A 922,746-nucleotide genomic window follows, 5' to 3' on the forward strand; every position below is an offset into this window, starting at 1 on the left:
AGTGATATTCCCAAGTACCTTTGCGCGCAGGGCGAGACTCGAAACGGTTCATCGAGACACCATGCTTTGCTAGAGGAGCAAGTAAGCGATGAACTGCGCCTGGCTGATTGTCAACCGAGAGAACTAAGGATGTCTGATCTTTACCGGTTGGCTGGCATTCATAAGCACCAACGACGACGAAGCGAGTACGGTTATGCGGATCATCCTGAATCTGCGCAGCAACTGCTTGTAATCCATAAGCCTCTTGTGCAGGATCACCAGCAATTGCAACCAAAGTTGGATCACTGGCAGCTAAGCGTGCCGCCTCAGCATTACTACTGACAGCCTGGCGCTTTAAATGCGGAGCATGCACACTTAACCATTGTTGGCACTGAGCTAATGCTTGTGCATGCGCACACACTGTTGTCACACCATCTAGATTTCCAGTTTTGGTCAAGAGGTGATGACGAATCGGCAGCACTACTTCGCCGCTAATGCGCATTGAAGAATCTAATAACAAATCCAATGTCCGTGAAATAGCACCTTCACTAGAGTTCTCAACGGGTACAACACCAAATTGCGCAGCGCCCTTCTCAACTGACTTAAAGACCTCATCCAGACTTGCGCAGGGCAAGCCAACAATCGAATGACCAAAATAGGTTTGGGCGGCCTGCTCAGAGAAGGTGCCTGCTGGCCCAAGATAAGCAATCGTTTGACGAGCCTCTAAAGCTCTGCAGGCAGACATGACTTCACGCCAAATAGCTGCAATCCCATCGGCCAATAAAGGTCCAGTATTGATTTCTTGAAGACGAGCAACAACCTGGCGCTCGCGCTCAGGACGAAACACTGGCGATGAGAAACCACCTTTGACATGACCAACCTCTTGCGCTGCTTTAGCACGCTGCGTCAACAAATTTAAAATCTCTGCATCTAATGCATCGATTTTTTCTCGCAGGGGAGCTAGGCGCTGTTCTTCAGTACTCATTAAGCCCGCCTTTCAAAATCATGCATAAATTCAATTAATGCTTTAACACCTTCTATGGGCATCGCATTGTAAATACTTGCGCGCATGCCACCCGCTGCTTTATGGCCGCGCAATGCAACCAAACCAGCAGCGTTTGATTGCGCCAAGAACTCCGCATTCAAAGACTCATCTTTTAAGAAAAAAGTGACATTCATACGAGAGCGATATTGCTTTTCAACACGATTCTCATACAGGCTACTTTGATCTAAGAACTGATAGAGCAAGTCAGATTTTTCTTGGTTGCGCTTTTCAATAACCTTAACACCGCCCTGCTTAAGAAGCCACTTAAATCCGAGGCCAGCCATGTAAATCGAGAAAGTTGGTGGCGTATTGATCATCGATTGAGTACCAGCCTGGACAGCCCAATCCCAAATCAAGGGGGTGATCCCCATGGAGTGACCTATCAAGTCTTTGCGGACGATCACAATCGTCACGCCGGAGGGGCCAATATTTTTCTGAGCACCGCCGAACCAGACACCACATTGAGTGACATCCATTTCCTTAGAAAGGATGTTGCTAGAAATGTCTGCTACCAAGGTGGTTGCACCAACATCAGGTACATCTGGAAACTCAACGCCGCCAATAGTCTCATTCGCACAGTAAAGAACATAAGCCGCATCATTCGACAACTTCCAAGTATTTCTTGGCGGAATGGTGTTGAACTTTTCTGCAACAGAAGTTGCGGCTAAATTCGCTATGCCGTACTTTTGCGCTTCTTTATATGATTTTTCTGACCATACGCCAGTAACAACGTAATCCGCCTTAGGACCATTCTTAGCCATAGGCATCAGATTCATTGGAATCGCTGCATTCTGCCCCAGGCCACCGCCTTGCAAGAGCAATACTTCATAGTTGCTTGGAATATTCATCAAGGTGCGCAGATCCTGCACTACCTCTTCATACACTTCCATGAACTCTTTGCTGCGATGGCTAATCTCCATCACGCTTGTGCCAAGACCTCGCCAATTCAGCATTTCATCGGCCGCCTGCTTTAATACCTCTTCAGGCAAAGTAGCAGGCCCCGCAGCGAAATTGAAGATGCGGTGGTCGAAGCTCATAGTCTTAGCTAGTCTAGTGGTGACGCTTTACGCATCACCTGCCGCATCAGAAGTGGAATCAGTTGCTGGATCAGCAGAGATATCACCCTCTTCTACCTCATCACCCTCATCATCTGAATCACTTTCAGCAATGCGTTGCAAGCCAGATAAGCGAGTACCTTCATCAACGTTGATCAAAGTAACACCTTGAGTCGCACGACCCATCTCACGAATTTCAGAAACACGTGTACGCACTAAGACACCGCCAGTAGTGATCAACATAATTTGATCTTCTGGAGATACCAATGCAGCAGCAACCACTTTACCGTTGCGCTCAGAGGTCTGAATCGCAATCATTCCTTTGGTACCACGACCATGGCGGGTGTACTCAGCAATTGGTGTGCGCTTACCGTAACCATTTTCAGTTGCGGTTAAGACACTACTTGGAATTGCAATGCCATTAGCGTCAACTACTGCGGCTTCAGCGCCTTCAGCAGCCTCTGCTGGAGCAACCAACATCGCAATCACCTGATGGCCATCACCCAGATTCATGCCGCGTACACCGCGTGCAGTTCTTCCCATTGGACGAACATCATTTTCATCAAAGCGCACTGCTTTACCTGCATCAGAGAACAACATCACATCGTGCTGGCCATCAGTAATCGCTGCGCCAACTAAGAAGTCATTCTCATTCAAGTCGACAGCAATAATGCCGGCCTTACGAGGGTTAGAGAAGTCAGATAAACGGGTCTTCTTCACAGTGCCTAAGCTGGTTGCCATAAAGACGTAGTGATCATCTTGATATCCCTTGATTGGGAGAATCACAGTGATCTTTTCGCCTTCGATCAACGGGAACATATTGACGATTGGCTTGCCACGTGAAGTACGACTACCTTGCGGCACCTCCCACACTTTGAGCCAGTACATTCGGCCACGGTCAGAGAAGCACAGAATCGTATCGTGTGTATTTGCTACGAATAAAGTATCAATCCAATCTTCATCCTTAGTAGCAGCAGCTTGCTTGCCACGACCACCGCGTTTTTGCGCTCGGTATTCGCTGAGCGGCTGACTCTTCATATAACCAGTATGTGAGAGTGTTACCACCATATCTTGCGGCGTGATTAAATCTTCTGTGAAGAGTTCAGTAGCATTCATTTCAATGAATGAGCGACGACCGCTATCACCGCCAGCTTTACCAAACTCAGCTTGAACTTCTTTGAGCTCACTCTCAATGACAGAAGTAACGCGCTCTGGCTTTGCTAATAAATCTAACAAGTCAGAAATTTCTGCCATCACTTCTTTGTATTCGTTAACAATCTTATCTTGCTCAAGACCTGTCAAACGTTGCAAACGCATTTGCAAAATTTCTTGCGCTTGACTATCAGAGAGGCGATACAAGCCAGTAGTCTGCATGCCGTACTCAGGCAACAAACCTTCAGGGCGATAAGCGTTACGGCCACCTGGCGTATCTGTCTCAGCGCGTGCCAGCATCTCACGCACCATTGAAGAATCCCAAGCCTTGCCCATCAACTCTTGCTTCGCAATCACAGGATTTGCAGCAGCTTTAATAATTGCAATGAACTCATCAATGTTTGCGAGTGCAACAGCCAAACCTTCTAAGACGTGGCCACGCTCGCGCGCTTTACGCAATTCGAAAATGGTGCGACGTGTAACTACTTCACGGCGATGCTGCAAGAAGTACTCGAGCATTTGCTTCAAGTTGAGCAAGCGTGGTTGGTTATCCACCAATGCCACCATGTTCATACCGAAGTTATCTTGTAGCTGAGTGCTCTTGTATAAATTATTGAGAACAACCTCAGGCACTTCGCCGCGCTTGAGTTCAATCACAACACGCATACCGGATTTATCTGATTCATCACGCAAATCAGAAATACCTTCAACTTTCTTCTCATTGACCAATTCAGCAATGCGCTCGAGCAAGTTCTTCTTGTTTACTTGATATGGCAACTCATCAACGATGATCGCTTGACGCGCACCCTTGTCGATATCTTCAAAGTGGGTCTTGGCGCGCATCACCACGCGACCGCGACCAGTGCGATAGCCCTCGCGAACACCCTGAACACCATAAATAATGCCGGCGGTCGGGAAATCTGGGGCTGGAATGATCTCAATCAGCTCGTCAATCGAGCATTCTGGGTTATGCAGGACATGCAGACAGGCTGTAACCACCTCATCCAAGTTATGAGGAGGAATATTGGTCGCCATTCCCACAGCAATGCCTGAGCTGCCATTAATCAGCAAATTAGGCACTTTTGCAGGAAGAATCAGGGGTTCTTTCTCGCTACCATCGTAATTTGGCCCAAAATCGACGGTTTCCTTATCCAAATCGGCCAAAAGCTCATGGGCGATCTTGCGCAGGCGGATCTCCGTATACCGCATTGCAGCAGCGTTATCACCGTCTACAGAGCCAAAGTTGCCCTGGCCGTCAACCAGCATATAGCGCAGGGAGAAATCCTGGGCCATACGAACGATAGTGTCATACACCGCAGAATCACCGTGCGGATGGTATTTACCGATTACATCGCCAACTATACGGGCAGATTTTTTGTAAGCTCGGTTCCAATCGTTGTTTAATTCATACATTGCGAATAAGACCCGGCGGTGAACCGGTTTGAGGCCGTCACGTACGTCTGGCAGGGCTCTGCCGACGATGACGCTCATAGCGTAGTCCAAATAGGACCGCCGCATTTCGTCTTCGAGGGATATTGGTAGTGTTTCTTTAGCGGCTTGTTCCATCTATAAATAATATCATTTTGATGACAGGTAGCCCCTATGCTAAGATTCTGTCAGTTTGTACGAAATTGAGATGTGTCGCTTTGCGGTCTTTTGCTTCAAAGTAGGGCGAATTACATTTAAGTTTGACTTTAATTAAAAAAGAGATTTGAGGACTAAAAATGAACAAAACCCTAAAACTGGTACTTGCTGGTGTAATTTCTGTTGCTGCTACTGCTGCTTCTGCTCAAAACGTTGACAACTGGGTCAACGCGACTGGTACAGCTTGGAAAAACGGTGACGGCACATTGTGCTGGCGTGATGCTAGCTGGACTCCTGCAACTGCAGCTAAAGGTTGTGATGGTGCTTTGACACCAGCGGCTCCTAGAGCAGCTTCTGGCGTTAGCCAAAGCAAAATCACTTTGCAAGCTGACACACTCTATGACTTCGACAAAGCTACATTGAAGCCAGAAGGTCAAGCTACATTGGATAAGATCGCTAGAGATTTGAGCAAGATCAAATTAGAAGTAATCATCGCTGTTGGTAACACTGACAGCGTTGGTTCAGATGCATACAACATGGCCCTCGGTCAGCGTCGTGCGCAATCCGTTAAAGCATACTTGGTAAGCAAGGGTGTTGACGGTAGCCGCATCTACACAGAATCAAAAGGCAAGAGCAATCCAGTTGCAAGCAATGCAACTGCTGAAGGCCGCGCTAAGAACCGCCGCACCGACATCGAAGTTGTTGGTACAGCTGCTAAGTAATTCACTTTACTTGTAAAAAAGCCCGCTTCTTGCGGGCTTTTTTATTTCCGCTATATTCATAGAATCCTTCAATAGCCCTATACAAAGCCAAGCTGCCATGAACGTCGATCAATCTGAAATTGCTAAATTTAGTGCTCTAGCCCATCGTTGGTGGGATCCGAATAGTGAATTCAAGCCACTTCACGCTATCAATCCATTGCGTCTCGATTGGATTAAATCTTTCGTGAATCTAGAGGGTAAAAAAGTTGTGGATATTGGTTGTGGCGGTGGCATCTTAGCTGAATCTATTTCTCAATCCGGTGCTGATACCACTGGCATCGATCTTTCTGAAAAGGCGCTCAAGGTTGCTGAGTTGCATGCACTCGAAGTCGGCGCAAAACTCACCTACCGCTCTATCTCAGCAGAAGCATTGGCTGATGAACAGCCAGAACAATACGATGTAGTCACTTGCATGGAGATGCTTGAGCATGTTCCAGATCCCGCCTCTGTAGTTCGTGCCTGCGCTAAGCTTTGTAAACCCGGCGGCACGCTTTTTTTCAGCACCCTAAATCGCAATCCGAAGTCCTACTTATTTGCCATTATTGGGGCCGAATATATTCTCAAACTACTCCCCAAGGGTACTCACGAATACGCCAAATTCATTAAGCCATCTGAACTGGTTGCCTTCACCCGCAATGCAGGTCTAGAGATGATCGGTATCAAAGGTCTTAGTTACAACCCTCTAACTCAGGTTTATAGCTTGAGTGATGATGTCACCGTCAATTACATGATTGCCGTTCGGAAGTGACCCCTGGCGTGAGTAATGCAACAAGCCCCTATCATGGCGTCTTTTTTGACTTAGATGGCACCTTAGCGGATACAGCGCCTGATTTGGTTGCCGCTACCAATCAACTACTGGTAGCTCGCAATCTAGCTCCCAAGCCTTATGAGGTTCTGCGCCCCCATGCTTCTGCTGGCGCACGCGGTCTTCTAGAGGGTGCTTTTGGCATCACTCCTGATCACCCTGACTTCATCTCACTACGGGATGAGTTTTATACAAACTATGAGAATGCACTCCTCGTCCACAGTACATTATTTGAGGGGGCAGATCATCTGTTAGAGCAAATGGAGAAAGCAAATCTTCCCTGGGGAATCGTGACTAACAAAAGTGAACGTTTCACTAACCCACTCACTGATCTCATGGGTTTACGTCAAAGAGCTGTTTCAACAGTTTCTGGCGATACAACGCCTTATTCAAAACCGCATCCAGAACCGATTTTGCACGCTGCCAGAATTGCCAACATTGATCCTAAAAAATCAATTTATGTAGGTGACGACATTCGCGATGTGATTGCAGGTAAAGCTGCTGGCATGCTCACAGTTGCTGCCGCATACGGTTACTGCGGCTGCAAAGAGCCCCCTACGCTCTGGGGAGCCGATTACATCATTAATCACCCTCTCGATTTATTGCAAATCATCTTCCCCAATAGGGGATAACAACACTTCCAAAAGATATTCGGCAATTTAAGGCTAGCGGCTTTAAAATGGAGTTTCCTATGCATGAACTCCGGGGTCGACATGGTTTCGACGTGGATTACAAAGCATCAAGGGCATACCGAGGACCCGTTATCTCGTAAATCAATGGGAATGTAATAACTGCTAACGACGAACGTTACGCACTAGCCGCTTAATTGCGGTTGCCCCTGAACTGATTCTCTCTTGGGTCAGGTAGCGCAAGCTACATCAGGGTCATTTACAAGAGATAAGACTATTTCGTGTCACGAGGGATAGTACGAAAATTTAGTGAATCGTCAGCGAGGAACGTGTCAATCTGTGCCTAACTGATTAAATTAAATGATATGACTAAGTATGTAGAACTTGTTGTGGAGGATTTGCGGACGCGGGTTCGATTCCCGCCGACTCCACCATTTTGAAGTATGTAACAGTCCAACGCCACCCACCAGGGTGGCGTTTTTCTTTATGGATAAAGGCCCGCAAGGCCATCATGGTCTTTCTAAATCCAGCTCTAGCCAAAACCTCTGGGGGTATTATTGGGGGTATTCAAGCAAAATCGAACTGGATAAAAAACATGGTTGGGGGTACGTCTGGAAAGCTTACGGATAAAGGGATTAAAAGTTTTATCGCCCGCAAAGTTATTGGCAGCAAGCTTGCAGATGGACAAGGTCTTTATCTACTTATCACTCGTGCCAAAACTGCTTCATGGCGAATTAAATATCGCATTGAAGGCAAAGAAAAAAGTTACACCATCGGTACGTATCCTCAGAGCAGTTTGGCTCAGGCAAGACTTGAGCTAAAGGAAGTTAAAGCTTCACTGAATAAGGGCCGCGATCCCGTAGTTGCTAGGCGTATAACAATGGCCCAGGCGGCAGCCCATTCTGAGAGTACCTTCAGGGCTGTGGCCGAGGAATGGTTCGCTATGAAGGAGAAAGAATGGAGCCTAACCCACCATACCAAGTCTAAAAGGGCATTTGAGAGGGATATTTATAAAGCCCTGGGCGAACTTCCCATTGAAAGCATCACCCCTTCTGTCATCGCTAAGGCTATTGAAACAATCAATAAGCGAGATGTTCTGGAAACCGCCACAAGAATTTTGCAGCACTTGAATGGCGTCTTTCGTTATGCGCAAGCAAAAGGCTTATGTGAAATTAATTCTGCCGCGCCCGTAAAAGAAATTCTTCCTAGAAAGAAAACTAATGGTCACATGCCTGCATTACTTGATTGGAATTCTTTGGGCGCCCTCTTACGCGCAGCAGAAGCTGCGCGTCTTTCACCATCAGTGAGAGCTGCTCATCGCCTTCTCGCATTTAGTGCAACGCGTATTAGTAACGTTGTGCAGGCTGAGTGGAAAGAGTTTGATCTTGATGCAGATATTCCGATCTGGGTAATACCTCGCGCGAAGATGAAAGATCACACACGTATTGGCGATCATCGAATTCCTCTAGGCCCACAAATTACTGCAGAGTTGAAACAATGGGGAAAACTTTTTGGAAGAAAAGGTTATGTATTTCCATCGCCGACAGGCAATCAATTCATTAGTCGTGAGAGTCTAGAGAAAGCTTATCGGGTAACACTCAATATGTCAGGAAAGCATGCGCCACATGGCTGGCGCAGCGCCTTCTCCACCCTAGCCAGAGATAATGGGTTTGAGCAAGATGTTGTTGAGCTAGCACTCGATCATGCTCATGGGAATGAGGTTGTAAGGGCCTATGACCGTGGCGAACGATTTACACAACGAGTTGGTCTTTACAAATGGTGGGGCGAGAAACTAACTCAGGCTCAGAATGGTGCTGAGGTTATTGAGCTACAGAGGAAGGTTGCATAATGAAATCTTCAATTAGCTTTGCGGCTTCTCTGGTGGACTTTCCACTTTTATAGAAAGAGAGCGGGTACCCTCTAAAACTTCAATAGTTTTAGTCCGAATTGCCTGCTGCTCTTCCTCTAATTTTCCATGTGCAAGCGGTGAATAAGTGGCATTCTTAATATGCACTTTATCAAATTTATAATCGAGGGATTTTCCCATTGCACTCAAAAGCTCTACAAGTAAATCAATCCTTCTCATACCCCACTGTTCTGCAGAGATAGTTTTATCACCAAGCAGATCTAGATATTCTTTCCACTTAGAAATTACTTCTCGCTCGCTATCTATCTTGCTTGAAAACTCTAGATCAATTCTATTGAGAGCTTCTACATGGGCATTTGAAACGGTATAAGCACGGGTTGCCATCAGGGTTTTAAATATCGCTAATTTCCTACCCCGCTCCTCTTTTTTATCGTCCAAATATCTAGTAACCTGAACTGCAATTATTGGGCCAGATAAAGTAGCGAGAATTATTAAACCGTCAGCAATAGTCATTGAAATGCCTTTATATATTTGCAATTTTTTTATATATTAACTTTACTTCCGCTAAGTTATCACCTCAAAGGTCTAAAAATGAGTAAATGGTCTCAATCCGTTAAAAAAGATGATGAAGTTTATGTTCTTCATCACACACCTCAGCTTATGGGAAATGGTAAATTTGCGTCTAAGCTAGTTATTGCAAGGCACTACCCAGATAGAATTGAAGAATTTCAAGTCCCACTTATTGGAAACCCAGAATTTGAAACGGAAATTGAAGCGGCTGAGCTTGGACTCAAAGCTGGAAAAGAGTGGGTGCGAGACTTGGGCTAACCTAAAAATGTCTAAATAGAGGAGGAGGGGTAATAATCAAGCAACTCTCTCGAAATGTGGAACATCCACAAACCCCTTGAAATTCCCACCCCATCTATTCTTGGGGCCAAGGCTTTCCCAGTATTCGCCTACAGTACGAATGAGCTCTTTATCCCAGACTAGCTTTCCATTCCAGAAGAAATTCAGGTCTATAGCGCAGCGTCTCAAATGATTGCTATTCATGGTCTTAGATCTACCGCTTTTGAAATAGATCTCCTGCTGTTCTGGAGACCTCCAGAGTTCCCCACCAGTGATAACCCATCCTTCTGCAGTTGCAAATTGGATGAGGCGGCTAACATCAATTAAGAATGCCGCTTGCTCTGCCACTAAACCACTCATGCCTGCTCTTCTTTTTTATTTGAGCTATTCATACGCATCTCAAAGATCTTCTCTACTGATCTCCCGCCAAAGTAAGCCAGCATGACTAACTGCCCCCACTCACCTAGGAGCTTTACATAAGCCTCGTTAATGTCGATGCCCATAGCTGAAAGTAATGCAAACAGTAGATAGGCCGTCAGAATGTAGACCAGCGTTCCCGGTCTAATGTTCTTCGATAGCTTGGAATCGCTACCCATATCGGATTGCCACCGGTGTGTAGCGTTCTCTTGTGAAGCTCGATGCATCTCAGCTAGAAGCTTTGATTCTTCTATTTCTAACTCTTTTTGCTTAAGTGTGTATTGCAACAGAAGCTGTTCTTGCTCGATCTCAAGTTGCTTGAGCTTGATTAGATCCTCATGACTGGGATTCTCGGGAATGCGCGCGCCAATCTTGCTCTCAATGAACTCTTTACCCTTAGCCTGGACTGCGCCCGCAAGTAAACCAAGACCATTGACGGCCAAGGTTTGCACTAGAGAGGTAATGATTGGAAGCATGTAATAAGTTCTATTCTTGATGCTTGTATTTAGAAGTTCACCGCCCCACAGCCACCTGGGGGATTTATTAGTATGTTGGCAGTGGGGCGCAATTAAGCGCGCCCACACACCATCGTTACTTCAGCACCCACAGCCGCACCCAAACACCTGCCGCTAGCGGTGATCATTCCTGCTACTAGCGTTTCTTGGCTCCTTTGGTTTCTATCTCCACTTCTGGAGTCTTTTCTATTTGAGGCTCTTCAGGAATAACCTTTTCAGACATCAGACCCTCTACGATCTCCATTAGCCGATCACCATCATCTTCGCCAAAGACTTTGGCTACGACTTCATGACCATACTTGGCACAGAGACGGTCATACTCCTGCTCTGGAGTGATCGTAGTTTTAGATTGGCGCTCGAACACCGTGACGTTCTCACGCCCAAACAGGTTACGAAGGATATTGGTCTCATATGGCGGTACGTGCACATGGATGGTCGTGAATGCATCCCTGCGCACTACCGCCTCCACCTCTTTAATTTGGAAGTCGCTATGAATGAGTTCTTTTCTGTTCATTTACTTTTCCTTATTGAATCGCTAATACCGCATGGGCATTAGCTCGTGAGATGGATAAAGCACAACGTAGGTTCACCATGGCGTACATGGCTAGCGTGTCATGCGGACGAATTGGGGCAACGATGTCCAGATCGTCATCTCGCAGCTTCATGAAGCGCGTGTTGAGGAAATAGCAGCGCTTACTCCACTCCACTGTGCGATTGGCCATGGCATCAAGTTCATCAAACTGGGGATCCCAGATGATTTCGACACCTTTAAAGGCAAGGCCTGTATTTACTCCAGCACCTACGCCAGCATCGATGTACTTGGTTTCACCAGACCCGGCGATATGAGTCACTGTCACTTGCTTGCGATAGGTATCAATGAACTTACCACCTGCGATGATGAAATCAGGGCTACCGCCGTGCTTAATACATTGGCGCCAAGCGGTCTCCATCTCGCCCACTAAGTTACCTGGCGTGGTTGATGTGATGTCTTTGACTGCATAGTTACGCCAGTAACTTGCCTTGGCTCGATCTATACCGCCCACCGTGCCAGCATCCGGTGCTAGGCTGACTAGGCTATCCAACCCAACTACCGCATCTGCGCCATGCGAGCCGTCGCGATGAAGCTCTAGGTCTAACTTATTGAGAAAGCCTTCTCGCAGGACTTCTAACTGCTCATCAAGCAAGTTAATGAGTTGTACGCGCTCGTTGTATTCCAATTGGAAGCCTCGCGCCCCACCCTCACGTACTTTGATGCCATTACTAAATAAGCGGTCATAGTCGATATAGAGGCCATCTACTGCTCTACGCCAAGGGAAAGAGGCTTGCTCAGTGGTATTGCGTTTATTGAACTTGACCGTCTCCTCGCCAAAGGCCCAGGTGAAGTTACTTCCATGTTCCTTGCGAATGTTCTCAACAACGTTTTGCTTGGCACCTAATAGGCTCTTGCGCCCTTGCATCAATTTCTTGAGAAAAGGCCTCTCTACTGCGATTTGATCTACTGGAAGATTGCGCAAATATTCATCTAAGGAGACCTTAGCTAACTCTTGCAAGTCTGTATTTGAAATTGGCATATGCCACCCCTATCTGTATTTATGAATTAGTTAGATTCATCCTGATTGATAGGGCGTGAAACTATCCATTGCTACGCTGCTAGGCGCGACTCTAGCGATAACGCGTGAGATGAATCAGTAGCTAAAGCTATTAACTCTTGCTACGTGTATTGATTATTGGGGCTGCGCAAGCTTGGTTTGAATATTTCTGGGGTTTTTGTTGTTCGCGAGTTGTCTTTATGCCCAATGTGTCATTGCGCCACCTTGGGCATAAAAGAGCGTTTCTTTGATAGTGCCCATCAAGGGTTCGCAAGCCACCCCGTTGGGGTGCCCTTGACGGAATGACGTTGTTATTTAGCCTAAAACCCCTACTTCTTATAGCTATTTGATACCTATGGGTATCAATTTATTGTATTAATTCATACCTATAGGTTACAATTAGATATATTAATTAATACCTATAGGTATCAATATGAACAAGAAATTCGCTAACTTACAACTCCATCAAATGGATTTGGCCCTTACTAAGTTAAGGGATGCTCGCCCCCCAAGCCGCCCAGGAAATGGGTGGGTTAAGGCTATCCGTGAATCTTTGGGTATGTCAGCCTCTGCATTGGCTCGCAAGCTCGGTGTTACGCCTGCCAGTATTACCAAGCTCGAAAAGGCTGAGGCTGATGAAAAGATCACCTTGGCTAGCCTACGCAAGCTGGCGAGCGCCTTAGATTGCGAGTTGCAATACACCTTAGTGCCACGCAAATCTTTAGAAGAAATCTTGGAAGATCGCGCCATTACGGTTGCGCGTGAAAGACTGCGCCCTATTTCTCATTCAATGAGTCTTGAGGATCAGTCGGTAGACAAGTCCGCCAGTGAAAAGCAACTGCAATTATTGGCAAAAGAGATTTTGGACGGTCCTAGAAGGAATTTATGGTGATGCAGTTTGAATATGCGCCAGGAGCCACTCCGATTGATCCGGATGAAGCTCTTGGTCTCATCCCCATACATATTAGGACTCAAGCCGAGTTAAATGCTTGGGAAGAGTTAAATATTGTCGAAGGGGCAGACTGGATTGCGCGTCAAAAGGTCATTCAAGGTTTGAATGAGGGATTGGTGCGTGAATTGCATAGTCGTATGTTTAATCAAACTTGGCAGTGGGCTGGCACATTCAGAAAGAGCGCTAAGAGTATCGGCATTGATTGGACTCAGATTGCGGTTGCCCTCAAGAATCTTTTAGATAACACTGCCTATCAGATTGAAAACAAGGCGATGCCTATTGATGAACTCGTAGTGCGTTTTCATCATCAGCTGGTATTGATCCATGCGTTTCCAAATGGCAATGGTCGTCATGCACGTTTGATAGCAGATGCTCTCATTGTCAGCCTGGGTGGTAAAAGATTTTCTTGGGGTGGGAACACTTCAATTGCCACCCCAGGCACTACACGCCAAAACTACTTATCAGCTCTACGCGCCGCAGATAAGGGCGATATCGCGCCCTTAATGCTATTTGCTAGACAATGAAACTAAATTCCCATATTGCCCAGATGCTGGGCAATTCGATCCATTGGCTCTTCAGAGCTCGCTACTGGCGCTCCTAGAGTAGCCGTTCTCGCCCGAATAGGTTGGGGTTTATAACTTATAGGCTTTACCTTAGACCAGTCTTTTGGCTGAAGATCAATCGCGTTATAGATTGCATCTATCGTAGGCCACCATTGTGAAACTTGATGGTTCTGTACGAAGACATTCATATAGAAGGGATCTTGCATGTACTTTAGGAATAGCTGTGACTTATCCAAATAATCTACCTCACCATGACGCGTAGAGAGATAGTTCAAGATCTCTTTCTTGGCTTCATCAATAACACTCCAGCGATCATTCTTTAAGTAGTTAGCCTCACTCTTTTCGCGCCATTTTTCTCTCTTGTTTCGATCGACCGAGGTCATGATGCTACCTACCAGCTCACCTTCAATCTCATAGCCATGAAGTTTATCGAGGAGATCTTCAACCTTTGACTTGAGAGAGTCGTTTTCTTTTGAAAGCTCACGATTGGTATTGATAATTTTTTGAAATCGATTTTCACTGCGATTCGTTTGCGCCACTTCTTGGGACTGATTTTCAGAAGCTTGCTCAGTTGAATGAAGAACTCTTTCAATTAATTCTTTGCCGCTCTCAACCTGTATAGGGGCTTCTGGCTCAGATTCAACTGTAAGGACGGTAGGTGGTGGCAATAACTCACTGATATCGTGGGCTACCAGTGGCTCTGATTCTGGCTTAGCTTCAAATGAAGAGATTTCGACCGGTATTTGCACCTCGCCTTTGACTGGTGCGAATATCGGCTCCTGCACTTCATCAGAGTCCTCGGCACTGACTTCCTCTTGGGTGGCTGCGTCTTTGCCTAAGTCATCCAATAAGGCGGCAGACAGGCTCTTACGCCTAGCTTCATCTTGTTGCTGAGCAGCAGCTCTCTCAGCATTTCTTCTCTCAAGGTCTTGCTGTCTTTCTAATCTGGCCACTTCTTTATCTGCAACTGCTTTCAGTCTTGCAACTTCATCTTGGGCAGCTTTCTCATCAGCCTTTCTTCGCTTTTCTTCTTCTGCAAACTGCCGAGCTTTTGATTGCTCAGCTAATTCAATCGCGCGCTCTTCTTTTGCCTTTTGACGCCGAGCAACAGATTCAGCTGCGTTCTTTTCTTCCGCTTCTTTTCTTAAACGCTCTTCCTCTCTTTTAGCTTCACGGCTCTGTACCCTCTGAATGGAGCCCCCATTAGTTAATACTCCAGAGTTAAAGTTTTTCACTTCTTGTGTCATCTACTGTCTCCTCTTTTAAATGTTGATGTTTACTTTGCTTATCCGCGTTCATTTCCCATAGCCGATGCATTGAAATTTCATGTGGAAGATCTACGAATCCATCGGCTTGTTTTGCAACGTTTGGCATAAATAGATTTGAATCGATCCGATCGTCATATCGCAAGAGAGTCTCGCGTAGGAGACTACGGATATGTTCGTAATCCATCCCTCTTGCTTGTAGGTTTTGGATCTGGATAGATAGGCTGGTAACCATCGGTAGAACTTTGAGCCAACCTTCTTTTTCCTCTATACCATCAGGGGCTCCAGTAGTACCGGCCCTAATACGCAGGTCAACCATGTCAAAGATTCGCTCTTTGCTGAGCTCTGGCCAATCATAGGTTTTCTCTTTGCTTATGGTGAGCTTGCCATCGACCATAGTTGTTTTAGTGATTGGCGCGCCCATATAGCGCTCTACCTGCTCTTTGGTCAGTTCCTGTAAGAGGACTTGTGCGCTGTATTGCGCTATCTCTTGCAACCAATCCTCTATCTGGTCTTTGAATTCAAATACGCGCCCTGATAAGGCTCTTTGCAGAATGTTCGCCTCGGTGGCTGTCTTAGGTCTTACTACGGTAGACCTTGATGCATCTTGTAGACCGGTGACTTGCTCCCAGTCATATCGCACTGCACTGGTGTCATACACGATCGGATCTATCTTTGGGTGACCCCTAGGAATGATGACTTGGTTAAGGGGCTTGCCTTCAGTATCAACAATGGTGATCTCACCAAATCGAGAATCGTAGTGTTTCTTAATTGTCTTTTCATTAATGTCGGCAGATGCAACCCATCCAGGAATACAGAGATCTCGATGCTGGTTAAATCTATCTCTTGCTTCGTTATGCTCATCCTGTAGTCGTTCAGTGAGATCTACTAGGCTTGGGCCAACAAACTGCCCATCGACTACCTGATAAGGCAATAAGAAGAAAGGGTACCAGCGCTCACCTGCTCTTGATGGTGAATATGGTTCACGTAGCCACTCTGTTGCGCCCTCCACCATTGTGTACACACGCTGAGTAGTTCTATCCCAGATTTCTAAAACAGCAATTTGCTGGTCGTCTGCAACTGGTCCAGCCTCCAGTTGCATTGAGGCTAAGCGCTTGGCCTTCTTGTGCGAGGGTTCGCTTTGGCCTACTTGGTAGATCTTAGCGTTAGCGAGATTCTTTTTATATAAAGCCTCAGCCTGCGCTCGCTTCATAGGGATAACCTGGCACATCCAATCAGCGTCGGTGTAATCCCAAAACTCGCAGACGGATGGATCAATCAGAAGGTTTTCTGTAAGGACTCTATCGATAACTATACCCTCAGCAGACCAGACTTCTGATTGCTCATATATTCCTAGCAATTGCTCTTCTAGTTCAATCTCTTTTTCTTCGCGGTGTTTTTTCTGACTGCCATCTTCTAGATCTTGCTTAAGATCTCTAATCGCCAATCTATTTTCTTGTTGGTCGTTAATACGCCCCTGAATATAGGCATCCTCGTCTATATCTCTTTGATACATCACCTTTAAGATTCCGAAACTGCAGGTAAGAGCCGCCCTTACTGTGGACTTGGCTCGATTCTTTAGTTGGGCATGCTCTAAGGCCCTATTGGTAACCTTCTCTAAGGTATTGCAAAAGAGTTTGATGTCCGCGCCCGAATGGGCTGGGGCGATTGAGATCTCTGGGTTACGAGCATAGACGTTAGGCAGTACAGCAGAGATCGTTCCATGGATGAGATTTGCTCTAAGGCTGTAGAAGTCTTTTCCAGTAGGATCTGCGTTCCAATTAAATCCAGAGACAGTATTGCGGTTGTGTTTTACCCGCTTATGAAAAGTCGCCCAATGAGTGCGCGCATATTTAATACGGGCATTCCATTTTTGTTGAAGAGCTTTAGAGTCTTGGGGCACACCCTATTTATAAATTCAGGGGCAATAGCTTAAGAATTTATTTTGGATTTATTCTGCAACCCTTCGTGCTCGCATGACTCCATACCTTGTTGCATCCCAAGCATGATCTTCGGCATCAGTATCTACATCTTCTGGATTTAGTGAATCTGGTGGCAATTGAGGAATTGTTCTAAGCCAATGCTTACAAGTGCTAAATACCTTTAGCCTTCCTTCAGCCAATAGGCGAATAATTTCTTGGGCTCCGTTAACCCTACTTCTCGGGGCGTTATAGGCTTCAGTCCATTTAACCCCTTTATCTCTAAAGATCTGGCCAATTGATCTTTCTGCTCCAATTTTGGAAAAGATAGATGGGTCAGCCAAGTTCATTCGATATTCATATCCAAGGCGTTGGTCGTGAATTTCTATCTTCTTAATTTTCTCTGCAACTACCGTTGCATCCTCCCTGGTGCCGGTATTTTCTTTATCTCCATATCCATAAAGCTCTCTCCACAGGTAATAGACTCCATCGTTAGATAAAGCAAACCAATAAACGGCATATGGTCTTGCATATCCCCAATCCATTGAGCGCCATACCTTCCATGTTGGTGGGATTGCGAAGGGCTCTATAACGTGTTTAGAGGGCTGCCATACGCCTTCCAAGAAACTTCCCACGTGGATATCCCAATCTCCTTCAAACCAGGCTCTGCGCCTGTTTGGATCGCTTAGTGACTCTAGACTCATGAGGTAGTTGGGATCATTTTTGAGAAGGTGTGTGTTCTCATAAATGGTGGAATGTATTCGCACTCTTGGTAGTGCGCCCTCTTGTCTGATGATTTGTCCCGCGGGTATTGTCCCAATCTGAAATCGCTCTTTTACGGATGCATGCCCAACTCCAAATGGATTACAGGTAGCTCTCACCATTCTTGGCATTCCAGGGTGTGATGACCTGCAGGTGGAATGCATTGCTTCGTAGAAGGCCAGATTGCGCCAGTTAGTAAGCTCTTCAAATCCTAGCCATGGATATTCATGGCCGTGATAGTTCCAATAGTCATCTTCATTGGCCCCATACCGAAAGTACAACATCTCTCCAGTGGGCCACTTCCACACATAGTCAGATTCATTGAACTTGGCCCCTGGAAAGATTTGATAGAACCAGCGCTTACTCTTAGCTACTACATCAGCAAGCTGCGGGTACGTGAGGCGAAAGAGTGTTCCGCGCCAATGATCACCGAAACCTCTGCCCACATGCTGGGCATAACTCATCAGCAAGGTATCTGTCTTACCCCCTCCCCTAGTTCCCTCAAGCAATACCTCGTAGACAGGACAAGTCAGAAACAAAGTCTGACTACCGGGCAATGGCGCCCAGATGGTTTTCATGACTTACGTTTATTGCACTAATGCTTGGGCTGGGCGGATCTTTCCCAATCCTCAACACTCATGGAACTTGGGACGACTAACACGCCACTTTGTAGCGGGGCACCATCTTTGCCCGTGTGCTCAATTGCAGATAGTCGTGGATGAATATAAGGTGCCGCATGCCTTCCAACGGTGGCTGCCATATTAAGGAGTTTGATTCGGGCTTCGCTTACCAACTCCTTATCGCCAAGATCTTGTTCGCTAACATTGCCGGCCTCCTCATAAAGTTGGTGCATTACCTTCATCATGACTTCCAAAGGTGTGATACCTTGGGTTGCAACAGCTTCGGCTATCTGACGGGTTCGTTTAGTTAAGCTGCCAGTCTTTCGACCTGCCCCAGCCCTTGCGCCTCCCTTTGATTTCTTTTGATTGTTTTCAATCATGGTTTTTTGATCATCGTCAGCAGGTGGGGTTGAAGTGCTACTGAATCACCTATCGGATCCTCAAACTCGATGATGATTCTTTGGAATAAGTCATGTCGGCTTTGGGCACCGCGATGCTTAACGACCGTACCTACACGCCCACTAGGCGTCTTAACAATGGACCCAATAGGAAAGTCTTCCATATCAGGGCGATGAACAACTCCAGCTAAGGCTTGGTTAACCAGCATTCGCCATCTCCTTACGCTTACGTAACTCAATAAGAATTCTTGCCTTGAATGATTCATAGCTTTCTGAACCTTGGGCTCTCATATCAAGCTCTCGCCCTTTAGCATCTATGCCTTCATTGGTTTTCCACCAGGCATTCTCTGAGCTTTCTTGGCCTTGAATCTTTTTTCGTATTCCTTTGAGAATTGCTAGAACTAGCCCCGGGTTGATGGGGGTAGAACTTGAAGCCTTTTTTCTCATTTCTTTTGCCTGGGTTATCGCCTCCTGAATTTCTTCCTCTGCAGCCATGAGCTTTGCAATTTCCCCAATCTTTTCATCCCTAGTGGCGATGTTTACTCCATGAACAGCAAAGACATTGGCAATCTTCTGCCTTGTCTCAAGATCATCGTTCGGACATTTTTCTTTTTCACCCCCATTGTTTTGTTTGCTTGGAGTATGGAGATTGGTGACTGGTGTTTGGTGTATGGTGTTTGGTGAGCATTGCGTTGGCAATGCGTTCGCATTTCGATCGCATACCGAGTTAGGCGTACTGTCTGACAGTATTTGCTCTACTGGAGATGTCTGCCACCTCCATTCAGCGCTCCGCCTAGCCTTGGATTGCCGGTCTTTAAAGCGAGCTATCTCATGGTCACAGCGCTCTTGTCGCCAGCCATCGTCTGTAAGGGTAAAAAACTCATTAAGGACTGAGACAACTGCGTTTTTTTCCTCTTTTGATCTGGCATTGATTAATCGCTGGACCGTCTTCATTTCGATTGGCAACGGCTTTTCAGTGGCGTAATACTTTCGAATGAGGCGGCTATAGGTTGCGTCCTCAATAAAGGTCAGGTGGGCGGTTGCTTCTGAGTAATCTCCAATGTGATGCTCGTAGTAATTCATCTAAAACAGTCTCCGTGTAGTTCTTTTTTTCTTGCTAAATAGTTTTCGCAAGAGATGAATCTAACAATCGGAAAGCGTATCGTCAAACGTGTTTTTTATGAATTTATTTTGAATTTATTTATTTACTTTTTCGCTGTAATCCATCTTTAAGAAATTTAGGTTGTTTATTTTTTCCTCTTGAAGTGTTAATTGATCTATGTGTGTCCACTGCTCTCCTCATGCCATCAGAAAATACTGACAAGGCTGTAGCCCTTTACTGGATTAGCTTGTAGCATTTATGTGAATAAATATTTTTTTGTAGTCAAAAATTAATATGCGTCTTCAAAGTGGGTATTGACATTTGATTGACCATCAAAATTTCATTGACTACATTGCTTCTCAGTAGCACACATATTGATACATAACAAAACTAGATGGAGAGCAATTTGATGGTAGCAATTCGGCTTTACAGTTTGTACCGTTCATACGGTTACACGAAGATGAGTTCAGCAAAAATGGCTTTGCAGGTTTATCGAAAAAATATAAAGCGCGCCCGTCAGGGAGGTCGTCATGAGTAATTTAAATTCAGAGGTAACCTTGATGAGGATTCCACAGATTCTGGAAGTCATACCGATTTCTAAATCTAAGTTTTGGCTTATGGTTCAGAAAGGTGAGTTTCCTAAGCCAATTAAGATTGGCCGTTCCTCCTTCTGGACGATTGATCAGGTTCAGGCCTTTATCCGAGAAAGGACAAAGCAATCCAATAATTAAAAAATGGGGATTCGCTCCCCATTTCTCATGTTTTAAATAGACTAGAGCTGTTGATAGTAATCTCGTATCTTCTTAGCCATGAGCACACGACGCTCCGCTAAGAATGCAGGGTAGTCACTTAGGTTGCCTGATAAGGCCATGTCAATTGGAATGCAGTTTTCTTTAAAGTTTTGCAGTAAGTCAGCCTTCTCCTGAATGCCGCCAAATATTGGATTTCCTGATTCACACTGGGCAAGAGCCTGGGCAAAATATTCAGAAGGGTTCTTATCTCCGATTTTGATATTAATCTCTTGCTGAGTTAAGGCATAGTTAGCTACTTGGTTATATTCGGCGCGCGAATTACCTTTACCTTTAAGGAAGTTTTTGGGGAAGATATGGTGAATATCTCCTTGGTGAACCAACAATTCAGTAGCTTTAATATCTTTAGAGAATAAGCCCCTATCACCCAATTTAGACTGAGCAGCCCAATAGACATGTAAAGAAGGTCGGCTATTTGAGGAGGTATTGAGATCCTGGACAAGCCCAACATCCCAAAAGGCTGACGAAAGCTCTGCAGCCTCAACTTGAGCAAGGATTTCATCAAATGGTCGTGAATGTATCTGTCGTATATCAAAGTCCATACTGGACTCTGGTGAGCTAGAGTATCTACCAGTAAGAAGGCTCATAACAAACCATCTTCTAACCCAAGATTCAATTCTTGGGTCATTGCCATATTGTGCCTTTAACCTCAGATAAAGCACATAAGCAAAATTAAGAGCACCTGCAGAACGGATTAAAGTGTTTGTTACAAATCCCGCTGATTTAATAATCATGAGGATCCGCTGAAAATGGGTTTGGTTTACAAAATCCATTACCCCAGCAGTTAGCTTCTTATAGCTATCTTCTTCAATCTCGCGCTCATAGGTACGAGTCTCAAAGTTTCTACCTGAGAGCAATCCAACTAAATCAGCAATCTTGCCGCGCGGGAATTGACTCATGAAGGCTACACGAAGAAGATCGCTATAACTAGGATCGTATAAGTCTTCGTTATCCTGCTTTAACCACTTAATAGCTTGCCAATATGGCGTTGCCACAAACTCTCTATCGTTTTCTTCAATTTGCGCGGCAAATTCAGGTGCCCTAGCAAGATGGCAAAAGTAATCTATTGCCTTGCGCAATACATTGCCACCAAGATCCTCATTAGCGGCTATCTTAGACATTGCAAAGTCTGCCTGAGAAAGAACTACGCCTTTGGAGTTAATTCGGATAAAAATCTCAGTAACAGTTTCAATATCTAAATCACCGGCTAGTTCAATCATGCCAATTTGCTTTTTAGTAACGCCTTTTAGAAGCTCAATTCTGTCCTCTATTAGATCGGCATCTACTCCTGGATTTGCCTCGCAATAATCCTTAACTAACTTGCTTACACGCAATTCCCCGGTCACGATTGGGCAAACGTCAGGAAACCAAGAGGAATCTCGCTCAATAGCTGGGTTAGATACTTCAAATCTCTCCTCAACCGGATGAAAGGCTATCTTGATATTTACAGATTTATATTCCTTGTTGATAACCCGCTGACCTAGTAAGGCTGCTGTCAAAGCTGTAACCCGCTGCTGGCCATCAATTAATATCTTTTTACCCTCAGATAGGGTGCCGTCCTTAAGTTTTACCGTTGGATTCTTCCAGGCAATGATGTAGCCAACAGGGTAGCCTTGATACAAGCTGTCTAATAAGTCCCTTACCTGAGTGGCATCCCAAACAAATGGTCGCTGTATTTCCGGAATAGCAATCTCGCCTGATTTAACCCAAGCAAGCAGAGTTTCGATCAAATGCTGATTAACTGAGTATTTTTGAGACATTTATTAGCCTTGCGCTGATATTGTTAAGCAACTGCTCTGAGTCTTACTTCATTAATGGATGCAAACAACTGCTCTACTTTTGCAGATGAAAAGATGCTTTCAGGTCCCGTAGGAGTAATATCTACAAAAGGACTTTGGTATAGTCGGTCATCGTCCATGGCGCCATTTTTTGTCAATTCGTCAACAATCAAAGTGACAAATTCAATCTGCTTCGAGGTTGCTGAAGCATCCGTCAGAAATGCATTCATAGCTTCAGTAGCTGCCACCCGATCCAGACCTATTAGTGAACGCACAAAAAGTCCAAGCCCATGGGCATCTTCTTTTGCGCGTTTAATTAGAGTGGCATCCCCACTAGCTTGCTCAAGCAATATCGCCTCAAGCTCTTCTAAATCAGTGGAAGTGATCGGTAAATTACGCTTTAATTTGTTAATGGCTAACTTATTTTCATGCTGACGCAAGAAATCCCTAGCCTTGGCCTTAAATTTCTCATAATTTAATCCACCAACACTGATCGGGAGGTCAAATTCAACACCTTCGCCAATAGAATCTCCAAAATTAGTAAAGACAATATTGCGCTTAGATTTCTCAATTAATTTGACTAAGCTTCGCAGCTGAATGCGAACATGCTCCAGCATACCTACTGTTACATCCTGCCACCATTCATTAGAATTAATGCTTTGAATTAATTCAATTTGCTTTCTAATTGCTGGAATACTCTCTTGCAGCTCCAATGCAGCCGCAATAGCTCTTACATAACCTTGCAATCGCTCAAACCCCTTATCAGCCCTTAGAACGCATAGTTGTAATTTGAGAATCGCCAGGTCGAAACGCTTCGCTTCCTCCTCCGTATCAATCTTTTTAGAGGGTAGGCTAGCTAACTCGGTAGCAGCTTCAGCGGCATCTCCACTGCTAAGCGCTTTCCAGCTTAAGGCATTGCTAAATTTCTCAACAAACTTACGCTTGGGCCGAACTATGATGTTCTCAAGTGTCATATTAGCCACAAGCTCATGCAAGTAGTTGGCTGTGTAATCCCTCAGCTCAATTTCTTCTTTGGTGGACTTATCTTTTAGACCCTCTAAGGTTGTTAATACCTCTATACGGTTTTTAAATAACTGTGTATCAAGGCTTTCACCACTAGAGCCATCAGATGCGTCAGGATTTTCTTTGAAATATTCTAGATTTTGACAATAGTCCAAAATATAGAAAAATTTCTTATCCTCATTAGGCGCAAATAAATCCTTGCAAAGCCTTGTACCACGACCAATCATCTGCCAAAACTTAGTTTTACTTCGCACACGCTTAAAGAAAACAAGATTAAGCACTTCAGGAACATCTATGCCTGTATCAAGCATATCCACACTAATTGCAATATGAGGTGCCTTATCTTTATTAGAGAAATCATCAATCAAACTTTGCGCATATTCAGTCTGATAAGTAATTACTCTTGCCATCTCACCCTTGTATTGAGGGTAGTTAATATTAAATCGCTCGGCAATAAATTCTGCATGTAGATTATTCTTGGCAAAGATTATGGTCTTACCAATTCTGTCGCCACTGGCAACTTTCTGCCCTCTAATCATCATATGCCTGATAACCTGATCAACAGTATCCTGATTAAATAACCACTGATTCATGGCTGCCGGGTCTACCTCTTCAGGCGGCCCATTCTCACCCCACTCCAATTCATCCCACTGCTGCTTTTCATCTTCACTTAGCTCGTCATACTTAATACCTTCTCGAGGAAAATGAACTGGAACCGAGATCGCCCTAGGCGGCACCAGGTATCCCGCATCAATAGCGTCATCAAGACTGTAGGCATATGTAGGTACGCCATTTTGCATTTGGAAGAGGTTATAAGTATTTCTATCCACCTCATCTTTAGGTGTAGCAGTAAGGCCAACTAAATAACTATCGAAGTAACTAAAAATAGCGCCGTATTTACTATAAATACTACGATGGGCCTCATCAACAATGATCAAATCAAAATAGCCAATACCAAACTTCTTAACAGTACTGTCTGTGCTATTAATTTGATTAAGCATTGTTTGATAAGTGCTGACATAGACCCGACCTTCTACATCAGACCCGTCCAACAGATTCACCACTTGAACATTTGGCAGATGCTTTCCAAACTCTCTACTTGCCTGCTTCACCAAGGAAACCCTATCGGCCAGAAATAAAACTCGCTTTACCCAACCAGCGCGCATTAGCATATCAACTAAGGCAATTACGGTCCTAGTTTTACCGCTACCAGTAGCCATCACAACTAAGCTGCGTCTTTGATTGTGCTGTTCAATCGCTTCAGTAATGCTGCGAATAGCTTGATGCTGATAGCTGCGCTCAACAATTGCCTTATCAATCTCAACAGTGGCCAAAGGATGGCGACTACTTCGACGCTGCATTAAAAGCTCTAACTCATCCTTTTTATGGAATCCCTGCACAGGTCTTGGAGACGCATTTTTATCATCCCAAAACCAATGCTCATATCCATTTGTGTAGTAAATAACTGGTCGACGTCCAAATTGAGCCTCAAGACAATCTGCATAGAGCTTTGCTTGCTGCTGCCCTACCCGCGCATCACGTCTCGTACGCTTAGCTTCAACAACTGCTAAAGGCTTCCCATCATTACCCCACAATACGTAATCTACAAACCCTATACCCTGATTATTAGGCATTCCAGAGACTTCGTATTCCCTATCCTCTTTTTTGTCTAATGACCATCCAGCCTCATTAAGCAGCAAGTCAATGAAGTAATCTCGTGTTTGCTCTTCGTTGTAGTTATGTAGGTCAGGAGTCTTAGAATTGATGACCTTAGCTTTAACAAACTCAATTCTTAGCGTATCAAGCTCTTGCTTAATAGCATCTTTTTCGGCCTGCTCTAATCGTAATTTCTCTTCGGCGGCCTGCAATTGACTAGCAGTAATGACATCTTGTTTTTTGGCAGCAGGAATTAGTTTTTCATCAAATTGCAAAGAAGGATCTGGCCTAGCCTTATCCCCATAAGTTCTAGCCAGCCAGTAGGCTATATGGAACAGCTCCTGTATAGCCGTATAAGCCTCAGCTTGCTTGGCAGCCTTACCATGCGCGGCACGATTACCAATTGAAATAATCACCGTGGCTTTAGTAAAGATGTTTTCACCAGCATTACTCCTAAAGCAAGGATCATGCACCCGGGCGCCTAAACTTGGTTCATAGCTTTTATATGCCGGATCATATCTATAGAGCCAATCTACAATCTGCTCCAATGTCATGCGCGAATACCAACATGCCGCACGAGCATCTGAATTTAAATAACTCTCAGCCTTGGTGGCGCTATCGCATATAGAAAAAAATTCTTTTTGCAGGAAAGTAAAATTACTCATCAATTTCCATAACTTTCTAGCTGCACCATCTTGATTAATTTAGAGGTTAAATGCAAATAGGAATCAAAGCTGGCATTAGCTGCCTCATATTTTGCAATAAAATTATCATAAGCCAACTGTTGCGATAAGGGTGGCATTAAAACCTCGAATCCACCTAAAAGTTGAAGATTTAAGTTTTCCTGGTTACCCCCTCTACCTAAAGCCCTTAAGTCCTCATAAGCAAATTTTAATTGCCAAAACATAAAGTTTGATGAGAATGTCTCATTAGGCCTAATTACACCGCAAGCTTGATTAGTTGCTGCAGCGGCGCTCAATAAACCAACGCGCCCCCTGGTTTGACCTTGTCCATACATTGCAACAAGAATAGAGTTCTCAGGATTAATCTTGCCGCCAATACTCTGAAGACCTTTTTTGGATAATTTCTCTTGCGAATCGTATATTTTTTTTCCAACTAACTCAGTAGTTTTAATCCACAATATATCGCCACCCATTAAATCGCTCTCTGATCTGCTCGGAGTAGAGCCACTAGATATGCTTGCAATCTTGCTAAGAGGCAACTTGTCAAGCTTGAGATTATTAGATTTTCTATCTCCAAACATTTCTATAAAAACACTCTTAGCCAACTCTCCCAGCTTTTTGATGGCTAATTCACGATTTCTATATATGACTTCTGCACTATCTAAAATTTTTGCAATGCGAATTTGCTCACTTATATCCGGAACCTCAATTTCAATTGAATTAATTTTTTCATTTGTTATTGCTTTTTGCGTAGCTCCACTACACAGTGAATTTTTTTTAATTTGAAAAGGAATAGAATTTAATAAATGGTAGAGAAATCTTGGAAAGATGATATCCAAATTCGGTCTGATAACAGCAAAACCTGTTGAGTAGATAAATTTCTCTTTTTTCTCAGTAATCAAACAAATCTTTTTTGTATCCTGCATTCTTGCAAAACATAGATCGTTTCTTTTAACTATCAAATCAGCCCTGGAAGGACGATCTTTATAGGTAACATATTCGCCTGAGATATTTTCTCGATCGTCTAGGCTTCCAGTTGCTACATATAATTTTTCACCCTCAAAAGATGGCACTCTTTCGGCAATTAATGGCGCAACTTCAGTTAATTTATATTGCATCACTTAACAATTCCCTCAAGCTCACTTAAATTTTGCTGTATTTCTGATTCAAGTTGTTTTAGCTCAGCGATCAACCTTATAGGGGGGATATGCTCAATAGCCTGGTGCACCACCTCTTTATATCGATTCAAACTGAGGTCATAGTCATTGGCAATTATGTCCGCCTTGCTTACTACAAAACTTTGAGCAGTTTTATTATTACTTCGCTCTTTACCCTCACGCTCCTTCCACCTACTTACAACATCAGGTAAGTTGTTTTTTAAATGCTCGTCCTCTGATAATTGCTTAAGTGGAGAAGATCCTAACTTTTCTAAATCGAGAAGAGGTTGCCGCTTTGCATCTAAACTCCATCCATCAGCCAGAATGTCATAAAACCAAACCGAGTCTGTACCGCCGCTATTTGTTTTGGTAAACAGTAAAATTGCCGTGCTAACACCAGCGTAAGGCATAAAAACACCCCCAGGAAGCGAAATAACCCCTTCCAATTTTTGCTCTTCAACTAACATTCGTCTGATTTGTTTATGCGCCTTGCTATTTCCGAAAAGTACCCCATCTGGAATGATGACTGCAGCACGACCACCTGGTTTCAGAAGCTTCAAGAAGAGCGCCAAAAATAAAAGCTCCGTCTTCTTAGTATTAACAATTGCAAGGAGATCTTTTGCAGCATTTGCAATATTAATGCTGCCAGCAAAAGGTGGATTTGCAAGAATAAGGCTATATTTTTCTTCCTCAACTGCAAAATCTTGACTTAAGGAATCACGATAAGTGATAACTGGATTCTCAACACCATGTAGAAGCATATTCATACTACCAATACGTAACATAGTGTTATCAAAATCATAGCCATGAAACATACTGTTATGGAAGTGCTCTCTACTTGTCGCATCAGTTAACACTTCTGGATGAGTCTCACGCATATACTCACTTGCATTAACAAGGAATCCACATGTTCCACTAGCTGGATCACAAATCGTGTCTTTGGCTGTCGGGGCGGTTAACTCCACCATCAATCTAATAATATGTCTTGGTGTTCTGAATTGGCCATTCTGTCCAGCACTAGCTAATTTACCCAACATATATTCATACAAATCACCCTTTGTATCTCGATCATCCATAGGGATTTGGTCAAGTAAGTCAATTGCAGTAGAAAGCAACATGGGCGTTGGAATAGTGAAACGAGCACCCTGCATTTGTTTGCTGTAGGTGCTCCCATCTCCGCCTATATCTCGCAAAAATGGGAAAACATGATCACTCATTACATTGAACATTTCTTGAGGGGCCATATTCTTCAGTCGGCTCCAACGCATATCTTCATATTTACAACTCTTACTATCAGCGCCTTCCGGGAAAAACCTTTTTGCTAGAGGCTTGCCTAACCTTGCGCTCCTGTTCTCCTCCAAAGTCTGTAAATCATCCAGCCTGCGTAAAAATAGCAAGTATGTAATTTGCTCAATAATTTCCAGGGGGTTTGAAATGCCACCTGACCAGAAACTATCCCAAACCTTATCAACCTGACTGCGTAATTCACCTGTTAGCATCGTATTCTTTCAATTTATATAAGTATTCTAGAGTTTCCAAATATTTTTAGATAGCGATTCCTGCTCTACTCTAATTTTCTGGATTCCCCTTTCCAATCGCTCTTCAGAATCAACTATTTCTCGTGATTTAGTATCCTGATCCGAAGTAGATTGCACCACCTCTAGTTTCATCAACTCTCTGAGCTGTATTAACTTAATAGTTGCTCCGGACACAATTCCAGCAAGTAATTCCTGCCCCATGGGTGACCTGAGTTGTACAAATAACGATTGCGCGCAATATTCAGGATGGACCCTTAAAACTATGGCGGATTGCCCTGCAACCCAGCCGCCATTTCCAGGGCCAGGAACATCTGCCGGGACGATTCCAATCTTTCCAACGCTACCCTTAACTATTAAGACAATATCTAGAGGTCTTAGAAAACAATCTTCGTAGCGTTTGGCTAAATTTTCATCTACAGAGATGGTTTTACCCTTAGGGGCGATATACCCAAATTGAGATAAATCGGCCGCCCCTATTTCCATTACAGCTATTGGCTTGCTTTCTATGGACCCCAGGGGGATTGCACGCACAGTTCGCGCAATGTCACCCAATTGAATTTTGCGTAATCCACTAAGTTGTTTTTCAAGCCTCTTTCTACTATCAGATACAACATATCGGTCTACCTGTAGCTGGGCATCGTTACTTAATACAACTTGGTTTGAAACAATTGAACAATTTGTAGACTCTTTATTAGACTTAATTAGCTCTAATAACCCATCAATATTTCTCAGATCGTTTCTAGTCCTAGCAACTCCTACATAAAATTCTGGAGAATCTGCATTTATGAACTTGACTGAATTTAGTCCACCTTTTGGATTTATAACCAAAATCGTAAACGCTATATTAGTAAGACTTAGCAAACCATTTGGCATGGCAATAACAGCCTCAATCATTCCCTTTTCTACCAAATCCTTACGTAACTCTTTTTCGTAACCGTGGCTAAAAAGCAGGCTATTTTGAACAGCAATTACTAGCTTTGATTTGGTTTGCGACATAGCATGGCGCACTGCCAAGACTGAGCCTATAGAGGTTCTCTCTGGAAACCTATTAAATAGATCCCTTCTAATTTCATCGGCTGGGTATTTCATTCCAAATGGAGGAAAAGCTACCGTAATGTCAAACAATCTAGGTTTGCCACCTTCTATAGCTGTGGGCTGAAGAATGGGATTGCTTATAGATACTTCAAACTCATTGGTGGAAAGAAGACTTACCAATGCTGGAATTGAAGAATGCAGAATCGATTCATAGTAAACATCCCTAGATTTAATGGCCGCTCTCGAAGCAAGTTGAGCAAAGCTGCTATCCCAGGGCGTGTAAACAGAATCACTTGATCTAATATCCGCTATTGCTGACATTAGATCCGCAACTTCGCCAGGCATATTGAGATAACCCCCGACAGGAGATATAAATCTTTCTTCAGCTAAATTTAGTACATCGACATTTTCTAAAACCCCAGTTGCGCTCAGACGGCTAACTACTTCTAGGGCATCTCTTAGGGCGTAAGGATTAACTCCGATCACCGATGGGATATTGCTGAAAGCCTTAAACATCAAACCACCACTGGCTGAAAGGGCCTGAAATACGTTTAAAACCTTTTCTGGATATTTTATGTATTCAGCACTAAAAGCCAACTCCTTTGCAATCCTATTTTTTCTGGATAATTTTTCCCAGGCCAGCAACTGGAGGGCCAACTCCAAAGATTTATCTCGATCTAAACCGGTACCTCTAACTGAATCTACTATTTGATATATCGCTCTATTAGTCATCATCGTTCTCTATTAATTAGGTTTATAGCTATTGCAGTTATATGTCGTAATAAGGACATCATCCTGAGCAACAACGGTCACGCCACCCTTATCTAAGATCTTCTTAACTAGACGCTCCTGCTTCTTAAGATCATTCAGCAGCTCCAAAGCCTGTCTTTTTCCAAGAACATACTTATCCTGCTCTACGAACCCATAGTTAAGTACAAAATCGACCATATCCCCTGTAACTCCCCGCTGGGACATTCTTTGCATTGCATGTTGCGTTGTTTGCATTCTCACACCCCCGTTGTTGATGTAAGAACTTTAACAAAGTTTTCCGATAATTGCAAATAGTATTAGTTACTTTTTAATATTTATTGTTACTAATTTTATTAACCCATATAAAACAATGACTTATAAAAAGGTATTAATTTACCAAAAATACAACATACGAATCAATCAAGGTGTTGACGGGGTAATTTTGCATAAAAGGTATAGAAATTAACCCAATAGTTATCTGCTTAACCTGTAGATTTGCCAAAAATATAGTCAATATCGCCAGCTGATTCCATTGGAACAAGCATCTCTCTTGAAAGTGCCCTCTTATTCTCAAGGATTTCATGTAGCAGACAATCAAAGCTTTCATTGCCGTATAAGGGATGAATCGCTCTTGGGATAAAGACGGTAACCTCTTTGTCCTGCCCAATTCTATAAACCCTGTCCGTGCATTGATCCTCAACCGCAGGATTCCACCATCTAGTCAGGTGGATGACATTAGCGGCTGCAGTTAGAGTCAATCCAACGCCAGCGGCCTTAGGCGACAACAGCAGAATATCAAAACCTTTATTTTCAACACTTTGAAATTGAGTAACAATCTTCGTACGCTTATCTGCTGAAGTGTTTCCATATATACGAAGAGGATATTCTGGAAGATTGAAGTGCTCTTTCAAAAAATATGCAAGCCACTGTTGCATAGACAAGCTCTCAATGAAGATGAGAACCTTTTCTGATTTAGCGTGAATACTTTCTAGTATTTCTAGCATCACCTTTAATCGTGCTGAGTCGCCAATAAAAGCATCGCCTGAATCTTCTGTTTCAAATTTACCGTAATTAGGGTGCAATGAAATACTTCTCATCTGATGAATCATCTCAAGCTTGCTCTTTCCTGCATGACCACTCTTAGCGCTGGTGATAACCTCGTGATAAGAGCCCGCCTGTAAGGATGGCATCTGCTCATCAATAATCTTCTCTGTTTTCTTAGGTAAGTCTTTAGCAACCTCATGCTTCATTCTTCTAAGCATTGGTGCGGGATGACCAGCCTTGCTACTGGATAACCTTGTCTTTAGCTCTCTAAGATTGTCAGGGTTCTCAGTGGTGTAGTGCCCCATAAACCTTCTGAGATCGCCAAGACCTAAAAAGCCCGGCATTAGGGTGTCAAATATTGTCCATATATCCGCAAGACTATTCTCAATAGGTGTGCCAGTTAATCCAATTTGGAATTCAGCATTCAGAGACTGAGCTGCATTTGTCATCATCGCTTGCGGATTTTTTATATTCTGCATTTCATCAAAAACAATGCATTGAAAATCTATTGAAGCAAGTGAAATATGATAGTCACGCATTGTGTTGTAATTTGTGAGAATCCAGTCATATCCCTTTAACTGACTAATATCTAACGTAGCGCTACCTTCAACAACATCAGACCTTGTTCCAGAATTTATTTTGTAGTCTTTTATATTGCTTCCATATAAAAGGGCCATAGAACCCAATGCGTCATCATTAAGATGAATGGCCGCTTCCTTTTCCCAGTTACCAAGCAGAGATATTGGCGCCACAACCAGAATTGGCTGCTTGTTCTTATTTTTTGATTTTTCTTTTAGCCAGCACAAAAAACTCAGAGCCTGAAATGTTTTTCCAAGCCCCATGTCATCCGCCAATAGAACGCCGGGGTAGCCTAATGACCAGGCCTCCTGCATCCAACTAACGCCCTCATTTTGATGATCCTTGAGTGAAGTTTTTAGACCGCTAGGAATTTCTAAACCCTTAAAGGTATAGCGGGGCGAGAACTGGGCCACAAATGATTCAGATTGAAAATTATCCTGAACGCGTAAGATGGATTTTTGAGACCTTGTTAGAGGTGGTTTTATTTTTTCAACTGGATTTGGCTTATTGATCTGAACGTTAGGATCAAGCTCTACAGGTGGAAGTTTAAGTACATGCTCTATTAGGGCGTTTAATGCCTGCAAACTATCATTAGTTGCGGGCAACTCATCAACGCCATCCCCAATTTTTACGCCACTCTGCTGATCCTTGATTGCCTGGGCTACAGACTGGGCAAGCGCATGAATATCTGTCTCTTTAATTACATAGGATTTAGATCCGACTTTTAGGCCATATCCTTCGGGCACCCATGTCTTAGGGTTACGCTTAACAAAAGGAAGTACTGGAGGCTGCCATAGGCCAATCTCTAGAACCCTTGATGAAAATCCATCAGTCTCAACAAATGATGTAGAAACTATTTGATCTACAGCATCCTCTGGAACACCCCCCGCAATCAACTCATCCCTAATAAAACTCTGTGGTGACTTGACGAATCTAGCTCGAACCTCAGGCGATTCATTTTGATATTTCTTAATACATGCTATTGCCTGGCGAATTGTCGGATCGATATAAACATAATGCCCACGCTCAAGCACATAGGTTGGCCTGGGTGATGACTGGCTTCTAAATTGTTGTGCAAACACTTTCTGCAGCTCGGGAGATAAAAGCGCTTGAGACTCCTTGACGCCCTCCCCACTGTCAGCACTTGAATCAATAGTGTCTTGAGAAAATATCACGGGATCGAAATCAACACCAGATTTTGATATTTTCAGATCCAAAGAAACTGCTGCCGCATGACTAAAACGCATTGTTCCCAATCCGTTGTCAGCGCTGATTTTCTCCCCAGAACATAATTCAAGCGCATCTTTCAAATTCGAAACTAAGCTCAATCGATCATCCAGAGATTGGCCATTCCATTCATTGAATGCATCAGCACAGGTTATCAATGAATAGATAGGATCTGGAATCCTATAGTGCGTTATTCCATCGAAGAATATGGCTCCAGCCTCTTGACCTCTGATTTTTGTGCCTGAAGAGTTATGCCAAGCAACTACAGTCTTAGTTTTCTCGTTTACCAATGGCCCAGATAAAGTTAGTCTCAACTCAAGAGGAATATTTGCCGGCAAATTAAGTGCTACAGCTTGATGTTCAGATAAGGTGGCGAGAGTATGGTCAGAAATAAAATAGCCATCTACCAGTCTTTGTACGCCTGTATCTCCATCCTCACACAAGGCCTCAATCTTAGAAAGTGCGCTGATAGATTTTTGCTTTGCGTCACTAGGCCAATTATTTATCGCAATACTTTGCTTACTGGCTCCATCCAAGATGATGCCTTTTACCTCTATTCCATTTGGTACCGGATTCCACGCGAATGTAAATTTAGTCATCTAGTTCTCACATTTCCGCCACCACAGCTCAAGCAAACACCCCTAGCATCAAGCCATCTCGGCGGCACTTCTTGACCGCAATTTGCACAAAGACTTTGGGCAGCCCTTACTATTTGCGGGGTAGTAACTGGGATACCTCTTCTAGGTCCAGGAATTTGTGTAGAGCGATAGATATATGTATCGACATCCCACTCCCAATCGCCGAGGTGAACCTTAACAAAATCAGCAGCCGAATCATCGCGCATATCCGAAGGGTAATACCTTGAGCTGTAAAGCTTTGGTTTACGTGAATTACCCTCGGTATATATTCGGATCTTACCGTCATGGGTCCACTCAGAAACAATGAGCTTACCAATTCTCATCAAAATAGCAGAGTGAATCGGCTGTATATTTTCCCTCTCAAGCACCCCAAAGGCGCCTCGAGACTTTATCTCACCCTCACGAACAAGGCGATTGGCTTGACGATATGCATCAGGACCAAATACTACCCAAGCCTCAGAAACAAATTGGTGCTTGATGTAATGGCCCCAGAATTTTGCTCTATCTTTCCATTGACCAGTATTGTTAGTGCTAGATAAAACCTGCATTAATAACTCGAATGATTGCTGGGTTAGCCAGCGACTTAATACACCAACCTCTTCCTCGCCAACTTTTGACCAGCGCATTCTATTAACACGTGGATCCCCAAACCTAGCAAGTAAGAAATTCTCAATTCTTTCCTTAATGGGCTCTGGTGGGTTTTCTTGCAAATACGGACGCAAAAGAGCTGAACATGTAGTGCCTATATCGCCTGTTTGAGGATGGGTAAAAGGATAAATAGGCTCACCAACGGCATTTAATTCCTCTAAGAGAGCAAAAAACTTTTCTAATGCCTCTTCTTTATGTCCGCTAGAAAGTATTGCAGCCATTGAGGAGAAAGCCTCCTTCGAGAATCCTCCGCCCAGCATTAACCCCCTCTTAATGCCTGCATTTTCAAGTGCCTGTATTGCAGATTCTTCTTCAGAAAATAGCATCAGCTTAGCCAAACCAAGACCTAATGGCTTGTCTAGAAGCTCATATTTTTCTATTCTCTTTAACCATCTATCAGGCAGAAAATCTTTTCTACGAGTAAGTATGTTTCTAAGAGCTTCAGTTAGTGAAGAGTCCGAGCTAGCTATACGCAAATACCCTAAAAGCAAGCTTTTCATCAATAAAGTGCTTCCACTTGCAACCACCAACTGAATGAAGCGCTCTACTAAGTTTTGACCATCCTCTTGATCGGCAAGATATTGAATTCCACCCGCCGCAACCAGCTTGAGTGATTTTCTTGGAATTTGGGTATCGTTCTTTCGTAATGCTCGAGCAACTTCCTCAACAACCTCACGGGGCGGCTCTAGCAATTTGGCATCTAGCCCCTCTGCCTGGCGCTCAATCCTTACCAGCGCTTTTTCAACAGAGTTGCCAGTAGGCCTGGATACTCTTAATTGAGCTGGATTAAAAGTGGATAAGCGCGCTCTTAATGACATTATTGTGCGGCACCAATTTTCTTCTGGGCATCTTTAAAGTCAGCAAGGGCTTTACCGTTTTTCGGCACCCACATTACAAAGCGGATATCAATCCTACGGTTCGCATCCTGTCCAAATGGCGTCAAATTAGAGGTCACTGGTCTTTGCTCACCATAAGCAGCGACACTAATTACCTCTTCATTTTCAGGATTCTTATATTTCACAAAATTAGGGTTCTTTTCAAGGAGAGCCTTATATGTATTGGTCGCCCTTTTTGCGCTTAATTCAAGATTATTCTTACTACCATCTGCCAACCCGCCAGGTGGCACTGCCTGGTTATCGGTATGACCCTCAACAAATACAGACTCCAAAAAGATTAAATCCTTGTTGTTGCATTTATTACCCTTTGGATCGACAGTAGAACCATATACGTAGCATCCCATTTGCGAGTAGAGAACATCGGAGAGGTATTCAATTTTTTCCTTTGAATTTTCTTTGCTATCTACCCTTGATTCGCCAGTAGCAAAAATTCCACTGCCTCTCAGCGTCACAACGCCTGGATTTTTAGCGGAGACTTCAGCATCAATATTTTTCTTGCGCAGATCATCCGCAACCTTTTCAGCCAAACCTTGTCTAAGTTTTTCTCCCCTATCGATATAGACCAATAGAGGACTCTGCTTGTCTTTATTTACAACTTGAAATGCAAAATAGGCAATCATGATGATAAAAATGAATAGGATGCCCACCATCATGTCTGTCATGGAGGCAAAATAATTAGCCCCAGATTCTTTCTTAGCCATGCTTAATTACGCCTTGTATTACTATCTTCTAAGGCGTCAGATAATTCTTGCACAATAGATGCCAGGCTATTTAAGGCGGCACCTAGCTTGACGTCTACATCAGTTGTAAATCTTTGCAATGTATCTAATGACTGAGTAAGATTGTCAGTAATTGCCTCAAATGCTGTTTCAAGTTCAGTATCGGCAGATGACAATTGACCTGCTTGTCTTTCCCAATTTTCAGCAAGTTGGGTGATAGCAGTTGAAATTCCTTTTGATGCAGAATCAGTAGTATTTACAAGGCGCTCAACTTGCGCAAATGTATCTGAAACAGATTTACGAATTGCATCACTTGCTGCGGTCAATTGTATTGAGACTTGGCTTAATGGTTGAGTTGATGATCTAACGGCCTCAGCTGCTCCGCCCATCGCACTAGCTGTATCCTGCAATTTGGTATTGGCTAGCTGCAGACTTTGATTGTGTCTATCAATCTCCTGATTAACTCTGCCTAGCGCTGCAACAAGATCACCTATGCCAACCCCCACGGAATCGGTTACATCTTTGCTGGCTGATTTTGCCTGTTCTAAAACTACCTTCATGGCTTCAGAAATTCCGCTTGCAACATTTGCGCTTGCCTCATCAGAACTATTTTTCAGTGATGTAGCAGCATCTTTTGAAGCTGTATCAAGGCGATCTACCAATGAACTCATTGCATTATTTGCACTGGCCTGTTGCGAGCTTAGATCTCTCAATACCGACTCCAAACCAGAGGTCAATGCAGCAGAAGATGCAGTGAGCTGTGATGATGCAGCATCAGCACTAGCTTGTACAGACGAATCAAATTTCTTAGTGGTCTCAGTTAAGGCAAGCATCACTGTTTGAATGCCGCTTGTAATCTCGTGATTGCTTTGCGCTAATGAGCCAACAGTGTCATTCAGAGTTGTTGAGAGCGTATTTAATTGAGTCACAACCTGATTCATTGTGCTTTCACCAGCACCCTGTAGTTGACCTCTAAAATCTGTCACCATCTCTCTTAGCGCGTCAGTACTTGACTTGGACAAACTATCAGTCATGGTAGAAAGCTGCTGAGTGATAGGGTCCATTGCTTTACCCATTAAATCGGGCATTTGCAACATAGCCGACTCAATACGCTGACCAATCGCTAATGTAATTTCAGTGCCCATTTCTTCGAGGCGCGCAGTTTGTCTCTTTGCATGACCATATTGGTCTGCAGCTATGCGCTCTAAACTTGCAAAAGTCAAAAGACCTTCTAGCCGGTCATTGAATATCTTTAATTGGTCATCAACTTGATGTTTCAATCGGTTCATGTAAATTGTTTGTATCAATGAACCAGCTACACCGCCAATTGAAGCAAAAAATTTAGCTCCGGCGGTGGATAGCAATGCACGAATTGCTTCCATCACGTCGTTTGAGTCTGCAGTATTTCCAATCTTAAGCCCTGCATGAACCAATGCTGCAACAAGCCCAAAGAAGGTTAAAACTAAACCAATACCAATCAAGCTCTCTCCATCAATGATTGGCTTAATTTTGGAGTTGAGATGATCAATATCGAAATAATCTGATGGACGTTTCGCCGTTCTATAGACCCTATACTCTGGCTCATCAATAGCATCCAGCGGGGGTAGAAGAGTTTTTGTGAATTCTTCCCAGCTCCTACCAACCCTTTTATTTCCTTTTAACTGCCCATCAATTAAATAAAATTTTTCAGTAAATTCAAGTGGGTCCTTAACCTCTTCTAAAGTCTTGTTTGCCTGCTCAAGCTCCTCGAGAATTTCAGCAGTTTCCCTTTTCATTCTGATTGCAGATAAAAAAGCCATGAACAGCAAAAATCCGCATGCCAGCAATCCGAAATAAACCTGCCTAAATGGGATCAGAAGGTTATCTAAAAGATTAATTACTAAGGTATCCATAAGTATTTCTTAATATTTGAAGTATCTTTATAGTATAGGTTACGTGAGGGTTAATTCGGGCCATAAATAACCCCCCGAAGAGGCTCACACCTTGAGCTAGAAACTTGAATTCATTAACTTAACTACGACTGCAGACTAGCGCTACTAATTAATGACAAATTCTAATAACGACTGGAATTTAGATGAGGAAGCTATTGAATTGCTGGGGCAGCTGGCAGCAGCAATTCATTCCTTAAAATCTTTGGCAATAACCGGTAATGACCTAATTGGCCTTGGCGAAGCAATAGAGGCAATTGATTCGATCATTGAGGATGGTGAAATCGAGGTTAATGTCGGCCTTTCAGTAGGTTTCAGGGCTGGAGATGGTGATTTTGAAGAGGGTACGTTTATGTGCCTAAGAATTAATGCAGATGAACTTAATTTAGATGAGCTCAACACAACATATTCTCGTGCCATAGGTTCTGATCACAGTACGGTTGATTACGTTTACTTAACCCCAAATTCAGCATTAGATGAATTTGAATTAAATAATTGGCTCAATAGACTTGACGAAATTAAATCATTTCCAGAGGCTAGGTTAAGCGTCTCCCGTGATCATGTGTGAATAATCATTTGATCCTAAGCAATCACATCCCACTCCCCCGTCTCCTCCATCCCCTCCATATCCTTAGGGCAAATAGGCGGGCCTAGATCAAGATGCTTTTTAAGCATAACAACTTCATATCCACATTTTGCGCACTTCGCTCCGGGTCTTTTCGGGGCTTTTTGGGCGGTTGGAATTGGCAGACTTAGTCTTCCATGAGGGAATACTCCTAATTTTTCAGTAATTCTTATTAGATCTTGCTTAAGGTGATCTCCAGCTCCCGCACTTCTCATTGGACCTTTAAGCCCAACGTCAAGTGCAATCTTTTTAAAACCTTCGCCGTGCCCACTCTCACAGTTATCTACTGCATGTACCAGTTCATGAACTAGTGTGTCCAAAAAATCCAGCGGAGTCTTTAAGTGTGGCGCTATGAAGATTTGATTAAGTCCATCCTCTGCAGCTTTTGATGACCAACACTGTCCGAGGTGGCGCCCCTTTCCCCCAGTACTTGGAAAGCCTACTGACACTTTCACAGCCGGCACCGAATACCCCCTTGCCTCAAAGATGGGGACGAGATGATCCACCGCAGCCATTAACCATTGCTCTCTATTCACATTAGCTCCTAGTGAGTTAGCTTGCTACGGTTTTCAGCCATTCTCATGAATTCGAGATGCATGGATTTGGAAGATTTAAAGTTCCAGTCTTTGGGGAATGCAATCTCATCTCTGCCCCAGCCATGCAACCTCACTTCCTCTTTCTCATCTACCTCTCTATCTGTAGCTGCGATGACGATGTTTTCTCTATCGCCTATTTTGTTCTTGGGCGTATTGTTTCTTTTTCTCGCCTTGCTATGAGGATTAGGACTTAGGTGAATGAAATCCAACCAATAGACCCTAAAGCTTGGGCCAAAGACTTGGTCTACAAGCAAAGCATCCGCGTTGTGAGGGTTGTCTTCATTGATCATCATGATCTTGAGACCTTTTTGAGCGACGAACTGAAGATAGTCTCTAGCCTCCCCATGACTACTAAAGCTGATGCTAAGTAATTCATTGCTTTCAATGAGTTTGCTTTGATCATGCAGATCAAATAGAAATTGACCATAGCCACCTTGATAGCGCTCTATGACGGATCCTTTTTTCAATAAGACACAGACGCCCTCTATGAGTACAGGCATATCAGCTCCTTTAGCTTGTGGTGGGTGAGACTGGAATTGTTTTGTGGGTTTTGAGATGAGCTTATGGATACATGAGCTCATATATCGAGCCATCAATTATTTTTATGAATTACTCATTTTTCTCATGATGTGAAATGCGAATGTGTCATGCTATATGAGGGCATTTAATTTCTTTGCACCCTTCAAACTGGAGATCATTTATGCATGTAGCCAACGACTTTGATATGTCTAACCTATTGATTTTATTAAAGGTTAGCGATGACCATAAAGCCTTTGCACACGGCCAGCTCAGAAGGGCTGCTTCAAAAGCCATTCGGGACTTTGGCTATGAATGGGCCTCTATCCCTCCCGGCCTGCAGCTCGAGGAATCTGCTCAATTATTGCGCTTGAGAAGTCGAATCAAAAAGGCAGTTTTTGAATCCACAAAGGGATGGCACTCCAACCAAAGTGTTGTTTGGAGAAGGTTTAGTGATTACACAAAAAAGGTGGCTGCCAGACATGAGGCCTTAAAGCTGATTGCAAAGATTAGAAAGCAAATATCCCAGTAAAAATAGTTTATGTATAGCTCGCTTATTGAGCTTTGGACTCTCTATAAATAGGTGATTGATTTGCATCTCATCACTCGACCACTACTTCAGGGGATATATGACAGCACAGGTTTCAGAGCGACTGATTTATGGTGGCAAGGAGATTCCCTTGTTTACCAATCCTTTATCGCTATATTTAAAGAATAGTGGCACTCGTTTTGTTTCGCCTCATACAGCCAATTGGCGTGGTTATGTTGGCACATGGGAAATTCTTGAACATGCCGGGGTTGAACGTCTGTATTTAGTGGGTTTATCTGCGCACAAGTCTTACGAAGAACTTTTAGATCTTTCAGATGTCTTCCCGGGTCATGACAAGGTCTTTGCGCATTGGTTTACCGGTGAACTGCGTTGCCCTCAAGGTGCTCAGTTGGAGTATCGCCATATGGGTTATGGCAGTGTTTATGAATACGACCTCTTGATGGAGTTCAAACAAGGCGTTTTAGTTAATAAGCATGCACGCCATAACCAAGTGCCTGAGAAAAAAGAAGAAAAAGACTATCCATCCTTCTTAAGACGAGGCGCTCAGTGAGTGGTTTGATGGATTTCTTATCAGGCGTTAGTTTCTTTGGGCTATCTGGGTATGAGCTACTTGCTATCTATACCTTGCCTGGAGTGTCGTACGCCCTATTTCACTTGGCGAAAGAATATCTCAATCGTCCTTCTAAATTTGCAAGAGGCATGCTGGCTGCTATAGGCAAGAAAAGAAGTGTTGCTGATCATCTTATCAATGGCTTTGCTTACACCATTGCTTTCCTGTGCATTGCCTTTGGCTGGCCTCTATTTGGTATTTGGGCAATCTTTCAATCTAGGAAAGAAGCTGCTCTAGAGATTGAGAGGAATAAGCCTGACTTTAATTGTTTGCCAGAACATTTAATTTGCAAGGTAGATCCGCATGATGCTGAGATAGCAAGTTATGTTGTTGATCCTCTTGGCACAGTTCCACCTCTACCCTTTGGCCACCTTAATCAAGGTTGGGTAAATTTCCTGACCGAGATGTTGGAGCCCGAGGATGAGATGTGGTCCTTCTACATTCCCAAGGGCGGTGAGCAGGGAAAGCATCGCTTTGCAGCTAGCAGTGCTATTCGGGGATATGCCAAGGTTTGCAATGGCGAGATTCTTGGAGAATTTATATATGAGCGTGATTAGTCAAACCTTGATTCCGAATGGTTGTTAGGTCATATTTGGGAGTAGTAACATAGTAATTAGCGATATATACGAAACTATGACCACAATAATTCCGCCCAACATTAGCGATTACACCGCAAGAAATATTTCGCTCAAACAACTTAGACTATGGAGTGAGTCTGGTGACGGTCACAAACAAGAGCTCATCAAGCTCCTAAAAGAAATTCGGGGGAAACTTGCAAGGGGTGCATCACCCTCAAAGGTCATTACCTTTGCCACAAAAAGTCTCGAGGCTTTTTACTCCAAAAAGGAAGTTAGGGGCGAGGTTCAGCTGTTAAATAATCGCCACATTGTATTTAAGCTAATGTTTCCTGGAGTCAATGACCAAGATCTGCAGTTTTGCCTAGTTTATGGAGAGATTAACGGAAGAACTAAGGCCTGCAAGTTTGATGAGACAACACCCATTAAGATCAGTGCACATGCACTACAAAGACTTCTTGCCAGGCTCGATGTTAGCTCTGATAGTAAAGCTTTGGATGAGCTATATAGCTGTATAAAGTTAGCAATCCCATGGCACCAGGCTGCTTCCGAAACTGATGCGCAGTGCTGGCCCTTGATGAGTGAGCATGGATTTTTTGTTGGCGCACCTTCCCCCGACTCCTTAGTTACAACACTGATTACATGGATGAAGGCAGATGGTCTCAGCAAAAAATGGCTTGAACCACTTGAAAATTTATGGCGCCTGAAATCAAAAAAACCGAGGACACTAGAAGATCCAGTGTTTGCTCAGGAATTTCTCATTTCATTTCCTTGGATGCTTAAAGAACATGTACCAGGTCTAGATCTACCAAGCTTAGCTTGGGAGTCAAAAGATCTAGATAGGAAAAATGATCCGATATCCCATGAGAATACAGATGATCTTATGGAACAGGATGTTGAGGACAACCAAGAAATTACTACGTATAAAAAAAGATCGGTATCTTATTTATCGGGCCTTAACTATAGCAATACGCCGCCGCCATTAAAAATATATGATCAGATTAAAGGGTTAGTTGTTCAAAAGAGGGCTGATGGAAATATTATTGTTGGGCTAAAAAATGGTTGGGTTGGAAAAATACCTAAGATTTCCATTGAAAAAGGTAGTCTCCTGATTGAAAACTATATTGAACCCGAGATCGGAGATGAGATTGCAGTCTCCATCCAAAAAATTAAACGCTGGATTGATGAAGATGCTTTCCTCATATCACTTGATCCAGTAGATATATCCGACGCTCATTGGGCTGAAATTGAAAAACTTATACCCATTAATAGCCAAGTATTTGGCAAAATCTCTGTTGATTTAAAGAATAAGTTTGGCGTACAGCTATCAGATGGCCATCGCGGTTTGATAGATAAAACTGATGTAATAACGTATTTACAGGCTACAAATAATACCGATATAAACCTTTTTAATTTGGAGCTTGAGTTTAATGTCATCGGATTTAATGCGCCGAAAAAGAATTTATTGCTAAGCATTCCCAACCTAACAGAGCTCCATAAAACTTCAATAATTGAGAAAATACAAATTGGTAAAACCTATCACGGAACCTGCATACGTTTTTGCAATAATTTTTCACAAATTCAACTAGACAATGGTTACACAGGAGTGCTGCATAGAAATAATTCCTGGGGTCTACCCCTTCCAAACGTCGGGGATTCTGTTGAAGTAAATTCAATCTATCTTGATCCAACTGAAAATGAAATTTGGTTGTCAAGAATTCATGAAAAATTGATCTCAGAATATTTTAATTGCCTACCAGTAACAGATACACTTTGGAATTCTTTTGTTAACAATCACTCTGAAGGCGATATCGTTGAGGTACAAGTTAAAGACTGGATTGAAGGTAGTCAAGGTTTCATAGTGGCTACCAGATGCGGTATGCGGGGTCTAATGTCGAAAAAGGAGTTCACATGGTACGAACTAGGCACAACTCAAGACATCACTCTTGGCGATATATTTACTGTAAAGATTACCAAGATAAATAACTTAAAGAGAAAGGTGGCCTTCTCCAAGAAAATGGCCGAACCGCACGCCCTTGATGATCCTAAAGTTCTGAGTCATAAAGGGGAGGTTTTTTCAGGGCAAATCACATCAATAGTAGATTACGGGTATTTTATTGCCATTCCCCAATTAAAAGCCGATGGATTACTTCATAAATCTAAAATTCCTGAGGGTGTATCGTTCTCAAAAAATGAGTTAATCAAAGTATCTATTGCTGATATAGATTTGCAGAAAAAAAGAATTAGTTTGTCACTTGTCCAAGAGAATCAAGATCGAAATATATCTAAAATTTAATCTCAGGTTTTAATCAGATATTTATTCATTGTTACTCATAGAAGATCTGCCCCCTCATATCTTTTATGAAGACTTGATAGAAATCTTTCCAGTTCTCTAGCTCTCTGGGCTCACAGACTGCTCCCGGCCTTTGAATAGCTAACTTTCTAACAACAAAGATATTATTCTTTACTTCGCTGTAAGTGGCTTCGTATTCAATGCCAGCTTTTTTGTAGCTGACATTTGGTGGAATGCGTGTCACCTTGGTATTGGCCGGGAATCTGATTTGATAGGATTCACCAACCGTTCTAGTAGCGCAGGTATATGGCACCGTGAATTTCTCTGGAGGCCTATCGTTAGCAATGGAGGCTAACTCTCCTGGCGCAAGGCCGACTGGTACTGTGATCGCTCCCGGTCCTGGCACATTAGCAATCGCATCAAGAGTGAACTCGGTATTGGTCGTAAAGGGTTTATCTAGGTCATAGACATAGCTAGTGGTGATCTTGCCCTCGCCTGTTTGTCTAAATTTAGCTAATTGGTTTTTGACTAACTTATCTGAAAGTGTAGTTTCAGCGCCTTCGTATTTATAACGGGCATTGATTTCTGCGCTGCCAAAGTACATGGTGTGAGCTTTACCGGTAATGCGACCATCTTTTTCTATTTGCATAGTGATGCCGGTTGCAGTCTCGCTATCCTCTTTCTTCGGCTTGGGTGTACTTCCAACTTTAGCTAACTTTGTAAGTAGTACCGGTTTATCCATTTCATCACTAGGCAACGTGCCATATGGCGCCATCTCATCTGTAGAGTCCAGAAATAGATTCCAGGCAGGTATATAGGTAATGACATGATTAAAGGGTCCAAGTACAGGGTATTTAGGCAGCGTGTAAGCGCTACCTGAATTAATCAATGCACTGGTAGCGTCAATTCCTTTGGCCGCTAGTAAAGTAATTAAGAGCGCATTGTGATCCTTGCAGTCTCCGTAGCGGTTTCTGAGAATACTATTGGCATCATGAGGAACTATGCCTCCGTCACCTAAGTAGATCGCCACATACCGAATGTTTCTGGTGACCCAGTTATAGAGCGCTCTGGCCTGCTCTTTTTTGAGGTCTAGCTTTGGATCAGCCGCTACTTTCTTTTCCAAACCTTTGGTGATTTCATCTGCTTGCTTTTGAATTTCTGGGGTGATGATGAATTTGTCTTTAATGCGCTCTTCATAAGCCTTGGCAAAAGCCTCTTGGCTTGGGAAGCTGGAAATATAAATGTGAGGCGCATAGTCACCGCTAGAGACTTGGTATTGCTCTTTCTTCTTCATCTGCAGGTTCTGATAGGTATAACTTACCTGACGCATGCCATCTACCACTTCATCCTTTGTCTGCTTAACTCCCTTGATATCGGTATAGAGCTTTAAGTCCTCTGGGTAACTGAGGCTGTATTCATAAGAACGTATTTCTACGCTGGGCGAGAAAATCAGCCTTGTATAAAAATAGCCTGGTAGCAATGGCTTATACGTAGTGAGCTTAGTCTTGTAATAGGTTTTAGAGCCTGGCGTCACCTTCGGAAAGATGATGATCTTATGTTTTTGATCAGAGAACATGGCCGCGCCCGAGCTATTGTCATCTTCCACTGTGCGGATGGCATTAGCTGCTACTGGAATCTTTTCTCCTTTGGGGGTAATGGTATAAGCCTCAAGCACTTCTAGCTTGGATAGTGTTGAGTTATATGGCAAGTCAGCCTGCGATTCTGAATCAACGACTAATTGTGATTTCACCAAGGTAGTGAGCTCATTTATCTCGACAACTGTGCCATCAGCCTGAATGGTTTCTGTGATGATGGCTTTTTCAATAGCAGTAAGAGATTCCAGTTCCCCTCTTCCTGCGCTTGTAATGCCTACATTTGCGAGTAGGAGAAATCCTAATAGAACTGCGCCTAGACTACTGATGGATTGAATTGCAAATTTCATAATAGTTTTAGCGCTTTACGTAGGATTGAATGTAGGCTTTGCGCATGGTTATATCGCTGACCATTGGCATACCAGCATGTTGCAGAACGATCGCAGAGGGTTCTTGCATCATTGCCTTGCAAGGCGAATATGGATTGCCTTTAGCATCTCTGAGTTTGAATTTAGGTAAGCCCAAAATCTTAGCGCCATCCACAAAGGCAGCAACAGCCAACGGTCTTGAGAGTGGCACCCCTGAATTACCACTTGGCGAGACCTGTAATGGCATGAAGGTGATGAAAACGAGTGAACTGAGCATGGGTTCTGAGTTTTAACTAATTTAGAGTTTTTTCATTGTGATGAGCTACTAGCTCATTAGGTGAGCCTTAAGCTTTTTAATCTAGCTCCATATAGACATTTATGGAGGTAAATATGAAATACCTGATCACCCTACTTTTGATTGCCCAAGCGATTCTTTTAGTACGCGGGGCTGCTGCACAGGCTATTTATGGTCCGACCGGTGAATACCGCGGCTATAGCCAAACTTCGCCAAGTGGCGTAACGAATGTCTATAACGCTACCGGCCAGAATGTTCAGTCCTTTCAAACCGATAACGGGCAGACTAATTTTTATAGCCCCCAGGGCGCGTACCAAGGAACTTCCACTACTCCTTTTTACGCAACCCCTAATACGTCGATTAATGCACCGCGCCAAGCACCTCAGGCACCCTCTGTGAAAGGTTGGTAAGAAATGAAAAGATTACTTATTGCCGCATTGTTGGCTAGCTTCATGATCCCTTGTTTTGCAAGGACTGATGGCGGAGGCAAAAAGAGTTCTCAAAAATATAACAACCCAAGTGGTCATGAAAATTGCTACTACTGCTGGAAGGACTTAAGTACGACCTATACGCCCTCCCGCCACAAATACGCTAAAAAATCTTAAGGAGATCTAAATGAAACAATTCCTTTGCATAAGCGCACTTCTTATCTCTAGCGGCAGTTATGCCCAGGTAACTAGTTGGGAAAACTCGCCTTTCAATTACAACAATAGCCAGTACAACTACAACAATAGTTCGTATAACTACAATAACTCGCCATATAACTACAACAACAGTCAATACAACTACAACGCCAATAACGGCGTGTACGACAACAGCGGCAACCGTATTGGGTATGAGACCCAATCTCCGACAGGCGTGACTAATGTCTTTGATAACAACGGAAATCGGATTGGGTACTCCCCTAGCAAAAGACAATGATCGCCGAAATGATTATCGATACCGAGGAGTTTCTGGCGGTATTGAAGCGATTAAAGCCCAGAAAAACGACGAAGGCCTCCTTAGCTGAAGAGCTTTATATTGCACTCTTTAATGGTGAGGCCATCTTCTGCTTAAGAGGGGTCCAGACTAGATGCTTGGTTGAGAAATCAATCAATTGGAGGGGTTACATTGAAGTCAATTCTGGGGTTGTACTGTCATTCTTAGCGGCACGGCCTGCCGGGCCGAATATTAAGCTGAGCGTTCGTGGTGATGTATTTCAGATAGAGAACATTAAAGTGCCCTGTAAGACCATGCAATCCCCAGAGTGGATTACTGCAATGAGCTTTGAGGCTCACCTACATGATGATCCTAAAGCTAAACCTCACACCATCAATTTGTATTGCCCAAAATGCGGCAAGAAGCGCGGGGAACTCTTTAAACAAAAGCTTGTGAAGCAAAGGGAACTGGGTGATCCACCGCCCCCAAAATATCCAAGCTCTAGAAGATGTGCGGCTTGTAGGCATGAATGGCTAGAATTTGCTGACGTATTATGAATAAATTACTCTTCTTGGATTTTGATGGAGTACTTCACCCGACTCACTTCGCTGGGCAAGCTCCTTTTAATAGAGCTCATCTTCTTGAGAAAACTCTTGAAAGATCAAATATCGGAATTGTGATTTCTTCGAGTTGGCGCTTCACACATAGCCTTGAAAAGCTACAGAAACTATTACCAAACTCAATCTCCAGTCTGGTTATTGGCGTTACTGGATCACCAGTCATTGGCAAACATCCACGCTATCAAGAGATTATGAATTTTTTACAATCTCATGGGTCTAGTAACTGGAAGGCCTTAGACGACTCCTATTGGGAATTTCCAACTCCTTGCCCAGAACTCATTCGCTGCAACCCCAATACCGGAATCTCAGAAAAGCAGATTCAAGAATTACGTCATTGGATGATTGCGTGACGACCACTTATTGACCGTAAGTATTCCACCCGCCAGCACCATTGGGTAGAGTTTGTATTAGGTTTCCATTAGGCGTGTAGGTGTTGTAACCACCCGCACCACTCGGCAATGTTTGAGTCACCCCTCCATTGGGTCCATAGGTGTTGTAACCACCCGCACCATTTGGCAAGGTTTGCGTGAGCTGTCCATTTGGTGAATAGGTGTTGTAACCACCGGCGCCGTTAGGTAATGTCTGTGTCAACTGCCCATTTGGCCCATAAGAGTTGTAACCGCCAGCCCCATTAGGCAATGTCTGAGTGAGTGCCCCGTTGCGACCATAGGTGTTGTAACCTCCTGCGCCGTTGGGTAATGTCTGAATGGGTTGGGCCAATACAAAGTTGCTTGCAGTACCAAATATCACTACAGTGATTAATTTTTTCATTGTTTTTTCTTATGTTATTAGAGCGCCATTGGCTCTAGATTAGGTTCGGGCTCATAGTCCTCAAACTCAAAACGCATTTGCCCAGATAAAGGGGTAAGGCATCGCAAGAATCGATCTGGCACCAAACCCACTTTCTCATGCCTCAACTCCCCTTTTTTGGGTAGGTGATAACAAATCGTATGGCCCTGAGCCAATACTTGTACGCGCCAAATTGGCATGACCTCTGTATCAAAGCCTGGCCAACGCATCAAGCCCATAGGCTCAATCACCTTCACAATTAAGCCGCGATTAACCGAGAACTTGCTATCGGAAATCATAGCGATAGAACCTAGTTCACAACGTAAATGAATGTGTCCGTTTCTAGACATTCTTTAACCTTTTAAATTCAATATATTCATACTCGGTATGCTCTTCAAGAGTCTGACCTAGTAAATCTATTACTTCATCTCTTAGAAAAAAACGTTTGACTCTATCTTTATCTCGAATGAAGCCATCTTTCAGTATTAGCCTGGGGTATCTAAACCCATTGTGGGTATAACTATCAGTCCAGACCTTAGGCGAGTAGACCTCGCTAATACCCGAATGAATCAAAAGGCAGTAGTCAAAATAGTTTTTATCGCTATCTGCGCGAGCGTTGCTATAGCTATTAATCGTGTCAGCAAAATCATCGTTTAAAACAAATTCATATGAGCAATCCCATTTAATTGCACGCTTATCCAATATCTCCTGCTGCCGAGTAGTCCATGGCCCGCCAAAGTACAGCGCAATTGGTCTGCGATAGATCTTCTCGTCCTCTGGGATGGTGTGGTGTATTACAGGATTTTCCAATTACTCAACGCTCTCTAAACAGTCTTGCTCATATAACTCCATCTGCAACTGCTCTGACTCGGAGAATTCTTCTAAAAGATAACCTTGCGGTGGAGTCAAGCGCCTAAGGTAAATATCTGGAGCTGGCCCTGAGGTATATGCCTCAATACCGTCTTCGCCTTCATAAAATAGTGCGCCACCTTCAGTGGCTACTTCTACATTCCAGGTGTAGAGCGGTTCACTATATCCTTGCCATTCCTGAAATCCGCCGGACGAAACAATGCGCACAATATTGCCAAGGTTTTCAGGAATCTTGCAGTTCACCGTGATGGCTAAATCACCTACCGAGCAATTGAGCTTTGAGAATTGTTCGCTCATCTTCTTCTCCTGTATTGGGCGCGTACCTTCTCTCGCTCTACGAATAGGAGGTGGCCAAAGATACCTTGGCTACACACTAGAAAGAGGCCGAATAGAAACCACAGAACTAGGCTCAGACTTAGCCCGTTCGACGAAGCGGCCCAACTCAAAAACATGAAGAAAATACCGATAAATTTGATCACTTTGACCTCCATCCAGTCTTTTGCTGTTTTGTTACTTATAGGTAGATTAATTACTTGCTAGCTCATTACATGAGCCTTAAACTAATTAAAGTTATAAAAACAATAAAAGTCTCAATTTGGAGGTTTTATGAGCAATATGGAACGCCTGCACCGCATTAAATACATGCTCCAGCACCGTAAATGCGTGCCAATTGAGGACTTTATGACAGAGCTAGAGGTCTCAAAAGCGACCTTTAAGCGCGACCTAGAGTTCTTAAGGTCACGCTCAAAGGCGGATATTGAATATGACCGCTTTTTGGGTGGCTATAAATTCAAGGATGGATCTGACGTCAATAAGATTGAGATGACCGGTCTTTGGTTTTCTGAAAAGGAAGCAACCGCACTAGTGCTAATGCAGCATTTACTGTCATCACTTGACCAAGGAGGTTTGATTGGACCTCATATTGAACCACTCACTGCAATCATTGATGGCATCTTAGGCCAAAGCGAAGCCACTACCAAAGAACTGCGTAAACGAATCAAGGTTCTAGGCATGGGTTCACGTAAGAATTCAATTGAGAATTTTTCTGAGATTGGTGCCGCCCTTTTAAAACGCAATCGACTAGTAATTAAATACTACGCTAAGAGCAAGGATGAAGAAACTGAGCGTGAGATTTCCCCGCAGCGCCTCATTTACTACCGTGAGAATTGGTATCTTGATGGCTACTGCCACATGCGTGAAGGATTACGTAGTTTTGCTTTGGATGGCATTCGAAGCGCAATACTTACCAACACAAAAGCGCAAGAAATATCCGACAAGGAGTGCCAGGAACACTTTGCCGAAAGTTATGGCATTTTTTCTGGCAAGGCTACCAAAAGAGCTAAGTTACGCTTTACACCCGAGCATGCGCGCTGGGTTTCGGGTGAAAATTGGCACGGGCAACAAGTAGGCAGCTTTGATAAAGAAGGTTATTTCAATCTTGAGTTTGATTACAACCAGGATCCCGAGCTGCTCATGGACATTTTGAAGCATGGCTCAGGCGTTGAAGTCATTGGACCCGCAAGTTTAAAAAGTCGCGTGAAAGAAGAGTTAAAGAAAACTTTAGCCAACTACTAAGCACATCTGAAATTAAGATCTTAAATTTTCCAACCAACTAGTGGCCAAACTTTCAGCAGCCAATATTTGCTCTGATGTTAATTTTGGACTAATTTCCTCAATTGATAGTTTTGCATCAAAGCCCAGCTGATTAGATATTGAAAACCATTTATAGGCCTCAACTAAATCTATATCAGTCCCCCAGCCCTGCTCATAGCAATTGGCCAAATTGACCTGGGCTGAAATATGGCCCTTTTTTGCTGCCTTATTAAATAATTCAAAGGCTTTTGTAAGATTTACCTGAACTCCTAGCCCTTTAAAATAGGCCCAACCTAGATTGTTCGTAGCATAGGTATCGCCTTGATAGGCTGCCTCTTCAAGTAAAGCAAATCCTTTCTCCAGATTTACCTCAACGCCATTGCCATTTTGATATAGATGCCCAAGACAGGATTTAGCCGATGCGTCACCTTGTTTGGAGGCTAAATCCAAGTAATAAACCGCTTTTATTAAATCTTTCTCAATATTTTCACCAACAGAATATTTATAACCCAAAAGTGATTCAGCAACTGCTAGACCTGCATCGGCTGCATACTTCAGAAGATTGAAAGCTCTTTCTATATCTTTATCAATACCATCAATCCCGCTATAAAATATTAAAGAAAGATGATAGTAGGACTCAATACATCCAAGGTGAGCAGCCCTCTCATAGTACTCATATGCTCTTTGAGCGCTTTTCTCAAAATAAATTCCTTGCTCATACATCACTCCTAGATCATTGAGCGCACTTTCATTGTTCTGCTCAGCAGCAAGAAAGAATAAAGTAACACCCAATTCAAGATTTTGATCTACGTTTCTACCATGAACATAACGAAATCCGAGCTTAGCCTGTGCGTCTGCATTACCTTGTTTTGCTGCCTCAGTTAATAATTGAATGCCCTTCTCAATGTCAGCCTCGGCCCCAATGCCCTCAAGGAAAAAGGAACCAAGTCGTTCGATGCTACTAACCATACCTTGCTTCGCTGCAAGATTATGAAAATGCATGGCTTGCTCTGTATTAACTTCTACAATGTCACCAATCAAATACATATCACCTAATGCCATTTGAGCCCATACAAAGTCCTTTTCTTCGGCAAATGCCTTGAGAACTTTTTCAATACTTTCAATATCATTAGCGGAAATTGATGACTTAAGACTTTGTATTTTTTTTCTAGCTTCCTTATAGCCCTGAGCCCAAGAAATTTGATACCAAACAATTGCCCAAGGGATATTAGGCTTATTATCTTTAGTGTCAATGCCATTTTCTGCATTTAAACCCAAGCAATAAGATGACAAATTGCTGCCAAAGTTGGCCGCCCTTAAATACCAATGATGTGCCCGCTTCACATCTTTCTCAACCCCAGTTCCATTATGAAACATGACCCCTAGGTCATGCATAGCTTGCATATGATTTTGATTGGCAGCAATTTCAAAGTAGTGAATTGCTTTTTTATAGTCAACAGGAACTTGATTTCCAGATTCGTAAATTTTTGCTAAATCATATGCCGCCACATCAAAACCTGACTCGGCAGCACTTTCAAATAATTCAATGGCTTCTGGAATATTCTTTTCAATCTCTAAACCAGAAAATTTATACCCTGCAAGTCTTGTCATAGCTCGCGCATCGCCTAATTCTGCGGCTTTTTCAAGGTACTCTAGTCCTAACTTAGTATCTTTTGGTATGTCCGATCCATCCAAATAAGCTATTGCAAGTAGAAAATTTGCATAACCATTATTTTTTTCTGCAGCCTTATTGAGCCAAGTCATCCCTTCCGGAAAATTCTTTTCTACACCAATTCCGCCACATAAGTTATTCCCAACCACCATCTGAGAGTCAGCAAAATCTAAATTAGCAGCCCTCAAATAAAGCTCATTAGCTTTGTATTGATCAATTTGCACTCCATGGCCATAAAAATAATTACCTGCTAAGTAATGCATGCCCCAGGGATCATTTAACTCAACCATCTTATGCAAGCAGGTGTTTAATTCTTCAAATTTTTGATCAGAAAATAATTGCAATGCCTCAGACTTTAAATTTTCTATTTGGCCGATACCCATACTCACCTCAAAATTTATTTCATTCTTTTACTGAAAATAGACGCCGAAAGAATCCAAAAGAAATTATTTTTCACCATATTTCTTTTTTAGACGATCCCATTCTTTCTGCTTTTCTTTTTTTCTGGCTCGCTCTATTTGCTCGGATAGTTTTTGTGCCTTCTTTTTTCTTACTTCAGCCTCAATCTGTCGAATCTCATTAGCAACCTTTATCTCTTCTGGAGTTAAAGGTATCTTCTTAGGCTTTGGTAATGGCTCACCTTTCGCAAATTTTTCTCCACAGGACAAGCAAAGTTTGTACCCAAGCCCCCATCTTGCAGGCGATACAAATGCAAAACAATTGGCGCAAATATGCTCTATTTCCATCCGTTTATCTTAATTCTTTATGAATAATAAGTGGCTCTTTTTAAACTATATGCCTTATTCGAACCCATCATCTCTCAAGGGCTCATTCTGCCCAGGTAGACTCATACCGCTAGCTACTTTATAAATTGGATCTCTCGCATTTATCTGCTCCTGGGCCCAACTAACCCAATTATTTAACTCTTTATTTTTTCTCCTTACAACTCGGCTAGCCCTCATAGTTTTTACAAAATCCCTGAGTACGGCCAATTCATTCCAGCGCTCTGCTGCATCCTTGAGCTGACCCCATTTCCAGGCATCGACCTCCTTGGCCCATTTGATGTCAGCTAGGCGCTTACGCTCTGTCTGCTCTCTGGCCTCGCTAGCCTCTCGCTCCACCCTTGCTATCTTGGCATCAAATGAAAGCTCAGCAATGAGATTTATCAATTTCCCAAGCTGCTCCTCAACGCTAGTCTTTTCAGAGTCTTTAACAATCTTCCAGCCATATATATCGTTATGGCGAATTCTTAGCTCTAACCTTCCAGATGGGATGTATTCAATATCCATCATGTATGAGTGAGTGTGCCCGCCACTAGTCCAACTCCTTTTTCTTTTCATTGGCTTTGGCGGTTTAGTACTTACTTCATAGAACTCAATTGTTACTACATCGTCATCTCTTTTAAATGCGGTAACTTCTGCATTTGAATATTTTCGATGGACACCCAGCCTATAGCCGCGGGAGAGAAATTCGTTGATGAGGGTCTGAAGTATTCGCTTTACCCGTGGAACGCTATGTGGACCAATCTGGACATCAAAGCCAGCTTTAGATTCTGACCTTCCAAATTTGGAATGGTTTTCCATCTGGAAGTCTTTGAAGGTCTTCTCGATCTCTTCATGGAATTTATTGCCCTTATAAATCTCTATGACAGGAATGGGCTCAGCAGGTTTATTTAACCTAGCCTCCATGATCGCTTTATCTCGAGTCCGCACATGTATGAGGGGATCATGCTCATTCCACCAAGGCTCTAATGGAGGCTTTTCTGACGTTATCTTTCCATGTTCCAGCTTGGCCCAGTAACCCAATGGCGGCTTTGGTACACCGTATTGCTTGCACCACTTGCCAAGGGCAACATCGGAGAGCCCAATCCGCAGCGCAACCTTAGTGGCCGGCTCAGTCCACAGGAGTTCATATATTTCAGTGCGTGTGTATGATTCTCTTTCCATCAGTAACCCCCTTCACAATGTGAAGACAATTAAAGCAAATTGTAAGGATGGAATGTGGGGGTACTTTTGGGGGTACTTAGTGAAATTCGAACTCTTTTGACCTCTTCCAAGTACCTGTATTTAGAGCAGAAAGTGGCTTTTAGTTCGATTCCCGCCGACCCACCATTTTGAAGTCTGTAATAAATTAACGCCACCCACTAGGGTGGCGTTTTTCTTTCACTCAAGCATTATCTAGTCATGTTCATTAGTTAAATTGATAACTCATGCCAGCCTGAAAATTCAGAGGCGCGCCTGCAAAAATCCCATCTGGATTTCTACTGGAGATATACCTTTTATTAAATAGATTATTGATCACTCCAAACACTTTCCAATCTTTATTGATAGAGTAGTTGGCACTCCAATTAACAGTCACAAATGCTGGCACTTCACCTAAAGTTCCAATAGCATTCTCAACAACCGTATTTGCTGCATCAGCGTATTGACTGGACACATAATTCAAGCTCACCAAGGTATTAAAACTGCTCTTCTCATAACTGACACCTAGATTGGAAGTCAACTTAGGGGTATAAGAAATGCGGTTTCCATCACGTCCCAAGGAATTTGTGCCGACAAATTTTGCTACTGGAATATAGGTAGCATTGCCGTTAATACCCCAGCCATGAGCAAATGCATATCCAAGAGCTAACTCGGCACCCTGATGCAGACTCTTTCCTCCATTAGCCTTGGTTATTCCCGCTGCTAAGCTCTGATTCACGATTTGATTGCTAAAGTTCATACTAAATACTGCTGCATCATATGAAAAAGAACCCGATACTCCGCGCAAACCCAATTCCATATTCGTTGAGCGTTCAGGCGCTAACTGCTGGTCAACACCCTTGTCATCAATCGCAGCTGACAATTGTGCTGGTGCAAAACCTTTGTAAACACTGCCATACACTTGTGCCTGAGGTATTACTTGCCATGTAGCGCCAATTTGAGGAATTGTTTCTACATTCTTAGCACTCCCAGATGTGCCAGTAAGGATATTTGAGCGAGTCTGGTTATAACTTTCAACTCGCACCCCGGGAATAAGGGCAAAGTCTTTAGTCAGTAGAAATCGATTTTGCCCATATATAGCTACAGAGTTAGCTTTGTTATCCTCATGCGCAGTAATTCGACCTGAATAGTCTGTGGTTTTAGAGCTCACCAGTTGATTTATTTGAGATTCAGTATGCAAGCGAATGCCAAACTCTGCTTCATTAGAAATTCCAAGGGCCTTATATGCATGACTTAACCTAGAATCAAGGCCCAGCATTTGAAACTCACGATTACGGCCAATTAAACAATCTGAACCCTGATTGCAGGCCCTAAAAATTGTGGCATCTTGTGTGCGATTCACAACACTTTGTCGCCAATAGTTACGGGATAGCTTACTCCAATAGATTAAGGTATTTATTATGGTATCTGCATTCATTTCAAATGCGTGATTAATATCTACTGCATTTCTTTGGGTAATAAAACGATCATTAGGCGCCGGATTATCTCTCGATCCGTTCATGTATTGATTGGGGCGCAGACCTACATAGGAGGTATTGATATTGTTATCGTAATGAGTGTATTTCAGGCTTAACCACTGGTTCTGCGCAATCTCTATTCCACCCTTCATCAAAATGTCGTACATCTTGAATCCATTGCCTTGATAGCCATTAGACTCGGATTGAATGAGATTAATTCCTCCGATTGCGCCATTCGATGATGATTTACCGCCTGCCTCAATCTCCGCCAAACGATATCCATAATTACCCACCTTACCGGTTAACTTAAAACCCTGGGATGGTGTTTTGCTGAGATAGTTCACCACCCCACCAATATTAGATGGGCCATATTTCAGACCTGATGCACCCTTTAAGACCTCAATGCCGCCAATACGGTCAACCGGTGAACTGTAATAGGAGGCATTGGAGATAAAGAGACTGGGTTGTATTGGAGCGCCATCTTCCAGAAGCAATACTTTTGCACTCCGCCCCGGACTCAAGCCACGAATACCAATATTCGGAATGGATCCTAAACCACCCTCATCTCCACGAACATTCACCCCAGGAATTGTCTTTAATACATCCTGCAATGACTGAGGCTGTAGCTCCTCCATTCTCTTCTGATCGATGACATCGACTGTTCCTGGAATTTTGCTCAGGGCATTCTCCTCCCGTCCAACAATATCAATTCTGGGTAATTGAATATCTTGTGCCTTTACCAGGATTGAAAATGAACTTCCATACAACAATGCAATAGATGAAAGCCAGGCCAGCTTTTTTTGAGGACGAAAAACATCTTGATGCTTCATATACTATCTCCAGTGATAAAAACGAAAAATCGCTGGCTATATGCATATGAAAATGCTCTTGCTGGCTAGTAACTGATTAACTCCTTACTTTGTCAGAATGAGCTTTCCTAATTTAGTAATGCGTAATTGATATAAATTCCCATCATGCAGAATGCAGATCTGCTTCAAATGGCCCAATAGAGCTTCACTTGAAATGGTTTTGGGTGCTAGATAGGGGGATGAATTTTGAGGCAGCCCTGAATTCGAATCATTTTTCTCGTTCAAACGCTAAACCCCTAAGGTAAATTGAACGGGGCTCTGAAAGCATTGGGCAGAAGAGCTTATGGACGTTGATTTTATTGGCGCAAATCTCCACAATGCTAGAGCCTTGAGCGCTGAATTATCTAAACCTTGAAAACCGGAACTCTGAATAAGGCTAACCTGATTCACAATGCCCCACTCATTCACGCATAACTTCACAATCACCAAGCCCTGCTCTCTCAGTTGCCTACTTGCTAAAGGGTAATGGGGTTTAGGGTTATGAATGGCTGACCTGGCTGCTCGATCTACCGAATGGCCAATTTCCTTGCCATAGCCCGACACACCAGATTCATCAGAAGGAATTGAACTGGAACTTTTGACATTTAAGGATGGATCCACAAGGGTTGTACTAGAAGGCTTTTCACGCGAAGATGGGGAATTACTTGCGCCCGACAGATTTACCATGAGAACCCCCGGCGCTGATGGGCTGACTTCTATATCGGGCCCCGATAATAGAACTAGTAAAACAAATACATGGGAGATTAATACGCCTGAAATAACAAAAATGTTTCTGGGCAATCCACTACAGAGCAAATGACTTCCTTAAATAATAAATGGGCAACAACCTAAATCACTTGCTGACAGTATTTGCAGTAGTGAACTATGTTTTCAAATATTTTAAGGATGATGTAGTTGATTAACAACCATGATCCCAATGGGGATCGGGCTTGTAGGGCTATTTAGTGTGGTACTACTTTGTGACTAAACGCCAAAGTGATGTGACCTCTTTAGATCTCGCAGCATGTAACGCATCTGTTTTATCAAATACTTTTTGGTGCTGCGGCTTGGTATCTAAACGAGCAATGACTTTTAAGCCAGCAGCATCAAACCAAGACAGTAGCTCCCCTCTCGATCTCAAACCTAGATGTTCAGCTAAGTCTGAAAGAATGAGCCAGCCCTCACCACCCGGTAACAAATGATCTTTTAATTTACTCAAAAATCCTCTCAGCATCTGGCTATCCAGGTCATATACGGCATGCTCAAGAGAAGAACTAGGTCTAGCCGGCAACCATGGTGGATTACAAACAATCAGTGCCGCTTTTGCTGTTGGAAATAAATTCGTTTTCTGAATCTCAATCTGCTCATTTAAGCGTAACCGATCAATATTGTCTTGAGCACAAGCAATCGCTCGATCATCTTGATCGGTTGCAATAATCTTTTTAATCTCTCGTATTGCTAGCACTACCGATAGGACCCCCGTTCCGACGCCGACATCAAAAGCGATGGAGTTTTGCTTCAGAGCAATTGGTAACGGCGCCTTGAGAACCAGCTCAATATATTCCCCACGAATTGGCGAGAACACACCGTAATGCGGATGAATGCGAATCTCCTCATCATCCCTTGCGAGAACTGGTACACCCTTTTTACGCCACTCATGGGCGCTGATAACGCCAAGCAACTCTCTTAAAGAGATAACATAAGGCTCAGCCTTCTCTCCATAGACCTCAAGACAGGCTCTGGCAACATCAGGCGCACGTCTTAATGAAATACTGTGATCAGCATTAATCGGAATCAGTACCATCCCTAAAATACGCGCTCTTTGGGATTGCGCTAAGCGATGCAGATTGAAGGCATCTAAGGGAGTCTTGGTTTTCTCTTTAGCGACCCTGTCAGATCTGGTGGATTTCTTAGAGGGCTTATCAACCCTTCTCACCAAAGCTTGCAAGAGCTGCCTGGCATTCTGAAAGTCACCCTTGTAAAGCATTGCAGTGCCTTCACAAGCTAAACGGTAAGCAATGTCAGCCGTTAAGGTGTCGTCAGCAACTTGGATCTTTTGATGTGGTGCGATCCCATTTTCTGAATGCCATTTTGCTGAATGGATTTGGCCACCCTCATCCCATTGGATCATCACTTCAGCAGCACCTAGGCGACCACAAAGCGATTGTTTTGATAATCACTAATTGCTTGTTCAATCTCAGCCCGTGTATTCATTACAAAGGGGCCATACTGCACAATCGGCTCATGCAAAGGCAGGGCTGCTAGCACAATGAACTGAGCGCCCGATTCTCCTGACTTGGCTTTTAAGCGATCACCATCACCAAGCACAATCGCTGCTTGCTTGGGGGCTGGCCGCATGGGACCGCCTACCTCAAGATCGCCTTCATACACATAGACAAATGCATTGAGCTCTTTAGGAATGTGATACTCAAATTCTGTATTAGGTGGTAGGTGAACATCTAGAAATAATGGTGATGTCGTAATTCCCTGAATTGGGCCTTGAACTTCATTGCCCTCTTCTTTATAGGAGCCTGCAATCACTTTTACGGAACTGCCATTAGCAAGCGATAACTTAGGAATATCTTCCACTTGAATATCTTTGTAACCCGCAGGCTTCATCTTTTCCACTGCAGGTAAATTAATCCACAATTGAAAGCCACGCATTAAACCACTCACCTGCTGTGGCATCTCTGAATGAATAATGCCGCGCCCAGCTGTCATCCACTGCACACCACCCGTCTTGAGATGACCCTGATTGCCTAGATGATCCTCATGCAACATATGGCCTTCAAGCATGTAGGTCACAGTCTCAAAACCTCGATGTGGATGGGCCGGAAAGCCTGCAACATAGTCATTTGGATCATTGGATGAAAACTCATCGAGCATCAAGAATGGATCTAATCTGACTTGCTGCTGACCTCCAAGACTGCGCCGCAGCTTAACACCTGCACCATCTGAAGTGGCAACACCAGGAATGACAGTTTGAATATTACGGATCATCTTTTAGTCATTTCATTAAGCCGGAGGATGATCTTCAGGATTAACATCTAAAGCAATCAAGAAACGGGACACCATGTTGTACGCAGCAATCACGGTCACTAACTCAACCGTATCGGTGCTACCCAATTCTTTTTGCAGGCGCTTCATTAATTCAGAATCCACCTTGATCTGACGAGTCATCTGAAAAGTTAAATCAGCGGCATCATTTTCAACTTGAGTAAAGAGATTTCTTGGGAAGCTAGCCTGCCCAATCAATCGAAGTCCTTGTACTTGCTCTTCAGTGCCACCAGCCTTCTTAAAAGGAGGAGCATGATGAAAAAACTCATACTCAGCGCCATTCAGAACTGCTACGCCACACATTGCAAGCTCACGCAGCTTGGGATCTAAAGAAAGATTATTCCGAATTTCGCCAATGAAATGATTCCAACCCTCTGCGATTGGAACGCTGTGAAGAAGCATGCGGTCTAAATTAATAAACTGACCACCACGTCTTTTGCGAATAGCAGCAACTAGCTCAGCTGGCTCCGCTAAATCCATTGGTTGATAAGGAATTAAACGTTCAGACATATCTTCTTTCTACTGAGCAGTTTCTTTAATGTTGTTCTCAATTACGAACTTGCCCCAAATACCAATTTGTTTACCAATAAATTCACGGGCGGTTTCAGAGGTACCACCAATAAGCTCAATCCCCTGAGATTTAAATTTCTCAGCAACTGCTGGGGTTTTTAAGGCTTTATTTAAAGCTTTATTCATCGCATCCACAATCGCAGGTGGGGTTTTTCCTGGCGCTAACACTGCCCACCATGCTGGCGCATTAAAACCTGGGAAGCCGCTCTCAGAAACTGTAGGCACATTCGGCAAGGCAGCGGTTCGCTTAGCGGTAGTAATTACCAAAGGAATCACGCCACCACTATCCACATGGGGCTTGACCAAGAACTCTGAACCAACAGCTAGTTGCACTTGTCCACCTAAAGCGTCCTGCATTAAAGGACCGCCGCCACGATAAGGAATGTGATTCCAGTCAAAGCCTGCTTGCTTGGCAAGACGCGCCATTGATAAGTGCCCCAAGCTACCAATACCAATAGAGCCGTAACTAAATGGTTTGCCTGCCTTAGACATCTCTGTCAGCTGTTTGAAACTAGTGATGCCTGAATTTTTACTGGCCACCAAAACCATTGGTGAAGTACCTATCAAAATTACAGGTGCGATATCTTTAATCGTATCGTAGGGAAGTTTATCTTTAAGGCTGGGATTAACACCATGCGTATCAAACACCACAGCAAAGGTGTAACCATCTGCATCAGCCCTCGTCAATGCTGCAGTACCAATCACACCAGATGCGCCACCAATATTTTCCACAATGACGTTTTGCTTTAGCTCGGATTGCAAAGCTGGCGCCAACACGCGGGCAACTTGGTCAACTGATCCACCAGGTGGAAATACTGCAATCATCCGAATCGGTTTTTGGGTAGGCCAAGTTCCCACTCCGGCCGTCTGGGCAAGTGACATACTGGCCGCCCCTAAGGTAAATAGGCCTAGAAATAGGACTCTTTTGGCCATTTTGGCTAGATGCAGCATGGGTTGTCTCCTTTGAATAAGACCTCAAGATTACCACCCCCAAGGTCTATTTGCTCGATAATGAAGGGGTAGCTTGAAGAGAGAAGAAATGAAGTCGATTCTGAATATTGCCGCATATTTATTTGTCAGCCTTGATGGTCTGCCAGACTTGCGCACCAAAATGCTGAACGAATGCAATAGCCGTGGGCTGAAAGGGACCATTTTGCTCACAGGCGAAGGTATCAATATGTTTCTGGCTGGCAAAGAGACAGAGTTACGCGGATTTTTAGATTGGCTGCGTGAAGACTCTCGCTTTCAGACGCTCCAAGCAAAAGAAAGTTGGTCAGACGAACAACCATTTAAAAAGATGCTGATCAAACTGAAGAACGAAATTATTCGCATGAACCACCCTGCGATTCGTCCTGAAGAAGGGCGCGCCAAGTTTATTACCCCAAAGAAATTAAAAGAGTGGCTTGATCGCGGTACTGATGACCTGGGTCGCCCCGTAGTGATGGTAGATACTCGTAATGCATTCGAAGTCGACTACGGTACATTTGAAAATGCGTTGCACTTCAACATTGAAAAGTTCACAGAATTTCCGCAGGCCATTACAGCCCATAAAGATGAGCTTGCAGACAAAACCTTGGTGAGTTTTTGTACTGGCGGTATTCGCTGTGAAAAATCAGGGCTTTATATGCGTGAGATTGGAATGCACCATAGCTACCAACTCGAAGGTGGCATTCTGAAATATTTTGAGGAAGTTGGCTCCGCGCACTACCAAGGCAGCTGCTTTGTCTTTGATGAACGCGAAGCCCTTGAGCCGAATCTTGACTCTATCCCTGTCGAGCGCTCGATTAGGAAAAAACTGAAAGTAGGCTAAATAACTTAGGCTGACTTAGCAACCAAAGTCATATGCTCCACATGGGGTGGCTTTGCGAAGTATGACCCAACAATGGCACGCCAATCTGCGAAGGCCGCAGATCCCCGGAAATCGACCGTATGATTCTCCAGAGTGTCCCAGTAAATCAGCAATAAATAGCGAGATGGGGTTTCCATGCTGTGATTTACCTTGTACCCACGAAACCCTTTTGCCTTAGAAATCACAGTCTCAACCCCCTGCACAATGGCTCTCTCGAAGTCTTTCTGTTTAGACGGGTCAATTTCAATGTCGCAATGCTCCAAAATCATCAGATTTCCTTAGTCAAAATAGATAGCTCATCAATAGTAAACTTATTACACCAGAATTATATTCATACAAAACAATCGTCAAGACCGAAGAGATGTCTCAAGCTATTAATCGGCCACTGCCGATTTTTTTATCCACACTCAACACTCCTTTGCACCCAGGACCAATTCTTCAGAAAGCATTTCTATGGCCTCATTACCAAACATTGTCATCCTAGGAGATTATGAGCGCGCCCTGCGCCGTTTTTCAAGCTGGGATAAGTTAGATCAAAAAGCAAAGTTGACCATTCATCACGAGCCTTTGCGTGATGAGGCTTTATATGAAGCCGTTAAAGATGCGGATGCAATTGCGATTGTGCGCGATCGCTCACCATTTAATGAGGCGCTGATTGCGCGCCTACCAAAGCTAAAGTTTTTGATGTTTACTGGGGAGCGTAATGGTACCCTTGAAGCCGCAGCCCTAGTGTCACGCAATATTCCAATGGCTTGCACACTAGGTGGCCCCTCTAAGGAAACGACTGCAGAACTGACTTGGGCTTTAATTTTAGGGGCCTCTAAACGCCTCATTGAACAAAATAAACTCATCGCTTCTGGTGGTTGGCGCGACTCACTCTCAGTGCTGCCAATGCTCTCTGGAGAGCGATTGGGCGTCATGGGGCTTGGCGCAATTGGTAGTCGAGTAGCTCGCGTCGGTGCAGCCTTTGGCATGGAGGTGGTTGCCTGGAGTCCGCGTATGACCCCAGAGCGTGCTGCTGCCGAGAATGCCAAATCCGTCAGCATGGAAGAGTTACTCAAAACTTCCAAGGTTGTCACCATGCACCTAGTAGCAGGACCCGGAACCAAGGGCTTGATTAGTGCAGATCAATTGGATTTAATGCGACCGGACTCTATCCTAGTAAACACGTCACGTTCCGCACTCATCAATATGACAGATTTACAACAGGCTCTTGCTGCAGGCAAACCTGGGCAAGCAGCTGTAGATGTATTTGATATTGAGCCATTACCCGAAAAAGATCCTCTACGCAATACGCAGAACTTACTCGTGACACCACATCTTGGTTTTATTGCTGAGCCTATTTTTGCCACCTTCTCTAAAGGCATTACTGAAACTTTAGAGGCATGGCTGGAACAAAAGCCGGTGCCTCATCCATTTAAGCCTCAGTAAATATCGCGCATTTTGAAAACACTCACGCCTAAACAACTTTTTATCAGCTTTAGCAAGATCGGGATGTCTGGTTTTGGCGGCGTCCTTCCTTGGGCGCGGCGCACTTTAGTAGAGCGCGACAAAGTTCTGACCTCTGAAGAATTTAGTGCGATTTTAGGAATTTGCCAAATTGTTCCAGGCCCAAACATTATGAATCTAGCGGTGTGCGTTGGATCTAGATTTGCAGGAGCAAGAGGTGCATTAGCCGCAATTCTCGGCTTATCTTTGGGGCCTATTGCAATCGTATTATGTTTGGCACTGCTTTATGAGCACTACAGCTATCTCGAATCCGTTAAGGGCCTCCTGCGTGGTATATCAGCGGTAGGGGTTGGCTTAATAGCCTCAACTGGCTTCAAGATGCTAAGGGATGAATTTCGTTACCCAGCGATGTTTCTAGTTGTAATACTCACCATCATTGCAGCCACAGTATTCCATCTTGGTTTAGGTTACGTTGTCCTGCTAGTTTCTCCGATTGCAATCTTCTTAGCGAGAAAAAAGGCGCAAGCTCTATGAGTATCTTGCTAAGCCTTTTCTTAAAACTATCGGCCTTTTCACTGGTTGCCTTTGGCGGAGTAAATGCCTTATTGCCAGTCTTATTTAATTTGGCCGTCAATCAAGAGCATTGGATTGATGTCCAGACATTTTCTGACTACTTTGCAATAGCCCAAGCTGCACCAGGCCCTAACTTTATGACCGTTACCTTAATTGGCTGGCATATTTATGGTGTGATTGGCGCACTTCTAGCTACCGTCGCTATAGCCTGGCCATCATCAATTCTGGTTTACTTCCTACAGCGCTTCATCATGGGAATGAAAAACCCATTAAGCAAAAAAACGATTCAATATGCCGCAGCTGCTCTTGCCATTGGCCTAGTTCTCTCTTCGGCATGGGAAATTTCCCTACACATTAATCACAGCTTAGCTGCATACCTATTGACGATTGCCACAATCACCATTACCTTCTTTACACGTTGGCATCCACTGTATCTGATTGCAATCGGTGGGGCACTGGGAGCTTTAGGATTTATTTAAACCTGAATTGGGATACAAGCATGCGATTCATTCAAAAACTTTTTATCTGTGCGCTCAGTCTTGTAGGCATCTACACCTCGACAGCTGTTGCGCAAAACAATTACCCCAATAAGCCCATTAACTTCATCGTGCCTTACGGTGCCGGTGGAAGCGCAGACTCCCGCAGTCGTCAGCTCGCACAAAAAATGAGTGTGCTGCTCAAGCAGCCAATAGTAATTGATAACAAGCCTGGAGCGGGTGGCAATATTGGTACCGAGTTTATTGCCCGAGCAGCCCCGGATGGCTATACGATCGGCATGGGTAACTTTGCACCGATGGCAGTGAATAAAACACTATTTGGTAATTTACGTTACGACCCTGAAGTTGATTTGAGTCCAGTCATGCTGATTGAAAAAGGTCCACTTGTATTAGTAGTGAATCCCAATTCCCCCTATAAAACGATTGGCGATATTGTGACTGCAGCCAAAGCTAAGCCCGATACCCTCACCTTCTCGTCTGGCGGGATCGGTGGAAGCCACCAACTTTCTGCTGAGCTCTTTGAGCTCAATGCCGGCATCACCATGATTCACGTGCCATACAAAAGTGGTTCAGCTGCCTTGACAGATCTCATGGCTGGCAATGTTGACATCATGTTTGATCAAATGTATTCCGCTGTACCAAACATCAAAGGCGATAAGCTTCGTCCAATTGCGATCACAAGCAAAAAACGCTCGCCGCTGTTGCCAAATGTGCCGAGCTTTGCAGAGCTGGGATACCCCAAGGTTGAGGTTCTCAATTGGCAAGGACTCATTGTCCCCAAGGGAACGCCTAAAGCAATCATTGATAAGTTGAATGCCGCTGCAAATGAAGCCCTAAAGGATCCTGGGATTCGGGAGATCATGCTCTCTCAAGGAAATGAGATTGGTGGCGGTAGTCCAGCAGAGTTTGCTGCGCTGATTAAATCAGAGTCTGCAAAATGGAGTGCTGTTGTTAAGGCGGCCAACATCAAGCCAGAGTGAATCTATTCAATCCTTACTTGAGAGCTTGATAGGTCAGAATACCTAAGAAGGTTAAAACCAGCGAGCCCACTAAATGTAGGAGCGCTGTTCCTAGGGCCCAGGTAATTTCTCCGCGCTGCATCAGAGTAACCACTTCAGCAGAAAAGCTCGAGAAGGTAGTTAAGCCCCCCAGAAAGCCCGTGATCACAAATAACCTCCATTCAGGAGAGAGGTTTGGATTATTGCCAAAAAAAGCAATCGCAATTCCAATCAGATAGCCGCCCACCAGATTAGATAGCAGGGTTCCCAACGGAATCATGGATGCCGAACCTGCAACCAGGAAATTAAATCCGGCTCTTAGCAATGCACCAAAGCCTGCGCCGAAGAAAATCGCAAAGATAGAGAGCCACATAGTCAGTATCTATTGAATTGAAAAACCCAGCATGCTGATGGAGCTCATCTCTATGCCGTTTATATAGACTTTGGCATGCTCACCCTCTGCTTGTAAAGCTAAAGTATATAAAGCGGGCCAGTAGTGCTCTGCGGTCGGAACCGACATGCGAGCAGCCTCACCATACCGCTCCCAATTGATGAGAGGCTCATGATGATTGACTTGAATCTCTGAGGTAAAAAAATCATTGAATTCTTTAGCCCACGGATAGGGCTCTGCACTCTCTTGCCAATGCATAGTGCGCAAGTTATGGACTACATTGCCGCTTGCCAGAATCAAAATATTCTCATCGCGCAAGGGACGAAGTTGCTTTGCCAATTCATAGTGCTCACGGGCTGACCTAGAGCCATCTAGGCTCAACTGCACCACTGGAACGTCTGCATTTGGATACATATATTTAAGGACTGACCAGGCGCCGTGATCAATACCCCATTCATTCTCTTCCATAACGATCGGTACGTTCAGCAACTCTTGAATGCGATCTGCTAGAGCAGGACTACCTGGAGCGGGATACTCAATCTCAAAGAGCTCTTGCGGAAAGCCGCCGAAGTCATGAATGGTTTTGGGTTTAGGCATTGCAGTAACCCAAACCCCACGGGTTACCCAATGCGCCGAGATCACTAAGATTGCGTCTGGGCGTTTTAATGATTTACCGAGAGATGCCCATGCTGAAGTGTAGCGATTGGGCTCAATGGCATACATCGGACTGCCATGGCCAGCAAATACTGCAGGTTGGCGATGGCTAGTCATTAATACTGGTTAACCGAATACGTAACCAGTATGAGCAGCAACCAATGCAAACAAGATAGCCAAGCTAGTAGCTGCAGCCAACATCACAATTAAGGTAATGATCTTTTTGTTAACTTCTTCTTTAGATTCGTTATGCCATTCGTTCATGCTAAATCCTCTGTAAATACATTAATTAGTGGTAATTATCCACTATCGCCCGCGGCCAGCCTTGCGCATCATGCCTTTTCCGCCTCCGAAACCTGCCTGAGGCTTTCCTGCTGGGCCGGATGGGCCTTTAGGTACCGGTGGACGCGCTGGCGGCTTAGCAATTACAGGCTTTGCCGGGGTTTTTGGGTCGGGTTTCTTATCGTCAGTCACTTTTACCTCCTATAGATATCATATTGCCATGATTACTGACTATTCTATCCAAGCCATCGCCATCAATGCGATTCCCCTCATTTTTGCCATCACCATCCATGAGGCAGCCCATGGCTACGCTGCCCGCAAATTTGGAGACAACACGGCTTATATGATGGGCAGAGTCAGTCTAAATCCCGCCAAACATATAGATCCCGTAGGCACCATCCTCATACCGCTAGTGCTTCTATTGACGGGGTCGCCTTTTTTGGTAGGTTACGCCAAGCCAGTACCAGTAAATTTTGGGCGTTTGCGAAACCCTAGAATTGATTCAATTTGGGTCGCTTTAGCTGGGCCGGGGTCCAACTTTGTTCAAGCACTAATCTGGCTAATCTTTTTAATAGCACTCGTTGGACTTGGCATAAATGAGAAGTTTCTAGTATCGATGTCTCAAGCTGGGGTGACCTGGAATCTTGGCTTATTGGTGTTCAATTTATTCCCTTTGCCCCCTTTAGATGGTGGGCGCATTTTGTCGAGCCTTCTTCCAGCGCGTCAGTCAATTGCACTGGGACGATTAGAGCCTTGGGGATTTTTCATTGTTTTGGCCCTAGTATTCACTGGGGTCATTGGGTCGTTATGGATGCAGCCTCTAATGAACTTCTTTGAGTGGCTCATACTATTCTTAACCACCCCCCTGAGAATGATCTTTTAATTTAGACAAAAATCGCTATTCTGAGATATTCTGATCCAAGTAAGCCTTATCCACTAGAGGGAAATAACCATGAAATTACATAAGATTGTTTTAGCAACAACTGCAACAGTTTTAGCAATCAGCGCTGGCTTTGCTTTTGCCCAATTCCAAAAGCCTGAAGATGCTATTAAATATCGTCAGAGTGTATTTACTGTAATGGCCAACTCCTTTGGAAAAATTGGCGCAGTAGTGAAAGGTGAAGCAACTTACAACAAAGATGAAGTTGCTAAGAACGCTGCCGTCGTTGCAATGATGTCCACATTGCCATGGCAAGCATTTGGTCCTGGTACAGAAGGCGGCAAAGCACAAGCGCTTGTGTGGTCTGATAACGCCAAATTCAAAGCCGCTTCAGAAAAAATGCAATTGGCTGTAGTTGACCTCAACAAGGCTGCTCAATCGGGTGACTTAGAAAGCATCAAGAAGGCTTTTGGCGCTGCAGGGGCAACTTGCAAAGGCTGCCATGATGACTTTAAGAAGAAGTGATCAAGTAACCCACCATCACTGCGATTAGACTCAAGAGCACGAGAGCTATACCGCGCTGTAAAGCGCCATCCCGGGATACACGACCCAAGTCAGAAGGCAAATAACTTGCTTCCTCGCTTGGGTCAATTTCTTTATCGCCACTGATCATTGGCTTAATCAGATCTTCACCTTTGAATTTCTTGTAATAGATGATGGCAGCAATATGGATAGCAATTAGGGTGTAGATCACCACTTGATTACCTTCATGAATCTCAGATAAAAAAGAAACTACCCAGTTAGGTACATATTTTGCCAGTGGCCCTTGGAAGGCAATCTCATCATCGACAAATAAGCCAGTGATGACTTGCACACTCAAAGCAAAGAGTAGCGCAAATACTGAGAGTGCCCCTATTGGGTTATGCCCCAAGACTCGCGGTGCATTACCTTGCAGGTAATTCAAAATCTTTTCGCGATTCGGAAAGAATGATGCAAAGCGAGCATGTGTAGAGCCGACGAAACCCCAAGTGATACGGAAGATCAACAAGATCAAGACGCTGTAACCAAAGTAGGCGTGCCATTCGATTGCATTACCACCAAGATTAACGCTAATTAAGCTACCAATAATGCAAAGCACTAATAGCCAGTGAAATACACGAACTGGCAAATCCCAGACACGAATGATTTTCTTCATGCCCCTAGGATAAGCCATAACAATTTCGTTTATTTGATCTGGGGCAAGTCTTTCTGGATTATCTTTAACCCCGCTCTTAAAGCTTCTTGATAGCGGTCCCGTTCAGCCTTAATCGTTTCGGCAGTCCAAGGGAAAAATCCCTCGCCAGTTTTCATACCAAACTTTCCACTAGCGACACGATCACTTAAACACTTGGCAATATTGGGCGAGTTATTGAGGCTAGGGTAAATCTTGGCGCCTCCAGCGGCATGAACCTCTAGGCCAGCATGATCTCGTTGCATAGCAGGGCCGGCAGCAATATAACGAAACCCAAAGCCAAAACGTACGGCTTTATCAATATCCTCAAGACTACAAACACCCTCATCAACCATTGAAAATGCTTCGCGTGATAAGGCATGTTGCAAGCGATTTGCCAAAAATCCTGGTAAATCTTTTTTAACGCTCACTGGAACCATGCCACATGCCGTCATCAATCTCGATAAGCTATCGCCGACCATTGGAGAAGTCTTTGCTCCATAAACCACTTCTACACAGGGAACTAAATGAGCGGGCATGAAAAAATGCAAGCCGATCATACGGGCTGCTGTTTTTAAACCTTCAGCAATTTCACTAATCGGAAAGCTGGTGCTATTACTAGCCAACACCGCCTCAGGCTTTGCATATTTTTCTAACTTTGCAAATAATTCTCGCTTGATATCAAGACGCTCAGGCACACACTCAATCACCAAATCAATCTCAGGCCAGTCGACCTCTTCAAGTGAACCCGCTACGGTCAATAAGTGGATGCGATTTTCATAACCAAGCTCAGTCATGGTATTGATGAAGTAGTCTGGCAATAAAGCACGACGCTCTGTGGTTGGCTCTACAACTTGGACGGCGCAGCCACCCCGCGCACAGACCGCAGCAACATCCGCGCCCATCGTTCCGCCGCCGACAATCACCACCTTAGTTTCAGCTGGGGTAAACAACATTACTTATTCTCCTAAAGGGGCAGACTTTTCATTCAAAATCCACATACAATGAGGTCATTATTTCAATAAAAAACATAGTGAGACATGATCCCCGTCAATTCGGTGCTACAGGTCGGCCATTTCCCTGAGTTAATGCAGGCAGAAATTGATCGCCGCTTTACCCCCACTTACCATCTAGATCCTGCGGCCCCTGCCCCCGCCGGAAACTTTGAGGCTATTTTGATTCGCTCTAATACCAAGCTACCTGAGGCCTTGGTCAAGCAGATTCCCAGTATTCGTATGGTTGCCACCTGCGGGGTTGGTTATGACAACCTACCTTTGGCATACCTTAAACAGCATGGCATTCAAGCTACAAACACTCCAGAAGTACTGAATGATGCTGTCTGTGAGCTTGCCATTGGCATGATGCTTGGACTAATGCGCCGCATCCCTGAATCTGAGGCCTTTGTTAAAAGCGGCGCTTGGGCAAAGACCCCTTTTAAGTTAACAACCACTCTCGCTGGAAAGCAGGTAGGTATTGCAGGAATGGGTCGCATTGGCCAAGATCTAGCCAAGCGCCTTGAGCCTTTTAAGGTGGAGATTGCCTATAGCGGTCCCAGCCCAAAGCAGGTGCCTTACACCTACTACCCCAAGATTAAGGATTTAGCCCAGAATTGCGATGTTTTATTCCTAGCCTGCCCTGCCACCCCCGATACCGATAAGATGGTCAACGCTGAGGTTTTAGAGGCTTTAGGACCCACTGGTTTTCTAGTCAATATTGCTCGTGGCAGCGTAGTGGACGAGAACGATCTTTTATATGCACTGCAACATAAAAAGATCGCTGGCGCTGCACTGGATGTTTTTGAGAATGAACCAAATCCCAATAAGGTCTTTTTAAATCTCGATAATGTTTTACTAACACCTCATATTGGTAGCGCTACCACGGAAACACGGATAGCCATGACCAATTTAGCTGTAGATAATTTAGAAGCATTTTTTGCAAAACAACCACTTCTATCAGAAGTACATCATTAAAACGGAGTCAGCATGACCATTTCTTTACATCCTTCCACCTTGCCAGCGGTGTTGTCACCTGTAATGACACCTTTTAAAGCAGATGGCTATCCAGATGAACAAAAATTACTCAAGCAATGTAAATGGTTAGAGGCAAATGGCGTTGGTCAAGCAATCTTTGGCACAAACTCCGAAGCGAACTCGATGTCTGCCACACAAAAGATGAATACGCTTACTGCGCTGATTGAGGGCGGTTTAAATCCACAGCATATGATGCCAGGAACTGGATCCACCTCCATCGAGAGCACTTATCGGATGACTGCGCATGCTTTGAGTTACCAATGTGCTGGCGTATTGATGTTGCCACCCTTCTACTACAAAGATATTACTGATGATGGTTTGTTTGCTTACTTCTCTGAAGTCATTCAAAAGATAGGTAACCCAGCATTACAAATTTATATTTACAACATACCTCCTGTCACCAAAATCAATTTAAGCCTCTCATTACTAGAGCGTTTAATTAAAGAGTACCCAAAAACTGTAGTTGGCATGAAAGATAGCTCTGGTGATTGGGAATACACAGAATCGGTAATCAAGTTATTGGCGCCGCATGGTTTCCGAGTTTACGCAGGTAGTGAAGTGTTCTTAATGCGTACACTGCGTGCCGGCGGTGTTGGCTGTATCTCCGCTACTGCAAACGTGAATCCAAAAGCAATTGCTGAGTTAGCTGCCCATTGGAGAGAGTCTGATGCCGATAAACGGCAAGCCGACTTAGATCAAGTGCGCGGTATCTTTGCGAAGTACCAAATGATTGCTGGTATGAAAACAGCGGTAGCACATTACAGCAAAGACCCGGAGTGGTTAAGAGTACGTCCACCCCTCATGCAATTGAGTGCTAGCCAACAAGCTCAGCTGTTGAGTGAGCTCAAAGCAATTAATTTCAGCATGCCAGGTCTTTAATTTACAAAACTAATTATTACTAGGAGACAAAATGAAACTACTTAAAGTCATTACCCTTACCCTTAGCCTCTTATGGGCAAGTGCACACGCACAAAATTTGTCAATCGCAACCGGTGGAACTGGCGGCGTCTACTACCCAATGGGTGGAGGCCTGGCCTCAGTTCTATCGAAGCATGTACCAGGAATGTCAGCAACTGCTGAAGTTACAGGCGGTTCAGTTGATAACTTAAAACTGATTGGTACTGGCAAACCTTACGTTGGCTTCTCAATGGCTGATGCTGCTAAAGATGCATTAGTTGGTGAGGATAAATTTAAGGACAAGCCAATAGATTTGCGCAATTTACTCATACTCTATCCAAACTTAATGCACGTAGCCACTGTGGAATCAACCGGCATTAAAACAATGAAAGATTTAAAAGGTAAGCGTGTAAGTACTGGCTCCCCTGGTAGCGCTACTGAAGTGATGGCCTTTCGCTTGCTAGAGGCGGCAGGCCTTGATAAAGATAAAGATGTCAAACGTGAGCGCTTGAGCGTTGCAGAATCTGTCAATGCAGTAAAAGATCGCAAGATTGATGCTTTCTTCTGGGTAGGTGGTTTACCAACTGCAGCAGTAACTGATCTTGCAAACAGCCCTGGTATGAAAATCGTGATGGTAGACACCGCTGCTGAAGTTCCTGCTATGAATAAAAAATACGGTAATCTTTACTTCCCATCCGTGATTACAAAGCAAACTTATAGCGGTATGGAAAAAGATAACAATGTTGCAGCCGTTGCCAATCTTTTGGTTGTAAATGCTTCTATGTCTGATGCAGAGGCATACAAAATTGTTAAAGCCATTTTTGATAATCAGCTTGAACTGGTCCGCTCACATGCTGAGTACAGAAATATTAAGCTAGAAAGCCAAAAGTCGAATGCCTCACCGATTGCCTATCATCCAGGTGCGTTGAAGTACTTTAAAGAAAAAGGTGTCAAGGTAAACTAAGCTACATCGGGGTGAGTTAATCTCACCCCTTCTGCTTTAATGCGGTACATAAATAGAAATAAAAACAGGCTGAGAGATGAATCAAAACGCAATTGACAATGAAACCCAAGAAAAGTTAGATGCTTTCATTAAGCAAGAAGAAGGTGACTCTAATGACTATAAAGGGCTGCTAGCCAAATTCATTACCTTGGTTGCGGTTGGCATGTCTTTGTTTCATCTCTATGCGGCCTATTCGATTGTTCCAACGCAGCAATTGCGTGTAATACACGTTGCCTTAGTGTTATTTTTAGTTTTCTTAAGTTTTCCGATTGCTGCTCGCTTTAAAAACAAGTTGATGTTTTGGGATGTTTTATTTGCTGTCGGCTCCGTTGCGATTGCCTATTACATTCTCTCGGGTGGCGATGATTTCATGGACCGAAACACCGCGCCAAACTCTACTGATGTCATGGTTGGCATTGCTCTTATCTTGCTTATCCTTGAGAGCGTCAGAAGAACGAATGGCATGGTCTTAGTGACCGTTACTGTCCTCTTCTTGCTGTACGCTTTCTTTGGCAACTACCTACCTGCTCCATGGACTCACAAAGGCTATGATCTCGATCGTCTAGTTGGCTACATGTATATGAGCCTGGAAGGAATCTACGGTACCGCAGTCGATGTCTCTGCAACGCTCATTATTTTGTTCACCATCTTTGGTGCCTTCTTACAATTTACTGGTGCCGGTAAGTTCTTTATTGACTTTTCTTTTGCTGCAATGGGCGGGAAATCCTCAGGGGTTGGCAGAACCATCGTGCTTTCCTCATTTTTAATGGGTGGTCCTTCCGGATCAGGTGTTGCCACTACCGTCACTGTAGGCTCAGTTGCCGCACCCATGCTTGAGAAGGTTGGTTATGAAAAGAATGCTGCTGGTGGCCTCTTGGCTGCTGGAGGTCTTGGTGCCATTATCTCGCCACCAGTTCTGGGTGCAGCGGCATTCTTGATTGCTGACTTTTTAAAGATTTCTTATTTAGATGTATTGCTGATGGCAACCATCCCAACCATCCTCTTTTACCTTGGTTTATTTGTCATGGTTGAGATTGATGTTCGCAAATACGGGATGAAGAATATTCATTTTGAATCAGCCGAGAGCGCCTGGTCACTTACGAAAAAATACTGGTTCCATTTCTTCTCGCTAATCTCGATTGTGGTATTCATGATGTATGGCTTCTCACCAGTGATGTCGGTGTTTTGGGCAACCGTGGTATCCGCTTTCTCTAGTATGTTGCGCGAAGATACTGCGATCATTCCTTGGGCGTGGTTTAAAGGTAAAGAGCCTATTCTTTCAGGACTTTACAACTCCAGTCTCACGAAAGCGCTAGCATCAGGATCTACTGGGGTATTGGCTATCGCTGCAACCTGCGCAGGCGCTGGCTTAATTGTGGGTACCGTGACCCTAACTGGCCTTGGATTGAAATTTAGCTCGATTGTGATTCAGTACGCAGGTGGCTCGCTCTTACTCACCGCAATCTTCACTGCCTTAATTGTTTGGATTGTGGGTCTCGCCGTTCCAGTCACAGCCTCATACATCATCTGCGCAGTGATCGCAGCGCCAGCATTAATTAATCTAGGTGTGCCTGCTTTTGCAGCCCATATGTTTATCTTTTACTATGCCGTTCTGTCCGAGGTTTCCCCTCCGACAGCACTCTCTCCATTTGCAGCAGCGGCGATCTGTAAGGGCAACCCCTATAGGACTACTTTACAAACCTGGAAATATGTAGCGCCAGCGATTTTGGTGCCATTTATGTTTGTCTTGGATAAGTCTGGGGTCAGCCTGCTATTGATGGGATCCAGTAGCGCCCTAGAACAGGCTGATTGGACACAGATTGCTTGGATCTCTTTTACTGCAGTGGTAGGAATCATCTGCTTGGCTGGCGGTCTTCAAGGTTGGTTTATTGAGAAAACCAAAATTTTTGAACGCGTCATTATGGTAGTTTCTGGCGTTGCCCTAGCCTATCCGTCAACTGAGGCTGACCTAATTGGCTTTATTGGCTTTGGTCTCGTATTGATTACCCAATCGATCACTTATTTCAAACTCAATCGTAAAGCCTCATAAGATAAAAAGGTATCGCCGCCATGATATCTAAGCTGATATCAACAATAAAGCCCGCATTTGCGGGCTTTATTGTTTTACAGGCTTATGTTGATTTACTTAAGCAATCTTTGTCCAAGCCGCCTTACCAGCATACTTCTTGACTGCAGCCTCATCAAACTCAAAGCCTAATCCTGGTGTTTTGTGCAAGATCAGATCGCCATTCTTGAAAGTTAATTGCTGATTGATCAATCTGCGGAAATTCAGAACTTGATCATCTAAGAAGAACTCCACAAAACGGGCATTGGGTGTAGCAGCAACTAATGGTGCATGCAGATCATGCATCCAGTGAGGGCAAACGATGACACCCTTTAAATCCGCATATGCCGAAATCCTACGCCACTCTGTAATTCCGCCACAGACAGCAGCATCGGATTGCAAAATCATTGCGCCGCCAGCATCAATCAACTCTCTAAAACGCCAGCGACCCGCCTCCATTTCGCCGGTAGCAACGTTAATCTTAGTCAGGCGAGCAAGGGCAGCATGTAAATCAATCGCGTCTGGTGAAAATGGCTCTTCAATCCAATATGGGTTGTAGGCTTCAAAACGACGCACATACTCTAATGCGGTAGGTAAATCACGCCAAGCATTATTGGCATCTAGAGTCAGCAAAACATCATCGCCAACGGCCTTACGAGCTGCTGCTACTCGTGCCTCTTCTTCGGCAGGTGATAGACGACCTACTTTCATTTTGACGGCTTTGAACCCCTGCTTGACGTAAGATTCCATTTCCTTGCCAAGCTTGGCTGGAGTTTTGCCCTCAAGATAATAGCCACCACTTGCATATGCAGGGACTCGATCATCCACCACAGAACCCAGGTACTGGTGCAAAGGTAGGCCCACTGAACGCGCATTTAAATCCCAAAGCGCTGTATCCAAGATCGAGATACCACGCATGACTGCACCGGTGCGTCCCTGCAAAATGGATTCGTTATACATCTCCATCCACAGACCTTCACTGCGATGACTATTTTGGCCAATCAGTTTTGGTGCCAAGAGTTGCTCGACAGCAATTTTGGCAATATCTCCACCAGCGCTACCGACATAACAAAAGCCAATACCCTCATTACCATCCTTGCCACGTACCTTAACCAGGCAATAGTGACGCTCAGAAACAGTACGAGTGGAAAATGAGGTCACTTTATCTAGCGGAACGGCTACTGAAGCAACCTGAATGGATTCAATAATCGGCATCTAGACTCCTTATTTAAAAAAATGATTGTATCGATAATTTAAATAGTCGACATCAGTCCGAATAGGGAATAATTCAAGTATTACGTAACTAACTGGTGAGTGGGCTATGGCTAAAGTGGTTGTCATTGGAACTGGAACTATGGGTGTAGGCATAGCTGCAGGATTTTTAGCCTATGGGACTGATACCGTCATTTTGGGGCGCTCCCTAGAAAAAGCCGAAAAGTGCTTTGAGGCAATTCAGGCCTGTGCCAACTCTATCAACACTGACTGGCAACAGCTTGGAGCAAGCCTGCGTGCCGGCAGCATAGCCAAATGGCATGACTGGGAAGATGCTGCATTAATCATTGAAACTATTTCTGAGCGCTTCGATCTTAAAAAAGCAATTTTTGCCGACCTTGATCAACGCGTGCCATCACACATAGCAATTGGTAGCAATAGCTCAGGCTTTCCAATCAGCGAAATAGCGAAGAATCTCAAGACTGCGCATCGCATGCTTAATACCCACTATTTCATGCCGGCACATATCGTGCCCTTAGTAGAAATTGTGCTGGGTAAAGATTCTGATCCAAACATAGCCAATCAAGTTTGCGAGCTCTATCGATTGCATGGTAAAAAACCGGTGCTAGTCAAAAAGGATATTCCGGGATTCTTAGCTAATCGTATTCAACATGCTTTGATGCGTGAGGCACTTTCTTTAGTGCAAGATGGGATTGCAACGCCAGAGGATATCGATACTGCTGTTCGTTATAGTTTTGGCTTTCGCTATGCCGCTGTCGGACCAATGACGCAAAAAGAAATTTCTGGATGGGAGGGGATGACTCTAGCCGCAGAATTGATTTACCCATCTCTATCCAATATCACCGCGCCCCCATCTTGTATCACCAACCTAGTGAAAACTGGCAAAACTGGCATCAATAAGGGTGAAGGCCTTCGGAGCTGGAGCCACGAAGAGGCAGCAATCATGAAGCGGAATTATGAAGAGCGCCTCAAGGCTGCATTTGCAGTGCTCAAGATAGCGCCAGATCAAGATTAAATTGAATTTGCTGCACCACAACATCATCATCTAAGTGCTGGCTCACATTATTAGATAATTACGGGGTGAACAAAAAAGCAACTTGCAGCTCACTCCTATCGAGAGGAGCACTCATTCTGATTGGGTATATCTGCCTAAGCATTCTGCCTGGGGTTATATCTTCAGTTTGGGCGCAATCAAACCAAAGCAATAAAAAGGTAATTATCCAAAATACAAAACCCGTTGGCTTTAAAGATAGTGCCGCGAGAGGATCTTCAAAAACCAATAGTCTGAATCCTGCCCTGTTTCAGCGCAAAGATCCGAATGAGATAGATCTTGATAGTGCTAGTAACCTTGACTATCGAGTCATTCAGGGCTGTCTGAGACGTAATTTTAATGAAGATAATTTGCCCTCCAGCATCGGCATCGACAACCAAGCATTTTCAGAGTTTTTCAAAAACCAAACGAAGACATTCTTTGATCGGATGCGCGGGGACTGCATTCCTTATGCTGCCGCATTCGGTAGTCGCAATCGTTTTGACTCTCTCAGTATTATGAATGGCCCTATTCAAGACAATAAAACAGAAGTATGGACATTCACGCCATCTGCTTTTGGTGGGTTCTTGGTCCAACAGGACTACCTCAAGAATGAATCAAAGCATCTCACTGAGATACAACTTCCATTGCGCGATGTTTTATATGATCCACGTAAAGTTGGAGACATTCTGCCAGTCGAATTGGTTTGGGAATTGAATTCTCTGATTAAACAGATCTATCCCGAAGACAATAGTTCGCTAGAAAATACCAATAGCGTGGTACGTTTAATTGTTGATTTTGGTGACCGCGAGCGATGGGCGCAAATCTGGGCAACCGAGATTATTGATCCTGAAAATAAAGAAGTATTTGCAAGCGCCTACTGGGTCGATCGTAATGACATCCCCGGCGGATTTTTTACTGGTAGTGGCGAATCGTTAGAGCGATCTTTTTGGACCAACCCACTGAGCTATCGTCGTATCTCAAGAGGTGTTGGTAGTGTTCGCGCCTCAAGCAAGCGGCCAAGTAGTAGTGCTACAGCGGCACAAACGGCACCACCCAAGCAACGCTATCGCACCCATATGGGCATTGATTATGCGGCTCCAACCGGGACGCCTATCTTCAGTGTAGCTAATGGCAAAGTTGTCCATCTGGGCTATAGCGGCGCTTTTGGAAATTTAATTATCGTGGAGCATCCTGGTAACTATCACACTTACTATGCTCATTTAAGCAACTACAACGTTGAACTTCAAGTTGGCAATGAAGTGCGTCGTGGTTTAGAAATTGGTTATGTTGGATCTACTGGAAGATCTACTGGTCCACATCTTCATTTTGAACTCAGGAAAAATGGTGTATATGTTGATCCGTACGCATCGAAGACTCAGTTAGATTTATGGTCTATGCGTGACAATGAGAGTGGTCAATTAACAAGAGAAATTCTGTTGCTGGGAAGCCCCATCAAACATAACTGATCACCAGTAAAAAAGGGTCCACATGGACCCTATTGCTTTAACGTTGCTTACGTGACTTCATCAGCCAAGAACTAATACCGGCAACTTAGAGTGCACAATCACTTCATGTGTTTCACTGCCAAGCAAAATACCTTTGATACCTGTGCGCTTATGCGAAGCCATCACGATGACGTCGGCTTTTGCTTTTTTAGCGCCATCTAAAATACCTTCAGATAAATTGGTATTGGAGATATGGAGTGCCTTTGCTTTGATGCTTGCACCAAGCGCGGTAGTAGCTTTTTTGAACACATCTTTTGCATAAGCCTCACATACCTTCTGATGATCTTTTTGGGTAATTCCATAACCCATAGTGCTATCGGAGTACACCATCGGAGGTAAAGGGTCAGATACATAAACTAAGGTCACTGCAGCGCCATCGGCTTTTGCAAGCTCAGCCACCTTTTTCAAAGACTTTTTGCTGACATCCGAGCCATCGACCGGCACCAATAAATGCTTAAACATAATTGACTCCCTTTAAATTGAACTACTAATCTACACTTTCCATCATAATGCTTATTATTAAGCCTTAACAGCTTGAAAGGATAACTGAATTGCTCAAGTATTTTGCTATTTACGGTTCATTTTTATTCACGATGCTTGCCATCGATCTCATTTGGCTCCTGGGGATTGCTAAAAGCCTCTATCGAGATGAAATGGGCGATTTGATGGCTACCGAACCTAAACTCATTGCAGGGCTGGCCTTCTATCTACTCTATGCATTAGGTGCGACTATTTTTGTCATCCTACCAGCCCTTTCAAAACAGTCATTGATGTATGCATTGCAATTTGGCGCTTTATTTGGTCTGTTTTGTTATATGACCTACGATCTGACTAATCTTGCCGTCATTAGAGACTTTCCAACACGGCTTGCATTCATTGACATCGCCTGGGGAAGCTTCGTTACTGCGTTATCTGCTGGGATTGCATACTGGATTGGCAACCGCTTTTCTTAAATAACGCTTAGCGAACATCAACATGTTCATTCAACCCAAGATCCTGACATCTTTTACTGGCTATAGCAAAACGCTGTTTGCCAAAGATGTATTGGCGGGAATCACTGTGGGGGTTGTGGCGCTACCTTTAGCAATGGCATTTGCTATCGCCAGTGGACTCAAACCAGAAGCTGGTATTTTTACTGCCATTATTGCTGGTGGACTGATCTCTCTTCTAGGTGGCAGTCGCGTTCAAATTGGCGGTCCAGCAGGCGCCTTCATTGTGATTGTGTACGGTATTGTTGAGCGCTATGGCGTCTCCAATTTGCTACTAGCCACAGCAATGTCAGGCGTATTTTTGATTTTGATGGGTGCATTCCGCTTGGGAACGCTGGTGCGCTTTATCCCCATTGCCGTCATTATTGGTTTTACCAATGGCATTGCTTTTTTGATTGGCTTATCACAACTCAAGGATTTCTTTGGACTCAGCATTGATAAGATGCCAGCGCAATTTTTTCCGGCCCTACAAGCACTTTATCAAGCAGCTAGCACCTTCAACCCAATTGCGCTTACAGTCGCCTGCGGCAGCCTTGCAGTCATAATTTTCTGGAAACTATTTCATAAACATTTTGGGTATTTAAGTCACATTCCCGGTACTGTCATTGCGATGGTAGCGGCAACAGTCGTCACTACGCTGTGGGACTTACCGATAGATACGATTGGCAGTCGCTTTGGCGGTATTCCTTCTGGACTACCCCATTTTGAGTGGATCCCAATTAGCTGGGATAACGCTCAATTTATGCTCGCTCCAGCGCTCACTCTCGCTTTACTTGGTGCAATTGAGTCTCTGCTCTGCGCTCGTATTGCTGATAGCTTGATTCATGATCGCCATAATTCCAATCAAGAACTAATGGCACAAGGGGTCGCTAATGTGGTGACTCCTTTCTTTGGTGGAATGCCTGCAACCGGCACCATTGCAAGAACTGTAACTAATGTTGAAAGTGGCGCTAGCACCCCGATTGCCGGTATTGTGCACGCACTCACCTTACTCATCATTGTTCTATTTGCAGCGCCCCTTGCAAAAGATATTCCTTTGGCAGGTCTTGCTGCAATCTTGATGTATGTTGCTTGGAATATGGGTGAGTGGAAAAAATTCATTGAGCTCAAGCAGTTCCGTTTACCTTATCGCATTACCATCTTGAGTGTTTTTCTATTAACAGTAGTGATGGACCTGACGGTCGCAGTTCAAGTTGGTTTATTGTCTGCATTCATCACTTTTATTTATAGAATCTCCAGCCTATCTCGCTGTGAAATCGCTGAAGCAAATCATTTTCCTGCACTAGAAAATCAGCGAGGCCGCATTGATGCCTACCGTATTTATGGAGCCATCTTCTTTGGGGCAGTTAAACTCTTAGAGAAGATCGAGGAAAACTTACCATCTCAAACCCTACTACTTGACCTCAAAAATGTGATCTATGTTGATACCTCAGGCATAGATGCAATCTCTGAATTAGCGCATCTTTGTAAAGTACGTAATATCCGCTTCATCATTTGCGGTCTTGATCATCAACCCTATGAAATGGCACAGCGCAGTGGCTTTATTGAGAAACTGCCACAGGGATCCCTCTACCCTGATCTGATTTCCGGAGTAGAAGCGGCCTCACATTCTTAAGCGCTCTCCTCAAGAAACACAGAAACCGCCTTTTAATAAAGCTTCCGGCAAAGTCCAAGCGCGGAATAAACCAAATCCGCCAGCTGTAAATAGCAATGTAGCAGCGAAATAGCGCACCCAGATATATTGGCCGAATTGCGTTAAGGCTGCAGAGAATTTAGAAATCAACAATAAGTTGGGTAGCGTCCCCAAACCAAATGCAAGCATCAATGCTGCGCCCGTTATCACATCACCAGAAAGAAATGCCAGTGGCAAAACACTGTAGACCAAACCACAGGGGACCAAACCCCAAAGCATGCCGCTAAACCAGCGTGAAGGTCCACTCGCTATTTGCCCTAAATATTTAGCCCAATAGCCTGCAATTTTGGCGCTCAACCACTTACCACCCAGAAGTCCCTCCGACTTTCCTAAACGTAAGAGACGAAAACCCATCCAGATCAGAATGAGAGAGGTGAAAGCAAATAAGGGACGTTGAATGGGAATGATGTTTTGTTGCCAAACCACCACCCCTACCCACGCAGCAATCGCCCCCAAAATGACGTACGTTGTTACCCGTCCTAGATGCATGACTAACTGCAGGTAAAAAAGCTCAGATTTTGACCTTAAAAGGCTCTCTGAGGCGATTGGTCGCTCAATGGCAGCTGCGATACCTCCACACATCAAAGCACAATGCCAGCCACTAACTAAGGCCCCCAGGAAGACTGCCAAAAGAAGGCTGCTGGTTAGCATCGACACAAGAAAGAATAGGTGAAAGTGCTGATTTTCATATTAATAGAATAAACTGCTTGATAATTAGCTCCAAGATGAATTACAAACCTACTGACTCCCCAACCAGCAAATGCTCGGTCTGCGTGCTGGGTCAGTTTTGCCTTCCCGTTGGACTTAGCAGCAGCGATGTTTCTAGGGTGGATAACTTAATCAAAGAGCGTGTCCACCTCCAAAAAGGTGAAAGCCTCTACCGCCATGGTGACCCCTTAAGCTCAGTCTATAGCGTTCGCTTTGGTACACTCAAAACAGAATACTGCCTGCAAGATGGCCGTCAACAAGTCATTGGCTTTCATCTTCCTGGTGAAATCCTGGGTCTTGATGGCATCGGCGAAGGTCACTATCAATCAGATGCGATTGCATTAGAAGAAAGTGCAGTTTGCATTATTCGCTATGATGCCTTTGAAGATTTAGCCCGTCAGCTTCCAGCGCTACAAAATCAGTTTCATAAGATCTTGAGTCGCGAGCTGACTCAAGATCAACGTCATTTACTTTCCCTGGGTACGATGCGAGCCGAAGAAAGATTGGCAGCATTCTTACTCAGTCTCTCACAACGTTTAGCAGCCCGCGGTTACCTCAATAATGAATTCGATCTGCGCATGAGTCGCGTAGAGATTGGCAGCTATCTTGGTATTCAAATTGAAACTGTCAGTCGGATGCTCTCGCGCTTTGCAGAGTCCGGCTTGATTCAGATTAAACAACGTCACATTAAACTCATTGATATGAACGGCTTATACGAATTGGCTGGTATTCCGAATCCTGATAGGCATGACTGCCACACTGAAGTGCCCCTGAAACAGGTTTAAAGCAAGCCACGATCGACACCTTTAGTGTCCGGCGCCTCAATACCAGGCAGGATATAGGCAGCTAAAGCACTAGAGACTGCGCAAAAGATCCAAATCATCAAAAAGCCAATGGTGTAGATGCCCTCATCCGATATATCGGGATGATGCCCAAAAAATAATAAGTCTTGCGGATGAATCACCGTGAATAACAGGCCCTCTGCCATGCCTGCCACCAAGAAAGATGGCCACAAGATCCAGATCAGCAAGCGGTATTTCATTTGTTTGCCTGCGCGTCTTTAAGCTGCTCTACTTTTAATCCCTGCTTCACGACACCTTCGCGTAAAGGTTTATCAACGTGAAGATTAAGAGCTAGCCAAATAGTAATAATGCAGCCAACCATTGCTACTGCTGGGCCGCTAATCAGTAACCAAGGCCATAACTGCCTCCACCAAGGTTTTGTAGTTTGCTGTTTTGTCATATGCATCCTCTTCATTGCCTCTATGTTTAACGGGGAATAATAAAAGTAGACTTCTCTTCGCGAGTTCTCGTGATTGCCTTATCACCTACAAGCTCTTGCGCCACTACATCAAAATGAATCGGATAATTCCCTGAAAGATTTTGACCTATTGTGCTGCTAACCTTTACTGGGAGCAACTGATTGCTCGCTGGGCCCACATTAATCTCGGAAATTTCTTTACCCTGAGAGTTTAGAATCCGCAAATCATCTAAGCCCGCTGCCTTGATCTGCACTTTCATCGGATGCTCGGAAGCATTCATGATCTGAATGCGGTAAATATTCTCAATCCGCACACCTTCAACTTCACGAGCCAAGGCACCACGATCCCGCATGATATCGACCCGCAAAGGATTGCGCGTTACCAATGAAATCAAGAAGGCAGAAGCAAGCACAGTAATAAAGGCGGTATAAATCAAAACTCTTGGGCGCAAGATATGTTTGATTGCGCTCTGATTGGATGCTTGATCTTCAATCGCGCGTTCAGTCGTATAGCGGATCAACCCCTTTGGATAATCTACTTTTTCCATTACTTGATCACAAGCGTCAATACATGCTCCGCAACCAATACACATGTATTGCATGCCATCACGAATATCAATACCGGTTGGACATACTTGTACACAGATGCTGCAGTCAACGCAATCACCTAAGCCCATAGAGCCATGATCAGCGGATTTATTACGACTGCCTCTTGGCTCGCCACGCACTTTGTCATACGTAACCAGGAAAGTATCTTTATCCACCATCACACTTTGAAAGCGAGCGTATGGGCACATGTATTTGCAGACCTGCTCACGCATAAAGCCTGCATTACCCCAGGTGGCAAAGCTATAAAAGCACAGCCAGAAGGTTTGCCAAGGACCCAAAGATAAATGGATTAATGCGGAACCTAAGGTTTCAATGGGGGTGAAATAGCCAATAAAGGTAAAGCCTGTCCAGAATGCGATGAGCAACCAAAGAAAATGTTTAGTGATCTTCAGACGCCATTTTCTGAAACCCCAGGGCCACTCTTCACCATCTAAACGAATGCGCGCAAAACGATCGCCCTCAACCTTACGCTCGATCCACATAAAGATCTCGGTATAAACCGTTTGAGGGCAAGCATAACCACAGAACAGTCGACCAGCCACTGCAGTGAAGAGGAATAAAGCCAATGCAGACAGAATTAATAAGAGCGTCAGGTAGATCACATCTTGCGGCCAGAGCACCAGGCCAAAGATATAAAACTTACGCTGAATTAAATCAAAGAGAACTGCTTGACGATCATTCCAACTCAGCCATGGCAAACCGTAAAACAGTAATTGCGTGGCAATTACCAGAATGAGGCGCCAACGTGCAAAGAGTCCGCTTACCGAGCGTGGGTAAATCTTGCGCCGGACCTCATAAAGAGATTCCTCAATCACTTCAATCGGAATAGGCTTTCCACCCGGCGCATTACTTGGCACTGATTACTTCGAGTCTACTGGTTGCTTGTTATTAGATAAACCCCAAACGTATGCCGTGAGCAAGTGAATCTTCTCAGGGCTCAACACCTTATCCTGAGCAGGCATCATTGCCATGCGACCTTTGGTAATGGTTTCAACAATTGTTGCCTCTGAACCACCATATAACCATATCTTATCGGTTAAGTTTGGCGCACCCAAGGCAATATTGCCCTTACCATCAGCACCATGACAAGCTGCACAATTTGACTTGAACAGATCTGCGCCACTTGCCGCTTTAAGATCATCAGCTGGCAGTCCAGAAAGGCTACGAACGTAGTTCGCTACCTCCACAATCTGCTTACTATCCAATTGTGGGAATGGAGGCATTACACCGCCACGTCCATTAACAATCGTGGTTTTAATATTTTCTGGTGAACCGCCGTATAACCAATCACGGTCTGTCAAATTAGGAAAGCCTTTTGAGCCACCGGCGTCTGAGCCGTGACATTGTGCGCAAGAATTAAGAAACAAGCGCTGACCCATCTCACGTGCTTTAGGATCGGCAGCAACTTGCTCGATATCCATCTTCATATACTTTGCATACACAGGCTTCAGTTCGTCGTTTGCTGTCGTCATTGACTCCATCAGAGCGCCATCTGTGCTGTAACCCAAAATACCAGGATAAGAACCTAAACCTGGATACAGCACAAGATAAACCAATGCAAAGATGCATGAGAGCAGGAACATCCACATCCACCAACGTGGTAATGGATTATTTAACTCACGTAAATCATCATCCCAAACGTGACCAGTGTCAGCCACTGCACCGTCAGCTGTATGAATAACCTTGGCTTTACGTTGAGAAAATAATAACCAGACGCACCAAACAATACCGACCAGTGTTACTAAGGCGATATAGGCACTCCAACCAGCACCAAGAAAGTCACTCATGATTTATCCTTACTAAATTCATCGGGAAGATCGAACGGAAGTTCGGCGGATTCTTGATTGGCAGCTTGTCTTTTTGCAGACCAAGCCCACCAAATGATTCCTAAAAAAACTACCAAGCCAAGCACGGTAGAGATTGCTGAGAGATAGGGGGCGATATTTTGCATATTTTCTCCATTACTAAGAATTACTTAGCAACTACCTCGTCAACAATGATGTATCTACGATTGACGCCAAGGCCTTGAAGATATGCAATCAAAGCATCTTCTTCAGTTTTACCTTCTAACTCTTTAGATGCATTTGCAATCTGCTCATCGGTGTATGGAACACCTAAGCGACGCATTGCAGTCATATGCGAAGCAATCGTGTCGGCAGCAGCTGGCTTTTGCAAGTACGGATATGCGGGCATATTAGACTCAGGCACCACATCGCGTGGGTTACGCAAGTGGATACGATGCCAGTCATCTGAATAGCGACCGCCCACACGAGCTAAATCCGGTCCAGTACGCTTACTGCCCCATAAAAATGGGTGATCAAATACAGATTCGCCAGCTAATGAGTAAGGGCCATAACGCTCTACCTCCGAACGTAGCGTCCGAATCTGTTGTGAGTGACAACCTAAGCAACCTTCACGCTGATAGATATCGCGACCTGCTAAACGCAAAGCTGAATAAGGCTCAATTCCAGGGCTTGGCTCAGTAGTGGAATGCTGAAAGAATAAAGGAACGATCTGTACCAAACCAGCAACTGAGATTGCTGCGATAGTAGCGATGATCAACCAACCAACATTACGCTCAAGCGTATCGTGGGAGAAAAATCGACGTTGTTCTGACATGTTCTTATCCTTAATGAGCAGCTATAGACGCTTGTGGGATCGCAGCATCAATAAATTTCTTACCAACCACTGTCTTGTATACGTTGTAAGCCATGAGCAACATGCCGCTTAAGTAGCACAAGCCGCCCAACAAACGAATGACATAGAAGGGATAGGTTGCTTTAACGGATTCAACAAAGCTATAAGTCAAAGTTCCGTCTGGCTCGAATGCTCTCCACATCAAACCTTGCATCACACCTGCAATCCACATTGCAGCGATATAAATCACTACGCCAATAGTTGCAATCCAAAAATGCACTTCGATTAACTTAGTGCTATACATATCTCGTTGGCCCACTAAACGTGGAATCAAGTAGTACAAGGATCCAATAGTGATCATCGCAACCCAGCCAAGAGCGCCAGAGTGCACGTGGCCAATAGTCCAGTCTGTATAGTGAGACAGGCTGTTGACAGTCTTAATCGACATCATCGAACCTTCAAATGTAGACATGCCGTAGAAGGACAATGCCACCACCAAGAATTTCAAGATGGGGTCGCGACGCAATTTATACCAAGCACCTGAGAGAGTCATGATCCCGTTGATCATGCCACCCCATGATGGAGCCAATAAAATCAGTGAGAACACCATACCCAAAGACTGAGTCCAATCAGGTAACGAGGTGTGCTGTAAGTGATGCGGGCCAGCCCACATATAGGTAAAGTTCAAAGCCCAAAAGTGAACAATGGATAGACGATAGGAGTAGATTGGACGCTCGGCTTGCTTTGGAATGAAGTAATACATCATGCCCAAAAAGCTCGTGGTCAAGAAAAAGCCCACTGCATTGTGTCCATACCACCACTGAATCATGGCATCTTGCGCACCAGAATATGCTGAATAAGACTTAAATAGGCTTGCTGGCATCTCCATATTGTTAACAATATGCAAAACAGCAATCGTCAAAATGTATGCGCCGAAGAACCAGTTTGAAACGTAAATATGTTTAGTCTTACGCTTTAGCACCGTACCAAAGAACACGATTGCGTAGGCAACCCAAACTACAGTAATTAATAAGTCAATTGGCCACTCAAGTTCTGCGTACTCTTTAGAAGTCGTAATACCTAATGGCAAAGTGATGGCTGCAGCAACAATGACTGCTTGCCAACCCCAAAAGGTGAATGCTGCCAACTTGTCACAGAATAGTCGCACCTGACAAGTACGCTGAACAATATAGTAGGACGTTGCAAATAAGGCAGAGCCACCAAAAGCAAAAATGACTGCATTGGTATGTAAAGGACGTAGGCGGCCATAGCTAAGCCATGGAATATTAAAAGTAATTTCTGGCCAGATCAGCTGAGCTGCGAGGATGACCCCCACGAGCATGCCAACAATTCCCCAAAGCACAGTAACAATGGCAAACTGGCTGACAACCTTGTAATTGAAGGTATCTTGATTGCTCCCCACGGTAAGTCCCATGGTTTCTCCTTTTTTGTGACCAAACAGCGACATAATCCAAATAGACTGGATTGATTATCAAAGCAAGGTTTACAAGGGGATTTGATCTATATCAAAAAGGGTGGGGCAAAATACCGGCTAACCTATCAGCAGCCTGGAGAATTCAGAAAGATTAACGTCTATATAGTTATTTTTGAGAGTTTTCACTAACTTTATTGGATGCTGGAGCATCATCATCCATCAGAATGGACTGGCCTGGACCGTCTAAATCATCAAACTGGCCACTCTTAATTGACCAGTGCAAAATCCATGCTAAGAGACCCACTAAAACCAAGGACAAAGGGATCAAAAGAAATAGGCTTTCCATCCCTATAGTCTAAGCTTTTCGTAAGCGCCAGGCGTTTAAAGTGACCGCAAGTGAAGATAAAGACATTCCAATGCCGGCCACCCATGGGTTGACTAAGCCCATCATCGCAGCCGGAATAGCAAGCAAGTTATAGATTAGTGCCCATAATAAATTTTGTTTAATGATTGCTTGAGTCTTATCGGCTAATCGCAAGGTTTTTGCCAAAGGCTCTAAGGATACGGCGGTCAGAATGGCATCTGCACCAGCTGCAGCCAAAGGAGCACCAGCGCCAACTGCAATTGAGATATCAGCGCGCGCCAATAATGGTGCGTCGTTTACGCCATCACCAACTGCCCACACAAAATGATGATCTTTTTGTAAGCGCTCGATATAGTCGTACTTATCTTCAGGGGTACAAGCACCTTGATAATTTTCAATACCTACATGATGTGCCCACCAAGCAACTGTTGCTGGATCATCACCAGACACTAAGTGCACATGAATGTTTCGAGATTTAACCGTCTTCAGAAATTGCGCCAATCCTGGTCTTGGTGTATCCAAGAAAATAAAGCTCGCAATCAGTCCTTGCTCATCCACTAAATGCACTTGACCATACTGCCCCACACTTCCATTCTGCTCTACCCCGAGCCAAGCTGCGCTACCCAAGCGATATGGGCCTGAACTTAAACCCTTACCCAATTGATTGATCACTGGATCATTCAAACTTGGCAATACCAAGCCCTCCAAGTGGGCTGCAAGTAATACAGAAAGGGCTAGCGGATGTCTTTGACCAGACTCTAATGCCGCCGCTAGAGCAAGCGCATCTTCACGACAATAACCGGCTCGCAAATGAATGATTTCTTGTAACTCGGGCTGTCCCATTGTTACAGTGCCAGTCTTATCTAATACAAGATCAGTCGCCTTAACCAAGCCCTCAAGAACATGAGCACGCACAATCAGTAAACCCAGCTTCGTCACTGCACCTTGTGCTGCTGCCATAGCAGTCGGTACAGCAAGCGATAGAGCGCAGGGGCAACTGGCTACCAAGACAGAAACTAAAACAGTCCAAGCTTGGCTAGGATCAAAATACAGCCAAATTGCTGATGAGATAAATGCGCTCAGCAATAAGAAGGCAACGAAGTATGCCGCCCACTTCTCAGCCAGACTTACCATAACTGGCTTTGCTAATAGAGCTTGATCTAGCAATGAAGCAATGCCCGCAATGCGAGTAGATTGCCCAACGGCATCGATTCTCATAAACAAAGGGTTGAGAATGTTGTGCGTTCCTGCATATACAGGGTCACCAATCTTTTTCTCTACCGGCTTAGATTCTCCGGTGAGTAAAGATTCATCTAGTGCACTGGGATTTTCAATTAAGACGCCATCTGCGGGAACCACTTCCCCAGGCGATACGCGCAGCACCTCACCAGACTTGCAATTAACCACTGGCACCACCTCAATTTCTTGGGATGCTGGAAAATTGATTGCACGCTCACAAGTTGCAGGCAATTGCTTTGCAAGTGCTTCTGCACCGCCTTGTGCATCTTGTCTTGCCAGTAACTCAACATATCGTGCAGCCAGAATAAATGCCACAAACATGGTGATTGAATCAAAATAACTCTGACCCGAACCCGTGATTAAATTAATTGTGCCGGCTGTAAACGCTAAAGCTAAAGCAATGGCAATGGGCACATCCATACCCAGCATATGAGTTTGCCTAAACGACTGCACACTGCGCCATGCGGCCTGAAAGATAGGTCCTGCGGAATACACCATTACTGGCACTGTAAGAGCCCAACTGGTCCAACCTAGTAACAAATCAAACTCTGGCGTAATATCCGCACCAACATAAGTGGGCCACGCATACATCATGACTTGCATCATGCCTAGCATTGCTACACCCAGACGGGTTAGCAACTGCCGTCGCTCTTTTTTTGCCCGGTCTAAAACTAAAGACGGTTCAAAAGGCCAGGCTTCATAACCAACACGCTCGATCTCAAAAAGTAATCTTGCAAGACTTGTTTTACTTGGTGAGAATCGCACAATGACTTTTTGTGTGACGTAATTAATCTGCACATCTTTCACACCATCAATACGTCGTAGATGTTGCTCGCATAACCAAACACATGCTGCACACCGAATTTTCTCCAAACGCAGTGTTGTCTCTAGATCGCCGATATCGCCAGAGGGCCTCGTAAATCGCCCCAGTAAAGAGGGGTCATCATAGGGCTTCAGTTTTTCTGGGATTTTATTAAGAGCAAGGTATGCAGCAGGTTTATCACTGGACTGCACACGCCTTGTATAAAAAACTTCTAAGCCTTCGCCATGAATGGTTTGGGCGATCGCCATACAACCAGGGCAACAAAACGCATGGCGTACGCCAGCTAAGTCTGATTCTATTAATTCGCTAGGCGAAATTGGGCTGGAGCAGTGATAACAAGTAATTGTCTTAGTCATTGAGCCGTTTTAGTAACCCAGCCATTACGACGCTCATAGATAACAAATAGAACGCCCCATATCACCACCGCGACATAGGCCCAAACCCATGCAGCTTGTGATGAACGTGAACCTGAAATATCCAATACAAAACCAAAAATTGCAGGGCCCAACATACCGCCACCAAAGCCCATCAGAGAGTGCAAACCCATTGCAGCGCCTTTAATATCCTCTTTGGCGCTAATGACTAAGCCCGCAGTTAAGGTTGCAGAATCAGCCATAATAAAAATGGCATGTCCAATAGCAAAAGTAACAATCAGCCACCAAGATTGGCCCGTAGAGCAAGCTAGTGCGATTCCTAAAACTGCACTAGTGAGCATCACAATACACACCCACTTTTGGCGCCCTATACGAAGCGCAATCTCATTACCAAGAATAGAGGCAGGCACCCCAAAGAAATTAATGACCCCTGCCAAAGTTGTAGCTGCCAAGAGAAATGACTCTCCAGATACTGCGGCACAAAATACAAAGAAGGCTACGAGCCAACTTCTGGATGCAAATAGCTCCAGAGAATGGGCGGTATAACCAAAAATAAAGCCTGAGGCTTTTTTATCTTGCAATACTAATTTCCATTTGTTGATCGGAAAGATGTCACGCAAGCGAATTTGGATTGATCCCTTCCACTTCTCGTGTTGCAGCGGCGGAATCAAAAGTAACACAATCAAAAATGCTGTGAACGGTCCAAGTGCAATGATGCCAAAGACATAATTCCACCCAAGCGCACTTAAGATCCAACCTGAACATAAATAAGAAAATCCAGTACCAATCCCAAAGAATGCGGTATAGAAGGCAATGTGACGCGTAAGCTCACCGGACTGAATTCGGTCTGACAAAATTTTGAGGCCAGGCATATAAGTTCCAGCAAGACCAGCGCCATTGATCGCCATGAAAAATAATGCTGTCCAAAAATTGAATGCCAATAGGCCCATACCTAAAAGACCGCAGGTCGCAGAGAGGCCGCCGATTAAATAAACCTTACGCGCATCGACTCGATCGGTTAATGCCGTCGCTAAAGGGACCGCCAACATATACCCAAAGAAAAATGCGCTAGCAATTAAGCCAGACTCCAAATTACTTAAATGCCACTCCTCTTGCAAAGTAGTGAGAACTACTGCGTAGCATGCAAAGCCCAATAAAGCACAGGTTTGTGCCATGAGCATGAGGGGGGTGTAACCAACCGATCGAAAGCGCATAAAGTATCAGTAAAAACGTGAACCATTCTACTCGCCCTGATAGCCAAGACCCGCTACACTAAGTAAAAATCGATGGAGACAGTATGAAAAATAATCGTATTTTAGGAAATTTAATCAAACTGGGTGTCACCCTTTCAATTTGCCTTGGCAGCACCCTGGCGCTGGCCGATAACTACCCATCTAAACCCATTAAGGCCATCGTTCCATTTGCTCCAGGCAGCACAACCGACCAAATTGGTCGGGCTTTCGCAGCCAAGATGTCTGAGCTCTTAGGTCAACCAGTAGTCATTGAAAATCGCCCAGGAGCTAATGGATTGATTGGAGCTGATTTTGTTGCTAAAGCACCTGCAGATGGATACACAATTTTGTTTGGAACCAACAGTACGAATGCCGCACTCAAAAGCCTAGTCAAAAACCTACCCTACAACCAAGAGACTGCTTTTGCGCCAATTGGATATTTTGGTTCAGCACCGCTCATTATTGCCATTAATAATGATGTGCCTGCTAAATCACTGAATGGATTTGTATCGCTTGCTAAAGCCAATCCTGGAAAAATGACTTTTGCTTATGCCAGTACATCGCAGCGCGTTTCTTCAGAAATGCTAGCTAGTGCGGCAGACATCAAAATGACCGGCGTCTCTTACAAGAGCGGCCCAAATGCGATGACAGATGTTATCGGCGGACAAGTCAATATGTTCACGTCTGACTTTGGAGTGAGCTTGCCACAAGTACAGGCAGGAAAAATTCGTGGCCTCGCGGTGACATCTCTGAAGCGCTCACCAGCCATTCCAGAATTACCTACCGTTAATGAGGCTCTTGGCATTAAGGGTTATGAATTAATCGCCTTTTTTGCTGTATTCGGACCTGCCGATATGCCCAAAGATGCGATTCTTAGACTCAACAAAGTGATTAATGAGGCAGCCAAATCTAAAGATGTGATTGAGCGCTTTTCTGCAATGGGCTTTGAAACTCAACCCGGCACTCCAGAGGCGCTTGCTCAAAAAATTAAATTAGAGACTGCAAAATGGGCTAAGGCTATTAAGGAGGCTGGCATTGAACCAGAATAAGGCTTTTACTGCTGACTTCGATTTGGGGAATCCTGAAAACCATTCGATCTAAAGGTAAGAACCAAGGTATCTCGATAGCCATAATCTCCAAGCGGCTGAATCGGAGTTGACTCATGAATCATCTTCTCATCATTCATGAGCAATACCGACCAAGGTTGAGCTAAGGTAAAGCGTAAACCAGCAGAACCAGAGGCATCAAAAATTCTGGTTTCTCCACCCTTAATGCCTACCCGATCGAGTAAAAATACTGCTACAAAATCGACCCCGTCACGGTGAGCACCCTCAGGTGTTGGGCGGCCAATACCATCAGTGGTATCAATCCGAAATTGATGAGCCTCTACAGACCAAGTCTTAACTGGCTTTAATCCACTCAAGACTTGAGCAAGACCCAGCAAAAGAGACTGCCAGGCAGGATCATTTAACAAAGCTGGTTGAACAGGCTCAAACCAACGCTCAATACCACCATGCAAAGCGTTGTAATCGACAGACTGCCAATGAGCGCGATGTGGCACTAAATTGAGATGACCGCCCTCAATCTCATAGCTTGCATGACGACGAAAACGGTAACGGCCACCATCTTTTAAATAAGGATCGCGCGGTAAGCCCTCCCAAAACTGAGTTAAGTTCAGCAAATTCGCTAGCGGTACCTGACTCATTTCAGAAACGGTCTCAGCTGATGCCACGACATATCCCTGTGACCGCAAAGCTTGAGTAAGCTCTTTAGTCGGGGTCAGTTTTGGCGCTGGTATGGCATTAGTCATGTAGGTATTTTAGGGCAATCATCTTAACTATATAGATTTAAGCGTATTCGAACGTCTCCTATATGCCCCTTAAGGTCATACCACTCCTTGGCATCCATCATTGAAACTTTCATACCCCTGACTCGGTGCTCTATTGCCTCCAGATCTTTCAAATTTTTCTCCTTGAGGTCAGGATTTAATACATTCTTCTCAATCACCTTCAGTTCCTCATAAACCTGTGCAAGCTTGAGTTTTAAGAAAAAGTTTTTTTAGTGCTGGAATATAGGTAAATAGCGGAATAAAGATCACCAAAAGTGGAATGACAATTTTTACAAATCTCCCAACCCAAACAGCAGTCCAAAATGGCAGATGACGATGCAAGAAAGAAGGTCCATCTTTTAAATAAATCTCTGCGTCGACATGCAAAGGAAAATCTAATCCAATACTAGAAGGAAACTCACCTACTTTTTGTAAGCGTGAATACGATCTCAGAATATCGTACGAAGCCCCTAACAACAGGGATACCAATGCAGGGCTAATATCCTCCTTGGCAACCAGTGTGGCTGTAGGGGCGATGACTTGTATATCCTGTCGCGGTATATCATGCTCAATGCTCAGCAAGCCTCTGGGCACATTCACTTTGGAAAGGTATGGCAGATTACGCGTGTAAGCATCCGCCTGCTCAAAGTTCATTAAACGAATACCGGGAACTTGATAGAATTTTTTGATGATGGGCGCCTCAGCAGCGGCCACAACAAACGCAACATCCAACTCTCCACGATTCAGTTTTTCGACAGCCTGATCGGGCTTTATTGTTTCTGCACGCAATTGATCTTCTGATAAACCACTAACTTTTAGCAGGGCGTTGCTAAGCACTAGGGTGCCACTTCCCTCGTTACCAATGGAAACACGCTTACCTTTTAATTGGTTAAGGACTTTCAAGCCACCCTCACCCTTAAATGCCTCCTCCCGATACCAAACCCAGACTGGCTCGTAATACATTCCAGCAATCGAAACAAGCTTGGGGTATTGAGCAACGTCAGCAATGCCACCTTGTACGATCGCAAAATCTACTTCTGATTTTGAATCGCCCAGCAACTTGAGATTGTCAACCGTCCCACCAGTCTCCAAAACATCAAGCGTGATCCTGTCCTGTGCAAGCTCAGCCTTTAAGCGCTCCCCAAATTGGTAATAAAGTCCTGAAGGCAGGCCAGCTGCCATCTCTATTACCTTTGGTGGGGGTGGGATGAGGATCCACAAGATACTAAAAAGAGTGGCCATCGCCACAATAAAGGCGGCCATTACGGCTACAGGATTAAAAAGGTATTTTTTCAGGGATTTCATAGAAGTCTCTAATATTTTTTTGCATTATGCCCCGCCGATAAAAATAGGCAAATGCCTGTCCAATTAGGGGGCTCACTAGGACTTACTGGCGTATCTGGTCAATCACTAGCTTGACGTTGCTTGCTCCGACCTTCACCGTTTGCGGAGCTGAAATCAAATCTCCTGGCTCGGGCTTTGCCATCCCCGTTTTAGAGATTCTGACCTCAATAGAGGCTTCGGCAATTTGAGAAAGTGGTGCGCTTGGGTTCATCGCCAAAGCATCCGTTAAAGCAAAATTCATTGGAAACTCTGCGGCAGAAGTCTTCAGCACGGCAACTGGCATACGTTCGCCAGACTTACGTGCAATCACCATCACAATATCGCCCGATTTCACTTGAGATTTCAAACTAGCAGATATCTCAATCTTGCCGCTAATTCCTTTATTGCTAACAAGGGCTTTAGATGAGAGCCCACCTTTAGTCCGCGCGTCAGAAATAGATTCCGCGATTGAGCGTGCCTCTTCCGAGCCCGGAGGCAGCTGTTGTGCAAGCTTCTCCCAAGTTTGTACAGCTGCCTGATAGTTTCCAGCAGTATAAGAGGCTGTTCCAGAGAGCCATAGCGCCATTAGATTGTTAGGATCTAAGCTGAGCGCTTCATTAATAAGTTTTAAAGGTTTACCGGCAAAGCTACCATTGGCGTTAGCAGCCAACACATCAGCATAATCAGCCAGTAGCTGAGGATCTGAGTTAATAAAATCTCCTGCGCGTTCATACGCCTTTGCAGCGTCTTCATTGCGACCTAAGATGCGATATGAACGGGCCAGCATTACCCAGCCCTTCAAATTGGTTGGGTCCTTTTCCATCTTCGCCGCAAACTCAGAAACCATTGCCTCAACACCTTCTTGAGTCATGGGTTGCTGATTACCCTGTTCAGCAATGCGAGTGGCGTCTCCTAATGAGAAATAAAAGCCTGCCGAAAGTACCGACACAAATAGACACAGACTAATCACCGTGATCTTGCTTGAACCCATCACAGAACGATCGTCCTCTTCGTTTGTATCCTGAAAGAGGCGCTGACGCATTTCAGCATGGGCAATTTCATAATCAGCGGCGCTGATCGAGCCTGAAGTGCGCTCTGCCTCTAATTTCTCAAGCTCTTCACGATAAATAGCAGCATTCATTTGACGGCGAGACGTTGCCTCTACTTTTGCCGGGAACATGAATGGACGCAATAGCAGAAGTAGCACTAGCACCAATAATAGAAAAGCGGAGATCAGAAAAGTAGTCATAGCGCCCCTTTCTCATCTTTGGCATTGAGCAAGGCATCAATTCTCTTATTGTCATCATCCGATAAGGCGATGGTAGTAACGGCACTATTTCTGCGGCGTAAATAAGTAAATAGCACTGCTACGCCAATCAAAAGAATGATGAAGGGGCCAATCCAAAGAAGCCAGGTAATTGGCTTTACAGGTGGACGGTACAGAACAAAATCTCCATAGCGCTCAACCATAAAGTTTCTGATTTGATCATCGCTCTTACCCTCTTTAATCAGAGTGCGAATTTCTCGTCGGAGATCATTGGCTAAATCAGAGCGCGATCCAGCCAGAGATTCATTCTGACAAACCAAGCAACGCATTTCTTCAGAAATGCTAATCAAGCGTTGTTCAGTCACAGGGTCGTCTGCTAAAAGCGTAGCATCTTTAGCAGAGGGTGAGCTAAAGCTCAGCGCACAGAGGATCATGAGTAAAAATATTTTCATGATTTCTGAAGCTCGCTGATCAATGGATAAATCTTCTTATTGAGTAAATCCATCGTAATCGGGCCGATATGCTTAAAACGGATAATGCCGGCTTTATCGATCACATAGGTTTCAGGCACGCCATAAACACCATAATCAATTCCAACGCGCCCATTGGAATCAAAAGCGGATAGTTGGTATGGATTACCTTGTTTGGCCAACATGGCGAGCGCATCTTCACGCTTATCTTTGTAGTCCAAACCAATAATAGGCGCCATCTTTGACTTGGCAAGCTCGACCAATACCGGATGCTCTTCGCGGCAAGCCACACACCAAGATGCCCAAACATTCAATATCCAGACTTGGCCCTTCATACTGGCAGGAGAAAAAGACTGGTTAGACTCTGATAACTGTGGGATCTCAAATGCTGGTGCCGGCTTATTAATTAATGGGGATGGCACTTCATGTGGATCCCGATTAAGGCCGATTGCCAGAAATACTGCCAAGATCAAAAATAGCACTAGAGGAATTAAAAACTTGGCCTTCATGAAGCTTGTCTTTTCAATTTCATACGATAGCGCTTATCAGAGATTGCCAACACTCCACCAAGAGCCATCAATAAACAGCCGCCCCAGATCCAGTCAACAAAAGGCTTGTAATACACTCGTACTGCCCAAGATTTATCAGGTAGTTCTTCACCAAGCGAAACATAGATGTCTCGTGTAAGACCTACATCAATCGCAGCTTCAGTCATTGGCATGGTTGATGAGAAGTAATTCCGCTTCTCTGGATACAAGGAAGTCTGGGAACCCCCGTTCTTGCTGAGCAAGAAAGTACCGCGCATTGCCTGATAATTTGGCCCCGGCACGAGATTAACGCCTTGCAGCTGAATTTGATATCCGCCTACTGTCACCGTCTCACCTGCAGACATGCGAACATCTTTTTCCTCTTGATACGCACCAACCATCGTGACACCAATCACAAATACAGCAATTCCAAGATGGGCCACCTGCATGCCAATAAATGAACGCGTTGGCTTACCTGCTTTAGCCTGACGAATAATCTGCAAGCACCCCGAGGCAATTACCCAAAATGCCAACAAGAAACCAATGCCAGCAAGCCAAGTGAACTCGCCCATCATGAGCGGAATAGCAATACCTGCAAAAACTGCAACCAATCCTGCAAGCCATAAGCGTTTAATTACCGCTGGCAGCTCTGAATTTTTCCAGCTAGTCCAGGGGCCAATACCCATTAACACCAACAAAGGAATCATGATGGGTACAAACACGCTATTGAAATAAGGAGGCCCTACTGAAATCTTTCCTAAGTGAAGAGCATCGATCAACAAAGGATATAAAGTTCCAAGCAATACCGAACCAGCAGAAACAACTAAGAATACGTTTCCTAGAAGGATAAAAGTCTCTCTTGAGCTAAAGCTAAATTTACCGCCAAGAGAACTCTTTGGTGCACGCCATGCATATAGGGTTAAAGATGATCCAACTACAACTACCAAGAAAATCAGGATAAAAATACCGCGCCTAGGGTCAGTGGCAAAAGCATGAACTGATGTCAGCACACCTGAGCGCACTAAGAAGGTTCCCAATAGAGATAGTGAGAATGCTGTAATTGCTAACAGTACAGTCCAACTCTTAAAGCCACCGCGCTTTTCTGTAACGGCTAAGGAATGTAATAGCGCCGTGCCGACGAGCCAAGGGATAAAGGATGCGTTCTCCACTGGATCCCAGAACCACCAACCGCCCCAACCCAGCTCGTAGTAAGCCCACCAAGAACCCAGAGCAATACCAAGAGTGAGAAACACCCAAGCAGCCGTTGTCCATGGCCGGGACCAGCGCGCCCAAGCTGCATCCAATCTTCCAGATAGCAAAGAGGCAATCGCAAAAGCAAAAGCTACTGAGAAACCAACATATCCCATATACAACATCGGCGGATGAAACACCAAACCAGGATCTTGCAAGAGAGGATTTAAAGAGCGACCGTCTTGCGCTGCCGGAAGCAAACGCATAAATGGATTTGAGGTTGTGAGAACAAACAATAGAAGTCCGCTGGTCACTAAGCCCAAAACGCCGATTACCCTAGCAACCATAAACTCATCTAAGGCCTTAGAGAGTTGAGCTACCAAAATAGTCCAAGTACTTAATAAGAACACCCATAAGAGTAAGGAGCCTTCATGTCCACCCCACACAGCGCCCAAACGATACATCACAGGCATCAGAGAATTAGAGTGCTCAGCGACATAGAGAACTGAAAAGTCGTTACTATAAAAACTCCAAGCCAAGATTACAAAGGCAATAGCCAGAAGTAAAAAGACGGTTTGAGCAGCAGGTCTTGCCAGTACTAACCACTCGCGGCGGCCTTGGTGTGCGCCAACCAGAGGAAGCACTCCTTGGATCAGGGCTACACAAAGCGCAAGAATTAATGCGTAATGCCCAAACTCAGGAATCATTTATTGTTTCCATTTTTTTGAGCTTGGTCTAGAGCATGCTTTGCCTCAGGCGGCATATAGTTTTCATCATGCTTAGCCAGAACCTCACTGGCGACGAACTCTCCATTTGCATTCATACGACCTTGAATCACGGCACCCTTACCTTCTTTAAACAAATCTGGAAGGATGCCTGTGTAAGCAACTGGAATATCTTTTGCAAGATCAGTAATCACAAAATGGACTGTCAAGCCATCACGCTTTACAGAGCCATCTTTAACCATGCCGCCAATACGAAATACTTGCCCCTGTGGAGCCTTACCTGCAGCAACATCACTGGGAGTTACATACAAAGCAATATTGCTATTGAGTGCATTGAGAATCAATAGCGCGGCCACTCCAATGACTACTAGAGCGGCAACAATAATTAACGCGCGTTTATGTCTCGGCTTCACTTACCACTTTCTCTATCAAACTGCTCAGCTAACTGTTCTTGCTTGAGTCTTTGCACAATTGCTTTAAAACGAGCGCGTACTGCCAAGGGCTCAAACAATAGAACTAGGGCACATGCACCAAAGCTACTCCACACATACAGCGCATAGCCGCCCATTGCAAAGAATTCTGCTGGACTATTCCACATTAGTTCTTGACCTCGCTCAATTGTCTCACCCAATCAGTATGGGCCTCACGCTCCAAAATAATGGCTCGCACTCGCATCAAACCCACCGCAATCGAATACATCCAAAAACATAAAGCCATCAAAAGCATTCCCCACAGCATAGTCTGTGCCATTGCGGGTGCTTTTGTTAGAGAAACTGAGGCGCCCTGATGCAAGGTATTCCACCATTTCACCGAGAAATAAATAATCGGTACGTTCACTACGCCCACCAAAGCCAAAATAGCACCTGCTTTATCGGCACGACGGGGGTTATCAATGGATGCCTGTAAGGCAATAAAACCCAGATATAAAAATAGCAAGATCAATTCAGAAGTTAGACGTGCATCCCAAACCCACCAAGCGCCCCACATTGGTTTACCCCAAAATGCTCCGGTCCATAAGGATAAGAACGCCATCCATGCTCCAATCGGAGCTAAAGCTTGGGCCATCATGGCGGATAAGCGGGTATTAAAAACTAAGCCTAGTCCAGCCCATGCAGCCATGACGAGATATAGAAACATCGACATCCATGAAGCGGGGACATGAACAAAAATAATTCGATAACCCTGACCTTGAACTGCATCTACTGGGGCAACAAAAAAGCTGATCCACAAACCAGCTAAACCAAAGATAGCAGCAAGAGCCCAAAAAATAGGAATCAATTTTCCGGCGAGCGGATAAAAGGCGCTAGGGCTTGATAACTTAAACCAGTTAATCAAGCGACTATTAGAAAAAGAAGAATTATTTACCTGATTCATTCAATTGCAATCTTTACGGCAGCAGCGCTAACCCAAGGTACAAATGCTAAAGCCAAAATCAATAAAGCGCTGAGCAAGGAAAAATGACCAGATATATCCAAACCTACGCTATTGGCATATACAGCACCAGCACCGAAAATGAGTACTGGAATATACAAAGGCAAAATTAATAAGCTCATCAATACACTACCCCCTCGGACCCCCAGGGTTAAAGCCGCACCGATCGAACCCAACAAAGATAGTACTGGAGTTCCCAGTAAGAGGGTGGCCATCAATACAGATAAAGAATTGGCATCCAAATCAAATTGAATGCCAATAATCGGAGCCAAGAGTACCAAAGGTAGACCGCAAACCATCCAATGTGCAATGATTTTTCCTGCAACTAATAACACCATGGGTTGAGGGGATAAAGCCATCTGCTCTAGAGCGCCGTCCTGATAGTCAGCAGCAAACATGCGATGTAAACCTAATAGGGTGGCTAGCAACGCTGCAACCCAAATGACGCCTGGGGCAATTTTTCTCAATAAAGCGGCATCAGCCCCAATGCCGAGGGGAAATAAACTTGTCACTACCACAAAGAAAAATAATGCAGTAAGGACTTCACTCTTTCGGCGCATCACCAAAAGCAAGTCTCGACGAATGATGGCAAGCAAGGCTCTCATAGCTCTAGAACCTGTACGTTCGGAATATGCACTTCTTGATGGCTTGTTAATACAACAAGTCCACCGCTAGCAATATGCTCAATAATCAGATTCCGAAGCTCATGAACTGCCTCTATATCTAAGGCATTAAAGGGTTCATCCAAAATCCACAGCTTAGCCTGACGCGTTAACATGCGCGCCATGAGAACGCGGCGCTTTTGTCCGGCAGACAAACAGTTGACCGATAAATTTTCACGACCTCGCAAACCAAACCGCCATAAAGCAGCCAATGCTTGTTCTTGCGAAAGAGCAACATCATCTAGCGCCGCATACATCTGTAGATTTTCTAAGGCAGTGAGATCTTCTTTTAAAGCATCTCGATGACCCAGAAATAAGAGTTCGCGATGATAGGTAGCTGGGTCAATCGCGATTGAATGATCACACCAGAAAACCTCACCAGACTCTGGTTTTGACAAACCCGTCAATAGCCGCAATAAACTCGTTTTACCAACGCCATTCTCGCCGCGGACATGCAAACAATTTCCGGATGTAATCCGAATATTGAGATCCGTAAATAATTGTCTTTCACCTCGGACACAGCGAAGTCCGCGGCCTTCAAGTACTAGGTCATTTTTACTAGAGGTTGTGGAAATATTGGCTGTCATTTGAGGTTGTGGCTTGAATCAAACCACCGCATGCATTGTCCAAGAGCCCAGAGGGACTGTCAAACCAGCAGAAATGGATTTTTAGGAATAATTCCTTTTAATTCAGATGCTTAGAGAATTATAGACGAGTCCCGAGCAAATAAAATCAAGGAAGGGCAGACTATCCGTCAAAAGACACGATGGCCTTAGGGGTAATTAAGACTAAGGCTGAATGCTCTGGATTTCTTTGAGCCTCAAACTATAAGAGATGTAGTACTTATAGACATTACGGACATAAATCATGGGTTCATAACCCATATGTTCTGTTGCGATAAATTCAACATTACCAAACCATCGATTGGGATCAAAACCTAATTGTTTGGCCTGATCCCTAGCCTTGGCAACATTATTCGGACCGATGTTGTACGAGGCAACTGCAAATAAAGAGCGATTGATACCCTCAAATTTTGCATCTTGAAAATACTTATTGATGAGTTGATTCATGTAGTCAGCGCCAGCATGAATATTAGGCTCTAGAAGATGGATATCTCCAACGCCCAGAGACATGCCTGTAGCAGGCATTAATTGCATGACGCCTATAGCACCCACTGAACTTACTGCACTTTGATTCAGTAAGGTTTCTTGGAATCCCAAAGATGCAATCACCAGCGGATTTAATTTGTACTGTGCACCAAATCGATTAAACAGAGGTCGCATAGATTCAAAGCGTGTCCAAAGGTTTTTATCTATCGGATCCTTTAAACCCTTCAGGTGCTGCTTATAGTCCGCTTGACGAAATGCAGTGAGTGATTTTACAAAGTCATCGCTTTCATAAAAACCTTTGAGGTCATCATTGAGATCCGAATTGGTAGCGCGCACCACCCAACCCACCCAGCCAGAATCTTGGACAGCGAGATCCTCATGCATGGTGAGATTTTTATAAATTGACTGCCATAATTTAAATTTCCAGTCTCCAACAATGACATACGAAATCAAACCAGAGTTCAACATCTCTAATAAATCTTCATCATCCAAATCACCCAATGGTGAAGCTAAGTTGACCGGTAATTTGCCATCCCGCCTCAGCTCTTTATTGAGCACACTCAAGGTTTTTTGAAAATTGGTATTGCGACTACCGTAAACCGTCTGCCCAGATAGATCATCTATCTTTTGTAGTTGAGCTGAGCTTGGGCCTGTGACAAGAACTTCTTGCTGCACTCTATGCGCATGATTGGTAATGAAGTTCTGAGAATTTGGAATGGGTTCATATAGTCCAATATCTCCAATCGCAAAATCGGCTCGTCCAGAAGTTAGACTATTTAATAGATCAGGAGCGATTATGGGAACTAGCTTGATTGATATAGGCTTACCTTTCAGCTGGCCAACGTACTTCGCGTTGATCCACTTTGCCAAGCCTTTAGAAACCTCGACCGCCAATCCGCGTTGCACTCCCTTATCACTTACATAAATAGTTCGGTCATAAGGAACGGCCACACGAATTTCGCCGCGCTCAATCATTTCAGGATAGCTACCAGACCAAATTTCAGGGGTCTTATTTGTTTGCGCAAAACAGATCAATGAAAGCAAGCTCAGAGCAATTGCTAGTCCATAGATCTTGATTTTTTTAATTTGGGTCACCAAAGGCGCCTTCAAGGAGTACGTGTATGTATCTAGATTATAACTAGCGCTAGATGTAAAAAGCCCCGCATAAGCGGGGCCTGTATCACAAGAAACTGAAAGCCTAAGGAATCATCACAATGGCGCCAGAGACCTTTCTGCCTTCAGCAGCGCGATGGGCATCTGCAGCTTGTTCCAAAGGAAACTTTGCGCCGATTTGTACCTTAACGTAGCCCTTGGCAATTGCATCAAATACTGCCTTTGCATTCTCTTGCAACAATGCATGCGTAGCGTTATGAGGAAAGACAGAAGGCCTGGTTAAAAATAGACAGCCCTTCTTATTCAAAATCTCTGGCTGAATTTCAGGAGCAGGTCCAGAGGCGGCACCAAACAGAGCCAATGTTCCAAAAGGAGCAACGCAATCTAGTGAACCCATGAAAGTTGTTTTAGCAACAGAGTCATAAACCACATTTGCCTTCTTACCACCAGTCGCTTTCAACACCTCTTCAACCCAATTTGGCTGAGAGTAATCCACTACTGCATCACATCCCGCCTCTTTAGCAGCAGCCATCTTTGCCTGCGAACCAACTGTACCAACCACGAACGCACCAAGCGCTTTTGCCCAACCCGCTAAAATTTGGCCAACACCACCAGCAGCAGCGTGAACTAACACCACGTCTCCTGCTTTAACTTTATAGGTTTTCTGAATGAGGTACTGAGCAGTCATTGCTTTAAAAAATACTGCTGCCGCAACCTCATCAGATACATTGCTTGGTACTGGTACTAACTTATCAGCGGCAACATTTCGAGCGCTTGCATATGCACCGATACCAGCATTCATATACATCACGCGGTCGCCCACTTTAAGACCGGTCACACCATCACCCAAAGCTTCAACGACACCCACTGCCTCATGACCAAGGCCGGTAGGCAGATCAAGCGGATAGTAGCCAGAACGCTGATACACATCAATGAAGTTAAAGCCAATGGCCGTTTGACGAATTTGTACTTCACCTTTTGCTGGAGGAGGCAACTCTTGATCAATCACCTTGATTACCTCAGCACCGCCTAGTTCAGAAAGACTAACAACTCGAGCTTTTGTCACGTGTCACCTTATTTATTATTGTTAAATACAAAAATCATACAGTAAGAGCATCTTCCTCAATCACGGCCCAGGTACTGTCACCCAATTTCTTCACAGCCATTGAATAGGTCCAGCCATCTGGAATACCACAGCTCCACTCTTTAGGACCATTCTGAATCAGGACGTTGACAGCATTTCTGCTGTCGTAATACAGGTGATAAATTTTTCCATGAATGGGATTGAAACTAAATTTCGCACTATGAACCATCTCAGTAGCATCGAGCCTTGCCTGCAATGCACGAGCCTGCTTCATCAAAACCTCTGCCTGCTCCATAATGCGTTCGTACTCTAGCTTGGCATTTTGGCGTGCAACATTAACCGCTTTATCTTTTTCTTCAACTACCTTGATAGGGGCAAATACAGGGGCTCCAACTTCCATTGGATATTCAATCCCAGCATGTCTTGCTGGATCGGTATCTTCTATTCTCATGATTTTTTAGATGTTCTCGGAACTCTATGCCCCTGATTTATGCCGCTACTTAGAAAGTGTGACACAAATTTAGGGTATCTGCTTAGCGCTTATAAAAGCTCAGGGTAACCTCACCGAGCTCAATGCCGAACTTGCTCATTTTGGCCTTATTCAACATCACTTTAGGGCTGACAAGGTACATCCAGTCATTAAATTGCACGTGGTAAATCGTGCCATCAACGGGCAAGGCCAGGGTATAGGTCCAATTCAGTGCATTGCCAGCCAGATCGCCTTGAGCATCGCCCACGACATCATCAGCTCTACCAATATATTTTCCAGGAGATTGCTCTATCAAAGTCCAAATACGTTTTTGTTTGCTGCCATCCGAATAATCAAAACTCTCGTCTAGAATGCCGACCTTCTTACCATCAACCACTTTCCAATCTGCATTTATCAAAACAGTAAAACGCTTCTTCACTTCACCACTACGATCAGTGAAAATTCCATACGCATCAATGGTTCCAGAAAAATACTCACTCAAATCTAATACGGGCTTCTCATTGGCGTATTGCTTCACATTCGGGCCTGAACAAGCAAGTAATAAAAATGTACTTGTAAGTATGGCGAGAGACTTCAGAGAAAAATAGTGGTTCACTTAGCAAGCCTCATTAAATAGTGGTGGTGGGCAACCTTGCCCTAGTAATTCATTGCGCAACTTGGGTGCGCTCGTTTTAGGATCTAACCAAATACCAAAGAATGCTTTTGAAAATTCTGTTCCAGGTATTTGAGCAACGCGTTTACCATCATGAAAAAAAATGGTTCCCTGTTTAGGCGTATAAATTGCCGTCAAGGTTTGGCCTGACTCAATATTGGGCAAGATACTACTGAGCTCCCTACCCCAGATTGCTACCTGGGTATCTGGAACGCCCATTTTTTTTCATCTCGTCAGCGGTGCGATTGGCAATAGAGACACCAGTAAATGATTTTTGATAGCGAATATTGAGAGCAAACTCTGGCGAAGATGGCACACCTGAACGATAAAACGATGCATCGTAAATATGAAAACCGAACCAATTTAATCTGCCACTACCCTGTAGCTTGGCCGGATTTAATACGCTATCAATATAAGAAATATCTCGCGCAAAGCTATTGGAAGCTAAGAGAAAAATAGCTCCGCATAAAATGACAAGATTCTTTAACATTTTCAAGATGTACTCTTTGGAGAAGTGGCTTTGACTAAACTTAAGGCTGCAGGACCGAATAAGCCAGAAATAGCATGCCGGTTTTTAGCGAAGAATCGATATCCTACTTGCAATATTGGTTGTAATAACTTTCTCGAGAATATCCAAGCTAAGAATGGAAGATTCGCGCGGCGATAGGCCTCTGGGAAAACAGCCACGCCCTGAATTAAAACTCCATTGGCATGTTGGCCATACATAGCTGCTAAGGCTTGTTCACAAGAAATACCTATTTTGTCAGAATCAAAACGCTCAGAATTGATATCCACGAAATCCAATAGACCAGCTTGATTTCTTCTAGATAAAAATAGAATTTCTGCCTGACATAAAGGGCAGGCGCCATCGTAAAAGAGGGTGAGTTTTTCAAGTGTATTCATGGCTCAGCAAGTTTAAGGCTTATTGAATAAACTGGCTGACAACAACACTATTTAGGAATGTCATGCAAAAGGAAGTTGCCTTAAACGTATTTGGAGAGCCTTTAATCCCCTGTTCCTTTGATCCGCTAACAGGCTTCTTTAGAGATGGCTGCTGTAAAACCAATGAAGACGATGTGGGTAGTCACTTAGTTTGTGCTGTTGTCACAACAGAATTTTTACAATTTAGCCTTGAAAAAGGAAATGATCTAAGTACCCCAAGGCCAGAGTACCAATTTCCAGGGCTAGTTGCTGGAGATCAATGGTGCCTATGTATTACACGCTGGGTAGAAGCTGCCAACGCACAATGTGCACCGCTCATCAAGCTAGAGAGCACCCACATCAATGCTCTAGAAACTGTTTCCTTGGATGTCTTGCAGCAGTACGCGAGTGAAGTGTGAAGGCTTTTTATACAGATCATTTTGTATTACCCCTGCCAGCAGGGCATCGCTTCCCGATGGAGAAATATTCTCGCCTAAGAGATCTAGTCAATACTATTACCGCTATCGACTTGGTTGAAGCACCAGCGGCTAGCGACACCCAAATTCTCTATGCCCACGACCCCAACTACCTCATCAACATCATTGAAGGAAAACTAAGCCCTCTAGAGCAAAGAGAGATTGGTTTCCCTTGGAGTGAAAAAATGGTTGAGCGCTCTCGCCGCTCGGCAGGAGCAACTGTCGCTGCTGCAAAAACTGCTCTTACAGAAGGCATTGCCGTTAATTTAGCAGGAGGAACCCACCATGCCTATCGCGATATGGGCAGTGGATTTTGCGTCTTTAATGACTCCGCCATTGCGGCGCGCACCCTCCAAAAAGAAATCAGTTCAAAATTAAAGGTTGCCATTATTGATTTGGATGTCCATCAAGGCAATGGCACAGCCTCTATTCTGCAAAACGATTCCTCAATCTTTACCCTCTCGATTCACGGTGAGAATAATTTCCCTTTTAAAAAAGAGCAAAGTGATCTGGATTTAGGCTTAGCCGATGGATCCACAGATGAAACCTACTTAAGCTCTTTAAAAAAGTGCCTTGATGAACTGAGCTCTCGCTTTCAAGCGGACTGCTTGATTTATCTTGCGGGGGCAGACCCCCACGAAGGGGATCGTCTGGGAAGATTAAAGATTAGTAAAGATGGCATGCGCTTAAGAGATGAAACTGTTTTTCAATATGCCTTAGATAGAAAACTACCTGTAGCCATGTCAATGGCAGGCGGCTATGGAAAAGAAATTGAATCTACTGTTGATATACATTTCCAAACCATCAGAACCGCCCTGCAGTTTCAGCAGCAGTACTAGCAACAGTAGTCTAAAAGAACGAACTCTACTTACTTCTTGCTCGGCTTCACCTTAGGCGTAGGAAGCTTACTCATACTTTCTACACCCTTCTCAAAGTTGGTATATGAATCATTCATTGCAGAGCGAATCAATTCAAAATTTTGCAGCGCATTGTTGAATGAAGTCTTAAAAACCGATACATAAGCCTCACTACCAATAGGCGCATTATTAGTTGCATCGTTTACAAAATGAATTAAATCTGTCTTAGATTCCTGAATCAAATTTTCTGCGATGGCAGCTAATTCTTGATTACCGCTCTTGAGAATCTGCATGAGTTGATGTTGATACTGAGTCACCTCTTTAGCAGCATCTTGCAAAACTTCAGCATGAACATATTCAAACGCAGTGCGAGGGTCTTGAGTCTGCATGAGCTCAGAAACTCTTTTCTGAACCAACTCAGCCAATTCTTGGGCTGCCTGTTGATTAATTTTTGCGATGGCTTGGGCACTTTCAGTGGCTACACGCCCTGCAGCCGTAGTGGCATCTATAGCCCTTTGCTGGCCAGGCATGGCGCTCATATCAAATGGATTTTTGCTCATATAAACCCCTCAAGTAGTGATCACTAATAGCAATCTACTCTCGTTAGAGGAGCTTTCTATAGAGGAATACCAGTAGAAACTGAGGGCTTACTATCACCAGGCCTGCTTTTTGCCATCAATCCAGGTTTCCCTGACTTTGATATTGGCAATTTGTTCAGGGCTTGTCTTACGAGGATTTTTATCCAGAATGACTAAGTCAGCCTGCTTACCGACTTCCAAGCTACCAATCTTATCGTCAGACATTAATTGATAAGCTGCATTAATGGTTACAGCCCGAATAGCATCGTCAACAGTTACACGCTCATTTGGACCTAAGACCTCGCGTGGTGACTTTTGCCATAAACGATCAACGCCTTCAGAGATATAACGCAATGGACTGACTGGAGAAATCGGAGAGTCGCTGTGGTAAGTAAAGCGTGCACCCTCTTTTTTAAATGAGGCGCCTGGAGCAATTCGACTAGCGCGCTCTGGGCCAACGATGTGATTATGAAACGCTGCGCCCCAGTAATCTACATGGCCAACAGTAAATCCAGGAACAATGCCTAACTGCACCGCCTTTTTAACTTGTTCTGGTGTATTGATAGTGAAGTGCTCAATGCGCAAACGGCGAGTTTCAGGTTTTGTATTACCCAACAATAACTTTGCATAGTTATTAAGAGTTTGGTCAACGGCACGATCACCATTAGCATGAATGGATAGTTGCCAGCCTTGATCAAAAAATGGCTTGATTAAACCGTAGATGTCTTCATCTTTATAGTCAAGATCACCTAGCCTCTTGGTGCCAGCGGGGTAAGTATAGGGTTGATTTAACGCAGCAGTTAACCCTTGGGTAGAGCCATCGGATACAAATTTAACTCCCACAAAACGTAAGCGATCATTTCCATCATTTGGCTTAATGGCATTAAAGCCTTTTGGAATCGCGGGGCCATATAAGTAGCCCCTCACGCGCAGCGGCCAATCTTTACTCGCAGTTGCACCTTGGAGCAACTTCACTTCATTATCCAAGCCTAACATGGCACCTACGGTAATTTCGGTAGTAGTGGTGACACCTTTGGATGCAATCATCTTGCCAGTTTTTTGAACCGCTTTGAGTAAATCCGCATCCGATGGGGGAGGCATTTTTTCCATGAAGGGTGCATAAGCAGCGCCTTCAATCAAAACTCCTGTGAGTTTGCCTTGGGCATTCTTCTGAAATACACCGCCACCAGCTGGATTAGGAGTGCTATCAGTGATGCCCGCAATTTCATAAGCCTTGTGATTGACATATGCAATATGCCCAGATTGATTTAAGACAAAAATAGGCACTTCAGTACTAACCTTGTCCAGAACATCCGCAGTTAATTCCGCCATGAATGGGTTAGTACGTGATGGATCAACCCCAAAACCCATGAGCCATTGCCCTTTTGGCAAAGTCTTTAGGTGCGCCTTTAATTTATTACTCAAGCTTGCTACCGTATCGTACTTAGTAGTGAAGTTAGAGAGGTCTAGCCACAGGTATTCACCAACTGCCGTCAAAATGATATGAACGTGAGGATCGATTAAACCCGGCATTGCAGTTTTACCCTGTAAATTTACAAGCTTAGTAGAGCTAGTCTGCCATCCTTTGATTACTTCAGCCTTAGTGCCTGTAGCAACAATTTTTCCATCCTTGATAGCAAGCGCTTCTACTTCATCATTCTTCGCGTTTACGGTCAGAATAGATCCACCATAAAAAATGGTGTCCGCATTATTTTGCGCAACAGTCATTGCGGAATAAGTAACGAGTGCTGCAATAAGAATCTTTGATGAAAATTTCATGAAATAGAATCCAAATAAATTAAGCGTGATATGAACCTGGTGATGTTCCGAAAAGAACCCGAATTAGTATTGAAAATTTACTGCATTAGGCTTGATGTTGATATAAGCAAAAACACATGCGGCAATGATTAATAGTACGCCGATCGATAAGGCCCACGATTTTGAACACTGATCCAAGCTGACTCCTTGTAATAGATACAGACTATTTTCATTGAAATTCAGAGCTTCTGGCAAATATTTTAATTTACCTCCTCCATATACGAACTATATCAATCCCAGGAGAGTAATTAGGGCTAGGATGAAATGGTGGCATACCGCTACCAGATTGGATTTAACTTTGAAAACTCCACACGCCCTCCTGCTTGCTTTCTTGGTATTGATTGCCGGCACCGCCCATGGGAATCGACAGCTTGCTGTTCGTAATGGCTGTATGAGCTGCCATGCGGATACCGAACTAGATGCCCCACCCTGGCCTGAGCTTGCCACTCAATATGAGAAATACCGTGGTCAACCAGATGCAGCAAGCATTCAAGGAGAGAAGCTACGGCAAGGTAAATTCTTTAAGAACGTCAAAGCGCATCGAAAATTAAGCCCGACCAATGCGGCTGAGATAATGCAATGGATTATTGATGGCGCCAATTAGGATGATGGTGTCCAACAAAAGGCCCCAACTTAAATTAAACTAATCTCTCTGTATAGCAATTAAGTTCAAGGAAAAGTGATGAGTCTGATTGATAAGCTGCAGTGGCGCTATGCCACCAAAAAAATGGATCCAGCAAAAGCAGTGCCGGCAGAAAAGGTTGATCAAATTTTAGAAGCTATTCGTTTGACAGCGAGCTCTAGCGGCTTACAGCCGTATGAAGTGCTGGTGATTACCAATAAAGAGGTACGAGAGAAAATTAAGCCGATTGCTAATGGTCAATCTCAAATTACCGATTGTTCACATCTACTTGTTTTTGCAGCCTGGGATACCTATACCGCAAAGCGCATCAATGATGCCTTTGATATGACTGAAAAAATCCGTAACTTTACTAGCGAATCCGGAACAGCTTATCGCCAAATGCTACTAAAGGTTTATCCAACCAGAGATGCGGAGATTAACTTTACGCATGCTGCGAAACAGGCCTACATTGGCCTTGGCACCGCACTCATTGCGGCAGCGTATGAACAAGTCGATAGTACCCCGATGGAAGGATTTGATCCGCAGGCGCTTGATGCCATTCTCGACCTCAAGGAAAAAGGTTTGCGTAGCGTTGTCATGCTCCCATTAGGTTATAGAAAAACTGATGAAGATTGGTTACTTAAACTCAAGAAGGTTAGAAGAGCCAAAGAGAGTTTTATTAGTTGGGTCAATTAAATACTGGCGATTGATAGCGTTAAATGATTGCAATTTAAGAACAAGGTTGGCTGTATACCTGCAAATCATCATCCATTTCAGATGGAAGCCCTCTTTATTAGAGGCAAAAATAGCAAGTATCCACCCACAATGAGATACAGATTACCCAACAACCACGGTAGAAATCCTCAAAAACACCTCTAGTATTTCTATCCGAAGATATTGCTCAAGCGTTCTAAAAGGGCTTAAACCTAAGCACTAAAAATGATGTCCCAATCACAAGCTGTCGACTGATTGTTTATTTCACTTTTTTAAGTTGAGTGCAACTTGCCCTATTTTTAGTTGTTAATACACTGGCACTACAAAACTCCATCTCATCATTCACAACATAACCAGTGCCTACACCCACATCACTAGAAAAAGTGAGTGATTTTCCATCCCTATGAAATACTCCTGATACAAGATTTTTCAATCCATCGCGCCATATTGTTTCGCCCTGGAAGGCTGCGCCATCCTGTTGGGAGATGGTAAATTTTAGTATTGCTGCATCCTTTTTATTAGATAACACAAGACGCGACTGTTTATCCTCTGTTCCTCCAGCCGAGCTCACTGCAGAGACTACTTCCCAGGTGCCAAGAATATTAGGGGCAGTTTGCGCATTCGCAAGACTTGTAAACATCATTACGAGAATGAGCAAGAATTTTTTGCTAATCATATTTTCCTCTTTAATATTTTTAAAAATTACTACTCAACATTTCAAAATTAAATCCATAACCTATATCGTACCGAACTAATGCTCGGCCTTATTTAAGTCCTCTGAGTTGTCTTTTTCCAAGTTAGCATTTAAATACTCAATAGTATGAGGCAAATCTAAACTCAGCTGATCCAAGGGTTGCAGCCAGACTTTTCCTGCTTTTATTACAAAATCAAGTAGATGACCTCCATGACTTTTATCTGCACTTAAAAAATGAAGGTGAAAACCTGGAACAGAGATGGAGTGCATAAAGTCTGGGGTCCAAAAACCAACTAACTGACCAGAAATATGTTCGTATTCAAATTCTTTTTGATCATTAGCGACATTCACTAGGGGCCGATAAGCATCCTGCTTGGGTACAGAGCGCGCGCGAATCCTCGTAAATGTGCCTTCTATTCGGATTGCATAAATCAAATTATTTGAAAGTATCGATTCGATGATGACTTGCTGCAAATCGAGATAAGTCCCGTCCTTGAGCGTATCGAAAGATTGAACTGGACTAAAGTGGGTTACGCAGGCGTACGGCGTCCCGATATTTAAATCTGGTATCAAGGCTGATCCATCTGATCTTAATTGATAAAAAATCCCATCCACAAGAACCATTTCACCATCAAGATCATTAAAAGTTCCTAGGCCAAAATTACCATGCTCCAGAACTTGCTGAAGAGTCTTATCCTCCCTCAAAATGCCCTGCACTAAAGCATTTACTGGGGAAGAAACATATAAAGAATTAGTCATTATTTTATTTTGGGAGCAAATAAACCCATGTTTAATTTGTACAAGGCCACTTCAATGCTAATGCATCAAATGCTAGGGAGACAAAAGCTTTATTCATTCTGTTGACCTGGATAAAAACGTAATTTTTTACAACAATCACTTGTATTAAGCATTATCCTCAATAATGCCAACATACAATCCTCTACTAAAATTTTCTTTCAATTCACCCTCTATAAAATCACTTCACTCCCGATTCAACTTAGCGGTTGTTAAATCAGGCATATCCTTAGTCCCAGTCTCCGCACTAGCGGAATTTAAATTGACGACTAATATCGCAAATAAAATTAATAAAACTTGCTTACGTAAATTTGCATTCACAAAATCTAATGACTATTTTTTAAAATAGTACCCCACATCTGTATCCAAGCATTACTACCGGCATCGACCTTGGGGACTCGAATTTGTTGATCATTTGGTAGCCAATATTCAACTGAACCCTGAGGACCCTTTGCGTGACACTCTGTTTTTTGATCACATGTGCCATCCTTACAGCCAGACTGCCATGCATCTCCATAGATTTTTTTTATACTAAAACCTGAACAGGTTCTCTGGGCTGAACATTTACTGACGCACTCGCGAATTGATGAGTTTGACCAAGTGCCATCTACCAATGCAAATTCATTAGGTATTAATTTTCCCGGCAACCAGGCATAACTAACTTTTACAACAGCGGTCTGGTTTTGCGCCATACCCGTCATTCCATAGAATAAAAGTGTAAAAAATGTTGTCAAAATTCCAATCGTTTTATACATAATCCCGCTGAGGTGCTGTCGTATTTTTAGTTTCTAGGGATGATTGCTTAGCAATTGGAGTGATGGGTGTTTTAGCCATTATTTACAAATTAACATACCTTTCAAGGAAGAAGTAATTTTCAAAATATTTTTTAATTGCTCGCTTATTAACGCAAAGATTCAATAATGAAATAAATAATAGTAGTTATATACTATATCAACTACTTCAAAAAAACTAACTCTTAAAGTGTTTTGATAATTATTTTTGAGCCTCATAAAACAACCTAAACCGTTGCCAAATAAGATATTGATCAACAGACCCCTAGCAACATAAAAAATACGTCATTACATTATTTCAGTCTGAACTACCTATGCTGAACTTTTTTCTCAATGCCGACTTAGATCATCCATATCAAGGAGAAATTAGTATCTCGCCTCGCCCACTTGAGTCTACGCTAAACTACGATAGTAGCGAGATGAAGATAGAAATACCTACGAATACCTCTAAGCAATCCTAGTCTGCTTCAATATTAAAAGCGCTTGAAAACTGGCATTGCCTTAGCCTACCAACAAACCAAAAATACCCATCATACAAAAGGAGATCCCAATGCGGTTACTTAAAATTATTCTCGTTGCTGTTAGCATATTCTCGGCAAGTTTAGCCATTGCCGATACAAAAATCATCGTTACCCATCCAGAGGTACCGCCGGCTACCTTTCTTGATTTTGGTAAATCAGGTCAATCGATTGGAGATGTGCGGATTTGGCATTTTGATGCAAAAACAGACAGTGGTAGCAAACTGACAACAGACTGGATCATGACAACCACAGGACTAATTTCGGATAAAGGTATCGAATATCGGATCACTTCTGCTGTATTTTCCTTTGATGACGGCACCAAAGATCAGATAGTGATTCAAGGAGTGGCCAAATACTCCAGCGCAAAGGCCACACTCGAAGAGGCCACTAGCACCCGAAGAGCCATCACAGGCGGAACGGGTAAATTCGCTGGCATTGGTGGCTGGGTAGAAACTGTCCATCTTGTGGATGGCTCCTGGCAACATACGCTATATATTAAATAGTCGTAATTTGAAAAAAGACTTAAGAATTTCTCCCCAGGCGGTCGTTTTCATTGTGTAGTCCACCAGAACTTGAACCAAGGACAAAAGATGATGAAGCACTTAAGCAAACCAAACCCCTGGGGGTTCAGAGATTTGTACTGCATGTTTGTCAGTGCGCGAGATTTTGATGTGACTAATATCAAAACCACCCGAGAGTGGCTAAACCGCTTCGAAAAATGAACGTGCCTAACTATGGGCGAACGTACAAATCCTTACCGTTCTTAATAGTCTTCAATATTTGAATATCTTTAATTTCCATTGGGTCTACTTTTAATGGATTACGATCAAGCACCACCATATCAGCCAGCTTTCCAGCAGCAATACTACCCTTGGACATCTCTTCTTTATACTGATATGCAGGCACCGTAGTAAATCCGCGAAGAGCAGTGTAAGGATCAATACGCTCCCCTATCCCCAAGACATCCCCGCCGTAAGTCATACGATTTACAGCAGTCCAAATCGTAAACAATGCGCTTGGTCCCGAAGAAGGAGTGTCATTATGAATGCCAAATTGGATGCCTTTTGTTAGAGCCAAATTTAGCGGCACCATATTGATAGCTCTTTCTTCCCCCAAGATTTTTTTATATACATCGCCATACATCCATATGTGGTTTGGCATAAATTGAGGGAGGATTTTATTTGTCTTATATTGATCTAATTGATCATCACGAATAAAAAATGAATGGGCAATTACTGTTCTGCGATCCTCGGTAACGTGTGTTTCTCGGATTGCCTTAGTGATTGCAGAAAGAGACATATCAATCCCGGCATCGCCATTGGAATAACCGTAATACTGTATATTTTTTTCGTAAGCCAACTTTGCATAACGATCAATTAAATCCTGAGACAGAATGGTCATCCCTCGCCAATCTTTTGGGAAACCAGCGGTATCGGTATAAGGCTTGGTGAAATATGCTAAACGTAATTGCGGTGCGCCATCGGTTGAAACCAAAATTCCAGCAACCTTAAAGCCAACATGTCCCTTGGTATATACCCCAAATGGATATTTTGGATTGGTAGCCAGCAATTGATCAACCACATCATAGGTTGGTAACGCAATCAGATCCAGGCTAATCATATTCAGATCCACTGCTTTGCGCATATTACGAATATCCTCAATCGTAGTTTCGTAACTTTGTGCAGTTGTAAATCCATTAGAAGCATAAATCTTTTCAGCCTTGCGATAAGTCTCAATCGTCAAAGCCTGGGGATACTTACCGAATACTTTAGTAGTTGCATTCAAGTTTGGCATTCCGATTAACTCACCGGTCAGTTTTCCAGTTTTTGGATTAACAGGAATCATGCCTTGTATGACTTTAGTCGCTCTAGTAATGTCCAGTTTTCGTAAGCCCGCTGAATTAACAATTCCAGTTAAAGTAGAAATGTTATTAACAAAGACTGGCTGATTCGGAAAGGCTTCGTCTAATTCTGAAATCGTCAAAGGGCCATCAGAAAGAAATGCGTCTGCATACTCTGTGCCAATAATCCAACCATTAAATGGTCGGGCCTCGGCTTTCAAGCGGCCTATTAGCTCCTGAGTTGTACGAGGAGGCTTCTTTGAAAAATAACCAAGATTAACACCCAGAGTATTCTGAGCGATCAGAGTAAAGTGGCCCCAGGCATCTATAAACCCAGGTAATAGAGTTTGGCCATTTAAGTCATGAACTTCTGGATTAATACCTGCCTGATTTAAGGAATCTCGCAGATTACCGACATAAGCTATCTTATTACCCTTAACTACAACCGCTTCAACGTACTGCGGTTGATCGCCCTCCATCGTCAGGATATCGCCATTGAAATAGATACTTACATTATCAGCAAAGACTTGAGTTCCAATAAAAAGAAGGAAGACAGAAAAATAAATTTTAGGGATTTTCATATATGAATAGATCAACCAGTCGAAAGATCATAGCATTTAGTACTGCCTGGAGTGATCATTTTTCCATCTATTAAGGTAACTGAGGGAGGGGTTACTATGTCTTCAATTTCGTTGGTGAGCCGACTAGGACATGAGCCTGAGACTAAGGGATTATGAGAGCGTCCCCACGAAATTTCGCCAGACCCACTAACATCAGTAAGCCCCACTTTACGAAGCTTACTGATTCCTGGAAATCTGAAGTTGATAAATACCAATAGAAGTTTTTTGATATGGGCAAATAAAGTGCTAAATTGATACAAACTCAATAAGGGCTCTGTAATGGACTTATTTAAACCTGTTTCCACGTTCATCGGTATTTTTATTATGATGATTATGGCAGCGCTATGGTTGAGGCGCCAAGATATCATTAATCAAAAGCATCTCCCGATCATTTCCAAGATGATTTTGGATCTCGTCTACCCAGCACTGATTTTTTCGGTAGTAGCGCAATGTGATTTGCGCATTAACTATATTTATTCCGCTATGTCGATTAATGTCGGTTTACTGATTGTTGGTCTACTGCTGGGCTTATTAGGGAAATATGTTTTTCGGTTTGATAATGCTAGCCTAATGGCTTTTATTTTAGCCGGTACTTTTAGCGGAACTTCACTCATTGGTAGTGCTTTATTAAAAGTAGTTTATCAAGATCAGCCTGCAATAATTTCTATGGGGGTCGTTATTGCACAGCTTAGCCATGGCTTGCTAATTAATACAGTGGGAATATTTATTGGTATTCACTATTGCTCACATGATGAGAAAGCCCCGTTCATAGGCCAAGTAAAAAATTTCTTAGTTAGCAAACCCATTCTCGCACTTGTTGGAGGTATAGCTTGGAATCTACTGCAACTTCCTACTACAGGATATTTAACAGTTATTTTATTTAGCGGACTCACCATCATTGGCTCGGCGTTGCCTTTTTTATCAGCCATGGCAACTGGTCTGGCATTTGAAACCTTCAAGACGAAGGGTATGTCCTGGATACTTTTATCAGTTGGTTTATCGCAGCTACTAGTGGAGCCCATTATTTCGCATGAATTAACAGGGTTTTTAGGATTACCCAAGGTAGATAGACAGGTTGGCTTACTACTTTCTGCGTTGCCCGCCTCTCCATTGGCAGTTATTATCTGCGCTCGTTATGGTGGCAACATCTCATTAGCCAGCGCGATAGTTTTATTTACTTGCTTCATTAGTATTATTTCACTCCCTATTACTGCATTATTTTCCGGATAGAAAATGAACTCCTCTCTGGCAAAGATCCATTATTGGCCGACCACCAAGTAAGCAGTAGTGTGCAAGTAAATGTATGTGAGCTTACACTTATTGATCACTGCAATACATAGTCACACCATTCAAAAGACCACTTATGAAACTGCTTCCAAACCCTTTTCGCGCCCTAGTAATTGGGTCTTCAGGGACTATCGGCATGGCGTTTATGGATCTACTGAAAAAGAATCCCTCTTGCTCGGAGGTGATAGGAATCCATCGTCGCTCAGAATTTCCTATTGATTATCAAAATTTGGAGTCTATAGAGTCCTGTGCGAATGCTCTTATTCCATTATCACCGTTTCAACTCATTATTAATACCGTTGGGGTTTTACACACGAGTAATTGGATGCCTGAAAAGAGACTGGATGATCTCAATGCCGAACAACTCATAGCACTCATGAACATTAATGCTATTGGTCCGGCACTCACCATACGTCACTTCTCTAAATTACTGGATCCCCAAAATAGCATCATGGTGACTCTCTCAGCTAAAGTTGGCAGTATTGAAGATAACCGTCTTGGCGGGTGGTTTAGCTATCGCAGCTCTAAGGCAGCATTGAACATGCTGATAAAAACAGCATCTATTGAATGGGCCCGAACAAAACCGAATACAGCATTAATTGCGATGCATCCCGGTACGGTGAACTCTAGACTCTCAAAACCATTTCGTGGTGAGCAGATTGGCAGACCTGCAGACCAGGCGGTAAACGATATGTTTCAGGTGATCCAAAACCTACAAAAAGAAGATTCAGGAAGTTTTGTATCGTATTCGGGTGAAAAGCTGCCCTGGTAACAGAATGATGACGATTAGATGTGGATAACTTGGTTTTTATATCGCCCTGACAACGCTTTTTTAACAATCTTATAAATATCTAAATCAAATTCAGCATCACCGGCGCTTTTAAGTTCGGATAATTCATCCTCATTGATAGCGGTCCCGAGGTAGCACCAATTATCTAAGACAATCATTTCGCCGCCATCATCAATCGCAATCGGGCCCTTATAAGGCCAGACCTGCACTTTGTAGAGGCTCATTGCAGTTTGAAGTTGTAGGCTATGCATTTCGGTAGGCATCACTCCAATACAAGCGCCGCCGCATTGCTTTAACTGAAATCCAAAACAAGATTTACCTTCTGCACCCTTTTCCAATCCCAGCAATACTTCACATAAGCGATGCTTCTTAGCAACCGCTTTTAGATAAGAGTGAGCCTCTCTTTTGCTGTAAAACAATCCATACAAGTTCTCTTGAAGGCCTGGTAGCAAATCCTTCTGATTGATTAGTACTGGTACGAGTATTCCTGAAGAATTTTTTTCCAGACTCCAGGCGCATAGATCTTTGGATCGACGAAGCTTAATATTCATACTGGGCATGCGTTCTTTAATCAGCTGAGATTCCAAAATTAAAGCTCCCAACTCGCCACTAGTCTCTATCCAGTCAATATCTCTGACCTGTAGAGACAGCTTCATTTCTTTGCGCTGTGTTAAGGAACCTTGAAAGTGGCCCATCACCCGACTTCGCAAAGAAATACTTTTCCCAATATACAAAGGGCTCTTATTTTCACCATAAAAAATATAGCAACCCGGTGCATCTGGGATTGAATCAATTAATTCCTGATCAATATTGGGTGGCAAGCTTGCATTACCCGTCAATTGATTAATAGCTTCAAGCAATCGCTCTCTCCCGACTGCCTTTTCACATACTTGCCAAAATTGAAGTAGTAAATCCGCATCACCAAGCGCCCTATGCCTCGCGCTCACAACTAAGTTATGTGCCTGTATGATGGTATCAAGGTTATGACGCGGCTGATTGGGAAATAGCAATCTTGAAAGCTTTACTGTACATAAGACCTTGGGCTTGAAATCGATCCCAACCCTCTTAAGGGATGCTTTGATAAAGCCATAATCAAATCTTGCGTTATGAGCTACAAAGATTTTTCCCTCAAGCTCTTCTTTAATTTCTTTTGCAAGATCCTCAAAACTTGGCTGATCAGCAACCATTTTTTGAGATATGCCAGTTAATTTTTGGATATTTTGGGAAATATAGATCTGGGGATTAACTAATTTTTCCCAAGTACTAACCTGCTCGTCTGCGAGCGTTTTAATACCAATCTCAGTAATGCGATCCCGCTCGAAATGAGATCCTGTTGTTTCGATATCAACAAAAGCAAGCTTAGGGTAGTGATTTATTTGCTGCTTCATAAAAATTCAGGCTTGGCGGGTAATTGGCTTGGCTCTATAGCCTCAACCGCCCTAAGGACTTGATTTCAACTTGTACTACGATCTAAGTAATTAGCAAAGTCAAATACTGAATTGGGTCCGCGCGGAACGTCCACAACCTTCTTAAATTCAGCCTTCACCACATACTGAATCTCACCTCGTTGCTTCTTTTCTTTTTTTGGATCCAAGGGAACATATGGCTTACGCTCAGGCGCTTTTTTAGCTTCACTAAAACTTGGCACGTAATCTTTAATAGTAGATGCAAGGGATACATTTTCCATGCAACCTAGCATATAAGCCTCTAGAGATTGATAAAGATCCTTAGCAATATCTGATAGCTCAACCTTACGCTTTTTGATTAAATTCATTGCGAGCACGATGTCTTTAATAGTAATGATGCGGGGATCTTTTGAGAGTTGGTAGCCGCCTGTTCGCCCCTTGACCGCAATGACGATCCCGGACTCTCTCAATGGTCGCAAGAGGAGCTCAATACGACTAACGGATAAATGCTGCCTCTTAGCTATCTCAGGAACCGGCACAAACTGACCATTGCTTGAATGACTAGCAATATCAACCAAGGCATTAAGTGCTGTTTTAACTGCTTTAGTGACTTCCATGACTCATTTGGCGAAAAAATTAGATTGGAGCTAGTATGAAACCGAATCTAATATCTCGCTGCAGCGCACTACTTAACCCCTTTTATCACATGGTTGAAATAAGCAAACCCTACTATCCCCTTGCGCATCGATTGCTTAGGTTCATCGCCTACATTTTGGCGGGGGGCATTCTCGCGCAAGCCCTGTGTTGCAGCATGTTCTATTTTTTAATTTATGACTCTCAAGCAGCGGGCATGCTGGCCCACCTAATAATTCAACATCTCTCTTACTTTTTCTTAGGGGGCGTATTTATCATCATGAGTGTTTCCAATATTCTCATTAAAAGAGGTTTATCACAGTTAAGAGTGATTCGTATACCATCGCTCACTATATTTTTAGCAATCGCTACTACGAGCTTCCTACTCATACCCCGTATGGATTATTTGCGAGAGACTGCCCTGATCGATGGCATGCCCGTCATGCTCTCTCCTTTTGCCAATTACTTTGCAGTACTTAATGCCATTACATTGCTTCTACTACTAGCCCAAATGATATTTAGCGGCCTCATGGCATGGCGCTTAAGCGATCACCAATTAACCCAAATGGCGCCTGACCGAAGCAATTAAAGGGATCTGTTGCTCCGGCCTGACAAACTGCCCAAGCTCAACTCGCAAATCCGATTGAGTAATAAAAAAGGTTTTTGATCCCTCTAGGGGTGGCTCAATTTTTGCCCATTGGGCATTGAATTCATAAACCTTTTCTCTGTAGCCAATGAATTTTTTGACTAAAAGACGTTTGCCTTCAATTTCAATCGTTTCACAATCTAGGGCATGCCTACAGTAGATTAAAAATCCAATCGTGACCGCAGTTAATTCCAGAGTTGTAAAAACGGGAATCATCCATACTCCCGCCAAGAAGAAACCAATTCCCACGATTAAGGATAGACAGACCAAAACAATATAAAACTGAAGCAGTTGCTTAGGTGTCAGGGCGCAGTTTCTACGCATTTGCCAAGTCTTCATACCAAAGCCAGATTACCTAAAATTAATGGGTATTTTTACGCTCTTGGGATTTAGCCAACTGGTCAGCACTTCTTTGCTGAAAATCGACCATGGTGTGATAACCCATTTGATAGCAGGGGCAATGCTTACCCAGAATCCAGCGAGCAAGCTTAACGCGAAATTTTTGAATCATTTACATCTCCTAAGATTGAGCTTCAAATGTAAACGCAAATGGAGTTTAGTGCTGGCCGCAGGGATAAAAAGGGGGGCATTTAGCCCTAATTAGGTGCCAGCAAAGATGAGACAAATCCATTACATTGAATGGATGACCAATTCCACACCCTCTACTCGTAAATTACCTTTATTTCCACTGGGTACCGTACTTTTTCCAGATGGCGTCATTGCGCTCAAGATTTTTGAAGCGCGCTATCTCGATATGATTAAGCAATGCCTTCGTGAAAAGACCGAATTTGGCGTCGTGAGCATCATTAAAAATACTGACACTAGTGACGAAGATATATCTCTATCTTTTTCTAAGATCGGCACACTAGCTCAAATTGAGGATTTTGATCCTATTCAGCCAGCGCTTTATATGACTAAATCATTTGGCACGCAGCGATTTAAGTTATTGAGCAGCAGCCAGGAAGCTAACGGCCTTTGGATAGGCGAAGTAGAGCTTTTGGAAAATGATCCGCTCATGCCAATTCCGCAAGAACATCAAGGTGTTGCTAAATTGCTGGATGAAATAATATCTGTCATTCAAAGCGAAGATCTCATGGGAGAGGCGCCCTTTAAGAAGCCTTTTAAAGTAGATGATTGCGGATGGGTTTCTAATCGCCTGGCTGAACTATTGCCAATCTCCCTTGCCCAGAAGAATCATTTGCTAGCTCAAACCAATCCTCGCATAAGACTCGATCTGATTACTGAAATTATTGAAGATGATGATTTAAGAAATCTCATGATGCATTAATACTATGCTTGATGAGTTGATCCGTAAAACAATACGAGAGATGGTTGGCGGAAGCGGTCCACCTATTGCATTCTTAACCCCGCAGGGAGACCGAGGGCTATTTGGCCCCGAGTCAGTTTCCTGGAAAATTCATGCAGACTTTATTTCCATGATGATTGGCGGTATTAGCTCATTGATTTTGCAAGCCCTGCATCCACAGGCTTTGGCTGGAGTATGGGACCACTCCTCCTTCAGAGAAGATCTCAAAGGTCGCCTTGGTAGGACTGCGTTTTTCATTGCAGCAACGACCTACGGCCCTACTGATATGGCAAATAATATCATCACAAAGGTTAATCACATTCACACCAAAATTACTGGCCTCGATGAATTTGGCAAGCCCTATTCAGCTACAGACCCTCATTTGCTTGCCTGGGTACATCTCACAGAGACACGCAGTTTCATCAACTCTTTTGAAGGCTATCGCATGGAAACAATCAGCCCAAAAGAGAAAGATCAATATTTTCTAGAGATGAGTTCTCTAGGAGCAAGAATGGGCGCTATGAATCTTCCGACTACTTATGCCAGCACTGAGAAGGCCATCCAAGGCTATATACCGGAGCTCTATTTTGGAGAGCGTGCCAAGAGCATTATTGATTTACTGGATAACTTCCCCAGCAATCTAACAGCCAAGCCCTTTATCAAGCTCATTAGTCGCGCCGGCTTTCTGAATCTTCCAGACTGGGTATATCCCATAATTGGAAAATCTACCCCGAGTTACTTTGAACGTCTAGCAGTCAAAAAAAGTATTGATTTAATTGCAATTCCCGTTCGTGAAGCCCTTAAGAATGGGGTGGCCGCTCATTCCTTAAGAAGAGTTTATGGATAACTATAGAAAGTAATCATGATTACAAATTATTTTTTATCTGGCATGGTTGGCATCATGCTCTTTTTTACAGTAGTTGTTGCCCCTACTGTGTTCAAAGTGCTACCTGTCGAATGGTCCAGCAAATATGTCAGAAACTTTTTCCCAAAGTACTACGCAACCTTGGGCTTAATCACCCTGATCTGCGTATTTACAGAACCAGATATAGCAAACAAGGTTTTACTCGGAATCTGTGCAGCCCTTTTTGCCTTCACCCTTTTCTACTTAACTGGAAAAATTAATCACGCCAAAGATAGTGGCCAGGGTCGTCAATTTCACTGGCTTCATGGTACCAGCGTAGTGATTAATCTGTTTCAGCTTATTTCTTTTCTATACCTACTGGTCATCTCTTCATGAAAATTCAATATGCCATCACCCTTGTCGCACTGATACTGTTGTCTATGGGCGCTACTAACGCGCAGACTAAACCGAATCAGAAACTGAATTCAAGCTATGTTGAAAGCTGCATTCAAAGTCAGCTTCAAATACATCAGAATTTAAAGGAGATTTCTCAAGGTGATTTTCGAGCGCATTGTGAATGTACGGCAAAACAACTATCTAGCACTCTCAGCTCAACACAGCTAGATGAGCTTCTCAAAACCAATCAGTCGCCTAAGTGGCTTAAATCTGCAGAAGATGCGGCAAGCAAATCCTGCCTTAAGCCCGTGACTAAGACTCAGGCTTGGTTTTATCAGATTCTTGTTCTAAGTTCTTGAGGGGACTTGGCTTCAAATTTAAAGAAGGTGCCGCCATTTTTTCACCATCCCACACTTGCCCACACCAACACTCACCAGCATCATTAATAATACAAACGCCAGACCCACAGCAGCGCTTATCTGGAGATTTCATAATTCAGCCCTTATCAATTCAAGATTGGAAATTAAGGCTATTCTAGAGTTTTTATTGATTTAGTGTTGACCTCTATTGACGTGATGAAGCAAACCGCCTTATTTGAAATTGCTCCGGTACAACATGGACAAAACCTGTTGCCCAAGGATGGGTCTGCTTACTACTATCCAGAATGGATGAGCGCAGTAGATAGCACTGAGTTGATGGAGCGTCTAGAAAAATCATTGCAATGGGAAGCAGATCACTTATTCATGTTCGGAAAATATGTGACAACCCGGCGTAAGGTGGCTTGGGTAGCAGATCCAAGCTGTACTTACACCTACTCTGGGGTAAAAAAAGAAGCTCAACCATGGATTCCGGAATTACTAGCCCTTAAAACCCAAATTGAAGAACTTGCCCAATCCGAATTTAACTCCTGCTTACTGAATCTCTACCATGATGGAAAAGATGGGATGGGTTGGCATAGCGATGATGAAAAAGAGTTAGATGCAAATTCCCCAATTGCCTCAATCAGTCTTGGTGCTACCCGTAAATTTTCATTAAGGCACAAGACTGATAAAACAACTGTCTCCCTACCTCTAGAAAATGGTAGCGCTCTTGTCATGCATTCACCGACTCAGCAATTTTGGCAGCATGCTCTACTTAAAACTACAACTATTCACATACCTCGTATCAATCTCACTTTTAGAAAAATTAATCCTCATCATGAACGCCAAGAAAACTAACGCATGTATTGAATTAAAAGATCTGAAGCTACAGACACAAATTGGAACTTATGCGCCTGGCGCGATCATTCCTAAGCAACACCTATTGGATTTAACGCTATGGATTGACGAAAAACTCATCTTAATCACAAAAGATCTGATGGAAAATGTGTTTGACTATGATCCTCTAGTGATTGAGATGAATAGACTTGCAGGCGATGGCCACTATGAAACGCAAGAAAGACTCATGACCCGAATAGTTCAGGCTTGCTCACAGTATCCCGAAATTCAATCCCTTGAAATCAACCTCAGAAAATCACCAGTTAGCGCAGGCTCTGGCTCACTTGGCATCAGACTCAAAGTGGATCAAACTACCTTGGATGATTTTAGGACTTCTAAGTTCTCATCGTAAGTAAGCCCTAATGAGACTCAAAATATCATCATAGAGCTGCCTAAGCTTTTTAAAGAATTTCATTTAGTAATTGATTGAGCGCTAATTCCAGTCTACAACTAGACATCTGAATGTATGTCAGTATTACCGGCTATCCCTTAAGGCAATGAGCAAGGGATGATCCACTGGAAACTGAGCATCTTCAATAGCAGCGCTAACTTCTGGTAAGGTTTCAGCTATTTCTTCACTCCCTTGAAAAACCATTGTCCACTTACTAAAGCTTCGCTCGCTGATCTGCTTTGACTCTATTAAGCGGACATTTTTGTGTCGGTCGTCCTTTTGAATTTTTTGCCACAAGGCATTGATATCCTTTTCAAGTCCCTCAATAACTTGTCCAAATTGATTATTCTCATAAATGAGTGCGCCAGTAATCCCTAAAGCTTGGTTATTGGAATACGAGTGATATAAGAGCCTCATCAGACCCAAGAACGACATATTTTGGGCTGGTTCACTCACATAAGTTAATTCAATTAGCTTAGACATCACCCAATACTAGAGATACCCTATGTCAATTGCTCTAGGCGTTTACCCGAGCGCTTCATGCAGTAGCCCCAAATGACAAAATCCCCACCATTGTTGATGAGGGTTTGCTTTTCTGGTGGTTACGGCAGGACTTAAACCTGCAAACTTCTATCGCACTTAACTGCGATGAAATCCTCTTTGATTTCTATCGCAATTCAATTGTCATTGAGCAGGTAGGGTGCATTTCTTGGCAACCGGAAGCTAACCAAAAAAGCTAGCCCTAGCATTACAGTGACATACCAGTAAAACAATGACTCATATCCCTGTGCTTTAAAGCTTAGAGCTACAAATTCAGCCGTACCCCCAAAGATCGAATTAGCAATTGCATAAGACAAGCCGACACCTAACGCTCTTACCTCCGGAGGAAACATCTCTGCCTTTACTATTGCGGCGATTGATGTATAGAAACTAATAATGCCTAATGCGAAGCTAATGACCAAGAAAGCTATCCAGCTCTCAGAAACTCCTTGAAGAATAGCCATCATTGGAATAGTAAAAAGCACTCCTAAACCACCAAAGAGCAGCATATTGTTTCTGCGGCCTATACGATCTGATAGAGCCCCAAATACCGGTTGCATCAACATAAAAACCAATAAGCATCCCGTCATTACAGCACTAGCAGTCTGTATAGACATATGCGCTGAGTTCACTAGATACTTTTGCATGTAGGTTGTGAATGTGTAAAAACTTAAAGAGCCTCCTGCCGTATAGCCCAAGACAGTAAAAAATGCTTTTTTATGATCTCGAAATAAAGCCTTAATACTGCCGGCATCCTTGTTTACCTCAGATAAATTAGGTGCTGTCTCAGAAAGAGTTTTTCGTAAAAAAAGTACAATCACCGCAGCAAATGCACCGATAACAAATGGAATTCTCCAACCCCACTCCTTGAGCTGACTTTCATCTAAAAATTGCTGCAAAATTAAAATGACCAAAACTGCCATTAGTTGACCGCCAATTAACGTGACATATTGAAAAGATGAATAAAACCCTCTTTGCCCCTTCATACCAATCTCACTCATATAGGTGGCAGTAGTTCCATACTCCCCACCTACGGAAAGGCCCTGGAACAGCCTTGCCACTACTAGTAAGACTGGAGCCCAAATGCCAATAACATCATAGCCAGGCAGACATGCGATCATCAAAGAGCCTGCACACATCATCATCACAGAAATTAACAAGGATTTTTTTCTACCATGACGATCGGCAATACGCCCAAAAATCCATCCTCCGATAGGTCGCATCAAAAATCCTACAGCAAAAACACCGGCCGTATTAAGCAATTGAACAGTAGGATTGGCTGCAGGGAAAAATATATGGGCAAAGTAAATAGCACAAAAAGCATAGACATAAAAATCAAACCACTCAACAAGATTACCGGAGGACGCTGCAAATATCGCAAATATTCTTTTTCGCTTTTCTGCTGTTGTGTATGCCATATAATTTTTTAATGTATTTTTAAATTAGTCTTAAAGTTAATAATAAATGTTAGTCAAGTTAAAAGATATTTTTAATGAATAACCCAAGAAGCCAAAAAAACCTCTAAATTACGATGAAAAACTACTAATGCTATTCACGTTAGTAGTTTTGTTGCTGGTGGGCCCTCTAGGACTTGAGGCTGGGACCAAAGGATAGTGAAAGCTGACCCTCTCATTGGTTTAGCAAATAAAAAATCCCTTCTTCTGGGGCGGCACTAAAATCAGGCTAGTTCAGCCTCTGCAAAGTTGGTTTGGTGATAACCCTAGATTTTGGTGAAATAACCTCAAAATCATTTGACCCATTGCTAATTGCTTGGCATTCTGTATTTCACAAGTCTATTGGAGTTATGCAATGAAATTCAAAAAATTAATAGCTGTTGTCGGTTTTATTTTAGCTTTGGGATTAACCGGAACTCAATCACTGGCGCTGACGCATATCGATGGCGCCGTCCCATATGAAGACATTGAAGCTACAGAAATTACAATATCACAATCGCCAAAAACCATCTTAGGACAAGACTTTAAATATCCAGCAGGGCAACCTCTCATCAAATCTTTTGTGATTGATATACCAGTTGGTAAGCAAACTTCTCTACACAAACACGCGGTTCCATTATTTATTTATGTAGTCTCTGGAGAGTTAGAAGTTGATTATGGCAGCAAGGGTAAGAAAACATTTAAATCTGGCGCAGCCTATGTAGAAGCGATTGAATGGTGTCATTTTGGTAAGGCTTCTGGAAAATTACCTGTAAAGATTATTAGCACTTATCTAGGTCAAGAAAAACCTGATCAATTGAAGCCCGATTCTTGCTCTAAGCCTAATTAATTTTTTAAGTCGCTTATTCTGAGGTGCCTGCTCCAGCCGTCACCTCAAGTAGCGCTCAAAAGACAAAACCGCCACCATTGCTGATGAGAGTTTACTTTTTTGGCGGGCCCACCAGGACTTGAAACTGGGGCCAAAGGATAAACTGCGACAACAGCCCATCTTACTGAAGGCATAAAAATTGGAAATATAAGCTACTGCCTTTAGATATTGATCACTTTACTTTAAATTACTTGATCAGACTACGCAATATTTACTTAATACTATAGAGTTTTTTCAACAGTGATTAATGAAATATTTTCTCCGAGCTTCGGTTATATCTTACAACTTCATTAGAAAACTGCTCTGCTGAGCTCCATTTGATCTCGATACCAGTGGATGCGAATGCCTTAATAAATTTTGATTGATTCAGAACATCCTTAATCGCCAATGAAAGCGTATCGCAAACTCCCAATGGAATTTTTTGTGGTGCAAATACCCCGTAAAAAGGATTATTTTCAAAACCTTGAATTCCAAGCTCAGAAAAGGTTGGAACATTTGGAAGCAAAGCTAATCTTTTGCTTCCCATGACTCCGATAATACGGATTTTTCTACTGCGATGATGCTCAATGCATTCGAAAATTGATCCTATCCCTGCAGGAATGTGATTTGCTAGTATGTCGCTTAGCATCGGAGCACTTCCCTGATATGGCACAGTCACCAAATCGAGATTTTCTTTACGATTTATACGTTTCACTAGATATTCCGGAATTGAATTTATTGCTGGGACTCCAATAGAGCGTTGGGCGCCTGTCTGGCTCAATAGCCATTGTCGATACTGCAAGTAATTAATGGGCGGGATATTTGCAGAAATAAAGAGGCAATTTACAAAATTTCCAACTCCAGCTACCGCCTGAAAATCAACCATTGGGTTGTAGCCTGGATTCTTGGTCAGTTGTGGAACTATCGAAATAGTATGGTCATGCGATAGTAGTAACACGCTCCCATCTGGCTTGGAATCCATTAAAGTCTGAGCAGCAATTTGCCCGCCTGCACCAGCTCGGTTTAATACAGTAACCGGAATCCTTAATTGTTCTCGTAGGCCATCAGCAAGATATCGCGCCAACAAATCAGTACCGCCGCCAGGTGGAAAGCCAACCAAGATAGTGATCTTAGGTGGAAGTTGATCAGCATATAACGGGTTTGCACGAAGGGGGCTAATTAGCGGAAGGGTTGCCAAACCAAGAGTTGACAATAAAAAACGACGTGCTGAATTCATATCAATAAAATTTAGCCAAGTTCAAAAGTTGTAATTCCATATGTATCTTCAATGCGCAAATCTCCAACACTTCCTTTATACATTCTAGCCGTCTCAAACATCGGCTGCATGCGATGCCGATGGGCAAGTGCCATCGCCTTTGGATTGCACTCCGGAACATCTAGAAAAACAGGGCAATTATTTGCTACCCTAGCACAAAGAGATGTGTAAAGCTTTTCAGCGGCTAATTCTGAGTTGGCAAAAAGTGGTCCAATTTAAAATCCAACCCTGCATGGGCGGATGACACCATAACCACATATGATGCCATCCTCAATCAGGCCAAGGGCAAAGCTATCAGGCTGGGATATCCAGTTAGATAGAAAAACTGTTCTATTCGCTGGAAAGAAGGATCTATCAAAATCTTGAATCATTGAAAACGGGATTTGATCAAGGGGTATGATTAATCCGCCTACACTATCCGATACTAATTCAATCTTTCTTGAACGACCTGCAAATCGGATGTTACGGTGAGTAAATTGAAAGCCGCTTTTTTGGTAGTTGCTTTGTTGTGCTACAACGCCGTCTAATCCGATTGGCAATCCCTTCAAATAATTCATGCCAACTTGCCATATTTCCCAACCAAAACCCTGTCCGCGAAAATCTGGATGGACGATATAAAGACCAATGAATCCAAACTGCTCACCATATCGTATGGCCGAAATTACGGCAACCGTTTGATCACCTAGTTTAGAAATAAAAAAACCGCTGGGATCTGCCAGAAGAAATGAAGAGGCATCTGATACGCCTGGATTCCAACCCTCTTGCGCAGCCCACTCAATGGCCATTGCTACTTCAGATTGCGACATGTTTTTGATTGAGCGCATAAAATTTATTTAATATTTTTTGATAACACTTGTAAATAGTCATAAATACTTTGAGCAGCATCCTGCCGATCTGATGGTGGTGCCGAAATTAAAAGAGGAGGCATAGTTGTATTTGGTTTTTGCTGAGGGTAAGTTAAATTATGGCACTCACTATAGCAACCGCACCTTGATGACATGCTTTGTTAGTTCCATTGAAAAACATATTCACTTGGTTGATGGTGCGGATGGTGGATACGCCTATGCTGCCACAAAGTTAAAAGGTGCTGCTAGCTGATTAATGCTATTGAATTCTTTATCATATTAAACGACACCAGATTACATACCCATCCAAGACCGCTATCAAATTTTTAATCGCCCCATGAAATGAAGTGCGCGATTTATCGTCACTCCGAAAGCCAAGCAAAAAAATACCAACCCCAAAGGTTGGTATTTTCATTTCTGGTGGGCCCACCAGGACTTGAACCTGGGACCAAAGGATTATGAGAGCAGAAGTCCAAAGAAAACCACTAGGATTTCAAGAGCTTACATCGCCTGTTTATCGGTGTGTGAGTATTTGTGTGACTAGATTGACAAGATCACAAGAGGCACTATCTGACTCTTTGGTTTTCAAAACCAAAGGATTTTTGGAGCAACCATCTAACACTTCGTTGTTCCAAGGTGGTTTTAGAGGAGCAAGCGTTACTTTAAGTAACGCTTATATAGTAAGAGACTGCTTTCAACCCAAAGCAGGCTATGGGGGTACCCCCCTCTAAAAACTACTAAAAGCTTGCATATACAGACTAAGCCACTTATTCTAATTAAAGTAATTATAAGTATTGAAAATAAATGCCCAAAAGTTCAAATGCTATAAGAACGATCATTGCTGCGTTGATTTCGCTTGACGTATGTGCGCAGGCAGAAAATCAGACGTATGAACAACTAGACAGACCCGCAATTTTCGACTCAAAGCCATATGCTGAAATTGGATCTAGCTATGAGGGACTTACCAACGGATATGCTCCATGGCAAAGCCAGTATTTAGATTTAATGCTTCCACTCAAACAGAATGGCTTGGTTTACATTCAACTGTTAAATGCCGAGCGATTTTCACAAGTCGATCAGTCCGCCTATCTCAATTATGCTTACCCATTCACATATGGTGTTATTAATGTTGAGGGATCAATTACTCATAACCCCCAATTCTTAGCCCAAAATTTCTACGGAGCTGGTTGGAATGGAAAACTACCTTATCAATTCAACTATCTCATCTCTGGGCGCGAGAGCAGTTATTTGGATGGAAGAACAAGCAATCAAAACTTAGGGTTTGATAAGTATTTTGATCAATTTAGACTGGCATATGCTGCCATTTACTCAACATTAAATAGCCAAAAAAGTGGTTGGTTAAGTAAATATCAAGCTCAATGGTTTCCCAAGAATAATCACCGCATTGGCCTATCCTACTCGACTGGTCATGAGCCTACAGTAGTTAATGTAGGAAACCTTACTACTGTAGACACGCAGCAATATCAAATAGATGGTTTGTATTGGCTAACAAAGGAGGTGGGCTTAACTGTAGCAGCGTGGCACGCCAAACAAGGTAACTACTACCAAAGAAACGGGGGGCAAATTGGACTTCGATTGGCTTTCTGACCCACTTTTACTTTATGCACTCACACTAGCCGCCTTACTATTTGGTGGAATTTTTATGCTGATACTGACCATCATCATTAAGCATGGAAGACGTATCAAAAGTCAAAAGATTCAAGACTATTTCGTGTCATTAATAAATCAGGCGAAAGAGTATCGCCTAGAAGGCAAGGGAATTAAGCATGAGCTTACATATATTAATAAACTGATTGAACTACACAAGAAAGATGTTGCCTATGGATGGGTTAGGCTATTGGAGCGGACACCAAAAAAGGATCGAGATCAGTTTATTGACATAGCAAAACAAACTAATATGCTCCATTGCATCCCCCATTGCCTGAATGATGAAGGCATCGCTGAGAAATGTATTGCCTTAGAAGCAATTGGTCTTTCTAATTTTGATGGCTATACAAATGAAGCCAAAAAATATGCAATGCAAGAAGGCATCGCTCCGTATGCTTGCATTGCCTTATCTCGCCTTATTGGAAAAGATTCTCTCCCCCAGATTATTGAATCTTATAAAAAAGGAATTCTCTCTACAACACAAGCATTAGCAGCAATAGTAGAAATTCCACGCGACCAAATCATCAACTACATACAGGGCTCAACTCAAAAAACTTTCCCCACGCAACTTAGTCAGTATTTGGAGTTCAATTAAATGAACTTGACTAATATCTCTTCCGAGATTGTGCGGTTCATGGAATATTTTTTTCATGCTCACCTCTTAATTGCATTAATCACTTACATTGTCGTGGCAGCGTTACTCAGAAAACACCTACGCCACCTTAAATATCGATCAATTAGCCATGAAAAAGTGCCGTTTGAGAAATTCAAAGCCCCAAAAATTAGCGTCATTATTCCGGTACATAATGAATCTTTGGGAATCGTAGAAAGCGTTAATGCAGCACTCTCCACCGATTATCCTAATTACGAAATTATTGTTGTTGATGATGGCTCAATCGACAAAACCCTGGCTCATCTTAAAGAACATTTCAATCTTGACAATCTCGCCCTAAACTCTTGCGCCACCATTAGCAATTCACAACCAGTAGCAGCCTTTCAGTCGAAAACATTTCCGAATTTAACCATTATTCAAAAAGTACATACTGGCAAAGCTGACAGCCTAAATGTTGGTATTCAGCATAGTCACGGAGAATATATTTGCTGCATTGATAGTGATTCGATTATCACGCCTGATGCCCTTAGAAAGCTGGTTATTAAATTTATCAATGAGCCTACGCTAGTTGCACTTGGAGGTGCCATCGCCCCAAGCAATGAAATCATAATCCGGAATGGGGAAATTGAAAGAAAGCGAAGCTCTCAGTCCATATTTGTAGGCGTGCAAATCATTGAATACCTCCGCTCTTTCACTTCATGGAGAACTGGCTGGTCTTATTTGGATGGGCTATTAATTATCGGCGGCGCTTTAACAGTATTTACTAAGGAAGCTGTTATTAAAGTTGGAGGCTATAGATCAGAGGCCTATTGCGAAGATCTAGAAATTATTCTCTCGCTGCATGAATACCACCTAAAGCACAACCTGCCTTATAAGATCTGGACCATTCCAGAAGTCATCTGCTGGACTAAGGTCCCTAGAACTAAAGTAGACTTAAAAAAGCAGCGTATTCGTTGGATGTGGGGCGCCTTACAAAGCTTAAGCTGGCATAAACAATTGATGTTTAACAAGAAGAGTGCTCTTATTGGCTGGTTCTCATTTCCGCACATCGTTTTCATTGAGGCTTTTGCCCCCATCATTGAGCTCTTAGGAATAATCTCGCTTTGGGTATGTATAGCATTAGGATTACTCTCCTATCCTTCGTTCTTGATATATGGTCTTTTGATCTACGCCATAACAGGGTTTTATTCTTGGTATGCAATTGCTACAAACGATAACTACATTAGCAGCTTTAATTCACTCAAACAAATATTGCGCTTGGGTGCAATTGGATTAATTGAACCTATCGGCTACAGACAAAGAGATGCTTACTGGAGGATGATTGGGTGGTGGCGATGGTTACGAGGTAAATCTATAGAATGGTAGCCCCTTGGGCGTGAAATCAAATCCAATCTGGCCTGCCAGCCATACTAAATGATCGAAGTTATGTGACCCCTTTCGCTTTAATTACATCGTATGTGTAGCTGACACCCAATAAAAAAGGGCATAAGATGAAACAGTGGAAAGGAAAAATATGAGTCTATTAAGAACATCTCTCATTGGCGGGATAAGCCTTTCAAGCCTGCATTTTTTCTGGGTAATTCTCTTGGCATCTGGGTTTGCGCAATCAGCCTTGGATTTCATATTCAAACTTCATATGCTGAGCTCGCCATTTCAAGTACAGGCATTTGATCTTGGGCTAGCTATGGGATTAATTGGGATCACATTTTTAATTGGATGTTTTTACGGCGCCCTCTTTTTCCTCCTTAAAAATAAGTTATCTTCGTAATTTATGGAGGGTCTTACAAAATCGGAAGCAATTCAGCTCCAAGCAAAGTATGGGTTTAATGAGCTAGAAGTTGCAGATCAAAAAACTCTCTTTAAACTGCTTCTGCGAATATTGGCTGAGCCCACATTCGCCCTTCTCTTGCTGGCTGGATCGATTTACCTAGTTATTGGAAGAATTGATGACGCATTGATATTAATTGGATTCATTTGTATTTCAGTTGGAATTACGCTATTCCAGGAGCGAAAAAGTGAAAAAGCAATTAATGCACTCAAGGAGCTCTCAAGCCCCAGAGCGATTGTCATTAGAGATGGCATTACCCAAAGAATAGCCGGTAAAGACATTGTCGTTGGGGACATACTCATACTTGCAGAAGGGGACAGAATTCCCGCAGATGCCCTATTACTTGAATCACATGACCTACTCGTTGACGAATCATTGCTCACCGGTGAATCTGAACCCACTAAAAAAGATAGTGCTAGTCAAGTTCATTCGGGTTGCATGGTAATTCGGGGTAGCGGCATAGCCAGAGTTACCGCTATCGGCATGCAAACTGAGTTAGGCAAGATCGGAAGTAGCCTAAAGCAAATCATTAGTCTTAATAGCCCTCTTCAGGAAGATATTGGGGAATTGATTAAAAGGGTTACGATTTTTGGGGTCTCCCTCTCAATTATCGTTCTAGCAATCTACGGTTTAATGCACGATAACTGGCTTCAAGGTGCACTGACCGCTATTAGCCTAACCATGGCGTTACTGCCAGAAGAATTCACAGTAATTCTGACGGTATTTATGGCGCTCGGCGTTTGGAGAATAGCTCGCCAAAAAGTACTTACTAGGTATGCACCCGTCATTGAAACACTGGGCAGCATTACAGCTTTATGCGTTGATAAGACGGGTACTCTCACCCTGAATAGGATGTCTTTAGAGGTTCTTGCAACTCCCCAGAATATCCTGATGCTTAGCTCAAAAGATGATGAACTAAATCCATCGCAAAAAGAGCTTCTAGGTTATTGCGTACTTGCAAGCGAGGTAAAGCCCTTTGACCCGATGGAACAAGCTTTTTATGAAAAGCGCCATCTCGCTCCCGAATACATTAATCAGACTTCCGAATTTGAACTGGTACACGAGTATGGCCTGAGCCCCGAGCTCCCTGCGATGACACATCTTTGGAAGGCGCCAGGCTCTGATCGGTGCCTTGTGGCTATCAAAGGTGCGCCCGAGGCAGTTCTTAAGCGCTGTAATTTGACGCAAACACAGATCGCAGTAATTGAAAAACAAATTGAGGATCTTGCATCACAAGGATTGCGTTTACTCGGAGTTGCAAAATCTCAATATACGAAGCAAAGCTCAAATTGGCCAGCAAACTTGAGCTCATTTGAGTTTACTTGGCTCGGTCTTGTGGGGCTCAAAGACCCCATTAGAGAAGAAGTGCCCGCATCCATTCAGAAATGTCAGAGAGCTGGCATTCGCGTCATCATGATTACTGGAGACCATGCCATTACTGCGCAAGCGATTGCAAAGCAAGCGGGTATTGATAGTGCCAGCGTTCTATCTGGTAGCGATATCAATGCACTTAGCGATGTTGAACTTCGCGAAGCAGTAAAGAAAACGTCAATTTATGTACGGATTAAGCCTACTGAGAAATTAAGACTTGTAAAAGCGTTGCAAGCGAACAATGAAGTTGTCGCTATGACAGGTGACGGGGTTAACGATGCGCCCGCCCTAAAAGCAGCTCATGTAGGCATTGCGATGGGGCAACGAGGCACCGATGTTGCTAGAGAAGCCGCATCCTTAGTGCTGCTAAATGATGATTTTTCATCCATCGTCCACACTATCCAGCAGGGCAGACAAATATATGACAATTTACATAAAGCCATCATTTATGTCGTTGCCGTCCACATCCCAATGGCTGGAGCTGTTTTTATTCCCATTCTCTTTGGGGTGCAGCCGATCCTTGACCCAATACATATCGTCTTCCTGCAAATGATTATTGACCCGGCATGTGCAATTATTTTTGAGATGGAAGCGCCTGAAAGCGATGTAATGCTAAAGCCACCTAGAAGTATTAATCAAAAACTCTTTAGCTTGGATAGCATCTCTATGGCTCTATTACAAGGGGCGGGATTGACCGCTATTGTTGTTGGCCTATATTTCTGGCCTAAATATGAACTATTCCCATGCAATGGCTACAACACTATCATTTGGCAGTCTAGTACTTGGAAACATCTCATTAATAATTGTCAGCAGATCTAAAAATGATCACCTCTTTAGAATCCTGCAAAAAACCAATCCATCTCAGAAATGGATTCTCGGTATTGGGGTCATATCCTTTGGATTTTTAATTACGATTCCATTTCTCCGAGATCGGTTTCAATTCACTGTGCCCACACTAGAAGGTGCATTAGCGATTCTTGCCTCTGGGTTAATCGGAATCACGTGGTACGAGCTTGTTAAGCTAGGCTACAGAAGAAAATGGGGCCAATAGTAAATGAATGCTATTGGCCGAAAGCAGCCCTTCAACGCCCTAACCTATACGCATCACCATTGAAAGTGTGCAGTAATCGCTTGCACACTTTTTAGCACCCCCAGCGTTACTTAAAGTAACGCTCAAATGACCAAACCTCACCTTTAGTCTCAAAAGCTAGCTTTTTGTAACTTTTAGGCTAGCTTTAGGTTCTCTGGTTATGAGAGCAGACACCCAAGATAGACCCATGTAAACAGGGGGTCTGCGGATGGTCAGTGTCGGTGTGTAAGCAAATGTGTAAGCAAATTCGTAGATTTACTAGAAGAGCTCTCTCGGTCTTTGGTTTTCGAAACCAAAGGAATTTTGGAGCAACCATCTAGCACTTCGTTGCTCCAAATCGTTTTGGGTGGGATTAACGGGCGGTGCTTAAAGTAATGCTTGATTAACCAATGACCGCTATCGACCCAACTAAGCCACCCACCTACCAAACAAAAAACCTGCCGAAGTAGGTCTTTTATGTAATCACATCAAAGCTAGTTACAAACTAATCGTATAAGTAGCCATCACCGTAGTAGTGGCATCGGCTTTTTCGAAAGCAATTAAACGTAGCAAGGTCCATCAATCAATGGATGATCTTTTACAAAATCTAAGTTAATTTTCAGGCCAATACCTATACCTTCATACGGCTTTACAAAACCTTCTGAATCGAGCTCATAAGCTCCTTTGTCCATCATTTCATCCCTAAATGGATTGAGTAATGTCACATCTCCTTCAAAGTATCCGGGGTTATCAATCGCAGACAGAAAATGAATTGTTGTTCCCATATTGATTGCAGTTGCAGAAGTATGAGGATTAATCGTTAACTTATTGGCGCTCGCCATAGCTGCAATCCTCATTGACTCAGTCACGCCACCAGTCTTCGACAGATCAGGCTGTATAAACTGTACATCCCCATCATCTAATAGGGTTGCAAAATCATAACGGGTATAGTGATTCTCTCCAGCAGCAAATGGGACTCGCCCTAAGCTACGGGCCATGCGATATGCTTTTCGATCCTGTGGTGGAAATGGCTCCTCCAACCAACTCACTCCCGCCTCATCAAAAGCAGGCATTACCTTACGCACATCTGCTAGGGTGTAATTTGTATTGGCATCAACTAATATGTCAATTTCATTGCCTACCGCCTTACGAACTGCATGTACTCTGACAATATCTTTTTCAGCGGTATCGCCCACACGTAACTTTAATGCTCGATAACCAGTTGCCACATGCTCTTGCGCCTCCTTTGCCAAGGAGGCGGGCTCTTGCCATCCAAGGGCAATGCCACCTGCATAGGCTTTAATCTTTTTAGAAGCCCCGCCCAGCATCCTATACAAAGGTTGCTGCATAATCTGAGCACGAATATCCCACAGCGCAATATCAATACCACTTAAAGCTAATACTGCAGCTGCGCCCGTTCCATGGCTGGAGATTTGCATTTTATAAACGCGAGTCCAGATCCCATTAATATCCATTGCGTCACAGTTGAGCACCAGCTCGCGCATAGTCGTATCAATTAATTTTGCGATTGCACCTGGCGCCCTGCCATGGTGTGCCTCCCCCCAACCAACATGACCATCTTCCGTTTCGATACGCACCAGAACTGAATCACGTTTGACACATTTGCCTATACCTAATCGAACCGATTTATTTTCAGGAACTGGAAATGAAATTGGTACAGCCTCTAATTTCACAATACGCATTGGATTACTTGTCATGATTTTTTCAATTAAAGAAGACTTCTGGGTTAACAATATTGTCAGGCCGAATACCCTTAAGGATGGCAAGAATTGTCTTGACTGATCCCTCGCTCATACCGCGCATACTACTAGAAGTAATCGATGCTATATGGGGAGTAAGTAATAAGTTTGGGCAATCAAAGATAGCCTCTTCTCCGGTCAGAGGTTGCTGATCATGCACGTCCATCGCTGCACCAGCAATTTTTCCTGCTTTAAGTGCACTAATGATTGCCTGCGTATCTACCACCGGTCCACGTGCGATATTAATCAGGATGGCATTTGACTTCATCATTGAAATCGAGAGCTGATCTACCATCCCGCGCGTTTCTTCATTCAATGGGCAGCAAATTACTATCACATCAGATTGCGAGAATAATTCTGCTTTTGTAACTGAACGAACTCCACTAGGCAATGTTTCGGGACGCCGAGTAAGCGCAATGGTTTTCATATTTAGGCCCATTGCTGCATTGGCTAATTTGCCCCCTATTGATCCAAACCCAATAATGCCCAAAGTAGTAGTTGCAATCTCGGTGGAGGAGTCTGCTTGTGGCCGAGCTTTTGTCCATCCCTGAATTCGCAACTGTGAATTAATCAGATCTAAGTTACGACGGAAATAAAAAATGGCAGCTATACAGTACTCAACTACAGCATTGGTATTTGAACCTGGTAAGTTTGCAACTGGAATTCTTTTTTTGGTTGCTGCATCTACCGGAATGAAATCTAATCCCACGCCATGGCGAACTACTGCCTTTAATTGTGTAGCTCCATCAAATATATCTTGAGGCAGCTGACATCGAACTATTAACCCTTCACAGTCCGAAATAAGACTTTTTAAAGTCTCAGACTTTATATCTGGCGCCACCACCACATCGCACTCCTCCATGAGAGCTTGATTGCATTCTGGATGTATAGGGTTAGTCAAAAGAACCTTAAATTTTTTACTCAAGAAATGGCGCTCCCTTTTTTATTGGATTATTAAGTACTCCCAAACCCTCAAGCTCTACTCTTACAGTTTGCCCTGGCTGGAGCCATGCAGTAGGCTGATGCATCATTGCCAAACCTGCTGGGGTACCAGTTGCAATAATATCGCCAGGTTCAAGTGGCATTTGCTTGGAGATATAAGAAATTAATTCTGCAACTTTAAAAAGCATTGTGCCGGTTGTGCCATTCTGTAACACCCTACCATCCACATCTAATTTAATTTGAATCGCGTAAGGATTTACTACCTCATCAGCAGTCACTAGAAAAGGCCCCAAAGGGGAGGATGCAGGCATATTCTTTCCTCTGACAAAGTTTCCACTATCCTGCTTAATCATGCCGCTACCGCTGATATCGTTATGAACTGTATAACCAGCTACATGCTCCATTGCATCATCTGGCTCGATAAACAAAGCGCGTTTGCCAATAATGACAGCCAACTCAGCTTCATAACCTACGTTACCCACATCTGGGGGAATAAGAATGGGGTCATTAGGCCCTATGACCGTATTGCCAGATCGAATAAAAATAACTGGCTCCGTTGGATAAGCCATTGATCGCTCATCCAATGCATCAGTAAAGTTGTATGCAGCCCCAATAACTTTCCCCGGCATAGGAATTGGAGAGCATATTGCAAGAGAGTTGAGACTAACTACCGCATTCTGATCGTAGGCCCTACTCTCAATTTTTTCCTTAATTTTTTTAGTCATTAATGGCAAACCCATCCTTACCATCTCTATTAAATTTGGGTATTGACCAGCCATGATGTCACTGCAACTTTCATGAGAAAGATCCAGCACAGACAAAGAGTCGTCCAGTAGAACGCCCACTCTTTGCTCTGATCCTTTTGTAAAAGTTAAGTAACGCATAAATACAGTCTATACAACTCGATATTGGTCGAGAATGTGACGATTAATTTCAATTCCAAGACCCGGACCGTTTGGCACGCTGACTTTACCATTGCGTTGTTCAATAGGCTCAACTGATAACAAATCACGGAATGGATTCTCGCATTGCTCAAACTCAAATAAAGGCGGGTTACCTTTAAAGCTAGGCGGCTGATCGGGCAGCGCTGCCAAGAAATGCAAGGTTGCCGCAACTCCGATCACTGATCCCCACGCATGCGGAACACACTCTACCCCATGTGCACTAGCGAGAGTTGCAATCTTGCGACATTCACTGATACCACCTGCAGCACAAACATCCGGCTGAACAATATCCATCGCTTTGCGCACCACAATATCTCTAAATCCCCAGCGGGTAAATTCATTTTCTCCGCCCGCAACAGCCATATCTAGGGCACGAGTCACCTCAACATAGCCATCCAAATCCTCTGGAGAGATAGGCTCTTCAAACCATTCAATATCTAACTTCTCAAGCTCTCGACCAATCTTGATTGCCTGAGGCACGGTAAAGCAATGATTGGCGTCCACCATCAATCGCATCTCATCGCCCACTGCTTTTCGAACCGCCTCTACACGCCTAATATCCAACTTCAGGTCGCCCAATCCAATCTTCATTTTGATGGCAGTAAAGCCATTCTGCTTAAATTCAATCGCCTCCTCTACTGCTTCTTCGATCAAGCGATCCATATCAATAAAATACAAGCCGGTTGCATAAGCCGTTACTTCATCACGATAGGAGCCGCCTATTAACTTATGAATTGGTTTTCCACAGGACTTGCCAATAATGTCCCACAAGGCAATATCAATTCCGCTAATTGCAGAAATTGCCATACCGGTAGTACCGTAATCTTTGATCCGGTTATATAAATCCTCCCAGATCACCTCTACATCGAACGGATCCCTACCGATAATTCGAGGTCCAAATTGAGTATCGATAAAAGCTTTTGCAACAGCCGATGGTCCGTAACATTCACCCCAACCCACTATGCCGTCATTTGTCTCAATCTCCAAAATACAAGAGCCACGAGTTTTATAAATCCAACCCCTTGAGGAGGTAAAAGGCTTTTGTACGGGAGCGGCAACAATATGACATGTTACTTTTTTAATTTGACTCATTGCTCTTCTTTCAATCTCAATATTTATTTTTTCTCAGAAAATACTTTTTTTCCAACTTCAGATAAGGTGTTTGTAACTGCAATAATTTCAGCGCCCAATGCTTTTCCAGTAAGACTATCAACTCTTGCCCCGCCATCTTCAGATGCAGCTTTAAAGCGCGGATCCTGAATCGCTTTATTAAAAATGGCGATTAATTTTTCTTGAATTTCTGGTGGGGTCTTTGCGGGGGCAACAAGATATGCCATTTGAACCAATGGTCCATATGGGAAAACGTTATATCCTTTTTCCTTAAATGTAGGAATATTAGGCATTGATTTAATACGCTCATTCGCGAAAACACCCAACGGTATCACCATATTGGAATCAATCTGCGCCTTACTCTCAGATGGCTTTAGTACCGCAGCATCAATTTGTTTACCAGCCAGATCGATAATCACTTTAGCCCCACCAGTGTATGGCACGGTTACAACTGAAGAATTGACTACATTACCCGTCATCACTGCAAAAATATGATTTAAGTTATTACTACCTGGAGTGCCAATTGATATTTTTCCAGGATTCTTTTTAACCATTGCCTCAAAACCATCCACATCTTTTACTGGTCCGCCCTTGGGAACAAGAAGCAATAATTGATCTGTTGTGACTCGTGCTATCGGGGCAAATTGATCATTCTTGAGTGGAGTTAAGCCCTGCGCAATCATTGCCATAGTAGAGCTGGTACCCATTCCAATGGTGTAACCATCTGGCTCTGCGTTAGCCACTTTTGTCATACCAATCGTTCCGGTTGCCCCAGCAACGTTATCTACCACCACAGTAACCCCTTCGTCAGCCAGAATCTTAGAAATTAATCTTGCAGAAATATCATTTGACCCTCCGACATTCCAGGGCACCACTAACTTAATCTCCCTGGTAGGAAAATCAGCAGCAATGGCAGATCCAAAAGCCATAAAAACTCCAAAGGCAGAAGCCGCAATTGAATTAACAACCGTTTTAAAAGTATTCATATTCACTCCATTAGCTAAAAACATATCAATGTTATAACAAATAACATTAATCTAGATAAATAAATCACCAACCCTTATGGAAACAACGGATTTAATCTAACAAATTACAGATATCAAGTCGAGCGCTATCAATATCAGCACGAATAGCTTGGGCAACCCCAACGCCATCACCCTTCTTAAGAGCATTGAGGGCTGCTAAATGATGTTTATGCCTCTTCTGTCCCGGGTTATATGCTGGTAGCGCCAGATTTAATGTGGGCCCACAGCGAAGCCAGGCCCCCTCAATAGCCTGCAAAAGAATAGCTTGATTGGCAAGCTTGTAGATCCCAAAATGAAACTGGTAGTGGGCATCTAAATAAGAGGCTAGGTTACCGGTTTCCGCCAAATCCTTCATCCGATTCAACATTTTTGAAATTTCAACTATTTCTGCTCTGCTTGCATTTTTAGCAGCAGCCTCAGCAGCCAATGGTTCAAGACTGCTGCGTATCGACATCAATTGATCAAACTCATTGGCGTTCAATAAAGGCACTGAAGCGCCGCCGCCTTGCCCGACACCACCCCTCTCGAGTACATTTTCAGCGGCCAAGCGATTAATAGCATCACGAACAGGCGTAAGACTAATGCCGAGATCCTGCGCAACTTTCCTCAAAATAATCCGCTCACCAGGCACAAACTTACCCGCTAATAATGCACTTTTCAAAGAAAAGTAGGCCTTATCCCAAAGGGTGTCCTTATTAATCAACTTAAGACCGCTCTTCGAAACACTTGGCATTAGGAATTTATCAAAAAATAGAATTAGCTTCAATATAAATCAAAATCTAAACACACCTTCAAGCAATCTTGAAAAGACAAAACCCCCACCATTGCTGATGAGGGTTTGCTTTTCTGGTGGGCCCACCAGGACTTGAACCTGGGACCAAAGGATTATGAGTCCTCTGCTCTAACCAACTGAGCTATAGGCCCGTTAATCTTTGGTTCAATCCTCTTCGAGGAAAGTCTTGAGTTTATCGCTGCGGCTTGGATGACGCATTTTACGGAGTGCCTTAGCTTCAATCTGACGGATACGCTCACGCGTTACATCAAATTGTTTGCCCACTTCTTCGAGAGTGTGGTCTGTACTCATCTCAACACCAAAGCGCATACGCAATACTTTTGCTTCACGTGGTGTTAATGAATCCAGAACGTCTTTAACAACGTCACGCATTGATTCATGCAGGGCTGCTTCCGCTGGAGCCAAGGTATTGCCGTCCTCAATGAAGTCACCCAAATGAGAATCTTCATCGTCACCGATTGGAGTCTCCATCGAGATTGGCTCTTTAGCAATCTTCATGATCTTACGGATCTTGTCTTCCGGAATCTCCATCTTCAGTGCCAAGGTTGCAGCATCTGGCTCATGACCAGTTTCTTGCAAGATCTGACGACTGATACGGTTCATCTTATTGATCGTCTCAATCATATGAACTGGAATACGGATCGTACGTGCTTGGTCAGCAATAGAACGGGTAATCGCCTGACGAATCCACCAAGTAGCATAGGTAGAGAACTTATAGCCACGACGGTATTCGAACTTATCCACCGCCTTCATCAAACCGATATTACCTTCTTGAATCAAATCCAAGAACTGCAAACCACGGTTGGTGTATTTCTTGGCGATGGAGATTACCAAACGCAAGTTGGCTACGGTCATCTCGCGCTTTGCTTCACGAGCGCGCTTCTCACCAGCGATCATCTGCTTGTTTACCTCTTTTAACTCAGGCAACGGAATGACGACATTCTTCTGAATATCAATCAACTTCTGTTGGAGTTCCTGAATCGCAGGTACGTTACGTTGCAAGAGAGCGGCATATGGCTTGTTCTCTTTGAGTAAATTATCTGTCCAAGTCAAATTCATGGACATCTTCGGAAACTCTTTTAATACTTCACCACGATTTACGCCAACTTTATCTACCAGTAAGCTCACAATACCGCGCTCAAGCTTCCATACTTGGTCAACCTGGGAACGCATCGTGTCGCATAACTTCTCAACACTTTTTGCAGTCAAGCGGAAACCGAGTAACTCGCCACGAATGAGATCTTGTGCCTTGATGTACGCTGGGCAGTTGTAGCCATCTTTATCAAACGCACGACGCATCTTGTCGGCTTGGGTACGAACAATGGCGAATTTCTCGAGAGAGATTTGCTTTAATTCTTCAAGCTGCTTGGCATTCGCTGTAGCAGCACCACCGCCACCGCCGCCTTCATCTTCACCCTCGTCTTCGCCTTCTTCAGCATCAGGATCAATCTCTGGCTCTTCAGGTCCAAGCTTAATATCTTCAGCGTTCGGATCTACTAATCCATCTACAAACTGGTCGATCTCCATCTCGCCACTAGCAATCTTGTCAACGTTAGCAAGAATTTCAGCAATAGTGACTGGGCAAGCGGCCAAAGCCATGACCATATCTTTGAGGCCAGCTTCAATCTTCTTGGCAATCACGATCTCGCCTTCGCGAGTCAGCAAATCTACGGTACCCATCTCGCGCATATACATGCGAACTGGATCAGTAGTGCGGCCGAATTCCGAATCAACCGTAGAGAGTGCTGCTTCAGCCTCTTCTTCGGCTTCTTCCTCAGAAGCTGCAGCTGCTGTGTTGTCAGACAGAATTAAGGTCTCTGCGTCTGGAGCTTGCTCGTAGACGGTGATACCAATGTCATTTAAAAGGCTAATCAAGGTTTCTAATGCATCGGCATCAGATAACTCATCAGACATCACGTCATTCATCTCGCCATGGGTTAGGTAACCCTTGGACATACCCATCTTGATCAAGGTCTTCAGGCGAGCACGACGTAACTCTTGTTGCTCTTCACTACCTAACTGCTGAGCAGCAAATTCTTTTAAGAGTGCTTTCTCTTTTGCTTTACGCTCACGCGCTTTTTGACGATCCGTTAATACTGGCTCTGCACCATCAGCAGGAACTTCAGCTTTTGCTTTACGACCGCGCTTTTTTTCTTCTTCAACTACGGGGGCAGCAGCTTCAACTGCCTTCACTTTTTTACCTTTGAGCTCTTCAACTTTTGGCGCTGCTGTTGCTTTACCTTTTTTTACTGGCTCAGCTTTTACTGTTTTTGCAGGAGCTGACTTTGCTGCAACTTTCACAGGCTTTGCTGCTGCCTTCGTTGCAACCTTAGTTGGAACCTTTACAGGTTTAGCGACTACCTTTTTCGCTGCTGGCTTTGCAACAGCCTTAGGCGCTGGTTTAGTAGCTTTTACTGGTTTAACTGGGGCCTTTGCTTTAGGCGCCGGCTTTGCTACTTTCTTGGCAACTGGCTTAGTTGGGGCTTTAGCTTTAGGGGCTGGTTTGGCAACCTTCACCGGTTTCGCTACTTTTTTAGCGACCGGCTTCACCAGGGCTTTAGCTTTGGACTTAGCTACAGGCTTAGCTGGAGCTTTGGTTGGCTTAGCTGATTTCTTAGCTACTGGCTTGGCTGGTTTTTTGGTCTTGGTATTAGGCATTTATTAGCGCTTACTCACATTACTGTTATTGATATCGACTGATTAAGTACAGCCTCGTAGTCCACTTGCCCCAAATTTCTTCAAAATAAAGCGCAAGTAGCTGAATTAATTCATTTTTTTCTTGGGAACAGAGGATTATAGTCGATTGCGACTTTTTTAGCCCTCATTTGCCTAAAAATAAGGGCTAATTTCAGGGGTTTCTAGTGGTCTTTGGATAAATTCTTAGGAGAATTTCAGTTTCTCGCCCAATTCCCGATATCTGGCTCGATCTTGGTCATTGGCGGTACTCCCAGCAATTTTTTGCGCAATCGCAGTCATTTCTTGCTTGAGGTGAGTCAGTTCTAGTTTTTTGAAAGCCCCTTCTAAATCCGCTTTAGCGCCATCCAGATCTAAATCAGAGCCCATCACCCGATTTCTGAGCACCTCGTATAAAGGAGCAAGCTCACTCCGGGAGAGTTGATCCTGGAACATGGCAAAAGCTCCGGCACCTACTGTTGCAGACTTTCCGTCCTCACTTGGAATCAATTCAACTAAATCGCATTGAGATAAGAGATCTTGCATCAAAGCAAGTGCTTTGACCGATCGCTGCTCTGCCGCTTTGAAGGCGAGTGCACGCTGATCACTATTCAACGCTTTTCCCAAATGGGGAAACTGAATGAGTACGCGCAACATTTGTTCCGCTAAATCGGTTGGCGCTTTAGGCGGTTCAATATTTTGTGTGGAAACTCTTTTTGCAGAACCTTTAGATGCTTGCCAAGGCGCGCCCTGCCGATTGCTATTAGCAAAATTATTTTGATTATTTTGTGATCTTGCTGGGGCAGCTTGATATGAGGATTGCTGTGTAGCAGCTGGAACTACAGTTAAACCGCAAAATGATTCCAGTTCTGCTGGTGTTGTATTAGTTCGAATCGCGAGCTCACGCAAAATCTGAGTACGCAATGCAATCGGAGGCATTGAAAGCAGTAAGGGCTTGGCTGCATGATGCGTATGGGCTCTACCCTCTGGGGTACTTAACTCATGGTCTTCGCTGACAACCTTAAAGAAGAAGCTTGAGATAGACATGGCCTCTTTAATCACTTTTTCAAAAGCAGGTGCACCATAAGCACGAACATAGCTGTCCGGATCATGCTCAGTTGGCAAGAATAAGAAACGAATTTCTTTATCATCCGACATGAGTGGTAAGCAGGCTTCTAATGCACGCTGTGCCGCACGTTGACCGGCAGAGTCACCATCGAATGAGAAAACCACCTTGTCCGTTTGTCTTAGTAGCATACGCACATGGTTTGCAGTACAAGCTGTGCCCAAAGTTGCTACTGCATTTGGGAACCCCAACTGTGCAAGTGCCACCACATCCATATAGCCTTCGCATACCAATACAAATTCTTGCGCACGAATTGCTTGTCTTGCTTCAAATAATCCGTAGAGCGTATTGCCCTTAGAAAACAGTGGTGTCTCAGGAGAATTTAAATACTTTGGTTCGCCTTGATCCAAGATGCGGCCACCAAAGCCAATCGTTTGACCTTTGGGATTACGAATCGGGAACATTACACGATCACGGAAGCGATCATAGCGCTTAACTGGAGAGCCCTCAGACTGTTCACCCTGAATGACCAAGCCACCCTCTACCAAGGTCTTAGCTACTTCATCATTGGTATAAGGACCAAAGACAGCCTCCAAACCCTGCCAACCATCTGGGGCATAACCCAAGGCGTAGCGTTTAGCGATCTCACCAGTGAGGCCGCGACCCTTTAAATATTCCACCGCTCTAGCGTTGCCTTTGAGTTGCTGGCGATACCAATCAGCCGCCGAGCTCATTACTTCACTTAATGCCATAGCTTGCTGCTGTCTTGCGACATCATTGGCAGTGCGCTCTTCGCGCGGCACATCTAAGCCTGCAGATCTTGCTAAATCTTCAATCGCATCCACATACCCAAGACCGGAATACTCCATCAAAAAACTAATGGCTGATCCATGGGCTCCACAACCAAAGCAGTGATAGAACTGTTTAGTAGGCGAAACGGAGAATGAAGGAGATTTCTCTGAATGGAAGGGGCACAAACCTTGATAGTTTGCGCCGGCCTTTTTTAACTTTACGTGCTGCCCAACCACATCAACGATGTCAACCCGATTTAAAAGATCGGCAATGAAGGATTGTGGAATGAGCGCCATCAGGCTAGCAGTATGAAACTGTTTGATTGACTTAGCTAGTCTCTTAATTACTTATTTAGCGAGTGCGGCTTTTACTAAAGCAGAAACCTTGCCCATATCCGCCTTACCAGCCAATTGAGCCTTTAAGGTACCAATCACCTTGCCCATATCCTGTGGACCAGCAGCACCGGTGGAAGCGACTGCTGCAGCTACTGCAGCCTCCACTTCACCATCTGACATTTGAGCAGGCAAATAGGCTTGCAAAATAGCCATCTCAGCAGCTTCGATTGCTACTAAATCATCACGATTGGCTTTTTCAAACTGAGAGATCGAGTCTTTACGTTGCTTAATCATTTTTTCAACAGTAGCGATCACTGCGGCATCATCTAAAACGATCCGGTCATCCACCTCACGTTGCTTAATAGCAGCCAGCAATAAACGAATCGCGCCAAGACGTGCGGTATCTTTTGCACGCATTGCATTTTTCATATCTTCAGTGATTTGATCTTTTAGACTCATGGCATTTTCCTGATGTTGAAAATCTTTAGCTGTCGTTAGCAATTCAAAAAGCAAAAACCCGCTGCGTTTCACCGTCAGCGGGTTTCAAAGCTTCTCGGTGAAGAGAGCTTTTAAATTCTATTAGTAAAGCTTCTTAGGCAACATTTGGCTGCGAATACGCTTGTAATGGCGTTTTGCAGCAGCAGCCTTTTTACGCTTACGCTCAGCCGTTGGCTTCTCGTAAAACTCGCGGGCACGCAAGTCTGTCAAAAGACCATTTTTTTCAATGGTGCGCTTGAAACGGCGCAATGCCACTTCAAATGGTTCGTTTTCGCGGAGGCGGACTGTAGTCATACTTATTTAACTCGTATATGCTCGATAAATATCGAAAAATTAACTGAATTGCGATTCTAGCACGACCAAACCAAAAAATGATTGTTTTAGGAATAGAAACTTCTTGTGACGAGACCGGGGTGGCTTTATACAACACCACCCCCTGGGAAGAGGGTAAACCGGCATTCCAGGGCATTCTGGGCCAGGGTTTGCACTCCCAGATCGCCATGCACCGCGATTACGGGGGCGTAGTTCCAGAACTAGCCTCAAGAGACCATATTCGGCGTGTTTTACCCCTTTTAGACCAATCTTTAGCCCAATCTGGCCTCAAATTAACTGATATTGATGCCATCGCCTTCACCCAAGGCCCAGGTCTTGCTGGAGCCCTGCTAGTGGGCAGTGCTTTTGCCAAGTCCCTAGCTCAGGGTCTCAATTTGCCTTCAATCGGGGTCCATCACCTCGAAGGGCACCTACTTTCCCCGCTGTTAGGTCAAACCACCCCTCAATTTCCCTTTATTGCACTTCTGGTCTCAGGAGGTCATACCCAACTCATGAAAGTTTCTGGAATTGGCCAATATGAACTTTTAGGTGAGACCTTGGATGATGCTGCTGGCGAAGCTTTTGATAAGACCGCCAAATTATTAGGCTTAGATTACCCGGGCGGTGCTGCGATTTCTAAATTGGCTGAAAAGGGTCGTGTTGGAATTTTTGATTTACCAAAACCGATGCTGCACTCTGGCGATTTGGATTTTTCTTTCTCAGGCCTTAAGACTGCAGTTCTAAATCAAGTCAAAAAGTTTGAAGAAAAAAAGATTTCAGAACCTTCTGAGGTTGAACAATTTCATGCAGACCTTGCGCGTAGCTTTGTTGACTCCATTGTTGCGGTATTGGTAAGTAAGTCCGAGAAGGCGCTAAAGCAAACCAGTTGCAAACACTTAGTGCTTGCTGGCGGCGTGGGTGCAAATACACAATTACGTAATTCGCTCAATGACAAAGCAAAGAAAAATGGTTTTGAAGTGCACTACCCACCACTAGAACTCTGTACCGATAATGGCGTGATGATTGCATTTGCTGGAGCACTGCGTATGCTTGCTCAAAATAATGGCTCCACAACATCTGGAGCCTTTGACATCAAACCCCGTTGGGATTTGCAAAGTAATAATTTGATTTAGCTTGCTTTACTTTTTATGACTAATACGCGCAAAAGCACTGTGATTGTGAATCGATTCAAAGTTCTCAGCCTCAACCACAAAAGACCGGATACGCTCGTCAGCCTTGAGATTGCCGGCTACATCGCGTACTAAATCTTCGACAAATTTAGGATTGCTGTAGGAATGCTCAGTCACCCACTTCTCATCTGGACGCTTAAGTAATCCCCACAGCTCACTAGAAGCTTCGCTCTCTGCAGCAGTGATTAAATCTTCAACTGTCATTTTCGTTTGTGAATCGAGCATGACATCCATCGTGACATGAGAGCGCTGGTTATGCGCACCAAACTCTGAAATCTCTTTAGAGCAAGGGCATAAACTCATCACTGGTACCTGAGCGCGCAATCCCAACTCAACATCTAATTTACCTGCAGGGTTTTGTTTGGCTCTTGCCATCCAAGTCACTTCGTAATCCATCAAACTTTCAACACCTGATACTGGCGCTGCTTTTTTGACGAAGTGAGTGTAAGTAAATTGCACATGACCTTCTTTAGCATCTAGCAAAGGCAGCATATCGCGCACCATTGCAACTACTGTTGTGCTGTCAATAGCCATTGCTTGTTTTTGCAAGAGTGCCATGAAACGCGACATATGCGTTCCCTTCACATGCGCAGGCAGAGCTACATCCATCTCAAACTGACCAACAGATGGAAAGTCTCCAGATGCGCTACGAATAGTTAGCGGGTGACGTACACCACGAATACCAACCTGCTCAATTGGCAAGGCGCGCTCATCCAATGTGGATTGCACATCGGGCATTGCACTGGCTTTGAGAAAGGCGGGGTTCATGTCATTCATGACTCTATTTTCAAGCAAAATGGGCTTATTTGCCTGAAATTACTGAATTTGCCATTAATACCGCAGGAAAACGCTGCTTAATCGAATTAGCGATGCCTTCTGCATCCAGGCCGCACTTGGTCATGAGCAGGTTATAGTCGCCGTGCTCAATAAATTGATCCGGAAGACCTAACTGTAAAAGGGGTTTATTGATTCCCAGTTTTGAGAGCGCCTCTAAGCAAGCGCTACCTGCTCCACCCTGAATAGCGCCATCCTCAATCGTCACAAAATAATCATGGTCTGCTGCTAAAGATTTGATTAGATCAATATCGAGTGGTTTTACAAAACGCATATTGGCAACGGTTGCATCCATTCCTTCGGCAACCTCTAGCGCAGGGTATAGCAAAGTACCAAATGCCAAAATCGCTACACGATGCCCAGCAGGTGCATTTGATTTGCGACGAATCTCTCCTTTTCCAAATGGCAAGGTGCGCAGCTCTTTAGAAGGAATAGTGCCAACACCCGCGCCTCGTGGATAGCGCACAGCACTTGGGTGCGGTTGATGAAATGCAGTAGTTAAAAGATCGCGGCACTCTGCTTCATCTGCCGGTGTCATCACTAACATATTCGGAATGCAGCGTAAGTATGGAATATCGTAAGCGCCGGCATGGGTTGCACCATCAGCACCAACTAAGCCAGCACGATCTAATGCAAACAAGACTGGCAAATCTTGCAAAGCCACATCATGAATGAGTTGATCGTAAGCACGCTGCAAGAAAGTGGAATAGATCGCCACTACCGGCTTCATACCTTCACATGCCATACCAGCAGCAAAAGTCACTGCATGCTGCTCAGCAATACCGACATCGTAATAACGCTTCGGAAAGTTTTTCTCAAACTCAACAAGGCCCGAGCCCTCTCGCATCGCGGGTGTAATGCCGACCAGGAGGGGGTCTGCATTTGCCATATCGCACAACCACTCTCCAAATACCTGAGTGAAAGTTTTCTTGCTAGCGACAGTTTTTTTAACGCCCTCTTCAGGATTAAATTTACTAGGGCCGTGATAGAGCACAGGATCCGCTTCAGCCAATTCATAGCCTTGGCCCTTTCTGGTCACTACATGCAGAAACTGGGGGCCACTGCCTTCCAGGGCTAAGCGGCGTACGTTCTGCAACATCGGAATTAAGGCATCTAAATCATGGCCATCAATTGGGCCAAAGTAATTAAAGCCAAACTCCTCAAAAATAGTCGAAGGTGAAACCATGCCTTTAGCATGATCTTCAAGCCGTTTTGCAAACTCCCGCAGTGGTGGTGCGATTGATAAAACGCTATCGATTCCTTTTTTAGTAGCAGAGTAAATATTGCCGCTCAGCAATCTGGCTAGGTGGCGATTGAGCGCGCCCACAGCCGGGGAGATCGACATATCGTTATCGTTCAGAATAACTACTAATGGTAGGTCTTCATACACACCAGCATTGTTCATCGCCTCAAATGCCATGCCGCCAGTCATTGCGCTATCGCCAATAACGGCCACAGCAACATGACGCTCATCCTTTGTTTGAAATGCGCGTGCCATACCCATCGCCGCAGAAATACTAGTGGATGAGTGCCCAGTACCAAAGGCATCGAATTCGCTTTCAGAGCGATGTGGAAAACCTGACAATCCTTTGAACTGACGCAAGGTGCTCATACGCTCACGGCGGCCAGTCAGTATTTTGTGTGGATAACTTTGATGCCCTACATCCCATACGATACGATCGTCTGGAGTATCAAAGACATAGTGCAAAGCAATCGATAATTCCACCGTTCCCAAGTTGGATGAAAGATGTCCACCTGTTTTAGAAACCGAATCCAAAACAAATTGACGTAACTCATCAGCAAGCGCAGGTAATTCTTCGCGAGTGAGTTTTTTTAAATCTTCAGGAGAGTTGATGGAATCTAAAGTCATTAAATTGATTTAATCTGTATTTATTTCGCTCTATTCACCACTAAGAGAGCCAAATCTTTTAAAGCATCCGCCCTGCTACCAAAATCATCTAGGCTAGCAATTGCCGTTTCTTGCAATTCTTTAGCCTCCTTTTGGGCATAGTCTAAACCCATCAAGGTCACATAGGTGGGCTTATTGGCTGCCGCATCTTTACCTGCTGTTTTTCCTAGGGTTTGGCTATCGGCTGTTGCATCCAGCACATCATCAACGATCTGAAAAGCCAGGCCTAGGGCTGTAGAGTATTTCTGCAATTGGGCCAACTGAGCCGTATTAAGATGTGCTGCAATACCGCCCAACTCAACCGCACAAGAAAGTAAAGCGCCCGTTTTCATGGCATGCATTTGTTTTAGTCCGGCAAGATCTAACTTTTTACCAACACTCTCTAAATCAATTGCCTGGCCGCCTGCCATACCGCGCGAGCCAGAGGCGGCAGCTAAAGCGGCGATCATTTTCAAACGCGCATCCGCATCACACGGTGCATTTGCAAGAACTTCAAAGGCGCGGGTTTGTAGTGCATCTCCAACCAGTAATGCAGTAGCTTCATCAAATGCCTTATGCACTGTAGGACGACCACGACGTAAATCATCGTCATCCATACAAGGCAAATCATCATGTACTAATGAGTAGGCATGAATACATTCAATCGCAACGGCTGCAGCATCTAATACTTCAGTCTTTGCATCACCAAGTGAGCCAGCCGCATAAACCAGCAAAGGACGAATACGTTTGCCGCCACCCTGTGCTGCATAACGCATAGCTTCGTGCAAACGATTTGGAGTAGTGCCAGCAGAATCGAGCAGGCTATCTAATGCTGACTCGGCTTGCTCAGAGTGATGACTGAGCCACTCCTGAAATTGAAAAGCGGTAGTCATTAAGCCTCGAATACGCGAACTTGTTGCTCAACCTGAGCAAGAACACCCTGGCAATGCTTTAACAAAGCAGCACCGCGTTGATAGGCTAAAAGAGTCTCTTCCAAAGAAAATTTACCTGACTCCATATCTGAAATCAGCTTTTCGAGCTCTTTCACGGCTTGCTCGTAGCGAAGATCTGGGTCAATTTGGACCTCAAGGCCTGGTTTTTGAGTCTCTGACTTTTTGGCTGGCATAAGCTGATTCTTTCTTATTTCCTGTGCTAATAGGCCTACATCTTAAAGCGAGAAGCCCCTCGGATGGGTATAATCCATCCCTTCCTTTCCAATATCGATCCGTCGATGGTTGGATTGGTTATTCCGCTTAGCTTCGGCTGACGTTTTCGGGGGTGGGGAGAATGACTAATCTGGCTACCGCGCAGAAGCTTGCGCCGTCCAATCTGCAACTGCCGGTTTCGGCATATTTTGACGCTGAGCTGTATCAGCGGGAAATTGAACTGCTTTTTAAGCAGGGCCCTGGCTATGTTGGCCACGAACTCATGGTGCCTGAAATGGGCTCCTATCAAACTTTAAGCGCAGAAAATGAAGGTCGCATCCTGGTTCGCAATGAATCTGGTGTCGAGCTACTTTCCAATGTCTGCCGTCATCGCCAAGCACTCATGCTCAATGGCAAAGGTAAAGCAGACAATATCGTTTGTCCACTGCACCGCTGGACTTACGACTTAGGTGGTAATTTATTAGGCGCACCACACTTTGAAGACAAGCCTTGTTTAAATCTCGGGAAGTCCCCTTTGCAAAATTGGCAAGGACTTCTCTTTGAAGGTCCGCGCGATGTGCGCGCTGATTTAGCAAAACTGGGTGTAGCTGACGATCTCAAATTCGATGGTTATATTCTTGACCACGTTGAAGTGCATGATTGCAACTACAACTGGAAAACCTTCATTGAAGTCTATCTCGAGGATTACCATGTTGTACCGTTTCATCCCGGCTTAGGCAAGTTTGTTTCTTGTGAAGATTTGCATTGGGAATTTGGTGATTGGCATAGCGTACAAACTGTTGGCATTCATAAAGATTTACAAACCCCAGGATCACCTACATATCGCAACTGGCACGACGCAGTCTTGCGCCATTTTGGCGGCAAAGCTCCACGCCACGGGGCAATCTGGCTGACCTACTATCCCAACGTCATGGTGGAGTGGTACCCAGGCGTTCTCTGTGTCTCAACACTGCACCCAATGGGTCCGAACAAAACCCGCAATATTGTTGAGTTCTATTACCCAGAAGAAATTGCCTTATTTGAGCGCGAGTTTGTAGAAGCAGAGCGTGCTGCTTATATGGAAACCTGTATTGAGGATGATGAGATTGGCGAACGCATGGACCAAGGTCGTGCAGCCCTGTTTGCGCGGGGCATTAATGAAGTTGGCCCTTATCAAAGCCCAATGGAAGATGGTATGCAGCATTTTCATGAGTGGTACCGTCGCGTCATGAACTTTCAGGGCGCATAATTCAGAAACACTCTTCAACAACTCTGCCTTCAATATAGGAAGCTATATGACTCCTCTCATTAGTGCCAACCAGTTAGAAGAAATCCTCAATAGTGGCGAGAATGTTTTACTCTGTGATTGCCGCTTTGATCTAGTCAATCCAGAGGCCGGTAGAGAAGCCTACGAAGAGAGTCATATTCCTGGCGCTATCTATGTCGATCTTGATCAAGATATGTCGGGTAGCAAAACAGGGAGTAATGGTCGACACCCGCCCCCCTCGCCTGAAGCGTGGGCTAAAACCAAAGCGCGTTTAGGTATTAGTCCAAATACCTTAGTTGTCGCCTACGATAAACAAGGATCGGTGTATGCCAGCCGCCTTTGGTGGATGCTCAAAGCGACTGGACATGCCAATGTCCGAGTGTTGGATGGCGGTCTAGATGCTTGGAATGGCCCAATGGGCACCATGCCCCGCAAACCAACCCCTACTCCCCAAGCAATTGAGCCGATGCCTTATGTTGGCCTAGTTCTGGTTGATGAAGTAGTGGGCAATCTTCAGTCTCAGAAAAATCTCATACTGGATGCTAGGGCAAATGATCGCTTTCATGGTCAGAACGAAACCTTAGATCCTATTGGCGGACATATTCCAGGCGCAGCAAATCGTTTCTTTAAGGAGAATCTTTCGGCAACGGCATTTAAAACACCAGAGCAACTCTTCAAAGATTTTGTAGATCAACTTGGCTCCAGAAAGCCATCTGAAGTGATTCATCAGTGCGGTTCGGGTGTTACTGCCTGCCACAATCTTTTAGCAATGGAAGTCGCTGGACTCAGAGGCTCTCGTCTTTATGCGGGCAGCTGGAGTGAATGGTGTGCCGATCCTACAAGACCGGTTGCTACTGATTAAATCATTAATGCAGCAGCGATAGCAAGATTACGAATCCTACGCCGCACGCTATCAGAACTGTTTGACGCAATGACTCTACCCAATGAGGGCGGCGGTGCATTTGTGGAATTAAATCGCTCACTGCGATATAGATAAAACTACTCGACGCAATCACCAGAAGATAAGGCATTGCAGCGTGCGCCTTCTCTAAGAAGAAATAGGCCAACACTCCGCCGAGTACTGCTGCCAACCCACAAATCAGGTTGTACAACAATGCGCGAGCTTTTGAAAATCCCGCATTGAGCAACACAATAAAGTCACCAATCTCTTGCGGAATCTCATGAGCGATGATCGCTATTGCAGTAAAGATGCCAACCTGATAGTCAGCCATAAATGCAGCAGCAATCAAAATACCATCGACAAAATTATGAATGCCATCGCCTACCAAAATCATCCAACCGCTACGGCCTGCATTCTCAGCATCATGCCCATGATGGTGGTGATGACCATCACCTTCATGATGATGGTCATGACGTAGTAAGGCAATTTTCTCGAGCAAGAAGAAGCCCAAAAGCCCAGCGAGCAATGTAGCAAACAATAGTTGAGGGCTTGTACCCTCCATACTGAATGCCTCTGGCAATGAATGCAGCAAAGCGGTAGCTAGCAGAATACCGACCGACAAACTCACCATGTTGTTGACCATCTTCGCAAGCAACGCTACAGAAAAAGTAGCGGCCACTAATACGCTAGCAGCCCCTGCTAAGGCGGTCACAACGAGAATGATTTGCAGAACAGTCATGCGAATTAAGCTACTCCATTTTTCTTAAACCAAGCGATGCACTTCTCCCAACCATCTTTAGCAGGGCCCTCACGATAGGTTGCACGATAGTCAGCATGGAATGCATGCGGAGCATCCGGATACACCTCAAATTGAGATGCTTTAGCAGCAGGATTCTTAGCAGCAGCTTGCGCTAATGCTGCTTTCATCTGATCAACGCTCTCTAATGAAATGCCGGTATCAGCACCGCCATACAAGCCAAGTACTGGAGCTTTTAAGTCAGCAGCAATGTCCACTGGATGACGAGGATTGCCTTCAGTCTTCTCACCAATCAAACGGCCATACCAAGCAACACCAGCACGGACTTGCGGCAAGGTTGCAGAAAGCCAAGTAATACGACCACCCCAACAGAAGCCTGTGACGCCCACTCTTTTAAGATCACCGCCATTTTTACCAGCCCATACCAAAGCAGCCTGCAAATCAATTAAGACCTGTGCATCTGGAGTTTTGGCCACAATATTCTTTTGAATTTCTGCCACTGTTCCATAGGAATTGGGATCACCGGCACGAATGAATTTCTCGGGCGCTATCGCAAGATAACCCAGCTTTGCAAAACGTCTTGTGACATCTGCAATATATTCATGCACGCCAAAGATTTCACTTACCACAATAATGATAGGCAAAGATCCTTTGGATTTTTCAGGGCGCGATACGTAAGCAGGCATCTGGAAGCTTCCTACTGGAATCATTTCCTCGCCAGCTTTCAGGCCCTTGAAATCGGTCTCAATGGCAGCGGCTAGTACCGGCTCAGATGCCGCCACAAATCCAACACCAAGGGCACCTATTGCCGAAGTCTTCATGAAACCTCTTCTACTATTCTGTATTTTTTCAGTCATTCCTGTCTCCTCATCTCTGTTTCTAGTGCGCTTCTTCCCAATTATCACCAATGCCAATACTAACCACCAAGGGCACCTTTAGCTCGGCAACATTACACATTAAATCGGGTAATTTAGCCTGTAGGAGTTCGATTTCATCCATCGGGACGTCAAACACCAATTCATCATGCACCTGAAGCAGTAGTTTTGTTTTCAATTGCTCCTTTTCAAGCCAATCCTCAACTGCAATCATGGCTAATTTAATAAGATCGGCAGCAGTACCTTGCATGGGGGCATTAATTGCAGCACGTTCGGCTCCCTGGCGACGTGGACCATTCGAACCTTTGATCTCTGGCAACCAAAGACGACGCCCAAAGACCGTTTCCACATAACCATTCTCTCTAGCCTCTAAACGAGTGTGCTCCATGTACTGAGCAACCCCAGGGTAGCGGTCGAAGTATTTAGCAATATAGTTTTGGGCTGCGGAGCGCTCGATACCTAAATTGCCAGCCAAACCAAATGCACTCATACCGTAGATCAAACCAAAATTAATGACCTTGGCATAGCGACGCTGCTCAGAGCTCACTTGATCCAATGGAACACCAAAAATCTCAGCGGCAGTTGCTTGGTGGACGTCCTTACCATCTCTAAATGCAGCTAACAAATTGTCATCCTCAGCAATATGCGCCATGATGCGCAGCTCGATTTGGGAATAATCTGCCGAAAGTAATTTGCAACCATCGGCTGGCACAAACGCCTCACGAATACGACGACCCTCTTCGGTCCGCACGGGAATGTTCTGCAAATTAGGGTCGCTAGAGGCTAAGCGCCCAGTCACGGCTGTGGCTTGCGAGAAATTGGTATGCACACGACCCGTTTTTGGATCAGCCATGCGCGGAAGTTTCTCAATATAGGTGGACATCAACTTAGCCAAACTACGATAGTCCAAGATGCGTGCCGGTAAGGGGTAATCTTCTGCTAACTTTTGTAAAACCTCTTCATCAGTAGATGGCGCTCCAGACGGAGTCTTCTTGATCACCGGTAATTCCAGTTGGACAAATAGGATTTCAGCAATCTGTTTGGGTGATTGAATATTGAAAGGTTGTCCAGCAAGTTGATGAATCTCACCCTCTAATTCCAGAAGACGTTTACCAACCTGCTGACCTTGTTTAGCTAATAAAGCGGAATCAATCCGAATACCATTGCGCTCCATGATCCCGAGCACCCGCATCGCTGGCATCTCAATCTTTTCATAGACATACAACAATCCGGGGCTTTCCTGAATCTGCGGCCAGAGCTCTAAATGGAGACGGAGAGTGATGTCTGCATCTTCTGCGGCATAGTCTGTAGCGATTTTGAGATCAACTTGATCAAAGCCAATTTGATGAACTCCTTTGCCGCAGACCTCTTCATAACGAATCGTCTTCATACCCAGATGCCGCTCTGCCAAGCTATCCATATTGTGGGGAAGATGTGACTCCAATACGTAAGACTCCAGCAAGGTATCAAATGCAACACCTTTTAAGGTGATTCCATAATTCGCAAAGATATGTGCGTCGTACTTGAGGTTTTGCCCAAGCTTTAAATGCGCTTTACTTTCTAGCCAAGGCTTTAATTTCGTAAGTACGGCATCACGATTGAGTTGCACTTCACCATTTCGATGTGCGACTGGGATATAGCAGGCCTCCCCCGGCTTTACCGATAGTGAAATCCCCACCAACTCTGCAGCTAGAGCATCAAGGCTAGTGGTTTCGGTATCGACAGCCGTGAGTTCTGCAGACTCAATTTTCTTCAACCACTTCTCAAGACCTACTTCATCAGTAATGCATTCATAGTTTTTGATGATGGCGTCTTGTAAATCTTTTGTATCTTGCGATAAATCTTTAGTGGGCGAGCTTGCAATTGCCCCAGATTTTTTAGGTGAGGCACTCTCATCACTTGCTTGATTGGCGATTGGCGTACCCGCTAAGTCAAAGGTAGACTCAGGAGCCTGATGGGGCGGGCTTGTCAGCTGTTTTTCAACATCTCGCAACCAAGTCTTAAAGGCATAACGCTCAAATAGCTCTCGCAGTAGAGCGGCATCTTCAGATTTCGCATGAAGATCATCTAGGCCTGGTAAATGCGGAGATAAATCACAATCGGTTTTAACGGTAATCAGTTGACGTGCTTGAGGCAACCACTCTAATGAGGCACGTAGGTTTTCTCCAACAACACCTTTTACCTGATCGGCATTGGCCATTAAATGATCAAGATCACCAAATTCTGCTAACCATTTATTCGCTGTCTTGGGCCCCGCTTTTGGAACACCGGGAACGTTATCGACTGCATCACCAATAATGGATAAGTAGTCGACGATGCGTTCAGGTGGTACTCCAAATTTTTCAATCACGCCATTGATATCTAACTTTTCATTCGTCATCGTATTAATCAAGGTGACTGATGGATTTACCAATTGCGCTAAATCTTTATCTCCAGTGGAGATGATGGTTTCCCAACCAGCTTGAGTCGCCTGACAAGCCAATGTGCCAATCACATCATCAGCCTCTACCCCAGAAACCATTAATACCGGCCAACCCAAAGCTTTCACAATGGCATGAATCGGCTCGATTTGTTTGACCAAATCCTCAGGCATTGGGGAGCGATGAGCCTTGTACTCGGAGTACATTTCATCCCGGAAGGTCTTGCCCTTGGCATCAAAAACGCAGGCAATATGGTCAGCTTTGAGCTCAGACCGAGCTCGGCGCATCATATTAACCATGCCATAGATGGCCCCGGTGGGCTCTCCAGCCGCATTTCTGAGGTCTGGCATGGCATGGAAGGCGCGATAGAGGTAGCTAGAACCGTCTACCAACAAGAGTCTATGTTTAGTCATACCGCAATCGTACAATCTAGTTGTGAATTGCCTACAGGTCTGGTTAAGGAACCAGCCTAGAGTGGGCTTAAAAAGGTGAAAAATGATGCATGTTCTAACTAACTTAACCAGCCACATCCTCAATCAAAACCTAGCTCTCATGAGTATTTTGGTGGTTTTTGGACTTCTAGGATCTAGCTCAGTACAGGCCCAGAATAACAGTCAGGCCCTGAGCCCTTCAGAGCTGAACCGAATCAACAATCAGCCACTTGCACCTATTGCAACCCCATCTGGCGCCCTAAATTCTCCACAAAGCCGCAGCCCTAGCTATAAGTACAAAGATGCAAATGGTACAGAAATTACAGAATACAAAGATACAAATAGCCCAACGCAAGTTCAAGTAAAAACAAAGTACACGACCTATGAAATGTCCCCTCCAGACTCCGTAAAGCCTGGAGCGCAATCTGGTGAAGGTAATTTACTGAGCGTGCCAAGTATCAGTATTCCGATTCAGTAAAAAATTCACAGAATATTCGCTGCTATATGGCTGTTTTCACACCGATTGAACTCGACGATATTTCTCATTGGATCTCCGAAGACTTCAACATTGGTCAAGCCAGCGAAATTCGTGGAATTCATGGCGGTATTGAAAACTCGAATTTTTTTCTCGACACCATTCAAGCTGGCAAAAAACAAGAATACGTTTTAACCATCTTTGAAAGACTGTCAGCGCAACAGCTGCCCTACTACCTTGAGTTAATGCGCCACCTGGCAAACAAGGACATCCCTGTTCCAAAGCCGATTGAGAATCACAAAGGTGAAATTCTGTTTTCCCTCAAAGGTAAGCCAGCAGCCATTGTTAGCAAGCTACCAGGCCTATCCAGACTTCAGCCAGAAGCAAAGCACTGCGCCATGGTTGGCGAGATGCTCGCCAAGATGCATTTAGCTGGAAAAGATTTTGCAAAGACTCAAGAGAACTTGCGCAGTTTGGGATGGTGGCAAAAAACTATTCCATTAGTGTTACCGCATCTTAATACCTCACAAAAAGATTTACTCACTCACGAGCTAGCTACTCAAGAAGCATTTTTCAGCTCAGCCGCTTATGACACCATTCCCCAAGGTGCTAGCCACTGCGATCTCTTTCGCGACAACGTCTTGTTTGACACACAAGGATCAACTGATACTTCACAGGATCAATTAGGTGGTTTCTTTGACTTTTATTTTGCCGGTACTGACAAGTGGGTGTTTGATCTTGCAGTTACTGCAAATGATTGGTGTCTTGCAGATAACAAACAAGACTTAGATCCTGAGCGTCTTAATGCACTCATGAATGCTTATCAAGCAGTACGCCCTTTAACCAAAGAAGAGCAAGCAAGCTGGCCTCTCATGCTGCGTGCAGCAGCTCTTCGTTTTTGGGTATCCCGCCTTTGGGACTTTTATTTACCGAGAGATGCACAAATGCTGACACCTCATGACCCGACTCACTTTGAGCGCATTCTTCTAAGTCGTCGATCTCTATGAAACTGAATTCCGTCGCCCCCAAAGAAGGCTATACCTGGATTAGACAGGGTATTTGGCTATTCAAGCAGAATCCCCTTGGGTTCTTGATGCTGGTCTTTATGTATATCTTTGCTGCTCAATTGGCAGTAATTGTTCCAGTAATTGGTGTATTTGCTGTACTACTGCTGACACCAACATTATCGGCCGGCTTTATGACCGCTTGCCGTCAAGCAATTCAGAAAGAGCGCATCAGCCCAATGGTGTATTTAATCGCACTGAGATCTAGCGCGCTCGTTCGTAAACGCATTTTGCAATTGGGCTTGGTATATGCAGCGCTGATTTTGCTGATGAGTTTTGCATTAAGTCTCTTGGTTGATTTTGAATTACTGATTCCATTAATGACAAGCGATAAAGCCATCACGCCTGAGGCACTCCGCCAAATTTATTTGGTACTTTTTTTCGGAGGTCTTCTATACGTTCCGATAGCAATGCTGATGTGGTTCTCTCCAGTATTGATAGCCTGGGCAGATATGTCAGTTGCTCAAGCGCTCTTTTCGAGCTGCCTAGCTTGTTGGACTAATAAAGCAGCGTTCTTTTTGTATCTCTCGATTTGGAGCGTGATTCTAATTGCTATTCCACTAACAGTGGGCATGATTTTTGATGCGATCGATTTGGGTCAAGCAGCTTCTTTCATCATTGCGCCACTCTCCATGGCTGGCTTAACGGTCATGCACTGCTCTTTCTATGCAACTTGGAAGGCCTGCTTTACTGAAGAAGAAGTATTGGCTTCTTAAGATTTTCTAGGGTCATCAGTCAATTGCAGCAAGCTTAGCAATACTAAGTTGCAACCACTTTACGCCGTGGCGCTTGAAGCTCACTTGAGCGCGCGCATCAGCATCAACACCTTCTAAGCCAGTAACGCGACCCTCACCAAACTTGGTGTGAAATACATTCTGGCCAATCGTAAATGGATAATTTCCCCGTGGAGGAGAGGCCAATCTCTTTACCTCAGTGGAGGCAGACCCTACTCGCTTAGTAGGTCTTTGATGTTCACTGCCAGAGTCAAAGAAGTCATTGGATTCATACTCGCGTTGGCGGGTATAGCCATCTTGCCAGGTAGATCCCGATCTAGTGCTGCCACCCCAACGCGCATCTTTTGCTTTGGGCGTTAACCACTTCAAAGATTCGGAGGGTAATTCTTCCAAAAAACGGGAAGGCATGTTGTAGCGTACTTGTCCATGCAGCATGCGTGACTGGGTATGAGATAAATACAAACGCTCTTTCGCACGCGTAATTGCAACATACATCAAACGCCGCTCTTCCTCTAGACCATTTTGTTCATTGATACTATTTTCATGGGGGAACAGACCCTCTTCAAGACCCGTAATAAATACCGAAGTGAACTCCAATCCTTTTGCAGAGTGCACTGTCATTAACTGCACTGCATCTTGCCCAGCTTGGGCTTGGTTATCGCCCGCCTCTAAAGAGGCATGGGATAAGAAGGCGGCTAGAGGTGACACCTCCACAACGCCAGGCGCATTTTCACCAGGCAGCATCGCTGCTGCGGCATCCTGGCCATAACCCTCTTCTGCAATAAAGGCAGTAGCAGCATTAATTAATTCTTGTAAGTTCTCTACGCGATCTTGACCTTCGCGCTCTGAAAGGTAATGCTGAATCAAACCACTATGCTGAATCACAAACTCAACTGTTTCAGGTAGCGTGTTGTGACGCGTAGCTTCACGCATATGATCCACTAAGCGTACGAACCCACCGAGCGCAGCACCAGCCTTACCCTCTAAAGAAGATGCAGCTGTATATAAAGAAGATTGCTGATTTCTAGCAGCATCTTGCAAGGCCTCGATGGATCTCGCACCAATACCACGGGTTGGGAAATTAACCACCCTTGAGAATGAAGTGTCATCATTCGGGTTCTCAAGTAAACGCAAATAAGCAAGCGCATGTTTAATTTCAGCGCGCTCGAAGAATCGCAATCCGCCATATACGCGATAGGGAATAGCAGCGGAGAATAAGGCGTGCTCAATGATGCGGGACTGTGCATTGCTTCTATAAAGCAATGCTACTTCCGTACGTTTCATTCCGCTATTAATGAGCGCCTTAATTTCATCAACTAACCAAGCAGCTTCAGCATGATCACTTGGTGCTTCGTAAATTCTGACTGGCTCACCATGACCTGCATCAGTTCTGAGATTTTTACCAAGACGCTCAGAGTTATTGGCAATTAAATGATTTGCCGTGTCCAGAATGTGACCGTGTGAGCGGTAGTTCTGCTCCAACTTCACCATCAATGGGTGAAACTGCTTTTCATAAAGCCGCATGTTTTCAACGTCAGCACCACGGAAAGCATAGATACTTTGATCATCATCACCCACTGCAAAGACGGAACTACTTCCAGCACCACTCACATTAATACGACTGGCATCATGACCTGATAATAATTTGAGCCAAGCGTATTGCAAGGCATTGGTGTCCTGAAACTCATCAATCAAAATATGGCGGAAGCGTTCTTGATAATGCGTCCGAATTGCTTCGCTGTGTTTCAGTAATTCATAGCTACGCAAAAGGAGCTCAGCAAAATCGACTACGCCTTCACGCTGACATTGTTCGTCATAGGCAGCATAAAGTTGCGCCATCTTCGCCTGAAAATCATCGCCAACCGATAAATCTTTGGCGCGCTGTCCGCGTTCTTTGGCATGAGCAATAAAGTACTGCAACTGTTTTGGGGGGTACTTTTCATCATCTACCTTCAAGCCCTTCAAAAGACGCTTAATAGCTGAAAGTTGATCTTGGGTATCTAAAATCTGAAAAGTCGATGGCAAACCAGCCTCTTTGTGATGAGCTCGCAATAAACGGTTACAAAGGCCATGGAAGGTGCCGATCCACATACCCCGAGTGTTGATAGGCAACATGGTACTTAAGCGCACCATCATCTCTTTAGCGGCTTTATTGGTAAAAGTGACCGCTAGGACGCCAATCGGGGATACCTGACCAGTCTGAATCAACCAGGCTATACGGGTGGTGAGGACGCGGGTCTTACCGCTACCAGCCCCAGCCAAAATCAAGGCAGATTGGGCTTGGCCGTTTTCATTGACAGGCGGGAGGGTCACTGCCTCGCGCTGTTCTGGATTGAGGTTCGCGAGCAAGTCAGAGTACATCGCCCCAATTATAATTTGCCTCTTATGCCAAATGCCTCAAATACCCCTAATTCACCAGCGGCCAGTTCTGCAGACGAACTCGCCAAATCCTATGAACCCGCCCCGATCGAAGCCTATTGGGGCCCTGAGTGGGAACGCAGGGGTATTGCTGATGCCAGCATGGATGAAGACAAAGGTGACTTTTCAATTCAACTGCCACCACCGAACGTCACCGGCACCTTACACATGGGTCACGCTTTTAATCAGACCATCATGGATGGCCTGGTACGTCATGCCCGTATGTCTGGCAAAAATACTTTGTGGGTTCCAGGAACTGACCACGCAGGTATCGCCACCCAAATCGTTGTTGAGCGCCAGCTCGATGCCCAAAAAGTTTCTCGCCATGATTTAGGTCGTGAGAAATTTTTAGAAAAAGTATGGGAGTGGAAAGAAACTTCCGGCAATACCATCACCCGTCAGATTCGCCGCTTAGGTGCCTCGATTGATTGGGGCAAAGAATATTTCACGATGGACAGCAAAATGTCCAAGGCAGTGGTGGAAGTATTTGTACGCTTACATGAGCAAGGTTTAATTTATCGCGGCAAACGTTTAGTTAACTGGGATCCTGTTTTAGGAACTGCCGTATCTGATTTAGAAGTAGTCAGCGAAGAAGAAGATGGTTCGATGTGGCATATCCGCTATCCACTAGCTGATGGCTCGGGCCACTTAACCGTTGCCACCACCCGCCCAGAAACTCTGCTGGGTGACGTTGCGGTGATGGTGAACCCAGAAGATGAACGCTATAAACATCTCATTGGTAAGTCAGTCAACCTACCTTTATGCAATCGTCAAATTCCGATCATTGCAGATGACTATGTTGATTTGAACTTTGGTACTGGTGTGGTGAAGGTAACTCCTGCGCATGACTTTAATGACTACGCAGTAGGACAACGTCATCAATTACCGCTCATCAACATTCTCACTTTGGATGCCAAGATTAATGAGAATGCGCCAGCTGCTTACCAAGGTATGGAGCGCTTTGCCGCTCGTAAACAAATTGTTTCTGATTTAGATGCAGCAGGCCTATTAGAAAAAGTTCAGCCACACAAGCTCATGGTGCCACGGGGTGATCGCACCCAAACGATTATTGAACCCATGCTTACAGACCAATGGTTTGTAGCAATGTCTAAGCCAAGTCCTGATAACAAATATCAACCTGGCTCATCCATCGCTGGCGCTGCCTTAGATGCAGTTACTAAAGGTGACATTAAGCTCGTTCCAGAAAACTGGATTAATACTTATACGCAGTGGCTAGCCAATATTCAAGACTGGTGCATCTCTCGTCAACTCTGGTGGGGCCATCAAATCCCGGCTTGGTATGGCGATGATGGTCAGATCTTTGTTGCGCGCTCTGAAGAAGAAGCCAAAGCGAAAGCTGCTGCTGCAGGCTATACCGGCAAACTTAATCGTGACCCTGATGTTCTAGATACCTGGTTTAGCTCAGCCCTGGTTCCATTCAGCTCTCTGGGCTGGCCTGAAGAAACGCCTGCTTTAAATCACTTCTTGCCATCGTCAGTTTTAGTGACTGGCTTTGACATCATTTTCTTCTGGGTAGCGCGCATGGTCATGATGACCTGCCACTTCACTGGCAAGGTGCCATTCCATACTGTCTACGTCCATGGCTTAGTACGCGATGCCGAAGGTCAAAAGATGAGTAAGTCCAAAGGCAATACCTTAGACCCCATTGATTTGATCGATGGCATCCAGATTGAAGAGTTGGCCGGAAAACGTACCACTGGCTTGATGAATCCCAAGCAAGCAGAAAGCATTAGCAAGAAAACTAAGAAAGAGTTTCCAGATGGCATTCCTGCTTTTGGAACGGATGCCTTGCGTTTTACTTTTGCGTCTCTGGCATCTCTTGGTCGCAATATTAATTTTGACCAGAAGCGTTGTGAGGGCTATCGCAACTTCTGCAATAAGCTTTGGAATGCAACTCGCTTTGTTTTGATGAACTGTCCAGGTAGCGATGAAGACAATGGCTTAGCACCTTGTGACAATCAATGCGGGCCCGAAGGTTATTTAGATTTCTCACCGGCAGATAAATGGATTGTTTCTCAATTACAAAGAACTGAGGCTGAGGTTGCTAAAGGCTTTGAGAACTATCGCTTTGACAACATTGCCGGCAGCATCTACCAATTTGTTTGGGATGAGTATTGCGACTGGTATCTAGAGCTTGCTAAGGTCCAACTGCAAACAGGAACTCTGGCACAACAACGCGCTACCCGCCGCACCCTATTGCGCGTCCTTGAAACCATCTTACGAATGGCGCACCCACTGATTCCATTTATCACCGAGACTCTTTGGCAAACTGTTGGTCCAAAGTCTGGAAAAGATTTGGCTAAACAAGCGAAGCAAACGATTGCACTCCAGCCCTACCCCGTTTCTCAGCCAGAAAAAATCGATGAGAAAAGCGAGGCCTGGGTAGCACAAATCAAAGCGATTGTGGATGCCTGCAGAAACTTGCGCGGTGAAATGCAAGTTCCTCCTGGTCAAAAAGTACCACTTTGGATTTATGGTCCAGAAGAATTCCTAGCAAGAGCTACCCCTTATTTGACAGCCCTCGCTAAATTAACTGAAGTCAAAATCTATAGCGATGAGTCTGCCCTAGAAAAAGATGCTCCTGGGGCACCAATTGCTCTGATAGGTAATATCAAACTCTTGCTCAAAATTGAGGTGGATGTTGCCGCTGAACGCATTCGCCTTAGCAAAGAAATTGAGCGTCTTGCAAATGAGATCGGCAAGGCCAAGGGCAAATTAAGCAATGAGAGCTTTGTGGCTCGCGCACCAGCTGAGGTTGTCGCCCAAGAACAGCAACGTCTGACTGGTTTTGAGCAAAATCATGAGAAGCTTGTTGCACAATTAGAGCGTCTGAAATAAAACTGCAGCAAATCCAGAGCGATCGGAATCCTTATGCCATTAGCCACTAAAGCCGTTACCAAAGCCGTTTTTCCTGTTGCCGGTTTAGGCACTCGTTTCTTGCCTGCCACCAAGGCAAGCCCGAAAGAGATGCTCAATGTGGTTGATAAACCTCTCATTCAGTATGCGGTTGAAGAAGCTATTGCCGCCGGTATTACTGAAATGATTTTTGTTACCGGTCGCAGCAAGCGTGCGATTGAAGATCACTTTGATAAAGCGTATGAACTTGAAGCAGAGCTTGAGGCTAAAAATAAAACAGCTTTACTAGAGATAGTCCGCAGCGTTAAACCCAGTCACGTGGATTGTGTGTACGTCCGCCAACCTGAAGCCTTAGGTCTAGGTCATGCAGTGTTGTGTGCTGAAAAATTAGTTCGTGACGAACCCTTTGCCATCATCCTAGCGGATGACTTATTGGATGGGCAAACACCCGTACTCAAGCAAATGCTCAAGGTGTTTGATGAGCAAAATGGTTCTGTGATTGCTGTAGAGAAAATCGATCCCGCTAAGAGCGGTTCATACGGCATCGTCTCTGGCGCTGAAGTGGCCAAGGGCATCTACCGTCTTAACGGCATTGTAGAAAAGCCGCAACCTAAAGATGCCCCCTCTAACTTAGCTGTTGTGGGTCGCTATGTTCTATCCTCTGATATTTTCAGTCACATTCGCAATCTCAAACCTGGTGCTGGTGGCGAGATTCAATTGACTGATGCAATTGCTTCCTTACTCAAAGAAGAGCCTGTATTTGCTTATGAATACGATGGTGTTCGCTATGACTGCGGTAGCAAGCTTGGCTACCTCAAGGCTTCGGTTGAATTCGCCTTACGCCATCCTGAGTTGAGCTCTGACTTTGCAGCCTACTTAAAGGGCCGCTCCTTAACCTAAGACGTTTGGGTTTTCCGGATCTTGCTTATCTTCTCTTGAGGAAGAAAACCAGGACATCACCTTCAGTAGTGCTGGCAATGAGTTCATTGCCGGTTTGTTTGGCAAACGCTGGAAAGTCGTGTGCCGCACCTGCATCAGTAGCCTTAACCTTCAGCACATCCCCCGATTGCAAAGTTGCCAAAGCCTTCTTGGTGCGCAAAATTGGTAAGGGGCAATTCATGCCAATCGCATCTACCTCTGCGGTAAAGACAATATTTTGATCGCTCATTTGCTAGCCACCCAGTCTTTAACACCTTCCAATGCCGCGCCCAACTTGCTTGGGTCATTACCACCAGCCATTGCCATTTCTGGCTTACCGCCACCCTTGCCGCCTACTTGCTGAGCAACAAAGTTCACGAGATCACCTGCTTTTACTTTTCCGATAGAGTCAGCAGTCACGCCGGCAATCAGACTGACCTTATCGCCCTGGACAGATGCCAACACAATTGCTGCAGTTTTAAGTTTAGCTTTGAGTGCATCCATCGTTTCACGTAAGACCCCTGCATCAGCACCATCTAAACGGGCCGCTAATACTTTGAGGCCATTGATATCAATTGCTTGACCAGCTAACTCGTCACCTTGGCTTGCAGCCAACTTCGAGTTCACCTTTTCTAGCTCACGTTCAGCATGGCGCAAGCTCTCTTGTAATTGCGCAACGCGGTTTACTAAGTCGCCTGGATGGGTTTTCAGAATCGCTGCAGCTTCATTAATCTTATCTTCCATGCTTTGTAGGAATTGAAGCGCATTATTACCAGTGACCGCCTCAACACGGCGAATACCAGCAGCTACACCACCCTCAGAAACAATCTTGAGGCTACCGATATCACCAGTGCGAGATACGTGCGTACCGCCACACAACTCTTTAGAGCTACCAATTTCTAGAACGCGCACTTCTTCGCCATACTTTTCACCAAAAAGCATCATGGCACCAGTCTTTTGGGCATCGTCTAAAGACATCACCTTGCCTGAGGTAGCAGTGTTCTCCAAAATCTCTTGATTCACAATGTCTTCTATTTTGCGAATTTGCTCAGCTGTAATAGGGGCATTGTGCGTAAAGTCAAAACGGGTCTTAGAAGCATCTACTAATGAACCTTTTTGCTGTACATGATCGCCTAGCACTTCGCGCAAAGCTTTGTGCAGAATATGGGTAGCGCTGTGATTACGCATGGTATCGGTTCTTTGCTGAACATCAACTAAAGCATTGAGCGCATCACCCACCTTCAGCTCACCCTCGAGTAGCTCACCCTGATGCCCAAAGACATCAGCCTGAATCTTGAAGGTATCTTCCACTGCAAAGCGAACGGTCTCATTGCGAAGCTCGCCTTTATCGCCAACCTGGCCACCAGACTCCGCATAGAAAGGAGTGTGATCCAACACGATCACTACAGCATCACCCGCCTTCACTGACGTCACAGGAGATCCATCCACATACAAAGCGCTTACCCTAGCGCCCTCGTGTTTTAAGGTGTTGTAACCATGAAATTGAGTAGGCTGGCCTTTGTAATCCAAGCCTTGAGCAACTTTGAACTTACCGGCCGCCCTAGCTTGATCGCGCTGCTTTTGCATTGCCACTTCAAAACCTACGGCATCAACTGTCACACCACGCTCACGACAAACGTCAGCCGTTAAATCTAGAGGGAAACCAAAAGTATCATGCAAGCGGAAAGCAGTTTCTCCATCAACTACTTTTGCACCGCCTGCCAATGCGCCATCCAGTATTTCCATACCATTGGCAATCGTTTGGAAGAACCGCTCTTCTTCTTGCTTCAGCACTTCAGCCACTTTATCTTGAGCAGCACGCAACTCTGGATAAGCTTCGCCCATCTCTTTTACCAAGGAAGGTACTAATTGGTAAAAGAATGGTTTACGTGCGCCTAACTTATAGCCATGACGAATGGCACGACGGGCAATACGACGCAATACATATCCGCGGCCTGCATTACCCGGAATCACGCCATCGACAACGATAAAGCTGCAAGCACGAATGTGGTCAGCAATCACTTTCAGAGATGGGCTTTGCGCATCACAGTTTTGGCCACCAGCAGCATCCACTGCATCCTTGGAAGCCTTGAGGAGATTGACGAAAAGATCAATCTCATAGTTAGAATTTACATGCTGCAAAACAGCAGCAATACGCTCAAGACCCATGCCAGTATCCACGCTGGGCTTGGGTAGTAAATGCATGACACCTGCTTCATCGCGGTTGAACTGCATGAAGACGTTGTTCCAAATTTCAATATAGCGATCACCATCTTCATCTGGACTGCCTGGAGGGCCGCCAGGAATATGATCGCCGTGGTCATAGAAAATTTCTGTACAAGGACCACATGGTCCGGTATCACCCATCATCCAGAAATTGTCAGAAGCGTAACGCGCGCCCTTGTTATCGCCGATACGAATAATGCGGTCTGCTGGAATGCCAATCTGCTTATTCCAAATCTCATAAGCCTCGTCATCCTCGGCATACACAGTGACCAATAGCTTTTCTTTGGGCAACTTAAATTCTTGCGTCAATAAATCCCATGCAAGCTGAATCGCATCCTTCTTGAAGTAATCTCCAAACGAAAAATTACCCAACATCTCAAAAAAGGTGTGGTGACGTGCGGTATAGCCAACGTTATCCAAGTCATTGTGTTTACCGCCCGCCCGGATGCACTTTTGTGCAGTCGTGGCCCGGCTGTAGGGACGCTTATCAAAGCCTAAAAACACGTCTTTGAACTGGTTCATACCCGCATTGGTAAATAGCAAGGTAGGATCATCCCCCGGAACTACCGGACTGGATGGAACGATTTGGTGGCCTTTTCGGGCAAAGAAATCCAGGTATGCCTGGCGAATTTGGGAGACTTTCATGGCAATAATTATCGCATTGGCCACCTTCTAGGGCAAACCCTAGAAAAGATACCCCTTGGGTGCTTTACAATCCCACAACATCAATAAATAGATCGGCGTTTGAGTCGATTCACAAGGAGCACAACTTGAAAGTTCGCAACCAACGGGATTTGGGGGCTGGGATCATGTATATGGTCATTGGCGCCTTCTTTGCCATCATAGCAACCCGATACCAAATGGGCACTGCGGCCAAAATGGGTCCTGGCTATTTCCCATTCTATTTAGGCCTTCTGATGTTCTTCCTGGGCTTGCTAGTAGCCGTTAAGGCATTTAGCGCTAAAGCTGCGATTGAATCAATCCCCAAATTTAACTGGCGGATCATTGCTCAAATTACTGGTGCTGTAGTTCTCTACGGACTTTTGCTTCCAAGACTCGGTTTTCTGATTGCTGTGGTGGTTTTGGTTTTCGTAGCAGCAAGTGCCAGCAGAGAGTTCACCTGGAAAGGTACTCTGATTAATGCTGCCTTCTTAGTGACCTTCACTTACTCAGTTTTTGTATTGGGTCTGAAACTTCAGTTCCCGCTCCTGCCAGCATTCCTACAACAATAAAGAACCGGGACACTACAAAATGGATTTATTTGCTAATTTAGGTCTCGGTTTTGAAACCGCATTTACCTTACAAAATCTCATGTACTGCCTCATCGGCTGTATTTTGGGAACTCTCATCGGCGTGCTGCCTGGCTTAGGCCCTATCGCTACTATTGCGATGCTTTTACCAGCAACCTACGCATTACCTCCAATTGCTGCATTGATCATGTTGGCTGGTATTTATTACGGCTCACAGTATGGCGGATCTACAACAGCGATTCTTCTCAACATTCCCGGGGAGACGTCGTCAGTGGTGACCGCAATTGATGGCTACCAAATGGCCCGCAATGGCCGGGCTGGTGTCGCTTTGTTTACTGCTGGAACCGCATCCTTCTTTGCAGGTTGTGTAGCAACTTTAGTCTTAGCTGCTTTTGCTGCCCCACTCTCGCAGCTTGCGTTTAAGTTTGGTCCTGCGGAGTACTTCTCGCTGATGGTCTTAGGTCTAATTGGTGCGGTTGTTCTGGCATCCGGCTCTTTGATCAAAGCGATCGGCATGATCATCTTGGGTTTGTTAATGGGCTTAATTGGTACTGACGTGAACTCTGGTGTTTCACGCTATGCGTTTGATATTCCTGAATTGAGCGATGGCATCGGTTTCGTTGCGGTTGCTATGGGTGTATTTGGCTTCGCTGAAATCATGGGCAACCTTGAAAAAACTGGTGACGACGAAGGCTTCCTCAATAAATTGACCAGTATGGTTCCAAGCAAAAACGATTTAAAGCGTATGGTCCCATCCATTTTGCGTGGCACAACGATTGGTTCCGTCTTAGGTATCCTGCCTGGCGGCGGCGCAGCCTTGGCAGCATTCGGCGCCTACTCAGTTGAAAAGAAATCCTCCAAGTACAGCCATGAATTTGGTAAGGGTGCGATTGAAGGTGTTGCAGGTCCTGAGGCAGCAAACAATGCTGCAGCTCAAACCTCATTCATTCCACTACTGACTTTAGGTATCCCACCAAATGCTGTGATGGCGTTGATGGTTGGTGCGATGACTATTCATAACATTCAGCCAGGTCCACAAGTGATGACCAGCAACCCAGCATTGTTCTGGGGCTTGATCGCGTCGATGTGGATTGGTAACGTGATGCTGATTCTCTTGAACTTGCCACTGATTGGTATCTGGGTAAAGCTCTTGAAGATTCCTTATCGCTTCCTATATCCAGCAATTTTGGTGTTCTGCTGTATCGGTGTGTACACCGTGAACAACACCGTGTTTGACGTATACGTAACTGCAGGCTTTGGCTTGATTGGTTACCTGTTCTTCAAACTTGGTTGTGAACCTCCTCCATTGCTTTTGGGCTTCGTGCTCGGACCAATGATGGAAGAGAACTTCCGTCGTGCACTATTACTGTCACGCGGCGACTTCACCACCTTCCTGACACGCCCACTTTCCTTAGGGTTGCTGATTGCCGCAGCCCTTTTGGTAGTGATCGTGGCCCTGCCAGCAGTGAAGAAGACTCGCGAAGAGGCATTTGCCGAAGAAGATTAAATTTAATCATCCAACAGGAAACGAGCCCGCAGCAGTTTGCGGGCTTTTTCTTTATGGGTCATGGTTTTCTCTACAATGTGGCTATGTCCCAAGATAGCAAACCCTCTAAAGCCAATACTAGTGCTTTGGCCGAGCCCTCCAACTTCTTACGTCAGATCATTGATCATGACTTAGCAAGTGGTGCTTTTTCACAGAGAACCAATTTGGCTGGCGAGGTAATTCCATCGATCATCACCCGTTTTCCGCCCGAACCAAATGGCTATTTACATATTGGTCATGCAAAAAGTATTTGCTTAAACTTTGGGCTTGCCGCTGACTACAACAATCAGCCCGGTGGCGCGCGTTGCAATATGCGACTTGATGACACCAACCCAGTTAAGGAGGATGTTGAATACGCCGACAGTATTTTGGATGCTGTCAAATGGTTAGGCTTTGATTGGGGCACTCACCTTTACCATGCGAGCGACTACTTTGATCGTCTTTACGAATTTGCCGAAATTCTGATTCAGAATGGCAAAGCTTATGTCGATAGCCAAAGCGCTGATGATATTCACACCAATCGTGGCAACTTTGGTCAAGCTGGAAAAAATAGTCCTTATCGAGATCGCAGTCCAGAGGAGAACCTTTCTCTGTTCCGTGAGATGCGGGATGGCAAGTTCAAAGATGGTGAACACGTTCTACGCCTAAAGATTGATATGGCGCATCCGAATATTGTGATGCGTGACCCAGTGGTCTACCGTATTCGCCACACCGATCACCATCGCACGGGCAGTAAGTGGTGCATTTACCCCTTGTACGACTTCACGCACTGTATTTCTGATGCGCTAGAGAATGTCTCTCACTCTATTTGTACGCTTGAGTTTGAAAACAATCGCCCTCTTTACGATTGGATCGTCAATTCTCTTAAAGAATTGGGTGTGTTTAAAGATCCCGTGCCACATCAGTATGAATTTGCACGTCTGAATTTGACTTACACCATCACTAGTAAACGCAAGTTATTGCAACTTGTAGAAGAAAAGCATGTTGATGGCTGGGATGATCCCCGCATGCCGACCATTGTCGGTATCCGTCGTCGCGGCTACACCCCAGAAAGTATTCGCTTGTTCTGCGAGCGTATTGGTGTATCCAAAGCAGATAGCTGGATCGATATGAGCACTTTGGATCAAGCCCTGCGAGATGATCTTGAAGTCAGAGCGCCCCGCGCTACAGCAGTACTCAAGCCACTCAAGCTGGTGATTGAAAACTTTGATGCTGCTAGCAAAGAATCATGCTCAGCGCCACGTCATCCACAGCATCCTGAATGGGGTAATCGTGAATTTAATTTCACCCGCGAATTGTGGATTGAAGAAGATGACTTCATGAAAGAACCTATTAAAGGTTTCTTCAGATTATTTCCACCTATTGGAGATCAGCCTGGAAGCCGTGTACGTTTGCGTCATGGCTTTGTAATTGAATGCACCGGCTTTGAGACTGATGCCAATGGCAATGTCATTCAGGTGAACGCGACCCACTTCCCTGATAGCAAGAGCGGTACTCCTGGCTCAAATAACTATAAGGTGAAAGGCAATATTCACTGGATTAGCGCTGCTGAAGCTATTGCTACTGAAGTGCGTCTATACGATCACCTCTTTAGCGACCCGCATCCCGATAGTGGTGATAAGAATTTCTTGGACGCCATTAATCCGAACTCTAAGCAAACCATTTCTGCTTACCTAGAACCTTGTATGAGGGATATCAAAGCTGGAGAACGTTTCCAGTTTGAGCGCCATGGCTACTTTGTTGCTGACGAATCTGATTCAAAACCTGGTAAGCCGGTATTTAATCGTACCGTTGGCCTTAAGGATTCTTGGAAATAGTTTTCAGAAAATGGCCTACGCTCGGATAGCATAGCGGCCTTTTTAATTCATGCAGGCGGGTATTGGTTACTCTTCTTGACTCACGCATAAATGACCACAGCATTGGGCTGACTAATTTTTGTAATTGAGCGCCCGGCATTCTAGGCGGTCGATCTAGACCGAAAGCATCAGCCACCTCATCAAAGTAATCACCCATTTTGGTTTCACCACCGTCACACGTATTGATAACTCTCTGTGGCCTGCCGTGATAAACCGCAGCACATACTAAGCTCGCTAAATCATCGCTATGAATGTGATTGGAATAAGCGTCCTCTTCAGAAATTAGTGCTGGTGTTTTAGACTGCAGACGCTCAATAGGTAGACGGTTGGCGGCATAAATTCCTGGCACACGCAAAATCGTTAAAGCCACCCCATGAGCGGGTGCCCATAAACGTAATGCGCGCTCAGCATCCACTCTTCTTTGGGCGCGCTCACTCTGAGGGCTGACTGGGGTTGCTTCGCTGACTTTAGCGCCCCCATGATCCCCATAGACACCTGTGGTGCTGATATAGATTAGACGCCTGACGGCATTAGATCCTTGGGCTAAAATTCGGATTAGGTTGCGGGTTCGGCAATCACGATTTCCTTGGTTTTGGGGGGGTGCTAGATGAATGATGGTTTGAGCTAAACCCGATAGGCGCCACAAAGTTTCTGGCTGATCCAGATTACCCAACAGTGGAATCGCGCCAGCCTCCCTCAACTCCTGAAAACGACTTTGTTGAGAAGTTAAAGCAAAAACTCGATGACTACGGGCAAGCTGTTTTACCACCCGAAGACCAATGTCACCGCAGCCAATAATCAGGATTGAAGGTTTACCAAAAGATTGCATAAGTAATATCGTAACGATTTATTGAAAGGAATGAGAGTGTCTTATCAGGTCACGCTCAAAACGAGCGGCAAACAATTTACCGTTAACCAAGATGAAACACTCCTGGAGGCCGCTCTGCGTCAAGGCATCAAGCTGCCCTATGGCTGCAAAAACGGTGCTTGCGGATCCTGCAAAGGCAAAATCATCGAAGGTCAGGTAACCCATGGCCAGCATAGCGAGAGCGCCTTAAGTAAGTCTGATGAGACTACCGGTAGCACTTTATTTTGTTGCGCCCATCCCCAGTCCGATCTGTTGATTGAGGCTCGTGAAGTTCAGGGCGCTGGCGATATTGCTATTCGGAAAGTTCCTTGTCGAGTCAATACGATTGAACGTCCTAGTCATGATGTCACTATTTTGAAGCTACAACTTCCAGCTGCTGAACGCTTTCAGTTCCTGGCAGGCCAGTATCTGGAGTTCCTCCTTAAGGATGGCCAGCGCCGTGCCTACTCCATTGCCAATGCCCCAGACCAAGAAGGTCCGCTTGAGTTACATATCCGTCATTTACCTGGCGGCGTATTTACCGACTTTGTGTTTGGGACAAGCAGCCCGGCATTGAAAGAAAAAGATATCCTGCGCTTTGAAGGTCCTTTGGGTAGCTTCTTTCTCAGAGAAGATTCTCAGAAACCCATCGTTTTTGTTGCTGCAGGGACTGGCTTTGCCCCGATCAAATCCATCATCGAGCAAATGCAGGCTAAAAAGATTCAAAGGCCCATTGAGCTTTATTGGGGTGGACGTCGCCCTGGCGATCTCTACCTAGATGATTTATGCAAGGCCTGGCAAAAAGAGATTCCTAATCTCAAGTACATTCCGGTGATCTCAGATGCCCTTGAAGAGGATGCCTGGAGTGGTCGAATTGGTTTTGTCCATCAAGCTGTGATGGCAGATCATCCCGATATGAAGGGCCTTCAGGTCTATGCCTGTGGCGCACCAGTCATGGTAAATGCCGCACGGGACGACTTTTCATCCAAATGTCACCTGCCTGAGGAAGAATTCTTCGCAGACTCATTTACTAGTGCCGCAGATTTAGCCACCAACTAAATTCCGATAAAGTTAGATAATAGAAACCTTAATAGCCTCAATTACCCAAGTTCAGCATGAATAAGCCAGCCAAAGCGATCGACACCCATGCAGTGATGTTCATCACCCAACGTCCAGACGTCATCATGGTCGAGGGCAAGGGTTCATGGTTAACGGACAACAATGGCAAACGGTATTTAGATTTCTTGCAAGGTTGGGCTGTGAATTGCTTAGGTCACAGCAATTCTGGAATAGTCGAAGCACTCAACGCGCAAGCAAAAAAACTGATTAATCCAAGTCCAGCGTTTTATAACGAACCAATGATTGGTTTATCCAATCTGCTCACAGAAAATAGTTGCTTTGACAAAGTCTTTTTTGCTAACAGCGGCGCTGAAGCAAACGAGGGTGCTATCAAACTTGCGCGCAAATGGGGTCAACTCCATAAGAATGGTGCTTTTGAAATCATTACCTTTGATCACAGTTTTCATGGTCGTACCATCGCAACCATGAGCGCCTCAGGCAAACCAGGCTGGGACACGATGTTTGCTCCACAAGTTGCTGGATTTCCAAAAGCAGATTTGAATGATTTGGATTCTGTCAAAAAACTGGTGACCGATAAAACCGTTGCAGTCATGCTTGAGCCAGTTCAAGGTGAAGGCGGTGTTATTCCTAGCACTAAAGAATTTATGCTTGAACTGCGCAAGTTCACCAAAGAAAACAACATTCTTCTCATTGCCGATGAGGTGCAGGCAGGCTGCGGCCGTACTGGCACCCTCTTTGCCTATCAGCAATACGGGATTGAGCCAGACATCATGACTTTAGGTAAAGGTATTGGTGGTGGCGTTCCGCTGGCAGCCCTGATGGCTACCAATGCAGCGGCTTGCTTTGTGCCAGGCGACCAGGGCGGCACTTATAACGGCAATCCACTGATGACTGCTGTAGGCATTAGTGTGATTGAGCAACTATTGGCTCCAGGATTTTTAGATAGCGTCAAAGCTAAAGGTGAATTACTTAAATCAGAATTACTCAAGCTGGTTGCAGAATTTAATCTTGAGGGTGAGCGTGGTGAAGGTTTATTGCGTGCCCTCATGCTTGGCAAAGATACCGGTGGAAAATTGGTCGAGCTCGCTCGCGATCGAAGTCCTGAAGGTCTATTAATCAACTCACCAAGACCAAACTTATTACGCTTTATGCCTGCTTTGAATGTCAGTGAGGATGAGATTCGTCAGATGTGCGGCATGCTGCGTGAGCTACTCAAACAAACCGCTTAAGGCTATTTCCTAAGTAGGCTGTTCACACTCTAGAGTCTTACAGCAACTCTTTACCAGAGCCGCTCAAGGAAATTAATCCACTTTCCATGACATAAGCGCGATTCGCCATACGCGCTAACTGGTGATCAAACTTCAGTCGACTAAATTTTTAGGCAATGAAAATATAACGTCCTCGACTACGCCATCTAAGGCGCGAACATGTCGTGGACCAAATTCTTGAATACGCGCCACTATAGATTGCGCAAGGCTTTCAGGGGCTGATGCACCAGCAGTTAAGCCGATACGCTTTTTACCCACAAACCATTCGGGCCGCAGTTGCTCGGGGGCATCCACCATGTAAGAAGGTACGCCTAATTTTTCCGATAATTCTCTCAGGCGATTCGAGTTTGAACTTGCTGCACTTCCCACCACAATAACTAACTCCACTTGTGGAGCCATAAATTTCACAGCATCTTGACGATTCTGAGTGGCATAACAAATATCTTGTTTACGCGGCTGAACAATATTAGGGAATTTTTTCGTGAGCGCCCCAACAATTTCTTTGGTTTCATCTACTGACAATGTAGTTTGGGTCACGAATGCAATCTTCTCATCGCTTGGGAAAGATAAAGATTGGACATCAGCAATATTCTCAACCAGAAAGACTCCCTCTTTCACCTGGCCCATAGTTCCCTCAACCTCAGGGTGTCCTGCATGACCAATCATCAAAACAGTAAAGCCGTCTTTGCACATCTTGACCACTTCAAAATGCACCTTAGTGACCAATGGGCAAGTAGCGTCATACACCTGCAAGCCACGCTCTTGAGCATCTTTGCGTACCTCTTGAGAGACGCCATGAGCGCTGAACACCACGATTCCACCTTTAGGAACCTCATGCAGCTCTTCCACAAATACCGCGCCCTTCTCTCGCAATTCATTTACAACATAAGCGTTATGAACAATTTCATGGCGTACATAAATTGGCGCGCCAAAACGGGTCAGAGCTTCATTCACAATATTGATTGCGCGATCAACGCCCGCACAAAAACCCCGGGGCTGGGCCATCAAAATTTCAAGCTTATCTGGATTAGTCATGTTTTAAAGAATCGCCACGATTTCTGCTTCAAAAGTAACGGGCCTACCGGCCAAGGGATGATTAAAGTCAAACCACGCACCTTCATCATTAATCGATTGCAAAACACCTGCATATTGAGCGCCGCCCGGCGCATTAAATTCAATCACATCGCCTGGATTAAATTCCGTATCGGCATCGCGACCTTCCTTCAGGGCATTCAAAGAAACCCATTGCACCAAATCTTCTTTGCGCTCGCCAAAACTCTCTTCCGGAGGTAGTAAAGCGCTTTTCTTCTCGCCAACCCCAAGCCCTAACAACACTTTCTCAAAACAAGGTGCAAATTGTCCAGAACCCATCAGAACCGTCGCAGGACGATCAACAAAAGTATTGATGTAATCCTCCCCATTGGGCAAAGTGAGCCGATAGTTGAGGGTCAGGTAGGAATTCGGCAGAACGGCAAGCTTAGTCATAAGATGATTGTATCTAGGCCAGCGAAAACTGTGCACTCCCCAATCACCAATTGGCCCAAAAATGAGCAGCCTCGGGAGAAATTGAGGATTCATGGCGCAGCCGCGCTTTCGGATGCAGAACTGCTCGCCATCTTTTTGCGTGTTGGTGTTCGGGGTAAAAGTGCAGTGGGTCTAGCAAAAGATTTACTTCACCATTTTGGAAGCCTCCCCCGCTTATTAGGCTGTAGTCGCGAAGAATTGACCCGCATCCATGGGATGGGGCTATCCAAATGGTCACAAATCCAAGCGGCTTATGAGTTGGTGAAGCGCAGTCTTGAGGAGGGTCTGGCCCAGGACTCTATCTTTTCCTCGCCAAGCCATGTCAGGGAGTTCTTGCAGGCCAAAATTGGTCGTTTGCCACATGAGGTCTTCCTTTGCCTCTACCTGGACTCACGCCTTCATCTCATAGAGTGTCAGGAGCTATTTAGGGGGTCTATTACCCATACAGCGGTATATCCCCGAGAAATCCTGAAGGAGGCCCTTTCTAGAAACGCGAGCGCCCTCATCGTGGCCCATAACCACCCCAGTGGCAACCCATTACCAAGCGAGTCGGACCAAGATCTAACTAGAACCCTCCAAAATGCCCTGCAATTAGTGGATATTGCGCTTCTTGACCACTGCATAGTAAGCGGTAGTGGTTTTTTCTCTTTTTCGGACTCAGGCCTTATGAATATTAGCATTTAATGGTAGTAATTACTAACTTATTGGCAATTTTAAATATTTTTCACCCATTTTGTCGTCTAAAGGCATAAGCCAAAGCCATTTAGGGCTAGCCCAAAATAGGTTAGGACTGATACAATCTTCTCTTTTCGCAATTAATGGAGTTATGTCATGGCAAAAGTTTGCCAAGTCACTGGGAAGAAGCCGATGGTTGGCAACAATGTATCCCATGCAAACAATAAAACGAAGCGTCGCTTTTTGCCGAATTTGCAAAACCGTCGCTTCTGGGTTGAATCTGAAAACCGCTGGATTAGCTTGCGCTTAACCAATGCTGGTTTGCGCGTTATCGACAAGAACGGCATTGATGCTGTGTTGTCTGATCTACGTGCACGTGGCGAAATTTAAGGAGCGCACAAATGGCTAAAGGCGGCAGAGAAAAAATCAAGTTAGAGTCATCAGCTGGTACTGGTCACTTCTACACTACTTCAAAAAACAAGCGTACTAAGCCTGAGAAAATGGAGATCATGAAGTTTGATCCTACTATTCGCAAGCATGTTGCTTACAAAGAAACAAAGCTTAAGTAATTTACTTCAAGCAAATAAAAAACCCGCTTAGTTGCGGGTTTTTTATTGCCTAAATCTTTTAACTCTTTACGCTTGCTCTCAACTCCTTAAGCGTAACGACGCAATCTTAATGAGAACTCGCGTAGACTGGTTAAGCCGCTATCTTCAGCGCGCTGGCACCACGCGTGCAGTTGTAAAACTAATTGCTCTCTGGTGGCGCTTGAACGACCCCAGATGGCTTGTAGATCGCGACGCATCTCAATCATCTTACGCAGTTGTGCATTGCTGGCCATGAGCTCTTCAAGCTTTGCCTTTTCATCATCGCTCAAGCGAGATTCATCCTTAGACAACCAAGTACGAGCATCACTCAAATGAGATGCCAGAACTTGCATATGCTGCACTTCATTGCTAAAGAAATTGCGCAAGGTCTTACTGTAGCGCGCCATGATTTCATAACGATTTGCAATGATGGCCTCTAATGTATTTTGATCAGCAGGACGTAAATCACTCAGCACTGGTTTAGGTGAAGTCTTTTTCACTGTTGCCAAACCAACAGCACTCATCATCTGAATATAGAGCCAACCAATATCAAACTCGTACCATTTATTTGATAACTTAGCGCTCGTAGCAAAGGTATGGTGATTGTTATGCAACTCTTCACCGCCAATCAAAATTCCCCAAGGCAAAATATTGGTAGAAGCATCTTCGCAATCAAAATTACGGTAGCCCCAGAAGTGGCCAATACCGTTAATCACACCAGCTGCAGTGATTGGGATCCATAACATTTGCACAGCCCAAACTGTTAGGCCGATACCGCCAAACAAAAATACATCGATGATGAGCATGATGGCAACGCCCTGCCAAGAAAACTTGGAATAAATATTGCGTTCAAGCCAGTCATCGGGAGTGCCATGACCAAACTTCTCCATCGTCTCTTGATTCTTGGCTTCACTTTTATAGAGCTCAGCACCCCGAGAAAGTACGGTACCAATTCCTAAAACTTGTGGACTATGTGGATCGTCGACGGTTTCACATTTGGCATGATGCTTGCGATGAATGGAGGCCCACTCCTTAGTCACCATGCCGGTAGTTAACCAGAGCCAAAACCGGAAAAAATGAGAAGCAATCGGATGCAGATCCAAGGCGCGATGAGCTTGGCAGCGATGCAAAAAGATGGTCACGGCAGCGATTGTGATGTGGGTTACCGCCAAGGTGAACAAGGTAATCTGCCACCAAGACCAATCCAAGTAGCCATTTGCTAGCCAATTGAGGAATAAATCAAAACCTGAGCTTGAAACTGTATTCAAAATTGAATCCTATTTAAGTAATAGCTCTTATTTTAGAGCTTTTTAGGTCTTTTTTGGCTTATCTTTCGCTAACTCTTCAGATTTTGGCTTTTCAGCCTTTTCAGGCTTGCTACCTTTTTTCTGGAAAACAGCCCCAAAAAAGCCATCGGTACCATGAATATGCGGCCATAACTGCCACCATGGATTATCCAGAGAGCAGCCTAAAGGTAATTTTTCCTTTGGAAACAGAGACTTGAGAACTTCTGCGGCTGGAACAACCTCAAACTCCGGGTGTTTGGCCAGAAAATCTTCTGCAATTCCTTGATTTTCTTGGGGCAAAAGGCTGCAAGTGGCATAAACCAAGCGTCCACCGGGTTTTAACAAGCGAGCCGCTGAGGCCAAAATATTCATTTGCTTTTGGTTGAGCTCTAAAACCCCCACTGGTGTTTGACGCCATTTGAGATCTGGATTGCGCCTTAATGTGCCCATTCCACTGCAAGGGGCATCTACCAAGACCCGGTCAATCTTTCCAGCTAAACGTTTGATCTTGGCATCATTCTCACTATCAATCCATACCGGATGAACGTTAGAGAGGCCGCTACGGGCTTGTCGTGGCTTTAAATTCGCTAGACGACGTTCAGATGTATCAAACGCATAAAGACGTCCGGTAGAACGCATCAGGGCACCAATCGCCAAAGTCTTACCACCCGCTCCAGCACAAAAGTCGACAACCATCTCACCACGCTTGGGGGCAAGCAAATACGCTAAGAGTTGACTACCCTCATCCTGAACTTCAAACATGCCTGCTTTAAATCCAGCAGTATTTTGCAAAGCAGGCTTGCCCATAATGCGCACACCATCTGGCGCATAGGGAGTTGGAATGGCTTGATAACGACCACCTAATGCATTCATCTGCACGAGTAATTCTTCGCGATTCGTTTTCATGGTGTTTGCGCGCAAATCCAAAAGTGCTGGATGCATTAGTGACTTAGCCAACTCTTCACGAGTTTCTTCACCAGGATATTTTCCAAATGCATCCCATAACCACTCTGGCAAATTATTGCGAACCAAGGGGTTTAACGCGGCAGGATCTACCGTAGCAAAACGTTGCAGCCATTCATACTCACCTGGCTTGAGAACATGTGCTAAATCTGCAATGGCACTTTCTGCCCGATTCGCAGAGCCGAGTCCACCCTCAGACAGAGCAGACAGCAAACCCAATAGGGCTAATCGTCTAGCCTGGGACCCTTCACCACTCGAGGCGAATTGTGAGAACTCATTTTTACGGCGCAAAATTGCGAATGCGCTCTCAGCAATTAATGCACGATCACGATTTCCGAGTTGTGGCTCAGCACGAAAATAACGGCTTACTACGCGATCTGCGGGCTGCTCAAAACTAAGTAACTCAGGTAGCAATCTTTCCAAATGAATCGCATGCTGCGGCAACGCCTTGGCATTCGAGAAATTCTTTTGGCCTTCTGGCGCAATTAAATTACCGCTAGCATTACGTCGCTCTGGGCGACGAAGCGGATCTTTAGATTTGGCAGCGTAACTTTTATGCGGAGCTAGTCTGTTTCCAGATTTGCGGGGTGGACGTTCTGCACTCATAATTTAAAAAATTGCGACTCTGGGGGTTGTAACTTCACTTGATTACCTTCTATTCGCAATCGTCCATCAAGGAACCATTTTACGGCCCGTGGGTAAATCTGATGCTCAGCAGTTAAAACACGGGCTGCCAAGGTATCGGGATCATCGCCATCCAGAACCGGAATGGAGGCTTGGCAAATAATCGGCCCCTCATCAACCCCTTCAGTGACAAAGTGGACTGTAGCGCCATGCTCCTTGACGCCAGCCTCTAAAGCCCGTTCATGGGTGTGCAAACCTGGGAATGCAGGCAAAAGGGCTGGGTGAATATTGACTAGGCGCCCCTCAAAATGGCGAATAAAGCCAGGAGTGAGAATTCTCATAAAACCGGCCAGCACCACTAAATCAGCCCTTAAAGCATCAATTTGCTCGATTAAGGCTGCATCAAAGGCTTCTCGAGAAGCATGCTCTTTGTGCTCCACGACCACAGCCGGAATACCCTGGGAGCGAGCAAAATCAAGGCCCTTAGCCGCTGAGTGATTGGCTATGACTCCCGCAAATTTGACTGGCCATTGCTCTTTTTGGGCAGTTTTAACAATGGCCTCGAAATTGGATCCGCGGCCCGAGATTAAGGTAACGATAGAAAGCATGCCCACAATATAATTGATGGCTACCCTGAAAGCGATTTTGTGAACGTATTCCGTGGCCCGACCCAGTTTTCTGCAGGACCTGCTTGTGCCCTCAGCATCGGTAATTTCGATGGCGTGCACAGGGGTCATCGCGCCCTACTGAAACAGCTCGTGGATGGCGCCAAGGAGCGGGGTCTAGTAAGTTGCGTCATGACCTTCGAGCCACACCCAAAAGAATTCTTCTCGCCAGAGCAAGCACCGCCGCGCATTCTGAATCTACGCGACAAACTTGCTGCCTTAACCGAACTCGGAATTGACCGTGTCATGGTGGAGCATTTCAATGCAGCATTTGCTCGACTCACTCCAGAAGAATTTGTTTCAGAAATTATTGTGAAGCGCCTGAACGCCAAATGGATTTTGATTGGCGATGATTTTTGCTACGGCGCAAAACGTGCAGGCAATTTTTCCAGCCTTAAGGCTGCAGGCGAAAAATATGGTTTTGAGGTTTCTAGCATTCAAACTATTTTGGAGGATGGCGAGCGAATTTCAAGTTCCGCATTACGTACCGCACTTGCCAACGGTGATATGAGCCTAGCTGAAAAATTATTAGGTCGTCCCTATGCAATTTCTGGCCATGTCATTCATGGACGGCAATTAGGCCGCAAACTTGGCTTCCCTACTTTGAATCTTGCCGTTGCTAATCACCTACATCACCGCAAACCAGCAACTAGTGGAATTTTTGCTGCGCAAGTCTTGGGCCTCAGCGAAAAGCCCTTACCCGCTGTAGCTAGCCTGGGTGTTAGGCCCACAGTAGAAGATGAAGGACGCGTGCTACTTGAGACGCATATCTTTGATTACCAACAAGATGTCTACGGAAAAATTATTACCGTAGAGCTCTTAGAAAAAATTCGTGACGAGGCTAAGTATGATGACCTCGACACCCTCACAAATGCAATTGCAGCAGATGCAAAGCATGCCAGAAATTATTTCCAGAAAAAAGCTTATGTCTGAAAAAGAAAACTCTTATCCCGTTAATCTTCTTGATACCGTATTTCCAATGCGAGGAGATCTAGCGAAGCGTGAACCACAATGGGTTGCTCAATGGCAAAAAAATAAGCTCTACGAAAAAATTCGTGCGGCACATGCCAATCAACCGAAGTTCATCTTGCATGATGGTCCCCCATATGCAAACGGTGATATTCATATTGGTCATGCCGTTAATAAAATCCTAAAAGACATGATTGTTAAATCTCGTTGGTTGATGGGTTTTGACTCTGTATATGTTCCTGGCTGGGATTGCCATGGCATGCCAATTGAGATTCAGATTGAAAAGCAGTTTGGGAAAAATCTTCCGACTGCTGAAGTGCAATCCAAAGCCCGTGCCTATGCCCAAGTGCAGGTCGACAAACAGAAAAAAGACTTTGAGCGATTAGGTGTTCTCGGAGATTGGAATAACCCTTATCTCACCATGAACTATCGCAATGAGGCCGATGAAATTCGTGCCTTAGGCAAGATCTGGGAAAAAGGATACGTCTTCCGTGGCCTCAAACCAGTGAACTGGTGCTTTGACTGCGGCTCGGCCCTAGCAGAAGCTGAAGTGGAGTACCAAGATAAGACAGACCCAACCGTTGATGTTGGTTTTGCCTTTGATGACGCTCAGCGTCCACAGCTTGCCAAAGCGTTTGGGCTGTCAGAACTTCCCAATAAGCCTGGTCAGATTGTGATCTGGACTACAACCCCTTGGACCATTCCTGCAAACCAAGCAATGAACGTTCACCCGGATCTGACTTATGCGTTGGTAGATGTTGGCGATAAGTTATTAATCCTAGCAAAAGATCGGGTTGAAACTTGCCTACAAGACTATGGCCTCGAAGGCAAAGTGATTGCAACGTGTACTGGCGCTCAATTAGCAAATATTTCTTTCTGGCATCCGCTCGCGCCATTGCATGAAGGCTATCAACGTCTTTCACCAATTTATCCAGCCGAGTACGTCACACTAGACACTGGTACGGGTATTGTTCACTCTGCACCTGCCTATGGCGAAGAAGACTTTAAGTCTTGCAAAGCAAACAAACTAGCTGATAAAGACATTCTCAATCCAGTTATGGGTAATGGCGTATATGCATCATGGTTACCGCTCTTTGCTAACGAGTACATCTGGAAAGCAAATCCCAAGATTGTGGAAGCTATGCGTGAAGCTGGCAGCTTGCTCCGCGATAAAACCTATACCCACTCGTATATGCATTGCTGGCGTCATAAGTCACCCATCATCTATCGCGCTACTTCGCAGTGGTTTGCAAGTATGGATAAGAAACCGTCCGATGGTAAAGCGAGCTTGCGTGAGACTGCATTAGCAGGCATTAATAGCACTGAGTTCTTCCCAGCCTGGGGCAAGCAACGTTTGCACAGCATGATCGCCAATCGCCCTGACTGGACTTTGTCACGTCAGCGCCAATGGGGTGTACCCATGGCTTTCTTTGTTCATAAAGAAAGTGGTGAGCCGCATCCACGTACTGTTGAGCTACTTGAAGAAGTAGCTAAGCGCGTAGAAAAAGATGGTATTGAAGCCTGGCAAAAATTAGAGCTTGCTGAACTACTCGGTGATGAAGCCACTCAATACGAAAAGAATCGTGACACTCTAGATGTCTGGTTTGATTCCGGCACAACACACTGGCATGTGATCCGCGGCTCGCACCGTAATGAGCTTCTTACGGCTGATGCAGAAACCCCCAATGGACGCCTAGCTGATTTATACCTCGAAGGCTCAGATCAACACCGCGGCTGGTTCCATTCTTCCTTACTGACTGGCGCAATGCTTGATGGTAAGCCACCTTATAAAGCGCTCCTCACCCACGGATTTACTGTTGACGGCCAAGGTCGCAAGATGAGCAAGTCTGTCGGCAACGTCATTGCTCCACAGCAAGTTGCCGACAAGCTCGGTGCTGAAATTATTCGGCTTTGGGTAGCCTCAACTGACTACTCTGGTGAAATGACGATCTCGGATGAGATTCTCAAACGGGTTACTGAGAGTTATCGTCGCATTCGCAACACACTACGCTTCTTATTAGCCAATCTCTCTGATTTTGATCCTAGCAAACATGCTATGCCTACTGAGCAATGGTTGGAAATTGATCGCTATGCCATCGCATTAGCAAACCAAATCCAGGGTGATGTTGAAGCGCACTACAAAGCATATGAATTTCATCCGGCTGTAGCTCGCATGCTGTCATTCTGCTCAGAAGATTTGGGCGGATTCTATTTGGATATTCTAAAAGATCGCCTCTATACCAGTGCACCCGACTCACCTGATCGTCGTGCGGCACAGAATGCTTTATTCCATATCACCCGTAATCTTCTAAAGTGGCTTGCCCCATTCCTCTCCTTTACCGCAGAAGAAGCATGGCAGGATTTTCCACATGGTGCAGGCAATAAGGCAGAGTCGATCTTCATGGAAGAGTTTGCCAGCTTCCCTGAAATTGCTAATGCAAATGAGTTGATCGATAAGTGGAACCGTATCCGCGAAATCCGCTCTGAAGTCACCAAAGCAATTGAAGTGGAGCGTGAAGCTGGCAATGTTGGCTCATCACTACAGGCTGAACTGACTATTAAAGTTGGAGATGTGGACTTTGCAATCCTGCATTCACTTGAGGATGACTTACGCTTTGTAACGATTACTTCAAGTGCCAATATTGAACTCAGTAATGAAGGTCTAGAGGTCTTAGTGCGCGGCAGTCAATACAAGAAGTGTGGTCGCTGCTGGCATCACACCAAAGATGTCGGTAGTAATGCAGATCATCCTGAACTCTGTGGTCGCTGTATTAGCAATCTTTTTGGCGATGGTGATCACCGCCTCTTTGCTTAATAGCTAAATTTATGAGCCTGGCATACCTACGCTATCTCGCAATTGCACTGATTACCTTGCTCTTGGATCAATTGAGTAAATGGTCAGCATTAAGTAATTTGCAGCTGGGTGTACCAGAGCCAGTCCTTCCTTTTATGAATTGGCTCCTCCTGTTTAATCCTGGAGCAGCATTTTCTTTTTTAGCGGAAGGCTCTGGTTGGCAACGCTGGTTCTTTACTATTATTGGCCTAGCAGCCTGCGTTTATATCCTCTGGCTGCTGCGCAAAAGTCTCAATGACAAAATGCTATGCGTATCGCTAAGCCTAATCCTAGGAGGTGCTCTTGGCAATGTTTTAGATCGCGTCATGTATGGAGCCGTCGTTGACTTTATTGATCTGTATTACTCAAGTTGGCATTGGCCCGCCTTCAATATTGCCGATAGCGCCATTTGCATTGGTGCTGGCCTCATCATTTGGGGCGAATTACGCAAGTCATTTGGCAAATCCGCCCAATCCCATTAAGCTGGCGCCATGCAATCACTTATCAATAAGAAAATCGTTCTCGGAATCTCTGGCGGCATTGCCGCCTATAAGACCCCTGAGCTTGCTCGTCAGTTGATGCAAGAAGGTGCTTCAGTACAAGTTGTCATGACTGAGGCTGCAACGCAATTCGTAACGCCTGTCACTATGCAAGCGCTCACGGGTAATCCGGTTTATACCAGTCAGTGGGATAGCAGCATTAGTAACAATATGGCCCATATCGAGCTGTCACGTGCTGCAGATGCTATTGTGATTGCACCTGCCAGTGCTGACTTAATGGCCAAGCTATCTCTAGGGTTAGCTGATGATTTACTCAGTACTCTGTGTCTTGCAAGAGATTGCCCGCTTTTACTCGCACCCGCAATGAATAAACAAATGTGGGAACACGCTGCTACCCAACGCAGCGTACAGCGGCTAGAGCAAGATAAGGTTACCCTTCTTGGCCCAGCAAGCGGCTTTCAGGCTTGTGGAGAAGTTGGTATGGGCAGAATGCTTGAGCCATCTGAAATTGCTGAACAAGTGATCGCTTTCTTTCAGAAAAAAACTTTGCTTGGAAAGAAAGTTTTAATTACTGCAGGCCCAACCTTTGAAGCCATTGATCCAGTTCGCGGCATTACCAATCACAGTTCAGGCAAGATGGGATTTGCGATTGCACGCGCTGCAGTCGAAGCTGGTGCACAAGTACAGCTTATCGCCGGCCCTTGTGATTTAGCAACACCATTAGAGGCGACTGGAAAGATTGCGCGCACCAATGTCACCAGCGCCAAAGAAATGCATCTAGCGGTACTCAATGATGCTGATTACGACATCTTCTTTGCTGTTGCTGCAGTAGCCGATTGGGGTATTGCAAAGCCCTCAAAAGAAAAGATTAAGCGTCAAGGCAAAGATGCACCGAGCATTGAATTTATTGCTAATCCTGACATTCTGTTAGATGTGGCAAAGACCGTTAAGAACAAAGGTGGCAAACCCCATCCATATTGCGTTGGCTTTGCAGCCGAATCTACTGATCTCGAGGCGCATGCAGCCGAAAAGCGTCAGCGTAAAGGGATCCCAATGGTTGTGGGCAATATCGGTCACGAAACCTTTGGTAGCGACCTCAACCAATTACTGGTAGTTGATGAAAATGGCAGCAAGAAAATTGCCAAAGCTGAAAAGCTTCAGCTCGCACGTCAACTCATTGCGCTAGTTGCCAAGAAAATTTAAATCGTTTTTTACATCTCCCGCTTTAGGAAATCCCATGCAATCCCTTCAAGTCAAAATTCTCGATGAACGTATGCGCGACCAATTGCCAGCTTATGGCACGCCGGGTAGCGCAGGCTTAGATTTACGTGCGTGCATTGATGCAACCATTGAGATTGCACCAGGCCAAACTGTTTTGGTACCAACCGGCCTAGCAATTTATGTGGAAGATCCCCGTTATGCCGCATTTATTCTGCCGCGTTCTGGTCTTGGGCATAAGCATGGGATCGTGTTAGGAAACTTAGTTGGCTTAATTGATTCCGACTACCAAGGGCAACTGATGGTCAGTACTTGGAATCGTGGCTCAACCGCATTTAAGCTAGAACCAATGGAGCGCCTAGCCCAATTGGTGGTGATGCCAGTCCAGCAAGTAGAACTCAAAGTAGTTGAGGAATTTACTGAGAGTAGTCGTGGCGCTGGCGGATTTGGTAGCACTGGCAGAGCTTAAATTATGAATCGCCGTAGCGCACTAATTTGTCTTTGCAGCATTGGCTTAGCCGGCCTTAGTCGCGGTGTATCAGCAAAAACAAATCTTTCATCTATTCCGATAAAACAGCATGAAATTGCTATGCGTGCAGCCATTGGCATGGGCTCACAAAACGCATCGTATCCGTTTGGGGCTGTCATCACCAACGCAAGTAGCGGGACAATACTCGCCAAAGGCTTTAATCAAACCTTTCAGAACCCTGTTCTTCATGGTGAGATGGTCTGCATTAACAACTATGTCAGTCAAGAAGGTAATAAAAATTGGGGCGACTGCGTCCTCTACACTACTGGTGAGCCATGCCCTATGTGTATGAGCGCTCTTATTTGGGCGGGTATTGGCGGCGTTGTCTATGGCAGCTCAGCAAAGTCCATTAAGCAAGCTGGTATTGATATTTTTACCTTTAGCGCAAAGGATATGAATCAGGGAAATAGCTTTAGTCAAACTCAATTATTAGGTGGCGTTCTTGAGCCAGAATGTAACGCCTTATTTATCAATCGTAAGCGATCATAAATACTCAAATATAAAAGCCACCCGAGGGTGGCTTTTATATTTGAGTAGCTCTACTTACTTGCGAATATGAGCTTTGCGTGCTGCATCTTGTGACATCCCAGCACCGGCGCCTTCTCGAGACTCTTTCTCAGCAGAAATTTCTTTACGACGCTCTTTACAAGAGCCTGCAATTTCCTGCAAGGCCTTACGAGCACGAGTAGCGGAAGCTTTAATTCCTTTACCTTCAAACTTTTCATGCTCAGCTTTATAAACCTCAAAAGCATCTAGCAATTTATCGTGATGGGACATGTTTTCCTTTTCTTATTATGTGAGTTTAAATTTCTTCTACAGGAACTACATCTGCTTTTGCAGTCTTTCCGGAGAGCGTGGGGGGCTCAAAGTTCAATTGCACCTTGCCATCAGCATCAATATCAACATCTACATGGCCACCCTGCGCCAACTTACCAAAGAGCAATTCATCAGCAAGCGCCTTGCGTACAGTATCTTGAATGATGCGCTGCATCGGACGAGCGCCCATTAATGGATCAAATCCGTGTTTGGCCAAATGAGCACGCAATGCTGTACTGAATGTGGCGTCAACCTTCTTCTCATGCAACTGCTCTTCCAGCTGCATTAAGAACTTATCAACCACCCGCATGATGATGGTTTCATCAAGAGCCTTAAAGGAAACGATAGCATCCAAACGGTTACGGAACTCTGGGGTGAAGAACTTCTTAATGTCCGCCATCTCATCACCAGACTCGCGTGCATTAGTAAAGCCGATGGTCGATTTCTGCATCGCCTCAGCGCCAGCGTTGGTAGTCATGATGATGATGACATTCCGGAAATCAGTCTTGCGACCGTTGTTGTCCGTTAAAGTGCCATGGTCCATTACCTGCAGGAGGATATTGAAAATATCCGGATGGGCTTTTTCAATCTCATCAAGCAAAAGCACGCAATGTGGCTTCTTGTTTACAGCCTCAGTCAGCAAACCACCCTGATCAAAGCCAACATATCCTGGAGGCGCGCCAATCAAACGGCTGACCGCATGACGCTCCATATACTCTGACATATCAAAGCGAAGTAACTCAATGCCTAAGATATAGGCGAGCTGCTTTGCAACTTCAGTCTTACCAACACCTGTTGGGCCAGAGAATAAGAATGAACCAATGGGACGATCGATCTTGCCCAGGCCAGCACGTGTCATCTTAATGGCGCTAGCAAGTGCTTCGATTGCGGGATCTTGACCGAAGACAACACTCTTAATATCGCGATCCAAGGTTTGTAATTTGCTACGGTCATCGACAGTAACGGACTGCGGCGGTATGCGTGCAATCTTCGCAACAATCTCTTCGATCTCTGGACGACCGATAGTTTTCTTCTGCTTAGACTTGGGCAAAATACGTTGAGCAGCACCAGCTTCATCAATCACATCGATTGCTTTATCCGGTAAATGGCGATCGTTGATATAGCGCGCAGAAAGTTCTGCTGCAGCCACCAAGGCCCCGGCAGCATACTTCACACTATGATGCTCTTCAAAGCGAGATTTGAGACCACGCAAGATTTGCACAGTCTGATCCACGGTTGGCTCAACGACATCCACTTTCTGAAAACGCCGCGACAAAGCGGCATCTTTTTCAAAAATGCCACGATACTCGGTGAAGGTTGTTGCGCCAATGCACTTGAGCTGACCATTAGATAAAGCAGGTTTTAAAAGATTGCTAGCGTCTAATGTTCCGCCTGATGCAGCACCAGCACCAATCAATGTATGAATCTCATCGATGAATAAAACACCATGGGCATGATCTTTCAGGGATTTAAGAACGCTCTTTAAGCGCTGCTCAAAGTCTCCGCGATATTTGGTACCAGCAAGTAAGGCGCCCATATCTAAGGAGTAGACAGTTGCATTAGCCAAGATGTCCGGTACGTCACCCTTTACGATACGCCAAGCCAAGCCCTCTGCAATGGCCGTTTTACCAACCCCAGCCTCACCAACCAACAGTGGGTTGTTCTTACGGCGCCGGCAAAGCACCTGAATAACGCGCTCTACTTCGCTTTCACGCCCAATGAGCGGATCAATCTTGCCTTGGCGAGCCAGTGCATTGAGATTTTGTGTGTACTGGTCCAGCGGACTCTCTTTACCAGATGAGGCGGCCTCTTCTGTTTCCTGAGCGGCATCTGCAGGCTTTACATGCTCAGCTTGATCTTTACGAACGCCATGACTAATAAAGTTCACCACATCCAATCGGGTCACACCTTGCTGCTGCCAAAAAATAGACTGCATGTGAATCTTTTTCGCCGAAGATGGCAACCAAGACATTTGCGCCAGTGACTTCTTTCTTACCATTGGAGGTTGATTGCACATGCATGATTGCGCGTTGAATCACACGCTGAAATCCAAGCGTAGGCTGGGTATCAACCTCATCATTGCCCGGCACAACCGGAGTGTTGTCATTGATAAAGTTTTTCAACTGTGCACGCAGCTCGGCGATATTGACCGCGCAGGCCTTAAGAACTTCGACTGCGGTTGCATTGTCCAAGAGCGCGGCCAACAAATGTTCAACCGTAATAAACTCGTGTCGCGATGCCCTCGCGTCAACAAACGCCATATGCAAACTAACTTCTAATTCTTGGGCAATCATGCTTCCTCCATAGTGCACTGTAGTGGGTGGCCCGCTTCACGCGAGAGTTCGATAACTTGATGCACCTTTGTGGCAGCAACATCGCGAGTAAATATCCCGCAAACACCTTTGCCAACTAAATGAACTTGCAACATGATGCGTGTAGCAGTTTCATGATCCTTATTAAAATACTCCTGAATCACCATCACGACAAATTCCATTGGCGTGTAATCGTCATTTAATAGTAAAACTTTATACATTGAGGGCGCCTTAACCTTCTCGGCCTGCTTTTCGAGAAGAATGGTGTCCTCAATATAGGGATTCATTGGTACGCCAGTAGTAGGGTTTTTTGGTGGACGGCTCATGAGAAACATTCTAAACACAGATATTCAAACTTTAATTTACTAGGGTCTTGTTGCTAAAAACCTGCAAAATTCCCCTGTTAAACCCATATTGGGGCATTTTTCAGTAAAAAAAGGGGTATTTACTAGGGGGTAAGTGAATATAACTCCTTGACACCCCTACAAAAAGGGCAAACAATCGGGGGGTAGGCTTCAAAAGAGGTTCTATTTAGGCGTGTTGTGGAGCGAGACTGATTAAAAAGTATTTACCCTCATCACGGTTGTTTTAAGTTTATGTAATGGAGTTCGCATGGCGACCGGAATTGTTAAGTGGTTCAATGATGCAAAAGGTTTTGGCTTTATCAAACCTGATGATGGTGAAGAAGAGTTGTTCGCGCATTTCAGCGCAATTACTATGCCTGGGTTCAAAACCCTTAAGGAAAACCAAAAGGTAACGTTTGACATTACCCAAGGCCCTAAAGGCAAGCAAGCTACTAATATCCAAGCAGCTTAATCTGCTTTAGATCATTACTAAAACCCAGGACTTGTTCCTGGGTTTTTTTTTGCCCGTAATTTACTCACTTAAAATGCGCTATATGCACATATCAATCAATAATTTTCGCCATCTGATTCCTTGCGCCTTTTTAGTCAGCTCAAGCCTGGCCTTCGCGCAAGTAAATACTAGCTTGCCAACTGTTGAACTAAAGACTGGCATCTACCGTATTCAAGCGGAGGTAGCCGATACCCCAGAAAAAAGACAGATTGGTTTAATGAATCGCACCAGCATGCCAATGAATTCTGGAATGCTCTTTGTATTTGAAGAAAAGGCTGGGCACTGCTTTTGGATGTTTAACACCAAGATCCCTCTCTCGATTGCATTCATTGCAGACGATGGCAAGATTGTGAATGTTGAAGAGATGCAAGCCGGGACAACGAATAACCACTGCCCTAAAGCTGCAGTGCGTTACGCGCTAGAGATGAATAAGCAATGGTTTTCTGAGCGAGTCATTAGCCCTGGGTCTGTGATAAGTGGGCTACCCAAGAAATAGTAACCACATTCTCTATCGAGAAATAAAAAACGCAGACCTTGGTCTGCGTTGTACTTTGGTAAAGCGAACTATTTATTCAAAGTGGCACACATAGTGCACTGGCTGTTCAGCTCTGATAATGAAGTAGCCACCCTTCTCTACTTCCCAGCTTTGACCGGCCTTGAACTCTTGCTCTGGAGTACCATTGATGCTCACAAACGCAGTGCCATCAACTACTTCCATTACTTCTCTAGTGCTGAGGTCAAAACGCAAGGTGCTTGGCAAAACAACGCCAACCGACTTGCGAACGCCATTGGGCAGAGTCACGGTGTGCGATACACACTTACCATCAAAAAATACATTGGCTTTTTTGCCTACTGAAACTTGATCAAATTGCATCTTGGTTCTTTCTAATCTAGTTATTACAAATTACTTCTTTACACGTTTCCGTTTTGCTATCTCAGCAATGCGCATACGCAAGGCATTGAGTTTGATAAACCCACCAGCATCAGCCTGGTTATAGGCGCCGCCATCGTCATCAAAGGTTGCGATGTTTTGATCAAACAAGGTATTTGCAGAGTCACGTGAGATTACAGATACAGAACCCTTATAGAGTTTTAAGCGTACAACGCCATTCACCATCTGCTGGGTATGGTCAATCAGAGTTTGCAAAGCAACACGCTCTGGTGCCCACCACAAGCCGTTGTAAATCAAGCTAGCGTAGCGTGGCATCAAGTCATCCTTTAAATGAGCCACTTCGCGATCGAGCGTAATGCTTTCAATGCCACGGTGAGCTTTGAGAAGAATTGTGCCGCCTGGAGTCTCATAGCAACCACGGCTCTTCATGCCAACGAAACGGTTTTCTACTAAATCAAGACGACCAATACCATGCATGCCGCCAATACGATTTAACTCAGCCAGCAACTCATGTGGCTTATAGGCTTTACCATTAATCGCAACAGGATCGCCGGCTTTAAATTCAATCTCAATAACTTCAGGGGTATCTGGAGCCTTTTCAGGAGAAATCGTCCAACGCCACATAGACTCTTCTGCCTCTGCGTTTGGATTTTCTAAATGGCGACCTTCGTAACTGATGTGCAAGAGATTGGCATCCATTGAGTATGGTGAGCCGCCCTGCTTATGCTTCATCTCAACTGGGATGCCATGCTTTTCTGCGTATGCCATCAACTTCTCGCGTGAGAGGAGATCCCATTCGCGCCATGGTGCAATCACTTTAATTCCTGGCTCAAGAGCGTAGTAACCCAACTCAAAGCGTACCTGGTCATTACCTTTGCCAGTAGCACCATGGGATACAGCATCCGCCCCGGTCAAACGAGCAATTTCAATTTGACGCTTGGCAATTAATGGGCGAGCGATTGAAGTGCCTAAGAGGTATTCGCCTTCATAGATCGTATTGGCACGGAACATTGGAAATACAAAGTCGCGAACAAACTCTTCACGCAAGTCATCAATAAAAATATTTTCTGGCTTGATACCAAATTGCAAAGCTTTTGCACGTGCTGGCTCTAGTTCTTCACCCTGGCCGAGGTCAGCAGTAAAGGTGACGATCTCGCAACCATAAGTGTCTTGAAGCCATTTCAAGATCACACTTGTATCGAGTCCACCTGAATAGGCTAGTACGGCTTTTTTAATATCAGACATGATGTTTTATTCAATCAAAAATTAATTAATAGACAACGAATACAAATTACTCAATATTTCCCTACTAGTCCAAGCGGCCACAGAGCAAATACTCCATCAAGGCCTTCTGCACATGTAAGCGATTTTCTGCTTCTTCCCAAACAATACTTTGCGGACCATCAATCACACCCGCAGAAACCTCTTCACCACGATGCGCTGGTAAACAATGCATAAATAATGCGTCCGGCTTTGCTAGTGACATTAAGTCTTCGTCCACCATCCAATCTTGGAAAGCATTCATGCGTGAAGTGTTTTCAGCTTCATAGCCCATGCTGGTCCAAACATCGGTAGTAACCATGTCTGCACCCTTGCATGCATCCTTTGGGTCAGTACAAATAGTGAGGTGTTTTGCCGCTGCTTTGGTTAAACGAGATGCATCTAACTGATAACCCTCGGGCGCCGAGAAGCGAATCTGAAAATCCAAACACTCGGCAGCCTGAATCCAGGTGTAAGCCATATTATTAGCATCTCCAACCCAAGCAACTGTCTTGCCTTGAATTGAGCCACGAGCTTCTACCAGCGTAAAAATATCTGCCAATACTTGGCAAGGATGATATTCATTGGTAAGGCCATTAATCACTGGCACTCTGGATTTGGAGGCAAAACGCTCAATGATGTCTTGGCCGAAGGTGCGAATCATGATGATGTCCGTCATTCTTGAAATGACTTGCGCAGCGTCTTCTACAGGCTCACCACGACCTAACTGGGTATCACGGGTGTTGAGGTATACGGCATGCCCGCCAAGCTGATGTATGCCCGCCTCAAAAGAGAGACGGGTACGCGTGGAATGCTTCTCAAAAATCATGGCCAATGTGCGGTCATGAAGCGGGTGCCAAGTTTCGTAACTCTTGAACTTCGACTTGAGCCATGCTGCTCTTTTCAGCAGGTAGTCATATTCTTCACGGGTAAGGTCAGAAAACTGCAGATAGTGCTTGACCTGACCGGGCACTTGAGGCTTTGCCAGAGATGTCATAGTTGAGCTTTCTACTAAAGTTTTGGCTTGCATTTTTTTCTTAAAACATTCGACTGCACGAAAATTGAACCTAAAGTCATCTTACGGCCAACTCAGGCTGTTAAGCTAGAGGGCTTAGTAATATTGATTCCCACCACCTTCTTGACGCGAACTTGAACCACAAAAAGCTTTTCATTCAAGGCATCACCACTTCTGGCAAACCATTTCGTCCCAGTGATTGGGCGGAGCGTCTGTGCGGGGTAATGGCTAGCTTTCGCCCCCCAGGAGATTCTGGAGACCCTCGCTTCACTTATTCGCCCTATGTCAGACCAGTGCTTATTGCAAAAGTGAAATGCGTTGTTATCGATACCAGACTGGGAGATCTTGATCCAAGGGCGCTTGACTTTGTCATGAACTTTGCCAAAGACAACGACCTTCCAATCGAAGAAGCCTGTGAGTTTGAACCCAAACCACAAACCCAGTCCTAAAAACAAAAACCCGCTCTGATGAGGAGCGGGCCTAGGTCGAAATTACTTCGACCAGCCTAAAACTAATACTGTATTACGCTGCCATCGCCTTAATAGCTGCGGACAAACGTGACTTCTGACGAGCTGCAGTATTTTTATGAGCAATCTTTTTGTCAGCAATCTTGTCGATTGTTGCTTGAGTTGCTGCGAATACTTTCGCTGCAGACGCTTTATCGCCAGTTTCAATAGCCTTACGAACTGCCTTGATGGAAGTGCGTAGCTTTGAACGCAAACTGGAGTTGTGTTCGTTCTGTTTTACTGCCTGGCGTGCGCGCTTACGCGCTTGTGCTGTATTGGCCATCTTTAAACCTTGCCTCTATAAATTGCAAAATGCGATTAGTTAAAAATCCTGCGGTCTTGCCAGATTCATAAGCAAGCTCGCCAAAACCCAAGATTTTACCTTAAAGGGGCAAAAAAGCCCAGTCGACCCATAAATAGGTGAAAATCGGCTCATGAACCTGCTTTCTGCCGCCGCCAAGGTTAGCTCCTTCACCATGCTGTCCCGCATTACGGGATTGCTCCGGGAGACCCTGATTGCCCGTAGCTTCGGGGCCTCAGAGTGGACGGATGCCTTTAATGTGGCATTCAGGATCCCCAATTTACTGCGTCGTTTATTTGCTGAAGGGGCCTTTTCTCAGGCTTTTGTACCTATTTTGGGAGAAATCTCCAAGGATGGGGACCAAAAACAGGCCCACATCCTCGTTAATGCGGTCGCTACCCTCTTATTTTGGGCTTTACTGCTCACGGTATTGCTAGGCGTCATTGGCGCGCCCTTGCTCATTCTGGTGATTGCTACCGGGTTTAGTGGTGGTCCAGCCTATGAGGCTAGCGTTGTGATGACCCGCATCATGTTTCCTTATATTGGGCTGATTTCTCTAGTTTCACTATCCGCTGGAATTTTGAATACTTTTCAGCGTTTTGCGATTCCAGCATTTACGCCCGTTTTATTAAACCTGGCCTTAATTGGAAGTGCGCTATTTTTGGCGCCCCATTTGGAGCAACCAATCTACGCCTTGAGTGTTGGCGTGCTCTTAGGTGGCGTCTTGCAATTAGCAATTCAGATTCCCGCACTTTCTCGCATAGGACTTTTGCCACGCATTGGTTTATTACCAGGTGCCGTTAAATCTGCTGTCGCCAATCCTGAAGCAAGGCGAGTTTTAAAGTTGATGGGGCCGGCAGTCTTTGCCGTATCGGTCGCACAAATATCCCTCATCATTAATACTAATATTGCCTCACGCTTACAAACTGGAAGTGTGTCCTGGCTATCCTATGCCGATCGCTTGATGGAGTTTCCAACAGCCTTATTAGGTGTAGCTTTAGGCACCGTTCTACTTCCAAGTCTAAGTAAGGCCAATGCAAAAAATGATTTAGCGCACGCCGGTGAATTATTGATCTGGGGATTGCAACTCACATTCTTATTAGCTACACCCTGTGCAATTGCGCTCTTTATTTTCGGTGAACCACTTGCGGCAGTGTTGTATCACTATGGAAAATTTAATGCGCTAGATGTCCTAATGACGCAACGCGCATTAGCTGCTTATGGCGTTGGTTTAATTGGATTAATTTTGGTCAAAATTTTGGCACCTGGTTTTTATTCTCGCCAAGATATACGCACTCCAGTAAAAATTGGCCTGCTGGTTCTTGTCGCAACCCAATTAGCAAACATCATTTTTGTTCCCTGGCTAGGACATGCAGGCCTGGCCCTCTCTGTTGGTGCTGGTGCCTGCCTCAATGCCGCTCTGCTATGGGTTGGCTTGCATCAGCGTGGCGCCCTGCCTAGCTCGGCTTGGGCGAAATACCTTGGGCAACTGTTTGTTGCCTTGCTACCTTTTTCAGCAGTCCTTTTTTATGCTGCTGGAGCACATAATTGGATTGCCCTCCAGGCCGAACCCTGGACGCGCATTGGCCTCCTGGGGGCATGGCTAGCCGCTGCTGCCATTGTTTACTTTAGCGCCCTAGGTCTTGTTGGAATTCGCTGGCAAAAATTCTTGCGTCATGCAAAATAGGAACTATGCCAACACAACAACTCGACTATTTCACCTCTTTAGTTGCTGAAGATGAACATTTTCCGCTGACGGAGGCTGCAATCGCCGTGGCGCAACATGCATATCCAGATTTAGATGTTCAAGGGGTGCTAGATCAACTAGATCAACTCGGCAATAAGCTAAAGTCACGAATCACTCCAGACACGTCACCGATTCAGCGCTTGCAAATTCTGAAGCACTTTTTTTATACCGAGTTAGGCTTTGGCCCTAACCCGAACGATTTCTACGCGCCCGAAAATTCTTATTTGCATTATGTGCTTGAAAATCGCAGAGGCATTCCGATTTCACTAGCTATTCTCATGATTGAATTGGGAAATCAAATTGGTTTAAAGATTCGTGGCGTTTCATTTCCAAACCATTTCATGATGCGCATCTCTTTGCAACAAGGCGAGGTCATCATGGATCCGCTTACCGGTGAATCGCTCTCTAAAAATCAACTACAAGAGATGTTAGATCCCTACTTGGATGCCAAGGGCTACCGTGGTGAATTAAGCCTGCCCCTCAATGTCTTCCTGCGGGCCTCTAACCCACGTGAAATCTTGTCTCGCTTCCTGCGTAATCTCAAAATGATCTATTCAGAACATGAGCGTTGGGAACGCCTACTGGGCATTCAGGAGCGCTTAGTGATTCTGCTGCCAGATTCAATCGAAGAAGTTCGTGATCGCGGACTCATCTTTGCCCAACTCGAATATTTACGCCCCGCTTTAGAGGATATGCATCGCTACCTGAGCGAATCACCAGAAGCAGAAGATGCTAGCGATATTCGTGAACATATTGCCACGCTAGAAAGCCAAGCGAAGTTTCATTAAGTCTTCGCCTGCAAGCATAAGACTTACTATTGCTTTTGTTTGCGCTGAAATATTTTATAAAGCGCAGCCAAAACAACTGGTATTGCTGCAGCGCCAATACCAACCAAAACAATCACATTTAAGTTTTGGCGAATGATCGGAATATTTCCAAAAAAGTATCCAGCAATCACTAGGCCAAAGACCCACAGTAAGGCTCCGGTGATATTGAAAAACTGAAAACGTGAGAAGTTCATCTCAGAGACGCCCGCAATAAACGGTGCAAAGGTACGAATGATGGGTAGGAAGCGTGCCAAGATAATAGTCTTACCACCATGCTTCTCATAAAACGCATGGGTCTTTAATAACGCTCGCTGATCAATCCAGCGCGACTGACTACTAAAAATTCTTTTACCAATCCAGCGCCCAATAAAGTAGTTAACAGTATTACCTGCCACTGCAGCGATAAACAAGCCAAAGCACAAGGTCCAGAGATTGAAATGCTCGGTTGCACAATAAGCCCCGGCAATAAACAAAAGCGAGTCCCCCGGCAAGAATGGTGCAATCACTAGACCAGTTTCAGCAAATACGATCGCAAATAACAAGCCATAAGCCCAGGGGCCATATTGCGCAATCACCACATCTAAATGACGGTCAATGTGCAGAAATAAATCACTAAGTTGTAAAAGGGCATCCATCCACTGGCACTCCAAATATTGGCTTGATGCGGATATTAACAGGCTCTTATAATCAGGCATGCAAACTGAACCCTACATTCAGCATCTGCATGCTCCAGAGATCATTCCAGTACTTTGTATTGTGGGTCCCACTGGTGCAGGCAAAACCCATCTCGCCATGCTGCTTGCTGAGCACGCTAAATCTATTGGCTTAACGATTGAACTCATCAGCATGGACTCTGCATTGGTCTATCGCGGTTTAGATATTGGCAGTGCAAAGCCCACAAAAGCAGAACAAGCAGCAGTAATTCATCATCTCATCGATATTCTTGAACCTACAGAGGTTTATTCAGCAGCACGCTTTTCTAAAGACGCCACTCGTCTTTGCTCAGAAATCCGCAGTAGAGGAAATATTCCTGTAGTGGTTGGTGGCACGATGCTGTATTGGCGTGCCTGGGCACATGGACTATCTGCCCTTCCAACCGCTAACCCAGAAATTCGTGCACGCCTAGATGAAGAAGGTAAAGCCATTGGTTGGCCAGCAATGCACGCCAAACTTGCAGCAGTAGACCCAGAAACAGCGGCACGCTTAAAGCCCAATGATTCACAACGGGTACAGCGTGCGCTAGAGGTATTTGAGATCACTGGCAAGCCAATGTCCATTTTGTTAGCCGACTCACCTAGTGAAGATGGTAGAGAAGGTTCAAGCATTCCAGCATGGATTCATTTAGTGTCACTTGAACCCAGTGATCGCGCAAGATTGCACGCCAACCTAGAAAAACGATTTGACGAAATGCTCGCCGCTGGATTTATGGATGAAGTCAAAGCGCTACGCACCAATTCCAACTTACATGCAGATCTTCCTGCCATTCGTTCGGTAGGCTATCGACAAGCATGGGAATTTCTGAACGGTGAAATTGATCTTGATCAGATGCGCTATAAAGCTTTGGCAGCTACAAGGCAGTTGGGTAAAAGGCAATTGACTTGGTTGCGCGCAATTGCAGGCAGAAAAACCTTCGACCCCTTCAAGCCAGAAGAACTTGCAGCAGCACTGGACTACTGCAAAAGCACTTTACAAAAATAAAACGTTTATCGCTTTAGATAACGATAGTTTGTGGCGCATCTTTAGGACGCTCCACAACCTCGCCAACAGTCCAAGCCTTGAGCCCTTGTGCCGTCAATGATTTGATTGCAGCATCTGCTTGGCTTGGAGAAACAATCACTACCATGCCAATACCGCAGTTAAATACGCGAACCATCTCTGCATCAGCTACGCCACCCTTCATTTGTAACCAACGGAAGAGTTCTGGCATTTGCCAGCTATCACGATGCAACACTGCTTGGGTATTTTCTGGAAGAACGCGTGGTACGTTATCCACTAAACCACCACCAGTAATGTGCGCCATCCCCTTCACATCAATCTCAGTGATGAGCTTCAAGAGAGGTTTCACATAAATCTCGGTTGGGGCCATTACTACATCGCCCAGAGGACGGCCACCTAAATCATCGCTTGGCTTTGCGCCAGCACGTTCAACAATTTTGCGGACTAATGAGTAGCCATTGGAGTGGGCACCACTCGAACCGATTGCCAAGACAACATCGCCAGGGACAATCGTATTGCCAGTAATGATTTTCGATTTCTCAACCGCGCCAACTGCAAATCCAGCCAAGTCATACTCACCTGGCGGATACATACCAGGCATCTCAGCAGTTTCACCGCCAATGAGGGCACAGCCAGATAACTCACAACCTTTAGCAATACCACCAACTACAGTAGCCGCAGTATCAACAGTAAGCTTGCCGCAAGCAAAGTAATCCAAGAAGAAGAGAGGCTCTGCACCCTGGACCAAAATATCGTTGACGCTCATGGCAACTAAGTCTTGGCCAATAGTGTCATGGCGATTCCACTCAAACGCTAAGCGAAGCTTAGTTCCCACACCATCAGTACCCGATACCAAAACAGGCTCTTTATAGCGCTTAGGTACCTCAAAAAGGGCTCCAAAGCCACCAATTCCAGCCAAGACACCTTCTCGCATAGTCTTCTTAGCTAACGGCTTAATGCGATCTACTAAGTCATCCCCAGCGTCAATGTCGACGCCAGCATCGCGGTAAGAAAGACCTTTTAACGGGGAATTAGTAGATGAAGTCATGTCAGAGTCGGAATATTGGTGAAAAATGTCACTTGGTCAGTAGAATCATTGAATTCTAGAGGATTACTTGTAATGGCTGAAATTTTTACCCCTTTTCTGGCTGCTTTTATTTTGGCCTATATCCTAAGGCCCGCTTTTCTATGGCTAGAAGGACGTCGCATGCCTGCAATTGCAGCGGCTGGGCTCAGCGTCATTCTTGGATTAGCCGTGGTCATAGCGATTTTGGGCCTCTTTATTGGTCTCCTCAAAATCGAAATTCCCCTCATCAAGGAGCAATTGCCCGACTGGATTGCAAATACCCAGGCTTGGCTTGGGCCCAAATTGGCAGAGCTTCATCTGAATGTCGACTGGGGCGCTTTAAAAACAACAGTCTCTCAAAAAATTTCAACGCATATTAGCGACAACGCTGATTCACTCATGACGAGTACTTTTGAAACTGTACTGATGTCTGGTAGCTCGGTCATCGCAGCTTTTGTCAATTCTGTTTTGATTATTTTTGTGATGTTCTATTTACTGATTGACTGGGATCACTTCTTTGGACTGATCAAAAAAATTGTGCCAGTGCGTGCACAAGAAACAGTTCATCACCTAGCGATGCACACCGATGGATTACTCTCGCAATATTTACGTGGCATGGTCATCGTCATTTCGATCATGTCTGCTTTTTACAGCATTGGTCTTAGCTTAATTGGTATTAAAGGGGCAGTAGCGCTTGGTGTATTTACAGCCTTAATGATTGTGATTCCTTATATTGGAATTACCCTTGGCCTAACGCTTGCAGTCCTCTCTGCTATTTTGCAATTTGGCATCGGTACAGAACTCTTAGCTGTACTAGTCCTCTATGGCATCGGCCAATTCCTCGAAGGTTTTTTCTTAACCCCCCGCCTAGTAGGTGAGCGTATTGGCCTGCATCCCGTTGCGGTCCTATTCGCCTTGCTGCTCTTTGGCAAACTCTTTGGATTTTTTGGAGTACTACTTGCCCTGCCGATTAGCGCTGTCAGTTTGGTATTAGTTCAATATCTTTGGTCTGTGTATACACAAAGCTCCTGGTATCAAAAATAATTTCTCAGGAATGAATACGCCTCCGCTTCCAAGACAATTTGCTTTAGATCTTAGTCACACGCCCAAAGCTAGTCTCGATAATTACTTGCCTAGCAATGACTGGGCACTCATTTCTACTTTGCAAACGCTTTGCAAGGCTTGGGAAAATCAGTCTAGATATCCAAATAGCAATCCACTCAATCATCGCTGGATTTATTGGTGGGGCCCAGAAGGATCTGGACGAACCCATCTCTTGGGGGCGATGACAAACGCCGCTGAGCATGCAGGGATTGAGTCTTTTTCTCTAAATCCCAGAGAACCCATCTCTTGGGTTCATCTTGAAGAAAAAATGAGCGCTCTAGCATCAAGTGATGCGCCCTCGGTGATTACTGTTGATGATGTAGATGCATTAGATGAGCGTTTGGTTGGCGCCCTGTTTCGCATTCTGAACGGCGTTCAGGCTAGCAAGAATATTCATATATTGATGGCGGGCAAGGCTGCGCCAGCCAATTTGGACTTACGCGAAGATCTCCGGACCCGTCTAGGATGGGGTTTGGTCTTTCAAACACAGCTTTTGGATGATGATGAGAAAATACAAGCTTTGGAGCAAGCTGCTAAAGCGCGAGGATTGGTTTTATCACCTGACGTATTGCCTTGGCTGCTAAAGCGCTTTTATCGCGATATGCCCAATTTGATGGCCTTGATTGATGCTTTGGATGCGTATTCATTAGAAACAAAACGTGCTGTAACCTTACCTCTCGTTCGCGAGCTCTTACAGCCAAAATAATTTACTTCATATTCAATTTGTGACCCAGTTAGCCCTTTTCGACTTAGACAGTACCCTCCTCCCTTGCGATAGCGATTATGAGTGGGGTCAATTTTTAGCGCGCATCGGCGTAGTCGATGGTGTTGATTATGCAAAAAAAAATGAGCGTTTTTATCAAGACTATAAAGAAGGCAAGCTCGATATTCATGCATTTCTCCGCTTCTCCTTAAAGCCGCTTTCAGAACATTCCCGCGCGCAACTCAAGGAATGGCATGACGCTTTCATGAAGGAAGTAATCAATGGCCACCTCCGTCAATCAGCGATTGACTTAGTCAAACGACATCAAGATGCTGGGGATATATGCTGCGTCATCACTGCTACTAATAGCTTTGTTACACGCCCAATCGTGGAAAGCTTTGGTATCGAACACCTGATTGCAACTGAACCCGCTACATTCAGCGATAGTCCCTTAGCCAACTTCACTGGTGAGGTTAAAGGTGTACCAAATTTTCGTGAAGGCAAGATTCAAAACTTACATGAATGGCTGGCAGCTCAAGAGCTATCTTTCGATAAGATGCCACGAAGCTATTTCTACTCTGATTCCATCAATGATCTCCCCTTATTAGAAGAGGTTAGCAACCCTGTTGCTACTAATCCAGACGAACGTCTACGCATTGAAGCCAATAAACGCAACTGGCCTATTCTTGAGTTGTTTGCATGATTACTAAATTCATCAAACGCATCTTGCGTCGCGATCCCATGGTCAAGCATACGCAAGCTAACAATACCGGGGCACCAAAACGCATTCCCAAAAAAGCGCATCGTATTGATCCCCATTTGCTCTCAAAGAATGCCGTCAAAGTCACTGACACCCTTCAGCAAGCCGGCTATGAAGCCTTTATTGTTGGGGGTGCAGTACGTGATCTTGCACTGGGGATTGGTCCAAAAGATTTTGATGTGGCTACCAACGCCACTCCAGACCAAGTCCAAAGACTATTTCGTAAAGCGCGTCTCATTGGCCGACGTTTTCAGATTGTGCACGTCACATTTTTTGGCAAAGGCCACCCTGAAATCATTGAAGTCTCTACCTTTAGAGCCCTACTTGATAATGCTGGCGATCATGTTGCCGAAAGCGGGCGCATATTGCGCGATAACGTGTGGGGCTCGCAAGGCGAAGATGCAGCAAGAAGAGATTTCACCATCAATGCCATGTATTACGATCCCTCTAGTGAAACTGTGCTCGACTATCACGGTGGCATGGCAGACATGCAAAAGAAAACTTTGCGCATGATTGGCGATCCTGCAAAACGCTATCGCGAAGATCCAGTACGTATGCTCAGAGCTATCCGCTTTGCTGCGAAAACTGGATTTACCTTAGATGCAGCAACCCGCGCACCGATTGCCAAGCTAAGCAATCTTTTGCAAGACGTCCCATCAGCTAGACTTTTTGATGAAATCCTGAAGCTACTGATGTCTGGATATTCTTGGGCGGCAATTCAAGGCCTAAAAGATGCTGGCCTTCATCATGGTCTACTGCCATTACTCGACCATATTCTGGATAGTGGCGAGGGCTCTAAGGGTGCGAATGATTTCGTGAAATTGGCATTGGCCAATACCGACCAACGTATTCAATCTGGCAAAAGTGTTTCGGCAGGATTCTTATTCGCCACCCTGCTTTGGCCCGATCTGCTTAAAAACTGGAAAGCAAATATTGCCAAGGGGATATCTAATATCCCCGCACTGCATGACGCCATGGACGATACGATTGCCACCCAAAGTAGTGGGATGACGATTCAGCGTCGGTTTGAAAGTGATATGCGTGAGATCTGGTCAATGCAGCCCCGCTTTGAAAAACGAGCTGGGCGCTATCCCTATCGGCTAATCGAATCTCCACGCTTTAGGGCGGGTTATGACTTTATGCTCCTGCGCTGCGCAACTGGCGAGCAAGACCCTGCTATTGGGCAATGGTGGACTGACTTCATTGCTGCCGATCCAGCTGGTCAAGAAGCCTTAATGGCCAGCGCTAAGACTGAACCAGGTAGCAGTGCCAGCTCACCTGCAAAAAGGAGACGTCGTAGAAAGCCTAAATCTGACTCATCTCCCGAACCTGAAGCAGGCTAAGCAAACTTAGAGAAATTTCAGTAAAGTAGTTTTATCTCAAGTTTGGAATCGTATGGCACGAGCATTTATCGGATTTGGCGGCAACATCGGCGACACACGCCAGCTCATCACTGACGCCATTGTTTGTCTAGCACTGCGCTCGGAATTACAAATTCTTGCTAAAAGCTGCTTTTATCAAAGCGCTCCTATTGAAGCGGCCGGTGACGATTACATCAATGCTGTCATCGAAATTGAAACTGAGCTCACGCCCTACGGCCTTCTGCATGTCTGCCAAGCAATCGAGCAAGAGTTTGGTAGAGAGCGTCCCTACTCAAATGCACCACGCACGCTTGATCTAGATATCCTATCTTTTGAGGGCGTGATCCAAAATGAAACTGAGCTGACATTGCCTCACCCCAGAATTATTGAACGCTCATTTGTCCTGCTTCCCCTCCTCGAAATAGCCCCTCATTTCTTCTTGCCAGATCTAGGTGAATTGAAGACTTATTTACCTAAAGTAGCCCACCAAAGAATTGAGAAACTACCCTGCAGGAACTGTAATTGCGGGGAAAAAGCCGTTTATAGCCAATCGGCGCATTAATTCATTAAACTCTCGCCATGGGTTACTTACAAGGCGATAAGCCAATCTCGATTACTAAGCTTCTCGCTATGCATACTGAGCGAGAGAAAATTACTATGCTGACCGCATATGACTCGACTATGTCAGCGCTACTCAATCGCTGTGGAGTCGAGGTCATTCTAGTTGGCGATTCATTAGGCAATGTGATTCAGGGTCACTCTAGTACGACGCCAGTGACTGTTGAGCAAATGGTCTATCACACCGAATGTGTGGCACGCGCCAATACCCACGCATTTTTGATATCCGATCTGCCATTTGCAAGCTATGGCGATCCAATACAAGCATTAGATTCCGCAGCAGAACTCATGCGCGCTGGTGCCGATATGGTCAAGCTTGAAGGCGGAGACTGGCAAGTAGACATTATTCAATATCTCGTTGCGCGTAGTGTTCCTGTTTGTGCGCACCTTGGCTTGCTTCCACAGTCAGTGCATCTTTTAGGCGGCTATAAGGTACAAGGCAAATCCAAGGATGCTGCAAGCCATATGCTCGAGCAAGCACTTACTTGCCAAGCAGCTGGTGCACAAATGTTAGTGCTTGAGGCGATTCCCTCTTCACTTGGGGAAAGAATTACTGAAGAGCTTCATATTCCAACCATCGGAATTGGGGCAGGGCCAGATTGCTCTGGTCAGGTATTGGTTCTACAGGATATGTTGGGTATTAGCCCAGGCAAGCCACCCAAGTTTGTTAAAAACTTTATGGATGGTCACCAGTCAATTGAAGCAGCTGTGAAAGCTTATGTTCGCGAAGTCAAATCCGGAAAATTCCCCGGACTTGAACACGGTTTTGCTGGCTGATTTCTCGCTAACTCTTAACTAAAGAAGCTCTTTACCCCATCAAACCAGCCCTTTTGCTGGGGGCTGTGTTTATCGCCGCCGGATTTGAGACTTTCATCAAACTGCCGCAGTAATTTCTTCTGTTCATCCGTCAATTTCACTGGAGTCTCCACTAAAACATGGACGAAAAGATCGCCCACTAAAGTCGAGCGCAATCCTTTAATGCCTTTGCTGCGCAAACGGAAAGTCTTACCAGTTTGAGTGCCCTCCGGAATCGGAAATTCAACGCGACCCGATAATGTTGGAACTTCGATTTCACCACCAATGGTTGCCGTTGCAAATGAGATCGGCATTTGCACATGCAAATCACTGCCATCACGTTCAAATACTGGATGCGGCTTAACGCGAACTTCTACGTAGAGGTCACCCGAAGGTCCGCCATTAATACCAGGCTCGCCATTACCAACTGAGCGAACGCGCATACCATCATCAATACCTGCTGGAATTTTGATTTCTAAAGTTTTTTGCTCTTTGTGCTTTCCGGAACCATGACAGGTTTTGCAAGGCTTCGGAATGTACTCGCCAGTGCCACGGCACTTAGGGCAGGTCTGCTGCATCGAGAAGAAGCCTTGTTGCACACGCACTTGGCCATGGCCATCACAGGTAGAACATTTTTCTGCTTTTGTACCAGGCTCAGCACCAGTACCGTGACAAGGCTTACAGTTACTCCAACTTGGTACACGAATCTGTGTGGTGTAGCCCTCAGCCGCTTGCTCAAGGCTGATGTCCATGTTGTAACGTAGATCCGCGCCCTTATAAACCTGTGGACCAGATTGACGTCCACCACCTTGGCCAAAGATATCGCCAAAGATATCGCCAAAAGCATCGGCAAATCCTCCGCCGCCGCCAAAACCACCCCCACTAAAGCCGCCGCCCATTGAAGGATCGACTCCAGCATGACCATACTGATCATAAGCTGCGCGTTTGTTTGGATCGGAGAGAGTTTCGTAAGCCTCTTTAGCTTCTTTAAATTGGGCTTCAGCCGTTTTACTATCAGGGTTGCGATCAGGGTGATACTTCATTGCCATCTTGCGATAGGCCTTTTTCAGGTCTTCCTCGCTGGCACCTTTTGCTACACCAAGTACTTCATAAAAATCGCGTTTACTTTTCGGCACGGCCAATTCCTCTCTACAACCTGAATGACACAAGTCGGCACGAGGCCGACTTGTTGTTTAAGCACTTCAAAACTACGTTAAATAAATGTCTGATTAAAGAATTATTTCTTGTCATCAACCTCTTTAAAGTCAGCATCAACTACATCAGCATCTGGAGTGGCTTGTTGTGCAGCACCAGGAGCTGCGCCAGCCGCTGCACTAGCTTTAGCTTGCTCTGCAGCCATCACCTTCTCGCCCAGCTTCTGACTGGCTTTACCCAAAGCCTCGGTCTTCGCTTCAATGACAACCTTATCGCTGCCTTTGATAGCCTCATCCAACTCTTTAAGAGCTGCATCGATGGCTTCTTTTTCAGCAGCTTCTAAGCTAGCGCCATGCTCTTCCAAAGCTTTCTTAGTAGAGTGCGCCAAAGCATCAGCAGTATTGCGCGCTGTTACCAACTCTAATGCTTTCTTATCTTCAGCAGCATTAGCTTCAGCATCTTTCACCATACGCTGAATTTCTTCTTCTGTTAAGCCAGAGTTTGCCTTGATGGTAATCTTGTTCTCTTTACCGGTGGTTTTGTCTTTTGCGGTTACATGCAAAATACCGTTAGCATCAATATCAAAGGTCACCTCAATCTGTGGCATGCCACGTTGTGCAGGCGCAATCCCTTCTAGATTGAATTCACCGAGCAACTTGTTTGCAGCAGCCATCTCACGCTCACCTTGGAAGCACTTGATGGTTACAGCAGGCTGGTTGTCTTCCGCAGTGGAGTAAACCTGTGAATGCTTGGTAGGAATCGTAGTGTTCTTTGGAATCATCTTGGTCATGACGCCACCAAGAGTTTCGATACCCAATGACAATGGGGTAACGTCTAAGAGCAATACGTCTTTGCGATCACCAGACAATACAGAACCCTGAATAGCAGCACCAACAGCTACTGCTTCATCTGGGTTGACGTCTTTGCGTGGCTCTTTGCCAAAGATTTCTTTTACTTTGTCTTGAACCGCAGGCATACGAGTTTGACCACCGACCAAAATCACATCGTCGATATCGGCTACGTTTACGCCAGCATCTTTGATTGCAGTTAAGCAAGGGACAGCTGTACGCTTAATTAACTCCTCAACCAAAGACTCTAACTTGGCACGGGTCAACTTCAAGTTCAAATGCTTCGGACCGCTAGCATCAGCTGTCACGTAAGGCAAGTTGATTTCAGTTTGCTGTGCGGATGACAATTCGATCTTGGCTTTTTCAGCAGCATCTTTCAAACGTTGTAATGCCAAAACGTCTTTACTCAAATCAACGCCTTGTTCTTTCTTGAACTCGGCAATGATCCAGTCGATGATGCGTTGGTCAAAGTCTTCGCCACCCAAGAAGGTATCGCCGTTGGTAGAGAGCACTTCAAACTGCTTCTCACCATCCACGTTAGCAATCTCAATAATGGATACGTCGAATGTACCGCCACCCAAGTCATACACGGCGATCTTACGATCTACCTTGTCTTGCTTGTCCAGACCGAAAGCCAAAGCAGCTGCTGTTGGCTCATTAATGATGCGCTTCACATCTAAGCCAGCAATACGGCCAGCATCTTTAGTTGCTTGACGTTGACTGTCATTAAAGTAAGCAGGAACCGTAATGACTGCCTCTGTCACTTCTTCGCCGAGATAGTCTTCAGCAGTCTTTTTCATCTTGCGCAAGATTTCAGCAGAAACTTGCTGTGGCGCCATTTTCTTATCACGTGCTTCAACCCATGCATCACCGTTATCAGCAGCAATAATTGAATAAGGCATGAGGCCAATATCTTTTTGCACTTCAGGATCTGTAAATTTACGGCCCATCAAGCGCTTGACTGCGTAGATTGTATTTTTAGGGTTGGTAACTGACTGACGCTTAGCTGGTGCGCCAACCAATACTTCGCCATCCTCAACGTAAGCGATGATGGATGGAGTTGTGCGAGCGCCTTCTGCGTTCTCGACAACTTTAGGTGCATTGTTTTCAACAACAGAAACACACGAGTTAGTGGTTCCTAAGTCGATTCCGATAATCTTTCCCATAATTACTCCAAAAAATGAAATTACTGTGTTGTGCTTCTAATGTGTTTTTTGGCAACCCGAAGGACTGCCGCAAATATTCCAATACCCAATAAGTGGGGTCTAAAAAGGGGAATTCAAGGGCTGGAATAGCAAAAAAGGCAGAAATCTGCCTTTTTGATGCTTTTTTAGGGATTTAACCCCCTATTTTTAGTTTATTTCGGGGCGCTGACTGTAACCAAAGCAGGTCTAAGTACCCGATCTGCCACGGTATAACCCCGCTGGAGTACTGAAACTACGGTATTGGCCTCCTGCTCAGACGGGACCGAAGCAATCGCCTGATGGTGGTGCGGATCAAACTTATCGCCTACCGCAGGATTAATTTCGGTCATACGACCTTTTTCGAAGGCAGACAAAAGTTGCTTGAGAGTAATTTCCAGTCCTTCTTTAAAGGCCTTGGCATCGCTAGCATCTGTACTTAAAGCTGCATATAGACTATCGGTCACCGGCACTAAATGTTCCGCAAAACTCTCAATCGCAAACTTATGCGCCTTAGCAATATCTTCAACGGCACGGCGGCGAATATTTTCACCTTCGGCTTTGGCACGCAAAAAATGATCTTGTAATTCGCCAAGCTTTTGATTGAGCTCTGCAATCTCTTCTTCAGGAGTTTTAACAGCGCCAACTTCCGGGGCGGCTTGAGCCGAACCCTCTGCTGCTGGATTTTCTTGTTCTGGGTTTTGATTTTCTTGTGTCATGGGTGCTCATTCGCTTTTCTGTATTTTGCCCTACGTAAGGCTAGTACTTTTCAATATTGGGGCAATCGATTCAATTTCAAGTAATGGATTTTTCAGCTACATCAGCCCTCGTAGCACGTTGAGCCAATTCCTCTTTAGACTCGGTGCCTAGATTCCACCCTAGCAAGTGCTGATAGGCTATGTCGCCTAAGGCTTCAATCCATTTGGGGTTGCTATTTAAACAAGGGATATAACGGTAATCATTGCCACCATGGTCTAAGAATATTTCTTTGGCTTCCATCGCAATCTCTTCGAGCGTCTCTAGACAGTCTGCCGGAAATCCTGGGCAAAAAATATCAAGGCGCTGACAACCTTCTTTTGCTAACTTCTCAATGGTTGGTGCGGTATAAGGCTTTAACCATTCAGCTTTGCCGAAGCGTGATTGAAAGGTGACGATGTACTGACCTGACTCTAGACCCAAAGATTCGCCAAGTAGGCGACCCGTTTTCAAACACTCGCAGTGATAGGGATCACCCTTCATCAAATTGCGCTTAGGCAATCCATGAAAAGACATTACAAAGCGATCGCCTCTTGCGAAATCTGGATAACCGTCTTTATCCCAAGCGCTAATCACCTGATCGCGAAGGGCGGAAATATAGGCTGGATTGTCATGGTAGTACTTCACTGAACGCAGCTCAGGCTGACTTCTCCAGGTACTCAGAACCCGAAAGACTTCATCAAAACTAGAGGCGGTAGTAGTGGCTGAATATTGGGGATACAAAGGCAGCAGCAGCAAACGCTCCATGCCCTGCTCCTTCAAGCTCTCTAAAGCTTCTTGAGTAGATGGCTTGCCATAGCGCATCGCTAGATCAACCAAAACAGTATGGCCTTCATTGGCAAACTTCTCGCCCAGCTCTTTCGCCTGCAAACGAGAATAATGCATTAGCGGTGATCCGAGTTGTGGCAACCAAATTGATGCATATTTTTTTGCTGACTGACTGCTGCGAATTGGCAAAATGATGCCGTTCAAAATGAACCACCAAATAATGCGTGGAATTTCTACGACGCGCGGATCAGAGAGAAACTCTTTTAAATATACCCTCACTGCTTTTGGCGTTGGCGCAGATGGCGTACCCAAGTTCAGCAGAAGGACTGCTGTCTTGGTGGGTCGTAGATGTGGATTCTGATTCAAAATAGTTTGTCTTTAATAAATGTTAAATACTGATCATCAATTTTGGGAGCTTAGGGCGCCTGACAGCAACTTGGAAGTGATGTCCACAATTGGAATCACCCTGTCATAAGCCATACGAGTTGGCCCAATTACCCCGAGAGTACCAACAATCTGACCATCTACGCTGTAAGGCGCGCTAATTACCGCTAAATCCTCATAGGGCAATAAATCGCTTTCACCGCCAATAAAGATTTGAATACCATCAGCATGGCTTGAAACATCGAGCAACTGCATCAGTACAGATTTTTGCTCCAACATATCAAACATCTTACGCAGCTTATCAAGATTGGAGCTTAAATCACCTACATTTAGTAGGCGACGTTCACCTGAGAGCACCATATCACCACGGCCCATATCGTAATCGGCAACACCACTTTGAAGTGCCAAAGCCATCAAACCAGAAATATCTGCCCTTAAATTATCCAGATCAGATTTGAGATGCAAGCGTACTTGCTCAAAACTTTTGCCAGCAAATTGTGTATTGATGTAGTTGCCAGCTTCAATTAACTGGCTTGGCGTGTAATCCTGGCTTGTTGGCAAAATCCGATTTTGCACATCACCCTCTGGAGTGACCATGATTAATAAGATCTTGCCTTCACCTAATCGTAAAAACTCAATATGTTTAAAAACTTGGGCTCGCTTGGGAGTCATCACCACTCCAGCAAAATGACTTAAGTTAGACAAAATCTGAGCGGCAGAATTTAAAACCCGTTGCGGGGAATCTGGCAAAAGTCCTTTTTCAAGCTCGCGGGTAGCAATTTCCTCTAATGGGCGAACAGTCACCATAGTGTCTACAAATAGGCGATAGCCTCTCGGGGTCGGAATTCGGCCTGCAGAGGTATGGGGGCTAGTCACTAGACCCATATCCTCCAAATCCGCCATCACATTGCGAATAGTAGCTGCAGAGAGGTCTAAACCAGAGAACCTGGATAGGGTGCGCGAGCCAACAGGCTGCCCCTCCTCGATATAACGCTCGATGAGGGTTTTGAGTAAAGCGCGGGAACGTTCATCCATGGTGGAAGGGATTTTATGCCTATGGTTTAATCGTTATATGTTAAGCCCATCCCCAAATTCTTCCAAGAAGGCATTTAGCCGGGTAGCTCTTGTCGGCAAATTGCAGGCAGATGGGGTTGAAGAGCGCTTAAATGACCTAGCCAAACTGGTTTCAGGCCTAGGCTGTGAGGTTTTTATTGAGGCCGATACTGCCGCCCACCTTGGCTTAAATAGCTATCCCACCAAAACAGCCCAAGACTTTGCAGGGGCAATTGACCTAGTAGTAGTTTTGGGCGGTGACGGAACCATGCTGGGCATCGCTCGTCAATTGGCGGGCAGCAACGTTCCGCTCGTCGGAATCAATATGGGTCGCCTAGGCTACATGACGGATATTCCAATTCAGTCTGTAAAAGATACTCTCTCGAAAATCATCGCTGGTGAATACGAGGCTGATACCAGAACATTGTTAGATGCTGTTGTACTTCGTGACGGCAAAGTCATTAATCGTGCCTTGGCACTTAACGATGTTGTCGTAAACCGCTCTGGGATTTCTGGGATGGTGGAGTTAGCAGTGCGCGTCAATGGATCTTTTATGTATAACCAACGATCCGATGGTTTGATTGTCTCGACTCCAACCGGCTCAACTGCTTACGCTCTATCTGCTGGCGGCCCCATTTTGCACCCGCATGTTGCAGGCATTTTGTTGGTACCAATTGCACCCCACTCACTTTCTAATCGGCCGATTGTGTTGCCACAAGATAGCGTTACAGTGATTGAGGTCATTAATGGCCTTGAGGTGATTGTCAATTTTGATATGCAATCGCAAACCAATTTACAGAGTGGCGATACGATCGAAGTCCGTCAATCCGACAAAACAATTGACCTTTTACACCCCAGCAATCACAGCGACTACAAAACTTTGCGTGAGAAATTGCATTGGAATGAATACCCGTCGACCTTCTAATGTCGAGTTCTTTGCTACGCTAATACATGCTTCAAACTATCTCACTTCGTGACTTTGTCATTGTTGATCAACTAGAGCTAGACTTCTCTGCTGGGTTCACTGTCCTCACAGGCGAAACTGGTGCTGGCAAATCGATTCTGCTGGATGCGCTTAGCCTAGTTTTAGGAGAGCGCGCTGACAGTAGCCAAATACGGGAAGGCAGTAATCGCGCAGAAATCTCCGCCCTCTTTCGAATTGATCCAGAACTACTTCAACCATTTGGCCAATGGCTAGATGAACAAGGCTTTCCCACTGAAGATGATGGTCAAAGTCTTTTGCTTAAAAGAACTGTAGAAAGTAACGGTAGAAGTCGTGCTTTTATCAATGGCAGTGTCGCTACCTTGGCACAACTGCGCGAAGCAGGCGACCAACTCGTAGATATTCATGGGCAACATGCACACCAACTATTGCTAAAGGGTGGTGCTCAACGAGAATTACTCGATCGTCATGCTGGCTTATTACCCCTAGCCACTGAGGTAGCCCAATCATTCAGAACACTGAATGAATCTCGTCGTCGCCTAGAACAAGCAGAAAATGCAGGGCAAGATATTGAGCGTGAACGTGAGCGCTTAGAGTGGCAACTAGAAGAGCTCACTGAGCTATCACCACAAGAGGGTGAGTGGCTCAGCATTCAAAGTGAACATGCACGACTTGCCAATGGGGCAAAAATTATTGGTGGCTGCCAAGAAGCGATTGAGGCTTTAAGTGACGCTGATAACTCGATTGAATCCAGTCTCTCTAAGGTATGTGGCACTATTGGCGCATTGGCAGAACATGATCCAGCCCTCAGTAATATTAGCGAGACCCTGGAATCTGCCCAAATTCAATTAGATGAAGCCATTCATAGCCTCAATCGATACTTACAAAAAGTAGATCTTGACCCCGCACGACTTGCACAAGTTGAAGAGCGCATGCAAGCCCTTCATAGTGCTGCTAGAAAATACCGTACTGAGGCAGATGGATTACCAGCGCTACTACAAGAGACTGCTGAACGCCTAGATGCCCTGACTGCATCTCAGAATATTGAAGCCTTACGTGAAAAAGTAAAGCAGGAAGAAGCCGCTTATCTCAAGCTTGCAAAACAACTCTCGCAAAAACGTGCAGGAGCCGCAAGCCACCTAGGCAAATTGGTTACAGATGCAATGCAGGATTTATCCATGGCAGGGGGACGCCTGGAGATTGCCTTAACTCCACTAAATGAAGGTGGGTCACACGGCTTAGAGCAAGTTGAATTTTTGGTTGCAGGGCATGCTGGCAGTACGCCACGCTCTTTGGCTAAAGTTGCCTCCGGCGGCGAGCTGGCACGTATCAGCCTAGCAATAAGCGTAATCACTAGCAAAGCATCATTTACACCCACCCTCATATTTGATGAAGTTGATGCCGGTATTGGTGGCGCCGTTGCAGAAACTGTTGGCAAGCTGTTACACCAATTGGGACAATCTCATCAAATCTTGTGCGTCACCCATTTACCTCAAGTTGCAGCACAAGGTAATCACCATCTCAAAGTTAGTAAGTCACAATCAGGCGATAAAACAATCTCGCAAGTACAGCCTTTAGGTAGGGCAGAACGCGTTGAGGAGGTCGCACGCATGTTAGGTGGCGCAACAATCACTGATACCACACGTCGCCATGCTCGCGAGTTACTAGAACACAACTAGACTTTAAGAACTTCTCTCTGCATCAGAAGGTGCCTGGAAAATTTCTAGCCAGAGTGAGGTCACAACAGATCTAGCGTCTCTTAATTCAGACTCATTATCTAGCTTAATGCGGGTTTTTTCTGCCCCATCCAGACGCAAGCGATGTTGACGTGACCTTAATAGACGATAAGCACTACCCACTAAGTGGGCAATTTTTTGATCAACCAAACCTACCTCTCCAGCAATGCGGAGTAGGGCAATATTGCCAAGATTGCCAATCAGTTGTGAGTGTTGATGTGAGTAAGCTAGTACCAAGAACTGCACAATAAATTCAATATCCACCATGCCGCCAGAGTCGTGCTTGAGGTCGAACTCGCCACTTGCATTGGGATGACCCGCATGAACCTTACGGCGCATCTCCAGAATTTCAATCCGCAGCTGATCAATATTTCGTTGCTGACTTAATACTTCTGAGCGCACTAGCTCAAAGTCTAAGCCTACGACTGCATTACCTGCCGAGCAGCGTGCCCTAGTTAAAGCTTGATGCTCCCAAACCCAAGCGGCATTATCACCTTCACGCATTTGATACTTCTTAAAAGCCTCAGCATTGGTTACTAAAAATCCAGCCGAGCCATTAGGGCGAAGCCGAGTATCAATTTCAAATAAACTGCCGGTCGATGTAAACGCAGTTAACCAATTAATCATGCGTTTAGCTAATAGTGCATAGATTTCTTGCGCAGCATAATCAGCCTCATCTGATTGGTACAAAAATACCAAATCAAGATCAGAAGCATAGCCAAGCTCTTTACCACCCAACTTGCCATACGAAATCACTGCAAATGGCGCAAGGAAATCTTGTGGTAAACCAAACTTCTGAGCTACACCAGGCCATACCCGTTCAAATGTAGTCTGCAACATCAGGTCGGCTAATGCGGATAAATGATCACTCACCTTTTCAACTGATAGAGGCTCATCAACACCGATACCAAGGTCGGCTAAGAGCGTGATAAATGTCTCAGTATGGTGAGTTACGCGCAAAATATCCATCGCCTGCTCCGAGCCGTCACCTTCAGCCATGACATCATCAAGACGCATGTTCAGATTAGCTTTTACTTCTTGCCAATACTCCTTAGGCTGCTCGATCAAGGCCATCTCAGTTCTTGAGTTGAGTAAGTGATCCAATAAATGTGGGTGTCTTGTCAGATATTGAGCGCCCCATTGAGATGCTTTGAGTAAATCGAGCACATTGAATAGCGCCCTTGGGTATTCAGCCAAAATAGATAAGTAGGCACTGCGTCTTGCAATAGCCTCTAGTAAATCAAAAAATCGCAATAGGGCCTGATCACCGCCATCATGCTGCAAGCTTTCTGCAGCCTTACGCATCAAATTATCAAAGATAAGTCGACTTTTCTCGGGCAGCTGTCTTTGCTTAGGGCTGTCAACCCACAAACTCCAGCGCGCAAGAGTTTGTGGGAAATATTGCGCATCTGGCTCCCAACTTAAATCTATGGGAACAAGCTCTAATCGAGAACTGTCATCTAATAAGAACGCTTTTTCAAACAGACGAGCAACATTATTTTGATGACGATCTAACTCCGCCATGAAAGATTGACTCTCGCTTTCTAGACCCCCTTCTGCCATTGATGAAGCTAAGCGTGAACGAGCTGACTCATCATCTGGTAGGTAGTGGGTTTGTTGATCATCCCAAACCTGAATACGATGCTCGAGGCGCCTCAAAAAAATGTAAGCCGATTGCAAGGCCTCGATTTCTTCTGAGGGCAAAATTCCTCGCCGCCCAATTAAACTGAGAACCTCTAAAGTAGGGCGGATCCTAAAGCGAGGGTCAGTTCCTCCTCGCATCAACTGAAACATTTGCGCGAGAAACTCAATCTCTCGAATGCCGCCGCGACCCAACTTAATATCGCGGGAGCGGCCCTGATGTCCTGATGAGCGCTTATCAGCCTCATGCTGAATCTGTGCATGCAGATCCCGGATGGATGCGATCACGCCATAATCCAAATGGCGTCGATATACAAATGGGCGAATGAGTTGATCCAACTCCTTTGCACAATACAGATGCTCAGATGAACCAGGTAACGGTGCAATCAGGCGACCTTTAATCCAGGCATAACGCTCCCACTCTCTACCTTGAACTAAAAGATATTCTTCTAGCATCTCCAAGCTGCATACCAATGGCCCTGAGTCACCATTAGGGCGCAAGCGCATATCTACCCGAAAAACAAAACCATTTTCATCATGCTCAGATAAGAGCCTCATTAAATGCTTACCCATACGAGAGAACCATTCATGGTTTGAAAGGCTCTTGGGTCCACCTAAAGTTTCACCCTCATGCTCATACAAGAAAATCAAATCGATATCAGAGGAGAGGTTCAGCTCGAGGCCGCCTAATTTGCCCATGCCAACGACCATCAGAGGCATCTCAGCATTATTGGGCTTACTCCAAGGAAGCCCAAATCGATTTTTTAAATCCTCGCGTATGTAAGCAATAGAGTTTGCAACCGCCAACTCAGCAAAATGGCTCAGGCCATGAGTTACCTCATCTAAACTCGCCATTCCATTGAGATCCCGAAATGCGATCCAAATCATTAACCGCTGCCTAGCAAGCCGCAGATTGGCCATAAACTGGGCCTCTTCCAGCCCCAACCCCTGCTGAGAGATTCCAGAAGTTTTTAGTAAATTTTGGATGCCCTGCAAATCGACCTTTATCTGTCCGCAAGACCTCAGCCAGTCAATCCATTCGGGGCGAGCATTGAGCCAGCGCCGCGCATAGGTGGAATGCTGCTCTAGAAAAGCAATTTGTCGAGAAAATTCATCCATTCCCCCATCTTAATCCGTACCCTAATTCTGATGCTAGAAGCTTGGCGACCGACTCCAGGCTGACGGATAATAGGGGTCATGCTGCAAAACATCATCCCGCCTCGCCTCAAGAGCTTGCTGGCAAAACGCCCCCAAAGTTTTGACGGGCCTTGGCGTAAACGCGCCCTCTTTCTTTGCGGATTTGTTTTGGTCTTGTTTGTGGTCGGCCACCTGGGAATTCGTTTCATAGTTTGGCCTCAAATTGAAAAATCTAAAGCTTCAGTAGAAAGACTCATTAGTGCTCGCATTGGTGTTGATGTTGCCATGGATGATTTAAGGGTTTCTTGGACTGGCATCCGGCCCGAGTTTGAGCTCGATGGCCTACGCTTTAATGGCCCTGACAAATCGAGGCCCTTATTGCAGATTGCCAAAATTCGCGGTGAGCTCAGCTGGAATTCCTTCTACCACCTAGCACCCTATTTCCATGAGCTCTACTTTGAAGGCGCTCAAATTTATGCTGAGCGCGATAAAAAAGGCTTGATCAATATTGCCGGCATTGCAACTCACGGGAATTCAAATGATTACGGATTCGAAAATTGGCTTCTCGCGCAAAACGAGATTGAAGTTAACAATGTTGAAATATTTTGGTCTGATCAGCTAGATAAAAAATTAAGTACTTCGTTTCAAATTCAAAATCTAGTACTCATTAATGGCCTACGCAGTCATAAAGCCTCACTGAAAACAACAACTCCGTGGGCTAATGGCCCCATACAGGTTGAGGCAAACTTTGTTCACCACCTCGGTGGCCAGGCTGGCAATTGGCGTGACTGGATTGGTAATATCTCGTGGGATGTAGCCGATCTCAATCTCAGTCAAATTGCAAAAGAATTTACTCTTCCACTCCACGCTTTAGAGGGAAAGCTGAGCTCTAAGGGAAAATTAAAAATTGATAACGGCCAACCCGATGGTGGAGTAGTCTTTATAGCTGCAGATAACCTTGTAATTCAGCTCGCCAAAAATGAAGATGGGATTGCTTTAGGTAGATTGGAAACCAATCTCACCCAAGAAAATGATGGCGGCTTAATTTCTGTCACTACCAAAACATTTGCCTGGCGCGATATTGATAGTTCAAAGACTGGGCCATTAGAAAACTTAAGTCCGATGACTTTTGCCTGGAGTCCTCCAGGTTCCGATGGTGAGATTAAAGAATTTAGATTCTCTTCCCCTAAAATTTTGGTTGAAGATGTAGCTCTATTCGCATTGAACTTACCGCTATCTAAAAAAGTTCATCAATGGATTAAGGCCTCTCGTGCAGATGGTGAATTACAAAATCTCGATATCCGCTGGTCTGAGAGTAAATCTTCCCTATCGTCATTAAATATTCCTGGTGGATGGTTTAAATCAAACAAATTGGATTTTTCTATTAGCGCCAAGCTTGTTAATCTGGGCTTTATTGGCATCGACAAATCTATGCCATCTGCTTCAAATCTATCCGGGTTTATTAGTGCCGATCAAAATCAAGGAAGCTTTTCTATTAATTCCAGCGACCTCGAGATTGAGATCAATGATTTATTGGTTGATCCCAAAATTCAATTAGATCGCGCCAATGGACAGGTGACCTGGTCAAAGAAAAAAGGGAATTGGATTGTTAATGCAAAACAGCTGGCCCTCAGTAATCCGGAAATAGATACAACGCTCAATATCAATTACGTGATTGGGGCCGCCAAGAAGCCGGATTTCATGACTCTGGATATGGACTTTGCAAAAGCCGATCTAGCTACCGCATACCGCTACCTACCTCTTGGCATGGGTAAAGAGGCCAGACAGTACTTGAGCAAAGCATTTACTGCAGGCACCATACAAAAAGGTAGCCTACATATTAAAGGCGATCCCAATGGCGTCCCCTTCCCCAATAGTGGCGATGGTGAATTCACCCTCAATCTACCAATCGTAGGGGCTACGTTCTACCCAGTCCCGTTATTGCCAAGCAACTTAGGAGTTTGGTCTGCATTTAGCAAAGTAAATGGCGTACTTGCAATGCAAAACTCAAACTTGAAGGTAGATATTTCTAAAGCTAACTTCAAAGATGTACAGCTCAGTCAATTCCATGCAGAAATTCCAAATGTCAGTGCAAAGCAGTTAATGCTATCCGTGAATGGCAATGCCCAGGGCGATGCTCCACAGATGCTAGAGTATCTATTCGCCTCTCCATTTGCTAAAAAGCAAAATAAGATAGAAAAGAATCTACGAGTAAGTGGGCCAATTAACCTTGACCTAGGACTAAAGATCCCCCTCTCGACTAACGATGACACTGGCGTTGATATCAAGCTGGATCTAACTGGTAACAAAGCACAGTGGGCAAATTTACCGCCACTGGAGAATCTCAAAGGAAAAATTCGGATTACCGAAGTGAATCCTGAATTTGAAAATGTCACTGCAACCTTCTTGGGCGGGACTTTAAACATCGGTAGCTCACCCTCAGCACCAGGTAAACAAAACTTTAATATTACGGGCGCTATTACTGCGAACTTTATTAAAGACTATCTTGTAAAAACACTCAACAATGAGGCTTCTCCAATTCTGGAGGCAATGAGTGGATCTGCCAAATACGAAGGCACTCTCAGCTTTAATAAAACTGGTAGCGAAACCAATCTCAAATTTGATCTGCGTAATTGGGCAAGTGCCGCTCCAATGCCAGCCAAGAAGCTGATGGGTACACCCATGACTGGGCAAGTGCTCTTTAAAACAACTACCAGCAATGAAGGTAGCGCAAATCGCTTTAGCTGGACTGGAAAGTTTGGAGACCTATATACAGTTCAAGGAGACATGAATAGCAATGATGAGTTGCGCTATGCCCTTGGCATAGGTGCACCGGCGAATTTATCCCAGACTGGATTCCAAATGAATCTAGCTAGCAATGAGCTCGATATGGATGCTTGGTTAGATTTCTTTGGAAAACAAAAACAACAAAGTAATACTCCCCCAATAACTAGCTCTGAAACCACTAGCGTTAATTTAACTGCACAGGTGAAGAAGCTCATTTTGTTTGACCGCATCTGGCAAGACCTCAATTTATCGGCAAGCAATAAAACGAATGCTTGGCAGTTGCGAATTAACTCGCCTCTCATTGCAGGTCAAATACAGTATCAGGAATCCAATAATGCCAATCCTAGCGGCCTAGTGAGCGGAAATTTAAGTCGACTCAAGGTTCCAGATGAGTTCACCCCAGTAATAGAAACAACTAAGGTAGCACAAAAGACTAATGTTGTTGTGAAGAGTAAGCTTTCACCCAATTCAATTCCAAGTCTAGATGTGACCATCGATGACTTGAATTGGTCAAAGGCACATCTTGGACAAACTAAACTCAAAACAAAGACTAGCAACAATCTATTAACAATAGAATCGATTCAATTTAATAATCCCCAAAGCAACTCAATCACCACCGGGCAATGGATTGGTGCCACACCAAACCAAGCCGAGCATAGCAGTATGAATATAGATTTGGATGTGAAAGATGCTGGGCGCATTATTGCTAATTGGAGTTCACAAAAATCTGTTGAAGGTGGCCAAGGCAAGCTGACTGCCAATGCAGAGTGGGATGGCTCGCCCTTTAGTCCCAAATATGAAACTCTTGCTGGTAAGGTCAACCTCAATCTGGAAAAAGGACGCTTATTAGAAGTCGATACTAGCGGCGCTCAAATTTTGGATGTGCTAAGCCTGCAAAGTCTCTTCAGATTTGCGACCTTAGATCTTCAAGGTAGCCTAGGTAATATTGTTAGCAAGGGAACGCCCTTCAACAATATCAATGCAAGCTTCGACCTTAGTAATGGACTGGCCCAAACCAAGCAATTCACCATGAGCCTAGATCAGGCTAGAGTAGCGATGGTAGGACAAATCAATATTCCCAAACAAACACAAGATCTGCGCGTGACTATCTTCCCAACCATTGACGCAACTGCTGGCTCCTTAGCTGCTTTTGCGATCAACCCTATTGTTGGATTGGGTGCACTCGTTGGGCAATACCTCATTACTAATCAAATTAATCGAAATTTACAATCTGATTATTTAATTCAAGGCTCTTGGGATAAGCCAGAAGTGATTCCGCTAGATCAAAAAGGTCAGCCGATTGATAATAAAACTTTAAATACGATACGTAGCAAAGATTTACTTAAAGAACAAAGTAAACCCAGCCCAAACAACGCACCAACCCCAAAACCGCAAACCCAGGCTTTATGAGCAAATCCAACTCTGTAGAACTCAAAATTGCCGCGATTCAGATGGTATCTAGCGCATCAGTTCAAGCAAATCTAGAGACGGCTGGCAGGCTGATCCAAGCAGCAGCTCAGGATGAAGCTCAGGTTGTCGTTCTACCGGAATACTTTTGCATCATGGGTCTGAAAGACACTGATAAGGTCAACATCCGAGAAGCTTTTGGTAGCGGGCCAATTCAAGCAGAACTTGCAGAGCTGGCTAAGGCTAATGGTATTTATTTAATTGCGGGGACCATTCCCCTTAAAGCAAAAGATCCAAACAAAGTATTGAATACAACCCTCGTCTTTGGCCCAGATGGGCAGAGAGTAGCGCGCTATGACAAGATTCATTTATTTGGTTTTCAGACCAATACTGAACGCTACCAAGAGTCTGAAACGATAGAAGCTGGTGAGATACCCGGCATCGTCAAAATTACAGCCAATAATACTGAGTGGACTCTTGGACTGAGTATTTGTTATGACTTGCGCTTTCCAGAACTGTACCGCGCGCTTGGGCAAGTAGATTGCCACATCATTCCTGCTGCCTTTACTTATACAACTGGTAAAGACCATTGGGAAATCCTCTTGCGGGCTCGTGCTATTGAAAACCAATGCTACGTCTTAGCATCTGCGCAAGGCGGGATACACCAAAACCAAAGGCGGACTTGGGGCAATACCATGCTGATCGACCCTTGGGGTAGCATCCTAAGCACTCTTAACGAAGGGGAGGGGTTTATTTCTGGGGTTTTAAGCAAAGAAAAATTAAACGAGGTACGCTCTAAGTTACCCGCACTTGCACACCGTAAGCTTTAAAGAAAGATTTGCTGAATCACATGAATGCACCTGAAGCACTATTTCCCGCGAATTGGGCCAAAGCCAAAAAGCAGGCAGATCTTCTTAAATTAGCCAAGTCCATTCTGCTTGAGCCAACTGGACTCTCAGAGCAAGATCTCCATAAGACATTTGGCAGCATGTTCACCCATCACCTTGATGATGCTGATTTGTACTTCCAACATACTCGCAGTGAAAGTTGGAGTCTGGAGGAGGGAATTGTCAAATCTGGTAGCTTCAATATTGACCAAGGCGTGGGAGTTCGAGCTATTTATGGTGATAAGACTGCCTTTGCTTACTCTGACGAAATTAATTTAGAAGCGCTGACTAAAGCTGCTAAAGCTACCCGCGTGATTGGCCCACAAGGTGGTAAGCAAGCCGTTGCTAGCAAGTTATTCAATCCCATATCCAATAAGCTTTACTCCGATATGAATCCTTTAGACTCATTACAGCCTAAAGAAAAAATTGCCCTACTAGAAAGCATTGAGCGTCGCGCAAAAGCACGTGATCCTCGGATTATTCAGGTGATGGCAAGTCTTGCTGGTGAATTTGATGTTGTTCTAGTGGTACGTGCAGATGGCTTGCTTGCTGCAGATGTAAGGCCACTAGTGCGCGTTTCAGTTCATGTGATTGCCGAGCAAAATGGTCGTCGTGAGTCTGGGTCTTCCGGTGGTGGTGCGCGCCATGACTATCATTATTTTGACGCCGCTCTGATCAACCAATATGTGGATGAAGCGGTTGATGGCGCCCTCATCAACCTGGAATCTCGTCCTGCGCCTGCAGGCCCAATGACAGTTGTCATGGGCCCAGGCTGGCCAGGTGTTCTGCTACACGAAGCAGTTGGTCATGGTCTTGAAGGTGACTTCAACCGTAAGGGTTCCTCAGCATTTGCTGGTCGTATTGGGCAACGCGTAGCAGCTAAAGGTGTCACTGTGGTTGATGATGGCACCCTCTCTGGCCGCAGAGGATCATTGAACATTGACGACGAAGGCACGCCCACTCAATGCACCACCTTAATTGAAGATGGAATTTTGAAGGGTTATATTCAGGATAGTTTGAATGCGCGACTGATGAAAATGCCACTGACAGGTAATGGCCGCCGCGAAAGTTTTGCATCACTTCCAATGCCACGCATGACAAATACTTACATGCTAGCCGGCAAGGACGATCCCCAAGAAATTGTGGCGAGCATCAAGCGTGGTTTATACGCAGTCAATTTTGGCGGTGGCCAAGTTGACATTACCAGTGGCAAATTTGTGTTCTCGGCGTCTGAAGCGTATTGGGTTGAAAACGGCAAAATTCAATATCCCGTCAAAGGTGCCACGATTATTGGCAGCGGCCCCGAGTCCTTAAAACAGGTCTCCATGATTGGTAACGATCTCAAATTAGACGGTGGCATCGGGGTTTGCGGCAAAGAAGGGCAAAGCGTTCCGGTCGGCGTTGGACAGCCCACTTTACGCATCGACAGCCTCACTGTCGGTGGAACCGCCTGAAATTTCTAAATTACGGCTTAAAATAGCCGTATGAGCCAACAAAATACGAATCCCTCCAATTGGTACTCTGTCGTTGATAAAACGTCAGATACTGACGATCAACGCATTGATAAGATTTCTGTTCTGCCTCCGCCAGAACATCTGATTCGCTTCTTTCCAATTTCTGGAACCCCTACCGAAGCATTGATCAGCAAAACTCGCAAGAAAATTCGCGACATCATTCATGGTAAAGACGATCGTTTACTCGTGATCATTGGGCCTTGCTCGATTCATGATCCACGTGCGGCACTCGAATATTGTCAACGCCTTTTAGCCGAGCGTGAGCGCTTTGCTGGTGAACTAGAAATTGTGATGCGCGTCTATTTTGAAAAACCACGCACTACCGTTGGCTGGAAGGGTCTGATTAATGACCCTTACTTGGATGAAAGCTATCGCATTGAAGAAGGTCTGCGTCTTGCACGTCAAGTCCTCATGGAAATCAATCGACTGGGTATGCCGGCTGGTAGCGAATTCTTGGATGTGATCTCTCCACAATATATTGCTGACCTCATCTCATGGGGCGCTATTGGTGCACGCACTACTGAAAGCCAAGTTCATCGTGAACTTGCCTCTGGTTTATCTGCGCCCATCGGATTTAAAAACGGCACCGATGGCAATATCAAAATTGCTACTGATGCGATTCAAGCGGCAGGTCGTCCACACCACTTCTTATCTGTTCACAAGAATGGGCAAGTGTCCGTTGTGGAAACTAAAGGCAACAATGACTGTCACGTCATTTTACGTGGCGGAAAAGAGCCTAACTACGAAGCGCCGCACGTACAATCTGCTTGCGCTGAACTAGCATCTGCAAAGCTTCCAGCCAGTTTGATGGTTGACTTATCGCATGCTAACTCCAGCAAGAAACATGAGCGTCAAATCATCGTGGCAGATGATATTGCCAAGCAAATTGAATCTGGTTCACATGAGATTTTTGGTGTGATGGTAGAAAGCCACCTGAACGACGGTGCGCAGAAATTTACACCTGGTAAAGATGATCCACGTAAGCTAGAGTACGGCAAGAGTATTACCGATGCCTGTATTAATTGGGATGATTCAGTAAAAGTGTTGGAGCGTTTAGCTGGCGCAGTAAAGAAACGCCGCAGCAAGAAAAAATAATACGCGCAGTAATGAAGGTAAGATTAAAAGAGGCTAATTTATTTAGTCTCTTTTTTTTCGTGCTTCCAAAGTACATCAGTACCACCAGCCGCACGATTGAGTATGCGCGAAAGCACAAACAATAAATCAGACAAACGATTGACATATTGGCGAGGAGCATCATACAAAGGCTCTGCCCAACCCAAGCGCACAATCGAACGCTCAGCTCTTCTACAGACGGTGCGACATACGTGCGCTTGCGCAGCAGCACGAGTACCACCAGGAAGAATGAATTCTGTCAAAGGAGGAAGTTCTTTGTTGTACTTTTCTAACCAAATATCTAACTGAGCTACGTGGTCAGGATTTAGTAACTTGTAATTCGGAATGCAGAGCTCGCCGCCCAGATCGAATAAATCATGCTGAACCTGCATGAAAAGCGCTTTTAGCTCAGGAGCAATGCTTTCTGGGATCTCCTCAGTCATCAAAACACCGATTTCTGAGTTCAGCTCATCCACGTCGCCCATAGCGCAAATCCGCAAATGATCCTTCTCAACGCGACTTCCATCGCCTAATCCAGTCATTCCAGCATCGCCCGTTCTAGTGGCGATTTTTGATAGTCGATTTCCCATGAGCTTAATTATAGGTAAATGGCTAAAATGATTCCTATGAATATGGTGACCCCACCCCCCGATCTAGCCGCAATCAGCGCACTTCAGTCAAAACTCGTTGCGGCTTTGCGACCGATTCTTCCGGAACACGCCCTACTTTGGGAGCCTGAAGACACAATTCCCTATGAATGTGATGGTTTGGCCGCTTATAAACGCATGCCGCTGGCAGTCGCTCTGCCAGAAACAGAGGAGCAAGTCGCCAAAATCCTCAAAACCTGCTTTGAGATGCAGGTTCCTGTGGTTCCGCGGGGATCTGGAACTGGCCTATCCGGTGGAGCGATGCCTATCTCTCAGGGGTTAGTGCTTTCCCTTGCAAAGCTCAAGAAAATTCTCAGTATTGACCCATTTACTCGCACTGCGGTAGTTCAACCTGGTGTGCGCAATCTTGCTATTTCAGAAGCTGTTGCTCACCTAGGTCTCTACTATGCACCAGACCCCTCATCTCAGATTGCCTGCTCTATTGGTGGCAACGTGAATGAAAACTCTGGTGGAGTGCACTGTCTTAAATACGGTCTCACTCTACATAACGTTCTCCGCGTACGCGGCATTTTGATGAACGGTGAGATTGTGGAGTTCGGAAGCTTAGCGCCAGATTCTCCTGGTTTAGATTTGCTCGCCATTGTTCTGGGTAGCGAAGGCATGCTTGCAGTCGTTACCGAAGTTACTGTGAAGTTGGTTGCCAAACCAAAACTGGCACGCGTCATCATGGCTAGTTTTGACGACATTGAAAAAGGTGGCAATGCTGTTGCTGCCATCATTGCTGCCGGTATTATTCCTGCTGGCTTAGAAATGATGGATCAAGCAACTACTCGAGCTGTAGAAGAATTTGTCAATGCAGGCTATGACTTAGAGGCAGCGGCTATTTTGCTTTGTGAGTCTGACGGCACACCGGAAGAAGTTGCTGAAGAAATCGAGCGCATGACTAAAGTGCTTGAACAATCGGGCGCTAGTGGTATTCGGATTTCTAGAGATGAGACTGAGCGCTTAAAGTTTTGGAGTGGTCGTAAAAATGCTTTCCCGGCAGCCGGACGAATCGCTGCGGATTACTACTGTATGGACGGCACTATCCCACGTAGGCATATTGCGACTCTACTGAAACGCATTCAAGGAATGGAAAAAAAATATGGCTTAGGTTGCTTGAATGTATTTCATGCAGGTGATGGCAATATGCACCCATTGATTTTATTTAATGGCGCTGATGAGGAAGAGTGGCATCGTGCCGAAGAATTTGGCACTGATATTCTTGAAGCCTGCGTTGAGCTTGGCGGTACGATTACTGGCGAGCATGGAGTTGGCCTCGAAAAGATTAACAGCATGTGTATTCAGTTTGGTGAGGGCGAACGTGAATCTTTCTGGGGTGTTAAAAGCGCTTTTGATCCAGAAAAGCTTCTCAATCCTGATAAAGGCATCCCAACTCTGAGTCGCTGTGCTGAATATGGCCGCATGCGGATTAGTGGAGGCAAACTACCGCATCCGGAATTGGAGCGCTTTTAATGAATGCTACCAACCCCATGATTGAGGCATTTCGTGAGCAGATCCTGAATGCAGCAAGCAATAAAACACGGCTCTCTATTGAAGGTGGCGGCACCAAGTCCTGGTATGGCAACCCCAATAGTCATACAAAACTTGATACTCGTACTTACTCTGGAATCCTGGAATATCAGCCAGAAGAATTAGTAATCACTGCCTGTGCGGGTACGCCACTGAAAGAAATCGAAGCTGCCCTCAAAGCAAAAAATCAGATGCTGGCATTTGAACCGCCACACTTTGGTGAGCAAGCAACCTTTGGTGGTGCGATTGCATCCGGCTTAGCGGGTCCAAATCGCATCAGCGTCGGTAATTTCCGAGACTTTGTTTTAGGTACACGTATTTTAGATGGCAAGGGACAGGATCTGTCTTTTGGCGGACAAGTGATGAAAAACGTTGCCGGCTACGATATCTCTCGTTTATTACCAGGCTCCATGGGTACGCTTTCATTACTTCTTGAAGCATCTGTCAAAGTATTGCCAAGACCAGCAGCCATAGCAACACTGCGCTGCCATATCTCTCAAGAAAAAGCATTGCGCACTTTAAATGAGTGGGCTGGGCAACCATTGCCAATGTCAGCAAGCTGTTGGATCGGCAATGCTACTGGCGAAGGTCAATTGACGATTCGTTTAGCGGGGGCTGCTGCTGCAATTAAGGCCGCCATTCCCCTAATGAGTTCTTTAGTAAATGCAAGTGAAGTAGACCCTCAATCTGCCGAAGCATTTTGGAATGATTTACGCGAGCATCAGCTACCAGCGTTTGAAAATCTCGCTGCCGATCAAACTCTGTATCGCCTAGCTTTACCTGCAGCCTGTGGGCCACTCACTATTCCTGGTGAAAGCAATGAAATTATTTTGGAATGGCACGGTCAACAACGTTGGATTAAAGCCTCTGGCGATGAAGCTACATTTAACCTAATCAAACAATTAGTCTTAAGTCATGGTGGGCATGTCACTCGCTTCAAACAGGGTGCAAGTGTAAATCCTGACTTCCAACGCTTTACTTTACTGAGCGAACAGGCACACTCTAAAGCCCTCGAGCTTGTACAAGAGCGCCTGAGATCTGCATTTGATCCTGCCGGCGTATTTGCAACTAAACGTCTTCCATAAGCATCTCTATGTACACTCAACTTGCTCCCCAATTTGCCAATACTCCAGAAGGTATTGAAGCAGCCCGAATTTTGGGTAAATGTGTTCACTGTGGTTTTTGTACTGCCACTTGTCCAACTTATCAGATACTCGGTGATGAGCTCGATGGCCCCCGTGGTCGTATCTACCTCATTAAGCAAATGGCTGAAGGTGCAGCTCCTACCGAAAAAACTCGTAACCACCTAGACCGCTGTCTCACTTGTCGTAATTGTGAGAGCACTTGCCCTAGCGGCGTGCAATACGGCAACCTAGTAGACATTGGCCGCAAGTGGGCTGAAGAGAATACCCCAGCTCGCCCCCTTGGTGAGCGCCTAACTCGCTGGGCCCTAAAAGAAGGTTTAACAAAGCCGACATTATTTAACTCAGCAATGACTTTAGGTCGCCTCGTGCGCCCCTTAATGCCAAATGGCATTCAGCGCAAAATCCCGGAAGCCAGAAATAAAGCTTTGGATAGCTCAACAGATCCTTATGCAAGGCCCACCGCTTCACATGAACGCAAAATGCTGATTCTGGAGGGCTGTGTTCAACCGGGTATGCTGCCAAATATTAATTCAGCAACTGCGCGCGTTTTAGATGCATTAAAGATTCAGCTCATTAGCGCCCCAAATGCTACTTGCTGCGGCGCATTGCGCTATCACTTGAATGATCAAACTGGCGGGTTAGAGAATGCCAAGCAAAATATTGATGCTTGGTGGCCATTAGTTGAGAGTGGTATGGAAGCGATTGTGATGACTGCCTCTGGTTGTGGCGTCATGGTGAAAGATTATGGTCATCTCTTTGCTGATGACTCTGCATATGCAGCCAAGGCGAAAAAGATTTCTGATCTCACTAAAGATATCTCCGAGATTTTGCCAAATCTAGAAAAAGAATTAATTCAATTACTTGGTACAGATCAAAAACCAGGCGTGGTTTATCACCCACCTTGCACCTTGCAACACGGCCAACAAATCCGCGGCAAAGTGGAAGGCTTGTTATCTAGTATTGGCATTGGTGTTCGCCTATGTGCTGACAGCCATCTGTGCTGCGGTTCTGCAGGCACCTATTCCGTAACGCAGCCTGAGCTATCAGAGCAGCTGCGCAGAAATAAGTTAGGCCATTTGAATACTGCATGCGAAGAATCTGGTGCGGAAGTGATTGTTTCTGGGAATATTGGCTGTATTACCCATCTTCAACAAGATGACAAGCCAGTACTGCATTGGATTGAGATCGTAGATCAACTCGTCAGCAAAGCCTCTAAGGTACGATGAATTCTATTGTTGCTAACTTAATGCAGGTGCGGCAGCGTATTGAGCTTGCTTGCTTAGCAGCGAAACGCGAGCCCGAAGAAATCGAGCTCTTAGCAGTCAGCAAAACATTCCCCGCCTCTGCTATTGAGGAGGCTATGCATGCTGGACAATCTGCTTTTGGTGAAAATTATGTACAAGAAGCGGTTGAAAAAATTACTCAGCTCGCTAAACTACGTCCTTGGTTAGTATGGCACTTCATTGGCCCCCTTCAAAGCAATAAAACGAGAGAGGTTGCCGAACATTTTGATTGGGTGCATGGTGTTGATCGCCTCAAAATTGCGGAACGTCTATCAGTTCAGCGCGGTGAATTTCCCAACCTAGCAGAATTGCAGATGTGCGTTCAAGTGAATGTGAGCGATGAGGATAGCAAAAGCGGTATACCACTTTCTGAGGCTGAGGCTCTTTGCGATGCCATTGTGAAATTGCCTAATATTGTTCTTAGGGGTTTAATGGCCATACCAGCCCCAAGCGCAGACAAGGCAGAACAACGCAAAGCCTTTGCCCAGGTTCAGGATTGCTTTAAAAAAATTCAAGCTGCTAAATCGACCGATTTTAGGTATCAATTTTTTGATACGCTATCGATGGGCATGTCCGATGATCTTGAGGCCGCTATTGCCGAGGGCAGCACTATTGTTCGGGTTGGCACCGCTATTTTTGGGAAGCGCGATAAGATTAGCAAATGAGCACAAATCAGAATCATCAAAACATTAGCAATGTCCACATCACCTTTATCGGTGGTGGCAATATGGGTCGAGCGCTCATTAGCGGTTTACTGGCCAATGGATTTACCCCTCAGCAGATCTCGGTGGTTGAAGCAAATACAGCGACTGCAATCAAACTATACGAAGACTTTGGCGTACGGAATATCGGCTCTTTGGACCAAGTAGCTTTTGATTTCTCAAAAAATAATGTTGTAGTCATGGCCATTAAGCCTCAGGACTTTAATGTGGTTGCCAAAGGCTTGGCCGCAAAACTCAAGCACGCATCCCTACCTGGCCCGCTCATCCTAAGTATTGCCGCTGGTATTCGCTTATCAGATATGAGTCGCTGGCTTGATCACTCCCGCTGTGTTCGTGCTATGCCCAATACTCCTGCATTAATCGGCCAAGGGATTACTGGCTTGTTTGCTGATGCCACTGTAAACGCATCGGATCGCAATCTAGCCCAGACCATCTGCAATGCTGTTGGTCAAAGCGTTTGGGTTCCTGAAGAAACACTGATGGATGCTGTTACTGCTGTCTCTGGTAGTGGCCCCGCCTATGTATTTGCATTTTTGGAAGCCATGCAATCTGCTGGTGAGAAATTAGGTCTAGATGCAGCGAGTGCACGCAAATTGGCATATGCAACTCTTGAGGGAGCAAGCCAACTCGCACATAACTCCGATGAACATGCTGGCGTACTACGTGAACGTGTCACCTCCAAGGGTGGCACTACAGCAGCGGCGCTTGAAGTCATGAAACAAGAGGGTTGGAATGAGATTCTAGAAAAAGCAATTGCTGCAGCAAGTCAACGTGGCAAAGCAATGGGTGATGAGTTAGGTAAGAACTAATTACCTAGGGAACTCTTAGTTCAGACTAAGACCAAGCACAATCCCAAGAAATAAAAATCCACCTAGCCAGTTATTGTGGCGAAAAGCCGCAAAACACTCGTCACGCTTCCGCGTAGAAATAAGTTTCAGATGATAAATAGCGCAAGCTAAGGCTATAAACCACCCGACTAAAAAGTAATTACTCAAGTTGGCTAATTGCGCAACCCAAATTTGACTAATGAATAAGATGGCATAACTAATAGCGATTGCCAGAACATCATATTGGCCAAAGGTAATTGCCGAAGTACGTAAGCCTAAGCGCAAATCATCCTCCCGATCGACCATAGCATAGGCAGTGTCGTAAGCTATCGCCCAAAAAATATTTCCCACAAATAAGATCCATGCTTCTAATGGAATCATATTCAAGATGGCGGCATATGCCATGGGGATACCAAAGCCAAACGCAATACCCAGAATAGCTTGCGGTATTGCAAAGAAGCGTTTAGTGAAGGGATAAATGAACGCTACCGCTAATGCAAAAACGGAAAGCTTCTTGGTGTAATCATTGAGTGGCTGAATGATTGCGAATGCAATCAAGGCCAAAAATGCAGCAATCAATACCGCCTCTTTGCCAGAAATCTTGCCGCTCGTCACTGGACGCCCTTGCGTTCTCTGAACGTGTAGATCAAAGTTGCGATCCGCGTAATCATTGATTGCACATCCTGCACTACGCATCAAGAAAGTTCCCGCTACAAAGATTAATAAAATTTGGGGATCGGGCATTCCGCTACTAGCCAACCATAAGGCCCATAGCGTTGGCCATAAAAGCAATAAGGTGCCAATTGGCTTATCTAGGCGTATGAGATAAGCGTACGAGGTTAGGCGATCATTTAAAGACATGAGGTAATTATCACGCCTTTAAAAATTCAGCGCGGGATCCTAGCCAGCGCTCTAGATGACGCTCCACTAAATCAGCATGCTCTGCTAGCAAGCGCTCGGCTGCCTGTTGAGCTAACTCAATTAACCAAGCATCGCGCTGTAAATCGACAAACCGCAACATGGCATCACCAGATTGCTTGGCTCCAAGCAATTCCCCGGGACCACGCAGGGAAAGGTCGCGCTCTGCAATGACAAAGCCATCCGATACTTCACGCAAGGTTTGCAAGCGCTCTTTAGCTGCCATTGATAAGGGCTCCGCATACATCAAGATGCAAACTGAATCGGCTGAGCCGCGGCCCACACGTCCACGCAGTTGATGAATTTGAGCATAGCCAAAGCGCTCAGCATGCTCGATCACCATTAAGGCTGCATTGGGAACATCCACGCCCACCTCAATGACTGTAGTGGCAACTAATAGCTGAATTTCATTGGCTTTAAATGCAGCCATCACGGCTGCTTTTTCTTCCGCCTTTAGGCGACCATGCACTAGCCCCACTTTAAAATTTGGCAAAGCCTGTGTTAACTGCTCAAAACTCTCAACGGCAGTTTGCAATTGCAAAACCTCAGATTCTTCTATCAAAGGGCAAACCCAATAGGCTTGTAGGCCTTTGGATAGCCAGCTTTGTAAACCGCCAATCACCTCATCACGACGAGTCGCCTTGACCACCTTAGTATTAATTGGTTTGCGGCCTGGAGGTAGCTCATCAATGACAGACACATCGAGATCAGCGTAATAGGTCATAGCCAAGGTACGAGGAATTGGCGTTGCTGACATCATCAATTGATGACAATAGAACAATTCTGATCCAAGTCTTTGCTGTATTTCTAAGCGCTGCCTAACTCCAAAGCGATGTTGCTCATCAATCACTGCTAAGCCTAGCTTGGAAAAGCTCACGCTCTCCTGAATTAGTGCATGAGTGCCAATAATGAGTTGAGCTTGCCCACTCTCAATCATTTCCTGAGCCAACCTTTTTTCTTTTGCCTTCAAACTACCAGACAGCCAAGCAATGTGCACCCCTAATGGTTCAAACCATTCTTTCATCTTTAAGTAATGCTGCTCTGCCAAGATTTCAGTAGGCGCCATGACCGCAGCTTGATAACCATGATCCATCACGCGTGCCGCTGCTAAGGCAGCGACTACCGTCTTGCCGCTACCTACGTCCCCTTGCAAAAGACGGTTCATTGGAAACGAGTTCTCTAGATCCTTAGCAATCTCTAACCATACGCGGTCTTGGGCTCCAGTTAATTGAAAAGGAAGCGCCTTAAGTAAGCCAATTTCTAGATTTGGCTCTTTTGATGGCTTTGCAAAGCTCGGGGCATGCCGCTCTCTTCGAATCGCATGAGCACGTTTCAAAGAAATTTGTTGTGCGAGCAATTCTTCGAACTGCACGCGGCGCCATGCAGGATCTGTGCGCTCTAACAAGGCTTGAGTATCAGCATCAGCAGGTGGCTGATGTAAATAGGTAATAGCAGCTTGTAGACTTGGCCAATCATTGCTTGGAAGCAGTTCTGTCATTAACTGCTTGGGCAAGAACTCAGCCAGACTATCTCGCAAGCTTGGATCACGTAAGGCCTGTCCAACTGCTTTGCGAATGACTGTTTGAGAAACGCCGGCACTGGCTGGATAGACTGGGGTCAGACTCATTGGCAAGGGAGCATCTGCTGCTACAGCCTTAACGGTGGGATGGACCATTTCTGGGCCCTGAAATCCTTCACGCACATCACCACGCACTCGAATATGCGCACCCACTGCCATTTGCTTTTGCTGGCTTGGGTAGAAATTCAGGAAACGGAGCTGCAAAGTTGCGGTGTCATCTTCAATGGTGACCAACATCTGTCTTCTAGGCCTAAATAAGACCTGATTTCGGATCACGATCCCCTGGGTTTGGGCTGAACTAAACCTGCCCTGATTTAAGACCTCTTCAATCGTGAATAGCTCAGTCTCATCTTCATAGCGGGATGGAAGATGCAAAGCAAGGGCCATTGGGCTGTCTAAACCCATTTTCTGGAGTGTGCTTGGCGCTTGTTTGGTAGTCATCGTTAAAATCTAATACCTGATGGTAATGCTATGCAACTCTCTGACTTCAATTACGAACTTCCTGCCGACCTAATTGCCCAACACCCTTTGGCAAATAGAACCGATAGCCGCCTCCTAGAGGTCAAGGCCGATGGGGGTAGTCACGTCCAACTAATTGATCGTCAGTTTAAGGACATTCTTAGCATTATCAAGCCAGGGGATTTATTGGTATTTAATGACACCAAAGTAATCCCAGCAAGATTACACGGCAAAAAAGAGACTGGCGGCAATGTCGAGCTTCTCATTGAGCGTATTAGCGGTGATAGACAAGCTTGGGTTCAGATCAGAGCATCGAAGGTACCTAAAACTGGCTCGATTATTTTGATTCACAATCAGGCAGGGGAAACTTTTCCAGTGGAAATGCTTGGATACGATGGGCGCTTTTACGAGGTGCGTTTTCCAGAAAATGTTTTTGAGCTACTCGAACGTTTTGGAGAATTACCGCTACCACCTTATATTGAACACCAACCCGATGATGAAGATGCGCAGCGCTACCAAACTGTAGTGGCAAAAAATCCAGGTGCTGTAGCAGCACCAACTGCAGGACTTCATTTTGATGAAACTATTCTGAGGCAATTAAATAATCTAGGAATCAAGCAAGCAACAATTACACTTCATGTAGGAGCGGGTACCTTTACCCCAGTTCGTGAAGAGGATCTAACAAAACACAAGATGCATCATGAGTGGTTCTCGATTCCAGCAGAAACTTTGCAGGCGATTGAAGAAACCAAACAAAAAGGTGGACGGGTTATTGCTATAGGCACCACCAGCCTGAGAGCCCTTGAAAGCAAAGCCATTAGCCAGCAAAGCAGTGGCGAAACCAATCTTTTCATCACGCCCGGATTTGAGTTCAAAACAGTAGATTGTTTGCTGACCAACTTTCATCTGCCAAAATCCACCCTATTGATGTTGGTGAGTGCTTTTGCGGGAATGGATAATATCCGTGCCGCCTACCAACATGCCATAGCTCAGAAGTATCGTTTCTTTAGTTACGGAGATGCGATGGTTTTATGCCGACTTGAGAATACAAAATCATGACCAAACCTGTTCACTTCAATATATTGGCGCGCGACTCACAAAGTCCTGCTCGCCTTGGTCAACTTGATCTTCCGCATGGCAGTGTGCAGACGCCTATTTTTATGCCAGTTGGAACCTATGGCACCGTGAAGGCAATGACCCCGCGGGATTTGAATGAAGCAAAGGCGCAAATTATTTTAGGCAACACCTTTCATCTTTGGTTGCGTCCTGGTTTAGATGTCATCAAAAAGCATGGTGGCTTACATCGCTTCATGGCTTGGGACAAACCGATCCTAACTGACTCCGGCGGCTTTCAGGTATTTAGTCTGGGGGCATTGCGCAAGATCTCTGAAGAAGGCGTGACCTTTGCATCGCCCATTAACGGTGACAAACTATTTATGTCGCCAGAAGTATCGATGGAAATTCAGGCAGTCTTGAATAGTGATATCGCCATGCAGTTCGATGAATGCACCCCTTACGAAATTAAGGGACAACCCACTTCAGAAAAAACGGCGCGGGCATCACTAGAGATGTCACTTCGCTGGGGCGATCGTTCGCTCAAACGATTTCGAGAACTCAATACTGGTAATGGTCTATTTGGCATCGTCCAAGGCGGCATGTTCGAAAATCTACGGGAATTCTCATTAGATGCGGTCAGCCAGCAAGGCTTTGATGGGATTGCGATTGGAGGCCTCTCCGTAGGTGAGCCCAAACCCGAATTCGAGCGTATCTTGAATTTCACGGCGTCTAAACTACCAGAACATATGCCTCACTATTTGATGGGTGTAGGCACCCCCGAAGATCTGATGTTAGGTGTCAGTCTAGGCATTGATATGTTTGACTGCGTAATGCCTACCCGCAATGCTCGTAATGGCTGGCTATTTACCCGCTTTGGCGACCTCAAATTGCGTAATTCCGGCTATAAGGACGATGATCGGCCGCTGGACCCTACTTGCACCTGCTATACCTGCCAAAACTTCACTAGATCCTACTTAAATCACCTCCAAAAGGCGAATGAGATTCTAGGATCCCAACTCAATACCATCCACAATCTGTCCTATTACCTCCAGCTTATGACTGAGGTGAGAGAGGCCTTAAGCAAAGACCGTTTTAGCGCCTACCGAGAAGAATTCCACCAGAATCGCCAGCGTGGGGTTGAGCCTGGGCAGGATTAATAACCCTACGGAGGCCTATCCCCCTCCAAATCACCTCCAAAGCCCCGCACAGTTTAGAATTGCGGGTTTACGGCTTAACTTAAAAGCCTAAAACTGAAACAGTTTCCAAATAGTCTTTAACGGAGGTTTTGTATGTGGATTAGTAACGCTTTTGCCCAAGCCCCAGCTGCGGGTCCAGATTCTGGTGGCTTAATGAGCTTCCTGCCATTGGTTTTGATGTTTGCAGTTTTGTACTTCATCATGATTCGCCCACAAATGAAGCGTCAAAAAGAAACTAAAGCCATGCTTGAAGCATTAGCAGTTGGCGATGAAGTGGTAACAGTAGGCGGCATCATGGGCAAAGTAACAGCACTCAAAGATGCAGTGGTTACTGTTGAGATTTCAGCTGGCACTGAAGTGCAATTACAAAAAGGTGCTATCACCAATGTATTGCCTAAAGGCACATTAAAGTCTGCTTAATAGCTTTGTTTAAAAGTATCTCAATATGAATCGCTACCCTCTCTGGAAATATCTAGTTATCGTCGTTGCCTTACTCATTGGCGGACTATATTCAATCCCGAATTTCTATGGTGAGGCTCCAGCGGTTCAAATCTCGTCCGCCAAACCAACCATCAAGGTTGATTTAGCGACACAAGCCCGCGTTGAAAAGATTTTGTCTGATGCCGATATCAGCAGCACTGGTATCTTCTTTGAAAATGCCAACAATATTGGCTCTATCAAGATTCGCTTCAACAACACCGACATTCAATTGCGTGCACGCGATCTATTGCAGCAAAAGATTAACGTCGATCAGAGCGACCCGAATTTCACGGTTGCCTTAAACCTTTTATCGAATACGCCAGATTGGTTAAATTCCATTAACGCCCTACCGATGCCTTTGGGTCTTGACTTGCGAGGTGGTGTTTACTTCCTGCTGCAGGTCGATATGAAGGGCGCGGTTCAAAAGAAGGTTACTTCTTTGGCAACTGATATTCGCTCACAATTACGCGATAAAAATATTCGCCACCAAGGCATTGAGCGTGGCGCAGATAGCATCACAATTAATTTTGGCAGCACTGCTGATGCTGATGCAGCTCGTGCGGTTTTACAATCAGCTCAACCAGAACTCACTTGGCAAGTAAGACCAACAGGCTTATCACCAAAATTAGTTGGTGAATTTAAACCAACTGCATTAAAAGAAATCCAAGATAATGCTGTTAAACAAAATATCGTCACGCTGAATAAGCGCGTGAATGAGTTGGCAGTTAAAGAGCCGGTGATTCAACAACAAGGTGCCGAACGCATTGTGGTGCAGTTACCTGGCGTTCAAGATACTGCACGTGCTAAAGATATTATTGGTCGTACGGCGACCCTAGAGTCTCGCTTAGCTGATCCACTCATTTCTACAATTGGGATTGGCGAGACTCCACCTCCAGGCATGGATACCTTCCGTTTTGGGGAAAATCGTTTAGGCGTATTCAAGAAATCAGTTATCTTCAGTGGCGATCGCATTACTGATGCAAGTGCTGGCTTTGATCAAAATCAACGTCCCGCTGTAAACATCTCTCTCGATGCTGCGGGTGGCCGTGTCATGCAAGAAGTGACACGCGAGAATATTGGCAAGCCTATGGGCATGATTTTGTTTGAAAAAGGCAAGGGTGAAGTGTTGACCATTGCTACTATTCAAAGCGAATTTGGATCTAAGTTTCAGATTACAGGCCAGCCCACTACTGCTAGCGCCAATGACTTAGCCCTCTTATTACGCGCAGGTTCTTTGGCTGCGCCAATGGAAATTATTGAAGAGCGCACCATCGGCCCAAGCCTAGGTGCGGAGAATATTGAGAAGGGCTTCAAGTCACTCTTGATTGGCTTTGGGGCAATTGCCATTTTCATGATGGCTTACTACTTATTGTTTGGCACATTCTCAGTCATTGCATTGGCGGTGAACTTGCTCCTGCTGATTTCTGTGCTGTCGATGTTACAAGCCACACTCACTTTGCCAGGAATCGCGGCGATGGCCCTAGCACTTGGTATGGCGATTGACTCCAACGTATTGATTAATGAACGTATTCGTGAAGAGCTACGCAACGGCGCAGCGCCACAAACTGCAATTGCAGTTGGCTTTGATAAAGCTTGGGCAACAATTTTGGATTCGAATGTGACAACTTTAATTGCTGGTCTAGCGCTCCTGGCATTTGGCTCAGGTCCGATCAAAGGCTTTGCAGTGGTTCACTGCTTAGGTATTTTGACCTCAATGTTCTCGGCTGTCTTCTTCTCTCGCGGTCTTGTCAACCTCTGGTACGGCAGACACAAGAAGGTTCAAAAGCTCGCTATTGGCCAAGTTTGGCGACCACAGGAGAAATAAGCTATGGAATTTTTCCGGATCAAAAAAGATATCCCCTTTATGCGCCATGCATTGGCGCTCAATGCGATTTCTTTAATCACCTTTTTAGCTGCAGTCTTCTTTCTATGGCACAACGGCTTACACCTCTCGATTGAGTTCACTGGTGGTACGGTTATGGAGGTGAGTTACCCTCAAGCTGCTCCACTAGACTCTATTCGCGCAAAGGTTGAGAAGTTAGGTTATGCAGATACGCAGATTCAGAACTTTGGCAGCTCACGCGACATCATGATTCGCCTGCCTTTACAAAAAGATACTGAAGGCAAACTCATTTCTTCTGCAGACCAAAGCGCAGCGGTAATGCAGGCGCTTGAGCCTGCTAGCAGTGGCGCCAAATTGCAACGCGTAGAGTTCGTTGGTCCTCAGGTGGGTGAAGAGCTGGCCTTAGACGGCTTGAAGGCCTTAATTTTTGTGATTATCGGTATTGTGATTTACCTCTCTTTCCGCTTTGAGTGGAAATTTGCTCTAGCGGGCATCATTGCTAACTTGCACGACATCGTGATCATCTTAGGTTTCTTTGCTTTCTTCCAGTGGGAGTTCTCACTCTCAGTCTTGGCAGCAGTCTTGGCGGTACTGGGTTACTCCGTTAACGAATCCGTGGTGATCTTTGACCGTATTCGCGAAAATTTCCGTAAGTACCGCAAGATGAATACCCGCGAAATTATTGACAATGCAATTACCAGCACAATCAGTCGCACTGTGATTACTCACGGTAGCACTGAGATGATGGTTTTAGCTATGCTGATTTTTGGTGGCCCAACTCTCTTCTACTTTGCGCTAGCACTGACTATTGGTATTTTGTTTGGTATTTACTCTTCAGTATTCGTAGCTGCCGCTTTGGCCATGTGGCTTGGAGTAACGCGTGAAGATTTGGCGAAGAGTGACAAAAAACCAGATGACAACGCTCGGAATGACGACCCGAATTTCGGAGCGCGTGTTTAAGTCAGTCAGACTTAATTTAAAGAGAAGTTTTGTTGATCAAGGGCAGCCAGTATTCGCTGAGTTGCACCTTGGTGATCAATTGAGTAAGTCTTAGCTGCTTGGCTCATATTGGCAAGTTCAGCGGCATTTAAAAGTAAGGCCTTCAAAGCCTGCATCAAGGCGATTGATTCAGTCAGCAATAGATCGCCCTCAATAAGCTTAGCAGCGCCAGTCTGAATGGCATCCAAGGCAGCTTGCTGGAAGTTGTAAGTATGTTCACCCAAGAGCACTGGACATCCCGCAGCACACGCTTCTATGAGATTTTGACCGCCAAATGGCAAGAGACTGCCACCCATCACTACTAAATCGGCAGCACTGTAATACATGGGCATTTCACCCATGGAGTCGCCCAAGACTACATCTAAGCCACTGCAATCTCTTGGAATTCCAGGCCATTTAGTACGACGGCGGAACTTGAATCCAGCCGAATGGATGGCATCCGCAACTTCTGCAAATCTTTCGGGGTGGCGGGGCACCAAGCAAAGTAATGGCGCTGTCTCGAAAGCATTGCTCAGTAGTAAATCTTTCCAAGCCTTCAGAATGATGGCCTCTTCACCATCGCGAGTACTGGCAGCGCAAACCATCAAACGATGACTTTCATGTAACTCTTTTTTCCAAAGCTTGCCTTGCTCTACTGATAGCGGATCCAGGGGCACATCGAATTTGAGATTACCAACGATGCTGATATTTTTTACATCAAGACTTCGATAGCGCTGCGCATCAAAATCGGTTTGCGCCAAGATTCCTGCAAATGCTTGAAATAATGCGCGCCCAGCTTTGCCAAATCGATTAACACGACGCGCACTTCTCTCGGAGAGGCGAGCATTCACCAGAAATAAAGGTAGGCCGATTTCTGCGCAACGAAAAACAACCGTTGGCCAAGCCTCGGTCTCCATAAAAAGACCAAGCTTTGGCTTAAAGGTCTTTAGAAAATGTTCAACAGACCAGCAAAGGTCATAAGGCAAGTAAACCTGGCATATCTGCCCAGAAGCAATTTCCTTAGCAAATAACTGTTTACCTGTACGACGGCCATTTAAAGTCATATGCGTAAGCAAAATGGTTTCACCACGAGCAAGATAAGCCTCAATTAATGGCTGAGCAGCACGGGTCTCGCCTACCGAGACTGCATGAATCCAAATTGAACCTTGTTTAATAGGCTTGTCATATCCAAAACCAAGATGCTCTGGAATGTGATGCATATAAGCAAAGGAATGCTGTGCACGCCAAGCTAGACGAATAAATGCCAGCGGCAATAAGAGATGCCATAGCAATTGATAAACAGCAAACCAGACTCGGGGACGTGCCCCGTACTCTGAAGCGGAGTTCACACTCACTTTTTGAGACGTTCGGTCAGTTCGACCGCCTTACCAAGATAAGAGGATGGTGTCATTTCCAGTAAACGTGCTTTTGCATCTTCTGGAATCTTTAAGCCGCGAATGAAGGTTTGTAAATCAGCTTGATTAATCCCTTTGCCACGAGTCAATTCTTTTAACTGCTCGTAGGGATTCTCAATGCCGTAACGACGCATCACGGTTTGTACTGGCTCAGCCAATACTTCCCAACAAGAATCTAAATCTGCGGCAATCGCTGCATGATTTACTTCTAACTTACTCAGGCCACGTAAAGCACTGTCATACGCTAATACGCTATGTCCAAATGCGGGACCTAAATTACGCAAAACCGTTGAATCAGTGAGATCGCGCTGCCAACGAGAGATTGGTAACTTTTCTGCAAGGTGACGCAGCAATGCATTGGCAACTCCCAAGTTACCCTCAGAGTTTTCAAAATCAATAGGGTTCACTTTGTGCGGCATGGTTGATGAACCAATCTCACCAGCTTTAGTACGCTGCTTGAAATAACCGACAGAGATATAAGCCCAGAAGTCGCGATCCATATCCAAAAGAATGGTGTTGGCACGGGCAATCGCATCGAATAACTGTGCCATACCATCATGCGGCTCAATTTGAATGGTGTAAGGATTAAAAGTGAGGCCAAGGCGCTTCTCAACTACGTTCTTGGAAAAATTTTCCCAATCAAAATCTGGGTAGGCAGATAAATGCGCGTTGTAGTTACCAACTGCACCATTCATCTTGCCAAGCAATGGCGCTGCTTCAATTGATTCAATCGCACGCTCTAAACGTTTTGCGATATTGGCAATTTCTTTACCAAGCGTACTTGGTGAAGCAGGCTGACCATGAGTACGAGATAACAACGGCACCTTAGCGTGCTCAAGAGCAAGTTCGGTCAGTACAGAGAGTACTTTTCTAAGTTGCGGCAGGAGCACTTCATCGCGTGCGCCACGTAACATCAAACCATGTGAAGTGTTATTAATATCTTCCGATGTACAGGCAAAGTGAATAAATTCGCTCGCCTTTAATAGATCTGGCCTGCCCGCCACTTTTTCTTTTAAGAAATATTCAACTGCTTTGACATCATGATTAGTAACCGCTTCAATATCTTTAATACGCTGAGCATCAGCATCCGAGAAATTCTCTGGCAGTGATAGTAAGAACGTTTCATCAGCTGTATTAATTTTTGGTACATCAGGAAGTCCAGCGGCTGCTAAGGCCAACAACCAATGAATTTCCACGAACACGCGCTGGCGCATAAAAGCAGCTTCAGAAAGCCATGGACGCAAGGCATCTAACTTCCCGGCATATCGGCCGTCCAAAGGGGAAAGGGCATTGAGGGTAGAAAGCGGCTGACTCACGAATATTGCCTTTGCATTGAATATGTCAATAAAACCTGATTTTAATGCGTTCTGGGGTTAAGCAGACCTCCATTAGGATGGCTATACTATCCCTTATGAAACTTATCGGATCCCTCACTAGCCCCTATGTACGTAAGGTACGCATCGTTTTTTCAGAGAAAAAGGTTGATGTTGACCTTCAATTAGAGAACGTTTGGGCCGCAGACACCAAAATTGCCATTTCCAACCCCTTGGGGAAGGTTCCCTGCCTCATTCTGGAAGATGGTGAGTCACTCTATGACTCTCGCGTTATCGCGGAATACGCTGATGCCCTCAGCCCAGTCAGCAAGCTCATACCCGCTGACAGCCGGGAGCGCGCGAGCGTGAAAACCTGGGAAGCCCTGGCTGACGGAATCACAGATGCTGGCATTTTGGCCCGCCTCGAGCGCACATGGCGCCCTGCTGAAGAGCAAAGCTCAGCTTGGGTTGATCGCCAAATGGGCAAGATTCAAAACTCACTTCGTCAAATGTCTGAGATCTTGGGTGAGAATGCTTGGTGCCACGGCAACCAAATGACGCTTGCTGATATTGCAACAGGTTGTGCACTTGGTTGGTTATTGCTCCGTTTCCCAGATGTGAAATGGCAGACTCAATATCCAAACTTAGATCGTCTCTATCAAAAATTATTGCAGCGACCTTCGTTTATAGAAACTGAACCGCCAGCAGCTTAATGCGGATTTAAAAAATTGATTTGGGCTAAGCAGAAATAATTCCGCCGCCCAAACAAATATCACCGTCATATAAAACGGCTGATTGCCCTGGCGTTACTGCCCATTGCGTATCCGGAAATCCTAACGCAAATGTAAGATCGCCTGCGCTTGCAGTTAAAGTGCATGCAGAGTCTGCTTGACGATAACGAGTCTTCGCAGAATAGTTCCCAGAGGCTGGGGGGCTACCAGCAATCCAGCTCGCATCAATAGCCTCTAGGTTCTTGGCCAGCAGCCACGGGTGTTCATGGCCCTGAGCCACATACAGTGTGTTATTCGCCATATCCTTGCGTGCCACATACCAAGCATCACCATTGCCATCCTGGCTGCCACCCAAACCAATCCCCTTACGCTGCCCCAAAGTGAAAAAGGCTAAGCCCATATGCTCGCCGACAGTCTTGCCATCCGGGGTTTTAATGGGTCCTGGTGTACGAGGCAAATAACGGTTCAAGAATTCTCTAAAGGGACGTTCGCCAATAAAACAAATTCCGGTGCTATCTTTTTTCCGTGCATTGTGTAAACCAATTTTTTCAGCAATGGTGCGCACTTCAGTTTTCGGAATCTCTCCCAGCGGAAATAAAACATTAGCTAATTGCTGTTGCGTCAAGCGGTGCAAAAAATAACTCTGGTCTTTACTAGAATCCAGCGCTTTTAATAATTGCACTTTTCCACCCTCATGGCGGACCCTAGCATAGTGCCCAGTAGCAATTGCATCAGCACCCAAACTCATGGCGTGATCCAAGAAGGCTTTGAACTTAATCTCAGCATTGCACAGAACATCGGGATTTGGGGTTCGCCCTGCAGCGTATTCACGCAAAAACTCAGCAAATACGCGTTCGCGGTATTCAGCAGCAAAATTGACTGCCTCAACGTCAATACCGATGAGATCAGCTACGGAGACGACATCAAGCCAATCCTGGCGGGCTGAACAATATTCATCGTTATCGTCATCCTCCCAATTCTTCATAAAAAGGCCGATAACTTCATAACCCTGCTCTTTGAGCATCCAGGCTGCTACGGACGAATCTACCCCTCCAGACATGCCGATAACGACTTTTCTGGGCTTTTTAAGGGGGGGTACCGAACAATTAGGCTGACTCATTAAAAAAATGCGAGAATACTCTATAGACAGATTAACCCCATTGTAGAAGTCTCAACCAGACTTCGCATGATTTTAGGCAAAACCATAGCCGGCAGACCTTGGGGCTCAGTAAATAGGTAAAACCTAGCCTGTTTATCTTTAAAATAGACTTTTAAAATTTTTGCTTTTGGAGACATGCCATGCGCATAGGAGTGCCGCTGGAAACAAGGCCTGGGGAAACTCGAGTAGCCGCCACACCAGAAACCGTAAAAAAACTGATTAGCCAAGGTCATAGCGTCGTCATTCAAAAAGACGCCGGCGTCCACGCAAGTCAACCAGACTCCGCATACGAAGCTGTAGGTGCTTCTGTTGGCAGCGCAGCTGACGCATTTGGAGCAGAAATTGTTCTCAAAGTGCGTGCGCCCGAAGCAGCTGAACTCAAACAAATTAAATCTGGCAGCGTGCTCATTGGCATGCTCGATCCATTTGATAACGACAATATTGCTGCAATGGCAGCGCAAGGCGTAACAGCATTCTCATTAGAAGCTGCTCCTCGCACAACTCGCGCCCAAAGTATGGATGTACTGTCATCGCAAGCAAACATTGCCGGCTACAAAGCTGTCATGATTGCTGCTAATGAGTATCAACGCTTTATGCCAATGCTCATGACTGCAGCAGGAACTGTCAAAGCAGCGCGCGTACTCATCTTGGGTGCCGGTGTTGCAGGCTTGCAAGCTATTGCTACCGCCAAGCGCTTAGGCGCTGTGATTGAAGCATCTGACGTTCGCCCAGCCGCTAAAGAGCAAATTGAATCTTTGGGTGCTAAGTTTGTTGATGTGCCTTACGAAACTGACGAAGAACGCGAAATCGCTCAAGGCGTTGGCGGCTATGCGCGCCCAATGCCAGAGGCTTGGATGAAGCGTCAAGCAGCCTTAGTTGCTGAACGCGCTCAGCAAGCTGACATTGTCATTACCACTGCTTTGATTCCAGGCCGCAAGCCACCAGTCTTATTGCATAGTGACACTGTTACTAATATGAAACCTGGCTCTATCGTGATTGATATTGCTGCTGGTCGTGGTGATAACGGCTCCGGTAACTGTCCACTGACTCAAGCTGACAAGATTGTTCAAGTCAATGGCGTCAAGATTGTGGGCTACACCAACCTTGCTAGCATGGTTGCAGCAGATGCGTCAGCACTTTATTCACGTAACTTGATCGACTTCATGAAACTCATTGTTGATAAAGATGCTAAATTGCTCATCCCTACTGATGACGATATCGTTACTGCCTGCTTAATGTGTCGCGATGGTCAAGCCGTCCGCAAAAACTCATAGAACAAATTTAGACTAAGGAAATATCATGGATCTCGCTGCTTTTCAAAGCATCCTCACAGTCCAAAACATCACTGTGTTTGTGTTAGCCATTTTTGTTGGCTACCACGTGGTTTGGAACGTTACTCCAGCATTGCATACCCCTCTGATGGCGGTTACTAATGCCATCTCCGGCATCATCATTGTTGGCGCACTCTTGCAAACCGAAGTCATTGGCGGCGATGAGATCACTCTCACCAGCATTATTGGCGCTGTTGCAGTATTCCTGGCTTCCATCAATATTTTTGGTGGCTTTATGGTCACCCGTCGCATGCTGGAGATGTTCAAGAAGAAGGCTCCTAAAGCAGATTCGGCTGGAACCAAATAAAACGAGAACAAGATCCTCATAGAGATTTAAAGAGACCAAATAATGTCAAACATAACTGCAATTTCCTATCTCATTTCATCGGTGTTGTTCATCCTCGCTTTGCGTGGACTTTCTTCACCAACTACTTCACGCCAAGGCAATACTTTCGGCATGATTGGTATGCTCCTAGCAGTCATTACCACCTTCCTGATTCCTGACTTTAAGCCAGTCTTTTCGCTGATCATCGCTGCAATTGTTGGCGGCGCAATTATCGGTACGATTGCTGCTAAACGCGTGCAGATGACTAAGATGCCGGAGCTCGTTGCTTTGATGCACTCGTTTGTTGGTTTATCAGCAGTATTAATTGCGATTGCTGCAGTATTTAATCCTGCACAAGCCCATACTGGCGCCCAAAAGATTGAACTATTCATTGGCGCATTTATTGGCGCAATTACCTTTACTGCCTCTGTGATTGCTTTCGGCAAATTGTCTGGCAAGGTCAGCGGTAAGCCAGTTACCTTCTCTGGTCAGCACTTACTGAACTTGATCTTAGCGATTTCGATGGTTGGTGCAGGCATTGCTTATTACATGGGCGATAGCCACGCAGCCTTCTTGGCCATGTGTGCAATTGCTTTGGTATTAGGTATTACTTTGATCATCCCAATTGGTGGCGCTGATATGCCAGTTGTGGTTTCTATGCTCAACAGTTACTCCGGTTGGGCTGCTGCGGGTATTGGTTTCACATTGAACAACCCTGTATTAATTATTGCTGGCGCTTGCGTAGGCTCTTCAGGTGCGATTCTTTCTTACATCATGTGTAAGGCTATGAATCGCTCAATCGTTGCCGTTCTGCTTGGCGGATTCGGTGCTGAAGCTGCTGCTGGCGGAGCCGATGATGGCGCTCCTAAGAACTACAAAACTGGCTCCCCAGAAGATGCTGCCTTCCTCATGGAAAACGCAGACACAGTCATCATTGTTCCTGGTTATGGATTAGCAGTTGCCCGTGCCCAGCATGCTCTGAAAGAGTTAACTGAAAAACTGACTCATCATGGTGTCACCGTAAAGTATGCGATTCACCCAGTTGCAGGTCGTATGCCTGGTCATATGAACGTACTCTTGGCTGAAGCTGAAGTTCCTTACGATCAAGTGTTTGAGATGGAAGACATCAATAGTGACTTTGGTCAAGCTGACGTAGTGTTAGTGCTTGGCGCTAACGACGTGGTGAACCCAGCGGCACGCACTCCAGGCAGCCCAATCTTTGGTATGCCAATCCTGGAAGCATTCAAAGCCAAAACGATCATCGTTAACAAGCGCTCAATGGCTGCAGGTTATGCTGGTCTGGATAATGAACTCTTCTACATGGATAAAACCATGATGGTCTTCGGTGATGCGAAGAAAGTAGTTGAGGATATGGTCAAGGCTGTGGAGTAAAAGAGTGATCTTTTAAACTCATTAAAGACCGCCTTCGGGCGGTTTTTTATTCACTGCTATTTCTTAACGCCTTTGGTAACTATTGGCGAGGTTATCTTGCAAAACATGGGCGATACCATTTGCGATCAAAGATAAATCTTTATCCAGCACTCTGCTTTGATATATCCAGCCTGAAGGTAGCTTGAGTTGTTTTTCCAAATCCGGAAGATCCTCGATCATCAGACTGGGATTGACGATTTGCGAGTAGGACTGCATGACATAAATCTCTCCCGCGGGAGAAGTGAGCTCATAGATCGAGCTACCTGCCTTATAAACAAAATTAGTAGTACGGTTAATTTGATTGGGCATGAAATGCTTGCTACCCAGTATTTGTTTCAAGAGCCCTAGCTCAATTGTTGCCCTTAAGTTCATTTCCATACCGCTAAAAGACTCTTTAACATTATTAACAGTAGCGCCAGCTGCATGAATCTCATCCATCACCCAATAACGCGGGCCGTTTAACAACGCAAAAGATGCGTCGTACTTACTCGTTATAGATTCCTTGGTAATTGCCTTCCATTGCTCCTCAGGGCATAAATTAAGACCCTGCGTATTAAAAACTTTGACCTCCAAACTCAGCCAGTGACGTTTACCGTAGAGGATCTCGCAATAGCGTTGGTTCCGAAGATTAGAAACACTTTTTTCAAAGATTGGTTGTGCATTAACAATTCCAGCACCGAGGCAGATAGCAATCAAAAGCAATGAATAGATTTTTTTCATTAACCTACTGTAACAAATAAAAAACGCCTGGTCTTGTGAACCAGGCGCTTTAGTTTCTTCAGCGAGAAGCTGGAGAGAGGCTATTACATCATACCGCCCATACCACCCATGCCGCCCATACCACCCATATCAGGCATACCGCCACCAGCAGACTCATCCTTTGGTGCTTCGCAGATTGCGCAATCGGTAGTCAACAACAAGGCTGCCACAGAAGCTGCATTTACCAATGCAGTTTTAGTTACCTTAGTTGGGTCGATCACACCTTGAGCTACAAGGTCGCCATACTCACCAGTTGCGGCGTTGTAACCGTTATTGCCCTTGCTAGCCAATACCGCGTTTACAACAACGCTTGCTTCGTCACCAGCGTTAGAAACAATGATGCGAAGTGGCTCTTCCATAGCGCGCAATACGATGCTAATACCAGCATCTTGATCGGCGTTATCACCTTTCAGGCCCTTGATACCTTGCATTGCACGTATCAACGCTACGCCACCGCCAGGAACAATGCCTTCTTCAACAGCAGCACGAGTTGCGTGTAATGCGTCGTCAACACGAGCCTTCTTCTCTTTCATTTCTACTTCAGTAGCAGCGCCAACACGAATCACTGCAACACCGCCTGCCAACTTGGCAACGCGCTCTTGCAATTTTTCTTTATCGTAGTCGCTAGTAGCTTCATCGATCTGAACACGAATGTTCTTCACGCGAGCTTCGATTGCTTTAGCATCGCCAGCACCGTCAATAATGATGGTGTTTTCTTTGCCAACTTCAATGCGCTTTGCTTGACCTAGGTGCTCAAGAGTTGTTTTCTCTAGTGTGAGGCCAATCTCTTCAGCAATCACTGTACCGCCAGTCAAAATCGCGATGTCTTCCAACATTGCTTTACGACGATCGCCAAAGCCTGGGGCCTTCACGGCACAAGTCTTGATAATGCCGCGGATGTTGTTCACCACCAAGGTTGCCAACGCTTCACCTTCAACATCCTCTGCAATGATGAGTAATGGACGACCGGATTTAGCTACTTGCTCGAGTACTGGGAGCAAATCACGAATGTTGCTAACTTTCTTGTCGAACAAGAGAACATAAGGTGATTCCAATACAGCAACTTGTTTTTCAGGCTGGTTGATGAAATAGGGAGAGAGGTAGCCACGATCAAACTGCATACCTTCAACTACCTCAAGCTCATCTTCTAATGACTTGCCATCTTCAACGGTAATCACACCTTCTTTACCTACTTTTTCCATCGCTTCAGCAATACGCTGACCAATGCTGTGATCACTGTTAGCTGAAATTGAGCCAACTTGAGCGATTTCTTTAGTGGTTGTGCAAGGCTTACTGATTTTTTTGAGCTCTTCGAGAGCAGCAGTTACTGCCTTATCAATGCCGCGCTTGAGGTCCATTGGGTTATGGCCTGAAACAACGTATTTCATACCTTCGCGTACGATAGACTGAGCCAACACAGTAGCGGTAGTTGTACCGTCACCAGCGATATCAGCAGTTTTAGAAGCAACTTCCTTCACCATCTGCGCACCCATGTTTTGAAGCTTATCTTTGAGTTCGATTTCTTTTGCAACGGATACACCGTCTTTAGTCACAGTAGGACCGCCAAATGAGCGCTCCATTACAACGTTACGGCCCTTTGGTCCCAAAGTAGTTTTTACTGCGTTCGCGAGAATGTTTACGCCTTCCACCATCTTGGTGCGGGCGCTATCTCCAAATACAACGTCTTTTGCTGCCATGATTGAATTCCTCTCTTAAGTACCGAAATTACTTCTGTACAACAGCCATGATGTCTTCTTCGCGCATTACGAGAAGTTCATCGCCATCGACCTTAACTGTTTGACCAGCATATTTGCCAAATAACACGCGATCGCCAACTTTGACGTCAGGTGCATTTAATTTACCGCTGTCATCGCGCTTGCCTGGGCCTACTGCCAATACTTCACCTTGATCAGGTTTTTCTGCAGCAGCGTCAGGAATGATGATTCCGGAAGCAGTTTTTGATTCTTGATCTAAACGCTTGATGATTACGCGATCATGTAAGGGACGCAAATTCATCTCTTCTCCTATGTTAGTAAGTGTTAACTATTTAAATATCTATATAAATCAATGCTTTATAATCTCTTCACGTGAAAACTAAGGGCTATTTACTGCTAAATTAAGCTTTTTAGCACTCGCGTGTAGGGAGTGCTGATTATATAGGTCTGATTCCTGAGATTTCAAGGGCAGGAGCATAAATTCCTGAGAAATGGGCCCTTATTTATAATGGGGACAGGTTGGTAGGTCGATTCCTACAGATAAATCAGCCCAAAGCCCTTACCGCTCCAATCCGTCCTGCCTAGACTGGACAGTCACCGATTGGAGAATGCTGATGAGCCCGAAATCCCGGCTGTACACGCTTGTAAAGGCATGGAAGAACAAACCCTTCCAAGAAGTCCGCGACGCCTGTGGCGCGCCCTGGCTTGGCATGAGTAGCCAAGCCCTCGAAGAACACCAATCCTGGTCCAAGCGACAAGCGATTAGCCATGAACCCATTTTTAACTGCAAGGGAACAAAACTGACCGGCTCACTATTTAGACCTCTGCTAACAGCTTCCGATATGCAATTACTGCGTTTATTCATGGAAGGCTTGGATGCAATTTCCTACTGGTATCGCAGTGGTCGTTTTATTCCTGGCATTTTGCCAATGCCAACTCATGCAATCGCCTCTAGCGGCTACATCGATGCCCTGAGTGATCTGATTCTGAACTCACGACTACCAGTCGGGTTGATTGCACTAGGAATCCCATCACTGCCTGAGCCGGATATTGCCGATGCTTACAAAGAGGGTTTGCTACGCATGCGCCGACTAGGTGTCTTGCTGCATTTCATGAATTTCACGGGGACGGTAGAGCAACTGCACTGGATCAATGAGATGCAAATAGAGGGAATTCATATTGATATGGGGCAGCTTCGTGATGAAGTCCTATCAAATGATGTGATTAGAGAATTAAAACGGTCGCCCTTTTCACCCACACAAATTTATGCAAGCAATATCAACCTTGTCAAAGACTTAGAGAATGCATCTGTAATGCAAGTAGATCATGGCTACGGCGGCCTCATGCTATCACCACTCAGTCGCCATCAGATTCTTCAAATCAATGATAGCCGTATCGCTAAGGCTATTTTTTCGCTGCACCCTCATCCACAACCAAACCAAAATGGAGACCAGTAATGAGAAAACGCGTGATGTTAGTAGATGACCATCCGGCTATGCTGATGGCCTTAAAAAGTATGTTGCAAGACCAGCTGTTATTTGAAATCGCAGGTCAAGCTCAGAATGGCGAAGAATGCCTTCGATCCATCAAAGAGATGAATCCTAATATGGTGATTCTGGATCTTGATATGCCCAAGACCGATGGGTTTGATGTCATTCGGCGTATTGGCTTGATGTATCCCGATGTGCGAGTGCTGGTTCTATCTAGCATGGATGAGGCGGTTTATGGCGGAAGAGTTCGATCACTTGGTGGGCATGGCTTTGTCAATAAAACTGCAGGGGCTGATGTGATCTTGGCAGCCTGTGTAGCGATCTCACAAGGGTATAACTTTTTCACTCATGGAAAGAATGGCAACAGCTCATTAAGTGATAACGATAAATTAGCGCTGATTTCTGATCGTGAGTTACAAGTCATGAAGTATCTCGGAAAGGGGAATACCAATCAGCAGATTTCAGACATGCTGCATATCAGTAATAAAACGGTAGCTACTTACAAGACCAGAGTTTTTGACAAACTTGGTATTAACAACATTGCCGACTTAATCTTGTTCTGCCGCATGAACAAGATCATCGAAAGCTAAAAGCAATATGCGTCGATTCATCGTCTGTACATCACTACTAATTTGCCCGCTACTGAATCAGGCAAGTGAGATAGCTCACGCACAAGCCCTGAGCCCAGCAGAACAGCGATGGATCGACCAGCATCCTGTAGTTCACTTCAGCATTCATGAAAAATATGCACACTATTTAAAAAATGATGCTAAAAATTCTGGTGTCTTTCATGGGCTCTTGAAAAAACTAGGTGAATTTACTGGACAAGAATTTTCACCCAAGTGGAGAAAAACTGATCATGAGGGATTAAAGCAATTAGCTGCTGGTGAAGTAGATTTTATGATCGACCCACCCAGCCTCAATGATGAATATCTCCGATTTGGCTCTTTATCAGAGGCAATCTTTTGGGGGCATGATGCTGTGCTAACGGCGAGTCCAACAAGCATTGAAATAATTGCTCCTGCCAATATTGCTTACTTTGATCGCGGATACGAAAACCAACCCTTACCAAGACACCCGCAAGCAAAAATTTCTAATAATGTTCAGAAACTGGTTTTAGACTTACTGAAAAATGATATTGAGGCCTTAGTACTACCCATTCGACTCGCACATCAGCTAGTCCAGGATCTCAATACATCAGAGCTTCGTGTAGATGGACTGTACCAGCGAGAGCCTTTTGAATATCGCTGGCTTATTGCAAACCAAAGCAGCGCTTTACATAATCTGCTCAATAGCTTCCTAAACGACTTAGATCCCATTGAATCAAGTCAATTATTTGCGCTTGGAAATCCGAGTGTTGCAAACAGCCAGAGTCATTATTGGGCAAAACTACCTTGGCTGTTCACCCTCACTTTAATCACGCTAGGAGGTATCGTATTTTGGCGTCTACAAAAGAGACAGCATTTACAGGAGCAAGCAGCGGAAGATTTGATGGCCTCCAAAGATTTAGCTGAAAAAGCAAATGCAGCGAAATCTGCCTTTCTAGCAACGATGAGCCACGAAATCCGCACTCCGATGAATGCAATCTTAGGGGTGCAAGAGTTATTACTGAGCAGTCGGCAGTTTCCCGATAATGAAAAATCGCTTCTGAAGAGTGCGCATTCTTCGGCTGAATCATTGCTAGGTATTCTGAATCAAGTATTAGATCTTTCAAAAATTGAGGCTGGCAAGCTCACTCTCAATTTAGAGCCCTGTTGCCTCAATACACTCATTGATGATATTCATTCAGCATTTTCAACTGTGGCGCATAAGCAAGGCCTCATCTTGCATACCTCCAAAGATCCACGGATTGCCGCTGTCTTAATGATTGATACTTTGCGACTTCGTCAAATTTTACAGAACCTATTGAGCAATGCGATTAAATTTACCGATCGAGGTGAGGTTTATTTCTCCATCAGCGTGCTGGCGGATGATCATGCTGGGCAGTTAATTGAGTTCAGAATTATTGATACCGGCATTGGTATGGGTGCCGAGGAAATCAAGCTAGCCCTTCAAGCCTTTGAGCAAGTACCTGGTAAAGCAGATCAGCAAAATGGTACTGGTTTGGGCCTCACCATTACCAACCATTTGGTCAACTCGATGAGTGGTCAACTCAATTTTGAGAGCGCTCCCGGCTTCGGGAGCAATATTCATTTCTGCGTGGCACTTCCTCGCACCAGCATTGCCGCATCGAGAAACTCTCTTGCCGATAGAAGTTGGGCCTCTAGAAAACTATTTTCTAGAAATATCCAAAATCAAGATAGGTCACTCCAAGCCTTAGTGGTTGAAGACCATCCTGCTAGTAGGCAAATCATATCCTTGCAACTACAGGCCTTAGGTATTGAGGTGAGCGTTTGCGAAAGTGCAAACGAAGCTCTTGAATTGATATCCCAACAATATTTCGACCTCTTGCTTGCAGATCAATCCATTCCCGGAATGCAAGGTTCAGAGTTAGCAAAACGTGTACGCTCCCTAGGTCATCGTGAGATCGTAATCATTGGCATCACTGCGGATATCTATGCTTTAGATGCTCGGCACCAATTTCTTGCTGCCGGCATGAATGGGGTTCTCATTAAGCCGCTAAGCTTAATGACCTTAGAAAATGAATTGGCTCGTTACTTCAACACTCAAGACATTTCAGAGAAAAGTGAGGGATCAGGTGCTTTTCAAGAATACTCATTCGAACTCTTTTCTAATCTCTTGAAAAAAAGCCCAGGTCATATCGTTCTCATATTGGATGAGGTTAAAAAGGTACATGACGATACCGTTGCCATACTGAAAGTCGAAACTGTAGATGAAGCTATTTTGGCAAGTATGATTCATAAAATTAAAGGTGGCGCTCAACTATTAAGCGCCCAGCGCTTTATTGCCTGCTGTGAAGCCCTTGAAACGATAGGCCCGATTCCTGACAGAGTGAGCGCATTGATTCAATTACTGGAAGATCAAAACCGACTAATTGAATGCTATAAGGCAAAGTACGTAAGTAATTAAGGCATCCTTTGCCTTCTCGCGCCCTGGGTTTATCCTATTGGGCATGCAGCGATCTATACACCATCTTTTTCCTTTAGTCCTTACAGTGCTCTGGACTGGATTTTGCCTTTTTACATTTACAGCAAGAGCTGAAGGGGTGCTGCTAACCATACCCCAAGCTGTTGCAACAAGCTTAGAACGCAATCAAATCCCAAAGGATGCTGTCAGTATTTCAGTAATGGAAATTGAGTCCGCCCGTCCAGGCAAGCATCTTGCTAAAAATATTCTCAATTGGCGATCTACTGAAGCGATGAATCCCGCCTCAACCATGAAGCTCTTAACCACGCTCGCGGGTTTAGATATCTTGGGGCCGCAGTATCGCTGGCGTACCAATATTTATACTGATGGTGCAATTCGCCAAGGAACTCTGAAGGGAAACCTTTACCTGCAGGGCACTGGTGATCCAAAGTTAATTCCTGAAGAATTAGCCAAGCTCATGAAATCCTTACAAGCGCTCGGTATTCAAAAGATTGATGGCAACTTATTCTTTGATCGAAGTGCATATGCTCCAAATGTAATGGAGCACAACACTATCGATGGCGAAGCTTTACGCGCCTACAATGTGCCCCCCGATCCTTTGCTCTACGCCTTTAGAACCCTCTCGTTTCAGCTAGGCAAATCACGTACAGCAGACTTCATTGATATTGCCTATACGCCAGCACTCTCGCAACTGAAGATTGATAATCAGATGCAGCTGGTTGATCGCCCTTGTGACAACTGGAAAAGCAATATTCGCTTTAACCTAGATCCTGAAAGCACAACGAAAACAGATCAGCTGCTCGTAGCGCAATTCTCAGGGGCGTTTCCCAGCGCCTGCAAGGGGGTGAACTACAACGTGGTTGCCCTTGATGCAAATACCTTTCTGACACAAGGCTTTGCCGCCGCCTGGGAACAATCAGGCGGCATATGGACACGACCTCCTACTGGGAAAAATGGCAATGTGCCGCTTGCTGCAAGACTCCTTCTCCAGTTTGAAGGAATCAGTCTGAGCGATGATGTTCTAGACATTAATAAGTACTCAAACAATGTCATGGCACGCCAATTACTTTTAACTCTAGCCTTAGAAAAAATAGGAAAGCCAGCAACAACTGCCAATGGTGAATTAGTGATTCAAAGTTGGCTAAAACAAAATGGTTTAGATTTTCCGGGGCTTGTGATTGAAAATGGCTCAGGACTATCACGCAATGAAGCGATTACTGCTGAGCAATTGAACCAACTCTTACTCGCTGCACGTAACCTGTCGGTAGGCGATATTTTCTATAACAGTCTTCCAATTGCTGGAACTGATGGCACGATGAGAAATCGTCTCATGGCACAACTCCGTAAATTTTTACACCTGAAGAAAAAGCCTGAAGCCAGAATTAAAACGGGCTCACTAGCAGACGTGCGATCCATCTCTGGCTATGTCATGAGTAAATCAGGAAAGCTGTATGCAGTTACCTCTTTCATCAACCACCCCAATGCTTGGAGGGGCCTAGATGCGCACGATCAATTACTATCGTGGCTACTGGAAGATGGTCCAGAACCAAAGCATGCACGCTGAAGTCGATCTCTAACCCCATCCCATTCCTCGCCGCTCGGCGGTTCAGGAAAGAGAATCAAATCCCAGCCCTGCTGATCTAAATCACGTAATGAACGATACAAGCGACTAGCAAATTCTCCGCTGTCGCTTGGTACTTCAACCTCTTCAAAGTGAACTGATGGATGACCATCCTCACCTAAAGAAGATTCAGAATCCCAAACTGCTACAGCAACGCGAGACTTTGTATCCGGAAATTCGCTTAGCGCATCCAATACTCGGCCAGGAGCATACAAACGTAAGGGGGTAGTAGGTGCGTAATGTGCACGCAGACTACCGGATACTCTTGGGGTAGGTTCTGCATTCTCCGCAGTAGCAAGACTTAACTCGCCTGGCTGCAATACCTTAATCCCAGTCTTAGTAAAAATTTCTTTAGGGGTAATTACACCTGGACGGAGCAAAACAGCTTGATCACCAGAAGACATATCAACGATGGTTGATTCAATGCCTACCTCACAATCGCCGCCATCCAAAATCATCAGATCAAGAGTATCCTCAAATTCATTGCGAACATCCGCTGCGCTGGTGGGCGATACCTTGCCAAAACGATTGGCAGAGGGCGCGACTACACCGCCCTTAAATTTACGCAATAACTCTTGTGCCATCGGATGCGCGGGGGCACGTATTGCTACTGTATCCTGCCCCCCGGTTAAATCATTAAGAACACTTTTATCTTTTTTAAAGACCAATGTTAGAGGACCAGGCCAGAAGGCATTGATTAACTTCAAAGCATCTTCGGATACATGTCTTGCCCAAGGCGCCAAAACTGGTATCCAATCGACTTGGGTCTGGTCAAATTTATTCGGTGCCGCTAAATGCACAATCAATGGATGATTAGCAGGGCGGCCTTTAGTGCTAAATACTTTTTTGATTGCTGCTGGATTCTTTGCATCTGCACCAAGGCCATAAACAGTCTCAGTCGGAAATGCAACCAAACCGCCATCTCGAAGGGTCTGCACTGCTTCGTTGATCACCGCTGAAGATTGCAGCGGCTTACTATCGGTCGACATTTCTAGGGCTCGATACCTAATTCAATTGCTACAGCAGAGCAATTTTGGCGAGCTTCATTTAATGCTTCACCTAGACAATTAATGTGACCCATCTTTCTGCCAATCCGTGGAGCTGATTTACCGTAGAGATGTAGCTTTGCGTCTGGATGAGCAAGAACTTTATTCCAAGCAGGTTCTTTAGCTTTATCTTCGCTACCTTCAAACCAGAGATCGCCCAGTAAATTGAGCATGGAAACTGGCGCTAATTGGCGCGTATCACCCAAAGGTAGACGTGCCATCGCTCTGACTTGCTGCTCAAATTGACCAGTCACACAAGCATCCATGGTGTAGTGGCCAGAGTTATGAGGACGAGGGGCAATTTCGTTCGCAACGATATCACCATTCTTGAGTACAAAAAACTCAACGCAAAGAACACCAACATATTCGATCTTACGAATCAGCGCCTTTGCTGCATCAACAATCTTTTTCTCTTGAGCAGGCTTTAGCGATGGAGCCGGTACGGTAGAGGTATGCAAAATTCCGTCACGATGGATGTTTTGCGACACAGGATAAGCCACAACCGCATCATCATGCCCTCGTACCACCAAAGCAGAAACCTCAAAATCGAGTTCCATACGCTTTTCTAGAACACAGGACACGCGCCCCAATTCATTCCAGGCAGTAGTCAATTCTGACGGACTATAAACTGTGACCTGACCTTTACCGTCATAGCCCATGCGGGCGGTCTTTAAAATTCCGGGAAAGAGATCTACCGGAACATGAGCAATATCAGCATCATGCTCGATCACAAAATAAGGCGCAGGGCCAATATTAGTTTCAGACTTCCAAGTAGCTAAGAATTTTTTCTCAGCAATGCGATTTTGCGCTAGCGAGACACAACTACTGCGCGGCGCCACAAAAACACCCAAAGCTTCAAGCTCATCTAAAGCCTGTGCGGGAACATTCTCAAACTCAGTACTGACTGATGAACATAAAGCTGCCATTTCTTTTAAGGCAGCAGAGTCAATGTAATCAGCTTGAATAAATTTTTCTGCAATTGAGCCAGCGGGGCTATCCGATCCAGGATCTAAAACGCACACTTTATATCCCATAGCTTGGGCAGCCTGGGTGAACATGCGACCTAATTGACCGCCACCTAATATTCCTAAATATGAACCCGGCAAAATGGGCTCCATACGATCTGCCATGTAATTAATATCCCGGCAAATTCATGGAGCGTGCAGTATCAGACTGCTTGGCACGAAACTCCCCAAGACGCTTAGCAAGATCTACATCATGCAAGGCAAGGCCTGCAATCACATGCAGAGCAGCATTGGCTGCGCCAGCTTCACCAATTGCAAAAGTAGCAACCGGAATACCTTTTGGCATTTGCACAATTGAATACAACGAGTCTTCACCGCGTAAATATTTACTTGCCACTGGAACACCATATACCGGAACAATTGTTTTTGAGGCCAGCATACCTGGCAAGTGAGCTGCACCACCTGCACCAGCAATGATGGCTTGCAAACCATTTGATTGAGCATTTTCTGCATACTGGAACATGTCATCAGGCATACGATGCGCGGAAAGTACTTTAGCCTCGTGAGCAATGCCGAACTGCTCGAGCATTTGAGCGGCATGCTGCATGGTGTCCCAATCTGAATTGGAGCCCATCACGATTCCGACTATTGGCTTCTTACTCATTTGCCTCTCCACATGCCCTAAATATTGTCTAAGGACTCTATTATCCCTGAGTTAGACGATTCAGGGCTTCACGGTACTTTTCAGCGGTCTTTTTAATTACCTCAGCAGGTAATTGGGGTGCAGGAGCGGTCTTAGGCCATAACTTGCCATTTACTTGAGCAGTTTCTAACCAATCACGCACAAATTGCTTGTCATATGAGGGTGGGTTTGAGCCGACATAATAGGTTTCTGCTGGCCAGAAGCGGGAAGAATCTGCAGTGAGAATCTCATCCATCAAAACCAATTGACCGGCATCATCCAAACCAAACTCAAACTTGGTATCGGCAATGATGATTCCGCGGGTAGCGGCATATTCAGAAGCTTGTTGATAGAGGCGAATACTGACTTCACGAATTTGATTAGCTAATTTCTCACCAATCAACTCCACCACCTTCTCAAAAGAAATATTTTCATCATGCTGACCAAACTCAGCCTTAGCAGCGGGAGTAAAAATAGGTTCAGGTAATTTTTGGGCGTTCTCAAGACCAGCTGGCAATGAAATTCCGCAAACCTTACCTGTATCTTGATAGTCTTTCCAGCCGCTCCCAGCTAAATAGCCACGCACAACTGCCTCTACCAAAATAGGCTTTAAGCGCTTAGCAACGACTGCGCGACCTCTCACTTGAGAAACCTCATCAGGTGCAACTACTGTGGCTGGATCAATTCCAGTCAAGTGATTAGGAATTACTTCAGCTAACTTATCAAACCAAAAATTAGCCATTTGGTTCAGCACAACACCCTTCTCTGGAATGGGTTCACCCATCACGACATCAAATGCAGACAAGCGATCGGTAGTAATCATCAAAAGTTTGTCATCGCCTAAGGCATAGACATCACGCACCTTACCTTTAGATAGCAAAGGCAAAGACTTTATGGAGGTGGCGTACAAAGAGGGCATATTTAATTCACTTCACGATCTGAGTTAGTTTGCCGCTCTTATAAAGTTCAGCCATTTTTTCCAAGGGAATAGGTTTGATTTTGGATGCTTGCCCAGCAGACCCAAAGGCCTGAAAGCGCGCAATACAGACCTTCTTGGCTGCCTCACGTGCTGGTTTCAGATAATCACGCGGGTCAAACTTACTTGGGTTCTCAATGAAATAGCGACGAATTGCGCCAGTCATTGCTAAACGAATATCGGTATCAATATTGATCTTACGAACACCATTCTTAATGCCCTCTTGAATTTCCTCCACTGGCACGCCATAAGTCTCTTTCATATCACCACCGAATTGACGAATCTCAGCAAGCAGTTCTTGTGGAACACTTGAGGAGCCGTGCATTACCAAATGTGTATTCGGGATACGTGTATGGATTTCTTTAATACGATCGATTGCTAAAATATCACCGGTTGGCTTTTTGGTGAACTTGTATGCACCATGACTTGTACCAATCGCGATTGCCAAAGCATCGCACTGAGTAGCTTTTACAAAGTCAGCAGCTTGCTCTACGTCTGTTAATAACTGCTCACGTGTCATCTTGCCATCAGCGCCATGACCATCTTCCTTGTCACCCTGCATCGTCTCTAAAGAGCCCAATACGCCAAGCTCGGCTTCTACAGTAACCCCAATTGAATGAGAAAACTTCACGACCTCCTTAGAAACATCGATGTTGTACTCGTAGCTTGCAACTGTTTTACCGTCAGCCTCGAGCGAGCCGTCCATCATGACACTGGTAAAGCCACTCTTAATTGCTGCCATACAGACCGCTGGGCTTTGGCCATGATCTTGATGCATCACCACTGGAATATGAGGATAGGCTTCCACTGCTGCAGAAATTAAATGACGTAAGAAGGCTTCACCAGCATATTTTCGTGCACCTGCTGATGCCTGCATGATGACTGGGGAGTCAGCCTCATTGGCTGCTTCCATAATCGCAGTCACCTGCTCTAAGTTATTGACATTAAATGCTGGCAAGCCATAACCATTTTCAGCCGCATGATCCAAGAGTTGTCGTAAAGATACTAAAGCCATGGTGTTCTCTTAATAGATATAGATAAATAGTTAATCGATGTACAAATTACTTCACGTGAATAATTTTGAGATTATTGGTGCCGCCGGGTTCACCCATTGGCTCACCTGATGTCAATACCACAGCGTCGCCCTTTTTAACGGCGCCAGCCTTTTTCAAACAAGCTTCTACTTCCTGCAAGGCAGTATCCCGGTCCTTGGTGTAATCCAAACCAATCGGCGTGACATTACGGTAGGTACTCAATGCTCTTTGGGTCGCAATCTTTGAAGTTAAAGCAAAGATAGGCACATGAATGTTATGGCGACTCATCCAAATTGCAGTTGATCCAGAGTCCGTGAGAGCGGCAATAGCATTTGCATGCAAATGATGCGCAGTAAATAAAGCGCCCAAAGCAATCGTTTGATCAATGCGGGCAAAGGTTTGATCTAAAAAGTCTGTGTCTAATTTCACAGGATCTGATTTCTCGGCCTCAACACAAATTTCTGCCATCGCTTTAATCGTTTGCACTGGATAGGAGCCTGCTGCAGATTCCGCTGAAAGCATTACTGCATCTGTACCATCCAATACGGCATTCGCTACGTCACTGACTTCAGCGCGGGTAGGCACTGGAGCATTGATCATGGACTCCATCATTTGCGTTGCAGTAATCGTAAATTTATCTGCCTCACGAGCCCAAGCAATCATCCGTTTTTGTAATGCTGGCACTGCGGCATTTCCAACCTCAATTGCAAGGTCGCCACGAGCAACCATAATGCCGTCACTTTGAGCAATGATGCTTTTGAGCGCTTCAGGCTCAATTGCTTCCGCGCGCTCAACTTTAGCGATGGTTCTTACCTTACCAACGCCATATTTAGCACTAGCAGCATCAGCCAGTTTTCGGGCATATGCCATATCAGCACCATCTTTTGGAAAACTAATCGCCAAGAAATCAACACCCATGGCGATTGCAGCATCCAAATCAGAAATGTCTTTTTCGGTGAGGGCGGGTGCAGTCAAGCCACCGCCAGCACGATTAATACCCTTGTTATTCGAGAGTGGGCCGCCCTGCTCAACGAGTGTAAAAATTTCACCGCCCTTGACACTCTCAACCCGAAGAACAACTAAGCCATCATTTAACAAGAGGCGATCACCAGGCTTCACATCACTAGGCAACTCTTTGTAATCGAGTCCTACACGGCCTTGATCACCAAGCTCACAAGCAACATCCAGAATAAATTTTTCACCTTCTTTGAGAAGAATTTTGCTCTCTACAAATTTACCTACACGTATTTTGGGTCCTTGCAGGTCAGCCATGATGCCAACCTCTTTACCCACCTCGGCAGATATGCTCCTCACCAAATCATGACGTGCCTTGTGGTCTGCGACTGTACCGTGCGAGAAGTTCATGCGTACGACATCAACGCCTGCGCGAATCATCTCGCGCAATACTTCAGGCTTCTCAGATGCAGGTCCCAGTGTTGCAATAATTTTTGTAGCTCGTAACATATTTACCCTTTCGCTCTTTCAGCAAGTACCGCAAAGGCTGGCAAAGTTTTACCCTCGAGGAATTCCAAGAAAGCGCCTCCACCAGTTGAGATGTAATCCACTTGATTTTCAATACCGTATTTAGCAATTGCTGCCAATGTATCGCCACCACCTGCAATTGAGAACGCGGGTGAATGCGCAATGGCTGCGGCCAGCATTTTCGTGCCACCGCCAAATTGATCAATTTCAAATACGCCCAATGGGCCATTCCACACAATCGTGCCAGCATGTGCAAGCATTGTGGAAAGGCGCGCGGCAGTCTTGGGGCCAATGTCCAAAATCATGTCATCTTCCGCCACCTGGTCTGAGGCTACCCGGTTTGCACGCGCCAAGGGGGAGAGCTCATTAGCAACCACAACATCTTCAGGAATAGGAACGTGTGCACCACGCTTTTCCATCAGATCCATAATTTCTCTAGCCTCATTTACTAAATCTGGCTCGGCAAGCGATTTGCCAATTGGTAAACCTTTGGCAAGCATGAAAGTATTAGCAATGCCGCCGCCAACGATTAACTCATCGACTTTTTCAGAGAGCGCTTTCAAAATAGTAAGCTTAGAAGAAACCTTAGAGCCAGCAACAATTGCCACCAATGGACGCTTTGGACTTGCAAGTGCACGACTCAATGCATCTAACTCAGCAGCCATCAAAGGGCCGGCGCAAGCAACTGGCGCAAACTTTGCAACACCATGAGTAGTTGCCTCAGCACGATGCGCAGTACCAAATGCATCGTTCACATATACATCACATAGAGCAGCAATCTTTTTTGCTAACTCATCATTATTCTTTTTCTCGCCCACATTAAGGCGACAGTTTTCTAGAAGAACTATTTCACCTGGATTAACTTCAAATCCGCCATCTACCCAATTGCTGATGAGTGGAACTTTGCGATGAAGCAAATTAGCAATGCGGTCAGCTACTGGAGCCAAGCTATCTTCAGATTTAAATTGGCCTTCAGTTGGACGACCAAGGTGCGAAGTCACCATCACAGCAGCGCCAGCATCTAGACACATCTGCACCGCAGGCATCGAAGCCCGAATACGAGTGTCTTCAGTAATATTGCCAGCCTCATCCTGAGGCACATTGAGATCGGCACGAATCAGAACCCGCTTTCCCTTCAATTGGCCTGATTGAGCTAATTCACTTAGACGTTTAACTTGAAATAAGGATTCCGGCATGAGATTGGGCAAATGAGGTGGTTTAAGGGGAATACTCCATTCTAAATCGTCTAGCCCAACTACCCCGAAGGATCTAAGCCACGTAAGGGCCTGCCTGCTCTACAATAGGGGCTTGGACGCATTTTGGGTCTGGGGCCATAAACCCTCCCTCGGCGACCCGATTAACCAGATACAAAAAGGTAGAGAAAATGTCGATGTCTGACCGCGATGGCTTTATTTGGTCCGATGGGAAGCTTATTCCCTGGCGTGAGGCCAATATTCATGTCCTAACCCATAGTTTGCACTACGGCATGGGCGTTTTTGAAGGCATTCGCGCCTACAAAACCCCCCAAGGCACAGCTATTTTCCGCCTCCCAGAGCACGTAAAGCGCCTCTTCAATGGCACCAAGATTTTCCAAATGAATATGCCTTACAGCCAAGAGGTGATTACCAAGGCAATTATTGAAGTGGTTAATAGCAATAAGCTCGAGGCTTGCTATATCCGCCCAATCATTTTCATCGGCTCCCAAAAGCTTGGCATCTCCCCTAAAGGCAATAGTATTCATACTGCGATTGCTGCCTGGGAATGGGGTGCTTATTTAGGTGAGGATGGTCTGAATAAAGGTATTCGCGTAAAGACTTCGTCATTTACTCGCCACTTTGTAAATTCTTCACTCGTTCGCGCTAAAGCCTCTGGCTATTACATCAACTCTATTTTGGCCAATCAGGAAGTAACCGCCAATGGATATGACGAAGCGCTATTGCTAGATACCGAGGGTTATGTATCCGAGGGTTCTGGCGAGAACCTGTTCATGATTCGTAATGGTATTGTGTATACGCCTGACTTAGCGTCCTGCTTAGACGGCATCACTCGTGATTCTGTCATTCAAATTGCCAAGGATCTTGGCTATGAAGTTCGTGAAAAACGATTGACACGTGATGAAGTTTATTCTGCAGATGAAGCCTTCTTCACTGGCACCGCAGCTGAAGTAACTCCAATTCGCGAATTAGATGATCGCTCTATTGGGGATGGCAAGCGTGGTCCGATTACTGAGCAAATTCAGAAAACGTATTTTGATGCGGTATATGGCAGAAATGATCAATACAAATCTTGGCTCACCTACGTTAAGTAATCAGGAATAGAAATATGACTCAAGCTCAAGTTGTTATGGTGAATGGCAAAGACTTACCATTGCATTGCCCCACCAATCAAACTCCAGCCTGGAACTCGCACCCACGAGTTTTTTTGGACATCACCAAAACTGGTGAAGCCAAGTGCCCATACTGTGGCGCTGATTACAAATTGATTCCTGGCACTGAGCCCCACGGACATTAAGCCCTATCAGCGCCTCTTCAAGAGGCGCTGAGTCGGGATACAACACATGCACAGTATTCTGATCATCGCCCCTAACTGGATTGGGGATGCGGTAACCACTCAGCCCTTGCTGGCCAATCTCAAAGTTCTTTATCCAGGCTCCAAAATTGATGTACTTGCCAGTAGTTGGGTGGCTCCGATCTATCGTGCCTGCGCAGAAGTGCATCAAGTAACTGAAGTAAAATTTGAGCACCGCAAACTGCAATGGGACTTACGCAAGCAATTAGCTAGAGAGATTAAAGCTAAAAATTATCAAGCCTGTTTTGTGTTGCCGAATAGCTTCAAGTCTGCACTTATTCCTTGGCTTGCCAATATCCCTTTTCGAATTGGCTATCGCGGAGAATTGCGTTTTGCGCTCATTAATCTAGCACTAGATAATCCAAGCAAAATTAACCGTCCCCCAATGGTAGAGCACTACTCGGCGCTCAGCGAACTTCTCAAAGATAGCGAATCGCTTCCATTGACTCAGTTAGCTCCTAAGCTCAACGTTTCCAGCTCAGCAAAACAGTCTGTTCAAAATAAATTACAAAGCGCCAACATCAGTAGTGACTTAATTTATGTAATGTGCCCAGGCGCGGAATACGGGCCCACGAAACGTTGGCCTACTGAGCACTTCGCGATACTCGCACAAAAGCTCATCGCCGAAAATCCAAATATTCAGATAGTACTTTTGGGCAGCAAAAGTGATCATGTCCTTGGCCAAGAAATTACCTCCCAGGCACAACTGAACAGCAATATTCATAACTGGTGTGGCAATACTTCCTTAGATGAGGCAATCGCCCTGATTGGTATGAGCAAAGCAGTGATCAGCAACGATTCAGGCTTGATGCATATTGCAGCCGCGCTCAATACCCCCCAGATTGCCATCTTTGGCTCTAGTGACCCTGCCCATACGCCCCCTTTATCCGATAGGGCTCGGGTTATTTGGCTGAATATGCCTTGCAGCCCATGCCATAAACGAGAGTGTCCATTAGGTCACTTGCGGTGCCTAAAAGACATACTGCCGGAACAAGTTTTAGCTACACTCAATACATTGAAATAATGACTCGGAAAAGTAAGTGATGACCAAACTTGCAAGACTCTTTCACAATGCTGATGAAGTTGTAGACGCCTGGCGAGATGCATTGCGCCATCGCGATGTCAAAAGTGCATTAGATATCTGGCTTGATGATGACTCCATTACTTGCGTGCTGCCGGAAGGTCATCGTCTAAGTGGTCATGCAGAAATTCGTAAAGGCTTAGAGAGACTTTTATCTAAGCAGCCATTATTTTTAGAGCCGATTGCCTGTATTAGTCACTCCATTCCAGGGGCTGCTATTTACGATACCACTGAAGCAGTCCATCTCAGAGCCGATCAGGTAGAAGCCGAGTTTTTCTTAAACATCACTCTCGTGCTCTTACAAGACAGTCAAGGCTGGCGCATCGCACACCTGCACGCCAGCCGCTCTACCGAAGATACTTTTGACGCACCCTCCACCCCTCACGGCCTGCATTAAAAATCAAAATGGATGAGCAAGTATTACGGTCGCTCATCAAGTGGCCTAATGTACCGGATTGCTTTGGTTGGCTTGCCTTAGATCGACGAGGACAGTGGCGCATGCGTGATGAATTCGCGCAGCAAAATAAATTGCCTGGCCAAGTAATTACTCATATAGCTTTAAATGAATTTATCTCCAGAAACTATGCCTGCGATAGCTTAGGAAGGTACTTTTTCCAGAATGGTCCGCAACGTGTATTTGTCACACTCGATGCTACACCCTGGGTTGTCCGCATCACACCAAGCAACAGTGGCTTGGAGCTGCTCACACAATGCAATACTGCAATAGAAGCAAGTGGCGCCTTCAGTGATGAGAGCGGAAATATCTACATCCTTGGAAAACTGAAACAACTCACTTACAAAGAGAAAAATGCAGGGCAGTTTTCTACAGAAGATTGTCAAACCGTAGCACTTTTACATGATCACGACTTAGATCATTTTTCTCGGCTGGCGACACTGCATGAAGAAGCTTGTAGTTTTGGTGGATCATGGCTTTGGCAAGACAAACAATTACCTTTAGATCCAATCCATTCGGAAGAGCTTGCCGATCGTTTTGATTTCATTACAAAGCCAAGCGATATCCAGCTCTAGCCCGGAATTTTGCCCTGCTCCTTGAGCTCATCTTGATATTGTCTTTGCATTTCTCGTAAGCGAGCATCAATACTAGAGCCTTGATAGTAGTCAGAGCCACCTGCTGAACGAGCAATCTTTAATTGTTCAATGGCTGATGGCCAAGCTCCTTCAAGCGCATATTTTTCTCCAAGTGCAAAATGACGCATTGGCACATTCTTAGCCTGATCGTAAGCTTTTGATAACAAACTCCACCAGACAATCTCATTTGGCTGAATTCGAGTCCGTGCTTTGAGCCAGGTAATTGCCTCATTGGTTCGACCAAGCGCTAAATTGGCATTAATCATGGCTGCTCCAGCGGCATAGGACTGGGGATAAGCTCGCAAGGTGGCTTGTGCAATCTGCAAAGCTTCTTCACCCTTACCTTTAGCCAAAACCAATTCAGATGCAGTGATGTCCAAGGATAAGCTTTGCCGTTGAATCGGTGAACCTGGGGCACTAGAGGCCTGGGCTAAATTACGGGCTTGCTGCAAATATCCTTCTACCTGATCTATCTTACCCTGACGTTGTGCAATAAGAGCTAAACCATAAAAGCCCTCCATTTGTTTACCAGCTTGAGATTGCTTACTCAAGCTTTCAAAGGTATTTTTAAGATCGTACATACCGCTAGAAGTGCCCGACTGCTCCATACGAGCTCTTGCTTTAATGAAATAAAACTCTACTGCTGTCGGAACATTACGCGTAGCAACCCGTCTTGCTCGATCTTGCATATCAGCAATGCGATCGGTTGTTAAGGGGTGGGTTCGTACGTAAGCTGGAACGCCTTTATCCATCACGCCAGTTGCTCTTTGTAAGCGCTGAAAGAAGCCTGGGGCACCGTTGACATCGTATCCACTAGCCTCCAAAATCTGAAAGCCGACACGATCTGCCTCACGCTCAGCATCTCTAGAATAAGAAAGTTGATTATCGATGGCCATTGCCTGTCCGCCCTGCATCAAACCTGCGGCGGCCGAAGGGTTACGAGACATCGCCAATGCCCCAAGCACCATACCCGCAATAGCAATCATCGTGTTGGTAGATTGCTTATCCATTTGGCGTGCGAGGTGACGTTGTAATACGTGCCCAGTTTCATGACCCATGACTGAGGCCACTTCTGAATCTGTTTCTGCACTCACCAGCAAACCCGTATGAAATCCAATGAAGCCGCCGGGCAAAGCAAACGCATTGATGCTACTGTCTTTGACTGCGAATACTTCAAAGTTATAAGCGCCACTACCTTGCTCATTGGCGCCGCCAAGCTGCAATTGTTTAGCAGCCTGCAATAAACGACGCTCCATCGCATTTAAAAAATCATAGATCGGTAGGTCATTAGAAAAATCAGGGTCAGGACGAATTTGACGCATGATCATTTCGCCATATTTTCGTTCGTCAATTCGGCTAAGAGAGTCCCCTCCAGGATCACCCATATCGGGCAAGATAATATTAGGCTGTACCTTTAGGGTGTTGCGAGCCGGCAACTTGGAGGACTGAGCCTCTGGAGACTGCATCGCTCGACCGATATTTTGGACAGCCGCAGAATTACCATCCACAGAAACATCACCAACAGGTGCTGCGGCATAAGCAGGTACAACGCCCCAGCATGACAAAGCTAGCGCTAATTGAATAGCTAAAAGACGCTGCCAAAATGAGGTTTTTCTATGGAACTTTATATCCTGCATGTCTATATGGTAAAACTTATCCCATGAACAAACTAACTCATTTTGATGAAAGTGGCCAAGCCCATATGGTAAACGTGGGTGATAAAGCCTCTACCCAAAGAATCGCTATTGCCACAGGCAAGATCAGCATGCTTCCCGATACTTTCAAGATGGTTGAAGCGGGAAGTCACAAAAAGGGAGATGTATTGGGTATCGCCAGAATTGCTGGCATTCAGGCATCAAAAAAGACCTCGGATCTTATTCCACTTTGCCATCCCCTTGCGCTAACCCACGTTAGTCTGGAGTTTCAAATCAACGCAAATGACAACAGCATTACTTGCCAAGTAAAAGCCGAAACTACAGGCCCTACTGGCGTCGAAATGGAAGCCCTCACCGCAGTTCAGGTTGCCCTCCTTACAATCTACGATATGTGCAAAGCAGTAGACCGTGGCATGGTGATGGGTGATGTGAAACTCTTAGAGAAGAGTGGTGGCAAGAGCGGGGAGTGGAGGGCTCTTTAAAATTGGCCGCTCTAGAGTGACCAATTAGTTGAGCTAGCTTCTTGCTTAAATCTTTACTTATTAATTCTGCACTCAGATGGTAGGAGTTGGGGGAGTAGATTTGTTTCCGTGGATCTACAAGACCAACCACCCGCCCAAGTTGCACCCTCTGCTTTTGATAGGTCAATGGGCTTCGGCACATTTGTGTCTGGATTATTTGTTGGAATGAGATGTAGTGTGTTTTTACCTTCTGGCGCAACGCTTACTTGATAGTCAATAGCGATGGCTCCTGATGGAGTAATTTCGATCAACTTCACACTACGGGTAGGCCCAAAGGTAAATGAACCGCTGGTAGCCTCATCCATGGCTACAGTGCCACGACTTGCAAATGCCTCTGTTACTGCAAGCTTTGCACTGGACGATAAATTCATCCCCTCAACAACCCGACTACGGGCAATGTAATCCTGATACTGAGGTACTGCAACGGCCACCAAAATACCAATGATGGCAACCACCACCATCACTTCGATTAATGTAAATCCCGACTCCTGATTTCTACTTTGCATATCTTCTTGCTCCTGAGGTGAAATGCCTCATCATCCAGTCTATACCTGTTCTGCACAAGAAATCTAGGCGTTAAAAAAGCCGGCTTTAGAGGCCGGCTTTTCTGATTTATTTGAAGTCGGATTAATGCGCTTGTTTTCCAGAATTGCGTTTTTTCATATACGTACCTACCAAAATAACAATGGCAACACCGATGACCTCAAAGGCTAATTTTGCATCACCCAAAGCCTCTTGAATGCTGTCTTTAATCGCAGGATCATCCACCAACATACCACCTGCCAGCAAGCCCAGTAAGCCTGCGCCCAAAGTAATAATGATCGGGAAACGCTCCATCACTTTTAATAGCATTGCGCTACCAAAAATGATCAAAGGAATAGACATTGCTAAGCCGATAATCAAGAGCAAGAGACGAGTTTCTTCTGGACCTTTTTGTGCCGCAGCAGCCACAGCCAAGACGTTGTCCAAACTCATCACTAAGTCAGCAATCAAGATCGTACGAATCGCTGCCCAGATGCTAGTTTTAGCTTCCATATGCTCTTCACCACCGCTATCAGATAACAACTGAATACCAATATAGAGAAGTAATAAGCCGCCAACAATTTTGAGATATGGCAATGTGAGTAAGGCAACTGCAGTAATAGTGAGCACTACGCGCAAAATAATTGCAGCAGCACTACCCCAGAAAATGGCCTTCTTTTGCTGCTCAGGCGGCAGGTTGCGTGATGCTAATGCAATCACAACTGCGTTATCGCCCGATAACAAAATATTAGCTACGATGATTGATAGAAGTGCCGCCCAGAAGGTGGCATCAGAAAAAGCTGCAAAATCCATTTTGTCTCCCTACGTTTTTTATGTTTTAACTACTTTTTTTAACTACAAATTACTGCAAAAAAGATACTGCCAAACACTATTGCTATAGCAGTATCTTTTGACTTGTCGCTATTACAACATGGCTTTCAATAAAGCTGCCATTTCTGATGGGTTCTTTGTTACTTTGAAGCCACATTCTTCCATAACAGCAAGCTTGGCATCAGCAGTATCCGCTCCGCCAGAAATCAATGCGCCGGCGTGGCCCATACGTTTTCCAGGGGGCGCTGTAACACCAGCAATGAAGCCAACTACTGGCTTTTTCATATTGTCCTTGCACCAGCGAGCAGCTTCAGCCTCATCTGGCCCGCCGATTTCACCAATCATGATGACTGCATCCGTTTCTGGATCTTCGTTGAACATTCTCATGATATCGATGTGCTTCAAGCCATTGATTGGGTCGCCACCAATACCAACCGCAGTAGATTGACCCAAGCCAACCGATGTCAACTGACCAACTGCTTCATAGGTCAAGGTACCTGAACGGCTCACAACACCAATACGACCCTTCTTATGAATATGACCAGGCATGATGCCAATCTTAATTTCATCAGGAGTGATGATACCGGGGCAGTTAGGGCCAAGTAATAAGGTTTTCTTGCCGCCAGCAGCTTCTTTAGCATGCATCTTATTGCGCACTTCAAGCATGTCACGCACAGGGATGCCTTCAGTGATACAGATCACAAAATCGAGGTCAGCTTCAACTGCTTCCCAAATCGCTGCAGCAGCACCTGGAGGAGGAACATAAATTACAGAAGTTGTGGCGCCAGTTTGGGCAGCGGCTTCTTTAACAGTCGCATAAATTGGAATGTTAAAAATAGACTCGCCGGCTTTTTTAGGATTCACACCAGCAACAAAACAATTTTTGCCGTTTGCGTATTCTTGACACTTTTCAGTATGGAACTGACCCGTCTTACCAGTAATACCTTGTGTAATGACTTTGGTGTTTTTATTGATCAAAATAGACATATTGGAATTCCTGGATTATTTGTTTTTGGCAACAGCAGCGACTACCTTAGTAGCAGCTTCAGCCATTGAATCGGCGCTGATAATTGGCAAACCAGAGTCAGCAAGAATCTTCTTGCCCAGATCTTCGTTTGTGCCCTTCATACGCACAACCAAAGGTACCGTGAGGTTTACCGCTTTACATGCTGTAACTACACCATCAGCGATCACGTCACAACGCATGATGCCGCCGAAGATGTTAACCAAAATTGCTTCAACGCTCTTATTCTTGAGCATGATCTTAAATGCTTCAGTCACTTTTTCTGCTGTCGCACCACCGCCAACGTCCAAGAAGTTTGCTGGCTCACCACCGAATAGCTTGATGGTATCCATGGTTGCCATAGCTAAACCAGCGCCATTGACTAAACAACCAATATTGCCATCTAAAGAGATGTAGGCAAGATCAAACTTAGAAGCCTCAATCTCAGCCGCATCTTCTTCATCGATATCACGGTAAGCAACGATCTCCGGATGACGGAACAGTGCGTTTGGATCAAAGTTGAACTTCGCATCCAAAGCCTTGATCTTGCCATTACCTTCAAGAATCAATGGGTTGATCTCGACTAATGAAGCATCAGTATCCCAATACGTTTTATACAAGTTCTTAAATACGTCCCGCGCCATTGGAATAGAGGCTTCAGGCACACCAATACCTTTAGCAATAGTGTCGCAATCAGCATCTGTCAAACCAATTAATGGATCAACAAATACTTTGATAATTTTTTCTGGATGAGATTCAGCAACCTCTTCAATATCCATACCACCTTCGCTAGAAGCCATGATCACATTCTTTTGTGTGCCACGGTCTGTAACGATGCTGAAGTAATACTCTTTTTTGATATCTGCGCCATCTTCAATTAAGAGGCGATTGACTTTTTGACCTTCTGGTCCTGTTTGATGAGTCTTGAGCTGCATGCCCAAAATTTCAGAAGCGTATTTCTTCACATCGTCCATGCTTCTTGCCAACTTTACGCCGCCACCTTTGCCGCGTCCACCTGCATGAATTTGTGCCTTAACAACCCATACTGGGCCGCCTAGTTTTTCAGCAGCTTTCACTGCCTCATCAACACTAAACGCAGGGATGCCGTTTGGAACAGGCACATTAAATTGGCGAAGCAGTTCTTTGCCTTGGTACTCGTGAATTTTCATAATTACTCCGAAACGGTATCTTTTTTAGCAAGCAATGAGGATTAATTAAACCGATGTTGCCTTCATCCCATACTTACCCGAGATATAGCTAAATTAGCTAAATTTGAATAAATGCGAACGGCTTGACCGACCCCGTAAGTCTATCATGCTGCAACGCCGCAATTGTCTATTTCCGATCCGTAATTGCCCTAATCGGGCCGCTGGCCGCCAATCACTCTTGCCACGACTTCAGAACTAAAACCCTTAGAGGCCAAGAAGCGGTATTGCCTTGCTCGTTCCTTCTGATCTGGAGCGGCTACACCATACTTTCGAGTCCAGAGCTCATAAGCACGTTGATATTCCGTTTCCTTGAGCCCTTCCAGAAGTTTGGCAGATTGCTTGGAATCTACTCCAGCCCTCTCTAGCTCACCCTGAATTTTTCTCATTCCATAACGTTCACTGCGCCTGCGCACTAATGCCTCAGCAAAACGCTCGTCCGAGAGCCAGCCCCTAGCCTCAAAATCATCCAGCACGGCCTCAATACTTAAGCGCCTAGTGTCTGACGCCTCTTGAGCTTGATCTCCACCTAGCTTTGCCCACCTTGCTTCTGACTCCGCAAGTTTTGCAGCTAAACCTTTGCGACTATATTCTCGGAGCGACAAAAGACGCAAAGCCCGAGCTTTGAGACTCGGGCTTTGTTTAGTTCTTTCTTTGCTTTTACTGTCTAGCTCTGACATCGAACTATTCGACTTCCTCTTCTTCGCTCAGCACATCAGTGACTACTGCTGAACCAGATTTAACACCTAACTTCTCACGAATCTTGGCTTCGATATCTTTAGCGATCGCTGGATTCTCTTTTAAGAAGTCACGCACATTATCTTTGCCTTGACCAATACGATCACCGTTATAGCTATACCAAGAACCTGATTTTTCAACAAGGTCGGCCTCAACGCCCATATCAATAATTTCGCCTTCTCTTGAAATACCAGCGCCATACATGATGTCAAAGATCGCCTCACGGAATGGTGGCGAAACCTTGTTCTTAACTACCTTCACGCGGGTTTCATTGCCAACCACTTCATCACCCTTTTTAATACTGCCGATGCGGCGAATATCCAAGCGCATAGAAGCATAGAACTTCAATGCATTACCGCCAGTAGTGGTCTCAGGGGAACCAAACATCACACCAATCTTCATGCGAATTTGGTTAATGAAAATCACAGTTGTATTGGTACGCTTAATTGCGCCGGTCAACTTACGTAGAGCTTGACTCATGAGACGAGCTTGTAAACCTGGTAATGAATCGCCCATATCGCCTTCAATCTCAGCCTTAGGAACTAAAGCTGCTACTGAGTCAATGACAATTAAATCAATTGAGCCTGAGCGCACTAAAGCATCGGCAATTTCTAAAGCTTGCTCACCTGTATCTGGCTGAGAGATCAATAAATTATTTACATCCACACCAAGGCGTGATGCGTACTGAACATCTAATGCATGCTCAGCATCGATGAACGCACAAGTACCACCAAGCTTTTGCATTTCTGCAATCGCATGCAAAGTTAATGTTGTTTTGCCAGAAGATTCTGGTCCGTAAATCTCAATCACGCGACCACGTGCCAGTCCACCAACTCCAAGCGCAATATCAAGACCGAGTGAGCCGCTTGATACCACCTGAATATCTTGACTGATTTCAGCATCGCCCAATCTCATGATCGAGCCCTTGCCAAATTGTTTTTCAATTTGTGCTAAGGCTGCTGTTAGTGCTTTTTGTTTGTCTCCACTCATTCCCTCAAATTCTGAGGAGGCTGATTTTCTTTTGTCATCCAAGGCCATTTTTAATTCCTTTTCGCTTTGTATTGGGCTTTTTCCCGAAGTTTTATCTACTGTTTCACAACTTAGAAGTTACTGTATATAAAAACAGTAGTATTTGCAAGCGACTTTTTAAAGGAATTTACGTATTTTTTACTAGGCTAGGATTGGCTACAGGTCTAAGCCAGTAGAAAAAGAGAGGCATTGCTACCGCCCAGACTAGGCTAATGAGGCCCAAACCAAGGATATGAGACCCAGAACCCCAGTTTGCCGCCCCCATTCGAATACCAGCCTCGTAAGATAAGGGACCGCTAATTGCTCCTAAAACTATTCCTAGTACAGGCTTACCATTTAGCCAAGACAGGGAGCTATTGAGGGTGCTAGCCACCAAAAGCCAGAGCGCCCACATCCATGCTGGCGATAGATAAGGAGAGGGCCATGTGCCCTTAAAGTCGAGGAACCCTGAATACATCAGAAGGCTATCGGTCAAGATCCCAAAAGACAGAACCTTTAGCAGCAAGCTTAACTCTAGCTTTGGGGTTTGGGAGCGCCAGATGTGAATAGCAATATAGGCCAGGGTTCCGATTACCGCCCAGAGCTCATGCTGATAAGCGGCGCCCAAAATGCAAGCAAACCAGCCTACTTGAAAAAAGACAAAGTTCCAAAATTTAGCCATAAGACAATTCTAGCCAGCTTAAGAAAAAAGGCCACTGCTGGTGGGCAATGGCCTTTAGATTTGGTGGCGAATCAGGGATTTGAACCCCGGACCTGCGGATTATGATTCCGTCGCTCTAACCAGCTGAGCTAATTCGCCGAATCTGAGATTTTAGCTTATTTGCTCCAAATGCTCAATTTGCCGACTTGAGATCTCGCAATACCGTGAATCAGACGATCTTAATGACTAAATCAGGCAAATTATCGATGCTGCAACGAACTACATCCCCTCGCACAACTGGCCCCACATTCTCTGGCGTTCCGGAGTAAATGATGTCTCCAGGGAATAGTTCGTTGGCTTCTGATAGTTTGGCGATTTGTTCCGCTACAGACCAAATCATCTGATCCAAATTCGCTTTTTGCTTTACCACTCCGTTCACGGAGAGTGAGATGGCGCCCTTCGTAAAGTGGCCCACTTGCGCAACAGGAAAGATTGGACCAATAGGTGCAGAGTGATCAAAAGATTTTCCAATTTCCCATGGCTTTTTTTGATCACCCATAAAGCGCTGCAAATCACGACGCGTCATATCAAGACCTAAGGCATAGCCATAAACATGGTCCAGTGCATTTTGCGGGGAAATATTTTTCCCACCAGTTTTTAATGCTGCCACTAACTCAACTTCGTAATGATAATTTTTAGTCAGCGTTGGATAAGGATGGTCCACTATCTTGTTGGGTGCTACAAACTGAATAGCATCCGTTGGCTTTTGAAAAAAGAATGGTGGCTCACGCGTAGGATCAGATCCCATCTCGCGAGCGTGCGCTGCATAATTTCTGCCAATGCAGTAAATACGGCGCACAGGAAATTCAGCATTGCCACCTGCAATCGGTATGAAGGTTTGCGCTACAACAAATGGGGTCTTCACTACGTCATCAGTCTTATGCGCCTGAACTCCAGCAACCAAGCCCGCGGAGGACAGTGAGGCAACGCCTAGCTTGATAGCATTTCGCCGACTTAGCACATCATTATTGTGATCTGACATTGTTTCACTCCTTTTAACAAATTTATTTCACCAGAAAAGTACTTACCTCTTGTTCTCGGCCATAACGCACATCCAGTTCAATTTTCTTAGCCAAAAACAGTTTCTTGAGAATCTCATCCTTATTGTCAAAAATAATCGCCGTTTGCTCAGGGTGTCGTGAGAAGGGGTCGCTTGTAACATCTACAGCCACCCCATCGATCCTGATTTGTCGAATAGAGCGTTTATAAAAGCGATCAGAGCGGATAAAAATCAGACGCTTTACATATTTATCTAAAACCAATTTCTGCCCCTGCTCATTGGTCTTGAAGTAATAAACTAACTCATCTTTACCGTTCGTAGTGACATCGCGCTCTTCATCCCATTTAGCGTGAGCCCCTTGACTCAGGAATACGCTAAAAAATATGATGGTAACTACCCTATATAGGTGCATCATTTACTCTCTTTAATTTATCGTTTGATCTTATCAGGCATTTTTACTTATGCGTCTTCTATCAATTTCTAGTGGCAAGGTATTACCCCTCCTTGGTAATCACCATCCCGATTACAAAACCGTTGCGTCAGCAATTCACAAAAAGAGCGTGAGCAATTTGCAAAACCCAAGTCCAGTTGAAATTACCGCTCTTGGGGTGCGGGGTGACGAGCAAGCAGACTTAAATGTGCATGGCGGTATTGAAAAAGCGATCTATATGTATCCAGCAGAACACTACGGTTTTTGGAACGAGTTACTAACTCGCGAAACTAAAAAGCCGACTACGCTAATGCATGGTGCCATTGGCGAGAACTTTACGATCGAGGGTCTGCTCGAAACCGAAGTCTTTGTTGGGGATAAATTGTTAATTGGCGACCTCGAATTTGTCGTCGTCAAATTGCGTGAGCCCTGCTTCAAATTCAACGCTGCTATGCGCTACAAAGGCGCTTCCAAGGCGATGTTGCAATCTGGCTTTAGCGGCTGGTACCTTCGGGTCATCAAGACTGGTGTCTTGGCTGCCGGAGCACAGATTACTGTTGCGCCTGGAGCAAGAGATATTTCCATTGCTCAGCAAAATCAAAAGCTGCTAAACAATCGAAATCAAAAAGATTTGTGGGAATAAAAAAGCCCGATCATTTTGTGATCGGGCTTTTAGATACTGCAGACTAAAGATGCTTTACATCTAATTAGTCACGTGCATAGATATCTACGTCTTTGGTTTCTTTAATAAAGAGTGTACCGATTACCAATGTCACCGTAGCGATGATGATTGGGTACCAGAGACCATAGTAAATATTACCGTTTTGCGCAACCAAGGCGAAGGCGATTGTTGGCATCAAGCCACCGAACCAACCGTTACCAATGTGGTATGGCAAGGACATAGAGGTGTAACGAATGCGGGTTGGGAACATCTCAACCAACATCGCAGCAATTGGACCATAAACCATGGTTACCAAGATCACCAAAATTACCAAGATACCCAAAATTGCAGCGTGATTGATCGCAGCAGGATCAGCCTTTGCAGGATAACCAGCAGCATTCAATGCATCACGAATTGCTTTCTTGAACTCAGCGTCTTTTGCTTTCGCATCAGCTGGAGCCATACCCTTAGCAGAGTAGCCCTGAATCTCTGTATCGCCAATCTTCACAACCGCAGTTCCACCAGCAGGGCCGGCGATAGTTGTGTAGCTAGCAGAGTTAGAGGCCATCACCTGCTTTGCAATATCGCAAGAGCTAGTGAACTTCGCAGTACCTGTTGGGTTGAACTGGAAAGTACATTCGTTCAAATCAGCAGTAATACTTGCTGGTGCAGTTGCCATCGCTTTTTCTAACGCTGGGTTAGCAAAGTGAGTCAAGCCGTTAAACAAGGACACTGGTGTGTTCGGGATATACAGAATGATAGCGATTAGCAAACCACCCATGATGATGACCTTACGGCCAATCTTGTCAGACAAGGTACCGAAAATCACGAAGAATGGTGTGCCGATTACCAATGAAGCAGCAATTAACAAGTTTGCAGTCTTAGGATCTACCTTCAATACTTGAGTCAGGTAGAACAAGGCATAGAACTGGCCTGTGTACCAAACCACCGCTTGACCTGCAACCAGACCAAACAATGCCAAGATAACAATCTTCAAGTTCTTCCATTGACCGAATGACTCTGTCAAAGGAGCTTTGGAGAGTTTGCCTTCTTCCTTCATCTTCTTAAAGGCTGGGGATTCGTTCATCGATAAACGGATGTATACAGAAACGCCCAACAATACGATGGAGAGGAGGAATGGAACACGCCAGCCCCAAACATCAAAGTCTGGACCAGTAAATTCACGTGTGAACAAAATCACGAGCAAGGAAAGGAACAAACCTAAAGTAGCAGTTGTTTGAATCCAAGCTGTGTAGGCACCACGCTTACCATGAGGCGCATGTTCTGCAACGTAAGTAGCAGCACCACCGTACTCACCGCCCAAAGCTAAACCTTGAAGCATACGTAATGCAATCAAGATTACTGGAGCAGCAACACCNNTGTGTTGCAAGAGTGGTTGGACAATATTTATATTTCTAGCAGCCTAGAGGATGCTTTGCATCGTCGCGAGAAATTGCCAGCGGGCGGTGCTTTTGTAACCCAACAGGGTCACCTAGTTAGTCGCGTTAGCGTTCAGCTCTATGCTGCAGACTCTGAGCAAGCCGGTATGTTGGCTCGTGCGCAGGAGATGGAGAGTCTTGAAAAGCAATTGCGCGCACAAAAACTTATGCAAAGTGAGTTGCAGGGCGAACTAGATCAATGTTCTGCAAATTATCAAGCTGCGCACCAGGCAGCAGAGCAAGCGCGTATTCATGCTGAACATGCTGTTCAAGAAGCGCATGGTTTTGAAGTAGAGAGAATGCAGCTTACCCAGGCTGAAGAGCAATATAGCCAACGCGCTGCTCAAATTCAGGGTGAGTTATCAGAGCTGAATCAACAAATGACGCAGCTCAGCGCAAATAAAGAGCAGTCTGCTGCAGAGTTGACTCAAGCAGAGCAATCTAAGCAGGAGCTTCAAGAGTCTCTTCAGGCAGCCCAAGATAAATTAGAGCTCTCTACGCAAGAGCGTGATCGTTTACGTGAATCTCTTCGTGCTGCCGAGATGGCTGCACAAGAAGCAGCATTTGCAACTCGCTCATTACAGCAACGCATTGCTGATTTGCAACGTGATCAAAGTACAGCGCGTACTCAGATCATGGAGATTCAGGATAAGCATGACTTGGCTACCCAAGAATTAGCTACTTTGAGTGATGAAGAGGCGCAAGATAAATTACAAGGCTTGTTGCTAGCACGAAGTGCGCGTGAGGCTGCCCTAGCAAATGCTCGTACAGAACAAGATGCTTTATTGCATCAATTGCGTGAGGCTGATGAGGCTCGTATGCAAGTTGAGCGTGGCTTGCAGCCAATGCGCGATAAGGTTGTTGATTTGCAATTACGTGAACAAGCTGCCCGCTTGAACTTTGAGCAATTTGCAACTTTGTTATCGGATGCAGAGGCTGATCTCAGTGCGCTCGAGGCCAATTTCAGTCCAGACTTAAAAGTAGGCGCGCTTCAAACTGAAGTGAATCGCTTGAATACTGAAATTCAATCTTTAGGTCCAGTGAACATGGCGGCCCTTGATGAGTTAGCCAGTTCAAGAGAGCGTAAGCAGTTCTTGGATGCGCAATCTGCTGACTTGAATGAAGCAATGCAAACCTTGACGGATGCGATTGCCAAGATTGATGCTGAGACACGGGATTTATTGCAGGGCACTTTTGACCAGGTCAATGGTCACTTCGGCAAACTCTTCCCAGAATTATTTGGTGGTGGACACGCTGAGCTGGTCATGACTGGCGAAGAGATTTTGGATGCTGGTGTTCAGGTAATGGCACAGCCTCCAGGTAAAAAGAATAGCTCTATTTACCTACTCTCTGGTGGTGAGAAAGCTTTGACAGCAATTGCTTTAGTTTTCTCACTCTTCCTTTTGAATCCGGCACCATTCTGCTTGCTAGATGAGGTGGATGCACCATTGGATGACGCAAATACCTTGCGCTATTCACAGCTAGTTGCCAAAATGTCAGATAAGACACAATTTTTGTTTATCTCTCATAACAAGATCACTATGGAAATTGCTCATCAACTGATTGGCGTCACCATGCAAGAGCAGGGTGTATCCAGAATTGTGGCGGTAGATATTGCATCTGCTGTATCGATGGTGGAGGCTGCCTAAGTGTACGTAGAACAAATCATGACAACATTAGGTTTGTCTGATTTGCAATTCGCTTTGGCCGCAATTGGACTACTGATTGTGATATCAGTAGCCATTCTGAATTTTAAATACGCCCGCGCTCGCCGTAAAGTAAATGAGCACGTTGAATTTTCCGATGATCGTATTCGTCGTGAACCAGGTTTTACTGAGTCAGATGCGGAGCGAGCTGAGCCAAGTTTCGGGGCCGCCTCAATAGCAAGCTCTGCCCCAGAGAAATTTACCATTGATCCTCGTATCGACTGCGTCATTACTCTTCGATTTGACGAGGCCATCGCTGGATCAGAGATCTTGGAAGAGCTGAATGACTGGACTGACTCGCAGGTACAGGCCAATGCACGATGGATTTGTGAGGGATTAAATGCAGACCAAGATGCTGCTGAGAGCTGGGAAGAGCTCAAGCCTGAATCCTCCTATGCCGAGCTGCAGCTAGCAATTCAATTGGCAAGTCGTCGTGGAGCGATTGGAGTACTGGAGTTATCAGATTTCTGTTCACGCGCACAAGCGCTTGCTGAAACTTTGGGCTCTCAGATTGATATGCCGAGCGTGAACACGATGCTAGAAAGCGCTAAAGAATTGGATGTGATGGCGGCTGATAGCGATATCCAATTAAGTATTAACGTTTTATTTGATGAGCCATGCCCGTGGGGTAATTTTGATGCTCTGATGCGTCAACGTGGTTTCAAGTTGGCTCGCAATGGCAGGCAATATGAGTTCTATAGCAATGGGACACTCATTTTTAATAGTGCCGATTTAGATCCCAACTCGCCTGTTTCACAACTCACTTTATTACTCGAGGTTCCATTAGTCTCCCAGGAGCAGCGTGCATTCGAACGAATGCTAAGTGAAGGTGTTGAGATTTCTCAGGCCGCTCATGGCCGCTTAGTGGATGACAATGGAATTAATCTGAGTGAGACTGCAGTGGTGAGTATTCATCAGCATCTCGATGTCCTTTATGCCAATCTTGAGAAATCCGGTATTGCTGCTGGATCTTCTGCAGCTAGCAGACTATTTAGCTAGGAAATTGCCTTGTCGTCCAACAGTCCGACAAATTTAGCGGAGCGTTACGCATTCTTGCAGGCAGAGCTCGCACGCTTAGAGCATGCTTACTACGTACTTGATAATCCGCTTTTACCTGATATTGAGTATGACCGCCTTTATCGTGAGTTATTAGATATTGAGGCGGCACATCCAGAGTGGATTACTTCAGAGTCTTTATCTCAAAGAGTGGGTGGTACCGCTTTAAAAGAGTTTGATTCGGTAACGCACGAAGTACCGATGCTCTCTCTCAATAATGCTTTTGAAGAGTCAGAGCTGGTTGCGTTTGATCGGCGCTGTCGTGAAGGCTTACATCTAGAGCACGTTGCTTATGCCGGTGAGTTGAAGTTTGATGGTTTAGCTATCTCGCTGCGTTATGAAAATGGTTCCCTAGTCACAGCGGCAACTCGGGGGGATGGTGCTAGCGGCGAAGATGTTACCGCCAACATTAAAACTATTCGTGCTATTCCATTGAAATTGACTGGTAAGAACATTCCAAAGGTATTGGAAGTGCGCGGTGAGGTCTTTATGTATCTGAAAGACTTCGAGAAAATGAATAGACAGGCAGCAGATCTGGGAGAAAAAGAGTTTGCTAATCCCCGTAATGCTGCAGCCGGTAGCTTGCGCCAATTAGATTCCAAGATCACCGCCAAAAGACCACTCTCTTTCTTTGCTTATGGCTTAGGTGCTCTTGAGCCACAGTCATGGCTACCAAGAACCCATGAAGAGTTACTGAATGATTATGTAGAGCTGGGATTGCCTGTTTGCTCAGAGCGAAGAGTGCTGAACTCCGTACAAGAGATTCTTAATTTCTACAATGAGATTGGCGCAAAGAGGGATTCTCTTCCATACGATATTGATGGCGTCGTTTACAAAGTGAATTCATTTGCAGAACAAGCTAAATTAGGTTTTGTATCCAGGGCGCCACGATTTGCATTGGCCCATAAGTACCCGGCACAAGAAGCGCTTACCACTGTTTTGGGTATTGATGTTCAAGTAGGCCGCACAGGGGCAATTACTCCGGTAGCTAGACTGGCGCCAGTAGAGGTAGGTGGCGTCACCGTTACCAATGCCACTCTTCATAACGAGGATGAAGTTAAGCGTAAGGATGTACGTATTGGCGATACCGTTTCTGTGCGAAGAGCTGGTGACGTGATCCCAGAGGTAGTTTCGGTAATTAAAGATCGTAGACCTGCCAATACAACAGAATTTGTAATGCCAACGAACTGTCCAGTATGTGATTCGCACATAGAGCGCTTGGCAGATGAGGCAGTAGCACGTTGTAGTGGTGGACTATTTTGTGGGGCGCAGCGCAAGCAAGCATTAATTCACTTTGCCCACAGAAGAGCGCTCGATATCGAAGGCCTAGGAGAAAAGATTGTTGATCAATTGGTTGATCAAAATCTAGTGAGAACTCCTGCAGACCTGTACAAATTAGGATTTACGGCTCTAGCCAATCTGGAGCGTATGGGCGATAAATCCGCTGATAATCTGATTCAGGCAATCAACCAATCCAGAAACACGACTCTAGCCAGATTTATCTTTGCTCTAGGTATTCGTCATGTTGGCGAGACCACCGCAAAGGATTTGGCCAATCATTACCAATCTATGCATGCATTAATGGACGCAGGTATGGAGGATTTGCTCACCGTGAAAGATGTTGGGCCAGTCGTGGCAGATTCCATTATGAGTTTTATGCAAGAGGCCCATAACCGCGAGGTGATTGAGCAGCTCCTAGCATCAGGCATGCAACTCGCAGTAGAGGAAAGGGTGATTAGTGCAGCGGTAGCAGGCAAGACCTTTGTATTAACTGGTACATTTCCAACGATGACAAGGGATGAGGCCAAAGATCTCCTAGAAAAAGCGGGCGCTAAAGTGGCTGGATCAGTTTCTAAGAAAACCGACTATGTTGTGGCCGGATCAGATGCTGGTAGCAAGCTAACCAAAGCTGAAGATTTAGGCGTGCCGGTGATTGACGAAGCAGCAATGCTCGATTTATTGAAGTAGATCGCATTTGATATGAACTCACTAAAGCAAACATTCCATCTCAATTCAGAACACTGGGTTAGCTTAGGTCCTATTTCCGATCAGGAGAAGCAGGTTCGAATTGATTTAGCCACTGCTTATCAATTGGCGTGTTTAAAAAATTGGGATGATGGTATTTATACGCATATTTCAGCTTCAGTCCCAGGCGAAGATGGCGCCTATCTGCTGAATCGATTTGGTTTGCGATTTAATGAAGTCACTCCGCAAAATTTAGTGAAGGTAAATCTTCAGTGTCAGATATTGGCAGGAGAGGGGCCTGTAAATCAGACGGGATTTGCAATCCATGGCGCAGTCCATGCTGCACGCCCAGATGCCAAGTGTGTATTGCATCTGCATGTAGATTCAGTAATCGCTGTATCAGCCCAAACTCAAGGTCTTTTACCAATTTCACAGCATGCATTGCGTTTTTATGAAGATATGGCTTATCACCACTATCAAGGCCTGGCGCTATCTTCTGATGAGCAAGCGGATTTAGTGAAAAGTTTAGGCCATAAAAAAGCAATCCTTTTGCATAATCATGGGAGCATTGTGTGTGGATCGTCTGTGCAACAAGCCTTTTATCTGATGGATGTTTTAGATAAAGCCTGCAAGATCCAAGTTTTATCAGGATCTAGTACAGATTTGATCCGCCCATCTCAAAAGATTTTCGAATTAACTTATAAACAGCTTTGTAGTGATGGTGATGAAGAGGGTCAGCTTGAATGGCCTGCGTATCAAAGAATTTTGTTAGCTAGCTAAGAGGAGAAAAGAATGCCATTAATTCAGGTGCAATTATTTGAGGGTCGTAGCGATGACGTGAAGCGCGAATATGCCAAGGCCATTACAGAGGCTGCGGTAAACATTATGGGTTGCACTGCAGCATCAGTTGATGTGATCTATCAGGATGTCAAAAAGTCCGACTGGGCAACTGCAGGAAAGTTGTGGAGTGATTCCTAGCTAGTAAAAGCGCACATATTCCTTATAGGAATATGTCATATTGCATCCCTGGTATTCACAACGCTGAAGACTTTGCGGAAGATGCCCCTAATCTAATTTTTTTATTTCTGAGGGGGCTGTATGAAAATCTGCGTCATTGGGGGTGGTGGAGCAATTGGTGGTTATTTAGCCGCTAGGTTAGCTAGAGCAGGAAATCAAGTAACGGTTGTGGCTAGAGGTAAAACCTTAGAGGCCATCCATAAAAATGGCATAACCCTTTTTATGGAAGACGAGCCTCGTCCGATTGTTGCTCGCGTCACCGCAGTAGAGAAAATTCGTGATGCTGGCACACCAGATGTTGTCATCTTGGCCGTTAAAGCGCATCAAATTGAGCCTATCGTCGATGACTTAGCAAGCATCGTTGGTCCTGAGACGGTTGTTATCCCAATGCAGAACGGTATTCCTTGGTGGTATTTCCAAAATCTGCCGGGCCAATTTGAAGACTTGCCAGTAGAGACGGTAGATGCTGGTGGGCAGATTATGAATAAAATTAATCCACGCAATGTGATCGGTTGCGTTGTGTACCCAGCTACTTATGCTGAATCCCCAGGTGTTATCCGTCACGTTGAGGGTAATCGTTTCCCATTGGGTGAGCTTGACGGTTCTCAGTCTGAACGTATTCAAAAAATTTCTCAGGTCATGGCTGATGCTGGCTTTAAGTCTCCGATCTTGGAAGACATTCGCTCAGAAATTTGGCTCAAGCTTTGGGGCAATATGACTTTTAATCCGATTAGTGCACTCACCCATGAGCATCTAGAGGGAATTTGCAAAAATCCTCTGACTAAAGATTTAGCGCGCTGCATGATGCAAGAGGCGCAAACTATTGCCGAAAAGTTGGGTGTTGTATTTCGAGTAGATATTGAGAGACGAATTTCTGGAGCGGAAAAGGTCGGCAAGCATAAAACATCGATGCTTCAGGATCTTGAGGCTGGCAATAGTTTAGAAATTGATGCCTTGCTTGGCTCTGTGATTGAGCTTGGACACATCACCAAGACGCCAATGCCTTGTTTAAGTACAGTATTTGCCTTGACGAAGCTATTAAATACCAAGGTTCAAACCTCACAAGGTAGATTAGCGCTACCCGAACTTGCTCTCGAGCACTAGTTCCAAAGAAGTCCTGTAGTTCTATGTTGTGTTTTCCCGTCTTCGTGACGGGATTTTTTTATTCAGACTTTGCTGCGGGCAATCCCTTCCACCACTCCCCTTTAAATTGGCCTTGAAGCCAATCAATGCATCGACCCACTTTAGTCGGCACGTGCTTGGGGGATGAGAACACTGCATGAATTTCTTGGCTTGGTAAGGACCAATCTTCAAGGATGGGTTTCAATATCCCATCTTTGATGGACTGATGAGCCACGTAAGAGGGCAGGGCAGCTAAGCCCATGCCGGCTCTTGCGGCAGATAAGATCGACGAGAGGTTGTTGGACGTGAATGGTCCTTTCACCTCAATAGATTCCGACTGGCCTGATTTACCGGTGAAATTCCAGCGATGGTCAGCCTGAACGGTGGAATAGATGAGTGCCCGGTGTCGCTGAATATCTTCCGGTGCCTGGGGTACGGAATGATCGTTCAGATATTGTGGGGTAGCTACCAAGACCCAGGGATTAGTCCCCAAAAATCTGGAACCTAGAGAAGAGTCAGGCAGTCGCCTCATGCGGATTGCCAAATCAACACCTTGTTCAACTAGATTGATATATCGATCATCCATATTGAGATTGACTTCTAGTTCTGGATGTTGAGACATAAATTCGAGAATCGAAGGCGTTAGAACCCGACGTCCAAAAGCAACAGAGGAGCTTATTGTTAACTTCCCACGCACTTTTGATTGCATTAATGAGGCAATGTCATCAGCTTCTTCAATCTCACGGGCAATCAACTTGCACTTTTCGTAATAAATCTTCCCGATTTCGGTAGGGGTCACTCCGCGCGTGCTGCGATGCAGCAATAATGCCCCCAGGCGCTTCTCCATCGAGGCAACAAATTTAGTGGCAGTAGGCTGAGTAATGCCAAGGTCTTCAGCAGCTTTGCTAAATGAGCCCGTTTCCACTACTCGAATAAAGAGGGATATGCCTTGTACGCGATCCATTCAGGGGTTTTTCCAGTGGCGATACATGATTTTTACACTATTCCATGGCGGAATACTAGATATAGATTTGGTGAGGTTCTCAATAGGGATGAATTTGAGGATGATTCGTCCATATCTATACGAGGAGATGATTCATGGCAAAGATGAAGGCAGCAATGGCAGCAGTGTTGGTGATGGAAAAAGAAGGCGTTACTCAAGCCTTTGGCGTACCAGGAGCTGCAATTAATCCCTTATATGCCCAAATGCGCGAGCGTCAGTCGATTGCTCACGTATTAGCAAGGCACGTAGAGGGCGCCTCTCATATGGCAGAGGGCTATACCAGAGCTGCCCCAGGAAATATCGGCGTATGTATTGGTACCTCAGGCCCAGGCGGCACAGACATGATTACCGGCTTGTATTCTGCACAGGCTGATAGCATTCCAATTTTATGTATTACTGGCCAAGCACCACGCGCTAAGTTGCATAAGGAAGATTTCCAAGCGGTGGACATTGCCTCGATCGCTAAACCTTTAACCAAGATGGCTGTTACTGTTCTTGAGCCAGCATTAGTTCCCCGAGTTTTTCAGCAAGCATTTCATTTAATGCGCTCAGGTCGTCCGGGTCCAGTTTTGATCGATTTGCCAATTGATGTACAGATGGCAGAGATTGAATTTGATATCGATACCTATGAGCCATTGCCTGCCTATAAACCACAGGCAACTCGCAAGCAAATTGAAAGAGCGCTGGAAATGCTCAATGAATCAGAGCGTCCATTAATTGTTTCTGGTGGTGGCGTGATTAATTCTGACGCTTCAGATCAGTTGGTTCAGTTTGCAGAAATTGCTGGTATTCCTGTTATCCCAACATTGATGGGCTGGGGCTCAATCCCTGATAGCCATCCTTTGATGGCCGGTATGGTCGGTTTGCAAACATCACATCGCTATGGTAACGCCACCATGTTAGCTAGTGATTTTGTTCTGGGTATCGGTAACCGTTGGGCGAATCGTCATACTGGTTCAACTGAGGTTTACTGTAAAGGCCGCAAGTTTATCCACGTTGATATTGAGCCCACCCAAATTGGCAGAATCTTTACTCCTGACTTTGGTATCGTGTCCGATGCGAAAGCTGCACTAGATCTTTTCATTGAAGTTGCGACAGAGATGAAAAAAGCTGGCAAGCTCAAAGATAGATCAGAGTGGGCAGCCGAGTGCTTGGGTAGAAAAAATTCTATCGACTATCAGCGCAAGACAAACTTCAACGAGTCTCCAATGAAGCCGCAGCGCGTTTATCAAGAGATGGTTCAGACATTTGGTGAAGATGTAACTTATGTGAGCACGATTGGCTTGTCACAGATTGCCGGCGCTCAGTTCTTGAAGGTATTTAAGCCACGTCATTGGATTAACTGTGGACAAGCTGGCCCGTTAGGCTGGACAGTGCCAGCTGCTTTAGGTGTACGCGCTGCTGATCCGACTCGTAAGATTGTTGCGCTCTCAGGCGACTATGACTTCCAATTCATGATTGAAGAGCTTGCCGTTGGTGCGCAATTTAAATTACCTTTCATCCAAATCTTAGTAAACAACAGTTACCTTGGCTTGATCCGTCAAGCGCAGCGTGGATTTGAGATGGATTACTGCGTGCAATTAGCCTTTGATAACGTCAATATTCCGGAAAGTGCTGGCATTGTGAAGGGCTACGGCGTAGATCACGTGAAAGTGGTTGAGGGCCTTGGTTGCAAAGCAATTCGAGTAGAGCGCGAAGATCAATTGGCTCCAGCAATTGCTCAAGCAGAGGCATGGATCGCTGAATTTAGAGTGCCGGTAGTCGTAGAGGTCATCCTTGAGCGAGTTACCAATATTGCGATGGGTGCAGAGATTGACAGCGTGAATGAATTTGAGCCTGTCGCCAAATCTATCGAAGATGCACCAGTAGCAGTACTGCAGTCTTAATTGATCCATAAATAGGGAATATTGAATGCCTCGTTTCTCAGCTAACCTCAGCATGCTCTTCACGGAGGATGCATTCTTAAACCGCTTTGCGCTTGCTCGGGTTGGTGGCTTTAAGGCTGTCGAGTTTTTATTCCCTTATGCATTTTCCAAAGAAGAAATTAAGTCTTGCTTAGATACTTATGCTCTAAAGTTGGTTTTGCATAATTTACCAGCTGGCGATTGGGATGCAGGCGAGAGAGGTATTGCATGTCATCCTGACCGCGTAGCAGAGTTTCGTGCTGGAGTAGATAAGGCTATTGAATACGCCACCTTTTTAAATGTTGGACAGTTAAATTGTTTGGCAGGTAAGGCGCCCGCTGGCGTTGATGCTCAAACACTGCGCGATACTTTTGTCGGCAATTTAAGGTATGCAGCAGAAAAGTTAAAAAAAGCCAATCTGAATCTCCTAATCGAGCCTATTAATACCTTCGATATCCCTGGGTTCTATTTATCCAGAACCCAGCAAGCAATTGAAATCATGGATGAAGTAGGTGCAGATAACCTCTTCTTGCAATATGACATCTATCATGCACAGCGCATGGAGGGTGAGTTAGCAAACACCATGCAAAAATACTTGTCCAGAATTGGACATATTCAGTTAGCAGACAATCCGGGACGTAATGAGCCTGGCACTGGTGAAATTAACTATGACTTCCTATTTGGATTCTTGGATAAGATCGGCTACAAGGGATGGATTGGTTGTGAATACAAGCCTCTCAAGAACACTGCTGCAGGCCTAGCTTGGATGGGCAAGTATGAGCAGTCTCATCAAGAGATGGCTTTTATATAACTAAGTCTTAGGACTTTCCTGTGGGGTTTTCAGCCTGAACTGTCTTCAGGCAACTTTGCCTGCAGTAAGGAGTGGAGTAATCCATTTCTGACAATAGTTTCAGGTATTCCTTTTTCAGTATGCTCGATAAGCTCATATTTTTTGGGTTAATAAATTATGGGCAATCAAAATATAAGTTCCACTTTAGAGTTGATTATGCAATCTGGTAATCCTTACTCTCGATCCAATCAAGTCGGCCACATTACTGCAAGCGGTTTAGTTATTAAAGATAACAAAGTGTTACTCATCTTCCATCCCCATATCAAATCCTGGTTTCAACCTGGTGGCCACATTGATGAAGGTGAGTCACCTTTTGAGGCGGCTATTCGCGAGGTATATGAAGAAACTGGTTTTAGGTGCCTTTTGGACTCGAGCGGCCTTGATCCGTTAGATATCGATATTCATGAAATCCCTGCCAATCCCCAGAAGGGCGAAGATGCTCATTTACATATAGACCTCCTTTATCGCCTAAAGCTCATTGGAGAGGAGAAATCTCCAGAGGATATTGCTTTCGATTGGTTTTCTTTTGAACAAGTGCAAAGCGCCCGCATTCGAAGGGCCTTGGTTAAGCTAGGCTCCTAAGGCTTCAAGCAACTCCGTTTCTAGCTGGATCTGGAGTTTTGGATTCTTACCTAGGTTCGCTGCATCAAGCAGCAACACGTCTTCCACTCGCTCACCAAGCGTATTGATTCGTGCAGTATGGATCGATACTTGATGTTTCGCTAGCACTCTAGAGATGGTGTAAAGCAGGCCGGTGCGGTCGCTGGCAGATAGTGCGAGCGTGTAATATCTGCCGCGTTCATCAGGAACCATATGGACGCGTGGCTGGATCGGAAAGGTGCGCGATTGTCTCGATAGGCGACCCATGCTTGGATTAGGTAATGGATCGGCATTCGTTAAAGCAGCGCTTAACTCAAACTCCACCAGTTGAATGATGTCGCGATAGCTGCCGCCCTCATCTACTAAGTTACTACCAGAGATTTGGAAGGTATCCAAAGCGTAACCATGACGAGTTGTGTGAATACGTGCATCCCAGATAGAGAACCCATGTTTTTCAAAGTAGGCGCAAATTCTGGCAAAAAGATCTTCTTGGTCCTTAACGTACACAGCAACTTGTAAGCCTTCACCAATGGGTGACAGCCTTGCACGCACTATAGGTTGCTCACTATTTACTTTGTTATAGAGATGGCGAGTTAACCAGGCAATGTCAGATGAATCTTGCCTCAAGAAGAAGGCGACATCTAACTGTTTCCACAGGTCCTCATAAGCCTCGTCATTAATGCCATAGAGACGCAATTTTGCTTTCGATTCTTCTTGGTGCTGTGCGAGTTCTGAAGAGGCGTCAGGTTTAGCGCCACCTAACACTCGTAATGTAGCGCGATAGAGATCTTCCAGGAGTTTGCCTTTCCAGGCATTCCAGACCTTAGGGCTGGTACCACGGACATCCGCTACAGTTAACAAATACAGGGCGGTGAGATGACGTTCGTCACCTACCTTTTTGGCGAATGCTTTAACCACATCTGGGTCAGTAATGTCTTGCTTCTGGGCTGTCTGACTCATATTGAGATGCTCAGCAACTAACCATACTAATAACTCAGTATCTTTTTTATCTAAGCTATGGTCTTTGGCAAACTTTCGCATATCTGTTTTACCAAGTTGCGAGTGATCACCGCCACGTCCTTTGGCAATGTCATGAAAGAGTGCCGCAATAACCAGTAGCCAAGGTTTTTCAAAGTGGGCAATCAGACTACTGCAGTATGGAAATTCATGGGTATGTTCAACCACCATGAAGCGACGCACATTTCTCAATACCATCAAGATGTGCTGATCAACTGTGTATACATGAAATAAGTCATGCTGCATCTGACCAACAATTCTTCTAAAGGCAGGGAGGTAGCGACCCAAGACGCTGCTACGATTCATCAGGTGGAATGCGCGGCTTACGCCTTCTGGCTGTTTGAGTAGCTCCATAAAGAGCGCTTTATTTACAGGGTCAGCACGCCATTTACTATCCATCTTTTGGCGCACGTTATAAAGCGCTCTAAAAATAGTTGCCGAAAGACTCTTGACATTGGATGTTTGGGCAAATACTAAAAAGGTGCGCAGAATCTGATCGGGATGTTTTTGGTAAAGCTGGGGGTCGGTAATATCCAAAACACCTTGCCGCTCAATAAAATGCTCATTACCTTCACCGGGAATAGGGTGAGTCGTTTTCGACTCTTGAGGAAAGAGAAGTGCTTCAATATTTTGTAAAAGTACGTCATTTAACTGGGTCACGGCTTTAGCTGCCCAGTAGTAGCGACGCATGATTGCCTCACTGGCTTCGCGCGATGATTCTTGCTCGATACCCATCGTTTTCGCTAAGGCAGTTTGTAAATCAAAGACTAAAACATCTTGCCTTCTTCCGGCTAGTAGGTGGAGATTAGCTCTGAGTGTCTCTAGAAAACGCTGATTACGGTTGAGCTCAGTTAACTCCCGTTGGGTAACTAAACCTGCTTCATTGAGATCCTTAAAAGTATTACCCAGTAGTGCTGCTTTGCTGACCCAGGAAATGACTTGTAGATCACGTAATCCACCAGGACTCTCTTTGCAATTAGGCTCTAGGGAATAGGGCGTGTTCTGATATTTATAGTGACGTTGTATTTGTTCTGCTAATTTAGCTTGGAAGAAAGCCTTAGGATCCATGGCGCCTTCGAAAGCTTTGGCAAATTCTTTAAAGAGTTGTTTTTTACCGCACAAAAAGCGAGCTTCAAGTAAAGAAGTTCGTACCGTAATATCTTGCTCTGACTCTGATATGCATTCAGCCACCGTCCTTACGGAAGATGCTATCTCTAGACCAGTGTCCCAGCAGCTAGCAACATACTGCTCAACCTTTTTTGATACTGCTCGTGCTAAATCCTCTTCGGCAGGCAGCAAAACCAGAATATCAATATCTGAATAAGGAAATAATGCGCTTCTACCGTATCCGCCAACTGCAACTAAAGTAGCGTCATTATTTAAGCCGCAATCATTCCAGATCTGGATGAGAAGCTGATCTGTGACTTTGCTTAACTGCTTGGTGAGTTTGCCAACAGCTTGGGTTTTTTTAAACTCAGTGTATGCAATTTCTCTTGCAGCGCGCAGACTTGCTGCATCGGTGATCTTGTTTGGCGCTTGCTGCAAATCACTCATGGATTTAGGCGCTTGCTAGTGCTGGCCTGAAAGAAAGACCTTGGACACAATCAGGCGGCGGGTTACTGCCTTCTGACCAGGTTAAAACCTCCACGCCGGTTTGCGTAACGAGCAAGGTGTGTTCCCACTGAGCGGATAAGCTGCGATCCTTGGTTTTTACAGTCCATTGATCAGGCATCGTACGAATATCTCGCTTACCAGCATTAATCATGGGTTCGATTGTGAAAGTCATCCCGGCTACAAGCTTTTCACCGGTGCCAGGTTTTCCATAGTGAAGAATTTGTGGGTCTTGATGAAATACTTTTCCAATTCCATGGCCGCAATATTCTCGAACAACTGAGTAGCCTGCTTTTTCAGCATGCGTTTGAATGACGTGACCAATATCGCCAAGAGATGCGCCAGGTTTGACCTGGGCAATACCAAGCCACATACATTCATAAGTGATTTGGGTAAGACGTTTTGCCATGACCGAAACTTCACCCACCATAAACATACGACTCGTATCGCCGTAGTAGCCATCAGGAGTAATGACGGTGATATCTAAATTCACCACATCACCAGCTTTTAAAACTTTGTCACCAGGAATGCCATGGCAGATCACATCATTTACAGAGGTGCAAATTGAGGCGGGGAATGGGGGGTAGCCTGGGGGCTGATAGTTAAGTGGGGCCGGAATAGTTTTTTGAACATCACGCATGTATTCGTGGCAAATGCGGTCTAATTCGCCAGTGGTGACTCCAGGTTTGACGTGGGGTGCCACATGATCCAAAACTTCACTGGCTAAGCGGCCAGCTTCTCGCATCCCAAGGATGTCTTTTTCTGCGGTAAATACACTATTCATGCCTTGATTATCAACGACTTGGACAGTTTTGGGTGAGCGTGATTGCTTAAAATTTAGGCAATCACTGCCCTTTGAAGGGTCCCCAAGGGTATTTTTACGTCCGTTACCCTACGCCGAATCTGGGGTTGGGCTAGCTAGAGCATTGATATTTAAGCTATAATTTTGGTCTCAGGTCTATTTTGGACTTGAAATCGCGAGTTGAGCCTTCCAGGGTGGCGTTTTTTAGCGCAGCTAGGACTCAACTTTAGAACCAACCCTTAGGAGAAGTTATGTCAGTAACTATGCGTCAAATGCTGGAAGCCGGTTGCCATTTTGGTCACCAAACGCGCTTCTGGTCCCCAAAGATGGCCCCATTTATTTTCGGTCATCGCAATAAGATCCACATCATCAACTTGGAAAAAACATTGCCAATGTTTCAGGACTCCCTGAAATTCGCAAAACAAGTTGCTGCTAATCGTGGCACGATTTTATTTGTTGGTACTAAGCGTCAATCACGCGAGATCATTGCTGAAGAAGCAACTCGTGCTGGTATGCCTTACATCGACAGCCGTTGGTTGGGTGGCACACTCACCAACTTCAAAACTGTTAAAGGTTCCCTCAAGCGCTTGAAGGATATGGAAGTTGCTAAAGAAGCTGGCGACTGGGAAAAGCTTTCTAAAAAAGAAGCTTTGACTAATGACCGTGATCTCGACAAATTACAAAAAGCACTTGGTGGTATTAAAGATTTGAATGGCGTTCCTGATGCGATTTTCGTAGTGGATGTTGGATACCACAAGATTGCTATTACTGAAGCTAACAAGCTCGGCATTCCAGTAATCGCTGTTGTTGATACCAACCACTCACCAGAAGGTGTTGATTACATCATCCCTGGTAACGATGACTCAAGCAAGGCTGTAACCCTCTATGCACGTGGTATTGCTGATGCAATCCTCGAAGGCAAAGCTAACTCTGTTCAAGAAATCTTGACCGCTGTAAAAGAAGGTGAAGAAGAGTTTGTTGAAGAAGGGAAAGCTGAATAATGGCCGCTATTACCGCTGCAATGGTTGGCGAGTTACGCGCCAAAACTGATGCTCCAATGATGGAGTGCAAAAAAGCATTGACCGAGGCTGATGGTGATATGGCACGCGCAGAAGAAATTCTGCGTGTAAAACTGGGTAGCAAAGCTGGTAAAGCTGCTTCTCGTGTAACTGCTGAAGGTATCGTTGCTTCAACTATCAATGGAACTACCGGTGCTTTGCTTGAAGTGAACTGTGAAACTGATTTCGTTTCTAAGAACGATGACTTCTTGGCGTTTACAAACGAGTGCGTGAAGTTGGTTGCTGAAAAAAACCCTGCTGACGTCGCTGCTTTGTTGGCATTGCCAATGAATGGTCAAACTGTTGATGAAGTTCGTAGCGCATTGATCGGTAAGATCGGCGAGAACATCATGCCACGTCGCTTCAAGCGCTTTGCTGGTAGCAGTAAGTTGGTTTCTTACCTCCATGGCACACGTATTGGTGTGATGGTTGAGTTCGAAGGTGATGAGACTGCCGCTAAAGACGTAGCAATGCATATTGCTGCGATGAAGCCAGTGGCTCTATCTACAGCCGATGTTCCTGCTGAATCTATTGCGATTGAGCGTAGCGTTGCTGTTCAAAAAGCTGCTGAATCTGGCAAACCACCAGAGATCGTTGCAAAGATGGTTGAAGGCTCAATTCAGAAATACCTCAAAGAGGTTTCTTTATTGAACCAAACTTTCGTGAAAAACGATAAGCAAACTGTTGAGCAAATGCTCAAAGCTGCAAATACAACAATAAAGGGCTTCACCATGTTTGTTGTAGGCGAGGGCATTGAGAAGCGTCAAGACGACTTTGCGGCTGAAGTTGCTGCTCAGGTAGCTGCTGCCTCTAAAGCTACTGCTTAAATAGCTGTTTTGGGGTTCACCCCAGATGGCCTGTATTACCCCAAAAGGGCATAGAAACCTGAGTTTCTATGCCCTTTTGTTTGATCTTTCTCAAGCCCTTTATAATTTGGCGGAGATATTAAAAAGTGCTTAAAGATCAATAAGCTAAGTAAGCAAATTACTTGGCAAATTACGGAAAAATAAAAACATGCCAGCCTACAAACGTGTCCTCCTCAAATTATCTGGTGAAGCCCTGATGGGAGATGATGCTTTTGGCATCAATCCAGTCACTATCGATTCCATGGTTTCAGAAATCGCTCAGGTAGTCAGTAGTGGTGTGGAATTGGCAATCGTGATTGGTGGCGGAAATATCTTCCGAGGAGTTGCTGGAGGCGCTGCAGGTATGGATCGCGCTACTGCAGACTACATGGGTATGTTGGCGACTATGATGAATTCCCTTGCTTTGCAAGATGCATTGCGACAAAAAGGGGTTGAGGCACGGGTGCAATCCGCACTCCGCATGGATCAAGTAGTTGAGCCTTACATTCGTCCGCGTGCTATTCGTGCGATGAGCGAAGGTAAGGTCGTCATTTTTGCTGCTGGTACAGGTAACCCATTCTTTACCACTGATACTGCGGCTGCTTTGCGTGGTGCTGAGATGGGCGTTGATGTCATGCTTAAGGCCACTAAGGTTGATGGTATCTATAGTGCGGATCCAGTGAAGGATCCAACAGCTACGCTTTACAAGACTATTACTTTTGATGAAGCAATCATCAAAAACTTACAAGTGATGGATGCAACTGCATTTGCATTGTGTCGTGATCGCAAGTTACCAATCAAAGTGTTTTCGATTCTGAAGCCAGGCGCACTCATGCGCGTAGTGCAAGGTGAATCTGAGGGTACTTTGGTACACGTTTAATAGGAGGCCTGATGTCTGCAGCAGAAATTAAATCCACAACCGATCAAAAGATGCAAAAGTCTCTTGAGTCTTTGAAGAGCAGTTTGGCAAAGATTCGTTCGGGTCGTGCTAATCCCGGAATTTTGGAGCATATTCAGGTGGAGTACTACGGTAATCCAACCCCTTTGAGTCAAGTTGCTAGCTTGGGGTTGGCTGATGCTCGCACTATTAATGTTCAGCCATTTGAAAAAACAATGGTTGCTGCGGTCGAAAAAGCAATTCGTGATTCAGATTTAGGTTTAAACCCGGCATCACAAGGCACTGTGATCCGCGTACCAATGCCTGCTTTGACTGAAGAGCGTCGTCGTGAGCTTACTAAAGTGGTGAAGAGCGAAGGTGAAGATGCCAAGATTGCAGTCCGTAATTTGCGCCGTGATGCTAATGAGCATTTAAAGCGCCTCACTAAAGATAAAGAAATTTCTGAGGATGACGAGCGTCGTGCGACTGACGATATTCAGAAGATGACAGACAAAGCAGTTGTCGATATCGATAAGATCATCTCTGAAAAAGAAAAAGAGATCATGACGGTTTAAAGACCCGATTGAATTTTTGCTTCTTATGACCCAACACCTTAGCTCAACCAAGGATATTCCAGAGGTAAGCGCCATTCCTCGCCATGTGGCGATCATCATGGATGGTAATGGTCGCTGGGCCAGTAAGCGCATGATGCCCCGAGTCGCAGGCCACTCTGAAGGTTTGGGGTCTGTGCGCAAAATTGTTCAAGAATGTCGTCGAATTGGTGTTGAATACTTAACGGTATTTGCATTTAGTTCAGAGAACTGGCGTCGTCCACCTGAAGAAGTGGGCTTTCTGATGAAGTTATTTCTTAAATCGCTCAAGGGTGAAGTTTCGCGCCTTGCTGAAAACGATATCCGCTTACGTTTGATTGGGGATTTAAGTCGTTTTGATGGCGCCATTCAGGAAATGGTGAACTTTTCTGAAGACAAGACTGCGGGTTGTAAGGCGCTGACTCTGACTATCGCTGCGAACTACGGTGGTCGCTGGGATATTCTGCAAGCAATGAGTAAGTGCTTGGCTGCTAACCCGAACTTACAGCCTCAGGATGTCAGCGAGGATTTACTGCAGCCCCATCTTTCGATGGCTTATGCTCCAGAGCCAGATTTGTTTATTCGCACTGGTGGTGAGCAGCGTATTAGTAATTTCTTATTATGGCAATTAGCTTATACAGAGTTATATTTCACAGACGTTTTGTGGCCAGACTTTGATGAGGCTGAACTTCATAAAGCGTTTGATTGGTTTGGTCAGCGTGAGCGTCGTTTTGGGCGGACTAGCGCTCAACTTGCATCGCAAGTCCTATGCGATCCTGTTTAATTACTCAAGCTATCTAAAATGTTGAAAACCAGAATCATTACTGCCCTTGTTTTGTTGGCAGTATTTTTGCCGACCTTATTTTTATTGCCAGCGGTATATATCGGCGCTTTCTTCTTGGTGGCTTTATTAGCGGCTGCTTGGGAGTGGGGTCGCTTGTTGACGCCACAGTCAGCTCGGGCGGCGTGGCTGTATGCATTGTTCTGCCTGGCTATTATTTTGCTCTTGCTTGGTATGCAAAATGCCTCTTGGCAATTTGGTTTACTGCTTTTAGCCGTTCTCTTTTGGTTCTTTATTGCACCATTTATATTGGCTAGGGGCATGAACCTGTCTTTGCAAAAGTTGCGTCCCTTCTATGTGGTTATTGGATTAATTCTCTTGCCAGCAACTTGGTTTTCATTGGTCTTCTTGCGTGAGCTAGGTTTAACGTTTTTGTTGACTAGCATCACTTTGGTTTGGGTGGCTGATATTGGGGCTTACTTTGTTGGTAAGGCGTTTGGCAAACATAAATTGGCAGTACAAATCAGTCCAGGAAAATCAATTGAAGGTGCTCTTGGCGGTCTAGTGCTTTGTTATGGCTATGCCTTAATTTGCGTAATCTATTTACCTTTTGAATCTACCCTGTTTGGCGCTTGGGCGATTCGGTTTGGTTGGGTGCCTATGTTTGTGATGGTGACTGTGCTGACTGCATTTAGTATCTTTGGGGATCTCTTCGAGTCTCAGTTAAAGCGTTTAGCTGGCGTGAAAGATAGCAGTCAACTATTGCCGGGGCATGGCGGCGTCCTTGATCGGGTGGATGCTTTAATTCCAGCGATGCCGATTGCAGCAATATTGGCGGGATTCGTCTGATGGCAATAAAGCAAGTTGCTATTCTGGGATCTACCGGTTCTATCGGTGTTAATACGCTGGATGTGATTCGTGCGCATCCAGAGCGGTTTAAGGTGGTCGCACTGACAGCAAGCAAGCAAGTAGATCGATTAGCACAGCAGTGCATAGAATTTAAGCCTGCAATTGCAGTGCTTGCCGATGCCGATGGCGCAGCTCGTCTAGAGAAGTTATTGCGCGAACAGAAAATTAATACACAAGTACTGTATGGTCCCCAGGCTCTAGTAACTGCGGTTACAGACTCCGGATGCGACACCGTCATGGCAGCCATAGTGGGTGCTGCAGGCTTGGTGCCAACTTTAGCAGCAGCCAAAGCAGGTAAAAGAGTCTTGCTAGCAAACAAGGAAGCTTTAGTCATGTCTGGCAATCTATTCATGCAGGCTATGAAGCAGGGCGGAGGCGAGTTGCTACCCATTGATAGTGAGCACAATGCCATCTTTCAGTGTCTACCGAACCAATATACGAAAGCGCCATCACCAGGCTTGGGTGTTGAGGAGCTTTGGTTAACTGCTTCCGGTGGCCCATTTCGCAATACTCCATTGGATCAATTGGGAGGCATTACTCCTGAGCAAGCCTGCGCCCATCCAAACTGGGTGATGGGCAGAAAAATTTCCGTTGATTCAGCAACGATGATGAATAAAGGTCTCGAAGTGATTGAGGCTTTTTGGCTATTCGGCATGTCTTTAGAAAAAATTAAAGTATTAATTCATCCGCAAAGCGTGGTGCATTCCATGGTGCGCTACCGAGATGGCTCTGTGATTGCTCAATTAGGTCAACCGGATATGCGCACTCCAATTGCTTATGGTTTAGCTTGGCCCGAGAGAATTGATGCGGGTGTTGCGCCATTAAGCTTGACCCAATTAGCGGCGTTGAGTTTTAACGAGCCAGACTTAGCTCGCTTCCCTTGTTTGTCTTTAGCATTTGCCGCTGCAAAAGTAGGTGGCACAGCGCCTACCGTTCTGAATGCAGCTAATGAGATTGCGGTGGCAGCATTTTTGGATGAAGGTATGCCTTATTTGCAAATCCCTAAGGTGGTTGAGAAAACCCTAAGCGCTATTCCAGTGGCAGATGCAGGTTCAATCGAATCTATTTTGGAGATTGATGCGCAAGCTAGAACAGTAGCGCGTGATTTCATTAAAACTTTCAACTCTTAATTTAAAAAGTTATTAGGAATTTATTTGCAGGCACTTATTACCCTCGCTGCATTTTTAGTCACCCTGGGTGTGCTCGTGAGTTTTCACGAGTTTGGACATTTTTTAGCGGCGCGCTTGTGTGGCGTACGCGTACTTCGATTTGCTGTTGGATTTGGTAAACCCTTATTTACCTATGTTGCCAAGAATAAAACAGAGTGGGTTCTCGCTTCCATTCCCTTAGGCGGTTATGTGAAGTTGCTAGATGGGCGAGATCGTCAGCAAACGATTACTACCACAGACCAGTTAGAAGCTTTTGATTGCAAACCGCTGTGGCAGCGGTCTTTGATTGTTGCAGCTGGCCCATTCGCTAATTTTTTCTTAGCGGTAGTTTTATTCGCTGTGATTTACGTTTCTGGTGCGCCACAATTACCTGCGATCTTGAAAGCGCCACCTGAAAATTCAGTGGCCGCTAAATTGGGTGTTTTAGAAGGGGATCGTGTGATTGGTTGGCAGAGACTACCGAGCCCAAATTCTGTGCCCATTTCTGGTGAATTTGAGCCGGTGCCTAGTTGGAATGCTTTGCGCTGGATTCTATTGGATGCCCTTACCGCTGAATCTGGATTTTCCTTGGAAATGCTGAGCCCCTCTGGCAATAGCTACGTCAAGACCTTTTTAGCCTCAGATATGGCTCAGCCAGGCCCAGAAAATGACCCGATGTTAGCTCTTGGTGTTCTGCCTCAGCCGCTACCTCTGGCAGAGTGGATTAACTTGAAATTGGGGCCAGTTGACGCTATTGGGTTTGCGGCCGAGAGGGTATGGCTTATTACCAAGGTCTCGGTAAGGCTGATGGCTGGACTGTTTACCGGAAATACCTCCTTAAAGCAGCTCGGGGGGCCATTCAGTATTGCGGATATGGCGGGCAAGTCTGCCCAGGTAGGTTGGCAGCCCTTTTTTGCATTTTTGGCACTTATGAGTATTAGCATTGGCTTGCTGAATTTGCTCCCGTTCCCAATGCTTGATGGGGGTCAGCTACTGTATGATGCATGGGAGTTAGTCGCTGGTAAGAGACTATCGATTTCGGTACAAGAACAGTTCCAGAAAGTGGGCTTTCTACTGCTGATTTCCCTGTCTCTGCTAGCCTTGTTTAATGATTTACAACGTTATTTTTCGCCTTGAACTTTCTGATCTCACCTTTTCGTATCCCATCCCGTCTAGTAGCCCAGCTTTTGTTGGTCATTTCTGTCGCACTCAGTTTGCATGTGTATGCAGCTGAATCTTTCGTCGTTAGGGATATTCGCGTAGAGGGATTGCAGCGCGTTGAGCCAGGTACGGTCTTTAGTTATCTGTCTGTGCAAGTTGGAGATACTTTCACAGAAGAAAAGGGTGGGGAAGCAATTAGGGCTTTGTATAGCACTGGTTTTTTTAGAGACGTACAAATTCAGGCTCAGGGTAACGTTCTGATTGTGATTGTTGAAGAGCGCCCAACAGTTTCTCGTATTGAATTTACTGGAATGAAGGAGTTTGACCAAGAGATTGTACGAAAGTCATTGAAGGCTGTGGGCGTGTCAGAAGCACGTTTTTATGACAAGGCCTTAATTGATAAGGCCGAACAAGAACTTAAACGTCAGTATGTCGGAAAGGGTATGTATGCGGCTGAAGTAGTAGCTACAGTTACCCCGCTTGAGCGTAATCAAGTAGCCATTTATTTTAATATTGATGAAGGTCCTGTTGCCAAAATTCAAGAGGTCAATTTCATCGGTAACGAGGCATTTAGCGAGAGTACCCTCAAGGGAGAGATGCAGCTTAAAACTGGTGGTTGGTTATCCTGGTATAGCAAAGATAACTTGTATTCCAAGCAAAAGCTGACTGCTGACTTGGAAACTATTCGCTCTTATTATTTGAATCGTGGATATCTTGAGTTTGTTATTGAATCCACCCAGGTATCGATCACTCCGGATAAAAAAGGCATTTACCTCACTATCAGTATTAATGAGGGTAAAAAGTTCACAGTAAAAGATGTTCGTATAGCTGGCGATGCTTTAGGTAAAGAGGCCGAGTTAATGCAGTTGGTTACGCTAAAGCCTGGCGATACTTTTTCTTCTGCGAAATTGACGGAGAGCACCAAGGCAATCGCCGAGATTTTAGGTTCATATGGCTATGCTTTTGCAACCATTAATCCACAGCCTGATGTGCGTCGTGACAAGTCAGAGGTTGATTTAACGTTGGTGGTTGACCCAGGACGTCGAATCTATGTTCGTCAAGTAGCTATTTCTGGTAACGCAAAAACTCGCGACATTGTGATTCGTCGAGAAATGCGTCAGTTTGAAAGCTCTTGGTTTGATAGTGACAAGATCGATTTATCTAAAAAGCGTTTGGGTCGCATGGGTTACTTTACCGAGACCGATATCACTACCGAGGATGTCCCCGGATCTCCTGACCAGGTGGATGTGAAGGTAAAGGTTACTGAAAAGCCCACTGGCGCGGTAACGATTGGTGCTGGTTTTTCATCTACAGAAAAGTTAATTCTGTCAGCGGGTATTAATCAAGAGAATGCATTTGGTACAGGCACGGCAGTTGGCTTAAATTTTTCTTTAGGAAAGATTAATCAAAATCTCACCCTATCTAATTACGATCCATACTTTACTGAAGATGGTATTAGTCGCTACACCGACTTGTTCTACCGGTCTTCAAAGCCTCTTTATTATGTTGGCGATACCAATTATCAAATTAAGTCCGTTGGCTCAAACCTTAAGTTTGGTGTTCCTTATACTGAAGTGGATCGAATTTTCTTTGGAACGGGTCTTGAGGCTTATCAGATTCAAACTACATCGAATACTCCTCAACCTTATTTAAGTTATGCGCAAAGCTATGGCATTGCACCACCGGGATATCCTGGAACGCTGACTACCTATAACATTCCATTGACCGCAGGTTGGTCTCGCGATGGTCGCGATAGTGCCTTGATTCCTTCCGCAGGTTCTTTGCAGCAGTTGTCTGCAGAAGTAGGCACCCCGGCAGGTAATATGACTTTCTATCGTTTGTTCGGGCAGTATCAAAAGTACCATTCATTCTCAAAAGGAAATATTCTGTCCTTTAATGGTGAGGTTGGTTACGGTGAGGCTTATGGAAGTAATCCATTCCCAATTACCAAAAACTACTATGTTGGCGGCATCGGTTCTGTGCGTGGATATTCGCCCGGATCGCTTGGACCACAGTTCTACAACACGACACTTGGTATCAACCAGCCAACAGGCGGGCAATCGAAGATCGTAACCAATGTGGAATATACCGTTCCAGTTCCTGGCTCAGGTATTGATAAGACATTGCGTACTTTTGCGTTTATCGATGGCGGTAATGCCTTTGGAGAGAATATCAATCTCGTTTTGAGTTATTCTTATGGATTGGGTATATCATGGATTTCACCCTTGGGACCGCTCAAGTTTAGCTACGGTATACCGTATAAGCCGTATCCAACTGCTAACGTGCAGCGTTTACAGTTCCAAGTTGGTACAGCGTTCTAATTGTTTGAGGAAAGTTTTATGAAGTTTTATCATTTTTCTAAATGCATTCAAATCGGTTTAGTTGCTACGCTAGCAACGATGTCAGCCGCACAAGTCTATGCACAAGATGCGGGTACTCGTGTAGCGGTTGTGAACTCTGAAAAAGTATTTAATGAGTCCAATCTGGCAAAGGCAATGCAAACCCGTTTGCAAAATGAATTCACTAAGCGCCAAAATGATTTGCGTGACAGTGCACAAAAGATTAAATCAGCAGCTGAAAAATTAGATCGTGATGCTGCAGTCATGAATGAGGCAGAGCGTATTCGTCGTCAACGTGAGTTGGCTGATCAAGATCGTGAATTACAACGTAAGCAACGCGAATTCACAGAAGATCTTAATCAGCGTACGTTTGAAGAGCGCGCCAAGATTGCTGAAAAAGCAAACCTAGTGTTACGCCAAATTGCTGAACAAAGAAAAATTGACGTCATTGTTCAAGAAGCAGCTTATGTTAGCCCTAAGGCCGATGTAACTGATGATGTCATCAAGGCTTTGAATAGTCTTAAGTAAGTTTTATGCCCACCGCCATCGAGCTGGCCGAACAGTTTCAAGCAAGCTTGGTGGGGGAGGCCTCCACAGCATTTATCGGACTCGCCCCTTTAGAACAGGCGCAGCCCAACCAAATCTCCTTTCTTTCTAATCCACTGTATCGCCAGCAGGCGAGTGATAGCGCAGCGGGTGCATTGATTGTTAATAAAGCTGATTTAGAGTTCTTGCAGGCAAATCCGACTGAGAACACTTCGAAACGGGTTTACTTTGTTGCTCAAAATCCTTACGCAACTTTTGCCAAAATCGCCCAGTATTTTGCAAAAGCAAGTGCGCCAAAATATGCCCCAGGAATCCATCCAAGCGCCGTAATAGATGCCACGGCAACGATTCCTGCTTCATGCCATATTGGCCCTTTTGTGCAGATTGGCGCTGGAGTAAAACTAGGTGAGCGCGTGGCAATTTTAGGTAACACTAGCGTCGCAATGAATACCGAGATTGCAAGCGATACGCTGATTTACCCCTCGGCGTCTATTTACCATGAGACTCAAATTGGCGAGCGCTGCATTATTCACAGTGGTGCCGTTATTGGTGCAGATGGCTTCGGATTTGCTCCAGATTTTTCTGCTAGCGGTGGTGAGTGGGTCAAGATCCCGCAAACTGGTCGGGTAGTCATTGGTGATGATGTAGAGATTGGTGCATCAACTACGATTGACCGTGGCGCGATGAGTGACACCATGATTGGCGCTGGAACAAAAATAGATAATCAAGTGCAAATTGCGCACAATGTCCTTATTGGCAAGTGCTGTGTGATTGCCGGATGCGCTGCTATTTCAGGTAGTACAAAAATCGGTCATTTCTGCATCATTGGCGGAGCAGCCAATTTTGCAGGACATCTTACTATCGCCGATAGAACCACCGTTTCGGGCAATACCTCCATCATTCGCTCTATTACTGAGCCAGGACAGCATTTCACGGGGGTTTACCCCTCGATGCCCCACAGTGCTTGGGAGAAAAATGCTGCCATTTTGCGTGGCCTAGATAAAATACGTCAACGCTTGCGTTTGTTGGACAAAGGCAAGCATTCAGAGTCATAGAGCTCTTGGAAATTTCATATTCACTTTTAAGCAGGTAATTTATGAGTAAAACTAATGCGATCGATATCAATAAGATTCTGAAGTTATTGCCGCATCGCTATCCGTTTTTATTAGTCGATCGCGTGCTTGAAATTACTCCTCGTGAAACGATTACCGCTCTCAAGAATGTAACGATGAATGAGCCATTCTTTCAGGGGCATTTTCCAGATTTTCCAGTAATGCCAGGCGTTCTCATTATTGAAGCACTAGCTCAGACTGCTGCCTTGCTGACATTTTCAGAAGAGCGTGCCGAAGACGCTATCTATTACTTTGCTGGTATTGATGGTGCGCGTTTTAAAAAGCCAGTATTGCCAGGTGACCAGTTGATTATGACTGCCAAGCTAGAGCGGGGACGTGCAGGCATCTATAAGTTTGCTGTTCAGGCAACTGTAGATGGTGAGATTGCTGCTGAAGGAAATATTACCTGTGCAGTTCGTTCGAAAGGTGCGTAATGAATCAGATTCATGCATCAGCCGTTGTTGATAGCAAAGCCGAGCTGGCTGGCGATGTTGAGATTGGTCCATATTCTGTCATCGGCCCCAATGTAAAGATTGGCGCCGGCACAAAAGTGGGCTCACATACCGTCATCGAGGGTTACACTACGATCGGCAAAGATAATCATTTTGCCCATTTCGCCTCAATTGGTGGCGCCCCTCAGGATATGAAATATCGTGGCGAGCCTACTCAACTCATTATTGGTGATCGAAATACCATCCGAGAATTTACAACCATTCACACTGGTACGGCGCAGGATGTCGGCATCACTCGTATTGGTAGCGATAACTGGATCATGTCTTATGTGCATATTGCACATGACTGCCAAGTCGGTAATCACACTATTTTCTCTAGTAATGCTCAAATTGCAGGTCATGTCCAAGTGGAAGACTGGGCCATTATGGGCGGCATGTCTGGAGTTCATCAATTTGTCCGTATTGGACAGCATGTCATGCTTGGTGGGGCTTCTGTTTTAGTTCAAGATATTCCGCCGTTTGTCATTGCTGCTGGCGATAAGGCTACTCCACACGGTATTAACGTTGAGGGTCTAAAGCGCCGTGGGTTCTCCAGTGAAACAATTTCTGCATTACGTCAGGCCTATAAGGTTCTCTACAAGGATGGCTTAAGTTTTGAGGATGCTAAGGTAGAAATCAAAAAAATGATTACTGCAAATGCAGCCGATGTTGCCACTACGGAAAAACTGACCCAGTTTCATGATTTTATTGCCGCCTCTACGCGCGGCATCATTCGGTAAGGTTCTGCTTTGCCTAAGTTAGCTTGTGTGGCTGGCGAACCTTCTGGTGATTTACTTGCTGCACCAGTACTTAGTGCCTTAAATCAAATTCCGGATATGGCTGGCTTAGAGGTTTATGGCATTGGGGGTCCTCGTATGCAAGCTGAGGGCATGCGCTCTGATTGGCCGATGGAGACCTTGAGTGTTCGGGGTTACGTTGAGGCAATTCAACAGCTTCCCGCCATTCTTAAGCTTCGTAAAGAGCTCATCCAAAATCTGATGGGTGAGAGGCGCCCCGACGTTTATTTGGGAATCGATGCGCCGGATTTTAATTTAGGCGTAGAGCTGCAATTGCGTAAAGTAGGTATTCCGACCTTACATTTTGTTTCTCCATCCATTTGGGCGTGGAGAGCGGGGCGCATTAAGAAAATTTCTCAAGCTGTCGAGCGAATGTTATGTATTTTTCCGTTCGAAACTGAGATTTACGATCGTGCAGGTGTGGCATCAACCTATGTAGGTCACCCTCTTGCAAGTGAAATTCCACTTGAGCCAAATGCAAATCAGGCTCGAGAAAAAATTACGAATATACAAAAGCTCCCCAGCGATACGCTTGATGGAATGGTGATTGCCGTTTTACCAGGTAGTCGTAGTTCAGAGATTGAATTGATAGCGCCGGTCTTTTTTGAAACGATAGAGCTGCTAGCAGAACGGCTCAAGGGTCACAAGCTCCATTTTTTGATTCCAGTAGCAACGCCAAGACTACGTGCGCCCCTCGAAGAGCTTCTCATTAAGACTAAAACCAAAAATCCAGATATTGAGATTCATTTACTTGATGGTATGGCGGATGAAGTATTAGAAGCCTCTGATGTAGTACTGATTGCCAGTGGCACAGCCACCTTACAGGCAGCCTTATGGAAAAAGCCAATGGTGATTTCTTATAAGGTACCCTGGCTTACTGCGCAAATCATGAAGCGCCAAGGGTACCTGCCTTATGTAGGATTGCCCAATATCTTATGTGGTGAGTTTGTAGTACCAGAGCTCTTGCAAGATGATGCTACTCCTCAAAAATTGGCCAAGGCATTGCAAGTGTGGTTAGACAATCCCGGAAAAGTTGCCGAGCTAAAAGCACGCTTTGCACAAATGCACGAGACACTTCGTCGACCAACTGGCCTTTTGGTTGCGCAAGCGGTTGCTCAAACCATTGCTAATAGTCGTCAGAAAAGAGTCAATTCGTGAGTCTGATTTGGGTCTGTGGTGTTGATGAAGCAGGACGTGGACCGCTTGTTGGATCGGTTGTGGCAGGGGCGGTGGTGCTTGATCCCAATAATCCAATCGCTGGTTTAAAAGACTCCAAGAAACTGACGGCCGCGCGCCGAGAGTTTCTGTACGAGCAGATTATGGAAAAGGCAAAAGCCTGGGGTCTTGGTGAGGCCAGCCCTGCAGAGATTGACGATATTAATATTTTGCAAGCCACGATGTTGGCGATGCGTCGTGCCGTTGAGGATTTAACTGGCAGACTAGGCTCTTGGCCAGATAAAGCCCTGATTGATGGCAATCGTTGCCCTGAGTTACCAATACCTTCTGAGGCAATCATCAAAGGGGATTCTAAAGAGCAGGCAATTTCAGCGGCATCTATCATTGCAAAAGTAACGCGTGATCGCCAGATGCAAGAATTGCACAATCGCTATCCACAATATGGGTTCGCACAGCACATGGGCTATCCAACTGAAGCTCACTTTGCAGCTTTAAAGGAGTTTGGTATCTGTGATCAGCATCGTAGAAGCTTTTCGCCTGTGCGAAAAGTGCTCGAGGGTATAGTGAGCTAACATGAACTTTGATCTCATTACCTCCAAAGAGAATCCTTTATTTAAGGAGATTCGCAATCTCCAAGCGACCGGTTCTAAGGGGCAGAAGGCAAGACTGGCTAGCGGCCAGGCTTTATTAGAAGGTATTCATCTTGTGCAGACCTGGGTTGGAGATCCTGCTTTGAAGATCCTGCTTACCTCTGAGCTGGGCCTGAAGAATGTAGAAATCTCACAGGCAGTCTATGAGCATATAGAAATATGTCCAGATACCAAAGTTTACCAACTGGATAGCGCCTTATGGGATTTGTTAAGTGATCTAGTGAATGCGCCACATATTGCGGGTCTACTAGATCTTCCAAAAGCTTATTTGGCTCCACCACAATCGATCGCAACATTGGATGGCGATGTTGTCATCTTGGATCGTATTCAGGATGCCGGTAATGTGGGTTCGATATTGCGCACTGCTGCAGCTGCAGGCTTCACCCAAGTGATTACTACAACGGGTTGTGCGCATTTGTGGTCAAGTAAAGTTCTACGTGCTGGGATGGGCGCACACCGCTTATTGGACTTATATGAGGGTTGGTCTAATCAACAAGCACTGAGTGCGGTAACTGCGCCGATGTTGGCTGCCACTGCAGATGCAGAAGAAGAGCTCTTCTCACTTAAAAAGGACCTACTCCACCCAGTTGCCTGGATCATGGGCAGCGAAGGGCAAGGGGTTTCTGAGGATCTTCTGGCTCAAGCTAAAGGGGTATCAATTCCAATAGACCCACGAGTTGAATCCCTTAACGTTTCTACCGCAGCAGCCGTCTGCTTATTTGAGACGATGCGTGTCAGGCGCAGCTAAGTAAAACTAACCCAGTATTGTTTTATCGGATTTGATAGCCTGTAAAACGGTAGTCGCAATTTCTTCAATTGACTTACTCGTTGTTAAAACCCAGGGAATGGACTGTTTTTTCATCATCGCAGTCGCTTCATTAATTTCATAGCGACAGTTTTCGAGTTTGGCGTAATTACTGCCCGGACGACGTTCATTACGAATCTCTGAAAGTCGCTCAGCATCAATCATGAGGCCAAAAATCTTTTGGCGGAACGGTACTAAGTCTTTAGGTAATTGCCCGCGTTCAAAATCTTCAGGGATCAATGGATAGTTTGCGGCTTTCAATCCATATTGCATTGCTAAGTAAAGGCTGGTCGGTGTTTTTCCAACCCGTGAGATGCCAACTAGAATCACATCAGCATCCGCAAGATTTTGATTGGATTGCCCATCATCGTGAGCTAAGGAGTAGTTGATAGCCTCGATACGATTTTTGTAGGCGTCGGTATCGGCATTGTGGTGCAGCCGGTTCATGGCGTGAGTAGATTTCAAGCCCAAGGCAGCCTCTAGTGGCGCCACAAAAGTTTGGAACATATCCAAAATAAGGCCATTCGCCTTAGCGACAATATTGTTGAGTTCCGTATTCACCAAAGTGGTGAATACGATAGGCTGTACCCCATATTTATTGAACGCCTGGTTAATGCTGCTAACGGCATCATGAGCCTTATCGACGCTATCCACGAAAGGGATACGGATGTGCTTAAAACTGGCCTCGAATTGGGCCAAAATCGATTGGCTGAAGTTCTCGGCGGTAATGCCGGTTCCGTCGGAAACAATAAAAACAATACGCATTTCGGTAGACATGGATTTGGCCTAAGGGGTCAGGGTCAGCACTACAATAGGATTTATTGAAGTATGCCCCATTTTGAGTGGCTGCCTGACCAGTTTTTCCATCCTTAGAGAGTATTTTATGTCCAACCAACAGCAACAAAATAGCAGTATGGTAGATGCCTATGTTTTGCCTTTTGAGCAACTTCGCATGACAGATGTTGAATCTGTCGGCGGTAAGAACGCTTCATTGGGTGAGATGATTTCTCAGCTGGCTTCAACAGGAGTACGCGTGCCAACTGGTTTTGCTACTACCGCATTAGCATTTCGTGATTTTCTGACGCATAACAACCTGACGGAGCGCATTCAAAAGCGTTTGGAAGGTTTGAATATTGATGATGTGCGTGCATTAGCTGAAGCTGGTGCTGAAATCCGCAACTGGATTGAGACGGCACCATTTCAGCCAAAGCTTGAAGAAGAAATTCGTAAGGGATTTGCTGTATTGGATGATTCTGGTAAAGGTTCATTTGCTGTTCGTTCATCTGCCACTGCAGAAGACTTGCCGGACGCTTCTTTTGCTGGACAGCAAGAAACATTCTTGAACGTTGAAGGTATTGACGATGTTTTAAAGAAGATCCGCGAAGTATTTGCTTCTCTTTATAACGATCGCGCAATTTCTTACCGCGTGCACAAGGGCTTTGCCCATGCTGAAGTAGCTTTATCTGCAGGTATTCAGCGCATGGTTCGCTCCGACCTTGGCGCTGCAGGTGTGATGTTTACTTTGGATACTGAATCAGGCTTTGAAGATGTAGTCTTTATCACTTCAAGCTACGGTTTAGGTGAGACAGTGGTTCAGGGCGCGGTAAACCCTGATGAGTTTTATGTATTTAAAACCACATTAGCTCAAGATAAAAAAGCAATCATTCGTCGCTCTTTGGGTTCTAAGCTCATTCAGATGCAATTTGCACCCAAGGGCTCTGCTGAGAAAGTGCAAACAGTCGATGTCACTCCAGAAAAGCGCAATCGCTTTTCTTTGGAGGATGCTGACATCACTGAATTGGCTAAGTACGCAGTCATTATTGAAAAACACTATGGCCGTCCAATGGATATCGAGTGGGGTAAAGATGGCCAAGATGGTCGCATCTATATTCTGCAGGCCCGTCCAGAGACTGTGAAGAGTCAGGCGGCTGGCCAAGTCGAGATGCGCTACAAACTCAAAGGTAGCTCAAAGGTATTGGCAAAAGGTCGTGCGATTGGTCAAAAGATTGGTGCTGGCCCCGTCAGAATTATTCGTGACCCAAGCGAAATGGATCGCGTTCAGCCAGGCGACGTTTTAGTAGCTGATATGACGGATCCTAACTGGGAGCCGGTAATGAAGCGTGCCTCTGCCATTGTTACTAACCGTGGTGGACGTACTTGCCACGCTGCAATTATTGCGCGTGAGTTAGGCGTGCCTGCGGTTGTAGGTTGCGGCGATGCTACCGAGCATTTACAGGATGGCATGATGGTGACTGTTTCTTGTTCCGAAGGTGATGAAGGCCATATTTATGATGGCTTAATCGAGACTGAGGTGACTGAAGTATCTCGTGGCGTATTGCCAGAGATTCCAGTGAAGATCACCATGAATATTGGCAATCCTCAGTTGGCATTTGATTTCTGCCAAATTCCTAATGCAGGTGTAGGTCTTGCCCGTCTCGAGTTCATCATTAACAACTACATTGGTGTTCATCCGCGTGCGGTGCTTGAGTATCCAAATATTGATCCAGATCTCAAGCGCGCAGTGGAGAGTGTGGCTCGTGGTTATGCTAGCCCGCGCCAGTTCTATGAAGATAAATTGGTTGAGGGTGTAGCAACGATTGCAGCCGCTTTTTATCCAAAACCGGTGATAGTTCGCCTGTCAGACTTTAAATCCAATGAGTACAAGAAGTTGATTGGCGGCTCACGTTACGAGCCCGATGAAGAAAATCCAATGCTGGGCTTCCGTGGCGCATCACGTTATGTATCCGAGGATTTTGGTGAAGCCTTTGCCCTTGAGTGCGCTGCAATGAAGCGCGTCCGCGAAGATATGGGTCTTGATAACGTTGAGATCATGGTTCCATTTGTTCGCACTATCAATCAAGCGAAACGTGTGATTGATATGATGGAGAAATTTGGTCTCAAGCGTGGTGTGAATGGCTTGCGCCTCATCATGATGTGCGAGATTCCATCGAACGCCATTCTGGCCGATCAATTCCTCGAGTATTTTGATGGTTTCTCTATCGGCTCTAACGATATGACTCAGCTTACCCTGGGCTTGGATCGTGACTCTGGTATGGAATTGCTTGCAATTGACTTTGATGAGCGTGATCCAGCAGTGGAGTTTATGATTGCGCGCTCAATTGATGCTTGCCGCAAGCAAAACAAGTACGTGGGTATCTGCGGCCAAGGCCCATCAGACCACCCAGACTTTGCGCGTTGGTTGGTAGAGAAGGGTATTACTTCCATCTCATTGAATCCAGATAGCGTAGTCGAAACCTGGGAAATGTTGGGTAAGAGTTTAAAAGCCTAAGCAAGTTACAGTAATCAATAGTGTTAAAAAAGCCTAGATTGAATCTAGGCTTTTTTATTGGGGCCACTCAATTTACTTTTTCTTGGCTACTACCTTTTTAATTGCCGCTTTCTTAGCGGGTTTGCTGGTTGTGGCCTTTGCGCGCGATATCGATGGTGGATGGTTGATTGGAACAGCCCCTATTTTCTTGGCAGGAATGGAGATGGCGCTCGATTTATTTGCGCCGCTCCAGCTGGGCTCGGGAATCGAATTAAAGGCCTCACGCAACTTCTCACCCCAGGATTGATGAATCATGGCGAAATAGGGGTTCCTATCATCTAGGGTGACAAGCTTAGTGGCCTTGAGAGAATTTTTTTCATAAACCAACATATCCAATGGCAATCCAACTGAAATATTACTTTTCAGAGTGGAGTCCATAGAAATCAAGGCGCACTTAGTTGCTAGATTTAGTGGTGTAGTGAAATTGAGTACGCGATCCAAAATTGGTTTGCCATATTTGGATTCGCCAATTTGGAAATAGCAGGTCTCGGGGGTGGCTTCAATAAAGTTACCAGCAGAGTAAATATTAAATAGGCGTGGGGCCTCACCTTTTACCTGACCACCAAAAATCATATTGCAATTAAAGTCAAGACCAGCTTTTTCAAGCGCCACATGATCACGGTCATACACTTGCTTGATGGCATCACCTACTACCACTGCTGCTTCATACGAGTTTTTAGCTGTCCAGAGATTTTTGCCTTTGAAAAGCTGTCCTTGAAGCAGTATCTCTTTAACAGACTGAGTAATTGCTAGATTGCCGGCGCTCATCATTACAAAGAAGCGGTCATTGCTCTTTTGGAAAATGCTCATTTTCCTGAAGGTGCCGATTTGATCTACACCAGCATTAGTGCGGGTATCGGAGAGAAAAACCAAGCCGTCTTTTAAGCAAAGTCCAATACAGTACGTCATACCCTAGCCCTTATTCATCATTTCTGAAATTATCCCTTAAATATCTCGATAGAGCTGCTAGGCTAGTTGTTGGATAGAGATGCTGGCACTCAGTTCCTCGCCGCCACCGCCAGAGCGAACGCCTTTGACGGGTGCTGCAGAGTAGTAATCGCGACCAATAGCCAATCGAATATGGCGTGAATCCACCAGACATGCATGAGTGATATCAACGCTGATCCAAACGCCCTGATCAATATCGCTGCAAAAGTCTATCCAAGCATGACTCGCAAGATTGGGGGACTCTTCAGCAAAGAAATATCCACTGACATAGCGGGCTGGAATGTTGGATGCGCGGCATAGTCCGAGCATGATGTGAGCATGATCTTGGCATACACCTGATTTCATGGCAAACGATTGAGCAGCAGTAGTAGCAAAGTTTGTCTGACCTGGTGAATATTCAATGGTTTTTTGAATTGCAGCAGCTAACTTTAAAACTTCATCCACAGAGTTCATCTTTGGCAGGTTGGCTGAAAAATATTTCAGCATCTCTTCGGTAGGTTCGGTCAAATGGGTTTGCTGTAAAAGATAGTAGGGTGAAACCGCCTTTGCATCATCAATAAACTCAAAGGCATCTTGGGTGTGCACTTCCCCCTCAGCTTCAATCATCATTGAGGTGTAAGGACTCTCTTGAACAAATACGTTGCACACATTTCCAAAAGTATCGATTGAGCTTGTAGATTTAATGGGGGTGCTCACCTTCCATTTATGAATCTCTTGACCTTTAATAGATGGTGGCGTCAGACGCAACTCCTGGATGGAGTAGCGTACCGGAGTCTCATAACGATATTCAGTGCGATGACGAATTTTTAAGCGCATAGTTTACTAACTCTTAGTTAGTTGCTAATGGGATTAGATAAGCATTACTAAACTCATCGGCGATATGATTAATGCGCTCTAGAAAGACTTCAATAAACTCTTCTAAACCTTGCTCAAAGACTTCATCAATATCGGAGAAGTCTAGACTAGCCTTGAGCTTACCCAATAAACGTTCAATCTCTTTAGATTGTTGGTTCTTCACTTCAGAAATCAAAGGAATGAGTTCATTGACGCAACAGACTAATGAGCGCGGCATTTGTTTATTGAAAATCAGTAGTTCAGCAACCTGCTGAGGGCTTACTTGATCAGAATAGATTTGACGATAGATCTCAAAAGCAGAAACTGAGCGCAGTAATGCAGCCCAGTGATAGAAATCAAAGAACTGACCATCGGTACCCTCATCAGAGCCTATCTTAGGGTTGAGGACCTTCAGTGCCGCTTGATCTTCATATTTGTTTTCTAGAATACGGCCAGTATTGTCAGCTCGTTCCAGGAGCGTGCCGACATTAATAAAGTAGAAGGCTTCATTTTTTAGCATAGTGCCATGCAGCACCCCTCTAAAGAGGTGGCAGCGGTGTTTTACCCACTCAAGTAGTCTGCTATGGTCAGCTTGATGTCTTGCCTCCAGAATGCGTTGTAACTCTAGCCAAGTAGTATTTTGGGTTTCCCAAACTTCGGAAGTAATTTTCCCCCGAATCACACGGGCGTTTTCACGTGCAGCATAAAGACAGGAAACAATGCTTGATGGATTGCTGGTTTCATAAATCATGAAATCCAAAACATTCTCGCGATTCACGACATCATAGTTACTTAAAAAAGCATCTTCCAGCTTGGAGATAGTGAGTAACTTCTTCCAGCTTTGCTCAAGGAACTCTTTGGGTTGTGGCAATAGGGAGGTTTGATGATTGACATCGAGCATACGGGCAGTATTTTCTGCACGCTCGGTATAGCGGGCCATCCAGTAGAGACAATCAGCGGTACGGCTTAACATGTTTTTCTTATCCCTCTTACGCTTCTAGTACCCAGGTATCTTTAGTTCCGCCGCCTTGGGAGGAGTTCACGACCAAAGAACCTTCTTTGAGGGCAACCCTAGTTAATCCGCCTGGCACCATCTTGATGGTTTTGCCAGAGAGCACAAAAGGTCGTAAATCAATATGTCTTGGGGCAACGCCAGACTCGACAAAAGTAGGGCAGGTGGAGAGGGCCAGAGTAGGTTGGGCAATATATTTATCAGGATTAGCAATTAAATGCTTTCTGAATTCTTCGATTTCAGCTTTGGTAGAGGCGGGTCCAACGAGCATTCCATAGCCACCTGCGCCATGAGTGAGTTTTACAACGAGCTTCTCTAAATTGGCTAGGGTATATGCAAGATCGTCAGCTTTGCGACATTGGAAGGTCGGTACGTTATTCAGAATCGGTTTTTCACCAAGATAAAACTCAATCATTTCTGGGACGTATGGGTAGATCGATTTGTCATCAGCAATGCCGGTACCAATTGAATTAGCTAAGGTTACATTTCCAGCGCGATACGCTGACAAAAGTCCAGCAACTCCCAGGGTAGAGTCAGAGCGGAAGGCAAGCGGGTCTAAGAAGTCATCATCTACGCGGCGATAGATCACATCTACTCTCTCGGGGCCTTGAGTCGTCCGCATAAAGACCTGTTCGCTCTTCACAAACAAATCTTTGCCCTCTACGAGTTCAACCCCCATTTGTTGCGCAAGATAGCTGTGCTCAAAGTATGCAGAGTTATACATCCCTGGCGTTAGAACGACTACGTTTGGTTTCTTAATATCATTGGGCTTAACCGATTTCAAACACTCCAATAAAAGATCTGGATAGTGTTCAACAGGAGCGATGCGATATTTTTGAAAGAGGTCCGGGAAGAGTCGCATCATCATCTTGCGATCTTCAACCATGTATGACACGCCAGATGGAACACGTAAGTTATCTTCTAGTACATAAAACTCACCTTCACCTGCGCGAACAATATCAATACCAGCAATTTGCGCGTAGATATCGCGTGGCACACTAACGTTGCGCATTTCTGGGCGGTATTGCGCATTGTTATAAATCTGTTCAGCCGGAACAATGCCTGCTTTGATGATTTCTTCATCGTGATAGACGTCATAGATAAATCGATTGAGTGCTTTAACGCGTTGACGCAAACCGGCTTCTAGTTGCTCCCATTCTTTGGCGGTAAAGATACGGGGTACTTGATCAAAGGGAATGGTTCTCTCAGCTCCAAGGTCATCACCATAGACTGCGAAAGTAATGCCGACGCGTCTAAAGATGAGATCTGCTTCAGCACGCTTTAGACCCATCAGGGAATCGCTCTGCTGCTTTAACCAATTATGAAAAATTTGGTAGTGGGGACGCGCTTTACCTGCAGCGTCGAGCATTTCATCAAAAGGCAATTTCATAGCTCTAAAACTAATGCCTTTAAAAAAACTGGATTTGGGGATTTGAAGCGGCTTGGTGCTGTATTGCACTATAAAAGTGCATATATGCTCAGATATTGACGCTGTGGGCAGTCTACCCCAGTTCTTGACCTACTAGGCGTTTAAATCGCCTCTTGCAATACGACCCTTTTGAACTTCCCATTCCCGCTCTTTGGTGGCAGCACGTTTGTCATGCTGGTTTTTTACCTCTGGCAAGCCCAATTTCGCATTTCACATTCCCTTTGGAGAAATGGAGGTTTAGCGGGACCAGGGTATAGCCCTTTTGCTCGACCTTGCCAATCAACTTGCGAATCTCAATGGCATTGAGTAGAAGTTTTCTGGTGCGAGTGCTCTCGGGAACGATATGAGTAGATGCTGAAAGCAGGGGGGTAATATGGCAGCCGATCAGGAAAAGCTCCGCCTTGCGAATGACGACATACGCTTCCTTGATGTGCACGCGACCTGCGCGGATGGCTTTGACTTCCCAGCCCTCCAGAACAAGTCCAGCCTCGAAGCGTTCCTCGATAAAATAATCAAAGAAGGCTTTTTTGTTATCGACGATACTCATAGTTATTTAGCTTCCAAGATCGATTATGGCAGACGTCCACAAGACCGTTTTAATTGGCCAATCAGCCGACCGAATGTATGGCTTAGTGACTGATGTGGCTCGGTATCCTGAGTTTTTGCCTTGGTGTGGCGGGGTCGAAATTTTTGAGCAGACTGAGACCGTTTTGGACGCCAAAATCAATATCAATTTCAAGGGTATTAATCAGTTCTTTCATACCCGAAATATCAATCACCGCCCAGAAACCATCGATATGGTCTTTGTGGATGGCCCCTTTAAGCATTTTTCAGGGCAGTGGAATTTCATTCCCCTGCGTGAAGACGCCTGCAAAGTCGAATTTAGGCTCCATTGGGAATTTAAGAGTGTCATCCTAGATAAGATCATCGGCCCCGTTTTTGGTCATATTGCCGGGACCTTCATAGATTGCTTTGTGAAAAGGGCGGAGGACCTTGATGGCAAGTCTTAGTCTAGATCTCTTGCTATGTGATGCTAGGAAGGGAGAGCCAGCTCTGCGCCCTTTTCAATTAGTTCTGAAAGCTGGTGAGCTTCCAACAGTAGGCTTGGCTTTAGTGAGAGCGGGCATTGCGACCGGTCAGGATGATCCCGCTCTAGCTAGAAAAGGCTGTTTTGGGGTCTTTGGGAAGCGCAAAGACTGGGATAGCCCAATTTACTCGGGGGACCGTTTAGAGCTCTATTCCCCGCTACTAATAGACCCTAAGAGCGTTAGGCGAAAGAAGGCTAATCAGAATCAGGATGCCAAATTCCAGGCTGCCGCAGCTAAAAGAAAGGCTAGGAGGCTATAATCTGTTTTTGCGACTAGGGGTTTTGCATGCGACTCATTCAAAAAGCACTCACTTTTGACGATGTGCTCCTCGTACCGGCCTATTCTTCGGTACTCCCTCGAGATGCCAGTCTGGCAAGTAAGTTAACTCGAGAAATTTCTCTTAATACACCGCTCGTATCTGCTGCTATGGATACCGTGACCGAGGGTCGTTTGGCAATTGCCATGGCCAGCGAAGGTGGTATAGGAATCATTCATAAAAACTTAACACCAGCTGAACAAGCGCGCGAAGTAGCAAAAGTAAAGCGTTATGAATCTGGTGTGCTGCGTGATCCAATTACGATTGCGCCAGAAGTCACTCTGCGTCAAGTGATTCAGCTCTCTCGTGAACATGGTTTCTCTGGATTTCCAGTATTGGTTGGCAAAGAAGTCGTCGGCATTATTACCAATCGCGATTTGCGCTTCGAAGAAGACTTAGATGCTGCAGTAAAAACAAAAATGACTCCACGTGAGCGTTTAGTAACCGTTAAAGAGGGTTGCTCATTAGAGGAAGCAAAACGCTTGATGAGTCAACATCGTTTAGAGCGAGTCTTAGTTGTCAATGACAAATTTGAATTACGCGGCTTAATTACTGTTAAAGATATTCTGAAGGCTACCGAACATCCTAATGCCTGCAAAGACGGCGAAGGTAAGCTGCGCGTGGGCGCGGCTGTTGGCGTTGGCCCTGATAATGATGAGCGTATTGAGCTTTTAGTTCGTGCAGGCGTTGACGTGATCGTCGTTGATACTGCTCACGGTCATAGCCAAGGCGTTCTCGATCGCGTTAAATGGGTCAAGAAAACCTTCCCTCATGTTCAAGTGATTGGTGGCAATATCGCTACCGGTGATGCAGCTAAAGCTTTAGCAGATCATGGTGCTGATGGTGTGAAGGTTGGTATTGGTCCTGGTTCAATCTGTACCACTCGTATTGTTGCGGGTGTTGGTGTTCCGCAAATTACTGCGATCGTGAATGTAGCTGCTGCACTTAAAGGTACAGGCATTCCATTAATTGCAGACGGTGGCGTTCGTTATTCTGGTGACGTTGCAAAAGCGCTCGCTGCTGGCGCAAGCTCTGTCATGATGGGTGGTATGTTTGCTGGTACCGAAGAAGCCCCTGGAGAAGTGTTCTTGTATCAAGGACGCTCATACAAAAGTTATCGTGGCATGGGTTCCTTGGGCGCGATGGCTGATGGTTCTGCAGATCGCTATTTCCAAAACGATATTGTTGCCAATGCAGAGAAGCTAGTTCCAGAAGGCATTGAAGGTCAAGTGCCATACAAGGGCAGCGTTCTGGCAATCTTGCATCAACTCACTGGAGGTATTCGTTCCTCGATGGGTTATCTTGGTTGCAAAACGATTGACGAGTTACATGAAAAAGCCAATTTTGTGGAAATCACTTCAGCAGGTGTACGCGAGTCACACGTTCATGATGTGAAGATCACCAAGGAAGCGCCGAATTACCACATTGATTAGGGCTGTTTCTTTCGTGCACGACAAAATACTGATTCTCGACTTTGGTTCTCAGGTAACTCAATTAATTGCTAGACGTGTGCGTGATGCACGAGTGTATTCAGAGATCCATCCTTATGATTGCGATCCAGAATTCATTCGCCAATTTATCCAAGAGCAGGGCGGTAAAGGAATCATCCTTTCTGGCGGTCCAACCTCGGTAACAGAATCTGGTAGCCCTCGGGCCCCTCAAATCGTTTTTGAATTAGGTGTGCCTGTATTGGGTATTTGCTACGGCATGCAAACGATGGCAACCCAATTGGGTGGCGCAGTAGCGTCTGCCGAGTCACTAGGCAAGGCCCGTGAATTCGGTTACTCAGAAGTGCGTGCTCATGGCCATACTAATTTACTCAAAGGTATTCAGGATTTTTCTACTAGCGAAGGACATGGCATCCTCAAGGTGTGGATGAGCCATGGTGACTCTGTTACCACTATGCCTCCAGCCTTCAAGTTGATGGCCTCCACTGAGTCTTGTCCTATCGCTGGAATGGCAGATGAAGATCGCCGTTTTTATGCATTCCAATTTCATCCAGAAGTTACTCATACCATTCAAGGCACTGCAATCATTGAGCGCTTTGTGCATGAGATTTGCAAATGCAAGCCTGACTGGGTGATGGGTGATTACATCAGTGAGGCTGTTGAAAATATTCGTAAGCAAGTGGGTGATGAAGAAGTCATTCTGGGTTTATCGGGCGGCGTTGACTCCAGCGTTGCTGCTGCTCTGATTCATCGTGCGATTGGCGATCAATTAACTTGTGTGTTTGTTGACCACGGCCTACTGCGTTTGAACGAAGGCGACATGGTCATGGAGATGTTTGCCCGCAATCTCGGCGTCAAAGTGATTCGAGTAGATGCAAAAGATACCTTTATGGGTAAGTTGGCAGGCGTTTCTGATCCTGAAGCAAAGCGCAAGATCATCGGTAAAGAATTTGTAGAAATTTTCCAGAGCGAGTCTGGCAAGATTCAGAATGCTATGTGGCTTGCTCAAGGCACCATCTATCCAGACGTGATTGAGTCTGCTGGTAAGGGTAAAAAGGGCGCGCATACCATCAAGAGTCATCACAACGTCGGTGGCTTGCCGGAGGATATGCACCTCAAGCTGCTAGAGCCATTGCGCGAGCTCTTCAAAGATGAAGTACGTGAGCTCGGCGTGGCATTGGGTTTGCCACGTGAGATGGTTTATCGCCATCCATTCCCTGGCCCAGGTCTAGGTGTGCGTATATTGGGTGAAGTGAAGGCTGAGTTTGCAAATCTCTTGCAACGTGCTGATGCAATCTTTATTGAAGAATTACGTAACACCATTGATGAGGTGAGCCAAAAGTCTTGGTATGACTTAACGAGTCAAGCCTTTGCAGTTTTTCTCCCAGTCAAATCGGTTGGTGTGATGGGTGATGGCAGAACCTACGAATATGTTGTGGCGCTCAGAGCAGTTCAAACACAAGACTTTATGACGGCGCACTGGGCACATTTACCCCATGAGTTATTAGGCAAAGTTTCTAATCGCATCATCAATGAAGTGCGTGGCATCAATCGAGTGGTGTACGACATCAGTGGCAAGCCACCTGCAACGATTGAGTGGGAATAGTCCAACCGTTTCTCTTAGCTACTCTTTAGCCCATCCATTGGCTTACAGGCGCAGCTGCATCTTGTAGAGGTTGGGAAATAATATCCACTAATGCTGGTTCACCACATTCAATTGCAGCCTTAAGGATTGCCTCTAATTTTTGAGGGTTATCAACACTCCAAGAGCGCACCCCATAAGCTTCAGCGACTTTGGCATGATTGGTGCGATTAAAGTCAACGGAATAATAACGTTCGTTATATCCTGATTTTTGGCTCGCTTTAATCCAGCCATATACTGAATTGGAAATCACAATCATCAGAATTGGTAGCTTATAACGAGTGATAGTTTCTAATTCACCAACTGTAAAACCAAAGCTTCCATCGCCCATAACGGCGACACACTTAGATTGAGGTTGACCAACGGCTGCCCCAATGGCCGCGGACATTGCAAAACCTAATGCGCCATGAGCGCGATTGGTAATAAAGTGTCTTCCTGATATTTCGCTTTGAAAATAAGCAGAAAAATAGGGGCATGGGGTGCCAGGGTCTGCACAAACAATAGCATTTTTAGGTAAAAGTTTATTTAAGGAATGCACGATTCTTTCTGGCAGAATCGGCGTGTCCTTACTATTAGCTAGTTTAAGAAAAGGCTCAAATTTGAGTGCTTTTGCTTTAGCAACTATCGCTTTTCCGTCGACACAGCCATTGACTCTATTTTGGATGCTTGCCTTTAATCTGCCATGAAGTTCTTCAAGGGTTAGTTTGGCATCACCAACCAGGCTTACCTTGGTTGGATAATTTGCACCAATGGTTTCTGGATCAATATCCAAATGGATGATGGGGATTGTCTTATTGGGGAAGCGCCAATTCTCAGTAGTTGTCGATCCAGCGCGACACGTAATAAAAAATACAAGATCAGCACTATTAACCACTTCTCTGGTTGCCATGACTCCGCCATTGGCTCCTACAACACCAACGTTGAGAGGGTGGGTGTCAGATAAGCTGCCTTGGCCACTCACGGTGGTGCAAACAGGAATATTCAGTAATTCTGCGATATTTTGAAGGACTTGTTCTGCGCCAGAATTGATAATGCCGCCACCACAGATAAATACAGGAAATTTAGCGCTTAAGATTTCCTTTGTTGCTTTCTCAATATCTTCATCATTTGCCACATAGCGTTGTGATGGATAGTGAGAATGTTCTTTTTGAGCCCAGATATCACTGGAGGAGACGGGATGCTTTTGTACATCATGCGGTAGGCAAATATGAGCGCTACCCGGCTTGCCAGTTGTCATTGCCCTAAAAGCATTGCGAACAGCTGAAGGTATTTGCTCAGCTAAATCAATAGTGGTATTCCATTTTGTTAGTGGTCTATATAAGGCCTGCTGGTCAAGCTCAGTCAGAGGAAATTTGCCACGGGATGTGACTGGCACATCAGATGTAATTCCTAGAATAGGAATAGAGGATTCATTAGCTTCAACCAACCCTGGCAATAGATAGGTTGCACCACCACCGCTAGGTCCTTCGCAGACGCCAACCTTGTGCGTTACTCTTGCATAAGCATCGGCCATATATCCAGCGCTACGCTCATCTCGAGTGAGAATATGTTGTATCCCGTGATCAAGAGTGGCAAGCGCATCATAAAGCGGGAGACTAGTGTCGCCACATAATCCAAAAATATGTTTGACATCGTATTCTTGGAGCATGCGCACGAGAGCCTCAGCGCCATTTATTTTGTCATGCATATTAATCTTCTAAATTAAGCCGAGTATTTTTTACAAATTGCTGCCACCGGTCAAACTCGCGCTTAACATGTTTATCCAAGGTGGGACCATCGCTAGCTTGCACGTCGAAGCCCCCTTGTGTCAGTTTGGACTTAATTTCAGGATCATTTAATACCGCTTGAAAATCAGCAGTCAGTTTTTTCACAGTAGCACCTGGAGTATCAGCCGGAGCAAAAGCTCCGATCCATGAGTAAGCCTCAAATCCTGGATAGCCTGATTCTGCAACAGTTGGAGTATTTGGTAGTTCTGGTAAGCGTTGCGCTCCTGTAACGGCAAGCGCCTTCAGCTTGTCAGCCTGGATTTGACCCTTCAGTGCGGCATAGCTGAGTAGGGTCATACTGGTAGTATTGCCGACGACTGCTGCAATAGCAGGACCGCCGCCGCCATAAGGAACATGAAGCACAAATATTCCCGCTTTACGTTTTATATCTTCCATAGCCAACTGGTTTAGTGAGCCTATTCCAGTTGATGCATAGCTATACATACCTGGATTTTTTTTCGCTGAAGCAATAAATTCTGCTAAGTTATTTCCACGCACGGATGGGTTAGCTGCTATCACAAGAGGAAAGCGTACTAGTAAACTTACTCCTACAAAATCCTTAAAAGTGTCATAGGGAAGATTGGGTTTAACAATTGGATTAATGGAGTGATTATCAAAGCTAATTAATAAGGTATTTCCATCAGGTGTTGATCGAGATACATGCTGGGTAGCAATTTGACTGGCAGCTCCAGGACGATTTTCAATCACTACAGGTCTGCCAATTCGCTCTGCAAGCTTAGACTGAATGGTGCGCGCAGTGATATCGGTGCTGCCACCCGGAGGGAATGGCACAACTAAAGTGAGGGGTTTATCACTTTGAGCATAACTTGCACTCGACAGAGCACAAATAGTTAAGCTGGAGAGAAGTAATTTCGAAATTAATTTAAAAGTAATTTTCATTGTCTGATCTCTAGAGATTTTGGAAGAAATGACTATCAATGCTGAAGTCTACAGGATCTAAGGAAGTTTTACATATCTGTACACTTAGGATTTGTGCCTCATTGAAATGAGGTGTTTTTTGAATGTTTAATTCAATATTCGGAAGAATTAATTGAATAGACTCTTCTTCGGAGATGATGTGCTCTTCACTGAGATTTAGTAGTCTACTGAGAACTTTTTTGCTGTCCTCAATATCAGGACTTGTAATCGTAATTTTCTGTAGACGGCTCAATTGGTTAGAGTGCTTTAGCCATTTATTCTGCCAAACATACTGCGGTGTCAGGTGTTCACAAAAATAGATCCTAATACCAGGAAGCGGTTGTTTAGAAAATCGTACTGCTTTAAATTGAACTAGTACTGATTTACCTAAAAATTCGGATTCACGACTGAGGTCTTGAACTGGGTTTACAGAAAATCCCATTCTTGATAGTTGCTCAAAGGTTTTTTGAGCATCATCTGTGCGAAACACAAGAGCGTTTAAACCAAGTGATTGATTGGCAATTTCTACTCTTTGGACGGGCTTGTCAGGCTCCCACCCTAGTAGCTCAATATAGGCGCTATCCAACATAATGAGCTGATTGATTGAGCCTAAATTATGGTGAGCAATGGGCGTTAATTGAAACCCTTGGGTAGAAAATTTTTGACTCAGCGCATGAAGCTTATCTCTACCTATGATCACTAAGTGGTCAAAAGAGTATTCTTGAAGATGGTTTTGATTCACGGAGTATTGGAATATTGAATAGAGATTTTAAAAAATTATCATATACGATATTAGATTGATAGAAATAGATGGCTCGGAGCCTATTTTGGGTTTTTTCGGGAAATGTCATTGAGGGTTACAAAAAAGCGGATGTGTTGGAGTAATCTGAATTAAAAGGCTCAAATTAACGCGGAATAATTGATTTATGAAATTTAATTGGAATAATCCATACCCAAGTATTCGGGTGCCGGTGATGGGGCGAAATGTCGTATCTACTTCACATCCTTTGGCTGCACAAGCTGGCCTCATGATTATTCACCAGGGCGGTAATGCGATTGATGCTGCCATAGCTGCTGCGGCAACATTAATGATTGTGGAGCCGGTATCAAATGGCTTGGGAAGTGACTGCTTCGCAATCATTTGGGATGGCAAGGAGTTGCATGGTTTGAATGCATCGGGAGTGGCCCCACAAGCCTGGAGTCCAGAATATTTTTCACGTAAATATGGAGTTGATAGTCATGGTTTAGCAAATAAACCTATGCGAGGTTGGGATTCTGTGACGGTGCCAGGAGCATTGGCAGGCTGGGAAGAGCTGCATAGACGTTTTGGCTCACTTCCGTTTGAAGATTTATTACAACCTGCAATTGAAATTGCTGAAAAGGGATATGCTCTGGCGCCCGTAGTTGCTCATAAGTGGGCAGCCGCCATACCCGATCTTCAGCAGCAGCCCGGATTTGCGCAGACATTTATGCCTCATGGACGCGCTCCAGAAATTGGAGAGGCCTTTCGTTTTCCATCGGCAGCTAAGACCTTTAAAAAAATTGCACGCTCTGGAATTCGTGAATTCTATGAAGGAGAGATTGCTCAAGAGATTGCCTTGCATGCAAAAAATCATGGTGGATCAATGACGGAGCATGATCTTTCCAGCTACAAACCAGAGTGGGTCGGGACAATTTCTCAGGATATTTATGCTGCAGATGGAAAAACCTATTCCATGCATGAAATTCCGCCAAATGGTCAGGGTATAGGTGCGTTGATAGCTCTTGGCATCTTGCAAAACTTCGACCTTGCTAGTTTGCCTGTAGACGGTGTTGAGAGTCAGCATCTGCAAATTGAGGCAATGAAGTTGGCATTTGCAGATGTTTATCAATATGTTGCAGACCCTAAGTCAATGATGGTAACGCCTATGCAAATGTTAGACCCAGCATATTTATCAGAGCGTGCCAAGTTAATTAACCCGCACAAGGCTACTCACTTTAATTTTGGTATGCCGCAGTCTGGAGGGACAATTTATTTAACTGCTACTGATGAACATGGTCGCATGATTTCATTTATTCAAAGTAATTACATGGGATTTGGTTCTGGTGTAGTTGTTCCCGACTGGGGAATCAGCTTGCAAAATCGTGGATTTGGTTTCTCGATGGATCCCAAGTCAGCCAATGTGGTGGCAGGAGGTAAACATCCATTTCATACGATCATTCCAGCGTTTCTAATGCGCAAAGAGGAAAATTGTAGTGTCCCGCAAATGAGTTTTGGTGTGATGGGGGGTGACATGCAGCCTCAAGGCCACTTACAAACCGTTTTAAGAATGCTTTCGTATCGCCAACAACCTCAGGCAGCCTGTGATGCTCCTCGCTGGAAGGTTAACCGCGACTTCAGTTTAGATGTTGAGTCAAATATGAATCCAGATACCGTCCAGGGTTTATCTGCACTGGGGCACACGCTGAAAAAAATAGAGGATCCATATATGGATTTTGGAGCAGGACAATTTATTTGGAGATTATCGGATGATATTGGCGATGGCTATATTGCTGCTAGCGATCCTCGTCGTGATGGTCAGGCCGTAGTCTATTAATTTGATCAAAGCATAACCCTTTTGAAATTTTTCCAACAACCCCCTTTTATTCAGGGCTGCAAAGTGATGCTCGAGTCATCTCCGGGCATCATTGCTTGGTCGTTAGTCACGAGTATTAGTTTGCTCAGCGCTGGACTTAGCCCAGCAAATACATTTTGGTTCAATATTCTGGTCTATGCTGGGTCATCCCAGTTGGCGGTGATGCCATTGCTTGCCGGAGATTATCCGTTTTGGACTGTTTGGCTAACGGCATTAATTGTGATGTCCCGTTTTGTCATTTTTAGCGCTGTCCTTCAGCCTCACTTCCAACGTTATTCTTTCTGGCAAAGGTTGGGTATCGGAGGCCTAAACACCGATATGAGTTTTGCGAAATTCATTGAAAAGTTTCCATCACCAGAAAATCCTCAAGGGAGTCAGGTTCAACTGCTCTATTTCATGGGGATGGTTTTAGCACATTGGTTTTTTTGGCAGATCGGTGCATTAATCGCCATTTTTGGTGGGTCTTATATTCCGAGCTCTTGGGGACTTGGGTTTGCTGGACCTCTCGCATTGATAGCCTTGATCATTCCCGCGATTAAACATAAAACTGCGGTTATCTCAGCATTAACCGCCGCAGTTACTTGCGCCTTAACAATCAATCTGCCATATCGCTTAACGATTGTTTGCTCAGTGATTGCTGGCGTGATGGCTGCGGTATTGGTGGATAAACAATCTCAAAGGAAGATCGTATGAATATAGTAGACCTATGGATTGCTTTTTTTGGACTGATGCTAGTCAGCATGCTGAGCAGAGGCTCTTTTCTTTTGGCTGGCTCAAAATTCCCTATTCCTAGAACTGTTCATGAGTTCTTACGCTATGCACCTACCGCTGCACTGATTGCAATTGTTCTTCCAGATGTATTGTTTGTAAAAGATCCAGCAACGCAACTATTCGAATTAAACCTGTTTTCACCCCAGCTATTTGGAGCTATTGGTGGGACGATTGGATTCTTGGTCACCAACAGCATCTTGGCGACCATATTATTGGGAATGACCTTTTTTACTCTGGCCAGATTTTTGATCTAAATAAACCCCTGCTGAAATATTGGGGGGTTTTACTTTGGACCTATTAGAGGTATATTGAAAGCATGCGAATCTCTAGTAAAAGCAAAATTGCCTTCCAAATTCTGTTGGACATTGCAGCCCATACTGCACACGGCCGTGCCATTTCAATTCCGATCATGTGTCATCGGCACAAGCTGTCTCATTCTTATTTGGAGACTATCTTTTCTCAATTAAGGGTTGCTGGAATGATCAGAAGTCATCGTGGTCCTGGTGGTGGTTACTCTTTGAGTAAAGAATCAAAAGACATTTCCTTGTATGACGTTGTATGCCTAATGGGCGGAAATGAAATAGTTCGTGAGGATTTAGGCTCCATTTTTTGGTCTGATCTTGATAAACATATGAGTATTCAAATGCAGCAGATGACGCTATCTGAGGCATTGCAAAAGTTATCCATTACGATTGAGCAAAGTACAAAAGGCTTTAACCACGTTAAACCTAGTCACGTTACTCAGGTTCTAGCTATTCCACAAAAGAAGAGGGCGTTGAAGAAGGCTAAGCCACGCTTAGGTCCAAACTCAGTATTTGCATTTGGCAACTACCTAAAGACTTCTTGATATTCATCGTTGGCTTCAGCCCAACGAATGCATGGCTGAGTTAAAAGTCATACAACTTAGCCTCAGATCTACGAAGCGCGGCTACCGGTTATTCCCATTGTTATAAAGCGACCAGTCACCACTGATAGGCATTTATCGCTATAGAAATCTTGACGACTTTTATATTAGGGTAAATACTAATTTTGTATATATTTTTACAACAATCAAAAATCAATCGGAAATTAATTATTTCTATAGGTATATGATTTTTATAGAAAATTTACTAACCCTGAATTAAATATGTACATTAACCTTGACATTTCTAAGTGTATTTAATAGATTACATATGTAGTAATTGGAAACAGTGATTTTGGTCACTACCCTGCGTGCGGGGTTGCACGTTTAGTTAGTCTTTTCTATAGGGAGACGCAAACTATGTCAGATGGAAAAATGAGCCTTACCGGCCTGACGGAGGAACAATCAGAGGAGTTGCATCGGAATCTGATTCAGGGGACCCAGTTTTTTGGGATGATTGCAGCACTAGCACATTTGCTTGCTTATATTTATTCGCCTTGGCTTAAATAAGGAAAAGGGAGATCAATATGATTTACGGAAAAATGTGGACGGTAGTGAAGCCTACAGTTGGAGTTCCGATCATGCTAGCAGCAGTGGCAATCGGTTCTTTTAGTGTGCACTTAGCAATCTTGACTCATACAACTTGGGTTAGTGGTTTCTTAGAGGGTGGCGCCAAGACGGCGGCAGTAGCAACGGCACCCGCGGCACCGGTTAAAAAGTAAAGCGCTTTAGACCACTATCAAGGCTGGCTTAATACCAGCCTTTTTAGTTTCTACGATTACATAAAAACCATCAGCATTACTTCATGTATATCTATGCCACTAAGGTAGAATTTATTAAATGAAGCGAGTGACAAAAATGCTCATGCAGTCCTGGTCTAATCTTGGGCCTCGATATCTTCCCTTTGCGGATGCTGCTTCAGATGACTTACCTCTATCAAGATTACTAAGACTCTCTCTTTTTCAGGCCTCCTCAGGGATGGCATTGGTTTTGCTGGTTGGTACCTTAAACCGCGTGATGATTGTGGAGCTGCATGTGCCAGCTTCGATTGTTTCAGTGATGATTTCATTGCCAATCATCTTTGCCCCTTTTAGAGCTCTCATAGGCTTTCGTTCGGACAAACATAAATCGGCGTTTGGTTGGCGAAGAGTGCCCTTTATCTGGATGGGTACGCTAGTTCAATTTGGCGGACTATCCATCATGCCATTCGCATTGCTGGTTTTATCGGGCGCTGGCCAATCTGCACAAGCGCCAGTTTGGATTGGTTGGGCTGCCTCTGGCCTGGCATTTTTACTGGTAGGTGCTGGTATCCATATTACTCAGACAGTAGGCTTGGCCCTAGCGACAGATCTGGCGCCTGAAGTCGATCAGCCGAAAGTGGTTGGGTTGATGTACGTCATGCAGCTGCTTGGCATGATTGTGAGTGCGTTGGTATTTGGTTTGGCTTTAAATGAATTTAGCCCTGGCAAATTAATTCAGGTCATTCAAGCTGCTGCAATTATTACGCTGCTACTGAATGTCATCTCCTTGTGGAAACAAGAGCCTAGAGGTCAAGTAGAAAAGAAATCCTCTAGAGAGCCTTCGTTCTTAGATTCTTGGCGCACTTTTGCCCAAGGTGGCAACGCTAAAAGAAGGCTGATTGCTGTTGGGTTTGGAACGATGGCTTTTAGTATGAATGAAGTTTTACTGGAGCCTTATGGCGGGCAGATTTTAGGTATGAGTGTGAGTGATACCACCATGCTCACTGCAATCCTAGCGCTTGGGGGATTAATTGGATTCAGCTGGGCATCTCGTGTGCTTGGTAAAGGCACTGATCCGTTCTATATGGCCACTATTGGCGCACTAGTGGGTATTCCAGCATTTCTATTGATTGCGTTATCTGCACCACTGGCTTTGACGGTACTTTTCTTGTTAGGTACTTTTTTGATTGGTTTTGGCGGCGGCCTTTTCAGCCACGGAACTTTAACTGCAACGATGCAGTTGGCACCTTCCAATCAAAGGGGTCTTGCATTGGGGGCATGGGGCGCAGTGCAGGCAACTGCGGCCGGGATTGCAATTGGCCTGGGCGGGGTCATTCGAGATATTGTTGTTGCAATTGGCGCAACAAATTGGCTCCCTGAGGGGGTAATAGGCCCAGCCACAGGCTATTCTTTCGTATATTTCTTGGAAATTGGCCTATTGATTGCTACAATTTTTTCCATGACAACGCTTTTGCCGAAGAGGAAATAAAATCGCTTTTAGCCGTTGTATCTATTTTACGAAGTATGCGTTTTATTCGAGGAGACAGAGATGAATGTAACTGGAATTTTATTAACAGCTTGGGTAATTGTTTGCCTTATCACTCTTGCATCAATGGCAAAACGCCTTACTAGCAAATATAAGTAAAAGATTTACTTGAGACACCTCATGTTGATATGTGAGGTGTTTATCGTGGGCCAGATATTTTGTGCACCACATACTCCATCATGAAATTACAAATGAGTGCGGTGACTATGCCGGTCAGAACGGCGAGACCCGTTCCACTGATTTCGTAACCAAACTTAAACCCATAGCCAAACCCAATAATACTGGCAAGCAAGTAGGGGATGAAGCGCCAAAAATGAAATTTATTTTTGGTATTACTCATACTATCAACTACTCATGAGATGAGTTTAATTTTCTGTAGCACTTGCATAAACTTGGAGTGATAGCAGAAAGAAAATACCCGCCTAGGCCAATAACAAAGAGGGTGTATTCCTGATCTCGTATCGCTAGGATGAGACCAAGCAACATGATGAACAGAAAAGCTAGGCTAATAATTGTTTTGGAGAACATGTCTACCTTTTAATGTTGGGGTGAGTCAAAGTTGATATATAGGTTTAATTTTAGCGATTTTATAGGGGCTTCGGAATCAAATCCGCCGCACCTTGCGCTAGTAAATCTTGAGCCACAGCTAAGCCTAGTGCTTCTGCATCGGCAAGTGATTGCACTACTCCTTTGCCATTAGCCAGGCAAATGGCCTTGCCATCGGTACTAGCGACAAAAGAGCGGATTTGCAGTTGGTTTTGATCCCAAGTAGCGTGCGCTGCTAGGGGCACTTCACAAGAGCCTCCTAATTGACGAGAGACCATGCGCTCAGCAGATACTGCCAAGAGCGTGGGCATATCATTTAAGGGGGCTAACCAGTCTTTGATATGCGGGTGGGCACTCAAGGTCTCAATACCCAAGGCTCCTTGCCCAGCAGCCGGGGTATAGGGATCGTACGGCAAGAAGGCTCGAATACGACTCTCGAGTCCTAAACGCTTTAAACCAGCCGCCGCCAAAATAATAGCTTGGTACTCACCACGATCTAGCTTACCCATGCGGGTATCTAAATTACCGCGTAGTGGCTCAATCACTAGGTGAGGAAAACGGGCTCGTAGTACCGACTCACGGCGAAGGCTTGATGTGCCCACAATGGCACCCTTTGGCAAATCTTCCAAACTAGCATAGTCATTGGAGACAAAGGCATCCCTGGCATCTTCTCTAGCCATCACGCAAGTGAGATCAAAACCGTCTGGCATGACCATCGGGACATCTTTGAGCGAGTGGACTGCCAAATCTGCTCTGCCGTCTTCTAGGGCCGTTTCGAGCTCTTTGACAAACAGACCCTTACCGCCCACTTTAGATAAGGCCTTATCCAAAATCTGATCCCCCCGGGTAGTCATCCCCAGAATCTGGACATCACAGCCCGGATAGAGCTTTTGTAGGCAAGCTTGCAAGTGCTGGGCCTGCCACATGGCTAGGCGAGATTCGCGGGAGGCAATCACGAGGCGCTTGGGGGCCACAGGGGTAGTGCCAGAGGAGGAATTTAGGGTTTGGGACATAGCATTTAAATAAATACCGCTAATTTTTTTCTTAATCTAGAGGATATTACTAATAGGTAAGTGCAACATTAACATTTAGTTAGACTAAACTAAATTTGATCTTCAATAATAATTTGTCTTGGAATAGCAATGCCCCTGAACTTTCCTTTTACAGCAATTGTTTCACAAGCAGAAATGAAGCTAGCGATTACGCTGTGCACAATCGATCCCTTGATCGGTGGTGTTCTGATTTTTGGCGATCGCGGAACTGGAAAGTCCACCACTATTCGTTCCCTGGCGGCGCTATTGCCCTCCATGAAATCAATTGCTGGATGCCAGTACCACTGCAACCCAGAATCAAAAAATCTTTGTACCGAGTGTGAGGCAAAAATAGCGCAGGGCATCAAGTTAAAGGTAGAGAACATTGCTGTGCCGGTCGTGGACTTACCGCTTGGCGCGACGGAAGATAGGGTAGTCGGCGCATTGGATATTGAAAAAGCTCTGACACAAGGCATTAAATCTTTTGAACCAGGACTACTTGCAAAAGCTAATCGTGGTTATTTGTACATCGATGAAGTTAACTTACTCGAAGATCACTTAGTTGATCTATTGATTGACGTAGCTGCTTCCGGTGAAAATATTATTGAGCGTGAGGGCTTAAGTATTCGTCATCCTGCGCGCTTTGTATTGATTGGCAGTGGTAATCCTGAAGAGGGTGAGTTGCGCCCACAGATGCTTGATCGCTTTGGTCTATCTACCGAAGTAAGGACACCTAGTGACTTTAAAGAGCGAGTAGAGATCATTAAAAGACGTGATGAATTTGAAAAAAATCCAGAACTCTTTATTGCTAAGTGGAGTAAAGCAGAAGAAGAGTTCAAGAAAAAAATTCTGAAGTCTCAAAAACTGTTAGATAAAGTCGAAGTAGACGATAGCTTGCTGGAGGTTGCTACCAAACTCTGTGCCCATTTAGGAACCGATGGCTTAAGAGGTGAGTTGACCCTATTAAGAGGAGTTAGAGCCTTAGCTGCGTTTGAGGGTAAGAAGAAGGCCAATCTCGATCACCTGAAAAAAATTGCTCCCCTTGCTCTTGGTCATCGATTACGACGTAATCCACTTGATGATAGTTCTTCAGGAGCGCGTATTGATCGTGCTATGCAAGAGTTCTTTGCAACAAAGTGAAACCAGATCAGACAGCTTGGTTTGATGCCAATTTAATTGCTATTTTGGTGGCAATTAATCCTAGGGGTCTCAAGGGAGTTACGGTCAAAAGTCAATTTGGCCCAGTAAGAGATGCATGGCTTGGGTATGCAAAGGATTTGTCTGCAGCGTGCGGCATGCAAATACTCAAAGCTCCCGCCAATATTTCAGCAGAGCAACTCATGGGTGCATTGGATATTGAGGCTAGCCTTCAGGCAGGCTCATTAATCATGAGTAAGGGTCTTTTAAAGAGAGTAGAGGGCAATCTCCTTTTGCTCCCCATGGTAGAGCGCATGGATTTACAGGCCATTGCGCTGATCTCCCAAGCTCTTGATGAAAAAAATACTGTTGATGGGGATACTCATTTTGGAGTGATTGCATTTGATGAGTCCGACAGTGCGGATGAGTTTATTAGTCCACGACTTTTAGATAGATTGGCCTTTGAGCTTTACTTAGATCAATTTGCCATGGCTGATATCAGCCAATCTCTTGAGGTTGACGCGCAGGATATTCATGAGGCAAGAAAGCTTTTACCTTCAGTTAAGTGTGATGATGAGTATGTCGAGGTAATGACAAAAGCAGGCCTTAGTCTTGGCGTGATCTCCTTAAGGGCCAATCTATTTGCGCTAGAGACGGCAAAAACCTTGGCTGCATTGAGAGGTTTGCAGGAGGTTGGTCAGAGTGAGGTGATTGATGCTGCACGTTTGGTATACACCCCCTCTAAGCGTATGCAAATTCCTCCCGAGATGGAGCAGAATGATCAAGCGGATCAAAATACCGATGATCATCAAGATGACCGCGATTCGGAACAGCAACCTGAAGATCCTCAAAATGAGCCAGAAACATCGGATCAGCAGAATCAGGAGCAGCCATCTAAAGAGGATCTAGAAGACATTATTGTAGAGGCCGTTAAGGCTTCAATTCCGCCTCAGTTTTTACGTCAAGTGAAACAAAGTACGCGGTCTGGTAAGTCTGCTTCAAACAGCTCAGGAAAGTCGGGAGCCGTTCAGAAAAGCTTCTTCAGTGGAAGGCCGCTCAGTTCTTCTAAGGGCAGGCCCAATGATGGCAGACGTCTCGATATTCTCAAAAGCATTAGAGCGGCGATACCTTGGCAGCGATTACGAGGCATGGCGCTTAGTGATAGTCAGCAGAAAACAGTCCGCAGCAAGATCGACTTTAGATCAGAAGACCTTCACATTAAGCAGTATTTAAGAAGGCGAGGGACCGTTACTATTTTCTTGGTTGACGCCTCTGGATCTTCTGCAACGCAGCGTTTGGCTGAAGCCAAAGGCGCTTTAGAAGAATTATTAGCTGAGTGCTATATCCGGCGCGATGAGGTTGCCATGGTTTCAATGCGAGGAGCTAAAGCAGAAATTGTTCTACCGCCTACACGATCACTCGCTAGAGCCAAAAGAAATTTAGCAACTCTTCCAGGTGGAGGGGGCACACCTCTGGCTGCAGGTTTTCGGGCTGCAAATGAGATGGCCATTTCGCTTGAGCGCAAAGGTTTAACGCCCATTATTGTCATCATGAGTGATGGTAAGGCCAATGTGAATCTCAATGGTGTTGGAGGAAGGGCGGGCGCTCACAGTGACGCTTTGATGGCGGCCAAAGAATTGCGTCTTAAAAACCATCGACTTTTGTTTGTCGATACCTCGCCTAAGCCAGAGGTGTTGGCTCAAGAATTATCTAGTGCTATGGCTGCACAATATTTTCCATTGCCATTTACGAGCTCTGGTAAAAAAATATCGCAGGCAGCGATTCAGCTGGCAAATTATTAATGTATTTTCTTTTGCGATAATTTCTTAAGAACTTTTTGACCTCTGAAATAAGCATTGGCAAAAAGTCCTAAGCCAGCAAGAACACCTAAACCCAACAAGATATTAACTACTGTGGACATGGCTTCCCCCTTGTTCGTGTAAAGCTTCTTTAATTAATTCAAGAGCAAGTTTTTCATTCCCTTCATGAAACATATGCCCTCCTTTAATTTCAATCATCTTTGCTTGATTGAAAAACTCCTGAATCACTTGACGTAAAGCTGGTGCTGGAATCCAGCCATCATCTTCGGTCAAGATGAAAGTCAGTTCAGACTTAATTTGACTGCATTGCTCAAGTAGGCCTGGTATATCCGTACCTGCCATGAAGCTCATAGATCCATTGAGATGATGAGCATTCTTAAATAAGGTTTTGTATCTCTCTCGCTTCTCAGCATCGAGCTTGGTATTGGTTGAGTCAATGAGGCTATCGATCATTTTGGTGTGAGGTAGGAGGTCACTCAGTACGGCAGTAAAGAATGAGGAAGTCACTATCGGATTTAAAAATGGCGCGACAAATTTATGATAAAAACTCGGCAAACTAATGAGCGATGGATTTAGGCCCACAATGGTTTTTGCTTGCTTGTTTTTGAGCGTGTAACTCAGAGCTAAGGTAGCTCCTGCTGAGTGACCGATGATGTGGTCGAAATACTCAATCTTGAGAGCCTCTCTGAGTTCTGAGAGCTTGTCAGCTAGAGCATCTAGGTTGAGATCTTTCTTGCCATGATTTTTGGTGAATCCATGACCCGGCAGATCGGGCGCAATTACGGTGTAATTTTTTGCCAGCTCGGTAAATAAATTTCCCCAGGTATGAGCGGAGGATCCAGTGCCATGAAGAAGAAGGACATGAACAGGTGAGTTGCCTGCAATTTGCACGTGCCAAGATAAATCTCCAGTCTGAATAGTGCGGCTGAAGGATCTATTGGGCCAATTTTCTGGAATTCCAGTAAGCATCTTCTTTAAAAACCATTCTTTATCAGGGTAAACCCTTGTATTTTGGTTTGACAGTGACAGAAATAGTGTCTATATTTTTTTACATAGTAAATTGTATTTTAAATTAGACAAAGAAACCTATTTCTTTTAAAGGGGTAAAAGCCATGTCACCCATCAAGCATTTAGAGAGAGCTCTTGAGCACGCCTTGAAATCTCATGAGTCAGACAAGGGTCCAGCGCTACTGAGTAAAGCAATTCGGCACGCAGTATTTCCGGGGGGTGCGCGCATTCGACCTCAGCTCACTTTAGCAGTAGCCCAAGCTTGTGGCAATGATGATCCACAGTTGTCGATGGCTAGTGCGATTGCGGTGGAGATGATTCATTGCGCCTCTCTGGTACATGATGACTTACCTTGTTTTGATGATGCAGATATGCGTCGCGGTCAAACTTCAGTCCATAAAGAATACGGCGAAAGACTGGCAGTGCTGTCCGGTGATGCACTCATTGTGATGGCGTATCAAACGATTGCCGCAGCCTCAAGACGATCTTCTCAGCGCTTAGCACCGATCATTCAAACTATTTCACAAGGTGTCGGTGCTCCATTTGGGATCATCGCTGGACAGGCTTGGGAATGTGAGAATCAAGCAGTTCTGAGTGACTATCAGAGAGCAAAAACTGGTGCGTTATTTTCTGCAGCAACGGCAGCGGGTGCTCAAGCAGCAGGGTCAGACGCTGAGACATGGAAAGGCTTAGGTGAGTGGCTTGGAGAAGCATACCAAGTTGCGGATGACATTCGCGATGTACTCGGTGATGCACAGTTTCTTGGAAAGCCTTCTGGACAAGATCAAGAACATCATCGCCCAAGCTCAGCTAAAGAGTTGGGCTTAAATGGCGCCGTCGAACATTTTGATCTTCTCGTTAGCAAGGCAATTGGCTCTATTCCTAATTGTCCAGGTGATGGCTATCTCAAGAAACTGGTTACTTTTGAAGCTGAAAGACTATTGCCTTCCTCTTGGTTTGAGCGCGGAGAAAGACAAGTCGCGATTGCCGTTCAAAGACAAGCAGCTTAAAAAACACTTTGTAAGAATGGCCCAAACTCAATCTCTGTCGATTCCAGATAGTCAACACGACTACAGTCTTTGGGAGAGGCTTTGTATTCTTCGAGATCGGTTGATTGCAGACACTCGATTTCAAAATCGTGTTGCAAAAATTCCTTTCTTAAAAAATATTGCCAAGAAAAGAGCGAATCAATTATTTGATGTCATGGCTGGATTTGTGTACACACAAATACTTCTCTCATGCGTACGTTTAAATCTCTTTAATCTTTTAAAAGATGGCCCATTAGATTTAGTGGATATTAAAAAGAGTTGTAGTCTTGATGCGATCCCTTTAAAAAAATTATTGGATGCCGCTGTCTCGATTCAATTGTTAGAGATACGTTCGCAGCAACGATATGGCTTGGGTACATTAGGCGCTCCGATGGTGGGTAACACTGCGCTATCTGCCATGATCGAACACCATACTGTTCTCTATGAAGATCTGCGTGATCCACTGCTGCTTCTATCTGGTGACGTTGAAATTAAGAAGATGGAGAAATTTTGGCCTTATGTTTCTCCTGATCAACAAGATCAAGAGGCATTGAAAGATAAAGAGCGTGTCAAGAATTATTCTGATTTGATGTCAGCTTCTTTGCCATTAGTGGCAGACCAAGTAGTAGATGCATATGATTTTTCTCAGCATCAATGCTTAATGGATGTTGGTGGTGGACAAGGAACGTTTTTAAAGCGGGTTTTCTCAAGCGCTCCAGAACTGCAAAGAAAACTATTTGACCTTCCAGGTGTTGCTAACCTGGCTAAAGATAATTTTTTAGTCGCTCCCGATCATCAGAGTATTGAGGTGCACTCAGGAGATTTTTTCAAAGACTCACTGCCAACTGGCGCAGATTTGATTACCTTAATACGCGTGATTTTTGACCACGATGATGAGCGAGTCAAAATTCTATTAAGGTCAATATTCCAGGCTTTGCCTGCGAGTGGCAAGCTATTGGTAGCAGAGCCGATGGCCGATACACCCGAGCACCCCGCCATGGGGCATGCCTATTTCGGCTTCTATTTACTAGCTATGGGTAGGGGCAGACCCAGAACTATTCAAGAAATTAGCAATTTAGCGGTACACGCTGGATTTAAGGGAGTAGAAGTATTGCGCTGCAGCATGCCAATTAATGCCCAAGTTTTACTAATTAGTAAATAAATCAGGGTAATTACTAATGACTAGAACTCTATTAGTGTATAAATTAGTTTACATAAAGAGAGTAAATTAAAATATACATATGCTGAGTCAACTACATTCAACCGCCGTTTTGCTTGAGTCCCCCCGGGAACTCAGGCTCAAACGTCTTTTGTTGGATGAACCAACAGATGCAGATGTAGTCGTGCAAATTGAATGGAGTGGCATCAGCACAGGAACTGAAAAGATGCTGTGGAATGGAACGATGCCCGATTTTCCAGGAATGGGTTACCCCTTAGTGCCTGGTTATGAATCGGTCGGAAGAGTGACTAGAGCCGGGAAAAATTCTAAGTTAGATCTTCATCAACGAGTGTTTGTGCCCGGCGCGAAATGTTTTGGAGATGTCAAAGGTTTATTTGGTGGAGCTGCATCTCATGTTGTAGTGCCAGGTGACAGAGTAGTCGCACTCCCAGAAGCCATTGGTGAAGAAGGTGTTTTATTAGCGCTAGCAGCAACAGCCTATCACGTCACTCAAGGTAAAAAAGCATTGCAGCCTGATCTCATAGTAGGTCATGGTGTATTGGGAAGACTCATTGCCAGAATCGCTGTGCTGTTAGGTCATAAGCCTGTGGTTTGGGAGATTGATACAGATCGTATGGGCGGTGCGGAAGGTTACACCGTTCTACATCCTTGCGATGATCAAGAAAATAAATACAAAAATATTTGTGATGCTAGCGGACAAGTAAGCGTCTTGAATAAATTAATTAGCCAATTGCAATTTGGTGGCGAGATTACGCTCGCAGGTTTTTACGATAAAGACATTCAGTTTAATTTCCCCAAGGCATTTATGAAGGAAGCTAAATTCCGGATTGCTGCACAGTGGGCCCCTCAAGATTTACTAGATGTAAAACAACTTATTGCACATGGAAAGTTAAGCCTCAGTGGCTTGATTACCCATCATCGCAAGCCGTCTTCAATTGATGAAGTCTATCGGACTGCATTTGAAGATCCTAGCTGTCTCAAAATGGTTGTTGATTGGAGAGAAGCATTATGAATGCGCCAAATGTCCCAAAAGAAATCACAATTCAATTTGCACAATTGAAAAAAGAGGCTGCAATTGAACCTGATAAGGTTCATACCGGCGAAATCAAAAAAGAGACTCAGATCATTGCCATTTATGGCAAGGGCGGAATTGGTAAGAGCTTTACGCTTGCCAACTTGTCCTACATGATGGCTCAACAGGGCAAGAAAGTGTTGCTCATTGGTTGCGACCCGAAAAGCGATACCACCTCATTACTCTTTGGTGGAAAAGCCTGCCCAACCATTATTGAGACCTCCTCTAAAAAGAAATTGGCTGGAGAAGAAGTCAAGATTGGGGATGTTTGCTTTAAACGAGATGGCGTGTATGCCATGGAGCTTGGTGGCCCAGAGGTGGGTAGGGGCTGTGGTGGTCGCGGAATCATCCACGGTTTTGAAACCTTAGAAAAACTAGGCTTCCATGATTGGGGTTTTGATTATGTCTTGCTTGACTTCTTGGGTGACGTAGTCTGCGGCGGCTTTGGATTGCCTATCGCTAGAGATATGTGTCAAAAAGTAATTGTTGTTGCTAGTAACGACCTGCAATCCTTGTATGTTGCTAACAACGTTTGCTCCGCAGTCGAATATTTCCGTAAATTAGGTGGCAATGTGGGCGTGGCAGGTATGGTCATCAATAGAGATGATGGTACTGGTGAGGCAACAGCCTTTGCAGAGCAGGTTGGGATTCCAGTCCTTTCTGTGATTCCTGCAAATGATGACATTCGCAGAAAGAGTGCGAGCTATGAAATTATTGGCAAGCCTGATTCTCAGTGGGGCCCTCTCTTTGAAGGTTTAGCAAGCAATGTTGCTGCGGCACCGCCTGTTAGACCTAAGCCGATGACTCCAGATGACTTGCTGGGTTTATTTGCGGCTAATCAAGTCGGTAGAGATGTAGTTCTTGAGCCTGCAACGATTTTTGACATGGTTGGCAAAAATGAAGTTATTAAGCCAACCCTCGAAGTGATTTACGACAAAGCTTAAAGAGCGAACTCATCGTGCAATCCAATAAAGTCATCCCGATACAAGACCAGACAAATAATACGTCTGGGATTTCCTGCCACTCGGGGGCGGAGGATTTATTAGCGGCTGCTAAATCAGCCAATAAGAGTGAAATCTTAGGTCAGTACGCCAAAGACTATCCAAAGGGCCCGCATGATCAGCCGCAAAGCATGTGTCCAGCATTTGGATCATTGCGCGTTGGCTTGAGAATGCGTCGGACAGCGACAATCTTGTCGGGATCCGCTTGTTGCGTATACGGCTTGACCTTTACTTCTCATTTTTATGGTGCGCGCCGAAGTGTTGGCTATGTGCCATTTAACTCCGAGTCATTGGTTACCGGAAAACTTTTCGAAGATATTCGAGATGCGGTATACAAGGAAGCGAATCCAGAGCTTTATGATGCGATTGTCATCATCAATCTATGTGTTCCGACTGCTAGTGGTGTGCCACTGCAGCTGCTGCCAAAAGAAATTAATGGCGTACGCATTATCGGTATTGACGTTCCAGGCTTCGGTGTGCCAACCCATGCAGAAGCAAAAGATGTTTTAGCAAGCGCCATGTTGCGTTATGCCCGCACAGAAATTGAAAGCGGCCCAGTTTCTGCGCCACGCAATGGAGTTTCCGATAAGCCTACTATCACCTTGTTGGGTGAGATGTTCCCAGTTGACCCAATTAGTATCGGCATGATGTTAGAACCAATGGATTTGGCGGTTGGTCCTGTAGTACCAACTCGAGAATGGCGTGAACTCTACCAAGCCATGGATTCCAAAGTAGTGGCTGCAATACATCCTTTTTATACCGCTAGCATTCGTGAGTTTGAAAGTGCTGGTCGCGCAATCGTAGGATCAGCACCAATTGGATATGAAGGTACAGCGCAGTGGCTCGAGAATATCGGAGCTGCCTCTGGTGTTAGTACAGCAAAAATTGGGAATGCAAAAGACAAGTTTTTACCGATGATCCAAACGGCACTCAAGGCCAAGCCGATCAAAGGTAGGATCACCCTTAGTGGCTACGAAGGTTCAGAGTTATTGGTAGCCCGTTTATTAGTTGAGAGTGGGGCAGATGTTCGTTATGTTGGTAGTGCATGTCCAAAAACAGCTTGGAGCAGTAGCGACCTAGATTGGCTAGAGCAGCATGGTGTGCATGTACAGTATCGCGCATCTCTCGAGCAAGATCTTGCTGCTATGAAAGAGTTTGAGCCAGATCTGGTGATCGGTACAACCCCGGTTGTACAAAAAGCCAAAGAATTAGCAATTCCTTCTCTGTATTTCACGAACTTGATTTCTGCAAGACCATTAATGGGAGCAGCTGGTGCTGGCTCATTAGCTCAAGTCATTAATGCTGCCCTAGCAAATCAAAATCGCTTTGATGCGATGAACTCCTTCTTTGAAGGTGTTGGTAAAGATCATGCAACGGGTGTTTGGGAGTCTGTGCCCGTCGATCGTCCTGAATTTAAAGCGGATGTAAGACGTCGCATGGAAAAAGCGAAGGCCAAGCAAAAAGCTGAGGAGATGGGCTAATGCTAGTTCTTGATCACGATCGCGCTGGCGGCTATTGGGGTGCAGTATATGTTTTCACTGCTGTGAAGGGTTTGCAGGTGGTGATTGACGGTCCTGTTGGCTGCGAAAACTTACCTGTGACATCCGTATTGCATTACACCGATGCTTTACCTCCGCATGAGCTGCCTATCGTAGTAACGGGTTTAGCTGAGGAGCAGTTGGGTAGAGAGGGCACAGAAGAATCAATGAAGCGTGCCCATAAAGTATTGGATCCGGATTTACCTGCGGTAGTAGTCACAGGATCGATTGCTGAAATGATTGGCGGCGGTGTGACTCCAGAGGGCACAGGGATTAAGCGCTTCTTACCCAGAACAATTGATGAAGACCAGTGGCAATGCGCAAATCGTGCCATGAATTGGTTATGGACAGAGTACGGTCTTAAAAAAATCCCAGAACGTAAAAGAGTTGCTGGCGAAAAGCCGAGAGTCAATATTATTGGTCCTTGCTATGGCAGCTTTAACTTATATAGTGATTTAGCCGAAATACGACGCCTCATTGAGGGTATCGGTGCAGAAGTCAATATGGTATTCCCGCTTGGATCGCATCTTGCCGATGTTCCCAAGCTAGCTGATGCCGATGTCAACGTTTGTATGTATCGTGAATATGGACGTTTACTTTGTGAAACTTTAGAGCGCCCTTATCTACAGGCTCCAATTGGCATGCAATCTACAACGGCTTTCCTAAGAAAGTTGGGCGAGCTCTGTGAACTCGATGTAGAAGAGTTTATTGAAAAAGAAAAACACACCACACTCAAGCCTATTTGGGATTTATGGCGCTCTGTTACTCAGGACTTTTTTGGCACCGCCAGTTTTGCCATTGTTGCTAATGAAACCTATACCCGAGGAATTCGAAATTTCCTCGAAGAGGAAATGGGACTTCCTTGTAATTTTGCAGTTCCTAGGATGCCAGGTAATAAAACAAATAACGTTGAGATTCGTGAACTAGTGCAGAAGAAAACACCGCTAGTGATGTTTGGAAGTTATAACGAGCGCATGTATGGCAGTGAAATCGGCGCACGTTTTTCCTACATTCCTGCTTCATTCCCTGGAGCAATTATTCGTCGGCATACCGGTACCCCTTTTATGGGCTATGCAGGTTCGGTCTATTTGATCCAAGAAGTTTGTAACTCTCTGTTTGATGCCTTATTCAATATTCTCCCGCTAGGTTCAGAGATGGATAAGGTTGATAAAACACCTGCCAAAGTACAGAGCTCAATTAAGACGATGCCTTGGGAGCAAGAAGCGCAAACGCTACTCAATAAGTTAATTAGCAATCAACCTGTGCTAACTCAAATCTCTGCAGCCAAAAGAATGCGAGATGAGGCAGAGCTTGAGGCACGTAAACAGAATATCGAAAGAGTCACAGTAGATTGTGTGCAGAAGTCATCGTTCTCCATTACAGCGGGAGAGGTTGTATGAGCTCAGCACAAAGAAATTACCCTGACCAAGGGTTAAACCAATATGACTTTTCCAGGTCATATCCTCAAATCTACAGGGGTGATGTAGAAAAGACCGCAAGGTCAGTTTCAAGGAGTTGTCATCATGAGTGAAAACAGATCTATATCTGGGCTTACCGATGCAGAGGCTCAAGAATTCCATGCATTTTATGTGCAAGGTCTTTTAGGGTTTGTTGCTATCGCAGTCGTCGCGCACATACTTGTATGGGCATGGCGTCCATGGTTCTTTTGATGCAGTAGTAAGTACATAGTAAATAGCGCAGCTAAAAGGAGTAGTGAATATGAAGACCAATACAGATTTAATCAATAAAAATGATTTTCAGGACACCATGTCCTTCAAGTTCATTTTCTTAGTTAGTTATGTGGTGATCTTTATCGTTGCCCTCATTTTGGTTGTGTTGCCTTCCTCTCAGAAAAGTTGGTTATTTTCCGAATCTGACGGTGCATCATTTTTAAAGTCAGTTGAGTCAGGCGTTTACAGCTTTATGTCTTACTTAAATTAGGAGAAATATTATGTGGAGAGTATGGAAGTTATACGACCCGTTACGTGCGATGGTTGCACAGGGCGTTTTTCTTTTTGCTTTGGCGGCCATGATTCATCTCATTTTATTGAGCACAGTTCAATACAAATGGTTGGATGGAATGAGTCAAGAGCAGTACAAAGCAGCAATCTCAGCAGCGAAGAAGTAATTAGAAGTGAAAACCGTAGACGAATATCTAGAAATAGCCATTCGTCTACGTACGATTAATTTATTTTGAGAAAAATTCTCATTATGTTAGGAGCACAAAATGGCCATGCTCAACTTTGAAAAGAAATACCGCGTTCGCGGTGGAACCCTCATTGGTGGAGATCTTTTTGATTTCTGGGTAGGTCCTTTTTATGTTGGATTTTTTGGTGTAACAACCATATTTTTCGCATTCTTAGGTACCGCGATGATTTTATGGGGCACTTCTCAGATGGGAGTCTGGAATATCTGGCAAATCAATATTGCTCCGCCAGACCTTAAATATGGACTTGGGGTAGCGCCATTAATGGAGGGCGGATTGTGGCAGCTGATTACCATTTGTGCCTTAGGTGCTTTTGGATCCTGGGCGATGCGCGAAGTTGAGATCTCACGCAAACTGGGTATGGGCTTACATGTACCGGCTGCTTTTAGTATGGCGATCTTTGCTTACTTCACGCTAGTGGTCATCAGACCTATTTTGATGGGTGCATGGCATTTTGGTTTTCCGTATGGAATCCTCAGCCACTTAGATTGGGTGTCGAATACTGGTTATCAGTATCTACACTTTCATTACAACCCTGCACATATGATTGCAGTGACATTGTTCTTTACAACAACACTAGCGCTGTCATTGCATGGCGCATTGATTTTGTCATCAACCAATCCTCAACCTGGGCATACGGTTAGAACACCAGAGCACGAAGACACATTCTTTAGAGATATTGTGGGTTACTCCGTTGGAACACTGGGTATCCATCGCTTAGGTTTATTTCTAGCTCTAGCAGCAGTATTTTGGAGCGCAGTATGTATTGTCATTAGCGGACCATTTTGGACTAAAGGATGGCCGGAGTGGTGGACATGGTGGTTGAATTTACCAATCTGGGGATAGTTTTAGCTCAATTGAAAATGCGGAGAGCATGATGGAATATCAAAACCTATTTACACAAACGCAAGTAACCGGCCCCGCTAGTCATGGCGTTCCTATTAACGCATACGATATGCGCGAAAGAACTAAAACCATTGGCTTTAGTCATCTCATGGGGCGACTGGGTAATGCACAACTAGGCCCCATCTACCTTGGGCGCCTTGGTGTCGCATCATTGATGTTTGGTATGACTGCCTTTTTCATTATTGGCATGAATATGCTGGCGCAAGTGAACTGGAATCCACTACAGTTTGTGAAAAAACTATTCTGGTTATCGCTTGATGCACCGGCCCCTAAATATGGACTGACATTTCCGCCATTGAATGAAGGGGGTTGGTGGTTAATTGTGGGCTTATTCACCACAATCTCCATTATGTTGTGGTGGTTGCGTACCTTCCGTAGGGCGCAAGCATTGGGAATGGGTACCCACGTACCTTGGGCATTTGCTTCTGCCATTTGGTTATTTCTAGTACTCGGCTTATTCCGTCCAGTATTGATGGGCAGCTGGAGTGAAGGCGTTCCCTTTGGAATCTTCTCTCACCTAGATTGGACATCTGCTTTATCCATTCGTTATGGAAATCTGTTTTACAACCCATTTCACATGCTCTCAATTGTTTTCCTCTATGGTTCAGTGCTGTTGTTTGCAATGCACGGTGCAACCATTCTTGCGGTAAGCCGCTTTGGTGGTGAACGAGAGATTGAACAGATTGTTGATCGCGGAACCGCATCTGAAAGAGCTGCGTTGTTCTGGAGATGGACGATGGGCTTTAATGCAACCATGGAATCTATCCATCGTTGGGCTTGGTGGTTTGCAGTCTTAACTCCATTGACTGGCGGTATTGGAATCTTGTTAACCGGTACGGTAGTGGAGAACTGGTATTTATGGGGAGTAAAACACAATATTGCTCCTGCCTATCCAGCGATTTATGGGACTGTAGCTGACCCAGCTTTGAAAGCACCGGCAGCCCCAGTAGCTAAAGGGGACAAAAAATGAAAAATTTGACTCATAAAATTTCGATTGCATTGAGTATCTTTGCAATGGTGACATTGACGGCCTGCGAAAGACCGCCGATAGACGCAAAGCAAACGGGCTATCGTGGAACTGGTATGGATCAAATCAATAATCCACGTACTGATGAACAGTTAGCCAAGATCAATGAGATGCCAGCGGCACTACCTTCATCACCAGATGGTCCAAAGGCAGGGGCGGTCTATAAGAACGTCAAGGTCTTGAATAATCTGAGCGCTGCTCAATTTAGTACCTTTATGGTTTCTATGACTGCTTGGGTTGCGCCTAATGAGGGTTGTGCTTACTGTCATAACGTTCAAAATTTTGCTGATGACTCGCTTTATACCAAAAACGTTGCTAGAAGAATGATTCAGATGAATCAAAGTATTAACGGTAATTGGGGCGATCACGTTAAGACTACCGGGGTAACCTGCTACACCTGTCACCGTGGCAATAATGTTCCGCAAAACGTTTGGTTTAATCCTGTTGAAAAACGGGGTGGCAATATGTTGGGTAATGCTAATGGTCAAAATGATCCGCAAAAAACAAATGGCTATTCTTCATTACCGAATCAGCCCTTTGCCAGTTACTTTGTAGCCAATGCTGGTGCCGCTCGCATCATTGGGGATACGGCATTACCTACAGGTAACAAAGGATCCTTGCAAAGCACTGAGAATATTTATGGTGTGATGTCACATATGTCCCATTCGCTGGGAGTGAACTGCACCTATTGCCATAACAGTCGTGCATTTAATAGTTGGGAAGAGAGCACTCCACAACGTATCCAGGCTTGGCAAGGAATTCAGATGCTGAAAGATGTCAATACGACCTTTATCAGTCCTTTGGCTTCCATATCGCCTGTGCACCGGAAGGGGCCTGATGGTGATGTTGGTAAAGCAAACTGTGCAACTTGTCACCAGGGTGTTAATAAACCACTTTTAGGCAAGAGTATGTTGCAAGATTACCCATTCTTGGCTCCGAGTAACAACAAGCCAAAAGATGGCAATCAACTTGCTAAGAACTAATGACCAAATCTCCATCAATCAATCTGATCGATGGAGATTTAATTTAAAGGGCGCTTGATGGACCAAAAGGTCGATCACTTTAAGATTCCAGAAAATGTAGTGGCATATAGCCATGTCAATAATTCTGAGCGCGCTTTGGTGATTGGCGCAGGATTTGGCGGCCTTGCGGTAGCTATTCGATTGGCACTCAAAGGCTACGATGTTCAGGTCCTTGAAAGACTCGGCAGCGCAGGTGGGCGTGCATATGTTCATCGTCGTAATGGATTCACATTCGATGCGGGTCCAACCATCATTACTGCACCATTCTTATTAGAAGAGTTATGGGATATGTGCGGTAAAAAGATGTCAGATGATGTTGACCTTCGGGCAATGGATCCTTTTTACCAAATTCGCTTTGCTGATGGACGTGTTTTTAACTACACCGGCGACTTGGAGCGCATGAAAGTAGAAGTCGCTAAATTTAGTCCAAAAGACCTACCGGGCTATCTCCGATTTTTAGATGAAGCAGAAAGTTGCTATAAGCTGGCCTTTGAAGACCTGGGCGATGTTGCATTTGATAATGTTCAGGACTTGGTAAAAGCCATGCCTAATTTAATTAAGATGCGCGCTTGGAAGAGTTTGTATAGCGTGGTAGCAAAGTATATTAAAGACCCGCAATTACGTGAAGTAATGAGTTTTCATCCTCTATTGATTGGCGGAAATCCTTTTTCTGTCAGCTCTGCTTATGCACTGATTAACTCTCTAGAGCGTAAATGGGGGGTTCATTCCGCCATGGGTGGGACGGGCTCCATCATTAAAGGAATGGTTGGTTTATTAAACGGCTTAGGCGTAAGCATCCGTTATGCAAGTACCGTCAAGAAAATCAATATTGTTGACAATAAAGTCACTGGTGTGACCTTGGAAAATGGCGACGTTTTATACGCCAATAAAGTGGTATCCAATGCTGATACTGCTTGGACCTATAAAAATCTCATTGATCCTGAATATCGTAAAGTATGGACAGATAAAAAAATTGAAAATGGTAAGTACTCAATGAGTTTATTTGTTTGGTACTTCGGGACCAAAAAGCAATATCCTCAAGTGCCACACCATATGATGTTATTAGGTGAGCGCTATAAAGAATTATTAAACGATATCTTTAAGCGCCATCATTTGGCTAAAGATTTTAGTCTCTACTTACATCGTCCTACTGCTACAGACCCTAGTTTGGCTCCAGAGGGCTGCGATACTTTCTACGTCTTGTCGCCAGTGCCGCACTTAGATAGCGGAACTGATTGGAGCGAAGTGGCAGAGTCATACAGAAAATCAATTGCCAAAATGCTAGGCGAAACTGTTTTACCCGGTTTAGAAGAGAATCTGGTGGAATCATTTGTGATGACGCCACAAGACTTTCAGGATCGACTGCTTTCTTATAAGGGTGCTGCATTTGGCCTTGAGCCACTCTTGACGCAGAGTGCTTGGTTCAGACCCCATAATCGCAGTGAAGATATTGAAGGCCTCTATATGGTTGGTGCAAGTACGCACCCAGGGGCTGGAATTCCGGGAGTCTTGTCTTCTGCAAAAGCACTGGATTCACTTATTACTCCCGCAAAAATGGTATCCAATCATGCTAGATAGAGCGATTACCTCTGAATATGGATTTCAGATAGATTTAGAGACTTGCGAGAATCTGATGCGGGATGGTTCCAAATCCTTTTTTTCTGCAGCCAGAATACTTCCAACGAAGATTCGTGATTCAGCCATAGCCTTGTATGCTTTTTGTCGCATGCTTGATGATATGGTGGATGATCAACACGCCCCTGAGGATGTGATTAAGCAAATCGAATATCGTCTTGATCGTATCTATGCACAAAATCCAGTAGATATTCCGGCTGACAGAGCTTTAGCGATTGTGGTCTCACGGTTTTTAATTCCCCGTGACATATTAGAAGCCTTGGTGGAAGGTTTTAGATGGGATCGCACTGGGCGTCAGTATCAAACAATTGATGAGCTGTGTGACTATGCCGCAAGAGTTGCCTCGACAGTAGGCGCAATGATGACCCTCATCATGGGCGTACGCGACCGCGATATCTTAGAGCGTGCATGTGAACTTGGTTTAGCAATGCAGCTCACCAATATTGCTCGGGATGTAGGTGAAGATGCCAGAAATCATCGCTTATATTTACCAAGAGAGTGGCTTAAAGCTGAAAATATTGATCCAGATGCTTGGTTACAAAATCCAGTGTTTAACGATGCAATCTCCAGAGTGATTCAAAGACTCATATCTCAAGCAGATGACATGTATAAGCGCGCTTCATATGGCATCGTTGGCTTACCACGCAACTGTCGTTCCGCCATTTCTGCTGCCAGCTTAATTTACTCAGAGATTAGTCGACAAATTGAGCGGCAAGGGCTTGATAGCATCAGCAATAGGGCAGTAGTTTCTAAGCGGAAAAAAATATTGCTATTGCTAAAGTCTTTGCAATCGACTATCTATAGCTCAAAATTAAATCATAGCCTCAGTAAAATTCCATCAATTCAATTTCTAGTGGATGCGGTTGAGCCTGAGGCGCCTTATGCTCACTACAGTGGTTCAGTAGAAGATCGGTTGATTTGGGTTGTTGGGCTGATGGAAAAGATTGAGCGGCGCAAAGTACAGTCCTACAACTCCCTAGCCCAGCATTAACAATATTCCCGCACTGCCAATTTAAAACAGGCGAGTTGGGTTTCTGGGCATTCTCCAGGGCAGCATCAATTGCACAATATTAGACTCTAAGCGCTTGACATTGAGTGTCTCATGCATTGAAACGACCTCTTCACCCAGTAAGTGGGATTGGATCATTGAGCGCGCATAAAAGGGCGTGTCTTCATAGGTATTCAGAAGGGTGACACTAGGCTCTCCCCCGGATTGTTCGGAACGCATATTGCGTTTGATGCCCCAGCCCGTTTTTCGAAGTAACACTCTTGCTGGTGGCTCAAAGGACTCTACAGTTCCGTTAGGATTAAATTTGCTCGCAATGATGCGCTCATTGCCATTCTTTTGTCTGACATCGTAGATGACTGCTGTGCTGCCATCTTTGAGATGGGCTCTTGACCAATCCCATTCACTAAAAGGCTTGCTGATGGCCTCATCGCCCTCATTAGAGTCAAAATAAGCATTTCCTTGCCACTGAAGAGAAGGGTTTGTAAAGGAAACTTCCACTCTTGCTGATGGTGCGATAGGGCCCCAGCGGTGCTTTTGATGATCATCTAGTGCTACAACATGATGAAAGAGTTGCTCGGGAAATACTTTGATACTTCCTTGAACTTTTGTCCCTAATAGAGGAACGCGCTCATCAATCTGAATGGTGAGCACATCATTTTCCCAGCGTAAATGACTAGGCCCAACAGTAAATTGATGGGCTGTTCTCTCAATCGCATTTTGACCGCGCTCAGTCATGGTCCAGTATTTTTTTGTGGGGGTATAGAGTGCTACATTAATTGCGCAGTAATCATCCGCAGGCGCTAGTTTTGTTTTGTTAGCCCAGGCATAGTAGGGTGAAAAGACGCTGCCTACAAAAGCAATAATGCTAAATCCATAGAGCCCATCATCGCTGAGGCCGTCGATGTACCACCAGAGATAGTTGCCAGGATCTACTGCTTGATCAAACCGAGGCGTTCCATCAGGGTTGCGGCCGCCAGTCGTCCTGACATAGCTGCCATTGGAACTCCCGGACCCGGATGAACGCTGCCCCCCGCTAGAAGTAGATTCTGAATTTGAGATTGAGAACCTAGCCGTTGAAAGGAGCTCATCCAGCCGTGAGTTGCTTGGCCATAAAGAGCTCCACCTCGCCCCGGAAATAGTTTGGCAAATTGCTGGGGTGAGGTTCGCGTGATCTGTGCATCCTGCAGTTGAAGGCCATACTGGCGCATGAGTGAAAAAGCTTTTTGTTCGCATCGTTCTATTTCCTCATCATCAGATTGAATATCGCCATTGGCAGGTGCGTTGACTAAGCAAAAAATTCTTTCATAGTCATTATTTTCACTTGCAAAGTCTCTTCTGTCTTGGGCGCAAATATAGACAGTAGGATTGCTAGGTAATTTTTTCTTTTCAAAGATATCGGTAAATTCACTTTGGTAGGGCTGGTTAAAGAATACGTTATGTCTTACCAATGGAAAGCCTGATGCCTTGACGCGCATAGACCAGGTCACTGCTGAAAGTGAATCGGTTTGCTTTAAGTTCTGGGGAATGGCAGCATTTGCCTGCTTACCCAGTAAGCCATGTTGCAGCGCGTTGATATCGCCATTAAAGATCAGGTAATCGCATTCAATGACCTCGCCAGAAGTGAGTTGAACGCCGCTTATCTTGGATCCCGAAAATTGGAGCGATTGAACCTCAGCCCCATATTGAAAATGACACCCTTTTTTTTGGGCCAAGCGGGCTATAACCTCTGGGATTTTAGTCATGCCACCTTTGATGGACCATACCCCTTTCATTTCTACCTCAGCAATGAGCATGAGGGTAGCTGGTGCCAGGTAGGGAGATGAGCCACAGTAGGTTGCATAGCGACCAAATAATTGGTGTAAACGCGGATCTGGAAAATAGTTTGCAAGCGCAGACCAAAGATTACTAAATGGCCCAATATCCCAAAGTACTTTGCTCTTTTGGATACCTAGTGCAGACATCATGCCGAGTAAGTTTGGACGCGGAGATTCAATAAATGGATCTTTTAGTGACTCATACACTTTTTTCGCTGTCTTGCAAAACTCTAAAAATAACTGAGCTTGCTTAGGACTAGAGAATTGTGCAATGGCATCAGCGCTTTTTTGAGTATCCGCATAGAGATCAAGTGGCGCATCCCCCCAGCTATGCCGAGCCAGAATATCCAGCGCCTCTAACTCAAACTCCGCATCAAAACTTTCACCGCAGTCAGCAAAGAGTTGTTCGAAGATCCAACGCATCGTAAATACGGTGGGCCCAGAATCAATCGGTGCATCATCTACTTTAATGGCCCGAATCTTCCCTCCAGGGGCATTGCCTTTTTCTAATACAGTGACATCAAGACCGCGATGCGCAAGCTCAAGTGCGGCAGTGAGTCCACCAATACCTGCCCCAACAACAAGGATCTTAGGGGATTTGGACATGTTTACCTTGCCAAATACCTTGCGCCTTAATTACCCTGAATCTCGTAAACATTGATTCAGAAAAATACGCCTGTCCGTAAGCCGCTTTAATTGCTGATAGATGCGCGCCTTGCTGAGCATATTGATCAAGCGACTGAGCGTTATCCCAAATAGTGAAGGTAGCCTGACGAAAGTAGGGGGCCTCACCAACTCCCGCTGTCAGAATCTTTCCTGAAGCAAGATTAATAGCATCTTCTGCAGGTTTTGCCTTTGCCCAAAATTGCATTGCTTTACTTGGTCTAATAGAAGCTCTGGTCAATGATGCAATGGGACCTAGCTTCGGAGGATTCGGGTCTGAGCATAATAAGGAGAAGCCAGACCAAGAGCCACGACTGGAGTAGGGCTGAACAGTGGCCAGAAAAAACTCTTTAGCGTGATCTTGATACGCTTTCAGAATCGATGATGATTCCTCAAACCGTGCGGCATTTTGCGCAGAATCAAAGACACAGAAGAAGCCTTGTTTAGTAAGGCTAGGTGTGGTGCTAAATCCACCATTCAAACCAGAGCCCAGCACTTTACAAAATTGCAAACCGGGAATGTGTTTAAAAGGGAGCTTACCTAAGATGTACCGAGAAAATCCCCATCCTCTGGCATTGGGAGCAATATCAATTAAGCCTAATACTGCTGTCTGCTCATTCATTCGATCTTAGGCGTCAGCATCATCGTTGGCATTGCTGTCAACAATACCAAAACGTCTCATTTTGATGTACAGACCCTGGCGTGATAAGCCAAGCAACTCAGCTGCCGATGCTCTATTTGTCATGGTGAGGTCAAGCGCAGCCAAAATACAAAGTTTTTCAATGATGTCGGTGGTCTCGGTAACGATTTGTTTGAGTGGCACCTTACCAACTAATTGAGTTAATTCTTTGGCGTTCTTGCCAAGATTTTCTGGCTTATCAGTTGGTTGATTCGAGGCCTTAGAAACTTGATGGATGCCAATTGCAACAAGTGAAAGTTTCCCGCTATTAAAACCGACAGCAGAAATGCGGACATCTAAAGGCGAGCTGCCATCATCCGCAGTAATCGTACTTGCATAATCTTTGATGGAGCCGTATTCACGAACTGTACCCAGAATAATCTTGAGATCAATGCTAGCTCTTCCAAGCCAAATTTCTAGTGACTTTCCTAGGATGCCCTCTTTTTGGGTAGATTGGGACATCGACACAAACGTGTTATTGGTAGTAAGGACAACCCCGTTGGTACTACAAACGATAAAGCCGTCTTGAAAATCCTCCATTGCTTGGGCAAGTAATGTTGCCTGCTCATTGACTGTCCCAAGATGGGCAGCTTGAGATTTTGGCTTAATGGATACAAGGCATATATTTTGATTTCCCTCGCGCAGAAGCGCACTCGAAATTTCTACATTCTCTTTTAGATTCTCAAGGGTTGTTTGAATCGATGATTGCAATATCCCAGACTTGGATTCCAGAAGGTAGTTTTGAATCGCTTCATGATCTTTTGCAGGAAATAAATTGACAAAGAGTTTGCCCTGAATTTTCTTCAGATCACCCACTAAGAAACCGGCTGATTTATTGACCTCAATAATTTTTAAGGTCTGGCTATCTACAATTAAATAAGCCTGGTCAATACTATTAAAAAGCTGCAGGTAACGATTCTGGATCGCATGAAGATTTGCATAATCACGCTCAATTTCCTGTTGGGACTCAACTAATTTTTGCTGCAGAGTAGAAATGCTGCTGAGATCTTTACCAATCGCAACCGACTTGTTTTCTTTTGGGAAAAAGATGGTGCTGTATTGAATGGGAATTGAATTGGATCCATCTATCTCTTGATTTACTTGACGCCATTTTTGCTCATCACGATCTTCATTGGTTTTGAGAAGGGCGTTGATTTTTGGTTGGCTGTCAATCGCAACAGTATCTAACCATTTTTTATTGGTTAAAGATGCTGTATTACTAGAAATGGGTTTGGTACCATCAATGACTTTTTCAATCACACCGGCTTTATCGATGATGAGTGCAATGTCAACTGAGTAGGCAAGCAGCTCGGCTGCTAAATGAATATCGATATTATTTAGTTTTGAAGAATCTGAATGATAAATTTTGGTCACAGTGTCTTCTACTTATTCTTCTAAGTTTTTTGTTCTAATTGGCTGAGATACTGCTCAAGTTGTTGAACGGACCCCTCAGGACTAAACGCCTTAACATCTGCCTGAATATGGTCAAAAGCATCGGGCGCTTTATTATAGAGCGGCCCTCCAATGAGAACAACGATTTTTGGGTTCTTCGATTTTTGTCTGAGTAAATTTATCAAGTTTGGAAGTTCTTCAAGCTGCTCATTCGTTGCAACTGAAATCGCAAGTGCTTGATGCATTTTTGTTTCGACTCCTTCAACCATGGAGTCAATATTGGCTTTATTGGGCCGATGCACCTGCCAACCAGAATACGTCAGAAAGTTGGCGAAGATGAGCGTGCCAAGTGTGTGCTGTGAGCCAGGACAGCCAGAAATAAAGATGGATTTATTTTGTTGTCGCTCTAGCTGATTTGCCTGAAAGAGGTAATCTAGTTTGTAGATGACTCTTTCAAGCTTATTGACGCCAATGGATACGTCTGCAAAGCTCAGGCTATCTTCTTCCCAGTGCTTTCCTAATTTTCTTGCAAGCTCTGGTATCAGCTCTAAAACAATGTAGTCAATTGCTATTCCATGGGCTTTATGGGTTGTGATCGCAAGTTCAAATGCGCCTTCTTCAGCATTGAGTAAAAGGTTAGCAATTCTATTAACTTCTTCTTCATCGAGAGCGTTAGAGGCTTTGCCTTGCTTATCTGACGGGGGCTGAAGCCAATTTTGATTAGAGGAGGTCCTAGACGCTGAGCCGTCTACTTTGCGTTCAATCTCCTCAATTAATACTGGTAATTGAGTGCTGACAACTTCCCTGATGAGTTCTTTCTTAGCTAATGTATTCACTAAATAGCCCTTAGGATAGTAATTGCGTCATGAGCGATAATGAAAATGTAAAATAATTATTACACTTGTAATCAGAATAAGGCAATTATTTTGCTATAAATAGGGTTTATACCTATAAATATCAGGGTAAATACTAGTTTTTGTAAGGCAAATTTGGCGTAAAGTTTTGTTTACACATAGCCAACAAGGCAGCCTCAAAAAATGAAGACTAGTAAGCCCCTTTACAACCCAGAACAACGCGCAAAACGCGATGCCACTATCTGGACATTAGTTCAGGGAATTCTGGCCCCAATTCAGTTTTTGGTTTGCCTTGTGAGCCTTTGTTTGGTGCTGAGATATCTCGTTACTGGAAATGGTTATGAATTGGCAACTATTTCCGTAGTGATTAAAACGGTATTTCTCTATCTAATCATGCTCACAGGAAGCATTTGGGAAAAAGTGGTTTTCGGAAAATATCTTTTTGCAGAAAGCTTCTTCTGGGAAGATGTTTTTAGTATGTTGGTTATTTTTCTGCATACCCTCTATCTCTATTTCCTTATCTTGGGAGATATGGGTCAGCGTGGCTTGATGTATCTTGCTTTGGCAGCCTACGCCTCTTACTTTATTAATGCAGGTCAATTCATTTACAAACTGCGTATCGCTCGTTTGCAGATGAATAAAGGGGTTGCCGCATGAATGCCATCGTAGACTTGCCAAAAGATCACGCAGGCTTAGTGGGCAAAAATATTCCCATCTATAAAGAGCGCGGACAAAGAGAAGTGTTTTGTGGACTTACCGGAATTATTTGGCTGCACCGCAAAATACAAGACGCATTCTTTTTAGTGGTCGGCTCTCGCACCTGTGCCCATTTGGTTCAATCTGCTGCTGGCGTGATGATATTTGCAGAGCCACGTTTTGCTACTGCCATTATTGATGATCGTGATCTTGCGGGGATTGCAGACGCGCATGAAGAATTGGACCGTGTTGTAAAGGCCTTACTTGCACGTCGTCCTGATATCAAAATGCTGTTTTTAGTAGGCTCATGCCCTTCTGAAGTCATTAAGTTGGACCTTTCGAGAGCTGCGCAGCGATTAAACAAAGAGTTTTTGAATCACTGTCGCATCTTGAGTTACTCGGGTAGCGGTATTGAAACTACTTTCACCCAGGGAGAGGATGCATGCCTGGCCTCTTTGGTGAATGAGATTCCAAAGCCAACAGCAGTAGGCGAGAAAAAACTATTAGTTGTCGGTTGTTTGCCGGATGTTGTGGAAGATCAATTTCAGCGTCTTTTTACCGAGCTTGGCATTGGTCAAGTTTCATTTTTCCCGCCTAAGAACTCTCAGCAAAAAATTGAGATTGATGGCAACACTCAATACTTACTTGCACAGCCATTCTTGGCTGAAACAGCCAGATTGATTGAAGAGCGGGGCGCTAAAAGAATTTCTGCACCATTCCCATTTGGTGTTGAGGGAACTACAGCTTGGTTAAAGGCTGCAGCGAATGAGTGGGGTATTACCTCACCCCATTTCGAGCAGGTCACGCAAGCCAGAATCGAACGCGCTAGAAAGAGTTTGGCGCGCTATTTGCCAATGTTAGAAAACAAAAGCATCTCTTTCTTTCCAGACTCTCAATTAGAGATTCCATTGGCGCGTTTTCTGTCACAAGAATGCGGTATGAAAGTGCTAGAAATTGGAACACCTTATCTGCATAAACAGCATCTTGAGGCAGAGCTGGAATTATTGCCTGAGCATTCCAGAATTGTGGAAGGCCAAGATGTCGAGAAGCAATTAGATAGATGTCGTAGTGATAAGCCCGATATTGTGGTTTGTGGTCTAGGGCTAGCCAATCCACTGGAAGCAGAGGGCATTACAACCAAGTGGTCGATTGAGTTGGTGTTTAGTCCCGTACACGGCTATGAGCAGGCTGCAGACTTAGCAGAGCTATTTGCACGTCCTTTGAACCGCAGTATGAGATTGGCTGCTTAAGGAATCCTATGCAATTAACTCTGTGGACATATGAAGGCCCTCCTCACATTGGAGCAATGCGCATTGCAACTTCAATGACAGATATGCATTATGTTCTGCACTCCCCCCAAGGAGATACCTACGCAGATCTGCTGTTTACGATGATTGGCCGTTCACGTAAGCGTCCTCCAGTTACCTACACTACCTTTCAGGCAAGAGACTTGGGTGGCGATACAGCGCAGTTATTTCAAGATTCAGTCAATGATGCGTATCAGCGTTTTCAACCAAAGGCAATGATTGTTGGTGCCTCATGTACTGCTGAGTTGATTCAAGATGATCCAGGTGGTTTGGCAAGAGCATTAAGCCTGCCTATTCCAGTTATCCCTTTGGAATTGCCTTCGTATCAAAAAAAGGAAAACTGGGGAGCATCAGAAACTTTCTATCATATTGTTCGTGGCTTAGTGAGTGTCGATAAATCGATTTCAGCGCAACAGTATCAAGAGAAGCGTGTTGCGAGCAAGCAGGAAGGCCAAAAACCTAGCTGCAATATCTTAGGACCAACAGCCTTAGGTTTTAGAAATCGTGATGATGTACAGGAGATTCGAGGCCTACTCGAATCTATGGGCATAGAGGTGAGGGTAGTAGCGCCATTAAATGCATCCGTATCTGATCTCGCTAGGATCACAGAAGCTGACTTCAACGTATCTCTTTATCCTGAAATCAGTCAGCTGACTTCTACTTGGCTCACTAAAACTTTCGGCCAGCCATTCACAAAGACTATCCCGATTGGTACTAAAGCAACTAAGGCATTTATTCAAGAGGTAGCGCAGCTTGCTAATCTCAATCCTGAAGCCACCTTAGCGGATCAAGAAGAAAGAGCTCACTGGTATGCCAAGTCGGTTGATTCAACCTATTTAACTGATAAGCGGGTATTTATCTTTGGCGATGCCAGCCATGCTATTGCAGCAGCAAAGGTTGCTGCTGAAGAAATTGGCTTCAAAGTAGTCGGCCTGGGAACTTATAGTCGTGAATTTGCACGTGAAGTTCGTGAAGCTGCAAAAAATTACGATGTTGAAGCGCTAATTACCGATGACTACTTAGAAGTAGAGCAAAAGGTTGCTGAGTTAAGTCCAGACTTAGTTTTGGGAACTCAGATGGAGCGCCACATCGCCAAGAGATTAGGTGTTCCTTGCGCAGTGATTTCAGCTCCAGTACACGTGCAAGATTTCCCTGCACGCTACTCTCCTCAAATGGGTTTTGAGGGCGCCAATGTTTTATTTGATACCTGGATTCATCCTCTGATGATGGGTCTAGAAGAGCATCTCATCATGATGTTCCGCGATGACTTTGAATTTACTGCTAAAGCAGCGCCATCTCACTTAGGTCATGGAAGCCCTAGTGCAAAAGAGCATGCTCCGGCTGTAGCGAATACTAACGATGCAGTTCCTGCTCAGTCAGCCCAAGTCAACGCTGAAGTCTTTAATGGCGCTAATCCAGCCAATCTTTGGGATGCAGCTGCTGAAAAAGAATTGGGAAAGATTCCATTCTTTGTGAGAGGTAAGGCGCGACGTAATACTGAAAAATTTGCAGTAGAGCATGGCATTAGTCAAATTACGATCGAAACTCTCTATGACGCAAAGGCTCACTATGGCAGATAAGCGTACTTCAATGAGAGTCACTATCGTGACTATGGATACGCACTTGGCTAGCGCGACCGAGCGGGCTCGCTACGCACTTAAAAAGAAAATGCCTGGTCTGGAATTAACGATTCATGCCGCATCAAGCTGGACAGTAGACAGCAAAGCTTTGGCAAGCTGTATTGAGGATATTGAATCAGCCGATATCTTGATTGTGACCATGCTGTTTATGGAAGACCACTTTAAACCAGTGATCGATGCACTCAAAGCAAGGCGAGAGCATTGTGATGCAATGGTTTGTGCAATGTCAGCAGGCGAGGTAGTGAGTCTAACCCGCATGGGTGGGTTTGATATGGGCAAGCCTGCTAGTGGCTTGCTTGGTTTGCTCAAGCGCCTCAGAGGTAATAAAGAAAAATCTCAGACCGGTGGCGCAGCGCAAATGAGAATGTTGCGTCGTTTGCCAAAAATTCTGCGTTTTATTCCTGGTGGTGCTCAAGATGTCAGAGCCTATTTCTTAACCTTGCAATATTGGTTGGGTGGCTCTGAAGAGAATCTTTACCACATGGTCAAGAATTTAGTGAATCGTTACGCTACTGGTGAGCGTGAGGTATTTAAAACTAAAGAGAAGTTAGTTGAGCCAGTAATCTATCCAGACAATGGTATTTATCATCCGCGGCTTCAGGGTCGCATGAGTGAATCGATAGCTGATCTACCAAAGCTCGTAAGTGATCAGAAATCCAAAGGCAGAGTAGGCCTGTTGCTACTCAGATCTTATATCTTGGCTGGTAATACTCTTCACTATGATTCAGCTATTGCTGCGCTAGAGGCACAAGGCTTACAAGTGTTGCCGATTTTTGCAGTCGGCCTAGATGCACGACCCGCGATTGAGCAATTCTTCTTCCAAAACGGAAAAAATACTGTAGATGCTGTGGTCTCCTTGACCGGTTTTTCTCTAGTAGGTGGCCCTGCTTACAACGATGCGAAGGCAGCAGAAGAGGTATTGGCATCGCTGGATGTGCCTTATCTTGCGGCGCAACCTCTTGAGTTCCAAACCTTAAATGATTGGGGCGGTTCAGATCGTGGCCTATTACCAGTTGAGAACACCCTCATGATCGCGATTCCGGAGTTGGATGGTGCGATTGTCCCCATGGTATTTGGTGGTCGTGCTGGTGAAGCAGATGTGCAGTGCACTGGATGCCATAAAGCATGCGTATTTGAAGCCAGCATTAATCGCCACGATATGCATACTTGTGTGGAGCGCACTGCGATGTTGGCGGCACGTGTTAGCAAACTCATTGCATTACGCAAATCTGAGCGCGCTAATCGCAAGGTAGCTTTAGTAATGTTTAATTTCCCACCCAATGCGGGAAGAGTTGGTACAGCTGCACATTTGAGCGTATTCGAATCTGTCTTTAATACTCTGAAGAGCTTGAAAGCAGAGGGCTATACAGTTGATATTCCCAACTCTTTAGACGAATTCAGGGATCAGATCCTCATCGGAAATGCCAAGCAATTTGGCACAGATGCCAATGTGCATAGCCAAATTAGCACCGATGATCATATTAAGCGCGAGCCTTGGTTAAAAGAGATTGAAGCTCAATGGGGCCCAGCTCCAGGCAAACTCCTCACCAATGGATCATCCATTTTTGTTCTGGGTAAGCAATTTGGCAATGTTTTTGTGGCCCTTCAGCCTGGCTTCGGGTATGAAGGTGATCCAATGCGATTGCTTTACGAAAAAGGATTTGCACCTACTCATGCATTCTCAGCCTTTTATCGTTATCTAAGAGAAGATTTTGCTGCTTCTGCAGTCTTGCATTTTGGTACGCATGGTGCGCTTGAGTTTATGCCAGGCAAGCAATCTGGTATGTCGGGTTCTTGCTGGCCAGATCGCCTCATTCATGATTTACCGAATTTATATATTTATGCCTCAAACAATCCCTCAGAAGGGGCGATTGCAAAGAGACGTGCTGGTGCAACACTCATCAGTTACTTAACTCCACCAGTTTCTCAGGCAGGCCTTTATCAAGGCTTGTTAGAGCTCAAAGAAGCTGTCGAACATTGGCGTAAAGCAGTACCTAAGGATGATGATCAAGCCAATACTCAAGTTTGGGATGCTAATGCACAGGAACTGTTGGATTCTCTACAAGCACAGGCGGTCGAATTGGAGTTTGTATCTGCAGAGCCGGTATGGAAGACTTTGGATGCAGACACAGTCAATAAAGCAGTGATGCATTTAAGCGAGCAAATCCTAGAATTAGAGTACACATTGATTCCGTATGGCTTGCATATATTGGGCGGCCAAATGAGTGAAGAGCAAAGCCTGGATATGTTGATGAGCTATGCGTCTGTTCAAGAAGGGCAGATTCAAGATTTATCTAGAGAGTCGATGAGTGCACTGATGCATTGCCAAAGTATTGAACAGTTTGCTAAAGAGCAAAAGCTTGCTTTAACACCTAGCTTACAAGAGGAGTTAAGTCAGGCAATGAATATGCATCGTGATCTACATTCCGATAGCGAAATGCAAGGTATTCTGAAGGCCCTGGAGGGTCGCTATATCCGTCCTGCGCCAGGTGGCGATGTACTCAGAAATCCTCAAGTACTTCCTACTGGCAGAAATGTTCATGGCTTTGATCCATTCCGAATTCCTAGTAAGTTTGCGATGAAGGATGGCGAATACCAGGCTAATAAAATTTTGGAAAGATATCAAGCCGATGGAAATCCATTGCCAGAATCGATCGCCATGGTTCTTTGGGGCACTGATAACTTAAAAACAGAAGGTGGCCCAATTGCGCAAATCTTTGCCTTAATGGGTGCGCAACCACGTTTTGATAGCTTCGGTAGATTAGCAGGTGCACAACTTGTACCACTAGAAGAGTTAGGTCGTCCACGAATCGATGTGATGGTATCAATTTCTGGAATCTTCAGAGACCTGATGCCTTTGCAAATTAAGATTCTGGCCGAAGCTGCTTACTTGGCAGCAGCAGCAGATGAGCCAGTTGAGCAGAATTTCATTCGTAAGCATGCTCTTGCTTATCAAGCTAGTAATGGCTGCGATCTTGAGACAGCTGCATTGCGTGTATTTGGTAATGCTGAGAGTGCCTATGGTGCTAACGTCAATATGATGATTGATAACGGCTTGTGGCAAGACGAAAATGAATTAGCAGAAACCTATACTCGCCGTAAAAGCTTTGCATACGGAAGATCTGGTAGACCAGTGGTGCAAAGTGAATTATTAAATTCCATTCTTGCGGATGTCGAGTTGACCTATCAAAATCTGGATTCCATTGAATTGGGTGTAACCACAATTGATACTTATTTTGATACCTTAGGCGGCGTGAGTCGTGCAGTGCGTCGGGCTAAAGGTGGCAAAGCAGCTCCGGTATATATCGGCGATCAAACCAAGGGTGACGCAGTAGTTCGGACCCTCAATGAGCAGGTCTCATTAGAAACTCGCTCACGCATGCTCAATCCTAAGTGGTATGAGGGCATGCTGAAGCATGGTTACGAGGGCGTGCGCCAATTAGAGAGTCATCTTACAAATACGGTAGGTTGGTCTGCAACCACCGGTCAAGTAGAGCCTTGGGTGTATCAACACCTTACTCAGACATTCATATTAGATCCAGAAATGCGTGAGCGTTTAATGAGTCTTAACCCTGCATCATCAGCGAAAGTAGCAAGCCGTTTATTAGAAGCATCAGAAAGAAATTATTGGAAGCCAGAGCCATCGGTATTAGAGACATTACGTCGCGTTGCCAATGACTTTGAAGATCGACTTGAAGGTGTATATGAGGGAGTACCTATTTAATGGAAACGGTTAACGTACCAATTTCTTCAATTAATTCTCGAAGTAAGCCATTGGACGGTGAGGGTAGTTTGCAAGTTCACCTTGATCCAAACGAGAAAATTGGCAATGCGAAAGTATTCGCGATCTATGGCAAAGGTGGGATCGGGAAAAGTACAACTTCTTCTAATCTCTCCGCAGCCTTTTCCTTATTAGGAAAACGAGTGATTCAGATTGGTTGCGATCCAAAGCATGACTCTACCTTTACGCTCACTAAAAAGTTAGTTCCAACAGTGATTGATATTCTTGAGTCAGTCGATTTTCACTCTGAAGAATTACGCGTAGAAGATTTTGTCTACGAAGGCTTTAACGGCGTGATGTGTGTTGAGGCTGGTGGCCCTCCAGCGGGAACTGGCTGCGGTGGTTATGTAGTCGGTCAAACTGTAAAGCTCTTAAAAGAGCATCATTTACTAGAAGACACTGACATTGTCATTTTTGATGTGCTAGGTGACGTTGTGTGCGGTGGTTTTGCTGCTCCATTACAGCATGCTGACCGCGCACTGATTGTGGCTGCTAATGACTTTGACTCTATCTTTGCGATGAATCGTATCGTTCAAGCGATTAGTGCAAAGGCAAAAAACTATAACGTGCGCTTAGGTGGCGTGATTGCTAATCGCAGCAAAGATACCGATCAGATCGATAAATTCAATGATCGAGTTGGTCTGAAGAAAATGGCTCATTTTCCTGATCTAGATGCTATTCGTAAGAGCCGTTTAAAGAAATGCACGATTTTTGAAATGGAATCTACGCCTGAAATTGAGGCGGTGAAAGAGGAGTACCTCCGCTTGGCAGCCAGCCTACTTTTAGATGATGATCCTTTGTTGATGGAATCTCTAAAAGATCGTGAAATCTTTGACTTACTAGGATTTGATTAATCATGGATGCTATTTCCTATTTAGATAGACGCAGTAAGTTACAGGACTATTTTGATCGTACTGCTAACGATGCTTGGGCAAAGCTGACATCAGATGCTCCAGTAAGCGGTATTCGAGCAACCGTGAGAGCGGGGCGCGACCAAATGCGCAATAGCATTATTAGTCGATTGCCAGAAAATCTGACTGGCAAAAGAGTTCTAGATGCAGGTTGTGGCACCGGCGCTGTAGCGCTTGAGCTTGCTAATAAAGGGGCTTTAGTTACTGCAGTTGATTTGTCACCCAATCTGATTGAGCTTGCAAAAAGCAGAATTCCTGAATCTGACCGCCAGAACATTCAGTTCTATGCTGGCGATATGTTGGATGAGGCTTATGGTGACTTCGATTATGTCATTGGCATGGACTCCATGATTCACTACTGCGCCAAGGACATGTTGGTAGTCTTGGAGAAATTATCCTCACGCGTTAGTGAAAAAATTCTCTTTACCTTTGCCCCAAGCACATTGCCGCTTGAGCTCATGATTCGGGTTGGCCGCTTATTTCCAAGAAGAGACAGGGCTCCATTCATTGAGCCTATTAGTCAAACCAGGCTGCATCAAGCAATCAAAGAGTCCCCTTGGTTTGTTGATTGGGAAGTACCCTTTACACATTTAGTTTCTAGTGGGTTTTATAAATCTCAATTAATGGAGCTGCAAAAGAAATCATGATGGGCATGTTTAAGATCGCCAAAGCATGGACGAGGATTAATCCTCGCTATTTGCCTTTTGCTGATGTGGCGACTCCTAACTTGCCTTTGGGGCGCCTGCTCAGACTATCTTTGTTTCAGGTGTCTGTTGGTATGGCCACCTCATTACTAGTTGGCACTCTTAATCGAGTCATGATTGTTGAGATGAATATAGAAGCATGGATAGTAGCCTTAATGGTGGCTTTACCTTTGGTCTTTGCCCCTTTTAGAGCTTTGATTGGCCACAAGTCTGATACTCACCGCTCGATATTGGGTTGGAGAAGGGTTCCTTATATCTGGATTGGTACCTGGCTGCAGTTTGGTGGTCTTGCCATCATGCCATTTGCCCTCATCTTGTTATCTGGCGACACCCACTGGCCTATCTGGTTCAGTTATCTTGGTAGCACCTTGGCGTTTTTGCTAGTTGGTGCAGGTATGCAAACCACCCAAACTGCTGGTCTGGCCTTAGCCACTGATTTAGCGGATGAGAAAAATAGACCACGCGTTGTTGCCATGATGTATGTCATGTTGCTGGTGGGCATGGTGTTTAGCGGAATTTTGTTCAGTGTATTTTTGAATCCCTTTAGCCCTATGCAATTAATCAGGGTGATACAGGGCGTGGCCATCCTCACTTTATTGCTCAATCTCTTTGCTTTGTGGAAACAAGAAGCTCGGCAGCCAAGAAATACCTCTCCCGCAATTCCTCAGCCTAAATTTACTCAGAGCTGGCATGAGTTCATCAGAAAGCCGCACGTACGCCGGTTTTTAGTCATGCTGGGTCTCGGTACAACTGCCTTTAGCATGCAAGACATTATTTTGGAGCCTTATGGCGGTGAGATATTGCAGCTTGATGTTTCTGCAACCAGTTTCTTAACAGCCCTTATTGCATTTGGATCTTTATTGGCTTTCTCGCTTTCGGCCAGATGGTTAAGTCGTGGCCACAATGCCCACAGAATTGCTGCGTTAGGTTTATTACTCGGCTTAATCGCATTCAGTATGGTGATCTTTTCTGAACCTCTAGGCTCCCCAAATCTATTTAGATTAGGCGCACTCTTGATTGGCTTTAGTGGAGGTTTATTTGCTGTCAGCACTCTAACCATCGCAATGAGCATGGAGCAAGACAATATGAGTGGCATGGTAATAGGCGCTTGGGGTGCTGTAACTGCTACTTGTTCAGGTATTGGCATGTCCTTGGGCGGTGGAATTAGGGATCTCGTCGGTCAATTGGCAACGAGTGGGGCAATTGGCTCCGCCTTAATGAGCCCAGCCATTGGTTATAGCTTTGTTTATCACATTGAGATTTATTTGTTGTTTATTACTCTGATTGCATTAGGTCCTTTAGTTGCTATAAGGACAAGTTTAGGGGTTTCAAAAATCGGTAAGTTTGGCCTAGCTGATTTTCCAGGCTAGTTTTTAAGGAAGGGGAGAAATATGGGTACGGGTGCAATTACACAATATATCGACGTGGCTCAAGTCGTTTTTTATATTTTTTTACTTTTCTTTGTTGGATTGATCATCTATCTAACACTAGAAAGTAAGCGCGAAGGATTTCCACTGGAAACTGAGCGTTATGGCCAAGTGCGTCGTGAAGACGGCATTTTAGGTATGCCAAGAGTGAAAAAATTTGTGACGGAGTTTGGCAAGACATACTACGCCCCACTTCAAACTCCTCCAGAACCAGAAAAAGTCTCTGCAGTTCCTATTCATCCATGGAATGGCGCTCCTTTATCTCCAGTTGGCAATCCGTTATTAGCAGGCGTTGGTCCTGGCTCTTATGCAAATCGTGCCGATCATGTGGATTACGACTTAGAGGGTCATGCGCGTATTCGACCATTGCGCAAGCTTCCGCATATTGCTATCTCAACCATCGATATCAATCCGATTGGTCTAGATGTTATCGGTGCAGATGGCAATAAAGGCGGTAAGGTAACTGACGTATGGGTAGACCATATGGAAATGATGATTCGCTATCTTGAGCTTGATGCTAATGGCAATAAGGTGCTGTTACCAATTAACTTCTCACGTATTGGTAAGCATGATATTCAGGTGCAATCGATTTTGTCAGACCAATTTGCACTGGTTCCAAAAACCAAGCATCCAGAAGAGGTTACTTTGCTGGAAGAAGAAAAAATCATGGCTTACTTTGGAGCAGGTACTTTGTATGCCACACCTGAGCGTCAGGAGCCATTGGCATGAGTCTCGATATCCATAACAGTCCAGAGCATGAGTTCGAACCTGAGCTAGGTCTTCCAGAAAGATTGCCACAGGGAGAGCGTATTTTATGGCAGGGCTCGCCCGATACTAAGGCGCTCTTGTTTAGAGTCTTTCATTTCAAAATGTTAGTCATCTATTTTGGTCTGTTATTGGCTTATCGTTTGGTGACTGGTTTCAGTGAGGGTGAGGCCTTCACTGAGATACTGTTTGCTGCACTCAACATTGTGGCTCTTTCAGGTTTGGGCTTGGGTTTGGTTGCACTGATTGCCTATTTAATGGCTTCAACAGCGATTTATACGATTACCAATAAGCGCGTTGTGATGCGTATTGGAATTGTGCTGAATATGACCTTTAATTTTCCGCTCAAGATGATTGAATCAGCGGATTGTGGTGTCGCTAAGCAGGGCTCTGGTGATATATATCTGAAGTTAAGCAAAGGAACCAAAATTGCGATTTTCCACTTATGGCCTCATGCAAGACCGGGGAAGTGGGCCGTCCCTCAGCCAACCTTCAGAAGTATTAAAAATTGTTCTGAAGTCGCTCAAATCTTGGTAGATGCATGGGCAGCCCAAAATAATGTCATTGCTCGTACAGTGCAGAAGAATGAGTCAAAAGAAGTGAATTCAAAGAACCCTTACTCTGGGATTGAAACAGCATGATTCTGCGTATGAATGCCACTCAGATGCAAAACTATATTGCATTGTTTATTGCTTCATTGTTGATGGCAATCATTCTGTTGATCGCAAATTATGTTCAGTCTGGAAAGTCAGAGCCTCAAGTTGATGCTGCTGTAATTACTAAGAAAACCCTGCACTTTAGAGACCTTCCGAATGGTGCGGTTGGCGTGATTTCTGCGGATAATGGGCAAATGATTGCCCAGGTTGAGGGTCAGGCTGGCTTTGTGAGGGGAATTTTGAGAGCATTAGCTCGTGATCGTCGGATTCGTCAGATCTCTAGCGATGATGCGTTTGAACTGGTTAGTCGTTCTGATGGAAGATTGACCTTGATTGATTTAGCAACGAATAATCGAATTGATTTGGAGTCATTCGGAAAAGATAACGCAGCTGAGTTCGCTGCTTTTTTAACTAGCGCGAGATAACTATGTCAAAGCAAAAGGTTCAATGTCACGTTGATATGTCGAATACCTCTGAGTTTCTGTACGCTCACGTAGACTTGAATGGGGTTCAAGTAGGACCAGGAGATGAGGTTCTAGTTCATGACCCTATTACTGATATCTCATTTGGTGAAGTATTGAGTTACGACCGAACCGCCACTGTTTCTAAAGCAGGTATCTTTTCACGACTCTGGGTGTATCTCACTGCAAGACTAGAGGTCACTATGCTATATGAGGTTAGTTTCTCGACCACTCGATTTAGTAAGGCTAAGAAATATCCTCGCCCAGCACCCAGTCAAGAGATTGCCCCAATTATTTTGAATGAAGGAGTGAAGGTATGAGTGCAAACGCGCCAACCATGCCAATGGGACGTCCCATTAACGAGTCAACTGACCGGGCTCTTGAAAATACCATTCTGAGCCCACGCTTTTATACAACGGACTTTGACGAAATGGACCGTTTTGATATCTCCTCTGTAAAGCCAGAGTGGGATCGCCTCATGCAGGAGTTTGACCAGGATATTAATCAAGCCCATTTTCAGCGTCCTGAAGATATGTCTAAGGACTACTCCCATCTTCCAGAAGGTCTATATCAAGAATTCTTAGACTTTTTAATTAGCTCGATTACTTCTGAATTCTCAGGCTGTGTTCTCTATTCAGAAATTAAGAAATCCATCAATAATCCCGAGCTTAAAAGTCTATTTACCTATATGGCCCGCGATGAGAGCAGGCATGCTGGCTTCATCAATCAATGGCTAAAAGATTTTGGCATCGGCGTGGATTTAGGATTTTTAGCAAGAACAAAAAAATATACATTCTTTAAGCCTAAGTTTATTTTTTATGCAACCTATCTTTCTGAGAAGATTGGTTATGCACGCTACATCATGATTTATCGCATTATTCAAAAGAAACCTGAGTTGCGTTTTCACCCGATATTCCTGTGGTTTGAAAAATGGTGCAATGATGAATTCCGTCATGGCGAAGCATTTGCATTGCTAATGCGCTCTAATCCGAAGTTGCTCAGTGGCGTGAATCGTCTATGGATCCGCTTTTTCCTGATCGCTGTTTACGCAACGATGTATGTTCGCGATCATTCCAGACCAGAATTTCATAAGGCATTAGGCGTTTCTCCAACAGACTATGACCGTCAAGTTCTGCAAATTACTTCTGATATTTCTAAGCAAGTATTCCCTTTCACCATAAACTTGGATGATCCAAGGGTTTGGGAAGGCTTTGAAAAACTGAGAAAGATATCGGATGAGGTGGAAGAGCTTAAGCAGAAGGGCGGAGTTCTGTCTGCGATTAAGCGTGGCGGATTAGCGGTTGCTGCGGCTACCACCTTCTTGCGTATTTATCTATTGCCAGTGGTTCCTAATGAGCTGCCAACAGATATTCGCTTAGTGCCTGTTTGGTAAGTCATTATGTATTTTTGGATAAGCCCCTTAATCTTTACCATCTTTGTATGGTGGTTTAGTACCGGCCTTATTCTGAAGATTAATAGCTTGCCAAGACATTACTTCAAGGTAATCTTTGCGCTTTCCATTGGCGTCTTATTGTTGGCATTTTGGGGATTGCAAATCTCGAGTCAACAAGCTACGGTTGCTGGAGCCTATTGCTCCTTCACTTGTGCAATTGTGATTTGGGGTTGGCAAGAGCTTGCTTTTTTACTTGGATATATTACTGGATCAAGACGTTCGGATTGTCCTCATGGCCTGAGTGGAATGAGACGTGCTTGGTATGCATTCCAAACTATTAATTATCATGAGCTAACTTTGCTCAGTCTCGGTATTGTCTTGTTCTTGATGAACCTAGAGGCTGTCAATCAGACTGGTTTTTGGACTTACATCATTCTCTGGGGAATGAGGCAAAGCACGAAGATTAATATCTTCTTAGGTGTCCTGAATTTCAATGAAGCCTTCTTGCCTCAGCATCTGAAATATCTCATTACTTACTTTAGACGTAAGGCAATGAACTTGCTGATGCCGTTCTCCATTTTGATTTCAGTTATTTTTTTAGTACCTATTTGGTCGCATGCGGCGTCTGAGTCATCAGTCTATGAGATGACCTCGTCAGCGCTACTTGGTACGTTGTTGGCGCTTGGATTGTTAGAGCACTTATTCCTGATCATGCCATTTCCCAGTGAGCTGTTGTGGAAGTGGGGTTATAAGAACCATCGTTGAATAATCATAATCAATGCGTTCGAATAAAACAATCTATCTAGCCCAGCCGCGTGGCTTTTGTGCAGGAGTAGAAAGGGCTATTCTCATCGTTGAAGAAGCGCTGAAAAAATATGGCGCCCCTATTTATGTGAGACATGAAATTATTCACAATGCCTATGTCGTGAAAGATTTTGAGTCGCGTGGCGTCATCTTCATTAATGAGCTAGATACGGTGCCTCAGGGTGCAATTCTGATTTTTAGTGCGCATGGTGTATCCAAGGCTGTTCGATTTGAAGCAGATGAGCGCCAATTTCAGGTCTTTGATGCTACTTGCCCATTGGTAGCCAAAGTGCATGCAGAAGTCGTTCGCCTAAAAGAGCGCGGCTATCAGATCATCATGATTGGACACCGTGGTCATCCAGAAGTGGAGGGCACTATGGGGCAAGTGGATTCCTCAATTCATTTGATCGAGCATGTACAAGATGTAGATCAACTTTCTTTTAAAGAGAATGAACTGATTGCTTATGTCACTCAAACAACATTATCTGTTGATGAGACACAAGAAATTACGGCTGCCCTGATGAAGAAATATCCACAGATTCATGCGCCTAAGCGTCAGGATATTTGTTATGCCACTCAGAATCGACAAGATGCAGTGAAGGCGATGCTTCCCCATGTAGATGTGGTGATTGTTGTAGGTAGTCAAAATAGCTCCAACTCAAAGCGACTACAAGAATTGGCAAGCAGCATGAATGTACCGGCGTATTTAGTTGACGATCCAAAGCAGATTCAGGCTGAGTGGTTTCAATCAATGAATAGCGTTGGTGTTACAGCGGGCGCATCTGCGCCTGAGGCTTTGACAGCCCAAATTACTGAAGCAATTAATAGTCTTTATCGAGGTACGGTTGTCCCAATGCCTGGGATTGAGGAAACCGTGAATTTTTCCCTCCCCAAGGGTTTGCTGGAAGCAGCCTAAACCCCCGAAATTCGTCTTTTCCCTTGATATATAAGGGTTTTCACTGGTAAAAATCAGGCTTAAAAGTGTCAAATTTAATTGACACTTTAATATGTCAATGACAAAATCATTTACATGAATCTGCCAGAACCACGAGCAATTTTGACGCTTTTAAAGCCGATTACTTGGTTTCCGCCAATGTGGGCGTTTGCCTGCGGATCTATTACTGGCACTGACAAGATTGCTGAAAATCTACCAATCTTTTTCCTCGGCTTATTGCTTACTGGGCCTCTGGTATGTGCTTCCAGTCAAGCAGTAAATGATTGGTACGACAGACATGTTGATGCGATTAACGAACCTAATCGACCCATTCCGTCAGGTCGTATTCCTGGTCGATGGGGTCTCTATATTGCAATACTGTGGTCGCTGATTTCATTATGGGTTGGAAGTTACTTGGGCCCCATTGGATTTTTAGCTACCTTGCTTGCTTTAGTGTTGGCATGGTTTTACAGCATGCCACCAATGCGTTTTAAAAATAACGGTTGGCTTGGCAATCTTGCATGTGGTGTGAGTTATGAAGGTTTGGCTTGGATTACTGGAGCAACCTTACTCTCCGGTGGAGTTCTGCCAAGCAAACCATCACTCTTACTTGCTGGTTTATATAGCGCTAGTGCACATGGAATCATGACCTTAAATGATTTCAAGGCGATTGAAGGTGATCGACAAATGGGTGTTCGATCTTTACCCGTGCAACTGGGCGCAATGAAAGCCGCCCAAGTATCTGCAGCCTTTATGTTGATCCCACAAGTGATCGTATTGGCTTTGCTACTGATGTGGGGTAAGCCTATCTACGCAATCGTGATTGGTGGGTTGATATTAGGACAAATCGTTTTATTAAGAGACTTCCTGAAAAGACCAGTTGAGAAAGCACTCTTTTACAGTGGCTTTGGCGTTCCAATCTTGGTCTCCGGAATGATGGTGGCTGCATTTGCAGTTAATAGTATGGGGATTGAGTCATGAGTATTGCTATGACACAGTCACTCTATCAGTCATCAACTTTTGGCTGGCTCAGTATTGTGCGCCTTGGCTTAGTACAGGCATGCATCGGCGCCATAGTCGTGATGACGACCTCTACTTTAAATCGCATCATGGTGGTTGAGTTAGCACTGCCTGCCAGTCTGCCTGGCTTGTTAGTAGCAATTCATTATTTTGTCCAAGTGATTAGACCGCGGATGGGATTTGAGTCTGATAGCGGAGCCAAAAGAACCCCATGGATTATTGGCGGTGTAGGTTTACTAGCCTTGGGTGGATTTGGTGCGGCCATTGCTACATCACTCATGGGTATTCACTTAATCCTTGGTATTGCAGCAGCAATCGTCGCCTTCTTCTTCATTGGTATCGGCGTGAGTATGAGTGGCACCTCTTTGCTAGCGCTGTTGGCAAAAGGCGTTAGCGATGAGAGAAGAGCCGCGGCTGCGACCACGGTATGGCTCATGATGATTTTTGGCTTTGCTCTGACGAGTGGTATTGCAGGTAAATTTCTTGACCCTTACTCGCCAGAAAAAGTCATTCTCATTTCCGGGATCATTTCATCGATAGCATGCTTTCTTACAGTGATAGCGCTCTATAGATTAGAGGGGCGCGAGCTACAAAATACCGCTGCAAGCAACACTCAAAAGGCGCCCTTCAGAAAGGCGCTAAGTGATATTTTGGCTGATCCTGATACCAAGAAATTCACCATCTTCATTTTCTTATCAATGTTTGCATTTAGTGCGCAGGATTTGATTTTGGAACCTTTTGCTGGAATGATTTTTAACTATTCTTTAGGTGAGACAACCAGTCTATCTGGCATTCAGCACTCAGGCGTACTCACCGGCATGTTATTAGTGGCAGTTTGTGGATCTAGCAGATTGCGGCCTTACTTTGGATCCTTGAGGTCTTGGATGATCTATGGCTGTCTCGCCTCTGCGCTAGCAATGTCTGGCTTAGTGATTGCTGGAATCTTGGAAGGTAACTGGCCATTAAAACTCAATGTATTTATCTTGGGGTTAGCGAATGGTGCTTTCTCTATTGCTGCTATCGCTTCAATGATGCGTTTGGCAGTTGTGGGTGGTGGCGGAAAAGAGGGCGTCAGGATTGGCCTTTGGGGTGGAGCTCAAGCAATTGCTTTTGGCTTAGGTGGTCTTTTAGGCGCTGGCGCTAGTGATCTTGCGCGATCTATTTTTACAAGCCCTGCATACGCATACGCATCTGTTTTTTTCATTGAAGCAATTCTGTTTGTTGCTTCTGCATATATGGCATCTCAAGTTGAGAGCAAAACTGGTAGTTCTAGTGGAGTGAGGTGAAACATGACAACTGAATTTATTTATGACGCAGTAGTTGTTGGTGGTGGTCCTGCTGGGGCTACTGCGGCTCAAACGCTTGCGCAAAAAGGGAAGCAGGTCTTGCTGCTGGATAAGCGTGGGCGTATTAAACCGTGTGGTGGTGCGATTCCTCCGCGTTTAATCAAAGATTTTCAGATCCCAGATGAGTTGCTGGTAGCGAAAGCAAAATCCGCCCGGATGGTATCTCCATTAGGAAAAACAGTGGATATACCTATTGAGAACGGCTTTGTAGGGATGGTCGATCGATCTCACTTTGATGAGTGGTTAAGACAGCGTGCCGTTGCGGCAGGAGCTACTCGTGAGGATGGTTTATTCGAGAACCTCACCAGAGAAGGTCCTTATGCACGTATTTACTATCGCACGCGAGGTGCTCGCGATGGCGATCATGGTAGCTTAAAGAGTGTTTTGGCCAAAGCAGTCATTGGTGCCGATGGCGCTAAATCCCAGGTGGGAAGAAGTGCAGGCGTACAGGGATGTGCTGAGGCAAATTATGTGTTTGCCTATCACGAGATTATTAAAACTCCATCCAATGCACCAAATTCTTTTGATGCCAGTCGCTGTGATGTTTTATACCAAAAGCCAGTTTCCCCTGATTTTTATGGCTGGGTCTTTCCTCATGGCGACACTATCAGTATTGGCACTGGTAGTGCTGATAAAGGCTTCTCTCTGAGAAATGCAGTGGCAAAGTTACGTGCTGATATTGGCTTAGAAGGCGCTGAATTGATTCGGCATGAAGGGGCGCCACTACCAATGAAGCCTTTAAAGAAATGGGATGACGGCCAGCAAGTAGTTTTAGCAGGTGATGCTGCTGGAGTGGTTGCTCCAGCATCTGGTGAAGGTATCTATTATGCGATGCTGGGTGGTCAACTGGCTGGTGAAGCTGTTGCTGAATTTGTAGAAAGCAATGATCCAGCAAAACTGAAATTGGCTCGCAAGCGATTTATGAAAGAGCACCGTATGACCTTTATTGTTTTGGGCATCATGCAATATTTTTGGTACTCGACCGATAAAAGACGTGAGAGTTTCGTGAAGATGTGTGAGGACAAAGACGTTCAAAAACTCACATTTGAGTCTTATATGAACAAAAAGCTCGTTCGCAAGAAACCGATGGCGCATCTCAAAATATTTATTAAGGATATGGGGCACTTATTGGGCCTAGCTAAAGTATGAAGATGTTTTTTCAACAGAAGTATCTCTGGCTAATTGCAGCTTGGATGGTGACCACTTCAGTCTTGGGTGGCTTGGCTACGAAGTTGGGGCCTTGGTACTTTTCTTTGATTCAACCGCCTTGGAAACCACCAGATTGGGCCTTTGGTATCGTTTGGACCACTATTTTTATTCTCTCTGCATTGGCATGGATGGTTGCTTTCAATGGTGGCGCTAGTCAGTCTCAGAAAAACAAAATCACCATGCTTTTTTGGTTGAATGGCTTTTTCAATGTGCTTTGGAGCGTCCTATATTTCCGGATGCAGCATCCCGATTGGTCGTTGATAGAGGCATTTTTCCTTTGGGGTTCTGTGCTTGCCATTATTTTGGTGATGTGGCCAATCCGTAGGCTCGCTGCATACCTCATGATGCCGTACTTGATTTGGGTAACGATTGCAATGTGCCTCAATTGGGAAACGCTGGTTCTGAATCCTGGGGCCTACTAAGCATATGCCAAGCATGAAACTGCTCAATCTCGGTGTGAATCATCATACTGCCCCGATTGATATTCGGGAGAGCGTAGCAGTTGCGCCTGAGGTTTTGCAAGATTCCTTAATTGATTTACGTAAGTACTTGCACAGAGAGAATGCAGAGCACCAGCCAGAGGTGGCAATTCTTTCTACTTGTAATCGCATGGAAATCTATTGTGCTGCCAATGATGTTGATTATGAGGATCATCATTTAGAGAGTCGTGCATTTGAATGGTTGGCTGCTCAGAATAATGTCCATAAAAATGAACTGCGTCCTTACATTTACTCTGCCAAGGAGAGCGATGCAGTCAAGCATGCCTTTAGGGTGGGCAGTGGCTTAGATTCGATGGTCTTAGGTGAAACTCAAATCCTAGGGCAAATGAAAAAAGCGATTGAGAACGCAAACCAAGTAGGAACCTTAGGAACTTATTTAAAGCCTCTATTTGATAAGACTTTCTCTGTAGCAAAAGTGGTTAGAGGAAATACGCAAATAGGTTCGAATTCTGTTTCAATGGCAGGCGCCTCCATCAAGTTGGTCGAGCGTATCTTTGGACCAATTAGTGAATGCAATGTTTTATTCATTGGTGCTGGCGAGATGATTAGCCTGTGCGCAAATCATTTTGCAGGTAAAAATCCTAAAAAGATTGCCATTTCCAACCGTACCATTGATCGCGGAAGTGAATTAATTCAGGCTTTTGCTAGCCAAAATTTACAGACCGAAGTTTTCCCTTTGGCTGACTTGCCCAAGCATCTTCATCAATATGATGTTGTGGTCTCCTGTACAGCGAGCTCCTTGCCGATTGTAGGCATGGGGATGGTGAAAACGGCACTGAAAGCTCGGCAGTCTCGCCCGATAGCACTCATTGATTTAGCGGTGCCAAGAGATTTTGAGCCTGAAATTAAGAGTTTAAAAAATGCTTATCTCTACTCCATCGATGATCTCGGTGAAATCGTCAATGCTGGAAAGGCTAACCGACTTGAATCAATCGGTGAAGCAGAAAAGATTATTGAAAAAGGGGTTATAGAGTTTTATGAAACTCTAGGGAAGAGGGCGGTAGTGCCGATTATTAGGTCAATCCAAGATGTGGGTGAGCAATATCAAAAGATTGAGCTAGAAAAGGCAAGCAGAAGAATTGCAAACGGCGATGATCCGATGGTGGTTCTCTCCCATATGGCTATTGCACTTGCTAATAAGTTTATGCATGCCCCGATTCATGCTTTGAAGCAGTCTTCTGATGAAAATTTAGAAGAGTACAAAAAAATTATTTCCAAAATCTACTCGTCGAAGTGAGGTTGCTATGTTAAAAATGACAAACTTCCTTGAGACCATATCAGCCCCCGATGAATTAAGGGGGTTGGAGGTTTCCAAGCTGCCCCAAATTGCTCAAGAGCTGCGTAATTTCATATTAACTTCTGTCTCAGGTACGGGCGGCCATCTCTCATCCAATTTGGGAACTGTGGAATTAGCCCTAGCGCTTCACTATGTATTTGATACACCCTATGATCGTTTGGTTTGGGATGTAGGCCATCAAAGTTATGCTCATAAAATATTGACGGGTCGCCGCGAGGCAATGTCAGGACTGCGCCAGTTTGACGGTATTTCAGGATTTCCTAAGAGAAGTGAGAGTGAGTACGATGCATTTGGTACAGCTCACTCATCTACCAGTATCTCAGCTGCTTTGGGTATGGCGGTAGCTGCAAAAAATAAGAATGAGCAGCGCAATGTCGTAGCTATTATTGGCGATGGAGCAATGAGTGCCGGTATGGCGTTTGAGGCTATGAATAATGCTGGCGTCAATAAAAAAGTTCCCCTCATTGTGATTCTTAATGACAACGAGATGTCGATTTCTCCGGCAGTCGGAGCATTGAATCGCTATTTGGTGAAATTAATTTCTGGCTCTATGTATGCTGCTACTAAAAGAGGGTTAGATAAAGTTCTTTCTGTAGCTCCGCCGATTCGTGAATTTGCCAAAAGACTTGAGGGCCACACAAAAGGAATGCTGGGACCAGCAACGATTTTTGAAGAGTTTGGATTTGATTACTACGGCCCGATTGATGGCCATAATTTGGATGTATTGGTATCGACCTTACAAAACATTAAGGTTCTTGCTCAAACAGAAGGACCACAATTTCTTCATGTGATTACCAAGAAGGGTAAAGGCTATGCACTAGCTGAGGCTGATCCTATTGCCTACCATGGCCCGAGTCCATTTAATCCAATCGTGGGTATACAAGCCAAGCCTGCCAGTAAAAAAACCTATACCCAAATTTTTGGAGAATGGTTGTGCGATATGGGTGAGGCGGATGAGCGATTAATGGCAATTACTCCAGCGATGCGCGAAGGCTCTGGATTGGTGGAATTTGAAAAGCGCTTTCCTGAACGATATTTTGATGTTGGTATTGCAGAGCAACACGCTGTGACATTCGCTGCGGGCATTGCTTGTGAAGGATTAAAGCCAGTCGTTGCAATTTACTCGACTTTTTTACAGCGAGGCTACGATCAACTAATCCATGATGTCACCTTACAAAACTTACCAGTAGTATTTGCAATTGATCGTGCTGGCATGGTTGGCGCAGACGGCGCAACGCATGCGGGCGCATTTGACGTCGCATTCTTACGTTGCCTGCCTAATTTGATTCTCATGACACCCGCGAATGAGCAAGAGTGCAGAGCAATGCTTACCACTGCCTTTAAGCATGATGGTCCTGCTGCTGTTCGTTATCCTCGCGGATCTGGCATTGGACTTGAGACTACTGGCCAAGCATTAGAGTCTTTACCAATTGGCAAGGGCCTCGTTGTCAGATCAATATCTGAACAACTTCCCCCTCAGAAAAAGATTGCCTTTATTTGCTTCGGGCCACTGCTATATAACGCTCTCTCAGTTGCAAAAGAGATCAATGCCACGGTTATTGATATGCGCTTCGTGAAGCCTTTGGACGAGGAATTGTTGTGCGATATCGCCCGCACCCACGATGCCTTGGTGTTTGTCGAGGACAGTGCCGTGAAGGGTGGAGCAGGTAGTGCCTGTCTTGAGGTTCTGGCCGATCAAAATATTCAAATTGAATCTTTGCAAATGGGATTGCCTGATGAATATGTTGAGCATGGCGATGTCAATTTCTTATTAGATCTCTATGGGCTCTCTTCCGAGAAAATGAAGCAAAGAGTTACAGCGCGATTCCTCTAGGGATCAATCGACAATGGAGTCTATTGAGATTGCCCCATTTCGCGAGTTGTGTACCGATTGTGGAGTATCTAGAACAAAACAGCCCAAGCGTTGTGCTACTGCTTGTCAATTCATTCAGCCAAATTACCCACAATTTGAAATCTCTACGCACGGCAGAGTCCGTAATATAGGCGACTCAGACGAAGTCTTCTTTGGGACTTATCTGCAGATGTATAGGGCGCGATTAAAGCAGCCTCTAGAAGGCGCTCAGTGGACGGGGATTATTACTCGATTATGTGAGCTATTGTTAGAGCAAGACCTTGTGGATGCGGTGATTACAATGGCATCTGATCCAGAGGATAAGTGGCGCCCTCAGCCGGTAATTATTAATCGCGCTCAGGATATGCAGCTTTGTAGGGGAATGAAAATGGGTTACGCACCCATTGTTCAATACCTCGAACAAGCCAAAGAGCTCGGCCACCAAAGGGTTGCGATGGTTGGCATACCTTGTCAGGTTTACGCCGCCAGAGCGCTTGAGAAAGAATTGGGCTTTGAAAAACTATTCATTATTGGCTCACCTTGCTCAGACAACACAACCACAGAAAATTTCCATCATTTTTTAGGTTTGCTATCTCACAAGCCAGAAGAAATCACTTACTTAGAATTTAGAGCCGATTACCACGTAGAGTTACGTTTTGCAGATGGACGTATTCAAGAGATTCCTTTCTTGAAGCTGCCGCTTTCAGATTTGCCAGGTGATTTCTTCCCGACCACTTGTAAGACCTGTGTTGACTACGTCAATTCGCTTTCGGATATTACAGTTGGGTATATGGCCGGCACAGGAGAGCAATGGTTAATTGTGCGGAATGCGCGTGGGCAGGAGCTGGCTAAGTTATTAGGCCCAGAAATCCATCTTGAAGCCTTGCAGTCAGCTGGAAATCGTTTGGGGCCAGTAAAAGGCTTTATGAAGAATGTCGAGTTGGCTGCTGGAGGCTTACCCCTGCAGCGAATGCCGAATTTTATGAGAAGTATTTTTGCCTGGGTGATGCCCAGATTTGGACCTCGTGGCCTGGAGTTTGCAAAAGCAAGGGTTGAAATGAAGGCTATTGAGTCCGTCATTCATTTACGCAATACTGCGCCGCACAAAATCAAGAACATGGTGCCAAATCATGTTTGGCAAGTTGTCCGGAAGTATGGATTAGAGCCTAGAAACGATGAAATCAAGGACTCTAGGGAAAGCACCTACAGTTAAGTGTTTGTGAATTTCCCGGAAAGAATTTATAACGTAAGGATTCTAATTAAGAGGCTCTTAGGCAGCCACGGTAATTTTCAAAAGTTCTTTTGAGACCGTGACTTGATCTGGTGATGTTCATGAATTTATCTAGGCTGGTGAGCATTGCAGGATTTAAGAAGAAATCCAAGCAGGATGACTTTAAGTTGGACCAACAACAGTCATCTAAGTCATCAGACAGGATGTGGGAGGATTGTCTGGTATCTAATGCGCCATCGCAGGCGACTTTTAAAAAAGAACAAGATACCCATCCACTTGAAAAAGCTTGTACAGAAGCTGAGTACCTCGAGTCCCTGGTAAGGACAATCGAGGGGAAAATACTGCCCCATATTATTGAGCAGCATCTCGAGTCTTCCATTCCAGAAGACTTGCTGGCAAAAGCAACCATTGACGAAAACAATATCCTTCAATTAACTAATTTGGTTCTCCAGGAGGATGCGCGCATCTCGGTTGATTTCGTAAAAGAGATTCATGCTTCTGGAACAAGCTTAGAAGATATTTATTTGCTCTTATTAACCCCAGTTGCCAGAAAGCTTGGAGCAATGTGGGAGGAAGATGAATCTAGCTTCACAGAAGTCACCATCGCGCTTTGGCGCATTAAGCAGTTGATGTATGACTTGAGCCCGATATTTCAACAGTATGCAGAGCAAAATAAAACGGGCTCTAGCATTATGCTGGTACCGTTGCCTGGCTCTCAGCACAACTTAGGCCTGTTTATGGTTTCTGAATTCTTTGCCAAAGCTGGATGGCGTATTTGGGGCGAGTTGGCTGCGACAGAAGAAGAAATTATTCAGATGGCCGCCAATGAATGGTTTGATGTTGTCGGTTTATCAGCCAGTGTTCGGGAGCAATTTCCGCAGCTCAAAGAGTTGATTAAGAGCATCAAGGCTAAATCAAAAAATCCCAATGTAGGTGTCATCATTGGCAGCCCGGTATTTAATCAGTTTCCTGAGCTCGTCGATGATCTAGGTGCAGATATGGTGGGAATGGATGCTGAGGATGCACTGGAGAAAGCCACTTTTTACGTTGAGCGATTGCGCTAGTACAAAATCTTAATATGTCTCGTGCGCATCGAATAGTGATTGTAGGTGGTGGGGCAGGCGGGCTTGAATTAGCCACCAAGCTGGGCGATAGCTATAGTGCCGATAAGATAGCTGTCACCCTAGTTGATAAAAATAGAACGCACATCTGGAAACCAAAGCTACATGAAGTAGCGGCGGGATCGATGGATCTTGCCGATCAAGAGCTAGATTACATTGCTCAAGCCCATTGGCACCACTTCAGGTTTCGATTGGGTGAGCTAGTTGGCATCGATAGAGATAAGAAAGAAATTCAGGTTGCCCCCTATATAGATGAGTCGGGTGAGCTGGTTACGCCTACCCAAGCCATTCCTTATGACACCCTAGTCATTTCAATTGGCAGCCTCACAAATGACTTTGGAACTCAGGGTGTTGAGCAATATGCTCAAAGACTGGAGTCCTTGGGCGATGCTAAACGTTTTCATCTACGCCTGGTAAATGCTTGCCTAAGAGCGCAAGCTCAAACTAGTACATTGGCTCCACATCAATTAAAGGTTGCGATTATTGGTGCGGGGGCGACTGGGGTTGAGCTGGCAGCTGAATTACATCGCACAACGCGTGCCATCATTTCTTTCGGAATGGATAGAGTTGACCCTGAAAAAGATTTGAAAGTAGTCCTCATCGAAGCCGCTCCTAAAATTTTGCCAGCACTTTCAGAGCGGATCTCGCTAGCAGCAGAGAAATTATTGACTGACCTTGGCGTTAAGGTGATGACAAATGCGAAGGTACAAAAAGTTCAAGCAGATAAGGTAGTGCTTGCCGATGGCCAGGAGATTCCAGCTGAACTGATTGTTTGGGCTGCAGGAGTGAAGGCACCCGATTTTCTAAAAGGTATCGGTGGCTTGGAGACTAATCATGTCAATCAGCTTTTAGTTTTACCAACACTACAAACCACTTTAGATCAAAATATATTTGCTATCGGCGACTGCGCTGCATGCCCTTGGCCTGAGGCAAACAACGGCAAGGGAGGCATTGTGCCACCACGTGCCCAAGCAGCCCATCAGCAAGCATCGCATCTATATAAACAAATCAACCGAATTATTCATCATCAACCCCTGAAGCCTTATCAATATCGAGACTTTGGTTCTTTGGTTTCGCTTGGGGAATATAGTAGCGTCGGTAGCATGATGGGCGGCCTGATTGGCGGAAGCCTGATGGTTGAGGGGCTCTTTGCTAAATTAATGTACATCAGCCTGTACAAGCTACATCAATTGGCTTTACATGGTTGGTTTAAGGTTTTTCTAGATACCTTAAGTCGATTGATTCACCGCAGAACACATTCAATTGTAAAATTGCACTAGTTAGACTTGTGCAAGTATTTTTCCATTGAACTGAGATCTCTGTAGTAAATGCTGGAGTTACGTCAAACCGCCCTTGAAATACTAGTCATCACAGATCCGAAAACGAAGGTTAATCGGGTTCAACAATTATTTGCTGATTACCATCAGGAGCACATTACTCTAGACGTTTCTGCTACTTTAAATTCAAAAGATCTCACGCTTCCTGGACGCCCTCAAAAGCCAGAGTTAGTCCCGCCATTAACAGTCCCCAAAAGAAGGATGGATACCGCTGAAGGCAGACTTTCTTTGCTGCACTCACTGGCCCACATTGAATTTAATGCGATGAATCTTGCGCTTGATGCAATTTGGCGATTTGCTGATATGCCAACGCAATACTATGCAGATTGGTTAAAGGTTACAAAAGAAGAGGCTTACCACTTTAGTTTGATAGAAGATCATTTACAGTCTGTTGGTGTTGCGTATGGAGATTTTCCTGCTCACAACAGTCTGTGGGAGATGGTTGAGAGAACTGCAGATGCAGTCATTGCCAGAATGGCCCTGGTCCCCAGAACCATGGAGGCTAGAGGCTTGGATGCGGTGCCCGCCATTCGTGATCGTTTTAAACAGATTAAGGATGCTCAGGTTGTTGAAATTTTAGAAATTATCCTCAGGGATGAGGTAGGGCATGTATTGATTGGCAATCAATGGTTTAATTTCTTATGCGCCAAGGAAGGTTTATCTCCAATCAAGACATATCAGGACTTAGCCAAAGCCTATCGTGCGCCAGTATTAAAGGGGCCATTTAATTTAGAGGCTCGCAAACAAGCGGGATTTACTACTGAAGAATTAACTCTACTTGGAACATAATTAGAAAACGTCTGGAGAACATATGAATTTATCTCGTCGAACATTCATTACATCAGCCGCATTAGCTCCGGTAGCGTGTGGCGTTCCTCTATCTTATGAAAAAGGTATCCCTGTCCCCGCTCCGAAGCCTGCGCCCAATATTCGCCCGCCACAGATTGGTCAGGAGTGGACATATATCAAGAAAGATGTTTTTAACGGAAAGACACTTGGAATTATTACCGAGCGTGTCTCGAAGATTGGTTCGACGATTGTCATTGATCGCAGTTCTGCGGATGGTGGGATGCTCCCTAGTGAGATTCAAACTTCTTGGGGCATGGTTGCTACTGATACGCAATGGCCACGCTTACTGAACTTTAGCCCCTCATTACCCTTATGGCCGCTTGAGCTCTCGACTGCTTGGAGCAAGCAATTTACTACCAAATACAGTATTCCTGGATATTCAGATTCAAGGATGAATTGGCAGGAGTATATGAGCGTTCAGGGTTGGGAGCAGATTACAGTTCCTGCAGGAGTTTTTATTGCACTCCGTTTTCAGAATCTAATTAACTTTGAAAATTCGGATCCCAACATCGTTGATTGCATTCGCAGGGAAACAGTTTGGTTCGCTCCTCAAATTGGCCGTTGGGTCGCAAGAGAGGCATCAGGCTCTTATCAAATACAAGGTTCAATTGGTGCTGTGTTTCAAGAGGGAAGCTATCAGTGGCAACTTACCTCTTATAAGTAATGAGAATAGACCGCTTACGAATATTTCTAGTTTCGCTCCTCCCAATCATTTTGGCGGGGTGCATATCTGCGCAACCATTTCCTGAGGGTGTGAATGTAGCCCAGCCAGTATCACCACCTGTCGTTAGGGCGCCCAAAGTTGGGCAGGAGTGGGTGTATCAGGTGCGCAATGTATTTAATCAAGAAATTCTTGATACCGTAACTGAGAGAGTGGTCTCAGTTGGCAGTGAAATTCGTATTGAAAGGTCAGGACTGAATGCTGGCCAGCTTCCAGACGAGATTCAATCATCTTGGGGAATGATTGTGCAAGATCCGCATTGGAATCCTACGCAGATATTTCAAAAGGGAATCCCTCTTTGGCCAGAGCAGTTTCAAGTAGGTTGGTCTCGGTTTTATAACACTCAGTATCAAGTGCTGAACTATCCAAACGCCAATTATTATTGGGGGCTCAGTATGGCAGGGGCCGCTTGGGAGCAAATTCAAGTTCCGGCGGGAAAGTTTCTAATCTTTCATTACCATAATGAAATGCCTTCTTTTGAAAGTAACGACGTCTTTAGGATGGCAAGTTATCGTCAAGAGGATATATGGCTTGCCCCTGAAATTGGCCGCTGGGTCATACGCAGGGGGTATGGACGCTATTTGATGTCTGGTGATTTTTGGACCGACGCTCACTGGGAAGACTATCTGCAATGGGAGCTAGTCTCCTGGAAGTAGCAATGCGCTTAAAATAGACGCATTGTGTATACCGTTAAAGAACTCTTTCCTACGCTTCAGGGCGAAGGCACTCACACTGGACGTGCTGCGGTTTTTTGTCGTTTTGCTGGTTGTAATTTATGGAGTGGTCGCGAGGAGGATCGAGCGACTGCTATCTGCAAATTTTGTGACACCGATTTTGTAGGTAGCGACGGTGACGGTGGTGGAAAGTTTGAATCTGCCATAGATCTAGCAAATGCAATCGAGTCTGCATGGAAAAGTACCTCAGCAGGACCTCAGCAACGGTATGTCGTGTTCACGGGTGGCGAACCGCTTTTGCAATTAGATGACGAGCTGATTGCTAAGCTACATGAAAAAGGTTTCGAGATTGCAATTGAAACAAACGGTACTATCAAGGTTCCCAAAGGGGTTGATTGGGTTTGCGTCAGCCCTAAAGCTGGCTCTGACTTAATTGTTCTTCAAGCGAATGAACTCAAGTTGGTGATTCCTCAAGAAGGGCAGGATTCATTGGAAAAGTTATTGGCTCGTTTTGAGAAGATGGACTACCGCAATCGCTTTCTGCAGCCTATGGATGGGCCAAACCTTAAAACGAATACCGAATTAGCCATTAGTCTTTGCCAGAAACGCCCGCTTTGGAGATTGAGTCTCCAATCTCATAAACTCATAGGCATTCGCTAAGGTGCTTGATAATCTAGCTAAGCCCAGTAATGTATTGATTAGATCTAAATGACAAGTAAACAACCTGCAATTTCCATTACCCGCCGTCTTGAATTTGACTCAGGACACCGCATTCCCAATCATGATGGGCAATGTAAGCATTTGCATGGGCACCGCTATGCTATTGAAGTTACGCTCACTGGAGAAGTTGCAGACCATCCTGGTAAAGCTGACGATGGTATGGTGCTCGACTTTGGGGATATTAAACGCCTCACCAATCAATATATTGTTGATCTTTGGGATCATGCATTTTTGGTGGCTAAAGAGGATGAAAGTGTAGTTGCATTTTTAGCAACACTACCTAATCATAAAACGGTTGTGATGGAGCATGTTCCTACTGTTGAGAATTTAGCTAATGCCGCCTTTGCTATTTTGCAGCCAGTCTTTAGCAAGAATTTTGGTGGACGCCTTGAGCTTTCTGCTCTTCGTTTATATGAAACTCCCAATTGTTGGGCTGACGTACATCACCCTTAAATGAACCAAGCAGAGCTTGACCGCCAATTTATGGAGCAGGCTCTAGAGCAGGCTCAGTTAGCTGCTATTGCTGGTGAAGTCCCTGTGGGTGCTGTCATCGTACGCAATGGAGCAGTACTTTCTAAAGCGTTTAATAAGCCCATCACCAATCATGATCCAAGTGCCCATGCCGAAATGTTGGCACTTAGACAGGCAGCTTTATCTGAAGAGAATTATCGCTTGCCGGGCACCACCCTTTATGTCACCTTAGAGCCTTGCACGATGTGCGCTGGTGCAATGTTGCATGCTAGAGTAGATCGTATTGTTTATGGGGCTGCAGACCCCAAAACCGGTGCCGCTGGTAGCGTTTTAGATGTATTCTCATCAAAACAAATCAATCATCAGACCGTTATTGAAGGCGGAATGATGGGTGAGGAGTGCGGTCAATTGCTGCGTGATTTCTTTAAGGAACGACGTTGAAAGCCATTCACTTGATTGCCCCTTCTGGAGCAAGTCTCGATGATAAAAGTCCTTTAGCTGGGATCGATTGGCTAAAGCGTCAAGGCATTGCTATTGAGAATGCAGAATGTGTGCAGCGTGTTCATGAGCGTTTTGCAGGAAGCGACGAGGTACGCTTAAATGAATTCAATACTCTAGCGACACTCAATCCTCAGACTCTAGTAATGGCGATGCGGGGTGGTTATGGTATTCATCGCTTGCTTCCCAATATTGATTGGACTGGCATTTCTAAAGCAGTTGCTAGTGGATTGCAAATTTGCGGGCACAGTGATTTCACGGCATTTCAATTGGGCTTGTTGGCTAAGAGCGGTGCCATCACTTTATCCGGACCAATGCTGAATTATGATTTTGGCAAGATCGATGATACCGGCAAAGCAATAGAGCCTGATGGCTTTATGTGGAAACACTTTCAATCTGCTATTCAAGAGCGAAAACTCGATTGCAGCGTATCCGCATCACAAGTATTTCTGGCGAACTCCGGCGGCAATAAGCTTACAGGGATGTTATGGGGCGGTAATTTGACAGTCTTAGCTGGTCTAGTGGGAACTCCCTATCTACCTTCTCAGCAGCAAACCCAAAATGGCATTTTATTTTTAGAGGATGTGAATGAGCATCCTTATCGTATAGAACGCATGCTGATGCAATTACTGGATGCCGGAATACTCGGCAACCAGTCGGCCATCCTTCTAGGAGGCTTCTCCGCCTATCGTTTGTACGACAACGACAAAGGGTATTCATTAGAGCGCGCAATTGAAGCTATTCGTAAGCGTTTGCCTGAGAGCATTCCTATTTTGACGGATCTACCATTTGGTCATCAAGCCAATAAGCTCACACTACCAATGGGTGCTCAAGCTACTCTTGATTACAGCCCTAGTGGATTTACTATTAAAGCAAGCTGGTAAATGGTTTTAAGACATCTTTTTGCAAGAATTATTCTAAGCACTATTACGCTGACTTTTATGGGGGCAGTAATGGCAATCGAAGAGCCTAAATTTTCAGTTTTAGAAAAAAATCCACCATTTGAGCTTAGGTCATATGCCCCGATGATATTGGCCGAAGCCCAAACAGAAGGTGATCTAGACGAGGCCTCAAGCCAGGGTTTTCGACTAATTGCTGGCTACATCTTTGGGCAGAACCAGGTGAGCGAAAAGATTGCGATGACCGTGCCAGTAGCTGTTGAAGAGCAGGCACCTAAGAGTGCAAAGATTGCGATGACCGCACCCGTCAATATTGAATCAAATGCTGGGAAATGGACAGTTTCATTTGTGATGCCATCTGAATACACTATGGAAAGCCTGCCTAAGCCGCTTAATCCAAGAGTTCAGTTGCGCCAGATCCCAGCTGTAAAGCGCGCAGTGATTGTTTTTACTGGCTTTAATAGCGAGAATAAAGTCGCCGAAAAAACACTAGAGCTAGAAGAGTGGATGCGGAGTAAAAATCTTCAAGCAGTTGGCGTGCCGAGGTTTGCACGCTACAACCCACCTTGGTCGATACCCTTTATGCGCCGTAACGAAATCATGATTGATGTTCGTGACTAGAGGCCTTTCAGTAAATCACTTAAGCTTCAAAACTCTTTAGTAAAAATTGGGCACCTCCATCTACTCCTAAGGCCTTAGTCAGAATAGGTAGCGCCTCTGATAAATGCTTTTCTAAGGTCCATGGAGGATTGATGATGAACATTCCGCTAGCCTGAAGACGTCGCTCGCCAGGCGCATTCTCAATTCTCAATTCTGTATGAAGCCATGAGCGTTTATGACTCGCAGCAATTTTCTTCATGCGATCTGGGAGCGCTGCCGATTCTCTCCTAGAGAGGGCGGGGTACCAAATTGCATAACAGCCAGTAGCAAAGCGTTGCAGAGCCTCTTCCATCGCCGCTTCAAGAAAACGGTAGTCTTGCTTATCTTCATAAGAGGGATCAATGAGAACAAGGCCTCGCCTGCTGGGCGGGGGAAGCAAACCTTTGAGTCTACTAAAGCTATCTGCGGCGTAAATATCAATTTGCTTAGCTTGTTTTAGCTCACCAATATTGTGTCGAAGAATGTCAATTTCTTTGGGGTGAAGTTCAAATAACTTGAGTCGATCTTGTGGTCGCAGTAAGCGAGCCAAGATAAAAGGAGATCCTGGATAGGTGGCAAGATCGCCCCCCATATTTTCTGCATAAATAAACTCCAAATACTTACTAATACTCTCTACAGTTGGATTGCCTGCTTCAATAAATTTGAGCAATCGAAATATTCCACCCTCAGCTTCCTTGCTCACAGCAGCAAAACCATCTTTTAGGCTGTAAATACCAGCACCGGCATGGGTGTCAACAATCGTTAGTGCGCCAGGCTTTTCCTGAAGATATTCAACTAAATGAATCAGTGTGAGGTGTTTCAGAATATCGGCATGACTGCCAGCGTGAAACGCGTGTCGATAGCTAAACATGGTGAATCACTCTGAACTGGTGAGTGATTTATTAAACTGAGCTTTAATAAATAAAACTAAGGTTATGAGCAAAATGACCACGGAGGCATACTGCAGCGGCTGGTTTAGCTCATGATCCATAATTTGCGTTAGGTGAGCATAGATTGCGGCAACTCCACCAATCGCCACAATACGTAGCCAGGCACTCCGAGGGGAAAGATATTTTTCAGGAAGGCGATTAGCAAATAAAGCCCCTAACATCCCGCACCATATTCCAAATCCTGCGCCACCCAATACATCAGTTAACCAATGGGCCCCAATGGCGCTGCGCGATAGCCCAACGAAAGCTGCAATCACAAAGAGGATTAATAAAAGCTTACGCTTATCTTTATCAAAAGCAAAATATAAGGCTGCAGCAATAGCAAAAGCCGTTAGTGTATGACCAGAGGGAAAGGCCTTGTGGAGCAGGGGTTCGCCAAGGCGGTAGTAACTACCCTCTGTTAAAACCCCAGCAGGCCTTGGAAGATCAAAATAATTTTTGAGAAGAGGACTGGTAATAGCAGAGATAAAGCCTGCAAAAACTGCTGCACTGAAAGCGCGAGGTGCTAACAATAGAAGTGGAAAGGCAAGAGCAAACACGCCCCATCCATTCCCTAGAAATGTCAGCCATGCCCAAAGTGTGTCCGGTAGTGATCTTGCTAATTGATTCAGAAATAGAAAGCTACTGCTTTGGAATTCGCCAAAATAGATTGCAAATGCGAGTGCTAGCGGGGCTATTGGAATGAACCAAGCTAATACTGGAATAGCCTTTTTGTCCATCCTGCTTACTGACCTTTAGTCTTATCTGCATCTTGTAGCTGAATGGTGACTTTCTCTAAGACTTGAGCAACTGTAATTGCTTGCATACAAACATTATCCTGACAAGGCGTTTTGCGATGATTTGCTGCGCTGACACATGGAGAGCATGCTAAGTTTGCCGTGATTGCAATCGAGTTTCCTACGGAGCCATATAGAGCGGGAGTTTCCGGTCCAAAGAGAACAACAGTTCTTAGCGAAGTAACTGCTGAGAAGTGACCTGGACCAGAGTCATTGGTCACCATGACATCCGATAGGGTGTAAAGCGGCGGTAACTCTGCAAAACTCACTTGACCTGCAAAGTTCAAAGCGTTTTTAATATTAGCTACTGTACGAACTTTTTCTACATATGCAAATTCAGCAGGGGAGCCTGTGATCAAAATCAGATCACTCGGATATTGTTGATGAACACCTTGAATTAATTCAGAAAAGCGCTGCTGCGCCCAGCGGCGTTGCGGTAGTAAATCACTGGCATTTGGGTTAATCAGAATTAAGCGATGCTTACCATGAATATATTCAACCCCAGATTCCTTAGCCAATTTTTCAACTCGCTCGCGAACGTTAATAAGTGCCTTTGGGTCAATGACAGCTTGCACTAAACGTACCTCAGAGTCTGGAATCTGAATTTTGCTAAACGGCACTTCAATGTGTTTTGCAAAGGCCGCATGAATTAAAGAAAGAAAGTTCTTAGTGATGTGAATATGAGGGTTGTAGTGCACCTTACGGGTGAGCATGAAGCCACGCCACAAGCCTTCGCCATGAAAGATGTGATAACCCACGCGGCGTCTAGCGCCACATAGGCCGGTGAGCAGGGCGGTAAAGCGTGAGAATAGCTCGAGATCAATGACAGTATCAATCCGATGACGGCGTGCGATGATTAAAAAACGTAAGGTATCTTTAATCAAACCACCCAAGCTAGAGGAATCAATTGTAAAAATATTTTCTGGTTTGACGGTATTGAGTAGAGTCAGACTGGCACGATTGCTCTTAAAGATGAGAAAGAAAAGTTCAGCGCCACGAGACTGTGCATTACGCATAGCCGGATCAACCAAAATCGCGCTACCCATTTCTGAGAGCTCAATGAAAAGTAATTTCTTGGGAGTCTCCAACTCGCGGCCAAAGATATTCTTTACACCATCCATGAGGGCTACTAATGGGCTAGCGATTGCGCAGAGTGGCACACCGACCCAATGATCGATGGCACGCATGGTATTGACGCTAATAGTCATAGTTTTGCTCTAAAGGAATTATTTTCGTTTTAGTAAAAAGTATGCACCAGGCAGCACTGATAAAACAGTAATTGCGCCGTAGCTAATAGATGCCAATACAGTTAATGAGGGACTAACACCCCAGAGTGCCAATACGGAGGATAGGGTGGCTTCACGCAATCCCCATCCGGAAATACTAATGGGCAACATCAGTAGTAGGCTTAAGGCTGGCAGGCCAATCATTAAACCCTCAATTGGCGCATTAACTCCATATGCCTTCATGCAGAACAGTAGCGTCAGAATAGTCAGGCAGTGAATTCCAACGGCTAAAAAAGCTTGTGCAATATTGGTTGGCCAAGAAAATGCCAATTGAATTCCTGGCATTGCATTATTCATTTGGAGTCGGTTTAATAATGTTTGTAGTAGCTGCCTGGTTTTGGACCAAGCTAAGAGGAGAGCAATGAGAACTCCTGACAAAAGCATGATGCCTATTACGGCATAGCCTAAATCTTGTCCCCAGGCGGCAAGAGTGGCACCACCTATGATTAAGCCAATACCGCCTAATAAATTATTACCCGCTAGGCCCAGAAGGCGATCTACTAAGGTCATCGCAAAGCTAAGGCGTAGTTTGGGGGTCGCAAGTCCCAGGTCTACTGAGTGGTGAAGCTCTTCATCTAACTCTTTGCGGTCACTAAAGTTTCCTGAGGTAGTAAGGTGGGTTGCTGTGATGGCGCGATAGCTATCTCCGCCCAATGTACTTGGAAGACCTTGGTTAATGAGCCCACCAGCAAAATACAGGCCAATATAGGAATGAATGCGACGCGGAAATCCGACTGCCTGCATAAATAATCCCCAGCGGTAACCGCCACAAACATATGCAGTCATCATGCTAGCTAAGGCAGCCAAAAACCAAATTGGCTCCATTTTGATTTCTGAATCTAATAAGGTATGCCAGTCAATTCCGCTGGTTGCTTTCCAGAGAAGTGCAATCGAAAGCAGAATACGGATGGTGGGCCATGCGCGCTTCAGAATTGATTTCCACCCAGAAGGGGTTTTGGGGGTGGATTGGGGTATTGAACTCATAGGCGTAAGGATAATGCTTTGGGCGCCTAAGGTCCTGAATTTGAGGGGAATTACTCTGCTGCGGATGGTCCTTGCCAATTACTGCAAAGGCTAAAGTCAAATTTAGACAATACCCGGCCAAAGCGCTGGATTTCTAGGTTATCCAGAGGCTCACAGCGCTCAAAGCCTGCTTTCGTAGCAATGGGAGGCGGAAATGACATGCCTGACCAATGAATCAGCAGGATATTTGCCCCCGAAGGAAGTTCTCCAAACCAGAGGTCAAATTGATCTTTTCTTTGATCAAGTACAAATACAGGGATCGGTTTTGCGTACCAGGCAGCTCGACTTCCTAAAGTCCAATTTTGCACGGCAATACCATCAGCTTTGGTGGCTTGAGTTAATTCAGCAGCTTTTTGGCCTGCGCTCTTCCAGCCATAAAGATCAGCAATTGGATTGGATTTAATGGATGCTGAGCTAATGCCACCAGATAAAACAAATCCAAAGCCAATTAGGCAAAGTGCAATTTGTAATATGAATAAAAGACGTATGACAGTGCGATGCTGAATAGACCAAGCCTTTGCTAAACCAATGCCAGCAAACGGTGCCAAACAAAACCATGCAGGTGTTGTCCAGTGGGGTAGGCTACCGCCACCAGAGAGACTTGCAAAAATAACAAAGGGAATAAAAAAGAATCCAAGCAAAGACAATAAAGATAGCTTGGTTCCATGCATGCAGTCTTTGAGAAAGATATAGCTACCTATGATGAGTAGCGGGCCGAACGCAATAATCTGAATTCCAAGGAATGCGCCTAATCTTCGCCATAACCATTCACCACCGCTGCCATGGGCGATCTGATATTTAAATGAAATCCAGTCATTGACCCAATTCCAATACAGGACAGGGCTAATTAAGAGTAGAGCAAGAATAGCGGCTAACCAAAAACCTATTTTTCCGATCCAGGGTTTTCTACGGGCGCTAATTAATACGAGAAGTAGAGCAAAGGCAGTAAAGATGGCGGTGTATTTGCTCAGGCCAGCTAATCCAAGTAATGCGCCAGTCAATAACCAATCACCAATCGTGAAGTGATCTTGAATTAACCAACGCAGCGCCATTAACATCAGACCAAGACTTAAGGGCGCCAATAAAGTATCTGGTAATAAACCAATTGCCAGAACATGGGGCATTGGCGCAGCAATAATGGCGAGAACAGCCATCAAACCACAAGCGTTAGCAGAAGGTAGTGCACTAGTGAGATAGCCGGAGTTTCTGCCTTGGATATAGCGGTGAATTTCTAGTGTGACTAGGTAAACTAGAAAACAGGCGATTGCCCAGAGAAATTCAGGCACTAGACGAATTAAACCCTCTGAAGAAGTAAGGGCAACCAGCGGCCACTGGATCCAGCCCACCAATGGTGGGTGATCAAAATAGCTCCAAGCTAAATGCTGAGCATATAAGGCGTAGTGGGCTTCATCAACCGAAAATTCAATTGAGAAACCTAGGGCAAAATGAACTAGCGCTGCTATACAAATGCAGATTGCCGCCCAGCTTGAAGGTGATTGATGGCGCATAAACCGATTTTAGACTTACTCGGGAAATTCTTTGGGACAATTAGTAATATGTTCAAACGTGTTTTATATCTCTTGATGCTCTTTACGCTGCTTGCATTAGCTGGCTGTGCAGGTTTTGGTGGCGGATCAGTTCAGGATGAGTTTGGACAGGCTTTTGATCCTAATAAGCTTCCAGCGCAGGACGAATTACCTAAATTTTCTGCCGAGACTGCTCGTAGCGGCATGCCGAATGGCTGGAATTTTTATCGCATAGCGCCTTATAAAAAGAATACCGTTTACCGTCTTGAGAGTTACCAAGGCAGAACTGTTTTGAGTGCTAATTCCAAAACATCTGCATCGGGTTTGGCAGTAAAACTGCGCCCAAGGCAAGTAAATAATTTATGGCTACAGTGGGAGTGGAAGGCTTTGAGTTCTATTCCCGAGGCCGATAATGCAGAGCGTTATAACGATGATGCGCCCCTCAGAATCTTGGTTGCGTTTGATGGCAATAAATCTAAATTGCCGTTGAAGGAAAAAATGAACTTTGAGATGGCCAGCCTCATTAGCGGTCAAGAAATGCCTTATGCAACACTGATGTATATCTGGTCGGGTAAATCTCCTGTAGACACAATTATTACTAATGCGCATACCTCACGTATCAAGATGATTGTGGTCGACTCTGGCTGGGAAAATTTAGGAAGCTGGCACAACCATCAACGTGACCTTACCGCTGATTACAAGCGAGCCTATGGCGAAACTCCGGGAGAGATTATTGGAATCGCATTGCTGACTGATACTGACAACACAAAATCAGAAGCGCGTGCCATCTACGGCGATATTGAACTCATTCGCAAGAATCCGAAATAAAAATTACCTAGGCATGAGAAGGGCGCCAGCGTTTTAGTAGCAGTGCATTACTGAGTACGCAAAAGCTGGAAAGCGCCATAGCGCTACCTGCCAGCATTGGTGATAGGTAGCCTAGAGCTGCGAGGGGAATTCCAGTGGAGTTAAAAATAAAGGCCCAAAACAAGTTTTGCTGAATCTTTTTCCAGGTTCGCTTGGAGATATCGATCGCATCAGCAACTAAGCTAGGGTCTCCGCGCATTAAAGTAATTCCTGCGGCTTGCATGGCAACATCTGTGCCAGTAGACATGGCCATGCCAACATCTGCTGTAGCAAGAGCCGGAGCATCATTCACACCATCACCTACCATAGCTACCCATTGGCGCTTCCCATTCTTATTAGATGATTGCAGTTTTCGAATAATGTCTGCCTTGTTGTTTGGCAAGATTTGTGCAAAGACTTCATCAATACCGATGAGGTGACCTACACGATTTGCTGCTGCAGTATTGTCTCCAGAGAGTATGACGGTACGAATCTGTAGTTGATGCAAAGATGCGATTGCCTCACTGGCATTACTTTTCAGTTCATCGCCAAAGGCAATGATCGCAATCGGTGATGACGTCGATACATTCATTAATACAGAGACAGTCTGCCCAGCCTCAAAGCAAGTTTGAGCCTTTTGAATAACCTCCGCTTGATGTGTGTTTGACTCGAGTGATGCAACGCTTTGTAAGCAGAGGGCCTCGCCCGCCCATGGGCCATTACTAGGTTTGCCACTAATGCCGATGCCTGGTAGCGCCTTGCTTTCTAAAGGCGGGATGGGATTCACTCCTTTTTGCTTGGCTCCATTCAGCAAAGCTTTAGCTAAAGGGTGTTCACTGCCTAATTGCAAACCTGCAGCACTCGCCAAGATGGCGTCATCATCAGCTGAACTAGTAAATGAAATTAAATTGAGAAGTCTGGGTTTGCCAATCGTCAGTGTTCCTGTTTTATCAAAGGCAACGATATTTAAGCGATGTGCAAGTTCAAGCACTTGGGGGTCTTTAATCAAAATGCCAAAGCGGGCAGCAATGCCAGTACCCGCCATAATGGCTGCAGGTGTTGCTAAACCAAGAGCGCATGGGCAGGCAATCACCAGTACAGACACTGCTCTTAAAATTGCGATCGATGCAGAATCCAAATAAAACCAATTGATTAATCCCGTGATGATGGCAATCACAATGACGCTCGGTACAAAGATTGCGCTAACCTGATCTACTAATTTTTGAATTGGTGCTTTCTGAGTTTGCGCATCTTCTACTAAAGAAATAATTTTAGAAAGGACGCTCTCAACGCCAACAGCTTGGGCTTCAATGACTAGGACACCCTCGCCATTGAGAGATCCGCCAATGACTGTTAGACCAACGGATTTTTTAACTGGTGCGCTTTCACCAGTAAGGAGGGATTCATCTACATGGCTGCTGCCAAGCAGAATCAGGCCATCCACAGGGATCCGTTCGCCTGGCATTACTAATACGCGATCTTTCGGAAAGACCTGCTCTAGTGGGAGTTCGCGATATTGATCTAGTGGGGCACCATCTGCAACTTCGATGTGAGAGTCGAGAACTTTGGCGTGCGCTGGCCATAGTTTTTGCAGCGCTCGAATTGCCTCACTAGTTTGCTGCTTGGCACGAGCCTCTAGCCACTTACCCAAAAGCACCATACAAATGATGACTGCTGATCCCTCGAAATACAGTTCATGTGATGCATGGGGTGAGACTAGCATTTGATAAATACTTAAACCATAGGCGGCACTAGTACCGAGTGCAACTAGTAGATCCATATTGCCAACGCCAGACATCAGTGATTTAAATCCGGCTTTATAAAAACGCCATCCTAAAAAGAACTGAATTGGACTAGCGAGCAGTAATTGCCATTTTGGTGAGAGTGCCCAATGAATTCCAAACGGCATGAGAAGCATTGGTAAAAATAATGGGGCGGCAAGAGCAAAGCCTAATAAAACTCTTCCCAAGCCATCGCTGCCCCAAAAGGATTGTGAGGGTTTCAGTGCAGTAATTGCATGGGGTTCACTTAATTGGGCTTCATAGCCAGTCTTTTGGACTGCTGCAATGACTTCTCCAATTTTTGTGGGCGATGATGCATTCAGACGAATTCTGGCTTGTTCAGTCGCCAGATTGACACTGGCAGCTTCCACGCCGGGGATCCTATCTAGGGCTTTTTCAACCCTGCCTACACAGGATGCACAGGTCATTCCACCGATATCTAGAGTAAATAACTCAGAATGGATCTCTTTTGGGGTGCTCATATAGAAGATAATCTACTGCATAGGACCATATTTACAGCAAAAGAGGCTTATATGTTGAGTTTAAAAGTGTCTGGAATGACTTGTGGGGGCTGTATTAATGCTGTTACTCGGGCAATTCAAGCCCAGGATCCGCAAGCCAAGGTACAGGCTGATTTAGCATCCCAAGTGGTTGATCTTGAAACTTCTTTGTCGGCTGCGCAAGCTAGCCAGATCATTGCGGACGCAGGTTTTCCAGTTACTCAATAAACTGCCAGGTAGGCCATAACCGCTTGTTAAGCAAGGTTTTGCTGGTGCGGTTAATCTAGTCGCTATTCAATAAAATTAACAAAAGTAATTCTGGGTATTCATTCGGAATAGCTGGGTATAGGAGAAAGTAGTGTCAGTAACTGTAGAAGCTGTACAAGGTGCCATTAAGAATTTGCTGGACCCTAATACTAAGATTGACTTTGTAACAGCCAAGAATCTCAAGAATTTGCGTGTTGAAGATGGCGATGTCACGTTTGATATCGTTTTGGGTTATCCCGCTAAAAGTCAGTTTGATGCCATTCGTAAGTCTGTCATTAATGCTGTGCGCGAATTGCCCGGCGTTAAAAATGTCAGCGTCAATGTGAGCAGCCAAATTGTTGCGCATGCTGTGCAACGTGGCGTGAAGTTATTGCCTGGCGTTAAAAATATTATTGCTGTTGCTAGTGGTAAGGGCGGAGTAGGTAAATCCACTACCGCTGTGAACTTAGCTTTGGCTCTTGCTGCAGAGGGTGCACAAGTCGGAATATTGGATGCTGATATTTATGGGCCAAGTCAACCAATGATGCTTGGCATTACTGGTCGACCAGAATCTATTGAAGAAAACACGATTGAGCCAATGGAAGGTCATGGCTTGCAAGCTAGCTCTATTGGTTTCTTGATTGAGGAAGATGCGCCGATGGTGTGGCGCGGTCCCATGGTCACTTCCGCTCTAGAGCAACTGCTTCGTCAAACTCGCTGGCGTGATTTAGATTATTTAATTGTGGACATGCCCCCAGGCACTGGTGATATTCAGTTAACCCTGTCACAAAAAGTGCCTGTGACTGGTTCGGTGATTGTGACTACTCCCCAGGACATTGCTTTATTAGATGCTCGCAAGGGTTTGAAGATGTTTGAGAAGGTGGGCGTGCCCATTGTTGGCATCATTGAAAATATGAGTACGTATGTTTGTACAAAGTGTGGACACGAAGAGCATATTTTTGGTAGCGGTGGTGGTGAAAAAATGTGTAAAGAGTATGGCGTTGATTTCTTAGGCGCATTACCACTCAACTTATCGATCCGTGAGCAGGCTGATGCTGGGCGTCCAACCGTAGTGGCCGACCCTGATGGCGCTATTAGCGCGATCTATAAGAACATCGCTCGACAAGTTGCTATTCGTGTTGCTACTCTGTCTAAAGATATGAGTAGTAAATTTCCAAGCATTGTTGTTCAAAACACTTGAGGTCCTGAGTATTTATGCGCTTTGCAGTATTAATGCGTAAACAAAATCTGGATAACCCATGGGTTTCATATCGATGGGTGCCTCGGGAGGTCTTGCCTGATTTTGGACAATTCAATCCACAAAGCCTGGAAAGTAGTTCTATATCAGGTCAATTTCTGGGGCGAGATGACGATGGTGAGTCTTGGTTGTTTACCGGCTTTGAATTAAATCTTTTTCCTGACGAAGCTGAAGGCTACTATCTCAATGTTTCAGCGACTACACCGGCATGGTTTGTGATGTGGAGATTGGAGGAAGACATTGAGCATTATGTTGATGAGCAATCTCTTTCTCTTGCTAAAGCTGAAATAACGTTAGCAGTGCCACATCGAATTTGCGTGAGCTATAACGAGGCTGCCCGATTACTTGATGGTGGAGAGTCAGTTGATACCATCCCAATGAGTAATGAGCATGCTTCTTGGTTGCAAGAGTACGTTAATGAAAACTATCGGCCTGAGCCAAAGAAGCGACATAAGCCAGCCTCATTCAAGGGTGCCCAGCGCCCAGCGGAGGAATAATGGCTGAGGGTTTCTTAAGTCGCTGGTCAAAGCGTAAGGCTGGAAAGTTAGATGATCCGGTAGAGCAGCCCAAAGAAGTTGCTAAGAGCCCAACGCCAGTTTCTCCAGAGGAACCAGCTCCTCCACCGGTAACCTTGGAGGATGTGGAGAAGATTGATCGTTTTGATCCTGATTTCTCCGCCTTCATGAGGCCAGATGTAGATCCTGCTGTGCAGCAGGCTGCGCTCAAAAAGATGTTTACCGATCCACGTTTCAATGTGATGGATGGCCTAGACATCTATATAGATGACTATTCCAAGCCTGATCCTTTACCCCCAGGCATGCTCGAACGAATGGTGCAAAGCGATATGCTCGGGCTTTTCAGTAAGCCTGATGCTACGGCCGAAGGGGAAAAGCAGGCAGAAGAGCAAATAGCGTCCTCTCAACCCAATGAGAAGCTTTTGGAGGCTCAAGACCAAACTGATTTAACATCCACAGATTCAACGGCGCAGACAAAATCTGCTCATTTGGATGAAGTACCCATAGAGCCTGCCCAGAAAAAAACTTAAGAAGATAGTGCATGAGTCAAAAATTAGTATGTAACTGCAATGGCACCATGCCTTTGGATACAAAGGCGCTTGGCGTTCCAGTGCATCACTCCTTATGTAGACAAGAGGTCAGCACTTTCTTAAAGGCGCTTGATGGATCTGATTCATTAGTGGTTGCCTGCACCCAAGAGGGTGCGCTATTTAATGAGTTAGCTGAGCAGTCAGAAAAGCCTTTGGTGGCTCCTCTGCGTTTTGTCAATATTCGTGAGGTTGCTGGCTGGACTCAAGAGGCCAAACTATCAGGGCCGAAGATTGCATCTTTACTTGCTTTGGCTGACATGCCGGAAGCTGAGCCCGTTCCCGTCGTCAATTATCAAAGCCAAGGTAGGCTCTTAATTGTTGGCGCAGGATCTTTGGCATTGCCTTGGGCAGAAAAGCTCGGTGCTTCATTAGATATTTCTGTTTTGTGTACCGAGCCTGGTGACTTACCTTTGGTACGTAACTATCCAATCTATACAGGTAAAGTGACTAAGCTGGATGGTTACCTTGGCAATTTTTCTGTTGATTGGGATCTCGAGAACCCAATTGATCCAGAGATGTGTACTCGTTGTGGCGCTTGCGTTGAAGCTTGCCCAGAGAGTGCGATTGATCTCTCCTTTCAGATTGATTTAAATAAATGTAAGTCGCATCGTTCATGTGTCACTGCGTGCGCAAGTATTGGCGCAATCTCGTTTGATCGTAAGGAGCGTGCGCGTAATGCAGAGTTTGATTTGATTTTGGATTTGCGCACTGATCCCAAGATGCGTATGAGCCAAACACCTCAGGGATATTTCGCACCGGGTAAGGATCCGCTAGATCAGGCGATGGTAGTAAATCAATTGCTGGAGATGGTAGGTGAGTTTGAGAAGCCAAAATATTTTGTCTATAACGAAAAAATTTGCGCGCATGGCCGCAACGGTAAAGTAGGTTGTAGCGCTTGTATTGATGTTTGTTCGACAGGTGCCATTGGCTCTATATTCAAAAATGGTCAAGGCAGTGTTGATGTCAATCCGAATCTTTGTATGGGCTGTGGAGCATGCTCCACAGCTTGCCCGTCAGGTGCAATGCGTTACAACTACCCTAGCGTACCCCACCAAGGAAAAGAATTAAAAACGCTTGCTACAGTATTTACTGCCGAGGCTAAAAAGCTTAATCAAGCTGCCGCGCCAAGTCTGCTCTTGCATACCTTAAAAGCTGGCACTCAAATGATTGATGGCTTGGGCCGCACTGCCCACGTGATGCCTAAACAATTTGAGGCTTTGCCGTCATTTGTTATTCCATATGGGATTGAGCATATTGCGTCTACCGGCTTAGATCTATGGCTTGGCGCTCTCACCTACGGCTTTACAGAAGTGGTCTTGCTATTAAGTGGTGACGAGGATCCCGCTTATCGCGCAACTCTTGAAGAGCAGGCTCATCTTACCAATGCAATATTGAAGGCTTATGGCTTTGATGAGCGCATTCATTTAATCGCGGCTCAATCCACTGACGATTTACAAACAGTATCTAATGCAATGGGTGCTATGCGTCAGCGAGGCGCCTTGAGTACGATTTGCACCCCTGCCAGCTTTGGTTTATCTAATCAAAAGCGTGAAACGATTGAGGCAGTGCTTGAGCATTTGCAAAAACAAGCCAAGACTCCATTGCCAGAGGCGGGCGTCGCTCTACCCAATTCATCTTTGTTGGGCGGTTTAAATATCAACAAAGACGCCTGCACTTTGTGCATGTCTTGCGTCAGCAGCTGTCCTGAGGGCGCGCTCCTGGATAACCCAGATGAGCCAATCCTCTCTTTTATTGAGAAGCAGTGCGTGCAATGCGGCATCTGTGCTCAGACATGCCCAGAGCAAGCTTTGACATTAAACCCCCGTTTGCAAACTGTAGAACAGCGCAAGCAAAAAACAACGCTTAACGAGACCCAGGCTTTTCATTGCATTAGCTGCGGTAAAGCCTTTGGAACTCTGAAGATGGTTGATCTCATGTTGACTAAGTTAGGTGCTCATGGCGCATTTGCGGGCGCGGCAATGGATAGACTCAAGATGTGCGGTGATTGTCGAGTAGTTGATATGGTGAAGAAAGAAACATGAGCGAAATCTCAAAAGAAGTAAAAGAGCAGTCCTCAACAGAGGTTGGCGATATCGGTTTACCAGAGGATTTAGCTAGGGCTGACCTCTATGGCTTAATTGCCAGATTTTTTCAATTACCACCAGATCAAGAGCTTTTGGATCAAATTGCTGCAACCGCCAATCAGCAGGAGGCTGCTGATGAGGCGCCTTTAGCTAAAGTCTGGATGGATGTGGTTGAGGTAGCTAAAAATAATCCTGCCAAAGCTTGGCATGATGAGTTTGATTTGAATTTCATTAGTGTTGGTAAGCCTAACGTTGTTCTCAATGGCTCTTATTACATGGCAGGACACTTAAACGAGAAGCCGCTCGTCAATATTCGTAGGGCACTTGAGGAGTTTGGTCTTGAGGCTGCCGAGGAGGTGACTGAGACTGAAGACCATATCTCAGCTCTGTGTGAAGTGATGCGCTACTTGATTGCTGGTGATGATGTCGAGATATCAAACCTTACAAATCAAAGGGTTTTTTTCAATGACCACATTCGTCCTTGGTGTGACGATTTTTGTAATGCCATCGAGGGTATTCCCGATATGCATCTCTATCGCCCAATCGCTGCGCTGACTAGAGAATTCCTGGCAATCGAGGGACAGAGCTTCGACATGATTTGATGTTGCATCATTTTGAGGGAAAACCCTTAGGTGCAATTGAATATACATATATGCTAAAAATGCAAATACGAATTACACTTGTCCCATATCAAGAATAATTAAAAAGGAGCATGCCATGAGCACAAAATCCAAAGTTGCTTTAAGCGAAGAAAACAAGCCTTCACGCCGTAAGTTCTTTATTGGTGCAGGCGCTACTGTAGGGGCTGTTGCTGTTGCCTCTCAAACCTCTATTGGTAAAGCCGTCATCCAAGAAATTGGCAGCACTGTAAAAGGTAAGGGCGAAGGCCAAACGATTACTGCTCACATGCGTAAGTATTACGAAAGCACCATGCTGTAAATAGTTGCATTACTAAATATTGTTTTAACTGTTACTAAATAAATAAAAAAACTTTTTCAGGGACAACATATGAGTCTGACTCGTAAATCAAACACCCCACAAAGCAGTCGCTCCACATCTCACTTGATTGGTAGCTTGTCGCGCGGTTTAAAAGCGGCGGTGCCAACTATGGATCGCCGAACATTCTTAAAGCGTTCAGGTGTTGGCGTTGGTGCTGGTATCGCTGCAAGCCAGCTGACGATGGTGCAAAAGGTTTCTGCTGAGCAAAGCAAGGCAATGCTCGATGGCAAAGGCAAGATCGAAGTTAAAAGAACGATTTGTACCCACTGCTCAGTTGGTTGCGCTACAGATGCTACTGTTGAGAATGGTGTTTGGGTTCGTCAAGATTCTGTATTCGATTCGCCAATTAATATGGGCGCCTACTGTGCCAAGGGAGCTTCCTTGCGTGAGCACGGTCATGGCGACTATCGCTTGCGCTACCCAATGAAGTTGGTTGATGGAAAGTATCAGCGTATTTCATGGGATCAAGCTCTTACTGAAATTACTGCCCAAATGAAGAGCATTCGTGAGAAATATTCTCCTGATGCTATGTATTTCATTGGTTCATCAAAGCACAATAACGAACAAGCCTACTTACTCCGTAAGTGGGTTTCTTTCTTTGGTACAAACAATACAGACCATCAAGCTCGTATTTGTCACTCCACAACGGTTGCCGGTGTAGCAAATACCTGGGGCTATGGTGCGATGACCAATAGCTACAACGATATGATGAACTCTAAAGCTGCCATGTATATTGGCTCAAATGCTGCAGAGGCACACCCAGTTTCGATGTTGAGCTTGTTGCATGCAAAAGAAAATGGTTGCAAGGTAATCGTGGTTGACCCACGTTACACACGTACTGCCGCTAAGTCAGATCAGTATGTACGCATTCGTTCTGGTACTGACATTCCTTTCTTGTTTGGTCTTCTGTATCACATCTTCAAAAATGGCTGGGAAGATAAGAAGTACATCAATGACCGCGTCTACGGTATGGATGAGATCCGCAAAGAAGTAATGGAAAAGTGGACTCCTGCAAACGTTGAAGAAGCTTGCGGTGTACCTGAAGCGCAAATGTATAAAGTCGCTGAAACATTAGCCAAGAATCGTCCGAGCACGGTTGTTTGGTGTATGGGCCAAACGCAGCACACCATCGGTAACTCTATGGTTCGTGCGTCATGCATTTTGCAGTTAGCCCTAGGTAACATTGGTAAGTCTGGTGGCGGAACTAATATTTTCCGTGGTCACGACAACGTTCAGGGTGCAACTGACGTAGGTCCTAATCCAGATTCATTGCCTGGCTACTATGGTTTGGCTGCTGGGTCATGGAAACACTATGCAACAGTTTGGGGTGTTGATTACGAGTGGATCAAAGGTCGTTATGCACCAGACATGATGGAGAAATCAGGCACTACCGTTTCTCGTTGGGTTGATGCTGTGCTTGAGAAGAACGACATGATTGATCAGCAAACCAGCGTTAAAGGTTTGTTCTTCTGGGGTCATGCTCCTAACTCACAAACTCGTGGCCTTGATATGAAGCGCGCAATGGACACCTTGGATCTGCTCGTTGTAGTTGATCCATATCCAAGCGCAACTGCTGCAATGGCTGCAATGCCTTCAGCAGAAGGTCAGTCAGTAAACAAGAATCGCAATGTTTATTTGCTGCCAGCTGCAACTCAGTTTGAGACCTGCGGAACTGCAACTGCATCTAATCGTTCATTGCAGTGGCGCGAGAAGGTCATCGATCCTTTGTTTGAGTCTGTGCCTGACCATGTGATCATGCAAGCGTTTGCTGATCGCCTAGGTTTCGGCGAAGAGTTGTCAAAGAACTACAAGATGCTGAGCACCAAGTTTGCTGGTAAGCAATGGAAAGAGCCACAGATTGAAGATATCTTGCGTGAGATTAATCGCTCCGTTTGGACGATTGGATACACCGGTCAAACTCCAGAGCGTCTCAAAGCTCACATGAGAATGGTTGCTACATTTGATCCGAAGACCCTTAAATCACGAGGTGGTGTTGACCCAGTAACTGGTTACGACACTACTGGCGATTACTACGGTTTGCCTTGGCCTTGTTATGGAACAGCTGCAATCAAGCATCCAGGTTCACCAAATCTCTATGACACCAGTAAGAGTGTGATGGAGGGTGGTGGTAACTTCCGTGCCAACTTTGGTATTGAGAAAGATGGCAAGACCTTGCTGGCAGAAGATGGCTCTTACTCAAAGGGTTCCGCAATCAAGACCGGCTATCCAGAGTTCGATCACGTATTCGTGAAGAAGCTCGGTTGGTGGAATCAGTTGACTGAAGATGAGCAAAAAGCTGCCGAAGGTAAGAACTGGAAGACTGACTTGTCTGGCGGTATTCAGCGAGTTGTGATGAAGAATGGTTGTCATCCATTTGGTAATGCGAAAGCTCGCGCAGTTGTTTGGAACTTCCCAGATGCAGTTCCAATTCACCGTGAAGCGCTCTACAGTACTAACGCTGCAATGATGCGCAAGTACCCAACGTCTGCAGATAAGAAGAATTTCTGGCGCTTGCCAACTCTCTATAAGACTGTCCAAGATCAAAACTTGAACAACAAGCTTTATGAGAAGTTCCCAATTATTCTGACCTCAGGTCGTTTGGTTGAGTACGAGGGCGGTGGAGATGAGACTCGTTCCAACCCATGGTTGGCTGAGTTACAACAAGAAAACTTCGTAGAGATTAATCCTAAGGCAGCAGCAGATCGCGGCATTAAGAACTGGGATTATGTTTGGGTGAAGTCCCCAACTGGTGCCAAGATCAAAGTGCGCGCATTAGTCACTGAGCGCGTTGACAAAGAAACTGCCTTTATCCCATTCCACTTTGCAGGATGGTGGCAAGGTAATGACTTGCGTAAGTATTATCCAGAGGGTGCTGCTCCAGTCGTTTTGGGTGAGGCGGTCAATACTGCAACTACCTATGGTTATGACCAGGTGACGATGATGCAGGAGACTAAAACCACTATGTGTCAAATCGAGAAATTTGCCTAAGTCAAAAAATAAAGTCAGGAGAACACAATGGCAAGAATGAAATTTATCTGCGACACAGAGCGATGCATCGAATGCAACGGCTGTGTGACTGCTTGTAAGAACGATAACGAAGTACCTTGGGGCGTGAATCGTCGCCGTGTTGTTACGGTAAACGACGGCATCATCGGTCAAGAAAAGTCTATTTCAGTTGCTTGTATGCACTGTACCGATGCTCCTTGTATGGCTGTGTGCCCGGTAGATTGCTTCTACCGCACCGATGAAGGCGTTGTCCTTCATGACAAGGATATTTGCATTGGTTGTGGATACTGCTCATTTGCATGCCCATTTGGTGCGCCACAGTTCCTTAGCAAGGGCGCCTTTGGCTCCCGCAGCAAGATGGACAAGTGCACATTCTGCAGCGGTGGCCCAGAAGAGAATGGCAGTGTTGCTGAGTTTGAGAAATATGGCCGTAATCGCCTTGCAGAAGGTAAGTTGCCTCTCTGTGCGGAGATGTGTTCTACCAAGGCATTGATTGGTGGTGACAGCGATATTATCTCGGGAATCTTCAATAACCGAGTTGCAACACGCGAGAAGAATGGCAAGTATGCGGGTTCTAAAGCGTTTGGTTGGACTACTGCTTATGGTGGGCCAGATACTCCGGCGCCAACTCCAACACCTGCTGCAAAAATTCCAGGAGCTAAATAATGAAATTCAATTTCAAAACTCTCGGCTTATGTTTTGCAGCAGCAACTCTGTTGGCCGCATGTTCTGAGCCACCAGAAATCGCAGCTAAGGTGGCAAAGCGTCCTGACGTTGCCCCATACATGGGTGCTGATAATGGTTTCATGACTAAAAACTGGACCCCAAAGAATCAAACCAGTTGGACTGAATCCGTTGATAAGCGCACTCAGGGTCAAAACGAATACAGTCGCGTTAAGTGATCAACTAAACAACAATAAATAAAACGAAAACGTTTAAGGACATGTGTATGAAACGATCATTTTCTAAAGTTCTACGCACTTTGGTAGTGGCTGCTGGTTTGTCGCTGACTCTGGCAAGCGGAATGACTTATGCAGAGCGTGCAGCAATGGCACCTTTGCCTTCTCCTAGCGGAGTTGATATTCCCCCTAAATCAGTCCCAGCCAATCCCAATAGCCTAGCTAATGGGACTCAAGCTCAGGCTCAGCCAGCCAATCCATCAATCTTTACATCTGCTAATAGCGATCCATATAACTACGTTAGCATCCCAGACAAAGAGTCTAGCGTTCTGATTCAGCGTTCTGGTGAGCAGTGGCGTGTCATTCGTAACGGCGTAATTACCGTTTATGGTGGATGGCTGTTGGCACTGGCCTTTTTCGGCGTAGTTGCAATGTACATGGTTAAAGGTTCAATCAAATTGCATGAACCAATGTCAGGCGTCAAAATTAAGCGCTTCAGTGCCTTTGATCGGTTTGTTCACTGGACTATGGCAGCGAGCTTTTTAGGTTTAGCGTTTACTGGTCTATTGATTTTGTATGGCAAATATTTTGCAATGCCGATCATGGGTGGAGTGGCATACGGTTCGTTCTTGGATGTTTGTAAAAATATCCATAACTTCTCCGGCCCTTTATTTACGATCTGTATTGTGATTTTCTTCTTGCTCTTCGTAAGTAAGAATATTCCAGGCGAAGGCGATCTCAATTGGATATTAAACTTCGGCGGGCTTTTGAATGGTAAGCATATACCAGCAGGGTTCTTTAACTTCGGTGAGAAATTCTGGTTCTGGTTCGGCATGACCTTCTTGGGCTTGGTGATTTCTGCATCTGGATTTGTGCTTGACATGATCGTGCCATTCATGACTATTGAATACACCCGCGGAACCATGCAGATTGCGAACATCATTCACAGCAGTGCTGCAATCTTGATGAGTGCATTAGCAATGGGGCATATCTATATCGGCACCATTGGTATGCAAGGCTCTATTGATGGCATGAAGACTGGTTATGTTGATGCTACTTGGGCTAAAGAGCACCATGAGCTCTGGTACGACAAATTGAACAAATAAGGACAAGGCCATGAAAAAAATCATCGCTTTTACATTCTGTGCATTTACTGCGACCTCGGTTATGGCTGCATTACCTCCATTAACTCCGGAGGCGAAAGAGGCCAAGGCGTTGGCTGATGCAAAGACTGCTTATGCGGGTCGGGTTGGTGCATATCAACTTTGCCAGGCAATTAACAAAGTGGCTGATCAATATAGAGTTCCGGGTACACCAGCGCCTGCCGCTTGCACTGCGCCACCACCATTTGTTGCTCCTGTAGCAGCAGCACCAGCACCAGCAGCACCAGCAGCTAAGTAATTAGTCTGCTAGAAGTTCTTGATGTAGGTAGCGTTTAGCTGCCTGTGTTTGGGGATTTAAAAAGAAGGGGCCTACGGGTCCCTTTTCTTTTATCTCGCCATGATCAATAAAGATGATGTATTGCGCAAGTCTTTGTACTTGAGCAAGTTGATGTGAAGAAAAAATCACGTCAGTGTCTTGCACATCAAACTCACGAATCATTTCTTCAACTTGCTCGGTTGTGTTGGGATCTAGGTTAGCAGTGGGTTCATCTAGCAAGACTAAGTTTGGCTTTTGCAAAATTGCTCGGCCTAGGCATAGCTTTTGCCTCTCGCCAGCAGAGAGTTTATGAGCGGGTGTAGATGTTAGACTTTTCAACCCGACTCGCTCTAGCACTTGTTCAATCTCTAAAGTGCTAATACTAGAGTCTGTATCCATAACCATGCTCATATTAGCTTTTGTAGAGGCTTTAATCATCGGAGTGTGATGCAAAACTAATGCAGTCTTATTGGAGAAGGAGTAGCTCACTGTTCCAGTATCAGGCTTGATAAGTCCATCCAATAGCTTTAATAAAGTAGTCTTACCTGCACCATTTGGGCCAATACAAGCGGTGATACGATCAGCCGGAATAGTGGCATGAGGAATATTTAGTATGGTTCTGCCGTTGCTGATAACCGTAATATCTTTGAGTTCAATATACCTCTCAAATTGCTCAGTCATATTACCCATAGCGACGCTCCGCAATTTGACGAACAGCAAATGTAAATAGATTTGCCAATAGAACAATTCCTAATAAGACAATGCCCAGTGCTAGCGCTAGTGGGAGATCACCTTTACTAGTTTCTAAGGCGATGGCTGTAGTCATCGTTCTAGTCGAGTGATCAATGTTGCCGCCCACAATCATGACGGCACCAACCTCAGAAATTGCTCTGGCAAGACCGGCTAGGATAGCAATCGTGAGAGAGAAGCGGCAGTCCCAAATAAGCCATTTGAATCGTGAGAAGGATGGCAATCTGAGGCTTAGGAAAGAGTCTCGATGAATTCTCCAGGAGTCCTCCAGAATTTGACGGCTTAGGGCTGCAATTAAAGGGGTTGTCAGTAGAATTTGGGCAAGGATCATGCCCTTGGTAGTAAATAGCCAGCCCCAAGCTCCCAGGGGTCCTGAACGAGAGAGCATGAGATACACCAGTACCCCAACAATGACTGTAGGGACCCCCATCAAGGTATTTAAGACAACAATGATCCACTTCTTACCCTTAAATTCTTCTGTAGCGAGTAAGGCTCCAACGGGTAGGCCAATGAGCGTCCCAAAAAATAGGGCAGTTAAGCTGACCTGGAGAGAAACCAGGACGATTCCTAAAACTCCCCGATCTAGGTGGGCGAGCAGGGCAATAGCGTCTTGAAAAGCGGTCAACATGTACTTGATTCTATCAAGGCAATGGCAAAATGAGCTTAATGCAATTCATACCCCTAATTTCTGACTTATGGCTGAAGTAGTTTGCCTCTGTAACGAGGTTCTTGATGAGGACCTGCGAGAGTACCTTGATACCCATCCTATCGACTCAATAGAGGAGTTGCGGGATCAGGCATCTATTTGTAATAAATGCATGCAATGCCAAGAATTGGTTGAGGGCGAGATCTATTTAGCCCGGGTAAGACGTCAGCGTGCAGCAGGACAGTTTTAATGACTCAAGATAGAAGCGCTCGTTTCACGGTCATGAGTATGAACGTGCACAAAGGCGTTTCTCCTTTGCATCGGCACTCCACTATTTATCAGTTACGCCAAAGGATGCGAAGCCATCATCCCGACTTATTGTTTCTTCAAGAATTACAACAAGAGCACCGAGGCAGGATTAGGCGATTTGGGCAGTGGCCATTAACAGAGCTAACTCACTTTCTGTCCGAAGATTTTTGGCATGATTGGCATTATGGAAAAAATATGGAGTATCCGGATGGTCACCACGGTAATGCGATTTTATCGAAGCATCCTTTGCGCAAGGGTCTAAATTACGATATCTCTGCCTATCGGTTTGAAAGACGAGGTTTATTACATAGCGTCACTCAACTAGATGGAGTGAATCAGCCAGTTCACTGCTTCTGTGTGCACTTAGCTCTATTTGAGCGCGGTAGAGAGCGCCAGCTAGAGCAAATCATTGGATATATTGCGGATTTGACGCAGAATGGTCCAACCATTGTCGCGGGAGACTTTAATGATTGGCGTAATCGTTTAGGTGCACCCATGAAAGAAGCTGGCTTTGAGGAAGTATTTGAGACCCTCACTGGCTCACCCGCCAAAACCTTCCCGAGCATTAGACCGCTATTGGCAATGGATCGAATTTATGTACGCGGGATGAAGATTCATTCTGCAGAAATTTTGCATGATTGGATGAGCTTATCTGATCATTTGGGTATAGCGGCAGAACTGGAAATCAAATGAACGACCTACTCAGTATTTTCTTGAAGCATATTTTCGAGCTCAACATCAATTGGCTCTTATATATTCACTTCATATTAGTCACGTACTTTATCGGCGTCATTATTTCTGTTAGAAGGCCAGTAGGAGTAGCGTTTGCCTGGATTTTTATTGTGATGACTTTCCCAGTTTTAGGAATTAGTTTGTATGTTCTCATTGGCGAACGCCCAGTTGGCCGTAAGTTAACGAAAAAAATTACCCGCATGAATCGTGAGTACACAAGTATTACTGAGAAAGCATGTCAAGACTATGCCGAGGACAGGAAGCAGATACCTTTGGAGGGCAGGGCCTTAAGTCTTTTGGCGGAAGCTAAGAATGGATCTCCTGTGGTTGCCGGAAATAAGCTTGAGCTACACACCGATTCCTTAGAGATCTTACAGTGCTTCATTGATGAAATAAATCAAGCCAAGAAAAGCTTAAATCTAGAGTTTTATATTTGGGCTTTAGGTGGATCTGCCGATGAGGTGGGGGAGGCAATGATAGCCGCTGCCAAAAGAGGCGTGGCATGTCGTGTACTTCTGGACTCATTGGGGAGTAAAGATTGGTTTAAATCGAAATGGCCGCGGCGTTTTCGTAATGCTGGCATTCAAGTCACTGAGGCGTTGCCAGTTCAGATTGGTCGATTTCAATTTAGGCGTGCAGATTTGCGCTTGCATCGAAAGATATTTGTGGTGGACGGCGCGATTGTGTGGACAGGCAGCATGAACTTAGTAGATCCACGTACATTCAAACAAGACTCAGGAGTGGGTGAGTGGGTTGATGCAATGGTGCGTGTTGAGGGTCCAGTTGCCGCGCAGTTTGAGCTGACCTTTGCTTTTGATTGGAGTGTAGATAATCCTAGCATTACTCACTTTAATGAGTGCATTCCTATCAAAGCGCCACATAAGGGTGCTGTTTTAGCTCAGAAGCTAGCGTCTGGACCTGTATATCGCGACGATATCTTGTATCAAGTTCTACTCTCCGCAATTCTTGATGCACAAGAAGAACTCACCATTACGACCCCTTACTTTGGACCGGATGATGGTTTGCTACAAGCACTCATGGCAGCCGCCAGAAGGGGTGTGAATGTCACTTTGATTATTCCAAAGTTAAATGACTCAACATTAGTAGCTTGGAGTAGTAAGAGTTATTACGGTGATTTGTTGCGGTCAGGAGTAAAGATTGCTGAGTTTCATGGTGGATTACTGCACACTAAGAGTCTATTGATTGATAAAAGAACCGCCATCTTTGGATCGGTTAACTTTGATCAAAGAAGTTTGCGTTTGAACTTTGAAATCAGCCTCATTGTGTATAACGAAGACTTCTGCATCAAGCTCCAAAAGCTTATTAACTCTTATTTAGAGAAATCAGATTATGTGGAACTTGCTGATTGGATAAAGCGGCCACGCTGGCATCATTACCTTGAAAATGCTGCCCATCTCACATCTCCGCTGCTTTAAATTGCGCCACTAGCGCGCATGCTGGCGATATCGGCCTCTGTTAAGCCTAACTCTTTCAAGATGAAGTCGGTATGTTCGCCTACAGCTGGAATAGGATCCATACGATAGTCGTAACTGTCATTGAGTCCCGGAGGTAGTAGCGCCGCAACGGGACCATTGGGTGTACCAACCTCTGTAAATCGATTGCGAGCTCTCAGCTGCTCATGCTTCCAAAGGCCCTTCATATCATTCAGATGGGCGTTGGCAATCTGAGCTTTTTCCAGTCTCGCAATCAGCTGTTCTGAACTCAGCTTGCTAAAGCAGGTATTGATAATCTCGAGTAATTCGACACGTTTTTCATTGCGTTTGAAATTTCGATCAAAGCGTTCATCTTTAGCAAGTAATGGGTTCTCTAAGACTATTTCGCAAAATTGCACCCATTCACGTTCATTCTGAAGGCCCAGCATGACAGTCTTACCGTCACCAGCTTTGAAAGGGCCATAGGGATAAATGGTTGCATGAGACGCACCGTTTCTTGCTGGTGGGTTCGCGCCTTTGTAGGCGTAGTACATCGGAAAACTCATCCACTCACCCAGGGCCTCTAACATGGAGATATCGATGACTGTACCCTTGCCAGTTTTTCCTCTTTGCAATAAGGCTGCCAAGATATTGGTATAGGCATACATACCTGCTGCAATATCGGCGATGGAGTTTCCAGCCTTGCTGGGTGTTTCGGGTGTTCCTGTAATAGAAAGAAAGCCCGCCTCACTTTGTATCAAGAGATCGTAGGCTTTTTTATCGCGATAGGGGCCGTCGTTGCCATAACCTGAAATAGCGCACAAGATGAGACCAGGATTTTCTTTTTGTAATGCTTCGGCAGTAAGCCCCATCCGAGCGGCCGCACCTGGAGCAAGATTTTGAATAAAGACATCGGCAGTCTTTAGTAGGCGCTTGAGTATTACTAAAGCTGAATCTTGTTTCAGGTCGAGGGTTAAGCTTTCTTTTGACCGATTAACCCATACAAAGTGTGATGAAAGTCCATCGACTTGAGTATCGTAGCCCCTTGCAAAATCGCCATCTCCAGGACGTTCAATTTTGATGATGCGTGCCCCCAGGTCTGCTAGCTGACGAGTGCAGAAGGGGGCAGCTATGACATGCTCTAGTGCAACAACAGTAATTCCATCAAGCGGGCGAATACTCATAATGGTCTATTAGAAAGATCTTGGTAGACCAAGAACATGCTCGGCTATGTATGAATAGATCAAGTTTGTTGAGATTGGAGCTACTTGATAGAGGCGTGTTTCTCTAAATTTGCGTTCCACATCGTACTCATTGGCAAAGCCAAAGCCACCATGAGTTTGTAAACATACGTTAGCAGCCTCCCAGGATGCTTTGGCAGCCAAGTACTTCGCCATATTTGCTTCGGGTCCGCAAGGCTCATGGTTGTCAAACAGCTCACAGGCTTTAAAGCGCATGAGATTAGCTGCCTCAGTTTCAATATAGCTATCTGCAATCGGAAACTGAATGCCTTGATTTTTTCCAATCGGACGATCAAACACCACGCGATCGTTCGCGTAACGCCGGGCACGATCAATAAACCAATAAGCATCACCAATACACTCAGCTGCAATCAACACACGCTCAGCATTAAGACCATCAAGAATGTATTTAAATCCTTGACCTTCTGTACCAATCAGGTTTTCTGCAGGTATCTCTAAGTTATCAAAGAACACTTCATTGGTTTCGTGATTCACCATATTGGCGATAGGCCTGACTTCCATGCCCTTGCCAATAGCATCTGCAAGGTTGACGATGAAGATCGACATCCCTTCAGATTTACGCTGCACTTCGCTAATGGGGGTGGTACGAGCTAGCAAAATCATGAGATCGGAATGTTGAATACGAGAAATCCAAACTTTTTGACCATTCACAACATATTTATCACCCTTTTTGACAGCAGTAGTTTTTAGTTTAGTTGTGTCGGTGCCGGTAGTCGGTTCGGTAACGGCCATACTTTGTAGACGTAATTCACCACTAGCGATTTTTGGTAAGTACATTTTCTTCTGCGCATCAGACCCATGACGCAGCAAAGTGCCCATGTTGTACATCTGCCCATGGCAAGAACCAGAGTTGCCGCCCGAGAAATTAATCTCTTCCATGATGACAGAGGCTTCTGCTAAACCTAATCCAGAACCGCCATACTCTTCTGGAATTAACGCGGCCAACCAGCCTGCTTCAGTCATTGCTTTTACAAAGGCTTCTGGGTAACCCCGCTCGTGGTCTACCTTTTGCCAGTAGGCTGAGTCGAACGTTCCGCAGAGGTCTCGTAAGGCCTCGCGCATATCCTGATATTGATCTGGTTTAGGAATAGGGTGATTCATGGAGGACTCGTTTTATGGTTTATTTTGTGATTTAGGCACTAGTTTAAGCAAGATTTGAAAATCCTGGAGAATGATCAAAATCAGGCGAAAATAGCCTCATTCTGAACTAAATATTCTGTATAGATAGATAAATAAGGGACATGAACTTTCAAATGCAAAAGAATCGCCAACAAATCCTTGCTGGAGTCAAAGTTTTAGAGTTGGGTCAACTCATTGCCGGACCCTTTGCCTCAAAGACGCTTGCTGATTTTGGAGCTGAGGTCATCAAGGTCGAGTCACCGGGCGTTGGCGACCCTTTACGTAAGTGGCGCATGCTTCATGAGGGCACCTCAGTTTGGTGGCAGGCGCAATCCCGTAACAAACAATCTATCTGCTTGGATCTACGCGTTAAAGAAGGCCAGGCAATTGCCAGAAAGTTAGCACTTGAGGCAGACATTGTGATTGAAAATTTTCGCCCAGGTACGCTAGAGAAGTGGGGCTTAGGCTGGGAAGAATTGCATCAAGTAAATCCAAAGTTAATTATGTTACGCATCTCTGGTTACGGTCAGGATGGCCCAAGACGTGATGAGCCAGGTTTTGCTGCAATTGGAGAGGCGATGGCTGGTTTGCGTTATATCACTGGCCACCCAAATGAGGTGCCGGTGAGAGCGGGCGTATCTCTTGGCGATACGATCGCGGGTTTACATGGCGCACTTGGAGTATTGCTGGCTTTATACGAGCGAGATGCTCGCAGTGGCCAAGGTCAAATGATTGATGTCGCTTTGTATGAAGCGGTATTTAATTTGACTGAGAGCCTACTGCCGGAGTATTCAGCTTTCGGTGCCATACGTCAGCCTGCAGGCGGCGCTTTGCCAGGCATCGCACCCTCTAATGCTTATCGATGCGCTGATGGGCAGTATGTATTAATCGCCGGCAATGGAGACTCGATATACAAGCGTTTGATGGCTTTAATTGGTAGATCAGATTTGGGCGAGGATCCTGCATTGGCCTTTAATGATGGCCGCGCCAAAAGAGTGGTTGAGATTGATGCAGCGATTAATGCCTGGACCCAAACCTTAACTCTTGATGAAGTGCTTAAAGGCCTGCTTGAAGCAGAAGTACCTTCAGGCAAGATTTATACCGCTAAAGATATCGCTGAAGACTCTCACTATCAAGCAAGGGGGGTGATTGAGACAGTTCGGGCTGCTGATGGCCTAGAAGTTCAGGTTCCCGGAATTATTCCGAAGCTTTCTCAAAATCCTGGACTCATTCGTTATCGCGCTCCTACATTAGGAGAGCATACTGATGAAGTGCTTAAATCTGCTGGCCTCACTGAAGAACAAATTACGACTCTGAAAAAATCTGGGGTTCTCGCTTAATGGATCAAGCACTCCAGTATTTTTTCGGATGGTTTGGTTTGCCATCCGTTGGATTGCCTGCCGTATTCATCAGCGCCTTTGTTTCAGCAACATTACTTCCCGTAGGTTCCGAGCCAATTCTTTTTGGATACACCACTCTTAATCCAGACTTGTACTGGGTTGCAATCTTTGTTGCAACCATTGGTAATACCTTGGGTGGAATGTTTGATTGGTGGCTTGGATTGATTTCTCGAAATAGCTTTGAATCCCTAAAAGGCCCTACCCATAGCAAAATGCAATCTTGGCTTGAAGAGCGGGGTCCTAAGATGCTTTTGCTTTCTTGGCTGCCCGGTTTTGGAGACCCTCTTTGTATTGCGGCTGGTTGGCTCCGCTTGGCTTGGTTTCCGTGCTTGATCTACATGTTCATTGGAAAACTACTGCGCTACCTCACTATGACGTGGCTACTCACCTTAGTTCCGGATAGCTATTGGCACCAATTGGGGCATTGGTTGCATCTGATCTAAATCTATTCGTTGTATTCTACGTTTTTATTATTTCAATCGTTGAGAATATTGATATGTCTTCTTTAAAAGGTAAAACAGCCCTGGTAACAGGATCTACTAGCGGTATTGGCTTAGGTATGGCAATTGCATTGGCTAAGCAGGGCGCCAACATCATGGTGAATGGTTTTGGTGAGAAAGATGAAGCGATCGCCAAAATCAAAGCCTGTGGTGTAGAGGTGGATTACCACGGTGCAGATATGAGCAAGCCAGCCGAGATCGCGGATCTGATCCAGCAAACTGAAAAACGTTTTGGTTCGTTAGATATCTTGATCAATAACGCTGGCATTCAATACACATCTAATATTGAAGAGTTTCCAACAGATAAGTGGGATGCCATTATTGCGATCAACCTGAGCTCTGCATTTCATACAACCCATCATGCATTACCTGGTATGAAAAAACGAAACTGGGGCCGCATTATTAATATTGCCTCTGTACATGGCTTGGTAGCTTCTACGCAAAAATCTGCTTATGTTGCAGCTAAGCATGGAATTATTGGTTTGACCAAAGTCACCGCTCTTGAGAATGCGCGAACTGGCATTACCTGTAATGCAATTTGTCCAGGCTGGGTATTGACCCCCTTGGTTCAAAAGCAGGTAGATGCAAGAGCGGAGCGAGAAGGCATCTCCAACGATGCAGCGAAGACTGCTTTAGTCTCTGAGAAGCAACCATCTGGAGAGTTTGTGACTCCAGAGCAATTGGCTGCTTTGGCAATATTCCTCTGCGGTTCAGATGCATCTGAAGTGCGTGGGGTAGCTTGGAATATGGATGGTGGCTGGGCTGCGCAATAAGCCTAGTAAGAAGCCTCACCTACGAATGCCAGCAGGTCATCTTGCTGGCATTTTGTTTTGAAACTTCAGCTTTGGCAGGGCGCCTCATAAACGCGATCTACTTTACCTGCCATTAATAGTTGACTTGGTAATGTGCGGCCGAACAATAATTGCAAATCTTTTGAACACGCTAACAATGTATCGATCTGCATATTGGTCTTAAAGCCCATGAGATCTAACATGTGCACCAACTCTTCAGTACAGATGTTGCCGGTGGCTCCTGGTGCGTAAGGGCAGCCTCCTAAGCCACCTAGTGAAGAGTCAAAGCGATCAATGCCGCTATTGACAGCAGCGAGAGCATTAGCGAGCCCCATCCCACGGGTATTATGGAAATGAAGTGTCCATTGCAGCTTTGGATATTTGATTTGTACTGCTTCACAAACGGCTTGTACCTGAGCAGGATTGGCCATGCCTGTAGTGTCACAGACGGTAATGCCGCGTACACCAGCATCAGCAAAACGATCCACCCAGTGCATTAATTCTGATAAAGAAGTGATGCCTGCCATGGGGCAACCAAAACTAGTAGATAGAGAAATGTTTGCAGCAGTATTGTTCGCATGGGCTAAATCAATCACAGAAGCGAGCCCTTTGAACGAGTCTTCACGACTCATTTTGAGGTTAGATTGGTTATGCGCTTCGCTAACTGACATGACTAAATTAAATTCATCTACGCCAACGCTCAATGCACGCTCGGCACCCTTGAGGTTCGGAATAAGAACGGTGTATTCAACACCGGGTACTCGATCAATGCCGCGCATGACTGCTTCAGCATCAGCAAGCATCGGAATGGCTCTAGGGCTAGTGAAGGAGGTCACTTCAATTTTGGCGTATCCAGCACGACTTAAGCGATTAATCAGGTCAATCTTTTCCTCGGTAGGGACAAACTGACTCTCCGCCTGAAATCCATCCCGAGTGACTACCTCTTGAATGTAGATTCGTTTTGGGTTTTGGGAGGATAGGGCGCTAGTCATATTGAAGTACAGATTTGATGCCCAAACTGGGCTGAGCCTCTATTTTAAGTATGATTTCTGAAAATTTGCCTGGCCAAACAAAAAAGTCAGAATAGTCTATAGTTACCCCAAAATACCGCATTTTTATTGGTTAATTTAATTAGAAGGAACGCAAATGGAACACACCCTACCGCAGTTGCCGTACGCTCTTGATGCTTTGGCACCCTATATTTCTAAGGAAACCCTGGAGTATCACTATGGGAAGCATCATCAGACCTATGTAACTAATTTAAATAATTTGATTAAGGGGACTGAGTTTGAAGCTGCAACCCTTGAGGAAATTGTAAAGAAATCAGCGGGTGGCGTATTTAATAATGCCGCTCAAGTTTGGAATCATACGTTTTACTGGATGGGTATGAAGCCAAATGGAGGGGGTGCGCCTTCTGGCGCATTGGCCGACGCAATCAATGCTAAGTGGGGCTCATTCGATAAATTTAAGGAAGAGTTTACAAAGTGCGCCGTTGGTACCTTTGGGTCTGGTTGGGCTTGGCTAGTTAAGAAGTCAGACGGAAGTCTCGATCTTGTTTCAACAAGCAACGCTGCTACACCTTTAACAACCGATTCAAAGCCTTTATTGACTTGTGATGTCTGGGAGCATGCTTACTACATCGATACCCGCAATGCTCGTCCAAAATATTTGGAAAACTTTTGGAACTTGGTTAACTGGGATTTTGCTAGCAAAAATTTTGCTTAATTCATGAGATCTATAGAGAAAATCATATGACTTCAATCTTGACCTCTTTGGGACGTACTGTTTTAGCTGGTTTCGTACTTCTCATTCTCATCGTCCTTGCTTTGGGCGGCAACTTTAGCTCTGCCGAATTACCATTCATCTTCCGTTGGTTGCATGTGATGTTTGGTGTGATGTGGATTGGATTGCTCTGGTACTTTAACTTTGTGCAAATTCCTTCAATGCCCAAAATTCCTGACGAGCAAAAGCCAGCAATTGGTAAAGTTATTGCTCCAACTGCATTGTTTTGGTTCCGTTGGGCGGCGCTCCTTACTGTGCTCACTGGTTTAATCGTGGCAATCGTCAATGGCTATGCACATCAAGCCTTCACATTGCAAGCTCCATTCCGCGCAATTGGTTTGGGCATGTGGATCGCTTTAGTGATGGCATTCAATGTTTGGTTCATCATTTGGCCAAATCAGAAACGCGCCCTTGGAATCGTTGCTGTTGAACCAGATGTGAAGGCAAAATCTGCTCGTGTTGCAATGCTGACTTCCCGTTTGAATACAGTACTCTCAGTACCAATGTTGTTCTTGATGGTTGCTCAGTCACACAACACAACTTGGTTTGTGATCGTTTCTTAATCACCTCGTTGTGATAAATAAAAAGGCCCGCATTGCGGGCCTTTTTATTTCATCAGCTTCAAAAGTAAGTTCATCAAACTACTGGAGTATTGGCGGTAACTCTTTTGTTAGGCTTGCTCGTTGCGAGGTGGCCGTACCCATTAAGGCAAAGCCTAGTAGCTTGCCGTCAGCAGCTTCAAAGCGGGCTTCGATACCACCTTCTATTGCGGTAGTCTTCCACTGACCCTGGGCGCCTTTAGCCGGTGGTGAAACTATAGTTGGTAGGGCGGGGGTTTTTACCATGACGGGCATTGCTGGGTAGCTAAGCGCCGTCACTTGTCCAAGTAGTGTTGGCGCCAGCGCTCTTGCAGATTGCATGATGGGCATGACATATGGGAGCACTAAACCTTCAACCTCTGCGCAATCACCAAGTGAGTAAATATTTTTGTGGCTAGTTTCTAGCTCACGATTCACTTGAATACCTAGGCCTGTCTTAATGCCGGCTGCTTTGGCTAAGTCAATCCGTGGTTTTAGGCCAACCGCAGACAGTACAACATCACATGAGATAGAGTTGCCATTAGCAAGACTAATTTCAATAACATTTCCATTGCGATTGATGGCTTGAGCAGTGGTGGAGAAGTGCCAGCGTACTCCCGCAGTACTGAGTTTATTTTGTAATTCTTTTGCTGCGGCTTCAGGCAATAAGCGGCCTAGTACTTGGGATGCCAAATCAATTACATCAACCTCATAGCCGCCCAATACCAAGTCATTGGCAAACTCGCAGCCGATTAAGCCAGCCCCAAGAATTGCTACCTTCTTTTTATTTGCAATGGCGCCTCTGAATTTAGCGTAATCCTCTAAGTCATTCACAGTGAGAACTTCATTGGCAGCGCTACCTTCCAACGGCAGCTGAATTTGATCAGCACCTAAGGCCAACACTAGCTTGTCATAAGAGAGGACGCCTTTGCTTGTTTGCAATGTTTGAGTTGCGACATCAATTGCGGTGACATCAGTCTCAGCAAGAATATTAACTTCTAATTGCGTTGCCATGCCTTCGGACGGCGTAGAGATGAGTTGAGCAGCTTCTTTATTGCTTGCAAGAGCAGTGGAGAGCATTGGTTTGGAGTAAAAATAACCAGGCTCTCGGGTAATTAAGGTGATGGGTGCTGTTTTGTCTAGTTTGCGAATTTCACGAATCAGGGTGTATCCAGCCAAGCCACTGCCAATAATGACAATGCTGGAAGATTGAGATGTATTTTGGGTCAAAGCTAAGCTCCAGGCGGATAAAGGATGAGTCAGAAGTGCAGTATCAACTGATCTTAGCCTACTTGAACCATCTCAAAGTCAGACTTTGATACGCCGCAATCTGGACACTCCCAGCTATCAGGGACGTCAGCCCAAGCGGTGCCGGGCGCAATACCCTCGCTTGGTAAGCCTTGAGCCTCATCATAAATAAAGCCACACACGATACATTGCCAAGTTTTCATATTGATTTCCTTAATATCAGGCCTCAATTTTAAATTTAATCTGAATTTTTTTCTTGAGATGGTTGATTTAGCCAAATTCAGCAAAAATCATCAATTCTTGTTAGAGTGACCGATCTCATACTTATTCGCAAAAGGATTCAGATGTCAGGTAAAGAAATCATGTTCACCCCGATTGCTCTTGGTGCAATTCAGTTAAAAAATCGTCTCGTAATGGCACCATTAACGCGGATGCGCGCAGTCGCTGGCGATGTTCCAAATCCTTTGGCAAAGACCTATTACGCCCAACGTGCGAGTGCTGGCTTAATTATTACCGAGGCAACGCAAATTTCTCAGCTAGGCATGGGATATCCAGCAACACCGGGTATTTATTCTCCAGCGCAAACTGCTGCCTGGAAAGAGATCGTTGAAGCGGTTCATGCTAAGGGTGGGGTGATTGTTGCGCAACTATGGCATGTGGGTCGTATTTCTCATTCTTCATTACACCCAGAGCAAGGTGTTCCGGAAGCACCTTCTGCGATTGCTGCTGCAGGACAAACTTATGGCGCTGATTGGAAGCTACATGACTATGAGACTCCCAAGGCAATGAGTCATGAGGATATTGCTCGCTTGCTCAAAGAGTTTGAGGCTGCTGCACAAAATGCTAAAGCAGCCGGTTTTGATGGTATTGAAATCCACTCTGCTAACGGTTATTTATTAGATCAATTCTTGCAAGACAAGACTAACCAACGTACTGATCAATATGGCGGCTCCGTAGAAAATCGCCTGCGCCTTTTGGGCGAGGTGATAGAGACTGTCAGCAAGGTATTCTCGAGCGATCGCGTAGGTGTTCGTCTCTCCCCTTACGGCAGCTTTAATGATATTGCTGATAGTGATCCGATTGCCCTGTTTACTGCGGCAATCAAAAAATTAAATAGCTACAACTTGGCTTATGTACATATGATCGAGCCAAGAGCAACTGGAGCTGGCGGTGGAGATAAGATGAATGATGAGGCACCAGTCACATCAGAGCTCTTCCGCGCAATTTATGAAGGTAAATTTATTACTGCGGGCGGTTACGATCAGGCTCTTGGTGAAAAAGTGCTTGAGGAGGGCTTGGCTGATGCGGTTGCCTATGGCCGGATTTATATCGCTAATCCTGATTTAGTAGAGCGCTTCAAATTGAATGCTCCCCTGAATCCATATAACCGCGCAACTTTCTATGGCGGTCAAGAAGCTGGGTATACCGATTACCCAGCGCTTTAAGTCAATTCGATTTGACGCAATAAACCCTGCTTTTAGTAGCGGGGTTTATTTTTTGTCTTCAGGATCTTTTAGCAGATCATAGTGATTGGCAACTAGCAATAAAGCAATGGATGCGCAGCCCATGGCAAAGAACTGCCATTGATGCAGCATTGCTGTGCCTATAACAGTCATTAAAATTGTCCAGCCGACGGCCATCTTCGCTTTTTTTGAGAGCGGCTTCATATTCTATTAACCCTTAAGTATTCGCTTTAACTTTCTTTAACATACAAGGAAGTGAATCGTTCTTGAAGATGTAATGTTGCCATAAAGTCGTCAAGCTATTTATGGCAGCTAAAAAGTCTGTGGTTTTAAGTAGGTTTAATGTGGAGCAGCTCGCCACTAATTTAGCCTAACTTTAGCGCTGAGTTCGTTGGCAGCACCTCTTTTATCGACCTGAGATAGTCTGAGAGCTTCAGTTTCAAAGTCGAGCTGGCCGGGATGAAATTGATCATCGTTTTGTAAGTCGATCACATAGGTCCAGACAAGCTCACGACCACGGTTCTTAAAGACATCAACTACACGTTTCATATGTACCGCCTTTGTGGTGATGCTTAATTGCTGGCTGGGGAGGGGGTTTCAGTCTTAGTCTGCATGCTTAATGCCTTCTTCAGTGTAATCAAGTTTCGTGGCTCAATCCGAATAACGCCACCTCGAGGACTATCAATGTCTGCAATCAAGAAAAACGAGACAGCAACAACAAAAGGGAAAATCATAAAGAGGGCAATATTCTTCTGAAAGTTACGCGCTCCAAATCCAACCAATAAGTTGGCACAGACGGCGATGGCCGCCATGAGTATCCAGGCGGTACTAGGAATGCGATTCCACCACGCAGCTTGCACATATCCTTGTGAATTGAGAACATCATTCATGCCCGAGACCACCAGTGCAATCGTTGCAGTTTGGTTGCTGCGAGCAGTCGGTAAAATCTCATTCCATAGATCATTCTGTAGTTGATCCGTCTTTAGACGGATGACCTTGATTTTTTCGCGCTCTTGTTTTGAATAGAACAGAATACGTTGATCTAAGTATTGCATGAGTAAATCTTTAGTAACCTGGCTTGCTTTAGGGGGAAGTAGGTCTGCCCGCAAATATTCTGTGCCAATCGCATTTGCTTCACCTTCCTCCAGAGTCTCCCGTAGGTCATGACGATCAATTGCCATGGAAAAGGTAAAGCCAATCAAAAGTGCCAACAAAGTTAATGTGGCTGTTTGGATGATGCCCAGATCTTCAGAGGTTTCAGTATCTTTGGTCCGATAGCGACTGAGGACTACGTTGCCAAACCAAACGCAAAATGCAAATACTAGGAATGCAATTCCGAAAACAAGTAGAGGGTTATTGAGTATGGAGCTAATTTAAAAAGTTCCTGGATACAAAATATCTTTAGTGACATTCTGGATATCACGATGGCCGGTAAATGCCATAGTGATATCTAATTCATTCTTAATAATTTCAAGGCACTTGGTAACGCCAGCTTCACCCATGGCGCCTAAGCCATACAAAAATGGGCGACCAATCATAGTGCCGCGAGCACCTAAAGCCCATGCCTTTAGAACATCTTGGCCAGATCGAATACCGCCATCCATCCATACTTCAATATCTTTACCAACAGCTTCCACTATTCCCGGAAGAGCTTGAATACTAGAGACAGCGCCATCCAATTGACGGCCACCGTGATTGGAAACAATTAGGGCATCAGCCCCAGAGTTTGCAGCCATGCGCGCATCGTCCTCATCCAAGATACCCTTGATAATGAGTTTTCCGCCCCATAGTTTTTTAATCCACTCCACATCACTCCAGCTTAATCCTGGATCAAATTGTTCTGCAGTCCAGGAAGAAAGGGAGGACATATTTCCTACGCCGGTTGCGTGCCCCACAATGTTGCGGAAAGTTCTACGTGGTGTCATCGCCATTCCAAGACACCAGCGTGGTTTAGTGGCCATATTGATCATATTGGTGATCGTAAGCTTAGGAGGGGCCGAGAGGCCGTTCTTGAGATCTTTATGACGCTGACCCAAAATTTGGAGGTCGAGAGTCAGAACTAGGGCTGAGCACTTCGCAGCTTTTGCACGCTCAATTAAGCGCTCAATAAAACCGCGATCTTTCATTACATAGAGCTGAAACCAAAATGGTTTAGTTGTACGTTCTGCCACATCTTCAATAGAGCAGATGCTCATCGTGGATAAACAAAAAGGAACGCCAAATTTTTCTGCAGCTTTAGCGGCCAAAATTTCACCATCAGCATGCTGCATCCCCGTAAGTCCAGTTGGCGCAAGCGCTACTGGCATCGTGACTTCTTGACCGACCATGGTTGTTTTGGTTGTGCGGTTAGTCATATCAACGGCAACGCGCTGACGCAACTTGATCTTCTGAAAATCAGATTCATTGGCACGATAGGTAGATTCCGTCCAAGATCCTGAATCTGCATAGTCATAGAACATCTTGGGGGTGCGTTTTTTGTGGAGTATCCGCAAGTCTTCGATATTGGTAATGATTGCCACAATGTATCCTTCGGTTGAATGCCTTTTATATGAGACATTTATCTAATTAAGCTCTATCTTAGCAATACCAAGGATTTGTTTCTACAATGCTATGGTATCCCTCGATTGGGACCCTAAATCCCTAACCACCACCTCCTTCATGCCTCAACTGAATCTCGCAACCATCTCTTATTTACTGATTGCCACTGCTTTATGGGCTGGTAATGCGATCGCTGGGCGTGTTTTGGTAGCTAGTGCCGCTGTTTCACCTATTACCCTCAGCTTAGTGCGTTGGGGTTTAGCGGCATTACTGTTGCTGCCATTGGGCTGGAGAGTGTTTTCACCTAGTAGTGCTTTATGGCAAAACAAGAAGCGCTTTGTCTTGTTGGGCTTATTTGGTGTTGGAAGTTACAACGTGCTTTTATATCTAGCGCTAAAAACTTCAACAGCCATCAATGTCACCTTAATTGGCGCCAGCATGCCCATCTGGATGTTGCTGATTGGCGCCTTTTTTTATCAAACCAAACCTGGACTATTACAGTTAGTTGGTGCAGTTGTCTCGCTATTTGGTGTGGCAATTGTATTAACGAGAGGTGATTTGTCGACTTTGCTTTCAATGGAGATGGTGCTTGGCGACTTATTAATCATGTTGGCGACGATTACCTGGGCTTTTTATAGTTGGATGTTAAGTCGACCTGGTGTGAGCACTGAGCGCCAATGGCCTTGGGCTGAATTTTTAATGGCGCAGGTTTTTGTGGGCTTATTGTGGACTGGATTCTTTGACGTTTTTGAGATTGCCGCTGGTCAGGCATATTTAGAGCTCAATCTTTGGACAGCATCATTGATTCTCTTTGTCGCAGTTGGCCCTTCACTGATTGCTTATCGTTGTTGGGGATTGGGTGTGAATGGGGCAGGGCCTACGGTTGCCGCTTTCTTTGCCAACTTCATTCCTTTATTCACGGCAATCCTATCTACCGCTATGCTGGGTGAACCACCGAGGCTCTCTCATGGTCTGGCATTTGCCTTGATCGTGATTGGGATTGTCATTTCTTCGAGAAAAAAGCAGCAGTAAAAAGCGGCAAATGCTCAAAAAAGGCCTTCCTAATGCGGTTTTTTGAGGATTGCCCAAAAAGGCCTCTAAATCAGTATCATTTAGGGCTAATTACACAATTCCTAGGAAATTACTATGCCAGGTTTACTCCCCAACGTTGATCCAGATGGTTTATTAGAGTTCTCAGTCGTTTATACCGACCGCTCCTTAAATCACATGTCTGAAGAGTTCAAGCGGGTGATGGTTGATATTTCAGGCGTGCTCAAAGATGCTTATAACGCGAGCTCTGCTGTAATCGTTCCTGGTAGCGGTACATTTGGCATGGAGGCTGTAGCCCGTCAATTTGCCAACAACCAAAAGTGTTTGGTTCTACGTAATGGCTGGTTTAGCTACCGTTGGACACAAATTTTTGACCTAGCCAATATTACGAATGACGTTACCGTTATCAAAGGTCGTCAGTTGGAAGCATCTACTCAGGGTGTATTTGCACCAGCACCGATTGAAGAGGTAGTGGCTTTCATTAAGAAAGAAAAACCAGCAGTAGTTTTTGCGCCTCACGTAGAAACCTCAGCAGGCATCATCCTGCCGGATGACTATCTCAAGGCAGTTGGTGAAGCCGTTCGCTCTGTAAATGGCTTGTTTGTATTAGATTGCATCGCTTCAGGTGCAATGTGGGTAGATATGAAGGCCTGTAATGTAGATGTGGTGATTACAGCACCGCAAAAAGGCTGGAGCAGCTCCCCATGCTGCGCACTGATCGCACTTGGTGATAGAGCGCGCGAGCGTATTGATGCTACTCAAAGCACTAGCTTCTCGATGGATCTCAAAAAGTGGATGCAGATTATGGAAGCCTATGAAAAGGGTGGCCATGTGTATCACACGACAATGCCTACCGATGCGCTCAAGATCTTACGCAATGTCATGAAAGAAACTCAGTCACTAGGCTTTGCAGCCTTAAAGGCAAAGCAAGTAGAGTTGGGCACTAAAGTGCGAGATTTATTGGTATCTAAAGGCTATCACTCTGTTTCTGCTAAAGGATTTCAAGCTCCTGGCGTAGTGGTGAGCTATACCAAGGACCCAGATATTCAATCTGGTAAGAAATTTATTGCATTGGGTTTACAAACTGCTGCAGGCGTTCCTTTGCAGTGCGACGAAAGACCAGACTTCCGTACATTCCGTATCGGCTTATTTGGCTTGGAGAAGTTAGCCCACGTAGATCGTACGCTTGGCCATCTCTCAGCAGCCTTGGAGAAGATTACCGAGGCAGAAGCTCAGCCTGCGTAGTAGCTTTCCGCGTTCAATTAAGGCCATCTGATGATGGCCTTTTTCTTTTTACCTTGCCAGTGGATTGGGAGTGGCTTCGCCAATCTTATAAAGTGTGTTCTTATCAATGTGATGGAACAGTTTTTCTTGATCTTTGATTTTTAAGACTGTGTCTTGCTCATACGACCAAGTCCCATCCGCATTAATTTTTACTTGAATATGAAACTCTACTGTTTTAAAAGCGTAGTCTAAAAAGGGGCTAGAAGAAATTCCCGCACATGGGTCACCTTCTTTGGCATGTAGCTCAAATTGTTTATCGCTAGACCTTGCCTTGCCGCAAGCCATTGTTGTCATACCCCGAGGAATCGTGAGCGTATGAATGATGCTGTCGGTTGCTGGCTCCCAGAGCCAATAGCCGACCTGGTCATGGTAGGTTTTGACTTGATCGGGCTTTGTGATGTGAGTGTGATATCGCAAACCATAAAATAATTGTGGACCATTGGTTTGGGGGTCAATGGGCTGGAGTTCAATATGCTCAACGTAAGCTTGTTCTTTTGGACCACCTGCTTTGGGTTTGAGGTCCGTTCCTCGCACACCTTCCCATATGCCTGCCATACCAGTAAAGGGTCCCAGGTTTTCTAGGGTATTGATGGAGTATCCCTGTGGTTCGGTGAAGATATCCTTTGGAAAATCATGCATTACAGACCCTTTCAAAATGAAGCATTTAGAGTAAATTTTTGAGTATTATCAAATTATCCATAAACCATCTTGGAGAATTCCATGATTGCTCGTATTGTCCGCTTGTGTCTGGCCACTCTTATTTCTGTAGCTATTAGCATTTCTCCGATTTCGGTGATGGCTGCTGATCCAGCCCCTGGAGCGACACCCGCAACTGCTCCAACAGAAGCTCCGGCAAATAAGGCTACCGAGAAAAAAGCTCAGAAAAAAGCCAAGAAAGAAAAGAAAGCCGAGAAAAAACCAAAGAAGAAGTCAAAGAAGAAATCGAAGTCTGCTACAGACACAGCCACTTAGCAATCATTTACCCCTTCATCAATTTAGGGGCTCTGTTTTATCAAGGTCATCGAGTTCACTAGAGTTCGGTGACTTTTTTCTTGGACTATCTTTGCGAACCAACAACCACATTGCCGCAATTACTAAAGTCATTCCGCTAATCTGAATCCAGGTGATGGGTTCTGACAAAATAAAATAACCCATAAAGATAGTTGATACTGGACCTAATATTCCGGCTTGCGCTACTAGCGGTGAGCCAATACGGTTTATAGCCACCATAATCAGTAACATCGGGATCACAGTACACAGACCGGCATTGAACAGGCTTAACCAATAAATTTCTTGGGTTTGCTCGAAAATCGCGCTTGGGTTGTAAAACGATGACTGTATTAAGCTAAAAAATGCAGAAGCGGTACTCGCATAGACTACTAAGCGCACGCTGCCAATACGCTGAACCATTTCACCTGAGCCAATCATATAGGTTGCATAGGAGCAGGCGCTCCCGAATACTAAGATCATGCCGAGCCATGCGCTCATGCCGGTAGAACTTGCATCCTGAATAAAGACAATGAACACACCAAGGTAACCTACTACTAGCGCATACCACTGCAATCGAGAGATCGTTTTATGCAAGACAAAATACGATATGAGAAGCACGATCGTTGGTGTGAGGTACAGCACAATTCTCTCAAGACCAACAGAGATATATTGCAGTCCAAGAAAGTCTAAGTAACTCGACAGAAAGTAACCTAAAAAGCCTAAGAAAACTAACTTCAATCGATCGAGCCATATCAGGGGGCTCATTACTTTTCTGCGAGACTCCCACCAATAGATTATCCAGAACATGGGGAGTGCCATCAGCATTCGTAAGGCTAAAAGCGTTTCTGAATTAGCGCCATAGCCAAAAGCAAGTTTGATGAGAACAGCTTTTCCAGAGAAGAGCATTGAGCCAACTCCAGCCATCAAGATGCCATAGAGGTAGCGACGATGGTGATATGCTGCGCTTGCTGATTGCATAAGACTTTATAGCAGCTTATTTAATAAGCTTCTCATCTCCAAGATGGTTTCTGAGGGGGTTAAACCAATTGGGCCAACACCTTGACGAACTAGACTGTCAGCTGCTGTTGCATGCAGTTGTATGGCAATACCCGTAGATTCCCATAAGTTGAGTTGGTGGCGAACCCCCTGGGCTGCGATCGCGGCAATACTTCCCGTGAGAACGTCTCCCATACCTCCAGTGCCCATGCCTGGATTGCCTTCTTGGCACTGGAGGGCAGGGTGTTTGGGCGAGCCAAATAAAGTGTGCTGACCCTTGAGGACAACAATACACTGCGTCAGTGTAATTAACTTTTCTAAAGTGGCTAAGCGATCAGATTGAACATTCTCTGTGGCAATACCGAGTAGTTTAGCTGCTTCGCCTGGATGCGGCGTCAGCACAACTTGATCGGGAAATTGTTGATTACGATTTTGTAATGCCGATAAAAGATCTTTTGATTCTGAAATCAGATTGAGTGCATCTGCATCAATTACTAAAGGGATACTTGGGTATTGAAGTACTCCCATGAGTAATATAGAGGCAAGAGCAGACTTACCAAGTCCTGGGCCAATGGCGATGACATCAGGCTTAGTAATTTCTAAGACCTCATCAATCTGTGCACTTGCTAATCGAATCATTAGTTCAGGAGACTCTGGGCACGCTTTTGCGGATGCAGGATCTAACATTTCTAGAATCGTCCAGCCCGCACCTAGATACAGGCAGGCATTGCCAGCAAGTAAAAGGGCACCTGCCATCCCTGGAGCACCGCCTATTAAAAGAGCTTTACCTGCATTGCCTTTATGTTCACTAGTACCGCGTTTTAAGAGCTTGGCTAATGCAAAAGTGTCCAGTTTTGAGGGTGGTGAGGTCATATTAGTAGTGTCGCCCTGATTGGGGTGTTTGAACTCATTGTAAGAGAGAGTATGCTGAAAGTATGAAGATCCAATTTCTTGGTGCTGCTGGTGAGGTTACTGGTTCACGTCATTCTGTAGAGATCACTCTTGCCAAAAGGCAGAGGCGCTTTATGGTTGACTATGGAATGTTTCAAGGTGGGCGAGAGGCTACGAATAAAAATATAGAGCCCTTACCATTCTCACCCAAAGATCTTGATTTTATAGTGCTGACGCATGCACACATTGATCACAGTGGCTTATTGCCCCGTTTGTGCGCCCAGGGATTTAGCGGCCCTATTTATTGCACTACCGCCACTTTTGAGTTGTTAAAAATTTTGCTACCGGATAGCGCGTATTTACAGCGTGCTGATGTTGAGAGAGCAGAGCGCAAGCAGAAGGCTGGAAAGTGGCGCGGGGAAATGCCCATAGCCTTATATTCTCGTGAAGAGGTAGATCTCGCTTTATCGCAATTTACAGTTTTGGAATATGGGCAAGTAGTTGAGGCAATCCCAGGTATTCAATTAGAGTTTCGCAATGCAGGGCATATTCTGGGGTCAGCAATAGCCATCATAGATATCGCTGAAGATCATGCCCAGAAAAAACGCTGTGTTTTTTCGGGAGACATTGGTATGAAGGGCAAAGTTCTGATGCCTGACCCCGACGTTATTACAAATGCTGATGTGCTACTTGTTGAGTCAACTTATGGGGATCGACAGCACCGTAGCTTGCAAGATACTGAAGATGAATTAGTGCAGGTCATTTCATCCACAATGACTGCACACGGCAATATTGTAATGCCTGCCTTCGCGGTTGGCCGTACACAAGAAATTTTATTCCTCTTGATTGATCTTGTGAGAAGAGGGCTCCTGCCACATTTAAGTATTTGGGTAGATTCACCTATGGCAACTGCTGCCACTCATTTGACTCAGCATTTCTTTTCACAGTTAGATAGTCAGTCTCAGGCAACATTTGAATGGTTCAAGGCCAATCCAGAATCTGTCGATTTACGATTTATCGCTGATGTTGAGGAATCTAAGGCGCTTAATAAAATCAAAGGCGGCGCTATCATTATCTCGGCAAGTGGCATGTGCGATGCTGGACGCATTGTTCATCATTTGGCTAGTAATCTACCGCGCGAGCAAAACGCCATCATCATTACGGGATTTCAAGCGTATGGAAGTCTAGGTAGACGCCTGGTGGATAAAGCTAAGAAGGTACGCTTATTTGGTGAGGAGGTGCTCGTGAAGGCATCTATCCACACCATCGGAGGATTATCTGCCCATGCGGATCAGGCTGGCTTGCTAGATTGGCTGAAGGGATTTGAGGTTCCGCCTAAATCAGTCTTTGTAGTTCATGGTGAGCCCGAGTCTTCCTCGGTATTTGCTGAATGTATCCGAGATGAATTGGGCTGGAAAAACGTCATCATCCCCGAACGCCTACATACCTACTCTTGTTAGGCTAATGATCAGATCCTGCTTATATTGATTGGCATAAAAAAACCGCGGCGGACCGCGGTTTGATTTGGCTGAAGAAAAAATTACTTCTTAGCATCTGCTGCTGGAGCTGCTGGAGCGGCTGCTGGAGCTGCTGGAGCGGCTGCTGGAGCTGCTGGAGCGGCTGCTTTCTTAGCGTCCTCCATGTGAGCTGCTTCTGCGCCATGCTTTTCGCCGCCCATATCAATGTCGCCGTCGCCTTTGATGAGTAAATAGGCTGTGGCACTAATTAATACCAGTACCATGATGATGATTGCACGGTTGCTCATTGCTTTTCCTTCAGTTTGGTTGAAATTAGCCCAATATTAACCCTTGTTGAAGCCGGGGTAAATCCCAACTAGCCCTAAGAGCCTCTTCAGCGGGCTTTATTAGGTATTAATACTAAGTTTTGGGCAGGGTGATTGGGTCTTATTGCCATAAATGTAAGGGGTAAGATGGGCATGACACTGATACCTAAGGTAAGCATATGAGTTCAAAGCTCCCCATTAATAACGCCCAGACCATTACGGATTTTTTAAGTCTAGAGCCACATCAAATCTCGGAAGAGAGTTCGGAAGAGTCTTATAAGTTTGCATTTGATGACGAAGCATTTTTAGCGCGCAGAGAAACGATTGGAATTCGTTTTGAATTGGAGTTATTGAAGCCAGAAATTTTACTCAGCGAGCACGGCATTGATCACACCATCACAGTCTTTGGCTCAACGCGTTTTGTTAGCCATGAAAAAGCCTTGGAAATGGAAAAGAGCGCTCAGACTGCTGATGAGAAAGCTAAAGCAAATAAAGCCTTACTGCATTCTCGCTATTATGAATCTGCTCGTGAGTTTGGTGCCATGGTTGCCCAGTACAACAACGTCCAGACTGAGGACTCTAATAAATTACATATTTGTACTGGTGGCGGACCCGGAATTATGGAGGCTGCTAATCGCGGCGCATTTGAGGCAGGGGATAAAACCATTGGCTTTAACATTAGCTTGCCACGAGAGCAGCACCCTAATCCATATATCAGTCCAGGTTTAAGTTTTCGTTTCCACTATTTTGCTTTGCGTAAGATGCACTTCATGCTGCGGGCAAGAGCAATCGTTGCATTCCCAGGCGGATTTGGCTCCTTTGATGAGCTCTTTGAGGTACTCACCTTAATGCAGACTAAAAAGGTAACGCGCTTTCCAGTCATTCTGATAGGTAAAGAGTTTTGGAGTCAGATGGTCCATTTTAAAGAGATGATTGAGTTTGGCGTAATTGATGAGGGCGACATGAAAGTGATCCACTTTGCTGAGACGGCAGAAGAGGCCTGGGCAATTATCAGAAATCACTATCAATTAAGTTGATAGAGCCTAACCAGTCAATCACTTCGCCTGTAAAATACGCTAAAGCCTAATCATGACTCCACAAGACGCCAGCATCGCCTCCTCTCTAGATTTACCCAGCTACTTACTAGGTGCTGTCATGCTATTGCTGGTGATGATTTTTCATGGCCTTGTACTGCTGCAAATTGCCAAACGATACGAAGTCAAATCTTTTTTGTATTTGGCTGAAAAGAAGTATTCAGAAGTTAGTCTTAGTTTCTACATCAGCATTTTTTGTTTATTCTTAACGCATATCGCTGAAATTATTATTTGGGGTATTGCTCTGTATGCTTTCAAACTAGTCCCGGCCTTAGGTCAAAGTATTTTATTTAGCGGCAGCACTTATACCGCTATGGGGTTCATGGAAGATATCCTGCCTGAAGGCTGGAAAATGTTGGCTGTCATTATTGCCTTCTCTGGTATGTTTGCTTTTGCCTGGACTGCCTCGGTCATGATCTCCATGACAAAAAACTTTCGGCAAGCCTATACCAAGCATCACATGGAAAAACTCAATATTTCTTCTGAAATCATTGATCGTTTTAAATAGAGCATGACTAAGACATGGGATGCCGTCATCATTGGCGGAGGAGCAGCCGGCTTGTTTTGTGCCGGGGTAGCAGGTCAACTAGGAAAAAAAGTATTAGTTCTTGATCATGCTCCAGTATTGGGTGAGAAGATCCGCATTAGTGGCGGTGGTCGCTGTAACTTTACTAATGTACACAGTAGTCCGGCAAATTTTCTTTCTTTAAATCCCCATTTTGTCAAAAGTGCGCTTGCTAAATATTCATCAACAGAATTTATCAAGCTAGTGAGCACCTACGGCATTGCTTATCACGAAAAGCATCAGGGGCAACTCTTTTGTGATGACTCTGCCAAGCAAATTATTGAGATGCTGATGTCAGAGTGCGCTAAGGGTAAGGTCAGTATCCGTAATCCCGTTTCGGTTGAGTCTATTGCCCAAGATGCAACTGGCTGGAATGTCCATACCAATGCGGGAATTGAAAAAACTAAGGCAGTGGTGATGGCTACAGGTGGTTTGCCGGTTCCAGCAATTGGCGCTACTGCTTACTCATTGGACATCGCAAAACAATTTGGGCTTGAGGTAGTAGACCCAAGACCTGCATTGGTGCCGCTATCCTTTACTGCAGATACCTTCGGCAATCTGAATGATCTAGCTGGCCTAAGCGTTCCCGTCAGAATTGCCTCGGGCTCAAAAGGCCATCGTTATGGCGCCTGCCGATTTAATGAAGACTTGCTCTTGACCCATAAGGGCTTATCGGGTCCAGCGGTTTTGCAGGCAAGTAGCTATTGGGTTGAGGGTGAACCGATTCATATTGATTGGCTCGGTGCCATTGAGGTGGAGGGTGGATTTAATTGTGATGCGTTATTTAATGATGATGACAATCGTTTAAAACTTGCTGAGACCATACTGTCTTCTGTTTTGCCGCAGCGCTTAGCCAAAGCCTTTGCTGAGCAAAGAAATCTCGGTGGTCGCAAATGGGCTGAGGTATCCAAGAAAGATCGTCAAGCCCTGAAGGAGTTACTCACCAATTGGTCCGTGAAGCCTGCTGGGACTTTGGGCTGGAAAAAGGCCGAGGTCATGTTAGGTGGTGTAGATACTAAAGATCTGGATGGTCAGACCATGATGTCACGTGCACATCCGGGGCTATTTTTTATCGGTGAGTGTGTTGATGTTACTGGCCACTTGGGTGGGCATAACTTTCAATGGGCTTGGGCCAGTGGTTTTGTCTGTGCCCAAGCGCTATAAGTTGCTATTTCTTTAGTAGGCCTAATGTAAAGTGTATCTAAGAAAATTTAATATCTGAACTCTATGCTTAAGCCTGTAAAAATGATCCAGACACTGCTGCTCAGCGTTATGCTGGCAATGACCTTTCATGCGCAGGCTGCCTATCCTGATAAACCCATCAAAATTATTATTGGCTTCCCAGCGGGTGGTCCATTAGACGCTCATCTTCGTCTTTTAGTTGAGCGCTTGCAATCTGCTTTAGGGCAAACCGTCATTGTGGATTACAAGGCTGGGGCTGGTGGTACGGTCGGCGCACAATTTGTAGCGCAGTCTCCACCAGATGGGTACACACTTCTGTTGGCCAATACTGGAACAATGGTGATTAATCCAGCCATCTATACTAAGGCGCCATACGACACTCTCAGAGATTTTCAGCCGATTGCCAGAACTGCGCAACAGCCTTTGGCTTTGATTGTGAATAAAGATGTGACTGCCAATTCTTTAAAAGAATTTGTTGCTTACGCTAAAGCCAATCCTGGAAAACTCAACTACGGTTCGGCTGGTAATGGCGGGATCTCTCATCTTGTTCCCGAGATGCTAAAAAGTGAAACTGGTATTTTCATGGTGCATATCCCATTCAAGGGAAGCGCGCCAGCATTCACAGACTTAATTGCTGGGCATGTTCAATTTATGGCAGAGTCAGTTCCTCAAGCTGCAAACTATGCCAAACAAGGCAAGGTAAAGGCGCTGGCGGTTACTAGTGCCAAACGCAATCCTGCATTACCAAATACTCCAACCGTGATTGAAACAGGTGTCGCTAATTTAGAGGTGGTTGGGTTTTATGGAATTTTGGCGCCCAAAGGCACGCCAGCAGATGTCACAATGAAATTAAGTCAAGCTTTTAAAGAGACGCTAGAGTCTCCCGATATACAAAAGAAAATGATTGAGCAGGGAGCTGATCCAGCCTATCTCAACGCAGATCAGTTTACGAAATTTCTAACTGCAGAAATGCCACGCTGGGCAAAAGTAGTGAAGCAGGCTGGCGCTAAATTAGATTAACTAATTAGCCTGATTTCTCATCCAGTCAGCAGTATTAAAGAGCGACTCTTCTAACTGCTTAGCGACATTACCCTCAATGCCACATTCTTGAAGTGCTTGATACATACAAGCTAGCCACTGATTTCGTTCATTTAAGCCGATCTTAAAGGGGAGATGTCTGGCTCTCAGCATGGGGTGGCCATATTTGGGTGAATAAACATCTGGGCCACCCATCCAACCGGTTAGGAAGAGCTTCAGCTTTTCTCGAGAGCTGGAAAGATCTTTAGGGTGCATAGCCCTCAAATCAGAAAAATCAGGCTCTAGAGCCATTAAATCGTAGAAGCGGTCGACGATCTCATCGACTCGATCGATGCCACCGATTGCCTCATAAATTGTCTGTCTTTCTGTCATATTGTCATTTTAATGCCTTAAATTAGGGGGAAATTGGCAGTTTGCTAATTTCGGTATAGAGTTGAAGTGAAGACTTTCAAAAACCCTTATTGATAGGAGCTCAAAAATGGATGCAAAAGAATTGCAAAAATGGCAACGTGAAAAAGCTAAAGAAATGTTTGATTACTCGCATACGCTATTAGAGGCTGCGAAGAAGCTCAGCGAGCATCATCTTGCAGAGATGGAGTGGGGCATGAAAAATGCCTTGGAGAGCGCTAAGTCAGCTGCTAAGAATGATTTGGCAAAGCTAAAAGACTTGCAGGAAGAGGCTGCTAAAGAGGCTGCTAAACGCGCAGCCACTTATCAGAAGAAAGTGAAATCTGTTTTAAAGGATCTCGGTGATAGCGCTGCAGATGAGACAGAAAAGCATCTAGAGAAAGTTCGCGCTTCTTTAGTAACCTGGCTTGAAGACGCTGAAAACAAAATGCCTGCACAGGCAGATAAGTTATCAAAAGTGGTTCATGAGATGTCCACCACTGGACAGAAGATGTTCAAAGAAGGTCGTCGTATCGTAAATGAAGTTGCAGATGCTGCTGAAAAGAATATTGACGATATGGTTAAGAAATCTTCGGGTTCAAAGAAAAAGTCTGACTAATGAGCTAACGCAGTACTTTATCAACAGTCAAAACCGCCTCAAATATTGGGGCGGTTTTTTATTGCCAGCCCTGTATCCATAGCTCGCTATTAGTGAGGTCGCGCCAGGCAATTAGCGAAACCTGCTTTGTATAGACCGCCTCAATTTCAACAAACTCAATTTTTTCGTTTGGTGGCTCTGGAAGGATAACTTTGCTGACCAAAAAATGCTTCTGTTTAGCAATGGGTTTAACCGCTGTCCATTTTGTCAGCAATAGCTTCTTGGGGCTCAGTGGATTCATCGCTGTTTTAGAGTGCATTGCATTGGTAGCCCCCTTCTCTGGTAATGAGTTCACCAGAGGAAGGAGTAAAAATATGACTTGAATTTTGGATCACTGGCGGACATTTTTCATCAAAGTAGCTTTGATTACCCAGGCTGCCGCAATAGTCCAGACGAAGATCTTTAAATTCCATCTGCGCTTTTCTAAGCACCATAGAAATTTTCATCTCCGTAGCTGAGTTGCAACTCCAGCTCGTATAAGTTTCACGCTCGCAGGCTATTAAGCCCAGAAGAGCGAGAGTCAGGATGCTAAGTCGAATCAGTTGTTGATACATGTACCTAGCATAGCCAATATTGTAAATCTGCGCCCGACATGCAAAATTTCTGAAAACTATCGCAGCCTACGCGAATGACTACAAAACCCAGAAATGATGGGTTCCATCCTTGCCCAGTTGCTCGACTAAGCCAAACTCCCAATCTAGGTAAGCCTGCATTGCTGCAGGATCAACGCTAGTGCCCTCATAAGGCCTCTTATAGCGGTCTAGTGGTGGGGAGGCTAAGTGACTAGGGCCTTTCTCGAGGACAAGACCGGCAGCAGTCCAGGCGGCATTGCCACCTTCCAATACCAATACTTCAGCCTTGGTAAGAGATTGAAACTCTTGCGCAACAAAAATGCTTAATTCAGTTGGAGTGCTAGTGAGTACATAGCGATCTACTTGCGGAATCTGTTTGATTGCATCAGCTAATTGTGAGCGCAATGCATACCAGCTACCTGGAATATGACCCTTCACATAATTAGCGTGGGTACTGAAATCCACGGCAATCGTATTGCTATCAGACTTTAGCCACTGAGAGACAGTGGCAGCATCCACAAATTGCACCTGGGGAAGTGAAGGCAATGGAGTTTTCCAGATTCCTTTCTCGGTAAGATCAGAACTCTGAATGCCATCAACTACATAAACATCCCATGCCATCTGTGCCAACCAAGAAGCTGGCATATTGGCTCTGACGCTACTACTCGGGTCTGCTAAGACAATGCGTGCACCACGCACTGGTGCGACCATCTCCGTTTCTTGCACAAGCTGACCGCCAGGCACAGAACGAAAGCCGGGAAGATGTCCAGCTTCATACTCTTCAGGTGTCCGTGTGTCAAAGAAATACGTAGTGCGCTCTGTTTGAGATTTCCATTTTTCGATTTCAGCAAGACTAGCGCGTTTCACGTTTGCTCTATCGGCAACACTACGAGCACGATCTGATGCTTCGCTTGCCGTGCTCTCGCTCACTTCTTTAAATTTACGGCTCTGGCCCTTGTCCAATTCTTGTCCGGCAAGAGTCCAACCAATCGTGCCATTCCGTAGCGCATTGACTTCATTCGGAATGCCGGCATTAATTAATGACTGGGTGCCAATAATACTTCGAGTTCTACCGGCGCAGTTCACAATGATCTTGGTTTTTGGATTAGGTGCTAGCTCGGGAACACGCAATACCAACTCTGCACCTGGAACACTAATGCCACTTGGGATACTCATCGTGTTGTATTCATCAAAGCGACGTACATCTACCACTACAACATCCTCTTGATCATCTAAGAGTTTTTTAACCTCTTGGGCTGATAGAGATGGGGTGTGACGCTTAGATTCCACTAGCTCTCCAAAAGACTTGCTAGGTACGTTGACATCTCGGAATAATTCTCCACCAGCAACTTTCCAGCCCTGAACTCCACCTTCGAACACAGATACATCGGTATAGCCAAGCGCAATTAATCGCTGTGCTGCAAGGGTGGCATCACCTTCGCCATCATCGAGGGTAACGATAGGAACATTCTTTCTAGGTAGCTTGGCATAAGCATCAATCTCAATGCGGGAGAGAGGAACATTAGCGGCAAACAAAGGATGTTCTTGTGCATGAGGGTCTTCCTCACGCACATCTAAAAAAGCAATCTCTTCTTCATTGAGGAGCTTGTTGCGGATAAACGCATAGTGTTTAGTTGGAATGCTCATATCTTTTCTTGGTTAATCCAGTTTTGCACCAGATTTTTTAACAACCTCACTCCAGCGTACGATTTCTTGATTGATATAAGCCGTTAGCTCAGGACGAGTCATTTTCGGAACGCTTGCTCCCATTCCTGCCCAGCGCTCTTTGATTTCGGGCGAAGCTAGGGCGATCTGAACTTCATTGCTCATTTTTTCAACGATGTCTTTAGGTGTTCCTTTGATTGCCCACATCGCATACCAGCTAGAAACGATGAAGCCGGAGATGCCTAACTCCTGAGCAGTTGGTACATTCGGGAAGGCTTCGCTACGTTTATTGCTAGCTACCGCAACGGCAATGAGTTGACCGCTTTTGATGAAAGGCGCCGCACCTGCCAAAGTATCAAACATCATATCGACTTGGCCCGCTACTAAGTCTTGTAATGCAGGACCAGTACCGCGATAGGGAATGTGGGTGATAAATAATTTGTTCTGCATCTTGAACAGCTCGCCTGCTAAATGCTGTGAGGTGCCATTACCAGTAGAAGCGTAGTTATATTTACCTGGATTTTTACGAATTTCTTCCATGATTGATTTCAAATCATTCTTCGGAAACTTTGTTGGGTTTACAACGATGACGTGGGGAACGCTACCAATGATGGCGATCGGTTCAAAATCTTTGGTGATGTCATAAGGCAAGTTGACATACATGCTCGGGGCAATAGAGTGATGCACCGCACCAAGAAGCCAGGTGTAGCCATCGGGTGCCATTTTTGCTGCAGCTGCAGCGCCAACGGTGCCACCAGCGCCGCCGCGGTTATCGACCACGATGGAGTCATTTAATTGGGTTGAGAGCTGCTTGGCCAAGGGGCGCCCAAAAGCATCTACAGCCCCGCCTGGAGGGAAGGGGTTTATGAAGGTAATTGGTTTGCTAGGAGACGGCCAGGAGGTGGTCTGGGCGCTTGCCGCTAGTGATAGGGCGCTAGTAATCAGCAAAAGCAGGACTTTTTTGAGCATTTTGAATATCTCCGTGATGTATTTTTGTAATTGAATCATTTTGGCCTAAGTGCCGTTTCTAAGCGTTATCCCTGATAAAAAAGGCCATTTCCCGCTGTTTTTATGGGGATATACTGACTCCGTTGTAGGTAGGAATATTTATTTGATAACGGGAGACAAGATGTCACAACACGATACATTGTTGGCTGCTTTTGAAACATACAAAGCTGAAAACGAAAAATTCATTGAAAAAGGTATTAAGGCATCTGCAGCACGTGCTCGTAAGGCCTTACAAGAAATCGCCGGCGCATGCAAAGAGCGTCGCAAAGAAATTACCGCTACAAAAGAGGCAATGGAAGCTAAGAAGTAATTCTCAAGCACATTCATCCGCAAGCCTAGCCTTCATCAGCTAGGCTTTTTTCTTATTAGCTTCAAATGGCTACCGCAAAGAGCGTCAACTTCATTGCATTATTGCGTATCGCAACCAAAGCTTGATACTCAGGACTATGAGCCCAAGCTTTTGCAGCTTCTTGGTTTGGAAAAGTAAGCTCTACGAACGCATCAAATCTAGTGCAATTTAATTCATTCCAAAATACCTCGGTAACAGTACCACGGTTTTGAATACTGCCCTTATAAAGCTCAACCGTTTGACCAACTTTGCTGCGATATAGTTCAAAGGCTTTTTGATCTGTCAATTCCATTAGCCCAATTACTTTTGCTGTCATATATTCTCTTTTAGTGATCAATAAGAGAAGTGTATATCTAAGATATAGTTGTGGAATGAACAGGGCAGAGTTTATTCAGATCTTGCAGCAGGAGGGCTATCCCGATCCTGTTGAAGTCAAGCAAATTCCCAATGGCTCACTAGGTGAGCACACTCATCCATTCGCGGTTAAAGCTTTAGTGATTGATGGAAGTATCGAGATTGCAATCCAAGGTAATCGCAAAACATACTCCGTTGGAGATGTCTTTGAGCTTGAGTTTGAAGAGCCTCATTCAGAGAGCTACGGGCCTACTGGAGTGACCTATTTAGCCTCAAGAAACTACTAAAGGTTTATCTTGTCTTTTGCTCATCTGACCAATGACACGTGCACCCAAGAAGTGATGTTGATTAAAGATATCAAGAACTTCTTGAACACATTCAGGGGCGCAAGAAACGAGGAGACCACCACTCGTTTGTGGATCAGTTAATAAGGCCAGCTGCGCTGGTGTGAAGTTTGCCGGAATGCCAACATCAGATCCATAGCTTTGCCAATTGCGATCTGATGCGCCAGTAATAACACCATCATCCGCTAGTGTCTGAACATTAGATAGCAGGGGAACTTGGCTCCAGTCAATATGGGCAGTGCAGTTTGATCCTCTGGCGAGCTCCAGAGTATGACCCGCCAATCCAAATCCAGTGACATCTGTTAATGCATGAACGCCAGCAAGCTTTGCTAAGTCTGGACCTGCAGCATTGAGCTTAGTAGTGTTAGAAATCATTTCGCGATAACCATCTGGACCCAGGACATCTTTTTTCAGGGCGGCAGAAAGAATGCCTACGCCAAGTGGCTTACCTAGTATCAACACGTCACCAGGCTTTGCGCTCGCGTTACTCTTAACGCGCTTCGGGTCCACCAAGCCAATAGCAACTAAACCATAAATCGGTTCAACAGAATCAATCGTGTGGCCTCCCGCAATCGGAATTCCCGCGCTACGGCAGGCTTCAGCACCACCCTCCAAAATGCGAGCGATTGTTTTATTGGATAAAACCTTAATGGGCATTCCAACTAAGGCCAGGGCAAACAAAGGTGTACCACCCATTGCATAAATATCACTAATTGCGTTAGTCGCAGCAATCTTGCCGAAGTCAAACGGGTCATCCACAATCGGCATGAAGAAATCGGTTGTTGCGACGATCGCTTGAGACTCATTGATTTGATAAACAGCCGCATCATCAGAAGTCTCAATTCCGATAAGTAATTCTTTAGGGAGTGGTAGTTGCGGAACGTTCTTGAGAATTTCAGAAAGAACGCCAGGCGCAATCTTGCAGCCACAGCCACCACCATGAGAGAGGGATGTGAGACGCGGCTCAGTAGTTTGAATATCTTGAGTCATGAAAATATTTTATCCGAAGGAGTTCTACCGATTGAAGCTTCTCTTGGGTGGGCTAGAGCGCTTTGCTGGAGCTTTCTTGGCTGGCGCTCGACCTGCTCCACCAGTAGCAGCTTTAGGCTTTCTGGATTGCTGGTGCTGTTGACTGCGCAGCTGAATAGGTTGAGCGACTGCATTGGGATCAGGTTCAAACCCTGCGATAACCTCTTGCGGTAATTTTTGCTTAATCAACTTTTCGATATCTCTGAGCATTTGATACTCATCAATACAGACTAAAGACACAGCAACACCATTCGATCCTGCACGCCCAGTCCTTCCAATACGATGGACATAATCTTCAGATACGTTTGGCAAGTCATAGTTCACTACATGGGGCAGCTGATCAATATCAATACCACGTGCTGCAATATCGGTTGCTACTAATGCGGTTAACTTACCCGCCTTGAAATCAGCTAATGCTTTTGTTCGCGCTGTTTGACTCTTATTTCCATGAATGGCCATACTAGTGATGCCATCTTTTTCCAATTGAGTTACCAGCTTGTTGGCGCCATGCTTGGTGCGAGTGAAAACTAACACTTGTTTCCAGTCATTCGATTGAATCAAATGGGCTAATAGCGGGTGCTTTTTAGTCCGATCTACCGGATGAATCAGCTGAGCAATCGCTTCGTTAGCACTATTGCTGCGGGCTACCTCAATCAGTGCCGGTGAATTTAAGAGACCATCTGCGAGTGCTTTAATCTCAGTTGAGAAGGTGGCTGAAAACAGGAGGTTCTGACGTTGCTTAGGTAAGGCAGCCAAAATCTTTTTGATGTCTCGTAAGAAGCCCATATCGAGCATGCGATCAGCTTCATCTAAAACGAGAATTTCAATATCGTTGAGTGAGACGCATTTTTGTGACATCAAATCAAGCAAGCGTCCTGGCGTAGCAACCAAAATATCGAGACCACCAGCGATGGCTTTAATTTGTGGATTGGCACCAACACCACCAAAAATGACGGTGGACTTCAGGCCTGTGTATTTGCCATAGGTGACAACTGACTCTTGAACTTGGGCTGCTAGTTCACGAGTAGGAGTCAGAATGAGTACACGTAAGAGGCGTTTGCCTGAGCTTGGTTTTGTAGTGCTAAGGCGCTGCAAAATGGGGAGGGTAAATCCGGCAGTTTTGCCAGTGCCGGTTTGTGCTGCGGCGAGAAGATCTCCGCCTTTCAGCACTGCAGGAATCGATTTCGCCTGAATTGGGGTGGGGCTGGTATAGCCTTCCTCAGCAATAGCACGAAGAATAGGTTCGGATAATCCGAGGTCTGTAAATAACATAGGGGCCAATAAAGTATTGACCCGTATTCAATTAAACGACTATCCCGGTCAATGGGGTGAGCTGCCACGCTAGAGCGTTTGCAGTAAGAACCCTATTTTAAGTCATCTAGGCTAATTGGCTAAAAAGAGCCAATCTGGTAAGGCCTTGGGCTTCAGGGTAGTGGTGTCAACACAAACAATATGTAGTGTGGCACTGGCGATTACTTGCATTTCTTGCTCATCGCCATTCTGAATTTTTCTCTGCGCATTTTGTTTGACTACTACCTGCGTGCGACCCCGATGCTCAATGACTTGATCAATGTATAAAAGATCATCTAAACGTCCAGGCTTATAAAAGTGCATTGATAGCTCTCTCACTGGCAGCAAGATGCCAAAGTCATTGATGAGCTTACTGGGGCTGAGATCACGCTGCGCCAACCATTCTGCGCGACTGCGTTCAAAGATTTCGAGGTAGCGGCCATGGTAAACAAAGCCAGCGGCATCAGTATCGGAGTAGCACACACGATGAACGTATGGAAATGCAGAGTGGCTTGTAGTCATAAGAGGTGGGTGATAGTTAAATGGTTTTTTCTAATAAGAGAATCATATTACGATGGGCAATTCCTGCTTCGTCGTAGATGGGCCCCTCGGCTATAAAGCCGAACTTTGCATAAAAGGGCGCTGCAGAGATTTGGGAGTGCAGCACCAGGGTTAAGACTCCTTCTGCTTTAGCCAGAGTAATTAAGCTGCCCAAAATCGCTGCGCCAATATGTTGATTGCGATAAGCACTTAAGACTGCCATGCGCCCAATTTGTGCATGATGATTGTCTAAGCTCACCAATCGCCCTGTACCTACACAGAGACCATCTTGGTAGGCCAAAGCATGCCTTGCTAAAGAGTCATGCTCGTCTAGCTCCATATTCTCAGGGACACCCTGTTCTTGGATAAATACCTTCTCTCGAATGAGGTAGGCCTCTTGGGAGGCTACCTGCCAGGGTTTGATCAGAATTTCTAGGGTATTCAAAGGGTTTGGCAATTAATAGTCAGTTTTAGTAGGGGTATAGGTTTAATTTACCAAATATGCACAGGAAACTACATAGGTCATGGTTACAATGATTTGTGGTCCAAATTAGGGCTCAATCCAACCTACTTACTTGTTTAGGAGTTATCTTGAAAAAATCGTTACTTGCTGGTTTATTCGCTGCAGCGGGCTTAGCTTTTGCAGCTTCTGCTTTTGCTCAGGCGCCTGCAAAAATGTTGCCATTGGCAGCCGAAGTTGTTGTACTGACTGCAACTGTTGATTCTGTTGATGTGAAAAAGCGCATCGTTGTATTAAAAGATGCAAACGGTAATACAGCGCAAATGAATGTCGCTAAATCAGTCAATGATCTAGATAAAGTAAAGAAGGGCGATATTTTTGTGGTTGAGCATGCGCAAGCGATTGCCGTTGGTTTAACAGCTGCTGCTAAAGATGCTAAGCCTGGTGTTTCTGGTGTGCGTTCTGTAACAGTAGCAGGCAAAGGTTCTGCTAAGCCATTTGAAGAAATAACTGACACTATCTATGCAACTGTGAAGATTTCAACTATCGATACAAAAACACGTATCGTTACTTTCACAATGCCAAGTGGTGAGAAGCAAAAGGTTAAAGTTGATCCAGCAGTTCTCGGTCTTGAGAAATTCAAAGCTGGTGATGACGTAATCGTTGAGTTTGTGGACGATACAGCCATTGGCTTTGTAACACCTAAGAAGTAATACAGCATCTCTGGCACAGCGCCAGAAGCTAGTAAAAAAGCCCGCAGATGCGGGCTTTTTCTTATCGTAAATCTTGACTACTTAAGCGCTTTTAGCAACCATGACATCGGATGCCTTAATGACTGCCCAGGCTTGATCACCAACTTTGAGATTTAATTCATCCACAGCTTCATTGGTAATGGAAGCGGTAACAATATGGCCGCCACCAATATCCAACTTAACGTGTGAAGTGGTTTGACCCATCTTGAGTTCAACAACTTTCCCGCTCAGGGTATTGCGTGCGCTAAGTTTGACTTTAAGTTCCATGATTTCTCCTAATAAACGTACTGCTTGGCATATGCCGCATCATTATAAAGAGACTCTTTGTGCTGAGACTTTCCGTAGTTGCGAATAATGGCCTGGCCCTCATCTGAGGCGACAAATTGAATGAATTTGACTGCAATATCTCGATCTGAAGTTTTACCAGCAGGGGCCGCAAGCGCATCATAGGTATTCACTAGAAACTTATCGCCCCTATAAAGAATCTGCAAATTAGGCGCCACATCTTTTTCTGCCACCCACGTACTGCTGTCAGACATGAAATAAGCATTCTCCGCATTCGCTCTCTTGAGAGAGGCAGTCATGAAGTCATTGGTAATGATGTACCAATTACCCTCAGGTGTAATGCCTGCCTTCTTCCAGATATCCATTTCTTTTTGGTGGGTGCCTGATTTGTCACCCCTAGAAATAAACTTAGCCTGAGCTTTAGCTATCTTAGAGTAGGAATCTGCTCCACTCGTGGCACTCTTGATATTAGCCGGATCATTTTTAGGGCCGACGATATAAAACTCGTTGGAGCCAATTAATGTGCGATCGGTGGCCCAACCCTCGGCAATTGCTTTATTCACTGCCTCAGGAGCGTGCACCATGATCATATCGACTTGTTGGGTCTTTAGGAGATTCAGTGACGCTCCGCTACCAGCCTTAATCCAAATAAGACGAGCACCTTCTTTTTTATCAAAGGCTTCGCCGAGTGCTTGCAAGAGGCCAAGCTCACCTGGGCTACCTGTAGCTAGCTTGAAACTTTTATTTCCTTGCCCATAAATAGCTTCGGATTTGAGTGGGTTGGTTTGTGCCATTGTGGTTTGCATCGCTACGCTAGCAATAATGCTAGTTAGCAGATATTTCCATAATCGTGAAGAGATCATTTTATTTAGCTATCCAATTATTTCTTAGCATTTGGGAAGAAGAGTTGTTCGCCATCAATCTTGTAGCTGGCAATTACTTCTTGACCATTTTTAGAGATCAACCAGTCAATAAACTCTTGTCCTTGAGCTTTCTTCACGCTAGGAAACTTAGCTGGGTTGACCAGCATCACACCATATTGATTAAACAGCTTAGGGTCGCCTTGCACTAGGATCATTAAATCGCCACGGTTCTTAAAGCTAATCCAAGTTCCACGATCGGCCAAGATATAGCCATTCATAGCAGAAGCAGTGTTGAGGGCAGGGCCCATACCTGAACCTGTTTCTTTGTACCAAGCAGTGCCAGGAGCGATAGCGATGCCAGCGCCTTTCCAGTAACGCAGTTCAGCAGCATGTGTGCCACTCTTATCGCCACGCGATACGAATGGTGCTTGAGCGGCGGCAATCTTTTGAAGTGCTACTTGAATATCTTTGCCGCCACCTACTTTTGCAGGATCTGTTTTAGGTCCGATGAGGACAAAATCGTTGTACATCACTTCATAGCGTTTTGTGGAGAATCCGTCCTCAACAAACTTTTCTTCAGCAGCCTTGTCATGAACAAACACAACATCGGCATCGCCACGACGTCCAATATCGAGAGCCTGACCAGTGCCTACTGCAACGACTTTGGCATCAATCCCCGTTTTCATCTTAAAAATAGGCAGGATGAAGTTAAAGAGGCCGCTCTGTTCAGTGGAGGTGGTGGAGGACACCACAATAGTTTTTTCTTGGGCATACACCTGAGAACTGCCCATCAAGACTGTTACCAAGGTGCCAAAAAATAGATTTGAGATTAGCTTTTTCATAGGATTCAAAAAGTAGTTGATTAAAACGACATGATCGCATACATTAATACTTATTGAATATGCAAAAAATTACATATGCAAATTGAGATCCGTCCTACGCTAGTTGTTCAATCCCGGGCTGAGGGTAGGGGCTCTATAGACTTGATTTGGCTTGCGCGCCTCCTTAAGGACATAGGGCGTGGCAGCTCTTTAGTAGTTGCCAGTAAAAAATCTGGCATCTCTTATAGAGGCGCCTGGGGGAAATTAAATCAAGTTGAAGCCAGCTTGGGCATGCCGCTGATTGTCAGGACTAAGGGGCACGGATCAATCCTGACTGAATTTGGAACTTTCTTCATTCAGTTTATTGATGAGATGCAAGCCAATCATCATGAGAGCGGCAATGCTTATCAGGATGCATTGTTAAAAGAAATTAAAAAAATTGAAAAATCAGAAAGCGCTCGATGGAAATTTTTATCGAGTAGCGATTCGATCATTCAAAGAGCAGTGACAGAAGTTAAAGGTTTTGATTTAAAAATTGCTGGGTCAGGAGAATCTCTAGAAAAGCTATTGAACAATGAAGCGCATATTGCTGGCTACCATGTCTCAGATGAAAAAAGTTCACAAGCTATTCATCGTCGATTATCGAAAAGTGAAATACAAATCTATCCTGTGATGAAGCGCACGCAGGGGCTGATTGTTAAAAAAGGCAACCCTCTAAGGATACGTTCAATAGATGATTTGGTGGACCGAAAGGTGCGCTTTATTAATCGACAAATTGGTTCTGGCACTAGACTGCTCTTGGATACGCTGCTCATGGAGGAGGGAATCGAGCCTTCTGACATTAATGGTTATTTACATGAGGAGTTCACTCACTCTGCAGTAGCGAATGCCATCTTGGCAAGTAAAGCAGATGTAGGGGTCGGAGTTAAAAATGTCGCCATGGAGAATGGCTTGGGATTTGTGCCTTTGAAGGATGAAATTTTCTTTATCGCCATGCATAGGGATATGGTTTCTCAGTCCGATGCTTCAAAATTGATTCGGAAGATTCGGAGTTACTCTGGTGAGACGCCGGGCTATAAAGCAGTTAGTCTCAACCGCCAGATTGAAGGCTGGCTATAAATTCATAGCAGGGCTAGAATAGTTTTGCTATGAAATTCCGTCTCCAGTATTTACTTGCCCCTTTATTTTTCTGTGCAAATCTTGCATGGGCACAAACGACAACCGTGGCGGTTGCAGCCAATATGAAGGATGCGTTTAGCGAAATCAGTCTAGCCTACAAGGCCGCAGGTAATTCTGAACCTAGGATTGTGTATGGCTCATCAGGCAATTTTTCAGCGCAGATTATGAATGGCGCCCCATTCAAGTTATTCGTATCTGCTGATGAATATTTTCCGCTTGAGCTTTATAAACAGGGTAAGACAATCGATGATGGTCTTGTATACGCTATTGGTAAGTTGGCGATCATCTCCAAAAACTCTACTGGAATCCGATTATTGGATAGCAAGGCTGATCTGATCAAGGCAATTAATAAAGCCAATAAGATTGCCATCGCTAAGCCTGAGCTAGCACCGTATGGAAGGGCTGCTGTGGAGTATCTAAAGGCAGAAGGGCTATGGAATATTGCTAAAGATAAATTGATCTATGCAGATAATGTTGGTATTGCAACGATGTACGTAGTAACAGGTGCGGCTGATTTGGGCTTTACCGCGCTATCCTTAGCAAGGTCTGCAGAAATAGCCAAAGAGACAAGCTATATTCTTCCTGACGGTAATTTATATGAGCCCATTAAGCAGAGAATGGTTTTAATCAAGGGCGCTCCTCGAGAGGCGGTAAGCCTTTATCAGTTTATGCAAAGCCCTCAAGCAAAATTGATTCTGCAGAAGTACGGTTACAGCACCCCGTAATTTTTCCTTTTGAGCCCTTTTTCTCAATTTAGGCTACAGTCTTATGTATTCAATTGTTTAAGAGGGCCTCTACATGAAACTAAAGTCCACTGTATTTCTGCTATCTAGCTTCTTGGGTATTTTTCTTGTTGGATCTGCCCATGCCCAGTCTGGCGAAAATACGTACAAGCAAGTTTGTGCAAGCTGCCATGGGGCTGGCGTTCTGAATGCACCTAAGCTTGGAGATAAAGCAAAGTGGGCGCCACTTATTGCTGAGGGGCAAGTAATACTGACGGCACATGGTTATGTTGGGGTGCGATCTATGCCTGCTAAAGGCGGTAATCCTAATTTAAGTATCGAAGGATTTGCTGATGCTTTAGTTTATATGGTGAATAACTCAGGTGGTAACTGGAAGTCACCGAATGCGCAAACCATTGCAGCTATCAATAAAGAAGTTGAGGCTCGCAAAGCAGGATTAAATAAGAAGTAAGACAGCAGAGCGATCAGTGCATTCAGCGCTAAGAAGTGCTCCTAGCGCTGAATATTCAATGGCTTAGTCTGCTTTAATGCCAGCATCCTTAATTACTTTAGCCCACATATTCAATTCCCTTTGAATTCGCTTTGCTGAATCAGCTGGGGTAAGGTAGTTCACATATACGCCAGCAGCTAACATGCGCTCTTGTACATCGGGGCGCTGCAAAATCACTTTGATATCGTTATTGAGTTTGTCAATAATCGGTTTTGGAGTGCCTGCGGGAGCGAGGATTCCAAACATACTCACAACATCAAAGTTGGGTAAGCCAGTAGCTTCGGTAATAGTTGGCACATCAGGTAACTGACTAATACGTTTAGCAGTGGTTACTGCTAATGCTCTTAGTTGGCCAGCTTGAATAAATTGCAGTGCCGCCGGAACAGTCTCGGACATCGTTAGCACCTGACCGCCTACCAGGTCTGTCATAGCAGGGCCACTACCTTTATAGGGCACATGCAAGAGATCCAAGCCTAATTGCGCGCGGAACATTTCCATTGCTAGGCGTTGTGGTGCGCCTGCGCCCGAAGATGCAAAGGTGAGTTTGCCTGGATTGGCTTTGGCATAAGCAATAAATTCCTTCATATTCTTCACGGGAACAGAAGGGTTCACTACAAACACTAGCGGCACAACACCAACGACACCTACAGGCGTGAAATCTTTTTCTAAGTTGTATTTAATGCCATCTTTGTTAAGGTTGGTATTAATCGCATGTGATGTGAGGGCACCCATTAATAAGGTGTAACCATCTGCAGGTGACTTAGCCACCATATCCGCGCCAATATTGCCGCTATCTCCTGAGCGGTTATCGGGTAGTACTTGCTGACCTAGTGACTTGGACAACTCTTGCGCCATGATGCGACCAATCACATCAGTTGCGCCTCCCGGAGGAAAGGGAATCACCAGTCGAACTTGCTTGTCCGGGTAGTTCTTGCTTGCTGCATCTGTTTGTGCTGAGGCATTGCCTAAAATGGCAGTGGTGCAAAGTGCAATAAAAAGGGATTTTTGAATTAGTTGTCTCATATCTTTTTTAATTTAGGTTTGGAATACGAGTTTGTATTATGACCAAAATTAGGCTTCCTGTGCTAGATCAAGGAATGATAGATTTGACTAATTACAATAAGCCCATGAACCTTGAGCCCCACCAGATTGAAGTCATTGGTTATTGCGCCGCATTCTTGACCACGATCGCTTTTTTGCCCCAGGCAATACAGTCTTGGCGCACCCGGGATTTATCGGGGGTGTCATTGGGTATGTACTCCTTATTTGCTGCTGGGGTGGGGCTTTGGCTGATTTATGGTCTCATTATTGAGAAGTGGCCCCTCATATTGGCGAATGCTTTGACCTTTGCTTTGGCTCTGAGCATCTTGTTGCTGAAATTGCGTCATACTTCTAAACATCGGAAATAAACGCTAATCCACGGCATCCCATAGAAAGGGTTTTATGAGTTCAGCATTTGTGATTGACCCACCACCAGTAGTGTCCCTACCTGTGACTGGCGATACCCGTCGTTTTGCAGTAAATCGTATCTATTGTGTTGGTCGCAACTATGCAGACCATGCACGTGAGATGGGTCATGATCCTGATCGAGAGCCACCATTCTTTTTTATGAAGCCAGCTAACTCTATCGTGACTGACGGCAAAGATATGGCTTATCCTAATTTATCCAAAGATGTGCACCACGAAATCGAAATGGTAGTTGCTATTGGTAAAGGTGGCGCCAATATTTCTGCTGATAAAGCCCTCGATCATGTTTATGGTTATGGCGTTGGTTTGGATATGACAAGGCGTGATTTACAAGGGGAAGCTAAAAAGATGGGGCGCCCTTGGGATACAGGTAAGGCATTTGACCAGGCAGCTCCTTGTGGAGAAATTACTCCGGTCACAAAGTGTGGTCATCCAGCAAAAGGCGCTGTCAAACTTTTAGTAAATGGCGAAGTCCGTCAAGAGGGTGACTTAAACCAGTTGATATGGAATGTGCCCGATACCATTGCCTACCTTTCTACTTTATTTACATTAGAGCCAGGCGACTTAATCTACTCAGGCACTCCTGCAGGAGTTGGTCCGGTGAAGAAGGGCGATGTACTGATTGGAAGTGTTGAAGGTTTAGTCAATTTGAATACTAAGGTTATTTAGTATTTAATACGCCGTCAAATTTGATGTCTAGGCGGCGGCCTGCGCTAGAATTCACCTATGTATATGTTCCTGCCTTTCCTGACAGCGTTGATCGGACTTATTTTGGTCTGGTTTGAAAAGCGTCTAGCTGGCTTGGTCGTATTGGCGATTACCGTTGGAATCTTGCTTGTCTGGTTCCGCTCTCATGCAACCACCCATCTTCATCTCAGCCTGTGAGTAAGACTTCTTTCCCGTCTTTGGCTGCACTTGGCAATCAACTGGCTCTGATTTCAATTATTGGAGTTCTGTCTTACGCCTTTGTTGATCAGCTTTATTTTGGTGAGTTGCCTTGCCCGCTCTGTCTAATGCAACGTATTGGGTTTGTCATTATTGGCATTGCCTTAGTTCTCAATATCCGCTGTGGTGCGCACGCAGCACATTATGGTTGGGGCATTATTGGCGGCCTTGTAGGGATGATGGTTTCTTTGCGTCAGGTACTTTTGCATATCTTGCCTGGAGATAAAGGATATGGCGCTACCTTTTTAGAGTTGCATTTTTATACCTGGGCCTTTGTAGCCTATATCGGCTTGCTATTGGGATTTGCAATTTTGCTTATGTTACCTAATCGCGATGTGCGATCTCGCTCCATATTTGCAAATACCTTGGTCATTATTTTTATTCTATTAGTCGCAGGTAATTTGATCTCTACCTTATTGGAGTGTGGTGTCGGCCCCTGTGCTGATGATCCTGTGAAGTATGAGGGCTGGCTCTGGTTGCGTAACCGCTTTGGTTTTTAATGATGGCAATAACGCAGTTTTCTAGGCTAATGAAGAGCCTCTTTCTTCTTGCCTTCATTTGCTTGGGTATATCAAACGCCCACTCACAAGTAAAGACAGTCTGGCCTAAGCAGGCTATCAAGATCATTGTTACTTTTACCCCTGGTGGGGCGCCCGATGTCTTGGCGCGGATCTTGGCTGAAAATTGGCAGCAAAGTTTGGGCGTACCAGTGCTCGTAGAAAATCGTCCTGGCTATGGTGGCAATATTGGCGCAGAGTTAGTTGCCAAGAGTGATCCCGATGGCTACATATTGCTGATTGGCACTGTAGGCATTCATGCGATCAACGGGGCTCTTTATGACAAGATGTCTTTTGATCCTGTAAAAGATTTCACGCCGATTAGTTTCTTGGCAAGCACTCCCAATGTTTTGATCGTCAATAAACAACTGGGCGTGAGTAATGTGAACGAGCTCATTGCACTTGCAAAAGCAAAGCCGAATCAACTGACTTTTGGATCTTCTGGCGTTGGTACCTCTTTGCATATGTCTGGTGAGTTGTTTAAAGAAATGGCAGGAATTGATATTCGCCATATTCCTTACAAGGGGCGTGCACAATCATTGCCAGATTTAGTGAGCGGACGCATCTCGATGCTATTTGATAACTTATCTTCATCACTACCTTTGATTAAGGCGGGGGAGGTACAGGCTCTAGGGGTGACAACCTTAAAGCGTTCGCCTGCTGCCCCAGAGATTCCGACGTTAGCTGAGCAGGGATTGCCTGGATTTGAGGCGATTTCATGGTTCTCTTTGATGGCTCCAGCAAATTTGCCTCCATCTATTCAAAAGCGCCTTAACCAGTTAACTAGACAAGCTCTGCAAAATCCAGATGTCAAAAATAGACTCTTGTCGGGCGGCTTGGATCCTGCTCCTGGCAGTCCTGAGGATCTCTCCAAATTGATTGCAGCAGAGTCGCGAAAGTGGAGTAGAGTGGTTCAGCAGTCTGGCGCCAAAGTGGAGCCCTAAAATCCTCTTTTCTTGTCAGCTTATATCTGTTTAGAGCGTTATATAGGTAGGACAAAGATCAGGCGCTACAAATTCAAGATATTCGATTGAAAACTTATTCATCAGACCCTTTCTAATCGACCCAATTTGCCTAAATTTTCAGCATTAGACTTTTCTAAATTCGGAGCAGCAGCATCCATGATTGGCGCTTGCCTATTGACTGGATGTGCAACCCAGACTCAGCAACTCAAGATGAATGAGTCAAGAGATCAGTTTAAGAATGGCGACATGCAAAGTGCTGCTGCCACTATTCAAAGCGTCTTTAAGGATAAAAATACCCTGTATTACCTAGAGTTAGGTGGGGTGCAAAGACTACAGGGCGCAAAGCAAATTCCCAATAGCACGCAGAACCTATTAGTAGCAGATCAATTGGTTGAGCAATGGGAGATTGCAACTAGCGACAAGCTCAAGCGCTCTTTTACAAATATGAGCTCATACATCTTATCCGAGGGTTTGAGTAGTAATTACGACCCCAAGCCATATGAGGTGAGTTTATTGAGTCAGACGATTGCACTCAATCATTTGTCACAGGGTCGCTGGAATGATGCCATGGTTGAGGCTAAAAAAATGGCGCAACGAGAAAAGGTGATCGAGGAACTGATTCAAAGTAAGGTCACAGCAGTATCTAAAGTAGAGCAACAACAACAAAATAATCAGAATACTAAGGGCGCCACTAGTCGCATTCAGGACATTGGTGGGTATCCCATCAATCTTTTGGATGATGAGGAGACGCGTAGCCTGAAGAATGCTTATCAAAGTCCTGCAGCCTATTATTTATCTGGCTTTATCCATGAATCTCAGGGTGAGGCTAGCTTAGCCGCCCCCGGCTATCGCCTAGCAATTGAGTTGCGACCCTCAGTCAACTTTTTCAAGACCAGTATTGCTAAGTTGGATTCCAATATTGCCAATCAAGCTAAAAAAAGTTTTGCAGATACCCTGATCATGATTGATACAGGGTATATGCCTAAAATTAGTCCCCATCAGATTAGCCAGTCAGTTGCTTTTGGTGGAAATTCAAAATTAGTGACCCTTACTTTTCCTGTAATCGAAAAATCAAGTGATCGTTTTGCGCCAAACTATATTCAACTTGGTGATCGAATAGCCAATCCAGAGTTGGTGGCCAATATCGATGCTATGGCTAGGAAAAATCTTCAAGATGAGATGCCGGCTTACGTTCTGAGAGCTACCTCGCGCGCCCTTGTATCCTTGGCAGCTCAATATGCGGCAGACCAAGCTGCGCAACAGGCAGCTAGAAAAAATAATCAAAATAATCAGAATAATAATGCGGCAATTATTGGCGCTATAGCAGGGATGCTTACTGGTTATGGCTTACAGGCAATTAATGTGACAGACGTACGCCATTGGTCAACATTGCCAGCGCAAACTTATATGGCCAGAATGGGATTGCCGATTGGAACAACCGTTCTTAAATTTGCTTTGCCATCGGGGGTAATCCAAAGTCAAACAGTAAACCTTGTCGGTGGCTATAACGTGATTTATATCCGTATGTTTAGAAACAAGGCAACTGTTCTCACGTCAAATGATCCAGCAGCGCTTCCTCTTCCACCACAAGTCGTTGCACCACAAACAATTACCAATCCTATTTCAACAGTCCCAAGGGCAGCTTCAGACGAGGTTAAGCCCAAAGAGGGCACCTTAGATGGATTTAAGAAGTTATTCAGTGGTTTCATGGGTCCAAAACCAGAGGAGGCAACTCTGAGTGCCCCTGTACTTGCACCGCCTGTGGAGCTTGAATCTGCTGCCGCAGCCCCAGCCGTAAACCCCACACCCAAGCCTGCAAGCGTTAATATGGATGGGTTGAAGCCCTATGAGCCACCCAATTTACTCAACAGCCTTCAGCAGCTTTTTAATTAAGAAAGACCGAGAATGAAAAAATACCTTTTGATTCTATTGGCAGCTATTGCATTAGCTGCCTGCAGCTCAACCCCTTCGATGAAGGATATGACAGTTCGCATGGGTGACACTGACAGTATTCAGATTACGGATATGCGTAGCTTAATGCGCAATGGTGTTTTAACAGCGCAGGTAACTATTCAGAATGATAGTAAGTCAAACTTGGTTGCGTATCGTTTTAAATGGCTTGGCAAGAATGGTATGGCTGTAAGCGATGAAGAAGCCTGGAAGCCAGTAACCATTGGTAAAGGTCAGTCGACTATTATTACGGGGATCGCGCCGACACCAGATGCTACCGATTTTCGTTTTGAGTTAAATCAGTACAAATAAACTTTAGAGTAAACCTCTTTAATTGAAAAAATGATCATGAAAATCTACACTAAAACTATCCATTTATCTGCATTGGCACTCTCAGCTGTTTTGTTGGCAGCGTGCTCAGGCCCACAAGTTCGTTATGGCGATGCTAAAGCGGTTGAGACTGTCAACGCTAATTACGGTTCAACCGACTTACAAATCATTGCTGAAGCGATGACGAGATCACTTTTGCAATCAAAAGCGATTTCTGGAAGTAAGGATGCGCCGATTGTGACTTTAGCAGACGTCAAGAACAAGACCTCTGAATATATTGATACGCGTGTGATTACCGATAAGATCCGTACGCAGCTCATGAAGAGTGGTCAAGTCCGTTTTGCCGTAAGCGTTACCGAAATGCAAAACCAAACCGATGAGTTAAAGCGCCAAAATCAATCAGGCCTCTATAAGAACAGTACGATTGCTAAAACTGGCAATATGCAGGGCGCCCAGTACCGCATTGAAGGTTCAATTGCCTCTATTGTGAAGAACACCAAAGATGTGAAAGATGTCTACTACGTCTTTAACTTAAATCTCATCAATAACGAATCAGGCTTGCTCGAGTGGGCTGATGAAAAAGAGATTCGCAAGACTGCCACCCGCTAATCAAGGAATTTAATTAATGCTATTGCTTAAAAAATCGTTTCTAGTTTGTACGGGAGTGGGTCTAGTTTTATTGACTGGCTGTGCCTCTAAGCCTCCTGCGGCCCTACCAGAGCAGGCCATTGTTGGAAGGATGGCAGCGGACCCTCCTAAGAACCCAGTGATTAATGCGCAGGCTCTGAAGGCCGACTCTAAGTCAATTGCAGTAACCGATATCTACTTCAAGAAAGAAGGTAAGAACTTAGTTTTCATTGAAGAGACCCGTCAAAAAACCAATAACAACGTTAGCTCAATCATTACGCCTAGAACAATTGAGATAGACGCCGATAAGGCGGATGCTTCTGCTCTGACTGGCGGTCCCAACTCATCTGCATTTCCAGTCAAGTTCACCGATTTATCGGATCCGAAGTCCACTGCTCCAGTGATCACTCCTATAGACCCTCAGTCGTCGGGTAATAGTTCTAATGCCGAAACGCAGAGTTCCAAGAAGTCAGGTTATGAGAGCAAGATGGAGTATGGCGAGTTACGCTACTTAGCCAACCCTATTCGTGGCTTATTGATTCAATCGGGTTACAAGGTTGTACAAGCTAAATCAACAGTAGCCATGCCTAACCAGGGCGATGAGTATTTTGATATCGTCAAGCGTATTAAAGCGGGTGATTTTGGTGACGCTGATTATGTTCTGTATGGTGTTTTAGCTGAAGTCTCCAATACAGATAATGTGGCAGACATTCCTGGAACTAAATCGACTTCTCATCAGATGACGCTTGAGGTAACAGTAGACTTTAATATTGTTGACACTAAGACATCCCAAATTGTTGCCTCATTCATCGCTTCTGGTGAAGGCAAGGATGTCCAAATTGATGGCAAAAATACTGGCTATAAACCAAGTGCGGCAAAGTTGATGAAGCTTGCCTCTTTAGATTTGGCAGAAGATGTCCGCAAGAACTTAGCAGCTCAGAATTTTATTACTAATAACCCAGGATCTGCTGGGTATGAGCGCAATCTTAAGCGCCGTCTGGATGATGATGCTTCTACTTTAAAGGTTTATAAGTAAGCAGGAGGCCGCTACACCTGAAGCGGCGGATGCGTTCTTTCATAGCGCTCCGCTGTTCTTCTAAACAAATAGAGTAAGAAGCAGGCAGCTAATCCAAGACTCAAGCTATTACCAGCCCAGAAGCCATTGGCTCCTTGTAAGAAGGTGGGTACGTTTCCAAAAATATTAAAGCCCATGAGGTAGCCGCCGCCAAGGCCGACGCCCCAAAGTGATCCTGCATAAATGACCATGGGCCAGAACGCGATTCGATACGCGCGCAGAATAAATGCAGCAGTGACTTGCAGGGCATCAAATACTTGATACAAAGCAATAAATAAAAAGAGGGGGATAGAAAACATCTTCACTTCTTCTGGCGGATCATAGAGATCTAATAGCTGCATTCTGAAAAGCCAGACGGCTATACCAATCGTGATACAAGTAGCAGTTGTAAAGAAGACTGAAGACCAGCCGATCTCCTCAGCACGTTCTGGTTTATTTGCACCAATCGATTGCGATACCAATGTCATAGTTGCAATGGAGAGTGAGAGTGGCACCATATAAATGACGGTGCCCATATTGGCCACAATCTGATGCCCAGCTAATGCGGTTGTTCCTAAGCGTGCAATAAACAAGGACATGAAGGTAAAGGAAGTAACTTCAATCAAATAGCTAAAGCCAATAGGAGCCCCTAGTTTTAGCAATACCCAAATACGATGCCAGTCAGGAGGGCTAAAGCGCGCAAAGATCATAAAGGGTCTATAGAAACGATCCAATAGAACAAAGCCTAGGGTTAATAACATCCAGGTCCAGTTGATGATCACAGTAGCGACTGCGCAGCCAGGCCCACCCATACCTTCAATACCGAAGCCGCCGTAGATAAAGAGCAAGTTCAGGGGTAGTTTCAGCCCAAGACCAATGAGTTGAATGACGGTAATGACGGCAGGGCGAGAAACGGCATTGTGTAAGGCCATCAAGACACGCATCACCATACTGGCGGGTAATCCAATCGCCAGAATATTGAGATACAACTTGGCTTTGTCTTCTATATCTGGGCTCAGATGAGAAATCTCAAGTACATGATCTGCATTGGTCAAAATCAAACAACCAAGAATAGTCAGTCCTAGTGCAAGCCAGGTAGCTTGTCTGACTTCTTCGCCGATTTCGGAATATCGTTTAGCGCCAAAGAGCTGTCCAGCGATTGGTGCAAGAGCAGACACTACACCAGTAAGGCCCACATAAACGCTAATAAAGATCGCTGAAGCCATTGCTAAGGCAGCCAAGTCTTCGGCAGAGTAGCGAGCAGTCATGGCAGTATCGAGTACGCCAAAGGCTATCACTGCTAATTGGCCTATCAAAAGAGGGCCGGCGAGTTTGAGTAAAGCAGGAACGTCCTCGCGAAGTCGCGATAGTTTAAAGTGCAGCACTATTTATTCCGGGATCACTTCGTAAAGACGTAATCGTTCATCGCGGTCGGCGGCACGACGGTCTTCCCAAAGTAAATGTAGCTTCTTCTTATTCAGCTTTGCGAAGGCTTTAGCTTCAGATTGATTATGGGTGAGCATCCAAGGGCAATTGGAGTCATCACGCAGAGGAAGTTTCGTGAAATAACTAAAAGAGGCGAGCTGAGAATCACCGATATTACTGGTGTTAACGCAACCAGCACCAACTGGAACTACCTGCGCTAAACGAGCAGATACTTGACGATAGGTCTTGGCGTAGTTAATGGTTGGTAACCAGAGCGTCATCAAGAGCACCCACATCAAGGTAGTGCCAGATGCAGAAATAATCAGGCAGCGCCAGATTTCTTTGGGGGCGCGAGAAGTTCTCCAACGCACTACTGCAAGCCATACTCCAGTAATAGCAATGGCAACTACAAAGCCAAGCAGATTAAATTGACTTTCAAAGCCGGGAAGTAATCTATTAACATTGGAGGCAGTCGATTCTGGGAAGCCGGTGACTTTTGCTAACCAAATAATCCAAATAGCAATCGCAATGAGGGTAAAGCTAAACATCGCGAACCAATCGATAAAGCTAATTAAGCCTCGCTTGAGAACTGGCAGACTAAAGGCAGCAATGATGGATAGACTTGGAATCAAAATCATCAGGTCATGTTCATTGGCCTCTAGGCGGAACAGAACATAAATGAAGCTACCAATAAATAAGCTCAGTGGAATGCAAAGATGGGGGGCACGCCATGCGCCAGCCTCTTTGACTCGACCCCAGTGCGCTAATGAAATGATTGCGAGCGGCCACACAGGCCAAGCATAGGCCCAGAAGTTCACACTCAGGAACCCTAGGGATTCCATAGATGGGGTCGCTCTCATTTCTGGAACATTGCGCCAACCTTCTTCAGCAATGTGACGCAAATGAACTGGAAGATCCGCTAAATACCAAATGATTGGCCAAATAGCGAAACCAATTAAGCCCAAAACAGTGCTCGTTAATGTCCAGCGAAAACGCAGCTTAGCGTTGCTAGCGAGAACGGCAATGATCGTTGAGCTAACTACCATGAGACTTAAGGCGAGATTACTAGAGAGAGCAACAATCGCGATACCAAGACCAGTCCAAAGACCGCCTTGCCATGGCTTATCTAAGCCACGCACTGTTCCGTACAGCACGATGCTAATGCCCATGAGTTGCGCCATCATTGGCGTGGTTTCATGAGCGCGTTGCGCTAGACCGACGCAAGCTAAGAAGATGAGCAGTGCGCCATCCGCCAGAGTCATGCCATAACTCTTTAGGTCCGGTTGGCCACCAACAGCAAGTGCCATTGGCTGCACTTCACGACGACGACCTAAAAGATAGGTGGCATACCAAATTGCTAAGGCAGCAGAGAAGAAGCAAACAGCAGAGTAAAGACGTGCCGCATTGGCAGCACCAATCAACCAGCCAAATAAGTCAATGAAGGTCGCGCCAATCCAATAGGGAAGTGGCGCACCAAGAGAAGCATCGCGACCCGCGATATGCGGTACGATCCAATCTACAGAATTGCCGCGGAATAAAGTCCACATGCCGCCAAAGCCGATGGCATCTTCATTCTTCCAGGGATCCCGAAAGAAGAGGCCAGCAAAACCATAAACCAATGTCAGCGCAAAAATAATGATGCGCGGTATCGATTTAGTAGCGGCGGCGGTAAGTTTGACCATGAGCTCTATTTAAGCAAAAACAAAAAATAAAAAAGGCAGCAAACGCTGCCTTAATTATCTCGCAGGGTAGGTATTTCACATACCCTGCGAATTGAAGTGATTTAAGCCTTCTTCTTAGCTGGCTTTTCAGCAGCTTTAGCTTCTGCAGCAGCAGCTTTTTTCTCAGCTGTTTTAGCAGCGCCATCACCAGTAGCTTTAGCAACAGCTTTAGTACCGAATTTCTGACGGAATTTCTCAACACGACCAGCGGTATCCATGATTTTTTGGGTGCCAGTGTAGAAAGGGTGTGATTCAGATGAAGTCTCGATCTTGGCTAAAGGATATTCCTTGCCATCTTCCCACTTGATTGTCTCTTTAGTAGACATAGTGGAGCGAGTCTTGAAGCTGAAGTTATTGGAAACGTCTACAAAGACGATTTCACGATATTCGGGGTGAATGCCAGGTTTCATTTTGAGTCCTATGAGCGGGTAGCCGTTTAAGTTAATTAACCTAAATACTTTCCCAAGTTAAAAGCAATAAAGGGTGCAACAAAGGCGAAATTATGCCATGAAATCAATAACAAAGCGCACTTTCGGGGTCTAAAAGGGGCTAAAACAGCCCCTAGGACCCTAAATTAGCCTCCGCGACGCATCAGGTCGAAGAATTCGCCGTTGTTTTTGGTTGATTTGAGCTTATCTACTATGAAGTTCATTGCCTCGATATCGTCCATATCCGCCAGCAATTTACGCAATACCCAGATCTTCTGGAGGTTCTCAGCTTTCACCAAGAGCTCCTCACGACGGGTGCCAGACTTATTGAGGTTAATCGATGGGTAAACGCGACGCTCAGCCAGGCGTCGCTCAAGGTGAACTTCCATATTGCCCGTACCCTTGAATTCTTCATAAATGAGGTCATCCATACGGCTACCGGTTTCAATCAGGGCAGTAGCAATAATGGTTAATGAGCCGCCTTCTTCAATGTTACGGGCTGCACCGAAGAAACGTTTTGGACGTTGCAATGCGTTTGCATCCACACCACCAGAGAGTACTTTGCCTGATGAAGGAACAACGGTGTTGTATGCGCGAGCAAGACGGGTAATCGAGTCAAGCAAGATGATCACATCTTTGCCCATCTCCACTAAACGTTTTGCTTTTTCAATCACCATCTCGGCTACTTGCACGTGACGAACAGCTGGCTCATCAAAAGTAGAGGCAACGACTTCACCGCGCACGGAGCGTTGCATCTCAGTAACTTCTTCTGGGCGCTCGTCAACGAGCAAGACAATCAAAATCGCTTCAGGATTATTGGCGGCAATTGCGTGAGCAATGTGCTGCATCATCACGGTCTTACCAGACTTTGGTGATGCCACGATCAAACCACGTTGGCCGTAACCAATCGGGGAGATCATGTCGATGATGCGACCAGTCAGATTTTCTTCTGCCTTGATGTCGCGTTCCAAGCTAATCACACGGTTCGGGTGCAATGGCGTTAAGTTCTCGAACATGATGCGGTTCTTGAGGGCTTCTGGTGCCAAGCCATTGATCTTGTCTACCTTAACCAAGGCAAAGTAACGCTCGCCATCTTTAGGGGTGCGTACTTCACCTTCAACGCTATCACCAGTGTGCAAATTAAAGCGACGGATCTGCGCAGGAGAGATATAAATATCGTCAGGGGAGGCCATATAAGAGGCTTCAGGGGAGCGCAAGAAACCAAAACCATCAGGTAATACTTCTAAAGTACCGTCACCGAATACTGTTTCACCAGCCTTCGCACGTTTCTTCAGAATGGCAAACATCAATTCTTGTTTGCGCATCCGTTGCGTATTTTCAATCTCCAGACTAGCTGCCATTTCGAGCAGAGCGGATACGTGGAGGACTTTGAGTTCAGTTAATTGCATGTGGTTCTCGGGTGTTGATAAAGATGATTAGATCAATTGGTTTTGGGGTATCGCTGTGCTGAAGGAGATCAGACAGATGTGGAAAAACAGAATTTTGGGAATTTGCTTAAGAAAAAAAGGGGGGAGAGGTAAATTGCTGAAAATGGGCGCTCTATTGAAGGCGCTGTACTACTGTTAAACGCAATACTACACTAAAAAACCGGTCTTACAAGTAAGTAAAGCGGGAAAAACCACAGGCTCAACGGGTGAACCTGTGGTCTGAGACTATTTACAGATGACTATCAATAAAGGCAGACAACTGGGATTTGGCCAAAGCGCCTACTTTTTGAGCAGCCACAGTGCCGTTTTTGAAGAGGATCAGCGTTGGAATGCCGCGGATATTGAATTGGGCTGGAACGCCTTGGTTCTCATCCACATTCATTTTTGCGATTTGCAACTTATCGCCATATTCGCCAGCGAGTTCTTCCAGGATGGGCCCGATCATTTTGCAAGGACCACACCACTCGGCCCAGAAGTCGAGCAGAACAGGTTTATCGGACTTGAGGACGTCTTGTTCGAAAGAGGCGTCAGTTACATATTTAATGCCGGCACTCATGAAAATTCCTTATTTAGACTTATTTAGCGAGTTATTTAATTATGGCGTTACAACGCTTATATTAGCAATAAGCGGAACGTTCTGCTCAAAATACAAAAATTACTGAATTAATGCCTCAACCTTTTCCCACCATTTCTGATCAAAGGCAGCCACAGGCCTGGGCAATAACGCCCAATGGCCATGCGCTTACCCAATTAGCAGAAGGGATTTGGGGTTGCGCAATGCAAGCCAAGCAACGCCCCTTGGTGGTGCTCAGTACAGCTGGGCCGCTGATTGGGGTGAGGGCGGCTCTAGAGCAAAACCGACCAAAAGATCTACCAAGCAATATTGCCTTCTTACCGCAAGTCATGAGTTTTGCAGATTGGTTAGAAGCAGCGCCAGGTGCATGGCAGTTTCCAAAGAAACAAACCGATTTAGAAAGATGGTTATCGGTCTATATCAATCTGCGCAAACATCCCAAACTCAAAGCTTGGTTTAAAGCAGAGAGTGATTCGGGCGCGTGGGGTTTGGCAAAGTCTGTGATTGATGCCTGCGATATTTTGTCTGAAGCCATCATTCCGCAATTGTATGAAGAGTTAAATCAATTAACTAATACCAGCACGCTTGATGCAGAAGCGTGGACCAAGAAATTAGAAGCCCTATTAGAGAAAACAATCGCACTAGCGTATCCAGATCTTTCACGAAAAGTGGTTGATCAAGAGTCTGAAGTGTTGTTAACTTTCTGGCGCTACCTCAGCGGTGCTGGAGATGCCGTTTTTCGAAAGCAGTTTGCGATGGCAGCCCACTTAGATTTAGCAAAATCCAATCAAGAGCAGGCTCGCCCATTTATTTGGGTTCAGACTGCAGACCCCAAGCCGATTGACCAAGAGGTGATGGGCAAGTACTTGGCTAGCTATGCGCAATATGCTCCAGTGATCCAGGTTGCATTAGATTGGCAGCCGGTTGCCTTATGGTCTGAAGCGCTTGCTGGAGAGAGCCCAGCTGGTGAGCTAGTTGAATTAAATGCAGAGCAAGAGCAGCAACTCAATAGCAATATTAAAACAGCACCTTACCAAGATTGGCATTTGATCTCAGCCAGACGCTTTGAAGAGCTAGCCTGGACCGCCACCAAAACGATTGAGTCACATTTAATTGCTGGTAAAACGAATATTGCTTTAGTAGCGCAGGATCGCCTGGCGGCAAGACGGGTGAGAGCATTGTTAGCGCGTTTAGGCCCAGCCTTAAATATTCGTGATGAAACAGGTTGGAAGATTGATACCACTAGAGCAGCAGCGGCAATCAATAGTTGGCTAGAGTTGATTCGTGCGCCTAAGGAAGGGCCAACTGCTAGTGCCTTGCTCGAGTTTTTACAAAATCCTTATTTAGATATAGCGGCTTGTATAGAAAAATCTCCTGAGGTTTGTATTGGCCTAATTGCGCAACTCGAAGACATCTTGATTGCGAGTCAGGCAAAGTCTGGCTGGGAAACCTTTTATATGGCGATTGAGCGGGCCAATGCCTATGCGGCCACGCATGATGCTGCGCCCAATGAAGCCTTATTAAAGCTGCTCCAGTTTGTGCGGGAGCGGCACTATGCCTGGCAAGAGCTCAATCTCAATTGCTCCAATGCGTATGCGCTCTTGCAAAATAACTTGCAAGATACTGGTATGAGCAAGGCTTTGGAGCAAGATGCTGCAGGTAAGCAATTATTAGAGGTGATGAAATCCTTTGATTTGCGCTCAAGTGATTATCAAAGCATTGCTATGCGCTTGCCAGAGTGGATTAGTCTTATTAAATCTGTTCTAGAAGACGCTTCTTATGAGGAGACTGGCAAAGAGGCAAAAGCAAACTTAAGTATCTTGCCATTAAGCTCAACGCGATTACGTCAATTTGATGCGGTGGTAGTAGTGGGTTGTGATGAACAGCAATTGCCTGCGTTCTCAGAGCCACCATTGTTTTTCTCAGACGCATTAAATCGACTGCTCAAAACATCTACTATTAATGCGCAGTTCATTCAGCAAGCACGCGACTTATCGCAACTCCTGGTTTCTTGTCCAAGCGTTGATTTGCTCTGGCAAAGTAAAAGTAAAAATGGTGAGCCGCTCAGACCATCAGCCTGGATACAGCGTTTGCAGACGCAATTGCCGTATTGGAAGTCGGTGGTTGCAAAGCCCGATTCCTATAGTGGAAAAGCAAAACCCCTACAAAAGGCAGTTGCCACAATCGATCCGGATTTGCCTTTGCCACTCTCGATGAGTCCCAGCGCCTATAAGGCCTTAAGAGATTGTCCTTATAAATACTATGTGCGTAGCTTATTGGGCTTACGAGAAGCAAAAGAGTTTGAAGATGGATTTGATGCTTCATTAGCAGGGCAGTCACTGCATGCGTTACTACGCAATTTTTATCAAGCGCTCAAGACTGAAGAGCAAAAAGCAGATTCTCAAATCATCAACAATGCGCAGGCACGTCGTATGTGGATGGAGCGTGAGTTATCAGCAATTTCTGAAAAAGAATTTAAACGACTGATTGCAGGCGATAGCAGGGTACTTGGCACCTTGCGAGATTGGCAAAAACAAATCCCTAGTTTTATAGCTTGGCAACTCCAAAGAGAAGCTAGCGGATGGCGTTATCACAATGCTGAACATAAGGTCGGCTTTGACTTACATTTTGCTGATCTTGATGGTGAGCATCGCATCATTCGAATTGAAGGACGCGCTGATCGCTTTGATGTCAATATTCAAAACATAGGGCAGTCTGAGGTGATTGATTACAAAAATCAGTCAATGACCAAGATTAAAAAGCGCGCTGAGCATGTATTAGATGACCCTCAGCTACTCATTTACGCTCGTGCTGCAAATGAAGATCCTGCCAGCGCTCATCTCCAAGGCCAGCAAGTCGATCATGCCCAGTGGGTTTCGCTCAAGCTGGACATCAAGAGAGATAAAAAACTCATGAGGTCTTTAGAGGTGGTGGGTGTTCCAGAGTTAATGCCCGTTTTTAATCAGCAAATCACCGAAGATATGCAAAATCTCTGGTCTAGAAAAGAGATGACTGCTTTTGCACCGGATGGTGTCTGCAAATACTGTGAGGCAAGAGGGATCTGCAGAAAGGGGATGTGGTGAAAAAGTTCGATAACGCCATCGCCTGTGATCCTAGTAAGTCAGTCATTGTTTCTGCCTGCGCGGGTAGCGGTAAAACCTGGCTGCTCGTTGCCCGTATGATTCGACTCTTACTGGCTGGCGCTAAGCCATCAGAAATTCTCGCTTTAACCTTTACGCGTAAAGCTGCGCAAGAGATGCGAGATCGCCTCTACAGTTTGCTTGAGCAATTCTCAACCATGAGTGACGAAGCGCTGTTAGACGAATTAACTAAACGAGGTTTAGGTGATAGCGAGGCAAAAGCCTCGCTGCCTCAGGCTAAGACGCTTTATAACAAGGTACTCGCTAGCCCTCAGTCAATTGTGATTGATACCTTCCACGGTTGGTTTGGCAGGTTATTAAATGCTGCCCCGATCTCTGCAGCAGTACAGCCTGGCTTTAGTTTGCGCGAGGATGGCAAAAGACTATTAGACGAATGCTTAGATGATTGGTGGGGAGATCTGCCAGCAGATCTCAGGGCGCACTATGACGTTCTTCTGAAACACTTAGGTGCAAGCAATACTGAAAAGTTCTTGATGGGCAATTACGGCCTCATGAAACAGCGTGGCGCCTGGACTTTCTTTGTGGAGGCCTGCAAGCAAAAAGGCATTACTCCGATTGAACACTTCAAGCAATTTTTACCAAGACTCCATCTTGATAATCCTTTGCTACAGATGTGGAATGCACCAACAGCAAGGGCAGACCTTGAGTTTCTGGTGCGTTGCTTTGCGCATAGCAGTACTCAAGAGACTGAATTTTTACCACGCTTAGTCTCTACTCTAGAGTGTATGCAACGAGGCGGTGATGTCATGGAGGTTGCAAGCAATCTGCAGCTGGTATTTTTAAATGGAGATGGTGCATCCCGCTCTAATAACAATAAAGCGCTTGGAGCCGTTAAAACTTATCTTCAAAACGAAGGCTTAAGTCATCTCGAGTCAGGCCACATTGCCTACAAGCAAGCTTGGGCTCAAGCGTTTATGGAGTATTTGGATTGGCAAGCCGAAAAGGATGTTTATGAATTAAACCTTGCTTGGTTTGCAATGAGTGAGCGCATGATGGATCATGCTGCTGAAGCCAAAGAAGCGATGCGTGTACGTGATTTTGATGATTTAGAAATCGGTGTGAGTCAGTTAATGGCAGATTACGCTAACGCTGCTTACCTCCAAGCACGCTTAGATGCTAAATACAAACATATTTTGGTTGATGAGTTTCAGGATACCAATCCATTGCAGTGGCAGATTCTGCGCTCCTGGTTCGAGGCTTATGGTCAAACTCAGGATCGGCCTAGCGTCTTTATTGTGGGCGATCCCAAGCAGTCAATCTATCGTTTCCGCAGAGCCGACCCGCGTTTATTCGCAAGCGCAAAAGCATTCCTGGAAGCGGAGATGGGTGCGGTAGCGCTAGATCAAGATACAACGCGTCGCAATGCTCCCAAAATTAATGCGGCTGTGAACGATACTTTTGCGCGCTCGCAATTGCCACCTAGCTATGACTTTCATGAGCAAGATACTTTGTGGGAGCCATTGGTAGAGGGCTTACCGAATGAGGTCTATTCAAAAGAGGGTGAGGCTGCACTATTACCGCTCATTCCATACGTCAAAGAAGAGTTAGCCCCTCGAGAGGGCAATGCATTTGATGCGCCGATTACTGATGTGAACCAAACCGTTGCAGCTACTCAGCGCTATGTAGAGGGCCAAGAGATCGGTAAGCTGATTCATGAGGTCATAGCCACACGCCAAGTGATGGATGAAGAAGATGGCCGCAAGTTTTGGCGTCCCGCTAGAGAAAGTGATTTCCTATTGCTCGTCAAACGCCGTAAATATTTACCGCAGTTTGAAAGAGCCTTGCGTGAAGCCGATTTAGCTTATGACAGCTCCAGACTTGGGGGGCTGCTCAATACACTTGAGATTGATGATTTGGTAGCCTTACTCACGGTATTGCTATCACCGCGTCATGATTTACCTCTAGCGCAAGTATTAAGAAGTCCGATCTTTGGCTTTTCTGATCAACAAATGCAGTATCTGAGTATTGCCAAAGCCCATCAGCAATATCGCTCTTGGTGGGATGCCTTGCAAGATAGTCAAGATGCATCAGCCCAAAGAGCAGCTCGCTTTTTAGAGCATTGGCGTGTATTAGCAGAACATTTACCAGTTCATGACTTATTGGATCAAATTTATCAAGAGAGTAATTTGCGTTTTGAGTACGCAGTTAGTGCACAGCCTTTAGCTCGTGCACAGGTGGTTGCCAACCTAGATGCCTTTTTAGAGCTTTCTCTCAATCAGGATGGGGGTCGTTATCCAAGTCTAGGTCGCTTTATTGACGAGATCAACGCAATGCGTCGCAGTGATGACGATGAAACGCCAGATGAAGGTGATGTTGAGCTTGAATCTGATACCGAGCTAGTAGAAGTGGATGAAGATAGCGAGATGTCAGAGGAAGATCAGCATAAGCGCGTACGCCTCATGACAATCCATGGCGCCAAAGGTCTGGAATCTCCCTTTGTGATTATTTTGGATGCGAATCATACGGTTGGCGCATCGGATCATTCTGGCGTTTTATTAGAGTGGTCGCCTAATGATAGAAGTCCATCGCATCTCTCGATGTATACCAAGGCAGGCTTAACTTCACCACGCACTCAAATTCGGGAAGATGAGGAACTGATTAGCCTGAATGAAAACTGGAACTTACTATACGTGGCAATGACACGTGCCAAACAAGGCCTTTGGATTAGCGGAGTAGCAAAAGAGCCTACTACAAACAATTCCATTGGCCTTGATCAGAAATCTTGGTATGCCAGAGCTCAGTTTGGCAAGCTGTCTACTATAGAGTCTATTAAGACAAGCGCTACTCATTCTGACAGTGCAACCAAGCAGTCAAGCACGACAAAAGAGAGCTCTCCAGTTGCAGACACTTTCAGTATTGAAGATTTCCAGATTGCCTGGGAAGAAGCAAAACAAAGTCATCAACAACAGTTACGCGATATTGAGAGTGGAGCAACAGTTCAAGCAGCAGTTCAATCCACTCCAACAGCAGTAGAAAATGAACCCGACCCAGAAATATTGGAAGAGGGTGCAAACTTTCATAAGCTGCTGGAGTTCTTGACGCCAGACTCAAGCAATACTGCAAAGCCAGGGATGCCAAGTGAGCAAGAGATTATGAATTGGCTATCGGTAGATCAAGAGCAGGCGCAAAGACTGGTGACGCGTACACAGACAGTGCTAGAAGCATCAGCGCTCAAGCCTTACCTCACATCAGTACATTGGATTGCAGCTTGGAATGAGCTTGATATTGCTAGCCAAGAAGGTAAGAGCTACCGTATGGATCGCTTAGTGGAGTTAGATGACCATCTAGCAATCATTGATTACAAGCTCACCATTCCCAAAGAGGATAGCGAGATGTATGAAAAATACCGCAAGCAGTTACAGGGCTATCAAGCTGAGCTCACCCGCATCCGGAAAGATAAACCTAATAAGGCTTACTTGATTTCGTCTAAAGGTGAGATCGTGGAAGTAAAGTAAACCCTTAAGCAGCCGCCTTGTACTTGTTGGTGATCAAGGTTCCTTTATTCAATTTCTTTTCAACGGTTGAGATTGATTTAGACTCTCTTTTCACTTCACCAAGTACTTGATTGATGAAAGTTTGCCAGCCCTCACCCTTGGACTTATAAAAATCCAAAATATCTTTATCAATTCTCAAGGTAACTTGCTCTTTAGCTCCGCTACCTAATGGTCTGCCGCGACCACGCACTAGCGTAGGCTTGACTTTCTCCCACTCTTCATCCGTGAATGGCGTATTGTCAGGATCTGCCATTGCCGCTTTTGTAATGGCAGCATCCTCTTCAGCGCTGGGTCTAATTATTTTCTTTTTCATATCTCTCTACCTCGCGAGCATTTGCTTTTCGTAAGCTGATAATTCTCTTGCCTATTTTTAGTTCAACATAAACTACGCAATACAGGCGTTGCTTTATAAGTGCTAGTGCTACACACCTTTCCTCGCCATAATTTTTTCTGCTATCAATGTAGCTAATGGCAGAATCCCAATCCAGCAGTTTTGCATCTGAGAGGGATAGGCCATGTTTTGTAAGGTTTGAATTATTTTTTGCCGAATCATACGTGAGTTTCATCGTAAATATTGTAGTTACGTTAAATCATAACATCAATGAATTAATATAACTACAAAAATTAAGGGATTACTTGGAAAAGTGGGCTGGAATGTTAAATAAAGCACTATTATCGAATCATGGAACGTTTCCCCATCATGATTGAATTAATAGAAACCGTACAGCCTTGGTTGTACCGCGCCAGCATTTATCTATCGCACGCTTTCGTAGACGATCCAGTAATCCTCGCATTTGTGTTCTGCTAAATAAAAAACCACCGTATTCGGTGGTTTTTTATTTGAGACAAAAGAAAAATAAAGAGCAGAATTCAAAAGCCTTACTTAATCATCCCTGCGTTTTTGGCATCTTCCATGGCTTGGGCTGTTTTCTCTTTCATGAAGGCTGGCATTTTTGCCAAAGGTACATCCACAATCACAAATCCAGAGTCCTCTAACTTCTTCTTAGTTTCAGGATCTGCATTGAGTTGTGCGAAGTAGTCAGATAGCTTCTGTTGCAGCACTAGTGGGGTAGCTTTAGGTACAGCAACGCCACGATAGGCGCCGTCTACCCAGTTCAGGCCTAACTCTTTAAAAGTTGGCACGTCTGGAAGGGCAGGATTACGCTTCTCAGTAGCAATCGCCAGGGTACGCACCTTACCTTTTTGTTGAATGGCTAATGGCAGATAGCCCATGGCGCCATCAACGTGCATACCAATCAAAGCCGTAATCAAATCACCCGTGCCTTTAAAGGGAACGTAATTGATTTTGACACCAGCCAATTTATTGAGACGCTCAACAGCCATGTGATTGGCTGAGAACTGAGCCGAACCTGCCAAAGACATCTTGCCTGGATCTTTCTTGGCCGCAGCAATAAATTCTTGATAGGTCTTGTAAGGACTATCAGCAGAGACCATCAAAGCATCGGGAGTGAAGTGGTAGTAGTAGATCGCATTAATGTCTTCAGTCTTGTACTGAATACCTTCTTGCAGTGGCTGCAAGATTGTGTGCGGAATATTGACGCCTACTACTGTAGTGCCATCGGCTGGATAAGTATTGAGGGCGCTCCAGACTAATGCGCCACCAGCACCAGCACGATTCATGACCACCATAGGCTGCTTGAATTTCTTGGCAGAAATATCTGCTTGATAGCGTGCCACTAAATCAGACTCGCCAGCTGGTGGAAAAGGGATGATGTACTGAATCGTTTTATCTGGAAATGGCTGAGCGCTCGCTCCTGACAGCAATCCAATAGAAATGAAACAGGCGCCTAGTAAAACACCCAGAAATTTAAATCGCTTCATTTAGAAATCTCCTCAATTACTGCGTTAGTGACATCACTCATCATGGCTGTGCCGCCTAAATCACGAGTATGTAATTTAGGATTGGCGGTGACTTTTTCAATGGCGGCCATGAGCTTGGCTCCGAGTGCTTTTTCGCCCAAGAAGTCGAGCATCATGACTGCTGACCAGAAGGTGCCAATGGGATTGGCAAGACCCTTACCCATAATGTCAAAAGCAGAGCCATGAATGGGCTCAAACATCGATGGATAGCGGCGCTCTGGATCCAGGTTGGCAGTTGGTGCAATGCCTAGACTGCCTGCAAGCGCTGCAGCTAAATCACTCAGCACATCTGCATGCAAGTTGGTAGCCACAATGGTATCTAAAGATTCAGGGCGATTGACCATGCGCGCTGTTGCCGCATCTACTAATTCTTTATCCCAAGTAACATCCGGAAAATCTTTAGCAACAATATTGGCGATTTCATCCCACATCACCATGCCATGACGCTGGGCATTGGATTTGGTGATGACAGTGAGGTGCTTACGAGGACGCGACTGCGCTAACTTAAAGGCAAAACGCTGTACACGCTCAACGCCAACGCGAGTCATGATGCTCATGTCAGAAGCTACTTCAATGGGGTGACCTTGGTGCGCTCTACCGCCTACGCCAGAGTATTCACCTTCGGAGTTCTCGCGCACGATGACCCAATCGAGTTGACCAGGTTTGCAATTGCGCAGAGGGGTTTCAATGCCAGGAAGGATGCGAGTAGGGCGCACGTTCGCATATTGATCAAAGCCTTGGCAAATCTTTAAGCGCAAACCCCACAAAGTAATGTGATCCGGAATTTTTGGATCACCAGCTGAACCAAACAAGATGGCATCTTTAGAGCGCAAAGGTTCAAGGCCATCGTCGGGCATCATGATGCCGTGCTTGCGGTAGTAATCGCCACCCCAATCAAAGTGCTCAAACTGAAAAGCGACTTCAGGATGTTTTTTGCTTAAGGCAGTTAACACCTTCTCGCATTCAGGAATCACTTCCTTGCCAATTCCATCGCCTGGAATCGACGCTATCTTGTACGTCTTCATTTGTCTCCTACTGTTTTTATCTGAGTTACTTTGGTCAATGCAGCAATAACTTCTAAAGCCATTATGCAATCCATTGCTACTGAATAGAGGTGGGGTGAACTTGGGGTTTACGGCTAGTAGCCGCCCCCAAAAAGCACCCAAAAGGCATCAAAACAACAAAAACAGCTTCATTTTTACGATTTTTACATATACTGTATAAACATACAGTATATTAATGACTATGACGCAGCAAATGAACCCCGCCAAAGCAAGCCTTAGCCAAGCCCCACAAGCCTTGGCAGGCCATTTTGCTGCCTATGAGCTCAAACTCCTAAGCCACCGGATTTCGGCTGGATTCCCTAGTCCAGCGGCAGATTACGCCGAGGATGGCCTAGATCTAAACCATTACCTGGTTCAGAACAAGCCAGCTACCTTCATGTTTACCGTGAAGGGGGACTCCATGCTGGGCGCGGGGATTTGTGATGGCGACAAGGTAGTGGTTGATAAGGCTCTCAAACCAAAACACAAAGATATCGTGGTCGCGGTAGTCGATGGTGAATACACCATCAAGCGTCTTTATCAATTGCGCGGCCGCGTTGAACTCCAAGCAGAAAACCCGAACTATCAAGCCATTACCTTTAATGAGGGTAGTGAGTTGCAAATCTGGGGCGTGGTTGTTGGGGTAGTGCGCAAGTACAGCAATGCGAGCACAAGATATAACAAGGGGAGCAAGTGATGAGTGCACATTCACCATCAAACACATTGTTCGCCTTAGTGGATGTCAATAACTTCTACGTTTCTTGTGAGCGCGTATTCCAGCCAAAGTTAGAAGAAGTGCCAATGGTGGTGCTCTCGAACAATGATGGTTGTGCAGTAGCGCGTAGTGCTGAAGTCAAAGCATTGGGCGTAAAAATGGGAACGCCTTGGTTTCAGATACAAGCGTTGGCTAAGAAGCACGGCATCAAGGCTTGCTCATCGAACTACACCTTATATGGCGATATGAGTAGTCGCGTAGTCCAGGTGCTCAGAGGCTTTACGCCCAACCTCGAGGTTTACAGCATCGATGAGAGTTTTCTGCAAATTGAGACTGTCTTAAAGCAATACCAAGACACGATTGAGCTGGGACAAAAGATCAAGCAGCAAGTGAAAGACACCACTGGCTTACCAGTTTGTGTCGGCATTGGTGCGAGCAAGACTTTAGCTAAATTAGCTAATCATTTAGCCAAAAAACACCAGCAGTTCGCTGGCGTATGTGATGTGAATGCTATGGCAAAACCAGAGCTATATCAGTGGATGAGTGAGACTGAAGTGGGTGAGGTGTGGGGCGTTGGCAGACAAATCGCCAAAAAACTCAAAGCCCAAAACATTCAGAGCGTGTTTGATCTGTTGCAAGCTTCACCACAAGCAATGCGCCAACAGTTTGGTGTCGTGATGGAGCGCCTTTGCTATGAGTTGCGCGGTACTTCTTGCTTGCAGTTAGAGGAAGTAGCCCCCGCCAAACAACAAATTATTGCCTCACGCAGTTTTGGAAAGCTAGTGACCAGTCAAGTAGAGCTAGCGCAATCCGTTGCCACTCATGCAGCGCGCGCAGCTGAAAAACTCAGAACCCAAAACAGCATTACGGGCGCGCTCACAGTATTTATTCAGACAAACCCCTTTAAGCAACACGAGCCACAGCACCATCAAAGCATCACGATTCCATTGGTTGACCCTAGCGATGACACGCTGACCTTAACCAATGCAGCGCTAGAAGGTCTAAAGCAAATCTATCAACCTCACTTTCGATACAAGAAAGCAGGCGTCATTCTGAATCTGATTGGTGATAAGCCAACAGTACAGCAATCACTCTTTGAGGATATGGAAAGTAAAGGCAAATCAGCACATCTCATGAAAGCGATGGATGAGATCAATACTCGCTTTGGTAATGCAGCGATTCGATCTGCGGCTGCAGGAACTAACGGTACCAAGCAAGCATGGCAAATGAGATCAAGCAATAAATCACCGAACTACACCACCAAGTGGGATGAGTTACCGGTCGTGAGCTAGGGCGCTAGAGATGAAAAATAAAGAAAAAAACAACAGCAAAACCAATGATTTTTTACAAGCTCATTTCGTGAGCTTTAAGTCAATTATTCTGAATTCGTAGTGGTAACTAAAAGCAGTAACTCAATGACATAAGAGGAGAAGCAAATGAACACAATTAGTAACTTGATGAATAACTTTAATGGCATCTCATTGGCAGTGATCATGATCCTGTCGTATTGCGCAGTATTGAAAAATACCAAGCGTCATGAAAGTGCCACAAAACAGGCATTTAATCGCAGATCCCAGTAAGGGATACAAGCGGTCAAATTAAAAATCAGTTGTTGTAGCCGGTTTTTGCGGGGAATAGGGGGATCACGGACCTCTTATTCCCCTAATTCATTTAAGGGTTTGAGTACAATCACAAAGCCATAAAGTTCGTTAATATTCAAATATGACTGAAGACAAGCAAACCTATCTAGATAAAAAATTGCGTCCATTGCCGCGTTGGATATTTATGTCCCGCTGGTTACAAGCGCCCTTATATCTTGGTCTCATCGTAGCGCAGGGTGTATACGTCTGGCAGTTTTGGATTGAGCTAGTACATCTCATTCAGATGATGGCCAATAAGAGCATGACAGAGACTGGCTTAATGTTGGTGGTCTTAGGCCTGATCGATGTAGTCATGATCTCAAATTTATTAGTGATGGTGATTGTTGGTGGTTGGGAGACTTTTGTTTCGCGCTTAGAGTTGCAAAATCATCCTGATCAGCCAGAGTGGTTGTCTCATGTGAATGCTGGCGTTCTCAAGGTGAAGTTGGCAACCGCCATCATTGGTATTTCATCGATTCATTTGCTGAAGACGTTTATTAATGCGGCGTCTTATGATGAAAAAACCTTGATGTGGCAAACCCTCATTCATGTGACCTTTGTCTTGTCTGCTCTTGCTATTGCCTATACCGAAAAAATAGTGACAGCCGCCCATAAGCCACACTAAAGACTAGAAAAGATTGGGCAACCTAGTTATAGAGCCCTAAATTCTTGTGAAGTAGCTCCATCATGACTACCAATCCCTGCTTTGAATGCGGCATGTGCTGTCAGCACTTCCGTGTGAGTTTTTACCATGGAGAAATTGCCAGTAATGGCACTGGAGTGGTTCCTGGGGAGCTCACAATGAAACTCACGGACCACTTGGCTTGCATGAAGGGTACGGAGAAGGGTGGGGCACCCTGTATAGCCCTTAAACATACAACTGAAGAGGGGTGGCGCTGCTCAATTTATGAAAGACGTCCTAGTCCTTGCAGAGAATTTAATATCATTAACGAGGATGGATCACTTAATCCGGATTGCCAAAAGTTGCAGCAGATAGCAAAGTCTAGGCGATCACTAGGTTAAAAGTAGCCGCTTGGCCGATCCTCTTGTTATTGATATCGTATAAATTCCAAACAATTGCATTTTCAATATGAAAACGTTTGCCTGTTTTAGAAATTCTGGTCCCTGAATAGTTGTCGATATAGCCCTGCGCACTAACCTTTTCTAGCAATTCTTGTCGCTGTGCTTGGTTGATTGGCTCGGCAGATAACTTAGAGGGTAATTTGGTGAATTCGTCCCAATGCATTTCAAAAATTTCTTGGGCTTTTAGGTTCGCGTAAAAAAAGATAGGCTCCGCTTCATCATCATGTGCAAGAACGGCAAATGGGGCTTTGTATAAAAGTGCTCTAATATCAGAGTCAGCAGCGTTTAAAAGGGGTCTACCGAGTAATTGCTGAAAATGATGATTGATCAGCATGGCGAGATCTTGGCGAAAACCATTGATTTTGGCTGGGGCAGTTCTGTCGAGCATTTTGCTTGCTTAAAGGGCGGTTACCATGTGAAATATGGTACAAGATATGTAGATGGTCCGCCTGATTCAGTGAATTAGGAAGTGGGTGATGAGCAGGGCAAGCCACACATTGAATCAAGAGTGGATCAGAATGAGGATATTGTATTTTTAAGGTGTATTGATAATGTTAACCAAAACTCTTTTAAAAGAAATTCCAGCAGATTGTGCTGCTGAGATTAAAGCACTCTTTGGCGAGCGGTTTAGCATCTCCCCTCCAATATTGGATCATCACGGTCGCGACGAATCTCCTTATCCACTATTAGCTCCACAAGCAGTCGTCTTTGCGAATACCACAGAGGAGGTGGCTGCCTTAGTAAAGATATGTGATCGCTTTGAGGTTCCGATTATTCCTTTTGGTGCCGGAACCTCTTTGGAGGGGCATATTTTGCCGATCCATGGAGGTATTGCTCTTGATCTCAATAATATGAATCGCGTGATAGCAATTCATCCAGAAGACATGATGGTTACAGTAGAGCCTGCAGTGAGACGTAAGCAACTCAATGCTGAACTCAAGGATACGGGTTATTTCTTTCCTGTAGATCCTGGAGCCGATGCCTCTATCGGTGGAATGTGCGCTACGCGTGCCTCAGGTACTAATGCAGTACGCTATGGAACGATGCGTGAAAATGTTTTGGCGCTCACGGTTGTTACAGCATCAGGCGAGATTATTCGCACAGGCACTCAAGCAAAAAAATCTTCTGCTGGTTATGACTTAACCAGACTTTTTGTAGGCAGCGAAGGTACTTTGGGGATCATTACTGAGATTACGTTAAAGATCTATCCTCAGCCAGAAGAGATTGCGGCAGCTATCTGCAGTTTTTCAAGTGTTACCGAAGCTGTCAATGCAGTCATTGAAGTCATTCAGATGGGTATCCCTGTTGCTAGGGTCGAGCTAGTGGATGAATTGGCAATTGCAGCAATCAATCAGCACAGCAAGCTCTCTCTCAAGCCATCGCCCACACTGTTTTTTGAATTCATTGGCTCACCGCACTCAGTTCAAGAGCAGGCGCAACATGCCCAAGAGATTGTAAAGACTCATGGAGGCCAAGATTTTGAGTGGGCGATACACCCAGAAGACAGAGCTCGCCTATGGCATGCTCGTCACAATGCCTACTTTGCTTGCTTGCAGTTGCAAGCGGGTTGCCGAATTATCAATACCGATGTGTGTGTGCCCATTTCTAAATTGGCGCAGTGTATTGATGAAACACGCAAGGACTTAGATGGGTCTTGGATTAAGGCACCCATTTTAGGCCATGTAGGCGATGGTAATTACCATGTTCTGCTAGTGATTGATCCTGATAAGCCAGAAGATTTTCAGGAGGCGGAGCGTTTAAATGCCGCAATCGTACAGCGCGCATTACGTCTTGGAGGAACTTGCACTGGCGAGCATGGAGTAGGCATGCATAAAATCGATTTTTTAGTCGATGAGCATGGTGCTGCCGCTATTGATGTCATGCGCACTATTAAGCAAGCCTTAGACCCTAAGAATATTCTCAATCCCGGAAAAATGATCAGGGTCTAATTGGGCAAAAGCCATCATGACGATGGCTCACCAGCAGCAAACAATGCCAGCAGCTATTTATTTAGCTTCTAAGGCCTTACGTAAGTATCCAGAAACATTGTCTTGCCGTAATAACCATTGCTTGTAATCGCTTGGAACCTGGCTAATTAGTTCGCCTTTGTGTTTGCCGTAGGGCATAACCGTCGGAATGCGGGCTTTCTCAGACATTTCCCACAAAGCATCTAAGGAAACGGGGCGTAATTGATCAATAATCTGCTTCACAATTTTGGAGCAGATCCACACATCGGCTAAAGCGCTATGGGCATTGCGCAATTGATCGCGGGCGGTATCGCGCTCAAAATGATAAAGGAGAGCGCTTTGAGTATGGCTATCAAGATTGGGCCAAAGGCTACGCGCCAGCGCCAAAGTGCAAATACGTTTGACGTCTGGACTGCCAATAGCCACCCAGTCAAAATCAATGTTATGACCTATTAGATACTTAGTGCCAGCGGGTAGTCTAAAAGAACTACTCGCGGGACAGTTCACCAGCTCTTCATCCATGATGTGATGGGTGGCTAGCGCACCCAAGCTAATGGGTTTTCCTGGGTTGTAACGCTGTACCCATGGGTTACTAACCCCAAATGGATTGAGGGAGATGACATCGAGAGAGGCTGCCTCAATAATGACCGCATCGTTCTTATCGGTTGCTTCTACATCAAAAATAATAGCTTGTGTCATGAGTGGCTTTATGAGATTTAACGGACAAGGTTATTGTGCCTTGCAATGTCATAAGAGCATGCAATAATTTCAAAAAATACAGGGGGTTTTGCCCTATTGGGGTAGTAATTCGAAGTATTTAAAGTAATGGAGTCCTAAAAAATATCACTCATATGGAAAGCTAGCCATGACGCAAGAGTCCCGTCGTAAATTTTTAAAAACCACAGCAATCGGAGTTGCAACCATTGCCAGTAATGAGGCTTTATCAAGCGCCCCTGAAGTTCGAAAAATTATTCCACCCAATTTGGATGAAGCCTATTTGGGTCAGAAAATATTGTGCTATCGACCCATGCGTCATGGCTCACCAAATTTAAGCGTAGTACAAAACGGCAATAAAGTCGTTGCACATAATTATGGTCACGGTGGTAGCGGTTGGACTTTAGGGCCTGGCTCTGCAAGTTACGTCAACTCTTTGATGATTAACTCTAAATATAGTGATGCCTTATCAAATAAATTAACACCAATTGCAATTATTGGCGCTGGTGTCATTGGGCTTTTTACTGCCTATGACTTAAATAAACGGGGTTATCGCAATATCACGATCTATGCTGATCGCGTAGACTCACTAACATCGCATAATGCTGGCGGTTTATTAGCACCAGTCTCCATGGATAATGCTCCAGACATGCAGGCTACCATCGATCAAATTGGTATAGATGCCTATCGTTTTTATGACAGCATTGCCAAAAATAAAAATAGTGACTTAAAGGGCGGCGCCATCATTGTCCCCACCTACTTTAATGATCGTGAGGAATCGGGTTTAGAGCCCTATGTTGGAAAAGTAATGCAGCCTGCAAAAGAAGTTGTGCTCGACTTTGGTAATGGTACGACTCGAAAAATGGTGGCATATGATGATGGTATTTATATGGATACCGCCATTCTGATGGTTGAGCTGCATAAATACATGAGTGCACACAATATTCCTATTGTGAAAAAGAAAATTAATTCTTTTGCCGATTTGTCGCAAAGATTTATTTTTAATTGCAGTGGCTTAGGCTCCAGTCAACTTGCAAACGACTCTAAAGTGATTCCTGTACAAGGGCACTTGATCATGCTCAAGAATCAAATCCCACAGAACTTGAATTACATGATTTTGGTTTACTTTGGAGAGGGAAGTACTGAGGCGAATCAAAAGGTAAAGCGTTCGTTCTATATCTTCCCTAAGCGTTTAGCCAATGCAGGACCACAAGATTTTGGTGTGGTAGGCGGAACTTTTGTTGAAGGCGGCAATCCGAATACGCCCAACCTAAAAGAATTTGAACTTCTGCTTGAGGGTGCAAAGAAATTCTATGGCGTCAGTTAATGCTATTCTGATGTGAACCCTCTTGTAATTGCATCAATCCATTTTAAAAAGGAAGTACATTGAGATCATTAATGGCTATCGTCTTAGCGTCTATTTTTTCGATGGCATTTGCCCAGCAAAAAACGACCATTATTCAGACTGAGCAGATGCAGCAGGCGCTTGCTCGAGGCGCGATTATTTGGGATGTACGCGATGAAAAGAGTTACTTAGAGGGCCATATCCCGGGAGCAGTCAATATCGGCGAGGTTGGTAGCGTACTGCGTGACCCGAATAAGGAAGACTACATTCCTACAGAGCAGATCCAAAAGCTTTTTAACAGTGCTGGATTGGATGTGAATCGGGATATTGTGGTCTATGGTGCACGCGGTAATCCATATGCTTATTTTGGCCTGTACACCATTAACTATTTTGGCGGAAAAAACGCGCAGATTTACCATGATGGTATTGACGGCTGGAAGCAGGCGGGTTTGCCAATTCAAAAGGAGCGCCAAACTTTAGAGCCAGTATCTGTAGTGCTTATAGCTCAGCCTCAGTTGGTCGTTAGCAATGAGGAAATGCTGAAGATTGTCCAATCTAAGTCTGCGCAAATTATTGATACGAGAACGCCCGATGAATTTACGGGTAAAGACGTTCGAGCCATTCGGGGTGGGCATATTCCGAATTCTGTCAATATTCCCTATGAGGATAATTGGCAAGATCCAGCAACTGCTATTAAGTTACGCAAAAAACAAGTTTCGGATAACTCCGGTATGGCCCTGAAAAATCAAACAGATCTCAAGAGGCTGTATGCCAATCTCGATCCCGACAAGGAGACCGTGGTGTATTGCCAAAGTGGTGTGCGTGCAGCAGAAACAGCAGTCGTGTTAAAAACCTTAGGCTTTAAGAAAGTCAAAGTTTACGACTCAGCATGGCTAGGGTGGGGTAATAACCTGAAAGCACCCGTGGCCGATGAAACCTTCTTAAATGTAGGCGCACTCAACGCAAAGATGACTGCAATGCAAAATAAAATTAATCAGCTAGAAGAAGCCCTGAAAAATAAAAATAACTAATACGGATTTTTTGAAGATCTCCTGCAGCATTTTTGATCATTCTTGAATGCTTTGTAATCGTTGGGAATGCTCGCCTTATTCCTACGTTTAAATCATCAAAAATCCATCGCTATTGCAATCTGAAGGCTCTACGCTGAAATCTTCTATATAGAAGGGAGTAGGCTTTGCGAGTTTCTATTGAGTGTTCTCATAAACAACTGCAACTATTCAGAATTTCCTTGGATGCGCGAACCGTCCTTGTTTTGGTGATTATTTGGGTGATTTGGGGAATTTTTAGAGTCCTGAAGATATTCTAAGATTGCCCTCTTTGATATTTAGGGATGTGCAAACACTATCGATAGGTCTGATTTAACAACAGCTTTCCATAATTCAAGATGCACCCTTTGAAATTCAAGTAATCTATAAATAATTTGTGGTGCTACCTAATATTTCAATCCAAAGAGATGGCTTTATGAATAAGATTTTGGCAGGATTATTGATTTTGATTTACCAAGTGCTAGGCATTCAAAATGCCCATGCCTACTTACAGGCTGTGCCTGGATATGTCGGAGACGGCAGTCTTTATTTGGAGACGTATTCCATTGTCAGAAATGGCTCATCTGCATCCTTAATGTATGTAGAGAACTTTAATCAACCGCAAGCTTATGGTTCTAAAACGTATTTATCCAAAGCAACTGAAGTGCGACTAGATTGCTCCGGCAAAAGAATATTTGCACTTGCGGAAGCTTTTTACTCACAAGCAGATCTTCAGGGCTCTTTACTTGGGAGGTTTCCTTTGCGTGATGAATTTGGTTCTACTCCTGCTCCTGGAAGTTGGAATGACAATCTTTTAAATCTAGGGTGTGGATTTTCGCTGTAAAAGCACTACTTAATTGCATTAGCACCATCCATCTTTGGGACTAGAGAAGCGGGGTAGGCCAGGGGGATCGACCAGGGGGTCTGGTGATTAGGATGGGCAAGGCGGATAAGGTGGGAAAGGTGGATGAGCCAAACCCCCGGCACTGGCAGAAATTGGGTTTGGCTGCTTCGTTCCCGACCTGACCAGGTTATCCAACCCACCATGCGGGGAGGCCCATCCGATTCCATTTTAGCTTGTTAGAATGGAGAACATGACAGCCTTAGCATTAGCCCGTTCGTGGCGCCCTAAAACGTTCTCGCAATTAGTAGGACAAGACCATGTGTTTAAGGCTCTAACGCATGCTTTGGATCAGGGTCGCCTGCACCATGCCTGGCTCTTTACGGGCACCCGTGGGGTAGGTAAGACTACTATCGCCCGAATTATGGCTAAAGCACTTAATTGCACTGGAGCTGATGGTTCCGGCAAGATGACTTCAGAGCCCTGCGGAAAATGCCCAGCTTGTATGGAAATCGATGCCGGTCGCTTTGTTGACTACATCGAGATGGATGCCGCCAGTAATCGTGGCGTTGATGACATTGCTGCGCTCCTAGAAAAAGCAGCCTATGCACCAAGCAATGCGCGCTACAAGGTATACATGATTGACGAGGTGCACATGCTCACCAATCATGCTTTTAATGCCATGCTAAAGACTCTGGAAGAGCCTCCAGAGCACGTTAAATTTATTCTGGCGACCACTGATCCACAAAAGATTCCAGTAACGATTCTGTCGCGTTGCTTGCAGTTCAATCTTAAGCAAATGCCAGTACCACTCATCGTTGAGCATTTAGAAAAAGTACTCGCAGCAGAAAAGGTCGACTGCGAAGTGAATGCCTTGCGTGTTTTGGCTAAAGCAGCTCAAGGCTCCATGCGCGATGCTTTGTCATTAACAGATCAAGCCATTGCATACGCTGCTGGCAAGGTTACTGAAGAATCTGTGCGTGGCATGCTCGGCACATTAGATGATGCTTATCTGATCCGCATTCTGGATTGCTTAATTGCAAAAGATGGTGCAAGCCTCTTGTCAGTAGCAAATGAAATGGGTGAGCGCAGCATGTCTTTCTCATTGGCGCTTCAAGATCTATCCAGCTTGTTGCAAAAAATTGCAGCAGCGCAAGTTGTTCCAGAATCGGTATTGGATGATTGGCCAGAAGCAGGCGAGATTCGTCGCTTGGCCACGCAGCTCACTAAAGAAGAAGCGCAACTCTTCTACCAAATCACCATTACTAGTCGTCCTGACTTATCACTTGCACCAGATGAGCAAACTGGCTTTGCGATGACGCTATTACGCATGTTGGCATTTCGTCCAGGCAGTGGTGGAGGAGGCTCTGCCCCAGCGCCATCAACTCCAACAGCACCACCAGCAAATACAGCACGTCCAGCGACTGCACCAGCCCCAGCTGCCAAAACATCTCCAGCCGCATCTGCGCCTGCTGCTAAATCAGCCGCACCGGTTGCTTCCGCTCCAGCTGGTAATTCAGCACAGCGTCCTGATTGGCATGGCTTGATGCGTCAATTGCCGGTTAAAGGCTTAGTGCAGCAGTTAGCTTTTCAGACAGAGTTGCAAGATTGGAATGATTCAGCAGTGGGAGTACGTGCAACTATCGTTACACCAATGCCGCAGCTAGCTTCTGAGGCTTCCGTTGCGCGCTTGGCTGATGCACTGACTGCTCACTTTGGTAAGCCAGTCAAGATTGTGATTGAAAAAGGTGAAGTAGAGGGCAAGACAGTAGCCAAGGTAGATGCGCAGATTCATCAAGAGAAAAGAATGAATGCTGAGCAGATGATTGCAGCTGATCCCTTTATTCAGCAATTAGAAAAAGAGTTTGGTGCTAAGGTAGTCGGCGGCTCTGTTAAACCACTCTAATGCACCTCTTTAATTTAAATTCAGCTATTTATAAATAATCAACACAAGCACTAAGGAATAAAGCGATGATGAAAGGTGGACTTGCTGGCCTCATGAAACAGGCTCAGCAGATGCAAGAGAAAATGAAAACTGCGCAAGCTGAATTAGCTGCGTTAGAAGTGACTGGCCAAGCTGCTGGTGGCTTAGTTAAGGTAACCATCTCTGGTAAATACGAACTGAAGCGTGTACAAATTGATCCAGGCGCAATGGATGATCGCGAGATGCTCGAAGATTTAATCGTTACTGCTTACACAGAAGCCTTTAAGCAAGTCGAAGCCGCTAGTGCACAAATGATGTCTGGTGCAACTGCTGGCATGCCGATGCCCCCTGGCTTTAAGTTGCCGTTTTAATTCACTAATCGTTCATTATTTAATGGCACGCATAGAAGTACCTGTTGATGCACTCGGTCGTTTGATCGAGGCATTGCGCGTGCTGCCAGGAGTGGGGCCTAAGTCTGCTCAGCGTATGGCGTTTTATCTATTACAGCATGATCGTAATGGTGCTGCAGTGCTGGCCCAATCATTGGGCGAAGCGGTAGAGACAGTTGGCCACTGTGCTCGTTGCAATACATTCTCAGAAACCCAAATCTGTAGCACCTGCTCTGATGAGCGTCGTGATCCTTCCTTGCTATGCATTGTGGAGACACCTGCTGATCAAGTGATGGTAGAGCAGACCTTAAGTTTCAAAGGAAACTACTTTGTACTCATGGGCCGTTTGTCTCCACTTGATGGTATGGGTCCAAATGAAATTCATTTTGATCGCTTACTTACTCGGATTGAAAATCCTGATACCGGTGTACCGATTCGGGAAGTAGTACTGGCAACTAACTTCACGAGTGAAGGTGAGGCCACTGCCCACTATATTGGCGAGGTTCTCAAAGCTAAAGGTATTAAGGTCACCCGTATTGCACGCGGTATTCCGGTAGGTGGTGAGCTTGAGTATGTTGATGCGGGAACCTTGGCTAGAGCTTTAATGGATCGCCGCTAAATATCGATTGCAGCTCTATGAGTGCAGGTTCTTTTCCAAAAAAACCTCATAAAACTAAGTAAATACAGCATATATTGATATCTAGGCCAAATCTTTGGATAATCTGAGTTATGAAACCATCTATCGCCATGAATGCCCATCGTGCTGAGATTCGCTCCATTGTTGAAGCGCATCACGCAAGTAATGCCCGCGTTTTCGGTTCGGTAGCCACTAGTACCGATATAGATGGTAGCGACTTGGATATATTGATTGATCCCAGCGCCGATACCACCTTGTTTGATATTGGCAGCATTAGACATAAATTAAAGCAATTGTTAGGTGTGCCAGTAGATGTTTTGACGCCTAATGCTTTGCCAGATCATTTTCGTAATGTAGTGATCTCTCAAGCTCTGGCAATATGAGTCGTGACCCGCAGAGGCTGCAGGATTACTTAAGACATATTCTTCTAGCAATTAAACGAATTCAAGAATATTGCAGTGATATTGATGAGCTTGGTTTTCTAAAGAGTCAATGAATTCAAGATGCAGTCATACGTAATTTTGAGGTGATTGGAGAGGCAAGTAAAAATATAGAACGATCCTTTCCTGAATATGCGGCCGCTCATCCCGAACTTCCGCTAATGATTGCCTATGAAATGCGCAACGCTTTAGCTCATGGTTACTTTAAGGTTGATTTGCCAATTATTTGGAAAACCATCGAAATCAATCTCCCAGTTTTGGAAGATCAGATAGTTCAGTTAATCGAAGCAAATCCTAGCCTTGAATAAGTTGCGATGTGTGGGCGAAGCTACTACCCATTTCACCCGTATCGCACACGGTATTCCGGTAGGTGGTGAGCTTAAGTATGTTGATGCGGGAACCTTGGCTAGAGCTTTGATGGATCGCCGCTAACATGCTGGTTTCTATCGAGTTGTCAGAGTCATTAATTGATGATGCGAATTCTGCCTCGGGTATTACAAAAAGAACCATCTCTGAGCAGGTTGAGTATTGGGCCCGTCTAGGCAAGGCATGTGAAGACAATCCTGATCTACAAGTCGATATGATCCAGGATATTTTGGCAAGTAGAGCAGAGATGAATCTCAATAAGTTAAGCCAATTTCGTTTTGGGTAGCCTGTCTAAATATCCCTTGAGTACCCAGTAAGTTGTTTTCAGAGCACAGTGCCATCCCCTGTGCATCAAGCCCCAATCACTAATCTGTCATTCCATTGCCATAAAGACTAGGTAAATTACTCCTTTTTGGGGATAATTTGGTCTGCACCACCCTTGGGCTTCAATCTCAAGCTGTGTTTGCCTAGTTTTTCCTATCGGCACCTTGCTATTGCATTGCACTGGCATCCCAATTAGAAATTGTGAATGACCCGCAAGTTTTATCTACCCCTCCTGTTGAGCATTATTTGCACTTTCCTCGGAGCAACCGCGTTCGCGCAGAAGGCGGGCTCGGGCTCGGACCAAATTGCGACTTTTGCATCACCTATCCAGGATTTTCCAACAGAGGGTGAACTCTTTGGATTGCCAGTAAACATACACGGTCAGACTACTTATATTAATCAGCGTTACAACAATTTCACATCCAGCTATTCTGGTCCGAATAGTTTGAATGCTCAGAACTCCATGAGCTATACCTGGTCGGGCACTTTATTCTTTGGTGCTCGCGTGGCACCCGATACCGATATCTATTTCAATCCCGAAGTGATCTCTGGTGTGCCTTTCTCTGGTTTAGTGGGTTTGGGTGGCTTTACCAACGGTGAAGGTAGTAAGGCTACTGGAGCACAAGCTAAATTTTATTCTGCACGTGCTTTTGTACGCCAGACATTTAATCAAGAGGGCGACAAAGTTGTTCTTGAGAATGAGGCTAACCAAATTACACAAACTGTAAGCAGTAATCGTGTTGTTGTGACTGCCGGACAGTTTTCTACTTTAGATATTTTTGACGATAGTCGTTACGCTAAAGATCCACGCATTCAGTTTATGAACTGGGGCAATATGACCTACTTGGCCTATGACTACGCTGCTGATGCGCGCGGCTACAGTACTGGCCTAGCGGGCGAATGGTATCTAGAAAATTGGGTCTTGCGAGCCTCTCGTATGCTCGCACCGAAAAATCCCAATGGCCGTGATCTCAATTGGCAAATCTTTAATACTTATGGTGACCAAATTGAAGTTGAGCGGCAACACAATATTGCCGACCTTCCTGGCAAGGTCAGTGTGCTTGCTTATCGCAACAGAATGATTCTGGCGCGTTTTTCTGATGCAACCAATTATGTAGTTGCTAATAATGCCCAAGGTACGCAAGCGATTAATAATGTGCGCAGCAATTATCAATATAAAACCGGTGTTGGTATTCATGGTGAGCAGGCCTTGACAAAAGATCTAGGGATCTATGGTCGTGCATTCACATCTGATGGTCATACTGAAACGATGTCATTCACTGAAGCAGATAACTCAATCTCGGTTGGTATGGGTATGAATGGCACAAGCTGGAAACGTCCGAGCGACACTATTGGCATCTCCATGATGCAAAACGGACTCTCGAGTTTTAGAAGAGGGTATTTACAAGCTGGAGGTGTCTCTTACTTTATTGGTGACTATGCTGGTGCAGGCCAGACAATATCCTATCGACCAGAAAGAATTGGCGAGGTGTATTACAACGCCATGGTGATTAAGAATGTGCTCGCTGGTTTGAACTTTCAGCATATCAATAATCCTGCATATAACGCTGCCCGCGGCCCTTTAAACATCTTGTCTTTCAGGATCCACGCTGAGTTTTAAGCGTTCTGTCGTTCCAGCTTTTAATTATTTTCTTTAGAATCAATAAGATAGCTATTCCTAATTTTTAGACTTTTGGCTTTAGTCACCTATAATCTCTAAAAGCCCCCTGAAATGGGTATTTCTAGGATCTAAATCTGCATCAGGGGCTATAAAAATAGCATTTATATAGATTTAGAGGTAGCCGCATTTGTTGATTTACGGCATACGTAAGAGAGACGTAGCAAATTTACTCAAAAGCATTGCAGCATATGCAATGGTAACTTTTGCGATTTCTGCTTTTGCGCAAGGTGGTCAGAGTGCTCCTGCCAGCGTCACTGTGCAATCTAGTGACTCCTCTTTAACAGCGCCACCATCCATTGGTACGCAACTCAGTAGCCAAGACCAAAGCCCAAAAGCAGCAGAATTATTTGCGCCAGTTACCAAAGCAAATACACCCAAGATTTATACCAAACCGATTTCATCCGGACCAACGGAAATGGATTTGCGTCAACTGTGGAGTGAGTTAAAACTGAATAACCCACAATTGTCTTCATTGCGTGAGTCCTATTTATCTGCCAAGGCAACCGTGCCGCAGATTGCTGCACCAGCGAATCCACAAGTTGGATTGGTATGGTCAGGTATGCCAGTCAATTCACCATTTGCTTTAGGTGGTGCAAATGCACCATCAGCTGCTAATCCTAATGGCATCAGTAGCAATAACGCTATTTCGGTTGCGCAACCATTTCAGTTTCCTGGAAAGAGGAGTTTGGCAGCGGATATTGCGAATACCAATGCAGAAGCGCTCCTAGCAAGCTCTGAATCTACTTATTTGCAATTGGGCGCACAGCTCTCAACCCTGTACTACAACGCGCTAGCGGCTCAGAAGCAGCTTCAGGTTCTGAAAGAGTCTGTCATGCGCCTAGAGATGGTCAAGAATGTTGCTAAAGCACGCTACGCCAATAATGCCGCAGCATATGTCGAATACCTCAACGCACAAGTGGCGCAAAGTGCAGCCCAAGCTGATCAGTTCAATGTTGAGCGTCAATTGCAAGTTGCTTTGAACAATATCAATACTTTAGTGGGCCGTCATTCTCGAGAGAAGTTAGTTCTTCGTGGTGATGTGCGCCGCGCCACGAGTAGTGTGCCTACTTTAGTGGAGTTGGAAGACTATGCAGAATCGAGTCATCCTACTTTAAAAAGTTCAGCCCTACAACTCGACGCTGCACGTAAGGGGGTTGACTTAGCCAAAAAAAGCCTACCTTCCAGACTTTCAGGTGATTGGTTCTTCCTACACTCCGCGTGGACCATTTTCTGCCAACAACGGTGCGATGTTTTATCAGTTCGAATTAGATCTCATCATTCCGCTGTATTTCTTTACTAAAGAAAAGTATGGGGTAGAGCAGGCGCAACGTAATCAAGCGGCCGCTGAGGCTGGCAATATCTCTAATCGTCAGCAAATTGTATTGGCCGTCAATACAGCCTATGCCACCTATGAGCAGGCTAAGAGCCAAACCCAATTCTTAAAAGACCGCCAAGTGCCCCAGGCGGATGCTGCCTATAAGGTGGGCCTGACCCAGTACTCGAATAATGGTCAAGGGTTTAATGATTTATTGACTGCGCAAACTCAATTGCGTAACTTAGAGATTGCATTGGCGCAAGCGGAGAGTAATCTATTGCAAGCGCAAGCAGTATTAATGGTTTCTGCAGGCAAAGAGCCTTTTTAAGGAGTAGTTTTGATCAATAAATTGATTGCGTTTCTAAAAGGTTTACCTGAGAAGGTAAAGCCACATTTGCACAAAGGGGCGCACGATGGCGCACATCATGCAAAAGTTGCTGCTACTGGCTTAGTTGGCTTGTATTGGAATCTTTCCCCAACGAATCGTTACCGTGTTCGCTTGGCTGCTTTTGCTTTTGCAATTCTATCGATTGGTATTGTGCTGGGTCGTGTGACCAACGTAAATCGCGCTGTGAAAATTGAAAGTTCCAGCAAGGGGCTCAAGGTAGAGAGTAGTGGTGTATTGGAACTAAAGTTGCCTGGCGTCAAACTCAACCCAGAGGTGTATGTTTTCCAGTCGGCGGAAAAAGTTCAGGTGCCAGTCAATATTAAAGTGCCAGGACGTCTTGCATTTAATGCAGAAAAAGCAAAAGTACTTTCAGCGCGTGCTCCAGGTAGGGTTGAGCGTATTTATGCCTTTGATGGCGCACAAGTGGAGATTGGTTCCCCAGTCGTAGAGCTTTATAGCCCAGAGTTTATTTCTGCCCAGCAAGAGTATTTACTCTCTTCTAAAACTGCTCAGGTTTTAGAGGGCAGTAAAACCATGAGTGATTTATTGGGGGATGCTCGTATTACTCAACAAGCTGCTGCAAACCGTATGAGAAATCTAGGTGCGGGAGATGGGGATATCAAGAGTATTGAAGCTACCGGTAAGACAACGGCTAATTTGGTGATGCGCTCACCATTAAAGGGTGTTGTAGTGAAGCGCAATGTAGAGCCTGGTTCAACGCTAAGCTCTGGAGACGTTATTGCCACGCTAGCCGACCCTAAGCACCTCTGGTTCTTGGGTAATGTATTTGAGCAAGATTTCAGAATGATTAAGCAGGGGCAAAAGATGGTTTTACACCTCGAGGCTTATCCTGAGAAAGAGTTTATTGCTTATGCCAATTACATTGCACCTGCAATTGATCCGCAAACTCGGGCTTTATTAATTCGTGCTGATGTAGAAAACACCGATGATTTGCTGCGTCCCGATATGTTCGCTTCTGGGTTGCTCACTACCGGTACCGCAGATGCAGTAGTAGTCCCGCAATCAGCCATCGTCAGAATTCGTGAACATCGTTTTGCCATTATTAAAGTCGGTCCTGAGAACTTCAGGCGTGTGCCGGTGAAGGGTTATGACCTCAACAGTAAGAGCTTTGCGATTACTGAGGGCGTGGAGCAGGGTTGGCAAATCTTGGCTGAGGGCGCTGTATTGTTGAATGATCGCTTTGCCAAGCAGGAGGACTAAGTGAGCGTTTTCACCTCCTTTATTCGAGGGGTAGTTGAGAAGCGCGTGCTTGTCATTTTTGCTTCTGTCGTATTGCTTGGCTTAGGTATGCTCAGTTTGAGCAAATTACCAATTCAGCCGTATCCAGGGGTTGCACCTTTAACAATTCAAGCTATTTCACAATGGCCAGGAAGAAGTACTACTGAGGTTGAGCAGCAAGTTACCATCCCCGTTGAAAATGCATTGGCTGGCATTCCGGGCTTGCAAGCTTTCCGTTCTGTATCACTATTTGGCTTATCTGTAGTCACACTCAAATTTAATGACACTACAGATCCATTCAAGGCGCGCCAAACTTTCTTAGCTAATTTAGCTAACGTGAGTTTCCCTCCGGGTGTGACTTCTAGCATTAGCCCTGACTCAGATGCAACCGGCGAGATTATGCGCTATGAGGTTCGTTCTGAATATGCATCCTCTACACAATTAAAGACATTACAAAACTACGAGATCTATAAAGAGCTCAAACAAACTCCCGGTGTAGCTGACGTTTCTTCATTCGGTGGCAAGGTGCGGCAGTACCAGGTAATCGTCAGCCCTGAAAGCCTCCAGGCCAAGGGTGTTTCTGTAAATCAATTGATCTTGGCGCTTACCAATGCCAATAGCAATATTGGTGGTGGATTGTTACCCAGTGGTGAGCAGCAATTTGTGGTTCGCGGAGTTGGCCTTCTCAAAAGTATTGATGACATTAAGCAAGTTGTTGTTGCCGTAAATAAGGGCGTGCCTATTCGAATTGGTGATGTTGCTAGAGTTGATATAGGTAATGCGCCTCGTTTGGGGATGTTTCAATTCAATCACAATCCTGATTCAGTGGAGGGCATTGTCTATTTGCGTCGCGGTGAGAATGCTACTGAAGTATTAGCAAGAGTGCGCCATACGATCGACAATATTAATAAGCATGTATTACCCCCAGGCATTGAAGTAAAGCCGTTCTACGATCGCCAAGTACTTTTAGACATCACCATTGGCACAGTGAAGCACACTCTGTTCTTTGGCATTTCTTTGGTGCTGGCAGTATTGTTTTTCTTCTTAGGTAATATTCGTGCCGCTGCCGTAGTTGCTGCCGTTATTCCACTGGCTTTGTGTGTATCTTTTATTCAGATGCATTTGTGGAGTGTCCCAGCCAACTTAATTTCCCTGGGTGCAATTGACTTTGGGGTAATCGTAGACTCTGCGGTGATTTTGACGGAGAACGTCATGCGTCACTTAGAGGAGGGTGGTAAGCGCCTCAATCAAAGCATCATTCTGGCTACTAGTGAAGTACAGCGCGCCATGATTTACTCAACTGGCATCATTATTGTTGCCTATTCCCCATTGTTTTTTATGGGCGGTGTTGAGGGCATTATCTTCAAGCCAATGGCCTTCACCATGGGCTTTGCTTTGATTGCAGCAATGATTTTGAGTTTAACTTTCTTGCCAGCAATGATTTCTTTAGTGTTTGGCGAGAACATCCATCACAAACCACCATCATTCATCACCAAAATTCTCGAAAGCTACAAACCTTTACTGAGAAAATGGATGGATCGTCCCTTAACAGTTTTCTCTGTAGCGGTCTTTGTTCTTGGTCTGACTTTACTCAGCATGATGCGCTTGGGTACTGCCTTCCTGCCAACCCTTGAAGAGAACAATATTTGGTTGCGCGTCACTTTGCCTAATACTGTAGATCTAGATTACTCGGTCAAGATTGCCAATCAACTCCGCGAGACTTTCTTAAAGCAGCCTGAGATTGATAAGGTTGCGGCGCAGATTGGTCGCCCTGATGACGGCACTGACTCTACAGGCGTGTTCAACCAGGAATATGGACTGTATTTAAAGAGTCCCGATAAGATGCCAAGAGGCTCTTCCAAGAAAGACCTCATTGCCCATCTAGAGAAAGAGTTAAATCAGATTCCGGGCATTACTTATAGCTTCTCGCAATACATTCAAGATAACGTCAATGAGGCCTTATCGGGCGTTAAGGGCGAGAACTCGATCAAGATTTATGGCACCGATCTTGAGGTCCTTGATCAAAAGGCACATGAAGTGATTGATCAACTCAAAAAGGTACGCGGCGTAGAGGATGAGGGCATCCTAAAAGAGCTTGGTCAGCCAACCCTCAATATCCAGATTGATCGTGAGCGTGCAGCTCGTTATGGCATTAATGTGAATGATATTCAGACTGTGGTTGCTAATGCGATCGGTGGTGCAGCCGTAACCAATTTGCTTGAAGATGAAAAGACCTTTGGTATTGCGATTCGCCTAAATGAAGGTAGTCGTAATGACGTTGTAGATATTGGCCATTTATTAGTAGACGCTCCTGACGGGGCTAAGATCCCTTTATCGATGGTAGCTACCGTTCAGTTATCAGATGGCCCATTCTTTATCTATCGTGAGGCGGGTAAGCGCTATATTGCGATTAAATTTAGCGTGCGTAATCGTGATTTGGGTAGCGCTGTAGAGGATGCTCAGATCTTGGTTGAGCAAAACATCACCTTGCCCCCGAATTACTCTATTAGCTGGGATGGGCAGTTCAATCAAATGAAGCAGGCGCAAAAGAAACTGATGTTGATTGTGCCTTTGGCCTTACTGGGTATCTTCTTGTTGCTCGTGAGTGCCTTTGGTAATTTCCGCGACGCCTTTATTGTGATGATCAATGTGCCATTTGCAGCTATTGGTGGCGTTCTTGCTTTGCATCTTGCCGGTGAGACGCTGAGCATCTCGGCATTTTTTGGATTCTTATCGCTCTTTGGCATTGCAATTCAGGATGGCGTGATCTTAATCTCATTTATTAATAAGACGGCAGCAACGGAACATGGCCAGATGAAGGACATCATGGTGGAGGGCGCCTCTTTGCGTGTACGTCCCGTTCTGATGACTGCAGCACTCTCAGGCTTAGGTCTTTTGCCAGCTGCTTTATCGCACTCGATTGGTTCTGAAGCACAGCGTCCGCTAGCTTTGGTGATTGTGGGAGGCATGGTGACAACCACTATCTTGACTCTTTTGGTCTTGCCTGTAATCTATGGCTGGTTCAGAGGACGTGCATTAACACCAGCAAGTAATATTTAAGTTAAGAAAGTAATCAATAGTCATGAGTGAACGTCAACCCCATATTTTGATTTCTAACGATGATGGCTATCTCGCTCCTGGCTTACTCGCCCTAGTGAATGCCGTGCGTCCATTGGGCCGCATTACGGTGATTGCACCTGAGCAAAATCACAGTGGCGCATCTAACTCCTTAACCTTATCTAGACCACTTTCGATTCACCGAGTGGCTGGTGGTGAGCGTGACGGATTTTTCTTTATTAACGGCACGCCCACAGATTGTGTGCACGTGGCGATGACCGGTTTCTTAGATGAAAAGCCCGACCTAGTGATTTCTGGTATCAATCAGGGCGAGAACATGGGTGAAGACGTGCTCTATTCCGGCACAGTGGCCGCAGCGATTGAGGGAGTGATGTTCGGTGTTCCTGGCATTGCTTTCTCACAAATTGATCGCGGCTGGAACCGGATTGAGGATGCTGCTAAAGCTGCACACGATGTAGTTGCACAAATGTTGATTTCAGCGCTCGCTAGAACAGAGGGCACTGCGACTTTGCTCAACGTCAATATCCCAAACCGTCCTTATGCTGATTTATATCGCTGGCGTGTAACACGCTTGGGTAATCGCCATCACTCGCAGCCAGTGGTAGTGCAAGATAGTCCACGCGGCGACAAGATTTACTGGATTGGTGCAGCGGGACACGTTAAAGATAATTCTGAAGGCACAGATTTCCATGCAATTGATGAAGGTTGTATTTCGATTACTCCGATGCAATTAGATTTAAGTCATCACGCACGCTTAGCAGCAATGCGCTCAAGTGGTTGGGATCGCGGTTGAAGGCTCCCACCGAAAGATTCGCGGCCTATCGTCAAGCGCTAGCAGCCAAAGTGCATGCTGGCGGTGTGAAGCACGGTAAAACTTTAGAAGCCATTGCTACCGTTCCGCGCCATGCATTTATTGATGCTGGTTTGCATGTACAAGCTTACGAAGATACAGCGCTTCCGATTGGCCAAGAGCAAACGATTTCTAAACCATCAGTAGTAGCTCGCATGATTGAGTTATTACACAAGCCCAGGCATAAGCTTGGGAAAGTTCTGGAGATTGGAACGGGCTGCGGTTATCAAGCAGCAGTGCTGAGTCTGCTAGCTGATGAGGTTTATTCAATAGAGCGGATTCGACCATTGCATGACATGGCTAGAGCGAAGCTGCGCCCATTTCGGATTAATAATCTGCGCTTGATCTACGGTGATGGCATCTTAGGCTTGCCCCAGGCCGCACCCTTTGACGGGATCATCTTGGCGGCAGCGGGTTTGGGTATCCCGGACGCCTTATTGGATCAATTGGCTATTGGAGGGCGTTTGGTTGCCCCAGTCGCCAAAAATGCAAAAGAGCAGCAACTCATCATGGTTGAAAGAATGAGCTCCCAGCGCTACCAAAGAACTGTCCTGGACGAGGTCTTTTTTGTACCCTTACAATCAGGGGTAATATGAAATCTCAGCCGAATTCAAGACCTACTATGCCTAAAAGCTTTCTCATTGCACTGATGTCTGCAAGTCTGGCGCTGACTATTGGTTGTACTACTCCTCGCACCAAACCTGCTAGCGTCACAGATCGCTCTGGCGGGACCATTGCTAATGAGTCAACGCCACCGGGGTACTACCGAGTTAAAAGAGGAGACACTCTAGCGCGTATTGCTCTTGATCATGGCCAGGCTCCACGGGATGTAGCGCAGTGGAATAAAGCAGAAAACCCAAATTTCAATCCCAATGTGATTGAAATAGGTGATTTGATTTTGATTAAGCCACCAGCAAGTGCTAAAGCTGCTAAGCCAGTTGATAAAAAATCTACTCTAAGCAGTGATAAAGCGGATGCGCCTGCACCAACACCTGAACCTGCTAAGCCAGAAGTAGTAGCGGAGCCTGGCATTCGTTTGTCTTGGCCTGCCAAAGGCAAGGTCACTGGTGAATTTAACGAAACCAATAAAGGCATCGATATTGCTGGCAAGGTTGGCGAGCCAGTATTAGCAGCTTCGGATGGCAAAGTAGTCTACGCTGGCAATAGTTTGCGTGGTTACGGTAATTTAGTCATCGTGAAGCATGACAACACTTATCTCACCGCTTATGCGCACAACAGCAAGCTCTTAGTGAAAGAGGGTGATAGTGTGCGTAAGGGTCAAAAGATTGCTGAGATGGGTGACACTGATACCAATTCCCCTAAGCTCCATTTTGAATTGCGCGTAAACGGTAAGCCAGTCAATCCAACACCTTATCTGCAGTAACGGTTCGGCAAGAGCGTATGGCCACCGTTCTCGTATTTGATATTGAAACTATTCCTGATGTAGCGGGGATACGGCGTCTGGAAGAGTATCCAGATTCCATGAGTGATGCCGAAGTAGCAGCTAAAGCCATGGTTGAGAGGGCGGCTAAAACGGGCAGTGAGTTTCTGCCACTCTTCTTGCAAAAAATTGTGGCCATTTCTTGTGTGATTCGTAGAACCACCAAAGAAGGCGCGCCACAAATTAAGGTGGGCACTTTAGGCACTCCGCAAGATGATGAGAAGGTATTGATTCAGGCTTTCTTTGATCTGATTGAGAAGTACACCCCCCAATTGGTTTCTTGGAACGGTAGCGGCTTTGATCTACCCGTACTGCATTACCGTGCGCTGGCCAATCACATTCAAGCGCCACGCTACTGGGAGATGGGCGAGAGTCAAGAGGCTGATAGTCGTGACTTTAAATGGAATAACTACATCAGTCGTTATCACATGCGTCATCTCGACATGATGGATCTGTTGGCTAAATTCAATGGCAGAGCCAATGCGCCTCTAGATGGCCTGGCAAAACTTTGTGGTTTCCCAGGCAAGATGGGTATGGATGGCAGTCAAGTATGGCCTGCGTATCAGGATGGCAAGATTGACGACATTCGTCGCTATTGCGAGACTGATGTTGTAAATACTTATCTCATGTATTGCCGTTTTCAATTACTGCGTGGCGGTTTCTCTTTAGATGAATATAAGGAAGAAATCGACTTTGTAAAAGCCTATTTAGAGAAAGAGTCCAAAGAGCCTCATGGTGGCCAGTGGCAAGAATATCTCCAAGGTTTTGCAGCGGATGCGTAGAGGCGATAAGCCAGTCAATATCGAAGTGGCTGAGCCAGTAAGAGTTGAAGCCCTCGATTTAGATGCTCAAGGCATTGCCCGCTTGGCACCAAATGAAGCAGAGCTGATTCAAGGTCAAAGCGGTAAAGTCATTTTTATTCAGGGTGCATTGCCTACTGAGTTGGTCACATACACCGTCACTAGTGATAAAGCCCGGTTTAGTAAAGCGAAAGTACGGCAGATCCTCAAGCCTGCGGTATTTAGGGCAGAGCCTAAGTGCGCAGCCTTTGATGTCTGTGGTGGCTGCACCATGCAGCACCTAGATATTCGTGCTCAGGTGGCCATGAAGCAGCGCGTTCTCGAAGATGATCTGCAGCATATTGCTAAGACTAAGCCACAAGAAATTTTGCGACCGATGGGTGGCCCCACCTGGGAATATCGTCACCGTGCACGCTTAAGCGCAGTAAATCGCTCGATTAAAAAAGGCACAGTACTCATTGGCTTTCATGAAGGCAAGAGTAGTTATGTAGCCGATATGCTTGCTTGTGAGATTTTGCCCAAGCATGTATCTGATTTATTGCCAGAGTTACGTAAATTAGTCATGGGCTTATCCATCGTAGATCGCATGCCGCAAATTGAAATTGCAGTAGGTGAGCCAGAAGAGCCCTTTTCTGAGGATCCCAAGAAAGCAAAACCCGTAACGGCATTGGTCTTTCGTATTCTGAATCCATTAACTGCAGATGATGAGCGGCTACTACGTCAATTCGCAGATCAACATCAAGTCTGGATCTGGCTGCAGCCCAAGGGGATTGAGACCGTAGCGCCGTTCTACCCAGAGACCGGCAAGCTTTGCTACCGTCTGCCTGAATTTGAAATCGAGATGCCCTTTAAGCCAGCTGATTTCACGCAAGTCAATCATATGATGAACCGCGCGCTTGTGAGTAGGGCGATTCGTTTATTAGAAGTCAAAACATCTGATCGTGTACTCGATTTATTTTGCGGACTTGGCAACTTCACATTGCCGCTTGCTAGAAAAGCAAACGAAGTGTTGGGCATAGAAGGTTTGGAAACCTTAACGACCCGCGCAAAAGAAAATGCCATACATAACAATTTAGCTGACAAAGCCAGCTTCATGAAAAGCGATTTGTTCGAGGTTACTCCTGAAACGATTGCATCTTGGGGCAAAGCAGAGCGCTGGCTCATGGACCCTCCGCGTGAAGGCGCAATGGAAATTTGTAAATCGCTTGCAGACTTGCATACAGAAAATAGCAATCTTCTTCCAGAGCGCATCGTGTACGTTTCTTGCAATCCCAAGACTTTGGCTAGAGATGTCGAGATTTTGTGCCATCACGCCGGCTATACACTCAGTAGCGCTGGGATCGTGAACATGTTCCCGCACACCTCCCATGTGGAATCAATGGCCGTTTTTGACCGCCCAAAGCCACTCTAATTTCCTGATTTAGAAACTTTTCCCCAATTGTTGGCGCTAATTTAGTGCATGAGGCTAAATCCCGGTGCAATGGCGATTCTTGACAGCTTCCTAGACGGGTAGATTGAAGTTGTGCAGCAATAGATAGCTGCTAACCATGTCATCAAACACTGGGAGTGTGTCATGAGAGCCTCAGATAGTTTTGCGATCATATTCATTTTGATAGCACTATCGTATGCGGTGAGCATGTTTGTAGCGAACTAATCGTTCACAGACAAAAAGCTACGCAATGAAAAAGGCGCCCGCAGGCGCCTTAGAGAACATCACACTAAAAAGTTCTTAGTCTTCTTACTCTTTATTGCCACCAACAATACCCAAGAGAGCGAGTAGGTTGGTAAACACGTTGTAGACATCTAGGTAAATCGCTAGAGTAGCCATGATGTAGTTTGTCTCACCGCCATTGATAACGCGTTGTACGTCAACCAGGATGAAGGCAGAGAAGATGGCAATAGCTAAGACCATTACAGTCAACATCAAAGCAGGTAGTTGCAACCAGATATTAGCCAGCGAAGCAACGATCAGGAGCAGAACACCAACCATCAGCCATTTGCCCATGCCTGCAAAATCACTTTTGCTCACAGTAGCGATGGTCGCCATCACCGCGAAGATAGCTGCTGTGCCACCAAAGGACAACATGATTAGGGTCGCACCATTGCTGTAGCTGTTGAGCGTAAAGCCTACTAAACGGGACATCATGATGCCCATGAAGAAGGTGAAGCCTAACAAGAGCAGAACGCCTACACCAGTCTCTTTGTTCTTCTCAATTGCCCAGAAGAAGCCAAAGGCAACTGCCATGAAGACGATGAAGCCAATAAATGGACTTCCACCAAAGAGATCAAGACCCATCGCAACACCAAGCCAGGCACCAATCACTGTTGGAACCATGGAAAGGGCTAAGAGGGCATAGGTATTGCGTAGTACGCGGTTACGTACCTGAATATTGCTAATTGAGCCGGTTTGGCCAAAGCCGTAAGAGTTGAGATCACTCATATTGACTCCTTCTTTCAAAGTAATTACATGAGCCCATGGAGGGCTGTTGACAGTAAGTATAGACAAAATGCCCCAATTTCAAGCCCCCCAATAAAAGACCTACAAATTCAGGGCTTATGCCCTGTAAATTCAAGGGCTTAGCCCTACAGACATAGGGGTAAATACGGTCAGGCAATGTATAATTTGGGGGTCGCTGAGGTGGGGTGGCTGTTTTAGCCATTCAGACCCTATCCGGCAAATATCTTTGAATTCACTATTGGAGTCTTGCATGGCAATTGAACGCACCCTTTCTATCATCAAACCTGATGCTGTCGCTAAAAACGTCATCGGCAAAATTTATGACCGTTTTGAATCTGCTGGTTTGAAGATTGTTGCTTCCAGAATGGCACACCTCTCACAAGTTGAGGCTGAGCAGTTCTACGGCGTTCATAAAGACCGTCCTTTCTTCAAAGATTTGGTGAACTTCATGATTTCTGGTCCTGTCATGATTCAAGTATTGCAAGGTGAAGGCGCGATTGCTAAGAATCGTGATTTGATGGGCGCTACTGATCCTAAGAAGGCAGAAAAAGGCACAATCCGTGCTGATTTTGCTGACAGCATTGATGCAAATGCCGTTCATGGTTCTGATGCTCCTGAAACAGCTGCTGTGGAAGTTGCTTTCTTCTTCCCTGGCATGAATGTTTTTAATCGTTAATCACTGATTAATCGATTAGCTATTTATTCATAAGTAGGCGCATTGACCTCCCCGCGCGTAAATCTCTTAGATTTTGACGCTGACCAAATGGCAGCGTATGTCGCGGGGTTGAATGAAAAGCCCTTTAGGGCAAAGCAGCTCATGCAGTGGATACACCAACGGGGTATATCCGACATCAATGACATGAGTGATTTAGCAAAAAGCTTTAGAGCAACATTGCTAGACAAAGCGGAAGTGCTCTCTCTTCCCATTATTAAAGATGAACACGCTGCAGACGGTACACGTAAGTGGCTATTGGATGTGGGCGCTGGTAACGCGGTTGAGTCTGTGTTTATTCCTGAAGATGATCGGGGTACCTTATGTATTTCTTCTCAAGCAGGGTGCGCAGTCAATTGCCGTTTTTGCTCAACAGGTCATCAAGGCTTCTCGCGCAATCTCACTTCCGGTGAAATCATTGGACAACTCTGGTTTGCAGAGCACTTATTGCGCAATGATCCAGAAGCTGTCCGTAGAATTGAAAAATATCCAACCCCAGGTTGGGAGCACACTGGTCGCGTCATCTCGAATGTGGTCATGATGGGAATGGGCGAGCCCTTACTCAACTATGACAATGTAGTTTCAGCATTACGTCTCATGCTAGATGACAGAGCCTATGGTTTATCGCGTCGACGTGTCACCGTTTCTACATCAGGTGTAGTGCCAATGATTGATCGACTCGCACAAGATTGTCCAGTTGCGTTGGCAGTGTCATTGCATGCGCCCAATGATCAGTTACGTGATCAGCTGGTACCGCTGAATCAAAAGTATCCATTGCATGAACTACTCGATGCCTGTGAGCGTTACTTGCCATTTGCGCCAAGAGACTTCCTCACTTTTGAATACTGCATGCTGGATGGCGTGAACGATTCCGATATTCAAGCAAAAGAATTGGTGCGCTTACTAAAGAACATTAAGTGCAAAATCAACCTGATTCCATTTAATCCGTTTCCGGAGTCTGGCCTGAAGCGCTCGTCAGCTCAGCGGGTAAACGCTTTTGCTAGCATTCTCTTGGATGCCGGCATGGTGGCGACTGTGCGCAAGACTCGTGGTGATGATATTGCTGCTGCCTGTGGGCAGTTAGCTGGTGATGTTGTTGATCGCACTCGAGTGCGTGAACGTGCAGTCCACGATGCAGACATCATTACAGAATTACCAGAGCAGCCAATCGAATGGCTCAAAAAGTTAAATTAAGGATTAGATCCCTATGAGCTCTAATAATTCATCAGCAAAACTCCCGCTAGGACCATCTCCTAAGCGCGCAACTCGTCAGGCGACAGTTGCCTGGAAAAGTAACATCATTACCGTAGGTGGTGATGCGCCTGTACGCGTGCAATCCATGACCAATACCGATACTGCGGATGCAGTAGGTACGGCAATTCAGATTAAAGAGCTGGCACGCGCTGGTTCAGAGATGGTGCGGATTACTGTCAATACACCAGAAGCTGCAGCAGCCGTTCCCTATATTCGTGAACAACTAGACAAGATGGATATCTTGGTGCCATTGATTGGTGACTTTCATTACAACGGCCATACCTTATTAAACGATTTCCCTGACTGCGCTAAAGCACTCTCGAAGTACCGTATTAATCCTGGCAATGTGGGTAAGGGCGCTAAGCGTGATCCACAGTTTGCACAAATGATTGAAGCAGCTTGCAAATACGACAAGCCAATCCGCATTGGCGTGAACTGGGGCAGTTTGGATCAAGATCTGTTGGCATCCATTATGGATAGCAATGCTGCTTTAGTAGACCCGAAGACTGCACAAGAGGTCATGATTGAGGCTTTGATTCAGTCAGCATTACAGTCAGCAGAAAAAGCGGTTGAGCTGGGTATGAACCCCAATCAAATTTTGTTGTCTTGCAAAGTCAGTAATGTGCAAGACTTAGTTGCTGTCTATCGTGATCTGTCGAATCGTTCTGACTATCCACTGCACTTAGGTTTAACTGAGGCGGGTATGGGTAGCAAGGGTATTGTGTCTTCTACTGCAGCAATGGGTATTTTGTTGCAAGAGGGAATTGGCGATACGATTCGGGTTTCCTTAACGCCTGATCCGGGCGCCCCTCGTGAGAATGAGGTGATTGTTGCTCAAGAGATTTTGCAAACCATGGGCTTGCGTAACTTCACGCCCATGGTGATTGCTTGTCCTGGCTGCGGCAGAACAACCAGTACCACTTTCCAAGAGTTAGCTGCTGATATTCAATCGTATCTTCGTCAACAAATGCCCATCTGGAAGAAAACTCACCCAGGTGTTGAGAACATGAACGTGGCTGTGATGGGTTGTATTGTGAATGGCCCAGGCGAGAGCAAGCACGCCAATATTGGTATTTCTTTACCAGGGACAGGGGAGACACCAGCAGCTCCGGTATTTGTGGATGGCATCAAAGTCAAAACATTGCGTGGTGAAAACATTGCGCAAGATTTTCAGGTCATCGTGGATGAATACGTCAAGCAAAACTATGCTGCAAAAGCGTAATCAAAATAAAAATAAAAATGACTGATCAAAACAAGCCAGACAAAATCCAAAAGACGCAAAAGATCAATGGCGTACGCGGCATGAATGATTTGCTGCCAGCCGATGCTGCGCAGTGGGCTCATCTTGATCATGTACTGCGGGATTTAACTCGTGCTTATGGTTATGAGTTCTTACGAACACCGATTGTTGAAGCAACGGCAGTATTTCAGCGGGGTATTGGTGAGGTGACCGATATTGTTGAAAAGGAAATGTACTCCTTTGAGGATCGCTTAAATGGTGAGCAACTCACTTTGCGTCCCGAGGGTACCGCTGCATTAGTGCGTTCTGTGATTGAAAACAATTTGCTGTACGAAGGACCTAAGCGTCTTTGGTATACCGGCCCAATGTTTCGTCATGAGCGCCCACAGCGTGGTCGCTATCGCCAGTTCCACCAGTTTGGCGTTGAAGCTTTAGGTTTTGCTGGTCCTGACATCGATGCTGAAATTATTCTCATGGGACAACGTCTTTGGGATGAGTTGGGATTAAAAGGTGTGCGCTTGGAGATTAACTCTCTAGGGCAGGCTAATGAGCGTGCAGAGCATCGCGCTGCCCTGGTAGCTTACTTTGAGAAAAATAAATCGCAGCTAGATGAAGACTCACAGCGTCGCCTGATGAGCAATCCTCTACGCATTTTGGATTCTAAAAATCCAGAGATGCAGGCATTGATTGAGGGTGCACCAAGGTTATTAGATTTCTTGGGCGAAGAATCTCTTGCACATTTCAATGCAGTGCAGGCGTTAATTAAAGCGAACAATATTCCTTGCAAGATTAATCCGCGCTTAGTACGTGGCTTGGATTATTACAACCTCACTGTATTTGAGTGGGTCACAGATGAGTTGGGTGCACAAGGTACGATTGCCGGCGGCGGTCGTTACGATCCACTCATTGAGCGTATGGGTGGTAAAGCCGCCCCTGCGTGTGGTTGGGCAATGGGAATGGAGCGTGTTTTAGAGCTCATGAAAGTCTCAGGATCATTGCCAGAGGCGCAATCCCAATGCGATATCTTTGTCTTGCATCAGGGCGGCGAAACCTTAACTGCTGCCATGATCATTGCCGAGCGTCTCCGCAGTGCTGGTATCGATACCATCCTGTTCTGCCCACCAGATGGCCAATCTGCCAGCTTTAAGTCACAAATGAAGAAGGCCGACGCTAGTGGAGCAGCCTTTGCAGTCATCATTGGCCCAGACGAATTAGCCAAGAATGAGGCTCAGATCAAAGACTTGCGAGCTAGTGGCGAGCAAAAGGCCGTCCCTCTCGATGGGGTACTAGAGGCCGTAATTGATGCCTTGGTGGGCGCCTCCGAATAGAATGAGTCTATTGATTGCACTTAATCGCAATAAAACCCTTATTAATTAGCTTGGATTCACATGCCTTTAGATCTAGAAGAACAAGAACAGTTAGACCAACTTAAAGCATTTTGGCAAAAGTATCGTAATTTGATTACTGGTGTTCTGACGGTTGTCTTGTTTGCCTATGCTGCATACAGTGGTTATGGATGGTGGCGTAATAACCAAGCTTTGGAAGCTTCCAAGCTTTACGAAACGATGGTGAGCGCCATTGCCAAGGGCGATAAAGAGCAGACCTTGCGCGCTGCCGATGATTTGCAAAAAGACTTTGCTCGCACACCTTATGCAGCAATGTCGAGTTTGATTGCTGCACGGATTGCATCTGATGCAGGTGATAGTGCAAAGGCCCTCGATTACTTACGTTGGGCTGCTAAGAATGCATCGAATGATGGTTACTTGGCCTTAGCAAAATTACGCCTAGTGGCTCAGCTCATTGAGCAGGGTAGTGAAAAAGATTTCGCTGAAGCTGATCTAGTTCTGAAGGAAAGCCCAATTACGGGCTTTGAAGCTTTATGGCTAGAGCGACGTGGCGACTGGTATTTAGCGCAGAAGAAAAATGCTGATGCTAAAAAAAGCTACGAAGATGCATGGAAAAAATTAGACCAAGCTAAAGAATTCCCAGAAGAAGCGCGCCGTCTCTTGAAGGTGAAGCTCGATGCCGTTGGAGGGGTGACTAAGTGATGACTGTAAAGATCAAGGCTATGAAACGTCTGCTAAGACTTGCTAGCACCACTATCCTTGTGGGTGTAGTTGCGACAGCATTGATTGCGTGTTCTGGCAGTTCTCGCGTCCGCAAGCCTTCTGAGTTAGCAGCGGTGACCAATCAGTTTGACATGCAACAGGTATGGTCAACCAGCGTTGGCTCTTCTGAAGGCTTTAATTTTCATCCAATCGTGGCTGGCGATGCTGTGTATGCAGCTTCACACCGCGGTAACTTGGCAAAGATTGACTTAGCCACAGGCAATAAGGTTTGGGAGGCTTCCGTTCCTGAGCGCTTATCCATTGGCCCTGGATCTGATGGTCGTACTACAGTTGCTGTGAGTACCCGTGGCACCGTCTATGCCTATGACGATACTGGCAAGCAGATTTGGAAAGTCAGTGTTAGCAGTGAAGTCTTGAGTGAGCCTATTGTTGCTGGCGGAGTAGTGATTGTGCGAGCACTTGATAATCGTTTTATCGGTTTGGATGCGCAAACGGGTGTACGTAAGTGGATTTATCAGCGCCAACAATCTGCTTTATCGCTGCGCGTTGGTTACGGCATGCTGGCAATTGGGAATGAAGTGATTGTGACCGGCTTTGCTGGTGGCCGCTTTGGCATGATTGCAATCGCGAATGGCGGTTTAGTTTGGGAAACCCCTGTGTCCTTTCCGAAAGGCTTCTCGGAAATCGAGCGCTTAAATGATGTCACTGCTAAACCCAGTATGGAAGGCGACATTATCTGCGCAGTCTCTTACCAGGGCCGCATTGGCTGTGGTCAGGCGCGTACCGGAAATCTCTTATGGTTTAAAGATTACTCGAGCTATACCGGCACCTCTCAAAGTACTGAGATGGTTTTCTCGGCTAACGAAAAATCCCATGTGACTGCCTTTGCTACTAAAGACGGTACACAAGTTTGGGAAAATACCCAGCTCACATTCCGTGATTTAGGTGAGCCCTTGGCGGTTGGTAAAGTTTTACTCATGGGTGATGCACAGGGTTATGTGCATGCATTCGCACAGGCGAATGGCGAGATGGTCGCGCGTATTCGTCACGACAGTAACAAAATTTCCGCTGCTCCAATTGCGGTAGGCGGACTCATCTTGATTCAATCTCAAGGTGGAAAAATCACGGCGTATAGTCCTAAATGAATCCAGTCATCACTATTGTCGGCCGCCCCAATGTTGGGAAGTCGACACTTTTTAATCGCCTAACCCGTTCGCGCGATGCCCTAGTAGCAGATTTTTCAGGGCTCACAAGGGATCGCCATTACGGCAAAGGTCGTATCGGTGAGCGCGCATTTATTTGTGTCGATACCGGTGGCTTTGAGCCTGTTGCCAAGACCGGCATTGTTGCTGAGATGGCAAAGCAGACTAAGCAAGCTGTAGCCGAATCTGACATTGTGATCTTCTTGGTAGATGGTCGCCTAGGTATGGCACCACAAGATCGCGTTATTGCAGACTTCTTACGCAAGACCGGTCGTCCAATCATTTTGGCGGTCAATAAAACGGAAGGTATGCAGGCCGGTGTTGTCACTGCAGACTTTCATGAACTTGGATTAGGTGAGCCATTTCCAATCTCTTCTGCCCATGGCGACGGTGTTCGCGGATTAATCGATGACGCCTTAGATTCTTTGGGCATTGCTGAGCCTGATGAAGAGGAATTGGCAAACGATCCAAATCGCCCAATGAAAATTGCGGTAGTAGGTCGACCAAACGTTGGTAAATCGACCTTGATTAATAAGTTGATCGGTGAAGAACGGGTGATTGCATTTGACATGCCCGGCACAACCCGTGATGCGATTGAAGTGCCTTTTGAGCGTAATGGCAAACCATATATATTGGTTGATACGGCTGGCCTGCGCCGTCGTGGCAAAGTATTTGAGGCAATTGAGAAGTTCTCAGTGGTTAAAACATTACAAGCGATTGCAGACTGTAATGTGGTGATCCTGATGCTCGATGCGCAGCAAGATATCTCAGAGCAAGATGCGCATATTGCGGGATTTATCGTTGAAGCAGGTCGTGCATTAGTCGTTGCTGTGAACAAGTGGGATGGCATTGATTCCTACGTTAAAGAACGTGCGCGTTTAGAGATTGCGCAAAAATTACGCTTCTTAGATTTTGCAAATGTCCATCCGATCTCAGCGAAAAAAGGAACAGGCCTCAAAGAGTTGTTTAAGGATGTGGACGCTGCCTATGCAGCCGCGATGGCTAAATTGCCAACCCCACGTTTGACTCGCATTCTGCAAGAAGCCATTGAGCATCAACAACCCAAACGGGTTGGCATGGGCCGTCCGAAATTACGTTATGCACACCAAGGGGGCATGAATCCCCCAATCGTGGTTATTCATGGAACATCATTGAGTGGCGTAACCGATAGTTATAAGCGTTACCTGGAAGGGCGCTTTAGAGATGTATTCAAGTTGCGGGGCACCCCTTTAAGGATTCAGATGAACACCGCCAAAAACCCCTATGTGGATGCGGATAAGGGTAAAAAAGGTAAAAAGCGGTAAATTTGGACTTGATTTTTTTATAATTAAGCTCAATATAGAAGGCTCGGTAAGGTTAATTTGTAAAAGTAATATTTCATTAAAAAAAGCAAGACTCCCTAATTAAAAAACCAATAAGGAGCAGTATGAACAACAAAATTCAATTACTTCAGGATCCATTTCTCAATGCCCTGCGTAAAGAGCACATTCCTGTGTCGATCTATCTTGTCAATGGTATTAAGTTGCAAGGCAATATTGAATCCTTTGATCAATATGTCGTACTACTGCGCAACACAGTTACACAGATGGTTTACAAACATGCAATCTCGACGATCGTTCCTGCTCGTGCGATTGATTTCCGCATAGAAGAAGCTAGCCCTGTATAAAACTGGAGTAGATGCGGCACGCGCCGTTCTCGTTGGCGTTGACACGGGACGCGAAGATTTTGCAGACAGCATGGCCGAACTCAGTCTTTTGGCTGATAGTGCTGGTTCTATACCCACAGCTAGTGTGATTGCTCGCAAAGGCAGAACTGATCCTGCTTTATTTATTGGATCCGGTAAAGCCAATGAACTCAAGCGTGTGATGGAAGAGCAGAACGCAGAGTTGGCGATCTTTAATCATCCACTTTCTCCAACACAGCAACGTAACCTAGAGCGTCATCTTGATCGTCATGTGATGGATCGCACGGGTTTAATTTTGGATATCTTTAGTCAAAGAGCGCAAAGTCATATTGGTAAGACGCAAGTAGAGTTAGCGCAAGTGCGCTATCGCATGTCTCGCTTGGTGCGCGCTTGGAGCCACTTAGAGCGTCAACGGGGTGGTATTGGTGTGCGTGGCGGACCAGGCGAAACTCAGATGGAGCTAGATCGCCGGATGCTAGCAACAAAAGCAAAGCGTTTAGAAAACGAACTCGAGAAGCTCCAGCGTCAACAAAGAACCCAGAGGAGGGCGCGTAATCGTAAAGATGTCTTCTCGGTTTCTTTGGTGGGATATACCAACGCTGGTAAGTCGACTTTATTTAATGCCCTTACAAAAGCAGGGACTTATGCAGCCGATCAGCTTTTTGCTACCTTAGATACCACCTCCAGAAAGGTGCATTTAGAGGGGGTGGGCTCAATTGTGGTTTCGGACACCGTGGGATTTATCCGAGATTTGCCTCACCAGCTAGTCGAGGCCTTTAGGGCTACTTTGGATGAAACCATCCATGCCGACCTGATTTTGCATGTAATTGATGCCTGTAGCCCAGTTGCCAGGGAGCAAAAGGCTGAAGTTGAGGCGGTTTTGGAGGAAATTGGGGCTGATGAGATTCCCAGGATTGAGGTAATGAACAAGATAGACCAGATGCCCCAAACCTTTACCCGTGGAGCGGTTTTAGAGCGGGATGGCTTAGGTTTTCCAAGCCAGGTTTTCCTATCGGCCAGGACGGGCGTGGGTCTTGATTTGCTCCGCTCGGCCCTGGCTGAATGCTCTCAAATGACTGATAGAATAAGGGTCGAACACAACCGTGCCAAGAAGCAGTTGGCCCCGGATGAGTTTTTAGAACCATTACCCGAACGACCAGAAACTTCTGAATTTAATTCGATTCCAAACCGAGGCTACTTTTCAAATGATGCGTAAATTTCTAGGCCTCTTTTCGGTCAATGATCCAGGTTGGGGCAACAGTCACAACAGCGGATCTAAAGATGCTAAAGATGGGCAGGGCGGCGATCAAGCTCCAAAAGTAGAGCCGGATACTAATAAGCCAACCGAAACTCCACCAACAAATTCGCCTAATAAGCCATCTGGTCCTCCAGATTTGGACGAACTCTGGCGCGATTTCAATGACCGAATTGCTGGCATATTTGGTGGCAAGAAAAGGCCAGGCGCTGGAACAAGTAAGCCAAGCAATAAGCCAAGTAGCACTGATATTCCCCCGCCATCACAGCGCGGTGGAGGCGGAAATGGTGGCATGAGTGCGCCAAACTTTAATTTCACCAATCCATTTGGTTCCAAAGCTAGCATCCTGATTAGCGCTGCAGCCGTATTCTTCATTTGGGTTTGCAGTGGCTTTTTTATTATTCAAGAAGGCCAAGCTGGCGTCATTCTGACGTTTGGTAAATATGATTACACCGCTAAGCCTGGTATTAACTGGCGTATGCCTTGGCCAATTCAGGCGGAAGAAACAGTCAATCTTTCTGGTGTTCGTTCGGTTGAAGTTGGCCGCCCAGTATTAATTAAGGCCACCAATCAAAAAGATTCTTCTATGCTCACAGAAGATGAGAACATCATCGACGTGCGCTTCGCTGTGCAATATCGCCTCAAAGATCCAACGGATTACCTGTTTAATAATCGCGATCCAGATGCCACAGTAGTGCAAGCGGCTGAAACTGCCGTTCGTGAAATCGTAGCGCGTAGCAAGATGGATACCGTGCTCTACGAAGGGCGTGAAAAGATTGGTATTGATCTGGCGAACTCAATCCAGAAAATTCTCGATAGCTACAAGAGCGGTATTTACGTCACGAGTGTGACGGTACAAAATGTTCAACCACCTGAGCAAGTACAAGCTGCGTTTGATGATGCAGTGAAGGCTGGTCAAGACCAAGAGCGTCTGAAGAGCGAAGGTCAAGCATATGCTAACGACATCATTCCTCGTGCTAAAGGTACTGCAGCTCGCTTGATTCAGGAGGCTGAAGGCTATAAGGCGAGGGTGGTAGCTACTGCAGAAGGTGACGCTACTCGCTTTAAACAAATTTTGGTTGAGTATTCCAAGGCGCCGCAAGTCACACGAGATCGTATGTACATTGATAGCATGCGCGAAATGTATAACAACGTCACTAAGATTTTGGTAGATACCACTAAGAGCAATAGCCTCTTATATTTACCCCTTGATAAGATTGTTGCTCAAGTTAGTGCTGAGAGTGCACAAGCTGCTAGTTCTCAAGTAAACCAATCTGGTATATCAACTCCAACTGGAAGCGTGACAGTAGGTGGTGCAACCGGCATCAACAATCCAGTGCAATCAACAGGAAGCTCCGCTGATAAGCGCGATGGGCTTCGCAGTCGTGATCGGGAGTCTAGACAATGAACGCAAATCGCTTAATTGCTGCAGGCATTGCTTTTATTGCCTTGATGTATGTACTGTCTTCTAGCATCTTTATTGTTGATCAACGTAAATTTGCAGTGGTGTTTTCATTTGGTCAGATCGTTCGCGTCATTGAAGAGCCCGGTTTGCGTATGAAGCTACCCGCGCCATTTGAGAGCGTACGCTTTTTTGATCGTCGCATTTTGACCATTGATAACCCGGAAGCAGAGCGCTTTATTACTGCTGAGAAGAAGAATCTCTTGGTGGATTCTTATGTGAAATGGCGCATTGTTGATCCTCGCAAGTTCTTCATCAGCTTTAAGGGTGATGAGCGCTTGGCGCAAGATCGTCTGACGCAATTAGTGCGCTCTGCTTTGAATGAAGAGTTCACCAAGCGAACTGTCCGTGAGTTGATTTCGGATCAGCGCGAAGAGGTGATGCAAGGTATTCGTAAAAAAGTAGCTGATGATGCCGCTGATATTGGGGTAGAGATTGTGGATGTGCGTCTGAAGCGCGTTGATCTCTTGGCTGAGATCAGTGATTCTGTATATCGCCGCATGGAAGCGGAGCGCAAACGGGTAGCCAATGAATTGCGCTCAACCGGTGCTGCTGAGTCTGACAAGATTCGTGCAAATGCAGAGCGTCAACGCGATACGATTTTGGCTGAAGCTTATCGTGATGCACAAAAGATTAAAGGCGCAGGGGATGCTAAGGCAACTGCTTTATATGCAGAGGCATTTGGTCGTGATGCTCAGTTTGCTCAGTTCTATCAAAGCTTAGAAGCCTACCGTAGCTCTTTCAAGGATAAGAAAGACATCATGGTGGTTGAGCCTAATGGCGAGTTCTTTAAGTTCCTGCACAAAAAATAAGAAAGTAAATTCTCCAGATCATGAATCGTTGGTTGCTTCCTGAAGATATTGCAGACGTTTTGCCAGCACAGGCACGCAAGGTGGAGACTTTGCGCCGTGCGATCTTAGATCTCTATGAGTCTTATGGATATGAGTTAGTTGCCCCTCCTATTTTGGAGTTCTTAGACTCCTTATTGACTGGCACTGGTTCAGACCTCAATCTTCAAACCTTTAAGTTAGTAGATCAGATGTCAGGCCGCACCTTAGGTTTGCGCGCTGACATTACCCCCCAAGTGGCTCGCATTGATGCGCACTTATTAAATCGCGCTGGCGTTACCCGTCTTTGTTATGCCGGATCTGTCGCGCATGCTCGTACACCAGTTGGAAGCTCTGCCCGTGAAGATTTGCAGTTGGGCGCAGAAATTTATGGCTGCGCAACTTGGGAGGCTGATTTTGAGGCAATCACTTTGCTCCTTAAAACCCTCTCGATTGCAGGCTTGGATAAGGTGTATCTCGATTTATCTCATGCTGGCATCTTGACTGGTATCTTGGCAGACCAGAAGTTAGATAAAGAGGCGATTGAGGCTTTGTATGGTTTATTGCAAAGTAAGGATCGTCCACGTCTGAGTAAGTGGGCTGCCTGTTTGCCAACAAAAACAACTGAAGCACTGATGGCTCTGACTGAACTCAATGGTCCTTGCGCTGAAGTATTGGCAAATGCAAAAAAAGCATTGCCTAAGCATGTTGCTATCGATCAAGCATTGGCCGATCTCGAGCGTTTAGTTGCTGCAGTGAGTGCATCCAGTGGATTGGAGATCAGTATTGATTTAGCGGATCTACGTGGTTATCAATATCACAGTGGTGTGATGTTTGCTGCTTATGTAGATAAGCTGCCACAACCCATTGCTAGGGGCGGGCGCTACGACCATGTAGGCCAGGCTTTTGGCCGCTCCCGGCCTGCTACTGGATTCTCATTGGATCTTTTGACTTTAGTCAACCTGTCGCCACTCAAAGCGCGCAAGTTGGCGATAGTTGCACCTTGGCTTGAAGACGCTGCTTTGAGTAAAGCGATTGCCGCCTTACGTGATTCTGGCGAAGTGGTGATTCAGGTCATGGCAGGAGAAAAAGTAGATGCCGCCGAATATGAATGTGACCGAGAGCTAGTAAAGCAGGGCAGCTCTTGGGAAGTAAAGAAAAAGTAAACAGTTAACCTATTTTGTAATTATCTTTTTGGATTTCAATATGTCTTCAAAGCAGCAAGCTAAAGGTCGTAACGTAGTTGTCATTGGCACCCAATGGGGTGATGAAGGCAAAGGTAAAGTAGTTGATTGGTTAACTGATCATGCAAAAGCAGTAGTGCGCTTTCAGGGCGGACATAATGCGGGTCACACCCTCATTGTTGGCGACAAGAAAACGATTCTTCGCCTGATCCCATCCGGAATCATGCATAAGGATGTGATCTGCTATATCGGTAACGGCGTGGTGTTATCCCCTGAAGCCCTTTTTAAGGAAATTGGCGAACTTGAGGCTGCTGGCTTAGATGTTCAATCCCGCCTGAAAATTTCTGAGGCGACTACTTTGATCCTGCCGTATCACGTTGCGATTGATCATGCGCGTGAGAAAAAACGCGGCGAAGCAAAGATTGGTACCACTGGCCGCGGCATTGGGCCAGCGTATGAAGATAAAGTAGCGCGTCGTGCACTGCGCGTTCAAGATTTATTTTATCCAGAGAAGTTTGCTGAGCAGTTGCGTGAGAACTTGGAATATCACAATTTCATGCTCACGAATTACTATGGTGCTGAGCCCGTAAATTACGAAAAGACATTGGCAGAAGCCATGTCTTACGCAGAGCGCATTAAACCAATGGTAGTGGATGTCTCTAGTGCGCTCTACGCTGCTGAGCAAGCTGGTCAAAATCTCTTGTTTGAAGGTGCGCAAGGTACATTGCTCGACATCGATCACGGCACCTACCCCTATGTCACCTCCAGCAACTGTGTAGCAGGTAATGCTGCCGCTGGTTCAGGCGTTGGCCCAGATTCTTTGCAGTACATCTTGGGTATTACAAAGGCTTATTGCACCCGTGTTGGTGCTGGCCCATTCCCAAGTGAACTCTACGATCATGACAATCCAGCTAGGCAAGACCCCGCTGGTATACGTTTAGCCGAAGTTGGCAAAGAATTTGGTTCAGTAACTGGTCGCCCACGCCGCACAGGTTGGTTGGATGCTGCGGCTTTGAAGCGCTCGATTCAGATTAATGGACTTTCTGGTTTGTGCATCACTAAGCTAGATGTACTCGACGGCTTTGAAACGATTCGCTTATGCGTCGGCTATCACTTAGATGGCAAAAAGCTTGATGTATTGCCACGCGGCGCTGAGACAGTTGCTCGTTGCGAACCAATTTATGAAGATTTCCCAGGCTGGAAGGGCACCACCTTCGGCATTCGGGAGTGGGACAAGCTTCCAATCGAAGCTCAGCACTTTTTGCGCCGTATTGAGGAAGTGGCTGGCAAACCCATAGCGATGGTTTCTACAGGCCCAGAACGCGATGAGACTATCTTGTTACAACACCCTTTCGAGGGTTAATAAACATAACTGATTCAACCCATTTTTAACTTTTGTATAAGAAATAAATAACATGACTGCACGCACTACCTGTAATAGCCTTCAAGTAGCAACACCTCTTTATCGTTTTATTGAAGACAAGGTCCTTCCAGGAACTGGCATCAAGAGCGCTGACTTTTGGAAAGGCTTTGATGACATTGTTAAGGACTTAACGCCAAAAAATGAAGCTCTACTGGCAAAACGTGATCGCTTGCAACTGGCTTTGGATAACTGGCATAAAGCCAATCCAGGCCCAATCAAGGATATGCCTGCTTACCGCAAGTACTTGAAAGAAATTGGTTATATCGATGATGTGCCAACTAAGATATCCGCTACTACTCAGAATGTAGATGATGAGCTTGCTCTCCAAGCCGGACCTCAGCTAGTTGTTCCTGTATTAAATGCACGCTATGCCTTAAATGCTGCTAACGCTCGTTGGGGCTCTTTGTATGATGCTTTGTATGGCACAGACGTGATCTCTGAAGCAGATGGCGCTACTAAGGATGGTGCTTACAACCCTATTCGAGGAGCTAAGGTGGTTGCCTATGCGCGCCAGTTTTTAGATGAGTCCGCTCCTTTAGCTGGCGCTTTATATGGCGATGTAGTGGCATACAGCGTCGTAGATAAAAAGCTGTCCGTGAAATTAAAAGGCGGCAGTACTACTGGCTTAGTGGATGAAAAGCAGTTTGTTGGCTATCAAGGCGATGCTTCTGCACCATCATCTGTTTTGTTGCGCAATCACGGCATTCATATTGATATTCAAATTGATAAGACTAAAACGATTGGCGCTGCTGATTCAGCAGGAGTAAATGACGTAGTCCTTGAAGCTGCGCTCTCAACGATTTTGGACTTAGAAGATTCGGTAGCGGTTGTTGATGGTGATGACAAGGTCCTTGCCTATGAGAACTGGTTGGGCATTCTGAAGGGTACTTTGGTTGAAGAAGTGAGTAAGGGCGGTAAGACTTTTACTCGTACGCTCAATCCAGATCGCAAATACACTGCAGGCATTGGCGCTGTTAATGCTAAAGATGGCGTTGTCACATTGCATGGCCGATCACTCCTGTTTCTGCGTAACGTTGGCCACTTGATGACTAACCCAGCCATTATTACTGGCGAAGGTAAGGAAATCTACGAAGGCATCTTAGATGCAGTGGTAACTGTTTTGATTGCTTTGTATGACATCAATCGTCCAGCGACTCAAGCGATTGGCAATACCCGTAAAGGCTCTGTCTATATTGTTAAGCCAAAAATGCACAGCGCCGAAGAAGTGGCATTTGCAAGCGAGCTCTTTGGACGCGTTGAGAAATTACTGGGTTTGCCTGAGAACACAGTCAAACTGGGCATCATGGATGAAGAACGCCGTATGAGCGTCAATATTAAAGCTGCGATTGCTGCAGCTGGGGCTCGTGTTGCCTTTATTAATACCGGATTCTTAGACCGTACTGGCGATGAAATGCATACCGGAATGTATGGCGGTGCCATGGTTCGTAAAGGCAGAATGAAGATCGCTAAATGGTTCGGAGCCTATGAGCGCCGTAACGTTTTAGCAGGATTGGATTGTGGCCTACGTGGTCGTGCACAGATTGGTAAGGGCATGTGGCCTGCGCCTGATCTCATGAAAGAAATGGTTGAGCAAAAAGGCGCGCACCCTTTAGCCGGAGCCAATACCGCTTGGGTACCATCGCCTACTGCTGCCACCTTGCATGCAATGCACTATCACCAGGTTGATGTTGCAAAGATCCAAGCGGATATGGAGATATTAGATACTGCAGCTGAGTATGAGGCTTTAACTGATGAGCTCTTAACAGTACCAATTGCGCTATATCCAGATTGGACTAAAGAGGAGATTCGCGAAGCCCTCAACAATAATTGCCAAGGTATTTTGGGCTACGTGGTTCGCTGGATCGACCAGGGTGTTGGTTGCTCTAAGGTACCTGATATTTATAACGTCGGTTTAATGGAAGATCGTGCAACATTGCGTATTTCCAGTCAGCATATTGCCAACTGGTTGCTGCATAAATATGTGACTAAAGCGGAAGTGAATGAAGCCCTACAACGTATGGCCACTATTGTTGATACACAAAACGCCGGTGACCCTCTTTATAAGCCAATGATGCCAAACTATGAAGATTCATATGCCTATCAAGCTGCAAGCGATCTGATCTTTAAGGGTCTTGAGCAGCCAAACGGGTATACAGAACCATTACTGCATGCTTGGCGTTTGAAGGTAAAGCAGGCGCAAGCAAAGTAATCTGATGTGAGACTCACCTTAGAATGGATTTGTCGTAAGGCAAATCCATTTTTTTATTTAGCGCATCCACATGTTTAGTTTTCTAAATCCATTCTCCAAATCTCGGCAGACCTTCCCATTGCAGATCAATGATGGTGGCAGGGAGAAGGCTGGTTTTAAGGGTGGGGCAGGTGACTGCGTTGTCAGATCCATTGCAATTGCCGCCAAGCTTCCCTATCTGCAGGTATATGAGGACCTCAGAAGTGCCAACCAACACTATGCCGAGCTTAAGAACGATCGCTTGGCTAGGCGTCTCAATAGCAAGGGTTCTTCACCTCGTAACGGCAACCATCGCAATGTCTTTCATGATTACATCCTAGGTCTTGGATTTGAATGGGTTCCAACCATGAGGGTGGGGGCGGGTTGTCAAGTCCACCTGAGGCCCAATGAACTTCCAGATGGAATATTAATTGTGAAGGTTTCTAAGCACTTAACTGCAATAGTTGATGGGGTTATTCAAGATACACACAATCCATCCAGAGGTGGAAATCGTTGTGTTTATGGCTATTACATTAAGAAATAGGCCCAAAAAGACCCAAAAAGACCAATAAAAAAGCCCCAGAGCAGTACTCGAGGGCTTTTGCCAATAATTGGCGAAAAACAGCTAAATTTAGCGATAAATCAGCAAAAAATTACCAATTTCCGCTGATCTTATGACTTTTCTGTTCCATCATCTTGGCTTCCGCCCATGCTGCTGAAATCAGGGCAAAAAAGTCCCTGATTGCCAATAGGGGCTTAAAACCAAAGCTGGAGCTTTGTGAAAAACTAAATGAGTTTGAATGTGCCATTTGAAGTCTCCTTAAGGGTATACCCTAATGATACTCCTAATCTCATAATAATGTTGCGAGGCAGCAAAAAAACTTCATTAGAGCTTCGTTACGTGGTTCTTGAGCTTCCAGGTTTCACGGTAGGTATTGGTCATCCCGATCATGATGGAGGTGGTCCAGGCCAAGGAGAAAAGACCGCTAAAGGAGATGAAAAAAGCCAAACTTTTCCAGCCATTAGGCAGGATATCCTCAACAAACCCAAGGGTGGTGTAGCAACTTCCTGCAAACAGGATTGCCTCAACACCATCTTTCAGGAGATTGGCTTGATAGATGAAAGCTGCCCAAAGTAGCACTTCTGCAATATGAATCAGGGCGATAAAAGAAAATGAGAAGTAGAAGTGCAGAAAGACCCAGTGGTACTCTTGATTGGCAAGATTGGCGGCAGTCATTCTTTCAAAGCGCATCAAGACCCAATTGATTGAGGTTCCATGGAATATCAAAATCAAAATCATGCCAGCCACCCCTAACAGGATGTCCTGAAAAAGCGCTAAGTAGGTAAATTGGTAGGTTTCTGGTGGCATCGTCAGATGGATAATGGCATACGGCACCATTCAAGTAAAGTATTCAGAAAATACAAGGAGATCCCATGATTCAATTTAAAAGACCCGATGGTAGTTTGGTTGAGGGCTATTTAGCAGAGCCTGCAGATCAATCCAATGCTCCAGGAGTTGTGGTTATTCAAGAGTGGTGGGGTCTGGATGATGAGGTCAAGTCAGTAGCGGATCGTTTAGCTAAAGCAGGTTACCGCGCCTTAGTGCCTGATCTCTATCGTGGCAAGCTAGCACTCGAAGCAAATGAGGCCGAGCACTTGATGAATGGGTTGAACTTTGGTGACGCTGCTACCCAAGATATTCGTGGTGCAGTTCAATATTTAAAAGCAACAGGTAGCCAGAAGGTTGCTGTTACTGGATTTTGCATGGGCGGAGCTTTAACTATTCTCTCGGCGTGTAATGTTCCTGAGCTCGATGGCACAGTGGTTTGGTATGGGTATCCTCCATTGGAGTATGTTGATGCAGCAGCTATTCAGAAACCAATGATGGCTCATTGGTCAATGCACGATGAATTCTTTTCGATTGCGGGCGTAGACCAGCTAGAAGAGAAATTGAAACAGGCTGGTGCCAGCTATGACTTTCATCGCTACGATACTAAACATGCTTTTGCTAATCCGAAGTCGGCTATGCGCGGCATGCCTCCTTTGGAGTACAACGCCGAGGCTGCTAAGCTGGCCTGGGAGCGAACTATGGAGTTCTTTAAAAAGAACTTAGCCTAACTATCTCACTAGAATTCACTATGCATTTGTTCTCCGAAAATCTCGCTGTAGAAATCGCCTCTTACTACCGCAATCTCGCCTTAGGGCATGGGGTGGTGCCAAAGGTATTTACCTTGGTAAATGGGGAAGGGGATCAATTTCTATTCTTTATTGATGATCTAGGAATGGAGAAGGAAGAAGAGGATCAGTTCTTGGCATATATCGTCAAAGAGCATGATGCCGTTTCCTATGCGCGCGGCACTCTAGTGATTGTTGAAAAGAATCAGCAATACATCGAGTTTGCAGTTGTAGATCGTGATGATGAGGAGGCAATTGTTTGCTCCGCAGAGTTAACGCGAGATATGGATGACAAGCCCATTGCGCTTACAGAGTTTGAAAAAACCTTAGTAAAGAAGAGCTCGATTGTTTTTGGAAAACTCTTTGAGCCAGTCAGCCTATCAGAAGCAAAGATAGAAGACTTTGAAAGTCTTTGGGATGAGATGAAACCCAAGATTTTGCATCGCTCCATGGGAATCTAGCTTAAGCAATGACGCCAGTTGGTTGGCATGCTGGTCTTGCAATCGGTTAATTTGACCCCATATAAGGGGTAGAAGTATTCAAGGAGGTGTTTGGTGCCCAGGAAGGGACTCGAACCCCCACAACCTTACGATCGCCAGCACCTGAAGCTGGTGCGTCTACCAATTTCGCCACCTGGGCATGCCTCTATTATAGGGGGATGGTTACTCCAAGGGCTTTTCTAAGCCAATTTGGCTTTTTCCCTGCAGACTCAATGGTTTGATACAGTAGGCTTATTCATAACAAAAATAGATATCAATAGATAGATAGCAAGGGCATGTATTGCCGAAGGAATTAAATGCGTAAAGCAAAAGACTTGGTGCCACGTGAGGCTGACCGTTTAGGAACAGTCCAAGGCCACCGAGATGGATTTGGATTTGTAATCCCCGATGATGGTGGTGAAGATATTTTTCTCTCTGAACGAGAGATGTCGCGCGTCATGCACGGTGATAGAGTCAATGTTAGGGTCTTAGGAACCGATCGACGCGGTCGCCCCGAAGGGCAGATTGTTGAAGTTGTTCTACATGCAAATAAAGTGGTCATTGGCAGATTGCTCAATGAGAACGGCGTCTTAATTGTTGCGCCTGAAGATAATCGGATTGGCCATGACATCTTGATTCCGCCAAAAGGACAAGGTCAAGCAAAATTAGGTCAAGTAGTGAGTGTTGAGATTATTGACTATCCCGATAGCTATCGCCAAGCTGTGGGGCGCGTCGTAGAGGTCTTGGGTGAGATTGACGATCCCGGTATGGAGATCGAAATCGCCGTACGGAAGTACGGTGTACCCCATGAGTTCTCAGCCGCTGCCATGAAAGAGGCTGCAGCATTACCAGATTCTGTACAACAAGAAGATTTAGAGGGTCGCGTTGATTTACGCGATATCCCTTTGGTCACCATTGATGGTGCTGATGCCAGAGACTTTGATGATGCGGTGTATTGCGAGCCCATCATGTACGGTAAAACCAAAGCTTGGCGTTTAATTGTGGGCATTGCCGATGTCTCGCATTACGTTAAACCAGGTCATCCATTGGATGATGAAGGTTTGCTGCGTGCTACTTCGGTCTATTTTCCAAGACGCGTCATTCCGATGCTTCCAGAGAAGATCTCGAATGGCCTGTGTTCCCTCAATCCAGGAGTAGACCGCCTCTGTATGGTCTGTGACTCTGTAGTAGACAACAACGGCATTGTGTTGGCTTATCAGTTCTATCCAGCAGTGATGCATTCTGCTCAGCGTTTTACTTATGACACGGTTTGGGAGATCCTATCTAATAGTAAGGGACCTGAAGCTGTGCGATTTGCTCAGTTCAGCCCATTGCTGGGTAATCTGTACTCTCTTTATAAGATTCTCTTGGCGGCACGTGAGAAGCGGGGCGCCATTGAGTTTGAAACGACTGAGACTCAAATCATCAGTAATGAGCTTGGGAAGATCTTGCGCATTGAGCCGCGCTTGCGCAATGATGCACATCGCTTAATTGAAGAGTGCATGTTGACGGCAAACGTTTGTGCTGCTGACTTTATTGATAAAAATAAACACTTAAGCCTATACCGTGTTCACGGAGAGCCCTCTGAAGAAAAGTTGGTGACCTTACGTCAAGTGCTGAGAACTTCAGGTCTTTCATTGGGCGGTGGTGAAAAACCAAAGCCACGTGATTTCGCAAAATTGATGCGCGAGATCAAAGATCGCCCTGACGCCAATATGTTGCAGTCCGTAGTATTGCGCTCTATGCAACAGGCGATGTACCAGCCGGATAATGAAGGCCACTTTGGCTTAGCTTATCCAGCGTACTCGCATTTCACAAGCCCAATTCGCAGGTATCCAGATCTACTGACGCATCGCGTCATTAAGTCGATTCTGCAGAAAAAGCCATACGCTCCTGTATTGCCAGCTACTGTTCCGCTCAATCTCACGCTGCCGCGCAAGGGTAAAGGGCGTGAGAATGCAGTCAACGCCAAGAAATCCCACAGTGATGCCAAAGCCGGTGCTGCTAAAGGTGCTAAAACACCAAAAGGGGTAAACGCTGCTTTGCCAATCTGGGGTCAATTAGGTGTTCACTGCTCTTCCAATGAGCGCCGCGCAGATGAGGCATCACGTGATGTTGAGGCATGGCTTAAGTGCTATTACATGCGTGACCATTTGGGTCAAGAATATGCAGGCACAGTAACCAGTGTTGCTAACTTTGGATTATTTATTCAGCTCGAGAACCTCTTTGTTGAAGGCATGGTTCACGTGACTGAGTTAGGTGGCGATTACTTCCAGTATGACGAGGCTCGTCAAGAATTGCGGGGAGAGAGAACTGGAATTCGTTATCGCTTAGGCGATCGTTTGCATGTTCTGGTAAGTCGTGTTGATCTAGATGCCCGCAAGATTGAATTTAGTCTTGTGAAGTCGATGGGCGCAGAAGCTGGCGGTGTCTCTAGTCGTCGTCAACTGCTCTTGGCTACTGATACTGGCAGGCCTAACAAAAAGGCAGCCTCCAAGAAGAGCCGTCCTGCAAGCAAGGTTCCACAAAAGCCTAGCGGAATCAATGTGAATGCTGCTAAGTCTGCAGGTAATTTGAATGCCAACCAATCCAAGAGCAAAGCGGGTCGCAAGAATGGCAAATCGAAACCTGGAAGATCTGTTGGTAAACCAGCTGGTAGCAAGCCACCGGTGCGAAGCACCAATGCTCGCCGTAAATAAAGAGTAAATAAAACAATGAAACAAATATTAGTTGGCTTTCATGCGGTTCAAGCGCGCTTACGCGTTGATCCTGATAGCTTGAAAGCGGTTTACTTTGATCCTAGTCGTCGCGATAGACGAATGGGTGATTTTTTAAAGCAAGCTGAAGAGATGTTGGGTGAACGCTTGCATGCTGCGGATGCGGAGCGTTTACATAAACTGACTGGTCATGATCGTCACCAAGGTGTTGTTGCCTTAGCTGAAAAAATGACTGTGGCTCGCACCATTACGGAAGTGGTAGAAGATGCTGAGAGTGCCCAGAAGAAACCATTATTCCTAGTGTTGGATGGCGTGACTGATCCACACAACTTCGGTGCCTGCTTACGGGTTGCAGATGGTGCAGGAGTTGATGCAGTAGTCATACCAAAAGATCGTTCGGCATCTATTAATGCAACCGTCAGCAAGGTATCGAGCGGCGCATCTGAAGTTATGCCCGTGATTACAGTAACTAACCTTGTACGCAGCATGAAAGAGATGCAAGAGGCTGGTGTCTGGCTAGTGGGCACTGATGATGAAGCTGAGAAGTCAATCTATGATCTTGACCTTACGGGTCCGATCGCAATAGTGATGGGTGCTGAGGGTGAGGGCATGCGTCGCCTTACTCGTGAGACCTGTGATGAGCTTGTACGCATCCCAATGCAAGGTGTAGTGTCTAGTTTGAATGTGTCTGTAGCAAGTGGCGTATGCCTGTATGAGGCATTAAGACAGCGCCTAGCCAAAGCAACTAAAAGTCTTACTTAGCGAGTAAGGCTTCTAGTTTTTCTGTATCAATACAGAAGTTACGAATACCCTCAGCCAATTTCTCAGTTGCCATCGCATCATTATTAAGCTGTAGACGGAAGCTAGACTCATCTAGCTTCAGTGGGGACAGTTTTTCTGCGTGAGCGCTAGCTCCATCTAGCTTTTTGCAGACTGGTGCAGTGCTGCTTTGCAGTTCTGCTAAAAGCTCTGGGCTGATTGTCAGTAAGTCACAGCCAGCAAGTTCAAGGATCTGACTGGTATTGCGAAAGCTCGCACCCATAATCTCGGTAGTAATACCAAAGTGTTTGTAATACGTAAAAATTGTCTTAACTGAAGTCACGCCAGGGTCGTTAGCACCACCATGGCTAGCATCATTCCAGTTAGCCCCCAGCTTAGCCTTGTTCCAGTCGGTAATGCGTCCCACAAATGGCGAGATCAACTTTGCATTTGCTGCGCCACAAGCTGCAGCCTGTACCAAAGAGAAAAGCAGGGTCATATTGCAATGAATACCAGCTGCTTCTAGTTCTTTTGCAGCAGCAATACCTTCCCAGGTGCCAGCAAGCTTAATCAAGATTCGCTTACGATCAATCCCATGTGATTCATATAAGGAAATAATATGCTTTGCCTTGGCAACTGTTGCCTTGGTATCGAAAGAGAGTCGAGCATCGACTTCAGTAGAAACACGTCCTGGAACAATTTTCAGAATCTCTAAACCAAACGCCACCAAGATATAGTCAACCAAGTCGGTAGAACTCATACCAGGATGAGCATCTTTCACTGATTGCACCAGGGCTTGGTAATTGCTCTGCTGTGCCGCCTTCAGAATGAGCGAAGGATTTGTGGTTGCATCCTGCGGTTGAAATACTTGCATGCGCTCAAAGTCACCGGTATCGGCAACGACCGTTGTGAGCTTTTTGAGTTGCTCTAGTTGGTTTAGGGCTGAAGAGGTGCTATTCATGGCTAGATTGGTCTAAATAAAGGGTCTGCTTGATTGGATATCTTGTGATTATCATATGATAGATGCATTAACTACTCTGTTCCAGTAAAGGCGTTTGGCAGGCTTATGAACCAAGATCAACTTAAACAAATGGTAGGTGAGGCAGCTCGCGATGAAGTCTTAAAGCTGCCAGCAGGGCAAATTTTAGGCATTGGAACAGGCTCGACTGCTAATTGCTTCATCGATGCCTTAGCTCCACATAAAGATCATTTTGCAGGAACGGTTTCGAGCTCTAACGCAACAACAGAGCGTTTACTGAAACATGGCTTTCAGGTTTTAGATCCCAATGATGTAGCCAGCTTACCTGCTTATGTCGATGGTGCAGATGAAATTGATCCAGCGGGCCATATGATTAAAGGTGGCGGCGGGGCGCTTACGCGAGAAAAAATTATCGCCTCAATGGCTCAGCAATTTATCTGCATTTGCGATTCCTCTAAACAAGTGCCAGTCCTAGGTAACTTTGCACTTCCAGTAGAAATCATTCCATTAGCAAAAGGTGCAGTCAGTAGGGAGTTAGAGAAATTCGGCGGTGAGGTCACACTACGGTTGGCTAAAAATACCCGTGCAGATTTAAATCAAACCCCAAGCGAGCCCTTTGTGACTGATAACGGAGGGTGGATATTGGATGTCGCAGGCTTAAAGATTACAGATCCGCTCAAGATGGAAGCCCAAATCAATCAGATTGCTGGCGTGATCACGGTAGGCTTATTTGCAAAAGAGAAGGCCAACATCTTATTGGTCAGTAACGCTTCTGGCGTTAGTCGCATTCCACTCTAGTTAGCAAAAGGAAATAAAAAACCCGACGGGGCTTCCCCATCGGGTTGTTTGCCATGGATTGCATGGCGCAGGCGCTCGGAAGAGATTTAGTTCCTTAGCCTATGAGCATATAGATATGCTCATTTCTGAGTGGCTTTCGCCAATGTAGTAGGACACAAAATCTGTCTCACCACGATTACATCCTATGCCTGCAAATTTAGACTGTCAACAGTTGGAAACCAGTTTTAAGAATTTATTTATGCTGTCCCGCAGCAAGCAACAAGGGGCTATTTATTCTGCCGGTGGAACGTAGCCTTGCGCCATATCTGCACCACCTTCAAAGAAGTATTTTTCAACTTGCTTCAGAAGATACTGGCGAGCACGGGGGTCCGCCATATTGAGGCGATTCTCATTAATCAACATGGTTTGATGCTTTAACCATGCCGCCCAAGCTTCTTTAGATACTTGATTCCAAATCTTTTTTCCAAGCTCGCCAGGAAGCGGAGCGAAATCCATTCCTTCAGACTCTTTATTGAGCTTGATACATTGAACCATGCGTGCCATCTGTAATGCCTTTCTTAAATCTTTATAGATCTTTAGTTAAAACCATGGACTTACGGTCCCAGTTATAAATTTGTTTTCTTTCTTCAGGCAAGTCATCAACCGTTGCCCGCTTAAAGCCGCGCTTTAGGAACCAATGCTCTGTTCTGGTAGTGAGAACAAATAATTTTTTAATGCCTTCTTGCTTAGCACGCATTTCAACACGCTTGAGAAGGCGCTCTCCATCCCCTGATCCTTGCACATCTGGATCAACTGCAAGGCATGCAAGCTCACCAACGCCATTCGGGAATGGGAAGAGGGCAGCGCAGCCGAAGAGCACACGGTCATGTTCAATGACGGAGAAGCGCTGAATATCGCGCTCAATCACATCTTGACCACGAGCCGCCAAAATACCTTCTTCTTCTAGTGGCATCGTCAACTGCAAAATACCACCCACATCATCTTGATTGGCTTCACGTAAGTTTTCAATATCGGAAGAGGCGAGCATCATGCCAATGCCGTCATGGGTAAATAGCTCTTCTAATAAAGCACCATCTTGATTGCACGGTAAGAAGTGAACACGGCTCACGCCTGCTCTGATAGCTCTACCAGAGATATTGAGAAGACTCCTCATGCCGAGATCTAGCTCTTTGTTCTCTGTCATATAGTCTTGCAACTGAGGCAAAGATAATTCTGTAATCAGATCACCTTCTGCATCGTGTAGACCTGCATAAGGGCTCAAGAAGATCAACTTATCAGCCTTCAGGGCAGCAGCAGTGGAAGCAGCTACATCCTCATAGGCGAGATTAAATGCCTGTCCAGTAGGAGAGAAGCCTAAGGGTGAGAGCAAGACAATCTTGTTGCTATCTAAAGACTGCGTAATAGAGGTGGAGTCCACCTTACGCACTAAACCGGTGTGGATGTAATCGGTGCCTTCAACAACGCCTACTGGCATTGCAGTAATAAAGTTTCCGGAGATCACAGAGATGCGTGACCCTGCCATTGGTGTGTTTGGTAAACCACGGCTAAAGGCAGCCTCGATATCAAGACGCAATTCACCAGCAGCTTCTTTGACACATTCGAGGGCAGCAGCATCAGTAATCCGATAGCTGTGCATTGCACTCTTACCAAATTTACTTTTGATCTTGCGTAAGGTGAGCTGCTCTTCAATCTGCGGACGAATGCCGTGTACTAAAACAATGCGCATACCCATGGCATGCAACATCGCAATATCCTCAATCAGATTCTCAAGACCAATTTCCTGGACGAGCTCACCAGCAAAAGCAATGACAAAGGTCTTTTCACGGAAGCTATGAATGTAGGGCGCAACATCGCGTAACCACCCTACAAAAGGGAAGTTGGAGGTAGATTCTTCGGCGTTTGAGGCCTGGTTCGGTGCATTTGTTGGCATAGTGAGAAAATTATAGGGTGCAAGAGCCCATAAACCAACAAAAACCCAAAGCAATGCCAAAGCCTGTGCCTGCTTCCAACACCTCGCGCAGGCTGGAGATCCGCTTTCCGGAAGAATTGCCAGTCTCCGGCCAAAGGCAAATCATCAAGGATGCCTTGCAAGCCCACCAGGTGGTGATTGTTTGTGGAGAGACGGGTTCTGGCAAGACTACTCAGTTGCCCAAGATCTGTTTAGACCTTGGTAGAGGCACCATCAACGGCGGTAAGTTAATCGGCCATACCCAACCTCGCCGAATAGCTGCTACTGCCACAGCCAAGCGAATTGCCCAAGAGCTAGGCTCCCCCATCGGCCAAGATGTTGGCTATCAAGTGCGCTTTGCAGACAAGACAAGTCACACCGCCTCGATTAAATTGATGACCGATGGCATTTTGCTAGCAGAGACACAGCGCGACCCTCAGCTCAAAGCCTATGACACGCTCATCATTGACGAGGCGCACGAGCGCAGCTTGAATATTGATTTTCTACTGGGCTATCTCAGACAACTGCTTCCAAAAAGACCCGACCTCAAACTGATCATTACTTCGGCAACGATTGATGCTCAACGTTTTGCGGAGCACTTTGCAATCAATGGCAAAGTGGCGCCAGTGATTGAGGTTAGTGGACGACTCTTTCCAGTGGAGCAGCGCTATTCAGCATTAGAGACCGACGCTAAACCAGATGGCAAAAAGGAATCTAAAACGGCAAAAGAAATTCCGGATGCCGTCGCCGAAGAAATCGCCAATGTTTGGCGTGAGGGTGCATCGGGCACTGGAGATGTATTGGTATTTCTGCCAGGGGAGCGCGAGATTCGGGATTGCGCAGAAGCGCTTCGCAAAGATCATGTGTTGCAACAACGCTTTCATCCGGAAATTCTCAGTCTGTTTGCGCGCCAATCTGTGGCGGAGCAAGAAAGAGTCTTTAGTCCAGGCAATGGGCGTCGCATCATTCTGACAACCAACGTTGCTGAGACTTCCCTTACCGTTCCCAATATTCGCTATGTGATCGATAGTGGGCTAGCAAGAGTCAAACGCTACTCCTATCGCAATAAGGTAGAGCAACTTCAGATCGAGCCGATTTCCCAAGCGGCCGCCAATCAAAGGGCGGGGCGTTGCGGCCGGGTATCTGATGGCATCTGTATTCGTCTGTATAGCGAGCTTGATTATCAAAGCCGTCCTAAATTTACCGACCCAGAAATTCTGCGGAGCTCATTGGCGGCAGTGTTATTACGTATGAGTTCACTGCGTTTGCCCAAGATTCAACATTTCCCATTTATTGATAAGCCCTTGGGTAGAGCAATCACTGATGGCGTGCAACTGCTAGATGAGTTGGGTGCGATTGAGTTTGATGAATCAGATGCCACCGATGGCAAAGACATAAACAATAGTTTTAAGCTCACAGCAATTGGTAAACAGCTAGCGGACCTGCCGCTAGATCCCCGAATTGGCAGGATGCTATTGGCGGCAAAAGAGCAGAATGCCTTAAAAGAGGTCACGATTATTGCTTCGGCTTTGGCAACCCAGGACCCACGAGAGCGACCGATGGATCAGGGCGCCGCAGCTGACCAAGCGCATCTACAATTTGCCGACGAGCGCTCTGAGTTCTTGAGTTTTGTAAAGCTATGGGATTGGTATCAAGATGCCTTGCAACACAAACACAGCAATCGCCAATTAGAAAATTTATGCAGAAGTAAATTCTTATCACCACGTCGCTTGCGAGAGTGGCGTGACGTGCATGGTCAACTGCACACGATGCTGGGTGAAAAGGGCTGGAAAGAAAATGGACTTGCAGCCACTTATGAACAAGTGCATTTGTCGCTCTTAACCGGTTTACTGGGATATGTTGCCAAAAAAGAAGAGGATGAAAAGTCTCAGGATCGCAATAGCAAGACTGGCGGCTATGTCGGTGCCCGCGGTATTCGACCATTTATTTGGCCAGGCTCAACGATTGGCAAAAAAGCTGGCGCCTGGATTCTGGCGGGGGAGTTGCAAGAAACCAATCGCATGTATGCGCGAACGATTGCTAAGATTGAGCCGCAGTGGGTTGAGAAAGTGGCGGCTCATCGTCTGATCAAATCCTTAAGCGATCCATTTTGGGATAACCGTCAGGGCGAGGTCTTAGCATTTGAGCGAGGCACCTTATACGGTTTACCCATCTATCACGGTCGACGAGTACGTTATGAGGCTCATAACCCAGAAGAAGCAAGAGAATTATTTATTAGCCAAGCCTTGGTTCAGGAAGAAATGTTTGGGCGCATGGATACACCAGCCCTTTATCGTGAAACTGAGGCAGATGCCAAGAAAAAATATCCTGGTTTATTTGGTTTCTTCTGGCACAACTGTCGGCTGATTAAAGAAATCGAGGCACTGGAGCATCGTTCACGTCGTCCTGACGTACTGGTCGATGATGATTTGCTGTTTGCTTTCTATGACTCACGTATTCCAAAAGAAGTTTGTAATCGCGAAGGCTTAAAGGCATGGTTTAAGAAAGAGCCCGACCTAGATAACCAGTTAAGGCTGGAAAAAGCCGACCTCATGCGCCATGAAGCAGCTGGTATTACGGTCGATCGTTACCCCAAGAAGATGATGGTGGGTGGCGCAGAGCTCAATCTCACTTATCACTTCGAGCCTGGCAGCCCTAAAGATGGCGTGACTCTAGTGGTGCCTCTGACGCAACTCAATCAAGTGGATGGCCGCCGTTGCGAATGGTTAGTGCCGGGTATGTGCGAAGAGAAAGTATTGTTATTGCTCAAATCATTGCCACAAAAACTTCGCCGCCATTGTGTGCCGCTGCCAGATTATGCAAAGTCATTCTTAGAGCGTAAGCTGGAAGAAAAACAATTTGGAGTGGGAGACTTTTTAGATAGCTTGATTAGTGATATTCGGAAAGAGCGTGGTTTAGAGATCAAACGAACCGACTTCAGACCTGAATCACTGCCTTTACATTCATCAATGAACTTCAGATTGATTGATGAGCATGGTCGCCAATTAGAAGTCGAAAGAAATCTCGCTCGCTTGCGTTCTGAGTATGGAGAGACTGCCCGCAGTGCTTTTCGGGCGATCGCCCAAGAGACTGCGCAGGCTGAGTTGGGGGTTGAACCACCTAGGGCGTCTAGCGCTAAGTCTGAAGAGAAGGCTCGTGCAGTTGAGCAGGGCGGCTATCGCTCCTGGGAGTTTGGCGAGCTACCAGAAACTCTAGAAATTCAAAAAGGTAATAAAACCTTATTTGGTTACCCTGCTTTAGTAGATCGTGGCGATTATTGCGATCTAGAAGTATTTGATGATCTACTAGAAGCCAGAAAGCAACATCACCTAGGATTACGTCGTCTTTTTGTGCTGAGTAATAAAGACACACTCAAGGCATTGCAAAAACAATTGCCTGGCATTCGAGAGTTGGGATTGCTTTTTATCAATGTAGGCTCGGTAGAGGGATTGCTGGAGCAGATTCTCAATCTGGCGCTCGAGCGTGCATTCATGACAGAACCACTACCGGTCAATGCCGAGCAATTTGCTGAGCGTTTACAGGCAGGCAAGCCGCGATTGGCATTAATCGCTCAAGAGGTCGCACGTCATGCCTTAAATGCACTTCAAGCACATACTGATTTACAAAAGAAGATGGCCAGCGCAAAAGCGGCATCACCTGCCGCCTATACCGACATGCAAGCGCAAATGCAGGGACTCATTTTTTCCAAGTTTGTAGCTGAGATTCCTTATGGCCAGCTGGTTCACCTGCCGCGCTACTTGAAGGGGATTGCTATGAGGATCGATAAGTTACGTTCCAATCCAGGCCGGGATGCTCAATGTCAAAAAGATTGGGAATCAGTTGCAAGGCCTTGGCAAAAATTGCTACAAGGCAGCAAGGGTTCGGCCTCTTATGCCATGATCGAGGATCAGGCTTTACACGATTTCCGGTGGCAGCTGGAAGAGTTGAGGGTAGCTTTATATGCTCAAGAACTCAAAACCCCAACCCCAATGTCCTTAAAGCGACTGGAAAAGGTTTTAGCCAGCTTGCGCTAAGTCAAATCCATCAAGCTTTAGAGGTCTTTCGCCAAGCATTCATTGCTTACAATAGGGGAATGTACACATTTATTACAACTAGAGGTTTTCGCAATATTGCTACCTCTTCTATATTTAGCTTACTTTTAGTAAACCCTGCCATTGCGCAAACTGCTAGCGCTCCAAATGCCGTGCCAGCTGCCAACCAACCAAAATTGGCAGTCATTCTCAATTCAGGTGAAGCCTCAGTGAGTTTGATTGATATGCCAAGCCGTCAAGTGATTAAGACGGTCCATGTTGGTAAAGAACCTCATCATCTGATGATCACCCCAGATCAAAAAACCTTGTTAATTGCTAATGCAGTGGGGAATGATATTGTTTTAATGAATCCCACAACCGGTGAGTTGACTGGCAGAATCCCGAACATTATTGATCCATACCAAATTGGTTATTCACCAAATCATAAGTGGTTTGTAGCCAATGGAAATCGTTTAGATCGTGTCGATATTTATGCTGCAAATGGCGCTGATCTAAAACTAGCCAAAACAGTAAAGTTGGCTAAGACACCTAGTCATATTGCTTTCACAGCGGATAGCAAAATTGCTTTTATTACTTTGCAAGACTCTAACGAGCTAGCAGCAATTGATTTAGAAACGCAAAATGTACTGTGGGTAATGCCTACAGGTAAAGTGCCCGCCGGCCTATGGATGACCCCTGGAGATCAATATCTCTTGGTGGGTATTACTGGTGAAGACTATGTGCAGGTGATTGATTGGAAGGCGCATAAAGAAGTGAAGCGCATTACAACCGGTAAGGGCGCGCATAACTTCCGGCCCCTAGGCGACAAAAAGCATGTCTTTGTGAGTAATCGGATTGCATCATCTATCAGCCTAATTAATATGCAAACCTTAGAGAAGGTTGGCGATATTACGGGGCTTCCTGCAGGGCCTGATGATATGGAAATTACACCTGATGGCAAAACTTTATGGGTTACTTTACGTTTTTCTAAAAAGGTAGGCGTGATTGATATTCCTTCTATGAAACTCATGACGGTGATTCCAGTGGGAAAATCACCCCACGGTGTGTTCTTTTCTCCTAGAGCTTCCTGGGAATAATATTCACCATGAAGTACAAGCAAGTCATTCAACTAACAGCCGCGTTCATACTCGGCTGTTTTGTATTTGGTGCGACTGCCCAAGCTACAGCTTGCAATAAAACGGTTTACCTGACATTTGATACAGGCAATATGGCAGTTGCTGAAAAAGTGGCTGAGATATTGAAGCGACAAGACGTCAAAGCCACTTTTTTCCTATCCAATGAAAAGACTTTACGAGGCGACTTCGCTTTAGATGATTCTTGGAAAGCCTATTGGCAGGAGCGGCTTAAAGAGGGGCATCACTTTGGTAGCCATACTTATGATCACACCTATTTTGTAAAAGATGGCCCTAAAAGCGAAGTCTTTGTGCAGTCTCAGTTTGGGCCTAAAGCTGGTATGACGGTTCTGTACAACGAGGCCTCCATATGTAAGGAGATTCGCCGGGTGGATCAACGCTTTGTAGAGTTAACTGGACAGCCATTGCAAAAGATCTGGCGTGCCCCCGGTGGTAAAACTTCGCATACTTTGATTCGGATGGGGGATATGTGTGGCTATCAGCACTTTGGATGGGCACCGGCTGGATTTTTAGGTGATGAGCTCAATTCTGATCAATATCCCAATAGCCATCTTTTAGAAAAAGCTAGTCGCAAGATCAAAGACGGTGATATCACCATGGCTCACCTGGGCATTTGGTCCAGAAAAGATCCTTGGGCGCCTGCAGTACTAGAGCAGTTAATCCTAAACCTCAAGGGTCGCGGCTTTTGCTTTGGCACTTTGCCTAAGGTCAACAAAAAATTGGTAGATCAGTCAAAATAAAGCATGGATTTGAGTTCTATCACCTCAGCAATCTCAAGCGCTTACGGTAGCGTTCAGGAGTTTTTGTTTGCCAAGATTGTTGGACCGCTGCTATATCAATTTGATTTGATGTCCTGGGCGGAAGATGTCTTTGATGGCATGGATTGGTTTTTATTTGGTTGCATTCAGATTTTTCTGATTATGACTGTTCTCCGAACCTGGGAGCGTTTCGCCCCAGCAGAGACCCAGGAGCGTTTTGCTAAGACGAGCAGGGCAGATGTACTCTATACCTTATTCCATCGCCTAGGTATCTTTCATGGATTAGTCTTTATTACATTGTCAGGATTATTTTTTCAGATTGATTCGGTCTTGCATGATTTTCGTTTTGCCCGTTTGAACGTCGAGTCTTGGTGGCCTGGGGTGACCTCTATTCCGATGGTGAGTTTCTTGGTTTACTTGATCCTGTTGGATCTTGTGGGCTACTTCTATCATCGCGCCTCCCATACTTTTAATTGGTGGTGGCAGCTGCATGCACTTCATCACAGTCAAACAGTGATGACTGCATGGTCTGATAACCGCAATCACATCCTAGACGACATTATGGATGCAGCGGTAACAGCATTTTTTGCACTTCTGTTTGGTGTCTCCCCGGGTCAATTCATTATCTTGATTGCGTTGAGTCAATTGATTCAGAGCTGGCAACATGCCAATATCAAAGTGCACTTGGGTAAAGCGCAATATCTTTTGGTGTCGCCCATGTTTCATCGCATGCATCATGCGGTAGGATATGGTCACGAAGCGCAAGGCAAGCCTGGTGTATTGGGCGGTTGTAATTTTGGCGTTTTGTTTCCGTGGTGGGATGTATTGTTTAAAACAGCCATTTTCCCTAAAGAGGTCTATCCTACGGGTGTCAGAAACCTAAAGGTATCGCACAATATTCTGACTCAGCAGTGGCAAGGTCTTGTGCACTCAGTTAAAGAGTTCATGCCAAAGTAATTCAATGAAGTCAGGCGTGCGAAGTGGCATGCAATAGGAGTTTTATGGTTGGACTGCCTCAAGTATTTAAATCTTTTGGATTAGCTCTGGTGGGAACAATGCATCCAAGGATGCTGTGGCTAAGCTTGCGACCATTCTTGATCGTATCGATTCTTTGGGGCTGCTTGATTTGGCTCACATGGACTCCGGCACTTGCTCTGCTGAGTGAATTTTTGACGAACTCCCTGTTTACTAATTGGATTCAAGAGGGCTTGATCTGGGCTGGCTTTGAAAACGCCAGGGCGTGGATTGCCCCCTTATTTTTTGTCATGCTAATCATTCCCTTGATCACCATTAGCTTGCTAGTATTGATCGCCTTTTCAACCGTTCCAGCGATTGTGAAGATTGTGGTGAGACAGGCGCACTATCAAGATTTAGAGTGCAAGCGTGGCGGCGGTTTGTTGGGTAGTTTGATTTATACCCTGTGGTCAGCATTGATCTGCCTTGCCTTGGTGATGTTGACATTGCCAGTGTGGTGGGTTCCTCCGCTGGTAGCCGTACTGCCACCATTGCTCTGGGGCTGGTTAACCATGCGCCTCATGTCTTACGATGTACTTGCTAAACATGCTAGCGTGGAGGAGCGCGATCAGCTCTTAGAAAAATATCGCTGGCCTCTGCTATGCATGGGGATTGCCTCTGGAATGCTTGGCGCAGTGCCTACTTTCTTCTGGGCTACATCGGCACTAGCCTTGGTTTTATTTCCGATTGTGAGCTTTGTGGCGCTTTGGATTTATTCTCTCATCTTTGTATTTGCCGGTCTTTGGTTTAGCCATTTCCTACTAGATGCTTTAAAGGAGTTGCGGGATGAAGAATTGGATAAAGCCTTAACAGTGCAATCGCGTGTAGTTGATATGGAACTTCCTTACCATGGTTGATGTAACAAAAGTAGTTGAAATAGACATGCCCAATACAGCGCAACGCCGCTTCGGCTTGATTGTGATTGGCGATGAGATTTTGTCAGGTCGTCGTCAAGATAAACATATGGCGACATTGATTGAGCTTCTCAATGAGCGCGGCTTAAGCTTGGCATGGGCAAAATATGTTGCTGATGATTCTGCTCAAATTACCGCAACTCTCAAAGAAAGTTTTGCAAGCGGTGATGTGGTGTTTAGTACTGGCGGTATTGGTGCAACACCAGATGATCACACGCGTCAATGCGCTGCATTAGCTTTGGGAACAACTATTGCATTACATCCAACTGCGCAGGAATTAATTGCAGGTCGTATTCAGACGATGGCAGAAGGTGACCCTATCAAAGCAGATTTAAAGACACCCGAGAATCAACATCGTTTCAAGATGGGTGAGTTTCCGATTGGCAGTGACATCATTCCTAATCCTTATAACCAGATTCCGGGCTTTCGGATTAAAGAGCATCACTTTGTTCCAGGCTTTCCGGTCATGGCAGCGCCCATGATGGCCTGGTGCTTAGATACGCATTACCAAGATCTCTTTCATCAAGAGAACTGGGCAGAGCAGAGCTTCATTGTTCCCAAAGGAATTGAATCCACCTTGACCCCATTAATGGAGCGCATAGAGGCCAATTTTCCAGGTGTGAAGGTCTTTAGTCTGCCCTCGGTGGGCGATGCTAAAAAGGGCGGTGTGTACGCCCAGCGGCATATTGAATTGGGTATCAAAGGCAATGCCGATCTACTAGCAAGTGCTTGGATCGCCCTCAGAACGGGCACCCAAGAGCTCGGCTATGAAATCCACGATATCAACTCCTAATTTTGCACTAAAGTAGTGCAAAAAGAGTGTTTTTACCCATTTCTAGGGGTAATCTAGCACTTTAATAGTGCAATAATGGAGCTTCCCATTTGTTTGCTTCAGTAAATTACATACATCCATTAGGCATGTTTGGTGCCTGGAATAAACAAGGGTGTATGCCTTAGGTTTGAATTCCGAATTTAGTTAATAGAGGAGATTTGCATGACGAAGACCGTCGCTGATGTGATGAAGTTAGTTAAAGAGAAAGAATGTACTTTCGTTGATTTCCGCTTTGTTGATACAAAGGGTAAAGAACAACACACGACAGTTCCTATCTCTGCTTTTGACGAAGATAAATTTGAGAGCGGTCATGCATTTGACGGTTCTTCTATCGCTGGTTGGAAAGGTATTGAAGCTTCTGACATGTTGCTCAAACCAGATCCAACAGCTGCTTATATTGACCCATTCTATGAAGAGCCAACATTAGTGTTGACTTGCGATGTTATCGAACCAGCTGATGGCAAAGGATACGACCGTGACCCACGTTCTATCGCAAAACGTGCTGAAGCGTATTTGAAGAGCACTGGTTTAGGCGACACAGCTTACTTTGGTCCAGAGCCAGAATTCTTTATTTTTGACGGCGTTCGTTGGGGTGCTGACATGCAAGGTTGCTTCGTGAAGATTGATTCCGAAGAAGCTCCATGGTCTTCCTCTAAAGAAATCGAAGGCGGTAACACAGGTCATCGTCCAGGCAAAAAAGGCGGCTACTTCCCAGTTGCTCCTGTTGATACATTCCAAGACATGCGTTCTGAAATGTGTTTGATTCTTGAATCATTGGGTATTCCAGTTGAAGTTCATCACCACGAAGTTGCTGGCCAAGGCCAAAACGAGTTGGGTACGAAGTTCAGCACATTAGTACAACGTGCTGACTGGACCATCTGGCAAAAGTATGTTGTTCAAAACGTAGCTCACGCTTACGGCAAGACTGCAACCTTTATGCCTAAGCCAGTAGTTGGCGATAACGGTTCTGGTATGCACGTTCACCAATCTGTTTGGAAGAACGGCGAGAACTTGTTTGCTGGTAACGGCTATGCAGGCTTGTCAGAATTCGCATTGTTCTACATTGGCGGCATCATCAAGCACGCTAAAGCATTGAACGCGATTACTAACCCAGGTACAAACTCATACAAGCGTTTGGTGCCAGGCTTTGAAGCTCCAGTGAAGTTGGCTTACTCAGCACGTAACCGTTCTGCTTCAATTCGTATTCCACACGTTCCAAGTCCTAAGGGTCGTCGTATCGAGACTCGTTTCCCAGATCCATTGGCAAACCCATACCTCTGCTTCTCCGCTTTGTTGATGGCTGGTTTGGATGGCGTACAAAATAAGATTCACCCAGGCGAAGCTGCTGATAAGAACTTGTATGACTTGCCACCAGAAGAAGATGCAAAGATCCCAACCGTTTGCGCAAGCTTGGAAGAAGCATTGGAAGCATTGAAGAAAGATCACGAGTTCTTGACTCGTGGTGGAGTATTTACAGAGTCTATGATTGATGCATATATCAATTTGAAGATGGAAGATGTCACACGTTTCCGTATGACTACTCATCCGATCGAATTTGATATGTACTACTCCCTGTAAGCGAAGGAAAGAACTTGAGCGCAGGTCTGTTGCGCAATTCGTTCAAGGGAGCAGCTTCGGCTGCTCCTTTTTTTCCGACATTGCTTGATCAGATGCCCAATGCCATTGTGGTATTTGCGGCTGAGAACCAACAATTGGTTTATGTGAACCCGGCTGCCGAGACGGCGCTGGATCTGTCCCGTAAATCACTTGAGGGCCAGTCTGTGCACGATTTATTTGGTGATAACGGCGCATTGAATGAGATGATTTCAGAAGTAAAGAAGGGTCATGTATTCGCGCAACGTCAAGAAATGGTTTTACATTCATTGCCAGGAAGTATTCATCAAGATTCGATTCCAGCGCACGTAGTCATTGCCGCGCTGGATGATCCAGATCTCATCATGATGGAGTGGTTTCCCATTGACCAACAGTTGCGCAGTGAGCGCGATGAACGTGTCACACAACAGGTCGAGGCCAATAAACAGTTAATGCGCAATTTAGCGCATGAGATTAAAAATCCATTAGGTGGGATTCGTGGTGCAGCTCAACTATTAGAGTTTGAGTTGCCAGAAAAAGGCTTACGTGAATATACACAAGTCATCATTAAAGAATCTGACCGCCTACAAACGCTGGTAGATCGTTTGCTAGCTCCACATCGCAAAGCTCATGTGATTGAAGCATTCAATGTGCATGAAGCCCTCGAACGGGTTCGTAGTCTCGTGTTGGCTGAGTTTCCCAAAGGCTTAAAGATTGTTCGTAACTACGACACCAGTCTTCCAGATTTGATGGGTGATCGTGAGCAACTCATTCAGGCGGTGCTCAATATTGTTCATAACGCAGCGCAGGCCTTGTCTGAAGAAATCAATCAAGGTATTGCCCAAATTGAATTAAAAACCCGAGTAACACGTTCCGTCACGATTGCAAAGAAACGCTATAAGTTAGCAATGGATTTGCATGTGATTGATAACGGACCGGGGATTCCAGAAGAAATCATTGAACGCATATTCTTTCCCTTGGTATCAGGGAGAGAGGGTGGTAGTGGCCTGGGTCTGACCTTGGCTCAAACCTTTGTTCAGCAACATCAGGGCTTTATTGCTTGTCAAAGTCGCCCTGGATGTACCGATTTCCATATTCAAATTCCATACCGTAGGCAGGAGAAGACATTATGAAACCAATTTGGATCGTCGATGATGACCAGTCAATTCGCTGGGTTCTAGAAAAAGCCTTGTCCCGAGAAAATATTCCGCACAAGAGCTTCTCCAATCCCAATGATGTGCTTAATGCGCTTGAGAAAGAATCTCCTCAGGTGCTGATCTCCGACATTCGTATGCCACGCGGTAATGGTTTGGATTTGCTACAGCACGTCAAGCAGAGTCAGCCTAATCTGCCAGTCATCATCATGACTGCATATTCAGATCTGGATTCTGCTGTGTCCTCATTTCAGGGGGGTGCATTTGAGTATCTGACTAAACCCTTTGATGTAGAAAAAGCAGTTGAGCTGATTCATCGTGCAGTAGAGCAGGGAATCCGCAATGATTCAGGCTCTAAGGAGTTGGCAGCCTGGAGGCAGGATGCTACTGAAATCATCGGTCAAGCTCCTGCTATGCAGGAGATCTTCCGTGCAATTGGTCGCTTGGCTCAATCACATGCTACGGTCTTGATTACAGGTGAATCAGGAACCGGTAAAGAGTTAGTAGCGCATGCACTCCATAAGCACAGCCCAAGAGCCAAGGGCCCATTTGTATCGCTCAGCACTTCAGCTGTTCCCAAGGATCTGCTTGAGTCAGAGTTATTTGGTCATGAGCGTGGCGCCTTCCCGGGTGCGCAGACATTGCGTCGGGGTCGCTTTGAGCAAGCCGATGGCGGAACCTTATTTTTAGGTGAAATTAGCGACTTACCGTTTGATTTACAGACACGTCTCTTGCGTGTCTTATCTGATGGTCATTTTTATCGCATTGGCGGACAAGATCCGATCAAAGCAAATGTGCGCATCATTGCCTCCACCCATCAAAATCTCGATACAAGGGTTGCTGCTGGACTGTTTCGCGAGGATTTGTTACACAGCTTGAATGTCATCCGCTTGCGTATGCCTTCATTACGCGAGCGTAGTGAAGATATCCCAACATTGGCAAGACATTTCATGTTGACTTGCGCTAAATCTTTAGGGGTTGAGCCTAAGAAACTTTCTGATGAAGTCTTAAAAGAAATTGCGACTATGCCATTTCCGGGTAACGTTCGTCAATTAGAGAACCTTTGTCATTGGCTGACAGTCATGACGCCTGCAAATATTATTGGCGTCAGTGATTTGCCGGCAGACATCATGGCAGAAGCTGGTGAGCAGCCAGTCATCTTGCATGGCGAGTCTTCTCCGGCAAACCCAGCAGCTACAAAAGTCGCTGCGGGTGATTGGGAGAGTGGGCTTGGACGCTTGGCTGCAAAGATGCTGCAAGATGGTGACAAAGAGGTCTACGATGCACTATGCTCACGCTTTGAGAAAGCAGTATTGCAAGCAGCGCTAGAAGTAACGCGTGGTCGCAGAGTTGAGGCAGCACAGCGCCTGGGCATTGGACGCAATACGATTACACGGAAATTGCAGGAACTGGGGATAGATGACTGATTCAATTCGAATTGCGGCGTGGAATGTGAATTCCTTAAAGGTTCGCCTTCCACACGTCATTCGTTGGTTGCAGGATCAGGAAGCTAAGCAACAGCCGATTGACGCTTTGTGCTTACAAGAGCTCAAGCTCACGGATGATAAGTATCCCCACCAAGAACTCGAAGCAGCGGGCTACCTTAGCTTGGCTGCTGGCCAAAAAACCTATAACGGCGTTGCTATCATCGTGCGCAAGGCAGCCCTTGCATCCATTGCCTCTGATGCCGCCACTAGTTTTCTGAAGCCGATCAGAAATATTCCCGCAAATACGGATGAGCAGCAGCGTATATTGGCGGCAACCATTCCGTTTGCAGGCACCAAACCTATTCGATTGGTCTCTGCCTACTTCCCAAATGGGCAATCACCCGATAGCGATAAGTTCATTTACAAACTTGATTGGTTAAGCAAACTCCAAACTTGGCTAACGGAAGAATTACAGCAAAACCAACGCTTGGCTTTATTGGGCGACTTCAATATCGCGCCAGCAGATGCTGATGTCCATGACCCTAAAGCATGGGAAGGACAGAACCTCGTTTCGCCACCAGAAAGAAATGCTTTCCAAGAATTAATCAATCTGGGATTCTCTGATTCATTCAGAATGTTTGAGCAAGCACCCAAAACATTTAGTTGGTGGGACTATCGGATGATGGGTTTCAGAAGAAATGCCGGTATGCGCATTGACCATATTCTCTTAAGCGAAGACCTGAAAGAAAAGTGCAGTGCTAGTGTCGTTGATAAAGAGCCCAGAACCTGGGAACAACCATCAGACCATGCGCCAGTGATCGCAACCATTCAAAAAACTTAAGTTAAGACAACTTAAGCTACTCTCGCATCCATGATGGCCATTTTGTACTCCTATCGAAGATGCCCATATGCCATGAGGGCTCGTATGGCATTGAAATACTCCGGTATACAACTTGAGCATCGAGAGATTGCATTAAGAGATAAACCCAAATCGATGCTCCTGGCATCACCTAAAGGCACTGTTCCTGTGCTGTGTGTCGATGGACAAGTGATTGATCAAAGCTTAGACATCATGCATTGGGCCTTGGATAAATCCGATCCAGATGGTTGGAAGCATGTGGATGAGAAAGCTGCTAGCAGTTGGATTGAGAAAAATGATGGCCCCTTCAAAACTCTCTTAGATCAATACAAGTACCCCAATCGATACCCAGAGTTCAATCCAGAGGAGGTTCTCAGTGCCTCAATAAAGCTAATGCTAAAACCTATTGAGAGTGCATTACACAATCATGAATACTTATTAGGCAATAAGCTGTCTTGGGTAGATATAGCCATCTTCCCATTCATTCGGCAATTTGCAGGTGTCAATCCGAAAACATTTGAAGCGCTGCCACTTCCTAAAACAAGAAAGTGGCTAACTCAACAGATAGAGTCTGAGCTCTTTAATTCCATCATGGAAAAGCATCCCACCTGGGTCGATTAGGTTGTTGCCTAGGAAGGCAATCTTTTGGGTCTAAATTGAACCCCCAGCAGCAATGGTGGGGGTTTTGTCTTATAGGAATTAGCTTAGTTATTGAATAAAGTATTGATATAGTGTGATATTCCATGGGGTATAAGGCATGGATTACAGGATTTGCATCCCCATATAGATTAAAAGCCAGGAGACAGAAGTGATATTAAAAAGAATACTAGTTGGGGTTCTATCTATTTCAATCCTAGCTTTACCAGCATTTGCACAGACCACTTCTGAGCCCAAAACAAAAAAACCAAACATTGTTTACTTTCTTGTTGATAACACTGGATGGGGGTCATTTGGCGTTTATGGTGGAACAGTGGCCACACCCAATATTGATAAGTTAGCTAGTCAAGGTATTCGCTTTAATAACTACAACGTTGAAGCTCAGTGCACGCCATCCCGTTCCGCTATCATGACGGGCCGTCACCCCGTTCGATCAGGAACTACTTCAGTTCCTTGGCCCGGTCAAGGAAAGGCTGGCATGGCGCCTTGGGAATACACCATTGCTAAGCTACTGTCTGATTCTGGCTATGCCACTGCTTTATATGGCAAATGGCATCTTGGAGATACCCAAGGACGTCTTCCTAATGATCAAGGTTTTGATGAATGGTGGGGCATCCAAAATACTTGGTTTGAGGCAGGCTATACACAGTGGCCATTATTTAAAGAGAGCGGTCTTCCTGTGCCAATGATTTGGGAAGGCAAGAAGGGGCAGCAATCTAAACCAGTGATGCCGCTTGACCTCAAGATTCGTCCAATCATTGATGAAAAGTACATCATTCCTAAGACCGTTGAATACATCAAGAAAAATGCAGCAGCGGATAAACCTTTCTTTGTTTATGTAGGCTACTCAGAAATGCATGAGCCACCCATGCCAAATCCAAACTTTTCCTTAAAGTCAAAAGCTCGTGGAGGCGTCTTTGCAGACTTAATTGCCGAGATGGACTATCGCGTGGGCCAAGTCATGGATGCTGTTAAAGAGGCCGGCGTAGAAGACAATACGATCTTTATTTTCAGTAGTGATAATGCTGGCGGTGGCGCAAGCCCTCAAATTGGTGGGGCAACCAATGGACCATTTCGTGGTGATTTCTTCAACACCCCATTTGAGGGAAGTATGAGAGTTCCTGCAATGATTCGTTGGCCAGGAAAAGTACCCTCAGGCGTGGTTACCGAGGAGATGTTTGCTGCGGTTGACTGGATGCCAACAATCGCCGGAATGGTTGGTTCATCTAATTTAGTTCCTAAGGATCGACCGATCGATGGTATTGATGCCTCAAATTTCATGTTCGGAAAGAGCAAAACAACGGGTCGTGAATATTATCCATTCTTTGGTATTGATGGTCAGTTGATGTCGATTAAATGGAAGATCTATAAAACTATCTACAGGTATGCGCAGTCTCCCGTATCTATACAGCAGCCCTTTGTGACGGCTCAAATACCGATGATTTATGACTTAAGTAGCGATCCGCATGAAGATAACAATCTCATGTATACGGATCTGACCTTAGGTTGGGTTTATGCCCAGAACTTTAAATGGATTGACGGCTACGAGCGCAGTGTGAAGGAGTACCCCAATATTAAGGTCGGCGAAGACTTCAAGGGTTACCCGAAAAAGTAATGACTAGGTATTTAGACTAGAGAGTATGGAGAGATAAATGGTATTAAAACAAATGTTGATTGGTATCTTATCCATTTCAATCGCTGCGCCTACCGTATTTGCTCAATCAGTCCCCAAACCAAAAAAACCGAATGTTGTTTTCATTCTTGCTGATAACGTAGGTTATGGAGACATGGGGCCCTACGGGGGTGGTGAGTTACGAGGCGCTCCTACGCCACGCACTGAAGAATTGGCTAAGAGTGGACTGAAGCTGACCCAGTATTTGGTCGAGCCAGCATGCACACCATCTCGTGCTGCATTAATGACCGGGCAATACTCCATTCGCAATGGTTTATCACTTGTTGCAGAGACAGGAACTCCTAGTACTTTGCCAGGAAAAGCCTACACAATGGGTAAATTGTTTAAAGATGCTGGTTATGCAACCGCAATTTTTGGAAAATGGCATTTAGGTGCATCACCTCAGAGTTTGCCTGGCGCTCACGGATTTGATCAGTATTACGGTTTACCGCCGGATGTCTCTTGGGATTCTGCCACCTACGTCGCACAAGCTATACAAACACATTCCTATCCAAATGTTCCCGATAAGGTTTTATATGAAAAAGGACCTTGGATTACTCAGCAAAAGGGAAATGGACCGCTTCAGCGTGTGAAGCCATTTACGATGGAGGTCAGAGCAGAAATTGATAATGAATTGACTGAAAAATCAATTGCATTCATGAAGCAGGAGAATGCTGCTGGTAAACCATTCTTTCTTTATCTGCCGTTCTCAATGGGTCACTCACCCAATCTTTCCTCTAAACAATTTGCAGGAAAGTCGCGCATTGGTCAATACGGTGACAAATTGATGGAAGGGGATTATCACGTTGGCCAAATCATGGATGCCCTCAAAGAAATGAATATTGAGGACAATACTATTTTGGTTTTTGCTTCCGATAATGGCAGTACCGGACAATACATGATGACCTATGACCGATTGGGTCTTGGTGCTCCTGACATGGGATCAAATGGCCCATTTCGAGGGGATCTAGGCGAGGCCACGGAAGGAGCTGTTCGGACTTTTTGCTTCATTCGCTGGCCAGGTCACATCGCCCCCAATACCTCTTCATATGCCATGTTCTCGATCATGGACTTTATGCCGACCTTTGCCGCTATCTTAGGCGCTAAGCTACCAACAGATCGAGCCATTGATGGAGTCAATCAATTAGACATGCTTACTGGTAAGAGCAAAATAGGTAATCGCGAACATTTAATGTCATTTATTGGCGCAGATTTAGTAGCAGTTCGCTGGAAGCAGTGGAGAATGTATTTTAGGGATATGAATCGCACGGGGACTGGACAGCAAATGCTGGGCGGCATCGCTGCTAATTCGGTTCCTATGTATTACCCAAAGATTTATAACATCGAAATGGATCCGCATGAAGATTTACAGTTGGTAAATTACGAATCAATTTCAGTGAATGCTTTCAAAATAATTCAAGAGTATCTTGCCTCGGTTAATAAGTTTCCTAATCCCCCACCTGCTAACTTAACCAACTTTATTCAGCGTTAAGAGGGAATGTTGAGTGCATAGCCACCTCCGTGAAAGAAGTTTAGGGATTTTCTCTAAACTTCTTTTGATTTCAATTGGCTTGTTTTCATCACAATCAGTATTGGCTGATGAGGGCGGCGTCCCATTCTGGATGTCGGGTCAGTACGCCAGTATGGCTGCAGTGCCATCACAACCTGGATGGTCATTGGTATTGATGCCTTATATCTATAGCGGTAGTGCAGATAAGTCAAAAAACTTTCAACATGGTCAAAGCATTAATGCTGGCTTGAGTGCTAGAGAATCCATTTTCTTATTTCAGTTGGGATACTCGGCAGAAGAAAAGATCTTGGGTGGACAGCCTTATGTAGGAATAGGTTGGGGCCCTGGATCGAATACCACTACTGCATTTGCAAGTGTCTCGAGTGTTAATACTGAATTTAATAAAGCAAATTCGGTAACGGGAAGTACTGATATATATCCCCTAGCCAGTTTGGCTTGGAACAAAGGCAATAATAATTTCATGACCTATGTGACTGGCGATATACCAGTGGGCACCTATAGTTCAACTAGTCTTTCTAGTATTGGCATTGGTCATGCTGCAATGGATGCGGGCGGTGGCTACACTTACTTGAATAACACTACCGGTCTTGAATTCTCCAGCGTAGTGGGTGCGACCTATAACTGGATGAATAATCAAACCAATTATAAGAACGGCATCGACTCCCATTTGGATTGGTCTCTCTCTCAATTTGTATCGCAAAGCTGGCAGGTTGGTATAGCGGGATATGTTTACTATCAACTCACTGCCGACTCCGGAAGTGGGGCTAGGTTGGGTGCCTTCAAGTCCCAGGTTGCAGCTATTGGTCCGCAAATTGGATATCTATTTAATATCGGTAAAAAGCAGGCTTATATCAATCTACGGGCATACAAAGAGTTTTGGGCTCAAAATCGGGTTGAGGGATACGCAATGATTTCAACCATCAGCATTCCATTAGGAAAGTAGTAATTCGATGAATATGCGTCGCATAGGTATTTTGATTGCAGTAGTTGGAGTTTTGGGAATCAGCGCATATCTTGTCTGGAGTAACTTCTTTTCAAAACCTCAGCAGGCAGCCCCTCAAATTCTTCTGGGTGATGGCGTAAAGGGCCCCAAAGGAATGGCCTGGATTCCTGGCGGTGAATTTTTAATGGGTAGCGATCATCAAAAAGCGCAAGCTAACGAGCGGCCAACTCATAAAGTCAAAGTATCTGGATTTTGGATGGACACGACTCATGTCACCAACGATCAATTTGCACAATTTGTAAAAGAGACCAATTACAAAACGACTGCAGAGCAAATTCCCGATTGGGAAACCATTCGCGTACAACTTCCACCGGGAACACCGAAGCCACCGGCTTCAGTCTTTGTGCCTGGCGCCATGGTTTTTGTTGGTACCAAAGCAAAAGTAAATCTCAATGATTACTCGCAGTGGTGGGCATACATTCCGGGTGCAAGCTGGAAGCATCCAACTGGACCTCAGAGTAATATTGATGGCAAAGGGAATCATCCGGTGGTTCAGATCAGTTACGAAGATGCATTGGCTTATGCAAAGTGGGCTGGTAAGAGGTTGCCCACTGAGGCAGAGTGGGAGTTTGCAGCTCGCGGTGGCTTAAACCAGGCTACCTATGTGTGGGGTGATCAGCTAGAGCAGGAGGGAAAACTGCCAACCAATATTTGGGATGTCAAAAAGCAAGCATTTCCTGTGGTGAGTCCAAAAGCTGGTGGAGCGATTGGCACTAGTGCCGTAGGAACTTTTCCTCAAAATGGCTACGGTTTATTTGACATGACAGGTAATGCCTGGCAGTGGGTTGCTGATTGGTATCGCGCTGATTACTTTGTGCTGCAGGCTAAAGAGCATGGCAACAACATGATTAATAATCCCAAGGGGCCAACGAGCTCTTATGACCCTGATGACTATGGTGTTCCACCCAATGCTCCGAAGCGAGTCATTCGGGGCGGGTCATTTTTATGTAATGAAGATTACTGCCAATCCTATCGTCCTAGCGCTCGCCGTGGAGCAGATCCCTTTAGCCCAATGTCGCATTTAGGATTTAGACTGGCCAAGGATACTCAGAGTGACCCAGTCACTCGCTAGCGATTAGGATAAGCCACCATGGCGAAGCAGGGCATCAATACTGGGCTCTCTGCCACGGAAGGCTTTAAAGGATTCAGCGGCAGGGCGACTGCCACCCACTTCCAGGATTTCTTCACGGTAACGCGTGCCAGTCTTGGCGTCCAAAACGCTGCCAGTCAGCTTTGCAGCTTCCTCAAAGGCAGAGTAAGCATCAGCAGAAAGTACCTCAGCCCATTTATAGCTGTAGTAACCAGCAGCATAGCCGCCAGCAAAAATGTGACTGAAAGAATTAATCCAGCGAGAGATCTCGGGCTGCGGAATGATGTTGTACTCATCGGCGATATTTCTAGAAACATCGAGCACTGCATGTCCTTTAGCGTCCTTTACATCAAAGCTAGAATGCAAACGCCAATCTGTTAATGACATTACGATTTGACGTAGGGTTGCTAAACCATTTTGGAAGTTCTTAGCAGCAAGAATTTTGTCAAAGAGTTCTCGTGGTAATGGTTTACCAGTTTCTGCATGTGCTGTCATTTTCTCGAGCACTTCCCATTCCCAGCAGAAGTTTTCCATGAACTGACTTGGTAGCTCGACAGCATCCCACTCAACACCATTGATGCCAGATACACCCAAAGCACTCACTTGTGTCAGGAGGTGATGTAAACCATGGCCACTTTCATGAAAGAGGGTAATGACATCATCATGAGTAATGGTCGGTTGGCGTAACACTCCATCCACCTTCACTGGTGGAGCAAAGTTACAGACGAGATAAGCTACTGGTACCTGGATTTCTCCATTAGGCAACTCTCTGCGGCCACGGGCATCATCCATCCAAGCTCCGCCGCGCTTGCCGGGACGAGCATAGGGGTCTAGGTAGAAATAAGCCCGTATTTTTCCAGCCTGGTCTTTAACAGCAAAGGATTGCACATCAGCATGCCAAGTCGGCAAGTCTGCAGCTTCAATCTTGACGCCAAATAATGTCTGAATAACTTGGAATAAGCCATCTAAGACTTTGGGTAATGGAAAGTATTGCTTGAGTTCATTTTCGGAGAATGAGTAACGTGCCTGCTTTAAACGTTCAGCAGCAAATGGAATATCCCATGGCTCAAGTCCATCTGTAAATCCTAGCTCTGCTTTTGCATACTCACACAACTCTTGCCAATCTTTCTGGGCAAACGGTTTTGATTTAATTGCAAAGTTTGTCAGGAAGAGATCTACCTCATCAACAGTATTGGCCATCTTCGGCGCCAAACTCAAGGCTGCATAGTTTGCAAAACCCAGCATACGCGCCTCTTCATCGCGCAGACGCAATTGATCCAACATATTGTGAGTGTTATCCCAATCAAGCTTGCCTTTGCCATATTGTGGTGCTAACTCTGAGGAGCGCGTGACATAAGCTTGATACATGAGGCGACGCAGCGCTCGATTCTCGGAATACTGCATCACGGGATAGTAAGAGGGAAAGTGCAGGGTAAAAGCCCAGCCTTGCAGACCCTTTTGCTGAGCAGTATCTGCCGCAGCAGCAATAGCATCATCAGGCATGCCAGCAAGATCAGTTTTATCGCTTACTAGATGAACAAAGCCATCGGTCGCATCTAAAACATGATCCGAGAAGGCTTTGCCTAGAACAGCTTGTTCATCCTGAATGGCAGAGAAGCGTGGTTTATCAGCATCACTTAATTCTGCGCCACCCAAACGAAAATCGCGCAAGGAGTTTTCAATCACTTTTTTCTGAGCACGATTGAGCTTTGCAAAATCAGGACTATTTTTGAGTTCTTTAAATTTCTTATAGAGCGCTAAGTTTTGTCCAAGACTAGAAAAGAATGCGGTAACCTCTGGCAACATCTCTCCATAGGCGGTACGCAACTCTGGGGTATCAGCCACGCTATTGAGATGGGAGATAACGCCCCAAGATCTTCCGAGCGCTTCGGTAGCATCTTCTAGAGGCTCTGCTAATTGATCCCAGCTCGATGGGGTCTTAGGATCAGTCGCAGTATCTACAGCATCCTGTGCATGCTTGAGTAAGAATTGAATTGCAGGAGCAATGTGCTCGGGCTTTACTTGAGAGTACGGGGCAATGCCACGACCAAAAGTCAGGAGCGGATTATGTTGTAATGCGGCAGGTAGGGTAAAGAGGGCTGTAGTCATACCCTCTAGCTTAATGGATCTAAGGCTTGGCTGCTTTTTCTGCTGCTTCTAAAGTATTCATGAGCAACATGGTGATAGTCATAGGTCCAACACCACCTGGTACAGGAGTAATCCAGCCGGCGATATATTTAGCGGCATCAAAATCGACATCCCCGCAGAGCTTGCCATCCGGCATACGGTTGATGCCTACGTCAATCACAACAGCACCATTTTTCACCATATCGCCTGAAATCATCTTAGGCTTACCAGTGGCAACTACAAGGATATCGGCATCTTTGGTGTGATGAGCTAGATCGCGGGTTTTACTATTGCAGATAGTGACAGTGGCTCCCGCTTGCAGGAGGAGCATCGCCATCGGTTTACCGACAATATTAGAGGCACCAACGATGACAGCACGAGCACCCCGAATAGGGTAATCAATACTTTCTAAAATCTTCATGCAGCCATAAGGAGTGCAGGGCTTGAATTCTGGTTGGCCGACCATCAAGGCACCAGCGTTGGCTACGTGGAAACCATCCACATCTTTTTCAGGGGCAATCGCTTCAAGCACACGCTCAGCAGCAATATGTTCTGGCAGTGGCAATTGCACCAAGATGCCATGAATCGATGGGTCAGCATTGAGGGTGGCAATTCGAGCCAGTAATTCTTCTTCGCCCAACTCTGCAGAGTAGCGCTCTAAAACAGAATGAAAGCCAACATCCTCACATGCTTTTACTTTATTGCGAACATATACTTGGCTGGCAGGATTTTCACCAACGACGATGACTGCTAGTCCAGGGCGAACTCCTTTGGCGGTAACAATCGCACCTCGAGCAGCTATTTCAGTACGTAGTTTTTTAGAGAGGGCGTTACCGTCTAGTAATTGTGCTGGCATTGCGAGTGTATTAATTGGGGTTAATTAGGTTGCGGATCAGATAAAGCCAAGCGGAGCAGATCTGCAACGGTATTGACGTTGAGCTTCTCCATAATATTGGCGCGGTGGGCTTCTACAGTCTTAATAGAGATGCCAAGATCATCTGCGATCTGTTTGTTTAAGCGACCAGCAACAATGCGCTCCAATACTTGACGCTCACGACCAGTGAGCTTGCTGAGCAAACTATGGGTAATTTTGCGTTGGCTCGCTTGTGAGTAATCTACCCTTGCTTTAGCAAGCATACGATCTACTAGGCCGCAGAGATCGTTTTCTTTAAATGGTTTTTCAATGAAATCGACTGCACCACGTTTCATTGTGGAGACTGCCATCGAGACATCACCATGGCCAGTAATAAAAGCAACTGGCATTGGGAGGTTTTCGCTAATTAAGCGTTCTTGCAGTTCGAGGCCTGACATGCCGGGCATACGCACATCCAAAATAGCGCAAGAAATAGTTGATTTATCGGTGCTTTGTAAAGATTGCAAGAAGCGCTCGGCGCTTGCATGACAACGCACTACATAACCATTGCTCTCTAAAAGCCAAGTGAGTGAATCACGCACAGCCTCATCATCATCGACGACGTAAACAACTTCGGCTTGGTTTGGTTTGGCAGCAGCTAAGTTCATATTGGGTCTCGCAAGGTAAATCTAAAAATAGGATATCTATTCATTTTCCTTTGAATCAGGAGATTCTAGGGGTAAGAGTATTGTAAAGGTGCAGCCGGCCAGCTTGGTCCGTTCCGAGTCCATGGTATTGGATGCCCAAAGGCGCCCGTGGTGGGATTCGATAATGGAGCGGCAAATATTGAGCCCCATGCCCATTCCATCCGTTTTGGTGCTAAAAAATGGTTCAAACATGCGTTCCATGACGGATTCGGCGATACCACCCCCAGTATCCGTGACTTGAATGCGTATCATGGCTGGGAAGGTACTGGTATCTAAGTCCGCGCTGATATTGACCGGTGCGGCTGACCAGCGGGAAGAGAGAGGGTAGGCCTCCCGCACGCTGTCTAAGCCATTTTTCAAGAGATTGACTAGAACTTGCAAGATCAGCACTGGGTCTAAATTGATCTCAGGCAAATTATTGGCAATATTAGAAGAAATGCTCAAGCGATGACGATTCGCCTCAATTTCCACAAGACCAACCGCATCGTTAATGATCTCAGAGATATTGGAATATTTGCGTTGAGGCTCGCTGCGTTTCACAAATCCACGAATACGCTGAATGATGGTGCCAGCTCGGTGCGCTTGATCAGAGGCTTTTTCTAGCGCAGGCAGGATATCTTTACTCATGGATGGATCGAGACTACCCTCTAGGCGTTTGGCGATACCCATACAGTAATTGGAAATTGCAGACAGCGGTTGATTTAATTCATGCGCGAGAGAGGACGCCATTTCACCCATGGTAGTGAGTCGACTTGTAAATTGCATACGTTCTTCCTGCTGACGTGCTAAATCATCCGCCTCCTTGCGCATCGTGATGTCAGTAGCAATCAAGAGTTGAGCTAAGTGACCGTCCACCCAAGGGATGAAGCGACGGCGTACCTCAAACCATTTATTGCTACCGTCATCCAATTGAATTTCTTCTGACTCTGACTCTTGATATAGGAAAGCAGTTGGAATGCCCGGAGGTGAATCTTGTAAATCTTCAGCAACATCGTGCAGTGTTTCAAGATTATTGTCACTACCCGCTAATTTGAAGTGGCCTTTGGAATCATCCCCAAAATTTTCTTTATAGAAGCGATTGGCAAATAAAAGTTTGTCATTTTCCAAGTCCACTACTGATACGGCAGCATCCAACCCCTCTAGTACGGTTACAAAGCGCTCTTGAGAGGCAGCAAGTTCTTCACGAATCTTCTTTGGCTCGGAAATATCAATTAAGGAGGTGACCCAACCTGATTGTTTGCCCTTTTCATTAATTAAGGGGGCAATGAAAGTACGCGTTTGGATTAAGGAGCCATCACTACGCAAAATCACACCCTCAATCCCTGTTTTTGCGATCACCTCAGATTTGAGGGCGCGATTCATCTTCTCAACCAGCTCATCACGTCTAGAGTCAGGCCAGAAGGGGAATGGCGGGGTGAGGCCAATCAGTTCTTTTGCTGACCAGCCCGTCATCTCGCAAAATGCTCGGTTGACATAAGTGATGCGCTTTTGCATATCATGTGCGCGTATGCCAACTGGGGTAGAGTTTTCCATGGCATTACGAAAGCTGGTTTCGGTTCTTAGGCTTGCTTCTGCTTCTTGACGGACTTGCATCTGCTTTAAGACAGACCACAGACTCCAAATTACGAAGGCGCACAATCCAAGTACTACACCAATCAACATTCTGAATGTGAGATTAGTGGGTGGTGGATAGGTGTCAATTCGTAACGTGAGGTTAGGGCTCAGGACGCCAATATCCAAACTGGTTTGATTACTAAATGCCCTCTTAGGAGTGTCTCGATCAGAGGAGATGGAGAGCACTCTCTCGTTATCAGTTAAAAGAGTAAAGCGGTAATAAGCCTTAAGCTCTCCTGGCACAACATCCAAAATACCTTGAGTGGTATAGAGGGCTGCTAAAAACCCAATAATTTCTCCGCCGACCATATTAGGAACGACTTGCCAAAATACAGTTTTTCTTTCTCTTGCTAAGGGTTCATTGCTTGGAAAATTCAAGTTAATGAATTGGCTAAATGATGCTCTGCTGGTGCTTCTACTTAATTCGATTGCGGTAGAAAGTCCTTCATTAGCTAACTCGTCGTTCTGAGTTCTAGCGATCCAATCTGTTTTATTGTTACTTAGTGGCGCTGTCCATTGCCTCTGATTTTTTGCATTGATCCATACAATTTTGACAATCTCATGGTTATTTAAAACTAGATCATCAGCTTGTTCGTAAGCCAGCCTTTTTAGTCTCTCCTGATCTTCATTGGCGGCAAGTTCGCGATTAATGCTGATGAAGGCATCCAGATTATTCGCAAAGCGCAATTGGATTCGTTGCTTAGCAAATGAGAGCTCCCTAAATAGTGCTGACTCTTGCTGATTCTTGTCTTGTAATTGCAATGTCCCCAAAATGACGCCCATGACGGCCGTAAAAATGACGATAGCAATTAAAGGGGTGTATACGAGCCTAAAGCCCCGTATTTTTCGGAGCCATTTGAATGGACTGAGGAGCAAGCTCAAAAAAGCCGTAAATTTCATGAATGAGGCCTATTTTGCCTTAATGCGCGCCTGAAAATGGCTTTTCTTGTGTCAATTCAAGATCTTATTTGCAGCGCAACAAAATACCACATTATGAGAAATATTATCATTATGTGGGAAATTGCTTGTTTACACTCATATACCTTCCTAAAATATTGCCTATAAAGTGAATAACTCAGTGAAGTATTTAATGGAGACAAGTTATGGCCGCAGTTCCAGAGCAGGTGTTGGGTAAACAGAACGCGCAGGACGTAGATCCGGGCGAGACTCAAGAATGGTTGCAGGCGCTTGATGGCGTTATTCATAACGAAGGTCCAGAACGCGCTGCCTTTCTAATTGACCAACAAATTTCTCACGCACGGGTGAACGGGGTTGTTCAGCCTTTCCATGCAGAGACGCCTTATATCAATACGATTCCAGTTGAAGGCCAAGCGCGTTTACCGGGTGACCAGAATATTGAGCATCGTATTCGCTCATACACTCGCTGGAATGCGATGGCGATGGTACTGCGCGCAAACAAAGACACCAATGTTGGTGGACATATTTCCTCTTTCCAGTCTGCAGCTACTCTATACGACGTAGGCTACAACCATTTTTGGCATGCACCATCAACTGAGCACGGTGGCGATCTGATTTTTGTACAAGGGCACTCTGCTCCAGGAGTTTATGCACGTGCCTATATGTTGGGTCGACTCTCAGATGAGCAACTTAATAATTTCCGTCAAGAAGTTGGCGGTAAAGGTATTTCTAGTTACCCACATCCATGGTTGATGCCAGATTTTTGGCAGTTCCCAACGGTGTCTATGGGCTTAGGCCCGATCATGGCGATTTATCAAGCACGCTTCATGCGCTATATGCAAGACCGCGGCTTCATTAAGAGTGAGGGGCGTAAAGTCTGGGCATTCTTGGGTGATGGCGAAACCGACGAACCAGAATCTTTGGGTGCCATTGGTATGGCTGGCCGTGAGAAGTTGGACAACCTCATTTTTGTTGTGAACTGTAACTTGCAGCGTCTAGATGGACCAGTGCGCGGTAACGGCAGCATCATTCAAGAGCTCGAAAGCGAATTCCGTGGAGCAGGCTGGAATGTGATCAAAGTCGTTTGGGGTGGTCAGTGGGATGCGCTATTTGCCCGTGATAAAAAAGGTATTTTGATGCAACGCCTTGGCGAGATTGTCGATGGTCAGTACCAGACAATGAAGTCCAAGCATGGCGGCTATGTTCGTGAGATAGTTTTTAACACGCCAGAGTTGAAAGCTTTAGTAAGCGACTGGAGTGATGACGAGATTTGGCAACTGAATCGTGGCGGCCATGATCCTCATAAAGTCTATGCAGCATTTCATGCAGCGGTCAATCACAAGAATCAACCAACGGTAATCTTGGCTCACACCATTAAGGGTCACGGTATGGGCGGTTCAGGTGAGGCGATGAATATTGCTCACCAAGCTAAGAAGATGAATGATGATGACGTGCGTCGCTTCCGTGATCGTTTCGAGATTCCCGTAAAAGACGAGGATCTAGACGATATGCCCTTGGTGAAGTTTGCTGAAGGTAGTCCTGAGTTGGAATACATGAAGGCACGCCGTCAAGAATTGGGTGGTTATTTGCCACAGCGTCGTACCAAGGCAGAAAGCTTGCCTGTTCCTGCGCTGGATGTATTTGCTCCAATGCTTGAGGCAACTGCAGAAGGTCGTGAGATTTCGACAACCATGGCATTTGTGCGCATGCTAAATACTGTTGTGCGCGATAAAGTTTTAGGTAAACGTGTCGTTCCCATTGTTCCAGATGAGTCCCGTACCTTTGGTATGGAAGGGATGTTCCGCCAGTTGGGTATCTGGAATCAACTAGGTCAGCTCTATACCCCAGAAGATCATGATCAATTGATGTTCTACAAAGAGGATAAGACTGGCCAGATTCTGCAAGAAGGTATTAATGAAGCGGGTGGTATGTGCGACTGGATTGCAGCTGCAACTTCATACTCCACTCATGGTGTGCCAATGTTGCCTTTCTACATCTTCTACTCGATGTTTGGTTTCCAGCGTATTGGTGACTTAGCCTGGGCAGCAGGGGATATGCGTAGCCGCGGCTTCCTATTGGGCGGCACTGCAGGCAGAACTACTCTGAACGGCGAGGGCTTGCAACACGAAGATGGCCATAGCCATCTGTGGAGCGGAGCAATTCCGAACTGTATCAGCTATGACCCTACCTTCTCATTTGAATTGGCGGTCGTGATTCAAGATGGTATGCGCCGTATGTTAGAAGTTCAGGAAGACGTGTATTACTACGTTACTTTGATGAATGAAAACTATGCTCATCCAGCAATGCCGAAGGGCGCTGAAAATGACATTATCAAAGGCATGTATAAGCTCAAGTCTGTTGGCGATAGCAACGCTAAGTTGCGTGTCCAATTACTCGGTTCTGGAACCATCTTCCGTGAAGTGATTGAAGCAGCAGAAATGCTCCAAAAAGATTGGGGCGTTGCTTCTGATTTGTGGGGTTGCCCAAGCTTTACTGAATTAGGGCGTGATTGGAATTCAGTGCACCGCGCTAACCTATTGAACCCAACAGCAGTACCAGCGCTTTCTCATGTAGAGAAGTGCTTAAAAGATACTTCTGGCCCAATCGTTGCAGCAACGGATTATGTTCGTTTGTTTGCAGAGCAGATTCGTCCAGCGATCCAGCACATGGGTCGTCGTTATGAGGTGTTAGGTACGGATGGTTTCGGTCGTTCTGATACCCGTGAAAATCTCCGTGACTTCTTTGAGGTTGATCGTCGTTGGGTAGTGTTAACTGCCTTGAGATCTTTGGTGGATGCAGGCCAGATGGATCGTCAAAAACTTGCTGAAGCCATTCAGAAATATGGCATCGATACTACTAAACCAAACCCGATGACGGTTTAAACGAGATTAATTCATGAGTCAAATTATTGAAATCAAAGTTCCGGACATCGGCGACTATAAAGATGTACCAGTCATTGAGGTATTGGTTAAACCAGGCGACAAGATTGAGAAAGAACAATCGATCGTTGTGCTTGAGTCTGATAAAGCCACGATGGACGTTCCTTCATCCCACTCTGGTGTTGTGAAGGAAGTTAAAGTCAAGATTGGTGACAACCTTTCTCAGGGGTCTGTAGTGATCACCTTGGAAGAGGGTGCTGCTGCAGTTGCACCAGCCTCCGCTCCTATTCAGGCTAGTCCAGCCGCAACATCATCCTCAAATGCAGCCGGTGCATCAATTGAAATTAAAGTCCCAGATATTGGTGACTACAAAGATGTTCCGGTCATCGAGGTCTTGGTCAAAGCTGGTGACAAGATTGAGAAAGAGCAATCGATTGTTGTGCTTGAGTCTGATAAAGCCACAATGGACGTGCCTTCATCACACTCTGGTGTTGTAAAGGAAGTTAAAGTGAAGGTTGGAGACAGCCTCTCTGAAGGATCAGTTGTATTGATTCTGGAAAGCGGAGTATCTGGAACTGTAGCGGCTCCGACAGCTGCACCAGCGCCAGCGCCAATAGCAAAGCCAGCGGCAGTAGAGCCTCCCATTGCGCGTGCTCCAGCGCCTCCTCCAGTTTCCAATGCTGCGCCAGCCGTAGATCCAAGCTTGAGTCATGCTAGTCCGTCGGTGCGTAAATTTGCGCGTGAACTGGGTGTCACTATCGGTCAGGTCAAAGGCTCTGGTCTCAAGGGACGCATTACACAAGCAGACGTACAAGCTTTTGTAAAAGCGGCCATGAGTGGTGGCGCTGGGAGTCCTGCAGCAGCGTCAAGTGGTGGAAGCTTAGGCGGCCTCAATTTGATTCCTTGGCCAAAAGTCGATTTCACGAAGTTTGGTGAGATTGAGCGTCAGCCATTGAATCGTATTAAGAAACTGACTGCAGCTAATCTTGGTCGTAACTGGGTCATGATTCCAGCGGTTACGTATCACGAAGATGCAGATATCACTGACTTGGAAGCATTCCGTGTGCAGACAAATAAAGACAATGAGAAGAAGGGCGTCAAGATTACGATGCTTGCTTTCTTAATGAAGGCTGCCGTAGCGGCTTTGAAGAAGCATCCGGAGTTCAATAGCTCACTAGATGGTGACGATTTGATTCTGAAAAAATACTTCAACATTGGTTTTGCAGCGGATACGCCAACCGGTTTAGTGGTGCCCGTGATTAAGGATGTGGATAAGAAGGGTATTTTCGAAATCGCCCAGGAAACTTCTGAATTAGCAGCCTTGGCGCGTGACGGCAAGCTCAAGCCAGATCAAATGCAGGGTGCGAGTTTCACGATTTCCTCATTAGGTGGCATTGGTGGAACTTACTTCTCACCAATCGTGAATGCTCCCGAGGTGGCAATCTTGGGGGTAAGTAAAGCCGCTATGAAACCAGTATGGGATGGCAAGCAATTTGTGCCACGTCTGATCTGCCCACTGTCGCTTTCTGCAGATCACCGCGTGATTGATGGTGCATTGGCTACCCGTTTCAATTTGTACATTGCCCAACTGCTAGCCGACTTCCGTCGTGCTACGCTGTAAGGAGGATCTATGGCTAAGCAAATGATCCTCGTGCCAGATATTGGCGATTACTCCGATGTGCCAGTAATTGAAGTGCTAGTGAAGGTTGGTGATGTTGTAGAAAAAGAGCAGCCTTTATTGGTACTTGAGTCTGATAAAGCAACCATGGAAGTTCCGGCAGATGCGGCTGGAACAATTACTAGTATTGCCGTAAAGCTTGGTGACAAAGTCAGTAAGGGTTCTGCGATTGCTGAGATTGAAGCAAGTGCTGCAGCTCAGCCTGCAACCCCAGCCCCAACTGCTATTCCAGTGTCAGCAGTTCCGGCAGTAAAGGCGCCAGCTCCAGTAGCTGGTCAATATAGCGGCAAAGTAGATCACGAGTGCGACGTATTGGTATTAGGTGCCGGCCCTGGCGGCTATAGCGCTGCGTTCCGCAGTGCTGACTTGGGTATGAATACTGTACTAGTTGAGCGTTACTCCACTTTAGGTGGTGTATGTCTAAACGTCGGTTGTATTCCATCGAAAGCATTGCTGCACACTACGTCTGTTATGGATGAAGTCAAGACAATGTCTAAGCATGGCATTACCTTTGGTGCACCAAAGATCGAAATCGATCAATTGCGCGGCTACAAAGATTCTGTCATTGCAAAGTTAACTGGTGGTTTAGCTGGCATGGCAAAAGCACGCAAGGTCAAAACAGTGCGTGGCCTAGGGCGCTTCTTGGATGCACATCACGTCGAAGTAGAAATGACGAGCGGTACCGGACAAGACCTCACAGGTCAAAAAGAAGTGGTGCGTTTTCAGAAGGCAATTATTGCTGCTGGCAGTCAGCCAGTGAAATTGCCTTTCTTGCCAGAAGATCCACGAATTGTCGATAGCACTGGTGCCTTGCTGCTGAAGAGTATTCCAAAAAGAATGCTTGTCATTGGTGGCGGGATCATTGGTTTAGAGATGGCGACGGTTTACAGCACGCTTGGCTCACGCATTGATATTGCTGAGATGATGGATGGCCTGATGGCTGGGGCTGATCGTGATCTCGAAAAGGTCTGGGAGAAGTTCAATGCCGGACGTTTTGAAAAAATCATGCTCAAGACGCGCGCCTCTAAGGCTGAGGTGAAGCCTGATGGTATTCAAGTGAGCTTCGAAGGTGAAAACGCGCCTGCAGAACCACAAACTTATGACTTAGTTTTGGTTGCAGTTGGCCGCACTCCTAATGGTAAAAAGATCGATGCCGGTAAAGCGGGTGTTCAAGTCGATGAGCGTGGCTTTATTTCGGTTGATAAACAAATGCGTACCAATGTACAAAACATCTTTGCCATTGGCGATATTGTTGGTCAGCCCATGTTGGCCCATAAGGCAGTGCATGAAGGTCACGTTGCTGCCGAGGCGGCATTCGGCGAGAAGTCTTACTTTGATGCGAAGCAAATTCCATCGGTTGCTTATACCGATCCAGAAGTGGCTTGGGCTGGTTTAACAGAAGAGCAGTGCAAAGCACAAGGCATCGCTTATGAAAAAGGACTATTCCCGTGGGCTGCGAGTGGACGGGCGATTGCTAATGGTCGTGATGAAGGATTTACAAAGCTCATCTTTGATGCAGCTACCCATCGCATTATTGGTGGTGGCATTGTTGGCACTCATGCTGGCGATTTAATTGGTGAGGTTTGCTTAGCGATTGAGATGGGCGCTGATGCTGTTGATATCGGCAAGACTATTCATCCGCACCCAACCTTAGGCGAGTCTGTAGGCCTTGCTGCAGAAGCGGCACATGGCCATTGCACTGATTTACCACCGGTGAAGAAGAAGGCTTAACCAAGCTTCAAAAGAAAAAGCCCCGAATATTCGGGGCTTTTGCATTAGAGCAGCGCTTTATTTCTTCTTGGTTGCTTTGCTGGCAGTCTCAGCAGCTTTCATGACGGTGTCAGTAGCACTATTGAGATTAGTCTGCGCAACATTGACTGCATGCTTCACAGCTTTTTGGCTAGTTTCATATACATTGTTAGCGGAGGCAATGGCTTGCTTCATTGCTTGCACAGCAGCATCGGAACCCACCGGGGCATTTTTAGTCCACTCTTCAACTAAAGCATTGATCTTTTGTTGACCCGCCTGAAATTCTTTTTCAGCAGACTTGGTGAAGTTGTTTTGGGTTTCATGAGCCAAATCATATAAATGACGACTATAGGCCATGATCTTTTCGGCCATTGGCTGAACTGCTTCAGCTTGATGAGCGAGGAGCTGTTGAATATCTTTTACTTCTAATGCTTTCTTGGCGCTAGTCATGCTGTCACTCAAGCTTTGTTTTGCAATATGCATATTGAGCTCAACTAATTTTTCAATGCTTTGGAGCGCTTGATTTGTGAGGCTACTCAAAGTCTCTAAATTGGCTTTTTGTGCTGCAGCTAATTGTTCTGGTGTTAGGTTCATTTCAATCCCTTTCGCGTGTGCTCACGCTTTATTTGTTTTTTCGCTGATGTCTAACTCTAATCCCTCTTGCACCATTTTACTGTACAAATATTGCATCGCAGCATGAAGAATCATTTCTTAAGAGTGCCGCCCGCTTATTAGGAGGGGGTGGTAAATAAGCCTAAAATCAATGATTCAACTCAAAAGTGATCCATGAAGCTCAGCCTAGATAACGCAATTGCACCGATATTTGTGCTGATTTGGAGTACAGGCTTTGTGATTGCAAGACTGGCAATGCCCTATGTGGAGCCAGCGACATTCTTATTTTGGCGTTGCGCCGGGGTTCTAGTAGCCATGGGTGCCCTCAGCTTGATCTGGCGTATTACTTGGCCAAGTTGGCCGCAAATAAAGCATATTGCCGTTGCTGGCATCTTGCTACAGTTCGGCTATTTAATGGGCGTTTGGCTCGCTGTACGCCTGGGCATGACTGCGGGTTTGGTAGCCATCATCGTTGGTTTGCAACCTATTTTGACCGCTTGGTTTGCTGCGTGGATATCGGAGCAGGTTACGCCGCGTCAATGGCTTGGCTTAGGATTTGGATTTGCTGGCGTGGCTTTAGTCGTCATGACAAAAATTAGCTTTGCCTATATTCCGTTTACCAGTTACGTGTTGGCTTTTATCGCCTTACTCTCGATCACTTTTGGAACGCTTTATCAGAAAAAATATTGTCCAGTTTTTGATTTAAGAGCGGGCTCTTCGATACAGTTTGGGGTTTCTGCGGTTCTTTGTTTCTTCTGTATGTATTTCTTTGAATCTGGCGTAATGCTTTGGAATACACCAGTAGTTATTGCAATGCTATGGGCAATCTTTCCTTTATCAATCGGCTCAATTAGCCTGTTGTATATGATGATTCGTAAAGGAGCTGCAACCAAAGTGACTAGCCTTCTTTATCTAACGCCACCAACCACGGCACTGATGGCCTGGTTTCTATTTGATGAGCCCTTTACCTTAATGATGGCGCTAGGACTTGCTTTGACAATGACAGGGGTGGTTCTCGTAAACGCCCGCCGAACCAATGCGGTGGCGACCATTGCTGAGTAAATCGTTATTAATCGTCCAATATAGGGCGAATAAATCCATGCTGATACCTGAAATTAATTATCATTCCGTATGTTGAAAGTTTTGGAAGGTATTTTGGGATGCGTTTGAATCGATTTTGGGCCTTGATCTTGATGGCAGCATTTGTCTGTGGCGCTGCCATAAATGCGCCAGCAATCGCTGCTAACAAGGACAAAGAGAAGCAAACCAAGACTACCAAAGTAGTAGTAAAAAACACTAAGGCTGCTAAAAAGCAAAAATCGGTTCGGGTTGCAGTAACTCGTTCATCTGAGCCTGCTGCTCCAGCCCATCCATCATTTGCAACGGCTCTTGGTCTGCGCGGTCAGCATGATGACTTAAGTCTCAAATCCAGCGTGGCAATGGTTGTTAATCAAGATACAAAGGAAGTGTATTTTGAAAAAAATTCTTCTGTGAGTTTGCCAATTGCATCGATTACAAAATTAATGACTGCAATGGTTGTTTTGGATGCCAAGCTACCCTTAGATGAGACTATCGTTATTAATTCAGATGATGTGCGTAGCTATGCTAAATCCCGGCTCGCTGGTGGCACAGTCATGACACGAGAGGAGGCATTATTGCTTTCCTTAATGTCCTCTGAGAACCGTGCTGCTTATACCTTAGGTAGAAACTATCCCGGCGGCGTTACGGCATTTGTCGATGCAATGAATCGCAAGGCTAGAGAGTTGGGTATGGATCATTCTCGTTTTGCTGACCCTACAGGCCTCATGAGCGAGAACGTTGCCTCCGCTGAAGATCTTACTCGTATGCTGGGCGCTGCTTATCAGTACAAAATGATTCGTGAGTTTTCAATATGGCCGGATTTAACCATGGTGATTGCCAATCGGCCACAGAAGTTCTTAAACACCAATCGCTTAGTACGCTCGGGCGATATGAACATTGGCTTGCAAAAGACCGGCTTTATTAACGCGGCAGGTAAGTGCCTGGTAATGCAGGCTAGAGTAAATAATACGCCGTTGTTGCTAGTCTTTTTGGATTCTGTCGGCACTCAATCCCGTTTTGCTGATGCGGTACGAGTACGTGATTGGTATGAGCGAATGCCATCTGGAGCGCAACCGATACGTCGCTTGATGTAACTAAGTAGTTGAACCTGGATCGCTCGATTTGGGCTTGTAGCCCATTCCTTTAGAGATCTGGAGAGCGGTATCCTGTAAGGCTTTGAGCCAGTCCGCTTGCATGCGATCTGTTGGCGAGCTGAGCGATAAACCTGCCACTAATTTACCAGTGTCATCCAGAATAGCTGCCGCTAAACAGCTAACCCCAAGCTCTAATTCTTCATCATCGCGAGCATTACCTTCTTTGCGAACTTGATTAAGAGCAGTCTCTAATTTAGCTAAGTCGGTAATGCTATTGCGAGTATGTCCAGATAGTCCTGTGCGTGTGACATAGGCACGCACTTGGCTTGGATCATCGCTAGACAAGAATAATTTTCCAACTGAAGTCAGGTGGAGTGGAGCACGACCACCAATCGCACGAACCACTTGCATACCAGAGCGCTCGCTATACGCTCGATCAATGTAAACAATCTCATCACCTTGTCGTACTGATAGATTCACAGTCTCGCCAGTGAGTTTATGTAGGGTGCGCATTGGCACTTGTGCTGCTTCACGAACAGAGAGTCGTGCTTTGACTAAATTGCCAAGCTCTAAGAGCTTTAGTCCAAGGCGATAAGTGCCACCATCACCACGCTCAACCAAGCGACAGGCAACCATGTCATTCAGAATACGGTGAGCTGTAGAAGGGTGAAGGCTCGTTTGCTCGGCTAAATTCTTGAGGCTGCTCGACTCTTCTTGCTCGGCTAAGGCATCGAGCAGATTCATCATGCGCTCAACCACCTGGATAGCTGTTTTACCAACTTCCCCGGTACTTTTAGCGTTTTTGACAGGCTTATTCGTGCTCATGAGCGCTATTGTAGCGATTCCAAATGCTATTGCATATTATGAAATGCTATTTTAAGAGTCTATGAGTGAAAAACCCAGTTTTCGGGGTAATTCTAGGGCTGTCGCAGGGCTTTAGCGCACTCATTAACAAGGTCTGGACCGCGATAAATCAACCCGCTGTATATCTGCACCAGACTGGCCCCAGCCATCATTTTTTCTCTAGCATCGGCTCCTGACAGAATGCCGCCAACCCCGATGATGGGCACATTATTGCCTAATCTTGCCTTCAGTGTTTTGATAACGTGAGTAGATGCAGCGCGAACTGGGGCGCCCGATAATCCACCAGCTTCTTCACCATGCTGCATGCCTTGAACGGCATCACGAGTAATCGTTGTATTCGTAGCAATGATTGCGTCGATACCAAATTCCATGAGTAAGTCTGCAATTAAATTAATGTCGGCAGTATCTAAGTCAGGCGCAATCTTTAAGAAGAGTGGTTTGTGAACTCCATAGCGATCGCTCAAACGTTTTCTGGCTTCATCTAGATCGCCCAATAATGAGCGCAACATCTCTTCGCCTTGTAGAGCTCGAAGGTTCTGAGTGTTAGGGGAGGATATATTGACCGTGATGTAAGAGGCGATTTCATAAACAGCCTCCATTCCCAAAATGTAATCGCTGGCAGCATCTTCAATGGGTGTGCTGCCATTCTTGCCAATATTCATTCCCAAAACGCCACCTTGTTGCCAGAACTTGGAGCGACGTACCCGAGCAACACAGGCATCAACACCATCATTGTTAAAGCCCATGCGGTTAATGATGGCCTGGGCTTCTGTCAGCCTAAACATGCGAGGCTTTGGATTGCCCGGTTGTGGGAGAGGGGTTACAGTACCGATTTCTAAAAAACCAAATCCGAGTGCGGCAAGCGCATCAATATGCTTGCCATCTTTATCGAGCCCAGCTGCTAAACCTACCCGGTTCGGAAAGGTAATGCCGCAAAGTGTGTGAGGATCAGCAATCGGTTTGCTAACCAGGCGCTCGAGTAAACCCCAGCGTTGTGCGCGATCTAAATTACTGAGTGTGAGATTGTGGGCTTGTTCGGGATCTAAACAAAAGAGCCAAGGGCGTAATAAAGAGTAACGATCGATCATGGATAGATATTATGACCCAGCTAACTCAGTCAAAGGCTGCCAGTGATCATCAATCAAGCCTTCCATCGGTTGATACTTGGCTTTATAGGACATTTTTTCACTCTCTTTAATGTAGTAGCCAAGATAGAGGTAAGGCAGGCTGAGTGTTTTTGCCTGCTCAATTTGCCAAAGAATGCTAAAGCCGCCATAGCTAGAGGCATGTACTGAGGTATCAAAGAAGGTATAAACCGAAGAAATGCCCTGATCTAGGATGTCGATCATGCTGACCATACGCAGGCGCCCAGGGTGGGGATCCTGCGGGCCATCCCGAAATTCCACAATACGTGAGTTCACACGGCTCTGGAGTAAGAACTGCATGTATTGATCTTGATCATCGCTATCCATATCACCACCAGCATGTCTTTCGTTCTGGTAGCGTTGATATAACTGGTAATGCTCGTCTTGATAGCCCAAGTTGAGAACCGATACCTCAAGACCAATATGTTTTTTCCAGGCGCGACGTTGACTGCGCGAAGGAGTGAATTGATTTACTAAGATGCGAGTGGCAATACACGCTCTGCATTCATCGCAGTAGGGGCGATAGGTATAAAGACCGCTACGACGAAAGCCCGCATTCAACAATTCGCTATAAATGTCTGCATGGATTAAATGGGACGGAGTAGCAACCTGAGAGCGCGCCATTCGATTTGGCAAATAAGAGCAAGGGTAGGGTGCCGTGGCATAAAACTGCAATGCGGTGAGCGGAAGTTCTTTGAGCCTTGTCATAGCCAGTGGGTCAAAATCGATTTATCAAAAGTCCAAGATAGCTCAATCTTAGTTTGGTTTAAGGATATTTGCAGTTGTTCTAAAAACTCATCCCGAGAAATAGGGGCTGCACCCAAAGAATGGAGATGAGTAGTCTCTTGCTGGCAATCAATCATCCCAAGCCCGCTCTGGACACACCAGGCGCTCAAAGCTGCCAAGGCAATCTTAGAGGCCCCTGGTTTACGGCTAAACATCGATTCTCCAAAAACCATGCCGCCAAACGATACACAGTAAAGACCGCCAATGATTTGATTATCTTCAGTGACGGCAATACTATGGGCATTTCCTTGTTCATGTAATGCGGTGTAGGCATCCATGATTTCATGGGTGATCCAAGTGCCATCTTGATCTTTGCGAGCGCTCGTCGCGCAGGCGCGGATCACTGCGCCAAAATCTTCGTCAACCATAATGGTTGAATTTGCATCTTGGCAAAAATGACGAATGCTTTTTTTCAGAGAATCGCTGCATTTAAATTCTGAAGGTTTCAGAACCATACGGGGATTTGGCGACCACCACAAGACTGGTTGGTTATCTGAGTACCAGGGAAAAATACCGAGTTGGTATGCCTGAGAAAGTTGTCCAGGATAAATGCGTTCGCTTACTGCAATCAACCCAGGAACGCTAGGATCGGGATCCGGGTGGATCAGTGGATTTGGAAAGGAATCATTTGGACCTAGCCAAGTAATTTGACTCATACCTTGACCCATAAATCAGTCACTAGATTCTTTCGGATGGCAGAACGTCGCGGCTGCGGACATGAAATTCTTTGCCTGATTCTAAAAGGCCGGCAGCGCGGTCAGCAAAGAACCATTCGAGCGTTTGCTTGACTGTTGGGAAAGCAAGCTCCGCCCATGGAATTTCATGCTCATAAAAGAGGGCAACCTCAAGACTTTCTTCACCTGCAGAAAATTCAGGAGAATGCATTTTTGCTAAATAGAACAAATGAACTTGTTCTGCATGGGGGACATTTAAGAGTGAGTAAAGCGGGCCTATTTCAACTTGGGCACCTGCTTCCTCAAGTGTTTCCCTGGCAGCACCGTGACTAGTGCTTTCACCAAGCTCCATAAAGCCTGCGGGTAGCGTCCAGTAACCATGACGCGGTTCAATGGCGCGGCGACATAGTAAGACTTGTTCACGATAAATAGGAATGCTACCGACGACATTGCGTGGGTTCTGATACTGAATGCTGCCGCAGGCCTCACAAACGTAACGCTCACGAGAATCATCTGCCGGAATCTTGATCGTCAGTAGTGAAGCGCAGTGAGGGCAATACTTCATGAACACCTTCTAAAAATGGGCTTTGATAGCGCCGCGCAGGGCATTACTAAGCATAATCTCATCTGCTATTGAAACATCATTAATAGTCAGGTTAGCTTCACGGGCATTGAGCTTTGAATCGGCCAGCAGGCTTGCGCGCATTACGCCAGGTAATAGGCCTGCTGAAACTGGTGGAGTAAGCCATTCTGAGCTGCCTTGAGGTTTAACAAAAATGCTAGTTCTTCCGCCCTCGGTCACAAAGCCTTGTTCATTCGTAAATAGAGCATCAAAGCCACCCAATTGAACAGCGGTCTGCCAGGCTAGATCATAAAGACTGCGATGAGTCACTTTGTGACGCAATAGGGCATCACCAGAAAACATTTCTACATTGCCAGGAAGAATATCTTTAGCCCAGAAAATTTTGACAGGCTCACTCAAGATCTCAAGCACTCCGTTAGAGATAGACAGATCACCATCCGGGGCAAGATCAAGTCTTAGCCTACAAGAAGTCTTCGGGCTGAGTGATGAACAAGCATTTTCAACTGCGAACTGAGCATCAGATCGATTAAAAGGAATTCTTAAAGCCAAAGCAGAGGCTTGCATGCGATCTAAGTGCGCCACAAGCTTCTGAGGTATCCCTTGATCAATAGCAATCGTTTCAAATAAACCCATAGAGGAGGGTAGATGCATCAAGAAATCAGATTTGATACGACATTCCTGCCATTCTTGCTGTGTATTTGAATCGTTGGTGATGCCAGCACCGACTCCCAAAGTAAAAGTGGAGGCATGTGATTGCACATCCTCTGTAATCTCAATGGTACGAATGGGAACACTGAAAGCAAAGTTCCCACTGGGATCAAGCCAACCTAAGGCTCCGCAGTAATAGCCGCGATCTTCTGGCTCTAGCTCTTGAATAATCTCCATGCTACGTTTTTTAGGTGCACCAGTGACAGAGCCACAAGGAAATACCGCATACAAAATATCAAAGAGGGAAGTATGAGGTTTAGCTCGGCCTTGTACGGTAGAGGTCATTTGCAATACATCGCCGTGCCTAGCGACTTCGAATAAATGAGGCACGACTACTGAGCCGGGCAAAGAAATGCGGCTGAGATCATTGCGTAATAGATCGACAATCATGACGTTCTCAGCTTGATTCTTGGGGTCTTCAGATAAAGCGCTAGCGACATCAGATAAAGCGCTGGCCGTGCCTTTCATGGGCATGGCTTTTAGAGTATCCCCTTCGCGAGCAATAAAGAGCTCTGGAGATTGCGATAGCAGATAATTACCAGCGTGTGAGATATAGGCACCAAATCTACCAGGCTGGCGCCCTCGTAAGCGGCCATACAGGGCTAGGGGTGAGCCATACGTCTTTCCAGAAATCCGGTAGGTATGATTAATTTGATAGCTATCACCACTACGAATATATTCCTGAATATTGGCCATATCAGAAGCAAACTGCTTTTCATTTAATGACTCATGAACATCGAGTACACCAGCAGACTTCTCACTCTCTTCAAGCATTGCAATTCGATTTGCAATCAGAGTATCTACTTCGCTCTTAGATAGTTTTTCAAAACTCTTGAATGACCAAGCCTCGATGAGGGGGTGAGGGCTTGAGCTATGCGGTCTTTGTGGAAGTTGATGAATGGGTCTACCAAGTTCATACGCAAATGCGGCAACAACAAACTCACCTCTAGCAAGAGACTCAGTAATCTGGGTTAAACAAGTCTGGGCTGCATCCAAATCAAGTGCATTATCATCACTTGAAAGAACGCGCCAGTACTGTAGCGGATTTTCATAATGGCGACTCGATGGCTGAGCCGCTGTACTTTGCGCGTCGTCGAGCAAAATCATCGCGGCTAACCTAGTGTCTTCTAGTTACTTCAGAAGAGTGGCTGATTCAATAGTCACGGCCTTGGAGGGAACATCAGCCATTCTGCCCATACGAGGCGCTGGTGCAACCATGGTGGGCACCTTACGAATTGCATCGATAGTTTGAGTTCCAGAAATGACTTTGCCAAATACGGTATAACCATTGCCCATCGCATTAGGGTAATCCAAAGCAGGGTTGTCTTTCACGTTAATGAAGAACTGAGCAGTAGCAGAATCAGGATCAGATGTGCGAGCCATGGCGATGGTGTACACATTGTTCTTTAAGCCATTAGTAGCCTCAGATGCCACTGGGGCATCGGTTGGTTTTTGTACTAAATCAGGAGTAAAGCCACCACCTTGAATCATGAAGCCATCAATCACACGATGAAAAATGGTGCCATTGTAAAAACCGCTTTTGACATAGTTCAAAAAGTTGGTAGTAGTCTTGGGGGCCTTAACATCATCAAGCTCGACTACAAAATTTCCCATAGTCGTTTTAAATTCAACTTTAGGCCCAGCAATAGCTGCTTGGCTGGTAAGGCATGCAGCAACCAGAATGAGGTTAGTAAAAAGCTTACGCATAAAGACTCCTTGAATGAATTTGATACAACAGATTGTATTGTGCAACTGGATTAGGTGAGCCCATTGGGAACATTGCCAGCATAGGAATAGGACGTTTCCTCAAACATGCCTGGACGAGCAAGGTAATCCAGCGCCCAATCGATGGTGTCGACACCCCAAAAGCAATGTTGATTGAATATCAGGGCTGGTACGCCAAAAGCACCATCTGCTTTGGCTTGATTCGTATTGGCAATAAGTTCCGCTTTTACTTCAGGACTCTCTGGTTTTACGGTCTCCGCTGGCAGCCCTAAATAAGTACAAAACTCTGACCAAGAAAGATTGGGATCTTTACCTTCTACCCAGACATAATCAAAGGCACGCTCAACCATTGTCCAATTGGCTTTTTCTTGCACAAGCAGACGTTGGGCTGCAACAGTCATAAAAGGGTGGTGCTCAGGAAAACGAAATGGAATACCTAATTTTTCTGCTTGCCATACGCAGAACTGATAAGTATGGGGACGCTTTGCAGCAATTTCACCAGGACCTTTATTGTCTGTAGCTCGAAAGAGTCCACCTAAAAGGATTGGCACTGGTGTGATATTCAGTTGATGTTCTAAGCGCTGTCTTTGCTTGATATACAAATAGGCAAAAGGCGAGATGATGTCGTAGTAGAGGGTGGCGGGAGTTTTCTCGCTCATCGACTCATTCCTATTTCTGATTGTGCTCTGCATCGAGTTTGCGTAAGAAAGCCATCTTCTCTTTAATTTGTGTCTCTAAGCCGCGCTCAACTGGGTCGTACCAGCGGGGCTCTGGCATTCCTTCGGGTAAATAGGATTCACCGGCAGCGTAGCCATGTGGCTCATCATGTGCGTAGCGATATTCCTTGCCATGACCAAGTTCTTTCATGAGCTTAGTTGGAGCATTGCGTAGATGATTCGGCACGGGCTTGGACTGATCTTGTGCAACATAGGCGCGTGCAGCATTAAATGCCTTGTAACTGGCATTACTTTTTGAAGCTACCGCTAGATACACTACCGCTTGACCCAAAGCGAGTTCACCTTCAGGTGAGCCTAGCCGCTCAAAGGTTTGGGCAGCATCGTTTGCTAATTGCATTGCTCGAGGATCTGCTAAGCCAATATCTTCCCAGGCCATACGAATGATACGGCGTGCTAAGTAACGTGGGTCTGCTCCACCGTCGAGCATGCGGCAGAACCAGTAGAGGGCTGCGTCGGGATTGGACCCACGCACGGATTTATGCAATGCAGAAATTTGGTCATAAAACTGATCGCCACCTTTGTCAAAGCGGCGCGCTTGCACGGTAAGCGCATTTTCAATAAAGGCTTGGTCAACGACATCAATGTGTGAGCCGGGCGTTAGCACTGCATTACGAACCTGTTCTACCAGGTTTAACAATCTGCGTGCGTCGCCATCAGCATTCGAGATCAGGGTATCAATGGCACCATCGTCAAATTTGATATCCGGCATAGCATGTTGATGGGCGCGAACAAATAGCTGCTTAAGCTCATCGGCATTTAAGGACTTGAGAACATAGACTTGCGCTCGAGATAACAGTGCTGAGTTCACCTCAAAAGAAGGGTTTTCTGTAGTTGCGCCAATAAAAGTAAACAAACCAGACTCTACGTGAGGTAGGAGGGCGTCTTGCTGGCTCTTATTGAAGCGATGAATCTCATCGACAAACAAAATTGTCTGTTTGCCATATTGCGCCATACTTTGTTGAGCTTGCTCAATCGCTTCGCGTATCTCTTTAACCCCAGCTAATACTGCAGAGATGGCAATGAATTCACGATCAAAAGCTTTTGCAGAAAGACGTGCTAAGGTCGTTTTACCAACACCCGGAGGGCCCCACAAAATCATGGAGTGCGGCTTGCCTGATGCAAAAGCAAGATTGAGTGGCTTACCTGCTGCTAATAAATGGGTTTGCCCAATCACTTCTTCAATGGTTTTCGGGCGCAAGGCTTCCGCAAGTGGTGGCGGAGGGGTGCTATCGAAAAGACTGCTCATTGAATCGTTAGGCTTGGATAAATAGAATGACGATCGCTGCCCAAGTTAGGCAAGCAGCAGCAATATAAGTCAAGCGATTGCGGATCACCATAAAGGAGTTTCGTGCCACTTCATCCGAAAAATAGTATTGATAAGTGTTCTGATCAATATTGCGCTGAATGATCAAAGTTGACGCCAGAATCAACAAGGCAACTGGAATATAGATATGTAGTGCTAGCCAGGCAACCAAAGCAGGTATGACACCCCAGATCCAAGCATTGCGATCAATCCAGCGATCACCCATAGGCGCTTTACCCATGGTATGCAAGTTAGCACCCCAATGTAAAGCTCCCATGAAAGAGGTAATAACCGCTCCATAGCCTGCCAGTGATTCTGCGCTTAAATAATTGAGGGGTGTTGGCGCCAACTGCACCATTAAAGCAAGCCCTACAAATGGAATGAGACCGGCATAGGCCAGCTTGGTTACAAGGGGTGGAATAGGGTTCACAAGTACTTAAAGTTTGGTTGAGATGAATGGGTGAAAATTATTTATCGTAGGTATAGACACCGCGACCTGTTTTGCGACCGAGATAACCCGCCGCAACCATTTCACGAAGCAGTGGGCAAGGGCGGTATTTGGAATCGCTGAAGTTTTCAAAATAGACTTCCATAACTGCCAAGCAAGTATCTAAACCAATGAGGTCTGCTAAAGCTAAAGGTCCGATCGGCTGATTGCAGCCTAACTTCATGCCTGCATCAATGTCTTCAGGACTTGCAAGACCTTCTGACAATACAAAGAATGCTTCGTTAATCATTGGCAACAAAATACGATTCACAACAAAGCCTGGTGAATTCTTAACAGTAATGGGTTCTTTGCCAACACGTTTAGCCATTTCAATAATGGCTGCATGCGTTGCATCACTAGTCTGTAAGCCACGAATCACTTCCACCAAAGCCATGAGCGGTGGTGGGTTGAAGAAGTGCATGCCAATAAAGCGCGCTGGGTTTGAGTCAAGGGCGGCTAACTTGGTAATTGATAGAGAAGAGGTATTGGTAGCAATGATGGTGTCTTTACTCACGATCTCATCGACTTGCTTGAGAATCTTTTCTTTAATTGCCTGGTTCTCAGTAGCAGCTTCAATGACTAAACCTAAGCCCTTCAAATCGGTGTAAGAGGTGCTGCCTTTAATGCGCTTGAGTGCCGCCACTTTTTCATCGGTAGTCAGGGTCTCTTTCTTCACGAGGCGATCTAAGCTTTTGCTGATTTGATCTAAGCCGCGCTGTACAGCAGCATCATTAATATCAACCATGACGACATCAATCCCGGCAACCGCGCAAACCTGCGCAATACCATTACCCATCGTGCCCGCACCGATCACACCGACTGATTGAATCTTCATCTCATTTCCTCTTTTGATACTGGGTTGAACCAAATAACTGCTCTCTAGCATTGTTGTCAGTCAAAGGCTTGCGTAATGCTGTTAATACTTCGCAGCCACGCTTTACTGCGGGACGCTCACCAATCATTTCAAACCAACGCTTGAAGTGAGGAAAGTCATTTATCTCCATACCTTGATTTTTCCAATTGCGTGTCCAAGGATAAATCGCCATATCGGCTATGGAGTAAGTTTTTCCTGCGATATAGGGATTATCTTTCAGTTGCTGATCGAGAACGCCATATAAACGCTTTGCTTCATTGGTATAGCGATTGATGGCATAGTCAATTTTCTCAGGGGCATAGAGTCGAAAGTGGTGGTTTTGCCCAAGCATAGGGCCTAGGCCACCCATTTGGAACATGAGCCATTGCAACACCTCATACTTACCGCGAGTGGTTTTTGGTAAAAACTTACCAGTCTTGCTGGCTAGATAGAGCAGGATCGCTCCAGATTCAAAAACGCTGATCGGCTTCCCATCTGGGCCATGAGGGTCTACTAATGCAGGAATCTTATTGTTTGGACTAATCTTTAAAAAGCTCTTAGCAAACTGATCACCAGCACCGATATCGATTGGATGAGCGATCCAATCGCGACCCAAGCGATAGCCGCACTCCTCAAGCATGATGTGCACTTTATGACCATTGGGTGTAGGCCAGCTATAAACATCGATTACATTTTTTGAATTATCGCTTGTCATGGGACTCTCTATAGGGATTGCAGGCGTTGTAGGGCGGTAGCTAAAGTTTGCTCTTGCTTGGCAAAACAAAAGCGGATCACACCAGATTCGGTAGGTTGATCATAAAAAGCAGAAACGGGAATAGCGGCTACACCTACTTTAGTAGTGAGCCATTTACAAAAATCAGCCTCGTTTAATTGAGCCTCTGGAATATTGAGTGCAGAGTAATCGGCGCACTGAAAGTATGTTCCGGGAGTTGGCAGTAACTTAAATCGAGTCTTAGCTAAACCTGCTCCGAAAAAATCACGCTTTGCTTGATAGAAGGCAGGTAGATTTAAGTAGTGGGATGCATCTGCTAAGTAAGAGGCAAGCCCATATTGCATTGGCGTATTGACGGTGAAGACGTTAAATTGGTGAACCTTGCGGAATTCTTTTGATAGTGCAGAAGGAGCTGCTACATACCCCACTTTCCAGCCAGTAACGTGATAGGTCTTACCAAAACTGGAGATCAAAAAGCTTCTAGCGGCCAACTCGGGATGGGAAGCCACGCTGTAATGGGCAGCGCCGTCATAGACCATATGCTCATACACCTCATCACTCAAAATCAGTGTGGAAGTATTTTTCACCAACTGTGCTAAGCGATCTAAATCGGTTTTTTGCCACACCATTCCAGTAGGATTGTGCGGAGAGTTGATGATGAGTAGTCGTGTCTTAGGATTGATGGCTTTTGCAAGAGCATCCCAGGGAATTTCATAAGAAGCTACTTGACCATTCTCATCACGCGTGACTTGAAGTGATACGGCGATTGTTTTGCCACCCGCCAATTCAATTGCAGGTCGATAGCAATCGAAAGCAGGTTCGATGATGACCACTTCATCACCGGGACTAACGCAAGCCAGAATCGTTGTCAGAACTCCTTGAGTACCACCGCCAGTAATCGTAATTTCTGAATCGGGATCATAGTGTTGGCCATAAAGGTTTTGAATCTTTTGGCAAATACCATTTCGGAGTTCGGCAACTCCAATCATGGGAGGGTATTGGTTGCGATCGGCAAGCATCGCTTCATTTACGCTAGCGATTAATTTGCGATCACATGGAAAGTCTGGAAAGCCTTGCCCTAAGTTAATAGCTTCATGTTCAGCTGCAAGCGCAGACATCACGGTAAAGACAGTCGTTCCCACATTGGGTAGCCGACTCGGAAATGGGGGGGTAGGGGCTGACGCAGTCATTTAGGGCAGAGAAATCTGGTAGTCGCTAGAATGGTAAAAATACATAAACAAATTGTGCCATGCTGATCGTACTTTCTCCCGCTAAATCCTTGGATTACAAGACCCCTGTGAAGGTCAAGGCGCCCACCTTGCCTGAATTTGCTTCAGAATCCGCTAAATTGATTGCTGATCTGAAAAAGCTTTCCCCTCAGGATGTATCGAAGTTAATGGGTTTGTCTGACCAATTGGCCGCCTTAAATGTAGGGCGCTATCGCGATTGGTCCAAGAAATTCACAGAAGAAAACAGCAAGCCAGCAATCTACGCTTTTGATGGTGACGTCTATGATGGCTTTGATGTGAAGACCCTTAATGCCAAAGCAGTTGATTTTGCGCAAAACCATGTCCGAATTCTGTCAGGCCTCTACGGTGCTTTGAGGCCCTTAGATTTGATGCAGGCTTACCGCCTAGAAATGGGCACGACCTTTAAAAATGCCAGAGGCAAAGATCTCTACGCTTTTTGGGGTAGCAGGGTGACGGATGCACTCAAGAAGATATTAGAAAAGCAAAAGAAGCCTGTACTGCTCAATTTAGCTTCAGAAGAGTATTTCAAGGTCTTGCAGCCTAAAGAATTGGATTGCCCAATTATTTCTCCGGTATTTCAGGATGCTAAGGATGGTAAGTACAAAATTATCTCGTTTTATGCGAAGCGGGCCCGCGGTTTAATGGCTCGTTATGTTGTTGAGAACCGCATTACGGATCCGGCAGATTTAAAAGGCTTTAATTTGGATGGTTATCAGTATTTTGCTGCGGAATCTAAACCAGATAAGCCAGTATTTAGAAGGGCGGAGAAAAAATAATGGCCGTACATCGCACTAAGTCTTCGCAACGCAGTTCACCTGAAGTGGAAAAACTGGTTTCTGATGCAATCTCCTTGGCCGCCTCAGGCAGTCAAATAGAAGATCGCTTTTGGGAAGAGCGCCTGAATGTGCGCTTGATGCGTTTGCTCAAAAGTCAAAATCAAAATGTCATTGATGCAGCCCTAGATCAAACCTTTCGCATCAATACAGTGGCATTTGAAGTGCTTGCGGATTCAGCTGAAACCCTAGCGGAGTCGCTGAAGATGGAACATGAGGGGCAGGAGTGGGATGTACTCTTGCTTGCAATGCCGATCGTTGCGCACACGCGTTATCAAATTCCTTCTGGACCATTGCAGGCCAATATGGTTGAGGCGACTGCTCAAGCCTTGCATTCTGCAATTGCTGCGCCTGATACGCGCCTTGCGATTGTTCCTTGGCTCTACAGCATTGATCAGATGCCGCATTCTCATTGTCAAACCCGCATCTTGACGGAGGCCTTGGCTAATGCCGCAATCTGCAATAAAGATGTGAAACTAGAGTTACGGGATATGTCTGAGACGATAGCTGTCTTAGCGGATCCGCGCTTTATCATTGCCGCCCTGAGCGCACCGAGTGGAACCCCCATCTTCCGTTGGCAGGCTGAGTCTCCAGCACGTCAAGAGCGTGGCGTGAGTTTGATCGGTTGGCAAAACGCCATGCAAGAACCGATTGCTGCTTTGCTGCCTGGCTGCGAGTTCGAGCTCTTATTACCGGAGTCTTATTTTACGAACTGTCGTTTAGCAGATAAACATGTTCGACCCCTCAGCATTCGCGCAGCAGTCAATTACTTAGAGAGTGGCTTAGGCATTCTTCCTGCTGGCTTATCGTGTGTCGTGGGCGCATTTGGCGAAGAGCAGGCTGATGAATACCGCATCTCCTTTAGCGCAAAAGGTTCTTCAGAAGTCATGTACGGCGTAATCTGGCCTTTGTATGATCGCGAGAGCGTGGCAAGTGATGCCTTAAATGATTTGTCGGATGACGAAAGCCCAATTAAAAAAATCTGCGACGCATTGCATGATGCTGGCGTAGAAGATGTTTTCCGTCATGCAATGCTCTTTGATCCAGAGTTGTGCGATGACTGTGGCGCGCCTTTATTCCCTGACAGATCAGGGGAGGCTGTGCATGCAGAGATGCCAGAAGATTCGCCAACGCAACAACCTTTATTTCACTAAGAATATAAACAATAAAAAAAGCCGAGAAGTTCTCGGCTTTTTTATCAATGCGTTGATGAAAAATTAGTTCTGGACAAAGGGCTCCGCACCGGCAAACAAATGCGGCAACTTACCAGTTTTCATTTCTGCGGTTTGGCAGAAGTCGGCAAGTCTGACGCCTGCTTTGATGTTAAACAACATCGCCTTATTGCCCAACACAACCAGGTCGTGACCACTGTTCGTGTTTTTGTAACGCAGGCTGCCTGGCAATGAAGTTTGACGTTCTAAGTCATAGGTTTTGGATTCCCAAGTTAAGCGAACTTTCTCGGTAGTTCCAGTGGTTTTGAACTGTTTACTTTCACTACATGTCCACGTGAACACCTCCTCACTAGCGCTGACGTGCGCAGCTGCAAAGAGACTGACTAGTACAACGCTAATCGTGAGAAGGTTTTTCTTCATGTATTTATTTTCCTTAAGCGAGTAAGTGCTTAACGCCAGCTTGCTCTTCAAGTAATTCATTTAGGGTATGAGTCATGCGCTCACGGGAGAATTCATCAATCTCTAATCCTTCGATCATTTTGTATTCGCCGTTTTCACACACTACTGGGAAGCCATAAATCACTTCTGCTGGAATACCATATTCGCCTTTAGAAGGGATGCCCATAGTGACCCATTTACCATTGGTACCAAGCACCCAATCATGAACGTGATCAATTGCTGCGTTCGCTGCAGAAGCCGCAGAAGACAGGCCACGCGCCTCAATAATGGCAGCGCCACGCTTACCAACTGTTGGGATGTGCACATCTTTATTCCAAGCGGCATCGTTAATCGTATCTTTGACTGACTTGCCGTCAATGGTGGCAAAACGATAGTCTGGATACATTGTTGGGCTGTGGTTACCCCACACAACAAATTTTTCAATGTCTGCAACAGGCTTGTTTAACTTAGCTGCCAATTGTGAGAGTGCGCGATTGTGATCCAGGCGTAACATTGCTGTGAAGTTCTTCGCAGGAATATCTGGAGCAGATTTCATCGCGATGTAAGCATTTGTGTTTGCCGGATTACCAACAACCAATACCTTAACGGTCTTCTTCGCAACAGCGTTCAATGCTTTACCTTGCGCTGTGAAAATTTGCGCGTTGGCTGAGAGTAAATCTTTGCGCTCCATGCCAGGGCCGCGTGGACGCGCGCCAACCAAAAGGGCTACATCGATATCTTTAAATGCGGTCATTGGGTCAGAGTGGGCTGTCATACCTGCCAATAGCGGGAATGCGCAGTCTTCTAGCTCCATCATCACGCCAGCTAGGGCTTTTTGAGCTTTTTCGTCTGGAATTTCGAGCAATTGAAGGATCACGGGCTGATCTTTACCCAGCATATCGCCATTGGCGATGCGGAATAGAAGGGAATATCCGATTTGACCGGCTGCACCGGTTACTGCGACACGCATTGGGGCTTTTGCCATTACTAATAACTCCAGGGGAAGGTTAATTAATCAAAACATTTCTATTATCCATTCAAGTGTATGGACTTTAGCTTTACACTGTCAATGACGTCTTATATAAGACTAGAATTACCCTGAATTTTATCTAATTGATATCGACTGGAGTCAATTTGTCAGAATTAAATGTGCCTGTAGCCTCATTTAGCCCTCTGTACGAGCAAATTAAGGCGATGATTTTAGCCAGCCTGCAAGCCTCTGAATGGCTGCCTGGGGCTGCTATTCCCAGCGAAATGGAGCTGGCTGCGCGCTATGCGGTCAGTCAAGGAACGGTTCGCAAGGCCATCGATGAGTTAGCCGCTCAGAACCTATTGGTCAGGCGTCAAGGGAAGGGCACTTTTGTGGCCACCCACCAAGAGGACGACTGGCAATACCGTTTTTTACGCTTAGCTCCCGATTCTGGGGCGAAGTTTCACCTGACCAACCAGTTCTTGGTTTGCGCCAATACCAAAGCGAGCCCATATATTGCCAATTTGCTTAAATTAAAGGCAGGCGATGCGGTCATTCATATTGATCGGGTTCAGAGCTTTGCAGGCAAACCCATTGTTTTTGAAGAGATTTGGCTTCCTGGGGCTCGTTTTAAAGGCCTTGATTTAGAGGCGCTCAATGTTTGGCATGGTCCCGTATACGCTTTCTACGAGAGTCAGTTCGCCACGCATATGGTCAGAGCAGAGGAAAAAATCAAGGCAGTGGCGGCGGATGAAGTCTTGGCTGGACACCTTCACTTGCCAGTAGGCGCGCCGCTCCTATCAGTTGAGCGTGTGGCCTTCACCTACGGGAATAAACCAGTAGAAATTCGCCACGCAAGGTACGACACTTCTGAGCAGCATTACGAAAATAAATTGAACTGAAAATATCCGTTAAAACCCTCATTTCACGCATTTAAACACTAAAAAATCCACACCACCCCTAAGGTTTCCAATAGAATATGTTGCGACACAACAAAATTACATTAAACCTACACACAAACATAGAGATTGCAAATGGTTGATACACAGCAAAATGTAAAGAAAGATAGACCGGTTTACCGAAATATTGGTCTAGCCCAGCTGGTTAAATATCGCCTCCCTTGGGCCGGTAAAGTTTCCATTCTTCATCGCATCAGCGGTGCCGCATTATTCCTTTTGCTGCCATTTATCCTCTATATCTTTGATCAGAGTCTTGCCTCTGAGTTGAGTTATCAAAAGTTCCAGGCTTTCACTAGCAACATCCTAGTAAAAATCATTTGCCTTGGTTTGATTTGGTCATTCTTGCACCACTTCTGTGCTGGTATTCGCTACCTTTTACTCGATTTAGAAATCGGAGTGGAAAAGTCTGAAGCGAATCGTTCTGCCATCGTTGTTCTATTCCTCGGCCTAGCTTTGACTGCGGTAGTTGGTCTCAAATTATTTGGCTTGTACTAAGCGCACATTATTTAAGGAAATTTCATGCCTATTTATCAAATTGGACCAAAGCGCTTAGTTGTAGGTGCTCATTACGGCCTTAAAGAATGGATCATCCAGCGCGTCACAGCGATTGTGATGGTGGTGTTTACGATTGTTTTGCTCGTTGACTATTGCATTACTGGTAGCGCAACTTACGAGGGCTGGTCAGGCTTGTTTGCCAACCAGTTCATGAAGTTATTGACGCTCTTGGCGTTCATCAGTTTGTTCTATCACGCTTGGATTGGTATCCGTGACATTTGGATGGATTACATCAAGCCTGTCAGCATTCGTTTAACACTGCAAGTGTTGACCGTTCTCTATCTCGTAGCCTGTGCGGCCTATGCCGTCCAAATTTTGTGGAAAGTGTAATTCGATGACTGGGATTCAAAAATCATTACCACGCCGCCGTTTTGATGCGGTAATTGTTGGTGCGGGTGGTTCAGGTATGCGTGCTTCATTGCAGTTGGCTGAAGCCGGCTTGAACGTTGCTGTATTAACCAAAGTATTCCCAACGCGTTCACACACTGTTGCTGCACAAGGCGGTATCGGCGCCTCATTGGGCAATATGAGTGAAGACAATTGGCACTATCACTTTTATGACACCATCAAAGGATCTGATTGGTTAGGTGATCAGGATGTCATCGAGTTCATGTGTCGTGAAGCTCCAAAAGTCGTTTACGAGTTAGAGCATTTCGGTATGCCTTTTGATCGCAACCCAGATGGCACGATTTATCAGCGCCCATTCGGTGGCCACACTGCAAACTATGGTGAGAAGCCAGTGCAGCGCGCTTGTGCTGCTGCTGACCGCACAGGTCACGCTATGTTGCATACCTTGTATCAACGTAATGTCCGCGCAAAAACCAATTTCTTTGTTGAGTGGTTGGCGCTTGATTTAATTCGCGATGACGAAGGCGATGTTGTTGGTGTCACTGCTCTCGAAATGGAAACGGGCCAGGTCTACATCCTAGAGGCCAAAGTTGTCATGATGGCAACCGGCGGTGCAGGCCGTATTTGGGATGCATCGACTAACGCATTTATTAATACCGGCGACGGTATGGGCCTTGCTGCACGCGCAGGTATTCCATTGGAAGATATGGAGTTCTGGCAATTCCACCCAACTGGCGTAGCCGGTGCGGGCGTGTTGTTGACAGAAGGTTGCCGCGGCGAAGGCGGTATCTTGAGAAACAAAGATGGTGAGCGCTTTATGGAGCGCTATGCGCCAACTTACAAAGATTTAGCGCCACGCGATTTCGTATCCCGTTGCATGGATCAAGAAATTAAAGAAGGGCGCGGTTGCGGCCCTAATGGCGACTATGTGGTACTCGACTTAACGCACATTGGTGCCGAAACTATCATGAAGCGTTTGCCTTCTGTTTATGAGATTGGCATCAACTTTGCAAACGTTGACGTGACCAAAGAGCCAATTCCTGTTGTGCCAACTATTCACTATCAGATGGGTGGTATTCCAACGAATATCAATGGTCAAGTGGTTGTCCCTGCAAATGGAATTCACAATGAAATCGTAAATGGCTTGTATGCGATTGGTGAGTGTTCATGTGTTTCTGTGCACGGCGCTAATCGTTTGGGTACGAACTCATTGCTCGACCTCTTGGTATTTGGTCGCGCAGCAGGTAACCACATCGTTGGATTGGATCTCAAGAATCGCGAGTTCAAACCTTTGCCTAAGAATGCCGGTCAGCAAACTTTGGAGCGCATTGCGAAGTTGGATAACTCCACTTCAGGTGAATATGCACAAGACGTTGCCAATGACATCCGTAAAACCATGCAGAAATACGCAGGCGTGTTCCGCAATCAAGAATTGATGGATGAAGGTGTTCGTCAAATGGCGAAGTTGACTGAGCGTGCTAAGAACTTATGGGTTAAAGATAAGTCAGAAATTTTTAATACTGCACGTATTGAGGCTTTGGAAGTGGCTAACCTGGTTGAGACTGCAAATGCAACCATGATTTCTGCAGCAGCGCGTAAAGAAAGTCGCGGCGCACATTCCCATGACGATTATCAAGAGCGCGATGACGATAACTGGATGAAACATACCCTTTGGTATAGCGAAGGCAATAAGTTGACTTACAAGCCGGTTGTATTAAAGCCCTTGACCGTTGAGTCCTTCCCTCCTAAAGAACGTACTTTCTAAGCGAAGAGAAATAGAAAATGAGTGATATCCGTATATTTGAAATTTACCGCTACGATCCAGATGTCGATGCAGCACCGCGTATGGAACGTTATGAGCTAGAACTCACCGGTGAGCGTATGTTGTTGGATGCTTTGATTTCTTTGAAGAAGCAAGATGAAACAATTTCTTATCGTCGTTCATGCCGTGAGGGTGTATGCGGTTCAGATGCAATGAATATTAATGGTAAAAATGGTTTGGCTTGTTTGACCAATATGTTGACTTTGCCTAAGGTCATCACATTGCGTCCATTGCCTGGCTTGCCAGTTGTGCGCGATTTGATCGTTGATATGACTTTGTTCTTCAAACAGTACTTGTCTATCAAGCCTTACTTAGTCAACGATAATCCACCTCCAGAAAAAGAGCGCCTCCAGAGTCCTGAAGAGCGTGAAGAGTTGAATGGCTTATATGAGTGCATCTTGTGCGCATCCTGCTCAACTTCATGTCCATCTTTCTGGTGGAATCCTGACAAGTTTGTAGGTCCAGCTGGTCTATTGCAGGCCTATCGCTTTATTGCTGATAGCCGTGATGAAGAAACATCCCAGCGCTTGGATAATTTGGAAGATCCGTATCGTTTGTTCCGTTGCCATACCATCATGAATTGCGTGGATGTATGTCCTAAGCACTTGAACCCAACGAAGGCAATCGGCAAGATCAAGGAGTTGATGGTTCGTAGGGCGGTATGACCCTCGGTAACGCAGAGTTATATCGTTTAAAGAGTGATGCTCGCAGGGGCTTACTGGAGAATGATTTAATTCTGCAACGTTTCTTTGAGCGTTACGGCGCGCAATTAAGCGTGGAAGATGGAAGAGTATTAAGCCAGTTATTGGCCTTAGATGACAATGACCTAATGGATTTGCTGATTGGTCGTAAAGATTCGGTGGCGGGGCTGGAAAAGGAAATGCAGTCGGACTCCTTTAAAACAGTATTGCAAAGGCTGAAAGAGAAGTAGTTCAGCTTTTTGGTGCAGTAGCGGTGAAAGCATGTAAACGAACAATGTATTAATCATAATTTTGAATGACTAAGGATTAGAAATGATTGAATCGGACATCAAGGCAAAACTCTCGTTTTCGGATGGCACGCCAGATATTGATCTGCCAATTTACAAAGGAACTGTTGGTCCTGATGTAATCGACATTCGTAAGCTTTATGGTCAGACGGGTAAGTTCACTTACGACTCGGGCTTTCTTTCTACTGCGTCATGCAATAGCAAAATTACCTATATCGACGGCGATAAGGGTGAGTTGCTCTACCGTGGCTACCCAATTGAAGATTTGGCCCACAATTGCGACTTCTTGGAAACTTGCTTTCTCTTAATTAATGGTGAGTTGCCAAACGCGACTCAGAAAAAAGATTTCGAAGATATGGTCATGCACCACACCATGGTTCATGAGCAAATGCAATTCTTCTTGCGTGGCTTCCGTCGTGATGCACATCCAATGTCTGTATTAACTGGCTTAGTTGGTGCAATGGCTGCGTTCTACCATGATGAAATTGACTATACCGACTCACATGCGCGCGAGGTTGCGCAGATTCGCTTGATCGCGAAAATGCCTACTCTGGTGGCGATGTCTTATAAGTATTCTGTAGGGCAGCCATTTATCTATCCAGATAACTCTTTGTCATACACCGCTAACTTTATGCGCATGATGTTTGCAACTCCATGCGAACAGTACAAAGTGAATCCAGTATTGGTTCGCGCCTTGGATCGCATTTTTATCCTACATGCAGACCATGAGCAAAATGCTTCTACCTCAACAGTGCGTTTGTGCGGCTCTTCTGGTACAAATCCATTTGCAGCGATCTCTGCTGGTATTGCATGCCTCTGGGGTCCAGCTCACGGTGGCGCAAATGAAGCTTGCTTGCAGATGCTCAATGAGATTCAAGCTCAAGGTGGTGTGGATAAGATTCATGAATTCATTGCTCAAGTTAAGGATAAGAACTCTAGCGTTCGCTTAATGGGCTTTGGTCACCGTGTCTATAAGAACTTTGATCCACGTGCAAAACTAATGCGTGAGACTTGCTATGAAGTATTAAATGAACTTGGCCTACAAGATGATCCATTATTTAAATTGGCAATGACGCTTGAGAAAATCGCATTGGAAGACGAGTACTTTGTGAGCCGTAAGCTTTATCCAAACGTAGACTTCTACTCTGGCATCGTTCAGCGCGCGCTTGGCATCCCAACAGAAATGTTTACTTGCATCTTTGCTTTGGCAAGAACTGTAGGTTGGATTGCTCAGTGGGAAGAAATGATTACAGATCCAGAGTACAAGATTGGACGTCCACGTCAGTTATATGTTGGTGAAACTTCACGCAAGGTTCCTAACATTTCGGTTCGTAAATAAAGGTTTTAAGGACACTCATGTCTCGTACGCTTTATGACAAATTGTGGGATGACCACGTTGTTTACTCTGAAGAAGATGGCACGGCGACGATCTATATTGATCGCCAGCTGTTGCACGAGGTAACCAGTCCTCAAGCGTTTGAGGGCTTGAATATGGCGGGTCGCCCAGTGTGGCGTATTTCTGCTAATTTGGCAGTGTCGGATCATAACGTACCAACGACAGATCGCTCAGAAGGTATTACAGATCCAATCTCTAAATTGCAAGTAGATACCTTAGATCAAAACTGTGATGCTTTTGGTATTACCCAGTACAAGATGAATGATGCCCGTCAAGGGATTGTGCATGTGATTGGCCCAGAGCAGGGTGCAACTTTGCCAGGCATGACTGTAGTGTGTGGCGATTCTCATACCAGCACCCATGGCGCTTTTGGTGCTCTCGCATTTGGTATTGGTACCTCTGAAGTGGAGCATGTATTAGCAACACAAACTTTGCTCATGAAAAAGAGCAAGAACATGCTCGTCAAAGTTGATGGTCGCTTGCAACCAGGCTCTACTGCGAAAGATATCGTTCTTGCTGTGATTGGCAAGATCGGCACTGCAGGTGGCACTGGTTACACCATTGAATTTGCTGGCGAAGCGATTCGCAATCTGTCGATGGAAGGTCGTATGACCCTTTGCAATATGGCGATTGAAGCTGGCGCGCGAGCTGGCTTAGTTGCTGTCGATGAGACTACCATTGAATATATTCAAGGTCGTCCATATGCGCCGAAGGGTCCAGCACTTCTGCAGGCCCTGCAATACTGGAGAACTTTGCATTCCGATGCGGATGCCAAGTTTGATGCCGTAGTGGAATTGCGCGCAGAAGAAATTGCACCTCAGGTCACTTGGGGTACTTCACCAGAGATGGTGCTTGCCATTAGTGAGCGTGTGCCTGATCCAGAAAAAGAGCGAGACCCAAACAAGCGTTCCGCCATGGAGCGTGCATTGGAGTACATGAACCTTATTCCCAATACGCCACTGAGCAGTATCTCTGTTGATAAGGTATTCATTGGCTCTTGTACGAATAGCCGCATCGAAGATATGAGAGCTGCCGCTAAGGTGGTTGATCGCCTGGGTAAAAAAGTTGCAGCTAATGTCAAGTTGGCATTGGTGGTTCCTGGCTCTGGTTTGGTAAAAGCGCAAGCAGAGCGTGAGGGCTTGGATCGCATCTTTAAGGCTGCTGGCTTTGAGTGGCGTGAGCCCGGTTGTTCTATGTGCCTAGCGATGAACGCTGACCGTTTAGAACCTGGTGAGCGTTGTGCCTCTACCTCCAATCGTAATTTTGAAGGTCGGCAAGGTAATGGCGGTAGAACCCATTTGGTAAGTCCTGCAATGGCAGCTGCTGCTGCAATTGAGGGCCATTTTGTTGACGTACGTAAGATTTCATAAGGATATAGACATGAAATTCTCTTCGGTATCTCTCATCGCTCGATTGGCTATAGTGGCTCTTTTTGGCCTCTTCATTTCTGCCTGTGCTAACACTATGGAAGGTGTGGGCAAGGATTTGCAGACTATGGGCAAATCAATGGATAGCAGCTCTTCAAGTACTACACAAAACAATCAATCACAAACTAAGGGTAAGGACGTTGTTGTTACCCCTGTGAAGTAAACATTAAGAGTCAAAGTCAGAATCATGGATAAATTTACGGTATACAAAGGTTTGGTTGCTCCGCTTAATCGCGAGAACGTCGACACCGATGCCATTATTCCTAAACAGTTTCTGAAATCCATCAAGAAGACTGGCTTTGGTCAGAACTTATTTGATGAGTGGCGCTATCTGGATCATGGTGAGCCAGGGCAGGATTGCAGTGCGCGTCCTGTTAACCCAGACTTCGTCCTAAATCAGGCGCGCTATCAGGGTGCGGGCATTTTGTTGGCCCGTAAAAACTTTGGCTGCGGTAGCTCCCGCGAACATGCCCCTTGGGCACTTGATCAATTCGGCTTCAGGGCAGTGATTGCCCCTAGTTTTGCTGATATTTTTTACAATAATTGCTTCAAAAATGGTCTTTTACCGATTGTTTTGACAGAAATTCAGGTTGACCACTTGTTCAATGAAACCCTTGCATTTAGTGGCTACCAGTTGACGATCGACCTAGAGGCTCAGCAGGTGATTGCCCCTGATGGCACCGCCTACAGCTTTGAAGTGGCCCCATTTAGAAAGTATTGCCTTCTCAACGGTCTAGACGATATTGGCTTAACTCTGCGCCATGCAGATAAAATCAAGGCTTATGAAGCTGAGCGCATTCTAAAAATGCCTTGGCTTGCAACCCAATTGCCATAACTTTTGATTTAAAGGCCTTTCATGAAAATTGCAGTTCTACCGGGCGATGGTATCGGCCCGGAAATCGTCGCTCAAGCCGTTCGAGTATTAAATGCGCTCGGCCAAAAGTTTGATCTAGAGGAAGCTCCTGTTGGTGGAGCTGCTTATGATGTGGCCGGCCATCCATTGCCGCCAGCAACTTTAGAGTTGGCTAAAAAAGCTGACGCGATTTTGTTTGGTGCAGTAGGTGATTGGAAATATGATGCGCTTGCACGCGAACTGCGTCCAGAGCAAGCCATTTTAGGATTGCGCAAACACTTAGAGTTATTTGCGAACTTTAGACCGGCAATTTGCTATCCAGAGTTGACTGCTGCATCCAGTTTGAAACCAGAAATTATTGGCGGTTTAGATATTTTGATCGTACGTGAATTGAACGGCGATATCTATTTTGGCCAACCGCGCGGTATACGTACTTCTGAGTTGCCATTATTTAAGGGTGCGCGCGAAGGTTTTGACACCATGCATTACAGCGAGCCTGAAGTAGAGCGCATTGGCCACGTTGCTTTTGAAGCGGCTCGTAAACGTGGCAAGAAGATCTGTAGCGTTGACAAGGCTAACGTTTTAGAATCATCACAGCTCTGGCGTGAGGTGATGATCCGCATCTCTCAAGAGTATCCAGATGTTGAGCTGTCCCATATGTATGTCGATAACGCTGCGATGCAATTGGTTAAAGCGCCTAAAGCCTTTGATGTAGTGGTCACTGGCAATCTGTTTGGCGATATTTTGTCAGATGAGGCCGCAATGTTGACCGGCTCTATTGGCATGTTGCCTTCTGCGTCTCTTGATAAGAATAACAAGGGTCTGTATGAGCCAAGTCATGGTTCCGCACCCGATATTGCTGGTAAGGGTATTGCTAATCCCTTGGCCACTATTCTCTCGGCTGCAATGATGTTGCGTTATTCCTTAGGAATGCCTGCAGAAGCAGATCGAATTGAGAAAGCAGTACAAAAAGTCTTAGCACAAGGCTTACGAACTGCTGATATTTATACCGAAGGTACTCAAAAAGTATCTACAGTACAAATGGGTGATGCAGTAGTTGCAGCGCTTTCATAAATCGAAATTAATCATTTATTAGATAGTTAATCATCATGGCAAATACAAATACACCATTGGTAGGTTTAGTTGGCTGGCGTGGCATGGTCGGTAGTGTTCTCATGGATAGAATGTTGGCCGAAAAAGATTTTGATTTAATCGAGCCAGTATTTTTTAGTACCAGTCAGGCAGGTGGTGAGGTTCCACTGATCAATGGCAAAAAAGTGAGTAAGAGCGAAACCGCTCTGAAAGATGCAAATGACATTCAGGCATTGTCACGCTGCGACATCATTCTGACTTGCCAAGGTGGCGACTACACCAATGACATCTTCCCTAAGCTGCGTGCTGCAGGCTGGAATGGCCATTGGATTGATGCTGCTAGTGCCTTGCGCATGAAAGATGACGCAGTATTGGTCTTGGATCCCGTGAATCGCCCAGTGATTGATAAGGCTTTGGCAACTGGGGGCAAGAATTGGATTGGTGCTAACTGTACCGTCAGCCTAATGATGATGGCGATGGGCGGTTTGGTGAAGGCTGATATGGTGGAGTGGATTAGCGCCATGACTTACCAAGCAGCATCTGGGGCTGGTGCACAAAATATGCGCGAGTTGCTTTTGCAAATGGGCGCTTTGCGTGACAGCGTTGCTACTGAATTGGCAGATCCTTCATCCTGGATTTTGGATATTGATCGCAAGGTTACTGAAACACTGCGTTCGCCAGATTTTCCGAAGAAAAATTTCCGTAACACTGCATTGGCTGGTAGCTTAATTCCATGGATTGATGTGCCGGTTGAAAATGGTCAAACTAAAGAAGAGTGGAAGGGTGGCTCTGAGTTCAACAAGATTCTGGGTCGTCCGGCTTTTCGCACGCCAGGCAGTATTCCGATTGATGGTTTGTGTGTTCGTGTTGGTGCGATGCGCTGTCACTCACAAGGTCTCACTGTCAAGTTAAAGAAAGACATTCCGCTGAAAGAAATCGAAACTATTTTGGCTAACGATAACCAGTGGGTCAAAGTAGTTCCTAATGATCGTGAGACTACTGAGCGTGATTTATCCCCAGCAGCAGTCAGTGGCACTCTGACTGTTCCAATTGGTCGCCTGCATAAGATGGCGATGGGGCCGGAGTATTTGGCTGCCTTTACTGTGGGCGATCAGCTCTTGTGGGGTGCTGCAGAGCCATTGCGCCGCATGCTCAGAATTTTGCTCGAAAGATAATGTTTAGAAATTACCAGCGCAGCTTGGTAAAAGCACTTTGCTTTGTTTGGCTGAGCTGGTCTTGCGCAGCCTGGGCAATCACTTTAGGTTCGCCTCAGTTGCAGTCTAAACCTGGGGAGCCTCTCCGGGTTGAGATTCCGATTAGGGCTAGTGCAGATGAGCAGATCGCCTTATCAAGTCTCAAGGCAAGCACTTTGCCCAAGACTTCGTATGAGCGCCTTGGAATCTCTCCCAAAGTTTTAGATCTCAACACACAAGTTTCGGTTTACCGTAATCGTCAAGAGCAACTGATGGTTTTGGTAGAGACAGTAAATGCTGTGCCAGTATCAGAAGATCCATTTGTAGATGTATTAGTAAATCTCAATTGGTCTAGCGGTAGTATCACCAAAACATTCACTCTGCTCTTAGGCGATGTTCAAAAGGTTCTTGTAAAGCCTGGCCAAACTCTCTCAGAGATAGCAGCGATGATGGCGCCTCAGTTAGATGGCGCTACCCTAGATCAAACTATGTTAGCTTTGTACAAGGCTAACCCAGATGCTTTTGCAAGCGGCAGCATTAACCGTTTAGCAGCTGGTGCCGAGTTAAACAAGCCAAGCCAAGCTCTGCTGCGCTCAATTAGTCCAGCAGAGGCTAATCAATTTGTAGCAGAGGCCAATGCCGATTGGCAGGCGAGCCAGAGCGCTGGTGGATCGCAAGATCAATCCAAGTCTAGCAATGCTAAGACTACAGAAACCTCTCTTAGAGACCGTCTAAAAATTGGCTCTAGTGCTGATGGTAATGACCAAGAGCGCCGCTATACAGAAGAGCTGGTTGCTCAAGAGAAGCAATTGGAACAAGCTAAAGCTCGTGTAGCAGAACTAGAAAAGAATGTTGCAGATCTGCAGCGACTCCTAGGGAAGTCAAAAGAGAAAAAATCAGTTGAGGATAATTTTGGCTTGGGTGGACTTGCACCGGCTATTGTGGGGCTGACTTTAATCGTATTAACTGGGTTATTGCTATGGGGCTTCGCTCGTAATGCTCGCCGTTCTGAGCTCACCAATTTTCAGGATCCAGAAGCTTCAACTAGTCACGCACCTCAAAAAGCAAGTCCAAGCAATTTCGAAATGCCTGAGCGTGCCAAAGCGCTATTTGCTGGTATTGATTTAGATCTTTCTAAGCCGCCAGCAGACGTACCCAAAGTACCGCCTGCGCCAATTCCGAATCCTTTGGCAGATACGCTGCGTGTCAAATTAAATCTGGCTCGCGCTTACATCACCATCGAAGATTTTGCTTCTGCCAGGAACTCTTTGGAAGAAGTATTACGAGTGAGTAATTCAGTAGACCCGACTATTACGATCGAGGCTCAGGGGTTATTGGCTGAGATCTTGCATCGCAATGCCTAGGGCGATGAGGGTCCCGTGATGCGTATAGCCCTTGGCTTGCAATATGATGGCAGCCCATACTCTGGTTGGCAAACACAGGTAAATCAACATTCGGTGCAAGATGAGCTGGAGAGTGCAATTTCAGCCTTTATTGGCGATGCCTGCAAAGATTCTCCAATTAAAACGATTACTGCTGGCAGAACCGATGCTGGTGTTCATGCTTTAGGGCAGGTTATTCATTTTGATACCCATATTGAGCGAGAAGATTTCTCATGGGTGAGGGGAGTGAATTCATTTTTACCGTCCTCGATTGTCGTGAATTGGGCTAAACAAGTTCCAGAAGAATTTAGTGCGCGTTTCTCCGCATTTGAACGCACTTATATTTATGCGCTACATGCAGGGCCTTGTCGATCACCGATGGTCCATAGCCGCGCGGGTTATCTCTTGCTGCCACCAAATAAGTACTTAGACATTGAGGGTATGAAAAAATCAGCCCAGTGTTTGATTGGCGAACAAGACTTTAGCTCCTTTAGATCATCCGAATGTCAGAGCAAGACACCTGTAAAGACCATGTACTCAGTTGAAATTATTTCCCAAGAGCCATGGGTGTATTTCAAAATTCGCGGTAATGCTTTCTTGCACCATATGGTGCGTAATTTAGTGGGATGTTTTCTACAAATCGGGCAGGGTCGGCAAAAACCAGAATGGATGGCAGAAGTTTTAGCGGCTAAAGATCGCAAAGTTGCGGCGCCCACATTTATGCCTGATGGTCTGTATTTGGCCAAAATTACTTACCCAGAAGAATTTGGTATTCCAGCTCCCTGGCTAGAAAACTCCTGGTTGCCCTCCCAAATCACAAAGCCCTAAGGCCTTATCATTCATTTATGGGCTTATTGACATACTCAGCTGGGCGAACCAGAGTCAAAATCTGCGGTTTAAAGACCTCAGCAGATATTGATGCGGCCGTTGCTGCAGGGGTCGATGCGGTCGGATTCGTTTTTTATCCCCCCAGTGTGCGTGCGGTTACCCCAAATGTGGCTGCACAGCTTATTTCTAGGCTTCCAGCAGGGGTAGACGCGGTGGGACTGGTCGTAAACGCTACGGATGAGGAGTTTGCCGCAATTAAGGCAGCTGCCCCAATCACTTTATGGCAGTTTCATGGAGATGAGACTCCAGAACGCTGTTTGGAGCTAGCAGATGGCCAACCTTGGATGAAAGCCGCCCGAGTGGGGCAGGACTTCGCATTTAGTGATTTTTCCCTACAATATAGGCAAGCAAACGCTTTTCTGCTGGATGCCCTCGTCGAGGGTTATGGTGGCGGAGGCGTTCCTTTTGATTGGCAAGGAATTCCACAGACATGGGTAAGCGAAAACGCGCCTCGGGTCGTTTTGAGTGGTGGATTGAACACGCACAACGTGGGCGAGGCGATAGCTCGTCTGCATCCTTGCGCGGTTGACGTCTCTAGTGGCGTTGAGAGCAGCAGGGGTGTCAAGGATCCTGCGCTCATGGCTCAATTTGTTAAAGCAGTGCGCGCAGCAGATGAGAAATCATCATCCCAATAATTTGCTGTAGATAAATCAAAAGAGGTAGCTATGTACGACAAGCCAGATGCACGAGGACACTTCGGTCCTTATGGCGGTGTGTTTGTTTCTGAGACATTGATGTTTGCATTAGATGAGCTCAAAGAGGCTTATGCAAAGTATCAAAACGATCCGGAATTTATTGAAGAGTTTCATTACGAACTCAAACACTTTGTCGGTAGACCATCCCCGGTTTATCACGCCAAGCGTTGGAGCGAAATGCTGGGTGGCGCACAGATTTACCTCAAGCGTGAAGATTTAAACCACACTGGCGCGCACAAGATTAATAACGTGATTGGCCAAGCCATGTTGGCTAAGCGCATGGGCAAGCCACGCATCATTGCTGAGACGGGAGCGGGTCAGCACGGCGTTGCTACAGCAACTATTTGTGCCCGCTTTGGTCTAGACTGCACGGTTTATCAAGGCTCTGTAGACGTAGCCCGTCAAGCACAAAACGTCTTTCGGATGAAATTGCTCGGTGCCAAAGTGGTTCCTGTGGAGTCAGGCACTAAGACATTAAAAGATGCGCTCAATGAAGCGATGCGCGATTGGGTTACCAATGTAGAAAATACTTTTTACATTATTGGCACTGTGGCTGGACCACATCCTTACCCAATGATGGTGCGTGATTTTCAGAGCGTGATCGGTGAAGAGTGCAAAGTACAAATGCCAGAGATGACTGGACGACAGCCTGATTATGTTTTAGCTTGTGTTGGCGGTGGCTCAAACGCGATGGGTATTTTCTATCCGTATATTGATTTCCCTGAAGTGAAACTCGTTGGTGTTGAGGCAGCAGGTCATGGACTTGGTAGCGGCTTACATTCAGCTGCACTCTGTGTTGGTAAGCCAGGCGTATTGCATGGTAATCGCACTTACTTATTGCAAGATGAAAATGGTCAGATTTCAGAAACCCACTCTGTATCAGCTGGTATGGACTATCCAGGTGTTGGCCCTGAGCATGCTTGGTTAAAAGACTCTGGTCGTGCTGACTACGTGGCTATTACGGATGAGGAAGCCTTAAAGGCATTCCATGATTGCTGCCAAATTGAAGGCATCATTCCTGCGCTGGAGTCTTCACACGCGATTGCTTATGCTTGCAAACTAGCAAAGACCTTGCCAAAAGATAAAACCATACTAGTTAATCTGTCAGGTCGTGGCGATAAGGATATGCATACTGTTGCCCAAGCAACCGGTTCTGAAGGTTAAGAAAAACGATGTCAAAAATTACAGCGCTCTTTAAAGAGTTAAAAGCATCGGGCAAAAAAGGATTAATTCCTTTTATTACTGCGGGCGATCCAGACCCAAAGCAGACAGTTGAGTTAATGCATGCATTAGTACGCGGCGGCTCAAGTGTGATTGAGTTAGGCGTGCCTTTCTCAGATCCAATGGCTGATGGTCCAGTAATTCAGAGATCATCAGAGCGCGCATTAACGCACGGCGTGACATTGCATGGTTGCTTAGAGATGGTTAAAGAGTTTCGCAAGAAAGATGCCAACACACCAGTTGTCTTAATGGGCTATGCAAATCCTGTCGAGCAAATGGGAGCAGAGCGTTTTGCAACCGAAGCAAAAGCTGCTGGTGTTGATGGCGTGCTGATAGTAGATTACCCGCCTGAAGAGTGTGTTGATTTTGCTGCATGTATGCGCGTTGCAGGCATTGATCCTATTTTCTTATTGGCGCCAACCTCATCACATGAGCGTATTCAAGAGGCTGCCAAAATTGCTTCAGGTTATATTTATTACGTTTCTATGCGGGGAGTTACAGGTGCATCTCACCTCAATACGCAAGATGTGGCCAGCATTATTCCTAAGATCCGCGAGGAGACCGATATTCCAATCGCGGTTGGCTTTGGGATTAGCGATGCTGCTAGTGCTAAGGCAGTATCCCAAAGCGCTGATGCTGTGGTGATTGGCAGCCGTATTATTCGCCTTTTGGAGGATGCACCCCCTGGGCAGGCAGTACAATCATTGGAAACCTTCATTCGTGAAATTCGCGACGCATTGGATAGTTAAAACTAATGAGCTGGATAGATAAATTACTCCCACCCCAAATTCAACATACTGATCCTGCAAATCGCAAATCAGTGCCTGAAGGGCTGTGGGTTAAGTGCCCGAGCTGTGAAACGGTTCTCTACAGCACAGATATCGAAGCGAACCTTTCGGTATGTCCAAAATGCAGTCATCACATGCGTATTGGAGCGCGTCAGCGTTTAGATAACTTGCTCGATTCAAAAGGCCGTTATGAAATCGGCGCAGATATCTATCCAACTGATCCACTGAAATTTAAAGATTCCAAAAAATATCCAGACCGTATCAAAGAAGCAAACGATGCCTCTGGTGAATCAGAAGCTTTAATTGTGATGGGCGGAAAGATTGAAGCTATTCCAGTAGTAGTTGCTTGCTTTGAATTCCAGTACATGGGCGGTTCGATGGGTTCTGTAGTAGGGGAGCGCTTTGCCCGTGGAGCTCAAGAAGCGATTGATAAGAAATGCGCCTTCATCTGTGTCACTGCTACCGGTGGTGCGCGTATGCAAGAGAGTTTGTTATCTTTATTTCAGATGGCAAAGACCAACTCAATGTTGACCCTGCTGTCTAAAAAAGGCTTGCCCTATATCAGCGTATTAACTGATCCGACTATGGGCGGTATCTCTGCTAGTTTCGCCTTCATGGGCGATGTGGTGATGGCTGAACCAAAAGCCTTGATTGGTTTTGCTGGTCCACGCGTCATTGAACAAACGGTTCGTGAAAAATTACCAGAAGGATTTCAGCGTTCTGAGTTCTTAATGCAAAAGGGTGGTATCGACATGATTGTTGACCGTCGCCAAATGCGTGGTGAGATTGCGCGATTATTGGCGCTCTTGCAAAAACTTCCAGAGCCTGCGATTGCGGGTAGCGCAGCCGTTTAAGCGCTTGAGCACAGCACATCAATCTCCGATTCTTTTTTCTAGCCTAGAGGCTTGGCTTAGTCACCTCGAAACAGCCCACCCGGTTGGTATCGATATGGGGCTTGAGCGTATTAATCGGGTTAAAGCCGCATTAGGTCTTCAGTTTGATTGCCCAGTAATTACCGTTGCTGGGACTAATGGCAAGGGCTCCACTTGCGCCTATCTCGAGAGTATTTTGTTAGCTTCTGGCTACCGAGTTGGCTGTCACACTTCACCACATTTACTAAAATTTAACGAGCGTGCTCGTGTAAATGGACAAGAGGTTAGTGATAACCTTTTGTTGGAGCATTTCACCGCTGTTGAAAATGCGCGCGTGAGTTTGGTGGATGCCCCAACGCTAACGTATTTTGAGTTCACCACTTTAGCCATCATGCATCTGTTCTCTAAAGCTAATTTAGATGCAGTAGTGCTAGAAGTTGGTATGGGTGGTCGCTTGGATGCTGTCAATATTGTGGATGCCGATTGCGCCATCGTGACTAGTATTGATATTGATCACGTAGATTTCTTAGGTGGAACCCGAGAAGCGATTGGTCGGGAGAAGGCTGGCATTTTCCGCCCCGGACATATTGCAGTGTGTGGTGATCCTGTCCCACCTCAGTCTTTAATTGACTATGCCCAAGAACTTGGCTGTGATCTTTGGTTGCAGGGACGCGACTATAACTTCCAAGGCGATAAACAGCAGTGGGGTTGGGCTGGTCGCAAGAGGCGTTTTAGCGGTCTTGGTTATCCTGCATTACGCGGCGCTAATCAAATTCTCAATGCCTCGGCAGTGATTGCTGCTTTGATGGCACTTCATCAGCGCTTGCCCGTGAGCGCTCAAGATATTCGCAATGGCTTCGCCTTGGTTGAGTTGCCTGGCCGCTTTCAGGTGTTACCAGGACAGCCAACCGTAGTGCTAGATGTGGCCCACAACCCGCATGCGGCAGCTACCTTGGGTCAAGGCCTAGAGAAAATGGGTTACCACCCTTACACCTATGCCATCTTTGGAGCCATGGCGGACAAGGATATTGATGGGGTGATTAAGCCCTTGTTGGATATTGTGGATTTCTGGTTTTGTACGGATTTACCGACCCCGAGGGCAGCTAGCGCCTTGGCGCTCGCAAAGAGGCTTGAGGCCGCGGGCGTAAGGCCTCAAAACGGGGCTGATGGCGGTATTGAATGCTTTCCGGATCCTGCTGCAGCCTATCAAAAAGCCCTATCAAAAGCGGGTGAGGGTGATAGAATTGTGACCTTCGGATCCTTCTATACCGTTGCAGGCGTAATGACTTACCGAAACAACCAGGCCCATTGATCCATGATTCGTTTACCGAGCTTCTTTAAGCGAAAAACACAGGCTGATGACCTTGAATTAGGTTCAGTAGGGAGGCGCTCCGCTAAACGCGCTGCCCCCCGCAGTTTCCAGCGCGCTGCTGAAGCAGAAGAACTCGCTCTCACAGAAGATCCAGAACAACAAAGAGCACGCCATCGATTGATTGGTGCTGCCGTATTAGTCCTCATCGCGGTAGTTGGCCTGCCGCGTGTTTTGGACAACAAACCGAAATCTTCACCTAACGATATTGCTGTCAACATTGTTACTAGTCTGCCAATTCCTGGAACAGAAGCAAAGCCTGAAGAGAGGCCTAAAGCAGAGGTGGCGCCTGAACCAGTAAAAGAAGCCCCCAAAGTGGTTGCTGCTCCAGAACCAAAACCGGAAGTGAAGGCTGAAGTTAAGCCACCACCTGCACCGAATAAAGCGTCTGGATTAGGATTGGCTGCTGGTGAGGAGGTCATCGTTGCCAATAATGCCAAGCCTAAAGTGGATGACGCCACCAAGCTTGCAAATACCAATTCGGACAACGGCTCCACAAATGGTTCAGGAAAGTATGTCATTCAGATTGGCGCCTTTGCTTCTGAAGAGCGTGCCAAAGGTTGGATCGCAAAACTCAAAGATCAAAAGATTCCAAACTATGTCTTAAATAAGACTGGTACGGATGGCGTCAAACTCTATGTTTTACGGGCTGGACCCTATACCGATAAAGATGCTGCAGAAGCAGCAGAGAAGAAAATTAAGGCGATGGGTCTCTCGCCAAGACTCGTCGAGACAGGTAAGCAGTAATGGAATACTTATCCACCTTAAAGCTAACATCGGTGGATTACTTCACCCTAGTTGTGCTCTTAGTATCTGCTTTGGTGGGCATCTCTCGCGGCCTTTTTAAAGAAGTGCTCGCGTTAGTATCTTGGTTTGTGGCCGCATGGGTTGCTTATCACTATGCAAATTATCTTTCTACAGAATGGCTCTCAACATTTCATCTAGATGAATTACTCAGTCTAGGTTTGAGTTTTTTGATTCTCTTCATACTGACGCTGATTGTTTGTGGATTGTGCGGCGGGGTAGTGCAAAAAATTATCTTGTCAGCGGGCTTGAGTTTGACAGATCGATTCTTGGGTCTAGTGTTTGGTTTGGCGCGCGGCGCTTTAGTTGTTGTGATCTTGGCAACTCTGGCAGCATTAACGCCAATTACGCAAAGTGTGGCCTGGAAAGAGGCCATTACAAGACCTGCTATGGATATGGCAACCGGTTTAATTAAAGGTTGGCTGCCAGCTGACTGGGCTAAGCAATTGGGTGAGGCAATGCCCAAAGTAACACCTACCATTACTCCTAAATTAACAATAGGAATCTAGAGATATGTGCGGCGTCGTCGGAACTATTTCCCACTCACCAGTCAATCAACTTCTCTATGACGCATTGTTGCTCCTGCAACACCGCGGACAAGATGCGGCTGGTATCGCAACCATGAACGGTAATTCGTTCACGATGCACAAGGCTAACGGTCTTGTACGCGACGTATTTAGAACGCGCAATATGCGTAGCTTAGTAGGTAATGCTGGTATCGGTCAGGTTCGTTATCCAACCGCTGGTTCAGCAAGTAGCGAAGAAGAGGCGCAACCTTTTTACGTCAGCGCACCATACGGAATTGTTTTAGCTCACAACGGTAACCTGACAAATGCACCAAGCCTACGTGTTGAAATGGCTTACCGTGATCGCCGCCACATTAATACTAGTTCCGATACTGAGGTGCTACTAAACGTCCTAGCGGACGAGCTCCAAAAAGAAACCAATAGCGTTGCCTTAGATGAGGGCGCTATGTTTAATGCAGTGACTGGAGTGACGGCCCGCGTAAAAGGTTCTTATGCGGTGGTATCTCTCATTGCTGGTTATGGTTTATTAGCCTTCCGCGATCCATTTGGTATTCGTCCTCTGTGTATTGGTCGTATTGATACACCGCAAGGTCCTGAATGGATGGTGACATCAGAGTCAGTAGCGCTGGAAGGTCTGGGCTTTACTTTTGTCCGCGATGTCAATCCTGGTGAAGCGATTTATATCGATTTAGATGGTAACTTCTACTCACGTCAATGCGTACCCAATGCCGTACTCACACCTTGCATCTTTGAGTATGTCTACATGGCGCGTCCAGACTCTACGATCGATGGAGTGACGGTTTATAACGTGCGTATGCGGATGGGTGATTACTTAGCTGAGAAGATTCGCAAAGAAACAAATGTCGATGAGATCGATGTCGTTATGCCGATTCCGGATTCAAGTCGTCCTGCAGCAATGCAAGTAGCGAAAAATTTAGGCGTTGATTATCGCGAAGGCTTCTTTAAGAACCGCTACATCGGCCGTACCTTTATCATGCCAGGCCAAGCTGTTCGCAAGAAATCTGTACGCCAAAAGCTCAATGCAATGCGCATTGAATTTAAAGACAAAACAGTATTGATTGTGGATGACTCTATCGTACGAGGCACCACCTCATTTGAGATTGTGCAAATGGCTCGTGAGTCTGGCGCCAAAAAAGTGATCTTTGCATCAGCAGCGCCTCCGGTACGTTTTCCGAACGTATACGGTATTGATATGCCAACGCGTAGCGAGTTGGTTGCTTATGGCCGAACCGATGATGAAATTAACAAGATGATTGGTGCAGACCAATTAATCTATCAAAGCGTTGAGGATATGAAGCAGGCGGTTCGCGATATTAATCCTGCTATTCATCAATTTGAAGCCTCTTGTTTTGATGGGCATTACGTTACTGGCGATATCACCGAGTCTTACCTGGATGCCTTAGAGGCCGCCAGAAATACCTCGGCTGCAAAAGCAGATCGTCAGCGCGATTCGAGCGACTTTGCCCGCTCCCAGCTTCATCTGCATTTAGCCACCGAAGACTAAAAAGCGACAAGAATTTGCCTTCCACGAGGCAATTCTTCAATTCGGTGTCAAAATAGCATTATGAAAAGCAAAACCACACGCAAAAAACCAGATTTTTCTAAGCTGGCACTCGAAACCTTAGCGGTCCGTGCTGGTACTCGTCGCACAGCTGAATATCAAGAGCATTCAGAAGCGATGTTTTTGACTTCAAGTTTTTGTTTTGATAGCGCAGAATTAGCCGCTGATGGTTTTGCTCATGCGGACCAAGGTTTTATCTACTCTCGCTTTACCAATCCAACGGTCAGCATGTTTCAAGATCGCTTGGCTGCCTTAGAGGGCGGTGAAGCCTGTATTGCAACTGCTTCGGGTATGTCCGCTATTTTGACAATGGCAATGGCCCACTTACAAGCAGGTGATCATGTGGTTTGCTCGCGCTCTGTGTTTGGTGCGACTGTTCAATTGTTTACTAATATCTTGGGTCGCTTTGGTATTACAACGACCTATGTTGATTTGGCTGATACCAAGTCATGGCAGGCCGCTGTTCAACCAAACACCAAGCTGTTTTATTTGGAAACCCCATCTAATCCACTGACTGAGATTGCCGATATCAAAGCGATTTCGAAGATTGCCCAGAAAGCGAAAGCTTTGTTTGCGGTAGATAATTGTTTCTGTACGCCAGCTCTACAAAAGCCTTTGGCTTTGGGTGCCGATGTCGTGATTCATTCGGCGACTAAGTATTTAGATGGCCAAGGTAGAGTGGTTGGTGGTGCGATTGTAGGTAGTAAAGATTTCATCATGGGCAAAGTATTCCCATACGTGCGCACTGCAGGCCCAACCCTCTCTGCCTTTAATGCTTGGGTATTCCTAAAAGGTTTGGAGACTTTAGAGCTTCGCATGAAGCAACAGAGTCAAAATGCGCTCGCCTTAGCCCAGTGGCTAGAGAAGCAGCCTGGAGTTGAACGTGTTTATCATCCAGGTCTAACATCCCATCCTCAGCATGCTTTAGCAAAACGTCAGCAAAAAGCGGGTGGTGCAATTGTGTCCTTCACATTGAAGGGCGGCAAAAAGGCTGCCTTCAAGCTGATTAACCAAACCAAGTTGTGCTCAATTACCGCAAACTTGGGTGATACACGCACAACGATTACTCATCCAGCGACGACTACCCATTGCCGGGTAACGCCTGAAGCTAGAAAAGCAGCTGGCATCACCGATGGCTTGGTACGTATTGCGGTTGGCCTTGAAAATATCAACGACCTCAAGAGCGACCTCGTTGGCGGACTCAAAAAATAATCAAGTCCACCAAAGCCGACCTATGGGCTTTTCTGACGCAACCCAGTTCTGGAATGAACGTTTTAATAAGGCAGAGTTCATCTTTGGCAAAGAGCCCAATGAATATCTTGTTGAGCAAACTCAAAAATACTTAAAGCCAGGCAGTAAGGTACTTTGTATTGCTGATGGTGAAGGGCGTAATGGCGTGTGGTTGGCCAAACAAGGGATGCAAGTTGTTGGCTTTGACGCATCGGATATTGCGCTCGCTAAAGCCAAGCAGTTTGCGCAAGAGAATCAGGTTGACATTGAATATTCATTTTCAGATACCGATAGCTTTGATTGGCAAGACAACACATACGACGCTGTGATTGGAATCTTTATTCAGTTTGCTGATCCCTCGATGCGAGAGCGTATCTTTCAGCAAACCCATAAGGCTCTGAAGCCAGGCGGTATCTTCATATTGCAGGGCTATACGCCAAAGCAGCTGGTTTATAAAACAGGCGGACCATCCTTAATAGAGCACCTCTATACGGAAGAGCTTATTCAGGATCTAGCTAAGCAATTCCAAGTATTGGATTTATGTTGCTATGAAAAAGAGCTGAATGAAGGTGCAAGACATGCCGGCATGTCTGCTTTATTAGGTCTGGTGGCTAAGAAGTAAAGCGACGTGGATCGTTAATGGGGCGCAGCGGCATGATATGAATTTTGTTGCCATCAATTTCTACATGAGTGTTTTTGCCTACCTCTAATTCCAGCCTTTTCAATTCTGCTGCAGAGGCTTCCCAGGTGATTTTATGGCCACCATCATTTGTAAGTAGTTGAACTACTGCAATTTGACCTAAGGTACTAATTTGCTGAACCATAGCCTGAATGCTGCCAGCCACTTGACTGTGGTGCAGAGTTAATCCATCGGCGGGCACCACCCAGGCAACCGGAGTATCCGGTGGAATTTTGCCCTTATCAAGTACTTCAAACACATGACTGCTGTTATTCCAGCTCAACTTCCCAGCTTTAAAAACACCTTCAAACATATTGTTGATACCAACAAGCTCTGCAACTCTTGAGTTTCTCGGTTTCTGAAAGAGAACCTGTGGGGCTGCAGTTTGCAAGCCAATGCCTTGGTCTATAACGGTAATGTGATCAGCTAATAGGTCGGCTTCGCGCAAATCATGTGTCACCAGCAGAATGGGAATATTGAGATCCTTACGCAGCTCCGCCAGAATTTTGTAAAGACTTTGGCGTGTAGGCGCATCAATGGCTGAAAATGGTTCATCAAGCAGCAAGGCATTAGGCTTTTTTACAAGGGCCCTCGCCAGCGCGACACGTTGCTGTTGCCCGCCTGAAAGTTGATGAGGCATACGCTGCGCAAGTTCTGCAATTCCCATGTGATTTAACCAATCCGTTGCGATGGTTTGGCGCATTGCAAGTTCATGTCCAGAGTTTTGCAGAGGAATGCAGATGTTTTCAAGAGCAGTTAAATGCGGAAAGAGTGCATATTGCTGGAATAAGAATCCACAAGAGCGTTCTGCTGGGGAGAGTGATGTTGCGGTGCCTTGTAAATCATTGGCCTCAAACCAAATTTGATTGTCACACTCAATCTTTCCAAGGCTGGCATTGCTCAGGCCTGCAATGGTTCGTAAAACAGATGTTTTTCCACTTCCTGATGGGCCCACCAAAGCATGTAATTGTCCTGGAGCACATTCAATATTGATTTGCAGGGGATTTGGCAGTGTTTGCGAAACTTTAATTTTTAGCATTAGGCTCTCCGGCCTTTCCTGCGAGATGGATTTTGACCAAAGACCCCATAGGACACTGCAATTGCTATCAAGGATATGCCGAGCAGCAGTAGAGCAAGCGCCCCAGCTCCAGCAGTATCAAAACTTTGTACCTTGTCATAAATAGCAATCGATACTGTTTTGGTTTCTCCTGGTATTGCACCACCCACCATGAGAACTACTCCGAATTCACCGAGGGTATGGGCAAAGGTCAGCACTGCTGCGCTAGTAATGCCACGCCAGGCCAATGGCAATTCAATCAAACGAAAGATCTGCCAATTCGATAACCCGCTTACTTGAGCAGCTTCAATAATTTCTGGATTGATTGCTTCAAAAGCCCGCTGTATTGGCTGTATGGCAAACGGCAAATTGACGATGAGGGAGGCAATAAGAATGCCCGTAAATGAAAATACTAGCGGAACACCCAAAAAGCTTTTGCCGCCCAAGCCAACCAGAAGGTAGTAGCCCAAAACCGTAGGGGGTAGAACGAGGGGTAGTGCTAAGCCAGCCTCTATCCAGGATTTACCTTTACCCGCTTTTTGCAGGGAATGGGCCACCCAGACCCCAAAAGGAAGGATAAGGACGAGAGTCCACAAAGCAAGCTTTAATGAGAGAAGAATGGCATCCATATCCATGATTTGATTGTATCTGCTGATGTCCCTAGGGTATCTCTCTATATAAAACGATCTTGAATGTAGGTTAAATATTCGTTTATACGCATATATTGATATAGATAGTCCACATGAAAGCTAAGGTTCAAAAAGCGACGAAAAACTTAACTCCCAAGCAGATGGAGAAAGTGTTTTTTCAGGTGGCGGCTTATTTCAACGTTCTCTCTGAGCCAGCACGTTTGCGCATCATGTATGCCGTATGCTCGGGTGAAAAGTCAGTATCAGAGGTGGTAGAGATGTGCGGCACTAGTCAGGCAAATGTATCCAGACATCTTTTAGCACTTCATCAGGCTGGCATTTTGCTTAGACGTAAAGAGGGTGTCACCGTTTATTACTCGATTGCTGATAACGCAACGGTAGAGATGTGTCAGACAGTCTGCGCGAAGATTGCTGAAGGTATTCATTAATGACAAAGTATTTATTCTGACGTAGAGGTCAAATGACGAAGAAGCAAATTGAATTGAGCGCACAGGATATCTCAGCGATTGAGAAGCCCGCCAATGGAGTTCGCCTTGTGAAAGCGCCAGAGCACTTTATCTCTCAAGAGCTAATTGCTGACATTAATGCCAATGGTCTTGATGAGACGCGTCGTGGCTTTTTACGTAAGGGATTCTTTTCTGCCTTAGGCGGCGCTGCAGCTGGCTTAGCAGCTCCCATGGCTTTTGCTGCCGGTGAGGGTGATCCAGCAATTTTGGAAAAACAAGAGTGGCAAACCACTTTAGGTAAAAACGTTGCCACAATGCCTTACGGCGTTCCATCAATCTATGAGGCGAACTTAATTCGCCGTGAATCTCCGGGTTTAACACGCGTGTCTGCAGCCTCAGTTGCATTTACTCCTCTGCAAGGTTTATTTGGCACGATTACTCCAAATGGTTTGCATTTCGAGCGCCATCACCAAGGTTGGTACAACCTTAATCCAGAAACGCATCGTTTGATGATCAATGGTTTGGTAAAAAATGCTCGCGTTTTCACGATGAACGACCTCATGAGACTGCCATCGGTCTCGCGTACACACTTTATTGAGTGTGGTGCCAATACGGGTTTAGAGTGGGGCAACGTTGCCGTACCAACAGTGCAATATACCCACGGCATGTTGTCTTGCTGTGAATTTACTGGCGTACCTCTCAAAGTCTTGCTACAAGAATGTGGCGCTGATCTGAAAAAAGGAAAGTTTCTACTGGCTGAAGGTGGCGATGGTTCTGGGATGACTCGTACTATTAATCTCGAGGCCTGTCTTGAGGATACGATTGTGGCTTGGGGCATGAATGGTGAGATGCTGCGCCCAGAAAATGGCTTTCCATTGCGTCTAGTCGTTCCAGGCGTGCAAGGCGTTAGCTGGGTGAAGTGGTTACGTCGTCTAGAAGTGGGCGATATGCCTTGGAACACTAAAGACGAGGCTGTTCACTATATTGAATTGATGCCTGATGGCATGCATCGTCAATACGCATCTATCCAAGAATGTAAATCTGTCATCACCACACCCTCAGGCGGTCAGCAATTGCTTGATAAAGGCTTCTACAACGTGAGCGGTATGGCCTGGTCTGGTCGCGGCAAGATTAAGCGCGTTGATGTTTCGTTTGATGGTGGCAATAACTGGCGAACAGCCCGCTTAGAGACGCCAGTTCTCACAAAATCGATTACCCGTTTCAATATTGATTGGGTATGGGATGGATCGCCCGCAATATTGCAGTCTAGGGCGATTGATGACACTGGCTATATTCAGCCATCCATCAAGATGCTACGTGATGTTCGAGGTAATCGTTCGATTTATCACAACAATGCGATTCAGTCTTGGAAATTGGATTCAAACGGCGAGGTGAGCAATGTACAAGTCGGATAACTTATTTGCTCGCTTAGCACTTGTAGTTTTAGCAGTACTCTGCACACAGTTGGCTTATGCGCAAAGTACTCAGGGGTCTACGAAGTTTCCTGGCATTGGGCGTAACGCAACACCTGCTGAGGTGATTGCTTGGGATATCGATGTGCGCCCAGACTTCAAAGGATTGCCAAAGGGATCTGGCTCTGTTGCGCAAGGTCAGGTGATTTGGGAATCTAAATGCGCCAGTTGTCATGGTGTTTTTGGTGAGTCCAATGAAATTTTCACTCCGATTGCCGGCGGTACAACGGTTGATGATGTCAAGACGGGAAGGGTTGCTTCTTTGGCGGATCGTAAGCAGCCTCAGCGCACTACCTTGATGAAGGTTCCCACGGTTTCAACATTATGGGACTACATTTATCGCGCAATGCCTTGGAATGCTCCAAGATCATTAACGCCGGATGATACCTACGCCATTGTTGCATTTATCTTAAGCTTGGGCGAAATCGTTCCAGATGATTTTGTTTTGAGCAATACCAATATTGCAGAAGTTCAAAAGAAGATGCCCAACCGTAATGGCATGACTCGAAACCACGGTTTTTGGAGTATTAATGGCAAGCCGGATGTCAACGGCTCCTCTTGTATGAACAATTGCGTCAAGTTTGTGCAAATTGGATCTGAATTACCTGATTTCGCAAGAAATGCCCACGGCAATATTGCAGAGCAAAATCGCCTCTATGGCCCTTATCGTGGATCGGATTCAACTAAGCCACCAATAGCAAAGTTGCCTGGCTCATCGGGTGAGGGTTTGGCGCATGCTGCTGATACTCATGCGCCCACCACTAAGGGCCCTGCAGCATTATTTAAGAATGAGAACTGCTCAGCATGTCATGCTCCTAATGCCAAGTTGGTGGGTCCGTCCATTGCCGATATTGCCAATAAGTACAAAGGCCAAAGCGGGGCTCAAGAAAAGCTCATGGCTAAGGTCAAAAATGGTGGCTCGGGGGTATGGGGAGCCATTCCAATGCCGCCACAGGCACAGCTATCGGATGAGGATAGGGCAACTCTAGTGCGCTGGATGCTTACTGGACAGTAGATTTACAGAAGGTTTTTTGAAATACCGCTATATTTGATACTAAGAGTAGATTATTAAAGGAGTTTTTATGAATCAGCAGCGACGCAGTTTATTGAAATATTCAGCCGTTTTCGGCTTAATGGCTTCTGCGGGTCTCATTAGCGTAGCCCAAGCTCAAGAGTGGAATAAAGCCGCTTTTGAAGGCAAGAGCCTTGATGATGTGTTTAAGGTCTTGGGTGCTGGTACCCCTGATAAATCTGGCGCCGTTACTTTGAACGCTCCTGATATTGCAGAGAATGGTGCTGTAGTTCCAGTTGGAATTACTACCACTCTTAAAGCAGAGCAAATGGCAATTTTGGTTGAGAAAAATCCAAGCGCATTAGCTGCTCAATTCTTTATTCCTGCAGGCACAGAGCCGTTCGTTACCACACGTATCAAAATGGGTCAGACCTCCAATGTATACGCCTTGGTAAAAGCCGATGGCAAATGGAGCATGTCCGTCAAGGAAGTGAAAGTTACCTTGGGTGGTTGCGGCGGTTAACCCCCCAATTCATCTGAATACCATTAATTAATTACTAGATTACAAGAGGAAAACATGGCTGATCCAATGCGCGTTAGAGCTGCTGAGAACGGTGGAATTGTGGATGTAAAGATTTTGATGAAGCACGATATGGAATCTGGTCAGCGCAAAGATGCTGCTGGCAAAACCATTCCAGCATGGTTCATCAGCACGATTAATGTCAAAGCTAATGGCAAAGATGTATTGAATGGTCAATTTGGTCCAGCAGTTTCTAAGGATCCATTTTTGAATTTCAAATACAAAGGCGCTAAAGGCGACAAGATTGTAGTGAGCTGGGTAGATAGCAAGGGTGATAAGCGCACCGACGAAGCAACTGCTTCTTGATGCCAACATCTTCACCGTCTAAATAGTTCTGAAAGGGTAACAAATGCAGCGTAAATATACCTTGGGCTTAGCCTCAGGATTACTGGCAACGATGTTGTCAGTTTCTTCATTGTCTTATGCGCAAAAGAGTGCAACTGACGATATTGCTAAATATCGCGAGATGATTGCAGACGGAAACCCTTCAGAGCTTTATGAAGCTGCTGGTGAAGATCTCTGGAAAAAACCAGCTGGCCCTAAAAATGCCACTCTAGAGAAGTGTGATCTAGGTCTTGGGCCTGGAGTCGTGAAGGGCGCAGCAGCTCAGTTGCCGCGCTACTTCAAGGACACCAATAAAGTTCAAGATCTCGAATCGCGTTTGATGACCTGCATGCAAGCACTACAGGGCCGTGATCCTCAGGAAATGATTGATGCTCCTTTTCAAAAGGGGGCTAAGAAGGATATGGAGGCTATTGTTGCTTACGTAGTCACACTATCTAAGGGTGACAAGATTAAGGTGAGCACCAATCATCCAAAAGAAAAAGAAATGTATGAGCTTGGTAAGCGCGCATTTTATTTCCAAGGTGGCCCGATGGATTTCTCCTGCGCATCTTGCCATGCTGAAAATGGCAAACGGATTCGCTTACAAGACCTACCAAATCTGGTAGAGCAAAAAGGCGCAGCCTTAGGCTGGGGCTACTGGCCAGCGTATCGCGTTTCTAGCGGTCAGTTCTGGACAATGCAACAGCGTTTGAATGATTGCTATCGTCAACAACGTTTCCCATTCCCAATCTATGGCTCAGATGTAACGATTGCTTTATCTATGTATATGGCTAAGACTGCCAATGGCGGAACAGTTGAAACGCCTGGATTAAAGCGCTAAGAGATAAGAGACGAACATTATGAAAACTACACACATCAAAAAGCTCTTAACTATTGCTGGATTCATTGTTGCTTCAAGCTTATTGCAAAACGTAGCAGTGGCTCAACAAAAGAATGATCCAAAGTTTAATAAGATGATGACCGATAGCTTTAGAGCTGAGGGCATTGCTGGCTTAGATCGCATCAATCAGGATGCAACCCAAAAGTTTTGCTCTGATCCAGTATTTGCTAGTAGCAAGCAAGGTGAAAAGATGCGCGAAAAGATTCAGAAAATCAATATGGAGTCCATCAAGCAGCCTTCAGATGGAAAATATATTGGCGACTGGAAGGCTGGCGAGAGGATTGCTCAAAGTGGCCGTGGTGCAACTTGGACAGACAAGGCTGACGCTGTCGTTGGCGGCGGTTGCTATAACTGTCACCAGATTGACGCAAAAGAAATCTCCTATGGAAATATCGGTCCTTCATTGACTGGTTACGGAAAATTACGCGGTTATTCACAAGAAGTGGTGACCTATACCTGGAATCGCATTAATAACTCCAAGGCTTATAACGCTTGCAGCAATATGCCACGATTTGCGCACTTCAAACTCTTGAATGAACAGCAAATTCAGGATGTCATGGCCTTATTGCTTGATCCTGCCTCTCCAGTGAATCAGTAAGTAGAGAAACGCAATATAAAGAACAGGCCGACAGGCCTGTTTTCTTAAGGGGAAATGTTATGTCTTTAAGTCGTCGCGATTTTTTGCAGGCCTTGGCTATTGCATCTGCAGGCGGAATGAGTTTGCAGTCAAACTTTGCTAATGCGCAAAGCACTGCCCAAAAATTTTATGACCTACCCAAGTTCGGTAACGTTCATTTCTTGCATTTCACAGATTGTCATGCTCAGTTGCTACCAATTTACTTCCGAGAGCCTAATGTCAATCTTGGTATTGGCGCTCAAGAGGGTAAAACCCCGCACCTAGTTGGCGAATATTTCTTAAAAGCAAACGGCATTAAGCCGGGCACCCGTGACGCACACGCATTTACCTACCTGGACTACGTAGCAGCAGCGCAGAACTACGGCAAGATGGGCGGTTTTGCTCATATGGCAACCTTGATTAAGCAAATGAAGGCGAATCGTCCTGGAGCCTTGTTGCTTGATGGTGGTGATACTTGGCAGGGTTCAGGGACTGCGCTCTGGACTAATGGCCAAGATATGGTTGATGCAGCGCTTGCTCTTGGTGTTGATGTAATGACACCGCATTGGGAAATGACCCTAGGTGAGAAGCGCGTGATGGAAATTGTCAATGGCGATTTCAAGGGCAAGGTCTCTTTTATTGCGCAAAATATTAAGACAGCAGACTTTGGCGACATGGTCTTTAATCCTTATGTCATGAAAGTGCAGAATGGCATACAGGTAGCCATCATTGGCCAGGCCTTTCCCTACACACCGATTGCAAATCCACGCTATTTCACTCCTGACTGGACTTTTGGTATTCAGGAAGAGAATATGCAAAAGACCATTGATGAAGTGAGAGCAAAGGGTGCAAAGGTTGTCGTGCTTTTATCTCACAATGGTATGGATGTGGATTTAAAGATGGCCTCCCGCGTTCGTGGCTTAGATGCAATTATGGGTGGTCACACGCATGATGGCGTTCCTACTCCAGTGAAGGTGAAGAATGCTGGTGGAGTAACCCTAGTTACTAACGCTGGATCGAATAGCAAGTTCTTGGGTGTTCTGGATTTTGATGTGAAGGGTGGCAAACCGGTTGATTTCCGCTACAAGCTTTTCCCAATCTTCTCCAATCTGATTCCAGCGGACCCAACAATGAGTAAATTGATCACTAAGATCAGAGCTCCGTATGAGGCTAAGCTCAATGAAAAGCTAGCCACTACTGAAGGTCTCTTGTATCGCCGTGGAAACTTCAACGGCAGCTTTGATCAGCTCATTCTTGATGGTTTGATGGCGCAGAAAAATGCAGAGATTGCTTTCTCGCCCGGTTTCCGCTGGGGCACTAGCCTCTTGCCAGGCCAGGCAATTACCCGTGAGAACCTCTTAGATCAAACTGCGATTACTTATCCATACACCACAGTCACAAATATGACTGGCGAGACGATTAAAACAATCTTGGAAGATGTTGCAGACAATTTATTTAATCCCGACCCTTACTATCAGCAGGGTGGTGACATGGTGCGTGTAGGCGGTATGCAATACGCTATTGATCCAGCACAAACTGCTGGTCAGCGGATTACCGATATGCGCTTAAATGGCAAACCTATTGAGGCTAGCAAGACATACAAGGTTGCAGGCTGGGCACCAGTGAGCGAAGATGCTAAGAATGCTGGTGGCGAGGCAATCTGGGATGTGATGGAGAGGCACTTAAGAGATGTCAAGGTTGTAAAAGCTGTCAAACTCAATGAGCCAATTATTAAAGGTGTTAGCAATAATCCTGGCATGGCTCCCATTTAAAACGTATGAAAGTTACAGCTATGAATAAATTAATTCAGCTTGTATTGATGGCCATGATTACCCTTGGTTTTGGGTCCATTGCCAATGCGCAGTCATCTGGATCGACTAAAGTGGTTTATCACATCGATGATGCCGAAACTCAAGGCTTAAAAGGTTTGCGTAATATTCGCAACCACCTTGATGTCTCGCCACAAACCACCATCATTGTTGTCACCCACGCAAATGGTGTAGACCTACTGATGGAGGGTGGTAAAGATAAAAAGAATAATGTGGAATATGCTCCGTTAGTAGGAGCACTTAAATCTCGTGGTGTGAAGTTTGAGGTCTGTGAAATGACTCTTAAAAATCGTAATCTTAAGAAAGATCAATTTACAATGGATGCAGATTTCACGCCATCAGGCGTAGTGCGTGTTGCAGACCTGCAATATAAAGATGGGTTTGCATACATTAAGCCTTAATTCATATTCAAATGAATATTTACAAGGTTAGCATTGCTTATGTGAAGCGCTCGATAGGGATCCTAATGGGATCCTTTATCTTTTTCAGTAGCGCTCACGGCCAAATCACAAACCCTGTCGACAGAATTCAATTAAAGCCTATTCAGGTTGCACCTCATACCTATTTTGTACAGGGCTACCCAGAAATGGGGAATAGCACTAATCAAAACTTTATTTCAAATACTGGATTTGTGGTGACTCCTAAAGGCGTTGTCGTGGTTGATGCCTTAGGTTCGCCTATTCTTGCGCAAAAATTGATTGCTGAAATCAAAAAGATCACCAACCAAAAAGTAGTTGCTCTGATTGTGAGTCACTATCATGCTGATCACGTTTACGGCCTGCAAGAATTTAAAAAGATCGGTACCAAGATTTATGCACAAGGTGAGGGTAGAAACTATCTTTCTTCAGAGACGGCAAAGCAACGTTTAATTGCCTCAAGAATTGATTTTGCTCCTTGGGTAAATGCCGATACAAGGCTGGTTTCAGCGGATGTTTGGATTGATCAAAAAACAAAACTTTCCATTGGGGGAGTAGATTTTTTTGTTAGTCGCGTTGGGCCTGCCCACGCCCCCGAAGATTTAATGGTGTACGTGCCATCAGAAAAAGTACTCTTTGCTGGAGACCTTGTATTTCGAGGTCGAATTCCATTCGTCGGTAATGCTGATAGTAAGGGTTGGCTCATTGCTTTAGATGAGATTGAAAAACTCAATCCCAATATCGTGATTCCAGGGCATGGCAATTACTCGGTGAAGCCTGCCGAAGACATTATTTTCACTAGAAACTACCTGAAATATTTGCGTGATTCCATGACTGCAGCTGCGATCAATATGGATCCTTTTGAGGATGCCTATAAGCAGGCAGATTGGTCGGAATACGAAGGAATGCCACTATTTAGAGCGGCCAACCGGATGAACGCCTATAACGTCTACCTTTCAATTCAGGCTGAGTAGGGCAATTTTGCTCATTGGGCCTTAAAATAGAGGATTAATGCTAAATCCTTGATTTGTAATGAAAATGCTTCTTACTCGATTCCTTCCTGCATTCACACTCAGTACGCTTCTAAGTGCGCCAGCCTTCGCTGCGCCGGATTTGGCCAATGGCAAGGCTATTGATCAGCAAAAATGCTATGCCTGCCATGCCAAAAAAACAGGATTTGGCAATGGCGACATGATCTACACACGTAGCGATAGCAAAGTGAAGTCAGTAGCCAATTTAAAGAGGATGGTGGCTATGTGTAATACCGAACTTCGCTTAGACCTATTTCCTGAGGATGAAGCAGATGTTGTTGCTTATCTCAACAAGCAGTTTTATAAATTCAAACCTTAAATTTTCAAAATATAGTCGCTATGGATGTTGTTGATATCAATTCTTTAAGTAGGTCAGTGCTCTGGGCTACTTTTGCCATTACCTTTGTGCTTGGTGCAGTGATGCAGAAGACAGGCTTTTGTACTATGGGCGCTGTCTCTGATGCCTTCATTATGTCTAGTTGGGATCGACTCAGGCAGTGGTTCTTGGCGATTGGTATTGCCATTGTTGGTTTTACTTTGATGTCTTATCTTGGGTTGATCGATCCGCTGAAAAGCTTTTATACCGGCAATCGGTTTTTATGGCTTTCCACTATTGTTGGCAGTATTTTGTTTGGCTTTGGCATGGTTTTGTCCTCTGGCTGTGGCAGTAAAACTTTAGTGCGCATTGGTGGCGGCAATTTAAAGTCGATCATTGTTTTTATGGTACTCGGTCTAACTGCTTATATGACCATGCGTGGTTTTCTAGGTGTGATTCGCATCAATACGCTGGATACCGTTTTTATCGCTTTCAGTACCCCGCAAGATTTACCAAGCCTTCTGAGCGGCCCTTTTGGAATGGCTCGCGCCAATCTTCATCTAGCTTTAGGCTTGGTCATTGGCTTTGCATTTATTGCCTATGCCTTGGCTAACAAAGCATTTTGGACAGCAGAGAACCTCATCGCTGGCATTGTCGTTGGTTTGGCTATCTGCGCTATTTGGTGGGTCTCTGGCAATCTCGGTTACGTAGCAGAAGACCCCAATACTTTGGAAGAGGTATTTTTAGTTACCAATTCTGGGCGTATGGAGAGCTTATCTTTTGTTGCTCCTTATGCCTATTCACTAGACTGGCTCATGATGTATAGCGATACATCTAAAGTGCTTACGGTCGGCGTAGTTGCGGTAATCGGAATGATCTTGGGTTCGGCGCTTGTATCTATTGCAAGCAAATCTTTCCGCTGGGAGTCTTTCCGCAACACTGAAGACACCGCAAATCATTTGCTTGGTGCTACCTTGATGGGCTTTGGAGGCGTTACTGCTCTGGGGTGTACAGTAGGGCAGGGCTTAAGCGGTATCTCTACTCTAGCTCTCGGGTCTTTTCTCGCCTTATCTGGATTTATTTTTGGCGCCTATTTAGGATTGCGCTACTTGCAATTCCGCCTTGCCCCTAATCCTTGCAGTTAACTATCAATCGTTTGGATATTCATTAATGCAAATTGACTGGCTTTCCTTCACACCCATTCCATCTTTATTGGGCGGAATGATTCTGGGTGTTGCAGCAGCACTCTATGTGCTGTTACATGGCCGTATTCTGGGCATTAGTGGGATTGTTTCTGGACTCTTGCATCCCAAGGTTGAGGACTCTGCTTGGCGATTAAGCTTGGTGTTAGGTTTAGTTACAGCTCCATTTTTGGCAGCATTATTTTTCGGTATATTTCCAATCGTTGAGGTTGACTCTGGTTGGTTGGCCATTGTGATTGCGGGTCTTTTAGTTGGCTTTGGCGCGCAATATGGTTCAGGTTGTACTAGTGGTCACGGCATTTGTGGGTTGTCTCGCTTATCACCGCGCTCATTGGTTGCAACCTTATCTTTTATGGCTGCTGGTTTTATGATGGTTTTTGTGATTCGTCACTTGATCGGGGGCTAAGTTGAAAAAACATTACGGCCTCTTTAGTCAATATGCCATTGGTGTGCTCTTCGGATGGGGATTAATCATTTCCGGCATGAGTAATCCGCAAAAGATTTTAGGTTTCTTGGATTTAGCTGGCAACTGGGATCCATCACTCATGTTTGTGATGCTGGGCGCAGTACTAGTTGGTCTTGCGGGTTTTTATGTTGTGAGTAAACGATCTGAAGCATTCTTTGGAGGGGCTTTGCATATTCCCACTAGGCGCGATATCACTAAACCTTTGGTTATTGGTGGTCTGATCTTTGGGGCTGGTTGGGGTATTGCTGGCTTTTGTCCTGGACCAGCATTGGTTGCCCTTGGTGCAGGCCATCTCAAAGCCCTGGTATTTGTGGCTGCCATGCTGGCTGGTATGGAGATCTGCGAACGATTCTTCACGGCCCATAGAAATAAGCCCAAGCAAGCCTGAGTCTGCCTGATTTAGAATCAACCCTATTGCATATTTATTGAATGTAGAGGGTTTTATGAGTCTTCCTATTACTTGCCATAACGATCAATTCGGCACTCTGGGTCAAATTGATGCTAGCCACTTAGCGGAAATTGCCAAGCAAGGCTATAAAAGCGTGATTAATAACCGCCCAGATGGTGAAGGTGGTCCGAATCAACCAAGCAATGCCTCTATTCAAGCTGAAGCTGAAAAGCTTGGTCTGAACTACGTTTATCTACCAGTAGTTCCTGGTGCATTTACTCCTGCTGAAGTTCAAGAAATGGCGCGTCTCTTAAAAACAATGCCTGGTCCTATTTTGGCATTCTGTCGTTCTGGAGCTCGCTCAACCAATCTATATCATCTTGCATTGCAAGTTGCTTAAGACGATAGTCTGATTGCATGCGCATTGTTATTCCTGAAGAGCGAAAGCTTGTTCATGAAATGATTTCACCGATTCGGTGGGGTGATATGGATGCCTATGGCCATGTGAATAACACCATCTACTTTCGGTATATGGAGCAAGCGCGAGTTGATTGGATTAGTTCTTTGGGATACAAGGTTGCTCCAGAGGGAGAGTCAGTGATCATGATCAATGCCTTTTGTAATTTCTTTAAGCAACTGACCTATCCAGGCGACATTCTTCTCAAAACATTTGTTGGCGCTATTGGCAGAACCAGTATGGACGTGTTTCATACCATGACACTGAGGACTGAGCCTGATATTTTGGCTGCCGAAGGTGGTAGCACCTTAGTGTGGGTGGATATGAATACAAATCGGTCTGTGCCTTGGCCTGAAGATATATTGCAAAAGGTGCGTGCGTAAACGGAATGCAGCCAAGCAACCCACACATCTTAAGGCTGGATCAATTTCTTTCTGAGTTGCGTCAATTTGATCTCATCATTGATGTCAGATCACCAGCAGAGTTCGCTTTAGACCATATTCCTGGGGCAGTGAATTTTCCGGTCATTAACAATGAAGAGCGTGCCCAGATCGGCACTCTCTATAAACAAGTTTCTCCATTTGCAGCTAAGAAGCTTGGTGCAGCTCTAGTATCTAAAAATATTGCTTTACATATTGAGCAAAACTTACTGGAATTGCCGCGTGAATGGCGTCCACTAATTTATTGCTGGAGGGGCGGTGAGCGCAGCGGAGCATTTACCCACATTCTGAATCGCATTGGTTGGAAGGCGATGCAGCTTGAGAGTGGTTATCAAGGCTTTAGGCGTACCGTGATTGATGGCCTTGAACATGCTGCAAGCATGTTTAGATTCCAGGTGATCTGTGGGATGACAGGCAGTGGTAAAACTAGGGCGCTTCAAGAGGTGCAACAGTATGGTGCGCAAATCTTAGATCTAGAAGCCCTGGCGATTCATCGTGGCTCAGTACTAGGCAATGAGCCTAATATCGAGCAACCATCTCAAAAAGGATTTGAGACGGCTCTTTGGAATGCGCTACGCAATCTAGATCCATCAAAACCTGTCGTAGTGGAGTCGGAGAGTAAAAAAGTGGGCGGTGTTCATATACCGGATGCTTTAATGGAAAAAATTCGTAACGGCGCTTGTATTGAATTACGCTCCAGTACACAAACCCGAGTATCTTGGTTGATTCGTGAATACCATCACTTCCTTACTGACACAGATAACTTTAAAAGTAAACTTGCCTTACTCACTGCGCACTATGGAAAAGTCCAGATCACTAAATGGAATGAAGCCATTGATGCAGGCAACTTTCCGGAGTTGGTTGAGGAGTTGCTAGTAAAGCACTACGACCCTTCTTATCAATCATCGATCATCAGAAATTTTCCTCAATACAAAATGGAAAATTTTGTGCAACTTGAAAACGATAGTGACGAAGCATTTGCTAAAGCGGCAAAGGCCATCGTTGCAAAGCTGAGCTCTTAGCGAATCAGCTAAATGCCTGAATACCAGTCTGCGCGCGCCCTAAAATCAGGGCGTGAATATCGTGGGTGCCTTCATAGGTATTGACTACCTCTAAGTTCAGCATATGACGCACAACACCATACTCATCTGAGATGCCATTACCGCCATGCATGTCACGCGCTAGACGTGCAACATCCAGGGACTTGCCGCAAGAGTTGCGTTTCATGATAGAGGTAATTTCTGGAGCGGCAATTCCTTCATCTTTCATGCGACCCAAGCGTAAGCAACCTTGGAGAGCAAGCGTGATCTCAGTTTGCATATCGGCCAACTTCTTCTGAATTAACTGATTGGCGGCCAGAGGTCGATCAAACTGCTTGCGATCTAAGGTGTATTGGCGAGCAGCATGCCAGCACCATTCCGCAGCCCCCAGGGTGCCCCAAGAGATTCCATAGCGAGCAGAGTTGAGGCAGGTAAATGGACCTTTCAGGCCGCTGACTTCAGGGAATTCGTTTTCGGTGGGAACAAAGACCTCATCCATTACGATTTCACCGGTAATGGAGGCGCGTAAACCCATCTTGCCGCCGATCTTAGGAGCACTTAAGCCCTTCATCCCTTTTTCCAGGATGTAGCCGCGGATCACACCCTCATCATTCTTTGCCCATACAACAAATACATCAGCAATTGGGGAGTTGGAGATCCACATCTTGGATCCCGTTAAAGAAAATCCACCGGGAACTTTTTTAGCTCGGGTGATCATTCCACCAGCATCGGATCCGTAGTTCGGCTCAGTTAAACCAAAGCAACCAATCCATTCACCAGTAGCTAACTTCGGAAGATATTTTTGTTTTTGTGCTTCGCTACCAAATTCATTAATCGGCACCATCACCAATGAGGATTGCACACTCATCATCGAGCGATAGCCAGAGTCAACACGCTCAATCTCGCGAGCAATCAGACCATAAGAAACATAATTGAGGTTAGCACCGCCGTATTGTTCTGGGATAGTGATGCCTAGAAGACCAAGCTCTCCCATTTCGCGAAAGATTGCAGGATCAGTTGTCTCGTTGCGGAAGGCATCATGAATGCGTGGCATGAGACGCCCTTGCGCATACTCAGCAGCCGCATCACGGATCATGCGCTCCTCTTCGGTTAATTGCGTATCGAGGAGGAGGGGATCTGCCCAATTAAAACTGGCTTTACTCATTACTTAGTCATCCTATTGTTAAATTTCCTGCTCCCTGCGAATTTTCAGGAATGCAGATATTCTTGTTTCTATTATCCATTTTTCCAGGCTTATGGACTCACCCAGACGACACCATCGCTATTACGACCTCATTTTGACGGCCTTTGTGGTGGTCCTGCTTTGCTCAAACTTTATCGGCGCAGGTAAAGCGGCCGTGATCGACCTACCTTACTTCGGAACCATTCCTTTTGGTGCCGGAATTTTGTTCTTTCCTATTGCCTATTTCTTTGGAGATATTCTCACTGAGGTTTACGGCTACGCTTATGATCGCCGTGCTGTTTGGGCGGGATTTGCTGCTTTGGCATTTGCAGCGTTCATGGCGCAAATTGTGATTGCCCTCCCAGTAGCGCCTGGGGGTTATATGGCGAACTATCAGCATGGCCTAGAAACGGTCTTTGGTAACTCCTGGCGCATTGCTTTGGCTTCGATGTTTTCATTTTGGTGCGGTAGTCTGGTTAATAGCTATGTTCTAGCCAAAATGAAAATTTGGACTAAAGGACGCTTCTTGTGGATGCGCACCATTGGTTCAACGGTGGTAGGTGAGTTGGTGGACTCATCTTTCTTTTACATACTGGCCTTCTATGGCATATGGCCTACCCATGAGCTAATTCAGGTGGCATTGGCTCAGTATGTCCTGAAAACTTCCTGGGAGATCTTGGCTACCCCAATGACCTATTGGGTCATCAATTTTCTGAAGCGCAAGGAAAATGAGGATTATTACGACATCCATACGAATTTCACCCCATTTAGGGTCAAAGTCTGAATTAGACCTTTCTAAGCTGAACCCGTTAAAATAACGGTCTTTGCCCCCAAAGATGGGGGTATCTGTTGAATTGAATTTCAGAAAGCTAGAAACCATCCGTGTTGTCCGCATCTAATATCACTATGCAGTTTGGGGCTAAACCCCTGTTTGAAAACATTTCCGTGAAGTTTGGCGGCGGTAATCGTTATGGCCTCATTGGTGCAAACGGTTGCGGTAAATCCACCTTCATGAAAATCCTAGGCGGCGAGCTTGAACCCACTAGCGGTAATGTCAGCTTAGATCCCGGTATTCGTCTCGGTAAGTTGCGCCAAGATCAATTTGCTTATGAAGATGTGCGCGTACTTGATGTGGTGATGATGGGTCACGAAGAGATGTGGAAGGCTGCTGCTGAGCGTGATGCGATTTACGCAAATCCTGAAGCCACAGACGAAGATTACATGAAGGCTGCTGAACTCGAAGGCAAGTATGCTGAGTACGGTGGTTACACAGCAGAGGCAAAAGCAGGCGAGCTGTTATTAGGTATTGGCATTCCGACTGAGCAACATGATGGTCCAATGAGTAACGTTGCACCAGGTTGGAAGTTGCGTGTATTGCTAGCGCAAGCATTGTTCTCGGATCCAGACGTGTTGCTGCTAGATGAGCCAACCAATAACTTAGATATTCACTCGATTCATTGGCTTGAAGATATTCTCAATCAAATCAAGAGCACCATCGTCATTATTTCCCATGATCGCCACTTCCTTAATGAGGTATGTACGCATATGGCTGATATGGACTATGGAACACTGAAGGTCTATCCAGGAAACTATGACTCTTACATGTTGGCATCTGTGCAGGCGCGCACCCAACAGTTAAGTAATAACGTGAAAGCCAAAGAAAAGATTGCTGAATTAGCAGCATTCGTGGCGCGCTTCTCTGCAAATGCTTCCAAAGCCCGTCAAGCTACCTCACGTCAACGCCAGTTAGAAAAAATTGAGATTGTTGAAGTGAAGCCTTCTTCACGTCAAAACCCATTTATTCGTTTTGATACTGAGAAAAAGCTCCATAACATGGCGGTCGAGTGCAATGCACTTACTAAAGCCTATGACCGTGTGATTTTTAAGAACTTTAAGCTGGGTGTTCGTGCTGGCGAGAAGATTGCGATCATTGGTCAAAACGGTGCTGGTAAGACTACGCTACTCAAATCCATCTTGAGTAAGCGCTTTGATGGTATTGCTGTTGATAGCGGTGATGTGAAGTGGGCTGAGAATGCTAAGGTTGGCGTAATGCCTCAAGACAATACTGAGATGTTCGCTAAAGACGAGTTACTCATGGATTGGATGAATTGGTGGCGTAATACGGGTGACGATGATCAAGTGATTCGCGGTACCTTAGGTCGTCTATTGTTCTCCGGTGATGACATTGGTAAATCTGTCAAAGTTCTCTCTGGTGGAGAAAAGGGCCGAATGATTTGGGGTAAATTGATGCTCCAAAAATATAACGTCCTAGCAATGGATGAGCCAACCAATCACATGGATATGGAGTCAATTGAAAGTTTGCAAATTGCTCTCGAGAAATTCGATGGCACTTTGATTTTCGTATCCCATGACCGTGAATTTGTATCCGCATTGGCCAATCGCATTTTAGAAGTGAAGATGGACGGTACGGTGGTGGATTATTCTGGTACCTACGAAGAATACTTACGTAGTCAGGAATTGACGGGCTAAACTTTTAGCTAAGTAACATCTAGCTTTGCAAACAATAAGCCTGTGAGTGATTACGCAGGCTTATTTTCTTTAGCCTGCCTCTGAAAGCGCATTGCAGTTCCGTCTTCGCGAATACGTTTCCAAACGGACAGCTTCTCTTCATCGGAGAGAAAAACCCAATTACTCACTTCAGATAGAGTGCGACCGCAGCCTTGGCAGATTTCATCATAGAGGGTTGTACAAACTCCAATACAGGGAGAGTCAGATGCATCATCCCCTGTAGAGAGTGAATGTGAGCCATCTTGAGTTTGCGGGTTGGCGCTATCAGAATTCATAGCTGTACTTTAGTCGATTTCAGTGGGCTATGCTCGGCAAGCTCATCGACATAGGCGCCAATACCTTGATGTTCACGGTCGAGAAAATGTTCAATTGCCTTCGCAAATCTAGGGTCTTTGATTAAATGTGCAGATTGGATGGTGGTTGGCAAAAAGCCGCGCGCCATTTTATGTTCGCCTTGAGCGCCACCTTCAAAGGTCCGGATTCCTTCAGCGATACAGTATTCAATTGCCTGGTAATACGCAGTCTCAAAGTGTAAGCAAGGAATATGGACTTTGGCACCCCAATATCTCCCAAACACCTTGCCTGATGGCCGATCTACCACTAGCAGAGAGGCTGCAATAGGAATTCCATCCTTTTCGGCAATGATTAAATGCAGACTGTCTGGCATTCGTTTGGCCCATAGCTTAAAGAATGATTCATTTAAGTAAGGAGCTGAGTGGTGCTCAAGATAAGTGTTTTGATAGCAATCGAAAAAGAATTCCCAGTCTTGATCGGTTGATTCTTTCCCGGGAACATGCCTAAACGTAATCGCTTCTTTTGCTACTTGCTCACGTTCACGACGAATATTCCTGCGACGCTTCATGGTTAGCGCAGATAAAAACTGTTCAAAGCTCTGAAAATCTTGGTTATGCCAATGAAACTGCACAGAATCTCTTAGTAAGAAGCCTTGTTCCTTCAACACCTTTGCTTGACTAGTCATTGGGAAGAGTATGTGTACAGAAGAGAGATCGTTCTCATGCAACAAGGACTTCAGCCCCCCAATTAATGCATTTTGAATTTCAACCACATCAGATTTAGGGTTGCATAGAATGCGCGAGCCCTGCACAGGCGTGAAAGGAATGGCGCAAAGTACCTTGGGGTAATAGTTCATACCTTGCTGCTCGTAGGCTTGCGCCCATGACCAGTCAAAGACAAATTCTCCATAGGAGTGCTGCTTTAAATACAGAGGCATTGCGCCGATTAATTGACCATCTTGCTTTACAGCCAAATGGGCAACTTGCCATCCAGTATTGCCACCAACGCAGCCAGTTTCTTCGAGGGCGCTTAAGAATTCATGCCTCAGAAAGGGGCCGGCATCAGGGCTGAGTAGGGCGTTCCAGTCTGCGGCAGATACATCAAAGAGATGATCTAGGATTTCTATTTGGAATTGTTCTGAGCCTATCACTATTAGCGCTGGATTAATTCAATTTTGTATCCATCAGGATCTGTGACAAAGGCAATAACGGTATCGCCACCGGCAACTGGACCAGCTTCACGTGTGACATTGCCACCTGCAACCTTAATTTTCTCGCAAGCAGCATAAGCATCTGGAACGCCAATAGCAATGTGTCCATAAGCGCTACCTAAATCATAAGAAGAAACTCCGTGGTTATAGGTGAGCTCAATCTCCGCCTGGCCGTCTGCATTACCTTTGCCATAGCCAACAAAGGCTAGGGAGTAATTCTGCCCAGGGCGCTCGGTCGTACGCAGCAAATTCATACCCAGTACTTTGGTATAGAAATCAATCGAACGATTTAAATCGCCGACGCGAAGCATAGTGTGTAGGATCATCATATTTACATTGAGGTGTAGTTAGGGCCGCCTCCACCTTCTGGCGTGATCCAGATGATGTTTTGGCTGGGGTCTTTAATGTCGCAAGTTTTGCAGTGGACACAATTCTGTGAATTGATCTGCAGGCGGGGTTTGCCATCAGTCTCAATATATTCATAAACGCCGGCAGGACAATAGCGTTGCTCAGGTCCAGCATAAGTCTTCAGGTTTATATCAACCGGCACAGAATCATTCTTCAGAGTTAAATGCACTGGTTGATTCTCGGCATGGTTGGTGTTGGAGATAAACACCGAAGAGAGACGGTCAAAAGTGATCTTGCCATCTGGTTTTGGATAATCAATTGGCCGATGTTTTGCTGCAGGCTCTAGACACTCATGATCAGCATGCTTGAGGTGCACCGTCCAAGGCACATTGCCGCCTAAGAGTTTTTGCTCTAAGCCAACCATCAAGGTGCCAAGGTAGAGCCCTTTAGACATCCAAGACTTGAAATTACGCGCTTGATTGAGTTCGGTATGAAGCCAGCTATTTTGAAATGCAGTTGGGTATGCAGATAAAACATCGGCAGAGCGATTTTCATTTAAGGCAGAAACGGCTGCTTCCGCAGCGAGCATGCCAGTCTTAATAGCTGCATGACTGCCTTTAATGCGGGAGGCATTTAAGAAGCCTGCATCACAACCAATGAGTGCGCCACCAGGAAATACTGTCTTTGGCAGACTATTTAAACCGCCAGCAGTGAGCGCACGTGCACCATAAGCAATGCGTTTGCCGCCTTCGAATGTTTCACGAATTTTGGGGTGCAATTTATAGCGCTGGAATTCTTCGAAAGGGGAGAGATAAGGGTTCTTATAAGAGAGACCCACCACTAGACCAACAGCAACCTTGTTATCCCCCAGGTGATAGAGAAATGAACCACCATAGGTATCGCTCTCTAAGGGCCAGCCAGCAGTATGAACAACTAATCCAGGTTTGCTCTTGGAGGACTCGACTTCCCAAAGTTCCTTAATGCCAATGCCATAGCTTTGTGGGTCGACATTCTGATCTAAGGCAAACTTCGCAATCAGCTGTTTACCGAGATGGCCACGAGCACCTTCAGCAAACAGCGTGTACTTTGCACGCAATTCCATGCCAAGCTGGAACTGATCAGTAGGTTTACCTTCTTTATCTAAGCCCATCGCGCCAGTAATGACGCCACAAACTGCGCCTTGTTCGGTGTACAAAATCTCAGCAGCCGGAAAGCCGGGGAAAATTTCTACACCAAGATTCTCAGCTTGTTGTCCTAACCAGCGCGTTACGTTAGCAAGGCTAACAATATAGTTACCTTCATTTTTAAAGCAGTGGGGCAACATCCAGTTCGGAACTTGATATGAGTTATCGGAGGTTAAGAACAGAAATTGATCTTGAGTAACCTCGGTTTCAAGTGGGGCGCCCATTTCTTTCCAGTCAGGAAAGAGTTCAGTAAGTGCTTTTGGATCCATGACAGCGCCAGATAAAATATGCGCACCGATTTCTGAACCTTTTTCCAGAACGCAGACGCTAATATCCTTGCCGGTAGCATTGGCCAACTGTTTGGCTTTAATCGCTGCTGATAGACCAGCTGGACCACCGCCAACTATGACTAGGTCATAGTCCATGGACTCTCTAGGTCCAAATTGCTCTAGCAGTTCTGCAGCATTCATTCAAATTCTCCGGAATTTCCTCAAAATAGGCTTTTCAGCCCCATTAGTTTAGTTCGAATAGAGAAAAACCAAATTAGTGCATAGGTAGTAGCTAAGCTGCCTAGGCTTGAGACGCTGAGGCGTTATGATTACTTTTTTACTCATTTTGGCAATATTAGGACAAAGTTATGAATAAAACCTACCCATCGGCAGTTGATGCCTTGAGGGATATCTTAAAAGATGGACAAAAAATAGCTGTTGGTGGTTTTGGTCTGTGCGGCATTCCAGAAGCACTCATTCAGGCGGTAAAAGATTTGGGGGCACAGAATTTGACTGCGATTGCTAATAACGCAGGTGTTGATGGTTTTGGTTTAGGCCTCTTATTGAACTCTCGCCAAGTGAAAAAGATGGTTGCCTCTTATGTTGGTGAGAATAAAGAATTTGAACGTCAGTTTTTAGCAGGCGAGCTAGAGTTGGAATTCACACCTCAAGGTACTTTGGCAGAAAAATTACGCGCTGGTGGTTGCGGTATTCCTGCTTTCTATACAAAAACTGGTGTTGGCACATTAGTTGCTGAGGGCAAGGAAGTAAAAGAATTCGATGGTGAGAAATACATTATGGAGCGCTCCATTATTTCGGACATCTCTTTGGTGAAGGCTTGGAAAGCAGATAAGTCTGGTAACTTGGTATACCGCTACACCGCACGTAACTTCAATCCAGTTGTAGCAATGGCTGGCAAGATCACAGTGGCAGAAGTCGAAGAGATCGTTGAGAACGGTCAACTGCACCCAGATGAAATTCATACCCCAGGTATTTATGTACACCGTTTGGTGCTGCACAAAACCCCTGAGAAGCGTATTGAGCAACGCACATTGACTGCAACAGCTTAATAACCATACACAGAAGAGCAATAGAACAGAATATTTAGGAAGATTGATATGCCTTGGACTAGAGATGAAATGGCAGCACGTGCTGCTAAAGAACTAAAAGACGGTTACTACGTAAACCTCGGAATTGGAATGCCAACCCTGGTGGCAAACCATGTGCCAAAAGATATGGAAGTGTGGCTGCAATCAGAAAATGGTTTGTTGGGCATTGGCCCATTTCCAACTGAGGAAACGATTGATGCAGACTTAATCAATGCAGGTAAGCAAACGATTACAACTTTGCCTGGTTCATCCATTTTTTCTTCTGCCGATTCATTTGGCATGATTCGTGGCGGCAAAATCAATATTGCGATTCTGGGTGCGATGCAGGTCAGCGAGTATGGCGACTTAGCCAACTGGATGATTCCAGGAAAAATGGTGAAGGGCATGGGCGGTGCAATGGATTTAGTTGCAGGTGTGAAGCATGTTGTTGTCTTGATGGAGCACGTTGCCAAAAAGAAAGATGGCTCAGAAGAGCTCAAGATTTTGCCTAAGTGCACATTGCCATTAACCGGTGTAGGTGTAATCAGCCAGATCATTACTGATCTTTGTGTTTTAGATATCACTCGCTCTGGTTTGAACTTAGTTGAATTGGCTCCTGGTGTGACTAAAGAGGAAGTGATCGCCAAAACTGGCGCCCCTGTTGATACCAGCGGTTTTTAACCCTTCTCACCATTTAATGAAATAATGGGATCACCATGTCGGGATCCCATCATTCACATTCAGCCAAGCCTAGAGTTCAAACTAGCTCTGCATTAGATTCTTCGCTGCATGCCCACAAAAAGGGTGATGCAAGGCATACTCACAGTAAACAAGTCTCAAATCAAAACCTACTTCTAATAGCGCTGGTCCTCACACTGGGTTTTGCAGGAGTTGAGGGTGCTGCCGCTTATTTCGCGAATTCCTTGGCATTAATCTCCGATGCCGGTCATATGGTGACTGATGCTGCTGCCTTAGGTTTAGCACTCTTGGCACAGATAATTTCCCGACGCCCACCTTCACCAAAGCATTCATTTGGCTTTGGTAGAGCCGAAGCGCTTGCTGCATTTGTGAATAGCATCGCAATGCTGGCTTTAGTTGCATGGATAGTGTTTGAGGCGATTACTCGTTTCTATGATCCTCATAAAGTAGACGGCTTTACGGTTACGGTAGTGGCATCCATTGGCCTGTTAATGAATATTGTGGTTGCCTGGGTCTTGTCGCGCGATAAGAAAAGTGTGAATACCCGCGCAGCACTCGTTCATGTGATGGGTGATTTGCTCGGATCTATTGCAGCCTTAATTGCCGGTATTGTGATCCAGTTGACTGGCTGGATGCCTATCGACGCAATTCTTTCCATTCTGGTATCACTCTTGATTCTTAAATCAACGATTTCTATTTTGGGTGAGTCATACCACTTCCTCATGGAAGGTGTGCCACTGCACATTGATTATTTACAGGTGGGTAAAGACTTAAGAGGTATTCCTGGCGTACTAGCGGTGCATGACCTCCATGTTTGGGAGATGACACCGAGTTTTCCAGCCTTGATTGGTCACATTGAAATTGCAGAAATTCAAGAGTGGCCTGAAATTATGTCTCGTATTAATGAGATGCTTTTGGATAAGCATGGCATTGACCATGTGACCCTGCAGCCTGAAATATTTGGTGGGCTTGATGAGCATACTCATGATGAGAGCTTGCAGGATGACATTCATTCGTCACCAGTGATGCACCAGGGCGATACTTTTTATGTGCAGTGTGTCGATGGTGAGAGTACCCATCGCATGGCCTATCACGCTTGGGGTAATCCCAGAAATTCAAAAGTCTTGCTCTGCGTACATGGCTTAACCAGACGCGGGAGCGACTTTAAGACGCTTGCTGAAGTGATGTGTCAAGACTATTACGTTGTTTGCCCTGATATTGTTGGCAGAGGAGATTCAGATCGCCTCAGTAATCCAATGCAATATGCCGTACCTCAGTATGTAGCTGATATTGCTCAGCTTGTCAAAACGCTTGGTGTAGCGCACATTGATTGGTTTGGAACTTCGATGGGCGGCCTGATTGGTATGGTGTATGCAGCTATGCCAAACTCCCCAATCCGAAGAATGCTGATTAATGATGTAGGCCCCAAAATTGAACCCGACGCCATTAAGCGTTTAGGTTCCTATGTTGGCCAGCCATTTTCATTTGCCAATCGTAGCGAGGCGCTAAATAGACTGAACGCAATTTGCTCTACCTTTGGTGAGCACACTCCTGAGGAGTGGGAGACCTATAACGGCCCTATGCTGATTGAGCGTAATGGCTTGTGGATCATGCACTATGACCCCAATATATCCGTGCCATTTGCTTCGGTGAATCCCATTATGGCGAAAGCCGGCGAAGTGGCAATGTGGCATGCATTTAAGCAAATCCATATTCCGATGTTAATCGTGCGTGGCGCAGAGTCTGACTTGCTTTCTGCAACTACTCTTGCCGAGATGTGCAAAGTGAACCCTTATGCGCGTAGCATTGAGATTCCAAATGTAGGTCATGCACCTGCATTTGTGAAAAAAGAACAAATAGCGTTAGCAAAAGAATTCTTCAGTTAAGTCTTGGTTGCTAATGGCAAATGCTTCTAACAAATCTGCAAATGCATTATTCACAGATGCTTGGTATGGCGAGCCAGCAGAATCTCATGCTGCTGGCGTTTTTCAAATACTCCAAACGCTCAACTTAGATGACGCCACATTAACGGCTGCTAGCAATATTGCCCGCACGCATGGCAAAGATGCTCTCAGTAAATTAATTGGCGAAGAACCTGCAAAGCTCTTAATTGGTTATCGAGGCTTACGCCAGGCTCAGGGAAAGCTCGTTCGTGATGATGGCGGTTTAAGTGTTGCCGGCCAAGAAGAGATGTTACGCAAGATGCTTTTGGCATTTGGTGATGATTTGCGGGTTGTCTTAATCTATCTTGCTTCGCGTCTGCAAACCTTACGTTGGGTTGCACAAGAAAAAATGACCATGCCTGCAGCTTGGGCACAAGAGATTCTTAATATTGATGCTTCCTTGGCAAATCGCCTGGGTATCTGGCAGATGAAGTGGGAGATGGAGGACTTGGCATTTAGAGCCATGTCCCCAGATACTTATCGTGATATCGCCAAAATGCTAGATGCCAAACGAATTGAGCGTCAATCATTTATTGATCGCATTGTTTTGCAGCTTCAAGATGAGCTGAAGGCAGCGCAGATTGATGGTGAGGTTCTAGGTAGACCAAAACATATCTACAGTATCTGGAAAAAGATGCAAGGCAAGTCACTCGACTTTGCTGATCTTTATGATGTGAGGGCGTTTCGTGTTCTAGTAGCAGACGTCAAATCTTGCTATGCAGTCTTAGGTATTGTCCATAACGTATGGCAACCAGTGCCACGTGAGTTTGATGACTACATTGCACGCCCTAAGCCTAACGGCTATCAATCACTGCACACCGTGGTGATGAATGAAGACGGCACAGCTTTTGAAATTCAGGTGCGTACTCAAGAGATGCATCAACAAGCTGAATATGGTTTGGCAGCGCATTGGCGCTACAAAGAGGGTGCCTATATTGGGATGGCTACACCACCCAACCCCACCAAAACAAATAAGCCTATCTCTACCCATCAGCAAGGTACGCATAGCGCTGAGGTTGCTTATGAGCGGCAGATTGCTTGGGCACGACAACTGATCTCCTGGAAGGAAGATGCGTGGGAGCAGCTTAAGCATCATGAGATCGATGATCACATCTATGTACTTACGCCATTGGGCAAAGTGATTTCACTGGAGAAGGGCTCAACTCCAGTTGACTTTGCCTATGCAGTGCATACCAGCCTCGGGCATCGTTGTAGAGGTGCGCGAGTAGATGGTGCGATGGTGCCTTTGGAGACTTCATTACAAAATGGTCAGACTATTGAGATCATTGCCGTAAAGCATGGCGGCCCTTCACGAGATTGGATTAGTCCTGATAAGAATTACTTGCGCTCACACAGAGCGAGATCTAGAGTGCGCGCTTGGTTCAATGCGCTTGATGACGAGGAGGCGGGGCTTGCCGCAAAACCTGTAGAGAATAAAACAGAGGTCAGTACCGAAGAAAAAGCTCCCGCACCAGAAATTGTTCTCCGCAATAGCACTCGCAAGACTGGGCAAAGTGGCGATGTCTTGGTGGTTGGCGTAGATTCTTTGTTGACTCAGTTGGCACGTTGTTGTCGACCTGTGCCTCCAGATTCAATCGCAGGCTTTGTCACTCAAGGTAGAGGAGTCTCGATTCATCGGCGCTCTTGCAAGACTTTCAGAGGTCTTTTAGAGAGAGCCCCAGAAAGAGTGATTCAGACTGCGTGGACTGCTAATGCCAATACAGCTACAGACAATGATCAAAAACGGGTATTTCCAGCAGATTTGGTAGTGACTGGCCTAGATCGACAAGATCTCATGCGTGAACTCTTTGAAATTCTGACGCGGCAGGGGGTGCATGTCATTGATCTCCGTAAATCCGCTAAAAAGGGCCTGGCTCAGATCCTTTTAACGGTTGAGGTAAAGGATTCTGAAGTATTGCGCTTTGTTCAAAATAGCCTGGAAGAGGTTAAAGGGGTCACCCAAGTACGCCGCCGGTGATAAACTCTATGGCTGTATAGGCTCGTAGCTCAGCTGGTTAGAGCACCACCTTGACATGGTGGGGGTCGTTGGTTCGAGTCCAATCGAGCCTACCAACGAATAAGACCCAATGGGGAAACCCAAGGCGCGGATGCCCATAAGCTGCCGCGCTTTATTTTTAGGTCATAGTAGTAAAACGGAAGTTCAGTAAATAAGATGGAGTCATCATGCTTGTAGTTACTCTGCCCGATGGATCAAAACGTGAGTTTGAGGCCCCACTTCGCGTAGCGGATATTGCTCAAAGTATTGGTAGTGGTCTTGCTAAAGCAGCTCTAGGCGGCATTGTTGATGGCAAGATGGTCGATACCAGTTTTGTCATCGACAAAGATAGTCAACTCGCCATCATTACTGACAAGAGTCCTGAGGCGCTCGAGATCGTGCGTCACTCTACAGCGCATTTATTGGCATACGCTGTCAAAGAATTATTTCCAGAAGCACAAGTCACTATTGGTCCAGTGGTCGAGAATGGCTTTTATTACGACTTCTCCTATCACCGACCATTCACGCCAGATGACTTAGTCGCCCTTGAAAAGAAAATGACGGAGCTCGCCAAAAAAGATGAGCCAGTCGTGCGTACGGTGATGCCACGTGATGAAGCCGTTCAATTTTTTAAAGATCAGGGCGAGAAGTATAAAGCAGAATTGATTGCTGCCATTCCGCAGGGTGAGGATGTGTCTTTATATGCAGAAGGCAGGTTCACTGATTTATGTCGTGGCCCCCACGTGCCCTCTACCGGTAAGCTCAAAGTATTTAAGCTTATGAAGCTTGCTGGTGCTTACTGGCGTGGCGATAGCAAGAATGAGATGTTGCAGCGTATTTACGGTACGGCTTGGTTACGTAAAGAAGATCAAGACGCCTATTTGCATATGCTTGAAGAATCTGAGAAGCGCGATCATCGTCGCTTAGGTAAGCAACTTGATTTATTCCATTTCCAGGAAGAGGCGCCTGGTTTGATTTTCTGGCATCCAAAAGGATGGTCTATTTGGCAAGAGGTTGAGCAATACATGCGGCGCGTGTATCAGCAAGAGGGTTACCAAGAAGTCAAAGCCCCCCAAATTTTGGATCGTGCACTTTGGGAAAAATCTGGCCACTGGGAAAACTACAAAGAAAACATGTTCACGACTGAGTCGGAGAATCGTGCATACGCATTAAAGCCGATGAACTGTCCTGGACACGTACAGATTTATAACTCTGGTTTGCACAGTTATCGTGAGTTGCCATTACGCTTCGGTGAGTTTGGGCAATGCCACCGCAATGAACCATCTGGCGCATTACATGGCCTAATGCGCGTGCGTGGCTTTACACAAGATGATGGACACATTTTCTGTACTGAAGATCAGATTCAGTCTGAAGTAGCCAACTTTGATAAAGCAGTCCGCGCTGTGTATCAAGATTTTGGCTTTACTGAAGTTGCTGTGAAGCTTGCCTTACGGCCTGCAAAACGCGTTGGTGACGATGCGATTTGGGATAAGGCGGAAGAGGCTCTGCGAGGTGCTTTGAAGGCGTCCGGCCAAGAATGGGAAGAATTGCCAGGCGAGGGTGCTTTTTATGGCCCTAAGATCGAATATCACCTGAAAGACTCCATTGGACGCACTTGGCAGTGCGGCACGATTCAGGTGGATTTCTCAATGCCGGCCCGTTTAGGTGCTGAATATGTGGCTGAGGACAATAGTCGCAAGACCCCGGTCATGCTCCACAGGGCAATTGTGGGTTCTTTAGAGCGTTTTATCGGCATCTTGATCGAAAACCACGCTGGAAACATGCCAGTTTGGCTTGCTCCTACCCAGGCAGTGGTCCTCAATATCTCTGGAAATTCTGCCGCATATGCACAACAAGTGCAGCAATCGCTGAAAAAACAAGGGTTTAGAGTCGAATCTGATTTGCGGAATGAGAAAATTACGTATAAAATACGCGAGCACGCATTACAGAAGATCCCATTTTTGCTAGTTGTAGGTGATAAAGAGTCTGAAAGTAATACGGTGGCCGTTCGTGCCCGTGGCGGAGTCGATTTAGGCGTAATGCCTCTTGATGCCTTCGTTGCCCGACTCCAGCAGGATATATCCCATAAAGTCGGACCCGAGCCTAGCTAGGGGTAGAGCGGTTTTTATTGTTTTTTTAAAGGAATTAAGAAGATCGCTACTGAAAAATTGCAGCGCATTAACCGGGAAATTACTGCTCCTGAAGTGCGTTTGATTGGAATTGATGGAGAGCCCATCGGTGTAGTTAAGTTGAGTGAAGCCTTGGCTGCAGCAGAAGAGAAAGAGACCGATCTGGTTGAAATTGCTCCGACAGCTGAACCACCTGTAGTTCGCATCATGGACTTCGGCAAATTCAAATACCAAGAAGCCAAGCGTCAGCATGAAGCCAAGCTGAAGCAAAAAGTGATTCAGGTGAAGGAAGTGAAATTCCGTCCCGGCACAGATGATGGTGACTATGGTGTAAAGCTACGCAATCTAATCCGCTTTTTGGAAGATGGCGATAAGACAAAGATTACGTTGCGGTTTCGGGGTCGAGAAATGGCCCACCAAGAAATCGGAGCGAGAATGTTGGAACGTTTGAAGTTGGATTTGCAAGAGCATGGCCAAGTTGAACAGTTTCCAAAAATGGAAGGCCGCCAGATGGTGATGGTATTGGCCCCCATTCGTAAGGCTAAGTAACTAGGTTCTACCTGGTTCTTATGTAGGGAGGCGCTGAAAAGTGCTGGCAGTTTGAAGTGCTTCTGGGTACAGGAAGAGTAACCGTCGGTTACCACCTATGTTGCACAAGTAAATGAAGGGGTGCTTTATGCCCAAGATGAAGAGCAAGAGTAGCGCTAAGAAGCGCTTCACGGTTCGCGCAGGCGGAACGATTAAACGAGGTCAGGCTTTCAAACGCCATATCCTTACCAAGAAGACCACAAAGAACAAGCGTCATTTACGTGGTTCCACTGAAGTTGCGAAAGCTGACGTTAAGTCAATTCGCTCCATGCTTCCTTACGCTTAACCTCAGACTAAATTAGGAGAATTCAATGCCAAGAGTCAAACGTGGGGTTACAGCAAGAGCCCGTCATAAAAAAATCACTGATGCCGCAACAGGTTACCGCGGTCGTCGTAAAAACGTATTCCGTATTGCTAAGCAAGCGGTTATGCGTGCTGGTCAATATGCATATCGTGACCGTCGCAATAAGAAACGTGTATTCCGCGCTTTGTGGATTGCTCGTATCAACGCGGCAGTGCGTGAGCATGACATGACTTATAGCGTATTCATGAATGGTATGAAGAAAGCATCTATCGATCTCGATCGTAAAGTTCTTTCTGATATGGCCATTGCTGACAAACCGGCTTTTGCCGCTTTGGTTACTCGGATTAAATCCGTAGTAAACGCTGCAGCTTAATTCTTAGTTTCTAAAAACTAAGCTGCAATGGTTTCTCTCGACCAAATTGTCGAGGATGCTAAACGTGATTTCCTCGGAGCTGCCGATGCGGCGGCTCTGGAGGACGCGAAAGCCAAGTATCTCGGTAAATCAGGTGTTCTCACTGAGCGTTTAAAAGCGCTTGGTGGAATGTCGCCTGAGGAGCGCAAGAGTGCTGGCGCCCAAATTAATCAAATCAAAACCCAAGTAGAAGCTGCGTTACAAGAGCGTCGCCAAGCTTTGGCTGATGCCGTATTAATGCAACGTCTTGCAGCAGAGTCTATTGATGTTTCAATGCCGGGCCGTGGTCAGGCAGTAGGTAGCTTGCATCCTGTGATGCGCACCTGGGAGCGCGTTGAAGAGATCTTCCGCTCCATTGGTTTTGATGTAGCTGATGGCCCTGAAATTGAAACCGATTGGTTTAATTTCACTGCTTTAAATAGTCCTGAGAATCATCCTGCGCGCTCGATGCAGGATACTTTTTATATTGATGGCAAAGATTCCAATGGCAAACCTTTGTTATTGCGCACGCATACCAGTCCGATCCAGGTTAGGTATGCAAGTGAGCATGTCAAGAAATATGCCAACGCCGATGTAATGCCCCCAATTAAGGTCATTGCACCCGGTAGAACCTATCGTGTTGATAGTGATGCCACCCATTCACCCATGTTTCATCAAGTGGAAGGTTTATGGATTGCAGAGAGTGTTTCATTTGCTGATCTGAAGGGCGTGTATACCGATTTCTTAAGAACCTTCTTTGAAACGAGTGAGCTGCAAGTGCGTTTCCGCCCATCCTATTTTCCGTTCACTGAGCCTTCTGCTGAGATTGATATGGCCTTTGGTAGCGGTAAGCTTGCTGGTCGCTGGCTAGAAATCTCTGGAGCAGGGCAGGTTCATCCAAACGTATTGCGCAATATGGGGATTGATCCAGAACGCTATACCGGATTTGCCTTTGGTTCTGGTTTAGAGCGCTTAACCATGTTGCGTTACGGCGTTGATGACTTACGTCTTTTCTTTGAAAACGATTTGCGTTTCTTAGCGCAGTTCCCTGCATAACAATATTTTTTAAAACTTAGATCGCGCTATGCAATTTTCTGAATCTTGGCTCCGTCAGTATGTGAACCCATCGCTAGATAGCGATGCACTGGGCCATGCAATGACGATGGCTGGTTTAGAAGTAGAAGAGCAGCATTCAGTTGCCCCTGCCTTTACTAAGATCGTAGTGGCGCAGATTCTCTCTGCCGAGCAACATCCTGATGCCGATCGTTTGCGTGTTTGCAAAGTAGATGCTGGTACTGGTCAAGAATTACAAATCGTTTGCGGTGCACCGAATGCACGTGCTGGTATCAAAATCCCTTGTGCCTTGGTAGGCGCAGAATTACCGCCAGCAGAAGCAGGTGGCAAGGCATTTATGATCAAAGTAGGCAAACTCCGTGGCGTAGAAAGCCAAGGCATGCTGTGTTCTGGTCGCGAACTTGGTCTTGGTGATGATCACGAAGGCATCTTAGAGCTGCCAGTTGATGCACCAATAGGTAAAGATATTCGTGAGTACCTTGATCTAGACGATCAAATCTTTGTGATTAAGTTAACCCCTAATAAAGCGGATTGCCTCTCTCTGATGGGAATGGCAAGAGAGGTCTCAGCGATTACTGGAGCAGCACTTTGTGCGCCCAAATGGAATCCCCCGGCAGTATCCATACAAGACAAACGTAAAGTCACGGTAGAGAATAAAGAGCTCTGCGGCCGCTTTGCAGGTCGCGTGATTCGTGGCGTTAATCCACAGGCAAAAACACCTGATTGGATTATTCAACGCCTATGTCATGCTGGCCAAAGAAGTATTTCAGCATTGGTTGATCTTTCTAACTATGTCATGTTAGAGATGGGTCAGCCTACCCACGTATTTGACATTGATAAATTGAATGGTGATATTACTGTGCGTTGGGCCAAAGCAGGGGAAGCCCTGGAGCTGCTCAATGGCCAAACTGTGACTTTACAGGGCCCAGACTCTGCGGGCAAGATGCAAGATGCTGGTGTGGTTGCTGACCAATCTGGCCCAGTAGCGCTTGCAGGCATTATGGGCGGTAATCACTGTGCCGTAACTGATGACACCAAAAATATCTATGTAGAGGCAGCTTATTGGTTGCCTTCAGCGATTCAGGGGCGTGCCCGTCGCTTTAATTTCAGTACCGATGCAGCGCATCGTTTTGAGCGTGGTGTTGATCCACAAAATACCGTCAATTGCCTTGAGTACCTATCTTCTCTAATTCTAGAGGTATGTGGTGGCCAAGCAGGCCCAGTGGATGACCAGGTTTTAAATGTGCCAGAACGTAAGGTAGTGAAAATGCGTTTGGCTAGAGCTGAAAAGGTGATTGGCATTCCATTGACCAATGACATTGTTGCCGATGTATTTAAGCGTCTTGGATTTGAATTCAAGCAAGAAGGTGATGTTTTTGTTGTAACACCACCAAGCTATCGTTTTGATATTGAGATCGAAGAAGATTTAATTGAAGAAGTCGCACGCATGTACGGCTTTGAGAATATTCCTGACATACCTCCAGTTGCCCCATTGAAAATGAGTGCAAAGGCAGAGGCTAAGCGCGGCATTCATTTGTTGCGCCAGCGTTTTGCTCTCCAGGGTTATCAAGAAGCGGTCAATTTCGGATTTACCGATCTTGAGAGTGAAAAGCGCCTTACTGGCGTTGCTCAGAAAGATGTTATTGCTGTTCTCAATCCAATTGCTAGTCAATATGGCGTCATGCGCAGTACCTTATGGGGTGGCTTGCTGAATAACCTCAAGGCCAATCTAAATCGTGGCGCAGGTCGAGTGCGCTTATTTGAGGCTGGTCGTGTGTTTCATCGTGATTCCAGCGTGCAAGAGCAGTCTGGTAAAGTTGCGGGCTTTCATCAACCCCAGAAAGTGGGTGGCTTAGCTTATGGTGCGTTTGTTCCGGAACAGTGGGCAAGTGCTAATCGAATGGTCGATTTCTTTGATGTGAAGGGTGATCTCGAGCGAGTTTTAGATCCGCTCCATTTTGTTACTGAGGCTACACAACACCCAGCATTGCATCCAGGTCGTTCAGCGCAGATCTTCTTAAAAACAACTTCAGGAAAAACTGCAGTGGGTTGGATTGGAGAATTGCATCCCGGCTTGCAACAGTCTTATGAGTTGCCGCAGGCCCCCGTTCTTTTTGAGTTAGATTTAGATGTCATTAGAGATTTGGGTTTGCCCCAACCAGAAGAGTTGAGTAAGTTCCCGGCTGTACAGCGTGACTTAGCCTTGGTAGTGAAACAAAATGTTTCTGCGCAATCTTTATTGGATGCCATGGCAGCAAGCAAGCAGAATTTTGTCCGTACTATCGAGCTCTTTGATGAGTTCAGGCCTAAGGCAGGTTCTAGCAGCATGGCTGATGATGAGAAGAGTTTGGCTTTCCGAGTCACTCTCTTAAATCCACAGGAAACTCTGCAAGACCCTCAAATTGATGCAGTTATGGCCGCTTTATTGGGCGCCGTAGAAAAAAAGTGCGCGGCCCGTCTGCGCTAGGTTTAGTATTAGAGAAATACCAAGAAGCTACAGAAGAGACTAGCAATGACTGAATTAATGAATAACGACACTGTTACCAAGAATGAGCTATCAGAAGCGCTCTTTGATCAGGTTGGTTTAAACAAGCGTGAAGCTAAAGACATGATTGATGCTTTTTTTGATCGTATTGGTCAATCTCTTGAGTCTGGTGTTGAGGTAAAGATTTCTGGCTTTGGTAATTTTCAGCTACGCAATAAATCGGCTCGTCCTGGCCGAAATCCAAAAACAGGTCAAATGATTCCGATAGCGGCAAGACGTGTAGTTACTTTTCATGCAAGTCAAAAGCTTAAAGATGTAGTGGAGTCACATGCTCGAGAAAACCGAGTTTGATGCTAGCTCGGCACTGCCGAGCTCTCAACTTCCCCCAATCCCGGCAAAGCGCTATTTCACAATTGGTGAAGTTGCTGAGCTTTGTGGCGTACGTTCACACGTATTGCGTTACTGGGAGCAGGAGTTCACGCAGCTTAGCCCCCAGAAACGTCGTGGCAATCGCCGCTACTACCAGCACCATGAAGTGGTGTTGATTCGTAAAATCAGAGCGCTTCTGTATGAGGAGGGCTTTACCATTAGTGGCGCTAGAAACCGCCTTGATGAAGTGCGCGGCGAGCTCCGCCTGCGCGATGAATTGCAAGCGGTTCTGCAAATTCTGTCTAAATAGTTACTGATACAATTTTGTCTCTTGTCGGGGCGTAGCGCAGCCTGGTAGCGTACATGCATGGGGTGCATGTGGTCGGAGGTTCAAATCCTCTCGCCCCGACCACCAATCTTTAGTGTTTTAATTGACTCCAAGATGACCGTACCAAATCACACACCTCATATACATGAGCGAACCAGTTTCTTTGGCTTAGATATTCCTTTTCTGGATCATTTGGGCGTTGTCCCAGAATATGCTCAGGATGGTAAGTCACGCATTAGTCTTGAGCTAAAACCAGAATTTACGAATAGCTTTCAGGTTGCGCATGGCGGCCTCATCATGACTTTGCTTGATTTTGCGATGGCTGCAGCGGCACGAAGTGCGGCTCAGCATGCCCTAGGCGTTATTACGATTGACATGACCACCAGTTTCTTGCGACCTAGTACTGGCAAGATCGTAGTAGAGGGTAGCGTCTTAAAGGCTGGCAAAACTGTCAATTACTGTGAAGCAGTGGTTTTAAATGGCGCAGGCGAGATTACGGCTAAAGCCAGTGGTACATTTACCCTGAGAAGGTAGTATTTCGAGTAGATTTTCTATTATCGATATTAATATTTATAATAATTATATCGATTAATGTAATTTAAGTCCCATTAGACCTTTAAATAAAAGGTTAATAATATATTTACTCTCTAATTAATTTATATATAATTAAGAAATAAATGGCTTAATTAAGTTATTTAAATAATCAATTATTCGGAGAAAAATATAGATGTCTTCCTATAAAGACTTATTGGCTCAGCGCGAGCAGTTAGATAAACAGATTAAAGAGGCGATTGCACGTGAAAAAGCCGATGGAATTGTTAAAGCTAAGGCAATCATTGAACAGTATAGCTTAAGTGCTTCTGATTTATTTAGCCGTAAAGCGGGCGTTAAGAGCGGTGGCGGCAAGGTTGCCCCTAAATACCGCAATCCTTCAACAGGGGAAACCTGGACAGGTCGTGGCAAGGCTCCAAAGTGGATTGATGGCAAAGATCGTGGCAACTACTTGATCTAAGTTATTGGTTTGATTGATATTTAAAAGGGCCGCATTAGCGGCCTTTTTTATCGTTAGCAGGCTTTTAGGTGCATTTCTTGGCTAGGGCCTCTATAAAAATGGGTTCCAATAGCTCATGTCGGCCTCCCTGGGGCCAGGATTGGTCTTCTTCGATATTGGTCGCTGGGTATCCAATGATGAGGGGATTATGCTCAATCAGGCCATTTTGTAGCTCTTCAACCAGGTTCTCCGTAAACTGGGGTTTATGGCCATTGTTCTCATCTGCAAGGGCCACAACGCCAGGATGAAGCTTAATAAAACCTTCATCTACTAGAATAGGAATGCGCTGTGTGTCCTTGTTTTTACTGAGATAATGGATTAAGTGAACCTGCTCTACCGGTGGGATGAGGGCATCCAAAAAGATTAAGTCAGGGGCAATGGAGACTGCCCTCATTAGGCCCTCTAAGCTATCAATGGCAACCTCCATTTCCACTTTTAATTGCCAGTCTTGAATAGATTCCAAGAGGTCCTGGCTATTTTCAGCTCGGCGGAATATCCCCATGGCAATGCAGTTTTGGCTGGTTTTTTGTCGCATAGCCCGTTTTCTGCGTTGAAGTTGTTGTTCAAGAGAGCTTGCCAATATCCTTCTATGGCCCCCACGGGTCTTCCAGGCGATTAACTCACCTAATTCCACCATTTTTTGCACAGTTCCAAGGGATACCTGCAAAATCTTGGCGCTTTGTCTAGTGCTGAGATATTCCATATCTGGGGTAACGGTTTTCATATTTCCCTTAATTTCATTAATTCATTTGAAGATTTAGAGAATAAAAATCAAACCTTAGAGAATCTGTCGGCCAATCTTGAAAGCAGGGTAGGAAAGTTCTTATTAAGTTCATCCCAAGAGGGAAATAAGCCCAAACTTCCAAAAATCAGGGAAAGCCCTTTATGTAGCCGTGGTCAATCGTGTTAAATTACTGATGTAGTGACAGTATTTGCACAGATCAATTCGTAAAACGGTATAGCCGCGTAACGGATGGTTTTAACCACAGTTTTTAATCGGGAAACCCGATGAAAGGTGAGCATCATGATGCAGGAATCAAGAGATAACTCTTATCTCTTTGGCGGTAACGCACCCTACGTAGAGGAGCTCTACGAATCCTACTTGCAAGATCCTGCTTCTGTAGCTGATCATTGGCGAGCTTATTTTGATAACGTAAAACAAGTCCCGGCTGTGGATGGTTCTTCTCGAGCCGATATTGCGCATGCTCCTATTGTTGCTTCTTTTGCAGAGCGCGCTAAGCAGGGGCCTATCAGAACGATTTCTGATTCAGCTGACTCGGAGCTAGGACGTAAACGCGTTGCTGTTCAGCAATTAATTGCCGCATATCGTAACGTGGGCAATCGCTGGGCAAATATTGATCCTTTGAAGCGCACTGAGCGCCAGGATATTCCAGAATTAGATCCGGCTTTCTATGGATTTACTGATGGCGATATGGATATCGTCTTCAATACCAGTAATACCTTCTTCGGTAAATCCGAAATGACCTTGCGTGATTTATTGCAAGCATTGCGCGAAACCTATTGCGGCACGATTGGTGCCGAATACATGTTTATTACCGATCAAAAGATTAAAAAGTGGTGGCAAGAGAAGTTGGAGTCTATTCGCTCAAAGCCCCAATTTAATCAAGAGAAAAAACGCCACATTTTAGATCGCGTTACAGCTGCTGAGGGCCTAGAGCGCTATCTACAGGCTAAGTACGTTGGTCAAAAACGCTTCTCCCTAGAGGGCGGCGATAGCTTTATTGCCTGTATGGATGAGGTAATTCATGAGGCGGGCGCTAAAGGCGTTCAAGAGATTGTGATTGGTATGGCCCATCGCGGTCGACTCAACGTCTTGGTCAATACATTGGGCAAAATGCCAAAAGACTTATTTGCTGAGTTTGAGCACAAAGGTCCGGAGACCTTGCCTGCTGGTGACGTAAAGTATCACCAAGGTTTCTCTAGCGATATTTCAACACCTGCTGGTCCAGTGCATGTCTCTTTAGCATTTAACCCATCTCACCTTGAGATTGTGAATCCCGTAGTAGAGGGTTCTGCGCGCGCTCGTATGGATCGTCGTGGAGATCAACTAGGCGAACAGGTATTGCCCGTACTAGTTCATGGCGACGCTGCGATTGCTGGTCAAGGAGTGATGCAAGAAACTTTAGCAATGGCTGAGGTGCGTGGCTACTCAACCGGTGGCACGCTGCACATTGTGATTAATAACCAAATTGGTTTTACAACTTCTGACCCACGGGACTTACGGTCTAGCTTGTACTGTACCGACATCATGAAAGTGATTGATGCTCCAGTACTCCATGTGAATGGTGATGATCCTGAAGCAGTTGTTCTAGCAACCCAACTGGCCATTGAGTTCCGCACTCAGTTTCATAAAGATGTAGCGGTTGATATCGTCTGCTTCAGAAAGCTCGGCCATAACGAGCAAGATACGCCAGCAATGACTCAGCCGCTGATGTACAAAATCATTGCGGCCCATCCTGGTACGCGCAAGCTGTATGCAGATAAGTTAGAGGCCCAAGGTATTCTGCCCGCAGGTACCGGTGATCAGATGGTCAAGGATTATCGTGCGGCGATGGATGCTGGCAAGCAAACCTCTGATCCAGTACTGAGCAATTTCAAAGGTAAGTTTGCTGTTGATTGGTCACCTTTCTTAAACAAGAAGTGGACTGATGAAGCGGATACTGCCATTCCATTGACAGAATGGAAGCGATTGGCTGAACGCGTATCTACCGCTCGTGAAGGATTTAAGGTTCACCCCTTAGTTGAAAAAGTATTGAACGATCGTGCGGCCATGGGTCGTGGAGAAACCAATATTGACTGGGGTATGGGCGAGCACATGGCTTTTGCATCCCTAGTAGCGAGCGGCTATCCAGTACGCCTATCTGGTGAAGATAGTGGCCGCGGCACCTTTACCCATCGACATGCTGTTTTGCATAATCAAAATCGTGAGAAGTGGGATACCGGTGTTTATATTCCGCTGCGTCACATTGCTAAAGATCAAGCCCCATTTTTGGTCATTGATTCAATCTTGTCAGAAGAGGCTGTGCTTGGTTTTGAGTATGGCTACGCTTCAGCAGAGCCAAATACTTTAACGATCTGGGAAGCCCAGTTTGGCGACTTTGCTAATGGCGCACAAGTCGTGATCGACCAATTTATCGCCTCCGGCGAAGTGAAGTGGGGTCGTGCTAATGGCCTGGTGATGATGTTGCCGCATGGTTATGAAGGGCAAGGACCAGAGCATTCATCGGCTCGTCTTGAGCGCTTCATGCAATTGTGTGCTGATACCAATATGCAAGTTGTTCAGCCAACAACCGCTTCGCAAATCTTCCATGTGTTACGTCGCCAAATGATTCGTCAGTTCCGCAAGCCGCTGATCTTGATGACACCAAAATCATTGCTCCGTAATAAAGAAGCTGCGTCTCCCTTGTCAGAATTTACCAAAGGTGGATTCCAGACCGTTATTGGTGAGCGTGACGACACGCTCGATGCTAAACAAGTAACGCGTTTGATTATGTGTTCCGGCAAGGTTTATTACGACTTGGTTAAACAACGCTCCGAGAAGAAGCTTGGCGACGCTGCCATTATTCGTCTGGAGCAGTTATACCCATTCCCACATAAGGCGCTGACTTCTGAGTTGAAGAAATACCCAAAACTCGAGGAGATTGTTTGGTGTCAGGATGAGCCACAAAACCAAGGCGCTTGGTTCTTTGTTCAGCACAACATTCTAGAAAACATGTCAGACGGCATGAAGCTAGCGTATGCAGGGCGACCTGCATCAGCTTCACCTGCTTGTGGATATGCTCATCTTCACCAAGAACAGCAGAAGTCTTTATTGAATGCGGCATTTGCCAAACTAAAAGGTTATGTGATTACAAAATAATCGACGTCATAACTCAACATACATATATAAACAGGATTAATCATGGCTATTTTTGAAGTTAAAGTTCCACAACTCTCCGAATCAGTTGCTGAAGCAACTTTATTGCAATGGAAAAAGAAGGTTGGTGACGCCGTCGGTCAAGACGAAATCTTGATTGAAATTGAAACTGACAAAGTTGTTCTCGAAGTGCCAGCCCCTTCAGCAGGCGTTCTGACTGAAATCGTGATTGCCGATGGCGGTACCGTTGTTGCTGAGCAATTGATTGCCAAGATTGATAGCACTGCAGTAGCTGCTGCCGCTCCAGCCCCTGCAAAAGCAGCAGCTCCAGCAGCAGCTCCCGCTCCAGCCGCTAAAGCTAGTGCCGCTGCCGCTCCTTCCGCTGCCAAAATCCTGGCTGAAAACAACATTAGCGCTGCTCAGGTTGCAGGCTCTGGTCGCGATGGTCGTATTACTAAGGGCGATGCCTTAAGCGCTGCAGCTGGCGGTACAAAATCTGCCGCAATTCCAAGCGCCCCGATTCCGATGGGCGACCGCCCAGAAGAGCGCGTTCCAATGAGTCGCTTACGTGCGCGTATTGCAGAGCGCTTGCTTGAGTCACAAGCAAACAATGCCATTTTGACTACCTTCAATGAAGTCAATATGGCTCCAGTGATTGCAATGCGTAATAAGTACAAAGATCAGTTTGAAAAAGTTCATGGTGTGAAGTTAGGCTTCATGTCTTTCTTTGTAAAAGCTGCAACACACGCTTTGAAGAAATTCCCATTACTCAATGCTTCTGTTGATGGTAACGACATTGTTTACCACGGCTACTTTGATATCGGTATTGCAGTGAGCTCACCACGTGGCTTGGTTGTTCCAATTTTGCGTGATGTTGACCAAATGAATCTGGCTGATATCGAGAAAAAGATTGCTGAGTTTGGCGCTAAAGCCCGCGAAGGTAAGCTGTCGATTGAAGACTTGACTGGTGGCACATTCTCCATCTCTAACGGTGGTGTATTTGGCTCTATGCTCTCCACACCAATTATCAACCCACCACAATCTGCCATTTTGGGTATCCATGCTACTAAGGACCGCGCAGTGGTTGAAAATGGTCAAGTAGTAGTTCGTCCAATTAACTATTTAGCCTTGTCTTATGACCACCGCATTATTGATGGTCGTGAGGCCGTGCTTGGCTTGGTTGCGATGAAGGATGCTTTAGAAGATCCATCACGTCTTCTCCTTGATTTGTAAGAAGGGAAGATCATGAGCCAAGCTTTTGATGTACTCGTCATTGGTGGTGGCCCTGGTGGCTACATCGCCGCAATTCGTGCAGCGCAACTCGGCTTCAAAGTCGCTTGCGCAGAATCACATAGCTACGACGATCCTAAAGGTGAGCCACGCTTAGGCGGTACTTGCTTAAACGTTGGCTGTATTCCTTCTAAAGCCTTGTTAGCCTCTTCCGAGGAGTTTGAGAAGATTGCTCATCATGCTGCTGATCATGGCATCAAAGTTGGCTCGGTCAGCATTGATTCCAAGAAGATGGTTGCCCGTAAAGATGACATCGTTACCAAGATGACCGGTGGCATCCAGTACCTTTTCCGCAAGAACAAAATTACCTTGCTAAAAGGTCATGCATCTTTCGAAGGTAAGGGTGCTGATGGCTATCAAGTGAAGATTGATGGCAAAGATAAATCCACTGTGAGTGCAAAGAACGTCATTATTGCAACTGGCTCTAAAGCACGTCATTTGCCAGGCTTACCAGTTGATAATGTCTTGGTTTGCGATAACGAAGGCGCATTAAAGTTTGATTCAGTGCCCAAGAAGCTAGGCGTGATCGGTGCTGGCGTCATTGGTTTAGAGCTTGGCTCAGTATGGCGCCGCCTTGGCTCTGAAGTAACTGTGCTTGAGGCATTACCATCTTTCCTAGCTGCTTGCGATGTCAGTATTGCTAAAGAAGCGCAAAAGCTTTTTGTGAAACAAGGTCTCAACATCAACATGGGTGTGAAGATCGGCGAAGTAAAAGCTGATAAGAAGGGTGTTGTAGTTAATTACACCGATAGCGCCGGTAAAGCAGCTAAATTAGAATGTGATCGTTTGATTGTGTCTGTTGGCCGCGTTCCAAACACCGATAAATTAGGTTTAGATAAGATTGGCCTGAAGGTAGATGAGCGTGGCTTCATTCCAATTGATGACCATACTTGCGCGACAGCAGCACCAGGCGTGTACGCTGTGGGTGATGTAGTGCGTGGCCCAATGTTGGCTCATAAAGCAGAGGATGAGGGTGTTCTCGCCGCTGAAGTGATTGCCGGTCAAAAGCCGCATATTGATTACAACTGTATTCCTTGGGTGATCTATACCGATCCTGAAATTGCTTGGGTTGGTAAGACTGAGCAAGCCTTGAAAGAGGCTGGTATTGCATACAAGGCTGGTCAATTCCCATTTGGGGCTAATGGCCGTGCCTTAGGTATGGGTCGCGCGGATGGTTTTGTCAAAATATTGGCTGATGCCAAGACTGATGAAATCCTGGGTGTTCACATCATTGGGCCAAATGCTTCTGATTTAATTGCTGAAGCAGCTGTAGCAATGGAATTCAAAGCAGCAGCTGAAGATATTGCACGTATCTGTCATCCGCATCCAAGCTTGTCAGAAGTGATGCGCGAAGCAGCATTGGCGACGGACCAACGTGCATTAAATATGTAATTGAAAACCATTGAGTTTTACCAGCAAGAGTTAAAAGCGCGCGGGTATCAAAGCGATCCCGCGCAGCTCCGCGCTGTGGAGCGTCTTCAGCAGTGCGAAGACGAGTGGATTTCCTATAAAGAGATTCGCAGTAATAATTTCAAAAAAGCGATCTTTAAGCCTGACTTACCGCAAGGCCTTTATTTATGGGGTGGAGTTGGTCGAGGTAAATCTTTCATCATGGACTGCTTTTATGCAGCCTCGCCTTTAGAGAAAAAGATTCGTATTCATTTTCATGAGTTCATGCGTGAAGTGCATCGCGAGTTGCATGAGCTCTCTGGATTATCTGACCCCTTGAATGAGCTGGCCAAAAGAATCTCCAATCGCTATCGCTTGATTTGCTTTGATGAGTTTCATATTAATGACATTGCTGACGCGATGATCTTGTATCGCCTACTCAGTGCGCTATTTGAGGATCGTGTGCAATTTGTGATGACATCAAACTATCGGCCAGATCAACTTTATCCCAATGGTTTACATCGCGATCGATTAATTCCGGCAATTAAATTATTGGAAGAAAAGTTGGATATCTTGAATGTTGATGCAGGTAATGACTACCGTCGTGTGCAGATGGCTCAAGTCGAGGCATATCTCACGCCTGCCAGCGCAGAAACACAAGCCAAACTTGGGCAAATGTTTCAGACGCTCATTGGTAATCAAAAAGAGGCAGATATGCCGGTTTTACATATTGAATCTCGCGAACTCCGTCCTTTGCATATGGCCAATGGTGTGGTCTGGTTTGATTTTCAGACTTTGTGCTGCGGACCACGCTCCCAAAACGACTATCTAGAGATTGCCAATCAGTTTCATACAGTGATTCTCTCTGGAGTCCCCTATATGCCTCCCAGAATGACTAATGAGGCGCGGCGCTTTATCTGGTTAATTGATGTTTTATATGACCATAAAATCAAGCTGATCATCTCAGCTGAGGTTCCAGCGCCAGATTTGTATACCGAGGGCCAAATTACCGCTGAATTCTCTAGAACCGTATCGCGCCTCATTGAAATGCAGTCCCGTGACTACCTGGATGCACCGCGCCGGGTAATTGATACCAGCTTGACCTAAAATAGGGTCATGAGTAGCCTTTCCTCCATTAACGCCGATTTACATTGCCATTCAGTAGTTTCTGACGGCACTCTAACGCCTGAAGTGCTTGCAGAGCGCGCTAAAGCAAATGGGGTGAATTTATGGGCGCTAACGGATCATGATGAATTAGGTGGTCAGCAACGTGCTCGTGATGCGGCTAGCGCTTTAAATATTGATTACCTTGCTGGTGTAGAAATTTCAGTGACTTGGATGGGGCAAACCATTCACATCGTTGGGCTCGGTATTGATGCTGAACATCTCGGTATTCTTGAGGGCTTACGTCGAACACGCGAAGGTCGAGGTAATCGTGCTCAATTGATGGCAGAGCAATTGGCTAAAGTTGGGATTCCGGGTGCATATGAGGGTGCTTTGCTATACGCCGGTAATCATCAGCTGATCTCGCGAACTCACTTTGCACGTTTCTTGGTAGAGCAGGGTGTTTGCCGCGATACAGAGCATGTATTCAAAAACTACTTGGTTGAAGATAAGCCAGGCTATGTTCCTCATATGTGGGCAACATTAGATGATGCGGTTGCTTGGATTAAGGCGGCCGGCGGCGTAGCCGTCATTGCGCACCCAGGACGTTATAGCCGGCTTAACGCTATGCAGATGGACGAGCTGTATAAACATTTCAAAGATATTGGTGGCTTAGCCATTGAAGTGATTACTGGAAGCCATAGCCCAGACCAATACCAAACTTTTGGGAAGATTGCGCAACAATATGGTTTCTTAGCTTCACGTGGATCGGATTTTCATGATCCAAATGAGAGTCACATTGACTTAGGTAATTTGCCGCATTTACCAGATCACCTCACGCCAGTGTGGTCTGTCTTTCATTAATTCATTAACAACAAAGATAAAGAATAAAGATGTTTGCTGAACGCGTTCTCTCTGGTATGCGACCTACGGGTAATTTGCATCTTGGCCACTATCATGGTGTGCTCAAGAATTGGGTACGCTTGCAATCTGAGTATCCATGTTTTTTCTTTGCTGCTGATTGGCATGCCTTAACCACTCACTATGACACTCCAGATGTGATTGAGCAGTCAGTTTGGGATATGGTGATTGACTGGTTGGCTGCGGGTGTAGATCCAAACCAAGCAACCTTATTTATTCAGAGCAAAGTGCCTGAGCATGCAGAACTGTTCTTGTTATTGTCGATGGGAACTCCATTGGGCTGGCTTGAGCGGGTTCCGACCTATAAGGACCAGATTGAAAAGTTAAAAGAAAAAGATCTTCAAACCTATGGCTTCCTAGGTTATCCACTGTTACAAGCTGCCGATATTTTGATTTATCGTGCGCAATTTGTGCCAGTTGGGGAGGATCAAGTTCCTCATGTGGAGATGACTCGTGAAGTTGCGCGTCGCTTTAATTATTTATATGGTCGCGAACCAGGCTTTGAAGAAAAAGCTTTAGAGGCAGTAAAGAAACTGGGAAGCAAGCGCGCCAAAATGTATACCGAATTACGTGTGGCATTTCAGGAGCGTGGCGACGATGAAGCGCTAGAACAAGCAAAAGCTTTGCTCCAAGAGGCACAAAGCTTGTCGATGGCCGATCGCGAGAGATTGTTTGGTTTCTTGGAGGGCTCACGCAAAATCATCCTTCCTGAACCACAAGCATTGCTCACTGCTGCATCACGGATGCCTGGTATAGATGGGCAAAAGATGTCTAAGTCTTATGGCAACACCATCAGTATTCGCGAACAGCCTGAAGAAGTCATCAAGAAGATTCGTACAATGCCAACGGATCCTGCCAGGGTTCGCAGGACTGATGCTGGCGATCCGGCACGATGCCCGGTATGGCAATTGCATACCGTGTACTCCAATGAAGAAACTAAGCAATGGGTCGACAAAGGCTGCAAGTCTGCCGGTATTGGTTGTCTTGAGTGTAAACAACCGGTAATTGATGCAATTCTGGCTGAGCAGCAACCGATGTTTGAGCGCGCTCAAAAATATTTAGATGACCCAAGCTTGTTGCGCTCAATCATTGCGGATGGCTGTGATAAGGCCCGTAAGGTTGCGCAAGAAACAATGCGTGAGGTCCGTGAAGCAATGGGCCTTGACTACGATTAAGGCTTTTGGTTTGCCTAATGCGCATGATGCGATTGCGAAGCCATCCCCATGGGTGGTGCGCTTTGCGCCACTTATTCCTCAGGGTGGAGTTGTTCTTGATCTTGCTTGTGGTTCTGGCCGCCATTCGATGCTATTGGCCAATTTAGCTTACTCAGTATTAGCAGTTGATCAAGATGTCAGCGCAATCGAGGCTATTCAGTCCTCCTCTATCACCCCAAAATGCCTAAATCTTGAGCAAGATGTTTGGCCCCTTCGTGGAGCTAGTTTTCATGGCATTGTGGTGACTAATTACCTATACCGTCCCCATATGGATTCTTTGCCAGAACTTTTAGAAGATGGTGGAATCTTGATCTATGAAACTTTTGCCCAAGGTAATGAGCAGTTCGGCAAACCATCTAACCCTAATTTCCTCTTAAATTCAGGGGAATTATTGGCTTTTGCTGCTCGTCATGGGCTCAAAGTCCTTGCTTATGAGGATATTTATGTGGATGACCCCAAACCAGCCATGGTTCAGCGCCTTTGTGCTGTAAAAGGCGCGTTAAAAGAGCACATTCCGTTACAATTTCAAGGTTAAGACAGTCAATATCGGTGCATATTCGGTGACAAATACAGTTCAATCCAAAGGCAGTAAAAAAACCATTTCCGGTAGCATGCCGGCTATTGTTACGCCAATGTATGAAGATGGTAGCCTGGATTACGACAGCTTGCGCTCTTTATTAGATTGGCATGTTGCCGAAGGTTCTGATGGCATTGTGATTGTTGGCACGAGCGGAGAATCTCCAACTGTCTCCGTAGAAGAGCATTGTGAATTGATTCGCGTTACCGTAGAGCATATTGCTGGCCGCATTCCTGTGATTGCAGGTACTGGCGGCAACTCCACAATCGAAGCCATTGAGTTGACCGAGTTTGCTAAAAAAGTTGGGGCTGATGCTAGCTTGCAAGTAGTTCCTTATTACAACAAGCCAACTCAAGAGGGCATGTATGCTCACTTTAAAAAAATTGCAGAGTCTGTTGACCTGCCAGTAATTTTATATAACGTTCCAGGCCGCACGGTAGCGGATTTAGCTGGCGATACTGTTGTCCGTTTGGCTGGTGTACCGGGAATTATTGCGATTAAAGATGCCACCGGTAGCTTAGAGCGAGGCACTTTGTTGCTCGCTGATTTAAAGCGTGCAGGCCATAGTGATTTCTCAGTATTTTCAGGCGATGACTTAACGGCTGCAATGTTGATGCTGATGGGTGGTAAAGGCAATATTTCAGTAACAGCTAATGTGGCGCCTCGCTTAATGCATGAGCTATGTGTTGCGGCAATGTCTGATGATGTAAAAAAGACCCGCGAGATTCAATACAAATTGTTGGCAGTTCATAAAGCAATGTTCACAGAGGCAAACCCAATTCCAGTGAAATGGGCTCTGCATGAAATGGGTATGATCACGGCAGGCATTCGCTTGCCGTTAACCCCTTTGAGCGCGTCCTTACGTGAGCCTTTGAAGGCAGCATTAAAACAGGCTGACTTGATATGATGAGTGTGATGCAACTACTTCGCCGGTGCACGGCAACTCTTGGCCTGATGATCATGGCTGCTATTGTCTTGACAGCTTGTAAATCGGTTACTAGCAACGATACCGTGGATTACAAGAGCACAGGGGCAGTAAGGGGTCCTAACTTATCTTATCCACCGGATTTAATTACTGCTCAGGCCGATCGTCGTTACATTGTTCAAGACGGCACTGCAACGATGTCGGAATATAACGCAGCGATGAAGAAATCTGTGCAGATGCGCAGCAACGTCATGACTGGTATCCCTGGTATGCGTATAGCCCGAGATGGGGAGCGTCGCTGGCTAGTGGTTGATAAACCAGCCACAGAGCTATATCCGCAGGTTAAGGATTTTTGGCAGGAAAATGGCTTCTTATTGGTTGTTGATTCACCATCTACCGGCATTATGGAAACCGATTGGGCAGAAAACCGCAGCAAGATTCCTCAGGATTGGCTACGCTCAACAATCGGCGGTTTCCTGGATACTCTTTATGACACTGGTGAGCGTGATAAATACAAAACTCGTCTTGAGGCTCCCAAGCCAAATGAAACTGAGATTTACATTACGCAAAAAGGGGCTCTGGAAAAGTGTATTACAGACGGTGGAGCCTGTAACTCTACGGTATGGACTAGCCGTCCCAATGATCCGGAGTTAGAAGCAGTATTTTTAGCCCGCCTCATGGAGCGTCTTGGTATGACTCAAGAGCAGGCTAAAGCGATGGTTGCAGTGCCTTTGGGTCCGAAAAATCCTAAAGCTAAGTTAATGCAAGAAGCTAATAAGCAAGCTTATATTGAGTTGAGCACGGGTTTTGATCGCTCTTGGCGTGATGTGGGCCTAGCCTTGGATCGCTCTAACTTTACGGTTGAAGATCGTAATCGCTCTGGCGGTATTTACTATGTGCGCTATGTAAATGCTAAGGACGTAGGAGATACCAAAGGATTCTTCTCCAATCTCTTTAGTAGTAAAGATGATTCGAAATTACAGGCCAAAAAATATCAGGTGATCGTGAAGAGCACTGGCGAGAATTCAGCAAATGTTTATGTGCAAGATGCTGATGGAAAACCAGAGAATAGCCAGGCTGGGGTTCAGCTATTAACTTTGCTGACAGATCAATTGAGTAAATAAGTAATTCAAGTTAATAAAAAAGCCGCTCTGAAGCGGCTTTTTTTCTTCAAGAAGAAGATTACTTCTTGGCGTCAGCAGCAGGAGCAGCAGCAGGAGCGGCTGGAGCAGCAGGTGCAGCAGCAGGAGCTTCAGCAGCAGGAGCGGCTGGAGCAGCAGCAGGAGCTTCAGCAGGTTTTGCTTCTTCTTTTTTACCGCATGCGGCCAAGGCGATAGCTAACATTGCAGCGAATACGAGTGACTTCTTCATTTGTAATTTCCTCTTAAAAAATGTAACAACAATTACCGGTAATTGTGCTGAAAAATCCTAGGGATTGCCCTTAGGGGATTTCCAGTACTAATTATATCCATCCTTGCTTCTAACTCTCAAAAATAAGCCATCCAGCAATATAGGCCTCATAGAGGCTAGACCTTGCCACCCCTTGGATTTTTCTGGGTGAAAGTACTTTTTCGGCCGATAGAGATTGCCAGGCTTTAGTAATGTCTTTGGTCTGACCTTGGTTCATATTCTCACCGTTACAAAACACCTCATTACCAAGACTCAGAATGCGAGTTTGAGCGTGAGGGATGAGCTTCTTCAAGCCAAGATTTTTGGAGAACTGACCGACGCTTAGTGGCTTGCTTGGACCATCAAAATAGGCCTGCTGTTTTGGTTCTGATAAGTAGGCAGTAATGCCGGGCAAAAAATGCTCCACTTGATCCAGCTTCAGTTGACGAAGTTTTACTTCAATTTGCTTAATCAGTTCTTCTGGAAGTTGCTCTGCACTAGCAGTTGCCCTTTGCATTGGATCGGTAAATTTCTGCTCAAGCTCAGGAATATTTTCTAGAGACTCAGCAATACGCCATAGCCCCTCTTGTAGTAATTCTTTAAAGCTGGGAGAGCGAAAGCCAACAGACCAAGTTTGACAACCTGTGTCGAGTGCAACACCATCGTGGGCAATATGAGGTGGTAAATAAAGCATGTCACCTGGCTCTAGGACCCACTCATGCTCAGCTTTAAAGCGCTGCAAAATTTTGAGTGGTAGATTGGGGTTCAGGCTTAAATCTTTTTGTTTTGATATTTGCCACTGCCTTCTACCGGACATCTGAATCAAAAAAACGTCGTAAGAGTCAAAATGGGGTCCGACACCACCACCAACTCCAGCAATGCTAATCATTAAATCGTCGAGACGTGCGTCTGGGATAAAGCGAAACCAGGAGAGAATTTTTGCGGCCGCAGGATGATGGGCTTCCATTCCCTGAAGCAGAAGCGTCCAATGAGATTTGTCGAATGAGGGGATGGATTTTTTCGCAAATGGACCAGAGCTGAGGCTCCACGGACCCGCTTTTACGAGGCGAGATTCAACATTGTCTTGGCAAGCAAACTTGACTAGTTCATCCCCTGAAATAGGGCTATCAAGACTCTCATCACTTTGAGCGGCTAAGGCAAATGCAGGTATCGCTCCGCGGACTAATAAAGGTTTTTTATGCCAATACTGCTTCATGAACAAATCAGGGCTAATGCCTCCAAATAATGCCCAGGGCTCATTGAGAGGTAGGTTTTGAGGTGCCTGAGGGGGCTGATAGGGGTTGCTCAAGTAAAATGAAGTCATAAAGTAAAAGCTTGGTAAAAACTCATTAAAAACGAATGTTTGACAGATTTCGCATGAAGATTGAAAAAAATACTATCGTATCCCTACGCTATAAGTTAACCGATGCGCAAAATAATGTCATTGAAGAACCAGATTCTCCGATGGTATACCTGCACGGTGGGTATGAGGGGACTTTTCCGAAAATAGAAACGCTTTTGGATGGTCAAGAAATTGGGTATGAGGCTACTATTCAGCTTGAGCCTAATGAGGCTTTTGGTGAGTATGACCCAGAACTTTTGAAAATTGAACCGCGCACCCGTTTCCCAGAGCCACTCGAAGTGGGCATGCAATTTGAGGGCATACCGGATGCAGATGAAGAATCAGACTCTGCAGAAGAATCAGATGTAGATGATGAGCCGCTAATTTATACCGTTACTGATGTTGCAGACAATCAAGTGGTGCTTGATGGCAACCATCCCTTAGCAGGTATGGCATTGCGTTTTTGGGTACAAGTTGAAGATGTCCGTGCGGCCACCGAAAATGAAATCCAAAATCGTCTTCCAGAGGGCGGTGAGGGTTTTACTTTTGGTATGCCAAACGACGATGCAGATGATGCCGATGAGGATGAGTTTCCGGGATCTGCATTGGGCTCAAGCACTCCAAACCCACGCACACTGCATTAAATAAACCCCGAATTACTCTTTAAGCCATTCTTTAATGGCATCAAGATCGCGCTTGGTATCACTTGTACCGGAGGCATCTGTAGGCGTATTGCTTAACTTGGCTAATGCCTTTTCTAGTGCGGCAATTTTGGCTTCCTGTTCAATGGTTGCATCAATTAATCCCTTGAGTGCCATTGAGACTGGATCATCCACATTTGGCGTAACGCCATAAGCAGAGAAATATTCTTTTGTTTTGCTATCCGGACTTTGCGGAAGATCTGGATGCAAAATACGCGCAGGTATTCCGACAGCAGTGGCGCCTGCTGGAATTTCTTTTAAAACAACCGCATTTGATCCAACGCGTGCACCATCACCGACGGTAAAGCCACCAAGTACTTTTGCGCCTGCACTCACAACCACACCCTTGCCCAGAGTTGGATGACGCTTAACGCCTTTGTAAAGGGAAGTGCCGCCCAAGGTCACGCCTTGATAGATCGTGCAATCATCGCCGATTTCGGTAGTCTCACCAATAACTATGCCAAGGCCGTGATCCAGAAATACTCGACGGCCAATCTTTGCACCCGGGTGGATTTCAATACCGGTAATAAACCGTGAAATCATTGATAAGACGCGTGCAATCCACTTGAGACCAATATTCCATAAAAAATGAGAGATGCGGTGGAAGAAAACCGCATGCAGACCTTGGTAGCAAGTAATGACCTCAAGGCGATTTCTTGCAGCAGGGTCCCTGGCAATAATGGAGTCGACTTGGTCGAATAGTGAATTAAACATAGATTGATTTTAACGGGATGTGCTTATTTTCTCAGGAGCATCTGTTTGGCGATGCCACGTAAGAGATCAATTTCTTCTTTGTGCAGTCTACTTCGCGCAAATAATGCTTGTAACCGGGGCATGAGCTTTTTGGGGTTGCTGGGGTCTAGATAACCAATTGCCTCGAGCCCTTCGCGCCAATGATCGAGCATCGCTGCAACTGCAGCTGGATCGGCTAATTCAGCTAATTCTTCTCGATTTGCCAGCATTGCTAGGTCCTCAGCCTCACTCAAGCGCTCTCTAAGCGTATAGGCGCAGACCATTAGGGCTTGGGCTAAATTCAGAGATGGGTAGTCTGGATTGGCCTCTAGCCAAACCCTATGGGTACATAAGGCGAGGTGTTCGTTATCTAGACCAGTTCTCTCGGGCCCGAAGACTAGTGCAACTTCCCCGTGATTCATAACGGTTTCTTGAATCAGGGTGCGAGCCGACTCCCAATCGAGCGCTGGAGGACCGAATTCGCGATCTCGGCTGGTGAGGCCAAGTACAAGAGGGCATCCCCGAACGGCTGTGGATAAAGAGCTTGATTCCTCAGAGGATTCAAGGATGTTGAGGGCGCCACTTGCCAAGGCAATCGCTTCAGAATGTTTGGCAATATCTTTGATTTTGGGGTTGATAAGACGCAGGTCGCTAAAGCCCATCGTTTTTAAGGCCCGAGCTGCCGAGCCTACATTTCCAGGATGACTGGTTTCGACTAAAACCCAGCGGATTGATTGGAATTTATCGGGATTCATGAGTGGCTAATGGGTTTCTAGGGGTGCTCAAAGCGCTAATCGTTTAGAATCAGGGTATTAGCTTCGTATTGTCATGCAGTTTGGGCAATATTACAGGCTCGTTCTTATTTAATTTGTCCATCAATACTTATGCATCCCATGTTAAATGTGGCCGTAAAGGCCGCCCGTCGTGCTGGAACTGTTATCAATCGAGCGTCTCTTAATTTAGAGCGTTTACAGGTTGATCGTAAACAGCACAATGATTTCGTAACCGAGGTGGACAAAGCCGCAGAAGCGGCAATCATTGAAACGCTCAGTGAGGCCTATCCAACCCATGGATTCTTGGCTGAAGAAACTGGTGAACACAATATCGATGCAGAGAACGTATGGATCATTGATCCATTAGATGGCACAACCAACTTTATTCATGGCTTTCCGCAATATGCAGTGTCAATTGCATTGGCTGTAAATGGCGTGACCCAACAAGCAGTAGTTTACGATCCCACTCGCGATGAGTTATTTACCGCTACTCGTGGAGCAGGCGCATATTTAGATCGCCGTCGTTTGCGTGTTGCAACTCAAGATCGCTTAGCGAGCTCTTTGATCGGCACTGGTTTTCCATATCGCGAAGACCAAGACCTGGAAAAATATTTAAAAATCTTTGCAGAGATGTCGCGTCAGTGTGCTGGCTTACGTCGTCCTGGTGCAGCATCTTTGGATCTGGCCTATGTTGCTGCAGGGCGTTACGATGGCTTCTTTGAAAGCGATCTCAAGCCTTGGGATATGGCAGCAGGTGCTTTATTAATTACTGAATCCGGTGGTTTGGTAGGTAACTATCGTGGCGAAGAAGGTTTTCTGAAAAGCGGCGAAGTAATGGCTGCTAATCCCAGAATCTTTGCGCAGATGGTTCAGTGCTTATCCAAATACTCCAAGACCTAAGTACTGATTGAGTGATCTGATTACGCTTTAATCAGATCTAGGTAGCGCACACCCTGACTGTCGATTGATAGAGCGCTGGCCCTGGGCGTAGTCCTTTCGGGATGATCTAAGTCCCAATCTGACAGAACCCAACGTTGCCAAGTTTGCTCGCCTAATTGCTCCTTGTGGTGCGCAGGCAAGTGTGTGTGACCATGAATTAACTGATCTACGGATTGACCTCGTACCAATGCAGCACAAGCCTCCAATGTGACATTGGTTCTCATCTGATTATTTAAGGGTGACTTGTTTGCCTCAACTTGATATTGAGTATGACTATTGCTGCGAAGATGATTGGCAATAGAGCGCCGCCAGTGAAGTGGCATATTTAGAAATAACTTTTGTATCCAGGGTTTCCTCACTATGCCTCGGAATATTTGATAGCCAACATCTGCTGTACATAAGGCATCGCCATGACACAGAACATATTTTTTATCAGCGATTTCAACGCAAGAAGGGTCTGCTAATAAGGCCATACCAGTTTTTTTCAAAAAGGCAGAACCTATTAAGAAATCACGATTGCCGTGAATATAGTAGGTTTTGGTTTTTGTAGAAAGATTGGCCAGGGCGTGAAGCACCTCTTGCTGAAATGGAGAGTTCGAGGCCGCATCATCTCCGACCCAGTATTCAAATAGATCGCCAAGAATGAAAACAGCCTGTACCTTGGGTGCATCTTTTTCACAGAAGTCAAAAAAGCGTTGCGCCGTCAAGGGCATTGACGGCGTCAGGTGTATATCCGAGATGAGCAGTGCGCTCGAATATTGCGGGATCATTCCTCGAGAACGGTTGCCTTCTCAATGACGACATCTTCACTTGGTACATCTTGGTGAAAGCCAGAATTGCCAGTCTTTACTTTGCGAATAGTGTCAACAATATCCATGCCATCGATAACCTTACCAAAAACAGCATAGCCCCAACCCTGGGCATTGGGTGCAGTGTGATTTAAAAAATCATTGTCATTTACGTTGATAAAAAATTGCGCAGTAGCTGAGTGTGGGTCGCTAGTACGAGCCATAGCTACGGTGTAGCGATCGTTCTTGAGACCATTATTGGCTTCGTTCTCAATTTCTGCGCCAGTAGGCTTTTGTTTCATGCCGGCAGTCATGCCGCCACCTTGAATCATGAAGTTATTAATCACGCGATGGAAGATAGTGCCATCATAGTGACCGCTCTTGACGTATTGCAAAAAGTTCGCAACGCTCTTAGGCGCTTTTTCAGAATCAAGGCTGAGAGTGATATCACCCTGATTTGTTTTTAACAGTACTTTAGTCATTATTTGGATCTACTTTCTGGAAGGTTAGTGGATGGAGTATTGGATTGAGGAGTATTAGTTGCTTCTACGGGTGGGTTGGCTATTCGATTCAGTTGGCAGCTTTGGTGAGGGCTTCAAGATATCCAATAGAGCCTTAGAGCGCCTGGTGTATTGGCCTTGATTGAGTTGCGTATTTTTTGCTGCATTCTCATAGGCCTGTGCGCCAAGGCGGATATAAATTTCACCTAAATTGGCCGAGGCAATCGCGTAGCTAGGACGTAGCTTGAGAGCGAGTTCTAAATAATCTCTCGCTTCGATCCAGTTGCCCTCGTTAGCAGAAATTGCCGCTAGGTTGTTGTAAGGTTCTGGCAACTCTGGAAATTGCTGGGTAATTTCAATCAAGGTTTTTTTGGCTTGATTAAATTGACGCATCTCAATTTGTACCCGGGCCTTTACAAAACGCAATTGCACATTACGAGGTGTCTTTTTGAGTTGAGCATTAATTAAATCAATGGCATCTTCAAATTTACGGGCTTTCACGAGTTTTTCAACATCGGAAGGCACTGCATTTTTGGTAACGGGGTCTGGCTCAATAATCAAGAAAGACAACAAAGGTAGCGCCACTGTCTCGGAGAGTCCTGAATTGAGTGGGTCATAAGCAACATCAGCAGATAGTCGCGGAGGGTCATTTGGGCTGTAACCCCCTGAATAGCCTTGAGGTGTTCCAGCGCTGGATTTCATTTCCTGGGCATTTGCCACCTGAATTTCCGTATCCGCACGCTGTTGGGCGGGAGTGCTGCACCCCGTAATGAATGCTGCCGCCAATATTGCAGCAAGGATCTTGATAGGGGTTAGCTGTGATGCTGGGATGGTTACAGGCATAGGGGAAGGGGTATAAAACTGGCTCATTCGATATACTCAGCGCTCAGTCTAACAAATTGGCGCTCCTTGCCCCACCTTTATAGCCATATGCTGCAAATCTATAACACCCTTAGCCGCTCTAAAGAGGTATTTAGGCCCATCGTACCGGGTCAGGTGAAGATGTATGTCTGCGGTATGACGGTTTATGACTTCTGTCACATTGGCCACGCTAGGGTCATGATTGTGTTTGACATGGTTGTCCGTTGGCTGCGGGCCAGCGGTTATGAAGTTCTTTATGTCCGTAATATCACCGATATTGATGACAAGATCATTAACCGCGCCATTGAAAATGGCGAACCCATTTCTGCGCTCACCAATCGCTTTATTGATGCGATGCATGCTGACTCTGATGAGCTGGGTTTAATGCATCCCGATCAAGAACCGCGAGCAACGGATTACATTGCTCAGATGCAGGGCATGATTGGTAAGCTCATTGAAAATGAATTGGCCTATCAAGCAGATGGTGGCGATGTTAATTTTGCTGTGCGTTTACTTCCAAGATATGGCCAGCTTTCTGGCAAGTCATTAGATGAGCTCAATGCGGGTGAACGCGTTGCAATTGTTGGCGGCAAACGGGACCCGTTAGATTTTGTGCTCTGGAAGAGCGCTAAGCCTGAGGAGCCTTTAGATACCCGCTGGGCCTCACCCTGGGGCGAGGGTCGACCAGGTTGGCACATCGAGTGCTCAGCAATGTCTTGTGACTTATTGGGCGAACATTTTGATATTCATGGTGGTGGTGCTGACTTGCAGTTCCCTCATCATGAGAATGAGATTGCCCAGAGTGAAGGCGCTTTGTATGGTAAGGACCGTAAAGACAACGATGCCCCATTTGTCAATTATTGGATGCATAACGGCCATATTCGTGTCAATGAAGAGAAGATGTCTAAATCCTTAGGCAACTTCTTTTTAATTCGTGACGTACTGAAAAGTTTTGATCCTGAAGTGCTGCGTTTCTTCATGCTCAAGGCGCATTACCGAAGCCCAATCAATTACAGCGATGCACAGCTGGAAGAGGCCCGCGCTGGCTTGGTAAGGCTTTACACGGCCTTGGCTCAAGCCCCAGCTAAAAGCAACTCTTTGGATGCACATAACCCTTGGGCTAAACGCTTTGCAGAGGCCATGAATGATGACTTCAACACCCCAGAAGCCATTGCAGTGCTTTTTGATCTTGCAAGCGAGGTCAATCGTGCCCAGGATGCTGAGAAACAGGCGCTAGCTAGCACCTTAAAGTCCCTTGCTGCTTCGCTCAATTTCTTGCAACGTGACCCAACCGAATTCTTACAAGCAGGATCAAAACAAGAGAGCGGTTTAAGTGTGGCTCAAATTGAGGAACAAATTTCCGAACGTTTGGCTGCTAAGCAAGCGAAAGATTTTGCTAAGTCAGACTTCATTCGCAAGACACTATTAGATCAAGGTGTAGTGTTAGAAGATAAGCCGGGCGGCACCACAGAATGGCGAAGAGCTTAGTGACTGCGGTAAAAGAAAAATCTATCTTGCAAGAAATTGCCCCAGAGTATTGGGAGCAAGCTTGTCGCGAGCTGATGAAGCAGGATCGTATTCTCAAAAAAATCATTCCAAAATATGGCTCTGGTTTTTTGGTGACTCGTGGCGATGCCTTTACAACATTAGCCAGAGCAATCGTTGGACAGCAAATTTCTGTCGCTGCTGCTCAGACGATTTGGGATAGGGTAGTAATTGCTAGCAAGAAAAAAATGAACCCCAAAAATATTTTGGCCCTTACCGTAGAAGAATTACGAGCTGCTGGTTTATCGGGTCGAAAGGTGGAATACATCCGAGATTTGGCTGATCACTTTAATTCTGGGCGCCTGCACGCCAATCAATGGAAAGATATGGATGATGAGAGCGTTATTCAGGAATTGAGCGCTATTCGGGGAATTGGGCGCTGGACGGCTGAAATGTTCCTGATTTTTAATATGATCCGCCCTAATATCCTGCCTTTAGACGATGTTGGCCTAATAAAGGCTATTTCCCTCAATTACTTCAGTGGCGAGCCTGTTAGCCGCCATGAGGCGAGGGAGGTGGCGGCGAACTGGGCCCCGTGGCGTACGGTTGCCACTTGGTATATGTGGAGAAGTATCGACCCTATCCCGGTTGAATATTAAAATCAGACTATGAAAACGACTTTCCTGGATTTCGAGCAGCAAATCGCCGAATTAGAAACAAAGATCGAAGAGCTGCGTTTTGTACAAGATGAATCATCGGTAGATATTTCCGATGAGATCAAAACGCTTTCTGAAAAAAGTCAGCAACTCACTAAAGATGTCTATGCCAACTTAACACCTTGGCAGGTGTCACAAGTTGCTCGTCATCCTCAGCGTCCTTACACCTTGGATTATGTCAGTGCACTCTTTACTGACTTTCACGAACTGCATGGTGATCGAACCTTTGCTGATGACCAATCCATCATCGGTGGCCTAGCGCGTTTTGATAATCAACCGTGTATGGTGATTGGTCACCAAAAAGGGCGTGATACTAAAGAGCGCGCTCTTCGTAACTTCGGCATGAGTCGTCCTGAGGGTTATCGCAAAGCCATGCGCCTGATGCGCCTTGCGGAAAAGTTTGGCATTCCTGTTTTTACTTTTGTGGATACGCCTGGAGCATTTCCAGGTATTGATGCTGAGGAGCGCAATCAATCAGAAGCGATTGGCCGTAACTTATATGTGCAAGCGGAATTAGAGGTACCTATTATTGCGACCATTATTGGTGAAGGTGGTTCAGGTGGTGCTTTAGCAATTGCCATGGGTGACGTGGTGCTAATGCTGCAAAACTCTACCTACTCGGTGATCTCGCCAGAGGGTTGTGCCTCGATTCTGTGGAAGACGGCTGATAAGGCTCCAGAGGCCGCAGAACAACTGGGCTTAACCGCACAGCGTTTAAAGGCGCTGGGTTTGATTGACAAGATTGTGGCTGAGCCAGTAGGCGGTGCTCATCGCGACTATGACACTATGATGGCCAATATGCGTAAGTCCCTCAGTGAGTCAATCAAGACTTTTGATGGCATGAAGGTGGATTCACTTCTTGAGCGTCGTCATGAACGTCTAATGAGTTATGGCAAGTTCAAGGAAATCACAGCCAAGTCCTAAGCTTGGCAAACGAATTGCGGTTGCCTTAAGTGGTGGCCTCGATTCGGTTGTGCTACTCGATACAGTTTGCAAAGCGCAATCTAAAAACAAATCTTCTGCAGTTTATGTGTTTCATATTCATCATGGTTTGCAAAAACAGGCCGATGACTGGTTGATCTTTTGTGAGAAGCTTGCTAAAAAATATCAAGTGCACTTTGATTTTCGACTCCTGCATTTAGCGGGTGAAGAGCAGGGCAATGTTGAAGCTAGGGCAAGAGCAGAACGTTATGAGGCCCTCGCAGATCTCTGTACTGAATATGGCATTGAAGACTTGCTTCTCGCGCATCATCAAAATGATCAGGCAGAAACAACACTCTTGCAGCTCCTGCGCGGCGCCGGTGTTGCTGGCCTAGCTGGGATGCCAGCTAGTCGTGAGCTGAATGCTCAAGGGGGCAAGATCATCCTCTGGCGTCCTTTATTAGGACAAAGCAGAAAAGAGCTAGAAGCTTACGCAAAAGAACACAAACTCAAATGGATTGAAGATCCTAGTAATCAAGATTCTCAATATCGTCGTAATGCAATTCGTAAAACAATCATTCCTGCATTAGAAAAAATTCAGCCTGAAGCAATTGCTAACCTGGCACGAAGCGCAGGCTTGCTTGGTGAGGCGCAGGGTTTACTCGATCGTTTGGCTATCCAGGATGGGAAACATATTCTTTTGACAAATGGAATTGGGCATCAGCCATTACTTGAGCTGGCACAAAAAGATTTACCTGCAGCTAATAATGTATTGCGGTATTGGTTAAGGGTAAATGGACTGACGATGCCATCGCAAGAACGTCTTGCTGCTTGGTGGCGTGATCTTCAGTTGGTAAAAGCTGGCGCACAGCTAGAGTGGGCTCATGATGAAAGCATGATTCGTCTCTGGCGTGGCGTTTTGCAAGTTGAGGAAGTAAAGGCTGGAGAGTGGGTTTTTAAAACCATCCCTAGTGCTAGTAAAGCCCCTGGGTTTGCAAGCCAATGGATTAAAGATGCCCAGAAAAATGGGCTGGTTACGCTAAAAGAGAGGTCTGGATCAGAAAAGATCCAAATCAAAGCCAATACGCCCCGCAAGACCCTCAAAAATCTCTTTCAGGAGGGCGATGTTCCTCCATGGCAACGTCAGGCACCTCTGCTATATATCAATGGCGATTTGATCGCTGTTGCAGGGGTGGGCCTGAGCTATCCGCATTTGGTTCACACCGGGCCTCGGGTGCGACCCGAGTGGCAACAGAAGGCTTAGCCGGTACAAAACCCTGTAAAATAAGGCCTTTTTGATCCTCAGGAAATTCATTTCCTGTTATAGATATTGAAATAGACGGTTTTTATGGCTCTTATCGTTCATAAATATGGTGGCACCTCAATGGGCTCAACAGAGCGTATTGCGAATGTTGCTAAACGCGTTGCTAAATGGATGCGCGCTGGCCACCAAGTGGTTGTAGTGCCTTCGGCCATGTCCGGTGAAACTAATCGCCTGCTCGGTCTTGCAAAAGAAATTAATCCTGATGCCAATCCACGTGAGTTAGATCAGATTGCCTCTACAGGTGAACAAGTTAGTTCTGGATTGTTAGCCTTGGCATTGATGCGTGAAGGTGTTGATGCGGTGAGTTATGCCGGCTGGCAGGTAACGGTTCATACCGATTCTGCTTTTACTAAAGCGCGCATTAAGAGTATTGACGACAAAAAAATTCTGAGTGATTTGAACGCCGGTAAAGCAGTGGTGGTTACTGGTTTTCAGGGCGTTGATCCCGATGGCAACATCACCACCTTAGGTCGTGGCGGTTCAGATACTTCCGCAGTTGCCATGGCTGCGGCACTAAAAGCAGATGAGTGCTTGATCTATACCGATGTTGATGGCGTTTACACCACTGACCCACGGGTTTGTGAAGATGCGCGTCGACTAGACAAGATTACTTTTGAAGAGATGCTAGAAATGGCTAGCTTGGGTTCAAAGGTCTTACAGATTCGTTCAGTCGAGTTTGCCGGTAAATACAAAGTTAAAACCCGGGTTCTGTCTTCCTTGACAGACCCATTGATACCTTTAGACATCGAAATGAAGTCGGGTACCTTGATTACATTTGAAGAGGACAGCACTATGGAAGCCGCAGTTATTTCCGGCATCGCCTTTGCGCGTGATGAAGCGAAGATTACCGTTTTGGGAGTTCCTGATCGCCCAGGTATTGCATATCAAATATTGGGTCCAATTGCTGATGCCAATATTGACGTTGACATGATTATTCAGAATCAATCAGTGGATGGTAAGACTGATTTCACATTTACTGTTCCACGTGCTGATTATCAAAAAGCATTAGACCTATTGAAGAACACAGTACAAGCACACATCGAAGCGAAAGAGATCTCAGGCGATCCTAAGGTTTCTAAAGTTTCAGTAGTGGGAGTAGGTATGCGTTCGCACGTTGGCATTGCCAGCAAGATGTTCCGCACCTTGTCAGAGGAGGGTATCAATATCTTGATGATTTCTACTAGTGAGATCAAGATCTCTGTAGTGATTGATGAGAAGTATATGGAGCTAGCCGTAAGAGCCCTTCATAAGGCATTTGAGCTAGATCAGAAGTAATCAGCAAAAGAGCAGTAAACCCCCTCTGAAGCGGTTATCCGTTAAACTGTGGGTCGTTGTAAAGAGTTAGAAATACGGAGACGTGGCCGAGCTGGTCGAAGGCACTCCCCTGCTAAGGGAGCATCGGGGCTAAAACTCTGATCGGAGGTTCGAATCCTCTCGTCTCCGCCAGTATTTTCAAATAAACCCAGTCAATTCAATGAGTTACTGGGTTTTTTGTTGCCTATAACTTCTTCATTAATCTTAACTATTGGTAATTTTGCAACTAAATGTTGCAGCACAGCATTTATATGTATACAATGGTGCATCGCAACAAATAAACTAACCAAACTAGGAGAAGTCATGTTCCAAACTCAATTAAATGATCAGATCGCCCAAGCTCAAGCTAAAGCTGTTGAAAATGCTAAACATTTGGCTCAAGTAGCTGTTGAAAGTGCTCAAGAATTAGCGGAAATCAACCAAGCTGCTGCTAAAGATGCATTGGCTGCTGCACAAGATACAAGCTCACAATTGTTAGCTATCAAAGATCCACAGCAATTGGCTAAGTTGGCTCAGCCAGAAGCTGCTCAAGAAGCTGCTAAGTACGCTGCTGCTTACCAAGCTAAAGTGAACCAAGTTGTTCGCAATGGCAATAAAGAAGTTGCTCAAGTAGTTGATGCTTCAATCGATGATGCACGCGCTGATTTAGTAAAGTTCGTTAAAGAAGCTACTAAAACAGCACCTGCTGGCGCTGAAGCTTTTGTATCTGCTTTCCAAACAGCATTTGATGCTTCACTCCAACAGTTTGACCAAGCTCGCGCTACAGCTACTGATGCTTTCGCAAACTTTGAGAAGAGTGTTGACGCTGCATTGGCAAACATTCAAGGCCAATATGCTGCAAAACCTTCAAAGAAATCTGCTGCTAAATTAGCTGCTTAATTCAGTTTTAACTGCTTTGCAAAAGCCGCCTCCGGGCGGCTTTTTTCTTTTCTCCATTTCCTCCAATTCCTAATTTCTGATTTCTAAGCCTATCTAGGGTTTCTCCTATATGAATAAACTTCACAACTTCACAACTTTAGTGGTATAGTACGTTTACTGGGAGATGAAATGAAGAGACAGATACCAAAAACACATCAAGCCTTGGAGTGGGTAGGGAGGGGCTTGACTGCCGCTCAGGCAGCGAGAAAGTTGGAGATTTCAGAATCCAGTGTGTATGCCGCTCTCAGAAAGTCGAAAGCAAAAGATTTGGGCTGCTGCCCAACCTGTGGTCACAAAATAAGGAACTAAGATGAAAAAGACTTTATTAGCCGCCGTATCAATTTCTGTAGCCGCATTTGCCTACGCCAATACCAAACCGTCAGACTCATCTGCATTGGTGAGTCAACAATGCCAAATTTCGGCTGAAGCCGTATCAACGTTAAAAGGCCTACGCTATGGCAATACATCCATCAGAAAGGATGTATCTAGCCTGATTAATACCCATCTCAAAACTCCAGAGAATCGTGAGATCGCTCAAAGAGCTTTAAATCAGATGATTGATGACAAATCAACTGATGTGGCTACTCTAGAAGGTAAGTACTGTTCTTAATGGTTAAGGCTTTAGAGTATTAAGAGTGCCATCTACCGCGGAGTGTCCTGATTGTGGAAATGTACGGACATTGTTTAATCAGTGTCCGCATTGTGGCTCTGATCATTTGCCCGTACTCACTATCGACACAATCGAAATCAACATCAAGCAAGGTAGCCCCTATGTTGAGGAGGCTCTGGATGAACTCACCGAACAATTGCGTAAATGCCTAGAGCTCGGAATTAAAGCAATCATTCTGATTCATGGTTATGGCTCAAGCGGAGAGGGCGGTCGAATTAAGTGGGCGATTCATGATGCGCTGGAAAATAATCGTTATTCAGACCGCGTCCTTGAATACTTTTTTGGCGAGAATGTGGCCTATGGAAGTGAGGCCTACCAGGCATTGTTAAAACGTCGTCCGGGTTTGAAGAGATATCTAAAACGCTTCAAAGAAGGGAATGCCGGAATGACGGTGTTATTGTTAGGCGCCTACCCGGGAAGTGCTTAGAATAGAGATATCTTAATGAGGATCATGCCCATGACAGCCAAAAAATCCGATATAGCAACAGAAGCAACTACGGTGAGTTCTGACCAGTTAATTGGAGAATTCAAAGCGCTCATGGCCGATGCAGAAGCATTGATTCAGGCAACCGAAGGTCATGCAGATGGCGCTATTGGATCAATCCGATCCAAAGCCCTCGAGACCATTGCTGGGGCTAAAGAAAGCCTTTCGGGTATTGAAAGCCAATTAGCCGATAAGGCGAAAGCGGCAGCTGCGAGTGCAGATGACTTTGTGCATCGCAATCCCTGGGAGGCGGTGGGAGTTGCTGCTGGATTGGGTTTATTAATCGGTCTGTTTATTCGTCGTCGCTAGGCTGATATGTCCCAAGAAAATCTATTGTCATCGATTAAAAACCTCGTAACTACAGGCGCATCGATTGCGCAAACTCGCTTAGAGTTAATTTCACTTGATGTGCAAATTGCTAGAACTAAATTCATTAGCTTACTAGTAATGATTGTGAGCGCCTTATTTTTCTTGTTCTTTGGCTTGGTCATGCTCGCACTATTGATTGTTATCTATAGCTGGGAGTCGGATCGTATGATGGCGCTTGGTTTGCTGACTAGCGCCTTTTTATTGATTGGCCTCATTCTGGCAGTAATGATCATGCAATCATTGCGCACTATGCCCAAATTATTTGAGGCATCTATTGCTGAGCTTGCTAAGGATCGTGAGGCGCTCTCTAAATGAGCGCTACCTTAAAAGACTTAGAGCGTCGTCAGCATGAGCTCAGAGCTCAGGCTAGCCGAGAGCGCAAACAGTTTTCAGAGCACTTTGAGCCCTTTGAGAAACCACTCTCTTGGGCTGATAAAGGTGTCGATGCTTTTCATTTCTTGAAAAATAATCCCATTATCTGGACTAGCGCATTCGCAGCATTGGCACACTATAAGCCTAAGTTAGCTGGTAAGTTTCTCGCTGTTGGTTGGGGCGCAATGAAGCTGTTAAAGAGTGCCAAGAAGCTAATCTAGCTTACCAACACTGATTTATTGGCGATACCATGCTGATCAAGTAGTTGCCTGCCATTTAAGAATGAAATTTCTAACAAGGTAATTGCGCCGCAGACTTCAAATCCGGCATTGCGTAATAACTTATTTGCAGCAATCAGCGTGCCACCAGTGGCTAATACATCATCAATTAGTAAAACCTTAGCACCTGCAGGAAGGGTTGATTGTTGAATCTCCAAATAATCAGAGCCGTATTCTAGGCCATAGAATTCTTTATGAGTAGCTAATGGAAGCTTATTGGGCTTTCTGGCAAGAGCTAGGCCCTTATGGGCATGATGCGCTAGAGCAGAGCCAAAAATAAAGCCCCTGGATTCAATACCTAAAATATGGGTGTAGTCAAAAGACTGGGCCAGTGCCTCCATTTGGGCGATAGCCTCCTTGAAGGCTGCTGGATTGGCTAATAATGGTGAGATATCCCTAAAGAGAATTCCGGGTTTCGGAAAATCGGGCACTCCGGGTAGATAATCTAATAAATTCATTAATGGCAGACATGAAAACAGATCTCCTTATTATCACCGCATTGGAATCCGAGCTCAAGCGCGAAGTACTCCCATCGGGAGTAGAGATTGTTTATTCTGGCCTGGGTAAGATTAATGCAGCACTTACGAGCCTTAAGGCAATTGATCAATTTAACCCCAGCGCAATCATGAACTTTGGTACCGCAGGAAAAATTAATCCTCAATTAGAAGGTTTGCTCCACATTGGCAAAGTGATTCAGCGCGATATGATGGCTGAGCCTCTTGCGCCAAGAGGCAAGACACCATTTTGCGAGAGACCGTTCGAATATCTTTCCTCCGGACAGTATGTTTGTGGCTCTGGTGATAGCTTTGTCACTGCTTCTGATCCTTGGTTACTGAGTCAAGGGGTGGATCTGGTGGATATGGAATTATTTGCTATAGCTTATGTTGCTCATCATCACCAAATTCCTTGGCATTCGTATAAGTACATTACGGATGATGCAAATGAGAGCTCAGGCAATGATTGGCATGAAAAAGTAAACCATGGACAAGATCTATTTATTGAGAAGTTAAGACAACTTTTGAGCTAAGTACTGATATGGCCCTAGATACCTCTAAGCCTTGGCTAAAAAATTATCCACAAGGCGTTCCTCATGAGATTGGTCCTCTAAGTCATACATCGTTGACTGAGTTGATTGATGAGTGCCTTGCGCGCTTTGGCAAGCGGAAAGCCGTGGAGGCGATGGGTGGGTTTTTCTCATACAGAGAGCTCGACAAACTCTCCCAAGACTTTGCTTCCTATTTGCAAACTCTGAATTTAGAGAAGGGTACACGTGTTGCCTTAATGTATCCCAACGTCATAGAGTATCTAGTAGCAATGATTGGCACTCTGAGGGCCGGTTATGTAGTGGTCAATATCAATCCACTCTATACAGCACGAGAGCTAGAGGCGCAATTACTTGATAGTGGGGCAGCAGTTCTGGTGGTAATGGAAAACTTTGCTCACATCTATCAAGAAGTTAATCCTATAAAGACTATTGTGCAAGTGATTGTGAGCAGCCCAGGTGAGTTAATGGGCCTTAAAGGCCGCCTCATTAATTGGGTTGCAAGAGATATTAAAAAGTTAATACCTTCTTGGGAGTTTGCCCACATCACTTTTAAAGATGCGCTTGAGATAGGCAGTCAGCATCATTTTCAAAAACCCAATATTGGTCTAGATGACATTGCTTTCTTGCAATATACCGGCGGCACTACTGGAACCTCTAAAGGGGCTGTGTTGCTCCACCGTAATATTTTGTCTAATGTGGCGCAAATAGAGTACTGGTTAAATCCTGGTTTGAAACAAAAGCCAGAGCAGCAATTGGTATTTTTATGTGCTTTGCCCATGACCCATATTTTTGCTTTAACGGCCTGTGCTTTGCTGGGCATTGCTAAAGGTAGTCTGCTGATTCTCGTTCCTAACCCACGTGATATCACCGGCTTTATCAAAATGCTGATGAAGCATCCGAACATCAATATTTTTCCTGGCGTGAATACCCTGTTTCATGCCTTGATTCATCGGCCTGAATTCAAGAAAGTAAAACTTCCCAATCTATTGATTACGATTGGAGGGGGTATGGCAGTTCATAAGAAAACTGCTGACCATTGGCAAGCGCTGACGGGTGTACCAATTGCTCAAGGCTATGGTTTATCGGAGACATCGCCAGTAGTCTGCGTGAACACACCCCTAGAAAAACATTTCACAGGGCATATTGGTATGCCATTACCGAGTACCGATGTTGTCATTCTGGATGATGATGAGGTTGAGCTGCCCCATGGAACTCCTGGCGAGATCTGTATTCAGGGGCCACAAGTGATGGCGGGCTACTGGAATAAACCAGAGGAAACGACGCATTGCATGACTGCCGATGGCTTCTTTAAGTCAGGAGATATCGGTTTCATCACAGATGAGGGCTATGTAGAAATTGTTGATCGTAAGAAAGACATGATTGTGGTGGCAGGATTTAAAGTCTTTCCTAATGATGTGGAGGATCACTTGGTTCAAATGGATGGCATTAGAGAATGTGCTGTGATTGGTGTACCACACCGTAAGCTAGGAGAAATCGTCAAAGCTTATGTCGTCAGAGACAACCATCACTTAACTGAGGCTGATATTTTGCAATACTGCAAAGACCACATGACCAGTTATAAGCGCCCCCGGAAAGTAGTCTTTATTAACGAACTTCCTAAATCTAATGTCGGTAAGATTTTACGCCGAGAGCTCAGAAACTTATAAACCCACTGTAAGACGATTATTGACGTGGAGTTTTACCAACCATTTTGGCTGCTCTTAAGAAATCAAAGTCTACACCTTGATCGGCTTGGGTAACGGTATCTAAGAATAGCTTCTTGTATCCCCGTTCAGCAGTCGGTGATGTAATTGGATTTTCTTGAGCGCGCCGAGCCAGCTCTTCATCAGAAATTAGCAAGCTGATCTCGCGATTTTGAACGCTCAAACGAATGCGATCACCATTACGCACATGCGCCAATGGGCCGCCAATGGCTGATTCAGGGGTAACATGCAAGACGATTGTTCCGAATGCGGTGCCACTCATGCGCCCATCAGAAATGCGAACGATATCTTTCACACCAGCACGGGCTAGCTTCATGGGAATAGGGATGTAGCCTGCTTCAGGCATACCAGGCGCACCTTTGGGGCCAATATTCTTGAGCACCAAAATATCATCAGCTGTGACATCTAAATCTGGACTATCAATTCGAGAAGCAAGATCCTCTGCATTCTCAAACACCACAGCACGACCTTCATGCTCCATGAGTTTCTCGTTAGCTGCTGATTGCTTAATAATCGCGCCACCAGGCGCTAGATTGCCATGGAGAACGGCAATGCTGCCACGAGGATAGATTGGCTTGTCAAATGGACGAACAACATCCTGCTTAAAGCTCGGAGGTGCTGCATCAATTTCTTCGCCAAGTGTTCTACCGGTCACAGTCATTGCATTGAGTTTTAACTGGGGCTTAAGTTCGCGTAATAAAGTGGTCATGCCACCAGCATCATGGAAATTTTCCATGTAATGATCGCCAGAAGGTTTTAAATCCACCAGTACGGGAGTTTCATTACCCATTTTGTCTAGAGCGCTTAAATCAATCTCCAGGCCCATACGACCGGCGATTGCTGTTAAGTGAACGATGCCATTGGTAGAGCCACCAATAGCCAGTAATACACGAATTGCATTTTCAAATGCGTCTGCAGTCAGGATCTTGTCAATCGTTAAGCCATCTTTAGCCATTTGCACGGCACAAGTGCCAGTTTCTTCTGCAACTCGAATGCGGTCTGCAGTCACGGCTGGCGGAGTAGCGCCGCCGGGAACTGTCATGCCCAGAGCTTCGGAGATACAAGCCATTGTGCTGGCAGTACCCATCACCGAGCAGGTGCCTACGCTAGCAACGAGTTGGTCATTGACTTCGTCTTTTTCAATTTCATCGATCTCACCAGCACGGAATTTACCCCAGTAGCGACGACAGTCAGTGCATGCGCCAACACGTTCACTACGATGTGAGCCAGTCAGCATAGAACCAGTAATGAGTTGAATGGCTGGTAAGCCTGCAGAGGCGGCGCCCATCATCTGAGCTGGGACTGTTTTGTCGCAACCACCAATCATGACAACCGCATCCATGGGTTGAGCACGCAACATCTCTTCCGTATCCATCGACATTAGATTACGCAGGTACATACTAGTCGGCGCAGCAAAACTCTCATGAATCGAGATGGTCGGAAATTCCATCGGTAAGCCGCCAGCGAGCATGACGCCACGTTTGACTGCTTCAATGAGTTGCGGCATATTGCCGTGGCATGGGTTGTAAGCACTGCCAGTATTGATGATGCCGATCACAGGACGATCTAATGCGCTATTGGTATAACCCGCGCCTTTAATAAATGCTTTTCGTAAAAATAATGAGAAACCTTTATCGCCATAACTCGTTAAGCCCTTACGTAATCCAGTCTCAGGTGCTGTTTTAGGATCTTTTGGCTTGGTGCTCATATTTGTCTCAGTAATGAATATTTATCAAAATACTATTTAAATCTTATTGTAGTCATCCAGACGCTATAACGCCTATAGGCCGCCGCCCCAGCGATATTGCCAAGAAATACCAACAGCGTTATAGCTCGTATCAGTGCGGGAATAGACCCCTGTACTTCCTGTTAGTCGGATGGAGTGATGTTTATCAACCGGGTAGGAGAGCGTAGTACCAAAACGCCAGTTTTCTTGAGAGCTATTTACTGGCGTGCCGTTGACATAGGTCTGCCCACCAAAGAAGTAAGTCGCATCGGCCGATATCCATGCCGTATTTGGGAAGTAGTAAATAACATGGGTTTCGCTTGAATACACTGGATTTTGCGACAAGGTATTGTTTCCCAGATAGTTTGCATTGCTGGTATAAATCGATGCCATGCCAGCTAATTCCAAACGCCATGGACCCACTGCTTGCGAGGCGCCGATACCTGGCTGAATGACTGTGCGATTACCGCCAACATTGATCATCTGATCACTGTTGTACTTACCCCAAGGAATGGAGGCAGCGAGACTTGCGCCAATAATCAGGTCTTGCTGATAATTTTTAAACTCACTTATAGAAAGTGCAGGCGCACCATATAAGTTGACTGAGGCCTTAATCATAGGATCAGATAGACCTTCAGCGGATGCATTAATGGCTTGACCGCCTAAGGTGCCAGTACCAGATAATTCAGAATAGGGTAGCACCAGACTAATTCGTCCCGATTGGCCTGCAACATCCAGGATATGGGTCAGGCTAATGGCTTCAGTAGTTAACTTATATGTGCCACTTTTGACTTGGGCAATGCCGCCCGTTACAAAGTTAATACCAATTGGGGCATTAGAATAAGCGCGGGCTTCAATTTCTTGAGCTTGAACGCCGGTAGAGAGAAAGCCTAAAGCAAAAATCCAAAAAAGAGTTCTTGAGCGTAAGGTCAAAGCTTGAGACCTCAAAAAAATCAAGCAGCAGAATCTTTTTTGCCAAAAAGGATATTGAGCGTCGTATCCTCACCCAGGGCCAATCTGATGCCAACCAACACAAGATATGGCCAAACGATTAGCCAATAAACCAGAGTCATGGCTAAGACATGCAGAGGATTTTTTTGGCCAAAACTGGTCATCGCATCAATAAAGTTTTTGCCGTGAATCAGCCCCTCAACTCCGGCCTCAATATAGTTCAAGCTCAGAACCACAAAAATATAGAAGAGCGATTCAAGGAAGAGGGATTTAATAATCCCATGGGTCTTGTTGATCTTGATTGGAAAGATGGCCTGGGCTATCAACATAAACTTGGCGCAAAGGCCCGCTTTGATGAGAGCAAGTCCAAAAATAGAGAAGGTAATCGGATGACCTTCTGAATTGGTGACGGCTAAAAAAGTCAGGGCGCAGAACCAAGTGCCAAAATAGGCAGTCAAAACTAAAGCCTTCTTAGCTTCCCCCTCAAGCTTTTCCTTGATGCCTTCAGAATGAGTTTCAGTGCTTGAGTTTGTTTTCATTACTTAAGCATTACAGCAAGACTCGCCACTAGAGCAGGCTGACGTAGTCTCAACCGGTGCTGGCTCATGCGTGTAGCGTGCAATGAAGGCATGCTGACTGCGTAGTGGTAGCTTAATCCACACGAAGTGACCAGATCCTGGAGCAACATCAATTGGCTCGCCGGCCATATTCCACATGGCATCCAAGACAATGTCTTGATTGCCTTGAGGTTCGATGATTTCGATCTTGTCGCCAACAGAGAAGCGGTTTTTAACATCGACTTTAACTCTGCCAGAAGCTGCATCGATATCCAGCGTTTCCCCAACGTACAAACTTCTACCCGAGAGGGAGTGGCCGCGCATATAGAGTTGATATTCTTTATCGTGATGACGCTCATAAAAACCATCGGTATAGCCACGATTTGCAAGACCTTCTAAATTGCCAAGCAGAGTCGTATTAAAGGGCCTACCTGCTACAGCATCGTCAATGGCGGAGCGATAGGCCTGACAGGTGCGTGAAACGTAATAAGGTGACTTCGTGCGACCTTCAATCTTGAAGGAGTCAACGCCCATCTTGGTTAATCGTTCGATATGCTCAACAGCACGCAAGTCTTTGGAGTTCATGATGTAAGTGCCGTGCTCATCCTCTTCCATAGGCATTAATTCATCTGGACGACGGGCCTCTTGAAGCAAAACAACATCACCACTAGAAGTTTGCTGCCCAGGCTTAACTTTGTAATCCCAGCGACAGGCATTGGTACAGGCGCCTTGATTGGAGTCGCGATGGGACATATAGCCAGACAAGAGGCAGCGCCCAGAATAGGCAATACATAAGGCGCCATGCACAAAGACTTCAAGTTCCATCTCAGGACAATCTTGACGCACTTCTTCAATCTCATCAAAAGAGAGTTCACGAGACAAAATCACTCGGCTAATACCAACAGAGCGCCAGAATTTAGCAGAGGCGCCATTCACTGTATTGGCTTGTACTGATAAATGAATCGGCATATCAGGCCATGCCTCTCTGGCCATCATGATCAATCCAGGATCTGACATGATGAGGGCATCTGGCTTCAAGGCAACTACGGGGGACATATCTTTAATATAGGTGCGAGTCTTTGCACCATGAGGCAATAAGTTGGAAACCAAGTAAAACTTTTTACCCAGCTGATGTGCAGTATCAATACCTTCTTTAAGTACTTCGATTTTCCCAAAGTCGTTATTGCGAACTCTCAAAGAATATCGCGGCTGGCCCGCATAAATCGCATCGGCTCCGAATTCGAAAGCAGTTTGCAACATGGACAGGCTGCCGGCAGGGGCTAGAAGTTCTGGGATTTTGGTCATAGTCAGTATTTTAAGGCCCTTGGCAGGTTTTAGGTTTTAGCTGATGTGGCTAGTAAATAACCTAAAAAAGAGCGTTTTCTTTGGTATCTTGACCGTCTTCAAACGTTTATTGGATCACTTACCAGATTGCCGTTTACGTTTGAACAGTATCCAAGCCGTATTGATTCCAGTAAGGGCCATGATTGGCCAGAGCAGGGTACACAGCGTTATCCAAAAAATACGACCTTTTAGACTTGGAGTTTGATCGGAGTCATTTGCCTTGAGAGGCCCTTCGCTAAACCAGTGTCGCTTTGAATAAGTGACAAAACCAAAGCATGCGCCAAAGATGAGAAAAAGGCTGATAAAAGTATATGCATCGATCATTTGTTATCTTATGTAAGATTGCTTGATTTAAATCTTACAGGATGTTTTCAATGCGTTTAAATCAAATTTTCCCTATTCTGAATAGATGGTAATTTGTTATTAATTCTCCATAGTGATGCACTTTTCTGCCCATGAAAAAACCCTGTAGCTATTAGGCATACAGGGTTTTAATTTGGCTCCTCGACCTGGGCTCGAACCAGGGACCTACGGATTAACAGACACCTTTTAGACTCCAATTGTCACTACATTACACCAAAATACAATTAGTAGATGGGGTGATGCAAAACATATAAACCAACAAATAACTGCATGAGCTGGGCCGAATATTCCTAAAATATGCCAATAATGTTGTATTTTTAGATGTAGGTTCTTTGGTGAAAGAGTGCGCAAAAATTATGAGACATAAGGTTAACTATATTGTGAAGAGATGCGCTTTCTTCTTTGGTGGCGACCAGCCACAAGTTTCCTGGTTAGAACGCTTTAGGGCAGCGTTTGGTACATTCGCAGGGCTTTTAGTTGTTCTCGTTATTGCAAAGTATCTTGGAGATTTAAATGGGTTAGATGAGTGGTTAACAGCCTCTTTGGGCGCAAGTGCGTTCTTAGTTTTCACGCTCCCACAAAGTCCTATGGCTCAACCTTGGGCTGTGATTGGGGGAAATACTCTATCTGCATTAGTTGGGATTACAGTCATTTATTTTATTGATGAACCGCTTATTGCAATGCCATTGGCTGCCAGCCTGTCAATTTTTGGTATGTTTATTTTGCGCTGTTTACATCCACCTGCAGCGGCTGTTGCATTAATTGTGGTGCTTGGACATGTGATGCATTACCGATATGCTTTTTTTCCAGTAATGGTTGACTCAGCATTACTGGTCTTGATGGGGGTGATTTATAGCAATTTAACGAAAAAGCCCTACCCAAACAGGCCTAAGTAAGGCCTGTTGGATTGCTTTATTTGTGTTTCGTTGCGGCAATTGAAGCAATGCAGTCCTTAATTCCATAGTTATGGTACTTGCCTGCATTTTCTTTCTTAAGCGATTGGGCGCACTCTACAACTGAATTTCGCACATTAATTTTTGGAATATTATTTGTCATCCTGACTCCTTTAAATTGATATTTTTAATTTGCTTGGAGTTAATGCCTACAAGCTATTAAATTTTAATTATTTTTTATTAATAATGCAGTAAGGCTTATTGGCGGCATTCGGACAATCTAGGTGTGCCCAAGCTTTGGCCCATACAAGCTATCGATTCTGATATGCGAAGTTTTATTGGCTTCATGGGATGAGTACTCCGAAGATAATTTCAGCGTTATTCAAACCACAAGAACTGTTTTCTAGTGATTTGATAGACCCTGTTACAGAAATCTTCTTTAGATTCACCAGCCTCCTTTAAGAGGCCCTCGGATTGGTTCCAAGTGCAATCAGCCCATCCCATGTAGTAGATTTTGGTAGCTTCAGTCTTTAGCTTAATAGATAGCTTCTGTAGGCGGCTTTTTAAGGTCATTTCCTGCCCTCTAAATGAGTTAATTCCAGGTCTGTGAGCCTTTTTTCTATTTCGGTCAACTCATATGCTTTGAGTATATTAATCAGCATGTAGACTAGTTTTGTGCCATTGCAGGGCAATATTTTGTTGCACCGTGTTTCACGATATACCTTTGCCATTTCACGCCTGATGTCTTCAGATGTTGATAGATTTATGCGAGGGGTAGGGTCATCAACAATTTCAATATCTGTATGCATGGTCGGTCAATATATTGTGCAGAATAAGTTGTGCTGGATATGGTTGTGGGAGGGGACAAAGCCTGATACAGCCTTTTACTAAAAACCATGACACGACCACATCAAGCCAATGTCAATAATCCCTCTAATGCAATACAACGCTATCGAATCCTGTCTTTACGAGATAGCCGAGCCAACCTACATCCTGGTAGGGTGCAATATGTATATCGCCCTTAACCCAATCCAACTTTGCATGGGCTTTGTTCAGCTCTCTTAATACATCCGCTTTTGGTAATTGACCGTTACTGCCAATCGCAAAGTGCAAATGTGGGCGTTTTTCTGTTTTGCCAATCTCCATACAAAAAATCCCATTCAACTTCGCATGGCCATACCGATATTGACGCTTAAACAAAGCTTTGTTTACCAGTGAAAGGTAGTGGCGTCCAGTCTGCTCAAAAATTTGAGGTGTTATCTGGGTTTGGTAGTGAGGATGTCGCTTTTTGAGATTTATTGTTACGGCCCAATCGAAAGGACCTAATCCATTGAGAAATTGAAGAATTTCATCTTTACTCGGCCTCATCTCAGCCTTCGGATAGTTGGTTACAAATGAGGCCAATTTCCAAAACGGCAACATCAAATTTATTCTGGTTAATCAATATGTGACCAGCAGGCTTAACTACTGCTCCAGCCTTAGCGAGAACTACTTTATTTTTTCGAATAAACCATTGCAAACTAGCATCGCTTGGAAATATATGCTCACGCCCAATCCTATATTGCGTTGGATTCGTGAGTGCCAATAGGCTATTTAGTGTGACTTCATGCATCGCAAACTCTTCTTTCAAATTACCTTGTAGTAACGAGGCTTTCCGACCCCAGAGACAAATATCTATATGACTCTGGGAAGATTTTGCGATTTAGTGAGTATTAATTCAAAGTCAAAACCTAGGGGGTTTTTGCACTTTTTACTTATCCTGAACTTTTTTCTGCCTATTCCAAATTCTTCGAACGGTAGCTTCATTGCTATCAATGTCATAGGCGACAGCATTTATTTCATCGGTGATATTCGATTGATTTCGTTCCTTTCTTTGTCTAATTTCTTCGTAGATGATTTCTTCTTGGGTTGGAGTGAAGGCTGATGGGCGGCCAACTTGAGTGCCGTGCTTTATCGCATTAATACAATCGGATAAGACAGGCAGTAGCTTCGGATGTATGGGGATTGCTTTCTTAAATAGCTTATTTAAGTGTTCACATTTGCCAGATTCAATAGCAACTTCAATTGCTTGCAGATAATCTAATGATGACTGAACCATTCGGAGCTCAAGTCCTTTTTTTGGGTTGATAAGGCTTTCATCAACAATTTCACGCACTATCGCCTGGAGCGAAGCAGAGTATTCGGCATTTTTCATCGAAAATCTCCCATGACACGGTTTACTAAATCCGATTTATGTTTTATTGCAAGATGGCTGTAACGCTTGGTAGTCGTCAAATTGCGTTGACCTAAAACATCTGCAATTTCTAGCAGCGTAGCACCACTTTGAGCTAGGAATGATGCACAGCTATGCCTTAAGTCATGAAAGCGAAATTCTTTTACCTTGGCCTTCTTTAGGGCTTGCTTCCATCTATCCTCGTGGTTATATGGCCTGTCTGGCATTCTTGTTGAGGCAAAAATGTGCTGATTCAGCGGCTGTTCAAACTTCATCATTTCTTCAATGATTACTGGCAGCAAAGGCAATGTTTTTCGGTCTCCATTTTTTGTAATAGCCAAATAGGCTTCACCTCTCTCGAGGTTGATGTCAGACCATCGCAATCGTTTGAGCTCACCCTTGCGAGCTCCAGTGGTAATGCCCAGAAGCGTTAGTAGATATAGTTTTGGCCATTTAGACTCTCTACAAGCTTGCAAAAGTGCTTGTCGTTCACCATCGCTTAAGAAGCGAACAATTTCATTATTTTCAGGTCTGCGTTCAATTGCTTTACAAGGATGCTCCCAGCGTTTAGGTGCAATTCGTTTTTTAATGCACCAAGTGAACAAAGCGCCAATAGCAGCTGCATAACGATTAATTGTTGCTGGAGCGTAAGGCTTATTTTTGGATTTAAAGATGGATTTACCATCTGCATCCTTGCCGGCATAGTAGCGAGCATCTTTACTGGCAAGCTCCTCAATGGCAAAAAAGATATGGTCTTCATCCACCTCGTTGAGTGTGAACCTGCCAATTTTGGATTGCCACCAAGTCATTCTCTGAGCACGAGACTCATCTTTGCCCTGATAACAGGCCATGTAGGCATCAATTGCTTGGGAGATGGTGATACTGCCATTACGCTCTGGAAGGGCAATAAGGTTTGTTTTAGGGCTTGCGGTGCCGGAAATCACCGACAAGCTTGCAAACGGTACATCTAAAGACTCGTAACGATTCATTTTTAACTCCAATTTAGGTGACCGCTTTTTTCACCAGCGGACTAAAGTGGGAGTCTTAAAAGCCCCGTTACTACAAGGTATTTGGCTCCTCGACCTGGGCTCGAACCAGGGACCTACGGATTAACAGTCCGGCGCTCTACCGACTGAGCTATCGAGGAATAAGCGGATATTATAGCAAGATGCGTTCACTACTTCCTACATCCGTACAGATCCCCAAAGTACTTACCATTGCTGGGTCAGACAGCGGTGGCGGGGCGGGGCTTCAGGCTGATCTTAAGGTTATCACTGCCCTTGGGGCGTATGGGATGTCAGTGATCACCGCCATCACGGCTCAAAACACTCTGGGAGTCACTCGTATTCAGGATGTGGACCTCGATGTTGTGGAAGCCCAAATTGATGCAGTCTTATTGGATATCGGGGCAGATATTGTCAAAATTGGAATGTTGGCTAGCCCAGAGATTGTGCGAACTGTAGCCCAAGCGTTGCGTCGTCATGGAGTAAAGCGGATTGTGCTTGATCCTGTATTGCGCGCCACCTCTGGTGCAAGCCTAGGCGGCGATGACACAGCCCAAGCCATGATTGCGGAATTATTTCCGATGGCAACATTGATTACGCCAAATATGGATGAGGCATCTTTGTTATTAGGTCGCGACATCTTAGCCCCGGATGATTTCAAGCAAGCTGCCCAACAGTTGCTTGATATGGGTCCGCAGGCTGTCTTGATTAAGGGTGGGCACCTTGATGCTACCCATACTCAAATCACTGATTATCTGTTGTGGAAAACGATTGAAGATGATTTAGAAGTCATTCAGTCAAAAGAATTCAAGCACTACCGTGTGAATACTGCCAATACTCATGGCACAGGTTGTTCCTTGGCTTCAGCGATAGCTACTTATTTAGCTGGAGGTCATGATTTAAGTCATGCAGTAGCAAAAGCAATTGCTTATGTTGAAGCCGGCTTAGAAGCAGGGCGTTTCTTGAGCATTGGCGAGGGCCCAGGACCCTTGTGGCATATGCATGATTTCTATCCTACAGCTTTGTTGGATGAAAAAGGGAGTTACTAAAAGCTTCTCTGCTCTTGCAGACTATTGCATTAGCTCTTGCAAGTGCTTGATCGCAGCTCTCGGATCTTTGGCTTGCGTGATAGCGCGTACAACCGCCACCGAGCCAACACCACTCTTAGAAACGGCATGAATGCTGCCTTCGTCAATGCCACCAATGGCTACCAAGGGATAGTGGCTCATGAGTTTGGCATATTGATACAAGCGACCTAAGCCTTGTGGTGCAGTAGGCATCATTTTTAAATTCGTCGGAAAGACTGCTCCCATCGCAATATAGCTAGGGCAAAAGCGATCCGCATACGCCATCTCTGCATAACCATGAGTGCTTAAACCCAAACGTAGACCAGCTGTACGAATTTGATCTAAATTGGCAGTGGCGATATCTTCTTGACCAAGATGCACACCATAGGCGCCTGCATCAATGGCTTGCTCCCAGTAATCATTAATAAAGAGCAGGGTCTTGCTATCTTTGCTTGCTGCAACTGCTTCTTTAATTTGTTTTCTGATCTTGGATCTATCATCCGACTTAAAACGCAATTGCACTGTTGGCAGTTCTGCATCCACCATGCGTTTTACCCAATCTGCATCAGGCATCACACCATATAAACCTAAGCGAGTTGGGCATTCAGCAAAGGCATTTGGATTCATATTCCGAGTCCAGGGCAGCAAATCAAAATGCTCTGGTCTATTGGGCCATTTCTGAGCATTAAAGCCACCATCGCCTTGAGCCATCCGAGACCAGGCCTTACCTAACACCTTCGCATCAGATTCAATAAAGCCCATATGGATTGCTGCAAGAGCACCCGCAAGCTCATAGTGATCGGTAGCAGCTTCGTTATCAATTCTGGGTGGTGGATTACTAGGTGTAAATTGGGGAATCGGAATGCATAGCTCATCATTACGATGGGCTGCAATGATTTGCTCAGCAAGATCCCGAATCAGGCTCATTAGCTCTGATGCCAAAAAGGAGTGCCAACTAATGGCGTGCTCGCCTGAGCAGATTCTTGTGGCTTCATAGCGCCGGATAAATAAGCGGCGCGGCCCGCATCTACTGCCATAGCAAAGGCCTTAGCCATGACTACAGGATCTTCTGCAAGTGCAACAGCGGTATTTAAGAGAACGCCATCAAAGCCCCATTCCATAACGGTACAAGCGTGAGATGGGAGGCCAAGACCTGCATCAACTAGTAGAGGAACCTTAAGGCGGTCGCGCAATAGTTTCATTGCATAGGGATTTAGAGGCCCCTGACCAGTTCCAATCGGTGCCGCCCAAGGCATGACGGCCTGACAACCAACATCAACTAAACGTTGGCACAAAATCAAATCTTCAGTGCAGTAAGGCAATACTTTGAAACCATCTTTGATTAATGTTTCGGCTGTTTGAACCAAGCGCAAAGTGTCTGGCTGCAAGGTGTAGTCATCACCAATTAATTCCAATTTAATCCAATCAGTCTCAAATACTTCACGGGCCATTTGAGCGGTAGTGATGACTTCTTGTGGACTATGGCAGCCTGCGGTATTGGGCAGAACGGGTACGGCCATCTTTTTCAGGAGATCCCAAAAACCGCTATGTGCCTCAGTTGTCGAGGTCCCTTGGCGGCGCAGACTCACGGTAATCATTGCTGGATTGGATGCTTGAACAGCGTTCTCCAAGACCAGTGGTGATGGGTAACGTGAGGTGCCTAACAATAGCCGGCTAGCAAAGCTCTCGCCATAGAGAACTAAAGCATCGGCGCTGTTGAGATTATTGGGTAATGGTGCGGTCATGATTATTTAACCTCCGGTAACCGGAGCAATGATTTCTATTTCGTCATTCTCATTAAGAAGAAACTCACCATGCTGAGTCTTGGGTACAAAGTTCAAATTCACAGCTACAGCATAGGGCGGCTTCGCGTCTATTAAAGAAAGCACATCAGAGATCACGCTCTGAGTGGGGAGCTCATGCTCAATTTGGTTCACGATTACACGCATAAGCTAGCCTCAGAATTATTAGTTTCCTGAGTGATGTTCAGACCTAAATCGAGTGCGGTATTACTGTCGCCAGATCTTAGAAGTTCTAAAGCGCAGTCTAAGACCGCTGGCGCAATCATAAAACCATGGCGATATAGGCCATTGATCATGATTAAGTCAGAGAGCCCTTTGTCTTTGCGAGTTTTGATTTCTGGAAGATTATTTTTAAGAGTTGGTCGACACTGGGTTGCCATTTCCAAAATACGGGCCTCGGCAAAGCCACTATGCACTGTATATACCGCACTTAGTAGCTCCATCGCTGAGCGTACGCTCATTTCAGATAAATCATCTGATTCAATTTCAGTAGCACCAACAACATAAACGTCATTTTCTTTGGGGGCGATATAGATTGGATAGCGCGGATGAATCAAACGGGTAGGGCGTTTGAGTTTGACTTCGGGCGCATAAAGACGAATTACTTCACCACGAACACCACGCAAGGTGTTGTTCCAGCCATCCTTTGCTCCGGTGCCACGACAGTCAATGACTGCTTTATAAGCATGATCTTTTCGCAGTTCGTCTGGGTTTACCTCGGTATTCCAGTGGCAATGAACCTTCAGACTGTTCAACTCGATGAGGAGTGCATCCAATAATTGGCGATTATCAAGCTGCCCTTCATTTGGCAAAAACAAGCCTTGTGTAAAACGATCTGCTACACCGGGTTCAAGATCACGTACCGCTTCATTATTGAGTTTTTGCGGTAGCTGCAGCAAAGAATTGTTGCGGCAGTTGCGCTCTAAGTGGGCAGTAAATCGTTCTGCATCACTAGTATCTTGCCGATGCCATAAGATCAATGTGCCATCTTGTTGAAAAAATACTGGGGTTGATAGCTGGCTGATCAGTTCTTTCCAGCGCGGCAGACTATGAATGCCCATCCGCACAACCGAATCTTCTGTGATAGCAGATTCAGCAAGTGGAGCCAGCATAGCTGCTGCAATGCGTGCGGTAGCACCACTGGCGTCGGAGTGACCTTTATCAAAAAGCTCTACTTGAGATCCTTCTCGGGCAAGTGCTACCGCCAGTAGACGGCCCATGAGGCCGCCACCGACAATCGCGTACTTGCTATTCGAGAACGAAGCGCTATTCACCATCAGCCCAGATCAATTTACTGATAAATCTCACTACCACGCTTACGGAACTCTGCTGACATCTCTTCCATGCCTTTTGCTGGATCAGAAGATGCTTCTGCAGTGATCGGAATGACTTTTGCTTTTGGATTACCGTCAGCATCCAGTGTTGCAGCGTAATCACGTACTTCTTGAGTGATCTTCATCGAGCAGAACTTCGGTCCACACATCGAGCAGAAGTGCGCAATCTTCGCGCCTTCAGCCGGCAAGGTTGCATCGTGGTATTCACGTGCACGCTCTGGATCTAAACCGAGATTAAATTGATCTTCCCAGCGGAACTCAAAACGCGCTTTGGATAGAGCATTGTCGCGAACCTGTGCACCAGGCAAGCCTTTAGCCAAGTCCGCGCCATGAGCGGCAATCTTGTAGGTGATGATGCCTTCACGAACGTCTTCTTTATCGGGCAAACCTAAATGCTCTTTCGGAGTGACATAGCAAAGCATCGCTGTGCCATACCAACCAATTTGGGCTGCGCCAATACCGCTGGTGATGTGATCGTAACCAGGAGCAATATCAGTGATTAATGGTCCAAGGGTATAGAAGGGCGCTTCTAGGCAATGCTTCAGTTCCTCAGTCATATTCTCTTCAATACGCTGCATTGGAACGTGACCGGGGCCCTCAATCATGACCTGAACATCATGCTTCCAGGCTTTGGCTGTCAGTTCTCCCAAGGTATGGAGTTCACCAAACTGAGCAGCGTCATTAGAGTCTGCAATACAGCCTGGACGTAAACCATCGCCTAAGCTAAATGACACGTCATACGCTTTCATGATCTCGCAGATCTCATCAAACTTGGTATAGAGGAAGTTTTCTTTATGGTGCGCTAAACACCACTTGGCCATAATGGAGCCACCACGAGACACAATACCGGTAATACGATCTGCAGTCAGTGGCACGTAACGCAGCAATACACCTGCGTGGATAGTGAAGTAATCCACACCTTGCTCTGCTTGCTCAACTAAGGTATCGCGGAACATTTCCCAGGTGAGGTCCTCAGCGATGCCGCCGGTTTTATCCAGAGCCTGGTAAATCGGAACGGTACCAATTGGTACTGGCGAATTACGAATAATCCACTCACGGGTTTCATGAATATGTTTACCTGTGGAAAGATCCATGATGGTATCTGCACCCCAACGAATCGACCACACCATTTTTTCAACTTCTTCATTGATTGAAGAAGTCACAGCAGAGTTACCAAGATTGCCGTTAATCTTTACGCGGAAGTTGCGACCAATAATCATGGGCTCTAATTCAGGGTGATTAATGTTCGCAGGAATAATCGCGCGACCAGCAGCAATTTCAGAACGCACAAATTCACCGGTAACGATATCCGGTAGGTTTGCACCATAAGACTTGCCAGGGTGTTGCTTGAGAAGCTGCTTGTAGGCAGGGTCTTTGCGTAGTTGCTCTAGGCCCATAGATTCGCGTAGGGCGACATATTCCATTTCTGGGGTAACGATGCCTTTACGGGCGTAATACATTTGACTGACATTATTCCCAGCCTTAGCAACACGCGGCGCACTGATGTGTGCAAAGCGTAACTTTTGAGTTGCTTGGTCTTGAGAGCGAGCAACTCCGTATTCAGAGCTTGGGCCAGCGAGTTGAATCGTGTCACTCCGTTCCGCAATCCAAGCATCACGTAATCTTGGTAAACCCATTTCAAGATTAATCACGATATCAGGATCGCTATACGGTCCTGATGTGTCATAGACGGGTACAGGTGGATTAGGAATCATTTCTTCGCCAACACGAGTTGACAATTGTTCGATCATGCGGATCGGCGCTTTTACATCGGGACGTGAACCTTGTAGATAGGTTTTTGTTGATGCTGGGTAAGCGAACTTCTGACCAAAGTCGCGCTCTAGGCTTTTTAAGCTTGGAATTTCATGTTTGGTTTTTTGATTATCTTTACTCACGTCCATCTCCTTACAGTTTTAGATGGACGAAACCGGGTGTCGGTCTGATGTAACTTCCCACGCCAGCATTACCTGGATCGGGTTCTAGGGTCTTTCTCAGCGCCTTCAATCTCAAACCACTTTGAAGGGCACCCCTGTTTCATCCTTAAGAAGAATTTAACCACGAAATCCGCTTTGGGTTCATGACTCCAATCAAAAGCCACGTAAGGGCCTAAAAAACCTTATTTATTGCATCGCAAGATGTAGTCGGCGGTGACAAAAGCGGCATCGCTCGTAAATTCATCGGCCAGAATGCGGGCAGCTGCTTCGGCTGGGGATACTTCAATGAAGCCACTGACTTCCCCGTCATGATTCGTGGGTACAAAGTGATCCGGAAGTTCTAAGTCATAAATATAGAGCTGTTCATCATGGAAGCCGCGAGTAGGGATTGGTCGGCGCATATGAATTCGACCCACTGGCTCTAACTGATCAGCAATTTGCGCTGGCACACCCGCTTCTTCCCAGAGTTCCCGTATTGCACAAACCCAAGGTGTCTCATCAGCAGAAATGCCACCAGCAGCAATATTGTCTAACTTACCAGGATCAGTAGCCTTGGTTTCACTTCGCCTACCCAGCCATAGCGAAGCAGACTTTGTGTAGCCATTGATATGGGTTGCCATGCTTCGAAAGCCAAACGTGCGAAAAGCCGAACGCTCCAAGCGAAAGTGCTGGTGCCCATTGTGGTCAAGCCAGGCAAAATCTTCGTTACGCCAACCTTGGATATAACCAGCCGCGCGCATCTTGTCGGCTAATTGGTAAAGGCTCGCAGATATCTCTTTAGGCCGACCCCGGTGAATATTTAAACGATCATTTCCAATGCTAATGAGTGGAATCGCATTTGCTTGAAGGGATTCTCGAACATACGGGATAAATTCTGGGTTTAAGTAGCCGATTACTTGATCGCCTTGACTGCCTTGAGAAAGCTGAATCGGCATAAAGTCGGCTGGGGCAGCGCGGGCTGTATTTTGGAGCATTTCCTCCAAGGCAGCGAGCGTGCTGGTTGATAGCTTGATCATAGGCTGGAGTTTAAGGGAACATGCCGTTCTTAGGGTTTTTGTCAATGATTTCTGGCATAAAAAATATCGAACAGCGATGACTAAAGTTTTGTACGTACCTAAAATTTGTCATGAACTCACTGCAAATAATTTAAGCAAGCTAGGTCGCTCCATAGAAATCTACGACTTACGAAAACATTTGGAGATTTATCCACATGGCCTGTGGATAAGTTTGATTGATTTGGTGGTCCCGCCGACAGGAATCGAACCTGTATCCCACGCTTAGGAGGCATGTGCACTATCCATTGTGCTACGGCGAGTATGCGTCAATAAAAAACTGTGTTAGGGAAAGTGATTCCTAATTTCAAAGCCATCACCAACCACATAAAGCCCAAACTTGATTTGTGATAGCAACCATCATGTCGGGCGCAAAGTATGCAGAAAAAATCAACAGCAACACCGATAAGGCAAAACTATAAAGCAGCAATTGCCTTAATGAAAATCGCTTACTCATGCGTTTACTATGCGAGTAATGGCGCGCTCTTTCACTGGCAAGTTCACTAAGAATGCAAATACACCCAGTGCGATAGCAATTTCCCAAACGATTAAATAAGATCCCGTGCGATCAAATAAGTATCCGCCGAGAAAGGCGCCGCAGAAACTGCCAAGCTGATGTGAAAAGAATACTAAGCCGGAGAGCATGGTAAGGTATTTCACGCCAAAGATCTGCGCAACGATACCGTTTGTGAGTGGAATAGTGGATAACCACAAGAAGCCCATGATGGCTGCAAAGATGTAGGTGGTCATTGGGCTTAATGGGATGAGCAAGAATCCGATGATCGCAATAGATCTGCTCAAGTAAATGCCTGAGAGTAAGTAGCGCTTGGGAAGGCGTTGACCCAACATCCCTGCGCCATAGGTACCAAAGACATTAAATAGACCAATCAGTGCAAGAGCAGTGGTCGCTACGGCAGGAGCTCCTACTGCTGGATAGCTTGCAGAAAGATCTTTTAAATAAGGTGCTAGATGTACAGCAATAAAGACCACCTGAAATCCGCAAACAAAATAGCCTAAAGTCAGCAAACGAAAGCTAGTGTTACCCATGGCTTCTTTTAAGGCCTGCTTAATCGTTTGATCGCCCAGATTATTGCTATGGGCAAAGTTTTTCTCACGCAACATGTAGGCAGTTGGAATCATGAGGCTTGCCATGAGCGCTAGCAATAAGAGTGCATCTTGCGCTCCAAAGGCGCTTAATAAACCTTGCTCAACAGGAATCATGAGGAACTGGCCAAAGGAACCTGCGGCAGCAGCAATGCCCATTGCCCAAACACGCTTATCAGCGGGTACATTACGACCTAAGATGCCATAGACCACGCTGTAGGTGGTCGCTGTTTGTGCTAAACCAATCAACAGTCCACCAGCAACAGTAAAGTTAAAGACGTCCGTAGAGATGGCCATACCAGCCAAACCCAGGGCGTACAGAATGCCGCCGGCCACCATAATCTTGAATGCGCCATAACGATCAGCCAGTGCACCGGTGATTGGCTGAAAGGCACCCCAAATGAGATTTTGTAGGGCGATCGTTAAAGCAAAGGTCTCGCGACCCCATTCATTCGCGGAGGTGATGGGCAGATTGAATAAACCAAAGCCATGACGAATACCCATCGACATGGTCACCATGAAGCCCCCAAAAATGAGCACTTGTTTCATGGTGAGTGATGGCTTGATCGTAGAGGTGCCCATGACCTAGATGATTCCTTTTTGATGTAGTTCATTAATCTCAGCGTCATCCAGCTTGAGGCGCTCATGCAAAATCTCATCGGTATGCTGACCTAGAGTTGGAGGCGCCATACGAACTTCAGTAGGTGTTTTAGAAAGCTTCATTGGGCTAGCAACTAATTTCATATTGCCAACAGTAGGGTGCGGCACATTCAGTTGAACATTTCTAGAAATCACCTGCTCATTTTCAAATACTTCTTTGAAATCATTAATGGGTCCGCATGGAACATTTGCTTGCTCCAATAAGGTAATCCATTCCCCTTTGGTTTTTTTGCGCGTCATTTGCTCTAGCAAGGGTATTAATTGTTTGCGATGCTGTACCCGTAATGGATTGATTATGTATAGAGGGTTGTCGGCCAAATGGGCCTCTCCACCCACCGTCACAAAATCTCTAAATTGACCATCATTACCAGCAGCGACAATCATCCAACCATCTGATGTTGGAAAGGTTTGATAAGGAACAATGATGGCAGAGGCATTTCCCCAGCGCTTAGGCACTTCACCAGAAGTAAGGTAGGCGCTTGACACATTGGCCATCACGGCTATTTGCGTATCCAGTAAAGACATATCAATGTATTGACCTTCGCCTGTGCGATCACGATGGATGACTGCCGCCAAAATAGCGGAAGAGGCATACATTCCTGTAAAGATGTCAGCAATGGCTACACCTGATTTTTGTGGACTGGCACCTTCAAAATCATGTGCTTCGCCGGTAACACTCATCAAGCCACCCATGCCTTGGATGATGAAATCATAGCCAGGGCGATGAGCATAGGGACCAGTTTGACCAAACCCTGTGATCGAGCAATAAATTAAATCAGGCTTTACTTTTTTGAGACTCTCATAGTCGAGGCCATATTTAGCTAGATCTCCAACCTTATAGTTTTCAATCACAACATCTGATTCTGCTGCAAGCTGGCGAATAATTTCTTGACCTTCAGGCTTAGCAATATCCACCGTAATAGAGCGCTTATTTCGATTGATGCAAATAAAATAGGCAGATTCTTTAGTTTCTTTGCCAGCTGCATCCTTTGCAAAGGGAGGACCCCAATGACGGGTGTCATCTCCCGCACCAGGGCGCTCGACTTTAATGACGTCAGCACCAAGGTCAGCCAGGTTTTGAGCGCACCAAGGACCGGCCAGCACACGGCTAAGGTCTAAAACTCGAATATGACTTAAGGCTCCCATCCCCTGATTTTGGCATGGATGACAGGGGAATTCTTGAAAAGTTCGGCTTTGAGCTCAGACATGACTACAATTTGCGCGCATGGCTACCCGTAAAACTTCCGAATACAGTGAATCGTCGATTCAGGTCCTAAAAGGCCTAGAACCAGTCCGTCAACGGCCGGGAATGTACACTCGAACCGATAACCCCCTGCATATCATTCAGGAGGTATTGGATAACGCTTCTGATGAAGCTTTAGGCGGATTTGGCAAGCAAATCATTGTGACCATGCATACCGACGGTAGTGTCAGCGTCGAAGACGATGGGCGAGGTATTCCGGTTGGCATGCATCCAACAGAAAAGCTACCAGTAGTGGAAATCGTCTTTACCCAATTGCACGCTGGTGGCAAATTCGAAAAAGGTTCTGGTGGCGCATATGCATTCTCTGGTGGTTTGCATGGTGTTGGTGTTTCTGTAACCAACGCACTATCGAAGAGATTGGAAGTCACCGTTTGGCGCGATGGGCAGATTTCTACCTTAACCTTTGCTGATGGCAAAGTGATTGAGAAGCTCAAAACAAAACCATCCTCTAAAGAGGATAAGTCTCATGGCACACGCGTTCGCGCCTGGCCTGATGGAAAGTATTTCGATAGTTCGGCTATTCCAATGGCTGATCTGATTCGCCTCTTACGCTCGAAGGCTGTTCTACTGCCTGGCGTTAAGGTCACACTGATTCAAGAAAAATCTGGCGAGAGTCAAACTTGGCAATACGCTCAAGGCTTGCGTGGCTATCTAAATGAGGCGATTGCTCAGGCTGGCCATGGCCCAGAAGTCATTCCGCCATTCGAGGGCGAGCAATACGCTACTGGTACGGGGGAGGATGATTCCTTTGCTGAAGGTGAGGGCGCTGCATGGGTTGTTTGTTGGACTGAAGATGGTGCTCCAGTGCGCGAGAGTTATGTAAATCTGATTCCAACACCTGCCGGCGGTACTCATGAAAGTGGTTTGCGTGAAGGCCTCTTTAATGCCGTAAAAGGCTTTATTGAAATGCATGCTCTGCAACCCAAGGGTGTGAAGCTCATGCCTGAGGATGTATTTGCGCGCGCATCTTTTATTTTGTCTGCCAAAGTTTTGGATCCACAGTTTCAGGGGCAAATTAAAGAGCGCCTCAATTCTCGGGATGCTGTGAGATTGGTATCGGGTTATGCAAAGTCTGCTCTAGAGCTCTGGTTAAATCAACATGTTGATTACGGTCGCAAACTTGCTGATCTCGTCATTAAGCAAGCCCAAGCAAGAACTAGAGCTGGTCAAAAAGTTGAGAAGAAAAAATCTTCTGGTGTTGCAGTGCTCCCAGGCAAACTCACTGACTGCGAGAGTCAAGACATTGCCATTAATGAAATCTTCCTAGTTGAGGGTGACTCAGCGGGTGGTTCAGCCAAAATGGGCCGCAATAAAGAATACCAAGCCATCCTTCCATTGCGTGGCAAGGTGCTCAACACCTGGGAAGCAGAGCGAGACCGCTTATTTGCCAACAATGAAGTACACGATATCGCAGTAGCCATTGGGGTCGATCCACACGGTTTAAACGATGATCCTGATTTATCGAACTTGCGTTACGGCAAAGTGTGCATATTGTCTGATGCGGACGTTGATGGCGCCCATATTCAGGTGCTCTTATTAACCTTGTTCTACAAACATTTCCCAAAACTCATTGATTTAGGGCATGTGCATATTTCGAGACCGCCACTATTTAGAGTTGATGCTCCAGCGCGTGGTAAAAAACCAGCACAAAAAATTTATGCACTTGATGCAAGCGAGTTGCAAGCGATTGAAGATAAATTGCGTAAAGATGGTGTTAAAGAATCTGCTTGGCAAATCTCCCGCTTTAAAGGCCTTGGTGAGATGAGCGCTGAGCAATTGTGGGATACAACCCTGAACCCGGATACCCGCCGTTTACTGCCAGTAACACTAGGATCCTGGACCGAAGATGAGACTTTTAAAACCATGGATATGTTGATGGGTAAATCTGAATCTGGTGCCAGACGTGATTGGCTCGAAGAGCGTGGCAATGAAGTTGAGGCAGATATTTAATGGCAACCAAGAAAACTCCAGGCAAAAAACCTGCTGCAGAGCAAGCGGATTTGTTTTCCAGTCCAATAGAGATGGATATCGTTGAGATAGACGAAGCACCTAAAGTCAGCCCATCTCCTCAGGGTCCTAAGGGCCCAAGCGATCCTCATGATCCTAAAACAATGGATCTGAACGAAGACAATAAAGATAGTCTGACCTTAGCAGTCTACGCAGAGCGCGCTTATCTTGATTACGCCATTAGTGTTGTTAAAGGCCGTGCTTTGCCGGAAGTGGCTGATGGTCAGAAGCCAGTTCAACGCCGTATTTTGTTCTCTATGAATGAAATGGGCCTGCGTGCTGATGCTAAGCCGGTGAAGAGTGCCCGTGTAGTCGGTGATGTATTGGGCAAGTTTCATCCGCACGGAGATCAATCTGCTTATGACGCATTAGTGCGTTTGGCGCAAAGCTTCTCATTGCGCTACCCCTTAATTGATGGCCAAGGTAACTTCGGCTCACGGGATGGCGATGGTGCTGCCGCAATGCGTTACACCGAAGCACGCCTCACCAAGATTGCTGGTTTGCTATTAAGTGAAATCGATGAAGGAACGGTTGATTTTGCGCCTAACTATGATGGCTCATTTCAGGAGCCTAAGTTATTGCCAGCGCGCCTGCCGTTTGTTCTTTTAAATGGTGCATCTGGTATTGCCGTTGGTATGGCAACCGAGATTCCTTCCCACAATTTACGTGAAGTTGCGAGCGCTGCAATTGCTTTAATGAAGTCTCCAAAGCTCTCAACCGCTGATTTGCTCGGCATCATGCCTGGCCCTGATTATCCGGGTGGCGGACAGATTATTTCCTCTACAGCAGAGATTGCACAGATCTATGAAACCGGCCGTGGCAGTATTAAAGTACGCGCTCGCTGGTCTGTAGAAGAGTTGGCGCGTGGCCAATGGCAGATTGTGGTCAATGAATTGCCGCCTGCAACTTCATCTCAGCGTGTATTGCAAGAGATTGAAGAAATCACTAATCCAAAAGTGAAGGTAGGTAAAAAGACTCTCACGCCAGAGCAAAACAATCTCAAGTCCACCATTCTGAATGTCTTAGATGGCGTTCGCGATGAATCCAGTAAAGATGCTGCAGTACGTTTGGTCTTTGAACCTAAGAGTAAAAATATTGACGTCAATGAATTCGTTAATCTTTTGCTAGCCCATACCTCTCTAGAATCTAATGCACCAATGAACTTGGTGATGATTGGCAATGATGGTCGTCCACGCCAAAAAGGTCTCAAAGAGATTTTGACGGAGTGGGTTGAGTTTAGGGTTGCTACGGTTACCCGCCGTACCCAGTATCGCTTAGGTAAAGTGAAAGACCGCATGCACATATTGGAAGGGCGTTTAATCGTTCTTCTGAATATTGATAAGGTTATCAAGATCATTCGTAATAGCGATGAGCCAAAGGCTGATCTGATTAAAGAATTCAAACTCTCTGATCGCCAAGCTGAAGACATTCTGGATATCCGTTTGCGGCAATTGGCGCGTCTTGAAGGTATCAAGATTGAGCAAGAGCTCAAAGAGCTAAAAGCTGAGCGAGATGATTTAGAGGGCTTGCTACAGAGTGATACAACACTGCGTAAGCGCATTGTGAAAGAAATCGAATCTGATATGAAGGACTTTGGCGACGATCGTCGCACCTTGATTCAGGAAGATAAGCGCGCTATTGCAGAAACCAAAGTAATCGATGAACCAGTGACGGTGATCGTTTCACAAAAAGGTTGGGTACGAGTGCGTCAGGGTCATGAGCATGACCCAACTCAATTTAGCTTTAAGGCGGGTGATGCCATGTATGACACCTTTGAAGTACGTACGGTTGATGTCATGCAAGGCTTCGGTAGTGATGGCCGTGTGTATACGGTACCTGTCAGTGAGTTGCCAGGAGCTCGTGGCGATGGTTCGCCATTAACTAGCTTTGTTAATTTGGCCCCTGGTTCACAAATGGTTGCTTACTATGCTGGTCAGCCAGATGATTTAGTGTTGCTCTCTACTAAAGCAGGTTATGGCTTCTTAGCGAATGTGGCCGACATGAGTACCCGCAATAAAGCAGGAAAATCTTTTGTGAGTATTGATGCCAAGGTTGCTGGCGACGCGCCTTTGGGCGCAGTCAAAGTTAAGGTTGGCATGAAGCAGGTTGCCTGCTTGTCACAAGCCTCTAAATTATTAGTATTCCCCTTGGATGAACTAAAGCGTTTACCTACTGGTGGTAAAGGCGTGATCTTGATGGGTTTAGACGATAAAGAATTCTTGGCTTCAGCTATCGCAGTTGGCTCGGATGGTGCTACTTATGCTGGTGCTGGTCGTGCCGGTAAACCAACAGAACTCAATTTGGATGCGAAGACGCTCAAATCGTTTGCTGGTAATCGTGCACGCAAAGGACACTTTGTTGAGCCACGCCTGAAAGACGGCAAGCTAAAGGCGAACTAAGCAAACCAGAAAAATGAGTTTTTCTTGGGAACGCTAATGCTGTATTTAATGGCCATCACTTCTGCCAGACTCGATACCGCGATCTCTGACGGGGTTAGTGCCCCGATGTAGAGTCCTACTGGTCCATGCAGTCTATCAGCCTGCTCTTGGTTGAGCTCGAATTCTAAAAGTCGCTCTTTACGTTTTTGAGTGTTCTTGCGGATTCCTAATGTTTTCACGTAAATGCTGACATTAGCATGTCTGATGTGCACTGCTTAAATTTTATATCTCAGCAATGAGTTCAATTTCAACGCAAGCGCCCAAAGGAATTTGCGCCACACCAAATGCACTTCGTGCATGCTTGCCTGCATCCCCAAAAACTTCAAAAAGTAATTCGGAACAGCCATTAATAACTAAGTGTTGTTCGGTGTACTGATCGGTTGAATTTACAAGACCCATCACCTTGGTAATGCGTTTGACTTTATCTAATGAGCCTAAGTGATTCTGCAATGTAGACATTAAATCAATCGCAATTGATCTGGCCGCAGCCTTGCCGGCTTCGGTATCCATATTTTTGCCTAACTTTCCAACCCAAGGTTTGCCATCTTTCTTAGCAATGTGGCCAGACAGGAAAACGGTATTACCTGAAGTGGCAGCCATGACATAAGCAGCGGCAGGGGGTCCGGCTGGGGGTAACTCAATCCCGAGGGATTTAAGGCGATCAAGGTAAGTATTGCTCATGTTTTTTCATTCCTATTAACTAGATGATGAATCTTACTGGGAAGCGCTTTAGCCCAGTATTTTTCTGTGTTTTTACGGATTTTGCTTGGCCAAATGGCCTAAACAATGGCTCTGGACGCCTCAGTCCGCTATACTCTTGCAAATTGATTTAAATCAAACTCATTAATACAGAATTTTATGAAAAAACTCACAATTCTTCCTCAATTGCTTCTTGCCTTTACTTTTGCGCTGACGGGTTTTGCTGCTCAAGCACAAGAAGTAAAAGGCAACGCTGCTGCTGGCAGTAGCAAGTCATGGCTTTGCGTTGGCTGTCACTCTATTCCTGAGTATCGCGCTGACTATCCTTTGGTGTATAAGGTTCCAATGTTGGGTGGCCAAAATGCAGCCTATATCGCTAGCTCCTTAGCCGCATATAAAAAGGGCGAAAGAAAGCATCCAACAATGCGTGCCATTGCAGGCAGCCTCTCTGAGCAAGATATGGCTGATCTTGGCGAATACTATGCTGCGCAAACAGCCAGCTCACCTAACAACCCATTGAAGTGATAGAGGCACGTTTATGAAATTCGCACTAATTACAGTATTTTTGCTTTCAAGCATTGGCATTGCAAATGCTGCTAGCGTAGATAAAGGTAAGGCACTTGTCGAGAAAGCCAATTGCGCTTCTTGTCATGGTGCTGGACTCAATACACCAATCTTGCCGGTTTATCCAAAGCTTGCAGGTCAATATTCGGACTACCTTTACTACGCTTTAAAAGCGTACAAAGTAGGTAATGGCAACCCACAATATGGTCGTAATAACGCCATCATGGGATCACAGGTTCAAGCGTTCTCTGATGCTGACATGCAGGACATTGCGGCTTATATCGCTTCTTTACCTGGAAACTTCGTTGTTAAGAAGTAAAGTCTAGCAGTAGCAGACAAAGTAAAGGCTTAGAATATTCTTCTAAGCCTTTGTTCTTTATAGGGTTTACTTTTATCTGAGGGCTTCTAATCCACGGGTAAAGTGTTTCCTCATGGCCGCTTCTGCCGCCAATTCATCCCTTTTGAGAATAGCCCTGAGGATGTCGCGATGCTCTACGAGTGAGGCCTGAAGTCTCCCGGTGCTAGTTAATGAATCTTTGCGATGGAGTTTGAGTACTTTACGTAAATCTGCAATCACGCCATTCATCCAGCGATTTCCAGCAATTTCTTGAATAAGCTCATGAAATTTGCCATTAATCTCGAAGAATTGCTCAATATCTCGGTCTGCAGCTGCTTTTTCTAGGCGGTGGTGCAGGTGATCTAGGAGGTTTAATTCATCCTCAGTGGCCTTAAGGGCAGATTCTTTGGCTGCCTGACACTCTAAAAGCGATAAGACCGTGAAGATTTGCTCTAAATCACCGCGATTGACTTCTGTAACGTAGGCGCCTCTTCGCATCTTGATGGTAATCAGTCCCTCAGAAGCCAAAACCTTGATGGCTTCTCGCATTGGGGTTCTGCTTATTCCAAATTGCACAGCGAGAGACTGCTCATCTAACCAGCTTCCTGGTGCTAATTGCTTGCTAAATATCTGCTCCCGTAGTCTGTCAGCTACGTCTTCATAGAGCGGTCTATTAATGAGTTTTGTATTCATAATTATGAATACATGATAGCTGGACAAATTCTAAATAGTCAAGCAGAATTGGAGAAATTAGGTGCAATGCAACAAATTTACCAGGAGTGTTTTGTGAGTTCAGAAATCAACAGTTCATCAAAAAATTCATGGCCAGCAGTTCCAGAATCAAATTTGGATGCCTGGAAAAAGTCAGCCCAGAAATCTGCACCGAATGGTGATGTTGAGAAACTGGGTTGGAATACGCCTGACGGTATTCAATTAAAGGCGCTGTATACGTCTGCAGATACCGAAGGCTTGAACTATACAAATACCTTGCCTGGATTTGAGCCCTTTTTGCGTGGTCCACAAGCCACAATGTATTCAGTACGTCCTTGGACGATTCGTCAATATGCTGGATTTTCAACTGCACAAGAATCGAATGCGTTTTATCGCAAGGCCTTAGCTGCTGGTGGCCAAGGCGTATCAGTTGCATTTGATTTAGCTACGCATCGTGGCTATGACTCAGATCATCCACGTGTGACTGGCGACGTAGGCAAGGCAGGCGTTGCCATTGATTCTGTAGAAGACATGAAGATTTTGTTTGATGGAATTCCCTTAGACAAGGTGTCAGTGTCAATGACGATGAATGGCGCTGTGTTGCCGGTGCTGGCAGGCTACATCGTAGCTGGTGAGGAGCAAGGGGTTAAACAGGAGCAGCTGTCTGGAACGATTCAGAACGATATTCTGAAAGAGTTCATGGTGCGCAATACCTACATATATCCGCCAGAGCCATCGATGCGCATCATTGGTGACATTATTGAATACACCGCCAAGTACATGCCCAAATTTAACTCGATTTCCATATCGGGTTATCACATGCAAGAAGCTGGCGCTAATCAAGTATTGGAATTGGCATTCACATTGGCCGACGGTAAAGAGTATGTCAAAACAGCTCTTGCAAAAGGATTAGACGTCGATGGCTTTGCTGGTCGCTTGTCATTCTTTTTTGCAATTGGCATGAACTTCTATTTAGAGGTTGCTAAATTGCGCGCTGCAAGATTGTTGTGGTGGCGCATCATGAAGTCCTTTGAGCCAAAGAATCCAAAGTCTTTAATGTTGCGTACGCATTGCCAAACCTCAGGTTGGTCATTAACAGAGCAAGACCCTTATAACAACGTAGTTAGAACGACTGTTGAGGCAATGGCAGCTGTATTTGGCGGTACACAATCACTCCATACAAACTCATTTGATGAGGCCATTGCCTTGCCTTCAGAGTTTTCAAGCCGAATTGCTCGCAATACACAATTAATCCTGCAAGAAGAAACCCATATTACTAGCGTGATCGATCCTTGGGCTGGCTCTTACATGATGGAGAACCTCACACAAGAGATGGCTGATAAGGCCTGGGAAATCATTCAAGAAGTTGATGCTATGGGTGGCATGACCAAGGCGGTTGAAAGTGGTTGGGCTAAATTGAAGATTGAAGCCTCTGCTGCTGAGAAGCAAGCCAAAATTGATTCTGGCGCCGACGTCATTGTTGGCGTTAATAAATACAAGCTTGAAAAAGAAGATCTTGTTGATGTTTTGATGATCGATAACGATCGTGTTCGAGATGGTCAAGTGGCACTCTTAAAAGAAATTAGAGCAAAGCGTGATAGTAAAAAAGTACAGGCTGCATTAGAAGCGTTAACCAAGGCTGCTGAGGACAACACGGGGAACTTGTTGGAGTTGGCTGTAAATGCAATACGTTTACGCGCTACGGTTGGTGAAGTATCTGATGCATTGGAGAAAGTTTACGGGCGCCATCGCGCCGATACTCAAAAGGTGACCGGTGTGTATGCAGCTGCCTATGACTCAGCCGAGGGCTGGGAAAAACTCAAAGTAGAAATTGCCGACTTTGCAAAAGATTTTGGTCGTCGCCCGCGCGTGATGATTGCTAAACTTGGTCAAGACGGACATGATCGTGGCGCTAAGGTAGTTGCGACTGCCTATGCTGACCTTGGTTTTGATGTCGATATTGGACCTTTGTTTCAGACTCCTGAAGAGTGCGCACGCCAAGCGATTGAGAATGATGTTCACGCCTTAGGCGTTTCAACTCTCGCAGCAGGCCATAAAACCTTAGTACCCGCGATCATTGCAGAACTAAAAAAACAAGGCTCAGATGACATCATCGTATTTGTGGGTGGCGTAATTCCAAGACAAGATTACGAGTTTCTCTACGAGGCAGGCGTGAAGGGCATTTATGGCCCAGGTACACCAATCCCAGCTTCGGCTAAGGATGTACTTGAGCAAATTCGTAAATCGGTCAAACCCGCCTAATTAGGAATCCAGAGCATGCTCGAAGCTGCTGATCAGGCTTTAGTTAATGACCTTACTGGTGCACCATCGCCCCAGCAGCGTCGTGCATTAGCTAAGATCATTACTTTGCTTGAATCGACCCGCTTAGATCACCGTAAGCGTGCCGATGAAGTACTCAATAGCCTTCTTCCTAAGACAGGCAAATCATTTCGTTTGGGTATTTCTGGTGTTCCAGGCGTAGGCAAATCTACGCTGATCGAAACGCTGGGTTTGTATCTTATCGAAAAAGGACATCGCGTTGCGGTGATGGCCATTGATCCATCCTCCAGTTTGTCGGGCGGATCTATTTTGGGTGATAAAACCCGTATGGAGCGCCTCTCTGTTTTAGAGGGTGCCTTCATCAGACCAAGCCCATCTTCTGGAACCTTGGGGGGCGTTGCAGAAAAAACCCGTGAGGCTATGTTGGTAGCTGAGGCTGCTGGTTTTGACGTCATCATTGTTGAAACAGTTGGTGTTGGGCAAAGTGAAATTGCAGTTGCGGGTATGACAGACATGTTCTTGCTATTGCAGTTGCCCAATGCAGGAGATGATCTGCAGGCCATCAAAAAAGGTGTAATGGAAATTGCGGATTTGATTGCCATTAATAAGGTGGATATAGATCCAGATGCGGCAATGCGGGCGCAATTATTTATCACGAGTTCTTTACGTCTATTGGGTTTTCAGGGGAATCCAGATCACGCTTCACATGATCAAGAGTTTTGGCATCCGACGGTGATCACACTGAGCGCTCTTGAAGGCAAAGGTGTGCCTGAACTATGGGAAAAAGTGACCCATTTTGAAAAACTACAAAGAGCAAATGGCAAATTTGCATCTCGCCGCAAACAACAGGCGGGAGCGTGGATGTGGGATCGAATTGATGCTGGGCTAAAGACTGCCTTTCGTAATAATGCGGCAGTGCAAGAGCTATTGCCGATCTTAAGTGCACAAGTAAACCAAGGAACTATGGCAGCTTCAGTAGCGGCAAGACGCTTACTGGAATCCATGGGGCATGAATTTTTCTAAGGAGTAGTAAATGAAGGAAATTATTCAACAACTGGAAGCGAAGCGCGAGCTTGCCCGATTGGGTGGTGGGCAAAAGCGTATTCAGGCTCAGCATGCCAAGGGAAAATTAACGGCCCGTGAGCGTATTGAGCTTTTGCTTGATGCTGGCACTTTCGAAGAATGGGATATGTTCGTGGAACATCGTTGTCATGATTTCGGAATGGCTGATCAAACTGTGCCAGGTGATGGCGTAGTTACTGGTTATGGAATGATTAACGGCCGTTTAGTGTTTGTGTTCTCACAAGACTTCACTGTTTTAGGTGGATCTTTATCAGAGGCACATGCAGAGAAGATTTGCAAAATCATGGATCAAGCTCTTAAGGTTGGAGCACCTGTGATTGGCTTGAATGACTCTGGCGGTGCCCGTATTCAAGAGGGTGTTGCTTCATTGGGCGGCTATGCAGAGATTTTCCAACGCAACGTTACTGCTTCCGGCGTGATCCCACAGATTTCCTTAATTATGGGTCCATCCGCTGGTGGCGCGGTGTATTCGCCAGCGCTGACTGATTTCATCTTCATGGTGAAAGATAGCTCATACATGTTCGTGACAGGTCCTGAAGTTGTGAAGACGGTAACGCATGAAGATGTCACAGCTGAAGAATTAGGCGGTGCCGTAACGCATTCAACTGTTTCTGGGGTGTGTGACTTAGCATTTGATAATGATGTTGATGCGATCATGATGTTGCGTCGTTTCTTTAACTATTTACCGCTCTCGAATCGTGAAAAACCACCGCTCATTAAAGGTGCAAATCGTAATGAAGAGTTTGACTTTTCATTAGATACATTGGTTCCATCAAACCCAAATCAACCCTACGACATGAAAGAGTTGATTGAGAAGATTGTTGATGACGGCGAGTTCTTCGAACTACAGCCTGACTATGCTAAAAACATTGTGATTGGTTTTGCCCGTATGGAGGGGCGTTCTATTGGTATCGTAGCGAATCAACCATTGGTCTTGGCTGGCTGTTTAGATATCAAAGCATCCATTAAGGCAGCCCGATTTGTGCGTTTCTGTGACGCCTTTAATATTCCGGTTGTTACTTTGGTGGATGTTCCAGGCTTTATGCCGGGGACTGCACAAGAATACGGCGGCATTATTAAGCATGGAGCAAAGCTACTCTATGCCTATGCTGATTGCACAGTGCCTAAAGTGACTTTGATTACACGTAAGGCTTACGGTGGTGCCTACGACGTGATGGCCTCTAAGCATTTGCGGGGAGATGTGAACTTTGCATGGCCATCTGCTGAGATCGCGGTAATGGGCCCCAAGGGTGCTGTTGAAATTATCTTCCGCGAAGAGAAATCCGACCCAGGAAAGATTACAGCTCGCGAAGCTGAATATAAATCAAAGTTTGCAAATCCATTCGTGGCTGGACGTCGTGGCTATATTGATGACGTCATCTTGCCTCACGAAACTCGTAAGCGCATTGCACGTTCCTTGGCGATGTTGAAAGATAAAGACTTGAAGAATCCTGCCCGTAAACACGGCAATATTCCTCTGTAAAGGCGCGGATACATAATGACTACGAAAATGTTCAAGAAAATATTGATTGCTAACCGCGGCGAGATTGCTTGCCGTGTAATGAGTACTGCCAAGAAGATGGGCATCAAGACTGTTGCCGTCTATTCGGAGGCCGACAAAGAGGCGCGGCATGTGCAATTGGCTGATGAGGCAGTGTGCATAGGGCCCGCACCTTCTCGTGAGTCCTACCTTGTGATGGATCGCATTATCCAAGCGTGTAAAGATACTGGTGCCGAAGCGGTTCATCCGGGATATGGCTTTTTATCCGAGAACGAGCAGTTTGCTAAACGTTGCGAAGAAGAGGGTATTGTCTTTATTGGCCCTAAATATCAATCTATTGCTGCAATGGGTGACAAGATTGCATCAAAAAAACTCGCGTTGGAAGCCAAGGTCAATACGATCCCAGGTCATAACGAGGCGATTGCCACAACTGATGAAGCGGTGAGGATCGCTCAAGGCATAGGCTACCCCGTGATGATCAAAGCATCTGCTGGCGGTGGTGGTAAAGGCCTGCGCGTTGCATTTAATGACAAAGAGGCAGCTGAAGGTTTTGCTGCTTGCAAAACTGAGGCGATGAATAGCTTTGGTGATGATCGTATCTTTATTGAGAAGTTTGTTGAAGGTCCACGCCATATTGAAATTCAGATATTGGGTGATGCTCACGGTAATGTCGTGTATCTCAATGAACGTGATTGCTCGATTCAGCGTCGTCACCAGAAGGTGATCGAAGAGGCACCATCTCCGTTTATTGACCCTGCCACCCGCAAAGCAATGGGTGAGCAAGCGGTTGCCTTGGCTAAAGCGGTGAACTATCAATCTGCAGGAACTGTTGAGTTTGTGGTTGGTAAAGATAAATCTTTCTACTTCCTGGAGATGAATACCCGACTACAAGTTGAGCATCCCGTAACAGAATCGATTACCGGTCTTGACCTGGTGGAGCAGATGATTCGTGTGGCTGCTGGTGAAAAGCTCGCATTCAAGCAAGCAGATGTGAAGTTAGATGGTTGGTCCATGGAATGCCGTATCAATGCGGATGACCCATTTCGCAATTTCTTACCCTCAACTGGTCGTTTAGTGAAATACAGACCGCCTGAATCAATCAATGGTGTGCGTGTAGATACTGGTGTGTATGAGGGTGGCGAGATCCCAATGTACTACGACTCGATGATTGCTAAATTGATTGTTCATGGTAAGGATCGTACGGAAGCAATTGAGAAAATGCGCTCTGCCTTGAATGATTTTGTGATTCGCGGTATTCATTCAAATATTCCATTCCAGGCTGCTTTGTTGCAGCATCCGCGCTTTGTTAGTGGTGATTTCACAACTGGGTTTATTGCAGAAGAGTATCCAGAAGGCTTTAAAAAGGATTCTGTACAGCCTTCTGACCCAAAGCGTCTAGCTGCATTGGCTGCTTTCATGCGCTATCGCTATTTAGAACATATCAAAATGATTGATGGCCAGTTAGCCGGTCATGAAATGATCATTGCGAAGAAGTTTGTAGTGGTTACCGGTAAAAAATCTGGATCGATGAATGATCCAGTGGAAGTGCCTATTCGGGTTGAGTTGAAAGACGGGATTTATTCTGTGTATATCGATGAGCCGGATGGCGTAAGTCGTTATGACATTGTTAGCGATTGGCGTCCAGGACAAATTTGCCTCAACGCAACCATTAATGGCATTCATAAAATCACAGCACAAGTAGAGCGTCGTGGAGTCCGTTATGTGCTCATTCTTGATGGTGCTCATTATGAATGTATGGTGCTTAGCCCATTAGGCGCAGAGCTGCAACGCCGTATGCCTGTCAAGCTTCCGCCTGATAACTCTAAGTTAGTGATGTCACCGATGCCTGGCCTTTTAACAAAGATTGCCGTTAAAGCAGGTGAGGCAGTAACCGCCGGACAAAAACTCGCATCCATCGAAGCTATGAAAATGGAAAATACGATCTCAGCAATGCAGGATGGTGTTGTAGCGGAGATATGCGCCAAAGAGGGCGATAGCTTGGCAGTCGATCAACTTATCATTCGTTTTGAATAGGGGAAATGATGTCGGCTAAACCATTCAAAATTTTGGGTATTCAACAGATAGCTATTGGCGGTGAAAACAAAGACCGCCTCAAGAAGTTATGGGTTGATATGTTGGGCTTTGAATATAAAAGTACCTTCGTCTCTGAGCGTGAAAACGTCGATGAAGATATTTGTGCCATTGGCAAAGGAGCTCACGAGATTGAAGTGGACTTGATGCAACCCTTTGATATTGAAAAGAAGCCTGCAGTCCATCAAACCCCTTTAAATCATATCGGTTTATGGGTAGATGACTTACCTAAGGCAGTTGAATGGCTTTCTGCCAACGGTCTACGCTTTGCGCCTGGTGGCATACGCAAAGGGGCGGCTGGATATGACATTACTTTTGTGCACCCGAAGGGGAATGATGAGTTCCCCATTAGCGGCGAAGGCGTCTTAATTGAGCTGGTTCAAGCTCCTCCTGAAGTGATTGCTCAATTGGGTTCATAATTTGGCTTTTCAAGCAAATCAAAAGAGTTCAAATTGACCCGCATACTGGCCATCGACACCTCAACAGCTTGGTGTTCGGTGGCTTTATCTTTAGGCGACCAAGCACCAATACTCCGACATGAGTTGGTATCGGCTGGCGCTAGCCAACTGCTTTTGCCATGGGTGGATAGTCTTTTGCAGCAAGCCCATCTGAAATTAAGTGATCTGAATGCGATTGCAGTAGGCATTGGTCCCGGAGCATTTACGGGCGTTAGGCTTGGTGTAGCGGCAGTACAAGGCTTGGCTATTTCTTGTGACTTGCCTATATTGCCGGTATCTAGCCTGGATGCCATAGCAGCACAACTTGTCAAAGAAAATTCGTTTAAGCAAGTAAAGCCTAAATACTTTGCCATTGCAATCGATGCTCGTATGGATGAGATTTACTGGGCTAAATTTGAGTCTTCAACAGAAATGAATGGGTTAGCAAAACGCATTGGTGATATTTATCTATCAAAGCCAGAAGAATTGGATCTCGTAGGTATTGAATTTTTAGCGGGCAGTGCCATCAACGCCTATGGGGATCGATTATTTGGCAAAACAAAAACACCTCTTCCTATTAATGCACTTGACGCAGCAGTCCATTTGACCGCTGGTGGCATCTTGGATTGTGCTCGGAATGATTGGGCAGACGGTCGGCAAATCAATGTTCGTGCGCTTGAGCCTCTATATGTGCGTGATAAAGTAGCCTTAACTACGCAAGAGCGATTAGAGGCATTTAAATAATGTCCGAAGGCTCTGCTGAACTCTCGTTTTTGCCAATGCAGATTGCAGATCTAGATGCTGTTTTAGAAATTGAATCTGTTTCACATCTACATCCTTGGACCAGAGGAAATTTTTCAGATTCTTTAGCGGCGGGACATTGGGCTTATTGCATTCGTCCGCAGATCGATCAGGCAATTAAGGGATCGTATTTAGATCCCGCAATCCTATGGGCCTACTGCATTTTATTTCCTGCTGTTGATGAATTGCATTTACTCAACATTACGGTATCACCGAAGCTGCGTAAGCTTGGCTTAGGCTCCAGAATGATGGCTGCAATTGAGGGTGTTGCCGCACAACAATATATTCCCAGAATTATTTTAGAGGTCAGGCCCTCAAATATTGCTGCAGTGACCTTGTATCAAAAGCTTGTATACGAACAAATTGGCATGCGTAAAAACTATTATCCGGCTGACCCACAATTGGGAATAAGAGAGGATGCCCTGGTGATGGCTAAATCGATTAAGCTAGAGATATGAGCAATACACATTCCGCCTTCTTAAAAGAAATGGGCATTACCGAATGGTCTTCTAGAGAAGAGGGGGTTCAGGCTAGCCCTGAAGCTTCGCCTCCAGCGGCTGAAAAAGTCTCTCTAGGGCATTGGTGGTTCTTTGGCGCGCAGCCACAGGGTGAGGCACAGGCATTGTTTCAGAGTGTCATCCGGGTCCTGGGACTTGGTCCACAAGAGTGGTCTTGGAAGAATGCTAGCGATAATTTGGGTCAACTTAAATCGCCAGATAGCGGCTTACCAGTTGTCGCATTTGCTTTTGGAGGCAGTATTGCTCAAAAAATTACTGGCGAGAAAGATGCTTTGCCGCAATTGCGCGAAACAATTCTGGCTTTAAATAATGGGGCTGATGAAGAAATTCCAGTCATCGCCTCTTATGACCTAGCTCAGCTAGTTGCTAAGCCCAAAGACAAAGCCTTACTCTGGCAGGATCTCTTGCTAGCAAAGTCAGTGCTACAAAATATTTAATGCTTGTGTTCGCCGATGAGGTGCATTGAGTCATACTCAGCTTGATTTCTAGCATGGCGCTTAATAACAAGCCACATGAGACCACTGACCGCTAAGCCAAAGCCGGTAATGACATAAGCAATCGGAACATCAAACCAGATCAGCAATGAATATATTGCGAGCATCATTAATACGGAGATGTTCTCGTTAAAGTTTTGAACTGCAATTGAGTGGCCAGCAGACATCAGAACGTGACCTCGATGCTGTAGTAGTGCATTCATTGGCACAACAAAATAACCTGCGAGCCATCCGACAATAATGAGCAAGATATAGGCAGGTAGTAAATTCAGACTCACTTGCATTTTGCCAATGGTCATAATCGTTGTATTTGGCAGCATGTCAGAGTTGTAGGCCGCCATTACACAAACAACCAAGCCCATGATGATGCCGTAAGGCAGTACATTCAAAGAGTTGCGGAGTGGTACTCGGCTGGCAGCCCAGACTGCACCACCCGCCACACCCACAGCCGATATGGCCTGAAGGATAGCGCCTTGCGATAGATTCATATGCAAAGCTACTTGCGCCCACTTAATCACAATAAATTGCAGGGTAGCGCCAGCACCCCAGAACAGTGTAGTGACTGCTAGTGATATTTGACCTAGGCGATCGTTCCATAAAGTCTTAAAGCAAACGGAAAAATCTTTGATGAGTTCAATAGGGTTTGCCTTTTGTGCAACATAACGCGCCCCAGTATCGGGAATCTTGAGATTAATCAGTGCGGCAATGATGTAAATCATCATGATGATCATGATGGCCGATTCCGCGGGGGTATCGATACCAGTTTCTAAACTTGGCATATCCCATGCCAAGAGACTTTCGGATACCGTGCTGCTAATCAAGACGCCACCCAATACGGTGCCTAAAATAATCGAGCCTACAGTAAGACCTTCGATCCAACCGTTGGCAGCGACCAATTTTTCAGGCGGCAGAAGTTCAGTCAAAATACCGTACTTGGCTGGAGAGTAGGCTGCGGCACCCAGTCCTACGATTGCATAAGCCAACAATGGGTGGCTACCAAAAAGCATGATTACGCAACCGACAAACTTAATCGTATTGGTGATAAACATCACATTTCCCTTGGGGCGGGAGTCAGCAAAGGCTCCCACGAAGGCAGCAAGCACCACATAGGACAATACGAAGAATAATTTGAGTAAAGGAGTCATCCAGGCCGGAGCATGGAGCTGGGCCAAAAGGGCGATTGCTGCAATCAGCAGAGCGTTATCAGCCAGCGACGAAAAAAATTGCGCCGCCATAATGATGTAAAAACTACGGTTCATTCGTACAATCTAGTCATTGATTCAATTAAAACACGAAAGGAGGGGTGAATATGGTTGGTTCAGCTAGTGGCTTGATTAATAGACCAATTTTGGCATCTATTCACACTGAGGCCTTTCAACACAATTTAAACAGAGTTCGGGAACTTGCTCCAGAGTCCAAGATTTGGGCTGTCATTAAGTCTAGGGCCTATGGACATACATTTGAAGCGGCCTTAAACGGTTTAGCCTCTACAGACGGTTTTGCGCTACTAAATATGCAAAATGCAGCGCGTTTGAGGGAGCAAGGTTGGCAGGGTCGAATCCTACTTTTAGAAGGGTTATTTCATGAGGATGAGTTGGCCTTAGCCGAAAAGTTGTCCTGTGACTTGGTTGTCCATTGCGAGGCACAAGTGGAATGGCTAGAAAAATATTCATCCCATAAGCCATTTAATGTTTTTCTCAAAATGAACACGGGCATGAATCGTTTGGGCTTTAAACCTGATGCGTACAGAACAGCATTTCATCGTTTGCATGCGATTGGCTGCAAGATGCATCACATGACCCATTTTGCCAATGCGGATCAAGTTGATCGCTTACCAACTGTTGGCAGCCAAGTGGAATTGTTTGATGATGCTATCAAAGGCTTGGATGCTCCAACATCATTGGCAAATTCGGCGGCGATATTGTGGCATCGCAATGCTCTTGGGGATTGGGTGAGACCGGGAATTATGCTCTACGGTGCATCACCAACAGGGCTCTACTCAGATATTAAAAACGCGCATTTGCGAGCAGTTATGCAGCTGCAAAGTGAAATCATTGATATTCAAGAATTACAAAAGGGCGATCGGGTTGGTTACGGTGGTCGCTTTGAAGCTCCAGAAGCAATGAGAATCGGCATAGTTGCTTGTGGTTATGCAGACGGATATCCGCGTCACGCAAAAGATGGCACACCGGTTTGGGTTGACGATGGAAATAAAGGTGAGGGGGTGATTTGCCCAATTGCTGGACGAGTTTCCATGGATATGCTCAGCGTTGATTTACGCAATGCCCCCAATGCCAACATTGGCAGCGTTGTAGAGCTCTGGGGTGATCGAGTTGCGGTTGATGATGTTGCGCAGATGAGTGACACAATTGGTTATGAACTCCTTTGTGCACTTGCTCCACGGGTACCGGTGATTGTCAAATAACTACGCAATTCGCAATCAGCAAGAGCGCACAATAAAAACCCCAATCAGTATGAATGGGGTTTTTATTGAGTACTAGAGCAACAATTACTTATTCCAGAACTGCCACCATTTGCGTTCTTTGATCACGCGCTGCCCAGTCTCTAGCATGGGACTATCTGGAAAATTGAGTTTGAACACCCGGGCTGTATCGTTGCTGAGCTCGACCATTCCTAATTTCTCGTACGACTTGTACAAAATATATAGAGCCTCTTCAACCGCAGGTGCGCGATCGTAATCTCGAATCACTAGTTGCGCACGATTAGCAGAGGCCAAATAGGCGCCGCGTTGGTAGTAGTAGCGAGCCACAATTACGTCTGCCTCTGCGAGGGAGTTGACGATATAGCGCATTCTATCCAGGGCATCTGGAGCATATTTACTATTTGGGAAACGTTCGACAACAACCTTAAAAGACTCAAAGGCATCTTTAGCTGCTTGTGGATCACGCTCACTCAGATCTTGACCTGTAAATTTTCCGAGCCAACCTAAATCATCATTAAAGGTAATGAGACCTTTGAGGTAGTAGCCATAATCTAAGTTAGGACTTCCTTGGTGCAGTTTGATAAATCGATCAATGGCAACAAGTGCTTGTGCTTGTTCTTGAGCTTTCCAATAACAATAGGCAGCATTAATTTGAGCTTGTTGTGAATAGGGGCCGAATGGAAAGCGCGCTTCTAACTTCTCAAAGTATTTGCCACACTTGCCAAAGTCAGCATCATTTAATTTGGCTGTTGCTTCAGAGTACAGCTTAGTCTCGGACCAAATATCGGTATCGTCTTTTTGGCCATCAGTACCTGCACAAGCGCTGAGTAATAGAGCTGCTATCACTACGAGCAATAGTAGGCTTAGAGGGTTGTTGCTGAAAAAAGTGGGCTTTTTTTGCATGGCAGAGTGCCCAGTAGGCCTTAAACTGGCGTCTGATATTACGTCGGACATAACTGAAAGGCTCTTTAAGCGTGGCATTGCCGCAAACTCCTGATTCGAATCCTGTTGATTATATCGATGAAGAGGATTTCATCTCCCTGGAAATTCCTTTAGAGATGGCTGGGGAGAGGCTCGACAAGGTATTGGCAGGGTCTTTACCCGATTATTCCCGAAATCGACTGAAGGCTTGGGTGGAGGCAGGCGCCGTTATGGTTGATGGAAAGGTCACAAAAGCCCGCTATTTGCTGCGAGGCGGGGAAAGCATTAAGGTCTTTCCACAAGAAATGCCAGAGCAATTTGCCTTTAGCCCCGAAGACATTCCCTTGGATGTTGTTTATGAGGACGATTCTGTGATTGTGATCAATAAGCAGCCAGGGCTAGTTGTGCACCCTGCCGCTGGAAATTGGTCTGGCACCTTACTCAATGGCCTTTTGTTTCGGTATCCTGAGCTAAAGTCATTGCCAAGGGCGGGAATTGTTCACCGTTTAGATAAGGATACCTCTGGGTTAATGGTGGTTGCACGTACTGCTCAAGCTCAAACGTCCCTCGTAAGACAATTACAAGAACGAACTGTTGGCCGTCGATATTTGGCTTGGGTGTGGGGTGATGCACCAAGTCAAGGCAAAGTTTTAGCTTCTGTTGGCAGAGATCAACGCGATCGTCTTCGAATGGCTGCTGGTAGCCCGCAAGGCAAACCTGCAGCTACTGTGTTTCGTCGTTTGGCAAAGGCTAGCTTTAATGAATCACCACTAGCCTTACTTGAATGTCGGCTTGAGACGGGGCGCACACATCAAATTCGCGTTCACTTGGAATCATTGGGTTTTCCGCTGTTGGGTGACCCGGTTTACCGTAAAAAAACACCAGGAGTAGCAAAGTCACTAACGTTTGAACGTCAAGCTCTGCACGCATACGCTTTAAGCCTGCAACATCCTCTATCGCAAGAGTGGATGACTTGGTTTCGTCTCCCATCCGCCGATCTGATGGACTTATTGCCCAATATCGGCATGAGTGAAGCAGTCTTGCCTAAGGAAGAGGCTCTACTTGCATCCATTCAGAATGACCATCAATCATGAGTTTCATTCGCCCTGCATGGCCCGTTCCCAAAAGGGTTCATTCATTACTCACTACTAGAGAGGGCGGTGTCAGCACGGCACCATATGAGACTCTCAATTTAGGTGATCACGTTGGAGACCAACACGCTTCGGTGATGGCCAACCGCCAAATTCTTGGCAGGCATTTACCATCAGAGCCCGTTTGGTTAAATCAAACACACAGCGTTCAAGTGAGTACACCCAAGAGTCGTGCGCAACATACTAGGAAGCCATTTGACGCTGATGCTGCAGTGACTAATATCCCTGATGAAGTACTGGTAATCATGACGGCTGATTGCTTGCCAGTGCTTTTTTCCAATGCTGACGGTTCAGTTGTGGGTGCTGCACATGCGGGCTGGCGTGGTTTATGTGATGGCATTCTGGAAAATACCGTGATTGAAATGCTAGAGCTTTCCCATCAATCCACCGCTGCTGATTTGATTGCGTGGATGGGGCCTGCAATAGGCCCAGACTCTTTTGAGGTGGGTGAGGATGTATTGCAGCGCTTTCAGGAATCTGGTCTGCATGACATGCAGAATTGCTTTTCATCCATCCCCACTAAGCCTGGAAAGTATTTGGCTAATCTTTATCAATTAGCCCGAGATCGACTTAAGGCTGTTGGTGTAACTTCCGTTTTTGGCGGAGACATGTGTACCGTTACGGATGGGGAGCGATTTTTCTCCTATCGCCGTGATGGGGTCACTGGAAGGTTTGCTTCTTTAGTCTGGATATCCCAATAGGCCAAATTTTCTGCGGGTAAACACTAGATTAGCCCTACCGCTAGGGTTATTGCGTATAACCTTATAGTCGTTATAGCTCGAGAATGATCTTAATTAATTGAAGAGACTACTATGTTTGCAGGCATGAATACCGGTGCGACCCCATCTTTGGCGCCGCACCATATGGCAATGATTCCACCAGAGCGTTTGGCAGAAATTCAAAAAGAGTATTTTGCAGAGTTAGCGCACATTGCAACTAATCCCGAAGCGATTGAGGTCAAGGATCGTCGCTTTGCAGGTAAGGCTTGGCATTCCTCTTGGAGTAAGGTCATTGCTGCTACTTATTTGTTGAACTCAAAACATCTGATGTCGCTGGCTAAAGCAGTAGATACCGACGAAAAGACAAGACAAAAGATTTTATTTACCACTGAACAAATGATCGATGCGCTGTCCCCATCGAATTTTATTGCGACCAATCCAGAAGTTTTAGAAAACATTATCAGCACCCAAGGCCAGTCGATTCAAAAAGGAATCACAAACCTGCTTGGCGATATGAAAAAAGGCAAGGTCTCACAAACTGATGAGAGTGCATTTGAAGTTGGTAAAAATATTGCCACTACAGAAGGCCATGTTGTATTTCGTAATGAATTATTTGAACTCATTCAATACACGCCACTCACAGAAACTGTCTTTGAGCGTCCTTATTTGATGGTGCCCCCATGCATCAATAAATATTACATTTTGGATTTGCAGCCCGATAACTCAGTTGTGCGACATATGGTTGCCCAAGGGCATACGGTATTTCTTGTTTCTTGGAAAAATCCAGATGCCTCTATGGCCGAGGTCAGTTGGGATGACTATGTCGGTAAAGGAGTTATTAAAGCGATTGATGTTGTTAAAGAAATCGGCAATGCCAAACAGATTAATATCCTGGGCTTTTGTGTTGGCGGGACCTTAACGACTTCAGCCTTAGCTGTCTTGGCTGCGCGCGATGAGCACCCAGCGGCGAGCCTGACCCTATTTACTACCTTATTGGATTTCACCAACACCGGCATTTTGGATGTCTTTATTGATGAAGGCATGGTGGAGTTACGCGAGAACACCATAGGTGGCAAGAATGGTAAGTGCGGCATGATGTCTGGCTTGGATTTGGGTAACACCTTTTCCTTCTTGCGTCCTAACGATTTAGTTTGGAACTACGTAGTTGAAAATTACCTTAAAGGTAATTCTCCGCCACCATTTGATTTGCTGTATTGGAATGGCGATTCAACCAACTTACCGGGCAATATGTATTGCTGGTATTTGCGGCACACTTATTTACAGAATGACTTGGTAAAGCCTGGCAAGCTGAAGATTTGTGGTGAAAAAATTGATCTAGGTAAGATCAAGTGTCCTGCTTATTTATATGCCTCTCATGAGGATCACATCGTCCCTTGGCAATCTGCTTATGAGTCAACGCATATTCTCAAAGGTAAAAATCGCTTTGTGCTGGGTGCTTCTGGTCATATTGCTGGTGTGATTAATCCACCAGCAAAAAATAAACGCTATTACTTTGAAAATAATAAGATTGCCGCTACTGCAGATGAGTGGCTGGAGGGGGCGAAACAGATTCCAGGTAGTTGGTGGCCCAACTACACCAAGTGGCTTGAGCAGTTTGCTGGTGAGAAAAAACCAGCTAGCAATACATTTGGTAATGCTCAGTACAAAAAAATGGAAGCAGCACCAGGGGTATACGTAAAAGAAAAGGCAGCTAAAGCTGCTTAAGAACAGCAATCATTAACGAAGGTTTTTTAAAGGGGAAAGTAATGTCTCAAAAAGTCGCATATGTCACTGGTGGTATGGGCGGGATTGGTACCGCTATTTGCCAACGTTTAGCAAAAGATGGATTCAAGGTTATTGCAGGTTGTGGACCAAACTCACCGCGTAAAGATCGCTGGATTGCGGAGCAAAAAGCTTTGGGTTATGACTTTATTGCCTCTGAAGGTAACGTGTCTGACTGGGATAGCACGGTTGCTGCGTTTGAAAAGGTCAAGGCAGAAGTGGGTCGCGTTGATGTATTGGTAAACAATGCAGGAATTACCCGCGACAGTGTTTTCCGCAAGATGACTCCTGATGCTTGGAAGGCTGTTATTGATACCAACCTCAATTCATTATTTAATGTCACCAAACAAGTCATTGATGGCATGGTTGAGAACAACTGGGGTCGTGTGATCAATATTTCTTCTGTAAATGGTCAAAAAGGCCAGTTTGGTCAATGTAACTATTCGACTGCAAAGGCTGGTCTGCATGGTTTCACTATGGCCTTGGCTCAAGAGGTTGCCACCAAGGGTGTTACTGTTAATACCGTTTCTCCAGGTTACATTGGTACGGATATGGTTAAAGCCATTCGTGAAGATGTTCTGGAGAAGATCGTTGCTGGTATCCCGGTTAAGCGTTTGGGAACACCTGAAGAGATTGCTTCAATCTGCTGCTGGATTGCATCTGATGATGGTGGTTATGCAACTGGCGCTGACTTCTCCTTAAACGGTGGCATTCACACTGGTTAATACTGCAGTGCAGCATTTTCTGCACAGTAAGCAATGCGCAACACGGCTAATTTACCTTTACTTCAAAGTGGAGATAAACTAAGCTGATGTTGCGTTGCAGTATTCAGTAAGGAAAAAAATGGTTACCCGTACAAAACGAGCTGGCGAAGACCGTCTCATTAAGAAGTATCCCAATCGCCGTCTTTATGACACCCAAACAAGTACTTATGTCACCTTATCGGACATCAAGGGTTTGGTAATGGCAAATGAAGTATTCAAAGTCATTGATGCAAAGACAGATGAAGATCTGACTCGTAATATTTTGCTGCAAATAATCCTCGAAGAAGAAGCTGGTGGCGCTCCGGTATTTTCTTCACAAATGCTTTCTCAAATCATCCGCTTTTATGGAAATTCCATGCAGGGCTTGATGGGAAATTATCTCGAAAAGACCATGCAGTCGTTTGTAGATATTCACAATAAATTGGGTGATCAAACCAAAGGTCTTGGTGCTGGTAGCACACCAGAAGCTTGGTCCCAAATGATGAATCTCCAAAACCCACTCATGCAAGGCCTAATGGGTAACTACATGGAGCAAAGCAAAGATTTGTTTGTAAAAATGCAAGAGCAATTGCAAGGATCTCAAAATCTCTTTGGTAATTTTCCATTTACCCCACCGCCAACTAAATCTGAAAAAGAATAGTTGTGGCTGGGAAAATCGGCTTTGTATCCTTAGGTTGCCCTAAGGCGCTTGTTGACTCTGAACTTATCCTCACGCAACTGAGCGCTGAGGGATATGAGACTGCAAAAGATTACTCAGGTGCAGACCTCGTTGTTGTGAATACCTGTGGGTTTATTGATTCCGCAGTTGAAGAGAGCCTCTCTGCAATCGGCGAGGCACTTGCAGAAAATGGCAAGGTCATAGTTACTGGCTGCTTAGGCGCCAGGAAGAATGCTGACGGTAGTGATCTCATTCAGAGTATTCACCCTAAAGTCCTTGCTGTTACTGGGCCACACGCCACTAATGAGGTAATGCAGGCAATTCATTTGCACTTACCCAAACCACATGATCCATTTATAGACCTAGTTCCACCTGCAGGTGTAAAGCTTACGCCCAAACATTACGCTTATTTAAAGATATCTGAGGGCTGTAACCACCGCTGCACTTTTTGCATCATTCCGAGTATGCGTGGCGACTTGGTTTCAAGACCAATTGGTGAGGTATTGCTAGAAGCCAAGCGCTTATTTGAATCTGGCGTAAAAGAGTTGCTGGTTGTTTCTCAAGATACAAGCGCCTATGGTGTAGATATTCAATACCGAACCGGCTTTTGGGATGGCAAACCGGTAAAGACGCGATTATTTGATTTGGTGAATGCCTTAAATCAAATTGCTCGTGAGCATCAGGCGTGGGTAAGACTGCATTATGTTTATCCCTATCCTCATGTCGATGACATCTTGCCTTTGATGGCAGAGTTTTCTGAGTATGGCTATGGTGTCTTGCCTTACCTTGATATTCCCTTGCAGCATGCTCATCCTGATGTACTGAAAAGAATGAAGCGACCTGCTAGCGGGGAAAAGAATTTAGAGCGCATTCAAGCTTGGCGTGCAGCTTGTCCTGATTTAGTGATTCGCAGCACCTTCATCGCAGGATTTCCGGGGGAGACTGAGGAAGAATTTGACTGCCTCCTGAACTTCTTGGATGAGGCACAAATCGATCGCGCAGGTTGTTTTGCATATTCTCCCGTTGATGGCGCAACTGCAAACCAGTTAGAAAACCCGGTGCCCGATTCAATCCGAGAAGAACGCCGTGCCAGCTTTATGGCCAAGGCAGAGAAAATTTCGATTCAGCGCCTTGCCAAAAAAAGTAGGGAAACGAGTTCAGGTGCTGATTGATCGGGTTGATGAATCTGGTGGAATAGGGAGAACTATTGGTGATGCCCCCGAAATTGATGGTCTGGTACGCGTTTTGCCAGCCAGTAAGCCATCAAAACGCTATCGGGTAGGTGAAATCATCCGTGTAACGGTCATTAGCTCCCAAGGGCATGACCTAATAGCCGAAACTTGACGAATGTAATAAAAATGAAGGTTGTATCAATAATTAAGCCTATTTTTGGGCTCAGCTAAGGGGATTGTTATGAGTCGTGATGTCGTTGTCTTAAGTGCTGTTCGTTCCGCTATTGGCGCCTTTAATGGCTCCCTCAGCAGCTTTGAGCCCTCCGAGCTTGGTGGTATTGTCATGAAAGAAGCGGTTGCCCGCTCTGGTGTGGATCCTGCATTGATTAATTATGTAACTGTTGGAAATACCATTCCGACAGATAGTCGTTACGCTTATGTTGCTCGTGTCGCCGCGATTCAGGCAGGGTTGCCAATGGAATCTGTGGCAATGGCATTGAACCGTTTATGTAGCTCTGGTTTGCAAGCAATCGTGACTACTGCGCAGCAAATCATGTTGGGTGATTGTGATTACGGTGTTGGTGGTGGTGTTGAAGTGATGTCACGCGGAATGTACGGATCACCAGCAATGCGCAGCGGTGCTCGCATGGGTGATACCAAAATGCTGGATTTGATGGTTGCTGTCTTGACCGACCCATTTGGTGTTGGTCACATGGGCGTTACTGCTGAGAACCTCGTTGAAAAATGGAAGCTGACTCGCGAAGAGCAAGATGCATTGGCTGTTGAGTCACATCGCCGTGCTGCTAACGCAATCAAAGAAGGTCGCTTCAAGTCTCAAATTGTTCCAATTACGATTAAGTCTCGCAAAGGCGATATCGTGTTTGATACTGATGAGCATTGCAAACCAGATACCACTATGGAAACTCTGGGCAAGATGAAGGCCGTGTTTAAGAAGGAGGGTGGTTCAGTTACTGCTGGTAATGCCTCTGGTATTAATGATGGCGCAGCATTCTTTGTCTTGGCCGATGCAGAGACTGCGAAGAAGGCTGGTCATAAGCCAATCGCACGTTTGGTGTCTTATGCAGTAGCTGGGGTTCCGAATCACATCATGGGTGAAGGCCCTATCCCGGCAACTAAGCTTGCTCTTGAGCGTGCTGGTCTGAAATTAGATCAAATGGATGTGATCGAATCTAATGAAGCATTTGCGGCACAAGCTTTAGCAGTAACCAAAGGTCTTGGCTTAGACCCAGCCAAAACGAACGTGAACGGTGGTGCAATTGCTTTGGGTCATCCAATTGGTTGCTCTGGCGCCGCTATTGCGACTAAGGCTATTCATGAACTACAGCGCGTTCAAGGCAAATATGCTTTGGTAACGATGTGTATTGGTGGTGGTCAAGGTATTGCAACTATTTTTGAGCGCCTGTAATTCAAAAATAAGGTAGAAGATTTACGAAGAATCTTTTAGGTTAACTACTTAAGAGATTAGTAGTAAAGCAGCATCCAAGCCGACTCGGTCAAAAGCCGCGTCGGCTTTTTCTTTGACAAGGGGTTTAGCTTGGTAGGCAATGCTGATGCCGGATCCATTCATCATGATCAGATCATTTGCACCATCACCCATCGTGATAGCATTGGCCTTAGTGCAACCTAATAATCTGCAAGCGTCATCTAGATATGCGGCCTTGGCTGCTCCATCAACAATATCGCCGAGCACTTTCCCGGTTAATTTACCGTCAATGATTTCAAGCGTGTTTGCTTGAGCCTGCTTAAAGCCCAATTGCATCCGAAGCTTTTCAGTGAAAAAAGTAAATCCACCAGAAACTAGAAGTGTGTAGAGACCGCGAGCATTGGCACCTGCTAAAAGCTCTTGAGCACCCGGATTCGGTCTTAAACGTTCCCGGTAAACCGATTCCAGGGCATCAGCCGATACGCCCTCAAGTAAGGCGACGCGGCGACGCAAGCTTTCCTTAAAATCTTTAATCTCGCCACGCATGGTTGCCTCTGTAATTTGGGCAACAGCTGCTTTTTTCCCGGTAAAGTCCGCAATCTCATCAATGCATTCAATATTGATGAGAGTGGAGTCCATATCCATCGCCAGCACTTTAATATCACCAGCCTTGAGATCGGCATTTAAGAAGCAGAGGTCGCTATTAAACCGTGCTGCAATAGAGCGCAGATCTTCTCTTTGCGTAGCAGCAAACTCTTGGCTAGGCTCCCAGCGTTCGCAATGGTAGGTGCCATTCGATATCTGCCCCCCAAGAGAATGCAGCTTTATTCCATACCCAATAGCTTGATCCTTAAGCTCAAAGACCAGCTTTTCGGATATAGGCTCTCTAGATAGGGCTACGAGGGTTTGCTTTGGCATAACTTAATAATAATGCCGAATGATCAATTGGCTTTTGCTGGACTTAGAACAGCAGACTCATTTAGGCGTCGTAATATTTGGCGGATTGCATCCAATCGTTGCTCAAGCTTTTCAAATTCCCTATCCTTTTGGGGCAATACTTTGAGCTTATCCTGACCATTAAGCTGAATATGCTTAGAGCTTTGAATCAGTTGAATGATTTTCAAGGGGTCAATGGGTGGATTCGGTATAAATTGAATCTGAATAGATGCCGGCGTTGCATCAATTTTCTTGATGCCAAAGCCAGTCATTTCTAGGCGCAGTCGATGGGTTTCATAGAAAGACTTAGCTTGGTCAGGAAGATCCCCAAAGCGATCTACTAGCTCTTCCCGCAATCCCATGAGTTCTGAAAAGTCATTGGTACCGGCAAAGCGTTTATACAAAGAGAGCCGCTCATGCACATCAGGACAGAATTCCTCAGGAAGTAGGGCTGGGACACCAAGGTTAACGTCAGTAGTTGCTTGGAGTGGCGATATTAAATCAGGTTCTTTTCCACTACGTAGTGCTTTTACAGCTCTATTAAGCATCTCTGTATAAAGTTGGAAACCGATTTCATGAATCTCTCCAGACTGCTTGTCGCCTAATACTTCTCCAGCCCCTCGGATCTCTAGATCATGCATCGCCAAATAAAAACCAGAACCGAGCTCTTCCATGGCTTGGATAGCGTTGAGGCGTAATTGCGCTTGTTTGCTTAAGGCTTCCGGGTCTGGAACCAGTAAGTAAGCATAGGCCTGGTGATGGGAGCGGCCAACACGCCCACGAAGTTGATGCAATTGAGCCAAACCAAATTTATCAGCGCGATGCATGATGATGGTGTTGGCGGTAGGTACGTCAATGCCTGTTTCGATAATGGTGGTGCATAACAAAATATTCGTTCTTTGCGTCACAAATTCACGCATGACCGATTCCAGCTCACGCTCATGCATTTGGCCATGAGCGACACTAATACTTGCTTCTGGAATTAATTCCTGCAGTGCATGCTTGCGGTTCTGAATAGTTTCTACTTCATTGTGCAAGAAGTAGACCTGTCCGCCGCGTTTAATTTCTCGCAGAACTGCTTCACGAATCACGCCGTCACCTTCACGACGTACAAAGGTTTTAATAGCAAGGCGCTTCTGAGGTGCTGTAGCAATAATCGAGAACTCGCGTAAACCCTCCATCGCCATACCCAGTGTTCTCGGAATAGGTGTGGCCGTGAGAGTCAGAATATCAACCTCAGCTCGCAGGGCTTTCAGAGCATCCTTTTGACGCACGCCAAAGCGATGTTCCTCATCCACGATGACTAAACCAAGGTTTGCAAATTGGGTCTCTTTAGAAAGAAGCTTGTGCGTACCAATAATGATGTCAGCCTCACCTTTGGCGATAGCTTCTAATGCCGCATTAATCTCTTTAGTCGTTTTAAAGCGGGAGAGTTCAACAATCCGCACTGGCCAATCTGCGAAACGATCCTTCCAGGTAGCAACGTGCTGCTCAGCGAGCAAGGTTGTAGGCGCCAGAATGGCTACTTGTTTACCACCCATGACAGCAACAAAGCTAGCTCTTAGCGCCACCTCTGTTTTTCCAAAACCAACATCACCACAAACGAGGCGATCCATTGGTGTACCGCTAGTCATATCACCAATTACTGCGGCAATCGCATTGGCTTGATCAGGCGTTTCTTCGAAACCAAAGCTTTCAGCAAACGCAGCGTAATCATGTGCAGAAAACTCAAAGGCATGACCTTTACGAATCGCTCTGGCGGCATAGAGTCCCAAAAGCTCAGCAGCAGTATCTCTAATTTGTTGAGCTGCCTTACGCTTGGCTTTATCCCACTGCCCAGAACCAAGTTGATGTAGCGGCGCAGAATCAGGATCAGAACCAGCATAGCGAGTGACCATTTGCAATTGCTGAACTGGGACATATAAGGTAGCCTCGCCAGCGTATTGAAGATGGAGAAACTCCTCGAAAATGGGCGCTTCTTTAGGCGGCGCTAAATTTAATAGCACCAAGCCTTGATAGCGTCCGATACCATGTTCAGCATGCACTACGGGATCGCCAATCTTCAGCTCTGATAAATCCTTAAAGAGCATGTCAGGATCAGCACTTTCGGATCCTTTACCTTTGCGTCGCTGTCTTGCAGTTGATGTAAATAACTCCGCCTCGGTAATGATGATGACGTTCTCGGCAGGCCAAGAGAAGCCATTAGAAAGTGGGGCGGTTGTGAGTCCGAATAAGGACTCGCTTCTGATAAAGTCGGCAACCGAATCAAAGCCTTCAGGCTTTAATTGAAAGAGTGGTTTGCCATCGATGCCTGCAACAGAATTGCTTTCATCTAGCAATTGACGAATGGATTCTTTCCGTCCCGCGCTATCACTACAGATCAGGATTCGGACATTCTCCGTTGCTACTAATTTACGTAAACGGCTGACTGGATCTGTATCTTTGCGATGAACAGCAATATCTGGTACTGGAATAAAATGCGCAGTCTCGGAGGTGTCTTTTTCAAGAGCTAAACGAGCATACGGCTTGACTGTCGCGAAAAATTCATCGACATCTAAAAATAATTCTTTAGGAGGGAGGATGGGTCGATCAAGATCGTGCTTGAGAAACTCATAACGCGAGAGAGTATCTTTCCAGAACCCCCGGATTGCGTTATCAATATCTCCGGTGCTAATAATCCAAACCGGATCGCCCGATCTTGGGAAGTAGTCAAACACACTGGATTGTTCTTGAAAGAACATTGGTAAATATGATTCTATTCCCGCACTAGGAATCCCTAAGTTCGCATCTTTATAGATGGAGCAACGGGTAGGATCACCCTCAAAAACTTCGCGCCAGCGACCTCGGAAGGCTGTTCGGGCTTCATCATTGAAAGGAAATTCGTGTCCTGGAAGCAGGCGCACTTCTTTAACTGGGTAGAGGCTTCTCTGAGTGTCTGGATCAAAAGAACGAATCTGTTCGATTTCATCACCAAAGAGATCTAAGCGATAGGGCAGATTTGATCCCATCGGAAATAGATCAATGAGTCCACCACGAATACTGTACTCACCAGGACGCATCACAGCGCTTACAGGATCGTAACCAGCCTGCTGTAGTTGTAGCTTTAGTGCGGCTTCATTGAGCTTGTCACCCTGTCTAAAAAAGAAGGTATGCCCCGATAAGAAATTTGGCGGACCTAATCGTTGTAGTGCAGTAGTAACCGGAACTAAAACAATATCGCAGCTGCCATTGAGTAGTTCATAAAGGGTTGCTAAACGCTCAGATACTAAGTCCTGATGCGGAGAAAAATGATCGTAAGGAAGAATTTCCCAATCGGGTAAAAGACGTGTTTTGAGTTGTGGTGCAAAAGCAGGGATTTCCTCTAAAAGTCTTTGGGCTTCCTGCGCCTGAGCACAGAACAGAACCATGACTGAAAAATCCTTACGATAGCGCAGGGCAGTCTGGGCAATCAGGGCTGCATCAGCTGAGCCCACTAGCCCCGAAAAGGTAAAGCGCTGCCCAGCCCGCGGAGCGGGTATAGGGGGTGCTAGATTTAATGCATCAGACATCTAGGCTCATTATAGAATCAGGTATGAGCTTAGGAAATCAATCCACTAAGAAATGCCATGCGCTTTTGCCGACTGCGGGAAGTGGATCTCGCTTGGGTGGTGAGTTACCGAAGCAGTTTCAGCAATTAGCTGGTCGCCCCATGCTGGCTTATGCTATCGATGCCTTTATGCAATCTCCCCAGATTGATTCCATCTGGATTGGCGTTTCACCTAGCTTTATTGATAATCCTATTCTGAAAAACCTGGCAAAAGGTAGTAAGCCAATTCATTTCTTGCCTACTGGTGGACCAACTCGCCAAGAGACTGTTCGCAATACCTTGGCCGCACTACTCAAGTCTGGAATATCGGCAGAAGATTGGGTCTTGGTTCACGATGCAGCAAGACCGGGTATTACGCCAGCACTCATAGAAAAATTGATTACTTCGGTACAAGGTTCGAATATAGGTGGTTTATTGGCAGTCCGTTTGGCTGACACTTTGAAACAAGCAGATCTTGATTCTGTGATTGCCGGCAACATACCTCATGTAGAGAAAACTATTCCACGTGAGCACTTATGGCAGGCGCAGACCCCGCAAATGTTTGGCCTTAAGAGTTTGCATGCCGCCTTAGAGGATGCCATTCGCCTGGAGGCTGACGTCACGGATGAAGCAAGCGCTATGGAGTTGGTTGGCGTGAAACCATTATTGATTGAGGGTGCTACACGAAACTTTAAGGTAACCCATCCTGCAGATTGGGAATTGATGCAACTGCTATTGAATCCAACAAGAGATACATAAAGAATCTATATGACACAAAGTAATGTTCATGTTCCGCAGTTCCGTATTGGTCAGGGTTATGACGTCCATGCTCTGGTAGCAGAGCGCAAACTGATTCTTGGCGGCGTACATGTGCCATATGAAAAAGGTTTGTTAGGGCACTCTGATGCTGATGCATTACTGCATGCATTGACCGATGCTTTGCTGGGAGCGGCAGGGCTAAATGATATTGGGCAGTTATTCCCGGATACCGATCCAGAGTTCAAGGATATGGATAGCCGGATCTTGCTTCGCGCAGCCCTCCAAAAAGTTCAGGCTGCCGGCTTTCAGGTCGGAAATGTGGATGCAACCATCATTTGTCAAAAGCCTAAATTAGCGGAATTTTTGCCCGAAATGGTCAGAAATATCGCTGCCGACCTCTTGGTTACCCCTAGCCATGTAAACCTCAAGGCTAAAACCAATGAAGCCTTAGGTCACCTGGGAAGGGGTGAGGGCATTGCAGTGCATGCTGTAGCATTGCTTTACAAGGCCTAAAGCTCCTCTAAAACCCCAAGCATTGTAGAATTACGGTCTTTAGAGTGAAGTTTAAGCTTGGCAGAGTTTGCGGATATTCGCGAGGATGGCGAAATTGGTAGACGCACCAGGTTTAGGTCCTGACGCCAGAAATGGTGTGGGGGTTCGAGTCCCCCTCCTCGCACCACAAGATTACTACTTGGCTTGGACTTCACATATCCTGATTTCAATTAAGAGACGAGAATGGCTGTGCAGATAGAAAATTTAGGTTCGTTAGACCGCAAGATGACTTTGGAATTCGCTCGTGCTGATTTAGCTAAAGCACGTGAAGCCCGTTTGGCTAAAGTTGGTAAGACCATGAAAATGGCAGGCTTTCGTCCAGGCAAGGTGCCCAAGAATCTCGTTGAGAAGCAACACGGCATGCAAGTCGATTTTGAATTGCAATTTGATAAAGCCGTTGAACTTTTTTATGAGCAAGCAAAAAAAGAAAGTATCGCTTTAGCTGGTCAACCACGTCTTGAGCCAAAGAGTGAATTGGATGCTGACAAAGTCGTCTTTGATGCATTCTTTGAGGTATTGCCTGAAGTCAAGATCGGTGATTTTTCAAATGCTGAAGTCACTAAGTATGTGTCAGAGATTGGCGATGCTGAAATTGATCGCGCTATTGACGTGCTCCGCAAACAGCAGGTTCACTACCATCCACGCGGCGAAGCTGGTGCCCATGGTGATGGTGGTACCAATACAGCAGCCCAAACTGGCGACCAGGTTGTGATTGATTTTGTTGGCAAGATTGATGGAGTAGAGTTTGCGGGCGGTAAAGCCGATAACTTTGAATATGTTTTGGGCGAAGGCCGCATGTTGCCTGAATTCGAAGCTGCAACCTTAGGTCTTAAGCCGGGTGAAAGTAAATCTTTCCCTTTAAGTTTCCCAGCTGATTATCACGGTAAAGATGTTGCAGGTAAAACTGCTGAGTTCACCATTACCGTCAAATCAGTGAACTGGGCCCACTTACCAGCAGTAGATGATGCGTTCGCATTGTCTATGGGTGTTACAGAAGGCGGTGTTGAAAAAATGCGCGCCGATGTAAAAGAAAATTTAGATCGCGAAGTAAAGCGCCGCATCACTTCTTTGTTGAAAAATGAAGTGATGGAAAAGCTGAATACTTTGTGCGAACTTGATGTGCCTAAGTCCTTAGTGTCTTCAGAGCAAGAGCGACTTGTTGAAGGTGCTCGTCAAGACTTAATGCAACGTGGTGTACCTAATGCTAAAGATGCACCTATTCCTGGAGAAATATTTGCTGAACAAGCACTCAAGCGTGTTCGTCTTGGCTTGATTCTGAGCGAATTGGTTAAAAAGCATAACTTGGCTGCTACTGCAGATCAAATCAAAGCTGAAATCGATGAACAAGCTGCAACCTATGAAGATCCAAAAGAGGTTGTTCGTTGGTTCTATAGCAATCCAAGCCGCTTAAAAGATATCGAGAACCTGGTGCTTGAAGATAATGTGATTAAACATTTCACATCACTTGCCAAGGTTAGCGATAAAGCGATAAGCTTTGAAGAGCTAAGCAAGCTACACTAAGTTAAAGAAGCTATCAATTTACTTAAAGAGGGCCGCCGTAAATGAACCAAAACCATTCTCAGTCTGAAAACCTAGAGCCTCAAGCTCTAGGTTTGGTTCCAATGGTGATAGAGACCTCCGGTAGAGGTGAGCGTGCTTATGATATTTATTCCCGTCTATTAAGAGAGCGCGTTGTTTTCTTGGTAGGCGAGGTAAACGACCAAACTGCCAACCTCGTGATTGCGCAGCTATTGTTTCTGGAGAGCGAGAATCCAGATAAAGAGATTTCCCTCTATATCAATTCTCCTGGCGGTTCAGTGTCTGCAGGTCTTGCTATTTACGACACTATGCAATTTATCAAGCCTCATGTAAGCACTTTGTGCATGGGAATGGCGGCAAGCATGGGAGCATTCTTATTGTGCGCTGGTGAAAAAGGTAAGCGCTATGCCTTACCAAATTCTCGCGTCATGATTCATCAGCCATTAGGTGGAGCACGTGGCCAAGCATCCGATATTGAGATTCAGGCTCGTGAAATTCTGTATTTGCGCGAACGTTTAAATAAGATTTTGTCTGACCGCACCGGTCAGTCTATTGAGACCATCGCTAAAGATACCGATCGTGACAACTTTATGTCAGCAGAGCAGGCTCGTGACTATGGCTTGATCGATAAAGTCATTGAGAAGCGCCCTTAATACTTCATTGAGCCTATTTTGAGCGATACAACTACTAGCACAACAGATAAAGTTTTATATTGTTCCTTCTGTGGCAAAAGCCAACATGAGGTCAAGAAATTAATTGCTGGCCCATCCGTCTTTATTTGTGATGAGTGTATTGATCTTTGTACAGACATTATTCAAGAAGAAATTGCCAAGCTTCCAAAGGAAGAGGGTGATGATTCTTTGCCAACGCCTCATCAGATCAGAGAAAATCTTGATCAATACGTGATCGGCCAAGATCATGCCAAAAAGACTTTGGCAGTAGCTGTTTATAACCATTACAAACGCCTGCAGTATCTCCCTAAACCTAAAAAAGAGAAGTTTGATAAGGACGGCAAGCCTGTTGAGGCAGTAGATAAAAAAGAATCTAAATCACCTGCCAAGGCGATAGTGGATGGTGTTGAGTTGGCCAAGAGCAATATTTTGCTGATTGGCCCAACAGGTTCAGGTAAAACGCTCTTGGCTCAAACATTAGCGCGTATGCTTGATGTTCCATTTGTGATGGCTGATGCAACGACCTTGACTGAAGCAGGTTATGTCGGTGAAGACGTAGAGAACATCATTCAAAAGTTATTGCAAGCCTGCGACTACAACGTTGAAAAAGCGCAACGCGGCATTGTTTATATTGATGAGATTGATAAGATCTCACGCAAGTCGGATAACCCCTCCATTACTCGGGATGTTTCAGGCGAAGGCGTTCAGCAGGCTTTATTAAAGCTAGTTGAGGGCACCATGGCTTCTGTGCCACCACAAGGTGGCCGCAAGCATCCCAATCAAGACTTCTTGCAAGTTGATACAACCAATATCTTGTTTATTTGCGGCGGTGCTTTTGATGGTCTTGAAAAAGTGATTCAACAGCGAACAGCTAAGACTGGTATTGGATTTAATGCGACGGTCCCAGGCAAAGATGATCGAGGTGTAAGTGATCTGTTAGTTGAGGTTGAACCTGAGGACTTAATCAAATTTGGTCTCATCCCAGAGTTGATTGGCCGTCTACCTGTTGTAGCTACATTGGCTCAGTTAGATGAAGAAGCATTGATTCAAATTCTGACGGAGCCTAAGAATGCCCTCGTGAAGCAATATCAAGCACTGCTCACCATGGAAGGCTCAGAGCTTGAAGTACGTCTTGAGGCGCTATCGGCAATCGCTAAAAAAGCGATCGCTCGTAAAACAGGTGCCCGTGGCCTTAGATCGATATTAGAGGGCTCCCTAATGGACGTGATGTATGACCTACCTTCGCTGAAGAATGTACAAAAGGTAGTTATCGACGAATCGAGCATTGCAGAGGGTGGAAAGCCCTTATTGGTCTACAAACAAGATCCTGAACAAGCGGATTTAAGCAAAAAAGCTTAATTTCTTAGGGTTTTCGCTATTTTTGGGGCATTTTTGCCCCTTTTTTACACTTTTTCCTCTTGAATTTTCAAAAGAGCTACCCATATAGGTAGTATGCTACTGATGAATATTGTCTCTATTTAGTGGTTCACTACTTTTAGAGACTTTTGAGGTTTGATTACTTTGGAGGATTTGCCCTATGCCTGGCCACTTATTACTACCCTCTGAACCGATTCAACTACCTTTACTCCCTTTGCGGGATGTAGTTGTCTTCCCTCATATGGTGATCCCCTTGTTTGTGGGTCGCCCTAAATCCATTAAAGCCTTAGAGGCTGCCATGGAGACCGGTAAAAACGTACTCTTAGTTGCGCAAAAAACTGCTGCTAAAGATGAGCCCGTGATTGAAGATCTGTATGAGGTTGGTTGCATTGCTAACATCTTGCAAATGCTCAAACTTCCTGATGGTACCGTCAAGGTTCTGGTAGAAGGCGTGCAACGTGCCGAAGTAAGTCAAATTGAAGACAGCTTGGGCTACTTCAATTGTGAGGCTACGCCAACTGCAATTGATGCGATCGATGTGCATGAGACCGAGGCTTTGCGTCGCGCCATCATGGCTCAGTTTGATCAGTACGTAAAGCTGAATAAAAAAGTTCCGCAAGAAATATTGTCTTCGCTTGGTGGCATTGATGATCCGAGCCGCTTGGCCGATACCATCTGCGCTCATTTACCAGTCAAGCTCGAACAGAAGCAGCGTTTGCTGGAGATGACAGATGTAGTACAGCGTTTAGAGAGCCTCTTGGCTGATCTCGAAAGTGAGATTGATATTTTGCAAGTAGAAAAACGTATCCGTGGACGTGTTAAACGTCAAATGGAAAAGAGTCAACGCGAGTACTATCTCAATGAGCAAGTAAAAGCGATTCAAAAAGAATTGGGTGAAGGTGAAGAGGGTGCTGATCTTGAAGAACTCGAGAAACGCATCAAAGCGGCTCGCATGCCAAAAGAAGCTTTGAAAAAAGCGGAGTCTGAACTCAAAAAACTGAAGTTAATGTCGCCAATGTCTGCTGAGGCTACGGTGATTCGTAACTTCATCGATACCTTGGTGAATCTTCCTTGGAAGAAAAAAACCAAGATCAATAATGACCTCACCAATGCTGAAAAAGTGTTGGACGAAGACCACTATGGCCTTGATAAGGTTAAAGAACGTATTTTGGAGTACCTCGCAGTTCAACAGCGTGTTGACCGTGTTAAGGCGCCCATTCTTTGTCTAGTAGGCCCTCCTGGGGTTGGTAAGACTTCTCTGGGTCAATCGATTGCTCGCGCTACCAATCGGAAGTTTGTCCGCATGGCCTTAGGTGGCGTGCGTGATGAATCTGAGATTCGGGGCCATCGCCGCACCTATATTGGCTCTATGCCCGGTAAGATTTTGACAAGCCTCACCAAGGTTGGAGTACGCAATCCTTTATTCCTCTTAGATGAAGTAGATAAGATGGGCATGGATTTCCGTGGAGATCCTGCGAGTGCCTTGCTCGAGGTTTTAGATCCAGAACAAAACCATACCTTCCAAGATCATTATGTTGAAGTTGATTTTGATCTTTCGGATGTGATGTTCGTCGCAACCTCGAACTCTCTGAATATTCCAGGCCCTTTATTGGATCGCCTGGAAATCATTCGCCTGGCTGGTTATACAGAAGATGAAAAAACCAGTATTGCAGTGAACTATCTCATTCCAAAGCAAATCAAAAATAATGGTTTGAAGAAAGATGAGCTAAAGATCGAAGAAAGCGCAGTGCGTAACATGATTCGTTACTACACCCGTGAAGCAGGTGTACGCTCTCTGGAAAGAGAAATCAGCAAGATCTGCCGTAAGGTGGTGAAGTTGTTGTTACTCAAGAAGGAAGCTGCCCCTGTGGTGGTGAACGCCGATAATCTTGATAAATTCTTATCTGTACGGATGTTTGATTTTGGTCTTGCAGGTAAAGAAAACCAGGTTGGTCAGGTAACCGGTTTGGCCTGGACTGAGGTTGGTGGCGATCTCTTAACAATTGAAGCTGCAGTCATGCCTGGCAAGGGCGTCATTACACGTACAGGATCGATTGGCGACGTGATGAAAGAGTCTGTTGAGGCTGCTCGCACTGTAGTTCGTTCCAGATCAAAACGTCTTGGGATTACTGATGAGGCGTTTGAGAAGAAAGATATTCATATTCACTTTCCAGATGGTGCCACTCCAAAAGATGGTCCATCGGCTGGTATTGCTATTACTACCGCCTTGGTTTCTGTGTTCACAGGCATTCCAATTCGCTCAGACGTGGCAATGACTGGTGAAATTACGTTGCGCGGGGAAGTGCTGCCGATTGGCGGCTTGAAAGAAAAGCTTTTGGCAGCTCATCGCGGTGGTATTAAGCTGGCTTTGATACCAGAAGAGAACGTGAAGGACTTAATCGATATTCCAGATAACGTCAAAAATGCAATTGAAATTGTTCCTGTGCGCTGGATTGATAAGGTCTTGGAGCTTGCATTAGAGCGCATGCCCGAAGCTTTACCTGAGCCAACGCCTGAAGAATTGGCTAAAAAGGCATCCGAGGCAAGTAAGGCCAGTGAAAAGGTCTCCTCAGGAGAGATTCTTAAGCATTAAATGAGAATTAAACGAGTTAGAGTTTCCATCCTTTTTGCCCAGCTACCTAGGGCTGATTGGATGGAAAACACCCGTATTTTGGGTACTTAGGTTACAATTCCACCTGTAATATTTTGGGGCGCTTAGCTCAGTTGGTAGAGCGTCTGCCTTACACGCAGAATGTCGGGAGTTCGAGCCTCTCAGCGCCCACCAAAGTTTACTTCTGATAGCCTGTTCTGGGCAGCACAAACATCCAACTTGATCAGCCTAGTAAACTAGCGTCATTCTTATTCTTTACTGGCGAACTTCTCCATGTTTGATACCGTACGTAAGCACCAAAAATTAATGCAGTTTGCACTGATGCTGGTGATTGTTCCATCCTTTGCTTTTTTTGGAATCGCTAGTTATTCAGACTTTATGGATAAAGAAACCGACCTTATGAAGGTAGCTGGCAGACCCATTACTGCGCAAGAGGTTGATAACGCAGCAAAGCGTCAAGCAGAGCGGGTAGGCGGTAACTTGCAGATTGCACAAAGTCTTCAATTTAGACAGGCGATTTTGAATGAATTGTTACAGCAGCGTATTCTCGGATTTGCAGTGAGTGACTTACGCCTGCAAGTAGGCAAAGAGGCTTTGATTAAGAGTTTGCAAAACATCCCACAAATTCGCGCTCTCTATAAACCGGATGGTAACTTTGACGACGCACGCTTCAAGCAACTATTAGCCAACAACGGCTTGAATGAAGAGCAGTTCTATGCCGACCAGGCATTTGATTTGAAAATTAGTCAGTTAGTGAATTCGGTTGCTCGTACAGAATTGGCTAGCCCAAAGCTTTCTGAAATTATTTCCACTCTTTATGAGACAGAACGCCAGGTACAGGCCTTACCATTTGATGCCAAGAATTACTTGGCTAAAGTAAATCCGTCACAAGAAGAATTACAGGCCTTCTATAACGCCAATGCGAAGTTATTTGAAAGCCCAGAATTGATTGATATCGAATATATCGTTCTTAAGGCAGACCCTAAAGAGGATGCAAAAGTCTTTAGCGAAAAAGCTGACCAATTTGCGAACCTAACCTATGACCAGTCTGATAGCCTGAAGCCTGCTGCCGATAAGTTAAAGCTGAGCATCCAAAGTCAAAAGGGCGTCACTCGTTCTGGCCCAAGCGGTGTATCGAGAGACCATCCTCTGGCTAACCCAAAAGTGGTTCAATCACTTTTTGGTGATGAGGCTGTAAAAAATAAACGCAATATTGAGGCAGTCCAAACCTCACCTGGAGTTTTCATCTCTGCGCGAGTAGTAGTTTTTCATCCTGCACAAACATTACCGTTTAAAGATGTTGCTGTAGAAGTAAAACGTCAGGTAAGTCAACGCGCAGCAGAAAAATTGGCTGTTTCAGCTGCTGCAGAGCGTTATGCAGAACTTCAAAAAGACCCAAAGAATGCATCTGGTTTTGGGACTGCATTTTGGGTATCCCGTAATAAGCCTACAAACCTTGTTGGTAGTGCCTTGGATGATGTGATGTCAGTTAATCCAGATCAATTGCCTGCTTATGTATCAGTCAATACACCAGGTGCTGGTGTTACTTTATATCGGGTTGATCAAATTCGGCAGCCAACTGCTGTAGATGCAAAGGTGCATAAAGCTCAGTCACAGCAAATTCAAGCTCTGGCAGCCCAGTCTGAGTTTGCAGGCTTTATGACCTATTGGCGCGATAACGCAAAAGTAAAAACCATTAATCCTTTAAAGCCAGCTTCAACAGGCGCTGGCAGCTAATTGAGTAATACTTATTTCTGTTGATTGAGAATTGACTGATATGGGGCCATAGAGCCCCATACGTTTTTGAAGAGTATGGCCTGAGCTTTTTCATTTGGATGAATATTATCTGCTTGAAAAAGTGCCGGATTACTTGCTACCCCAGACATAAAAAATGGCACTAACTCAATACCTTCTTGCATAGCAAGTTTTGGATATAGCTCTTTGAATCTCTTTGTATAGTCTTGGCCGTAGTTGGGTGGGATTTGTATTCCAAAGAGCAACACTTTCGCTCCTACTTTTTTGTCTTAGCTGAATCATCTTGCGCAAGTTCTTTTCAGTCTCATCAATCGATAAGCCTCGTAATGCATCATTGGCACCCAGTTCAAGCAACACAATGCGGGGCTTTTTTTGCTCCAATAAACTGGGTAGTCGCGTCAGACCACCAGCACTAGTTTCTCCGCTAATGCTGGCATTGAAGACGGTCCATTGACTACCCTGTGTTTGCAGCTGCGACTCTAGGAGTTTTACCCAACCTGAACCTCTGGTGATGCCATATTCAGCTGAAAGACTGTCGCCCATGACCAAAATGATTGGATTTGACCTTGCGGAGGTGACAAAAGAAATTAACAGGCAAAATAAGCCTATTGCAATTACTTTTGTTGAGATGAAAGTTGATGGTTTATTTTGATTCATCTATTTGGTCGTTTTAGTGCCATGACAGCTATTGATCAGTCTGCGTCTTTATGAGTCCATTGGAAAAAGTCCTAAGCGCTAACCACCTGGGTAAGTCCGTTCACTCGAGTGATGGCAGCCTAACTATTTTGCACGACATTTGCTTTGAGATCTCTCAAGGGGAAAGTGTCGCTATCACCGGTAGTTCTGGCTCCGGTAAAAGTACTTTATTAGGTCTTTTGGCGGGCTTGGATCTTCCGAGTGAGGGCAATGTGACGCTTATGGGAAAAGACCTCAATTCACTCGATGAAGATGGCAGGGCCAAACTGAGAGGCCTGCAGGTTGGCTTTGTATTCCAGTCATTTCAATTGTTGCCGCATTTAACAGCGCTGGAAAACGTCATGCTTCCGGCTGAGCTCGCAGGCATGGATAGCCCAAAAGCAAATGCGAAGGCCTGGCTCGAACGCGTGGGTTTAGCCGAGCGCTTTGACCATTTCCCTAAAACACTCTCTGGTGGGGAGCAGCAGCGGGTAGCTTTGGCTAGAGCTTTTATTACTAAGCCAGCCATTTTATTTGCGGACGAGCCTACTGGGAGCCTTGATGAGGTCAGTGGAAATAGGGTAATTGAGCTCCTTTTTGAGCTGAATCAAGCCAATCAATCCACTCTTATTCTGGTAACCCATGATGGAGCCTTGGCCAGCAGGTGCCAACGCCAATTACACCTGCAAGGCGGACGCTTGCTGTAGGCAAAACCTTATAATCTAGGGATGTCTTTTTTCCACTTTTTGCCCGGCGCCGACGCGCTTTCCTCCTTCCGCCAGCAGCGTCTTTTATCATCCCTAGCAGCGCAAGGTATCGAGCTAGACTCTATTGAGGCGCAATATCTGCACTTCATTTGGTCTGATTTAGCACTAGGCCCCAAAGATGAGGAGCGACTCGCTAGCCTCTTGACTTACGGTCAACCATTTAATTCCAAAATCCATCAAGGTAAATCTTGGTTTTCTAAGGATTCAGGCTCTGGCCAAGGCGCTGTTGTTATTCCCCGTTTTGGAACGGTATCTCCATGGGCCAGTAAGGCAACTGATATTGCGCGTCAATGTGGACTGAATGTTTTGCGTATCGAGCGTGGCATACAGTTTGCATGGAAGGCTAAAAAATCATTAAGTCCAGCACAAGAGCAACTAGTTCTGACTGCAATCCATGATCGGATGACTGAAACTGTTATTCAATCAGTAGATGAAGCAAATGCCTTGTATCAAACCCTTGAAGATCGTCCTCTGAGCCGGATCCTAGTGCTAGAGCAGGGTAGGAGTGCGTTAGATAAAGCCAATCAGGAACTAGGTTTAGCTCTCTCTGATGATGAAGTAGATTATTTAACGGAAAATTTCATTCGCCTTAAACGGAACCCCAGCGATGTAGAGCTGATCATGTTTGCGCAAGCAAATAGTGAACATTGCCGCCACAAGATTTTCAATTCAAGCTGGACTATCGATGGCGATGATCAAGAGCGTTCATTGTTTGCAATGATCCGCAATACTCATCAGCTACAACCGAATGGAACCATCGTCGCCTATTCTGATAACTCCGCCGTGATGGCTGGTTGCGAATCAGAGACTTGGGTTCCTCAAGGCGCTGATCATCGTTATACAAAAGATACTCGTTTGGTCCATACCTTAATGAAGGTAGAAACCCATAATCATCCAACCGCAATAGCACCATTTCCAGGGGCATCTACAGGCGCTGGTGGCGAGCTTCGTGATGAGGGTGCCACCGGAGTAGGTGGCCGTCCTAAAGCAGGCTTAACGGGCTTCTCGGTCTCCAATCTCAATATCCCAGGCACCGATCTCCCTTGGGAAAGTGAACAGTATGGCAAGCCTGAGCGTATAGCTACACCGTTGCAGATCATGATTGATGGTCCTTTAGGTGGAGCAGCATTTAATAATGAGTTCGGTCGTCCAATTTTGGGTGGCTATTTCCGAGTATTTGAGCAAACCCTCGATGGCACGCGTCGCGGTTATCACAAGCCCATCATGATTGCAGGTGGCATTGGTAGCATCGATTCCATTCATACTCAAAAGAAGGCGATTCAGGCAGGCCACTTACTTATTCAACTGGGCGGTCCTGGTATGCGCATTGGTATGGGTGGCGCAACAGGTAGTTCTGTTGCCACAGGCACCAATACTGCAGATTTAGATTTTGATTCAGTGCAACGCGGTAACCCAGAAATGGAACGTCGCGCTCAAGAAGTGATCAATGCTTGTAGAGCCATGGGTACAAACAACCCAATTATCTCTATACATGATGTTGGTGCTGGCGGTCTATCAAATGCATTCCCTGAGCTAGCTGATGGCGCAGGTTTAGGGGCTAAATTCAAATTACGCAATGTACCGCTTGAAGAAAGTGGTATGAGCCCCGCTGAAATCTGGTGCAACGAATCTCAAGAGCGTTATGTGTTGGCGATTGAAGCCAAGGATTTAGAGTTATTTAAATCTCTTTGTGCACGTGAGCGCTGCCCGTTTGCCGTGGTTGGAGAAGCCACAGCTGAGCGTCAATTGCAGCTAAGTGATTCAAAACAAGATGCTGGTGCTGATGCTGCAATGCCAATTGACATGCCAATGGAAGTATTGCTTGGCAAACCTCCGCGTATGCATCGTGATGTCCAGCGAGTAGCCCAAGAGTTCAATGAACTTGATGTGACAGATGCCGATCTTGCCCAGTCAGTTGCCTGGGTATTACAACAACCTACGGTTGCAAGTAAATCATTTTTAATCACTATCGGCGATAGAACTGTTGGCGGCTTAAATGCTCGTGATCAATTTGTTGGGCCATGGCAAGTACCGGTAGCAGACTGCGCCGTTACCTTAATGGACTATAAAGGTTACCGTGGTGAAGTGATGAGCATGGGAGAAAGAACCCCAGTTGCGGTCATTGACGCTCCAGCTGCTGCTCGAATGGCTGTAGGTGAAGCAATTACCAATATATTGGCTGCCGACATTCGCTCTTTGGAAGATGTGAAGTTGTCCGCAAACTGGATGGCAGCTTGTGGTGCTCCAGGTGAAGATGCAAAACTGTATGACTCAGTCAAAGCAGTGGGTATGGAGCTATGTCCTGCTCTCGGTATTTCAATCCCCGTTGGTAAAGATTCCCTGTCGATGGCAACAGCCTGGCAAGATGGTGGTGAGGCAAAGAAAGTTGTTGCCCCTGTTTCATTGATTATTTCAGCATTTGCTTCCGTGCAGGACGTCCGTAAAACACTGACTCCTCAATTGAAGCTTAAAGAGAGCAATGGATCAGCGCTTGATACTGAGTTGATTTTGGTTGATCTTGGTCGCGGCAAAAACCGTATGGCAGGTAGTATTCTTGCCCAGGTTTTAGGTCAATCTGGTAAGGAAGCGCCAAATCTAGATCATCCAGAAGATTTAAAGAATTTAGCTGCAGCCATTATTGAGCTGCGCAAAGAAAATCAGTTGCTGGCCTATCACGATCGCTCTGATGGCGGTCTATTAGCGTGTATCGCCGAGATGGCCTTTACCTCTCATTGTGGAGTCTCTATTAACGTTGACATGATTGCTGTCGATGCTGGTCAAGAGCCTGACCACGGTGATGCTAAGAACTGGGCGCAACAAGTCTCCGGTCGTCGCCATGAACAAACCATGCGTGCTTTATTTAATGAAGAGCTTGGCGCAGTGATTCAGGTTCGTAGGGGAGATCGAGATGCTGTATTTGCGGTGCTACGTAAACTGGGTTTAAGTGCATTTAGTCATACCATCGGCAAACCAAATACTAATGGTCGCATTGAAGTGTGGCGCGATGCTAAGAATATCTTCGCAGAACCGCGCGAAGTTTTACAAAAGATGTGGACAAACACCAGCTACCAAATTGCGCGCCTGCGAGATAACCCAGCATGTGCCGATAGTGAGTTTGCTCTTTTAGATAATCTCTCCGACACTGGAATGTCACCTAAGTTGACATTTGATGCAGCTGAAGATATAGCTGCCCCATATATTCAAATGAATGCACGCCCTAAAGTGGCGATCTTGCGTGAGCAGGGTGTTAACTCTCACGTAGAAATGGCCTATGCCGTTCACTGGGCTGGCTTTGATAGTTACGACGTTCATATGTCTGATCTATTAAGTGGTAAAGCAAAGCTAGATGATTTCCGAGGATTAATTGCCTGCGGTGGCTTTAGTTATGGTGATGTGCTTGGTGCCGGTGAGGGTTGGGCAAAGACCATTCTCTTTAATCAGCAGCTACGAGATCAATTCTCAAGCTTCTTCAATCGTCAAGATAGTTTCGCCCTAGGTGTATGTAATGGCTGCCAGATGATGAGCAACCTCTCTGGAATTATTCCTGGCGCACAGGATTGGCCCAAATTTACCCGCAATCAATCTGAACAGTATGAAGCGCGTTTAGTCATGGCAGAAGTTCTTGCCTCACCTTCGATCTTTACGCAAGGTATGGAAGGTAGTCAATTGCCGATCGCCATAGCTCATGGTGAAGGTTTCGCCAATTTCAGTCAGCAAGGCAACTTAGAAAAACTGCAGAACCAAGGCTTAACCGCCTTACGCTTTGTTGACCATCAAGGCAATCCAACCGAGACTTACCCATTAAATCCCAATGGATCGCCTGGCGGTCTTACAGGCGTAACTACCCCAGATGGCCGCTTTACAGTCATGATGCCGCACCCTGAGCGTGTATTCAGGGCCGTGCAAATGAGTTGGTGTCCGCCTGAGTGGTTAGATACCCCAGACGGTGCAAGTCCATGGTTGCGCTTATTCCGCAATGCACGCCATTGGGCGAAGTAATTCTTAAGCAAATATGCTGATGGAGCCGGTAACTTTCTCTGAGAGTGGTGGAATACGCTACTTGCATTTTGGTACAGAGCTGATTCAAGGAGCAATGCGCATCCGCGATCCTAATGAGATTTATCTCGAGTACAACCAGCAAATGATGGCCTGGCTACTGTTTCTTGAAACTAAGCCGGGTATGCGGGTTGCGCAGTTGGGTTTAGGTACCGGGGCTCTGACTAAGTTCACACATCTTCATTGTCCAGCAGTGAAATCAACTGTGGTTGAACTCAATCCCGCTGTGATTGTCTCTGCAAGAAGTATGTTTTCCATGCCAGATGATGATCGTCGGCTGGAAACTATTCAAACCGATGCAAAAGCATTTGTGAAGAGCTCAAAATATAAGAATAGTTTTGATGCTGTCCAGGTAGATTTATATGATGCTATTTGTGACGGCCCATCTGCCAGCTCTTTGGAGTTTTATAAAGGTTGCTACAACATCTTAAAGGCACCAGGAGTTCTGACCGTGAACCTCTTCTCACGTCACAAGAGCTTTGATATCAATCTCAAAAATATCTGCGAAGCTTTTGATAATCGCGTACTCTTATTTCCAGAATCACATGATTGCAATGTAGTTGCAATTGCCTTCAAGGGCCCAAAATTGGAGGCTGAGTGGCGCGATGTTTCTGCCCGTGCCAAGTTAATCAAAGCAAAAACAGATTTGCCAACTCATCAGTGGGTTTCGGGTATTAGTCGCGAAAATGTCCGCCAAGAGTCTAAGCTTTCTATTTAACCGTATACGGATCAGAAAAAAGGCGATCAAATGATCGCCTTTTTATTTGCAGCCTATAAATTTCTCATTTAAACGGTCACAGTATCTGCAACATCACTAAATGACTTCAGTTTGTCAAAGCTCATGTATCTGTAAACATCACTAGCCTTAGCATCTAGTGCCTTCACTTGCTCTAAGTACTCAGCAGGAGTAGGCAGGCGTCCCAGGAGGGCAGCAACAGAGGCTAATTCAGCAGAAGCTAAATACACTCGAGTATCGATACCTAAGCGGTTAGGGAAGTTACGTGTAGAGGTTGATACGGCTGTAGAGCCTTTGCGGATTTGCGCTTGATTACCCATGCAGAGCGAGCAGCCCGGGCTTTCCATGCGTGCACCAGCTGCACCCAACATGCCGTAGTAGCCTTCCTCCATCAACACCATCGCATCCATCTTGGTTGGAGGAGCTACCCATAAACGGGTTGGCATATCTTTCTTGCCTTGCAAGACTTGACCAGCTGCGCGGAAGTGCCCAATGTTGGTCATACAGGAGCCAATAAAGACTTCATCAATCTTGTCACCAGCAACCTCAGACAATACTTTTACATCATCTGGATCATTAGGGCATGCAAGAATTGGCTCTTTGATTTCATCGATATTAATTTCGATGATCTCTGCATAGTCAGCATTAGCATCAGGTTGCAGTAATTGTGGATTTGCAATCCAAGCTTCCATGGCTTTAATACGACGGCCAAGAGTGCGCTTATCTTCATAGCCATTCGCAATCATCCACTTCATCAGGGTGATATTGGATTGCATGTACTCAATAATCGGCTCTTTGTTCAAATGAACAGTGCAACCACCGGCAGAGCGTTCAGCAGAAGCATCTGATAATTCAAATGCTTGCTCAACCTTCAGGTCAGGCAGACCTTCGATTTCAAGAATGCGGCCAGAGAAAATATTTTTCTTACCTTGCTTCTCAACCGTCAACAATCCTCTTTTAATTGCATATAAAGGAATCGCATTAACCAGGTCACGCAAAGTGATGCCAGGCTGCATTTTTCCTTTGAAACGAACTAAAACAGACTCCGGCATATCCAAAGGCATAACACCAGTCGCTGCCGCGAAAGCAACTAGGCCGGAGCCAGCGGGGAAGGAAATGCCGATTGGGAAACGAGTGTGGCTATCGCCACCAGTGCCGCAGGTATCGGGAAGCAGCAAGCGATTTAACCAGCTATGAATCACACCATCACCCGGACGCAATGCAACACCACCGCGATTAGTCATAAATGGTGGTAACTCGTGTTGAGTGCGAATATCTACTGGCTTTGGATAAGCAGAGGTATGGCAGAAAGATTGCATCACTAAATCGGAAGAGAAGCCTAAGCAAGCTAAATCTTTCAATTCGTCACGCGTCATAGGACCAGTTGTATCTTGGGAGCCAACAGTAGTCATATGTGGCTCGCAGTAGGTGCCAGGACGTATACCTTGCCCTTCTGGTAAACCACATGCACGTCCAACCATCTTTTGGGCCAGGCTGAAACCTTTTTTATTATCAGGCGGGCTTACTGGGAGACGGAATTCTGTTGAAGCAGGCAAGCCTAATGCTGCACGGGCTTTTGCAGTTAAACCCCGCCCTACGATCAATGGGATACGACCGCCAGCACGCACTTCATCCAAAATTACTGGTGACTTGAGTGAAAACGCGGCAATCTCTTGACCGTTTTTAAATGCTTTACCTTCATATGGACGCAACTCAATCTCATCGCCCATATTCATTTGAGATACATCTAGTTCAATTGGTAGAGCACCAGAATCTTCCATAGTGTTAAAGAAGATTGGAGCAATATTGCCACCAAGACAAACCCCACCAAAGCGCTTGTTTGGCACGAATGGGATATCTTGACCAGTCCACCAGAGAACAGAGTTGGTAGCAGATTTACGTGATGAGCCTGTACCAACAACATCACCAACGTAGGCAATTTGATTGCCTTTTTTCTGGAGAGCAGCGATTTGCTTCATTGGGCCACGAACACCGGATTCATCTGGTTCGATACCAGTACGTGGGTTCTTCAACATGATCGTTGCATGTAACGGAATATCTGGACGACTCCACGCATCAGGGGCAGGAGACAAGTCATCTGTATTTGTCTCGCCAGTAACTTTAAATACTGTGAGCTTCATGCTTTCTGGAACTGCAGGGCGGCTAGTAAACCAGTCTGCATCGGCCCAGCTTTTCATCACAGCCTTTGCATTTGCATTACCTTTTTCAGCCAGCTCAAGCACATCATTGAAATAATCGAACATCAAGAGTGTTTTCTTGAGGGCTTCAGCAGCAACAGTGCCACATTCAGCATCACTTAATAATTCAACTAAAGGTTTAATGTTGTAGCCACCAAGCATTGTGCCCAATAATTCAGTAGCTTTTACACGCGATATCAGCGGTGATTTTTCCGTGCCTTTTGCAACTGCATCCAGAAATTCTGCCTTTACCTTAGCGGCTTCATCGACGCCAGCAGGGACACGATTCGTAATGAGTTCTACAAGCTCAGCCTCTTTACCAGATGGTGGATTTTTTAATAACTTCACCAGTTCAGCAGTCTGATCCTTAGTTAATGGGAGGGCAGGTATACCAAGGGATGCGCGTTCAGCAACATGGGCGTTGTAGGCTTCTAACATTGTGTTTCCTATGAGGTAAATGTGATCAATAGAAAGACTAAACAGGAATTTTCTCCCGAATCACATGATTATAGTTGCAATTTTAAGTCTTATATAAGAGTTTAAACCCTAAAAAATCGGCCCTAGAAATACAATCAAGGCACTAATTGAGGCTTTTTAGGCCAAATTAGAGGATTTGCTCGTCCTTTAGGGCCCAAACCAAGGCAACCACCCAGCCAATAAGAGACCATCCCAAAAAGAGGTTTAAGGCAAAAATAGCGCCTGAATTAGCCCGTTTTTTATTAAATGCAATAGCAAAGGGTAAGAAATAAAAGAGGGATAAAAGGCTGATGAGAATGGCAAACAAGAGGCGCATAGGGGTGGATTGAGGTCAAAAATAATGAGATTTGAGCAATACTCACAATATATAAGCAACTCTGAAAGTTCCTTAAATTTTATAGCTATCGTTATAATTACTTTTTCCAACAGAGCTTAAGCGATGACCAAATACGTTTTTGTCACTGGTGGTGTGGTTTCTTCTTTAGGGAAAGGAATCGCAGCTGCCTCGCTTGCCGCGATTCTTGAATCCCGCGGCCTGAAAGTCACCCTCCTAAAATTAGACCCCTATATTAACGTTGACCCAGGCACTATGAGCCCACTTCAGCACGGTGAAGTTTTCGTGACTGAGGATGGAGCCGAAACAGATTTGGATTTAGGTCACTATGAACGCTTTGTATCCGCGAAGATGCGCAAGAGCAATAACTTCACTACTGGCCAGATTTATGAATCAGTTATTAGTAAAGAGCGTCGTGGTGAGTATTTAGGTAAAACGGTTCAAGTGATTCCCCACATTACCAACGAAATTCAGGCATTTGTAGAACGGGGCGCTAAAGCAAGTCACGATGGCAAAGCAGATATTGCCATTTGTGAGATCGGTGGAACCGTTGGTGATATCGAGTCGCTACCATTTCTAGAGGCTGCAAGGCAGATGAGCTTGCGCCTGCCGCTGCATAGCTGCGCCTTTGTCCATTTGACCTTGGTGCCTTATATCCATAGTGCTGGCGAGTTAAAAACAAAGCCAACCCAACACTCTGTTCAGAAGTTGCGTGAGATTGGCATCATGCCAACAGTATTGTTATGCCGCGCTGATCGCCCAATTCCGGAAGATGAACGCGCTAAGATTTCTTTATTCTCCAATGTCCGAGAAGAAGCTGTTATTTCTGTTTGGGATGTGGATACGATCTATAAGATTCCAGAAATGCTGCATGCGCAAGGCATGGATGATTTAATTTGTCGCGAGCTAGAGATCAATGCTAAGCCAGCTGATCTTTCAGTTTGGGCTAATTTAGTTTATGAAATGGCCAATCCTCAGCATGAAGTCACCATTGGTATGGTTGGTAAGTATGTTGAGTTAACCGAGTCTTACAAGTCATTGATTGAAGCTCTGCGACATGCAGGTATCCACACGCATACTAAAGTGAATATCAACTACATTGATTCAGAAATCATTGAAAAAGATGGGATTGATTGTTTGAAAAAGTTAGATGCTATTTTGGTCCCTGGCGGCTTTGGTAAGCGCGGAACTGAAGGTAAGATTTCAGCGATCCGTTACGCTCGCGAAAACGGTATTCCTTACTTGGGAATCTGTCTTGGCATGCAGTTAGCGGTTATTGAGTTTGCGCGCCATGTAGCTAACATTTCAAAAGCAAATAGTACTGAGTTTGATCCTCAGTCTGAAAATCCAGTGGTAGCTCTGATTACGGAGTGGATGGATAGAGAAGGGCGTGTTGAAAAACGTAGCAATGATTCTGACCTTGGCGGCACAATGCGCCTCGGTTCACAGCGTTGCCCTGTGAAGGTGGGTACTTTAGCCCATCGAATTTATGGTGCAGAAGTTAATGAGCGCCATCGCCATCGCTATGAGGTAAACAATACCTACGTCCCAAAACTTGAAGAATCTGGCTTAATAATTTCTGCCAGAACACCTAATGAGTCTTTGCCGGAGATGATGGAGTTACCTGACTCAATGCATCCCTGGTTCTTTGGTGTTCAGTTCCACCCGGAATTTACCTCTACACCGCGCGATGGTCACCCCTTATTCTCTGCGTTTATCAGTGCGGCTCTGGTGCATCAGAATGCTGCATTAAAGCAAGTTGCTTAAGGGGGGATGATATGAGCACATTCAAACTATGCGGTTTCGATGTAGGTCTAGATAAGCGTTTTTTCTTAATCGCAGGAACTTGCGTGATTGAATCTGAGCAGTCTGCTATTGATGTTGCAAGTCAGTTAAAAGAAATTACCAGTGCCTTACAGATTCCGTTTATCTATAAATCTTCATTTGATAAAGCCAACCGTTCATCTGGCAATTCATTTCGTGGTTTAGGAATGGAAAAGGGCCTGGAGATACTGGCTAAGGTTAAAAAGGAAGTAGGTGTCCCAATTTTGACTGATGTGCATGACATCAGCGAAATCGAGGCCGTATCCAAAGTAGTTGATGTGATTCAGACGCCCGCCTTCTTATGTAGACAAACTGATTTCATCCGCGCATGTGCTCAAAGCGGTAAGCCTGTAAATTTCAAGAAGGGCCAGTTCCTATCGCCACACGAGATGCTAAATGTCATTGATAAGGCACGAGCAGCTGCCAAGGAAGTAAATCTTCCAGATCAATTTATGGTGTGTGAGCGCGGCGCTTCATTTGGCTATAACAACCTAGTTTCTGATATGCGTAGTCTCGCAATTCTGCGCGAAGCTCATGCGCCAGTTGTTTTTGATGCCACCCATTCAGTTCAGTTGCCTGGTGGCCAAGGCACAGCGAGTGGCGGACAAAGAGAGTTTGTACCAGTACTAGCCCGTGCAGCAGTAGCAGTTGGTATTAGCGGCCTGTTTATGGAAACCCATCCGGACCCATCTAAAGCCTTATCTGACGGCCCTAATGCAGTTCCCTTGCATCGCATGAAAGAGTTGCTGGAATCGCTGCTAGCGATTGATTCAGTAGTTAAATCTAGCGGTCCATTTTTAGAGAATAGCTTTAAATAAATTGCAGCAGATTTATTAATCCCAATTTCATATTGTTTTAAGGAGAAGGTGCATGAGCGCCATTGTTGACATCATCGGTAGAGAAGTATTGGATTCACGTGGTAACCCAACGGTAGAGTGCGATGTATTACTCGAATCCGGTGTGATGGGTCGCGCTGCTGTTCCATCTGGCGCTTCTACAGGCTCACGGGAGGCGATCGAATTGCGCGATGGCGATAAGTCTCGTTACTTAGGTAAGGGTGTCCTTAATGCAGTACAAAATATCAATGTCGAGATTGCAGAAACCGTACTTGGTTTGGATGCTTCTGAGCAAGCTTTTTTAGACCGCACCCTCATTGAGCTCGACGGCACACACAATAAGGCGCGCTTGGGTGCAAATGCGACTCTAGCGGTTTCTATGGCGGTTGCTAGAGCAGCTGCTGAGGAAGCTGGTTTACCTTTGTATCGTTATTTTGGCGGCTCAGGCGGAATGCAGTTGCCGGTACCGATGATGAATATTGTGAATGGCGGTGCTCATGCCAACAATAGTTTAGATATTCAAGAGTTTATGGTGATGCCAGTTGGTGCTGAAAACTTCCGGGATGCTTTGCGTTGTGGCGCTGAAATTTTTCACGAACTCAAGAAGATCCTTGGTGCTCAAGGAATGCCAACGACTGTAGGTGATGAGGGCGGCTTTGCTCCAAACTTTAAGAGCAATCATGAGTGCTTGCAAACCATTATGAAGGCGATTGAGGGTGCCGGTTACCAAGCTGGTGAAGATGTTCTTTTGGCGCTAGATTGCGCAGCTAGTGAATTCTACAAAGACGGCAAATACCATCTCTCTGGAGAAGGTTTGCAGCTGACCTCTAGCGAGTTCTCTGATTACCTTGGTAACTTGGCCGATCAATTCCCAATCGTATCCATTGAAGATGGCATGCATGAGGGTGATTGGGATGGCTGGGCTGATATTACGAAGAAGCTTGGCAAGAAGATCCAGCTTGTTGGAGACGATCTGTTTGTGACTAATACTCGCATCCTTAAAGAGGGAATTGAAAAAGGTATTGCCAACTCTATTTTGATCAAGATTAATCAGATCGGCACACTGACAGAAACATTTGCAGCAATTGAGATGGCAAAGCGCGCTAACTACACTGCAGTGATTTCTCATCGTTCTGGTGAAACTGAAGACAGCACCATTGCCGATATTGCCGTTGGTACGAATGCTGGCCAAATCAAGACGGGCTCTTTATCCCGCTCTGATCGTATTGCTAAATACAACCAACTCTTGCGCATTGAGGAAGACTTGGGTGATGTAGCTACATACCCAGGTAAGTCTGTCTTCTATAACTTAAAACGCGAAGCTTAAAAAAGATTTATCTCTTATGCGGATAGTCATCTACTCTATGCTGGTTCTGCTTATCGCAATCCAGTACCCACTTTGGTTGGGTAAGGGTGGATGGCTCAAAGTGTATGAGATGGAAAAACAAGTAGAGCTACAGGAAGCAAAAAATAGTCTCTTAGCCCTTCGCAATGCAAAATTAGCCGGTGATGTTAAAGACTTGAAAGATGGAACGCGCGCCATTGAAGAGCGGGCTAGAGCAGAGCACGGCTTAATTAAAGAGGGCGAGTTCTTTGTGCAAATCTTGCCAGTCGATAAATCTGCTGCATCTACAGAAATTAAGCAATAATTTTTAGTGTCCGCTAGAAGGCGGCCGAGTAGCATCACTCAGTAAATCAGTTTTAAAAACCTGCAAACAATCTACGGCATCAAAGCGATACGGTTTTGCACAAAATTCGCAAACAGTTTCAACCGCGCCTTGTTCATCCAGTATTCCTTGTACCTCTTCTTCGCCAAGCATTCTTAAGACATCAGCAACTTTTTTGCGTGAGCAACGGCAAGAGAAGCGAATCTGTCGAGGTGGAAAGCTGCGCACCCCATTCTCAGTAGACTCCTCTAAAAAAAGGCGCCTTAAGATCGTTTCAGGCTTGAGAGTGAGGAGCTCTTCGTCAGTAATAGTCTCGCCTAGAGTCTGGATACGTGTCCAACCTTCAGCAGCGGTCTGTGGATCAAGGTGAGCGTGCCCGCCGGAATCTGGCATGCGCTGCAACAGCAGTCCACCAATATGCGAATCATTTGAAGTTAACCAAATCCTGGTTTCCAACTGCTCAGAATTTTGCATATACAGTCCAATTGCCTCTGCAGCGCTTGATACAGGTTTCATCACATTGCCACGCTCTTCTTGGAGGGCGACTATGCCTTGGTATGGTGGCTGGCCTGGTTCACGCTCTGATGGATCTAAGGTGATGACGAGCTTTCCAGAGTTGCTGGCATCTAATAACTCACCTAAGCTAGCATTGGGATTGATTTCTGAGGGATCTACGGAAAGCTTGACGGTGGCTCGCATCGATAAATCAGACTTACATTCAACAACTAGCAGTTGAATTGGTCCTTTACTTTGAGCTTGAATAATCAATGTTCCATCAAACTTCAGGCTAGCGCTAAGGAGGGTGGCTGCGCCAACAAAATCCCCTAGGATACGGCGCACAACTGGCGGATCGTTGCGACGCTCTAAAACAGCCTGCCAAGCCGTACTGATTGACACAATCTCCCCGCGAACCGGGGCTCCATCACAGACAAATACTAGTAATTCGTTCATAGGGCAAAGTATCCACGTTTTTCAATTTTGCCGCCAATTAGTCCGACCTGAGATAATGTGATTTATGCATATTCGTACACGTTTCGCCCCCAGTCCCACGGGCTTTATTCACTTGGGCAATCTCCGCAGTGCTCTCTACCCCTGGGCATTTGCACGTCACAATAAAGGTGACTTCATTCTTCGTATTGAAGATACCGATGTAGAGCGCTCCACTCAAGAAGCTGTGGACGTGATTATTGAGGGTATGTCTTGGCTTGGACTTGATTTGGATGAAGGTCCAATCTACCAGATGCAGCGCATTGATCGCTATCGCGAAGTCGTCAAGCAGATGCTAGATAGCGGTCTTGCCTATTCTTGCTATATGAGTGAGGAAGAGTTGAATGCGCTTCGTGACCAGCAAATGGCCAATAAAGAAAAGCCACGTTATAACGGTTTATGGAGACCTGAGCCTGGCAAAACCTTGCCGCCGATTCCGGAAGGTGTTCAACCAGTGATCCGTTTTAAAAATCCCATTGGTGGATCGGTTATCTGGGAGGACGCAGTAAAGGGCAAGATTGAAATTAGTAATGATGAGCTAGATGATCTTGTAATTGCTCGCCCAGATGGCACACCAACGTATAACTTTTGTGTTGTAGTCGATGACTTGGATATGAAAATCACCCATGTGATCCGTGGTGATGATCACGTCAATAACACGCCTCGTCAAATTAATATCATGAAGGCCCTAGGTGGAATGCCGCCTGTATATGCGCATTTGCCGACCGTTCTAAATGATGCCGGCGAGAAGATGAGCAAACGTAATGGCGCAATGAGTGTCCGGGACTACCAAAAAGCAGGCTATTTACCTGAGGCTATTCTGAATTACTTGGCTCGCCTGGGTTGGTCTCATGGCGATGCAGAGGTGTTTACAAAAGAACAGTTTGTAGATTGGTTCGATTTGGCAAGCCTTGGTCGTTCACCAGCACAACACAATCCAGAGAAATTACTTTGGTTAAACCACCAATATATTCAGAATGCAGATCCAGCAAAATTAGCCGAGGCTACCAAACCTTTTGCACATCAATTGGGTATTGATACAGAAAATGGGCCAAGTTTTGTTGAGGTTGTTGGACTCTTAAAAGATCGCGCCAATACCTTAATTGAAATTGCAGAAGGGGCTAAGCTCTTTTACTTGCCAGCACCATCGCATAGTACTGAGCAGATTGCTGCCAACATTCCAGAATCTATTGTTCCCGCATTAAAGGATTTAATACTTGCCATTCAAAATGCAAGCGCTACAAAAGAGGCTTACGCAGCAGCATTTAAAGAGGTGCTAGCCAAGCATGGACTCAAAATGCCGGCCTTGGCAATGCCTGTTCGCTACGCATTATTCGCTACCACCCAGACCCCAGCGATTGATTCAGTATTGATGGTATTGGGCCGGGATGAGGCGCTAAAAAGGCTCTCAAAGGTAGTCCACTAGGCAATTTGCTCACTTGTACAAAAATAGGCTAAAATCTTGGATTGTTTTGAGTGTCTTGCGGTTTTATTGTGGGATTACGGGGGTATAGCTCAGCTGGGAGAGCGCTTGCATGGCATGCAAGAGGTCAGCGGTTCGATCCCGCTTATCTCCACCAGGCATTCAAAATGGTTGTAATTTGCAGTAGTCCAGGTCCCCATCGTCTAGAGGCCTAGGACATCACCCTTTCACGGTGAGTACGGGGGTTCGAATCCCCCTGGGGACGCCAGATATTTTTGGTTGTGGTTGTTTGATGTTTTGTTTGTTGTAATTTGGAGCGGTAGTTCAGTTGGTTAGAATATCTGCCTGTCACGCAGAGGGTCGCGGGTTCGAGTCCCGTCCGTTCCGCCAAATTCCAAGAAAATGCCTCCGTAATAGGAGGCATTTTTATTTCCAGCTTTTTGATTTACAGACCAGGCTTAGCTTTCGGAGCTGAAATATATAAAGGCTGCACAGCTGGCAACAGCCCTGTAATTTGTTCAATTCTGGTATCGCCAGATGGGTGAGTAGATAAAAATTCTGGTGGGTTCTTGCCTTCAGTTGCTTTGTTCATTTTTTGCCAAACGCTAATTGCCGCTTGAGGGTTATACCCAGCTCTAGCGGCAAGCTCAATACCAATAGCATCTGCCTCGGATTCATTTTGTCGTGAGTTTGGCAGTACCAGAATATATTGCGTAGCCTGATTTGCTGCATTAATGGCTGATCCGTAAGGACCAGCAGCTGCTAAAGCAATACTGGTTAGTGCGTTTTGGGTCATAGCTTGAGAGAGTCTTTCTCTGCCATGCTCTCGTAAGGCGTGGGCAATTTCATGCCCCATGATGGCAGCAATCTCATCGTCCGTTAAATTCAGTTGATCAATTAATCCAGTGTAGAAAGTAATTTTTCCACCTGGAGCGCATGTTGCATTCAGTATTGGCGCATTAATTAAGGTTAGCTGCCAATTCCATTGGCGGGTGTCATCACGAAATACTGAAGTTTGCGCAATCAAGCGATTCGATATGGTTTTCAGACGGTTGTACGTAGGGCCAGAAGTAACCAGAATATTCTTTTCTTTAGCCTTTTGATTTTGTTCGTTGTAACTGATTGCGGATAGTCTATCTACCTCGGCAGATGAGATCACCATGAACTGGGACCGATTGATGCCCACGGCACCTGATCTTGTGGTGTTAGCACAAGCCAGGAGCAGGGAGATTAATACAGCAGTAAGAACTAATCGAATGTTAAAAAACTGGTGAAACATTCACTACAAGTTATTTCTTCGGAGTCGTTATAGAGGCAGCCATCGCATCATAATAAATGACTTTGACTTGCTCTCCAACATTAACATCAGCCAGAAGAGCAGGGTTCTTAACAGTTACTGATGTCACTTTACCACTTGGTCCTTTTACAGATACCAGTTTTTTATCGCGATCTACTGCAACAATGTCTGCAATGATGGTCGTTTTATTTGCAATCGTCTCAGATGGCTTTTCATTTGCTTTCGATGTTGTAACAGTATTGGTTTCTACTTTGCTACGTACACCATCGCTCTTGGTTTTGATCAGCTCGATAGCAACAGCAAGCTCATAGGTAACGTTGACACGATCCCCTTTTTTGATTTGGTCAAAATTGGTGATTTCTGGTCCTGCTACAAATTTAGATTCGCCTTCTTTATTGCTGAATGTAATGGTCCGCGTCTTTTTGTCAGTTTTAACTACAGTGCCCTCATAAAGCTGATAGCGGTTATCCACTACAGCTGCATCAATAACCATAGGCTTTGTCGCCCCAGCATCAGCAGGCTTCGTTTGGGCATTCACTGAAAAAGAGCCGGCCAAGAGGGTTACTATTGCAAGCGAAATGGATGTTAATTTGATATTCATAGTTTTCCTTGTAAATAAGCATTTCTTAACAAGATATTAGCTCACTTTTCTCATTTTTAAGCCTTTAAAGGGCCTTATTCCAGGCTAAGACTGAAGTCTGCAGGTTTGATAAGATCACTGTTTCATTGTGTAATCCCAATAAGGGTCTGAAATGCCTCAATTTGCCGCAAACTTGACTATGCTATTCACGGAAGCGCCTTTCTTAGAACGCTTCGAGCGCGCCTCTCAATCAGGATTTAAGGCTGTTGAGTTTCTTTTTCCTTATCCCTATCCAGCTACTGAAATTCAACAGAAGTTAGAACTCTATGGTTTGAAGCTCGTTCTACATAACTTACCAGCTGGAGATTGGGATGCTGGAGAGCGCGGAATCGCTTGTCACCCAGATCGCGTAGATGAATTTCGTTCAGGTGTTGCTAAAGCGATTGAATATGCAAAGATTTTAGGCGTACCTCAGTTAAATTGTTTAGCTGGCAAAGCACCATCTGGAGTTGATAGAAAACTATTGCACGATACTTTTGTATCCAATCTGAAATACGCAGCTGCCGAGTTGAAGAAAGTGCATCTAAAACTCTTAATTGAGCCAATCAATACTTTTGATATACCTGGATTCTTTTTATCCACGACACAGCAAGCTCTCGATATTATTAGTGAGGTTGGGTCAGATAATCTTTATGTCCAATACGATATCTATCATGCGCAGCGCATGGAAGGTGAGTTAGCCAATACTATTGAAAAAAAATTTGAGCAAGATTGCTCATATTCAATTAGCCGATAATCCCGGGCGAAATGAACCGGGTACTGGCGAAATAAACTATTCGTATCTGTTTACATTTTTAGATCGAATTGCTTACTCGGGTTGGATTGGTTGCGAATATAAGCCTGCAAGCACTACTGAAGCAGGTTTGGGCTGGATACAGAAGTTAAATTCATAAGATAAATTAAAGAAAATACAAAAGGAGACGTAATGAGTGCGAAATTAAAATTAGGTTTTGTTGGACTAGGAATTATGGGTGCCCCAATGGCTGGCCATCTTGTAAAAGCTGGGCACGAGGTATTTATTAATACTAGAAGTAAGGTCCCGCAAGAGCTTGCTTCCTCATCAGCAATTCAGTGTGGCAGTCCTAGTGAGGTTGCTGAAAAGGCGGACATTATTTTGATGATGCTTCCAGATACTCCAGATGTTGAAAAGGTTCTATTTGGGGATAAAGGGATTGCAGCAGGGCTATCCAAAGGAAAAGTGGTTGTGGATATGAGCTCTATCTCTCCTATCGCTACTAAAGAATTTGCCAAGAAGATTAACGCTTTGGGCTGTGATTATTTGGATTCACCAGTTTCCGGTGGCGAAGTTGGGGCTAAAAATGCAACGCTCTCCATTATGGTGGGTGGCGAAGAGGCTGTATTTGATAAAGTGAAGCCGGTTTTTGATTTGATGGGCAAAAACATCAATCTAGTTGGCGGTAATGGCGATGGCCAAACTGCTAAGGTTGCCAATCAAATTATTGTTGCCTTAAATATTGAGGCTGTTGCAGAGGCGCTTCTGTTTGCATCTAAAGCAGGGGCTGATCCTGCCAAAGTTCGTCAGGCTTTGATGGGCGGTTTTGCGAGCTCGAAGATTCTTGAAGTGCATGGTGAGCGTATGGTGAAACGTACATTTGATCCTGGCTTTAGAATTGAGTTACATCAAAAGGATTTGAATCTTGCACTTAATAGCGCACGTGCATTAGGTGTATCACTGCCTAATACAGCTACTGCGCAGGAATTATTTAATTCTTGCTCTGCACATGGCGGCAAGGCTTGGGATCACTCTGCAATGGTGAAGGCTTTAGAAAAGCTAGCCAACTTTGAGATTGGCCAAAAGGCCTAAGGCCTGAGCATGTCATCAACCTTACTAGTCTATTTGCACGGCTTCCGATCTTCCCCAAGATCGAGTAAGGCTGTAATGACTGGTGATGCAGTCAGGGCTTTATCTACTGCGGATAATCCAATGGAATGGTATTGTCCGCAGCTGCTTGCTTCGCCCAAGCAAAGTATGGACATGGTTACAAACCATATCGATCAGTCAAAAGCAGATCGAATAGTGGTAATCGGCTCTTCGCTCGGTGGGTTTTATACAAACTACTTAGCGGAAAAGTATGGGTGTAAGGCGCTCGCCTTAAATCCTGCTGTTTATGCTGCTAGAGAGCTTGCCCCGCATGTAGGGATGATGACAGCCTATGACAGTGATGAGCCTTTTGATTTTCGACCTGAATATATCGATGAGCTAAAGGCCTTGCAGATCGAGGGGATCTCCAATCCTAGCCGTTACTTTTTAATTGCAGCAAAGGGTGATGAATTGCTCGATTGGAAAGAAATGGCTGAGTTCTATCAGGGCGCCAAGCAGCTTATCCTCGAAGGTAGCGACCACGGTATCGCAGACTATGCGGACCATCTGCCAAAGGTTTTGGAGTTTATATCCTCCTAGATGATTGATTGACACCTATTTCTTCTGTAAGATAAGTCAAACGATTGATGGCTTTGTCTAGATCGAGAAAGGAGAGTTTGTGCTGAGCATCTTGAAATTGGACGCTGGTGGAATTCCCCAAGGTTGGGTTAACGCAGAAGAAGCAACCAAGCATTACGCCGATAGCAGTGTCATATGGACGCTAGGCGACCCCATCATGAAGATGCGCGGCGGCATCTCTCGAGCCAGTGGCTTGCAGTCAGTCATCGAACTTCATTCGATCATTGCCATCAATGGTAGTGCAAAAATCAATTTATTTGATGTTGTTCCCGTCATTACAAAACATAAACTCTTTAAACGTGATCGTGGCCTCTGCGCATACTGTGGTGATGCAATTCATGAGAATCAAGCTGAGGCCGAACATATCATTCCAAATAGTCGCGGCGGTAAATACTCTTGGATGAATCTGGTGATATCTTGCAGGCCTTGCAATCAGCGTAAAGGTAATCGGACTCCTGAACAGGCTGGCATGGGCTTGCTTTACACCCCATACTTACCGAGCTTGTATGAAGACATGATTCTCAAGGGGCGCAATATTCTTGCCGATCAGATGGACTTTCTTGCGGCTAATTTGCCAAGGAACAGTCGCTTACTTGAAGGTATTCTCTGAGCTCACAGCTAGGGCAATTTAGGCGGTCATACTCTAGTGGTTTGATGCAATCAACATCGTTACGCATTATTGTCGTAGCGCTATTCATATCCATACTGGGCCACCTCATCTTATTTTTTGGTATTCCATTTCTTTCTTTTGGTTCCCCTCCAGAGATTGCAGATGACCTCATTATTAGGACTGAGTTAAAGCTCGAACCACCCAAGAAAATTCAGATGGCTAAGGCTCCAAAGAAGAAAGTGAGCATAGATAATTCCGCAAATAAAGTCGAGGATTCTAAAGGCTTAGCAACCGCAGAGCAGGGTGGTACCGGCAATCAACAGGGCGTGGCTTTCAAGCTACCCGAGTCTGGCATTATTTATTACGACGCCTACGTCGATGGGCAAAAGTACCAGACGGGAGAAATTGACTGGATTGTCGATGGAAATAATTATCGTCTTCATATCAATATCCCTTATGCATTCGTCGGCCCTTTTGTATTTGAATCACGCGGAACCATAGATGCCTACGGTATGGCCCCATCTATCTACTGGACTCAGCGTGGCACGAAACCTCCCCGCTACTCTCGCTTTGATAGAGATGCCAGCGGAGGAGGGAAGATGTATTTCTCAGAAAAACCGGAGTTCACACCTGACCTTCTTCCAGGCACGCAGGATCGATTTAGTCTCATGTTCCAATTCGCATCTTTATTGAATGGGGATAGCAAAATTGATGAGGCTGGCTATATTAGGGCTTTGCCAGTTGTCGATTACAACACCCTGGAGATGTGGCAATTTAAGAGTTATGGAGAGACGGTTTCTGAAGATATCCCATCTCTCGGTAAGTCCGTGAATCGCCGTTATGCCTTAATGCAACGTGAAAATGATCCCTATAAGCGCCAGGTCGACATATGGCTTGCCAAAGACTTAGATTGGCTCCCAGGAAGGATTCGGTCTAGGGAAGCTAATGGCAGGGTACTTGAGTTGATCTTTATACAAAAGAACCCATTACCAGCGGGCACGAAGCCATAACCCCCCCCTAAAAGCCAGTTCCTGACTTGGGGTCCTGACTGGGGCTATTTAGCAAGGCACCCATCATTGAATACAAGGCTGCACCAGACATCGATACTGCAAAGATTCCAGAAAACGAGATGATGATCGGCAAAATTCTCCATTGCTCAGAAAGGCTGTAATTACCGTATCCAACTGTTGTGTACATTTCGCCGGCAAAGTAAAAGGTCTGTGGATTGGTAGGGAAAACTTTTAATGCAACGCAAATGTAAGCCCAAACCACTATTTCACCTAAGTGGCTGGCTATCACCAAGAGAATCGCTACAAAATATGACAAAAAGCTTGCCCCGTAGATACGTTTTTTTGTCATAAACCAATCTATCTTATGAAATGCTCCGGCAATAGCAAGCACGGCTACGCCATGAACTGCGAGCATTCCGCATGATATGACTAGAACTTCCCATATTTGACCATTTCCCATGTCAACATTGATTTCATTAAATAGGGTACGAAAACTAGGGAGGTCAGCATTGCTTAAGAGGTCTATTAAGTACATGTGAGTGTATGGGTTGGATTACAGAAATATCTTATTTGACATAATAATGATTATACGCAAATAGCATTATGGGGACTTTGGAGTTGTAGACTTAACTGGCCCTTTATAGGCTTGCTTATAGAGCTTTAGCCAGCGTGATCTCAGGCCATCTCCTATCCAGGGTTTGTCGTAGATATCAGCGATATCAATAGCCGTTAGGCCATTGGCATTTTTAAGTTGTAGATCAGCGCCTTTATCCAATAAAAACTTCACCAGTTGCTCATTACCGGATTGGACCGCCATCATCAGGGGTGTTGTATTACCTACGCTTAAAGAATCAACGATGGCACCATTGGCAACTAAGAATTGGGCAACCTCTAAATGCCCCTTGGCACAGGCGTAATGCAATGGAGTCCAGCCGATATGATCTAGCTGTGCTTTATGGCCCAAAACTAAGGTTTTAACAAGCGGTAAATTGCCCTCTATGGATGCCATCATTAAGGGTGTTTCACCACTCTTATTGGATAAATCAACATCAATCCTCTTGTCGTTTAGCAATGCATCTATGACATTAGTAGATTTATCTCTAATGGCCAAAATCAGCATTGGATTGCCGTTAGCATCCACAGTATTGGGATTTATGCCTTTTTTAAGCAATAAATTGACCTCAGAAACATTATCAAATTTAGCTGCCTTAGCGAAATCAGCAATTTGATCTGCTGTTTGTGCATGAGAAAGCTGACTTACCATGCAAATAAGTGCTAAAGCAATGCCAAATTTATTCAACTTTAATCTCATGTATATCTTCTATCTATATGAAAACAATCAAAAAAATTCTTTGATGTCTGTTCCGCAAGTTCTTCAACACTGACGTTTTTAAGGGCGGCAATAAATTCACCAACTTTGGCCACCCATGCTGGCTCATTGATCTTGCCGCGATATGGAATGGGGGCCAGATAAGGCGAATCTGTCTCGATGAGCATCCGATTAAGCGGAACTTCTTTGCAGGTTGCCTGCAAGTCTTTGGCGCTTTTAAAGGTCACAATCCCTGAAAATGAGATGTAAAAACCCAATTCCATAGCTGCTTGAGCTACTGCCAGGCTCTCAGTAAAGCAATGCATCACACCGCCAATCTGCTCGGCACCCTCCTCTTTCAGGATCCGAATAGTATCCTCGGATGCGGAGCGTGTATGAATAATCAAGGGTTTTTGCGTGGCAATTGCAGCCCGAATATGCTTCCTAAAACGTTCACGTTGCCATTCCATGGATTCGTAGCTGCGATCACCCATCCGGTAGTAATCAAGACCCGTCTCGCCAATAGCAACAATCTTAGGATGCTTTAGGGCTGTCTCCACCAGAAACTCATAAGTGGGCTCAGGCGTATCTTCATAGTCAGGATGAACCCCTACGGACGCATATAAATGAGAATGCTCTTGGGCAAGTTTTAAAACATTGGGGAAGTCCGGTAAATCCACCGAAACACACAAAGCATTGCTCACGCTGGCCGATTTCATATTCGCAAGCACTTCGGGCAAGCGAGATTGAAATTCTGGGAAATCGAGATGGCAATGGGAGTCTATGAACATGACTCGCTATTTTAGACTGCCTCAGCCAAATTTAAGATTCAAATACTTGTTGGTATTGAGAAAGTAAGGCCTCTAACTGGACCCTGTTCGCTAAAGGGTGATTCTCATGACGGCGGGCCTTAATCAAAGACTTCCAAAAGTCATGGAGTTTGGGGATTTTTGCTGTGCGGGATAGACCTTGAAGTGTTGAAAGATGCTTTGGGTAATACCGAGGGTTGGCTCCCTGCGAGACTGCTTGTAAGTCTGAAGTCCAACGCTGCATCGTCGGTAGTAAATAGTTGTATTGAGCTTTATGTGTCTTTTCAGCAGCATCAAGCCAATTGATACGAACACCTTGAGACATCGACTGAAGTAAATAACGAGCAGCTTGAATAGAAAGCGTTAACTCATCTTTTTCATCTTGATTGTTTCTGGCAATTAGCGAATCTAACACTGAGAAGGGAGCCCCACCCTGTTCGTCGTAGATTGTTTCGATATCAGCAGCGCTAACCTTGAGCCCGTCAATATTAGGAATTTCTGCATGCAACCAAGCCAAGCCCTGCTCTCGATCAGGACGTGGGGCAGAAAGCAAACGACAGCGTGACCGAATGGTTGGCAAAACACGATCTAGGCGATCGGCGAGCAAAATAAAGATGGTATTTGCTGGCGGCTCTTCCAAAGATTTTAATAAGGTGTTAGCTGAGTCAGAGCGAAGCATCTCTAACGGGTAAATTAAGATAACGCGATTACCACCGCGATGTGAGCCGATTGATAAGCCTTCTATAGCGCTACGAGTCTCTTCGATAGAGATATTTTTCTTTTCCTTCTTTTCGCTCACTTCACCATCGGAGTCGTCGCGAACTGCTTTGCCTTTTTTAGGCGCCTCATCGCTTTCATAGTCTGCATGAGGCAAAAACTTCCGATGCGTTTCAGGAGCAAGCGCTATGAAGTCTGGATGATTGCCAGTATCAAACCAATGACAGGCTTCACATTGATTGCAGGGGCGTGAAGCCTCTTGAGTACTCTCACATAAAAGCGACTTCGCAAGCTCAAGGGCAAATGCAAATTTACCAATACCGGATTGACCATGCAGAAGAATGGCATTGGGAAAACTAGCGAAATCCAAGCCATCCCACAGGGGTTGTAACCATGGCGCAATAGACTTTTTTTGGTCAGTCAACATGAGCTCGCCCATCTAGATATTGAGCTCGAGCTTTTTTAAGCCATCCCAAATCACCTCTGGAGTCTGAGTGGCATCTACCATATGAAAGCGTTTTGGATCTTCCTTAGCGCGACGTAAATACTCTTGTCGAACCTTTTCAAAGAAGTTCAAATCCATTTTTTCAAATTTGTCTGGTGCTCTGACCTTGGAGCGACGCGCTTCAGCAACTTCACCAGGTAAATCAAATAAGATCGTTAAATTGGGTTGCAGTAAACCACTAGAACGCCCTTGAACCCAACGCTCAAGCTCATTTAACTTATCAATGCTGAGCCCCCGCCCTCCTCCTTGATAGGCAAAGCTCGCATCGGTAAATCGATCTGAGATCACTATTTTTCCAGCCATGAGAGCCGGCTCAATGACTTGGGCAATATGCTCACGACGGGCGGCAAACATTAGCAGCGCTTCTGTTTCTAAATTCATGGGGGCATCTAATAGTAATCCCCTGAGTTGCTCTCCCAAAGGTGTGCCGCCGGGTTCGCGCGTCATCACGACTTCACGATTTGGATAGCGTTCTTGCATGAGCTTTTGAAATGCCTCGATATGAGTGCTCTTACCGGCGCCATCGATTCCCTCAAAGCTAATGAAATATCCTGGATACATTGATGTCATATTGAATTCAATCTCATTAATGGGGTGCAGTTTTTAGTTTGCGTTGATATTGATCAACTGCCGCCTCATGTTCGCTAAGGCTCTGAGAAAAGTGACTACTGCCATCCCCCTTAGCAACAAAATACAGTGCATTACTTGATACAGGGTGAGCAGCCGCCAAAATAGATTCTTTACTCGGCATAGCGATGGGGGTTGGGGGTAATCCTTTGCGCATATAGCTATTGTAGGGACTGTCTTTGCGAAGATCTGCTTTACGTAAATTCCCATCAAATTTGGGACCAAGGCCATAGATTACCGTGGGATCGGTCTGGAGCAACATGCCTTTATTCAGCCGATTGGTAAAGACGGCAGAGACCAAGGCCCTATCGCTGGAGCGCCCTGTTTCCTTTTCAACGATGGAGGCCAGGATTAAGAGCTCGTAAGACGTTTTTAATGGCGAGCTCTGTTCTTTTTGCAGCCAGACTTGGGATAGTTGCTTTTGCATTGCCTGCGATGCTCTGCGATAAATATCCAGATCAGAATCATCGGGGTCAAAGACATAGGTATCCGGAAGAAACGCCCCCTCCAGTCCAGGGTAATTGAGATTGAGGTTTTGCAGTAATTCCTTTGCGCTGAAACCTTTGGTCTGATGTATAAGTGCTGGGTGTGAATCGATCAGAGCTCTCAATTGCCAAATAGTCATCCCTGGAATGATGGCAATGCTTTCTTTGACTCTATCGCCCCGTGCAATTTGAAACAGAATGGCCGCCAAGCTTGCCCTTGTTGGCAATAGATAGGTACCTGGCTTAAGTTTCGAGCCAACTAGCAAAGCCCTTGCACTTAACTGAAAAAGCAATGAATGTGTTGCTACACCCTGTTCCCTAAGTTGATCAGAAATACTAGCAAGGCCTGATTGAGGTTTGATTTTGACTTTATATGACTTCAAATCGGCAATATTTGGGTTAGCTGGAACCACTGGCCATACAAAGAGGCTGATATAGAAAATGCCAATCGATGCAAGAAGGCCTAAGAAGCAGGTTCTTAAAACTTGACTCTTTGATTTCCCATTGGGAAAGCGGCGCCATCCCTGAATTTTTCTGCTCATCAGGCTATGATAAAAGGGTCATGACAAATACATCCCAAAACACGCCAAATCCAGCAGCTCTTCCACAATGGGGCCTTATCTTGGTTGAGGGTGCAGATGCAGCCAGTTTTCTGCAGAATCAGCTCAGCAACTCTGTTTTAGGCTTAAGTCGCACCTTTTCTCCGCAAATCGCCCAGGGCCATGGTTCAGTCCGACTGGTTGGATACTGCAACCCAAAAGGGAGGCTACTTGCAAGCGCCTGGCTTGGACTATTTCCTAGTGATGAAACCTCGGATGATCGTTTTGCTTTATTCATCTCAAAAGATATTGCAGCAGCTACAGCCAAGCGTTTATCCATGTTTGTTTTACGTTCCAAAGTCAAAGTAACGGATGCCTCATCGGAGTGGAATATTTCTGGGATAACTGACAGCAATGCAAATCTTGCAGATTTCAACATCGGTGATGGTCAGATTGCCCTACGTTTACCAGATGTTTTAGTGGATGAAAAATCTTCTGCGCGAGTGTTGTTGGCACAAAGAGTGAATGCAAATCAATCTTTGAGTAACGATTCAACTCAATGGGATCATCTTGAGGTAATGAGTGCTATTCCTAGAATCGTTCTAGCAACGCAAGAACAATTTGTTCCGCAAATGATTAACTTTGAATCGGTTGCTGGAGTGGACTTTAAAAAAGGTTGTTACCCAGGACAAGAAATTGTGGCTCGGAGTCAATATCGTGGGGCGATTAAAAGACGTCTTCAGCTAGCTCATATTGAGATCGATGCTATGGCCAACCATTCTGCAGCCCCAGGCATTGAGCTTTTCCATTCAAATGACCCATCCCAGCCAGCAGGGATGGTGGTTCTATCAGCCCCCTCCCCTCTAGAACCCCGCCGAATCGACCTCCAGCTTGAGTGCAAATTGGAGGCGCTCGAAAGTGGGGATATTCATCTTGGAAGTGCCCAAGGACCTGTGTTAAAAATAGATTCTTTGCCTTACCCATTAATTGAAATTTAGGACTTTTAGCAGACATGTGTCTCATCCTTTTTGCCTGGCAATCTCATCCAGACTACCCATTGGTAGTTGCGGCTAATCGCGATGAATTTTACGAGCGTGATACTGCAGGAATTTCTTGGTGGTCTGAACACCCACATGTTTTGGCTGGCAGAGATCGTGCGGATGTTTTAGGAAGTCCCGGCACATGGTTAGGCTTTACGAAGACTGGTAAATTTGCAGCACTCACCAATGTCAGAGCACCCAGCGAAAAAAATCCAGACTCCAGAACACGTGGTGAGCTTTCCTTAATGTATCTTGCCGGCAAAGATGGTCCAGCCACTTTTATTCAGGAGAATGTAAAGCGTTTTCAAAATTACAATGGCTTTAATCTTTTGATGGCTGATTTAAGTAATCCGGAAAATGCGCAGATGCATTGGGTAAGCAATCGCATGATGATGGGTCAAACAATTCGTCCGCGCAAAGTCTTCCCCCAACAACCGCTGGAGGCCGGAGTCTACGGGCTCTCTAATGCCATGCTGGATACACCATGGCCCAAAGTCAATCATCGAGTGGCCGCCTTTGCTCAAACTCTTGCGATGGATAGCGGTCAACTGAAGAATGCAGACCATTATCTAAAGCTGTTATCCGATACACATCATGCAAGTGATCATGAGTTACCCAATACTGGCGTTAGCCGTGAATGGGAAAAAGCCCTGTCACCTGCTTTTATTAAAACGGACACTTATGGAACGCGCTCAAGCACTGTGCTAAGGGTACGTAAAGATGGTCAGTTTGAAATGGTCGAGCGTCGATTTGATGCTACAGGCACTGTTGGCCATGATGTGATTACTGGCGCTCTGAGTGCTGCACCAGTTTAATTATTCATCTTTTTAATCGTTTATTTCGCCACGTAGATCGTCATTCACAACACGGTCACCAGCGGCGTTCCGAGTTGCTAATCGCTTGAGGTACTTGAATGTGCCTGTCGCCATACAACAGACTTCACCTTGATCGTTGTAGAGCTTGGCCTCGCAGAAGGCCATAGTAGCTGTTCTGCGAACGTTATCTGCCCGTACTCTTAAGATTCCATTAGCAGCCTGCATAAAATTATTTTTCAACTCAATCGTAACGACGCTGCGGTCAGTAGGATCTCCAGATCTAGCAGCAACAGCCATGGCCACATCCATCAGCGTGAGAAGTACGCCGCCATGAGCTACCGCCCAAGTATTGGTGTGCTCAGGTTTCAAAGCCAGCAAAATCTCCCCTTTGCCCATTTCTGCGCTGAGGCAGCGAACCCCTAGCAACTTTAAAAATGGGACATTTAATTCCTCGCCTAAATTGGCAAGCTGGGTTTGGGGATTGATTTGGACATTTTTGTTCATGGGGTCATTTTAGTAGCTCAAACACCGTTTGTGAAATCCACCTAGAATAGTTGCCATGGCCTTTACTTTACGTGGCGATGACGCCGTCCAAGAGCTCCAACCAAGCCCTATTCCAGAGCCCTATTGGGTAGGCTTTTCATCTTCGGCAGCGAAATTAGTCAATATTCCCTTAAACGACAACGGCTACCCACAAGATGAATCTTGGCTAGCGGTTTTAGCAGGCAATTCCTTAGTAACGCAGTCATCTCAATTTTCACAACCCATTGCTACGGTTTATAGCGGGCATCAATTTGGTGTTTGGGCCGGTCAATTAGGCGATGGCCGTGCAATCTTGCTAGGCGAAGTTGCTGACCAAGAGTTGCAGCTCAAAGGCGCCGGTAAAACGCGTTACTCACGCATGGGTGATGGCCGAGCTGTTTTGCGCTCTTCCATACGAGAATTTTTATGCAGCGAAGCAATGTACGCTTTAGGAATTCCGACTAGCAGAGCACTTTCTGTAGTGGGTTCAGATTTACCCGTATTACGTGAGACCAAAGAAACCGCTGCGGTATGCGCTCGTTTAGCACCCAGTTTTATGCGCGTTGGGCATTTCGAACATTTTGCTGCCACACAAAATATTGTTCGACTAAAAGAACTTGCCGATCAATTGATAGATCAGCACTATCCAGATTGCCGTAGCACTCAAGATCCCTATTTAGAACTTTTTCTAAAGATTTGTGAGCGAAATGCTCGCTTGGTTGCCCAATGGCAAGGCGTTGGATTTTGTCATGGAGTTCTGAATAGCGACAATATTAGTGTTTTAGGTCTTACGATTGACTATGGCCCATTTGGATTTTTAGACTATTTTCAAATCGATCATATTTGCAATCACAGTGATCAAGGCGGTCGCTACGCCTACCATCGTCAACCCCAAATCATGCACTGGAATATGGCCTGCTTAGCCAGTGCATTTATTCCGCTCATCGAATTAAATCACCCCCAAGAGGAATCTCAAGAGCTCCTCACCAAAGCGCTCAGTCAATTTCCAGTTGTCTATGGACAGGCTTGGCAAAAGCTATTCAGGCAGAAATTGGGCCTGGTGACTGAACAAGCTGATGATATTCAATTGATTGAGCGACTCCTTCAGGCAATGCATGATTCAAAGGTAGACTTCACAACACTGTTTCGCGGGCTTGCTGAGATTAATACCGAAGCACCTATTACAGAAATCTCAATGCGAAATGACTTTATTGACCGTGACTCGATGGATCAATGGTTTGGTGATTACATTGCTCGCTTGAAGTCTGAATCAAGCCTCGATTCCAAGCGCAAGCTCAATATGAATAGAGTCAATCCAAAATACGTATTACGTAATCATCTGGCTCAGGTAGCGATTGAAAAAGCCCAAGAGAAAGATTTTTCTGAGCTTGCCAAGCTCTTACAAATTTTGGAGAGCCCATTTGATGAGCAAGCGCAATACGAAGAATATGCATCTCCCCCGCCGCCAAATTTAAGTGCTATTGAGGTCAGCTGCTCTTCTTAGTGTATTTGCATTCACTTCATTTAAGGAAGTTCATATGAAAAAAACAGATCAAGAATACAAAAAAGTACTCAGCGATATTGAATATCGAGTAACGAGAGAGGCAGCTACTGAAAGACCTTTTTCTGGCAAGTATTGGGATCATTGGGATAAAGGCCGGTATACCTGTGTCTGCTGCAATACGCCACTCTTTCTATCCGATACCAAATTTGACGCAGGCTGTGGGTGGCCGAGTTATAACAAGCCCGAGGAAGAATCTGCCATTAAAGAGATTAAAGACACTAGCCATGGCATGATCCGTACTGAGGTACGCTGCGCCAACTGCGATGCACATCTTGGCCATGTATTTGATGACGGCCCAGACCCTACTGGTTTGCGCTATTGCATTAATTCTGCATCCTTAAGCTTTGAGCCTAGCGCTAACGCTGAGCTCACCAGCAAGCCATAAATACGGTCTTTAATGCAAATAGTTGGATAATCCCCTGATGAAATTTTTATTCGATCTTTTCCCAATTATTCTGTTCTTTATCGCCTTCAAATTTGGCGATATCTATACTGCGACAATTGTTGCTATGGTTGCAACCATTGGTCAGATCCTCTGGGTCTATTATCGTCATCGCAAGATTGATGCGATGCAGTGGATCAGCCTAGTCATGATTCTTGTATTTGGTAGCCTCACCATCTTTTTGCATGACAAGACCTTCATTCAGCTAAAGCCAACTGCCCTTTACTGGCTATTTGCAGGTGCTTTATTTATTAGCGCCCAATTTTTTAGAAAGAATTGGATACAAGTGCTTATGGGCAAGCAAGTGACCTTGAAGCCGGAGCATTCTCATTCAGTTTGGCACCGGCTCAATATGGCTTGGGCCATCTTCTTCTTTTTTATGGGCGTTCTGAACCTCTACATTGCTTTTGAATTCTCCGAAGAGACTTGGGTCAATTTCAAGTTATTTGGTAGTACAGGTTTGCTAGTGGTCTTTGTGATTCTTCAAGGTATCTGGCTTTCGCGTCATATGGAGCATCCATCAGAATGAGCATCAACCAAGTCCGCATCGCCCTTTTCGAACAAGATCTGCAAAAGGCATTTTCTATTGAACATCTTCAGATTGAAGATGAGAGCCATTTACACGCTGGTCATGCGGGTGCAGCCAGTGGCGGCGGGCACTTTAAGCTCACGATTGTTGCCCCAGAATTTAAGGGTTTGAACTTAGTAGCACGACACCGTGCTGTCTATGCAGCCCTCAATCGACATATTCCAATAGAAATCCACGCCTTGACCATTCATGCAATGGCGCCTGGAGAGGCTGCAAATTAAGGCTGCATTACACTTAGCAGCATTGAACCATTTACCCCAACTTTTTATTTATTGACCACCATGCGGAAATCCCACCAGCTTCTCTCTCTCAGTCTTTTAGTAAGCCTTCTATCTACCAACGGCTTCGCTCAGAACGCGGTCATCGTGAATGGGAAATCTATTCCTAAAGCCCAATTGGATAAATTGGTACAGAAATCAGGTCAGCCAGATAATCCACAAGTACGTGATCAAGCCCGTGAAATGCTGGTTACCCGTGAATTAATTTTGCAGGAAGCTGATAAGCGTGGAGTGATTCAAAAAGAATCTGTGCGAGATCAATTAGAGCAAGCGCGCGTTGGAGTATTGGTTGCAGCGGTGTTTGAGGACTATGTTGAAAAAGAGGGTGTTGCTGATGCCGACCTCAAAGCTGCGTATGAAACCGTTAAGTCCCAGTACACCGGCAAGGAATACCACGTAGAGCATATTTTGGTCGAAAAAGAAGCTGATGCAAAAGCAATTATTGCTCAGATTAAAGCTGGTGGTAACTTTGAAGATATTGCCAAAGCTAAATCTAAAGATCCTGGCTCTGCTAAGGATGGTGGCGACCTAGGTTGGGTTTCTGATAAAGCGCTAGTTCCAGAGTTTTCAAAGGCGATGGTTCAACTGAAGAATGGCCAAATCACTGATAAACCCGTGAAGTCTCAATTTGGATATCACATCATCAAAATGCTAGATTCTCGTGATGTGAAGCCACCAAGTCTAGATGAGATCAAAGATCAACTAAAGCAAGTGATCATGGCTGATCAGAATTGGCAAAAAGCGAAGTTCTCAGAGATGATGCAAAAACTGCGTGCTAAGGCCAAGATTCAGTAAGCAGTTTTTTGCCTCAAGGTTTTCTTAAGGGCTTGAGTAGCGGCGTGGTCTCAGTTTCTGAATGGCCATGCCAGCTAGACCACAGGCGAATGCCGACATTACAAAGACATCACGTGGTTGTGAGAGCTCCCAAATCCAGCCCGCACAAAGCCCGCCCAATGTACCGCCCAAGCCATAAGAAACAGTCGCCATTAAGGCTTGCCCTCTTGCTTGAAGTGGTCCAGTAAACCAGCGCTGTAATAACTTGGTAGCTGCACTATGGTGGGCTGCAAAAGTTCCCGCATGGAGTATTTGCGCAAATATAAGAACTGAAGTGATGGGTAAAAAAGCGATCAAAATAAAGCGCACCACTCCAACTACAAAAGCGCCTTGAAGGACAATTTCTGCATCTAGACGACTGAGCACTTTGCTTTGGAAGTAAAAGAAGATAACCTCCGCAAATACTCCTAATGCCCAGAAAAGGCCGATTTGAAACTTGTCATAGCCAAGATCAGCAAGATAAAGTGAATAAAACACATATAGTGCTGCATGTGCAAACACCATAAAGAAACCAGATAGTAAAAACCAACGTACATCTGGATTAAAGAGCACGACGAGTAATTCTCCCCTCACCATTTTGCGACGTTCCATCTTGGGCTCATGCAATAAGAAGGTTACTGCGGCAAGGGAGAGTAGAACAACCGTACCTAAAATGGGATACAGCTCAATGGTGTTGCGTTGAAAGAGTTCACCAGCAGCAAGCACCATGAAGATGAAGCCTAAAGAGCCCCATAAGCGCAAACGCCCGTAACGCTTATCGAAAGAATTGTCTTTAAATAAAGCATGGACTGTTGCCGACTCACCCAAAGGCATCAAGCTACTGAGAATGGTGTGAAGCACAAACATCCAAATAAAAAAGCTGATGTAGCTCTCTAAAAAATAAATAGATAAAAAAAACGAGTGCTGCTAAACACGCACAAATCCGAATGATGCCTATGCGGTTTGATAAAAAATCAGAAAGCCATCCCCAGGAAAATGGCCCAACAATACGGGTGATTTGCAACATCGACATTAAAATTGCAATTTCGATGACGCTAAAGCCGCGATCTAAAAAGAACAAGCTAGCGTAAGGTGACACTAAGCCGACGTAAGCAAAATATAAAAAGAAAAAGGACCCGAAGGCCCAGCGAAGCGAAGGTGTCATCTATCTATATCAATCAATCAGCTTTGGAGCCTGGCCGTGCTGATGGAATCGCTTTAGCGCTCACTTTGACATCAGCGCATTGAGCGCGGTGACGCAAGGCGTGATCCATGACCACTAAAGCCAACATAGCCTCGGCAATTGGCGTAGCACGAATACCAACGCAAGGATCATGACGGCCCTTGGTTTGAACCGTAATCGGCTTGCCATCTAAGTCGATGGATTGCTTCGGACTCATGATGCTGGAGGTGGGTTTGATGGCGATAGATACGCGCAAATCCTGACCGCTACTAATGCCTCCAAGGGTACCGCCAGCATTATTACTGGCAAAGCCGTCTGGATGCATTTCATCACCGTGCTCACTGCCACGTTGAGCTACTGACTTAAAGCCAGAACCAATTTCAACACCTTTAACCGCATTGATACCCATCATGGCATGCGCAATGTCTGCATCCAATTTATCAAAGAGGGGTTCACCTAAACCAATCGGAATATTGCGAGCGCGCACCTCAATCCGGGCACCACAAGAGTCCCCTGCTTTGCGCAGTTCATCCATATAGGTTTCGAGCTGAGGAATGATGTCAGCATTTGCAGCAAAAAATGGATTCCTCTCAACCTGAGCAAGATCTTTAAAAGGTATTTCAACCTCACCCAGCTGACTCATGTAGCCATAGAACTCTGTGCCATATTGCTCATGTAGCCATTTTTTAGCAATCGCAGCCGCAGCAACTACAGGTGCAGTTAAACGAGCAGAGGAACGACCGCCGCCGCGCGGATCACGGAAGCCATATTTATGGTGATAAGCGTAGTCGGCATGACCTGGCCTAAATGTTTGCAAGATATCACCGTAGTCTTGGCTACGGTGATCAGTATTGCGTATCAGCAGCCCAATTGGTGCGCCAGTAGTTTTACCTTCAAAGACGCCAGACAGAATCTCTACCCGATCTTCTTCTTTGCGCTGGGTAACGTGACGAGATGTGCCCGGCTTACGGCGATCGAGGTCTAGCTGCAGATCTGCTTCGGATAACAGCATGCCCGGAGGGCAGCCATCAACCACGGCACCAATCGCTGGACCGTGAGATTCACCAAAAGTGGTAACAGTAAAGAGGAGGCCTAAAGTATTTCCTGACATATCGACATTATGTCATTTGTCAGGAATATCGGCTTAAAACAAGCGCTTAGGGGCTAGTTGGCAGCTTTTTCGGTGTCCTCTGGCCAATCACGAATATAGGCTTTGAGCATCGAATTTTCAAAATCTTGTGCTTCGACAACAGACTTAGCAACGTCGTAAAAAGAGATCACGCCCATCAACATTTTTTGATCAACGACCGGTAAATAGCGGGCATGATCTACTAACATCATCCGACGAACCTCATCAATCTCGGTTTCCATATTGCAAGTAAGCGGCTTTTGATTCATTACGGTACGTACTGGAATGTCGTCTAACTTACCATGATGTGTTGCTAATGCAGAGATAACCTCACGGAAGGTCAAGATGCCTACTAGCTTGTCATAGTCCATGACAACCAATGAACCAACATCGTGTTCGCTCATGACAAGTACAGCAGTTTGAAGCGCTGTATCAGGTGCAACCGTAAATAAGGTGCTGCCCTTAACGCGCAAGATGTCGCGAACTTTCATTTAATCTCCAAAAACAATACACAAGGTATGTATAACCCCAATATATCCCCAAGGACACATTCAATCAAGGGCTCTAAGCCTTGTTTTAGTAACGAATAACCCTAATGAGCCCGCTGCGGAGATTGGGTAAATTGGCAACCAGGATGGCGCCAGCAAGGGTTATCCACCAGGTCATATAAATCCAAAGGAGACCCAAGGGGAAGATGGCAAAGGCGCCATAGACTGTTTTATAAAAGGCAGTATGACTTAGAAAAATGGCATAACCAAACTTCATTAATTCAAAACTGATGGCAGCAAAGAATGCACCTGAAAAAGCATCAGACCACAGAATCTTGGAATAAGGCAAAACTTTATATACAACTGCGTAAACAGAGATCGCCAAAAAAATGGGTGCAATTGCGGCGAGTAGACGAAAACCAAACGAAACTGCTTCAATCCATCCTTCTGATGCACTAAATAGAATACCGCTGAGATAGATGCCAACACCCAACAGTACGGGACCTAAAAAAGTAGCCGCGCTATAAATCAATACCTTTTTAAATAGAGGGCGACGCTCTTGTACTTTAAAGATTTGATTAAATGCCGCCTCGATCACTGCTAGTGTCATGATGGTAGTGATGACTAAACCGATTAAGCCAATAAAAGTTAAGCCACTCGCTTTTGAGGAAAACTGCTCTAAATAGCTAAAGACTTGTTGGTTTAAACCGCCCGGCATATAGGTATCGAGAAGCCAGGTTCTGAAAGCATTTTTAACCTGAATGACGCTGGGCAGATAACCAATTAATATAGTTGCAATGGTGAGCATTGGTACTAAAGACAAGGTAGTCGTAAATGCTAGGCTGGCAGCGATCTGGTTCAAATTCAGACCACGATTACGCTCCCAGAGCTGTTTGCCCAGAGCAAGCCATAATTGGGGGTTACGAATAAGGCGCATCGCCGTATCATAAGAGAAGAATATGAGCCAAGCTGAAATTTTAGTTTTGTACTACTCCCGCCATGGCGCAACCAAGGAGCTAGCACGCCTCATAGCCCAGGGTGTCGAAAGCGTTCCCGGGGTAAATGCACGCCTGAGAACTGTGCCTGCAGTTTCTACAATTTGTGAAGCTACTGAGGCAGCAGTACCCAATGAAGGTGCGCCTTATGTTGAATACTCTGACCTACAAGAATGTATTGGCTTAGCGCTAGGCTCCCCTACTCGCTTTGGCAATATGGCTGCCCCCATGAAATATTTTTGGGATGGCAGCTCATCCGAATGGCTTAACGGCGCTTTAATCGGAAAACCCGCTTGTGTGTTTACTAGTACTGGCAGTATGCATGGCGGTCAAGAAAGCACGCTGCTCACCATGATGATTCCATTGCTACACCATGGCATGATCATTTTGGGATTGCCATACAGTGAGGCTGATTTAATGTCCTCGAATACCGGCGGCAGTCCCTACGGTGTAACTCATTTAGCACATGCAGATGGGCGAGCACCCATTAGCCCAGAAGAGCAGCGTTTAGCGAAAGCGCAAGGCAAGCGTTTAGCTGAAACTGCACTCAGACTCCAGAAGAAATAATCACAATGCTGAAGAAAATTCTTGAGAAGAATCCCTACCAGCTGCTCGCAACTGCAGCCTTTGTAGATTTATTTATTCTCTGTGTATGTTGGGAGTGGTTTATCTCTCCCCTTCGCCCAGGTGGCTCTTGGCTTATTCTGAAAGGAATACCTTTGCTCTTTGCTATTCCCGGTCTGTGGAAAGGCAAGGTTTACACCATGCAATGGGCTTCCATGTTAATTCTGCTCTACATCACCGAAGGCTTGGTACGCATTCTTGAAACTGGAGCAAACTTTTGGATGGCGGTTTTAGAGACAGCGCTTGCAACTACTGGTTTTGTTTGTTTATTAATTTATTTAAAGCCAATTAAGCAAGAAGCCAAAAGTTTAGCCAAGAAGAAGGCTCAGGCTAAGTGATCATGAGTGGCTTGATCAAGCAATTTAGCGACATACTTGGTAAAGAATATGTTCTCACCCAAGACCAAGATAAAGCCCCTTACCTGACCGACTGGCGCAAACGCTATGTTGGTAAAGCCCTAGCAGTCCTCCTTCCAAAAACAACTATTGAAGTAGCCAATATTGTGAAGCTGTGTGCAGCGAATCATGTCTCGATTGTTCCGCAAGGCGGCCATACAGGTTTTTGCGGTGGTGCTACACCTGACGAGACCGGTCAGCAAGTCATTCTGAATCTGAAACGCATGAATCACATCCGTGAAATTGATTCTGCCAATCAAACAATCACGCTTGAGGCGGGATGTATTTTGCAGACCGTTCAAGAAAAAGCAGCAGCACAAGATTTTTTATTTCCATTAAGTCTTGGTGCAGAAGGCAGTTGCATGATTGGCGGCAACCTTGCTACTAATGCTGGTGGCACAAATGTATTGCGCTATGGCAATACGCGGGATCTTTGCCTGGGTCTTGAAGTTGTTACTGCTCAAGGTGAAGTCTGGAATGGCATGAAGGGCTTGCGCAAGGACAATACCGGCTACGACCTCCGAGATCTGTTTATTGGATCCGAAGGCACGCTTGGCATCATTACTGCTGCCGTCATGAAGCTCTATCCCCTGCCGATCTCCCAATGGACGACTCTAGTAGCAAGCCAAGATATTGCATCCACCATTGCCCTACTTAATTTATTTCAGAAGCGAGCCACCTCATTGCTCACCGGCTTTGAAATGATGACTCAAGAATCTTTAGCTCTTAATGAGAAGCACTTTCCGCAAATGGCTAACCCCTTAAAAGGTAATCCTCCTTTCACGATCTTGATTGAACTCTCTGATCATGAAAGTGAAGAACATGTCCGTAAACTTCTGGAAACCATCCTAGAAGAAGCGTTTACTGCAGAGTTGATTAGCGATGCCGTGATTGCTAGCAACCTAAGTCAGGCAAATGCGTTTTGGCATATGCGTGAGCACATAACGCTGGCACAAGCCGAAGAAGGCGCCAATCTCAAACATGACATCACCATCCCGCTTTCTTCCTTGGATAGCTTTATTCAGGAAACAGATGCCTTAATGAGAAAACACTACCCAGGTGTGCGGATTATTAATTTTGGCCATTTGGGTGACGGGAACCTCCACTACAACATTGCCCCACCCCTTGGATCTGACCCCAAGGCATTTAACCTTGCCAATGAAAAGGCGATCCACGAGCTGGTGTATTCCCAGGTTGAGCGTTGCCAAGGCTCCATATCGGCTGAACATGGGGTTGGACAGCTCAAATTGGAGGGCTTAAGGGCTCATAAGGGTGACGTTGCCCACGACCTCATGAAGACCCTAAAAAGGGCCCTAGACCCGCAAAATATCCTCAATCCCCATAAAGTGGTCTCAATTTAGGGTTTTTGAGCCCCAATATTTGTTAAATATTTTGTAATTCTTGTCATCTCTACCGAATTCTGATGCGTTGTATGGGCATATAGGAGACAAAGATGTCAACAAGACTAAAACGTTGGGCCCGTGCAATTCAAGAAATCGACTTGTCCAAAAGGACGCCTGAAGTCGCTATTGGCTATCTAGATAGCAAATACCGCGATATTGCTTGGCGTTACATCCGTATTCTCGGCTTTGAACGCACTATCAGCTTCATGGCTAGCAATAACTTTCACCCAGAGTGAGCTTTATAGATAAACCCTAAATAACTGATTTATTTAGGGTTTTTTGTTTTTGGATAATTTTGGCTTTATATCAATAGGCTTAAATACCCAAAACGCCATCAGCATTACTGCCAGTAGCGAACTGAGTCCTGAAAATAAAAATGCCACTGTCGGGCTGACAGATTCATACAGCCAGCCAAATATTAAAGAGGCAGGCAACAGCATAATTCCTGAGCATAGATTGAACCAACCAAACGCTGTGCCTGTTAATCCCTTTGGAGCAAGGTCAGCAACGAGGGCCTTCTCAACCCCTTCGGTGGCTGCTTTAAATAGTCCATATAACGCGAATATTCCAAAAAGCCATCCAACCGTCAGACCAGAATAGCTCATTGCCGCATATATCAGTGCATAAGCCATCCAAGCAAGCGTAATAAAGTATTTGCGACTAAATCTGTCTGATAAAGCGGAAAGTGGCGTACCAAAAATAGTGGTAATCAAAGAAATACATGCCCACAAAAGTGGAATCTGTTCTTGAGGCACGCCAAGTTCTTTGGCTCTTAAGAGCAAGAACATGTCTGAAGAATTGCTGAGTGCAAATAAACCCACTGCAAATAGATAGCGCTTAAATTCAACTGGCATTCCATCCAGGTTCCAGGTGAACTTGATAGTTGATGAAACGAGGCTTTCTCGCGCAGGCTCTTTGATACAGAGGGCTAGCGCAACAGTGATAGCGCCGGGTATGACTGCCCACAAAAATATCTCTTTTAGTGGAATATTAATCGCAAGTAGATATGCAGCAAGCAATGGGCCAACAACCGCGCCTGCATTATCCATTGATCGATGTAGGCCATAAGTAATGCCCCGTTGATTTGCTGGAACGCTCTCAGCTAACAACGCATCTCTCGGAGAACTTCTCAAGCCCTTACCTAGTCTATCGGTAAAGCGAATGAGCAAAACGCCAACCCAGGAGCTAGCAAATGCAATCAGCGGCCTTCCGATACCCGCAAGAAAATAACCAAGGACAATCCAAACCTTGGCATTTTTTGTTTTATCAACAACAACTCCCGAAACTAGCTTGAATAAACTAGAAGTGGCCTCTGCGACACCTTCGATGATGCCGATCGCCTTGGGTCCAGCCATTAAGACGGAAGCCAAATAAAGTGGCATTAAGGGATACAACATCTCACTTGCGGAATCGTTCACAAAGCTTATCAAGCCGATTAACCAAACCGTTTTGGGCAATGATGAGAGAGTTTTAAACATGCTCATTCAATTTAGCACCAATTTTAGCAATCAGAAAAAAACCGTTTTATTGTCATAATCGCTTGAATCGCCCATAAATAACCCGTAGGATCAAAGAATAAACATCGGATCTAAAAGGTTAAAAAATTATGAGTCAGAAAAAATTAGTAAAACAGTTGATGAAAAAACTGGACAAGTTAGAGTCAGAACGTGAAAAGCTCATCGATAAGCTGGCTAAAGCTCTAGATAAGCTTGAGCAAAAAGAAGCAAGCAAAAAACCAGCCGCCAAGAAGGTTACTGCAAAAAAGACGCCTAGCAAGAAAACTCCCGCCAAAAAAACGCCTAGAAAAAAAGTAGCATCTAAGAAGACGCCTGCAAAAAAAGTTTTATCGCCAGCCTCTACTGCTAATGAAGAAGCTTAAGTAGTGAGCAAGGATCTCAAAGAAACTAATCACGATTCTGATTACGAAGATCAACTTCGCCTTCTGCAAATTGAACTAGTGAAGCTTCAGCGTGAAATTATTTCAGGTGGAATGCGCTTATTGGTTATTTTAGAGGGTCGAGATACTGCGGGCAAAGATGGCACCATCAAACGCATTACTGAACATCTGAGTCCTCGTGAAACCCATGTTGTAGCGCTTGGCAAACCATCCTCTCGTGAAGAGGGTGAATGGTATTTTCAGAGATACGTTGCTGAGCTACCATCAGCCGGCGAGTTCAGCATCTTTAACCGTAGTTGGTATAACCGTGCAGGGGTCGAGAAAGTAATGGGATTTTGCACAGATGCTCAGTACAAGCAATTTATGGCATCAGTAAATGATTTTGAAGGTTTACTGGTTGACTCGGGAATCCAGATTATCAAGTACTACTTAGATATTGATAAAAAAGAGCAGGAGGAGCGTCTAGAGAGTAGAAAAGCTGACCCTCTAAAGCAGTGGAAAATTAGTCCTATCGATGAACAAGCGCAGCATAAGTGGAATGATTACAGTGTGGCACGCGATCTCATGCTGCAACAAACCAGTTCTGTAAAAGCACCTTGGACTGTAGTGAATGCCAATAATAAGAAACACACGCACTTAAATCTGATTCGAGATCTTTTATCTAGGGTCAAATATCCAAAAAAGGATGAAAAGATATTAGCTGTTGACGCTGATATTGTGATGCCCTGCCCACCATTAGGGAAAAAACCTCCCAAAGTAGCGCCCTAGTTTCTTTTTTAGCTTACAAAGAATTGCTTCGCATCAGTGACGAGTTCACTAGGTAACTCTTCAGGAATATAGTGGCCGCAAGAAACGGTTTTCCCCGAGACATTTTCAGCGACTGCTTTCCAATCCTCGATCGGCTTAAAGCATTTATGAACTAATCCATGCTCTCCCCATAAGACCCTTAATGGCATCGTGAGTTTTTTACCTGCAGCCCTATCGGCTCGATCATGTACTAAGTCAATACTGGCAGCAGCTCTATAGTCCTCGCACATAGAATGCATGGTTTGTGGATTGCTTGCGCCCGCAAGATATTCTGACCAACGCTCAGGAGAAAAAATGCCTGTGCCAGCATGACGACCCATATGTTGCTTAATCCAAAACTCCGGATTAGCCGCAATGAAGGTTTCCGGAATAGGTTCTGGCTGAATTAAAAAGAACCAATGCCAATAGCCTTTAGCAAATTCCATGGTGGTGTTGTCATACATGGCCAGTGTTGGCGATATATCTAAGACCATTAAACGCAAAACACTATCAGGAAAGTCCATCGCCAACCTGTGCGACACTCTGCCGCCACGATCATGCCCAAGCAAGAAAAATTGCTGATAGCCTAAAGATTGCATCAGAGCATGCTGATCTGCTGCCATTGATCTCTTGGAGTAAGTTGAATGATCAGCTTTACCATGAGGTTTGGCAGATTGTCCGTAGCCACGCAGATCAGAAGCCACCACAGTAAAAGATTTGGCTAACTCTGGAGCAACTAATTCCCAGATTGCTTTGGTTTGTGGAAAGCCGTGTAATAGCAATATGGGCGCCCCATTGCCACGTACTTGACAGGCAATTTCTATAGGACCGTCATCTGATGGGACGGTCACTTTTTTTTGCTCAAAGCCAGGAAATACTACAGTCATATCCTATCCAATAAAAAAGAGCCTCTGACGAGGCTCTTGGAGTATTAACGCGCTGCCATCATTTGAATTTCAGCAACAGTGACATAACCCTTATTGCCGGTATCAATATAACTAAAGTGATCATAGATGCGAGGCATACATCCTTTAGCTTCATTCATGGTCAACTTGCCATCATGATTTGTATCGCATTTAGCAAAACGCTCAGCGATTTCTTTATTGCGCGATGTCACCTCGCCATAAGCAGGAAGCGATAAAGCCATCGTTGCGCAAGAAGAAAACAAAATCACTTTTGAAAGAGTTCTCATGAACATCTCTTATTTGCCTGTTGGACTTGGATTTGCAGAGGTTTCTAGAGCTACTTTAACGACTGTTTTTGCCATAGAAATAAATGAATCAACAGAGCCGCCAGCGGTTCTGAATGACTCACCCTGCACGGTTACTAAACCTTCGCCCAATAACTTATTAGTCTGGCTGTCAGTAATTTTGCTCTCCACTAATAGTGCTGGAGTTTTGGCATTCACTCCGCCAGCGTATGCAGCAGCATTCATGGCAAGACCAATAGGCGTGAAATTCCATGGTTGCAGACTATTTGCTGAACTCTCTGCGCCAGTAATGCCTACAGAAACGCGGGCAACGCCTGGACCAGGTTGAGTGACAATCTTGATATTACCTCGTGCGTTTACTGCTTCAACCATGGAAGCTTGCAATGCTGCTCGTGCTTTAGCTATTGATTCCGCACTTACATCTTTAGTTGCGCTCTGATTTAAATAGATCGGATCCAAGATAACGGCGGTATAAGCACCAGGATTAACCCCAGAAATTCTGTATCTCCAAATACGTGCATCTGGAACAGATGTGGAGATTGGCACTAACAGTGAATAATCCGGTAAAAATCCTGATCTAGGCATTGATTCAGTAGCTAGTTTTGGCGCATTGCTACATGCAGCCATGAATAAGGTCATCGAAAGCGCTACAGCAACAAGAGAAATTTTCTTCATTTTTAATCCTATAAAAGTGCTGCAAAAAATATTAACTATCAAAGAATTCAACTCATCATACCGAACAATAATTAATCTTGGGGTGGACAAGGCATCGTACCCCCTGTCTTCTGATGAATGGTAGGTTTGCAGTCCGGCCGCATAGCGGGTGAAGATTGCGATCTAGTCGCACCCGTTGAAGTTGTAGCAACAACTGCAGAGGTGCTTGTCGAGGAAGAGTCTGTCGTAATGCTCACAACTGGTGCAGATTTAGCTTGTCTTGGCGCTTCAAGACCTGCCGCAACATAAAAGGATCGATCTGTGCCAGGGCATGGCATTAATGCGCCAGTTTTGGCGTTATAGACGTCTTTGCACTGTGGATTAGCTTCTAGACGCGCCTCTAGCTTGCTAGTACTACATCCCATCAGGAGCTGAGTGCCACTTAAAAATAGGAGAGTGCAGCATTTGACAATATTCATGGAGCCATTCTAAGTTAAACCAACAGGCTTTAATAGTGGCAATATATTGACGTTTAACCAATAAAAGGAATGGATATGGACAAAGATGCATTTGAAAAGGGGCTGAAAACCCGTCGTGAGGTTTTGGGCTCGGAGTACGTAGACAACTCAATCCAGAATGCGGGTGAATTTAATATGCCCATGCAAGAATTAGTGACCCAGTATGCCTGGAATGAAATTTGGAATCGACCGGGCCTAGATCGTCGCTCTAGGAGCATGATTAATTTGGCCATGCTCACCGCACTTAATCGCCCTCATGAATTAAAGCTACACCTAAAAGGCGCCATTAATAATGGTCTAACAAAAGATGAGATTCGAGAGATCTTGATGCAGACGGCAATTTACTGTGGAGTACCAGCAGCAATCGATAGTTTTAGATGTGCCAAGGAAGTTTTTGCAGAGATGGGCATTTAATTTGAAAGTTTTTCTAGATGTCATCACCTGCCTACTACGATTCGAAGGTAAAACCCTCAAATGAGTTGCCTAGCTTATGAATCATAGTCGCTAGCAAATTGATGGTTTGTATCCCGATGATGGGCTTCATCATCACGGACAGCAATTACAACGTCTCGAAGGGTTGCATCGGATCCAAGCTTCCAATAATCAATGGCAATCTTTGGAGCGGCTACATTGGCTATACGCCCCTCATCAATTTCTTTTAGGTATTCGGTATAGGAATAGACCGCCTCTTCCTCAAAATAACCGACAATACGATGTGCCGTTCTTGGAAAAAATACATAAATAACGAAAAAGAAATTCCAGAAAATAGCCTGCGTTACTAATACAAGGTAGCGCTCGAACATATTAGGCTTTGCAATCTCAATGAAGGTCATCAGATGCATTCTTTCATTCTCAGCTTCTGCCAACAGCGTCCGAATCTTTGGTCCATAGCCAACCCTCATGCTGCGTAGGCTGGTTAAATGGGTCCACATGCCAGCAACCATTCCCGGAACACCTGCAACCGTCTCTAAAACAACGGCACGATGTCCATAACGTTTCTTGAAAAAGGTATCCGCAAAAAAGCGCATGCCTTTAGTAAAAGAGAGCGCAACGCGATCAGAAAATTGAACCGGGGTGTAATGGATTGGATCATTCATAAAAACACTTTAAATGTTTTTCTGCTTCTATGCCTGACTGCCCCACCACACTTGCTTAAAGACCAATATTTGACCCTCTGCGCACGATTGGAGGGTTCGGCCTGCCCTTAAAAGACTTGAAAAATGAGCCCAAAAACTAGTGAGGTAATGGTTTTTTTAGCCGCAGGACGAGAAGTGCCGCAAGACCCACTAGCATGACATAGAGCGAGATCAATACTGCACCTTTGCTGTGAGCATAACTAAAGCTTGAGTAGGCTAAATAAGCAGAAGCAATACAAAAGATCAATGGGGTAATGGGATAAAGCGGCACCGAAAACACGCGAGTTTTCTGATCCTTGACTCTTAAGACAAATACGCTAATGCCCACCAAGAATAAGAAGCTCCAAAAAACGGGTGCAGTGAACTCTACCATCGCTTCAAAGCCATCACTTTGTAAAGCTCCAAAGCCAACCAGAGCCAGACTAATCACACCTTGCACCAAATAGGCAAAACGAGGTGTGCCACGGGATGATTCCCAATGAGCCATCTTACGAAGCCCATGCCAATCTTCTCCCATCGCAAAGTTGGTACGAGCACCAACAATCATCGTGGCATTAATACTAGTCAGCGCAGCAACACTAACAAAAAGACCGAGTAACTTTTCTCCAATGGGACCAAAAGCGAGACCAAGTAATTCAGCGGAGGCTGCCTTACTATTTGCCAGCTGTTTTAAGCCAAGGCCATTGATCAGTGCGATGTTTACCAAAAGATAAATGATCGAGATGATGAAAAGACTGAAGACAATGACTCGTACGATGGTATGTGTTGTACCCTTCAGTTCAGCCGAAATATAGGCGGATTCATTCCACCCTCCAAAGGTGAGCAAAACAAACACCATTGCAAGGCCCAACATACCAAATTGCGGCGTACTAGAAAATAATGGCGGATTTTCAACGGCTGGAAGTGAAGAAGTGAAGAAACCAAAGCCAGCAACAATAATGGCTATTAAACCTGACACTTCTAAAACGGTTAATGCTGTTTGTATGCTCGCTGACGCCTCTATCCCGACTAAATTAATAATAGTCAGCACTACGACGATTAAAACTGCCCAGCAAATCACTGAGTGCGGCCCCAAAGGAATGACCTTAGTCATGTAATCACCAAAGACAAAGGCAAGCAATGCAATTGATCCGGTATTGATGACCATGGCCTTAGCCCAGCCATATAAGAATGAAACATTCTTGCCATAGGCCTTTGTTAAAAAGTGATAGTCACCGCCAGCATGGGGGTAAAGCGTAGCTAGTTCGGCATAGCAAAGAGCGCCTGCAAGCGAGATGATGGCTCCACCCACCCAAATTATCAGAGCCCAACCCACATCACCAGTGATATCAGCCACTATTGATGGGGTTTTAAAGATGCCAGCACCAATAACGATACCAACAATGATGGCGATAGCACCTAGTGGACTGAGTAAACGCTGAGGCGTAACCCCTGAGTTATTTACTGACATCCCGTCAAGTCTTAAAAGCGCTTACCAGTAATGACATTATCGTTATAAGACCTGCTCTTATACTTGCCCTTGAGCTCATTATTCTCTACAGACATCATGACAAAATGTGAGCTCTTGTCTCGATCTAAATATGTGAAGCTGAGGACTGCTCCCTCTAATTTAGGATTCAGAAGAGGCTGTGTGTTGTTGCCAATTTGTAAAGTGCCGCCAATTTTTTGATAAAACTGAGACAACTTTAAGATCGTTCTATCAGTCTCCATCCCTGAAATCAACCACTCACCCTGCACTTGCGCAGGAACAACCCAGTAATAGGCTCTCGCAGGACTATCGATTTCAACATCTGCATCCCAATCACCCATATTAAAGGCATGCGATGTGACTCGCGTACCAGGCTTCATCTTGAGGATGGTGGGCCGTAAGGCAAGATTTAGCTCGGGTAATAAATACATAGTGACTACAGTAGCCTTACTAAAATCTTCAACAAAAATATCGCCATTAATAATCTTCACACGATCACTCACGCCGGAACGATCAACATTTCGTTGGGCTAATTGCGCCATCTCTGGATTAAATTCAATTCCAATGGCGCGTGCACCAAAATCCTTAGCAGCTGCAATCGCAATTCGGCCATCACCGGAGCCAAGGTCATAGACTAAATCGGTGGAATTGACTTTGGCAGTTCGCAACATGATGGCGAGTAATTCATTCGTGGTGGGCACCCAAACTACGTCTTTACCTTCTTGCCCAACTCGAGGTTGATACTTATCATCGCCGCTATCCATGACACCTTGGGCGAATGTATTGAGTGCAAAAAATGTGCTTAAAACAAGGAACCAAACTTTCAAAGTCTTCATATCATTTCCATGAAAAGAAAATATTAAGGTAAATTTCTTAATACAGGGCTAATGAATCACATATTAAAAGAAGCTTGTTGATCTGCACCAAAAGAAATTAGACCACTCAGAAAGTGTGTCTTTCGGCAATATAAGCCCTAAAAGAGTCTTTGGAAAGCCTACCCTTTAGGATTTGAACGGGCGGCCTAGGGCTTGGAAGCTGTAAAAATCAGCTCAAACGTTTATTTATACCCAGCGCGATCCAAAAGTCTTTGAGCTGCAATTTGATTTTTTCCAATAGCAGCTACAGAAATATTTTCAGCTTTAAATGATCCCAAAAGCTTCAATCCTTCGTTATTAATCTTGACTGATGTAACCGCTGGCCACTCATTATTCCCGTCTGCAAAATACTGTTGGGCAGAATCACTTGCAAGGTATTCTAAAAACTGAATCGCTGCTTGTGGATGAGGTGCATTCTTAGCAACGCCGCCACCAGCGATATTAATATGTGTTCCAGTCGTTTTCTGATTCGGCCAGATAAAGCCAATCCTGGATACAAGCTCTTGATCCTCTGGTTTGGTAGACCTCAGGAGGCGCACTAAATAATATGAGTTTGTCAGGGCAACACCACACTCACCTGAAGCGACGGCTTTGATTTGATCGGTATCGCCGCCTCTTGGGGGTCTAGCCATATTGGCGACCATTCCTTTGGCCCATTCTTCAGTAGCCACTTCACCGCGCCGCTCAATCATGGCACCAATCAATGACAGCATGTAAGGATGTGCACCAGAACGCGTGCACACTTTGCCTTTATTGATGGGCTCAGCTAATTTCTCGTAGGTATCGACATCCTGTGGATTGACCTTAGCCTTGTTGTAGACCACAAGTCGTGCTCTAGTTGAAAAACCGAACCAAGTAGAACCATCAGCATCAGGTTTAGACCGTAAGTTTGCCGGAATGCGACTCTCTAAGTATTTTGAATGAATGGGCTTAAAGAAACCATCAATTTGAGCACGCCATAATCTGGCTGCATCTACCATGAGAATGACGTCAGCTGAACTATTGGAGCCCTCGCTTTTTATTCTCTCCGCCAAGGCATTGTCATCTGCTTCAATACGATTAATCTTGATGCCAGTTTTTTTAGTGAATTCGCTATAGAGCGCTTCATCCGTTTGATAATGTCGAGCGGAATATAAATTTAATTCCTTATCGTTTGCGTGAGCTTGAGTTAAGCTGATACTCAAGAGCCCCATGATAAAAAGCGGGATTCCAAGAAATTTGATGAGATGCTGCTGATTCATGACTATTTGCGATAAAAGAGATAAAGCTCAATTTATCACAAATACGAATGATTATCAATTAAGATTTAGAAATAACCCTAGAGAGCAATAAAACAGGCAAAAGACTAACCAAAACAATGGTTAATGAAGGTAAGGCAAGTTCTGCTAATCGCTCATCCGCAGCCAGTTGGTATGTAGCAACCGCTAAAGTATCAAAATTAAAAGGTCTTAGAAGTAGCGTTGCTGGTAACTCTTTCATTACATCTACAAAAACAAAAAGGCCCGCTGTCATCAAGCTACGTTTAAGCAAGGGAATATGTACCCTTCTGAGAATCTGGGACTTCGAAAGACCAAGTAACGCTGCTGAACCATCCATAGATGGCGTAATGCGAGAAAGACCTGCCTCAACACTTTGTAAACTTGAGGATAAAAAACGAACTAAGTAGGCATATACCAAGACTAGTAAGCTAGCTGACATCCACCAAGCTAATTGGAAAAACTCCAAGAAAGAAAGAACACCAATTGCTAGAACGGCACCAGGTAATGCATAACCAAAGCTCAGTAAACGATTTACCCAATTCAATTCAGCATGAACTCTCACTGAATAAGCGAAGAAAATCGCCAATGCTACTGAAATCACTGCAGTAAGCGAAGCAACTGACAGTGAATTACTCAACCAGCCTAAATAACGAATATCTACAGAGAGCCCCTGCTTCAACAGCAGTTGCAAAAGGGCAAATGCCGGCAGTAAGAATCCACAAAGTATGGTTCCTCCACAAAATGCAAAGGCAAAAAAGGCTTTCTTACCAGAGAGGCGTTTTATCAGTGACCTACCTTGCGAGGGTGAAGAATAGCGTAACTTTGAGCGGCTACTTTGCTCTACAAAGAAGATGAGCAATACAAAACTCAATAAGCCCAAAGCCAACTGGACCGCAGCTAGACGATCGCCAAAAGAAAGCCAGGCTTTAAAAATTCCGGTAGCAAAAGTTTGCACGCCAAAATAAGAGACCGCACCAAAATCAGCTAAGACCTCCATCAAGGCTAATGCCATGCCGGCAAAAATAGCAGGTCTTGCCATAGGAAGTACTAAGTTTATAAAACCTTGAAATGGGCTATAGCCCAGCGTTTCAGAAACTTCGATCAAACGTCGACTGCGTTCTATAAATGCAGTCCGTGTGATGAGGTATACGTAAGGATATAAACAAAAAGAAAAAGACCAAATTGCGCCAGCCATGGACCTTGGATCAGGAAAAAACCACAAGGCATCGGTTCCCAGCAAAATACGCAGCGCTGTCTGAATCGGGCCAGAAAACTGCAAGAGGTCCACAAAAAGATAGGCCATGACATAGGCTGGTACGGCCAATGGAAGAATTAAGGCCCATTGAAATATTTTTTTTCCAGGAAAGTCATAACTGGCGATAATCCAGGCATTACCAACTCCTAGAACAAATACCCCTGCTCCAACGCCAAAAATTAATGCCAAAGTGGTGACAATATATTCACCGAGAACAAAGCTCCATAAATGACTCAGAGTGCTAGTAGCCTGTACATCAAGACCAGCCCCTGCTGGAGAGAAAAATGGCATGACCAAGCCAAATAGTGGCAAAAATAGAAACACAGCAAGGGGCACCATAATAGGTTTCATGAATTCGGCAATCCGTTTAGACTCTCACTATGTATTAAACCATTAGCACTAGTGAGAAAATTATAGTAATGAAATCTGCACACGCACTGCTTTCCATACAAGGACTTGAAGTAAGCTACCCTAGCCAGGATGGTTATAACGGCGTCATTGCTATTAAAAACCTCAATCTTGAGCTCATGGCTGGTGAAATTGGCTGCCTACTTGGATCCTCTGGATGCGGAAAGTCTTCTGTTCTCAGGGCGATTTGTGGTTTTGAACCCCTCAAATCAGGTGAAATTTTCTTGAGATCTAAGCTAGTAAGCTCCACATCTACACTTGTGCCGCCGGGCCAAAGACGTGTTGGTATGGTCTTTCAAGACTTCGCCCTCTTCCCTCATCTTAATGCACTAGAAAATGTCAGCTTTGGATTGCAGCATCTTCCAAGCGAACAAAGAAATGCAGTTGCAATGGATTGGCTGAGCAAAGTTTCTCTTTCGGACAAAGCTAAGTCATATCCACATGAACTGAGTGGTGGCCAACAACAACGAGTTGCACTAGCCAGAGCAATGGCGCCAGAGCCTGATTTAATTCTTCTCGATGAGCCATTCTCTAGCCTCGATGTTGAATTGCGAGAGCGGCTCGCTTGCGATATGCGAAATATTCTCAAGGCTAATCGTATTACTGCTCTTTTAGTGACTCACGATCAAGTTGAAGCATTTGCCATTGCCGACAAGGTGGGCGTGATGGCAGATGGCAAAATACTTCAATGGGATGAGCCCTATGAGCTCTATCACAAGCCAGCAACCCGCTATGTTGCAGACTTTATTGGTCGCGGTGTATTTATTAAGGGCCAAGTTCTAGCTGGAGATAAAGTCCAGATTGAAATCGGTGAACTTGAAATGAACCAAGGTCACAATATCGAAATTGGTAAAGAAATTGACGTGCTGATCCGTGCGGATGACATTCAGCATGATGACAATAGTCCTATGCATGCAGAAGTCGTTAGTAAAACATTTAGGGGTGCAGATTTTTTATACACGCTAAAACTACAATCTGGGGCTGAGATATTAGCCTTCGTTCCGAGCCACCATAATCATGCAATTGGCGAAAAAATTGGCATCACTCTTGCTCTTGACCATGTGGTCACGTTTTAGCCCTACGTGACTGAGCTATAGCAATTGAATAGCGTCAATCCAAGTAACATCGCTGAACTTAAAGTGATCACAATAGAACATCACTCGAAAACGTATGAATTTAAGACGCTTGATGAAGCTATGCAATGGGCTAAGGATTTAGGTGAGTTTGTTACGATTAAATTTAATGGACTAGAGATTGCAGGAAAATTTGGTGCGGATGGAATCACTAGCGGCAAATTCCCAAATGGCGAACCCTATACCTGGAAGAAACGCAGAAGACAGTAGAAAGCAGATTGATTTTTGCCAATAACTGAGGATTTAAGATATTTGGCCTGCCCAACATAATTCGAACGTGCGACCTACGCCTTAGATGCTGGAAAAATGACCTCAAACTAAAAGGTGAAGTTAATTAGGAGATTGGCAGCTTAGTGGTTATATGCCTTTGGGGGGGATTGGCTTTAACCCCCTAGCTAAGACTTGGGCTTTTCAATTCTTATTAGCGCCTAAATTGACGTTTACTCGATTTAGGCTAAAGTTATATTATTTTCTCAAGTTAAGTCATTGAATTGTTTGATACCCAAAAAATATTTACTTTTATTTATGCTTTTATGAATTATTTTTTATCCTTTTTTAATATTACCTTGCCACATTAGAAAAAGTTAACTCCCTAGCAACTGAATAAATTAACGCCCGCCTAATATTCATAAAACATTTCTATGCCAGTTCGCTCAATCTTAAAAATGGGAGATCCCCGCTTATTGCAAGTATCGTTGCCTATACAAATCAGTCAAATTCCTTCTTTTGAAATACAAACATTAATTGATGACATGCTAGATACGATGCATAGCCTTAACGGCGCAGGCCTGGCTGCCCCTCAAATTGGCGTCAATAAACAATTAGTTGTATTTGGTTTCGAAAAAAATCTTCGTTATCCTGATGCTGACCCAATACCAGAAACCATAATGATTAATCCCTCCATCACCATCATTGGCGATCAAGAGGAGGACGATTGGGAAGGCTGCCTATCAGTTCCAGGCATCAGAGCAAAAGTTCCACGCTATCAGAAAATTCGTTACAGTGGATATGATCGCGATGGGGCAATAATTGATAGAACAGTCGAAGGATTTCATGCGCGGGTTGTGCAGCACGAATGTGATCACCTTATTGGTAAATTATTCCCCATGCGTGTTAAAGACTTTAGCAATTTTGGTTTCACCGAAGTTCTTTTCCCTTCCTTAACCAACTTATCTTTGGATTAACTATTAATAAACTCCCTATTTAGATAATCCCATACTTTCAAAGATGCCGAATGATTGCTAAATCAACTAAAAGAAACATTTATGGATAATTTTGGCTCCGTTATCTTGTTTGAAGTAGTGCTAATTTTTGGAGGAGTTTTACTATTTGCATGGTGGCAATTACGCGACCTTCGAAAGGAGCGAGAAAAAGACCTGAAGAAGATAGCGCAAGAATTACAACCAGATACTTAAATATCAACCTAAGCCCCACCTTGCCGTTACATGAGAACGAAAAAGCTTGGTCAATATCGGGTCAACTGAGTGCTATAAACTGGGGTTTTTGATGTAATCTCAAGAGCAAGTCAGTTGTTTGGCCTGCCCAGCACGATTCGAACGTGCGACCTACGCCTTAGAAGAAATCGTGGTTGCTGGAAAGTCTATATATTTCAATCGCTTATAGCGATAAAAATTAGGTGTGCAACAAAGTGTGCAACCTAATTAATGCTTAAAACGATGTTTGATGTAGTCACTAAGCTTTCTACCTTCTAGCTTATCAGTAGCAGGATTAGTTCTTACATAAAAATCTTTTTCGTCAACAAAAACCTCGTCTGGCGATGGATCACACTCAACCATTAAAACGAGCTTACCTTCCACGCTAACCAAATGCTGGTTAATAAAGGGATAAAACTGCTCACCAATTCTGGTCTTAATTCTGTTTTTCACATGGAGAAGAAACTTATCTGTTGATTTAAAGAATTTATCAATTTCAACCTCATTGCCTGTGATTTCCCCTGAATCATGCACTCCCACCAGCAGGGTGCCACCATCACTATTTAAAAATGCAGCAATAGTTTTAATCGCTGAATCTTCAATTCTAGGCTCCTTAACCTGTCTTTCAACATCAAGACTGAATGTTTGCTTGAATTCAACAGACTTTGATTCACCAGCCCTAATTAAGGATTTGATCTTATCTGGGTTTGCAAGTTCACCTACAGCCTCCAAAATTGAGTCAATCTGGTTGAGCTCATTTTGTGAGCTTATTGGATTTAATGCTAGATTTTCCTCAAATTGACTGATCTTGTTTTTGATAAAGTTCAATTTTGAAATTGAACTAACTATTTCGCGCTGAACATCCAAGGGTGGAATGGCAATCTCTGTCTTAAGAATATCGCTCTTACTAATGCTAGGGATGAAGCTTTGTGAACGAAGGGAATCAATGATTAATCTACCAAGCGTTGATCCAAAGAAATAAACAAGGTATGTCGCATCCACCAAGTCTTGCTTACAGATTACTTGAATAACATTTTGATGCTTGATTTTTACCTGATTAATATCACCTACAACAGGGTTTGCACCTAGTTTTGGAATATAGATAGCATTGTCAGCTTCCAAAAACTGCTCATTCAATTTACAGAGATTCACTGAATCAGATATGTCTTCAATAGAAAGCTTATTGAAGTTTTTATATTCTGATTGCAAAGAATGAATCTGTTGCTGAATTTTCCATCTATAAAAACCTTCAAAAGAGTTTTTCTCTACCCAGACACCTGTCAGTAAATTTTGCCCCTCTGTCTTATCAAAAAAAGACTGAACCAGTCTCTCTGATTGGATAGCTGAGTCAATTTCAGCTATAAATTCTTTATCAACCTGCCCTTTTTTTAAAACTATTAAAGGAACCTTGATGCTGGTGTAGTGCTTAAGGAGCGAGTCTGGGGTGGCAAATATTGCTGCAACCTCGCAACCTACAAACTCCAAATGATGCCTAATTGATTTCACATTATGTTGTAGTGCTGATGGTTCAGCAGTAAATATTGCATAACCACCTTCATTGAGATGCTTCAGTATTGAAAGAATAGCGTTGATACTGTAGCTAAGTCGTGGATTAGCATCTTGCAAAGAGCCTGGGGTCATTCCAAAAGGGAAATCACCAAAAATAATATCCCAATGCCCTGTGGTTGGTAAAGCTTCAGTCTTGTAATGGGTAGTATCAAGCTTCTGGCATTTCAAATTATTGAATAATTTATGCTCGCTGTGATTTATTTGCAAACAAGACTTTGCCCCAGACATCTCAATAAAAGTATTAGAGAAAGAAGTGATGATTTCTTTGTTAAAAGCAGATATTTCCATACAATCAACTCCTTAAAGAGTTTTAATGGCGCCATTCTTACCTTGTTTACCTTTATCGTTACACGCCTTGCAACGAAAGGAAATTGTTTGTTTGCCACTACTGCGTGAAATTCTTTTTACTTGCAATTCTGGTGGGGTCAAATTGCGACAGCTTGGACAAACTTTAGATTGTTGAGAGGTTAAAGAGGTCATGTCTTATTTTAAGCCACAGCACGCAGTCTTACTTCATTGATTGATGCAAATAGTTGCTGAACTTTGTCTGAGGAAAATATTCCTTCTGGTCCAGTGGGAGCCATATCTACAAATGGGCTTTGATATAAACGCCCATCTTCCATTGCGCCATTCTTGGTCAGCTCGTCCACAATCAAGTTCACAAACTCAATCTGCCTATTTGTTGCTGTGGAATCAGTCAAAAACACATTCATAGCTTCTGTTGCAGCTGCCTTATCCAATCCCACCAATGAGCGCACAAAAAGTCCTAGTCCATGCGCCTCTTGTTTGGCCTTGTCTATCAAATTGCTATCACCACCAGCTTGCTCAAGCAAAATAATCTCCAATTCAGCCAAATCTGTAGCTGTGATTGGCAAATTACGACGCAATTTGTTGATGGCTAACTTGCTTTCATGTTGGCGTAAGAACTCTCTAGATTTGGCCTTGAATCGTTCATAGTCTAGGCCACCCACCTTGATAGGCAAGTCAATCTCAACACCTTCACCAATGGTGTCACCAAAGTTGGTAAACACAATGCTGCGCTTGGCTCTTTCAATCAGCTTGACCAAACCTCGTAATTGGATACGCACATGCTCTAACATGCCTACTGTGACATCAGTCCACCAGTCATCACTATTAAGGGATTGAATTAACTCCATCTTCGCTCTAATAGCTGGAATACTTTCTTGCAACTCCAATGCTGTAGCAATTGCTCTTACATAGCTTTGTAAACGCTCAAAGCCTTTGTCTCCACGCAATACACAGAGCTGTAATTTAATAATTGCCAAATCAAAGCGTTTGGCCTCTTCTTCTGAGTCAATTTTCTGTGAAGGCAAGTTAGCCAACTCAGTGGCTGCCTCTGCAGCATCAACAGTAGTCATGGATTGCCAACTGGATGCATTACTGAACTTTTCTACAAACTTGCGCTTGGGACGCACAACAATATTGTCCATGGTCATATTGGCTACTAACTCATGCAAGTAAGCAGCTGAATACTCTCGTAGGTCTTGCTCGTCTTTGGTATTGGTATCTTTTCTTGCATCAAGCGTGGTCAGCACTTCAATACGATTTTTGAAAAGCTGAGAATCCAAGCTATCACTGCTAGAGCCATCACTGGCTTCTGGGTTTTCTTTGAAATACTCTAGATTCTGGCAATAGTCCAAGATGTAGAAAAACTTTTTATCTTCATTGGGCGCAAACAAGTCTTTACAAAGCCTTGTGCCTCTACCAATCATCTGCCAAAACTTGGTTTTACTGCGCACACGCTTGAAAAATACGAGATTGACTACCTCTGGCACATCAATACCAGTGTCAAGCATGTCTACGCTGATGGCAATGTGTGGTGCCTTGTCTTTATTAGAAAAATCATCAATTAAACTTTGTGCATACTCAGTCTGATAGGTGATAACTCTAGCCATCTCTCCCTTGTATTGGGGATAGTTGATATTGAAACGCTCTGCTATGAATTGGGCGTGTAAGTTATTTTTGGCAAATACGATTGTTTTACCAATTCTGTCACCACTGGCAACCTTTTGACCTTTGGTCATCATGTGCTGAATAATTTGGTCTACAGTGTCTTGATTGAATAGCCACTGGTTCATAGCAGCTGGGTCTACCTCATCTGGTGGACCATCCTCACCCCACTCCAATTCATCCCACTGCTGTCTTTCATCTTCACTCAGCTCGTCATATCTAATGCCATCACGAGGAAAATGCACTGGCACTGAAATAGCCCTAGGTGGCACAAGATAACCAGCAGTGATTGCGTCATCTAGGCTATAGGCATAGGTTGGCACACCATTTTGCATCTGAAATAGGTTGTAGGTATTTCTGTCTACTTCATCTTTAGGGGTAGCAGTTAAGCCAACCAAGTAGCTGTCAAAGTAATTAAAAATCGCGCCATATTTGCTGTAGATACTACGATGTGCCTCATCCACAATAATCAAATCAAAAAAGCCAATGCCAAACTTTTTAACAGTGGTGTCTGTATTGTTGATTTGATTGAGCATGGTTTGATAAGTGCTGACATAGACCCTACCTTGTGCGTCAGTGCTATTGAGTAGATTTATCACTGGCACATTGGGCAAATGCTTGCCAAACTCTCTGCTGGCTTGTTTGACTAGGGAAACCCTATCTGCCAAAAACAACACACGCTTAACCCAACCAGCACGCATGAGTAAGTCAACCAAAGCAATCACAGTCCTAGTCTTGCCACTACCAGTGGCCATGACCACCAAACTACGTCTTTGATTGTGCTGCTCAATAGCCTCTGTAATGCTGCGTATGGCTTGGTGTTGATAACTACGCTCAACAATAGCGTTATCAATCTCTAACTTGGCAAGGCCTTGACGACTTGAACGACGCTGCATGAGCAATTCAAGTTCATCCTTTTTATGAAAACCTTCTACTGGTCTTGGTGCTGAAGAAGCATCGTCCCAAAACCAATGCTCATAGCCATTGGTGTAATAGATAACTGGACGACGACCAAACTTGGTCTCTAAGCAATCTGCATAAAGCTTGGCTTGTTGCTGACCTACTCTGGCATCTCTTCTGGTCTTTTTGGCCTCCACTACTGCTAATGGCTTGCCATCATCACCCCACAACACATAATCAACAAAGCCTATGCCTTGATTGTTGGGCATGCCAGCTACTTCATATTCCCTATCTTCAGTTTTATCTAATGCCCAGCCAGCTTCATTTAGCAGTAAGTCAATAAAGTAGTCACGAGTCTGTTCTTCGTTATAGTTGTGTGTATCTGGTGTTTGTAGATTAGCAGCCTTGGCCTTGGCAAACTCAACACGCAAAGCTTCAAGCTCTTGCTTGAGTGCATCTTTTTCTGTTTGCTCTTGCCTTAGCTTATCTTCAAAGCTGCGCAACTGTTCAGCACTAATTGTGTCTTGCTTTTTAGCTACTGGAATTAGTTTTTCATCAAACTGCAAACTAGGGTCTGGTCTTGCCTTATCTCCATAAGTTCTAGCCAACCAATACGCAACATGAAATAACTCTTGAATGGCTGTATAGGCCTCTGCTTGCTTGGCAGCTTTGCCATGTGCAGCACGATTGCCAATAGACATAATGACAGTGGCTTTGGTGAAGATATTTTCACCAGCATTGGAACGAAAGCATGGGTCATGCACTCTAGCACCTAGACTAGGCTCATAACTTTTGTAATTGAGGTCATACCTATATAGCCAATCCACAATTTGCTCTAAGGTCATGCGTGCATACCAGCAAGCAGCACGAGTATCTGAATTTAAATAACCCTCTGCCTTGGTTGCACTATCACAGATAGAAAACCACTCTTTTTGAAGGAAGGCAAAATTACTCATTTAATCGTTGGCTAGTAATGAGGATTGAAAGCTTAATAGAAGTTCGTGCAATTTAAATCGTGAGTTATCTAAAGACTTTTGAGTTTGAATAACATTATTAGAAATCTTAGCAAACTTATGCAATTGTTCATTGCTTGGCATATAAATAGGGAAATCTCTTATATTTCCTAGACTAAGAAATTTTTGAGTTCCTCCTTTACTTTCTTTCGCCACATATCTTTCAAAGTATTTTGTTTCAAGCAATGCTTTTACATACAATGAGGCTTCTAAATTTCCAGTTTTGATTAGGGCTACATTTTTAATTGCAAACTTAGGGGTTTTTTCATAAATGACAATTGGGTTGCCTATTGTTCCAATCATTGGCATCAAAATATCGCAATATTCAACCTTTGAGCGCTTATTAATTGCTTCAAAATCTTGCGAACTTATAAAATTAGCATTTTCAAAATTAATTTTATTATTATTCAAATTCTTTGATGTAATTAAAGGGTAACCCTCAGATTGAAACTTAGGGGAATCATGAGTTCCATCCCTAACATCAAAAGCATTTCCAAGTGAAGTATTTGGCCTTTCAAGCAAATGCGCAAACATGTCAGAAAATACTTCTTTAGATAGCTTATTCAACATCTCACTTGCACATTCACGCTTTTGCCTAATTTCCTCAGCTTTACCTAGAATAGTTGCAATGCGCTGCTGTTCTGCAATTGGTGGAAGTGGAATTTCAATTAGCTCAATTTGTTTACTGGAAACATTTATTTGGGCTGCGCCATATCCACAGCTTTCAATTTTTATTCTTGTTTTATCATTATTTAAAAACCAAAAAAGATAGTTTTTATCAATTTCTTTAGAATTTATTTTTAATCTAGCTACACGCTGGTTTAATGCAGCTGGAAGATTGTTTCCCTTAACAATTCCAACTCGCCCAACATTGCCCGTTAATGACATCAGAATGTCGCCTTCATTCAAAATAAATTGCCTTAATTTTGAATTTATTTGAATAGATACATACTTAGGATTGTTGTTTGAAATGTATCCTTTTTGCACATTAGTAATCCTCATTAGGAAATGGCCACTCTCAGCATATTCTGAACTTTTGAATGCGCCTCCATTCTGAACTTCAACGAGCTCGCCAAGTTTGGCTATTGGCCAGCTCATTTGAGCATACCCTCTAGCTCAATCAATCCAACCTCTATTTCTGCCTCAAGTCTTTTAAGCTCAGCAATCAACTGTAATGGGGGCAGATGCTCAATATGCTCGTGCACAACTTCTTTATATCTATTTAAACTTAAGTCATAGCCATTCACAACTAAATCAGCTTTATCAACTGCAAAACTTTGTGCAGTTTTAGGATTTTTTCGCTCAGCCCCTTCACGCTGTTGCCACCTCACTAGAATATCTGGCAAGTTGTTCTTAACATGCTCCTCTGCTGTTAACTTTTCGTTTGGCCTTACGCCAAGCTTTTTAGGGTCAAGTAATGGTCTGCGTTGGTCATCCAAACTCCAACCATCTGCCAGCATGTCATAGAACCAGACTGAGTCTGTGCCACCACTATTAGTCTTAGTAAAAATTAAGATGGCTGTGCTGACACCAGCGTAGGGCTTGAAAACACCACTGGGTAATGAAATCACGGCTTCAAGTTTTTGCTCCTCAACTAACATGCGCCTAATTTCTTTGTGCGCCTTACTGTTTCCAAACAGCACTCCATCTGGAACGACTACAGCAGCACGACCACCAGGTTTTAATAACTTCAAAAACAAAGCCATGAACAGCAACTCTGTTTTCTTAGTATTAACTACTGCCAATAAATCTTTTGCAGCATTCTCAATATTGATGCTGCCAGCAAATGGTGGATTAGCCAGAATCAAGCTGTATTTTTCTTCCTCAACTGCGTAGTCTTGACTAAGTGAATCACGATAGGTGATTACTGGATTCTCAACACCATGCAACAACATATTCATACTACCAATACGCAACATGGTGTTATCAAAATCATAGCCATGAAACATTGTGCTATGAAAGTGTTCACGACTTTTTGCATCAGTGAGTATTTCTGGATGCGTTTCACGCAAGTATTCACTGGCATTGACCAAGAAGCCACAAGTTCCACTGGCTGGGTCACAGATGGTGTCCTTGGCTGTTGGAGCTGTCAACTCCACCATCAATCTAATAATGTGTCTTGGCGTTCTAAATTGTCCATTCTGTCCAGCACTGGCCAACTTGCCCAACATGTATTCATATAAATCACCCTTGGTATCTCTATCCTCCATAGGGATTTGGTCAAGCAACTCAATGGCTGTTGTCAGTAGCAAAGGTGTAGGGATAGTAAAACGAGCCCCTTGCATCTGCTTGCTGTAAGTGCTGCCATCACCACCAATATCCCTCAAGAATGGAAACACATGGTCATTGACCACATTAAACATGTCTTGTGGTGACATGTTCTTGAGTCTGCTCCAACGCATGTCTTCATATTTGCAGCTCTTGCTATCTGACCCTTCTGGAAAAAATCGTTTTTCCATGGGCTTGCCTAGTCTGGCACTTTTGTTTTCTTCTAAGGTTTGCAAGTCATCTAATCTGCGTAAAAACAACAAATAGGTAATCTGCTCAATGATTTCTAGTGGATTGGAAATGCCACCAGACCAAAAGCTATCCCAAACCTTATCAACTTGACTCTTTAATTCACCAGTTAGCATCTTTTTCTTTTCTTCTAATTTATTTTGCTTGGAAATTCGTTTGTTGCTGCAGCTTTTATAAAATCCTCTGCCCTATCAAAATGTCTTATCGCAATTGCAGTAAGAGCATTTCTAACTGCAATTTTGTCGTATGAGTGCTTTCCCTGATTCATTCTTACTGCAATTGGTAAATTTGCCATTAATGCAATATCTGCCCAAGGTATCTTCTTTTTACCCTGTGACACACCTAAATCTGACTGTTTTTTAAGCATATAGATATTGTAAGCAGCTTCAAAGGCAATAATGCTCCATTTCCTACCCAGCCTATATGGCGCATCAGATGGCCTTATAGGCTGACCTTTTGGAGCCTTAGGCACCAATTTGTCTATTAATTGGGAAACCCTTCTCTTAATACCTACATTTGTCCAATGCAATGGCACAACCAAATTAATAACGTCTTTGCTATCAAAAGGGGCTAATTCTTCATTATTACTAGCAATGATTAAGCTGTAGTCAGTCTCTGGCTCAGTGAATAGATGACTGTGTGTTTTCCACCAAGATTTGAAATCAGTCTTATCAACCTTTCCAAAATCCTCAACAACTTGCTTTGAGACTTTAGTCCTTTGCTTTCTGACTGACTTTGCATATTCCTCATTTAATTGTAGGAACTTGAACCACCAATAAAAAGGGCTGCTGGTAACTGTTTTAGGAGGATTTTTTTCGTTGTAAACACCAGTACCAAAAACAGGGTATTTACGTGTCGCAAAAGAACGAGAAGATTTGGCTTTTTTAGTTGATATAGACATATAAAAATACTAGCACTTTGATTATTTTACAAACTACCATTTGTCACAAAAATACCATCCATTTTATAATGTATTCATTAGCTAGTAGAAAAAAGGATACGAAATGAACTACAAAAATACATTTGCAGCAGACTTTGAGCGTCTAGATAAAAATTATCTACAACCTGATGCGTTCATACGAAAAATGGCCAAAAATAGTGACAGCTGTCGCGCTTTGATACTACAAGGCCCACCTGGGGTAGGCAAAACTTACTCAGTAGAGCAAGCACTTAAGAAGCATGCTGCAGGTCGTTATGAGCTACTTAATGGCAAGGTAAGCAATTTGAGCCTTTATGGAAGCTTATATCGCGCTTCTAGCAATGGACACATCTTATTTTTAGATGATTGCGATACATTTTTGGGTGACGTTACAGGTGTCAATATTCTTAAAGCAGCAATGGACACCAAGCCAAATCGTGAGATTCATTGGGAATCAGGCACACATTTACTTAAAGCTATGGGCGTGCCAAATGGATTTAAATTTAATGGCAGCGTAATTCTAAATACAAATATTGGTTACGACAATAAGAATGAGAAGTATCTATCACGCTTGAGCGCACTTCACGATCGCGCTCTAACAATAACCATTAGTGATACTGATCCAGATCGTCTCTTTAAACAGGTCTGTTATATGGTTTTAGTTCAGGACATGCTAACTGAATTCAAATTTAGCAATAAAGAAAAAAATATGCTTTTAGAGTGGATTGATAACAATCGTGAATTCATAAATCGTATAAGTTTGCGCACAATTATCAAATTGAGCAAACTTTACTCAGCAGATAAAAAAGATTGGCAAGATATGGCTGAACAAGGTCTTTTATCAGGAGTTGGCTATGCTGAATAAAGTGAAACTTGCTAATGGCACTGAAGTTGATTGGGAGGAGTTTTCTAAATGGGGCGCAATAAAACAACACATGTCTGTGATTGGTTGTCGTGGCACAAAAGGCTTCAGGCATAGTGAAAAAACAAGAAAATTAATCAGTGATATTAAGAAAAAACAAGTCGTTAGTGCTGAGCAACGAGCTCATCTAAGCAAGGTAATGAAAGGAAAGTATAAAAATTGCAAAAAGAATCTGCCAATACATACTCCAAATGGATTATTTCCAAATAGGATTACGCTTTATGCAAGAATGGTGGAGGATGGTTTTGCATCAAAAAATTATGCTGCCCAAAAAATTAGGCAATGGATGAAAGAATATCCAAATGACTACTATTTGATCTCAGGCTAACTCTACAGCTTTACGCTTCATATCATCATTTACATCAATGTAGCACTGGGTGGTGCTGATACTTTTATGACCAGCCAAACTTGCTAACACACGCACGCTGATACCCTTGTTGGCAAGATTAGTTATGAAGGTTCTGCGCCCACTGTGTGAGCTTGCACCATCTACACCACTGCGCTTGTAGAGATAATGGAAAAACTGGGTAAGTGTATTTGCAGTAAATCCATCACTATTTGCCTTTTGACTATAAAAGAACTTGCAGTTGATATTTTTAGGCGTGTATATGGCTGCGTAAGCCTCTAATTCTTTTCTTAGTTTTTCATTTACAAATACTGTTCTTGCTTCATTTGTCTTGGTGTTTTCAGCCAATAAGCGTATTTCGTTTCTTATCATGCCTTCTGCATCCACAACATCCTTAAATCGTAAACTACTTACTTCTCCCACACGCATGCCACTCAAGTAAGTGGTCAAAAGCAATGCCCTATTGCGTGTGCTGTGTTTGCGTGTAGCTATGTAATCTAAAACTCTGCGTAGCTCTGTTTGAGTAAGCGTTTTTGCTTGTTTAGCCATTGTGTTTTTTCCTAAATATAACTTTGCAATAGCTAAATTGTGTTTTATTTGTTTGTTTTCTACGACCTCTTTATGCCAAAAATGTGTCAAATTTAAATCCTTCCAAGAATCAATGGGTTACGCATGGGAACCATGGTTTTAAGGAACAAACCAAAGGTTTTGCATATTTCCTTACATATTGCTATTTATGGAATCTGTGGGATTTAGACTACAGAATTACGCAGACTTGCGTAAAAGCACTACACGCTGTTTAAGCGTGTCTCTGCTGTATTGCTATTAGTTGTAGTGATTTAAGCGTTTGTAGTGTGTTTATTTAAGCTTTATTTACAAGCTTCTGAGAAAGATGTTGTAGTTTGATTCCAATTATTAGCTTTTGTAAGTTCAAGCTTTGTAATTGAGGAGCTTCCATTATCAAGCAAGCTTAATGCTTGTTGAGAACATAAATCTTGTTTCGTGTTAATCACAAATTTGTAATAGCAAATACTGTTGCTATAAGTTTGCTCGTATTTAATATTTTTGCTTCCTAAAAAATTTAATAGTGGTTTTACATAATCAATTGTTTTGCACAAAGCTGGGTTATCAGTGCTCCTTATTGCGAAATCATAATTAATGCCATACGCAGTTCTTACTATTGTTGTGTGATTTTTAGGGTCTTCTCCTAAACATTTTTTATCTGGAATTCTAGTATCACCCAATATTGCACAATATGCCTCATCTTGTGGCTTACCAGAAACTGACAATCTTTTGTTCTGTTGGGAAATTGCATTTGTGGCAAATATTGACAAACCAATTATTAGAAACATTTTGCAATAATTCATTTTTATCTCCTAGGCAATATGACATTAAGATTAGCATAGTTATATTTTTTAATATAGTTTTACATACATTTGTTGAAGTTAGCTACGCTAACTTGTGCTTTCATAAAAGCTAACGCTTTTATTCAGCACTTTCTTTTAATGATTTTTTAGATCATCTTTACTAGGAAGCACAAGCCACGCTTCTTTTATCAAGCGTGGCTTTTAGCTAATCACCTTTACTGAGGTTTTAACAACTGGCAACACACAACTTGATTTAACAAGAAAGGTAGGTTTTGCTATCACCTTTTAAGTGCTCGTCTAACGCAACACTTCCACAGCCTTGCGCAGTAGCTTTATGGAGTGTTTGTGGGTTCATTGGTGGCAGTCCCACTCACTTTATTCGTGTATTACTACACTACTAACCATTACAGTATTGCAAACGCTTCTACACAGTGGTGTGGCATTTAAGGCATCTAGCATCTAGCTAGTTAGTGCAATACAGCGAGTAATGAGCAACCCAATTGCATACTGTCACACATCAGAACAGATTACGCAGCACTATTACATTCAGCGTGCCAACTTTTATATCTCATTTGTATAGTTATTTATGCAAGACCAAATAAAGCCAACTATTTTTAAGTGAAATATTAGGTTTTTGCTGGCAAATAGAGGTCGTCCAAACACCTACTCTGGTAATAAATTTAATGTGCCCATTAACTTTAAGGAGAACAAAATGAGCGCATTAAATTCACTCAAACTAGTGACTAGCAAGAAGCATCAAACTGTTGCACCTATTGTTCATCGTCGTAACAAGCTATGTGCCAAGCTACATGAGCAATTGGAATTATGTGAAGCACAACAAGCTGGAAAAACTTATGCTCCTACACGCTTAAAAACATTTGTTAATAAGCAAACTGGTGAGCGTATTACTGCTGAAACAATTAAGCGTGTGAAGGAGTGGTTTTGGATTGGTGATACTGGGAAAATCAATCTTGCTGTCAAATATGGTGCCAAAACATTGACCTTGAACAAAAAGACCAAGGCCAATGCCATTGAATTAAACAGTGGTGAAGAGCTTATCAATACACTTAAATCATTAAAAGTTGCTGTTTTAAATGGTGACTTAGATGAAGCAATTAGTGAGGTTAGTGAAGCTACGAGAATAGCATTTATAAAATAAAACAAGCCCCCTTACCTAAGGGGCTTGTTTTAATACTTAAGGACAAGCTCTAAAGGAGCAATTATCAAATTTCAATCTACCACCATCTGCTGAAGTTAAAGTTCCAGTCCAAAGCCAACAACTTCTTCCAATATCAGATACAGCCAATCTCTGTTGTTGGTCAGTAAAGCTACAAATGGCTCTTCCATTTTCAATACTAACAATGGTGGCATTCCCTTCTGTAGTTCTGCCAGTAATTTGACCCATGAACTCAAAACGCTTATTCAAATGCGTTATTGCCAATTTATCTGCTGTTGTCTTTCCAAAAATTAAATCTGAAAGTATGTTTTCTTGACCCGTAATTACCTCTACTTTTTTAGATGCATTGATTGAATTATCGCCACACGAAATTAAAAGCATGGAGAATGTTGTCACAAAAAGTAATGTGATAATTTTTTTCATTTCTACCCCTTTATTGAAGGAAATATATTTTAGCTAGCTTTATTTCAATTACATATAAATATTATCATGAAACAATTTCGTGCAACTGTTAGAGCAAGTGGGTTGGTGGTTACCACTATCGTATTTGCTGAAAACACCAACTTTGCAACCAAAATATTGCAAGCTCAATTTGGCTTGAATAATGTGATTAGCATTCCAACGCAAATTTAATCGTGGTCATTAAAGAAATTACTAGCGTCAAGCCACTCACGCCACAGCAGTCTCGTATTGCTGCGTTAAAGACTCAAAAAGATAACATTAGTAAGCAGCTTAAAACAGAGCGTGATAGGCAAAAAATTACTAAGGCACAACAGCAGTTAGCTAAAGTTTATCAATCTACCAATTAAGTTCTGATTCTGTATGGAATCTGTAATAGCTCTTTTATTTGCTCAATAGTTTTTAATTCCAATCCTTGCTCTTTTCGTCTCTGGTTCACTTGTTCCAAAAACCATTGCTCTACTTCTAAAGTAGTCATTGACTTAAATTCATCATTATTTTTATTGTCCTCGTAGTGCTCTCTCAATACATTCCAGCCAAGGTTGTCAGCATATTGCTGAACCCACTCATTGTTTTTTGGACTTGTCATGATTACATTCCTCTTGGACTGCTTGGAAATAATGGGCTAGTTGGAAATGTTGGCGCTGATGGAGCATTCATTGGTGCTTGCTGAAACTGTAGTGGCTGAATGGGTTGTGGGGATTGTGCTGTGCCTACTGGCATCCCATTAGCATTTGAATAGTAAGTTGTGCTCCCACTTTGCTGGGCTGTCCCAATTGGCATGCCATTGGCATTTGAATAATAGGTAGTATTTCCACTTCTTTGTGCTGTGCCCATAGGCATCCCATTAGAGTCAGAATAGTAGGTGGTCTGTGAAAGTACTGGGGTTGCAATTAATAGCAATAGATACGCGAGATTCTTTTTGATATCTTTCTCCTTGGTTATTAAATGCTATACCCTTTGAAGCTCATGATGTGAGCTTTATTTTTTTATATTTGCCCACATTAAAACCTTACCAGCCTCTTCAATAGCTTTTTCTTGATTTAACCTATCCCCACTTGCCTCAAGTTCAACTGCAATATTTGCACCAATAGTGCTCACATTGGCTGTTACTTTGCCATTTCTAGTGGCAATCTTGTATTCCACAAAATAGCGTGGCACAAGCTCAGCATCTCTAAACTCAGTTTTGACCTTTTGAGAAATACCCTCTTCTACCACCCAATAGCCTTGCTTTAAGTCTTGGTGGCATCGCGCAACTAATTCTTTTACTTTGGCGATGGCTTCTTTTTTGTCGTATTGCTTAAAGGCTGGCACTTCTTTAGTTAAATCCTCGTCAACCTTGAGTCTTAGGTGCACTTGTTCAAAAAAGCGCAGATCACTAACTCGCTTTGCTGCCAAGGCAATAGCTTGTCTAGCCCTACCTTCAAAGTAGTCTTGGACTAAATTACTCATGAATTTGTAGTCGTAGGTAGATAGTTTGTCATTTATATTACCCTAGCTTGATTTGGGACTTTTGAGCAAGTGCTCTTCTAGTTCTTTGGCAGCATCTGGGTTTTGCTGCTCTAAGTTTAGATAAACGCCAGTAGCCAAACCAACCAAGCCAATCACATTGGCTTTTGCAATATTGGCAAAATTGACTGCTATCTCGCCACCATTAGCACTGCCTTGCTCTCCAGCCAATCGTTCAGCAATCATTAATGGATTAAGGTGGTTATAGTGGTCTTTGAGCATGCTGGCACTTGTACCCATCTGGGTTTCTAATTCTTCGTAGCTATAGCCCTCTAAGATACGTTGAGTAGCATAGTAATGACGTAGGCTATATAGGCTTCGCCCTTTGTCGTCCTTATTATTAGTCAGCATTTTTGCAGCACGAATACCATCGCCAAAGACATTTACAAAGCTATAAGGTCTAATGCCATCTCGCATACGAAATAGGTAAGCATCCTCTCTTCTGGCAATCAATTCATCTAAGGTAATTTCTTGATACTCAACCTGTAGCGCTCTCAGCTTGTCTAGAATGTGCCAAATCTCATGGCGAGCTATTAGATTACGAGCCCCTATTTTTCCTTGTGGCAATGTGATATGAATAACACGAGTATTTTTCTGTTGCACAAACTCAATATGTTTCCACTTCAGCTCTTTTGTTTCTGTGCCTGGTCTTACACCAGTGCCAGCAACAAAAGCTACATACAAACAAAGCAATTCTCGCAAGTTACGAGTAGCCTCAGTTCTTCCCTCTAATGCCCATTTTTGTAAATAGGTTTGCAGTGCAGTTAATTCTGTATGTGTAAAAAATCCTCTGGCTTCTCCACTCTCACCAGTATTTTTCATGCTAGGCCGTAAAAACTCTGTCATATAACCAAGCTCAATAGCTTCATTGAAGACTTTAGTAAGGGCTAGATTATGGGTGTGTTGAGTGCTTTGCTTTAGTTGTCTGCCTACCTTTGTAAGGCGCCACTGATGAAACTCTGCAATGATGGCTGGCGTAATTCTGTCTATATTGTGATTACCAAAAAATGGAATTAGGTATTGGTCAATTGCGCGATAGTAATCAGCGTATTTTGGTTTTCCAGTGCCAGCTTTGATTTCTGCTTTGTATTTTGCGCTCACTGTCATTGCAACAGCTTTGAACTTTTTACTAACAAGTGGGAAACCTCTTCGTTCTGATGCACGAATGTCAGCTGCCCAATCTTCAGCTGCTCTGGTTGCTTCTATTGCATCACCAGTGCCACTACTCTTTTTCAGCCACTTATTAATTGATTTGACTTTAAGATGAATTTGCCAATAGCTACTGCGTGCTCGCATTGTTATGTTGAGCTCTTTGCTTCGTATAACGATTGTTTTTGAAGACTTTTCTGGCATGCAAAAGCTCAGTTTTTAAATTAGTTTTTAGTGTATAGCCTATAAACAAAGTGTGCAACCAGTGTGCAACACTTTTTGAAAATCCTTATTTTTTATAAGTCTATGTTTTATATAGTATTTTTGGCCTGCCCAGCACGATTCGAACGTGCGACCTACGCCTTAGAAGGGCGTTGCTCTATCCAGCTGAGCTATGGGCAGATGTATGCTGGGTCTATCTAGAACAATAAGGGAAAGTGGTCGGAGTACAAGGATTCGAACCTTGGACCCCCTGCTCCCAAAGCAGGTGCGCTACCAGGCTGCGCTACACTCCGACGGAATAGATATTCTACACCGAGAGGGCTCTTTCGGGCAAATCCTGTAAGATTCGGGGCATGGTTGCCTATTTTTCCAGCAAATATTTGAAGCGCTTTCAAACTGCTTTTTCAGTAGCTTTGCTCCTTTTTTGCCTTTTGGGAACCCACTGGGTTGGCTTTAGCCACAGCATTTCTCATGCTGGCTTACATAGCCAGAGTATTGAACAGTGCTCTGCTGATGATTCTGTTGCTGGTCTTACCCATAGCTCGGATGCGTGCCATTTATTTGATGCGCTGACATTAGCTGGATTCGTACCAGTTGGCGATTCTGATGTAGTTCGTCATTCTGCTCATGCCCCTGCGAAGATTGCTTCAGTAGATCTAGTTCTCATTGAATCTACTACTGCCTCCTATCAATCGCGCGCTCCCCCTGCTTTCATTCTGTAATCGTTATAGCTGCCTGGGTCTTTCCTAGGCTTTCGATTTAAGCAACATCTCATCGATGTTGTATGGACTGAGAGGTACTCAATGAATCACAAACATTCTTTGTATGTTTGCAAAACAATTTTGTCTGTTTCCATCTATGGAATGATATTTAGTTCAGCCAAAGCACAAACACCAAATCTAGAAATTACCGCTACTGGATCACAAGAAGCTACCCAAAGCATCTTGACGCCAACCAAGGTTTTACAGGGCGATGAGTTACTCAATAAACTGGGAACAACGCTTGGGGCAACTCTAGCAAATGAATTAGGCGTCTCTGCCACAGGCTATGGCGCTGGCTCTTCTCGTCCAGTCATACGTGGCCTGGAGGGTTCACGAGTGCAAATCTTACAAAATGGTCTATCTGTTGGAGATGTCTCTAATATCTCCCAAGATCATGCTGTTGGCAACAATATGCAAAATGCCCACCAAGTTGAGATTCTGAGAGGGGCTGCAGCCCTACTCTATGGCTCAGGCTCAAGTGGTGGCTTAGTGAATGTGGTGAATGACCGTATTCTGACTAATCTTCCTGATAGAGCAACGGGTGCAATTAATACTAGTTATGAAACTGTTAATAATGGACGTGCTGGATCACTTGAGGTTGATGGTGCCATCGGATCAGTAGCCGTACACGTAGATACCGCAATTAATAATGCCAACAATTACCGCATACCTGGCAGCTCGACACAGTCACAAGGCGAACCTGTTGGCGGTTGGACAGTTCCAGAAGGTGGAAATGGAGGTAATAACTACACAGGGAAACTTCCCAATACCTTTAGCAATCAAAACAATTTGGGAGTTGGAGTTTCTTATATAGGGCAAAACGGTTACACCGGTGTATCGGTTGAGCGTTTAAATAATAACTATGGCATTCCGACACCTGAAGGTGGATCAATTAATCAGTCGCAGAATCGTTATGACTTGCAGCATCAAACGCGTGACCCTTTTGCTGGCTTCTCATCATTTAAATTTAGTGCTGCAAATAGTAATTACAACCATACTGAATTTACGAATACTGGCGAAGCAGCATCTCTGTGGAAGAATATTGCTAATGAGGCCCGTTTTGAATTAGCTCATAATCCGATTGCTGGCTGGAAAGGCACCTTTGGAGCGCAAGTTTCTACTGCATCACTCAATGCCACCGAAGTAGGTACCGGAAGCTATGCGATCGTACCGCCCACCAAGACTAACTCGAATGCCCTTTTCTGGATTGAGGAAGGCAAATGGAACTCCTTACAAGGTAATTTGGGTCTGCGTTATAACAACGTGGCACAAAAGCCTAACCTGGGAACTGAGTTAGAAACGCAAGTCATGAATACGGGTGCTGATACACCCAGCATCACCTTACAGAACCGCACTTTTAATTTGATGTCCTACTCTGCAGGAGGTTTATGGAACTTTATGCAAGGTCATGGTGTCGGTGTGGCTTATACCGTTTCACAACGAGCACCTAGTGCGCAAGAGCTTTACTCCTATGGTGCTCATGAATCTACTGCAACCTTTGATATTGGCAATCCGAATCTCAATAAAGAAACATCCCATAATCTAGAGTTCAATATCCAAAGGACAAGTGGCTTATTGCGTGGTAAAGCAAGTGTCTATGCTAATCGCTTTAATAACTATATTTATGGCTATTACACTGGTCAATCTGTTCCGGATGTTGAGAATTTTTCTGTAGTAGTCGCTCAACAGGCAGCGGCAACCATTAAGGGTATTGAAGGTGAATTGACCTATAACTGGCGTGAGCCAGGTCTTGGCGGTAGAGTTTTTGGTGATGCCTCGCAAGGAAGCTTTGATGCAGGCGGTAATTTACCTTTGCAACCAGCACCAAGACTTGGCGCTGAGATAGCGCATCAACGCAATGGCTGGCTCACTAATGCGACTTATATCTATAGCTATCAGCAAAACCGCCTGGCAAGCTGGGAACAAGGTCCAGCACCAAGTTACAACCTATTAAATGCTGGCATCTCGTATACAGAAAAAATTCAGCAGGTGAATTGGACTGTTTATCTCAATATGAAGAACTTACTCAATGAGCAGATTCGGTATGCAACCACTCCAATGGCTGTGAGACTGTATGCACCTCAGCCAGGTAGAAGCTTTATGGTTGGGCTACGGGGTACGTTTTAATACAAATCTGGCACGTACATCTCAGGCGGGACGGGTCCACGTAAGTAATCTGGATTGTGGACTCGAGCTGGAAGCGTAATCTCTGGATGTGAAATTTCGTGATATGGAATTTGAGTCAAGAGATGGCTGATGCAGTTTAAGCGAGCTTTTTTCTTATCGTTTGCCGCAACAACCCACCATGGCGCCTCAGGAATATGCGTACGCTCTAGCATGGTCTCTTTAGCTTTAGTGTAAGCCTCCCAAAGGCGACGAGCCTCTAGATCCATGGGACTTAACTTCCACTGCTTTAAAGGATCATGAATTCGCATCATGAAACGGTTGTACTGTTCATCATCGGAAATAGAGAACCAATACTTAATCAGAATGATTCCAGAGCTGATCATCATGCGCTCTAAATCAGGAACTGTTCTGAGGAATTCTTCATATTCTTTCTTGGTGCAGAATCCCATGACTTTTTCAACGCCAGCTCGGTTGTACCAGCTGCGATCAAAAAGAACTATCTCCCCGCCTGCAGGAAGTTGAGATATGTAACGCTGAAAATACCACTGAGTTCTCTCGCGTTCATTTGGCGCTGGTAAGGCAACGACTTTGCAAACTCGAGGGTTTAAGCGCTGGCTGATACGCTTAATAGCACCACCCTTACCTGCGGAATCACGTCCTTCAAATAAAACGGCAACCTTCACTTTATTAGCAACAACCCAGTCTTGTAGTTTGACTAGTTCGCTTTGGAGTCTAAATAACTCTTTGAAGTAAACATTTCGGGGGACGGTTGAATTGCCATCGCCATCAACCGAGAGGCGGCCATCATCCATTTCCATCTCGAGCTCTTCATCCATGCTATCCAGAATTTCTTCTTGAGCACGTTTGTACCACTCGGCCATCTCTTTATGCTTTGATGTCATACGCTTCATATCGTCCTTATATTCACATTTTTAGAATATATATATGACATATATATTACAACCCGTTTAATTGCAGTTTTTTGCTAAGTATTGGGCTATTTGCTCCTGACTATGCAGTGCTAGACCTTTTCGATCCAATGCCTGACCTGATTTTGCTTTGATAGGCGAAAAGAATGTTAATACCACCCGTAGTCTTCGATTTTTCAATATGCTGGCCATAGAACCGATCAAACCCATGTCACCGATAAAAGCAGGAACTTCAGAATGTTCACCGGTAATTTGATCGAAATACGCTAGAGCTAGAGTACATACCGGAACCTCTGCTTGAGCAGCCGCTTCAAATAAATTAGGCTTAAAGGTCTGAACACTTTTACCGATAGTAGAAGTACCTTCAGGAAATATACAAATTGACTGGGTTTTTAATAGCACAGCCATATCAGTAACAACCTGCCTGGCATGTCTTGAGCTCTCTCTATTGATAAAAACCGTTCCTAGTTGTTTTGCCATCCATCCAAAAATTGGCCACCGCTCAACTTCAGACTTGGCTACAAAGCGAATCGGTTTGAAAGCATTAATCGCATGAATATCCATCCAAGACACGTGATTAGCCGCTAGTAAACAGGAGGAGTCTGTAAGAGCATCTACATTGTTAACTTGCAACTGAATACCGAAAATCTTCAATAGTCGTTTTGACCATCTTTGGATATGTTGCTTCTTGCCATTAGCATTTAGGAATGGAAAAAGTACTAGCAAGGTCATTGCCCCGCGTAATACATGCAGCCACACCAGAAACCAGAGGGTGATGTATAGAAGAAATGGGGTGGCACGTTGCGAGGGTTGAATTGTATGTGTCATAAGAGCTAGCTATATTCACTATCGTAAATCATATATGCATCGTCATAAAAGTGTCTTAGAACTGTCATGATGCTTACACAGTCACTTGGCTTAATGTTGTTTCATGATGCATTACAGAGCCATCTGGATTTCAGACGTACACCTAGGAACATCAGGGTGTCAGGCAAACTACCTCCTCGATTTCTTAAAGCATAACGAGGCTGACAAGTTCTATTTGGTAGGCGACATTATCGACGGCTGGAGGCTGAAAAAATCATTTTACTGGCCACAGGCACATAACGACGTAGTTCAAAAGCTATTACGTAAGGCTCGTAAAGGCTCTGAAGTTATCTATGTCCCAGGCAATCATGATGAAAGTGCCAGACAATTCTTTGGCCTCTCTTTTGGTGATGTCAAAGTAGTCGAAGAATGCATTCATACAACCTTAGACGGCAGAAAGCTCTGGGTGACCCATGGCGACTTATTTGACGGAGTAATGCAGTACGCTAAGTGGTTGGCCTATGTAGGTGATACGCTTTATTCCTTCATTCTGTATATCAATCGATATTTCAATATGTTGCGGGTCAAGATGGGTTTGCAATACTGGTCCCTGTCTCAATACCTCAAGCACCAAGTGAAGAATGCCGTTAGCTATATTGCTGACTTTGAACACATTATGGCTAGAGAAGCGCGTCTGCGCGGCTGTGATGGTGTTGTTTGTGGCCATATTCACAAAGCCGAGATCCGTGAAATTGACGGTCTCCTCTATTGCAACGATGGTGACTGGGTAGAGAGCCTCACTGCATTAGTTGAAACCCATACCGGGGAACTCAAAATTATTCATTGGCCACACATTAAAGGTGAGCCACTTGAAATTCCAGAAATTTCTTTCCAACCTGCCGTTCAACCACTCATCAAAGAGGCTGCGCTATGAAAATTATGATCATCACCGATGCATGGGATCCACAGGTAAATGGTGTTGTTCGCACCCTAAAACAAACTCGTGCTGAACTAACTGCAATGGGTCATGAAGTAGAAATGATTACCCCCAATGGTTTCAAGTCCATTCCCTGTCCAACTTACCCAGATATCGCCCTCTCCCTATTTCCAGGAAAAGAAGTATCGCGCCGTATTAAAGAATTCGCGCCTGATGCAATGCATATTGCAACCGAAGGTCCACTAGGTCTATCTGCACGCTCATATGCCGTGAAGAATGATCTGCCATTTTCTACTGCTTATCACACTCGCTTTCCTGAGTATGTAAAAGCTCGTACGGGTATTCCTCTTGGAATTACCTATGCATTTATTCGCTGGTTCCATGGTCCATCAATGGCGGTAATGGCACCAACCGTTGTGGTGAAAGATGATTTAGAAAAGTATGGCCTGCGCAATGTAGTACTGTGGTCAAGAGGCGTAGATCTTGATGTATTTAAGATGCAAGAATCCAAAGCTCTTAATACGGCGCATCCAATCTTTTTATATGTAGGTCGCGTTGCCGTAGAAAAGAATATTAATGCATTTCTAGAGATCGACTTACCAGGCTCAAAGTGGGTAGTTGGTGATGGCCCTGCAATGGCTAGCATCAAGGAAAAATATCCAGAGATTAACTATCTCGGCGTATTACAGCAACATGAATTAGCTAAAGTTTATGCGGCTGCCGATGTCTTTGTATTCCCCAGTAAAACCGATACCTTTGGCTTAGTACTACTTGAAGCAATGGCCTGCGGCACTCCTGTGGCTGCCTATCCAGTAACCGGCCCTATTGATGTCTTGGGTGATTCTCCTGCTGGGGCTATGAACGAGGATTTGCGTGAAGCGTGCATTGCGGCATTAAAGATTCCTCGCGAGGCAGCGCGTGCACATGCTGAGAAATTCTCATGGAAAGCTGCTTCCGAGCAATTTGTAAATCACCTCAAGCCAGTTCCATCACCTGAAGTACACGTGACAGCGCTAGCTTAAAAGAAGGCATCACTTGAACTCTAAATACCACATTAACCAAAATCCTCATAAAGGCAATCGAGGATTAACCAGGGCTTGGCACGCTGCCAAAAACTCTTGGTGTGGTTTGGTTTACGCTTTTTTAGAGGAAAGTGCATTCAGACAAGAGCTCACCCTATTTGCAATATTGACCCCAGTCGCCCTTTACCTACCAACTACTAACCTAGAAAAAGCTTTACTAATTTCTTCCTTGATCATGGTGCTGGTTGTGGAGTTATTAAATTCTAGCGTAGAGGCAGCTATTGATCGCATCTCTTTTGAACATCACGATTTATCCAAAAGAGCTAAAGATTTTGGCTCAGCAGCTGTAATGCTAGCCCTATTCATTGCCCTTTTAATGTGGTCTGCAGTATGCATTCCGCTTGTCTTAAAACTGTAACAAACGACCTCTACAGTCATACAAACATTCAATAAGGCTTACTTATGTCAGATATTCCGAACCCAATTGGCGCCTTTGAAATTTTCTCCATCAAAAAAGAGAAAAAGCTTACTGTCCCCAAATCAAACCCCTTTAAGAAGCTTTCTAAAAAACTAGCCAAGAAGCTCTTTGGTAAGAAATTTGCTACTAAAGCACGTGCAGAGATTGCTGCAGTTGAAATAGCACCAACAGTAAATCCAGTTACTAAAGCGAAGAAGCCATCATTTCAAATTGAATGGGCTAGCTCTTCTAGTGAAGTTAAAGAAGCGCAAAGATTGCGTTACAAAGTTTTTGCGGAAGAAATGGGTGCAAACCTCTCTCAAAATGCAGAAGGTCTAGATATTGATGAATTCGATGCATACTGCGATCATTTATTAATCCGTGACCAAGATACTTTAAAAGTGGTTGGTACCTATCGCGTGTTACCTCCACACAAAGCACAAGAAATTGGCCGCTTATATTCTGATGCGGAATTTGATTTATCCCGTTTAGATCATTTACGCCCAAAATTGGTTGAATTAGGTCGCTCTTGCGTCCACCAAGACTATCGCTCTGGTGCGGTCATCATGGCCCTATGGAGTGGTTTAGCACAATACATGCAAAAGAATGGTTATGAAATCATGCTTGGCTGTGCCAGTATTCCGATGGCTGATGGTGGCCACTTTGCAGCGAGCTTATACAACTCTCTCAATAGCGATCAAATGGCGCCAACGGAGTTTCATGCCTTCCCTCGTCTTCCACTGCCATTAGATAAACTAAACGGTGGATTAGAAGTAGACGCCCCTCCACTAATTAAAGGCTACCTCAAGCTTGGCGCTAAGATTTGCAGTTCACCAGCCTGGGATCCAGACTTTAATACGGCGGACTTGCTAACCATGCTGCGCTTATCGGATATCAATCCACGTTACGCAAAACACTTCTTAGGTTTGTAATCTCGTTTTTACTTCAAACTGAGTTCGTAAGAGCGGCCGATGCGAGACCATTCGGCCGCTTCTTTTAGTAGGCTGAACTCTGTTAAGGGGTGGGTTTGGGCCCATTCTTTAGAAATGCATACCTGGTAAGCACCATCATTTTCAGAAACTTTTACCTTCGGTAAGTCTTCATCGCTTCTACCACGACAAAGTACTTGGGCTAATCGCAGGCAAAACAACATGCGCCAATCATGAAAGCCGGCGTTGTTTGCAAGCTTACCTAATTTACCGGTATGCCCAATCAAGAGTGCAGCTAAGCGGGCTTGATCGTTTTTAGAAAAGCCCGGCATATCAGCATTACCTGCTATGTAGGCCGAATGTTTGTGATACCCGTTATGCGAGATGGATAGACCAATCTCATGCAAATTAGCAGCCCATTGCAACAGTGCAATATTGTCAACCCTGCTCTCTGTATCTGGTTTAGGTAATTGCTGCAAGAATTCAGAAGCTAACTTTCCAACGCGGGTTGCTTGTTCACGATCTGCGGAATACCGCTGCATAAACTGCTCAACGGTTACATAACGCATGTCATGATGTTGAGAGCGGCCCAGAAGGTCATAGAGAACGCCAGTACGCAAAGCAGCATCGGTAACCTCCATCTCTTCGATACCGAGCTCATCAAATACAGCCAACATAATGGCTAAGCCACCAGGCCAGACAGCCCTTCGATCATCCTTCAGTCCTAAAAGCTCAACTTGACTAATATGTTCATATTTCAGGAGGTGCTTTTTCATAGCACGCAAACTATCGCGCGTAATGAGACCGCTAGAAGTATTCACACCCCCTAAAGTCAAACCATCACTATGGCCATTGAAGTCATTGGCAGCAATTAATTCAGCAAGGGCTCTGGCGGTACCAGAGGAGCCAATCGCTTGTTTCCAGCCGCTCTTCAGATATGCCCCTGCAATAACCTGGATCTCACGCCTAGCTGCTAATTCAGCTTCTTTAAAAGCATGAGAATCAATACTACCTTTAGGGAAAAAACGCATGCTATGGGAAACACAGCCGATATACAGGCTTTCCATGAGCTTGGGTTCATAACCCTTACCGATAATAAATTCGGTAGAACCGCCGCCAATATCGACTACCAGGCGGTTACCGTGAACTGCGGGAACTTCATGCGCAGCACCGATATAAATCAATCGCGCCTCTTCAACCCCTGCGATGACCTCAATTGGAAAGCCCAAGGCCTCTTGTGCATCTTTTACAAATTGCGGGGCATTCTTAGCAACACGTAAAGTATTGGTAGCAACTGCGCGGACATTAGATGGATCAAAGCCTCGAATGCGCTCGCCAAAACGTCTAATCGAGGTTAAGCCCCTTTGATAGGCGTCATTGCCTAAGAGTTTGTTTTCGGTAAGACCTGCTGCTAGTCTCACTGAATCACGCAAGGTATCTATGGGACGAAGTTGCATTCCCGATGGCGTATTAACAGCCTGAGCAACCAACATACGAAAACTGTTGGATCCCAAATCTACTGCTGCGACTAAGTCGCCAGAAGAAGATGTGGAGTCGTCAGAATGAATTGCCAAAATAGTCCCTAAAAATACTTACACCAATCGAATATGTCTATTTTATGAAATATCCATGACACATTGATGAAATTACAGCTCAGTCCAATAGGAATAAGGCTATGCGGCTAGGTTTTGCTCCGCGCTAGAACAATCTAGGTCTCCGAAGCTGCAAAAAATACAGCAATCACCAGATTTAGGCTTCAAGATGCAAGCACAAGCGCGGCAACGATACAAATGCTGAGAGGATCCTCTTGGAATCTCTAGAGTCTCTGTCGCCTGGCAGTACGGACAAGTAATGGTCGAATGTTGTTTTTCTTGGGCGGTCACAGAGATATAGTGGACTGCAGATATTTCAGGAATATGTCAGACCCCATCCAGCTCAATGACAATACCTTTTCAACTTTAAAGAGCCGTTTTTTTGCTTGCCGCCTTCAATCTGCCGCTCTTGACGGCCTTCGAAAATACCTCGAAATCCTGTTGATTCTGCTTTGCATAAGACCTAGCAAAAGAATATAAGGCCTCAGTCAGCTCCTTGGACTGGCCGCAATACCCTGCAATCATGGCAGCATCACCTGAGCGTGCGTGACCTAGGGCCAAGGCCCATCCAAAAAGCCTTGCATAGTCTGGGAAGTTCTTTAAAGATACTCCTCCTGCACCAATCCCAATACCGCCCTTCATATCGCGTAATTGGCGCAAATAGAATCCCTGACTCTGATTGATATCGTATTGAACTGAACCAAAGTTTAAGAAAATATCAGGTGCACCCTGAAGCAGTCGTTGACCCGCTACTACACGATGACCCATATCACGATAAATAGATTCACCTAAATAAGGCGTGAGGACAGATTTTTGTGATTCCTTGTACTGCAAGAATAATGGGTCATGTTCGCTATCACCTTCAAAATACAAGACCATACAATTGGTACCAACACTGCCAACGCCTACAACCTTTCTAGCATAATCTTTGAGCGAATAGCGTTGAAATAAAATTTGTCGATCTACGAGCAAGGTGCTGGAATAATTTAATAGCGCCTTATCGATCAGCGATATCAATTGAACGCCATAGGCATCTTTCTTGAAGTGCTCAATTAAGGGCGGTCTATTAATGATCTTACGATTCTTGCCAACCAATGTCGTGAGACTCTGGAGTACCTGAATATTCCCCTGCCCTTTTGTCTCTTTCAAGTAGGCATCAAGATTCTTCTGATGCTCCTTGCTAAAGTGCTTGCGGATATCCTTTTCGCCAATAAATACTTGGGCTAAATCTAAATAGGGCATTTTGGCGTATTCATCCATGCGTTTCTGGTATTCAGAAACGATGCGATAAACCAGCTTTTTACCTAATGCTTTATCGCCGCCCATGCTATCCGAGGCAATCACCGCACTTGCGACTAAACGTTTGATATCCCACTCCCAGCTACCAGGCAGCGTTTCATCAAAATCATTAATCCCAAATACCAATCGATGCTCAGCAGTTCCGAATAAACCGAAGTTCGACACGTGCATATCACCGCAAAGCTGAACAGTCACATTTGTTGTGGGCTGATTTGCCAAGTCCTGAGCCATGACGGCGGCACCACCTCTAAAAAAAGCAAATGGAGACTGCAACATGCGCTCATAACGAATAGGAATCAAAGATGCAATACGTTGACTAGCCTGTGCCTCCAATATTGTTACTGGGTCAATTCGCTTCTTGGGAGGCGTGTATTTGCCCTGTTCAGAAAAGTTAACTAGCTTACGTAAAGCCTTGCCATCAGCCATACGCTTTTTAATACTAGGACGCGGGTCTTTGAATGACTCAACAGACCTAAGGACGGCAAATTGTGGTTTCTGCTCTAAAGACATGGGGGCTACCTAAGTATTCAATTGTTTTACTTATGTTAATGCCTAAGAAAGAGCTGGGATACACTGAACCAACAATTACTTTTCCACGGAAATAAGCATGCAGGATTTCAATCTATACGGCACTATGGCCTTAAGGCTAGCTTTAGCCCTACTCGTTGGGACTATTCTTGGCCTAAATCGTTGGCTGCACCACAAGTCAGCCGGTATACGCACACACTCTTTGGTTGCAATTGGGTCTGCTACAGCGATTATGCTGATTAGTGACTTCATGCAGGATGATGCTCAGGCAGTCAGCCGCGTTTTGCAAGGGCTGATTACTGGTCTTGGCTTTTTGGGTGCCGGGGTGATTATTCATGAGCAACGCTCCAGACGGGTCCATGGCCTCACTACTGCAGCTAGTCTTTGGGCCTGCGCCCTGATTGGGGCTGCCTTTGGTGCAGGACAGTTTGTTTTAGGGGGATTGGCTCTGGGAGCTATCCTCATTACACTGGCCTTAGGAGGCCCCTTGGAGAGGCTCTTTGCTAGGCTAAATGGGGTTAAGAGGAGCTCTGAAATTTCGGGGGATCCAGACTAAATAAGCCAGAAATACTAAAACCATGTTTTGTCATATTTCTTTGATAGGATTGGCATTCTTTGAAACAATAAGCTAAAGCCATGAGTGAATATCGATACGAAGATGCAGTAAAGCAGTTACAAGAAAGTGGTGCAATTGGCCTTGTTGACCTAAAAAGCCTCCCCCATGATGATCTTGTAGAGTTGCTTGAGGAAATCAAGGTTTGGTGCCTATACGCTGGCGGCAAAACTGAAAAACTTCCTAAAGAGTCTAAAAAGAAGAAAAAGAAGAAAAAAGACTAATTCTTAGGGAGTCAAACGCTCCTTAGGAAAGCACAACTTAAAGGTACTGCCCTTGCCAGGAGTGCTTTCAATTGCTAATTGAGCTTGATGTCGACTAGCAATATGCTTAACAATTGCAAGTCCAAGACCAGTTCCACCGGTATCCCGAGAGCGACTTCTATCAACTCGATAAAAACGCTCTGTCAGTCTTGAAAGATGTTCTGAGGCAATACCAGGGCCAGTATCACTTACAGAAAATTCTCCCTGCCCATCTGCATTGATGCCCCATCTCACATGAATTTGGCCAGCATCAGGAGTGTAACGAATTGCATTCGATACTAAGTTACTGAATGCAGAAAGTATTTCTCGTTCTTCGCCCAATACATCTTCTTTGGTAAGCACTTCAAAAGTAAAGCTATGATGCCCGTGAGACAAAGCTTCTGCATCATTTTTAAGTAAGGCCATTGATGTTTCAATATTGACCTTATTTGTCGCCGCTGGCAATGAATTGGCTTCTAAATTGGCAAGCGTTAATAGATCCTCCACCAAACTCTTCATGCGTTGCGCTTGAGACATCATCATCTCAAAATACTGATCGCGTTGGCCTTTTTCTAGCTCTAAAGATTGAACTGTTTCCAAAAATCCCATCAATACCGTAATTGGTGTTCTCATTTCATGAGATACATTGGCAACGAAGTCACGGCGCATGGCATCCGCTTTTTGGAGATCCGTTACGTTTTGTACTAATAATAAATGGCGCCGATTACCAAATGGGAAGGCTTGCAACATTAAGCTTAGACTGCTGTCTGGGCCCATGCGCTCAAGCAGTAAAGGCTCATCAAAGTTACGCTTGTTGAGATATTGAATAAATTCTGGTCGACGAATTAAAAAATTAATCCGCTGCATCACGTCTCGTTTAAAAACGAGCCCAAAGAATCGTTCAGCAATACTGTTACACCACTCAATCTGATCATCTTGATCAAGCATCAAAATCCCGTTTGGTGATGCTTGGAACGCTTCAATAAAGTGATCATGTTGCTGCTCAATATTACGCATTCTTTGCTTCAACGTTTTAACCAAACGCTGCAGTCTAAAAAATATATCCTCCCAAAGTCCACTTGGTAGAGGCATGCTCTCAACAGAATCAGATTGAACGTACTTACCTAATCTTGCTAGATTGACATAGGAGTAGACGAGAGGAATCGATAAAAAAGCGATGCCGGTCACAATGGCTAATTCGGGGCCCCAGTTATAAAGGACAATAAATGCGCCGATGAGCGCAAGGCAAACCAAGAAAATGAATCGTGATAAGGCGGAAATCATGGTGCAATCTTAGACGATCTCTAAAAAGCTCCAAAAATTAGCCCAAAAAGCCTGGTTCTGTCAGCCTAGGTCTCGGTTGGTGTTTTGGTAATCCGGTATCCACTACCCCTGATGGTCTCAATAAAGCGATCGCAATCTACCGGGGTCAATGCAGCCCTTAAGCGCTTAATGTGGACGTCAACCGTACGCTCTTCGATATAAACTTCATTACCCCATACCTTATCAAGTAAGTTGGTGCGTGAATGAACGCGCTCTGGGTTAGCCATAAAGAATTGCAGCAGGCGATACTCTGTAGGACCTAAAGCAACTGGCTTTGGCTCACAATTAGGCCAAACAGCCAAGACTCGATGGGAGCTAGGATCGAGCTTTAAGGGCCCAACAGTAAGTGGGCCAGTGTCATCAATCGGGGTCTGTCTACGCAATAATGCTTTGACTCGAGCAATTAATTCCTTGGGTGAAAAAGGCTTTGTGACATAGTCGTCCGCCCCAGAATCTAAGCCCATAACCTTATCGGATTCCTCACTTTTAGCAGTTAGCATCAAGATAGGTAGGCCTCTAGTGCGCTCATTTGCCCGTAATTCCTTCGCAAATTGAACGCCTGACTTGCCTGGAAGCATCCAGTCGAGGATTACCATGCTTGGCAAGCGATCTTTCATCATTGCGATGGCAAGATCAGTTTGCATTGCTTTCTCTACTTCATAACCGGCATGACTTAGATTAATTGCAATCAACTCTGCAATGGATGGCTCATCTTCAACTATTAGTATGCGGTGAGTCATAGTAGGTAATGTATTTATTCTTTATTGGCTTCGCGCACTAAATCTTCATGTGGTATGTGGCGCACATCAGATCCCTTTGCGATATAAATCACAAACTCAGCAATATTTTTTGCATGATCACCAATGCGCTCAATTGCCTTAGCAATCGTGAGCATATCTAAACCGGTGCTAATAATATGTGGATCTTCAGACATATACGAAATGAGTTTGCGCACAAAGCCCCTAAACTCTTCATCGATCTGACGGTCCTCAGCCACAACCTCAGCAGCTGCAATGGTATCGAGTCGTGCAAATGCATCCAAACTACGACGCAATAAATTAATAGCCATCTGACCAGAAAGCCGAATCTCAGCCACATTAATATTGTGTGGAGCGCCGGTCTCAATGAGACGTTTAGTACGTTTGGCAACGCGCTCCGCTTCATCCCCAGCGCGCTCCAAATTGGTAATCGCCTTTGATACAGCCATTACTAATCGTAAGTCGCGAGCGGTTGGCTGACGTCTTGCAATCAGCTCAGTACAAGCTAAGTCAATTTGAATCTCAAGATCATTTACGAGTTTTTCATTCTCGATCACAACATTGCAGGTATCAGCATCCATTTGCGTAAATGCACGCATCGCAGTAGAAATTTGGGCTTCTACTAAGCCACCCATCTCTAATAAACGGCTAGAGAGTGAATTTAAGTCCGCATCAAATTGTGATGATAGGTGTTTATCTGGCATTTAATGTCTCCAATTAACCGAAGCGGCCGGTAATATAGTCTTCTGTTTCTTTGCGCTTAGGCTTGATAAATATTTCATCTGTTTTACCATACTCAACCATGCTTCCAAGATACATATAGGCAGTGTAATCAGATACGCGGGCAGCCTGCTGCATATTGTGGGTAACAATCGCAATCGTGTACTCATGCTTGAGCTCATTAATCAATTCTTCAATTTTGCCGGTAGAAATCGGGTCCAATGCTGATGTAGGCTCATCGAGCAAAATCACAGATGGTTTCACTGCAACACCACGAGCGATACAAAGGCGTTGTTGTTGACCACCCGATAGTGATAAACCACTTTGGTTCAATTTGTCTTTAGCTTCATTCCACAGGGCCGCCTTATTGAGAGCCCACTCAACCCGCTCATCCATTTCAGAGCGTGAGAGCTTTTCATACAAGCGCACACCAAAGGCAATGTTTTCATAGATGGACATTGGAAAAGGAGTTGGCTTTTGGAAAACCATACCAATACGTGAGCGCAGCAAGTTCAGATCTTGGCCTGGCTCCAGAATATTTTGGCCATAGAAATTAATTTCACCTTCAGCACGTTGACCAGGATAAAGGTCATACATGCGATTTAGGGTTCTCAGTAGCGTAGATTTACCGCAACCAGAAGGCCCAATAAATGCAGTTACCTTACCTTGCTCAATATCAAGATTGATGTCTTTAAGGCCCTGAAAGGAACCATAAAAGAAATTAAGATTTCGAACCTCAAGCGCATTGATAGCAGCCTGCTCTGATTGTTGATTTGTTGATTCCACTTTACCCCCTTGACTATCAATCTTATTTAAGTCAAACATTGATTTCATATTACTCATCATCCCTGGACCTTCTCACGGAATACCACACGCGCCAAAATATTTAAGCCGAGCACGGCAAATGTGATCAATAAAGCTGCAGCCCAGGCTAAATCAACCCAGTTATCGTAAGGACTCATTGCAAACTGAAAAATGACCACTGGCAAGTTAGCCATTGGAGCATTCATATTGGTCGAGAAGAATTGGTTATTTAATGCTGTAAATAGTAATGGCGCTGTTTCACCGCTCACTCGCGCAAGAGCCAACAAGATACCAGTTATCACACCACTTTTCGCAGCGCGCAAAGTAATCATGAAAGCGACTTTCCATTTAGGCGTTCCTAAGGCATAGGCAGCTTCACGCAAACTTCCTGGAACTAAGCGCAGCATATTCTCTGTTGTTCTCACTACAACCGGAATTGCAATGAGAGCCAATGCAATCGTGCCAGCCCAACCAGAGAAGTGACGAACTTGTGCCACTACCAATGCATACACAAATAGACCAATCACAATGGAAGGTGCAGACAACATGATGTCAGTAACGAAGCGAGTAGTTGAAGCAACCTTACTTCTATCCCCATACTCTGATAGATATAAACCAGCCAGCACGCCAATAGGGGTGCTGATTAGGGTACAACTAGCAACAATCATGAGACTGCCAACAATCGCATTAGCCAAACCACCGCCCTCTGATCCCGGCGCAGGCGTACTATGAGTAAAGACGTCTAAATTTATTGAAGAGAAGCCTTTAATAAATAAAATACTCAAGATCCAAAGCAAAAATACCATGCCTAGGACCATAGCCGTCATAGAGAGGACTAAGCCAATTTTGTTTGCACGCTTACGCTTAGCAAAAATTGCAGGGTCAATATTTGAGAGACCGTTCATGTTTTTAGTCCTTGCTTTTTCTCCATATTCATCAGCATCCACTTAGCAACGGCTAAGACAATGAATGTGATGACAAATAGCGCGAGACCCAGCGCAAATAAGGAAGAGTAATGCGCCCCAATCTCAGCTTCACCAAACTCATTTGCTAAGGTCGATGCAATTGAATTACCAGGAGCGAATAGAGATGGAGATAAGCGATGGGCATTGCCAATAACGAAAGTGACTGCCATCGTTTCACCCAGCGCCCTACCTAATCCGAGCATGATGCCGCCAATCACACCAGCTTTTGTATAGGGAAGCACAACATTCTTAACAACTTCCCAAGTCGTACATCCAATACCATAAGCAGATTCTTTGAGAACAGGCGGAACGATTTCAAATACATCGCGCATTACTGAGGCGATGAACGGCAGAATCATCATCGCAAGGATCAAACCTGCGCAGAGAATACCGATACCGTTAAATGCTCCAGAAAAGAGAATACCTAAACCAGGAATCTGACCAAGAGTTGCAGCTAATGCTGGTTGAATATATTCACCAAATAGTGGTGCGAATATGAACAGACCAAACATACCGTAAATAATCGATGGCACAGCGGCAAGCAATTCAACTGCAGTACCTAAGGGCCTTTTTAGTGGGCCCGGGCATAGCTCAGTTAGAAATACTGCAATACCAAAACTCAAAGGAACCGCAATGAGTAAAGCAATCAGAGAGGTAACAATCGTTCCGTAGATAGCAATTAAGCCACCAAATTCACCATTAATAATGTCCCACTCTTTAGTGAAGAAGAATCCAATTCCAAATTTATCAAGAGCTGGCCAGGCATTAATCACCAAAGAGATAATGATGCCTACCAAAGCAATCAGCACGGATACCGCAAAGAATTGTGTAATTGCGTGAAATAGAAAATCTTGTACACGCTGTAACTTAGCAATCCTGAGAGCCTGCCGTGTTGGAGCTGAGTGAGACTGAAGAATATCCATTATGAATTTGGCTTATTTAAATATTGAAACAGCCCCACATTGTTGTGGAGCTGTTCGTTGATGAATGATTAACAAATAACCATCAAATCTTACTTAGTTACAACCTTAGTAAATACGTTCTTACGAATAAAGTCTGTTGTTGAATCAGGCATCGGAACATAATCCAACTCTTCTGCCATTTTCTTGCCATCTTTAAATGCGAAGTCAAAGAATTTGATTACTTCAGCTGCATTAGCTTTGTTCTCAGGATTTTTGTATAACAAGATGAATGAAGCGCCACTAATAGGCCAAGATTTAGCACCAGAAGCATTGGTAATAAAAGTACCCATACCTGGGATCTTTGCCCAATCTGTTCCAGCAGCAGCTGCAGCAAAAGTGACATCATCAGGAGCAACAAAATTACCATCTTTGTTTTTCAAGGAGATATAGGTCATTTTGTTCTTCTTAGCATATGCATATTCAACGTAGCCAACAGAGTTCTTGACTCGTGAAACGTTTGCAGCGACACCTTCGTTGCCTTTACCACCAACTGAGGAGGCTGCTGGCCATTTCACTGCAGCGCCAGCACCAACAGCATCTTTCCACAAGGTACTTACTTTTGCTAGGTAGTCAGTAAAAATAGCGGTAGTACCAGATCCATCTGCACGATGAATAACAGTAATTGGACCGGAAGGGATCTTCACACCTGGGTTCATGATAGCAATGCGTTTATCACCCCAGTCAGAAATAATGCCCTGGAAAATATCCGCTAAGGTTGGGCCATCTAATTTGATTTCGCCTGGCTTCACACCATCCACGTTAATAACTGGAACCACACCGCCGATGATGGCTGGAAATTGAACCATGCCATCCTTTTCAAGATCTTCAAATTTCACTGGATTATCAGTAGCACCGAAATCCACTGTTTTTGCTTTAATTTGCTTGATACCGCCAGAAGAACCAATTGACTGGTAATTCAAATTAGAGCCTGTTTTTGCTTTATAGGCTTCTGCCCATTTAGCATAAATTGGGTAAGGGAATGTTGCGCCTGCACCTGTCATATCAGCAGCAAATGCAACTGGAGCCAATGAAATAGCGCTAATGACTAGTGCTTTTTTCAAGAAAGATTTCATGTGATTAGTCCTAATATAGAAATAACGCAACATTGCGATATAAGGACAATACGATTGGACTATGACGCTTTGATGACAGGATTGTCATAAATAATAATAGTCAAATAAATCAATGATTTAGATTGAATTTATCAGGTCTAAATTGAGAAATAATCCCCTAGGAATTACACTGTTGGCACCAAATCAGCAATACTTTTTGCAGCCGTCATGGCTACTTTTGCGTCTTTGGTCTCAACCATTACCCTGAGAAGGGGTTCTGTACCAGATTCCCTAATTAACACCCTGCCAATATCCTTCAGATCCGCCTCTACTTTAGCAATCTGTTGCTTAAGCTTCTCATCTGACTTCCAGTCATAGCCGGGTTTGAATTTCACATTCAAGAGTACTTGGGGAAAGATGCTTACCTTCTCCAATAGCTGCGCCAGACTCTTTTTATTTTGACTCATGGCTGCCAGCACTTGGAGAGCGGCAATTGTGCCGTCACCTGTGGAATGCTGATCTAAACACAGTAAATGGCCTGAACCTTCTCCGCCAATAATCCAGCCCTTTTGTTTTAGGAGCTCAAGAACGTATCTATCGCCTACATTGGCACGCTCAAATCCAATCCCCAAATCCTTAATCGCGTTCTCAACTGCCAAGTTAGTCATGAGGGTACCAACCGCCCCACCAATCTTTTGTCCGCGGTCCAATCGATCTTTAGCAAGCACATACAGCAGCTCATCGCCATTAAATAGTCTGCCTGTAGCATCCACCATTTGCAGGCGGTCTGCATCACCATCTAATGCGATACCCAAGTCTGCCTTTTCTGCCTTGACTTTAGCAATGAGTGCATCAGGTGCAGTTGCTCCACAGCCATCATTAATGTTTCTACCGTCTGGAGTAACACCAATGGAAACTACTTCTGCACCCAGCTCATGAAAAACATTTGGTGCGGTGTGATAGGCGGCACCATTGGCGCAATCGACTACCAGCTTTAATTTCTTCAGGTTAAGATCGCCTGGGAATGTCGATTTGCAGAATTCAATATAGCGTCCTGCTGCATCATCTAAGCGAAAAGCTTTACCCAAATCTTGTGCGCTCACACAACCCATGGGTTTTGCTAACTCAGCCTCAATTGCGAACTCAAAGTCATCATCGAGCTTGTCGCCATTGGCCGAGAAAAACTTAATACCGTTATCTTGATAAGGATTATGTGATGCAGAGATCACCACGCCTGCTGATAAACGCAAGGCTTTCGTAAGGTAAGCCACTCCAGGGGTTGGCATTGGCCCGCAAAGCATCACATCGACGCCAGCAGCAGCAAAACCAGCTTCTAATGCTGCTTCGAGTAAATAACCTGAGATACGGGTATCTTTACCAATCAATACTTTGCAACGTTGGCCTGGTTTGGCATCTCTGGATAAGACCATGCCTGCGGCATATCCAAGGCGAGTCATAAACTCAGGGACAATCGGAAACTGCCCTACTTCACCGCGAATTCCATCCGTTCCAAAGTATTGTTTTTTCATAGGGTCATTATAAAACTGAGAAGCTTTGGGCTCAGAGCTTAGGCTCTAGCCATCTATTGCTTCCCATAGCTTTAAAGCATCTACCGTTTCCGGAACATCATGAACCCTGACAATTTTGGCCCCTCGATCAGCCGCCATGATGGCTGCCGCAATGCTAGGGGCTACTCGCTCATTGGTGTCTTTGCCAGTGAGCTTGCCGATCATCGATTTACGAGATATGCCCGCCAAGACCGGATACCCCAAGCTTGAGAAATCCTCAAAGTGCGACAACATGCTCAGATTATGTTCAAGGCTTTTGCCAAATCCAAAGCCTGGATCTATGGCAATTCTGTTTTGGGCTATACCTTTTGATTTGAGTAGCTCTACACGTTCTTTGAGAAATAGTGTGACGTCTGTAACTACATCTTGATACTCTGGATTAAATTGCATAGTCAATGGATCGCGTTGCATATGCATCAATACAATTCCGCAATCCTGACTCTCTAGCACAGCATCCACAGCACCGTCTTGTCTCAATGCCCAGATGTCATTGACACAATCAACACCAGCATGAAGCGCTTGACGCATAGTCTCTGCTTTATAAGTATCAATCGATAGCGGTACACCGCAATCCTTGAGCGCTTCAATTACTGGCAAGACGCGATCCAACTCTTCCTGCAGTTCTACTGGCTCTGCTCCTGGCCTAGTGGATTCTCCGCCGATATCGATCAGATCAACGCCATTGGCAATCATCAACTCAGCTTGAGCGATAGCATCTTTTGGTGATCTAAATTGGCCGCCATCAGAAAATGAATCGGGTGTGGCATTCAGAATGCCCATGACTACGGGACGCTTGCGTTTGGTGAAGTCAAAAAGAAAACGCCCACAACGCCATGGTGTGGGCATCTCTTGCATGCCTTGCTTGTCCATTCAGACGGCTAAGTTTTAAGCTGTTGCTGGGGCGCTACCAGCAGCCGGTCCTGGTGCTCCACCAGCAGAGTTACCAAACTGGGTTGCAGGAGGAGGAAGCGGTGCTCTTGGTGGACGACCTTCCATAATGTCATTGATTTGCTCAGCATCGATGGTCTCCCATTCAAGCAAAGCAGCAACCATGGCTTCAACCTTATCGCGATTATTCTCAAGAATAGATCTCGCTAAGTTGTATTGGCTATCAATCAGCGTACGAATCTCAAAGTCAACTTTTTGCTGTGTTAACTCAGAAACGGTCTTGGTGCTATTACGGCCAAAAATACTTTCTGATTCGGTATCAACATAAACCATCGTACCTAAGCTATCGCTCATGCCGTAACGCGTCACCATATCGCGTGCCATTTTAGTAGCACGCTCAAAGTCATTCGATGCACCAGTGCTCATCGAGTTTAAGAACACTTCTTCAGCAGCACGACCACCAAACAAGATCGCCAACTCTTCCATCATGCGATCTTTATACAGATTGACACGATCAAACTCGGGCAACTGCCAAGTCACACCTAAAGCCATGCCACGCGGCATGATGGTGACTTTATGTACCGGATCAGCTTTAGGCAGAATCTTGGCTACAACCGCATGCCCAGACTCGTGATAAGCCGTGTTACGACGCTCTTCTTCGCGCATCACTGCTGACTTACGCTCAGGACCCATATAGATCTTGTCCTTAGCGTCTTCAAAATCTCTCATATCTACTGAACGCTTATTACGACGCGCAGCAAACAATGCAGCTTCGTTAACTAGGTTCGCTAAATCCGCGCCAGAAAATCCTGGTGTGCCACGTGCCAGCACTGCAGCATTGACATCGGGATCAATTGGAACTTTACGCATATGCACTTGCAGGATCTGCTCACGACCCCGAATATCAGGCAAACCAACGTGAACCTGACGGTCGAAACGGCCTGGACGTAGCAACGCTTTATCCAATACATCGGAGCGGTTGGTAGCAGCAACGACGATCACGCCGCTATTGCTTTCAAAGCCATCCATCTCAACGAGCATTTGATTCAAGGTTTGCTCACGCTCATCATTACCGCCGCCCATACCAGCGCCGCGATGGCGACCTACAGCATCAATCTCGTCAATAAAGATGATGCATGGTGAATTTTTCTTAGCGTTTTCAAACATATCGCGTACGCGAGATGCACCAACACCAACAAACATTTCTACGAAATCAGAACCCGAGATCGAGAAGAATGGAACTTTCGCCTCACCCGCAATAGCACGTGCCAGCAGGGTTTTACCGGTACCTGGAGGGCCCACCAGCAAAACGCCATGAGGAATGCGACCACCAAGCTTTTGAAACTTTTGTGGATCTTTTAAGAAATCAACTAACTCATAGACTTCTTCTTTAGCTTCATCGCAACCAGCAACATCAGCGAATGTCACAGTATTACTATTTTCATCAATCAGGCGCGCTTTCGATTTACCAAAAGAGAATGCTCCGCCTTTACCGCCACCTTGCATTTGGCGCATCATGAAAAACCAAAAACCAATAATCAATAAAGTAGGTCCGAGATAGTGCAAAGCAGAAACCAACATATTGGGTTCATCATCCGCTTTACCAGTAACCTGGACACCGTACTTCATTAAGTCACCAACCATCCAAATATCGCCTGGAGAGATGATGGAGTATTTAGAGCCGTCAGCAGGAGTGACTTGCAATGTGCGACCTTGTACATCCACACGCTTCACTTTGCCCGCTTTTGCGTCATCCATGAATTGGGAATACGTGACTTGAGTTTGGTCCTTTGGTTTATCAAACTGTTTAAAAACAGTGAAAAGTACCAAGCCCACAATGAGCCACACACCGATTTTTTGGAACATATTGCTGTTCAAATTGTTTCCTTTTCTGGATCTACCCAGGATTTAAAGCCAATTGCTTTCTATGTATTTGATTCTACTACCACCCTTTTTCAAGGGCCAATGGCTGATTTATTTAATAAACCCATGTATTTCAGGGGGTTATTGGGGCTTCCCTTGCCTTTATTGCTCAACAAACGACTATTTAGGGGATTTTAAGTTTCGACCCAGTAGAAAAATCTCTGAGGACTTAGCCCGGGAGGCCTTAGGCTTGCGGGAGGCAACGGTTTTAAAGACCTTTTTGAAGGATTCGACAATCTGGCTGTAACCGCTGCCGTTAAAGCATTTGATCAATAAAGCACCTTCAGGCTTGAGGTGGGCTACGGCAAAGTCGAGGGCAATTTCAGCCAAAAAGGCCATCCGAGCAGCATCAGCAACACCCACACCCGAAAGGTTTGGGGCCATATCGGATAAGACGAGATCAACCTTGCCTTCAGCGCTCTTAGGCAATAAGGCTTCTAAAGCCTGGAGCCCCTCTTCTTCACGAAAGTCACCCTGTATAAAGCTGACATCTGCAATATCTTCCATTGGCAAAATATCGATAGCAATAATTTGACCATCAGGCTTGCCAGATTCAATCTTAGGATTGCTTTTACCTAACTCGGTAAGACGATTGCGGGCGTACTGTGACCAGCTCCCGGGAGCGCTTCCAAGGTCGACAATGGTCATGCCCGCTTGTATGAGGTGATCTTGCTCATCAATTTCACTGAGCTTATAAACCGCTCTAGCGCGATAGCCCTCTTTCTGAGCCATCTTCACATAGGGATCGGTTAAGTGATCCTGCAACCAACTTTTATTAAATTTATTCTTTGCCACAACTTACCCACTTTCGCCCTACATTTTCCTAGTTTTAGCCCTCTAAAGCAAAAGGAATCGTAGCCAAAACTGTTAAAACTGTTCCAAACAGGTCTTTTAAGCGGTCAATGCTCTATCATCAAGCCCATGACTGCTCTTACTATCACCCCCGCACAACGCAAATCCCTCAAAGCTGATGCCCATGACTTAAGTCCAGTGGTAATGGTTGGTGGTGATGGCTTAACGCCTGCTGTAATTAAAGAGGCCAAGCTTGCTATTAGTCATCATGGCCTCATTAAGGTTCGCGTTTTTGGCGATGATCGTGAAGCGCGCGTGGCGATATACGAAGAACTCTGCGACAAACTCGATGCTGCACCAGTGCAGCATATTGGCAAGCTACTGGTTCTATGGAAACCTAAAGATGTAGTTGAGGAAGCGTTTTCAAATCTCAGTAGATCATCAAAGCAGACCAAGAAATCATTACAAGCTCCACGCACTAAACGTCAGCAGAATCGTGCACCGACAAAATCTGGTGTTCGTACCAGCACCTCGGAACGATCAGAGCGGCGCTCTGCTTCGAATGCTGCGCCATTTGCCAGAGCTGCAGCTGTGAAATCTGCTACGCCGAAGAAACGAGTGCTACGCTCTGAAGCCGCTGAATCAAAAATTGGCTGGTCATCACCAGGCTATCGCAAAGCTGCTGCTGCACCTGCTCCCATCAAGAAGCGGAAAGTACGCATGAGTAGCACTAAGAAAAAATTGCTTGGGTCTTAATAGGCTAAGCCAGTTCAAACAACGCCGCTAGTCGGCGTTTTTTATTAGCTGTTACTAGCTTAATTTGATGTTTATAAATTTGGCTTAGTGAGGCGCCAAACCAAATAGATGCCCAATGCGCTCTGAATCATGAATACGATGCTTGATGCGCCATGGAGCTTTCCAAATAGATCTGCCGATGGCGAGAGCATGACAGGCATTCCATTCAGGAGGGCCTGATCTCTCAGAGTATTCATCCAGGGGATGAATACAAATGAGGCTGCCACCGAACAGAGCAACATGCCTAATAGAATTAGTCGAATGATTCTGTACTGAGTGAGGCCGCGGGTAACGAGAAGATTGGCGAGCACCATCAGTGCAATACAAACAATCGTACTGAGATAAGCCTCTACTTTAAAGATGCTACCGGCAACCATGCCGGCCACTTGACGATCGGTAAGTGTGCCAAAGATTGTTGGTGCTACCAAGTATCCAACGGTAAGGATGCTACCAACCCAAAGACCAGCAACTAAGATAAAAAGGCGTTGTGCGCCAACATGCATAAGATTAGCTGCTCTTGCTATTGCGCTTAGATATAGCGTACTGCCAAAATCTCAACTTCGCGGTTACCACCCGGAGCTTGAACAGCAACCACATCACCCTCTTCTTTGCTAATCAAAGCGCGGGCAATTGGAGAACTAATCGAGATTTTATTAGAGGCAATATCAGCTTCATCGTCACCGACAATTTGATAAGTAAATTTAGTACCGTCTTCAAGATCTTCCAAATCCACGGTAGCACCGAACACGATGCGACCAGAAACATCCAGTGAAGCAGGGTCAATAATCTGCGCTGCAGAAAGCTTGCCCTCTAACTCCTGAATGCGGCCTTCAATGAAACCTTGCTTTTCTTTGGCAGCATCGTACTCGGCGTTCTCGGAGAGATCGCCCTGGGCGCGGGCCTCAGAAATGGAAATAATCACTGCTGGACGCTCAACATGCTTAAGACGGTGCAGCTCCTCTTTCAGGAGTTCTGCACCGCGTTTGGTAAGGGGAATTGTGCTCATACTACCAACCTAACTTAAATTCTTGCGCTCAATTGCGCGAACAAAAGTTGATTTTAGATTAAATGAGCTTCCGATGTAAGTCTTGCAAGGAATACACCTCTAGAGACTCTTTGCTGCCTTTTTGAGAGGCTAGGAGCCCATCCATTACCGCCCGTGCTGCGCTAATCGTCGTGTAGTAAGTCACGCCATTGGCTTGGGCACTAGTTCGGATAGAGCGAGAGTCCGCAATAGCAGTACGGGTTTCATCCACGGTAGTAAATACCAGGGAAATTTCACCGTTTTTGATGAAATCCACGATATGGGGGCGACCATCTTTGACCTTATTGACTACGCGCACTGGCAGACCAGCTGCCTCTATCGCCGCTGCAGTACCCTTGGTAGCAACCATTGGGAAGCCTAACTGATGAAGAAGTTTGGCAACCTCAACTGCTTTAGGCTTATCGCTATCTTTCACAGTTAGTAATACGGTTCCACTTTTCGGCAACTTGATACCAGCGCCCAATTGGGATTTGAATAAAGCTTCACCAAAAGTTTTGCCCACACCCATAACTTCACCAGTAGAGCGCATCTCTGGTCCAAGAATGGGGTCGATGCCAGGGAACTTATTAAATGGGAACACGGCTTCTTTTACAGAGAAGTAAGGCGGCTTAACTTCTGCCTTAATGCCTTGCTGCTCTAGAGTTTGACCCACCATGCAGCGTGCAGCAATCTTTGCCAACTGTAGACCAGTTGCTTTGGATACAAACGGTACCGTACGTGAAGCGCGTGGATTCACTTCCAAAACATAAATAACATCTTTGCCATCGACATTTTGGATGGCAAATTGCACATTCATCAAACCAATCACGTTCAAGCCCTTGGCCATAGCTGCTGTTTGACGCTTGATCTCTGCAACGGTTTCATCAGACAAAGAATATGGTGGCAATGAACATGCAGAGTCACCTGAGTGAACACCAGCCTGCTCAATATGCTCCATCACACCACCAATGAAGACCTTGGTGCCATCACTAATGCAATCGACATCACACTCAATTGCATCATTGAGAAAGCGGTCTAGCAATACAGGAGAGTCGTGAGATACCTTAACAGCTTCACGCATATAGCGCTCTAAGTCACGGCCATCATGAACGATTTCCATGGCACGACCACCCAATACATAGGAAGGACGCACTACTAGAGGATAGCCAATCTCTTCAGCAAGCTTGAGAGCCTCATCTTCAGCACGTGCAGTCCGATTTGGCGGCTGACGCAAGCCTAAGTCATGCAAGAGTTTCTGGAAACGTTCACGGTCTTCGGCTGCATCAATCATGTCAGGCGAGGTGCCAATGATCGGCACGCCATTCCGCTCAAGATCCAAAGCGAGCTTCAATGGAGTTTGACCGCCGTACTGCACGATCACACCTTTTGGCTTCTCTTTGGCGACGATTTCTAATACATCCTCGAGCGTTAATGGCTCGAAATACAAGCGATCAGATGTGTCATAGTCAGTTGAAACAGTTTCAGGGTTGCAGTTGACCATGATGGTTTCGTAACCATCATCACGCATTGCTAAGGCTGCATGTACGCAGCAATAGTCAAACTCGATACCTTGACCAATCCGGTTAGGGCCACCACCCAAGACCATGATCTTGTCTTTAGTAGTTGGATTAGATTCGCATTCACCATGCTCTGCTTCATAGGTCGAATACAAGTAAGCGGTATTCGTTGAGAATTCAGCTGCGCAAGTATCAACCCGCTTGTATACAGGAACCACCTTTAAGCGATGACGTGCAGCGCGAACAGATGACGGATCCACACCAAGTAACTTCGCTAAGCGACGGTCCGAGAAGCCCTTTTGCTTAACAGCGCGCAGTTCTGCTGCAGATAGACTGTCGATCTTACGTTGCTTAAGCTCTGCTTCAATCGTGATGAGTTCTTCAATTTGCTCTAAGAACCAAGGATCAACTTTAGTTTCTGCATAGACCTCGTCAAGACCCATGCCCATCCGGAAGGCGTCAGCCAAATACCAAATACGATCCGGGCCTGGCTCATTGATTTCATTGATGATGTCATCGAGGTCTGTAGACACTTCATCTAGGCCATCTACGCCAACCTCAAGACCACGCAGCGCCTTTTGGAATGACTCCTGGAAAGTACGGCCAATCGCCATGACTTCACCAACGGATTTCATTTGCGTTGTTAAACGGGAATCGGCTTGCGGGAATTTCTCAAAGGCAAAGCGCGGGATCTTCGTCACTACGTAGTCAATGGAAGGCTCAAATGATGCTGGTGTAGCGCCGCCAGTAATGTCGTTCTTCAACTCATCTAAGGTATAGCCAACAGCCAGCTTTGCTGCAATCTTGGCAATCGGGAAACCGGTTGCCTTAGAAGCTAGCGCGGATGAGCGAGATACTCGTGGGTTCATCTCAATGACGATCATGCGACCATCAACAGGATTGATCGAAAACTGAACGTTTGATCCACCAGTATCCACGCCAATTTCACGCAGAACTGCAATCGATGCATTACGCATGATTTGATATTCTTTATCGGTCAACGTTTGGGCTGGAGCAACAGTAATCGAGTCACCCGTATGCACGCCCATTGGATCTAAGTTTTCAATTGAGCAAACGATGATGCAATTGTCATGACGATCACGCACCACTTCCATCTCAAACTCTTTCCAACCCAAGAGCGACTCTTCAATCAAGAGCTCACGGGTAGGCGAAAGATCAAGACCGCGTTTACAGATCTCTTCGAACTCTTCACGGTTATAAGCAATACCACCACCAGATCCACCCATGGTGAATGAAGGGCGAATCACTACGGGGAATCCTGAGCTGCCTGTCTCTTGCTGAATGCGTTGTTGAACCTCTAAGGCCTCATCCATCGAATGCGCAATACCAGACTTAGCAGATCCAAGACCAATCTTGGTCATCGCTTCTTTAAATTTCTGGCGATCTTCGGCTTTATCGATTGCTTCTGGAGATGCGCCGATAAGTTCACAGCCGTACTTTTCTAGCACCCCGTTGCGGTGCAAATCTAAAGCACAGTTCAAGGCAGTTTGACCGCCCATCGTTGGCAAAATAGCATCTGGTTTTTCAGTGGCGATGATGCGCTCAACCACTTCCCAGGTAATAGGCTCGATGTAAGTGACATCCGCCATCTCAGGGTCAGTCATGATGGTTGCTGGATTGCTATTTACCAAAATAACTTTGTAACCCTCATCACGCAGGGCCTTACAAGCTTGCGCACCGGAGTAATCAAACTCACAGGCTTGCCCAATCACAATTGGGCCTGCACCAATAATCAGGATGCTCTTAATATCGCTACGCTTAGGCATTATTTGCCCCCCTTATTACCAACAGCGGCAGCATTCATAAGCTCCACAAAACGATCAAATAAATAGGCAATGTCATGAGGTCCCGGCGATGCCTCAGGGTGACCCTGGAAACAGAATGCCGGCTTATCTTTCCAAGCCAAGCCTTGTAAGGAACCATCAAATAGAGAAACGTGAGTAACTCGAATATTGTCTGGCAATGAATTTGCATCGACTGCAAAACCATGGTTTTGGGAAGTAATCGCTACACGTCCAGTATCGAGATCTTTCACTGGATGATTGGCACCGTGGTGACCGAACTTCATCTTCAAGGTTTTTGCACCGGCTGCTAAGCCCATAATTTGATGGCCTAAACAGATACCAAAAGTTGGTAAACCTTTTTCGATGATTTCTTTTGCTGCGGTAATTGCATAGTCACAAGGCCCAGGATCTCCAGGGCCGTTAGAGAAGAAAACGCCGTCAGGATTCATGGCCAGCACTTCTGCTGCACTCGTTTGCGCAGGAACTACAGTGAGCTCACAACCACGCTCTGTGAGCATGCGCAAAATATTGTGTTTAACACCAAAGTCATAGGCGACCACTTTTTTAGTCGGCTTGCTGGTATCTAAAGTTTTGTATGCAGGTTTATCTGCAGGGCCATGCAATTCCCATTCAGCTTCACGCCATGGATAAGATGTTTTGGTAGACACCACTTTAGCCAAATCTAAACCAGACATTCCTGGGAAAGCTTTTGCCAACTCAAGTGCTTTCTTGCCCAAGACTTCGTGACTATCGCCCAATTTGCCAGCCACAATCGCACCAGATTGAGCGCCTTTATCGCGCAGAATACGAGTTAGCTTGCGAGTATCAATGCCAGCAATTCCAAGAACGCCTGCTTTGGTGAGATAGGCGTCAAGCGTTCCTTCTGAGCGAAAGCTGGAAACGCGCTTTGGTAAATCTTTAATAACTAGGCCCGCAGCATGAATCTGGTCAGACTCTGCATCTTGAGCATTCACGCCAACGTTACCAATATGAGGATATGTGAGGGTAACAATCTGACGGCAGTAACTGGGATCAGTAATGATCTCTTGATAACCAGTTAAAGCGGTATTGAAAACAACTTCGCCGGTAGTTTCGCCAGGGGCGCCAATGCTAAAACCAGGAAAAATGGTGCCGTCGGCTAGGGCCAACACGGCGGGGGGAAAAGAAGGAAGCAAGGGTGACAAACCATCTCCAGTCCCTGCTCCATCCGACGCTCAAAACCCCCAAAAAGACTAACCCCGGGGCTTGTTTATGCGGGAGGTGAGTGTCTTTAAGCGCTAGGGTATTTATTTAGTTTCGAACCTTGCAATGATACCAGTTTTGCTCGTAAACCCTTAAATACCCAGCCAATCGACCCTTTGCGAGCCGTTTCCTCCCCTAACCCTTGGTTGGGGGAGGTTTTGCTTTTAATCCTTAAGCCTGAGCACCTTGCTCAATGATGGTCTTAATTTGAGCCAAAACAGTCTGGTCTTCCATAGTGCTGATATCACCGGGGTCACGCCCTTCTGCTACAGCCTGTAATGCACGACGCACAATCTTGCCAGAACGGGTTTTTGGCAATGCCGTTACGACATAAACTCGTCCAGGACGAGCAATAGCGCCCAACTGACTATCCACAGTCTTCATGCATTCTTTTTCTAGGGTCTCTGTATTGGAAGAATTTTTAGGGATTACAAACGCAATCGCAGCCTGACCCTTGAGCTTGTCTTCAATACCAACCACAGCAACCTCAGAAACGTTTGGATGGCTTGAAATACTCTCTTCAATCTCTCGGGTTCCAAGACGATGTCCAGCAACGTTAATCACATCATCGGTGCGACCCAAAATAAAGAAGTAGCCATCCTTATCCTTAATACCCCAGTCAAACGTGGAGTAGATCAATTTGCCAGGAATGGTTTCCCAATAAGTACTGACGAAACGCTTGTCATCACCCCAAACCGTTTGCATACAACCTGGGGGCAATGGGCCTTCAATGGCAATAACGCCTTTTTGATCAGGCCCTAATTCTGCTGAAGTAGCATCATCTAGCAACTTCATGTTGTAACCAAAGGATGGTACGCCCGGAGAGCCAAACTTATGTGGCATAACTTCAATACCACGCTGGATTGCCAACATTGGCCAACCTGTTTCTGTCTGCCAGTAGTTATCCACAATCGGCTTTTTGATTGCATCATGAATCCAACTTGCAGTTGGCTCATCCAGTGGCTCGCCTGCCAAGAACAAAGCGCGTAATGATGAGAGATCGTATTTAGTCAAGAATGCAGGATCTTGTTTTTTGAGAACACGAACCGCTGTTGGCGCTGAGAACATCACTGACACTTTGTATTTCTCAACCAATTCCCACCAGATGCCTGCATCTGGACGCAGTGGAGTGCCTTCATACATGATGGTGGCCATGCCACTGAGTAATGGCGCGTAAATGATGTAGCTATGACCAACCACCCAACCAATATCCGAGGTACAGAACATGGTCTCACCAGCATTACCGGTAAAGATGTGCTTCATTGAAGAAGCGAGGGCAACAGCATAGCCACCGGTGTCACGCTGCACGCCCTTTGGCTTACCGGTTGTGCCGGAGGTATACAAAATGTATGAAGGATGGGTTGCATCAACCCATTCAATAGGCACGATATCGTTCAGATGCTTTTGACGCTCAGTGGCGTAATCTAGGTCACGGCCAGCAACGGTGGTGAATTCAGTTAGACCGCGATTCACAATCAAGACCTTTTCAGGCTTATAGCTAGCAAGCGTAATTGCCTCATCTAGTAATGGCTTGTAAGGCACCGCCTTGCCACCACGAGCACCCGCCTCAGAGGTCACAATCATTTTTGGTTTTGCATCATCAATACGAGATGCCAGGCTATGGGATGCAAAGCCACCAAAGACTACTGAGTGAATGGCACCGATACGTGCACAAGCAAGCATTGCAAAACAAGCTTCAGCAATCATCGGCATATAAATCAGGACACGATCGCCCTTGTTGATGCCATTTGCCTTGTAAATAGCAGCCATACGATTGACTTCTTCGTAGAGCTCTTGATAGGTATATGCCTTCTCGATATTGGTTTCGGTAGAAACTGCAACTAAGGCTGTTTGATTTGGTCGCTCTTTAGCGTGACGATCTACTGCGTTGTAACAAAGATTAGTAAGACCACCCTCAAACCATTTGGCAAATGGAGGGTTGTCGTAGTTCAGCACCTTATTAAATGGTTTTTCCCAGTGAATTAACTTTGCCTGCTCACCCCAGAAACCATCTGGATCTTTTACTGAGCGTTCATGATGTGCTTTATAGGACATGGTCAACCTAATTAAAAAATGACTGAAATTTACGGATTTTTAGTGGCCCCCTTACTGCTGGAGGAGACCGAACTACCATTTTTCGCAGATTTTGCAAGTCCTGTCGATGCGGATTTATGCTGAGATGCAGCATTTTTTACAGAAGAATTACCCTTAGAGGCAGATTTCGCTGTAGAGCACTTGGCATTTTTAGTGCCCTTGGCTGTTTTTGCACAATTTGAAGCTGGCGGTGGCGCAGGCTTTTCCAAACTCAAGCTGGCATTTTCAGCCATCGCTGATGAAACATCGCCAGCGCGACCACTAGTCTTCGGTATTAATACGGTGGACCCTGCCTTAATGCGCATACCCTTTGGAATTCCATTGACGGATCTCAAGGAATCCACATCCACACCTAAAGTTTTTGCCGCCTGATCAACGCTTTCTGTTTTTGTAATCTTCACAGCCGTCCATGACGATAGTGGCTTGTTGTAGTTCTTCAGATTTGCCTGAAAAATTTCCGCATGAGCAAATGGCAACAGAATCTGCTGATTCGCGTTACTCAAGATCACTGGCTTATTGAATGAAGGATTGAGATTATGAAATTCCTCTGCGGGGATTTCAGCAAGCTTAATGACTACTGCTACATCGATATCGTTATCAATATCGAGTGCCACAAAGTATGGGTGGTTCTCTAGTTCAGGCAAAACAATTCCATAAGCCTGTGGATCTAAAACAATTTGACGATATGCCATGAGCTTGGGAACGTAATTACGAGTTTCCTTTGGCATTGTTAGGCTCAGATAATCGGTAGGCAAACCGGCTGCAATATTACGTTTCTGAGCCTTCGAAATATTGCCAGCACCCCAGTTATAGGCTGCCAATGCAAGCTCCCAGCTGCCGAACTGGTTATACAAGCGCTGTAGATAATCTAATGCAGCATCTGTTGATTGAATAACATCACGACGCTCATCCCTAAAGACATTTTGGGTTAAACGAAAATCCTTGCCGGTCGCGGGCATAAATTGCCATAGACCCATTGCCTTAGCGCTGGACTTAGCATGGGTTACAAAAGCGCTTTCTACAAATGGTAACAACGCAATTTCAGTTGGCATATTGCGAGCATTGACCTCTTGCACTATATAGAACAAGTATCTTGAAGAGCGCGCCATGGAACGATGGACATAGTCTGGCCTTGCACTAAGCCAACGTACCTGCTCAATTTCAAGAGGGGTATTCATAGGCTCCATTTGAAAGCCATCCCGAATTCGTATCCACAAATTATCGGAGGGTGCATACACCTTGCTGACCGATTGATTCTTAAGGTTAACGCGCGTTGCTTTAGATGAATTCGGATTAGATTTAGTCGGCGTGTCTGAAGACCAATCCCCAGTGCTCGCACATCCGGATAGAAAGGCGACAAGCAAAATTGTCGCAGCATACAAACGCATCAGAATCGATCTTTCCAAGCGCGAATTACTGCTAGAACATGTGCTGGCGTTGGCAAGGATTGCTGGCTAGAGACCTCTTTCGCCATAGCAATGACCTCTGCTTGATCACAACGCATAAATGGATTGACCTGTAATTCTTGGCCAATAGTCGTTGGCAATGTCGGGAGATTTTGCGACCTCAAGGCTTTGGCTTTTTCTGACCAGGAGATCAAATTCAAATTATTGGGCTCCACAGCTAAAGCAAAACGAATATTGGATAAGGTGTATTCATGAGTGCAGTACACCAAAGTATTTTTTGGCAATGAAGCAAACTTGGCCAATGACTGGGTCATCTGGGTTGGCGTACCTTCAAAGAGACGCCCACATCCTGATGCAAATAAGGTGTCACCACAAAATAGCATTGGTTCTACAACATTGGCCTGCATATTGGCAAAATAGGCAATATGGGTCAAGGTATGCCCAGGAACCTCAAACGCCTTAAAACTCATTCTGGGCGCAGCAATTTCTACCTTGTCATCTTCTTGAACAATCACTGTCCTGCCCGGAATATCCTCGCCAACCGGTCCATAAACAGGAATATTGGCACCAAAACTTCTTAATAAATTGAGTATTCCACCGGTATGGTCGGCGTGATGGTGAGTAATCAAAATGCCAGTGAGAGCCAGGTCATTTTGCAAGAGATAGTCTTCTACAGGCGCAGAATCGCCTGGATCGACCACTAAAGCCGACTTCCCATCGTGGATACACCAGATGTAATTGTCGTCAAAGGCCGGTATAGGCCAAACTTGCAATAAAGTATTCTTATCCATAGAACGATGATACCAACCCCACCCATCCCCTCCCAGATGCCTGCACCCCCATGGAGTTCATGGGAAAAATGGCTCCAATCCCCACCAGGACGCTATGTTTTGGGTTGGGAGCAAAAGTGCTGTAACCAAATTGTTGCAGATGTATTTGGGTTTCATGCAGTGCAGATTGGTTTGCCACAAATTAATACCTTGGCTGAAAACCGCATGCCCTTGCAAGCACTCTTATTGCATTCGAATGACAGTCGCGAATACGCTGCTCGTTTTAACTGGCATCTTATTGAGGGAAATTACGCTGAGTTGCCATTTGCAAATGAAAGTCTGGATTTAGTAGTACTTCCCCACGTACTCGAATTTGCTGCTGACCCACATCAAATTTTACGCGAAGTAGATCGTGTCTTACGCCCTGAAGGTCGACTCATCATTTCAGGGTTTAATCCTGCCAGCTTATGGGGTGCGCGACAGTACCTCAGTAGATTAATTGGTAATCCTTACTTACCGCGCGATGGTCAGTTTATTAGTCTTATACGAGTAAAAGACTGGTTGCAATTATTGAACTATTCATTAGATCGTGGGCACTTTGGCTGTTATAAGTTTCCCCTGCAAGGTCAATCTTCTATGGGTCGCATGGATTTCTTAGAATCCATGGGCAATCGCTGGTGGCCTATTTTTGGCGCAGTATTTTTAGTTTCAGCAATCAAGCGGCAACAAGGGATGCGCCTTATTGGTCAAATTGTACCAGTACGTATTCCAGCATTACAGCAACTTACCCCAGCTGCAGAACGCAATCAACTTAAAGAAGTTCAAGAGACAGTAAATTAGAGCGATGTCACACCACAAATCAACGCCATCCGCACCGCATATCGTTATCTATACCGATGGTGCTTGCAAAGGGAATCCTGGTCCTGGTGGTTGGGGCGCTGTATTGCGTTCGGGCGCTCATGAAAAACATATTCATGGCGGTGAAAAACTCACAACCAACAATCGCATGGAAATTAGCGCGGTGATTTTTGCTCTGCGCGCTCTAAAACAAAGAAGTAGCGTTGAACTATGGACAGACTCCCAATACGTCCAAAAAGGTGTAACTGAATGGCTTGAAGGCTGGAAAAAACGGGGTTGGAAGACGGCTAGCAAGGATCCAGTCAAGAATGCCGATCTTTGGCAGGAATTAGATGCCCTTTTGCCTGATCATGAGATTTCTTGGCATTGGGTCAGAGGCCATAACGGCCATCCCGGCAATGAGCTAGCTGACCTACTGGCAAACAAGGGCGTCGAGGAGTTTTTGCCCTAGAGCCAATATCGCCCCAAAAGCACTGTTTAGACCGTCTTATGAGAGAATGGCTTTGACCTGAACAGCGCCAAAACCGCATTAGAACTCTATCAAAACCAAGAAAAACGAGACTGTGTCAAAAATAGAATCTTCTCTCGATAAATTGTTTGCCAAATTAGTGCAAATCAAAGATACGGGTAAAGTGCGACTTTGCGCCTTGTGGCAGAAATTGTCGCCTCACATGCATTTGCTCAAGAAAATGAATTATGCCAATACTAAAGCGTTTGTTATCCGCTTTAAGTGGCGCATATTGTTGTTGTTAATTGTTCTTTACGCTGGCTCAAAAGCCTACGACTATTACTTCCCAGCGGCAGCCAAAAAAGGTGGCGGTCCTCAGACAATCACTAGCGTTGTTGTTGAGAAAAAAGATATCCCACTCATTATTGAAGCGACTGGCACCACTGTCTCCAATAGCATTGTTGATATCCGACCCATGGTGACAAATACTGTTGCCAAAATTCATATTAAAGATGGTCAAGAAGTGAAGGAAGGACAACTTCTATTTACACTGGATGATCGTAATGACAAGGCAAATTACGAACGGCTGAAAGCATTGGCTGATGATGCACAGAAGCAATACTTACGTGCCAAAGAATTAGTTGAGAAAAACTTTATCTCCAAGGCCGGCTTAGAGACATCCTTTGCCAATGCCAAGTCTGCAGCATCAGCAGCACGTTCTGCCGAGGTTCAACTCTCCTTTGACTCTATTCGCTCACCGATTAACGGTAGAGCTGGCATCATTAACGTCTTCCCTGGCTCTTTAGTACAAGCAAGCAATATCGTATCTACTGCGACAAACTCCACCGCTACCTCAAGCGTGGGATCGATGGTGACCATCACGCAACTAAACCCAATCAATGTTCAGTTTGTGATCCCAGAAAAAGACATTCCCATCATTCTAGAAAATAGACAAGGTGATGCACCATTGAATGTCAAGGTCACGATTGGCAATACCGGAAAAAATACCTATGAGGGTCAGGTTCTGGTGATTGATAACCAGGTTGATCCTCTGATTGCTTCAGTTCGTGTCAAGGCACAAATTCCGAACGATAAGCTGGAAATACTTCCTGGGCAATTTGCACGAGTTTCGCTATATGCCAATACCCTGAAAGATGTGATTGCCGTTCCCACACAGGCAGTTGTGATTGGCCCCAATGGAAGATTAGTGTATGTGGTTGACAAAGATGACAAGGTCGCAGCAAAACCAGTCAAAGTGTCCTATGAATACCAGGGAACTTCAGTAATCACCGGCATTAATTCTGGCGATCGCATTGTGGTTGAAGGTAAACAAAATTTACGTAACGGCAGCAAAGTGCGCGAAGCAAAGCCCTCCAAATCGGATGCCGCCCCCGCTGATAAAACCCCCTCTACCGAGCAAAAATGACGCTTTCTGAGCTATGCATTAGACGTCCCGTGATGACGGTATTGCTGTCTATTGCAACCGTCATTGCAGGAGGTGTTGCATATTTCAAGATCCCAGTAGCCGCCCTGCCGAGTTTTAATACGCCCATTATTTCCGTGTCGGCAAGCCTACCGGGTGCCTCACCTGAAATTATGGCTTCAGCTGTTGCCTTGCCGCTTGAAAAAGAATTTTCAACCATTGATGGCATCAAAGTCATTAGCTCCACCAACTCGCTTGGTTCAACAAACGTTACCCTGGAATTTACAAGCGATCGCGATATTGATAAAGCGGCAGTAGATGTCCAGGCTGCTCTCTTGCGGGCCCAACGACGTTTACCAATTGAAATGACGGTACCGCCTTCGTATCGGAAGATTAATCCTGCTGACACCCCTGTATTAATTGTGCGCATGAGTTCTCCGTCTATCAGCCTCTCTGAGATGAATGCTTATGCAGAAAATCTCATGTCGCCAAACTTGTCCACTATTACCGGGGTCTCACAGGTTACCGTTTATGGAGCTAAGCGGTATGCAGTTCGAGTAAGCGTTCGGCCAGATGCTTTGGGCAATCGCAATATCACCATGGATGAGATCGCTGCGGCAATTAATAAAGCTAACACCAATAGCCCTGTTGGAACGCTTGATGGCCCGCGTCAACTCATCACAATCTATGCCAATCCACAGCTTGTCAGAGCCGAAGAGTTTGGCAACCTCATCGTTGCGCAGCGCAATGGTTACCCAATTTATCTCAAAGATGTTGCTGATGTTCAAGAGAGCTTTGAAGACGTTAAAACCTTTGCGTCGGCCAAGGGTGAGCGCTCTATAGCGATTGGTATTTTGCGCCAACCAAATGCCAATACTGTTGAGGTTGTTGACGCAATCAAAAAACTGCTGCCTTCTCTAAAGGCGCAGATGCCAGAATCTATTCAGCTAACACTGATTAATGACCGCTCCCTCTCGATTATTGAGTCTATTCATGATGTCAATGTAACGCTGCTACTCACAATAGCACTCGTTGTTTTGGTTATCTTCCTGTTTCTCAAGCATGCCTCTGCAACGATCATTCCATCGATAAGTTTGCCAATTTCACTAATTGGCGCCTTCTTTGTTTTCTACTTTTTAGGCTACAGCCTGAATAACATTTCCTTGCTGGGCATTACTCTGGCCGTTGGATTGGTGGTGGATGATGCAATCGTTGTGCTTGAAAATATCATGCGCTATGTTGAAGAAGGCATGGATCCATTAAAGGCTGCTTTAAAAGGTAGCAAAGAAGTTGGTTTCACGATCGTATCCATCTCATTGTCATTGGTTGCGGTATTCATCCCACTATTTTTCATGTCGGGCCCAATTGGCCTTTTGTTTAGAGAATTTGCTGTTGTTGTGACGCTGTCGATATTAGTCTCAGCCGTTGTCTCACTAACTGTAGTTCCGATGTTATGCAGCCGCTTTTTACCTAAGCCAGGCTCTCATCAAAATAAATACAAAATCACAAAGCAATTTGATCGTGCTTATGAGTGGACTTTAAAAAGATATGTCCATTATCTAGATTTAGCCTTAGCAAACAGAAAAATGGTATTGATTGGGGCATTGGCTAGCTTTGTCATTACTATTGCCCTCTTTGTTTACAGCCCAAAAGGGTTCTTCCCAGAAGAAGATATCGGCCAATTACGCGTCACCGTAGAAGCATCTGAAGACGTTTCTTTCAAAACAATGATGGCTTTACAAGACCAGGCAGCAAAAGTTGTTGATAGTGATCCCAACGTAGCAACATCAATATCTATTCTTGGTGGCAATCAAAGCTCAGGCCGCAATACCGGCAGATTCTTCATCATTCTGAAGCCTAAGGATGAGCGCCAGAAAATGAGTAAGGTCATGGAAGGTCTGAGAGCTAAATTTCGGGAAATCCCCGGCATTCAGGTTTACATGAGCCCGGTACAAAATTTACAGTTGGGTGGCCGTAGTAGTAAAAGCCGCTATCAGTTCACACTGCAAAGCGTCGGTTTTGAGGGCGTGAATGAATGGGCGGATAAATTGTTGCAGAAAATGCGCGCAGATCCATTATTTAGAGATGTCACTAGCGACTCCCAACTAAAGGGCTTAAATGTCAAGATTGAAATTGATCGAGAAAAAGCTGCTAGTGCTGGTGTATCTATCGCAGATATTCGCACCGCCCTCTACTCTTCGTTTGGCGAGCGGCAAGTCTCCACAATCTATACTCCCGTCAACACCTATTACGTCATTTTAGAAACCGCAGAAAATGATCGTCAATTTGAAACCGATTTAAACAAGGTCTATGTGCGCGGTAGAGCCACAGATAAATTGATCCCACTATCAAGTCTGGCGAGCTTTGTCAGAACCATAGGCCCAACGGCAGTAAACCATCAAGGACAAATTCCGGCGGTAACGATTTCATTTAACTTAGCACCTGATGTTTTCTTGGGGGACGCAACTAAGGCAATTGATGGCTTTGTGAAGCAGGTTAATCTCCCGCCATCCATCATTACTAGTTATGGTGGTGATGCGGCTGTATTTAAAGACAATCAATCTGGTCAAGTGATCTTATTGTTAGCTGCATTGGGTGTTATTTATATCTTGCTTGGCGTTCTATACGAGAGCTATATTCACCCTCTCACTATCTTGGCAGGACTTCCATCCGCTGCTATTGGTGCAATCTTGGCCTTACGTATTTTTGGATTTGAGCTCACCATTGTTGCCTCGATTGGCATTCTATTGCTGATTGGTATTGTCAAGAAGAACGCCATTCTGATGATCGACTTCGCCTTGGAAGCTCAACGCACTCAAGGTATGACGCCTGAAAAGGCAATCAGAGAAGCCTGCATCTTGCGCTTCCGCCCTATTATGATGACTACCATCGCTGCTCTGATGGGCGCCCTCCCGATAGCATTGGGCTTAGGTGCTGGCGCTGAACTGCGTCAACCCCTTGGTATTAGCGTTGCTGGCGGCCTGATCTTCTCTCAATTTGTAACGCTGATCATTACCCCCGTGATTTATCTTTACCTAGATAAATATGCGGGCAATGGTCCAATGCAGATTCCGCCATCTGTTCTTGAAGGAACCTAATGCGTCAAGTCATACTCGATACTGAAACAACTGGATTAAACCCCGCTACTGGTGACCGCATCATTGAAATTGGGTGCGTCGAGATGGTTGGTCGTCGTCTAACGGATCGTACGTTTCACTATTACATCAATCCAGAACGCGATATCGATGCTGGTGCTTTCGCTGTTCACGGCCTATCACGTGAGTTTTTATCTGATAAGCCCATCTTTGCCAATATCGTTGAACAGCTCATCGAGTTTGTAGATGGCGCGGAAATCGTCATTCATAACGCAGCCTTTGACTTAGGCTTCCTTGATAATGAATTCGCCTTACTCAAGCGCCCACCATTTCGCAATCTGGCTGCTAAGATCACTGATACCTTGCTAGATGCTCGTCAGATGTTCCCCGGTAAACGTAATTCTTTAGATGCGCTTTGTGAGCGTTTTTCTATCAGCAACCAACATCGAACCTTGCACGGAGCGCTTTTGGATGCTCAGCTTTTAGCTGAAGTCTATGTTTCAATGACAAGAGGTCAAGAGGATCTCTCAATCGATTTGATTGACTACACTGTTGGCACCGATGCCTCTGGGCATACCAAAGCCTTACCAACGGATTTCAAGGTACTGGCGGCCAGCGAAGATGATCTCGCACAACACGAAAAGATTCTTGCAGAAATTGCGAAAGCAAGTAAAAAGGACTCCGTATGGAGCCCTTTAAATACCGCCTCGTAAAACCTTATTTAAATAGCGGCGGCAATCGCCTTACCTAAATCATCGGTCTTTGCTGTACCACCAACATCTGGTGTTAATGGAGCATGACCGGGACCAGCGAGCAGAACCTTCTCAATTGCATTGAAAATTGCTTTGCCTGCCTCTGGATACCCAAGGTGGTCTAACATCATGGCCCCACTCCAAATTTGACCAATTGGATTAGCAATCATCTTGCCATAGATATCAGGAGCTGAGCCATGAACAGGCTCAAATAATGATGGGAATTTACCTTCTGGGTTAATACTTCCAGATGGTGCCACTGCAATCGTACCGGTACAGGCTGGACCTAAGTCGGAGAGAATGTCTCCAAACAAATTACTTGCAACAACTACATCAAAACGATCAGGATTCATCACAAAATGGGCTGACAATATATCAATGTGATATTTGTCGGTACGCACATCCGTAAATTTCTTAGACATTGCCTCTACGCGCTCATCCCAATATGGCATGGTGATTGCAATACCATTGGATTTAGTGGCAGAAGTTAAATGCTTTTTAGGACGACTCTGAGCTAAATCAAAGGCGTATTTCAAAATACGATCTACGCCCTGTCTAGTAAATACAGATTCTTGAATCACAAATTCACGATCGGTATCAGGGAACATCTTGCCGCCCACACTGGAATACTCGCCTTCGGTGTTTTCACGAACCACGAAGAAATCAATATCACCTGGTTTACGATTGGCCAAAGGGCAAGGAATACCAGGCAATAAGCGGACTGGACGTAAATTGACGTATTGATCAAAGCCACGTCGGAACTGAATTAAGCTGCCCCATAAAGAAACGTGGTCTGGAAGAATATCTGGCATGCCAACAGCGCCAAAAAAGATGGCGTCATATTTCATAAGAGTTTCAAACCAGTCGTCCGGCATCATCTTGCCGTGCTTGAGGTAGTAATCACAGCTAGCAAAATCAAAATGGTCAAACTGCATGCCCAGACCAAATTTACGATTTGCAGCCTCCAGTGTACGCACACCCTCAGGCATCACTTCTTTGCCAATTCCGTCACCAGGAATTACAGCAATTTTTGGGTTCTTGAAGATTTTTTTAGCGTTCATGGTTTATGTCTCAAATTATTAATAGTTCTATTTAATGCAATCGGATAATTTATACACTAGCTGATGGCACGGCGGATTTGATCTGGAGCAGACTTGCCGCCTTTAGTTACTGAATCACTATCGTATTCAGTCGTATTTTCAATCGTTTCCGGAGCATCCTCCAGCATACGGATATTATCCTTTGGACAGATGGGTGCACCATAACTAGCCCATTTTTTGAGCAAAGTGACCTCGTAGCCACATTGGCCGCATTTAGCCTTGCTACGGCTCGCATTACTGGGCCTTGGTGGCGGGAAAACAATCGCCTGGTGCGGATATGGGCCAAGTTCTTGGCTGATCATCATAAGCTTCACAGTCAACTCTTCGGTAGCATGCGCCATCCTAGCCGGACCCTCTAATCCTACGGTTTGAGCTATCCCCTTGAAGTCCTCTCCATGACCACTAAAGCAGTCATCTACAGCATGACATAGCTCATGTACCAGGGTATCGAGTAGCTGCACTGGATCATCAATTTTGGGAGAGATAAAGATCTCGTTAACACCCCCTCCAGAACGTTCTCTTGGCCAGCATTGGCCCAAGGTTGTTCTAGGGCTACTGGAGGCTGGAAAGCCACAGGAAACTCTTACTGGGGGAATGGCATAACCAGCCTTAGAAAATACGGGCTCAAGGTGTCTAACGGCATCTTCAAGCCATGCTTCACGGACAGAATGTTGCTTCATTGATCTACTTACTTTGCGCTCATGAGGGGATTTTAAAACGGTAAATTGCGATCATACGCCACCAACCGTAGAATAGGGTCTATGAAAGATCTAGAAAGCCTAAGCGCATCCCAAGCAGCAAAAGCCCTGTCCAAAAGAGAGATTAAGGCCACTGATTTACTCCTATCCTGTCTAGACCGTATTGGCCAGCGAGAAAGCATCGTCAAGGCTTGGGTAAGCCTTGGTAAGGAGAACGCCTTAACAAGAGCGAAAGATCTCGATAAGGGGGCAATTCAAGGTCTGCTGCATGGCCTACCAATTGGGGTTAAAGATTTATTTGACACCTACGACCTACCAACCGCCTATGGGTCACCTATTTATCAAAATAACTATCCTAGCTCGGATGCTGTTTCAGTCGCCCTGATGCGACAAGCTGGCGGAATTATTTTAGGCAAGACCGTCACAACAGAATTTGCCTCCTTCAAGGGTGGCATCACCACTAACCCTCATAACAAGAAACACACCCCCGGGGGTTCTTCTAGCGGCTCTGCAGCTGCGGTAGCCGACTTTATGGTGCCATTAGCTACTGGCAGTCAAACCGCCGGCTCAATTATTCGCCCTGCATCTTATTGTGGCGTAGTTGGCTTTAAACCGAGTCTTGGAAAAGTGAGTATCGCTGGTGCTAAAAGCTTATCGATATCCATGGATGTTTTAGGATGCTTTGGCCGCAGTGTAGAAGACGTTGCTCTCGGAATTGCCGCCATGAGTGGTGATCATGGGCTGGCTACTGTTAATGATCTCCATAACAAACCCAGAATTGGTATTTGCAAAACCGCTAATTGGTCTCATGCCCAAAAAGAAACTACTACTGCATTAGCAGTTGCTAGGCATGCTGCAGAATCTATTTGCAAGGGCACGGTTAGCGATCAAAAACTTCCAAAGGCATGTGATGGTTTAACGCAATCCCAAACTAACATCATGATGTCAGAGATGTCTCGTAGCCTACTTTTCGAACGCGTCCACTTTCCTAAAAAAATTAATCCCTTAATTAGTAAACTACTAAACGATGGCGCCCTTATTAGTTATGAGCAATATGCCAAAGATTTATCCATGGTTGAGCGCGCTAAAGCCTCAGTAGCAGATCTCTTTAGTAATGAGATTGATATCTTGATTGCCCCAAGCGCCACAGGGGAAGCACCATTAATTAAAGATGGTACAGGCGATCCTATTTTTTGCAGAGACTGGAGCATGCTAGGACTACCCTGCATCAATATCAATGTAGCCAGTGGGCCCAATGGCTTACCAGTAGGCGTTCAACTGATTGCCGGCCCAGGCAAAGATCATTTCTTATTAAGTGCAGCTAGAGCATTTGCACTAGCGTTGCCTGATCCCGTTTTGAGAGATCAGGCATAAAGCATTCTTAATCTAGTGTGATGTTCGCTGTTTTAATTGCTTTACTCCAAAATGGCAGCTCTTTTTTCAACAAAGTATCCATCTGGCCTGGGTTGAGGTAACGCACCTCAATACCAGCGGTATCAGCGCGCTCCTTAACCTCAGGTAAGGCCAAACTTTGTTTTACTGAATCCGTTAACTTGGTCACCACTGGAGCAGGTGTGCCAGCAGGCGCATATAGCGCGACCCAAGACTCTAATTGGAATGATGGTAAACCGGCTTCTGCAGTTGTTGGAACATTAGGCATGCCAGGGTGGCGATTTTTACCTGTCACTGCCAAACCTTTCAGCTTACCGCTCTGAACGTGCTGCATTAATGATGGTGGGGTACTAATAAAAACTTGTACCTGACCAGCCAATACATCCTGAATAGCAGGACCAGATCCCTTATATGGCACATGAACCATATCAACGCCAGTGGTCTGCTTAAAAATTTCTGTACCAATATGGGAGACTGAACCGTTTCCTTGGGAAGCGTAATTTAACTTACCAGGATTGGCTTTAGCGTAAGCAATAAACTCTTTTAAGTTATTCACTGGAATCGAAGGATGAACAGCGATCACATTGGTGGAGATCGTTAGTAAAGCGATTGGTGTGAAGTCTTTTAATGGATCCCAAGATAGTTTTTCAAATAGCGCGGGATTGCCAACGTGATAACCAGAATAAGAAATGAGCAATGTATAGCCATCCGGCTTGGCCTTTGCAACATATTGATATGCAGTATTGCCACTAGCGCCCGGTTTGTTGTCAACTACAACAGGTTGACCGATTACGCGGGTCAAAGGCTCGCTGAGAAGTCGTGCAGATGTATCTACAAGGCCTCCTGGTGGATTAGGCACAACCAGGGTAATGGGTCGGTCTGGAAATGTCTGCGCCCCAGCAAGCTGAGCTACTGTAGCAAAGGCCACAGTTAACAATAATTTATAGGTCATGTGTACTTTTCTCATAACGGTCTCCTAGAATTTTTCAATACTTTTTTAATGGTTTATCGCTGCCCTACTTTAACGCTTCCGAAAACAGCCTGGGCCTCCCTTGGCAGGCAGCGCCAGTAACGCTCATTCGCAGTCACCGTAGCACCCAAGGCGGCGGCCGCCTCCCAGCCCCAACGGGGCTTGTAAAGGAAGGCTCTGGCCAGAGCAATGAGGTCAGCATCACCATCTTGCAAGATTGCCTCAGCTTCATGCGGATCAGTAATCAAACCCACTGTCATGGTTGGTAAGCCTGATTGCTCTTTCACAATCTTTGCAAATGGAACTTGGTATTTTGGTCCTAAGGCGATTTTTTGCTTAGGAGAAATTCCACCAGAAGAAATATGAACAAAATTGCAACCTAAGGGTTTTAATTGTTTTGCAAAATCAGCCGTCTGTTCTGGTGTCCAGCCACCTTCAATCCAATCGCTAGCAGAAATACGAATACCCAAAACGCCTTGATAAGCAGATCTTACTGCAGCAAATAACTCTAATGGAAATCGAATGCGGTTTTCAAATGATCCGCCGTACTCGTCATTACGTTGATTGGCAATGGGTGATAAAAATTGATGCAGTAAATAACCATGAGCACCATGGAGCTCAATACCATCTACACCGATACGCTCTGCACGTTTTGCTGCAATGACAAAGTCTTCAATCAGTTGCTTGAGTTCAGCCTTGGATAATTCATGTGGAAGACGCTCTCCTTCAAGCTGAGGAATTGCAGAAGGTGCTAAGGTTTCCCAGCCACCCTGATCAGTTGATAGCAGTTGGCCGCCATCCCAAGGGGTTGCACTCGAGGCTTTACGTCCGGCATGAGCAAGTTGAATAAATACCGGGATTGGTGGTGCCAGCTTACACGCACGACTTAATTTATCTTTGAGAGCAGCTTCAGTGCGGTCATCCCACAAACCTAAACATGCGGGAGTAATTCGGCCCTCAGGAGTAACGCCCGTTGCCTCAATAATGAATAAAGAAGCACCGCTATTTAATAAATTACCCCAATGCATTAAATGCCAGTCTGTTGCCTCACCATTATTTGCCGAGTATTGGCACATTGGGGCAACCACAATGCGATTGGCTAATTCCAGCGATCCACGCGGTGAATTCAGGGTGTAGCTGGAGAACAAAAGACTCATGAGATACCTTAAAAAGCAGAAATTGGTCCAAAATTACGAAAATGATTCTAAAGCGATAAAATACTCCAATAGCAGAATAAACGAGACAAAGAAGTCTTGCTGACTTGGCGGTTGGTGGACCTCAGATGCCCAAAAACCCATACATGAAATAACCAGACGAGACTATGAACGCACCCAAAGCCTTTGATTCAAATGCTGATATCGGCCACTATGTTGGCGGCAACGTAGTAAACCCTAAAGATGGTCGCTTTGCCGATGTCTATAACCCCGCTAAGGGAGCTGTAGCACGCCGAGTGGCCCTCGCCAGCCGCAAGGAAGTAGATGCTGTAGTAGCTGTTGCTCAAAAGGCTTTTGAAAGCTGGGGTCAAACTAGTCCCTTAAGACGAGCCCGCATTCTTTTCAAATACCTAGAATTACTCAACGCCAATCGCGATGAATTAGCAGCCATCATTACAGCCGAACACGGCAAAGTATTTACCGATGCTCAGGGGGAAGTTACACGCGGTATTGAGATTCTAGAATTTGCTACTGGCATCCCTGAATTGCTCAAGGGTGACTACACAGAACAAGTTTCTACTGATATCGATAACTGGATCATGCGCCAACCCTTAGGCGTGGTTGCTGGCGTTACTCCATTTAACTTCCCGGTCATGGTGCCAATGTGGATGTTCCCGGTTGCTATTGCGTGCGGTAACACTTTCATTCTGAAGCCAAGTCCAACTGACCCATCAGCCTCACTATTTATGGCTAAGCTTCTGAAAGAAGCTGGTTTACCAGACGGCGTATTTAACGTAGTTCAAGGTGACAAAGAGGCGGTAGATGCCTTGATTGAAAATCCAGACGTTAAAGCGGTGAGCTTTGTTGGCTCGACGCCAATTGCCAATTATATCTATGAGCGTTGCGCTCACTTTGGCAAACGCTCACAGGCTTTAGGTGGTGCTAAGAACCACATGGTCATCATGCCTGACGCTGATATTGATAAGGCTATTGATGCGCTGATTGGTGCCGCATACGGCTCTGCAGGCGAACGCTGTATGGCGATTTCAGTAGCGGTATTAGTTGGCGATGTTGCAGATAGAATCATGCCAAAACTGATCGAGCGCACTAAAACTCTCAAGGTTAAGAATGGCATGGAGCTAGATGCTGAAATGGGCCCCATCGTTACCAAGGCGGCATTAGAGCGTATTACTGGCTATATCGAGAGCGGCGTTGCTTCTGGTGCCAAATTATTGGTTGATGGTCGCGGCTTAAAAGTACCGGGCAATGAAAACGGTTTCTTTATCGGCGGCACACTCTTTGATAACGTAAAGCCAGATATGAAGATTTACCTTGAAGAAATCTTTGGACCAGTGCTCTCCTGCTTACGAGTAGCAAACTTTACCGATGCCCTCAATCTGGTGAACTCTTGTGAGTTTGGCAACGGTGTTGCTTGCTTTACCAGTGATGGCAATATCGCTCGTGAATTTGCCCGTCGTGTTCAAGTTGGTATGGTTGGTATCAATGTGCCTATTCCAGTACCGATGGCTTGGCATGGCTTTGGCGGTTGGAAGAAATCCATTTTTGGTGATATGAATGCCTATGGCAAAGAAGGTGTTCGCTTCTATACCAAGCAAAAGAGCGTAATGCAGCGCTGGCCTGAGAGTATTGCTAAAGGCGCAGAGTTTGTGATGCCGACCTCAAAGTAATCGGACAGTTCAATAAAAATAGCGATCTACGGATCGCTATTTTTTTACTCTGAATGATTGGGCTTCTTATTGCAGCGTGTTTTTAAACGCTGGCATCAAGGGCATTGCTAAAACATCAATACCCTCTTCTCTTAAAGCCTCTGCCTCATCTAAGGTAGTCTGACCACGAATGCTCCGCTCTGGAGATTCCTTGTAGTGAATCTTTCTAGCTTCTTCAGCAAATGAATTGCCAACATCCTCAGATCGGCCCATGAGTTCACGCATTCCCTTTAGAAAGGCAGCCTGAACTTGAGCTTCTAGATGAGAATGATCTAGGCCCGTCAAAGCAACAACATTACCACTCAAACTGCCCGCATCTGTTTTAGAGACAGTCAACTCCGTCGAAGAAGATTTAGCGATATGGGGAGCAGAAGGCATCCGAGAAATATCAGTGCTGTCACATACAGGGCAGGCAAGCATCCCCTTATCCTGTTGAGACAGGCAATCCTCTTCAGAGGCAAACCACCCTTCAAAGCGGTGATCTAAGGGGCAAGCGAGGTTATAAACTTTCATAAAGCCTATATAGGGGCAAAAGTACTAAATTCAATAGCACTATTTTAGTCGGGTTTGCATAAACCCTATTTAATCGGCTGGGGATGTACCAAACCTCGACGGTAACGATCTAACCAGTAGGTAGAAATGGTGGTTTTAACATCGGTAATCTCGCCCTCTTCAACCCAGGTAATAAGCTGCTCAAGGGGCGCTGCAAAAACATCCAAAAACTCTTCTTCGTCTAAATGACTGGCACCGGGCACTAAATCTTCAGCTAAATAGATATCAATGAATTCGGTCGAATATGAAATCACTGGATGTATGCGACGAATATAGCTCCATTTTTTTGCTGTATAGCCAGTTTCCTCTGTAAGCTCTCTTTGTGCACACACCAGCGGGCTTTCATTAGGATCTAATTTACCTGCCGGAATTTCAATACAAGCTTTAGCAATTGGATAACGATATTGACGCTCTAAGAGCACCCTACCATCTTCTAATAAAGCAACGATAGCAACAGCACCAGGATGGGTTAAGTATTCTCTAACAGTTTCTTGTCCGTCAGGCAATGACACTTTATCTCGCTTCATCTTGAGGAAAATACCACCATAGATATCCTCACCAGAAATGCGCTCCTCACGCAAATGCTGATCGCCACTGGGTAAATCTTGAAATGATTTCTCGGTCATAAATGAGCATTCTCGTCTTTGATTATCTGATGATACAAAACTTCAATGACACTGTAGTAATGCTTATCTAGCTATCCTAAAACAATAAAGGCCCCTAATTGGAGCCTTTATATCTGGTTCAGAATCAGGATTAAGAACCCAGTAAAGTGCGGCGCATAGCGTCAAGACAAAGACTCATTAAACCAGCAGGAACAATACCGAGCACCAGCACTAGGATGCAATTGAGGCTCAGGATGCCCTTTGCATAGCCAGAGCCGCTAACGGCCATCTCATGCACCGGCTCATCGAAGTACATTACCTTCACTACGCGCAAGTAGTAGAAAGCACCAATCAGAGAGGCCATGACAGCAATAATCGCTAAGAAGGTATGCTCTCCATCAACCAAAGCTTCTAGAACACCCAATTTAGCGGCAAAGCCAACGGTTGGCGGAATGCCAGCTAGAGAGAACATCATCACCAGACCAATAAAGGCAAACCAAGGATGCTTCTTATTGAGACCTTTGAGGCCATCTAAAGTTTCGCAGTCATAGCCCTTGCGTGAGAGCGCCATTAACAAACCAAAGGTACCTAGTGTAGTTAATACATAGGTAATGGCATAAAACATCGAGGCGCTAAATGCATGCTCATCAAAGACTGACAACATGCCCAAAAGGACGAAACCCATTTGTGCGATGGCGGAATAAGCCAACATCCGCTTGACGTTAGTTTGGGCAATCGCCGTGACGTTACCAACAACCAAGGAGAGGACTGCTAGCACCACCAACATTGGTTGCCAATCACCCATGAGCGGCAACAAGGTGTTTATTAATAAACGGAATAGTAAGGCAAATGCAGCGATCTTAGGTGCAGCAGCAATCATCAGTGTTACTGCTGTTGGTGCACCTTGATAGACATCTGGCACCCACATATGGAAAGGAACAACGCCAAGCTTAAATGCTAAGCCAGACACAATAAAGACCAAACCAAATGCCATCACTAAATGATTAATACGGGGATCAGCAACCGTTTTAAAGATCTCAATCAGATCAAGCGAACCTGTAACACCGTAAAGCATTGACATGCCGTACAACAAAAATCCTGAAGCTAAAGCACCCAATATGAAGTACTTAATACCAGCCTCTACACTCTTCTCGCTGTTATGGCGCATCGCTACCAGTGCATAGGTAGGCAGTGCCATTAACTCTAGGCCGAGATATAAGGTCAAGAGATTTGCACCAGAGATCAATACCATTTGACCAAGCAAAGCCAGTAGCGCCAAAACAATAAAGTCTGGACGGAACAGTGCACGGTCGGTGAGGTACTGCTTGGAATAAATCAAACTAACTAGTACGGCGCCACATGAACAGGCTTTGAGCAAATTAGAGAATGGGTCTGATTGAAATAAGCCATTCATAGCTACAAGCGCTGGATCTCCCATGCGGCCCATGAATGCAAAAATCAGATAAACCAACAAGATGATGGTGAAGAAATATACAAAGCCTACTCCACGTGGAGTATGGAAGATGTCCTGCTCTACACCTGGAGTAGCAACGACTCTCTCGGGTACATAAACACTGGCAACCAATAACAAACAAGTTGCTACAAGTAAAACGAGTTCCGGCAGGACAGCGTATAGATCAAATTCTTGCATTTGCTTTTACTCAGAGTTTGCTTACAGCAACATGCTGCAGCAGATTAATGACGGCAGGATGGATGATGTCTGTAAATGGTTTTGGATATACGCCCATACCAATCACACAGATACTTAATACAGTCATCATGAAAAATTCGCGGGCATTGAGGTCTTTTAATTCTTCAACATGAGCATTGGTGATGGCGCCGAAGAATACGCGCTTAACCATCCACAATGAATATGCCGCACCCAGAATCAAGGCTGTTGAAGCTAAGATGCCGATCACAAAGTCGTAATCTACCGCCGCCAATATCACCATGAATTCACCAACGAATCCAGAGGTTGCCGGTAAACCGCAGTTAGCCATCGCCATCAATACTGCAAAAGCCGTGAACGCTGGCATACGATGCACAACTCCGCCGTAATCAGCAATCTGGCGGGTATGCATACGATCATAGAGCACGCCAATCGAGAGGAACATCGCACCAGCCACAAAACCATGTGAAATCATCTGCACAATACCGCCCTCAATACCCAATGGACTAAAGAGGAAGAAGCCAAGGGTGACGAAGCCCATGTGCGCAACCGATGAATAGGCTACGAGCTTTTTCATATCCTTTTGCACCAAGGCTACTGCACCTACATAAATAACGGCAACCAATGATAGGAAGATGATGAACGGGCCGAGGTATTGACTTGCATCTGGAGCGATTGGCAAGGAGAAGCGCAAGAAACCATAGGCGCCAAGCTTCAACATGATCGCCGCCAAGACTACAGAACCGCCTGTAGGTGCTTCGACGTGCACGTCTGGTAACCAAGTATGCAACGGCCACATTGGCACCTTCACCGCAAAAGCCATGAAGAATGCAAAGAACAACAAGATTTGCTCAACGATATCGAGGCGAGCATTTTGCCAAACCAGGATATCAAAGCTATTGGTCACGTTGTACAAATACAGCATGGCAACCAAGGTCAACAAGGATCCAAGCAAGGTATATAAGAAGAATTTAAATGCTGCGTAGATACGGTTGTGACCACCCCATACGCCAATGATGATATACATCGGTATTAAGGTTGCCTCAAAGAATACATAGAACAACAAGGCATCAAGAGCACAAAATACGCCGATCATCAATCCAGAAAGGATCATGAATGAGGCCATGTATTGCGATACCTTGGTATCAATCACTTCCCAGGCAGCAATCACCACGAAAATATTGATGAATGCTGTCAGCACAATGAACCAAACAGAAATACCATCAATACCAAGGAAATAATTGATGTCGTAACGCGGTATCCAGCTGATCTTCTCTACAAACTGCATACCTGGATTAGCAATATCAAACTGAATAATCAAAGGCAGCGTTGCAATGAAGCCAATGATGGATCCAATGAGCGCTAACCAGCGAACACCAGCAGATGGCTTCTCAGACCCATAGAACAAAATAATGAGTCCAAAAACAATCGGGGTCCAGATGGCGTAAGAAAGAATCATAATGGCTACTTAAGTAACAAAGGCCTAGCGAACAAAAGGCAGGTAAGCATACAAAACCCAAGCTAGCAATGCCGCTAAGCCTGCAATCATTGCAAAGGCATAGTGGTAGAGGTAACCGGATTGCAAATGGCGGATTACACCGGCAAAGCGACCTACTGTGTAAGCGCTACCGTTAACAAAGAAACCGTCAATGACCTTCTGGTCACCGCGATGCCATAAGATCCCGCCGATCCAAATGAGACCTTTGGCAAAGACTGCTTGATTCAAATCATCAAGATAGTATTTGTTATCAAATAATTTTTTGATTGGCGCAAAAGTTTCTGCAAATTTAGCAGGCAACTTTGGAGCCCAGAGATAACCAATTGCAGCCGTTAACACGCCGAGCACAACCAAGAGCAATACTGGCGTACTAAATGCATGGATTGCCATTGCAATAGGGCCATGGAACTCATCTTCGAGCTCTTTCATAATTGGATGACGCACCACATCAATAAAGATAGAGTCGCCAAAGAATGTGCCGAATAATAATGGCGTGATGGTGTAAAAACCAATAATCACAGAAGGGATAGCCAAGAGAATCAATGGCACAGTGACCACCGCTGGAGACTCATGCGGTTTTTCACCGGGAGCCAAACCATGATGTGCATGGTCGTCGCCCTGCTCTGCATGCTCATGATGATCATGTGCATGTGAATCCGCATGACCCCAACGTGCCTTGCCGTGGAATACCCAGAAGTACAAACGGAATGAATACAAGGCAGTTACAAAGACGCTTGCCATCACAGCAAAATAAGCGAAGCCTGAACCGGGAATGTGGCTCGCAGCGACTGCTTCAATAATGGAATCTTTGGAATAGAAGCCGGAGAAGAACGGCGTGCCAATCAAGGCCAAGTTTCCGAGCAACATCATCAAGCAAGTAATAGGCATGTATTTCCAGAGACCGCCCATCTTGCGCATATCTTGTTCGTGGTGCATACCCAAGATCACGCTTCCAGCTGCAAGGAATAGTAAGGCCTTAAAGAATGCGTGTGTCATTAAGTGGAAGATTGCCACTGGATAGGCTGAGACACCCAAAGCTACGGTCATGTAACCCAATTGGGACAGGGTTGAATATGCAACCACCCGTTTGATATCGTTTTGCACAATACCCAAGAAGCCCATGAAGAGCGCAGTAATCGAGCCAATGATCAAGATGAAACTCAGGGCAACATCCGATAGCTCAAATAATGGTGACATGCGTGACACCATGAAGATTCCTGCGGTAACCATCGTCGCCGCATGAATCAATGCAGAAATGGGAGTTGGGCCTTCCATCGAATCTGGTAGCCATACGTGTAAGGGAAATTGTGCTGATTTACCCATAGCACCGATAAACAAACAGATACAGGCAACAGTGAGTAAGCTCCAGTTGGTGCCAGGTAAGGTTTGTGCTGCTAAGGCAGCGTTTTGAGCAAAGATCACGTCATATTGCATTGAGCCAGTGCTTGCAAGCAATAAACCGATACCCAGAATGAAACCAAAGTCTCCAACACGATTTACCAAGAAGGCTTTCATATTGGCAAATACAGCAGACTGACGCTCAAAATAGAAGCCAATCAGAAGATAGGAAACTACGCCCACTGCTTCCCAACCAAAGAAGAGTTGCAAGAGGTTATTGCTCATCACCAGCATCAACATGGCGAAGGTAAACAAAGAAATATAAGAGAAGAAACGGTTGTAGCCCTCTTCACCTTTCATGTAGCCAATGGTGTAGATGTGAACCATGAGCGAAACAAAGGTCACGACACACATCATGGTTGCCGTTAATGGATCAATCAAGAAACCAATATCCAGATTCAACTCACCCAATTGCATCCAACGATAGACAGTGCCGTTGAAATAGAAACCATCCATCACTTGCACTAAAACATTGCAAGAAAGTGCAAATGCAATCGCCACACCTAAGATCGTGACAAATTGACAGGCGCCATGACCGATGCGGTTACCGCCTAATTTAGTTCCAAAGAAACCGGCAATCATGGAGCCAATCAATGGCGCCAGAGGAATTGCGCAGAGAACGGGAATATTTAAGGTCAATTGCATGACTAGCCTTTTAGGTGGTCAAGATCATCGGCATTAATGGTGTCAACCTTGCGGAAGAGCACAACCAAGATTGCCAAACCGATAGCTGCCTCAGCAGCTGCCACAGTCAAAATAAAGAATACGAATACTTGACCTGCCATATCACCCAGATAATGAGAGAAAGCAACAAAGTTCATATTGACCGCTAGAAGCATCAATTCAATTGCCATCAAAAGAACGATGACATTCTTGCGATTTAAGAAGATGCCAATCACGCTGGTAGCAAACAGAATTGCACCAAGCACTAAATAGTGAGCTAGAGTGATATTCATTTCTTCTCCCCTCTAGTATCTTGCTTGGCACCCATATCTGAGCCCATTTTTACAACGCGCATTCGGTCAGCGGCAACCACATTAACTTGCTCATGAATATTCTGAGATTTAGAATCTTTGCGATTACGCAGTGTTAATGCCACAGCAGCAATAATTGCCACCAAAAGAATCACGCCAGCAACTTCAAAGGCATAAACGTAATCTACAAAAATTAATCTACCCAGAGCCAAGGTATTGTTTGCAGCAATCTCTTCCGGCATCGGCTGCACAGGTGCATTCGTACCGATGAAGCTACGAATAATCACGATCGATAGTTCTAAAACGATAACAGCACCCATTAAGAATGCAACCGGGAGATATTTTCTAAAGTCACGACGTAAATGCTCTAAATCGAGATCCAACATCATCACCACGAAGAGGAAAAGAACCATCACGGCGCCGACATAAACCAAGATGAGGGCCAAACTTAAGAATTCGGCCTTAAGCAACATCCAGAGCCCGGAAGCACAGAAGAAAGCCAAGACCAAAAACAGTGCGGCATGCACTGGATTTCGCGCTGTAATCACGCGTAATGCAGAAATAACCAGCAAGCCTGCAAATGCGTAAAAGAAAACAGCAAATAAAGTGGATGGATCGAATGTCATGGTGATGTGTGCTCTATCCGATTAGCGATAAGGTGCATCAACTGCACGGTTAGTGGCAATGTCTTTTTCATACTTATCGCCTACAGCCAAAAGCATGTCTTTTGTGAAATACAAGTCACCGCGCTTATCGCCAAAATATTCAAAAATATTAGTTTCAACGATCGCGTCAACTGGACAAGCTTCTTCACAGAAACCACAGAAGATGCATTTAGTTAAATCAATGTCATAGCGTGTTGTACGACGTGTACCGTCATCACGCTGCGCTGTTTCGATAGTGATGGCGTATGCAGGGCATACTGCTTCACACAACTTACAGCCAATACAACGCTCTTCCCCACTTTCATAGCGACGCAAGGCATGGAGTCCACGGAAACGTGGAGACAACGGTGTCTTCTCTTCTGGATACTGAACAGTAATTTTTGGTTTAAAGAGATAACGACCGGTAATAGACATACCAGTCAAAATATCTTTGAGCATCAAGCTATCGAGGAATTGGGAAATTTTCTTAAACATGATTGATCAACTTATTTCCAAATATTCCATGGAGACACTACCCATGCGCCAACGACAACCACCCAGAATACTGAGATGGGAATAAAGATCTTCCAACCCAAACGCATAATTTGGTCATAGCGATAGCGTGGCAAAGTAGCACGCAACCAAATTACACAGGATAAGAGGAAGAAGGTTTTACCAAATAGCCAGAAGAAGCCAGGGATATCACGCAGTATCGGCAAATCAACAATAGGCGACCACCCACCTAGGAACATGATCGATGCAACAGCTGCAATCAGAATCATATTGGCGTATTCAGCCAAGAAGAACATTGCAAAAGACATGCCTGAGTACTCAACCATGTGGCCAGCAACAATCTCAGACTCACCTTCAACTACGTCAAATGGGTGACGGTTTGTTTCAGCAACACCAGAAATAAAGTAGATCAAAAACATTGGTAGCAATGGCAACCAGTTCCAAGAGAGGAAGTTCAGCCCCATGTCTGCAAAGAAGCCCTGCTCTTGTGAAGCAACAATAGTGCTTAGATTCAATGAGCCCGAGGTCAATAAGACGGTGACTAAGGCAAAGCCCATAGCAATCTCATAAGAGATCATTTGCGCTGAAGCGCGCATTGCACCTAAGAATGGATATTTGGAGTTAGAAGACCAACCAGCCAGAATGACGCCATACACACCAATCGATGAAATGGCCATGATATATAGCAGGCCAGCATTGACATCAGCAAGCACCATCTTGGCTTGAAATGGAATCACTGCCCAAGCTGCAAAAGCAGGCATGATGACCATGATTGGCGCAATAAAGTACAAAACCTTAGAGGCTTGAGCAGGAGCAATGATCTCCTTCATCAAAAGCTTCAATGCATCAGCAATCGGCTGTAACAATCCTAATGGGCCAACACGATTAGGCCCGAGACGAATGTGCATCCAACCAATGAGCTTTCTCTCCCAAAGAGTTAGATATGCTACGCAGCCAAACATCGGCAATACGATGATGACAATACGTACTAATGCCCAAACAAGCGGCCACAAAGAACCGAAGATGGCTTCGCCTTGGATAGTAACGAGGTTCAAGAAATTATCCATCTCGTACCTTAGGCCTTACTAACAGTTACTGGACCAAACATCGATCCCAATTTTGCGCTAGCCATGGTGCCTGCAGATATTCTGACGGCACCTGGCGCTAGATTGACTTCTAATGTTGCTGGCATATCAACAGACTGATTACCTTGGGATACGCGGATTGCATCACCCTCTTTCAAGCCAAGTTCTGTAAAGAGTTTTTGATTTAAGCCAGCCTGAATGCCGCGTTTCGCATCACGAGTTAACTGTAAGGCTGGTGAGCGACGCACAATTGGGTCGCCAGCATAGATATTGACATCAGCCAAACGCTCAAGACCATCAAATGGCGCAAGATTGCCATTGGTAATAGTGTTGCTGATCGCTTTGTTATTTAAGAGAGTGCAATAGTTCTCATTCAGGGCCTCACCCAATACTTCTTCAGGCAAGTTGAATAAGAAACCATCAAGACCTAAGAGTCCACCTAGTACACGCAGCACTTTCCATGCTGGACGGGAGTCACCTAAAGGCTTCACAGAAGGTTGAACGGTCTGTGCCCTGCCTTCTGCGTTAACAAAAGTTGAAACGGTTTCTGTAAATGGAGAGATCGGTAGGATAACGTCAGCAATCTCAAGCAAATCAGCGCTCTGATAAGCACTCAATGCAATGACCGTATTTGCCTTGGCTAAGGCTGCGCGAGCTTGAGCTGGATTTGGTAAATCACTATCTGGCTCGATATTCATTAACACTACCGCGCGGCGATCGCCTGACAGTACTGATTCAACGCCAGCACCATTTGCATTAACTAAGGCAGCACCAACAGCATTCCCACCAACCGGTAAGAATCCTAATGTTGCGCCAGTTTGATCTGCAATAAATTGCGCCATCACATGTAAATCAGATGCATGGTGATGTGCAAGTGCAGCCGACCCAAGGAATACAGCCTTACTTTCACCAGAAATGAGGCTATCAGCAATCTTTTGAGCCGCTGGAGATACTGGTAAGTTGAATGTTCCAGCAGGAGCAGAAACAGATTTTGCTTTTGCTACTGCCAATGCAACTTCACTCAAGCTATTGAGCCAAGCACTAGGTGCAGCTGAAATACCGTTACTTGGAATTAACCAGTCGTCACCACCAGCATCAATGCGCATTACTTGTAAGCCACGCTTGGCAGCATTACGGATGCGCGCAGCAATAATAGGTTGATCCTTGCGCAGGAAGCTACCAATAAATAGTACGCGATCTAGCTCGCTTAATTTAGCAACTGGCATACCTAACCAAGGTACGCTTGCAGCTGCCTTCACATCGGTTTGACGTAAACGTGTTTCAACTTGCTTAGAGCCTAAGCCGCGAACTATCTTTTGTAAAAGGTGTAATTCTTCAGTACTAGAGATTGGATGCGCCAATGCACCAATAGACTCTGGGCCACTTTCAGCGGCAATCGTCTTCAATGAGTGCGCAACATAATCGAGCGCTGATTGCCAATCCGTTTCCAACCACTGACCGCCCTGCTTGACCATAGGCGTAGTCAGGCGATCATTACTATTTAAACCTTCATAGGAGAAGCGATCACGGTCGCTAATCCAACATTCATTGATGGCTTCATTTTCTAGGGCAACAACACGCATCACCTTATTGGATTTTGTCTGTACTGTAGTGTTAGCACCCAAACTATCGTGCGGACTAACGGAACGCTTACGACCCAATTCCCAGGTACGTGCTTCATAACGGAATGGTTTGCTGGTTAACGCGCCTACTGGACATAAGTCGATCATGTTTCCAGACAACTCTGAATCCACTGTTTGACCAACAAAGGTAGTAATTTCTGAATGCTCGCCACGATTGATCATGCCCAACTCCATCACGCCGGCAACTTCTTGACCAAAACGAACGCAACGGGTGCAATGAATACAGCGGGTCATCTCCTGCATGGAGATCAATGGACCAACATTCTTATGGAATACAACACGCTTCTCTTCGTCGTAGCGTGAATTTGACTTGCCATAACCAACAGCCAAGTCTTGTAATTGGCACTCACCACCTTGGTCACAAATTGGGCAATCTAATGGGTGATTAATCAGCAAGAACTCCATCACAGAGCGTTGCGCTTCCACCGCTTTGGCGGAATGGGTAAATACCTTCATGCCTTGAGTCACTGGTGTAGCACAAGCAGGCAATGGCTTAGGAGCCTTCTCTACTTCCACCAAACACATACGGCAGTTAGCAGCAATAGACAGTTTCTTGTGATAGCAGAAATGGGGTACGTAGGTGCCGAGCTTATTCGCGGCGTGCATCACCATCGAACCTTGCGGAACTTCTACCGTCTTACCATCTAATTCGATTTCTACCATGCTCACTTTAAGATGTCCCGTACTCAATAACTTATAAAGGTTGTGCAGAATCTAAGCAGCGCTTATGTTCTACGTGATACGCAAATTCATCCATGTAATGCTTCAACATGCCCCGCACTGGCATTGCTGCAGCATCACCCAAGGCACAAATCGTACGTCCTTGGATATTGGCAGCTACATCGTTGAGCAAATCTAAATCTTCTGGACGTCCTTGACCGTGTTCAATACGATGCACAATGCGCCACAGCCAGCCGGTACCTTCACGACATGGGGTGCATTGGCCACAAGACTCTTCATGATAGAAATAAGACAAGCGTTCCAATGCACGAACCATGCAACGCGTTTCATTCATCACAATCACAGCGCCCGAGCCAAGCATCGATCCAGCTTTTGCAATACTGTCGTAATCCATCGTCAAATCCATCATCTGAGCACCGGGAACTACTGGAGCAGATGAACCGCCAGGAATAACCGCCTTCAATGTTTTGCCATCACGCATACCGCCAGCAAGTTTCAGCAACTCAGCAAACGGTGTGCCCAATGGGATCTCATAGTTACCTGGATGCACTACGTCACCAGAGACAGAGAAAATCTTAGTTCCGCCATTGTTAGGCTTACCGAGGTCTAAATAGGCCTGACCACCAATTGCCAAAACGAATGGCACAGCAGCAAAAGTCTCAGTGTTATTAATTGTGGTTGGCTTGCCATATAAGCCAAAACTTGCAGGAAATGGTGGCTTAAAGCGTGGCTGCCCTTTTTTGCCTTCTAAAGATTCAAGCAAAGCAGTTTCTTCACCACAAATATATGCACCCCAACCTGGAGAGGCATGCAATTGGAAGGAGAAATCACTTCCTAGAATCTTGTCACCCAAGTACCCAGCGGCACGGGCCTCTTCTAGAGCCTCTTCAAAGCGTGCATACACTTCCCAAATTTCACCGTGGATATAGTTGTATCCAACCGAAATACCCATGGTGTAAGCACCAATGATCATGCCCTCAATCAAAGCATGAGGGTTGTAACGCATGATGTCGCGGTCTTTAAAAGTACCCGGCTCACCTTCATCACTATTGCAAACTAAATATTTTTGCCCTGGGAACTGACGTGGCATAAAACTCCACTTCAATCCTGTTGGGAAACCTGCACCGCCACGACCTCGTAATGAGGATGCTTTTAATTCTGCAATGATGGCATCGGGCGCAACTTTATCGTTAATTAAACGACGTAACTGTTGATAACCACCGCGACTCTCATAATCTTTTAAACGCCAGTTATCGCCATTTAATCCGGCAAGGATCAAGGGCTTGATATGACGATCGTGCAAGCTGGTCATGCTGCTTTCCCCTCTGCACGAAGTTCACTTAGTAGTGAATCAATTTTTTCTTTACTCATAAAGCTGCACATACGCTTGTCGTTCACGAGCATCACCGGTGAATCACCGCATGCACCCATGCACTCACCCTCTTTGAGGGTAAAGGTGCCGCAAGAAGTGGTTTCATTAAAACCAATCCCCAGAGTTTCTTTAAGATGATTTGCAGCTGTTTCACCATGAGTCAATTGGCAAGGTAAGTTTGTGCAGATCACTAACTTATATTTACCAATAGGCTTGATGTTGTACATATTATAGAAAGTAGCCACTTCATCAACTGCAATGGTTGGCATTTCTAATATTTGCGCAACAGTTGCAATGACTTCAGGCGATACCCAACCCACCTCGGTTTGGGCAGCAATTAAAGCAGCCATTACAGCAGATTGCTTTTGCTCTGGAGGATACTTCGCCACATTGCGAGCGATGTCTGCAAGTGTTTTAGCGGATAGTTGAAGAGTTGTTGTCATTAAATAATCCATGGCACGCTGTATTAGCGGTCAATCTCCCCGAACACAATATCCTGCGTACCGATAATCGTTACTGCATCAGCCAACATGTGGCCACGTGACATCTCATCCATCGCTGAAAGATGGACAAATCCTGGTGCGCGAATCTTCATACGATATGGCTTGTTAGCACCATCAGAAATTAAGTAAATACCGAACTCACCTTTTGGATGCTCAACTGCTGAGTAAGCCTCGCCATCAGGAACATGAATACCTTCAGTAAAGAGTTTGAAATGGTGAATCAATTCTTCCATATTGGTTTTCATATCCACGCGCTTGGGTGGAGAAACCTTATGGTTGTCACTCATTACAGGACCTGGATTTGCTTTTAACCAAGCTACGCACTGTTTGATAATGCGATTCGATTGACGCATTTCTTCCATGCGGACTAAATAACGATCGTAGGAGTCACCGTTTACGCCCACTGGAATATCAAAATCGAGTTGGTCATAGACTTCATAGGGTTGCTTCTTACGTAAATCCCATTCGATACCAGAGCCGCGTAACATCGGGCCAGTAAAGCCAAGTTGCAATGCACGCTCAGGCGTCACGATGCCGATATTCACTAAGCGCTGCTTCCAAATACGGTTATCGGTTAAGAGATTGCAGTATTCATCCACATTAGCATCGAAACCGTTTGCAAACTGCTCAATGAAATCGAGTAAAGAACCGCTGCGATTCTCGTTAAGACGTTTTACAGCCGATTCACTCCGAATCTTCGATTTACTGTATTGCGCCATTTGATCTGGCAAATCACGGTATACGCCGCCTGGACGATAGTAAGCAGCATGCATACGAGCACCAGACACAGCTTCATACATATCAAAAATGTCTTCACGATCGCGGAAAGCATATAAGAACACTGCCATCGCACCAACGTCAAGACCATGACAGCCTATCCAAAGCAAATGATTGAGTAAACGAGTCAACTCGTCATACATCACACGAATATATTGCGCACGTACAGGAACATCTACTTGAAGCAATTTCTCAATGGCCATCACGTAGGCGTGCTCATTGGACATCATGGAAACATAATCCAAGCGATCCATATAAGGAACGTTTTGAATCCAAGTGCGAGTCTCTGCTAATTTTTCTGTAGCGCGATGTAATAAACCAATATGGGGATCAGCACGCTGAATCACTTCACCATCAAGCTCCAACACCAAGCGCAATACTCCGTGAGCTGCAGGATGCTGAGGACCAAAATTGAGGGTGTAGTTCTTAATTTTTGTCATGACTTAAACTGGGCCTCCGTACTGCTCTTCGCGCACGATACGTGGAGTTATCTCACGAGCCTCAATCGTTACGGGTTGGTAGACGACACGCTTTAACTCTGGGTCATAACGCATTTCTACATTGCCGCTAATTGGGAAATCTTTTCTAAATGGATGACCAATGAAACCATAATCAGTCAAGATACGACGTAAGTCATCATGGCCTTCAAACAAGATGCCATAGAGATCAAATGCTTCACGCTCAAACCAATTGGCTGAGTTCCATACTGGAGTAATAGAGGCTACCAATGGATAGCCATCATCGGCTGCAAAGACACGCAGACGCAGACGCCAGTTATGCTGGATAGACAATAAATGACTTACAACAGCAAAACGCTGGCCACTCCAAGCACCATCTCGGAAGTCTTGGTAATCAACGCCACATAAATCGATTAACTGTTCAAATGCGAGTGATGGATCATCGCGAAGCAACATAGCAGATTCAAAATAAGTATCCGCATTAACAACTACCGTTACTTCACCTAAAGCAATCTGAACAGAGTGAATGCGTTTACCGAGTACTTTCTCGAGGTTGGCGGCTAATTGAACTAAACGATCTGACATTGCTTAGCCCTTCCGCGCAATCGTGCTGGTGCGTGCGATCTTGGATTGCAACTGAATAATTCCGTAGATTAACGCTTCAGCAGTTGGAGGGCAGCCAGGAACATAAATATCCACCGGCACAATGCGATCACAACCGCGTACAACTGAATAGGAGTTATGGTAGTAACCGCCACCATTGGCACAGGAGCCCATAGAAATCACCCAGCGTGGCTCTGGCATTTGGTCATAAACCTTACGTAAGGCTGGGGCCATCTTGTTACACAAGGTACCAGCAACAATCATTAAGTCAGATTGACGAGGGGATGGGCGGAAAACAACACCAAAACGATCTAAGTCATAACGGGATGCGCCAGCGTGCATCATTTCGACCGCACAGCAAGCTAGACCAAATGTCATTGGCCATAAAGAGCCATTACGCGTCCAGTTGATCAACTGATCCGCAGTAGTGGTAACAAATCCTTCTTTGAGAACGCCTTCTAATGCCATATCTATCACTCCCAGTCGAGAGCGCCCTTTTTCCAGATATACACAAATCCCACGATGAACTCTAAAAGGAAGATCACCATAGAGGCGTAGCCAAACCAACCGATATCACGCAGAGCAACACCCCATGGAAATAGGAATGCAGTTTCTAGATCAAACAGGATGAAGAGAATGGCAATGAGGTAGTAGCGCACGTCAAATTTCATACGCGCATCTTCGAAAGCTTCAAAACCGCACTCATATGGAGAGAGTTTTTCAGCGTCAGGCTTCGAAGGAGCCAAAATCTTTCCGAGGAACATGGGGACTAATCCCACCCCAATACCTACGAGGATAAAAAGCAGAACAGGAAAGTAATTAGCGAGATTCAAAAAATGGTCCTGATTTGTTCGTCTGGTAATTCTTTAAACAGCAAATTGTTCAATACTTCACTTTATAAAGCCTTGATTTAGAGCAAAAACCCCTTCAAATTCTTCATTTTTGGTGCCGACGGCGAGACTCGAACTCGCACAGCCTAAGCCACTACCCCCTCAAGATAGCGTGTCTACCAATTTCACCACGTCGGCATCTTGCAAAACCCATCAATTCTACTGCATTGCACAACTGAACTACCCACAATTAGGGGTAGCTATATCTGTAAAAACCTACTGTTTTACTTAGGAACTGCAGGTTTAGTTGGGTCCTGGACAGGTGCCACAGGGGCAGCTGGCGCCACTACTGGCGCAACGGTTCCAGAAAGAACCCCAGGACTAACTTCCCTCTTATTGCCAAGCCAGGTAATACCTAGAGTAGAAATAAAGAAGACTGCAGCAAAAATGGCGGTTGCATGAGATAAAAAGTTGGCAGAACCACTGGCGCCAAACAAGCTACCAGAAGAACCAGAGCCAAAAGCAGCTCCCATATCAGCACCCTTACCTTGCTGCAATAGAACCAGCAAAATCACAGCCAACGCTGAAATGATTTGCAACACGATCAATAAAGTCTTAAGCCATTCCACAATTTATCTCCAAATAAAAATCTATGCCTTACAGATGGCTAGAAAGTCCTGGGGGTCCAAAGAAGCCCCTCCAACTAAACCGCCATCAATATCTGGCATTGCAAACAACTCAACGGCATTATCAGGCTTGACACTGCCGCCATACAAAATTCCAACATGAGAGGCAACATCCTCATCAAATTCTGCTAACTGCAGACGAATAGCGCGATGCATATCCTGAGCTACTTGAGCAGTGGCAACCTTACCGGTACCGATAGCCCAGACTGGCTCATAAGCGATCAAACAGTCTGCCAAGCGATCCTGAAGTACAGTCAGCTGTTTTGCAACCTGACCACGCACAACCTCAACCGCCCTACCAGAATTTCTTTCATCAGCCGTCTCGCCAACACAAATAATGGGTGTCATTCCACTATCGAGCACTTGTAGGGCTTTCGCAGCAACTAGCTCATCAACTTCATGATGCAATTGGCGGCGCTCGGAGTGTCCGACAATCACGTAACTACAACCCATTTCCTTTAGCGATGAAGCCGCAACTTCACCTGTGTAAGCGCCAGCAATATCAGCAGATGCATCTTGAGCACCCAGACTAAGAAATGCCAACGAATGTTCTTTAATCAATGACGCACATTGAGTGAGATAAGGAAACGGTGGGCACACTGCAAACTTGCGACCAGAGGGCATACCACTTTCCATCCCACGGGCAACGGTCTTAATCCAATCTTCATTGCTAGCAAGATTGCCATTCATTTTCCAGTTGCCGATAACGATGAGTGGTCGCATATTCTGTAGCAGTTTCTAGACTGTCAAAACAATCTTACCAACGTGTTCAGAAGATTCCATCAAGCGATGGGCATCCGCTGCCTGATCAAGTGTGAATGTTTTATAAATTACAGGCTTTAATTTGCCAGCATCTAGCAACGGCCAAATACGAGCGTGCAGTTGTTGAGTAATTTGCTTCTTGAATGACACTGGGCGTGGACGCAGAGTTGAGCCTGTAATGGTCAAGCGACGACGCAAAATTTGACCGGTATTCACCTCAGCCTTAGAGCCACCCATAATTGCAATGATCACAATGCGGCCATCATCGGCCAAGCAATCAATTTCCTTCTGCACATAAGCGCCAGTAACCATATCCAGAATGACATTGACACCTTTGCCATCTGTTGCCTTCTTCACTTCCTCTACAAAATCTTGTGTTTTGTAATTGATGGCAACATCAGCACCTAGCTTGATACAAGCTGCACACTTTTCATCTGTACCTGCTGTCACAAATACTTTATGACCAAGAGCCTTAGCAATCAAAATGGCAGTGACCCCAATGCCGCTAGAGCCGCCCTGCACCAGGAGTGTTTCGCCTTCAGATAACTCACCACGCATGAAGACGTTGCTCCATACGGTATAGAAAGTTTCAGGTAAGGAAGCTGCTTCTTGATCGGTAAACCCTTTTGGGTAAGGCAAACACTGTGCAATGGGGGCTGTGCAGAGCTCTGCATAACCGCCGCCTTGCACTAAAGCGCAAACCTTATCGCCAACCTTCAGGCCAAAAAGATTATCAGCATGAGCTAAATCACCACCAACAATCTCACCGGCAACTTCAAGGCCCGGAATATCGGATGCACCTGCAGGCACGGGATAGTGACCCTTGCGCTGCAATACATCTGGTCGATTAATACCAGCAGCAATTACCTTAATCAAAATCTCGCCGGTACCAGCATTTGGTACCGCTGGATCCGGACGAGTGGCAGCAACCAACATTTCTGGTGCGCCAAATTCTTTAATTTCCATTACGCGCATAAGAGCTTCTCGCAGTAGTAGACGTAAATGATTTAAGCTGTTTCGTCAGCCGCAGGAGCCGCTTCAGCAGCACCAGCTAAAGGAGCAATCGTGCCACCCTCATCTGCCATTGCGGCTTTAAGAGATAAACGCAAACGACCACGCTCATCAGCAGCAAGCAACTTCACGCGCACAACCTGACCTTCTTGCAAGTAATCTTTAACTTCTTTAACGCGCTCGTTAGAAATTTCAGAGATATGCAAGAGACCATCTTTACCTGGAAGAATATTTACTAAGGCGCCAAACTCAAGCAATTTCACAACTGGGCCTTCGTAGATCTTGCCTACTTCAGCTTCTGCAGTGATGCCTTCGATGCGTGCTTTTGCTTCTGCCATGCCTTCAGCGCTGGTAGAGGCAATGGTTACTGTGCCGTCATCTTTGATATCAATGCTGCAACCAGTTTCTTTAGTCAAGGCCTGAATGGTTGCACCACCCTTACCAATCACTTCACGAATCTTATCTGGATGAATCTTGAATGAGACCATGCGTGGAGCATGTGCTGACAGCTCTGTACGAACTGAACCCATGGCTTCTTGCATTTTGCTCAAGATATGCAAGCGACCTTCTTTTGCTTGTGCCAACGCAACTTGCATAATTTCTTTAGTAATACCTTGAACTTTGATGTCCATCTGGAGCGCAGTAATACCGTTTGCAGTACCCGCTACTTTGAAATCCATATCACCTAAGTGATCTTCGTCACCCAAGATATCGGTCAATACAGCAAAACGATTGCCATCGAGAATCAAGCCCATTGCTACACCAGCAACGTGAGCTTTTACTGGAACACCAGCATCCATCATTGCCAAACAGCCACCGCAAACGGAAGCCATGGATGATGAGCCATTGGACTCAGTGATTTCTGAAACAACACGAATGCTGTATGCAAAATCTTCTGGGCTTGGCAATACTGGAATCAATGCGCGCTTAGCCAAACGACCGTGACCAATTTCACGACGCTTAGGGCTACCTACACGGCCAGTTTCGCCAGTAGCGAACGGAGGCATGTTGTAGTGGAACATGAAACGATCGCGGTATTCACCTTCGAGAGCATCAATAATTTGCTCGTCACGGGCAGTTCCCAAGGTAGCTACTACCAATGCTTGTGTCTCACCACGGGTAAATAATGCAGAACCGTGTGTACGTGGCAATACGCCATTACGAATTTCAATTGGACGAACAGTACGTGTATCACGGCCATCAATACGTGGCTCACCGTTCAGAATCTGGCTACGAACAATCTTCGCTTCGATTTCAAACATGATGTCACTCACAGCAACAGCATCAACGTCACCTTCTTCAGATAACTTCGCCAATACTTGTTTAGAGATTTCTTTCAGCTTATCTGAACGTGCGCCCTTTTGACGAATCTGATAAGCCTCACGCAATGGCGCTTCAGCCAATGCAGTGACCTTAGCAATAAATGGCTCATCTTTAGGGGCTGCAGTCCAATCCCACTCTGGCTTACCAGCTTCACGCACTAAATCATTGATCGCGTTGATCGCAGTTTGCATTTGGTCGTGACCATAAACTACGGCACCCAACATGACATCTTCAGAGAGTTGATTTGCTTCGGACTCCACCATCAATACAGCAGCCTGTGTACCAGCAACGATCAAATCGAGTTCACTAGTAGCCTGCTCTGTACGAGTTGGGTTCAAAAGGTATTGGCCATTCGCGCAACCAACACGAGCTGCACCCACTGGGCCAGCAAAAGGAATGCCTGAAATTGCCAATGCTGCAGAAGCAGCGATCAAAGCAGGAATGTCAGCAGGCACATCTGGGTTGATGGACAACACATGCACCACCACCTGAACTTCGTTCAAGAAACCTTCTGGGAACAAAGGACGTAATGGACGGTCGATCAAACGGGAGATCAAGGTCTCACCTTCTGATGGACGACCTTCACGGCGGAAGAAGCCACCAGGGATCTTGCCTGCTGCGTAAGTCTTTTCTAAATAATCTACTGTTAATGGGAAAAAGGATTGGCCTGGCTTTGCAGACTTAGAGGCAACTACTGTACCCATTACTACGGTGTCATCAACATTAACAATAACGGCACCACCAGATTGGCGAGCAATCTCGCCTGTTTCCATTGTTACTTGATGATTACCCCATTGAAAACTCTTTACTGCTTTTTTAAACATAGTCATTCTGATCTTCTCCAAATTGTTCACGCAAAACTCACATGAGCATTGCGCTTGTCGTGGGATAAAGCAGTGTCACGACAACACTGGAGCGATTTAAGGTCACAAGGGATGCCATTCCAAGGAGACTCTGATCGATATTCAGAAACTCATTGGAATGACACGATCCCCTACACAAATGAACTTGAAGCGCCCAAAAAACATGCCATCTGCTTAAGACTGAATCTGGAAAGAAACAACCCTAAGAAAGATGGCATTGCATACCGATAAGAATTACTTACGGAGACCTAATTTGTCGATCAATGCGCGATAGCGATCCAAATCTTTACCCTTGAGATAATCCAAGAGGCGACGGCGACGTGAAACCATCTTCAACAAACCACGACGGCTGTGATGATCTTTAGCGTTAGCCTTGAAATGGGGGGTTAATTCATTGATGCGGGCTGTTAGCAATGAAACTTGAACTTCAGGGCTACCCGTATCGTTTGCGCTGCGCGCGTTTTCTTTGACGATTTCCGCCGTCTTAATATCAGCAACTGCCATTTTTAATACTCCTTACTTGCGAACACTTGAGCTTTCACCCAATTTGTGTCGTGCGTTATTAACAAAATAAAACAAAAAAGCTTTACAAATCAAAGCCCTCGAATTGTAGCAGATCCCCTGATATTGTTAGAAATGATGCCTTCTCCAATGGGCACAATTCTGGTCAATATTCGACATAAAGCCAATTAACGCCTCTAAAAATACATGCTAAATTACTTAAAAATCAGCAATTTAGACCCTCGTACAGTATTCTGAACCCCTTATTGAGCAAAATGAGTCAAATACCATGAAAAAGACCCCACTCATTGCATTTCTAACGCCGTTATTACTCATACCGTCCTTGGCAAATGCCTCATTTTTACCCCCAGATCTGATTGATGGATTTGCCAACATCATCTCTTGGGTGGTTTTAATAGTGATGCCGATCGGCTTTATAGCGGGGTTTTGGTACGTTCATATTCTCCCAGATACGATTGCCAAACGTAGGGAGCACCCCCAACGGGACGCCATTCATGCACTCTGCATTCTTTCCCTCTTTGTTGGAGGTTTGCTGTGGCCCTTTGCCTACCTTTGGGCCTATACCCGCCCGACCATGTACAAGCTCGCCTATGGAACTGATAAATACAAGCCTATAGATAAAGAGCTAGAAGCAGAACAGGCTGAGGTGAAATAAGCATGGAAGCGCTGATTCTTGGCATTTATGCCGGCATTGTTTGGTTAATCTTTTTTAAATACAAACTACTGCCTTGGAATACCGTAGCAAAAGTCATTGTTTTCACAATTCCCGTTGTTGGGATGATCACTCTCATATTGCTACTCAACATCTTCTCACCCTCCTCTAGCAATGTCGTGGTTGTCAGAAACTCCGTGGGTATTGTGAGCCAGGTAAAGGGTCGCGTTACTGATGTGCCCGTGACAGTAAATCAACGCGTCAAAAAAGGCGATGCTCTCTTTAAGATTGACCCTACTCAATATCAAGCTTCAGTTAATGCGCTCAAAGCCAAACTCAAACTCGCTAAATTGCGAGTCAAAGAGAATGAAGCGTTGGTGAAAAGTGGTTCAGGCAATCGCTTTGATTTAGAAAAGGCTGAGACAGATCTGGCCGAACTCAGTGAGCAAACAATTAATGCTGAATATGACCTTGAGCAAACCGTTGTCCGAGCGCCGAGTGATGGCACGGTAGTAAACGTGCAATTGCGCCCTGGTGCTTTTGTGGCAGCCTTTCCGATCGCATCAGTGATGACCTTCATGGAAGATACTCCGCAAATCTATGCCCTGTTTAATCAGAATGAGTTGCATCAAATTGAAGTGGGTAATGAAGCCGAGTTTTATATTCCTAGCTTTCCAGGAAAAATCCTGAAGGCACGGGTGGAATCAATCATCCTCGCTGAAGGTCAAGGCCAAATCGGCGTCAGCGGTAATCTACCGACCACTGGCTTGCGAGAAATTCCGGTAAATCGTTTTGCAGTCAAATTACAAATGGATGATCGTCATGCAGAGCTCTTGCTACCTGCTGGTGCCGTTGGAGATGGCGCGGTCTATACCGATCATCTTGCATTCTTGCACATCATTCGCAAAGTGATGTTGCGCATCAGCACTAAGCTCAATTACATCATTCCGAAATTGCATTAGTAATAGAGATGCATAAACGACAGCTGAACTCATGTCATAAAGCCGTGCTCTATTCGCTAGGGGTGGTGACCTTGAGCGCCTGCACTATTAGCCCATTAAAGAACAATCGAGAACTAGTCGATCAATCACTGCCTAATGCAAGTATCCCAACACAATTTCAAACAAGTAATGCCACCAACCAAAATACTTTGAAGGTGGATGATGCATGGTTAAAGCAATTTAATGATGGTGAGCTAAATGCCCTAGTGACCGAAGCATTACAAAATAACCCGAGTATTCGCATTATTGCAGCCCGCAGGACTCAGTCTGAAGCCTTAATTAATGCTGCGGGTGGCTCACAATACCCAGGTATTAATGCGATTGGTAATACCGGCAGTAAAGTTGGCTCAAGTGGAACTGGATTAACCGGTTTTTATATTGGCGCCGGTTGGGAGCTTGATCTATGGGGTCGTGTTCGCACATCGATTGCGGGTGCTGAACAAAACTCCAAAGCCATCAATGCCGATCAAGATGCCGCTCGCCTTTCATTGATTGCAACCTTAGCCAAATCCGTTTGGCTTGCGCGTAGCTTACAAGAGCAAGCGCAATTAGCCAAAGACAATGCTGATGCCTCACAAAAAATCGCGGACTTGATGCAAGTACGAGAAAACATTGGTGCTTCTTCTGCTAATGATGTAGCTAGTGCAAAAATTAGCGCCGCTCAAGCACAAGAAGTTGCGCTTAATAGCGCCTTAGCACGTGATCAAGCACTGCGTGCTGTTGAAACCTTAGTTGGGCGATACCCAAAAGCTGAGCCCCTGAAAACCACAGCGCTGCCAGCCCTTCCCCAACCTATTGCTCCTGGCTTACCAGCGGACTTATTAGAACGCAGGCCTGATTTGATTGCTGCTGAAGCACGCGTTAATAGCGCCTTCTATCTTGCCGATGAGAAAAGGCTAGCAAGACTTCCCAAAATCAGTTTGACAGCTGGTTATGGTTATATCAATAGCCAAATTTTTACCTTAGTCAACGGTGCAAGCACTAGCTTTGGGGTTGGTGCTAATGTTGCGCTTCCCTTATTTCAAGGCGGTGCTATTGAAGCACAAATTGCCTACCAAAACGCAGAGGCGCAAGCTGCGCTTGCCAACTATGGCAAAGTAGTTCTATCAGCGTTTAATGATGTAGAGAATGCATTAAATGGTGAAGCAACCTGGCGTGAGCGCAATACTCAGCTACAAATACAACTAGACCAACAAAAGCGCGTCATGAAAAGCACTGAGTCTGAGTTTCAGATTGGTAAAGTAGACCAACGCCAAATTCAGCAACAGCGCATTAAAACTAACACCACTGATATAAGCTGGCGCCAAGGTCAAGTTGACGCTCTAGCCCAACGTATAAACCTCTATCTAGCCTTAGGTGGCTCAGCAGACTAAGTTCCATCTACATAATCTATCGACCACTATGAAAATAATCTTCTCTTTTCTTTTTATCGGCAGTATATTCTTCTTGCCGGCACACTCTTATGCACAATTATCAAATCCGTTTGGCTCAAGTAAAACAGTTGCCCAGCAAAAAGAAGACATTCTCAAAAAGAATGATGAAATCCTAAAGCATCTCTATCAGGTACAGCCAAAGGCAAAAGACCTCATTGATAAATCGATTGGGTATGCCACCTTTAGTAACTTCGGCATGAAAATTTTAATTGCTGGTGGCGGCACGGGCACTGGTGTAGTGATCAACAAATTATCTAAGAAACCAGTCTACATGGATATGGCAGAGGTGCAGGCAGGACTTGGTCTGGGCATTAAATCATTTCAAAATATTTTTATATTCCAAACCGAAGCTGCGCTCAATAGCTTTGTCAACTCTGGATGGACTTTTGGTGGACAGGTCACTGCAGCGGCTAAATACGACAAGGATGGCGCTTCTTACCAAGATGCCTCCGTTGTTGCTCCTGGAGTGCTGATGTACCAATTAACAGACACAGGGCTTGCCGCTGAAATCACCGGCAAAGGAACTAAATACTACAAAGACTCCGACTTAAACAAGTGAAAATCTTTGTAGTGCCTACAAAAAACTGAAGGTATCACTTAAGGGGCCATCTGGGCGTTGAGCTTTGCCTGACTTGGATCATGCAATTTGTTCAAGGCAGATAAATACGCCTTGGCAGAGGCAGCAATAATATCTGGATCAGTGCCAACGCCATTCACAATCCGACCGCCCTTAGCTAATCGCACAGTCACTTCACCCTGCGATTGAGTCCCTGAGGTAATCGCATTGACTGAATACAGTAATTGCTCTGCCCCGCTCTTAGCAATTTCTTCAATCGCATTCAAGCTAGCATCTACTGGGCCATTGCCTTCAGCCTCAGAACTTACTTCCTTCTCGCCCATGCGGAAGGTAACGCGTGATTTAGGACGCTCACCCGTTTCAGAATGCTGGCTCAAAGAGATGAAGTGATAATGCTCACCCTCCTCTGCAGCAGCAGAATCTGACATGATGGCAATGATGTCTTCATCAAAGATTTCTGCTTTTTGATCAGCTAAAGCTTTAAATCTTGCAAAAGCCTCATTTAAATCTGCTTCGGCTTCAACGGTAATGCCTAATTCTTGCAAACGCTGTTTAAACGCATTGCGGCCAGATAATTTACCCAAGACGATCTTATTAGTAGACCAGCCCACATCTTCAGCGCGCATGATTTCATAAGTTTCACGGTTCTTCAAAATACCATCTTGGTGAATGCCTGATGCATGAGCAAAGGCATTTGCACCTACTACCGCCTTATTGGGCTGCACTACAAAGCCAGTGATTTGAGAGACCAACTTCGATGCTGGAACAATTTGGCTGGCATCAATGCCGCAGACCATATCAAAATAATCTTTACGAGTACGCAAAGACATCACAATTTCTTCTAATGCAGTATTGCCAGCACGCTCGCCCAAGCCGTTAATGGTGCACTCAATCTGACGCGCTCCACCAATCTTCACGCCAGCCAAGGAATTAGCAACCGCCATACCCAAGTCGTTATGGCAATGCACAGACCACACGGCCTTATCTGAATTCGGTACCCGTGTACGCAAGGCTTTAATGAATTCACCATACAACTCAGGAGTCGCATAACCTACGGTATCGGGAATATTGATAGTAGTGGCACCCTCTTTAATCACTGCCTCAACTACTCTAGATAAGAAATCGATTTCTGAGCGATAGCCATCCTCTGCTGAGAACTCAATATCTTCAGCCAAGTTTCTAGCAAAGCGAATCGAACGTTTGGCTTGCTCCAATACTTCTTCTGGAGACATACGTAATTTAACAGCCATATGCAAAGGACTTGTCGCCAAGAATGCATGAATGCGTTTTGCTTTAGCGGCTTTTAAGGCATCAGAGGCGCGAGTAATGTCTTTATCATTTGCTCTGGCCAATGAACACACAATAGAATCTTTAATCGCAGCAGCCACTGCTGAGATTGCCTGAAAGTCACCTTCGGAGCTCGCGGCAAAGCCTGCTTCGATCACATCGACTTTGAGACGCTCTAATTGACGAGCAATACGGACTTTTTCATCCTTGGTCATAGAAGCCCCAGGGGATTGCTCGCCGTCACGCAAGGTGGTGTCAAAAATGATTACTTTATCGCTCATCACTACTCTCCGGTTTTGAACTCTTTATTAACAATGACTCAATTTGAAGCTTAAAAACAAAAACCCCAGCAATTAGCTGGGGCTGGTATGTGGTGGTTAATGGATTATTTTGATCTCATCAACTCAGGCCTTACCCGCCCCAAGCTTTAGGCTTAGTGCTAGTAGAAGGAGGCTGCTTAAAGACAAATTCATCAACATGGGTTAAATATACCCGAAAATTCTAAAATTAGCTAAAACGTTTGCCGCTAAGCCGTTCCCAGGCCCAAATGACATAGCCAGATATGGAATAAACCACAAATACGCCAAACAAGGTCAAAGGCGGATTGGAGGAAATCAAAACGAAGGTCAGAATCATGATGACCATCACGCCAAAAGGCACGCGATAGCGTACATCAAGGGCTTTACCACTATAAAAACGGGCATTTGAGACCATGGTCAAGCCAGCGTAGACGGCAATAAAGAAGGTTACCCACGGAATTAAGGTATCGCGCACTGGAATCTTATTATCGTCAGCCAACCAGATAAATCCTGCCATCAGCGCACCAGCTGCTGGGCTTGGCAAACCTTGGAAGAACTTCTTATCAACAACACCAGTGTTCACATTAAAACGGGCTAAGCGCAAAGCAGCGCCAGCACAATAGGTAAAGGCAGCCAACCAGCCCCACTTACCCAAATCCTTTAAAGCCCACTCGTATGCAACTAGTGCAGGAGCAACGCCAAATGAAACCATGTCAGCGAGAGAATCATATTGCTCACCAAAAGCACTTTGCGTATTTGTCATACGAGCCACACGACCATCCATGCCGTCTAAAACCAGGGAGGCAAAAATAGCGATTGCTGCCATTTCAAACTGGTGATTCATCGCATTCACAATCGCAAAGAAGCCACAAAATAAAGCTGCTGTAGTAAATGCGTTGGGAAGTAAATAAATTCCCTTGCTGCGTAAGCGTGGTTTTTGAGGATGTAACTCTTCTACCTCGAAATCAAGACCATCATCCAATTCTTCAGCCCACTTCTCATCTGCACCCGTTCGTTTGTGCGAGAGGCGACTGCGATCAATGCGGCCACGACGGCGAAATGTAGTCAAAGAAAGTCCAGTATTGAGTTGTAATTAATCTAGGCCTGGCATACGAGCTAGGGCTGTATTTGTAGCGAATACTTTATCACCAACACTTACCAATGGCTCAGCTGTGAGGGGCAAATAGACATCAACCCTAGAACCAAAGCGGATAAAACCGTAGCGCTCACCCGCTTTGAGGCGATCGCCCACATGGGTATAGCAAAGAATGCGGCGTGCAATCAATCCTGCAACCTGGACCAGAGTCACCATCTGACCATTGGCATCAATGACAACGGCATTGCGCTCATTCTCAGTAGATGCTTTATCTAAGTCTGCGTTAACAAACTTACCTGGGAAATATTGAATCTCTTTCACCATGCCATTGACGGCACTCCGATTGGAGTGAACATTAAAAACATTCATGAAAACACTAATCTTCAGCGCTTCACGGCCAGCGTATGGATCATTGGCTTTTTCAACGACAACAATCCGACCATCTGCTGGAGATAAGACCAAATCACGACCTAAAGCAGGAATGCGCTGTGGATCGCGGAAGAACTGCAGAACAAAGATAAAAATGATCCAGAGTGGCCATGACCATGCAATGCCACCTAGAAAGTGGATCAATAAAGTCAAAGCACCCACTAGTGCTAAATACGGCCAACCTTCTTTTGCAATAATGGGGTGCGGATACATCATCTTTGTTCTGAGCCTTTTATTGAACTACTTTTGTTTTACTTCTTAGTTCTTAGTTTGATCTACTAATTTGTTCTTAGCAATCCAAGGCATCATCGCACGCAACTTAGCACCAACAATTTCAATTTCATGCTCAGCATTCAAGCGACGACGAGAAATCAAGGTTGGAGCACCCGCTTTGTTTTCCAAGATGAAACTCTTTGCGTATTCGCCAGTTTGAATATCTTTCAAGCATTGACGCATTGCATTCTTAGTTTCAGCAGTAACAACACGTGGGCCAGTAACGTACTCGCCATACTCAGCATTGTTTGAAATTGAGTAGTTCATATTTGCAATACCGCCTTCGTAGATCAAGTCAACGATCAACTTGAGCTCATGCAAGCACTCAAAGTAAGCCATTTCTGGAGCATATCCAGCTTCAACCAATACTTCAAAGCCTGTTTTAATCAAATCAACGGCGCCACCACAAAGAACAGCCTGCTCACCAAATAAGTCAGTTTCAGTTTCTTCACGGAAGTTTGTTTCGATAATGCCGGCACGACCACCACCGTTAGCTGTTGCATATGACAAAGCGAGGTCACGAGCAGAACCAGATTTATCTTGGTAGACAGCGATCAAATGTGGAACACCGCCACCTTGTGAGTAAGTCCCACGAACAGTGTGGCCAGGAGCTTTAGGAGCAATCATGATGACGTCCAAATCAGCGCGTGGCTGAACTTGACCGTAGTGAACGTTAAAACCGTGGGCAAAAGCTAAAGCAGCGCCCTGCTTAATATTGCCATGCACTTCTTTGGTGTAGACATCCGCAATTTGCTCATCTGGTAATAACATCATGACGATATCTGCGTCTTTTACGGCATCAGCAACTTCTTTCACTGTCAAACCAGCATTTGCTGCTTTAGACCATGAAGCACCACCCTTACGCAAACCGACAGTCACGTTAACGCCAGAGTCCTTGAGGTTCAATGCGTGGGCATGACCTTGTGAACCATAACCAATGATGGTGACTTTCTTGCCCTTAACGAGGGATAAGTCAGCGTCTTTATCGTAAAAAACTTTCATGCTATTTCCTTGTATTGAAAAATATATATTGCTTAATAAATCAGTTAAAAAATTAAACTTTGAGAATGCGTTCGCCGCGCCCAATACCAGAACCGCCTGAGCGAACCGTTTCGAGAATCGATTCACGATCAATTGAATCGATGAAGGCATCTAACTTAGCACCATCGCCCGTCAGTTCAATGGTGTAGCTCTTATCCGTCACATCAATAATGCGGCCACGGAAAATATCAGTAGTTCGCTTCAGTTCTTCGCGCTCCTTACCAACAGCGCGCACTTTAATCATCATGAGCTCACGCTCAATGTGCGGACCTTCACTTAGATCAAATACCTTAACAACCTCAACGAGGCGGTTTAAGTGCTTAGTAATTTGCTCAATGACATCATCAGAACCAATGGTGACAATCGTCATGCGTGATAAAGAGGGATCTTCGGTAGGCGCAACACTTAAAGCCTCAATGTTGTAACCGCGCGCCGAGAACAGCCCTACTACTCGTGATAATGCCCCTGGTTCGTTCTCAATTAATATAGAAATAATGTGTCGCATTAAAGATCCTCACTACCCAAAAGCATTTCAGTAATTCCCTTGCCCGCTTGAACCATAGGCCAAACGTTTTCTTCTGGGTCAGTTTGGAAATCCATAAACACGGTTCGATCTTTTAAACGAATCGCTTCCTTGAGCGCGCCCTCAACATCTGACTTCTTCTCAATGCGCATGCCAACGTGACCAAAGGCTTCTGCTAACTTCACAAAGTCAGGCAAAGAATCCATGTATGAGCTGGAGTAGCGCTTGTTATAGGTAAGCTCCTGCCATTGACGAACCATACCTAAATAACGGTTATTCAATGAAACAATCTTCACTGGAGTGTTGTATTGCTTGCAGGTAGAGAGCTCCTGAATACACATCTGAATGGAGCCTTCACCCGTAATCGCAAACACATCTTTCTCCGGGAATGCTTTCTTGATACCCATAGCGTAAGGCAAGCCTACGCCCATGGTGCCAAGACCACCAGAGTTAATCCAACGACGTGGCTGATCAAACTTGTAGTATTGAGCAGCCCACATTTGATGTTGACCTACGTCAGAGGTAATGAAAGCATCACCACCAGTCAATTCCCATAACTTCTGAACCACATACTGTGGCTTCACAATCTGAGAAGCTTCGTCGTATTTCAAGCAATCTTTTTTACGCCACTCATTAATCTGATCCCACCATGCCGCAACTTTCTCACCGTTTTTACGAGGGCCAGAAGCCTTAAGTTGCGCAGTCATCTCAACCAACACTTCTTTGAGATTGCCAACAATCGGAACATCCACCTTCACGCGCTTAGAAATTACGGACGGATCGATATCGATATGAATGATTTTGCGTGGATGGCTTGCAAAATGCTGTGTATTACCAATCACGCGGTCATCAAAACGCGCACCAATTGCAATCAACACATCGCTATGCTGCATAGCCATATTGGCTTCATAGGTGCCGTGCATACCGAGCATGCCAACAAACTGTGGGCTAGTGCCCGGGAATCCACCAAGACCCATCAAAGTATTGGTCACTGGGTAGCCCAATAACTCAGCAAACTCTTTGAGCTCAGGAGCTGCGTCTGCCAGAATAATTCCGCCACCAGTGTAAATATATGGACGCTCTGCTTCTTGCAGTAAGGCAATCGCCTTGCGAATCTGGCCGCTATGTCCTTTCACTACTGGATTGTAAGAACGCATCTCCAGAGTTTCTGGATACACAAAGGGACCCTTAGTTGCCGACACATCCTTAGGGATGTCGATCAACACTGGGCCTGGACGACCTGTCTGTGCAATGTGAAAAGCCTTCTTCAATACCAAAGGAAGATCTTTAACATCTTTTACCAAGAAGTTATGTTTCACAATTGGGCGAGTAATACCAACGGTATCGGCTTCTTGGAAAGCATCTTCACCAATTGCGTAAGTTGGCACGTTACCGCTGATGATCACCATTGGGATCGAGTCGGTATAAGCCGTCGCAATTCCGGTAACTGCATTAGTTACACCAGGACCTGAGGTTACCAATGCAACGCCAACCTTACCGGTTGCACGTGCGTAACCATCGGCCGCATGCACGGCTGCTTGCTCATGACGAACAAGGATGTGTTCAAACTTATCTTGTTTAAAAATTTCATCGTAGATAAAGAGAACAGAACCGCCTGGATAACCCCAAACGTATTCAACTCCCTCTTTGTGCAAAGCTTGCACGAGCATCTCTGCACCAATCATTTCTGGAGGTGCGGCTACGATATTTTGATTTGCTGAGTCTTTGTTAGCTTTAGTAGCTAAAAATTCGGCGCTGCTTGTATTCATTTTCTTTCGTCCTTTGCAATTTTCGGCAAAAAATTGTTTGGTCTGTTCTGTCTCTTGCTTGTGGCCCGAGTTCGAACGGCGCTGCTACCGGAAAAACCACTTCTTGAATGAGAATCTAGGTAGTAAGCCCTATATTCTATAGCAATCCCCTAAAATAGCCCAATTCTTACCGATTCAGGTCTAATCCATTGCATGGCATCAGCCCAAGAACTATCTGACTTTCTGAGCAGTGTCGAGCAGCGTGCTTTTAAGCAAGCCGTATATGCCGTGCGTGATGATGACTCCGCCATGGACATTGTTCAGGACGCCATGATCAAATTGGCTGAAAAATACGGTGATCGCCCAGCCGCCGAGCTTCCCCTGGTATTCACTAGAATTCTGCAAAACCGGATCCATGACTGGTTTAGGCGCCAAAAGGTCAGAAATACCTGGGTAACCCTGTTTTCCAACATGGGTAAGAAAACCGATGACAACGATGATTTTGACCCTTTAGAGTCACTTTCAGCCCCAGATGACAGTGAAATTCACCAAGATGGGGCTCAAAAACTCGAACAGAGTCAGCTTTTACAGGCTTTGGAGTCAGAAATTGCTAAATTACCTGTACGTCAACGAGAAGCCTTCCTGATGCGTTATTGGGATGAGCTAAGTATTACTGAAACCGCTAAAGCAATGAGTTGCAGTGAAGGAAGCGTCAAAACCCATTGTTCTAGAGCCACCCAGACCCTAGCTAAAGCATTGAAACTAAAAGGAATTACGCTGTGAAACACTTTGATGACCAACTGACCGAGACCCAAGCAGACCAATTTGGCCGTGCTAGTGCCGCCCTGCTTAGCCAAGGCGCCCAGAGTCTGCCTGCTGGCATTAAAGACCGCCTCCATGCAGCGCGTATGAAAGCCCTCTCTGTTAGAAAAACAGAAAAAGTATTTGCCCATAAACCTGTATTTGCAAGTACAGCTGGTAGCTGGAACTCAGGATCAAACGGCATGTGGGATACGCTTGGCTGGGTAGCACCTCTCGCGGTACTAGTATTTGGATTAATTGCTATCGCTCAATGGCAAGATGATTCTCGTATTAACGACATTGCCGAAGTGGATGCAGCCCTATTGTCTGATGATGTTCCACCCGATGCCTATGCTGACAGTGGCTTCTTAGCCTTCCTCAAGAATGGTCCTCTATCTGATTCTGGTGATTCCGCTACAGACTCAGTTCAAAGCAAATAATTCAGTACCTTTCGATGTTACGAACACCGAAGTCTTTTATTGCTAGCGCTTGTGCAGCGCTAGTGATCTGCACGCTTGGTATTCATACATCCACTGTTCTTGCACAAGCAACGCCAAGCGCTGCTCTCGGAAAAGCTCCAGCCATTCCAGAAAAGAAACCGGATGGAACATGGGAAGGTCTTAAACCCGCACAACAGCAGATTCTGGCTCCCTTGGAAAGCGATTGGGATTACATGCTTCCCGACAGCCGTAAGAAATGGATTCAAGTAGCCAATATCTACCCAAAAATGAGTCCACAAGATCAGCAGCGCTTGCAATCGCGTATGGCAAGCTGGTCAAACCTATCTCAGAAAGAGCGTCGTATTGCGCGCGAGAACTATCTGAGCAGCCTCAAGTTTCCTGCTGAGAAAAAAGCTGAGGCTTGGACGGCTTATCAAAAGCTCAGTGATGAAACAAAAAGAAAATTGGCTGAAACTCAGACCAAGAAAAAGCCAAATGCCATCAATGCGCCTACACTACAGCAGCATGTCATTAACCCAAACACTACTCCGCCTCCGCCAACTCCAAATCCAAGGAGTCTTCCGGCTGAACCTTCTGGATCAGCCCCTGAGAGCAGTGCACCCAACAACTAGTTTTTTGATGACACTCAAAGCTGTTTTATGACGCCAGCCGAACTCAAAGTCTTACCCTCCCCACAATTCTGGCGCCGCGTTTCATGCTGCTTGTATGAGCAATTGGTACTTCTTGGGGTTATCGCGCTCACCTTTTTACTTCCCAATCTTGGTCTAGGTATTTTGTTTGGAGTTTCACTGCCAAGTTGGTTAACGTTTTTATATCTCTACACCGTACTAGGCATTTACTTTATTTGGTATTGGACAAAGTCGGGCCAGACATTGGCGATGCAAACTTGGCGTGTTCGCTTGATTGATCAGCAAGGCCATACACTCAAAAAACGTCAAGCTTTTTGGCGCTATATTTACGGCTCTCTCTGGCTTATTCCTTGCGTTCTATTGCAATGGGCATTCCGCCTAGAGAAATGGCAAATTATTGAAATGCTTTTTGCAGTGGCCCTATTTTTTTGGCCGCTCACGATTTATTTGGATCGCAAAGATCCAATGCAACGTCAAGGCTTAGCTGATCGTTTTGCGGGGACGCGCCTAGTTGAGCTACCTAAGAACTTAGTGAAGTTAACTTAGTGACTCTCTCTTAAGCATTCAATTGCAGTAGCACTCTGAATCTTTTGACCAAAGCGATATCCAGCCGCTAGACAAGCAATTACGCCAAAGCAAACTCCCATGAGGAGCGACTGACCAAAGGCGTTAAATTCAATCTCCATGACATAGCGACCCAAAGCCCAGGCAGCAGCTCCTGCCGCAAGGCCTGCTAAAGTACCGGCAACGAAACCAATCACCAGCAGTTCAACACGCGCAATACTGGCCAATGTGCTGCGTGAAGCGCCAATCGCTTTTAATAAGGCAGCATTGCGATATCGATCATCCTGGGTTGCTGAAATAGCAGCCACCAGCACTAAGACTGCTGCAGCGATCGTAAATGCGAATAGCAGTCCGAGTGCTGCAGAGAGCTTATTCAAGACATCTTGTATTTGCTTTAGCGATGCCGATACATCAACGACTGTGAGATTGGGGTAAGTTTGCGTCATCTGAAAATCAAGCGCTCCTTGATTTGGGTCTTGATAATAGGAAGTAATCCAGGACTGTGGCAAAGCATTTAATTGCGCAGGCGGCATAATCACAAAGAAGTTGACTCGCATCGACCCCCAATCCAATTTACGCAGCGAGGTGATTGGCGCAGTAATTTTTTCTCCTGCCACCTCAAAAGTCAGTTGATCGCCCATCTTGAGTTTGAGCGTTTTAGCGATTCCCACTTCCATGGATATCTGCGGACTATCTCCCGAAATCCATTTACCCTCAGTCAAGCGGTTGCCTGGCGGCAGCTGATCGGTATAAGAGAGATTAAATTCTCGGTCTACTAAGCGCTTAGCGTTATCCTCTAAAAAATCATTGGGAGAGATGTCGCGCGCATTAATTTCAACCAAGCGACCTCGAATCATGGGGAAAAAGTCTGGTTTTGTCACGCCGGCCTTAACTAAGGACTGGGTGATATTCGACTTTTGATCTCCCTGCACATTAATCATGAAACGATTAGGTGCATCTGTTTGGATATTTCCTTGCCAGGTATTTAACAAATCTTGGCGTAACAACAAGATCATTAATAAGGCCATTAAGGCGATACCCAGTGAAGTCATTTGCATCACCGCAAAACCAGAGCGCCGAGTTTGTGCAGTAATCGCGAAGCGAAGCGCAAAATTCTTTGTCCGAATTTTGCTCAATATCTTGAGGATTATCCAAGCACAAGCAGAAAACACCACAATAGCCCCGCCAAAACTAAGACCAGCCCAAAAGGCTAACTTTAAGTCTCGTGCTGCAAGCGCTATGAGAACGGCTGCTGTACCCAAACCAAAGATAGCGACCCATATAGCCGAACTATTGATACCTTCAAATTCTTTACGGATGAGTCGTATTGGTGAAATCTTCACCAATGAAAAGATTGGTGGCCCAGCAAAGCCAATCAACAGAAAAAAGGCAAAGAGTGAGCTCCAGATAACAGGCCAGACTGAAATACTAGGCAAGCTTGTCAAAATCAAATTTCCTAGCAAGAAGGTTAATGCCAGTTGGACCAAATAACCGAGAGCAGATCCCAATAGTGCAGCAAAGAGTCCCAAACCTAGAATTGTTTTGAATTGTTTTTTTAGAATGATGGATGTAGTCGCGCCAAAGCATTTGAGAACCGCACAACCATCGGCCTGTTTAAGTGCATAACGACGCGCTGATAAAGCAATCGCTACAGCTGCCACCATGGCGGTAAGAACAGCAATCAGGGATAGAAAGCGCTCTGCCCGCTCTAAAGTTTTTCGCATTACAGGCTGTGCATTTTCTAGCGTCTCAATTCGTAAGCCGCGCAAGCCCTCAGAATCAATATAGCCCTTGACCCATTTTTCATATGACTGAACTTGCTCATCATCGCCAGCAAGCAGCAAGCGATAAGTCACCCTACTGCCAAGCCCGATTAAACCCGTAGCTGGTAAATCCTCTAATGACATCATCACGCGTGGTGCAAAGTTCATAAAGCCCGCACCGCGGTCTACTTCACGCTCAAGCACACCAGCAATTTGAAATTTTTTCTGTCCTAGTGTCATTTGATCACCAAGCTTTGCCTGTAAACTGCCCAGCATGACTGGATCGACCCACACAGAACCAGGTGGTGGCCCAGACTTAAAAATTGAGCTGCTCGCCTGCACCTGTAGAGCACCACGCAACGGATATAGTGGACTTACTGCTTTTAAAGAAGCCAATTTGCTCTGCGATCCCACAGTTGCCATACTCGGGAACACAATCGTCTGAGCAATCTTCAGATTCTGACTAGCTGCTTGCGTAATAAATCGCTCTGGGAGCGGCTGATCTGAAGCAATCAATACATCAGAGGCAAGTAATTGGCGGGCATCAAACTGAAATGCCCTTTGCATACGATCAGCCAGAAAGCTAACGCTGGATAAAGCTGTAACCGAAAGTGTTAGCGCAATAAATAGCCAAGCTAGCTCGCGAGAGCGCAGCTCTTGTTTAAGACTCTTGAGAAAGTCGGCTATCAGCTTCAAATTGCCTGAATCTGACCGCCATCTATACGCATGACAGTGCCAGTAATAAAGGAGGCGTTCTGGCTAGCCAAAAATGCTGCAGCATCACCATACTCTTGAGGATCTCCATAACGACCCATCGGAATCTGCTGTAAGCTTGCTTTAACCGCATCCGCGTAAGAAATATTCTCACGTTTAGCTTTGGCCTCATCTAATTGGCGTAAGCGATCAGTTGCAATGCGACCCGGCATGATGATGTTCACAGTCACACCTTCATGGGCCACTTCAGCAGACAATGTTTTAGACCATGCCAGTAGTGCAGCTCGCAAGGTATTAGAAATCGCTAAATTTTTAATTGGGGCAATAGCGCCTGAGGTGGTGCTAGTAATAATGCGCCCCCACTGACGCTGCCGCATACCTGGCAATACCCGGTCAGTAATAGCAATCAGTGACAGAACCATGTCATTAAAGCTTTTTTGCCAAAGAGCAGGATCTTGGCCCGTAGCCAAGGTTGGAGGCGGCCCACCAGTGTTATTAATCAAGATATCAATTGGGCCCAGCTCTTTTTCAACTTGAGAAACCAAGCCATCAATCACAGAAATATCTGAGAGATCCCAGTTCAGCGCCAAAGCTTTACCGCCAGCTGCCTCAATCAATTCAACCGAATGCTTCAGGCCTTCGGGATTACGGCCAGTGACTGCAACCTTCACACCCTCGCGCGCCAGGGATACCGCCATAGCTTGGCCTAGGCCACGGCTAGATGCCATGACCAATGCAACCTTACCCTTAATTCCTAAATCCATTTTGTCTCCTATGTACTTTTTATATATAGATTTGCTTTTAGATCAATATCCCATGGGCTTGGGCAGATTGGCAGCATATTTATCTAGTTGCACCTCATATTCCTTAAAAATCTCTGCAAGAGCCTGTTGTTGGCCCATTACCAAGGCTGCTGGTGTGTTGTCTTTTAAAGCAATACGTTTGCTATATCGATTACTACCAATTATGGGGTTGCCTTTACCGCTATTGGTCACGGTCAAGAAAAACTCGATGCTCACTACGGCTTCGGGCTTTACACGATAGTCGCCATAGAATTCATTAACGGTTGCTTGTAGGGTGTAATACGGAAAGAAGCTATTGCTTTGCCCTACTGCCGCAGAAAATATCCCCGACTTGTTAATCCATTGACGCTCTGCATTCGAAATCATATCGGCTGGCAATGTCGTATAGACGTTGTAAAAATCTTTTTCAAAACGCTGATCACCAAGGCGGTAAACCAAAGATCTACCATCGTATGGAGGCGCTACAGAAACAGAGCCAATTTTGAGCCAAAAGCTTGAGCGATTCTTGAGGGGTTCACCACTGCGCTCTGGATTGACCATAAAGGCAGTTGGAGTAACAGGCGCTCGGCTTGGTAATGAACATGCAAATAAACCCAAAACTATGACAGAAAGAAGAATGCGCTTCATTATTTTTGAACTCCAGGTTGTTCTTGCGTACCATTCATCGGCAGCACAATTTTTGCAGGTAGCTCACCCCAGATCAAACTAGATGGGGATTGGCTAGCGATGCGGCTGAACTCATTCAGATTCTCAGTGGTTTGCTTGAGATTTTCAATCGTTGCGGTAGTGTCCCCTTGAATGCTCGTGACGGTTTGGCGCAAGGAAACAATAGCCCCAACCAATTCACGCATGAGGATATTTAACTCTTCCTTATCCGTTACCTTAGCAAGGCGCTCCATGATGACATTGAGAGATTGGACTGAGCGCACAAGGCCTTCATGACTTTTGCCATCACCTGCCATCAAAGTATTTAAATTAACTAACAGCTGATCAAACTTCTTTTGCGTTTCCTCAATATTTGCATGATTTAATGTACTGATAAATTTTTGCAATCCAGAAATAATTTCATCCGCTTGACTAGGAAGCGAGGGTATCACTGGATCAGAAGGTTCCCAAGAGTACGCAAGTGGAGTGTATTCAGAACTACTGCTAGTGAAATCAAACTCAACATAGTTAACGCCAGTGATGCCCATCGACTTCACGCGTGCCCGCAGATTATTTTTAATAAAGTCTTCAATCTGATCCTTAGTTAATTTATCCCCAAAGATTTGCATGCGTATCACTACGTATTGAAGACGCTTCTCGAAGGGAATATCTTTTTCATAGATATCCCCAGATAATCCAATCATGGTGACTTGGCCAATCTTGACCCCCCTAAAGCGAACTGCAGCTCCAGTATCAAGGCCAGTAACAGACTGCTTCAAGTAGGTTTCTACGACAAAGGATTTTTGGAACAATTGGCCTGATCCGAAGACCAAAATAATTGCTATTAGCGCTCCGATCGCGGCAAGGACAAAAACGCCTAAACGGAAATAATTTGGATTGGAATTATTACTCATGCAGCTTCCTTGCTCATCATGCGATTGAAGAATTGATGGACCCTAGGGTCGGGACTGGTATCTCTTAGTACTTTCGGGTCACCCTGGGCAATGATGCCCTTGCTTGCCTTATCCAACATAATGACCTTGTCTGCAATAGCATAAATACTAGCTAACTCATGCGAGACAATCACAAACGTAATTCCTAAATTCTTAGAAAGATCCAAGATCGTACTATCTAGATCTGCTGAAGTAATGGGGTCAAGACCTGCAGAGGGCTCATCTAAGAATAAGATCTTAGGATCTAAAGCCATCGCTCTAGCAATGGCAGCACGCTTTTGCATGCCACCGCTAATTTCGTTAGGCATATAGCTCTCATATGGCAATAGGCCTACTAAATCTAACTTACAGCGCGCTAATAGATTCATCTGCTCTTGCTGGAGATCGGTGTACTCCTGCATAAATAGCGTCACGTTATCTAACAAGTTCATCGAGCCAAATAATGCACCTTGTTGATACATCACACCAAAGCTAGTCATAATCTTTTGGCGCTCCGCACCAGTTGCAGTGGTGATATTCATATCTTCAATGAGGACATCGCCTGATATGGGCTCATATAGGCCAAAGAGATTTTTCAGTAGGCTTGATTTTCCACAACCGGAACCGCCCAAGATCACAAAGATCTCACCATAATTAACCGAGAAGTTGAGATTTTGCAAAAGAATATTTGAGCCATAACCTACGGTCAAATTCTGAACATCAATCGCAAGTGCGTTCTGGTCCATTAGAAGCCTGTCTTATAAGAGATGTATGCAAAGATGCCGTCCACCACCACAATCATGACAATGCTGCTGACCACCGCACGAGTAGCAGAGATGCCAACAGCTGCTGCACCAGTGCCAGTTTGCATGCCACGTAGACAGCCAACAGCAGATACGACAACACCAAACAAGGTTGCCTTAATCAATCCAGAGCCAATATCCTCAATAGTCACCGTTTGCACCATACCATTCCAAAAATTAATGAATGGGATGTCATAGGCCAGCATCGTCACCATAGAAGCAAAAATACTCACGATGTCAGCAAATAAAGTTAAGACTGGCATGACTAAAATTCCGGCAAGCACACGGGGTACTACCAGGAAGCGAATTGGGCTCAGGCCACCAGTCACCAATGCATCTACTTCACTATTTACAGTCATCGTACCAATCTCAGCAGCAAAAGCTGCTGATGAACGACCAGCAAGCAAGATTGCAGTAATCAAGGGACCCATCTCGCGCACAATACCCAGCGCCGCCAAAGGACCAACAAAAGAGACTGCTCCAAACTGCTTCATCCCGATAGCAGCCTGAAAAGACAAAATAACGCCAATGAGGAATGACACTAAACCAACGATTGGTAAGGCGGCAATACCTGCTTGAACAGCCGCATTGACAAAGTCGCCCCAGCGCACTTGATTTGGATTACGCAAGGACCAAAATAAATCAGCCGCTAGGTGGCCAGTGAAAGTCACGAGGCCTTTGGCATCGTCTAATAAAGCCTGGGTAACTTTGCCAGTTTCAATGATGAAACCGCTCTTGAGAGTCGCTTTGGGAACTGGAAATAAATTAGCGATCGGGTCGAACTCTTTAAGCAATGGTTCATATTTAGGATCTAGCCCCACTATGGAAAACTTGCCACCTGATTTTTGTTGCGCTTCTTCAAGGTCAATTAAAAATGCAATTCCTGCGACATCGAGCGATGCAATATGAGTGGCGTCAAAAACCAATGAGTGACTACCTGAACTTTTTAACCAAGCGTCTTGTTGTTCGCGTATTTGAGTCCATACATTTGTTAGTGAATAGACATCCACTTTGCCAGTAACCAAAACCTTGGCATTCTCTGAGTCGACCAATACCCACTTCGCAATCGAAGTATTTACTGTGGCGGTATCGGTACTGGTCGTCATTATCAAAAAAGGGGTTCTAGTAGGCTTCTAAAGTGCTAATACGGGTGATTACGGCAATTTCGCTAAGAGCATGAAATCGTCCAATCCCAACTATAAGGGATCTTCATGAAGGGCTTGAGAAAGTGAAAAGGGCCCAGTTTTTCAACTAGGCCCTCAATAAGATGGTGCGGCTGGCAGGAATTGAACCCACGACCCCTTGGTTCGTAGCCAAGTACTCTATCCAGCTGAGCTACAGCCGCAACAGCCATAATTATGCCATGGAAGAGAAAAACTACATTACACCCACTGGCCACGAACGCATCAAAGCCGAGCTTCTGCAGCTCTTAAACCTTGATCGGCCTGAGGTAGTAAAGGTAGTTCACTGGGCCGCCTCCAATGGCGACCGTTCGGAAAATGGGGACTATATATATGGCAAAAAGCGGCTTCGGGAGATTGACCGCCGGATTCGCTTTCTCAATAAAAGACTGGAATTTGCTGTGGTTGTAGACAATTTAGCCCGCAAAAATGGGGATGCTGATGCCGAGCAAGTATTCTTCGGGGCTACGGTTACCTACTCCTCGCTAGAGGGTCCAGATGCTGGAAAAGAAACCGTGATCACAATTGTGGGAGTCGATGAGGTTGATCTTGAGAAAGGTCACGTCAGCTGGGTATCACCAATTGCTAAAGCTTTAATCAAAGCAAAATTAGGGGATTGCGTGTCAATCCAAACCCCCACCGGACCTTGTGAAATTGAAATACTAGACGTCCAGTATCTCTAGAATGATTTAGGGGTTTAAAGCGCCCTAGTGCGAGTCACTCGCATCACATCATGGTTGGTGCGTAGGCTGCGCATGACCTTAGATAAATGCAAACGATCATATACCTGGATCGTGAATCGAATAGTGACCGAGTCTTCTTTGTAGCGATCTTCCATCGATACATTCATGATGTTGGAATCCGCAGAGGTGACACTACTGGCAACTCGTGCTAGAACACCTTTACCTTGACGGGTATCAATCGCTAAATCAACTTCAAACTCTCGATGAACTTCCTTGCCCCACTCTACCTCGACCCACTTATCACCATCCTTTGACAGCATGCGCAGAGCAACTGGGCAATCGTTGGTATGTACTTGTAGACCCTCACCCTTACCGAGATAACCAATAATGTTATCGCCTGGTATCGGATGGCAGCAGGTCTGAAAACTAATGGAATTACCTTCACGTCCATCTACCAAGATTGCCTGGCGCTGATGGTGACTGACTTCAGTAGTCGATGCTATCCAGTCAGCAGCACCCAAACGCATTTGATCGCCGCCACCTTCGTCATCTATCAAGATCTTAAGACGAATTGCGAGTTCTTGAGGCGATCTTCTGCCTAAGGCAATATTGACGCAGGCCTCTTCGCGTGTTTTATCACCGGTCCAATGCATCAACTTTTCCCAAATCTCTGGGGTAATCAAAGCAGCATCAACACCCTGCTGTCGAAGACCGTTGGCCAAGAGGCGTTCGCCCAATTGCAAAGATTCAGCGTAATGTTTTGTTTTTAAGGAATGTCGTATAGAGGCGCGCGCTTTACCGGTCCGTACAAAGGCTAACCAACCAGGATTGGGCTGCGAGTTTGCCGAAGTCACTACCTCAATAATGTCGCCATTCTTGAGTTCGCTGCGCAGCGGTAATTGCAGGCCGTTAATTTTTACAGCAACACAATTGTTCCCAAGGTCACTATGAATGGAGTATGCAAAGTCTAGTGCTGTTGCGCCCCGAGGTAAGGCTCTGATTTGCCCCTTTGGAGTAAATACATAGACTGCATCAGGAAACAAATCAATTTTGACATGCTCTAAAAATTCTTGAGAATCGCCACTGCTATCCTGAATATCAATCAAGGACTGTAACCACTGATGAGCGCGGTTCTGTACCTCACTCATGTCCGGTGAGCCATCCTTGTAAGCCCAGTGCGCAGCAACCCCCGCCTCTGCGACCGCATGCATATCCGTTGTACGAATCTGGAACTCCACAGGAACACCTGATGGACCCAATAAAGTTGTATGCAGTGATTGATAGCCATTGAGCTTTGGAATCGCGATGTAATCCTTAAACTTGCCTGGCATTGGCTTGTAGAGGGAATGCAAAATACCCAAGGCGCGATAGCATTCATCAATGGTATGCACTGTCACACGGAAGGCATATACGTCTAGAACTTGAGAAAAACTCACATGCTTGCTACGCATCTTGTTATAGATGCTATACAGCGTCTTTTCTCGACCACGTAGATCTACTTCGAGATTGGCTTTAGCAAAAGACATTCGCGAGGCTTGCAAAATCTTCTCAATGATTTCCTTACGATTGCCACGCGCCCTTTTTACTGCACCTTCAATGACGCGAAAGCGCATTGGCATGGAATACCGAAAACTTAAATCCTGTAAATCACGGTAAATGATGTTCAAACCTAAGCGATGTGCAATAGGCGCATAGATTTCGATTGTTTCTGCGGCAACCCGACGACGCTTTTCCATCGGGACAGCATCTAAGGTACGCATATTGTGCGTACGGTCAGCCAGCTTGACTAAGATGACTCGGACATCACGCGCCATCGCCATAAACATTTTGCGAAAGCTCTCTGCTTGGGCTTCAGCATGGCTTTGGAACTCTAATTTATCAAGCTTAGTGAGGCCTTCTACGAGCTCGGCAACCTTAGTACCAAACTTTTCAACCAAGTCAGCTTTAGTCGAGCCGGTATCTTCAATCACATCATGTAATAAGGCCGCCATGATCGAGGGCGCATCTAGGCGCCAAGTTGCACACAACTCAGCCACTGCAACTGGATGGGTAATGTAAGGCTCACCACTGTGACGGTATTGCCCTAAGTGAGCGGTATCTGCAAACTGAAATGCTTTTTTAACTAGTGCTACTTCATCAGGCTTCAAATAAGTAAGCTTCGAGAGTAAGTTCTCGGTTGAAACAACTTGATGTTTTAAGGGGGTAATGGGCGCAGATGTTGGCCCAAATAGATGGCGGCTTGATTGCGCTAGCAATGTTGCTAGAACTGATTTATTACCGCCGTCTTGATTGATTTGCTTTAATGTGTCTGAAGAGATATTCAACAGATCAACTTGGGATGCTCCAAGCGAAGTCTCTCTAGGCGAGACCCCTCCTACTAATTCCGATGTTCTGACTGTTCCTAAAGGGAGCTCCACACCGGAACTCCTAAATTACAAAGGTACTTTGGTCAGCATGTCACGGTCAGTCACACCAGCAGCAACTTCGCGTAATGCAACTACTGTCGCTTTATCTCTGGACTCAACACGTGGAGAGTGACCTTGAACCAGTTGACGCGCACGATAAGTCGCAGCCAAAACCAGTTCAAAACGATTTGGGATAGTTTTAAGACAATCTTCTACAGTAATACGGGCCATCCTGAACTCACTTAAATTTAGCTTCAATACCTATAGGATAACTGATTAGACCCCGAGACGCTTCAAAAGGGCTGGATTTCTGGCCATGCTGGGCCCAGAACGCAGGCGACTAGAGGCCAAAATATGCTGAAGATCCATAAGGGCCTGCTCAAAGGAGTCATTGACCACAATGAAGTCAGCCTCATGGGCATGCTGTAATTCAACATGAGCAGCTGCCAAACGTCTCTGAATAGTAGCTTCATCATCCTGCCCGCGTTTACGCAAGCGCTCTTCTAAAGCCGCAATCGAGGGTGGAAAAATAAAGATCCACTGAACTGATGGAATCAATTGACGAATCTGTTGTGCGCCTTGCCAATCGATCTCAAGCATGACATCACTGCCCGCTTCCATTTGAGATTCGATCCAAGGCTTGGATGTTCCATAAAAATGGCCATGCACTTCCGCCCACTCTAAAAAGAGGTTTTGATCTCTCTCGCGGATAAATTCTTCTTTTGACACGAAGCGATAATTTTTGCCATCCACTTCTCCCGGTCTTGGAGCTCGCGTAGTAGTTGATAGAGATAGTTTTAATCCCGGGTCATCTTTTAACAAAGCATCCACTAAAGAAGATTTGCCTGCGCCAGATGGCGCAACAATCATCAGCATGCTGCCTTGATATGAAGGGATCTGGTTTGGATTGGTCATAAAGTAATTGTACGGATTACTCTAGGTTTTGTACTTGTTCGCGCATTTGCTCAATCAAGAGCTTGAGCTCTAGGGCAGCCTGAGTACATTCTTCAGAAACTGACTTTGAACTTAAGGTATTTGCTTCACGATTAAGCTCTTGCATCAAGAAATCTAAGCGCTTACCGACGGGTCCTTTACCTGCCAGAGCAGTATCCACCGCTTGCAGGTGGGTCTTGAGACGGGCAAATTCTTCAGCAACATCAATCCGTACTGCATAGAGAACGACTTCTTGACGAATACGCTCCATCAACTCAGTGCCAGATCCACTGGAACTCTTTCCTTGTTCTTGGGCTGCTAAAGCTTCTGCCAAACGTTCGGTAAGCTTTTCTTGATATTGCGCTACATATTGAGGAACTTTAGGTTCGATCACTTTTACAATCTCACGCATTTTGGTGGTGATGCTGGTGAGAACGCCAACCAAGGCTTTGCCCTCAGCATTGCGACTATCCATCAAGACAGTTAAGGCTGCTTTACCAGCTTCAATCGTAGCCGCAATCCAGCCTTCTTCCTCACCACGGGGCTCGGATACTACTCCGGGCCAACGTAATACATCGGCAACACTTAACTCTCTCGCATTAGTAAACGTTTCCTGGGCCTGAGCTTGAAGAGCCTTGAGCGCCTCTAAGCGATCTTGATTGAGAGCGCCCAGGGCCTGTGAATTGGCTTTGACTGCCCCACCATTGCTATTGATACGCCAAGCAGCCCTAAACTCCACCTTACCCCGTGAGAGACTTTGGCTTACTAGCTCCCGCAAAGCAGGCTCTGCCCCACGGCATTCGTCTGGGAGACGAAAACCCAAATCCAGAAAGCGGCTATTCACAGCCCGACATTCCACCTGCAGATCAGCAACTACGCCGGCTCCTAAAGAGACTTGGCGAGAAGCGCTGCCATAACCAGTCATGCTCGATATCATATGGACATTGTAGATTCTTATTTGTTCCAACCCAAACCTTTAGGCAAAATTCGATGAGCACCCAATCTATCACCCGTCCAAGCGGCCGTAAGCCCAAAGACTTGCGTCCTGTCACGATTTCTAGGGCCTTTACTAAGCACGCTGAAGGTTCTGTACTAATCGCCTTTGGAGATACCAAGGTGCTATGTACTGCCAGCATTTTGGATAAGGTGCCGCCACATAAAAAAGGTTCAGGCGAAGGTTGGGTTACTGCTGAATACGGTATGCTCCCGCGCTCCACTCACACCCGCAGTGATCGTGAAGCTGCACGTGGCAAACAATCGGGCCGTACCCAAGAAATCCAGCGCCTCATTGGTCGCGCTATGCGTAGCGTCTTTGATCTCCAAATTTTGGGGGAACGCACGATTCACTTAGATTGCGATGTCCTGCAGGCTGACGGCGGCACTCGTACCGCTTCAATTACTGGAGCCTATGTTGCAGCACGTGATGCAGTTAATCATTTGCTTAAGAGTGGCGCCCTCACGCAAGACCCAATTATTGATAGCGTCGCTGCCATCTCCGTTGGTATTTATCAAGGCACTCCCGTTTTAGATTTAGATTACCCCGAAGATTCTGCTTGCGATACCGATATGAATGTGGTGATGACTGGTAAAGGCGGCATGATTGAAGTGCAAGGTACCGCTGAGGGAGCGGCCTTTTCAAGAAGCGAGCTCAACGCCCTACTCGACTTGGCTGAACAAGGCATCCACGAGCTGACCCAACTGCAAATTGAAGCGTTGAAGTAAAACATCAATGCAAAAGCTTGTTCTCGCTTCTAATAATGCTGGCAAGGTCAAAGAGTTTCAGGCGCTTTTGGCGCCCTTACATTTTGAAGTAATTCCGCAAGGGGCGCTTGGCATTCCATCAGCAGAAGAGCCCTTCCACACCTTTGTTGAGAATGCTCTAGCTAAGGCACGTCATGCCAGTAGCGCTAGTGGTTTACCAGCGCTAGCAGATGACTCCGGTATTTGTGCTCATGCTCTCGATGGTAGACCCGGTGTTTACTCCGCGCGCTATGCTGGTGAGTATGCAAATGATGCTGCCAATAATCAAAAACTCATTACTGAATTAAGCAATCGATCCGATCGAAGCGCACATTATGTTTGCGCCCTTGTCTTCATCAATAGCGCCGATGATCCAAATCCCTTGATTGTTGAAGCTAGCTGGCATGGAATTATTGTGGATCAAGCTAAAGGGAGCAATGGCTTTGGTTATGATCCGCATTTTTTTCTTCCAGAACTCGGTAAGACGGCTGCCGAACTCGATCCTGCGCAAAAGAACTTAATCAGCCATCGTGGCCAAGCTCTGCGGGAGCTTATTCGTCAATTGCAGGCTCGCTTTTAATTACCGTGCTCAATCAGCCCACCTTTACTGCATTGCCACCCTTGGCTTTGTATATTCACTTTCCCTGGTGTGAAAAGAAATGTCCTTACTGTGATTTCAACTCCCACCAAATTAAAGAACCCGCTTCTAATTCCTTAGGCGGCTTTGATGAGCAACGGTATATTCATGCTCTCATTGCCGATCTTGAAACCGAGCTGCCAAATACCTGGGGTCGCCAAGTGCACAGCATCTTTATTGGCGGTGGCACACCCAGCCTCTTATCTGCTGCCGGCATGGATCAGCTACTGTGTGCTGTTCGCGCCCGCATCAATTTAGAGCCCGATGCGGAGATTACGATGGAAGCCAATCCAGGATCCGTGGAAGCTGATAAGTTGGCAGGCTTTGCCAAGGCAGGAGTTAATCGGGTTTCTTTAGGTATTCAGAGCTTTCAGGATGAGCAACTTAAAGCACTGGGCCGCATCCACAATGGTACTGAAGCAAAACGTGCCGTACAGATTGCACTTGATCACTTTAAGTCCGTTAATTTAGATCTAATGTATGGACTGCCTAATCAAAGTCTTGAGGCGGCAAGATCGGATATTGAGACTGCGCTTTCTTTTCAGACACCTCATCTCTCTTTGTACAACCTCACGCTTGAGCCTAATACTTACTTTGCTAACTTTCCTCCGAAGTTACCAAGTGATGATGAGATTGATGCCATCTTCGAGCAGAACTTAGAACTTCTGATGAAAGCGGGCTATAAGCGGTATGAAGTTTCTGCTTATGCCAAGAAAGATCAGGAATGCAAACATAACCTAAACTACTGGCGCTTTGGTGATTACATCGGCATTGGCGCCGGCGCCCATGGCAAGATTTCTTATCCGGGAAAGATTACTCGCCAAGTTCGAGAGCGCCACCCCGAAACCTATATGCAAGCGATGGAGACCAAAGGCAATGCCCTGATTGAGTCTCGCGAACTTGCCGTTAAAGATCTTCCTTTTGAGTTCATGCTGAACGCTCTTAGGCTTACCGATGGCGTTGATACCAACACCTTTAGTGAGCGTACTGGCCTGCCTTTGAGCCTCATTAGCCAGAGCCTGGATGAGGCAAGCAAAAAAGGTTTGCTAGATGAGAATCCAAGCAAGTTAAAGCCAACTACTTTGGGTCTACGCTACCTGAATAATCTCCAAGAAATGTTCTTGGACTAAGTTACTTTCGGGTTACCGATAATGACTTATTGATTTATTTGCCAGTCCAAACAGGTGGCTCGCCCTTTAAAAAGGAAGCAACGCCATTTTTAAAATCATCACTGCCATAGGTTTCCCGAATCAGATCCTGGCAATCCGGCAGCTGACTAGCAATGATTCTGGCCATCGCCAGCTTGCTCGCTTTTTGCGTAATGGGGGCGAGTTTTAATAAGCGCTCAGCCAAGGCGTCCGCCTCTTGACCAAGCTGTTCTTGATCATAGGTAGCTAATAAGTAACCTTGCGTATTGAGTTCATGAGCGGAAACCATTTCAGCAAGCAAAAGCATACGCCTGACGATATTCATACCCATATGGGCAGCCAACCAGGCGATATTGCCAGGATAGAGGCAATTGCCCAAGGTTCTGGCAATCGGTACGCCAAACTTGGCATCTGGCGTGGAGATTCTGAAATCACAACAAGTTGCAATGGCCAAGCCACCACCTACTGCCATGCAATCAATCACTGCGATGGTTGAAATCGGCAATGATGCCAAAGGGTTGAGATAGTCATGTATGGCTTCTTCGTAACGCACCCCATCTTCACCATCTTTAAAACTGGTGAATTGCGCGATGTCACTGCCAGAGACAAAAGACTTGCCACCTGCCCCACGAAAGATGGCCACACGAATCGCAGGATTCTTGGCAATGTCCAGACAAATAGATTTAAGGCTTTCATACATGCCAACCGTCATGGCATTGCGAGCTGCTACATGATCAAAAGTGACATAAGCAATCTTGTCGCGCAACTCGACCGTGACTTGCGCGACCTTAGCCTCTAAATCCTTTTGCGTCATGAATAAAGCTTATTCAGCCTTAATATTTAAGCTCTTGACTAAGCGCTGGTATTTAGCAAGTTCACCTGCAAGGAAAAGACTAAAGGCTGCAGGAGTTGTTGGTCCTTCAGGCTGCAATCCCTGTGAATCTAGCGTCTTCTTGATCTGTGGATCTGCCATTGCAGATTTAACTGCTTGATCAATCCTGTTCACCACTGCTGGATCCATGCCTTTGGGTCCCATCACGGAATACCAATTGGTCACATCAAATCCAACAATTCCAACTTCGTTAAAGGTTGGCACATTTGGAAGAATAGATAAACGTTTTGGAGTAGAGATCGCCAATGCTTTGAGGCCGCCCTGATTAATTTGCTGCAAGTTTGGCGGCAAAGTATCAAAGTTCATCGTGATCTGGCCACCGAGTAAATCGATAATCGCTTGGCCACTGCCCTTGTAAGGAACGTGATTAATGGAGATGCCGGCAATTTTCGAAAAGAGAGCGCCCGCCAAATGCTGGGTGCTACCAATACCAGAGGAACCATAAGTCATCTGCCCTGGATTAGATTTAGCAAGTGAAATCAATTGCGCTACTGAGTTCACAGGCAATGATGATTTAACAACCAACACGTTTGGCACATAGCCTAAGTAAGTAATCGGCGTAAAGTCTGTCGCTGGATTGTATGGAACGTTTGTCAATACAAATGGTGCGATCGCATTTGAATTGGAGTGCCCCATGAGTAAGGTGTAACCATCAGGGTTCGATTTGGCCACCAAATCAGCACCAATAGTTCCAGCCGCACCGGATTTATTTTCAATAATGATACTTTGGCCCAAGAGCTCGCTCATCTTCGGTGCAATGGCGCGCGCAACAATATCAGTACCGCCACCAGGTGCGAAACCAACAATTAAGCGAATTGGTTTTGCGGGATAGGTTTGCTGGGCGAATGCAAAGAATGATGAGCAAGTCAGCGTTACAGCAATCAGGCTACGAACAGCCAACTTTGGTAATTGAATCAACATACAGTCTCCAAATCTTGTTTTAATTGTGTTTGATACTATTAGACATTCATTCTAAACATATAAAAACCATTGAGACAATGACGAAAACACCTACTTCTAAGCCTTCTTCTAGGCCTTTACCCCTCGCTGGAGTAAGGGTACTGGACGTTAGTCAAGTCATGGCTGGCCCCTACTGCTGCATGCTCTTGGCTGACCTTGGTGCAGATGTCATCAAGATCGAGCCTCCTGGTGCTGGTGATCAAACTCGGGGAGCTATGGGTTTCAAGATGAAGGGCTCGGATAGCATGGGCTTTTTGAATATGAATCGCAATAAGCGTAGCTTGACCCTCAATCTCAAAACTGATGCGGGCAAGAAGGTCTTTTTTGAATTGGTGAAGACTGCCGATATTCTGGTGGAGAACTATCGACCAGGTGTCATGAAAAAACTGGGGATTGATTACCCCACTCTTCAAGCCATTAATCCTGGCTTGGTCTATGCCAGCATCTCGGGTTTTGGGCAAAGTGGCCCCTGGGCAGACCGGCCTGGTTTTGATTTGATGGCACAAGCGATGTCTGGCGTGATGAGTGTGACCGGCTATCCTGATGGTCCACCCGTCAAAGCAGGTGTTCCGGTAGCGGATATTGGTTGTGCCCTGTTTGCTGTTTACGGAATCCTATCCGCCTATATTGGTAAAACGAAATCGGGCGAAGGGCAATTTATAGATGCCTCCTTATTTGACTCCGCTTTAGCCTTTTCTATTTGGGATACCGCGCAATACTGGGGCACTGGGGTTGAGCCTTATAAGCTGGGAACCGCAAATCATATGAGTGCCCCCTACCAAGCCATGAAAGCTTCTGATGGGTATTTTGTGATGGGTGCTACTAACCAGAAATTGTGGAAACTACTTTGCGACAAAATTGGCCATCCTGAGCTATTTGAAGACGCTCGCTTTAAAACCAATCCGCTACGTTTAGCCAATCGCTTAGAGCTCGCTACTGAACTAGAAAAAACGTTTGTCACTAGAACCAGTCATGAGTGGGTTGATGATCTATTGGCTGCAGGTATTCCAGCAGGCCCAATCAATACCTACCCAGAGGCGTTTGATAGCGAACATGGCCGTCATCGCAACATGCGTATGGAAATTGATCATCCAATTGAAGGCACCATTCCCAATATTGGCTTTGCCGTCAAGATGATGGGCACTCCGCAACAGGTACGCAAGCACCCGCCATTACTGGGTGAGCACACTGGCGAAGTGCTTGCTGAACTAGGAATTGCTGGTGATGAACTCAAAGCCTTAGAAGCGGGTGGCGCATTTGCACCTTAAGTAGCCCTAGTGCAAGCTTATTTGCCTACAGTAATTACCTTATCCTAGATACTAAATTTAACTAAAAGATATATGCGCCTTCGTTCACTGATAACCTGTCTTACCCTCTCCCTTGCCTTGCTAGGCTGCTCTTCCCTAGAGCGCAAATCTGCTGTTCCTGCCCAAGCAATGAGTAAAGCGCAAATTGCTGGATTGCCAAGTGTTCGTTACCTGATATCTACGCAGTCTGGGGTAGATGCCATGGTGAATGACGTGATACTTTTGGAGCAGTCCCGCGGTAAGAATGCCTTTACTGGTGATGCTAACTATTTAGCCCTTTCTGGTGGCGGGGATGATGGCGCTTTTGGCGCAGGTCTTTTAGTCGGCTGGTCTAAGCAAGGCACTAGACCCAACTTCAATTTAGTTACCGGAATTAGTACCGGTGCATTAATCGCTCCATTTGCCTATCTGGGAAAAGAATATGACCCAGCTCTGCGGAATGTCTACACCAATATCCAGCCCAAGGATATTTTTGTAGAGCGCGGCATTATCTCGGGGATATTTAGCGATGGCTTGGCAGACTCTACACCCCTATATCAACTGATTTCTAAATATGTTGATGCAGACTTTCTCAAGAAAATTGCCTATGAATACAACACCAATGGCCGCTGGTTATTGATCGGCACGACCAATATTGATGCAGGCGTGCCTGTAGTCTGGAATATGGGTCGTATTGCTAGTGTTGGCACACCCGAGGCACTAGAACTCTTTCGCCGCATCATGCTTGCTTCTGCCTCCATTCCAGGCGCATTCTCGCCGGTAATGTTTGATTTTTTAGTGGACTCACAAGCTTTTCAAGAAATGCATGTAGATGGCGGAGCTAGTACACAGGTATTTTTATACCCCTCTGCTGCCGCGCAGAAGGCGATTGAATTAGATATTCGGCGACGCAACAGTCGCCAGGCTTACATCATCCGTAACTCAAGGCTAGACCCTCGCTGGAATGAGACTCAGCGTAGTACGTTAAGTGTTGCAGGTCGGGCGATTTCTCAATTGATTCAAACCCAAGGTATTGGTGATCTCTATCGCATTTATACAATGACTAAGGCGGATAATGTTGGATTCAATTTGGCCTATATCGGATCAGACTTTAATGAACCTCACCGAGAAGAGTTCGATACCAAGTATATGAATGCTCTATTCCAATATGGCTATGAGCATGCTGTAAAAGGATATCAGTGGAGTAAATACCCGCCAGGCTTTAGTGGTGCGTTTGATACCGATGGCGAGAAAATGATTCTGAATAAAGCAGGCAACAAGAAGTAAAGACTCCCAAGAAAAACCTCAGTCAATCAGCTGGGGTTTGGCCACATTAAAAAAGAACCGGAATCGAGAATTGGTTTATTTAACCAAGAATATATGCTGAAAAGTAATCCAAGCCCCCACACTAATAAATAGTAGCGCAAGAAATTTACCCAACAGAATTCCTAGAGTAGATCAAAGCCAATAATTCCAAAGTCAGAAGTTATAGAAAATAGATTCACTGATGCCTTTGGTACTCAAGGGAAAGATTTGAAGATCAATAGGTATGTTTTTAGGTATGTATAAAAGAAAAAGGCCCGTTAGGGCTTTATCTACATACATCTGTGGCGGAAGAGGTGAGATTCGAACTCACGGAGGACTTTCATCCTCGCCAGTTTTCAAGACTGGTGCATTCAACCGCTCTGCCACTCTTCCTTTGATGTGAATCCCGGTTGATTCAAGCCACAGATTATAGAGAACTTTTGATGAGCCCCTCTAAATGATTGGCAATTGCTAGGCTGGAGGTTAATCCTGGGGACTCAAAGCCATACAAGTTATAGAGACCCTGGAGACCATGGTCTTGTGGAGAGTTAAAACAAAAGTCTCCTGCAGGTGTGTTTGGCGGTACTATTTTGGCCCTCACACCTGAATAATCAGGCTGTAATGCGTTGTCCTTTAGGCCGGGCCAATACCTTCTTACGGCTTCATAAAAGCCATCCCCCCGCTTTGGATTGACCGTGTAATCGATTTGATCTTCCTCATCGATTTCTAACCATTCCACATCGGGACCAAACTTCGCTTGCCCACCCATATCTAAAGTGAGATGGACGCCAAGACCACCAGGCTCGGGAATCGGATAGATCAAATGGGTGAACGGTGATTTACCGGACAGTGAAAAGTAGTTTCCTTTTGCAAAATAGGCTTTGGGGATTTGGTCTGGGTTTAAATCCTCAATCTTTTGCGCAATTGCAGGTGCGCTCATACCAGCGCAATTAATTAAAAACTTGGTTTGTAATTGCATGCCATCTGGACCACCAATTTCCAACTCGAATCCATTTCGTGCATTTTGTCCGATTGGCCTAGCGCCGATGAGTGGTGATTGATAAGCAACCATTCCGCCAGCATCCTCAAATCCGCCCAATAAGGACAACATAAATCCATGGCTATCTACGATACCAGTCGAAGATGACAATATTGCAGCGAAACATTTCAGATTAGGCTCAAGCGTTTTTGCCTCCCTTTCTGAAATCATTTTGATCTCAGGAACGCCGTTATTTTGAGCCTTATAAAAAATAGCCTGGAGATCATTCATTTGAGTTTCATCGCTTGCAACAATCAGCTTGCCATAAGGTCTTGTTGCCACCTGATGGCTGCGACAGTATTCGTAGAGCAGACGATTGCCCTCTACACAAAGTTTGGCCTTAAGTGAGTCCTTTGGGTAATAAATGCCAGCATGAATGACCTCACTATTGCGGGCACTGCTGATGGTGCCAAAGGCGCTCTCTCGCTCCAATAGAATCGTCTCTCGACCCTGTAGGGCCATTTCTCTGGCGATTGCAAGGCCAATCACTCCTGCACCGACGACTACACAGTCAACCCGCTCCATTTATCCGTCCTAGGGCTTTATTTATCTTTGAATATGCTGAAATCGTAACATTTTCAATGTTTTAGTGGGTTTTGAGGTGCTTCTTGATAAAATCTACATATGTCTCCAAAACCGGCTAAAGAGAGCCTTCATTCCGTATTTTGCGCCCAGGATATCGCTCTAGATACTGCCTATCAAGGTATTGATAGCAAAAGCTGGAAATCCCTTTTTCGCCAGGCCAGAGAGTCTCATTTAGAGCAATTTATTGAGGACCTATTTGCCGGCAAAGCGGTCAATACCTCAGAAAATCGCCCCGCCCTCCATTCCGCTCTCAGAAATTTAGATAAAAAACCTGTATTCGTGAATGGTCAGGATGTTATGCCTGAAGTAGCGGATGTTTGGCATCGCATCGAAGGTTTATGCAACAAATGGGTTGGTGTAACCGATGTCATTCATATTGGGATTGGAGGATCTGATTTTGGTCCTCGTCTCGCAATTGAGGCATTAGCACACGTACCCGATATTGATAGTCGCGGTATGCGCATGCACTTTCTGGCCAATATTGATACAGCGGAACTAAATCGCATACTGCATCGCGCACATCCCAATAGCACCCGCGTCATCATTGTCTCTAAGTCATTTACTACGCTAGAGACCACGATGAACGCCAAAGCAGTGGTGAAATGGCTTAAAGATAGCGGTCGCAATGATGTTCAGATTACTCAGGCCTTATTTGCCGTAACTGCAAACGTAGCAGCTGCCCAAGAATTTGGAATTGCTAAAGATAATATTTATCCATTTTGGGATTGGGTTGGTGGTCGCTACTCTGTGTGGTCTGCCGTTGGCCTCCCAATAGCCTTGCAATATGGATTCGATACGTTTAAAGAGTTTCTGGCCGGTGCACAGTTTATGGATCAGCATTTTATGTCAGCGCCTCTCGAAGAAAATCTTCCTGTCATCATGGCGCTTGCGCTGATTTATCAACAAAAGAAGCATCGCATTAAATCCTATGCGGTGATTCCATATGCCGATGCTTTAGATTGGTTTCCGAAGTGGTTGCAACAACTGGACATGGAGAGCAATGGTAAAAGCGTTGATAAAGACGGTATGCCAATCAAATATTCTTGCCCTGTCGTGTTTGGTAGCTCTGGCAGTAATGCCCAGCATTCATACTTTCAACTATTGCATCAAGGTTTAGATGTGATTCCGATTGACTTCATTGCGATTCGCGAACCGATGAGTCATCTTGCGGAAGCTAAAGCACATCACCGTATTTTGCTATCGAATTGCCTAGCTCAAGCACAGGCTTTGGCGAATGGTAAGAAAACAGATAATCCTAACAATACCTATCCTGGAAAACGCCCTAGCAATTTGTTGATTCTTCCTAAGCTCAATGCTTTTTATCTTGGCGCATTATTGGCGCTTTATGAAAATCGCACTACCGCGTTGGGCGCAATTTGGAATATCAATAGCTTTGATCAACCTGGCGTTGAGCTAGGAAAAGTGCTTGCTAAGCCCATTGAGCTAGCACTTAAAAATGGGGTGACTGTACAAGCAGATGACAGCATCGATGCAACTACTGCCGCCCGTATTAATCTTTTTAACCAGTCTTGAGTCATTTCATTAGCGCTATTTCGTAAGTTACCCAAAGGAAACTCCATGCAACTATCGCCAACGATATTTAAAGCTTACGATATCCGCGGTATCATTAATGAGACCCTTGATCCCTCAATTGCTAAATTGATAGGACAAGCTTTTGGTACGGAGATGCGCGAGTTAGGTGAGACTGATGTTGTCATCGGTCGCGATGGTCGCCTATCAGGCCCAAGCTTGATTGAGGCCTTAACTGAAGGTCTACTCTCTACTGGTATCAATGTCATTGATTTAGGTATGGTGGCCACTCCGATGGTGTACTTTGCAGCCAATCAAACGATTGATGGCAAGAAGCCAAAATCGGGCGTCATGATTACTGGCAGTCACAACCCACCGAACTACAACGGCTTCAAGATGGTATTAGGTGGCGCCGCTATCTATGGCGATCAAATTCAGGCTTTACGGAAACGCATAGAAGCACAGAAATTTACGACCGGTCAAGGCACTCGCTCTACCTTTGATATCTTCCCGATGTATCTCCAATACATTGTTGGCGATATCAAATTGGCTCGCCCGATCAAGATAGCGGTTGATTGCGGTAATGGCGTCGGTGGCGCCTTTGCTGGCCAGTTGTTTAGAGCGCTCGGCTGTGAAGTGCAAGAACTCTTTTGCGAAGTAGATGGTCATTTCCCAAATCACCACCCTGACCCAGCTCATATAGAAAATTTACAAGATCTGATTCATAACTTGCAGACTACTGATAATGAATTAGGTCTTGCTTTTGACGGTGACGCCGATCGCTTAGGCGTAGTCACCAAAGATGGTCAGGTGATTTTCCCTGACCGTCAAATGATGCTCTTTGCTAAAGATGTACTCTCTCGCAATCCTGGGGGTCAAATTATTTATGACGTGAAATGCACTCGCAATCTAGCAACGTGGGTGAAGCAGCATGGCGGAGAACCGGTGATGTGGAAAACAGGTCACTCACTAGTGAAAGCTAAGCTCAAAGAAACAGGCGCTCCATTAGCAGGCGAAATGAGTGGGCATATATTCTTTAAAGACCGTTGGTTTGGATTTGATGACGGCCTTTATACTGGCGCTCGTTTGTTAGAGATTCTTTCGAAAGAAAAAAATCCTAATCAAACCCTCAATGAATTACCTAATGCGATCTGCACACCGGAACTGCAATTAGCCTGCGCTGAAGGCGAGCCTTTTGCACTTCTTGAGACAATGAAAGCCAACGCATCCTTTCCATCATCAGAATCCATTAATACGATTGATGGCATCCGTGTGGAGTATGCCGATGGATTTGGCTTAGCACGACCATCGAATACAACGCCAGTTGTAGTGATGCGCTTTGAAGCAGATAGCGATGAGGCCATTAAACGCATTCAAGCCGAATTTAAAATCGCCCTATTAAACGTTAAACCTGACGCAATCCTCCCCTTCTAAATGCAGATCCGTTCAAAATTTTCCAGTCTTTATCTTTGGCCTTTGTTGGCCTGGCTCATGCTGTTCGTGCCTCTATCTTCCAGCCATTCAAAAGAATCTATCTCCGATCCTATTCGGGTGCAATTAGCGTGGATGCATCAAAGTCAGTTTGCGGGGTTCTATGTTGCGCAAGTGCGTAAGCACTTTGAGAATGAGGGGTTGCATGTCACTCTGATTGAAGGTGGCCCCAATATCAACCCTATTACTGAGCTACAAGAAGGCAGAGCCGATGTAGCAGTTTCTTGGCTGGCAAATGCTTGGAGTTTATCTGCTGACCAAAAGCATGTCACCAACATCGCGCAAATATTTTCTGGCTCCTCGCTAGCAGTCATATGCAGAATCAGCGCTGGCGTCTTTACCCCAAAAGATATCACCGGAAAAAAAATTGGTGTTTGGGGTTTGGGTGATGAATTAGTTGTCAATGAGATGTTAAATCGCTTGGAAATTCCGCAAACTTCCGTAGAGTTAATTAGACAGGCGCCTAATGGACAGGATTTAATTGACGGCAAGGTTGCCTGTGCTACGACAATGGCTTACAACGAATATTGGCAAATTTTGGAAAAGGGCATTCCCTCAACTGACCTCATCGTCATTAGCCCAGAACTTTTTGGCATTCCGCATATTGAGGATGGTCTGTACGTCATGACGGATCGCCTCAGCTCCTCGGTATTTCGGACGCAAATGGTCAAGCTAGTCAAAGGACTACGTACCGGCTGGAAAGAGGCTCGCATTGCACCTACTCTGGCAGTTGAAATTATCCAACGCAAGGCCACGGTTCTAAATAAAGAACATCAGAAGCATATGTTGGAGTCAGTATTGGGCATCATTCCTGTAAATCCTAATGAATTTGGCTTATTTGATTTGGGTCGCTATCAATCCGAAGTCAATCGCCTCCTATCGCCGGACAAAGTCAATCCAACGCCCGAACGTATTTGGACATACGATATCTGGAATGAGCTTAAAAAGGAGGATAAAAATACTACTCCTTTAACCCAGGCTACCAAGTTCTACGTTTCCAGCACTACCGGCATGCTGGCATTCAAAATTTTGGTGTATTTCGGTGTCTTTACCTATGCTTTATCCGGAGTTTTAGAAGCCATTCACCGTGGCTATGACTTATGGGGGCGACTCATTTTGGCCTTCTTATCTGGGGTTGGGGGCGGCACCCTAAGAGATCTTTTAATCGGTGGCGATCGATTGCCTTTCTATTACGTTAAAGACTTAACGTACCCGCTAGGGATTTTATTGGTCGTTCTCATTACGTCTTCTATTGTTGCCGCACATCAAGATGCGCATATGAGTGATCTATTTAAGAAAACGAAAAAGTATGCTGATATCTTGGGATTCACATCATTAGCCATTACTGGAGCAGCTATTTCTATTTCATCCAATCTCCCGTGGTTCTGGGCACCCATCTGTGCGGCATTAACTTGCGCTGGTGGCGGTATGCTCAGAGATATTGTGGTAAATCAAGAACCCAGTACGTTTAAAGGGGTTATCTATGAAGAAGTTGCCGTTGTGGGGGCCCTATTCCTAGTGGGAGGCCTGATGGTTGCCAACCATTTTGAATACACCGCATTGCCCGTTTACTTAAGTCTAATTCTAAGTATTATCCTCATCATTTGTCTGAGGCTGGCAATCTACAAATACCATTGGCGTTATCCCAAATTTTTAGGCGGCTCGGGCTTGGACTCAGACTCGCATTAAAGCTTGCTAAAGAAGCTCATTATTTTTTTAGTGAGTGTTTGGCGTCTTTCATTGACGGCCTCTTGTTGATTTGCAAGGCTCAAGGTCTTTTCATTTTGCGCCATGCGCATAGCCAATAGACTGGAAATGCGCTCGACTAGAATAGGCTTGGCCTGCAGAATCGGCGCCAAATCCTGCTTACGAATCTCAATGAGATGGGCGTTATCTCTGGCGAAAACATCAGCTGAACGGGGCTCGCCAGTTAATAAAGACATTTCACCAACACAATCTCCTGGCCACAAAGATGCCAGAATGACTTTCTCACCATTGTCTTTATAGGCAACTACCTCTAGGATTCCTTCGGCGATGATGTACATGCTGTCGGCCATTTCACCACGAGAAATAATTTGCTGACCGGCGTTATAGTGCAATGAAATGGCATTGTCTGAAAGCTTAACTACCTCCTCTTCACTTAACACTTTGAGAATGCCAAATGGATAGACATTTTGTAGTGGTGGGAAATGACTGGAGTGTAGCGATGAAACCGATTGCACCAGAATAGACGACTCAAGACTGATTCCAGAAGACTTCAGAAACCGTAAAATACTTTTGAGTACCAGATGCTTGGACTGGTTTGCAGAGTAGTCTGAAGCGCATTCGTAGCGGATCTTATAAGTCACGCTACCCGTTTGGACCAGAGTGACATAATTCCGAAACCAGCCAGTGAATTCTGGGTTATTGCGACAAACATACTCCAGAGCAGCATTCAAAATTTCTAAAATACGATCTTCGTTGTATTGAATATCCAATTGCAATACAGCTTCACGAATACTTTGCTGGGTTTGCTGGCTAATATTTGTAAATTGCAGCGCTAAAAATCGATTATTAGGAATACGGAACACTCGTAAATCACCATTTGTCTCCAAAGAGACATAGCGTCTATCCATTTCCTTAATCTGCGCGGAAACTAGATTTCCATTTTCGCTATATTCCACCCAATCACCGATAGCAATCAGATGGTCAGCCTGTAAGGTAATGCTGGCAGCAACGTCAGCAATCAAATCTCGGAATGCATAGCCAACTGCCAAACCCAAGGCGCCTGAGGCGGCTAATAGAGTGCTAATCGATTGATCGTAGAGAAGAATAAAGCCTAGCAATCCTATTAAGGTGTAAATCAGGATTGTGCCGGCCTGAACGAGAACGGCTGGAATTTGTCTATGCCGCTTTCTGGCATTCATGCGCAATACCGAAATGCGGAAAACGCAATCCAAAGTAAACGCAAATAAAGCAAACTGTAGTGCCGAAAGAATATCGCTTAATACAGGCAACTTATCAAGGTTCAAATGGGTTTCTTGCCAGCCCCAGGGAGTGCCAAGAGTATTACTCATCAGGTGGCCTAAAGCATAGTTGAGCAAAGCCAATACCAATAGAAACAGTTTTGGTCTCTTAAAAAAGAATTTCAAAATGCGTTTCCTGTATATCGATATTTAGCATGCCAAACTGCCAGCACCATCTTGGGATAAGCATCCTGCCCAAGACTGCCGTTATAGCGCGCTAGACCTCGAGCAATATTTTGGCCTTCTATTTCCAAATAATGTTTCAAGATAATGCAGCCATAGCGCAAATTAGTGCGGACATCAAATAGAGAGTCCCGTGTATCCCCAATTAAGTCCTTCCAAAATGGCATGACTTGCATTAAGCCGCTTGCTCCAACTCCAGAGATGGCAAAGCGATTAAAGCCGCTCTCCACCTCAATCAGCGCTAAGACCAAATCAGGGTCTAAATTAAAGCGGGTCGATTCATAATGAACCATCCGCAACCATTCACGCCTAAGGGATTCATTCGGAATTTTGTTACGAAGATTGCGGGACTGATACGAAATCCATTCAACCGCTTTGGTGGCCGAATCAAAAGAGCTGATTGGCAGAGCCTCCGATGTTAATGACTGCCTTAACTCATAGCGATTCGCTAATGAGATTTCTTGATAATTCGGGGCAGCAAAAGCAATATTGCTCACAAGGAGCAATAAAGTCATTGGGTAGATACCAAAAATGTTCATTACCCCGTAACCACTTGACCCATTTTAAAGATTGGCAAATACATCGCCACCAGAATAAAACCGATCACGCCACCCAAAAAGCAAATCATGATGGGCTCCATCATTTGTGACATTTTATCGACAGAGGAATCAAATTCTTCCTCGTAGAAGACGCTAATGGTTTCTAGCATTTCACCCATATTGCCCGTTTGCTCCCCAACCGAAACCAATTGAGAAAATGTACTAGGAAACACTTTAATTTTTCCCAATAAAGCTGATAGCGGCTCCCCTGAAAATACTCCCCGTTTAGCTTCCTGAATGCCATCGCGAATCACTTCATTTTTACTGGATTCGGCTGTGATATCCAAGGCTTCAATCACAGGCACACCCGCATTGGTCAGGTTGCCATAGACCATTGCAACCTGGGCGATATTGGAGTGCAAAGCCATATTACCAATCAGGGGCATGCGCAATATCAACTGATGCCATTTCTTTCTGATCACGATATTTCTCTTAATGATCATGCGAAAAGCCACAAAGCCACCAATTAGTAGGACTGCCAATATACCTCCGCCCATAGGGTCGCGGATAAAGTTACTTAAATTGACAATCATTAGAGTTGGCGCTGGTAACTGAGACCCAATATTGCCAAACATCTGGGCAAAGACTGGCACAACAAAGATCATCATGATCGCTAGCACGATGGTTGCGACTATCAATAAGATGGTTGGGTACAACAAAGCAGACTGAATGCTTTTACGTATTTTGATCGTCTTACGAATACTTAAAACGAGCTTATCCAAAAAGATATCTAAGCTACCGCTGGACTCACCAGCCCGCACTAAGTTGATGTAAATGGAGTCAAAAATATCAGGGTGTTTTCCAAATGCTTTTGATAGACTAGAACCAGCCTCAACGTCTTGATAAATTTCTGCAAAAGTCTTTTTCAGTAAAGGATCCTCTACCTGATCTTTAACCATTTCTAGCGACGGTAAGATCGCTAGACCTGAGCGCAGCATCGTTGCCATTTTCTTGGTAGCAATCATGATGCTTACCAGCTTTACTTTACGCGGTAGGCTGAACTTAAAGTTGAACGTGAGCGCTTTTTTCTCGGTCGCCTCTTGTTCTCGTACACCTTTCACGAGGTGGGTAATGATCACCCCATCCTCTTTTAATTTATAAGCAGCTTCATCACGTGTTAAGGCGCTAATAGTCCCACTGATATATTGGGTGTTTTTAATGCCCTTCCAATTGAAATCTGCCATACAGTCTTATTTAATTGAAAATCAGATTGCGCTGGAATTCGTGAATCGTTAATACACCATCTTGAATCATTGCTCTACCAATTTCTTGAATTGGCCTAAATCCATCATGGAGTGCTATTTCACGCAAAGTAGTAGCAGGCTCATTATTGATAATTGCTGCACGCAATTTGTCATTAATGTGCAAAACCTCATAGATACCCATGCGGCCTTTGTAACCTGTGTTATTGCACTTGTCACATCCAGCACCGATATAAGGTTTAGTCGTTTTCGCTTCTGCAGGACTAAAGCCTAAATCGAGCAACAATGCCTCATGATTGCCAGCATGCTCATGTTTGCAGTGGGGGCAAATTTTTCTGGCTAAACGTTGCGCCACAACCAAGGTCAGCGCCGCTCCTATTAAATAACCAGGAATACCCATATTCACCAAACGTACGATGGTGCTAATCGCATCATTTGCATGCAAAGTAGATAAAACCAAGTGACCTGTCAGTGCTGCTTTAATGGAAATATCGGCAGTATCTTTATCGCGAATCTCACCAACCAAGATCACTTCCGGATCTTGACGCAAAAAGGAGCGTAAGGCTTGCGAGAAAGTCAAACCAATATCATCCCGAATTTGTACCTGGCCAATACCATCAACCGTAAATTCCACTGGGTCTTCGGCAGTCAGGATATTAATATCGGGCTTATTCAGCCTGCGTAAAGCACCGTAGAGAGTGGTAGATTTTCCAGAGCCTGTTGGTCCAGTAACCAAGACCATACCCTGCGATGCATCAATGGCATCTGTCAGTTGCTTATATTCTTTCTCAGGAAAGCCGAGGTGATCCAGATCGAAAGAGACGCCTTCGCGATCCAGAATACGCATCACAATCCGCTCACCATATACTGTTGGCAATACGGACACACGCAAGTCAATATCTCGGTTATTTGGGAGCGCGGTCACAATCGCGCCATCTTGTGGCAACCGTTTCTCTGAAATATCGAGAGACGCCATAATCTTGATACGAGTAGTAACAGCAGAATAATTGCTAAATAAAAAGTCCTTGAGTTCTTTTCTTTCTTGCAAAACGCCGTCAATACGATAACGCAAGGCTGCAACATCTTTATAGAGCTCAATATGAATATCACTAGCGCCTTTTTGCACGGCATCAAAAATTAAGGCATTTACAAATAGAATAATTTGGCCGCCTTGATCCTCTTGAGGGGCAGCGGCGGTGCCTGTAGCATTTTTGGAGCCAACTGCTAAAGAACTTGCTTTGCTTGCTTTTTCACCAAAGAGATTGCCGCCCTTCTTCTTTGGCTTTAAGGCATCCTTCATTTGTATTGCTGTGGAATTAACACTGCCACTTAGAGGAGTGCCACTTATTTGGAGGGCAAGCGCAGGATCAGTTGCTTGTTGAGAAGCAATAACATCGAGTAAACGTTGCATTTCTAGGGGTGAAATGACATTTGCCACAATCTTTTTGCCGGTGATTAATTTTGCACTACTAATACCGCGAAGTGCGCTTGGCTCAGAAATTGCTACGGAGATTTCTTTATCATCAGCCGCAAAAGGAATAATACGGTTATCAATGACATAGTTTCTAGGAATCACATCGGCGTAATGACTTGAAAAATCTTCCAAGATAGCCATTGGAGCGGGAGGCAAATCCAAGTAATGCGAAAGACTTTCTTTTACCTTTTCATCACTCACATAACCAGCATGTACTAGAACGTCGTAAAGTAATTTCCCATTTTGACGACTTTGTTGCTCTGCCAAACTGTAGTTTGCTGAGTTAACCAAGCCCCGATCCAAGGAGAATCGGGCCATTTCTTGGGAAACATCAACAAGAGTAGCCATTTTATTAGTTGAGTACCTTCGGCGCAATAAATACTAATAATTGTGTCTTATTGTCAACTTGCCTGTTATAGCGGAATAGTGCACCTAAGAAAGGGATATCGCCGAGCAGAGGCACTTTAATCACTTTATTTTCTTGAGTCTGATCATAGATACCGCCAATGACTGCAATCGTTCCATCCTTAATTAATAATTTACTGCGCACTTCGCGCTTATTAATCGAGGGAGGGGAAGTTGTATAGTTCGGTGAATCTTTATTGACCACCATATTTAAAAAGAGATTGCCATCGCCAACTACACTCGGTGTTACTGTAAGTTTTAATGCAGCGTCTTTGAATTCATAGGTAATCTGGTTGGTTCCAACACCAGGAACTGGATAAGGAATTTGTACACCGTCGATAACTACAGCCTCCTCGTTATCCATCGTAAAGACATGTGGGTTAGAGACAATCTTCATTAAGTTTAAAGACTCCAATGCCGTCAATTCCACCTTTAATGCAGATGCTGAGGTTTGATATAAATAGCCCAAACCAAAAGGGTTCAATGCTGCGTTTACGGGCTGATTAAATACTGAGCCATTGGCAGTACCAAGCGCAATATTGCTCGCGGAACTATTAGGACCAGCAACCCCGACACCACCAATTGAATTCACACCGCTAGACGATGCGGAATAAGCGCCTAAACGAACACCCAATTCTTGCTGCCAATTATCTGAAGCCTCCACAATAAAGGCCTCAATTAACACTTCTTGTGTCCGAATATCTAATTTAGAAATTAACTTGGCAGCCAATTCCATTTCACTCTTGGTGCCTTTAACAATGATGGAGTTAATTCGCTCATCAGTCGTCACTTCAATAATCCCACCTGGCGGACGCACTGCAGCTGCCCCACTCGGTGTTGTGCCACCAAAAATGGCCTCGAGCTGTTGCTTTACTCTGGCTGGTCGCGTGTAATACAAACGGAAGATTTCAGTGTACTGGGTGCTCACAATACGCTTAGCGGCTAGTTGCTTGCTAATCTCCTCGAGGCGTTTACGCTCGAACTCATCACGTGCTAAAAGTGTCTCAGGTTTTTGAATTCGAATGATTCCAGCATCACTATCAACGCTCTTGGATAAACCTTTAATGCGGAGAATATTATCTAGCGCCTTTTCCCATGGCACATTAGTAATTTTTACTGTAACAGTACCTTCGACCTCATCACCTACCAAGATATTAACGCCAGATATTTGGGTCATTGCTTGGGCAAGTTCACGGATATCGACATCGACGAAGTTCAGTGTCACATTAAATGATTTCCACTGACCATCTTCTGTGCGTTGGGACTCATTAATAAAGTTACGCCTTTGTGAGTCTAATTGCTCATTGGACTTACGATCAATCTTAGGCCCAATATCAAGTGTCTTTTGTGTCTTTGGCGCCAAATCAGACATGATTTGTTCTGGATCTAAACCCATCTTTTCGCGCATCTGAGCATTAGATTGTGGCGGAGCAGATTGACAGGCTACAAGTAGCGCAGCGGATAGTGCCAGCAAAATTCTGAGAGCGCGTAATGTTAATTTCATCGCGCACCTCCAGCCGACTTATTGGGATCCGTAATAGGAAATTGCCCAGGCTGAGATTGCAAAAATAATCTCACCTTACCATTAGGCTGCCGCAGAATCACACCATCCATATCGATATCAGAGATGATGCCACCCTGATTGCCCAATCGGTCACCAACTTTAACCACAAAACTTTCCCGAAAATCCGTACGAATCATTGCTGCCTTCACGCTATTGGAAACCACCACACCCATGATGATGTAAGACTGAGGATCCGCCATCACCAAAGGGGAGTACCTGGGATCTCGCCCTCCTTCAATCATGCCGCTAGATGACTTTGAGAAAGGATCGCGCTCTATTGCACGGCCACTTGGATCAGCGGAGTTTGCATTCATGATGACTTCTTCATTTTTACTAAGGCCCGAAGTATCATTTTTTGCCTTAGGAGGAGCAGCCACAGCATTAGCAATGAGGTATTGCCCTATCTTCTGAATCTTTTCTTCCACCATTACTAATAATGAAGTCGTTTGCTTCTCTGGTGCAGTTGCAGAGGCAAGCTTTGTCTGCAACTTATCAGGTAATCGATAAGTCGATAACTGGGCTTTAATTTGCACTAAACCATGGGTATCACCACTGACCAAAGTAATTTGCTCTTTATCAATGTTGACACTCTTTTCGAATCCCGCTAAGAGCTTGCGATAGCGCATATAGCGACTATAGTTTCCTGACATTTCCACTTTTAATTTAATTCTGTAAAAAAGTGGTGGCGCAGTGGGCGCACCCGGTGCTCCTTGCGCAACTTGTGGATTGTTTGGTAGGTTATTGGGCGCTGATGGAGTACCAGGAGCCTTAGCTGACTGCCCAGCTGGTAATGGTTTACCACCCGGATAAATAGCCTCTTCCCCGTCAGTTGCCAAAGAGGTAATCGTCATGCCTTGCGAGGAAGCCATTTGGCTCAGGCGTTGGTAAAGCTCTTCTAACTCAGATTGAACACTAAACAATCGATTGAGCTCGATGTAATTCATTTCGGTTTGCACCAGATCTTCGTGCGCCTTCCGATTGGCGATTTCTAAATATTTAATTTTGGCTTCCATTTCTGGAATGGCTGCAATCTTTTGCTCAATTGCATCACGCTCCGCCAGATAAGGCATGAAGATGAAAACAATGTAAACAACAAACACCAGGACGCCAAGGGCAGACCACAAGACAATTTTTGCCTGCGGCCCCTTGAGAGACGAGTTCTTTGTTAGTAGTTTCTTAAACAACAAACCAATATCGAGATTTTTTAATTCGGAGAGATTCATATTGAGTTCAATTGCGTTTTGGTAATGCTGATGTTTGATTAGCAACGGGCTGATCTAGCTTCAGCACGCATCTGACTTCAAAACGCTTGTAGGAGCTGACGCCGCCTCTACGAGGAGACGTTTGTGTAGCAGCAACCATATTCATAGTACTTAAGGAGGCCTGAGCAATCACAGGCAATGCTTGCAAGCGATCGACTAAATTGACAATCACTTGATCATTCACCGCATCACCCTTAATAACCAAGGTCGCTGGATCATCAAAATTGAGTTCCGTAAACCAAACGCCGCCCGGCACAACCCCATTAATTGCATTGAGCATCTTGTATGTGCTCGCTTGATTAGGCTTAAACTCATTGCTTGCTTGTAGCATTTGGGTATAGCGCGATCTTTGAGCGGTCAGTTTAGTCAAGATATTTTCTTTAATCTTGACATCCTCCTCTAAACGTACCGCTTTCTGATATTGCGGATCTGATGTTCCTGAAGAGAAAAACTGGTTAATCAAGGTCAACAATACAAAAATAGCAATCACTACACCGGCAGCCCTAATACCCAATTTGGATAATACTTTCCGTTTTTCAGCATTACGGACCGTATCGCGATTAGGCAACAAGTTGACGTTGTTCACGCCAGTGACATATTTATAGTAGCCAAATATATCTACCTTACGCGTTGCCAAGCCGATGGCAGAGCTAAAAACGGAAAGATTTTTCTCAGCCTGAATCGTCTTTTGGAGGTTTTCGGGAACAATTAAATCGTCCAAAGGATCGAATAATTCAACCCGATACCCATCCAAGCATTTTTTCATTTGCAACAATAATTCGCCTACATCAGATATCGGCGAGACTAGCAATACTTTTTCAATCAGATTGGAGCCAACCTTCGTCTCATAGGCTCTAAATGCCTGACGAATTTGACCTGATAAACGGTCGTATAGACGATCGCCCGCCTCACCGACCGGCACGCCATTTTCAATGAGCAAGCGGTCTGCTTCAGAAACATAAATATCGTAAATAAAGGGAGCATCATCAGTCACGATCAATACATAATTTTCATTAGGGCCAAATTCAATTAAGGCCGTCGTATTGATTGAGCGTAATTTTTGGGTTTTAAGGGCATTGCGGATAGCAAAACATCGTACGTCTACTACCACTGGATTGAGGCCGGCCTTAGTAGCAATCTGCACATACTGATTGATTTCAGACAGCTTAGAGGCGACAAACAATAATTCCATCGTGTTGTCTGAAGCATTACGTCGTATGACTTGCCAGAAGATCGAGTATTCCTCGAGTTTCTCAGCCAGCTGAATGATATTGCTCCACAAACTGTCATATTCAATAGCACTCTGAATTTCTTCATCACTCATCAAAGGCATCGTTACTGTGCGCACAATCGCACTCGTAATCGGAATAGAGATGGCTACGTTTGGTGTCTCTAACTTGGCACTATCTATTAGCTCTCGTAGTTTATTGACATACAAGTCATGATTTGTATGAATATCCGTTAGGTTAGCTTTGTCACTGATGTATTTGGAGCCTACTTTTTCTAGCAACCAATGGCCGCGATTCTCCGTCAACTGAGCTACTCGAATGAAATTGGGAGTGATGTCTACCCCCACTACGTCTTCTTGTTTGACGGAGTATTTGCTTAATAAATCAATAAAAAACCGCATCAGCGGCTGCAAGGGATTATTCATTTAGAAAAGCTAAAAGCAAAGACATATTTATCGATAACTATATAGTAAGCAATGCTCAATATACCCTTTTTTCACGCCAAGACTTGTATTTAACGCGCCCAGTGGACGATGCATTACTTGAACTTAACTTGGCCAAATTATCCCGACCAGATGGTAGAGAGCTACCAGGCGCCAAATTACTCATCCCGACGTAAATATTGCCCTTAGAGTCAACTACCGGCTGGGTTGCCAAGCCCTGCCCTATTACTGCGCCGCCGCTCCCCGCCTCACAACTATCGGTCATCTCAATTAAACGGCTTGTTCCATAAAGTGGGCATGAGGCTGCTTCAGGCTGGTAGGCTGAAAAATAGACGTACTTGTTATAAACGGCGGCTCGGCCCACAATTTTTTGATAATCGGCGGCAGCACTAACGGCTGTTTTTGCATAGACATCGGCATACCAAGAGTTATTCACGTCGCATTGCTGAGTATTGACATTAGTGAAAGTACTGACTGTTTGGCCGGTCTTGGTTAAATATGTTGCCGGGAAGTCGGTATCCATGACCCCGAAAATTCGATTATTAATGGTAGAAACCCGCCTTTGAAGCCGCGTTTGGTCGCCCGAGCCGAAGAAGTTAAAGAGGCGATTGACTGAACCTCCTCCAGTAGCAGTTCCCGAAACAATCGTCGAGCCCAATTGGTTATAGGCCAATCGATCGTTTGCCAATGTAGCCTGATCCAAGAAGGACTGGTACAGGGTAAATAGGCCAGCATTAGCATCAGAAAGGCTGGCTTTGCTGAGGTTGTATTTCCAGAGCTTGCCTTGCAAGTCCGTGAAGTAAGCAATCCCCCCGTAATAATTAGCCAATGAAGTTCCATCGCCAGTAATCACCGTTAAATTTGCAGTAACACCATTTGGAATATTGGAAGCAGTATCACTAGTTACTGGAGTCACCGCCAACACATGACCTCCCGTTGAAGCCACGACACTCGCACCTGTCGCACCGCAAGATGCAGTGGTTAAGCTGGAATCAGGCTCAAGCTCCAACACATAGGCGTAAGAGCCGTAGGAACTGGCAGCAGTAGTACCGGTCGAAGAGGCTCCCCCAGCAAAGCCCCCACCAAAAACAGCTACCCAGCGTTGACTGGTTGAACCCTTGGTATAGGGAAGCAACATGATGACAGGGCGAGACCAAGCACCGCCCAACTTGGAGTAATCAAAAGTGCTACAACTTGAGTTGTAGGCGAAGGTCGATTTTTTGCCGCTCGCGTCCCAATAATTAATCACTTTATTCGCAGTGTCATTGTTAACGGTAAACAAGTGCGCTGGAGCATCGGGGTTCGTTACATCTAAGGCGTAATAACTATTGCCACCCCAACCTAAGCCCCCCATCAAGACCGTTTTCCATTTAGCCTCGCCATAAAAATACACATCCTTGACGGTAATAGGTCCATCTACACTAAAAATACTATTACTGGTTCCCGATCCCGCATTCAGACCTGTTGTACCGGTCATATTTCGCAACATCGGCGTTACAGAGGGCGGTACAAATGCCCAACGTTCATTCAGGTCAGTATCGAAGGCATGTAGCATGCCATCGTTTGCTCCTACATAGAGTTGCGTACGACGATTCACATTGCTATCAATAAAGGTACTGTAGTTATATTGGTATCTAAAGTAAGCCTCTGACTTGCCAAAGGTATTCACATCCGAACTCCAAGGCGCATTCGGAATACCAACCAGCACCATTTCAGAGTGATAGGTATCGCCTAGGACCGAGGTGCGGACTGCAGTCTGCGCTGAATTCTCTTCCCAGGAGGAATTAAAACCACGCACAAAGTTAATCAGATTCTGAGTGGTAGCGGTACTGCTGGTAGCTGGACAGTTGTAGAGCAAACTCTCTAGTTTGGCCGTATTACCCGTAGTGATGTTGTTGTAATTGCTATCTAAAGGCAGTGCGCTAGACATACATAAAGGGTCATAGCCCACAGTCCAAATCGATCTACCACCTGATGCATATGAACCTGTACCACTAGCTCTCGCAAACAATTTACTTTGGGCTGTCACGGGGGGATCTGCGCTAATCCCTCCATTAGCATCGAGTTGATAACGTTTGATCTCTCCTATCCACTGCTTGTCTTTTTGATATTGAAAGAGCGCTTGATAAATAGTGCCATCACCAATGACTGGCGGCGCATACGTTTGCCAAACATCCGATCTTGTACTGCTGCCAGCAGGCAAAGATGCTGTCTTGGTTGGTAGGGATGGCGCTACCGCTGAGCCACTAACACCCTTGAATCCAAATCCATAAGCAATGGTTGGATAAAGCGGGTCATAACCTAAGGAATACACACCCGCTCCTACAGTTGTTAGCGCATTAATAACCTCTGTACGTGATGAACCTGCACCGTAGTAAATATAAAAAATAGCCGATTCATTACACAACAAATCACCGAACTGGAAAGTAAATGAAGCGCCCAAATTGGTATCTTGATTATTAACGCGCCCACCTATTCCCGTGAAATCCACGCGGGTTGATGTAGTCACTGGCAATGGTGCTGGTCTGCAATTAATAGTGGGATTTGGTGTAATGGAATACCAAGATCCACCGTTATTACACGAGTCATAAATCTTCGGTGTATAAGCGCTAGCATAAGAAGCGGCGACCCCCGCCTGATCCGTCAGGACAGTAGTTAAATTATTCAGGATGTCCCAGTCCATAATTCGTCGATAGCGCACATCCGTCAGCGTTCCACCCGAGATATTGGTAATGGTGACTAAGGCCTGAAATAGATTCGGGTTGGTGGTTCCGCTGGTGGGTCCATAAACGTGCGTGACTTCCAGCAAAGGTGCTTTGCTAGTATCAGCAGGATCGCTAATCCACACGGTAGACTTGATACTGGTGGAATCAACCACGAAACTTTTCACGGTAATGTTTGCCGATACACCGCCAGCATCGACTGAAGCCGTTCCTGCAATCGCTTTTCCAGAAACAGGCATAACAGCACTGGCACCCCAGCCCTCCCATTTTCTGCCAGGGGCTGTGCCGTCATACCAACCGGCGGGATAGTTGGTGCCGTTACCTGAAATCGGCCTTCCGCCACCCCACTTATAAGCCGTTCCCACCGATCCTACCGGAGAGGTATTGAGCGTATTGGCATTATTAGCAACTGTTCCCGAACCGCCAGGCGTATTTAAATTGCCCGCAGGGTTAACACCCAAAGCAATCGTTTGGCTAGCAACAGTTGTATTGTTGTGAATGATTCCCCAGGAGGGAAAATTTTGCGCACTGGCCGCAGTCGAAAATACAATCAAGGCGGCCATTAGCCAAGCGCCTAATAGCAATAGCTTCTGACGACAGGATGAGCGGATTTTGTCTACATTTTTCATGGTTTTATGGGGTGTAAGACACCACAACCTCCAAAATTGAGCGACTAGAATTTGACTGCCAAAAAGTTTTATTAATTTTGTTGCCAGTAAGGGGTACATTAAAGTTACCAATTGCGGTAATTCGAATGGTGTATGTGAAAGTGGAGAGTCCATATCCATTGGTGGTGCCGACCTCATTGCCAATACCCAGAGATGCGGTACTGGCCAACTTTTCTACAATGCAGGATGAATAACTTGCTCTACCTGCTCGCTCTTTAAACTTCGCACTACGACTATCTGTTTGCCCCAAGGGTACGGTGTCGGCCAATATTGTTTTACCGCTCAGGGGATTGCCTGCGCTAGCCAAGTCATAGGGTGCGCCCACGCCATTGACCCAAGACTTTCCAGAGCTCGTGTCTAACCACTCAATCGCATTATCAAAACAGGTTTCACCGGCTTCAATCGAAACAGGCTTATTTGCCACCGCTGCCACTAAGTCAGCTTGGGTTGAAGCAATATAGGCAATACCTGCGCCCATCACCATCAGCACCAATAACAAGATCAGCGTCACCACTAAAGCAAGGCCCGATTGAGCGGAGTTTCGCGCGCTCAATTTATCCTGAACGATACGAGGACGTCTAGGGAACCAGTGAGACATTCTTGGCCCTCGTAATGACATTAAAGGTTTTGCTGACCACTCTAGATGAGCCATCAATTTTTTGTGGCGATTGAATCGTCAATATCGCCTTCACTGTTTGTGGCTGGCCTGAAAAAGTGCCAGATGATTTGAGATTGGCAGCCTGAACAGAAAAGGTTGTTACCCAATCTAAGATCGGCTCGCCACTAGTCTGGCCATAAATGGGGGTGGAGTTTGCCAGTGTGCATAAGGTGCTCGGGTTATTGCATTTACGCCATTCCCGCATCAATCGTTGGCGTTGATTTCCAGAGGCCGGAGTATAACTATTCAGGTAATAGCGGATTAAGGCTCGATATAGCACGCCCTGATCATCGTAATCGTCATAAACCACAATTAAGTCATTCCCATTGCTAATAGAGATGGCCTGATTGGCGGGCATGGGATTCACATCGTTGTAGTCTAAATAACCCGCCATCCGAATGTCCGCCTTCAATAAATCAATCGCCCTTAATGCATTCCGGCTAACTTCAGTTTGAGCGCTTAATAATTGATGTTGTTGTGCGAAGAAAGAATATCCAGCATACGTTCCGGCGATCACGATAGCAGATACAGCCAGGGCCACCAAGAGTTCCACCAAAGTGTAACCTCGTTCAGATGTAGGCATGAGTCGAGCACTTGAATGAAGCATCATCGCTTTCTCAACTTTCGCGTGAAATAGGCACTAACACTGCCACCACCCGTTACAAGACTCACATTGACAATTAAGCCTGTACCATCATTTGTGACGTCAACTTGCCGAATTTCTTGACCCGATGCAGCATTAAATGCGCCGATATTGGCATTGAGGTCATCACACCATTCCCGCCGATCATCTCCTGTGTTGTAGCTAGAACAATTATTCAGCGAGCCTGAATATTGACTGGCATTGACAAAGGGATTTAATGGGTCAGTACTTGGGCGCATTGCCTGAGCACTGATGGTCTCCACAATACGATCGGCCATTAAATTGATATACATTCTTTTTTCAGAATCGGCGATCACTTGCTGCGAAGCGCCAAAGAAAAAATAGAGGCCACTAAATCCAATCGTAAAAATGGCCATAGCTACCAAAGCTTCGACTAAGGTAAAGCCCTGGCTAGGATGTCTAATGACCCGAGCGCCCATTAATCCTGCTCCACCCAAGCGTTACCATTTTCTTTCCAACGATACTTCTGTACGAAACCAGTGGTTTGATTCACCAGCACCCGATACCCGCCAACTTTAGTCTTATCGCCACCACGATTCAGCTCAATATCAATTGCACCGCCTCCTTCTATTGATGCTAAGCCATTCGAGGTAAATACTCCGCGTCCAGCACTACAAAGAGTGCTCACCATAGTAGAGTCGCCTGACAACACATTAAAGTTCACATTTGTGGAGCTGGGGTCTTCTAATAAGTTACTCGAAAAACTGCTGGAAACGCTTGATGCCACAGATTGAGGATTAGATGAAATTTGATAAGTCAGGTTGGTGGGAGAACTACAAATCAATACACCTGTGCCATTGATGGTGCGTACGCGAGTCTTAATAAAATCAATGGTTGAAAGCAAAGCAAAATAATCGGATTCCAAACTACGCTTGGCCCGCCAATCCATGATGCTCGGGGTAATAAAGGAGCTCGCAATCAGCAAAATACCGACTACGACAATCACTTCAAGAAAGCTGACCCCTTTTTGCTTCATGTCGCGTCAATTTGCCCCGCTTGCACTAATTGCTGTATTGAGGCATCCATCGTCATCATGCCCTCACCTCGCGCCGTTTGCATCACACTCTGAATTTGAAATACTTTGTTTTCTCGAATGAGGTTACGTACCGCAGGGTTACAGGTCATCACTTCAAAGGCGCCAACTCGACCAGGGGCATCTTTCTTCTTAAATAATCGCTGGGTCATGACTAAGCGCAAAGACTGAGAAAGTTGTGCGCGTACTTGATCTTGCTGTTGTGGGGGAAAGACGTCGATGATGCGATTAATCGTATTCGGTGCACCACTGGTATGCAGAGTACCAAATACCAGGTGGCCTGTTTCAGCAGCCGTCAAAGCCAACTGAATCGTTTCTAAATCGCGTAACTCGCCCACAAGAATCACATCCGGGTCTTCACGCAATGAGGCGCGCAATGCCGATGAGAAAGAAACCGTATCGCGCTTTACCTCTCGTTGTGAAACAACGCTCTTTTGGTTCTGGTGAATAAATTCAATTGGATCCTCAATCGTGATGATATGTTCGTGACGCGTCCGATTAATACGATCAATCATGGCAGCTAAGGTGGTCGATTTTCCCGAGCCTGTTGGACCCGTAACCAATATCAAGCCATTTTCCAGCTCGATGACATCACGAGCAACCGGCGGTAATCCCAATACATCAAATGCCGGAATTTGCGTCTCAATCTTTCTCATGACTGCTGCTAAACCACGCGAGGTTCTAAATAAATTCACCCTAAAACGAATATCTGCTGCCTCTACTGCCAGATCAGCATCAAATTGTTCATTAAAGACCGCCTGCTGTTCTTTGGTGAGTTGTTGGGCAATGAATTCTTCCATCTCCGCCTGAGTCAGGATATCGTCGGGAAAAGTTTGGATGACGCCATCTACCCGAATAGACACAGGTTCATTGGCATGAAAATGCAAATCCGATAATTTATGCGAACCAACATAGCGCAACGCCTTATCCATCAAGCTCATAGTGATTTCACCTTTTAAATAATGATGTATTGAATTAAATTAGGGGCCAGCAGAAAAATCACGCCTGCCAAAATTAAAAAAGGGCCAAAGGGCAACATGCGCTCGGGGTTCCACCGTTCTCGGTTCAGCAGCATTTGCAAACCTACTCCCATTAAAGCCAAAACCGTTGCTAAACCCAGAATGGGCATGATGGTAATCGCACCAAGCCAAGCACCCAGTGCGCCTAATAGTTTGAAATCGCCGCCGCCAAAGCCATCACGACCCCGCCAAAGCCAATATAGAAAATTAATCAGCCAAGGTAATAAGTAGCCCACTGCAGCACCCAGAATGGCATCTACTGGCGCTAGTGGTAATAAATCAAAAGCACTACCTAAAAGACCGAGCCATAAAACGCTATAGGTAAAACAATCGGGCAGATAGTAAGTTTCTAAATCAATGTAGAAAAGGATGATGAGCAAGGCAAATAAAACGGAATACAACACTGTTTGAAAACTGAAGCCAAACTGAACATAACTCCACGCAAAAGCGAGACCAGTGAATAGCTCCACCATCAAGTAGCGCGGTGAAATATTGTGACCGCAAGCGCGACATTTACCCTTTAAGCGCAACCAAGAAAACAGCGGAATATTGTCCCGCCAAGAAATCGTTTGACCGCAACAAGGTGTTGTTGAAGGAGGATGAAAAAGACACCTCCAGGGGGAAGCCTCGCTCTCACCTTGCGCAG

Annotated in this window: 905 protein-coding genes, 18 tRNA genes, 2 other RNA genes, 11 pseudogenes and 1 riboswitch (2 of these 937 running past the window's edge); of the genes and pseudogenes, 508 read left to right on the top strand and 428 right to left on the bottom strand. The window is 45.2% G+C overall.

What is annotated here, in order from left to right; genetic code table 11:
• The 3 genes in view from pheA to gyrA are tightly spaced (at most 27 nt apart) and all read right to left on the bottom strand, a layout consistent with a single transcriptional unit that may run on beyond the window.
• Positions 1–964: the 5' portion of a prephenate dehydratase gene (gene pheA, locus B6A14_RS04440; RefSeq protein ID WP_087909265.1), read on the bottom strand. The gene continues 116 nt to the left of window position 1, outside the view; the window shows 964 of its 1,080 coding nt (coding positions 1–964); the start codon lies at positions 962–964; its stop codon lies off the left edge, out of view.
• The gene (gene serC, locus B6A14_RS04445) at positions 964–2,061 is read right to left on the bottom strand and encodes a 3-phosphoserine/phosphohydroxythreonine transaminase (RefSeq protein ID WP_087909266.1); all 1,098 of its coding nucleotides are present in this window, start codon (positions 2,059–2,061) and stop codon (positions 964–966) included. Before serC ends, pheA begins: the two co-directional genes overlap by 1 nt.
• Before the next feature lie 27 nt (positions 2,062–2,088).
• Positions 2,089–4,797, bottom strand: coding sequence for a DNA gyrase subunit A (gene gyrA, locus B6A14_RS04450; protein WP_087909267.1), 2,709 nt, complete (start codon positions 4,795–4,797; stop codon positions 2,089–2,091).
• A 158-nt stretch (positions 4,798–4,955) separates the two neighbouring features.
• Here gyrA and ompA point away from each other — a divergent pair, with 158 nt between their 5' ends.
• The 5 genes from ompA (at position 4,956) to B6A14_RS04475 (ending at position 8,859) form a co-directional block, all read left to right on the top strand.
• A complete protein-coding gene (gene ompA / locus B6A14_RS04455; RefSeq protein WP_087909268.1) occupies positions 4,956–5,537 on the top strand; it encodes an outer membrane protein OmpA in 582 nt (193 codons plus the stop codon).
• A 97-nt stretch (positions 5,538–5,634) separates the two neighbouring features.
• Positions 5,635–6,324, top strand: a complete 690-nt coding sequence (gene ubiG / locus B6A14_RS04460) for a bifunctional 2-polyprenyl-6-hydroxyphenol methylase/3-demethylubiquinol 3-O-methyltransferase UbiG (protein WP_087909269.1) — start codon at positions 5,635–5,637, stop codon at positions 6,322–6,324.
• An 8-nt stretch (positions 6,325–6,332) separates the two neighbouring features.
• The gene (locus B6A14_RS04465; RefSeq protein ID WP_087910277.1) at positions 6,333–7,013 is read left to right on the top strand and encodes an HAD family hydrolase; all 681 of its coding nucleotides are present in this window, start codon (positions 6,333–6,335) and stop codon (positions 7,011–7,013) included.
• 72 nt (positions 7,014–7,085) lie between these two features.
• Positions 7,086–7,444: a transfer-messenger RNA gene (gene ssrA, locus B6A14_RS04470) on the top strand.
• Between the two features lie 161 nt (positions 7,445–7,605).
• Complete coding sequence (locus tag B6A14_RS04475; RefSeq protein WP_161491108.1) at positions 7,606–8,859, top strand: tyrosine-type recombinase/integrase; 1,254 nt, start codon at positions 7,606–7,608, stop codon at positions 8,857–8,859.
• A gap of 12 nt (positions 8,860–8,871) precedes the next feature.
• Here the strand turns inward: B6A14_RS04475 and B6A14_RS04480 are convergent, their stop codons facing one another.
• A complete protein-coding gene (locus B6A14_RS04480; protein ID WP_087909271.1) occupies positions 8,872–9,390 on the bottom strand; it encodes a DUF6680 family protein in 519 nt (172 codons plus the stop codon).
• 78 nt (positions 9,391–9,468) lie between these two features.
• Between B6A14_RS04480 and B6A14_RS04485 the strand changes: the two genes are divergently transcribed.
• On the top strand, positions 9,469–9,705 hold the full coding sequence (locus B6A14_RS04485) for a hypothetical protein (RefSeq protein ID WP_087909272.1): 237 nt from the start codon (positions 9,469–9,471) through the stop codon (positions 9,703–9,705).
• Between the two features lie 36 nt (positions 9,706–9,741).
• Here the strand turns inward: B6A14_RS04485 and B6A14_RS04490 are convergent, their stop codons facing one another.
• The 4 genes from B6A14_RS04490 to B6A14_RS04505 all read right to left on the bottom strand — a co-directional run bounded on the left by B6A14_RS04490 (position 9,742) and on the right by B6A14_RS04505 (position 12,226).
• On the bottom strand, positions 9,742–10,083 hold the full coding sequence (locus B6A14_RS04490; RefSeq protein WP_087909273.1) for a M15 family metallopeptidase: 342 nt from the start codon (positions 10,081–10,083) through the stop codon (positions 9,742–9,744).
• The gene (locus B6A14_RS04495) at positions 10,080–10,616 is read right to left on the bottom strand and encodes a hypothetical protein (protein ID WP_087909274.1); all 537 of its coding nucleotides are present in this window, start codon (positions 10,614–10,616) and stop codon (positions 10,080–10,082) included. Before B6A14_RS04495 ends, B6A14_RS04490 begins: the two co-directional genes overlap by 4 nt.
• Before the next feature lie 175 nt (positions 10,617–10,791).
• Positions 10,792–11,169: a hypothetical protein gene (locus B6A14_RS04500; protein WP_087909275.1), complete on the bottom strand. Its 378-nt coding sequence runs from the start codon at positions 11,167–11,169 to the stop codon at positions 10,792–10,794.
• Between the two features lie 10 nt (positions 11,170–11,179).
• Complete coding sequence (locus B6A14_RS04505; protein ID WP_087909276.1) at positions 11,180–12,226, bottom strand: phage major capsid protein; 1,047 nt, start codon at positions 12,224–12,226, stop codon at positions 11,180–11,182.
• Between the two features lie 451 nt (positions 12,227–12,677).
• On the opposite strand from B6A14_RS04505, the gene B6A14_RS04510 reads away from it, so the two are divergent.
• A complete protein-coding gene (locus B6A14_RS04510) occupies positions 12,678–13,136 on the top strand; it encodes a mobile mystery protein A (RefSeq protein ID WP_087909277.1) in 459 nt (152 codons plus the stop codon).
• Positions 13,130–13,720, top strand: a complete 591-nt coding sequence (locus B6A14_RS04515) for a mobile mystery protein B (RefSeq protein ID WP_087909278.1) — start codon at positions 13,130–13,132, stop codon at positions 13,718–13,720. The genes B6A14_RS04510 and B6A14_RS04515 overlap by 7 nt, the downstream gene beginning before the upstream one ends.
• A gap of 2 nt (positions 13,721–13,722) precedes the next feature.
• On the opposite strand, the gene B6A14_RS04520 is transcribed toward B6A14_RS04515, so the two are convergent.
• Genes B6A14_RS04520 through B6A14_RS04545 form a run of 6 tightly spaced genes read right to left on the bottom strand, consistent with a single transcriptional unit; the run spans position 13,723 to position 19,806 of the window.
• On the bottom strand, positions 13,723–15,006 hold the full coding sequence (locus B6A14_RS04520; RefSeq protein WP_087909279.1) for a hypothetical protein: 1,284 nt from the start codon (positions 15,004–15,006) through the stop codon (positions 13,723–13,725).
• Entirely contained in the window at positions 14,981–16,927 is a 1,947-nt protein-coding gene (locus B6A14_RS04525) for a hypothetical protein (protein WP_201721477.1), read from the bottom strand. The genes B6A14_RS04520 and B6A14_RS04525 overlap by 26 nt, the downstream gene beginning before the upstream one ends.
• Before the next feature lie 48 nt (positions 16,928–16,975).
• Entirely contained in the window at positions 16,976–18,283 is a 1,308-nt protein-coding gene (locus B6A14_RS04530) for a terminase family protein (protein ID WP_087909280.1), read from the bottom strand.
• Between the two features lie 17 nt (positions 18,284–18,300).
• Positions 18,301–18,705: a hypothetical protein gene (locus B6A14_RS04535; RefSeq protein ID WP_087909281.1), complete on the bottom strand. Its 405-nt coding sequence runs from the start codon at positions 18,703–18,705 to the stop codon at positions 18,301–18,303.
• A complete protein-coding gene (locus B6A14_RS04540) occupies positions 18,702–18,932 on the bottom strand; it encodes a hypothetical protein (protein ID WP_087909282.1) in 231 nt (76 codons plus the stop codon). Before B6A14_RS04540 ends, B6A14_RS04535 begins: the two co-directional genes overlap by 4 nt.
• A complete protein-coding gene (locus tag B6A14_RS04545; protein WP_087909283.1) occupies positions 18,922–19,806 on the bottom strand; it encodes a YdaU family protein in 885 nt (294 codons plus the stop codon). The genes B6A14_RS04540 and B6A14_RS04545 overlap by 11 nt, the downstream gene beginning before the upstream one ends.
• A 549-nt stretch (positions 19,807–20,355) precedes the next feature.
• Here B6A14_RS04545 and B6A14_RS04550 point away from each other — a divergent pair.
• Positions 20,356–20,556 carry a helix-turn-helix transcriptional regulator gene (locus tag B6A14_RS04550; protein WP_087909284.1) on the top strand — a complete coding sequence of 67 codons (201 nt, stop codon included), beginning with the start codon at positions 20,356–20,358 and terminating at the stop codon, positions 20,554–20,556.
• Positions 20,557–20,597: 41 nt separating this feature from the next.
• Here the strand turns inward: B6A14_RS04550 and B6A14_RS04555 are convergent, their stop codons facing one another.
• The 10 genes from B6A14_RS04555 to B6A14_RS04600 form a co-directional block, all read right to left on the bottom strand.
• Positions 20,598–22,394, bottom strand: a complete 1,797-nt coding sequence (locus B6A14_RS04555; protein ID WP_087909285.1) for a GmrSD restriction endonuclease domain-containing protein — start codon at positions 22,392–22,394, stop codon at positions 20,598–20,600.
• 23 nt (positions 22,395–22,417) lie between these two features.
• Positions 22,418–25,756 (bottom strand): DEAD/DEAH box helicase family protein, encoded by a 3,339-nt coding sequence (locus B6A14_RS04560; RefSeq protein ID WP_087909286.1) that lies wholly within the window; start codon positions 25,754–25,756, stop codon positions 22,418–22,420.
• Positions 25,756–26,892, bottom strand: a complete 1,137-nt coding sequence (locus B6A14_RS04565; protein ID WP_087909287.1) for a restriction endonuclease subunit S — start codon at positions 26,890–26,892, stop codon at positions 25,756–25,758. Before B6A14_RS04565 ends, B6A14_RS04560 begins: the two co-directional genes overlap by 1 nt.
• The gene (locus B6A14_RS04570) at positions 26,892–28,430 is read right to left on the bottom strand and encodes a class I SAM-dependent DNA methyltransferase (protein WP_087909288.1); all 1,539 of its coding nucleotides are present in this window, start codon (positions 28,428–28,430) and stop codon (positions 26,892–26,894) included. The genes B6A14_RS04565 and B6A14_RS04570 overlap by 1 nt, the downstream gene beginning before the upstream one ends.
• 27 nt (positions 28,431–28,457) lie before the next feature.
• Positions 28,458–30,239 (bottom strand): N-6 DNA methylase, encoded by a 1,782-nt coding sequence (locus tag B6A14_RS04575; protein WP_087909289.1) that lies wholly within the window; start codon positions 30,237–30,239, stop codon positions 28,458–28,460.
• A 9-nt stretch (positions 30,240–30,248) separates the two neighbouring features.
• Positions 30,249–30,509, bottom strand: a complete 261-nt coding sequence (locus tag B6A14_RS04580) for a DUF4258 domain-containing protein (protein WP_087909290.1) — start codon at positions 30,507–30,509, stop codon at positions 30,249–30,251.
• Between the two features lie 227 nt (positions 30,510–30,736).
• Positions 30,737–33,703, bottom strand: coding sequence for a DEAD/DEAH box helicase (locus B6A14_RS04585; protein WP_087909291.1), 2,967 nt, complete (start codon positions 33,701–33,703; stop codon positions 30,737–30,739).
• On the bottom strand, positions 33,700–35,208 hold the full coding sequence (locus B6A14_RS04590) for an EH signature domain-containing protein (RefSeq protein WP_087909292.1): 1,509 nt from the start codon (positions 35,206–35,208) through the stop codon (positions 33,700–33,702). The genes B6A14_RS04585 and B6A14_RS04590 overlap by 4 nt, the downstream gene beginning before the upstream one ends.
• The gene (locus B6A14_RS04595; protein WP_087909293.1) at positions 35,208–35,987 is read right to left on the bottom strand and encodes an OmpA/MotB family protein; all 780 of its coding nucleotides are present in this window, start codon (positions 35,985–35,987) and stop codon (positions 35,208–35,210) included. Before B6A14_RS04595 ends, B6A14_RS04590 begins: the two co-directional genes overlap by 1 nt.
• Before the next feature lie 2 nt (positions 35,988–35,989).
• Positions 35,990–37,897 (bottom strand): hypothetical protein, encoded by a 1,908-nt coding sequence (locus tag B6A14_RS04600; protein ID WP_087909294.1) that lies wholly within the window; start codon positions 37,895–37,897, stop codon positions 35,990–35,992.
• 151 nt (positions 37,898–38,048) lie between these two features.
• Between B6A14_RS04600 and B6A14_RS04605 the strand changes: the two genes are divergently transcribed.
• The gene (locus B6A14_RS04605) at positions 38,049–38,501 is read left to right on the top strand and encodes a hypothetical protein (RefSeq protein ID WP_087909295.1); all 453 of its coding nucleotides are present in this window, start codon (positions 38,049–38,051) and stop codon (positions 38,499–38,501) included.
• 14 nt (positions 38,502–38,515) lie between these two features.
• On the opposite strand, the gene B6A14_RS04610 is transcribed toward B6A14_RS04605, so the two are convergent.
• Positions 38,516–39,094 (bottom strand): SprT-like domain-containing protein, encoded by a 579-nt coding sequence (locus B6A14_RS04610; protein ID WP_129560408.1) that lies wholly within the window; start codon positions 39,092–39,094, stop codon positions 38,516–38,518.
• A gap of 8 nt (positions 39,095–39,102) precedes the next feature.
• Entirely contained in the window at positions 39,103–39,654 is a 552-nt protein-coding gene (locus B6A14_RS04615; RefSeq protein WP_087909297.1) for a hypothetical protein, read from the bottom strand.
• Positions 39,655–39,854: 200 nt separating this feature from the next.
• Between B6A14_RS04615 and B6A14_RS04620 the strand changes: the two genes are divergently transcribed.
• The 4 genes from B6A14_RS04620 to B6A14_RS04635 all read left to right on the top strand — a co-directional run bounded on the left by B6A14_RS04620 (position 39,855) and on the right by B6A14_RS04635 (position 43,701).
• The gene (locus B6A14_RS04620; protein WP_087909298.1) at positions 39,855–40,202 is read left to right on the top strand and encodes a hypothetical protein; all 348 of its coding nucleotides are present in this window, start codon (positions 39,855–39,857) and stop codon (positions 40,200–40,202) included.
• Between the two features lie 97 nt (positions 40,203–40,299).
• Positions 40,300–40,770: a hypothetical protein gene (locus B6A14_RS04625; protein WP_087909299.1), complete on the top strand. Its 471-nt coding sequence runs from the start codon at positions 40,300–40,302 to the stop codon at positions 40,768–40,770.
• The gene (locus B6A14_RS04630) at positions 40,767–41,387 is read left to right on the top strand and encodes a hypothetical protein (protein WP_129560409.1); all 621 of its coding nucleotides are present in this window, start codon (positions 40,767–40,769) and stop codon (positions 41,385–41,387) included. The genes B6A14_RS04625 and B6A14_RS04630 overlap by 4 nt, the downstream gene beginning before the upstream one ends.
• Positions 41,388–41,463: 76 nt before the next feature.
• Entirely contained in the window at positions 41,464–43,701 is a 2,238-nt protein-coding gene (locus B6A14_RS04635; RefSeq protein ID WP_087909301.1) for a S1 RNA-binding domain-containing protein, read from the top strand.
• A gap of 31 nt (positions 43,702–43,732) precedes the next feature.
• Here B6A14_RS04635 and B6A14_RS04640 read toward each other — a convergent pair whose 3' ends face one another.
• Together B6A14_RS04640 and B6A14_RS04645 are read right to left on the bottom strand one after the other, a co-directional pair.
• The gene (locus B6A14_RS04640) at positions 43,733–45,640 is read right to left on the bottom strand and encodes a DUF3857 domain-containing transglutaminase family protein (protein WP_087909302.1); all 1,908 of its coding nucleotides are present in this window, start codon (positions 45,638–45,640) and stop codon (positions 43,733–43,735) included.
• Positions 45,641–45,647: 7 nt separating this feature from the next.
• Positions 45,648–45,935 (bottom strand): hypothetical protein, encoded by a 288-nt coding sequence (locus tag B6A14_RS04645; protein WP_087909303.1) that lies wholly within the window; start codon positions 45,933–45,935, stop codon positions 45,648–45,650.
• Positions 45,936–46,048: 113 nt separating this feature from the next.
• On the opposite strand from B6A14_RS04645, the gene B6A14_RS04650 reads away from it, so the two are divergent.
• From B6A14_RS04650 to B6A14_RS04665, 5 genes are read left to right on the top strand one after another with little or no spacing between them, the layout of a single operon-like run.
• Positions 46,049–46,363 (top strand): hypothetical protein, encoded by a 315-nt coding sequence (locus tag B6A14_RS04650; RefSeq protein WP_087909304.1) that lies wholly within the window; start codon positions 46,049–46,051, stop codon positions 46,361–46,363.
• Positions 46,364–46,366: 3 nt separating this feature from the next.
• Positions 46,367–46,558: a hypothetical protein gene (locus B6A14_RS10200; protein ID WP_129560410.1), complete on the top strand. Its 192-nt coding sequence runs from the start codon at positions 46,367–46,369 to the stop codon at positions 46,556–46,558.
• A gap of 10 nt (positions 46,559–46,568) precedes the next feature.
• On the top strand, positions 46,569–46,874 hold the full coding sequence (locus B6A14_RS04655; RefSeq protein WP_087909305.1) for a hypothetical protein: 306 nt from the start codon (positions 46,569–46,571) through the stop codon (positions 46,872–46,874).
• Complete coding sequence (locus B6A14_RS04660; RefSeq protein ID WP_087909306.1) at positions 46,871–47,428, top strand: hypothetical protein; 558 nt, start codon at positions 46,871–46,873, stop codon at positions 47,426–47,428. Before B6A14_RS04655 ends, B6A14_RS04660 begins: the two co-directional genes overlap by 4 nt.
• Positions 47,425–47,841: an HAD domain-containing protein gene (locus B6A14_RS04665; RefSeq protein ID WP_087909307.1), complete on the top strand. Its 417-nt coding sequence runs from the start codon at positions 47,425–47,427 to the stop codon at positions 47,839–47,841. Before B6A14_RS04660 ends, B6A14_RS04665 begins: the two co-directional genes overlap by 4 nt.
• A gap of 7 nt (positions 47,842–47,848) precedes the next feature.
• Here the strand turns inward: B6A14_RS04665 and B6A14_RS04670 are convergent, their stop codons facing one another.
• Genes B6A14_RS04670 through B6A14_RS04685 form a run of 4 tightly spaced genes read right to left on the bottom strand, consistent with a single transcriptional unit; the run spans position 47,849 to position 49,447 of the window.
• The gene (locus B6A14_RS04670; RefSeq protein WP_087909308.1) at positions 47,849–48,262 is read right to left on the bottom strand and encodes a hypothetical protein; all 414 of its coding nucleotides are present in this window, start codon (positions 48,260–48,262) and stop codon (positions 47,849–47,851) included.
• Between the two features lie 17 nt (positions 48,263–48,279).
• Positions 48,280–48,579: a hypothetical protein gene (locus B6A14_RS04675; protein WP_236635664.1), complete on the bottom strand. Its 300-nt coding sequence runs from the start codon at positions 48,577–48,579 to the stop codon at positions 48,280–48,282.
• Positions 48,580–48,622: 43 nt separating this feature from the next.
• Positions 48,623–49,090 carry a hypothetical protein gene (locus B6A14_RS04680; protein WP_087909310.1) on the bottom strand — a complete coding sequence of 156 codons (468 nt, stop codon included), beginning with the start codon at positions 49,088–49,090 and terminating at the stop codon, positions 48,623–48,625.
• The gene (locus B6A14_RS04685; RefSeq protein WP_087909311.1) at positions 49,091–49,447 is read right to left on the bottom strand and encodes a hypothetical protein; all 357 of its coding nucleotides are present in this window, start codon (positions 49,445–49,447) and stop codon (positions 49,091–49,093) included.
• Between the two features lie 309 nt (positions 49,448–49,756).
• Here B6A14_RS04685 and B6A14_RS04695 point away from each other — a divergent pair, with 309 nt between their 5' ends.
• Positions 49,757–50,725 (top strand): helix-turn-helix transcriptional regulator, encoded by a 969-nt coding sequence (locus B6A14_RS04695; protein ID WP_087909313.1) that lies wholly within the window; start codon positions 49,757–49,759, stop codon positions 50,723–50,725.
• A 12-nt stretch (positions 50,726–50,737) separates the two neighbouring features.
• On the opposite strand, the gene B6A14_RS04700 is transcribed toward B6A14_RS04695, so the two are convergent.
• The 10 genes from B6A14_RS04700 to B6A14_RS04745 form a co-directional block, all read right to left on the bottom strand.
• Positions 50,738–52,798, bottom strand: a complete 2,061-nt coding sequence (locus B6A14_RS04700) for an SEL1-like repeat protein (protein WP_087909314.1) — start codon at positions 52,796–52,798, stop codon at positions 50,738–50,740.
• Positions 52,799–52,861: 63 nt separating this feature from the next.
• On the bottom strand, positions 52,862–53,161 hold the full coding sequence (locus B6A14_RS04705; protein WP_087909315.1) for a hypothetical protein: 300 nt from the start codon (positions 53,159–53,161) through the stop codon (positions 52,862–52,864).
• A 54-nt stretch (positions 53,162–53,215) separates the two neighbouring features.
• The gene (locus B6A14_RS04710) at positions 53,216–54,361 is read right to left on the bottom strand and encodes a hypothetical protein (protein WP_087909316.1); all 1,146 of its coding nucleotides are present in this window, start codon (positions 54,359–54,361) and stop codon (positions 53,216–53,218) included.
• 244 nt (positions 54,362–54,605) lie between these two features.
• The gene (locus B6A14_RS04715; protein ID WP_087909317.1) at positions 54,606–56,684 is read right to left on the bottom strand and encodes a TonB-dependent receptor family protein; all 2,079 of its coding nucleotides are present in this window, start codon (positions 56,682–56,684) and stop codon (positions 54,606–54,608) included.
• Positions 56,685–56,768: 84 nt separating this feature from the next.
• On the bottom strand, positions 56,769–56,948 hold the full coding sequence (gene hemP / locus B6A14_RS10470) for a hemin uptake protein HemP (RefSeq protein ID WP_087909318.1): 180 nt from the start codon (positions 56,946–56,948) through the stop codon (positions 56,769–56,771).
• A gap of 3 nt (positions 56,949–56,951) precedes the next feature.
• Positions 56,952–57,389, bottom strand: a complete 438-nt coding sequence (locus B6A14_RS04725) for an energy transducer TonB (RefSeq protein ID WP_087909319.1) — start codon at positions 57,387–57,389, stop codon at positions 56,952–56,954.
• A gap of 286 nt (positions 57,390–57,675) precedes the next feature.
• Entirely contained in the window at positions 57,676–58,833 is a 1,158-nt protein-coding gene (locus tag B6A14_RS04730) for a methyltransferase (RefSeq protein ID WP_087909320.1), read from the bottom strand.
• A gap of 14 nt (positions 58,834–58,847) precedes the next feature.
• Positions 58,848–59,702: a pirin family protein gene (locus tag B6A14_RS04735; RefSeq protein ID WP_087909321.1), complete on the bottom strand. Its 855-nt coding sequence runs from the start codon at positions 59,700–59,702 to the stop codon at positions 58,848–58,850.
• A 15-nt stretch (positions 59,703–59,717) separates the two neighbouring features.
• Positions 59,718–60,269 carry a carboxymuconolactone decarboxylase family protein gene (locus tag B6A14_RS04740; protein ID WP_087909322.1) on the bottom strand — a complete coding sequence of 184 codons (552 nt, stop codon included), beginning with the start codon at positions 60,267–60,269 and terminating at the stop codon, positions 59,718–59,720.
• A 9-nt stretch (positions 60,270–60,278) separates the two neighbouring features.
• Positions 60,279–61,280, bottom strand: a complete 1,002-nt coding sequence (locus B6A14_RS04745; RefSeq protein WP_087909323.1) for a tripartite tricarboxylate transporter substrate binding protein — start codon at positions 61,278–61,280, stop codon at positions 60,279–60,281.
• Between the two features lie 88 nt (positions 61,281–61,368).
• On the opposite strand from B6A14_RS04745, the gene B6A14_RS04750 reads away from it, so the two are divergent.
• Positions 61,369–62,139 (top strand): sulfurtransferase, encoded by a 771-nt coding sequence (locus B6A14_RS04750; RefSeq protein ID WP_087909324.1) that lies wholly within the window; start codon positions 61,369–61,371, stop codon positions 62,137–62,139.
• A 5-nt stretch (positions 62,140–62,144) separates the two neighbouring features.
• On the opposite strand, the gene B6A14_RS04755 is transcribed toward B6A14_RS04750, so the two are convergent.
• Positions 62,145–62,447 carry an antibiotic biosynthesis monooxygenase family protein gene (locus tag B6A14_RS04755; protein WP_087909325.1) on the bottom strand — a complete coding sequence of 101 codons (303 nt, stop codon included), beginning with the start codon at positions 62,445–62,447 and terminating at the stop codon, positions 62,145–62,147.
• Positions 62,448–62,631: 184 nt separating this feature from the next.
• Here B6A14_RS04755 and B6A14_RS04760 point away from each other — a divergent pair, with 184 nt between their 5' ends.
• The 4 genes from B6A14_RS04760 to B6A14_RS04775 are packed head-to-tail and all read left to right on the top strand — an operon-like array spanning position 62,632 to position 65,677.
• Positions 62,632–63,609, top strand: a complete 978-nt coding sequence (locus B6A14_RS04760) for a D-2-hydroxyacid dehydrogenase family protein (RefSeq protein ID WP_087909326.1) — start codon at positions 62,632–62,634, stop codon at positions 63,607–63,609.
• Between the two features lie 12 nt (positions 63,610–63,621).
• A complete protein-coding gene (locus tag B6A14_RS04765) occupies positions 63,622–64,161 on the top strand; it encodes a chromate transporter (RefSeq protein ID WP_087909327.1) in 540 nt (179 codons plus the stop codon).
• Positions 64,158–64,679 carry a chromate transporter gene (locus B6A14_RS04770; protein WP_087909328.1) on the top strand — a complete coding sequence of 174 codons (522 nt, stop codon included), beginning with the start codon at positions 64,158–64,160 and terminating at the stop codon, positions 64,677–64,679. The genes B6A14_RS04765 and B6A14_RS04770 overlap by 4 nt, the downstream gene beginning before the upstream one ends.
• Before the next feature lie 20 nt (positions 64,680–64,699).
• Positions 64,700–65,677, top strand: a complete 978-nt coding sequence (locus tag B6A14_RS04775) for a Bug family tripartite tricarboxylate transporter substrate binding protein (protein WP_087909329.1) — start codon at positions 64,700–64,702, stop codon at positions 65,675–65,677.
• A gap of 13 nt (positions 65,678–65,690) precedes the next feature.
• On the opposite strand, the gene crcB is transcribed toward B6A14_RS04775, so the two are convergent.
• Genes crcB through B6A14_RS10250 form a run of 4 tightly spaced genes read right to left on the bottom strand, consistent with a single transcriptional unit; the run spans position 65,691 to position 67,214 of the window.
• A complete protein-coding gene (gene crcB, locus B6A14_RS04780; protein WP_087909330.1) occupies positions 65,691–66,068 on the bottom strand; it encodes a fluoride efflux transporter CrcB in 378 nt (125 codons plus the stop codon).
• Positions 66,069–66,077: 9 nt separating this feature from the next.
• Positions 66,078–66,857 carry a 4,5-DOPA-extradiol-dioxygenase gene (ygiD, locus tag B6A14_RS04785; RefSeq protein WP_087909331.1) on the bottom strand — a complete coding sequence of 260 codons (780 nt, stop codon included), beginning with the start codon at positions 66,855–66,857 and terminating at the stop codon, positions 66,078–66,080.
• Positions 66,858–66,866: 9 nt separating this feature from the next.
• Complete coding sequence (locus B6A14_RS10300) at positions 66,867–67,004, bottom strand: hypothetical protein (protein WP_172793433.1); 138 nt, start codon at positions 67,002–67,004, stop codon at positions 66,867–66,869.
• 42 nt (positions 67,005–67,046) lie between these two features.
• Complete coding sequence (locus tag B6A14_RS10250) at positions 67,047–67,214, bottom strand: hypothetical protein (protein ID WP_161491109.1); 168 nt, start codon at positions 67,212–67,214, stop codon at positions 67,047–67,049.
• 28 nt (positions 67,215–67,242) lie between these two features.
• Between B6A14_RS10250 and B6A14_RS04790 the strand changes: the two genes are divergently transcribed.
• Positions 67,243–67,905: a site-2 protease family protein gene (locus B6A14_RS04790; protein WP_087909332.1), complete on the top strand. Its 663-nt coding sequence runs from the start codon at positions 67,243–67,245 to the stop codon at positions 67,903–67,905.
• Between the two features lie 69 nt (positions 67,906–67,974).
• Positions 67,975–68,427, top strand: a complete 453-nt coding sequence (locus B6A14_RS04795; RefSeq protein WP_087909333.1) for a c-type cytochrome — start codon at positions 67,975–67,977, stop codon at positions 68,425–68,427.
• On the opposite strand, the gene B6A14_RS04800 is transcribed toward B6A14_RS04795, so the two are convergent.
• Complete coding sequence (locus tag B6A14_RS04800) at positions 68,414–69,097, bottom strand: cytochrome b/b6 domain-containing protein (RefSeq protein ID WP_087909334.1); 684 nt, start codon at positions 69,095–69,097, stop codon at positions 68,414–68,416. The two genes, B6A14_RS04795 and B6A14_RS04800, sit on opposite strands and share 14 nt — an antisense overlap.
• 29 nt (positions 69,098–69,126) lie before the next feature.
• Positions 69,127–70,068, bottom strand: coding sequence for a 3-hydroxyacyl-CoA dehydrogenase family protein (locus tag B6A14_RS04805; protein ID WP_087909335.1), 942 nt, complete (start codon positions 70,066–70,068; stop codon positions 69,127–69,129).
• Between the two features lie 84 nt (positions 70,069–70,152).
• On the opposite strand from B6A14_RS04805, the gene B6A14_RS04810 reads away from it, so the two are divergent.
• The 4 genes from B6A14_RS04810 (at position 70,153) to B6A14_RS04825 (ending at position 75,092) form a co-directional block, all read left to right on the top strand.
• Entirely contained in the window at positions 70,153–71,082 is a 930-nt protein-coding gene (locus B6A14_RS04810) for a 2-hydroxyacid dehydrogenase (protein ID WP_087909336.1), read from the top strand.
• A 12-nt stretch (positions 71,083–71,094) separates the two neighbouring features.
• Positions 71,095–72,021 (top strand): dihydrodipicolinate synthase family protein, encoded by a 927-nt coding sequence (locus tag B6A14_RS04815; protein WP_087909337.1) that lies wholly within the window; start codon positions 71,095–71,097, stop codon positions 72,019–72,021.
• A gap of 31 nt (positions 72,022–72,052) precedes the next feature.
• Positions 72,053–73,003 carry a TAXI family TRAP transporter solute-binding subunit gene (locus tag B6A14_RS04820; protein ID WP_087909338.1) on the top strand — a complete coding sequence of 317 codons (951 nt, stop codon included), beginning with the start codon at positions 72,053–72,055 and terminating at the stop codon, positions 73,001–73,003.
• A gap of 76 nt (positions 73,004–73,079) precedes the next feature.
• Positions 73,080–75,092 carry a TRAP transporter permease gene (locus B6A14_RS04825; RefSeq protein ID WP_087909339.1) on the top strand — a complete coding sequence of 671 codons (2,013 nt, stop codon included), beginning with the start codon at positions 73,080–73,082 and terminating at the stop codon, positions 75,090–75,092.
• A gap of 96 nt (positions 75,093–75,188) precedes the next feature.
• Here the strand turns inward: B6A14_RS04825 and B6A14_RS04830 are convergent, their stop codons facing one another.
• Positions 75,189–76,322 carry a mandelate racemase/muconate lactonizing enzyme family protein gene (locus B6A14_RS04830; protein ID WP_087909340.1) on the bottom strand — a complete coding sequence of 378 codons (1,134 nt, stop codon included), beginning with the start codon at positions 76,320–76,322 and terminating at the stop codon, positions 75,189–75,191.
• Between the two features lie 106 nt (positions 76,323–76,428).
• On the opposite strand from B6A14_RS04830, the gene B6A14_RS04835 reads away from it, so the two are divergent.
• On the top strand, positions 76,429–77,355 hold the full coding sequence (locus tag B6A14_RS04835) for a 3-hydroxyacyl-CoA dehydrogenase NAD-binding domain-containing protein (RefSeq protein WP_087909341.1): 927 nt from the start codon (positions 76,429–76,431) through the stop codon (positions 77,353–77,355).
• A gap of 65 nt (positions 77,356–77,420) precedes the next feature.
• The gene (locus B6A14_RS04840) at positions 77,421–78,839 is read left to right on the top strand and encodes a M23 family metallopeptidase (RefSeq protein ID WP_087909342.1); all 1,419 of its coding nucleotides are present in this window, start codon (positions 77,421–77,423) and stop codon (positions 78,837–78,839) included.
• A gap of 60 nt (positions 78,840–78,899) precedes the next feature.
• Here B6A14_RS04840 and B6A14_RS04845 read toward each other — a convergent pair whose 3' ends face one another.
• The gene (locus B6A14_RS04845) at positions 78,900–79,340 is read right to left on the bottom strand and encodes a universal stress protein (protein WP_087909343.1); all 441 of its coding nucleotides are present in this window, start codon (positions 79,338–79,340) and stop codon (positions 78,900–78,902) included.
• Positions 79,341–79,429: 89 nt separating this feature from the next.
• On the opposite strand from B6A14_RS04845, the gene B6A14_RS04850 reads away from it, so the two are divergent.
• On the top strand, positions 79,430–79,831 hold the full coding sequence (locus B6A14_RS04850) for a DUF2177 family protein (RefSeq protein ID WP_087909344.1): 402 nt from the start codon (positions 79,430–79,432) through the stop codon (positions 79,829–79,831).
• Positions 79,832–79,853: 22 nt separating this feature from the next.
• Complete coding sequence (locus B6A14_RS04855; protein ID WP_087909345.1) at positions 79,854–81,482, top strand: SulP family inorganic anion transporter; 1,629 nt, start codon at positions 79,854–79,856, stop codon at positions 81,480–81,482.
• 9 nt (positions 81,483–81,491) lie between these two features.
• Here the strand turns inward: B6A14_RS04855 and B6A14_RS04860 are convergent, their stop codons facing one another.
• The gene (locus B6A14_RS04860; RefSeq protein ID WP_087909346.1) at positions 81,492–82,211 is read right to left on the bottom strand and encodes a sulfite exporter TauE/SafE family protein; all 720 of its coding nucleotides are present in this window, start codon (positions 82,209–82,211) and stop codon (positions 81,492–81,494) included.
• Between the two features lie 74 nt (positions 82,212–82,285).
• Between B6A14_RS04860 and fnr the strand changes: the two genes are divergently transcribed.
• On the top strand, positions 82,286–83,053 hold the full coding sequence (gene fnr / locus B6A14_RS04865) for a fumarate/nitrate reduction transcriptional regulator Fnr (protein WP_087909347.1): 768 nt from the start codon (positions 82,286–82,288) through the stop codon (positions 83,051–83,053).
• On the opposite strand, the gene B6A14_RS04870 is transcribed toward fnr, so the two are convergent.
• The 10 genes from B6A14_RS04870 to B6A14_RS04915 all read right to left on the bottom strand — a co-directional run bounded on the left by B6A14_RS04870 (position 83,050) and on the right by B6A14_RS04915 (position 92,223).
• Positions 83,050–83,310, bottom strand: coding sequence for a hypothetical protein (locus B6A14_RS04870; protein WP_087909348.1), 261 nt, complete (start codon positions 83,308–83,310; stop codon positions 83,050–83,052). The two genes, fnr and B6A14_RS04870, sit on opposite strands and share 4 nt — an antisense overlap.
• Positions 83,307–83,510, bottom strand: a complete 204-nt coding sequence (locus tag B6A14_RS04875; RefSeq protein WP_087910278.1) for a hypothetical protein — start codon at positions 83,508–83,510, stop codon at positions 83,307–83,309. Before B6A14_RS04875 ends, B6A14_RS04870 begins: the two co-directional genes overlap by 4 nt.
• Positions 83,511–83,536: 26 nt before the next feature.
• On the bottom strand, positions 83,537–84,994 hold the full coding sequence (ccoG, locus tag B6A14_RS04880) for a cytochrome c oxidase accessory protein CcoG (protein WP_087909349.1): 1,458 nt from the start codon (positions 84,992–84,994) through the stop codon (positions 83,537–83,539).
• A gap of 3 nt (positions 84,995–84,997) precedes the next feature.
• Complete coding sequence (gene ccoP, locus B6A14_RS04885; protein ID WP_087909350.1) at positions 84,998–85,924, bottom strand: cytochrome-c oxidase, cbb3-type subunit III; 927 nt, start codon at positions 85,922–85,924, stop codon at positions 84,998–85,000.
• Positions 85,921–86,088, bottom strand: a complete 168-nt coding sequence (locus tag B6A14_RS04890) for a cbb3-type cytochrome oxidase subunit 3 (protein ID WP_087909351.1) — start codon at positions 86,086–86,088, stop codon at positions 85,921–85,923. The genes ccoP and B6A14_RS04890 overlap by 4 nt, the downstream gene beginning before the upstream one ends.
• Positions 86,089–86,108: 20 nt before the next feature.
• Entirely contained in the window at positions 86,109–86,756 is a 648-nt protein-coding gene (ccoO, locus tag B6A14_RS04895) for a cytochrome-c oxidase, cbb3-type subunit II (RefSeq protein ID WP_087909352.1), read from the bottom strand.
• Positions 86,757–86,766: 10 nt separating this feature from the next.
• A complete protein-coding gene (gene ccoN / locus B6A14_RS04900) occupies positions 86,767–88,209 on the bottom strand; it encodes a cytochrome-c oxidase, cbb3-type subunit I (RefSeq protein WP_087909353.1) in 1,443 nt (480 codons plus the stop codon).
• 166 nt (positions 88,210–88,375) lie between these two features.
• Complete coding sequence (ccoS, locus tag B6A14_RS04905; RefSeq protein WP_087909354.1) at positions 88,376–88,555, bottom strand: cbb3-type cytochrome oxidase assembly protein CcoS; 180 nt, start codon at positions 88,553–88,555, stop codon at positions 88,376–88,378.
• A gap of 9 nt (positions 88,556–88,564) precedes the next feature.
• Positions 88,565–90,991, bottom strand: coding sequence for a heavy metal translocating P-type ATPase (locus B6A14_RS04910; RefSeq protein ID WP_087909355.1), 2,427 nt, complete (start codon positions 90,989–90,991; stop codon positions 88,565–88,567).
• On the bottom strand, positions 90,988–92,223 hold the full coding sequence (locus B6A14_RS04915; RefSeq protein ID WP_087909356.1) for an MFS transporter: 1,236 nt from the start codon (positions 92,221–92,223) through the stop codon (positions 90,988–90,990). Before B6A14_RS04915 ends, B6A14_RS04910 begins: the two co-directional genes overlap by 4 nt.
• Positions 92,224–92,306: 83 nt before the next feature.
• On the opposite strand from B6A14_RS04915, the gene B6A14_RS04920 reads away from it, so the two are divergent.
• Positions 92,307–93,290, top strand: coding sequence for a Bug family tripartite tricarboxylate transporter substrate binding protein (locus B6A14_RS04920; RefSeq protein ID WP_087909357.1), 984 nt, complete (start codon positions 92,307–92,309; stop codon positions 93,288–93,290).
• A gap of 5 nt (positions 93,291–93,295) precedes the next feature.
• Here the strand turns inward: B6A14_RS04920 and B6A14_RS04925 are convergent, their stop codons facing one another.
• From B6A14_RS04925 to B6A14_RS05005, 18 genes are all read right to left on the bottom strand, one after another.
• A complete protein-coding gene (locus B6A14_RS04925) occupies positions 93,296–94,051 on the bottom strand; it encodes a 2OG-Fe dioxygenase family protein (RefSeq protein WP_087909358.1) in 756 nt (251 codons plus the stop codon).
• Between the two features lie 207 nt (positions 94,052–94,258).
• Entirely contained in the window at positions 94,259–95,374 is a 1,116-nt protein-coding gene (locus B6A14_RS04930) for a TAXI family TRAP transporter solute-binding subunit (protein WP_236635666.1), read from the bottom strand.
• A gap of 82 nt (positions 95,375–95,456) precedes the next feature.
• Complete coding sequence (ccmI, locus tag B6A14_RS04935) at positions 95,457–96,641, bottom strand: c-type cytochrome biogenesis protein CcmI (RefSeq protein WP_087909359.1); 1,185 nt, start codon at positions 96,639–96,641, stop codon at positions 95,457–95,459.
• Positions 96,638–97,111 carry a cytochrome c-type biogenesis protein gene (locus tag B6A14_RS04940; protein ID WP_087909360.1) on the bottom strand — a complete coding sequence of 158 codons (474 nt, stop codon included), beginning with the start codon at positions 97,109–97,111 and terminating at the stop codon, positions 96,638–96,640. Before B6A14_RS04940 ends, ccmI begins: the two co-directional genes overlap by 4 nt.
• Positions 97,108–97,638: a DsbE family thiol:disulfide interchange protein gene (locus B6A14_RS04945; RefSeq protein WP_087909361.1), complete on the bottom strand. Its 531-nt coding sequence runs from the start codon at positions 97,636–97,638 to the stop codon at positions 97,108–97,110. Before B6A14_RS04945 ends, B6A14_RS04940 begins: the two co-directional genes overlap by 4 nt.
• Positions 97,635–99,554, bottom strand: a complete 1,920-nt coding sequence (locus B6A14_RS04950; protein ID WP_087909362.1) for a heme lyase CcmF/NrfE family subunit — start codon at positions 99,552–99,554, stop codon at positions 97,635–97,637. The genes B6A14_RS04945 and B6A14_RS04950 overlap by 4 nt, the downstream gene beginning before the upstream one ends.
• The gene (gene ccmE, locus B6A14_RS04955; protein WP_087909363.1) at positions 99,551–99,985 is read right to left on the bottom strand and encodes a cytochrome c maturation protein CcmE; all 435 of its coding nucleotides are present in this window, start codon (positions 99,983–99,985) and stop codon (positions 99,551–99,553) included. Before ccmE ends, B6A14_RS04950 begins: the two co-directional genes overlap by 4 nt.
• Positions 99,982–100,170, bottom strand: coding sequence for a heme exporter protein CcmD (gene ccmD / locus B6A14_RS04960; RefSeq protein WP_087909364.1), 189 nt, complete (start codon positions 100,168–100,170; stop codon positions 99,982–99,984). The genes ccmE and ccmD overlap by 4 nt, the downstream gene beginning before the upstream one ends.
• Positions 100,170–100,946: a heme ABC transporter permease CcmC gene (gene ccmC, locus B6A14_RS04965; RefSeq protein ID WP_087909365.1), complete on the bottom strand. Its 777-nt coding sequence runs from the start codon at positions 100,944–100,946 to the stop codon at positions 100,170–100,172. The genes ccmD and ccmC overlap by 1 nt, the downstream gene beginning before the upstream one ends.
• Positions 100,943–101,608 (bottom strand): heme exporter protein CcmB, encoded by a 666-nt coding sequence (ccmB, locus tag B6A14_RS04970; protein ID WP_087909366.1) that lies wholly within the window; start codon positions 101,606–101,608, stop codon positions 100,943–100,945. The genes ccmC and ccmB overlap by 4 nt, the downstream gene beginning before the upstream one ends.
• Positions 101,605–102,252: a cytochrome c biogenesis heme-transporting ATPase CcmA gene (ccmA, locus tag B6A14_RS04975; RefSeq protein ID WP_087909367.1), complete on the bottom strand. Its 648-nt coding sequence runs from the start codon at positions 102,250–102,252 to the stop codon at positions 101,605–101,607. Before ccmA ends, ccmB begins: the two co-directional genes overlap by 4 nt.
• A gap of 201 nt (positions 102,253–102,453) precedes the next feature.
• Positions 102,454–103,869 carry an MltF family protein gene (locus B6A14_RS04980; protein ID WP_087909368.1) on the bottom strand — a complete coding sequence of 472 codons (1,416 nt, stop codon included), beginning with the start codon at positions 103,867–103,869 and terminating at the stop codon, positions 102,454–102,456.
• Between the two features lie 103 nt (positions 103,870–103,972).
• Entirely contained in the window at positions 103,973–104,953 is a 981-nt protein-coding gene (locus tag B6A14_RS04985; protein WP_087909369.1) for a quinone oxidoreductase family protein, read from the bottom strand.
• Positions 104,954–104,987: 34 nt separating this feature from the next.
• On the bottom strand, positions 104,988–105,422 hold the full coding sequence (locus tag B6A14_RS04990) for a DUF2452 domain-containing protein (protein ID WP_087909370.1): 435 nt from the start codon (positions 105,420–105,422) through the stop codon (positions 104,988–104,990).
• 82 nt (positions 105,423–105,504) lie between these two features.
• Positions 105,505–106,038: a DUF3833 domain-containing protein gene (locus B6A14_RS04995; protein ID WP_087910279.1), complete on the bottom strand. Its 534-nt coding sequence runs from the start codon at positions 106,036–106,038 to the stop codon at positions 105,505–105,507.
• An 18-nt stretch (positions 106,039–106,056) separates the two neighbouring features.
• A complete protein-coding gene (locus tag B6A14_RS10305) occupies positions 106,057–106,332 on the bottom strand; it encodes a chalcone isomerase family protein (RefSeq protein ID WP_201721478.1) in 276 nt (91 codons plus the stop codon).
• Positions 106,295–106,603, bottom strand: coding sequence for a hypothetical protein (locus tag B6A14_RS10310; RefSeq protein ID WP_201721479.1), 309 nt, complete (start codon positions 106,601–106,603; stop codon positions 106,295–106,297). The genes B6A14_RS10305 and B6A14_RS10310 overlap by 38 nt, the downstream gene beginning before the upstream one ends.
• 2 nt (positions 106,604–106,605) lie before the next feature.
• Complete coding sequence (locus B6A14_RS05005; protein ID WP_087909371.1) at positions 106,606–107,016, bottom strand: thiol-disulfide oxidoreductase DCC family protein; 411 nt, start codon at positions 107,014–107,016, stop codon at positions 106,606–106,608.
• A 62-nt stretch (positions 107,017–107,078) separates the two neighbouring features.
• On the opposite strand from B6A14_RS05005, the gene B6A14_RS05010 reads away from it, so the two are divergent.
• Both B6A14_RS05010 and B6A14_RS05015 read left to right on the top strand, forming a co-directional pair.
• Positions 107,079–107,453 carry a DUF2237 family protein gene (locus tag B6A14_RS05010; protein ID WP_087909372.1) on the top strand — a complete coding sequence of 125 codons (375 nt, stop codon included), beginning with the start codon at positions 107,079–107,081 and terminating at the stop codon, positions 107,451–107,453.
• Positions 107,450–108,349, top strand: a complete 900-nt coding sequence (locus tag B6A14_RS05015) for a histone deacetylase family protein (protein ID WP_087909373.1) — start codon at positions 107,450–107,452, stop codon at positions 108,347–108,349. The genes B6A14_RS05010 and B6A14_RS05015 overlap by 4 nt, the downstream gene beginning before the upstream one ends.
• A gap of 29 nt (positions 108,350–108,378) precedes the next feature.
• Here B6A14_RS05015 and B6A14_RS05020 read toward each other — a convergent pair whose 3' ends face one another.
• On the bottom strand, positions 108,379–108,927 hold the full coding sequence (locus tag B6A14_RS05020; protein ID WP_087909374.1) for a phasin family protein: 549 nt from the start codon (positions 108,925–108,927) through the stop codon (positions 108,379–108,381).
• 93 nt (positions 108,928–109,020) lie between these two features.
• Positions 109,021–110,724 carry an amidohydrolase gene (locus tag B6A14_RS05025; RefSeq protein ID WP_087909375.1) on the bottom strand — a complete coding sequence of 568 codons (1,704 nt, stop codon included), beginning with the start codon at positions 110,722–110,724 and terminating at the stop codon, positions 109,021–109,023.
• A 337-nt stretch (positions 110,725–111,061) separates the two neighbouring features.
• Here B6A14_RS05025 and B6A14_RS05030 point away from each other — a divergent pair, with 337 nt between their 5' ends.
• Positions 111,062–111,367: a c-type cytochrome gene (locus B6A14_RS05030; protein ID WP_161491110.1), complete on the top strand. Its 306-nt coding sequence runs from the start codon at positions 111,062–111,064 to the stop codon at positions 111,365–111,367.
• Between the two features lie 78 nt (positions 111,368–111,445).
• Positions 111,446–112,081: an NAD(P)H-dependent oxidoreductase gene (locus B6A14_RS05035; RefSeq protein WP_201721480.1), complete on the top strand. Its 636-nt coding sequence runs from the start codon at positions 111,446–111,448 to the stop codon at positions 112,079–112,081.
• Positions 112,082–112,358: 277 nt separating this feature from the next.
• Here the strand turns inward: B6A14_RS05035 and B6A14_RS05040 are convergent, their stop codons facing one another.
• The 3 genes from B6A14_RS05040 to B6A14_RS05050 all read right to left on the bottom strand — a co-directional run bounded on the left by B6A14_RS05040 (position 112,359) and on the right by B6A14_RS05050 (position 114,343).
• Positions 112,359–112,775, bottom strand: a complete 417-nt coding sequence (locus B6A14_RS05040) for a DUF2147 domain-containing protein (protein ID WP_087909378.1) — start codon at positions 112,773–112,775, stop codon at positions 112,359–112,361.
• 75 nt (positions 112,776–112,850) lie between these two features.
• Positions 112,851–113,552 (bottom strand): acetolactate decarboxylase, encoded by a 702-nt coding sequence (gene budA / locus B6A14_RS05045; protein ID WP_087909379.1) that lies wholly within the window; start codon positions 113,550–113,552, stop codon positions 112,851–112,853.
• Between the two features lie 362 nt (positions 113,553–113,914).
• Entirely contained in the window at positions 113,915–114,343 is a 429-nt protein-coding gene (locus B6A14_RS05050) for a hypothetical protein (protein WP_087909380.1), read from the bottom strand.
• Between the two features lie 586 nt (positions 114,344–114,929).
• Between B6A14_RS05050 and B6A14_RS05055 the strand changes: the two genes are divergently transcribed.
• Positions 114,930–115,403 (top strand): hypothetical protein, encoded by a 474-nt coding sequence (locus tag B6A14_RS05055; protein WP_087909381.1) that lies wholly within the window; start codon positions 114,930–114,932, stop codon positions 115,401–115,403.
• Positions 115,404–115,632: 229 nt separating this feature from the next.
• Here the strand turns inward: B6A14_RS05055 and B6A14_RS05060 are convergent, their stop codons facing one another.
• Positions 115,633–117,321 carry an amidohydrolase gene (locus B6A14_RS05060; protein ID WP_087909382.1) on the bottom strand — a complete coding sequence of 563 codons (1,689 nt, stop codon included), beginning with the start codon at positions 117,319–117,321 and terminating at the stop codon, positions 115,633–115,635.
• A gap of 318 nt (positions 117,322–117,639) precedes the next feature.
• Here B6A14_RS05060 and B6A14_RS05065 point away from each other — a divergent pair, with 318 nt between their 5' ends.
• Entirely contained in the window at positions 117,640–118,590 is a 951-nt protein-coding gene (locus tag B6A14_RS05065) for an AEC family transporter (protein WP_087909383.1), read from the top strand.
• 133 nt (positions 118,591–118,723) lie between these two features.
• On the top strand, positions 118,724–119,419 hold the full coding sequence (locus B6A14_RS05070; protein WP_087909384.1) for an SDR family NAD(P)-dependent oxidoreductase: 696 nt from the start codon (positions 118,724–118,726) through the stop codon (positions 119,417–119,419).
• A 14-nt stretch (positions 119,420–119,433) separates the two neighbouring features.
• Here the strand turns inward: B6A14_RS05070 and B6A14_RS05075 are convergent, their stop codons facing one another.
• Together B6A14_RS05075 and B6A14_RS05080 are read right to left on the bottom strand one after the other, a co-directional pair.
• A complete protein-coding gene (locus B6A14_RS05075; protein ID WP_087909385.1) occupies positions 119,434–120,825 on the bottom strand; it encodes a 3'-5' exonuclease family protein in 1,392 nt (463 codons plus the stop codon).
• Positions 120,826–120,890: 65 nt separating this feature from the next.
• Positions 120,891–121,460 (bottom strand): RrF2 family transcriptional regulator, encoded by a 570-nt coding sequence (locus B6A14_RS05080; protein WP_087909386.1) that lies wholly within the window; start codon positions 121,458–121,460, stop codon positions 120,891–120,893.
• A 296-nt stretch (positions 121,461–121,756) separates the two neighbouring features.
• Between B6A14_RS05080 and B6A14_RS10205 the strand changes: the two genes are divergently transcribed.
• Positions 121,757–122,065 carry a hypothetical protein gene (locus tag B6A14_RS10205; protein WP_129560411.1) on the top strand — a complete coding sequence of 103 codons (309 nt, stop codon included), beginning with the start codon at positions 121,757–121,759 and terminating at the stop codon, positions 122,063–122,065.
• On the opposite strand, the gene B6A14_RS05090 is transcribed toward B6A14_RS10205, so the two are convergent.
• The gene (locus B6A14_RS05090) at positions 122,033–122,461 is read right to left on the bottom strand and encodes a DUF2244 domain-containing protein (protein WP_087909388.1); all 429 of its coding nucleotides are present in this window, start codon (positions 122,459–122,461) and stop codon (positions 122,033–122,035) included. The genes B6A14_RS10205 and B6A14_RS05090 overlap by 33 nt on opposite strands.
• A 22-nt stretch (positions 122,462–122,483) precedes the next feature.
• Positions 122,484–122,633 (bottom strand): hypothetical protein, encoded by a 150-nt coding sequence (locus B6A14_RS10255; protein WP_161491111.1) that lies wholly within the window; start codon positions 122,631–122,633, stop codon positions 122,484–122,486.
• 105 nt (positions 122,634–122,738) lie between these two features.
• Here B6A14_RS10255 and B6A14_RS05095 point away from each other — a divergent pair, with 105 nt between their 5' ends.
• The 3 genes from B6A14_RS05095 to B6A14_RS05105 are packed head-to-tail and all read left to right on the top strand — an operon-like array spanning position 122,739 to position 124,668.
• Positions 122,739–123,410, top strand: a complete 672-nt coding sequence (locus B6A14_RS05095; RefSeq protein ID WP_236635668.1) for an LON peptidase substrate-binding domain-containing protein — start codon at positions 122,739–122,741, stop codon at positions 123,408–123,410.
• 4 nt (positions 123,411–123,414) lie between these two features.
• On the top strand, positions 123,415–124,275 hold the full coding sequence (locus B6A14_RS05100; protein WP_087909389.1) for an oxygenase MpaB family protein: 861 nt from the start codon (positions 123,415–123,417) through the stop codon (positions 124,273–124,275).
• 15 nt (positions 124,276–124,290) lie between these two features.
• Positions 124,291–124,668 carry a DUF4149 domain-containing protein gene (locus tag B6A14_RS05105; RefSeq protein ID WP_087909390.1) on the top strand — a complete coding sequence of 126 codons (378 nt, stop codon included), beginning with the start codon at positions 124,291–124,293 and terminating at the stop codon, positions 124,666–124,668.
• 312 nt (positions 124,669–124,980) lie between these two features.
• On the opposite strand, the gene B6A14_RS05110 is transcribed toward B6A14_RS05105, so the two are convergent.
• Positions 124,981–125,160 (bottom strand): hypothetical protein, encoded by a 180-nt coding sequence (locus B6A14_RS05110; RefSeq protein WP_087909391.1) that lies wholly within the window; start codon positions 125,158–125,160, stop codon positions 124,981–124,983.
• 65 nt (positions 125,161–125,225) lie between these two features.
• Between B6A14_RS05110 and B6A14_RS05115 the strand changes: the two genes are divergently transcribed.
• Complete coding sequence (locus B6A14_RS05115) at positions 125,226–125,885, top strand: alpha-ketoglutarate-dependent dioxygenase AlkB family protein (RefSeq protein WP_236635669.1); 660 nt, start codon at positions 125,226–125,228, stop codon at positions 125,883–125,885.
• The gene (locus B6A14_RS05120; RefSeq protein WP_087909392.1) at positions 125,866–126,276 is read left to right on the top strand and encodes a dihydroneopterin aldolase; all 411 of its coding nucleotides are present in this window, start codon (positions 125,866–125,868) and stop codon (positions 126,274–126,276) included. Before B6A14_RS05115 ends, B6A14_RS05120 begins: the two co-directional genes overlap by 20 nt.
• Positions 126,277–126,399: 123 nt before the next feature.
• Here B6A14_RS05120 and B6A14_RS05125 read toward each other — a convergent pair whose 3' ends face one another.
• Positions 126,400–126,798, bottom strand: coding sequence for a BLUF domain-containing protein (locus B6A14_RS05125; protein ID WP_087909393.1), 399 nt, complete (start codon positions 126,796–126,798; stop codon positions 126,400–126,402).
• Between the two features lie 194 nt (positions 126,799–126,992).
• Positions 126,993–128,273, bottom strand: a complete 1,281-nt coding sequence (locus tag B6A14_RS05130; RefSeq protein ID WP_087909394.1) for an MFS family transporter — start codon at positions 128,271–128,273, stop codon at positions 126,993–126,995.
• A 391-nt stretch (positions 128,274–128,664) separates the two neighbouring features.
• Here B6A14_RS05130 and B6A14_RS05135 point away from each other — a divergent pair, with 391 nt between their 5' ends.
• Positions 128,665–129,138, top strand: coding sequence for a cupin domain-containing protein (locus tag B6A14_RS05135; protein WP_087909395.1), 474 nt, complete (start codon positions 128,665–128,667; stop codon positions 129,136–129,138).
• A gap of 283 nt (positions 129,139–129,421) precedes the next feature.
• On the opposite strand, the gene B6A14_RS05140 is transcribed toward B6A14_RS05135, so the two are convergent.
• Both B6A14_RS05140 and B6A14_RS05145 read right to left on the bottom strand, forming a co-directional pair.
• The gene (locus B6A14_RS05140; RefSeq protein WP_087909396.1) at positions 129,422–130,393 is read right to left on the bottom strand and encodes a tripartite tricarboxylate transporter substrate-binding protein; all 972 of its coding nucleotides are present in this window, start codon (positions 130,391–130,393) and stop codon (positions 129,422–129,424) included.
• Between the two features lie 11 nt (positions 130,394–130,404).
• A pseudogene (locus B6A14_RS05145) lies at positions 130,405–131,256 on the bottom strand (GNAT family N-acetyltransferase).
• Positions 131,257–131,362: 106 nt separating this feature from the next.
• Here B6A14_RS05145 and B6A14_RS05150 point away from each other — a divergent pair.
• The 5 genes and pseudogenes from B6A14_RS05150 (at position 131,363) to B6A14_RS05175 (ending at position 137,808) form a co-directional block, all read left to right on the top strand.
• Positions 131,363–131,530 carry a DUF3095 family protein gene (locus B6A14_RS05150; protein WP_087909397.1) on the top strand — a complete coding sequence of 56 codons (168 nt, stop codon included), beginning with the start codon at positions 131,363–131,365 and terminating at the stop codon, positions 131,528–131,530.
• Between the two features lie 551 nt (positions 131,531–132,081).
• Positions 132,082–132,885: a YaiO family outer membrane beta-barrel protein gene (locus B6A14_RS05155; protein ID WP_087909398.1), complete on the top strand. Its 804-nt coding sequence runs from the start codon at positions 132,082–132,084 to the stop codon at positions 132,883–132,885.
• Entirely contained in the window at positions 132,863–133,540 is a 678-nt protein-coding gene (locus B6A14_RS05160) for a hypothetical protein (RefSeq protein ID WP_087909399.1), read from the top strand. Before B6A14_RS05155 ends, B6A14_RS05160 begins: the two co-directional genes overlap by 23 nt.
• A gap of 39 nt (positions 133,541–133,579) precedes the next feature.
• Positions 133,580–134,923: a glycosyltransferase family 2 protein gene (locus B6A14_RS05165; protein WP_161491112.1), complete on the top strand. Its 1,344-nt coding sequence runs from the start codon at positions 133,580–133,582 to the stop codon at positions 134,921–134,923.
• 406 nt (positions 134,924–135,329) lie between these two features.
• A pseudogene (locus B6A14_RS05175) lies at positions 135,330–137,808 on the top strand (cation-translocating P-type ATPase).
• A 578-nt stretch (positions 137,809–138,386) separates the two neighbouring features.
• Here B6A14_RS05175 and B6A14_RS05180 read toward each other — a convergent pair.
• The 11 genes from B6A14_RS05180 to rpsU all read right to left on the bottom strand — a co-directional run bounded on the left by B6A14_RS05180 (position 138,387) and on the right by rpsU (position 150,058).
• Positions 138,387–139,544, bottom strand: a complete 1,158-nt coding sequence (locus tag B6A14_RS05180) for a mandelate racemase/muconate lactonizing enzyme family protein (RefSeq protein ID WP_236635670.1) — start codon at positions 139,542–139,544, stop codon at positions 138,387–138,389.
• Positions 139,545–139,551: 7 nt separating this feature from the next.
• Positions 139,552–140,511, bottom strand: a complete 960-nt coding sequence (locus B6A14_RS05185) for an NAD(P)-dependent oxidoreductase (RefSeq protein WP_087909402.1) — start codon at positions 140,509–140,511, stop codon at positions 139,552–139,554.
• Positions 140,504–141,412: a fumarylacetoacetate hydrolase family protein gene (locus B6A14_RS05190; protein WP_087909403.1), complete on the bottom strand. Its 909-nt coding sequence runs from the start codon at positions 141,410–141,412 to the stop codon at positions 140,504–140,506. Before B6A14_RS05190 ends, B6A14_RS05185 begins: the two co-directional genes overlap by 8 nt.
• A 9-nt stretch (positions 141,413–141,421) precedes the next feature.
• Positions 141,422–142,564 carry a mandelate racemase/muconate lactonizing enzyme family protein gene (locus B6A14_RS05195; RefSeq protein WP_087909404.1) on the bottom strand — a complete coding sequence of 381 codons (1,143 nt, stop codon included), beginning with the start codon at positions 142,562–142,564 and terminating at the stop codon, positions 141,422–141,424.
• 23 nt (positions 142,565–142,587) lie between these two features.
• Positions 142,588–143,568 (bottom strand): Bug family tripartite tricarboxylate transporter substrate binding protein, encoded by a 981-nt coding sequence (locus B6A14_RS05200; protein ID WP_087909405.1) that lies wholly within the window; start codon positions 143,566–143,568, stop codon positions 142,588–142,590.
• Between the two features lie 91 nt (positions 143,569–143,659).
• Positions 143,660–144,340 (bottom strand): GntR family transcriptional regulator, encoded by a 681-nt coding sequence (locus B6A14_RS05205; RefSeq protein WP_087909406.1) that lies wholly within the window; start codon positions 144,338–144,340, stop codon positions 143,660–143,662.
• A gap of 114 nt (positions 144,341–144,454) precedes the next feature.
• A tRNA-Ile gene (locus B6A14_RS05210) sits at positions 144,455–144,531 on the bottom strand.
• Between the two features lie 13 nt (positions 144,532–144,544).
• Positions 144,545–147,058, bottom strand: coding sequence for an RNA polymerase sigma factor RpoD (gene rpoD, locus B6A14_RS05215; RefSeq protein WP_087909407.1), 2,514 nt, complete (start codon positions 147,056–147,058; stop codon positions 144,545–144,547).
• Positions 147,059–147,280: 222 nt separating this feature from the next.
• Positions 147,281–149,227: a DNA primase gene (gene dnaG / locus B6A14_RS05220; RefSeq protein ID WP_087909408.1), complete on the bottom strand. Its 1,947-nt coding sequence runs from the start codon at positions 149,225–149,227 to the stop codon at positions 147,281–147,283.
• Positions 149,228–149,278: 51 nt separating this feature from the next.
• Entirely contained in the window at positions 149,279–149,725 is a 447-nt protein-coding gene (locus B6A14_RS05225; protein ID WP_087910283.1) for a GatB/YqeY domain-containing protein, read from the bottom strand.
• A gap of 120 nt (positions 149,726–149,845) precedes the next feature.
• Complete coding sequence (gene rpsU, locus B6A14_RS05230; RefSeq protein ID WP_011903537.1) at positions 149,846–150,058, bottom strand: 30S ribosomal protein S21; 213 nt, start codon at positions 150,056–150,058, stop codon at positions 149,846–149,848.
• Between the two features lie 77 nt (positions 150,059–150,135).
• Here rpsU and tsaD point away from each other — a divergent pair, with 77 nt between their 5' ends.
• Positions 150,136–151,209, top strand: coding sequence for a tRNA (adenosine(37)-N6)-threonylcarbamoyltransferase complex transferase subunit TsaD (tsaD, locus tag B6A14_RS05235; protein ID WP_087909409.1), 1,074 nt, complete (start codon positions 150,136–150,138; stop codon positions 151,207–151,209).
• Between the two features lie 6 nt (positions 151,210–151,215).
• Here the strand turns inward: tsaD and folE2 are convergent, their stop codons facing one another.
• From folE2 to xseB, 4 genes are read right to left on the bottom strand one after another with little or no spacing between them, the layout of a single operon-like run.
• Complete coding sequence (gene folE2, locus B6A14_RS05240) at positions 151,216–152,043, bottom strand: GTP cyclohydrolase FolE2 (RefSeq protein WP_087909410.1); 828 nt, start codon at positions 152,041–152,043, stop codon at positions 151,216–151,218.
• Positions 152,044–152,068: 25 nt separating this feature from the next.
• Positions 152,069–153,979 carry a 1-deoxy-D-xylulose-5-phosphate synthase gene (gene dxs / locus B6A14_RS05245; RefSeq protein ID WP_407947074.1) on the bottom strand — a complete coding sequence of 637 codons (1,911 nt, stop codon included), beginning with the start codon at positions 153,977–153,979 and terminating at the stop codon, positions 152,069–152,071.
• An 11-nt stretch (positions 153,980–153,990) separates the two neighbouring features.
• Entirely contained in the window at positions 153,991–154,881 is an 891-nt protein-coding gene (locus B6A14_RS05250; RefSeq protein WP_087909412.1) for a polyprenyl synthetase family protein, read from the bottom strand.
• Positions 154,881–155,114, bottom strand: coding sequence for an exodeoxyribonuclease VII small subunit (gene xseB, locus B6A14_RS05255; RefSeq protein ID WP_087909413.1), 234 nt, complete (start codon positions 155,112–155,114; stop codon positions 154,881–154,883). Before xseB ends, B6A14_RS05250 begins: the two co-directional genes overlap by 1 nt.
• Before the next feature lie 161 nt (positions 155,115–155,275).
• Between xseB and B6A14_RS05260 the strand changes: the two genes are divergently transcribed.
• Both B6A14_RS05260 and B6A14_RS05265 read left to right on the top strand, forming a co-directional pair.
• Positions 155,276–156,382, top strand: a complete 1,107-nt coding sequence (locus tag B6A14_RS05260; protein ID WP_087909414.1) for an aromatic ring-hydroxylating oxygenase subunit alpha — start codon at positions 155,276–155,278, stop codon at positions 156,380–156,382.
• Positions 156,383–156,428: 46 nt separating this feature from the next.
• A complete protein-coding gene (locus tag B6A14_RS05265; protein WP_087909415.1) occupies positions 156,429–157,262 on the top strand; it encodes a sulfurtransferase in 834 nt (277 codons plus the stop codon).
• A 4-nt stretch (positions 157,263–157,266) separates the two neighbouring features.
• On the opposite strand, the gene B6A14_RS05270 is transcribed toward B6A14_RS05265, so the two are convergent.
• From B6A14_RS05270 to polA, 3 genes are read right to left on the bottom strand one after another with little or no spacing between them, the layout of a single operon-like run.
• Positions 157,267–158,040: a ZIP family metal transporter gene (locus tag B6A14_RS05270; protein WP_087909416.1), complete on the bottom strand. Its 774-nt coding sequence runs from the start codon at positions 158,038–158,040 to the stop codon at positions 157,267–157,269.
• Between the two features lie 5 nt (positions 158,041–158,045).
• Positions 158,046–158,915 (bottom strand): dienelactone hydrolase family protein, encoded by an 870-nt coding sequence (locus tag B6A14_RS05275; RefSeq protein WP_087909417.1) that lies wholly within the window; start codon positions 158,913–158,915, stop codon positions 158,046–158,048.
• A 22-nt stretch (positions 158,916–158,937) separates the two neighbouring features.
• Positions 158,938–161,766, bottom strand: coding sequence for a DNA polymerase I (polA, locus tag B6A14_RS05280; RefSeq protein WP_087909418.1), 2,829 nt, complete (start codon positions 161,764–161,766; stop codon positions 158,938–158,940).
• An 82-nt stretch (positions 161,767–161,848) separates the two neighbouring features.
• Between polA and B6A14_RS05285 the strand changes: the two genes are divergently transcribed.
• The 3 genes from B6A14_RS05285 to B6A14_RS05295 are packed head-to-tail and all read left to right on the top strand — an operon-like array spanning position 161,849 to position 164,039.
• Positions 161,849–162,262 carry a hypothetical protein gene (locus B6A14_RS05285; protein WP_087909419.1) on the top strand — a complete coding sequence of 138 codons (414 nt, stop codon included), beginning with the start codon at positions 161,849–161,851 and terminating at the stop codon, positions 162,260–162,262.
• A 26-nt stretch (positions 162,263–162,288) separates the two neighbouring features.
• A complete protein-coding gene (locus B6A14_RS05290; protein ID WP_087909420.1) occupies positions 162,289–163,266 on the top strand; it encodes a homoserine kinase in 978 nt (325 codons plus the stop codon).
• Positions 163,263–164,039, top strand: coding sequence for a BPSS1780 family membrane protein (locus tag B6A14_RS05295; protein ID WP_087909421.1), 777 nt, complete (start codon positions 163,263–163,265; stop codon positions 164,037–164,039). Before B6A14_RS05290 ends, B6A14_RS05295 begins: the two co-directional genes overlap by 4 nt.
• A 15-nt stretch (positions 164,040–164,054) precedes the next feature.
• Here B6A14_RS05295 and B6A14_RS05300 read toward each other — a convergent pair whose 3' ends face one another.
• On the bottom strand, positions 164,055–166,418 hold the full coding sequence (locus tag B6A14_RS05300; RefSeq protein ID WP_087909422.1) for a UvrD-helicase domain-containing protein: 2,364 nt from the start codon (positions 166,416–166,418) through the stop codon (positions 164,055–164,057).
• Positions 166,419–166,442: 24 nt separating this feature from the next.
• Between B6A14_RS05300 and B6A14_RS05305 the strand changes: the two genes are divergently transcribed.
• The gene (locus tag B6A14_RS05305) at positions 166,443–169,334 is read left to right on the top strand and encodes a valine--tRNA ligase (protein WP_087909423.1); all 2,892 of its coding nucleotides are present in this window, start codon (positions 166,443–166,445) and stop codon (positions 169,332–169,334) included.
• A gap of 33 nt (positions 169,335–169,367) precedes the next feature.
• Positions 169,368–170,252 (top strand): UTP--glucose-1-phosphate uridylyltransferase GalU, encoded by an 885-nt coding sequence (galU, locus tag B6A14_RS05310; protein WP_087909424.1) that lies wholly within the window; start codon positions 169,368–169,370, stop codon positions 170,250–170,252.
• A 25-nt stretch (positions 170,253–170,277) separates the two neighbouring features.
• Here the strand turns inward: galU and B6A14_RS05315 are convergent, their stop codons facing one another.
• Both B6A14_RS05315 and alaS read right to left on the bottom strand, forming a co-directional pair.
• Positions 170,278–170,505, bottom strand: coding sequence for a sulfurtransferase TusA family protein (locus B6A14_RS05315; RefSeq protein WP_087910285.1), 228 nt, complete (start codon positions 170,503–170,505; stop codon positions 170,278–170,280).
• Between the two features lie 11 nt (positions 170,506–170,516).
• The gene (gene alaS / locus B6A14_RS05320; protein ID WP_087910284.1) at positions 170,517–173,141 is read right to left on the bottom strand and encodes an alanine--tRNA ligase; all 2,625 of its coding nucleotides are present in this window, start codon (positions 173,139–173,141) and stop codon (positions 170,517–170,519) included.
• A 125-nt stretch (positions 173,142–173,266) separates the two neighbouring features.
• Here alaS and B6A14_RS05325 point away from each other — a divergent pair, with 125 nt between their 5' ends.
• From B6A14_RS05325 to B6A14_RS05335, 3 genes are all read left to right on the top strand, one after another.
• A complete protein-coding gene (locus tag B6A14_RS05325; RefSeq protein ID WP_087909425.1) occupies positions 173,267–173,728 on the top strand; it encodes a tripartite tricarboxylate transporter TctB family protein in 462 nt (153 codons plus the stop codon).
• Between the two features lie 19 nt (positions 173,729–173,747).
• A complete protein-coding gene (locus B6A14_RS05330) occupies positions 173,748–175,253 on the top strand; it encodes a tripartite tricarboxylate transporter permease (RefSeq protein WP_087909426.1) in 1,506 nt (501 codons plus the stop codon).
• An 83-nt stretch (positions 175,254–175,336) separates the two neighbouring features.
• Entirely contained in the window at positions 175,337–177,109 is a 1,773-nt protein-coding gene (locus tag B6A14_RS05335; protein ID WP_087910286.1) for a glutamine--tRNA ligase/YqeY domain fusion protein, read from the top strand.
• On the opposite strand, the gene B6A14_RS05340 is transcribed toward B6A14_RS05335, so the two are convergent.
• Positions 177,090–177,977 carry an SDR family oxidoreductase gene (locus tag B6A14_RS05340; RefSeq protein WP_087909427.1) on the bottom strand — a complete coding sequence of 296 codons (888 nt, stop codon included), beginning with the start codon at positions 177,975–177,977 and terminating at the stop codon, positions 177,090–177,092. The genes B6A14_RS05335 and B6A14_RS05340 overlap by 20 nt on opposite strands.
• 36 nt (positions 177,978–178,013) lie before the next feature.
• On the opposite strand from B6A14_RS05340, the gene B6A14_RS05345 reads away from it, so the two are divergent.
• Together B6A14_RS05345 and B6A14_RS05350 are read left to right on the top strand one after the other, a co-directional pair.
• Positions 178,014–179,054: a CDP-6-deoxy-delta-3,4-glucoseen reductase gene (locus tag B6A14_RS05345; protein WP_087909428.1), complete on the top strand. Its 1,041-nt coding sequence runs from the start codon at positions 178,014–178,016 to the stop codon at positions 179,052–179,054.
• 56 nt (positions 179,055–179,110) lie between these two features.
• Positions 179,111–180,304, top strand: a complete 1,194-nt coding sequence (locus B6A14_RS05350) for an acetylornithine transaminase (RefSeq protein WP_087909429.1) — start codon at positions 179,111–179,113, stop codon at positions 180,302–180,304.
• 132 nt (positions 180,305–180,436) lie between these two features.
• On the opposite strand, the gene ispH (B6A14_RS05355) is transcribed toward B6A14_RS05350, so the two are convergent.
• Complete coding sequence (gene ispH / locus B6A14_RS05355; protein WP_087909430.1) at positions 180,437–181,378, bottom strand: 4-hydroxy-3-methylbut-2-enyl diphosphate reductase; 942 nt, start codon at positions 181,376–181,378, stop codon at positions 180,437–180,439.
• A gap of 3 nt (positions 181,379–181,381) precedes the next feature.
• Positions 181,382–181,828, bottom strand: a complete 447-nt coding sequence (locus B6A14_RS05360) for an FKBP-type peptidyl-prolyl cis-trans isomerase (RefSeq protein WP_087909431.1) — start codon at positions 181,826–181,828, stop codon at positions 181,382–181,384.
• 3 nt (positions 181,829–181,831) lie between these two features.
• Between B6A14_RS05360 and radC the strand changes: the two genes are divergently transcribed.
• The 3 genes from radC to rpmG all read left to right on the top strand — a co-directional run bounded on the left by radC (position 181,832) and on the right by rpmG (position 183,111).
• Complete coding sequence (gene radC, locus B6A14_RS05365) at positions 181,832–182,551, top strand: RadC family protein (protein WP_087909432.1); 720 nt, start codon at positions 181,832–181,834, stop codon at positions 182,549–182,551.
• A gap of 147 nt (positions 182,552–182,698) precedes the next feature.
• Entirely contained in the window at positions 182,699–182,932 is a 234-nt protein-coding gene (gene rpmB / locus B6A14_RS05370) for a 50S ribosomal protein L28 (protein ID WP_011903570.1), read from the top strand.
• A gap of 11 nt (positions 182,933–182,943) precedes the next feature.
• On the top strand, positions 182,944–183,111 hold the full coding sequence (rpmG, locus tag B6A14_RS05375; protein ID WP_015421876.1) for a 50S ribosomal protein L33: 168 nt from the start codon (positions 182,944–182,946) through the stop codon (positions 183,109–183,111).
• 86 nt (positions 183,112–183,197) lie between these two features.
• On the opposite strand, the gene B6A14_RS05380 is transcribed toward rpmG, so the two are convergent.
• The 3 genes from B6A14_RS05380 to purN are packed head-to-tail and all read right to left on the bottom strand — an operon-like array spanning position 183,198 to position 186,610.
• Positions 183,198–184,397: a DesA family fatty acid desaturase gene (locus B6A14_RS05380; protein WP_087909433.1), complete on the bottom strand. Its 1,200-nt coding sequence runs from the start codon at positions 184,395–184,397 to the stop codon at positions 183,198–183,200.
• Between the two features lie 42 nt (positions 184,398–184,439).
• Complete coding sequence (locus tag B6A14_RS05385) at positions 184,440–185,984, bottom strand: RsmB/NOP family class I SAM-dependent RNA methyltransferase (protein ID WP_087909434.1); 1,545 nt, start codon at positions 185,982–185,984, stop codon at positions 184,440–184,442.
• Positions 185,981–186,610, bottom strand: a complete 630-nt coding sequence (gene purN / locus B6A14_RS05390; protein WP_087909435.1) for a phosphoribosylglycinamide formyltransferase — start codon at positions 186,608–186,610, stop codon at positions 185,981–185,983. The genes B6A14_RS05385 and purN overlap by 4 nt, the downstream gene beginning before the upstream one ends.
• 39 nt (positions 186,611–186,649) lie before the next feature.
• Between purN and B6A14_RS05395 the strand changes: the two genes are divergently transcribed.
• From B6A14_RS05395 to B6A14_RS05420, 6 genes are read left to right on the top strand one after another with little or no spacing between them, the layout of a single operon-like run.
• On the top strand, positions 186,650–187,600 hold the full coding sequence (locus B6A14_RS05395) for a bifunctional riboflavin kinase/FAD synthetase (RefSeq protein WP_087909436.1): 951 nt from the start codon (positions 186,650–186,652) through the stop codon (positions 187,598–187,600).
• On the top strand, positions 187,575–190,451 hold the full coding sequence (gene ileS / locus B6A14_RS05400) for an isoleucine--tRNA ligase (RefSeq protein WP_407947075.1): 2,877 nt from the start codon (positions 187,575–187,577) through the stop codon (positions 190,449–190,451). Before B6A14_RS05395 ends, ileS begins: the two co-directional genes overlap by 26 nt.
• An 11-nt stretch (positions 190,452–190,462) precedes the next feature.
• A complete protein-coding gene (gene lspA / locus B6A14_RS05405; protein WP_087909438.1) occupies positions 190,463–190,951 on the top strand; it encodes a signal peptidase II in 489 nt (162 codons plus the stop codon).
• A gap of 9 nt (positions 190,952–190,960) precedes the next feature.
• The gene (gene coaBC / locus B6A14_RS05410) at positions 190,961–192,172 is read left to right on the top strand and encodes a bifunctional phosphopantothenoylcysteine decarboxylase/phosphopantothenate--cysteine ligase CoaBC (protein WP_087909439.1); all 1,212 of its coding nucleotides are present in this window, start codon (positions 190,961–190,963) and stop codon (positions 192,170–192,172) included.
• 34 nt (positions 192,173–192,206) lie between these two features.
• On the top strand, positions 192,207–192,656 hold the full coding sequence (gene dut / locus B6A14_RS05415) for a dUTP diphosphatase (protein WP_087909440.1): 450 nt from the start codon (positions 192,207–192,209) through the stop codon (positions 192,654–192,656).
• 3 nt (positions 192,657–192,659) lie between these two features.
• Positions 192,660–193,205, top strand: a complete 546-nt coding sequence (locus B6A14_RS05420) for a nucleoside deaminase (protein ID WP_087909441.1) — start codon at positions 192,660–192,662, stop codon at positions 193,203–193,205.
• A gap of 54 nt (positions 193,206–193,259) precedes the next feature.
• Here the strand turns inward: B6A14_RS05420 and B6A14_RS05425 are convergent, their stop codons facing one another.
• The 3 genes and pseudogenes from B6A14_RS05425 to clpS all read right to left on the bottom strand — a co-directional run bounded on the left by B6A14_RS05425 (position 193,260) and on the right by clpS (position 196,131).
• Positions 193,260–193,493 (bottom strand): hypothetical protein, encoded by a 234-nt coding sequence (locus B6A14_RS05425; protein WP_087909442.1) that lies wholly within the window; start codon positions 193,491–193,493, stop codon positions 193,260–193,262.
• Positions 193,494–193,518: 25 nt separating this feature from the next.
• A pseudogene (clpA, locus tag B6A14_RS05430) lies at positions 193,519–195,826 on the bottom strand (ATP-dependent Clp protease ATP-binding subunit ClpA).
• Entirely contained in the window at positions 195,823–196,131 is a 309-nt protein-coding gene (clpS, locus tag B6A14_RS05435; RefSeq protein ID WP_370625959.1) for an ATP-dependent Clp protease adapter ClpS, read from the bottom strand. The pseudogene clpA and the gene clpS overlap by 4 nt, the downstream one beginning before the upstream one ends.
• 325 nt (positions 196,132–196,456) lie before the next feature.
• Between clpS and B6A14_RS05440 the strand changes: the two genes are divergently transcribed.
• Together B6A14_RS05440 and B6A14_RS05445 are read left to right on the top strand one after the other, a co-directional pair.
• Entirely contained in the window at positions 196,457–196,660 is a 204-nt protein-coding gene (locus B6A14_RS05440) for a cold-shock protein (protein ID WP_011903586.1), read from the top strand.
• A gap of 82 nt (positions 196,661–196,742) precedes the next feature.
• A complete protein-coding gene (locus tag B6A14_RS05445; RefSeq protein ID WP_087909444.1) occupies positions 196,743–197,195 on the top strand; it encodes a DUF192 domain-containing protein in 453 nt (150 codons plus the stop codon).
• Between the two features lie 72 nt (positions 197,196–197,267).
• Here B6A14_RS05445 and ppnP read toward each other — a convergent pair whose 3' ends face one another.
• From ppnP to argF, 3 genes are all read right to left on the bottom strand, one after another.
• Complete coding sequence (ppnP, locus tag B6A14_RS05450; protein WP_087909445.1) at positions 197,268–197,573, bottom strand: pyrimidine/purine nucleoside phosphorylase; 306 nt, start codon at positions 197,571–197,573, stop codon at positions 197,268–197,270.
• Positions 197,574–197,603: 30 nt separating this feature from the next.
• On the bottom strand, positions 197,604–198,836 hold the full coding sequence (locus B6A14_RS05455; protein WP_087909446.1) for an argininosuccinate synthase: 1,233 nt from the start codon (positions 198,834–198,836) through the stop codon (positions 197,604–197,606).
• Positions 198,837–198,900: 64 nt separating this feature from the next.
• Entirely contained in the window at positions 198,901–199,848 is a 948-nt protein-coding gene (argF, locus tag B6A14_RS05460) for an ornithine carbamoyltransferase (RefSeq protein ID WP_201721483.1), read from the bottom strand.
• Between the two features lie 152 nt (positions 199,849–200,000).
• Between argF and B6A14_RS05465 the strand changes: the two genes are divergently transcribed.
• Positions 200,001–200,315: a DUF3579 domain-containing protein gene (locus B6A14_RS05465; RefSeq protein ID WP_087909448.1), complete on the top strand. Its 315-nt coding sequence runs from the start codon at positions 200,001–200,003 to the stop codon at positions 200,313–200,315.
• Between the two features lie 73 nt (positions 200,316–200,388).
• On the opposite strand, the gene rpsT is transcribed toward B6A14_RS05465, so the two are convergent.
• Positions 200,389–200,655 carry a 30S ribosomal protein S20 gene (gene rpsT / locus B6A14_RS05470; protein WP_071466054.1) on the bottom strand — a complete coding sequence of 89 codons (267 nt, stop codon included), beginning with the start codon at positions 200,653–200,655 and terminating at the stop codon, positions 200,389–200,391.
• A gap of 151 nt (positions 200,656–200,806) precedes the next feature.
• On the opposite strand from rpsT, the gene murJ reads away from it, so the two are divergent.
• Positions 200,807–202,360 carry a murein biosynthesis integral membrane protein MurJ gene (gene murJ, locus B6A14_RS05475; protein WP_087909449.1) on the top strand — a complete coding sequence of 518 codons (1,554 nt, stop codon included), beginning with the start codon at positions 200,807–200,809 and terminating at the stop codon, positions 202,358–202,360.
• 5 nt (positions 202,361–202,365) lie between these two features.
• Complete coding sequence (locus B6A14_RS05480) at positions 202,366–203,208, top strand: SirB1 family protein (RefSeq protein ID WP_087909450.1); 843 nt, start codon at positions 202,366–202,368, stop codon at positions 203,206–203,208.
• A 26-nt stretch (positions 203,209–203,234) separates the two neighbouring features.
• Here B6A14_RS05480 and B6A14_RS05485 read toward each other — a convergent pair whose 3' ends face one another.
• Entirely contained in the window at positions 203,235–203,882 is a 648-nt protein-coding gene (locus tag B6A14_RS05485) for a VTT domain-containing protein (RefSeq protein WP_087909451.1), read from the bottom strand.
• Positions 203,883–203,940: 58 nt separating this feature from the next.
• Between B6A14_RS05485 and miaA the strand changes: the two genes are divergently transcribed.
• Positions 203,941–204,945: a tRNA (adenosine(37)-N6)-dimethylallyltransferase MiaA gene (miaA, locus tag B6A14_RS05490; protein WP_087909452.1), complete on the top strand. Its 1,005-nt coding sequence runs from the start codon at positions 203,941–203,943 to the stop codon at positions 204,943–204,945.
• A 13-nt stretch (positions 204,946–204,958) separates the two neighbouring features.
• On the opposite strand, the gene purM is transcribed toward miaA, so the two are convergent.
• Positions 204,959–206,011: a phosphoribosylformylglycinamidine cyclo-ligase gene (gene purM, locus B6A14_RS05495; protein ID WP_087909453.1), complete on the bottom strand. Its 1,053-nt coding sequence runs from the start codon at positions 206,009–206,011 to the stop codon at positions 204,959–204,961.
• A 72-nt stretch (positions 206,012–206,083) separates the two neighbouring features.
• On the opposite strand from purM, the gene B6A14_RS05500 reads away from it, so the two are divergent.
• The 6 genes from B6A14_RS05500 to panB are packed head-to-tail and all read left to right on the top strand — an operon-like array spanning position 206,084 to position 211,352.
• Entirely contained in the window at positions 206,084–207,073 is a 990-nt protein-coding gene (locus B6A14_RS05500) for an AI-2E family transporter (RefSeq protein ID WP_087909454.1), read from the top strand.
• A gap of 10 nt (positions 207,074–207,083) precedes the next feature.
• Positions 207,084–207,839 carry a DnaA regulatory inactivator Hda gene (gene hda, locus B6A14_RS05505; protein WP_087909455.1) on the top strand — a complete coding sequence of 252 codons (756 nt, stop codon included), beginning with the start codon at positions 207,084–207,086 and terminating at the stop codon, positions 207,837–207,839.
• A gap of 19 nt (positions 207,840–207,858) precedes the next feature.
• Positions 207,859–208,539 (top strand): histidinol-phosphatase, encoded by a 681-nt coding sequence (locus tag B6A14_RS05510; protein ID WP_087909456.1) that lies wholly within the window; start codon positions 207,859–207,861, stop codon positions 208,537–208,539.
• Positions 208,536–209,939, top strand: coding sequence for a polynucleotide adenylyltransferase PcnB (gene pcnB / locus B6A14_RS05515; RefSeq protein WP_087909457.1), 1,404 nt, complete (start codon positions 208,536–208,538; stop codon positions 209,937–209,939). Before B6A14_RS05510 ends, pcnB begins: the two co-directional genes overlap by 4 nt.
• A 52-nt stretch (positions 209,940–209,991) precedes the next feature.
• Positions 209,992–210,519: a 2-amino-4-hydroxy-6-hydroxymethyldihydropteridine diphosphokinase gene (gene folK / locus B6A14_RS05520; RefSeq protein WP_087909458.1), complete on the top strand. Its 528-nt coding sequence runs from the start codon at positions 209,992–209,994 to the stop codon at positions 210,517–210,519.
• 17 nt (positions 210,520–210,536) lie between these two features.
• Entirely contained in the window at positions 210,537–211,352 is an 816-nt protein-coding gene (gene panB / locus B6A14_RS05525) for a 3-methyl-2-oxobutanoate hydroxymethyltransferase (protein WP_087909459.1), read from the top strand.
• A 14-nt stretch (positions 211,353–211,366) separates the two neighbouring features.
• Here panB and dnaJ read toward each other — a convergent pair whose 3' ends face one another.
• The 5 genes from dnaJ to hrcA form a co-directional block, all read right to left on the bottom strand.
• Positions 211,367–212,506, bottom strand: coding sequence for a molecular chaperone DnaJ (gene dnaJ / locus B6A14_RS05530; RefSeq protein ID WP_087909460.1), 1,140 nt, complete (start codon positions 212,504–212,506; stop codon positions 211,367–211,369).
• Between the two features lie 101 nt (positions 212,507–212,607).
• Entirely contained in the window at positions 212,608–214,539 is a 1,932-nt protein-coding gene (dnaK, locus tag B6A14_RS05535; protein ID WP_087909461.1) for a molecular chaperone DnaK, read from the bottom strand.
• 191 nt (positions 214,540–214,730) lie between these two features.
• On the bottom strand, positions 214,731–215,273 hold the full coding sequence (gene grpE, locus B6A14_RS05540; RefSeq protein ID WP_087909462.1) for a nucleotide exchange factor GrpE: 543 nt from the start codon (positions 215,271–215,273) through the stop codon (positions 214,731–214,733).
• 76 nt (positions 215,274–215,349) lie between these two features.
• The gene (hemH, locus tag B6A14_RS05545; RefSeq protein ID WP_087909463.1) at positions 215,350–216,444 is read right to left on the bottom strand and encodes a ferrochelatase; all 1,095 of its coding nucleotides are present in this window, start codon (positions 216,442–216,444) and stop codon (positions 215,350–215,352) included.
• Between the two features lie 36 nt (positions 216,445–216,480).
• On the bottom strand, positions 216,481–217,497 hold the full coding sequence (hrcA, locus tag B6A14_RS05550; RefSeq protein WP_087909464.1) for a heat-inducible transcriptional repressor HrcA: 1,017 nt from the start codon (positions 217,495–217,497) through the stop codon (positions 216,481–216,483).
• Positions 217,498–217,534: 37 nt separating this feature from the next.
• Between hrcA and B6A14_RS05555 the strand changes: the two genes are divergently transcribed.
• Complete coding sequence (locus B6A14_RS05555; RefSeq protein WP_087910287.1) at positions 217,535–218,440, top strand: NAD kinase; 906 nt, start codon at positions 217,535–217,537, stop codon at positions 218,438–218,440.
• Between the two features lie 26 nt (positions 218,441–218,466).
• Positions 218,467–220,137: a DNA repair protein RecN gene (gene recN / locus B6A14_RS05560; protein ID WP_087909465.1), complete on the top strand. Its 1,671-nt coding sequence runs from the start codon at positions 218,467–218,469 to the stop codon at positions 220,135–220,137.
• A gap of 3 nt (positions 220,138–220,140) precedes the next feature.
• On the opposite strand, the gene glnE is transcribed toward recN, so the two are convergent.
• Positions 220,141–222,954: a bifunctional [glutamate--ammonia ligase]-adenylyl-L-tyrosine phosphorylase/[glutamate--ammonia-ligase] adenylyltransferase gene (gene glnE, locus B6A14_RS05565; RefSeq protein ID WP_087909466.1), complete on the bottom strand. Its 2,814-nt coding sequence runs from the start codon at positions 222,952–222,954 to the stop codon at positions 220,141–220,143.
• A 78-nt stretch (positions 222,955–223,032) separates the two neighbouring features.
• Here glnE and B6A14_RS05570 point away from each other — a divergent pair, with 78 nt between their 5' ends.
• Genes B6A14_RS05570 through B6A14_RS05585 form a run of 4 tightly spaced genes read left to right on the top strand, consistent with a single transcriptional unit; the run spans position 223,033 to position 230,662 of the window.
• Entirely contained in the window at positions 223,033–227,169 is a 4,137-nt protein-coding gene (locus B6A14_RS05570) for a YhdP family protein (RefSeq protein WP_087909467.1), read from the top strand.
• On the top strand, positions 227,166–227,996 hold the full coding sequence (locus B6A14_RS05575; RefSeq protein ID WP_087909468.1) for a carbon-nitrogen hydrolase family protein: 831 nt from the start codon (positions 227,166–227,168) through the stop codon (positions 227,994–227,996). The genes B6A14_RS05570 and B6A14_RS05575 overlap by 4 nt, the downstream gene beginning before the upstream one ends.
• 20 nt (positions 227,997–228,016) lie before the next feature.
• Positions 228,017–229,507 (top strand): metalloprotease TldD, encoded by a 1,491-nt coding sequence (gene tldD / locus B6A14_RS05580; RefSeq protein WP_087909469.1) that lies wholly within the window; start codon positions 228,017–228,019, stop codon positions 229,505–229,507.
• Positions 229,508–229,537: 30 nt separating this feature from the next.
• Entirely contained in the window at positions 229,538–230,662 is a 1,125-nt protein-coding gene (locus tag B6A14_RS05585) for a 3-deoxy-7-phosphoheptulonate synthase (protein WP_087909470.1), read from the top strand.
• A gap of 38 nt (positions 230,663–230,700) precedes the next feature.
• On the opposite strand, the gene B6A14_RS05590 is transcribed toward B6A14_RS05585, so the two are convergent.
• Positions 230,701–231,270 (bottom strand): cob(I)yrinic acid a,c-diamide adenosyltransferase, encoded by a 570-nt coding sequence (locus B6A14_RS05590; protein WP_087909471.1) that lies wholly within the window; start codon positions 231,268–231,270, stop codon positions 230,701–230,703.
• Between the two features lie 42 nt (positions 231,271–231,312).
• Here B6A14_RS05590 and B6A14_RS05595 point away from each other — a divergent pair, with 42 nt between their 5' ends.
• The 5 genes from B6A14_RS05595 to proC are packed head-to-tail and all read left to right on the top strand — an operon-like array spanning position 231,313 to position 236,819.
• The gene (locus B6A14_RS05595) at positions 231,313–232,803 is read left to right on the top strand and encodes an FAD-linked oxidase C-terminal domain-containing protein (RefSeq protein ID WP_087910288.1); all 1,491 of its coding nucleotides are present in this window, start codon (positions 231,313–231,315) and stop codon (positions 232,801–232,803) included.
• Positions 232,803–233,945: a glycolate oxidase subunit GlcE gene (gene glcE, locus B6A14_RS05600; RefSeq protein ID WP_087909472.1), complete on the top strand. Its 1,143-nt coding sequence runs from the start codon at positions 232,803–232,805 to the stop codon at positions 233,943–233,945. The genes B6A14_RS05595 and glcE overlap by 1 nt, the downstream gene beginning before the upstream one ends.
• Before the next feature lie 8 nt (positions 233,946–233,953).
• On the top strand, positions 233,954–235,231 hold the full coding sequence (gene glcF / locus B6A14_RS05605; protein WP_087909473.1) for a glycolate oxidase subunit GlcF: 1,278 nt from the start codon (positions 233,954–233,956) through the stop codon (positions 235,229–235,231).
• A complete protein-coding gene (locus tag B6A14_RS05610; RefSeq protein WP_087909474.1) occupies positions 235,228–235,953 on the top strand; it encodes a YggS family pyridoxal phosphate-dependent enzyme in 726 nt (241 codons plus the stop codon). Before glcF ends, B6A14_RS05610 begins: the two co-directional genes overlap by 4 nt.
• Positions 235,950–236,819, top strand: coding sequence for a pyrroline-5-carboxylate reductase (proC, locus tag B6A14_RS05615; protein ID WP_087909475.1), 870 nt, complete (start codon positions 235,950–235,952; stop codon positions 236,817–236,819). Before B6A14_RS05610 ends, proC begins: the two co-directional genes overlap by 4 nt.
• Positions 236,820–236,834: 15 nt before the next feature.
• Here proC and ubiA read toward each other — a convergent pair whose 3' ends face one another.
• Both ubiA and recG read right to left on the bottom strand, forming a co-directional pair.
• Positions 236,835–237,698 (bottom strand): 4-hydroxybenzoate octaprenyltransferase, encoded by an 864-nt coding sequence (gene ubiA / locus B6A14_RS05620; RefSeq protein ID WP_087909476.1) that lies wholly within the window; start codon positions 237,696–237,698, stop codon positions 236,835–236,837.
• Between the two features lie 10 nt (positions 237,699–237,708).
• Positions 237,709–239,775 (bottom strand): ATP-dependent DNA helicase RecG, encoded by a 2,067-nt coding sequence (recG, locus tag B6A14_RS05625; protein ID WP_087909477.1) that lies wholly within the window; start codon positions 239,773–239,775, stop codon positions 237,709–237,711.
• Between the two features lie 30 nt (positions 239,776–239,805).
• Between recG and queA the strand changes: the two genes are divergently transcribed.
• The 5 genes from queA (at position 239,806) to secF (ending at position 245,328) form a co-directional block, all read left to right on the top strand.
• Positions 239,806–240,852, top strand: a complete 1,047-nt coding sequence (gene queA, locus B6A14_RS05630; RefSeq protein ID WP_087909478.1) for a tRNA preQ1(34) S-adenosylmethionine ribosyltransferase-isomerase QueA — start codon at positions 239,806–239,808, stop codon at positions 240,850–240,852.
• Positions 240,849–242,006 (top strand): tRNA guanosine(34) transglycosylase Tgt, encoded by a 1,158-nt coding sequence (tgt, locus tag B6A14_RS05635; protein ID WP_087909479.1) that lies wholly within the window; start codon positions 240,849–240,851, stop codon positions 242,004–242,006. Before queA ends, tgt begins: the two co-directional genes overlap by 4 nt.
• A 132-nt stretch (positions 242,007–242,138) precedes the next feature.
• On the top strand, positions 242,139–242,465 hold the full coding sequence (gene yajC, locus B6A14_RS05640) for a preprotein translocase subunit YajC (protein WP_087909480.1): 327 nt from the start codon (positions 242,139–242,141) through the stop codon (positions 242,463–242,465).
• A gap of 25 nt (positions 242,466–242,490) precedes the next feature.
• Entirely contained in the window at positions 242,491–244,350 is a 1,860-nt protein-coding gene (secD, locus tag B6A14_RS05645) for a protein translocase subunit SecD (RefSeq protein WP_087909481.1), read from the top strand.
• Between the two features lie 3 nt (positions 244,351–244,353).
• Positions 244,354–245,328 (top strand): protein translocase subunit SecF, encoded by a 975-nt coding sequence (gene secF / locus B6A14_RS05650; RefSeq protein ID WP_087909482.1) that lies wholly within the window; start codon positions 244,354–244,356, stop codon positions 245,326–245,328.
• 11 nt (positions 245,329–245,339) lie between these two features.
• Here the strand turns inward: secF and B6A14_RS05655 are convergent, their stop codons facing one another.
• Complete coding sequence (locus tag B6A14_RS05655) at positions 245,340–246,695, bottom strand: 3-deoxy-D-manno-octulosonic acid transferase (RefSeq protein ID WP_407947045.1); 1,356 nt, start codon at positions 246,693–246,695, stop codon at positions 245,340–245,342.
• A 2-nt stretch (positions 246,696–246,697) separates the two neighbouring features.
• Complete coding sequence (gene purB / locus B6A14_RS05660; RefSeq protein WP_087909484.1) at positions 246,698–248,077, bottom strand: adenylosuccinate lyase; 1,380 nt, start codon at positions 248,075–248,077, stop codon at positions 246,698–246,700.
• A gap of 95 nt (positions 248,078–248,172) precedes the next feature.
• On the opposite strand from purB, the gene B6A14_RS05665 reads away from it, so the two are divergent.
• Positions 248,173–248,787: a glutathione S-transferase N-terminal domain-containing protein gene (locus B6A14_RS05665; protein ID WP_087909485.1), complete on the top strand. Its 615-nt coding sequence runs from the start codon at positions 248,173–248,175 to the stop codon at positions 248,785–248,787.
• Positions 248,788–248,812: 25 nt separating this feature from the next.
• On the opposite strand, the gene mnmA is transcribed toward B6A14_RS05665, so the two are convergent.
• Positions 248,813–249,925 (bottom strand): tRNA 2-thiouridine(34) synthase MnmA, encoded by a 1,113-nt coding sequence (gene mnmA / locus B6A14_RS05670; protein ID WP_087909486.1) that lies wholly within the window; start codon positions 249,923–249,925, stop codon positions 248,813–248,815.
• A 179-nt stretch (positions 249,926–250,104) separates the two neighbouring features.
• Here mnmA and B6A14_RS05675 point away from each other — a divergent pair, with 179 nt between their 5' ends.
• Genes B6A14_RS05675 through B6A14_RS05685 form a run of 3 tightly spaced genes read left to right on the top strand, consistent with a single transcriptional unit; the run spans position 250,105 to position 253,012 of the window.
• Positions 250,105–251,238: a Re/Si-specific NAD(P)(+) transhydrogenase subunit alpha gene (locus B6A14_RS05675; protein WP_087909487.1), complete on the top strand. Its 1,134-nt coding sequence runs from the start codon at positions 250,105–250,107 to the stop codon at positions 251,236–251,238.
• Between the two features lie 25 nt (positions 251,239–251,263).
• Positions 251,264–251,602, top strand: coding sequence for a proton-translocating transhydrogenase family protein (locus B6A14_RS05680; protein ID WP_087909488.1), 339 nt, complete (start codon positions 251,264–251,266; stop codon positions 251,600–251,602).
• Positions 251,603–251,644: 42 nt separating this feature from the next.
• On the top strand, positions 251,645–253,012 hold the full coding sequence (locus tag B6A14_RS05685) for an NAD(P)(+) transhydrogenase (Re/Si-specific) subunit beta (RefSeq protein ID WP_087909489.1): 1,368 nt from the start codon (positions 251,645–251,647) through the stop codon (positions 253,010–253,012).
• A gap of 63 nt (positions 253,013–253,075) precedes the next feature.
• Here the strand turns inward: B6A14_RS05685 and B6A14_RS05690 are convergent, their stop codons facing one another.
• The 3 genes from B6A14_RS05690 to B6A14_RS05700 all read right to left on the bottom strand — a co-directional run bounded on the left by B6A14_RS05690 (position 253,076) and on the right by B6A14_RS05700 (position 255,826).
• On the bottom strand, positions 253,076–253,771 hold the full coding sequence (locus tag B6A14_RS05690; RefSeq protein ID WP_087909490.1) for a hypothetical protein: 696 nt from the start codon (positions 253,769–253,771) through the stop codon (positions 253,076–253,078).
• 83 nt (positions 253,772–253,854) lie between these two features.
• Positions 253,855–255,507 (bottom strand): chaperonin GroEL, encoded by a 1,653-nt coding sequence (gene groL, locus B6A14_RS05695; protein ID WP_087909491.1) that lies wholly within the window; start codon positions 255,505–255,507, stop codon positions 253,855–253,857.
• Positions 255,508–255,535: 28 nt separating this feature from the next.
• Positions 255,536–255,826: a co-chaperone GroES gene (locus tag B6A14_RS05700; protein ID WP_087909492.1), complete on the bottom strand. Its 291-nt coding sequence runs from the start codon at positions 255,824–255,826 to the stop codon at positions 255,536–255,538.
• A 313-nt stretch (positions 255,827–256,139) separates the two neighbouring features.
• On the opposite strand from B6A14_RS05700, the gene B6A14_RS05705 reads away from it, so the two are divergent.
• The 4 genes from B6A14_RS05705 to dacB all read left to right on the top strand — a co-directional run bounded on the left by B6A14_RS05705 (position 256,140) and on the right by dacB (position 261,627).
• Positions 256,140–256,982 carry a diguanylate phosphodiesterase gene (locus B6A14_RS05705; RefSeq protein ID WP_087909493.1) on the top strand — a complete coding sequence of 281 codons (843 nt, stop codon included), beginning with the start codon at positions 256,140–256,142 and terminating at the stop codon, positions 256,980–256,982.
• Complete coding sequence (locus B6A14_RS05710; RefSeq protein ID WP_087909494.1) at positions 256,982–257,605, top strand: response regulator transcription factor; 624 nt, start codon at positions 256,982–256,984, stop codon at positions 257,603–257,605. Before B6A14_RS05705 ends, B6A14_RS05710 begins: the two co-directional genes overlap by 1 nt.
• Positions 257,606–257,612: 7 nt before the next feature.
• Positions 257,613–260,045, top strand: a complete 2,433-nt coding sequence (locus B6A14_RS05715) for an ATP-binding protein (protein WP_087909495.1) — start codon at positions 257,613–257,615, stop codon at positions 260,043–260,045.
• Positions 260,046–260,181: 136 nt separating this feature from the next.
• On the top strand, positions 260,182–261,627 hold the full coding sequence (dacB, locus tag B6A14_RS05720; protein WP_236635672.1) for a D-alanyl-D-alanine carboxypeptidase/D-alanyl-D-alanine endopeptidase: 1,446 nt from the start codon (positions 260,182–260,184) through the stop codon (positions 261,625–261,627).
• Here dacB and B6A14_RS05725 read toward each other — a convergent pair.
• Genes B6A14_RS05725 through B6A14_RS05755 form a run of 7 tightly spaced genes read right to left on the bottom strand, consistent with a single transcriptional unit; the run spans position 261,573 to position 269,065 of the window.
• Positions 261,573–262,673: an L-threonylcarbamoyladenylate synthase gene (locus B6A14_RS05725; protein WP_087909496.1), complete on the bottom strand. Its 1,101-nt coding sequence runs from the start codon at positions 262,671–262,673 to the stop codon at positions 261,573–261,575. The genes dacB and B6A14_RS05725 overlap by 55 nt on opposite strands.
• A gap of 2 nt (positions 262,674–262,675) precedes the next feature.
• The gene (locus tag B6A14_RS05730; protein WP_087909497.1) at positions 262,676–263,860 is read right to left on the bottom strand and encodes a 5-(carboxyamino)imidazole ribonucleotide synthase; all 1,185 of its coding nucleotides are present in this window, start codon (positions 263,858–263,860) and stop codon (positions 262,676–262,678) included.
• Between the two features lie 4 nt (positions 263,861–263,864).
• Positions 263,865–264,359 (bottom strand): 5-(carboxyamino)imidazole ribonucleotide mutase, encoded by a 495-nt coding sequence (gene purE, locus B6A14_RS05735; RefSeq protein WP_087909498.1) that lies wholly within the window; start codon positions 264,357–264,359, stop codon positions 263,865–263,867.
• A gap of 40 nt (positions 264,360–264,399) precedes the next feature.
• Positions 264,400–265,296, bottom strand: coding sequence for a phosphoribosylaminoimidazolesuccinocarboxamide synthase (locus tag B6A14_RS05740; RefSeq protein WP_087909499.1), 897 nt, complete (start codon positions 265,294–265,296; stop codon positions 264,400–264,402).
• Positions 265,297–265,303: 7 nt separating this feature from the next.
• Positions 265,304–266,368: a class II fructose-bisphosphate aldolase gene (gene fba / locus B6A14_RS05745; RefSeq protein ID WP_087909500.1), complete on the bottom strand. Its 1,065-nt coding sequence runs from the start codon at positions 266,366–266,368 to the stop codon at positions 265,304–265,306.
• 46 nt (positions 266,369–266,414) lie between these two features.
• Positions 266,415–267,851 (bottom strand): pyruvate kinase, encoded by a 1,437-nt coding sequence (gene pyk / locus B6A14_RS05750; protein WP_087909501.1) that lies wholly within the window; start codon positions 267,849–267,851, stop codon positions 266,415–266,417.
• 2 nt (positions 267,852–267,853) lie between these two features.
• The gene (locus B6A14_RS05755; RefSeq protein WP_087909502.1) at positions 267,854–269,065 is read right to left on the bottom strand and encodes a phosphoglycerate kinase; all 1,212 of its coding nucleotides are present in this window, start codon (positions 269,063–269,065) and stop codon (positions 267,854–267,856) included.
• A gap of 188 nt (positions 269,066–269,253) precedes the next feature.
• On the opposite strand from B6A14_RS05755, the gene B6A14_RS05760 reads away from it, so the two are divergent.
• Genes B6A14_RS05760 through B6A14_RS05780 form a run of 5 tightly spaced genes read left to right on the top strand, consistent with a single transcriptional unit; the run spans position 269,254 to position 272,547 of the window.
• Entirely contained in the window at positions 269,254–270,177 is a 924-nt protein-coding gene (locus B6A14_RS05760) for a branched-chain amino acid transaminase (RefSeq protein ID WP_087909503.1), read from the top strand.
• 14 nt (positions 270,178–270,191) lie between these two features.
• Positions 270,192–270,380 carry a zinc-finger domain-containing protein gene (locus tag B6A14_RS05765; RefSeq protein ID WP_087909504.1) on the top strand — a complete coding sequence of 63 codons (189 nt, stop codon included), beginning with the start codon at positions 270,192–270,194 and terminating at the stop codon, positions 270,378–270,380.
• A gap of 46 nt (positions 270,381–270,426) precedes the next feature.
• Positions 270,427–271,461: a lipopolysaccharide heptosyltransferase II gene (waaF, locus tag B6A14_RS05770; RefSeq protein ID WP_087909505.1), complete on the top strand. Its 1,035-nt coding sequence runs from the start codon at positions 270,427–270,429 to the stop codon at positions 271,459–271,461.
• A 19-nt stretch (positions 271,462–271,480) separates the two neighbouring features.
• Complete coding sequence (locus B6A14_RS05775; RefSeq protein WP_087909506.1) at positions 271,481–271,915, top strand: YybH family protein; 435 nt, start codon at positions 271,481–271,483, stop codon at positions 271,913–271,915.
• A gap of 8 nt (positions 271,916–271,923) precedes the next feature.
• Positions 271,924–272,547, top strand: coding sequence for a DUF2946 family protein (locus B6A14_RS05780; protein WP_087909507.1), 624 nt, complete (start codon positions 271,924–271,926; stop codon positions 272,545–272,547).
• On the opposite strand, the gene B6A14_RS05785 is transcribed toward B6A14_RS05780, so the two are convergent.
• On the bottom strand, positions 272,544–274,244 hold the full coding sequence (locus B6A14_RS05785) for a M48 family metalloprotease (protein ID WP_087909508.1): 1,701 nt from the start codon (positions 274,242–274,244) through the stop codon (positions 272,544–272,546). The genes B6A14_RS05780 and B6A14_RS05785 overlap by 4 nt on opposite strands.
• A 23-nt stretch (positions 274,245–274,267) precedes the next feature.
• Here B6A14_RS05785 and moaC point away from each other — a divergent pair, with 23 nt between their 5' ends.
• Positions 274,268–274,744, top strand: a complete 477-nt coding sequence (gene moaC, locus B6A14_RS05790; RefSeq protein ID WP_087910290.1) for a cyclic pyranopterin monophosphate synthase MoaC — start codon at positions 274,268–274,270, stop codon at positions 274,742–274,744.
• 53 nt (positions 274,745–274,797) lie between these two features.
• Here moaC and B6A14_RS05795 read toward each other — a convergent pair whose 3' ends face one another.
• From B6A14_RS05795 to B6A14_RS05840, 10 genes are all read right to left on the bottom strand, one after another.
• Positions 274,798–275,289 (bottom strand): pilin, encoded by a 492-nt coding sequence (locus tag B6A14_RS05795; protein WP_087909509.1) that lies wholly within the window; start codon positions 275,287–275,289, stop codon positions 274,798–274,800.
• Positions 275,290–275,410: 121 nt separating this feature from the next.
• Entirely contained in the window at positions 275,411–276,118 is a 708-nt protein-coding gene (locus B6A14_RS05800) for a TerC family protein (RefSeq protein WP_087909510.1), read from the bottom strand.
• Between the two features lie 111 nt (positions 276,119–276,229).
• The gene (sucD, locus tag B6A14_RS05805; protein ID WP_087909511.1) at positions 276,230–277,123 is read right to left on the bottom strand and encodes a succinate--CoA ligase subunit alpha; all 894 of its coding nucleotides are present in this window, start codon (positions 277,121–277,123) and stop codon (positions 276,230–276,232) included.
• A gap of 15 nt (positions 277,124–277,138) precedes the next feature.
• Complete coding sequence (gene sucC, locus B6A14_RS05810; RefSeq protein ID WP_087909512.1) at positions 277,139–278,308, bottom strand: ADP-forming succinate--CoA ligase subunit beta; 1,170 nt, start codon at positions 278,306–278,308, stop codon at positions 277,139–277,141.
• 188 nt (positions 278,309–278,496) lie between these two features.
• Positions 278,497–279,024, bottom strand: coding sequence for a recombination regulator RecX (recX, locus tag B6A14_RS05815; protein WP_087909513.1), 528 nt, complete (start codon positions 279,022–279,024; stop codon positions 278,497–278,499).
• Positions 279,025–279,028: 4 nt separating this feature from the next.
• The gene (recA, locus tag B6A14_RS05820) at positions 279,029–280,120 is read right to left on the bottom strand and encodes a recombinase RecA (RefSeq protein WP_087909514.1); all 1,092 of its coding nucleotides are present in this window, start codon (positions 280,118–280,120) and stop codon (positions 279,029–279,031) included.
• Positions 280,121–280,238: 118 nt separating this feature from the next.
• On the bottom strand, positions 280,239–280,772 hold the full coding sequence (locus B6A14_RS05825) for a DUF2878 domain-containing protein (RefSeq protein WP_087909515.1): 534 nt from the start codon (positions 280,770–280,772) through the stop codon (positions 280,239–280,241).
• 61 nt (positions 280,773–280,833) lie between these two features.
• Positions 280,834–280,910, bottom strand: a tRNA-Met gene (locus tag B6A14_RS05830).
• Positions 280,911–280,980: 70 nt separating this feature from the next.
• Positions 280,981–281,793 (bottom strand): fumarylacetoacetate hydrolase family protein, encoded by an 813-nt coding sequence (locus B6A14_RS05835; protein WP_087909516.1) that lies wholly within the window; start codon positions 281,791–281,793, stop codon positions 280,981–280,983.
• A gap of 22 nt (positions 281,794–281,815) precedes the next feature.
• The gene (locus B6A14_RS05840) at positions 281,816–282,226 is read right to left on the bottom strand and encodes a hypothetical protein (RefSeq protein WP_087909517.1); all 411 of its coding nucleotides are present in this window, start codon (positions 282,224–282,226) and stop codon (positions 281,816–281,818) included.
• A 46-nt stretch (positions 282,227–282,272) separates the two neighbouring features.
• On the opposite strand from B6A14_RS05840, the gene B6A14_RS05845 reads away from it, so the two are divergent.
• On the top strand, positions 282,273–282,884 hold the full coding sequence (locus tag B6A14_RS05845; protein WP_087909518.1) for an MOSC domain-containing protein: 612 nt from the start codon (positions 282,273–282,275) through the stop codon (positions 282,882–282,884).
• 64 nt (positions 282,885–282,948) lie between these two features.
• Here the strand turns inward: B6A14_RS05845 and B6A14_RS05850 are convergent.
• A pseudogene (locus B6A14_RS05850) lies at positions 282,949–284,280 on the bottom strand (MFS transporter); the annotation flags it as partial.
• Positions 284,281–284,283: 3 nt separating this feature from the next.
• Between B6A14_RS05850 and B6A14_RS05855 the strand changes: the two are divergent.
• The 6 genes from B6A14_RS05855 to B6A14_RS05880 all read left to right on the top strand — a co-directional run bounded on the left by B6A14_RS05855 (position 284,284) and on the right by B6A14_RS05880 (position 291,189).
• Entirely contained in the window at positions 284,284–285,990 is a 1,707-nt protein-coding gene (locus tag B6A14_RS05855) for a coiled-coil domain-containing protein (RefSeq protein ID WP_236635673.1), read from the top strand.
• Positions 285,991–286,008: 18 nt separating this feature from the next.
• Positions 286,009–287,046 carry a cell division protein ZipA C-terminal FtsZ-binding domain-containing protein gene (locus B6A14_RS05860; RefSeq protein ID WP_087910291.1) on the top strand — a complete coding sequence of 346 codons (1,038 nt, stop codon included), beginning with the start codon at positions 286,009–286,011 and terminating at the stop codon, positions 287,044–287,046.
• A gap of 9 nt (positions 287,047–287,055) precedes the next feature.
• The gene (gene ligA, locus B6A14_RS05865; RefSeq protein WP_087909519.1) at positions 287,056–289,071 is read left to right on the top strand and encodes an NAD-dependent DNA ligase LigA; all 2,016 of its coding nucleotides are present in this window, start codon (positions 287,056–287,058) and stop codon (positions 289,069–289,071) included.
• A 12-nt stretch (positions 289,072–289,083) separates the two neighbouring features.
• Positions 289,084–289,848, top strand: a complete 765-nt coding sequence (locus tag B6A14_RS05870) for a class II aldolase/adducin family protein (RefSeq protein WP_087909520.1) — start codon at positions 289,084–289,086, stop codon at positions 289,846–289,848.
• Between the two features lie 12 nt (positions 289,849–289,860).
• Positions 289,861–290,046 (top strand): 4-oxalocrotonate tautomerase, encoded by a 186-nt coding sequence (locus B6A14_RS05875; RefSeq protein ID WP_087909521.1) that lies wholly within the window; start codon positions 289,861–289,863, stop codon positions 290,044–290,046.
• A gap of 120 nt (positions 290,047–290,166) precedes the next feature.
• Positions 290,167–291,189 (top strand): 2-dehydropantoate 2-reductase, encoded by a 1,023-nt coding sequence (locus tag B6A14_RS05880; protein WP_087909522.1) that lies wholly within the window; start codon positions 290,167–290,169, stop codon positions 291,187–291,189.
• Between the two features lie 58 nt (positions 291,190–291,247).
• On the opposite strand, the gene B6A14_RS05885 is transcribed toward B6A14_RS05880, so the two are convergent.
• Entirely contained in the window at positions 291,248–292,171 is a 924-nt protein-coding gene (locus B6A14_RS05885) for a LysR family transcriptional regulator (RefSeq protein ID WP_087909523.1), read from the bottom strand.
• Between the two features lie 134 nt (positions 292,172–292,305).
• Here B6A14_RS05885 and gcl point away from each other — a divergent pair, with 134 nt between their 5' ends.
• The 3 genes from gcl to B6A14_RS05900 all read left to right on the top strand — a co-directional run bounded on the left by gcl (position 292,306) and on the right by B6A14_RS05900 (position 295,546).
• A complete protein-coding gene (gene gcl / locus B6A14_RS05890) occupies positions 292,306–294,096 on the top strand; it encodes a glyoxylate carboligase (protein WP_087909524.1) in 1,791 nt (596 codons plus the stop codon).
• 25 nt (positions 294,097–294,121) lie between these two features.
• The gene (gene hyi / locus B6A14_RS05895) at positions 294,122–294,925 is read left to right on the top strand and encodes a hydroxypyruvate isomerase (RefSeq protein ID WP_087909525.1); all 804 of its coding nucleotides are present in this window, start codon (positions 294,122–294,124) and stop codon (positions 294,923–294,925) included.
• 195 nt (positions 294,926–295,120) lie between these two features.
• Positions 295,121–295,546 (top strand): NUDIX hydrolase, encoded by a 426-nt coding sequence (locus B6A14_RS05900; protein ID WP_236635674.1) that lies wholly within the window; start codon positions 295,121–295,123, stop codon positions 295,544–295,546.
• Here the strand turns inward: B6A14_RS05900 and B6A14_RS05905 are convergent.
• Together B6A14_RS05905 and map are read right to left on the bottom strand one after the other, a co-directional pair.
• On the bottom strand, positions 295,535–298,135 hold the full coding sequence (locus B6A14_RS05905) for a [protein-PII] uridylyltransferase (protein WP_087909527.1): 2,601 nt from the start codon (positions 298,133–298,135) through the stop codon (positions 295,535–295,537). The two genes, B6A14_RS05900 and B6A14_RS05905, sit on opposite strands and share 12 nt — an antisense overlap.
• A 4-nt stretch (positions 298,136–298,139) precedes the next feature.
• Positions 298,140–298,991: pseudogene (gene map, locus B6A14_RS05910) on the bottom strand (type I methionyl aminopeptidase); the annotation flags it as partial.
• Between the two features lie 254 nt (positions 298,992–299,245).
• Between map and rpsB the strand changes: the two are divergent.
• From rpsB to B6A14_RS05990, 16 genes are all read left to right on the top strand, one after another.
• On the top strand, positions 299,246–299,995 hold the full coding sequence (gene rpsB / locus B6A14_RS05915) for a 30S ribosomal protein S2 (protein ID WP_087909529.1): 750 nt from the start codon (positions 299,246–299,248) through the stop codon (positions 299,993–299,995).
• Complete coding sequence (gene tsf / locus B6A14_RS05920; protein ID WP_087909530.1) at positions 299,995–300,879, top strand: translation elongation factor Ts; 885 nt, start codon at positions 299,995–299,997, stop codon at positions 300,877–300,879. The genes rpsB and tsf overlap by 1 nt, the downstream gene beginning before the upstream one ends.
• Before the next feature lie 187 nt (positions 300,880–301,066).
• Entirely contained in the window at positions 301,067–301,777 is a 711-nt protein-coding gene (gene pyrH / locus B6A14_RS05925) for a UMP kinase (RefSeq protein WP_087909531.1), read from the top strand.
• 11 nt (positions 301,778–301,788) lie between these two features.
• A complete protein-coding gene (gene frr / locus B6A14_RS05930) occupies positions 301,789–302,349 on the top strand; it encodes a ribosome recycling factor (RefSeq protein WP_087909532.1) in 561 nt (186 codons plus the stop codon).
• 25 nt (positions 302,350–302,374) lie between these two features.
• The gene (gene uppS, locus B6A14_RS05935; RefSeq protein ID WP_087909533.1) at positions 302,375–303,148 is read left to right on the top strand and encodes a polyprenyl diphosphate synthase; all 774 of its coding nucleotides are present in this window, start codon (positions 302,375–302,377) and stop codon (positions 303,146–303,148) included.
• An 18-nt stretch (positions 303,149–303,166) separates the two neighbouring features.
• Entirely contained in the window at positions 303,167–303,994 is an 828-nt protein-coding gene (locus B6A14_RS05940; protein WP_087909534.1) for a phosphatidate cytidylyltransferase, read from the top strand.
• Positions 303,994–305,184, top strand: coding sequence for a 1-deoxy-D-xylulose-5-phosphate reductoisomerase (gene ispC / locus B6A14_RS05945; protein ID WP_087909535.1), 1,191 nt, complete (start codon positions 303,994–303,996; stop codon positions 305,182–305,184). Before B6A14_RS05940 ends, ispC begins: the two co-directional genes overlap by 1 nt.
• 24 nt (positions 305,185–305,208) lie before the next feature.
• Positions 305,209–306,339: a M50 family metallopeptidase gene (locus B6A14_RS05950; RefSeq protein WP_087909536.1), complete on the top strand. Its 1,131-nt coding sequence runs from the start codon at positions 305,209–305,211 to the stop codon at positions 306,337–306,339.
• A gap of 5 nt (positions 306,340–306,344) precedes the next feature.
• Positions 306,345–308,684 (top strand): outer membrane protein assembly factor BamA, encoded by a 2,340-nt coding sequence (gene bamA, locus B6A14_RS05955; protein ID WP_407947076.1) that lies wholly within the window; start codon positions 306,345–306,347, stop codon positions 308,682–308,684.
• A gap of 18 nt (positions 308,685–308,702) precedes the next feature.
• Positions 308,703–309,230, top strand: a complete 528-nt coding sequence (locus B6A14_RS05960) for an OmpH family outer membrane protein (RefSeq protein WP_087909541.1) — start codon at positions 308,703–308,705, stop codon at positions 309,228–309,230.
• A 5-nt stretch (positions 309,231–309,235) separates the two neighbouring features.
• Positions 309,236–310,303: a UDP-3-O-(3-hydroxymyristoyl)glucosamine N-acyltransferase gene (lpxD, locus tag B6A14_RS05965; RefSeq protein ID WP_087909544.1), complete on the top strand. Its 1,068-nt coding sequence runs from the start codon at positions 309,236–309,238 to the stop codon at positions 310,301–310,303.
• Positions 310,304–310,344: 41 nt separating this feature from the next.
• Complete coding sequence (gene fabZ / locus B6A14_RS05970) at positions 310,345–310,794, top strand: 3-hydroxyacyl-ACP dehydratase FabZ (RefSeq protein WP_087909546.1); 450 nt, start codon at positions 310,345–310,347, stop codon at positions 310,792–310,794.
• On the top strand, positions 310,794–311,591 hold the full coding sequence (gene lpxA / locus B6A14_RS05975; protein ID WP_087909549.1) for an acyl-ACP--UDP-N-acetylglucosamine O-acyltransferase: 798 nt from the start codon (positions 310,794–310,796) through the stop codon (positions 311,589–311,591). The genes fabZ and lpxA overlap by 1 nt, the downstream gene beginning before the upstream one ends.
• A gap of 9 nt (positions 311,592–311,600) precedes the next feature.
• The gene (gene lpxB, locus B6A14_RS05980; protein WP_087909552.1) at positions 311,601–312,806 is read left to right on the top strand and encodes a lipid-A-disaccharide synthase; all 1,206 of its coding nucleotides are present in this window, start codon (positions 311,601–311,603) and stop codon (positions 312,804–312,806) included.
• A complete protein-coding gene (gene rnhB / locus B6A14_RS05985) occupies positions 312,803–313,396 on the top strand; it encodes a ribonuclease HII (RefSeq protein ID WP_087909555.1) in 594 nt (197 codons plus the stop codon). The genes lpxB and rnhB overlap by 4 nt, the downstream gene beginning before the upstream one ends.
• A 1-nt stretch (position 313,397) precedes the next feature.
• Positions 313,398–314,222 carry a TrmH family RNA methyltransferase gene (locus B6A14_RS05990; protein ID WP_087909558.1) on the top strand — a complete coding sequence of 275 codons (825 nt, stop codon included), beginning with the start codon at positions 313,398–313,400 and terminating at the stop codon, positions 314,220–314,222.
• Between the two features lie 6 nt (positions 314,223–314,228).
• Here the strand turns inward: B6A14_RS05990 and ppsR (B6A14_RS05995) are convergent, their stop codons facing one another.
• Positions 314,229–315,056, bottom strand: coding sequence for a posphoenolpyruvate synthetase regulatory kinase/phosphorylase PpsR (gene ppsR, locus B6A14_RS05995; protein WP_087909561.1), 828 nt, complete (start codon positions 315,054–315,056; stop codon positions 314,229–314,231).
• Between the two features lie 106 nt (positions 315,057–315,162).
• On the opposite strand from ppsR (B6A14_RS05995), the gene ppsA reads away from it, so the two are divergent.
• The gene (gene ppsA, locus B6A14_RS06000; protein ID WP_201721485.1) at positions 315,163–317,568 is read left to right on the top strand and encodes a phosphoenolpyruvate synthase; all 2,406 of its coding nucleotides are present in this window, start codon (positions 315,163–315,165) and stop codon (positions 317,566–317,568) included.
• Positions 317,569–317,640: 72 nt separating this feature from the next.
• Here the strand turns inward: ppsA and B6A14_RS06005 are convergent, their stop codons facing one another.
• The 5 genes and pseudogenes from B6A14_RS06005 to smpB form a co-directional block, all read right to left on the bottom strand.
• Positions 317,641–318,516, bottom strand: coding sequence for a peptidase (locus B6A14_RS06005; RefSeq protein WP_087909564.1), 876 nt, complete (start codon positions 318,514–318,516; stop codon positions 317,641–317,643).
• Between the two features lie 57 nt (positions 318,517–318,573).
• Positions 318,574–319,371, bottom strand: a complete 798-nt coding sequence (locus B6A14_RS06010) for a transglutaminase family protein (RefSeq protein WP_087909566.1) — start codon at positions 319,369–319,371, stop codon at positions 318,574–318,576.
• 13 nt (positions 319,372–319,384) lie between these two features.
• Positions 319,385–320,362 (bottom strand): alpha-E domain-containing protein, encoded by a 978-nt coding sequence (locus B6A14_RS06015; RefSeq protein ID WP_087909568.1) that lies wholly within the window; start codon positions 320,360–320,362, stop codon positions 319,385–319,387.
• 16 nt (positions 320,363–320,378) lie between these two features.
• Positions 320,379–321,791: a circularly permuted type 2 ATP-grasp protein gene (locus B6A14_RS06020; protein WP_087909571.1), complete on the bottom strand. Its 1,413-nt coding sequence runs from the start codon at positions 321,789–321,791 to the stop codon at positions 320,379–320,381.
• A 132-nt stretch (positions 321,792–321,923) separates the two neighbouring features.
• A pseudogene (gene smpB / locus B6A14_RS06025) lies at positions 321,924–322,377 on the bottom strand (SsrA-binding protein SmpB).
• 25 nt (positions 322,378–322,402) lie between these two features.
• On the opposite strand from smpB, the gene B6A14_RS06030 reads away from it, so the two are divergent.
• The 4 genes from B6A14_RS06030 to guaA are packed head-to-tail and all read left to right on the top strand — an operon-like array spanning position 322,403 to position 326,288.
• Positions 322,403–322,840: a type II toxin-antitoxin system RatA family toxin gene (locus tag B6A14_RS06030; RefSeq protein ID WP_087909573.1), complete on the top strand. Its 438-nt coding sequence runs from the start codon at positions 322,403–322,405 to the stop codon at positions 322,838–322,840.
• Entirely contained in the window at positions 322,827–323,177 is a 351-nt protein-coding gene (locus B6A14_RS06035; RefSeq protein WP_087909576.1) for an RnfH family protein, read from the top strand. Before B6A14_RS06030 ends, B6A14_RS06035 begins: the two co-directional genes overlap by 14 nt.
• Positions 323,178–323,203: 26 nt before the next feature.
• On the top strand, positions 323,204–324,667 hold the full coding sequence (guaB, locus tag B6A14_RS06040) for an IMP dehydrogenase (protein ID WP_087909579.1): 1,464 nt from the start codon (positions 323,204–323,206) through the stop codon (positions 324,665–324,667).
• 13 nt (positions 324,668–324,680) lie between these two features.
• Positions 324,681–326,288 (top strand): glutamine-hydrolyzing GMP synthase, encoded by a 1,608-nt coding sequence (gene guaA, locus B6A14_RS06045; protein ID WP_087910293.1) that lies wholly within the window; start codon positions 324,681–324,683, stop codon positions 326,286–326,288.
• A gap of 25 nt (positions 326,289–326,313) precedes the next feature.
• On the opposite strand, the gene B6A14_RS06050 is transcribed toward guaA, so the two are convergent.
• The 3 genes from B6A14_RS06050 to B6A14_RS06060 are packed head-to-tail and all read right to left on the bottom strand — an operon-like array spanning position 326,314 to position 329,750.
• A complete protein-coding gene (locus B6A14_RS06050; protein ID WP_087909582.1) occupies positions 326,314–328,011 on the bottom strand; it encodes a thiamine pyrophosphate-binding protein in 1,698 nt (565 codons plus the stop codon).
• A 1-nt stretch (position 328,012) separates the two neighbouring features.
• On the bottom strand, positions 328,013–328,990 hold the full coding sequence (locus B6A14_RS06055; protein WP_087909586.1) for a tripartite tricarboxylate transporter substrate binding protein: 978 nt from the start codon (positions 328,988–328,990) through the stop codon (positions 328,013–328,015).
• 10 nt (positions 328,991–329,000) lie between these two features.
• Positions 329,001–329,750 (bottom strand): VOC family protein, encoded by a 750-nt coding sequence (locus B6A14_RS06060; protein ID WP_161491113.1) that lies wholly within the window; start codon positions 329,748–329,750, stop codon positions 329,001–329,003.
• Between the two features lie 184 nt (positions 329,751–329,934).
• Here B6A14_RS06060 and B6A14_RS06065 point away from each other — a divergent pair, with 184 nt between their 5' ends.
• From B6A14_RS06065 to B6A14_RS06095, 7 genes are all read left to right on the top strand, one after another.
• A complete protein-coding gene (locus B6A14_RS06065; protein WP_087909588.1) occupies positions 329,935–331,584 on the top strand; it encodes a gamma-glutamyltransferase family protein in 1,650 nt (549 codons plus the stop codon).
• A 66-nt stretch (positions 331,585–331,650) separates the two neighbouring features.
• The gene (locus B6A14_RS06070; RefSeq protein WP_161491114.1) at positions 331,651–332,316 is read left to right on the top strand and encodes an AzlC family ABC transporter permease; all 666 of its coding nucleotides are present in this window, start codon (positions 331,651–331,653) and stop codon (positions 332,314–332,316) included.
• Positions 332,313–332,648, top strand: a complete 336-nt coding sequence (locus B6A14_RS06075; protein ID WP_087909590.1) for an AzlD domain-containing protein — start codon at positions 332,313–332,315, stop codon at positions 332,646–332,648. The genes B6A14_RS06070 and B6A14_RS06075 overlap by 4 nt, the downstream gene beginning before the upstream one ends.
• Positions 332,649–332,710: 62 nt before the next feature.
• A complete protein-coding gene (locus B6A14_RS06080) occupies positions 332,711–333,241 on the top strand; it encodes an RrF2 family transcriptional regulator (RefSeq protein WP_087909591.1) in 531 nt (176 codons plus the stop codon).
• A 429-nt stretch (positions 333,242–333,670) separates the two neighbouring features.
• Positions 333,671–333,805 carry a light-harvesting antenna LH1, beta subunit gene (gene pufB, locus B6A14_RS06085; RefSeq protein ID WP_269088051.1) on the top strand — a complete coding sequence of 45 codons (135 nt, stop codon included), beginning with the start codon at positions 333,671–333,673 and terminating at the stop codon, positions 333,803–333,805.
• 17 nt (positions 333,806–333,822) lie between these two features.
• Positions 333,823–334,017 carry a light-harvesting protein gene (locus B6A14_RS06090; RefSeq protein ID WP_087909596.1) on the top strand — a complete coding sequence of 65 codons (195 nt, stop codon included), beginning with the start codon at positions 333,823–333,825 and terminating at the stop codon, positions 334,015–334,017.
• Positions 334,018–334,135: 118 nt separating this feature from the next.
• A complete protein-coding gene (locus B6A14_RS06095; RefSeq protein ID WP_087909598.1) occupies positions 334,136–335,524 on the top strand; it encodes a PucC family protein in 1,389 nt (462 codons plus the stop codon).
• Positions 335,525–335,720: 196 nt separating this feature from the next.
• Here the strand turns inward: B6A14_RS06095 and B6A14_RS06100 are convergent, their stop codons facing one another.
• A complete protein-coding gene (locus B6A14_RS06100) occupies positions 335,721–335,921 on the bottom strand; it encodes a hypothetical protein (protein ID WP_087909601.1) in 201 nt (66 codons plus the stop codon).
• A gap of 247 nt (positions 335,922–336,168) precedes the next feature.
• Positions 336,169–337,140, bottom strand: a complete 972-nt coding sequence (hemC, locus tag B6A14_RS06105; protein ID WP_087909603.1) for a hydroxymethylbilane synthase — start codon at positions 337,138–337,140, stop codon at positions 336,169–336,171.
• A gap of 129 nt (positions 337,141–337,269) precedes the next feature.
• Between hemC and bchI the strand changes: the two genes are divergently transcribed.
• Positions 337,270–338,298, top strand: a complete 1,029-nt coding sequence (gene bchI, locus B6A14_RS06110; RefSeq protein WP_087909605.1) for a magnesium chelatase ATPase subunit I — start codon at positions 337,270–337,272, stop codon at positions 338,296–338,298.
• On the top strand, positions 338,295–340,097 hold the full coding sequence (locus B6A14_RS06115) for a magnesium chelatase subunit D (protein WP_087909608.1): 1,803 nt from the start codon (positions 338,295–338,297) through the stop codon (positions 340,095–340,097). Before bchI ends, B6A14_RS06115 begins: the two co-directional genes overlap by 4 nt.
• Here B6A14_RS06115 and B6A14_RS10475 read toward each other — a convergent pair.
• Both B6A14_RS10475 and B6A14_RS06120 read right to left on the bottom strand, forming a co-directional pair.
• The gene (locus tag B6A14_RS10475; RefSeq protein ID WP_255533998.1) at positions 340,094–340,216 is read right to left on the bottom strand and encodes a hypothetical protein; all 123 of its coding nucleotides are present in this window, start codon (positions 340,214–340,216) and stop codon (positions 340,094–340,096) included. The genes B6A14_RS06115 and B6A14_RS10475 overlap by 4 nt on opposite strands.
• Positions 340,200–341,084: an alpha/beta fold hydrolase gene (locus B6A14_RS06120; RefSeq protein WP_087909611.1), complete on the bottom strand. Its 885-nt coding sequence runs from the start codon at positions 341,082–341,084 to the stop codon at positions 340,200–340,202. Before B6A14_RS06120 ends, B6A14_RS10475 begins: the two co-directional genes overlap by 17 nt.
• A gap of 143 nt (positions 341,085–341,227) precedes the next feature.
• On the opposite strand from B6A14_RS06120, the gene B6A14_RS06125 reads away from it, so the two are divergent.
• The 14 genes from B6A14_RS06125 (at position 341,228) to B6A14_RS06190 (ending at position 354,729) form a co-directional block, all read left to right on the top strand.
• Positions 341,228–342,133: a polyprenyl synthetase family protein gene (locus B6A14_RS06125; protein WP_087909613.1), complete on the top strand. Its 906-nt coding sequence runs from the start codon at positions 341,228–341,230 to the stop codon at positions 342,131–342,133.
• Positions 342,134–342,149: 16 nt separating this feature from the next.
• Positions 342,150–343,313: a methyltransferase gene (locus B6A14_RS06130; RefSeq protein ID WP_161491115.1), complete on the top strand. Its 1,164-nt coding sequence runs from the start codon at positions 342,150–342,152 to the stop codon at positions 343,311–343,313.
• Between the two features lie 79 nt (positions 343,314–343,392).
• Positions 343,393–344,343, top strand: a complete 951-nt coding sequence (gene bchC, locus B6A14_RS06135) for a chlorophyll synthesis pathway protein BchC (RefSeq protein WP_087909618.1) — start codon at positions 343,393–343,395, stop codon at positions 344,341–344,343.
• Positions 344,340–345,347 (top strand): chlorophyllide a reductase iron protein subunit X, encoded by a 1,008-nt coding sequence (locus B6A14_RS06140; RefSeq protein WP_087909621.1) that lies wholly within the window; start codon positions 344,340–344,342, stop codon positions 345,345–345,347. The genes bchC and B6A14_RS06140 overlap by 4 nt, the downstream gene beginning before the upstream one ends.
• A 14-nt stretch (positions 345,348–345,361) precedes the next feature.
• The gene (gene bchY / locus B6A14_RS06145) at positions 345,362–346,885 is read left to right on the top strand and encodes a chlorophyllide a reductase subunit Y (protein WP_236635675.1); all 1,524 of its coding nucleotides are present in this window, start codon (positions 345,362–345,364) and stop codon (positions 346,883–346,885) included.
• Positions 346,885–348,342 carry a chlorophyllide a reductase subunit Z gene (gene bchZ / locus B6A14_RS06150; protein ID WP_087909626.1) on the top strand — a complete coding sequence of 486 codons (1,458 nt, stop codon included), beginning with the start codon at positions 346,885–346,887 and terminating at the stop codon, positions 348,340–348,342. Before bchY ends, bchZ begins: the two co-directional genes overlap by 1 nt.
• 123 nt (positions 348,343–348,465) lie before the next feature.
• Positions 348,466–348,612 (top strand): light-harvesting antenna LH1, beta subunit, encoded by a 147-nt coding sequence (gene pufB / locus B6A14_RS06155; protein ID WP_087909627.1) that lies wholly within the window; start codon positions 348,466–348,468, stop codon positions 348,610–348,612.
• A 49-nt stretch (positions 348,613–348,661) separates the two neighbouring features.
• Complete coding sequence (locus B6A14_RS06160; RefSeq protein ID WP_087909628.1) at positions 348,662–348,883, top strand: hypothetical protein; 222 nt, start codon at positions 348,662–348,664, stop codon at positions 348,881–348,883.
• Between the two features lie 10 nt (positions 348,884–348,893).
• The gene (gene pufA, locus B6A14_RS06165) at positions 348,894–349,070 is read left to right on the top strand and encodes a light-harvesting antenna LH1, alpha subunit (protein WP_087909629.1); all 177 of its coding nucleotides are present in this window, start codon (positions 348,894–348,896) and stop codon (positions 349,068–349,070) included.
• 99 nt (positions 349,071–349,169) lie between these two features.
• Entirely contained in the window at positions 349,170–349,994 is an 825-nt protein-coding gene (gene pufL / locus B6A14_RS06170; RefSeq protein WP_087909630.1) for a photosynthetic reaction center subunit L, read from the top strand.
• Between the two features lie 28 nt (positions 349,995–350,022).
• On the top strand, positions 350,023–351,024 hold the full coding sequence (gene pufM / locus B6A14_RS06175; RefSeq protein WP_087909631.1) for a photosynthetic reaction center subunit M: 1,002 nt from the start codon (positions 350,023–350,025) through the stop codon (positions 351,022–351,024).
• Positions 351,021–352,064, top strand: a complete 1,044-nt coding sequence (gene pufC / locus B6A14_RS06180) for a photosynthetic reaction center cytochrome PufC (protein ID WP_087909632.1) — start codon at positions 351,021–351,023, stop codon at positions 352,062–352,064. Before pufM ends, pufC begins: the two co-directional genes overlap by 4 nt.
• A 57-nt stretch (positions 352,065–352,121) precedes the next feature.
• Entirely contained in the window at positions 352,122–353,681 is a 1,560-nt protein-coding gene (locus tag B6A14_RS06185) for a phytoene desaturase (RefSeq protein WP_087909633.1), read from the top strand.
• Between the two features lie 55 nt (positions 353,682–353,736).
• A complete protein-coding gene (locus B6A14_RS06190; RefSeq protein ID WP_236635676.1) occupies positions 353,737–354,729 on the top strand; it encodes a phytoene/squalene synthase family protein in 993 nt (330 codons plus the stop codon).
• Positions 354,730–354,750: 21 nt separating this feature from the next.
• Here B6A14_RS06190 and B6A14_RS06195 read toward each other — a convergent pair whose 3' ends face one another.
• The 5 genes from B6A14_RS06195 to B6A14_RS06215 form a co-directional block, all read right to left on the bottom strand.
• Positions 354,751–355,482, bottom strand: coding sequence for a carotenoid 1,2-hydratase (locus B6A14_RS06195; protein WP_236635677.1), 732 nt, complete (start codon positions 355,480–355,482; stop codon positions 354,751–354,753).
• Positions 355,483–355,676: 194 nt separating this feature from the next.
• Positions 355,677–357,167 (bottom strand): 1-hydroxycarotenoid 3,4-desaturase CrtD, encoded by a 1,491-nt coding sequence (crtD, locus tag B6A14_RS06200; protein WP_087909635.1) that lies wholly within the window; start codon positions 357,165–357,167, stop codon positions 355,677–355,679.
• Positions 357,151–357,846, bottom strand: a complete 696-nt coding sequence (locus B6A14_RS06205; protein ID WP_087909636.1) for a spheroidene monooxygenase — start codon at positions 357,844–357,846, stop codon at positions 357,151–357,153. Before B6A14_RS06205 ends, crtD begins: the two co-directional genes overlap by 17 nt.
• Before the next feature lie 6 nt (positions 357,847–357,852).
• Positions 357,853–359,277 (bottom strand): transcriptional regulator PpsR, encoded by a 1,425-nt coding sequence (ppsR, locus tag B6A14_RS06210; protein WP_087909637.1) that lies wholly within the window; start codon positions 359,275–359,277, stop codon positions 357,853–357,855.
• A gap of 20 nt (positions 359,278–359,297) precedes the next feature.
• On the bottom strand, positions 359,298–360,131 hold the full coding sequence (locus B6A14_RS06215; RefSeq protein ID WP_087909638.1) for a cobalamin B12-binding domain-containing protein: 834 nt from the start codon (positions 360,129–360,131) through the stop codon (positions 359,298–359,300).
• Positions 360,132–360,332: 201 nt separating this feature from the next.
• Between B6A14_RS06215 and bchF the strand changes: the two genes are divergently transcribed.
• From bchF to B6A14_RS06370, 31 genes are all read left to right on the top strand, one after another.
• Positions 360,333–360,806, top strand: coding sequence for a 2-vinyl bacteriochlorophyllide hydratase (gene bchF / locus B6A14_RS06220; protein WP_087909639.1), 474 nt, complete (start codon positions 360,333–360,335; stop codon positions 360,804–360,806).
• Entirely contained in the window at positions 360,803–362,095 is a 1,293-nt protein-coding gene (locus B6A14_RS06225) for a ferredoxin:protochlorophyllide reductase (ATP-dependent) subunit N (protein ID WP_087909640.1), read from the top strand. Before bchF ends, B6A14_RS06225 begins: the two co-directional genes overlap by 4 nt.
• 8 nt (positions 362,096–362,103) lie before the next feature.
• Positions 362,104–363,732, top strand: coding sequence for a ferredoxin:protochlorophyllide reductase (ATP-dependent) subunit B (gene bchB / locus B6A14_RS06230; protein WP_087909641.1), 1,629 nt, complete (start codon positions 362,104–362,106; stop codon positions 363,730–363,732).
• Positions 363,722–367,516, top strand: coding sequence for a magnesium chelatase subunit H (locus B6A14_RS06235; RefSeq protein WP_236635678.1), 3,795 nt, complete (start codon positions 363,722–363,724; stop codon positions 367,514–367,516). Before bchB ends, B6A14_RS06235 begins: the two co-directional genes overlap by 11 nt.
• The gene (gene bchL / locus B6A14_RS06240) at positions 367,516–368,427 is read left to right on the top strand and encodes a ferredoxin:protochlorophyllide reductase (ATP-dependent) iron-sulfur ATP-binding protein (RefSeq protein WP_087909643.1); all 912 of its coding nucleotides are present in this window, start codon (positions 367,516–367,518) and stop codon (positions 368,425–368,427) included. Before B6A14_RS06235 ends, bchL begins: the two co-directional genes overlap by 1 nt.
• A 2-nt stretch (positions 368,428–368,429) precedes the next feature.
• Complete coding sequence (bchM, locus tag B6A14_RS06245; RefSeq protein ID WP_087909644.1) at positions 368,430–369,131, top strand: magnesium protoporphyrin IX methyltransferase; 702 nt, start codon at positions 368,430–368,432, stop codon at positions 369,129–369,131.
• Positions 369,128–370,558: a BCD family MFS transporter gene (locus tag B6A14_RS06250; protein WP_087909645.1), complete on the top strand. Its 1,431-nt coding sequence runs from the start codon at positions 369,128–369,130 to the stop codon at positions 370,556–370,558. The genes bchM and B6A14_RS06250 overlap by 4 nt, the downstream gene beginning before the upstream one ends.
• 21 nt (positions 370,559–370,579) lie before the next feature.
• Entirely contained in the window at positions 370,580–371,344 is a 765-nt protein-coding gene (puhA, locus tag B6A14_RS06255) for a photosynthetic reaction center subunit H (RefSeq protein WP_087909646.1), read from the top strand.
• Positions 371,341–372,021 carry a photosynthetic complex putative assembly protein PuhB gene (gene puhB / locus B6A14_RS06260; protein ID WP_087909647.1) on the top strand — a complete coding sequence of 227 codons (681 nt, stop codon included), beginning with the start codon at positions 371,341–371,343 and terminating at the stop codon, positions 372,019–372,021. The genes puhA and puhB overlap by 4 nt, the downstream gene beginning before the upstream one ends.
• Positions 372,018–372,461: a photosynthetic complex assembly protein PuhC gene (puhC, locus tag B6A14_RS06265; RefSeq protein ID WP_087909648.1), complete on the top strand. Its 444-nt coding sequence runs from the start codon at positions 372,018–372,020 to the stop codon at positions 372,459–372,461. The genes puhB and puhC overlap by 4 nt, the downstream gene beginning before the upstream one ends.
• A gap of 2 nt (positions 372,462–372,463) precedes the next feature.
• Positions 372,464–372,817: a hypothetical protein gene (locus B6A14_RS06270; protein WP_201721486.1), complete on the top strand. Its 354-nt coding sequence runs from the start codon at positions 372,464–372,466 to the stop codon at positions 372,815–372,817.
• A complete protein-coding gene (gene acsF, locus B6A14_RS06275) occupies positions 372,814–373,890 on the top strand; it encodes a magnesium-protoporphyrin IX monomethyl ester (oxidative) cyclase (RefSeq protein WP_087909649.1) in 1,077 nt (358 codons plus the stop codon). The genes B6A14_RS06270 and acsF overlap by 4 nt, the downstream gene beginning before the upstream one ends.
• 6 nt (positions 373,891–373,896) lie before the next feature.
• Positions 373,897–374,655 carry a putative photosynthetic complex assembly protein PuhE gene (puhE, locus tag B6A14_RS06280; protein ID WP_087909650.1) on the top strand — a complete coding sequence of 253 codons (759 nt, stop codon included), beginning with the start codon at positions 373,897–373,899 and terminating at the stop codon, positions 374,653–374,655.
• 13 nt (positions 374,656–374,668) lie between these two features.
• A complete protein-coding gene (ispH, locus tag B6A14_RS06285) occupies positions 374,669–375,610 on the top strand; it encodes a 4-hydroxy-3-methylbut-2-enyl diphosphate reductase (protein WP_087909651.1) in 942 nt (313 codons plus the stop codon).
• A gap of 114 nt (positions 375,611–375,724) precedes the next feature.
• A complete protein-coding gene (chlG, locus tag B6A14_RS06290; protein ID WP_087909652.1) occupies positions 375,725–376,609 on the top strand; it encodes a chlorophyll synthase ChlG in 885 nt (294 codons plus the stop codon).
• Entirely contained in the window at positions 376,606–377,934 is a 1,329-nt protein-coding gene (locus B6A14_RS06295; protein WP_236635679.1) for a BCD family MFS transporter, read from the top strand. Before chlG ends, B6A14_RS06295 begins: the two co-directional genes overlap by 4 nt.
• A 3-nt stretch (positions 377,935–377,937) precedes the next feature.
• Positions 377,938–379,143: a geranylgeranyl diphosphate reductase gene (locus tag B6A14_RS06300; protein ID WP_087909653.1), complete on the top strand. Its 1,206-nt coding sequence runs from the start codon at positions 377,938–377,940 to the stop codon at positions 379,141–379,143.
• Between the two features lie 2 nt (positions 379,144–379,145).
• Complete coding sequence (locus B6A14_RS06305) at positions 379,146–379,625, top strand: TspO/MBR family protein (protein WP_201721487.1); 480 nt, start codon at positions 379,146–379,148, stop codon at positions 379,623–379,625.
• 13 nt (positions 379,626–379,638) lie between these two features.
• A complete protein-coding gene (hemA, locus tag B6A14_RS06310) occupies positions 379,639–380,940 on the top strand; it encodes a glutamyl-tRNA reductase (RefSeq protein WP_087910297.1) in 1,302 nt (433 codons plus the stop codon).
• A 16-nt stretch (positions 380,941–380,956) separates the two neighbouring features.
• Positions 380,957–382,834 carry a 1-deoxy-D-xylulose-5-phosphate synthase gene (gene dxs / locus B6A14_RS06315; protein WP_087910298.1) on the top strand — a complete coding sequence of 626 codons (1,878 nt, stop codon included), beginning with the start codon at positions 380,957–380,959 and terminating at the stop codon, positions 382,832–382,834.
• A gap of 13 nt (positions 382,835–382,847) precedes the next feature.
• Positions 382,848–384,065, top strand: coding sequence for a Coenzyme F420 hydrogenase/dehydrogenase, beta subunit C-terminal domain (locus B6A14_RS06320; RefSeq protein WP_087909654.1), 1,218 nt, complete (start codon positions 382,848–382,850; stop codon positions 384,063–384,065).
• A gap of 119 nt (positions 384,066–384,184) precedes the next feature.
• Positions 384,185–385,147 carry a cobalamin B12-binding domain-containing protein gene (locus B6A14_RS06325; RefSeq protein WP_161491116.1) on the top strand — a complete coding sequence of 321 codons (963 nt, stop codon included), beginning with the start codon at positions 384,185–384,187 and terminating at the stop codon, positions 385,145–385,147.
• A 14-nt stretch (positions 385,148–385,161) separates the two neighbouring features.
• Positions 385,162–386,484 carry an NAD(P)/FAD-dependent oxidoreductase gene (locus tag B6A14_RS06330; RefSeq protein WP_087909656.1) on the top strand — a complete coding sequence of 441 codons (1,323 nt, stop codon included), beginning with the start codon at positions 385,162–385,164 and terminating at the stop codon, positions 386,482–386,484.
• 48 nt (positions 386,485–386,532) lie between these two features.
• Positions 386,533–387,330, top strand: a complete 798-nt coding sequence (locus B6A14_RS06335; RefSeq protein ID WP_087909657.1) for a ferritin-like domain-containing protein — start codon at positions 386,533–386,535, stop codon at positions 387,328–387,330.
• Between the two features lie 22 nt (positions 387,331–387,352).
• Complete coding sequence (locus B6A14_RS06340; RefSeq protein WP_087909658.1) at positions 387,353–388,054, top strand: hypothetical protein; 702 nt, start codon at positions 387,353–387,355, stop codon at positions 388,052–388,054.
• Positions 388,054–388,767 carry a hypothetical protein gene (locus tag B6A14_RS06345; protein WP_087909659.1) on the top strand — a complete coding sequence of 238 codons (714 nt, stop codon included), beginning with the start codon at positions 388,054–388,056 and terminating at the stop codon, positions 388,765–388,767. Before B6A14_RS06340 ends, B6A14_RS06345 begins: the two co-directional genes overlap by 1 nt.
• A gap of 21 nt (positions 388,768–388,788) precedes the next feature.
• Positions 388,789–389,445: a 7-carboxy-7-deazaguanine synthase gene (queE, locus tag B6A14_RS06350; RefSeq protein ID WP_087909660.1), complete on the top strand. Its 657-nt coding sequence runs from the start codon at positions 388,789–388,791 to the stop codon at positions 389,443–389,445.
• A gap of 48 nt (positions 389,446–389,493) precedes the next feature.
• Positions 389,494–389,958 carry a 6-carboxytetrahydropterin synthase QueD gene (queD, locus tag B6A14_RS06355; RefSeq protein ID WP_087909661.1) on the top strand — a complete coding sequence of 155 codons (465 nt, stop codon included), beginning with the start codon at positions 389,494–389,496 and terminating at the stop codon, positions 389,956–389,958.
• Complete coding sequence (gene tadA / locus B6A14_RS06360; RefSeq protein ID WP_087909662.1) at positions 389,959–390,417, top strand: tRNA adenosine(34) deaminase TadA; 459 nt, start codon at positions 389,959–389,961, stop codon at positions 390,415–390,417.
• Positions 390,414–391,358, top strand: coding sequence for an LD-carboxypeptidase (locus B6A14_RS06365; protein WP_087909663.1), 945 nt, complete (start codon positions 390,414–390,416; stop codon positions 391,356–391,358). The genes tadA and B6A14_RS06365 overlap by 4 nt, the downstream gene beginning before the upstream one ends.
• A gap of 69 nt (positions 391,359–391,427) precedes the next feature.
• Entirely contained in the window at positions 391,428–391,994 is a 567-nt protein-coding gene (locus B6A14_RS06370) for an SOUL family heme-binding protein (protein ID WP_087910299.1), read from the top strand.
• Positions 391,995–392,013: 19 nt separating this feature from the next.
• On the opposite strand, the gene B6A14_RS06375 is transcribed toward B6A14_RS06370, so the two are convergent.
• From B6A14_RS06375 to B6A14_RS06395, 5 genes are read right to left on the bottom strand one after another with little or no spacing between them, the layout of a single operon-like run.
• Positions 392,014–392,883: a 23S rRNA (adenine(2030)-N(6))-methyltransferase RlmJ gene (locus B6A14_RS06375; protein WP_087909664.1), complete on the bottom strand. Its 870-nt coding sequence runs from the start codon at positions 392,881–392,883 to the stop codon at positions 392,014–392,016.
• 6 nt (positions 392,884–392,889) lie between these two features.
• Positions 392,890–393,681: a phosphatase PAP2 family protein gene (locus B6A14_RS06380; protein ID WP_087909665.1), complete on the bottom strand. Its 792-nt coding sequence runs from the start codon at positions 393,679–393,681 to the stop codon at positions 392,890–392,892.
• Positions 393,682–393,686: 5 nt separating this feature from the next.
• Complete coding sequence (locus B6A14_RS06385) at positions 393,687–394,946, bottom strand: glycosyltransferase family 9 protein (protein WP_087909666.1); 1,260 nt, start codon at positions 394,944–394,946, stop codon at positions 393,687–393,689.
• A gap of 18 nt (positions 394,947–394,964) precedes the next feature.
• Positions 394,965–396,008, bottom strand: coding sequence for a lysylphosphatidylglycerol synthase transmembrane domain-containing protein (locus tag B6A14_RS06390; RefSeq protein WP_087909667.1), 1,044 nt, complete (start codon positions 396,006–396,008; stop codon positions 394,965–394,967).
• Positions 396,009–396,058: 50 nt separating this feature from the next.
• On the bottom strand, positions 396,059–397,555 hold the full coding sequence (locus B6A14_RS06395; RefSeq protein ID WP_087909668.1) for a glycosyltransferase family 39 protein: 1,497 nt from the start codon (positions 397,553–397,555) through the stop codon (positions 396,059–396,061).
• A gap of 48 nt (positions 397,556–397,603) precedes the next feature.
• On the opposite strand from B6A14_RS06395, the gene B6A14_RS06400 reads away from it, so the two are divergent.
• Entirely contained in the window at positions 397,604–398,401 is a 798-nt protein-coding gene (locus tag B6A14_RS06400; protein WP_087909669.1) for a DUF3047 domain-containing protein, read from the top strand.
• Between the two features lie 7 nt (positions 398,402–398,408).
• Here the strand turns inward: B6A14_RS06400 and B6A14_RS06405 are convergent, their stop codons facing one another.
• Positions 398,409–400,682 (bottom strand): heavy metal translocating P-type ATPase, encoded by a 2,274-nt coding sequence (locus B6A14_RS06405; RefSeq protein WP_087909670.1) that lies wholly within the window; start codon positions 400,680–400,682, stop codon positions 398,409–398,411.
• A gap of 51 nt (positions 400,683–400,733) precedes the next feature.
• On the opposite strand from B6A14_RS06405, the gene B6A14_RS06410 reads away from it, so the two are divergent.
• From B6A14_RS06410 to B6A14_RS06465, 12 genes are all read left to right on the top strand, one after another.
• Complete coding sequence (locus B6A14_RS06410) at positions 400,734–400,928, top strand: heavy-metal-associated domain-containing protein (RefSeq protein WP_087909671.1); 195 nt, start codon at positions 400,734–400,736, stop codon at positions 400,926–400,928.
• 130 nt (positions 400,929–401,058) lie between these two features.
• Positions 401,059–402,147 (top strand): iron-sulfur cluster carrier protein ApbC, encoded by a 1,089-nt coding sequence (gene apbC, locus B6A14_RS06415; RefSeq protein ID WP_087909672.1) that lies wholly within the window; start codon positions 401,059–401,061, stop codon positions 402,145–402,147.
• 32 nt (positions 402,148–402,179) lie between these two features.
• Positions 402,180–402,701, top strand: a complete 522-nt coding sequence (locus tag B6A14_RS06420; RefSeq protein ID WP_236635680.1) for a DUF3305 domain-containing protein — start codon at positions 402,180–402,182, stop codon at positions 402,699–402,701.
• Positions 402,701–403,249 carry a DUF3306 domain-containing protein gene (locus B6A14_RS06425; protein WP_087909674.1) on the top strand — a complete coding sequence of 183 codons (549 nt, stop codon included), beginning with the start codon at positions 402,701–402,703 and terminating at the stop codon, positions 403,247–403,249. Before B6A14_RS06420 ends, B6A14_RS06425 begins: the two co-directional genes overlap by 1 nt.
• A gap of 11 nt (positions 403,250–403,260) precedes the next feature.
• Entirely contained in the window at positions 403,261–405,351 is a 2,091-nt protein-coding gene (locus B6A14_RS06430) for a 4Fe-4S binding protein (protein ID WP_087909675.1), read from the top strand.
• The gene (locus B6A14_RS06435; protein WP_087909676.1) at positions 405,348–405,995 is read left to right on the top strand and encodes a TorD/DmsD family molecular chaperone; all 648 of its coding nucleotides are present in this window, start codon (positions 405,348–405,350) and stop codon (positions 405,993–405,995) included. Before B6A14_RS06430 ends, B6A14_RS06435 begins: the two co-directional genes overlap by 4 nt.
• Before the next feature lie 115 nt (positions 405,996–406,110).
• On the top strand, positions 406,111–406,332 hold the full coding sequence (locus B6A14_RS06440; RefSeq protein ID WP_087909677.1) for a hypothetical protein: 222 nt from the start codon (positions 406,111–406,113) through the stop codon (positions 406,330–406,332).
• A gap of 69 nt (positions 406,333–406,401) precedes the next feature.
• A complete protein-coding gene (locus tag B6A14_RS06445) occupies positions 406,402–409,380 on the top strand; it encodes a formate dehydrogenase subunit alpha (protein ID WP_087909678.1) in 2,979 nt (992 codons plus the stop codon).
• Between the two features lie 27 nt (positions 409,381–409,407).
• Positions 409,408–410,064 carry a formate dehydrogenase FDH3 subunit beta gene (gene fdh3B, locus B6A14_RS06450; RefSeq protein WP_087909679.1) on the top strand — a complete coding sequence of 219 codons (657 nt, stop codon included), beginning with the start codon at positions 409,408–409,410 and terminating at the stop codon, positions 410,062–410,064.
• Entirely contained in the window at positions 410,064–410,300 is a 237-nt protein-coding gene (locus tag B6A14_RS06455; protein ID WP_087909680.1) for a hypothetical protein, read from the top strand. Before fdh3B ends, B6A14_RS06455 begins: the two co-directional genes overlap by 1 nt.
• Before the next feature lie 47 nt (positions 410,301–410,347).
• The gene (locus tag B6A14_RS06460; protein WP_087909681.1) at positions 410,348–411,403 is read left to right on the top strand and encodes a formate dehydrogenase subunit gamma; all 1,056 of its coding nucleotides are present in this window, start codon (positions 410,348–410,350) and stop codon (positions 411,401–411,403) included.
• A 10-nt stretch (positions 411,404–411,413) separates the two neighbouring features.
• Positions 411,414–411,698 carry a hypothetical protein gene (locus B6A14_RS06465; protein ID WP_087909682.1) on the top strand — a complete coding sequence of 95 codons (285 nt, stop codon included), beginning with the start codon at positions 411,414–411,416 and terminating at the stop codon, positions 411,696–411,698.
• Here B6A14_RS06465 and B6A14_RS06470 read toward each other — a convergent pair whose 3' ends face one another.
• Both B6A14_RS06470 and B6A14_RS06475 read right to left on the bottom strand, forming a co-directional pair.
• Positions 411,699–412,406 carry an ATP-binding cassette domain-containing protein gene (locus B6A14_RS06470; RefSeq protein WP_087909683.1) on the bottom strand — a complete coding sequence of 236 codons (708 nt, stop codon included), beginning with the start codon at positions 412,404–412,406 and terminating at the stop codon, positions 411,699–411,701.
• Positions 412,399–413,094, bottom strand: coding sequence for an ABC transporter permease (locus B6A14_RS06475; RefSeq protein ID WP_087909684.1), 696 nt, complete (start codon positions 413,092–413,094; stop codon positions 412,399–412,401). The genes B6A14_RS06470 and B6A14_RS06475 overlap by 8 nt, the downstream gene beginning before the upstream one ends.
• Before the next feature lie 67 nt (positions 413,095–413,161).
• Here B6A14_RS06475 and B6A14_RS06480 point away from each other — a divergent pair, with 67 nt between their 5' ends.
• From B6A14_RS06480 to cls, 3 genes are read left to right on the top strand one after another with little or no spacing between them, the layout of a single operon-like run.
• Positions 413,162–413,362, top strand: coding sequence for a (2Fe-2S)-binding protein (locus B6A14_RS06480; RefSeq protein WP_087909685.1), 201 nt, complete (start codon positions 413,162–413,164; stop codon positions 413,360–413,362).
• A complete protein-coding gene (locus tag B6A14_RS06485) occupies positions 413,362–414,114 on the top strand; it encodes an endonuclease/exonuclease/phosphatase family protein (protein WP_087909686.1) in 753 nt (250 codons plus the stop codon). Before B6A14_RS06480 ends, B6A14_RS06485 begins: the two co-directional genes overlap by 1 nt.
• On the top strand, positions 414,111–415,589 hold the full coding sequence (gene cls, locus B6A14_RS06490; RefSeq protein WP_087909687.1) for a cardiolipin synthase: 1,479 nt from the start codon (positions 414,111–414,113) through the stop codon (positions 415,587–415,589). The genes B6A14_RS06485 and cls overlap by 4 nt, the downstream gene beginning before the upstream one ends.
• Here cls and B6A14_RS06495 read toward each other — a convergent pair.
• Together B6A14_RS06495 and B6A14_RS06500 are read right to left on the bottom strand one after the other, a co-directional pair.
• Positions 415,586–416,770, bottom strand: a complete 1,185-nt coding sequence (locus tag B6A14_RS06495; protein ID WP_087909688.1) for a CaiB/BaiF CoA transferase family protein — start codon at positions 416,768–416,770, stop codon at positions 415,586–415,588. The two genes, cls and B6A14_RS06495, sit on opposite strands and share 4 nt — an antisense overlap.
• A gap of 9 nt (positions 416,771–416,779) precedes the next feature.
• The gene (locus B6A14_RS06500; RefSeq protein ID WP_087909689.1) at positions 416,780–417,949 is read right to left on the bottom strand and encodes an acyl-CoA dehydrogenase family protein; all 1,170 of its coding nucleotides are present in this window, start codon (positions 417,947–417,949) and stop codon (positions 416,780–416,782) included.
• 140 nt (positions 417,950–418,089) lie between these two features.
• Between B6A14_RS06500 and B6A14_RS06505 the strand changes: the two genes are divergently transcribed.
• The 3 genes from B6A14_RS06505 to B6A14_RS06515 are packed head-to-tail and all read left to right on the top strand — an operon-like array spanning position 418,090 to position 420,640.
• On the top strand, positions 418,090–419,307 hold the full coding sequence (locus B6A14_RS06505) for a CaiB/BaiF CoA transferase family protein (RefSeq protein WP_236635681.1): 1,218 nt from the start codon (positions 418,090–418,092) through the stop codon (positions 419,305–419,307).
• Positions 419,307–419,810 carry a YqaA family protein gene (locus tag B6A14_RS06510; protein ID WP_087909690.1) on the top strand — a complete coding sequence of 168 codons (504 nt, stop codon included), beginning with the start codon at positions 419,307–419,309 and terminating at the stop codon, positions 419,808–419,810. Before B6A14_RS06505 ends, B6A14_RS06510 begins: the two co-directional genes overlap by 1 nt.
• A 53-nt stretch (positions 419,811–419,863) precedes the next feature.
• Positions 419,864–420,640 (top strand): 3-hydroxybutyrate dehydrogenase, encoded by a 777-nt coding sequence (locus B6A14_RS06515; RefSeq protein WP_087910301.1) that lies wholly within the window; start codon positions 419,864–419,866, stop codon positions 420,638–420,640.
• A gap of 65 nt (positions 420,641–420,705) precedes the next feature.
• On the opposite strand, the gene B6A14_RS06520 is transcribed toward B6A14_RS06515, so the two are convergent.
• Positions 420,706–421,650: a hydroxymethylglutaryl-CoA lyase gene (locus B6A14_RS06520; protein WP_087909691.1), complete on the bottom strand. Its 945-nt coding sequence runs from the start codon at positions 421,648–421,650 to the stop codon at positions 420,706–420,708.
• 154 nt (positions 421,651–421,804) lie between these two features.
• Between B6A14_RS06520 and sodB the strand changes: the two genes are divergently transcribed.
• Together sodB and B6A14_RS06530 are read left to right on the top strand one after the other, a co-directional pair.
• Positions 421,805–422,383 carry a superoxide dismutase [Fe] gene (gene sodB, locus B6A14_RS06525; protein WP_087909692.1) on the top strand — a complete coding sequence of 193 codons (579 nt, stop codon included), beginning with the start codon at positions 421,805–421,807 and terminating at the stop codon, positions 422,381–422,383.
• Between the two features lie 26 nt (positions 422,384–422,409).
• Entirely contained in the window at positions 422,410–423,003 is a 594-nt protein-coding gene (locus B6A14_RS06530) for a urate hydroxylase PuuD (RefSeq protein ID WP_087909693.1), read from the top strand.
• Between the two features lie 78 nt (positions 423,004–423,081).
• Here the strand turns inward: B6A14_RS06530 and B6A14_RS06535 are convergent, their stop codons facing one another.
• Positions 423,082–424,248, bottom strand: a complete 1,167-nt coding sequence (locus B6A14_RS06535) for an NAD(P)/FAD-dependent oxidoreductase (protein WP_087909694.1) — start codon at positions 424,246–424,248, stop codon at positions 423,082–423,084.
• A gap of 53 nt (positions 424,249–424,301) precedes the next feature.
• Positions 424,302–424,469, bottom strand: a complete 168-nt coding sequence (locus tag B6A14_RS06540; protein ID WP_087909695.1) for a rubredoxin — start codon at positions 424,467–424,469, stop codon at positions 424,302–424,304.
• 141 nt (positions 424,470–424,610) lie between these two features.
• Here B6A14_RS06540 and B6A14_RS06545 point away from each other — a divergent pair, with 141 nt between their 5' ends.
• Positions 424,611–425,711: an alkene reductase gene (locus B6A14_RS06545; RefSeq protein ID WP_087909696.1), complete on the top strand. Its 1,101-nt coding sequence runs from the start codon at positions 424,611–424,613 to the stop codon at positions 425,709–425,711.
• Between the two features lie 45 nt (positions 425,712–425,756).
• Here B6A14_RS06545 and B6A14_RS10260 read toward each other — a convergent pair whose 3' ends face one another.
• The 4 genes from B6A14_RS10260 to B6A14_RS06560 all read right to left on the bottom strand — a co-directional run bounded on the left by B6A14_RS10260 (position 425,757) and on the right by B6A14_RS06560 (position 428,248).
• Positions 425,757–425,933, bottom strand: a complete 177-nt coding sequence (locus tag B6A14_RS10260) for a hypothetical protein (RefSeq protein WP_161484699.1) — start codon at positions 425,931–425,933, stop codon at positions 425,757–425,759.
• A 156-nt stretch (positions 425,934–426,089) separates the two neighbouring features.
• Complete coding sequence (locus B6A14_RS06550) at positions 426,090–426,278, bottom strand: hypothetical protein (protein ID WP_087909697.1); 189 nt, start codon at positions 426,276–426,278, stop codon at positions 426,090–426,092.
• A gap of 23 nt (positions 426,279–426,301) precedes the next feature.
• The gene (locus B6A14_RS06555) at positions 426,302–427,102 is read right to left on the bottom strand and encodes a bestrophin-like domain (RefSeq protein WP_201721511.1); all 801 of its coding nucleotides are present in this window, start codon (positions 427,100–427,102) and stop codon (positions 426,302–426,304) included.
• Positions 427,103–428,248, bottom strand: a complete 1,146-nt coding sequence (locus B6A14_RS06560; protein WP_087909699.1) for an alpha-hydroxy acid oxidase — start codon at positions 428,246–428,248, stop codon at positions 427,103–427,105.
• 139 nt (positions 428,249–428,387) lie between these two features.
• Here B6A14_RS06560 and B6A14_RS06565 point away from each other — a divergent pair, with 139 nt between their 5' ends.
• Complete coding sequence (locus B6A14_RS06565; protein ID WP_087909700.1) at positions 428,388–429,299, top strand: DMT family transporter; 912 nt, start codon at positions 428,388–428,390, stop codon at positions 429,297–429,299.
• 114 nt (positions 429,300–429,413) lie between these two features.
• Positions 429,414–430,562: an aminotransferase class V-fold PLP-dependent enzyme gene (locus B6A14_RS06570; protein ID WP_087909701.1), complete on the top strand. Its 1,149-nt coding sequence runs from the start codon at positions 429,414–429,416 to the stop codon at positions 430,560–430,562.
• 48 nt (positions 430,563–430,610) lie between these two features.
• Here the strand turns inward: B6A14_RS06570 and B6A14_RS06575 are convergent, their stop codons facing one another.
• Positions 430,611–431,240 (bottom strand): FABP family protein, encoded by a 630-nt coding sequence (locus B6A14_RS06575; protein ID WP_087909702.1) that lies wholly within the window; start codon positions 431,238–431,240, stop codon positions 430,611–430,613.
• Between the two features lie 81 nt (positions 431,241–431,321).
• On the opposite strand from B6A14_RS06575, the gene B6A14_RS06580 reads away from it, so the two are divergent.
• On the top strand, positions 431,322–431,573 hold the full coding sequence (locus B6A14_RS06580; RefSeq protein WP_087909703.1) for a protein tyrosine phosphatase: 252 nt from the start codon (positions 431,322–431,324) through the stop codon (positions 431,571–431,573).
• Between the two features lie 18 nt (positions 431,574–431,591).
• Here B6A14_RS06580 and B6A14_RS06585 read toward each other — a convergent pair whose 3' ends face one another.
• Positions 431,592–432,569, bottom strand: a complete 978-nt coding sequence (locus B6A14_RS06585) for a DMT family transporter (protein ID WP_087909704.1) — start codon at positions 432,567–432,569, stop codon at positions 431,592–431,594.
• A 6-nt stretch (positions 432,570–432,575) separates the two neighbouring features.
• Positions 432,576–433,460 carry an NAD(P)H-hydrate dehydratase gene (locus tag B6A14_RS06590; protein ID WP_087909705.1) on the bottom strand — a complete coding sequence of 295 codons (885 nt, stop codon included), beginning with the start codon at positions 433,458–433,460 and terminating at the stop codon, positions 432,576–432,578.
• Positions 433,461–433,522: 62 nt separating this feature from the next.
• Between B6A14_RS06590 and B6A14_RS06595 the strand changes: the two genes are divergently transcribed.
• Complete coding sequence (locus B6A14_RS06595; protein WP_087909706.1) at positions 433,523–434,938, top strand: MBL fold metallo-hydrolase RNA specificity domain-containing protein; 1,416 nt, start codon at positions 433,523–433,525, stop codon at positions 434,936–434,938.
• 80 nt (positions 434,939–435,018) lie between these two features.
• Here the strand turns inward: B6A14_RS06595 and B6A14_RS06600 are convergent, their stop codons facing one another.
• Positions 435,019–435,243, bottom strand: coding sequence for a hypothetical protein (locus B6A14_RS06600; RefSeq protein ID WP_087909707.1), 225 nt, complete (start codon positions 435,241–435,243; stop codon positions 435,019–435,021).
• A 197-nt stretch (positions 435,244–435,440) separates the two neighbouring features.
• On the opposite strand from B6A14_RS06600, the gene B6A14_RS06605 reads away from it, so the two are divergent.
• From B6A14_RS06605 to B6A14_RS06620, 4 genes are all read left to right on the top strand, one after another.
• The gene (locus tag B6A14_RS06605; RefSeq protein WP_087909708.1) at positions 435,441–436,298 is read left to right on the top strand and encodes an LOG family protein; all 858 of its coding nucleotides are present in this window, start codon (positions 435,441–435,443) and stop codon (positions 436,296–436,298) included.
• A gap of 52 nt (positions 436,299–436,350) precedes the next feature.
• A complete protein-coding gene (locus B6A14_RS06610; RefSeq protein WP_087909709.1) occupies positions 436,351–436,863 on the top strand; it encodes a hypothetical protein in 513 nt (170 codons plus the stop codon).
• A gap of 3 nt (positions 436,864–436,866) precedes the next feature.
• On the top strand, positions 436,867–438,084 hold the full coding sequence (locus tag B6A14_RS06615; protein WP_087909710.1) for a BaiN/RdsA family NAD(P)/FAD-dependent oxidoreductase: 1,218 nt from the start codon (positions 436,867–436,869) through the stop codon (positions 438,082–438,084).
• 81 nt (positions 438,085–438,165) lie between these two features.
• Positions 438,166–439,122, top strand: a complete 957-nt coding sequence (locus B6A14_RS06620; RefSeq protein WP_236635683.1) for a Bug family tripartite tricarboxylate transporter substrate binding protein — start codon at positions 438,166–438,168, stop codon at positions 439,120–439,122.
• Here B6A14_RS06620 and B6A14_RS06625 read toward each other — a convergent pair whose 3' ends face one another.
• Positions 439,123–439,512: a group II truncated hemoglobin gene (locus B6A14_RS06625; RefSeq protein WP_087909712.1), complete on the bottom strand. Its 390-nt coding sequence runs from the start codon at positions 439,510–439,512 to the stop codon at positions 439,123–439,125. It lies immediately after the preceding gene.
• A 106-nt stretch (positions 439,513–439,618) separates the two neighbouring features.
• On the opposite strand from B6A14_RS06625, the gene B6A14_RS06630 reads away from it, so the two are divergent.
• Entirely contained in the window at positions 439,619–440,146 is a 528-nt protein-coding gene (locus B6A14_RS06630) for a hypothetical protein (RefSeq protein WP_087909713.1), read from the top strand.
• A gap of 58 nt (positions 440,147–440,204) precedes the next feature.
• On the opposite strand, the gene B6A14_RS06635 is transcribed toward B6A14_RS06630, so the two are convergent.
• From B6A14_RS06635 to B6A14_RS06650, 4 genes are all read right to left on the bottom strand, one after another.
• Positions 440,205–440,426: a TIGR02450 family Trp-rich protein gene (locus B6A14_RS06635; RefSeq protein ID WP_087910302.1), complete on the bottom strand. Its 222-nt coding sequence runs from the start codon at positions 440,424–440,426 to the stop codon at positions 440,205–440,207.
• A 7-nt stretch (positions 440,427–440,433) separates the two neighbouring features.
• Positions 440,434–440,739, bottom strand: a complete 306-nt coding sequence (locus tag B6A14_RS10215; protein ID WP_129560413.1) for a hypothetical protein — start codon at positions 440,737–440,739, stop codon at positions 440,434–440,436.
• A gap of 78 nt (positions 440,740–440,817) precedes the next feature.
• On the bottom strand, positions 440,818–442,404 hold the full coding sequence (locus B6A14_RS06645) for a rhodanese homology domain-containing protein (protein ID WP_087909715.1): 1,587 nt from the start codon (positions 442,402–442,404) through the stop codon (positions 440,818–440,820).
• 12 nt (positions 442,405–442,416) lie between these two features.
• Positions 442,417–443,391 carry a Bug family tripartite tricarboxylate transporter substrate binding protein gene (locus tag B6A14_RS06650; protein WP_087910303.1) on the bottom strand — a complete coding sequence of 325 codons (975 nt, stop codon included), beginning with the start codon at positions 443,389–443,391 and terminating at the stop codon, positions 442,417–442,419.
• A gap of 160 nt (positions 443,392–443,551) precedes the next feature.
• On the opposite strand from B6A14_RS06650, the gene B6A14_RS06655 reads away from it, so the two are divergent.
• A complete protein-coding gene (locus B6A14_RS06655) occupies positions 443,552–443,740 on the top strand; it encodes a hypothetical protein (RefSeq protein ID WP_087909716.1) in 189 nt (62 codons plus the stop codon).
• Positions 443,741–443,801: 61 nt separating this feature from the next.
• Here the strand turns inward: B6A14_RS06655 and B6A14_RS06660 are convergent, their stop codons facing one another.
• Complete coding sequence (locus B6A14_RS06660; protein WP_087909717.1) at positions 443,802–444,095, bottom strand: DUF1330 domain-containing protein; 294 nt, start codon at positions 444,093–444,095, stop codon at positions 443,802–443,804.
• Between the two features lie 55 nt (positions 444,096–444,150).
• On the opposite strand from B6A14_RS06660, the gene B6A14_RS06665 reads away from it, so the two are divergent.
• Positions 444,151–444,420 (top strand): cupin domain-containing protein, encoded by a 270-nt coding sequence (locus tag B6A14_RS06665; RefSeq protein ID WP_087909718.1) that lies wholly within the window; start codon positions 444,151–444,153, stop codon positions 444,418–444,420.
• Here B6A14_RS06665 and selD read toward each other — a convergent pair.
• From selD to B6A14_RS06685, 4 genes are all read right to left on the bottom strand, one after another.
• Positions 444,406–445,467, bottom strand: coding sequence for a selenide, water dikinase SelD (selD, locus tag B6A14_RS06670; RefSeq protein ID WP_087909719.1), 1,062 nt, complete (start codon positions 445,465–445,467; stop codon positions 444,406–444,408). The genes B6A14_RS06665 and selD overlap by 15 nt on opposite strands.
• Positions 445,468–445,491: 24 nt before the next feature.
• Positions 445,492–446,778 (bottom strand): DEAD/DEAH box helicase, encoded by a 1,287-nt coding sequence (locus tag B6A14_RS06675; RefSeq protein ID WP_087909720.1) that lies wholly within the window; start codon positions 446,776–446,778, stop codon positions 445,492–445,494.
• A 111-nt stretch (positions 446,779–446,889) separates the two neighbouring features.
• Complete coding sequence (locus tag B6A14_RS06680; protein WP_087909721.1) at positions 446,890–447,318, bottom strand: YbgC/FadM family acyl-CoA thioesterase; 429 nt, start codon at positions 447,316–447,318, stop codon at positions 446,890–446,892.
• Positions 447,319–447,334: 16 nt separating this feature from the next.
• Positions 447,335–447,781: a GNAT family N-acetyltransferase gene (locus tag B6A14_RS06685; protein WP_087910304.1), complete on the bottom strand. Its 447-nt coding sequence runs from the start codon at positions 447,779–447,781 to the stop codon at positions 447,335–447,337.
• Positions 447,782–447,927: 146 nt separating this feature from the next.
• Between B6A14_RS06685 and B6A14_RS06690 the strand changes: the two genes are divergently transcribed.
• The gene (locus tag B6A14_RS06690) at positions 447,928–448,509 is read left to right on the top strand and encodes a hypothetical protein (RefSeq protein WP_087909722.1); all 582 of its coding nucleotides are present in this window, start codon (positions 447,928–447,930) and stop codon (positions 448,507–448,509) included.
• Between the two features lie 81 nt (positions 448,510–448,590).
• Here the strand turns inward: B6A14_RS06690 and B6A14_RS06695 are convergent, their stop codons facing one another.
• From B6A14_RS06695 to B6A14_RS06705, 3 genes are all read right to left on the bottom strand, one after another.
• Entirely contained in the window at positions 448,591–448,815 is a 225-nt protein-coding gene (locus B6A14_RS06695) for a TOBE domain-containing protein (protein ID WP_087909723.1), read from the bottom strand.
• An 8-nt stretch (positions 448,816–448,823) separates the two neighbouring features.
• Positions 448,824–449,639: a substrate-binding domain-containing protein gene (locus tag B6A14_RS06700; RefSeq protein WP_087910305.1), complete on the bottom strand. Its 816-nt coding sequence runs from the start codon at positions 449,637–449,639 to the stop codon at positions 448,824–448,826.
• Positions 449,640–449,713: 74 nt separating this feature from the next.
• The gene (locus B6A14_RS06705; RefSeq protein ID WP_236635721.1) at positions 449,714–450,487 is read right to left on the bottom strand and encodes a substrate-binding domain-containing protein; all 774 of its coding nucleotides are present in this window, start codon (positions 450,485–450,487) and stop codon (positions 449,714–449,716) included.
• A 126-nt stretch (positions 450,488–450,613) separates the two neighbouring features.
• On the opposite strand from B6A14_RS06705, the gene B6A14_RS06710 reads away from it, so the two are divergent.
• The 3 genes from B6A14_RS06710 (at position 450,614) to B6A14_RS06720 (ending at position 452,890) form a co-directional block, all read left to right on the top strand.
• The gene (locus B6A14_RS06710) at positions 450,614–451,636 is read left to right on the top strand and encodes a substrate-binding domain-containing protein (RefSeq protein WP_087909725.1); all 1,023 of its coding nucleotides are present in this window, start codon (positions 450,614–450,616) and stop codon (positions 451,634–451,636) included.
• Between the two features lie 29 nt (positions 451,637–451,665).
• The gene (gene modA / locus B6A14_RS06715; protein ID WP_087909726.1) at positions 451,666–452,421 is read left to right on the top strand and encodes a molybdate ABC transporter substrate-binding protein; all 756 of its coding nucleotides are present in this window, start codon (positions 451,666–451,668) and stop codon (positions 452,419–452,421) included.
• Positions 452,422–452,494: 73 nt separating this feature from the next.
• Entirely contained in the window at positions 452,495–452,890 is a 396-nt protein-coding gene (locus B6A14_RS06720) for a c-type cytochrome (protein ID WP_087909727.1), read from the top strand.
• Between the two features lie 63 nt (positions 452,891–452,953).
• On the opposite strand, the gene B6A14_RS06725 is transcribed toward B6A14_RS06720, so the two are convergent.
• Positions 452,954–453,952, bottom strand: a complete 999-nt coding sequence (locus B6A14_RS06725) for a Bug family tripartite tricarboxylate transporter substrate binding protein (protein WP_087909728.1) — start codon at positions 453,950–453,952, stop codon at positions 452,954–452,956.
• Between the two features lie 104 nt (positions 453,953–454,056).
• Here B6A14_RS06725 and B6A14_RS06730 point away from each other — a divergent pair, with 104 nt between their 5' ends.
• From B6A14_RS06730 to B6A14_RS06765, 9 genes are all read left to right on the top strand, one after another.
• Positions 454,057–454,338, top strand: coding sequence for a SemiSWEET transporter (locus B6A14_RS06730; RefSeq protein ID WP_087910306.1), 282 nt, complete (start codon positions 454,057–454,059; stop codon positions 454,336–454,338).
• A 34-nt stretch (positions 454,339–454,372) separates the two neighbouring features.
• Complete coding sequence (locus B6A14_RS06735) at positions 454,373–455,065, top strand: fumarylacetoacetate hydrolase family protein (protein WP_087909729.1); 693 nt, start codon at positions 454,373–454,375, stop codon at positions 455,063–455,065.
• Positions 455,066–455,128: 63 nt separating this feature from the next.
• Positions 455,129–455,281, top strand: coding sequence for a DUF5993 family protein (locus tag B6A14_RS10265; protein ID WP_161491117.1), 153 nt, complete (start codon positions 455,129–455,131; stop codon positions 455,279–455,281).
• The gene (locus B6A14_RS06740; protein ID WP_087909730.1) at positions 455,278–455,841 is read left to right on the top strand and encodes a disulfide bond formation protein B; all 564 of its coding nucleotides are present in this window, start codon (positions 455,278–455,280) and stop codon (positions 455,839–455,841) included. Before B6A14_RS10265 ends, B6A14_RS06740 begins: the two co-directional genes overlap by 4 nt.
• Before the next feature lie 29 nt (positions 455,842–455,870).
• Entirely contained in the window at positions 455,871–456,842 is a 972-nt protein-coding gene (locus B6A14_RS06745; protein ID WP_236635684.1) for a Bug family tripartite tricarboxylate transporter substrate binding protein, read from the top strand.
• A 126-nt stretch (positions 456,843–456,968) separates the two neighbouring features.
• The gene (locus tag B6A14_RS06750; protein ID WP_236635685.1) at positions 456,969–458,756 is read left to right on the top strand and encodes a COG3014 family protein; all 1,788 of its coding nucleotides are present in this window, start codon (positions 456,969–456,971) and stop codon (positions 458,754–458,756) included.
• 12 nt (positions 458,757–458,768) lie between these two features.
• Entirely contained in the window at positions 458,769–459,125 is a 357-nt protein-coding gene (locus tag B6A14_RS06755; protein WP_087909733.1) for a YcfL family protein, read from the top strand.
• 36 nt (positions 459,126–459,161) lie between these two features.
• Positions 459,162–459,752: a penicillin-binding protein activator LpoB gene (gene lpoB, locus B6A14_RS06760; protein WP_087910307.1), complete on the top strand. Its 591-nt coding sequence runs from the start codon at positions 459,162–459,164 to the stop codon at positions 459,750–459,752.
• Between the two features lie 16 nt (positions 459,753–459,768).
• Positions 459,769–460,806, top strand: coding sequence for a hypothetical protein (locus tag B6A14_RS06765; protein WP_087909734.1), 1,038 nt, complete (start codon positions 459,769–459,771; stop codon positions 460,804–460,806).
• An 11-nt stretch (positions 460,807–460,817) separates the two neighbouring features.
• Here the strand turns inward: B6A14_RS06765 and B6A14_RS06770 are convergent, their stop codons facing one another.
• From B6A14_RS06770 to trxA, 5 genes are all read right to left on the bottom strand, one after another.
• On the bottom strand, positions 460,818–462,209 hold the full coding sequence (locus tag B6A14_RS06770; RefSeq protein WP_087909735.1) for an MATE family efflux transporter: 1,392 nt from the start codon (positions 462,207–462,209) through the stop codon (positions 460,818–460,820).
• 3 nt (positions 462,210–462,212) lie between these two features.
• The gene (locus tag B6A14_RS06775; RefSeq protein WP_087909736.1) at positions 462,213–463,931 is read right to left on the bottom strand and encodes an ArnT family glycosyltransferase; all 1,719 of its coding nucleotides are present in this window, start codon (positions 463,929–463,931) and stop codon (positions 462,213–462,215) included.
• A gap of 101 nt (positions 463,932–464,032) precedes the next feature.
• Positions 464,033–464,380 (bottom strand): type B 50S ribosomal protein L31, encoded by a 348-nt coding sequence (locus B6A14_RS06780; protein ID WP_087909737.1) that lies wholly within the window; start codon positions 464,378–464,380, stop codon positions 464,033–464,035.
• A 164-nt stretch (positions 464,381–464,544) separates the two neighbouring features.
• Positions 464,545–465,807, bottom strand: a complete 1,263-nt coding sequence (gene rho / locus B6A14_RS06785) for a transcription termination factor Rho (protein WP_011903147.1) — start codon at positions 465,805–465,807, stop codon at positions 464,545–464,547.
• 268 nt (positions 465,808–466,075) lie between these two features.
• Entirely contained in the window at positions 466,076–466,402 is a 327-nt protein-coding gene (gene trxA / locus B6A14_RS06790) for a thioredoxin TrxA (protein WP_087909738.1), read from the bottom strand.
• 110 nt (positions 466,403–466,512) lie between these two features.
• Between trxA and B6A14_RS06795 the strand changes: the two genes are divergently transcribed.
• Both B6A14_RS06795 and B6A14_RS06800 read left to right on the top strand, forming a co-directional pair.
• Positions 466,513–469,503: a PD-(D/E)XK nuclease family protein gene (locus tag B6A14_RS06795; protein WP_087909739.1), complete on the top strand. Its 2,991-nt coding sequence runs from the start codon at positions 466,513–466,515 to the stop codon at positions 469,501–469,503.
• A complete protein-coding gene (locus B6A14_RS06800; RefSeq protein WP_236635686.1) occupies positions 469,500–473,036 on the top strand; it encodes a UvrD-helicase domain-containing protein in 3,537 nt (1,178 codons plus the stop codon). Before B6A14_RS06795 ends, B6A14_RS06800 begins: the two co-directional genes overlap by 4 nt.
• A 4-nt stretch (positions 473,037–473,040) precedes the next feature.
• Here the strand turns inward: B6A14_RS06800 and B6A14_RS06805 are convergent, their stop codons facing one another.
• Positions 473,041–473,388, bottom strand: coding sequence for a BrnA antitoxin family protein (locus B6A14_RS06805; protein WP_087909741.1), 348 nt, complete (start codon positions 473,386–473,388; stop codon positions 473,041–473,043).
• The gene (locus B6A14_RS06810; protein ID WP_087909742.1) at positions 473,369–473,641 is read right to left on the bottom strand and encodes a BrnT family toxin; all 273 of its coding nucleotides are present in this window, start codon (positions 473,639–473,641) and stop codon (positions 473,369–473,371) included. The genes B6A14_RS06805 and B6A14_RS06810 overlap by 20 nt, the downstream gene beginning before the upstream one ends.
• A 116-nt stretch (positions 473,642–473,757) precedes the next feature.
• On the opposite strand from B6A14_RS06810, the gene B6A14_RS10480 reads away from it, so the two are divergent.
• Positions 473,758–473,883 carry a hypothetical protein gene (locus tag B6A14_RS10480; RefSeq protein ID WP_269088044.1) on the top strand — a complete coding sequence of 42 codons (126 nt, stop codon included), beginning with the start codon at positions 473,758–473,760 and terminating at the stop codon, positions 473,881–473,883.
• 71 nt (positions 473,884–473,954) lie between these two features.
• Here B6A14_RS10480 and B6A14_RS06815 read toward each other — a convergent pair whose 3' ends face one another.
• Positions 473,955–474,917, bottom strand: coding sequence for a tripartite tricarboxylate transporter substrate binding protein (locus B6A14_RS06815; RefSeq protein ID WP_087909743.1), 963 nt, complete (start codon positions 474,915–474,917; stop codon positions 473,955–473,957).
• Entirely contained in the window at positions 474,914–475,981 is a 1,068-nt protein-coding gene (locus tag B6A14_RS06820; protein ID WP_087909744.1) for a tartrate dehydrogenase, read from the bottom strand. The genes B6A14_RS06815 and B6A14_RS06820 overlap by 4 nt, the downstream gene beginning before the upstream one ends.
• A gap of 214 nt (positions 475,982–476,195) precedes the next feature.
• On the opposite strand from B6A14_RS06820, the gene B6A14_RS06825 reads away from it, so the two are divergent.
• The 5 genes from B6A14_RS06825 to B6A14_RS10575 all read left to right on the top strand — a co-directional run bounded on the left by B6A14_RS06825 (position 476,196) and on the right by B6A14_RS10575 (position 479,377).
• Positions 476,196–476,696, top strand: coding sequence for a LexA family protein (locus B6A14_RS06825; protein ID WP_087909745.1), 501 nt, complete (start codon positions 476,196–476,198; stop codon positions 476,694–476,696).
• A complete protein-coding gene (locus tag B6A14_RS06830; protein ID WP_087909746.1) occupies positions 476,696–478,006 on the top strand; it encodes a Y-family DNA polymerase in 1,311 nt (436 codons plus the stop codon). Before B6A14_RS06825 ends, B6A14_RS06830 begins: the two co-directional genes overlap by 1 nt.
• A gap of 144 nt (positions 478,007–478,150) precedes the next feature.
• On the top strand, positions 478,151–478,294 hold the full coding sequence (locus B6A14_RS10320) for a hypothetical protein (RefSeq protein ID WP_201721488.1): 144 nt from the start codon (positions 478,151–478,153) through the stop codon (positions 478,292–478,294).
• A 142-nt stretch (positions 478,295–478,436) separates the two neighbouring features.
• Positions 478,437–478,979, top strand: a complete 543-nt coding sequence (locus B6A14_RS06835; protein WP_087909747.1) for a TIGR00645 family protein — start codon at positions 478,437–478,439, stop codon at positions 478,977–478,979.
• Between the two features lie 92 nt (positions 478,980–479,071).
• The gene (locus B6A14_RS10575) at positions 479,072–479,377 is read left to right on the top strand and encodes a YkgJ family cysteine cluster protein (RefSeq protein ID WP_407947077.1); all 306 of its coding nucleotides are present in this window, start codon (positions 479,072–479,074) and stop codon (positions 479,375–479,377) included.
• On the opposite strand, the gene B6A14_RS06845 is transcribed toward B6A14_RS10575, so the two are convergent.
• Positions 479,358–479,825, bottom strand: a complete 468-nt coding sequence (locus tag B6A14_RS06845; RefSeq protein ID WP_087909749.1) for an MEKHLA domain-containing protein — start codon at positions 479,823–479,825, stop codon at positions 479,358–479,360. The genes B6A14_RS10575 and B6A14_RS06845 overlap by 20 nt on opposite strands.
• 163 nt (positions 479,826–479,988) lie before the next feature.
• Here B6A14_RS06845 and B6A14_RS06850 point away from each other — a divergent pair, with 163 nt between their 5' ends.
• Positions 479,989–481,386 (top strand): FAD-binding oxidoreductase, encoded by a 1,398-nt coding sequence (locus B6A14_RS06850; RefSeq protein ID WP_087909750.1) that lies wholly within the window; start codon positions 479,989–479,991, stop codon positions 481,384–481,386.
• 57 nt (positions 481,387–481,443) lie between these two features.
• Here B6A14_RS06850 and B6A14_RS06855 read toward each other — a convergent pair whose 3' ends face one another.
• A complete protein-coding gene (locus B6A14_RS06855) occupies positions 481,444–482,103 on the bottom strand; it encodes a putative quorum-sensing-regulated virulence factor (protein ID WP_087909751.1) in 660 nt (219 codons plus the stop codon).
• A gap of 166 nt (positions 482,104–482,269) precedes the next feature.
• On the opposite strand from B6A14_RS06855, the gene B6A14_RS06860 reads away from it, so the two are divergent.
• The 3 genes from B6A14_RS06860 (at position 482,270) to B6A14_RS06870 (ending at position 485,353) form a co-directional block, all read left to right on the top strand.
• A complete protein-coding gene (locus tag B6A14_RS06860; RefSeq protein ID WP_087909752.1) occupies positions 482,270–483,445 on the top strand; it encodes an FAD-dependent oxidoreductase in 1,176 nt (391 codons plus the stop codon).
• 71 nt (positions 483,446–483,516) lie between these two features.
• Positions 483,517–484,494, top strand: a complete 978-nt coding sequence (locus B6A14_RS06865; protein WP_087909753.1) for a sulfurtransferase — start codon at positions 483,517–483,519, stop codon at positions 484,492–484,494.
• Positions 484,495–484,945: 451 nt separating this feature from the next.
• Positions 484,946–485,353: a surface-adhesin E family protein gene (locus tag B6A14_RS06870; protein WP_087909754.1), complete on the top strand. Its 408-nt coding sequence runs from the start codon at positions 484,946–484,948 to the stop codon at positions 485,351–485,353.
• 119 nt (positions 485,354–485,472) lie between these two features.
• Here the strand turns inward: B6A14_RS06870 and ffs are convergent.
• Positions 485,473–485,571: signal recognition particle sRNA small type (gene ffs, locus B6A14_RS06875), an RNA gene on the bottom strand.
• 32 nt (positions 485,572–485,603) lie between these two features.
• Between ffs and dnaX the strand changes: the two genes are divergently transcribed.
• The 17 genes and pseudogenes from dnaX (at position 485,604) to rlmD (ending at position 501,633) form a co-directional block, all read left to right on the top strand.
• Positions 485,604–487,256 carry a DNA polymerase III subunit gamma/tau gene (gene dnaX, locus B6A14_RS06880; RefSeq protein WP_087909755.1) on the top strand — a complete coding sequence of 551 codons (1,653 nt, stop codon included), beginning with the start codon at positions 485,604–485,606 and terminating at the stop codon, positions 487,254–487,256.
• 65 nt (positions 487,257–487,321) lie between these two features.
• Positions 487,322–487,645, top strand: a complete 324-nt coding sequence (locus B6A14_RS06885; protein ID WP_072582156.1) for a YbaB/EbfC family nucleoid-associated protein — start codon at positions 487,322–487,324, stop codon at positions 487,643–487,645.
• Between the two features lie 22 nt (positions 487,646–487,667).
• Positions 487,668–488,282, top strand: a complete 615-nt coding sequence (recR, locus tag B6A14_RS06890; protein ID WP_087909756.1) for a recombination mediator RecR — start codon at positions 487,668–487,670, stop codon at positions 488,280–488,282.
• A 110-nt stretch (positions 488,283–488,392) separates the two neighbouring features.
• Positions 488,393–488,683 carry a nucleotidyltransferase family protein gene (locus B6A14_RS06895; RefSeq protein WP_087909757.1) on the top strand — a complete coding sequence of 97 codons (291 nt, stop codon included), beginning with the start codon at positions 488,393–488,395 and terminating at the stop codon, positions 488,681–488,683.
• A 128-nt stretch (positions 488,684–488,811) separates the two neighbouring features.
• Positions 488,812–489,048, top strand: a complete 237-nt coding sequence (locus tag B6A14_RS10505; protein WP_330831799.1) for a HepT-like ribonuclease domain-containing protein — start codon at positions 488,812–488,814, stop codon at positions 489,046–489,048.
• A pseudogene (gene recR, locus B6A14_RS10580) lies at positions 489,026–489,172 on the top strand (recombination mediator RecR); the annotation flags it as partial. The gene B6A14_RS10505 and the pseudogene recR (B6A14_RS10580), both read left to right, overlap by 23 nt.
• Before the next feature lies 1 nt (position 489,173).
• Positions 489,174–489,392, top strand: coding sequence for a TA system antitoxin ParD family protein (locus B6A14_RS06905; protein ID WP_087909758.1), 219 nt, complete (start codon positions 489,174–489,176; stop codon positions 489,390–489,392).
• A 243-nt stretch (positions 489,393–489,635) separates the two neighbouring features.
• The gene (locus B6A14_RS06910) at positions 489,636–491,051 is read left to right on the top strand and encodes a carbohydrate porin (RefSeq protein WP_087909759.1); all 1,416 of its coding nucleotides are present in this window, start codon (positions 489,636–489,638) and stop codon (positions 491,049–491,051) included.
• A gap of 190 nt (positions 491,052–491,241) precedes the next feature.
• Positions 491,242–492,411: a TolC family protein gene (locus B6A14_RS06915; protein ID WP_236635687.1), complete on the top strand. Its 1,170-nt coding sequence runs from the start codon at positions 491,242–491,244 to the stop codon at positions 492,409–492,411.
• Positions 492,305–492,754, top strand: a complete 450-nt coding sequence (locus tag B6A14_RS10395; protein WP_236635688.1) for a TolC family protein — start codon at positions 492,305–492,307, stop codon at positions 492,752–492,754. Before B6A14_RS06915 ends, B6A14_RS10395 begins: the two co-directional genes overlap by 107 nt.
• A gap of 9 nt (positions 492,755–492,763) precedes the next feature.
• A complete protein-coding gene (locus B6A14_RS06920) occupies positions 492,764–494,035 on the top strand; it encodes an efflux RND transporter periplasmic adaptor subunit (protein ID WP_087909760.1) in 1,272 nt (423 codons plus the stop codon).
• Positions 494,036–497,113, top strand: a complete 3,078-nt coding sequence (locus B6A14_RS06925) for an efflux RND transporter permease subunit (RefSeq protein ID WP_087909761.1) — start codon at positions 494,036–494,038, stop codon at positions 497,111–497,113. It begins immediately after the preceding gene.
• 22 nt (positions 497,114–497,135) lie between these two features.
• Positions 497,136–497,924, top strand: a complete 789-nt coding sequence (surE, locus tag B6A14_RS06930; protein ID WP_087909762.1) for a 5'/3'-nucleotidase SurE — start codon at positions 497,136–497,138, stop codon at positions 497,922–497,924.
• A gap of 29 nt (positions 497,925–497,953) precedes the next feature.
• Positions 497,954–498,577, top strand: a pseudogene (locus B6A14_RS06935) (protein-L-isoaspartate(D-aspartate) O-methyltransferase); the annotation flags it as partial.
• Between the two features lie 26 nt (positions 498,578–498,603).
• On the top strand, positions 498,604–499,365 hold the full coding sequence (locus tag B6A14_RS06940; protein WP_236635689.1) for a peptidoglycan DD-metalloendopeptidase family protein: 762 nt from the start codon (positions 498,604–498,606) through the stop codon (positions 499,363–499,365).
• A gap of 17 nt (positions 499,366–499,382) precedes the next feature.
• The gene (locus tag B6A14_RS06945; protein ID WP_087909765.1) at positions 499,383–500,204 is read left to right on the top strand and encodes a 3'-5' exonuclease; all 822 of its coding nucleotides are present in this window, start codon (positions 499,383–499,385) and stop codon (positions 500,202–500,204) included.
• Entirely contained in the window at positions 500,197–501,633 is a 1,437-nt protein-coding gene (rlmD, locus tag B6A14_RS06950) for a 23S rRNA (uracil(1939)-C(5))-methyltransferase RlmD (protein ID WP_087909766.1), read from the top strand. The genes B6A14_RS06945 and rlmD overlap by 8 nt, the downstream gene beginning before the upstream one ends.
• Before the next feature lie 327 nt (positions 501,634–501,960).
• On the opposite strand, the gene B6A14_RS06955 is transcribed toward rlmD, so the two are convergent.
• Positions 501,961–502,662, bottom strand: coding sequence for a Bax inhibitor-1 family protein (locus B6A14_RS06955; RefSeq protein WP_087909767.1), 702 nt, complete (start codon positions 502,660–502,662; stop codon positions 501,961–501,963).
• Between the two features lie 268 nt (positions 502,663–502,930).
• On the opposite strand from B6A14_RS06955, the gene ndk reads away from it, so the two are divergent.
• From ndk to B6A14_RS07030, 15 genes are all read left to right on the top strand, one after another.
• Positions 502,931–503,356 (top strand): nucleoside-diphosphate kinase, encoded by a 426-nt coding sequence (gene ndk, locus B6A14_RS06960; protein WP_087909768.1) that lies wholly within the window; start codon positions 502,931–502,933, stop codon positions 503,354–503,356.
• Positions 503,357–503,398: 42 nt separating this feature from the next.
• Positions 503,399–504,586 carry a 23S rRNA (adenine(2503)-C(2))-methyltransferase RlmN gene (gene rlmN, locus B6A14_RS06965; RefSeq protein WP_087909769.1) on the top strand — a complete coding sequence of 396 codons (1,188 nt, stop codon included), beginning with the start codon at positions 503,399–503,401 and terminating at the stop codon, positions 504,584–504,586.
• 13 nt (positions 504,587–504,599) lie between these two features.
• The gene (gene ispG / locus B6A14_RS06970) at positions 504,600–505,868 is read left to right on the top strand and encodes a flavodoxin-dependent (E)-4-hydroxy-3-methylbut-2-enyl-diphosphate synthase (protein ID WP_087909770.1); all 1,269 of its coding nucleotides are present in this window, start codon (positions 504,600–504,602) and stop codon (positions 505,866–505,868) included.
• A 17-nt stretch (positions 505,869–505,885) separates the two neighbouring features.
• On the top strand, positions 505,886–507,214 hold the full coding sequence (gene hisS, locus B6A14_RS06975; RefSeq protein ID WP_087909771.1) for a histidine--tRNA ligase: 1,329 nt from the start codon (positions 505,886–505,888) through the stop codon (positions 507,212–507,214).
• Positions 507,215–507,274: 60 nt separating this feature from the next.
• Positions 507,275–507,934: a YfgM family protein gene (locus tag B6A14_RS06980; RefSeq protein ID WP_087909772.1), complete on the top strand. Its 660-nt coding sequence runs from the start codon at positions 507,275–507,277 to the stop codon at positions 507,932–507,934.
• Positions 507,934–509,100 (top strand): outer membrane protein assembly factor BamB, encoded by a 1,167-nt coding sequence (gene bamB / locus B6A14_RS06985; protein WP_087909773.1) that lies wholly within the window; start codon positions 507,934–507,936, stop codon positions 509,098–509,100. The genes B6A14_RS06980 and bamB overlap by 1 nt, the downstream gene beginning before the upstream one ends.
• A complete protein-coding gene (gene der, locus B6A14_RS06990; RefSeq protein WP_087909774.1) occupies positions 509,097–510,461 on the top strand; it encodes a ribosome biogenesis GTPase Der in 1,365 nt (454 codons plus the stop codon). Before bamB ends, der begins: the two co-directional genes overlap by 4 nt.
• A 122-nt stretch (positions 510,462–510,583) precedes the next feature.
• Positions 510,584–510,823, top strand: a complete 240-nt coding sequence (hfq, locus tag B6A14_RS06995) for an RNA chaperone Hfq (RefSeq protein ID WP_087909775.1) — start codon at positions 510,584–510,586, stop codon at positions 510,821–510,823.
• Entirely contained in the window at positions 510,816–512,057 is a 1,242-nt protein-coding gene (gene hflX, locus B6A14_RS07000; RefSeq protein WP_269088052.1) for a GTPase HflX, read from the top strand. Before hfq ends, hflX begins: the two co-directional genes overlap by 8 nt.
• Positions 512,047–513,504: an FtsH protease activity modulator HflK gene (hflK, locus tag B6A14_RS07005; protein WP_087909777.1), complete on the top strand. Its 1,458-nt coding sequence runs from the start codon at positions 512,047–512,049 to the stop codon at positions 513,502–513,504. The genes hflX and hflK overlap by 11 nt, the downstream gene beginning before the upstream one ends.
• Entirely contained in the window at positions 513,501–514,370 is an 870-nt protein-coding gene (hflC, locus tag B6A14_RS07010; RefSeq protein ID WP_087909778.1) for a protease modulator HflC, read from the top strand. The genes hflK and hflC overlap by 4 nt, the downstream gene beginning before the upstream one ends.
• A 20-nt stretch (positions 514,371–514,390) precedes the next feature.
• Positions 514,391–515,551 (top strand): ATP phosphoribosyltransferase regulatory subunit, encoded by a 1,161-nt coding sequence (locus B6A14_RS07015; protein ID WP_087909779.1) that lies wholly within the window; start codon positions 514,391–514,393, stop codon positions 515,549–515,551.
• Between the two features lie 40 nt (positions 515,552–515,591).
• Entirely contained in the window at positions 515,592–516,932 is a 1,341-nt protein-coding gene (locus tag B6A14_RS07020) for an adenylosuccinate synthase (protein ID WP_087909780.1), read from the top strand.
• 52 nt (positions 516,933–516,984) lie between these two features.
• Positions 516,985–519,201 (top strand): malate synthase G, encoded by a 2,217-nt coding sequence (locus B6A14_RS07025; RefSeq protein ID WP_087909781.1) that lies wholly within the window; start codon positions 516,985–516,987, stop codon positions 519,199–519,201.
• Between the two features lie 70 nt (positions 519,202–519,271).
• Positions 519,272–519,763, top strand: coding sequence for a hypothetical protein (locus tag B6A14_RS07030; protein ID WP_087909782.1), 492 nt, complete (start codon positions 519,272–519,274; stop codon positions 519,761–519,763).
• 342 nt (positions 519,764–520,105) lie between these two features.
• Here the strand turns inward: B6A14_RS07030 and B6A14_RS07035 are convergent, their stop codons facing one another.
• Positions 520,106–520,588: a hypothetical protein gene (locus tag B6A14_RS07035; RefSeq protein ID WP_087910308.1), complete on the bottom strand. Its 483-nt coding sequence runs from the start codon at positions 520,586–520,588 to the stop codon at positions 520,106–520,108.
• 65 nt (positions 520,589–520,653) lie between these two features.
• Here B6A14_RS07035 and B6A14_RS07040 point away from each other — a divergent pair, with 65 nt between their 5' ends.
• Both B6A14_RS07040 and B6A14_RS07045 read left to right on the top strand, forming a co-directional pair.
• Positions 520,654–521,337 (top strand): dienelactone hydrolase family protein, encoded by a 684-nt coding sequence (locus tag B6A14_RS07040; RefSeq protein WP_087909783.1) that lies wholly within the window; start codon positions 520,654–520,656, stop codon positions 521,335–521,337.
• A 20-nt stretch (positions 521,338–521,357) separates the two neighbouring features.
• Positions 521,358–521,855 carry a hypothetical protein gene (locus tag B6A14_RS07045; protein WP_087909784.1) on the top strand — a complete coding sequence of 166 codons (498 nt, stop codon included), beginning with the start codon at positions 521,358–521,360 and terminating at the stop codon, positions 521,853–521,855.
• A gap of 91 nt (positions 521,856–521,946) precedes the next feature.
• Here the strand turns inward: B6A14_RS07045 and B6A14_RS07050 are convergent.
• Positions 521,947–522,033 (bottom strand) — tRNA-Leu (locus B6A14_RS07050).
• 157 nt (positions 522,034–522,190) lie between these two features.
• Between B6A14_RS07050 and rnr the strand changes: the two genes are divergently transcribed.
• Both rnr and rlmB read left to right on the top strand, forming a co-directional pair.
• Positions 522,191–524,572, top strand: coding sequence for a ribonuclease R (rnr, locus tag B6A14_RS07055; RefSeq protein WP_087909785.1), 2,382 nt, complete (start codon positions 522,191–522,193; stop codon positions 524,570–524,572).
• Positions 524,573–524,587: 15 nt separating this feature from the next.
• Positions 524,588–525,352: a 23S rRNA (guanosine(2251)-2'-O)-methyltransferase RlmB gene (gene rlmB / locus B6A14_RS07060; RefSeq protein ID WP_087909786.1), complete on the top strand. Its 765-nt coding sequence runs from the start codon at positions 524,588–524,590 to the stop codon at positions 525,350–525,352.
• On the opposite strand, the gene tal is transcribed toward rlmB, so the two are convergent.
• Entirely contained in the window at positions 525,345–526,310 is a 966-nt protein-coding gene (gene tal / locus B6A14_RS07065) for a transaldolase (protein ID WP_087909787.1), read from the bottom strand. The genes rlmB and tal overlap by 8 nt on opposite strands.
• Positions 526,311–526,415: 105 nt before the next feature.
• Between tal and rpiA the strand changes: the two genes are divergently transcribed.
• Positions 526,416–527,126, top strand: a complete 711-nt coding sequence (gene rpiA, locus B6A14_RS07070; RefSeq protein WP_087909788.1) for a ribose-5-phosphate isomerase RpiA — start codon at positions 526,416–526,418, stop codon at positions 527,124–527,126.
• A 270-nt stretch (positions 527,127–527,396) separates the two neighbouring features.
• Here rpiA and B6A14_RS07075 read toward each other — a convergent pair whose 3' ends face one another.
• The gene (locus B6A14_RS07075; RefSeq protein WP_087909789.1) at positions 527,397–527,669 is read right to left on the bottom strand and encodes an oxidative damage protection protein; all 273 of its coding nucleotides are present in this window, start codon (positions 527,667–527,669) and stop codon (positions 527,397–527,399) included.
• Between the two features lie 22 nt (positions 527,670–527,691).
• Entirely contained in the window at positions 527,692–529,056 is a 1,365-nt protein-coding gene (argA, locus tag B6A14_RS07080) for an amino-acid N-acetyltransferase (protein WP_087910309.1), read from the bottom strand.
• Positions 529,057–529,109: 53 nt separating this feature from the next.
• Between argA and hrpA the strand changes: the two genes are divergently transcribed.
• The 15 genes from hrpA to B6A14_RS07155 all read left to right on the top strand — a co-directional run bounded on the left by hrpA (position 529,110) and on the right by B6A14_RS07155 (position 548,745).
• Positions 529,110–533,108, top strand: a complete 3,999-nt coding sequence (gene hrpA, locus B6A14_RS07085; protein ID WP_407947049.1) for an ATP-dependent RNA helicase HrpA — start codon at positions 529,110–529,112, stop codon at positions 533,106–533,108.
• A 59-nt stretch (positions 533,109–533,167) separates the two neighbouring features.
• The gene (locus B6A14_RS07090) at positions 533,168–534,202 is read left to right on the top strand and encodes a YVTN family beta-propeller repeat protein (RefSeq protein ID WP_087909790.1); all 1,035 of its coding nucleotides are present in this window, start codon (positions 533,168–533,170) and stop codon (positions 534,200–534,202) included.
• A gap of 8 nt (positions 534,203–534,210) precedes the next feature.
• A complete protein-coding gene (locus B6A14_RS07095; protein ID WP_087909791.1) occupies positions 534,211–534,999 on the top strand; it encodes a polysaccharide deacetylase family protein in 789 nt (262 codons plus the stop codon).
• Between the two features lie 3 nt (positions 535,000–535,002).
• A complete protein-coding gene (locus B6A14_RS07100) occupies positions 535,003–535,974 on the top strand; it encodes a sterol desaturase family protein (RefSeq protein WP_087909792.1) in 972 nt (323 codons plus the stop codon).
• A gap of 44 nt (positions 535,975–536,018) precedes the next feature.
• Positions 536,019–536,888 (top strand): EI24 domain-containing protein, encoded by an 870-nt coding sequence (locus B6A14_RS07105; protein ID WP_087909793.1) that lies wholly within the window; start codon positions 536,019–536,021, stop codon positions 536,886–536,888.
• Complete coding sequence (locus B6A14_RS07110) at positions 536,881–537,738, top strand: competence/damage-inducible protein A (protein ID WP_087909794.1); 858 nt, start codon at positions 536,881–536,883, stop codon at positions 537,736–537,738. The genes B6A14_RS07105 and B6A14_RS07110 overlap by 8 nt, the downstream gene beginning before the upstream one ends.
• A gap of 201 nt (positions 537,739–537,939) precedes the next feature.
• A complete protein-coding gene (gene glnA, locus B6A14_RS07115; RefSeq protein ID WP_087909795.1) occupies positions 537,940–539,355 on the top strand; it encodes a type I glutamate--ammonia ligase in 1,416 nt (471 codons plus the stop codon).
• A 26-nt stretch (positions 539,356–539,381) separates the two neighbouring features.
• The gene (gene glnL, locus B6A14_RS07120; protein WP_407947078.1) at positions 539,382–540,503 is read left to right on the top strand and encodes a nitrogen regulation protein NR(II); all 1,122 of its coding nucleotides are present in this window, start codon (positions 539,382–539,384) and stop codon (positions 540,501–540,503) included.
• Positions 540,500–541,951: a nitrogen regulation protein NR(I) gene (gene ntrC, locus B6A14_RS07125; RefSeq protein WP_087909797.1), complete on the top strand. Its 1,452-nt coding sequence runs from the start codon at positions 540,500–540,502 to the stop codon at positions 541,949–541,951. The genes glnL and ntrC overlap by 4 nt, the downstream gene beginning before the upstream one ends.
• Positions 541,944–542,792, top strand: coding sequence for an exodeoxyribonuclease III (gene xth, locus B6A14_RS07130; RefSeq protein WP_201721491.1), 849 nt, complete (start codon positions 541,944–541,946; stop codon positions 542,790–542,792). Before ntrC ends, xth begins: the two co-directional genes overlap by 8 nt.
• Before the next feature lie 33 nt (positions 542,793–542,825).
• Positions 542,826–543,431, top strand: a complete 606-nt coding sequence (locus B6A14_RS07135) for a glutathione S-transferase (protein ID WP_269088053.1) — start codon at positions 542,826–542,828, stop codon at positions 543,429–543,431.
• A 187-nt stretch (positions 543,432–543,618) separates the two neighbouring features.
• Positions 543,619–545,082 carry an arylsulfatase gene (locus B6A14_RS07140; RefSeq protein WP_161491118.1) on the top strand — a complete coding sequence of 488 codons (1,464 nt, stop codon included), beginning with the start codon at positions 543,619–543,621 and terminating at the stop codon, positions 545,080–545,082.
• 37 nt (positions 545,083–545,119) lie between these two features.
• The gene (locus B6A14_RS07145; RefSeq protein WP_087909800.1) at positions 545,120–546,631 is read left to right on the top strand and encodes an arylsulfatase; all 1,512 of its coding nucleotides are present in this window, start codon (positions 545,120–545,122) and stop codon (positions 546,629–546,631) included.
• A 13-nt stretch (positions 546,632–546,644) separates the two neighbouring features.
• On the top strand, positions 546,645–547,613 hold the full coding sequence (locus B6A14_RS07150) for a SphA family protein (RefSeq protein ID WP_145954952.1): 969 nt from the start codon (positions 546,645–546,647) through the stop codon (positions 547,611–547,613).
• A 13-nt stretch (positions 547,614–547,626) separates the two neighbouring features.
• On the top strand, positions 547,627–548,745 hold the full coding sequence (locus B6A14_RS07155; RefSeq protein ID WP_087910312.1) for a formylglycine-generating enzyme family protein: 1,119 nt from the start codon (positions 547,627–547,629) through the stop codon (positions 548,743–548,745).
• A 3-nt stretch (positions 548,746–548,748) separates the two neighbouring features.
• On the opposite strand, the gene B6A14_RS07160 is transcribed toward B6A14_RS07155, so the two are convergent.
• Genes B6A14_RS07160 through B6A14_RS07175 form a run of 4 tightly spaced genes read right to left on the bottom strand, consistent with a single transcriptional unit; the run spans position 548,749 to position 554,964 of the window.
• Positions 548,749–550,872 carry a M3 family metallopeptidase gene (locus tag B6A14_RS07160; protein WP_087909802.1) on the bottom strand — a complete coding sequence of 708 codons (2,124 nt, stop codon included), beginning with the start codon at positions 550,870–550,872 and terminating at the stop codon, positions 548,749–548,751.
• Positions 550,873–550,891: 19 nt separating this feature from the next.
• Positions 550,892–551,746, bottom strand: coding sequence for a bifunctional methylenetetrahydrofolate dehydrogenase/methenyltetrahydrofolate cyclohydrolase FolD (gene folD, locus B6A14_RS07165; protein WP_087909803.1), 855 nt, complete (start codon positions 551,744–551,746; stop codon positions 550,892–550,894).
• 20 nt (positions 551,747–551,766) lie between these two features.
• Positions 551,767–552,411 (bottom strand): response regulator transcription factor, encoded by a 645-nt coding sequence (locus B6A14_RS07170; RefSeq protein WP_087909804.1) that lies wholly within the window; start codon positions 552,409–552,411, stop codon positions 551,767–551,769.
• Between the two features lie 36 nt (positions 552,412–552,447).
• Positions 552,448–554,964, bottom strand: coding sequence for a PAS domain-containing sensor histidine kinase (locus B6A14_RS07175; protein WP_087909805.1), 2,517 nt, complete (start codon positions 554,962–554,964; stop codon positions 552,448–552,450).
• 203 nt (positions 554,965–555,167) lie between these two features.
• On the opposite strand from B6A14_RS07175, the gene aceE reads away from it, so the two are divergent.
• From aceE to lpdA (B6A14_RS07190), 3 genes are read left to right on the top strand one after another with little or no spacing between them, the layout of a single operon-like run.
• On the top strand, positions 555,168–557,864 hold the full coding sequence (gene aceE, locus B6A14_RS07180; RefSeq protein ID WP_087909806.1) for a pyruvate dehydrogenase (acetyl-transferring), homodimeric type: 2,697 nt from the start codon (positions 555,168–555,170) through the stop codon (positions 557,862–557,864).
• Between the two features lie 13 nt (positions 557,865–557,877).
• Entirely contained in the window at positions 557,878–559,482 is a 1,605-nt protein-coding gene (aceF, locus tag B6A14_RS07185; protein WP_087909807.1) for a dihydrolipoyllysine-residue acetyltransferase, read from the top strand.
• 9 nt (positions 559,483–559,491) lie between these two features.
• On the top strand, positions 559,492–561,270 hold the full coding sequence (lpdA, locus tag B6A14_RS07190; protein WP_087909808.1) for a dihydrolipoyl dehydrogenase: 1,779 nt from the start codon (positions 559,492–559,494) through the stop codon (positions 561,268–561,270).
• A 57-nt stretch (positions 561,271–561,327) separates the two neighbouring features.
• On the opposite strand, the gene B6A14_RS07195 is transcribed toward lpdA (B6A14_RS07190), so the two are convergent.
• Complete coding sequence (locus B6A14_RS07195) at positions 561,328–561,882, bottom strand: phasin family protein (protein ID WP_087909809.1); 555 nt, start codon at positions 561,880–561,882, stop codon at positions 561,328–561,330.
• A gap of 192 nt (positions 561,883–562,074) precedes the next feature.
• Between B6A14_RS07195 and B6A14_RS07200 the strand changes: the two genes are divergently transcribed.
• On the top strand, positions 562,075–562,962 hold the full coding sequence (locus B6A14_RS07200; protein WP_087909810.1) for a DMT family transporter: 888 nt from the start codon (positions 562,075–562,077) through the stop codon (positions 562,960–562,962).
• 98 nt (positions 562,963–563,060) lie between these two features.
• Positions 563,061–564,074, top strand: a complete 1,014-nt coding sequence (locus B6A14_RS07205; RefSeq protein WP_087909811.1) for a serine hydrolase — start codon at positions 563,061–563,063, stop codon at positions 564,072–564,074.
• Here B6A14_RS07205 and B6A14_RS07210 read toward each other — a convergent pair whose 3' ends face one another.
• The 13 genes from B6A14_RS07210 to B6A14_RS07270 form a co-directional block, all read right to left on the bottom strand.
• Positions 564,075–564,899, bottom strand: coding sequence for an IclR family transcriptional regulator (locus tag B6A14_RS07210; protein ID WP_087909812.1), 825 nt, complete (start codon positions 564,897–564,899; stop codon positions 564,075–564,077). It abuts the gene before it with no gap.
• 92 nt (positions 564,900–564,991) lie between these two features.
• On the bottom strand, positions 564,992–566,026 hold the full coding sequence (locus B6A14_RS07215; protein WP_087909813.1) for a quinone-dependent dihydroorotate dehydrogenase: 1,035 nt from the start codon (positions 566,024–566,026) through the stop codon (positions 564,992–564,994).
• A 9-nt stretch (positions 566,027–566,035) separates the two neighbouring features.
• Complete coding sequence (locus B6A14_RS07220; protein WP_087909814.1) at positions 566,036–566,791, bottom strand: arginyltransferase; 756 nt, start codon at positions 566,789–566,791, stop codon at positions 566,036–566,038.
• A complete protein-coding gene (aat, locus tag B6A14_RS07225; protein WP_087910313.1) occupies positions 566,788–567,525 on the bottom strand; it encodes a leucyl/phenylalanyl-tRNA--protein transferase in 738 nt (245 codons plus the stop codon). The genes B6A14_RS07220 and aat overlap by 4 nt, the downstream gene beginning before the upstream one ends.
• 22 nt (positions 567,526–567,547) lie before the next feature.
• Positions 567,548–568,108 carry an NUDIX hydrolase gene (locus B6A14_RS07230; RefSeq protein ID WP_087909815.1) on the bottom strand — a complete coding sequence of 187 codons (561 nt, stop codon included), beginning with the start codon at positions 568,106–568,108 and terminating at the stop codon, positions 567,548–567,550.
• A gap of 9 nt (positions 568,109–568,117) precedes the next feature.
• Positions 568,118–569,941: a bifunctional chorismate-binding protein/class IV aminotransferase gene (locus B6A14_RS07235; protein WP_087909816.1), complete on the bottom strand. Its 1,824-nt coding sequence runs from the start codon at positions 569,939–569,941 to the stop codon at positions 568,118–568,120.
• Positions 569,942–569,965: 24 nt separating this feature from the next.
• The gene (locus B6A14_RS07240) at positions 569,966–570,541 is read right to left on the bottom strand and encodes a peptidylprolyl isomerase (RefSeq protein WP_087909817.1); all 576 of its coding nucleotides are present in this window, start codon (positions 570,539–570,541) and stop codon (positions 569,966–569,968) included.
• Positions 570,542–570,591: 50 nt separating this feature from the next.
• Positions 570,592–571,218 carry a 2-hydroxychromene-2-carboxylate isomerase gene (locus B6A14_RS07245; protein ID WP_087909818.1) on the bottom strand — a complete coding sequence of 209 codons (627 nt, stop codon included), beginning with the start codon at positions 571,216–571,218 and terminating at the stop codon, positions 570,592–570,594.
• Positions 571,219–571,228: 10 nt separating this feature from the next.
• On the bottom strand, positions 571,229–572,542 hold the full coding sequence (locus tag B6A14_RS07250) for a replication-associated recombination protein A (RefSeq protein ID WP_087909819.1): 1,314 nt from the start codon (positions 572,540–572,542) through the stop codon (positions 571,229–571,231).
• 7 nt (positions 572,543–572,549) lie between these two features.
• The gene (locus B6A14_RS07255; RefSeq protein ID WP_087909820.1) at positions 572,550–573,029 is read right to left on the bottom strand and encodes a DUF3429 domain-containing protein; all 480 of its coding nucleotides are present in this window, start codon (positions 573,027–573,029) and stop codon (positions 572,550–572,552) included.
• 37 nt (positions 573,030–573,066) lie between these two features.
• Positions 573,067–573,921 carry a 3-hydroxybutyryl-CoA dehydrogenase gene (locus tag B6A14_RS07260; protein ID WP_087909821.1) on the bottom strand — a complete coding sequence of 285 codons (855 nt, stop codon included), beginning with the start codon at positions 573,919–573,921 and terminating at the stop codon, positions 573,067–573,069.
• A 1-nt stretch (position 573,922) separates the two neighbouring features.
• The gene (locus B6A14_RS07265; RefSeq protein WP_087909822.1) at positions 573,923–574,654 is read right to left on the bottom strand and encodes a glutathione binding-like protein; all 732 of its coding nucleotides are present in this window, start codon (positions 574,652–574,654) and stop codon (positions 573,923–573,925) included.
• Positions 574,655–574,662: 8 nt separating this feature from the next.
• Positions 574,663–575,862, bottom strand: a complete 1,200-nt coding sequence (locus tag B6A14_RS07270) for a pyridoxal phosphate-dependent aminotransferase (RefSeq protein WP_087909823.1) — start codon at positions 575,860–575,862, stop codon at positions 574,663–574,665.
• A 59-nt stretch (positions 575,863–575,921) separates the two neighbouring features.
• On the opposite strand from B6A14_RS07270, the gene yaaA reads away from it, so the two are divergent.
• Together yaaA and B6A14_RS07280 are read left to right on the top strand one after the other, a co-directional pair.
• On the top strand, positions 575,922–576,698 hold the full coding sequence (gene yaaA / locus B6A14_RS07275) for a peroxide stress protein YaaA (RefSeq protein WP_087909824.1): 777 nt from the start codon (positions 575,922–575,924) through the stop codon (positions 576,696–576,698).
• Positions 576,698–577,909 (top strand): DUF2863 family protein, encoded by a 1,212-nt coding sequence (locus tag B6A14_RS07280; protein WP_087909825.1) that lies wholly within the window; start codon positions 576,698–576,700, stop codon positions 577,907–577,909. The genes yaaA and B6A14_RS07280 overlap by 1 nt, the downstream gene beginning before the upstream one ends.
• A gap of 63 nt (positions 577,910–577,972) precedes the next feature.
• Here B6A14_RS07280 and B6A14_RS07285 read toward each other — a convergent pair whose 3' ends face one another.
• Positions 577,973–578,347: a hypothetical protein gene (locus B6A14_RS07285; RefSeq protein ID WP_087909826.1), complete on the bottom strand. Its 375-nt coding sequence runs from the start codon at positions 578,345–578,347 to the stop codon at positions 577,973–577,975.
• Between the two features lie 13 nt (positions 578,348–578,360).
• Positions 578,361–579,350, bottom strand: coding sequence for a malate dehydrogenase (locus tag B6A14_RS07290; protein WP_087909827.1), 990 nt, complete (start codon positions 579,348–579,350; stop codon positions 578,361–578,363).
• A 149-nt stretch (positions 579,351–579,499) separates the two neighbouring features.
• On the opposite strand from B6A14_RS07290, the gene B6A14_RS07295 reads away from it, so the two are divergent.
• From B6A14_RS07295 to B6A14_RS07410, 24 genes are all read left to right on the top strand, one after another.
• A complete protein-coding gene (locus B6A14_RS07295; RefSeq protein WP_087909828.1) occupies positions 579,500–580,237 on the top strand; it encodes a GntR family transcriptional regulator in 738 nt (245 codons plus the stop codon).
• Between the two features lie 132 nt (positions 580,238–580,369).
• Positions 580,370–580,789, top strand: a complete 420-nt coding sequence (sdhC, locus tag B6A14_RS07300) for a succinate dehydrogenase, cytochrome b556 subunit (protein ID WP_087909829.1) — start codon at positions 580,370–580,372, stop codon at positions 580,787–580,789.
• A 24-nt stretch (positions 580,790–580,813) separates the two neighbouring features.
• Positions 580,814–581,179: a succinate dehydrogenase, hydrophobic membrane anchor protein gene (sdhD, locus tag B6A14_RS07305; RefSeq protein WP_087909830.1), complete on the top strand. Its 366-nt coding sequence runs from the start codon at positions 580,814–580,816 to the stop codon at positions 581,177–581,179.
• A 4-nt stretch (positions 581,180–581,183) separates the two neighbouring features.
• On the top strand, positions 581,184–582,962 hold the full coding sequence (gene sdhA / locus B6A14_RS07310) for a succinate dehydrogenase flavoprotein subunit (protein WP_087909831.1): 1,779 nt from the start codon (positions 581,184–581,186) through the stop codon (positions 582,960–582,962).
• A 17-nt stretch (positions 582,963–582,979) separates the two neighbouring features.
• Positions 582,980–583,684, top strand: a complete 705-nt coding sequence (locus B6A14_RS07315) for a succinate dehydrogenase iron-sulfur subunit (RefSeq protein WP_087909832.1) — start codon at positions 582,980–582,982, stop codon at positions 583,682–583,684.
• Positions 583,681–583,950 (top strand): succinate dehydrogenase assembly factor 2, encoded by a 270-nt coding sequence (locus B6A14_RS07320; RefSeq protein ID WP_087909833.1) that lies wholly within the window; start codon positions 583,681–583,683, stop codon positions 583,948–583,950. The genes B6A14_RS07315 and B6A14_RS07320 overlap by 4 nt, the downstream gene beginning before the upstream one ends.
• Before the next feature lie 82 nt (positions 583,951–584,032).
• Positions 584,033–585,346: a citrate synthase gene (gene gltA, locus B6A14_RS07325; protein ID WP_087909834.1), complete on the top strand. Its 1,314-nt coding sequence runs from the start codon at positions 584,033–584,035 to the stop codon at positions 585,344–585,346.
• 17 nt (positions 585,347–585,363) lie between these two features.
• Positions 585,364–586,773 carry a 3-isopropylmalate dehydratase large subunit gene (gene leuC / locus B6A14_RS07330; RefSeq protein ID WP_087909835.1) on the top strand — a complete coding sequence of 470 codons (1,410 nt, stop codon included), beginning with the start codon at positions 585,364–585,366 and terminating at the stop codon, positions 586,771–586,773.
• 10 nt (positions 586,774–586,783) lie between these two features.
• Positions 586,784–586,993, top strand: a complete 210-nt coding sequence (locus tag B6A14_RS07335; protein WP_087909836.1) for a hypothetical protein — start codon at positions 586,784–586,786, stop codon at positions 586,991–586,993.
• A 24-nt stretch (positions 586,994–587,017) separates the two neighbouring features.
• Positions 587,018–587,665, top strand: a complete 648-nt coding sequence (leuD, locus tag B6A14_RS07340; RefSeq protein ID WP_087909837.1) for a 3-isopropylmalate dehydratase small subunit — start codon at positions 587,018–587,020, stop codon at positions 587,663–587,665.
• Positions 587,666–587,686: 21 nt separating this feature from the next.
• Positions 587,687–588,757, top strand: a complete 1,071-nt coding sequence (leuB, locus tag B6A14_RS07345) for a 3-isopropylmalate dehydrogenase (RefSeq protein ID WP_087909838.1) — start codon at positions 587,687–587,689, stop codon at positions 588,755–588,757.
• 35 nt (positions 588,758–588,792) lie between these two features.
• Positions 588,793–589,950, top strand: a complete 1,158-nt coding sequence (gene asd / locus B6A14_RS07350) for an aspartate-semialdehyde dehydrogenase (protein ID WP_087909839.1) — start codon at positions 588,793–588,795, stop codon at positions 589,948–589,950.
• Positions 589,950–591,332 (top strand): FimV/HubP family polar landmark protein, encoded by a 1,383-nt coding sequence (locus B6A14_RS07355; protein WP_087909840.1) that lies wholly within the window; start codon positions 589,950–589,952, stop codon positions 591,330–591,332. Before asd ends, B6A14_RS07355 begins: the two co-directional genes overlap by 1 nt.
• A gap of 15 nt (positions 591,333–591,347) precedes the next feature.
• On the top strand, positions 591,348–592,178 hold the full coding sequence (truA, locus tag B6A14_RS07360) for a tRNA pseudouridine(38-40) synthase TruA (protein ID WP_087909841.1): 831 nt from the start codon (positions 591,348–591,350) through the stop codon (positions 592,176–592,178).
• 17 nt (positions 592,179–592,195) lie between these two features.
• Positions 592,196–592,873 carry a phosphoribosylanthranilate isomerase gene (locus B6A14_RS07365; RefSeq protein ID WP_087909842.1) on the top strand — a complete coding sequence of 226 codons (678 nt, stop codon included), beginning with the start codon at positions 592,196–592,198 and terminating at the stop codon, positions 592,871–592,873.
• A gap of 30 nt (positions 592,874–592,903) precedes the next feature.
• Positions 592,904–594,097 (top strand): tryptophan synthase subunit beta, encoded by a 1,194-nt coding sequence (trpB, locus tag B6A14_RS07370; RefSeq protein WP_087909843.1) that lies wholly within the window; start codon positions 592,904–592,906, stop codon positions 594,095–594,097.
• A gap of 8 nt (positions 594,098–594,105) precedes the next feature.
• Positions 594,106–594,903 carry a tryptophan synthase subunit alpha gene (gene trpA, locus B6A14_RS07375; RefSeq protein WP_087909844.1) on the top strand — a complete coding sequence of 266 codons (798 nt, stop codon included), beginning with the start codon at positions 594,106–594,108 and terminating at the stop codon, positions 594,901–594,903.
• A 5-nt stretch (positions 594,904–594,908) separates the two neighbouring features.
• Complete coding sequence (accD, locus tag B6A14_RS07380; protein WP_087909845.1) at positions 594,909–595,796, top strand: acetyl-CoA carboxylase, carboxyltransferase subunit beta; 888 nt, start codon at positions 594,909–594,911, stop codon at positions 595,794–595,796.
• Positions 595,797–595,800: 4 nt separating this feature from the next.
• Complete coding sequence (gene folC, locus B6A14_RS07385) at positions 595,801–597,126, top strand: bifunctional tetrahydrofolate synthase/dihydrofolate synthase (protein WP_201721492.1); 1,326 nt, start codon at positions 595,801–595,803, stop codon at positions 597,124–597,126.
• A gap of 3 nt (positions 597,127–597,129) precedes the next feature.
• Positions 597,130–597,930, top strand: a complete 801-nt coding sequence (locus tag B6A14_RS07390; protein ID WP_087909846.1) for an SPOR domain-containing protein — start codon at positions 597,130–597,132, stop codon at positions 597,928–597,930.
• Positions 597,930–598,496 (top strand): CvpA family protein, encoded by a 567-nt coding sequence (locus B6A14_RS07395; RefSeq protein WP_087909847.1) that lies wholly within the window; start codon positions 597,930–597,932, stop codon positions 598,494–598,496. The genes B6A14_RS07390 and B6A14_RS07395 overlap by 1 nt, the downstream gene beginning before the upstream one ends.
• A 4-nt stretch (positions 598,497–598,500) precedes the next feature.
• Complete coding sequence (gene purF / locus B6A14_RS07400; RefSeq protein ID WP_087909848.1) at positions 598,501–600,039, top strand: amidophosphoribosyltransferase; 1,539 nt, start codon at positions 598,501–598,503, stop codon at positions 600,037–600,039.
• Between the two features lie 60 nt (positions 600,040–600,099).
• A complete protein-coding gene (locus B6A14_RS07405; protein WP_087909849.1) occupies positions 600,100–601,308 on the top strand; it encodes an O-succinylhomoserine sulfhydrylase in 1,209 nt (402 codons plus the stop codon).
• Positions 601,309–601,330: 22 nt separating this feature from the next.
• Positions 601,331–601,948, top strand: coding sequence for a class I SAM-dependent methyltransferase (locus B6A14_RS07410; protein WP_087909850.1), 618 nt, complete (start codon positions 601,331–601,333; stop codon positions 601,946–601,948).
• Here the strand turns inward: B6A14_RS07410 and B6A14_RS07415 are convergent.
• On the bottom strand, positions 601,938–603,044 hold the full coding sequence (locus B6A14_RS07415) for an ABC transporter ATP-binding protein (RefSeq protein WP_087909851.1): 1,107 nt from the start codon (positions 603,042–603,044) through the stop codon (positions 601,938–601,940). The two genes, B6A14_RS07410 and B6A14_RS07415, sit on opposite strands and share 11 nt — an antisense overlap.
• A complete protein-coding gene (gene modB / locus B6A14_RS07420) occupies positions 603,044–603,691 on the bottom strand; it encodes a molybdate ABC transporter permease subunit (RefSeq protein ID WP_330831790.1) in 648 nt (215 codons plus the stop codon). Before modB ends, B6A14_RS07415 begins: the two co-directional genes overlap by 1 nt.
• Positions 603,692–603,804: 113 nt before the next feature.
• Between modB and B6A14_RS07425 the strand changes: the two genes are divergently transcribed.
• The 17 genes from B6A14_RS07425 (at position 603,805) to mnmH (ending at position 616,630) form a co-directional block, all read left to right on the top strand.
• Complete coding sequence (locus tag B6A14_RS07425; RefSeq protein ID WP_087909853.1) at positions 603,805–604,140, top strand: ArsR/SmtB family transcription factor; 336 nt, start codon at positions 603,805–603,807, stop codon at positions 604,138–604,140.
• A 32-nt stretch (positions 604,141–604,172) separates the two neighbouring features.
• Positions 604,173–605,573, top strand: coding sequence for a sulfite dehydrogenase (soxC, locus tag B6A14_RS07430; protein ID WP_201721493.1), 1,401 nt, complete (start codon positions 604,173–604,175; stop codon positions 605,571–605,573).
• Positions 605,557–606,645 (top strand): c-type cytochrome, encoded by a 1,089-nt coding sequence (locus B6A14_RS07435; RefSeq protein WP_087909854.1) that lies wholly within the window; start codon positions 605,557–605,559, stop codon positions 606,643–606,645. The genes soxC and B6A14_RS07435 overlap by 17 nt, the downstream gene beginning before the upstream one ends.
• A 67-nt stretch (positions 606,646–606,712) precedes the next feature.
• Positions 606,713–607,165: a thiosulfate oxidation carrier protein SoxY gene (gene soxY, locus B6A14_RS07440; RefSeq protein WP_087909855.1), complete on the top strand. Its 453-nt coding sequence runs from the start codon at positions 606,713–606,715 to the stop codon at positions 607,163–607,165.
• 54 nt (positions 607,166–607,219) lie between these two features.
• A complete protein-coding gene (gene soxZ / locus B6A14_RS07445) occupies positions 607,220–607,528 on the top strand; it encodes a thiosulfate oxidation carrier complex protein SoxZ (protein ID WP_087909856.1) in 309 nt (102 codons plus the stop codon).
• Positions 607,529–607,571: 43 nt separating this feature from the next.
• Positions 607,572–608,387 carry a sulfur oxidation c-type cytochrome SoxA gene (soxA, locus tag B6A14_RS07450; RefSeq protein WP_087909857.1) on the top strand — a complete coding sequence of 272 codons (816 nt, stop codon included), beginning with the start codon at positions 607,572–607,574 and terminating at the stop codon, positions 608,385–608,387.
• Between the two features lie 19 nt (positions 608,388–608,406).
• Positions 608,407–609,045 carry a sulfur oxidation c-type cytochrome SoxX gene (gene soxX, locus B6A14_RS07455; protein WP_087909858.1) on the top strand — a complete coding sequence of 213 codons (639 nt, stop codon included), beginning with the start codon at positions 608,407–608,409 and terminating at the stop codon, positions 609,043–609,045.
• A 59-nt stretch (positions 609,046–609,104) separates the two neighbouring features.
• Positions 609,105–610,835: a thiosulfohydrolase SoxB gene (gene soxB / locus B6A14_RS07460; protein WP_087909859.1), complete on the top strand. Its 1,731-nt coding sequence runs from the start codon at positions 609,105–609,107 to the stop codon at positions 610,833–610,835.
• A 20-nt stretch (positions 610,836–610,855) separates the two neighbouring features.
• Positions 610,856–611,293 (top strand): DsrE family protein, encoded by a 438-nt coding sequence (locus B6A14_RS07465; protein ID WP_087910316.1) that lies wholly within the window; start codon positions 610,856–610,858, stop codon positions 611,291–611,293.
• An 11-nt stretch (positions 611,294–611,304) separates the two neighbouring features.
• The gene (locus B6A14_RS07470; RefSeq protein ID WP_201721494.1) at positions 611,305–612,282 is read left to right on the top strand and encodes an MBL fold metallo-hydrolase; all 978 of its coding nucleotides are present in this window, start codon (positions 611,305–611,307) and stop codon (positions 612,280–612,282) included.
• A gap of 58 nt (positions 612,283–612,340) precedes the next feature.
• Positions 612,341–612,658, top strand: coding sequence for a cytochrome c (locus B6A14_RS07475; protein WP_236635693.1), 318 nt, complete (start codon positions 612,341–612,343; stop codon positions 612,656–612,658).
• A 20-nt stretch (positions 612,659–612,678) separates the two neighbouring features.
• Positions 612,679–613,800, top strand: a complete 1,122-nt coding sequence (locus B6A14_RS07480) for a YeeE/YedE family protein (protein ID WP_087909861.1) — start codon at positions 612,679–612,681, stop codon at positions 613,798–613,800.
• Positions 613,801–613,825: 25 nt separating this feature from the next.
• Positions 613,826–614,263 (top strand): YeeE/YedE family protein, encoded by a 438-nt coding sequence (locus tag B6A14_RS07485; protein ID WP_087909862.1) that lies wholly within the window; start codon positions 613,826–613,828, stop codon positions 614,261–614,263.
• Between the two features lies 1 nt (position 614,264).
• Entirely contained in the window at positions 614,265–614,711 is a 447-nt protein-coding gene (locus tag B6A14_RS07490; protein WP_087909863.1) for a YeeE/YedE family protein, read from the top strand.
• A gap of 55 nt (positions 614,712–614,766) precedes the next feature.
• Positions 614,767–615,111, top strand: coding sequence for a TIGR01244 family sulfur transferase (locus tag B6A14_RS07495; protein ID WP_087909864.1), 345 nt, complete (start codon positions 614,767–614,769; stop codon positions 615,109–615,111).
• Positions 615,112–615,128: 17 nt separating this feature from the next.
• A complete protein-coding gene (locus B6A14_RS07500) occupies positions 615,129–615,551 on the top strand; it encodes an acyl-CoA thioesterase (RefSeq protein WP_087909865.1) in 423 nt (140 codons plus the stop codon).
• A gap of 5 nt (positions 615,552–615,556) precedes the next feature.
• Complete coding sequence (mnmH, locus tag B6A14_RS07505; protein WP_087909866.1) at positions 615,557–616,630, top strand: tRNA 2-selenouridine(34) synthase MnmH; 1,074 nt, start codon at positions 615,557–615,559, stop codon at positions 616,628–616,630.
• A 4-nt stretch (positions 616,631–616,634) separates the two neighbouring features.
• Here mnmH and B6A14_RS07510 read toward each other — a convergent pair whose 3' ends face one another.
• Entirely contained in the window at positions 616,635–617,813 is a 1,179-nt protein-coding gene (locus tag B6A14_RS07510) for an acyl-CoA dehydrogenase (RefSeq protein ID WP_087909867.1), read from the bottom strand.
• A 91-nt stretch (positions 617,814–617,904) separates the two neighbouring features.
• Here B6A14_RS07510 and B6A14_RS07515 point away from each other — a divergent pair, with 91 nt between their 5' ends.
• Both B6A14_RS07515 and B6A14_RS07520 read left to right on the top strand, forming a co-directional pair.
• Positions 617,905–618,615 (top strand): queuosine precursor transporter, encoded by a 711-nt coding sequence (locus B6A14_RS07515; protein ID WP_087909868.1) that lies wholly within the window; start codon positions 617,905–617,907, stop codon positions 618,613–618,615.
• A gap of 98 nt (positions 618,616–618,713) precedes the next feature.
• Positions 618,714–620,321 carry an ABC-F family ATPase gene (locus B6A14_RS07520; protein WP_087909869.1) on the top strand — a complete coding sequence of 536 codons (1,608 nt, stop codon included), beginning with the start codon at positions 618,714–618,716 and terminating at the stop codon, positions 620,319–620,321.
• A gap of 50 nt (positions 620,322–620,371) precedes the next feature.
• Here B6A14_RS07520 and B6A14_RS07525 read toward each other — a convergent pair whose 3' ends face one another.
• Genes B6A14_RS07525 through B6A14_RS07540 form a run of 4 tightly spaced genes read right to left on the bottom strand, consistent with a single transcriptional unit; the run spans position 620,372 to position 623,866 of the window.
• The gene (locus B6A14_RS07525) at positions 620,372–620,635 is read right to left on the bottom strand and encodes a DUF1289 domain-containing protein (protein WP_087909870.1); all 264 of its coding nucleotides are present in this window, start codon (positions 620,633–620,635) and stop codon (positions 620,372–620,374) included.
• Positions 620,632–621,804: a GNAT family N-acetyltransferase gene (locus tag B6A14_RS07530; protein WP_087909871.1), complete on the bottom strand. Its 1,173-nt coding sequence runs from the start codon at positions 621,802–621,804 to the stop codon at positions 620,632–620,634. Before B6A14_RS07530 ends, B6A14_RS07525 begins: the two co-directional genes overlap by 4 nt.
• 2 nt (positions 621,805–621,806) lie before the next feature.
• On the bottom strand, positions 621,807–622,193 hold the full coding sequence (gloA, locus tag B6A14_RS07535) for a lactoylglutathione lyase (protein WP_087909872.1): 387 nt from the start codon (positions 622,191–622,193) through the stop codon (positions 621,807–621,809).
• A 2-nt stretch (positions 622,194–622,195) separates the two neighbouring features.
• Complete coding sequence (locus tag B6A14_RS07540) at positions 622,196–623,866, bottom strand: electron transfer flavoprotein-ubiquinone oxidoreductase (RefSeq protein ID WP_087909873.1); 1,671 nt, start codon at positions 623,864–623,866, stop codon at positions 622,196–622,198.
• A 167-nt stretch (positions 623,867–624,033) separates the two neighbouring features.
• On the opposite strand from B6A14_RS07540, the gene B6A14_RS07545 reads away from it, so the two are divergent.
• From B6A14_RS07545 to B6A14_RS07620, 16 genes are all read left to right on the top strand, one after another.
• Positions 624,034–624,735 carry a CoA transferase subunit A gene (locus tag B6A14_RS07545; RefSeq protein ID WP_087909874.1) on the top strand — a complete coding sequence of 234 codons (702 nt, stop codon included), beginning with the start codon at positions 624,034–624,036 and terminating at the stop codon, positions 624,733–624,735.
• A 48-nt stretch (positions 624,736–624,783) separates the two neighbouring features.
• Positions 624,784–625,434, top strand: a complete 651-nt coding sequence (locus B6A14_RS07550) for a CoA transferase subunit B (RefSeq protein WP_087909875.1) — start codon at positions 624,784–624,786, stop codon at positions 625,432–625,434.
• A 35-nt stretch (positions 625,435–625,469) separates the two neighbouring features.
• Positions 625,470–627,338, top strand: a complete 1,869-nt coding sequence (locus B6A14_RS10510) for an alpha/beta fold hydrolase (RefSeq protein ID WP_087909876.1) — start codon at positions 625,470–625,472, stop codon at positions 627,336–627,338.
• A 13-nt stretch (positions 627,339–627,351) separates the two neighbouring features.
• On the top strand, positions 627,352–629,373 hold the full coding sequence (locus tag B6A14_RS07560; RefSeq protein WP_087909877.1) for a RelA/SpoT family protein: 2,022 nt from the start codon (positions 627,352–627,354) through the stop codon (positions 629,371–629,373).
• 18 nt (positions 629,374–629,391) lie between these two features.
• Positions 629,392–629,468, top strand: a tRNA-Val gene (locus B6A14_RS07565).
• A gap of 111 nt (positions 629,469–629,579) precedes the next feature.
• On the top strand, positions 629,580–631,502 hold the full coding sequence (thrS, locus tag B6A14_RS07570; protein WP_087909878.1) for a threonine--tRNA ligase: 1,923 nt from the start codon (positions 629,580–629,582) through the stop codon (positions 631,500–631,502).
• Between the two features lie 33 nt (positions 631,503–631,535).
• Positions 631,536–632,069 (top strand): translation initiation factor IF-3, encoded by a 534-nt coding sequence (gene infC, locus B6A14_RS07575; RefSeq protein WP_407947079.1) that lies wholly within the window; start codon positions 631,536–631,538, stop codon positions 632,067–632,069.
• 127 nt (positions 632,070–632,196) lie between these two features.
• On the top strand, positions 632,197–632,394 hold the full coding sequence (gene rpmI, locus B6A14_RS07580; RefSeq protein ID WP_011902674.1) for a 50S ribosomal protein L35: 198 nt from the start codon (positions 632,197–632,199) through the stop codon (positions 632,392–632,394).
• A 25-nt stretch (positions 632,395–632,419) separates the two neighbouring features.
• Positions 632,420–632,785: a 50S ribosomal protein L20 gene (gene rplT / locus B6A14_RS07585; protein WP_028818624.1), complete on the top strand. Its 366-nt coding sequence runs from the start codon at positions 632,420–632,422 to the stop codon at positions 632,783–632,785.
• 27 nt (positions 632,786–632,812) lie between these two features.
• A complete protein-coding gene (pheS, locus tag B6A14_RS07590) occupies positions 632,813–633,859 on the top strand; it encodes a phenylalanine--tRNA ligase subunit alpha (protein ID WP_087909880.1) in 1,047 nt (348 codons plus the stop codon).
• 28 nt (positions 633,860–633,887) lie between these two features.
• The gene (gene pheT, locus B6A14_RS07595; RefSeq protein ID WP_087909881.1) at positions 633,888–636,344 is read left to right on the top strand and encodes a phenylalanine--tRNA ligase subunit beta; all 2,457 of its coding nucleotides are present in this window, start codon (positions 633,888–633,890) and stop codon (positions 636,342–636,344) included.
• Positions 636,345–636,389: 45 nt separating this feature from the next.
• Positions 636,390–636,713, top strand: a complete 324-nt coding sequence (locus B6A14_RS07600; protein ID WP_087909882.1) for an integration host factor subunit alpha — start codon at positions 636,390–636,392, stop codon at positions 636,711–636,713.
• On the top strand, positions 636,691–637,041 hold the full coding sequence (locus B6A14_RS07605) for a MerR family transcriptional regulator (protein ID WP_087909883.1): 351 nt from the start codon (positions 636,691–636,693) through the stop codon (positions 637,039–637,041). The genes B6A14_RS07600 and B6A14_RS07605 overlap by 23 nt, the downstream gene beginning before the upstream one ends.
• Before the next feature lie 25 nt (positions 637,042–637,066).
• A tRNA-Pro gene (locus B6A14_RS07610) sits at positions 637,067–637,143 on the top strand.
• Positions 637,108–637,593: a PaaI family thioesterase gene (locus B6A14_RS07615; RefSeq protein ID WP_236635694.1), complete on the top strand. Its 486-nt coding sequence runs from the start codon at positions 637,108–637,110 to the stop codon at positions 637,591–637,593. Before B6A14_RS07610 ends, B6A14_RS07615 begins: the two co-directional genes overlap by 36 nt.
• 193 nt (positions 637,594–637,786) lie before the next feature.
• Positions 637,787–638,071 (top strand): H-NS histone family protein, encoded by a 285-nt coding sequence (locus tag B6A14_RS07620; RefSeq protein WP_087909884.1) that lies wholly within the window; start codon positions 637,787–637,789, stop codon positions 638,069–638,071.
• A 64-nt stretch (positions 638,072–638,135) separates the two neighbouring features.
• Here B6A14_RS07620 and B6A14_RS07625 read toward each other — a convergent pair whose 3' ends face one another.
• Positions 638,136–638,834, bottom strand: a complete 699-nt coding sequence (locus tag B6A14_RS07625) for a helix-turn-helix domain-containing protein (RefSeq protein WP_087909885.1) — start codon at positions 638,832–638,834, stop codon at positions 638,136–638,138.
• A gap of 300 nt (positions 638,835–639,134) precedes the next feature.
• Between B6A14_RS07625 and B6A14_RS07630 the strand changes: the two genes are divergently transcribed.
• The 9 genes from B6A14_RS07630 to bamC all read left to right on the top strand — a co-directional run bounded on the left by B6A14_RS07630 (position 639,135) and on the right by bamC (position 650,531).
• A complete protein-coding gene (locus B6A14_RS07630; protein ID WP_087909886.1) occupies positions 639,135–641,990 on the top strand; it encodes a 2-oxoglutarate dehydrogenase E1 component in 2,856 nt (951 codons plus the stop codon).
• Positions 641,991–642,032: 42 nt separating this feature from the next.
• The gene (odhB, locus tag B6A14_RS07635) at positions 642,033–643,220 is read left to right on the top strand and encodes a 2-oxoglutarate dehydrogenase complex dihydrolipoyllysine-residue succinyltransferase (RefSeq protein WP_087909887.1); all 1,188 of its coding nucleotides are present in this window, start codon (positions 642,033–642,035) and stop codon (positions 643,218–643,220) included.
• 12 nt (positions 643,221–643,232) lie between these two features.
• Complete coding sequence (gene lpdA, locus B6A14_RS07640; protein WP_087909888.1) at positions 643,233–644,669, top strand: dihydrolipoyl dehydrogenase; 1,437 nt, start codon at positions 643,233–643,235, stop codon at positions 644,667–644,669.
• Positions 644,670–645,773: a cell division protein ZapE gene (gene zapE, locus B6A14_RS07645; RefSeq protein WP_087909889.1), complete on the top strand. Its 1,104-nt coding sequence runs from the start codon at positions 644,670–644,672 to the stop codon at positions 645,771–645,773.
• A 9-nt stretch (positions 645,774–645,782) separates the two neighbouring features.
• Positions 645,783–646,634 carry a 3',5'-nucleoside bisphosphate phosphatase gene (locus B6A14_RS07650; protein WP_087909890.1) on the top strand — a complete coding sequence of 284 codons (852 nt, stop codon included), beginning with the start codon at positions 645,783–645,785 and terminating at the stop codon, positions 646,632–646,634.
• Between the two features lie 29 nt (positions 646,635–646,663).
• Positions 646,664–647,866 carry a tryptophan--tRNA ligase gene (locus B6A14_RS07655; protein WP_087909891.1) on the top strand — a complete coding sequence of 401 codons (1,203 nt, stop codon included), beginning with the start codon at positions 646,664–646,666 and terminating at the stop codon, positions 647,864–647,866.
• Complete coding sequence (locus tag B6A14_RS07660) at positions 647,853–648,440, top strand: class I SAM-dependent methyltransferase (protein ID WP_330831791.1); 588 nt, start codon at positions 647,853–647,855, stop codon at positions 648,438–648,440. The genes B6A14_RS07655 and B6A14_RS07660 overlap by 14 nt, the downstream gene beginning before the upstream one ends.
• A 76-nt stretch (positions 648,441–648,516) precedes the next feature.
• Complete coding sequence (gene dapA, locus B6A14_RS07665; RefSeq protein WP_087910320.1) at positions 648,517–649,389, top strand: 4-hydroxy-tetrahydrodipicolinate synthase; 873 nt, start codon at positions 648,517–648,519, stop codon at positions 649,387–649,389.
• Positions 649,386–650,531 carry an outer membrane protein assembly factor BamC gene (bamC, locus tag B6A14_RS07670; RefSeq protein WP_087909892.1) on the top strand — a complete coding sequence of 382 codons (1,146 nt, stop codon included), beginning with the start codon at positions 649,386–649,388 and terminating at the stop codon, positions 650,529–650,531. The genes dapA and bamC overlap by 4 nt, the downstream gene beginning before the upstream one ends.
• 58 nt (positions 650,532–650,589) lie before the next feature.
• Here bamC and B6A14_RS07675 read toward each other — a convergent pair whose 3' ends face one another.
• On the bottom strand, positions 650,590–650,778 hold the full coding sequence (locus B6A14_RS07675; protein WP_087909893.1) for a hypothetical protein: 189 nt from the start codon (positions 650,776–650,778) through the stop codon (positions 650,590–650,592).
• Between the two features lie 109 nt (positions 650,779–650,887).
• A complete protein-coding gene (locus B6A14_RS07680) occupies positions 650,888–652,120 on the bottom strand; it encodes a cupin domain-containing protein (protein WP_087909894.1) in 1,233 nt (410 codons plus the stop codon).
• 53 nt (positions 652,121–652,173) lie between these two features.
• Here B6A14_RS07680 and B6A14_RS07685 point away from each other — a divergent pair, with 53 nt between their 5' ends.
• Positions 652,174–652,782 (top strand): FKBP-type peptidyl-prolyl cis-trans isomerase, encoded by a 609-nt coding sequence (locus tag B6A14_RS07685; RefSeq protein ID WP_087909895.1) that lies wholly within the window; start codon positions 652,174–652,176, stop codon positions 652,780–652,782.
• A 12-nt stretch (positions 652,783–652,794) separates the two neighbouring features.
• Here B6A14_RS07685 and cysE read toward each other — a convergent pair whose 3' ends face one another.
• Together cysE and B6A14_RS07695 are read right to left on the bottom strand one after the other, a co-directional pair.
• A complete protein-coding gene (cysE, locus tag B6A14_RS07690) occupies positions 652,795–653,553 on the bottom strand; it encodes a serine O-acetyltransferase (RefSeq protein ID WP_087909896.1) in 759 nt (252 codons plus the stop codon).
• A gap of 23 nt (positions 653,554–653,576) precedes the next feature.
• Complete coding sequence (locus B6A14_RS07695) at positions 653,577–654,326, bottom strand: RNA methyltransferase (RefSeq protein WP_087909897.1); 750 nt, start codon at positions 654,324–654,326, stop codon at positions 653,577–653,579.
• 129 nt (positions 654,327–654,455) lie between these two features.
• Here B6A14_RS07695 and B6A14_RS07700 point away from each other — a divergent pair, with 129 nt between their 5' ends.
• Positions 654,456–655,244 carry an inositol monophosphatase family protein gene (locus B6A14_RS07700; protein WP_087909898.1) on the top strand — a complete coding sequence of 263 codons (789 nt, stop codon included), beginning with the start codon at positions 654,456–654,458 and terminating at the stop codon, positions 655,242–655,244.
• A gap of 20 nt (positions 655,245–655,264) precedes the next feature.
• On the opposite strand, the gene B6A14_RS07705 is transcribed toward B6A14_RS07700, so the two are convergent.
• Genes B6A14_RS07705 through B6A14_RS07715 form a run of 3 tightly spaced genes read right to left on the bottom strand, consistent with a single transcriptional unit; the run spans position 655,265 to position 657,441 of the window.
• The gene (locus tag B6A14_RS07705; RefSeq protein WP_087909899.1) at positions 655,265–656,053 is read right to left on the bottom strand and encodes a UDP-2,3-diacylglucosamine diphosphatase; all 789 of its coding nucleotides are present in this window, start codon (positions 656,051–656,053) and stop codon (positions 655,265–655,267) included.
• Positions 656,050–656,553, bottom strand: coding sequence for a peptidylprolyl isomerase (locus B6A14_RS07710; protein ID WP_087909900.1), 504 nt, complete (start codon positions 656,551–656,553; stop codon positions 656,050–656,052). The genes B6A14_RS07705 and B6A14_RS07710 overlap by 4 nt, the downstream gene beginning before the upstream one ends.
• 54 nt (positions 656,554–656,607) lie before the next feature.
• On the bottom strand, positions 656,608–657,441 hold the full coding sequence (locus tag B6A14_RS07715) for a tetratricopeptide repeat protein (RefSeq protein ID WP_129560416.1): 834 nt from the start codon (positions 657,439–657,441) through the stop codon (positions 656,608–656,610).
• 60 nt (positions 657,442–657,501) lie between these two features.
• On the opposite strand from B6A14_RS07715, the gene cysS reads away from it, so the two are divergent.
• The 12 genes from cysS to B6A14_RS07780 all read left to right on the top strand — a co-directional run bounded on the left by cysS (position 657,502) and on the right by B6A14_RS07780 (position 666,226).
• Positions 657,502–658,920 (top strand): cysteine--tRNA ligase, encoded by a 1,419-nt coding sequence (cysS, locus tag B6A14_RS07720; protein ID WP_087909901.1) that lies wholly within the window; start codon positions 657,502–657,504, stop codon positions 658,918–658,920.
• Positions 658,905–659,576: a DNA-3-methyladenine glycosylase family protein gene (locus B6A14_RS07725; protein WP_087909902.1), complete on the top strand. Its 672-nt coding sequence runs from the start codon at positions 658,905–658,907 to the stop codon at positions 659,574–659,576. The genes cysS and B6A14_RS07725 overlap by 16 nt, the downstream gene beginning before the upstream one ends.
• Before the next feature lie 9 nt (positions 659,577–659,585).
• Positions 659,586–660,557 carry an acetyl-CoA carboxylase carboxyltransferase subunit alpha gene (locus B6A14_RS07730; RefSeq protein WP_087909903.1) on the top strand — a complete coding sequence of 324 codons (972 nt, stop codon included), beginning with the start codon at positions 659,586–659,588 and terminating at the stop codon, positions 660,555–660,557.
• The gene (gene tilS / locus B6A14_RS07735) at positions 660,523–661,818 is read left to right on the top strand and encodes a tRNA lysidine(34) synthetase TilS (RefSeq protein WP_087909904.1); all 1,296 of its coding nucleotides are present in this window, start codon (positions 660,523–660,525) and stop codon (positions 661,816–661,818) included. The genes B6A14_RS07730 and tilS overlap by 35 nt, the downstream gene beginning before the upstream one ends.
• 84 nt (positions 661,819–661,902) lie before the next feature.
• Complete coding sequence (locus B6A14_RS07740) at positions 661,903–663,153, top strand: aspartate kinase (RefSeq protein ID WP_087909905.1); 1,251 nt, start codon at positions 661,903–661,905, stop codon at positions 663,151–663,153.
• Positions 663,154–663,229: 76 nt separating this feature from the next.
• Positions 663,230–663,324, top strand: a tRNA-Ser gene (locus tag B6A14_RS07745).
• Positions 663,325–663,495: 171 nt separating this feature from the next.
• Complete coding sequence (locus B6A14_RS07750; RefSeq protein ID WP_087909906.1) at positions 663,496–664,071, top strand: phasin family protein; 576 nt, start codon at positions 663,496–663,498, stop codon at positions 664,069–664,071.
• Positions 664,072–664,420: 349 nt separating this feature from the next.
• The gene (locus B6A14_RS07760; RefSeq protein ID WP_087909908.1) at positions 664,421–664,720 is read left to right on the top strand and encodes a hypothetical protein; all 300 of its coding nucleotides are present in this window, start codon (positions 664,421–664,423) and stop codon (positions 664,718–664,720) included.
• 25 nt (positions 664,721–664,745) lie between these two features.
• The gene (locus B6A14_RS07765) at positions 664,746–665,207 is read left to right on the top strand and encodes a Smr/MutS family protein (protein WP_087909909.1); all 462 of its coding nucleotides are present in this window, start codon (positions 664,746–664,748) and stop codon (positions 665,205–665,207) included.
• Between the two features lie 30 nt (positions 665,208–665,237).
• Entirely contained in the window at positions 665,238–665,573 is a 336-nt protein-coding gene (locus B6A14_RS07770) for a DUF883 family protein (RefSeq protein ID WP_087910321.1), read from the top strand.
• Positions 665,574–665,579: 6 nt separating this feature from the next.
• Entirely contained in the window at positions 665,580–665,948 is a 369-nt protein-coding gene (locus B6A14_RS07775; protein WP_087909910.1) for a phage holin family protein, read from the top strand.
• The gene (locus B6A14_RS07780) at positions 665,945–666,226 is read left to right on the top strand and encodes a YqjK family protein (RefSeq protein ID WP_087909911.1); all 282 of its coding nucleotides are present in this window, start codon (positions 665,945–665,947) and stop codon (positions 666,224–666,226) included. Before B6A14_RS07775 ends, B6A14_RS07780 begins: the two co-directional genes overlap by 4 nt.
• Here the strand turns inward: B6A14_RS07780 and B6A14_RS07785 are convergent.
• Positions 666,223–666,741: an adenine phosphoribosyltransferase gene (locus tag B6A14_RS07785; protein WP_087909912.1), complete on the bottom strand. Its 519-nt coding sequence runs from the start codon at positions 666,739–666,741 to the stop codon at positions 666,223–666,225. The genes B6A14_RS07780 and B6A14_RS07785 overlap by 4 nt on opposite strands.
• An 11-nt stretch (positions 666,742–666,752) precedes the next feature.
• On the opposite strand from B6A14_RS07785, the gene B6A14_RS07790 reads away from it, so the two are divergent.
• Together B6A14_RS07790 and B6A14_RS07795 are read left to right on the top strand one after the other, a co-directional pair.
• The gene (locus tag B6A14_RS07790; RefSeq protein ID WP_087910322.1) at positions 666,753–667,310 is read left to right on the top strand and encodes a phosphorylase family protein; all 558 of its coding nucleotides are present in this window, start codon (positions 666,753–666,755) and stop codon (positions 667,308–667,310) included.
• A gap of 8 nt (positions 667,311–667,318) precedes the next feature.
• The gene (locus B6A14_RS07795) at positions 667,319–668,995 is read left to right on the top strand and encodes an AMP-binding protein (RefSeq protein ID WP_087909913.1); all 1,677 of its coding nucleotides are present in this window, start codon (positions 667,319–667,321) and stop codon (positions 668,993–668,995) included.
• Between the two features lie 16 nt (positions 668,996–669,011).
• On the opposite strand, the gene B6A14_RS07800 is transcribed toward B6A14_RS07795, so the two are convergent.
• The 4 genes from B6A14_RS07800 to B6A14_RS07815 all read right to left on the bottom strand — a co-directional run bounded on the left by B6A14_RS07800 (position 669,012) and on the right by B6A14_RS07815 (position 673,591).
• On the bottom strand, positions 669,012–670,760 hold the full coding sequence (locus tag B6A14_RS07800; protein WP_087909914.1) for an IlvD/Edd family dehydratase: 1,749 nt from the start codon (positions 670,758–670,760) through the stop codon (positions 669,012–669,014).
• Between the two features lie 72 nt (positions 670,761–670,832).
• Positions 670,833–671,711, bottom strand: coding sequence for a transporter (locus tag B6A14_RS07805; RefSeq protein ID WP_201721495.1), 879 nt, complete (start codon positions 671,709–671,711; stop codon positions 670,833–670,835).
• A 20-nt stretch (positions 671,712–671,731) separates the two neighbouring features.
• Complete coding sequence (locus tag B6A14_RS07810; protein WP_087909915.1) at positions 671,732–672,268, bottom strand: hypothetical protein; 537 nt, start codon at positions 672,266–672,268, stop codon at positions 671,732–671,734.
• 3 nt (positions 672,269–672,271) lie between these two features.
• Entirely contained in the window at positions 672,272–673,591 is a 1,320-nt protein-coding gene (locus B6A14_RS07815; protein ID WP_087909916.1) for a peptidase U32 family protein, read from the bottom strand.
• Positions 673,592–674,349: 758 nt separating this feature from the next.
• On the opposite strand from B6A14_RS07815, the gene B6A14_RS07825 reads away from it, so the two are divergent.
• Positions 674,350–674,889, top strand: coding sequence for an HPP family protein (locus B6A14_RS07825; RefSeq protein ID WP_087909918.1), 540 nt, complete (start codon positions 674,350–674,352; stop codon positions 674,887–674,889).
• A 16-nt stretch (positions 674,890–674,905) separates the two neighbouring features.
• Here B6A14_RS07825 and B6A14_RS10270 read toward each other — a convergent pair whose 3' ends face one another.
• The 7 genes from B6A14_RS10270 to B6A14_RS07860 all read right to left on the bottom strand — a co-directional run bounded on the left by B6A14_RS10270 (position 674,906) and on the right by B6A14_RS07860 (position 678,245).
• A complete protein-coding gene (locus B6A14_RS10270; protein ID WP_161491119.1) occupies positions 674,906–675,049 on the bottom strand; it encodes a hypothetical protein in 144 nt (47 codons plus the stop codon).
• A gap of 215 nt (positions 675,050–675,264) precedes the next feature.
• Positions 675,265–675,459: a hypothetical protein gene (locus B6A14_RS07830; protein WP_087909919.1), complete on the bottom strand. Its 195-nt coding sequence runs from the start codon at positions 675,457–675,459 to the stop codon at positions 675,265–675,267.
• A gap of 360 nt (positions 675,460–675,819) precedes the next feature.
• Entirely contained in the window at positions 675,820–676,254 is a 435-nt protein-coding gene (locus tag B6A14_RS10235) for a hypothetical protein (RefSeq protein ID WP_087909921.1), read from the bottom strand.
• Between the two features lies 1 nt (position 676,255).
• Positions 676,256–676,498 (bottom strand): hypothetical protein, encoded by a 243-nt coding sequence (locus B6A14_RS07845; protein ID WP_129560418.1) that lies wholly within the window; start codon positions 676,496–676,498, stop codon positions 676,256–676,258.
• Positions 676,499–676,636: 138 nt separating this feature from the next.
• The gene (locus B6A14_RS07850) at positions 676,637–677,080 is read right to left on the bottom strand and encodes a hypothetical protein (protein ID WP_087909923.1); all 444 of its coding nucleotides are present in this window, start codon (positions 677,078–677,080) and stop codon (positions 676,637–676,639) included.
• Positions 677,077–678,087, bottom strand: coding sequence for a tyrosine-type recombinase/integrase (locus tag B6A14_RS07855; RefSeq protein ID WP_087909924.1), 1,011 nt, complete (start codon positions 678,085–678,087; stop codon positions 677,077–677,079). Before B6A14_RS07855 ends, B6A14_RS07850 begins: the two co-directional genes overlap by 4 nt.
• Positions 678,088–678,169: 82 nt before the next feature.
• Positions 678,170–678,245, bottom strand: a tRNA-Asn gene (locus B6A14_RS07860).
• A gap of 21 nt (positions 678,246–678,266) precedes the next feature.
• On the opposite strand from B6A14_RS07860, the gene thiD reads away from it, so the two are divergent.
• Positions 678,267–679,151, top strand: a complete 885-nt coding sequence (gene thiD, locus B6A14_RS07865) for a bifunctional hydroxymethylpyrimidine kinase/phosphomethylpyrimidine kinase (RefSeq protein ID WP_087909925.1) — start codon at positions 678,267–678,269, stop codon at positions 679,149–679,151.
• Positions 679,152–679,172: 21 nt separating this feature from the next.
• On the opposite strand, the gene thiE is transcribed toward thiD, so the two are convergent.
• From thiE to B6A14_RS07910, 9 genes are all read right to left on the bottom strand, one after another.
• Positions 679,173–680,096, bottom strand: a complete 924-nt coding sequence (gene thiE, locus B6A14_RS07870) for a thiamine phosphate synthase (RefSeq protein ID WP_087909926.1) — start codon at positions 680,094–680,096, stop codon at positions 679,173–679,175.
• Entirely contained in the window at positions 680,096–680,914 is an 819-nt protein-coding gene (locus B6A14_RS07875) for a thiazole synthase (RefSeq protein ID WP_087909927.1), read from the bottom strand. Before B6A14_RS07875 ends, thiE begins: the two co-directional genes overlap by 1 nt.
• A gap of 6 nt (positions 680,915–680,920) precedes the next feature.
• A complete protein-coding gene (gene thiS / locus B6A14_RS07880) occupies positions 680,921–681,118 on the bottom strand; it encodes a sulfur carrier protein ThiS (RefSeq protein ID WP_087909928.1) in 198 nt (65 codons plus the stop codon).
• Positions 681,109–682,248, bottom strand: a complete 1,140-nt coding sequence (locus B6A14_RS07885; protein WP_087909929.1) for an FAD-dependent oxidoreductase — start codon at positions 682,246–682,248, stop codon at positions 681,109–681,111. The genes thiS and B6A14_RS07885 overlap by 10 nt, the downstream gene beginning before the upstream one ends.
• 14 nt (positions 682,249–682,262) lie before the next feature.
• Complete coding sequence (gene thiC / locus B6A14_RS07890; RefSeq protein ID WP_201721518.1) at positions 682,263–684,167, bottom strand: phosphomethylpyrimidine synthase ThiC; 1,905 nt, start codon at positions 684,165–684,167, stop codon at positions 682,263–682,265.
• 70 nt (positions 684,168–684,237) lie between these two features.
• A riboswitch (TPP riboswitch) is annotated at positions 684,238–684,346 on the bottom strand.
• Between the two features lie 75 nt (positions 684,347–684,421).
• On the bottom strand, positions 684,422–685,255 hold the full coding sequence (locus B6A14_RS07895; RefSeq protein WP_087909931.1) for an NUDIX hydrolase: 834 nt from the start codon (positions 685,253–685,255) through the stop codon (positions 684,422–684,424).
• A gap of 224 nt (positions 685,256–685,479) precedes the next feature.
• Positions 685,480–685,554: transfer RNA gene (locus tag B6A14_RS07900), tRNA-Arg, on the bottom strand.
• A gap of 190 nt (positions 685,555–685,744) precedes the next feature.
• Positions 685,745–686,977 carry an MFS transporter gene (locus B6A14_RS07905; RefSeq protein ID WP_087909932.1) on the bottom strand — a complete coding sequence of 411 codons (1,233 nt, stop codon included), beginning with the start codon at positions 686,975–686,977 and terminating at the stop codon, positions 685,745–685,747.
• 3 nt (positions 686,978–686,980) lie between these two features.
• The gene (locus B6A14_RS07910; RefSeq protein ID WP_087909933.1) at positions 686,981–688,201 is read right to left on the bottom strand and encodes a CaiB/BaiF CoA transferase family protein; all 1,221 of its coding nucleotides are present in this window, start codon (positions 688,199–688,201) and stop codon (positions 686,981–686,983) included.
• A 79-nt stretch (positions 688,202–688,280) separates the two neighbouring features.
• Between B6A14_RS07910 and B6A14_RS07915 the strand changes: the two genes are divergently transcribed.
• Together B6A14_RS07915 and parC are read left to right on the top strand one after the other, a co-directional pair.
• On the top strand, positions 688,281–690,269 hold the full coding sequence (locus B6A14_RS07915; protein ID WP_087909934.1) for a DNA topoisomerase IV subunit B: 1,989 nt from the start codon (positions 688,281–688,283) through the stop codon (positions 690,267–690,269).
• Between the two features lie 161 nt (positions 690,270–690,430).
• Positions 690,431–692,725, top strand: coding sequence for a DNA topoisomerase IV subunit A (gene parC, locus B6A14_RS07920; protein WP_201721519.1), 2,295 nt, complete (start codon positions 690,431–690,433; stop codon positions 692,723–692,725).
• On the opposite strand, the gene B6A14_RS07925 is transcribed toward parC, so the two are convergent.
• Both B6A14_RS07925 and B6A14_RS07930 read right to left on the bottom strand, forming a co-directional pair.
• Complete coding sequence (locus B6A14_RS07925; protein WP_236635695.1) at positions 692,722–692,943, bottom strand: XdhC family protein; 222 nt, start codon at positions 692,941–692,943, stop codon at positions 692,722–692,724. The genes parC and B6A14_RS07925 overlap by 4 nt on opposite strands.
• Positions 692,944–692,986: 43 nt before the next feature.
• Positions 692,987–693,445 (bottom strand): RidA family protein, encoded by a 459-nt coding sequence (locus tag B6A14_RS07930; protein ID WP_087909936.1) that lies wholly within the window; start codon positions 693,443–693,445, stop codon positions 692,987–692,989.
• Between the two features lie 177 nt (positions 693,446–693,622).
• On the opposite strand from B6A14_RS07930, the gene B6A14_RS07935 reads away from it, so the two are divergent.
• Positions 693,623–693,988 (top strand): c-type cytochrome, encoded by a 366-nt coding sequence (locus B6A14_RS07935; protein ID WP_087909937.1) that lies wholly within the window; start codon positions 693,623–693,625, stop codon positions 693,986–693,988.
• 13 nt (positions 693,989–694,001) lie between these two features.
• Complete coding sequence (locus B6A14_RS07940; protein ID WP_087909938.1) at positions 694,002–694,346, top strand: c-type cytochrome; 345 nt, start codon at positions 694,002–694,004, stop codon at positions 694,344–694,346.
• Between the two features lie 72 nt (positions 694,347–694,418).
• Here the strand turns inward: B6A14_RS07940 and B6A14_RS07945 are convergent, their stop codons facing one another.
• A complete protein-coding gene (locus B6A14_RS07945; RefSeq protein WP_087909939.1) occupies positions 694,419–695,057 on the bottom strand; it encodes a GntR family transcriptional regulator in 639 nt (212 codons plus the stop codon).
• 93 nt (positions 695,058–695,150) lie between these two features.
• Here B6A14_RS07945 and scpA point away from each other — a divergent pair, with 93 nt between their 5' ends.
• The 8 genes from scpA to B6A14_RS07985 are packed head-to-tail and all read left to right on the top strand — an operon-like array spanning position 695,151 to position 704,223.
• The gene (scpA, locus tag B6A14_RS07950; protein ID WP_407947052.1) at positions 695,151–697,337 is read left to right on the top strand and encodes a methylmalonyl-CoA mutase; all 2,187 of its coding nucleotides are present in this window, start codon (positions 695,151–695,153) and stop codon (positions 697,335–697,337) included.
• A gap of 15 nt (positions 697,338–697,352) precedes the next feature.
• Entirely contained in the window at positions 697,353–698,378 is a 1,026-nt protein-coding gene (gene meaB, locus B6A14_RS07955) for a methylmalonyl Co-A mutase-associated GTPase MeaB (protein WP_087909940.1), read from the top strand.
• A gap of 10 nt (positions 698,379–698,388) precedes the next feature.
• The gene (locus B6A14_RS07960; protein WP_087909941.1) at positions 698,389–699,921 is read left to right on the top strand and encodes an acyl-CoA carboxylase subunit beta; all 1,533 of its coding nucleotides are present in this window, start codon (positions 698,389–698,391) and stop codon (positions 699,919–699,921) included.
• A gap of 15 nt (positions 699,922–699,936) precedes the next feature.
• Positions 699,937–701,973 carry an acetyl-CoA carboxylase biotin carboxylase subunit gene (gene accC / locus B6A14_RS07965; RefSeq protein ID WP_087909942.1) on the top strand — a complete coding sequence of 679 codons (2,037 nt, stop codon included), beginning with the start codon at positions 699,937–699,939 and terminating at the stop codon, positions 701,971–701,973.
• A gap of 8 nt (positions 701,974–701,981) precedes the next feature.
• Positions 701,982–702,449 carry a VOC family protein gene (locus B6A14_RS07970; protein WP_087909943.1) on the top strand — a complete coding sequence of 156 codons (468 nt, stop codon included), beginning with the start codon at positions 701,982–701,984 and terminating at the stop codon, positions 702,447–702,449.
• A gap of 33 nt (positions 702,450–702,482) precedes the next feature.
• Complete coding sequence (gene tsaB / locus B6A14_RS07975) at positions 702,483–703,211, top strand: tRNA (adenosine(37)-N6)-threonylcarbamoyltransferase complex dimerization subunit type 1 TsaB (RefSeq protein ID WP_087909944.1); 729 nt, start codon at positions 702,483–702,485, stop codon at positions 703,209–703,211.
• Positions 703,211–703,726, top strand: coding sequence for a ribosomal protein S18-alanine N-acetyltransferase (gene rimI / locus B6A14_RS07980; protein ID WP_087909945.1), 516 nt, complete (start codon positions 703,211–703,213; stop codon positions 703,724–703,726). The genes tsaB and rimI overlap by 1 nt, the downstream gene beginning before the upstream one ends.
• Positions 703,723–704,223 (top strand): DNA polymerase III subunit psi, encoded by a 501-nt coding sequence (locus B6A14_RS07985; protein ID WP_087909946.1) that lies wholly within the window; start codon positions 703,723–703,725, stop codon positions 704,221–704,223. Before rimI ends, B6A14_RS07985 begins: the two co-directional genes overlap by 4 nt.
• On the opposite strand, the gene lplT is transcribed toward B6A14_RS07985, so the two are convergent.
• A complete protein-coding gene (gene lplT, locus B6A14_RS07990) occupies positions 704,220–705,539 on the bottom strand; it encodes a lysophospholipid transporter LplT (protein ID WP_087909947.1) in 1,320 nt (439 codons plus the stop codon). The genes B6A14_RS07985 and lplT overlap by 4 nt on opposite strands.
• A 74-nt stretch (positions 705,540–705,613) precedes the next feature.
• Between lplT and alr the strand changes: the two genes are divergently transcribed.
• Positions 705,614–706,705, top strand: a complete 1,092-nt coding sequence (gene alr, locus B6A14_RS07995) for an alanine racemase (RefSeq protein WP_087910325.1) — start codon at positions 705,614–705,616, stop codon at positions 706,703–706,705.
• An 84-nt stretch (positions 706,706–706,789) separates the two neighbouring features.
• Here the strand turns inward: alr and B6A14_RS08000 are convergent, their stop codons facing one another.
• Positions 706,790–707,626, bottom strand: a complete 837-nt coding sequence (locus B6A14_RS08000; protein WP_236635697.1) for an outer membrane protein assembly factor BamD — start codon at positions 707,624–707,626, stop codon at positions 706,790–706,792.
• A 71-nt stretch (positions 707,627–707,697) separates the two neighbouring features.
• Here B6A14_RS08000 and B6A14_RS08005 point away from each other — a divergent pair, with 71 nt between their 5' ends.
• From B6A14_RS08005 to B6A14_RS08035, 7 genes and pseudogenes are all read left to right on the top strand, one after another.
• Positions 707,698–708,738, top strand: a complete 1,041-nt coding sequence (locus tag B6A14_RS08005; protein WP_201721496.1) for an RluA family pseudouridine synthase — start codon at positions 707,698–707,700, stop codon at positions 708,736–708,738.
• On the top strand, positions 708,735–709,496 hold the full coding sequence (gene pgeF, locus B6A14_RS08010; protein WP_087909948.1) for a peptidoglycan editing factor PgeF: 762 nt from the start codon (positions 708,735–708,737) through the stop codon (positions 709,494–709,496). The genes B6A14_RS08005 and pgeF overlap by 4 nt, the downstream gene beginning before the upstream one ends.
• A gap of 111 nt (positions 709,497–709,607) precedes the next feature.
• Positions 709,608–711,239, top strand: a complete 1,632-nt coding sequence (gene phaC, locus B6A14_RS08015; protein WP_087909949.1) for a class I poly(R)-hydroxyalkanoic acid synthase — start codon at positions 709,608–709,610, stop codon at positions 711,237–711,239.
• 41 nt (positions 711,240–711,280) lie between these two features.
• Positions 711,281–712,021: a 3-ketoacyl-ACP reductase gene (locus B6A14_RS08020; RefSeq protein WP_087909950.1), complete on the top strand. Its 741-nt coding sequence runs from the start codon at positions 711,281–711,283 to the stop codon at positions 712,019–712,021.
• Positions 712,022–712,139: 118 nt separating this feature from the next.
• Positions 712,140–712,700, top strand: coding sequence for a polyhydroxyalkanoate synthesis repressor PhaR (phaR, locus tag B6A14_RS08025; RefSeq protein WP_087909951.1), 561 nt, complete (start codon positions 712,140–712,142; stop codon positions 712,698–712,700).
• A 2-nt stretch (positions 712,701–712,702) separates the two neighbouring features.
• Positions 712,703–714,062, top strand: a pseudogene (gene rimO, locus B6A14_RS08030) (30S ribosomal protein S12 methylthiotransferase RimO).
• Positions 714,063–714,131: 69 nt separating this feature from the next.
• Positions 714,132–715,316, top strand: a complete 1,185-nt coding sequence (locus tag B6A14_RS08035) for an acetyl-CoA C-acyltransferase family protein (protein WP_087909952.1) — start codon at positions 714,132–714,134, stop codon at positions 715,314–715,316.
• Positions 715,317–715,364: 48 nt separating this feature from the next.
• On the opposite strand, the gene serB is transcribed toward B6A14_RS08035, so the two are convergent.
• Positions 715,365–716,252 (bottom strand): phosphoserine phosphatase SerB, encoded by an 888-nt coding sequence (gene serB / locus B6A14_RS08040; RefSeq protein ID WP_087909953.1) that lies wholly within the window; start codon positions 716,250–716,252, stop codon positions 715,365–715,367.
• Positions 716,253–716,275: 23 nt separating this feature from the next.
• Positions 716,276–719,818 carry a transcription-repair coupling factor gene (gene mfd, locus B6A14_RS08045; protein WP_087909954.1) on the bottom strand — a complete coding sequence of 1,181 codons (3,543 nt, stop codon included), beginning with the start codon at positions 719,816–719,818 and terminating at the stop codon, positions 716,276–716,278.
• Between the two features lie 23 nt (positions 719,819–719,841).
• On the opposite strand from mfd, the gene ispD reads away from it, so the two are divergent.
• The 9 genes from ispD (at position 719,842) to B6A14_RS08090 (ending at position 729,081) form a co-directional block, all read left to right on the top strand.
• Positions 719,842–720,594, top strand: coding sequence for a 2-C-methyl-D-erythritol 4-phosphate cytidylyltransferase (gene ispD, locus B6A14_RS08050; protein WP_087909955.1), 753 nt, complete (start codon positions 719,842–719,844; stop codon positions 720,592–720,594).
• Positions 720,595–720,603: 9 nt separating this feature from the next.
• Complete coding sequence (gene ispF, locus B6A14_RS08055; RefSeq protein WP_087909956.1) at positions 720,604–721,107, top strand: 2-C-methyl-D-erythritol 2,4-cyclodiphosphate synthase; 504 nt, start codon at positions 720,604–720,606, stop codon at positions 721,105–721,107.
• Between the two features lie 79 nt (positions 721,108–721,186).
• A tRNA-Leu gene (locus B6A14_RS08060) sits at positions 721,187–721,273 on the top strand.
• 56 nt (positions 721,274–721,329) lie between these two features.
• On the top strand, positions 721,330–722,667 hold the full coding sequence (tig, locus tag B6A14_RS08065) for a trigger factor (protein ID WP_087909957.1): 1,338 nt from the start codon (positions 721,330–721,332) through the stop codon (positions 722,665–722,667).
• 41 nt (positions 722,668–722,708) lie between these two features.
• A complete protein-coding gene (gene clpP, locus B6A14_RS08070; RefSeq protein ID WP_087909958.1) occupies positions 722,709–723,338 on the top strand; it encodes an ATP-dependent Clp endopeptidase proteolytic subunit ClpP in 630 nt (209 codons plus the stop codon).
• A gap of 18 nt (positions 723,339–723,356) precedes the next feature.
• Entirely contained in the window at positions 723,357–724,715 is a 1,359-nt protein-coding gene (clpX, locus tag B6A14_RS08075; protein ID WP_087909959.1) for an ATP-dependent Clp protease ATP-binding subunit ClpX, read from the top strand.
• Between the two features lie 178 nt (positions 724,716–724,893).
• The gene (lon, locus tag B6A14_RS08080) at positions 724,894–727,326 is read left to right on the top strand and encodes an endopeptidase La (protein WP_087909960.1); all 2,433 of its coding nucleotides are present in this window, start codon (positions 724,894–724,896) and stop codon (positions 727,324–727,326) included.
• A 116-nt stretch (positions 727,327–727,442) separates the two neighbouring features.
• Positions 727,443–727,518, top strand: a tRNA-Val gene (locus B6A14_RS08085).
• 99 nt (positions 727,519–727,617) lie between these two features.
• Positions 727,618–729,081, top strand: a complete 1,464-nt coding sequence (locus B6A14_RS08090) for a peptidylprolyl isomerase (RefSeq protein ID WP_087909961.1) — start codon at positions 727,618–727,620, stop codon at positions 729,079–729,081.
• An 11-nt stretch (positions 729,082–729,092) separates the two neighbouring features.
• Here B6A14_RS08090 and B6A14_RS10515 read toward each other — a convergent pair whose 3' ends face one another.
• On the bottom strand, positions 729,093–729,263 hold the full coding sequence (locus B6A14_RS10515; protein WP_330831793.1) for an SGNH/GDSL hydrolase family protein: 171 nt from the start codon (positions 729,261–729,263) through the stop codon (positions 729,093–729,095).
• On the bottom strand, positions 729,247–729,756 hold the full coding sequence (locus tag B6A14_RS10520; RefSeq protein ID WP_330831794.1) for a GDSL-type esterase/lipase family protein: 510 nt from the start codon (positions 729,754–729,756) through the stop codon (positions 729,247–729,249). The genes B6A14_RS10515 and B6A14_RS10520 overlap by 17 nt, the downstream gene beginning before the upstream one ends.
• A 50-nt stretch (positions 729,757–729,806) precedes the next feature.
• Between B6A14_RS10520 and B6A14_RS08100 the strand changes: the two genes are divergently transcribed.
• Genes B6A14_RS08100 through B6A14_RS08110 form a run of 3 tightly spaced genes read left to right on the top strand, consistent with a single transcriptional unit; the run spans position 729,807 to position 735,315 of the window.
• Positions 729,807–730,481: an ABC transporter ATP-binding protein gene (locus B6A14_RS08100; protein WP_087909962.1), complete on the top strand. Its 675-nt coding sequence runs from the start codon at positions 729,807–729,809 to the stop codon at positions 730,479–730,481.
• Between the two features lie 21 nt (positions 730,482–730,502).
• The gene (gene purL / locus B6A14_RS08105) at positions 730,503–734,540 is read left to right on the top strand and encodes a phosphoribosylformylglycinamidine synthase (RefSeq protein WP_087909963.1); all 4,038 of its coding nucleotides are present in this window, start codon (positions 730,503–730,505) and stop codon (positions 734,538–734,540) included.
• 19 nt (positions 734,541–734,559) lie between these two features.
• Complete coding sequence (locus B6A14_RS08110; protein WP_087909964.1) at positions 734,560–735,315, top strand: spermine/spermidine synthase domain-containing protein; 756 nt, start codon at positions 734,560–734,562, stop codon at positions 735,313–735,315.
• A 68-nt stretch (positions 735,316–735,383) separates the two neighbouring features.
• On the opposite strand, the gene acnB is transcribed toward B6A14_RS08110, so the two are convergent.
• Together acnB and B6A14_RS08120 are read right to left on the bottom strand one after the other, a co-directional pair.
• The gene (gene acnB / locus B6A14_RS08115; protein WP_087909965.1) at positions 735,384–737,969 is read right to left on the bottom strand and encodes a bifunctional aconitate hydratase 2/2-methylisocitrate dehydratase; all 2,586 of its coding nucleotides are present in this window, start codon (positions 737,967–737,969) and stop codon (positions 735,384–735,386) included.
• 166 nt (positions 737,970–738,135) lie between these two features.
• On the bottom strand, positions 738,136–738,324 hold the full coding sequence (locus B6A14_RS08120; RefSeq protein ID WP_087909966.1) for a superinfection immunity protein: 189 nt from the start codon (positions 738,322–738,324) through the stop codon (positions 738,136–738,138).
• Between the two features lie 123 nt (positions 738,325–738,447).
• On the opposite strand from B6A14_RS08120, the gene B6A14_RS08125 reads away from it, so the two are divergent.
• Genes B6A14_RS08125 through ftsB form a run of 4 tightly spaced genes read left to right on the top strand, consistent with a single transcriptional unit; the run spans position 738,448 to position 742,651 of the window.
• Entirely contained in the window at positions 738,448–740,109 is a 1,662-nt protein-coding gene (locus B6A14_RS08125; RefSeq protein WP_087909967.1) for a CTP synthase, read from the top strand.
• An 11-nt stretch (positions 740,110–740,120) separates the two neighbouring features.
• On the top strand, positions 740,121–740,984 hold the full coding sequence (kdsA, locus tag B6A14_RS08130) for a 3-deoxy-8-phosphooctulonate synthase (protein WP_087909968.1): 864 nt from the start codon (positions 740,121–740,123) through the stop codon (positions 740,982–740,984).
• 52 nt (positions 740,985–741,036) lie between these two features.
• Complete coding sequence (gene eno, locus B6A14_RS08135; protein WP_087909969.1) at positions 741,037–742,329, top strand: phosphopyruvate hydratase; 1,293 nt, start codon at positions 741,037–741,039, stop codon at positions 742,327–742,329.
• Between the two features lie 16 nt (positions 742,330–742,345).
• Entirely contained in the window at positions 742,346–742,651 is a 306-nt protein-coding gene (ftsB, locus tag B6A14_RS08140) for a cell division protein FtsB (RefSeq protein WP_087909970.1), read from the top strand.
• 3 nt (positions 742,652–742,654) lie between these two features.
• Here the strand turns inward: ftsB and hslO are convergent, their stop codons facing one another.
• A complete protein-coding gene (gene hslO, locus B6A14_RS08145; protein ID WP_087909971.1) occupies positions 742,655–743,620 on the bottom strand; it encodes an Hsp33 family molecular chaperone HslO in 966 nt (321 codons plus the stop codon).
• 64 nt (positions 743,621–743,684) lie between these two features.
• Between hslO and gltX the strand changes: the two genes are divergently transcribed.
• The 4 genes from gltX to B6A14_RS08165 all read left to right on the top strand — a co-directional run bounded on the left by gltX (position 743,685) and on the right by B6A14_RS08165 (position 745,469).
• A complete protein-coding gene (gene gltX, locus B6A14_RS08150) occupies positions 743,685–745,082 on the top strand; it encodes a glutamate--tRNA ligase (protein WP_087909972.1) in 1,398 nt (465 codons plus the stop codon).
• Positions 745,083–745,160: 78 nt separating this feature from the next.
• A tRNA-Ala gene (locus B6A14_RS08155) sits at positions 745,161–745,236 on the top strand.
• Between the two features lie 35 nt (positions 745,237–745,271).
• Positions 745,272–745,347: transfer RNA gene (locus tag B6A14_RS08160), tRNA-Glu, on the top strand.
• 45 nt (positions 745,348–745,392) lie between these two features.
• Positions 745,393–745,469: transfer RNA gene (locus B6A14_RS08165), tRNA-Asp, on the top strand.
• A gap of 55 nt (positions 745,470–745,524) precedes the next feature.
• Here B6A14_RS08165 and B6A14_RS08170 read toward each other — a convergent pair.
• Together B6A14_RS08170 and B6A14_RS08175 are read right to left on the bottom strand one after the other, a co-directional pair.
• Positions 745,525–746,265, bottom strand: a complete 741-nt coding sequence (locus B6A14_RS08170) for a M48 family metallopeptidase (protein WP_236635698.1) — start codon at positions 746,263–746,265, stop codon at positions 745,525–745,527.
• 103 nt (positions 746,266–746,368) lie between these two features.
• Positions 746,369–746,977 carry a hypothetical protein gene (locus tag B6A14_RS08175; RefSeq protein WP_087909974.1) on the bottom strand — a complete coding sequence of 203 codons (609 nt, stop codon included), beginning with the start codon at positions 746,975–746,977 and terminating at the stop codon, positions 746,369–746,371.
• A 151-nt stretch (positions 746,978–747,128) separates the two neighbouring features.
• Between B6A14_RS08175 and hyi (B6A14_RS08180) the strand changes: the two are divergent.
• The 5 genes and pseudogenes from hyi (B6A14_RS08180) (at position 747,129) to B6A14_RS08200 (ending at position 751,097) form a co-directional block, all read left to right on the top strand.
• Positions 747,129–747,909 (top strand): annotated as a pseudogene (gene hyi / locus B6A14_RS08180) (hydroxypyruvate isomerase).
• Positions 747,910–747,914: 5 nt separating this feature from the next.
• Positions 747,915–748,841: a 2-hydroxy-3-oxopropionate reductase gene (gene glxR, locus B6A14_RS08185; protein WP_407947080.1), complete on the top strand. Its 927-nt coding sequence runs from the start codon at positions 747,915–747,917 to the stop codon at positions 748,839–748,841.
• Between the two features lie 9 nt (positions 748,842–748,850).
• On the top strand, positions 748,851–749,438 hold the full coding sequence (locus B6A14_RS08190) for a YqiA/YcfP family alpha/beta fold hydrolase (protein ID WP_087909976.1): 588 nt from the start codon (positions 748,851–748,853) through the stop codon (positions 749,436–749,438).
• A gap of 79 nt (positions 749,439–749,517) precedes the next feature.
• Positions 749,518–750,087: an HNH endonuclease gene (locus B6A14_RS08195; protein ID WP_407947053.1), complete on the top strand. Its 570-nt coding sequence runs from the start codon at positions 749,518–749,520 to the stop codon at positions 750,085–750,087.
• Positions 750,088–750,131: 44 nt separating this feature from the next.
• Positions 750,132–751,097, top strand: coding sequence for a DUF3108 domain-containing protein (locus B6A14_RS08200; RefSeq protein ID WP_087909977.1), 966 nt, complete (start codon positions 750,132–750,134; stop codon positions 751,095–751,097).
• A gap of 7 nt (positions 751,098–751,104) precedes the next feature.
• Here B6A14_RS08200 and B6A14_RS08205 read toward each other — a convergent pair whose 3' ends face one another.
• The 6 genes from B6A14_RS08205 to mltG form a co-directional block, all read right to left on the bottom strand.
• Complete coding sequence (locus B6A14_RS08205) at positions 751,105–751,632, bottom strand: ion channel (protein ID WP_087909978.1); 528 nt, start codon at positions 751,630–751,632, stop codon at positions 751,105–751,107.
• Between the two features lie 66 nt (positions 751,633–751,698).
• Positions 751,699–752,409 carry an ankyrin repeat domain-containing protein gene (locus tag B6A14_RS08210; RefSeq protein ID WP_087909979.1) on the bottom strand — a complete coding sequence of 237 codons (711 nt, stop codon included), beginning with the start codon at positions 752,407–752,409 and terminating at the stop codon, positions 751,699–751,701.
• Entirely contained in the window at positions 752,406–753,197 is a 792-nt protein-coding gene (locus tag B6A14_RS08215) for a TatD family hydrolase (protein WP_087909980.1), read from the bottom strand. Before B6A14_RS08215 ends, B6A14_RS08210 begins: the two co-directional genes overlap by 4 nt.
• A 31-nt stretch (positions 753,198–753,228) precedes the next feature.
• A complete protein-coding gene (locus tag B6A14_RS08220) occupies positions 753,229–754,359 on the bottom strand; it encodes a DNA polymerase III subunit delta' (protein WP_087910329.1) in 1,131 nt (376 codons plus the stop codon).
• A 12-nt stretch (positions 754,360–754,371) separates the two neighbouring features.
• Positions 754,372–754,998 carry a dTMP kinase gene (gene tmk, locus B6A14_RS08225; RefSeq protein ID WP_201721522.1) on the bottom strand — a complete coding sequence of 209 codons (627 nt, stop codon included), beginning with the start codon at positions 754,996–754,998 and terminating at the stop codon, positions 754,372–754,374.
• 25 nt (positions 754,999–755,023) lie between these two features.
• On the bottom strand, positions 755,024–756,091 hold the full coding sequence (gene mltG / locus B6A14_RS08230) for an endolytic transglycosylase MltG (RefSeq protein ID WP_087909982.1): 1,068 nt from the start codon (positions 756,089–756,091) through the stop codon (positions 755,024–755,026).
• Between the two features lie 20 nt (positions 756,092–756,111).
• On the opposite strand from mltG, the gene ygfZ reads away from it, so the two are divergent.
• Together ygfZ and B6A14_RS08240 are read left to right on the top strand one after the other, a co-directional pair.
• Complete coding sequence (ygfZ, locus tag B6A14_RS08235) at positions 756,112–757,086, top strand: CAF17-like 4Fe-4S cluster assembly/insertion protein YgfZ (RefSeq protein WP_087909983.1); 975 nt, start codon at positions 756,112–756,114, stop codon at positions 757,084–757,086.
• Positions 757,087–757,100: 14 nt separating this feature from the next.
• Positions 757,101–757,943 carry an NRDE family protein gene (locus B6A14_RS08240; protein ID WP_087909984.1) on the top strand — a complete coding sequence of 281 codons (843 nt, stop codon included), beginning with the start codon at positions 757,101–757,103 and terminating at the stop codon, positions 757,941–757,943.
• 12 nt (positions 757,944–757,955) lie between these two features.
• Here the strand turns inward: B6A14_RS08240 and B6A14_RS08245 are convergent, their stop codons facing one another.
• Positions 757,956–758,447 carry a PaaI family thioesterase gene (locus tag B6A14_RS08245; protein WP_087909985.1) on the bottom strand — a complete coding sequence of 164 codons (492 nt, stop codon included), beginning with the start codon at positions 758,445–758,447 and terminating at the stop codon, positions 757,956–757,958.
• Positions 758,448–758,502: 55 nt separating this feature from the next.
• Here B6A14_RS08245 and B6A14_RS08250 point away from each other — a divergent pair, with 55 nt between their 5' ends.
• The 5 genes from B6A14_RS08250 to B6A14_RS08270 are packed head-to-tail and all read left to right on the top strand — an operon-like array spanning position 758,503 to position 762,133.
• Entirely contained in the window at positions 758,503–759,969 is a 1,467-nt protein-coding gene (locus B6A14_RS08250) for a protein adenylyltransferase SelO (RefSeq protein ID WP_087909986.1), read from the top strand.
• A gap of 34 nt (positions 759,970–760,003) precedes the next feature.
• A complete protein-coding gene (msrB, locus tag B6A14_RS08255) occupies positions 760,004–760,414 on the top strand; it encodes a peptide-methionine (R)-S-oxide reductase MsrB (RefSeq protein ID WP_087909987.1) in 411 nt (136 codons plus the stop codon).
• Between the two features lie 37 nt (positions 760,415–760,451).
• Entirely contained in the window at positions 760,452–761,000 is a 549-nt protein-coding gene (locus B6A14_RS08260; RefSeq protein ID WP_087909988.1) for a septation protein A, read from the top strand.
• The gene (locus tag B6A14_RS08265; protein ID WP_087909989.1) at positions 760,997–761,281 is read left to right on the top strand and encodes a BolA family protein; all 285 of its coding nucleotides are present in this window, start codon (positions 760,997–760,999) and stop codon (positions 761,279–761,281) included. Before B6A14_RS08260 ends, B6A14_RS08265 begins: the two co-directional genes overlap by 4 nt.
• Positions 761,282–761,341: 60 nt before the next feature.
• Entirely contained in the window at positions 761,342–762,133 is a 792-nt protein-coding gene (locus B6A14_RS08270; protein ID WP_087909990.1) for a peptidylprolyl isomerase, read from the top strand.
• A gap of 24 nt (positions 762,134–762,157) precedes the next feature.
• On the opposite strand, the pseudogene B6A14_RS08275 reads toward B6A14_RS08270, so the two are convergent.
• The 4 genes and pseudogenes from B6A14_RS08275 to B6A14_RS08290 all read right to left on the bottom strand — a co-directional run bounded on the left by B6A14_RS08275 (position 762,158) and on the right by B6A14_RS08290 (position 765,888).
• Positions 762,158–763,316 (bottom strand): annotated as a pseudogene (locus tag B6A14_RS08275) (MFS transporter).
• A 13-nt stretch (positions 763,317–763,329) separates the two neighbouring features.
• Positions 763,330–764,445, bottom strand: coding sequence for a chorismate synthase (gene aroC / locus B6A14_RS08280; RefSeq protein ID WP_087909991.1), 1,116 nt, complete (start codon positions 764,443–764,445; stop codon positions 763,330–763,332).
• A gap of 53 nt (positions 764,446–764,498) precedes the next feature.
• Positions 764,499–764,954, bottom strand: a complete 456-nt coding sequence (locus B6A14_RS08285; protein ID WP_087909992.1) for a CBS domain-containing protein — start codon at positions 764,952–764,954, stop codon at positions 764,499–764,501.
• Between the two features lie 85 nt (positions 764,955–765,039).
• A complete protein-coding gene (locus B6A14_RS08290; RefSeq protein WP_087909993.1) occupies positions 765,040–765,888 on the bottom strand; it encodes a YhjD/YihY/BrkB family envelope integrity protein in 849 nt (282 codons plus the stop codon).
• A 22-nt stretch (positions 765,889–765,910) separates the two neighbouring features.
• Between B6A14_RS08290 and wrbA the strand changes: the two genes are divergently transcribed.
• From wrbA to B6A14_RS08310, 4 genes are all read left to right on the top strand, one after another.
• Positions 765,911–766,513: an NAD(P)H:quinone oxidoreductase gene (gene wrbA, locus B6A14_RS08295; RefSeq protein ID WP_087909994.1), complete on the top strand. Its 603-nt coding sequence runs from the start codon at positions 765,911–765,913 to the stop codon at positions 766,511–766,513.
• A 5-nt stretch (positions 766,514–766,518) separates the two neighbouring features.
• Complete coding sequence (locus B6A14_RS08300; RefSeq protein WP_087909995.1) at positions 766,519–766,908, top strand: DUF2069 domain-containing protein; 390 nt, start codon at positions 766,519–766,521, stop codon at positions 766,906–766,908.
• 2 nt (positions 766,909–766,910) lie between these two features.
• The gene (locus B6A14_RS08305) at positions 766,911–768,326 is read left to right on the top strand and encodes an FAD-binding oxidoreductase (protein WP_087909996.1); all 1,416 of its coding nucleotides are present in this window, start codon (positions 766,911–766,913) and stop codon (positions 768,324–768,326) included.
• 92 nt (positions 768,327–768,418) lie between these two features.
• Positions 768,419–768,604, top strand: coding sequence for a hypothetical protein (locus tag B6A14_RS08310; protein ID WP_087909997.1), 186 nt, complete (start codon positions 768,419–768,421; stop codon positions 768,602–768,604).
• 33 nt (positions 768,605–768,637) lie between these two features.
• Here the strand turns inward: B6A14_RS08310 and B6A14_RS08315 are convergent, their stop codons facing one another.
• On the bottom strand, positions 768,638–769,852 hold the full coding sequence (locus tag B6A14_RS08315; RefSeq protein WP_236635699.1) for an MFS transporter: 1,215 nt from the start codon (positions 769,850–769,852) through the stop codon (positions 768,638–768,640).
• A gap of 122 nt (positions 769,853–769,974) precedes the next feature.
• On the opposite strand from B6A14_RS08315, the gene B6A14_RS08320 reads away from it, so the two are divergent.
• Together B6A14_RS08320 and ppk2 (B6A14_RS08325) are read left to right on the top strand one after the other, a co-directional pair.
• Positions 769,975–770,247 (top strand): serine/threonine protein kinase, encoded by a 273-nt coding sequence (locus B6A14_RS08320; protein ID WP_087909999.1) that lies wholly within the window; start codon positions 769,975–769,977, stop codon positions 770,245–770,247.
• A 3-nt stretch (positions 770,248–770,250) separates the two neighbouring features.
• The gene (gene ppk2, locus B6A14_RS08325) at positions 770,251–771,033 is read left to right on the top strand and encodes a polyphosphate kinase 2 (protein ID WP_087910000.1); all 783 of its coding nucleotides are present in this window, start codon (positions 770,251–770,253) and stop codon (positions 771,031–771,033) included.
• 8 nt (positions 771,034–771,041) lie between these two features.
• On the opposite strand, the gene B6A14_RS08330 is transcribed toward ppk2 (B6A14_RS08325), so the two are convergent.
• The 4 genes from B6A14_RS08330 to B6A14_RS08345 all read right to left on the bottom strand — a co-directional run bounded on the left by B6A14_RS08330 (position 771,042) and on the right by B6A14_RS08345 (position 773,394).
• Positions 771,042–771,938 carry an alpha/beta fold hydrolase gene (locus tag B6A14_RS08330; protein ID WP_087910001.1) on the bottom strand — a complete coding sequence of 299 codons (897 nt, stop codon included), beginning with the start codon at positions 771,936–771,938 and terminating at the stop codon, positions 771,042–771,044.
• A 44-nt stretch (positions 771,939–771,982) separates the two neighbouring features.
• The gene (locus B6A14_RS08335) at positions 771,983–772,243 is read right to left on the bottom strand and encodes an EF-hand domain-containing protein (RefSeq protein WP_201721497.1); all 261 of its coding nucleotides are present in this window, start codon (positions 772,241–772,243) and stop codon (positions 771,983–771,985) included.
• Positions 772,244–772,252: 9 nt separating this feature from the next.
• Positions 772,253–772,936 carry a DUF3313 domain-containing protein gene (locus B6A14_RS08340; RefSeq protein WP_087910002.1) on the bottom strand — a complete coding sequence of 228 codons (684 nt, stop codon included), beginning with the start codon at positions 772,934–772,936 and terminating at the stop codon, positions 772,253–772,255.
• A 71-nt stretch (positions 772,937–773,007) separates the two neighbouring features.
• The gene (locus B6A14_RS08345; protein WP_087910003.1) at positions 773,008–773,394 is read right to left on the bottom strand and encodes a hypothetical protein; all 387 of its coding nucleotides are present in this window, start codon (positions 773,392–773,394) and stop codon (positions 773,008–773,010) included.
• Between the two features lie 75 nt (positions 773,395–773,469).
• Here B6A14_RS08345 and B6A14_RS08350 point away from each other — a divergent pair, with 75 nt between their 5' ends.
• Complete coding sequence (locus B6A14_RS08350) at positions 773,470–773,847, top strand: carboxymuconolactone decarboxylase family protein (RefSeq protein ID WP_087910004.1); 378 nt, start codon at positions 773,470–773,472, stop codon at positions 773,845–773,847.
• A gap of 74 nt (positions 773,848–773,921) precedes the next feature.
• Here B6A14_RS08350 and B6A14_RS08355 read toward each other — a convergent pair whose 3' ends face one another.
• From B6A14_RS08355 to B6A14_RS08375, 5 genes are all read right to left on the bottom strand, one after another.
• A complete protein-coding gene (locus B6A14_RS08355) occupies positions 773,922–774,530 on the bottom strand; it encodes an alternative oxidase (RefSeq protein WP_087910005.1) in 609 nt (202 codons plus the stop codon).
• A 136-nt stretch (positions 774,531–774,666) separates the two neighbouring features.
• On the bottom strand, positions 774,667–776,019 hold the full coding sequence (locus B6A14_RS08360) for an APC family permease (RefSeq protein ID WP_087910006.1): 1,353 nt from the start codon (positions 776,017–776,019) through the stop codon (positions 774,667–774,669).
• 11 nt (positions 776,020–776,030) lie between these two features.
• The gene (locus B6A14_RS08365) at positions 776,031–776,873 is read right to left on the bottom strand and encodes a methyltransferase domain-containing protein (protein ID WP_087910007.1); all 843 of its coding nucleotides are present in this window, start codon (positions 776,871–776,873) and stop codon (positions 776,031–776,033) included.
• Between the two features lie 221 nt (positions 776,874–777,094).
• Positions 777,095–778,105 (bottom strand): extracellular solute-binding protein, encoded by a 1,011-nt coding sequence (locus tag B6A14_RS08370; protein ID WP_201721523.1) that lies wholly within the window; start codon positions 778,103–778,105, stop codon positions 777,095–777,097.
• Between the two features lie 106 nt (positions 778,106–778,211).
• Positions 778,212–779,777, bottom strand: a complete 1,566-nt coding sequence (locus B6A14_RS08375) for an ABC transporter permease (protein ID WP_087910009.1) — start codon at positions 779,775–779,777, stop codon at positions 778,212–778,214.
• 68 nt (positions 779,778–779,845) lie between these two features.
• Here B6A14_RS08375 and B6A14_RS08380 point away from each other — a divergent pair, with 68 nt between their 5' ends.
• The 3 genes from B6A14_RS08380 (at position 779,846) to def (ending at position 782,151) form a co-directional block, all read left to right on the top strand.
• Entirely contained in the window at positions 779,846–780,910 is a 1,065-nt protein-coding gene (locus B6A14_RS08380) for an ABC transporter ATP-binding protein (RefSeq protein WP_087910010.1), read from the top strand.
• 24 nt (positions 780,911–780,934) lie between these two features.
• Positions 780,935–781,177 (top strand): hypothetical protein, encoded by a 243-nt coding sequence (locus tag B6A14_RS08385; RefSeq protein WP_087910011.1) that lies wholly within the window; start codon positions 780,935–780,937, stop codon positions 781,175–781,177.
• A 431-nt stretch (positions 781,178–781,608) separates the two neighbouring features.
• Positions 781,609–782,151 (top strand): peptide deformylase, encoded by a 543-nt coding sequence (gene def / locus B6A14_RS08390; protein ID WP_087910012.1) that lies wholly within the window; start codon positions 781,609–781,611, stop codon positions 782,149–782,151.
• 477 nt (positions 782,152–782,628) lie between these two features.
• Here the strand turns inward: def and B6A14_RS08395 are convergent, their stop codons facing one another.
• From B6A14_RS08395 to B6A14_RS08420, 5 genes are all read right to left on the bottom strand, one after another.
• A complete protein-coding gene (locus B6A14_RS08395; RefSeq protein WP_087910013.1) occupies positions 782,629–784,257 on the bottom strand; it encodes an ATP-binding protein in 1,629 nt (542 codons plus the stop codon).
• Between the two features lie 200 nt (positions 784,258–784,457).
• Positions 784,458–787,796 (bottom strand): DEAD/DEAH box helicase family protein, encoded by a 3,339-nt coding sequence (locus tag B6A14_RS08405; protein ID WP_087910015.1) that lies wholly within the window; start codon positions 787,794–787,796, stop codon positions 784,458–784,460.
• Entirely contained in the window at positions 787,797–788,951 is a 1,155-nt protein-coding gene (locus B6A14_RS08410; protein ID WP_087910016.1) for a restriction endonuclease subunit S, read from the bottom strand.
• Positions 788,948–790,486, bottom strand: a complete 1,539-nt coding sequence (locus tag B6A14_RS08415) for a class I SAM-dependent DNA methyltransferase (protein WP_087910017.1) — start codon at positions 790,484–790,486, stop codon at positions 788,948–788,950. Before B6A14_RS08415 ends, B6A14_RS08410 begins: the two co-directional genes overlap by 4 nt.
• Before the next feature lie 14 nt (positions 790,487–790,500).
• Positions 790,501–791,271, bottom strand: coding sequence for a hypothetical protein (locus tag B6A14_RS08420; RefSeq protein WP_087910018.1), 771 nt, complete (start codon positions 791,269–791,271; stop codon positions 790,501–790,503).
• 103 nt (positions 791,272–791,374) lie between these two features.
• Between B6A14_RS08420 and B6A14_RS08425 the strand changes: the two genes are divergently transcribed.
• Entirely contained in the window at positions 791,375–792,154 is a 780-nt protein-coding gene (locus B6A14_RS08425; protein ID WP_087910019.1) for an AAA family ATPase, read from the top strand.
• Positions 792,144–792,539, top strand: a complete 396-nt coding sequence (locus tag B6A14_RS08430; RefSeq protein WP_087910020.1) for a hypothetical protein — start codon at positions 792,144–792,146, stop codon at positions 792,537–792,539. The genes B6A14_RS08425 and B6A14_RS08430 overlap by 11 nt, the downstream gene beginning before the upstream one ends.
• On the opposite strand, the gene B6A14_RS08435 is transcribed toward B6A14_RS08430, so the two are convergent.
• Positions 792,531–793,106 (bottom strand): tyrosine-type recombinase/integrase, encoded by a 576-nt coding sequence (locus B6A14_RS08435; RefSeq protein WP_087910021.1) that lies wholly within the window; start codon positions 793,104–793,106, stop codon positions 792,531–792,533. The two genes, B6A14_RS08430 and B6A14_RS08435, sit on opposite strands and share 9 nt — an antisense overlap.
• A gap of 320 nt (positions 793,107–793,426) precedes the next feature.
• Complete coding sequence (locus B6A14_RS08440) at positions 793,427–793,924, bottom strand: hypothetical protein (protein ID WP_087910022.1); 498 nt, start codon at positions 793,922–793,924, stop codon at positions 793,427–793,429.
• A 685-nt stretch (positions 793,925–794,609) separates the two neighbouring features.
• On the opposite strand from B6A14_RS08440, the gene B6A14_RS08445 reads away from it, so the two are divergent.
• Positions 794,610–795,083 carry a DUF6641 family protein gene (locus B6A14_RS08445; protein ID WP_330831800.1) on the top strand — a complete coding sequence of 158 codons (474 nt, stop codon included), beginning with the start codon at positions 794,610–794,612 and terminating at the stop codon, positions 795,081–795,083.
• Positions 795,084–795,119: 36 nt separating this feature from the next.
• Here the strand turns inward: B6A14_RS08445 and B6A14_RS08450 are convergent, their stop codons facing one another.
• Positions 795,120–795,524 (bottom strand): hypothetical protein, encoded by a 405-nt coding sequence (locus tag B6A14_RS08450; protein WP_087910024.1) that lies wholly within the window; start codon positions 795,522–795,524, stop codon positions 795,120–795,122.
• A gap of 66 nt (positions 795,525–795,590) precedes the next feature.
• Between B6A14_RS08450 and B6A14_RS10330 the strand changes: the two genes are divergently transcribed.
• Together B6A14_RS10330 and B6A14_RS10335 are read left to right on the top strand one after the other, a co-directional pair.
• Positions 795,591–795,734 carry a hypothetical protein gene (locus tag B6A14_RS10330; RefSeq protein ID WP_201721498.1) on the top strand — a complete coding sequence of 48 codons (144 nt, stop codon included), beginning with the start codon at positions 795,591–795,593 and terminating at the stop codon, positions 795,732–795,734.
• A gap of 2 nt (positions 795,735–795,736) precedes the next feature.
• Complete coding sequence (locus B6A14_RS10335) at positions 795,737–795,910, top strand: hypothetical protein (protein ID WP_201721499.1); 174 nt, start codon at positions 795,737–795,739, stop codon at positions 795,908–795,910.
• On the opposite strand, the gene B6A14_RS08455 is transcribed toward B6A14_RS10335, so the two are convergent.
• The 6 genes from B6A14_RS08455 to B6A14_RS08480 form a co-directional block, all read right to left on the bottom strand.
• Positions 795,907–796,149, bottom strand: a complete 243-nt coding sequence (locus B6A14_RS08455; protein ID WP_087910025.1) for a hypothetical protein — start codon at positions 796,147–796,149, stop codon at positions 795,907–795,909. The two genes, B6A14_RS10335 and B6A14_RS08455, sit on opposite strands and share 4 nt — an antisense overlap.
• 2 nt (positions 796,150–796,151) lie before the next feature.
• A complete protein-coding gene (locus B6A14_RS08460) occupies positions 796,152–796,397 on the bottom strand; it encodes a hypothetical protein (protein ID WP_087910026.1) in 246 nt (81 codons plus the stop codon).
• A 144-nt stretch (positions 796,398–796,541) separates the two neighbouring features.
• Entirely contained in the window at positions 796,542–797,012 is a 471-nt protein-coding gene (locus B6A14_RS08465; RefSeq protein WP_087910027.1) for a hypothetical protein, read from the bottom strand.
• Positions 797,013–797,054: 42 nt separating this feature from the next.
• Positions 797,055–798,365 carry a phage integrase SAM-like domain-containing protein gene (locus B6A14_RS08470; protein WP_087910028.1) on the bottom strand — a complete coding sequence of 437 codons (1,311 nt, stop codon included), beginning with the start codon at positions 798,363–798,365 and terminating at the stop codon, positions 797,055–797,057.
• A 178-nt stretch (positions 798,366–798,543) separates the two neighbouring features.
• A tRNA-Arg gene (locus B6A14_RS08475) sits at positions 798,544–798,620 on the bottom strand.
• A gap of 36 nt (positions 798,621–798,656) precedes the next feature.
• A tRNA-Pro gene (locus B6A14_RS08480) sits at positions 798,657–798,733 on the bottom strand.
• Between the two features lie 60 nt (positions 798,734–798,793).
• Between B6A14_RS08480 and B6A14_RS08485 the strand changes: the two genes are divergently transcribed.
• Both B6A14_RS08485 and B6A14_RS08490 read left to right on the top strand, forming a co-directional pair.
• A complete protein-coding gene (locus B6A14_RS08485; protein WP_087910029.1) occupies positions 798,794–799,162 on the top strand; it encodes a hypothetical protein in 369 nt (122 codons plus the stop codon).
• An 81-nt stretch (positions 799,163–799,243) separates the two neighbouring features.
• Positions 799,244–801,328, top strand: coding sequence for a TonB-dependent receptor (locus B6A14_RS08490; RefSeq protein ID WP_087910030.1), 2,085 nt, complete (start codon positions 799,244–799,246; stop codon positions 801,326–801,328).
• Here the strand turns inward: B6A14_RS08490 and ppk2 (B6A14_RS08495) are convergent.
• Complete coding sequence (gene ppk2 / locus B6A14_RS08495) at positions 801,325–802,230, bottom strand: polyphosphate kinase 2 (RefSeq protein ID WP_087910330.1); 906 nt, start codon at positions 802,228–802,230, stop codon at positions 801,325–801,327. The genes B6A14_RS08490 and ppk2 (B6A14_RS08495) overlap by 4 nt on opposite strands.
• A gap of 66 nt (positions 802,231–802,296) precedes the next feature.
• On the bottom strand, positions 802,297–803,085 hold the full coding sequence (locus tag B6A14_RS08500) for a lysophospholipid acyltransferase family protein (RefSeq protein ID WP_087910031.1): 789 nt from the start codon (positions 803,083–803,085) through the stop codon (positions 802,297–802,299).
• A 103-nt stretch (positions 803,086–803,188) separates the two neighbouring features.
• On the opposite strand from B6A14_RS08500, the gene B6A14_RS08505 reads away from it, so the two are divergent.
• Genes B6A14_RS08505 through B6A14_RS08520 form a run of 4 tightly spaced genes read left to right on the top strand, consistent with a single transcriptional unit; the run spans position 803,189 to position 806,412 of the window.
• Complete coding sequence (locus tag B6A14_RS08505; RefSeq protein ID WP_087910032.1) at positions 803,189–803,998, top strand: UDP-2,3-diacylglucosamine diphosphatase; 810 nt, start codon at positions 803,189–803,191, stop codon at positions 803,996–803,998.
• A complete protein-coding gene (locus B6A14_RS08510) occupies positions 803,995–805,023 on the top strand; it encodes a glycosyltransferase family 4 protein (RefSeq protein WP_087910033.1) in 1,029 nt (342 codons plus the stop codon). The genes B6A14_RS08505 and B6A14_RS08510 overlap by 4 nt, the downstream gene beginning before the upstream one ends.
• Positions 805,024–805,036: 13 nt before the next feature.
• Positions 805,037–805,441: a diacylglycerol kinase gene (locus tag B6A14_RS08515; RefSeq protein WP_087910034.1), complete on the top strand. Its 405-nt coding sequence runs from the start codon at positions 805,037–805,039 to the stop codon at positions 805,439–805,441.
• A gap of 44 nt (positions 805,442–805,485) precedes the next feature.
• Positions 805,486–806,412, top strand: a complete 927-nt coding sequence (locus B6A14_RS08520; protein WP_330831795.1) for a GNAT family N-acetyltransferase — start codon at positions 805,486–805,488, stop codon at positions 806,410–806,412.
• Positions 806,413–806,420: 8 nt separating this feature from the next.
• Here the strand turns inward: B6A14_RS08520 and ppx are convergent, their stop codons facing one another.
• The 3 genes from ppx to B6A14_RS08535 all read right to left on the bottom strand — a co-directional run bounded on the left by ppx (position 806,421) and on the right by B6A14_RS08535 (position 809,810).
• Positions 806,421–807,983 carry an exopolyphosphatase gene (gene ppx / locus B6A14_RS08525; RefSeq protein WP_269088047.1) on the bottom strand — a complete coding sequence of 521 codons (1,563 nt, stop codon included), beginning with the start codon at positions 807,981–807,983 and terminating at the stop codon, positions 806,421–806,423.
• A 99-nt stretch (positions 807,984–808,082) separates the two neighbouring features.
• On the bottom strand, positions 808,083–808,292 hold the full coding sequence (locus B6A14_RS10525) for a GDCCVxC domain-containing (seleno)protein (protein WP_087910035.1): 210 nt from the start codon (positions 808,290–808,292) through the stop codon (positions 808,083–808,085).
• A gap of 75 nt (positions 808,293–808,367) precedes the next feature.
• Positions 808,368–809,810, bottom strand: a complete 1,443-nt coding sequence (locus tag B6A14_RS08535; RefSeq protein ID WP_087910036.1) for a DUF2252 domain-containing protein — start codon at positions 809,808–809,810, stop codon at positions 808,368–808,370.
• Between the two features lie 97 nt (positions 809,811–809,907).
• On the opposite strand from B6A14_RS08535, the gene B6A14_RS08540 reads away from it, so the two are divergent.
• On the top strand, positions 809,908–810,384 hold the full coding sequence (locus B6A14_RS08540) for an MgtC/SapB family protein (RefSeq protein ID WP_087910037.1): 477 nt from the start codon (positions 809,908–809,910) through the stop codon (positions 810,382–810,384).
• An 80-nt stretch (positions 810,385–810,464) separates the two neighbouring features.
• A complete protein-coding gene (locus B6A14_RS08545) occupies positions 810,465–810,665 on the top strand; it encodes a hypothetical protein (protein WP_087910038.1) in 201 nt (66 codons plus the stop codon).
• A 3-nt stretch (positions 810,666–810,668) separates the two neighbouring features.
• Here the strand turns inward: B6A14_RS08545 and phoR are convergent, their stop codons facing one another.
• The 11 genes from phoR to B6A14_RS08600 all read right to left on the bottom strand — a co-directional run bounded on the left by phoR (position 810,669) and on the right by B6A14_RS08600 (position 822,441).
• On the bottom strand, positions 810,669–811,967 hold the full coding sequence (phoR, locus tag B6A14_RS08550; protein WP_087910039.1) for a phosphate regulon sensor histidine kinase PhoR: 1,299 nt from the start codon (positions 811,965–811,967) through the stop codon (positions 810,669–810,671).
• Between the two features lie 65 nt (positions 811,968–812,032).
• Positions 812,033–812,746, bottom strand: a complete 714-nt coding sequence (gene phoB / locus B6A14_RS08555) for a phosphate regulon transcriptional regulator PhoB (RefSeq protein ID WP_087910040.1) — start codon at positions 812,744–812,746, stop codon at positions 812,033–812,035.
• Between the two features lie 14 nt (positions 812,747–812,760).
• Entirely contained in the window at positions 812,761–813,468 is a 708-nt protein-coding gene (gene phoU, locus B6A14_RS08560) for a phosphate signaling complex protein PhoU (protein ID WP_087910041.1), read from the bottom strand.
• A 13-nt stretch (positions 813,469–813,481) separates the two neighbouring features.
• Positions 813,482–814,330, bottom strand: a complete 849-nt coding sequence (gene pstB / locus B6A14_RS08565; RefSeq protein ID WP_236635700.1) for a phosphate ABC transporter ATP-binding protein PstB — start codon at positions 814,328–814,330, stop codon at positions 813,482–813,484.
• The gene (pstA, locus tag B6A14_RS08570) at positions 814,327–815,193 is read right to left on the bottom strand and encodes a phosphate ABC transporter permease PstA (protein WP_087910042.1); all 867 of its coding nucleotides are present in this window, start codon (positions 815,191–815,193) and stop codon (positions 814,327–814,329) included. The genes pstB and pstA overlap by 4 nt, the downstream gene beginning before the upstream one ends.
• Positions 815,190–816,176, bottom strand: coding sequence for a phosphate ABC transporter permease subunit PstC (gene pstC, locus B6A14_RS08575; protein ID WP_087910043.1), 987 nt, complete (start codon positions 816,174–816,176; stop codon positions 815,190–815,192). The genes pstA and pstC overlap by 4 nt, the downstream gene beginning before the upstream one ends.
• An 89-nt stretch (positions 816,177–816,265) precedes the next feature.
• A complete protein-coding gene (gene pstS, locus B6A14_RS08580) occupies positions 816,266–817,288 on the bottom strand; it encodes a phosphate ABC transporter substrate-binding protein PstS (RefSeq protein WP_087910044.1) in 1,023 nt (340 codons plus the stop codon).
• 164 nt (positions 817,289–817,452) lie between these two features.
• Positions 817,453–818,796, bottom strand: coding sequence for a phosphoglucosamine mutase (glmM, locus tag B6A14_RS08585; protein ID WP_087910045.1), 1,344 nt, complete (start codon positions 818,794–818,796; stop codon positions 817,453–817,455).
• 45 nt (positions 818,797–818,841) lie between these two features.
• The gene (gene folP, locus B6A14_RS08590; RefSeq protein WP_087910046.1) at positions 818,842–819,705 is read right to left on the bottom strand and encodes a dihydropteroate synthase; all 864 of its coding nucleotides are present in this window, start codon (positions 819,703–819,705) and stop codon (positions 818,842–818,844) included.
• Between the two features lie 15 nt (positions 819,706–819,720).
• On the bottom strand, positions 819,721–821,601 hold the full coding sequence (ftsH, locus tag B6A14_RS08595) for an ATP-dependent zinc metalloprotease FtsH (RefSeq protein ID WP_087910047.1): 1,881 nt from the start codon (positions 821,599–821,601) through the stop codon (positions 819,721–819,723).
• 165 nt (positions 821,602–821,766) lie between these two features.
• A complete protein-coding gene (locus B6A14_RS08600) occupies positions 821,767–822,441 on the bottom strand; it encodes an RlmE family RNA methyltransferase (protein WP_087910048.1) in 675 nt (224 codons plus the stop codon).
• A gap of 126 nt (positions 822,442–822,567) precedes the next feature.
• On the opposite strand from B6A14_RS08600, the gene B6A14_RS08605 reads away from it, so the two are divergent.
• A complete protein-coding gene (locus tag B6A14_RS08605; protein ID WP_087910049.1) occupies positions 822,568–823,194 on the top strand; it encodes a YhbY family RNA-binding protein in 627 nt (208 codons plus the stop codon).
• 71 nt (positions 823,195–823,265) lie between these two features.
• Here B6A14_RS08605 and B6A14_RS08610 read toward each other — a convergent pair whose 3' ends face one another.
• The 7 genes from B6A14_RS08610 to gloB all read right to left on the bottom strand — a co-directional run bounded on the left by B6A14_RS08610 (position 823,266) and on the right by gloB (position 833,112).
• Entirely contained in the window at positions 823,266–823,736 is a 471-nt protein-coding gene (locus B6A14_RS08610; RefSeq protein WP_087910050.1) for a DUF4149 domain-containing protein, read from the bottom strand.
• Positions 823,737–823,762: 26 nt separating this feature from the next.
• The gene (greA, locus tag B6A14_RS08615; protein ID WP_087910051.1) at positions 823,763–824,239 is read right to left on the bottom strand and encodes a transcription elongation factor GreA; all 477 of its coding nucleotides are present in this window, start codon (positions 824,237–824,239) and stop codon (positions 823,763–823,765) included.
• Positions 824,240–824,297: 58 nt separating this feature from the next.
• Entirely contained in the window at positions 824,298–827,561 is a 3,264-nt protein-coding gene (gene carB, locus B6A14_RS08620) for a carbamoyl-phosphate synthase large subunit (RefSeq protein ID WP_087910052.1), read from the bottom strand.
• Positions 827,561–828,754, bottom strand: coding sequence for a glutamine-hydrolyzing carbamoyl-phosphate synthase small subunit (gene carA, locus B6A14_RS08625; protein ID WP_087910334.1), 1,194 nt, complete (start codon positions 828,752–828,754; stop codon positions 827,561–827,563). Before carA ends, carB begins: the two co-directional genes overlap by 1 nt.
• A gap of 238 nt (positions 828,755–828,992) precedes the next feature.
• Complete coding sequence (locus B6A14_RS08630; RefSeq protein ID WP_087910053.1) at positions 828,993–830,876, bottom strand: propionate--CoA ligase; 1,884 nt, start codon at positions 830,874–830,876, stop codon at positions 828,993–828,995.
• Between the two features lie 29 nt (positions 830,877–830,905).
• Positions 830,906–832,303, bottom strand: coding sequence for a transglycosylase SLT domain-containing protein (locus B6A14_RS08635; RefSeq protein ID WP_087910054.1), 1,398 nt, complete (start codon positions 832,301–832,303; stop codon positions 830,906–830,908).
• Positions 832,303–833,112 carry a hydroxyacylglutathione hydrolase gene (gene gloB, locus B6A14_RS08640; RefSeq protein ID WP_087910055.1) on the bottom strand — a complete coding sequence of 270 codons (810 nt, stop codon included), beginning with the start codon at positions 833,110–833,112 and terminating at the stop codon, positions 832,303–832,305. Before gloB ends, B6A14_RS08635 begins: the two co-directional genes overlap by 1 nt.
• Positions 833,113–833,118: 6 nt before the next feature.
• Between gloB and B6A14_RS08645 the strand changes: the two genes are divergently transcribed.
• From B6A14_RS08645 to dnaQ, 5 genes are all read left to right on the top strand, one after another.
• A complete protein-coding gene (locus B6A14_RS08645) occupies positions 833,119–833,931 on the top strand; it encodes a class I SAM-dependent methyltransferase (RefSeq protein WP_087910056.1) in 813 nt (270 codons plus the stop codon).
• Between the two features lie 4 nt (positions 833,932–833,935).
• Positions 833,936–834,400: a ribonuclease HI gene (gene rnhA / locus B6A14_RS08650; protein ID WP_087910057.1), complete on the top strand. Its 465-nt coding sequence runs from the start codon at positions 833,936–833,938 to the stop codon at positions 834,398–834,400.
• Between the two features lie 112 nt (positions 834,401–834,512).
• The gene (locus B6A14_RS08655) at positions 834,513–835,823 is read left to right on the top strand and encodes an efflux RND transporter periplasmic adaptor subunit (RefSeq protein ID WP_087910058.1); all 1,311 of its coding nucleotides are present in this window, start codon (positions 834,513–834,515) and stop codon (positions 835,821–835,823) included.
• On the top strand, positions 835,820–838,918 hold the full coding sequence (locus B6A14_RS08660; protein ID WP_087910059.1) for an efflux RND transporter permease subunit: 3,099 nt from the start codon (positions 835,820–835,822) through the stop codon (positions 838,916–838,918). Before B6A14_RS08655 ends, B6A14_RS08660 begins: the two co-directional genes overlap by 4 nt.
• Positions 838,918–839,628, top strand: a complete 711-nt coding sequence (gene dnaQ / locus B6A14_RS08665; RefSeq protein ID WP_087910060.1) for a DNA polymerase III subunit epsilon — start codon at positions 838,918–838,920, stop codon at positions 839,626–839,628. The genes B6A14_RS08660 and dnaQ overlap by 1 nt, the downstream gene beginning before the upstream one ends.
• An 8-nt stretch (positions 839,629–839,636) precedes the next feature.
• Here dnaQ and B6A14_RS08670 read toward each other — a convergent pair whose 3' ends face one another.
• Both B6A14_RS08670 and B6A14_RS08675 read right to left on the bottom strand, forming a co-directional pair.
• Entirely contained in the window at positions 839,637–840,728 is a 1,092-nt protein-coding gene (locus B6A14_RS08670) for a tartrate dehydrogenase (protein WP_087910061.1), read from the bottom strand.
• 56 nt (positions 840,729–840,784) lie between these two features.
• A complete protein-coding gene (locus B6A14_RS08675; RefSeq protein WP_087910062.1) occupies positions 840,785–841,447 on the bottom strand; it encodes a SprT family zinc-dependent metalloprotease in 663 nt (220 codons plus the stop codon).
• A gap of 81 nt (positions 841,448–841,528) precedes the next feature.
• On the opposite strand from B6A14_RS08675, the gene B6A14_RS08680 reads away from it, so the two are divergent.
• Positions 841,529–842,839, top strand: a complete 1,311-nt coding sequence (locus B6A14_RS08680; protein WP_087910063.1) for an amidase — start codon at positions 841,529–841,531, stop codon at positions 842,837–842,839.
• A 7-nt stretch (positions 842,840–842,846) separates the two neighbouring features.
• Here the strand turns inward: B6A14_RS08680 and B6A14_RS08685 are convergent, their stop codons facing one another.
• Positions 842,847–843,809, bottom strand: a complete 963-nt coding sequence (locus B6A14_RS08685) for a Bug family tripartite tricarboxylate transporter substrate binding protein (protein WP_236635727.1) — start codon at positions 843,807–843,809, stop codon at positions 842,847–842,849.
• A gap of 53 nt (positions 843,810–843,862) precedes the next feature.
• Positions 843,863–844,984 carry an NADH:flavin oxidoreductase/NADH oxidase gene (locus B6A14_RS08690; protein WP_087910065.1) on the bottom strand — a complete coding sequence of 374 codons (1,122 nt, stop codon included), beginning with the start codon at positions 844,982–844,984 and terminating at the stop codon, positions 843,863–843,865.
• A gap of 164 nt (positions 844,985–845,148) precedes the next feature.
• Between B6A14_RS08690 and B6A14_RS08695 the strand changes: the two genes are divergently transcribed.
• Entirely contained in the window at positions 845,149–846,669 is a 1,521-nt protein-coding gene (locus B6A14_RS08695) for a CoA-acylating methylmalonate-semialdehyde dehydrogenase (protein ID WP_087910066.1), read from the top strand.
• Between the two features lie 66 nt (positions 846,670–846,735).
• On the opposite strand, the gene B6A14_RS08700 is transcribed toward B6A14_RS08695, so the two are convergent.
• The 22 genes from B6A14_RS08700 to rpsO form a co-directional block, all read right to left on the bottom strand.
• Positions 846,736–847,221, bottom strand: coding sequence for a DUF1178 family protein (locus tag B6A14_RS08700; protein WP_087910067.1), 486 nt, complete (start codon positions 847,219–847,221; stop codon positions 846,736–846,738).
• Between the two features lie 65 nt (positions 847,222–847,286).
• A complete protein-coding gene (locus B6A14_RS08705; protein ID WP_087910068.1) occupies positions 847,287–847,886 on the bottom strand; it encodes an NUDIX domain-containing protein in 600 nt (199 codons plus the stop codon).
• Between the two features lie 130 nt (positions 847,887–848,016).
• Complete coding sequence (gene nuoN, locus B6A14_RS08710; RefSeq protein WP_087910069.1) at positions 848,017–849,516, bottom strand: NADH-quinone oxidoreductase subunit NuoN; 1,500 nt, start codon at positions 849,514–849,516, stop codon at positions 848,017–848,019.
• 10 nt (positions 849,517–849,526) lie between these two features.
• Positions 849,527–850,993 carry an NADH-quinone oxidoreductase subunit M gene (locus B6A14_RS08715; protein ID WP_087910070.1) on the bottom strand — a complete coding sequence of 489 codons (1,467 nt, stop codon included), beginning with the start codon at positions 850,991–850,993 and terminating at the stop codon, positions 849,527–849,529.
• Positions 850,994–851,017: 24 nt separating this feature from the next.
• Entirely contained in the window at positions 851,018–853,075 is a 2,058-nt protein-coding gene (gene nuoL / locus B6A14_RS08720) for an NADH-quinone oxidoreductase subunit L (protein ID WP_087910071.1), read from the bottom strand.
• A gap of 2 nt (positions 853,076–853,077) precedes the next feature.
• Positions 853,078–853,386, bottom strand: coding sequence for an NADH-quinone oxidoreductase subunit NuoK (gene nuoK / locus B6A14_RS08725; protein ID WP_087910072.1), 309 nt, complete (start codon positions 853,384–853,386; stop codon positions 853,078–853,080).
• Positions 853,383–854,030 carry an NADH-quinone oxidoreductase subunit J gene (locus B6A14_RS08730; RefSeq protein WP_087910073.1) on the bottom strand — a complete coding sequence of 216 codons (648 nt, stop codon included), beginning with the start codon at positions 854,028–854,030 and terminating at the stop codon, positions 853,383–853,385. Before B6A14_RS08730 ends, nuoK begins: the two co-directional genes overlap by 4 nt.
• A gap of 21 nt (positions 854,031–854,051) precedes the next feature.
• Positions 854,052–854,543: an NADH-quinone oxidoreductase subunit NuoI gene (gene nuoI / locus B6A14_RS08735; RefSeq protein ID WP_087910074.1), complete on the bottom strand. Its 492-nt coding sequence runs from the start codon at positions 854,541–854,543 to the stop codon at positions 854,052–854,054.
• An 11-nt stretch (positions 854,544–854,554) separates the two neighbouring features.
• Complete coding sequence (gene nuoH, locus B6A14_RS08740; RefSeq protein ID WP_087910075.1) at positions 854,555–855,628, bottom strand: NADH-quinone oxidoreductase subunit NuoH; 1,074 nt, start codon at positions 855,626–855,628, stop codon at positions 854,555–854,557.
• Between the two features lie 8 nt (positions 855,629–855,636).
• Positions 855,637–857,952 carry an NADH-quinone oxidoreductase subunit NuoG gene (nuoG, locus tag B6A14_RS08745; protein WP_087910076.1) on the bottom strand — a complete coding sequence of 772 codons (2,316 nt, stop codon included), beginning with the start codon at positions 857,950–857,952 and terminating at the stop codon, positions 855,637–855,639.
• 31 nt (positions 857,953–857,983) lie between these two features.
• A complete protein-coding gene (gene nuoF, locus B6A14_RS08750; RefSeq protein WP_087910077.1) occupies positions 857,984–859,282 on the bottom strand; it encodes an NADH-quinone oxidoreductase subunit NuoF in 1,299 nt (432 codons plus the stop codon).
• Positions 859,279–859,785, bottom strand: a complete 507-nt coding sequence (nuoE, locus tag B6A14_RS08755) for an NADH-quinone oxidoreductase subunit NuoE (protein ID WP_087910335.1) — start codon at positions 859,783–859,785, stop codon at positions 859,279–859,281. Before nuoE ends, nuoF begins: the two co-directional genes overlap by 4 nt.
• A 23-nt stretch (positions 859,786–859,808) precedes the next feature.
• The gene (locus B6A14_RS08760; protein WP_087910078.1) at positions 859,809–861,062 is read right to left on the bottom strand and encodes an NADH-quinone oxidoreductase subunit D; all 1,254 of its coding nucleotides are present in this window, start codon (positions 861,060–861,062) and stop codon (positions 859,809–859,811) included.
• Between the two features lie 3 nt (positions 861,063–861,065).
• Positions 861,066–861,665 carry an NADH-quinone oxidoreductase subunit C gene (locus B6A14_RS08765; protein ID WP_087910079.1) on the bottom strand — a complete coding sequence of 200 codons (600 nt, stop codon included), beginning with the start codon at positions 861,663–861,665 and terminating at the stop codon, positions 861,066–861,068.
• Positions 861,666–861,668: 3 nt separating this feature from the next.
• Entirely contained in the window at positions 861,669–862,151 is a 483-nt protein-coding gene (locus tag B6A14_RS08770) for a NuoB/complex I 20 kDa subunit family protein (RefSeq protein ID WP_087910080.1), read from the bottom strand.
• Positions 862,152–862,156: 5 nt separating this feature from the next.
• Positions 862,157–862,516 (bottom strand): NADH-quinone oxidoreductase subunit A, encoded by a 360-nt coding sequence (locus B6A14_RS08775; protein WP_011902892.1) that lies wholly within the window; start codon positions 862,514–862,516, stop codon positions 862,157–862,159.
• Between the two features lie 110 nt (positions 862,517–862,626).
• A tRNA-Leu gene (locus tag B6A14_RS08780) sits at positions 862,627–862,711 on the bottom strand.
• A gap of 86 nt (positions 862,712–862,797) precedes the next feature.
• Complete coding sequence (secG, locus tag B6A14_RS08785; RefSeq protein WP_087910081.1) at positions 862,798–863,142, bottom strand: preprotein translocase subunit SecG; 345 nt, start codon at positions 863,140–863,142, stop codon at positions 862,798–862,800.
• Between the two features lie 21 nt (positions 863,143–863,163).
• Entirely contained in the window at positions 863,164–863,922 is a 759-nt protein-coding gene (gene tpiA, locus B6A14_RS08790; RefSeq protein ID WP_087910082.1) for a triose-phosphate isomerase, read from the bottom strand.
• Positions 863,923–863,937: 15 nt separating this feature from the next.
• Positions 863,938–864,936 (bottom strand): NAD(P)H-quinone oxidoreductase, encoded by a 999-nt coding sequence (locus B6A14_RS08795; RefSeq protein ID WP_087910083.1) that lies wholly within the window; start codon positions 864,934–864,936, stop codon positions 863,938–863,940.
• 32 nt (positions 864,937–864,968) lie between these two features.
• The gene (gene pnp, locus B6A14_RS08800) at positions 864,969–867,125 is read right to left on the bottom strand and encodes a polyribonucleotide nucleotidyltransferase (protein ID WP_087910084.1); all 2,157 of its coding nucleotides are present in this window, start codon (positions 867,123–867,125) and stop codon (positions 864,969–864,971) included.
• A gap of 267 nt (positions 867,126–867,392) precedes the next feature.
• Positions 867,393–867,662, bottom strand: coding sequence for a 30S ribosomal protein S15 (gene rpsO / locus B6A14_RS08805; RefSeq protein WP_068948469.1), 270 nt, complete (start codon positions 867,660–867,662; stop codon positions 867,393–867,395).
• Between the two features lie 286 nt (positions 867,663–867,948).
• Between rpsO and B6A14_RS08810 the strand changes: the two genes are divergently transcribed.
• The 4 genes from B6A14_RS08810 to B6A14_RS08825 all read left to right on the top strand — a co-directional run bounded on the left by B6A14_RS08810 (position 867,949) and on the right by B6A14_RS08825 (position 871,325).
• Positions 867,949–868,335, top strand: a complete 387-nt coding sequence (locus tag B6A14_RS08810; protein WP_087910085.1) for a DUF3302 domain-containing protein — start codon at positions 867,949–867,951, stop codon at positions 868,333–868,335.
• Positions 868,336–868,337: 2 nt separating this feature from the next.
• On the top strand, positions 868,338–869,294 hold the full coding sequence (locus tag B6A14_RS08815) for an HlyD family secretion protein (RefSeq protein WP_087910086.1): 957 nt from the start codon (positions 868,338–868,340) through the stop codon (positions 869,292–869,294).
• An 8-nt stretch (positions 869,295–869,302) separates the two neighbouring features.
• On the top strand, positions 869,303–870,706 hold the full coding sequence (locus B6A14_RS08820) for an efflux transporter outer membrane subunit (protein ID WP_087910087.1): 1,404 nt from the start codon (positions 869,303–869,305) through the stop codon (positions 870,704–870,706).
• Positions 870,707–870,779: 73 nt separating this feature from the next.
• The gene (locus B6A14_RS08825; protein ID WP_236635701.1) at positions 870,780–871,325 is read left to right on the top strand and encodes a lipid-binding SYLF domain-containing protein; all 546 of its coding nucleotides are present in this window, start codon (positions 870,780–870,782) and stop codon (positions 871,323–871,325) included.
• A gap of 38 nt (positions 871,326–871,363) precedes the next feature.
• Here B6A14_RS08825 and B6A14_RS08830 read toward each other — a convergent pair whose 3' ends face one another.
• From B6A14_RS08830 to B6A14_RS08855, 6 genes are all read right to left on the bottom strand, one after another.
• Positions 871,364–872,911, bottom strand: coding sequence for a 2-isopropylmalate synthase (locus B6A14_RS08830; protein ID WP_087910089.1), 1,548 nt, complete (start codon positions 872,909–872,911; stop codon positions 871,364–871,366).
• 226 nt (positions 872,912–873,137) lie between these two features.
• Complete coding sequence (gene pssA / locus B6A14_RS08835) at positions 873,138–873,998, bottom strand: CDP-diacylglycerol--serine O-phosphatidyltransferase (protein WP_087910090.1); 861 nt, start codon at positions 873,996–873,998, stop codon at positions 873,138–873,140.
• 24 nt (positions 873,999–874,022) lie between these two features.
• Positions 874,023–874,670 carry a phosphatidylserine decarboxylase gene (locus B6A14_RS08840; RefSeq protein WP_087910091.1) on the bottom strand — a complete coding sequence of 216 codons (648 nt, stop codon included), beginning with the start codon at positions 874,668–874,670 and terminating at the stop codon, positions 874,023–874,025.
• Positions 874,671–874,712: 42 nt separating this feature from the next.
• Positions 874,713–875,729, bottom strand: coding sequence for a ketol-acid reductoisomerase (gene ilvC, locus B6A14_RS08845; protein ID WP_087910092.1), 1,017 nt, complete (start codon positions 875,727–875,729; stop codon positions 874,713–874,715).
• 52 nt (positions 875,730–875,781) lie between these two features.
• Positions 875,782–876,273, bottom strand: coding sequence for an acetolactate synthase small subunit (gene ilvN, locus B6A14_RS08850; protein ID WP_087910093.1), 492 nt, complete (start codon positions 876,271–876,273; stop codon positions 875,782–875,784).
• Positions 876,273–878,060, bottom strand: a complete 1,788-nt coding sequence (locus B6A14_RS08855) for an acetolactate synthase 3 catalytic subunit (RefSeq protein WP_087910094.1) — start codon at positions 878,058–878,060, stop codon at positions 876,273–876,275. Before B6A14_RS08855 ends, ilvN begins: the two co-directional genes overlap by 1 nt.
• 192 nt (positions 878,061–878,252) lie before the next feature.
• Here B6A14_RS08855 and B6A14_RS08860 point away from each other — a divergent pair, with 192 nt between their 5' ends.
• The 4 genes from B6A14_RS08860 to B6A14_RS08875 are packed head-to-tail and all read left to right on the top strand — an operon-like array spanning position 878,253 to position 880,476.
• A complete protein-coding gene (locus B6A14_RS08860) occupies positions 878,253–878,822 on the top strand; it encodes an RNA polymerase sigma factor (RefSeq protein ID WP_087910095.1) in 570 nt (189 codons plus the stop codon).
• Positions 878,819–879,280 carry a DUF3619 family protein gene (locus B6A14_RS08865; protein ID WP_087910096.1) on the top strand — a complete coding sequence of 154 codons (462 nt, stop codon included), beginning with the start codon at positions 878,819–878,821 and terminating at the stop codon, positions 879,278–879,280. Before B6A14_RS08860 ends, B6A14_RS08865 begins: the two co-directional genes overlap by 4 nt.
• A 14-nt stretch (positions 879,281–879,294) precedes the next feature.
• Entirely contained in the window at positions 879,295–879,912 is a 618-nt protein-coding gene (locus B6A14_RS08870; protein WP_087910097.1) for a DUF3106 domain-containing protein, read from the top strand.
• 27 nt (positions 879,913–879,939) lie between these two features.
• Positions 879,940–880,476, top strand: coding sequence for an RDD family protein (locus B6A14_RS08875; protein WP_087910098.1), 537 nt, complete (start codon positions 879,940–879,942; stop codon positions 880,474–880,476).
• On the opposite strand, the gene B6A14_RS08880 is transcribed toward B6A14_RS08875, so the two are convergent.
• The 7 genes from B6A14_RS08880 to B6A14_RS08910 all read right to left on the bottom strand — a co-directional run bounded on the left by B6A14_RS08880 (position 880,473) and on the right by B6A14_RS08910 (position 887,499).
• The gene (locus B6A14_RS08880) at positions 880,473–882,953 is read right to left on the bottom strand and encodes an ABC transporter permease (RefSeq protein ID WP_201721500.1); all 2,481 of its coding nucleotides are present in this window, start codon (positions 882,951–882,953) and stop codon (positions 880,473–880,475) included. The two genes, B6A14_RS08875 and B6A14_RS08880, sit on opposite strands and share 4 nt — an antisense overlap.
• Entirely contained in the window at positions 882,950–883,735 is a 786-nt protein-coding gene (locus B6A14_RS08885) for an SDR family oxidoreductase (RefSeq protein WP_087910099.1), read from the bottom strand. The genes B6A14_RS08880 and B6A14_RS08885 overlap by 4 nt, the downstream gene beginning before the upstream one ends.
• A 42-nt stretch (positions 883,736–883,777) precedes the next feature.
• On the bottom strand, positions 883,778–884,401 hold the full coding sequence (locus B6A14_RS08890; protein ID WP_236635702.1) for a PqiC family protein: 624 nt from the start codon (positions 884,399–884,401) through the stop codon (positions 883,778–883,780).
• Positions 884,401–885,333 (bottom strand): MlaD family protein, encoded by a 933-nt coding sequence (locus B6A14_RS08895; protein ID WP_087910101.1) that lies wholly within the window; start codon positions 885,331–885,333, stop codon positions 884,401–884,403. Before B6A14_RS08895 ends, B6A14_RS08890 begins: the two co-directional genes overlap by 1 nt.
• Complete coding sequence (locus tag B6A14_RS08900) at positions 885,330–886,097, bottom strand: ABC transporter ATP-binding protein (protein WP_087910102.1); 768 nt, start codon at positions 886,095–886,097, stop codon at positions 885,330–885,332. Before B6A14_RS08900 ends, B6A14_RS08895 begins: the two co-directional genes overlap by 4 nt.
• Positions 886,097–887,260, bottom strand: a complete 1,164-nt coding sequence (locus tag B6A14_RS08905) for an ABC transporter permease (RefSeq protein WP_087910103.1) — start codon at positions 887,258–887,260, stop codon at positions 886,097–886,099. Before B6A14_RS08905 ends, B6A14_RS08900 begins: the two co-directional genes overlap by 1 nt.
• A gap of 162 nt (positions 887,261–887,422) precedes the next feature.
• Positions 887,423–887,499 (bottom strand) — tRNA-Arg (locus tag B6A14_RS08910).
• Between the two features lie 18 nt (positions 887,500–887,517).
• On the opposite strand from B6A14_RS08910, the gene greB reads away from it, so the two are divergent.
• Positions 887,518–888,018 (top strand): transcription elongation factor GreB, encoded by a 501-nt coding sequence (gene greB / locus B6A14_RS08915; RefSeq protein ID WP_087910104.1) that lies wholly within the window; start codon positions 887,518–887,520, stop codon positions 888,016–888,018.
• Between the two features lie 14 nt (positions 888,019–888,032).
• Here the strand turns inward: greB and B6A14_RS08920 are convergent, their stop codons facing one another.
• The 4 genes from B6A14_RS08920 to B6A14_RS08935 are packed head-to-tail and all read right to left on the bottom strand — an operon-like array spanning position 888,033 to position 892,293.
• Complete coding sequence (locus B6A14_RS08920) at positions 888,033–890,435, bottom strand: RelA/SpoT family protein (RefSeq protein ID WP_087910105.1); 2,403 nt, start codon at positions 890,433–890,435, stop codon at positions 888,033–888,035.
• A gap of 15 nt (positions 890,436–890,450) precedes the next feature.
• Positions 890,451–890,654 carry a DNA-directed RNA polymerase subunit omega gene (rpoZ, locus tag B6A14_RS08925; protein WP_011902918.1) on the bottom strand — a complete coding sequence of 68 codons (204 nt, stop codon included), beginning with the start codon at positions 890,652–890,654 and terminating at the stop codon, positions 890,451–890,453.
• A 45-nt stretch (positions 890,655–890,699) separates the two neighbouring features.
• Positions 890,700–891,338 (bottom strand): guanylate kinase, encoded by a 639-nt coding sequence (gmk, locus tag B6A14_RS08930; RefSeq protein ID WP_087910106.1) that lies wholly within the window; start codon positions 891,336–891,338, stop codon positions 890,700–890,702.
• Between the two features lie 16 nt (positions 891,339–891,354).
• Complete coding sequence (locus B6A14_RS08935; protein WP_087910107.1) at positions 891,355–892,293, bottom strand: YicC/YloC family endoribonuclease; 939 nt, start codon at positions 892,291–892,293, stop codon at positions 891,355–891,357.
• A gap of 53 nt (positions 892,294–892,346) precedes the next feature.
• Between B6A14_RS08935 and rph the strand changes: the two genes are divergently transcribed.
• Genes rph through hemW form a run of 3 tightly spaced genes read left to right on the top strand, consistent with a single transcriptional unit; the run spans position 892,347 to position 894,863 of the window.
• Complete coding sequence (gene rph / locus B6A14_RS08940) at positions 892,347–893,078, top strand: ribonuclease PH (RefSeq protein WP_087910108.1); 732 nt, start codon at positions 892,347–892,349, stop codon at positions 893,076–893,078.
• A 7-nt stretch (positions 893,079–893,085) separates the two neighbouring features.
• Entirely contained in the window at positions 893,086–893,676 is a 591-nt protein-coding gene (gene rdgB / locus B6A14_RS08945; RefSeq protein WP_087910109.1) for an RdgB/HAM1 family non-canonical purine NTP pyrophosphatase, read from the top strand.
• A 5-nt stretch (positions 893,677–893,681) separates the two neighbouring features.
• On the top strand, positions 893,682–894,863 hold the full coding sequence (gene hemW, locus B6A14_RS08950; RefSeq protein ID WP_087910110.1) for a radical SAM family heme chaperone HemW: 1,182 nt from the start codon (positions 893,682–893,684) through the stop codon (positions 894,861–894,863).
• 34 nt (positions 894,864–894,897) lie between these two features.
• Here hemW and B6A14_RS08955 read toward each other — a convergent pair whose 3' ends face one another.
• Both B6A14_RS08955 and B6A14_RS08960 read right to left on the bottom strand, forming a co-directional pair.
• Entirely contained in the window at positions 894,898–895,695 is a 798-nt protein-coding gene (locus tag B6A14_RS08955) for an enoyl-CoA hydratase/isomerase family protein (protein WP_087910111.1), read from the bottom strand.
• A gap of 9 nt (positions 895,696–895,704) precedes the next feature.
• Positions 895,705–896,694 (bottom strand): Bug family tripartite tricarboxylate transporter substrate binding protein, encoded by a 990-nt coding sequence (locus B6A14_RS08960; RefSeq protein WP_087910112.1) that lies wholly within the window; start codon positions 896,692–896,694, stop codon positions 895,705–895,707.
• 77 nt (positions 896,695–896,771) lie between these two features.
• On the opposite strand from B6A14_RS08960, the gene B6A14_RS08965 reads away from it, so the two are divergent.
• Positions 896,772–898,001, top strand: coding sequence for a CaiB/BaiF CoA transferase family protein (locus B6A14_RS08965; protein ID WP_087910113.1), 1,230 nt, complete (start codon positions 896,772–896,774; stop codon positions 897,999–898,001).
• 72 nt (positions 898,002–898,073) lie between these two features.
• A complete protein-coding gene (locus tag B6A14_RS08970; protein ID WP_087910114.1) occupies positions 898,074–899,306 on the top strand; it encodes a patatin-like phospholipase family protein in 1,233 nt (410 codons plus the stop codon).
• Between the two features lie 321 nt (positions 899,307–899,627).
• Here B6A14_RS08970 and B6A14_RS08975 read toward each other — a convergent pair.
• Together B6A14_RS08975 and B6A14_RS08980 are read right to left on the bottom strand one after the other, a co-directional pair.
• Positions 899,628–899,717: transfer RNA gene (locus B6A14_RS08975), tRNA-Ser, on the bottom strand.
• A gap of 34 nt (positions 899,718–899,751) precedes the next feature.
• Positions 899,752–900,888: an NAD(P)/FAD-dependent oxidoreductase gene (locus B6A14_RS08980; protein ID WP_087910115.1), complete on the bottom strand. Its 1,137-nt coding sequence runs from the start codon at positions 900,886–900,888 to the stop codon at positions 899,752–899,754.
• Between the two features lie 99 nt (positions 900,889–900,987).
• Here B6A14_RS08980 and pgi point away from each other — a divergent pair, with 99 nt between their 5' ends.
• From pgi to B6A14_RS08995, 3 genes are read left to right on the top strand one after another with little or no spacing between them, the layout of a single operon-like run.
• Positions 900,988–902,481, top strand: coding sequence for a glucose-6-phosphate isomerase (pgi, locus tag B6A14_RS08985; RefSeq protein ID WP_087910116.1), 1,494 nt, complete (start codon positions 900,988–900,990; stop codon positions 902,479–902,481).
• Between the two features lie 45 nt (positions 902,482–902,526).
• Positions 902,527–903,912, top strand: coding sequence for a phosphomannomutase/phosphoglucomutase (locus tag B6A14_RS08990; RefSeq protein WP_087910117.1), 1,386 nt, complete (start codon positions 902,527–902,529; stop codon positions 903,910–903,912).
• A gap of 57 nt (positions 903,913–903,969) precedes the next feature.
• Positions 903,970–905,658 (top strand): TRIC cation channel family protein, encoded by a 1,689-nt coding sequence (locus B6A14_RS08995; protein ID WP_161491121.1) that lies wholly within the window; start codon positions 903,970–903,972, stop codon positions 905,656–905,658.
• On the opposite strand, the gene B6A14_RS09000 is transcribed toward B6A14_RS08995, so the two are convergent.
• The 14 genes from B6A14_RS09000 to B6A14_RS09060 all read right to left on the bottom strand — a co-directional run.
• Positions 905,655–907,025: a mechanosensitive ion channel family protein gene (locus B6A14_RS09000; RefSeq protein WP_129560419.1), complete on the bottom strand. Its 1,371-nt coding sequence runs from the start codon at positions 907,023–907,025 to the stop codon at positions 905,655–905,657. The genes B6A14_RS08995 and B6A14_RS09000 overlap by 4 nt on opposite strands.
• Before the next feature lie 71 nt (positions 907,026–907,096).
• Positions 907,097–907,696, bottom strand: coding sequence for a lytic transglycosylase domain-containing protein (locus tag B6A14_RS09005; RefSeq protein WP_087910120.1), 600 nt, complete (start codon positions 907,694–907,696; stop codon positions 907,097–907,099).
• Positions 907,696–908,940: a type II secretion system F family protein gene (locus tag B6A14_RS09010; protein WP_087910121.1), complete on the bottom strand. Its 1,245-nt coding sequence runs from the start codon at positions 908,938–908,940 to the stop codon at positions 907,696–907,698. Before B6A14_RS09010 ends, B6A14_RS09005 begins: the two co-directional genes overlap by 1 nt.
• Before the next feature lie 10 nt (positions 908,941–908,950).
• Positions 908,951–910,780 carry a GspE/PulE family protein gene (locus B6A14_RS09015; protein ID WP_087910122.1) on the bottom strand — a complete coding sequence of 610 codons (1,830 nt, stop codon included), beginning with the start codon at positions 910,778–910,780 and terminating at the stop codon, positions 908,951–908,953.
• Positions 910,781–910,784: 4 nt separating this feature from the next.
• Positions 910,785–912,341 (bottom strand): type IV pilus secretin PilQ, encoded by a 1,557-nt coding sequence (pilQ, locus tag B6A14_RS09020; protein WP_087910123.1) that lies wholly within the window; start codon positions 912,339–912,341, stop codon positions 910,785–910,787.
• A complete protein-coding gene (locus B6A14_RS09025) occupies positions 912,338–913,624 on the bottom strand; it encodes a hypothetical protein (protein WP_087910124.1) in 1,287 nt (428 codons plus the stop codon). The genes pilQ and B6A14_RS09025 overlap by 4 nt, the downstream gene beginning before the upstream one ends.
• Positions 913,625–913,631: 7 nt before the next feature.
• Complete coding sequence (pilM, locus tag B6A14_RS09030) at positions 913,632–915,317, bottom strand: pilus assembly protein PilM (protein ID WP_087910125.1); 1,686 nt, start codon at positions 915,315–915,317, stop codon at positions 913,632–913,634.
• A 55-nt stretch (positions 915,318–915,372) separates the two neighbouring features.
• Positions 915,373–918,687, bottom strand: a complete 3,315-nt coding sequence (locus tag B6A14_RS09035; protein WP_161491122.1) for a pilus assembly protein — start codon at positions 918,685–918,687, stop codon at positions 915,373–915,375.
• Between the two features lie 4 nt (positions 918,688–918,691).
• A complete protein-coding gene (locus tag B6A14_RS10275; RefSeq protein ID WP_161491123.1) occupies positions 918,692–919,324 on the bottom strand; it encodes a hypothetical protein in 633 nt (210 codons plus the stop codon).
• On the bottom strand, positions 919,305–919,967 hold the full coding sequence (locus B6A14_RS09040) for a PilW family protein (RefSeq protein ID WP_236635703.1): 663 nt from the start codon (positions 919,965–919,967) through the stop codon (positions 919,305–919,307). Before B6A14_RS09040 ends, B6A14_RS10275 begins: the two co-directional genes overlap by 20 nt.
• A gap of 23 nt (positions 919,968–919,990) precedes the next feature.
• The gene (locus B6A14_RS09045) at positions 919,991–920,467 is read right to left on the bottom strand and encodes a type II secretion system protein (protein ID WP_087910128.1); all 477 of its coding nucleotides are present in this window, start codon (positions 920,465–920,467) and stop codon (positions 919,991–919,993) included.
• On the bottom strand, positions 920,467–921,024 hold the full coding sequence (locus tag B6A14_RS09050) for a pilus assembly FimT family protein (protein WP_087910129.1): 558 nt from the start codon (positions 921,022–921,024) through the stop codon (positions 920,467–920,469). Before B6A14_RS09050 ends, B6A14_RS09045 begins: the two co-directional genes overlap by 1 nt.
• A complete protein-coding gene (locus B6A14_RS09055; RefSeq protein ID WP_087910130.1) occupies positions 921,021–922,022 on the bottom strand; it encodes a type IV pilus twitching motility protein PilT in 1,002 nt (333 codons plus the stop codon). The genes B6A14_RS09050 and B6A14_RS09055 overlap by 4 nt, the downstream gene beginning before the upstream one ends.
• 14 nt (positions 922,023–922,036) lie before the next feature.
• On the bottom strand, positions 922,037–922,746 hold the 3' portion of the coding sequence (locus tag B6A14_RS09060; protein ID WP_087910131.1) for a prepilin peptidase. Its footprint extends 142 nt past the window's final position; the window shows 710 of its 852 coding nt (coding positions 143–852); the start codon falls outside the window, past its right edge — the gene reads right to left on this strand; the stop codon is at positions 922,037–922,039.

The sequence above is a fragment of the Polynucleobacter hirudinilacicola genome, assembly GCF_002192535.1.
In the GTDB taxonomy this organism is placed as follows: domain Bacteria; phylum Pseudomonadota; class Gammaproteobacteria; order Burkholderiales; family Burkholderiaceae; genus Polynucleobacter; species Polynucleobacter hirudinilacicola.

What these genes read in the sequence shown, in the direction of transcription:
- recX (WP_087909513.1), bottom strand. Translation starts at nt 279,024, where the DNA reads ATGTCAGAGCTAGACAGTAAAAGCAAAGAAAGAACTAAACAAAGCCCG.
- gltX (WP_087909972.1), top strand. Translation starts at nt 743,685, where the DNA reads ATGCATATTCGTACACGTTTCGCCCCCAGTCCCACGGGCTTTATTCAC.
- B6A14_RS05330 (WP_087909426.1), top strand. Translation starts at nt 173,748, where the DNA reads ATGGATTTATTTGCTAATTTAGGTCTCGGTTTTGAAACCGCATTTACC.
- B6A14_RS07195 (WP_087909809.1), bottom strand. Translation starts at nt 561,882, where the DNA reads ATGAACCTAACACCAGAACAATTAGCTGCAGCACAAAAAGCCAATTTA.
- queA (WP_087909478.1), top strand. Translation starts at nt 239,806, where the DNA reads ATGCAACTCTCTGACTTCAATTACGAACTTCCTGCCGACCTAATTGCC.
- B6A14_RS06530 (WP_087909693.1), top strand. Translation starts at nt 422,410, where the DNA reads ATGACTTCAATCTTGACCTCTTTGGGACGTACTGTTTTAGCTGGTTTC.
- B6A14_RS10235 (WP_087909921.1), bottom strand. Translation starts at nt 676,254, where the DNA reads ATGAGGCCGAGTAAAGATGAAATTCTTCAATTTCTCAATGGATTAGGT.
- B6A14_RS04505 (WP_087909276.1), bottom strand. Translation starts at nt 12,226, where the DNA reads ATGCCAATTTCAAATACAGACTTGCAAGAGTTAGCTAAGGTCTCCTTA.
- ispG (WP_087909770.1), top strand. Translation starts at nt 504,600, where the DNA reads ATGAGCTCTAATAATTCATCAGCAAAACTCCCGCTAGGACCATCTCCT.
- glcE (WP_087909472.1), top strand. Translation starts at nt 232,803, where the DNA reads ATGAATGCTACCAACCCCATGATTGAGGCATTTCGTGAGCAGATCCTG.
- B6A14_RS08875 (WP_087910098.1), top strand. Translation starts at nt 879,940, where the DNA reads ATGACGCCAGCCGAACTCAAAGTCTTACCCTCCCCACAATTCTGGCGC.
- B6A14_RS04830 (WP_087909340.1), bottom strand. Translation starts at nt 76,322, where the DNA reads ATGCCGATTATTGAATCCATTCAGGTTGCTTCAGTAGCCGTTCCGCTA.
- B6A14_RS07035 (WP_087910308.1), bottom strand. Translation starts at nt 520,588, where the DNA reads ATGCCACCAGAAACCTACCAATTTACCTACTTAGCGCTTTTTCAGGAC.
- B6A14_RS04540 (WP_087909282.1), bottom strand. Translation starts at nt 18,932, where the DNA reads ATGCTGGTTAACCAAGCCTTAGCTGGAGTTGTTCATCGCCCTGATATG.
- rdgB (WP_087910109.1), top strand. Translation starts at nt 893,086, where the DNA reads ATGCAAAAGCTTGTTCTCGCTTCTAATAATGCTGGCAAGGTCAAAGAG.
- asd (WP_087909839.1), top strand. Translation starts at nt 588,793, where the DNA reads ATGGCAAATACAAATACACCATTGGTAGGTTTAGTTGGCTGGCGTGGC.
- rnhA (WP_087910057.1), top strand. Translation starts at nt 833,936, where the DNA reads ATGTCACACCACAAATCAACGCCATCCGCACCGCATATCGTTATCTAT.
- B6A14_RS07785 (WP_087909912.1), bottom strand. Translation starts at nt 666,741, where the DNA reads ATGAATTTATTAGATTATCTACCCGGAGTGCCCGATTTTCCGAAACCC.
- B6A14_RS07415 (WP_087909851.1), bottom strand. Translation starts at nt 603,044, where the DNA reads ATGCTAAAAATTAAAGTTTCGCAAACACTGCCAAATCCCCTGCAAATC.
- B6A14_RS08455 (WP_087910025.1), bottom strand. Translation starts at nt 796,149, where the DNA reads ATGACAAGTCCAAAAAACAATGAGTGGGTTCAGCAATATGCTGACAAC.
- B6A14_RS05070 (WP_087909384.1), top strand. Translation starts at nt 118,724, where the DNA reads ATGAAACTGCTTCCAAACCCTTTTCGCGCCCTAGTAATTGGGTCTTCA.
- B6A14_RS08300 (WP_087909995.1), top strand. Translation starts at nt 766,519, where the DNA reads ATGCTGAAGAAAATTCTTGAGAAGAATCCCTACCAGCTGCTCGCAACT.
- B6A14_RS04600 (WP_087909294.1), bottom strand. Translation starts at nt 37,897, where the DNA reads ATGGATACCTTAGTAATTAATCTTTTAGATAACCTTCTGATCCCATTT.
- B6A14_RS04990 (WP_087909370.1), bottom strand. Translation starts at nt 105,422, where the DNA reads ATGAGAATAGAAGATACCGATCCAGCAAGACATGCTGGGATTGAATAT.
- B6A14_RS05120 (WP_087909392.1), top strand. Translation starts at nt 125,866, where the DNA reads ATGAACGCCAAGAAAACTAACGCATGTATTGAATTAAAAGATCTGAAG.
- B6A14_RS06610 (WP_087909709.1), top strand. Translation starts at nt 436,351, where the DNA reads ATGACTCCACAAGACGCCAGCATCGCCTCCTCTCTAGATTTACCCAGC.
- secD (WP_087909481.1), top strand. Translation starts at nt 242,491, where the DNA reads ATGAATCGCTACCCTCTCTGGAAATATCTAGTTATCGTCGTTGCCTTA.
- B6A14_RS07495 (WP_087909864.1), top strand. Translation starts at nt 614,767, where the DNA reads ATGAGTCTTCCTATTACTTGCCATAACGATCAATTCGGCACTCTGGGT.
- rpoD (WP_087909407.1), bottom strand. Translation starts at nt 147,058, where the DNA reads ATGCCTAATACCAAGACCAAAAAACCAGCCAAGCCAGTAGCTAAGAAA.
- B6A14_RS08270 (WP_087909990.1), top strand. Translation starts at nt 761,342, where the DNA reads ATGCGGAAATCCCACCAGCTTCTCTCTCTCAGTCTTTTAGTAAGCCTT.
- B6A14_RS05900 (WP_236635674.1), top strand. Translation starts at nt 295,121, where the DNA reads ATGCAATCTGGTAATCCTTACTCTCGATCCAATCAAGTCGGCCACATT.
- B6A14_RS07905 (WP_087909932.1), bottom strand. Translation starts at nt 686,977, where the DNA reads ATGGGCACCTCTACGATCAAGCCATCACTCACCATGAAACAAGTGCTC.
- B6A14_RS08885 (WP_087910099.1), bottom strand. Translation starts at nt 883,735, where the DNA reads ATGGATTTAGGAATTAAGGGTAAGGTTGCATTGGTCATGGCATCTAGC.
- B6A14_RS08960 (WP_087910112.1), bottom strand. Translation starts at nt 896,694, where the DNA reads ATGTTGATTCAATTACCAAAGTTGGCTGTTCGTAGCCTGATTGCTGTA.
- B6A14_RS08690 (WP_087910065.1), bottom strand. Translation starts at nt 844,984, where the DNA reads ATGAGTCTTTTGTTCTCCAGCTACACCCTGAATTCACCGCGTGGATCG.
- fdh3B (WP_087909679.1), top strand. Translation starts at nt 409,408, where the DNA reads ATGGCAAGAATGAAATTTATCTGCGACACAGAGCGATGCATCGAATGC.
- B6A14_RS07500 (WP_087909865.1), top strand. Translation starts at nt 615,129, where the DNA reads ATGCGCATTGTTATTCCTGAAGAGCGAAAGCTTGTTCATGAAATGATT.
- B6A14_RS08465 (WP_087910027.1), bottom strand. Translation starts at nt 797,012, where the DNA reads ATGAGTAATTTAGTCCAAGACTACTTTGAAGGTAGGGCTAGACAAGCT.
- pufB (WP_269088051.1), top strand. Translation starts at nt 333,671, where the DNA reads ATGAGCCTTACCGGCCTGACGGAGGAACAATCAGAGGAGTTGCATCGG.
- B6A14_RS08460 (WP_087910026.1), bottom strand. Translation starts at nt 796,397, where the DNA reads ATGGGCACAGCACAAAGAAGTGGAAATACTACCTATTATTCAAATGCC.
- B6A14_RS08695 (WP_087910066.1), top strand. Translation starts at nt 845,149, where the DNA reads ATGAACGCACCCAAAGCCTTTGATTCAAATGCTGATATCGGCCACTAT.
- pgi (WP_087910116.1), top strand. Translation starts at nt 900,988, where the DNA reads ATGTCTCCAAAACCGGCTAAAGAGAGCCTTCATTCCGTATTTTGCGCC.
- B6A14_RS06055 (WP_087909586.1), bottom strand. Translation starts at nt 328,990, where the DNA reads ATGAAAATTACTTTTAAATTAATTTCGAAATTACTTCTCTCCAGCTTA.
- B6A14_RS04580 (WP_087909290.1), bottom strand. Translation starts at nt 30,509, where the DNA reads ATGCAAACAACGCAACATGCAATGCAAAGAATGTCCCAGCGGGGAGTT.
- thiD (WP_087909925.1), top strand. Translation starts at nt 678,267, where the DNA reads ATGCGTTCACTACTTCCTACATCCGTACAGATCCCCAAAGTACTTACC.
- aat (WP_087910313.1), bottom strand. Translation starts at nt 567,525, where the DNA reads ATGAGTCAAATTACTTGGCTAGGTCCAAATGATTCCTTTCCAAATCCA.
- B6A14_RS06130 (WP_161491115.1), top strand. Translation starts at nt 342,150, where the DNA reads ATGGCCCAAACTCAATCTCTGTCGATTCCAGATAGTCAACACGACTAC.
- B6A14_RS04910 (WP_087909355.1), bottom strand. Translation starts at nt 90,991, where the DNA reads ATGACTAAGACAATTACTTGTTATCACTGCTCCAGCCCAATTTCGCCT.
- B6A14_RS06870 (WP_087909754.1), top strand. Translation starts at nt 484,946, where the DNA reads ATGAATAAGATTTTGGCAGGATTATTGATTTTGATTTACCAAGTGCTA.
- B6A14_RS06120 (WP_087909611.1), bottom strand. Translation starts at nt 341,084, where the DNA reads ATGCTTACTGGAATTCCAGAAAATTGGCCCAATAGATCCTTCAGCCGC.
- queD (WP_087909661.1), top strand. Translation starts at nt 389,494, where the DNA reads ATGACAAGTAAACAACCTGCAATTTCCATTACCCGCCGTCTTGAATTT.
- B6A14_RS07540 (WP_087909873.1), bottom strand. Translation starts at nt 623,866, where the DNA reads ATGAATGCTGCAGAACTGCTAGAGCAATTTGGACCTAGAGAGTCCATG.
- B6A14_RS04745 (WP_087909323.1), bottom strand. Translation starts at nt 61,280, where the DNA reads ATGCTGCATCTAGCCAAAATGGCCAAAAGAGTCCTATTTCTAGGCCTA.
- B6A14_RS06810 (WP_087909742.1), bottom strand. Translation starts at nt 473,641, where the DNA reads ATGAAACTCACGTATGATTCGGCAAAAAATAATTCAAACCTTACAAAA.
- thrS (WP_087909878.1), top strand. Translation starts at nt 629,580, where the DNA reads ATGCTTGTAGTTACTCTGCCCGATGGATCAAAACGTGAGTTTGAGGCC.
- B6A14_RS05265 (WP_087909415.1), top strand. Translation starts at nt 156,429, where the DNA reads ATGACTCCTCTCATTAGTGCCAACCAGTTAGAAGAAATCCTCAATAGT.
- B6A14_RS07210 (WP_087909812.1), bottom strand. Translation starts at nt 564,899, where the DNA reads ATGAGCACGAATAAGCCTGTCAAAAACGCTAAAAGTACCGGGGAAGTT.
- ygfZ (WP_087909983.1), top strand. Translation starts at nt 756,112, where the DNA reads ATGACAAATACATCCCAAAACACGCCAAATCCAGCAGCTCTTCCACAA.
- bchZ (WP_087909626.1), top strand. Translation starts at nt 346,885, where the DNA reads ATGCTAGTTCTTGATCACGATCGCGCTGGCGGCTATTGGGGTGCAGTA.
- B6A14_RS05675 (WP_087909487.1), top strand. Translation starts at nt 250,105, where the DNA reads ATGCGCATAGGAGTGCCGCTGGAAACAAGGCCTGGGGAAACTCGAGTA.
- B6A14_RS10205 (WP_129560411.1), top strand. Translation starts at nt 121,757, where the DNA reads ATGAGTGTTTCCAATATTCTCATTAAAAGAGGTTTATCACAGTTAAGA.
- B6A14_RS06395 (WP_087909668.1), bottom strand. Translation starts at nt 397,555, where the DNA reads ATGCGCCATCAATCACCTTCAAGCTGGGCGGCAATCTGCATTTGTATA.
- recA (WP_087909514.1), bottom strand. Translation starts at nt 280,120, where the DNA reads ATGGCCTTGGATGACAAAAGAAAATCAGCCTCCTCAGAATTTGAGGGA.
- B6A14_RS08895 (WP_087910101.1), bottom strand. Translation starts at nt 885,333, where the DNA reads ATGAGTAATAATTCCAATCCAAATTATTTCCGTTTAGGCGTTTTTGTC.
- B6A14_RS06465 (WP_087909682.1), top strand. Translation starts at nt 411,414, where the DNA reads ATGAAAAAAATCATCGCTTTTACATTCTGTGCATTTACTGCGACCTCG.
- B6A14_RS04950 (WP_087909362.1), bottom strand. Translation starts at nt 99,554, where the DNA reads ATGATTCCTGAGTTTGGGCATTACGCATTAATTCTTGCGCTTTGTGTA.
- B6A14_RS05305 (WP_087909423.1), top strand. Translation starts at nt 166,443, where the DNA reads ATGCCAAATGCCTCAAATACCCCTAATTCACCAGCGGCCAGTTCTGCA.
- B6A14_RS06440 (WP_087909677.1), top strand. Translation starts at nt 406,111, where the DNA reads ATGAGCACAAAATCCAAAGTTGCTTTAAGCGAAGAAAACAAGCCTTCA.
- puhC (WP_087909648.1), top strand. Translation starts at nt 372,018, where the DNA reads ATGATTCTGCGTATGAATGCCACTCAGATGCAAAACTATATTGCATTG.
- B6A14_RS06895 (WP_087909757.1), top strand. Translation starts at nt 488,393, where the DNA reads ATGAAACCATCTATCGCCATGAATGCCCATCGTGCTGAGATTCGCTCC.
- B6A14_RS04725 (WP_087909319.1), bottom strand. Translation starts at nt 57,389, where the DNA reads ATGGTAAATCTGTCGGGCGCAAGTAATTCCCCATCTTCGCGTGAAAAG.
- B6A14_RS07985 (WP_087909946.1), top strand. Translation starts at nt 703,723, where the DNA reads ATGAGCAATACACATTCCGCCTTCTTAAAAGAAATGGGCATTACCGAA.
- B6A14_RS08120 (WP_087909966.1), bottom strand. Translation starts at nt 738,324, where the DNA reads ATGCGCCTCTTGTTTGCCATTCTCATCAGCCTTTTATCCCTCTTTTAT.
- coaBC (WP_087909439.1), top strand. Translation starts at nt 190,961, where the DNA reads ATGCAATCACTTATCAATAAGAAAATCGTTCTCGGAATCTCTGGCGGC.
- B6A14_RS10260 (WP_161484699.1), bottom strand. Translation starts at nt 425,933, where the DNA reads ATGAAGCCGCTCTCAAAAAAAGCGAAGATGGCCGTCGGCTGGACAATT.
- galU (WP_087909424.1), top strand. Translation starts at nt 169,368, where the DNA reads ATGCCATTAGCCACTAAAGCCGTTACCAAAGCCGTTTTTCCTGTTGCC.
- B6A14_RS06335 (WP_087909657.1), top strand. Translation starts at nt 386,533, where the DNA reads ATGCTGGAGTTACGTCAAACCGCCCTTGAAATACTAGTCATCACAGAT.
- pufB (WP_087909627.1), top strand. Translation starts at nt 348,466, where the DNA reads ATGAGTGAAAACAGATCTATATCTGGGCTTACCGATGCAGAGGCTCAA.
- B6A14_RS08630 (WP_087910053.1), bottom strand. Translation starts at nt 830,876, where the DNA reads ATGTCCTATAAAGCACATCATGAACGCTCAGTAAAAGATCCAGATGGT.
- cysE (WP_087909896.1), bottom strand. Translation starts at nt 653,553, where the DNA reads ATGTTTAATTCACTATTCGACCAAGTCGACTCCATTATTGCCAGGGAC.
- lpdA (WP_087909808.1), top strand. Translation starts at nt 559,492, where the DNA reads ATGGCTAAGCAAATGATCCTCGTGCCAGATATTGGCGATTACTCCGAT.
- B6A14_RS07465 (WP_087910316.1), top strand. Translation starts at nt 610,856, where the DNA reads ATGAATAAATTAATTCAGCTTGTATTGATGGCCATGATTACCCTTGGT.
- acsF (WP_087909649.1), top strand. Translation starts at nt 372,814, where the DNA reads ATGAGTGCAAACGCGCCAACCATGCCAATGGGACGTCCCATTAACGAG.
- B6A14_RS06075 (WP_087909590.1), top strand. Translation starts at nt 332,313, where the DNA reads ATGAATATAGTAGACCTATGGATTGCTTTTTTTGGACTGATGCTAGTC.
- B6A14_RS04615 (WP_087909297.1), bottom strand. Translation starts at nt 39,654, where the DNA reads ATGCCTGTACTCATAGAGGGCGTCTGTGTCTTATTGAAAAAAGGATCC.
- B6A14_RS04845 (WP_087909343.1), bottom strand. Translation starts at nt 79,340, where the DNA reads ATGTTTAAGCATTTATTGGTGCCGGTCGATGGCTCGGATGTCAGCAAA.
- B6A14_RS04595 (WP_087909293.1), bottom strand. Translation starts at nt 35,987, where the DNA reads ATGGCTAAGAAAGAATCTGGGGCTAATTATTTTGCCTCCATGACAGAC.
- B6A14_RS06585 (WP_087909704.1), bottom strand. Translation starts at nt 432,569, where the DNA reads ATGCAATCAGCAAGCGCAGCATATCACCATCGTCGCTACCTCTATGGC.
- thiE (WP_087909926.1), bottom strand. Translation starts at nt 680,096, where the DNA reads ATGAGCCTGATTCGGGATCTTGCTGAGCAAATCATTGCAGCCCATCGT.
- ppnP (WP_087909445.1), bottom strand. Translation starts at nt 197,573, where the DNA reads ATGCAATTTGATCAAGTTTCAGTAGGCAAAAAAGCCAATGTATTTTTT.
- B6A14_RS06765 (WP_087909734.1), top strand. Translation starts at nt 459,769, where the DNA reads ATGCTATTGCTTAAAAAATCGTTTCTAGTTTGTACGGGAGTGGGTCTA.
- B6A14_RS07220 (WP_087909814.1), bottom strand. Translation starts at nt 566,791, where the DNA reads ATGACAAGGCTCAAAGAACTTCCGCTCACCGCATTGCAGTTTTATGCC.
- yaaA (WP_087909824.1), top strand. Translation starts at nt 575,922, where the DNA reads ATGCTGATCGTACTTTCTCCCGCTAAATCCTTGGATTACAAGACCCCT.
- B6A14_RS04550 (WP_087909284.1), top strand. Translation starts at nt 20,356, where the DNA reads ATGAGTAATTTAAATTCAGAGGTAACCTTGATGAGGATTCCACAGATT.
- B6A14_RS04625 (WP_087909299.1), top strand. Translation starts at nt 40,300, where the DNA reads ATGACAGCACAGGTTTCAGAGCGACTGATTTATGGTGGCAAGGAGATT.
- hyi (WP_087909525.1), top strand. Translation starts at nt 294,122, where the DNA reads ATGCCTCGTTTCTCAGCTAACCTCAGCATGCTCTTCACGGAGGATGCA.
- B6A14_RS06005 (WP_087909564.1), bottom strand. Translation starts at nt 318,516, where the DNA reads ATGACGTACTGTATTGGACTTTGCTTAAAAGACGGCTTGGTTTTTCTC.
- B6A14_RS08490 (WP_087910030.1), top strand. Translation starts at nt 799,244, where the DNA reads ATGAATCACAAACATTCTTTGTATGTTTGCAAAACAATTTTGTCTGTT.
- B6A14_RS07315 (WP_087909832.1), top strand. Translation starts at nt 582,980, where the DNA reads ATGAGTGATATCCGTATATTTGAAATTTACCGCTACGATCCAGATGTC.
- B6A14_RS08330 (WP_087910001.1), bottom strand. Translation starts at nt 771,938, where the DNA reads ATGACTGTAGTATTTCCTGGCTTTGAGCAAAAAAAAGTGACCGTCCCA.
- B6A14_RS07470 (WP_201721494.1), top strand. Translation starts at nt 611,305, where the DNA reads ATGAATATTTACAAGGTTAGCATTGCTTATGTGAAGCGCTCGATAGGG.
- dxs (WP_087910298.1), top strand. Translation starts at nt 380,957, where the DNA reads ATGACAAACTTCCTTGAGACCATATCAGCCCCCGATGAATTAAGGGGG.
- B6A14_RS05765 (WP_087909504.1), top strand. Translation starts at nt 270,192, where the DNA reads ATGACTCAAGCTCAAGTTGTTATGGTGAATGGCAAAGACTTACCATTG.
- B6A14_RS05285 (WP_087909419.1), top strand. Translation starts at nt 161,849, where the DNA reads ATGATGCATGTTCTAACTAACTTAACCAGCCACATCCTCAATCAAAAC.
- B6A14_RS08320 (WP_087909999.1), top strand. Translation starts at nt 769,975, where the DNA reads ATGAGTCAGAAAAAATTAGTAAAACAGTTGATGAAAAAACTGGACAAG.
- B6A14_RS06235 (WP_236635678.1), top strand. Translation starts at nt 363,722, where the DNA reads ATGGCAGATAAGCGTACTTCAATGAGAGTCACTATCGTGACTATGGAT.
- trxA (WP_087909738.1), bottom strand. Translation starts at nt 466,402, where the DNA reads ATGAGTGCCGGCATTAAATATGTAACTGACGCCTCTTTCGAACAAGAC.
- B6A14_RS06630 (WP_087909713.1), top strand. Translation starts at nt 439,619, where the DNA reads ATGGATGCAAAAGAATTGCAAAAATGGCAACGTGAAAAAGCTAAAGAA.
- B6A14_RS04565 (WP_087909287.1), bottom strand. Translation starts at nt 26,892, where the DNA reads ATGCAATATAAATTAACTGAAGTTGCGCCATTAATTGCCGAAAGAGTG.
- B6A14_RS06320 (WP_087909654.1), top strand. Translation starts at nt 382,848, where the DNA reads ATGGAGTCTATTGAGATTGCCCCATTTCGCGAGTTGTGTACCGATTGT.
- B6A14_RS05500 (WP_087909454.1), top strand. Translation starts at nt 206,084, where the DNA reads ATGGCTGAAATTTTTACCCCTTTTCTGGCTGCTTTTATTTTGGCCTAT.
- B6A14_RS07160 (WP_087909802.1), bottom strand. Translation starts at nt 550,872, where the DNA reads ATGACTACAGCCCTCTTTACCCTACCTGCCGCATTACAACATAATCCG.
- B6A14_RS07175 (WP_087909805.1), bottom strand. Translation starts at nt 554,964, where the DNA reads ATGAAATTTACGGCTTTTTTGAGCTTGCTCCTCAGTCCATTCAAATGG.
- tpiA (WP_087910082.1), bottom strand. Translation starts at nt 863,922, where the DNA reads ATGCGACCACTCATCGTTATCGGCAACTGGAAAATGAATGGCAATCTT.
- B6A14_RS07885 (WP_087909929.1), bottom strand. Translation starts at nt 682,248, where the DNA reads ATGGTGAATAGCGCTTCGTTCTCGAATAGCAAGTACGCGATTGTCGGT.
- B6A14_RS06520 (WP_087909691.1), bottom strand. Translation starts at nt 421,650, where the DNA reads ATGACTAGCGCCCTATCCTCCCAAAACCCAAAACGAATCTACATTCAA.
- B6A14_RS08175 (WP_087909974.1), bottom strand. Translation starts at nt 746,977, where the DNA reads ATGAATATCAAATTAACATCCATTTCGCTTGCAATAGTAACCCTCTTG.
- moaC (WP_087910290.1), top strand. Translation starts at nt 274,268, where the DNA reads ATGAACAAACTAACTCATTTTGATGAAAGTGGCCAAGCCCATATGGTA.
- trpA (WP_087909844.1), top strand. Translation starts at nt 594,106, where the DNA reads ATGTCAAAAATTACAGCGCTCTTTAAAGAGTTAAAAGCATCGGGCAAA.
- ccmI (WP_087909359.1), bottom strand. Translation starts at nt 96,641, where the DNA reads ATGACTACTTTTCTGATCTCCGCTTTTCTATTATTGGTGCTAGTGCTA.
- B6A14_RS05740 (WP_087909499.1), bottom strand. Translation starts at nt 265,296, where the DNA reads ATGCCCTCTTTGTACGCCACCTCCATAAAGTCTTTGCCTTTGCTATCT.
- B6A14_RS06020 (WP_087909571.1), bottom strand. Translation starts at nt 321,791, where the DNA reads ATGAAATTGCCTTTTGATGAAATGCTCGACGCTGCAGGTAAAGCGCGT.
- B6A14_RS05455 (WP_087909446.1), bottom strand. Translation starts at nt 198,836, where the DNA reads ATGTCTGATATTAAAAAAGCCGTACTAGCCTATTCAGGTGGACTCGAT.
- B6A14_RS04730 (WP_087909320.1), bottom strand. Translation starts at nt 58,833, where the DNA reads ATGATCCAATGGGATGAGGGTGGCCAAATCCATTCAGCAAAATGGCAT.
- lpxA (WP_087909549.1), top strand. Translation starts at nt 310,794, where the DNA reads ATGAATCAGATTCATGCATCAGCCGTTGTTGATAGCAAAGCCGAGCTG.
- B6A14_RS06010 (WP_087909566.1), bottom strand. Translation starts at nt 319,371, where the DNA reads ATGCGCTTAAAAATTCGTCATCGCACTGAATATCGTTATGAGACTCCG.
- B6A14_RS05585 (WP_087909470.1), top strand. Translation starts at nt 229,538, where the DNA reads ATGAGCCAACAAAATACGAATCCCTCCAATTGGTACTCTGTCGTTGAT.
- B6A14_RS08860 (WP_087910095.1), top strand. Translation starts at nt 878,253, where the DNA reads ATGGCATCAGCCCAAGAACTATCTGACTTTCTGAGCAGTGTCGAGCAG.
- B6A14_RS06420 (WP_236635680.1), top strand. Translation starts at nt 402,180, where the DNA reads ATGCGTAAACAAAATCTGGATAACCCATGGGTTTCATATCGATGGGTG.
- B6A14_RS07545 (WP_087909874.1), top strand. Translation starts at nt 624,034, where the DNA reads ATGAATAAAACCTACCCATCGGCAGTTGATGCCTTGAGGGATATCTTA.
- B6A14_RS05340 (WP_087909427.1), bottom strand. Translation starts at nt 177,977, where the DNA reads ATGCAATCTTTTGGTAAACCTTCAATCCTGATTATTGGCTGCGGTGAC.
- dnaX (WP_087909755.1), top strand. Translation starts at nt 485,604, where the DNA reads ATGACAGCCTTAGCATTAGCCCGTTCGTGGCGCCCTAAAACGTTCTCG.
- B6A14_RS10515 (WP_330831793.1), bottom strand. Translation starts at nt 729,263, where the DNA reads ATGCAAGAAGGTATTGAGTTAGTGCCATTTTTTATGTCTGGGGTAGCA.
- hfq (WP_087909775.1), top strand. Translation starts at nt 510,584, where the DNA reads ATGAACAACAAAATTCAATTACTTCAGGATCCATTTCTCAATGCCCTG.
- B6A14_RS06195 (WP_236635677.1), bottom strand. Translation starts at nt 355,482, where the DNA reads ATGACTGAGCGCGGTCAAAATGCGATTGAGAGAACAGCCCATCAATTT.
- B6A14_RS06385 (WP_087909666.1), bottom strand. Translation starts at nt 394,946, where the DNA reads ATGACTATTAGCGTCAATACCATGCGTGCCATCGATCATTGGGTCGGT.
- msrB (WP_087909987.1), top strand. Translation starts at nt 760,004, where the DNA reads ATGAAAAAAACAGATCAAGAATACAAAAAAGTACTCAGCGATATTGAA.
- hda (WP_087909455.1), top strand. Translation starts at nt 207,084, where the DNA reads ATGAATACGCCTCCGCTTCCAAGACAATTTGCTTTAGATCTTAGTCAC.
- phoB (WP_087910040.1), bottom strand. Translation starts at nt 812,746, where the DNA reads ATGACTCACCGCATACTAATAGTTGAAGATGAGCCATCCATTGCAGAG.
- hrcA (WP_087909464.1), bottom strand. Translation starts at nt 217,497, where the DNA reads ATGGATGAACGTTCCCGCGCTTTACTCAAAACCCTCATCGAGCGTTAT.
- B6A14_RS08220 (WP_087910329.1), bottom strand. Translation starts at nt 754,359, where the DNA reads ATGTTGACTGACCAAAAAAAGTCTATTGCGCCATGGTTACAACCCCTG.
- B6A14_RS06125 (WP_087909613.1), top strand. Translation starts at nt 341,228, where the DNA reads ATGTCACCCATCAAGCATTTAGAGAGAGCTCTTGAGCACGCCTTGAAA.
- B6A14_RS06545 (WP_087909696.1), top strand. Translation starts at nt 424,611, where the DNA reads ATGTCAGGTAAAGAAATCATGTTCACCCCGATTGCTCTTGGTGCAATT.
- B6A14_RS06330 (WP_087909656.1), top strand. Translation starts at nt 385,162, where the DNA reads ATGTCTCGTGCGCATCGAATAGTGATTGTAGGTGGTGGGGCAGGCGGG.
- B6A14_RS06735 (WP_087909729.1), top strand. Translation starts at nt 454,373, where the DNA reads ATGAGTTCAGCATTTGTGATTGACCCACCACCAGTAGTGTCCCTACCT.
- B6A14_RS05775 (WP_087909506.1), top strand. Translation starts at nt 271,481, where the DNA reads ATGACCAAACTTGCAAGACTCTTTCACAATGCTGATGAAGTTGTAGAC.
- B6A14_RS04530 (WP_087909280.1), bottom strand. Translation starts at nt 18,283, where the DNA reads ATGAAAACCATCTGGGCGCCATTGCCCGGTAGTCAGACTTTGTTTCTG.
- recG (WP_087909477.1), bottom strand. Translation starts at nt 239,775, where the DNA reads ATGACTACCAAACAAGCGCCAAGCACACTCCAGAAAATGGGTTTAGAC.
- aceE (WP_087909806.1), top strand. Translation starts at nt 555,168, where the DNA reads ATGGCCGCAGTTCCAGAGCAGGTGTTGGGTAAACAGAACGCGCAGGAC.
- ccoN (WP_087909353.1), bottom strand. Translation starts at nt 88,209, where the DNA reads ATGGGACTTACCGTGGGGAGCAATCAAGATACCTTCAATTACAAGGTT.
- B6A14_RS06905 (WP_087909758.1), top strand. Translation starts at nt 489,174, where the DNA reads ATGCTGGTTTCTATCGAGTTGTCAGAGTCATTAATTGATGATGCGAAT.
- B6A14_RS08610 (WP_087910050.1), bottom strand. Translation starts at nt 823,736, where the DNA reads ATGCATGTTGGCGCACAACGCCTTTTTATCTTAGTTGCTGGTCTTTGG.
- B6A14_RS06710 (WP_087909725.1), top strand. Translation starts at nt 450,614, where the DNA reads ATGCAAATTGAGATCCGTCCTACGCTAGTTGTTCAATCCCGGGCTGAG.
- ccoP (WP_087909350.1), bottom strand. Translation starts at nt 85,924, where the DNA reads ATGAGTGACTTTCTTGGTGCTGGTTGGAGTGCCTATATCGCCTTAGTA.
- B6A14_RS04475 (WP_161491108.1), top strand. Translation starts at nt 7,606, where the DNA reads ATGGTTGGGGGTACGTCTGGAAAGCTTACGGATAAAGGGATTAAAAGT.
- B6A14_RS10330 (WP_201721498.1), top strand. Translation starts at nt 795,591, where the DNA reads ATGAAACAATTTCGTGCAACTGTTAGAGCAAGTGGGTTGGTGGTTACC.
- B6A14_RS06100 (WP_087909601.1), bottom strand. Translation starts at nt 335,921, where the DNA reads ATGAGTAATACCAAAAATAAATTTCATTTTTGGCGCTTCATCCCCTAC.
- ygiD (WP_087909331.1), bottom strand. Translation starts at nt 66,857, where the DNA reads ATGACTAGCCATCGCCAACCTGCAGTATTTGCTGGCCATGGCAGTCCG.
- B6A14_RS08680 (WP_087910063.1), top strand. Translation starts at nt 841,529, where the DNA reads ATGAAAGATCTAGAAAGCCTAAGCGCATCCCAAGCAGCAAAAGCCCTG.
- B6A14_RS09005 (WP_087910120.1), bottom strand. Translation starts at nt 907,696, where the DNA reads ATGAACATTTTTGGTATCTACCCAATGACTTTATTGCTCCTTGTGAGC.
- B6A14_RS04825 (WP_087909339.1), top strand. Translation starts at nt 73,080, where the DNA reads ATGAATCAAAACGCAATTGACAATGAAACCCAAGAAAAGTTAGATGCT.
- B6A14_RS04500 (WP_087909275.1), bottom strand. Translation starts at nt 11,169, where the DNA reads ATGAACAGAAAAGAACTCATTCATAGCGACTTCCAAATTAAAGAGGTG.
- B6A14_RS06795 (WP_087909739.1), top strand. Translation starts at nt 466,513, where the DNA reads ATGCCTCAACCTTTTCCCACCATTTCTGATCAAAGGCAGCCACAGGCC.
- B6A14_RS07685 (WP_087909895.1), top strand. Translation starts at nt 652,174, where the DNA reads ATGAAGATTGAAAAAAATACTATCGTATCCCTACGCTATAAGTTAACC.
- gyrA (WP_087909267.1), bottom strand. Translation starts at nt 4,797, where the DNA reads ATGGAACAAGCCGCTAAAGAAACACTACCAATATCCCTCGAAGACGAA.
- ccmB (WP_087909366.1), bottom strand. Translation starts at nt 101,608, where the DNA reads ATGAGAGCCTTGCTTGCCATCATTCGTCGAGACTTGCTTTTGGTGATG.
- pheS (WP_087909880.1), top strand. Translation starts at nt 632,813, where the DNA reads ATGGTTTCTCTCGACCAAATTGTCGAGGATGCTAAACGTGATTTCCTC.
- folE2 (WP_087909410.1), bottom strand. Translation starts at nt 152,043, where the DNA reads ATGAATGACATGAACCCCGCCTTTCTCAAAGCCAGTGCAATGCCCGAT.
- soxY (WP_087909855.1), top strand. Translation starts at nt 606,713, where the DNA reads ATGAATCAGCAGCGACGCAGTTTATTGAAATATTCAGCCGTTTTCGGC.
- alaS (WP_087910284.1), bottom strand. Translation starts at nt 173,141, where the DNA reads ATGAAAGTCTCCCAAATTCGCCAGGCATACCTGGATTTCTTTGCCCGA.
- rpmB (WP_011903570.1), top strand. Translation starts at nt 182,699, where the DNA reads ATGGCAAAAGTTTGCCAAGTCACTGGGAAGAAGCCGATGGTTGGCAAC.
- B6A14_RS05300 (WP_087909422.1), bottom strand. Translation starts at nt 166,418, where the DNA reads ATGTACTCTGACTTGCTCGCGAACCTCAATCCAGAACAGCGCGAGGCA.
- soxZ (WP_087909856.1), top strand. Translation starts at nt 607,220, where the DNA reads ATGGCTGATCCAATGCGCGTTAGAGCTGCTGAGAACGGTGGAATTGTG.
- B6A14_RS05785 (WP_087909508.1), bottom strand. Translation starts at nt 274,244, where the DNA reads ATGCAGGATATAAAGTTCCATAGAAAAACCTCATTTTGGCAGCGTCTT.
- B6A14_RS08000 (WP_236635697.1), bottom strand. Translation starts at nt 707,626, where the DNA reads ATGCAAAAAAAGCCCACTTTTTTCAGCAACAACCCTCTAAGCCTACTA.
- leuC (WP_087909835.1), top strand. Translation starts at nt 585,364, where the DNA reads ATGTCTCGTACGCTTTATGACAAATTGTGGGATGACCACGTTGTTTAC.
- B6A14_RS07650 (WP_087909890.1), top strand. Translation starts at nt 645,783, where the DNA reads ATGAGTAGCCTTTCCTCCATTAACGCCGATTTACATTGCCATTCAGTA.
- folD (WP_087909803.1), bottom strand. Translation starts at nt 551,746, where the DNA reads ATGCCAGCACAATTACTAGACGGTAACGCCCTCTCTAAAAAACTACGT.
- B6A14_RS07090 (WP_087909790.1), top strand. Translation starts at nt 533,168, where the DNA reads ATGTACACATTTATTACAACTAGAGGTTTTCGCAATATTGCTACCTCT.
- B6A14_RS04685 (WP_087909311.1), bottom strand. Translation starts at nt 49,447, where the DNA reads ATGAGCGAACAATTCTCAAAGCTCAATTGCTCGGTAGGTGATTTAGCC.
- B6A14_RS10200 (WP_129560410.1), top strand. Translation starts at nt 46,367, where the DNA reads ATGAAAAGATTACTTATTGCCGCATTGTTGGCTAGCTTCATGATCCCT.
- B6A14_RS06595 (WP_087909706.1), top strand. Translation starts at nt 433,523, where the DNA reads ATGAAGATCCAATTTCTTGGTGCTGCTGGTGAGGTTACTGGTTCACGT.
- B6A14_RS08485 (WP_087910029.1), top strand. Translation starts at nt 798,794, where the DNA reads ATGGTTGCCTATTTTTCCAGCAAATATTTGAAGCGCTTTCAAACTGCT.
- ndk (WP_087909768.1), top strand. Translation starts at nt 502,931, where the DNA reads ATGGCAATTGAACGCACCCTTTCTATCATCAAACCTGATGCTGTCGCT.
- tadA (WP_087909662.1), top strand. Translation starts at nt 389,959, where the DNA reads ATGAACCAAGCAGAGCTTGACCGCCAATTTATGGAGCAGGCTCTAGAG.
- B6A14_RS05700 (WP_087909492.1), bottom strand. Translation starts at nt 255,826, where the DNA reads ATGAATTTGCGTCCCTTACATGATCGCGTAATCATCAAGCGTTTAGAT.
- B6A14_RS08240 (WP_087909984.1), top strand. Translation starts at nt 757,101, where the DNA reads ATGTGTCTCATCCTTTTTGCCTGGCAATCTCATCCAGACTACCCATTG.
- ilvN (WP_087910093.1), bottom strand. Translation starts at nt 876,273, where the DNA reads ATGCGACACATTATTTCTATATTAATTGAGAACGAACCAGGGGCATTA.
- B6A14_RS08760 (WP_087910078.1), bottom strand. Translation starts at nt 861,062, where the DNA reads ATGACAAAAATTAAGAACTACACCCTCAATTTTGGTCCTCAGCATCCT.
- glnE (WP_087909466.1), bottom strand. Translation starts at nt 222,954, where the DNA reads ATGGATGAATTTTCTCGACAAATTGCTTTTCTAGAGCAGCATTCCACC.
- B6A14_RS07485 (WP_087909862.1), top strand. Translation starts at nt 613,826, where the DNA reads ATGCAAATTGACTGGCTTTCCTTCACACCCATTCCATCTTTATTGGGC.
- B6A14_RS08200 (WP_087909977.1), top strand. Translation starts at nt 750,132, where the DNA reads ATGCAATCAACATCGTTACGCATTATTGTCGTAGCGCTATTCATATCC.
- tilS (WP_087909904.1), top strand. Translation starts at nt 660,523, where the DNA reads ATGGCAAGTTCAAGGAAATCACAGCCAAGTCCTAAGCTTGGCAAACGA.
- B6A14_RS08410 (WP_087910016.1), bottom strand. Translation starts at nt 788,951, where the DNA reads ATGAGCTGGCCAATAGCCAAACTTGGCGAGCTCGTTGAAGTTCAGAAT.
- dnaK (WP_087909461.1), bottom strand. Translation starts at nt 214,539, where the DNA reads ATGGGAAAGATTATCGGAATCGACTTAGGAACCACTAACTCGTGTGTT.
- B6A14_RS06030 (WP_087909573.1), top strand. Translation starts at nt 322,403, where the DNA reads ATGGCAGACGTCCACAAGACCGTTTTAATTGGCCAATCAGCCGACCGA.
- B6A14_RS06565 (WP_087909700.1), top strand. Translation starts at nt 428,388, where the DNA reads ATGCCTCAACTGAATCTCGCAACCATCTCTTATTTACTGATTGCCACT.
- B6A14_RS08470 (WP_087910028.1), bottom strand. Translation starts at nt 798,365, where the DNA reads ATGCGAGCACGCAGTAGCTATTGGCAAATTCATCTTAAAGTCAAATCA.
- B6A14_RS06660 (WP_087909717.1), bottom strand. Translation starts at nt 444,095, where the DNA reads ATGACAGCAAAAGTAATTGGGCTAATGGAATTGACAGATCAAAAAGCC.
- B6A14_RS04760 (WP_087909326.1), top strand. Translation starts at nt 62,632, where the DNA reads ATGGCCTCATTACCAAACATTGTCATCCTAGGAGATTATGAGCGCGCC.
- nuoG (WP_087910076.1), bottom strand. Translation starts at nt 857,952, where the DNA reads ATGGTAGAAATCGAATTAGATGGTAAGACGGTAGAAGTTCCGCAAGGT.
- B6A14_RS07250 (WP_087909819.1), bottom strand. Translation starts at nt 572,542, where the DNA reads ATGAGCAGTCTTTTCGATAGCACCCCTCCGCCACCACTTGCGGAAGCC.
- phaC (WP_087909949.1), top strand. Translation starts at nt 709,608, where the DNA reads ATGTTTGCAGGCATGAATACCGGTGCGACCCCATCTTTGGCGCCGCAC.
- B6A14_RS05005 (WP_087909371.1), bottom strand. Translation starts at nt 107,016, where the DNA reads ATGAATACACTTGAAAAACTCACCCTCTTTTACGATGGCGCCTGCCCT.
- B6A14_RS08675 (WP_087910062.1), bottom strand. Translation starts at nt 841,447, where the DNA reads ATGAAGCAACATTCTGTCCGTGAAGCATGGCTTGAAGATGCCGTTAGA.
- B6A14_RS07700 (WP_087909898.1), top strand. Translation starts at nt 654,456, where the DNA reads ATGCATCCCATGTTAAATGTGGCCGTAAAGGCCGCCCGTCGTGCTGGA.
- B6A14_RS08540 (WP_087910037.1), top strand. Translation starts at nt 809,908, where the DNA reads ATGCAGGATTTCAATCTATACGGCACTATGGCCTTAAGGCTAGCTTTA.
- B6A14_RS05195 (WP_087909404.1), bottom strand. Translation starts at nt 142,564, where the DNA reads ATGAGTCAAATTAAAAAAGTAACATGTCATATTGTTGCCGCTCCCGTA.
- soxC (WP_201721493.1), top strand. Translation starts at nt 604,173, where the DNA reads ATGACGAAGAAGCAAATTGAATTGAGCGCACAGGATATCTCAGCGATT.
- B6A14_RS04805 (WP_087909335.1), bottom strand. Translation starts at nt 70,068, where the DNA reads ATGTTGTTTACCCCAGCTGAAACTAAGGTGGTGATTGTCGGCGGCGGA.
- fnr (WP_087909347.1), top strand. Translation starts at nt 82,286, where the DNA reads ATGAATTACAAACCTACTGACTCCCCAACCAGCAAATGCTCGGTCTGC.
- B6A14_RS04775 (WP_087909329.1), top strand. Translation starts at nt 64,700, where the DNA reads ATGCGATTCATTCAAAAACTTTTTATCTGTGCGCTCAGTCTTGTAGGC.
- B6A14_RS07760 (WP_087909908.1), top strand. Translation starts at nt 664,421, where the DNA reads ATGAAAAAGACTTTATTAGCCGCCGTATCAATTTCTGTAGCCGCATTT.
- B6A14_RS04675 (WP_236635664.1), bottom strand. Translation starts at nt 48,579, where the DNA reads ATGATTTCCGATAGCAAGTTCTCGGTTAATCGCGGCTTAATTGTGAAG.
- thiS (WP_087909928.1), bottom strand. Translation starts at nt 681,118, where the DNA reads ATGCGTGTAATCGTGAACCAAATTGAGCATGAGCTCCCCACTCAGAGC.
- mfd (WP_087909954.1), bottom strand. Translation starts at nt 719,818, where the DNA reads ATGTCTGATGCATTAAATCTAGCACCCCCTATACCCGCTCCGCGGGCT.
- B6A14_RS08970 (WP_087910114.1), top strand. Translation starts at nt 898,074, where the DNA reads ATGCGCCTTCGTTCACTGATAACCTGTCTTACCCTCTCCCTTGCCTTG.
- gltA (WP_087909834.1), top strand. Translation starts at nt 584,033, where the DNA reads ATGATTGAATCGGACATCAAGGCAAAACTCTCGTTTTCGGATGGCACG.
- B6A14_RS05095 (WP_236635668.1), top strand. Translation starts at nt 122,739, where the DNA reads ATGAGACAAATCCATTACATTGAATGGATGACCAATTCCACACCCTCT.
- B6A14_RS09055 (WP_087910130.1), bottom strand. Translation starts at nt 922,022, where the DNA reads ATGAGCTTGATGGATAAGGCGTTGCGCTATGTTGGTTCGCATAAATTA.
- clpS (WP_370625959.1), bottom strand. Translation starts at nt 196,131, where the DNA reads ATGAATCCCTATATTGAGGACACCATTCTTCTCGAAAAGCAGGCCGAG.
- B6A14_RS08430 (WP_087910020.1), top strand. Translation starts at nt 792,144, where the DNA reads ATGCTGAATAAAGTGAAACTTGCTAATGGCACTGAAGTTGATTGGGAG.
- B6A14_RS05010 (WP_087909372.1), top strand. Translation starts at nt 107,079, where the DNA reads ATGCAAAAGGAAGTTGCCTTAAACGTATTTGGAGAGCCTTTAATCCCC.
- B6A14_RS05125 (WP_087909393.1), bottom strand. Translation starts at nt 126,798, where the DNA reads ATGTCTAAGCTAATTGAATTAACTTATGTGAGTGAACCAGCCCAAAAT.
- glnA (WP_087909795.1), top strand. Translation starts at nt 537,940, where the DNA reads ATGACGAAGACCGTCGCTGATGTGATGAAGTTAGTTAAAGAGAAAGAA.
- B6A14_RS10575 (WP_407947077.1), top strand. Translation starts at nt 479,072, where the DNA reads ATGTGCTGTCAGCACTTCCGTGTGAGTTTTTACCATGGAGAAATTGCC.
- B6A14_RS07875 (WP_087909927.1), bottom strand. Translation starts at nt 680,914, where the DNA reads ATGACCGCACCATTACCCAATAATCTCAACAGCGCCGATGCTTTAGTT.
- B6A14_RS08765 (WP_087910079.1), bottom strand. Translation starts at nt 861,665, where the DNA reads ATGTCAGATCGTTTAGTTCAATTAGCCGCCAACCTCGAGAAAGTACTC.
- B6A14_RS05065 (WP_087909383.1), top strand. Translation starts at nt 117,640, where the DNA reads ATGGACTTATTTAAACCTGTTTCCACGTTCATCGGTATTTTTATTATG.
- B6A14_RS04890 (WP_087909351.1), bottom strand. Translation starts at nt 86,088, where the DNA reads ATGCAAAATATCGCCCCCTATCTCTCAGCAATCTCTACCGTGCTTGGC.
- pufM (WP_087909631.1), top strand. Translation starts at nt 350,023, where the DNA reads ATGATGGAATATCAAAACCTATTTACACAAACGCAAGTAACCGGCCCC.
- B6A14_RS06370 (WP_087910299.1), top strand. Translation starts at nt 391,428, where the DNA reads ATGGCAATCGAAGAGCCTAAATTTTCAGTTTTAGAAAAAAATCCACCA.
- uppS (WP_087909533.1), top strand. Translation starts at nt 302,375, where the DNA reads ATGACCCAACACCTTAGCTCAACCAAGGATATTCCAGAGGTAAGCGCC.
- B6A14_RS07730 (WP_087909903.1), top strand. Translation starts at nt 659,586, where the DNA reads ATGAAAACGACTTTCCTGGATTTCGAGCAGCAAATCGCCGAATTAGAA.
- B6A14_RS08110 (WP_087909964.1), top strand. Translation starts at nt 734,560, where the DNA reads ATGGAGCCGGTAACTTTCTCTGAGAGTGGTGGAATACGCTACTTGCAT.
- gmk (WP_087910106.1), bottom strand. Translation starts at nt 891,338, where the DNA reads ATGACCAATCCAAACCAGATCCCTTCATATCAAGGCAGCATGCTGATG.
- B6A14_RS05480 (WP_087909450.1), top strand. Translation starts at nt 202,366, where the DNA reads ATGCCAACACAACAACTCGACTATTTCACCTCTTTAGTTGCTGAAGAT.
- B6A14_RS05035 (WP_201721480.1), top strand. Translation starts at nt 111,446, where the DNA reads ATGAGTCTGATTGATAAGCTGCAGTGGCGCTATGCCACCAAAAAAATG.
- tmk (WP_201721522.1), bottom strand. Translation starts at nt 754,998, where the DNA reads ATGTATCCAGGATATTTCATTAGCTTTGAGGGAATCGATGGCGCCGGT.
- pnp (WP_087910084.1), bottom strand. Translation starts at nt 867,125, where the DNA reads ATGACTATGTTTAAAAAAGCAGTAAAGAGTTTTCAATGGGGTAATCAT.
- B6A14_RS05225 (WP_087910283.1), bottom strand. Translation starts at nt 149,725, where the DNA reads ATGAGTCTAAAAGATCAAATCACTGAAGATATGAAAAATGCAATGCGT.
- B6A14_RS06505 (WP_236635681.1), top strand. Translation starts at nt 418,090, where the DNA reads ATGAACTTTCAAATGCAAAAGAATCGCCAACAAATCCTTGCTGGAGTC.
- B6A14_RS04555 (WP_087909285.1), bottom strand. Translation starts at nt 22,394, where the DNA reads ATGTCTCAAAAATACTCAGTTAATCAGCATTTGATCGAAACTCTGCTT.
- ispD (WP_087909955.1), top strand. Translation starts at nt 719,842, where the DNA reads ATGAGCTTAGGAAATCAATCCACTAAGAAATGCCATGCGCTTTTGCCG.
- B6A14_RS06380 (WP_087909665.1), bottom strand. Translation starts at nt 393,681, where the DNA reads ATGGACAAAAAGGCTATTCCAGTATTAGCTTGGTTCATTCCAATAGCC.
- B6A14_RS10255 (WP_161491111.1), bottom strand. Translation starts at nt 122,633, where the DNA reads ATGATTCAAAAATTTCGCGTTAAGCTTGCTCGCTGGATTCTGGGTAAG.
- rpiA (WP_087909788.1), top strand. Translation starts at nt 526,416, where the DNA reads ATGAACCAAGATCAACTTAAACAAATGGTAGGTGAGGCAGCTCGCGAT.
- grpE (WP_087909462.1), bottom strand. Translation starts at nt 215,273, where the DNA reads ATGACACAAGAAAATCAAAACCCAGAACAAGAAAATCCAGCAGCAGAG.
- sdhC (WP_087909829.1), top strand. Translation starts at nt 580,370, where the DNA reads ATGGTTGATACACAGCAAAATGTAAAGAAAGATAGACCGGTTTACCGA.
- B6A14_RS09050 (WP_087910129.1), bottom strand. Translation starts at nt 921,024, where the DNA reads ATGAAGCAAAAAGGGGTCAGCTTTCTTGAAGTGATTGTCGTAGTCGGT.
- B6A14_RS05055 (WP_087909381.1), top strand. Translation starts at nt 114,930, where the DNA reads ATGCGGTTACTTAAAATTATTCTCGTTGCTGTTAGCATATTCTCGGCA.
- B6A14_RS07850 (WP_087909923.1), bottom strand. Translation starts at nt 677,080, where the DNA reads ATGAAAAATGCCGAATACTCTGCTTCGCTCCAGGCGATAGTGCGTGAA.
- sucD (WP_087909511.1), bottom strand. Translation starts at nt 277,123, where the DNA reads ATGTCTATTTTGATCAATAAAAACACCAAAGTCATTACACAAGGTATT.
- B6A14_RS05075 (WP_087909385.1), bottom strand. Translation starts at nt 120,825, where the DNA reads ATGAAGCAGCAAATAAATCACTACCCTAAGCTTGCTTTTGTTGATATC.
- B6A14_RS08660 (WP_087910059.1), top strand. Translation starts at nt 835,820, where the DNA reads ATGACGCTTTCTGAGCTATGCATTAGACGTCCCGTGATGACGGTATTG.
- xth (WP_201721491.1), top strand. Translation starts at nt 541,944, where the DNA reads ATGACTGATTCAATTCGAATTGCGGCGTGGAATGTGAATTCCTTAAAG.
- frr (WP_087909532.1), top strand. Translation starts at nt 301,789, where the DNA reads ATGTCTGCAGCAGAAATTAAATCCACAACCGATCAAAAGATGCAAAAG.
- acnB (WP_087909965.1), bottom strand. Translation starts at nt 737,969, where the DNA reads ATGTTAGAAGCCTACAACGCCCATGTTGCTGAACGCGCATCCCTTGGT.
- B6A14_RS04930 (WP_236635666.1), bottom strand. Translation starts at nt 95,374, where the DNA reads ATGAAATCCCTGAAAAAATACCTTTTTAATCCTGTAGCCGTAATGGCC.
- B6A14_RS06015 (WP_087909568.1), bottom strand. Translation starts at nt 320,362, where the DNA reads ATGTTAAGCCGTACCGCTGATTGTCTCTACTGGATGGCCCGCTATACC.
- pyrH (WP_087909531.1), top strand. Translation starts at nt 301,067, where the DNA reads ATGCCAGCCTACAAACGTGTCCTCCTCAAATTATCTGGTGAAGCCCTG.
- B6A14_RS07845 (WP_129560418.1), bottom strand. Translation starts at nt 676,498, where the DNA reads ATGCATGAAGTCACACTAAATAGCCTATTGGCACTCACGAATCCAACG.
- tig (WP_087909957.1), top strand. Translation starts at nt 721,330, where the DNA reads ATGGCTGTGCAGATAGAAAATTTAGGTTCGTTAGACCGCAAGATGACT.
- B6A14_RS07475 (WP_236635693.1), top strand. Translation starts at nt 612,341, where the DNA reads ATGAAAATGCTTCTTACTCGATTCCTTCCTGCATTCACACTCAGTACG.
- leuD (WP_087909837.1), top strand. Translation starts at nt 587,018, where the DNA reads ATGGATAAATTTACGGTATACAAAGGTTTGGTTGCTCCGCTTAATCGC.
- purL (WP_087909963.1), top strand. Translation starts at nt 730,503, where the DNA reads ATGTCTTTTTTCCACTTTTTGCCCGGCGCCGACGCGCTTTCCTCCTTC.
- pufL (WP_087909630.1), top strand. Translation starts at nt 349,170, where the DNA reads ATGGCCATGCTCAACTTTGAAAAGAAATACCGCGTTCGCGGTGGAACC.
- pstS (WP_087910044.1), bottom strand. Translation starts at nt 817,288, where the DNA reads ATGAAATCTTTCTTGAAAAAAGCACTAGTCATTAGCGCTATTTCATTG.
- nuoL (WP_087910071.1), bottom strand. Translation starts at nt 853,075, where the DNA reads ATGCAATTGACCTTAAATATTCCCGTTCTCTGCGCAATTCCTCTGGCG.
- B6A14_RS05590 (WP_087909471.1), bottom strand. Translation starts at nt 231,270, where the DNA reads ATGGGAAATCGACTATCAAAAATCGCCACTAGAACGGGCGATGCTGGA.
- hemC (WP_087909603.1), bottom strand. Translation starts at nt 337,140, where the DNA reads ATGTCCCAAACCCTAAATTCCTCCTCTGGCACTACCCCTGTGGCCCCC.
- bchL (WP_087909643.1), top strand. Translation starts at nt 367,516, where the DNA reads ATGGAAACGGTTAACGTACCAATTTCTTCAATTAATTCTCGAAGTAAG.
- B6A14_RS04695 (WP_087909313.1), top strand. Translation starts at nt 49,757, where the DNA reads ATGAGCAATATGGAACGCCTGCACCGCATTAAATACATGCTCCAGCAC.
- B6A14_RS07705 (WP_087909899.1), bottom strand. Translation starts at nt 656,053, where the DNA reads ATGATCCCGCAATATTCGAGCGCACTGCTCATCTCGGATATACACCTG.
- B6A14_RS05610 (WP_087909474.1), top strand. Translation starts at nt 235,228, where the DNA reads ATGAATTCTATTGTTGCTAACTTAATGCAGGTGCGGCAGCGTATTGAG.
- rph (WP_087910108.1), top strand. Translation starts at nt 892,347, where the DNA reads ATGAGCACCCAATCTATCACCCGTCCAAGCGGCCGTAAGCCCAAAGAC.
- B6A14_RS08965 (WP_087910113.1), top strand. Translation starts at nt 896,772, where the DNA reads ATGACGAAAACACCTACTTCTAAGCCTTCTTCTAGGCCTTTACCCCTC.
- B6A14_RS07795 (WP_087909913.1), top strand. Translation starts at nt 667,319, where the DNA reads ATGGCCCTAGATACCTCTAAGCCTTGGCTAAAAAATTATCCACAAGGC.
- ccmD (WP_087909364.1), bottom strand. Translation starts at nt 100,170, where the DNA reads ATGTGGAATAGTCCAGCAGAATTCTTTGCAATGGGCGGCTATGCGCTG.
- greA (WP_087910051.1), bottom strand. Translation starts at nt 824,239, where the DNA reads ATGAGCACAATTCCCCTTACCAAACGCGGTGCAGAACTCCTGAAAGAG.
- B6A14_RS07940 (WP_087909938.1), top strand. Translation starts at nt 694,002, where the DNA reads ATGAAATTCGCACTAATTACAGTATTTTTGCTTTCAAGCATTGGCATT.
- B6A14_RS06590 (WP_087909705.1), bottom strand. Translation starts at nt 433,460, where the DNA reads ATGACCTCACCACCCTCAAAACTGGACACTTTTGCATTAGCCAAGCTC.
- B6A14_RS08265 (WP_087909989.1), top strand. Translation starts at nt 760,997, where the DNA reads ATGAGCATCAACCAAGTCCGCATCGCCCTTTTCGAACAAGATCTGCAA.
- B6A14_RS09015 (WP_087910122.1), bottom strand. Translation starts at nt 910,780, where the DNA reads ATGGCTACTCTTGTTGATGTTTCCCAAGAAATGGCCCGATTCTCCTTG.
- B6A14_RS06910 (WP_087909759.1), top strand. Translation starts at nt 489,636, where the DNA reads ATGACCCGCAAGTTTTATCTACCCCTCCTGTTGAGCATTATTTGCACT.
- B6A14_RS08345 (WP_087910003.1), bottom strand. Translation starts at nt 773,394, where the DNA reads ATGAATATTGTCAAATGCTGCACTCTCCTATTTTTAAGTGGCACTCAG.
- B6A14_RS06805 (WP_087909741.1), bottom strand. Translation starts at nt 473,388, where the DNA reads ATGAAAAAGAAAATAATTAGACCCAGCGCTGAAGAGGATGCTGCCATT.
- B6A14_RS05350 (WP_087909429.1), top strand. Translation starts at nt 179,111, where the DNA reads ATGAATAAGCCAGCCAAAGCGATCGACACCCATGCAGTGATGTTCATC.
- B6A14_RS08510 (WP_087910033.1), top strand. Translation starts at nt 803,995, where the DNA reads ATGAAAATTATGATCATCACCGATGCATGGGATCCACAGGTAAATGGT.
- parC (WP_201721519.1), top strand. Translation starts at nt 690,431, where the DNA reads ATGGATCTGAACGAAGACAATAAAGATAGTCTGACCTTAGCAGTCTAC.
- B6A14_RS04860 (WP_087909346.1), bottom strand. Translation starts at nt 82,211, where the DNA reads ATGCTAACCAGCAGCCTTCTTTTGGCAGTCTTCCTGGGGGCCTTAGTT.
- folP (WP_087910046.1), bottom strand. Translation starts at nt 819,705, where the DNA reads ATGGACAAGCAAGGCATGCAAGAGATGCCCACACCATGGCGTTGTGGG.
- B6A14_RS04915 (WP_087909356.1), bottom strand. Translation starts at nt 92,223, where the DNA reads ATGCGCTTTCGATCGGTTGGTTACACCCCCCTCATGCTCATGGCACAA.
- kdsA (WP_087909968.1), top strand. Translation starts at nt 740,121, where the DNA reads ATGAGCACATTCAAACTATGCGGTTTCGATGTAGGTCTAGATAAGCGT.
- B6A14_RS06225 (WP_087909640.1), top strand. Translation starts at nt 360,803, where the DNA reads ATGAATGCCATCGTAGACTTGCCAAAAGATCACGCAGGCTTAGTGGGC.
- soxA (WP_087909857.1), top strand. Translation starts at nt 607,572, where the DNA reads ATGCAGCGTAAATATACCTTGGGCTTAGCCTCAGGATTACTGGCAACG.
- phoR (WP_087910039.1), bottom strand. Translation starts at nt 811,967, where the DNA reads ATGATTTCCGCCTTATCACGATTCATTTTCTTGGTTTGCCTTGCGCTC.
- B6A14_RS05680 (WP_087909488.1), top strand. Translation starts at nt 251,264, where the DNA reads ATGGATCTCGCTGCTTTTCAAAGCATCCTCACAGTCCAAAACATCACT.
- B6A14_RS06435 (WP_087909676.1), top strand. Translation starts at nt 405,348, where the DNA reads ATGAGCGAAATCTCAAAAGAAGTAAAAGAGCAGTCCTCAACAGAGGTT.
- lpoB (WP_087910307.1), top strand. Translation starts at nt 459,162, where the DNA reads ATGAAAATCTACACTAAAACTATCCATTTATCTGCATTGGCACTCTCA.
- B6A14_RS04620 (WP_087909298.1), top strand. Translation starts at nt 39,855, where the DNA reads ATGCATGTAGCCAACGACTTTGATATGTCTAACCTATTGATTTTATTA.
- B6A14_RS08340 (WP_087910002.1), bottom strand. Translation starts at nt 772,936, where the DNA reads ATGAAGAAAATTTCTCTTGTTGCTGTAGCGCTTTCGATGACCTTATTC.
- B6A14_RS06480 (WP_087909685.1), top strand. Translation starts at nt 413,162, where the DNA reads ATGGCTGAAGTAGTTTGCCTCTGTAACGAGGTTCTTGATGAGGACCTG.
- cls (WP_087909687.1), top strand. Translation starts at nt 414,111, where the DNA reads ATGAACGACCTACTCAGTATTTTCTTGAAGCATATTTTCGAGCTCAAC.
- B6A14_RS06190 (WP_236635676.1), top strand. Translation starts at nt 353,737, where the DNA reads ATGCGGGATGGTTCCAAATCCTTTTTTTCTGCAGCCAGAATACTTCCA.
- B6A14_RS06635 (WP_087910302.1), bottom strand. Translation starts at nt 440,426, where the DNA reads ATGAATCCACTGAGCCCCAAGAAGCTATTGCTGACAAAATGGACAGCG.
- B6A14_RS08545 (WP_087910038.1), top strand. Translation starts at nt 810,465, where the DNA reads ATGAGTGAATATCGATACGAAGATGCAGTAAAGCAGTTACAAGAAAGT.
- ispH (WP_087909651.1), top strand. Translation starts at nt 374,669, where the DNA reads ATGCGTTCGAATAAAACAATCTATCTAGCCCAGCCGCGTGGCTTTTGT.
- glcF (WP_087909473.1), top strand. Translation starts at nt 233,954, where the DNA reads ATGTACACTCAACTTGCTCCCCAATTTGCCAATACTCCAGAAGGTATT.
- B6A14_RS06575 (WP_087909702.1), bottom strand. Translation starts at nt 431,240, where the DNA reads ATGCATGATTTTCCAAAGGATATCTTCACCGAACCACAGGGATACTCC.
- miaA (WP_087909452.1), top strand. Translation starts at nt 203,941, where the DNA reads ATGCAAACTGAACCCTACATTCAGCATCTGCATGCTCCAGAGATCATT.
- greB (WP_087910104.1), top strand. Translation starts at nt 887,518, where the DNA reads ATGGAAGAGAAAAACTACATTACACCCACTGGCCACGAACGCATCAAA.
- purE (WP_087909498.1), bottom strand. Translation starts at nt 264,359, where the DNA reads ATGAGTAAGAAGCCAATAGTCGGAATCGTGATGGGCTCCAATTCAGAT.
- B6A14_RS10215 (WP_129560413.1), bottom strand. Translation starts at nt 440,739, where the DNA reads ATGTATCAACAACTGATTCGACTTAGCATCCTGACTCTCGCTCTTCTG.
- B6A14_RS08365 (WP_087910007.1), bottom strand. Translation starts at nt 776,873, where the DNA reads ATGAAGACTTTGAAAGTTTGGTTCCTTGTTTTAAGCACATTTTTTGCA.
- B6A14_RS05780 (WP_087909507.1), top strand. Translation starts at nt 271,924, where the DNA reads ATGGATGAGCAAGTATTACGGTCGCTCATCAAGTGGCCTAATGTACCG.
- B6A14_RS09025 (WP_087910124.1), bottom strand. Translation starts at nt 913,624, where the DNA reads ATGAATCTCTCCGAATTAAAAAATCTCGATATTGGTTTGTTGTTTAAG.
- rpmG (WP_015421876.1), top strand. Translation starts at nt 182,944, where the DNA reads ATGGCTAAAGGCGGCAGAGAAAAAATCAAGTTAGAGTCATCAGCTGGT.
- B6A14_RS05190 (WP_087909403.1), bottom strand. Translation starts at nt 141,412, where the DNA reads ATGCGTTACTTAACTTTTACAAAAGGATCAGAGCAAAGAGTGGGCGTT.
- B6A14_RS05940 (WP_087909534.1), top strand. Translation starts at nt 303,167, where the DNA reads ATGTTGAAAACCAGAATCATTACTGCCCTTGTTTTGTTGGCAGTATTT.
- puhA (WP_087909646.1), top strand. Translation starts at nt 370,580, where the DNA reads ATGGGTACGGGTGCAATTACACAATATATCGACGTGGCTCAAGTCGTT.
- B6A14_RS06400 (WP_087909669.1), top strand. Translation starts at nt 397,604, where the DNA reads ATGTTCAAACGTGTTTTATATCTCTTGATGCTCTTTACGCTGCTTGCA.
- ccmA (WP_087909367.1), bottom strand. Translation starts at nt 102,252, where the DNA reads ATGACAGCCAATATTTCCACAACCTCTAGTAAAAATGACCTAGTACTT.
- serC (WP_087909266.1), bottom strand. Translation starts at nt 2,061, where the DNA reads ATGAGCTTCGACCACCGCATCTTCAATTTCGCTGCGGGGCCTGCTACT.
- B6A14_RS06680 (WP_087909721.1), bottom strand. Translation starts at nt 447,318, where the DNA reads ATGACTACAAGCCACTCTGCATTTCCATACGTTCATCGTGTGTGCTAC.
- B6A14_RS10270 (WP_161491119.1), bottom strand. Translation starts at nt 675,049, where the DNA reads ATGACAAATAATATTCCAAAAATTAATGTGCGAAATTCAGTTGTAGAG.
- B6A14_RS07100 (WP_087909792.1), top strand. Translation starts at nt 535,003, where the DNA reads ATGGATTTGAGTTCTATCACCTCAGCAATCTCAAGCGCTTACGGTAGC.
- B6A14_RS08395 (WP_087910013.1), bottom strand. Translation starts at nt 784,257, where the DNA reads ATGGAAATATCTGCTTTTAACAAAGAAATCATCACTTCTTTCTCTAAT.
- tsaD (WP_087909409.1), top strand. Translation starts at nt 150,136, where the DNA reads ATGATTGTTTTAGGAATAGAAACTTCTTGTGACGAGACCGGGGTGGCT.
- B6A14_RS08250 (WP_087909986.1), top strand. Translation starts at nt 758,503, where the DNA reads ATGGCCTTTACTTTACGTGGCGATGACGCCGTCCAAGAGCTCCAACCA.
- B6A14_RS04605 (WP_087909295.1), top strand. Translation starts at nt 38,049, where the DNA reads ATGACAAATTCTAATAACGACTGGAATTTAGATGAGGAAGCTATTGAA.
- B6A14_RS04510 (WP_087909277.1), top strand. Translation starts at nt 12,678, where the DNA reads ATGAACAAGAAATTCGCTAACTTACAACTCCATCAAATGGATTTGGCC.
- murJ (WP_087909449.1), top strand. Translation starts at nt 200,807, where the DNA reads ATGAACCTGCTTTCTGCCGCCGCCAAGGTTAGCTCCTTCACCATGCTG.
- B6A14_RS07550 (WP_087909875.1), top strand. Translation starts at nt 624,784, where the DNA reads ATGCCTTGGACTAGAGATGAAATGGCAGCACGTGCTGCTAAAGAACTA.
- secF (WP_087909482.1), top strand. Translation starts at nt 244,354, where the DNA reads ATGGAATTTTTCCGGATCAAAAAAGATATCCCCTTTATGCGCCATGCA.
- B6A14_RS05165 (WP_161491112.1), top strand. Translation starts at nt 133,580, where the DNA reads ATGGAATATTTTTTTCATGCTCACCTCTTAATTGCATTAATCACTTAC.
- tal (WP_087909787.1), bottom strand. Translation starts at nt 526,310, where the DNA reads ATGAATAGCACCTCTTCAGCCCTAAACCAACTAGAGCAACTCAAAAAG.
- B6A14_RS04660 (WP_087909306.1), top strand. Translation starts at nt 46,871, where the DNA reads ATGATCGCCGAAATGATTATCGATACCGAGGAGTTTCTGGCGGTATTG.
- purM (WP_087909453.1), bottom strand. Translation starts at nt 206,011, where the DNA reads ATGACTTCATCTACTAATTCCCCGTTAAAAGGTCTTTCTTACCGCGAT.
- accD (WP_087909845.1), top strand. Translation starts at nt 594,909, where the DNA reads ATGAGCTGGATAGATAAATTACTCCCACCCCAAATTCAACATACTGAT.
- B6A14_RS05690 (WP_087909490.1), bottom strand. Translation starts at nt 253,771, where the DNA reads ATGAAAAAAATCTATTCATTGCTTTTGATTGCTATCTGCCTCGGTGCT.
- B6A14_RS05755 (WP_087909502.1), bottom strand. Translation starts at nt 269,065, where the DNA reads ATGCCGGAATCCTTATTTCAAGTTAAACGTCTAAGTGAATTAGCTCAA.
- B6A14_RS07855 (WP_087909924.1), bottom strand. Translation starts at nt 678,087, where the DNA reads ATGAATCGTTACGAGTCTTTAGATGTACCGTTTGCAAGCTTGTCGGTG.
- soxB (WP_087909859.1), top strand. Translation starts at nt 609,105, where the DNA reads ATGTCTTTAAGTCGTCGCGATTTTTTGCAGGCCTTGGCTATTGCATCT.
- B6A14_RS07265 (WP_087909822.1), bottom strand. Translation starts at nt 574,654, where the DNA reads ATGACAAGCGATAATTCAAAAAATGTAATCGATGTTTATAGCTGGCCT.
- B6A14_RS07605 (WP_087909883.1), top strand. Translation starts at nt 636,691, where the DNA reads ATGCTCGAGAAAACCGAGTTTGATGCTAGCTCGGCACTGCCGAGCTCT.
- B6A14_RS07910 (WP_087909933.1), bottom strand. Translation starts at nt 688,201, where the DNA reads ATGGGAGCCTTAAGTCATATTCGAGTTTTAGACCTTAGCCGTGTGCTG.
- B6A14_RS04790 (WP_087909332.1), top strand. Translation starts at nt 67,243, where the DNA reads ATGATTACTGACTATTCTATCCAAGCCATCGCCATCAATGCGATTCCC.
- B6A14_RS06830 (WP_087909746.1), top strand. Translation starts at nt 476,696, where the DNA reads ATGAGTGCACATTCACCATCAAACACATTGTTCGCCTTAGTGGATGTC.
- glmM (WP_087910045.1), bottom strand. Translation starts at nt 818,796, where the DNA reads ATGAAAAAACAATACTTTGGAACGGATGGAATTCGCGGTGAAGTAGGG.
- B6A14_RS05595 (WP_087910288.1), top strand. Translation starts at nt 231,313, where the DNA reads ATGGTGACCCCACCCCCCGATCTAGCCGCAATCAGCGCACTTCAGTCA.
- mltG (WP_087909982.1), bottom strand. Translation starts at nt 756,091, where the DNA reads ATGAGCAGAAAAATTCAGGGATGGCGCCGCTTTCCCAATGGGAAATCA.
- mnmA (WP_087909486.1), bottom strand. Translation starts at nt 249,925, where the DNA reads ATGAGTCAGCCTAATTGTTCGGTACCCCCCCTTAAAAAGCCCAGAAAA.
- B6A14_RS07655 (WP_087909891.1), top strand. Translation starts at nt 646,664, where the DNA reads ATGTTTGCTGAACGCGTTCTCTCTGGTATGCGACCTACGGGTAATTTG.
- panB (WP_087909459.1), top strand. Translation starts at nt 210,537, where the DNA reads ATGGGTTACTTACAAGGCGATAAGCCAATCTCGATTACTAAGCTTCTC.
- B6A14_RS06065 (WP_087909588.1), top strand. Translation starts at nt 329,935, where the DNA reads ATGAAATTTAATTGGAATAATCCATACCCAAGTATTCGGGTGCCGGTG.
- B6A14_RS07790 (WP_087910322.1), top strand. Translation starts at nt 666,753, where the DNA reads ATGAAAACAGATCTCCTTATTATCACCGCATTGGAATCCGAGCTCAAG.
- B6A14_RS08360 (WP_087910006.1), bottom strand. Translation starts at nt 776,019, where the DNA reads ATGTCAGTAAATAACTCAGGGGTTACGCCTCAGCGTTTACTCAGTCCA.
- B6A14_RS07830 (WP_087909919.1), bottom strand. Translation starts at nt 675,459, where the DNA reads ATGACCTTAAAAAGCCGCCTACAGAAGCTATCTATTAAGCTAAAGACT.
- argA (WP_087910309.1), bottom strand. Translation starts at nt 529,056, where the DNA reads ATGCCAACAAATGCACCGAACCAGGCCTCAAACGCCGAAGAATCTACC.
- B6A14_RS06430 (WP_087909675.1), top strand. Translation starts at nt 403,261, where the DNA reads ATGAGTCAAAAATTAGTATGTAACTGCAATGGCACCATGCCTTTGGAT.
- B6A14_RS05555 (WP_087910287.1), top strand. Translation starts at nt 217,535, where the DNA reads ATGTTAAGCCCATCCCCAAATTCTTCCAAGAAGGCATTTAGCCGGGTA.
- gloA (WP_087909872.1), bottom strand. Translation starts at nt 622,193, where the DNA reads ATGATGATCCTACACACTATGCTTCGCGTCGGCGATTTAAATCGTTCG.
- nuoH (WP_087910075.1), bottom strand. Translation starts at nt 855,628, where the DNA reads ATGGATAATTTCTTGAACCTCGTTACTATCCAAGGCGAAGCCATCTTC.
- B6A14_RS08350 (WP_087910004.1), top strand. Translation starts at nt 773,470, where the DNA reads ATGGACAAAGATGCATTTGAAAAGGGGCTGAAAACCCGTCGTGAGGTT.
- modB (WP_330831790.1), bottom strand. Translation starts at nt 603,691, where the DNA reads ATGGATGCCATTCTTCTCTCATTAAAGCTTGCTTTGTGGACTCTCGTC.
- soxX (WP_087909858.1), top strand. Translation starts at nt 608,407, where the DNA reads ATGAAAACTACACACATCAAAAAGCTCTTAACTATTGCTGGATTCATT.
- B6A14_RS06945 (WP_087909765.1), top strand. Translation starts at nt 499,383, where the DNA reads ATGGCCACCGTTCTCGTATTTGATATTGAAACTATTCCTGATGTAGCG.
- ispH (WP_087909430.1), bottom strand. Translation starts at nt 181,378, where the DNA reads ATGACTAATCCAGATAAGCTTGAAATTTTGATGGCCCAGCCCCGGGGT.
- B6A14_RS08500 (WP_087910031.1), bottom strand. Translation starts at nt 803,085, where the DNA reads ATGACACATACAATTCAACCCTCGCAACGTGCCACCCCATTTCTTCTA.
- yajC (WP_087909480.1), top strand. Translation starts at nt 242,139, where the DNA reads ATGTGGATTAGTAACGCTTTTGCCCAAGCCCCAGCTGCGGGTCCAGAT.
- B6A14_RS04665 (WP_087909307.1), top strand. Translation starts at nt 47,425, where the DNA reads ATGAATAAATTACTCTTCTTGGATTTTGATGGAGTACTTCACCCGACT.
- B6A14_RS07775 (WP_087909910.1), top strand. Translation starts at nt 665,580, where the DNA reads ATGTCCCAAGAAAATCTATTGTCATCGATTAAAAACCTCGTAACTACA.
- waaF (WP_087909505.1), top strand. Translation starts at nt 270,427, where the DNA reads ATGCACAGTATTCTGATCATCGCCCCTAACTGGATTGGGGATGCGGTA.
- B6A14_RS07915 (WP_087909934.1), top strand. Translation starts at nt 688,281, where the DNA reads ATGGCTACCCGTAAAACTTCCGAATACAGTGAATCGTCGATTCAGGTC.
- B6A14_RS06655 (WP_087909716.1), top strand. Translation starts at nt 443,552, where the DNA reads ATGTCACAACACGATACATTGTTGGCTGCTTTTGAAACATACAAAGCT.
- B6A14_RS04515 (WP_087909278.1), top strand. Translation starts at nt 13,130, where the DNA reads ATGGTGATGCAGTTTGAATATGCGCCAGGAGCCACTCCGATTGATCCG.
- B6A14_RS04650 (WP_087909304.1), top strand. Translation starts at nt 46,049, where the DNA reads ATGAAATACCTGATCACCCTACTTTTGATTGCCCAAGCGATTCTTTTA.
- rplT (WP_028818624.1), top strand. Translation starts at nt 632,420, where the DNA reads ATGCCAAGAGTCAAACGTGGGGTTACAGCAAGAGCCCGTCATAAAAAA.
- B6A14_RS04585 (WP_087909291.1), bottom strand. Translation starts at nt 33,703, where the DNA reads ATGACTAAATTTACATTCGCGTGGAATCCGGTACCAAATGGAATAGAG.
- B6A14_RS05730 (WP_087909497.1), bottom strand. Translation starts at nt 263,860, where the DNA reads ATGGCAGATCGTATGGAGCCCATTTTGCCGGGTTCATATTTAGGAATA.
- eno (WP_087909969.1), top strand. Translation starts at nt 741,037, where the DNA reads ATGAGCGCCATTGTTGACATCATCGGTAGAGAAGTATTGGATTCACGT.
- B6A14_RS04800 (WP_087909334.1), bottom strand. Translation starts at nt 69,097, where the DNA reads ATGAAGAAAATCATTCGTGTCTGGGATTTGCCAGTTCGTGTATTTCAC.
- B6A14_RS08990 (WP_087910117.1), top strand. Translation starts at nt 902,527, where the DNA reads ATGCAACTATCGCCAACGATATTTAAAGCTTACGATATCCGCGGTATC.
- bamB (WP_087909773.1), top strand. Translation starts at nt 507,934, where the DNA reads ATGACTGTAAAGATCAAGGCTATGAAACGTCTGCTAAGACTTGCTAGC.
- B6A14_RS05270 (WP_087909416.1), bottom strand. Translation starts at nt 158,040, where the DNA reads ATGACTGTTCTGCAAATCATTCTCGTTGTGACCGCCTTAGCAGGGGCT.
- ubiG (WP_087909269.1), top strand. Translation starts at nt 5,635, where the DNA reads ATGAACGTCGATCAATCTGAAATTGCTAAATTTAGTGCTCTAGCCCAT.
- B6A14_RS08815 (WP_087910086.1), top strand. Translation starts at nt 868,338, where the DNA reads ATGGAAGCGCTGATTCTTGGCATTTATGCCGGCATTGTTTGGTTAATC.
- B6A14_RS04925 (WP_087909358.1), bottom strand. Translation starts at nt 94,051, where the DNA reads ATGACTAATGCCATACCAGCGCCAAAACTGACCCCGACTAAAGAGCTT.
- B6A14_RS06695 (WP_087909723.1), bottom strand. Translation starts at nt 448,815, where the DNA reads ATGGAACTTAAAGTCAAACTTAGCGCACGCAATACCCTGAGCGGGAAA.
- leuB (WP_087909838.1), top strand. Translation starts at nt 587,687, where the DNA reads ATGAAAATTGCAGTTCTACCGGGCGATGGTATCGGCCCGGAAATCGTC.
- B6A14_RS06665 (WP_087909718.1), top strand. Translation starts at nt 444,151, where the DNA reads ATGAACAGGGCAGAGTTTATTCAGATCTTGCAGCAGGAGGGCTATCCC.
- phaR (WP_087909951.1), top strand. Translation starts at nt 712,140, where the DNA reads ATGGTTACCCGTACAAAACGAGCTGGCGAAGACCGTCTCATTAAGAAG.
- lpxD (WP_087909544.1), top strand. Translation starts at nt 309,236, where the DNA reads ATGCCCACCGCCATCGAGCTGGCCGAACAGTTTCAAGCAAGCTTGGTG.
- B6A14_RS06035 (WP_087909576.1), top strand. Translation starts at nt 322,827, where the DNA reads ATGGCAAGTCTTAGTCTAGATCTCTTGCTATGTGATGCTAGGAAGGGA.
- fabZ (WP_087909546.1), top strand. Translation starts at nt 310,345, where the DNA reads ATGAGTAAAACTAATGCGATCGATATCAATAAGATTCTGAAGTTATTG.
- B6A14_RS08505 (WP_087910032.1), top strand. Translation starts at nt 803,189, where the DNA reads ATGATGCATTACAGAGCCATCTGGATTTCAGACGTACACCTAGGAACA.
- pcnB (WP_087909457.1), top strand. Translation starts at nt 208,536, where the DNA reads ATGATTACTAAATTCATCAAACGCATCTTGCGTCGCGATCCCATGGTC.
- gloB (WP_087910055.1), bottom strand. Translation starts at nt 833,112, where the DNA reads ATGGATAAGAATACTTTATTGCAAGTTTGGCCTATACCGGCCTTTGAC.
- radC (WP_087909432.1), top strand. Translation starts at nt 181,832, where the DNA reads ATGATTGTATCTAGGCCAGCGAAAACTGTGCACTCCCCAATCACCAAT.
- B6A14_RS05845 (WP_087909518.1), top strand. Translation starts at nt 282,273, where the DNA reads ATGCGTCTTCTATCAATTTCTAGTGGCAAGGTATTACCCCTCCTTGGT.
- B6A14_RS07245 (WP_087909818.1), bottom strand. Translation starts at nt 571,218, where the DNA reads ATGAGCGAGAAAACTCCCGCCACCCTCTACTACGACATCATCTCGCCT.
- B6A14_RS05020 (WP_087909374.1), bottom strand. Translation starts at nt 108,927, where the DNA reads ATGAGCAAAAATCCATTTGATATGAGCGCCATGCCTGGCCAGCAAAGG.
- sucC (WP_087909512.1), bottom strand. Translation starts at nt 278,308, where the DNA reads ATGAAAATTCACGAGTACCAAGGCAAAGAACTGCTTCGCCAATTTAAT.
- B6A14_RS05870 (WP_087909520.1), top strand. Translation starts at nt 289,084, where the DNA reads ATGAACTCACTAAAGCAAACATTCCATCTCAATTCAGAACACTGGGTT.
- purN (WP_087909435.1), bottom strand. Translation starts at nt 186,610, where the DNA reads ATGCTTTCTATCGTTACCTTAATCTCGGGCCGCGGATCCAATTTCGAG.
- B6A14_RS07970 (WP_087909943.1), top strand. Translation starts at nt 701,982, where the DNA reads ATGTCGGCTAAACCATTCAAAATTTTGGGTATTCAACAGATAGCTATT.
- sdhA (WP_087909831.1), top strand. Translation starts at nt 581,184, where the DNA reads ATGACTGGGATTCAAAAATCATTACCACGCCGCCGTTTTGATGCGGTA.
- recR (WP_087909756.1), top strand. Translation starts at nt 487,668, where the DNA reads ATGGCACGCATAGAAGTACCTGTTGATGCACTCGGTCGTTTGATCGAG.
- B6A14_RS07145 (WP_087909800.1), top strand. Translation starts at nt 545,120, where the DNA reads ATGGTATTAAAACAAATGTTGATTGGTATCTTATCCATTTCAATCGCT.
- B6A14_RS06955 (WP_087909767.1), bottom strand. Translation starts at nt 502,662, where the DNA reads ATGAGTGATCTCAACTCTTACGGCTTTGGCCAAACCGGCTCAATTAGC.
- B6A14_RS06205 (WP_087909636.1), bottom strand. Translation starts at nt 357,846, where the DNA reads ATGAATGAGCAGACAGCAGTATTAGGCTTAATTGATATTGCTCCCAAT.
- B6A14_RS05060 (WP_087909382.1), bottom strand. Translation starts at nt 117,321, where the DNA reads ATGAAAATCCCTAAAATTTATTTTTCTGTCTTCCTTCTTTTTATTGGA.
- B6A14_RS07725 (WP_087909902.1), top strand. Translation starts at nt 658,905, where the DNA reads ATGGCGAAGAGCTTAGTGACTGCGGTAAAAGAAAAATCTATCTTGCAA.
- B6A14_RS07710 (WP_087909900.1), bottom strand. Translation starts at nt 656,553, where the DNA reads ATGACTAAAGTACTGTTAAAAACAAATCAGGGTGATATCACTCTCAGC.
- B6A14_RS06615 (WP_087909710.1), top strand. Translation starts at nt 436,867, where the DNA reads ATGACTAAGACATGGGATGCCGTCATCATTGGCGGAGGAGCAGCCGGC.
- B6A14_RS05200 (WP_087909405.1), bottom strand. Translation starts at nt 143,568, where the DNA reads ATGAATACTTTTAAAACGGTTGTTAATTCAATTGCGGCTTCTGCCTTT.
- B6A14_RS08995 (WP_161491121.1), top strand. Translation starts at nt 903,970, where the DNA reads ATGCTGTTCGTGCCTCTATCTTCCAGCCATTCAAAAGAATCTATCTCC.
- bchM (WP_087909644.1), top strand. Translation starts at nt 368,430, where the DNA reads ATGGATGCTATTTCCTATTTAGATAGACGCAGTAAGTTACAGGACTAT.
- rlmB (WP_087909786.1), top strand. Translation starts at nt 524,588, where the DNA reads ATGAAACAAATATTAGTTGGCTTTCATGCGGTTCAAGCGCGCTTACGC.
- B6A14_RS08715 (WP_087910070.1), bottom strand. Translation starts at nt 850,993, where the DNA reads ATGATTCTTTCTTACGCCATCTGGACCCCGATTGTTTTTGGACTCATT.
- budA (WP_087909379.1), bottom strand. Translation starts at nt 113,552, where the DNA reads ATGACTAATTCTTTATATGTTTCTTCCCCAGTAAATGCTTTAGTGCAG.
- B6A14_RS09040 (WP_236635703.1), bottom strand. Translation starts at nt 919,967, where the DNA reads ATGCCTACATCTGAACGAGGTTACACTTTGGTGGAACTCTTGGTGGCC.
- B6A14_RS07215 (WP_087909813.1), bottom strand. Translation starts at nt 566,026, where the DNA reads ATGATCGATCGTTACTCTTTATTACGCCCTTGGCTCTTTTGTTTAGAT.
- B6A14_RS08905 (WP_087910103.1), bottom strand. Translation starts at nt 887,260, where the DNA reads ATGACGACCAGTACCGATACCGCCACAGTAAATACTTCGATTGCGAAG.
- B6A14_RS05570 (WP_087909467.1), top strand. Translation starts at nt 223,033, where the DNA reads ATGCTGCAAAACATCATCCCGCCTCGCCTCAAGAGCTTGCTGGCAAAA.
- rpsU (WP_011903537.1), bottom strand. Translation starts at nt 150,058, where the DNA reads ATGACTACAGTCCGCCTCCGCGAAAACGAACCATTTGAAGTGGCATTG.
- B6A14_RS08900 (WP_087910102.1), bottom strand. Translation starts at nt 886,097, where the DNA reads ATGGACCAGAACGCACTTGCGATTGATGTTCAGAATTTGACCGTAGGT.
- B6A14_RS07780 (WP_087909911.1), top strand. Translation starts at nt 665,945, where the DNA reads ATGAGCGCTACCTTAAAAGACTTAGAGCGTCGTCAGCATGAGCTCAGA.
- B6A14_RS08305 (WP_087909996.1), top strand. Translation starts at nt 766,911, where the DNA reads ATGAGTGGCTTGATCAAGCAATTTAGCGACATACTTGGTAAAGAATAT.
- nuoN (WP_087910069.1), bottom strand. Translation starts at nt 849,516, where the DNA reads ATGCAAGAATTTGATCTATACGCTGTCCTGCCGGAACTCGTTTTACTT.
- B6A14_RS08380 (WP_087910010.1), top strand. Translation starts at nt 779,846, where the DNA reads ATGAAATCTGCACACGCACTGCTTTCCATACAAGGACTTGAAGTAAGC.
- B6A14_RS07740 (WP_087909905.1), top strand. Translation starts at nt 661,903, where the DNA reads ATGGCTCTTATCGTTCATAAATATGGTGGCACCTCAATGGGCTCAACA.
- B6A14_RS04710 (WP_087909316.1), bottom strand. Translation starts at nt 54,361, where the DNA reads ATGGAAAGAGAATCATACACACGCACTGAAATATATGAACTCCTGTGG.
- polA (WP_087909418.1), bottom strand. Translation starts at nt 161,766, where the DNA reads ATGACTAAACATAGACTCTTGTTGGTAGACGGTTCTAGCTACCTCTAT.
- B6A14_RS05290 (WP_087909420.1), top strand. Translation starts at nt 162,289, where the DNA reads ATGGCTGTTTTCACACCGATTGAACTCGACGATATTTCTCATTGGATC.
- fba (WP_087909500.1), bottom strand. Translation starts at nt 266,368, where the DNA reads ATGGCTTTAGTATCTTTACGACAACTCTTGGATCATGCGGCTGAAAAT.
- trpB (WP_087909843.1), top strand. Translation starts at nt 592,904, where the DNA reads ATGTACGACAAGCCAGATGCACGAGGACACTTCGGTCCTTATGGCGGT.
- B6A14_RS06835 (WP_087909747.1), top strand. Translation starts at nt 478,437, where the DNA reads ATGACTGAAGACAAGCAAACCTATCTAGATAAAAAATTGCGTCCATTG.
- B6A14_RS05880 (WP_087909522.1), top strand. Translation starts at nt 290,167, where the DNA reads ATGAAAATCTGCGTCATTGGGGGTGGTGGAGCAATTGGTGGTTATTTA.
- B6A14_RS06580 (WP_087909703.1), top strand. Translation starts at nt 431,322, where the DNA reads ATGATTGCTCGTATTGTCCGCTTGTGTCTGGCCACTCTTATTTCTGTA.
- B6A14_RS04875 (WP_087910278.1), bottom strand. Translation starts at nt 83,510, where the DNA reads ATGACAAAACAGCAAACTACAAAACCTTGGTGGAGGCAGTTATGGCCT.
- B6A14_RS08125 (WP_087909967.1), top strand. Translation starts at nt 738,448, where the DNA reads ATGACCAAATACGTTTTTGTCACTGGTGGTGTGGTTTCTTCTTTAGGG.
- B6A14_RS05795 (WP_087909509.1), bottom strand. Translation starts at nt 275,289, where the DNA reads ATGCAAAGTAGAAATCAGGAGTCGGGATTTACATTAATCGAAGTGATG.
- hflC (WP_087909778.1), top strand. Translation starts at nt 513,501, where the DNA reads ATGAACGCAAATCGCTTAATTGCTGCAGGCATTGCTTTTATTGCCTTG.
- B6A14_RS06570 (WP_087909701.1), top strand. Translation starts at nt 429,414, where the DNA reads ATGCCAGGTTTACTCCCCAACGTTGATCCAGATGGTTTATTAGAGTTC.
- B6A14_RS08605 (WP_087910049.1), top strand. Translation starts at nt 822,568, where the DNA reads ATGACTGCTCTTACTATCACCCCCGCACAACGCAAATCCCTCAAAGCT.
- B6A14_RS04490 (WP_087909273.1), bottom strand. Translation starts at nt 10,083, where the DNA reads ATGAGTGGTTTAGTGGCAGAGCAAGCGGCATTCTTAATTGATGTTAGC.
- B6A14_RS08635 (WP_087910054.1), bottom strand. Translation starts at nt 832,303, where the DNA reads ATGCGTTTGTATGCTGCGACAATTTTGCTTGTCGCCTTTCTATCCGGA.
- gcl (WP_087909524.1), top strand. Translation starts at nt 292,306, where the DNA reads ATGGCAAAGATGAAGGCAGCAATGGCAGCAGTGTTGGTGATGGAAAAA.
- B6A14_RS05050 (WP_087909380.1), bottom strand. Translation starts at nt 114,343, where the DNA reads ATGTATAAAACGATTGGAATTTTGACAACATTTTTTACACTTTTATTC.
- B6A14_RS07390 (WP_087909846.1), top strand. Translation starts at nt 597,130, where the DNA reads ATGATTCGTTTACCGAGCTTCTTTAAGCGAAAAACACAGGCTGATGAC.
- B6A14_RS08335 (WP_201721497.1), bottom strand. Translation starts at nt 772,243, where the DNA reads ATGAGAACTCTTTCAAAAGTGATTTTGTTTTCTTCTTGCGCAACGATG.
- B6A14_RS10300 (WP_172793433.1), bottom strand. Translation starts at nt 67,004, where the DNA reads ATGAACGAATGGCATAACGAATCTAAAGAAGAAGTTAACAAAAAGATC.
- B6A14_RS07675 (WP_087909893.1), bottom strand. Translation starts at nt 650,778, where the DNA reads ATGAAGAAGTCACTCGTATTCGCTGCAATGTTAGCTATCGCCTTGGCC.
- B6A14_RS06080 (WP_087909591.1), top strand. Translation starts at nt 332,711, where the DNA reads ATGCGAATCTCTAGTAAAAGCAAAATTGCCTTCCAAATTCTGTTGGAC.
- surE (WP_087909762.1), top strand. Translation starts at nt 497,136, where the DNA reads ATGAGTGAACGTCAACCCCATATTTTGATTTCTAACGATGATGGCTAT.
- B6A14_RS04560 (WP_087909286.1), bottom strand. Translation starts at nt 25,756, where the DNA reads ATGAGTAATTTTACTTTCCTGCAAAAAGAATTTTTTTCTATATGCGAT.
- ispC (WP_087909535.1), top strand. Translation starts at nt 303,994, where the DNA reads ATGGCAATAAAGCAAGTTGCTATTCTGGGATCTACCGGTTCTATCGGT.
- B6A14_RS07020 (WP_087909780.1), top strand. Translation starts at nt 515,592, where the DNA reads ATGTCTTCAAAGCAGCAAGCTAAAGGTCGTAACGTAGTTGTCATTGGC.
- B6A14_RS06270 (WP_201721486.1), top strand. Translation starts at nt 372,464, where the DNA reads ATGTCAAAGCAAAAGGTTCAATGTCACGTTGATATGTCGAATACCTCT.
- B6A14_RS06720 (WP_087909727.1), top strand. Translation starts at nt 452,495, where the DNA reads ATGAAACTAAAGTCCACTGTATTTCTGCTATCTAGCTTCTTGGGTATT.
- B6A14_RS08955 (WP_087910111.1), bottom strand. Translation starts at nt 895,695, where the DNA reads ATGACGCAAAAGGATTTAGAGGCTAAGGTCGCGCAAGTCACGGTCGAG.
- B6A14_RS06865 (WP_087909753.1), top strand. Translation starts at nt 483,517, where the DNA reads ATGGCTATCGTCTTAGCGTCTATTTTTTCGATGGCATTTGCCCAGCAA.
- B6A14_RS04770 (WP_087909328.1), top strand. Translation starts at nt 64,158, where the DNA reads ATGAGTATCTTGCTAAGCCTTTTCTTAAAACTATCGGCCTTTTCACTG.
- B6A14_RS04705 (WP_087909315.1), bottom strand. Translation starts at nt 53,161, where the DNA reads ATGGAAATAGAGCATATTTGCGCCAATTGTTTTGCATTTGTATCGCCT.
- B6A14_RS08425 (WP_087910019.1), top strand. Translation starts at nt 791,375, where the DNA reads ATGAACTACAAAAATACATTTGCAGCAGACTTTGAGCGTCTAGATAAA.
- B6A14_RS07135 (WP_269088053.1), top strand. Translation starts at nt 542,826, where the DNA reads ATGGCCATTTTGTACTCCTATCGAAGATGCCCATATGCCATGAGGGCT.
- B6A14_RS07025 (WP_087909781.1), top strand. Translation starts at nt 516,985, where the DNA reads ATGACTGCACGCACTACCTGTAATAGCCTTCAAGTAGCAACACCTCTT.
- B6A14_RS06730 (WP_087910306.1), top strand. Translation starts at nt 454,057, where the DNA reads ATGAACCTTGAGCCCCACCAGATTGAAGTCATTGGTTATTGCGCCGCA.
- ispF (WP_087909956.1), top strand. Translation starts at nt 720,604, where the DNA reads ATGACACAAAGTAATGTTCATGTTCCGCAGTTCCGTATTGGTCAGGGT.
- B6A14_RS07560 (WP_087909877.1), top strand. Translation starts at nt 627,352, where the DNA reads ATGGCAAATGCTTCTAACAAATCTGCAAATGCATTATTCACAGATGCT.
- ppsA (WP_201721485.1), top strand. Translation starts at nt 315,163, where the DNA reads ATGTCCAACCAACAGCAACAAAATAGCAGTATGGTAGATGCCTATGTT.
- B6A14_RS05685 (WP_087909489.1), top strand. Translation starts at nt 251,645, where the DNA reads ATGTCAAACATAACTGCAATTTCCTATCTCATTTCATCGGTGTTGTTC.
- B6A14_RS07270 (WP_087909823.1), bottom strand. Translation starts at nt 575,862, where the DNA reads ATGACTGCGTCAGCCCCTACCCCCCCATTTCCGAGTCGGCTACCCAAT.
- rpsB (WP_087909529.1), top strand. Translation starts at nt 299,246, where the DNA reads ATGTCAGTAACTATGCGTCAAATGCTGGAAGCCGGTTGCCATTTTGGT.
- B6A14_RS07510 (WP_087909867.1), bottom strand. Translation starts at nt 617,813, where the DNA reads ATGAGTAAAGCCAGTTTTAATTGGGCAGATCCCCTCCTCCTCGATACG.
- B6A14_RS05800 (WP_087909510.1), bottom strand. Translation starts at nt 276,118, where the DNA reads ATGGATTTTGCAGCTTTTTCTGATGCCACCTTCTGGGCGGCACTTCTA.
- B6A14_RS08435 (WP_087910021.1), bottom strand. Translation starts at nt 793,106, where the DNA reads ATGGCTAAACAAGCAAAAACGCTTACTCAAACAGAGCTACGCAGAGTT.
- B6A14_RS06455 (WP_087909680.1), top strand. Translation starts at nt 410,064, where the DNA reads ATGAAATTCAATTTCAAAACTCTCGGCTTATGTTTTGCAGCAGCAACT.
- B6A14_RS06295 (WP_236635679.1), top strand. Translation starts at nt 376,606, where the DNA reads ATGAGTATTGCTATGACACAGTCACTCTATCAGTCATCAACTTTTGGC.
- bchC (WP_087909618.1), top strand. Translation starts at nt 343,393, where the DNA reads ATGCTGAGTCAACTACATTCAACCGCCGTTTTGCTTGAGTCCCCCCGG.
- tgt (WP_087909479.1), top strand. Translation starts at nt 240,849, where the DNA reads ATGACCAAACCTGTTCACTTCAATATATTGGCGCGCGACTCACAAAGT.
- B6A14_RS06700 (WP_087910305.1), bottom strand. Translation starts at nt 449,639, where the DNA reads ATGCAAACCACAATGGCACAAACCAACCCACTCAAATCCGAAGCTATT.
- B6A14_RS07630 (WP_087909886.1), top strand. Translation starts at nt 639,135, where the DNA reads ATGATGCAGGAATCAAGAGATAACTCTTATCTCTTTGGCGGTAACGCA.
- B6A14_RS04755 (WP_087909325.1), bottom strand. Translation starts at nt 62,447, where the DNA reads ATGATTTTGGAGCATTGCGACATTGAAATTGACCCGTCTAAACAGAAA.
- B6A14_RS05485 (WP_087909451.1), bottom strand. Translation starts at nt 203,882, where the DNA reads ATGGATGCCCTTTTACAACTTAGTGATTTATTTCTGCACATTGACCGT.
- cysS (WP_087909901.1), top strand. Translation starts at nt 657,502, where the DNA reads ATGCTGCAAATCTATAACACCCTTAGCCGCTCTAAAGAGGTATTTAGG.
- B6A14_RS08830 (WP_087910089.1), bottom strand. Translation starts at nt 872,911, where the DNA reads ATGAGCGATAAAGTAATCATTTTTGACACCACCTTGCGTGACGGCGAG.
- lplT (WP_087909947.1), bottom strand. Translation starts at nt 705,539, where the DNA reads ATGAACCGTAGTTTTTACATCATTATGGCGGCGCAATTTTTTTCGTCG.
- B6A14_RS07030 (WP_087909782.1), top strand. Translation starts at nt 519,272, where the DNA reads ATGTTTAGTTTTCTAAATCCATTCTCCAAATCTCGGCAGACCTTCCCA.
- B6A14_RS08375 (WP_087910009.1), bottom strand. Translation starts at nt 779,777, where the DNA reads ATGAAACCTATTATGGTGCCCCTTGCTGTGTTTCTATTTTTGCCACTA.
- B6A14_RS04640 (WP_087909302.1), bottom strand. Translation starts at nt 45,640, where the DNA reads ATGAAATTTGCAATTCAATCCATCAGTAGTCTAGGCGCAGTTCTATTA.
- B6A14_RS06860 (WP_087909752.1), top strand. Translation starts at nt 482,270, where the DNA reads ATGACGCAAGAGTCCCGTCGTAAATTTTTAAAAACCACAGCAATCGGA.
- B6A14_RS05335 (WP_087910286.1), top strand. Translation starts at nt 175,337, where the DNA reads ATGTCCCAAGATAGCAAACCCTCTAAAGCCAATACTAGTGCTTTGGCC.
- B6A14_RS06445 (WP_087909678.1), top strand. Translation starts at nt 406,402, where the DNA reads ATGAGTCTGACTCGTAAATCAAACACCCCACAAAGCAGTCGCTCCACA.
- B6A14_RS05080 (WP_087909386.1), bottom strand. Translation starts at nt 121,460, where the DNA reads ATGGAAGTCACTAAAGCAGTTAAAACAGCACTTAATGCCTTGGTTGAT.
- B6A14_RS05825 (WP_087909515.1), bottom strand. Translation starts at nt 280,772, where the DNA reads ATGGCTAAATTTTGGAACTTTGTCTTTTTTCAAGTAGGCTGGTTTGCT.
- B6A14_RS06410 (WP_087909671.1), top strand. Translation starts at nt 400,734, where the DNA reads ATGTTGAGTTTAAAAGTGTCTGGAATGACTTGTGGGGGCTGTATTAAT.
- B6A14_RS05425 (WP_087909442.1), bottom strand. Translation starts at nt 193,493, where the DNA reads ATGTCCCATCACGATAAATTGCTAGATGCTTTTGAGGTTTATAAAGCT.
- B6A14_RS06650 (WP_087910303.1), bottom strand. Translation starts at nt 443,391, where the DNA reads ATGCTCAAAAAAGTCCTGCTTTTGCTGATTACTAGCGCCCTATCACTA.
- B6A14_RS07750 (WP_087909906.1), top strand. Translation starts at nt 663,496, where the DNA reads ATGTTCCAAACTCAATTAAATGATCAGATCGCCCAAGCTCAAGCTAAA.
- tsf (WP_087909530.1), top strand. Translation starts at nt 299,995, where the DNA reads ATGGCCGCTATTACCGCTGCAATGGTTGGCGAGTTACGCGCCAAAACT.
- lon (WP_087909960.1), top strand. Translation starts at nt 724,894, where the DNA reads ATGCCTGGCCACTTATTACTACCCTCTGAACCGATTCAACTACCTTTA.
- B6A14_RS07960 (WP_087909941.1), top strand. Translation starts at nt 698,389, where the DNA reads ATGAAGGAAATTATTCAACAACTGGAAGCGAAGCGCGAGCTTGCCCGA.
- B6A14_RS07770 (WP_087910321.1), top strand. Translation starts at nt 665,238, where the DNA reads ATGACAGCCAAAAAATCCGATATAGCAACAGAAGCAACTACGGTGAGT.
- B6A14_RS06705 (WP_236635721.1), bottom strand. Translation starts at nt 450,487, where the DNA reads ATGGGCAGTTCTCAGGTGTATGCCCAAGAAAAAACTATTGTGGTGTCC.
- pstB (WP_236635700.1), bottom strand. Translation starts at nt 814,330, where the DNA reads ATGATGAGTAATATGAAATCAATGTTTGACTTAAATAAGATTGATAGT.
- B6A14_RS06485 (WP_087909686.1), top strand. Translation starts at nt 413,362, where the DNA reads ATGACTCAAGATAGAAGCGCTCGTTTCACGGTCATGAGTATGAACGTG.
- B6A14_RS07525 (WP_087909870.1), bottom strand. Translation starts at nt 620,635, where the DNA reads ATGAATTCTGATAGCGCCAACCCGCAAACTCAAGATGGCTCACATTCA.
- B6A14_RS07205 (WP_087909811.1), top strand. Translation starts at nt 563,061, where the DNA reads ATGCGTTTGAATCGATTTTGGGCCTTGATCTTGATGGCAGCATTTGTC.
- B6A14_RS05275 (WP_087909417.1), bottom strand. Translation starts at nt 158,915, where the DNA reads ATGACTGAAAAAATACAGAATAGTAGAAGAGGTTTCATGAAGACTTCG.
- B6A14_RS07695 (WP_087909897.1), bottom strand. Translation starts at nt 654,326, where the DNA reads ATGAATCCCGATAAATTCCAATCAATCCGCTGGGTTTTAGTCGAAACC.
- B6A14_RS08450 (WP_087910024.1), bottom strand. Translation starts at nt 795,524, where the DNA reads ATGAAAAAAATTATCACATTACTTTTTGTGACAACATTCTCCATGCTT.
- aroC (WP_087909991.1), bottom strand. Translation starts at nt 764,445, where the DNA reads ATGTCAGGAAATACTTTAGGCCTCCTCTTTACTGTTACCACTTTTGGT.
- B6A14_RS06510 (WP_087909690.1), top strand. Translation starts at nt 419,307, where the DNA reads ATGGATCAAGCACTCCAGTATTTTTTCGGATGGTTTGGTTTGCCATCC.
- B6A14_RS06140 (WP_087909621.1), top strand. Translation starts at nt 344,340, where the DNA reads ATGAATGCGCCAAATGTCCCAAAAGAAATCACAATTCAATTTGCACAA.
- B6A14_RS07895 (WP_087909931.1), bottom strand. Translation starts at nt 685,255, where the DNA reads ATGATCAAGCTATCAACCAGCACGCTCGCTGCCTTGGAGGAAATGCTC.
- B6A14_RS06845 (WP_087909749.1), bottom strand. Translation starts at nt 479,825, where the DNA reads ATGCTCGACAGAACTGCCCCAGCCAAAATCAATGGTTTTCGCCAAGAT.
- B6A14_RS06980 (WP_087909772.1), top strand. Translation starts at nt 507,275, where the DNA reads ATGCCTTTAGATCTAGAAGAACAAGAACAGTTAGACCAACTTAAAGCA.
- pheT (WP_087909881.1), top strand. Translation starts at nt 633,888, where the DNA reads ATGCAATTTTCTGAATCTTGGCTCCGTCAGTATGTGAACCCATCGCTA.
- crtD (WP_087909635.1), bottom strand. Translation starts at nt 357,167, where the DNA reads ATGTCCAAATCCCCTAAGATCCTTGTTGTTGGGGCAGGTATTGGTGGA.
- pilQ (WP_087910123.1), bottom strand. Translation starts at nt 912,341, where the DNA reads ATGAAATTAACATTACGCGCTCTCAGAATTTTGCTGGCACTATCCGCT.
- meaB (WP_087909940.1), top strand. Translation starts at nt 697,353, where the DNA reads ATGCTCGAAGCTGCTGATCAGGCTTTAGTTAATGACCTTACTGGTGCA.
- B6A14_RS06620 (WP_236635683.1), top strand. Translation starts at nt 438,166, where the DNA reads ATGATCCAGACACTGCTGCTCAGCGTTATGCTGGCAATGACCTTTCAT.
- B6A14_RS05385 (WP_087909434.1), bottom strand. Translation starts at nt 185,984, where the DNA reads ATGAGTGCAGAACGTCCACCCCGCAAATCTGGAAACAGACTAGCTCCG.
- B6A14_RS06390 (WP_087909667.1), bottom strand. Translation starts at nt 396,008, where the DNA reads ATGAGTTCAATACCCCAATCCACCCCCAAAACCCCTTCTGGGTGGAAA.
- B6A14_RS05905 (WP_087909527.1), bottom strand. Translation starts at nt 298,135, where the DNA reads ATGAGTGATTTGCAGCAAGCGCCAAACAAGATCACCGATGCAGCAAGT.
- B6A14_RS08310 (WP_087909997.1), top strand. Translation starts at nt 768,419, where the DNA reads ATGTCAACAAGACTAAAACGTTGGGCCCGTGCAATTCAAGAAATCGAC.
- aceF (WP_087909807.1), top strand. Translation starts at nt 557,878, where the DNA reads ATGAGTCAAATTATTGAAATCAAAGTTCCGGACATCGGCGACTATAAA.
- rpmI (WP_011902674.1), top strand. Translation starts at nt 632,197, where the DNA reads ATGCCCAAGATGAAGAGCAAGAGTAGCGCTAAGAAGCGCTTCACGGTT.
- B6A14_RS07335 (WP_087909836.1), top strand. Translation starts at nt 586,784, where the DNA reads ATGAAATTCTCTTCGGTATCTCTCATCGCTCGATTGGCTATAGTGGCT.
- B6A14_RS06250 (WP_087909645.1), top strand. Translation starts at nt 369,128, where the DNA reads ATGATGGGCATGTTTAAGATCGCCAAAGCATGGACGAGGATTAATCCT.
- B6A14_RS07095 (WP_087909791.1), top strand. Translation starts at nt 534,211, where the DNA reads ATGAAGTACAAGCAAGTCATTCAACTAACAGCCGCGTTCATACTCGGC.
- B6A14_RS06775 (WP_087909736.1), bottom strand. Translation starts at nt 463,931, where the DNA reads ATGGTCAAACTTACCGCCGCCGCTACTAAATCGATACCGCGCATCATT.
- B6A14_RS06780 (WP_087909737.1), bottom strand. Translation starts at nt 464,380, where the DNA reads ATGAAACCTGGCATTCACCCCGAATATCGTGAAATCGTCTTTGTAGAC.
- B6A14_RS08935 (WP_087910107.1), bottom strand. Translation starts at nt 892,293, where the DNA reads ATGATATCGAGCATGACTGGTTATGGCAGCGCTTCTCGCCAAGTCTCT.
- B6A14_RS10520 (WP_330831794.1), bottom strand. Translation starts at nt 729,756, where the DNA reads ATGAATCAAAATAAACCATCAACTTTCATCTCAACAAAAGTAATTGCA.
- B6A14_RS08205 (WP_087909978.1), bottom strand. Translation starts at nt 751,632, where the DNA reads ATGTACTTAATAGACCTCTTAAGCAATGCTGACCTCCCTAGTTTTCGT.
- B6A14_RS07170 (WP_087909804.1), bottom strand. Translation starts at nt 552,411, where the DNA reads ATGAACTTAGCTGCTGCCAAACCAAACCAAGCCGAAGTTGTTTACGTC.
- B6A14_RS06725 (WP_087909728.1), bottom strand. Translation starts at nt 453,952, where the DNA reads ATGAGACAACTAATTCAAAAATCCCTTTTTATTGCACTTTGCACCACT.
- B6A14_RS05140 (WP_087909396.1), bottom strand. Translation starts at nt 130,393, where the DNA reads ATGAATTCAGCACGTCGTTTTTTATTGTCAACTCTTGGTTTGGCAACC.
- folK (WP_087909458.1), top strand. Translation starts at nt 209,992, where the DNA reads ATGGCACGAGCATTTATCGGATTTGGCGGCAACATCGGCGACACACGC.
- B6A14_RS06500 (WP_087909689.1), bottom strand. Translation starts at nt 417,949, where the DNA reads ATGAATCACCCTATTCCTAAACCAGATCAATATCAGGATATGCGCGAG.
- B6A14_RS05760 (WP_087909503.1), top strand. Translation starts at nt 269,254, where the DNA reads ATGTCGATGTCTGACCGCGATGGCTTTATTTGGTCCGATGGGAAGCTT.
- B6A14_RS08820 (WP_087910087.1), top strand. Translation starts at nt 869,303, where the DNA reads ATGCATAAACGACAGCTGAACTCATGTCATAAAGCCGTGCTCTATTCG.
- rho (WP_011903147.1), bottom strand. Translation starts at nt 465,807, where the DNA reads ATGCAATTAACTGAACTCAAAGTCCTCCACGTATCCGCTCTGCTCGAA.
- B6A14_RS04870 (WP_087909348.1), bottom strand. Translation starts at nt 83,310, where the DNA reads ATGAAATACCGCTTGCTGATCTGGATCTTGTGGCCATCTTTCTTGGTG.
- B6A14_RS08020 (WP_087909950.1), top strand. Translation starts at nt 711,281, where the DNA reads ATGTCTCAAAAAGTCGCATATGTCACTGGTGGTATGGGCGGGATTGGT.
- B6A14_RS07200 (WP_087909810.1), top strand. Translation starts at nt 562,075, where the DNA reads ATGAAGCTCAGCCTAGATAACGCAATTGCACCGATATTTGTGCTGATT.
- B6A14_RS08100 (WP_087909962.1), top strand. Translation starts at nt 729,807, where the DNA reads ATGAGTCCATTGGAAAAAGTCCTAAGCGCTAACCACCTGGGTAAGTCC.
- B6A14_RS05110 (WP_087909391.1), bottom strand. Translation starts at nt 125,160, where the DNA reads ATGAAATCTCCAGATAAGCGCTGCTGTGGGTCTGGCGTTTGTATTATT.
- B6A14_RS04945 (WP_087909361.1), bottom strand. Translation starts at nt 97,638, where the DNA reads ATGAAGGCCAAGTTTTTAATTCCTCTAGTGCTATTTTTGATCTTGGCA.
- B6A14_RS04820 (WP_087909338.1), top strand. Translation starts at nt 72,053, where the DNA reads ATGAAACTACTTAAAGTCATTACCCTTACCCTTAGCCTCTTATGGGCA.
- rnr (WP_087909785.1), top strand. Translation starts at nt 522,191, where the DNA reads ATGCGTAAAGCAAAAGACTTGGTGCCACGTGAGGCTGACCGTTTAGGA.
- B6A14_RS06305 (WP_201721487.1), top strand. Translation starts at nt 379,146, where the DNA reads ATGTTTTTTCAACAGAAGTATCTCTGGCTAATTGCAGCTTGGATGGTG.
- pstC (WP_087910043.1), bottom strand. Translation starts at nt 816,176, where the DNA reads ATGGATATTCTTCAGTCTCACTCAGCTCCAACACGGCAGGCTCTCAGG.
- ompA (WP_087909268.1), top strand. Translation starts at nt 4,956, where the DNA reads ATGAACAAAACCCTAAAACTGGTACTTGCTGGTGTAATTTCTGTTGCT.
- B6A14_RS04480 (WP_087909271.1), bottom strand. Translation starts at nt 9,390, where the DNA reads ATGACTATTGCTGACGGTTTAATAATTCTCGCTACTTTATCTGGCCCA.
- B6A14_RS06885 (WP_072582156.1), top strand. Translation starts at nt 487,322, where the DNA reads ATGATGAAAGGTGGACTTGCTGGCCTCATGAAACAGGCTCAGCAGATG.
- B6A14_RS04920 (WP_087909357.1), top strand. Translation starts at nt 92,307, where the DNA reads ATGAAAAATAATCGTATTTTAGGAAATTTAATCAAACTGGGTGTCACC.
- B6A14_RS05705 (WP_087909493.1), top strand. Translation starts at nt 256,140, where the DNA reads ATGAGCCCGAAATCCCGGCTGTACACGCTTGTAAAGGCATGGAAGAAC.
- B6A14_RS06755 (WP_087909733.1), top strand. Translation starts at nt 458,769, where the DNA reads ATGAAAAAATACCTTTTGATTCTATTGGCAGCTATTGCATTAGCTGCC.
- ilvC (WP_087910092.1), bottom strand. Translation starts at nt 875,729, where the DNA reads ATGAAAGTTTTTTACGATAAAGACGCTGACTTATCCCTCGTTAAGGGC.
- B6A14_RS05025 (WP_087909375.1), bottom strand. Translation starts at nt 110,724, where the DNA reads ATGAAATTTTCATCAAAGATTCTTATTGCAGCACTCGTTACTTATTCC.
- B6A14_RS07825 (WP_087909918.1), top strand. Translation starts at nt 674,350, where the DNA reads ATGAGACATAAGGTTAACTATATTGTGAAGAGATGCGCTTTCTTCTTT.
- B6A14_RS05725 (WP_087909496.1), bottom strand. Translation starts at nt 262,673, where the DNA reads ATGTCGACCGATAGTAAGCCGCTGCAATCTTCAGCGGTGATCAACGAA.
- hemA (WP_087910297.1), top strand. Translation starts at nt 379,639, where the DNA reads ATGAAACTGCTCAATCTCGGTGTGAATCATCATACTGCCCCGATTGAT.
- B6A14_RS06470 (WP_087909683.1), bottom strand. Translation starts at nt 412,406, where the DNA reads ATGGGTAATATGACTGAGCAATTTGAGAGGTATATTGAACTCAAAGAT.
- B6A14_RS07615 (WP_236635694.1), top strand. Translation starts at nt 637,108, where the DNA reads ATGTGGTCGGAGGTTCAAATCCTCTCGCCCCGACCACCAATCTTTAGT.
- odhB (WP_087909887.1), top strand. Translation starts at nt 642,033, where the DNA reads ATGGCTATTTTTGAAGTTAAAGTTCCACAACTCTCCGAATCAGTTGCT.
- B6A14_RS08840 (WP_087910091.1), bottom strand. Translation starts at nt 874,670, where the DNA reads ATGATGTATCCGCACCCCATTATTGCAAAAGAAGGTTGGCCGTATTTA.
- B6A14_RS04590 (WP_087909292.1), bottom strand. Translation starts at nt 35,208, where the DNA reads ATGTCATTAAGAGCGCGCTTATCCACTTTTAATCCAGCTCAATTAAGA.
- B6A14_RS08285 (WP_087909992.1), bottom strand. Translation starts at nt 764,954, where the DNA reads ATGAAAGTTCGCGACATCTTGCGCGTTAAGGGCAGCACCTTATTTACG.
- B6A14_RS05180 (WP_236635670.1), bottom strand. Translation starts at nt 139,544, where the DNA reads ATGACAAGTAATCCAATGCGTATTGTGAAATTAGAGGCTGTACCAATT.
- pufA (WP_087909629.1), top strand. Translation starts at nt 348,894, where the DNA reads ATGTGGAGAGTATGGAAGTTATACGACCCGTTACGTGCGATGGTTGCA.
- B6A14_RS10305 (WP_201721478.1), bottom strand. Translation starts at nt 106,332, where the DNA reads ATGGGCGTTCCAGATACCCAGGTAGCAATCTGGGGTAGGGAGCTCAGT.
- nuoE (WP_087910335.1), bottom strand. Translation starts at nt 859,785, where the DNA reads ATGACAACAACTCTTCAACTATCCGCTAAAACACTTGCAGACATCGCT.
- B6A14_RS04715 (WP_087909317.1), bottom strand. Translation starts at nt 56,684, where the DNA reads ATGAAGCATCAAGATGTTTTTCGTCCTCAAAAAAAGCTGGCCTGGCTT.
- B6A14_RS05960 (WP_087909541.1), top strand. Translation starts at nt 308,703, where the DNA reads ATGAAGTTTTATCATTTTTCTAAATGCATTCAAATCGGTTTAGTTGCT.
- B6A14_RS06475 (WP_087909684.1), bottom strand. Translation starts at nt 413,094, where the DNA reads ATGTTGACCGCTTTTCAAGACGCTATTGCCCTGCTCGCCCACCTAGAT.
- pilM (WP_087910125.1), bottom strand. Translation starts at nt 915,317, where the DNA reads ATGAATAATCCCTTGCAGCCGCTGATGCGGTTTTTTATTGATTTATTA.
- B6A14_RS05295 (WP_087909421.1), top strand. Translation starts at nt 163,263, where the DNA reads ATGAAACTGAATTCCGTCGCCCCCAAAGAAGGCTATACCTGGATTAGA.
- B6A14_RS04700 (WP_087909314.1), bottom strand. Translation starts at nt 52,798, where the DNA reads ATGGGTATCGGCCAAATAGAAAATTTAAAGTCTGAGGCATTGCAATTA.
- B6A14_RS05665 (WP_087909485.1), top strand. Translation starts at nt 248,173, where the DNA reads ATGAAACTTATCGGATCCCTCACTAGCCCCTATGTACGTAAGGTACGC.
- ccoO (WP_087909352.1), bottom strand. Translation starts at nt 86,756, where the DNA reads ATGTCAGAACAACGTCGATTTTTCTCCCACGATACGCTTGAGCGTAAT.
- B6A14_RS04940 (WP_087909360.1), bottom strand. Translation starts at nt 97,111, where the DNA reads ATGAAAATATTTTTACTCATGATCCTCTGTGCGCTGAGCTTTAGCTCA.
- B6A14_RS07290 (WP_087909827.1), bottom strand. Translation starts at nt 579,350, where the DNA reads ATGGCAAAAGCCCCAATGCGTGTCGCAGTAACCGGTGCAGCCGGTCAA.
- phoU (WP_087910041.1), bottom strand. Translation starts at nt 813,468, where the DNA reads ATGCCAGATAAACACCTATCATCACAATTTGATGCGGACTTAAATTCA.
- B6A14_RS07515 (WP_087909868.1), top strand. Translation starts at nt 617,905, where the DNA reads ATGGACTCACCCAGACGACACCATCGCTATTACGACCTCATTTTGACG.
- xseB (WP_087909413.1), bottom strand. Translation starts at nt 155,114, where the DNA reads ATGCCAGCCAAAAAGTCAGAGACTCAAAAACCAGGCCTTGAGGTCCAA.
- B6A14_RS08035 (WP_087909952.1), top strand. Translation starts at nt 714,132, where the DNA reads ATGAGTCGTGATGTCGTTGTCTTAAGTGCTGTTCGTTCCGCTATTGGC.
- B6A14_RS08355 (WP_087910005.1), bottom strand. Translation starts at nt 774,530, where the DNA reads ATGAATGATCCAATCCATTACACCCCGGTTCAATTTTCTGATCGCGTT.
- B6A14_RS08370 (WP_201721523.1), bottom strand. Translation starts at nt 778,105, where the DNA reads ATGGGGCTCTTGAGTATCAGCTTAACTCAAGCTCACGCAAACGATAAG.
- B6A14_RS05130 (WP_087909394.1), bottom strand. Translation starts at nt 128,273, where the DNA reads ATGGCATACACAACAGCAGAAAAGCGAAAAAGAATATTTGCGATATTT.
- B6A14_RS06600 (WP_087909707.1), bottom strand. Translation starts at nt 435,243, where the DNA reads ATGAGCAACCGTGCAATCATCATCATGGTACTGGTATTAATTAGTGCC.
- B6A14_RS08855 (WP_087910094.1), bottom strand. Translation starts at nt 878,060, where the DNA reads ATGAATACAAGCAGCGCCGAATTTTTAGCTACTAAAGCTAACAAAGAC.
- B6A14_RS06375 (WP_087909664.1), bottom strand. Translation starts at nt 392,883, where the DNA reads ATGTTTAGCTATCGACACGCGTTTCACGCTGGCAGTCATGCCGATATT.
- B6A14_RS05875 (WP_087909521.1), top strand. Translation starts at nt 289,861, where the DNA reads ATGCCATTAATTCAGGTGCAATTATTTGAGGGTCGTAGCGATGACGTG.
- B6A14_RS07815 (WP_087909916.1), bottom strand. Translation starts at nt 673,591, where the DNA reads ATGACCAAAATCCCAGAACTTCTAGCCCCTGCCGGCAGCCTGTCCATG.
- B6A14_RS07800 (WP_087909914.1), bottom strand. Translation starts at nt 670,760, where the DNA reads ATGAGCACCAAGCCAAAAGATCCTAAAACAGCACCTGAGACTGGATTA.
- sdhD (WP_087909830.1), top strand. Translation starts at nt 580,814, where the DNA reads ATGCCTATTTATCAAATTGGACCAAAGCGCTTAGTTGTAGGTGCTCAT.
- B6A14_RS10275 (WP_161491123.1), bottom strand. Translation starts at nt 919,324, where the DNA reads ATGTCTCACTGGTTCCCTAGACGTCCTCGTATCGTTCAGGATAAATTG.
- B6A14_RS04545 (WP_087909283.1), bottom strand. Translation starts at nt 19,806, where the DNA reads ATGAATTACTACGAGCATCACATTGGAGATTACTCAGAAGCAACCGCC.
- B6A14_RS07260 (WP_087909821.1), bottom strand. Translation starts at nt 573,921, where the DNA reads ATGAAGATTCAATCAGTCGGTGTGATCGGTGCGGGCACGATGGGTAAT.
- B6A14_RS07480 (WP_087909861.1), top strand. Translation starts at nt 612,679, where the DNA reads ATGGATGTTGTTGATATCAATTCTTTAAGTAGGTCAGTGCTCTGGGCT.
- B6A14_RS08730 (WP_087910073.1), bottom strand. Translation starts at nt 854,030, where the DNA reads ATGACATTCGATCCATCCACTTTATTTGCTGTTTTCTTTTACGCATTT.
- B6A14_RS08090 (WP_087909961.1), top strand. Translation starts at nt 727,618, where the DNA reads ATGTTTGATACCGTACGTAAGCACCAAAAATTAATGCAGTTTGCACTG.
- B6A14_RS04795 (WP_087909333.1), top strand. Translation starts at nt 67,975, where the DNA reads ATGAAATTACATAAGATTGTTTTAGCAACAACTGCAACAGTTTTAGCA.
- B6A14_RS08810 (WP_087910085.1), top strand. Translation starts at nt 867,949, where the DNA reads ATGAAAAAGACCCCACTCATTGCATTTCTAACGCCGTTATTACTCATA.
- lspA (WP_087909438.1), top strand. Translation starts at nt 190,463, where the DNA reads ATGAGCCTGGCATACCTACGCTATCTCGCAATTGCACTGATTACCTTG.
- B6A14_RS06645 (WP_087909715.1), bottom strand. Translation starts at nt 442,404, where the DNA reads ATGAGCATTCCAACTAAACACTATGCGTTTATCCGCAACAAGCTCCTC.
- B6A14_RS07280 (WP_087909825.1), top strand. Translation starts at nt 576,698, where the DNA reads ATGGCCGTACATCGCACTAAGTCTTCGCAACGCAGTTCACCTGAAGTG.
- puhE (WP_087909650.1), top strand. Translation starts at nt 373,897, where the DNA reads ATGTATTTTTGGATAAGCCCCTTAATCTTTACCATCTTTGTATGGTGG.
- B6A14_RS08980 (WP_087910115.1), bottom strand. Translation starts at nt 900,888, where the DNA reads ATGGAGCGGGTTGACTGTGTAGTCGTCGGTGCAGGAGTGATTGGCCTT.
- B6A14_RS08215 (WP_087909980.1), bottom strand. Translation starts at nt 753,197, where the DNA reads ATGTTCATAGACTCCCATTGCCATCTCGATTTCCCAGAATTTCAATCT.
- rimI (WP_087909945.1), top strand. Translation starts at nt 703,211, where the DNA reads ATGTCCGAAGGCTCTGCTGAACTCTCGTTTTTGCCAATGCAGATTGCA.
- B6A14_RS06550 (WP_087909697.1), bottom strand. Translation starts at nt 426,278, where the DNA reads ATGAAACGTGTAGTTGATGTCTTTAAGAACCGTGGTCGTGAGCTTGTC.
- B6A14_RS06325 (WP_161491116.1), top strand. Translation starts at nt 384,185, where the DNA reads ATGAATTTATCTAGGCTGGTGAGCATTGCAGGATTTAAGAAGAAATCC.
- B6A14_RS04655 (WP_087909305.1), top strand. Translation starts at nt 46,569, where the DNA reads ATGAAACAATTCCTTTGCATAAGCGCACTTCTTATCTCTAGCGGCAGT.
- serB (WP_087909953.1), bottom strand. Translation starts at nt 716,252, where the DNA reads ATGCCAAAGCAAACCCTCGTAGCCCTATCTAGAGAGCCTATATCCGAA.
- B6A14_RS06405 (WP_087909670.1), bottom strand. Translation starts at nt 400,682, where the DNA reads ATGAGCACCCCAAAAGAGATCCATTCTGAGTTATTTACTCTAGATATC.
- B6A14_RS06540 (WP_087909695.1), bottom strand. Translation starts at nt 424,469, where the DNA reads ATGAAAACTTGGCAATGTATCGTGTGTGGCTTTATTTATGATGAGGCT.
- sodB (WP_087909692.1), top strand. Translation starts at nt 421,805, where the DNA reads ATGGAACACACCCTACCGCAGTTGCCGTACGCTCTTGATGCTTTGGCA.
- B6A14_RS07410 (WP_087909850.1), top strand. Translation starts at nt 601,331, where the DNA reads ATGGGCTTTTCTGACGCAACCCAGTTCTGGAATGAACGTTTTAATAAG.
- B6A14_RS08190 (WP_087909976.1), top strand. Translation starts at nt 748,851, where the DNA reads ATGTCATCAACCTTACTAGTCTATTTGCACGGCTTCCGATCTTCCCCA.
- B6A14_RS08415 (WP_087910017.1), bottom strand. Translation starts at nt 790,486, where the DNA reads ATGCTAACTGGTGAATTAAAGAGTCAAGTTGATAAGGTTTGGGATAGC.
- rpoZ (WP_011902918.1), bottom strand. Translation starts at nt 890,654, where the DNA reads ATGGCCCGTATTACTGTAGAAGATTGTCTTAAAACTATCCCAAATCGT.
- B6A14_RS09000 (WP_129560419.1), bottom strand. Translation starts at nt 907,025, where the DNA reads ATGAGTAATACTCTTGGCACTCCCTGGGGCTGGCAAGAAACCCATTTG.
- B6A14_RS08670 (WP_087910061.1), bottom strand. Translation starts at nt 840,728, where the DNA reads ATGAACGCTAAAAAAATCTTCAAGAACCCAAAAATTGCTGTAATTCCT.
- B6A14_RS10265 (WP_161491117.1), top strand. Translation starts at nt 455,129, where the DNA reads ATGTTCCTGCCTTTCCTGACAGCGTTGATCGGACTTATTTTGGTCTGG.
- B6A14_RS06815 (WP_087909743.1), bottom strand. Translation starts at nt 474,917, where the DNA reads ATGAAGCGATTTAAATTTCTGGGTGTTTTACTAGGCGCCTGTTTCATT.
- B6A14_RS05835 (WP_087909516.1), bottom strand. Translation starts at nt 281,793, where the DNA reads ATGTCAGATCACAATAATGATGTGCTAAGTCGGCGAAATGCTATCAAG.
- mnmH (WP_087909866.1), top strand. Translation starts at nt 615,557, where the DNA reads ATGCAGCCAAGCAACCCACACATCTTAAGGCTGGATCAATTTCTTTCT.
- B6A14_RS08700 (WP_087910067.1), bottom strand. Translation starts at nt 847,221, where the DNA reads ATGAAAGTTTATAACCTCGCTTGCCCCTTAGATCACCGCTTTGAAGGG.
- hisS (WP_087909771.1), top strand. Translation starts at nt 505,886, where the DNA reads ATGACTGATCAAAACAAGCCAGACAAAATCCAAAAGACGCAAAAGATC.
- B6A14_RS06050 (WP_087909582.1), bottom strand. Translation starts at nt 328,011, where the DNA reads ATGCATGACAAAATAAATGGCGCTGAGGCTCTCGTGCGCATGCTCCAA.
- B6A14_RS10480 (WP_269088044.1), top strand. Translation starts at nt 473,758, where the DNA reads ATGGAACGTTTCCCCATCATGATTGAATTAATAGAAACCGTACAGCCT.
- B6A14_RS04750 (WP_087909324.1), top strand. Translation starts at nt 61,369, where the DNA reads ATGAAGTCGATTCTGAATATTGCCGCATATTTATTTGTCAGCCTTGAT.
- B6A14_RS07240 (WP_087909817.1), bottom strand. Translation starts at nt 570,541, where the DNA reads ATGCGTAAGCTTTTTACTAACCTCATTCTGGTTGCTGCATGCCTTACC.
- B6A14_RS07235 (WP_087909816.1), bottom strand. Translation starts at nt 569,941, where the DNA reads ATGATTTTGCTCGACGACGCGCAAAGTACAGCGGCTCAGCCATCGAGT.
- B6A14_RS07365 (WP_087909842.1), top strand. Translation starts at nt 592,196, where the DNA reads ATGGGCTTATTGACATACTCAGCTGGGCGAACCAGAGTCAAAATCTGC.
- B6A14_RS08645 (WP_087910056.1), top strand. Translation starts at nt 833,119, where the DNA reads ATGATACCAACCCCACCCATCCCCTCCCAGATGCCTGCACCCCCATGG.
- rlmD (WP_087909766.1), top strand. Translation starts at nt 500,197, where the DNA reads ATGCGTAGAGGCGATAAGCCAGTCAATATCGAAGTGGCTGAGCCAGTA.
- chlG (WP_087909652.1), top strand. Translation starts at nt 375,725, where the DNA reads ATGAATCTGCCAGAACCACGAGCAATTTTGACGCTTTTAAAGCCGATT.
- B6A14_RS07935 (WP_087909937.1), top strand. Translation starts at nt 693,623, where the DNA reads ATGAAAAAACTCACAATTCTTCCTCAATTGCTTCTTGCCTTTACTTTT.
- hslO (WP_087909971.1), bottom strand. Translation starts at nt 743,620, where the DNA reads ATGAACGAATTACTAGTATTTGTCTGTGATGGAGCCCCGGTTCGCGGG.
- B6A14_RS10320 (WP_201721488.1), top strand. Translation starts at nt 478,151, where the DNA reads ATGAACACAATTAGTAACTTGATGAATAACTTTAATGGCATCTCATTG.
- B6A14_RS06850 (WP_087909750.1), top strand. Translation starts at nt 479,989, where the DNA reads ATGTTAACCAAAACTCTTTTAAAAGAAATTCCAGCAGATTGTGCTGCT.
- B6A14_RS07105 (WP_087909793.1), top strand. Translation starts at nt 536,019, where the DNA reads ATGGTTGGACTGCCTCAAGTATTTAAATCTTTTGGATTAGCTCTGGTG.
- B6A14_RS07395 (WP_087909847.1), top strand. Translation starts at nt 597,930, where the DNA reads ATGGAATACTTATCCACCTTAAAGCTAACATCGGTGGATTACTTCACC.
- B6A14_RS08685 (WP_236635727.1), bottom strand. Translation starts at nt 843,809, where the DNA reads ATGACCTATAAATTATTGTTAACTGTGGCCTTTGCTACAGTAGCTCAG.
- B6A14_RS04570 (WP_087909288.1), bottom strand. Translation starts at nt 28,430, where the DNA reads ATGCTAACAGGTGAATTACGCAGTCAGGTTGATAAGGTTTGGGATAGT.
- B6A14_RS08260 (WP_087909988.1), top strand. Translation starts at nt 760,452, where the DNA reads ATGAAATTTTTATTCGATCTTTTCCCAATTATTCTGTTCTTTATCGCC.
- B6A14_RS04740 (WP_087909322.1), bottom strand. Translation starts at nt 60,269, where the DNA reads ATGTCTGAACGTTTAATTCCTTATCAACCAATGGATTTAGCGGAGCCA.
- B6A14_RS07945 (WP_087909939.1), bottom strand. Translation starts at nt 695,057, where the DNA reads ATGAATACAAAACTCATTAATAGACCGCTCTATGAAGACGTAGCTGAC.
- ppsR (WP_087909561.1), bottom strand. Translation starts at nt 315,056, where the DNA reads ATGTCTACCGAAATGCGTATTGTTTTTATTGTTTCCGACGGAACCGGC.
- B6A14_RS05040 (WP_087909378.1), bottom strand. Translation starts at nt 112,775, where the DNA reads ATGATTAGCAAAAAATTCTTGCTCATTCTCGTAATGATGTTTACAAGT.
- B6A14_RS06425 (WP_087909674.1), top strand. Translation starts at nt 402,701, where the DNA reads ATGGCTGAGGGTTTCTTAAGTCGCTGGTCAAAGCGTAAGGCTGGAAAG.
- B6A14_RS07355 (WP_087909840.1), top strand. Translation starts at nt 589,950, where the DNA reads ATGTTTAGAAATTACCAGCGCAGCTTGGTAAAAGCACTTTGCTTTGTT.
- argF (WP_201721483.1), bottom strand. Translation starts at nt 199,848, where the DNA reads ATGACATCTCTGGCAAAGCCTCAAGTGCCCGGTCAGGTCAAGCACTAT.
- B6A14_RS08420 (WP_087910018.1), bottom strand. Translation starts at nt 791,271, where the DNA reads ATGTCTATATCAACTAAAAAAGCCAAATCTTCTCGTTCTTTTGCGACA.
- B6A14_RS06185 (WP_087909633.1), top strand. Translation starts at nt 352,122, where the DNA reads ATGGACCAAAAGGTCGATCACTTTAAGATTCCAGAAAATGTAGTGGCA.
- crcB (WP_087909330.1), bottom strand. Translation starts at nt 66,068, where the DNA reads ATGTGGCTCTCTATCTTTGCGATTTTCTTCGGCGCAGGCTTTGGTGCA.
- B6A14_RS08795 (WP_087910083.1), bottom strand. Translation starts at nt 864,936, where the DNA reads ATGCGCGTAATGGAAATTAAAGAATTTGGCGCACCAGAAATGTTGGTT.
- tldD (WP_087909469.1), top strand. Translation starts at nt 228,017, where the DNA reads ATGAATGCACCTGAAGCACTATTTCCCGCGAATTGGGCCAAAGCCAAA.
- B6A14_RS10510 (WP_087909876.1), top strand. Translation starts at nt 625,470, where the DNA reads ATGTCGGGATCCCATCATTCACATTCAGCCAAGCCTAGAGTTCAAACT.
- B6A14_RS06340 (WP_087909658.1), top strand. Translation starts at nt 387,353, where the DNA reads ATGAATTTATCTCGTCGAACATTCATTACATCAGCCGCATTAGCTCCG.
- B6A14_RS07040 (WP_087909783.1), top strand. Translation starts at nt 520,654, where the DNA reads ATGATTCAATTTAAAAGACCCGATGGTAGTTTGGTTGAGGGCTATTTA.
- B6A14_RS07015 (WP_087909779.1), top strand. Translation starts at nt 514,391, where the DNA reads ATGAATCGTTGGTTGCTTCCTGAAGATATTGCAGACGTTTTGCCAGCA.
- B6A14_RS07680 (WP_087909894.1), bottom strand. Translation starts at nt 652,120, where the DNA reads ATGACTTCATTTTACTTGAGCAACCCCTATCAGCCCCCTCAGGCACCT.
- accC (WP_087909942.1), top strand. Translation starts at nt 699,937, where the DNA reads ATGACTACGAAAATGTTCAAGAAAATATTGATTGCTAACCGCGGCGAG.
- modA (WP_087909726.1), top strand. Translation starts at nt 451,666, where the DNA reads ATGAAATTCCGTCTCCAGTATTTACTTGCCCCTTTATTTTTCTGTGCA.
- B6A14_RS07045 (WP_087909784.1), top strand. Translation starts at nt 521,358, where the DNA reads ATGCATTTGTTCTCCGAAAATCTCGCTGTAGAAATCGCCTCTTACTAC.
- B6A14_RS04810 (WP_087909336.1), top strand. Translation starts at nt 70,153, where the DNA reads ATGATCCCCGTCAATTCGGTGCTACAGGTCGGCCATTTCCCTGAGTTA.
- B6A14_RS08520 (WP_330831795.1), top strand. Translation starts at nt 805,486, where the DNA reads ATGTCAGATATTCCGAACCCAATTGGCGCCTTTGAAATTTTCTCCATC.
- B6A14_RS06625 (WP_087909712.1), bottom strand. Translation starts at nt 439,512, where the DNA reads ATGACAGAAAGACAGACAATTTATGAGGCAATCGGTGGCATCGATCGA.
- B6A14_RS06605 (WP_087909708.1), top strand. Translation starts at nt 435,441, where the DNA reads ATGAGTTCAAAGCTCCCCATTAATAACGCCCAGACCATTACGGATTTT.
- puhB (WP_087909647.1), top strand. Translation starts at nt 371,341, where the DNA reads ATGAGTCTCGATATCCATAACAGTCCAGAGCATGAGTTCGAACCTGAG.
- B6A14_RS05205 (WP_087909406.1), bottom strand. Translation starts at nt 144,340, where the DNA reads ATGCCAAGTGTTTCGAAGAGCGGTCTTAAGTTGATTAATAAGGACACC.
- B6A14_RS06095 (WP_087909598.1), top strand. Translation starts at nt 334,136, where the DNA reads ATGAAGCGAGTGACAAAAATGCTCATGCAGTCCTGGTCTAATCTTGGG.
- bchF (WP_087909639.1), top strand. Translation starts at nt 360,333, where the DNA reads ATGAAGACTAGTAAGCCCCTTTACAACCCAGAACAACGCGCAAAACGC.
- B6A14_RS04735 (WP_087909321.1), bottom strand. Translation starts at nt 59,702, where the DNA reads ATGATCCGTAATATTCAAACTGTCATTCCTGGTGTTGCCACTTCAGAT.
- wrbA (WP_087909994.1), top strand. Translation starts at nt 765,911, where the DNA reads ATGAGCCAAGCTGAAATTTTAGTTTTGTACTACTCCCGCCATGGCGCA.
- B6A14_RS06745 (WP_236635684.1), top strand. Translation starts at nt 455,871, where the DNA reads ATGAAGAGCCTCTTTCTTCTTGCCTTCATTTGCTTGGGTATATCAAAC.
- purF (WP_087909848.1), top strand. Translation starts at nt 598,501, where the DNA reads ATGTGCGGCGTCGTCGGAACTATTTCCCACTCACCAGTCAATCAACTT.
- B6A14_RS05260 (WP_087909414.1), top strand. Translation starts at nt 155,276, where the DNA reads ATGACTAATCTGGCTACCGCGCAGAAGCTTGCGCCGTCCAATCTGCAA.
- dnaQ (WP_087910060.1), top strand. Translation starts at nt 838,918, where the DNA reads ATGCGTCAAGTCATACTCGATACTGAAACAACTGGATTAAACCCCGCT.
- B6A14_RS04495 (WP_087909274.1), bottom strand. Translation starts at nt 10,616, where the DNA reads ATGCTTCCAATCATTACCTCTCTAGTGCAAACCTTGGCCGTCAATGGT.
- B6A14_RS05105 (WP_087909390.1), top strand. Translation starts at nt 124,291, where the DNA reads ATGATTACAAATTATTTTTTATCTGGCATGGTTGGCATCATGCTCTTT.
- B6A14_RS06300 (WP_087909653.1), top strand. Translation starts at nt 377,938, where the DNA reads ATGACAACTGAATTTATTTATGACGCAGTAGTTGTTGGTGGTGGTCCT.
- B6A14_RS05575 (WP_087909468.1), top strand. Translation starts at nt 227,166, where the DNA reads ATGAGCAAATCCAACTCTGTAGAACTCAAAATTGCCGCGATTCAGATG.
- B6A14_RS07600 (WP_087909882.1), top strand. Translation starts at nt 636,390, where the DNA reads ATGACTGAATTAATGAATAACGACACTGTTACCAAGAATGAGCTATCA.
- bchB (WP_087909641.1), top strand. Translation starts at nt 362,104, where the DNA reads ATGCAATTAACTCTGTGGACATATGAAGGCCCTCCTCACATTGGAGCA.
- bamC (WP_087909892.1), top strand. Translation starts at nt 649,386, where the DNA reads ATGATGAGTGTGATGCAACTACTTCGCCGGTGCACGGCAACTCTTGGC.
- B6A14_RS06345 (WP_087909659.1), top strand. Translation starts at nt 388,054, where the DNA reads ATGAGAATAGACCGCTTACGAATATTTCTAGTTTCGCTCCTCCCAATC.
- hrpA (WP_407947049.1), top strand. Translation starts at nt 529,110, where the DNA reads ATGCCAAAGCCTGTGCCTGCTTCCAACACCTCGCGCAGGCTGGAGATC.
- B6A14_RS06495 (WP_087909688.1), bottom strand. Translation starts at nt 416,770, where the DNA reads ATGAGTATTCGCCCGCTTGATGGAATTACTGTTGTTGCACTAGAGCAT.
- B6A14_RS05860 (WP_087910291.1), top strand. Translation starts at nt 286,009, where the DNA reads ATGACAACATTAGGTTTGTCTGATTTGCAATTCGCTTTGGCCGCAATT.
- B6A14_RS06070 (WP_161491114.1), top strand. Translation starts at nt 331,651, where the DNA reads ATGCTCGAGTCATCTCCGGGCATCATTGCTTGGTCGTTAGTCACGAGT.
- B6A14_RS07320 (WP_087909833.1), top strand. Translation starts at nt 583,681, where the DNA reads ATGACCCTCGGTAACGCAGAGTTATATCGTTTAAAGAGTGATGCTCGC.
- pyk (WP_087909501.1), bottom strand. Translation starts at nt 267,851, where the DNA reads ATGTTACGAGCTACAAAAATTATTGCAACACTGGGACCTGCATCTGAG.
- B6A14_RS09010 (WP_087910121.1), bottom strand. Translation starts at nt 908,940, where the DNA reads ATGGCAGATTTCAATTGGAAGGGCATTAAAAACACCCAATATATCAGT.
- dapA (WP_087910320.1), top strand. Translation starts at nt 648,517, where the DNA reads ATGCCGGCTATTGTTACGCCAATGTATGAAGATGGTAGCCTGGATTAC.
- B6A14_RS04535 (WP_087909281.1), bottom strand. Translation starts at nt 18,705, where the DNA reads ATGATTGAAAACAATCAAAAGAAATCAAAGGGAGGCGCAAGGGCTGGG.
- B6A14_RS10310 (WP_201721479.1), bottom strand. Translation starts at nt 106,603, where the DNA reads ATGTTAAAGAATCTTGTCATTTTATGCGGAGCTATTTTTCTCTTAGCT.
- B6A14_RS07930 (WP_087909936.1), bottom strand. Translation starts at nt 693,445, where the DNA reads ATGAGCAATACTTACCTTGATCGCCTTAAATCCCTCGGGATTGAGTTA.
- der (WP_087909774.1), top strand. Translation starts at nt 509,097, where the DNA reads ATGAATCCAGTCATCACTATTGTCGGCCGCCCCAATGTTGGGAAGTCG.
- B6A14_RS04815 (WP_087909337.1), top strand. Translation starts at nt 71,095, where the DNA reads ATGACCATTTCTTTACATCCTTCCACCTTGCCAGCGGTGTTGTCACCT.
- B6A14_RS06460 (WP_087909681.1), top strand. Translation starts at nt 410,348, where the DNA reads ATGAAACGATCATTTTCTAAAGTTCTACGCACTTTGGTAGTGGCTGCT.
- B6A14_RS05710 (WP_087909494.1), top strand. Translation starts at nt 256,982, where the DNA reads ATGAGAAAACGCGTGATGTTAGTAGATGACCATCCGGCTATGCTGATG.
- bchI (WP_087909605.1), top strand. Translation starts at nt 337,270, where the DNA reads ATGCCCCTGAACTTTCCTTTTACAGCAATTGTTTCACAAGCAGAAATG.
- proC (WP_087909475.1), top strand. Translation starts at nt 235,950, where the DNA reads ATGAGCACAAATCAGAATCATCAAAACATTAGCAATGTCCACATCACC.
- B6A14_RS05360 (WP_087909431.1), bottom strand. Translation starts at nt 181,828, where the DNA reads ATGACTAAGCTTGCCGTTCTGCCGAATTCCTACCTGACCCTCAACTAT.
- B6A14_RS08705 (WP_087910068.1), bottom strand. Translation starts at nt 847,886, where the DNA reads ATGACCGAGAAATCATTTCAAGATTTACCCAGTGGCGATCAGCATTTG.
- B6A14_RS05440 (WP_011903586.1), top strand. Translation starts at nt 196,457, where the DNA reads ATGGCGACCGGAATTGTTAAGTGGTTCAATGATGCAAAAGGTTTTGGC.
- B6A14_RS08405 (WP_087910015.1), bottom strand. Translation starts at nt 787,796, where the DNA reads ATGAGTAATTTTGCCTTCCTTCAAAAAGAGTGGTTTTCTATCTGTGAT.
- B6A14_RS04670 (WP_087909308.1), bottom strand. Translation starts at nt 48,262, where the DNA reads ATGAAAAAATTAATCACTGTAGTGATATTTGGTACTGCAAGCAACTTT.
- B6A14_RS07715 (WP_129560416.1), bottom strand. Translation starts at nt 657,441, where the DNA reads ATGAGCCAGTTTTATACCCCTTCCCCTATGCCTGTAACCATCCCAGCA.
- B6A14_RS05885 (WP_087909523.1), bottom strand. Translation starts at nt 292,171, where the DNA reads ATGGATCGCGTACAAGGCATATCCCTCTTTATTCGAGTAGTGGAAACG.
- B6A14_RS05715 (WP_087909495.1), top strand. Translation starts at nt 257,613, where the DNA reads ATGCGTCGATTCATCGTCTGTACATCACTACTAATTTGCCCGCTACTG.
- B6A14_RS08315 (WP_236635699.1), bottom strand. Translation starts at nt 769,852, where the DNA reads ATGAGCATGTTTAAAACTCTCTCATCATTGCCCAAAACGGTTTGGTTA.
- B6A14_RS07425 (WP_087909853.1), top strand. Translation starts at nt 603,805, where the DNA reads ATGAAAGCTAAGGTTCAAAAAGCGACGAAAAACTTAACTCCCAAGCAG.
- pstA (WP_087910042.1), bottom strand. Translation starts at nt 815,193, where the DNA reads ATGAACGGTCTCTCAAATATTGACCCTGCAATTTTTGCTAAGCGTAAG.
- B6A14_RS07285 (WP_087909826.1), bottom strand. Translation starts at nt 578,347, where the DNA reads ATGAAGAAAAACCTTCTCACGATTAGCGTTGTACTAGTCAGTCTCTTT.
- B6A14_RS10475 (WP_255533998.1), bottom strand. Translation starts at nt 340,216, where the DNA reads ATGTCCACAGTAGTTAATATCTTGTTGGGTTTAGGTGTTCTTGCTGGC.
- B6A14_RS08870 (WP_087910097.1), top strand. Translation starts at nt 879,295, where the DNA reads ATGTTACGAACACCGAAGTCTTTTATTGCTAGCGCTTGTGCAGCGCTA.
- B6A14_RS07230 (WP_087909815.1), bottom strand. Translation starts at nt 568,108, where the DNA reads ATGAAGTATTGCCCTCACTGCGCTTCACTACTGACGATCAAGATTCCG.
- B6A14_RS07110 (WP_087909794.1), top strand. Translation starts at nt 536,881, where the DNA reads ATGGTTGATGTAACAAAAGTAGTTGAAATAGACATGCCCAATACAGCG.
- B6A14_RS04635 (WP_087909301.1), top strand. Translation starts at nt 41,464, where the DNA reads ATGACCACAATAATTCCGCCCAACATTAGCGATTACACCGCAAGAAAT.
- dnaG (WP_087909408.1), bottom strand. Translation starts at nt 149,227, where the DNA reads ATGGCGCTCATTCCACAATCCTTCATTGCCGATCTTTTAAATCGGGTT.
- groL (WP_087909491.1), bottom strand. Translation starts at nt 255,507, where the DNA reads ATGGCAGCAAAAGACGTTGTATTTGGAGATAGCGCCCGCACCAAGATG.
- B6A14_RS07405 (WP_087909849.1), top strand. Translation starts at nt 600,100, where the DNA reads ATGAAAAGCAAAACCACACGCAAAAAACCAGATTTTTCTAAGCTGGCA.
- B6A14_RS04835 (WP_087909341.1), top strand. Translation starts at nt 76,429, where the DNA reads ATGGCTAAAGTGGTTGTCATTGGAACTGGAACTATGGGTGTAGGCATA.
- B6A14_RS07435 (WP_087909854.1), top strand. Translation starts at nt 605,557, where the DNA reads ATGTACAAGTCGGATAACTTATTTGCTCGCTTAGCACTTGTAGTTTTA.
- nuoK (WP_087910072.1), bottom strand. Translation starts at nt 853,386, where the DNA reads ATGAATATCACTCTAGCTCACTATTTAGTGCTTGGTGCAATTCTGTTT.
- B6A14_RS06515 (WP_087910301.1), top strand. Translation starts at nt 419,864, where the DNA reads ATGTCTTCTTTAAAAGGTAAAACAGCCCTGGTAACAGGATCTACTAGC.
- B6A14_RS05445 (WP_087909444.1), top strand. Translation starts at nt 196,743, where the DNA reads ATGCACATATCAATCAATAATTTTCGCCATCTGATTCCTTGCGCCTTT.
- ccmC (WP_087909365.1), bottom strand. Translation starts at nt 100,946, where the DNA reads ATGAATCAGGTAAATAATTCTTCTTTTTCTAATAGTCGCTTGATTAAC.
- rpsO (WP_068948469.1), bottom strand. Translation starts at nt 867,662, where the DNA reads ATGGCAGTTGCTGATATTAAGACGGCGGAAATCGTCAAAGAAAACGCG.
- B6A14_RS05100 (WP_087909389.1), top strand. Translation starts at nt 123,415, where the DNA reads ATGCTTGATGAGTTGATCCGTAAAACAATACGAGAGATGGTTGGCGGA.
- ftsB (WP_087909970.1), top strand. Translation starts at nt 742,346, where the DNA reads ATGCGGATAGTCATCTACTCTATGCTGGTTCTGCTTATCGCAATCCAG.
- B6A14_RS04645 (WP_087909303.1), bottom strand. Translation starts at nt 45,935, where the DNA reads ATGCTCAGTTCACTCGTTTTCATCACCTTCATGCCATTACAGGTCTCG.
- B6A14_RS08290 (WP_087909993.1), bottom strand. Translation starts at nt 765,888, where the DNA reads ATGCGCCTTATTCGTAACCCCCAATTATGGCTTGCTCTGGGCAAACAG.
- ppk2 (WP_087910330.1), bottom strand. Translation starts at nt 802,230, where the DNA reads ATGACATCAAAGCATAAAGAGATGGCCGAGTGGTACAAACGTGCTCAA.
- ubiA (WP_087909476.1), bottom strand. Translation starts at nt 237,698, where the DNA reads ATGTCTTTAAATGATCGCCTAACCTCGTACGCTTATCTCATACGCCTA.
- B6A14_RS06940 (WP_236635689.1), top strand. Translation starts at nt 498,604, where the DNA reads ATGCCTAAAAGCTTTCTCATTGCACTGATGTCTGCAAGTCTGGCGCTG.
- ntrC (WP_087909797.1), top strand. Translation starts at nt 540,500, where the DNA reads ATGAAACCAATTTGGATCGTCGATGATGACCAGTCAATTCGCTGGGTT.
- B6A14_RS05840 (WP_087909517.1), bottom strand. Translation starts at nt 282,226, where the DNA reads ATGATGCACCTATATAGGGTAGTTACCATCATATTTTTTAGCGTATTC.
- B6A14_RS07810 (WP_087909915.1), bottom strand. Translation starts at nt 672,268, where the DNA reads ATGAAAACAAACTCAAGCACTGAAACTCATTCTGAAGGCATCAAGGAA.
- B6A14_RS06855 (WP_087909751.1), bottom strand. Translation starts at nt 482,103, where the DNA reads ATGACACAAGCTATTATTTTTGATGTAGAAGCAACCGATAAGAACGAT.
- nuoI (WP_087910074.1), bottom strand. Translation starts at nt 854,543, where the DNA reads ATGTTTAAGAAAATTTCCCAATTCCTCGATAGCTTGATGCTCAAAGAT.
- B6A14_RS04485 (WP_087909272.1), top strand. Translation starts at nt 9,469, where the DNA reads ATGAGTAAATGGTCTCAATCCGTTAAAAAAGATGATGAAGTTTATGTT.
- dut (WP_087909440.1), top strand. Translation starts at nt 192,207, where the DNA reads ATGCAATCCCTTCAAGTCAAAATTCTCGATGAACGTATGCGCGACCAA.
- def (WP_087910012.1), top strand. Translation starts at nt 781,609, where the DNA reads ATGCCAGTTCGCTCAATCTTAAAAATGGGAGATCCCCGCTTATTGCAA.
- B6A14_RS09045 (WP_087910128.1), bottom strand. Translation starts at nt 920,467, where the DNA reads ATGGGCGCTCGGGTCATTAGACATCCTAGCCAGGGCTTTACCTTAGTC.
- B6A14_RS05090 (WP_087909388.1), bottom strand. Translation starts at nt 122,461, where the DNA reads ATGAAGACTTGGCAAATGCGTAGAAACTGCGCCCTGACACCTAAGCAA.
- B6A14_RS07075 (WP_087909789.1), bottom strand. Translation starts at nt 527,669, where the DNA reads ATGGCACGCATGGTTCAATGTATCAAGCTCAATAAAGAGTCTGAAGGA.
- nuoF (WP_087910077.1), bottom strand. Translation starts at nt 859,282, where the DNA reads ATGACCAGCTTGCACGATCGTCATATCAAGCCCTTGATCCTTGCCGGA.
- clpP (WP_087909958.1), top strand. Translation starts at nt 722,709, where the DNA reads ATGAACCAAAACCATTCTCAGTCTGAAAACCTAGAGCCTCAAGCTCTA.
- B6A14_RS09035 (WP_161491122.1), bottom strand. Translation starts at nt 918,687, where the DNA reads ATGAAAAATGTAGACAAAATCCGCTCATCCTGTCGTCAGAAGCTATTG.
- B6A14_RS06160 (WP_087909628.1), top strand. Translation starts at nt 348,662, where the DNA reads ATGAAGACCAATACAGATTTAATCAATAAAAATGATTTTCAGGACACC.
- B6A14_RS06825 (WP_087909745.1), top strand. Translation starts at nt 476,196, where the DNA reads ATGACTATGACGCAGCAAATGAACCCCGCCAAAGCAAGCCTTAGCCAA.
- carB (WP_087910052.1), bottom strand. Translation starts at nt 827,561, where the DNA reads ATGCCTAAGCGTAGCGATATTAAGAGCATCCTGATTATTGGTGCAGGC.
- B6A14_RS04575 (WP_087909289.1), bottom strand. Translation starts at nt 30,239, where the DNA reads ATGATGACTAATAGAGCGATATATCAAATAGTAGATTCAGTTAGAGGT.
- B6A14_RS05990 (WP_087909558.1), top strand. Translation starts at nt 313,398, where the DNA reads ATGAACTTTGATCTCATTACCTCCAAAGAGAATCCTTTATTTAAGGAG.
- B6A14_RS05135 (WP_087909395.1), top strand. Translation starts at nt 128,665, where the DNA reads ATGAAATTCAAAAAATTAATAGCTGTTGTCGGTTTTATTTTAGCTTTG.
- B6A14_RS08440 (WP_087910022.1), bottom strand. Translation starts at nt 793,924, where the DNA reads ATGAATTATTGCAAAATGTTTCTAATAATTGGTTTGTCAATATTTGCC.
- B6A14_RS06820 (WP_087909744.1), bottom strand. Translation starts at nt 475,981, where the DNA reads ATGAAGACGTACAAGATAGCGTCGATTCCAGGCGATGGAATTGGCAAG.
- B6A14_RS08770 (WP_087910080.1), bottom strand. Translation starts at nt 862,151, where the DNA reads ATGGCATTAGAAGGCGTTCTCAAAGAAGGATTTGTTACCACTACTGCG.
- B6A14_RS07620 (WP_087909884.1), top strand. Translation starts at nt 637,787, where the DNA reads ATGTCTTCCTATAAAGACTTATTGGCTCAGCGCGAGCAGTTAGATAAA.
- B6A14_RS07155 (WP_087910312.1), top strand. Translation starts at nt 547,627, where the DNA reads ATGCGTCGCATAGGTATTTTGATTGCAGTAGTTGGAGTTTTGGGAATC.
- B6A14_RS08210 (WP_087909979.1), bottom strand. Translation starts at nt 752,409, where the DNA reads ATGAGATTAAAGTTGAATAAATTTGGCATTGCTTTAGCACTTATTTGC.
- B6A14_RS04520 (WP_087909279.1), bottom strand. Translation starts at nt 15,006, where the DNA reads ATGACACAAGAAGTGAAAAACTTTAACTCTGGAGTATTAACTAATGGG.
- lpdA (WP_087909888.1), top strand. Translation starts at nt 643,233, where the DNA reads ATGAGCCAAGCTTTTGATGTACTCGTCATTGGTGGTGGCCCTGGTGGC.
- pufC (WP_087909632.1), top strand. Translation starts at nt 351,021, where the DNA reads ATGAAAAATTTGACTCATAAAATTTCGATTGCATTGAGTATCTTTGCA.
- rpsT (WP_071466054.1), bottom strand. Translation starts at nt 200,655, where the DNA reads ATGGCCAATACAGCACAAGCGCGTAAGCGCGCACGCCAGGCAGTAAAA.
- B6A14_RS08890 (WP_236635702.1), bottom strand. Translation starts at nt 884,401, where the DNA reads ATGAAGCGCATTCTTCTTTCTGTCATAGTTTTGGGTTTATTTGCATGT.
- recN (WP_087909465.1), top strand. Translation starts at nt 218,467, where the DNA reads ATGCTTCAAACTATCTCACTTCGTGACTTTGTCATTGTTGATCAACTA.
- ccoS (WP_087909354.1), bottom strand. Translation starts at nt 88,555, where the DNA reads ATGGAAAGCCTATTTCTTTTGATCCCTTTGTCCTTGGTTTTAGTGGGT.
- B6A14_RS08535 (WP_087910036.1), bottom strand. Translation starts at nt 809,810, where the DNA reads ATGTCTTTAGAGCAGAAACCACAATTTGCCGTCCTTAGGTCTGTTGAG.
- hflK (WP_087909777.1), top strand. Translation starts at nt 512,047, where the DNA reads ATGATGCGTAAATTTCTAGGCCTCTTTTCGGTCAATGATCCAGGTTGG.
- selD (WP_087909719.1), bottom strand. Translation starts at nt 445,467, where the DNA reads ATGACTCAAGATATTCAAACTACTGAGCCGCGTCTCACATCCCTCTCT.
- B6A14_RS06675 (WP_087909720.1), bottom strand. Translation starts at nt 446,778, where the DNA reads ATGTTATTTACAGACCTCGGATTATCCGAACCTATTCTTCGTGCTATT.
- B6A14_RS05155 (WP_087909398.1), top strand. Translation starts at nt 132,082, where the DNA reads ATGCCCAAAAGTTCAAATGCTATAAGAACGATCATTGCTGCGTTGATT.
- B6A14_RS05250 (WP_087909412.1), bottom strand. Translation starts at nt 154,881, where the DNA reads ATGACTACCGCTTTTCAATTTCAGGAGTGGCTCAGTCATCACTCTGAG.
- B6A14_RS04855 (WP_087909345.1), top strand. Translation starts at nt 79,854, where the DNA reads ATGTTCATTCAACCCAAGATCCTGACATCTTTTACTGGCTATAGCAAA.
- guaB (WP_087909579.1), top strand. Translation starts at nt 323,204, where the DNA reads ATGCGACTCATTCAAAAAGCACTCACTTTTGACGATGTGCTCCTCGTA.
- B6A14_RS08245 (WP_087909985.1), bottom strand. Translation starts at nt 758,447, where the DNA reads ATGAACAAAAATGTCCAAATCAATCCCCAAACCCAGCTTGCCAATTTA.
- B6A14_RS07625 (WP_087909885.1), bottom strand. Translation starts at nt 638,834, where the DNA reads ATGAAAACCGTTACCCCAGATATGGAATATCTCAGCACTAGACAAAGC.
- pgeF (WP_087909948.1), top strand. Translation starts at nt 708,735, where the DNA reads ATGAGTTTCATTCGCCCTGCATGGCCCGTTCCCAAAAGGGTTCATTCA.
- B6A14_RS06090 (WP_087909596.1), top strand. Translation starts at nt 333,823, where the DNA reads ATGATTTACGGAAAAATGTGGACGGTAGTGAAGCCTACAGTTGGAGTT.
- B6A14_RS05420 (WP_087909441.1), top strand. Translation starts at nt 192,660, where the DNA reads ATGAATCGCCGTAGCGCACTAATTTGTCTTTGCAGCATTGGCTTAGCC.